General features: G+C 50.9%; 905 protein-coding genes, 7 tRNA genes, 4 other RNA genes, 29 pseudogenes, 3 riboswitches and 3 other annotated features (2 of these 951 running past the window's edge). Of the genes and pseudogenes, 445 read left to right on the forward strand and 500 right to left on the reverse strand.

Annotated features, from left to right (window positions below):
• Positions 1–651, forward strand: partial view of an IpaC/SipC family type III secretion system effector gene (locus G8S19_RS09255; RefSeq protein ID WP_199969530.1) — the 3' portion only. The gene continues 141 nt to the left of window position 1, outside the view; 651 of the gene's 792 nt are visible here — the last part of the coding sequence; the start codon falls outside the window, past its left edge; its stop codon occupies positions 649–651.
• A gap of 77 nt (positions 652–728) precedes the next feature.
• Here the strand turns inward: G8S19_RS09255 and G8S19_RS09260 are convergent, their stop codons facing one another.
• From G8S19_RS09260 to G8S19_RS09285, 6 genes are all read right to left on the reverse strand, one after another.
• Entirely contained in the window at positions 729–1,388 is a 660-nt protein-coding gene (locus G8S19_RS09260; RefSeq protein ID WP_101742242.1) for a type III secretion protein HrpE, read from the reverse strand.
• Positions 1,381–1,917, reverse strand: coding sequence for a hypothetical protein (locus tag G8S19_RS09265; protein WP_199969529.1), 537 nt, complete (start codon positions 1,915–1,917; stop codon positions 1,381–1,383). Before G8S19_RS09265 ends, G8S19_RS09260 begins: the two co-directional genes overlap by 8 nt.
• Before the next feature lie 58 nt (positions 1,918–1,975).
• Positions 1,976–2,707: a type III secretion system inner membrane ring lipoprotein SctJ gene (gene sctJ, locus G8S19_RS09270; RefSeq protein ID WP_124020957.1), complete on the reverse strand. Its 732-nt coding sequence runs from the start codon at positions 2,705–2,707 to the stop codon at positions 1,976–1,978.
• A complete protein-coding gene (gene sctI / locus G8S19_RS09275; RefSeq protein WP_217438228.1) occupies positions 2,704–3,015 on the reverse strand; it encodes a type III secretion system inner rod subunit SctI in 312 nt (103 codons plus the stop codon). The genes sctJ and sctI overlap by 4 nt, the downstream gene beginning before the upstream one ends.
• Positions 3,016–3,093: 78 nt before the next feature.
• Entirely contained in the window at positions 3,094–3,381 is a 288-nt protein-coding gene (sctF, locus tag G8S19_RS09280) for a type III secretion system needle filament subunit SctF (protein WP_101743353.1), read from the reverse strand.
• 26 nt (positions 3,382–3,407) lie between these two features.
• Positions 3,408–4,685, reverse strand: coding sequence for a PrgH/EprH family type III secretion apparatus protein (locus G8S19_RS09285; protein WP_101743352.1), 1,278 nt, complete (start codon positions 4,683–4,685; stop codon positions 3,408–3,410).
• A gap of 173 nt (positions 4,686–4,858) precedes the next feature.
• Here G8S19_RS09285 and G8S19_RS09290 point away from each other — a divergent pair, with 173 nt between their 5' ends.
• From G8S19_RS09290 to G8S19_RS09375, 18 genes are all read left to right on the forward strand, one after another.
• Positions 4,859–5,299, forward strand: coding sequence for a hypothetical protein (locus G8S19_RS09290; protein WP_232034693.1), 441 nt, complete (start codon positions 4,859–4,861; stop codon positions 5,297–5,299).
• A 14-nt stretch (positions 5,300–5,313) separates the two neighbouring features.
• The gene (locus G8S19_RS09295; RefSeq protein ID WP_199969528.1) at positions 5,314–6,096 is read left to right on the forward strand and encodes a helix-turn-helix domain-containing protein; all 783 of its coding nucleotides are present in this window, start codon (positions 5,314–5,316) and stop codon (positions 6,094–6,096) included.
• On the forward strand, positions 6,083–7,774 hold the full coding sequence (gene sctC / locus G8S19_RS09300) for a type III secretion system outer membrane ring subunit SctC (RefSeq protein ID WP_253686478.1): 1,692 nt from the start codon (positions 6,083–6,085) through the stop codon (positions 7,772–7,774). The genes G8S19_RS09295 and sctC overlap by 14 nt, the downstream gene beginning before the upstream one ends.
• A 3-nt stretch (positions 7,775–7,777) precedes the next feature.
• Positions 7,778–8,905: an HrpJ domain-containing protein gene (locus G8S19_RS09305; protein ID WP_124020953.1), complete on the forward strand. Its 1,128-nt coding sequence runs from the start codon at positions 7,778–7,780 to the stop codon at positions 8,903–8,905.
• Between the two features lie 317 nt (positions 8,906–9,222).
• Positions 9,223–11,253, forward strand: coding sequence for an EscV/YscV/HrcV family type III secretion system export apparatus protein (locus tag G8S19_RS09310; protein WP_124020952.1), 2,031 nt, complete (start codon positions 9,223–9,225; stop codon positions 11,251–11,253).
• A 4-nt stretch (positions 11,254–11,257) separates the two neighbouring features.
• On the forward strand, positions 11,258–11,662 hold the full coding sequence (locus G8S19_RS09315; protein ID WP_115643296.1) for a hypothetical protein: 405 nt from the start codon (positions 11,258–11,260) through the stop codon (positions 11,660–11,662).
• Positions 11,662–12,963, forward strand: a complete 1,302-nt coding sequence (sctN, locus tag G8S19_RS09320; protein WP_199969525.1) for a type III secretion system ATPase SctN — start codon at positions 11,662–11,664, stop codon at positions 12,961–12,963. The genes G8S19_RS09315 and sctN overlap by 1 nt, the downstream gene beginning before the upstream one ends.
• Entirely contained in the window at positions 12,953–13,402 is a 450-nt protein-coding gene (locus G8S19_RS09325) for a hypothetical protein (protein ID WP_199969524.1), read from the forward strand. Before sctN ends, G8S19_RS09325 begins: the two co-directional genes overlap by 11 nt.
• A 250-nt stretch (positions 13,403–13,652) precedes the next feature.
• Positions 13,653–14,312, forward strand: coding sequence for a hypothetical protein (locus G8S19_RS09330; protein WP_253686480.1), 660 nt, complete (start codon positions 13,653–13,655; stop codon positions 14,310–14,312).
• 194 nt (positions 14,313–14,506) lie between these two features.
• Positions 14,507–15,229, forward strand: a complete 723-nt coding sequence (locus G8S19_RS09335; RefSeq protein ID WP_253686482.1) for a FliM/FliN family flagellar motor switch protein — start codon at positions 14,507–14,509, stop codon at positions 15,227–15,229.
• Between the two features lie 9 nt (positions 15,230–15,238).
• Positions 15,239–15,928: an EscR/YscR/HrcR family type III secretion system export apparatus protein gene (locus G8S19_RS09340; protein ID WP_101742612.1), complete on the forward strand. Its 690-nt coding sequence runs from the start codon at positions 15,239–15,241 to the stop codon at positions 15,926–15,928.
• Positions 15,929–15,930: 2 nt separating this feature from the next.
• Entirely contained in the window at positions 15,931–16,191 is a 261-nt protein-coding gene (gene sctS / locus G8S19_RS09345; RefSeq protein WP_101742613.1) for a type III secretion system export apparatus subunit SctS, read from the forward strand.
• A gap of 10 nt (positions 16,192–16,201) precedes the next feature.
• A complete protein-coding gene (gene sctT / locus G8S19_RS09350; RefSeq protein WP_101742614.1) occupies positions 16,202–16,963 on the forward strand; it encodes a type III secretion system export apparatus subunit SctT in 762 nt (253 codons plus the stop codon).
• Between the two features lie 5 nt (positions 16,964–16,968).
• Positions 16,969–18,105 carry an EscU/YscU/HrcU family type III secretion system export apparatus switch protein gene (locus tag G8S19_RS09355; protein ID WP_253686484.1) on the forward strand — a complete coding sequence of 379 codons (1,137 nt, stop codon included), beginning with the start codon at positions 16,969–16,971 and terminating at the stop codon, positions 18,103–18,105.
• Positions 18,089–18,745 carry a lytic transglycosylase domain-containing protein gene (locus G8S19_RS09360; RefSeq protein ID WP_253686486.1) on the forward strand — a complete coding sequence of 219 codons (657 nt, stop codon included), beginning with the start codon at positions 18,089–18,091 and terminating at the stop codon, positions 18,743–18,745. Before G8S19_RS09355 ends, G8S19_RS09360 begins: the two co-directional genes overlap by 17 nt.
• Before the next feature lie 138 nt (positions 18,746–18,883).
• A complete protein-coding gene (locus G8S19_RS09365; RefSeq protein WP_101742616.1) occupies positions 18,884–19,564 on the forward strand; it encodes a response regulator transcription factor in 681 nt (226 codons plus the stop codon).
• A gap of 30 nt (positions 19,565–19,594) precedes the next feature.
• Positions 19,595–21,310, forward strand: a complete 1,716-nt coding sequence (locus tag G8S19_RS09370; protein ID WP_253686488.1) for an IpaD/SipD/SspD family type III secretion system needle tip protein — start codon at positions 19,595–19,597, stop codon at positions 21,308–21,310.
• 9 nt (positions 21,311–21,319) lie between these two features.
• The gene (locus G8S19_RS09375; RefSeq protein WP_101742618.1) at positions 21,320–21,526 is read left to right on the forward strand and encodes a hypothetical protein; all 207 of its coding nucleotides are present in this window, start codon (positions 21,320–21,322) and stop codon (positions 21,524–21,526) included.
• A 65-nt stretch (positions 21,527–21,591) separates the two neighbouring features.
• Here the strand turns inward: G8S19_RS09375 and G8S19_RS09380 are convergent, their stop codons facing one another.
• Positions 21,592–22,959, reverse strand: a complete 1,368-nt coding sequence (locus G8S19_RS09380) for an MFS transporter (protein ID WP_124020947.1) — start codon at positions 22,957–22,959, stop codon at positions 21,592–21,594.
• Positions 22,960–23,134: 175 nt separating this feature from the next.
• Here G8S19_RS09380 and kdgR point away from each other — a divergent pair, with 175 nt between their 5' ends.
• Positions 23,135–23,926: a DNA-binding transcriptional regulator KdgR gene (gene kdgR / locus G8S19_RS09385; protein ID WP_005120190.1), complete on the forward strand. Its 792-nt coding sequence runs from the start codon at positions 23,135–23,137 to the stop codon at positions 23,924–23,926.
• Between the two features lie 106 nt (positions 23,927–24,032).
• Here the strand turns inward: kdgR and G8S19_RS09390 are convergent, their stop codons facing one another.
• A complete protein-coding gene (locus tag G8S19_RS09390; RefSeq protein WP_061068061.1) occupies positions 24,033–24,272 on the reverse strand; it encodes a YobH family protein in 240 nt (79 codons plus the stop codon).
• A 164-nt stretch (positions 24,273–24,436) separates the two neighbouring features.
• Here G8S19_RS09390 and mgrB point away from each other — a divergent pair, with 164 nt between their 5' ends.
• The 6 genes from mgrB to rlmA all read left to right on the forward strand — a co-directional run bounded on the left by mgrB (position 24,437) and on the right by rlmA (position 28,780).
• Positions 24,437–24,580: a PhoP/PhoQ regulator MgrB gene (mgrB, locus tag G8S19_RS09395; protein ID WP_003034977.1), complete on the forward strand. Its 144-nt coding sequence runs from the start codon at positions 24,437–24,439 to the stop codon at positions 24,578–24,580.
• Positions 24,581–24,654: 74 nt separating this feature from the next.
• Complete coding sequence (locus G8S19_RS09400) at positions 24,655–24,939, forward strand: YebO family protein (protein WP_101742621.1); 285 nt, start codon at positions 24,655–24,657, stop codon at positions 24,937–24,939.
• 637 nt (positions 24,940–25,576) lie between these two features.
• A complete protein-coding gene (locus G8S19_RS09405; RefSeq protein WP_003034983.1) occupies positions 25,577–25,720 on the forward strand; it encodes a DUF2627 domain-containing protein in 144 nt (47 codons plus the stop codon).
• A gap of 12 nt (positions 25,721–25,732) precedes the next feature.
• Positions 25,733–25,942, forward strand: a complete 210-nt coding sequence (gene cspE, locus G8S19_RS09410) for a transcription antiterminator/RNA stability regulator CspE (protein WP_001062678.1) — start codon at positions 25,733–25,735, stop codon at positions 25,940–25,942.
• A gap of 219 nt (positions 25,943–26,161) precedes the next feature.
• Positions 26,162–27,907: a peptidoglycan glycosyltransferase FtsI gene (gene ftsI, locus G8S19_RS09415; protein WP_101742622.1), complete on the forward strand. Its 1,746-nt coding sequence runs from the start codon at positions 26,162–26,164 to the stop codon at positions 27,905–27,907.
• Between the two features lie 63 nt (positions 27,908–27,970).
• Positions 27,971–28,780 (forward strand): 23S rRNA (guanine(745)-N(1))-methyltransferase, encoded by an 810-nt coding sequence (gene rlmA / locus G8S19_RS09420; RefSeq protein ID WP_121584742.1) that lies wholly within the window; start codon positions 27,971–27,973, stop codon positions 28,778–28,780.
• Here rlmA and mntP read toward each other — a convergent pair.
• The 5 genes from mntP to manX all read right to left on the reverse strand — a co-directional run bounded on the left by mntP (position 28,777) and on the right by manX (position 32,979).
• Entirely contained in the window at positions 28,777–29,343 is a 567-nt protein-coding gene (mntP, locus tag G8S19_RS09425; protein ID WP_115602405.1) for a manganese efflux pump MntP, read from the reverse strand. The two genes, rlmA and mntP, sit on opposite strands and share 4 nt — an antisense overlap.
• 6 nt (positions 29,344–29,349) lie before the next feature.
• A riboswitch (yybP-ykoY riboswitch) is annotated at positions 29,350–29,578 on the reverse strand.
• Positions 29,579–29,774: 196 nt separating this feature from the next.
• Positions 29,775–30,233, reverse strand: coding sequence for a DUF986 family protein (locus tag G8S19_RS09430; RefSeq protein WP_124020945.1), 459 nt, complete (start codon positions 30,231–30,233; stop codon positions 29,775–29,777).
• 60 nt (positions 30,234–30,293) lie between these two features.
• Entirely contained in the window at positions 30,294–31,145 is an 852-nt protein-coding gene (locus tag G8S19_RS09435; RefSeq protein WP_003833769.1) for a PTS mannose transporter subunit IID, read from the reverse strand.
• A 12-nt stretch (positions 31,146–31,157) separates the two neighbouring features.
• The gene (locus G8S19_RS09440) at positions 31,158–31,958 is read right to left on the reverse strand and encodes a PTS mannose/fructose/sorbose transporter subunit IIC (protein ID WP_003021004.1); all 801 of its coding nucleotides are present in this window, start codon (positions 31,956–31,958) and stop codon (positions 31,158–31,160) included.
• Positions 31,959–32,016: 58 nt separating this feature from the next.
• Positions 32,017–32,979, reverse strand: a complete 963-nt coding sequence (gene manX / locus G8S19_RS09445; protein WP_005122176.1) for a PTS mannose transporter subunit IIAB — start codon at positions 32,977–32,979, stop codon at positions 32,017–32,019.
• A 315-nt stretch (positions 32,980–33,294) separates the two neighbouring features.
• On the opposite strand from manX, the gene G8S19_RS22475 reads away from it, so the two are divergent.
• Complete coding sequence (locus G8S19_RS22475; protein ID WP_371747004.1) at positions 33,295–33,453, forward strand: hypothetical protein; 159 nt, start codon at positions 33,295–33,297, stop codon at positions 33,451–33,453.
• A complete protein-coding gene (yoaE, locus tag G8S19_RS09450; protein ID WP_048211405.1) occupies positions 33,441–35,000 on the forward strand; it encodes a CNNM family cation transport protein YoaE in 1,560 nt (519 codons plus the stop codon). The genes G8S19_RS22475 and yoaE overlap by 13 nt, the downstream gene beginning before the upstream one ends.
• A gap of 6 nt (positions 35,001–35,006) precedes the next feature.
• Here yoaE and G8S19_RS09455 read toward each other — a convergent pair whose 3' ends face one another.
• The 4 genes from G8S19_RS09455 to pabB form a co-directional block, all read right to left on the reverse strand.
• Positions 35,007–36,608 carry an EAL domain-containing protein gene (locus tag G8S19_RS09455; protein WP_048211406.1) on the reverse strand — a complete coding sequence of 534 codons (1,602 nt, stop codon included), beginning with the start codon at positions 36,606–36,608 and terminating at the stop codon, positions 35,007–35,009.
• A gap of 130 nt (positions 36,609–36,738) precedes the next feature.
• A complete protein-coding gene (gene sdaA, locus G8S19_RS09460; protein ID WP_048211407.1) occupies positions 36,739–38,103 on the reverse strand; it encodes an L-serine ammonia-lyase in 1,365 nt (454 codons plus the stop codon).
• A 183-nt stretch (positions 38,104–38,286) separates the two neighbouring features.
• Positions 38,287–38,865: a CoA pyrophosphatase gene (locus tag G8S19_RS09465; RefSeq protein WP_048211408.1), complete on the reverse strand. Its 579-nt coding sequence runs from the start codon at positions 38,863–38,865 to the stop codon at positions 38,287–38,289.
• A 3-nt stretch (positions 38,866–38,868) separates the two neighbouring features.
• Positions 38,869–40,230, reverse strand: a complete 1,362-nt coding sequence (gene pabB, locus G8S19_RS09470; RefSeq protein ID WP_253686490.1) for an aminodeoxychorismate synthase component 1 — start codon at positions 40,228–40,230, stop codon at positions 38,869–38,871.
• A gap of 83 nt (positions 40,231–40,313) precedes the next feature.
• Between pabB and G8S19_RS09475 the strand changes: the two genes are divergently transcribed.
• Entirely contained in the window at positions 40,314–40,493 is a 180-nt protein-coding gene (locus G8S19_RS09475) for a YoaH family protein (protein WP_003020986.1), read from the forward strand.
• 6 nt (positions 40,494–40,499) lie between these two features.
• Here G8S19_RS09475 and G8S19_RS09480 read toward each other — a convergent pair whose 3' ends face one another.
• Entirely contained in the window at positions 40,500–40,844 is a 345-nt protein-coding gene (locus tag G8S19_RS09480; RefSeq protein ID WP_005122186.1) for a RidA family protein, read from the reverse strand.
• A gap of 141 nt (positions 40,845–40,985) precedes the next feature.
• Here G8S19_RS09480 and G8S19_RS09485 point away from each other — a divergent pair, with 141 nt between their 5' ends.
• The 5 genes from G8S19_RS09485 (at position 40,986) to rnd (ending at position 47,419) form a co-directional block, all read left to right on the forward strand.
• The gene (locus G8S19_RS09485) at positions 40,986–42,896 is read left to right on the forward strand and encodes an ATP-dependent DNA helicase (protein WP_115601890.1); all 1,911 of its coding nucleotides are present in this window, start codon (positions 40,986–40,988) and stop codon (positions 42,894–42,896) included.
• Positions 42,897–42,954: 58 nt separating this feature from the next.
• Positions 42,955–43,650, forward strand: coding sequence for a tRNA (adenosine(37)-N6)-threonylcarbamoyltransferase complex dimerization subunit type 1 TsaB (tsaB, locus tag G8S19_RS09490; protein ID WP_048211411.1), 696 nt, complete (start codon positions 42,955–42,957; stop codon positions 43,648–43,650).
• A 94-nt stretch (positions 43,651–43,744) separates the two neighbouring features.
• The gene (locus G8S19_RS09495; RefSeq protein ID WP_048211412.1) at positions 43,745–44,329 is read left to right on the forward strand and encodes a Slp family lipoprotein; all 585 of its coding nucleotides are present in this window, start codon (positions 43,745–43,747) and stop codon (positions 44,327–44,329) included.
• Between the two features lie 204 nt (positions 44,330–44,533).
• Complete coding sequence (gene fadD / locus G8S19_RS09500) at positions 44,534–46,219, forward strand: long-chain-fatty-acid--CoA ligase FadD (RefSeq protein ID WP_005122193.1); 1,686 nt, start codon at positions 44,534–44,536, stop codon at positions 46,217–46,219.
• 84 nt (positions 46,220–46,303) lie between these two features.
• Positions 46,304–47,419 (forward strand): ribonuclease D, encoded by a 1,116-nt coding sequence (gene rnd, locus G8S19_RS09505; protein ID WP_061068055.1) that lies wholly within the window; start codon positions 46,304–46,306, stop codon positions 47,417–47,419.
• A gap of 48 nt (positions 47,420–47,467) precedes the next feature.
• Here rnd and G8S19_RS09510 read toward each other — a convergent pair whose 3' ends face one another.
• From G8S19_RS09510 to G8S19_RS09530, 5 genes are all read right to left on the reverse strand, one after another.
• Positions 47,468–48,433 carry a PDR/VanB family oxidoreductase gene (locus G8S19_RS09510; protein WP_124020942.1) on the reverse strand — a complete coding sequence of 322 codons (966 nt, stop codon included), beginning with the start codon at positions 48,431–48,433 and terminating at the stop codon, positions 47,468–47,470.
• A gap of 59 nt (positions 48,434–48,492) precedes the next feature.
• A complete protein-coding gene (locus G8S19_RS09515) occupies positions 48,493–49,941 on the reverse strand; it encodes an NAD-dependent succinate-semialdehyde dehydrogenase (protein ID WP_124020941.1) in 1,449 nt (482 codons plus the stop codon).
• An 18-nt stretch (positions 49,942–49,959) separates the two neighbouring features.
• Positions 49,960–51,084, reverse strand: a complete 1,125-nt coding sequence (yeaW, locus tag G8S19_RS09520) for a carnitine monooxygenase, oxygenase subunit YeaW (protein WP_061068052.1) — start codon at positions 51,082–51,084, stop codon at positions 49,960–49,962.
• A gap of 44 nt (positions 51,085–51,128) precedes the next feature.
• Positions 51,129–52,730 (reverse strand): BCCT family transporter, encoded by a 1,602-nt coding sequence (locus G8S19_RS09525; protein ID WP_048211417.1) that lies wholly within the window; start codon positions 52,728–52,730, stop codon positions 51,129–51,131.
• A gap of 257 nt (positions 52,731–52,987) precedes the next feature.
• Positions 52,988–54,070 carry a tartrate dehydrogenase gene (locus G8S19_RS09530; protein WP_048211418.1) on the reverse strand — a complete coding sequence of 361 codons (1,083 nt, stop codon included), beginning with the start codon at positions 54,068–54,070 and terminating at the stop codon, positions 52,988–52,990.
• Positions 54,071–54,173: 103 nt separating this feature from the next.
• On the opposite strand from G8S19_RS09530, the gene G8S19_RS09535 reads away from it, so the two are divergent.
• Entirely contained in the window at positions 54,174–55,091 is a 918-nt protein-coding gene (locus G8S19_RS09535; RefSeq protein WP_137345949.1) for a LysR family transcriptional regulator, read from the forward strand.
• A gap of 85 nt (positions 55,092–55,176) precedes the next feature.
• Here G8S19_RS09535 and minE read toward each other — a convergent pair whose 3' ends face one another.
• The 3 genes from minE to minC are packed head-to-tail and all read right to left on the reverse strand — an operon-like array spanning position 55,177 to position 56,990.
• On the reverse strand, positions 55,177–55,443 hold the full coding sequence (gene minE / locus G8S19_RS09540; RefSeq protein ID WP_001185666.1) for a cell division topological specificity factor MinE: 267 nt from the start codon (positions 55,441–55,443) through the stop codon (positions 55,177–55,179).
• 3 nt (positions 55,444–55,446) lie between these two features.
• Entirely contained in the window at positions 55,447–56,259 is an 813-nt protein-coding gene (gene minD, locus G8S19_RS09545) for a septum site-determining protein MinD (protein WP_003020956.1), read from the reverse strand.
• Positions 56,260–56,282: 23 nt separating this feature from the next.
• A complete protein-coding gene (gene minC, locus G8S19_RS09550; RefSeq protein ID WP_048211420.1) occupies positions 56,283–56,990 on the reverse strand; it encodes a septum site-determining protein MinC in 708 nt (235 codons plus the stop codon).
• Positions 56,991–57,116: 126 nt separating this feature from the next.
• Between minC and G8S19_RS09555 the strand changes: the two genes are divergently transcribed.
• The 3 genes from G8S19_RS09555 to G8S19_RS09565 all read left to right on the forward strand — a co-directional run bounded on the left by G8S19_RS09555 (position 57,117) and on the right by G8S19_RS09565 (position 58,679).
• On the forward strand, positions 57,117–57,410 hold the full coding sequence (locus G8S19_RS09555) for a YcgL domain-containing protein (protein ID WP_048211421.1): 294 nt from the start codon (positions 57,117–57,119) through the stop codon (positions 57,408–57,410).
• Positions 57,411–57,479: 69 nt separating this feature from the next.
• Entirely contained in the window at positions 57,480–58,139 is a 660-nt protein-coding gene (locus tag G8S19_RS09560) for a fumarylacetoacetate hydrolase family protein (RefSeq protein ID WP_048211422.1), read from the forward strand.
• A 93-nt stretch (positions 58,140–58,232) separates the two neighbouring features.
• Entirely contained in the window at positions 58,233–58,679 is a 447-nt protein-coding gene (locus tag G8S19_RS09565) for a YcgN family cysteine cluster protein (protein WP_003020944.1), read from the forward strand.
• A 29-nt stretch (positions 58,680–58,708) separates the two neighbouring features.
• Here G8S19_RS09565 and G8S19_RS09570 read toward each other — a convergent pair whose 3' ends face one another.
• The 3 genes from G8S19_RS09570 to nhaB all read right to left on the reverse strand — a co-directional run bounded on the left by G8S19_RS09570 (position 58,709) and on the right by nhaB (position 61,376).
• On the reverse strand, positions 58,709–59,050 hold the full coding sequence (locus G8S19_RS09570) for a DUF1971 domain-containing protein (RefSeq protein ID WP_016153372.1): 342 nt from the start codon (positions 59,048–59,050) through the stop codon (positions 58,709–58,711).
• 109 nt (positions 59,051–59,159) lie between these two features.
• Positions 59,160–59,690, reverse strand: coding sequence for a disulfide bond formation protein DsbB (gene dsbB / locus G8S19_RS09575; RefSeq protein ID WP_005122248.1), 531 nt, complete (start codon positions 59,688–59,690; stop codon positions 59,160–59,162).
• Between the two features lie 141 nt (positions 59,691–59,831).
• On the reverse strand, positions 59,832–61,376 hold the full coding sequence (gene nhaB, locus G8S19_RS09580; protein WP_048211424.1) for a Na(+)/H(+) antiporter NhaB: 1,545 nt from the start codon (positions 61,374–61,376) through the stop codon (positions 59,832–59,834).
• Between the two features lie 237 nt (positions 61,377–61,613).
• On the opposite strand from nhaB, the gene fadR reads away from it, so the two are divergent.
• Positions 61,614–62,333: a fatty acid metabolism transcriptional regulator FadR gene (gene fadR / locus G8S19_RS09585; protein ID WP_005122254.1), complete on the forward strand. Its 720-nt coding sequence runs from the start codon at positions 61,614–61,616 to the stop codon at positions 62,331–62,333.
• Between the two features lie 102 nt (positions 62,334–62,435).
• On the opposite strand, the gene G8S19_RS09590 is transcribed toward fadR, so the two are convergent.
• Positions 62,436–63,968, reverse strand: coding sequence for a SpoVR family protein (locus G8S19_RS09590; protein WP_124020939.1), 1,533 nt, complete (start codon positions 63,966–63,968; stop codon positions 62,436–62,438).
• Between the two features lie 322 nt (positions 63,969–64,290).
• On the opposite strand from G8S19_RS09590, the gene G8S19_RS09595 reads away from it, so the two are divergent.
• Complete coding sequence (locus G8S19_RS09595; protein ID WP_048211426.1) at positions 64,291–65,589, forward strand: D-amino acid dehydrogenase; 1,299 nt, start codon at positions 64,291–64,293, stop codon at positions 65,587–65,589.
• Between the two features lie 12 nt (positions 65,590–65,601).
• Positions 65,602–66,672 (forward strand): catabolic alanine racemase DadX, encoded by a 1,071-nt coding sequence (gene dadX, locus G8S19_RS09600; protein WP_061068048.1) that lies wholly within the window; start codon positions 65,602–65,604, stop codon positions 66,670–66,672.
• Between the two features lie 105 nt (positions 66,673–66,777).
• Here dadX and G8S19_RS09605 read toward each other — a convergent pair whose 3' ends face one another.
• Complete coding sequence (locus G8S19_RS09605; RefSeq protein ID WP_040232328.1) at positions 66,778–68,511, reverse strand: potassium/proton antiporter; 1,734 nt, start codon at positions 68,509–68,511, stop codon at positions 66,778–66,780.
• 97 nt (positions 68,512–68,608) lie between these two features.
• Positions 68,609–69,523, reverse strand: a complete 915-nt coding sequence (gene ldcA, locus G8S19_RS09610; RefSeq protein WP_124020937.1) for a muramoyltetrapeptide carboxypeptidase — start codon at positions 69,521–69,523, stop codon at positions 68,609–68,611.
• Between the two features lie 98 nt (positions 69,524–69,621).
• On the opposite strand from ldcA, the gene emtA reads away from it, so the two are divergent.
• Complete coding sequence (gene emtA, locus G8S19_RS09615; RefSeq protein WP_048211429.1) at positions 69,622–70,233, forward strand: membrane-bound lytic murein transglycosylase EmtA; 612 nt, start codon at positions 69,622–69,624, stop codon at positions 70,231–70,233.
• Between the two features lie 11 nt (positions 70,234–70,244).
• Here the strand turns inward: emtA and ycgR are convergent, their stop codons facing one another.
• A complete protein-coding gene (gene ycgR / locus G8S19_RS09620) occupies positions 70,245–70,979 on the reverse strand; it encodes a flagellar brake protein YcgR (protein WP_048211430.1) in 735 nt (244 codons plus the stop codon).
• Positions 70,980–71,180: 201 nt separating this feature from the next.
• Here ycgR and G8S19_RS09625 point away from each other — a divergent pair, with 201 nt between their 5' ends.
• Positions 71,181–71,435, forward strand: coding sequence for a GlsB/YeaQ/YmgE family stress response membrane protein (locus G8S19_RS09625; RefSeq protein WP_048212573.1), 255 nt, complete (start codon positions 71,181–71,183; stop codon positions 71,433–71,435).
• Positions 71,436–71,476: 41 nt separating this feature from the next.
• Here G8S19_RS09625 and G8S19_RS09630 read toward each other — a convergent pair whose 3' ends face one another.
• The 17 genes from G8S19_RS09630 to G8S19_RS09710 all read right to left on the reverse strand — a co-directional run bounded on the left by G8S19_RS09630 (position 71,477) and on the right by G8S19_RS09710 (position 94,034).
• Positions 71,477–73,447: a TonB-dependent siderophore receptor gene (locus tag G8S19_RS09630; protein ID WP_199954013.1), complete on the reverse strand. Its 1,971-nt coding sequence runs from the start codon at positions 73,445–73,447 to the stop codon at positions 71,477–71,479.
• Positions 73,448–73,470: 23 nt separating this feature from the next.
• On the reverse strand, positions 73,471–74,328 hold the full coding sequence (gene modD / locus G8S19_RS09635) for a ModD protein (protein ID WP_199969510.1): 858 nt from the start codon (positions 74,326–74,328) through the stop codon (positions 73,471–73,473).
• On the reverse strand, positions 74,325–75,137 hold the full coding sequence (locus tag G8S19_RS09640) for a class I SAM-dependent methyltransferase (protein WP_253686492.1): 813 nt from the start codon (positions 75,135–75,137) through the stop codon (positions 74,325–74,327). Before G8S19_RS09640 ends, modD begins: the two co-directional genes overlap by 4 nt.
• 9 nt (positions 75,138–75,146) lie before the next feature.
• Positions 75,147–75,908: an ABC transporter ATP-binding protein gene (locus tag G8S19_RS09645; RefSeq protein WP_253686494.1), complete on the reverse strand. Its 762-nt coding sequence runs from the start codon at positions 75,906–75,908 to the stop codon at positions 75,147–75,149.
• Complete coding sequence (locus G8S19_RS09650) at positions 75,905–76,891, reverse strand: iron ABC transporter permease (RefSeq protein WP_253686496.1); 987 nt, start codon at positions 76,889–76,891, stop codon at positions 75,905–75,907. Before G8S19_RS09650 ends, G8S19_RS09645 begins: the two co-directional genes overlap by 4 nt.
• On the reverse strand, positions 76,891–77,913 hold the full coding sequence (locus G8S19_RS09655) for an ABC transporter substrate-binding protein (protein WP_048211436.1): 1,023 nt from the start codon (positions 77,911–77,913) through the stop codon (positions 76,891–76,893). Before G8S19_RS09655 ends, G8S19_RS09650 begins: the two co-directional genes overlap by 1 nt.
• 208 nt (positions 77,914–78,121) lie before the next feature.
• Positions 78,122–79,834, reverse strand: coding sequence for an alpha,alpha-trehalase (locus G8S19_RS09660; protein ID WP_253686497.1), 1,713 nt, complete (start codon positions 79,832–79,834; stop codon positions 78,122–78,124).
• A gap of 175 nt (positions 79,835–80,009) precedes the next feature.
• Complete coding sequence (dhaM, locus tag G8S19_RS09665) at positions 80,010–81,440, reverse strand: dihydroxyacetone kinase phosphoryl donor subunit DhaM (RefSeq protein WP_253686499.1); 1,431 nt, start codon at positions 81,438–81,440, stop codon at positions 80,010–80,012.
• Positions 81,441–81,450: 10 nt separating this feature from the next.
• Positions 81,451–82,083, reverse strand: coding sequence for a dihydroxyacetone kinase subunit DhaL (gene dhaL / locus G8S19_RS09670; RefSeq protein ID WP_005122292.1), 633 nt, complete (start codon positions 82,081–82,083; stop codon positions 81,451–81,453).
• Positions 82,084–82,094: 11 nt separating this feature from the next.
• A complete protein-coding gene (gene dhaK, locus G8S19_RS09675) occupies positions 82,095–83,165 on the reverse strand; it encodes a dihydroxyacetone kinase subunit DhaK (protein WP_253686501.1) in 1,071 nt (356 codons plus the stop codon).
• A gap of 276 nt (positions 83,166–83,441) precedes the next feature.
• On the reverse strand, positions 83,442–85,553 hold the full coding sequence (locus G8S19_RS09680) for a hypothetical protein (RefSeq protein ID WP_253686503.1): 2,112 nt from the start codon (positions 85,551–85,553) through the stop codon (positions 83,442–83,444).
• Positions 85,554–85,591: 38 nt separating this feature from the next.
• A complete protein-coding gene (locus G8S19_RS09685; protein ID WP_124020929.1) occupies positions 85,592–87,451 on the reverse strand; it encodes an STY4199 family HEPN domain-containing protein in 1,860 nt (619 codons plus the stop codon).
• A gap of 395 nt (positions 87,452–87,846) precedes the next feature.
• Positions 87,847–89,121 (reverse strand): Glu/Leu/Phe/Val dehydrogenase, encoded by a 1,275-nt coding sequence (locus G8S19_RS09690; RefSeq protein WP_005122303.1) that lies wholly within the window; start codon positions 89,119–89,121, stop codon positions 87,847–87,849.
• A 322-nt stretch (positions 89,122–89,443) separates the two neighbouring features.
• Complete coding sequence (locus G8S19_RS09695) at positions 89,444–90,412, reverse strand: spore coat protein U domain-containing protein (protein WP_101742645.1); 969 nt, start codon at positions 90,410–90,412, stop codon at positions 89,444–89,446.
• A 13-nt stretch (positions 90,413–90,425) separates the two neighbouring features.
• The gene (locus G8S19_RS09700; protein WP_253686505.1) at positions 90,426–92,711 is read right to left on the reverse strand and encodes a fimbria/pilus outer membrane usher protein; all 2,286 of its coding nucleotides are present in this window, start codon (positions 92,709–92,711) and stop codon (positions 90,426–90,428) included.
• A 55-nt stretch (positions 92,712–92,766) separates the two neighbouring features.
• Entirely contained in the window at positions 92,767–93,489 is a 723-nt protein-coding gene (locus G8S19_RS09705; protein WP_061068034.1) for a molecular chaperone, read from the reverse strand.
• 14 nt (positions 93,490–93,503) lie between these two features.
• The gene (locus G8S19_RS09710) at positions 93,504–94,034 is read right to left on the reverse strand and encodes a spore coat protein U domain-containing protein (RefSeq protein WP_048211446.1); all 531 of its coding nucleotides are present in this window, start codon (positions 94,032–94,034) and stop codon (positions 93,504–93,506) included.
• Between the two features lie 202 nt (positions 94,035–94,236).
• Between G8S19_RS09710 and G8S19_RS09715 the strand changes: the two are divergent.
• Together G8S19_RS09715 and G8S19_RS09720 are read left to right on the forward strand one after the other, a co-directional pair.
• Positions 94,237–94,595, forward strand: a pseudogene (locus G8S19_RS09715) (transposase); the annotation flags it as partial.
• Positions 94,593–94,694: pseudogene (locus G8S19_RS09720) on the forward strand (integrase); the annotation flags it as partial. The pseudogenes G8S19_RS09715 and G8S19_RS09720, both read left to right, overlap by 3 nt.
• Before the next feature lie 168 nt (positions 94,695–94,862).
• On the opposite strand, the gene ychF reads toward G8S19_RS09720, so the two are convergent.
• Entirely contained in the window at positions 94,863–95,957 is a 1,095-nt protein-coding gene (ychF, locus tag G8S19_RS09725; RefSeq protein ID WP_005122324.1) for a redox-regulated ATPase YchF, read from the reverse strand.
• A gap of 115 nt (positions 95,958–96,072) precedes the next feature.
• Entirely contained in the window at positions 96,073–96,657 is a 585-nt protein-coding gene (pth, locus tag G8S19_RS09730) for an aminoacyl-tRNA hydrolase (protein ID WP_003020814.1), read from the reverse strand.
• Between the two features lie 274 nt (positions 96,658–96,931).
• On the opposite strand from pth, the gene ychH reads away from it, so the two are divergent.
• Positions 96,932–97,210: a stress-induced protein YchH gene (ychH, locus tag G8S19_RS09735; protein ID WP_048211449.1), complete on the forward strand. Its 279-nt coding sequence runs from the start codon at positions 96,932–96,934 to the stop codon at positions 97,208–97,210.
• A gap of 46 nt (positions 97,211–97,256) precedes the next feature.
• On the opposite strand, the gene G8S19_RS09740 is transcribed toward ychH, so the two are convergent.
• The 10 genes from G8S19_RS09740 to prs all read right to left on the reverse strand — a co-directional run bounded on the left by G8S19_RS09740 (position 97,257) and on the right by prs (position 107,297).
• Positions 97,257–98,066, reverse strand: a complete 810-nt coding sequence (locus G8S19_RS09740; protein ID WP_121584724.1) for a cytochrome c1 — start codon at positions 98,064–98,066, stop codon at positions 97,257–97,259.
• Between the two features lie 4 nt (positions 98,067–98,070).
• Positions 98,071–99,243: a cytochrome b N-terminal domain-containing protein gene (locus tag G8S19_RS09745; protein ID WP_200046246.1), complete on the reverse strand. Its 1,173-nt coding sequence runs from the start codon at positions 99,241–99,243 to the stop codon at positions 98,071–98,073.
• A gap of 1 nt (position 99,244) precedes the next feature.
• On the reverse strand, positions 99,245–99,796 hold the full coding sequence (petA, locus tag G8S19_RS09750) for a ubiquinol-cytochrome c reductase iron-sulfur subunit (RefSeq protein WP_137345958.1): 552 nt from the start codon (positions 99,794–99,796) through the stop codon (positions 99,245–99,247).
• A 24-nt stretch (positions 99,797–99,820) separates the two neighbouring features.
• On the reverse strand, positions 99,821–100,261 hold the full coding sequence (locus G8S19_RS09755) for a pseudoazurin (protein WP_048211453.1): 441 nt from the start codon (positions 100,259–100,261) through the stop codon (positions 99,821–99,823).
• Between the two features lie 18 nt (positions 100,262–100,279).
• Positions 100,280–101,059, reverse strand: a complete 780-nt coding sequence (locus G8S19_RS09760) for an ABC transporter ATP-binding protein (protein ID WP_048211454.1) — start codon at positions 101,057–101,059, stop codon at positions 100,280–100,282.
• Positions 101,056–102,120: an iron ABC transporter permease gene (locus G8S19_RS09765; RefSeq protein WP_115601907.1), complete on the reverse strand. Its 1,065-nt coding sequence runs from the start codon at positions 102,118–102,120 to the stop codon at positions 101,056–101,058. Before G8S19_RS09765 ends, G8S19_RS09760 begins: the two co-directional genes overlap by 4 nt.
• A gap of 65 nt (positions 102,121–102,185) precedes the next feature.
• On the reverse strand, positions 102,186–103,238 hold the full coding sequence (locus G8S19_RS09770) for an ABC transporter substrate-binding protein (RefSeq protein WP_048212574.1): 1,053 nt from the start codon (positions 103,236–103,238) through the stop codon (positions 102,186–102,188).
• Between the two features lie 210 nt (positions 103,239–103,448).
• Positions 103,449–103,679, reverse strand: a riboswitch (cobalamin riboswitch).
• A gap of 242 nt (positions 103,680–103,921) precedes the next feature.
• Complete coding sequence (locus G8S19_RS09775) at positions 103,922–104,437, reverse strand: GNAT family N-acetyltransferase (protein WP_124021103.1); 516 nt, start codon at positions 104,435–104,437, stop codon at positions 103,922–103,924.
• A 108-nt stretch (positions 104,438–104,545) separates the two neighbouring features.
• Positions 104,546–106,198: a C4-dicarboxylic acid transporter DauA gene (gene dauA / locus G8S19_RS09780; RefSeq protein WP_048211457.1), complete on the reverse strand. Its 1,653-nt coding sequence runs from the start codon at positions 106,196–106,198 to the stop codon at positions 104,546–104,548.
• A gap of 151 nt (positions 106,199–106,349) precedes the next feature.
• Positions 106,350–107,297 (reverse strand): ribose-phosphate diphosphokinase, encoded by a 948-nt coding sequence (gene prs / locus G8S19_RS09785; protein ID WP_001518537.1) that lies wholly within the window; start codon positions 107,295–107,297, stop codon positions 106,350–106,352.
• Positions 107,298–107,395: 98 nt separating this feature from the next.
• On the opposite strand from prs, the gene G8S19_RS09790 reads away from it, so the two are divergent.
• Positions 107,396–107,560, forward strand: coding sequence for a hypothetical protein (locus G8S19_RS09790; RefSeq protein ID WP_170973050.1), 165 nt, complete (start codon positions 107,396–107,398; stop codon positions 107,558–107,560).
• Between the two features lies 1 nt (position 107,561).
• Here the strand turns inward: G8S19_RS09790 and ispE are convergent, their stop codons facing one another.
• A complete protein-coding gene (gene ispE / locus G8S19_RS09795; protein ID WP_048211458.1) occupies positions 107,562–108,413 on the reverse strand; it encodes a 4-(cytidine 5'-diphospho)-2-C-methyl-D-erythritol kinase in 852 nt (283 codons plus the stop codon).
• Positions 108,410–109,033: a lipoprotein insertase outer membrane protein LolB gene (lolB, locus tag G8S19_RS09800; protein WP_048211459.1), complete on the reverse strand. Its 624-nt coding sequence runs from the start codon at positions 109,031–109,033 to the stop codon at positions 108,410–108,412. The genes ispE and lolB overlap by 4 nt, the downstream gene beginning before the upstream one ends.
• 304 nt (positions 109,034–109,337) lie before the next feature.
• On the opposite strand from lolB, the gene hemA reads away from it, so the two are divergent.
• The 6 genes from hemA to kdsA are packed head-to-tail and all read left to right on the forward strand — an operon-like array spanning position 109,338 to position 114,643.
• Complete coding sequence (gene hemA, locus G8S19_RS09805) at positions 109,338–110,594, forward strand: glutamyl-tRNA reductase (protein ID WP_040233235.1); 1,257 nt, start codon at positions 109,338–109,340, stop codon at positions 110,592–110,594.
• A gap of 41 nt (positions 110,595–110,635) precedes the next feature.
• Positions 110,636–111,718, forward strand: coding sequence for a peptide chain release factor 1 (gene prfA, locus G8S19_RS09810; RefSeq protein ID WP_003020786.1), 1,083 nt, complete (start codon positions 110,636–110,638; stop codon positions 111,716–111,718).
• Positions 111,718–112,551 (forward strand): peptide chain release factor N(5)-glutamine methyltransferase, encoded by an 834-nt coding sequence (prmC, locus tag G8S19_RS09815; protein ID WP_253686507.1) that lies wholly within the window; start codon positions 111,718–111,720, stop codon positions 112,549–112,551. Before prfA ends, prmC begins: the two co-directional genes overlap by 1 nt.
• Entirely contained in the window at positions 112,548–112,940 is a 393-nt protein-coding gene (gene sirB2 / locus G8S19_RS09820) for an invasion regulator SirB2 (RefSeq protein ID WP_061068025.1), read from the forward strand. The genes prmC and sirB2 overlap by 4 nt, the downstream gene beginning before the upstream one ends.
• Before the next feature lie 3 nt (positions 112,941–112,943).
• The gene (gene sirB1, locus G8S19_RS09825; protein WP_048211462.1) at positions 112,944–113,753 is read left to right on the forward strand and encodes an invasion regulator SirB1; all 810 of its coding nucleotides are present in this window, start codon (positions 112,944–112,946) and stop codon (positions 113,751–113,753) included.
• A gap of 35 nt (positions 113,754–113,788) precedes the next feature.
• Positions 113,789–114,643: a 3-deoxy-8-phosphooctulonate synthase gene (gene kdsA / locus G8S19_RS09830; protein ID WP_048211463.1), complete on the forward strand. Its 855-nt coding sequence runs from the start codon at positions 113,789–113,791 to the stop codon at positions 114,641–114,643.
• Between the two features lie 46 nt (positions 114,644–114,689).
• Here kdsA and bdcA read toward each other — a convergent pair whose 3' ends face one another.
• The gene (gene bdcA, locus G8S19_RS09835) at positions 114,690–115,403 is read right to left on the reverse strand and encodes an SDR family oxidoreductase (protein ID WP_101743261.1); all 714 of its coding nucleotides are present in this window, start codon (positions 115,401–115,403) and stop codon (positions 114,690–114,692) included.
• Positions 115,404–115,475: 72 nt separating this feature from the next.
• Here bdcA and G8S19_RS09840 point away from each other — a divergent pair, with 72 nt between their 5' ends.
• Both G8S19_RS09840 and G8S19_RS22480 read left to right on the forward strand, forming a co-directional pair.
• Complete coding sequence (locus G8S19_RS09840; RefSeq protein ID WP_124021105.1) at positions 115,476–116,069, forward strand: TetR/AcrR family transcriptional regulator; 594 nt, start codon at positions 115,476–115,478, stop codon at positions 116,067–116,069.
• 70 nt (positions 116,070–116,139) lie between these two features.
• Positions 116,140–117,151, forward strand: a pseudogene (locus tag G8S19_RS22480) (amidohydrolase family protein).
• A 55-nt stretch (positions 117,152–117,206) separates the two neighbouring features.
• Here G8S19_RS22480 and chaA read toward each other — a convergent pair.
• A complete protein-coding gene (gene chaA, locus G8S19_RS09855) occupies positions 117,207–118,307 on the reverse strand; it encodes a sodium-potassium/proton antiporter ChaA (protein WP_061068020.1) in 1,101 nt (366 codons plus the stop codon).
• A 403-nt stretch (positions 118,308–118,710) separates the two neighbouring features.
• On the opposite strand from chaA, the gene G8S19_RS09860 reads away from it, so the two are divergent.
• Positions 118,711–119,406, forward strand: a complete 696-nt coding sequence (locus G8S19_RS09860; protein WP_101743259.1) for a gamma-glutamylcyclotransferase — start codon at positions 118,711–118,713, stop codon at positions 119,404–119,406.
• A 60-nt stretch (positions 119,407–119,466) separates the two neighbouring features.
• Here the strand turns inward: G8S19_RS09860 and G8S19_RS09865 are convergent, their stop codons facing one another.
• Entirely contained in the window at positions 119,467–119,712 is a 246-nt protein-coding gene (locus G8S19_RS09865) for a DUF1883 domain-containing protein (RefSeq protein WP_042318612.1), read from the reverse strand.
• 263 nt (positions 119,713–119,975) lie between these two features.
• Complete coding sequence (locus tag G8S19_RS09870; RefSeq protein ID WP_005126372.1) at positions 119,976–120,329, reverse strand: DsrE/DsrF/TusD sulfur relay family protein; 354 nt, start codon at positions 120,327–120,329, stop codon at positions 119,976–119,978.
• A gap of 175 nt (positions 120,330–120,504) precedes the next feature.
• On the opposite strand from G8S19_RS09870, the gene G8S19_RS09875 reads away from it, so the two are divergent.
• Positions 120,505–121,890, forward strand: coding sequence for a YchO/YchP family invasin (locus G8S19_RS09875; RefSeq protein ID WP_101743258.1), 1,386 nt, complete (start codon positions 120,505–120,507; stop codon positions 121,888–121,890).
• An 11-nt stretch (positions 121,891–121,901) separates the two neighbouring features.
• Here G8S19_RS09875 and narL read toward each other — a convergent pair whose 3' ends face one another.
• Positions 121,902–122,552: a two-component system response regulator NarL gene (gene narL, locus G8S19_RS09880; RefSeq protein ID WP_061068018.1), complete on the reverse strand. Its 651-nt coding sequence runs from the start codon at positions 122,550–122,552 to the stop codon at positions 121,902–121,904.
• Positions 122,545–124,341: a nitrate/nitrite two-component system sensor histidine kinase NarX gene (narX, locus tag G8S19_RS09885; RefSeq protein ID WP_048211467.1), complete on the reverse strand. Its 1,797-nt coding sequence runs from the start codon at positions 124,339–124,341 to the stop codon at positions 122,545–122,547. Before narX ends, narL begins: the two co-directional genes overlap by 8 nt.
• A gap of 339 nt (positions 124,342–124,680) precedes the next feature.
• On the opposite strand from narX, the gene G8S19_RS09890 reads away from it, so the two are divergent.
• From G8S19_RS09890 to narI (G8S19_RS09910), 5 genes are all read left to right on the forward strand, one after another.
• Positions 124,681–126,072 carry a NarK family nitrate/nitrite MFS transporter gene (locus G8S19_RS09890; protein ID WP_061068016.1) on the forward strand — a complete coding sequence of 464 codons (1,392 nt, stop codon included), beginning with the start codon at positions 124,681–124,683 and terminating at the stop codon, positions 126,070–126,072.
• A 515-nt stretch (positions 126,073–126,587) separates the two neighbouring features.
• Entirely contained in the window at positions 126,588–130,331 is a 3,744-nt protein-coding gene (locus G8S19_RS09895; protein WP_115601913.1) for a nitrate reductase subunit alpha, read from the forward strand.
• Positions 130,328–131,866, forward strand: a complete 1,539-nt coding sequence (narH, locus tag G8S19_RS09900) for a nitrate reductase subunit beta (protein ID WP_101742308.1) — start codon at positions 130,328–130,330, stop codon at positions 131,864–131,866. The genes G8S19_RS09895 and narH (G8S19_RS09900) overlap by 4 nt, the downstream gene beginning before the upstream one ends.
• Positions 131,863–132,573: a nitrate reductase molybdenum cofactor assembly chaperone gene (gene narJ / locus G8S19_RS09905; RefSeq protein WP_048211471.1), complete on the forward strand. Its 711-nt coding sequence runs from the start codon at positions 131,863–131,865 to the stop codon at positions 132,571–132,573. The genes narH (G8S19_RS09900) and narJ overlap by 4 nt, the downstream gene beginning before the upstream one ends.
• The gene (narI, locus tag G8S19_RS09910) at positions 132,573–133,250 is read left to right on the forward strand and encodes a respiratory nitrate reductase subunit gamma (RefSeq protein ID WP_048211472.1); all 678 of its coding nucleotides are present in this window, start codon (positions 132,573–132,575) and stop codon (positions 133,248–133,250) included. Before narJ ends, narI (G8S19_RS09910) begins: the two co-directional genes overlap by 1 nt.
• Positions 133,251–133,460: 210 nt before the next feature.
• Here narI (G8S19_RS09910) and G8S19_RS09915 read toward each other — a convergent pair.
• The 7 genes from G8S19_RS09915 to G8S19_RS09945 form a co-directional block, all read right to left on the reverse strand.
• Positions 133,461–133,591: non-coding RNA, RtT sRNA (locus tag G8S19_RS09915), on the reverse strand.
• A 43-nt stretch (positions 133,592–133,634) separates the two neighbouring features.
• A non-coding RNA gene (locus G8S19_RS09920) (RtT sRNA) lies at positions 133,635–133,765 on the reverse strand.
• Positions 133,766–133,808: 43 nt separating this feature from the next.
• Positions 133,809–133,893, reverse strand: a tRNA-Tyr gene (locus G8S19_RS09925).
• Between the two features lie 34 nt (positions 133,894–133,927).
• A non-coding RNA gene (locus tag G8S19_RS09930) (RtT sRNA) lies at positions 133,928–134,059 on the reverse strand.
• Positions 134,060–134,102: 43 nt separating this feature from the next.
• A tRNA-Tyr gene (locus G8S19_RS09935) sits at positions 134,103–134,187 on the reverse strand.
• Between the two features lie 157 nt (positions 134,188–134,344).
• Positions 134,345–135,187 (reverse strand): formyltetrahydrofolate deformylase, encoded by an 843-nt coding sequence (gene purU, locus G8S19_RS09940; RefSeq protein WP_005126391.1) that lies wholly within the window; start codon positions 135,185–135,187, stop codon positions 134,345–134,347.
• 55 nt (positions 135,188–135,242) lie between these two features.
• Positions 135,243–135,698, reverse strand: a complete 456-nt coding sequence (locus G8S19_RS09945) for a YchJ family protein (RefSeq protein WP_061068013.1) — start codon at positions 135,696–135,698, stop codon at positions 135,243–135,245.
• 111 nt (positions 135,699–135,809) lie between these two features.
• Here G8S19_RS09945 and rssA point away from each other — a divergent pair, with 111 nt between their 5' ends.
• The 3 genes from rssA (at position 135,810) to galU (ending at position 138,935) form a co-directional block, all read left to right on the forward strand.
• Positions 135,810–136,718, forward strand: coding sequence for a patatin-like phospholipase RssA (gene rssA / locus G8S19_RS09950; protein WP_048211475.1), 909 nt, complete (start codon positions 135,810–135,812; stop codon positions 136,716–136,718).
• A gap of 90 nt (positions 136,719–136,808) precedes the next feature.
• A complete protein-coding gene (gene rssB / locus G8S19_RS09955) occupies positions 136,809–137,822 on the forward strand; it encodes a two-component system response regulator RssB (RefSeq protein WP_061068012.1) in 1,014 nt (337 codons plus the stop codon).
• A 204-nt stretch (positions 137,823–138,026) separates the two neighbouring features.
• Positions 138,027–138,935 carry a UTP--glucose-1-phosphate uridylyltransferase GalU gene (galU, locus tag G8S19_RS09960; RefSeq protein WP_045443617.1) on the forward strand — a complete coding sequence of 303 codons (909 nt, stop codon included), beginning with the start codon at positions 138,027–138,029 and terminating at the stop codon, positions 138,933–138,935.
• 137 nt (positions 138,936–139,072) lie between these two features.
• On the opposite strand, the gene hns is transcribed toward galU, so the two are convergent.
• The gene (hns, locus tag G8S19_RS09965) at positions 139,073–139,486 is read right to left on the reverse strand and encodes a histone-like nucleoid-structuring protein H-NS (protein ID WP_003020723.1); all 414 of its coding nucleotides are present in this window, start codon (positions 139,484–139,486) and stop codon (positions 139,073–139,075) included.
• Positions 139,487–140,131: 645 nt separating this feature from the next.
• Between hns and tdk the strand changes: the two genes are divergently transcribed.
• Complete coding sequence (tdk, locus tag G8S19_RS09970) at positions 140,132–140,749, forward strand: thymidine kinase (RefSeq protein WP_005126397.1); 618 nt, start codon at positions 140,132–140,134, stop codon at positions 140,747–140,749.
• Between the two features lie 221 nt (positions 140,750–140,970).
• On the opposite strand, the gene adhE is transcribed toward tdk, so the two are convergent.
• On the reverse strand, positions 140,971–143,646 hold the full coding sequence (gene adhE / locus G8S19_RS09975) for a bifunctional acetaldehyde-CoA/alcohol dehydrogenase (RefSeq protein ID WP_101742304.1): 2,676 nt from the start codon (positions 143,644–143,646) through the stop codon (positions 140,971–140,973).
• Positions 143,647–144,132: 486 nt separating this feature from the next.
• Here adhE and ychE point away from each other — a divergent pair, with 486 nt between their 5' ends.
• The 7 genes from ychE to G8S19_RS10010 all read left to right on the forward strand — a co-directional run bounded on the left by ychE (position 144,133) and on the right by G8S19_RS10010 (position 152,172).
• A complete protein-coding gene (gene ychE, locus G8S19_RS09980; protein ID WP_048211478.1) occupies positions 144,133–144,780 on the forward strand; it encodes an NAAT family transporter YchE in 648 nt (215 codons plus the stop codon).
• A gap of 773 nt (positions 144,781–145,553) precedes the next feature.
• Positions 145,554–147,185 (forward strand): oligopeptide ABC transporter substrate-binding protein OppA, encoded by a 1,632-nt coding sequence (gene oppA, locus G8S19_RS09985; RefSeq protein WP_048211480.1) that lies wholly within the window; start codon positions 145,554–145,556, stop codon positions 147,183–147,185.
• A gap of 233 nt (positions 147,186–147,418) precedes the next feature.
• Complete coding sequence (gene oppB / locus G8S19_RS09990; protein WP_005126405.1) at positions 147,419–148,339, forward strand: oligopeptide ABC transporter permease OppB; 921 nt, start codon at positions 147,419–147,421, stop codon at positions 148,337–148,339.
• Between the two features lie 14 nt (positions 148,340–148,353).
• Positions 148,354–149,262 carry an oligopeptide ABC transporter permease OppC gene (oppC, locus tag G8S19_RS09995; RefSeq protein ID WP_048211481.1) on the forward strand — a complete coding sequence of 303 codons (909 nt, stop codon included), beginning with the start codon at positions 148,354–148,356 and terminating at the stop codon, positions 149,260–149,262.
• Positions 149,263–149,273: 11 nt separating this feature from the next.
• Positions 149,274–150,287, forward strand: a complete 1,014-nt coding sequence (gene oppD / locus G8S19_RS10000) for a murein tripeptide/oligopeptide ABC transporter ATP-binding protein OppD (RefSeq protein WP_124021107.1) — start codon at positions 149,274–149,276, stop codon at positions 150,285–150,287.
• Entirely contained in the window at positions 150,284–151,288 is a 1,005-nt protein-coding gene (gene oppF, locus G8S19_RS10005) for a murein tripeptide/oligopeptide ABC transporter ATP-binding protein OppF (RefSeq protein WP_048211482.1), read from the forward strand. The genes oppD and oppF overlap by 4 nt, the downstream gene beginning before the upstream one ends.
• A gap of 47 nt (positions 151,289–151,335) precedes the next feature.
• Positions 151,336–152,172, forward strand: coding sequence for an ion transporter (locus G8S19_RS10010; protein ID WP_048211483.1), 837 nt, complete (start codon positions 151,336–151,338; stop codon positions 152,170–152,172).
• A gap of 37 nt (positions 152,173–152,209) precedes the next feature.
• Here G8S19_RS10010 and G8S19_RS10015 read toward each other — a convergent pair whose 3' ends face one another.
• Both G8S19_RS10015 and cls read right to left on the reverse strand, forming a co-directional pair.
• A complete protein-coding gene (locus tag G8S19_RS10015) occupies positions 152,210–152,539 on the reverse strand; it encodes an HI1450 family dsDNA-mimic protein (protein WP_040233211.1) in 330 nt (109 codons plus the stop codon).
• A gap of 34 nt (positions 152,540–152,573) precedes the next feature.
• Positions 152,574–154,034: a cardiolipin synthase gene (gene cls / locus G8S19_RS10020; protein ID WP_040233209.1), complete on the reverse strand. Its 1,461-nt coding sequence runs from the start codon at positions 154,032–154,034 to the stop codon at positions 152,574–152,576.
• 142 nt (positions 154,035–154,176) lie between these two features.
• Here cls and G8S19_RS10025 point away from each other — a divergent pair, with 142 nt between their 5' ends.
• Complete coding sequence (locus tag G8S19_RS10025) at positions 154,177–154,350, forward strand: YciY family protein (RefSeq protein ID WP_005126414.1); 174 nt, start codon at positions 154,177–154,179, stop codon at positions 154,348–154,350.
• Between the two features lie 52 nt (positions 154,351–154,402).
• Here G8S19_RS10025 and G8S19_RS10030 read toward each other — a convergent pair whose 3' ends face one another.
• On the reverse strand, positions 154,403–154,699 hold the full coding sequence (locus G8S19_RS10030) for a YciI family protein (RefSeq protein WP_048211485.1): 297 nt from the start codon (positions 154,697–154,699) through the stop codon (positions 154,403–154,405).
• A 214-nt stretch (positions 154,700–154,913) separates the two neighbouring features.
• Between G8S19_RS10030 and tonB the strand changes: the two genes are divergently transcribed.
• Complete coding sequence (gene tonB, locus G8S19_RS10035; RefSeq protein WP_197724098.1) at positions 154,914–155,642, forward strand: TonB system transport protein TonB; 729 nt, start codon at positions 154,914–154,916, stop codon at positions 155,640–155,642.
• Positions 155,643–155,710: 68 nt separating this feature from the next.
• Here tonB and yciA read toward each other — a convergent pair whose 3' ends face one another.
• The 4 genes and pseudogenes from yciA to G8S19_RS10055 form a co-directional block, all read right to left on the reverse strand.
• Positions 155,711–156,112 carry an acyl-CoA thioester hydrolase YciA gene (yciA, locus tag G8S19_RS10040; protein WP_048211486.1) on the reverse strand — a complete coding sequence of 134 codons (402 nt, stop codon included), beginning with the start codon at positions 156,110–156,112 and terminating at the stop codon, positions 155,711–155,713.
• A gap of 165 nt (positions 156,113–156,277) precedes the next feature.
• Positions 156,278–156,817: a septation protein A gene (locus G8S19_RS10045; protein WP_005126421.1), complete on the reverse strand. Its 540-nt coding sequence runs from the start codon at positions 156,815–156,817 to the stop codon at positions 156,278–156,280.
• 56 nt (positions 156,818–156,873) lie between these two features.
• Positions 156,874–157,617 (reverse strand): YciC family protein, encoded by a 744-nt coding sequence (locus G8S19_RS10050; RefSeq protein WP_040233207.1) that lies wholly within the window; start codon positions 157,615–157,617, stop codon positions 156,874–156,876.
• A 28-nt stretch (positions 157,618–157,645) separates the two neighbouring features.
• A pseudogene (locus tag G8S19_RS10055) lies at positions 157,646–157,732 on the reverse strand (YkgJ family cysteine cluster protein); the annotation flags it as partial.
• 281 nt (positions 157,733–158,013) lie between these two features.
• Here G8S19_RS10055 and ompW point away from each other — a divergent pair.
• The 3 genes from ompW (at position 158,014) to G8S19_RS10070 (ending at position 160,715) form a co-directional block, all read left to right on the forward strand.
• A complete protein-coding gene (ompW, locus tag G8S19_RS10060) occupies positions 158,014–158,652 on the forward strand; it encodes an outer membrane protein OmpW (protein ID WP_040233206.1) in 639 nt (212 codons plus the stop codon).
• Positions 158,653–158,782: 130 nt separating this feature from the next.
• The gene (locus G8S19_RS10065) at positions 158,783–159,058 is read left to right on the forward strand and encodes a hypothetical protein (protein ID WP_048211488.1); all 276 of its coding nucleotides are present in this window, start codon (positions 158,783–158,785) and stop codon (positions 159,056–159,058) included.
• Between the two features lie 187 nt (positions 159,059–159,245).
• Positions 159,246–160,715 carry a GGDEF domain-containing protein gene (locus tag G8S19_RS10070; RefSeq protein WP_124021157.1) on the forward strand — a complete coding sequence of 490 codons (1,470 nt, stop codon included), beginning with the start codon at positions 159,246–159,248 and terminating at the stop codon, positions 160,713–160,715.
• Positions 160,716–160,747: 32 nt separating this feature from the next.
• On the opposite strand, the gene trpA is transcribed toward G8S19_RS10070, so the two are convergent.
• The 6 genes from trpA to trpL all read right to left on the reverse strand — a co-directional run bounded on the left by trpA (position 160,748) and on the right by trpL (position 167,416).
• Positions 160,748–161,554, reverse strand: a complete 807-nt coding sequence (trpA, locus tag G8S19_RS10075; RefSeq protein WP_124021158.1) for a tryptophan synthase subunit alpha — start codon at positions 161,552–161,554, stop codon at positions 160,748–160,750.
• Positions 161,554–162,747 (reverse strand): tryptophan synthase subunit beta, encoded by a 1,194-nt coding sequence (gene trpB / locus G8S19_RS10080; RefSeq protein WP_003020645.1) that lies wholly within the window; start codon positions 162,745–162,747, stop codon positions 161,554–161,556. The genes trpA and trpB overlap by 1 nt, the downstream gene beginning before the upstream one ends.
• A gap of 10 nt (positions 162,748–162,757) precedes the next feature.
• Positions 162,758–164,116, reverse strand: a complete 1,359-nt coding sequence (gene trpCF / locus G8S19_RS10085) for a bifunctional indole-3-glycerol-phosphate synthase TrpC/phosphoribosylanthranilate isomerase TrpF (RefSeq protein WP_253686622.1) — start codon at positions 164,114–164,116, stop codon at positions 162,758–162,760.
• A gap of 3 nt (positions 164,117–164,119) precedes the next feature.
• On the reverse strand, positions 164,120–165,715 hold the full coding sequence (gene trpD / locus G8S19_RS10090) for a bifunctional anthranilate synthase glutamate amidotransferase component TrpG/anthranilate phosphoribosyltransferase TrpD (protein ID WP_003020639.1): 1,596 nt from the start codon (positions 165,713–165,715) through the stop codon (positions 164,120–164,122).
• Complete coding sequence (locus tag G8S19_RS10095) at positions 165,715–167,277, reverse strand: anthranilate synthase component 1 (protein WP_253686510.1); 1,563 nt, start codon at positions 167,275–167,277, stop codon at positions 165,715–165,717. The genes trpD and G8S19_RS10095 overlap by 1 nt, the downstream gene beginning before the upstream one ends.
• Positions 167,278–167,300: 23 nt before the next feature.
• Positions 167,301–167,395: a sequence feature (Trp leader region), on the reverse strand.
• Positions 167,372–167,416 carry a trp operon leader peptide gene (gene trpL, locus G8S19_RS10100; RefSeq protein WP_133087228.1) on the reverse strand — a complete coding sequence of 15 codons (45 nt, stop codon included), beginning with the start codon at positions 167,414–167,416 and terminating at the stop codon, positions 167,372–167,374. (Overlaps the previous feature by 24 nt.)
• Before the next feature lie 135 nt (positions 167,417–167,551).
• Here trpL and rnm point away from each other — a divergent pair, with 135 nt between their 5' ends.
• From rnm to rluB, 3 genes are all read left to right on the forward strand, one after another.
• The gene (gene rnm / locus G8S19_RS10105) at positions 167,552–168,430 is read left to right on the forward strand and encodes an RNase AM (RefSeq protein ID WP_253686512.1); all 879 of its coding nucleotides are present in this window, start codon (positions 167,552–167,554) and stop codon (positions 168,428–168,430) included.
• Complete coding sequence (locus G8S19_RS10110) at positions 168,427–169,047, forward strand: L-threonylcarbamoyladenylate synthase (protein WP_061068009.1); 621 nt, start codon at positions 168,427–168,429, stop codon at positions 169,045–169,047. Before rnm ends, G8S19_RS10110 begins: the two co-directional genes overlap by 4 nt.
• A gap of 100 nt (positions 169,048–169,147) precedes the next feature.
• Complete coding sequence (rluB, locus tag G8S19_RS10115; RefSeq protein WP_253686514.1) at positions 169,148–170,023, forward strand: 23S rRNA pseudouridine(2605) synthase RluB; 876 nt, start codon at positions 169,148–169,150, stop codon at positions 170,021–170,023.
• An 83-nt stretch (positions 170,024–170,106) separates the two neighbouring features.
• Here the strand turns inward: rluB and cobO are convergent, their stop codons facing one another.
• Positions 170,107–170,697: a cob(I)yrinic acid a,c-diamide adenosyltransferase gene (gene cobO / locus G8S19_RS10120; protein WP_253686516.1), complete on the reverse strand. Its 591-nt coding sequence runs from the start codon at positions 170,695–170,697 to the stop codon at positions 170,107–170,109.
• Positions 170,694–171,455 (reverse strand): YciK family oxidoreductase, encoded by a 762-nt coding sequence (locus tag G8S19_RS10125; protein WP_048211496.1) that lies wholly within the window; start codon positions 171,453–171,455, stop codon positions 170,694–170,696. The genes cobO and G8S19_RS10125 overlap by 4 nt, the downstream gene beginning before the upstream one ends.
• A gap of 220 nt (positions 171,456–171,675) precedes the next feature.
• On the opposite strand from G8S19_RS10125, the gene sohB reads away from it, so the two are divergent.
• On the forward strand, positions 171,676–172,722 hold the full coding sequence (gene sohB / locus G8S19_RS10130; RefSeq protein ID WP_253686518.1) for a protease SohB: 1,047 nt from the start codon (positions 171,676–171,678) through the stop codon (positions 172,720–172,722).
• Between the two features lie 108 nt (positions 172,723–172,830).
• Here the strand turns inward: sohB and G8S19_RS10135 are convergent, their stop codons facing one another.
• Entirely contained in the window at positions 172,831–173,082 is a 252-nt protein-coding gene (locus tag G8S19_RS10135) for a YciN family protein (protein ID WP_003020616.1), read from the reverse strand.
• Positions 173,083–173,480: 398 nt separating this feature from the next.
• Here G8S19_RS10135 and topA point away from each other — a divergent pair, with 398 nt between their 5' ends.
• The 5 genes from topA to acnA all read left to right on the forward strand — a co-directional run bounded on the left by topA (position 173,481) and on the right by acnA (position 180,864).
• Positions 173,481–176,078 (forward strand): type I DNA topoisomerase, encoded by a 2,598-nt coding sequence (gene topA / locus G8S19_RS10140; protein WP_253686520.1) that lies wholly within the window; start codon positions 173,481–173,483, stop codon positions 176,076–176,078.
• A 208-nt stretch (positions 176,079–176,286) separates the two neighbouring features.
• The gene (cysB, locus tag G8S19_RS10145; protein ID WP_005126442.1) at positions 176,287–177,261 is read left to right on the forward strand and encodes an HTH-type transcriptional regulator CysB; all 975 of its coding nucleotides are present in this window, start codon (positions 176,287–176,289) and stop codon (positions 177,259–177,261) included.
• A 311-nt stretch (positions 177,262–177,572) separates the two neighbouring features.
• Positions 177,573–177,713: a YmiA family putative membrane protein gene (locus G8S19_RS10150; RefSeq protein WP_212724980.1), complete on the forward strand. Its 141-nt coding sequence runs from the start codon at positions 177,573–177,575 to the stop codon at positions 177,711–177,713.
• Positions 177,714–177,716: 3 nt separating this feature from the next.
• Complete coding sequence (locus tag G8S19_RS10155) at positions 177,717–177,887, forward strand: hypothetical protein (RefSeq protein ID WP_162873148.1); 171 nt, start codon at positions 177,717–177,719, stop codon at positions 177,885–177,887.
• Between the two features lie 301 nt (positions 177,888–178,188).
• Positions 178,189–180,864, forward strand: coding sequence for an aconitate hydratase AcnA (acnA, locus tag G8S19_RS10160; RefSeq protein ID WP_253686522.1), 2,676 nt, complete (start codon positions 178,189–178,191; stop codon positions 180,862–180,864).
• Between the two features lie 54 nt (positions 180,865–180,918).
• On the opposite strand, the gene ribA is transcribed toward acnA, so the two are convergent.
• Positions 180,919–181,509 carry a GTP cyclohydrolase II gene (ribA, locus tag G8S19_RS10165; protein ID WP_005126450.1) on the reverse strand — a complete coding sequence of 197 codons (591 nt, stop codon included), beginning with the start codon at positions 181,507–181,509 and terminating at the stop codon, positions 180,919–180,921.
• Positions 181,510–181,705: 196 nt separating this feature from the next.
• Between ribA and pgpB the strand changes: the two genes are divergently transcribed.
• From pgpB to yciH, 5 genes are all read left to right on the forward strand, one after another.
• On the forward strand, positions 181,706–182,464 hold the full coding sequence (pgpB, locus tag G8S19_RS10170; protein ID WP_124021162.1) for a phosphatidylglycerophosphatase B: 759 nt from the start codon (positions 181,706–181,708) through the stop codon (positions 182,462–182,464).
• 155 nt (positions 182,465–182,619) lie between these two features.
• Positions 182,620–182,928 carry a LapA family protein gene (locus G8S19_RS10175; protein WP_005126452.1) on the forward strand — a complete coding sequence of 103 codons (309 nt, stop codon included), beginning with the start codon at positions 182,620–182,622 and terminating at the stop codon, positions 182,926–182,928.
• Between the two features lie 6 nt (positions 182,929–182,934).
• On the forward strand, positions 182,935–184,104 hold the full coding sequence (lapB, locus tag G8S19_RS10180; protein WP_005126454.1) for a lipopolysaccharide assembly protein LapB: 1,170 nt from the start codon (positions 182,935–182,937) through the stop codon (positions 184,102–184,104).
• Positions 184,105–184,293: 189 nt separating this feature from the next.
• Complete coding sequence (gene pyrF, locus G8S19_RS10185; protein WP_124021163.1) at positions 184,294–185,031, forward strand: orotidine-5'-phosphate decarboxylase; 738 nt, start codon at positions 184,294–184,296, stop codon at positions 185,029–185,031.
• The gene (yciH, locus tag G8S19_RS10190) at positions 185,032–185,358 is read left to right on the forward strand and encodes a stress response translation initiation inhibitor YciH (RefSeq protein WP_048211503.1); all 327 of its coding nucleotides are present in this window, start codon (positions 185,032–185,034) and stop codon (positions 185,356–185,358) included.
• A gap of 91 nt (positions 185,359–185,449) precedes the next feature.
• On the opposite strand, the gene osmB is transcribed toward yciH, so the two are convergent.
• The 7 genes from osmB to fabI all read right to left on the reverse strand — a co-directional run bounded on the left by osmB (position 185,450) and on the right by fabI (position 193,597).
• Complete coding sequence (gene osmB / locus G8S19_RS10195; protein ID WP_003020583.1) at positions 185,450–185,668, reverse strand: osmotically-inducible lipoprotein OsmB; 219 nt, start codon at positions 185,666–185,668, stop codon at positions 185,450–185,452.
• A gap of 266 nt (positions 185,669–185,934) precedes the next feature.
• Positions 185,935–186,687, reverse strand: coding sequence for a DNA-binding transcriptional regulator YciT (locus G8S19_RS10200; protein WP_048211504.1), 753 nt, complete (start codon positions 186,685–186,687; stop codon positions 185,935–185,937).
• Between the two features lie 96 nt (positions 186,688–186,783).
• A complete protein-coding gene (locus tag G8S19_RS10205) occupies positions 186,784–186,966 on the reverse strand; it encodes a hypothetical protein (protein ID WP_048211505.1) in 183 nt (60 codons plus the stop codon).
• Positions 186,967–187,160: 194 nt separating this feature from the next.
• Complete coding sequence (gene pdeR / locus G8S19_RS10210) at positions 187,161–189,152, reverse strand: cyclic di-GMP phosphodiesterase (RefSeq protein ID WP_061068002.1); 1,992 nt, start codon at positions 189,150–189,152, stop codon at positions 187,161–187,163.
• A 261-nt stretch (positions 189,153–189,413) separates the two neighbouring features.
• Complete coding sequence (locus G8S19_RS10215; protein ID WP_119922088.1) at positions 189,414–191,348, reverse strand: exoribonuclease II; 1,935 nt, start codon at positions 191,346–191,348, stop codon at positions 189,414–189,416.
• Positions 191,349–191,437: 89 nt separating this feature from the next.
• Positions 191,438–192,592, reverse strand: coding sequence for a carboxymuconolactone decarboxylase family protein (locus G8S19_RS10220; RefSeq protein ID WP_124021164.1), 1,155 nt, complete (start codon positions 192,590–192,592; stop codon positions 191,438–191,440).
• A gap of 216 nt (positions 192,593–192,808) precedes the next feature.
• Complete coding sequence (fabI, locus tag G8S19_RS10225) at positions 192,809–193,597, reverse strand: enoyl-ACP reductase FabI (RefSeq protein ID WP_005126472.1); 789 nt, start codon at positions 193,595–193,597, stop codon at positions 192,809–192,811.
• 511 nt (positions 193,598–194,108) lie between these two features.
• Between fabI and G8S19_RS10230 the strand changes: the two genes are divergently transcribed.
• Complete coding sequence (locus G8S19_RS10230) at positions 194,109–194,798, forward strand: EAL domain-containing protein (protein ID WP_048212578.1); 690 nt, start codon at positions 194,109–194,111, stop codon at positions 194,796–194,798.
• Positions 194,799–194,842: 44 nt separating this feature from the next.
• Here G8S19_RS10230 and sapF read toward each other — a convergent pair whose 3' ends face one another.
• The 5 genes from sapF to sapA are packed head-to-tail and all read right to left on the reverse strand — an operon-like array spanning position 194,843 to position 200,125.
• On the reverse strand, positions 194,843–195,649 hold the full coding sequence (sapF, locus tag G8S19_RS10235) for a peptide ABC transporter ATP-binding protein SapF (protein ID WP_048211509.1): 807 nt from the start codon (positions 195,647–195,649) through the stop codon (positions 194,843–194,845).
• A 1-nt stretch (position 195,650) separates the two neighbouring features.
• Positions 195,651–196,643: a peptide ABC transporter ATP-binding protein SapD gene (sapD, locus tag G8S19_RS10240; protein WP_003020556.1), complete on the reverse strand. Its 993-nt coding sequence runs from the start codon at positions 196,641–196,643 to the stop codon at positions 195,651–195,653.
• The gene (sapC, locus tag G8S19_RS10245) at positions 196,643–197,533 is read right to left on the reverse strand and encodes a peptide ABC transporter permease SapC (RefSeq protein ID WP_005126480.1); all 891 of its coding nucleotides are present in this window, start codon (positions 197,531–197,533) and stop codon (positions 196,643–196,645) included. Before sapC ends, sapD begins: the two co-directional genes overlap by 1 nt.
• A complete protein-coding gene (gene sapB / locus G8S19_RS10250) occupies positions 197,520–198,485 on the reverse strand; it encodes a peptide ABC transporter permease SapB (protein ID WP_005126482.1) in 966 nt (321 codons plus the stop codon). Before sapB ends, sapC begins: the two co-directional genes overlap by 14 nt.
• Positions 198,482–200,125 (reverse strand): ABC transporter substrate-binding protein SapA, encoded by a 1,644-nt coding sequence (gene sapA / locus G8S19_RS10255; protein WP_101742276.1) that lies wholly within the window; start codon positions 200,123–200,125, stop codon positions 198,482–198,484. Before sapA ends, sapB begins: the two co-directional genes overlap by 4 nt.
• Positions 200,126–200,670: 545 nt before the next feature.
• Between sapA and G8S19_RS10260 the strand changes: the two genes are divergently transcribed.
• Entirely contained in the window at positions 200,671–201,123 is a 453-nt protein-coding gene (locus G8S19_RS10260; protein ID WP_116360036.1) for an SgcJ/EcaC family oxidoreductase, read from the forward strand.
• Positions 201,124–201,197: 74 nt separating this feature from the next.
• Here the strand turns inward: G8S19_RS10260 and G8S19_RS10265 are convergent.
• The 7 genes and pseudogenes from G8S19_RS10265 to pspF all read right to left on the reverse strand — a co-directional run.
• Positions 201,198–201,338 (reverse strand): annotated as a pseudogene (locus tag G8S19_RS10265) (pentapeptide repeat-containing protein); the annotation flags it as partial.
• Positions 201,339–201,343: 5 nt separating this feature from the next.
• On the reverse strand, positions 201,344–201,985 hold the full coding sequence (locus G8S19_RS10270; RefSeq protein WP_101742275.1) for a transcriptional regulator: 642 nt from the start codon (positions 201,983–201,985) through the stop codon (positions 201,344–201,346).
• Positions 201,986–202,111: 126 nt separating this feature from the next.
• Positions 202,112–203,080 carry a threo-3-hydroxy-L-aspartate ammonia-lyase gene (locus G8S19_RS10275; protein WP_101742274.1) on the reverse strand — a complete coding sequence of 323 codons (969 nt, stop codon included), beginning with the start codon at positions 203,078–203,080 and terminating at the stop codon, positions 202,112–202,114.
• Positions 203,081–203,106: 26 nt separating this feature from the next.
• Positions 203,107–203,502: a RidA family protein gene (locus G8S19_RS10280; protein ID WP_199954026.1), complete on the reverse strand. Its 396-nt coding sequence runs from the start codon at positions 203,500–203,502 to the stop codon at positions 203,107–203,109.
• Between the two features lie 374 nt (positions 203,503–203,876).
• Positions 203,877–204,449: a TetR/AcrR family transcriptional regulator gene (locus G8S19_RS10285; RefSeq protein ID WP_061067996.1), complete on the reverse strand. Its 573-nt coding sequence runs from the start codon at positions 204,447–204,449 to the stop codon at positions 203,877–203,879.
• Between the two features lie 85 nt (positions 204,450–204,534).
• Entirely contained in the window at positions 204,535–205,398 is an 864-nt protein-coding gene (locus G8S19_RS10290; RefSeq protein WP_101742273.1) for an arginase family protein, read from the reverse strand.
• Between the two features lie 214 nt (positions 205,399–205,612).
• Positions 205,613–206,602 carry a phage shock protein operon transcriptional activator gene (gene pspF / locus G8S19_RS10295; protein ID WP_163190173.1) on the reverse strand — a complete coding sequence of 330 codons (990 nt, stop codon included), beginning with the start codon at positions 206,600–206,602 and terminating at the stop codon, positions 205,613–205,615.
• A gap of 155 nt (positions 206,603–206,757) precedes the next feature.
• On the opposite strand from pspF, the gene pspA reads away from it, so the two are divergent.
• The 8 genes from pspA (at position 206,758) to tyrR (ending at position 212,977) form a co-directional block, all read left to right on the forward strand.
• Entirely contained in the window at positions 206,758–207,426 is a 669-nt protein-coding gene (gene pspA / locus G8S19_RS10300) for a phage shock protein PspA (RefSeq protein ID WP_003020532.1), read from the forward strand.
• A gap of 54 nt (positions 207,427–207,480) precedes the next feature.
• On the forward strand, positions 207,481–207,705 hold the full coding sequence (gene pspB, locus G8S19_RS10305; protein ID WP_048211519.1) for an envelope stress response membrane protein PspB: 225 nt from the start codon (positions 207,481–207,483) through the stop codon (positions 207,703–207,705).
• The gene (pspC, locus tag G8S19_RS10310) at positions 207,705–208,064 is read left to right on the forward strand and encodes an envelope stress response membrane protein PspC (protein ID WP_048211520.1); all 360 of its coding nucleotides are present in this window, start codon (positions 207,705–207,707) and stop codon (positions 208,062–208,064) included. The genes pspB and pspC overlap by 1 nt, the downstream gene beginning before the upstream one ends.
• Positions 208,065–208,072: 8 nt before the next feature.
• A complete protein-coding gene (gene pspD / locus G8S19_RS10315) occupies positions 208,073–208,294 on the forward strand; it encodes a phage shock protein PspD (protein ID WP_040230893.1) in 222 nt (73 codons plus the stop codon).
• Between the two features lie 76 nt (positions 208,295–208,370).
• Positions 208,371–208,688 carry a thiosulfate sulfurtransferase PspE gene (gene pspE, locus G8S19_RS10320; protein WP_048211521.1) on the forward strand — a complete coding sequence of 106 codons (318 nt, stop codon included), beginning with the start codon at positions 208,371–208,373 and terminating at the stop codon, positions 208,686–208,688.
• A gap of 142 nt (positions 208,689–208,830) precedes the next feature.
• A complete protein-coding gene (locus tag G8S19_RS10325; protein ID WP_048212579.1) occupies positions 208,831–210,228 on the forward strand; it encodes a YcjX family protein in 1,398 nt (465 codons plus the stop codon).
• Positions 210,225–211,286, forward strand: a complete 1,062-nt coding sequence (locus G8S19_RS10330) for a YcjF family protein (RefSeq protein ID WP_124021166.1) — start codon at positions 210,225–210,227, stop codon at positions 211,284–211,286. Before G8S19_RS10325 ends, G8S19_RS10330 begins: the two co-directional genes overlap by 4 nt.
• Before the next feature lie 146 nt (positions 211,287–211,432).
• On the forward strand, positions 211,433–212,977 hold the full coding sequence (tyrR, locus tag G8S19_RS10335; RefSeq protein WP_061067993.1) for a transcriptional regulator TyrR: 1,545 nt from the start codon (positions 211,433–211,435) through the stop codon (positions 212,975–212,977).
• Between the two features lie 52 nt (positions 212,978–213,029).
• On the opposite strand, the gene tpx is transcribed toward tyrR, so the two are convergent.
• Complete coding sequence (gene tpx, locus G8S19_RS10340) at positions 213,030–213,536, reverse strand: thiol peroxidase (RefSeq protein ID WP_040230898.1); 507 nt, start codon at positions 213,534–213,536, stop codon at positions 213,030–213,032.
• Between the two features lie 115 nt (positions 213,537–213,651).
• On the opposite strand from tpx, the gene ycjG reads away from it, so the two are divergent.
• Positions 213,652–214,638: an L-Ala-D/L-Glu epimerase gene (ycjG, locus tag G8S19_RS10345; protein WP_253686525.1), complete on the forward strand. Its 987-nt coding sequence runs from the start codon at positions 213,652–213,654 to the stop codon at positions 214,636–214,638.
• Here ycjG and mpaA read toward each other — a convergent pair.
• Entirely contained in the window at positions 214,613–215,320 is a 708-nt protein-coding gene (gene mpaA / locus G8S19_RS10350; RefSeq protein ID WP_048211525.1) for a murein tripeptide amidase MpaA, read from the reverse strand. The genes ycjG and mpaA overlap by 26 nt on opposite strands.
• A 184-nt stretch (positions 215,321–215,504) precedes the next feature.
• Here mpaA and mppA point away from each other — a divergent pair, with 184 nt between their 5' ends.
• Both mppA and G8S19_RS10360 read left to right on the forward strand, forming a co-directional pair.
• Positions 215,505–217,118, forward strand: a complete 1,614-nt coding sequence (gene mppA, locus G8S19_RS10355) for a murein tripeptide ABC transporter substrate-binding protein MppA (RefSeq protein WP_253686527.1) — start codon at positions 215,505–215,507, stop codon at positions 217,116–217,118.
• A 940-nt stretch (positions 217,119–218,058) separates the two neighbouring features.
• The gene (locus G8S19_RS10360; RefSeq protein WP_048211527.1) at positions 218,059–218,292 is read left to right on the forward strand and encodes a hypothetical protein; all 234 of its coding nucleotides are present in this window, start codon (positions 218,059–218,061) and stop codon (positions 218,290–218,292) included.
• A gap of 574 nt (positions 218,293–218,866) precedes the next feature.
• Here the strand turns inward: G8S19_RS10360 and G8S19_RS10365 are convergent.
• A pseudogene (locus tag G8S19_RS10365) lies at positions 218,867–218,978 on the reverse strand (SOS response-associated peptidase); the annotation flags it as partial.
• Positions 218,979–219,263: 285 nt separating this feature from the next.
• Here G8S19_RS10365 and G8S19_RS10370 point away from each other — a divergent pair.
• On the forward strand, positions 219,264–219,845 hold the full coding sequence (locus G8S19_RS10370; RefSeq protein ID WP_048211528.1) for a YrbL family protein: 582 nt from the start codon (positions 219,264–219,266) through the stop codon (positions 219,843–219,845).
• A 130-nt stretch (positions 219,846–219,975) separates the two neighbouring features.
• On the opposite strand, the gene G8S19_RS10375 is transcribed toward G8S19_RS10370, so the two are convergent.
• Positions 219,976–220,539 carry a MarR family winged helix-turn-helix transcriptional regulator gene (locus G8S19_RS10375; RefSeq protein ID WP_048211529.1) on the reverse strand — a complete coding sequence of 188 codons (564 nt, stop codon included), beginning with the start codon at positions 220,537–220,539 and terminating at the stop codon, positions 219,976–219,978.
• A 115-nt stretch (positions 220,540–220,654) separates the two neighbouring features.
• Between G8S19_RS10375 and G8S19_RS10380 the strand changes: the two genes are divergently transcribed.
• Positions 220,655–220,885 carry a glutaredoxin domain-containing protein gene (locus G8S19_RS10380; protein WP_048211530.1) on the forward strand — a complete coding sequence of 77 codons (231 nt, stop codon included), beginning with the start codon at positions 220,655–220,657 and terminating at the stop codon, positions 220,883–220,885.
• A 68-nt stretch (positions 220,886–220,953) separates the two neighbouring features.
• Positions 220,954–221,223: a Rho-binding antiterminator gene (locus G8S19_RS10385; RefSeq protein WP_040231149.1), complete on the forward strand. Its 270-nt coding sequence runs from the start codon at positions 220,954–220,956 to the stop codon at positions 221,221–221,223.
• A gap of 28 nt (positions 221,224–221,251) precedes the next feature.
• On the opposite strand, the gene G8S19_RS10390 is transcribed toward G8S19_RS10385, so the two are convergent.
• Positions 221,252–222,022 carry a DeoR/GlpR family DNA-binding transcription regulator gene (locus G8S19_RS10390; RefSeq protein WP_061067987.1) on the reverse strand — a complete coding sequence of 257 codons (771 nt, stop codon included), beginning with the start codon at positions 222,020–222,022 and terminating at the stop codon, positions 221,252–221,254.
• Between the two features lie 118 nt (positions 222,023–222,140).
• On the opposite strand from G8S19_RS10390, the gene G8S19_RS10395 reads away from it, so the two are divergent.
• The 4 genes and pseudogenes from G8S19_RS10395 to G8S19_RS10410 all read left to right on the forward strand — a co-directional run.
• On the forward strand, positions 222,141–222,524 hold the full coding sequence (locus tag G8S19_RS10395; RefSeq protein ID WP_048211533.1) for a VOC family protein: 384 nt from the start codon (positions 222,141–222,143) through the stop codon (positions 222,522–222,524).
• Positions 222,525–222,899: 375 nt separating this feature from the next.
• On the forward strand, positions 222,900–223,526 hold the full coding sequence (locus G8S19_RS10400) for a carboxymuconolactone decarboxylase family protein (protein ID WP_048211534.1): 627 nt from the start codon (positions 222,900–222,902) through the stop codon (positions 223,524–223,526).
• Between the two features lie 36 nt (positions 223,527–223,562).
• Entirely contained in the window at positions 223,563–223,970 is a 408-nt protein-coding gene (locus tag G8S19_RS10405) for a cupin domain-containing protein (RefSeq protein WP_124021169.1), read from the forward strand.
• A gap of 109 nt (positions 223,971–224,079) precedes the next feature.
• Positions 224,080–224,363: pseudogene (locus tag G8S19_RS10410) on the forward strand (zinc-binding dehydrogenase); the annotation flags it as partial.
• Positions 224,364–224,385: 22 nt separating this feature from the next.
• On the opposite strand, the gene G8S19_RS10415 reads toward G8S19_RS10410, so the two are convergent.
• Entirely contained in the window at positions 224,386–225,417 is a 1,032-nt protein-coding gene (locus G8S19_RS10415; RefSeq protein WP_048211537.1) for a mechanosensitive ion channel family protein, read from the reverse strand.
• A 245-nt stretch (positions 225,418–225,662) separates the two neighbouring features.
• Here G8S19_RS10415 and G8S19_RS10420 point away from each other — a divergent pair, with 245 nt between their 5' ends.
• Complete coding sequence (locus tag G8S19_RS10420) at positions 225,663–225,923, forward strand: DUF2534 family protein (RefSeq protein WP_048211538.1); 261 nt, start codon at positions 225,663–225,665, stop codon at positions 225,921–225,923.
• A gap of 48 nt (positions 225,924–225,971) precedes the next feature.
• Here G8S19_RS10420 and uspE read toward each other — a convergent pair whose 3' ends face one another.
• Both uspE and G8S19_RS10430 read right to left on the reverse strand, forming a co-directional pair.
• Positions 225,972–226,922: a universal stress protein UspE gene (gene uspE / locus G8S19_RS10425; protein WP_005126626.1), complete on the reverse strand. Its 951-nt coding sequence runs from the start codon at positions 226,920–226,922 to the stop codon at positions 225,972–225,974.
• A gap of 174 nt (positions 226,923–227,096) precedes the next feature.
• Complete coding sequence (locus G8S19_RS10430; protein WP_253686529.1) at positions 227,097–228,470, reverse strand: PLP-dependent aminotransferase family protein; 1,374 nt, start codon at positions 228,468–228,470, stop codon at positions 227,097–227,099.
• 102 nt (positions 228,471–228,572) lie between these two features.
• Between G8S19_RS10430 and G8S19_RS10435 the strand changes: the two genes are divergently transcribed.
• On the forward strand, positions 228,573–229,334 hold the full coding sequence (locus G8S19_RS10435; protein ID WP_048211540.1) for an AzlC family ABC transporter permease: 762 nt from the start codon (positions 228,573–228,575) through the stop codon (positions 229,332–229,334).
• The gene (locus G8S19_RS10440; RefSeq protein WP_253686531.1) at positions 229,334–229,633 is read left to right on the forward strand and encodes an AzlD family protein; all 300 of its coding nucleotides are present in this window, start codon (positions 229,334–229,336) and stop codon (positions 229,631–229,633) included. Before G8S19_RS10435 ends, G8S19_RS10440 begins: the two co-directional genes overlap by 1 nt.
• A gap of 261 nt (positions 229,634–229,894) precedes the next feature.
• Here the strand turns inward: G8S19_RS10440 and fnr are convergent, their stop codons facing one another.
• Both fnr and ogt read right to left on the reverse strand, forming a co-directional pair.
• Positions 229,895–230,647 (reverse strand): fumarate/nitrate reduction transcriptional regulator Fnr, encoded by a 753-nt coding sequence (gene fnr / locus G8S19_RS10445; RefSeq protein WP_003020397.1) that lies wholly within the window; start codon positions 230,645–230,647, stop codon positions 229,895–229,897.
• A 194-nt stretch (positions 230,648–230,841) separates the two neighbouring features.
• The gene (gene ogt / locus G8S19_RS10450) at positions 230,842–231,357 is read right to left on the reverse strand and encodes a methylated-DNA--[protein]-cysteine S-methyltransferase (protein WP_048211542.1); all 516 of its coding nucleotides are present in this window, start codon (positions 231,355–231,357) and stop codon (positions 230,842–230,844) included.
• A 197-nt stretch (positions 231,358–231,554) separates the two neighbouring features.
• Between ogt and smrA the strand changes: the two genes are divergently transcribed.
• Entirely contained in the window at positions 231,555–232,118 is a 564-nt protein-coding gene (gene smrA, locus G8S19_RS10455; RefSeq protein ID WP_048211543.1) for a DNA endonuclease SmrA, read from the forward strand.
• A gap of 12 nt (positions 232,119–232,130) precedes the next feature.
• Here smrA and G8S19_RS10460 read toward each other — a convergent pair whose 3' ends face one another.
• Both G8S19_RS10460 and G8S19_RS10465 read right to left on the reverse strand, forming a co-directional pair.
• Positions 232,131–233,363: a sensor domain-containing diguanylate cyclase gene (locus G8S19_RS10460; protein WP_048211544.1), complete on the reverse strand. Its 1,233-nt coding sequence runs from the start codon at positions 233,361–233,363 to the stop codon at positions 232,131–232,133.
• Positions 233,364–233,430: 67 nt separating this feature from the next.
• Complete coding sequence (locus tag G8S19_RS10465) at positions 233,431–235,545, reverse strand: bifunctional diguanylate cyclase/phosphodiesterase (protein WP_253686533.1); 2,115 nt, start codon at positions 235,543–235,545, stop codon at positions 233,431–233,433.
• Positions 235,546–235,956: 411 nt separating this feature from the next.
• Here G8S19_RS10465 and G8S19_RS10470 point away from each other — a divergent pair, with 411 nt between their 5' ends.
• The 4 genes and pseudogenes from G8S19_RS10470 (at position 235,957) to dbpA (ending at position 240,124) form a co-directional block, all read left to right on the forward strand.
• Entirely contained in the window at positions 235,957–237,123 is a 1,167-nt protein-coding gene (locus G8S19_RS10470) for a methyl-accepting chemotaxis protein (protein WP_253686624.1), read from the forward strand.
• Positions 237,124–237,280: 157 nt separating this feature from the next.
• The gene (gene zntB / locus G8S19_RS10475) at positions 237,281–238,264 is read left to right on the forward strand and encodes a zinc transporter ZntB (protein WP_061067982.1); all 984 of its coding nucleotides are present in this window, start codon (positions 237,281–237,283) and stop codon (positions 238,262–238,264) included.
• A gap of 329 nt (positions 238,265–238,593) precedes the next feature.
• Positions 238,594–238,722 (forward strand): annotated as a pseudogene (locus tag G8S19_RS22485) (hypothetical protein); the annotation flags it as partial.
• Positions 238,723–238,750: 28 nt separating this feature from the next.
• The gene (gene dbpA / locus G8S19_RS10480; RefSeq protein ID WP_061067981.1) at positions 238,751–240,124 is read left to right on the forward strand and encodes an ATP-dependent RNA helicase DbpA; all 1,374 of its coding nucleotides are present in this window, start codon (positions 238,751–238,753) and stop codon (positions 240,122–240,124) included.
• A gap of 95 nt (positions 240,125–240,219) precedes the next feature.
• Here dbpA and ttcA read toward each other — a convergent pair whose 3' ends face one another.
• The 3 genes and pseudogenes from ttcA to G8S19_RS10495 all read right to left on the reverse strand — a co-directional run bounded on the left by ttcA (position 240,220) and on the right by G8S19_RS10495 (position 242,641).
• Positions 240,220–241,155: a tRNA 2-thiocytidine(32) synthetase TtcA gene (ttcA, locus tag G8S19_RS10485; RefSeq protein WP_199969484.1), complete on the reverse strand. Its 936-nt coding sequence runs from the start codon at positions 241,153–241,155 to the stop codon at positions 240,220–240,222.
• A gap of 49 nt (positions 241,156–241,204) precedes the next feature.
• Positions 241,205–241,746, reverse strand: a pseudogene (locus tag G8S19_RS10490) (site-specific integrase); the annotation flags it as partial.
• A 514-nt stretch (positions 241,747–242,260) separates the two neighbouring features.
• Entirely contained in the window at positions 242,261–242,641 is a 381-nt protein-coding gene (locus G8S19_RS10495; RefSeq protein ID WP_232034702.1) for a hypothetical protein, read from the reverse strand.
• Between the two features lie 210 nt (positions 242,642–242,851).
• On the opposite strand from G8S19_RS10495, the pseudogene G8S19_RS10500 reads away from it, so the two are divergent.
• The 3 genes and pseudogenes from G8S19_RS10500 to G8S19_RS10510 all read left to right on the forward strand — a co-directional run.
• A pseudogene (locus tag G8S19_RS10500) lies at positions 242,852–244,335 on the forward strand (mechanosensitive ion channel family protein); the annotation flags it as partial.
• Between the two features lie 326 nt (positions 244,336–244,661).
• Positions 244,662–245,140, forward strand: a pseudogene (locus G8S19_RS10505) (DUF4113 domain-containing protein); the annotation flags it as partial.
• Positions 245,141–245,259: 119 nt separating this feature from the next.
• Positions 245,260–246,255 (forward strand): hypothetical protein, encoded by a 996-nt coding sequence (locus G8S19_RS10510; protein ID WP_101743038.1) that lies wholly within the window; start codon positions 245,260–245,262, stop codon positions 246,253–246,255.
• Between the two features lie 32 nt (positions 246,256–246,287).
• Here the strand turns inward: G8S19_RS10510 and G8S19_RS22490 are convergent.
• From G8S19_RS22490 to nifJ, 6 genes and pseudogenes are all read right to left on the reverse strand, one after another.
• Positions 246,288–246,395 (reverse strand): annotated as a pseudogene (locus G8S19_RS22490) (SOS response-associated peptidase); the annotation flags it as partial.
• A pseudogene (locus G8S19_RS10515) lies at positions 246,395–246,547 on the reverse strand (SOS response-associated peptidase); the annotation flags it as partial. The pseudogenes G8S19_RS10515 and G8S19_RS22490, both read right to left, overlap by 1 nt.
• A gap of 167 nt (positions 246,548–246,714) precedes the next feature.
• Positions 246,715–247,149, reverse strand: coding sequence for a universal stress protein UspF (uspF, locus tag G8S19_RS10520; protein WP_005126652.1), 435 nt, complete (start codon positions 247,147–247,149; stop codon positions 246,715–246,717).
• Positions 247,150–247,230: 81 nt separating this feature from the next.
• On the reverse strand, positions 247,231–247,443 hold the full coding sequence (locus G8S19_RS10525; protein ID WP_071887345.1) for a KTSC domain-containing protein: 213 nt from the start codon (positions 247,441–247,443) through the stop codon (positions 247,231–247,233).
• A 152-nt stretch (positions 247,444–247,595) separates the two neighbouring features.
• Positions 247,596–248,726, reverse strand: coding sequence for a porin OmpC (ompC, locus tag G8S19_RS10530; RefSeq protein WP_137376654.1), 1,131 nt, complete (start codon positions 248,724–248,726; stop codon positions 247,596–247,598).
• Between the two features lie 369 nt (positions 248,727–249,095).
• Positions 249,096–252,620, reverse strand: a complete 3,525-nt coding sequence (nifJ, locus tag G8S19_RS10535; protein ID WP_199969481.1) for a pyruvate:ferredoxin (flavodoxin) oxidoreductase — start codon at positions 252,618–252,620, stop codon at positions 249,096–249,098.
• Positions 252,621–252,896: 276 nt separating this feature from the next.
• On the opposite strand from nifJ, the gene G8S19_RS10540 reads away from it, so the two are divergent.
• Positions 252,897–253,163, forward strand: a complete 267-nt coding sequence (locus tag G8S19_RS10540; protein WP_003020360.1) for a DUF333 domain-containing protein — start codon at positions 252,897–252,899, stop codon at positions 253,161–253,163.
• Positions 253,164–253,176: 13 nt separating this feature from the next.
• Here the strand turns inward: G8S19_RS10540 and hslJ are convergent, their stop codons facing one another.
• The 4 genes and pseudogenes from hslJ to G8S19_RS10560 form a co-directional block, all read right to left on the reverse strand.
• Positions 253,177–253,596, reverse strand: coding sequence for a heat shock protein HslJ (gene hslJ / locus G8S19_RS10545; protein WP_061067973.1), 420 nt, complete (start codon positions 253,594–253,596; stop codon positions 253,177–253,179).
• A 112-nt stretch (positions 253,597–253,708) separates the two neighbouring features.
• Entirely contained in the window at positions 253,709–254,698 is a 990-nt protein-coding gene (gene ldhA, locus G8S19_RS10550; protein ID WP_048211554.1) for a D-lactate dehydrogenase, read from the reverse strand.
• A gap of 156 nt (positions 254,699–254,854) precedes the next feature.
• Positions 254,855–255,155, reverse strand: a pseudogene (locus tag G8S19_RS10555) (class A beta-lactamase LEN-27); the annotation flags it as partial.
• A gap of 210 nt (positions 255,156–255,365) precedes the next feature.
• Positions 255,366–256,472 (reverse strand): alpha/beta hydrolase, encoded by a 1,107-nt coding sequence (locus G8S19_RS10560; protein WP_253686535.1) that lies wholly within the window; start codon positions 256,470–256,472, stop codon positions 255,366–255,368.
• Positions 256,473–256,881: 409 nt separating this feature from the next.
• Between G8S19_RS10560 and G8S19_RS10565 the strand changes: the two genes are divergently transcribed.
• The 8 genes from G8S19_RS10565 to G8S19_RS10600 all read left to right on the forward strand — a co-directional run bounded on the left by G8S19_RS10565 (position 256,882) and on the right by G8S19_RS10600 (position 263,652).
• Entirely contained in the window at positions 256,882–257,616 is a 735-nt protein-coding gene (locus G8S19_RS10565) for a hypothetical protein (protein WP_253686537.1), read from the forward strand.
• A 159-nt stretch (positions 257,617–257,775) separates the two neighbouring features.
• A complete protein-coding gene (locus G8S19_RS10570) occupies positions 257,776–259,155 on the forward strand; it encodes a DUF2272 domain-containing protein (protein WP_082759580.1) in 1,380 nt (459 codons plus the stop codon).
• A gap of 3 nt (positions 259,156–259,158) precedes the next feature.
• A complete protein-coding gene (locus G8S19_RS10575; RefSeq protein ID WP_253686539.1) occupies positions 259,159–259,611 on the forward strand; it encodes a hypothetical protein in 453 nt (150 codons plus the stop codon).
• A 10-nt stretch (positions 259,612–259,621) separates the two neighbouring features.
• Positions 259,622–259,957, forward strand: a complete 336-nt coding sequence (locus G8S19_RS10580) for a hypothetical protein (protein WP_048211557.1) — start codon at positions 259,622–259,624, stop codon at positions 259,955–259,957.
• Positions 259,958–260,187: 230 nt separating this feature from the next.
• Positions 260,188–262,821 (forward strand): YdbH family protein, encoded by a 2,634-nt coding sequence (locus G8S19_RS10585; RefSeq protein WP_253686541.1) that lies wholly within the window; start codon positions 260,188–260,190, stop codon positions 262,819–262,821.
• Positions 262,818–263,009 (forward strand): YnbE family lipoprotein, encoded by a 192-nt coding sequence (locus G8S19_RS10590; protein WP_045442846.1) that lies wholly within the window; start codon positions 262,818–262,820, stop codon positions 263,007–263,009. Before G8S19_RS10585 ends, G8S19_RS10590 begins: the two co-directional genes overlap by 4 nt.
• Before the next feature lie 7 nt (positions 263,010–263,016).
• The gene (locus G8S19_RS10595; protein WP_101743034.1) at positions 263,017–263,340 is read left to right on the forward strand and encodes a YdbL family protein; all 324 of its coding nucleotides are present in this window, start codon (positions 263,017–263,019) and stop codon (positions 263,338–263,340) included.
• A gap of 132 nt (positions 263,341–263,472) precedes the next feature.
• Positions 263,473–263,652 carry a hypothetical protein gene (locus tag G8S19_RS10600; RefSeq protein WP_048211566.1) on the forward strand — a complete coding sequence of 60 codons (180 nt, stop codon included), beginning with the start codon at positions 263,473–263,475 and terminating at the stop codon, positions 263,650–263,652.
• A 34-nt stretch (positions 263,653–263,686) separates the two neighbouring features.
• Here G8S19_RS10600 and azoR read toward each other — a convergent pair whose 3' ends face one another.
• Complete coding sequence (gene azoR / locus G8S19_RS10605) at positions 263,687–264,292, reverse strand: FMN-dependent NADH-azoreductase (protein ID WP_003020341.1); 606 nt, start codon at positions 264,290–264,292, stop codon at positions 263,687–263,689.
• Positions 264,293–264,493: 201 nt separating this feature from the next.
• Here azoR and hrpA point away from each other — a divergent pair, with 201 nt between their 5' ends.
• The 3 genes from hrpA to aldA all read left to right on the forward strand — a co-directional run bounded on the left by hrpA (position 264,494) and on the right by aldA (position 270,913).
• Positions 264,494–268,396, forward strand: coding sequence for an ATP-dependent RNA helicase HrpA (gene hrpA / locus G8S19_RS10610; protein WP_115602003.1), 3,903 nt, complete (start codon positions 264,494–264,496; stop codon positions 268,394–268,396).
• 80 nt (positions 268,397–268,476) lie between these two features.
• On the forward strand, positions 268,477–269,274 hold the full coding sequence (locus tag G8S19_RS10615; RefSeq protein ID WP_170927359.1) for a YdcF family protein: 798 nt from the start codon (positions 268,477–268,479) through the stop codon (positions 269,272–269,274).
• Between the two features lie 199 nt (positions 269,275–269,473).
• On the forward strand, positions 269,474–270,913 hold the full coding sequence (gene aldA / locus G8S19_RS10620) for an aldehyde dehydrogenase (protein WP_124021177.1): 1,440 nt from the start codon (positions 269,474–269,476) through the stop codon (positions 270,911–270,913).
• A gap of 41 nt (positions 270,914–270,954) precedes the next feature.
• Here aldA and G8S19_RS10625 read toward each other — a convergent pair whose 3' ends face one another.
• Positions 270,955–271,881, reverse strand: a complete 927-nt coding sequence (locus G8S19_RS10625; RefSeq protein ID WP_061067965.1) for an alpha/beta hydrolase — start codon at positions 271,879–271,881, stop codon at positions 270,955–270,957.
• Positions 271,882–272,007: 126 nt separating this feature from the next.
• Positions 272,008–273,009 carry a type I glyceraldehyde-3-phosphate dehydrogenase gene (gene gap, locus G8S19_RS10630; RefSeq protein WP_086523686.1) on the reverse strand — a complete coding sequence of 334 codons (1,002 nt, stop codon included), beginning with the start codon at positions 273,007–273,009 and terminating at the stop codon, positions 272,008–272,010.
• A gap of 189 nt (positions 273,010–273,198) precedes the next feature.
• Between gap and cybB the strand changes: the two genes are divergently transcribed.
• From cybB to G8S19_RS10645, 3 genes and pseudogenes are all read left to right on the forward strand, one after another.
• Positions 273,199–273,729: a cytochrome b561 gene (gene cybB, locus G8S19_RS10635; protein ID WP_048211572.1), complete on the forward strand. Its 531-nt coding sequence runs from the start codon at positions 273,199–273,201 to the stop codon at positions 273,727–273,729.
• A 171-nt stretch (positions 273,730–273,900) separates the two neighbouring features.
• Positions 273,901–274,317 (forward strand): annotated as a pseudogene (locus G8S19_RS10640) (translesion error-prone DNA polymerase V autoproteolytic subunit); the annotation flags it as partial.
• 5 nt (positions 274,318–274,322) lie between these two features.
• Positions 274,323–275,591, forward strand: a complete 1,269-nt coding sequence (locus tag G8S19_RS10645; protein WP_253686543.1) for a Y-family DNA polymerase — start codon at positions 274,323–274,325, stop codon at positions 275,589–275,591.
• 123 nt (positions 275,592–275,714) lie between these two features.
• Here G8S19_RS10645 and fdnI (G8S19_RS10650) read toward each other — a convergent pair whose 3' ends face one another.
• From fdnI (G8S19_RS10650) to fdnG (G8S19_RS10660), 3 genes are read right to left on the reverse strand one after another with little or no spacing between them, the layout of a single operon-like run.
• The gene (gene fdnI, locus G8S19_RS10650) at positions 275,715–276,368 is read right to left on the reverse strand and encodes a formate dehydrogenase-N subunit gamma (protein WP_003020312.1); all 654 of its coding nucleotides are present in this window, start codon (positions 276,366–276,368) and stop codon (positions 275,715–275,717) included.
• Positions 276,361–277,248: a formate dehydrogenase subunit beta gene (fdxH, locus tag G8S19_RS10655; protein WP_003020306.1), complete on the reverse strand. Its 888-nt coding sequence runs from the start codon at positions 277,246–277,248 to the stop codon at positions 276,361–276,363. Before fdxH ends, fdnI (G8S19_RS10650) begins: the two co-directional genes overlap by 8 nt.
• Before the next feature lie 12 nt (positions 277,249–277,260).
• On the reverse strand, positions 277,261–280,311 hold the full coding sequence (fdnG, locus tag G8S19_RS10660) for a formate dehydrogenase-N subunit alpha (RefSeq protein ID WP_253686545.1): 3,051 nt from the start codon (positions 280,309–280,311) through the stop codon (positions 277,261–277,263).
• 312 nt (positions 280,312–280,623) lie between these two features.
• On the opposite strand from fdnG (G8S19_RS10660), the gene G8S19_RS10665 reads away from it, so the two are divergent.
• The 6 genes from G8S19_RS10665 to G8S19_RS10690 all read left to right on the forward strand — a co-directional run bounded on the left by G8S19_RS10665 (position 280,624) and on the right by G8S19_RS10690 (position 285,169).
• Positions 280,624–280,674 (forward strand): hypothetical protein, encoded by a 51-nt coding sequence (locus G8S19_RS10665; protein ID WP_075551407.1) that lies wholly within the window; start codon positions 280,624–280,626, stop codon positions 280,672–280,674.
• A 176-nt stretch (positions 280,675–280,850) separates the two neighbouring features.
• Positions 280,851–281,450, forward strand: coding sequence for a reactive chlorine resistance membrane protein RclC (rclC, locus tag G8S19_RS10670; protein ID WP_370529561.1), 600 nt, complete (start codon positions 280,851–280,853; stop codon positions 281,448–281,450).
• Between the two features lie 34 nt (positions 281,451–281,484).
• On the forward strand, positions 281,485–281,763 hold the full coding sequence (locus G8S19_RS10675) for a hypothetical protein (protein WP_053065219.1): 279 nt from the start codon (positions 281,485–281,487) through the stop codon (positions 281,761–281,763).
• Between the two features lie 121 nt (positions 281,764–281,884).
• Positions 281,885–282,160, forward strand: a complete 276-nt coding sequence (locus tag G8S19_RS10680; RefSeq protein ID WP_003833178.1) for a metal/formaldehyde-sensitive transcriptional repressor — start codon at positions 281,885–281,887, stop codon at positions 282,158–282,160.
• Positions 282,161–282,192: 32 nt separating this feature from the next.
• A complete protein-coding gene (locus G8S19_RS10685) occupies positions 282,193–283,311 on the forward strand; it encodes an S-(hydroxymethyl)glutathione dehydrogenase/class III alcohol dehydrogenase (RefSeq protein WP_048211575.1) in 1,119 nt (372 codons plus the stop codon).
• Positions 283,312–283,480: 169 nt separating this feature from the next.
• Entirely contained in the window at positions 283,481–285,169 is a 1,689-nt protein-coding gene (locus G8S19_RS10690) for a methyl-accepting chemotaxis protein (protein ID WP_253686547.1), read from the forward strand.
• A 49-nt stretch (positions 285,170–285,218) separates the two neighbouring features.
• Here G8S19_RS10690 and G8S19_RS10695 read toward each other — a convergent pair whose 3' ends face one another.
• The 7 genes from G8S19_RS10695 to G8S19_RS10725 all read right to left on the reverse strand — a co-directional run bounded on the left by G8S19_RS10695 (position 285,219) and on the right by G8S19_RS10725 (position 292,742).
• On the reverse strand, positions 285,219–286,316 hold the full coding sequence (locus tag G8S19_RS10695) for a pilus assembly protein FimA (RefSeq protein WP_124021182.1): 1,098 nt from the start codon (positions 286,314–286,316) through the stop codon (positions 285,219–285,221).
• Entirely contained in the window at positions 286,316–286,903 is a 588-nt protein-coding gene (locus G8S19_RS10700) for a fimbrial protein (protein ID WP_048211578.1), read from the reverse strand. The genes G8S19_RS10695 and G8S19_RS10700 overlap by 1 nt, the downstream gene beginning before the upstream one ends.
• A gap of 8 nt (positions 286,904–286,911) precedes the next feature.
• On the reverse strand, positions 286,912–287,454 hold the full coding sequence (locus G8S19_RS10705) for a fimbrial protein (RefSeq protein ID WP_124021183.1): 543 nt from the start codon (positions 287,452–287,454) through the stop codon (positions 286,912–286,914).
• 3 nt (positions 287,455–287,457) lie between these two features.
• A complete protein-coding gene (locus G8S19_RS10710; protein ID WP_253686549.1) occupies positions 287,458–290,043 on the reverse strand; it encodes an outer membrane usher protein in 2,586 nt (861 codons plus the stop codon).
• 23 nt (positions 290,044–290,066) lie between these two features.
• Positions 290,067–290,789, reverse strand: coding sequence for a fimbria/pilus periplasmic chaperone (locus G8S19_RS10715; RefSeq protein WP_032935666.1), 723 nt, complete (start codon positions 290,787–290,789; stop codon positions 290,067–290,069).
• Between the two features lie 85 nt (positions 290,790–290,874).
• Positions 290,875–291,432 (reverse strand): fimbrial protein, encoded by a 558-nt coding sequence (locus tag G8S19_RS10720; RefSeq protein WP_003836101.1) that lies wholly within the window; start codon positions 291,430–291,432, stop codon positions 290,875–290,877.
• 386 nt (positions 291,433–291,818) lie between these two features.
• Positions 291,819–292,742, reverse strand: coding sequence for a LysR substrate-binding domain-containing protein (locus tag G8S19_RS10725; protein ID WP_048211583.1), 924 nt, complete (start codon positions 292,740–292,742; stop codon positions 291,819–291,821).
• Positions 292,743–292,972: 230 nt separating this feature from the next.
• Between G8S19_RS10725 and G8S19_RS10730 the strand changes: the two genes are divergently transcribed.
• From G8S19_RS10730 to G8S19_RS10745, 4 genes are all read left to right on the forward strand, one after another.
• Complete coding sequence (locus tag G8S19_RS10730) at positions 292,973–293,875, forward strand: manganese-dependent inorganic pyrophosphatase (RefSeq protein ID WP_124021185.1); 903 nt, start codon at positions 292,973–292,975, stop codon at positions 293,873–293,875.
• 123 nt (positions 293,876–293,998) lie between these two features.
• Positions 293,999–295,342 carry a VOC family protein gene (locus G8S19_RS10735; protein WP_101742148.1) on the forward strand — a complete coding sequence of 448 codons (1,344 nt, stop codon included), beginning with the start codon at positions 293,999–294,001 and terminating at the stop codon, positions 295,340–295,342.
• A gap of 193 nt (positions 295,343–295,535) precedes the next feature.
• Positions 295,536–297,191 (forward strand): glucan biosynthesis protein D, encoded by a 1,656-nt coding sequence (locus G8S19_RS10740; RefSeq protein ID WP_253686551.1) that lies wholly within the window; start codon positions 295,536–295,538, stop codon positions 297,189–297,191.
• 165 nt (positions 297,192–297,356) lie between these two features.
• Positions 297,357–297,581 (forward strand): YdcH family protein, encoded by a 225-nt coding sequence (locus G8S19_RS10745; protein ID WP_003020276.1) that lies wholly within the window; start codon positions 297,357–297,359, stop codon positions 297,579–297,581.
• 66 nt (positions 297,582–297,647) lie between these two features.
• Here the strand turns inward: G8S19_RS10745 and alr are convergent, their stop codons facing one another.
• Positions 297,648–298,874, reverse strand: coding sequence for an alanine racemase (gene alr / locus G8S19_RS10750; protein ID WP_124021187.1), 1,227 nt, complete (start codon positions 298,872–298,874; stop codon positions 297,648–297,650).
• A 219-nt stretch (positions 298,875–299,093) separates the two neighbouring features.
• Here alr and rimL point away from each other — a divergent pair, with 219 nt between their 5' ends.
• The gene (gene rimL / locus G8S19_RS10755; RefSeq protein ID WP_115602013.1) at positions 299,094–299,639 is read left to right on the forward strand and encodes a 50S ribosomal protein L7/L12-serine acetyltransferase; all 546 of its coding nucleotides are present in this window, start codon (positions 299,094–299,096) and stop codon (positions 299,637–299,639) included.
• Here the strand turns inward: rimL and ydcK are convergent.
• Positions 299,631–300,611 (reverse strand): YdcK family protein, encoded by a 981-nt coding sequence (gene ydcK / locus G8S19_RS10760; RefSeq protein WP_124021188.1) that lies wholly within the window; start codon positions 300,609–300,611, stop codon positions 299,631–299,633. The two genes, rimL and ydcK, sit on opposite strands and share 9 nt — an antisense overlap.
• A 113-nt stretch (positions 300,612–300,724) precedes the next feature.
• On the opposite strand from ydcK, the gene tehA reads away from it, so the two are divergent.
• The 3 genes from tehA (at position 300,725) to G8S19_RS10775 (ending at position 303,136) form a co-directional block, all read left to right on the forward strand.
• A complete protein-coding gene (tehA, locus tag G8S19_RS10765; RefSeq protein ID WP_061067949.1) occupies positions 300,725–301,726 on the forward strand; it encodes a dicarboxylate transporter/tellurite-resistance protein TehA in 1,002 nt (333 codons plus the stop codon).
• The gene (tehB, locus tag G8S19_RS10770; protein ID WP_061067948.1) at positions 301,726–302,322 is read left to right on the forward strand and encodes a tellurite resistance methyltransferase TehB; all 597 of its coding nucleotides are present in this window, start codon (positions 301,726–301,728) and stop codon (positions 302,320–302,322) included. Before tehA ends, tehB begins: the two co-directional genes overlap by 1 nt.
• A gap of 142 nt (positions 302,323–302,464) precedes the next feature.
• On the forward strand, positions 302,465–303,136 hold the full coding sequence (locus G8S19_RS10775; protein ID WP_048211592.1) for a DUF3313 domain-containing protein: 672 nt from the start codon (positions 302,465–302,467) through the stop codon (positions 303,134–303,136).
• 34 nt (positions 303,137–303,170) lie between these two features.
• On the opposite strand, the gene G8S19_RS10780 is transcribed toward G8S19_RS10775, so the two are convergent.
• The gene (locus G8S19_RS10780) at positions 303,171–304,079 is read right to left on the reverse strand and encodes a DMT family transporter (protein ID WP_253686553.1); all 909 of its coding nucleotides are present in this window, start codon (positions 304,077–304,079) and stop codon (positions 303,171–303,173) included.
• A gap of 185 nt (positions 304,080–304,264) precedes the next feature.
• Here G8S19_RS10780 and G8S19_RS10785 point away from each other — a divergent pair, with 185 nt between their 5' ends.
• Positions 304,265–305,134, forward strand: coding sequence for a helix-turn-helix domain-containing protein (locus tag G8S19_RS10785; RefSeq protein WP_101742154.1), 870 nt, complete (start codon positions 304,265–304,267; stop codon positions 305,132–305,134).
• On the opposite strand, the gene G8S19_RS10790 is transcribed toward G8S19_RS10785, so the two are convergent.
• Positions 305,117–306,283 carry a benzoate/H(+) symporter BenE family transporter gene (locus G8S19_RS10790; protein WP_048211595.1) on the reverse strand — a complete coding sequence of 389 codons (1,167 nt, stop codon included), beginning with the start codon at positions 306,281–306,283 and terminating at the stop codon, positions 305,117–305,119. The two genes, G8S19_RS10785 and G8S19_RS10790, sit on opposite strands and share 18 nt — an antisense overlap.
• A gap of 104 nt (positions 306,284–306,387) precedes the next feature.
• On the opposite strand from G8S19_RS10790, the gene G8S19_RS10795 reads away from it, so the two are divergent.
• The gene (locus tag G8S19_RS10795; RefSeq protein ID WP_048211596.1) at positions 306,388–306,924 is read left to right on the forward strand and encodes a helix-turn-helix domain-containing protein; all 537 of its coding nucleotides are present in this window, start codon (positions 306,388–306,390) and stop codon (positions 306,922–306,924) included.
• 79 nt (positions 306,925–307,003) lie between these two features.
• Positions 307,004–308,965 (forward strand): U32 family peptidase, encoded by a 1,962-nt coding sequence (locus G8S19_RS10800; RefSeq protein ID WP_116360062.1) that lies wholly within the window; start codon positions 307,004–307,006, stop codon positions 308,963–308,965.
• A 3-nt stretch (positions 308,966–308,968) separates the two neighbouring features.
• On the opposite strand, the gene G8S19_RS10805 is transcribed toward G8S19_RS10800, so the two are convergent.
• From G8S19_RS10805 to G8S19_RS10820, 4 genes are all read right to left on the reverse strand, one after another.
• Positions 308,969–309,199 (reverse strand): DUF2554 family protein, encoded by a 231-nt coding sequence (locus G8S19_RS10805; RefSeq protein WP_048211598.1) that lies wholly within the window; start codon positions 309,197–309,199, stop codon positions 308,969–308,971.
• Positions 309,200–309,388: 189 nt separating this feature from the next.
• The gene (locus G8S19_RS10810; protein WP_124021191.1) at positions 309,389–309,514 is read right to left on the reverse strand and encodes a DUF2474 domain-containing protein; all 126 of its coding nucleotides are present in this window, start codon (positions 309,512–309,514) and stop codon (positions 309,389–309,391) included.
• The gene (gene cydB / locus G8S19_RS10815; RefSeq protein ID WP_101742157.1) at positions 309,514–310,524 is read right to left on the reverse strand and encodes a cytochrome d ubiquinol oxidase subunit II; all 1,011 of its coding nucleotides are present in this window, start codon (positions 310,522–310,524) and stop codon (positions 309,514–309,516) included. Before cydB ends, G8S19_RS10810 begins: the two co-directional genes overlap by 1 nt.
• Entirely contained in the window at positions 310,524–311,927 is a 1,404-nt protein-coding gene (locus G8S19_RS10820) for a cytochrome ubiquinol oxidase subunit I (protein ID WP_115643373.1), read from the reverse strand. Before G8S19_RS10820 ends, cydB begins: the two co-directional genes overlap by 1 nt.
• A gap of 125 nt (positions 311,928–312,052) precedes the next feature.
• Here G8S19_RS10820 and G8S19_RS10825 point away from each other — a divergent pair, with 125 nt between their 5' ends.
• From G8S19_RS10825 to patD, 7 genes are all read left to right on the forward strand, one after another.
• The gene (locus tag G8S19_RS10825) at positions 312,053–312,244 is read left to right on the forward strand and encodes a hypothetical protein (RefSeq protein ID WP_185963983.1); all 192 of its coding nucleotides are present in this window, start codon (positions 312,053–312,055) and stop codon (positions 312,242–312,244) included.
• 92 nt (positions 312,245–312,336) lie between these two features.
• Positions 312,337–313,746, forward strand: coding sequence for a PLP-dependent aminotransferase family protein (locus G8S19_RS10830; protein WP_061067941.1), 1,410 nt, complete (start codon positions 312,337–312,339; stop codon positions 313,744–313,746).
• Positions 313,747–314,075: 329 nt separating this feature from the next.
• Entirely contained in the window at positions 314,076–315,221 is a 1,146-nt protein-coding gene (gene ydcS, locus G8S19_RS10835) for a putative ABC transporter substrate-binding protein YdcS (RefSeq protein WP_048211602.1), read from the forward strand.
• Positions 315,222–315,237: 16 nt separating this feature from the next.
• On the forward strand, positions 315,238–316,254 hold the full coding sequence (locus tag G8S19_RS10840; RefSeq protein WP_253686556.1) for an ABC transporter ATP-binding protein: 1,017 nt from the start codon (positions 315,238–315,240) through the stop codon (positions 316,252–316,254).
• Positions 316,255–317,199, forward strand: a complete 945-nt coding sequence (locus G8S19_RS10845) for an ABC transporter permease (protein WP_005126750.1) — start codon at positions 316,255–316,257, stop codon at positions 317,197–317,199. It abuts the gene before it with no gap.
• Positions 317,189–317,995, forward strand: a complete 807-nt coding sequence (locus G8S19_RS10850; protein ID WP_005126751.1) for an ABC transporter permease — start codon at positions 317,189–317,191, stop codon at positions 317,993–317,995. The genes G8S19_RS10845 and G8S19_RS10850 overlap by 11 nt, the downstream gene beginning before the upstream one ends.
• A 21-nt stretch (positions 317,996–318,016) precedes the next feature.
• Complete coding sequence (gene patD, locus G8S19_RS10855) at positions 318,017–319,444, forward strand: aminobutyraldehyde dehydrogenase (RefSeq protein WP_061067939.1); 1,428 nt, start codon at positions 318,017–318,019, stop codon at positions 319,442–319,444.
• 189 nt (positions 319,445–319,633) lie between these two features.
• On the opposite strand, the gene G8S19_RS10860 is transcribed toward patD, so the two are convergent.
• Positions 319,634–320,761, reverse strand: coding sequence for a multidrug effflux MFS transporter (locus G8S19_RS10860; RefSeq protein WP_199981874.1), 1,128 nt, complete (start codon positions 320,759–320,761; stop codon positions 319,634–319,636).
• Positions 320,762–320,861: 100 nt separating this feature from the next.
• Here G8S19_RS10860 and G8S19_RS10865 point away from each other — a divergent pair, with 100 nt between their 5' ends.
• Positions 320,862–321,644: a helix-turn-helix domain-containing protein gene (locus G8S19_RS10865; RefSeq protein WP_371925585.1), complete on the forward strand. Its 783-nt coding sequence runs from the start codon at positions 320,862–320,864 to the stop codon at positions 321,642–321,644.
• Positions 321,645–321,765: 121 nt separating this feature from the next.
• Here the strand turns inward: G8S19_RS10865 and yncL are convergent, their stop codons facing one another.
• Positions 321,766–321,861: a stress response membrane protein YncL gene (gene yncL / locus G8S19_RS10870; RefSeq protein ID WP_071828932.1), complete on the reverse strand. Its 96-nt coding sequence runs from the start codon at positions 321,859–321,861 to the stop codon at positions 321,766–321,768.
• 192 nt (positions 321,862–322,053) lie between these two features.
• Between yncL and G8S19_RS10875 the strand changes: the two genes are divergently transcribed.
• Positions 322,054–322,227 carry a GhoT/OrtT family toxin gene (locus G8S19_RS10875; protein ID WP_075551376.1) on the forward strand — a complete coding sequence of 58 codons (174 nt, stop codon included), beginning with the start codon at positions 322,054–322,056 and terminating at the stop codon, positions 322,225–322,227.
• A 19-nt stretch (positions 322,228–322,246) separates the two neighbouring features.
• Here G8S19_RS10875 and G8S19_RS10880 read toward each other — a convergent pair whose 3' ends face one another.
• The 3 genes from G8S19_RS10880 to G8S19_RS10890 are packed head-to-tail and all read right to left on the reverse strand — an operon-like array spanning position 322,247 to position 328,696.
• Positions 322,247–324,406 (reverse strand): virulence factor SrfC family protein, encoded by a 2,160-nt coding sequence (locus G8S19_RS10880; RefSeq protein ID WP_048211608.1) that lies wholly within the window; start codon positions 324,404–324,406, stop codon positions 322,247–322,249.
• On the reverse strand, positions 324,403–327,381 hold the full coding sequence (locus G8S19_RS10885; RefSeq protein ID WP_101742197.1) for a virulence factor SrfB: 2,979 nt from the start codon (positions 327,379–327,381) through the stop codon (positions 324,403–324,405). The genes G8S19_RS10880 and G8S19_RS10885 overlap by 4 nt, the downstream gene beginning before the upstream one ends.
• Before the next feature lie 4 nt (positions 327,382–327,385).
• Positions 327,386–328,696: an SrfA family protein gene (locus G8S19_RS10890; RefSeq protein WP_253686560.1), complete on the reverse strand. Its 1,311-nt coding sequence runs from the start codon at positions 328,694–328,696 to the stop codon at positions 327,386–327,388.
• A gap of 282 nt (positions 328,697–328,978) precedes the next feature.
• On the opposite strand from G8S19_RS10890, the gene G8S19_RS10895 reads away from it, so the two are divergent.
• A complete protein-coding gene (locus G8S19_RS10895; protein WP_253686562.1) occupies positions 328,979–330,577 on the forward strand; it encodes an ABC transporter substrate-binding protein in 1,599 nt (532 codons plus the stop codon).
• A 17-nt stretch (positions 330,578–330,594) separates the two neighbouring features.
• Positions 330,595–330,828, forward strand: a complete 234-nt coding sequence (locus G8S19_RS10900; protein WP_253686564.1) for a YdcY family protein — start codon at positions 330,595–330,597, stop codon at positions 330,826–330,828.
• 77 nt (positions 330,829–330,905) lie between these two features.
• On the opposite strand, the gene G8S19_RS10905 is transcribed toward G8S19_RS10900, so the two are convergent.
• Both G8S19_RS10905 and mddA read right to left on the reverse strand, forming a co-directional pair.
• On the reverse strand, positions 330,906–331,355 hold the full coding sequence (locus G8S19_RS10905; protein WP_048211612.1) for a DMT family transporter: 450 nt from the start codon (positions 331,353–331,355) through the stop codon (positions 330,906–330,908).
• Positions 331,352–331,870, reverse strand: coding sequence for an L-methionine sulfoximine/L-methionine sulfone acetyltransferase (mddA, locus tag G8S19_RS10910; protein WP_048211613.1), 519 nt, complete (start codon positions 331,868–331,870; stop codon positions 331,352–331,354). The genes G8S19_RS10905 and mddA overlap by 4 nt, the downstream gene beginning before the upstream one ends.
• 37 nt (positions 331,871–331,907) lie before the next feature.
• Here mddA and G8S19_RS10915 point away from each other — a divergent pair, with 37 nt between their 5' ends.
• The 4 genes and pseudogenes from G8S19_RS10915 to G8S19_RS10930 all read left to right on the forward strand — a co-directional run bounded on the left by G8S19_RS10915 (position 331,908) and on the right by G8S19_RS10930 (position 335,273).
• Complete coding sequence (locus tag G8S19_RS10915; RefSeq protein ID WP_048211614.1) at positions 331,908–332,483, forward strand: XRE family transcriptional regulator; 576 nt, start codon at positions 331,908–331,910, stop codon at positions 332,481–332,483.
• A gap of 69 nt (positions 332,484–332,552) precedes the next feature.
• A pseudogene (locus G8S19_RS10920) lies at positions 332,553–333,588 on the forward strand (NADP-dependent oxidoreductase).
• A 265-nt stretch (positions 333,589–333,853) separates the two neighbouring features.
• The gene (locus tag G8S19_RS10925; RefSeq protein WP_101742166.1) at positions 333,854–334,915 is read left to right on the forward strand and encodes a YncE family protein; all 1,062 of its coding nucleotides are present in this window, start codon (positions 333,854–333,856) and stop codon (positions 334,913–334,915) included.
• Between the two features lie 136 nt (positions 334,916–335,051).
• A complete protein-coding gene (locus G8S19_RS10930) occupies positions 335,052–335,273 on the forward strand; it encodes a YgdI/YgdR family lipoprotein (RefSeq protein ID WP_101742167.1) in 222 nt (73 codons plus the stop codon).
• 44 nt (positions 335,274–335,317) lie between these two features.
• On the opposite strand, the gene ansP is transcribed toward G8S19_RS10930, so the two are convergent.
• Positions 335,318–336,760: an L-asparagine permease gene (gene ansP / locus G8S19_RS10935; RefSeq protein WP_101742168.1), complete on the reverse strand. Its 1,443-nt coding sequence runs from the start codon at positions 336,758–336,760 to the stop codon at positions 335,318–335,320.
• 277 nt (positions 336,761–337,037) lie between these two features.
• The gene (locus G8S19_RS10940; RefSeq protein ID WP_048211618.1) at positions 337,038–338,579 is read right to left on the reverse strand and encodes a PAS domain-containing methyl-accepting chemotaxis protein; all 1,542 of its coding nucleotides are present in this window, start codon (positions 338,577–338,579) and stop codon (positions 337,038–337,040) included.
• Positions 338,580–339,110: 531 nt separating this feature from the next.
• Here G8S19_RS10940 and G8S19_RS10945 point away from each other — a divergent pair.
• From G8S19_RS10945 to G8S19_RS10970, 6 genes and pseudogenes are all read left to right on the forward strand, one after another.
• Positions 339,111–340,109, forward strand: a complete 999-nt coding sequence (locus G8S19_RS10945; protein WP_061067930.1) for an MsnO8 family LLM class oxidoreductase — start codon at positions 339,111–339,113, stop codon at positions 340,107–340,109.
• On the forward strand, positions 340,109–341,230 hold the full coding sequence (locus G8S19_RS10950) for an amidohydrolase (protein WP_199963420.1): 1,122 nt from the start codon (positions 340,109–340,111) through the stop codon (positions 341,228–341,230). Before G8S19_RS10945 ends, G8S19_RS10950 begins: the two co-directional genes overlap by 1 nt.
• 24 nt (positions 341,231–341,254) lie before the next feature.
• Positions 341,255–343,512 (forward strand): annotated as a pseudogene (locus tag G8S19_RS10955) (NtaA/DmoA family FMN-dependent monooxygenase).
• Between the two features lie 10 nt (positions 343,513–343,522).
• Positions 343,523–344,032: a GNAT family N-acetyltransferase gene (locus G8S19_RS10960; RefSeq protein WP_048211623.1), complete on the forward strand. Its 510-nt coding sequence runs from the start codon at positions 343,523–343,525 to the stop codon at positions 344,030–344,032.
• 9 nt (positions 344,033–344,041) lie between these two features.
• A complete protein-coding gene (locus G8S19_RS10965; protein ID WP_048211624.1) occupies positions 344,042–344,968 on the forward strand; it encodes an amino acid ABC transporter permease in 927 nt (308 codons plus the stop codon).
• Positions 344,952–345,725, forward strand: a complete 774-nt coding sequence (locus G8S19_RS10970; protein WP_061067924.1) for an amino acid ABC transporter ATP-binding protein — start codon at positions 344,952–344,954, stop codon at positions 345,723–345,725. The genes G8S19_RS10965 and G8S19_RS10970 overlap by 17 nt, the downstream gene beginning before the upstream one ends.
• 45 nt (positions 345,726–345,770) lie before the next feature.
• Here the strand turns inward: G8S19_RS10970 and G8S19_RS10975 are convergent, their stop codons facing one another.
• Both G8S19_RS10975 and G8S19_RS10980 read right to left on the reverse strand, forming a co-directional pair.
• Positions 345,771–346,760, reverse strand: coding sequence for a zinc-dependent alcohol dehydrogenase family protein (locus tag G8S19_RS10975; protein WP_253686566.1), 990 nt, complete (start codon positions 346,758–346,760; stop codon positions 345,771–345,773).
• Positions 346,761–346,849: 89 nt separating this feature from the next.
• Positions 346,850–347,779: a LysR family transcriptional regulator gene (locus tag G8S19_RS10980; protein WP_253686568.1), complete on the reverse strand. Its 930-nt coding sequence runs from the start codon at positions 347,777–347,779 to the stop codon at positions 346,850–346,852.
• A 112-nt stretch (positions 347,780–347,891) separates the two neighbouring features.
• Here G8S19_RS10980 and G8S19_RS10985 point away from each other — a divergent pair, with 112 nt between their 5' ends.
• Positions 347,892–348,509: a glutathione S-transferase family protein gene (locus G8S19_RS10985; protein ID WP_253686570.1), complete on the forward strand. Its 618-nt coding sequence runs from the start codon at positions 347,892–347,894 to the stop codon at positions 348,507–348,509.
• Positions 348,510–348,578: 69 nt separating this feature from the next.
• Here the strand turns inward: G8S19_RS10985 and G8S19_RS10990 are convergent, their stop codons facing one another.
• Both G8S19_RS10990 and G8S19_RS10995 read right to left on the reverse strand, forming a co-directional pair.
• Positions 348,579–349,889 carry an MFS transporter gene (locus G8S19_RS10990; protein ID WP_253686572.1) on the reverse strand — a complete coding sequence of 437 codons (1,311 nt, stop codon included), beginning with the start codon at positions 349,887–349,889 and terminating at the stop codon, positions 348,579–348,581.
• A gap of 73 nt (positions 349,890–349,962) precedes the next feature.
• Complete coding sequence (locus tag G8S19_RS10995; RefSeq protein WP_048211630.1) at positions 349,963–351,159, reverse strand: L-talarate/galactarate dehydratase; 1,197 nt, start codon at positions 351,157–351,159, stop codon at positions 349,963–349,965.
• A gap of 320 nt (positions 351,160–351,479) precedes the next feature.
• Here G8S19_RS10995 and G8S19_RS11000 point away from each other — a divergent pair, with 320 nt between their 5' ends.
• Both G8S19_RS11000 and pptA read left to right on the forward strand, forming a co-directional pair.
• Entirely contained in the window at positions 351,480–352,484 is a 1,005-nt protein-coding gene (locus tag G8S19_RS11000) for a LacI family DNA-binding transcriptional regulator (RefSeq protein WP_199954055.1), read from the forward strand.
• Between the two features lie 34 nt (positions 352,485–352,518).
• Positions 352,519–352,746, forward strand: coding sequence for a tautomerase PptA (gene pptA / locus G8S19_RS11005; RefSeq protein ID WP_253686574.1), 228 nt, complete (start codon positions 352,519–352,521; stop codon positions 352,744–352,746).
• A gap of 192 nt (positions 352,747–352,938) precedes the next feature.
• Here the strand turns inward: pptA and G8S19_RS11010 are convergent, their stop codons facing one another.
• Entirely contained in the window at positions 352,939–353,694 is a 756-nt protein-coding gene (locus G8S19_RS11010) for a hypothetical protein (RefSeq protein ID WP_124021203.1), read from the reverse strand.
• A 402-nt stretch (positions 353,695–354,096) separates the two neighbouring features.
• The gene (locus G8S19_RS11015; protein WP_101742177.1) at positions 354,097–354,669 is read right to left on the reverse strand and encodes a flavin reductase family protein; all 573 of its coding nucleotides are present in this window, start codon (positions 354,667–354,669) and stop codon (positions 354,097–354,099) included.
• Positions 354,670–354,827: 158 nt separating this feature from the next.
• Here G8S19_RS11015 and nhoA point away from each other — a divergent pair, with 158 nt between their 5' ends.
• Positions 354,828–355,673 carry an N-hydroxyarylamine O-acetyltransferase gene (gene nhoA, locus G8S19_RS11020; protein ID WP_101742178.1) on the forward strand — a complete coding sequence of 282 codons (846 nt, stop codon included), beginning with the start codon at positions 354,828–354,830 and terminating at the stop codon, positions 355,671–355,673.
• A gap of 58 nt (positions 355,674–355,731) precedes the next feature.
• Here nhoA and G8S19_RS11025 read toward each other — a convergent pair whose 3' ends face one another.
• The 7 genes from G8S19_RS11025 to G8S19_RS11055 all read right to left on the reverse strand — a co-directional run bounded on the left by G8S19_RS11025 (position 355,732) and on the right by G8S19_RS11055 (position 365,609).
• A complete protein-coding gene (locus G8S19_RS11025) occupies positions 355,732–356,625 on the reverse strand; it encodes a PhzF family isomerase (protein WP_253686576.1) in 894 nt (297 codons plus the stop codon).
• Between the two features lie 96 nt (positions 356,626–356,721).
• Positions 356,722–357,402: a respiratory nitrate reductase subunit gamma gene (gene narI / locus G8S19_RS11030; protein ID WP_003020109.1), complete on the reverse strand. Its 681-nt coding sequence runs from the start codon at positions 357,400–357,402 to the stop codon at positions 356,722–356,724.
• Positions 357,399–358,094 (reverse strand): nitrate reductase molybdenum cofactor assembly chaperone, encoded by a 696-nt coding sequence (narW, locus tag G8S19_RS11035; protein WP_101742180.1) that lies wholly within the window; start codon positions 358,092–358,094, stop codon positions 357,399–357,401. The genes narI (G8S19_RS11030) and narW overlap by 4 nt, the downstream gene beginning before the upstream one ends.
• Positions 358,094–359,638 carry a nitrate reductase subunit beta gene (gene narH / locus G8S19_RS11040; RefSeq protein ID WP_253686578.1) on the reverse strand — a complete coding sequence of 515 codons (1,545 nt, stop codon included), beginning with the start codon at positions 359,636–359,638 and terminating at the stop codon, positions 358,094–358,096. The genes narW and narH (G8S19_RS11040) overlap by 1 nt, the downstream gene beginning before the upstream one ends.
• Entirely contained in the window at positions 359,635–363,384 is a 3,750-nt protein-coding gene (locus G8S19_RS11045; protein WP_253686580.1) for a nitrate reductase subunit alpha, read from the reverse strand. Before G8S19_RS11045 ends, narH (G8S19_RS11040) begins: the two co-directional genes overlap by 4 nt.
• A 49-nt stretch (positions 363,385–363,433) precedes the next feature.
• On the reverse strand, positions 363,434–364,819 hold the full coding sequence (locus G8S19_RS11050; RefSeq protein WP_115643395.1) for a NarK family nitrate/nitrite MFS transporter: 1,386 nt from the start codon (positions 364,817–364,819) through the stop codon (positions 363,434–363,436).
• 211 nt (positions 364,820–365,030) lie between these two features.
• Positions 365,031–365,609, reverse strand: a complete 579-nt coding sequence (locus G8S19_RS11055; RefSeq protein WP_253686582.1) for a TetR family transcriptional regulator — start codon at positions 365,607–365,609, stop codon at positions 365,031–365,033.
• A gap of 117 nt (positions 365,610–365,726) precedes the next feature.
• Between G8S19_RS11055 and G8S19_RS11060 the strand changes: the two genes are divergently transcribed.
• On the forward strand, positions 365,727–367,214 hold the full coding sequence (locus tag G8S19_RS11060; protein WP_061067910.1) for an MFS transporter: 1,488 nt from the start codon (positions 365,727–365,729) through the stop codon (positions 367,212–367,214).
• Here the strand turns inward: G8S19_RS11060 and G8S19_RS11065 are convergent, their stop codons facing one another.
• The 3 genes from G8S19_RS11065 to yddG form a co-directional block, all read right to left on the reverse strand.
• A complete protein-coding gene (locus G8S19_RS11065; protein WP_086523677.1) occupies positions 367,215–367,595 on the reverse strand; it encodes a GFA family protein in 381 nt (126 codons plus the stop codon).
• A gap of 143 nt (positions 367,596–367,738) precedes the next feature.
• Positions 367,739–368,818 (reverse strand): porin OmpD, encoded by a 1,080-nt coding sequence (ompD, locus tag G8S19_RS11070; protein WP_048211642.1) that lies wholly within the window; start codon positions 368,816–368,818, stop codon positions 367,739–367,741.
• A gap of 458 nt (positions 368,819–369,276) precedes the next feature.
• Entirely contained in the window at positions 369,277–370,158 is an 882-nt protein-coding gene (gene yddG, locus G8S19_RS11075; RefSeq protein ID WP_253686584.1) for an aromatic amino acid efflux DMT transporter YddG, read from the reverse strand.
• Between the two features lie 286 nt (positions 370,159–370,444).
• On the opposite strand from yddG, the gene fdnG (G8S19_RS11080) reads away from it, so the two are divergent.
• The 4 genes from fdnG (G8S19_RS11080) (at position 370,445) to G8S19_RS11095 (ending at position 375,770) form a co-directional block, all read left to right on the forward strand.
• Positions 370,445–373,492, forward strand: a complete 3,048-nt coding sequence (fdnG, locus tag G8S19_RS11080; protein ID WP_086523676.1) for a formate dehydrogenase-N subunit alpha — start codon at positions 370,445–370,447, stop codon at positions 373,490–373,492.
• Positions 373,493–373,505: 13 nt separating this feature from the next.
• Complete coding sequence (gene fdnH, locus G8S19_RS11085; RefSeq protein WP_101742184.1) at positions 373,506–374,390, forward strand: formate dehydrogenase N subunit beta; 885 nt, start codon at positions 373,506–373,508, stop codon at positions 374,388–374,390.
• Entirely contained in the window at positions 374,383–375,039 is a 657-nt protein-coding gene (fdnI, locus tag G8S19_RS11090) for a formate dehydrogenase-N subunit gamma (RefSeq protein ID WP_048211647.1), read from the forward strand. The genes fdnH and fdnI (G8S19_RS11090) overlap by 8 nt, the downstream gene beginning before the upstream one ends.
• Positions 375,040–375,167: 128 nt before the next feature.
• Positions 375,168–375,770, forward strand: coding sequence for an inorganic diphosphatase (locus G8S19_RS11095; protein WP_101742186.1), 603 nt, complete (start codon positions 375,168–375,170; stop codon positions 375,768–375,770).
• Positions 375,771–375,849: 79 nt separating this feature from the next.
• Here the strand turns inward: G8S19_RS11095 and G8S19_RS11100 are convergent, their stop codons facing one another.
• The 3 genes from G8S19_RS11100 to G8S19_RS11110 all read right to left on the reverse strand — a co-directional run bounded on the left by G8S19_RS11100 (position 375,850) and on the right by G8S19_RS11110 (position 380,395).
• Entirely contained in the window at positions 375,850–377,565 is a 1,716-nt protein-coding gene (locus G8S19_RS11100) for an ABC-F family ATP-binding cassette domain-containing protein (protein ID WP_124022080.1), read from the reverse strand.
• 429 nt (positions 377,566–377,994) lie between these two features.
• Positions 377,995–378,696, reverse strand: coding sequence for a DUF2931 family protein (locus G8S19_RS11105; RefSeq protein ID WP_124022079.1), 702 nt, complete (start codon positions 378,694–378,696; stop codon positions 377,995–377,997).
• Between the two features lie 10 nt (positions 378,697–378,706).
• Positions 378,707–380,395 (reverse strand): DUF2235 domain-containing protein, encoded by a 1,689-nt coding sequence (locus tag G8S19_RS11110; protein WP_199981898.1) that lies wholly within the window; start codon positions 380,393–380,395, stop codon positions 378,707–378,709.
• A 165-nt stretch (positions 380,396–380,560) separates the two neighbouring features.
• Here G8S19_RS11110 and G8S19_RS11115 point away from each other — a divergent pair.
• Positions 380,561–381,010 (forward strand): annotated as a pseudogene (locus G8S19_RS11115) (endonuclease); the annotation flags it as partial.
• Positions 381,011–381,078: 68 nt separating this feature from the next.
• Here G8S19_RS11115 and maeA read toward each other — a convergent pair.
• Both maeA and sra read right to left on the reverse strand, forming a co-directional pair.
• A complete protein-coding gene (maeA, locus tag G8S19_RS11120; protein ID WP_048211651.1) occupies positions 381,079–382,776 on the reverse strand; it encodes a malate dehydrogenase in 1,698 nt (565 codons plus the stop codon).
• Between the two features lie 179 nt (positions 382,777–382,955).
• Positions 382,956–383,096 carry a stationary-phase-induced ribosome-associated protein gene (sra, locus tag G8S19_RS11125; RefSeq protein WP_005126806.1) on the reverse strand — a complete coding sequence of 47 codons (141 nt, stop codon included), beginning with the start codon at positions 383,094–383,096 and terminating at the stop codon, positions 382,956–382,958.
• Positions 383,097–383,323: 227 nt separating this feature from the next.
• On the opposite strand from sra, the gene osmC reads away from it, so the two are divergent.
• The gene (gene osmC / locus G8S19_RS11130) at positions 383,324–383,755 is read left to right on the forward strand and encodes a peroxiredoxin OsmC (protein ID WP_048211652.1); all 432 of its coding nucleotides are present in this window, start codon (positions 383,324–383,326) and stop codon (positions 383,753–383,755) included.
• Between the two features lie 47 nt (positions 383,756–383,802).
• On the opposite strand, the gene G8S19_RS11135 is transcribed toward osmC, so the two are convergent.
• From G8S19_RS11135 to G8S19_RS11160, 6 genes are read right to left on the reverse strand one after another with little or no spacing between them, the layout of a single operon-like run.
• Complete coding sequence (locus G8S19_RS11135; protein ID WP_124022077.1) at positions 383,803–384,573, reverse strand: 3-hydroxybutyrate dehydrogenase; 771 nt, start codon at positions 384,571–384,573, stop codon at positions 383,803–383,805.
• 11 nt (positions 384,574–384,584) lie between these two features.
• Entirely contained in the window at positions 384,585–385,979 is a 1,395-nt protein-coding gene (locus G8S19_RS11140; protein WP_197081310.1) for a GntP family permease, read from the reverse strand.
• 37 nt (positions 385,980–386,016) lie between these two features.
• A complete protein-coding gene (locus G8S19_RS11145; protein ID WP_061067904.1) occupies positions 386,017–386,940 on the reverse strand; it encodes a 3-hydroxyacyl-CoA dehydrogenase family protein in 924 nt (307 codons plus the stop codon).
• Positions 386,930–388,135: an acetyl-CoA C-acetyltransferase gene (locus tag G8S19_RS11150; protein ID WP_048211656.1), complete on the reverse strand. Its 1,206-nt coding sequence runs from the start codon at positions 388,133–388,135 to the stop codon at positions 386,930–386,932. The genes G8S19_RS11145 and G8S19_RS11150 overlap by 11 nt, the downstream gene beginning before the upstream one ends.
• A gap of 10 nt (positions 388,136–388,145) precedes the next feature.
• Complete coding sequence (locus G8S19_RS11155; protein ID WP_048211657.1) at positions 388,146–388,802, reverse strand: CoA transferase subunit B; 657 nt, start codon at positions 388,800–388,802, stop codon at positions 388,146–388,148.
• A gap of 1 nt (position 388,803) precedes the next feature.
• Positions 388,804–389,511, reverse strand: a complete 708-nt coding sequence (locus G8S19_RS11160) for a CoA transferase subunit A (protein WP_253686586.1) — start codon at positions 389,509–389,511, stop codon at positions 388,804–388,806.
• Between the two features lie 142 nt (positions 389,512–389,653).
• Between G8S19_RS11160 and G8S19_RS11165 the strand changes: the two genes are divergently transcribed.
• Positions 389,654–390,544 carry a LysR family transcriptional regulator gene (locus G8S19_RS11165; protein WP_115602047.1) on the forward strand — a complete coding sequence of 297 codons (891 nt, stop codon included), beginning with the start codon at positions 389,654–389,656 and terminating at the stop codon, positions 390,542–390,544.
• A gap of 10 nt (positions 390,545–390,554) precedes the next feature.
• Here the strand turns inward: G8S19_RS11165 and G8S19_RS11170 are convergent, their stop codons facing one another.
• The 7 genes from G8S19_RS11170 to G8S19_RS11200 are packed head-to-tail and all read right to left on the reverse strand — an operon-like array spanning position 390,555 to position 397,478.
• Positions 390,555–391,496: an ABC transporter ATP-binding protein gene (locus tag G8S19_RS11170; protein ID WP_048211660.1), complete on the reverse strand. Its 942-nt coding sequence runs from the start codon at positions 391,494–391,496 to the stop codon at positions 390,555–390,557.
• On the reverse strand, positions 391,489–392,475 hold the full coding sequence (locus G8S19_RS11175) for an ABC transporter ATP-binding protein (protein WP_048211661.1): 987 nt from the start codon (positions 392,473–392,475) through the stop codon (positions 391,489–391,491). The genes G8S19_RS11170 and G8S19_RS11175 overlap by 8 nt, the downstream gene beginning before the upstream one ends.
• Complete coding sequence (gene ddpC, locus G8S19_RS11180) at positions 392,472–393,368, reverse strand: D,D-dipeptide ABC transporter permease (RefSeq protein ID WP_101742192.1); 897 nt, start codon at positions 393,366–393,368, stop codon at positions 392,472–392,474. The genes G8S19_RS11175 and ddpC overlap by 4 nt, the downstream gene beginning before the upstream one ends.
• Positions 393,365–394,387 carry an ABC transporter permease gene (locus G8S19_RS11185; RefSeq protein ID WP_061067898.1) on the reverse strand — a complete coding sequence of 341 codons (1,023 nt, stop codon included), beginning with the start codon at positions 394,385–394,387 and terminating at the stop codon, positions 393,365–393,367. The genes ddpC and G8S19_RS11185 overlap by 4 nt, the downstream gene beginning before the upstream one ends.
• 44 nt (positions 394,388–394,431) lie before the next feature.
• Positions 394,432–395,994, reverse strand: coding sequence for an ABC transporter substrate-binding protein (locus tag G8S19_RS11190; RefSeq protein WP_253686588.1), 1,563 nt, complete (start codon positions 395,992–395,994; stop codon positions 394,432–394,434).
• A gap of 15 nt (positions 395,995–396,009) precedes the next feature.
• Positions 396,010–396,597 carry a D-alanyl-D-alanine dipeptidase gene (gene ddpX, locus G8S19_RS11195; protein WP_124022075.1) on the reverse strand — a complete coding sequence of 196 codons (588 nt, stop codon included), beginning with the start codon at positions 396,595–396,597 and terminating at the stop codon, positions 396,010–396,012.
• Between the two features lie 14 nt (positions 396,598–396,611).
• Positions 396,612–397,478, reverse strand: a complete 867-nt coding sequence (locus G8S19_RS11200; RefSeq protein WP_048211666.1) for a MurR/RpiR family transcriptional regulator — start codon at positions 397,476–397,478, stop codon at positions 396,612–396,614.
• A 399-nt stretch (positions 397,479–397,877) separates the two neighbouring features.
• Here G8S19_RS11200 and hdeB point away from each other — a divergent pair, with 399 nt between their 5' ends.
• From hdeB to G8S19_RS11215, 3 genes are all read left to right on the forward strand, one after another.
• A complete protein-coding gene (hdeB, locus tag G8S19_RS11205) occupies positions 397,878–398,207 on the forward strand; it encodes an acid-activated periplasmic chaperone HdeB (protein WP_005122660.1) in 330 nt (109 codons plus the stop codon).
• Positions 398,208–398,362: 155 nt separating this feature from the next.
• Positions 398,363–400,306, forward strand: a complete 1,944-nt coding sequence (locus G8S19_RS11210) for a methyl-accepting chemotaxis protein (protein ID WP_253686590.1) — start codon at positions 398,363–398,365, stop codon at positions 400,304–400,306.
• Between the two features lie 87 nt (positions 400,307–400,393).
• Positions 400,394–400,912 (forward strand): hypothetical protein, encoded by a 519-nt coding sequence (locus tag G8S19_RS11215; protein WP_101742195.1) that lies wholly within the window; start codon positions 400,394–400,396, stop codon positions 400,910–400,912.
• On the opposite strand, the gene G8S19_RS11220 is transcribed toward G8S19_RS11215, so the two are convergent.
• Both G8S19_RS11220 and G8S19_RS11225 read right to left on the reverse strand, forming a co-directional pair.
• Positions 400,909–402,276 (reverse strand): glycoside hydrolase family 10 protein, encoded by a 1,368-nt coding sequence (locus G8S19_RS11220; RefSeq protein WP_124022073.1) that lies wholly within the window; start codon positions 402,274–402,276, stop codon positions 400,909–400,911. The genes G8S19_RS11215 and G8S19_RS11220 overlap by 4 nt on opposite strands.
• 12 nt (positions 402,277–402,288) lie before the next feature.
• Complete coding sequence (locus G8S19_RS11225; protein WP_048211670.1) at positions 402,289–402,573, reverse strand: VF530 family DNA-binding protein; 285 nt, start codon at positions 402,571–402,573, stop codon at positions 402,289–402,291.
• A 181-nt stretch (positions 402,574–402,754) separates the two neighbouring features.
• Between G8S19_RS11225 and G8S19_RS11230 the strand changes: the two are divergent.
• The 5 genes and pseudogenes from G8S19_RS11230 to G8S19_RS11250 form a co-directional block, all read left to right on the forward strand.
• Positions 402,755–402,939, forward strand: a pseudogene (locus G8S19_RS11230) (hypothetical protein); the annotation flags it as partial.
• Between the two features lie 287 nt (positions 402,940–403,226).
• The gene (locus G8S19_RS11235; RefSeq protein ID WP_116360092.1) at positions 403,227–403,619 is read left to right on the forward strand and encodes a hypothetical protein; all 393 of its coding nucleotides are present in this window, start codon (positions 403,227–403,229) and stop codon (positions 403,617–403,619) included.
• A 211-nt stretch (positions 403,620–403,830) separates the two neighbouring features.
• Positions 403,831–405,006: a hypothetical protein gene (locus G8S19_RS11240; RefSeq protein ID WP_253686592.1), complete on the forward strand. Its 1,176-nt coding sequence runs from the start codon at positions 403,831–403,833 to the stop codon at positions 405,004–405,006.
• Between the two features lie 68 nt (positions 405,007–405,074).
• A complete protein-coding gene (gene tam, locus G8S19_RS11245) occupies positions 405,075–405,839 on the forward strand; it encodes a trans-aconitate 2-methyltransferase (protein WP_124022071.1) in 765 nt (254 codons plus the stop codon).
• A gap of 151 nt (positions 405,840–405,990) precedes the next feature.
• Entirely contained in the window at positions 405,991–406,368 is a 378-nt protein-coding gene (locus G8S19_RS11250; RefSeq protein ID WP_048211675.1) for a GFA family protein, read from the forward strand.
• Positions 406,369–406,452: 84 nt separating this feature from the next.
• Here G8S19_RS11250 and G8S19_RS11255 read toward each other — a convergent pair whose 3' ends face one another.
• The 7 genes from G8S19_RS11255 to sad form a co-directional block, all read right to left on the reverse strand.
• Positions 406,453–407,367, reverse strand: a complete 915-nt coding sequence (locus G8S19_RS11255) for a bestrophin family protein (RefSeq protein WP_061067892.1) — start codon at positions 407,365–407,367, stop codon at positions 406,453–406,455.
• 206 nt (positions 407,368–407,573) lie between these two features.
• Positions 407,574–409,025, reverse strand: coding sequence for a tagaturonate reductase (locus tag G8S19_RS11260; protein WP_048211677.1), 1,452 nt, complete (start codon positions 409,023–409,025; stop codon positions 407,574–407,576).
• A gap of 106 nt (positions 409,026–409,131) precedes the next feature.
• Positions 409,132–409,659, reverse strand: coding sequence for a GNAT family N-acetyltransferase (locus G8S19_RS11265; protein WP_061067890.1), 528 nt, complete (start codon positions 409,657–409,659; stop codon positions 409,132–409,134).
• An 80-nt stretch (positions 409,660–409,739) separates the two neighbouring features.
• Positions 409,740–410,099 carry a DUF4186 domain-containing protein gene (locus G8S19_RS11270; protein ID WP_048211679.1) on the reverse strand — a complete coding sequence of 120 codons (360 nt, stop codon included), beginning with the start codon at positions 410,097–410,099 and terminating at the stop codon, positions 409,740–409,742.
• On the reverse strand, positions 410,099–411,025 hold the full coding sequence (gene glsB / locus G8S19_RS11275) for a glutaminase B (RefSeq protein WP_048211680.1): 927 nt from the start codon (positions 411,023–411,025) through the stop codon (positions 410,099–410,101). Before glsB ends, G8S19_RS11270 begins: the two co-directional genes overlap by 1 nt.
• A 62-nt stretch (positions 411,026–411,087) precedes the next feature.
• Positions 411,088–412,665, reverse strand: a complete 1,578-nt coding sequence (locus tag G8S19_RS11280) for a methyl-accepting chemotaxis protein (RefSeq protein ID WP_253686594.1) — start codon at positions 412,663–412,665, stop codon at positions 411,088–411,090.
• Between the two features lie 102 nt (positions 412,666–412,767).
• Complete coding sequence (sad, locus tag G8S19_RS11285) at positions 412,768–414,156, reverse strand: succinate-semialdehyde dehydrogenase (RefSeq protein ID WP_115643406.1); 1,389 nt, start codon at positions 414,154–414,156, stop codon at positions 412,768–412,770.
• Positions 414,157–414,258: 102 nt separating this feature from the next.
• Between sad and G8S19_RS11290 the strand changes: the two genes are divergently transcribed.
• A complete protein-coding gene (locus G8S19_RS11290; protein WP_061067887.1) occupies positions 414,259–415,134 on the forward strand; it encodes a LysR family transcriptional regulator in 876 nt (291 codons plus the stop codon).
• On the opposite strand, the gene G8S19_RS11295 is transcribed toward G8S19_RS11290, so the two are convergent.
• The 3 genes from G8S19_RS11295 to G8S19_RS11305 are packed head-to-tail and all read right to left on the reverse strand — an operon-like array spanning position 415,131 to position 418,117.
• Complete coding sequence (locus G8S19_RS11295) at positions 415,131–415,892, reverse strand: DeoR/GlpR family DNA-binding transcription regulator (protein WP_048211684.1); 762 nt, start codon at positions 415,890–415,892, stop codon at positions 415,131–415,133. The genes G8S19_RS11290 and G8S19_RS11295 overlap by 4 nt on opposite strands.
• Position 415,893: 1 nt before the next feature.
• Positions 415,894–416,880 carry a D-threonate 4-phosphate dehydrogenase gene (locus G8S19_RS11300; RefSeq protein WP_253686596.1) on the reverse strand — a complete coding sequence of 329 codons (987 nt, stop codon included), beginning with the start codon at positions 416,878–416,880 and terminating at the stop codon, positions 415,894–415,896.
• Complete coding sequence (locus G8S19_RS11305; RefSeq protein WP_253686598.1) at positions 416,873–418,117, reverse strand: four-carbon acid sugar kinase family protein; 1,245 nt, start codon at positions 418,115–418,117, stop codon at positions 416,873–416,875. The genes G8S19_RS11300 and G8S19_RS11305 overlap by 8 nt, the downstream gene beginning before the upstream one ends.
• A gap of 171 nt (positions 418,118–418,288) precedes the next feature.
• Between G8S19_RS11305 and G8S19_RS11310 the strand changes: the two genes are divergently transcribed.
• The 5 genes from G8S19_RS11310 (at position 418,289) to G8S19_RS11330 (ending at position 424,099) form a co-directional block, all read left to right on the forward strand.
• Positions 418,289–419,458: an iron-containing alcohol dehydrogenase gene (locus tag G8S19_RS11310; protein ID WP_048211687.1), complete on the forward strand. Its 1,170-nt coding sequence runs from the start codon at positions 418,289–418,291 to the stop codon at positions 419,456–419,458.
• On the forward strand, positions 419,451–420,335 hold the full coding sequence (locus G8S19_RS11315) for a dihydrodipicolinate synthase family protein (protein WP_061067885.1): 885 nt from the start codon (positions 419,451–419,453) through the stop codon (positions 420,333–420,335). The genes G8S19_RS11310 and G8S19_RS11315 overlap by 8 nt, the downstream gene beginning before the upstream one ends.
• A 47-nt stretch (positions 420,336–420,382) precedes the next feature.
• A complete protein-coding gene (locus G8S19_RS11320; protein ID WP_048211689.1) occupies positions 420,383–421,333 on the forward strand; it encodes a phosphoglycerate dehydrogenase in 951 nt (316 codons plus the stop codon).
• 65 nt (positions 421,334–421,398) lie between these two features.
• Positions 421,399–422,718, forward strand: a complete 1,320-nt coding sequence (locus tag G8S19_RS11325) for an MFS transporter (RefSeq protein ID WP_048211690.1) — start codon at positions 421,399–421,401, stop codon at positions 422,716–422,718.
• A 184-nt stretch (positions 422,719–422,902) separates the two neighbouring features.
• Positions 422,903–424,099, forward strand: coding sequence for a sugar transporter (locus G8S19_RS11330; protein ID WP_048211691.1), 1,197 nt, complete (start codon positions 422,903–422,905; stop codon positions 424,097–424,099).
• 34 nt (positions 424,100–424,133) lie between these two features.
• Here G8S19_RS11330 and G8S19_RS11335 read toward each other — a convergent pair whose 3' ends face one another.
• Positions 424,134–424,799: a MarC family NAAT transporter gene (locus G8S19_RS11335; RefSeq protein WP_048211692.1), complete on the reverse strand. Its 666-nt coding sequence runs from the start codon at positions 424,797–424,799 to the stop codon at positions 424,134–424,136.
• A gap of 257 nt (positions 424,800–425,056) precedes the next feature.
• On the opposite strand from G8S19_RS11335, the gene marR reads away from it, so the two are divergent.
• The 3 genes from marR to marB are packed head-to-tail and all read left to right on the forward strand — an operon-like array spanning position 425,057 to position 426,142.
• Complete coding sequence (marR, locus tag G8S19_RS11340; RefSeq protein WP_048211693.1) at positions 425,057–425,491, forward strand: multiple antibiotic resistance transcriptional regulator MarR; 435 nt, start codon at positions 425,057–425,059, stop codon at positions 425,489–425,491.
• A gap of 18 nt (positions 425,492–425,509) precedes the next feature.
• Positions 425,510–425,893 (forward strand): MDR efflux pump AcrAB transcriptional activator MarA, encoded by a 384-nt coding sequence (marA, locus tag G8S19_RS11345; RefSeq protein ID WP_140168326.1) that lies wholly within the window; start codon positions 425,510–425,512, stop codon positions 425,891–425,893.
• Between the two features lie 30 nt (positions 425,894–425,923).
• Positions 425,924–426,142, forward strand: coding sequence for a multiple antibiotic resistance protein MarB (marB, locus tag G8S19_RS11350; RefSeq protein ID WP_048211695.1), 219 nt, complete (start codon positions 425,924–425,926; stop codon positions 426,140–426,142).
• Between the two features lie 31 nt (positions 426,143–426,173).
• On the opposite strand, the gene eamA is transcribed toward marB, so the two are convergent.
• Positions 426,174–427,073, reverse strand: coding sequence for an O-acetylserine/cysteine exporter (gene eamA, locus G8S19_RS11355; protein ID WP_124022068.1), 900 nt, complete (start codon positions 427,071–427,073; stop codon positions 426,174–426,176).
• Between the two features lie 198 nt (positions 427,074–427,271).
• Between eamA and ydeE the strand changes: the two genes are divergently transcribed.
• The gene (ydeE, locus tag G8S19_RS11360) at positions 427,272–428,459 is read left to right on the forward strand and encodes an efflux MFS transporter YdeE (protein WP_124022067.1); all 1,188 of its coding nucleotides are present in this window, start codon (positions 427,272–427,274) and stop codon (positions 428,457–428,459) included.
• 40 nt (positions 428,460–428,499) lie between these two features.
• On the opposite strand, the gene urtE is transcribed toward ydeE, so the two are convergent.
• The 5 genes from urtE to urtA are packed head-to-tail and all read right to left on the reverse strand — an operon-like array spanning position 428,500 to position 433,969.
• Positions 428,500–429,198, reverse strand: coding sequence for an urea ABC transporter ATP-binding subunit UrtE (gene urtE / locus G8S19_RS11365; protein WP_061067881.1), 699 nt, complete (start codon positions 429,196–429,198; stop codon positions 428,500–428,502).
• Positions 429,199–429,207: 9 nt separating this feature from the next.
• Positions 429,208–430,005 carry an urea ABC transporter ATP-binding protein UrtD gene (urtD, locus tag G8S19_RS11370; protein ID WP_040231114.1) on the reverse strand — a complete coding sequence of 266 codons (798 nt, stop codon included), beginning with the start codon at positions 430,003–430,005 and terminating at the stop codon, positions 429,208–429,210.
• Positions 430,005–431,078, reverse strand: a complete 1,074-nt coding sequence (urtC, locus tag G8S19_RS11375; protein WP_124022066.1) for an urea ABC transporter permease subunit UrtC — start codon at positions 431,076–431,078, stop codon at positions 430,005–430,007. Before urtC ends, urtD begins: the two co-directional genes overlap by 1 nt.
• Positions 431,078–432,652, reverse strand: coding sequence for an urea ABC transporter permease subunit UrtB (gene urtB, locus G8S19_RS11380; RefSeq protein WP_253686626.1), 1,575 nt, complete (start codon positions 432,650–432,652; stop codon positions 431,078–431,080). Before urtB ends, urtC begins: the two co-directional genes overlap by 1 nt.
• A gap of 45 nt (positions 432,653–432,697) precedes the next feature.
• A complete protein-coding gene (urtA, locus tag G8S19_RS11385) occupies positions 432,698–433,969 on the reverse strand; it encodes an urea ABC transporter substrate-binding protein (RefSeq protein ID WP_048211701.1) in 1,272 nt (423 codons plus the stop codon).
• Positions 433,970–434,455: 486 nt separating this feature from the next.
• On the opposite strand from urtA, the gene mgtS reads away from it, so the two are divergent.
• Entirely contained in the window at positions 434,456–434,551 is a 96-nt protein-coding gene (gene mgtS / locus G8S19_RS11390; protein ID WP_003032406.1) for a protein MgtS, read from the forward strand.
• 282 nt (positions 434,552–434,833) lie between these two features.
• Here mgtS and G8S19_RS11395 read toward each other — a convergent pair whose 3' ends face one another.
• Together G8S19_RS11395 and dcp are read right to left on the reverse strand one after the other, a co-directional pair.
• Positions 434,834–435,760 (reverse strand): diguanylate cyclase, encoded by a 927-nt coding sequence (locus tag G8S19_RS11395; RefSeq protein WP_199954070.1) that lies wholly within the window; start codon positions 435,758–435,760, stop codon positions 434,834–434,836.
• Positions 435,761–436,397: 637 nt separating this feature from the next.
• On the reverse strand, positions 436,398–438,443 hold the full coding sequence (dcp, locus tag G8S19_RS11400) for a peptidyl-dipeptidase Dcp (RefSeq protein ID WP_137363789.1): 2,046 nt from the start codon (positions 438,441–438,443) through the stop codon (positions 436,398–436,400).
• Positions 438,444–438,580: 137 nt separating this feature from the next.
• Here dcp and ydfG point away from each other — a divergent pair, with 137 nt between their 5' ends.
• The 3 genes from ydfG to ydfZ all read left to right on the forward strand — a co-directional run bounded on the left by ydfG (position 438,581) and on the right by ydfZ (position 440,494).
• Complete coding sequence (gene ydfG / locus G8S19_RS11405; protein WP_048211705.1) at positions 438,581–439,327, forward strand: bifunctional NADP-dependent 3-hydroxy acid dehydrogenase/3-hydroxypropionate dehydrogenase YdfG; 747 nt, start codon at positions 438,581–438,583, stop codon at positions 439,325–439,327.
• Positions 439,328–439,413: 86 nt separating this feature from the next.
• Positions 439,414–440,100: a GntR family transcriptional regulator gene (locus G8S19_RS11410; RefSeq protein WP_048211706.1), complete on the forward strand. Its 687-nt coding sequence runs from the start codon at positions 439,414–439,416 to the stop codon at positions 440,098–440,100.
• A 190-nt stretch (positions 440,101–440,290) separates the two neighbouring features.
• The gene (ydfZ, locus tag G8S19_RS11415) at positions 440,291–440,494 is read left to right on the forward strand and encodes a putative selenium delivery protein YdfZ (protein ID WP_003032393.1); all 204 of its coding nucleotides are present in this window, start codon (positions 440,291–440,293) and stop codon (positions 440,492–440,494) included.
• Between the two features lie 66 nt (positions 440,495–440,560).
• Here the strand turns inward: ydfZ and G8S19_RS11420 are convergent, their stop codons facing one another.
• The 5 genes from G8S19_RS11420 to G8S19_RS11440 all read right to left on the reverse strand — a co-directional run bounded on the left by G8S19_RS11420 (position 440,561) and on the right by G8S19_RS11440 (position 446,316).
• Positions 440,561–442,036 (reverse strand): mannitol dehydrogenase family protein, encoded by a 1,476-nt coding sequence (locus tag G8S19_RS11420; RefSeq protein WP_126320173.1) that lies wholly within the window; start codon positions 442,034–442,036, stop codon positions 440,561–440,563.
• A gap of 165 nt (positions 442,037–442,201) precedes the next feature.
• On the reverse strand, positions 442,202–443,581 hold the full coding sequence (locus G8S19_RS11425) for an MFS transporter (protein ID WP_040231128.1): 1,380 nt from the start codon (positions 443,579–443,581) through the stop codon (positions 442,202–442,204).
• A 53-nt stretch (positions 443,582–443,634) separates the two neighbouring features.
• Positions 443,635–444,654: a Zn-dependent oxidoreductase gene (locus tag G8S19_RS11430; RefSeq protein ID WP_061067874.1), complete on the reverse strand. Its 1,020-nt coding sequence runs from the start codon at positions 444,652–444,654 to the stop codon at positions 443,635–443,637.
• 13 nt (positions 444,655–444,667) lie between these two features.
• A complete protein-coding gene (gene rspA, locus G8S19_RS11435) occupies positions 444,668–445,882 on the reverse strand; it encodes a starvation-sensing protein RspA (RefSeq protein WP_048211709.1) in 1,215 nt (404 codons plus the stop codon).
• Positions 445,883–445,989: 107 nt separating this feature from the next.
• Positions 445,990–446,316 (reverse strand): YnfA family protein, encoded by a 327-nt coding sequence (locus tag G8S19_RS11440; protein ID WP_005121149.1) that lies wholly within the window; start codon positions 446,314–446,316, stop codon positions 445,990–445,992.
• A gap of 154 nt (positions 446,317–446,470) precedes the next feature.
• Here G8S19_RS11440 and G8S19_RS11445 point away from each other — a divergent pair, with 154 nt between their 5' ends.
• Positions 446,471–446,812, forward strand: a complete 342-nt coding sequence (locus G8S19_RS11445) for a DUF1283 family protein (protein WP_048211710.1) — start codon at positions 446,471–446,473, stop codon at positions 446,810–446,812.
• A gap of 37 nt (positions 446,813–446,849) precedes the next feature.
• The gene (speG, locus tag G8S19_RS11450) at positions 446,850–447,410 is read left to right on the forward strand and encodes a spermidine N1-acetyltransferase (protein ID WP_101743063.1); all 561 of its coding nucleotides are present in this window, start codon (positions 446,850–446,852) and stop codon (positions 447,408–447,410) included.
• 6 nt (positions 447,411–447,416) lie between these two features.
• On the opposite strand, the gene G8S19_RS11455 is transcribed toward speG, so the two are convergent.
• Positions 447,417–448,127, reverse strand: a complete 711-nt coding sequence (locus G8S19_RS11455) for a YnfC family lipoprotein (protein WP_082193773.1) — start codon at positions 448,125–448,127, stop codon at positions 447,417–447,419.
• 103 nt (positions 448,128–448,230) lie between these two features.
• Here G8S19_RS11455 and G8S19_RS11460 point away from each other — a divergent pair, with 103 nt between their 5' ends.
• The 6 genes from G8S19_RS11460 to clcB all read left to right on the forward strand — a co-directional run bounded on the left by G8S19_RS11460 (position 448,231) and on the right by clcB (position 454,667).
• Positions 448,231–448,539, forward strand: coding sequence for a DUF1161 domain-containing protein (locus tag G8S19_RS11460; protein WP_086523673.1), 309 nt, complete (start codon positions 448,231–448,233; stop codon positions 448,537–448,539).
• A gap of 138 nt (positions 448,540–448,677) precedes the next feature.
• Positions 448,678–451,116 carry a selenate/tellurate reductase subunit YnfF gene (gene ynfF / locus G8S19_RS11465; RefSeq protein ID WP_086523672.1) on the forward strand — a complete coding sequence of 813 codons (2,439 nt, stop codon included), beginning with the start codon at positions 448,678–448,680 and terminating at the stop codon, positions 451,114–451,116.
• Positions 451,117–451,126: 10 nt separating this feature from the next.
• On the forward strand, positions 451,127–451,744 hold the full coding sequence (locus G8S19_RS11470) for a DMSO/selenate family reductase complex B subunit (RefSeq protein WP_048211714.1): 618 nt from the start codon (positions 451,127–451,129) through the stop codon (positions 451,742–451,744).
• A 1-nt stretch (position 451,745) separates the two neighbouring features.
• Complete coding sequence (locus G8S19_RS11475; protein ID WP_048211715.1) at positions 451,746–452,600, forward strand: dimethyl sulfoxide reductase anchor subunit family protein; 855 nt, start codon at positions 451,746–451,748, stop codon at positions 452,598–452,600.
• A gap of 42 nt (positions 452,601–452,642) precedes the next feature.
• Positions 452,643–453,257 (forward strand): Tat proofreading chaperone DmsD, encoded by a 615-nt coding sequence (dmsD, locus tag G8S19_RS11480; RefSeq protein ID WP_253685201.1) that lies wholly within the window; start codon positions 452,643–452,645, stop codon positions 453,255–453,257.
• A gap of 120 nt (positions 453,258–453,377) precedes the next feature.
• Positions 453,378–454,667 (forward strand): voltage-gated ClC-type chloride channel ClcB, encoded by a 1,290-nt coding sequence (gene clcB, locus G8S19_RS11485; protein ID WP_124021770.1) that lies wholly within the window; start codon positions 453,378–453,380, stop codon positions 454,665–454,667.
• Here clcB and bioD read toward each other — a convergent pair.
• The 3 genes from bioD to G8S19_RS11500 form a co-directional block, all read right to left on the reverse strand.
• A complete protein-coding gene (gene bioD, locus G8S19_RS11490) occupies positions 454,623–455,318 on the reverse strand; it encodes a dethiobiotin synthase (RefSeq protein ID WP_005121161.1) in 696 nt (231 codons plus the stop codon). The two genes, clcB and bioD, sit on opposite strands and share 45 nt — an antisense overlap.
• A 124-nt stretch (positions 455,319–455,442) precedes the next feature.
• Positions 455,443–456,663, reverse strand: a complete 1,221-nt coding sequence (gene mlc, locus G8S19_RS11495) for a sugar metabolism global transcriptional regulator Mlc (RefSeq protein ID WP_048212588.1) — start codon at positions 456,661–456,663, stop codon at positions 455,443–455,445.
• 128 nt (positions 456,664–456,791) lie between these two features.
• The gene (locus G8S19_RS11500) at positions 456,792–457,691 is read right to left on the reverse strand and encodes a LysR family transcriptional regulator (protein ID WP_048211718.1); all 900 of its coding nucleotides are present in this window, start codon (positions 457,689–457,691) and stop codon (positions 456,792–456,794) included.
• 107 nt (positions 457,692–457,798) lie between these two features.
• Between G8S19_RS11500 and G8S19_RS11505 the strand changes: the two genes are divergently transcribed.
• Complete coding sequence (locus tag G8S19_RS11505) at positions 457,799–459,052, forward strand: MFS transporter (RefSeq protein WP_048211719.1); 1,254 nt, start codon at positions 457,799–457,801, stop codon at positions 459,050–459,052.
• Positions 459,053–459,087: 35 nt separating this feature from the next.
• Here the strand turns inward: G8S19_RS11505 and G8S19_RS11510 are convergent, their stop codons facing one another.
• Complete coding sequence (locus G8S19_RS11510) at positions 459,088–459,774, reverse strand: CPBP family intramembrane glutamic endopeptidase (protein ID WP_253685203.1); 687 nt, start codon at positions 459,772–459,774, stop codon at positions 459,088–459,090.
• Positions 459,775–459,947: 173 nt separating this feature from the next.
• On the opposite strand from G8S19_RS11510, the gene G8S19_RS11515 reads away from it, so the two are divergent.
• From G8S19_RS11515 to G8S19_RS11525, 3 genes are all read left to right on the forward strand, one after another.
• The gene (locus tag G8S19_RS11515; RefSeq protein ID WP_253685205.1) at positions 459,948–461,435 is read left to right on the forward strand and encodes a carboxypeptidase M32; all 1,488 of its coding nucleotides are present in this window, start codon (positions 459,948–459,950) and stop codon (positions 461,433–461,435) included.
• Between the two features lie 137 nt (positions 461,436–461,572).
• The gene (asr, locus tag G8S19_RS11520; RefSeq protein ID WP_124021772.1) at positions 461,573–462,013 is read left to right on the forward strand and encodes an acid resistance repetitive basic protein Asr; all 441 of its coding nucleotides are present in this window, start codon (positions 461,573–461,575) and stop codon (positions 462,011–462,013) included.
• A 270-nt stretch (positions 462,014–462,283) separates the two neighbouring features.
• Complete coding sequence (locus G8S19_RS11525) at positions 462,284–463,105, forward strand: serine protease (protein WP_124021766.1); 822 nt, start codon at positions 462,284–462,286, stop codon at positions 463,103–463,105.
• A 34-nt stretch (positions 463,106–463,139) separates the two neighbouring features.
• Here the strand turns inward: G8S19_RS11525 and mdtI are convergent, their stop codons facing one another.
• Complete coding sequence (mdtI, locus tag G8S19_RS11530) at positions 463,140–463,469, reverse strand: multidrug/spermidine efflux SMR transporter subunit MdtI (protein WP_040233868.1); 330 nt, start codon at positions 463,467–463,469, stop codon at positions 463,140–463,142.
• The gene (gene mdtJ / locus G8S19_RS11535) at positions 463,456–463,821 is read right to left on the reverse strand and encodes a multidrug/spermidine efflux SMR transporter subunit MdtJ (RefSeq protein WP_161958620.1); all 366 of its coding nucleotides are present in this window, start codon (positions 463,819–463,821) and stop codon (positions 463,456–463,458) included. The genes mdtI and mdtJ overlap by 14 nt, the downstream gene beginning before the upstream one ends.
• A 408-nt stretch (positions 463,822–464,229) precedes the next feature.
• Between mdtJ and G8S19_RS11540 the strand changes: the two genes are divergently transcribed.
• Entirely contained in the window at positions 464,230–465,264 is a 1,035-nt protein-coding gene (locus G8S19_RS11540; protein ID WP_048211724.1) for an AI-2E family transporter, read from the forward strand.
• 31 nt (positions 465,265–465,295) lie between these two features.
• Here the strand turns inward: G8S19_RS11540 and G8S19_RS11545 are convergent, their stop codons facing one another.
• Positions 465,296–466,492 carry a multidrug effflux MFS transporter gene (locus tag G8S19_RS11545; protein WP_199969139.1) on the reverse strand — a complete coding sequence of 399 codons (1,197 nt, stop codon included), beginning with the start codon at positions 466,490–466,492 and terminating at the stop codon, positions 465,296–465,298.
• A 261-nt stretch (positions 466,493–466,753) separates the two neighbouring features.
• Here G8S19_RS11545 and G8S19_RS11550 point away from each other — a divergent pair, with 261 nt between their 5' ends.
• Complete coding sequence (locus G8S19_RS11550; RefSeq protein WP_253685207.1) at positions 466,754–467,605, forward strand: aldo/keto reductase; 852 nt, start codon at positions 466,754–466,756, stop codon at positions 467,603–467,605.
• Positions 467,606–467,650: 45 nt separating this feature from the next.
• On the opposite strand, the gene pntB is transcribed toward G8S19_RS11550, so the two are convergent.
• Complete coding sequence (pntB, locus tag G8S19_RS11555) at positions 467,651–469,039, reverse strand: Re/Si-specific NAD(P)(+) transhydrogenase subunit beta (RefSeq protein WP_005121173.1); 1,389 nt, start codon at positions 469,037–469,039, stop codon at positions 467,651–467,653.
• Positions 469,040–469,049: 10 nt separating this feature from the next.
• Positions 469,050–470,579: a Re/Si-specific NAD(P)(+) transhydrogenase subunit alpha gene (gene pntA, locus G8S19_RS11560; RefSeq protein WP_048212589.1), complete on the reverse strand. Its 1,530-nt coding sequence runs from the start codon at positions 470,577–470,579 to the stop codon at positions 469,050–469,052.
• A 525-nt stretch (positions 470,580–471,104) separates the two neighbouring features.
• On the opposite strand from pntA, the gene ydgH reads away from it, so the two are divergent.
• The 3 genes from ydgH (at position 471,105) to folM (ending at position 474,379) form a co-directional block, all read left to right on the forward strand.
• Positions 471,105–472,049 (forward strand): DUF1471 family protein YdgH, encoded by a 945-nt coding sequence (ydgH, locus tag G8S19_RS11565; RefSeq protein WP_124021763.1) that lies wholly within the window; start codon positions 471,105–471,107, stop codon positions 472,047–472,049.
• A 187-nt stretch (positions 472,050–472,236) separates the two neighbouring features.
• Complete coding sequence (locus G8S19_RS11570) at positions 472,237–473,619, forward strand: amino acid permease (protein ID WP_253685209.1); 1,383 nt, start codon at positions 472,237–472,239, stop codon at positions 473,617–473,619.
• Between the two features lie 37 nt (positions 473,620–473,656).
• A complete protein-coding gene (gene folM, locus G8S19_RS11575; RefSeq protein WP_061067866.1) occupies positions 473,657–474,379 on the forward strand; it encodes a dihydromonapterin reductase in 723 nt (240 codons plus the stop codon).
• Here the strand turns inward: folM and G8S19_RS11580 are convergent.
• Positions 474,376–474,711: a GlpM family protein gene (locus tag G8S19_RS11580; protein WP_005121178.1), complete on the reverse strand. Its 336-nt coding sequence runs from the start codon at positions 474,709–474,711 to the stop codon at positions 474,376–474,378. The two genes, folM and G8S19_RS11580, sit on opposite strands and share 4 nt — an antisense overlap.
• 126 nt (positions 474,712–474,837) lie before the next feature.
• On the opposite strand from G8S19_RS11580, the gene rstA reads away from it, so the two are divergent.
• Entirely contained in the window at positions 474,838–475,572 is a 735-nt protein-coding gene (rstA, locus tag G8S19_RS11585; RefSeq protein WP_162926026.1) for a two-component system response regulator RstA, read from the forward strand.
• Positions 475,573–475,656: 84 nt separating this feature from the next.
• On the opposite strand, the gene G8S19_RS11590 is transcribed toward rstA, so the two are convergent.
• The 7 genes and pseudogenes from G8S19_RS11590 to G8S19_RS11620 all read right to left on the reverse strand — a co-directional run.
• A complete protein-coding gene (locus tag G8S19_RS11590) occupies positions 475,657–476,685 on the reverse strand; it encodes a HoxN/HupN/NixA family nickel/cobalt transporter (RefSeq protein WP_048211731.1) in 1,029 nt (342 codons plus the stop codon).
• Between the two features lie 121 nt (positions 476,686–476,806).
• The gene (locus G8S19_RS11595; protein ID WP_253685211.1) at positions 476,807–477,649 is read right to left on the reverse strand and encodes an aminoglycoside phosphotransferase family protein; all 843 of its coding nucleotides are present in this window, start codon (positions 477,647–477,649) and stop codon (positions 476,807–476,809) included.
• Between the two features lie 44 nt (positions 477,650–477,693).
• On the reverse strand, positions 477,694–478,218 hold the full coding sequence (locus G8S19_RS11600; RefSeq protein ID WP_048211733.1) for a hypothetical protein: 525 nt from the start codon (positions 478,216–478,218) through the stop codon (positions 477,694–477,696).
• A 41-nt stretch (positions 478,219–478,259) separates the two neighbouring features.
• The gene (locus tag G8S19_RS11605) at positions 478,260–478,604 is read right to left on the reverse strand and encodes a DUF1294 domain-containing protein (RefSeq protein ID WP_200036910.1); all 345 of its coding nucleotides are present in this window, start codon (positions 478,602–478,604) and stop codon (positions 478,260–478,262) included.
• Between the two features lie 110 nt (positions 478,605–478,714).
• Positions 478,715–479,205, reverse strand: a pseudogene (locus tag G8S19_RS11610) (transposase); the annotation flags it as partial.
• Between the two features lie 1,369 nt (positions 479,206–480,574).
• Positions 480,575–480,958, reverse strand: coding sequence for a hypothetical protein (locus G8S19_RS11615; protein ID WP_233612869.1), 384 nt, complete (start codon positions 480,956–480,958; stop codon positions 480,575–480,577).
• Positions 480,951–481,344, reverse strand: a pseudogene (locus G8S19_RS11620) (DDE-type integrase/transposase/recombinase); the annotation flags it as partial. The gene G8S19_RS11615 and the pseudogene G8S19_RS11620, both read right to left, overlap by 8 nt.
• 354 nt (positions 481,345–481,698) lie before the next feature.
• On the opposite strand from G8S19_RS11620, the gene rstB reads away from it, so the two are divergent.
• On the forward strand, positions 481,699–483,000 hold the full coding sequence (gene rstB / locus G8S19_RS11625; protein WP_199981985.1) for a two-component system sensor histidine kinase RstB: 1,302 nt from the start codon (positions 481,699–481,701) through the stop codon (positions 482,998–483,000).
• 73 nt (positions 483,001–483,073) lie between these two features.
• Positions 483,074–484,003, forward strand: a complete 930-nt coding sequence (gene tus / locus G8S19_RS11630; protein ID WP_124021759.1) for a DNA replication terminus site-binding protein — start codon at positions 483,074–483,076, stop codon at positions 484,001–484,003.
• Here tus and fumC read toward each other — a convergent pair.
• Complete coding sequence (gene fumC, locus G8S19_RS11635) at positions 484,000–485,403, reverse strand: class II fumarate hydratase (protein ID WP_048211737.1); 1,404 nt, start codon at positions 485,401–485,403, stop codon at positions 484,000–484,002. The two genes, tus and fumC, sit on opposite strands and share 4 nt — an antisense overlap.
• 141 nt (positions 485,404–485,544) lie before the next feature.
• Positions 485,545–487,191, reverse strand: coding sequence for a class I fumarate hydratase (gene fumB / locus G8S19_RS11640; protein WP_048211738.1), 1,647 nt, complete (start codon positions 487,189–487,191; stop codon positions 485,545–485,547).
• A gap of 263 nt (positions 487,192–487,454) precedes the next feature.
• On the opposite strand from fumB, the gene manA reads away from it, so the two are divergent.
• Entirely contained in the window at positions 487,455–488,630 is a 1,176-nt protein-coding gene (gene manA / locus G8S19_RS11645) for a mannose-6-phosphate isomerase (RefSeq protein ID WP_005121190.1), read from the forward strand.
• A 107-nt stretch (positions 488,631–488,737) separates the two neighbouring features.
• Positions 488,738–490,246: a YdgA family protein gene (locus tag G8S19_RS11650; protein WP_253685213.1), complete on the forward strand. Its 1,509-nt coding sequence runs from the start codon at positions 488,738–488,740 to the stop codon at positions 490,244–490,246.
• Positions 490,247–490,303: 57 nt separating this feature from the next.
• On the opposite strand, the gene G8S19_RS11655 is transcribed toward G8S19_RS11650, so the two are convergent.
• Positions 490,304–491,332, reverse strand: coding sequence for a Mal regulon transcriptional regulator MalI (locus G8S19_RS11655; protein WP_048211739.1), 1,029 nt, complete (start codon positions 491,330–491,332; stop codon positions 490,304–490,306).
• Positions 491,333–491,501: 169 nt separating this feature from the next.
• Between G8S19_RS11655 and malX the strand changes: the two genes are divergently transcribed.
• The 3 genes from malX (at position 491,502) to add (ending at position 495,379) form a co-directional block, all read left to right on the forward strand.
• Entirely contained in the window at positions 491,502–493,094 is a 1,593-nt protein-coding gene (gene malX / locus G8S19_RS11660; protein WP_121584611.1) for a maltose/glucose-specific PTS transporter subunit IIBC, read from the forward strand.
• A gap of 10 nt (positions 493,095–493,104) precedes the next feature.
• Positions 493,105–494,277, forward strand: a complete 1,173-nt coding sequence (locus G8S19_RS11665; RefSeq protein ID WP_121584610.1) for a MalY/PatB family protein — start codon at positions 493,105–493,107, stop codon at positions 494,275–494,277.
• Positions 494,278–494,377: 100 nt separating this feature from the next.
• Positions 494,378–495,379: an adenosine deaminase gene (gene add / locus G8S19_RS11670; RefSeq protein ID WP_048211742.1), complete on the forward strand. Its 1,002-nt coding sequence runs from the start codon at positions 494,378–494,380 to the stop codon at positions 495,377–495,379.
• Positions 495,380–495,469: 90 nt separating this feature from the next.
• On the opposite strand, the gene G8S19_RS11675 is transcribed toward add, so the two are convergent.
• Positions 495,470–496,510: an oxidoreductase gene (locus G8S19_RS11675; RefSeq protein ID WP_048211743.1), complete on the reverse strand. Its 1,041-nt coding sequence runs from the start codon at positions 496,508–496,510 to the stop codon at positions 495,470–495,472.
• A gap of 241 nt (positions 496,511–496,751) precedes the next feature.
• Between G8S19_RS11675 and blr the strand changes: the two genes are divergently transcribed.
• The 12 genes from blr to gstA all read left to right on the forward strand — a co-directional run bounded on the left by blr (position 496,752) and on the right by gstA (position 507,015).
• On the forward strand, positions 496,752–496,877 hold the full coding sequence (gene blr / locus G8S19_RS11680; protein WP_040233850.1) for a division septum protein Blr: 126 nt from the start codon (positions 496,752–496,754) through the stop codon (positions 496,875–496,877).
• A gap of 297 nt (positions 496,878–497,174) precedes the next feature.
• Positions 497,175–497,390 carry a transcription modulator YdgT gene (gene ydgT, locus G8S19_RS11685; protein WP_003832804.1) on the forward strand — a complete coding sequence of 72 codons (216 nt, stop codon included), beginning with the start codon at positions 497,175–497,177 and terminating at the stop codon, positions 497,388–497,390.
• Between the two features lie 91 nt (positions 497,391–497,481).
• On the forward strand, positions 497,482–497,922 hold the full coding sequence (locus G8S19_RS11690) for a DUF2569 domain-containing protein (RefSeq protein ID WP_199985414.1): 441 nt from the start codon (positions 497,482–497,484) through the stop codon (positions 497,920–497,922).
• Positions 497,923–497,998: 76 nt separating this feature from the next.
• On the forward strand, positions 497,999–498,580 hold the full coding sequence (rsxA, locus tag G8S19_RS11695; protein ID WP_005121199.1) for an electron transport complex subunit RsxA: 582 nt from the start codon (positions 497,999–498,001) through the stop codon (positions 498,578–498,580).
• Complete coding sequence (gene rsxB / locus G8S19_RS11700) at positions 498,580–499,158, forward strand: electron transport complex subunit RsxB (protein WP_005121200.1); 579 nt, start codon at positions 498,580–498,582, stop codon at positions 499,156–499,158. The genes rsxA and rsxB overlap by 1 nt, the downstream gene beginning before the upstream one ends.
• Complete coding sequence (gene rsxC, locus G8S19_RS11705; protein ID WP_048211745.1) at positions 499,151–501,175, forward strand: electron transport complex subunit RsxC; 2,025 nt, start codon at positions 499,151–499,153, stop codon at positions 501,173–501,175. Before rsxB ends, rsxC begins: the two co-directional genes overlap by 8 nt.
• Positions 501,176–502,228, forward strand: coding sequence for an electron transport complex subunit RsxD (gene rsxD / locus G8S19_RS11710; protein WP_101742540.1), 1,053 nt, complete (start codon positions 501,176–501,178; stop codon positions 502,226–502,228).
• 9 nt (positions 502,229–502,237) lie between these two features.
• A complete protein-coding gene (rsxG, locus tag G8S19_RS11715; RefSeq protein ID WP_048211747.1) occupies positions 502,238–502,858 on the forward strand; it encodes an electron transport complex subunit RsxG in 621 nt (206 codons plus the stop codon).
• A 2-nt stretch (positions 502,859–502,860) separates the two neighbouring features.
• Complete coding sequence (locus tag G8S19_RS11720) at positions 502,861–503,553, forward strand: electron transport complex subunit E (protein WP_048211748.1); 693 nt, start codon at positions 502,861–502,863, stop codon at positions 503,551–503,553.
• Positions 503,553–504,188 carry an endonuclease III gene (gene nth, locus G8S19_RS11725; RefSeq protein ID WP_253685215.1) on the forward strand — a complete coding sequence of 212 codons (636 nt, stop codon included), beginning with the start codon at positions 503,553–503,555 and terminating at the stop codon, positions 504,186–504,188. The genes G8S19_RS11720 and nth overlap by 1 nt, the downstream gene beginning before the upstream one ends.
• Positions 504,189–504,799: 611 nt before the next feature.
• Positions 504,800–506,305 (forward strand): dipeptide/tripeptide permease DtpA, encoded by a 1,506-nt coding sequence (gene dtpA, locus G8S19_RS11730; protein WP_048211750.1) that lies wholly within the window; start codon positions 504,800–504,802, stop codon positions 506,303–506,305.
• A gap of 104 nt (positions 506,306–506,409) precedes the next feature.
• On the forward strand, positions 506,410–507,015 hold the full coding sequence (gene gstA, locus G8S19_RS11735) for a glutathione transferase GstA (protein ID WP_048211751.1): 606 nt from the start codon (positions 506,410–506,412) through the stop codon (positions 507,013–507,015).
• Between the two features lie 83 nt (positions 507,016–507,098).
• On the opposite strand, the gene pdxY is transcribed toward gstA, so the two are convergent.
• The 5 genes from pdxY to anmK form a co-directional block, all read right to left on the reverse strand.
• Positions 507,099–507,959, reverse strand: a complete 861-nt coding sequence (pdxY, locus tag G8S19_RS11740; RefSeq protein WP_124021750.1) for a pyridoxal kinase PdxY — start codon at positions 507,957–507,959, stop codon at positions 507,099–507,101.
• Between the two features lie 63 nt (positions 507,960–508,022).
• A complete protein-coding gene (gene tyrS / locus G8S19_RS11745; RefSeq protein ID WP_020996426.1) occupies positions 508,023–509,297 on the reverse strand; it encodes a tyrosine--tRNA ligase in 1,275 nt (424 codons plus the stop codon).
• 126 nt (positions 509,298–509,423) lie between these two features.
• Complete coding sequence (gene pdxH, locus G8S19_RS11750; protein WP_048211753.1) at positions 509,424–510,080, reverse strand: pyridoxamine 5'-phosphate oxidase; 657 nt, start codon at positions 510,078–510,080, stop codon at positions 509,424–509,426.
• A gap of 58 nt (positions 510,081–510,138) precedes the next feature.
• Positions 510,139–510,468 carry a C-type lysozyme inhibitor gene (gene mliC / locus G8S19_RS11755; RefSeq protein ID WP_086523662.1) on the reverse strand — a complete coding sequence of 110 codons (330 nt, stop codon included), beginning with the start codon at positions 510,466–510,468 and terminating at the stop codon, positions 510,139–510,141.
• 87 nt (positions 510,469–510,555) lie between these two features.
• The gene (anmK, locus tag G8S19_RS11760; protein ID WP_048211755.1) at positions 510,556–511,677 is read right to left on the reverse strand and encodes an anhydro-N-acetylmuramic acid kinase; all 1,122 of its coding nucleotides are present in this window, start codon (positions 511,675–511,677) and stop codon (positions 510,556–510,558) included.
• A 274-nt stretch (positions 511,678–511,951) separates the two neighbouring features.
• Here anmK and slyB point away from each other — a divergent pair, with 274 nt between their 5' ends.
• Complete coding sequence (gene slyB, locus G8S19_RS11765) at positions 511,952–512,419, forward strand: outer membrane lipoprotein SlyB (RefSeq protein WP_003029175.1); 468 nt, start codon at positions 511,952–511,954, stop codon at positions 512,417–512,419.
• A 48-nt stretch (positions 512,420–512,467) separates the two neighbouring features.
• Here the strand turns inward: slyB and slyA are convergent, their stop codons facing one another.
• Complete coding sequence (gene slyA, locus G8S19_RS11770; RefSeq protein WP_019076732.1) at positions 512,468–512,908, reverse strand: transcriptional regulator SlyA; 441 nt, start codon at positions 512,906–512,908, stop codon at positions 512,468–512,470.
• A 192-nt stretch (positions 512,909–513,100) separates the two neighbouring features.
• Between slyA and G8S19_RS11775 the strand changes: the two genes are divergently transcribed.
• The 3 genes and pseudogenes from G8S19_RS11775 to G8S19_RS11785 all read left to right on the forward strand — a co-directional run bounded on the left by G8S19_RS11775 (position 513,101) and on the right by G8S19_RS11785 (position 516,240).
• Entirely contained in the window at positions 513,101–513,337 is a 237-nt protein-coding gene (locus tag G8S19_RS11775) for a DUF1656 domain-containing protein (RefSeq protein WP_005127177.1), read from the forward strand.
• 2 nt (positions 513,338–513,339) lie between these two features.
• Positions 513,340–514,203 carry an HlyD family secretion protein gene (locus G8S19_RS11780; RefSeq protein WP_253685217.1) on the forward strand — a complete coding sequence of 288 codons (864 nt, stop codon included), beginning with the start codon at positions 513,340–513,342 and terminating at the stop codon, positions 514,201–514,203.
• Positions 514,200–516,240: pseudogene (locus tag G8S19_RS11785) on the forward strand (FUSC family protein). The gene G8S19_RS11780 and the pseudogene G8S19_RS11785 overlap by 4 nt, the downstream one beginning before the upstream one ends.
• Here G8S19_RS11785 and sodC read toward each other — a convergent pair.
• From sodC to G8S19_RS11800, 3 genes are all read right to left on the reverse strand, one after another.
• On the reverse strand, positions 516,216–516,737 hold the full coding sequence (gene sodC / locus G8S19_RS11790; RefSeq protein ID WP_101742545.1) for a superoxide dismutase [Cu-Zn] SodC: 522 nt from the start codon (positions 516,735–516,737) through the stop codon (positions 516,216–516,218). The pseudogene G8S19_RS11785 and the gene sodC sit on opposite strands and share 25 nt — an antisense overlap.
• Before the next feature lie 81 nt (positions 516,738–516,818).
• Positions 516,819–517,715 carry an aldo/keto reductase family oxidoreductase gene (locus G8S19_RS11795; RefSeq protein ID WP_061067856.1) on the reverse strand — a complete coding sequence of 299 codons (897 nt, stop codon included), beginning with the start codon at positions 517,713–517,715 and terminating at the stop codon, positions 516,819–516,821.
• Positions 517,716–517,764: 49 nt separating this feature from the next.
• Complete coding sequence (locus tag G8S19_RS11800) at positions 517,765–518,004, reverse strand: DUF1289 domain-containing protein (RefSeq protein ID WP_048211759.1); 240 nt, start codon at positions 518,002–518,004, stop codon at positions 517,765–517,767.
• 101 nt (positions 518,005–518,105) lie between these two features.
• Between G8S19_RS11800 and G8S19_RS11805 the strand changes: the two genes are divergently transcribed.
• From G8S19_RS11805 to rnt, 4 genes are all read left to right on the forward strand, one after another.
• The gene (locus G8S19_RS11805) at positions 518,106–518,705 is read left to right on the forward strand and encodes a TetR/AcrR family transcriptional regulator (protein WP_048211760.1); all 600 of its coding nucleotides are present in this window, start codon (positions 518,106–518,108) and stop codon (positions 518,703–518,705) included.
• 54 nt (positions 518,706–518,759) lie between these two features.
• Positions 518,760–519,857, forward strand: a complete 1,098-nt coding sequence (locus G8S19_RS11810; RefSeq protein WP_061067855.1) for an alkene reductase — start codon at positions 518,760–518,762, stop codon at positions 519,855–519,857.
• 97 nt (positions 519,858–519,954) lie between these two features.
• Positions 519,955–520,362 (forward strand): lactoylglutathione lyase, encoded by a 408-nt coding sequence (gene gloA, locus G8S19_RS11815; protein WP_003029198.1) that lies wholly within the window; start codon positions 519,955–519,957, stop codon positions 520,360–520,362.
• A gap of 94 nt (positions 520,363–520,456) precedes the next feature.
• The gene (gene rnt, locus G8S19_RS11820) at positions 520,457–521,104 is read left to right on the forward strand and encodes a ribonuclease T (protein ID WP_048211762.1); all 648 of its coding nucleotides are present in this window, start codon (positions 520,457–520,459) and stop codon (positions 521,102–521,104) included.
• A 53-nt stretch (positions 521,105–521,157) separates the two neighbouring features.
• Here the strand turns inward: rnt and grxD are convergent, their stop codons facing one another.
• Entirely contained in the window at positions 521,158–521,505 is a 348-nt protein-coding gene (gene grxD, locus G8S19_RS11825; protein ID WP_063427344.1) for a monothiol glutaredoxin 4, read from the reverse strand.
• 334 nt (positions 521,506–521,839) lie between these two features.
• Between grxD and G8S19_RS11830 the strand changes: the two genes are divergently transcribed.
• Together G8S19_RS11830 and sodB are read left to right on the forward strand one after the other, a co-directional pair.
• Positions 521,840–522,670: a C40 family peptidase gene (locus tag G8S19_RS11830; RefSeq protein WP_253685219.1), complete on the forward strand. Its 831-nt coding sequence runs from the start codon at positions 521,840–521,842 to the stop codon at positions 522,668–522,670.
• 127 nt (positions 522,671–522,797) lie between these two features.
• Complete coding sequence (sodB, locus tag G8S19_RS11835; RefSeq protein WP_048211764.1) at positions 522,798–523,379, forward strand: superoxide dismutase [Fe]; 582 nt, start codon at positions 522,798–522,800, stop codon at positions 523,377–523,379.
• 40 nt (positions 523,380–523,419) lie between these two features.
• On the opposite strand, the gene G8S19_RS11840 is transcribed toward sodB, so the two are convergent.
• The gene (locus G8S19_RS11840; RefSeq protein WP_048211765.1) at positions 523,420–524,589 is read right to left on the reverse strand and encodes an MFS transporter; all 1,170 of its coding nucleotides are present in this window, start codon (positions 524,587–524,589) and stop codon (positions 523,420–523,422) included.
• Positions 524,590–524,767: 178 nt separating this feature from the next.
• Positions 524,768–524,857, reverse strand: a complete 90-nt coding sequence (gene cydH, locus G8S19_RS11845) for a cytochrome bd-I accessory subunit CydH (protein ID WP_003029209.1) — start codon at positions 524,855–524,857, stop codon at positions 524,768–524,770.
• A 297-nt stretch (positions 524,858–525,154) separates the two neighbouring features.
• Between cydH and purR the strand changes: the two genes are divergently transcribed.
• Positions 525,155–526,180, forward strand: coding sequence for an HTH-type transcriptional repressor PurR (gene purR, locus G8S19_RS11850; protein ID WP_048211766.1), 1,026 nt, complete (start codon positions 525,155–525,157; stop codon positions 526,178–526,180).
• On the opposite strand, the gene punR is transcribed toward purR, so the two are convergent.
• A complete protein-coding gene (gene punR, locus G8S19_RS11855) occupies positions 526,177–527,109 on the reverse strand; it encodes a DNA-binding transcriptional activator PunR (RefSeq protein WP_048211767.1) in 933 nt (310 codons plus the stop codon). The two genes, purR and punR, sit on opposite strands and share 4 nt — an antisense overlap.
• 111 nt (positions 527,110–527,220) lie before the next feature.
• On the opposite strand from punR, the gene punC reads away from it, so the two are divergent.
• Together punC and cfa are read left to right on the forward strand one after the other, a co-directional pair.
• Positions 527,221–528,426 (forward strand): purine nucleoside transporter PunC, encoded by a 1,206-nt coding sequence (gene punC / locus G8S19_RS11860; protein WP_101742549.1) that lies wholly within the window; start codon positions 527,221–527,223, stop codon positions 528,424–528,426.
• Positions 528,427–528,716: 290 nt separating this feature from the next.
• Positions 528,717–529,865: a cyclopropane fatty acyl phospholipid synthase gene (gene cfa, locus G8S19_RS11865; RefSeq protein WP_061067854.1), complete on the forward strand. Its 1,149-nt coding sequence runs from the start codon at positions 528,717–528,719 to the stop codon at positions 529,863–529,865.
• A gap of 41 nt (positions 529,866–529,906) precedes the next feature.
• Here the strand turns inward: cfa and G8S19_RS11870 are convergent, their stop codons facing one another.
• A complete protein-coding gene (locus G8S19_RS11870) occupies positions 529,907–530,554 on the reverse strand; it encodes a riboflavin synthase (RefSeq protein WP_061067853.1) in 648 nt (215 codons plus the stop codon).
• Between the two features lie 217 nt (positions 530,555–530,771).
• Here G8S19_RS11870 and mdtK point away from each other — a divergent pair, with 217 nt between their 5' ends.
• Positions 530,772–532,145, forward strand: a complete 1,374-nt coding sequence (mdtK, locus tag G8S19_RS11875; protein WP_048211771.1) for a multidrug efflux MATE transporter MdtK — start codon at positions 530,772–530,774, stop codon at positions 532,143–532,145.
• A 19-nt stretch (positions 532,146–532,164) separates the two neighbouring features.
• On the opposite strand, the gene G8S19_RS11880 is transcribed toward mdtK, so the two are convergent.
• On the reverse strand, positions 532,165–532,863 hold the full coding sequence (locus G8S19_RS11880) for an RluA family pseudouridine synthase (protein ID WP_048211772.1): 699 nt from the start codon (positions 532,861–532,863) through the stop codon (positions 532,165–532,167).
• A 307-nt stretch (positions 532,864–533,170) separates the two neighbouring features.
• On the opposite strand from G8S19_RS11880, the gene G8S19_RS11885 reads away from it, so the two are divergent.
• The 5 genes from G8S19_RS11885 (at position 533,171) to G8S19_RS11905 (ending at position 538,984) form a co-directional block, all read left to right on the forward strand.
• On the forward strand, positions 533,171–534,280 hold the full coding sequence (locus G8S19_RS11885; protein WP_061067851.1) for an AI-2E family transporter: 1,110 nt from the start codon (positions 533,171–533,173) through the stop codon (positions 534,278–534,280).
• Positions 534,281–534,396: 116 nt separating this feature from the next.
• Complete coding sequence (locus G8S19_RS11890) at positions 534,397–536,181, forward strand: diguanylate cyclase (RefSeq protein ID WP_061067850.1); 1,785 nt, start codon at positions 534,397–534,399, stop codon at positions 536,179–536,181.
• A gap of 257 nt (positions 536,182–536,438) precedes the next feature.
• Positions 536,439–537,443: a tryptophan--tRNA ligase gene (trpS, locus tag G8S19_RS11895; protein WP_199969150.1), complete on the forward strand. Its 1,005-nt coding sequence runs from the start codon at positions 536,439–536,441 to the stop codon at positions 537,441–537,443.
• Positions 537,444–537,645: 202 nt separating this feature from the next.
• Positions 537,646–538,383: an SDR family oxidoreductase gene (locus G8S19_RS11900; RefSeq protein ID WP_115602090.1), complete on the forward strand. Its 738-nt coding sequence runs from the start codon at positions 537,646–537,648 to the stop codon at positions 538,381–538,383.
• A gap of 118 nt (positions 538,384–538,501) precedes the next feature.
• Positions 538,502–538,984 carry a glutathione peroxidase gene (locus G8S19_RS11905; RefSeq protein WP_124021745.1) on the forward strand — a complete coding sequence of 161 codons (483 nt, stop codon included), beginning with the start codon at positions 538,502–538,504 and terminating at the stop codon, positions 538,982–538,984.
• Between the two features lie 179 nt (positions 538,985–539,163).
• Here the strand turns inward: G8S19_RS11905 and G8S19_RS11910 are convergent, their stop codons facing one another.
• Positions 539,164–540,054 (reverse strand): LysR family transcriptional regulator, encoded by an 891-nt coding sequence (locus G8S19_RS11910; protein ID WP_101742553.1) that lies wholly within the window; start codon positions 540,052–540,054, stop codon positions 539,164–539,166.
• A gap of 177 nt (positions 540,055–540,231) precedes the next feature.
• Here G8S19_RS11910 and G8S19_RS11915 point away from each other — a divergent pair, with 177 nt between their 5' ends.
• Entirely contained in the window at positions 540,232–540,921 is a 690-nt protein-coding gene (locus G8S19_RS11915; protein ID WP_101742554.1) for an aspartate/glutamate racemase family protein, read from the forward strand.
• Positions 540,922–541,034: 113 nt separating this feature from the next.
• On the opposite strand, the gene G8S19_RS11920 is transcribed toward G8S19_RS11915, so the two are convergent.
• Both G8S19_RS11920 and G8S19_RS11925 read right to left on the reverse strand, forming a co-directional pair.
• Positions 541,035–542,195, reverse strand: coding sequence for an IS30 family transposase (locus G8S19_RS11920; RefSeq protein ID WP_253685221.1), 1,161 nt, complete (start codon positions 542,193–542,195; stop codon positions 541,035–541,037).
• A 301-nt stretch (positions 542,196–542,496) separates the two neighbouring features.
• Positions 542,497–543,252, reverse strand: a complete 756-nt coding sequence (locus G8S19_RS11925; protein ID WP_061067844.1) for a DeoR/GlpR family DNA-binding transcription regulator — start codon at positions 543,250–543,252, stop codon at positions 542,497–542,499.
• Between the two features lie 87 nt (positions 543,253–543,339).
• Between G8S19_RS11925 and G8S19_RS11930 the strand changes: the two genes are divergently transcribed.
• The 10 genes from G8S19_RS11930 to G8S19_RS11975 all read left to right on the forward strand — a co-directional run bounded on the left by G8S19_RS11930 (position 543,340) and on the right by G8S19_RS11975 (position 552,891).
• Positions 543,340–543,924: an NUDIX domain-containing protein gene (locus G8S19_RS11930; RefSeq protein ID WP_061067843.1), complete on the forward strand. Its 585-nt coding sequence runs from the start codon at positions 543,340–543,342 to the stop codon at positions 543,922–543,924.
• 10 nt (positions 543,925–543,934) lie between these two features.
• Entirely contained in the window at positions 543,935–544,294 is a 360-nt protein-coding gene (locus tag G8S19_RS11935) for a DUF4406 domain-containing protein (RefSeq protein WP_115643443.1), read from the forward strand.
• 230 nt (positions 544,295–544,524) lie between these two features.
• The gene (fecI, locus tag G8S19_RS11940; RefSeq protein ID WP_048211780.1) at positions 544,525–545,046 is read left to right on the forward strand and encodes a ferric citrate uptake sigma factor FecI; all 522 of its coding nucleotides are present in this window, start codon (positions 544,525–544,527) and stop codon (positions 545,044–545,046) included.
• The gene (fecR, locus tag G8S19_RS11945) at positions 545,043–545,996 is read left to right on the forward strand and encodes a ferric citrate uptake sigma factor regulator FecR (RefSeq protein ID WP_253685223.1); all 954 of its coding nucleotides are present in this window, start codon (positions 545,043–545,045) and stop codon (positions 545,994–545,996) included. The genes fecI and fecR overlap by 4 nt, the downstream gene beginning before the upstream one ends.
• Before the next feature lie 86 nt (positions 545,997–546,082).
• Positions 546,083–548,407, forward strand: coding sequence for a TonB-dependent Fe(3+) dicitrate receptor FecA (gene fecA, locus G8S19_RS11950; protein ID WP_253685225.1), 2,325 nt, complete (start codon positions 546,083–546,085; stop codon positions 548,405–548,407).
• A gap of 74 nt (positions 548,408–548,481) precedes the next feature.
• Positions 548,482–549,381, forward strand: a complete 900-nt coding sequence (locus G8S19_RS11955; protein WP_199969155.1) for a Fe(3+) dicitrate ABC transporter substrate-binding protein FecB — start codon at positions 548,482–548,484, stop codon at positions 549,379–549,381.
• Complete coding sequence (fecC, locus tag G8S19_RS11960) at positions 549,378–550,376, forward strand: iron-dicitrate ABC transporter permease FecC (RefSeq protein WP_253685227.1); 999 nt, start codon at positions 549,378–549,380, stop codon at positions 550,374–550,376. Before G8S19_RS11955 ends, fecC begins: the two co-directional genes overlap by 4 nt.
• Entirely contained in the window at positions 550,373–551,329 is a 957-nt protein-coding gene (gene fecD, locus G8S19_RS11965; protein WP_253685229.1) for a Fe(3+) dicitrate ABC transporter permease subunit FecD, read from the forward strand. The genes fecC and fecD overlap by 4 nt, the downstream gene beginning before the upstream one ends.
• On the forward strand, positions 551,330–552,097 hold the full coding sequence (gene fecE / locus G8S19_RS11970) for a Fe(3+) dicitrate ABC transporter ATP-binding protein FecE (protein ID WP_137364069.1): 768 nt from the start codon (positions 551,330–551,332) through the stop codon (positions 552,095–552,097).
• 242 nt (positions 552,098–552,339) lie between these two features.
• Positions 552,340–552,891 carry a hypothetical protein gene (locus G8S19_RS11975; protein ID WP_101742564.1) on the forward strand — a complete coding sequence of 184 codons (552 nt, stop codon included), beginning with the start codon at positions 552,340–552,342 and terminating at the stop codon, positions 552,889–552,891.
• Positions 552,892–553,843: 952 nt separating this feature from the next.
• On the opposite strand, the gene G8S19_RS11980 is transcribed toward G8S19_RS11975, so the two are convergent.
• From G8S19_RS11980 to G8S19_RS11990, 3 genes are all read right to left on the reverse strand, one after another.
• Positions 553,844–554,188, reverse strand: coding sequence for a carboxymuconolactone decarboxylase family protein (locus G8S19_RS11980; protein WP_124021738.1), 345 nt, complete (start codon positions 554,186–554,188; stop codon positions 553,844–553,846).
• 36 nt (positions 554,189–554,224) lie between these two features.
• Positions 554,225–554,506 (reverse strand): hypothetical protein, encoded by a 282-nt coding sequence (locus G8S19_RS11985; RefSeq protein ID WP_048211789.1) that lies wholly within the window; start codon positions 554,504–554,506, stop codon positions 554,225–554,227.
• 216 nt (positions 554,507–554,722) lie between these two features.
• Entirely contained in the window at positions 554,723–555,637 is a 915-nt protein-coding gene (locus tag G8S19_RS11990; RefSeq protein WP_137364068.1) for a LysR substrate-binding domain-containing protein, read from the reverse strand.
• Between the two features lie 176 nt (positions 555,638–555,813).
• On the opposite strand from G8S19_RS11990, the gene G8S19_RS11995 reads away from it, so the two are divergent.
• The 5 genes and pseudogenes from G8S19_RS11995 to G8S19_RS12015 form a co-directional block, all read left to right on the forward strand.
• Positions 555,814–556,590: an SDR family NAD(P)-dependent oxidoreductase gene (locus tag G8S19_RS11995; RefSeq protein WP_253685231.1), complete on the forward strand. Its 777-nt coding sequence runs from the start codon at positions 555,814–555,816 to the stop codon at positions 556,588–556,590.
• A gap of 48 nt (positions 556,591–556,638) precedes the next feature.
• The gene (locus tag G8S19_RS12000) at positions 556,639–556,803 is read left to right on the forward strand and encodes an OsmC family protein (RefSeq protein WP_225807905.1); all 165 of its coding nucleotides are present in this window, start codon (positions 556,639–556,641) and stop codon (positions 556,801–556,803) included.
• A gap of 26 nt (positions 556,804–556,829) precedes the next feature.
• Positions 556,830–557,858: a zinc-binding dehydrogenase gene (locus G8S19_RS12005; RefSeq protein ID WP_101742566.1), complete on the forward strand. Its 1,029-nt coding sequence runs from the start codon at positions 556,830–556,832 to the stop codon at positions 557,856–557,858.
• 4 nt (positions 557,859–557,862) lie between these two features.
• Positions 557,863–559,068 (forward strand): MFS transporter, encoded by a 1,206-nt coding sequence (locus G8S19_RS12010; protein WP_253685233.1) that lies wholly within the window; start codon positions 557,863–557,865, stop codon positions 559,066–559,068.
• 87 nt (positions 559,069–559,155) lie between these two features.
• Positions 559,156–559,600, forward strand: a pseudogene (locus G8S19_RS12015) (PLP-dependent transferase); the annotation flags it as partial.
• Here the strand turns inward: G8S19_RS12015 and G8S19_RS12020 are convergent.
• Complete coding sequence (locus G8S19_RS12020; protein ID WP_101742568.1) at positions 559,554–560,525, reverse strand: LysR family transcriptional regulator; 972 nt, start codon at positions 560,523–560,525, stop codon at positions 559,554–559,556. The pseudogene G8S19_RS12015 and the gene G8S19_RS12020 sit on opposite strands and share 47 nt — an antisense overlap.
• Positions 560,526–560,662: 137 nt before the next feature.
• Between G8S19_RS12020 and G8S19_RS12025 the strand changes: the two genes are divergently transcribed.
• Positions 560,663–561,154 (forward strand): GNAT family N-acetyltransferase, encoded by a 492-nt coding sequence (locus tag G8S19_RS12025; protein ID WP_115602095.1) that lies wholly within the window; start codon positions 560,663–560,665, stop codon positions 561,152–561,154.
• A 5-nt stretch (positions 561,155–561,159) separates the two neighbouring features.
• On the opposite strand, the gene G8S19_RS12030 is transcribed toward G8S19_RS12025, so the two are convergent.
• The gene (locus G8S19_RS12030; protein WP_101742570.1) at positions 561,160–561,657 is read right to left on the reverse strand and encodes a GNAT family N-acetyltransferase; all 498 of its coding nucleotides are present in this window, start codon (positions 561,655–561,657) and stop codon (positions 561,160–561,162) included.
• A 200-nt stretch (positions 561,658–561,857) separates the two neighbouring features.
• Between G8S19_RS12030 and G8S19_RS12035 the strand changes: the two genes are divergently transcribed.
• Positions 561,858–562,202 (forward strand): DUF1294 domain-containing protein, encoded by a 345-nt coding sequence (locus tag G8S19_RS12035; protein ID WP_048211797.1) that lies wholly within the window; start codon positions 561,858–561,860, stop codon positions 562,200–562,202.
• A gap of 133 nt (positions 562,203–562,335) precedes the next feature.
• Positions 562,336–563,190, forward strand: a complete 855-nt coding sequence (locus G8S19_RS12040; protein ID WP_253685235.1) for a DMT family transporter — start codon at positions 562,336–562,338, stop codon at positions 563,188–563,190.
• A gap of 285 nt (positions 563,191–563,475) precedes the next feature.
• Here the strand turns inward: G8S19_RS12040 and namA are convergent, their stop codons facing one another.
• On the reverse strand, positions 563,476–564,552 hold the full coding sequence (namA, locus tag G8S19_RS12045; protein ID WP_048211799.1) for an NADPH dehydrogenase NamA: 1,077 nt from the start codon (positions 564,550–564,552) through the stop codon (positions 563,476–563,478).
• Between the two features lie 113 nt (positions 564,553–564,665).
• On the opposite strand from namA, the gene G8S19_RS12050 reads away from it, so the two are divergent.
• Positions 564,666–565,064 carry a helix-turn-helix domain-containing protein gene (locus tag G8S19_RS12050; RefSeq protein WP_048211800.1) on the forward strand — a complete coding sequence of 133 codons (399 nt, stop codon included), beginning with the start codon at positions 564,666–564,668 and terminating at the stop codon, positions 565,062–565,064.
• A gap of 17 nt (positions 565,065–565,081) precedes the next feature.
• On the opposite strand, the gene G8S19_RS12055 is transcribed toward G8S19_RS12050, so the two are convergent.
• The gene (locus tag G8S19_RS12055; protein WP_226813998.1) at positions 565,082–565,948 is read right to left on the reverse strand and encodes a LysR substrate-binding domain-containing protein; all 867 of its coding nucleotides are present in this window, start codon (positions 565,946–565,948) and stop codon (positions 565,082–565,084) included.
• 146 nt (positions 565,949–566,094) lie between these two features.
• Between G8S19_RS12055 and G8S19_RS12060 the strand changes: the two genes are divergently transcribed.
• The 6 genes and pseudogenes from G8S19_RS12060 to G8S19_RS12080 all read left to right on the forward strand — a co-directional run bounded on the left by G8S19_RS12060 (position 566,095) and on the right by G8S19_RS12080 (position 568,485).
• Positions 566,095–566,862: an alpha/beta fold hydrolase gene (locus G8S19_RS12060; protein WP_124021735.1), complete on the forward strand. Its 768-nt coding sequence runs from the start codon at positions 566,095–566,097 to the stop codon at positions 566,860–566,862.
• 115 nt (positions 566,863–566,977) lie between these two features.
• Positions 566,978–567,310, forward strand: a complete 333-nt coding sequence (locus G8S19_RS12065) for an EmrE family multidrug efflux SMR transporter (protein WP_071887338.1) — start codon at positions 566,978–566,980, stop codon at positions 567,308–567,310.
• A 33-nt stretch (positions 567,311–567,343) separates the two neighbouring features.
• Positions 567,344–567,892, forward strand: coding sequence for a GNAT family N-acetyltransferase (locus G8S19_RS12070; RefSeq protein ID WP_048211803.1), 549 nt, complete (start codon positions 567,344–567,346; stop codon positions 567,890–567,892).
• Positions 567,893–568,042: 150 nt separating this feature from the next.
• Positions 568,043–568,129 (forward strand): annotated as a pseudogene (locus G8S19_RS22495) (glutathione peroxidase); the annotation flags it as partial.
• 199 nt (positions 568,130–568,328) lie between these two features.
• Positions 568,329–568,405, forward strand: a tRNA-Val gene (locus tag G8S19_RS12075).
• Positions 568,406–568,408: 3 nt separating this feature from the next.
• Positions 568,409–568,485 (forward strand) — tRNA-Val (locus tag G8S19_RS12080).
• A gap of 55 nt (positions 568,486–568,540) precedes the next feature.
• On the opposite strand, the gene G8S19_RS12085 is transcribed toward G8S19_RS12080, so the two are convergent.
• On the reverse strand, positions 568,541–569,338 hold the full coding sequence (locus G8S19_RS12085; RefSeq protein ID WP_124021734.1) for an MBL fold metallo-hydrolase: 798 nt from the start codon (positions 569,336–569,338) through the stop codon (positions 568,541–568,543).
• 241 nt (positions 569,339–569,579) lie between these two features.
• Between G8S19_RS12085 and G8S19_RS12090 the strand changes: the two genes are divergently transcribed.
• Positions 569,580–570,302, forward strand: a complete 723-nt coding sequence (locus G8S19_RS12090; RefSeq protein WP_061067822.1) for a substrate-binding domain-containing protein — start codon at positions 569,580–569,582, stop codon at positions 570,300–570,302.
• Here the strand turns inward: G8S19_RS12090 and G8S19_RS12095 are convergent.
• The 6 genes from G8S19_RS12095 to puuE all read right to left on the reverse strand — a co-directional run bounded on the left by G8S19_RS12095 (position 570,289) and on the right by puuE (position 577,880).
• On the reverse strand, positions 570,289–571,041 hold the full coding sequence (locus tag G8S19_RS12095; protein WP_048211806.1) for an ABC transporter ATP-binding protein: 753 nt from the start codon (positions 571,039–571,041) through the stop codon (positions 570,289–570,291). The genes G8S19_RS12090 and G8S19_RS12095 overlap by 14 nt on opposite strands.
• On the reverse strand, positions 571,038–572,042 hold the full coding sequence (locus tag G8S19_RS12100; protein WP_048211807.1) for an iron ABC transporter permease: 1,005 nt from the start codon (positions 572,040–572,042) through the stop codon (positions 571,038–571,040). Before G8S19_RS12100 ends, G8S19_RS12095 begins: the two co-directional genes overlap by 4 nt.
• Complete coding sequence (locus tag G8S19_RS12105; RefSeq protein WP_048211808.1) at positions 572,029–573,084, reverse strand: ABC transporter substrate-binding protein; 1,056 nt, start codon at positions 573,082–573,084, stop codon at positions 572,029–572,031. Before G8S19_RS12105 ends, G8S19_RS12100 begins: the two co-directional genes overlap by 14 nt.
• 164 nt (positions 573,085–573,248) lie before the next feature.
• Positions 573,249–574,259: an ABC transporter substrate-binding protein gene (locus tag G8S19_RS12110; protein ID WP_115643462.1), complete on the reverse strand. Its 1,011-nt coding sequence runs from the start codon at positions 574,257–574,259 to the stop codon at positions 573,249–573,251.
• A 9-nt stretch (positions 574,260–574,268) separates the two neighbouring features.
• Positions 574,269–576,401 (reverse strand): TonB-dependent siderophore receptor, encoded by a 2,133-nt coding sequence (locus G8S19_RS12115; protein WP_199969190.1) that lies wholly within the window; start codon positions 576,399–576,401, stop codon positions 574,269–574,271.
• Between the two features lie 216 nt (positions 576,402–576,617).
• A complete protein-coding gene (puuE, locus tag G8S19_RS12120; protein WP_124021732.1) occupies positions 576,618–577,880 on the reverse strand; it encodes a 4-aminobutyrate transaminase in 1,263 nt (420 codons plus the stop codon).
• 105 nt (positions 577,881–577,985) lie between these two features.
• Here puuE and G8S19_RS12125 point away from each other — a divergent pair, with 105 nt between their 5' ends.
• Positions 577,986–579,464, forward strand: a complete 1,479-nt coding sequence (locus G8S19_RS12125) for a PLP-dependent aminotransferase family protein (protein WP_124021731.1) — start codon at positions 577,986–577,988, stop codon at positions 579,462–579,464.
• Between the two features lie 75 nt (positions 579,465–579,539).
• On the opposite strand, the gene G8S19_RS12130 is transcribed toward G8S19_RS12125, so the two are convergent.
• The 4 genes from G8S19_RS12130 to G8S19_RS12145 all read right to left on the reverse strand — a co-directional run bounded on the left by G8S19_RS12130 (position 579,540) and on the right by G8S19_RS12145 (position 584,647).
• Entirely contained in the window at positions 579,540–580,748 is a 1,209-nt protein-coding gene (locus G8S19_RS12130) for a cytochrome c (RefSeq protein ID WP_253685237.1), read from the reverse strand.
• Between the two features lie 3 nt (positions 580,749–580,751).
• On the reverse strand, positions 580,752–582,644 hold the full coding sequence (locus G8S19_RS12135) for an FAD/NAD(P)-binding protein (RefSeq protein ID WP_048211814.1): 1,893 nt from the start codon (positions 582,642–582,644) through the stop codon (positions 580,752–580,754).
• A gap of 90 nt (positions 582,645–582,734) precedes the next feature.
• Positions 582,735–583,208, reverse strand: a complete 474-nt coding sequence (locus G8S19_RS12140; protein WP_053065222.1) for an ester cyclase — start codon at positions 583,206–583,208, stop codon at positions 582,735–582,737.
• 11 nt (positions 583,209–583,219) lie between these two features.
• Positions 583,220–584,647 carry a gamma-aminobutyraldehyde dehydrogenase gene (locus G8S19_RS12145; protein ID WP_101741679.1) on the reverse strand — a complete coding sequence of 476 codons (1,428 nt, stop codon included), beginning with the start codon at positions 584,645–584,647 and terminating at the stop codon, positions 583,220–583,222.
• A 304-nt stretch (positions 584,648–584,951) separates the two neighbouring features.
• On the opposite strand from G8S19_RS12145, the gene G8S19_RS12150 reads away from it, so the two are divergent.
• Together G8S19_RS12150 and G8S19_RS12155 are read left to right on the forward strand one after the other, a co-directional pair.
• A complete protein-coding gene (locus G8S19_RS12150; RefSeq protein ID WP_040233767.1) occupies positions 584,952–585,677 on the forward strand; it encodes a FadR/GntR family transcriptional regulator in 726 nt (241 codons plus the stop codon).
• 24 nt (positions 585,678–585,701) lie between these two features.
• Positions 585,702–586,400 (forward strand): cache domain-containing protein, encoded by a 699-nt coding sequence (locus G8S19_RS12155; protein ID WP_116360133.1) that lies wholly within the window; start codon positions 585,702–585,704, stop codon positions 586,398–586,400.
• Between the two features lie 92 nt (positions 586,401–586,492).
• Here G8S19_RS12155 and G8S19_RS12160 read toward each other — a convergent pair whose 3' ends face one another.
• On the reverse strand, positions 586,493–587,974 hold the full coding sequence (locus tag G8S19_RS12160) for an APC family permease (protein ID WP_048211817.1): 1,482 nt from the start codon (positions 587,972–587,974) through the stop codon (positions 586,493–586,495).
• Between the two features lie 194 nt (positions 587,975–588,168).
• Between G8S19_RS12160 and G8S19_RS22425 the strand changes: the two genes are divergently transcribed.
• Together G8S19_RS22425 and G8S19_RS12165 are read left to right on the forward strand one after the other, a co-directional pair.
• Complete coding sequence (locus G8S19_RS22425; protein ID WP_256481203.1) at positions 588,169–588,300, forward strand: hypothetical protein; 132 nt, start codon at positions 588,169–588,171, stop codon at positions 588,298–588,300.
• 91 nt (positions 588,301–588,391) lie between these two features.
• Positions 588,392–588,532 (forward strand): hypothetical protein, encoded by a 141-nt coding sequence (locus G8S19_RS12165; protein WP_086523654.1) that lies wholly within the window; start codon positions 588,392–588,394, stop codon positions 588,530–588,532.
• A gap of 46 nt (positions 588,533–588,578) precedes the next feature.
• On the opposite strand, the gene G8S19_RS12170 is transcribed toward G8S19_RS12165, so the two are convergent.
• Positions 588,579–589,472, reverse strand: coding sequence for a LysR family transcriptional regulator (locus G8S19_RS12170; protein ID WP_048211818.1), 894 nt, complete (start codon positions 589,470–589,472; stop codon positions 588,579–588,581).
• Between the two features lie 117 nt (positions 589,473–589,589).
• Entirely contained in the window at positions 589,590–589,769 is a 180-nt protein-coding gene (locus tag G8S19_RS12175) for a hypothetical protein (protein WP_071887336.1), read from the reverse strand.
• Positions 589,770–590,017: 248 nt separating this feature from the next.
• On the opposite strand from G8S19_RS12175, the gene G8S19_RS12180 reads away from it, so the two are divergent.
• Genes G8S19_RS12180 through G8S19_RS12195 form a run of 4 tightly spaced genes read left to right on the forward strand, consistent with a single transcriptional unit; the run spans position 590,018 to position 593,123 of the window.
• Positions 590,018–590,851 (forward strand): ABC transporter substrate-binding protein, encoded by an 834-nt coding sequence (locus tag G8S19_RS12180; RefSeq protein WP_048211819.1) that lies wholly within the window; start codon positions 590,018–590,020, stop codon positions 590,849–590,851.
• A gap of 1 nt (position 590,852) precedes the next feature.
• On the forward strand, positions 590,853–591,671 hold the full coding sequence (locus G8S19_RS12185; protein WP_199969193.1) for an amino acid ABC transporter ATP-binding protein: 819 nt from the start codon (positions 590,853–590,855) through the stop codon (positions 591,669–591,671).
• The gene (locus G8S19_RS12190; RefSeq protein WP_040233756.1) at positions 591,671–592,456 is read left to right on the forward strand and encodes an amino acid ABC transporter permease; all 786 of its coding nucleotides are present in this window, start codon (positions 591,671–591,673) and stop codon (positions 592,454–592,456) included. The genes G8S19_RS12185 and G8S19_RS12190 overlap by 1 nt, the downstream gene beginning before the upstream one ends.
• Positions 592,446–593,123, forward strand: coding sequence for an ABC transporter permease subunit (locus G8S19_RS12195; protein ID WP_101741682.1), 678 nt, complete (start codon positions 592,446–592,448; stop codon positions 593,121–593,123). The genes G8S19_RS12190 and G8S19_RS12195 overlap by 11 nt, the downstream gene beginning before the upstream one ends.
• 9 nt (positions 593,124–593,132) lie before the next feature.
• Here the strand turns inward: G8S19_RS12195 and ydhT are convergent, their stop codons facing one another.
• The 9 genes from ydhT to ttrS form a co-directional block, all read right to left on the reverse strand.
• The gene (gene ydhT, locus G8S19_RS12200; RefSeq protein WP_061067814.1) at positions 593,133–593,945 is read right to left on the reverse strand and encodes a protein YdhT; all 813 of its coding nucleotides are present in this window, start codon (positions 593,943–593,945) and stop codon (positions 593,133–593,135) included.
• 3 nt (positions 593,946–593,948) lie between these two features.
• On the reverse strand, positions 593,949–594,734 hold the full coding sequence (gene phsC / locus G8S19_RS12205) for a thiosulfate reductase cytochrome B subunit (RefSeq protein WP_061067813.1): 786 nt from the start codon (positions 594,732–594,734) through the stop codon (positions 593,949–593,951).
• Complete coding sequence (locus tag G8S19_RS12210; RefSeq protein ID WP_048211825.1) at positions 594,731–595,399, reverse strand: 4Fe-4S dicluster domain-containing protein; 669 nt, start codon at positions 595,397–595,399, stop codon at positions 594,731–594,733. The genes phsC (G8S19_RS12205) and G8S19_RS12210 overlap by 4 nt, the downstream gene beginning before the upstream one ends.
• Before the next feature lie 64 nt (positions 595,400–595,463).
• Entirely contained in the window at positions 595,464–596,132 is a 669-nt protein-coding gene (locus tag G8S19_RS12215) for a YdhW family putative oxidoreductase system protein (protein WP_199969194.1), read from the reverse strand.
• A 9-nt stretch (positions 596,133–596,141) separates the two neighbouring features.
• Positions 596,142–598,244: an aldehyde ferredoxin oxidoreductase gene (locus G8S19_RS12220; RefSeq protein ID WP_048211827.1), complete on the reverse strand. Its 2,103-nt coding sequence runs from the start codon at positions 598,242–598,244 to the stop codon at positions 596,142–596,144.
• Positions 598,245–598,364: 120 nt separating this feature from the next.
• Positions 598,365–598,991 carry a ferredoxin-like protein gene (locus G8S19_RS12225; RefSeq protein ID WP_048211828.1) on the reverse strand — a complete coding sequence of 209 codons (627 nt, stop codon included), beginning with the start codon at positions 598,989–598,991 and terminating at the stop codon, positions 598,365–598,367.
• Positions 598,992–599,489: 498 nt separating this feature from the next.
• Positions 599,490–599,699, reverse strand: coding sequence for a fumarate hydratase FumD (gene fumD / locus G8S19_RS12230; RefSeq protein WP_040233753.1), 210 nt, complete (start codon positions 599,697–599,699; stop codon positions 599,490–599,492).
• A 92-nt stretch (positions 599,700–599,791) separates the two neighbouring features.
• Positions 599,792–600,376 carry a tetrathionate respiration response regulator TtrR gene (gene ttrR, locus G8S19_RS12235; RefSeq protein WP_061067811.1) on the reverse strand — a complete coding sequence of 195 codons (585 nt, stop codon included), beginning with the start codon at positions 600,374–600,376 and terminating at the stop codon, positions 599,792–599,794.
• Complete coding sequence (gene ttrS / locus G8S19_RS12240; protein WP_253686628.1) at positions 600,351–602,084, reverse strand: tetrathionate respiration histidine kinase TtrS; 1,734 nt, start codon at positions 602,082–602,084, stop codon at positions 600,351–600,353. Before ttrS ends, ttrR begins: the two co-directional genes overlap by 26 nt.
• A gap of 227 nt (positions 602,085–602,311) precedes the next feature.
• On the opposite strand from ttrS, the gene ttrB reads away from it, so the two are divergent.
• From ttrB to ttrA, 3 genes are read left to right on the forward strand one after another with little or no spacing between them, the layout of a single operon-like run.
• The gene (ttrB, locus tag G8S19_RS12245) at positions 602,312–603,046 is read left to right on the forward strand and encodes a tetrathionate reductase subunit TtrB (RefSeq protein WP_005122827.1); all 735 of its coding nucleotides are present in this window, start codon (positions 602,312–602,314) and stop codon (positions 603,044–603,046) included.
• Positions 603,047–604,072 (forward strand): tetrathionate reductase subunit TtrC, encoded by a 1,026-nt coding sequence (ttrC, locus tag G8S19_RS12250; protein WP_124021728.1) that lies wholly within the window; start codon positions 603,047–603,049, stop codon positions 604,070–604,072.
• Positions 604,065–607,130, forward strand: coding sequence for a tetrathionate reductase subunit TtrA (ttrA, locus tag G8S19_RS12255; RefSeq protein ID WP_253685239.1), 3,066 nt, complete (start codon positions 604,065–604,067; stop codon positions 607,128–607,130). The genes ttrC and ttrA overlap by 8 nt, the downstream gene beginning before the upstream one ends.
• A gap of 94 nt (positions 607,131–607,224) precedes the next feature.
• Here the strand turns inward: ttrA and G8S19_RS12260 are convergent, their stop codons facing one another.
• The 3 genes from G8S19_RS12260 to G8S19_RS12270 are packed head-to-tail and all read right to left on the reverse strand — an operon-like array spanning position 607,225 to position 609,742.
• Positions 607,225–608,037 carry a MetQ/NlpA family ABC transporter substrate-binding protein gene (locus tag G8S19_RS12260; RefSeq protein WP_048211834.1) on the reverse strand — a complete coding sequence of 271 codons (813 nt, stop codon included), beginning with the start codon at positions 608,035–608,037 and terminating at the stop codon, positions 607,225–607,227.
• 21 nt (positions 608,038–608,058) lie between these two features.
• Positions 608,059–608,727, reverse strand: coding sequence for a methionine ABC transporter permease (locus tag G8S19_RS12265; RefSeq protein WP_048211835.1), 669 nt, complete (start codon positions 608,725–608,727; stop codon positions 608,059–608,061).
• Complete coding sequence (locus G8S19_RS12270) at positions 608,720–609,742, reverse strand: methionine ABC transporter ATP-binding protein (RefSeq protein WP_048211836.1); 1,023 nt, start codon at positions 609,740–609,742, stop codon at positions 608,720–608,722. Before G8S19_RS12270 ends, G8S19_RS12265 begins: the two co-directional genes overlap by 8 nt.
• A gap of 375 nt (positions 609,743–610,117) precedes the next feature.
• On the opposite strand from G8S19_RS12270, the gene G8S19_RS12275 reads away from it, so the two are divergent.
• The 3 genes from G8S19_RS12275 to lpp all read left to right on the forward strand — a co-directional run bounded on the left by G8S19_RS12275 (position 610,118) and on the right by lpp (position 612,276).
• Entirely contained in the window at positions 610,118–610,312 is a 195-nt protein-coding gene (locus G8S19_RS12275) for a hypothetical protein (protein WP_245163452.1), read from the forward strand.
• A gap of 7 nt (positions 610,313–610,319) precedes the next feature.
• Positions 610,320–611,732 (forward strand): pyruvate kinase PykF, encoded by a 1,413-nt coding sequence (gene pykF / locus G8S19_RS12280; RefSeq protein WP_003029366.1) that lies wholly within the window; start codon positions 610,320–610,322, stop codon positions 611,730–611,732.
• A gap of 307 nt (positions 611,733–612,039) precedes the next feature.
• Positions 612,040–612,276, forward strand: a complete 237-nt coding sequence (gene lpp, locus G8S19_RS12285) for a murein lipoprotein Lpp (protein WP_003029373.1) — start codon at positions 612,040–612,042, stop codon at positions 612,274–612,276.
• A 68-nt stretch (positions 612,277–612,344) separates the two neighbouring features.
• Here the strand turns inward: lpp and G8S19_RS12290 are convergent, their stop codons facing one another.
• The 8 genes from G8S19_RS12290 to G8S19_RS12325 form a co-directional block, all read right to left on the reverse strand.
• Positions 612,345–613,349 carry a L,D-transpeptidase family protein gene (locus G8S19_RS12290; protein WP_124021726.1) on the reverse strand — a complete coding sequence of 335 codons (1,005 nt, stop codon included), beginning with the start codon at positions 613,347–613,349 and terminating at the stop codon, positions 612,345–612,347.
• A 123-nt stretch (positions 613,350–613,472) separates the two neighbouring features.
• Positions 613,473–613,889: a cysteine desulfuration protein SufE gene (gene sufE, locus G8S19_RS12295; protein ID WP_048211838.1), complete on the reverse strand. Its 417-nt coding sequence runs from the start codon at positions 613,887–613,889 to the stop codon at positions 613,473–613,475.
• 12 nt (positions 613,890–613,901) lie between these two features.
• Entirely contained in the window at positions 613,902–615,122 is a 1,221-nt protein-coding gene (gene sufS / locus G8S19_RS12300) for a cysteine desulfurase SufS (protein ID WP_116360142.1), read from the reverse strand.
• Positions 615,119–616,390: a Fe-S cluster assembly protein SufD gene (gene sufD, locus G8S19_RS12305; protein ID WP_253685241.1), complete on the reverse strand. Its 1,272-nt coding sequence runs from the start codon at positions 616,388–616,390 to the stop codon at positions 615,119–615,121. The genes sufS and sufD overlap by 4 nt, the downstream gene beginning before the upstream one ends.
• A complete protein-coding gene (gene sufC / locus G8S19_RS12310; protein WP_003029383.1) occupies positions 616,365–617,111 on the reverse strand; it encodes a Fe-S cluster assembly ATPase SufC in 747 nt (248 codons plus the stop codon). Before sufC ends, sufD begins: the two co-directional genes overlap by 26 nt.
• 16 nt (positions 617,112–617,127) lie before the next feature.
• Positions 617,128–618,615, reverse strand: coding sequence for a Fe-S cluster assembly protein SufB (gene sufB, locus G8S19_RS12315; protein WP_061067803.1), 1,488 nt, complete (start codon positions 618,613–618,615; stop codon positions 617,128–617,130).
• 8 nt (positions 618,616–618,623) lie between these two features.
• A complete protein-coding gene (gene sufA, locus G8S19_RS12320) occupies positions 618,624–618,992 on the reverse strand; it encodes a Fe-S cluster assembly scaffold SufA (RefSeq protein ID WP_115602118.1) in 369 nt (122 codons plus the stop codon).
• Between the two features lie 491 nt (positions 618,993–619,483).
• Positions 619,484–620,359 (reverse strand): LysR family transcriptional regulator, encoded by an 876-nt coding sequence (locus tag G8S19_RS12325; protein ID WP_048211843.1) that lies wholly within the window; start codon positions 620,357–620,359, stop codon positions 619,484–619,486.
• Positions 620,360–620,481: 122 nt separating this feature from the next.
• Here G8S19_RS12325 and G8S19_RS12330 point away from each other — a divergent pair, with 122 nt between their 5' ends.
• Entirely contained in the window at positions 620,482–621,333 is an 852-nt protein-coding gene (locus G8S19_RS12330; protein WP_101741696.1) for a Vmh family MBL fold metallo-hydrolase, read from the forward strand.
• 70 nt (positions 621,334–621,403) lie between these two features.
• Here G8S19_RS12330 and G8S19_RS12335 read toward each other — a convergent pair whose 3' ends face one another.
• The 3 genes from G8S19_RS12335 to G8S19_RS12345 all read right to left on the reverse strand — a co-directional run bounded on the left by G8S19_RS12335 (position 621,404) and on the right by G8S19_RS12345 (position 625,133).
• A complete protein-coding gene (locus tag G8S19_RS12335; RefSeq protein ID WP_005120249.1) occupies positions 621,404–621,592 on the reverse strand; it encodes a YdiH family protein in 189 nt (62 codons plus the stop codon).
• A gap of 77 nt (positions 621,593–621,669) precedes the next feature.
• Positions 621,670–622,080, reverse strand: a complete 411-nt coding sequence (gene menI, locus G8S19_RS12340) for a 1,4-dihydroxy-2-naphthoyl-CoA hydrolase (protein ID WP_005120251.1) — start codon at positions 622,078–622,080, stop codon at positions 621,670–621,672.
• Positions 622,077–625,133, reverse strand: a complete 3,057-nt coding sequence (locus G8S19_RS12345; RefSeq protein WP_253685243.1) for an FAD-binding and (Fe-S)-binding domain-containing protein — start codon at positions 625,131–625,133, stop codon at positions 622,077–622,079. The genes menI and G8S19_RS12345 overlap by 4 nt, the downstream gene beginning before the upstream one ends.
• A gap of 213 nt (positions 625,134–625,346) precedes the next feature.
• On the opposite strand from G8S19_RS12345, the gene ydiK reads away from it, so the two are divergent.
• The 9 genes from ydiK to G8S19_RS12390 all read left to right on the forward strand — a co-directional run bounded on the left by ydiK (position 625,347) and on the right by G8S19_RS12390 (position 634,759).
• Positions 625,347–626,456 carry an AI-2E family transporter YdiK gene (gene ydiK / locus G8S19_RS12350; RefSeq protein ID WP_048211846.1) on the forward strand — a complete coding sequence of 370 codons (1,110 nt, stop codon included), beginning with the start codon at positions 625,347–625,349 and terminating at the stop codon, positions 626,454–626,456.
• Positions 626,457–626,656: 200 nt separating this feature from the next.
• Positions 626,657–626,764, forward strand: an RNA gene (rprA, locus tag G8S19_RS12355) — antisense sRNA RprA.
• Between the two features lie 195 nt (positions 626,765–626,959).
• Positions 626,960–627,316, forward strand: a complete 357-nt coding sequence (locus tag G8S19_RS12360; RefSeq protein ID WP_061067800.1) for a YdiL family protein — start codon at positions 626,960–626,962, stop codon at positions 627,314–627,316.
• Positions 627,317–627,462: 146 nt separating this feature from the next.
• Positions 627,463–628,683, forward strand: a complete 1,221-nt coding sequence (locus G8S19_RS12365) for an MFS transporter (protein WP_048211848.1) — start codon at positions 627,463–627,465, stop codon at positions 628,681–628,683.
• A 242-nt stretch (positions 628,684–628,925) separates the two neighbouring features.
• The gene (locus tag G8S19_RS12370; RefSeq protein ID WP_253685245.1) at positions 628,926–630,161 is read left to right on the forward strand and encodes an MFS transporter; all 1,236 of its coding nucleotides are present in this window, start codon (positions 628,926–628,928) and stop codon (positions 630,159–630,161) included.
• 21 nt (positions 630,162–630,182) lie between these two features.
• Positions 630,183–631,049: a quinate/shikimate dehydrogenase gene (ydiB, locus tag G8S19_RS12375; protein ID WP_253685247.1), complete on the forward strand. Its 867-nt coding sequence runs from the start codon at positions 630,183–630,185 to the stop codon at positions 631,047–631,049.
• Between the two features lie 34 nt (positions 631,050–631,083).
• Entirely contained in the window at positions 631,084–631,842 is a 759-nt protein-coding gene (gene aroD / locus G8S19_RS12380) for a type I 3-dehydroquinate dehydratase (RefSeq protein WP_048211851.1), read from the forward strand.
• 156 nt (positions 631,843–631,998) lie between these two features.
• Positions 631,999–633,594, forward strand: coding sequence for an acyl CoA:acetate/3-ketoacid CoA transferase (locus tag G8S19_RS12385; RefSeq protein ID WP_101741697.1), 1,596 nt, complete (start codon positions 631,999–632,001; stop codon positions 633,592–633,594).
• A 13-nt stretch (positions 633,595–633,607) separates the two neighbouring features.
• Positions 633,608–634,759, forward strand: a complete 1,152-nt coding sequence (locus tag G8S19_RS12390) for an acyl-CoA dehydrogenase (protein WP_253685249.1) — start codon at positions 633,608–633,610, stop codon at positions 634,757–634,759.
• 54 nt (positions 634,760–634,813) lie between these two features.
• On the opposite strand, the gene G8S19_RS12395 is transcribed toward G8S19_RS12390, so the two are convergent.
• Positions 634,814–635,704, reverse strand: coding sequence for an AraC family transcriptional regulator (locus G8S19_RS12395; RefSeq protein ID WP_048211854.1), 891 nt, complete (start codon positions 635,702–635,704; stop codon positions 634,814–634,816).
• Between the two features lie 509 nt (positions 635,705–636,213).
• Between G8S19_RS12395 and G8S19_RS12400 the strand changes: the two genes are divergently transcribed.
• From G8S19_RS12400 to fadK, 5 genes are all read left to right on the forward strand, one after another.
• Positions 636,214–636,978, forward strand: a complete 765-nt coding sequence (locus tag G8S19_RS12400; protein ID WP_124021723.1) for an electron transfer flavoprotein — start codon at positions 636,214–636,216, stop codon at positions 636,976–636,978.
• Positions 636,979–636,999: 21 nt separating this feature from the next.
• Entirely contained in the window at positions 637,000–637,935 is a 936-nt protein-coding gene (locus G8S19_RS12405) for an electron transfer flavoprotein subunit alpha (protein ID WP_048211856.1), read from the forward strand.
• A 57-nt stretch (positions 637,936–637,992) separates the two neighbouring features.
• The gene (locus G8S19_RS12410; protein WP_124021722.1) at positions 637,993–639,282 is read left to right on the forward strand and encodes an FAD-dependent oxidoreductase; all 1,290 of its coding nucleotides are present in this window, start codon (positions 637,993–637,995) and stop codon (positions 639,280–639,282) included.
• Positions 639,279–639,572 (forward strand): ferredoxin, encoded by a 294-nt coding sequence (locus tag G8S19_RS12415; protein ID WP_048211858.1) that lies wholly within the window; start codon positions 639,279–639,281, stop codon positions 639,570–639,572. The genes G8S19_RS12410 and G8S19_RS12415 overlap by 4 nt, the downstream gene beginning before the upstream one ends.
• 81 nt (positions 639,573–639,653) lie before the next feature.
• Positions 639,654–641,291 carry a medium-chain fatty-acid--CoA ligase gene (gene fadK / locus G8S19_RS12420; RefSeq protein WP_124021721.1) on the forward strand — a complete coding sequence of 546 codons (1,638 nt, stop codon included), beginning with the start codon at positions 639,654–639,656 and terminating at the stop codon, positions 641,289–641,291.
• 67 nt (positions 641,292–641,358) lie between these two features.
• Here the strand turns inward: fadK and ppsA are convergent, their stop codons facing one another.
• Entirely contained in the window at positions 641,359–643,737 is a 2,379-nt protein-coding gene (ppsA, locus tag G8S19_RS12425; RefSeq protein ID WP_061067794.1) for a phosphoenolpyruvate synthase, read from the reverse strand.
• Positions 643,738–644,066: 329 nt separating this feature from the next.
• On the opposite strand from ppsA, the gene ppsR reads away from it, so the two are divergent.
• The 8 genes from ppsR (at position 644,067) to G8S19_RS12465 (ending at position 652,191) form a co-directional block, all read left to right on the forward strand.
• Positions 644,067–644,900 carry a posphoenolpyruvate synthetase regulatory kinase/phosphorylase PpsR gene (ppsR, locus tag G8S19_RS12430; protein ID WP_003030553.1) on the forward strand — a complete coding sequence of 278 codons (834 nt, stop codon included), beginning with the start codon at positions 644,067–644,069 and terminating at the stop codon, positions 644,898–644,900.
• A 126-nt stretch (positions 644,901–645,026) separates the two neighbouring features.
• On the forward strand, positions 645,027–646,073 hold the full coding sequence (gene aroH / locus G8S19_RS12435) for a 3-deoxy-7-phosphoheptulonate synthase AroH (protein ID WP_101741702.1): 1,047 nt from the start codon (positions 645,027–645,029) through the stop codon (positions 646,071–646,073).
• A 209-nt stretch (positions 646,074–646,282) separates the two neighbouring features.
• Entirely contained in the window at positions 646,283–646,471 is a 189-nt protein-coding gene (gene hemP / locus G8S19_RS12440; RefSeq protein ID WP_048211862.1) for a hemin uptake protein HemP, read from the forward strand.
• A gap of 73 nt (positions 646,472–646,544) precedes the next feature.
• Positions 646,545–648,530, forward strand: coding sequence for a TonB-dependent hemoglobin/transferrin/lactoferrin family receptor (locus G8S19_RS12445; RefSeq protein ID WP_061067793.1), 1,986 nt, complete (start codon positions 646,545–646,547; stop codon positions 648,528–648,530).
• 47 nt (positions 648,531–648,577) lie between these two features.
• Positions 648,578–649,609 (forward strand): hematinate-forming heme oxygenase ChuS, encoded by a 1,032-nt coding sequence (gene chuS, locus G8S19_RS12450; RefSeq protein WP_124021719.1) that lies wholly within the window; start codon positions 648,578–648,580, stop codon positions 649,607–649,609.
• Complete coding sequence (locus tag G8S19_RS12455; RefSeq protein WP_253685251.1) at positions 649,606–650,427, forward strand: hemin ABC transporter substrate-binding protein; 822 nt, start codon at positions 649,606–649,608, stop codon at positions 650,425–650,427. The genes chuS and G8S19_RS12455 overlap by 4 nt, the downstream gene beginning before the upstream one ends.
• Entirely contained in the window at positions 650,427–651,419 is a 993-nt protein-coding gene (locus tag G8S19_RS12460; RefSeq protein ID WP_124021717.1) for an iron ABC transporter permease, read from the forward strand. Before G8S19_RS12455 ends, G8S19_RS12460 begins: the two co-directional genes overlap by 1 nt.
• Positions 651,412–652,191, forward strand: a complete 780-nt coding sequence (locus tag G8S19_RS12465; protein ID WP_115643483.1) for a heme ABC transporter ATP-binding protein — start codon at positions 651,412–651,414, stop codon at positions 652,189–652,191. The genes G8S19_RS12460 and G8S19_RS12465 overlap by 8 nt, the downstream gene beginning before the upstream one ends.
• Here the strand turns inward: G8S19_RS12465 and selO are convergent.
• The 14 genes from selO to thrS form a co-directional block, all read right to left on the reverse strand.
• A complete protein-coding gene (gene selO, locus G8S19_RS12470) occupies positions 652,188–653,630 on the reverse strand; it encodes a protein adenylyltransferase SelO (protein ID WP_124021716.1) in 1,443 nt (480 codons plus the stop codon). The genes G8S19_RS12465 and selO overlap by 4 nt on opposite strands.
• A 64-nt stretch (positions 653,631–653,694) precedes the next feature.
• The gene (locus G8S19_RS12475; RefSeq protein ID WP_048211869.1) at positions 653,695–654,405 is read right to left on the reverse strand and encodes an EAL domain-containing protein; all 711 of its coding nucleotides are present in this window, start codon (positions 654,403–654,405) and stop codon (positions 653,695–653,697) included.
• A 316-nt stretch (positions 654,406–654,721) separates the two neighbouring features.
• Positions 654,722–655,186, reverse strand: coding sequence for an NlpC/P60 family protein (locus G8S19_RS12480; protein WP_003832591.1), 465 nt, complete (start codon positions 655,184–655,186; stop codon positions 654,722–654,724).
• Between the two features lie 77 nt (positions 655,187–655,263).
• Positions 655,264–656,013: a vitamin B12 ABC transporter ATP-binding protein BtuD gene (gene btuD / locus G8S19_RS12485; RefSeq protein WP_061067788.1), complete on the reverse strand. Its 750-nt coding sequence runs from the start codon at positions 656,011–656,013 to the stop codon at positions 655,264–655,266.
• Positions 656,013–656,564: a glutathione peroxidase gene (locus G8S19_RS12490; RefSeq protein WP_048211871.1), complete on the reverse strand. Its 552-nt coding sequence runs from the start codon at positions 656,562–656,564 to the stop codon at positions 656,013–656,015. The genes btuD and G8S19_RS12490 overlap by 1 nt, the downstream gene beginning before the upstream one ends.
• Before the next feature lie 74 nt (positions 656,565–656,638).
• On the reverse strand, positions 656,639–657,619 hold the full coding sequence (btuC, locus tag G8S19_RS12495) for a vitamin B12 ABC transporter permease BtuC (protein ID WP_101741707.1): 981 nt from the start codon (positions 657,617–657,619) through the stop codon (positions 656,639–656,641).
• Between the two features lie 120 nt (positions 657,620–657,739).
• Complete coding sequence (ihfA, locus tag G8S19_RS12500; RefSeq protein ID WP_003030571.1) at positions 657,740–658,039, reverse strand: integration host factor subunit alpha; 300 nt, start codon at positions 658,037–658,039, stop codon at positions 657,740–657,742.
• Between the two features lie 4 nt (positions 658,040–658,043).
• Entirely contained in the window at positions 658,044–660,431 is a 2,388-nt protein-coding gene (pheT, locus tag G8S19_RS12505) for a phenylalanine--tRNA ligase subunit beta (protein WP_124021691.1), read from the reverse strand.
• A 15-nt stretch (positions 660,432–660,446) separates the two neighbouring features.
• Positions 660,447–661,430 carry a phenylalanine--tRNA ligase subunit alpha gene (pheS, locus tag G8S19_RS12510; protein ID WP_003832580.1) on the reverse strand — a complete coding sequence of 328 codons (984 nt, stop codon included), beginning with the start codon at positions 661,428–661,430 and terminating at the stop codon, positions 660,447–660,449.
• A 124-nt stretch (positions 661,431–661,554) separates the two neighbouring features.
• Positions 661,555–661,679: a sequence feature (Phe leader region), on the reverse strand.
• Positions 661,630–661,674: a pheST operon leader peptide PheM gene (pheM, locus tag G8S19_RS12515; protein ID WP_001386830.1), complete on the reverse strand. Its 45-nt coding sequence runs from the start codon at positions 661,672–661,674 to the stop codon at positions 661,630–661,632. It overlaps the preceding feature by 45 nt.
• A gap of 120 nt (positions 661,680–661,799) precedes the next feature.
• Positions 661,800–662,156, reverse strand: a complete 357-nt coding sequence (gene rplT, locus G8S19_RS12520; protein WP_003030578.1) for a 50S ribosomal protein L20 — start codon at positions 662,154–662,156, stop codon at positions 661,800–661,802.
• 55 nt (positions 662,157–662,211) lie between these two features.
• Positions 662,212–662,409, reverse strand: a complete 198-nt coding sequence (gene rpmI, locus G8S19_RS12525) for a 50S ribosomal protein L35 (protein WP_003030583.1) — start codon at positions 662,407–662,409, stop codon at positions 662,212–662,214.
• A 96-nt stretch (positions 662,410–662,505) separates the two neighbouring features.
• Complete coding sequence (gene infC, locus G8S19_RS12530; RefSeq protein ID WP_048997935.1) at positions 662,506–663,048, reverse strand: translation initiation factor IF-3; 543 nt, start codon at positions 663,046–663,048, stop codon at positions 662,506–662,508.
• A gap of 3 nt (positions 663,049–663,051) precedes the next feature.
• A complete protein-coding gene (thrS, locus tag G8S19_RS12535) occupies positions 663,052–664,980 on the reverse strand; it encodes a threonine--tRNA ligase (RefSeq protein WP_040233697.1) in 1,929 nt (642 codons plus the stop codon).
• A gap of 303 nt (positions 664,981–665,283) precedes the next feature.
• On the opposite strand from thrS, the gene yniD reads away from it, so the two are divergent.
• Complete coding sequence (gene yniD, locus G8S19_RS12540; protein WP_003030590.1) at positions 665,284–665,391, forward strand: small membrane protein YniD; 108 nt, start codon at positions 665,284–665,286, stop codon at positions 665,389–665,391.
• Between the two features lie 165 nt (positions 665,392–665,556).
• Here yniD and G8S19_RS12545 read toward each other — a convergent pair whose 3' ends face one another.
• Positions 665,557–666,315, reverse strand: coding sequence for a YdiY family protein (locus G8S19_RS12545; protein WP_048211874.1), 759 nt, complete (start codon positions 666,313–666,315; stop codon positions 665,557–665,559).
• A gap of 287 nt (positions 666,316–666,602) precedes the next feature.
• Here G8S19_RS12545 and pfkB point away from each other — a divergent pair, with 287 nt between their 5' ends.
• Positions 666,603–667,532 carry a 6-phosphofructokinase II gene (gene pfkB, locus G8S19_RS12550; RefSeq protein ID WP_253685253.1) on the forward strand — a complete coding sequence of 310 codons (930 nt, stop codon included), beginning with the start codon at positions 666,603–666,605 and terminating at the stop codon, positions 667,530–667,532.
• A gap of 270 nt (positions 667,533–667,802) precedes the next feature.
• On the forward strand, positions 667,803–668,663 hold the full coding sequence (locus tag G8S19_RS12555; RefSeq protein WP_124021689.1) for a fructosamine kinase family protein: 861 nt from the start codon (positions 667,803–667,805) through the stop codon (positions 668,661–668,663).
• A gap of 64 nt (positions 668,664–668,727) precedes the next feature.
• Here the strand turns inward: G8S19_RS12555 and G8S19_RS12560 are convergent, their stop codons facing one another.
• Positions 668,728–669,264 carry a YniB family protein gene (locus tag G8S19_RS12560; protein ID WP_101741712.1) on the reverse strand — a complete coding sequence of 179 codons (537 nt, stop codon included), beginning with the start codon at positions 669,262–669,264 and terminating at the stop codon, positions 668,728–668,730.
• A gap of 167 nt (positions 669,265–669,431) precedes the next feature.
• Between G8S19_RS12560 and hxpB the strand changes: the two genes are divergently transcribed.
• The 4 genes from hxpB (at position 669,432) to tcyP (ending at position 673,219) form a co-directional block, all read left to right on the forward strand.
• On the forward strand, positions 669,432–670,100 hold the full coding sequence (gene hxpB / locus G8S19_RS12565; protein ID WP_061067783.1) for a hexitol phosphatase HxpB: 669 nt from the start codon (positions 669,432–669,434) through the stop codon (positions 670,098–670,100).
• A gap of 147 nt (positions 670,101–670,247) precedes the next feature.
• Entirely contained in the window at positions 670,248–671,009 is a 762-nt protein-coding gene (kduD, locus tag G8S19_RS12570; protein ID WP_124021687.1) for a 2-dehydro-3-deoxy-D-gluconate 5-dehydrogenase KduD, read from the forward strand.
• An 83-nt stretch (positions 671,010–671,092) separates the two neighbouring features.
• Positions 671,093–671,692, forward strand: coding sequence for a metal-dependent hydrolase (locus G8S19_RS12575; RefSeq protein ID WP_086523651.1), 600 nt, complete (start codon positions 671,093–671,095; stop codon positions 671,690–671,692).
• A gap of 135 nt (positions 671,693–671,827) precedes the next feature.
• Complete coding sequence (gene tcyP / locus G8S19_RS12580) at positions 671,828–673,219, forward strand: cystine/sulfocysteine:cation symporter (protein ID WP_048211881.1); 1,392 nt, start codon at positions 671,828–671,830, stop codon at positions 673,217–673,219.
• Between the two features lie 65 nt (positions 673,220–673,284).
• Here tcyP and cedA read toward each other — a convergent pair whose 3' ends face one another.
• The 8 genes from cedA to osmE form a co-directional block, all read right to left on the reverse strand.
• Positions 673,285–673,527, reverse strand: coding sequence for a cell division activator CedA (cedA, locus tag G8S19_RS12585; protein WP_231591575.1), 243 nt, complete (start codon positions 673,525–673,527; stop codon positions 673,285–673,287).
• A 190-nt stretch (positions 673,528–673,717) separates the two neighbouring features.
• A complete protein-coding gene (gene chbG, locus G8S19_RS12590; protein ID WP_101741715.1) occupies positions 673,718–674,476 on the reverse strand; it encodes a chitin disaccharide deacetylase in 759 nt (252 codons plus the stop codon).
• A 12-nt stretch (positions 674,477–674,488) separates the two neighbouring features.
• Positions 674,489–675,844, reverse strand: a complete 1,356-nt coding sequence (locus tag G8S19_RS12595; RefSeq protein ID WP_048211884.1) for a 6-phospho-beta-glucosidase — start codon at positions 675,842–675,844, stop codon at positions 674,489–674,491.
• 123 nt (positions 675,845–675,967) lie between these two features.
• The gene (gene chbR, locus G8S19_RS12600; RefSeq protein ID WP_005120798.1) at positions 675,968–676,807 is read right to left on the reverse strand and encodes a transcriptional regulator ChbR; all 840 of its coding nucleotides are present in this window, start codon (positions 676,805–676,807) and stop codon (positions 675,968–675,970) included.
• A 13-nt stretch (positions 676,808–676,820) separates the two neighbouring features.
• A complete protein-coding gene (gene chbA / locus G8S19_RS12605) occupies positions 676,821–677,168 on the reverse strand; it encodes a PTS N,N'-diacetylchitobiose transporter subunit IIA (protein ID WP_101741716.1) in 348 nt (115 codons plus the stop codon).
• 54 nt (positions 677,169–677,222) lie between these two features.
• Complete coding sequence (chbC, locus tag G8S19_RS12610; RefSeq protein WP_040233680.1) at positions 677,223–678,581, reverse strand: PTS N,N'-diacetylchitobiose transporter subunit IIC; 1,359 nt, start codon at positions 678,579–678,581, stop codon at positions 677,223–677,225.
• An 82-nt stretch (positions 678,582–678,663) separates the two neighbouring features.
• Positions 678,664–678,984, reverse strand: coding sequence for a PTS N,N'-diacetylchitobiose transporter subunit IIB (gene chbB, locus G8S19_RS12615; protein ID WP_003832547.1), 321 nt, complete (start codon positions 678,982–678,984; stop codon positions 678,664–678,666).
• 298 nt (positions 678,985–679,282) lie between these two features.
• Entirely contained in the window at positions 679,283–679,624 is a 342-nt protein-coding gene (gene osmE, locus G8S19_RS12620) for an osmotically-inducible lipoprotein OsmE (RefSeq protein WP_003030621.1), read from the reverse strand.
• Between the two features lie 210 nt (positions 679,625–679,834).
• Here osmE and nadE point away from each other — a divergent pair, with 210 nt between their 5' ends.
• Positions 679,835–680,665 carry an ammonia-dependent NAD(+) synthetase gene (nadE, locus tag G8S19_RS12625; protein ID WP_101741717.1) on the forward strand — a complete coding sequence of 277 codons (831 nt, stop codon included), beginning with the start codon at positions 679,835–679,837 and terminating at the stop codon, positions 680,663–680,665.
• Between the two features lie 57 nt (positions 680,666–680,722).
• Here the strand turns inward: nadE and ves are convergent, their stop codons facing one another.
• The 7 genes from ves to G8S19_RS12660 all read right to left on the reverse strand — a co-directional run bounded on the left by ves (position 680,723) and on the right by G8S19_RS12660 (position 688,509).
• Entirely contained in the window at positions 680,723–681,298 is a 576-nt protein-coding gene (ves, locus tag G8S19_RS12630) for an environmental stress-induced protein Ves (RefSeq protein WP_253686630.1), read from the reverse strand.
• Between the two features lie 352 nt (positions 681,299–681,650).
• The gene (gene spy, locus G8S19_RS12635) at positions 681,651–682,136 is read right to left on the reverse strand and encodes an ATP-independent periplasmic protein-refolding chaperone Spy (protein ID WP_048211888.1); all 486 of its coding nucleotides are present in this window, start codon (positions 682,134–682,136) and stop codon (positions 681,651–681,653) included.
• Between the two features lie 348 nt (positions 682,137–682,484).
• Positions 682,485–683,450 carry a succinylglutamate desuccinylase gene (gene astE / locus G8S19_RS12640; RefSeq protein ID WP_115602142.1) on the reverse strand — a complete coding sequence of 322 codons (966 nt, stop codon included), beginning with the start codon at positions 683,448–683,450 and terminating at the stop codon, positions 682,485–682,487.
• A complete protein-coding gene (astB, locus tag G8S19_RS12645; RefSeq protein ID WP_124021686.1) occupies positions 683,443–684,786 on the reverse strand; it encodes an N-succinylarginine dihydrolase in 1,344 nt (447 codons plus the stop codon). The genes astE and astB overlap by 8 nt, the downstream gene beginning before the upstream one ends.
• The gene (gene astD / locus G8S19_RS12650) at positions 684,783–686,261 is read right to left on the reverse strand and encodes a succinylglutamate-semialdehyde dehydrogenase (RefSeq protein WP_253685255.1); all 1,479 of its coding nucleotides are present in this window, start codon (positions 686,259–686,261) and stop codon (positions 684,783–684,785) included. The genes astB and astD overlap by 4 nt, the downstream gene beginning before the upstream one ends.
• A complete protein-coding gene (gene astA / locus G8S19_RS12655) occupies positions 686,258–687,292 on the reverse strand; it encodes an arginine N-succinyltransferase (RefSeq protein WP_101741722.1) in 1,035 nt (344 codons plus the stop codon). The genes astD and astA overlap by 4 nt, the downstream gene beginning before the upstream one ends.
• Positions 687,289–688,509, reverse strand: a complete 1,221-nt coding sequence (locus G8S19_RS12660; RefSeq protein WP_061067774.1) for an aspartate aminotransferase family protein — start codon at positions 688,507–688,509, stop codon at positions 687,289–687,291. Before G8S19_RS12660 ends, astA begins: the two co-directional genes overlap by 4 nt.
• Positions 688,510–688,953: 444 nt before the next feature.
• Here G8S19_RS12660 and xthA point away from each other — a divergent pair, with 444 nt between their 5' ends.
• The 7 genes from xthA (at position 688,954) to G8S19_RS12695 (ending at position 696,084) form a co-directional block, all read left to right on the forward strand.
• Complete coding sequence (xthA, locus tag G8S19_RS12665; RefSeq protein WP_116360166.1) at positions 688,954–689,760, forward strand: exodeoxyribonuclease III; 807 nt, start codon at positions 688,954–688,956, stop codon at positions 689,758–689,760.
• Between the two features lie 223 nt (positions 689,761–689,983).
• A complete protein-coding gene (locus G8S19_RS12670) occupies positions 689,984–690,640 on the forward strand; it encodes a TVP38/TMEM64 family protein (protein WP_167470004.1) in 657 nt (218 codons plus the stop codon).
• Complete coding sequence (locus tag G8S19_RS12675; protein ID WP_124021684.1) at positions 690,637–691,347, forward strand: TVP38/TMEM64 family protein; 711 nt, start codon at positions 690,637–690,639, stop codon at positions 691,345–691,347. Before G8S19_RS12670 ends, G8S19_RS12675 begins: the two co-directional genes overlap by 4 nt.
• A gap of 31 nt (positions 691,348–691,378) precedes the next feature.
• On the forward strand, positions 691,379–692,548 hold the full coding sequence (locus tag G8S19_RS12680) for an ABC transporter substrate-binding protein (RefSeq protein WP_124021683.1): 1,170 nt from the start codon (positions 691,379–691,381) through the stop codon (positions 692,546–692,548).
• Entirely contained in the window at positions 692,521–694,056 is a 1,536-nt protein-coding gene (locus G8S19_RS12685) for a thiamine ABC transporter permease (RefSeq protein WP_124021682.1), read from the forward strand. Before G8S19_RS12680 ends, G8S19_RS12685 begins: the two co-directional genes overlap by 28 nt.
• Positions 694,056–694,688 (forward strand): ATP-binding cassette domain-containing protein, encoded by a 633-nt coding sequence (locus tag G8S19_RS12690; RefSeq protein WP_101741727.1) that lies wholly within the window; start codon positions 694,056–694,058, stop codon positions 694,686–694,688. The genes G8S19_RS12685 and G8S19_RS12690 overlap by 1 nt, the downstream gene beginning before the upstream one ends.
• An 88-nt stretch (positions 694,689–694,776) precedes the next feature.
• Positions 694,777–696,084: a rhodanese-like domain-containing protein gene (locus G8S19_RS12695; protein WP_124021681.1), complete on the forward strand. Its 1,308-nt coding sequence runs from the start codon at positions 694,777–694,779 to the stop codon at positions 696,082–696,084.
• Positions 696,085–696,091: 7 nt separating this feature from the next.
• Here the strand turns inward: G8S19_RS12695 and G8S19_RS12700 are convergent, their stop codons facing one another.
• Together G8S19_RS12700 and G8S19_RS12705 are read right to left on the reverse strand one after the other, a co-directional pair.
• Positions 696,092–696,715, reverse strand: coding sequence for a CDP-alcohol phosphatidyltransferase family protein (locus tag G8S19_RS12700; protein WP_124021680.1), 624 nt, complete (start codon positions 696,713–696,715; stop codon positions 696,092–696,094).
• Positions 696,708–697,277, reverse strand: coding sequence for a carboxymuconolactone decarboxylase family protein (locus tag G8S19_RS12705; RefSeq protein ID WP_253685257.1), 570 nt, complete (start codon positions 697,275–697,277; stop codon positions 696,708–696,710). Before G8S19_RS12705 ends, G8S19_RS12700 begins: the two co-directional genes overlap by 8 nt.
• A 79-nt stretch (positions 697,278–697,356) precedes the next feature.
• Between G8S19_RS12705 and G8S19_RS12710 the strand changes: the two genes are divergently transcribed.
• On the forward strand, positions 697,357–697,770 hold the full coding sequence (locus G8S19_RS12710) for a pyrimidine (deoxy)nucleoside triphosphate diphosphatase (RefSeq protein WP_124021678.1): 414 nt from the start codon (positions 697,357–697,359) through the stop codon (positions 697,768–697,770).
• Here the strand turns inward: G8S19_RS12710 and G8S19_RS12715 are convergent.
• Positions 697,730–698,005 carry a YnjH family protein gene (locus tag G8S19_RS12715; RefSeq protein ID WP_101741732.1) on the reverse strand — a complete coding sequence of 92 codons (276 nt, stop codon included), beginning with the start codon at positions 698,003–698,005 and terminating at the stop codon, positions 697,730–697,732. The two genes, G8S19_RS12710 and G8S19_RS12715, sit on opposite strands and share 41 nt — an antisense overlap.
• A 236-nt stretch (positions 698,006–698,241) precedes the next feature.
• On the opposite strand from G8S19_RS12715, the gene gdhA reads away from it, so the two are divergent.
• Entirely contained in the window at positions 698,242–699,585 is a 1,344-nt protein-coding gene (gene gdhA / locus G8S19_RS12720) for an NADP-specific glutamate dehydrogenase (RefSeq protein ID WP_101741733.1), read from the forward strand.
• A gap of 89 nt (positions 699,586–699,674) precedes the next feature.
• On the opposite strand, the gene G8S19_RS12725 is transcribed toward gdhA, so the two are convergent.
• The 3 genes from G8S19_RS12725 to G8S19_RS12735 all read right to left on the reverse strand — a co-directional run bounded on the left by G8S19_RS12725 (position 699,675) and on the right by G8S19_RS12735 (position 703,334).
• On the reverse strand, positions 699,675–701,618 hold the full coding sequence (locus tag G8S19_RS12725; RefSeq protein ID WP_253685259.1) for a DNA topoisomerase III: 1,944 nt from the start codon (positions 701,616–701,618) through the stop codon (positions 699,675–699,677).
• A 4-nt stretch (positions 701,619–701,622) separates the two neighbouring features.
• Positions 701,623–702,666 (reverse strand): selenide, water dikinase SelD, encoded by a 1,044-nt coding sequence (gene selD, locus G8S19_RS12730; RefSeq protein ID WP_124021676.1) that lies wholly within the window; start codon positions 702,664–702,666, stop codon positions 701,623–701,625.
• A 116-nt stretch (positions 702,667–702,782) separates the two neighbouring features.
• Positions 702,783–703,334, reverse strand: coding sequence for an NAD(P)H nitroreductase (locus G8S19_RS12735; RefSeq protein WP_061067766.1), 552 nt, complete (start codon positions 703,332–703,334; stop codon positions 702,783–702,785).
• A gap of 174 nt (positions 703,335–703,508) precedes the next feature.
• On the opposite strand from G8S19_RS12735, the gene sppA reads away from it, so the two are divergent.
• Genes sppA through pncA form a run of 3 tightly spaced genes read left to right on the forward strand, consistent with a single transcriptional unit; the run spans position 703,509 to position 707,090 of the window.
• Positions 703,509–705,365: a signal peptide peptidase SppA gene (gene sppA, locus G8S19_RS12740; RefSeq protein WP_124021675.1), complete on the forward strand. Its 1,857-nt coding sequence runs from the start codon at positions 703,509–703,511 to the stop codon at positions 705,363–705,365.
• Between the two features lie 55 nt (positions 705,366–705,420).
• Positions 705,421–706,437, forward strand: coding sequence for an asparaginase (gene ansA / locus G8S19_RS12745; RefSeq protein ID WP_003030673.1), 1,017 nt, complete (start codon positions 705,421–705,423; stop codon positions 706,435–706,437).
• A 14-nt stretch (positions 706,438–706,451) separates the two neighbouring features.
• The gene (gene pncA / locus G8S19_RS12750) at positions 706,452–707,090 is read left to right on the forward strand and encodes a bifunctional nicotinamidase/pyrazinamidase (RefSeq protein ID WP_124021674.1); all 639 of its coding nucleotides are present in this window, start codon (positions 706,452–706,454) and stop codon (positions 707,088–707,090) included.
• 37 nt (positions 707,091–707,127) lie between these two features.
• On the opposite strand, the gene G8S19_RS12755 is transcribed toward pncA, so the two are convergent.
• From G8S19_RS12755 to G8S19_RS12790, 8 genes are all read right to left on the reverse strand, one after another.
• The gene (locus G8S19_RS12755; RefSeq protein ID WP_253685261.1) at positions 707,128–708,486 is read right to left on the reverse strand and encodes an MFS transporter; all 1,359 of its coding nucleotides are present in this window, start codon (positions 708,484–708,486) and stop codon (positions 707,128–707,130) included.
• Between the two features lie 140 nt (positions 708,487–708,626).
• A complete protein-coding gene (locus tag G8S19_RS12760) occupies positions 708,627–709,385 on the reverse strand; it encodes a DeoR/GlpR family DNA-binding transcription regulator (protein ID WP_048211911.1) in 759 nt (252 codons plus the stop codon).
• Positions 709,386–709,521: 136 nt separating this feature from the next.
• The gene (locus G8S19_RS12765; RefSeq protein ID WP_048211912.1) at positions 709,522–710,505 is read right to left on the reverse strand and encodes an aldo/keto reductase; all 984 of its coding nucleotides are present in this window, start codon (positions 710,503–710,505) and stop codon (positions 709,522–709,524) included.
• Positions 710,506–710,514: 9 nt separating this feature from the next.
• The gene (locus G8S19_RS12770) at positions 710,515–711,462 is read right to left on the reverse strand and encodes a carbohydrate kinase family protein (protein WP_101741739.1); all 948 of its coding nucleotides are present in this window, start codon (positions 711,460–711,462) and stop codon (positions 710,515–710,517) included.
• Between the two features lie 4 nt (positions 711,463–711,466).
• The gene (locus G8S19_RS12775; protein ID WP_253685263.1) at positions 711,467–712,303 is read right to left on the reverse strand and encodes a ketose-bisphosphate aldolase; all 837 of its coding nucleotides are present in this window, start codon (positions 712,301–712,303) and stop codon (positions 711,467–711,469) included.
• A gap of 24 nt (positions 712,304–712,327) precedes the next feature.
• Positions 712,328–713,371: an NAD(P)-dependent alcohol dehydrogenase gene (locus G8S19_RS12780; RefSeq protein WP_253685265.1), complete on the reverse strand. Its 1,044-nt coding sequence runs from the start codon at positions 713,369–713,371 to the stop codon at positions 712,328–712,330.
• Between the two features lie 17 nt (positions 713,372–713,388).
• The gene (locus G8S19_RS12785; RefSeq protein ID WP_047498907.1) at positions 713,389–714,768 is read right to left on the reverse strand and encodes an MFS transporter; all 1,380 of its coding nucleotides are present in this window, start codon (positions 714,766–714,768) and stop codon (positions 713,389–713,391) included.
• A gap of 27 nt (positions 714,769–714,795) precedes the next feature.
• On the reverse strand, positions 714,796–715,872 hold the full coding sequence (locus G8S19_RS12790) for a zinc-binding dehydrogenase (RefSeq protein WP_101741742.1): 1,077 nt from the start codon (positions 715,870–715,872) through the stop codon (positions 714,796–714,798).
• Between the two features lie 296 nt (positions 715,873–716,168).
• Here G8S19_RS12790 and G8S19_RS12795 point away from each other — a divergent pair, with 296 nt between their 5' ends.
• Entirely contained in the window at positions 716,169–717,422 is a 1,254-nt protein-coding gene (locus tag G8S19_RS12795) for a glycoside hydrolase family 18 protein (RefSeq protein WP_116360183.1), read from the forward strand.
• Positions 717,423–717,516: 94 nt separating this feature from the next.
• Positions 717,517–717,861: an HNH nuclease YajD gene (gene yajD / locus G8S19_RS12800; protein WP_003030690.1), complete on the forward strand. Its 345-nt coding sequence runs from the start codon at positions 717,517–717,519 to the stop codon at positions 717,859–717,861.
• Between the two features lie 44 nt (positions 717,862–717,905).
• On the opposite strand, the gene G8S19_RS12805 is transcribed toward yajD, so the two are convergent.
• Together G8S19_RS12805 and msrB are read right to left on the reverse strand one after the other, a co-directional pair.
• Positions 717,906–718,181: a YeaC family protein gene (locus tag G8S19_RS12805; RefSeq protein WP_048211919.1), complete on the reverse strand. Its 276-nt coding sequence runs from the start codon at positions 718,179–718,181 to the stop codon at positions 717,906–717,908.
• A gap of 42 nt (positions 718,182–718,223) precedes the next feature.
• A complete protein-coding gene (gene msrB, locus G8S19_RS12810) occupies positions 718,224–718,637 on the reverse strand; it encodes a peptide-methionine (R)-S-oxide reductase MsrB (RefSeq protein ID WP_061067757.1) in 414 nt (137 codons plus the stop codon).
• 341 nt (positions 718,638–718,978) lie between these two features.
• Between msrB and gapA the strand changes: the two genes are divergently transcribed.
• Positions 718,979–719,974: a glyceraldehyde-3-phosphate dehydrogenase gene (gene gapA / locus G8S19_RS12815; RefSeq protein WP_003030697.1), complete on the forward strand. Its 996-nt coding sequence runs from the start codon at positions 718,979–718,981 to the stop codon at positions 719,972–719,974.
• 83 nt (positions 719,975–720,057) lie between these two features.
• Positions 720,058–720,942: a D-hexose-6-phosphate mutarotase gene (locus G8S19_RS12820; protein WP_124021667.1), complete on the forward strand. Its 885-nt coding sequence runs from the start codon at positions 720,058–720,060 to the stop codon at positions 720,940–720,942.
• Between the two features lie 98 nt (positions 720,943–721,040).
• Here G8S19_RS12820 and G8S19_RS12825 read toward each other — a convergent pair whose 3' ends face one another.
• From G8S19_RS12825 to G8S19_RS12840, 4 genes are all read right to left on the reverse strand, one after another.
• The gene (locus tag G8S19_RS12825; RefSeq protein WP_253685267.1) at positions 721,041–721,895 is read right to left on the reverse strand and encodes an aldo/keto reductase; all 855 of its coding nucleotides are present in this window, start codon (positions 721,893–721,895) and stop codon (positions 721,041–721,043) included.
• 177 nt (positions 721,896–722,072) lie between these two features.
• Positions 722,073–722,423, reverse strand: coding sequence for a hypothetical protein (locus tag G8S19_RS12830; protein ID WP_124021665.1), 351 nt, complete (start codon positions 722,421–722,423; stop codon positions 722,073–722,075).
• A 10-nt stretch (positions 722,424–722,433) separates the two neighbouring features.
• Positions 722,434–722,676 carry a hypothetical protein gene (locus G8S19_RS12835; RefSeq protein WP_124021664.1) on the reverse strand — a complete coding sequence of 81 codons (243 nt, stop codon included), beginning with the start codon at positions 722,674–722,676 and terminating at the stop codon, positions 722,434–722,436.
• 579 nt (positions 722,677–723,255) lie between these two features.
• Positions 723,256–724,002 carry a MipA/OmpV family protein gene (locus tag G8S19_RS12840; RefSeq protein WP_048212595.1) on the reverse strand — a complete coding sequence of 249 codons (747 nt, stop codon included), beginning with the start codon at positions 724,000–724,002 and terminating at the stop codon, positions 723,256–723,258.
• 433 nt (positions 724,003–724,435) lie between these two features.
• Here G8S19_RS12840 and yeaG point away from each other — a divergent pair, with 433 nt between their 5' ends.
• Positions 724,436–726,370: a protein kinase YeaG gene (gene yeaG / locus G8S19_RS12845; RefSeq protein ID WP_005120355.1), complete on the forward strand. Its 1,935-nt coding sequence runs from the start codon at positions 724,436–724,438 to the stop codon at positions 726,368–726,370.
• Positions 726,371–726,491: 121 nt separating this feature from the next.
• Complete coding sequence (locus G8S19_RS12850; RefSeq protein ID WP_101741747.1) at positions 726,492–727,775, forward strand: YeaH/YhbH family protein; 1,284 nt, start codon at positions 726,492–726,494, stop codon at positions 727,773–727,775.
• Between the two features lie 65 nt (positions 727,776–727,840).
• On the opposite strand, the gene G8S19_RS12855 is transcribed toward G8S19_RS12850, so the two are convergent.
• Positions 727,841–728,611: a class I SAM-dependent methyltransferase gene (locus G8S19_RS12855; protein ID WP_048211927.1), complete on the reverse strand. Its 771-nt coding sequence runs from the start codon at positions 728,609–728,611 to the stop codon at positions 727,841–727,843.
• A gap of 165 nt (positions 728,612–728,776) precedes the next feature.
• Here G8S19_RS12855 and dgcJ point away from each other — a divergent pair, with 165 nt between their 5' ends.
• The 3 genes from dgcJ (at position 728,777) to G8S19_RS12870 (ending at position 731,399) form a co-directional block, all read left to right on the forward strand.
• A complete protein-coding gene (gene dgcJ / locus G8S19_RS12860) occupies positions 728,777–730,267 on the forward strand; it encodes a diguanylate cyclase DgcJ (RefSeq protein WP_253685269.1) in 1,491 nt (496 codons plus the stop codon).
• Between the two features lie 43 nt (positions 730,268–730,310).
• Positions 730,311–730,814 (forward strand): YbaK/prolyl-tRNA synthetase associated domain-containing protein, encoded by a 504-nt coding sequence (locus G8S19_RS12865; RefSeq protein ID WP_048211929.1) that lies wholly within the window; start codon positions 730,311–730,313, stop codon positions 730,812–730,814.
• Positions 730,815–730,952: 138 nt separating this feature from the next.
• Positions 730,953–731,399: a DUF441 domain-containing protein gene (locus G8S19_RS12870; RefSeq protein WP_042308914.1), complete on the forward strand. Its 447-nt coding sequence runs from the start codon at positions 730,953–730,955 to the stop codon at positions 731,397–731,399.
• Here G8S19_RS12870 and G8S19_RS12875 read toward each other — a convergent pair.
• Positions 731,382–732,174 (reverse strand): annotated as a pseudogene (locus tag G8S19_RS12875) (helix-turn-helix transcriptional regulator); the annotation flags it as partial. The gene G8S19_RS12870 and the pseudogene G8S19_RS12875 overlap by 18 nt on opposite strands.
• A 99-nt stretch (positions 732,175–732,273) precedes the next feature.
• On the opposite strand from G8S19_RS12875, the gene G8S19_RS12880 reads away from it, so the two are divergent.
• Positions 732,274–733,461, forward strand: coding sequence for a CynX/NimT family MFS transporter (locus G8S19_RS12880; protein ID WP_253685271.1), 1,188 nt, complete (start codon positions 732,274–732,276; stop codon positions 733,459–733,461).
• A 36-nt stretch (positions 733,462–733,497) separates the two neighbouring features.
• Here G8S19_RS12880 and G8S19_RS12885 read toward each other — a convergent pair whose 3' ends face one another.
• On the reverse strand, positions 733,498–734,205 hold the full coding sequence (locus tag G8S19_RS12885; RefSeq protein WP_253685273.1) for a CTP synthase: 708 nt from the start codon (positions 734,203–734,205) through the stop codon (positions 733,498–733,500).
• Between the two features lie 185 nt (positions 734,206–734,390).
• On the opposite strand from G8S19_RS12885, the gene G8S19_RS12890 reads away from it, so the two are divergent.
• Complete coding sequence (locus G8S19_RS12890; RefSeq protein WP_061067749.1) at positions 734,391–734,738, forward strand: DUF488 domain-containing protein; 348 nt, start codon at positions 734,391–734,393, stop codon at positions 734,736–734,738.
• 7 nt (positions 734,739–734,745) lie between these two features.
• On the opposite strand, the gene G8S19_RS12895 is transcribed toward G8S19_RS12890, so the two are convergent.
• Positions 734,746–734,994 carry a DUF333 domain-containing protein gene (locus G8S19_RS12895; protein ID WP_005120367.1) on the reverse strand — a complete coding sequence of 83 codons (249 nt, stop codon included), beginning with the start codon at positions 734,992–734,994 and terminating at the stop codon, positions 734,746–734,748.
• A 186-nt stretch (positions 734,995–735,180) separates the two neighbouring features.
• On the opposite strand from G8S19_RS12895, the gene G8S19_RS12900 reads away from it, so the two are divergent.
• Genes G8S19_RS12900 through yoaJ form a run of 3 tightly spaced genes read left to right on the forward strand, consistent with a single transcriptional unit; the run spans position 735,181 to position 736,429 of the window.
• Positions 735,181–736,206: a sensor domain-containing diguanylate cyclase gene (locus tag G8S19_RS12900; RefSeq protein ID WP_121584525.1), complete on the forward strand. Its 1,026-nt coding sequence runs from the start codon at positions 735,181–735,183 to the stop codon at positions 736,204–736,206.
• Between the two features lie 47 nt (positions 736,207–736,253).
• Positions 736,254–736,352, forward strand: a complete 99-nt coding sequence (locus tag G8S19_RS12905; RefSeq protein WP_086523648.1) for a YoaK family small membrane protein — start codon at positions 736,254–736,256, stop codon at positions 736,350–736,352.
• A 2-nt stretch (positions 736,353–736,354) separates the two neighbouring features.
• The gene (gene yoaJ, locus G8S19_RS12910) at positions 736,355–736,429 is read left to right on the forward strand and encodes a protein YoaJ (RefSeq protein WP_099530266.1); all 75 of its coding nucleotides are present in this window, start codon (positions 736,355–736,357) and stop codon (positions 736,427–736,429) included.
• A 49-nt stretch (positions 736,430–736,478) separates the two neighbouring features.
• Here yoaJ and G8S19_RS12915 read toward each other — a convergent pair whose 3' ends face one another.
• Positions 736,479–736,727, reverse strand: a complete 249-nt coding sequence (locus G8S19_RS12915) for a GlsB/YeaQ/YmgE family stress response membrane protein (protein WP_005120370.1) — start codon at positions 736,725–736,727, stop codon at positions 736,479–736,481.
• Positions 736,728–737,087: 360 nt separating this feature from the next.
• Between G8S19_RS12915 and fdhF the strand changes: the two genes are divergently transcribed.
• Positions 737,088–739,235, forward strand: coding sequence for a formate dehydrogenase subunit alpha (gene fdhF, locus G8S19_RS12920; RefSeq protein ID WP_048212596.1), 2,148 nt, complete (start codon positions 737,088–737,090; stop codon positions 739,233–739,235).
• A gap of 52 nt (positions 739,236–739,287) precedes the next feature.
• On the opposite strand, the gene G8S19_RS12925 is transcribed toward fdhF, so the two are convergent.
• The 4 genes from G8S19_RS12925 to leuE form a co-directional block, all read right to left on the reverse strand.
• A complete protein-coding gene (locus tag G8S19_RS12925; protein WP_061068820.1) occupies positions 739,288–739,932 on the reverse strand; it encodes a hypothetical protein in 645 nt (214 codons plus the stop codon).
• Between the two features lie 216 nt (positions 739,933–740,148).
• Positions 740,149–740,331 carry a DUF1869 domain-containing protein gene (locus tag G8S19_RS12930; RefSeq protein WP_045441929.1) on the reverse strand — a complete coding sequence of 61 codons (183 nt, stop codon included), beginning with the start codon at positions 740,329–740,331 and terminating at the stop codon, positions 740,149–740,151.
• Positions 740,332–740,334: 3 nt separating this feature from the next.
• Complete coding sequence (yeaR, locus tag G8S19_RS12935) at positions 740,335–740,697, reverse strand: DUF1971 domain-containing protein YeaR (RefSeq protein ID WP_045441926.1); 363 nt, start codon at positions 740,695–740,697, stop codon at positions 740,335–740,337.
• Positions 740,698–740,871: 174 nt separating this feature from the next.
• On the reverse strand, positions 740,872–741,510 hold the full coding sequence (gene leuE, locus G8S19_RS12940) for a leucine efflux protein LeuE (protein ID WP_048212597.1): 639 nt from the start codon (positions 741,508–741,510) through the stop codon (positions 740,872–740,874).
• Positions 741,511–741,757: 247 nt separating this feature from the next.
• Between leuE and ycaC the strand changes: the two genes are divergently transcribed.
• Entirely contained in the window at positions 741,758–742,384 is a 627-nt protein-coding gene (ycaC, locus tag G8S19_RS12945; RefSeq protein WP_005120379.1) for an isochorismate family cysteine hydrolase YcaC, read from the forward strand.
• A 70-nt stretch (positions 742,385–742,454) separates the two neighbouring features.
• Here ycaC and zinT read toward each other — a convergent pair whose 3' ends face one another.
• The 6 genes from zinT to G8S19_RS12975 all read right to left on the reverse strand — a co-directional run bounded on the left by zinT (position 742,455) and on the right by G8S19_RS12975 (position 747,919).
• Positions 742,455–743,099, reverse strand: a complete 645-nt coding sequence (gene zinT, locus G8S19_RS12950; RefSeq protein ID WP_172742784.1) for a metal-binding protein ZinT — start codon at positions 743,097–743,099, stop codon at positions 742,455–742,457.
• Between the two features lie 95 nt (positions 743,100–743,194).
• Positions 743,195–743,785: an ATP-binding cassette domain-containing protein gene (locus tag G8S19_RS12955; protein ID WP_048211938.1), complete on the reverse strand. Its 591-nt coding sequence runs from the start codon at positions 743,783–743,785 to the stop codon at positions 743,195–743,197.
• Positions 743,769–744,563: an ATP-binding cassette domain-containing protein gene (locus G8S19_RS12960; protein WP_115643515.1), complete on the reverse strand. Its 795-nt coding sequence runs from the start codon at positions 744,561–744,563 to the stop codon at positions 743,769–743,771. Before G8S19_RS12960 ends, G8S19_RS12955 begins: the two co-directional genes overlap by 17 nt.
• On the reverse strand, positions 744,557–745,369 hold the full coding sequence (locus tag G8S19_RS12965) for an ABC transporter permease (protein WP_116360191.1): 813 nt from the start codon (positions 745,367–745,369) through the stop codon (positions 744,557–744,559). Before G8S19_RS12965 ends, G8S19_RS12960 begins: the two co-directional genes overlap by 7 nt.
• On the reverse strand, positions 745,359–746,333 hold the full coding sequence (locus G8S19_RS12970; protein ID WP_061068819.1) for an ABC transporter permease: 975 nt from the start codon (positions 746,331–746,333) through the stop codon (positions 745,359–745,361). Before G8S19_RS12970 ends, G8S19_RS12965 begins: the two co-directional genes overlap by 11 nt.
• Positions 746,333–747,919 (reverse strand): ABC transporter substrate-binding protein, encoded by a 1,587-nt coding sequence (locus G8S19_RS12975; RefSeq protein ID WP_048211941.1) that lies wholly within the window; start codon positions 747,917–747,919, stop codon positions 746,333–746,335. Before G8S19_RS12975 ends, G8S19_RS12970 begins: the two co-directional genes overlap by 1 nt.
• Before the next feature lie 432 nt (positions 747,920–748,351).
• Between G8S19_RS12975 and G8S19_RS12980 the strand changes: the two genes are divergently transcribed.
• On the forward strand, positions 748,352–750,439 hold the full coding sequence (locus tag G8S19_RS12980) for a TonB-dependent receptor (protein WP_199969223.1): 2,088 nt from the start codon (positions 748,352–748,354) through the stop codon (positions 750,437–750,439).
• Between the two features lie 102 nt (positions 750,440–750,541).
• A complete protein-coding gene (locus G8S19_RS12985; protein ID WP_048211943.1) occupies positions 750,542–750,784 on the forward strand; it encodes a helix-hairpin-helix domain-containing protein in 243 nt (80 codons plus the stop codon).
• A 37-nt stretch (positions 750,785–750,821) separates the two neighbouring features.
• On the opposite strand, the gene G8S19_RS12990 is transcribed toward G8S19_RS12985, so the two are convergent.
• The 3 genes from G8S19_RS12990 to icd form a co-directional block, all read right to left on the reverse strand.
• Positions 750,822–752,750, reverse strand: a complete 1,929-nt coding sequence (locus tag G8S19_RS12990) for a bifunctional diguanylate cyclase/phosphodiesterase (RefSeq protein WP_253685275.1) — start codon at positions 752,748–752,750, stop codon at positions 750,822–750,824.
• A 17-nt stretch (positions 752,751–752,767) separates the two neighbouring features.
• Complete coding sequence (locus G8S19_RS12995) at positions 752,768–753,262, reverse strand: molybdopterin-dependent oxidoreductase (protein ID WP_048211945.1); 495 nt, start codon at positions 753,260–753,262, stop codon at positions 752,768–752,770.
• A 617-nt stretch (positions 753,263–753,879) separates the two neighbouring features.
• A complete protein-coding gene (gene icd, locus G8S19_RS13000) occupies positions 753,880–755,130 on the reverse strand; it encodes an NADP-dependent isocitrate dehydrogenase (RefSeq protein ID WP_003841892.1) in 1,251 nt (416 codons plus the stop codon).
• A 202-nt stretch (positions 755,131–755,332) separates the two neighbouring features.
• Here icd and rluE point away from each other — a divergent pair, with 202 nt between their 5' ends.
• From rluE to G8S19_RS13035, 7 genes are all read left to right on the forward strand, one after another.
• Positions 755,333–755,956 carry a 23S rRNA pseudouridine(2457) synthase RluE gene (rluE, locus tag G8S19_RS13005; protein WP_054528293.1) on the forward strand — a complete coding sequence of 208 codons (624 nt, stop codon included), beginning with the start codon at positions 755,333–755,335 and terminating at the stop codon, positions 755,954–755,956.
• A gap of 13 nt (positions 755,957–755,969) precedes the next feature.
• Positions 755,970–756,431 carry an NUDIX hydrolase gene (locus G8S19_RS13010; protein ID WP_048211947.1) on the forward strand — a complete coding sequence of 154 codons (462 nt, stop codon included), beginning with the start codon at positions 755,970–755,972 and terminating at the stop codon, positions 756,429–756,431.
• Between the two features lie 53 nt (positions 756,432–756,484).
• Positions 756,485–757,591: a tRNA 2-thiouridine(34) synthase MnmA gene (gene mnmA, locus G8S19_RS13015; protein ID WP_048212599.1), complete on the forward strand. Its 1,107-nt coding sequence runs from the start codon at positions 756,485–756,487 to the stop codon at positions 757,589–757,591.
• Positions 757,592–757,625: 34 nt separating this feature from the next.
• Positions 757,626–758,267 (forward strand): high frequency lysogenization protein HflD, encoded by a 642-nt coding sequence (hflD, locus tag G8S19_RS13020; RefSeq protein WP_016153409.1) that lies wholly within the window; start codon positions 757,626–757,628, stop codon positions 758,265–758,267.
• A 3-nt stretch (positions 758,268–758,270) separates the two neighbouring features.
• Positions 758,271–759,641 carry an adenylosuccinate lyase gene (gene purB, locus G8S19_RS13025; protein WP_005120992.1) on the forward strand — a complete coding sequence of 457 codons (1,371 nt, stop codon included), beginning with the start codon at positions 758,271–758,273 and terminating at the stop codon, positions 759,639–759,641.
• Between the two features lie 297 nt (positions 759,642–759,938).
• Positions 759,939–760,035: transfer RNA gene (locus G8S19_RS13030), tRNA-OTHER, on the forward strand.
• A gap of 65 nt (positions 760,036–760,100) precedes the next feature.
• Positions 760,101–760,748: an SOS response-associated peptidase gene (locus G8S19_RS13035; RefSeq protein ID WP_253685278.1), complete on the forward strand. Its 648-nt coding sequence runs from the start codon at positions 760,101–760,103 to the stop codon at positions 760,746–760,748.
• 93 nt (positions 760,749–760,841) lie between these two features.
• Here G8S19_RS13035 and arsC read toward each other — a convergent pair whose 3' ends face one another.
• The 3 genes from arsC to G8S19_RS13050 are packed head-to-tail and all read right to left on the reverse strand — an operon-like array spanning position 760,842 to position 762,934.
• A complete protein-coding gene (gene arsC / locus G8S19_RS13040) occupies positions 760,842–761,267 on the reverse strand; it encodes a glutaredoxin-dependent arsenate reductase (protein ID WP_048211254.1) in 426 nt (141 codons plus the stop codon).
• A gap of 12 nt (positions 761,268–761,279) precedes the next feature.
• The gene (locus G8S19_RS13045) at positions 761,280–762,569 is read right to left on the reverse strand and encodes an arsenic transporter (RefSeq protein ID WP_048211255.1); all 1,290 of its coding nucleotides are present in this window, start codon (positions 762,567–762,569) and stop codon (positions 761,280–761,282) included.
• A gap of 44 nt (positions 762,570–762,613) precedes the next feature.
• A complete protein-coding gene (locus G8S19_RS13050; protein ID WP_047041444.1) occupies positions 762,614–762,934 on the reverse strand; it encodes a transcriptional regulator in 321 nt (106 codons plus the stop codon).
• Between the two features lie 85 nt (positions 762,935–763,019).
• On the opposite strand from G8S19_RS13050, the gene arsH reads away from it, so the two are divergent.
• Positions 763,020–763,718, forward strand: coding sequence for an arsenical resistance protein ArsH (gene arsH / locus G8S19_RS13055; protein ID WP_253685280.1), 699 nt, complete (start codon positions 763,020–763,022; stop codon positions 763,716–763,718).
• A gap of 47 nt (positions 763,719–763,765) precedes the next feature.
• Here arsH and G8S19_RS13060 read toward each other — a convergent pair whose 3' ends face one another.
• Positions 763,766–764,926 (reverse strand): IS30 family transposase, encoded by a 1,161-nt coding sequence (locus G8S19_RS13060; protein ID WP_253685221.1) that lies wholly within the window; start codon positions 764,924–764,926, stop codon positions 763,766–763,768.
• A 294-nt stretch (positions 764,927–765,220) separates the two neighbouring features.
• Between G8S19_RS13060 and G8S19_RS13065 the strand changes: the two genes are divergently transcribed.
• Positions 765,221–765,835, forward strand: coding sequence for a YagU family protein (locus G8S19_RS13065; RefSeq protein ID WP_040231974.1), 615 nt, complete (start codon positions 765,221–765,223; stop codon positions 765,833–765,835).
• 68 nt (positions 765,836–765,903) lie between these two features.
• Positions 765,904–766,005, forward strand: a pseudogene (locus G8S19_RS13070) (DinI-like family protein); the annotation flags it as partial.
• A 37-nt stretch (positions 766,006–766,042) separates the two neighbouring features.
• Here G8S19_RS13070 and G8S19_RS13075 read toward each other — a convergent pair.
• The 6 genes from G8S19_RS13075 to G8S19_RS13100 are packed head-to-tail and all read right to left on the reverse strand — an operon-like array spanning position 766,043 to position 772,729.
• Complete coding sequence (locus G8S19_RS13075) at positions 766,043–767,473, reverse strand: phage tail protein (protein WP_253685282.1); 1,431 nt, start codon at positions 767,471–767,473, stop codon at positions 766,043–766,045.
• Between the two features lie 9 nt (positions 767,474–767,482).
• Positions 767,483–768,427 (reverse strand): DUF6453 family protein, encoded by a 945-nt coding sequence (locus G8S19_RS13080; protein ID WP_253685284.1) that lies wholly within the window; start codon positions 768,425–768,427, stop codon positions 767,483–767,485.
• A complete protein-coding gene (locus tag G8S19_RS13085; protein WP_253685286.1) occupies positions 768,427–771,147 on the reverse strand; it encodes a DUF1983 domain-containing protein in 2,721 nt (906 codons plus the stop codon). The genes G8S19_RS13080 and G8S19_RS13085 overlap by 1 nt, the downstream gene beginning before the upstream one ends.
• On the reverse strand, positions 771,147–771,545 hold the full coding sequence (locus tag G8S19_RS13090) for a hypothetical protein (RefSeq protein WP_250010995.1): 399 nt from the start codon (positions 771,543–771,545) through the stop codon (positions 771,147–771,149). Before G8S19_RS13090 ends, G8S19_RS13085 begins: the two co-directional genes overlap by 1 nt.
• Positions 771,546–771,551: 6 nt before the next feature.
• On the reverse strand, positions 771,552–772,136 hold the full coding sequence (locus G8S19_RS13095) for a hypothetical protein (protein ID WP_253685288.1): 585 nt from the start codon (positions 772,134–772,136) through the stop codon (positions 771,552–771,554).
• Positions 772,136–772,729, reverse strand: a complete 594-nt coding sequence (locus G8S19_RS13100) for a hypothetical protein (RefSeq protein WP_253685290.1) — start codon at positions 772,727–772,729, stop codon at positions 772,136–772,138. Before G8S19_RS13100 ends, G8S19_RS13095 begins: the two co-directional genes overlap by 1 nt.
• A 164-nt stretch (positions 772,730–772,893) precedes the next feature.
• Between G8S19_RS13100 and G8S19_RS13105 the strand changes: the two genes are divergently transcribed.
• Positions 772,894–773,148 (forward strand): hypothetical protein, encoded by a 255-nt coding sequence (locus G8S19_RS13105; protein WP_253685292.1) that lies wholly within the window; start codon positions 772,894–772,896, stop codon positions 773,146–773,148.
• On the opposite strand, the gene G8S19_RS13110 is transcribed toward G8S19_RS13105, so the two are convergent.
• The 25 genes and pseudogenes from G8S19_RS13110 to G8S19_RS13235 form a co-directional block, all read right to left on the reverse strand.
• Positions 773,126–773,458 carry a hypothetical protein gene (locus G8S19_RS13110; protein ID WP_253685294.1) on the reverse strand — a complete coding sequence of 111 codons (333 nt, stop codon included), beginning with the start codon at positions 773,456–773,458 and terminating at the stop codon, positions 773,126–773,128. The genes G8S19_RS13105 and G8S19_RS13110 overlap by 23 nt on opposite strands.
• A gap of 42 nt (positions 773,459–773,500) precedes the next feature.
• The gene (locus tag G8S19_RS13115) at positions 773,501–776,005 is read right to left on the reverse strand and encodes a phage tail tape measure protein (protein WP_253685296.1); all 2,505 of its coding nucleotides are present in this window, start codon (positions 776,003–776,005) and stop codon (positions 773,501–773,503) included.
• Positions 776,006–776,427: 422 nt separating this feature from the next.
• The gene (locus tag G8S19_RS13120) at positions 776,428–776,604 is read right to left on the reverse strand and encodes a hypothetical protein (RefSeq protein WP_253685298.1); all 177 of its coding nucleotides are present in this window, start codon (positions 776,602–776,604) and stop codon (positions 776,428–776,430) included.
• Between the two features lie 110 nt (positions 776,605–776,714).
• On the reverse strand, positions 776,715–777,095 hold the full coding sequence (locus G8S19_RS13125; protein ID WP_253685300.1) for a phage tail assembly chaperone family protein, TAC: 381 nt from the start codon (positions 777,093–777,095) through the stop codon (positions 776,715–776,717).
• Positions 777,096–777,147: 52 nt separating this feature from the next.
• Positions 777,148–777,639 carry a phage tail tube protein gene (locus G8S19_RS13130; protein ID WP_200054552.1) on the reverse strand — a complete coding sequence of 164 codons (492 nt, stop codon included), beginning with the start codon at positions 777,637–777,639 and terminating at the stop codon, positions 777,148–777,150.
• A 59-nt stretch (positions 777,640–777,698) separates the two neighbouring features.
• Positions 777,699–778,064, reverse strand: a complete 366-nt coding sequence (locus tag G8S19_RS13135; protein ID WP_200039004.1) for a DUF3168 domain-containing protein — start codon at positions 778,062–778,064, stop codon at positions 777,699–777,701.
• Entirely contained in the window at positions 778,061–778,630 is a 570-nt protein-coding gene (locus G8S19_RS13140) for an HK97-gp10 family putative phage morphogenesis protein (RefSeq protein WP_119922247.1), read from the reverse strand. The genes G8S19_RS13135 and G8S19_RS13140 overlap by 4 nt, the downstream gene beginning before the upstream one ends.
• On the reverse strand, positions 778,623–778,955 hold the full coding sequence (locus G8S19_RS13145; protein WP_137364609.1) for a phage head closure protein: 333 nt from the start codon (positions 778,953–778,955) through the stop codon (positions 778,623–778,625). Before G8S19_RS13145 ends, G8S19_RS13140 begins: the two co-directional genes overlap by 8 nt.
• 1 nt (position 778,956) lies before the next feature.
• The gene (locus tag G8S19_RS13150; protein ID WP_155020941.1) at positions 778,957–779,169 is read right to left on the reverse strand and encodes a hypothetical protein; all 213 of its coding nucleotides are present in this window, start codon (positions 779,167–779,169) and stop codon (positions 778,957–778,959) included.
• 70 nt (positions 779,170–779,239) lie between these two features.
• Positions 779,240–779,566 carry a head-tail connector protein gene (locus tag G8S19_RS13155; RefSeq protein WP_119922244.1) on the reverse strand — a complete coding sequence of 109 codons (327 nt, stop codon included), beginning with the start codon at positions 779,564–779,566 and terminating at the stop codon, positions 779,240–779,242.
• Positions 779,563–782,309: pseudogene (locus G8S19_RS22500) on the reverse strand (phage portal protein). Before G8S19_RS22500 ends, G8S19_RS13155 begins: the two are co-directional and overlap by 4 nt.
• Before the next feature lie 205 nt (positions 782,310–782,514).
• Positions 782,515–784,449, reverse strand: coding sequence for a phage major capsid protein (locus G8S19_RS13170; RefSeq protein WP_137346166.1), 1,935 nt, complete (start codon positions 784,447–784,449; stop codon positions 782,515–782,517).
• 57 nt (positions 784,450–784,506) lie between these two features.
• Complete coding sequence (locus G8S19_RS13175; RefSeq protein ID WP_253685304.1) at positions 784,507–786,165, reverse strand: terminase large subunit; 1,659 nt, start codon at positions 786,163–786,165, stop codon at positions 784,507–784,509.
• Between the two features lie 3 nt (positions 786,166–786,168).
• Positions 786,169–786,681 (reverse strand): terminase small subunit, encoded by a 513-nt coding sequence (locus G8S19_RS13180; protein WP_119922270.1) that lies wholly within the window; start codon positions 786,679–786,681, stop codon positions 786,169–786,171.
• Between the two features lie 317 nt (positions 786,682–786,998).
• Positions 786,999–787,364: an HNH endonuclease gene (locus G8S19_RS13185; RefSeq protein WP_253685306.1), complete on the reverse strand. Its 366-nt coding sequence runs from the start codon at positions 787,362–787,364 to the stop codon at positions 786,999–787,001.
• A complete protein-coding gene (locus G8S19_RS13190) occupies positions 787,357–787,950 on the reverse strand; it encodes a hypothetical protein (RefSeq protein WP_253685308.1) in 594 nt (197 codons plus the stop codon). The genes G8S19_RS13185 and G8S19_RS13190 overlap by 8 nt, the downstream gene beginning before the upstream one ends.
• Complete coding sequence (locus G8S19_RS13195; protein ID WP_253685310.1) at positions 787,932–789,389, reverse strand: glycosyltransferase family 2 protein; 1,458 nt, start codon at positions 789,387–789,389, stop codon at positions 787,932–787,934. Before G8S19_RS13195 ends, G8S19_RS13190 begins: the two co-directional genes overlap by 19 nt.
• A 10-nt stretch (positions 789,390–789,399) precedes the next feature.
• Complete coding sequence (locus G8S19_RS13200; protein WP_253685312.1) at positions 789,400–789,633, reverse strand: hypothetical protein; 234 nt, start codon at positions 789,631–789,633, stop codon at positions 789,400–789,402.
• Between the two features lie 198 nt (positions 789,634–789,831).
• Positions 789,832–790,563 carry a serine protease gene (locus G8S19_RS13205; RefSeq protein WP_253685314.1) on the reverse strand — a complete coding sequence of 244 codons (732 nt, stop codon included), beginning with the start codon at positions 790,561–790,563 and terminating at the stop codon, positions 789,832–789,834.
• Positions 790,564–790,914: 351 nt separating this feature from the next.
• Positions 790,915–791,094 carry a hypothetical protein gene (locus G8S19_RS13210; protein ID WP_253685316.1) on the reverse strand — a complete coding sequence of 60 codons (180 nt, stop codon included), beginning with the start codon at positions 791,092–791,094 and terminating at the stop codon, positions 790,915–790,917.
• Positions 791,051–791,320 (reverse strand): hypothetical protein, encoded by a 270-nt coding sequence (locus G8S19_RS13215; protein ID WP_253685318.1) that lies wholly within the window; start codon positions 791,318–791,320, stop codon positions 791,051–791,053. Before G8S19_RS13215 ends, G8S19_RS13210 begins: the two co-directional genes overlap by 44 nt.
• Positions 791,321–791,327: 7 nt before the next feature.
• Complete coding sequence (locus G8S19_RS13220; RefSeq protein ID WP_253685320.1) at positions 791,328–791,942, reverse strand: glycoside hydrolase family 19 protein; 615 nt, start codon at positions 791,940–791,942, stop codon at positions 791,328–791,330.
• Positions 791,943–792,097: 155 nt separating this feature from the next.
• Positions 792,098–792,379 (reverse strand): annotated as a pseudogene (locus tag G8S19_RS13225) (phage holin family protein).
• Entirely contained in the window at positions 792,366–792,752 is a 387-nt protein-coding gene (locus tag G8S19_RS13230) for a phage holin family protein (RefSeq protein WP_253685322.1), read from the reverse strand. The pseudogene G8S19_RS13225 and the gene G8S19_RS13230 overlap by 14 nt, the downstream one beginning before the upstream one ends.
• A gap of 148 nt (positions 792,753–792,900) precedes the next feature.
• Positions 792,901–793,089 carry a hypothetical protein gene (locus tag G8S19_RS13235; RefSeq protein WP_253685324.1) on the reverse strand — a complete coding sequence of 63 codons (189 nt, stop codon included), beginning with the start codon at positions 793,087–793,089 and terminating at the stop codon, positions 792,901–792,903.
• A 704-nt stretch (positions 793,090–793,793) separates the two neighbouring features.
• Between G8S19_RS13235 and G8S19_RS13240 the strand changes: the two genes are divergently transcribed.
• Positions 793,794–794,006, forward strand: coding sequence for a KTSC domain-containing protein (locus G8S19_RS13240; RefSeq protein ID WP_016150437.1), 213 nt, complete (start codon positions 793,794–793,796; stop codon positions 794,004–794,006).
• Positions 794,007–794,348: 342 nt separating this feature from the next.
• On the opposite strand, the gene G8S19_RS13245 is transcribed toward G8S19_RS13240, so the two are convergent.
• From G8S19_RS13245 to G8S19_RS13275, 7 genes are all read right to left on the reverse strand, one after another.
• Positions 794,349–794,948, reverse strand: coding sequence for a hypothetical protein (locus G8S19_RS13245; protein WP_137346178.1), 600 nt, complete (start codon positions 794,946–794,948; stop codon positions 794,349–794,351).
• A complete protein-coding gene (locus G8S19_RS13250; RefSeq protein WP_253685326.1) occupies positions 794,945–795,304 on the reverse strand; it encodes a RusA family crossover junction endodeoxyribonuclease in 360 nt (119 codons plus the stop codon). The genes G8S19_RS13245 and G8S19_RS13250 overlap by 4 nt, the downstream gene beginning before the upstream one ends.
• The gene (locus G8S19_RS13255; RefSeq protein ID WP_137346180.1) at positions 795,297–795,605 is read right to left on the reverse strand and encodes a Ref family recombination enhancement nuclease; all 309 of its coding nucleotides are present in this window, start codon (positions 795,603–795,605) and stop codon (positions 795,297–795,299) included. The genes G8S19_RS13250 and G8S19_RS13255 overlap by 8 nt, the downstream gene beginning before the upstream one ends.
• A gap of 145 nt (positions 795,606–795,750) precedes the next feature.
• Positions 795,751–795,933, reverse strand: a complete 183-nt coding sequence (locus G8S19_RS13260) for a hypothetical protein (protein ID WP_046671202.1) — start codon at positions 795,931–795,933, stop codon at positions 795,751–795,753.
• 121 nt (positions 795,934–796,054) lie between these two features.
• Complete coding sequence (locus tag G8S19_RS13265) at positions 796,055–796,291, reverse strand: DinI-like family protein (protein WP_253685328.1); 237 nt, start codon at positions 796,289–796,291, stop codon at positions 796,055–796,057.
• Positions 796,292–796,686: 395 nt separating this feature from the next.
• The gene (locus G8S19_RS13270; protein ID WP_253685330.1) at positions 796,687–797,985 is read right to left on the reverse strand and encodes an anaerobic C4-dicarboxylate transporter; all 1,299 of its coding nucleotides are present in this window, start codon (positions 797,983–797,985) and stop codon (positions 796,687–796,689) included.
• 106 nt (positions 797,986–798,091) lie between these two features.
• On the reverse strand, positions 798,092–799,522 hold the full coding sequence (locus G8S19_RS13275; protein WP_199974905.1) for an aspartate ammonia-lyase: 1,431 nt from the start codon (positions 799,520–799,522) through the stop codon (positions 798,092–798,094).
• Positions 799,523–799,658: 136 nt separating this feature from the next.
• Between G8S19_RS13275 and G8S19_RS13280 the strand changes: the two genes are divergently transcribed.
• Entirely contained in the window at positions 799,659–800,600 is a 942-nt protein-coding gene (locus G8S19_RS13280) for a LysR family transcriptional regulator (RefSeq protein WP_253685332.1), read from the forward strand.
• A gap of 215 nt (positions 800,601–800,815) precedes the next feature.
• Here the strand turns inward: G8S19_RS13280 and G8S19_RS13285 are convergent, their stop codons facing one another.
• A complete protein-coding gene (locus tag G8S19_RS13285; protein ID WP_253685334.1) occupies positions 800,816–801,325 on the reverse strand; it encodes a hypothetical protein in 510 nt (169 codons plus the stop codon).
• Between the two features lie 235 nt (positions 801,326–801,560).
• Positions 801,561–802,355 (reverse strand): helix-turn-helix transcriptional regulator, encoded by a 795-nt coding sequence (locus tag G8S19_RS13290; protein WP_253685336.1) that lies wholly within the window; start codon positions 802,353–802,355, stop codon positions 801,561–801,563.
• A gap of 152 nt (positions 802,356–802,507) precedes the next feature.
• Between G8S19_RS13290 and G8S19_RS13295 the strand changes: the two genes are divergently transcribed.
• Genes G8S19_RS13295 through G8S19_RS13305 form a run of 3 tightly spaced genes read left to right on the forward strand, consistent with a single transcriptional unit; the run spans position 802,508 to position 805,537 of the window.
• A complete protein-coding gene (locus G8S19_RS13295) occupies positions 802,508–804,472 on the forward strand; it encodes an FUSC family protein (RefSeq protein ID WP_253685338.1) in 1,965 nt (654 codons plus the stop codon).
• A complete protein-coding gene (locus tag G8S19_RS13300) occupies positions 804,462–804,677 on the forward strand; it encodes a DUF1656 domain-containing protein (protein ID WP_040233557.1) in 216 nt (71 codons plus the stop codon). The genes G8S19_RS13295 and G8S19_RS13300 overlap by 11 nt, the downstream gene beginning before the upstream one ends.
• Complete coding sequence (locus G8S19_RS13305) at positions 804,674–805,537, forward strand: HlyD family secretion protein (protein WP_253685340.1); 864 nt, start codon at positions 804,674–804,676, stop codon at positions 805,535–805,537. The genes G8S19_RS13300 and G8S19_RS13305 overlap by 4 nt, the downstream gene beginning before the upstream one ends.
• A gap of 292 nt (positions 805,538–805,829) precedes the next feature.
• Here the strand turns inward: G8S19_RS13305 and G8S19_RS13310 are convergent, their stop codons facing one another.
• The 13 genes from G8S19_RS13310 to G8S19_RS13370 all read right to left on the reverse strand — a co-directional run bounded on the left by G8S19_RS13310 (position 805,830) and on the right by G8S19_RS13370 (position 812,334).
• Positions 805,830–806,204 (reverse strand): hypothetical protein, encoded by a 375-nt coding sequence (locus tag G8S19_RS13310; protein ID WP_016150400.1) that lies wholly within the window; start codon positions 806,202–806,204, stop codon positions 805,830–805,832.
• Positions 806,205–806,420: 216 nt separating this feature from the next.
• Entirely contained in the window at positions 806,421–806,582 is a 162-nt protein-coding gene (locus G8S19_RS13315; RefSeq protein ID WP_253685342.1) for a hypothetical protein, read from the reverse strand.
• A gap of 120 nt (positions 806,583–806,702) precedes the next feature.
• Complete coding sequence (locus G8S19_RS13320; RefSeq protein WP_253685344.1) at positions 806,703–806,870, reverse strand: hypothetical protein; 168 nt, start codon at positions 806,868–806,870, stop codon at positions 806,703–806,705.
• Positions 806,871–807,721: 851 nt separating this feature from the next.
• Positions 807,722–808,210 (reverse strand): class I SAM-dependent methyltransferase, encoded by a 489-nt coding sequence (locus G8S19_RS13325; RefSeq protein WP_253685346.1) that lies wholly within the window; start codon positions 808,208–808,210, stop codon positions 807,722–807,724.
• Positions 808,210–808,680 (reverse strand): ead/Ea22-like family protein, encoded by a 471-nt coding sequence (locus G8S19_RS13330; RefSeq protein ID WP_253685348.1) that lies wholly within the window; start codon positions 808,678–808,680, stop codon positions 808,210–808,212. Before G8S19_RS13330 ends, G8S19_RS13325 begins: the two co-directional genes overlap by 1 nt.
• Complete coding sequence (locus tag G8S19_RS13335) at positions 808,677–809,000, reverse strand: hypothetical protein (protein WP_253685350.1); 324 nt, start codon at positions 808,998–809,000, stop codon at positions 808,677–808,679. Before G8S19_RS13335 ends, G8S19_RS13330 begins: the two co-directional genes overlap by 4 nt.
• Entirely contained in the window at positions 808,997–809,221 is a 225-nt protein-coding gene (locus G8S19_RS13340; protein WP_046671208.1) for a hypothetical protein, read from the reverse strand. The genes G8S19_RS13335 and G8S19_RS13340 overlap by 4 nt, the downstream gene beginning before the upstream one ends.
• Complete coding sequence (locus G8S19_RS13345; protein ID WP_253685352.1) at positions 809,218–809,880, reverse strand: DUF1627 domain-containing protein; 663 nt, start codon at positions 809,878–809,880, stop codon at positions 809,218–809,220. Before G8S19_RS13345 ends, G8S19_RS13340 begins: the two co-directional genes overlap by 4 nt.
• 13 nt (positions 809,881–809,893) lie before the next feature.
• Complete coding sequence (locus G8S19_RS13350; RefSeq protein WP_253685354.1) at positions 809,894–810,349, reverse strand: replication protein P; 456 nt, start codon at positions 810,347–810,349, stop codon at positions 809,894–809,896.
• Positions 810,333–811,367 (reverse strand): DnaT-like ssDNA-binding domain-containing protein, encoded by a 1,035-nt coding sequence (locus G8S19_RS13355; protein WP_253685356.1) that lies wholly within the window; start codon positions 811,365–811,367, stop codon positions 810,333–810,335. The genes G8S19_RS13350 and G8S19_RS13355 overlap by 17 nt, the downstream gene beginning before the upstream one ends.
• Positions 811,364–811,606, reverse strand: coding sequence for a DUF4222 domain-containing protein (locus G8S19_RS13360; protein WP_253685358.1), 243 nt, complete (start codon positions 811,604–811,606; stop codon positions 811,364–811,366). Before G8S19_RS13360 ends, G8S19_RS13355 begins: the two co-directional genes overlap by 4 nt.
• Before the next feature lie 12 nt (positions 811,607–811,618).
• Entirely contained in the window at positions 811,619–812,095 is a 477-nt protein-coding gene (locus G8S19_RS13365; RefSeq protein WP_155021235.1) for a toxin YdaT family protein, read from the reverse strand.
• Positions 812,095–812,334: a Cro/CI family transcriptional regulator gene (locus G8S19_RS13370; RefSeq protein WP_250010969.1), complete on the reverse strand. Its 240-nt coding sequence runs from the start codon at positions 812,332–812,334 to the stop codon at positions 812,095–812,097. Before G8S19_RS13370 ends, G8S19_RS13365 begins: the two co-directional genes overlap by 1 nt.
• Before the next feature lie 82 nt (positions 812,335–812,416).
• Here G8S19_RS13370 and G8S19_RS13375 point away from each other — a divergent pair, with 82 nt between their 5' ends.
• A complete protein-coding gene (locus G8S19_RS13375; protein WP_253685360.1) occupies positions 812,417–812,824 on the forward strand; it encodes a helix-turn-helix domain-containing protein in 408 nt (135 codons plus the stop codon).
• A 245-nt stretch (positions 812,825–813,069) separates the two neighbouring features.
• On the opposite strand, the gene G8S19_RS13380 is transcribed toward G8S19_RS13375, so the two are convergent.
• On the reverse strand, positions 813,070–813,333 hold the full coding sequence (locus G8S19_RS13380; protein WP_071891820.1) for a hypothetical protein: 264 nt from the start codon (positions 813,331–813,333) through the stop codon (positions 813,070–813,072).
• 366 nt (positions 813,334–813,699) lie between these two features.
• Here G8S19_RS13380 and G8S19_RS13385 point away from each other — a divergent pair, with 366 nt between their 5' ends.
• The 9 genes from G8S19_RS13385 (at position 813,700) to roxA (ending at position 821,400) form a co-directional block, all read left to right on the forward strand.
• Entirely contained in the window at positions 813,700–813,894 is a 195-nt protein-coding gene (locus G8S19_RS13385) for a hypothetical protein (RefSeq protein WP_253685362.1), read from the forward strand.
• The gene (locus G8S19_RS13390; RefSeq protein ID WP_044711810.1) at positions 813,887–814,072 is read left to right on the forward strand and encodes a hypothetical protein; all 186 of its coding nucleotides are present in this window, start codon (positions 813,887–813,889) and stop codon (positions 814,070–814,072) included. The genes G8S19_RS13385 and G8S19_RS13390 overlap by 8 nt, the downstream gene beginning before the upstream one ends.
• A 459-nt stretch (positions 814,073–814,531) precedes the next feature.
• A complete protein-coding gene (locus G8S19_RS13395) occupies positions 814,532–816,193 on the forward strand; it encodes a hypothetical protein (protein ID WP_253685364.1) in 1,662 nt (553 codons plus the stop codon).
• A complete protein-coding gene (locus tag G8S19_RS13400) occupies positions 816,190–816,417 on the forward strand; it encodes a hypothetical protein (protein ID WP_119921999.1) in 228 nt (75 codons plus the stop codon). The genes G8S19_RS13395 and G8S19_RS13400 overlap by 4 nt, the downstream gene beginning before the upstream one ends.
• 59 nt (positions 816,418–816,476) lie before the next feature.
• Positions 816,477–816,692: an excisionase family protein gene (gene xisR, locus G8S19_RS13405; RefSeq protein ID WP_119922033.1), complete on the forward strand. Its 216-nt coding sequence runs from the start codon at positions 816,477–816,479 to the stop codon at positions 816,690–816,692.
• Positions 816,692–817,978 carry a site-specific integrase gene (locus G8S19_RS13410; protein WP_253686634.1) on the forward strand — a complete coding sequence of 429 codons (1,287 nt, stop codon included), beginning with the start codon at positions 816,692–816,694 and terminating at the stop codon, positions 817,976–817,978. Before xisR ends, G8S19_RS13410 begins: the two co-directional genes overlap by 1 nt.
• Positions 817,979–818,051: 73 nt before the next feature.
• A complete protein-coding gene (gene phoP / locus G8S19_RS13415; RefSeq protein ID WP_061068817.1) occupies positions 818,052–818,723 on the forward strand; it encodes a two-component system response regulator PhoP in 672 nt (223 codons plus the stop codon).
• Positions 818,723–820,186, forward strand: coding sequence for a two-component system sensor histidine kinase PhoQ (phoQ, locus tag G8S19_RS13420; RefSeq protein WP_048211949.1), 1,464 nt, complete (start codon positions 818,723–818,725; stop codon positions 820,184–820,186). The genes phoP and phoQ overlap by 1 nt, the downstream gene beginning before the upstream one ends.
• A 92-nt stretch (positions 820,187–820,278) precedes the next feature.
• Complete coding sequence (roxA, locus tag G8S19_RS13425; protein ID WP_061067742.1) at positions 820,279–821,400, forward strand: [50S ribosomal protein L16]-arginine 3-hydroxylase; 1,122 nt, start codon at positions 820,279–820,281, stop codon at positions 821,398–821,400.
• Positions 821,401–821,506: 106 nt separating this feature from the next.
• On the opposite strand, the gene pepT is transcribed toward roxA, so the two are convergent.
• Entirely contained in the window at positions 821,507–822,730 is a 1,224-nt protein-coding gene (gene pepT / locus G8S19_RS13430) for a peptidase T (RefSeq protein ID WP_005121077.1), read from the reverse strand.
• A gap of 250 nt (positions 822,731–822,980) precedes the next feature.
• Here pepT and potA point away from each other — a divergent pair, with 250 nt between their 5' ends.
• From potA to potD, 4 genes are read left to right on the forward strand one after another with little or no spacing between them, the layout of a single operon-like run.
• Positions 822,981–824,117: a spermidine/putrescine ABC transporter ATP-binding protein PotA gene (gene potA / locus G8S19_RS13435; protein WP_124021659.1), complete on the forward strand. Its 1,137-nt coding sequence runs from the start codon at positions 822,981–822,983 to the stop codon at positions 824,115–824,117.
• Positions 824,101–824,958 carry a spermidine/putrescine ABC transporter permease PotB gene (gene potB / locus G8S19_RS13440; RefSeq protein WP_003030793.1) on the forward strand — a complete coding sequence of 286 codons (858 nt, stop codon included), beginning with the start codon at positions 824,101–824,103 and terminating at the stop codon, positions 824,956–824,958. Before potA ends, potB begins: the two co-directional genes overlap by 17 nt.
• On the forward strand, positions 824,955–825,734 hold the full coding sequence (gene potC, locus G8S19_RS13445) for a spermidine/putrescine ABC transporter permease PotC (protein ID WP_003030794.1): 780 nt from the start codon (positions 824,955–824,957) through the stop codon (positions 825,732–825,734). The genes potB and potC overlap by 4 nt, the downstream gene beginning before the upstream one ends.
• Positions 825,735–825,761: 27 nt before the next feature.
• On the forward strand, positions 825,762–826,808 hold the full coding sequence (potD, locus tag G8S19_RS13450; protein ID WP_029139492.1) for a spermidine/putrescine ABC transporter substrate-binding protein PotD: 1,047 nt from the start codon (positions 825,762–825,764) through the stop codon (positions 826,806–826,808).
• A gap of 99 nt (positions 826,809–826,907) precedes the next feature.
• On the opposite strand, the gene cobB is transcribed toward potD, so the two are convergent.
• Genes cobB through lolC form a run of 5 tightly spaced genes read right to left on the reverse strand, consistent with a single transcriptional unit; the run spans position 826,908 to position 831,837 of the window.
• Positions 826,908–827,729: a Sir2 family NAD+-dependent deacetylase gene (gene cobB, locus G8S19_RS13455; RefSeq protein ID WP_040231971.1), complete on the reverse strand. Its 822-nt coding sequence runs from the start codon at positions 827,727–827,729 to the stop codon at positions 826,908–826,910.
• Positions 827,730–827,744: 15 nt separating this feature from the next.
• Positions 827,745–828,656, reverse strand: a complete 912-nt coding sequence (nagK, locus tag G8S19_RS13460) for an N-acetylglucosamine kinase (protein WP_048211952.1) — start codon at positions 828,654–828,656, stop codon at positions 827,745–827,747.
• 43 nt (positions 828,657–828,699) lie between these two features.
• Complete coding sequence (gene lolE / locus G8S19_RS13465; protein WP_253685366.1) at positions 828,700–829,944, reverse strand: lipoprotein-releasing ABC transporter permease subunit LolE; 1,245 nt, start codon at positions 829,942–829,944, stop codon at positions 828,700–828,702.
• A complete protein-coding gene (lolD, locus tag G8S19_RS13470) occupies positions 829,944–830,645 on the reverse strand; it encodes a lipoprotein-releasing ABC transporter ATP-binding protein LolD (RefSeq protein ID WP_003030805.1) in 702 nt (233 codons plus the stop codon). The genes lolE and lolD overlap by 1 nt, the downstream gene beginning before the upstream one ends.
• On the reverse strand, positions 830,638–831,837 hold the full coding sequence (gene lolC / locus G8S19_RS13475) for a lipoprotein-releasing ABC transporter permease subunit LolC (protein WP_048211954.1): 1,200 nt from the start codon (positions 831,835–831,837) through the stop codon (positions 830,638–830,640). Before lolC ends, lolD begins: the two co-directional genes overlap by 8 nt.
• A gap of 261 nt (positions 831,838–832,098) precedes the next feature.
• Here lolC and G8S19_RS13480 point away from each other — a divergent pair, with 261 nt between their 5' ends.
• The 3 genes from G8S19_RS13480 (at position 832,099) to G8S19_RS13490 (ending at position 837,842) form a co-directional block, all read left to right on the forward strand.
• Positions 832,099–833,163, forward strand: coding sequence for an acyltransferase family protein (locus G8S19_RS13480; RefSeq protein ID WP_115643518.1), 1,065 nt, complete (start codon positions 832,099–832,101; stop codon positions 833,161–833,163).
• Between the two features lie 119 nt (positions 833,164–833,282).
• The gene (mfd, locus tag G8S19_RS13485) at positions 833,283–836,729 is read left to right on the forward strand and encodes a transcription-repair coupling factor (protein ID WP_115643519.1); all 3,447 of its coding nucleotides are present in this window, start codon (positions 833,283–833,285) and stop codon (positions 836,727–836,729) included.
• A gap of 147 nt (positions 836,730–836,876) precedes the next feature.
• Complete coding sequence (locus G8S19_RS13490) at positions 836,877–837,842, forward strand: L,D-transpeptidase family protein (protein ID WP_061067736.1); 966 nt, start codon at positions 836,877–836,879, stop codon at positions 837,840–837,842.
• Between the two features lie 83 nt (positions 837,843–837,925).
• Here the strand turns inward: G8S19_RS13490 and bhsA are convergent, their stop codons facing one another.
• Positions 837,926–838,183, reverse strand: coding sequence for a multiple stress resistance protein BhsA (bhsA, locus tag G8S19_RS13495; RefSeq protein WP_040231961.1), 258 nt, complete (start codon positions 838,181–838,183; stop codon positions 837,926–837,928).
• Between the two features lie 243 nt (positions 838,184–838,426).
• On the opposite strand from bhsA, the gene comR reads away from it, so the two are divergent.
• Together comR and G8S19_RS13505 are read left to right on the forward strand one after the other, a co-directional pair.
• Positions 838,427–839,062: a TetR family copper-responsive transcriptional repressor ComR gene (comR, locus tag G8S19_RS13500; protein ID WP_253685368.1), complete on the forward strand. Its 636-nt coding sequence runs from the start codon at positions 838,427–838,429 to the stop codon at positions 839,060–839,062.
• Positions 839,063–839,315: 253 nt separating this feature from the next.
• The gene (locus tag G8S19_RS13505) at positions 839,316–841,496 is read left to right on the forward strand and encodes a TonB-dependent siderophore receptor (protein WP_253685370.1); all 2,181 of its coding nucleotides are present in this window, start codon (positions 839,316–839,318) and stop codon (positions 841,494–841,496) included.
• Positions 841,497–841,552: 56 nt separating this feature from the next.
• On the opposite strand, the gene G8S19_RS13510 is transcribed toward G8S19_RS13505, so the two are convergent.
• From G8S19_RS13510 to hinT, 8 genes are all read right to left on the reverse strand, one after another.
• Positions 841,553–842,092 (reverse strand): glycine zipper 2TM domain-containing protein, encoded by a 540-nt coding sequence (locus G8S19_RS13510; protein WP_048211960.1) that lies wholly within the window; start codon positions 842,090–842,092, stop codon positions 841,553–841,555.
• A gap of 168 nt (positions 842,093–842,260) precedes the next feature.
• Positions 842,261–843,565 (reverse strand): NADH-quinone dehydrogenase, encoded by a 1,305-nt coding sequence (gene ndh, locus G8S19_RS13515; RefSeq protein WP_048211961.1) that lies wholly within the window; start codon positions 843,563–843,565, stop codon positions 842,261–842,263.
• A gap of 236 nt (positions 843,566–843,801) precedes the next feature.
• Positions 843,802–844,344, reverse strand: coding sequence for an alpha/beta hydrolase YcfP (gene ycfP, locus G8S19_RS13520; RefSeq protein WP_061067733.1), 543 nt, complete (start codon positions 844,342–844,344; stop codon positions 843,802–843,804).
• A gap of 21 nt (positions 844,345–844,365) precedes the next feature.
• A complete protein-coding gene (gene nagZ, locus G8S19_RS13525) occupies positions 844,366–845,391 on the reverse strand; it encodes a beta-N-acetylhexosaminidase (RefSeq protein WP_124021656.1) in 1,026 nt (341 codons plus the stop codon).
• Positions 845,392–845,401: 10 nt separating this feature from the next.
• Positions 845,402–846,226: a thiamine kinase gene (gene thiK, locus G8S19_RS13530; protein WP_124021655.1), complete on the reverse strand. Its 825-nt coding sequence runs from the start codon at positions 846,224–846,226 to the stop codon at positions 845,402–845,404.
• Positions 846,207–846,839 carry a penicillin-binding protein activator LpoB gene (gene lpoB, locus G8S19_RS13535; protein WP_048212601.1) on the reverse strand — a complete coding sequence of 211 codons (633 nt, stop codon included), beginning with the start codon at positions 846,837–846,839 and terminating at the stop codon, positions 846,207–846,209. The genes thiK and lpoB overlap by 20 nt, the downstream gene beginning before the upstream one ends.
• A gap of 22 nt (positions 846,840–846,861) precedes the next feature.
• Positions 846,862–847,236 (reverse strand): YcfL family protein, encoded by a 375-nt coding sequence (locus tag G8S19_RS13540; RefSeq protein ID WP_048211964.1) that lies wholly within the window; start codon positions 847,234–847,236, stop codon positions 846,862–846,864.
• Positions 847,237–847,238: 2 nt separating this feature from the next.
• Positions 847,239–847,598, reverse strand: a complete 360-nt coding sequence (gene hinT, locus G8S19_RS13545) for a purine nucleoside phosphoramidase (protein WP_005121105.1) — start codon at positions 847,596–847,598, stop codon at positions 847,239–847,241.
• Positions 847,599–847,946: 348 nt separating this feature from the next.
• Between hinT and fhuE the strand changes: the two genes are divergently transcribed.
• Complete coding sequence (gene fhuE, locus G8S19_RS13550; RefSeq protein ID WP_219352506.1) at positions 847,947–850,133, forward strand: ferric-rhodotorulic acid/ferric-coprogen receptor FhuE; 2,187 nt, start codon at positions 847,947–847,949, stop codon at positions 850,131–850,133.
• A 104-nt stretch (positions 850,134–850,237) separates the two neighbouring features.
• Here the strand turns inward: fhuE and G8S19_RS13555 are convergent.
• A tRNA-Asn gene (locus tag G8S19_RS13555) sits at positions 850,238–850,313 on the reverse strand.
• Between the two features lie 6 nt (positions 850,314–850,319).
• Here G8S19_RS13555 and G8S19_RS22505 point away from each other — a divergent pair.
• The 3 genes from G8S19_RS22505 (at position 850,320) to G8S19_RS13565 (ending at position 852,136) form a co-directional block, all read left to right on the forward strand.
• Entirely contained in the window at positions 850,320–850,427 is a 108-nt protein-coding gene (locus tag G8S19_RS22505; RefSeq protein ID WP_353622658.1) for a DUF5951 family protein, read from the forward strand.
• A gap of 46 nt (positions 850,428–850,473) precedes the next feature.
• Positions 850,474–851,961: an EmmdR/YeeO family multidrug/toxin efflux MATE transporter gene (locus tag G8S19_RS13560; RefSeq protein ID WP_225807936.1), complete on the forward strand. Its 1,488-nt coding sequence runs from the start codon at positions 850,474–850,476 to the stop codon at positions 851,959–851,961.
• 99 nt (positions 851,962–852,060) lie between these two features.
• Positions 852,061–852,136: transfer RNA gene (locus G8S19_RS13565), tRNA-Asn, on the forward strand.
• Positions 852,137–852,181: 45 nt separating this feature from the next.
• Here the strand turns inward: G8S19_RS13565 and G8S19_RS13570 are convergent.
• From G8S19_RS13570 to G8S19_RS13580, 3 genes are all read right to left on the reverse strand, one after another.
• The gene (locus G8S19_RS13570; RefSeq protein WP_253685372.1) at positions 852,182–852,694 is read right to left on the reverse strand and encodes an AbrB family transcriptional regulator; all 513 of its coding nucleotides are present in this window, start codon (positions 852,692–852,694) and stop codon (positions 852,182–852,184) included.
• Between the two features lie 75 nt (positions 852,695–852,769).
• On the reverse strand, positions 852,770–852,979 hold the full coding sequence (locus G8S19_RS13575; protein ID WP_061067728.1) for a 4-oxalocrotonate tautomerase family protein: 210 nt from the start codon (positions 852,977–852,979) through the stop codon (positions 852,770–852,772).
• Positions 852,980–853,130: 151 nt separating this feature from the next.
• Positions 853,131–854,309, reverse strand: a complete 1,179-nt coding sequence (locus G8S19_RS13580) for an MFS transporter (RefSeq protein ID WP_253685374.1) — start codon at positions 854,307–854,309, stop codon at positions 853,131–853,133.
• Between the two features lie 107 nt (positions 854,310–854,416).
• On the opposite strand from G8S19_RS13580, the gene G8S19_RS13585 reads away from it, so the two are divergent.
• From G8S19_RS13585 to G8S19_RS13600, 4 genes are all read left to right on the forward strand, one after another.
• The gene (locus G8S19_RS13585) at positions 854,417–855,289 is read left to right on the forward strand and encodes a LysR family transcriptional regulator (RefSeq protein WP_253685376.1); all 873 of its coding nucleotides are present in this window, start codon (positions 854,417–854,419) and stop codon (positions 855,287–855,289) included.
• A gap of 235 nt (positions 855,290–855,524) precedes the next feature.
• The gene (locus G8S19_RS13590) at positions 855,525–856,562 is read left to right on the forward strand and encodes an extracellular solute-binding protein (RefSeq protein ID WP_048211970.1); all 1,038 of its coding nucleotides are present in this window, start codon (positions 855,525–855,527) and stop codon (positions 856,560–856,562) included.
• Complete coding sequence (locus tag G8S19_RS13595) at positions 856,546–858,234, forward strand: iron ABC transporter permease (protein ID WP_253685378.1); 1,689 nt, start codon at positions 856,546–856,548, stop codon at positions 858,232–858,234. The genes G8S19_RS13590 and G8S19_RS13595 overlap by 17 nt, the downstream gene beginning before the upstream one ends.
• Before the next feature lie 10 nt (positions 858,235–858,244).
• The gene (locus G8S19_RS13600) at positions 858,245–858,934 is read left to right on the forward strand and encodes an ABC transporter ATP-binding protein (protein ID WP_048211972.1); all 690 of its coding nucleotides are present in this window, start codon (positions 858,245–858,247) and stop codon (positions 858,932–858,934) included.
• Positions 858,935–858,957: 23 nt separating this feature from the next.
• On the opposite strand, the gene ldtA is transcribed toward G8S19_RS13600, so the two are convergent.
• The 23 genes from ldtA to pduF form a co-directional block, all read right to left on the reverse strand.
• Positions 858,958–859,884 (reverse strand): L,D-transpeptidase, encoded by a 927-nt coding sequence (gene ldtA / locus G8S19_RS13605; protein ID WP_048211973.1) that lies wholly within the window; start codon positions 859,882–859,884, stop codon positions 858,958–858,960.
• 118 nt (positions 859,885–860,002) lie between these two features.
• On the reverse strand, positions 860,003–861,067 hold the full coding sequence (gene cobT, locus G8S19_RS13610; protein ID WP_048211974.1) for a nicotinate-nucleotide--dimethylbenzimidazole phosphoribosyltransferase: 1,065 nt from the start codon (positions 861,065–861,067) through the stop codon (positions 860,003–860,005).
• 24 nt (positions 861,068–861,091) lie between these two features.
• Entirely contained in the window at positions 861,092–861,835 is a 744-nt protein-coding gene (cobS, locus tag G8S19_RS13615) for an adenosylcobinamide-GDP ribazoletransferase (protein ID WP_061067722.1), read from the reverse strand.
• On the reverse strand, positions 861,832–862,377 hold the full coding sequence (gene cobU, locus G8S19_RS13620) for a bifunctional adenosylcobinamide kinase/adenosylcobinamide-phosphate guanylyltransferase (RefSeq protein ID WP_048211976.1): 546 nt from the start codon (positions 862,375–862,377) through the stop codon (positions 861,832–861,834). Before cobU ends, cobS begins: the two co-directional genes overlap by 4 nt.
• The gene (locus G8S19_RS13625) at positions 862,374–863,894 is read right to left on the reverse strand and encodes a cobyric acid synthase (RefSeq protein ID WP_253685380.1); all 1,521 of its coding nucleotides are present in this window, start codon (positions 863,892–863,894) and stop codon (positions 862,374–862,376) included. Before G8S19_RS13625 ends, cobU begins: the two co-directional genes overlap by 4 nt.
• The gene (locus G8S19_RS13630) at positions 863,891–864,706 is read right to left on the reverse strand and encodes an energy-coupling factor ABC transporter ATP-binding protein (RefSeq protein WP_061067720.1); all 816 of its coding nucleotides are present in this window, start codon (positions 864,704–864,706) and stop codon (positions 863,891–863,893) included. Before G8S19_RS13630 ends, G8S19_RS13625 begins: the two co-directional genes overlap by 4 nt.
• Positions 864,707–864,714: 8 nt before the next feature.
• Complete coding sequence (locus G8S19_RS13635; RefSeq protein ID WP_048211979.1) at positions 864,715–865,392, reverse strand: energy-coupling factor ABC transporter transmembrane protein; 678 nt, start codon at positions 865,390–865,392, stop codon at positions 864,715–864,717.
• A complete protein-coding gene (locus tag G8S19_RS13640; protein ID WP_003030289.1) occupies positions 865,379–865,660 on the reverse strand; it encodes an energy-coupling factor ABC transporter substrate-binding protein in 282 nt (93 codons plus the stop codon). The genes G8S19_RS13635 and G8S19_RS13640 overlap by 14 nt, the downstream gene beginning before the upstream one ends.
• A 2-nt stretch (positions 865,661–865,662) precedes the next feature.
• The gene (gene cbiM, locus G8S19_RS13645; RefSeq protein WP_048211980.1) at positions 865,663–866,400 is read right to left on the reverse strand and encodes a cobalt ECF transporter S component CbiM; all 738 of its coding nucleotides are present in this window, start codon (positions 866,398–866,400) and stop codon (positions 865,663–865,665) included.
• The gene (locus G8S19_RS13650) at positions 866,397–867,110 is read right to left on the reverse strand and encodes a cobalt-factor II C(20)-methyltransferase (RefSeq protein ID WP_005123035.1); all 714 of its coding nucleotides are present in this window, start codon (positions 867,108–867,110) and stop codon (positions 866,397–866,399) included. Before G8S19_RS13650 ends, cbiM begins: the two co-directional genes overlap by 4 nt.
• Positions 867,107–867,901: a sirohydrochlorin cobaltochelatase gene (locus G8S19_RS13655; protein WP_048211981.1), complete on the reverse strand. Its 795-nt coding sequence runs from the start codon at positions 867,899–867,901 to the stop codon at positions 867,107–867,109. The genes G8S19_RS13650 and G8S19_RS13655 overlap by 4 nt, the downstream gene beginning before the upstream one ends.
• Positions 867,902–867,911: 10 nt before the next feature.
• The gene (locus G8S19_RS13660) at positions 867,912–868,697 is read right to left on the reverse strand and encodes a cobalt-precorrin-6A reductase (protein ID WP_048211982.1); all 786 of its coding nucleotides are present in this window, start codon (positions 868,695–868,697) and stop codon (positions 867,912–867,914) included.
• The gene (locus G8S19_RS13665; protein WP_048211983.1) at positions 868,694–869,419 is read right to left on the reverse strand and encodes a precorrin-3B C(17)-methyltransferase; all 726 of its coding nucleotides are present in this window, start codon (positions 869,417–869,419) and stop codon (positions 868,694–868,696) included. Before G8S19_RS13665 ends, G8S19_RS13660 begins: the two co-directional genes overlap by 4 nt.
• Positions 869,419–870,474: a cobalt-precorrin 5A hydrolase gene (gene cbiG / locus G8S19_RS13670; protein ID WP_061067717.1), complete on the reverse strand. Its 1,056-nt coding sequence runs from the start codon at positions 870,472–870,474 to the stop codon at positions 869,419–869,421. The genes G8S19_RS13665 and cbiG overlap by 1 nt, the downstream gene beginning before the upstream one ends.
• On the reverse strand, positions 870,455–871,228 hold the full coding sequence (locus tag G8S19_RS13675; RefSeq protein WP_005123046.1) for a cobalt-precorrin-4 methyltransferase: 774 nt from the start codon (positions 871,226–871,228) through the stop codon (positions 870,455–870,457). The genes cbiG and G8S19_RS13675 overlap by 20 nt, the downstream gene beginning before the upstream one ends.
• The gene (locus G8S19_RS13680) at positions 871,221–871,790 is read right to left on the reverse strand and encodes a decarboxylating cobalt-precorrin-6B (C(15))-methyltransferase (RefSeq protein ID WP_048211985.1); all 570 of its coding nucleotides are present in this window, start codon (positions 871,788–871,790) and stop codon (positions 871,221–871,223) included. The genes G8S19_RS13675 and G8S19_RS13680 overlap by 8 nt, the downstream gene beginning before the upstream one ends.
• Positions 871,780–872,385, reverse strand: coding sequence for a cobalt-precorrin-7 (C(5))-methyltransferase (locus tag G8S19_RS13685; RefSeq protein ID WP_048211986.1), 606 nt, complete (start codon positions 872,383–872,385; stop codon positions 871,780–871,782). The genes G8S19_RS13680 and G8S19_RS13685 overlap by 11 nt, the downstream gene beginning before the upstream one ends.
• Complete coding sequence (cbiD, locus tag G8S19_RS13690) at positions 872,379–873,518, reverse strand: cobalt-precorrin-5B (C(1))-methyltransferase CbiD (RefSeq protein ID WP_253685382.1); 1,140 nt, start codon at positions 873,516–873,518, stop codon at positions 872,379–872,381. Before cbiD ends, G8S19_RS13685 begins: the two co-directional genes overlap by 7 nt.
• Complete coding sequence (locus tag G8S19_RS13695) at positions 873,515–874,147, reverse strand: cobalt-precorrin-8 methylmutase (protein WP_061067716.1); 633 nt, start codon at positions 874,145–874,147, stop codon at positions 873,515–873,517. The genes cbiD and G8S19_RS13695 overlap by 4 nt, the downstream gene beginning before the upstream one ends.
• A gap of 10 nt (positions 874,148–874,157) precedes the next feature.
• Complete coding sequence (gene cbiB / locus G8S19_RS13700; RefSeq protein WP_121584490.1) at positions 874,158–875,117, reverse strand: adenosylcobinamide-phosphate synthase CbiB; 960 nt, start codon at positions 875,115–875,117, stop codon at positions 874,158–874,160.
• Entirely contained in the window at positions 875,114–876,493 is a 1,380-nt protein-coding gene (locus G8S19_RS13705; protein ID WP_124021646.1) for a cobyrinate a,c-diamide synthase, read from the reverse strand. The genes cbiB and G8S19_RS13705 overlap by 4 nt, the downstream gene beginning before the upstream one ends.
• An 87-nt stretch (positions 876,494–876,580) precedes the next feature.
• Positions 876,581–876,756, reverse strand: a riboswitch (cobalamin riboswitch).
• A 332-nt stretch (positions 876,757–877,088) separates the two neighbouring features.
• Complete coding sequence (pocR, locus tag G8S19_RS13710) at positions 877,089–878,000, reverse strand: regulatory protein PocR (RefSeq protein WP_048211991.1); 912 nt, start codon at positions 877,998–878,000, stop codon at positions 877,089–877,091.
• A 202-nt stretch (positions 878,001–878,202) separates the two neighbouring features.
• Entirely contained in the window at positions 878,203–879,012 is an 810-nt protein-coding gene (pduF, locus tag G8S19_RS13715) for a propanediol diffusion facilitator PduF (RefSeq protein WP_101741436.1), read from the reverse strand.
• Positions 879,013–879,537: 525 nt separating this feature from the next.
• Here pduF and pduA point away from each other — a divergent pair.
• The 21 genes from pduA to G8S19_RS13820 all read left to right on the forward strand — a co-directional run bounded on the left by pduA (position 879,538) and on the right by G8S19_RS13820 (position 896,304).
• Entirely contained in the window at positions 879,538–879,819 is a 282-nt protein-coding gene (pduA, locus tag G8S19_RS13720; RefSeq protein WP_003030255.1) for a propanediol utilization microcompartment protein PduA, read from the forward strand.
• Positions 879,819–880,631: a propanediol utilization microcompartment protein PduB gene (pduB, locus tag G8S19_RS13725; RefSeq protein ID WP_005128019.1), complete on the forward strand. Its 813-nt coding sequence runs from the start codon at positions 879,819–879,821 to the stop codon at positions 880,629–880,631. The genes pduA and pduB overlap by 1 nt, the downstream gene beginning before the upstream one ends.
• A gap of 18 nt (positions 880,632–880,649) precedes the next feature.
• A complete protein-coding gene (gene pduC, locus G8S19_RS13730) occupies positions 880,650–882,314 on the forward strand; it encodes a propanediol dehydratase large subunit PduC (protein WP_005128020.1) in 1,665 nt (554 codons plus the stop codon).
• 10 nt (positions 882,315–882,324) lie between these two features.
• Entirely contained in the window at positions 882,325–882,999 is a 675-nt protein-coding gene (pduD, locus tag G8S19_RS13735) for a propanediol dehydratase medium subunit PduD (protein WP_005128021.1), read from the forward strand.
• 14 nt (positions 883,000–883,013) lie between these two features.
• Positions 883,014–883,532 (forward strand): propanediol dehydratase small subunit PduE, encoded by a 519-nt coding sequence (pduE, locus tag G8S19_RS13740; RefSeq protein ID WP_048211994.1) that lies wholly within the window; start codon positions 883,014–883,016, stop codon positions 883,530–883,532.
• A gap of 15 nt (positions 883,533–883,547) precedes the next feature.
• On the forward strand, positions 883,548–885,380 hold the full coding sequence (locus tag G8S19_RS13745) for a diol dehydratase reactivase subunit alpha (RefSeq protein ID WP_253685384.1): 1,833 nt from the start codon (positions 883,548–883,550) through the stop codon (positions 885,378–885,380).
• Positions 885,370–885,720 carry a glycerol dehydratase reactivase beta/small subunit family protein gene (locus G8S19_RS13750; RefSeq protein ID WP_048211996.1) on the forward strand — a complete coding sequence of 117 codons (351 nt, stop codon included), beginning with the start codon at positions 885,370–885,372 and terminating at the stop codon, positions 885,718–885,720. The genes G8S19_RS13745 and G8S19_RS13750 overlap by 11 nt, the downstream gene beginning before the upstream one ends.
• A 19-nt stretch (positions 885,721–885,739) precedes the next feature.
• Positions 885,740–886,015: a propanediol utilization microcompartment protein PduJ gene (gene pduJ, locus G8S19_RS13755; protein WP_001057752.1), complete on the forward strand. Its 276-nt coding sequence runs from the start codon at positions 885,740–885,742 to the stop codon at positions 886,013–886,015.
• A 24-nt stretch (positions 886,016–886,039) separates the two neighbouring features.
• Positions 886,040–886,510: a BMC domain-containing protein gene (locus G8S19_RS13760; RefSeq protein WP_048211997.1), complete on the forward strand. Its 471-nt coding sequence runs from the start codon at positions 886,040–886,042 to the stop codon at positions 886,508–886,510.
• The gene (locus G8S19_RS13765; protein WP_048211998.1) at positions 886,510–887,142 is read left to right on the forward strand and encodes a phosphate propanoyltransferase; all 633 of its coding nucleotides are present in this window, start codon (positions 886,510–886,512) and stop codon (positions 887,140–887,142) included. Before G8S19_RS13760 ends, G8S19_RS13765 begins: the two co-directional genes overlap by 1 nt.
• On the forward strand, positions 887,139–887,630 hold the full coding sequence (gene pduM / locus G8S19_RS13770) for a microcompartment protein PduM (protein WP_253685386.1): 492 nt from the start codon (positions 887,139–887,141) through the stop codon (positions 887,628–887,630). Before G8S19_RS13765 ends, pduM begins: the two co-directional genes overlap by 4 nt.
• Positions 887,631–887,633: 3 nt before the next feature.
• Complete coding sequence (locus G8S19_RS13775) at positions 887,634–887,909, forward strand: EutN/CcmL family microcompartment protein (protein WP_048212000.1); 276 nt, start codon at positions 887,634–887,636, stop codon at positions 887,907–887,909.
• Positions 887,910–887,917: 8 nt separating this feature from the next.
• Positions 887,918–888,925: a two-domain cob(I)yrinic acid a,c-diamide adenosyltransferase PduO gene (gene pduO / locus G8S19_RS13780; protein ID WP_253685388.1), complete on the forward strand. Its 1,008-nt coding sequence runs from the start codon at positions 887,918–887,920 to the stop codon at positions 888,923–888,925.
• Complete coding sequence (gene pduP, locus G8S19_RS13785) at positions 888,922–890,307, forward strand: CoA-acylating propionaldehyde dehydrogenase PduP (protein ID WP_124021640.1); 1,386 nt, start codon at positions 888,922–888,924, stop codon at positions 890,305–890,307. Before pduO ends, pduP begins: the two co-directional genes overlap by 4 nt.
• A gap of 10 nt (positions 890,308–890,317) precedes the next feature.
• The gene (locus G8S19_RS13790) at positions 890,318–891,430 is read left to right on the forward strand and encodes a 1-propanol dehydrogenase PduQ (RefSeq protein WP_253685390.1); all 1,113 of its coding nucleotides are present in this window, start codon (positions 890,318–890,320) and stop codon (positions 891,428–891,430) included.
• Positions 891,427–892,782 (forward strand): cobalamin reductase PduS, encoded by a 1,356-nt coding sequence (gene pduS, locus G8S19_RS13795; RefSeq protein WP_253685392.1) that lies wholly within the window; start codon positions 891,427–891,429, stop codon positions 892,780–892,782. Before G8S19_RS13790 ends, pduS begins: the two co-directional genes overlap by 4 nt.
• 2 nt (positions 892,783–892,784) lie before the next feature.
• Positions 892,785–893,339 carry a propanediol utilization microcompartment protein PduT gene (gene pduT, locus G8S19_RS13800; protein ID WP_253685394.1) on the forward strand — a complete coding sequence of 185 codons (555 nt, stop codon included), beginning with the start codon at positions 892,785–892,787 and terminating at the stop codon, positions 893,337–893,339.
• Positions 893,339–893,689 carry a propanediol utilization microcompartment protein PduU gene (gene pduU, locus G8S19_RS13805; protein ID WP_048212006.1) on the forward strand — a complete coding sequence of 117 codons (351 nt, stop codon included), beginning with the start codon at positions 893,339–893,341 and terminating at the stop codon, positions 893,687–893,689. The genes pduT and pduU overlap by 1 nt, the downstream gene beginning before the upstream one ends.
• A 4-nt stretch (positions 893,690–893,693) precedes the next feature.
• Complete coding sequence (gene pduV, locus G8S19_RS13810) at positions 893,694–894,146, forward strand: propanediol utilization protein PduV (RefSeq protein ID WP_061067705.1); 453 nt, start codon at positions 893,694–893,696, stop codon at positions 894,144–894,146.
• Positions 894,131–895,345 (forward strand): acetate/propionate family kinase, encoded by a 1,215-nt coding sequence (locus tag G8S19_RS13815; protein WP_253685396.1) that lies wholly within the window; start codon positions 894,131–894,133, stop codon positions 895,343–895,345. The genes pduV and G8S19_RS13815 overlap by 16 nt, the downstream gene beginning before the upstream one ends.
• Positions 895,346–895,437: 92 nt before the next feature.
• Entirely contained in the window at positions 895,438–896,304 is an 867-nt protein-coding gene (locus G8S19_RS13820; RefSeq protein WP_101741447.1) for an L-threonine kinase, read from the forward strand.
• A gap of 39 nt (positions 896,305–896,343) precedes the next feature.
• On the opposite strand, the gene G8S19_RS13825 is transcribed toward G8S19_RS13820, so the two are convergent.
• The 7 genes from G8S19_RS13825 to phsA form a co-directional block, all read right to left on the reverse strand.
• On the reverse strand, positions 896,344–896,679 hold the full coding sequence (locus G8S19_RS13825) for a DUF496 family protein (protein WP_005128046.1): 336 nt from the start codon (positions 896,677–896,679) through the stop codon (positions 896,344–896,346).
• A 238-nt stretch (positions 896,680–896,917) separates the two neighbouring features.
• Complete coding sequence (locus G8S19_RS13830) at positions 896,918–897,976, reverse strand: FUSC family protein (RefSeq protein WP_048212010.1); 1,059 nt, start codon at positions 897,974–897,976, stop codon at positions 896,918–896,920.
• A gap of 107 nt (positions 897,977–898,083) precedes the next feature.
• Positions 898,084–898,551 carry a DNA gyrase inhibitor SbmC gene (sbmC, locus tag G8S19_RS13835; RefSeq protein ID WP_005128054.1) on the reverse strand — a complete coding sequence of 156 codons (468 nt, stop codon included), beginning with the start codon at positions 898,549–898,551 and terminating at the stop codon, positions 898,084–898,086.
• A gap of 124 nt (positions 898,552–898,675) precedes the next feature.
• Positions 898,676–899,848 carry a serine-type D-Ala-D-Ala carboxypeptidase DacD gene (dacD, locus tag G8S19_RS13840; protein WP_105242165.1) on the reverse strand — a complete coding sequence of 391 codons (1,173 nt, stop codon included), beginning with the start codon at positions 899,846–899,848 and terminating at the stop codon, positions 898,676–898,678.
• 150 nt (positions 899,849–899,998) lie between these two features.
• Positions 899,999–900,766 (reverse strand): thiosulfate reductase cytochrome B subunit, encoded by a 768-nt coding sequence (phsC, locus tag G8S19_RS13845; protein ID WP_124021636.1) that lies wholly within the window; start codon positions 900,764–900,766, stop codon positions 899,999–900,001.
• Positions 900,763–901,341, reverse strand: coding sequence for a thiosulfate reductase electron transport protein PhsB (gene phsB, locus G8S19_RS13850; protein WP_005128061.1), 579 nt, complete (start codon positions 901,339–901,341; stop codon positions 900,763–900,765). The genes phsC (G8S19_RS13845) and phsB overlap by 4 nt, the downstream gene beginning before the upstream one ends.
• 14 nt (positions 901,342–901,355) lie before the next feature.
• Entirely contained in the window at positions 901,356–903,629 is a 2,274-nt protein-coding gene (phsA, locus tag G8S19_RS13855) for a thiosulfate reductase PhsA (protein WP_061067703.1), read from the reverse strand.
• A gap of 397 nt (positions 903,630–904,026) precedes the next feature.
• On the opposite strand from phsA, the gene sbcB reads away from it, so the two are divergent.
• Positions 904,027–905,451 carry an exodeoxyribonuclease I gene (gene sbcB, locus G8S19_RS13860; RefSeq protein ID WP_115602234.1) on the forward strand — a complete coding sequence of 475 codons (1,425 nt, stop codon included), beginning with the start codon at positions 904,027–904,029 and terminating at the stop codon, positions 905,449–905,451.
• Positions 905,452–905,490: 39 nt separating this feature from the next.
• Here the strand turns inward: sbcB and tsuB are convergent, their stop codons facing one another.
• From tsuB to G8S19_RS13885, 6 genes and pseudogenes are all read right to left on the reverse strand, one after another.
• The gene (gene tsuB, locus G8S19_RS13865) at positions 905,491–905,718 is read right to left on the reverse strand and encodes a thiosulfate utilization sulfurtransferase TsuB/YeeD (RefSeq protein ID WP_048212013.1); all 228 of its coding nucleotides are present in this window, start codon (positions 905,716–905,718) and stop codon (positions 905,491–905,493) included.
• 16 nt (positions 905,719–905,734) lie between these two features.
• The gene (gene tsuA / locus G8S19_RS13870; RefSeq protein WP_101741451.1) at positions 905,735–906,793 is read right to left on the reverse strand and encodes a thiosulfate utilization transporter TsuA/YeeE; all 1,059 of its coding nucleotides are present in this window, start codon (positions 906,791–906,793) and stop codon (positions 905,735–905,737) included.
• Between the two features lie 176 nt (positions 906,794–906,969).
• A complete protein-coding gene (gene plaP / locus G8S19_RS13875) occupies positions 906,970–908,331 on the reverse strand; it encodes a putrescine/proton symporter PlaP (RefSeq protein WP_040231916.1) in 1,362 nt (453 codons plus the stop codon).
• On the reverse strand, positions 908,321–908,383 hold the full coding sequence (yoeI, locus tag G8S19_RS22510) for a membrane protein YoeI (protein WP_101741514.1): 63 nt from the start codon (positions 908,381–908,383) through the stop codon (positions 908,321–908,323). Before yoeI ends, plaP begins: the two co-directional genes overlap by 11 nt.
• Positions 908,384–908,545: 162 nt before the next feature.
• Positions 908,546–909,530, reverse strand: a pseudogene (locus tag G8S19_RS13880) (LysR substrate-binding domain-containing protein).
• 41 nt (positions 909,531–909,571) lie between these two features.
• The gene (locus G8S19_RS13885) at positions 909,572–910,396 is read right to left on the reverse strand and encodes an SDR family oxidoreductase (RefSeq protein ID WP_124021635.1); all 825 of its coding nucleotides are present in this window, start codon (positions 910,394–910,396) and stop codon (positions 909,572–909,574) included.
• Between the two features lie 174 nt (positions 910,397–910,570).
• On the opposite strand from G8S19_RS13885, the gene hisL reads away from it, so the two are divergent.
• The 9 genes from hisL (at position 910,571) to hisIE (ending at position 917,894) form a co-directional block, all read left to right on the forward strand.
• Positions 910,571–910,618 carry a his operon leader peptide gene (gene hisL, locus G8S19_RS13890; RefSeq protein WP_101741515.1) on the forward strand — a complete coding sequence of 16 codons (48 nt, stop codon included), beginning with the start codon at positions 910,571–910,573 and terminating at the stop codon, positions 910,616–910,618.
• Positions 910,594–910,716, forward strand: a sequence feature (His leader region). Its footprint overlaps the gene before it by 25 nt.
• A gap of 45 nt (positions 910,717–910,761) precedes the next feature.
• A complete protein-coding gene (gene hisG / locus G8S19_RS13895) occupies positions 910,762–911,661 on the forward strand; it encodes an ATP phosphoribosyltransferase (RefSeq protein ID WP_005128078.1) in 900 nt (299 codons plus the stop codon).
• A 98-nt stretch (positions 911,662–911,759) separates the two neighbouring features.
• Positions 911,760–913,064: a histidinol dehydrogenase gene (gene hisD / locus G8S19_RS13900; RefSeq protein ID WP_124021634.1), complete on the forward strand. Its 1,305-nt coding sequence runs from the start codon at positions 911,760–911,762 to the stop codon at positions 913,062–913,064.
• On the forward strand, positions 913,061–914,140 hold the full coding sequence (hisC, locus tag G8S19_RS13905; protein WP_061067700.1) for a histidinol-phosphate transaminase: 1,080 nt from the start codon (positions 913,061–913,063) through the stop codon (positions 914,138–914,140). Before hisD ends, hisC begins: the two co-directional genes overlap by 4 nt.
• Positions 914,137–915,204 (forward strand): bifunctional histidinol-phosphatase/imidazoleglycerol-phosphate dehydratase HisB, encoded by a 1,068-nt coding sequence (gene hisB, locus G8S19_RS13910; protein ID WP_048212019.1) that lies wholly within the window; start codon positions 914,137–914,139, stop codon positions 915,202–915,204. The genes hisC and hisB overlap by 4 nt, the downstream gene beginning before the upstream one ends.
• Complete coding sequence (gene hisH / locus G8S19_RS13915) at positions 915,204–915,794, forward strand: imidazole glycerol phosphate synthase subunit HisH (protein ID WP_005128083.1); 591 nt, start codon at positions 915,204–915,206, stop codon at positions 915,792–915,794. Before hisB ends, hisH begins: the two co-directional genes overlap by 1 nt.
• Positions 915,794–916,531 carry a 1-(5-phosphoribosyl)-5-[(5-phosphoribosylamino)methylideneamino]imidazole-4-carboxamide isomerase gene (gene hisA, locus G8S19_RS13920; protein WP_124021633.1) on the forward strand — a complete coding sequence of 246 codons (738 nt, stop codon included), beginning with the start codon at positions 915,794–915,796 and terminating at the stop codon, positions 916,529–916,531. The genes hisH and hisA overlap by 1 nt, the downstream gene beginning before the upstream one ends.
• Positions 916,513–917,289, forward strand: a complete 777-nt coding sequence (hisF, locus tag G8S19_RS13925) for an imidazole glycerol phosphate synthase subunit HisF (RefSeq protein WP_048212022.1) — start codon at positions 916,513–916,515, stop codon at positions 917,287–917,289. Before hisA ends, hisF begins: the two co-directional genes overlap by 19 nt.
• Positions 917,283–917,894, forward strand: coding sequence for a bifunctional phosphoribosyl-AMP cyclohydrolase/phosphoribosyl-ATP diphosphatase HisIE (gene hisIE, locus G8S19_RS13930; protein WP_124021632.1), 612 nt, complete (start codon positions 917,283–917,285; stop codon positions 917,892–917,894). The genes hisF and hisIE overlap by 7 nt, the downstream gene beginning before the upstream one ends.
• Positions 917,895–917,940: 46 nt before the next feature.
• Here hisIE and ugd read toward each other — a convergent pair whose 3' ends face one another.
• Together ugd and gndA are read right to left on the reverse strand one after the other, a co-directional pair.
• A complete protein-coding gene (ugd, locus tag G8S19_RS13935; protein WP_124021631.1) occupies positions 917,941–919,107 on the reverse strand; it encodes a UDP-glucose 6-dehydrogenase in 1,167 nt (388 codons plus the stop codon).
• Between the two features lie 235 nt (positions 919,108–919,342).
• Positions 919,343–920,749, reverse strand: coding sequence for an NADP-dependent phosphogluconate dehydrogenase (gene gndA, locus G8S19_RS13940; protein ID WP_040231903.1), 1,407 nt, complete (start codon positions 920,747–920,749; stop codon positions 919,343–919,345).
• A 245-nt stretch (positions 920,750–920,994) separates the two neighbouring features.
• On the opposite strand from gndA, the gene G8S19_RS13945 reads away from it, so the two are divergent.
• Together G8S19_RS13945 and G8S19_RS13950 are read left to right on the forward strand one after the other, a co-directional pair.
• Entirely contained in the window at positions 920,995–922,446 is a 1,452-nt protein-coding gene (locus tag G8S19_RS13945; RefSeq protein WP_124021630.1) for a UbiA family prenyltransferase, read from the forward strand.
• 13 nt (positions 922,447–922,459) lie between these two features.
• Positions 922,460–922,746: the 5' portion of an SMR family transporter gene (locus G8S19_RS13950; protein ID WP_253685398.1), read on the forward strand. It continues 88 nt past the right edge of the window; the window shows 287 of its 375 coding nt (coding positions 1–287); it begins with the start codon at positions 922,460–922,462; the stop codon falls past the right edge of the window.

The raw sequence follows: 922,746 nt of genomic DNA on the forward strand, positions 1-922,746 counted from the left end.
GGCTACAAAGGTGTGGGCGGGACTAAAGAAGACAAAGCCGCAGTACGTAATGAGGCTCAGCAACTTCTTAGTCAGTTACATAGTGGTTTAGGCAGCAGCGATACCAGCACAGGTAATGTGATAACAGTTTCAATGCCAAAAGCCAGTTCGCTTCTGACGCTGTTGATTGCCATGATAGAATCAGAAAATGAATCTTCAATTGCGGGTTATAAGATGTCTGGTGAGCTCGGTGTCATCAGTCAGGATTTCACCAATGCTGCGGCAGATGAATTACGCGAGCAGGGGATATTGGCTTTGTCATCGGGTATTACTAGCGGTACTACCCAGATGGTTGCTTCGGGAGTGGGGTGTGGGACGGGTTTCTTAAAAAATCAGGTGCACGCTTCTGCTGTTAGCCAAGGGGCTATGGGATTGGGACGAGGTCTTTCTGAGGCAGAACAAGGCTCGTTTGGTATGGAGACGAAAAATTCTGAAGCCGAGCAGACATCCCTGCAGGCAAGTAGTAAAATGATGGATCAAACTATGGAGATGAGCAAAGAAACAGCTCAAAAAGCGGCGCAAGTGATGAGTAGTCTTCTTTCTCTGATGGCTGATGTACGCCACTCGTCAGCAGATCTGGTTTCTACAGTCAGTAGCAATCTGAAAGCCTGATTGCTAACCGAAATATAAAAAAGGCCCGATATGTTTCGGGCCGTTATACGTGCTTAAAAATCAGAGAGCTAAATCGATTATTCCAAAACAGACTCTACTGCCTGCTGACGATATTCTTCAAGGCGTTCAGAAATATTCAGCGTAGCAAAAGACGCGGCAATAGCTAATTTAGCCAGCTGGGATGGCTGGCGCTGAAAATTACAGCACCATATTTCCTGTCCATATTCTACCCGTAACTCTTCAGCTTGACATGTTCGAAGTTCAACATCAATTCCGGACTGCTTAAAATGGTCACTGATGGATTTGGCTGAGCGAATGGCATAAGCAGGGAATGAAACGATAGCTTTGTAGTCCGTAATAGCATCACGTGATAGATAATGAGCTAAAAGTGCGAGTATATTTTCTATACCGGCCTCACTGGCAAATAATTGCTGCAACTGTTTCTCCAGTTGCAGTTGCGAACGTTGCAACAACTGTGATGTTGCAGATTCAACATTGCTGACGTAATCGACTACAGTTTGTGATGCCTTCTGTATTCCCTGAGTATAACCTTCTATCCAGGCAAGAGAACGCAATTCATCAGCCTCGTTTCTTGCATCACGGAGAATATGTTGAGCATGCTTTCTGGCAAGCAGCTCAAGTCTGGATGCACTGGTCGCTGAATTCAGCCATTTCGCTTTGATAAGTGGGGTATCTGGCAAATGATACTGCTTCGGAAGTGAGATTTGTCTAAGCATATTCTAAGGCCTGCAAAAAAAGAAAGTATTCTTCAGAATAGATTTGGTCATCTCTGATATCAGGCTCTTGACATTCATCAGAGAAAAATAAGGCCAGTAGAGGGACAAGAGGAGGGGGAAATCGATTGTGCATTGCTTTTATCAACAATGTGCATGCATACTGTTCAAGCATAGCGAGATCAGGTTGGCGATATTCCTCGTTTATGGGTAAAGATGAAAACCAGGGAATATAAAGGAAAGCGCGCTGTTTGGCCGTTAAAAGCGTGAGGGCGGCGGGAAACCGTACGAACATAGGAGCCAGTTGCCGTGATGCGGCCATCATCGCTGCACTATAGATTTTGTCCCAGCGAGAAATAAAAAACATATTTTGTTCAGAGAGTTGTAATAGATCAATATCAATAGTGTTATGTGGCAACAGAAGTCTGTTTACAATAGTACGTGGCACATTGCGCAATTTAGCTACTCTGGTAATATTTGCCCAGTCAGCCGGCATTAGCACAATTTTGCTAAGCATAATTATCTCATTCATAGCTTATCCAATAATTAGCGACGAAAAGAAATCGTCGCTAATGAAATATTGTGATTGATTACTCTGTCTCTTTCTTATAAATAAAACGTTGAGATATACGGGGCCAGAACACACCTAGCAAAATCAGAAATAATAGTAGAACTGAACATGCAATGATAACGGTGTATCCCCATAGCGGATGTGAAGGTCTGATACTCACTAATTTAAGCGGCGCGGATTGGCGGAACATAACCACAGATATATTTTCATAGTGCATATCCTGCAATCCGTTCTTTATAAATAGACGTATCTTATCTGAATATGCTGCCTCATCAATTGTTCCCTGATAGGTTATCAATACTGATGCCACCATTGAAGATGAATCATTATTTTCAGGGCTAATACCAGGATAACTCAAGTGCACTCGGGCGTTGGTAATATGCTCTAGTTCTTGCAGTGACTGACCCAGTCTCTGTTCAATAGCTGAGATCAGTCGTGCTTTTTCACCAAGGGGGGTCGACACCATAGCATCCGCAGGAAATTGTTGCGATATTTCAATATCCTCAGCAGATGGAAGGTTATAAGCAGTCAGTAATACCGTCGCTGAAGCCAGGCTTTCTGAGGAAACCTGAATGGAATATTTTCCTTTGCCACCGTCAACCTTGAACGCATCGATATTATTCGACTCCAGAAGTGTAATTATTTCGTTAGCTTGCCTTTCAGATAATTGGTCAGCTAATTTTTCATTACATCCGCAAAGTAGAAACATAAGTAGCATCAGCGCAGTCTTTATATTCAATGATTTCATCATGTTTTTATTAATGTTTCGATTGCGGAAACACCCTTACGAGCCAGCGTACTATATAAACTGGTATCTATAGTATAAGCGCTCAGCTTGTTTTGCCATATTACGAGTTGCTCAGGGTCGGAAGTGACAGCTGGGTTATTCAATGCGGCGGTAATTTTGTCTTTTTCAACCTGGGTACCTGCTGCCAGTCTGGAGACTTCTTCAGCTAATCGTGTATCCAGATCAACCAAATCACCCGTGACTAAAGAGGGTTGTGATTCTGAAAAAGTGGGTGTCTGTAATGACTGCAATGATATCTGATTAATAGACATGCTCACGTTAGTACTCCCTGTCCTTAGGATAAATCGATAGCGGCAAAAGCAGTGGACCTACCTTGCCGCACATCATTTTTACTTAAAGTTAGCAATAATGCCCTGGTCAATATCACGGAATGATTTAACAACGTTCGATTGCGCATTTTTATAAAGAGTATACTCAGATAATGCAGATTGGTATGCCGCCAGATTAGCGGGGTTACTTGGATCCTTTTGTAAAACCGTTAATGCATCATCCAGCGATTGTCTGAGGTCTTGTGTACCTTGCTCAAATCCTAAAGCCATATTGCTAATATATCCCGAACCAAACTCCAGGTCGGTTACAGTACTTGCATCATGCGATTTATTATCAAATGTGACCATTCTAATTGCCTCTTATTCCATTTAATTTAATAGGGATAAAGCCAGTGGTAATCAGAGATGATGGCATAACTGTCATCACCGTTCCGATATGTCAATGGCCGTAACCCCGGTTCGTCCAGTCCAAAATCAAACTGAACATATTCACCGCCAAACCTTTGTCTAAAACTGTCTATCGAATTCTGGATAACAGAATACTGTTCTCTATCGATAACACCATGAATAATAAAACTCGCTCTTAAAGGTGTAATGTCTGTTGTAAACTGAAATCCTAATTCATTGAGTTTATGCTTAGCAGATGCAATGATTTCTTGATCGGCAAATGAACCAATGACTGTATTTTTTATCCACGGATAATCTTTAACAATCAACGTGTTAAAGGGTTTGTTGCACGTATCTTTAGTACAACGTTCTGTACTAAATATTATTGCTAAAGTTGAAGAATCAGCGAGTTCAATTTTATGGAATGGGATCTTCAGTTCGTGGAGCATTGCCGAAAGATCAAGGCGAGCCGATTCAAGAGATACAATGTGAATTTTTTCTGTATTAACATTACTTTTATTGAGTTCCTGCCAGCCCCAGCCGGCGTCGGTATCGTTCCTCACAATGACATAAATACTGCCATCCTTAAGTTTAACGATATCAGGATCAACAGGAGACAATAAAGACAGTACGGAAGCACTGTTATCCACCTTAGCGTAATAACCGATGAAAGAAGTGGCGGCGACAGAAAGGATAACGGTGCTGAGAAAAATCAGCCAAAAAAGTTGGCGACGAAAGTATGATCTATCGGTTGATACTTTAGCAAATGAAGGATCGGTAATGCTTTCATCCTGATTCAGAGAAGAAAGCGGCTCTCTGGAATAGTTTACAACGGCCTGATTCCAGTATTCACCCTTGATTTTTAAGGCAATAGTTATCAGGCCAATCTTAACTGGGCTGTTCAGGTTTAAAGCTCGAACTGAAGTCTCTCCGTCATTTTCCGAAGAAAGGGGGTCTTCTCCGGCGAGGGACAGTACCTGGCAAGATACAGCCACTGTTTCACTTTCAGCAGAGGTTATAAACGACAACAGAAAGCAGGTGCTCTGGTCTGTAGGGGCTGGGACGACAACAGTGTTGACGCTGCTAAAAATAGACTGCTGTTCACTTTGTTCCGCAGTTAATAACTGTTCCTGTGACATGAAGCGGACATGCACGTTTTCGCTGTGAGGTAATGGAATGTCTACTCCATACATCGAGCCAGAAAGCACCTTCATGACATAGTGGGGCAGGCAATCCATACCTGCACGCTGCGAATTCTCTTCCATAAAAATCCCGTACAAAAACAAGGTTACTATGCACCTAAGTAGTCTAGGGGATATAAAAAATGAAAAGAATAAATATTTATTTATTCAACAAAAAAGAAAATAGAAAAAATAAATAAAAATTTATGTAATATTCTTATGAAAGACACTAGCCTATGTCAAAGCTAAGGTTCCTGATGATTAAAGGGGCATTCAATAGCAAAACGGCAGAGGCGTTTTCTCCCAAGGAAGGGAACTTAAATATGAATAAACATTATATGTATAAGGGGCCTTTATCATTTATTGCTGTAATGATTTTATCAACTGTGCTGTTCGGCTGCACAGTTAAAAAACCGTTAGAAAGAGACATCGCATTGGTGCCTGATGGACATATTACGCATTCTACGCGTTTATTCAGGCAACAGCTTGTATACTGTGCAACGCAGTATCTTGCCGAGACTCAACATCCAGATGCTGAAATTCAATGGAATCTTCAGTCAAAAACCTTAACGATCAATAGCGCTGACCAAAATCTGGAACATTTCTTAAAAATCTGTGTAACGGACACCGTGGCAATGATGGCTGATGTTAACGATAGTGGAAGTATGACAATTTCTGCCAACCAGAGTTTTGAATAAAACGGATGTAGGCCATGAATGTTAAAGGAATTAAATGGTATCCAGGGAATAAAATTAGCCGCAGACAGTTATCTGAAAAATTTTTGCTATGCGTTTCACTAAACACTGAAAATAAATTGAATCAATGCCCAGGGAATGTGCGGTGTGAAAACCATATCTGGACGATTGGCGAACAGGGAAGATTTTCACAGCATTTAATCTACGGCCGCCAGATCAGAGATTATCACCAGCAGTCACGGATTTTAACGGGTACTGTAAATGTAGGGTATTTTTCTGAATTGCTTGCATTTCTTGATGCTGCGTATCAGGTTTATTCTGACATAAATACGTACTGGAATTCTGATACTCAACATAAGCATAATGGCAATATATGCTTAAGATATTCAGAACTAGAACAATTATTTATTATTAGATATATTCAAAGAATTGAAGATTTTGACTTTGCTTCATTATGTGAATTTATACGACAGCAAGAGTCTTATATGATCGCAAACTATCTTATAGGAAATTATATCAATAATGATATTAGCAATGTTACTAACTTGAGTGAACGTTACGGTTTGTCATACTCGAATTTCAGAAAAAAAACACAACTATATTTCGGTGATACAGTAAAAACCAGAATGCAGGCATGGCGATTGACAAAAACAATGCTGGATATTGTAGAGACAAAAGAAAGCCTTACTCATATAGCAATGAGCAATGGATTTAGCTCACAGTCTCATTTGAACCAGGTTATCTTATCCTCTTTCGGTATGACACCGTCCTCATTGAGGAAGATAAATGAAAAATTATAGTATCTGCCATTCTGAACAGTATGTGTTGTTCCAGCTAACCGACGAATATTTTATTGATAAGTATGCCGTTCTCTCAATGTTAGTGATGAAATTGAATCAATTTTTTGCGTGTGGAATTAGTATTAATGACGGCTGGGTTTGTTTGTTTCCACTTGAATGCTCGAATATTGTAAGTTCACGCGCAAAAAAATATTCGGTGACAGGCCGTTTCGATCTTAACAGACCAATGGAAATGGTCGAGCGCATTACGCATGACTTAGGGTTAATTTGGTACTTTGATGGTTCAATATATTATATATATGAAGCCTCAGAAGCTAAAACTGCAATCATTCATTTTCCAGCCAGAAGCTATAGAGATCTGGAGGATTTCTTGCACAGCAATGGTATGTATAATTCTCGATATCCACTTAAAATGAATATGCCATCCAATACACTTTATATCTCAGGGCCACCAAAATATATTGAAATCGTAGTTGGTATAGCTGGTTTTATGGGAGAGGGATATTCATCATCTAACAGCGAATTAGTCATTGATACAGTAAAACTGCGGCATGTGTTCGTGGATGATCGTACTTATAGCTATCGCGGGCAAACGAAAACGATGCAAGGCATTGCCACCACAATCAACAACTTGTTTTCTGATAATGGAGTTCAAGGAAAAAGTAATGTTGCAGTCAAAAAGCAAATTAAGCCAGAGTCTACAGCTGAAACAGAGATTCTCGAAGAATCTGAATTTGGCGTGCGTGCAGAATTTAACGATAATAGCAGATTTTCTGGCAGTGAAATTAAAGTATTGCCATTTTCAGGTCGTAACAGTTTGCTTATTAAAGGCACGCAAGATCAAGTTAACATGATAAAAGATCTTATTGCACGCCTTGATGTTCCTCGTAAACAAGTCGAGTTTTCACTTTGGATTATTGATATTAATAAGGATGATTTAGAACAAATAGGCGTAAATTGGCAAGGGCAATATAAAGTCGGTTCGAGCATCCAGACATTTTTTAATGCCACAAGTATCTTAACAAGCTCGCAAAGTGATATGTTTTTGGCAACCGTTAATGCGTTAAGTCAGAGGAATAAGGCGAATATTGTATCACGCCCCATCATCCTGGCTCAGGATAATATTCCGGCTATCTTTGATAATTCGCGTAGTTTTTATGTCAAATTGATGGGGGAAAGAGAAGTTTCGCTCCAGACAGTAACCTATGGTACTTCCATCAACGTTATTCCAATGATTTCAGATGATAATAAACTCGTTGAGATGAATATTGACATTACAGATGGAAATACTGTGGAAGATGATCAAGGTGATACTGCAACGGTAGATCAGTTACCGGTTGTGGGAAATACTGCTATCAGCACCATGGCTCGGGTGACTGCCGGTCAGAATCTTTTAATTGGTGGCTATACACGCGATCAGTTGTCTGATGGTGTTACTAAAATCCCATTGCTTGGCGATATTCCATTTATCGGTAATTTATTTAAAACAAAGACAAACAATTCCTCGAAGGCGGTAAGACTCTTTTTGATTCAGCCCAGGATACTAGAAGATGATTTTAGCCACAAAGATGCGCTTGATGGTTACATTAATGATGGATGGGATGCCATTAAAAATTATCAGAATAAGACGCAAAAAATTAATCAAGATGCTTTTATAACACCAACTCATCAGGGGTAGAATATGGCATTAGAATCTTTGCCAATGGCCAGTGTCCGAAGTGCGGGAGGGATTGGCGATTTAAGCAACGTCCTTGTTAAGATGCAGGATGATGCTGAAGTGAAGGTGGAGAAAGGTTCTTTTTCAGTTGCGATGACTATGGCCGATGATATGTCAGCGTTATTGAGTTCTTTTCTGCAGAATAATCGTGCGGCGAAGGCAAAACCTTCATCACCAGAAAGTATTGCTGAAGAGTGTGAAGCCTCAATAAAGGAGAAAACGCCAAACTGTGTGATGAAAATCAATGATTTTGCCAAAGGCGGAGCAATGACGGCAAAACAATTATTAAATTATCTGCATCAGTTACTCGCCGACCCGACAGAAATTGCTTTACTTCTTCACACGTTTATCTTGATGAAAAAGAAGAAAAAAGAAAATGATGAGTTGCCTGATATTTCTTTGGATATTCTGGAGTCTGCTCTTGAAAATCTAATGAAGGGACCTGACAGGAAAAAGATAAAAGCAGGCATTAACAGTGCAAATACAGCAAGAAAATTTAGTTTGCAACTAAAACAAAACGAACAGTCATTGCGTAAAGCTTATGAGGGGTTTCTTACGCAGGACCTTGATCCACTAGAAATATACCAGATGTCGATTGAGAAATTTGGCATTGAAAATCGCTACGCTGTGCTGGATTACTATTCCCAGGCACTGCATTGTGATATTAATAGTTACGACCCTTCATGCAGCGCACTTGAATTTGGCACTTTGCTTGAAGCAAATTTTAGAATGAATATACTTCGTTCTGCCGATAAGATGTTTATGTCGAAGATGAATGAAGGTGAGTATATTCCATCAACAAATGAAAGAGATTTCAGATTGCTTGATTTCTTCTTTCATATTGTTTTGCAACCTGATGAAACTAAGAATTTAACGCTTGAACTGATTAACAACTGTATGAAATATTATGCAGGTAGCGATAAAACCAACTTTGTCCAACAAGTTTATTCTGCTATTAAGCCACTTCCATTCGGGATCTTTGCAGATGATCTGGCCGATGCTGAAAAAATGAAAATGAGTGTTGAGAATACTCTTGCAATGATTATCGACGGGTTTTCTCGTTTTACTCATATCAGAAGGACATATGGTTAATAGCGGACTGGAAGATGAGGTATGCAATTTGCTAGCCGGAGAAGAAATCTCTGTTACATTCAAGGGAAGTTTATTCCGCTGCTGTCGATATGGAGTATGGTACTTTGTAATGGTGGAAATGCCCATAGGTGTGATCGATCTTTCTGCATGGATATATAATAACAGTGAAATGCTTAGTCACAATGAGCAAGTTCTATCGCATCACGATAAAGTCTATTATTGTGTATTGCAGAAAAAAATAGATATAGCTCTTATATACGAGAGATTTATAAAGTATATAGAGTGTAATTAACATTATAGCGTAGTCTGAGATACATATGTGGCAAAAAATAGCGCAGAGACCAGAATTATTTTTGGTTGTGTTGATGATATTAATATTAGCCATGTTGATTATACCACTACCAACATGGCTTATTGATATACTATTAGCTTTTAATATTACATTTTCTATTTTAATTTTTATTGGCACATTTTATATACAGAAAGTGTTGGAATTTTCTGCATTGCCTTCACTTTTGCTCATTACAACGCTCTTTCGTCTTGCGTTATCTATCAGTACCAGCCGTATGATACTGGTGCAAGCTGATGCAGGACACATTATTACAACATTTGGTAACTTCGTTATTGCTGGGGATATTATTGTTGGTTTTATCATTTTTTCAATTGTTACACTTTTTCAATTTATTGTTATAACAAAAGGTTCAGAGCGTGTCGCAGAAGTTAGTGCACGTTTTTCTCTGGACGCCATGCCCGGTAAACAGATGAGTATTGATGCCGACCTGCGAGCGGGAAATATTGATGCTGATGATGCCCAACGGCGACGCTCCATGCTGGAAAAGGAGAGCCAACTGTATGGTGCATTAGATGGCACAATGAAATTTATCAAGGGTGATGCAATTGCCAGCATTGTGATTATCTTTGTCAATTTCATTGGTGGCGTATCTATTGGCATGGGGCGTCATGGTATGTCCTTTAGTGGGGCTACCGATGTCTATACGATTTTAACAATTGGTGATGCCTTGGTCGCTCAGATTCCGGCTTTGCTTATTTCCATTGGTACCGGCTTTGTGGTAACAAGGGTTAGTGAGGATGGAAAAAATCTGGGTAACAATATCATTGATCAGATTTTCCAGCGTGATTTTGTTTTGATTGTTACGGTAATTGTAGCCATTTTAATTGGTTGCCTTCCGGGATTTCCATTGATAATTTTTATGTTTATAGCTGGTATTATTCTTGCGGTTTATATTAATCGTATGATGAAAGCTAAAAAGCAGGCAACGTCTTCGGGGAGTATAAAAACGAATTCAGGGGGAAGTTTTGGTAGTGAAGGAAATACTCTTTTACCCACAGCAAGTATTATACCTGAAACTGTACCGTTGATGGTAATGCTTCCAGAGCAAGATTTTAACAATCTGGATCTTGAACATTTTGGCATGCGTTTTTCACAGGATTTTTACCTTAACTATGGCATTGAACTCCCGAAAGTCAGTGTGGTAATGAGCCCAAACGTACAGTTGAACCATGTTGTTGTCCTGATCAATGAAGTTACTGCAGGTGTATTTCCAATTAACTTTGGGCATTTCAAACTTTTGAATCTTGACGGTATTATTGATTTACCCGGCATTGATGTAATCACCACTGAATATGGAAATGAAAAAGAATACTGGGTCGCCGAACAGAGCCAGGAGTTATGTTCATCTTTGGGATTTACGTTGCGTTCGGCAGAAGATGAAATGATGCTTTCTTTTCAGTTGCTGGTGACCGCACAGATCCCTGAGCTGTTTGGTATCCAGGAAACCAAAAATATTATGGATAAATTTGAACGCCAGTATCCTGAGTTATTAAAGGAAACTTACAGGCATTGTACTGTCCAGCGAGTATCTGAAGTCTTACAGCGTTTGTTAAGTGAACGTATTTCAGTAAGAAATATGAAAGCAGTGCTGGAAGCGTTGGCGATGTGGGGCGGGAAAGAGAGAGATACGATCCAGTTGGTAGAGCATGTGCGCAGTGCGTTAGCTCGCTATATTTCAGATAAGTTTTCTACTGAAAATGTATTGTCAGTTATGGTGTTATCACCTGAGATTGAAAATAAAATCCGTAAGGGAATTAAAACATCTGCTTCTGGATCATTTATTAATATGGAACCGGCAGATAATGAGTTTGTTATTGACAGGTTTGAGCATCATTTATTGAACCTTTCACGAAAGGATGTTGTATTTCTAACTGCAGTTGATATCAGACGCTATACTAAACGTTTGATAATGTCGCAATTTACTGATCTGGATGTCATTTCATTTGGCGAAATATCAGAAAGTGTTAAAGTTAACGTAATCAAAATGGTGGATTAATTAAATGGATGTTTCAAAAATTGTAGATATTCTCAAACAGGCGCTTGAGGTAATGGGATGCGATCCATCGTTGATCTCTGATATAGATCATCATTCCACAATCGAGCTTAGTTTTGGTGAAAAACCGTCAATTATGTTTAGTACTGTTAACGGTGTTGTGGTTCTTTGGAGTGCTGTTGCAAAATATGATAGTCATGCCTTATTAAATGCTGCTCCACAACTTATCGAATCATTAGTTGCAACTTGTGATTGGAGCATTACAGGCCAGCTACAGCTAGTTGAAGATGATGGAAGTTTTGTTTTAAGAGTATTTTTAAGTGAAAATGTAATTGAACAAGGTGAGTCATTGGCGGATGTATTGAACCAGTTTTATGAGCGCGTAGATGAATTTAGCCAGGCGCTAAAATAATGCAGGAAATCTTGCTTAGTGATATTTTTGATTGTAACGCCAGGATAACATCGATTCAGGGGACGATCATTACTGCACCGTTGCGCCATACTTTTATTGGGGAACGATGTCGTATTTATCGCTCTCTGAGCGATCCTCGTGTCATTGGACAAGCAGAGACTATCGGTTTTAGCCAGGGCAATGCTGTGCTGTGCCTGCTGGGCGGATCTGATGGTATTTCATGTTCCAATATTATTGTTCCGGACGGTACTGCTTTTTCTCTTTCAGTATCGATGGACACGCTGGGTACAGTTATTAATGCACAAGGCGAGATTTGTGAACGTTTTGTGTCACCACCCCCTGACAACGCATCTTTACCGATGTTTCGAACCATTATGCAATCTCCGCCAGATTACAGTGAGCGGCGGCCAATCGATAGCTTATTTGCGACAGGTGTCAGAGCTATCGACGGGTTATTAACTTGCGGTATAGGTCAACGTGTAGGGATCTTTGCTGGGGCTGGAGCCGGAAAAACGTCCTTAATGACAATGATCATTAGCCATTCATCTGCAGATGTTTACGTTATTGGACTGGTTGGTGAACGAGGCAGGGAGGTTACCGAGTTTTTAGCTGAAGGGATCCCGGAGGATAAGCGTGATAAAATTATTGTCGTCTATTCTACTTCTGATCGGCCCGCTGTCGAAAGGCGGAATGCAGCGCTTATTGCCACCACTATTGCTGAATATTTTCGTGATGCCGGCAAGAATGTTGTGCTGATGATTGATTCAATGACACGCTATGCCCGTGCGCTTCGTGACGTCGCGCTTTCCGCTGGAGAAATGCCTGCAAGACGCGGTTACCCATCATCTGTTTTTGATAATTTGCCACGAATCCTGGAAAGAAGTGGTAAAACTCAATTCGGCAGCATTACAGCGTTCTATACGGTACTGCTTGAAGAAGAAGAGGAAGTAGACCCCATCGGTGATGAAGTGCGCTCGATTCTCGATGGGCATATTTATCTTTCCAGAAAACTGGCTGGTACAGGGCATTATCCGGCAATTGACGTATTACGTAGCGTCAGTCGTGTAACGCGTGCAGTATCATCTGATGAGCAGCGTGAAGCTGCATCTTTATTTCGAAATTACTTGTCAAAACTGGACGAGTTGAAGCTGATGATTGAATTAGGTGAATACCAACCAGGTGAAAATCCAGCCACAGATAAAATTGTTGGGAAAACTGACATTATAAAGAATTTTCTCCAGCAAAAGATGGAAGATAAAACATCATTTACACAAATGTTGGAGTCACTGTATGCCATATAAAAGTATGGAAAATCTGTATTCAACGTACTGCGATAGCCTTGTTCTGAAAGTGACACGTATTGAACGCGAAATTGAACGATTAAAAAATTTGCTGATTGCTAATGCTGAAGGTCATAAGGAGACTAATGACTGTATCATCACTTTATGGCATGGAGTTACCGAAAGTGAAGTAACGAAAGACAATATATATGCTATTAAAAGAAAAGAATCATCGCTGCTCTCAGTTTTATATCGTCTGGATGCGGAAAAAGATGAATTAATTGCAAGTCAGCATGAACAAGAAGATGAAAAGTCGCGTCTGTTGCAATTACGCGCCAGCTATGAACGAAAAAAGCGTAAGTGGTCTTTATGCCAACAAAAAGTTAAACGCCTGCGTAGTGTCAAAAAAATTGCTCTGGAAGAATATTCTATAGAGGAATGTATTGCATGGAAAATATAAGATCATCATCAGTAGAAGCGCATTTATCAGAAAACATAGGTTCTTGTGACAGTGTGCAATCTATTGATTTTATTATTCAGAAATTATTGAATGATACTGATACCAAGTGGAAAAAGAATACTAAGATTGAGGATTTTGACGGTAACAAGATGAGAAAAAAGGAGATAAGGGCACCGAGCAAACTGATCAGATTGCGGTATCGGTAATATTAGCTGGGGAAACGCTATCATCGTCTCTGTCGGCCAGATTCGTGCAGCAGCTACAAGCGAATAGTACGGGCAATAAGTCTGTATCTAATGTGCCGACACGTATTTCTGCCGGGAATATTAGCCAACATGCCAGCGTTGATGTAGGGCGATTAAAGGAACAAGCCCTGATCCACAGTGGATCGGCAGCAATTTTTACCGCAGCGGTTCCGCAACATCAAGAGAATACTCAGAAATCTGATAAGAAAAAAAATGAATCTTCAGAGGTAACAGTTCTGTCTGCAATGCCAGTCCCTGACAAGGCTATCGTTGAATCTGGATGGGTAACGGAAAAGCTATTATCTGGAGAACACGGAAAGGAGACAGTTATTCAGCAGCAATTAAAGTCTGCCAAAGATGTAGCGCTTGCAGTAAACACGAAATCGAATGTGACCGAAGTGAGCTGGACCTTTCCTACTCAACAAACGGCCCAGGTACGCATAGAACACGCACAGAATAAATCTGATACGCAAATACAAATTATGCCATCGGACATTGAAACTGAACAACAGCTGGTAAATTTCCAACAGCAATATCCTTTGCACGGATTGCGTGTAGATGGTGCCGTGTCGACGGCGAATGACTATCTACAGAATCAGCAAAACTCACAGCAGCAGAATGAGGCAAACCAGGATGTTTTAAATGACGAAGAGGAGGAGACGTGAATACCATTCTTTCGTGTTTACGGCACCTGGATGTCACAGAAAACCTGATCATGCAGTACTGCGCACGCAATTCTATCGCGTTGCTGACAAATCAGAAACGAATGTAGGGAGCATTCATTCGCTGTAGCGGTGTTCACGCCGGAACGGAGATATGTTTTTTTGTCTCTGCAGAAACGCTTTTGCAGAAATATGGCATGCAGGATGCTCGATTTTCTGTTCAGCAGATGGGAAACAAATTTATTTCTACATTGTACGGTGAGCTGTTATTTAATCTCTCCTTGGGGACTGAGTGGTTTTCAGCACCTATTGCTGAAGTTGTTATTGAGGACCCAGAATGTCAGATTCCTCTGCATGAAAAATTCTACAGTGCCGGTGATGATGCTGGTTTTGTTTGGTTTCCAAAAACATCCCTAACCTCATTAGATGTGCTGGTTACGGAAACAGTAAACGATTGCCAGCATTTGCTTTGTCCCATCAAAGTATCTCTCGGATTCACATCGTTACCTGTGAGTGATATCGAAAATTTGACCATTGGTGATGCCTTGTGGATTACAAATGTTCAGATTTACCTTTATGTCGGAAACATAGAATATTGTGCGATTCAATATGAACAACACAGTTTTACTGTAAGTGAGGATATTATGGATAGTCAAACAAATAATGCTCTTGTTGATAAGTTATGGACGGCAGATGGACTCAAACTAAACATTGAGTTTGTACTCAGTGAAACAACCATGACATTAGCAGAAATTAGTAAAATACAAACCGGCGATGTATTAGATGCCCAGATTGGTCTGGGAGACAATAAAGTTGATGTTGAACTCCGGGTTCAGGGACAAACGTTAGCAAAGGGAGAACTTGTTTTACTGAATGATCGCCTGGCGGTGGAAATAGAGGAAGTTTACAACACATTGTGAGATGAAATTATGACGGATTATAACAGCATTGGTTTGGTAGGGATTCTGAGTCTTGCGACACTTTTGCCATTTTTCATTGCGGGCGGAACGTGTTTTATTAAATTCTCTATTGTTTTTTCATTGATACGCAACGCCATAGGCTTACAGCAGGCGCCATCCAATATGACCTTGAATGGTATATCACTACTATTAACTGCTTTTGTCATGTCGCCAGTTGCCCTGCAGGGCTATGAATATTATCGCCAGGAAGGTGTCTCTTTCGACAATGTTGAGTCAGTGCAAAACTTCATCGATAACGGCATTTCTGGGTATAAAAATTATTTATACCGATTTTCTGATAAAGAACTCCTTACATTTTTTAGTAATATCTATCAGCAGCAATATCCCGTAACTGATGATCATCAGGTTGTTGGGGTTAAACCAACAGTTGAAAATAGCTCGTTATTTACGCTGTTAGCGGCTTATTCGCTGAGTGAAATAAAAAGCGCCTTTGTTTTAGGCTTCTATGTTTATCTTCCTTTTATTGTAGTGGATCTGTTAGTTTCCAACGTATTACTGGCTCTCGGCATGATGATGATGAGCCCTGTAACAATATCATTACCAATAAAATTGGTACTTTTTGTTGCCATTGATGGCTGGTCTAAGATTGCGACCGGCATGGTCATGCAGTACGCAACGTTATGGAAAACGGCGGGATAACAATGGATGGTATCTTTTATATAGGCAATAAAGCACTATATATGGTCTTAATATTATCTTCAGTTCCGGTTATTGTCGCAACGGTGGTGGGGATAGTTGTGGCCATTCTTCAGGCAATTACTCATATTCAGGAACAGACCTTGCCATTTGGTATTAAATTGCTGGCAGTATGTGCCGCGCTTTTTATGACTGCACCCTGGTTTGTTTCCAGCCTGAAAAATTTCTCTGCCGAAGTGTTGGCCCTGGCATTCCAGATACCCTAATGAGTCGCCTATGAATGTTTATGTGCTCTACCATGAATATATCCTGTTGATTGTTATCGGGATGGCCAGACTTCTGCCAATAACATTTTTCTTACCCTGGTTTAACAGCCAGGTGCTAGGGGGCATGTTAGCCAAAAATGTGATTACGTGCTTTATGCTTCTTGGTTTTTTGCCTCTGCTGAGTGTACAGTTTCCACTGGCGCCGGCGGCGGCACCAATGGTAATTATCGTTCGGGAAGCGATTATTGGTTTACTATGCGGTATTTGCCTGTCAGTGCCATTCTGGATTGCTTTGGTGGTAGGTGAGGTCATTGACAACCAACGCGGAGCAACTATTAGTAGTACTATGAATCCAGGTATAGGGGTTGAAACTTCTGTTTTCGCCAGTTTTATGAACTATTTCTATGGCGCGACTTTTATGCTAAGTGGCGGAATGGTTACGCTTTGTGAGGCGATAAAAAAAAGTTATCAAATATTTCCGGTAGCACAATCCTTTCACTTTGATAAAGCATTAGCATTGCAAGTGGTTCATCTTGTTAATGAGTTAATGCTGAAGGCTTTAATTTTGGTAGGGCCTATCGTCGTCGCTTTATTTGTCACAGAATGCGCGCTTGGTTTACTTTCACGTTTCGCATCACAATTGAATGCTTTTTCTGTCGCATTAACGTTAAAGAGTGTTATCGCCATTTTTGTTCTGTTGATTTATTTAACACCATTACTTATCACCCAGTTGGCAGGATTACGACTGAGTGATTTTTTACCGAAGAGTTAAGTATAATGAGTGAAGAAAAAACAGAACAGCCAACACATAAGAAGAAAGAGGATTCTGCTAAAAAGGGACAGATGTTTCTTAGCCGAGATTTTGTAGGGCTACTTACGTTAATTGCGGTCTCATCTTTTGTATGGATGACCATCAATGCGAGGGAGTTGACATTTTATTTTGATTTATTCGTCAGTAGTGGTTTCATGCTATCAACGGGAGAATATGCGCGACTGGTATTTACAACAGCGTTTAAAATTATCTCTGGTATTGCCCTGATTTCTGTTTTCACTTCGGCACTGATGACATTGATACAAACACGTTTTAAAATGGCGTCGGAGGCGATTCGATTGGATCTGAATGCTATTAATCCAATAAAAGGATTTAAAGAAATATTCAGTATCAGGGGGCTGAAAGACAGTGTAAAAGCTATTTTGTATCTTGGGGTAGCACTCACTGGGTTTAGTGTTTATATTATAAAATATCATGCTCGATTATTTACTATACCGACTGGCGGGATCCAGCATTTTATTAATGTGTGGCGTGGGCTGATGCCATTGCTTTTTTGTTATACCTTGTTGCCGTTTTTAATTATTATGGCGTTTGATGCTTTGGTTGATTTTTATTTATATATTAAAGATTTGATGATGACCAAACAAGAAATAAAGCAAGAGTATAAAAATAATGAAGGTGATCAACACATTAAAAGCGCGCGTAAGCAGTTGCATCGTGAATTGCTTTCTGAACAGACTAAAGCAAATATATTGACTTCAAAAATGGTGTTGGCTAACCCGACGCATATCGCATTGGGAATTTATTTTAATCCCACGGTAATTGGCTTGCCTTTTATTTCAGTTGTCGAGAAAAACTCTCGTGCTGTTGCGGTTATTGCTTTCGCGGAAAAAAACAATATCCCTGTTATTCGCAATATTTCGCTGGCACGAAGAATTTTTAAGACGGCAAAAATTTATACTTTTATTGATAGCAGCAGTATTGATGAAATAATGCGCTTACTGACCTGGCTAGAGCAGATGGAACAAGCATGGAAAGATGATATTCCTCAGAATGACGCGCCAGGAGAGATGGCGGTTGATGTTAAATGCGATAAAGAAAATGCGGAAACAAACAAGGAAGGGGATGGAAATGCGCCATAGTATATTTGTTTTACTGTGTTGTTGCATGCCTCCTGCGATGGCAGCGCAGTGGTGTTATGAAGATGCTCAGGGAATCATGTATGTCGAACAGCAACGAACATCAAACAAGGGGCGGCGTTGCGCTATCGCTAAAAATGATGCCGTGCAACGCTGGCAGGCCACGAAAGCCAATTCCGCCATTCGCATATCACGTTCCTCACCGCGGCGTCAGTTTACGACACAGATGGCAAATGGTCGTTACGATAAGGTTATCGGCCACTATGCCAGGCAGTATGGTGTCGATCCGTATCTCGTTAAGGCGGTTATGGCCGTTGAGTCCGGATTTAATCCGGACATTATCTCGGCAAAAGGCGCTGTGGGTTTAATGCAATTGATGCCTGATACAGCGAATCGCCTGTCTTTAGCATTGGGCTATTCTCTCGAAAAGCATAGATTATCTGATCCTGAGATGAATATTCATCTTGGCACTTATTTGCTCTCGGAATTGACGAAACGCTATAGAAGTAATCCCGAACTGGTTCTGGCCGCATATAATGCGGGAGAGGGGAACGTTTCAAAGTATAACAATCAAATCCCTCCGTTTAATGAGACACATAAATATATTAAAAATGTGATAAATGAGTATAAAGCTATTCATTAATGAAATGATTTAATGTGTTTTTAATTCTAAAGTTAGAATAAATAATTTGAGTTGCGTTGCACTGCATGAAATTATCGTAAATAATTTATTTTTAGCTAATTAAGGATTGATTAGCGTTTGCATAAGAAGGAATCGAGTATGTCCCATAAATTCCTACATTCCCGACTCTCCGTTGCGGTTGCCAGTGATGAACCGATTGTTATTACAGGATTACGCAGCTTGCTTGCCGGGTATGCGGATATTGCATTTGTAACTCATTCGCGAAATGAATTGATTCACGCGTTATCAGGCAAGTGCGATGATAAAAATTTAGTGTTGATTGTTGATGTATCTTTTGACTGTCAAAATAATAATGATGCCAGTCACTATATCTCGAGAATTCAAAAGGTAGCACCGGAACTCAAGCTGATTGCGCTGGTAAGTGAAAACTACACGTTTACTCCCACGCTCCGCCGTCTCCGGGCGTCAGGGGTACACGCGTTAATCAGCAAGAAAGATGATTTGGAACGTTGTCTGCCAAAAGCATTATCTGATTTGGTGGCAAAGCGCTTTTATTCTTCTCCGCGGATCCAACAGACGGATATAACTACTGGTTATGCTCAACAGCAGTCCCAGTTAACTTCGAGAGAACTCGAAATTATTCGCCTGTATGCACGAGGCATGCGGGTAAAGGAGATTGCAAACCTTCTCAAGCGTTCAGTCTGTACGGTTGCGGTACATAAGCACAACGCGATGCAGAAACTTGCAATTACCAGCAACATACAATTGCTTCATTATGTGCAATCTCAGGATACGCTTGCCGGGATGTCAGGTAGCTAAAACGTTGCACACCTTTCAGGGAAAGATACGATGTCTACAAGTATCACAACAGCAGGACAAATTTCATTTTCAACTCTATGTACAACCACGGATGCGGTTTCTTCATCGCCTGAGGTGGTACAAGCTTCGACAACTGCCAACACTGCAGAAACGGGTACGCGACGCCAGCAGGTAATTGATATATTGACAGAAAAACTGGCAGTCTATTCTGAACAGTATCATCAGCTGCTCAACAAAGGGATCCTTATCGATACGGCTCCTGCACAGGCCGTATTGAAATCGTCTCTCTCTCGGTTCATGAGCACTGGTGTTTCAAGCGAAAAGAGCGTGGGAGAATCTTTAGAGGACTCCGCTGCTGGGGGGGCACTCTGGGACATCACTTTCGACAAAAACATGGATAAGGACGGTGATGGCAAGATTGATGATGATATCGATTTCAGCACCTCTATCTGGTCAAATGATAACGATCATGGCAATGGGGTGAATTATCCCGAGAGTGACTGGGAAATTTATGCGGATGTTAGTACTGAGCTTGCTGGGCTGCAAACGGATTATATGGATGTATATACCGATCTTGCTAATCAAAGCGTTGAATTTCTCAATGATGTTAACAGCTTTAAAGCGCGGATGGTGACATATATCTCCAGCGATGAAGATAAAATGAAAATCGATGTCGGTGGCGTGCTAGATGAACTTGACGCTATTATTGCTGGGTGGGGAATATATGATGCTAACGGTAATATCAACCTGACGCCCATTAACCCTGAAACGACTTCCGGACCCTATCCTGAACGCGGACCTGTGGCTATCCGCGGATTAGATGCCCAGGGAGTCTATTATTGGGCTACACAACTGGAGTTAACCGATCAGCTTGTTATTGCAACGCATGAAGAGGCAGGATCTGATGGGAAAATGAATACAGGTAACCCTGGAGATGATATAGATAATATTACGGTAGCCGATTCGGTTGCTAATCTTAATGAACCTCCAGAAGAGGACTGTCGACTTTATTTGGTAATGGAGGCTGATGGTACTTATACCCTGTATGTCTACCCTGATCTCCAGCCAGTACGAGATGCCGAAGAGGCAACGTTTAGCCTGTTGGGGTATCTCTCAGACGCCGGATCATCGACTTCGGCTGAAGCTCCCACTGCAGCTGAGATTGGTTTACCTCTTGTCGATCCAAGATATTCTGGAAATACAGGGGGGAATAAATCATATTCTATTATTCCAACGTCTAAGGAGATGGTTATTGTCCCTGAAGGCAAAATAGGCGATAAAGGATTTTATATCCCGGAGGGCTATACACTCATAACATCAACGGCCACTGAAGATTATCATGAATATGATTGTTTTTTGATTCCAACGTCAATGTTGGATCCAGCAAAAACTAATAGTGATGCTGGTGATAGTAATACTAGTGTGCATGTTACAGAAAGTGTTGTTGTTATAGATCAGGCATATGATATGAATGGGACGGGAGGAGATAAAGCGAATATTTATGTTTCTCCCGCATCGACCTGGGATTTTGAAGGACACGGCGCGGATGAATCTGCCACTATCAGCAGCGGAATGTTTAACGAGTGGGAAAACTCGATGAACACGATGTCCAGTACAGTAGAAAGCCAGTCACAAGTTATGTCAGAAAAATTAAGCCAGGCTAATACCATCTTCAATAACCTGACCAAGGTATTGTCGTCGACGATAGAAGCTCTACTGGAAACCCAAAAAGAGTTCCTGAAATAGGTATTTATCATGAGCGACATGAACATCAGCTCAACGCCAGTTTCTGCAGATGATGCTGTTTCAGCAGAAGAACTCGACCCAACAGCGAATTTAACGGATGAGCAGCGTAAATTGATGCAGTTAGCCACTTCAGGATTTAGTCTGGAGTTTTTTTCAGATTGTATAATGGGAGATACCGACGATCCGTCCAATCCTATGTACCAGCCGGAGTGGTGACATCGGAATCGTTACGCGAATAATAAATGACGCCAGGCCCGGCGAAGTGTTGCCGGCCCTGGCGTTTATGCACGCGGCTGCGTGATACGCAGGCCGCTCACTATGGCAGCAACCGTTGCCAGTATACCCGCAGTTATCAGAGATATATGTGTTCCGTTATCGCCAAACTGATTGAGCATCAATGCCACCAGCGCTGCGCCGGTACTTTGCCCTAACAGGCGCGCCGTTCCCAGCATACCGCTCGCCCCGCCGCTGCGCTCACGCGGCGCAGAGGTGATAATGGTGTGGTTATTCGGTGACTGGAATAGACCAAAGCCTGCGCCGCACAATATCATCGGCCAGATGATATTATAATCGGAGGGCGAAGCGGGCAGCAGCACCAGCGAAAACAACCCGCTTGCCATCACGGTCATACCCAGCGCACCCAATAACCCCGCGTGGACGCGTTCGATAAGATACCCGGCCAGTGGCGCCATCACCATGGTTGCCAGCGGCCATGGGGTCAATAGCAGGCCCGTTTCTACTTCGTTACGACCGAGCACCGTTTGTAGAAAGAAGGGCAGGGAAACCATCGCCAGCATTTGCGCGCTAAATGAACAGATTGACGTGCAAATCGAGAGTGAAAACAGCGGAATGCGCAGCAGGTCAACCGGTAATAATGGTACCGGTAGCGCGAGCTGACGGCGGATAAAGAAGAAACCGACCACGATGAGCCCTACGAGCTCGGCACCAATTAACTTAAGCGATTGTCCTTGTGCAAAACCGCTAAGTGCGATGATTAGCAAGCCAAACGTTAACGCATTCATCATCGCGCTGAGAAGATCAAAACGTGGCTTGTTGCTACGCGGTGTATTAGGTGGCAGGAAGCGCATGGCCAGCAGCAATGCGATAATACCCAGTGGCACGTTAATCAGAAACAACCATTTCCACGAGGCAATTGACAGGATCGCTGCCGCAATCGTCGGGCCTGCTGCTGAGGAAACCGCCACGATAAAGGAGTTGATTCCCATGCCTCGTCCAAGCTGACGCTGCGGATAAATCAGGCGAATGAGTGCTGTATTCACGCTCATCAATGCCGCTCCGCCGAAACCCTGAGCCACACGCGCCAGTGTTAGCATGTGAAGCGAATCGGAGAGGGCACAGAAAAGTGATGCGAGCAGAAATACCACCAGTCCGCACTTGTATATGCGTCGGTAGCCAAACATATCACCCAGAAATGAGAGAGACAGGAGTGATACGACAATCGCAATTTGGTAGGCGTTAACGACCCAGATTGAACTGGCCGCGGAGGCCTGAAGATCGGTGGCAATCGTCGGCAGGGCAACGTTAGCAATTGCGCCGTCCAGTACTGCCATAGAGATGCCAATAACAATGGTTAAAATTGCACCGTATCGCTGGGGCAATGGCAGGCCATCGGCCTGAATTTTTTCCATAGGAAGTCAATTTTGTCGGAAAATATGATGAGAATGATAATTTTAGCATTGATATTCAGGCGTTAGGTCGCAGATTTGTAACTAAGTGAGCAAAGACAGATTGCGACGGCAGGTACGTGAAATTATAATAAAAACCGGTTCTGATTTTTATAAAACACTCGCAATGAGGTGGTAAATGGCTATCGCAGATCTGGATAAACAACCCGATTCTGTATCTTCCGTGCTGAAGGTTTTTGGCATCCTGCAGGCGCTGGGTGAAGAGCGCGAAATTGGTATTACCGAATTGTCACAACGCGTCATGATGTCAAAAAGCACCGTTTATCGCTTTTTGCAGACCATGAAAACGCTGGGCTATGTGGCACAAGAAGGCGAGTCTGAGAAGTATTCCCTGACCCTGAAATTATTTGAACTGGGTGCGCGTGCATTACAGAACGTTGATCTGATCCGTAGCGCTGACATCCAGATGCGCGAACTTTCACGTCTGACCAAGGAAACAGTACACCTCGGTGCGCTGGATGAAGACAGCATTGTCTACATCCATAAAATCGACTCGATGTACAATTTGCGCATGTATTCCCGCGTGGGTCGTCGTAATCCGCTGTACAGCACCGCCATTGGTAAAGTGCTGCTGGCATGGCGCGACCGCGATGAAGTGAAGCAAATTCTGGATGGTATTGAGTACAAACGCAGTACAGATCGGACAATCACTAACACTGATGAATTGCTGGTATTACTCGATAAAGTCCGTGAGCAGGGCTATGGCGAAGACAACGAAGAGCAGGAAGAAGGACTGCGCTGTATCGGGGTACCGGTGTTTGATCGTTTCGGCGTGGTCATTGCGGGTCTGAGCATCTCATTCCCGACGCTGCGTTTTTCTGAAGAACGTTTGCACGAATATGTCGAAATGCTGCACACCGCAGCGCGTAAGATTTCAGAGCAAATGGGTTATAACGATTACCCGTTCTAATTTTGACGTGTTGCGATACACAGAAAACCCGATACGGCGTATCGGGTTTTTTACGATCTGCCGTCGTCGCCGGAGCGAATAACGTACTGATTTTTTTGCTGCTATATTAACCATTATCGATAACGACGGTGCTTTTCCTCAACAGGGGGCAATCTGACAGGCCAATGATGCCGCTGTTGGTATGGACGTATTGCGCGGTGCTGGTCCCGCGGGCGGTCAGATATTGACATTGCAGGCCCAGACCTGCCGCAGTCTCCTTACTTCCTATCAAAACGCCGTAGCCACTCAGTAATAAACCGATCCAAACCAGAGCGAGCAACACAATAGCGCGGATAATCAAACGCATTACAACCTCTTATCTTTTCTCGTTATTATTAGATTAGCCTGTACATGGGATGAAACAAGTGAATCATTCCTAAAAACATTTAATGCCGTTACAGTTAACTTAGGGTTTAGGTAACTCATGATAATTTATCAACATAGGCTGTAGATTCGGAGAGTGGAGTTGGAGTGAAAAAAATTCGATGGGTGGTCCTGATAGTTGTCGTGCTGGTATGCATACTGATGTGGGCGCAGGTGTTCAACATCATGTGCGATCAGGACGTACAATTTTTCAGCGGAATTTGCGCCATCAATAAATTTATTCCCTGGTAAGCGCATTTCAGTAACAGTTGATTACCTTCTTGTGCGGCAATGGTAAACTACGCTGTCTACATTGAGGTGGTGAAATGAACGAAGTTTTGAATTCTGGCGCGTTGAGTTTTGCGTCTTTAGTGGTATCGGTGGTGGTTCTGGTAATCGGGCTTGTATTGTGGTTTTTCATCAATCGGGCAAGTTCGCGTACTAACGAGCAGATTGAACTGCTTGAGGCGTTGTTGGATCAGCAAAAACGACAGAACGCATTGCTCCGTCGTCTTTGTGAAGCTAACGAACCGGAAAAAGCAGAAGAGCCTACCGCGGTGCAAACTCAGGATGAAGATGATGACATCATTCGTCTGGTAGCCGAACGGTAGTAAACAGAAAGACAGGGTGAGAGTCTGTAGATGCTATTCTCAGATGCTTCATCCTGTCGTCAACGATATCAGATTATTTTCTTCTGCAACAATCCGGCAATTACTGCGCCGACACACGTGGAACCTGCATTTTTCCAGATGCTCTGACCAATTAATATCTTATCTCTGGTTTGACATAAATATAATTATCCATAGATTAATAATATGATTGTGTCATTTTTGTGATACCGATCGTTTTATTATCAGCGAAACGTTTCTCTTACTTTTTTTGTGCATTGTCATCATTCTTTCATTATTTTGGTGCAAAACCAGAATGCCGATCTCATTTTTACGCTTGTGATATTTTATGCATTACTAAGCATAAAAAATGATATCTGGCAGAGGCTGTGACAGATAATCTGGAACAGTTGAACCTGATGAGCTATGGTAGAAAGTCCATGCTACGGCGCAGGCCAGCCGGGGCAAGGGGAGAGAGGCGAGGATATATCTCTACTCGGCCTGGCGCATAACTGTGCAGTTGTTGTTTGATGAACTGCGGGATTTGTGCGACCGATCGAGACACGTTTAAAAATGGCTTGCCATTATTAACGTTGTATGTGATAACACGGTTTGGGTTAAACGAGGTACAGTTCTGTTTATGTGTGGCATTTTCAGTAAAGAAGTCCTGAGTAAACACGTTGACGTTGAATACCGCTTCTCTGCCGAACCTTATATTAGTGCCTCAAGCAGTAATGTCTCAGTTTTATCTATGTTATGCCTGCGGGCGAAGAAAATACTCTAAGGAATTTTGCAAATGGCAAAGATTAAAGGTCAAGTTAAGTGGTTCAACGAGTCTAAAGGTTTTGGTTTCATTACCCCGGCTGATGGCAGCAAAGATGTGTTCGTACACTTCTCCGCTATCCAGGGTAACGGCTTCAAAACTCTGGCTGAAGGCCAGAACGTTGAGTTCGAAATTCAGGACGGCCAGAAAGGTCCGGCTGCTGTTAACGTAACAGCTATCTGATCGATACCACTGATTTGAAGCGCTCAGGCGCAACCAATTCAGATATAAAGCCTCGCTTATGCGGGGCTTTTTAATTCAAATTACGTCAAAATATTTCTGAATGCCTCTCCATTAGCGCTTTGTTGCAAAGGCGCGATGTTCGTAGCATTGTTTTTCCCGCTTTCTCCCGGCAATTCCCGTTAAATCAGTCACCTGAAAAACTATCTTGCTGGAGCCCCGGTGAAAAAGAAAAACGACGGCGATGCGCGCAATTTTACTCCCGTACGTTTTGCCCTGCTTTGTGTGGCAATACTGTTGAGTCTGGGATTGTTGCTTGGTCGGGTTGCGTGGTTACAAATTGTCACCCCAACGAGCCTGGTCAAGCAGGAGGATATGCGTTCGTTACGTGAAGTCACAATCGCCTCACCGCGTGGGATGATTACCGACAGAGAAGGACGTCCTCTCGCAGTAAGCGTGCCGGTGAATGCAGTTTGGGCCGATCCGAAGACGATTGTCAGCAAAGGTGGCGTTGGCTATAACGAACGCTGGCAGGCATTGGCGAAGACCCTGCATATTTCACTCAGCACGCTGGCTGAACGTGTTAACAGCAATCCAGCTGGCCGCTTTATTTATCTGGCGCGCCAGATCTCTCCTCAGCAGGCGCAGTGGGTCGATGATCTTAATCTCCCGGGGATTAATCTGCGCGAAGAATCCCGCCGTTTCTATCCCGCAGGTCATGTGGCGGCAAATCTTATCGGCTTTACGAACATTGATGGACAAGGTATTGAAGGCCTGGAGAAAAGTTTCAACAGCCAGTTGATGGGTAAACCCGGCTCTCGCCTTGTGCGCAAAGACAAGTTCGGGCATGTGATTGAAAATATCACGGAAGTGATGCCGGTCCCCGCGCACGAATTGCAGCTCAGTATTGATGAGCGCTTGCAGACGGTGACTGAAGATGCGCTGGATAATGCCGTAACATGGAATAAAGCGGAATCTGGAGCCGCGGTGCTGGTCAATATTGCCACCGGCGAAATCCTGTCGATGGCAAGCTTTCCCGACTTCAATCCCAATAACCGTGATGGCGCGGTGCTGGATGATTTTCGCAACCGTGCAATTAGCGACACCTTTGAACCCGGTTCAACCGTTAAACCGCTGGTGATCATGACTGCTCTGCAGCAAGGGATTGTGCAGCCTGATAGCGTCATTGATACCCATCCTTTTAATCTCGATGGACATCGCATCCGAGATGTCGGATTTTACCCGGAGCTATCGCTTACCGGTATTTTGCAGAAATCAAGCGATACCGGTGTGTCGCACCTTTCGCTGGCAATGCCGGTACAGAAACTGCTGGATACCTATAAACGCTTTGGTTTTGGCGACCCAACCGGGCTGGGGCTAACCGGAGAAAGTAGCGGTTTAATGCCTCAGCGACGTTACTGGAGCGATCTGGACCGGGCGACCTTTGCATTCGGTTACGGGTTAATGGTGACGCCGCTCCAGTTGGCGCATGTCTATGCCACCATCGGCAGTTTTGGTATTTACCGCCCCCTTTCTATTACGCGTATCGATCCGCCAGTGATAGGTACGCGGGTGATGCCGGAGGCGTTGGTGCATCAGGTTGAACATATGATGGAAAGCGTCGCGCTACCCGGCGGCGGTGGGACCAAGGCTGCGGTGAGGGATTACCGTGTTGCGGTGAAAACCGGGACGGCAAAGAAAATTGGTGATGATGGTAAATATGTCGATAAATACGTGGCTTATACGGCAGGGGTTGCGCCAGCGAGCGATCCAAAATTCGCGCTGGTCGTGGTGATTAATAACCCGCAAAACGGTGCTTACTATGGGGGAGCCGTCTCCGCGCCGGTCTTCAGCCAGATTATGGGCGATGTCCTGCGTCTGGAAAACGTCAAACCGGACGGCATGCCTGCTGACTCCGATCATCTGCTGGTGATGCACGGCAGCAGCGTATCCTCGCCGTCGCTGTAAGTTATTTTCCCTGGGCGCAATTCGCGTTACACTTGCGCCCTTAAGCCACCTGCCGGAGTTGTCATGTCGTTTTCCTGTCCTCTTTGCCACCAGCCTCTTACTCAAGCGAATAACAGTTTTGTCTGCCCGGAGCGACACCAGTTTGACGTGGCGAAAGAGGGATATGTTAACCTGATGCCGGTTCAGCATAAGCGGTCGCGCGATCCGGGTGACAGTGCGGAAATGATGCAGGCGCGCCGGGAATTTCTTGATGCTGGTCACTATCAGCCGCTACGCGATGCGATTGTGGATGCGCTCAAGCAGAGGCTGATTTCAGACGATGCGACGATCCTGGATATCGGCTGTGGGGAAGGGTACTACACTCACGCGTTTGCCGATGTGCTGGCGGGCAGTACAACCTTTGGGCTTGATGTTTCTAAAGTGGCGATTAAGGCCGCGGCCCGACGTTATTCGCAGGTGACCTTTTGCGTTGCCTCCAGCCATCGTCTGCCGTTTGCCGATGCGTCAATGGACGCCATTATCAGGATCTACGCGCCTTGCAAAGCCGAAGAGTTGGCCCGCGTGGTGAAACCGGGTGGATGGGTAATCACCGCCACGCCGGGTCCGCGTCATTTAATGGAACTTAAAGGGCTGATTTATGATGAGGTGCGTTTACATGCGCCACACACAGAGCAACTGGACGGTTTTGTTCTGCAACAGAGTATTGCGCTGGGGTATCAGATGCAGCTTAAGGGCAGCGAGGCCGTTGCGTTATTGCAAATGACGCCGTTCGCCTGGCGGGCAAAGCCGGAAGTGTGGGAAACGTTAGCGGGGAAAACGAAGTTTGACTGCCAGACTGACTTTAGTATTCATATCTGGCAGCGTCTGAATTAACCGTGGAAGTGTGCCCAGAGGATCTGGGCGCCGATACCAATCAGGACTACCCCACCCAGAATTTCAGCTCGCTTGCCCAACATCGGGCCAATAAAACGACCGATCATCATGCCAAGCGTGGACATAATTAACGTGGCGCAGCCAATGGCCAGCGCAGTGGCAATAATGTTGACCTGCAGGAAGGCCAGACCCACCCCGACGGCCATCGCGTCGAGACTGGTCGCAATGGCAGTGGTGACCAGCAGCCAGAAACCGTGGCGGCGCTGCGGCTCTTCATCTTCATCATCGTTGTCACGAAAGCCTTCGATTATCATTCGGCCGCCTAAAAAGATCAGCAAAATGAAGGCGATCCAGTGGTTCCACTCCAGCACGAATTTGCTGGCAAGCATCCCCATTCCCCAGCCAATCAGTGGCGTAAGGGTCTCGACTGCGCCAAAGATAAGGCCGGTACGCAGAGCTTCAGAGAATTTAGGTTTATGTAAGGTGGCGCCTTTGCCAATTGATGCTGCGAAAGCATCCATCGACATGCCGAAAGCGAGAAGAACAGTTGCGGTGATATTCATAACAGCGTCCTGACCGGGGTATTCCATAAAACACATCACTGCCCCCAGTAACCATGCACAATGAGCGGACCCATTGTCTATACAGAGCCATTCAAATATGCATTGCAGTTGATGTGCCTATGGTCTCGCCTGACTAAACGTGATGTTCAGTCCGTACGTGCCACGTTTTTCAACGAGTATGTTGACACGTACATTTCCGGAGTCTGGAAATCGGCTACTCCCCAACGACGGGCGCAACCTTAACATATTTTTGGAATATAAAACAAGAAACGCAGAAATATTATTTGACTTCTAAATGAAAATAATTTTCATTTAGATTTATTTATAGATAAAACGTTAAATTAAATAACATATGGGCGGAGAAATATAGCCTTAGCTATGTTTGTTTTTCACTGAGATATAAAAAACATAGTTCAGGCTATATTTGTAACTTATTGGTTTGAAATGAGAAGTTTATATATCTTCTCCAGGTCGTCTATATTTCGTACGCGAATAAGCAATCGTCTTTGCGCTAATTGCATCACCAGCACACCGTCTTCTGATAAATTCATCTCTTTAATCCGGTCATATTCAATCCAGACATTGGCGAAGAAAAAACCTTTTTGTTTGAAAATAATTTTAGGCGTACGGATCCAGAACAGATACAACCCCATTAACACCAGTGCACATAATAACCATGTGGTAAATTGCGCGCCGTGGCTGGTGATGTTGTTGTAGATCAGAATAACAATCAAACCGATGAAGATAACGCTGTCGACTCGACTGCGTGGAAGCAGGGCAACAGTAAGTAGAGTGGGGCCATTACGGCGGGGCATGATGAACTGATCGTAAATGGCATACGCCAGCAGCGAAAAGATAAATAGAACCAGCACCAGGTCCGTGATAGTCATGAATCCTCAACCCTCTAAATAGAAAAACCGGGGGCAAGCCCCCGGTGATGTACAACAGTCTTACAGGCCGAGCAGGCCGACAGCGTAGCCCGCGATACCGATGACGAAAAAGCCAACGATGATCCACAGTGGGTTCACTTTCTTACGCAGAAGCCACATACAGGCGAAGGTCAGTAGCAGAGGAACCAGGCCCGGCATCAGCTGATCAAGGATTGTCTGCACAGTGGTCACGCGCGTTTGGCCATCCTGACCGGTGATGGTGGAGACCACCAGTGGGATATTCACGTGCGTCCACTTGTTAACCAAGGCACCCATGACAAACAGGCCGAGGATTGACGCTCCCTCAGTCAGTTTCTGCAGGAAGCCGCCGCCCATATCTTTAACGATATCTACGCCTTTACGGTAGCCGTATGCCACGCCGTAGTAACGGGTTGCCAGACGTACCAGGTTGAACAGGATAAAGAACAGCAGTGGCCCAAGCAGGCTACCGCTCATCGCGATACCTGCACCCAGCGCGGCGAATACCGGGCGTACGGTACCCCAGAAAATCGGGTCGCCCACGCCTGCCAGCGGTCCCATCAGACCAACTTTGATACCGTTGATAGCACCATCGTCAATCTCTGCGCCATTCGCACGCTGTTCTTCCATTGCCAGTGTAACGCCCAGAACCGGTGCCGCTACATAGGGATGGGTGTTAAAGAATTCCAGGTGACGCTTGATAGCTTGCTTACGGGCGTCGTTGTTTTCCGGATACAAGCGGCGAATAGCCGGTACCATGGAGAAACAGAAGCCCAGCGCCTGCATACGTTCGAAGTTCCATGAACCCTGAAACAGGTTAGAACGAATGAACACGCCACGAATGTCACTCGGAGTGAGTTTTTTCTCGGTGGTAGTTTTAGTCATATCAACCATTTCGCTCACCTGCTAGTCCAGTTCGTTATCGAGATCGTTATTGCCAGCCGCCGCAGCAGGCGCACCGGCTACGCGGTTATATTTCGGGCTCAGCTGAATGTAGAGGATCGCCATTACTGCGCCAATCACACCCAGAGCAACCAGGTTGAAGTTAGTAAATGCCGCGGTGACGAAACCGAGGTAGAAGAATGGCATCAGGTAGCCTGCGCGCATCATGTTGATGACCATCGCATAACCAACCACCACGATCATACCGCCTGCGATGTTCAGGCCGCCGGTCACGACTTCCGGAATGGCATTAAGCATGCTCTGAACTTCACTGGTACCAACAGAAATCGCTACGATTACCGCCGGGATAGCGATACGCATAGCCTGCAGGAACAGGGAGGAAACGTGCAGCCAGGAGAGCGCCGTCAGGTTGCCGTTTTCGGCCGCCTTATCCGCCGCGTGCTGGAATGCTACGGTGATGGTACGAACGATAATGGTCAGAACCTGGCCTGCTGCTGCCAGTGGTATCGCCAGCGCGATACCTGCACCGATACTTTGGTGACCCGCAATAACCAGAACGGTAGAGATAATGGAAGCCAGTGCAGCATCAGGCGCAACCGCAGCACCGATGTTCATCCAGCCCAGAGCGATCATTTCCAGGGTACCACCGATGATAATACCGGTTTTCATATCCCCGAGAACGGCACCAATCAGCGTACAGGCCACCAATGGACGGTGGAACTGAAATTCATCGAGTACCGACTCCATACCCGCGATACATGCGACGATGAACACCAGCACAATCTGAAGAGTGGTAATCTCCATTGTACTTCTCCTATTGCTATACAGACTTAAGTGTGAAAACTAAGTAAATGCCAGGTGGTTATTTCGCCTTGGCAATCAAATCCATCATTTTCAGTTTCTGATCGGTAGAAACCTTACGGGCTTCGAGCTCAATACCGCGTTCGTTGAGTTTCTTGAAGGCTTCGATGTCTTTTTCATCCACCGAAATCGCGTTGTTTACCTGCGTTTTCCCCTGGCGGAATGCCATGCCGCCAATGTTAACAGAGGTAATTTTTACGCCACCTTCAACGATGCGTTCTACATCGGTCGGGTTGGTGAACAGCAGCATTACACGCTCACCGGCGTATTTCGGGTTGTTATAGACGCGGATCATTTTCGCGACATCAACCACATGTGCGGTAACGCCTGGCGGTGCGACCTGAGTCAGCAACGTCTTACGCACGGTATCAGCAGCAACTTCATCACTGACGACGATAATGCGCGTTACGTTTGTTTCTTTGGTCCAGCGAGTTGCCACCTGACCATGGATTAAACGGTCATCGATACGTGCGAGGCCGATCTGCATATAGTCGTTCGGGCCCATCGGTTTCGCGGGTGCCGCTGCCTTAGGTGCTGCGACGGGGGCAGGTGCGGCTTTTTCAACAGGTTTAGCTTTCAGCGCTTTTACGCCTTCGCTACCGGTTTCAACGGCCAGTGCGACTAATTCATCGAAGCTGGGGTTGTCGTCACGCGCCATGAAGGTTTCTACCAGCATGGGAATGTTCACGCCTGCGATAACTTCATAATGCTCTTTATCGACAACAATGCGGCTCGCAGCGTTAAACGGGCTGCCTCCCCATGTGTCAACGAGAAACAGCACGCCTTTACTGGTATCCAGTTTTGCCAACTGAGCGTTATACTTTTCAATCAGCGTTTCGGCATTTTCGCCTGGAACGAAATCGATCCAGCCGACGTTTTCCTGCTCGCCTAACAACATCTCTGCTGTTTTAAGTAACTGCTCTGCAGCCCAACCATGTGTGCCTATTACAATAGCAATGGTCACTTGCTACCTCCTTTATTATCGTTAACACATCAACGTGAAGATGCATTTTGAATCGCTCGTCCGCAATCGAATCGATTCAGATAAGGGTTACAAAGAAAAACCTATGATTTTCGTGAATTATTTTAGATATCGAAAAAAATATTTTATGTGATGAAGATCCGTAATTTAACTTCCGATCAGAAGAAATTTCGAAGGGTGAAATATCTCCGAAACAACTTATTGCAAAGGAAGGTAAATCTTTGCTAAAAACCGGTTGTCTCTGTTATGTTTAGCATCTGTTTAATTACTCAGGAGTATAGGGCAGTAGCCCACCATATGGATCGTCACCGACGTCATTTCACCTTTAGGCCGTATCAAGCCTGTCAGTTTGGCACTTTTTGCCACAAACTTTATCTGCATATTGCTTTAACGCCTGAGATGTTCAGGGCGCAGTTTGATCATTCCTTAAGCAGGAGCTTGTCATGGAACTCTTAATGGACCCGCAGATTTGGGTGGGTTTGCTCACGCTTGTTGTTCTCGAAATTGTTCTGGGTATCGATAACCTGGTCTTCATTGCAATTCTTGCCGATAAGCTGCCACCGAAACAGCGAGATAAAGCGCGCCTCATTGGTTTGTCACTGGCGCTGATTATGCGTCTGGGCTTGTTGTCCGTGATTTCGTGGATGGTGACGCTGACAAAACCGCTGTTTACGGTCATGGACTACGCGTTTTCCGGGCGAGATCTGATTATGCTGCTGGGGGGTATCTTCCTCTTGTTCAAGGCTACGACAGAGCTGCATGAGCGGCTGGAAAACCGTGAACATGATACCGGGCAGTCAAAAGGCTATGCGAGCTTCTGGGTCGTGGTGACGCAGATTGTTATCCTCGATGCGGTGTTCTCACTGGATGCGGTCATTACTGCAGTCGGTATGGTCAACCATCTGCCGGTGATGATGGCGGCGGTGGTTATTGCGATGGCGGTGATGCTGCTGGCATCGAAGCCGCTGACGCGATTTGTGAACCAACATCCGACGGTGGTGGTGCTGTGTCTGAGCTTCCTGCTGATGATCGGTTTGAGCCTGGTTGCCGAAGGGTTTGGCTTCCACATTCCGAAAGGCTATCTGTATGCGGCGATTGGCTTTTCAATTATCATCGAACTGTTTAACCAGATTGCCCGTCGTAACTTTATTCGCCACCAGTCGACTCTGCCGCTGCGTGCGCGGACTGCGGATGCAATCTTGCGTCTGATGGGGGGTAAACGTCAGGCCAGCGTGCAGATGGAATCCGACAATCCGGTTCCTGTTCCGGTCCCGGAAGGCGCGTTTGTGGAAGAAGAACGCTATATGATCAACGGTGTTCTCTCACTGGCATCCCGTTCATTACGCGGCATCATGACACCTCGTGGTGAAATTAGTTGGGTCGACGCCGATCTGAGCGTAGCGGAAATTCGTGAACAGTTGCTTTCTTCTCCACACAGCCTGTTCCCGGTGTGTCGCGGTGAACTTGATGAAATTATCGGTATCGTGCGTGCTAAAGAGCTGCTGGTGGCGCTGGAAGACGGTGTGGATGTTGCAGCGATTGCGTCTGCCTCGCCGGCAATTGTCGTCCCGGAAACGCTCGACCCGATTAATCTGCTAGGCGTGCTGCGTCGTGCCCGCGGTAGCTTTGTCATCGTCACTAACGAATTTGGTGTGGTGCAGGGGCTGGTAACACCGCTGGACGTATTAGAAGCGATCGCAGGTGAATTCCCGGACGCCGACGAAACCCCTGAAATCATTGCTGACGCCGGTGGCTGGTTGGTGAAAGGGGGAACCGATCTGCACGCGCTGCAACAGGCGCTGGACGTGGATACGCTGGTGGATGAGGACGAAGACATCGCCACCGTAGCAGGGCTGGTGATTGCGGCTAACGGTCACATCCCGCGTGTAGGTGATGTTATTGAGGTTGCACCGCTGAGCATTACGATTGTCGAAGCCAATGACTATCGTGTGGATTTAGTTCGCATTGTTAAAGAACAACCCGCTCACGACGAAGACGAGTAAACGGGGTTAGCGAAATGGCATAATGGGCATGATATGGTGCCCGTTATGCCTGGCGGGTGGCGGCGTGCTGCCCGCCAGCCATTTGGGAAAATCACGAAGCGGCATCGGCTTGGCATACAAAAAACCCTGCAAGATATGTACGCCATGACGGCGTAAATGCTGCGCCTGTGCCTGCGTTTCTACGCCTTCAGCCACCAGTTCGATATTCAGCCTTTTTCCCAGCGCGATAATGATGTCTGTGACGGTTGAATTCACGGCGTCGGTTCCGATCGCCGAAGTAAATGATTTATCAATTTTCAGCACATCCGGGCGCAATTTTTCCAGCCAGGAAAGCGAGCTGTTTCCGGTACCAAAATCGTCAATCGCCAGCTTAACGCCGAGGCGATTCAACTCGCGCACGATCCGATAATCCACATCCAGTAAGGCATCGCGTTCGGTCAGTTCTATAACCAGTTGCTGGATGGGATGCTGGCTGAACCAGTACTGATTAAGGTCTTTTAACAGCGTACCGTGGCGGAAATGGCTGGCGGCAACATTGATACCGATATGAAACTGGCTACTCATCGGAAAAACGTGTCGTTGCTGAATGGTTTCTGCGATGACATGACGGGTAAGAGGGACAATCAGGTTGTGCTCTTCGGCGATAGGAATAAACACTTCCGGCGAAATCCAGCCCTGACGTGGGTTGTTCCAGCGCAACAGAATTTCTACACCCATACATTGCTGGGTCTGCGCGTTCAGCAGTGGCTGACAAAACAACTCGAACTCGTGTGCCGCGAGAGCCAGATTAATCTCCCAGGAAAAACTCATTCTGCTGGCGGTTGCCAGCCAGGCAAGGTATCCCACCAACAGGCTCAGGATCACCGCCAGCGGCAGTTGTGTCGGCAGATGTTTTATCGCCAATTCACTGGCGCCAGGGCCGGTGACGCTGATCGTGAAGGGAAAATGTTGCGATGAAAGCTGATAACGTTTTTCATCGTTCAGTGCAGGCAAGGTCTCGACAACACCTTGTCCGTAGAGCAGGTGGCGGTTGCCGACGGTTAAACTGGCGTTGGTGATTTGCGGTGGCTGGGGTTCCAGCAGCATGGTCGATAATAAATCAATATTGACGATTTCCAGCACCCCATTTTCGCCATCCGCGGAGGCCGGATACCACTGCGTCAGAATGGGACTACCTTTAATCAGCGAATGGTCGGTGGACAACAGCAGTTGCGCCTCCCGGCTCGGTAATTCAGGTTGAATTTGGCGGATAGGCACATTGCGATAGCCAAAGATACTGGAGCAATAAAGAATCCCCCCCTGAATCAGACTGATAGAGCGCACTGTTTGTAGCCTGGCAGCATGCTTGCTCAAAGGTAAACGCGCCACAGAGCAGGGAAGACCAATCAACGGGAGCAGTATATCGCGCCCGGCCTGCAGTGGGAGCAGCACATCATCCAGTGCCTCTACGGCATGATTAGCAAAGGTGACGGTGTAACGGTGATTTATATTACGCTCCGAAATAAATCGGACCGTTAATGTGAGGATGAGCGTCAGTAGTGCACATATTGTGCAGACGATTAAGCGATTACGGCGATAGTTTTGAATGATCCGTTGTGCTGTTTGCATGCGGGCCGCCCGATAAGCCGTTGGTCACAGAAGCCAACAGCAACAGAGCAAGTGTAGTGGGGAAAATTACAGTAGACGAGCGAGAAGGGGCAAATTCGCCCATCCGTCGCAGATGGGCGAAAATTAAGTATTAGTCACATTGAACTTTGATTGCCAAACCACCGCGTGACGTTTCGCGGTATTTGGCGTTCATGTCTTTACCTGTTTCGTACATGGTCTCAATGACTTTATCCAGCGAGACGCGTGGCGCGCTGGTGCGGCGCATCGCCATACGTGCGGCGTTAATCGCCTTCACGGACGCAATAGCGTTACGTTCGATGCACGGAACCTGCACCTGTCCGGCAACCGGATCGCAGGTTAAGCCCAGGTTGTGCTCCATACCGATCTCGGCAGCAACACACACTTGCTCAGGGCTCGCGCCCAGTAGCTCAGCCAGACCTGCAGCAGCCATGGAGCATGCCACACCGACTTCACCCTGACAGCCTACTTCGGCGCCAGAGATAGAGGCGTTCATCTTGTACAACGCACCAATTGCCCCCGCCGCCAGGAAATAACGGGTGTAGATATCCGGGCTGACGGACTCGATGAAATGATCGTAATAGGCCAGTACTGCAGGCACGATCCCGCAGGCACCGTTGGTTGGCGCGGTTACAACGCGACCACCCGCGGCGTTTTCTTCGTTAACCGCCAGCGCAAACATGTTCACCCAGTCGATCACGTTCATCGGATCGTTGGAGAGCTTGTCGCTGGAAACCAGCATACGACGCAGGGCGGAGGCACGGCGAGGAACGCGCAGCGGACCCGGCAGCACGCCTTCGGTGTTCATCCCACGATCGATACAAGCCTGCATGGTCTGCCAGACGTTGCCAAAGTACTCTTCAATCTCTTTCTTGCTGTGCAGCGCAAGTTCGTTCTGCATCACCATGCCTGAGAGAGACAAACCGGTGCTGTTGCAGTATTCCAGCATTTCAGTGGCGGATTTGAACGGATAAGGTACGCTGACCTCATTCGTTGCATCCTGACCAAAATGTTCTTCATCAACGATGAACCCACCGCCAATGGAATAGTACGTTTTGCTGTAAATGACGGTTTCGCCATTGTACGCATGGATCTGCATCCCGTTTTCATGCAGCGGCAGGTTGCCGTTGTGAAAACGCATGCCGTCATTCTGCGGGAAATCCACTTCGTGCTGCCCCTGCGCAAGCAGCAGGCGGCCACGCGTTTCTACGTCGCGGATAAATCCGGGGATGCTGTCAATATCCACGGTAGCAGGCTCATTGCCCGCCAGACCCATAATAATGGCGATATCGGTGTGGTGACCTTTACCCGTGAGCGACAGTGAACCATACACGTCGACGGCGACACGAGTAACGCTGTCCAGTAATCCTTTTTCGACCAGGTCATCGACGAACTGTTTACCCGCCTTCATAGGCCCTACGGTATGGGAAGATGAGGGACCAATCCCCACCTTAAACATGTCGAATAGACTAATCACGATAATACTCCTACAGGGCGACTGGGCTTTCCAGTAACGATGTTATAACTGCGCATAGTGTAAGAGGGAACGCGGCGATCGGCTTAACTATTCACATGAATTAAACTAATAGATAACCGCGGTTTTACTAATGTTGTGACCTGAGTTTCAAGTTGTCTATGGCGTGCGTAAAGATAAGTATAGTCAGGGCTTGACGCCAATTTGCAGCGCCAGCTCACGAATTATTCCGGCGGTCATTCCCCAGACGAAATAGTGCTCATACCAGGAAAGCCATACACGATGTGAATCACCGCGACGGTAGATATCCAAAGGATGATAGCGACCTAAATGCAGGGCCTGCGCCAGCGGCATTTCGAACACTGCAGACACTTCATCCTCACTGGCGCGATACGGTAAATTTGGCGGGATAATACCTACCACTGGCGTGACCTGAAATCCGGTAACGCTGTCGACCGGTGGCAGCACGCCAATCACCTCAACGCAAGAAGGTGGGATCGCCACTTCTTCCTGCGCTTCGCGAAGGGCGGCGGCAATCAATGAAGCATCGCTGCTGTCCACCGCACCGCCGGGAAAGGCGACCTGTCCGGCGTGCTTGCGCAGATGAACGGATCGCTGGGTTAACAGCAATCCCGGCTGCGCACGGCGTACGACAGGGATCAGTACGGCGGCCTGGCGCTGGTTTAACGCGGCATGATTGACCTGCGGGCGCAGGAGTTGGAAGCGCGATAAAAAATCATCAAGCGTCAGGCTGCTGTATTCCACGTGTCAGTTCTCCAGTTGGTGCAAAATACGATTCACTTTATCAAACGTTTCCTGATACTCCGCGTCTTCCTGACTGTCTGCAACAATGCCACCGCCAGCGGAGCAATAAATTTGTCCGTTTGTGGCTGTCAGTGTGCGAATGGTGATGCTGGTATCCATATTGCCGCAAAAGCTCAGATAACCAATGCTGCCGCACCAGGCGTTGCGTCTTTGCGGCTCCAGTTCGTCGATAATTTCCATCGCCCGCACTTTTGGCGCGCCGGTGATGGAGCCACCAGGGAAGGCGGCACGCAGCAGGTCGGTGGCATGCAATGACTCTGGTAAACGCGCGGTAATGGTACTGACCAGATGATGTACGGCCGGGAAGGGTTCAACCACAAACAGTTCCGGAACCTGTACCGAGCCGGGCACGGCGACGCGGCCGATATCGTTACGCATCAAATCGACGATCATCAGGTTTTCCGCCCGATCCTTTGGCGAATTTGCCAGCTTGTCGGCTTGCTGGCGATCGGCATCAGGATCGTCCAGTCTGGGTAGCGTACCTTTGATGGGGCGTGTCTGGATATGCTGATCTTCCAGTTGAATAAAGCGTTCCGGTGACAGACTGAGGATTGCGCCGTCTTCCAGGCGTATAAACGCACTGAATGGCGCGCGGTTAGCGCGATTGAGCTGCACAAACGCTTGCCATTCATCTCCCTGATATTGCGCCTGAAAACGTTGGGCCAGGTTGACCTGATAGCAGTCGCCGCTGTGCAAATAGTGCTGCACCTGACGAAATTTTTCGCCGTATTGCTCACGGCTCATATTCGAGTGCCATGCCGACGTTAATGTAAATGGCTCGCGTACCGGCGGCAGTTGATTTTCGAGCCACGCCAGACGGGCATGCACATCGCTATGGCTAAGCAGTGATACAGTCTGTAGCTGGTGATCGACAATCAACGCCCAGTCATAGATACCGACGCCCATATCCGGCAGGGCAATATCGCGTTCGGCAATATTTGGCAGCGATTCAAAGCGGCGGCCCAGATCGTAGCCAAACAAACCCAGTGCGCCGCCCTGGAACGGGAGGTCGGGATGATAATCAGGCTGAATAGCCTGAGCGGTTAGCGTTGAATATAATACTTTCATCGGGTCATCAAGCGTGCGCAAAATGCCTTGCCTGTCCTTGACCATAGTCTCCTGTGCACGCGTAACCAGGGTCGCTACAGGGTCGGCGACCAGAATATCAAAACGGTTATGCGGATGATCGGCATGACCTGAATGCAACAGCATCGCCCAGGGCAGATGGCTTAAGGTCGAAAAATAGCGTTCAGCGGCGTCCTGACACCAGGGTAATGTGATTACTGTGGGAGATAACGTCTTCATCAGTCCTGACTCGTTGCTACTCTACTGGCTAACTGCCCGGTAGCATGAAATAATTAGCGCAGACAATTTAGCAGGAGTTAACAATGTTTGCAGGTTTACCTTCACTCAGTCATGAGCAGCAGCAAAAAGCAGTAGAGCGGATTCAGGAACTGATGTCGCAGGGGATGAGCAGCGGACAGGCGATTGCTCTGGTTGCTGAAGAGCTACGCGCCAGCCATACCGGTGAACGGATCGTGGCGCGTTTTGAAGATGAAGACGAGTAGCGCCGCTTAAACCGCAGCGATAATCTTGATCTCGACTTTGTATTTCGGGTTCATCAATCCGGCCTGAACGGTACAACGTACCGGCGCGTGACCGGCAACGACCCACGCATCCCAGGCTTTGTTCATGGCGGCAAAATCACTTTTGTCCGCCAGAAAAAGGGTGGCATCAAGGATTCGTGACTTGTCGCTACCCTGTTTTTCCAGCACCGCATCAATTTGCGCCAGCGTATTTGCCGTTTGCTCAAAAGCGTCTGCATCCAGATTCTCCGGCACGCCGGTGTAGTACAACGTGTTGTTATGGATAACCACGTCAGACCAACGAGCTTCAGCATCAATGCGCACAATCGTCATAAATCATTCCTTATTTGCATTTTTCTTCATGGGCTTCAGATTGCGCCAAGACTGCCATAATGTTGCGCCCGCGTCACCTCTTCAACTGGCGAAAGACCCGCTGGCCTGACATAATCCCTGTTCAAATGAACAGGGGGCAGTGTGACGGACGATTTTGCAGCAGACGGTCAATTGGCTAAAGCGATACCGGGTTTTAAACCGCGTGAACCACAGCGACAGATGGCGATTGCTGTCAGTCATGCCATTGAAAAATCACAACCGCTTGTTGTAGAAGCCGGCACTGGCACAGGTAAAACATACGCTTACCTCGCCCCGGCGCTTCGCGCTGGAAAGAAAGTGATTGTGTCGACGGGATCGAAAGCGTTGCAGGATCAGCTCTACAGTCGCGATCTTCCCACCGTTGCCAAAGCACTGAAATTCACCGGTAAGCTGGCGTTGCTAAAAGGGCGCTCCAACTACCTGTGTCTGGAACGCCTCGAACAGCAGGCGCTGGCGGGGGGCGATCTACCGGTACAAACGTTAAGCGATGTCATACTGCTGCGCTCATGGTCAAATCAAACGCTTGATGGCGACATCAGCACCTGCGTCAGCGTGGCGGAAGACTCTCAGGCCTGGCCGCTGGTAACCAGCACAAACGATAATTGCCTTGGCAGCGACTGCCCGCTGTATAAAGAGTGCTTTGTCGTTAAAGCGCGCAAGAAGGCGATGGAAGCGGATGTCGTCGTGGTGAACCATCATCTGTTTCTCGCTGATATGGTGGTGAAAGAGAGTGGATTTGGTGAATTAATCCCCGAGGCAGACGTGATGATCTTCGATGAAGCCCATCAGCTACCGGATATCGCCAGCCAGTACTTTGGTCAATCGCTTTCCAGTCGCCAACTGCTGGATCTGGCAAAAGACATCACCATTGCCTATCGCACCGAGCTGAAAGACACCCAGCAGTTACAAAAATGCGCGGACCGGCTGGCGCAAAGCGCGCAGGACTTTCGCCTACAGCTCGGCGAGCCCGGCTATCGTGGAAATCTGCGTGAACTGCTGGCTGACCAGCGCGTGCAGCGCGCGTTTTTGCTGCTCGATGACACACTTGAGCTCTGTTATGACGTGGCGAAGCTGTCTCTCGGCCGTTCTGCCTTGCTGGATGCTGCGTTTGAACGTGCCACGCTTTACCGTGCTCGCCTGAAGCGTCTGAAAGAGATCAACCAGCCAGGCTTCAGCTACTGGTATGAATGCACCTCCCGCCATTTTACGCTCGCATTGACGCCGCTTACCGTGGCCGACAAATTCAAAGAAGTGATGGAGCAAAAACCGGGCTGCTGGATTTTTACCTCCGCGACGCTGTCGGTAAACGATGACCTCCATCATTTCACCGCGCGGCTGGGTATTGACGATGCCGAGTCGATGCTACTGCCGAGTCCATTTGATTACACCCGTCAGGCGCTGCTGTGCGTGCCGCGTAATCTCCCGCAAACCAACCAGCCGGGGGCTGCGCGGCAGTTGGCTTCCATGCTGCGTCCCATTATCGAAGCGAACAACGGTCGCTGCTTTATGCTGTGCACTTCGCACGCGATGATGCGCGATCTGGCGGAACAATTCCGCGCCACCATGACGCTTCCCGTTCTGCTGCAGGGCGAAACCAGTAAAGGGCAACTGTTACAGCAGTTTGTCAGCGCAGGTAATGCGCTACTGGTTGCCACCAGCAGCTTCTGGGAAGGTGTGGACGTGCGCGGTGATACGCTGTCGCTGGTGATAATCGACAAACTGCCGTTTACCTCGCCGGACGACCCGCTGTTAAAAGCCCGAATGGAGGATTGTCGACTGCGCGGCGGCGATCCGTTTGAAGACGTCCAGTTGCCGGATGCGGTTATCACCCTGAAGCAGGGGGTAGGGCGTCTGATTCGTGATGCCGACGATCGCGGTGTGCTGGTGATTTGTGATAACCGTCTGGTGATGCGGCCTTATGGCGCGACCTTCCTGGCAAGCCTTCCGCCTGCGCCACGCACGCGTGATATTGCGCGTGCTGTTCGCTTTCTTGCTATACCATCGGCTGAGTAATTTGTTACGGAGTGTGGTAAGATGCGCGCCAAATTTATTGATCTGATCACAAACACCCATGCGAATTCTGGCTATCGATACCGCCACAGAGGCGTGCTCTGTTGCCCTGTGGAATGACGGTACTATCAAGGCTCACTTCGAGCTTTGCCCACGAGAACATACCCAACGAATTTTACCGATGGTCGAGGAAATCCTGGCCGCTGGCGATCTCACGTTAACCGACATTGACGCCCTGGCATTTGGGCGCGGTCCCGGTAGTTTCACCGGTGTCCGTATTGGGATTGGCATTGCCCAGGGGCTGGCGTTAGGCGCGAATTTACCGATGATCGGCGTCTCCACCCTGGCGACAATGGCGCAGGGGGCCTGGCGTAAGTCGGGCGCGACTCGCGTACTGGCGGCGATTGACGCGCGTATGGGTGAAGTGTACTGGGCTGAATACCAGCGTGATGAAGATGGCATCTGGCACGGCGAAGAGACAGAAGCGGTGTTAACGCCGGAGCAGGTACACGATCGCCTGCTGCAGCTTTCTGGCGACTGGGTAACCGTTGGCACGGGCTGGCCAGCCTGGCCTGAACTCGGCAAAGATAGTGGTCTGATGCTGAACGATGGCGACGTATTGCTTCCTGCGGCAGAAGATATGCTGCCTGTCGCCACGCAAATGCTGGCTGCCGGTAAGACCGTGGCGGTTGAACATGCTGAACCGGTTTATTTACGTAACACCGTGGCGTGGAAGAAACTTCCCGGTAAAGAATGAATCTTAGTAGTACATCCCTGGTAAATTCGCACTGATGTCAATACACAGCATCGCGAACATGTCCGGGCAGAGGCTAAGAAAAGGGAGTCGCAATATGGTGGTGCAAAAGCAGTTATTGAAAGGTGTACTGGCAGGCGTATTGGCGTTATCGCTAAGCGGCTGTGTCACCATCCCGGATGCGATTAAAGGTTCGAGCCCGACACCGCAGCAGGATCTGGTGCGGGTGATGAATGCGCCGCAGTTGTACGTCGGACAAGAAGCACGTTTTGGCGGTAAGGTGGTGGATATTCAAAACCAGCAGGGGAAATCCCGACTGGAGATCGCCACTATGCCGCTCGATAGCGGGGCACGACCGATTCTGGGCGAAGCGTCACGCGGGCGAATTTATGCCGATGTTAACGGTTTCCTCGACCCGGTAGATTTTCGTGGTCAACTGGTCACCGTCGTCGGACCCATTAGCGGAACTGTGGACGGAAAAATTGGTAGTACACCGTATAAGTTCATGCTGATGCAGGTAACCGGTTATAAACGCTGGCATATTACTCAGCAAATTGTGATGCCTCCGCAGCCGATTGACCCCTGGTTCTACGGTGCGCGTGGCTGGCCTTACGGTGGCTACGGCGGATGGGGATGGTACAATCCCGGTCCCGCGCAGGTTCAGACGATAGTAACAGAGTAACTCTTTGTTTTAATGATAAAAGAAACAGCGGCTCGTCCGCTGTTTCTGCATTAACGTGGATATAAGAAAAATAAATAGTGACGTGCTTCGCAACCTTGTCGTTGTGTAATAAACAAACTGGTACGCTGAGTTAATATTATGTTAACAGTTTGTTTATTGCCTGGGGTTGTGATGACGACGAATACGCATTTTAGAGGTGATGTATTGAAAAAGGTTTGGCTTAACCGTTATCCCGCTGGTGTTCCCGCGGAGATCAATCCTGACCGTTATCAATCCCTGGTGGAACTCTTTGAACACTCAGTAAGACGGTATGCCGATCAACCCGCGTTTATGAACATGGGGGAGGTGATGACCTTCCGCAAACTCGAAGAGCGCAGTCGGGCATTCGCGGCTTATTTGCAACAAGGACTTGGACTGAAAAAGGGCGATCGCGTGGCACTGATGATGCCCAACCTGTTGCAATATCCCGTTGCACTGTTTGGGATTTTACGTGCTGGCATGATAGTTGTGAACGTGAACCCGCTGTACACGCCTCGCGAGCTGGAACATCAGCTCAACGATAGCGGTGCATCGGCGATCGTCATCGTCTCTAACTTTGCCCACACGCTGGAAAAAGTAGTCGACAAAACGTCTGTGCAACACGTGATCCTGACGCGTATGGGCGATCAGTTGTCCACCGCCAAAGGGACGCTGGTTAACTTCGTCGTGAAATATATCAAGCGTCTGGTGCCGAAATATCACCTGCCGGATGCCATCTCGTTTCGCAGTGCGCTGCAAAACGGCTACCGCATGCAGTATGTGAAGCCGGAAGTCGTGTCAGAAGATTTGGCTTTCCTGCAGTATACCGGTGGTACCACCGGTGTGGCGAAAGGCGCAATGCTCACGCACCGTAACATGCTGGCTAACCTGGAGCAGGTTAATGCCACCTATGGTCCGTTGCTGCATCCGGGCAAAGAGTTGGTGGTAACAGCCCTACCGCTGTATCACATTTTTGCGCTGACGATGAACTGCCTGCTGTTTATTGAGCTGGGCGGTCAAAATCTGCTGATTACCAACCCGCGCGATATTCCCGGACTGGTAAAAGAGCTGGCGAAATATCCCTTCACCGCGATGACCGGCGTCAACACGCTGTTTAACGCGCTGCTGAATAACAAAGAGTTCCAGCAACTGGACTTCTCGTCACTGCACCTTTCTGCAGGCGGCGGGATGCCGGTTCAACAGGCGGTAGCGGAACGTTGGGTGAAGCTGACGGGGCAGTATCTGCTGGAAGGCTATGGCCTGACGGAGTGCGCTCCGCTGGTGAGCGTCAACCCTCACGATATCGACTACCATAGCGGCAGTATCGGGTTACCGGTTCCGTCTACCGAGGTCAAACTGGTGGATGATGACGACAACGAAGTGCCACCGGGAGAACCGGGCGAACTGTGCGTGAAAGGTCCGCAGGTGATGCTGGGGTACTGGCAGCGACCAGACGCCACAGACGAAATCGTCAAAGACGGCTGGCTGCACACCGGCGATATTGCGGTGATGGATGATGAAGGCTTCCTGCGTATTGTTGATCGTAAGAAAGATATGATCCTGGTCTCCGGCTTTAACGTCTATCCGAACGAAATTGAAGACGTGGTGATGCAACATCCAGGTGTGCAGGAAGTGGCTGCCGTTGGCGTTCCATCAGGCAGCAGCGGTGAAGCGGTGAAAATTTTTGTGGTGAAGAAAGACGCCTCGTTAACCGATGAAGCGCTGGTTACTTTCTGCCGTCGTCACCTGACGGGCTATAAAGTACCGAAGCTGGTGGAATTCCGTGATGAGTTGCCGAAATCTAACGTCGGTAAAATTTTGCGACGAGAATTACGTGACGAAGCGCGCGGCAAAGTGGACAATAAAGGCTGAGCGTTAAGACAGCCAGCAGAAAGCGCCGGATAATCCGGCGTTTTTTTTGGCGAAAACCTAAGAGAGCACGATTTGAATTATCAAATGATCACCACGGACGACGCGTTGGCCACGCTGTGCGAAGCCGTTCGTGAATTTCCGGCGATAGCCCTGGATACCGAATTTGTTCGCACGCGTACCTACTACCCGCAGTTGGGACTGATCCAGCTGTTTGATGGCAAACACGTTGCTCTGATTGACCCGCAGGGGATCACCGACTGGTCGCCGCTGCGCGATATCCTGCGTGACACTGCGATCACCAAATTCCTGCATGCCGGAAGTGAAGACCTCGAAGTGTTTCTCAACACGTTTGGTGAGCTCCCGCAACCACTGATCGATACACAGATTCTGGCCGCCTTTTGTGGGCGTCCACTGTCGTGGGGCTTTGCTGCGATGGTGGAAGAGTTCACCGGGGTGGTGCTGGATAAAAGTGAATCACGTACCGACTGGCTGGCCAGACCGCTGACTGAGCGGCAGTGCGAGTATGCGGCGGCAGATGTCTGGTATTTATTACCGATCACCACAAAACTCATGGCAGAAACCGATGCGTCCGGCTGGTTGCCCGCCGCGCTGGACGAATGTCGTTTGATGCAACAGCGTCGTCAGGAAATTCTGGCACCCGAAGATGCGTGGCGAGAAATTACCAATGCCTGGCAGTTGCGTACCCGTCAGCTCGCCTGTCTGCAACTGCTTGCCGACTGGCGACTGCGTAAAGCGCGCGAGCGCGATCTGGCGGTAAACTTCGTGGTGCGTGAAGAGCATCTGTGGGCGGTGGCCCGTTATATGCCGGGCAGTCTGGGCGAGCTGGATAGTCTGGGACTTTCCGGGAGCGAAATTCGCTTCCACGGCAAGACACTGATCTCCCTGGTAGAAAAGGCACAGGCCTTACCGGAAGAGTCGCTGCCGCAACCGTTGCTGAATCTGATGGATATGCCGGGTTATCGCAAGGCATTCAAAGCCATTAAAGCCCTGGTGGCCGATGTGAGTGCGGAGCAGAATCTTAGCGTGGAACTCCTTGCTTCGCGTCGTCAAATCAACCAACTGCTCAACTGGCACTGGAAATTAAAGCCGCAGGCGTCCCTGCCGGAGCTGATTTCCGGTTGGCGTGGCGAACTGATGGCCGACCGCCTCAAGACGCTGCTGCTGGACTATCCACAGTAAGCGTTCAGGCCGACCGGGGAGTCCATCGCTTATCCGGTCGGTTAAATTCTACAAATCAAGCACCAGGCGTTTGCCTTTGGCACGTGAACAGCAAATAAGCATGCTCTGCTGGCTGGCTTTTTCGTCGTCGCTAAAGTATTGATCGCGGTGATCCGCTTCCCCTTCAAGAATCGTCGTCTCACAGGTACCGCACACGCCTTCACGGCACAGACACTCGACTCTGGCAGCTTTGTTATTTTCGATAACCTGCAGAATCGTCATCTCTTGCGGAACGACAAACTCACGTCCGGAACGTGCCAGCACGAGGGTGAAAGCATCACCGCTCTTATCTTCTACCGCAAATTGCTCGAAATGTAGCGTATTGTTATCCAGACCGTGGCGGGCGGCCTCGCTTCTTACGGCATCGTTAAGCGCGGCCGGGCCGCAGGTATAAATATGGGTGCCGGGTTCTACATCGGCAAGCAGATGTGCCAGGTCGAGGCGTGTGCCTTCACTCGAAAGGTGCAGATGAATGCGATCGGCCTGGCGGTGCTGTTTCAGTTCATCATGAAACGCGCAGTTTTCAGGGCTGGGTGAACAGTAATGTAGCTGCCACTGTGCCTGGGCGCTTTCGAGTTCCGGGATCTGCGACAGGAAGGGCGTAATACCGATGCCGCCAGCAATTAACAAATGCTTTTGCGCCTGCGGTTCGAGGGCGAAAAGATTATTGGGCGTGGAAATCGTCAGCGTATCGCCGGGTTTGACCTGCTGATGCAGGTATCGTGAGCCGCCTTTGGAATTCTCCTCCAGGCGCACAGCAATTTGCCAGGTGCGGGTATCCAACGGCGAGCTCATCAGCGAGTACGCGTTGCTATAGAGATTTTCGCCATCGCGCATCTGCACGATGATATGGCTGCCGCCCTGGAACGCAGGCAACGGATCGCCTGAGGCAGCCGTTAAGGTGAAGCGCTTTACATGCGCGGTAATCGTTTCAATCTGACTGACCTGAACTTCTCGCATTTGATATTCAGACATTGCGGCACTCCCTAAAAATTCTGTCCGGCGCGGGTTACCCGGCGCGCCGGAATCTGTCGTTACAGCCCCTGGCAGAGATATTTCATCTCCAGGTAATCTTCGATACCGTGTTCAGAACCTTCTCGCCCCAGCCCTGATTGCTTCACACCACCGAAAGGGGCGACTTCATTCGAGATCAGTCCGGTATTAATACCGACCATGCCATACTCCAGTTGCTCTGAAACACGCCAGATGCGTGCGGCATCATTGCTGTAGAAGTAGGATGCCAGTCCATAAATGGTGTCATTTGCCTGGCGGATCGCATCCTGTTCATCTTCAAACTTCACCAGCGCGGCGACCGGTCCGAATATCTCTTCCTGGAGCAACTGCGTGCCCGGCTGCACGTTGCCGATGACGGTGGGCGTAAAATAGTTTCCTCCCAGAGCATGGCGTTGACCCCCGGTTAATAGCGTGGCGCCCCGCGTCAGCGCGTCATCAAGAAGCGACTGCACTTTGTCGACGGCGGCGCTATTGATCAGCGGACCGGTTTGTACGCCGGGTTGCTCACCGTTGCCGACTTTCATAGCGGCGACCCGGGCCACGAATTTCTCGCAAAACGCGTCATAAACAGCCTGATGAATGTAAAAACGGTTCACGCAAACACAGGTCTGTCCGGCATTGCGGAATTTAGCCACCAGCGCGCCTTCAACGGCTTTGTCGAGATCCGCGTCCTCAAATACGATAAACGGCGCGTTGCCGCCCAGCTCCAGTGAAACCTTTTTGATAGAATCGGAACACTGGCGCATCAGTACGCGCCCTACCTCGGTAGAGCCGGTAAACGACAGTTTGCGTACGCGATCGTCTGCGGTGAACAATGCACCAATTTCGCGGGACTTTCCGGTCACGACATTGATAACACCCGCCGGAATACCGGCCTGACGTGCAAGTTCTGCCAGCGCCAGAGCGGTAAACGGTGTTTCGTTGGCCGGTTTTACTACCATCGTACAACCTGCAGCCAGCGCGGGACCGGCTTTGCGGGTGATCATTGCCGCAGGGAAGTTCCATGGTGTTATTGCCGCGCAGACACCGATACCCTGACGGATAACCATCAACCGTTTATCCGTCGCAGGCGAGGGGATAATCTCGCCATTAGTACGTTTAGCCTGCTCGGCAAACCACTCAATAAACGACGCGGCATAGACAATCTCTCCTTCCGCCTCAGCCAGCGGTTTGCCCTGCTCGGCGGTCATGATTTGCGCCAGCGCCGTTTTGTTGTCGAGAATTAAATGATGCCAGGCTTTAAGCAACGTGGAACGTTGGGCTGCGGTCATTGCCCGCCAGGCAGGAAGCGCCTGAGAGGCGGCATCAATGGCGCGTTGCGCCTCTGACATTCCCATGTTGGGAATTTGTCCCAGAACGGCCCCTGTTGCCGGGTTGCTGACCGACAACGTGTTACTGTCATCGGCATCACACCACAGTCCGGCGATAAACGCCTGCTGGCGAAAAAGTGAAGTCTGAAAAACGGTCATGACTAACTCCTTCACTGATTAATCCTGAAACACCTGAGCGACCAGGTTATGGAAATGGGCAATGCCATGTTCGGAGATTCCGCTACCGCTGGTATCCGCCATAATGCGTCCCTGTCCACGATAGCCACGTGATTTCAGACCTTTTTGTACGCTCTCAACCAGGCGTAAATCCTCAGGGCGGAAGACATTGCGATACCATTCGATCAGCGCTTTTTGCTCTTCGGTCAGCTCTTCATTAGTGAAATAGATGTCGTAGTTTTGCAGTGTGGTTTCTGCATCCACCGGGAATTCATAAATAACGGTCATCATGCCTTTGATTGGCGTGACGTTAAGCATGGTGCACGGCCACAACCAGAAGCCGTGGAACGCAGCATCAACACCTTCTTCGAACTTAAACGATTGTTCAGAGGGTTTGGCAAAACCGTATTGCAGCGTCCAGTTGCCGTGCATGGTATGCCAGTAACGGTCAACCTGTACTGAGTCGGAAAAACCAGGGTGGGCCGGACCGCAGTGGTAGCACTCCAGATAGTTATCAACGATATTTTTCCAGTTGGCCGGCGTGCGGGTAGTGAAACGCGCGGCGAGTTTCAGATCGTGCACGTCAGGGCAGGCCTCGACGACTTTGGCTGCCAGTCCCGGAAGCTGATCTTCAACGCTACCGGCGTTCGGGTCCATATTGATGAATACAAAACCGGCATATTCTTCGAGTCGCACTGGTGTCAGATGAGCCTTCTCACTGTCAAAGTTGGCGACGTTTTCACAGTTACGGGCATGAGCCAGATTGCCATCAAGTTTGAATGCCCACGCGTGGTAGGGGCAGGTAATCACGTTCTTGGCTTTCCCTTCGCCGCTCAGCAGTTGATGACCACGATGCGGGCAGACGTTGTAGAATGCTCGCAGTACATTATCGCGGCCACGCACCAGCACGATGTTCTCACCAATCACTTCACGCGTGACATAGTCATTTGGCTTTGCCAGTTCGCTGCTGTGGGCAACACAAATCCAGCTTTTGGCAAACACGTTCTCTTGTTCGTGTTCAAAAGCCTGCTGGTCGGTATAGAACCGTGCCGGGATAGTCCAGGCGTCCTGCGGATTGGCACAAAAATTTTGCGGCAGAATAAACTCAGGGCTCAGATTGCTCATTGGATTACCTTTAATTTGTGAGTAAGAAGATTTTTGACTGGCGCTTAATTGCCGCCTTTGAGTAGTGTCCCAGCCGGTGGCGTGACAGGCGCGTCGCCCGGTGCTTCGGGAAGATGACTTTCAATTTGGTGAGCAGGAACATGGGCATAATCCTGCCGTACCCAGCGAAGAAAACCGCCGACCTTTACCAACAGGATGGCGAGGAAGGGAAGGGCGGTCAGTACCACCGTGGTCTTCATTGTTTCCAGAGACGCACCGGTGAATAAAATTGATAATGGAATTAATGTGATGACCACACACCAGAACAAACGTAAGCCACGTTCAGGATCATCCCCTTCCTGTAGATTACGTGTGCTGGTGGCTGCCATGGTGTAGGCCACAGCATCCATATGCGAGGCAAGGAAAATAATCATGATGGCCAGATACGCGACCAGGAACAGCTTCCCGGCAGGCAGTGACATCAGTACCTGCTGCACAGCCGTTTCTCCGCCCTGCGTTGCCATGATCTGCGGGATATCAATCACGCCATTGACAAACTGATGGATAGAGTAGCTCTCCATCACCCCGAAGAAGAACCAGCAGCCAACGGTGCTACCGAGGATTAATGCCCAGATAACCTCTTTAATTTTGCGACCGCGGGATACGCGCGTGACAAACATAGCGACGCCCGGGGTGTAGGAGATCCACCACAGCCAGTAGAACACCGTCCAGTTGCGGGTAAACTCACCGTTACCGAGTGGATCGGTAAACAGACTCATCTGCAAAAAGTTTTGTGTCGTCAGGCCAATAGCGTTGATGATGTTATTGGTGATGAATTCGGTTGGGCCGACAATCAGTACCACCAACGGCAGTAAAAATGCCCCCCAGCCGACCATTTTGCTCAGACGTTGCAGACCATTGTTGATGCCAATCCAGGAGCTCAGGCAGAAAATGCCGCCAGAGAACAGGATCACAAAGGCTTGCACCGTGAAGTTATCCGGTAAACCGGTGAGTGCTGATAAACCACGAGTGAAGGTTGCAGCGGTAACGACCAGGGAGATGGTTAACGCGCCGACGGTGGCGATCAGGAACATCAAATCGACCAGTCTTCCCCATACGCCCTGTGGATGAACGCCGGTGATAGCAGCAATTATCCCGGACAGGCTCAAGCCTTTATTTTTACGCACATGGAAATGGTAGGCCATGGTTAACGAGGCCAGCGTGTAGGTCGCCCATGCGCTGATCCCCCAATGGAAAAAGGAGTAAGGCAGACTGAATTCCAGGGCCTTTTGTGAGTGTGGGGCGATGTTCAGCCCCGGCGTTTGGTAGTAATAAGCCCATTCAGCAACCCCCCAGTAGAGCGTGGAGGAGCCTAATCCAGCGCAAATAAACATAAACAGCCAGGAAAGGGTACTGTATTCCGCTTTACCTTCACCGAGGCGAATATTGCCGTATTTGCTGGTGGCCAGCCAGACAACCAGCCCCATGGCCATGAGGACCAGGATCTGCACGGCGGAACCCAGCATTCGGGTCACGCCGTTAAAAATGGTATTTGCAACTTGTGCAGACTGCTGAGGGAAGAAACTGAGTGTGGCGGCGATAAAAAGAATAGCCACCAGGCTGATGGCTATCAGTGGCACATCTTTTTTCTTTACGTTGCTCAACATGGATGATCTCCTGGGCATAGTCGCCCGCGTTTGGCATTAGCCTGTCGTTGTTATCATGCTGTAGGGTAAGATTTTGTCGCTTCGTATTTAACAATTTTATTATTTGTTCTTTACATGAATTAAACAATTGCCTGATGCGTGAAGCAATAAAACACGGAACGGAAATAATAAAAGGTGAATTCACGCAGGTTATTTGACGTACAGAAAACATAAAAAAACCGCGTCAGTGACGCGGCTCATATTTCGTGGTTTGACCTCTAACGCAGTGCCCGGCAGATAGCGTCAGCTACCTGTTGAGTGGTGGCATTGCCTTTCATATCCGGCGTTTTCGGTCCGCTGGCAATAACCTGTTCAATCGCAGCCAGAATGCCATCGTGGGCCGCCTGATAATTCGCATCGCCGTTGCCAAGGAAATCCAGCATCATCGCACCAGCCCAGATGGTGGCAATTGGGTTAGCAATATTCTTGCCGTAGATATCCGGGGCCGAACCGTGGACCGGTTCGAACAACGATGGGAAGGTTCGTTCCGGATTTAAGTTTGCCGAAGGTGCAATGCCAATCGTGCCAGTGCAGGCAGGTCCCAAATCGGACAGGATGTCGCCAAACAGGTTAGAGGCGACCACCACGTCAAAACGCTCTGGCTGCATCACAAAGCGGGCGCACAGAATGTCGATATGCTGTTTATCCCAACGGATCTCGGGATAGTGAGCCGCCATAGCTTCAACGCGCTCATCCCAGTAAGGCATGCTGATAGCCAGGCCATTGGATTTGGTCGCCGAGGTCAGGGTTTTACGTGGGCGGTTTTGCGCCAGCTCGAAAGCGTAACGCAATATACGATCCACGCCGCGACGGGTGAAGACCGACTCCTGAATGACCACTTCATGTTCGGTACCCTCGCTTACGCGCCCACCCAGTGATGAATACTCGCCTTCGGTGTTTTCACGTACAACGTAGAAATCAATGTCGCCAGGTTTCTTACCCGCCAGTGGGCAAGGAACACCAGGAAACAGGCGTACCGGACGCAGGTTGACGTATTGATCGAACTCCCGACGAAACTTGAGCAACGAGCCCCATAGTGAGATGTGATCCGGTACAGTGTCCGGCCAGCCGACCGCACCAAAGTAGATAGCATCGAAGGATTTCAACTGTTCATGCCAGTCATCGGGCATCATCTTGCCGTGATGCATATAGTACTCGCAGCTGGCCCATTCCATTTGCTCAAAGCTGAGCGACAACCCCCAGCGCTCAGCGGCCGCTTGTAACACATGAATGCCTTCAGGCAGGACTTCTTTACCAATGCCATCTCCGGGGATAGCGGCAATACGACAGGTTTTCTTCATAGCAGCTCTCACTTGTACGCCATCAAAATTGACTTTCCCCTTATCCTATAATTGACTGATTAATAGTTAATCCCTCCAACTGGTGAAACATAAAACACAGATCATGAATAATCTGCCGCTGTTAAATGATTTACGCGTCTTTATGCTGGTTGCCCGCCGTGCGGGTTTTGCCGCCGTTGCCGAGGAGTTAGGCGTTTCACCGGCTTTTATCAGTAAGCGAGTTGCCCTGCTGGAGCAGACGCTGAATGTAGTGCTGCTGCACCGGACTACACGACGCGTAACCATCACGGAAGAGGGGGAGCGGATCTACGAATGGGCTCAGCGGATCCTGCAGGATGTGGATCAGATGATGGATGAGCTGTCTGATGTCCGGCAGATCCCGCAGGGGATGTTACGTATTATCAGCAGCTTTGGTTTTGGTCGCCGTGTAGTGGCTCCAGCGTTGTCAGCGCTGGCAAAAGAGTATCCGCAGCTGGAGTTGCGGTTTGACGTTGAGGATCGGTTAGTCGATCTGGTTAATGAAGGTGTCGATCTTGATATCCGCATCGGGGATGATATTGCACCCAATTTGATCGCACGTAAGCTGGCGACCAATTATCGAATATTGTGTGCATCACCTGAGTTTGTGGCGCAGCACGGTACACCGAAGCAACTGAACGATCTGTCCACGTTGCCCTGCCTGGTGATTAAAGAGCGCGATCATCCATTTGGCATCTGGCAAATGCGTAATAAAGAGGGCGTGCACTCGATCAAGGTGACGGGGCCGCTCTCCTCCAATCATGGCGAAGTTGTTCACCAATGGTGTGTCGATGGTCAGGGGATTGCGCTACGTTCATGGTGGGATGTCTGCGATAACATCGCCAGTGGGCATCTGGTTCATATATTGCCTGACTATTATCAACCAGCAAATATTTGGGCCGTTTATGTGTCACGTCTGGCGACATCGGCAAAAATCCGTATTACCGTGGAGTATTTACGTCGCTATTTTGCTGAGAACTACCCGAAGTTCAGTTTGGAATAAATGGGGCGCAGCCTGGACTACGATCAAAAATAAAAAAGGCAGAATAATCTGCCTTTTTTCAACCATGACTCATTTACAAAAGATGCTATTTAGACTCTTCTGCTTCAGGCAAAGTCACGTTAAGTTCGAGGATAGAAATATCGCCGTCTTTTTGTTCAAGCTGTACGGTGACCATTTCAGGATCAATTTGTACATACTTGCAGATAACCTCGAGAATATCTTTCCTCAGTTGCGGTAAATAATGTGGCTCTGCGTCACTACGACGACGTTCCGCAACAATAATCTGCAGTCGCTCTTTAGCGATGTTCGCTGTGCTCTTTTTCCGCGAGAGAAAAAAATCCAGTAATGCCATAACTTATCCTCCGAACAGGCGTTTGAGGAAACCTTTCTTCTCTTCTTCAATGAAGCGGAAAGGACGTTCTTCTCCCAACAGACGGTCTACGGTATCAGCATAGGCTTTACCGGCATCAGCATTGATGTCGAGAATAACCGGCTCACCCTGGTTAGACGCGCGCAGGACTGACTGATCTTCAGGAATCACACCAACCAGCTTGATTCGCAGAATTTCCAGTACGTCTTCCATGCTGAGCATGTCACCTTTATTTACGCGGCCAGGGTTATAGCGCGTAAGCAGCAGATGCTCTTTAATCGGATCTTCGCCATTTTCAGCGCGACGAGATTTCGACGCCAGAATACCCAGAATACGGTCAGAGTCACGTACAGAAGACACTTCCGGGTTGGTGGTAATAATGGCTTCGTCGGCAAAATACAGGGCCATCAGCGCGCCGGTCTCAATACCTGCCGGGGAGTCGCAGACGATGAAGTCAAATTCCATCGTTTTCAGGTCGTCCAGAACTTTCGCGACGCCTTCACGCGTCAGCGCGTCTTTATCACGAGTCTGTGAGGCCGGAAGAATAAAGAGATTTTCGGTACGTTTATCTTTGATCAACGCCTGATTTAACGACGCATCGCCCTGAATAACGTTGACGAAGTCATAAACGACGCGGCGTTCACAACCCATAATCAAATCAAGGTTACGCAGGCCGATATCAAAATCAATAACGACAGTTTTCTTTCCCTTCTGGGCCAAACCTGTAGCGATGGCCGCGCTGGAGGTGGTTTTGCCAACGCCCCCTTTACCCGAAGTAACAACAATAATGCGTGCCATAGAAATTCCTTGTTAAAAAGGGATCAATTCAACGGTTGAACTGTCAAAGCGTTCTCTGCCAATTGCAGACGTGCCGCTTTGCCATAAAATTCTGCTGGGATTTTATCACTCAGCCAATAAACACCTGCGATAGACACCAGTTCTGCCGTCAGATGGGTACAAAAAATTTGCGCTTCCCGATCGCCGCTTGCGCCCGCCAGTGCACGGCCTCTCATCATGCCATAAACGTGAATATTGCCATCAGCGATAAGCTCTGCGCCCGCACTGACGTGACTTGTAACAATCAGATCACATTGTGGAGCATAAATACGCTGACCGGAACGAACCGGTACATTTATTAATCGTGTTTTTGTGATGGGAGTAACGTTTTGTGGCGGTACGGCAGGTGCCGGAGTTTCAACAGGTGCGGAACGAATGGCTTTTTCTTTACCTTCTGTCAGTAAAGGAAGACCCATTTCGTCGATTTCAGCTTTGAGTCTGGCATCTTTGCATCCGCTAACGCCGATAATGCGCAATCCAGTAGACGCGACAACTTTCTGCAGCGCTGACCAGTTTACCGGACTTTCAAGACCACTCACGTTAACTACGACGGGAGCATGTTTTAAAAAAGCAGGTGCCTGCGCGATTTTGTCTTCCAACGCCTGACGAATAACCTCGGGTTCTGCTTCATGTAAGTGAACCACTGATAAGGTGAAGCTACTGCCTTTAAGCTCGATTGGCGTGTTTGACATCCTGGCCTTACTCAATTTGCTATTTATCATCCCCAGTGCGGGGTGATATTCCGAAGACTATAAGGCATGTTATAGTCAGTATTATATTGAGGCAAGCCACCATTCCGTGAATTCAGAGTAAAAGATATGTTTTGTGTGATCTACCGAAGCAGCAAACGTGACCAGACCTATTTATATGTCGAAAAAAAAGACGATTTCTCGCGTGTTCCTGAAGAACTGATGAAAGGGTTTGGCCAGCCAAAGCTGGCAATGATTTTACCGCTTGATGGTCGTAAAAAACTGGTTAATGCCGATCTTGAAAAAGTAAAACAGGCACTAACCGAGCAGGGATATTATTTACAAATACCACCGCCGCCTGAAGATTTACTCAAACAGCATTTATCTGCGGTAAAAGAAAATACATCAGACGCTAAACGTTAAACTGCATCCGGCAGCAGCATGTCTCATCGATGCAGTACCTGAAATCTATGACTACGTTAGGGGAAAGTAATGTATCAACATCACAACTGGCATGGTGCTCTGCTGGATTATCCGGTGAGTAAAGTGGTTTGCGTCGGTAGCAATTATGCAAACCACATTAAAGAGATGGGGGGAGCAACGCCGGAAGAGCCAGTGTTGTTTATTAAGCCTGAAACTGCGCTGTGTGATTTGCGCCAACCGCTGGTCATTCCGGCGGATATGGGGTCCGTCCATCACGAAGTTGAACTGGCCGTGCTGATCGGTGCAACCCTGCGCCAGGCGACAGAAGAGCATGTGCGCAAAGCCATCGCTGGCTATGGTGTGGCGCTGGACCTGACCCTGCGTGATATTCAGGGCAAAATGAAAAAAGCGGGCCAGCCGTGGGAAAAAGCGAAGGGTTTTGACAACTCTTGCCCGCTGTCGGGGTTTATTCCGGTAGCGGAATTTAACGGTGATCCGCAGGATACTCAGCTCGGATTAACGGTGAATGGCGAAGTCCGCCAGCAGGGCACTACGGCGGATATGATCCATCATATTGTCCCATTGATTGCTTACATGAGCCGATTTTTCACGCTTAAAGCCGGTGATGTGGTATTGACTGGGACGCCAGCTGGCGTTGGGCCGTTACACAGCGGTGATGAGCTGGCTATCAGTTTCCATGGTCAGACGCTAACCACCCGGGTGCTGTAACCTCTGCTTGCCGCCTATTTCGGGCGGCAAAACTTGCATCAACGTGCCAGACTGGTTATAAGGTGCAGCTTTAGTGAAATAGCGGATACCCTGATGAGCGACATACCTTTCTGGCAAAGTAAAACCCTTGATGAAATGACCGATGCCGAGTGGGAGTCATTATGTGATGGGTGCGGCCAATGCTGCCTGCATAAGCTGATGGATGAAGACACCGACGAAATCTACTTTACCAACGTCGCGTGTAAGCAACTCAATATCAAAACCTGTCAGTGCCGTAATTACGAACGTCGATTCGAGTACGAGCCTGACTGCATCAAGCTGACGCGCGATAATTTGCCGACTTTTGAATGGTTGCCGATGACCTGCGCCTATCGTCTGCTCGCGGAAGGTAAAGGGCTGCCGGAGTGGCATCCTCTGCTGACGGGGTCAAAGGCGGCAATGCACGGTGAGCGTATTTCAGTACGCCATATCGCGGTGAAAGAATCAGAAGTGCGTGACTGGCAGGACCATATATTGAACAAACCTTCATGGGCGGACTAAGCCGCCCATCGATTAACAGGCGTTAAGGATTAAGACTTTTTCGCCTGATACATCTCATCACTATGGTTGTCATCTTCAACCCAGAAATTAATGTTGAACTGCGCATCGTCGCTTAATTCAACACGATGCCAGTACTGCGGTGGGCTGGTCGCGAACTGTCCGGCATTAATGACTACTTTAACTTCAGGTTCTTTTGCGTCTTCATTGGCAAAGCCGTAATACGTTACAGTGCCTTCCATCACGCAGAGTTGTCCAAAAACGCCGGCTGCTGTGTTGTGGTGAGAAAGCAGGGCGGCCGGGACATTGTCTTTCGTAAAGAAGGGAGTAGAGCGTTTAACTTTCCAGTTTGCCGGGATGCGTAAATGGGACATAAGACATCTCCTTTGTATGGCATCTATAAGATGTATTTAATATACATCTTATAGATGCCAGCAAGCAATAACATTATGGCAAAAAAAACGCTCCCGAAGGAGCGTTCTGTTAGCGACCGAAGAGGTCACGTTTTTTCGGTTTAAAGGGCTGAGCAATCAGCACCAACACTGCAACGACCAGATACGCGGCAAAAATCCCCAACAGCCACTGCGGCATCTCCAGGGTTAAAAATGACCACTGACGCTCAGCGCAGTCACCGGATGCCATAAATACCTGCGGCAGCCATTTATCCAGCGGTAACCAACTCGGGAAGCGCGCGGCAAAATCACAGGTCATGAACGGTGACGGGTGAAGCTGAATCATCGTGTGTTCATACGCTAACTGAAGCCCGCGCCAGGCGCTGTAAATCCAGATAAGCATTGCCACATAACGCAGTGGCGTTTTTGGGGCAATTGCGCCCACCAGACCAGCACCCATCACGCCAAATAATGCGCTACGTTCGTAAATACACAACACGCAGGGTTTTAGCAGCATGACATGCTGGAACCACAAGGCAACAAGTTCCAACGCCAGGGCGGTTAGCGCCAGCAATAACCACGCTCCACGCCCACGGGAGCACTGGTTTAAAAATCGCAACATAATAATTTCCCTGCAACATGCGTAGAGACCGCAGTTTAAACCAATTCAATTTATGCGCCACTAGCGGCAATTGAAATATTGTGTAATCGGATAATTATCATGCAAAAAGTCAAACCGGGCAGTGATTTACCCGGTTTATTGTTATGAAAGTGTAGCTAACCAGCCTGTTTGCGTCATCCACTCGGTCACTGGAACCAGCGTGAACTCTACGCAAAGCAGACCGACGAGCGTCAGGACGAGAGTATACGGCAGAGCCATCCACACCATGCGACCATAAGAAAGGCGAATCAACGGTGCCAGCGCGGAGGTCAGCAGGAACAGGAATGCTGCCTGGCCGTTTGGCGTGGCCACGGAAGGCAGGTTGGTCCCGGTATTGATCGCCACCGCTAACAGTTCATATTGATTCAGGCTAATCGTCCCGTGCTCCAGCGCCGCTTTCGCTTCGTTGATGTAAATTGTGCCAACAAAGACGTTGTCTGAAATTGACGACAGCAGGCCGTTGAAAAGATAGAACAGGGTCAGCTGTGCATGCTCAGAAGACTGCAAAACAAAATGAATAATCGGCGAGAAGAGCTGTTGATCGATAATCACCGCAACGATAGAGAAGAACACGGTCAGCAGTGCGGTGAACGGCAGCGACTCGGTGAAGGCTTTACCAATAGCGTGTTCGTCAGTAACGCCAGTTAACGAAGTCGCCAGAATAATCACCGACAGGCCAATTAATCCAACTTCTGCCAGATGCAGCGCGAGGGCGACGACCAGCCATACGCCGATGACTGCCTGAATAATCAGCTTGATTTTATCCTGGCGGGTACGTTGTTGCCGGCTTTCATCGTCAAACTGTTGCAGAACGCCACGGACAGCTTCCGGCAATGTTTCACCGTAGCCAAACCAACGTAACTTTTCAACCAGCAGGCAGGTGAGCAGACCGCAAATCAACACCGGGACGGTGACCGGCGACATGCGCAGGAAAAAATCACCAAAATGCCAGCCAGCCGCTTTGGCGATAATCAGGTTCTGCGGTTCGCCAACCATGGTCATCACACCGCCTAAGGCTGTGCCGACTCCCGCGTGCATCATCAGGCTGCGCAGAAAACCGCGGAACTGCTCCAGTACGACTTTATTGTGCTGGTCGATATGGCTGTCATCCAGCAAATTGTTATCTCCCGGGCGGGAAGAGGCGACGCGATGGTAGATACCGTAAAAACCGACCGCCACGCTGATCACGACCGCGACCACGGTCAATGCGTCGAGGAACGCCGAAAGGAAGGCAGCGGCAACACAAAAGGCCAGCGACAGCAGCATCTTGGAGCGAATACTGAGCAGCAGTCGGGTAAAAATAAACAGCAGCAGTTGCTTCATAAAGTAGATGCCCGCCACCATAAACATCAGCAGCAAGAGCACTTCAAGGTTGGCGGCAACTTCTTCACGAACATGAGTGGCGCTGGTCATGCCGATGACGACAGCTTCGATGGCTAACAGCCCGCCCGGCAACAGTGGATAACACTTAAGCGCCATTGCCAGCGTAAAAATGAATTCGGCCACCAGCAACCAACCCGCGATAAAGGGATTGATGAAAAAAATAAGCGGGTTAATGATTAAGAAGACGAGCAGTGCAAGTTTATACCAGTCCGGCGACTGGCCTAAAAAGTTGCGCCACATAGCGCGGCCCCATGATAGCTCCATGGCAGTTTCCCTTACCTGTAAAAATGAAATCATGTTTTTATGTTTGACCGCAAAGCTTAGCGGCACGAGTGAACGCAGGCAAGCTCTTCACGTGGCTTATCGTACCGACTGCGTATCAGCGTTATCTGGAAAATGAAGCCTTGATCCACTTTTTCTTCGTTGCGTCAGCTATCAGCTAAGAAACCCGTCTGGTATGATGTGTGTAACTATGTTTTGCTGTGTAATGGAATTATCACTATGGTCATTAAGGCGCAAAGCCCTGCTGGGTTCGCGGAAGAGTACATCATTGAGAGTATCTGGAATAACCGCTTCCCACCTGGCACTATTTTGCCCGCTGAACGTGAACTCTCCGAACTCATTGGAGTAACACGTACCACGTTACGCGAAGTTTTGCAGCGTCTGGCGCGGGACGGCTGGTTGACCATTCAACACGGCAAACCGACGAAAGTGAATAACTTTTGGGAAACCTCCGGACTGAATATCCTGGAAACGCTGGCGCGTCTCGATCACGAAAGTGTTCCGCAGTTGATTGATAATCTGCTGTCTGTGCGTACTAACATCTCGACGATCTTTATTCGCACCGCATTCCGCCAACATCCTGATAAAGCCCAGGACGTTTTGGCCACGGCGAATCAGGTTGCTGACCATGCTGACGCGTTTGCCGATCTGGACTACAACATTTTCCGTGGTCTGGCATTTGCATCGGGCAATCCGATTTACGGTTTGATCCTCAACGGTATGAAAGGACTTTATACGCGTATTGGCCGTCATTACTTTGCCAACCCGGAAGCGCGCGGCCTGGCGTTGAACTTCTACCGTAAGCTGTCAGAGCTGTGTGAGCAGGGCGCTCATGATTTGGTCTATGAAACGGTGCGCCGCTATGGTCACGACAGTGGTGAGATTTGGCACCGTATGCAGAAGAATTTACCGGGCGATTTAGCTATTCAGGGACGCTAATCGCGCAATGCCGGATGGTGACGCCAAAGCGTCTTATCCGGCCTACAATGCGTCTACGTCGTAGGCCGGATAAGGTATTTACACCGCCTCCGGCAATAAGCGTTACAGGCCGTTCATCCTTGGCGGGCAACGCTCCAGCAGCTCAATGCTGCCATCTTCATTCTGCTGCTCCAGCATCACATCAAAACCCCATAGCCGGTGCACATGCTTAAGCACCTCTTTGCGTCCTTTATCCAACGGCGCGCGGTTATGTGGGATATAACGCAAGGTCAGCGAACGGTCGCCGCGCAGATCGACATTCCAGATTTGAATATTCGGCTCCAGATTGCTCAGGTTATATTGCGATGACAGCCTGTTACGGATCTCGCGATACCCCTCTTCATTGTGAATCGCTGAAATTTCCAGGTAATTATGGCGGTCATCATCCAGCACCGTGAACAGGCGGAAATCGCGCATCACTTTTGGTGACAGGAACTGGCTGATAAAGCTCTCATCTTTAAAATCACGCATCGCGAAATGCAGCGTTTCCAGCCAGTCGGAACCCGCAATATTTGGGAACCAGTATTTGTCCTCCTCGGTGGGCGACTGACAAATACGTTTGATATCCTGGAACATAGCAAAGCCCAGCGCATAAGGGTTTATCCCGCTATACCATGGACTGTTATACGGTGGCTGGAATACCACGTTGGTATGGCTATGCAGAAACTCCAGCATAAAGCGCTCGGTGACTTTGCCTTCATCATAAAGGTGATTGAGGATGGTGTAGTGCCAGAAAGTTGCCCATCCCTCATTCATCACCTGAGTCTGTTTCTGCGGATAAAAATACTGGCTCACCTTACGCACAATGCGCAGAACTTCGCGTTGCCAGGACTCCAGCAGTGGGGCGTTTTTCTCCATAAAATACAGCAGGTTTTCCTGCGGCTCAGAAGGATAACGACGCGCGGTAGAGATCGTCTTCTCTTCCTCTTTCTTCGGCAACGTACGCCACAGCATATTCACCTGACTTTGCAGATACTCTTCACGGCTTTTCTGCCGGGCCTTCTCTTCCTGTAGGGAGATTTTTTGCGGGCGTTTGTAACGGTCAACGCCGTAATTCATCAGCGCATGGCAGGAGTCGAGAAGCTTTTCGACTTCATCCACGCCGTAACGCTCTTCACACTGGGTAATGTAGTTTCGCGCGAAGATCAGGTAATCGACGATGGAACTGGCGTCCGTCCAACTGCGGAACAGGTAGTTATTCTTGAAGAAAGAGTTATGCCCATAGCAGGCATGCGCCATGACCAGTGCCTGCATGGTGATGGTGTTCTCCTCCATCAGATACGCGATACACGGATTGGAGTTGATAACAATCTCATAGGCCAGCCCCTGCTGACCATGCTTGTACAAGCGTTCGGTTTCAATAAACTTTTTACCAAACGACCAGTGCGGATAGTTGATCGGCATCCCAACGCTGGAATAGGCGTCCATCATTTGCTCGGAGGTGATCACCTCGATTTGGTGCGGGTAGGTATCCAGCCTGTAGAGTTTCGCCACGCGGTCTATCTCTGCCAGATAGACATCCAGCAGATCAAACGTCCAGTCGGGTCCATCGCTTAACCGTGTGCTGTCCTTGTTCATGGAATCAATCGTAGCCATTCGCGCACCCTCATTGTTGGCGGCACTCTCTGTCTGGAGTACCTCATTTCAAGCATAGATCATGGTGTTAAAAAACGTGCTGCAGGAGAAATTTTTTCTTTGCGATTTCACGTCAGCGAAGCGTCGAAAAACGGCCAGGTGACAAAATTTTATGCTGGATAAAAATAACGCACAGCAGGAGATGCCAAAGCAGAGACTTCCCTGCAATCACTGCTATGTGTGAGATACATCACCATAAAAAAGCCATATGTTGAATAATATTTTCAACTGAGTTATCAAGATGTAATTAGAAGATTGTTCTTTTACTGTTAACGGAGTGGCTATGCGAGTTGTCATACTGGGAAGTGGCGTCGTTGGCGTGACCAGCGCCTGGTATTTAAGTCAGGCTGGACACGATGTCACCGTCATCGATCGTGAGCCGGGGCCGGCACTGGAAACCAGTGCGGCGAACGCCGGGCAAATCTCCCCTGGTTATGCCGCGCCGTGGGCGGCCCCAGGTGTACCGCTAAAAGCGATTAAATGGATGTTTCAGCGCCACGCGCCGTTGGCAGTACGCCTCGACGGGACGCAGTTCCAGTTGAAATGGATGTGGCAAATGCTGCGCAACTGCGATACCAGCCACTACATGGAAAACAAGGGGCGGATGGTGCGCCTGGCGGAATACAGCCGTGATTGCCTGAAAGCGTTACGTGCCTCTACCGGTATCGAGTATGAAGGACGTCAGGGCGGAACCCTGCAACTTTTCCGTACCGCTCAACAATATGAGAACGCCACCCGCGACATCGCCGTGCTCGAAGATGCGGGCGTACCCTATCAACTGCTGGAAGCAAGTCGCCTGGCGGAAGTCGAACCTGCGCTGGCAGAGGTCGCGCACAAACTGACAGGCGGGTTACGGTTACCGAATGACGAAACCGGTGACTGTCAGCTGTTTACCCAGCGTCTGGCGCAAATGGCCGAGCAGGCGGGGGTAAAATTCCGTTTTAACACTCCGGTCGATAAGCTGCTGAGCGATGGCGAGCAGATTTATGGCGTTCAGTGCGGAGAAGAGATAGTCAAAGCCGATGCCTATGTGATGGCCTTTGGCTCGTACTCCACGGCGATGCTCAAAGGGATCGTTGATATTCCGGTGTATCCGCTCAAGGGCTACTCATTAACCATTCCGGTGGCAGAAGATGATGGTGCGCCGGTTTCCACTATTCTTGATGAAACCTACAAAATCGCCATTACCCGTTTTGATGAGCGTATTCGTGTTGGCGGTATGGCAGAGATTGTTGGTTTTAATACTGAGCTACTACAACCACGCCGTGAAACGCTGGAGATGGTGGTGCGCGATCTCTTTCCGCGCGGTGGGCATGTGGAACAGGCCACCTTCTGGACCGGGCTGCGTCCGATGACGCCAGACGGAACGCCAGTGGTGGGGCGTACCCGCTTTAAGAATCTGCTGCTCAATACGGGTCATGGCACATTGGGCTGGACGATGGCGTGTGGATCCGGTCAGTTGCTGAGCGATATCCTCTCTGGTCGCACGCCTGCCATACCTTATGACGATCTGAGCGTGGCGCGTTACAGTCCGGGATTTACTCCGTCTCGCCCGCGGCATTTACATGGCGTACATAACTAATAAGGACGCGAGATGACCCGCCCGATACTGGCCAGCATTGACCTGCAGGCGTTGAAACAAAACCTGACCATTACGCGTCAGGCTGCGCCGGACTCCCGCGTCTGGTCGGTCGTAAAAGCTAATGCCTACGGACACGGTATAGAACGTGTCTGGAATGCACTGGGAACGACCGATGGTTTCGCGATGCTCAATCTCGAGGAGGCGATCACCCTGCGGGAGCGGGGATGGAAAGGACCGATTTTAATGCTGGAGGGTTTTTTCCATGCCGAAGACCTGACGGTGTATGACACATATCGTCTGACCACTTGTGTCCACAGTAACTGGCAGCTCAAAGCGTTGCAAAATGCCCGCCTGAACGCGCCGCTGGATATTTACCTCAAGGTGAATAGCGGCATGAACCGGCTGGGTTTCTTACCAGAGCGCGTTGCCACCGTCTGGCAACAGTTACGGGCAATGCCTAACGTAGGTGAGATGACGCTGATGTCGCATTTTGCGGATGCTGAACATCCGGATGGCATTAAGGACGCGATGGCGCGTATTGCGCAGGCAACGGAAGGGCTGGAGTGTCGACGTTCGCTGTCGAATTCGGCTGCGACGCTGTGGCACCCACAAGCGCATTATGACTGGGTTCGCCCGGGTATTATTTTGTATGGCGCATCACCGTCGGGGCAATGGCGGGACATCGCCAATACCGGCCTGAAACCAGTAATGACCCTGAGCAGCGAGATAATCGGCATACAGACGCTGAAAGCCGGAGATCGGGTGGGCTACGGTGGACGCTACACCGCCAGCGGCGAGCAGCGCATTGGCATTGTGGCGACAGGCTATGCCGATGGTTATCCGCGCCATGCGCCAAGCGGCACGCCTGTGCTGGTGGATGGCGTACGTACCGGGACGGTCGGCACGGTATCCATGGATATGCTGGCGGTAGACCTGACGCCGTGCCCGCAGGCGGGGATCGGGACGCCAGTGGAGCTGTGGGGTAAAGAGATTAAAATCGACGATGTGGCGACAGCGGCGGGCACGGTGGGTTATGAATTAATGTGTTCTTTGGCGCTGCGCGTACCGGTTGTGACGGTGTAACTTTTATGGAATTGCCTGATGGCGCGGCGCTTATCAGGCCTACGGAGTCAGTGCTTTTCACAGGCCGGGTAAGGCGTAGCCTCCACCCGGCAAAAAACATCCGCGTTACTCATCCTCATCTTCAGCAACGCGAACACCCACTTTCAGCACGGCATTATCTTCTTTCTCGGCTACCGTCCAGATCATACCGGCAAATTCCACCTGGTCACCGACGACCGGCGCAGCACCCAATAGTTGCTGGACAATTTCACCCAGCGTTTGCTGCTTATCGCGATACCCGGTGCCATCTTCCAGGCCATAAATCAGTGCCACATCGGCATATTTCGCGCTGGCTTCAAGAATAAAATCACCAAAGAAACGCTGGTCTAACGACACTGGCGGCGACTGGCTGAACAGCTTACCTAAGGCGGGCAGGTCGCGTTCGCGGCCAATAACACACAATACGTCGCCTTCGCGCAGACGCGTGCTGCCGGAGGGGTGAAACAGCACGTTGTCACGAAACAGGGCGGCAATTCGCGTTTCTTCCGGCATATGCAGGTCGCGCAGCGCAGCCCCGACACACCACTTATCCGCACTGAGCTGATAAACAAACTGCTCCCAGGGATTATCCGGATGAATATCCAGACCTATACGAGAAACCGGCCAGCCAACGGGCGGGACCACCACTTTGGCTTTTTTGGCGGCCCACGACAGCGACGTTCCCTGGAACAGCAGCGAGATCAGTACCACAAAGAACGCGACGTTAAAGAACAGGCGCGCGTTTTCCAGGCCCGCCATCATTGGGAAGACGGCGAGGATGATCGGCACCGCGCCGCGCAAACCCACCCAACTAATGAAAATGCGCTCACGCAGATTGAAACCACGAAATGGCAGCAATCCGGCGAACACTGACAACGGACGCGCGAAGAAAATCATCCAGGCGGACAAAATCAGCGCCGGAATCGCGATAGGCAGCAGGTCGGATGGCGTAACCAGCAGTCCAAGCACCAGGAACATGGCGATTTGCGCCAGCCAGGCCAGACCGTCGAAGTTTTGCAGAATACCAAACCGGTTGCGGATCGGGCGATTACCCAGCAGGAAACCACACAGATAAACCGCCAGAATACCACTACCTTCCAGCGCGGTAGTCAGGGCAAAAATCAGGATCCCACCGCTCAGGGCCAGCAGTGGATAAAGCCCGGCAGGCAGTGAAATACGGTTAATCATCTGCTGGAGCAGATATCCACCGCCGAGACCGATAGCGATACCTAAGCCAAACTGCTGGATAATATGTACCGCAAACATCCAGCTTAAACCGGTCTCGTGGTTCTGGATCATTTCGATAAGCGTAATGGTCAGAAATACGGCCATTGGGTCATTGCTACCTGACTCAATTTCCAGCGTCGAGCCCACACGTTCGTTGAGTCCTTTACCGCCGAGCAGGGAGAAGACCGCTGCAGCATCAGTTGAGCCGACAATCGCACCAATCAGCAGCCCTTCAATGAGATCCAGATGAAACAGCCATGCCGCCATCATGCCGGTGAGGCCAGAGGTAATCAGCACACCCACGGTCGCCAGCGATAACGCCGGGCCCAGCGCTACACGAAATGAGCTGGCCTGGGTGCGCATCCCACCGTCGAGCAGAATAACCGCCAGCGCCAGGTTACTCACCATGTAGGCAAAAGGGTAGTTATCAAAAGGAATACCGCCCACGCCGTCCACGCCCGCTAACATGCCAATAGCGAGGAAAATCACCAGAATCGGGATACCAAGACGTGATGAGAATGAACTAAGCAAGATACTGCAGGTGACGAGAACGGAACCCAAAATAAAAAGGCTAATGATTGCTGCGGCATCCAACGTTCGGTTACTCCTGAATTACGCTGTTTCGTATTAATAAACCCTAACATAATAACGACAGAAACAGCGTTTTACTTAGCCCTGAGGCAGGCTTTTTTTACGATTTAAGCACCGGATGACCGGAGATTGTGAGTTGACTGCCGTTTTTATCATTTTTCAGCACGGCTTTGGCCCCTAAAGGTAAGGTGACGGTGCGTTGTTCGTGGCCAAAATCGAGGCCGCCTAACAGTGGAACGGATAATCTGGCGCGCAGAAAATCACAAACTGAATCAAGACTGTAACCGGCATCATAATCATTAGGCGCACTGCCGCTAAAACTGCCGAGAATGATGGCGTTCTGGCGGGCGAGGATCCCAGCATGATAAAGTTGCAGCAGCATGCGCTCGATGCGAAACGGGTGCTCGTTGATGTCTTCCAGCACCAGAATACCGTTCTCAATGGCGGGCATCCACGGCGTTCCCATCAGCGAAATGAGCATTGCCAGATTGCCTCCCCACAGCGTGCCTTCAGTAGCGCAATCCGGGCCATGCCCTTGCCAGTCGAGGGTAAATTCGGCATTGCGCAAAGCCTGCCAAAAATGGTGCTCGGTAAAGGCGTTCATTTCCTCGGCACCGAAGTTAGCCGCCAGCATCGGGCCGCTGAAGCTAATCACATTACTCTGAGCCAGCAGACCACACTGAATGGCCGTGAAATCGCTGTGTCCACACAGCAGCAACGGGTTTTGTTGCTGACGAACGGCCAGCGCCTGCCAGTCAATATCTGCCAGCAAACGGCTCGCACCGTAGCCGCCGCGCACCGCCATCACAATAGTATCAGGCATTTTTAGCTCAACGAGTGAGTTCACATCCGCCAGACGCTCGGCTTCGGTACCGGCAAAACGCTGACAGCGGCGGGTAATGACGGCACTGTTATCGACCTGATGACCGGCCTCAGTAAGACGCGCAAGCCCACGTAATGCTGCCTGCTGGTTAATACAGTAGCCCGACGGGGCAATTAAGTGAAACCGGGACATGGCATTTCCTTGCTACAACTAAAACCAAATGTATATCATGCCGCGTAGGTATGTCGTTGTCACCTCAGCGACAGGTTCCGGCTATAAGGATAGATGACGTGAAATTGAGATGGTTTGCTTTTTTGGTTGTATTACTCGCGGGCTGTAGTTCAAAACAGGATTACAAAAATCCGCCATGGAATGCAGAAGTTCCGGTTAAACGCGCAATGCAATGGATGCCGATCAGTGAAAAAGCCGGTGCTGCCTGGGGCGTTAGCCCACAATTGATTACGGCGATTATCGCTATTGAATCAGGGGGTAACCCCAATGCAGTCAGTAAATCTAATGCCATCGGTCTGATGCAGCTTAAAGCCTCTACCTCCGGGCGGGATGTTTATCGTCGTATGGGATGGAGCGGTGAGCCGTCGACCAGTGAGCTGAAAAATCCAGAGCGCAATATCTCCATGGGGGCCGCATACCTGAGCATTCTGGAGACCGGTCCGCTGGCCGGGATCGAAGACCCACAGGTGATGCAATATGCGCTGGTGGTGTCATACGCGAACGGTGCCGGGGCGCTGCTGCGGACGTTCTCCTCTGACAGGAAAAAAGCCATCAGCAAAATCAACGATCTGAGTGCGGATGAGTTTTTCGAGCATGTTGTCGATAACCATCCAGCGCCGCAGGCTCCACGTTATATCTGGAAGCTTCAGCGAGCGCTGGATGCGATGTAACGCGTGTAATATTACTCGCGCACTTTATTCGATTTTTCCCGAGCCTCACGCTCAAGTGAAAAAATAATCCGCTGTAAATTCCGCTCCACCGCCGGGCCGACGTTGAGAAAACGAAAGCTCAGGCGGGGAGTGGTGATGGTCTCATTTTTTCCGTCGATCACTTTTCGCTCGGTAATCGAGATGAGCTGGGCATCAACGTGGTACACGCCCCATTGTTCCATATTCAGTTCAACCTGCGAGAAGCGCATGCCTTCGACCAGCCCCTCCGGTGCTGTCCCTTCTAATAGCGCGCCCATGCCGCCAAGAGATAAATCGAATAAGCGAAAATGCAGGAGACTGTTGTCCGGCATCTTCGCCTTGCAGTGATAGGGCGGGTGTAACGGCGCGCCGATGCGGAAGTATTCCCGACGCTGGACGAACCACAGCGAAGGTGGCAACGATGAGACAAAGGCTGGCAATCGCTGATACTCGCCTTTTGTCAATTGCGGGAGGGTAAACTCCACCTTGGCACCCTGCGTTTCAGCGATAATTGAGATCTGGCTGGCGCGTTGCACGGCCTGGTTTTCATATTCCTGACTGCCAAAATCCATGATCAATTCGTCCGGGCCGACAGCAAGAATTTTGCTGATGAACTGACCTCCTGACCAGGAGATACGCAGTGGAACCTGCTGTGAATTTAAGTCCCGGAGTACCCCTAATACGGCGAGCGGGTTTTGCTTCAGGAACTGCTCATTGTAGTTACTCACACCTAATGACTCCTGGATACCTGGCTTATCGTTGGGTTATCGGCATTGCGAGACGGAACTTAATACAAATGGATGAAATTTTTTACCCAAGCCAATGAATTAAGTCTGAGTGCAAACAGCAGGTAGCGATGGCTTGCCTATACTTAACGTGCTGGCGCAAGAATGTCTTGCGTATGCGTTCACTGGAAAGAGGGCCTGAAAATGGGAATTATTGCCTGGATTATTTTTGGTCTGATTGCGGGGGTTATCGCCAAGCTGATTATGCCGGGGCGTGATGGCGGCGGATTTATTCTGACCTGCATTCTCGGTATTGTCGGTGCTGTGGTCGGTGGGTGGCTGGCAACGATGTTCGGTATCGGCGGCGATGTCAGTGGGTTTAATCTCCACAGCTTCCTGGTGGCCGTGGTCGGCGCGATTGTGGTACTGGGTGTTTTCCGACTGGTACGACGAGATTAATCGAACGGCCCCTGCGGGGGCCGTTTCTCTGCGTAGTTTAGTCAGAACTGGTATTCAATCCCCGCCCAGTAATTACGCCCTTCTTCGATAAACCCTTCGCTGTAGACGTACTGTGTATCAAACAGGTTGTTGACCGAAGCGTTAACGCTAAAGCCATGTCCGATGGTGTAATCTGCCCGGAGGTGGGTAATGGCGAATCCGGCCGCTTTTTGTGAGCCATCAGAATTGCTATAGCTTGAAGAGCGGGCTTCTTCGGATAGCGTAATGCTGAGTGGGTCCCACGGTTTCAGCGTCATCCAGGCGGTGAGAGTTTGCGTCGGCAGATCGGTAATTTTACCGATGTCGCTGCGTTTAACGTCAGCATGGATAAGACCGTAGCTTAGCCCCACATCCAGCATGTCAAAGACCTTACCTTTGACGCCGGCATCCAGGCCGGTGTAATCCACCCGACCACTGTTTTGGTTCTGAATCGTGTCGGCATCAATATTGTGCGACAGAATCGCATCGGTAATGCGGTTGTAATACACGCTGGCTTCGAATCCCCAGTTTTGGGTGAACGAACCGTTCCACGTGAGATCGACGCTACGGGCGCGTTCCGGTTTTAGCTGCGGGTTGACCAGCGCTATCTGGTTATAAGCCGGTTTTGACGTGGTGTAGCGCTCTTTCAGTGTGGGGAAGCGCGTTCTGTCAGAGTAGGACAGCGCTAATGTGTCAGAATTTTCAAAGTGATATTTGGTCATTACCTGCCAGTTAAAGGCGGACTGATCGTTGTCATCATAATGGGTAACGCTGCCGTTTTTCTCGTGCTTCATCCCCTCTACGCTGTCACGCCAGTCGTAGCTGATACCCGCCACCACATCGACATTATCCGCAGCCGCCCACTGATATTCACTGGCAACAGACCAGGTGCGATCTTCGTAGCGGTCATAAGCGGCATTTGGAGCCCCTTTTTCGCGATGAACATCGTCTTTCCAGTTCACGGCGAAAGAGAGCAGGTCGTTCTCCCGCATATCAGCGGAAAGCTGCAAACCTGCGCCGTCGCTATAGTCAGAATAATGGCTGTAGCTGCCTTTCTTATTTTTCAGATCGGCAAGGGAATTGTACATCATCAGTGTATTTTCAAAGGTGTCGCGATACAGGCGGCTTTTCAATGTAAAGCGATCGCCCAAATGCGTGGTGCCCTGATAGTAATAACTTTCTTTATCATATTGCGGCCATTGCCAGTAACGTGATTTCTGGCTGCTGGTCCCGGCATATGGCGGGTTATCTTTTTCGCCGTCCTGATTAATGTAGGTCAGAACATACTCATCATCACCGCGTGGCGTGAACCCCAGTTTCACGATGCCACGTTTATCATCGGCTGATGAGTTAATCATCTTGCCATTGCTGCCCGCTACCGGGTTATCAACACCATGAGGTAATCCGAGGAAATCCTGTTTTAGCTGGCTACCACTGAGCTGGATATATCCGAGATCGTTGCTGGCACCGAACGACGCGTGCATATCATGGGCATTGTCTTTGTTACGGCTCCAGCCCTGACGATAGCCCAGAGAGCCCTCAATCGGCTTGGTGGGCTTTTTGGTCGTGATGTTGATAGCGCCACCCATCTGGTTCGGCCCCTGTAGCAAGGATGAGTAGCCTTTAGAGACCTCGACAGAAGCGATATCGGATGTCAGAAAACGACCTAAATCAAGGTTGCCATCGTAGGGGATGTACACCGGAACACCGTCGAAAAAGACCGGGACCTGCCGACTGTCAAAACCGCGGACCTTCACTTGTTGCTCGTTACGGTTACCGGATTTTTGCAGCACGACGCCGGGAACGACGCTTAGCGCCTGCGCCACGTTTTGTTTATCCAACTGCTGCATCGTTTCCTGGCCGAGAACCGTAGTGGTTGCGGCGGAGGCCGGACTAGACCAGACGGTCATGGTTTCGCTTTCCTGCCCAGCAAAAGCACCTTGCGCGAAAGCAAACGACAGGGCTGTGTAAAGACAACTTTTGTTAAAATTCATTATTTATAGTCCATTTATAAATGTTATACGCCGTGGGCGTCCGGGCTCAGGCTAACTTTGATATCCGCCGGTGGGGCGTAGTAAGGTGCGGAGGTGATAAAGAGTCTGATGCCACAGTCGAGATAACTCGCCAGTGAGGCGAGGGTAATGCCACCAGTCAGCGCCAGCGTGCAATGGGGGGCCAGAGACGGTGCCAGGCGAGCGATGCCTGCTGCCTGCTCAGGGGTAAACTTATCGAGTTGCAGCACATCAGGGGCCGCATGTAGCGCGGCCAATGCCTCATCGGGGGTATCTGCTTCGACCACAATCTTTTTTTCTGGCGCATGGGCGCGTAGTTGCGCGATTGCCGCGGCCCAGTTGTTCGGATCGGCAAGAAAGCGGCGATGATTCGCAAAAAGCAGCACGGTTTCGGCGCTCCCGCCCCGGTGGATAATGCCTCCGGCAGCAAGGATCGCCTGGGTAGCCAGCATACGGGTGCCAGGGATAGTTTTGCGGGTGCAGGCAATCTGGCCATCAGGATAGCGCTGACGCAGGATGCTTAGCATATCGTCGAGATAGTGTGAGACACCGCAACTCCACTCCAGCACGTTCTGTACCGCTTTCCAGCCCTGGTGTAGTGCCGCCGCGTTACCGTGCGCGCGCAGAAGTAACTGTCCGGTACGCGCCCGTTCGCCATCGGGCACAAGGTCGGTAACGGTCAAACCCAGTGATGTCAGCATTTGTCTGGCAACAGTAGTTCCGCTTACGCACCCGCCCTGGCGGTGATAAAAACCCATACTTCCTGGCTGTGCGCCGATACCCAACGCGCGGGTTGTTAAATCGCCGCCCTGAATATCCTCCAGCAGCAGCGCATCGACTTGCGCCTGTGAGAAGTAGATCATTGCAGCGCCTCCCGCGGTACGCTGTCCCACCAGATAAGCGCCCAGTCGCGACTGGCGGGAGCGATGGTGCCGGGGTCCTGCTGATGGTACCAGTGCTCCAGACGCTCAATTTCGTCAGTGCTCAGTTCTCCCATGCTCCAGCGCACGTTCTCCAGAAAACGTGTCCAGGTGCTGTTGTCCTGCTGACAGTTTGGTCCACGGATAAAATCAACATGTGCGTGAATGCCCATCTGATACAAAACATTCAGTGCATAGATATAGTTGGGAAGCTCAATCACCTCGCGCCCCAGCGCGCGCTGAATCGTGGGCGATACAAATGAGGACCTGACGAGATGGGTGGTGTAAACCCGCAGCCGTGCCTGATTATTCAGTTTGGTCATAGCCTGACGCATATCGGCAACCAGCGTTGAACGTGAGGCGACGGCAATATCACACTGGGGCAAGTCGTCCCAGTGCGCTTCCCATGCGCGCTGCACCCACTGTACGTGGCGCGCGCCCATCTGCCCGGCACGGCGAGCGGCAACGCTCAGCATTCCCTGGCTGTAGTCTACGCCGTAAACGATCGGCATTTTTTTGGCCAGCGCCAGCGCAACCGTTCCGGGGCCGCAACCCATATCAAACAGTGATTCAGCACCTTTCAGGTCAATCTTGCTCAATAACTGGAGCAGGTAGTTGTCGGTTAATGAGGCGCAATTTTCTGCCATTTTTTCCGCGCGTTTGTCCCAGTGTTCTGGTTTTTTCTCGGTTCGCTTCGCCTGAAGTAACTGTTTGCGGTACAGGTCAGCAAAATCAATGTCGTCAATGAGCATCGTGATTCCTTAATCGTGTGAGCCAAAGAGGTGATGGGCTATTTGTGAGGGCGTGACCCGGTACAGCGTGGCCAGACGTTCAGCAGCCAGTTGGTGTTCAGGCCCCCCCTGTAACACCAGACCATCTGGCTCGACGCGCACCACGCTGTCGGCAATGGCCCGTGCATGCAACGGATGGTGGGTCGACATCAGCAGCGCCATGCCCGAATTTTTCAGCGTCACCAGCGTGTCGAGCAGTCGGATCTGGTGACCAAAATCGAGGCTGGAAGCAGGTTCATCCAGCAGTAAAAGACGTGGACGCTGTGCCAGCGCACGGGCAATCAACACCAGTTGACGTTCGCCACCGCTCAGGGTGTTCCAGCGCCGGGGCGCGAGATGCGGGATTGCCAGCACGTCCAGTTGTTCAAGGGCGATGTCGCGTTCTTTGCCGCCGGGAACGGCAAATGCCGCCATTTGCGGGGCCTGTCCCATCATCACCATGTCCAGAGCCGTGAAGGCAAACGCACCGTCATGCGCCTGAGGAACCCAGGCGATAGCGGCGGCGCGTTCCCGGTCGCTGAGATGATTCACCGCGATACCATCAAGCGTAATCTGGCCAGCAAGCGGTTGAAGAACGCCAAGAATGGTACGCATCAGCGTGGTTTTCCCACTGCCATTGGCGCCAATCAGGCAACAAATTGCCCCTGGCGCGACGCTAAACGAGACATCGCGTAATACTGGGTGCCGGGAATGGTAGCCGAGAGATGCATGTTGTACGCTCAGCAGCGTCATTGTCGGCCTCCCCGGAGCAGAAGTAACAGGAAGAAGGGGGCACCAATAAACGCGGTCAGGATCCCCAGCGGGATTTCCGTGCTGCTCAGAGTGCGGGCAAGGGTATCTGTCAGCAGCAGTAAAATAGCGCCGATCCCCATTGAAACAGGCAGTAGCCGTTGGTGGTTGTTCCCACAAAGCAGTCTGCCAATGTGTGGCACCACCAGCCCAATCCAGCCAATAATTCCGGCAATCGCCACAGTACAGGCGGTGATAAGCGTGGCGCAGATAATCAGCCAGAGCCGTAGCCGGGAAACGTTGATGCCCAGAGAACGGGCTTCATCATCCGAGAGGGTGAGTAAATTCATACGCCAGCGTAGCAGCAACTGCGGCACCAAACCGGCCACGATCAGCGGTACGGACAACCACAGGTCATGGGCGGTGATGGTCGACAGACCACCGAGTAGCCAGAAGGTAATCGACGGTAGCTGGGTATACGGGTCAGCCAGCGTTTTGATGAGCGAAATCCCTGCGCCGCACACCGTACCCAGCGCAATGCCGACCAGTACAAGGGTGAGTACCGGGTCGTGGCGTTTTACCCGCTGGGTGATGAGCCACACGCCCGCCACCACGAACAGGCCGCCGACAAACGCATACAGTTGAATAAACAGGATCGGTAAACCGAGCAGGATGGCGGTACAGGCCCCTAAACCCGCCCCGGCTGCCACGCCGAGAATATCCGGCGACACCAGTGGGTTACGGAACATACCCTGATAAGTGGTCCCTGCGCCCGCCAGTGCCGCGCCCAGCAGCAATGCAGCCAGAATGCGTGGCAATCGAATCTGCCAGAAGACGATTTTGTCCTGGGGCGGCACGCCCGGATGGTCAGCAATGAGGTTCATCACCTGCTGGGCATCCAGGCGATATGCACCTGAAACCGTTGCGACGATGACACACACGGCAATGGCTGCGATCATCAGAGCACTCAGCGTAGTCATTCTCATCAGGGTGTCACCAGCTTTTGAAACTGCGCATCGCTTAATGAGGTGTGCCAGAACAACTCTGCGTAGCGCTGCATATCGGTCTTAAAGTGGGTTTCAATTTTGGGGTCAAGCCAGGCGTGCAGGCGACGTAATCCCAGCAACCGGTTGATGCCCGGCGGGGCGTCCAGCCAGCCAAACGGCAGTCCGCTGAGAAACAGAATACGTTGCTCAGCAACGGCTTTAACCCCTTGCCAGACGGGATCTTCTCGCAGGTACTGTGCGGTGACTGCATCCTGAACCAGAATAATATCGGGCTGCCAGCTCAACAGATTTTCCATGGATACCTGGGTCAATCCATGTCGTCCCGGGATTTGCGCGACATTGTGTAATCCCAGTAACTCTGGTGCTTCGGTATGCAGTGAACCCTGTAAACCGGTTTCCAGTCCTCTGGCACCGCGTGCGGCATAAAAGCGCAGTTTTGCTGCGGGCGAGTGCGAAAATGCATCTGCGTCATCAATAAATCGACGGGCAAGTGCGGCCTGTGCCGAGGCCCGTGTTGCGGTACCCAGCGCAGCCCCTGCGGCTTGCAGTTGTGCCGGGGTTTGTCGGAGCTCGCCGTTAATCAGCAGCCACGGAACGTGCGTTTGCGCGTTGACCTGCCGGGCTTGAGAAAGCCAGGTTTCATCAGCATTGCCGCAGTCAACCACCAGATCGGGTTTCAGCGCTAACAAGGCCTCCAGTGACAGGGTGCTGGCGCGTCCTGCCAGTCTTCCCAATTTCGGTAACGCCAAAATGTCATGATGGAATGGCACTGCGGCCTGGTGAGAAAAATCAAATGATGAAAATCCCACCAGTTTTTCCGGTGCGACAGCCAGCAATAGCATATCAGCAGGTGCTCCGGCGCTGACGACGCGCTGGATTGCCTCAGGTGATGGCGGTGAACCGACAGCAACGGTAAGCGGTGTTTGGGCAAGGGCCGGAAAATGGCGTAACAGCAGCGCAGATGCCACGAGCTGGGCAAACATCCTTCTTGTCAGTGGCATTATGTTGGTCCTGAACAGTGATAAAATCGCTATATATTTACATATATAGCGAATAAAAACATGTTCAGAATCAATTTCACACGGATGAAAACAGGGGCTACCCCATAAGGGCTAGATGCAATGGATACACCTGAAATGGAGATACATGGCACCAAAAAATCCGCGACAAGGCGCGGATTTAGAGGAGGCTGAAGACACCAGAAGAAGATTAGGACGTCGGTTGAGTCTGCTTTTTGGCCTCGGAAGGCGTGTTACTGGCGGGGGCGGGGCGCGTTGCCGGTACGCTGTCGCAGGGTTTATCTTTAGCGCATATCAGATCGAGCATTTTTAACGTTACGCCGTTGGTCCAGCCGAAACCATCCTGTAGCGGGTATTCGCCACCGCCGCCGCCAGTTCCTGTGCTGCTCACGTCATACTTCTCAACCAATTTTTTCTCACGATCGTACGTGTGCTGCACATTGGTGAGGAATCGCCAGGTGACATCCATGGCGACATTATTTTGGCCATAGTTCTGTAATCCCGAGGCGGCGACCCACTGTAACGGCGCCCAGCCGTTGGGAGCATCCCACTGCTGGCCGCTTTTCACCGACGTGGTTGCAAGGCCGCCAGGTTGCAACAGATGCGCCTGAGTTGCTGCGGCCACCTTGCCGGCGCGATCTTTTGCCGCCGCATTCACAAATAAAGGGAACAGCGCGGCGGCAGTTAACTGATTACGGACTTTGTGGCTCTTCAGATCATAGTCGGCATACCAGCCTTCTTTGTCATTCCACAACCAGGTTTCAATCCCTTTTTGGCGGGCATTGGCAAAGCCCTCGTACTGCGCTGCTTTGGCATCGTCACCTGCGGCTTTGCTGGCGAGAGCGATCATTTTCTCCATCTTGTATAACAAGGCATTGAGATCGACAGGCACAATGCTGGTGGTGCGCAGGGTACTTAGCTGGTTGGGGTTATCCATCCAGCGTGAACTAAAGTCCCAGCCGGATGCGGCGGCTGAGCGCAGGTCGCGATAAATTTCAGTGGCAGGGCGGTTCGGATTGCTTTTCGCGGTGGCAATATCCTCAACCCAGGATTCAGGTCTTGGCGTATCCCGGTCATCCCAGTAGCGGTTTAAAAGGGTGCCATCAGCCAGTTTGACCACACGTTTATGCTGTTGACCGGGCTGAAGTGTTTCGCCTCCTTCCATCCAGTAGTTGTACTCTTTTTGCATCTGCGGGAGGTATTTTTTCAGCGCGTCGTTACCGTCATGCTGCGCCAGCAGTTCAACCATAAAGGCAAAGAACGGTGGCTGTGAACGGCTCAGGTAGTAGCTTCGGTTGCCGTTAGGAATGTGCCCCCAGGAATCAATCTCATAAGCGAAGTTGGCCACCATATCAGAAACCTTGTCCCAGCGATTGCTCTCGGCAAGCCCCAGCATAGTAAAATAGCTATCCCAGTAATAAATCTCACGAAAACGCCCGCCCGGCACTACATAGGGTTCTGGTAGCGGCAGCAGAGAGTCCCATTTTTCGACATCGGTGGTTGAGCGAGTGAGTACCGGCCACAGTCCGTCAATATGCTCGCGGAGTGATTGCCCGGCCGGGGGCACGTATTTCTCACCCTCTTTTGGCAACGTAAAATTCACTTCCACAAAATGGCGTAAATCAAAGCCGGACTGATTTTTCTGCATCCGATAATCGGCAAGGATCATCAGTGGATCGCTGTTGGGCACTGCGTCGGCAAAAGTTTTCTGATCGGGAAATAGCTTTGCTGTCTGTACATCATTGAACAATGGACCAAGCAGAATATCAGGAGGAGAAGGCGTAGCGACAGGTGAATCCTCAGCGTTCGCAGTAAAAGAGGCCAGAGCAAAAAAGGTGCTTGCGAGCGTCAGTTTTATCGCCACTGAGAGCAGGCCAGGATGGCGAATTGCGGGTGTTATCATCGGTTAATCTCCTTAGCGGCGTGCCGAAGTTGCGGCATCTACCATGAGAAAACCTTAGTTCAGGATCGACCGTTGCGCGTGATCGGCCCCCCATTTTGCGATTAAACAGACATTTCCTGACGGAGGGAGTGAAATAGCCCACCTTTTACAGATAAAGGGTGGGCTGTGGGTATCATCAGCCCACGAGGATCACCCGATTTGTTACACCGTCCAGAGTCAGAGCGTCACCCATCTTGATAGCATCGAGGGTTGCGCCTTGTTGGCATACCCAGCACAAGCCCATCTCGCGGGCGATAATCGCCGAGTGGGAGGCCTCGCTACCGGCGCGCAGGCAGATCCCTTTGATCGTGAGCGGGTCGAGTTGCAGCACGGTAGACGGATAGATGACATCGGCGACCAGAATGGTCGGTCGAATAGACGCGGGGATACGGGCACTTTCGCCGGTCAAATGTTGCAGCGTACGGGACAGCAAATCCTCAATATCAATGTATCGCGCCTGTAAATAAGGATCGTCGAGTTGCAGATACTGCTGACTCAGATCGCGCAGTACGTTATGCCAGGCATATGCTGCGCTACACTGCTCTTCACGCATCAAATCACAGGCCATATCGAAAAGCTCAGGATCGTCGAGCAGCGTGTGATGACCAGAGAAAATGGCGGCGATATCAGCGGAATACTTCTCCTCTGCCAGCGCGGTTAAATCACTCAGGTCGTCGAGTGTGCGTTGAATGGCCGCTTTTAGCCGCTGCTGCTCGTCCTGCATATCCGCGGTCGGGCGATGGGTGACTTGCGGTGAGAACGGCGTATAGCAAAATGCCGTACCCGTTGCCAGCGCTGGCACCGGTACTGCGATGCTTTCAGCGCGTGCTTCTTCGACGGACTCGCCAAAATTCTCAGCCGCCAGCTGTGTAAACGCAGCCAGCGCCGCGTCTGCCTGTTCACCTTTAGCAATCAGACGCAGCGTGTCATTACAGCGCACCTGCAGCAGTGCTATCTGATTCAGGCTGTCAGGGACGACGCATTTGCCGTTTTTTTCCAGCCACATGTCGGCATTAAAGCCAGACAATGTGGAGACCAGCCGCGATGCCGGGCGAACATGTATACCGTTGGGGTTTCTTACGGTCACGGCAACCGAACGAGCATCGGCGTCGGGTGACAATTCAGCGGGTGCTGTCTTCGCAACAGACGACGAAGGTAAACCCAGTTGCTCACGCTTGGCGTCGAGGGCATTCATGGCATCATTGATGACCCGATCGATATCAGCGCCCGCCGCAGCACTGACGGTTGCCGCCAGCGTACCTTCAACCAGCGGGGCAGCGCACAGACGCACCTTGGCGGCGATTGCCGGATCGAGCAGATCCAACGCGGTTTCCGCACTCAGTAACGCGCTGCCAATATCCATCATCACCAGCACGTGATCCGTGTCTGCCACTGACTCAATGGCCTCCATCACTTTGATGGGGTTGGTGCCAATGGGGTTCTCAGGATCGTCAATGCCTGCGGCAATAGCGAGTTTACAACCATCACCCATTAACATCTGTCGGGCTAACGCACCGACGCCTTCGCCCAGTTGGGCGCTGTGAGACACAATAACCAGGTTTACCATCGTTTTATCCTTACTCTCTGGACGCCTGAGCCAACATTTGCATCATAAACATAACGGACGTTGCGCCGGGGTCCTGATGCCCAATGCTGCGCTCACCAAGGTAGCTGGCGCGGCCTTTGCGCGCCTGCATCGTGATGGTACTTTGCGCCGCGGCTTCTGCCTGGGCGCTTGCCGCCTCCAGAGCGGCCTGTACGCTCAGCTTTTGCTCGCTGGACTGGCGTAAAGATTCGACGACAGGCACCCAAACGTCGCACATGGTTTTGTCACCCGGTTCGGCTTTACCACGACTAATGACACCTTCTGCGCCATCACGCATCATCTGATACAACTCGTCAACCGTCAGACTTTGATGGGCCTGAGTGACCTGCGCGGCGCGGATGAAAAAGGTGCCGAACAGCGGGCCACTGGCACCACCGACGCTTGAGAGCAGTACCATCCCGGTATTTTTCAAAATAAAACCGATATCTTTATCCGCAATGGACGGGAGCTTTTCGACCACTTTACTGAAGCCGCGGTGCATATTCAGACCGTGGTCGGCATCGCCGATTTCCCGGTCAAGGCCGGTAAGAAAATCGCTTTCGGTGGTGAATATTTCGCCGCAGCGATAGAGCCAGTTAACAATTTGTGTTCTGGTGAGGGACATCATGAATCTCCTTATTTACCCCAGTTGAGTGCAGGGGTGTGAACCGGTGCATCCCATAAGCTCAACGTTTCGTCATCCACTTGTAGCAGGGTGATTGAGAAACCGGTCATGTCCAAAGAGGTGCAGTAAGAGCCAATCAGGTTACGTTCGATGACAATACCGGCATCCTGGCAACGGCTTTCAAGGCGGTTATACACGCCGAAGAGCTCAGACAGCGGTGTCGCACCGAGATTATTGACCAGCGCAATCACGCGATCGCCGCTCTGTAGCGCGCGTTTGCTTTCTTTCCCTTCCTGCCATGCGCCCTGAAGGTGATCCCAGTGACGCAGCGTACGACTGTAGTTGCCGTTTTCCAGCAGGGTGTCAAACATTTCATCCACAGTTTGATCAAGCGAGGAGAATGGACGGCGGTCAATGCCGGGTTCGCCGTGGATACCGACGCCAAACTCCATTTCGTTGTCCCGCAGGGTGAATGAAGGTTGACCGGCCGCCGGAACGGTACAGGCACCAATGGCAATCCCGATGGAATGACCCTGATTGTTCAACTGGCGCCCCAATGCCGCGCAGGCATCCAGTGAGTCACCGCGTTCTGCGGCCGCACCGACCAGTTTTTCAATCAATACAGTATTTGCCACACCGCGACGACCGGCGGTGTACAGACTGTCTTTCACCGCCACGTCATCATCCACGACCATCGTGGTGACTTTGACGCCGCTTTCATGCAATAGCTCGGTTGCCGTTTCGAAGTTAAGAATGTCGCCGGTGTAATTTTTGATTATCAGCAGTACGCCTTCGCCGCCATCAATTTGCATGGCGCATTCAAACATTTTATCCGGCGTTGGCGAGGTGAAAATTTCACCCGGACAGGCACCGGAGAGCATACCCTGGCCAATGTAGCCACAGTGCATTGGCTCATGGCCGCTACCACCACCGGAAAGCAGCGCCACTTTGCCCATCACTGGCGCATCTACGCGAGTGACATACACCGGGTCCTGATGCAGTGCCAGAGAAGGGTAGGCTTTTGCCAGCCCGGCGAGTTGTTCGTTCAGTACGTCTTCAACACGGTTGATCAATTTTTTCATTGTTTATGCTCCGCAGACAGTCCTGAGATGGCTGCACATATCAGGCAGACATCTGATGTAGGGTATCGGTTTGTACAGCGCCACGGCGACCTCTCGCTGCCGATAAGGTAATTTTGCACACGGGTAGTCAAAAGAAAATTGATGTGATTGGCGTTTCAATACGGAACATTAGCATCTGGTAATGTTCCGTATTGAAACGTATTGGTGCATAAAACAGCGGAAGTGAGAGATGCGGCAAGGTTTATGCTGACGGTATTGTGAATAAAACGTTATTCCTTACTCTTCTTTGCCATTAAAATCGAAAAACCAGAACAGGATAAAACCAATAAAACCAAAAATTAGCAGAATAGCCAGGGTATAGACTTCGTATCGTGCGGCATCTGCGGCAATCGCCTGCAATTTGTCCATTGCCGGGGCTGGCTGCTCTTTGAATAGCATGAGTTGCCATTCATAAAGGTTTGTTGTTTTTATCTCTTTAATCGGTTCCCAAATATGGTTAGCCGCCGCGCCGAGTGCTAAAGCGGAAAACAGTGCGCCGTAAATACGTTGACGTTTTTCCTGACGCTGACTAATCGCCTGGCGCATGAGCTGATCCAATTGCTCTATCTGCGCCATGAGCTCCTGGCGTTGTTCAGATAATCCCCACTGCCGCGAGAGATCGTCACTCAACTGGTTATGCAGGGCATCGTTGCCGACCAAAGCACCTTTATTCATGGCTTTTAGCGCCCGGGCCTTGGTTTCCAGCATCATTTCGGACCAGTCAGATAAACGACGAATTTTTCCCTTTCGGTTGTGAATTTTCTGCGATTCGAGCAGATCCTTGAGCCACTGTTCAATCTGTTGGGCAGAGTTCGCCAGAAAATTTTCATACTCATGGCTGACATCCGCTACTGAACTGGCCGCTTTAATCAGTATTGCCAGATGTTTATCCTCTTCTTCGCGACAGAAGAATGTGACGCCATGACGGTGAGCGACGACCAGAATATTGCTGTACCACTGGCTGCTGTACTCGCTGGCGGGGGGGAGATCCGCAGGGCTCCGGACGACGCGCGTGCTATCGCTCTGTGCTGCCAGCCAGGCATGGAAAGTGGGGGTATCGATCATACGCATCAGCGGGACTATCGTAATATCACCGCCCTCCGGGATGCGATGCTGATAGACACGAATGCATTTACCCTTTGTGCGGCAATCAAGTTCGGGTAAAGCTATTGGCACAATGGCGTTATCCAGGTAACGGGTAAAATAATTTTCCCAGATTGCGGGTAAAACGTCTTGTTGCCAGGTCAGTTTCGAGCCTGGCTCTCCGGGCGCAAGCTGCTTCGGTGCCGCAATTAGCGTCATTCTGCCTTGATCGTCGTACCAGGGTTGGTTTGGTGCTCCTGGGATTAGTTTATCGCTTCTGGCCAGGCGATAGCTTTCGAGAAAACGCGGAGTATCGTGCGGCCGTAACCCTTGCCAGGCCGCATCTTCACGCTGTTCCAGAGCGGACCACAGGGCATCAAGGCGCGTCCCCTGAATGGGGTTGAGCGAAATAACGATATCATTGCCCGTGCCCACTTCTCGCGGGCGATAAATGGCCAGCAGCCCAAATCCATTGTGCGTCCAACTGCGTTCTTTGTCGCAGCGCGCGAGAATTTTCAGCATCCCGGAAGGGAGCGTTTCGGTGATAAACAGTGCATCAACCACCGTTTGCCGCCGGCCTGTGCCGAGGTCCAGCAGGAGTTGGCAGGTCACCGAACGCTTGATAACGTGTTGGTAAATCTGTTGCTCATACGCCAGACTTGCGACCGCACTTGCATAACATTGCGTGTGCATGGGCATAATGCCTGCGGTGGGGTCTGGGTTGGCTATTATCATATCGCTCAACAGGCGCAGGCAGGCCAATATGTGGTGGCGAACAACGGGAGTATCATCCATGGATTGCTCGCACAGGCTGCTATGCGCGAGTGCGGATAACAAGCACGCGGCAGAACGCGTCGTATCATCACCGTCCAGATAAATACCGCTTTCCCATGCGGTGACGTATTCCAGCCACGGATGTGTTGATAGCGACAGCGAACCAGCGGCATCGAGATGGTTCAAAAACAGCAACAGCGTAAAACAGGTATCCAGAGAGAAATCTTCGATAACGATTCGTTGTATTCCCTGGACACTTGAGAGTTTACTGCGCCATATAGTCCATTGACGATCGTCGGCATTTGCCACCAGTTCACTCACCGAATTGTAGTGACCTGCACGGTATCCTTTGTTATTGAGCGCGACACCCTTTTGGCTTTCCGTATCATTGCCGTCGCCCAATCCGATCAGCAGGCCGCCTGCCGGTGCATCACGCTGCGACGGATTGAACTCGAAAGTAAACTGCGGCCATGCATTGTTGAATGCGAACATATAATTCTCTTTCGATGGATGTGTTGTTGTATCGCTCATTATTTGACTACGTTATAAATGACCCGTTGTGAGCGACTCCAGTTATCGTCAATCGCAATATTGGGTTCATGGTTTTCTTGTTTCACGCAGTAGTTCTTAACCAGGCTTTTTAACTCTGCCTCGTTGAGTGTGCCGAACATCAGACGCGTATTCAGTTCTTTCAATAACACATCGTGGAGTGAATAGGTGGTAGGTCTTTGCAGTGAAAACTGCGCCGCATCAGCCAGTAAGTCACGCGCATTATCGGCCATCAAACGGCGTTCACAGCGACCCGCAGGTTCATTTTTGGCCATTTCTTCATCGTAAGCTTTCTTCTGGGCTTTCTCAAAATTAAGCGCTCTGTCCAGTTCCGCTTTAATACCCTGAATATCCTTGGCAGAAGAACAGAATGTTTTTAAATAACGAATCTGTATGGGGGTCAGCGTGCCATTCTGGTTCGTTTGCTGACGTAATTTACCGGCCATTCTGAGACAACCGTTTTTTTCATCCATCAACGATGCTGATTGTAATAGGGCATTCAACGTTTCCTGGCGATCTTCCTGTAATGCGGCTTCGGCATAATACAGTTTCCAGCGCATGCCTCCGGCAAGAAACAAATTGACAACCTGGGTATCACCGCGGTCGATAGCGGCGCGAAGATTTTTTTCATCCCAGGCAATGCCGATATTCGCCAGTTCTTTACGCGGATCGCTACTGGTTTCTTTTTTCGCACCGGCAACCGTTTTACCCACTTCCCCGAGATCGCTACGGATGGACTCCGTATTCACCAGCGTCTTGGTTGAGGTTCCGAAAGTCAGTACCGAGCCAACAATAATGACGACGATACCGCCCAGCACCCAGGCCACTCGATTGCGAATGATGCCCGTTTCCATTTTGATTTTTCCAATATCCTGAGCCTGAGCCGCCAGGTCATCCTTTATTCCCTGAACGTCGCCGCCAAGATCGTCAATTTTTTGGGCGGTCCGTTCGAAATAGCGCGCAACCTCAGCATTGCTGTCATCAAAAAAACGATCAGGGTTAACTTTTACCCGACCTTCATCGAAGGCCTCCTGTACCGGCTCAGTAATTTCTCGGTAATAGTAATTCACCAATGTTGTTTGGACGGAGGTTACCCGCTTATGATGCGCCAGACGGTTGCGAATTACGCGAATATCGTCAAGAAATGTATTCAGTGTTCTACGTTTATCGTTAACAAAGCTGAGCAAAGGGGTATATTGATAAAGTGGAGAATAGTGGATGGGATATTCGTCTTTATCAATAAACAGTGAGGCGAGTTCACTGAAAAGAGTACCGCTCAATACGTCATCACGATCGGCAACGTTCAGCCATTTTTTTACACGTTCCTGACCAAATAATTTGTTTAGGTGCTCAAGTAGGGCTTGTTGGTTATTGTACGCTTCATTAATTAAACTACGAATGGTCAACTCTAATGCCCGTACCTGCTGCAAACTACGTAACTGCTTTTCTTCGTCTTCGTTATTCAGCGTCGTTGAGTAAGTTAATTGAGGCTGTTTTTCTCGCAAATATTCGAGCTGCCACAAAAAACGCAACGCGGCAATGGTCAGATTTCTGTCGGCAGGCTGGCCATCTGTATTTCTGCCGAGCCATTTGTTCAAGGTGCGTAGTGCCGCAAGAAAGCTCGCCATTTCCTGCTCGTTATAGTTAAAGCGGGCCGCTACACTGTTCCAGTTGCCCAATTTCTCTCGGGCTTTATCAAGTGAATCATAAAACGTATCAGGCGAGAGTTGCGTGGGGGCTGGCATGCCCAGCAGGGATAAAATTTGTGGAAATGCGCTGTCGAAAAGAGACAGGCAACGAGTAAAATCGTTGTGCTCAGAAGCAGATGAATGATCGACCATTATATTCTCACATGGTTATTCGCTGAGTTTTCCCGGCCCGATCTAATCGCACTGTGTCAGGCAACTTTCCCTGCAGCCAGAATGCCATAATTCGACAATTATTCGGGATTTTTAATCAGTTCGTCAATATATATGGCGGGCGTAATATTGGTAGTAGACATTGCGGCCAATAATGCGTTGCTATGGGTTCTTAACGCAAATTATGGTTGCTGCGATGGGATTTAATGTTTATTGGCTAACAAACCGCGCAGATATTGGGTAAGTAAAACGCAGAAAGCGGGGCGGATGAATCAGGCGACTACACGCCAATAATGCCACAAATAATGCCGCATTATTGGCGTAACTCACGACTGGCGTTTATCGTCGTTCAAAACGTTGACGTATCTGCCGTCGTATTATCCCGGATAAATACCACGGTCTTTACGTGCCAGCAGGATACGCTCGCAGGCCACAATATAGGCAGCAGTGCGCAATGAGCAGGATTTCTCCGCCGCTTTCTCCCACACATGAACCATCGCATCGGTCATGATTTTATCCATGCGATTGTTGATCTCTTCTTCGCTCCAGAAGAAGCTGGCCATGTCCTGAACCCATTCGAAGTAGCTGACGGTGACGCCGCCTGCGTTACATACGACGTCAGGTACCACGATGATACCGCGGCTTGCCAGCATATCATCGGCATCCGGGTAAGTTGGGCCGTTAGCGCCCTCAAGCACCAGTTTGCAGGTCAGTATTTCTGCACGTTGACGGGTAATCTGTCCTTCCAGCGCGGCAGGGATCAGGATATCCATCTCCACGCTCCAGAAGGCTTCGCTGGCGATAGTTTCCGCCCCCGGGAAACCGGCAATCTGTTTGTGCTCCAACTGCCAGGCGGTCAACGCGGTCATGTCGATCCCGGTGGTGTTAAACAGGGTGGCAGTGTGATCCTGAATGGCAACGACGCGTGCGCCAGCACTGGCGAACAGGCGAGCCGCTTCACTGCCGACATTACCAAAGCCTTGTACCGCTACGCGCGCGCCTTCAACGTCGATATTGGCACGACGAGCCACTTCCAGACCGCTGACGAACACGCCACGACCCGTTGCTTTATCACGACCCAACGAACCGCCAAGGTGGATAGGTTTACCGGTGACCACGCTGGTTACGGTGGTGCCGTGGTTCATGGAGTAGGTATCCATCATCCATGCCATCACTTTGCCGTTGGTGCCGACATCCGGCGCTGGAATATCTTTTTGCGGCCCAATGATAATGCCGATTTCGCTGGTATAGCGACGGGTTAAACGCTCCAGTTCACCTTCGGACAGCGAGAATGGGTCGACGCGAACGCCACCTTTGGCACCGCCGTACGGCAGGTTCAGTGCGGCACATTTGATGGTCATCCAGGCGGAAAGGGCCATCACTTCATTAAGATCAACATCAGGATGATAACGCACGCCGCCTTTTCCCGGGCCGCGGGAGAGGTTGTGCTGTACACGATATCCTTCGAAATGGCGAATAGTGCCGTCATCCATCTGCACCGGAATATCGACAATTAGCGCGCGTTTCGGGTGGCGCAGGGTATCCACCCAATGGGAAAGTTCGCCCAGGTAAGGGGCCACACGCTCGATTTGTTGCAGGTAGGTATTCCAGGCAGATGTGCTGCTATCTGAAGCGTAAGATAACTTATCCATGATAAACCTTAGTTATAAAAGTAATATGTTCTTAATTTGGCCGTGGTATACAGTGGATCTCACCATATAAACTTAAATTTAACATTTTTTTCAAGAAACGGCCTGTCCTCCAGCCCTCTAATAGCCATATAAAAAATATGTGAATTAAGCGTTAAGTGAATAATTATCTATTGATTTTGCGAATGTTTGCGATCAAGTAGCAATTCAGGCATTTAATATGCATCGTGCATGAGAATGACTATTTGTCAGATTTATGATGCACCTCTAAAAGTAAACAATATGATAATTATTTGTGTTTTCTTGATTGCATTTTAGCGGCGCGTCAGTAGGTCACTGAGATAGTGACGGTGTCCGCATAGTTGTCGGGGGTGTAGTTCGCGCTGGGAACGGTGGCATACACCGAATATGGCGTAGCGGAGCCGGTGCCAGTGCCTGTAACGGTATTGAGCGGGGTGTTGCCCCACACTGTGCCGGAAGGCCCTGGCGTTGAGCTGAGCTGATAGGGCACTTTATCGCTGTTTGCCCCCGTTCCGCTCATCACACCGTTGCCTGCAGTATTGCCGTTGGAGGGTTGCAGTCCAATGGTATAAGGGGTGTTATTGGTGCATGCCACCCCGATGGTATTTGATGCTGTCGCATTGCGCTGAGTTGCCTTCACCGGGGTAAAACTAATGTTAGTGGCCGATGTGATATTGCACTGTTTGCTGACAGTGGCTGATACGCTGAAGGGAAGTCTGGCGGCAACGGTATCACCGCACGTGGTGGGCGGAATAACTAATCCAGGGTTGAGGGTGATAAGCGCCGTGGCTGCCGTATAGCTGTCCTGATAGCTTCCGGGGACTGCAGAAGTTTGCGGCGTGACGAGCTGGGCGGATACTGTCAGTGAACCGGTCACTGGGAGCAAATTGAGCAAGTTAAGTTGTACCATGGGAACCGAGGTTCCGCTCTGATACTGACTCCCCCAGATTTTACTGTGCCCGGCGTCCTGATATAGCTGATAGCTCAATGTTCTGGCAGGTGTTCCGCTTAACGACATATTCCGTGTTGCCACCTGACCGCTGACGCCCGATGCGCCAATATTAAAACAGAGGTTAATCCCCGCCAGTACGTCGGTCACTTCTTTTGCACAAGTCCAGGTAAAGGTCATTGAGGTCGTTGCGCCTGATGATGACAACGGGTCCACTGCACCAAAACTAATTGGTTGGACGTTACTGACGGAGCAGGTGACCGCATGACTTATCCCTGGACAGACGAGGAGTGCAGCGATAAACAGCAACTGTCTTAATTTCATGAATGAACTCCTGCTATTGTGACCGACATTCCAGCGGGCCTATTTGTACAATCCCCTTTGCATTGGCGGGATAATCGAATTGTGCGTTACAGCTACCGGTATCTGTGTCAACGCGTAACCTGTTGTGCTGTTCCAGGCTGTCAAACCAGGCCATTCCATCGAATCCGACGACGGATGACTGGCCTGCGCCGTTAGTGATATATGCCATGCTGCCCTCAGAAATGGCCTTACCCTGTTCATTAACGAGAGTAACCTGCGCGGCGCGTACGGGAGTGATACCAAAACTGACCAGGGTTCCGGAGCGATCCGCCGGCGTTGCATTGGCTTCAACGCGGGCGATCCGCATATTGGCGGGTAGATCCATGGGGTCAATACTGATTTGATTGTTTTGATAGCTATTGAGTGACGTGACCAGCAGCAGACCCTGATCGTCGCTGCGACCGACAAGGTTGTTTTGCAGCTTGACTGGCACGTCCGGAATGCCGTCTGTTGATACGACGGCAAAACCATTGTTGATTTCCCGAGCCGCGAACAAACCTCCCCCCATCGCAACCAGGGAACCGGTCGCACCAGCATAACCGTAGTGGTTGTCGGGCAGGCGGCTAAATCCGGTGTAGGCTTTTCCGAAACGGCCCAAATACCCGACTTCTCCCTGGCCGCTTTGCCGGGAGGCTTGCTGGCTGGCAGCGACGTTCCATCCCCAGCCGCCGTCACCCGGTGGCGTTTGGCTGGCATTGATCTGGTAGCCGGTTTCATTATTGGTATGTTGTACGGTACTGCTGGCGCTCAGATTACCGCTGGTGGTGACCGTCACCATCAGGTAAACGCTGCGATCGCGGGTGTCGTCAATATTCTGGTTAAATCCGGCATTGAGTGAGATGTTTTCGGTGACGGATTTGAACCAACTGGCGTTGGCGTAGCGTACCGCGCTATCGTGCGGATAGCGAAACTGCAGGTAACTCAGGCTGACATTGCCGGCTGACGCCATTGCATAACCTATTACCGTATTGCTGCTCAGCGAGGGTGGCGGCTCACCATAATGGGTCGCGACATCACGGTAGTCACCCGACGTCGCCGTTGTGCTGGTGCTGAAATTAAACTGTTCACCTGACCAACGGTAACCAACACTGTACAAAAATCCACTTTTCCCTGAGTCCGTACTGGCTGCCAATGCGGTGGACACTGTGCCGCTGCGTGGGCCGGGAACCCAGTCATTGCTAAAACCTGCGTTAATCAACCCATCACTGGTTTCCGCGTGTGTACCTGCAGTAAAGGTGTTACTGAATCCCCGACGCCAGGTCCCGCTAAACACAGGGGCACTGGCATAATCAAATGAGGCGTAACCGTAATTCTCTCTTACTGCGCCTAATTCCGCTGACCAGGCTGTTAGCCCTTCTCGCAGGAGTTGCTGATCGTTGTAGAACGAGAAATTTTGTACTGTCGTTCTGCCCAGCGCGTCGGTCATCATCACCTGACCGGTCCCTGCGCCACTGATATTAGGCATGGTGTTGATTTGAAAACTTCCGGCCGGAACCTCCCCGTTGTAGTACTTAACCCCATTGACGTACAACTCAACGTTTGAAGGAAGCGTGGCAGAACCAAGATAGGAGGGAAGCGGGGTGGTTGGCATGTACGGCTGTAAACTAAAATCGGTTCCTATCTGGATGCCGCCAATGCGGGTCGGTCGGGACCAGGTGAGCGAGCTTGTCAGGGTATCGCCAACGTTTATCGCCAACATATTTTCCGGAAATGACGTGCGCCAGCGGGTGTCCATGCGGTAGAAGGCATTATCTGCGTTGGGCGCGGTGGAATATTGAGTCAGTTGGGTTGTGCTTAACACCCCTAAGCCATTAAACGCGCGCAACTCGCTAAATGTGTTGGCGCTGGTTTCATCTCCCTGCTGAGCATAGACATCGTAATTGAGTAACACCCCACGTGAGTTTGATGCTATTGGTGTCGCTTCGCCGGTCGGGTTCACCTGCGTGGTGGCAAGATCAAGGGAACTGAGCGGCACAGTGAGCGCCAGAGTTTGTTGTTCGACGTTGTAGTCAATGCTCAGTTGGGCAATATCGTTCAGGCTGACGGTGGCAGCCGCATTTTGCGGTAAGCGAAAACCCAACTGTCGTAGGGTATTGGCGCCAGCATAGAGTTTTTCATTCTCATAGCCAAAATGAACCAAGCCGACAGGGTTTCCATTCAGGGTCACGTCGAGATATAAATCGATGCCCGCAAGAGGTGTTGCGTCGCCAATAATTCCACTGTTTGTCTGGTTATTATTGATCGCGTGAGCTGAAACCATTCCAGATAATAATGCTCCATTGAGTAAGCAACATTTCACCAGAAGCCAGGATCTCTTAGAGATCTTGTACTGTTTTTTGGCCATTAACTGTTACTTCAACTTTACCGCCATAATGGGTATCGCTGGCGGACGTGGATAATATCCACCGCATTGTTGAGCCCGGAAGAACATAGCCTAATAGTCCCGGCGTAATGACCTTTTTCGCACCATTATGGTTTATAAAGGTTGCCGCTGATAATTGCGCATGACCATTTCCCTGATTACTGACTTCAAGAAATTTTTTACCGTCAAGTTGCTGTAATTTCCATTGCAATTTGGCCTGGGTTTCAGCCTGCGCCGTTGGTTGAATAAATACAGGTACGGAATAATGCAGCACAAACTGAAGTTTATTTTTTTGTAATTTTGCTGGCGGTAATTCGTCAATTGATAACCGATAGGCATCTTCGGTATGTGTCGATGGCGGGCCGGTGCGAATAACACGAATCAACTGGCGTTCACCAGGGGCTAACGCCAGCATCGGCGGGCTGATAACCAGCCCCTGAGAGGGAGACAGCTTATCGCCATAAGCGCTTTGGCTCCAGCGAAAGACACGAACCTGGGCATTCAGCACGTTTTCTCCGGCATTGCTTAGCCAGATCCCATCGGCATTTTGCGACGCTTGCAGCGTTAATGTAACTGGGGCAACCTGCAATCCGCTGGCTGTCGCCGGATTTACGCTCATAGCCGCTCCTAACAGGCATGCGCAGGCATACTGCTGTACAGGCAGTTTTACTGTCATCTGTGTTCCTGAATTTAGTAGTTAACGTTTACCGTTACGGTGTCGGCATAGTCGTCAGGTGTGAAGTTCGCGCTTGGCGCGGTGGCATATACGGTAAAACTCTGTAGAAGCCCAGTTCCCTGGGATGCAACACCATTTCCTACCGTGGTGGCGGTGGCCGTATTCCCCCAGACCGGTCCTGTTGCTGATGTTTGGTTCAGCTGGTAAGGCACTTTATCGGTATTGTTTGCTGCATTTGCGACAGAGGACATGGCTCCGGACCCCGTGGGTGTCCCGCCGTTGGCCGCTGAAGGTGCCAGGCCAATAAAGTAGGGGGTGGTTTTTGAGCAATTAATTGAAATTGTGTTGCTTGCGCTGGTATTTGTCGCAGTGGTATTCACGGGACCGAGAGTAATATTTGAAGCCGACCCCGCAGTGACGGTACACGCTTTTTGTATCGTCATCAGTACCTGAAATGTCCCGCTTGTAGACGCTGCGTTTGCCGCCGGAATAATGGAAAAGGCGCCGCAAAAAAGAATTAAGCGTTTGTCGAAGACTAGAGCCATATCCTTCACCTTTTTCAAATAACCACATTTTTTGCTTTAAAAAAACAATAATGTGACACAAGAAGACATGAGTTAACCCTAGAATAAGTATTAGACGTACGCCAGTTGATCTCATGAATTTTACTTAGAGAAAAGGTGATGTCGTCGACAAAAAATAATACCAACGGGTGAGTATGTCGTTTCTTTTTTATGCTACTCGAAAGTATGCCGTGGGGTCGCTATTTCGGAGGCCAGCTATTACAACTGGAAGGCAAAGTATGGCGGGATAGAAGCGGCCGGTATTAAAAAATTCAAAGACCTTGAGGATGAGAATCGACGTTTGAAACAAATGTTTGCCGACCTGAGTCTGGAAAATCTCACGTTAAAAGACGTCATCGAAAAAAAGCTTTAAAACCAGCGATAAAGCGTGAGCTCGTCAGCTATCTGACGGCACAATTTGCTATGAGTTTACGCCAGGCCTGCAGGACGTTATCGTTGAGCAGGACGGTGTATTTTTATCAGCCCAATACCGGACGTGAAGAACCAGTGATCCATGCGCTGACTGAGCTGGCAGAACGCTATAACAACGAGCGGCCTCATGAATCCCTGAACAACCTGACGCCGGAAGAGTACCGGCTGATGGCTGAAAAACCGGAAATTTCAAAAAATGCGTGGGACTAAAACAGGTGTGCTTACAATTGCACTCACCAGCGTGCTCAATTTTAGCTGTGTTTCTAAGGTGCTGGCACGGTCGTTATGAAAACAAAAATCCACGCAGCTGCGTGGATTTTTTTCGCGTTCATTGATCTGATAAAGCTCCGGAAAGCCTGATCAGACAGCAGAAGCAACTTAAACGTTGAACAGGAAGTTCATCACATCGCCATCTTTAACGATGTAATCTTTACCTTCTGCACGCATCTTGCCGGCTTCTTTCGCGCCTTGCTCACCTTTATAGGTGATGAAGTCTTCAAACGCGATGGTTTGTGCGCGGATAAAGCCTTTCTCGAAGTCGGTGTGGATCTTACCGGCTGCCTGCGGGGCTGTTGCGCCGACAGGGATGGTCCATGCACGGACTTCTTTCACACCCGCGGTGAAGTAGGTCTGCAGGTTCAGCAGTTCGTAGCCTGCGCGGATAACGCGGTTCAGGCCCGGCTCTTCCAGACCCAGTTCAGCCATAAATTCGTCACGATCAGCATCGTCGAGTTCAGCGATGTCAGCTTCAACAGCGGCACAAACGGCAACCACGACAGACCCTTCAGCGTCGGCGATTTCGCGAACTTTATCGAGGTACGGATTGTTTTCAAAACCGTCTTCGTTCACGTTGGCGATATACATGGTTGGCTTCAGCGTCAGGAAGCTCAGGTATTTGATGGCTGCTTTGTCTTCATCAGTCAGGTTTTTCAGCGCTCGCAGCATACCGGCGTTTTCCAACTGCGGCAGGCATTTTTCCAGTGCAGCCAGTTCAGCTTTAGCGTCTTTATCACCGCCTTTGGCTTTCTTCTGTACACGGTGGATAGCGCGCTCGCAGGTGTCGAGATCGGACAGTGCCAGTTCGGTGTTGATAACGTCGATATCGTCAGCCGGATCCACTTTATTGTTCACGTGGATAATGTTGTCGTTTTCGAAGCAGCGAACAACGTGACCGATAGCTTCGGTTTCACGAATGTTGGTCAGGAACTGGTTACCCAGGCCTTCACCTTTGGATGCGCCTTTTACCAGACCCGCGATATCCACAAATTCCATTGTGGTGGGCAGGATACGCTGCGGTTTGACGATTTCGGCCAGTTGATCCAGACGAGGATCGGGCATCGGGACAACACCCGTGTTCGGCTCGATAGTACAGAACGGGAAGTTTGCCGCTTCAATACCCGCTTTTGTGAGCGCGTTGAACAGGGTGGATTTGCCTACGTTTGGCAAACCGACGATACCGCATTTGAATCCCATGTTTAAATCACCTTAATCTTTTGATATTCAACCTGTTATGGAAAACAGATTGTAGAAATGTAAATAACTTTGCCTATTATACACAGCACGCGAGAAAAATGCCGCACATCGCTGCTTATTGCGCTTTAAAGGTGTGTAACCGACTCGTTGCTTTGGTGAGTCCATCTTTGAATAAAATCTCGGTACAACGTGCCGCTTCGTCAATGGCTTCATCAATTAACTTCTGTTCTGAAACAGGCGGTTTGCCTAAAACAAAACCGACAACTTTATTTTTATCGCCCGGATGGCCGATTCCAACGCGTAAACGATGAAAGTTAGGGTTATTGCCTAACTTGCTGATGATGTCTTTCAGGCCGTTATGTCCGCCATGGCCGCCGCCGAGCTTAAATTTGGCGACGCCGGGCGGCAGATCTAATTCATCGTGGGCAACCAGAATTTCATCAGGGTTAATGCGATAAAAGCTGGCCATTGCGCCAACGGCTTTGCCGCTCAGATTCATAAATGTGGTCGGTACCAGCAGGCGGACATCTTCACCTTCAAGCGTGACTCTGGAGGTGTAACCGAAGAATTTCGGCTCATCGCGCAGGGGGGCACGGAGTCTCTCTGCCAGTAAATCGACGTACCACGCGCCTGCATTATGTCGCGTTGCCGCATACTCTGCGCCGGGATTCGCCAGGCCGACAATCAATTTAATCGCCACGTAATTTGTCCTGAGTGTGTCTATAACCGGCGTGTAGTTTACTGTTTGCCGACGCGCTTGACAAAAAACTGCGTGGGTCGAACCGAAAACTGAATAATTGCAGAAGTGGACTATTGGAAATTGAGGGTGTTCAGTAGCTTATTTGTAAAGTTTTGTTGCGTTGGTGTTTGTATTTGTGATCACAGGCGCACTTGCGAATGGCAGTGTTGTCTATACTTTACACATAAGGATTAGGGGTATTCCCTGTAACAACCCAAAGTTCCGGAGGTGACACATGAAACGCAAAAACGCTTCGTTACTCGGTAACGTGCTCATGGCTTTAGGGTTGGTGGTGATGGTTGGTGGTGTTGGTTACTCTATTTTAAACCAGTTACCGCAATTTAATCTGCCACAGTTTTTTGCACATGGTGCCGTGCTCAGTATTTTTGTTGGTGGCGTCCTCTGGCTGGCGGGTGCCCGCGTCGGCGGACATGAACAAATCAGTGACCGCTACTGGTGGGTTCGCCATTACGACAAACGCTGCCGTCGTAATGATAGCCAACGCCACAGCTAAGTGCTGACATAACCTGCAGACCAGCCAGCGTTACGCTGACTGGTCGTTAGTTTTTCTCGTTGCTGCGCGAGCGGGATCGCATGCGCTGTAACAGTGCTAATAGCGCCAGCATACTCGCCAGATATCCCATAACGACCGCTCCCTGATGTTTTCTGCTCTCAAGCTGCGGGTCAGCGGCCCATGCCAGAAACGCGGTGACATCTCGTGCGTACTGTTCTTCCGTTTGGGGAGCATGCGTTTGCATAGCCCAGGTGATGTCATTGTCAGCCAGCGGTTTGGGCATATTAATCATCCCGCCAGGGAAAAAACGGTTGGTTTTCATCTCCGGGTCATCGGTTGCATACCCGGTCAGCAGCGCATAAACATAATCAGCGCCTTGCTCGGTGTAGGGGGTGAACGCATCCAGTAAAAATCGCGGAAACCCACGGTCGTAGGTTCGCGCTCGAACGATATAGCTCAGGTCAACCGGCAGCGCGCCATTATTAAGGTATTTTGCTTCCTGGTCATTCAGATAAGGTGACGCGAAAACATCGTTCAGATTGCCTTCCCGTTCGCCGGGTTGACCGTCGTCTTCAATTGTCGCGAAGACGTAGCCGCTGGCCAGTGTTTTGGCCTCCGCCTCACTGAGTTGCGGCCCTCCAGCTTTAGTTAACGTTTTGAAAGTGAGATATTTCATACCGTGGCAGGCCCGACATTTCTCTTCATAGACCTGCAGCCCGCGTCGCAGTTGTTCGCTATCGTGTTTACCGTTCACGCCGCTAAACGACCATGTCTGCGCGGTGGGTAGCTGTGCGCAAATCGCGTTGCTCAATAAAAGAGCCAGAGTCAGAGTTGCTGTGGGTAAAAATCGCGCCATGATGTCAGTCCTGTCGTTCCAGTAAACGTCGGCACGGCAGCACAAGCAGAAACCATGCAAAATAAATAACGGTTGAAAGCTGAGACGCCGCGCGTGTCCAGCCATCGTCATCGCTAAAACCATCAATTAAGTCCGGCCCGACCAATGCTTTTGAGCCCAACCAACCCAGAAAGAGCGCATTGGCGACCCACAGCCAAAAAATGGCTTTAACCAGCCGACTGTTATTACGAAACCGTGCGTGTGACGTATCCAGCCACGGGAGAAAATAGAAAATCAGTACCGCAGCGCACATCGCAGTGATGCCTGCCAGTTCATTGGGGAAGCAGCGCAAAATGGAGAAGAAAGGCAGGAAATACCATTCAGGCGCGACGATAGCCGGTGTGAGTGTCGGGTCTGCCGGAATAAAGTTATCGGCGCTGCTGAGATAGTGCGGCGCGAAAAACAGAAACCAGGCGAACAGCATTAAAAAGAGGGTGAGTTTGATTGCATCGTTTTCGGTGATGCGAAAATCGAACAACACACGCTGAGACTCTTTGGGCGAAAATGTTTTCTTCCGCGCGTGGGCAAAAGCCGACTGGACGGTACGGATGTGCCATACCGTAACCGCGACAATGGCGAAGGGGATGATAAAGTGAAGGACATAAAAACGGCCTAATGTCGGCGTGCCGGGCATATAGCCACCGACCAAAAAGGTATATAGCGTATCGCCAATAAACGGTATCGCCCGGGCGAAACTGGTGATGACCGTAGCGGCCCAGTAGCTTTTTTGCCCCCAAATCAGGCTATAGCCGAGAAACGCGGTGATCATCAACAGCACATACAGCGTCACGCTGATTGCCCACATCTTCAGATAGGGTTTGCGGTAGACGTTGTAATACATTGCCCGGAAAATATGCAGATAACAGGCGAAGAAAAAAAGCGACGCGCCAATAGCATGCAGATTGCGCACCAGCTCACCGTGTCTGACTGCGCGCAGAATATGAACAATAGAGTCAAAAGCGGATCCCGCTGTAGGCACATAGAACATAGCCAGCACGATACCGGAGAGCATTTGCACGCCCAGCATGACCAGCAATATGAGACCGATAGCAAAGATCCACACGCCAGCGACTGAGCGGGGGACAGGAAGACGAAACTGCAGGTGATACCAGGGGGAGGACGGATAAGCGGATTTCATCTCAGGCATCCTTCGTACCAATACGCAGACTCAGGCCGTCAGCCGACACGCTAAAGTCAGGGATGGCCAGATTCGCCGTGGCCGGGCCTCGTGTTACGCGCCCGGAGGTGTCAAACTCTGAACCATGACATGGGCAGACCCAGCCCTGTCCGTTGGGGTTGGCATTGGGTACACAACCCGCGTGGGGGCAGTAACCTTGTACTACCAGCCACTGTGGATGTGCCGCTGCCACCCGCTCGCTATCCGCCTGTGGATCGGCCAGTAGACGCAGATCAGCTTGCCGCGCCGCGGCAATCTCCTCCGCCGTGCGGTGGCGAATCAGGATCAGTTTTCCCTGCCAGATACGCTTCACCGTCTGGCCTGCTGTTACGCCTGCGAGGGAGACATCAACAGGTTCATTTTCCGCCATCGTTTTATCATCCGGACCCAGCGCGGAAATGAGTGGCCAGACGGCGGCAGTCACGCCCGCTGCGCCGACAAATTTCGTCAGCTTGCACAGGCAATCGCGCCGCTGAGTTTGGATTGTTTCGCTAAGCGTTTTTTTGTCCACCACCGTTATTCTCCCTTTGTGACGGCGTTACTGTTTATCGATGCGGGTATAAATTTCCTGAAAACGCTTATCGGCAAGACCAGGGGCTTTGAACGCGCGGTAGCTGTCGGGTAAAACGGCGTCGCCGACTTTAATCAGCATGATCATGCCCTGCGCGTAGTGCGGTGAACATTTGATGCCGTAGAAACCTGCGTTGTCGTATTTCACTTCAATCTCTTCATCGATTTTGCCGATAAAGCCGGGGTATCCGGCGGGAGAGAGTTCGGCAATCGACGCGGCATTGTGGCTCTTATGTTTGCGGATAAACTTCACGCTATCACCTGGCTGGATCGCCAGATAGTCCGGCTCATAAACCATCGGGCCGCCTGTACCGCGATTTTTCATCAGCACTTCGTAGGTTTGTGCAAAAGCCGTCGAGGTGAAGGCTAACAGACATAAGATTTGCAAACTTTGCTTAACACATTTCATTGCGGTTCCTTTCGGTGTTTACGCGGGGCGTTGGTAACGGATAAAACAGTTCTCTTCGTCGGGGGCGTGTTCGACAATCGCGTCGATCCCAAACCAGCTATTAAGATTTTCACGGGTAAAAATGGCGGCAGGACGCCCCTGCATCGCCAGCTGTCCGGCTTTCATCACCATGATGCGGTCGCAGAACATCGCCGCATGATTCAGGTCGTGTAGGGCGGCGATGACGGTGAGTTTTTCACGTTTAACCAGATTGAGCAGGCCAATCTGATGCTGGATATCAAGATGGTTTGTCGGCTCATCCATCAGCAGTACCTGCGGCTGTTGTGCCAGCGCTCTGGCGATGTGCAGACGTTGACGCTCTCCGCCGGAGAAGGTATGCCAGCAGCGATGCTGCATGTTTTGTAGAGCGACTTTCTCCAGCATCGTCTGCACAATATCGTCGTCTTTCCTCGACCACGGCGACAGCAGGCTCAGCCATGGCGTGCGGCCAAGCGAAACCGCCTGAATGGCGGTAAGACGCTCACTGGTTTCAGCCTGTTGTTCAACCAGTGCCACCTTTTGCGCCAGATGGCGGCGTGAATAGCGTCGAATATCCTGATGGTTTAACGTAACGTGCCCGGAAGACGGTTTCAGTAAACCCGCCAGGAGCGAAATCAGCGATGTTTTCCCGGAACCATTGGGGCCGATAATGCCGACAAACTCGCCGCGCGAGACCTGAAAAGAGACATCATTGACGATGGCTTTGCCTTTGACCTCCCAGTACAGATGCTGGGCGTTTACCACAGGATTAGCGGTCATTTCCCCGGATTCCCTCGTATCAAAATGATGGCAAATGCAGGTGCGCCGACCAGTGCGGTAATCACGCCGATCGGCAAGACCTGTCCTGGAAGTAAGGTGCGTGAAATAACATCCGCGACGATAAGGAAAATGGCACCAATAAGAGCGCTGACGGGCAATAGGCGATGGTGCTGATTTCCCACCAGTAACCGCGCAGCATGGGGGATGACCAGTCCGACAAAGCCAATGGCGCCGACGATTGATACCATTATGGCCGTCATCCCTGTTACGGCGGCAATCAGTACGCCACGGGTGCGTTTAACGGGAATGCCCAACGATGCCGCCGATTCCGCGCCAAACGAGAAAGCATCCAGATGGCGGGCGTAGCAAAAGCAAACGACGATGCCAATCAGCGCAGTAGGGATGGCCAGCACGACATCCGGCCAGCGTACCCCGCTGAGATTGCCCAGCAGCCAGAACATGATGCCCCGAGCCTGTTCGGCATTGGCTGAGCGCGTAATGATGAGCGAGGTAATGGCATTGAACAGCTGCGAACTGGCAATCCCGGCGAGAATGATTTGCGTGGTGGCCGAGCCGCTTTTGCCCCTTGCCGCCATCGCCAATAGCGCGACAAACAGAAATGCCGTCAGCGCGCCAATAAACGCGCCAAGCGACATGGAAATGATCCCTGCGCCAAGTCCGGTCAGGGCGATGAGCACCGCGCCCGTTGAGGCTCCGGCAGAAATACCCAGCAGGTAAGGTTCGGCCAGCGCATTGCGCAGCAGCGACTGGAGAACCACGCCTGAAACCGCCAGACAGGCTCCGCAACAGGCGGAAACCAGCGCGCGGGTCAGGCGGTAGTTCCAGATAATCCCGGCATCAAGCGCATCCACCGCATACTGCGTATCAAACAAGCGGTTTGCCAGCGTATGGCTGACATGCCGCCACGGGATAACCGTCTCACCGATTGAAATGCCCGCCAGAAGGACGCCGCACATCACCATGCTGACCCACAGCGCGTGGAACAGCGTCCTGCCTGCAAGCTGGCTCATGGCATGACGCGTCCTGCGTAATTCGCTCATTGTTTACGACTTCCCGGAATACGAAAGGGCGCTATGCCCGTATAAGGCATAACGCGCGACGAGAGTTAGTGAGTCGTCTGAGGGTGCGCCAGACCATATTGCACCAGCGCATCGGCGAGTTTTTCCAGTCCGTCAATGGTTCTGATACCCGCGTTCATGGTTTGCACGTCGATCACCGGCAGGTGGTTTTCTTTCACTGCCGGGATCAGCCGGGTAACAGGATCGGACGTGAGGTATTCCATTTTGACTTTCCAGTCATCGGCCGGGAAGCGGCGACGGCCCATCTCGCCGAGGACGATGACCGATGGATTGGCTTTGGCAATGGTTTCCCAACCTACTGTTGGCCACTCCTCGGCGGAATCAATGACATTTTTCACCCCAAGAGATTGCGCTATCCACGCCGCGGGGCCAAATTTCCCGGCGACATAGGGGTCAAGCTGCAGGTCGGCGCTGGAGAACCAAAAGACGGCAGATACGTGGTTGTCCATGCCGGCAATCTTAGCTTTCGCAGCGGCTTCACGTGCTTTCAGGCTGGCAATCAGTTCATCGCCTTTGTCCTGTACATCAAAAATTTTCGCCAGGTCGGCAATTTCCTGATAGACCATGGCGATATCAAACATGCTCTTACGCACGCCGTCGCCGCCGTCTTCGTTGTCTTTGGCACAATCGGCTGGGGCGGTATAAACCGGAACGTGTAATTCGCTAAATTGTTCGTAAGAGGCAACTGTGCCCGCAGGGCCAATCTGCCATTCAAACTGACTGGCCACCAGATCCGGTTTTTTCGCAATAATCCCTTCGAAACTCGGGATGTTTTGCGCAATGACTGCAATCTTGTCATTCGCTGCTTTGTACTGTTCAGGTACCGGGCCAAACCACAGTGATGTTCCAACAACACGATCGGCCAGACCCAGGGAATAGAGGATTTCAGTACTGTTTTGTCCAACGGTAGTCACGCGTTTTGGCGCATGATTAAACGTAATATCCCTACCACAGTTTTTGATCGTTAATGGATATTCTGTTTTTGCCGCAGAAGCCATATTGCTGGTCAGGAAGAGTGCTGCGCCAGTCAGTGCCAGAAGTGAAAGTTTGCAATAAGCAGAAGTTATTTTTGCGTGCATTAGCGTTGTCCCGTTCATGCCAGAATCTGAACGTCTGGTCATGGTTCATTTCGTTCCATAAATTCGGGACAGGCACATGACGATAGATGACATCTAATCGTGAACTGCGGGCAAGATAATATGAAAATAAAACATATTGTTGCCAATTTGTTCAGAAATTATATTATTCATTCGTCAAATAAATCACCCCATGGACCATCCCGTCCACTCAATGTATACAACCTTGACAGCAGGTCTCCTGGCTCGCGGCAATCTGAATATCGGCCTTCCCATAAAGGCGTTCTTTACAGTGACCTGTCGTGGATAATCCACGACACAGTGATATTCAGTTTCCGCTTACAGTTGCGGGGGCAGCTATGGCATAAGATTAAAATAATCCGCACCATATTCCGTTTCAAAATGATAAATAGATTCTGAAATACTGTCGGTGGGGACTTTATCGGTATCGAATAGCCTCGTCAACCGCTTGAATAAGTAGGGTTGATACCGCTTTTATTTTTAAATTCAATAAAATCAATTCGTTGCTTTGGTGTTTGCGACATTAATTATGTGAAAAACACAAATGCCGATAAACTAAATGAGAATTGTTTGATGTTGATCAATTAATGTTTTCTTTGCCGAGTTGACCACGCTTAATAACGAAATTTACTGTGATATTTAATTATTTGCGCGGCGTCACATTTTTATTGGTATTTTTCCATGTGTACGATTTGCTGTTCGCCACCTTCATCAAAAAAGACGGTAAAGTGATTTCGCAACCAAAACTGATAGCCACCAGGTAAAAAATGGTGGGTGTGCAGATAGCGTGTTTTATATTGTTGTCGGTCGCAAAATTGTTCCGCCAGCAGGACAAGTTGGCTGCCTATGCCTTGCCGACGATATTCCTGTGCGACGTAGCAGCGACAAATTTCCGCGGTTGAGGATAATTGATAGCGTCCGCGCAGTGCCGGTATTCGGTCATCGTACTGACAGACCGCCAGCGTAGCGATAAGTTGCTGTCGGTTATTCCATGCGCCGAGCAACAGATTTCGCGGTTGATGGAGGTAGTGTGAGCGCAGATTTAATACATCTGCATGCGGTTCAGGTGCTGGTCGGTTAGCGTTAAAATAGAGATTTAAATGGTGGATAATAAACGACTGAACGGACGAAATATCAGCCTCAGTTATTTCACGGAATATAAATGTAGTATCAGCGTTCATCGTTGCAGATATCATCAGAACCAGGGGAACTGGATAATAGCAACTCAGACGCGTTTACAGAAGAGAAGTGTTACCGGCAAGCCTGCGCAAGCCGGTAACATCGTATGATTAAATATCTGCCAGCGCGGCATCACGGTTCGGGAAGAACGCCAGACGGCCGGGGATGGGTTGGATACCCGCGCGTGCCATGGTGCGTAGCGGTTGGAATTCCAGATTACTGATACGCAACTCACAACCTTCCGGCAGGCGTTTAACAAAACGCTGGAAGGCGTCCAGACCACCGGCATCCAGTACCGGGACCGCGTCCCACTTCAGCACCACAATGCGTTTGCCTTCAAGGCGAGATTCGAGATCGGTAAAGAGTCCCTCTGCTGCGGCAAAGAAAAGCGGGCCAATAACGCGTAGTACCAGTACATCGTTTGGTACGTCTACGTTGACCGGCGCCAGACGCGTCATGCGTGCAATACGGCGCATAAACAGCAGCGAAGCGAGAACGATACCGACGCTGATGGCGATAACCATATCGAACAGCACCGTCAAAGACATACACATCAGCATAACGATGATGTCGTCTTTTGGCGCGTGGCGCAGGAGATCCACAACTTTATGCGCTTCACTCATGTTCCATGCCACCATCAGCAGCAGGGCAGCCATCGCGGACAGCGGTAACCAGGAAAGCAGCGGCGCAAGCACCAGCAGGGCGAGGATCACCAGAATCGCGTGAATGACCGCAGAAATTGGCGACGTTGCGCCGGCACGAACGTTAGCCGCAGAACGGGCAATTGCCGCAGTGGCAGTGATACCGCCAAAGAACGGTGCGACGATGTTGCCCAGACCCTGACCAATCAATTCGCTATTGGCCTTATGCTTGGTGCCGGTCATCCCATCGAGGACGACAGCGCACAGCAGAGATTCGATTGCCCCGAGCATTGCCATCGAAAAGGCTGCGGGTAACAGTGCCTGTAATGAACTCCAGCTCAGCGTAAAGTTGGACCCTGGCATATCCCATGGCAGTACCAACTGCGGCAGCAGCTGTGGGATACCGTTACCCTGCGAGCCATCGGCCAGAATGTAATGGAACTGAGACCCGATGGTCGCTACATGGCCACCCGTCAGGTTCACGATACCCATCACCGCGCAGCCAGCCAGCAGAGCCGGAAGGTGGCCCGGCAGTCGGATCCCCAGTCGCGGCCAGAAAATCAGGATCCCCAGTGTGACCACGCCAATCGCGGCATCCCCCACGTTGATGGTTGGCAGGGCCATAAACAGCGCGCCGACCTTCTGCAGGTAGTGCTCAGGGACATGAGCCATCTGCAGGCCAAGAAAATCTTTAATCTGCATGGTACCGATGGTGATACCAATACCCGAGGTAAAACCTAACGTAACGGACACCGGAATGTATTCGATCAGGCGGCCAAATCGAGCGAGGCCGAAAAGGATCAGGAATATCCCGGACATTAGCGTGGCGACCAGCAGACCTGCCAGTCCAAACTGTTGCGACACCGGATACAAAATCACCACGAAGGCGGCAGTTGGGCCTGATACGCTAAAGCGTGAGCCCCCGGTGAGGGCGATAACAATCCCAGCCACGGCAGAGGTGTACAGGCCGTACTGTGGTGCAACGCCACTACCGATTGCCAGCGCCATCGCCAGCGGAATGGCAATTATCCCAACCGTTATCCCGGCGATCAGGTCGCGGGTAAAGCGAGAAACGGTATATTTTTCTTTCCAACAAGCGTCGATGAGGGCGCGGAAAGGCATCACATGTGAGGAAAATAATCTGTTCACAATAATGTTTCATCCATGGGCGCATCATCTGTCAATTGAATGGCAGGTGAAGGAGGCAAAAGTCATACAAATAAATATTACAGATAAAAAAACCCGCCGCAGCGGGTTTTTGAGCCGGGTTCGATTAATGCTCGAACATAGCAGAGATGGATTCTTCGTTGCTGATACGACGAATCGCTTCGGCCAGCATACCCGACAGAGTCAACGTACGCACGTTTGGCAGTGCTTTGATTTCGTCGGTCAGTGGAATGGTGTCACAGACAACGACTTCATCAATTACTGAGTTGCGCAGGTTGTTTGCCGCATTACCTGAGAAGATCGGGTGAGTTGCATAAGCAAATACGCGTTTAGCACCACGCTCTTTCAGCGCTTCAGCTGCTTTACACAGCGTACCGCCGGTATCGATCATGTCATCAACCAGCACGCAGTCACGGCCCGCAACGTCACCAATGATGTGCATCACCTGAGAAACGTTCGCACGCGGGCGACGTTTATCGATGATAGCCATATCGGTATCGTTCAGCAGTTTAGCGATAGCGCGGGCACGCACGACGCCACCGATGTCTGGAGAAACCACAATCGGGTTGTCCAGATTCAACTGCAGCATGTCTTCTAACAGAATCGGGCTACCGAATACGTTATCAACCGGCACATCAAAGAAGCCCTGGATCTGTTCAGCATGCAGGTCAACGGTGAGGACGCGGTCAACGCCAACGCTGGACAGGAAGTCCGCGACGACTTTAGCGGTAATCGGAACACGAGCAGAACGTACGCGACGATCCTGACGTGCATAGCCGAAGTAAGGGATAACGGCGGTGATACGGCCTGCGGAAGCACGGCGCAGCGCATCAACCATAACGACCAATTCCATCAGGTTGTCGTTAGTAGGGGCACAAGTGGACTGGATGATGAAAATATCACCACCGCGTACATTTTCATTAATTTGTACGCTGACTTCGCCGTCGCTAAAGCGACCTACAGCGGCGTCGCCGAGTGAAGTGTACAGGCGGTTGGCAATACGTTGTGCTAGTTCCGGGGTGGCGTTACCAGCAAAAAGCTTCATATCAGGCACGAGAAGAACCTCAGGCATGCGTCCATTGGTGGAAAGAATCTGCCGAAAACTGTGCGGGCCAGGCAGTATCCTCTCCAGGCGGTGTATTAAAGAGCGCGATGCAACGTCTGGAACAGGGTGACGTTGTCACCGCAACTCAGCTTGCCCGGCTTACTCGTCATCAGCCGCGTTTCATGTGCTGGCATCAATTTCTCACACCAGTCACATACTTTTGTATGTGTCTGGCGATTCGTCATCTCGCCATCTTCCTGAAACCCAAATGATTTAGAGTAGCGCTCTGTGCAATGGGGAGAGGTTGACACCTTTCGCCACAAAGCCTTTGAGCCAATCCGGGGCTTGCTCAAGCACCTGGCGAGCACGAGACTCAGTGTCAAATTCAGCAAAGACACAAGCCCCTGTACCAGTCAGGCGCGACGGCGCGTATTCTAACAGCCAGGAAAGCGCCGCATCAACCTCGCGAAAACGTTTTCTTGCGATAACCTCGCAATCATTGCCGAATTCACATTTTAGTAACGTTTCTATTGACCTTTTTGGCGTGTTACGGGGGAGGTCAGGATCGTTAAAAATCACCGGCGTTGGAATACTGACTCCCGGATGGGCGACCAGGTACCATTTTTCTGCTGGATTGACCGGCGTCAGAATTTCTCCTACGCCTTCAGCAAAGGCTGCGTGACCGCGAACGAATACCGGTACGTCGGCGCCCAGCGTTAAGCCCAGTATTGCCAGTTCATCTACAGACAACCCACACTGCCACAGATGATTCAGCGCCACTAAAACGGTCGCCGCATTCGATGAGCCACCACCGAGGCCGCCGCCCATCGGCAGGCGTTTGTCGATACTGATGTCCGCGCCGCTCCCTTTGGGAAGACGATTGCTTTCAGACGCCGTTGTCATTAGCAAACGCGCTGCGCGAACGATCAGGTTGTCTTCATGCTCAACCCCATCAACGGGCGTTAACAGATGAATTTCACCGTCGCTGCGCAGCGCAATATCTATCGTATCGCCGTAATCCAGAAACTGGAACAACGTCTGCAGCGTGTGATAACCGTCCGCACGCTGCCCGGTGATGTATAGAAATAAATTCAATTTTGCCGGAGAGGGCCAACGGGTCATCATTTCACAATCCAGTTATCCATTTTCAGCTTAATGCGCTGGGAGCCGTCGGACAGCTCCATATTTGCAGGCATCGCCGGCTGTGTTTTGCTGTCGTAGGCGCTGTACACGACTTTCCAGCTTTTGCCATCTTTACTGTAATTCACTTCGCTCAGACGATATTGGTCGTCAAGTTTATAATCGGTGGCGTCTCCCGGCAGACCCAGGATCCACTGGCGCAAGCTGTTCAATGGAATAGGCATGCCGGTCAGTTTACCAATCATCTCTTCGGCGTCGTCAGCGGTGTAGTGCTTCCCTTTGTTGTCGACGAGTTCCACGTTGCCCGGTTGCGCGTTCAGTTCCAGTTCGGTACTGCCCAACGGATTGGTTAGCAGAAGGCGATAGCGATCCTGGCCAGTTTGCTGCCAGAAAAAGCGGGCATACACTTTCTGCTGGTCGGAAATATAGGCAAACGCACCGCGTGTCTGATATTGGTTCAGGGCGCGCACTTCCTGCTGGTGCTGGCGCCACTGCGGAGAGTCGGGGCTTTTGCCGGGACCTTTCGGCGCGTTGAGCGTACAGGCAGTAAGAACCAGGGCCGCCAGCGGCAGCAGGCGAATCAGGCGAAAATCAGGCAGGGTCATAATGATGACAAATCCTTGTAATACGGTGCATTAATTGCCTGATGGCGCGGCGCTTATCAGGCCTACAAACTGAATTCGCAGGTCGGAAAAGACGCGTTTTTCGCCATCCGGCAAAATCATGCCAGCGGTTGCAGTTATAACCCTTAATGCTAGCGCCGACCGTGAATATCGTCTACGGTCACGTTATCTTAATTTAAACCGTAAGCTATTACTCCAAAAGGGGGCAGTCTCTTTTATTGGCTGCACGCATCCTGTATGATGCTCCCAGTCTAACCTTATCAACGCTGGTACTATTCCCGCACACATGACCCTTTTAGCGCTTGGTATTAACCATAAAACGGCACCTGTATCGCTGCGAGAACGCGTAACGTTTTCGCCGGATACGCTCGATCAGGCGCTGGACAGCCTGCTTGCGCAGCCAATGGTGCAGGGCGGGGTAGTGCTGTCGACGTGTAACCGCACAGAGCTGTATCTCAGCGTAGAAGAGCAGGATAACCTGCAGGAAGCGCTGATTCGCTGGCTGTGTGAGTACCACAATCTGAACGAAGAAGACCTGCGCAGTAGCCTCTACTGGCACCAGGACAACGACGCCGTCAGCCATCTGATGCGTGTCGCCAGCGGTCTGGATTCGCTGGTGCTTGGCGAGCCACAAATTCTGGGGCAGGTGAAAAAAGCCTTTGCGGACTCGCAAAAAGGCCATCTGAACGCCAGTGCGCTGGAACGTATGTTCCAGAAATCATTCTCTGTCGCGAAGCGTGTACGCACAGAAACGGATATCGGTGCCAGCGCGGTGTCCGTCGCGTTTGCTGCCTGTACCCTGGCGCGGCAGATCTTTGAATCCCTTTCCACGGTAACCGTGTTGTTAGTGGGTGCCGGCGAGACCATCGAGCTGGTGGCGCGACATCTGCGTGAGCACAAAGTGAAGAAGATGATCATCGCTAACCGCACACGTGAGCGTGCGCAGGTGCTGGCCGATGAAGTCGGCGCCGAGGTGATTTCTCTGAGCGATATTGATGCCCGCTTACAGGATGCCGATATTATTATCAGCTCTACCGCCAGCCCGCTGCCTATTATTGGCAAGGGGATGGTCGAACGTGCGCTAAAAAATCGCCGTAATCAGCCTATGCTGCTGGTCGATATTGCGGTACCACGCGATGTTGAACCGGAAGTGGGCAAACTGTCCAACGCCTATTTGTACAGTGTTGACGACCTGCAAAGCATCATTTCGCATAACCTGGCGCAGCGCAAAGCGGCCGCCGTGGAAGCGGAAACCATCGTTGCGCAGGAAACCAGCGAGTTTATGGCCTGGCTGCGAGCACAAAGCGCAAGCGAGACCATCCGCGATTATCGCAGTCAGTCTGAACAAATCCGTGATGAACTGACCGCTAAAGCGTTGGCTGCTCTGGAACAGGGCGGTGATGCGCAAGCCATTATGCAGGACCTGGCGTGGAAGCTGACTAACCGCCTGATCCACGCACCAACCAAATCACTTCAACAGGCCGCCCGTGACGGGGACAGTGAACGCCTGAATATTCTGCGCGACAGCCTCGGGCTGGAGTAGCAATACACCAATCTCATTTTTTACAGGGTGCATTTACGCCTATGAAGCCTTCTATCGTTGCCAAACTGGAAGCCCTGCATGAACGCCATGAAGAAGTTCAGGCGCTGCTCGGTGATGCGGGAACTATCGCAGACCAGGATCGCTTTCGTGCGCTGTCGCGCGAATATGCGCAATTAAGCGATGTCTCTCGCTGTTTTACGGACTGGCAACAGGTTCAGGAAGATATCGAGACGGCTCAGATGATGCTCGACGATCCTGAAATGCGTGAAATGGCGCAGGATGAACTGCGCGAAGCAAAAGAGAAATGCGAGCAGTTGGAACAGCATCTGCAGGTCCTGCTGTTACCTAAAGACCCCGATGACGAACGTAACGCCTTCCTCGAAGTGCGTGCGGGAACCGGTGGTGATGAAGCGGCGCTGTTTGCCGGCGATCTGTTCCGCATGTACAGCCGTTACGCTGAATCGCGTCGCTGGCGGGTAGAGATCATGAGCGCCAGCGAAGGCGAACATGGCGGGTTTAAAGAAGTCATTGCCAAGATTAGCGGCGAAGGCGTTTACGGGCGACTGAAGTTTGAGTCCGGCGGCCATCGCGTGCAGCGCGTACCTGCGACGGAATCGCAGGGGCGTATTCATACTTCTGCCTGTACGGTCGCTGTCATGCCGGAACTGCCGGATGCCGAACTGCCGGACATCAACCCGGCCGATCTGCGTATTGATACCTTCCGTTCATCAGGCGCGGGCGGTCAGCACGTTAACACCACCGACTCCGCAATCCGTATTACCCACTTACCGACCGGTATCGTGGTGGAATGCCAGGACGAACGTTCACAGCATAAAAACAAAGCCAAAGCGATGTCGGTGCTGGGGGCGCGAATTCGTGCCGCCGAAGTGGCAAGACGTCAACAGGCGGAAGCCTCTGAACGTCGTAACCTGTTGGGCAGCGGCGATCGCAGCGATCGTAACCGCACCTATAACTTCCCGCAGGGTCGTGTGACCGATCACCGCATTAACCTGACGCTCTACCGTCTGGATGAAGCGATGGAAGGCAAACTGGATATGCTGATTGAGCCGATTGTCCAGGAATACCAGGCCGACCAACTGGCGGCGTTGTCCGAGCAGGATTAATGGATTATCAGCACTGGCTGCGTGAAGCGATAAGCCAATTACAGGCAAGCGAAAGCCCGCGCCGCGACGCCGAGATTTTACTCGAGTTTGTCACCGGTAAGGGGCGCACCTTTATTCTGGCGTTCGGCGAAACGGTGTTAACCGAGGCGCAGCGTCAACTGCTCGATACATTACTGGAACGCCGTCAGCGGGGTGAGCCGGTGGCACATCTGACCGGCGTGCGCGAGTTCTGGTCGCTGCCGCTGTTTGTGTCTCCGGCTACGCTTATTCCACGCCCGGATACCGAGTGCCTGGTTGAACAGGCACTGGCGCGTTTGCCTGCCTCGCCGTGCCGTATTCTCGACTTGGGAACCGGTACAGGCGCCATCGCGCTGGCGCTGGCGTCTGAGCGTCCGGATTGCACGGTGACAGCAGTTGACCGCATGCCGGATGCCGTAAACCTGGCAAACCGCAATCGACAAAATCTGGCTATCGACAATGTGCATGTGTTGCAAAGTGACTGGTTCAGTGCTTTGCAGGGGCAGCAGTTTGAGATGATCGTCAGTAACCCGCCGTACATCGACGAGCAGGATCCTCACCTGGCGCAGGGCGATGTACGTTTTGAGCCGCTATCGGCACTGGTAGCGGGCGAGCAGGGTATGGCGGATATCGTGCATATCATTGATCAGTCTCGACACATGCTAACGCCCGGCGGTTATCTGTTGCTGGAACATGGCTGGCAACAGGGTGAGGCGGTACGCGACGCGTTTACCCGCGCAGGTTACCAGGCGGTTGAAACCTGTCGTGACTATGGCGGCAACGAGCGGATTACGCTCGGGCGCATCCCATCATGAATTCGTTCAGCACACTACTTACTATTCATCTCGTTAGCATCGTGCTTTCTGTCGGGCTACTCACGTTGCGTTTTTGGTGGCGTTCTACCAATACACGTCTTGCATCATCGCGCTGGACGCGTATTCTGCCACCGATCATTGATACCGTTTTACTCCTCAGCGGCGTGGCGTTGATCGCTAAAACGCACATCCTGCCATTCACCGAGCAGGGGACATGGCTGACTGAAAAGCTGTTTGGGGTTATCATTTACATCGTTTTGGGTTTTATTGCGCTCGATTACCGTCGGGCGCGCAGTCAGCAGGCGCGATTAATCGCATTTCCGCTGGCGCTGGTGGTGCTGTACATCATCATTAAACTCGCCACCACAAAAATACCGTTACTGGGGTAAGTCATGAGGTCGTTAGCTGATTTCGAATTTAATAAAGCGCCGTTGTGTGATGGGATGATCCTGGCGTCGGAGTCTATCCGTCTGGATTTTCCAACACAAACTGTCTATGACGAACTGGAACGTCTGGTTGGTCTGGCGCAAGAAGAAATTAGCCAGCTCCTGTCTCAGGATGAGCAACTGGATAAACTGCTGGCACTTTTTTACGGCGAATGGGGTTTTACGGACACCCACGGCGTCTATCGTCTTTCTGATGCACTATGGCTCGACCAGGTTCTGAAAAATCGTCAGGGCAGTGCGGTTTCACTCGGTGCCATCTTATTGTGGATTGCTAACCGACTGGATCTGCCGTTGGTACCGGTGATTTTCCCGACACAACTCATCCTGCGTATTGAATCGCTCGATGGTGAAATGTGGCTAATCAATCCGTTCAATGGCGAAACGTTAAATGAACACACGTTGGAAGTGTGGCTGAAGGGTAACATTAGCCCGGTTGCTGAACTGTTCAACGAGGATCTTGACGAAGCGGATAACGCGGAAGTGATCCGCAAACTGCTCGACACGCTGAAATCATCGCTAATGGAAGAGCGACAAATGGAACTGGCGCTGCGAGCCAGCGAAGCATTACTGCAGTTTAATCCTGAGGATCCGTATGAAATACGCGATCGCGGATTAATCTACGCGCAGCTGGAATGTGAACATGTTGCGCTGACTGATTTAAGTTATTTCGTTGAGCAGTGTCCGGAAGACCCGATCAGCGAAATGATCCGTGCGCAGATTAATACTATTTCGCACAAGCAAATTGTATTACATTGATTAATAACACTTTACCTACCGTTTAAGGCGATCCTATGAAACAAAAAGTGGTTAGCATTGGCGACATCAACGTGGCAAATGACCTGCCGTTCGTGCTGTTTGGCGGAATGAACGTGCTGGAATCCCGCGATCTGGCGATGCGCATTTGTGAGCACTACGTAACCGTTACTCAAAAGCTGGGTATCCCTTACGTGTTCAAAGCCTCCTTTGATAAAGCCAACCGTTCTTCCATCCACTCTTACCGTGGGCCAGGTCTTGAAGAAGGGATGAAAATCTTCCAGGAACTGAAGCAGACGTTTGGCGTAAAAGTGATCACCGACGTTCATGAAGCCAGCCAGGCACAGCCTGTTGCCGATGTGGTGGATGTGATTCAGCTGCCGGCATTCCTTGCTCGTCAGACCGACCTGGTAGAAGCGATGGCGAAAACGGGCGCTGTTATTAACGTGAAAAAACCGCAATTCGTAAGCCCGGGTCAGATGGGCAACATCGTGGATAAATTCCATGAAGGCGGTAACGACAAGGTTATCCTGTGCGACCGTGGTGCGAACTTTGGTTATGACAACCTGGTTGTCGATATGCTGGGCTTTAGCGTGATGAAGAAAGTTTCCGGTAACTCTCCGGTGATTTTTGACGTCACCCACGCGCTGCAGTGCCGCGACCCGTTTGGCGCAGCAAGCGGCGGTCGTCGTGCACAGGTCACCGAACTGGCTCGCGCCGGTATGGCGGTAGGCCTGGCGGGTCTGTTCATTGAAGCGCACCCGGATCCAGCCCATGCTAAATGCGACGGTCCATCCGCGCTGCCGCTGGCGAAACTGGAACAGTTCCTGACGCAGATTAAAGCCATTGATGACCTGGTGAAAAGCTTCGACGAGCTGGATACTGAAAACTAAGAGCGTTCAACAGGCCGGGGGATATTCCTCCGGCCTGTTATTTCCGTCAGGCGCCAAACGCGCCGTCAATAGTATGCATTGCGCCTGTCACAAACCCTGCTTCAGGTCCAGCAAGCCAGGCAACCATTCCGGCAACTTCTTCCGGTCGCCCATGTCGTTTTAGTGCCATAAAGCTGTGCATCAGCTCTTTCAACGGGCCTTCTGCCGGATTGGCATCGGTATCAATCGGGCCAGGTTGCACAACGTTCACCGTAATACCACGCGGACCAAAATCACGAGCCAACCCTCTCGCCATCCCTTGTAGTGCCGACTTGCTCAACGCATAAGAGGCCATACCGGCGATGGGCATACGGTCACCATTTACTGAACCGATAATAATGATTCGTCCTCCATCAGGCATCTGGCGTGCAGCCTCCACCGCGGCGTAGTAGGGGGCGTGAATATTAATGCGGAAAAGACGTTCAACTTCATCAGGATCCTGCTCCAACGCGTCGCCGAACAGGATAATCCCAGCGTTAACGACCAGCACATCTAACGGGCCACTTTCCCGCACCCGTGCGATAACGTCCTCGCGTCTGGCGCTGTCGGTTTGCGCCGTATGGGTGCCAGTCTCATCGGCCAGCGCTTTGGCGGCGTCAGGAGAGCCGGAATACGTGAAGGTGACGGATGCGCCCTCCGCGGCAAAGCGGCGTACAATTGCCGCACCGATCCCACGACTACCACCAAGAACCAGCACCGATTTACCCTTGAATGAAGACATCAGATACTCCTTGAACAATTATGTAGTGATCGATATATAATGGGCGCATGGTTTTCTGTCAATGGATTTATAATGGTCACTACAAAATGCTCACGCGCGCCGGGTCGACCACGTAATTTTGACCCAGAACAGGCGGTTGCGACGGTACAACGTTTATTTCACGCTCACGGCTACGATACCGTTAGCGTGGCGGATGTCACTCAGGTACTGGGTATCAAACCCCCCAGTTTCTACGCTGCTTTTGGGAATAAGCTCGGCCTTTATCAACGAGTATTGAGCCGTTACGTACAAACCGATGCGATCCCTTTTGACGATATTTTATGTGCCGACAGACCTGTTGCTGACTGTCTGGCAACGCTGCTTGAGGAGGCGGCACGTCATTACGCAGCCGATCCCGATGCGGCAGGATGTTTAGTGCTGGAAGGAACACATTGCAATGACCCTGAGGCACGCAATGCCGCCCGTGCGTTCTACTCGGTAGCTGAAAATAAGATCCATAACTTTATTGCCCAGCGTTACCCCGAAGAGGCGAAAAGTATGACCGATTACGTCTGTACCACGATGTTGGGTTTGTCGGGAAAAGCGCGTTGCGGACACTCGCTTGAACAACTGGTATCCAGCGCGCAACTTGCCAGCCTTGCGTTTCGGCACAGGTTTCCTGATTAGCTTTGCACAAGAAAGGAAGATAAACATGATGAGTAAAATGGGCCTTTGCTTCAAAACACCTCCTCCTGCGATGCGTAATATGGCGTTGGCTGTAATGCTGATGGGGACATCCTTTTTGGCTTCTGCACAGGATAAAGCTGATGTTGTTTTGTATAACGGCCAGCTTATTACCATGGACGAACAACAGCCAAACGCGCAGGCTCTGGCGGTAAAAGGGCAACACATTATTGCTGTCGGAAATAATGAAGAGATTAAAAAATGGTCAGGGCAGAATACGCGAGAAATTAATCTTGCGGGTAAAACGGTGATCCCCGGATTAATTGATACGCATCTGCATGGTATTCGCGGAGGAAGGACGTTCTTATTCGAAACCTACTGGTTTGATGCTAAAACTATACCTGATGCTCTGCGCAAACTGTCGCAATCGGCAGAAGAGAAAAACGCAGCGCAGTGGGTGGCCGTGGTGGGATCATGGATACCTGAACAATTTGTTGAAAAGCGAGATCCCACCCTACAGGAACTGAATCAGGCGCTGCCTGCAAACCCTGCAAACGCATGATATTACCCAGCTTCGCTGGTCAATAGCCCATTTAAATACCGGTACGGCAGAGACGATAGCCCGGATGAAGCAATTAGGTTTAGCCTATTCCGTGCAGATGGGGCCATATTTTGAATCTCCCGCCATTGAACGCGCTAATGGTAAAACCGTTGCAGCACAGTCATCCCCCATTCAACCCGCACTAGAGCAAGGCGTGATCGTTGCAGGGGGAACGGATGCGACAAGAATTGGCGTTGCGGGTGTGTGGCATGCCATTGAATACCATGTGACGGGGAAAGCGCTCGACGGCTCTGTACGTGATGAGGAACGTCGGATCAGCCGGGAAGATGCGTTAAAAATGTATACGCTAAATGCCGCCTGGCTGGCATTTGCCGAACAGCAGAGAGGGAGTTTGCGCGCTGGCAAGCTCGCTGATTTTGCCGTTCTGGATCAGGATGTTCTGGCAGTTACTGCAGATAAACTGCACCAGACACAAGCGCTATTAACGTTTGTGGATGGCCAACAGGTCTACCCGGAGCAATAAACCAGGATAAAAAAACGGCCCTGCAAAGGGCCGTGGGTTGCACCTGAGTTGATTATCAGGCGAATATCGTCATCAGGTAGGCGATAAACAGTGCCAGATGCGCTGCACCGTTGAGCACATTGGTGCGTCCGGTGGAGAAGGAGATATGGCACAGCACCAGCGAAGAAACCATGACAATCATCTCTGGTGCGCCCAGCGCGAACACCAGGTCATTCCCTGTTGCCCAGGCAATCAGTGTGACGACGGGTACGGTCAGTGAGATGGTGGCAAGTACTGAGCCGAAGAATAAATTCATCGCTCGCTGCACCTGATTGTTCAGTACTGCTTTCAACGCACCTAAACCCTCAGGGGAGAGAATAAGCAACGCCACCAGGAAACCGGTAAATGCCACTGGTGCATTCAGCTCAGTGAGTAATGTTTCCAGCGGATTGGCATTCATTTTGGTAACGGCAATAACGGCAATCAAATGGATGACAAGCCAGGCTGCGTGCCACAGATTGCTGTGCGCTGAAGGTTTACCGTGATGTGGGTCATCGCCGTCCCCCTCATCTTCATGTTCGTAAATGAACAGGCTCTGGTGTGTTTTAGTCTGGATCAGCAAAAATACGCCGTACATTGCTGCTGAAATTAAGGCTACCAGCAGTGCCTGTGCGGTGGTGAAATTCGCTCCCGGTAATGCCATCGGGAATACCAGCACGATAATGGCCAGCGGAAATAGAGCAATTAAATACTGCTTAATACCGAACAGGTTCATATACTGGGTGGCAAATTTGCGGCCACCCAACAGTAATGAAAACCCGACCAGCCCACCGGTTACGATCATAATGATTGAATAGAGCGTATCGCGCATTAGCGTGGGTGCGGCGTCACCAGTTGCCATTAATGCGGAAATTAAACTGACTTCGAGAATAACCACCGAAAGGCTGAGAATCAGCGAGCCATAGGGTTCACCAAGTCGGTGAGCTAATACGTCTGCATGACGGACAACGCTGAATGCGCTACTTAATATACCAATAAGAGCTAGTGCGTTAATGCCGATGACCACTGGTAGTGACTGACTGCTCCCCCAAAAGAACAGTACTACCAGCGCCAAAATCGGAAAGGCGAGTGAGGTCTCCTTGTGGCGGGTTTTTACCGCCTCATGTGCATGTGTCATGTAATTAATTCTCCATCTCTGCAGGTGCTTATAATTATAAATGTATTAAAGAATGTAAAAAATAACAGATCTTTCGGTATTTCCGATCTGATTTTACGTAATTTTACGGCATGGACCATTTTTTGCATCAAAGTGAGCAAAATGGTGTGTCTTGTTTAGAGAGCATTTAAATAACAAGATGTTAGATTTCTAAATCAATCAAAATATCACACGATGAGATGCTGACGGTCGCGCCAGACCGGGACATAAAAAGAGGATATAAAGTGCCGTTGAGCCTTTGTTGCCTTGCATGCAGTCGATGAATTGCCTATTGTCCTGGTATTGGTTTCAAAATGAGCAGTAAAAAAGCCTGGAAGGCGTCAAAAAAGTTGTCGCAGGGAAGTCGCAGTGGCGGAGGTGTAAGGTGTTAACGCGTGATTTTTTATTGAATGCTGACTGTAAGACGGCATTTGGTGATATTGAAGAATCACTACTCTGGTCGGCGGAACAACGGGCAGCCTCACTGGCCGCCACGCTTGCCTGCCGTCCAGATGATGGACCGGTGTGGATCTTTGGTTATGGATCGTTGATGTGGAACCCGGCGTTAGAGTTTGAAGAGTCCTGTACCGGGACGTTAGTCGGCTGGCATCGCGCATTTTGTTTGCGCCTGACGGCAGGGCGAGGAACGGCGTGTCAGCCGGGACGGATGTTGGCCCTGAAAGAGGGGGGGCGCACTACGGGTGTGGCATACCGTTTACCGGATGCATCGCTGGAGCAAGAGCTGTCCCTGCTGTGGAAGCGTGAAATGATCACGGGTTGCTACCTGCCAACGTGGTGTCAGCTCACGCTGGATGATGGCCGAACGGTGAGTGCGCTGGTCTTTATTATGGATCCGCGACATCCATTGTTTGAGTCCGATACCCGTGCTCAGGTTATCGCGCCGCTTATTGCTTCTGCCAGTGGGCCATTGGGAACTAACGCGCAATATCTGTTCTCGCTGGAACAGGAATTGGTGAAGTTGGGCATGCAGGATGACTGTCTTAACGATCTGGTGATTACGGTCAAAAGATTGTTGGGAGAGAACCTGCCGGAAGGCGTCATGCGACCCGGATTTGCCTAGGCGTTGCCAGGTTATCTGTTGTGTGCCCGATAAGCGTAGATGCTTTCGGGCAGTACATCATCAGGCTGCAATATAACTGATTGAATGCTCCAGAGACTGGCTGTGGCTGTCGATCAGCACGTTCCAGACGCCGGTATACGGTACAGTCAGCCATGCGTTATCACGATTCTGCACGCTTAAAATGTCGGTCTGCGTGTCTTTGACGTGATTTTTCTCGCTCATCAGATGGATGTGACAACGCTCCGAACAGCGTACCACCACCGTATCTCCACCAAATAATTTCAAACTTGCCTTCACTAATGCCATTTTTCACCCCGTTCTTGAAAACAACGTACTTTCTGTCGAAAGTGCTGCGTGATGTTGTTCACATTTCACTCATTGCATAACACCAAAGGGGAGGGGGCAGGATGCTGATTTTGATCAAAAAATGGCATAACGATTAAACAAAAATGACAAAATCCCTTAAAAGGGTTGAAAGGGCGAGCTTACGTTTAACGAAACCGCGCCCATCTGAGATTAAATCGGGAAATTACCGGCACTTTCAGTACGCTTGCCTGAAAGTGTTGGCATCAGAAGGTCAAAACCTTATCTGCTGCCAGCGTCCACTGAGCCAGTTCCACCAGCGTACCGACTTCAACGCCATCAATTAACGGCAGAGCGGTGATCCCGCGGCCATCGGTACAGGTTTTGCAGAGTTTTACCGGAACGTTTTGTGCTGTCAGGATTTCCAGCATTTGCTGAATATTATAACCTTCCCCCGGTTTCTGCCCGCGCAGCCCTGCAGTGACGGCATCCGACATTAAAAACAGACGCAGGTCGAGGCTGCCCTCCTGCTCGCGCAGAGCGATGGCCAGACGCAGACTGTTGAATAACGACTCGCTTCCATAGGCTGCACCGTTCGCGATGATCACTATCTTTTGCATTTTTACTCCTGTTGCTGCATGTGAGCGTTAATAACTGACACGTATGTTACACCTATTTCCCGATGCCAGGATAATGCCGAAAAAGGAAGGAAGGGCTGAAAATCAATGCTGAAGACGTTATGGTTTAAGATAAGTATGCCGCTGTGGCTAATTGATGTAAGAAACCACTAACGATTTGAGCCGTAATATTTATTTATCTCTCGCAGTATTCTCACTCTTGCCGTTTGCAGGCGGTACTGCCAGCGCGCAATCGTCTTTTATTCACCAGGCGGAAAACCCTTTCGATAACAATAGTGATGGCTTGCCCGATCTCGGTATGGCGTCGGAGTCGCGGGCAGGCGAAAAGCACTTTGCCGAAATGGTTAAAGCGTTTGGGGAAGCCAGCATGACCGATAACGGCCTTGATACTGGCGAGCAAGCGAAGCAGTTCGCGTTTGGCCAGGTGCGTGACACAGTCAGTGAGCAGGTGAATCAGCAACTGGAATCCTGGCTTTCTCCGTGGGGGAATGCCAGCGTTGGGTTGCAGGTGGATAATGAAGGTAGCTTTGCCGGCAGTCGAGGAAGCTGGTTTATCCCGTGGCAGGACAATCAACGCTATCTCACCTGGAGCCAGCTGGGACTGACGCAGCAGGACGAAGGCCTGGTCAGTAATGCGGGGATTGGGCAGCGCTGGGTACGTGACGGTTGGTTAGTGGGTTACAACACCTTTTATGACAACCTGCTGGATGAGAATCTGCCGCGTGGCGGGTTCGGCGCCGAGGCGTGGGGAGAGTATCTGCGGCTATCCGCCAACTACTACCAGCCGTTTTCCTCGTGGCAGAATCGTTCTTCGACACAGGAGCAAAGGATGGCGCGGGGCTACGACCTTACTGCGTTGATGCGGTTACCCTTTTATGAGCATCTCAATACCAGCGTCAGCGTCGAGCAATATTTTGGCGATCGGGTAGACCTTTTCCATTCGGGAACGGGCTACCGCAATCCGGTGGCGGTAAACCTGGGACTGAGCTATACGCCAGTGCCGCTGATTACGGTGACCGCGCAGCATAAACAGGGCGAAAGCGGGGTAAGCCAAAATAATCTGGGATTGACCCTCAATTATCGTTTTGGCGTTCCGTTAAAAAAACAGTTAATGGTGAGTGAAGTCGCAAACAGCCGATCGCTGCGCGGGAGTCGTTATGACGATCCTCAGCGTAACAGCGTGCCAACGCTGGAGTATCGCCAGCGTAAAACCTTATCTGTATTTCTGACAACACCGCCGTGGGATCTGAAACCCGGCGGGACGGTAGCGTTGAAATTACAGGTGCGTAGTCAGTATGGCATCCGTCATCTGACATGGCAGGGAGACACGAAAGCATTGAGTTTAACGGCCGGAAGCCATCCTCGTAGTGCGCAAGGCTGGACGGTTATTATGCCGAAGTGGGATAGCAGTGAAGGAGCAACCAACCGTTGGCGGCTGTCGGTCGTCGTGGAAGACGAGCAGGGCCAGCGTGTCTCTTCCAATGAGATCACGCTATCACTGCCCGAACCGTTTAATGCCGTTTCGGGAAATGATCCTCGTTAATACTCGCGTTATCAGAAGATGCGTTCCTGGTGCACCCATACCGCGGCTTCAACGCGTGATTTAAGCTTCATTTTCTTCAGCATATGCTTTACATGCACTTTTACCGTGCTTTCGGTGATATCGAGGCGGCGAGCAATCATCTTGTTAGGCAGACCCTGGGCGATGAGCTTAAGAATATCGCGTTCACGTGGCGTCAACTGAGTTACATCACGATCGGAGGTCGCACGGTTAGCGCGCAGGCTGGCGGCCAGAACCGGGGTTAAGGCTTCGCTCAGTACCATTTCACCGGCGGCAGCCTGTTGCAACGCCTTCAGTAGATCTTCTGGCTCCATGTCTTTCAACAGATAGCCGTCAGCACCGCGTTTCAGGGCAGTCACGACGTCTTCTTCATGGTTGGAAACACTGAAAACGACGATGCGTCCAGACAGAGATTTCTCTCGTAGCTTATCAAGCGTTTCCAGACCGTTCATTCCCGGCATGTTGAGATCAAGAAGGATCAGATCGGGATCAAGTGATTCAGCCAGCTCGATACCCTGCTCGCCATTACTGGCTTCGCCGACCACGGTGATATCGGACGCCATGCTGACAAGCTGTTTTACACCGGTGCGCAGCATCGGATGATCGTCGATCAACAGGATGGTTGCCGGTTCCAGATTACTCATGGGTATCTCCTTGGACTTCTGTGAAGTTTGTTTCGGGAATAAAAGTGACAGCAACTTCAGTACCGCCCGTCTCGCGACGGCGTACACGGCAATCGCCGCGCAAGCTCTGCGCACGGTCGCGCATTATAATCATGCCGTAGTGGTTACTGCGTTCGGCGTTTTCTGGTACGCCGCAGCCGTTATCTTGCACTGTCAGTTTGACCTGTTTGCCATTTTGCACCACCGCCACGATGACTTCATTGGCCTGAGAGTGTTTAAGCGCATTACTCAGGGCCTCACGGGCAATCTGCAGCAGGTGGATCGCCTGATGTGAAGGGACCAGGCGCGGCGGCAACTGATAATCCAGCTTCACCGTAAAACCAAAGCGAGCGCTGTATTCCTGGCAGCTGGCTTCCAGCGCGGGCCGCAACCCAGGCTCAGTCAACTGCAAACGGAAGGTCGTCAACAATTCACGTAGCTGTGCCCAGGAGGCGTTCAGCTCGTTACGAATCTGACTTAGCAACTCACGACTGTTTTCCGGGAGCGCGTCGCCCTGCATCTGCAAACAACTGACCTGCATCTTCATACAGGAGAGCGATTGTGCAATAGAATCATGGAGTTCGCGAGCAATGGTGGCACGCTCTTCCATCACGATCAACTGCTGCTGACGTTCCTGGTGTCTGTCCAGCGCCAGTGTTGCGGTGAGTTGTTCAACCAGAGTATCGACCAGTTGCTGCTGATCGTGACTGAGATGACGCCCGTACGGCAAGGTGGCGAGCAGAATACCGTACTGGGTATGCGCATCGGTCAGCCGCCATTTCAGCGTAGTGCCACCATCAATGGCGGGCAGTGTGCCTCGTGGACACAGATGACAACCTTTTTCATCGCAACTGGCACTCGACTGGCAGGTAAATTCCTGATGATTATCTTCATCTTCCAGGTCATAAACCCGCAACTCAATATCGTGCAGCAGCGTTAAATTTTGCAACCCGTTGAGTACCGGTGAAAGCCGCTCACACAACGGTATCTGTGAGTGCAGACGGCGGTTGGCTTGCCACAGGAAAGAGAGGATCTGGTTTTTATGTTCCAGACCCGCGGTTTTTTCCTGCACCCGCTGTTCCAGTACGGCATAACTTTCGGCCAGTTCTTCGGACATATTGTTCAGCGCCGAACCCAGTGCCGCCATCTCATTACGTCCGCTGATATGCGCACGTTGCGTAAAATCACGCTGGCTGACGGCGCGGGCCATCGCCAGCAGTTGTTTCCACGGCTGCAGCAGACGTACGCGCAGCCAGATAATCGTAAAGACCAGCAGCAGAGCCATAAATACTGCCATCAGGCGATGCAGCATAACAACGCGTTCAATACGCAACTCCGTGGTATGGTCAAAGGCGGTAACCAACTTATCCAGTCCGGTCACAAAGCGTGAAACGTCGTCGGCGACCGCATCCCCCGTTTGTGCATGTTTAAGCCCAGGTGCCAGTTCGGTGTGCCAGTAATCCTGTAATGCCTTTAACTGGATCTGCTGGCCGTCGCGCTGCGCGGCACGAGTCAGTTCAGGGCTAAACGCCGTTTGTTCCATTTCATCCAGCAGCGGTTGATCGCTGGCGTCCAGCGGTACGGCAGCCAGCAAACGGTAGCTCTGCATACGTAGCGAGCCGGCTTTATTGATCGCGTGAGCGCTACCCTGAATGCCTTGAACCAGCCAGCCGGAGACAGCCATACCCGCCACGCCAAGCGCGGTAGACAGCAAAACAATCAGCGCCACCTGGTTAACCAGCGTAAGCGGGGAAAGACAACGTTTAAACATGTGACTTCTTCCTTCGGGTTTTCAGTGAGCAGAAAACCTTATTGAATGACGATTCTGCTGCAGGCAGTGCCGCTATTCTCAGCGATACACTGGAGTATACCCATACCTCAAACGGGCTACCCCTTAATTGCCGGCAGGGGGAGAGATCCCGGACGTCGGGGAGTAGGGTGCGACAGAAGCGTGAAAAACCACATCTTTTTTACCGAAGTTATGTACTCATTTAGGGTAATGATAAATTTTAGGCGTTAATAATGACACCTTTTCCTTTGATTTATATCAACTTACCCCCGGCTGTAAACCCTAATGTTGCAGGCATCGAAACAAGTATCAGAGGTGTCTATGAGTCACTCATCTGCCCCGGAAAGGGCATCTGGAGCTGTAATCACGGAATGGCGGCCGGAAGATCCCGCCTTCTGGGAACAGCGTGGTCAACGAGTTGCCAGCCGTAACCTGTGGATTTCAGTCCCTTGTCTGCTGCTGGCGTTTTGCGTATGGATGTTATTTAGCGCAGTGGCGGTGAACTTACCGAAAGTGGGATTCAATTTCACCACTGAGCAGCTGTTTATGCTGACGGCATTGCCTTCAGTTTCCGGCGCGCTGCTGCGCGTACCGTACTCCTTTATGGTTCCCCTGTTTGGTGGACGACGCTGGACAGCGTTCAGCACAGGTATCCTGATAATCCCCTGCGTGTGGTTAGGCTTTGCTGTGCAGGATACCACCACGCCGTTCAGTACCTTTATTATTATCTCCCTGCTGTGCGGTTTTGCCGGTGCGAACTTTGCTTCCAGCATGGCAAATATCAGCTTCTTCTTTCCAAAACAGAAACAGGGCGGCGCGCTGGGGTTGAACGGCGGCCTGGGCAACATGGGCGTCAGCGTGATGCAGTTGGTTGCGCCGCTGGTGGTCTCACTGTCCATCTTCGCCGCTTTTGGCAGCCATGGCGTTGAACAACCGGATGGCACGCAGTTGTATCTGGCAAACGCCGCATGGATTTGGGTGCCGTTCCTCGCTATTTTCACGCTGGCCGCATGGTTCGGTATGAACGAACTGGCAACCTCAAAAGCCTCGCTGAAAGAGCAATTGCCGGTGCTGAAACGCGGGCATTTGTGGATTATGAGCCTGCTGTATCTGGCAACCTTCGGCTCTTTTATCGGCTTCTCCGCAGGTTTCGCGATGCTGTCAAAAACGCAGTTCCCGGAAGTGCAGATCCTGCATTATGCCTTCTTTGGGCCGTTCATTGGCGCTTTGGCGCGTTCTGCGGGCGGCGCAATCTCTGACCGTCTGGGCGGGACCCGCGTCACGCTGGTGAACTTCGTGCTGATGGCTATTTTCAGTGCCTTATTGTTCCTGACGCTGCCATCAAACGGTGTCGGCGGCAACTTCATTGCCTTCTTCGCCGTGTTCCTGGCGCTGTTCCTGACGGCCGGGCTGGGGAGTGGTTCAACCTTCCAGATGATCTCTGTCATCTTCCGTAAGCTGACGATGGACAGAGTGAAAGCTGAAGGCGGTTCAGAAGAGAAAGCGATGCGCGAGGCGGCAACCGACACTGCGGCAGCGTTGGGCTTTATCTCTGCTATTGGTGCGATCGGCGGCTTCTTTATCCCGAAAGCATTTGGTACGTCCCTGGCATTAACCGGTTCTCCGGTCGGTGCGATGAAAGTATTTCTGATCTTCTATGTCGCCTGCGTGGTCATCACCTGGGTGGTATACGGACGTCATTCTAAAAAGTAAAAAAGAGGTATACACAAAATCATTCTAACTGCATCAAGGCGGCAAGTGAGAAATCCCCAGGAGCTTACTGAAGTAAGTGACTGGGGAGAACGAGCGCAGCCAACGCAGAAGCAGTTTGAAGGATGAAGTGTAGGTTGATTATCCATTGCGCGGTGTTAGACCGCGCTTTTTTTTGCCTGTAATTAGTTACAACATACTTTTGTATTGTGGCATGACAACAGCCTGTGAGAACGGCGTACGCAATATGCTAAGCAGGGGGGATACCCCTTAATACCCACTTATAAAGAATTTAACATTTGCATGATAAGTGAATTATTTAAAATCCTTTAAATTCAATTCATTACGTTAAATATCAATATCCCACTTTGGGGGTATGTAAAAACCAACCCTCATTTTTCATCCCTGCCTGCCTTGATCGTTATCAATTATCACGTCCTTTCAGAGCGTTACCTTCACCCCCAATCAAGCAATGTCGATTTATCAGAGAGCCGTCAGGCTCCTACAGGAGAAAACCGATGAGTAAATTCCTGGACCGGTTTCGCTACTTCAAACAGAAGGGCGAAACCTTTGCCGATGGGCACGGCCAGCTTCTCAACACCAACAGGGACTGGGAGGACGGATACCGCCAGCGTTGGCAGCATGACAAAGTCGTGCGTTCAACCCACGGCGTAAACTGTACCGGCTCATGCAGCTGGAAAATCTACGTGAAAAATGGTCTGGTAACCTGGGAAACCCAGCAAACTGACTACCCGCGTACTCGTCCTGATCTGCCAAACCACGAACCTCGCGGCTGCCCGCGTGGCGCGAGCTATTCCTGGTATCTCTACAGCGCAAATCGCCTCAAATATCCGCTGATGCGCAAACGTCTGATGAAGATGTGGCGTGAAGCGAAAAGACTGCACAGCGATCCCGTTGACGCCTGGGCCTCCATCATCGAAGACGCCGATAAAGCAAAAAGCTTCAAACAAGCGCGTGGTCGTGGCGGGTTTGTCCGTTCTTCCTGGCAGGAAGTAAACGAACTGATTGCGGCATCTAACGTCTATACCGTGAAAACCTATGGTCCTGACCGCGTTGCTGGTTTCTCACCGATCCCGGCAATGTCGATGGTTTCTTATGCTTCTGGCGCGCGCTACCTGTCGCTGATCGGCGGTACTTGCCTGAGCTTCTACGACTGGTATTGCGACTTACCGCCTGCGTCTCCGCAGACCTGGGGTGAGCAGACAGACGTACCTGAATCTGCTGACTGGTACAACTCCAGTTACATCATCGCCTGGGGTTCTAACGTACCGCAGACCCGTACCCCGGATGCGCACTTCTTCACTGAAGTTCGCTACAAAGGTACCAAAACTGTCGCGATTACGCCGGACTACGCAGAAATCGCCAAGCTTTGCGACCTGTGGCTGGCACCGAAGCAGGGGACCGATGCGGCGATGGCGCTGGCGATGGGCCACGTTATGCTGCGTGAGTTCCATCTCGACAACCCAAGCCAGTACTTTACCGATTACGTGCGCCGTTACACCGACATGCCAATGTTGGTCATGCTTGAAGAGCGTGACGGTTACTATGCCGCTGGGCGTATGCTGCGTGCGGCAGATTTGGTCGATTCTCTGGGCCAGGAAAACAACCCGGAATGGAAAACTGTCGCGATTAACAGCAACGGCGAAATGGTTGCGCCAAACGGTTCAATTGGCTTCCGCTGGGGTGAAAAAGGCAAATGGAACCTGGAGCAGCGTGACGGTACGTCTGGTGCCGAAACCGAACTGCAACTGAGCCTGCTGGGTAGTCAGGATGACATCGCTGAAGTCGGTTTTCCGTACTTCGGTGGCGAAGGAACTGAACACTTCAATAAAGTCGAACTGGAAAACGTTCTGCTGCATAAACTGCCGGTGAAACGACTGCAACTGGCCGATGGCTCTACGGCTCTGGTGACCACCGTTTACGATCTGACCATGGCTAACTACGGCCTTGAGCGTGGTCTGAATGATGAAAACTGCGCGACCAGCTACGATGACGTAAAAGCGTATACCCCGGCGTGGGCAGAAAAAATCACCGGTGTTTCACGTTCTCAAATCGTGCGCATCGCCCGTGAATTTGCAGATAATGCCGACAAGACGCACGGTCGTTCGATGATTATTGTCGGCGCGGGTCTGAACCACTGGTACCACCTCGATATGAACTATCGTGGCCTGATCAACATGCTGATTTTCTGCGGCTGCGTTGGTCAGAGCGGTGGCGGCTGGGCCCACTATGTGGGCCAGGAAAAACTGCGTCCGCAGACAGGCTGGCAGCCGCTAGCGTTTGCCCTCGACTGGCAGCGTCCGGCGCGTCACATGAACAGCACCTCCTACTTCTATAACCACTCCAGCCAGTGGCGCTATGAGACGGTCACCGCGCAGGAACTGCTGTCTCCGCTGGCGGATAAATCCCGCTACAGCGGTCATTTGATTGACTTTAACGTACGCGCCGAGCGTATGGGCTGGTTGCCGTCCGCACCGCAGTTGGGTACTAACCCGCTGTACATTGCGCGTGAGGCGGAAAAAGCTGGGATGACACCCGTCGATTACACCGTTAAATCTCTGAAAGAAGGTTCTATTCGCTTTGCGGCAGAACAACCAGAAAACGGTAAAAACCATCCGCGTAACCTGTTTATTTGGCGTTCTAACCTGCTCGGTTCTTCCGGTAAAGGTCATGAATACATGCTGAAGTACCTGCTGGGTACCGAGCACGGTATTCAGGGGCTGGATTTGGGTAAACAGGGCGGCGTGAAGCCAGAAGAAGTGGAATGGCAGGACAACGGGCTGGACGGCAAACTGGATCTGGTGGTGACGCTGGACTTCCGTCTGTCGAGCACCTGTCTGTACTCCGACATCGTGCTGCCTACCGCAACCTGGTACGAGAAAGACGATATGAATACTTCGGATATGCATCCGTTTATTCATCCGCTGTCTGCCGCTGTTGACCCGGCCTGGGAATCGAAAAGCGACTGGGAAATCTACAAAGGCATCGCGAAGAAATTCTCTGAAGTCTGCGTAGGCCACCTCGGGAAAGAAACCGACGTGGTGACGCTGCCAATCCAGCACGACTCTGCCGCCGAACTGGCGCAGCCGTTAGACGTGAAGGACTGGAAAAAAGGCGAATGCGACCTGATTCCGGGTGTTACCGCGCCGCACATCATGACCGTTGAGCGTGATTACCCGGCAACTTACGAGCGCTTCACCTCTATCGGTCCGTTGATGGAAAAAATCGGTAACGGTGGTAAAGGGATTGCCTGGAACACCCAGAGTGAAATGGACTTGCTGCGTAAGCTCAATTACACCAAGGCGGAAGGCCCGGCGAAAGGACAGCCTTGTCTAAACACGGCTATTGATGCCGCTGAGATGATCCTCACCCTGGCACCGGAAACAAATGGTCAGGTTGCCGTGAAAGCCTGGGAAGCGCTGAGTGAATTTACCGGACGTGACCATACGCATCTGGCGCTGAACAAAGAAGATGAGAAGATTCGCTTCCGTGATATTCAGGCGCAGCCGCGCAAAATTATCTCCAGCCCGACCTGGTCAGGTCTGGAAGATGAACATGTGTCTTATAACGCCGGTTATACCAACGTTCACGAGCTGATCCCTTGGCGCACGCTTTCTGGTCGCCAGCAGTTGTATCAGGATCATCAGTGGATGCGCGACTTCGGTGAAAGCCTGCTGGTTTATCGTCCGCCAATCGACACCCGTTCGGTGAAAGAGGTGATGGGCGAGAAGTCTAACGGTAATCCGGAAAAAGCGCTCAACTTCCTGACGCCGCACCAGAAATGGGGTATCCACTCCACCTACAGCGACAACTTGCTGATGCTGACGCTGGGACGCGGTGGTCCGATCGTGTGGATGAGTGAAGTTGATGCGAAAGAACTGGGTATCGAAGATAACGACTGGATCGAAGTTTTCAACAGCAACGGTGCCTTAACCGCCCGTGCCGTTGTCAGCCAACGTGTGCCGGCCGGGATGACCATGATGTACCACGCGCAGGAACGTATTGTGAACCTGCCAGGTTCAGAAATTACCCAGCAGCGTGGCGGGATCCATAACTCGGTAACGCGTATTACGCCGAAACCGACCCACATGATCGGCGGCTATGCACATCTGGCCTACGGCTTTAACTACTACGGCACCGTAGGGTCGAACCGTGATGAGTTCGTTGTGGTACGTAAGATGAAGAACATTGACTGGTTGGATGGTGAAGGCAATGACCAGGTACAGGAGAGCGTAAAATGAAAATTCGTTCACAAGTCGGCATGGTGCTGAATCTCGATAAGTGCATCGGTTGCCACACCTGTTCAGTAACCTGCAAAAACGTCTGGACCAGCCGTGAAGGTGCCGAATATGCCTGGTTCAATAACGTTGAAACGAAGCCAGGTACGGGGTTCCCGACTGACTGGGAAAACCAGGAAAAATGGAAGGGCGGTTGGATCCGTAAAATCAACGGCAAGCTGGTGCCGCGCATGGGTAACAAAGCGCTGCTGCTGGGTAAAATCTTTGCTAACCCGCATCTGCCGGGCATTGATGATTACTACGAGCCGTTTGATTTCGACTACCAGACGCTGCACAACGCACCTGCTGATAGCAAGGCGCAGCCGATCGCCCGTCCGCGCTCGCTGATTACCGGTCAGCGTATGGACAAAATCACCAAAGGTCCGAACTGGGAAGATGACCTGGGCGGCGAGTTCGAGAAACTGGCGAAAGACCAGAACTTCGAAAATATACAGAAGGCGATGTACGGCCAGTTCGAAAACACCTTCATGATGTATCTGCCCCGTCTGTGCGAGCACTGCCTGAACCCGGCGTGCGTGGCGACCTGCCCAAGTGGCGCCATCTACAAACGTGAAGAAGATGGCATCGTGCTGATTGACCAGGACAAGTGCCGTGGCTGGCGTATGTGTATCACCGGTTGCCCGTATAAGAAGATCTACTTCAACTGGAAGAGCGGGAAATCTGAGAAGTGCATTTTCTGCTATCCGCGTATCGAAGCCGGTCAGCCGACAGTTTGCTCTGAAACCTGCGTAGGTCGTATTCGTTATCTCGGCGTGCTGCTGTATGACGCAGATGCGATTGAAAGCGCGGCAAGCACCGAGAACGAGAAAGATCTGTATCAGAGTCAGCTGGACGTATTCCTCGATCCAAACGATCCAGCGGTGATTGAACAGGCACTGAAAGATGGCATTCCGCTGAGTGTAATCGACGCGGCCCAGCAGTCTCCGGTATACAAAATGGCGATGGACTGGAAGCTGGCGCTGCCGCTGCATCCGGAATACCGCACGTTGCCGATGGTCTGGTATGTGCCACCTTTATCTCCGATTCAGTCCGCTGCTGACGCGGGTGAACTGGGTAGCAACGGTATTCTGCCAGACGTGGACAGCCTGCGTATCCCGGTTCAGTACCTGGCGAACCTGCTGACTGCGGGTGATACCCAGCCGGTACTGCGGGCATTGAAACGTATGCTGGCGATGCGTCACTACAAACGCGCAGAAACCGTAGACGGTAAAGTTGATACCCGCGCGCTGGAAGAAGTCGGGCTGACCGAAGCTCAGGCACAAGAGATGTATCGTTACCTGGCGATTGCTAACTATGAAGATCGTTTTGTGATCCCGAGCAGCCATCGCGAACTGGCGCGTGAAGCATTCCCGGAGAAGAGCGGTTGTGGTTTCACCTTTGGTGATGGTTGCCACGGTTCTGATACTAAATTCAATCTGTTCAACAGTCGCCGCATCGATGCTGTCGATGTGACCAGCAAAACGGAGCCGCACCAATGATTGAACTCGTCATTGTTTCGCGTCTGCTCGAGTACCCGGATGCTGCCTTGTGGCAGCATCAGCAGGAACTTTTCGATGCACTCGCGTCATCTGAAAACCTGGACAAAGAGGATGCCCAGACTCTGGGCGTTTTCCTGCGCGATTTAACTGCGCAGGACATGCTGGATGCACAGGCAAGCTATAGCGAACTGTTCGACCGTGGTCGTGCGACTTCGCTACTGCTGTTTGAACATGTTCACGGTGAATCCCGCGATCGTGGACAGGCGATGGTTGACCTGATGGCGCAGTATGAGCAGCACGGGCTACAACTCGATAGCCGCGAATTGCCAGATCACTTGCCGCTGTATCTGGAGTACCTCGCACAGTTGCCAAAAAGCGAAGCGTTAGGTGGCTTGCAGGATATCGCCCCGATTCTGGCGCTGCTCAGTGCGCGTCTGCAACAGCGCGAAAGCCGTTACGCGGTGCTGTTCGATCTGCTGTTAAAACTGGCGAATACCGCTATCGACGGTGACAAAGTGGCCGAAAAAATTGCGGATGAAGTTCGTGACGACACGCCGCAGGCACTGGATGCTGTTTGGGAAGAAGAGCAGGTGAAATTCTTTGCCGACCAGGGATGTGGTGAGTCTGAAATTTCTGCTCACCAGCGTCGTTTTGCCGGGGCCGTTGCGCCGCAGTACCTGAACATCACCACCGGAGGACAGAACTAATGCACTTCCTGAATACGTTCTTCTTTGACATCTATCCGTATATTGCGGGTTCTGTCTTTCTGATTGGCAGCTGGTTACGTTACGACTACGGTCAGTATACCTGGCGTGCGGCTTCCAGCCAGATGCTGGATCGCAAAGGGATGAACCTTGCGTCAAACCTGTTTCACATTGGGATCCTTGGCATCTTCGCGGGTCATTTCCTGGGGATGCTGACGCCACACTGGATGTACGAAGCGTGGTTACCGCTTGAAGTGAAGCAAAAGATGGCGATGTTTGCCGGTGGTGCCAGTGGTGTGATGTGCCTGGTGGGGGGCGTACTGCTGCTGAAACGTCGTCTGTTTAGTCCACGCGTGCGTGCAACGACCACGGGAGCCGACATTCTGGTGTTGTCTGTTCTGGTTATCCAGTGTGCACTGGGCCTGCTGACCATTCCGTTCTCCGCCCAGCATATGGACGGTAGCGAAATGATGAAGCTGGTGAACTGGGCACAATCAGTGGTGACCTTCCATGGCGGAGCGTCTCAGTATCTGGATGGCGTCGCATTTATTTTCCGTGTGCACCTTGTGCTGGGTATGACGCTGTTCCTGTTGTTCCCATTCTCGCGTCTGGTACATATCTGGAGCGTGCCAGTCGAGTATCTGACACGTAAATATCAGATTGTGCGCGCCCGTCATTAATTTCGCGTTGTAACGCACCAAACCCCGCTACGGCGGGGTTTTTTGTATTCTGCACGCCGGATGGCGGCGTAACCGCCTTATCCAGCCTACACAGACGTCAGTTCTCTGTAGGCCTGATAAGCGTAGCGCCTCAGGCAAATTGCTGGCACGTATTGAGGGCAGAATATGGGGTATTGCAGATGGACTTGGTGTTGGTGATATATGAAGTAATGGTGGTGGGGGAAGGATGACTCAGCGCTGTGCGCTTCGCCCTTCGGGTCGTTGCCTGCGGCAACGCTTTCTCGCTACGCTCGAATCGAACCTTAGTCGAAGCTTCTCATCCTTCCCGACTTGTTAGAATATAAGGCATTGAGATATGATTTAGTAAAGTCTTACAAGAGAAGATGGTGGTGGGGGAAGGATGACTCAGCGCTGTGCGCTTCGCCCTTCGGGTCGTTGCCTGCGGCAACGCTTTCTCGCTACGCTCGAATCGAACCTTAGTCGAAGCTTCTCATCCTTCCCGACTGGGTAGAATATAAGGCATTGAGATATGATTTAGTGAAGTCTTACAGGAGATGATGGTGGTGGGGGAAGGATTCGAACCTTCGAAGTCGATGACGGCAGATTTACAGTCTGCTCCCTTTGGCCGCTCGGGAACCCCACCAGGGGTAATTCAAATTGTAGGTAAAGCTTGAGGATGGTGGTGGGGGAAGGATTATTCGTCGCTTCGCTCCTCACCCTTCGGGCCGTTGCCGCTGGCAACGTTCTCTCGCTTTCGCTCGAGTCGAACCTTAATCGAAGATTCTCACCCTTCCCAGTAAGTGCAAACTTCAGCATAGCTTATTGGGGTTACTACATCACTGTAGTGAATAATGGTGGTGGGGGAAGGATTCGAACCTTCGAAGTCGATGACGGCAGATTTACAGTCTGCTCCCTTTGGCCGCTCGGGAACCCCACCACGGGGTAATGCTATGTTACTGGCCTGCTTCCTTTGTAAGCGGGGCGCATCATATCAAATGATGCGCCCCTGTAAAGCATTCCGTTGATAAAAAAGAACTGGTTGCCTGATTTTTACGCGTAAAGATGTAAAGGTAACCAATAAAATTATCAATCGATTACAGAATAATCGTTCGGTTACCGTAAACAAAGACACGCTGCGCGAGAACCTGATAAAGCGCGCGGCTTAATACGTTTTTTTCAACGTCACGACCGGCACGCATCATATCCTCTGCGGTATAGGTATGATCCACATGAATCACGTCCTGCATGATGATCGGACCTTCATCGAGGTTATCATTTACATAGTGAGCCGTCGCACCGATGATCTTCACTCCGCGCTCATAAGCCTGATGGTACGGGCGAGCACCAATAAACGCTGGCAGGAATGAGTGGTGGATATTGATAATCTTATTCGGGAAGCGAGAAACAAATGTCGGCGTCAGGACACGCATATATTTTGCCAGCACGACATAGTCTGGCTGATGTGCGTCGATAGCATCGGCCATTTTCTGGTCATGTTCGTCACGCGTTAATCCTTCGTGGCTGACCAGCTCAAAAGGAATATCAAAACGCTCAACCAGGGAACGTAGCGTGTCGTGGTTGCCGATAACCGCAGCAATTTCAACATCCAGTCCGCCGTAATTGGCCTTCATTAACAGATCGCCCAAACAGTGGGCTTCTTTGGTGACTAAAATAACGATGCGGCGCCGTCCCGCAGGCGTAAGCTCGCGAATGGAACCTTCTGGTAGCGCGCTGTCCAGATCGGTCAGCAGTGTGACATCGTTAAAAATGCCTTCCAGCTCGGTGCGCATGAAAAAACGCCCGGTACGGTGGTCCACGAACTCATTGTTTTGCACGATGTTCAGTTCGTGCTTGTAACAGATGTTAGTAATGCGCGCGATCAGACCTTTTTGGTCCGGGCAAATTGTACGCAGCACTTTTCGTTGTAATGAATGCATTTGCAGCGGAGATCCTGTTGAGAATGTTTGCATAATTGATACTGTCGGGCGTTGATTAGCCGCAGCACTTTTTAAATTTTTTACCGGAGCCACAAGGGCAGGTATCGTTTCGTCCAATTTGCGGGCGTGTACCATCGATATAGTACCACTGACCGTTTTCTTTTAAAAAACGAGAGCGTTCGATAATTGCGCCTGTTTTTCCCTGTTCAGAAAACCGTGCGACAAAACTGACATAGCCGATATTGTCGGTTTCTGCCGTCTGCTGTTCAAAAACGGTCAGTCCCAGCCATTCGGTATGGGTAAATCCTGCAATAATGTCATCCCGGAAATCGGCGGCATGACAATCTGGATGCCAGGTTTTGATGAGGTAATCTGCGTCTTTCATCACAAAAGCACAGTAGCGAGAACGCATGAGATGTGACGGCGTAGGTGCTACTTGTGCACCGGACACATAACGGTAGCAACATAGGCTATACTCGACAGCGCTACCACAGGGACAAAGCTGAGACACAAAGTACTCCCTGGAATAAAAAAACGGCGTAAAAACGCCAGGGTGGCACTATGTTAACTGAGCCGTGGCGATGTTGCTACGTCTGCAAGCCAGGGGAAGTCTGTAGGTATAATGAGAAAAATAAAAATTGGGCTGGCGCTAGGTTCCGGCGCAGCACGCGGCTGGTCGCATATTGGTGTGATCAAAGCCCTGAAACACATGGGCATTGATATTGATATTGTGGCAGGGTGTTCCATTGGCTCACTGGTCGGAGCCGCCTACGCATGTAACAAACTCCCCGCGCTTGAACAGTGGGTTTGCTCCTTCAGTTACTGGGATGTTTTACGCCTGATGGATCTCTCGTGGCGCAGGGGCGGATTATTGCGCGGCGAACGGGTATTCAATCAGTATCGGAATGTCATGCCGGTAGAATCTATCGAACAATGCTCACGTCGTTTTGCTACTGTCGCAACCAATCTAAGTACGGGCCGTGAACTCTGGTTTACCGAAGGTGATTTGCATCTTGCCGTCCGTGCCTCCTGCAGTATTCCTGGCCTGATGTCACCTGTGGCGCATAATGGTTATTGGCTGGTTGATGGCGCGGTGGTGAACCCTGTACCCGTCTCCCTGACGCGTGCGTTGGGGGCCGATATCGTTATTGCAGTCGACCTGCAACATGATGCGCACCTGATGCAACAGGATCTGCTCTCCTTCAACGTCAATAGTGAAACCGAATCGAACGATGATGATGAGCTGTCATGGCATGCCCGCCTGAAAGAACGTTTGAGCAACATTACGGCCCGGCGTGCAGTCACGGCACCTACGGCGATGGAGATCATGACGACCTCGATTCAGGTTCTGGAAAACCGTCTCAAGCGCAACCGTATGGCTGGAGATCCACCTGATATTCTGATTCAGCCGTTTTGTCCGCAAATATCTACGCTGGATTTCCATCGCGCCAGTGCTGCTATTGCTGCCGGGCAGTTAGCGGTCGAGAAGAAAATGGATGAGCTTCTGCCCCTGGTAAAAACCAACGTTTAACGCATTTTTCATCAACACTTAAGCAAATTCTGACAGGCGTGAGTTGCAATAGCATGCCACTATTTACTAAAGCCAGTCAGGGGGGAGAATATGACGCAGCCATTGGTCGGAAAACAGATTCTTATCGTTGAAGATGAGCCGGTATTTCGCTCGCTTCTGGATTCATGGTTTTCCTCTTTGGGAGCGACAACAGCAGTAGCGGGAGACGGGCTTGATGCGCTGGAGTTACTGGGGCGCTTCACCCCCGACCTGATGATTTGCGATCTCGCTATGCCGAGAATGAACGGCCTTAAACTGGTTGAGTATCTGCGTAATCGTGGCGATCAGACGCCTATTCTGGTGATCTCCGCAACGGAAAATATGGCCGATATTGCCAAAGCATTACGACTCGGTGTGGATGATGTTCTTTTAAAGCCCGTGAAGGACCTTAACCGCCTGCGAGAAACCGTTTTTGCGTGTCTTTATCCCAATATGTTTAATTCTCGTGTGGAAGAAGAAGAGCGGCTGTTTCGCGACTGGGATGCGATGGTGGGCGATCCTGCAGCTGCTGCAAAACTGTTGCAAGAATTGCAGCCCCCAGTGTCGCAGGTCATCTCGCATTGTCGGGTTAACTACCGCCAGTTGGTCGCCGCCGATCAGCCAGGGCTGGTTCTGGATATTGCGCCGCTCTCAGACCATGATCTCGCGTTTTATTGTCTGGATGTGACAAGGGCCGGGGATAATGGCGTCCTGGCGGCATTACTACTGCGTGCGCTATTTAACGGTTTGCTACAGGAACAGTTGGCACATCAAAATCAACGATTGCCGGAGTTGGGTGCGTTATTGAAGCAGGTGAATCATTTACTGCGTCAGGCTAATTTACCAGGACAGTTTCCTTTGCTGGTGGGCTATTATCACAGCGGATTAAAAAACCTGATTTTGGTATCAGCAGGGCTGAATGCGACATTAAATACAGGTTCACATAATGTACAAATCAGTAATGGTGTTCCGCTGGGCACCTTAGGTAATGCGTATCTTAATCAACTGAGCCAGCGTAGTGAGTCCTGGCAATGCCAAATCTGGGGGGCAGGCGGTCGTTTGCGCCTGATGTTGTCTGCGGAATGAACAATTGACAGGTAGGTGAATCAAATTGGCTCACCTCCCTCACGCGGCGAGTGCTACTATCAGCGCCAGATTTATACGTATTTATCTTAATTATACCGACGCGCGTCCTTTTCAGACCTGAAGCTTACTGCGGTACTGATATACTCGGATGCGAAACAGATTGATGAACATGTTCAATACATGAACAGTCCAGGAGAGTTTTAAATGGCTGCCCTTAATTCAAAAGTCAAAAAGGCCGTTATCCCGGTTGCGGGATTAGGAACCAGGATGTTACCGGCTACGAAGGCAATCCCGAAAGAGATGCTACCGTTGGTTGATAAGCCATTAATTCAGTACGTCGTGAACGAATGTATTGCTGCGGGCATCACTGAAATTGTACTCGTGACTCACTCGTCTAAAAATTCAATTGAAAACCACTTTGATACCAGCTTTGAACTTGAAGCGATGCTTGAAAAGCGCGTAAAACGTCAGCTTCTGGAAGAAGTGCAATCTATTTGCCCTCCGCATGTCACTATTATGCAGGTGCGTCAGGGGTTGGCAAAAGGTCTGGGGCACGCGGTATTGTGTGCCCATCCGGTTGTTGGCGATGAACCCGTTGCGGTCATCCTGCCGGACGTTATTCTTGACGAATACGAATCTGATTTATCCCGTGACAACCTTGCTGAAATGATCCACCGTTTTGATGAAACAGGCAGCAGCCAGATTATGGTGGAGCCTGTAGCAGACGTAACGGCTTATGGCGTTGTTGATTGCAAGGGCGTTGAATTAACGCCTGGTGAAAGCGTACCGATGGTTGGCGTGGTAGAAAAACCGAAAGCAGACGTTGCGCCATCTAATCTGGCCGTTGTGGGGCGTTATGTTCTCAGTGCGGATATCTGGCCTCTGCTGGCAAAAACACCTCCGGGAGCAGGTGATGAAATTCAGCTGACCGATGCTATCGATATGCTGATCGAAAAAGAAACGGTAGAAGCCTATCACATGAAGGGTAAAAGCCATGACTGTGGTAATAAGCTGGGCTATATGCAGGCGTTTGTTGAATATGGTATTCGCCATAATACGCTTGGCGCTGAATTTAAAGCGTGGCTTGAAGATGAGATGGGTATTAAGAAGTAACCTCGCGGTATTATAAGGACAGAACGGCGCTGCTAATCCAGCGCCGTTTTTTTATACCTAATTTGGGTAGGGCGATGTGCGAAGTACGGGTAAAAAAATCCCGCCAGTGGCGGGATTTTAAGCAAACTATTTCTGAATTATTCCTTGATCAGGAAATCGTCCAGTTGTTTACCTTGTTCTTCCATCGCTTTTTTGATCACAGCCGGTGTACGACCCTGGCCAGTCCAGGTTTTAGTTTCACCGTTTTCGTCAACGTAGCTATATTTAGCCGGACGCGCTGCGCGTTTAGCTTTGGTACCGGACTTAACCGCTGCCATGCTATTCAGCAGTTCGTTCGGATCAATACCATCAGCAATCAGCATTTCACGATATTGTTGCAGTTTACGAGTACGCTCTTCAACTTCAGCAGCCGCAGCGCTTTCTTCTTCGCGACGCTCGCTAACTACAACTTCTAATTTTTCCAGCATTTCTTCAAGCGTTTCCAGAGTACATTCTCTCGCCTGCGCACGAAGAGTACGGATGTTGTTCAGAATTTTAAGTGCTTCGCTCATTGTAGTAATCTCAAACTTATATTGGGGGTGGTTTGTTGAGCTAATAATAGAGCGATAAATTCAGTTGTGCAATAGCCAGGAATGTAAGGAATTCAAAATTGCTCTTTATTTAGTGTCTGTATTAATTGTTCTGTCTTAATTTTACGACGATGCCGGGCATAAAAAAGGCTTATTGGTATGCGGGCTTCATGGCAGCAGCGAGTAAAAATTCAAGATTCAGGTCACATTTCATGGTGTACAAATAGTATCTCTTTGCAGTGATTTCAACCTTTTGTATTAGTTTTGCTTACGGGAATCCCCTATTACAAGGTGGCTATCGTTAGATGCAATAACAATAAGGGCAGGGTTTCTTTATTGCGCGGTGATGATAAGTGACGTTGATGAATTTCAGGAGCACTATTTGTGAAAGAATGTGTATATACTCATCATACTTCAGGTTGTTTGTGCTTTGGCAGCGGACTTTCACTCTATCGTACACTTGAGAAAGTACTCAAGGACACTTCCGCGCAGCGGGGTATTTAGACGAAACAGGGCGATGTTCGCACGTTCTTTTATACATCCCGGATGTCACGCTGCACCGACATGTTTGTGAAATATGATACAATCCTGCCCATATTTATTTTCCCCGGTGAGGGCCGATACACAATGGCACAGCTTTATTTTTACTATTCTGCAATGAATGCAGGCAAGTCGACGGCATTGCTGCAATCTTCATACAATTATCAGGAACGTGGGATGCGTGCCGTTGTATATACAGCGGAAATTGATGACCGTTTTGGCGCGGGAAAAGTAAGTTCACGTATAGGCCTGTCGTCACCTGCAAAATTGTTTAACCAAAATTCATCATTGTTCGAGGAGATTCGTGCGGAGAATGCGCAGCAACGAATTCACTGCGTGCTGGTTGATGAGTCTCAGTTTCTGACGCGACAGCAGGTTTATGAATTATCAGAGGTTGTTGATCAACTGGATATTCCCGTGTTGTGTTATGGCTTACGCACTGATTTTCGTGGTGAACTCTTCGGTGGTAGCGAATACCTGCTTGCATGGTCAGATAAGCTGGTTGAATTAAAAACTATTTGTTTCTGTGGCCGTAAGGCCAGCATGGTATTACGCCTTGATCAGGCCGGAAGGCCTTATAACGAAGGAGAGCAGGTCGTTATAGGCGGAAATGAACGCTATGTATCGGTGTGCCGCAAGCATTATAAGGAAGCACAGTCTGAAGGCTCTCTGACGGCCATTCAGGAACGTCACAGCCACGATTAACCCTCTGTTCTCCTGCTGAGTTAAAATCGCAGGGTAGGCCTCTGTTTTAGCCAGAAGCGATACCCTGCGTATTGCCTTCTGGTGCCACTTTCACACCTATTTCCCTTACGCCTTTTCACCTCGGTGGCTGGCGTCTGCATAGTCTGATTTTCGCTGAGTATGGCAAAAAAAAACGGCCCCAAAGGGCCGTTTATGAAGATACTAAAACTTATGTGAGTGCATTAAGCGGATTTTTTCGCTTTTTTCTCAGCTTTAGGCGCTGCTGGCTCAGTTTTAGCAGCAGTTTCACCTTCGCTATACTCACGACCGTAGTACGTATCCAGCAGGATCTGTTTGAGTTCAGAAATCAGCGGGTAACGCGGGTTAGCACCGGTGCACTGGTCGTCAAACGCATCTTCGGACAGTTTGTCGACGTGTGCCAGGAAGTCAGCTTCCTGAACGCCAGCTTCACGGATAGATTTAGGAATACCCAGTTCAGCTTTGATTTCTTCCAGCCATGCCAGCAGTTTCTGGATTTTAGCCGCAGTACGGTCGCCCGGTGCGCTTAAACCCAGATGGTCTGCGATTTCGGCGTAGCGACGACGTGCTTGCGGACGATCATACTGGCTGAAAGCAGTCTGTTTAGTCGGATTGTCGTTCGCGTTATAACGAATGACGTTGCTGATCAGCAGGGCGTTCGCCAGACCGTGAGGAATGTGGAACTGAGAACCCAGCTTGTGCGCCATTGAGTGACATACACCCAGGAAGGCGTTAGCAAACGCAATACCGGCGATGGTTGCGGCACTGTGAACACGCTCACGCGCTACCGGGTTCTTAGAACCTTCATGGTAGGACGCAGGCAGGTTTTCTTTCAGCAGTTTCAGCGCTTGCAGAGCCTGACCGTCAGAGAATTCAGATGCCAGTACGGAAACGTAAGCTTCCAGAGCGTGAGTCACCGCATCCAGACCACCGAATGCACACAGTGATTTCGGCATATCCATAACCAGGTTGGCATCGACAATTGCCATGTCTGGGGTCAATGCGTAGTCAGCCAGCGGGTATTTCTGACCCGTTGCATCGTCGGTAACAACCGCAAACGGAGTCACTTCAGAACCAGTACCGGAAGTGGTAGTGACGGCGATCATTTTCGCTTTCACGCCCATTTTCGGGAACTTATAGATACGTTTACGGATGTCCATAAAGCGCAGCGCCAGCTCTTCGAAATGGGTTTCCGGATGTTCGTACATCACCCACATGATTTTCGCGGCGTCCATCGGGGAACCACCGCCCAGTGCGATGATAACGTCAGGCTTGAAGGAGTTAGCCAGCTCAGCACCTTTACGAACAACGGTCAGAGTCGGGTCAGCTTCAACTTCAAAGAACACTTCGGTTTCAACGCCGGCTGCTTTCAGAACGGAGGTGATCTGGTCTGCATAACCGTTGTTAAACAGGAAGCGGTCGGTAACGATCAGCGCACGTTTGTGACCATCGGTAATCACTTCATCCAGTGCGATTGGCAGTGAGCCACGACGGAAGTAGATAGATTTCGGAAGTTTGTGCCACAACATGTTTTCAGCTCGCTTAGCAACGGTTTTCTTGTTGATCAGGTGCTTAGGACCAACGTTTTCAGAGATGGAGTTACCACCCCAGGAACCACAACCCAGAGTCAGGGAAGGTGCGAGCTTAAAGTTGTACAGGTCGCCGATACCACCCTGTGAAGCCGGGGTGTTAATCAGGATACGCGCAGTTTTCATCATCTGACCGAAGTAAGCAACGCGCTCTGGTTGGTTGTCCTGGTCAGTGTACAGGCAAGAAGTGTGGCCGATACCACCCATCGCAACCAGTTTCTCTGCTTTGTCTACCGCATCTTCGAAATCTTTCGCACGGTACATCGCCAGCGTCGGGGACAGTTTTTCGTGAGCAAACGGCTCGCTTTCATCAACAACTTTCACTTCACCGATCAGGATCTTAGTTGTTTCCGGAACCGAGAAGCCTGCCAGTTCAGCAATTTTATATGCCGGCTGACCAACGATAGCGGCGTTCAGTGCGCCATTTTTCAGGATAACGTCCTGAACAGCTTTCAGCTCTTTACCCTGCAGCATGTAGCCGCCGTGGCTAGCGAAACGTTCACGAACTGCATCGTATACAGAGTCAACAACAACAACGGACTGTTCAGAAGCACAGATTACGCCGTTATCGAAGGTTTTAGACATCAGAACAGAAGCAACTGCGCGCTTAATATCCGCAGTTTCGTCAATAACAACCGGGGTGTTACCTGCACCTACACCGATTGCTGGTTTACCGGAGCTGTATGCTGCTTTAACCATGCCTGGACCGCCGGTCGCAAGGATTAGGTTGATGTCCGGGTGATGCATCAGAGCATTAGACAGTTCAACGGAAGGTTGATCGATCCAGCCGATCAGATCTTTCGGTGCGCCAGCAGCGATAGCAGCCTGCAGAACGATGTCAGCCGCTTTGTTAGTGGCATCTTTAGCACGCGGATGTGGAGAGAAGATGATGGCGTTACGCGTCTTCAGGCTGATCAGCGATTTGAAGATAGCAGTAGATGTCGGGTTAGTGGTCGGAACGATACCGCAGATGATACCAATCGGTTCAGCGATGGTGATAGTACCGAAAGTGTCGTCTTCAGACAGGACACCACAGGTCTTTTCATCTTTATAAGCGTTGTAAATGTATTCGGAAGCAAAGTGGTTTTTGATCACTTTGTCTTCGACGATGCCCATGCCGGATTCGGCAACGGCCATTTTCGCGAGAGGGATTCGAGCGTCTGCGGCTGCCAGAGCGGCGGCGCGGAAGATTTTGTCAACCTGTTCTTGAGTGAAACTGGCATATTCACGCTGGGCTTTTTTTACGCGCTCTACAAGTGCGTTAAGTTCAGCGACATTAGTAACAGCCATAATGCTCTCCTGATAATGTTAAACTTTTTTAGTAAATCATCTGCTCGATACGAGAGTATAGACAGACCGACGAAAAATTGTATAACGTTTTGAAAATCAAACGGTTAATTAACGTCCACTTTACTTTGATTTACTAAAAGAGCTTATGCGTTAGCGTCATTTAACTCTAACGCGTTACCTCCAGGTGGCGTAAGCAAGATTACTCACTTCTGAGTAGTAATTGCGTGATCTGGATCAAATTTCCGCAAAGCTGACACCTTTCAGCAGGCCCTTTTAGCGTTTCTTGGTAAGTGTTAAAAAATTGATGTAATGAATGAGGTTAACATTAGCATATTTAATACATATTAATAACACTGAGTAATGGTAGCGTATTTACGTAGATATACGCAGATAGCAGGTGAAGTATGCTGACAAAAGGCGTATCTTCAGCGCGGATTTCATCAATTTTATGACTCATTTTATCCGGCTAACGCTTCGGAGCTAACCGTGATCCATACGCTATTCGATTTTCCTGTTTATTTTAAATTTTTCATTGGGTTATTTGCATTGGTCAACCCGGTAGGGATCATCCCTGTCTTTATCAGCATGACCAGCTACCAGACCGCTGCCGCACGCAATAAAACCAACCTTACGGCAAACCTGTCGGTTGCTATCATTCTGTGGATCTCTCTGTTTCTGGGGGATGGAATTCTGCAATTGTTTGGTATCTCAATTGATTCGTTCAGGATTGCCGGTGGTATCCTGGTCGTGACTATCGCGATGTCGATGATCAGCGGAAAACTTGGGGAAGATAAGCAAAACAAGCAGGAAAAGTCGGAGACGGCGATACGCGAGAGCATTGGCGTTGTCCCGTTAGCGCTGCCGTTAATGGCGGGACCGGGGGCAATAAGCTCAACGATCGTCTGGGGCACGCGTTACCATAGTGCTATTAATCTGTTCGGCTTTTTCGTGGCGATTGCGCTGTTTGCGCTGTGTTGTTGGGGATTGTTTCGTATGGCGCCGTGGTTAGTTCGCCTGCTGGGCCAAACGGGCATCAACGTCATTACGCGTATTATGGGGTTGTTACTCATGGCGTTGGGCATTGAGTTCATTGTGACCGGGATCAAATCCATTTTCCCGGGCTTACTTGCCTGAATCCACCGAATCAATATAAACGGAGCTGCTTCCAGGCTCCGTTTCCCACCATTATCAGTAATACTTCTCACTAAAGTTGAAACGCGCCATAGCAGTAATAAAAGATGCTGATAGCCACTGCATTTTTATGTATTGATTTTCAACACAATTATCTTTTCAGCAGAACAGATGAACCAGGGCCGCATTGTTATTTTATTAACATCATACTCTTGGGCTTGCTGAAGGATTATCGAAATGTTATTAGTTATTTCAGCACCTAATTTAGATGAATGTGCTAATTAATAACCAATTGTTAAATTTATGTGCATTTTGACGTCTCTTCGATGCCGGACAGGGCGATGAGTCGGGTGACTCACGTAATGCATTGAATAAATTGATTTTATTTTTAAAAAAATCGCTGTATTAATGCTTTTGTTGTGCGTTTTTTTTTCGATAAAAGAGAATTGGTTAACAAATCTGTAAAATGTATTGGCGGTGAAGAAACGCATTTGATACTTTCCGGCCAGGTATTTAGCAGAAGATTTCACGTTGATGAGAATAATTTTCATTTAATCTCTCTCAACAGGGTAATAGCGTGCTTCCGGCAGGGGAGGCACGTAGATAATCGACGCAAGGCGATCAAACGAATCGCCAGAATAAATAAAGTCGGTGATAGCGAGCAGTAAACAAAAAAACACCTGACGGCAGAAAATCTCCGGTGTCGTACAGGGATCCTGACAGGATTAACAGTCTGGTTATAAAACCAGCCATAATAATGAGGGAGTACAAACACAATGACTAACATCACTAAAAAAAGTTTAGTAGCTGCGGGGATCCTAACTGCGCTAATCGCTGGAAATGTTGCTACAGCAGCAGTGGTACCAGCAGGCGTTCAGTTGGCTGAGAAGCAGACTCTGGTGCGTAATAATGGTTCGGAAGTTCAGTCACTCGATCCGCATAAAATCGAAGGTGTGCCGGAATCCAACATTAGCCGTGATTTATTTGAAGGTTTATTAATCAGTGACGTTGATGGCAAACCATCGCCGGGTGTGGCTGATAAATGGGAAAATAAAGATTTTAAAGTCTGGACATTCCATCTGCGTAAAGACGCTAAATGGTCTGATGGAACGCCTGTTACCGCACAAGATTTCGTCTATAGCTGGCAACGTCTGGCGAACCCCAATACTGCTTCACCGTACGCCAGCTATTTACAGTACGGACATATTGTCAATATTGATGACATCATCGCTGGTAAGAAGCCAGTTACCGATCTCGGTGTAAAAGCGATTGATGACCATACCTTTGAAGTGACTCTGAGTGAACCTGTTCCTTATTTCTACAAACTCCTTGTGCACTCTTCTCTTTCCCCTGTGCCTAAAGCCGTGGTGGAAAAATTCGGTGAAAAATGGACCCAGCCCGCTAACATCGTTTCTAACGGCTCTTATAAACTGAAAGACTGGGTTGTCAACGAGCGTATTGTACTTGAGCGTAATACTCACTACTGGGACAACGCGAAAACCATTATTAACCAGGTCACATACCTGCCAATTTCTTCTGAAGTGACTGACGTGAACCGCTATCGCAGCGGTGAAATCGACATGACCTATAACAACATGCCGATTGAGTTATTCCAGAAACTGAAAAAAGAGATCCCGAACGAAGTTCACGTTGATCCTTATCTGTGCACCTACTATTACGAAATTAACAACCAAAAAGCACCGTTCAACGATGTTCGTGTACGTACCGCCCTGAAGCTGGCGCTGGATCGTGACATCATCGTCAACAAAGTGAAAAACCAGGGCGATCTGCCCGCCTATAGCTTTACCCCGCCGTATACTGATGGCGCTAAACTGGTTGAGCCAGAGTGGTTCAAGTGGTCACAGGAAAAACGTAACGAAGAGGCGAAAAAACTGCTGGCCGAAGCTGGCTTCACCGCTGAAAAACCGTTGACCTTTGATCTGCTGTATAACACCTCCGATCTGCACAAGAAGCTGGCTATCGCTGCGGCATCCATCTGGAAGAAAAATCTGGGTGCGAATGTGAAACTGGAAAATCAGGAGTGGAAGACGTTCCTCGATACGCGTCATCAGGGCAACTATGATGTTTCACGCGCAGGCTGGTGTGCGGATTATAACGAACCGACGTCTTTCCTGAATATGGTACTGTCCGATAGCTCCAACAACACCGTCCACTATAAGAGCCCTGCATTTGACAAGTTGATTGCTGATACCCTGAAAGCAACTGATGATGCTCAGCGCAGTGAACTGTATTCGCAAGCAGAACAGCTGCTGGATAAAGACTCTGCAATTGTACCGGTGTTCTACTACGTCAACGCCCGTCTGGTGAAACCTTGGGTAGGCGGATACTCCGGTAAAGACCCGATGGATAATATCCACGTTAAAGACTTGTATATTATCAAGCATTAATGGCAAGACGTGGGGCGATTAAGGTTGCCCCACAGTGTCTTTTTCTTCGAACTATAAATACCTCTTTAGACAAAGAGAGGTATACCCTAAATAATTCACGTTGCAGGAAGGCGGCAACGCAGCGAATCGCCAGGAGCTTACTTAAGTAAGTGACGGGCGTGAGCGAGCAAAGCCAACGCATCTGCAGCTTGAAGTATGACGGGTATAAAGGCACACGCCAGAAGGTACGGGCAATGTTGAAATTTATATTACGCCGCTGTCTGGAAGCGATTCCGACACTATTTATTCTTATTACGATTTCATTCTTTATGATGCGTCTTGCGCCGGGAAGTCCTTTCACCGGAGAGCGCGCCTTGCCGCCAGAAGTTCTGGCGAATATTGAAGCGAAATACCATCTTAATGATCCGATCTCAACGCAGTACTTTAGCTATCTGAAACAGCTGGCGCACGGTGATTTTGGACCATCCTTTAAATATAAAGACTACACCGTTAATGACCTGGTCGCGTCAAGCTTTCCGGTTTCCGCGAAGCTGGGGGCTGCGGCCTTTATTCTGGCGGTGGTGATCGGTGTTAGTGCGGGCGTAATCGCCGCGTTGAAGCAAAACACGCGTTGGGATTATACGGTTATGGGGGTGGCGATGACCGGGGTGGTGATCCCCAGTTTTGTCGTTGCCCCCTTATTAGTCATGATATTTGCGATCACACTGAAATGGCTACCCGGTGGCGGTTGGAACGGTGGGGCGCTGAAATTTATGATCCTGCCCATGGTGGCGCTATCCCTGGCCTATATTGCCAGTATTGCGCGTATTACCCGCGGCTCGATGATTGAAGTGCTGCACTCTAACTTTATTCGGACCGCGCGTGCTAAAGGGTTGCCGATGCGACGGATTATTTTCCGCCATGCGTTAAAACCTGCGCTGTTGCCGGTGTTGTCCTATATGGGACCCGCGTTTGTCGGCATCATTACCGGTTCGATGGTTATTGAAACTATCTATGGTTTACCGGGGATTGGGCAGTTGTTTGTGAATGGCGCATTAAACCGCGATTACTCGCTGGTACTGAGCCTGACTATTCTGGTTGGCGCACTGACCATCGTGTTTAACGCGATTGTCGATGTGCTGTATGCCGTAATCGACCCGAAAATCCGTTACTGATACTGGAGCTCGCTATGATGTTAAGTAAGAAAAACAGCGAAGCGCTGGAGAATTTCAGTGAGAAGCTGGAGGTCGAAGGCCGCAGCCTGTGGCAGGACGCTCGTCGACGCTTTATGCATAACCGAGCGGCAGTAGCCAGCCTCGTGGTACTGGTGATTATTGCGCTGTTTGTGACGTTGGCACCCATGTTATCGCAGTTTACCTACTTCGATACTGACTGGGGCATGATGTCCAGCGCGCCTGATACGGAGTCTGGGCACTATTTTGGCACTGACTCATCTGGCCGTGATCTGCTGGTGAGGGTGGCTATTGGTGGACGGATCTCGTTGATGGTGGGGATTGCTGCGGCGCTGGTGGCGGTGATTGTGGGCACGCTGTACGGTTCACTGTCGGGTTACCTGGGCGGCAAAATCGACTCTGTGATGATGCGTCTGCTGGAAATCCTTAACTCCTTCCCGTTCATGTTCTTCGTTATTCTGTTGGTTACCTTCTTTGGGCAAAACATCCTGTTAATCTTTGTGGCGATTGGGATGGTGTCCTGGCTTGATATGGCGCGTATCGTTCGTGGCCAGACGCTGAGCCTGAAGCGCAAAGAGTTTATTGAAGCAGCCCAGGTCGGTGGGGTGTCTACCGTGCGTATTGTTGTGCGACACATTGTGCCAAACGTACTCGGTGTGGTGGTGGTCTACGCCTCATTGCTGGTTCCCAGCATGATCCTGTTTGAATCGTTCCTGAGCTTCCTGGGACTTGGCACACAAGAGCCGCTAAGTAGCTGGGGCGCACTGCTCAGCGATGGTGCCAACTCGATGGAAGTATCACCATGGTTACTGCTGTTTCCGGCAGGGTTCCTGGTGGTGACGCTATTTTGTTTTAACTTTATTGGCGATGGCCTGCGTGATGCCCTCGACCCGAAAGACCGTTAAGGAGTGCCGCCATGAGCGTAATTGAGACCTCAACCGCGCCGCTCGCGCAACAACAGGCTAACGCACTGCTAAACGTTACCGATCTGCGTGTGACGTTTGCCACCCCAGATGGTGATGTTACTGCAGTAAACGATTTAAACTTTTCACTACGCGCCGGGGAAACGCTGGGTATTGTTGGTGAGTCTGGTTCAGGTAAGTCGCAGACTGCATTTGCCTTGATGGGCCTGCTGGCCGCAAATGGCCGGATTGGCGGCTCCGCTACATTCAACGGTCGTGAGATCCTGAACTTACCGGAGCGTGAGCTGAACAAGCTACGCGCCGAGCAAATCTCGATGATCTTCCAGGATCCCATGACCTCTCTGAATCCGTATATGCGGGTCGGCGAACAGTTAATGGAAGTTCTGATGCTACACAAAGGTATGAGCAAAGCGGAAGCCTTTGAAGAATCAGTCAGGATGCTGGATGCGGTGAAAATGCCGGAAGCGCGTAAGCGTATGAAAATGTATCCGCATGAATTCTCCGGCGGGATGCGGCAACGTGTGATGATCGCCATGGCGCTTCTGTGCAGGCCAAAGTTACTGATTGCCGATGAACCCACTACTGCGCTGGATGTCACGGTTCAGGCGCAAATCATGACGCTGCTGAATGAACTGAAAAGTGAATTCAATACCGCAATTATTATGATTACTCACGACCTCGGTGTTGTTGCTGGTATTTGCGACAAGGTGTTGGTGATGTATGCCGGACGCACGATGGAATATGGTAGTGCGCGTGATGTCTTTTATAAGCCGGTTCATCCGTATTCGATTGGCCTGCTTAATGCCGTCCCGCGTCTGGATGCCGAAGGGGAAGAAATGCTGACTATCCCGGGTAATCCGCCGAATCTGTTGCGTTTACCGAAAGGCTGCCCGTTCCAGCCCCGTTGCCCGCATGCCATGGAAATCTGTAGCAGTGCTCCGCCACTGGAAGAGTTTAGTCCGGGCCGTCTGCGCGCCTGCTTTAAACCGGTGGAGGAACTGGTATGAATGCGGTAACCGAACAACGAAAAGTACTCCTCGAAATTGCCGATCTGAAAGTCCATTTCGACATCAAAGATGGTAAACAGTGGTTCTGGCAACCGTCGAAAACGCTGAAAGCCGTTGATGGCGTGACCCTACGTCTGTATGAGGGCGAAACATTAGGCGTAGTGGGGGAATCGGGTTGCGGGAAATCGACGTTTGCGCGTGCGATTATCGGTCTGGTAAAAGCGACTGATGGTAAAGTCGCCTGGCTCGGCAAAGATTTGCTTGGCATGAAACCCGATGAGTGGCGGGCAGTGCGCAGTGACATCCAGATGATTTTCCAGGATCCGCTGGCATCGTTAAACCCACGTATGACCATCGGTGAAATTATCGCCGAACCGCTGCGGACTTATCACCCGAATCTGCCTGGGCAGGAAGTCCGTGACCGCGTAAAGGCGATGATGATGAAAGTGGGGTTACTGCCTAACCTGATTAACCGCTACCCGCACGAGTTTTCCGGTGGGCAGTGCCAGCGTATTGGTATTGCTCGCGCGTTGATCCTTGAGCCGAAGCTGATAATTTGTGATGAGCCTGTATCCGCGCTGGATGTGTCGATTCAGGCGCAGGTTGTTAACCTGTTGCAGCAATTACAGCGTGAGATGGGCTTATCATTAATCTTCATTGCCCATGACCTGGCAGTGGTTAAGCATATTTCCGATCGTGTGCTGGTGATGTATCTCGGACATGCGGTGGAGTTGGGGACCTATGACGAGGTGTACCATAATCCGCTGCATCCCTATACCAAAGCACTAATGTCAGCGGTGCCAATTCCCGATCCTGATATGGAGAGGAACAAGGTTATCCAACTGCTGGAAGGTGAGTTACCCTCCCCGATTAATCCGCCTTCGGGGTGTGTGTTCCGCACACGTTGTCCGATCGCCGGCCCAGAATGCGCGAAAACGCGTCCTGTACTTGAAGGGAGTTTCCGACACGCGGTTTCCTGCTTAAAAGTAGACCCGCTATAATCGAGAGGGCTGACACACTGTCAGCCCTTCTTTTTGGTGAGGTAAATGTGTCAGGCTTAGTCTCTTCTGTTCGCCGTACTCTCTATCGTACATTATTTGATTTAGACACGCGCTCGGGGCGCCGTTTTGAAGGCATGTGCGCACTGTTCGCATTGCTGAGCGTGATTGTTATCTTCATTGAGTCTGGGGTCGGGACGCAATACCATTTAACCTATGATGAATGGCATATTTTTGTCTGGCTGGAAGTCTTTATTACGCTGGTCTTTACCATCGAATATCTGCTCAGATTGTGCTGCTGGGCCAATCCTGCAAAATATGTGTTTAGCTTTTGGGGAATTATCGATCTCGCGACAATTCTGCCACTGTATGTGATGTGGCTATGGCCGGAAATTAGTCTGAGTTATGTTTTCGCCTGGCGAGCGATGCGCGTGCTGCGTGTACTGCGAATACTCAAACTGCTGCGATTTATGCCGTCGCTGCGTGTGTTCTGGAGCGCAATTAAAAGTGCCCGTCATCAGTTGATGCTGTTTTATTCGTTTATTGCCATTCTGATGATTGTCTTTGGCGCCCTGATGTACCTGATTGAAGGCCCGAAATATGGTTTTACTACGCTGAATGCGTCGGTATATTGGGCAATCGTTACGGTTACAACTGTTGGCTATGGTGATATTACCCCGCATACACCGCTTGGCCGCATGGTTGCGTCAGTGCTGATCCTGATTGGTTATTCGGTTATCGCAATCCCGACAGGATTGATAACAACACATATGAGTAGTGCGTTTCAGCACCGGCAAAATCAGCGCAAATGTCCACAGTGCCAACAAAGCCAGCATGAGCACAGCGCGCAATTTTGTAATCGTTGCGGAAGTAAATTGCCTGACTAGAAATAAAAAAAGCTGCGAGAGCAGCTTTTTGTTTTCATTATTCACGCCAGAGGATGTGGCAGAGTTTGTGATCTTTTTCGCGACATAACAGAACACGCGCAAAAATATCGTTAATCTCGCCGTCTTCTGAGTCTGCCAGACCAATCACCACTTCGGCGAAGAAGTCAGGATTCAGGTCAAAATCAACGTGCTCCTGCCAGTCTTGTGCAGGGTCGAATAACTCTGCACCGCCACGCTCTTCAAACTGCAAATTGAACAGAAGGATGTCGGCCGGATCGAGATTGTCCGCCGCCAGTTCGAGAAAAATGTCATAAGCCTGCTCGAGCGTTTCGTCTTCGGTCAGGCGGTTGTTCAAATCCATATCCATAATGACTACCTGTTTACTGTCTGATGGGCACGTTTTACAGCAACGGGCTAAAGAAGTAAAACAGTCGCTCAGCGATACGCTGCCAGAGTGGTCGTTTTACCCACAAACGTGCATCCAGCAGGCGGGAACGCGAAATATAATCATCCTGTACCGCAGCGAGGTCACCGCCGAATCCGGCATCGTCAATCACTAGTGTTATCTCAAAATTCAGCCACAGGCTGCGCATATCCAGGTTAACAGTACCGACCAGACTCAATTCGCCATCAACCAGCACGCTCTTGGTATGTAACAACCCACCTTCGAACTGGTAGATTTTCACGCCTGCCGCCAGCAACTCGGTGAAAAAAGCCCGGCTTGCCCAGCCAACCAGCATCGAGTCATTCTTGCGTGGAAGAATGATGCTGACATCTACACCACGCTGCGCTGCCGTACAGATGGCGTGCAGCAGATCGTCACTGGGGACGAAGTAGGGGGTGGTCATGATTAAATATTCACGAGCAGAATATGCGGCGGTCAATAAGGCCTGATGGATCAAGTCTTCAGGGAAGCCAGGACCGGAGGCAATAGTGTGAATGGTGTGCCCGCTGGCCTGCTCAAACGGCATGATGTTGACATCGGGAGGCGGCGGTAAAATACGTTTACCGGTTTCAATTTCCCAGTCGCATGAGTAGACGATCCCCATGGCAGTGGCCACCGGGCCTTCCATTCTTGCCATTAAATCAACCCATTGTCCGACACCGGCATCCTGTTTAAAGAAACGCGGATCGACCATGTTCATGCTGCCGGTATACGCAATGTAGTTGTCGATCATGATCATTTTACGATGCTGACGCAGGTCCATACGGCGTAAAAATACACGCATCAGGTTCACCTTCAGCGCTTCTACAACCTCGATACCTGCGTTACGCATCATCGCCGCCCAAGGGCTGCGGAAGAACGCCACGCTGCCGGCGGAGTCCAGCATCAGGCGACAGTGAATGCCACGTCTCGCGGCAGCCATTAACGACTCGGCTACCTGATCGGCCATACCGCCAGGTTGCCAGATGTAGAACACCATCTCAATGTTGTGACGTGCCAGCTGAATATCACGGATTAACGCCTGCATCACGTCATCAGAGTTGGTGAGAAGCTGCAGCTGATTTCCCTTAACGCCGGCAATGCCCTGGCGACGCTCGCATAACTTAAATAATGAGGAGGCAACGCTGCTGTTTTCTTGCGCGAAAATATGTTTGCAGGCTTTGAGATCGTTCAGCCATTTGGCTGTTGATGGCCACATCGCTCTGGCGCGCTCGGCGCGGCGTTTGCCCAGGTGGAGTTCACCAAAGGACAGATAAGCAATGATCCCTACCAATGGCAGTATATAGATGATCAAAAGCCAGGCCATTGCGGAGGGTACTGCGCGTCGCTTCATCAGAATGCGTAACGTTACGCCAGCAATGAGTACCCAGTAACCCAGAATGACCAGCCAACTCACCACGGTGTAGAAGGTTGTCATAAAATTAAAAATCCTTTTGAAAGCGTATTGTTAAGAGTTTACGCATCAGGAGTCATCTGGCAAATAAAAACACGGGAAAACCACTGGTCTGCATGCGGTCTGGGGGTATAATGCCCGCTCTGTGACTGGAAGAGTAGTTAACATGAAGCGTAGTAGAACGGAAGTGGGACGCTGGCGGATGCTGCGTCAGGCTAGCCGCCGTAAAGCACGTTGGCTTGAAGGGCAATCGCGCCGTAACATGCGTATCCACTCCATCAGAAAATGCATTCTCAATCATCAACGAAATTCGTTGCTGTTTGCGATCTACAGCATTTGATCCAAAAAGGGCACCGTTGCGGTGCCCAATGTATTCCTGTCCGTTCTGTTTCTTAAAATACTTTTTTGTACGGTTTGACCGAAACTTGCGCATAAACGCCTGCAGCCACATACGGGTCGGCATCTGCCCACGCCTGCGCTGCCTCTAAAGATTCAAATTCCGCAATCACCGTCGATCCGGTAAATCCCGCCGCACCCGGATCGTTACTGTCGACAGCTGGCATGGGGCCCGCCGTCAGTAGACGACCTTCATCATGGAGGAGTTGCAGACGGGCCAGGTGAGCAGGGCGCACGGAAAGACGTTTCTCGAGAGAATCTGCGATATCTTGAGCATAAATAACATACAGCACGGGTAGAGCTCCTTGATCGGTAAAAGTCGCGTTTACGTTATTGGAAAGCCCTGGTAACTGCAACGTAAAGATAATAGCTTTGTTAAGGCCATATTAAGATAATGGTTTTTTTACATGAAATTGCGTTTTAAATGCGGCTTACTGTCATGGGCTTATTGAATATGATTGCTATTTGCATTTAAAATCGAGGCCTGGTTTTATAACTGAAACGATTATGACTGCAATGACCCTTGATTTACCTCGTCGCTTTCCCTGGCCGACGTTACTTTCCGTCGGCATTCACGGCGCTGTAGTGGCGGGTCTGCTGTATACCTCGGTACATCAGGTTATTGAACTGCCTGCACCCGCGCAGCCGATCTCCATCACGATGGTCGCACCTGCCGATCTTGAGCCACCTCAGGCAGTTCAACCACCGCCGCAGCCTGTCGTTGAGCCTGAACCGGAACCTGAACCGATACCGGAACCGCCAAAAGAGGCGCCGGTGGTGATTGAGAAACCGAAACCTAAACCAAAACCGAAGCCAAAACCGGTGAAAAAGGTTGAAGAGCAGCCCAAACGTGACGTGAAACCGGTTGAGTCGCGTCCAGTATCGCCGTTTGAGAACACGGCGCCTGCTCGTTCGACAACGACCAGCACCGCGCCGGCAACCAGTAAACCTGCGGTTAGCGCACCGTCTGGGCCACGCGCCTTAAGTCGTAATCAGCCACAGTATCCGGCGCGCGCGCAGGCTTTGCGCATTGAAGGTCGGGTGAAGGTCAAGTTTGATGTGACATCAGATGGCCGTGTGGAGAATGTTGAAGTGCTTTCCGCACAGCCTGCCAACATGTTTGAGCGTGAAGTGAAAAATGCGATGCGCAGATGGCGTTACGAAGCGGGCAAACCGGGATCTGGCCTGGTGGTGAATATCGTATTCCGTCTGAACGGTACGGCGCAGATTGAGTAACTGGCGTGCCGGAGTCGGCGTCAGGCTTTCTCCGGCAAGCAGGTCTGATAACGGTGTCAACGCGGTTATCAGACCTGTGTTGGTATCGGACGGGGTTTACCGTCTTTATCTACAGCGACGTAGATAAACAGGGCTTCAGTGGCTTTGTAACGCTGGCCAATAGGTTCCGAAGCGACTTTCTTCACCCAGACTTCAATATTAATGCTGATTGACGTCGTCCCGCGTTTTACGCAGCGTGCGTAGCAACAGACCACATCACCCACGGCAACCGGGCGCAAAAAGCTCATTCCTTCCACTCGCACCGTCACCACGCGGCCATGTGCGATCTCTTTGGCCTGAATAGCGCCACCAATATCCATCTGTGACATCAGCCAGCCGCCAAAAATATCACCGTTAGCATTGGTATCGGCAGGCATGGCCAGAGTGCGTAAAACCAGTTCACCCTGGGGGGTGTTATTCGTTGTTGTCATTGTAGAACCGACTGTAGAGAAAGATTACAGGCGGGATGCTACTAGAATTTACGAGCGGAGAACAGAGGGGATGCAGCGCGCGGAGGGGATGTAAGCCAGCTTGTCTGCCACGAAGAACGTGGGTGGGTAAAAATTCGCCAGATCCGCAGATCTGGCGAACACTTATTACGATTTATCTTCCTGCGGCAGATGGCGGTAGATATAGATTCCGCTCAGCAACGTGAAGAATAAGGTCAGGGCGGTTAAACCGAACACTTTGAAGTTGACCCAAATGTTCTGCGGCAGCCAAAACGCAATGTAGATATTGGCCAGTCCACACAGGATGAAGAAAACGGCCCAGGCCAGATTTAGCTTCGACCATACCGGCTGCGGCAGCGTCAGCTCTTTTCCTAACATGCGCTGAATCAACGGTTTTTTCATCACCCACTGGCTAACCAGCAGTGCACCGGCAAACAGTCCGTAAATCACCGTAACCTTCCACTTAATGAATTCATCGTTGTGGAAGAAAATAGTCAGGCCACCGAAGACAGCAACCAGAACAAAGGTGATTAACGCCATCTTCTCGACTTTGCGATAGCGAACCCAACTGTAAATCAACACCACAGCTGTTGCGACAATAAGCGCCGAGGTTGCCGCGTAGATGTCATAAAGCTTATAAAAAGCAAAAAAGACAACCAGCGGTAAAAAATCAAGAAACTGCTTCATTCTTCGAGTCCGTAATCAAAAAGCATTGGGTAACACACCCGGCATGCGTTCAGGGTTTATTGACGAATCAGCATATATAGGCGGAACAAATAGATCAGCAGCACAGCAGAGATCATATTGCTCAGCGTATTCGCCAATACCGCGCCTACGTTTGGCGTTAGTACTGCAAAACTTGGCGCAAAAAGCAACAGCAGCGTTTTTGCCAGTAACCAACCGATTACTGCCGGCGCTACCAGTCGCATATTAGACCACGCCAGACGCATACTGTTGCGCATAGCGGCAAAGACGCCCATTTTATCCTGCACGACCATCACCGGCGCGAGGGCCAGCAAGATAGCCAACAGAATACCAGGTACGACAACCAGCATAATACCGACCTGTACCAGCAGGGTAGTCAGAAAAATCAGAATAAACAATTTAGGTAATACCGGCGCGCTGGCGCCAATGGCGCGTAATGCGCTAACCCGATGACCCGCCGAAATCAATTGAATCATCAGGATGATGCCTCCTGCAAGGATGGCATTACCAATCAGCCCTGAAAACGTCGATGCTGCAGAAGCGCGTAGCAAAATTTGCTGCTGCTCCGGCGTCATATTCTGTACCAGATCGAACAGGCCCACACTGCTGGTTAGCTGATCCCCTTCGCTCAGTTGCGCGATTTGCGCGTCGCTGGGAGAAAAGGCATGCCCTAGCACCACTGTGATAAACGCGCACAATAACGATACCAGCAAGATGGTAATGAATTGATTACGGAAAAAGTTTCCCGTGTCACGGTAAACGGATTTCGCCGTGATAGACATGCACTCTCCTTGAGTTTTGCAGGTGTTCATTTGCGCGCAATTGTACCCTGGATAACTCTACAGTGGCAGCATCGTACGATGTATGGAAAGGCATATCTTTGTAAAGCTCCGGTAATTTTTGGCCAGGACTTCAGCATCTTGCAACATCGTTGTTTGTTCTCTGTGCATCACGTTCAAATAACCAACGCTTCGTGTTGGCGCCAAAGGTACTTGCATAGTGAAAATATATCAAAATTGATCTGAATTAATTTAACCAGGATTTTGAATGCAAGTTCTAACTTAATCTGGATCAATAAATGTTAAATTATCAAACTCAATGTGATCCAGGTTAGATCACTTATTACTCCATTGTGGGTATATTCGTTCCGCTTTTATAACCATAACGATGGAGCGGACATGAAAAAATTAACAGTTGCAGCATTGGCTTTAACAACTCTTCTCTCTGGTAACGCATTTGCGCATGAGGCCGGAGAGTTCTTTATTCGAGCAGGCTCGGCTACCGTCAGACCGACGGAAGGCGCGGGTGGTACGCTGGGAAGCCTGGGTGGCTTTGATGTCAGCAACAATACGCAGTTGGGCCTGACATTCACCTATATGGCAACCGACAATATTGGCGTTGAATTACTGGCAGCCACGCCGTTTCGCCATAAGATAGGCACCGGGGCAACCGGTGATATTGCCACCGTTCATCATTTACCGCCGACGTTAATGGCGCAGTGGTACTTTGGCGACTCCAGCAGCAAACTGCGTCCTTACGTTGGCGTGGGTGTGAACTACACGACTTTCTTCGATGAAGGTTTTAACAACAACGGGAAAGAAGCAGGTTTATCCGATCTGAGCCTGAAAGACTCCTGGGGTGCAGCAGGACAGGTCGGTATGGACTATCTGATCAACCGCGACTGGCTGATTAACATGTCAGTCTGGTACATGGATATCGACACCACCGCGAGCTATAAAATGGGTGGCGTCCAGCAGCGTGACAGCGTACGCCTCGATCCGTGGGTGTTTATGTTCTCTGCGGGTTATCGTTTTTAAGTCAATGATTCCAGTCTGATAGGCTGGTCGTTTCGCGGCCAGCTTTTTCTCCTCTCTTTTTCCCTTCCCGACTTTCTCCCCTTCGATGTAATGCTACTCTTTAAGCAAACTGGCTTTGAGGGTATTGACGATGATATTGACCCGTCAGCTGTTACAACAAAAAATTTCCCTTATGGAAGCATCCATAGACGATGATACAACAGAGTTTGCCGTGTATGCTGCGCGCGAATTATTGAATTACATGAGCAGGGTGGAAGCCCTGGAAAAGGTCATCGCCACACAAATCACACTACCTTACTGCAGCGCCAGCCCGGTTTGCGAGATTGAAGCGGGCTATGCCGCAGGCGTGAGTGACTGCCGTGAGGCCATCCGTCGGGCAGGGTATCCGATTGAAGGTGATGATTAGTTTGCATTTGTGTTAACAAAAATGTGCTTTTATTGTATAAGTCTGTAACTTTCGTGCACGAGTGCGCTTCTTATTTCAACTCATTAGTCTCTGGATGGTTAACATCTTTATCCATATACAACGCTGTTATGCAACAACATAAACGGGTAACCGGTTTGGTAATACTGTTAACTATCGGGGTGGACTCGTGAATATTGTGCAGGATAAGCTCCGAAACAGGCAGGCTCTGCTGGTATCCGGGCTCATTACGTTGGTATTTACCTCGCTGTTTCTGTTTATCATTTATGAACAGCGTATGGCGACCGCCAGTGAAGGCGTGAGCCGCCTGCAAGCTCACATGTTGGACATTTTTAACGATAATGAACTAATTGCCGATGCGATTGGCGAGCGTTACTACCACATCAAAACCGGCGAACAGTGTGGTGTTATGGCGCAGTTTGTTCCGCGAAATAAAGATGAATGGGGAATTAACGCCGACCCAAAGCGGGTTCATTCCGCGACAGGGACGATTATTGCTCAGCAACCCAGCCATAATGCGCTGTGTATGTATACTGCGGCGGAGTTCATTCGTGGAATGGTTAATGAGCTAAATCCAGGCAGCTTCGATGCGCATCGTTACATTATCGCCAGCCATTCAGATTATTTTTACTGGTTTATGGCTTCCGACTCGCGCAATTTCAGTTTTTCTGACTCCGAAATGGCGATGGATATTACGCAGTTTTTCTATCCGCCCGTCGATTTCTATACCCGGTTGCTGCAAAAAAATGTCAAAAATAAAGCTCTCAGTTCAACAAACTTCTATACCGATAAAATTACCGGTGAAAAAGCCTACAGCGTGGTGAGCTATATCTACGATCTGTCGGGTAAAGAGATATCAGACCAAATCGTTGCCTATCTGGTCTATGATCATTCGAAACCCGAGCTGCAGGAAGCGTTGGCCGAGGCGTTTGATAATCAAATTCTTCCCGGATTGAACGTGGAGTTAGTGAATTTAACCAACAAAGAGAGCCTTTGTTTATCCGGCAAATGTGCGGGACAATCCAGCTATTTGGTGCGCAATTTCTCAGAAAAATATGCGCTGCACTATTCGCTGTCATTAGGCCGTTTTATGGCGCGCGATACGCAAGCCGGCATTGTTATTCTGCTGGCGCCGTTCTTTTTCATCATGATTACTTTCTCGCTAAAATCATGGCTGAATGAAAGCGACCTGAAAGTTTATATTGATACGCTGACCGGCTGCTTTAATCGCCGAATTCTCGACATCATCAAGCGCAGGGATTTATCACATTGCTCGGTAGTGCTACTGGATTGCAATAAGTTCAAGGCCGTCAATGATACCTGGGGGCATGCTGCTGGGGACCGTGCGCTGCAAATTATCGCCAACAGAATGTTGTCTAACACCCGTACCAGCCACGATCTTGTGATCCGCACCGGCGGAGATGAATTTATGATCCTGCTGTTTCGCTCTCAGGCCAGTGATGCTATCGCGATTGCGCAGCGTATAAGCGGACAGGTGACCAGCCATGTATTTGTGGTGGACGGCAACACTATACCCTTGTCAGTGTCGTGGGGGATTGCAGAGGTGAAGGGGGAGCTGGATGCGGCAATCCAGAATGCGGATACTGCCATGTACAAAATGAAGCAGGCCAGGGAGTAAAACCGCCAGAAGTCACTGGCGGTTTAATTAGCTTACTGTTGGGTGGCGGCTTTCATCGCGCTGACAAACGCTTTCAGCTCAGCCAGCATTTGCTCTGGTGCTGCAACATTTTTCTCAATGATTTTGACAATCGCCGATCCGGAAATAGCCCCCGCAGCACCTGCTTCAATGGCGCCTGTCACCTGTTCCGGTGCAGAGATACCAAAGCCCTGTAAAGAAGGCGGGGCATTGAATTCTTTCAGCTTTTCGACCAGATGATGCAACGGTAACGCCGCACGATTTTCGGCACCCGTAACGCCTGCGCGTGACAATAAATAGGTATAACCGCGGCCATGAGCGGCAATCTGGCGCAGCAGTTCTTCGTCAGCATTAGGCGGGCAAATGAAAATTGGCGCTACATTATGACGTAATGCGGCCGTTCTGAATGGCGCAGACTCTTCAACCGGCACATCGGCGACTAATACCGAATCTACGCCGACCTTCTCACACTGTGCGTAAAATTCGTCAATACCCTTGCTGAACACCAGGTTGGCATACATCAGTAAACCAATTGGAATGGTTGGGTGTTTTTGCCGAATCAACGCCAACATTTCAAAACATTGTGACGGCGCGACGCCTGCCGCGAACGCACGTAATGTCGCTTCCTGGATGGTTGGGCCGTCGGCCAGCGGGTCGGAGAACGGAATACCCAGCTCAAGCGCATCGGCACCCGCTTCGATCAGCGTATCAATGATTTTCAGTGACTGTTCAACAGAGGGATCGCCCAGGGTCACGAAGGGGACAAAAGCGCCTTCTTTGCGGTCCTTCAGCTGTGCAAACAGGTTTTCGTAACGTTCCATCAGATTTCCCCTCGCGCTTTCAGAATATCGTGTACGGTGAAAATGTCTTTGTCGCCGCGACCGGAGAGGTTGACCACCAGTAACTGCTCTTTTTCGGGATTTTCACGCATCATTTTCAACGCATGTGCCAGGGCGTGGGAAGACTCCAGCGCCGGGATAATCCCCTCATGCAGACACAGCGTTTTGAAGGCTTCCAGCGCTTCATCATCAGTAATCGATACATAGTCAGCACGTCCGATACTGTTCAGATAAGCGTGCTGTGGCCCGACTGACGGGAAGTCCAGCCCGGCGGAAATAGAGTAAGACTCTTCAATCTGTCCTTCTTCGGTTTGCATCATCGGGGACTTCATGCCGAAGTAAATCCCGACACGACCATGTTTCAACGGCGCCCCGTGTTCTCCAGACTCAATCCCGTGACCGCCTGGCTCTACGCCAATCAGCCCGACGCTGGTTTCATTAATAAAGTCGGCGAACATACCGATGGCGTTAGAACCGCCGCCCACGCAGGCGATCACGGCGTCCGGCAGGCGACCCTCTTTTTCGAGGATCTGCGCTTTGGTTTCTTCACCGATCATGCGCTGGAATTCACGTACAATGGTCGGGAAGGGGTGCGGACCTGCCGCCGTACCGAGCATATAGTGCGCAGTGTCATAGCTGCCAGACCAGTCGCGCAGCGCTTCATTACAGGCATCTTTCAGCGTCGCGGAACCGCTGTGAACCGGGATCACTTCAGCGCCCATCAGACGCATACGGAAAACGTTAGGCGACTGGCGCTCGACGTCTTTCGCACCCATATAAATACGGCACTTTAAACCCAGCAAGGCGCTGGCAAGGGCAGACGCCACACCATGCTGACCCGCGCCGGTTTCGGCGATGATCTCGGTTTTACCCATTCGCTTCGCCAGCAACGCCTGGCCCAGCACCTGGTTGGTTTTGTGCGCGCCGCCGTGCAGCAAATCTTCACGTTTAAGGTACAACGTGGTGTTGGTGCCTTGAGTAATGTTCTGGCATTTGGTCAGTGCAGTTGGGCGACCAGCATAGTTTTTCAGCAGGTCTGTAAACTGTGCCTGAAACTCAGGGTCTTTTTGTGCACTGACGAACGCTTCTTCCAGTTGACGCAGCGCAGGCATCAGAATCTGTGGCACATACATACCGCCAAATTCACCAAAATACGGATTGAGTAATGTTGTCATGTCCTTTTCCTTAATATGCGCGCAGCGTCTGAAAGACTGAAGCCAGAAGACGCGCATCTTTGATGCCCGGCTGTGACTCTACGCCAGAATTGAAATCGAGCCCGGCACAGCCGGTTTTAGCCGCGTCGACGCAGTTATCTGCACCGAGTCCGCCAGCGAGTAAAACGTTATCCAGCGATTGTCCGCCTAAGAGTGACCAGTCGAAGCGTTGCCCGCTACCGCCCTGACCGTTGTCGAAAACGTATTTATCGACATGCTGGTAATCACGGGCTGGCAATGTCTCGCTGACGCTTAGCGCCTTCCAGATTTGCACCTGCGCGGGTAGCACATTGCGCAGAGCAGCGATATAGGCCTGATCTTCGCTTCCATGTAGTTGTACGGCGGCCAGCGACAGTGCGGTGACTTTTTCGCGGACGTCTGCGATGTCGGTGTTACGGAACACGCCTACATACTGTAGCGGTGCACCCGTCATAACGTCTCGCGCCTGCTCAACGCTGACAGCGCGTGGTGAGGTCGGGACAAAAATTACGCCGCCATAAATGGCCCCAGATTCGTACGCTGCTTTTGCATCCTGTGCACGAGTCAGTCCGCAGACTTTATTTTCGCCAAGCAAAACACGACGAACGGCGGCGTGAAGATCATCATGGGACATCAGCGCAGAACCTATCAGAAATCCGTTGGCGAAATGGCTGAGTTCGCGAACCTGACCATAAGTGTTGATCCCGGATTCGCTGATGACGGTGACGCCATGACCCAAACGTGGTGCAAGCTGGCGAGTACGGTTGAGGTCAATCGACAGGTCACGCAAATCACGGTTGTTAATACCGACGACTTTCGCCCCCAGCGCAATGGCGCGCTCCAGCTCTTCTTCATTGCTAACCTCGGTCAGCACGCCCATTTTCAGGCTGTGGGCGACGGCGGCGAGCTGACGATACTGTTCATCATCTAAAACCGACAACATCAGCAGGCAGGCGTCCGCCTGGTAGAAACGTGCCAGATAAATCTGGTAAGGATCGATAATAAAGTCTTTACACAGGATCGGCTGTGGTGCGATGCGACTGACGATGGGCAGAAAATCAAAGCTACCCTGAAAATATTTCTCGTCCGTCAGCACGGAAATCGCGGAAGCATAATGTTTATATACGCCCGCAATCTGTGCCGGGTCGAAGTCATCACGAATTACGCCTTTTGATGGAGAGGCTTTTTTGCACTCCAGAATAAAAGCGGTACGTGTCCCTTGCAGCGCATCGTAGAAATCACGCGTGCTGGGTTGAACATCATTTTGAAAGCTGGTCAGCGGTTGTTGCTGTTTGCGGGCTTCTACCCAAATCGCCTTGTCAGCGACAATTTTCGCTAAAACGGTTTGCATCATTTACCCTCTCGCTGCCAGTGCAGTAACACGGTCGTAAGCCGCACCGCTGCGCAGCACATTAATCACGGTTTGCGCGTTGGCTTTTAAGTCTTCTTCACCGTGCAGGCGCATTAACATGGCGACATTCGCGGCAACAGCAGCCTCATGAGCGGCCTCACCTTTACCTTGTAACAAGCGACTCAGAATGTCACGGTTTTCTTCCGGCGTGCCGCCAGCCAACTGTTCCTGATGATATGGCGTCAGGCCAAAGTCTTCCGCCGTTAGCTGGTAGCTCTTGATTTCACCATCGTGCAGCTCTGCCACAATGGTCGGTGCATGCAGCGAAACTTCGTCCATGCCACCACTGTGCACTACGGCTGCTCGCTGATAGCCGAGCACGCGCAGCGTTTCGGCAATCGGCAGCACCAGCTCCGGGCTGTAAACGCCGATCAGCGCAAGCGGCGGATGTGCCGGGTTAATCAACGGGCCGAGCACGTTAAACAGCGTGCGGGTTTTCAACTGCTGGCGTACCGGCATGGCATGGCGAAAACCGGTGTGGTATTTTGGCGCAAACAGAAAGCACACGCCGAGATCGTCAAGCGCCTGGCGGGATTTATCGGCGTTCATATCCAGATTGATGCCAAATGCCGCTAACAGATCCGAAGAACCCGATTTGCTGGAAACGCTGCGGTTACCGTGTTTGGCAACTTTCAGTCCGCAAGCCGCTGCAACAAAGGCGCTGGCGGTAGAAATATTGATGCTGTTGCTGCCGTCGCCGCCGGTACCGACAATATCGGCGAACAGATAATCAGGGCGTGGGAACGGGGCGGCATTTTCCAGCAGCGCGGTTGCCGCACCGGCAATTTCATTCGGATGCTCGCCACGAATTTTCATGCTCACCAGCGCCGCTGCCAGTTGTTCCGGCTTCAGTTCACCGCGGACCACGGCAGAGAACAACTGGTGGCTTTCCTGCTGGGACAGCGTCTGAGCCTGATACAGTTTCTCCAGAATAGGTTGCAGCGTATTGGTCTGTTCAAGCTTCTGTTGCGCCCAGGCCAGCGTTTGTTCCAGCAGACGCGCGCCCTGGGTGGTCAGAATGGATTCCGGATGGAACTGGAAACCGCACACGCGATCGGTATCGTGACGCACCGCCATCACCATGCCGTTAAAGTGGGCGTTGATGGTTAATCCTGCCGGAACGTTGCTGCCAACCAACGAATGATAGCGTGCCACCGGCAGCGGATTCGCCAGACCAGCAAACATCGCCTGACCATCGTGCTCAATGCTGGAGGCTTTGCCGTGCAGGATTTCTCCAGCCTGGCCCACATATCCGCCATAGGCCTCAACAATCGCCTGATGACCCAGACAGATGCCAATGATCGGCAGCTTGCCGCGCAGGCGGGTTAACAGTTCAGGCATGCAACCCGCTTCACTGGGCGCACCAGGACCTGGAGAGAGCATCAGCACCGGATTTTTCATCGTTGCTAAACGGTCAATCAACGTCTGGGCCGGAATATGGTTGCGGTAAATCACCACGTTGTGACCATTAGTACGTAGCTGATCCGCCAGGTTATAGGTAAAAGAGTCAATATTATCGAGCAGCAGAATGTCAGCCATCAGAAAGTCTCCTGTGCGTGGTGTGCGGTGGCGATAGCACGCAGAACCGCACGCGCTTTATTACGGGTTTCATCGGCTTCAGACTGCGGAACAGAATCCAGAACAATCCCGGCACCGGCTTGTACGGTAGCAATACCGTCTTCCACGAGGGCGGAACGAATCACAATACAGGTATCCAGATCGCCATGGGCGGTGAAGTAACCTACGGCACCGCCATAGCTTCCACGGCGTCGACCTTCGGCCTCGGCGATAAGCTGCATAGCGCGAACTTTCGGCGCGCCGCTCAGCGTGCCCATGTTCATACAGGCGCGGTAAGCATGCAGCACATCCAGATCGCTTCGCAGTTCGCCGACCACGCGCGAAACCAGGTGCATAACGAAGGAATACCGATCCACTTTGGTGAGATCCGCAACGTAGCGGCTGCCCGGCGTACAGATGCGTGCGAGATCGTTACGCGCCAGGTCAACCAGCATCAGGTGCTCTGAAAGCTCTTTATGGTCGGTACGCATCTCCAGCTCGATACGGCTGTCGAGATCGCGGTCAAGCGTTCCGTCTGCACGACGACCGCGTGGGCGGGTCCCGGCAATCGGGTAAATTTCAATCTGGCGGCTGGTGGCATCGTATTTCAACGAGCTTTCCGGCGATGCGCCGAACAGTGTGAACTCGTTGTCCTGCATGAAAAACATGTACGGGCTGGGGTTGCTTTTCTTCAGCACATAGTAGGCTGCCAGCGGCGACGGGCAGGGCAGCGAGAAACGACGAGATGGAACCACCTGGAAAATTTCGCCCGCGCGAATCGCTTTTTGCATGCCGCGCACCACGGCGCCGAACTCTTCATCGCTCTGATTGCATTCGCAGCGCATCTGCGGGACTTCAGTGACGGGCAGCGGCGGCGCAGGTTCGGTAAGCTGTTGGCTCAACTGTGCCAGGCGGGCGTTCAGTCGTAGTTTTTCCTCGTCATTTGGCGTAAAGATGCTGGCCTGAATGCGGGTACTTTTTTTCTGGTGGTCGATAACCATCAGTGTTTCTGCCAGATAGAAGCAGTAGTCCGGGCACTGGTTACCCGCCTCAAGCTGGGGTAAATCTTCAAATCCGGCAACCAGGTCGTAGGAAAACAGACCGCCGAAGAACATCGCTTCACGTTCCAGCGCCGGAACATTAACCAGTTCCTGCAGTAAACGGAACGCATCAAATACAGAAAGGGAACATAAACGGGCATCTTCATCCAGCAGCGGGCTTACGCTGGGGAATGTCAACTGACGAGTATTCGGCTGTTTATCGTTGTCAACGCCCGCGGGCAGGGCGGCGTCCAGCAGGGGCAGCAGCGATGCGCCATTCGCCGACAGTGCCTGAATAGTGACAGTGTCACCGAGAGCGGTAATACGCAACGCGCTGTCGACCAGCAGCAGGCTCTTGAGATCGTCCTTGCTGTCGATATCGGCGGATTCCAGCAGCAGCGTTGCCGGTCGTGCGCCACACACCTGATGAAACAGCGCCGTCGGGTTCTCACGGTAGGCGGCATCGCAGGCGAGCAGTTCAAGTGTTGGTTTTTGTGTTTGCATCGTTATTCTCATTAATTTTGTTCAAAAAAAAGCCCGCTCATTTGGCGGGCCGGGTATCTGGTTGCATATTGCAGACGTAAGACACTGCCCGAAATCAGGAAGTGCGCCACCAACCGTGCAGGATAAATGTTGCTTTCATCTCAGATACCTTCTTCATGTGAACTTGCGTACTAGTTAACTAGTTCGGTGGAATAAAGTCAACACCTGATTTCAGTATATTTGTCGAAACCGTTATGATGGGCGTGTTACGACATTTATTGAAACGGGAGCCGCCTTGAGCGACACGAATTACGCAGTGATTTATGACCTGCACAGCCATACTACTGCTTCTGATGGGCGATTAACGCCAGAAGCCTTAGTACACCGTGCGGTAGAGATGCGAGTCGGTACACTGGCGATCACAGATCATGACACCACGGCGGGCATTGCGGCGGCAAGAGAAGAAATTTCACGTTCAGGTTTAGCGTTAAATTTGATCTCTGGCGTTGAGATATCAACGGTCTGGGAAAACCATGAGATCCATATAGTGGGTCTGAACATTGATATCGCGCATCCAGTGATGTGCGACTTTCTGGCGCAACAGACGGAACGTCGTCAGCAGCGTGCGCGCCTGATTGCTGAACGGCTCGACAAAGCGCACATTCCCGGCGCATGGGAAGGGGCTCTACGACTGGCTGATGGCGGGGCGGTTACGCGGGGGCATTTTGCGCGTTTCCTGGTGGAATGTGGCAAAGCCACAACCATGGCGGATGTCTTTAAAAAATATCTTGCTCGTGGGAAAACCGGTTACGTTCCGCCACAGTGGTGTACAATAGAACAAGCTATTGATGTCATTCATCATTCTGGCGGTAAGGCAGTTCTGGCTCATCCAGGTCGGTACGATCTTAGCGCTAAGTGGCTGAAAAGACTGGTTGCGCATTTTGCTGAGCACCGCGGTGACGCGATGGAGGTGGCACAGTGCCAGCAGTCTCCCAATGAACGCACCCATCTGGCGACGCTTGCGCGTTCGCATCAACTGTGGGCATCGCAAGGGTCTGATTTTCATCTACCCTGCCCATGGATTGAACTGGGGCGTAAACTCTGGTTGCCCGCAGGCGTAGAAGGCGTCTGGCAACTTTGGGAGCAGCCCGAGACCACAGAGAGGAAAGTATGAGCCAGTTTTTTTATATTCATCCCGAAAACCCGCAGCAGCGACTGATCAACCAGGCCGTTGATATCGTGCGGAAAGGTGGGGTGATTGTCTATCCAACCGATTCCGGCTATGCGTTGGGGTGTAAAATTGAAGATAAAGGCGCAATGGAGCGCATTTGCCGCATCCGTCACCTGCCGGACGGGCACAACTTTACGCTGATGTGCCGTGACCTGTCCGAATTGTCGACCTATTCGTTTGTCGACAACGTGGCCTTCCGTTTGATCAAAAACAACACGCCGGGCAACTACACCTTCATCCTGAAGGGGACGAAAGAGGTTCCGCGCCGCTTGTTGCAGGAAAAACGTAAGACTATCGGCCTGCGTGTACCCTCAAACCCGATAGCACTGGCGCTGCTTGAAGCGCTGGGCGAGCCGATGCTCTCCACATCACTGATGCTGCCGGGCAGTGATTTTACTGAGTCAGATCCGGAAGAAATTAAAGACCGTCTGGAGAAACAGGTGGATTTGATTATCCATGGTGGATATCTTGGCCAACAGCCGACCACGGTCATCGATTTAACCGACGATTCCCCGGTGGTATTGCGCGAAGGTGTTGGTGACGTTAAACCTTTCTTATAAGGGCGCGAACCGCTATACTACGCGGCCTTAAAATGGCGCTGACTGGCGCCGTTGATTCTCCTGTTCGACGCCTGTGAAGGCGACACCTAAAGGAAGCTCTATGAGCGAAAAGTTACAAAAAGTGCTGGCGCGTGCTGGCCACGGTTCTCGCCGTGAAATTGAATCCATAATTGCCGCGGGTCGCGTGAGCGTTGATGGCAAAATTGCCACGCTCGGCGATCGCGTTGAAGTGACGCCGGGTCTGAAAATCCGTATCGGCGGTCATCTGATTTCGGTGAAAGAATCTGCAGAACAAATCTGCCGCGTTCTGGCTTATTACAAGCCGGAAGGTGAACTGTGTACCCGTAACGACCCGGAAGGTCGTCCGACCGTATTTGATCGCCTGCCAAAACTGCGCGACGCGCGCTGGATTGCCGTAGGTCGTCTGGACGTGAACACCTGTGGTCTGCTGCTGTTTACTACTGATGGTGAACTGGCGAACCGTCTGATGCACCCGAGCCGTGAAGTTGAACGCGAGTACGCGGTGCGAGTATTCGGTCAGGTTGACGATGCTAAACTGCGTGATCTGAGCCGTGGCGTACAGTTGGAAGATGGTCCGGCTGCGTTTAAAACGATCAAGTTCAGCGGTGGTGAAGGGATTAACCAGTGGTATAACGTCACGCTGACTGAAGGCCGCAACCGCGAGGTTCGCCGTCTGTGGGAAGCGGTAGGTGTGCAGGTAAGCCGTCTGATCCGTGTACGCTACGGTGATATCCCGCTGCCGAAAGGCCTGCCGCGTGGTGGCTGGACAGAGCTTGATCTTGCTCAGACCAACTATCTGCGTGAACTGGTGGAGCTGAAGCCAGAAACGACCTCTAAAGTGGCCGTCGAGAAAGATCGTCGCCGCATGAAGGCGAATCAGATCCGCCGTGCGGTGAAACGTCACTCTCAGGTCGGCAGCAGTCGTCGCCCGGGCGGACGCAGCAACAACGGTTAATCATGACCAGGCCTGATAAGCAAAGCGCCATCAGGCGTTAGCGTGGAGCCGGATGCGGCGCAAGCGCCTTATCCGGCCTGCTGTTAGTAATCAATCCCCATTTGGGCTTTAATGCCCGCCTCAAAAGCATGCTTGACCGGACGCAACTCGCTGACCGTGTCGGCTAACTCCAGAATATCGCGATGGCATCCTCGACCAGTAATAATGACCGTCTGCTGGGCTGGGCGCGCGTTTAAGGCGTTGATCACCTCTTCAAGCGGTAGGTAGTCGTAGGCCACCATATACGTCAGTTCATCCAGCACAACCATATCCAGCTCAGGATCGGTCAACATTCGCTTGCCGTGTTCCCACACGGCCATACAGGCTGCGGTGTCAGACTCGCGGTTCTGCGTTTCCCAGGTAAACCCGGTCGCCATCACCTGAAATTCTACACCATGAGGTTCGAGCAGGTTTCTTTCGCCGTTTGGCCATGTACCTTTAATGAACTGCACTACACCGACTTTTTTGCCGTGGCCCACTGCGCGAGTCGCTGTACCGAACGCTGCTGTAGTTTTACCTTTACCATTACCGGTAAAAACGATGATAATTCCGCGCTCGTCCCTGGCGGCCGCAATACGCGCGTCAACCCGGTCTTTTACGCGCTGCTGGCGCTGCTGATAGCGTTCTTCACTCATTGGGCAATTCCTGGTTTACGGCCCGGCTGGGCATCAAAAGTCATACCGGTTTTACGGCGGCTGTCATCGCCCATCAGCCACAGGTAAAGCGGCATAATATCGGCGGGGGTTTTGAGTTTTTGCGGATCTTCCGTCGGGAATGCGCTGGCACGCATGCCGGTACGCGTGCCGCCTGGATTAATGCAATTTACGCGCAGATGACGATTCTGGTATTCGTCTGCCAGTACCTGCATCATTCCTTCAGTAGCAAATTTCGAGGTGGCGTACGCTCCCCAGTTAGCCCGTCCCTGACGACCGACGCTGGAGGAGGTGAAGACCAGCGATCCTGAATCTGATTTGAGTAACAGCGGCAGCAATGCCTGAGTCAGCATAAAAGTGGCATTTACATTTACCTGCATCACATCCTGCCAGACCTGCGGGTTTTGTTCGCTCATCGGGCAGATATCGCCCAGCAATCCGGCATTATGCAGTACGCCATCCAGACGTGGGAAATGCGCGGCAATACGCTGCGCGAGCTGGTGGCATTCGTCAGTAGTGCAGGTGAGCAGATCCAGCGTGAACCATTGTGGTTGTGTTCCGTTTTCATCGGCGACGGCGCGGGCAACCTGACGCAATTTTTCTTCATTACGTCCAAGCAGGATAACGGTCGCACCGTAGCGTGCATAGGTAAGCGCGGCTTCACGCCCGATGCCATCACTGGCACCGGTGACCAGAATAATGCGATCCTGTAACAGGTCTTGTTTAGGTTGGTAATGCACGGCTACTCCTCGGCGACGTCTGGCCATCTCGTTCGCGATAACTTTTCGGCTTTATGCCTTAAACACTGGTGTTTTTCAATCAGCCAAAGGTAATAACACCGCAAAATGAACACTTTGTCATGCTTTTTGCTGATTCAGCATCGGATGGATGAAGCAAGACGGGTTTACACGCCTGTTGTACACTGAGCGAAAGTAGCGTTGTTTAACCAAGGTGGGTCTCGTGGAATTGTTGTCTGAATATGGGCTGTTTTTGGCAAAAATTGTCACTGTTGTGGTGGCTATTGCGGTGATTGTCATGCTGATTGTAAACGCGACACAACGTAAGCGTCAGCGGGGTGAACTACGCGTTATTAATCTTAGCGATCAATATAAAGAGATGAAGGAAGACCTTTTGCTGGCCCTGTTAGACGGGCATCAGCAAAAGCTCTGGCACAAGGCACAGAAAAAGAAACATAAGCTGGAGGCGAAAGCGGCTAAGGCAAAAGCGAAACTGGGTGACAGTATGTCATCAGATAAACCTCGTGTATGGGTGCTTGATTTTAAAGGCAGTATGGATGCCCATGAGGTCAGCGCATTACGCGAAGAGGTGACGGCGGTGTTGGCGGTTGTTAAACCTCAGGATCAGGTGGTGGTTCGTCTGGAAAGCCCGGGCGGTGTGGTACATGGTTATGGCCTGGCCGCTTCGCAGTTACAACGCCTGCGCGATAAGCAGATCCCGCTAACCGTCACGGTAGATAAAGTCGCTGCCAGCGGCGGATATATGATGGCCTGCGTGGCGGATAAAATTGTCTCAGCGCCGTTTGCCATTGTCGGCTCTATTGGCGTCGTCGCGCAGATCCCAAACTTTAACCGTTTCCTGAAAAACAAGGATATTGATATCGAACTGCACACGGCAGGACAGTACAAACGCACGCTGACACTGCTTGGTGAAAACACGGAAGAAGGGCGACAGAAATTCCGTGAAGATTTGAATGAAACCCATCATCTGTTTAAAGATTTTGTGCAGCGTATGCGTCCAACTCTGGACATTGAGCAGGTTGCCACCGGTGAACACTGGTTCGGGCAACAGGCGTTGGCAAACGGGTTGGTCGATGAGATCAATACCAGTGACGAAGTGATTCTGGGGTTGATGGATGGCCGTGAAGTGCTGAACGTCCGCTATATGCAGCGTAAAAAACTGATGGACCGTTTCACTGGCAGCGCGGCAGAAAGTGCAGACCGCTTACTTATGCGTTGGTGGCAGCGGGGACAGAAGCCCCTGATGTAAAATTGCAATTGCCGGATGGCGATGCTCACGCATCTTATCCGGCCTACAGGTTCAGAGCATCGTAGGCCGGAGAAGGCAGCGCCGCCATCCGGCAAATGATTTCTCGCGTTAATCGATCAAGTGATACTTTTCAGAAAGTACGTGCGCCAGGTGTTTAAACATATTAAACACAGCCGTACTTTTGGGCGTCGGCAGCCCTTGCTCGTCTAAAAAGTAATCTCCGCTGAAAACCAGCACACCATTTCGCTGCGTAACACCGGTGGCGACAATCCCCGCCAGCGTGTCCTCATGCTCACGAATGATTTTGTTGGCTTCAATCAGCAGTGTCTCGCGATCGATGGGTTGAGTATCTTTATGCATTTTTTACTCCTTAAACAAGGACATTAGTCTACGCCGAGCCCGGCTTATGGGCAAATATTCCCTGACACAAATGAAGGTTTTACGACAGGGGGATGACTGGCGAGATTTGTTTTTGCATGCTAATAAAGTTGCGTAACGCATTTTATCAGGTACAGTGTGACGCTTTCGTCAATCTGGCAACAGATTTGCTTGACATTCGACCAATACTCCGTCGCGCCATAGCGTTTGCGTGTGAAAAAGCCTGTTAACTCAGTTATATGAGCGTTACATTACAAGCGCGAATCAGTTTAAGGGGTTGATATCCGCCGACACAGAGACCATATCGATGTCTCGTCGCCAGTGGAAGGTGAATCAACGTGCGACGCATTCTGGAAGAATCAAATTAGGTAAAGGTGAATATGGGTAAAGCTCTTGTCATCGTTGAGTCCCCGGCAAAAGCCAAAACGATCAACAAGTATCTGGGTAATGACTACGTGGTGAAATCCAGCGTCGGTCATATCCGTGATTTGCCGACTAGTGGCTCAGCAACTAAAAAGAGCGCCGACTCAACCTCCACCAAAACGGCTAAAAAGCCCAAAAAGGATGAACGTGGCGCTCTCGTCAACCGCATGGGCGTTGACCCGTGGCACAACTGGGATGCGCGCTATGAAGTGCTGCCTGGTAAAGAGAAAGTTGTCTCTGAACTGAAACAACTGGCTGAAAAAGCCGACCACATCTATCTCGCAACCGACCTTGACCGCGAAGGGGAAGCCATTGCCTGGCACCTGCGGGAAGTTATCGGTGGCGACGACACCCGCTACAGCCGCGTGGTGTTTAACGAAATTACCAAAAATGCTATTCGCCAGGCGTTTGAAAAACCGGGCGAGTTGAACATCGATCGTGTTAATGCGCAACAGGCGCGCCGCTTTATGGACCGTGTTGTGGGCTATATGGTGTCGCCACTGCTGTGGAAAAAAATTGCCCGTGGCCTGTCTGCCGGTCGCGTACAGTCGGTTGCTGTGCGTCTGGTAGTTGAGCGTGAACGCGAAATCAAAGCATTTGTTCCAGAAGAGTTCTGGGAAATTGATGCTAACACGACCACGCCGGGCGGCGACGCGTTGCCGCTTGAGGTGACGCATCAAAATGATAAGCCGTTCCGTCCCGTAAATCGGGAACAAACGCTTGCCGCTGTTAGCCTGTTGGAAAAAGCGCGCTATAGCGTACTGGAACGTGAAGATAAGCCGACCAGCAGCAAGCCGGGCGCGCCGTTCATTACTTCCACGCTACAGCAGGCTGCGAGCACGCGTCTCGGCTTTGGTGTGAAGAAAACCATGATGATGGCGCAGCGCTTGTATGAAGCGGGTTACATCACTTACATGCGTACTGACTCAACCAACCTGAGTCAGGATGCGGTGGCGATGGTTCGCGATTACATCAGCGATAATTTTGGCAAAAAGTATTTGCCGGAGAGCGCGAACCAGTACGCCAGCAAAGAGAACTCGCAGGAAGCGCACGAAGCTATCCGTCCTTCCGATGTCGCCGTACAGGCAGAATCGCTGAAAGATATGGAAGCCGATGCGCAAAAACTGTATCAGCTGATCTGGCGCCAGTTTGTTGCCTGTCAGATGACGCCAGCGAAATACGACTCCACCACGCTCACCGTGGGCGCGGGTGATTTCCGTCTGAAGGCGCGCGGTCGTATTCTGCGCTTCGATGGCTGGACGAAAGTAATGCCTGCACTGCGTAAGGGTGATGAAGATCGCATTTTACCGGCGGTAGAAAAAGGCGATATGCTGACGCTTATCGAACTGACGCCAGCACAGCACTTTACTAAACCGCCTGCGCGCTTTAGTGAAGCTTCGCTGGTTAAAGAGCTTGAAAAGCGTGGCATTGGTCGTCCTTCCACCTATGCGTCGATCATTTCTACGATTCAGGATCGCGGTTATGTTCGCGTGGAGAACCGTCGTTTCTACGCAGAAAAAATGGGTGAAATCGTCACCGATCGTCTGGAAGAAAACTTCCGCGAGTTGATGAACTACGATTTCACCGCGCAGATGGAAGACAGCCTTGACCAGGTGGCGAACCACGAAGCCGAGTGGAAAGGTGTGCTCGACAACTTCTTCAGCGATTTTACTCAGCAACTGGATAAAGCCGAGAAAGATCCTGAAGAAGGCGGTATGCGTCCGAACCAGATGGTGCTGACCAGCATTGATTGTCCGACATGTGGGCGCAAGATGGGTATTCGTACCGCCAGCACCGGCGTTTTCCTTGGTTGCTCCGGCTACGCACTTTCCCCGAAAGAGCGTTGCAAAACCACCATTAACCTGGTGCCGGAAAACGAAGTATTGAACGTGCTGGAAGGCGACGACGCGGAAACGAACGCTTTGCGCGCGAAACGTCGCTGCCAGAAGTGTGGTACGGCGATGGACAGCTATCTCATCGATCCAAAACGTAAGCTGCATGTCTGTGGTAACAACCCGACCTGCGATGGTTACGAAATCGAAGAGGGCGAGTTCCGCATTAAGGGTTATGACGGTCCTGTCGTTGAGTGCGAGAAATGTGGTTCTGAAATGCACCTGAAAATGGGGCGTTTCGGTAAATACATGGCATGTACTAACGACGAGTGTAAAAACACCCGTAAGATCCTGCGTAACGGCGAAGTGGCTCCGCCGAAAGAAGATCCTGTTCCGTTGCCGGAACTGCCGTGTGAAAAATCGGACGCGTATTTCGTGTTGCGTGATGGTGCAGCAGGTATTTTCCTGGCTGCGAACACCTTCCCGAAATCACGTGAAACCCGTGCGCCGTTAGTGGAAGAGTTGTATCGCTTCCGCGATCGTCTGCCGGAAAAACTGCGCTATCTGGCCGATGCGCCGCAGACGGACCCCGATGGTAATAAGTCGATGGTTCGCTTTAGCCGTAAAACTAAGCAGCAGTATGTCGCTGCGGAAAAAGACGGTAAAGCAACCGGGTGGTCTGCATTTTTCGTTAATGGCAAATGGGTAGAAGGGAAGAAATAACAGCATTCCGGCTGAATTTCTCCTCAAAGGGTCGCGTAAGCGGCCCTTTTTGTTTCTGGCGTATTATTTTTTGTCATCCCTATACAGCGTACATATAAATGATATAGTGGTTATAGTTGGCAGGCTTTTTATTATTAAATCGTATTAGCAGCGCGTGTGAGTCTGCTTTTAAACGATGTTCTGATGGCATAATTCTGGATGGCTTAACATGAAATTACAGCAGCTTCGCTATATCGTTGAGGTGGTAAATCACAACCTTAATGTCTCCTCAACGGCCGAAGGACTCTATACCTCCCAGCCAGGGATCAGTAAGCAAGTTCGTATGCTGGAAGATGAGCTTGGCATCCAGATTTTTGCCCGTAGCGGTAAGCACCTGACGCAGGTGACTCCGGCAGGGCAGGAAGTTATTCGTATTGCCCGCGAAGTCTTGTCTAAAGTGGATGCTATTAAGTCGGTTGCAGGTGAACATACCTGGCCCGACAAAGGCTCGTTGTATATCGCCACCACGCACACCCAGGCGCGTTACGCGCTGCCCAACGTGATTAAAGGTTTTATTGAGCGTTATCCTCGCGTCTCGTTGCATATGCATCAGGGATCGCCGACGCAAATTGCCGAGGCCGTTTCGAAAGGGAATGCTGATTTTGCCATCGCGACGGAAGCACTGCATTTGTACGATGATCTGGTGATGCTGCCATGCTATCACTGGAACCGTTCGATTGTTGTTACGCCAGACCATCCGTTGGCAGGCAAAGCCTCCGTATCCATTGAGGAACTGGCGCAGTATCCGCTGGTGACCTACACGTTTGGATTTACCGGACGCTCGGAGTTGGACACTGCGTTCAACCGTGCGGGTCTGGAGCCGCGTATTGTCTTTACCGCGACTGATGCCGATGTTATTAAGACCTATGTCCGACTGGGGCTGGGCGTGGGCGTGATTGCCAGCATGGCGGTAGATCCTATCTCTGATCCGGATCTGGTGCGTGTTGATGCTCATGATATTTTCAGTCACAGCACCACTAAAATTGGTTTTCGTCGCAGCACGTTTTTACGCAGCTACATGTATGATTTTATTCAGCGTTTCGCACCGCATCTGACACGCGATGTGGTGGATACGGCGGTGGCGTTGCGTTCCAACGATGATATTGAAGCTATGTTCAAAGATATTAAATTGCCAGAGAAATAATAACGGAAGTTGCCTCGTTGGTATCCTGGTTCTCCAGCCATACCAGCGGGGCGGTTGAATGTACTCATGATTTTTTATTTGTCTATTATCCCTATATTATTTATGGAAAATATTCTCCAAAGTAGTTTCAAATGAGTAACCCTGCCAAAATCCCTTTCAAATATTTATAACCGATCAAACAATTAAGTTATTTATAAAGCTGGGTTCGAAAATTATCTGGCTTTTTCAGGATGTTTTTATTAGGATTCCTCTTATCTGATGATTAATTGTACCGATTGTTTGGTGCCTAAATGATAAGTGATTTCGATAGTATGAGGTTAGCAATGCCTTCTGGAAACCAGCCTGCGCGCAGAGATCCCGCGATGAAACGTAAAGCATGGTTCATCGTGTTTCTGGGCTCCGCCGTGTTCTGGATCGTGGTTGCTCTGTTGGTCTGGAAAGTGTGGGGGTAATTGATGTCCACACAGGAACAGCAGTCTACCGTTACACCTGCTCATCATAATAATGAGCAAGAGAATGAAACCGTTATAGAAAAAAAGCAGGATATTCCCGCTTCGTGGGATCTTTCACCTGAGCAACGGGCATTTATTGATCTGTTTATTGAAGATGATAAGCAAGAACAATAAGCAATACGTTTTTTATAATAATAAGTATTAACATGCTTATTGAATTCAGTATGAATAATCACATCGCAATCGCAGTACGTCATCTAAACAGCGTATTGTCGGTTGCATCGATGTATCGGGTCCGTTCATTTACCGCACTTTAATCTTATTCCCCGCCACTTGCATAGCTCGTTACCTTTTTGTCGTTCTCCTCGTTTATCAATTTGAGTTGTTATCAAAGCGTTACATTTTGTTTGTGTTATCTTTAATACTAACCCTGAGGAAAATCAGGGGATCCAACCCTGTCATTTAAGGAGGAGCTATGTCGTCTACCCTACGAGAAGCCAGTAAGGACACATTGCAGGTTAAAGATAAAACCTACCGCTACTACAGTTTGCCCCTGGCTGCCAAATCACTGGGTGATATCACCCGTTTACCTAAATCACTAAAAGTATTGCTGGAAAACCTGCTTCGCTGGCAGGACGGTGACTCTGTTACCGAAGAGGATATTCATGCTCTGGCGCAATGGCTGAAAACGGCGCATGCCGAGCGCGAAATTGCCTACCGACCCGCTCGCGTTCTCATGCAGGACTTTACCGGCGTTCCGGCGGTGGTCGATCTGGCTGCCATGCGCGAAGCGGTTAAACGCCTTGGCGGGGATACAGCAAAAGTGAACCCGCTTTCACCTGTTGATCTGGTTATTGATCACTCCGTTACGGTTGATCGTTTTGGTGACGATGATGCTTTTGAAGAGAACGTTCGACTGGAAATGGAGCGCAACCATGAGCGCTATGTGTTCCTTAAATGGGGGCAGCAGGCGTTTAGCCGATTCAGTGTCGTTCCACCGGGAACAGGAATTTGCCACCAGGTAAACCTCGAATACCTGGGTAAAGCGGTGTGGAGTGAACTGCAAAACGGCGAGTGGATCGCTTACCCGGACACGCTGGTCGGTACCGATTCCCATACTACGATGATTAATGGTCTCGGTGTGCTGGGCTGGGGTGTCGGAGGGATTGAAGCTGAGGCCGCCATGCTGGGGCAACCGGTTTCAATGCTGATTCCAGATGTCGTGGGCTTCAAACTTGTTGGTAAACTTCGCGAAGGGATCACCGCTACCGATCTGGTACTGACCGTCACGCAGATGCTGCGTAAACACGGTGTGGTCGGTAAATTTGTTGAGTTCTATGGTGATGGGCTGGACAGCCTGCCGCTCGCTGACCGGGCGACCATTGCTAACATGTCGCCGGAATACGGCGCAACCTGCGGCTTTTTCCCGATTGACGGGGTAACTCTTGAGTACATGCGTCTGAGTGGGCGTAGTGAAGAGCAGGTTGAATTAGTCGGTGCGTATGCTAAAGCACAGGGGATGTGGCGTAACCCAGGTGATGAACCTGTGTTTACCAGCTCACTGGAACTGGACATGGGCACTGTGGAAGCCAGCCTGGCCGGGCCGAAGCGTCCACAGGATCGTGTCGCATTGGGTGATGTGCCGAAAGCATTCGCCGCGAGTAATGAACTTGAAGTGAATAGCTCGCAAAAAGATCGTCAACCGGTCGACTATGTCATGAGCGGTCATCAATATCAGCTACCGGATGGTGCTGTGGTGATTGCAGCGATCACGTCATGTACCAACACCTCCAACCCCAGCGTCCTGATGGCGGCTGGGTTGCTGGCGAAAAAAGCAGTGACGCTTGGTCTGAAGCGCCAACCGTGGGTGAAAGCGTCACTGGCGCCTGGGTCAAAAGTCGTCTCTGATTACCTGGCGCAGGCAAAACTGACGCCGTACCTTGATGAGCTGGGTTTTAACCTTGTTGGTTATGGCTGTACTACCTGTATCGGCAACTCTGGCCCGTTACCTGATCCTATTGAAACGGCGATTAAAAAAGGTGATCTGACGGTAGGGGCGGTGCTTTCCGGTAACCGTAACTTTGAAGGGCGTATCCACCCGCTGGTGAAGACAAACTGGCTGGCTTCTCCGCCGCTGGTGGTGGCTTATGCGCTGGCCGGGAATATGAATATTGATCTGACGAAAGACCCGCTGGGTCATGACAGAAAAGGCGATCCTGTCTATCTGAAAGATATCTGGCCGAGTGCGCAGGAAATTACCCGTGCCGTGGAGCAGGTCTCTACCGAGATGTTCCATAAAGAGTATGCCGAAGTGTTCGAAGGCACGCCGGAATGGAAGTCGATTAATGTTGATCGTGCAGACACCTATGGCTGGCAGTCGGACTCAACCTACATCCGGTTATCACCGTTCTTTGATGGTATGCAGGCGAAGCCGGACCCGGTACAGGATATCCATGGTGCTCGTATCCTGGCGATGCTCGGCGATTCCGTCACCACCGATCATATTTCTCCTGCGGGGAGCATCAAGCCGGACAGCCCGGCGGGTCGCTATCTGCAAAGCCACGGTGTTGAGCGCAAAGATTTTAACTCCTACGGTTCTCGCCGTGGAAACCACGAAGTAATGATGCGTGGCACGTTTGCCAATATCCGTATCCGTAACGAAATGGTACCGGGTGTGGAAGGGGGGATGACGCGTCATTTGCCGGGTACAGAAGTGATGGCTATCTATGACGCCGCTATGCAATACCAGCAAGAGAAGACCCCGTTGGCGATTGTTGCCGGCAAGGAATATGGCTCGGGTTCCAGTCGGGACTGGGCGGCGAAAGGCCCGCGTTTGTTAGGTATTCGCGTAGTAATCGCCGAATCTTTTGAGCGCATCCACCGTTCTAACCTGATTGGCATGGGGATCCTGCCTCTGGAATTTCCGCAGGGGATTACACGTAAAACCCTGGGGTTAACCGGGGAGGAAGTCATTGATATTACGGACTTACAAAATATTAAACCGGGAGCGACTATCCCGGTGAATATGGTTCGTGCGGATGGGCGAAAAGAGGTGATTTCGTGTCGCTGTCGTATTGATACCGCGACAGAGCTGACCTATTACCAAAACGATGGTATTTTGCACTATGTTATTCGTAATATGTTGAATTAAATTATAAAAAAGCCTGCGAAAGCAGGCTTTTTGTACTGTCAGCAAGCGAGAATGTCACTCGCTTAACAGATGCCCCATCTTAGCGGCTTTGGTATCCAGATAGTGTTCATTCTTCGGGTTACGGCCAACAATTAGCGGCACACGCTCCACAATATTGATCCCAGCTTCTGTCAGAATTTCCACTTTCTTCGGGTTATTGGTTAGCAGACGGACTTCATCCACGCCCAATAATTTGAACATATCAGCACACAAGGTGAAGTCACGCTCGTCCGCCGCAAAGCCTAACTGATGGTTGGCTTCGACGGTGTCATAGCCCTGATCCTGCAACGCATAGGCGCGGATCTTATTCAACAGGCCGATGTTACGTCCTTCCTGACGATGGTAGAGCAGAATACCGCGTCCTTCTTCAGCGATATGCGTAAGCGCCGCTTCCAGTTGAAAGCCACAATCACAACGCAGACTGAACAGCGCATCGCCGGTCAGACATTCGGAATGAACACGTGCCAGGACAGGCGTCTGGCCTGAAATATCGCCAAAAACCAGTGCGACATGATCGTGTCCGGTTGCCAGTTCTTCAAATCCCACCATCAGGAAATCACCCCAGGGGGTTGGCAGTTTGGCTTCTGCCACACGTTTAAGCTGCATGTAATTCTCCAGATTATGCTGGCACTGCGCGTGCCGTCGCCTGTTGGCTTCTGTATTGCACTATTTTGCCATAAGGCAAGGGTGTTCACCTAATTGCAGCAACGCATTCATTTCCGAATGGCACAAAATTGTCAATTTCCCCGGTGTGCGGATTTTTCAGTTATGATTGTGGGACTTATCGACGAAAGGAGACGCAATGCTGTCTATTGCCAAGCGAACCACTGTAGGCGCAGCACTGTTACTGATTATGCCGGTTTCCGTATGGATATCCGGCTGGAGCTGGCAGCCTGGACAGAATGTCTGGTGGTTAAAATCCTTATACTGGGTAACTGAAACGGTGACGCAACCCTGGGGGATTATCACCCATGTTGTTCTCTGTGCGTGGTTTTTGTGGTGTCTGCGATTTCGTCTGAAAGCTGCTTTTATGCTATTTGCGATCCTGGCGGCGGCTATCTTAATTGGCCAGGGTGTGAAATCCTGGGTTAAAGAGAGGGTGCAGGAGCCCCGGCCATTTGTTCTGTGGCTGGAAAAAACGCACCATGTTCCGGTAGATGAGTTCTACACTTTAAAACGTAAAGATCGCGGACACTTAGTAAAAGAGCAGTTGTCCGGGCAGCAGGATATTCCGCCTTTTTTACGTAAGCACTGGCAAAAAGAGACCGGTTTTGCTTTCCCTTCCGGGCATACCCTGTTTGCTGCCAGTTGGGCGTTACTGGGTGTCGGGTTGTTATGGCCACGCAGGCGCACGCTGACGATTGTGTTCTTACTCGTCTGGGCGACCGGCGTAATGGGCAGTCGTTTGCTTCTGGGCATGCACTGGCCGCGCGATTTGGTTGTTGCGACGCTGATATCGTGGCTGCTGGTAACGCTGGCAACATGGTTTGCACAGCGAATATGTGGACCTCTGACACCGCCCGTCCAGGAGACAAAGGAAATAGCGCAGCGTGAGCAATAACGCAGACCGTGATTGATTTTTCAAATTTAGCCCTCAAATCATACAGCGTAAGGCGCTTTTCCGTTTCGCACTCGTCGTGAAAATGGTAATTTAAAAGGCTTAACGCGGTAAGTTGTACACGATTTATTCGCTCAAACCACATAACGGGAAGTAATGTGAAATATTTACTCATTTTCTTACTGGTGTTGGCGATTTTTGTTATTTCGGTGACATTGGGTGCGCAAAACGATCAACAGGTAACGTTTAATTACCTGCTAGCTCAGGGTGAGTATCGTATCTCCACGCTGCTTGCTGTATTGTTTGCAGCAGGTTTTGCGATTGGTTGGTTAATTTGTGGCCTGTTCTGGCTAAAGGTTCGTGTGTCTCTTGCGCGCGCCGAACGCAAAATTAAACGCCTGGAAAACCAGCTTGCGCCTGCGACCGACGTTGCGGTAACTGCCGACTCGTCGGTTGTGAAGGAATAATTATTTATGTTGGAGTTGTTGTTTCTGCTTTTACCTGTAGCCGCTGCCTATGGGTGGTATATGGGTCGCAGAAGTGCGCAACAAACTAAGCAGGATGAAGCTAACCGTCTTTCGCGCGACTATGTCGCCGGGGTTAACTTCCTCTTGAGCAACCAACAAGATAAAGCGGTGGATCTGTTCCTCGATATGTTGAAAGAGGATACAGGCACCGTTGAGGCTCATCTCACCCTCGGAAACCTGTTCCGCTCACGCGGTGAAGTCGACCGCGCTATCCGTATCCACCAAACCCTCATGGAAAGTGCTTCGCTGACTTATGAACAACGTTTGTTGGCTGTGCAGCAGTTGGGACGTGACTACATGGCTGCCGGGTTGTATGACCGTGCGGAAGACATGTTCAATCAGCTAACTGATGAAACGGATTTCCGTGTGGGGGCATTGCAACAACTGTTGCAAATCTATCAGGCAACCAGTGAATGGCAAAAAGCCATTGATGTTGCAGAACGTCTGGTGAAACTCGGCAAAGATAATCAGCGTATTGAAATCGCGCATTTTTACTGTGAACTGGCCTTGCAGCAAATGGGCAGCGACGATATGGATCGCGCCATGGCATTGCTGAAAAAAGGAGCCGCTGCAGACAAAAACAGTGCTCGTGTCTCGATTATGATGGGGCGCGTTTACATGTTGAAGGGTGATTACGCGAAGGCCGTTGAATGCCTGCAACGCGTGATCTCCCAGGATAAAGAGTTGGTCAGTGAAACGCTGGAAATGCTGCAGAGCTGCTACCAACAGCTGGGTAAAAACGATGAGTGGGCGGAGTTTTTACGCCGTGCGGTCGAAGAAAACACCGGTGCTGCCGCTGAGTTGATGCTGGCTGATATTCTTGAGGCGCGCGAGGGTACTGATACTGCACAGGTTTATATTACCCGTCAGTTGCAACGTCATCCGACGATGCGTGTGTTCCATAAACTGATGGATTACCACCTTAATGAAGCAGAAGAAGGGCGCGCAAAAGAGAGTCTGATGGTCCTGCGCGATATGGTTGGTGAGCAGGTGCGCAGCAAGCCGCGCTATCGTTGCCAGAAGTGTGGGTTTACTGCTTATTCGCTGTACTGGCACTGCCCATCGTGCCGCTCCTGGTCAACCATTAAGCCAATTCGCGGTCTGGACGGGCTTTAATTTTTAAAAAAAATTCACTTTAGTTACAACATACTTATTTATTTTTCTTCAACCAGCCCTCAGGCTCCTGTGCCACATCGCTTCGCAGAAATGTAAACGCGCCTGTTAATTTTCTATTACCACAGGTAGAATGCACGCCGTTTACCCATTTTGCGCCGTTCGTGCGCCCATCATCAAGAAGGTCTGGTCATGACGTTTACTGCTTCATCTTCTTCCCGTGCTGCTACTGATTCTCCCGTCGTTGTCGCGTTGGATTATTCAAAACGTGATAAGGCATTAGCGTTTGTCGACAGAATTGATCCCCGAGATTGTCGTTTGAAAGTGGGCAAAGAGATGTTCACGCTTTTTGGACCTCAATTGGTACGGGATCTGCAACAGCGTGGCTTCGACGTCTTTCTGGATTTGAAATTTCATGATATTCCCAACACCACGGCGCATGCCGTCGCGGCAGCTGCTGACCTTGGCGTCTGGATGGTAAACGTGCATGCTTGTGGTGGGGCACGAATGATGACCGCTGCTCGCGAGGCATTACGGCCTTTTGGTAAAGATGCGCCACTGTTAATTGCAGTGACGGTCCTGACCAGTATGGAAGCCAGCGACCTTGCCGATCTTGGTGTGACGTTGTCACCTGCGGAGCATGCTGAAAAGTTGGCGCGTTTGACGCAAAATTGTGGGTTGGACGGGGTAGTATGCTCGGCGCATGAAGCGGTGAGGTTCAAGCAGGCGTTTGGACAGACATTCAAGCTGGTGACGCCAGGCATTCGTCCTGAAGGTAGTGAGGCGGGTGACCAGCGCCGTATTATGACGCCACAGCAGGCGCTGGCCGCTGGTGTGGATTATATGGTGATTGGTCGTCCAGTCACGCAGTCGGAAGATCCGGCGCAAACGCTGAAGATGATCAACGCCTCTCTGAATCGAGGTGCATAAATGAGCGACTCAAACTCTCGACTGGTTTATTCAACTGAGTCCGGACGAATTGATGAACCCAGAGTGGTAGCAGAGCGTCCGAAGGGCGATGGCATTGTTCGCATCCAGCGCCAGACCAGCGGTCGTAAAGGTAAGGGCGTTTGCCTGATTACCGGTATTGATCAAGATGACGCTGCACTTGTTAAATTGGCCGCAGAGCTGAAAAAAAAATGTGGTTGTGGTGGGGCAGTGAAGGACGGTGTAATTGAAATTCAGGGTGATAAACGCGACCTGATAAAATCGCTGCTGGAAGCCAAAGGAATGAAAGTTAAGCTGGCCGGCGGCTAATAAAAAAGCCACGGATGCTCTCCGTGGCTTCTCTAATAATACAAACCTGAAAAAGTAAACGTATTATTATATCGAGCCGTTCAACCGTAAATTATTTACCCACCTGGTGGCCGATAATACCACCTACTGCAGCACCACCCAGCGTACCCAGCGTGCTGCCGTCAGTCAGGACTGCACCGCCTATCGCACCTGCACCAGCACCTATCGCAGTGTTACGGTCACGTTTGGACCAGTTAGAGCAGGCACTCAAAGACATTGCTAGTGTAATCGCCAGAATGGCAGCGGTCATTTTTTTGCTCGTTACTAACATAATACTTTCTCCTGAATTATTGAATCACGGAATCCAGTTCACTTTAATGATAGCGCCAAAATAGGACGACTAAAGATATTTCCGCGAAACCGTTTAGCGCAGGACGTTACAATCAAATCCTGAGGTGACTGTTCGCTCCTGTTATATCGCTAACATTAATTCTACGACTTTATCCTGTTAACGACAGGTAAAAAGTCTTAATTGGACTGTCGGATAAGTCTCAGAGAGAAGATGATCTGCCCGCGGACAAATCATCTGCTGAAGTATTATGCGTGAGCATCAATGATATTGACGGTTAAACCCGAGTGTTCAAGTTGCATTTGCACGCTGGCGCTGAGTCTGGAGTCCGTGACTACGCGACTGAATCTGTCTAACGGGCCCAGCGTGTATGGATGAATGGCCTCAAATTTAGAGCTATCGGTGAGTACAATCACCTCAGCGCCTTTTTCCAGAACCGCATTAACCACATCAGAGCGCATCATATCACGCCCGGTGAAGCCGGTGTCAGCCTGCCAGCCGTCAATACCGATAAAGGCTTTACTGAAATGTACCTGCTGAATAAATTGGCGAGTCAGCGGTCCGACCATGCTCTCGCTTTTTTTCTGATAGATCCCACCGAGGAGAATGACTTCACACGGTGTTTCTTTGAGCAGGTGCGCGATGTAGCTACTGACCGTGATGATGGTGACATCTTTTTGTTCTGCCAACGTTCTGGCCAGCAGCGCATTGCTGCTGCCATTTTCAATAAAGACGGATTCACCAGGATTAACCAGTGACGCCGCAAATTCGGCCAGTTCACGTTTAAGGGTGAAATTGGTCATCATGCGCGTTTCGACATCATCACTGTTCAGTGACACCGCAAAACCGTGCGCACGGCGCAAGTAGCTCTGTTTTTCCAGTGTGTTCAGATCCTGTCGAATCGTCACTTCAGAGACACCGGTGATTTTAGCCAGGTCGGCCACGCTCATCTGACCTTTATCGATCACCATCTGCAAAATAGATTGTTGTCGGGAATTCATAGTATTAATTTTTATAGCGATATCGTATCGGAAATTAAACGGTAGCTGCGTTATCTGAAATCTGATGGCTACAGCGACATAACGTGAGTGAAGTCATCAGATTTCCCACGGGGCCTTCGGTTTTTTTGACACAGACGCTGTATCTTCTTTGACCGTATCTAACAGTTCAGCCTTGAGAATTTCGAGATTGTGGATCGCTGAGTGGTAATCGCCTGCAACGAGAATATCCAGCACAGTATCAATGCGCTCGGCCAGACGTTGTGCGTCGGTATCAGACATGGTCATCATCCTAATGTCAAAAAGGTTTGAATTTCATGATGCAGAAATTCATGCCAAAAGAGAAGGGAAAAATAGTATTAACATGAATGATTGGAGAATATTATATATTCTGTGATTACATACAGATATGATCATCACGTAGTGTCCATTTATGGCTATTTTTCACGTTTATCCCTTGCACTTTTCTTGTTGCGTTATCGCAATTTTTTATTCAGATGACGTTTATACCAACGTTCAAATGCAGCGGCTGGCATTGGCTTGGCGAACAAAAAACCCTGACGTTCATTGACGCCATTTTTGGTCAAAAAAGCATCCTCTTTCGTACTTTCAACGCCTTCAGCTATCACCTGTAGGTTAAGCGCCTGCGCCACTGCGACAATAGCGCGCACCAGCGACTGTGAAATGGGTTGTTTATGAATATCCCTGACGAACGCCTGGTCCAGCTTAATGGCATCAAGTGGGAAGCGGGCCAGTTGAGACAACGATGAATAACCCGTCCCAAAATCATCTAAATGGATCTGTGCCCCAAGCTGGCTAAATTGCTGAATAACGGACAGTGCCAGGTGTTCGTTTTCAATTAAACTGCTCTCGGTCAATTCGACATCGATAGGGCAATATTCAAAATTGAGATCGTGAAGCACCTGTTTCAGGTCGGTAAACAGCGTCTGATCGGCAAGCTGGCGAGCAGAAACGTTCACGGCCACTCGCAGATTAATCCCTTTATCGCGCCACTTTGCGACCTGACGAACAACGTCGAGAATAACCCAGCGCCCCAGCGGCACAATCAAGCCTGATTCTTCAGCGTAGGAGATAAACTCCAGCGGAGGAATGAGACCACGTTCAGGGGACTGCCAGCGCACCAGCGCCTCCAGACTACGTACTTCACCACGCCATGTTATTTTCGGCTGGTAATGAATCAACAGTTGATCGTTTTCCAGCGCCTTACGCAAGTTGGTATCCAGCCAAAGATACTCAAAGACTCGCTGGTTCATTTCCGGAGAGAAAACGCAGAATTGTCCCCGTCCGCCTTCCTTTGCGGTATACATGGCAGTATCGGCATTGCGAATAACGCTCTCGCAGTCGTGTCCATGCTGTGGTGCAAGGGAAATTCCAATCGAACAACCGGTATAAACCTCAATCAGGCCAATTCGGAAGGGCTGACGCAAACGGGTCAAAATACGTGATGCCGTGGCTTCCAGCGCCACTTGAGATGTTTGAGTCGCGAGGACAATAAACTCATCGCCACCAAAACGGGCCAGTAACTGGTTATCATCAAGACAGCTGAGAATTGCCAGTGACACGCTTTGCAACAGTTGATCGCCGAACATATGTCCGTAGGCATCGTTTACTTTTTTGAAATTATCCAGGTCGAGGTACACAATACCAACCTGGGTATCTCCTGCATTCTCAATGGCTTCAGTGATCAGTTCATGAATCGCATTCCGATTAGGTAATCCGGTAATGGAGTCGGTATTTGCCAGAACTCTCAGGCGTTCCTGAGCACGCCGTTCTTCGGTGATATCGGTACCTGAGCAGATTAGAAATATTTCGTTCTTACCGCTGCCGTTGTGCACAAATTTATTGCGAAACAGAAACAGTCGCTGACCTTTACAGGTCTTCACCCAACGTTCGACTTCATATGAGTTACCTTCGCGAAAGAAAACATCGATGTTGCGTCTGGAGGCTGCGGCTTCGCGTCGACTCATAAACAGCGTGAAGACACTTTGACCAATCACTTCGCGTTCTTTGAGTCCGGTATATTCTTCACACAGGCGATTGAAACGCTGAATGTTCCCCATGCGGTCAAGGATGACAATAACGGAGTTGGCTTCAGAGACCACCTGTTCGGCAAAAGAAAGTCCTTGTGCCAAATCGCGGGCGACCGGAGGGGTATCATCCCAGGCGGATGCACTTCCGGCCCATTCGCGTTTATTTATTTTCCGCCCGACCAGGTGAACAGGGATATCGTCATCTTCAATCGACAGTGTTATTAACAGGCTTGACGTGATGACCGTCATCTCCCGAATGCGGTCGGCTTGCTCAGGAGATAATTCGATGTTTTGGTTCGTTTCTGCCGCTTCGTCAATAGAGAAATGCAGGATGTCGCAATCCTCTGACAAACGCCAGTAGGGGTTATGGGTGCCCACATAGCTATACAACGTAGCCAGCTCCCGAACGTCTTTCATGATGTGTACTATCCCGTTTAAAGCGCATAGAGCCTCAAAAGTAAGGGTAGCCATAATTCAAAGGGTGATGATGGCTGAACATATTGTTTTATTTATATATTTATGTGTAATCCAGATTCAGGAAAAAGCAAAGCTGGCGAACGGAAAATAGTAAAAAATAAATCTGACTGGATGGAAGAAGTGTAGTGCGTGGCAGGCAATTGGTCGGGAAAAAAGAAAACGACCTTTCACAAAAGAGAAAGGTCGTTGAGTTAATGCGTATTATACGGCAGGGCGCGCGATGACGCTGCGGGTTTCCATCCGCACTTCGGCGATGGTGACATCAATGACATCAGTAACTTTGTAAACCACCTCACCTTTGATCTGGACCGTACCACTTTCCTGGCTACACACCAGTTCATCACGAACCGCGTGCAGGAAGGGGGCCGGAATAAAGGCTACCGCGCCGTTATCAATTAAACGTACACGCATACCACCACGGCTGACATCAATAATCTCGGCCGCAAAGCGGGTGTCGGTGCCGGCTTTGTCATTCAGAAAACGTGCATACAGCCAGTCACCCACATCACGCTCGGCCATGCGGTTCAGGCGGCGACGTTCAGCCATCTGCAAAGTCGTATCATCCTGCGGGCGGGAAATTGTCTCACCTTTGATGATGGCCTTAAGCAAGCGATGGTTGATCATGTCGCCATATTTACGGATAGGCGAGGTCCAGGTGGCATAAGCTTCCAGGCCCAGACCAAAATGCGGACCCGGCTCGGTGCTAATCTCAGCGTAAGACTGGAATCGGCGGATGCGGCTGTCGAGGAAACCGGAAGGCTGCGCATCCAGTTCACGACGCAGTTTACAGAAGCCTTCCAGCGTCAGGACCTCTTCAGCATCAACGTGCATACCATGGGTTTTCAGTAGGGCAGCCAGTGCTTCTGCGTTAGCCGGATCGAATCCCATATGCACGTTATAAATACCAAAGCCCAGCTTGTCGCGCAGTACGCGGGCAGCACAAATGTTCGCCGCAATCATGGACTCTTCCACAATGCGGTTCGCGATGCGGCGCGGTTCCGCCACGATATCCAGTACTTCGCCTTTTTCACCGAGAACAAAACGGTAATCCGGGCGGTCTTTGAATACCAGAGCGTGATTATGGCGCCATTCGCCACGGCTGAGACAGATACGGTGCAGCAGATGGATCTGCTGTGCAATTGCGTCATTCTCCGGCTGCCAGTCACCCGTGCCTTCAAGCCAGTCAGAGACATTGTCGTAGGCCAGCTTCGCTTTCGATTCAATCGTTGCTGCGAAGAAGGTGATATTGTCTTCGATCGTGCCGTCAGCAGTGATGCTCATGCGGCAGGCCAGAACCGGGCGAATTTCGTTAGCACGCAGAGAACACAGATCGTCCGAAAGCTCGCGCGGCAACATTGGGATGTTGAACCCCGGCAGGTAGTTGGTAAATGCACGAATTTTTGCAATGTTATCCAGCTTACTGCCTTCAGCAATCCAGGCGGTAGGATCGGCAATCGCGACGGTTAACTGCAATTTACCGTCCGTTTGTTCTTCGGCGTAAAGCGCGTCATCCATGTCCTGCGTACTGGCGCTGTCGATGGTGACGAAGTTCAGTGCGGTTAAGTCCTCGCGCACCAGACCCTCATCCAGCATCTCAGTGGCGATGCCATCGGGTGCTTCTTTTTCCAGATTATGGCGAGCCAGTGTGACCCACCACGGAACGAAGTGATCGTCAGCGAAGGTAATAAATTGGGTTAACTCGGCGTAGAAGGTGCGGTCGCCTTTTAACGGGTGGCGACGCATTTCTGCAACAGCCCAGTCACCTTCTTTAAATTCATGTTCAACGCCACGCGCGGCGCGGCAGGGAATCGCATCTTTCAGGAGCGGATGATCCGGCACAATGGACAGGCGGTCATTCTTACCCTGAACTTTGCCCACGAAGCGCGTCAGGAACGGCTCGATCAGTTCTTCCGGTTCGGCAGATTCGCGATCTTTTTCCGTATGGATAACCGCCACAATGCGGTCGCCATGCATCACTTTTTTCATCTGCGGCGGTGGAATGAAATAGCTTTTTTGTGCATCGACTTCCAGGAAGCCAAAGCCTTTTTCCGTGGCTTTTACCACCCCTTCAGCACGTGGCGTCTGGGAATGTAGTTGCTGTTTAAGCTGCGCTAGCAGCGGGTTGTCCTGAAGCATAATTGTCTATTTTCGTGGCTGAAAGAGCGGCTGACAGTTTTACGCGAATCTGCCAGTCGCAGCAAGCGCTCTTTCAGCAAGTGGATCGGTTAATACGTCTCGCCCAACGCGATCTTCAAACGATTTAACCATCCGCACAATCCGCTCCAGGCCAGTACGTTAATTGCCTGTTCTGAAGATATACCCTGGTCGAGTAACGGAGTAAGCAGTGCGGTGCTAAAGCGATCGGGCGCCCGGGTTAGCCATTGTACCGCCTGCAGGGTGACGCGCTCAACCGGATGTCGTTGCTCCCAACGCTGTATTTGGCGCTCATCCTGGCGAAGTACGGTAATAATCTCAGTGAGCTCAGTGAGCTCAGTGGCTGAGAGGGCGTACTCATTGAAGCAGGACACGCTACCGTTAATCCGCGATGTGAACAGCGTGGTCAGAGAAAATGTCCGTGATTGCACATCGCTGTGTAATGTGCTGGTAAAAAGCGCTTCAAATAACGCCAGTTCTTCAGGTGAGTGTTGAAGTAATGGCCTCAGCGCTTGCAACACAATGGGAGTATGGCTGGCATGTGCTTCTGCGCCGGCAAGATGTTTTTCAATTGGCAGGTCGGCGGTGTGCCACTGTGCTTCTTCTGCACTAAAGGGGGATGCCTCGGCAAATTGCTGAATATCAAGGCCTGGAATGCGTCGCACAGGATGGCCAAACCAGGCCTGAAACAACGCAACGACGCGGGCCTGAAAGCCGACAAAGCCAACGATTTGATTCATCAGAACACTGTCGCTGGTCGTGAGGCCAACCGCCTCCAGATGCTGGCGATCGCGTGAGCCGATGACGTCCGGAGAGCTGGCTAGCTGGCGAGCATATTGGGTGATTTGCGCCAGTCGGTGGTTGCTTTCCCTGGATGAATTAGGGCCAGGAAGGGGGGTCAGACGTGCAGCATAATGATTACATAAACGCTGTACGCCACAAACCTGTGCGACGGTTAAAGCGGTACTCATACGTTCATAGGCGCTGAACGTGTGCATTGAATCCAGAGAAACATGCACTGGGAAGAGAAGTTGAGCAAGTTTACGGGCAGGTTCTAACCAGGACTGAAAGGGTAAAAGCGCAACGGCAGGTATTGTCAGATCCAGCAAAAATCGGTCCTCTACGTGTGCGGCTTCGGGCACCAACGGTAGAACATCTTGCGGATATGTACTGGACTGTGTCTCATGATACCAGTGGCTTTTGCCTTCAATTCGGCGTTGTTCCATGGGCGTTCCTTGGTCTAAAAAGTGGCGACCCGGATACGTCGTCATACCTGTACGCCGGATCGTTTGCGCTGCGATATCCTGACGTAAGCGAATGAGGTGATGAAAGATTGTTAAGTGATAATAAATATCAGAAAAGCATATATAGCCACGAGCGAAGGAGAAGGGAGAGGAAAATAATGGGCGACGGAGCGTCGCCCATAGAGGAAGTCTGAAAGATTATTTCAGTTCCAGTTCGTTCATTGCGGCGATGCTGAAGCCGCCGTCAACGTGAACGACTTCACCGGAGATACCGGCGGACAGGTCTGAGCACAGGAATGCCGCAGAGTTGCCCACATCTTCAATGGTAACGGTACGACGAATCGGCGTAACCGCTTCGCAATGTGCCAGCATTTTACGGAAATCTTTGATACCGGAAGCCGCCAGAGTACGGATTGGGCCGGCGGAGATTGCGTTCACACGCACGCCTTCAGGACCCATCGCGTTAGCCATATAACGAACGTTGGCTTCCAGAGAGGCTTTCGCCAGACCCATTACGTTGTAGTTCGGGATCGCGCGCTCTGCACCCAGGTAGGACAGCGTCAGCAGTGCAGAACCAGGGTTCAGCATTGAACGGCATGCTTTTGCCATTGCAACAAAGCTGTATGCGCTGATGTCATGAGCAATTTTAAAGCCTTCGCGGGTGACCGCATTCACGTAGTCGCCATCCAGCTGGTCAGCAGGTGCGAAACCGATGGAATGTACGAAACCGTCGAATTTCGGCCAGACTTTGCCCAGTTCAGCGAACATGGTGTCGATGCTGGCGTCTTCAGCCACATCACACTGCAGTACGATGTTGGAACCCAGCTGAGCGGCAAATTCTTCCACGCGGCCTTTCAGTTTGTCGTTCTGGTAGGTGAACGCCAGTTCAGCGCCTTCGCGGTGCATCGCCTGTGCGATACCATAGGCGATGGACAGTTTACTGGCAAGACCGGTCACCAGAATGCGCTTACCGGAAAGAAAACCCATAGCTTTAATCCTTATAGTCATTACTTATTTTTTTAGCAATCAATGAGTTATGATTGCAATTTCAAGGTCACTCGAAATTGGTGTGAAATTATATCCCACTCTTTGCCCCTTGTGTCACGATCTTTCTCTGCTATTCACCAGACGGTGAGCAGCAGTAATCGGCATTTCAGAGGGCAGGGAATCGTTGTCAGCACCTGGTGGCCTGTCACTATTCATTGCACGTGAGGAGTATATCACTCCCCCCTGGTTCTGCCTCATCCAACCAGAGAAGAGCAGGGGTATAAGGTGAAAATACAAGGCGTCAGAGGGTTAAAATGGTATGATCTGACCTCTAGTCGATGTTTTAACACATATCAATGTAAGAACATTCTTAAAACAAAAAATATGACCATATTCATTTAGTTATGATATATTGTTTTTATCGATCAATATCGATTCATTGATCGATATTATTGATTGATTGTGATTAAAAGTGCATTATCAGGACGTTATGATCAATTGGAGTGGTCTTATGCACTATCATTTCATCGCGGAACCGATGAGAGACACAACAGATAAGTTGCTGGGTGTTGAGATGCTCGCCCGCTTCACCTCTGAGACGGTTCATCCGTTACACGCAGATTCCATCATTTCGGCATGGAGTAGCGAACAAAAACGTAATTTCATGCTTGAGCAAATTCGGTTAATTGCAGAAAAGCGTAATTGGTTCGAGAACAATAATCTGCTCTGTACGCTAAGCCTTATTGATGAAATGGCGCTATTAGCAATTGGTGATCCCGTCATTAAGTCGGCCTTGCATTCCATGCCCTTTATTGCGCTGGAACTCTCAGAACGCTTTCTGTCGAATACAGTTTGCCTGAACAACCTGCTGATTAATTCGCTGAGTGATGGCCCAAATGCCTTGTGGTTGGGCGATCTCGGATCTGGCAGTATTGGCGCGAGTCCGCTGGTGTGCGGCCGTTTTGACGTTGTGAAAATGGATCGCGACTTCTTCCTGTCACAGGTAGAAAAAACAATTTTCCCGGTGTTGATTAAAAATATCAGGGGATATTGCGAGCGCGTTGTGGTTGAGGGGATAGATACGACCCATCTTATCGAGGAAGTCTGCACCGCCGGCGTTTGGGCGATGCAGGGTGAAATTTTCCCGTCAGTCACGTTCTCTGAGGTTGACGCGCTACTCTTGCCCCGGTTTTGTCACTGATGACAGAACGGATAGCCCTCCCGTCCTGGTGGGCTATTATCTGATTAACGGTCTTTCCGCCAGGCATCGGCGGTAAGCGCCTCGCCAAAATGCCCTGCAATAAGACGACGAGTCAGCTCATGTAGCGGAGAGGCCAGCACGTCTGCCGTACTGCCGCGCTCGACAACTTCGCCCTGATGCATGACTAACACCTGGTCGCTGATGTGTTTCATCATCCCAATATGTTGGGTCACATAGATATACGAAATCCCTTGTTTTTCCTGTAATTCCAGCATCAGGTTGATGAGCTGTGATCGCATCGACATATCCAGAGAAGCCAGCGCTTCGTCGGCGATAATAACTTTTGGCCGCAAAATCAGCGCACGGGCAAGGCCCAGACGCTGTTTTTGCCCTGGGGCCAGCATATGCGGATAGTAGCTAACATGATCGGGTAGCAGACCTACCATACGCATAGTTTCCACAATCTGTTTGCGGCGCTGTTCAGGCTCCAGATCGGTATTCAGGCGTAACGGAAAATCGAGGATCTGTGAGATACGCTGCCGTGGGTTTAGCGACGTTGACGGATCCTGGAAAATCATGCGAATACGCTGACTACGAAATGAATAATCGCCATATTTTAGCGGATGATCGTCAATCAGCAGCTCGCCGCTGGTCGGCTCAACCATCCCAGCCAGCATTTTCGCCAGCGTGGACTTGCCTGAGCCGTTCTCGCCAATAATAGCGAGCGTTTGACGTTCACGCAGCGTAAAGCTCAGCGGTTTAACGGCTTCGACGGTCTGGCGGCGAAATAATCCCGTCCGGTAGCGGAAGGTTTTGCTCAGATTACGCACTTCGAGCAGGGTTTCTACCATCTCACTCTCTCTCCATATTCAGCGGGAAATGACAGGCGTAGAGATGATTCTTTGCTCCGGTCAGTCTTGGGGTTTCAATGCATTCGCGCTGCGCATAAGGGCAACGCGGCCCCAGACGACAGCCGATGGGCAACTGTTCTAACAACGGAATTGCTCCTGGCATGGTATTCAGGCGGCTTTTATGCGGCATTGCGCTACCAAAATCAGGAATGGCGCGAATCAGCGCTTGCGTATAAGGGTGATGAGGTATCGTCACCAAATCTTTACTGGGCGCGGTTTCCACCGTTTGTCCGCAGTACATTACGTTGATTTTGTCTGCCCATTGGCTGAGCATTTGCAGGTCATGGCTGATCAACAAAATGGTGGTATTGCTGTTTTGATTCAGTCGAGTCAGCAGACGAAAAATTTGCGCCTGGGTTGTGGGTTCCATCGCATTGGTGGGTTCATCTGCAATCAGCAGGCGAGGTTGGTTTGCCAGTGCGATGGCGATCATGACCTTCTGGCACTCACCGTCGGTCAGCTCATAAGGGAAACTGCGCATGGCATCTTTATGATCTTTTATCCCGACGCGGTGCAGCAGTTCAATCGCGCGGCGTTTGCGCCAGCCGATACGTTGCCACCAGCGCCCCTTGTAAGTCCAGGCGGGAATGTTTTGCATCAGTTGGCGTCCAATACGTTCAGACGGATCCAGACAAGACTGCGGCTCCTGAAAGATCATGGACACGTTATGACCGACCAGCTTACGTCGCTCGCGGGCGGAAAGGCGCAACAGGTCGATATCATCAAAACGCATGCGGTCCGCGGTAACGCGCCAGTTATCTTTGGCGACGCCGCAGATGGCCTTAGCGATCAAACTTTTACCTGAACCCGATTCACCGACCAGTCCACGGATCTCACCTTCGTTTAGCGTCATGCTGACGCGGTCCACTGCTTTCACCCAGTCGTCACCGGTCCTGAACTCGATAGTCAGGTTGCGGATATCCAGTAATGGCATTATTCCACCCCCGCAATAATTGCGCGGCGTACGCCGTCACCTAACAGATTTACCAGCAGCACACTTATCATAATTGCCGCTCCGGGCAGCATGACGGTCCACGGCGCAACATAGATCAACTCCAGCGCATCGCCGAGCATGGCGCCCCATTCTGGGGAGGGCAGTTGTGCGCCGAGATCAAGGAAGCCCAGGGCAGCGATATCCAGAATCGCCATTGACAGTGCTCGGGTGATTTCAGTGATAAGACCGGCAGTGATATTCGGCAGAATTGCAAACCACAGGATATTGAGCGTGCTCGCGCCATCCAGACGAGCAGCAATGACATACTCTTTTTCCAGCTCGTCATGCACCATGCTGTAGACGGAGCGCACCATACGCGGCAGTAAAGCCAGCCAGACGGCGAACATCGCATGCGTCAGATGTGGCCCGGCAAAAGCCACCACAATAATGGCCAGCAGTAGCGATGGAATTGACAGCAGGGTATCCAGAATGTGGTTCAGCACCGCTGAGCGTAGTCCGTGCGTTGCCCCGGCAACCACGCCCAGCAACAGACCGCAGAGTGTGGCGGCGAGGGTAACGACAAACGCACCGCCAACGGTCGGGGCCGCGCCGCTGAGCAGACGGCTTAATACGTCGCGGCCCAGATCGTCAGTTCCGAGGAAGAATGACACTTCGCCATAGCGTGACCAGGACGGTGGCAACAGTTGGTAGCCAAGAAATTGCTGATCGATGCCGTAAGGGGCAAACCAGCCACCAAACACACACAGAATGACCAGTCCCGCACAACCGTACAGACCCACCATCGCAGAAGCATCGCCATAAAAATTACGCCATGCGGTGCGTAGCGTTCCGGGTGGGCGCTTCTCGCTATATACGCTATCGTAAGGCATACCATTCCTTATGTTTCAGAGGGTTAGCCATAGCACCCAAAATATCAGAGATGACGTTAACGATAATAACCAGGGAGCCAATCACCATCACACCCGCCGAAATAGCGGCGTAGTCTTGCTGGCGAATCGCGTTAATCAACCAACGTCCCAGCCCTGGCCAGCTAAAGACCATCTCGGTGATCATCGCCAGCGTCAGCATGGTGGAAAACTGTAATCCAAGACGAGGAATGACCGGCGGAAGTGCGTTGTGCAATACGTGGCGACGCAGAATGGTGAAGCGTGACAAACCGCGCGTGGCTGCCGCTTTGACATAGTTCTGATCGAAGACCTCAATGGTGCTGATACGCATCAGGCGAATGACCTCCGTGGTGGGTGCGACGGAAAGCGTCAATACCGGAAGCACCATATGACGGATTGCGCTAACCAACATTTCGTCGCGCCAGGGGGAGTCAGAGATCCACGCATCAATAATGGCGAAACCGGTCACCGGTTTTACTTCGTAAAGTAGATCGAAACGTCCCGAAACGGGTAACCAGCCGAGAGTCAGTGAGAAGAGGAGCGTCAGCAGCAGCGCCAGCCAAAAAACGGGAATGGAAAACCCCATCAGAGCCAATGCGCTGATGCAGCGATCCTGCCATTTATTACGTGTGATGCCGGCCAGCATGCCGATGGGGATCCCGACCATCAGCGCAAACCCAAAGGCAAGAATACACAGCTCCATCGTGGCTGGGAAAACCTCTTTCAGCTGTTCTGAGATTAACTGACCGTTAATACTGGAAACGCCAAAATCCCAGTGGATCAGACCGTTGAACCAGAATATCCAGGCGTTCCACAGCGATGCGCCTTGTAACGGCGCATGGGGGGTGAAGTAGCTCAGGCTGAACCCAATGAATGTCAGGAAGAACAGGGTGACCAGCAGCAATAAGAAGCGGCGCAGGGTGAAGATAATCATGGTTTTTTCACCTCATCAGTCTTTTCCCTGGAAACCCCGGCAAAGGACGCATTCCCGAACGGACTTAGCACCAGACCTTTGATGTCATAGCGGTAAGCCTGTAGACGCAATGATGAGGCCAACGGCAGGATCGGCAACTCTTGCGCCAGGATATTTTGTGCTTCGTCATAGGCGTCAATACGCGAGGAGAGCTGCTGCGAAGACAGCGCTTTGCGTAAAATGCTGTCGAACTGCGGATTGCACCAGTGTGCGAAGTTAGTCTGTGAGTTGATGGCGGCGCAACTGAGCAACGGTCGGAAAAAACTGTCAGGATCGTTACTGTCCGTCGCCCAACCTGACAACGTCAGATCATGGTTCATATCCATTAATCGCGCCTCCTGAAAACGACCTTCAACCGGGATGATCTTCACTTTCACACCCACCTGCGCCATATCTGCCTGGATCAGTTCCGCTGTTTTCAGCGGACTCGGATTCCAGGCCTGAGAGCTGGTCGGGACCCACAGTTGCAACGTCAGGTTCTCAAGTCCCAGTGCTTTTAGCTGCTCACGGGATTTAGCCGGGTTGTATTCAGTAATCTTAGCTTCGTTGTCATAAGCCCACGAGGCGCGGGGCAAAATAGATGCTGCAGTTTCTGCCGTACCGTAGTAGATAGACTGCATCAGACGCTGGTTGTTAATGGCCAGTGCCAGCGCATGCCGCACTGCGGGGTTATCCAGCGGCGGTTTATTGGTGTTGAATGCCAGATAGGCAATGTTCATTCCAGGACGCAGCGTCAGGCGCAGGCGTGGGTCATCACGTAATATGGTGAGCTGACTGGCCGCGGGCCAGGCCAGAACGTCGCACTCCCCGGTCAGGAGCTTTGATAACCGTCCGGTGCCGCCTGAACCGAGATCCACAACGACCTGTGGCATCAGGGGCGTGCCGCGCCAGAATTTTTCGTGACGTTGTAGACGAATATATTGCCCCGCGCGGTTTTCTGAAAGCAGGAACGGTCCGGTACCGACGGGCTGCCTGTCGAGTAATTCCTGGCGATCCTGTTTGGCCAGTTGTGTGGCATATTCAGCCGACATTACAGAGGCATAGTGTGTCGCCAGATGCCACAGGAAGGAGGCATCTGGCTGAGTCAGACGAAATTCAACCGTGTTGTTATCCAGCTTGCGCACGCTTTGCACGTTATCAGCGAATTGCAGGCTATCGAAGTAGGGAAAGCTGCTGCCATTGACGTTGTGCCACGGATGGTGACGGTCAAATATGCGCTCGAAGGTAAATACCACATCATCTGCATTTAGCTTACGGGTAGGCTTAAACCAGGCCGTCTTTTGAAACGAAACGTCGCGGCGCAAGTGGAAACGGTAGGTTGCGCCGTTGTCCAGCACTTCCCAGCTCTCAGCCAGTTCTGGCACCAGTCGGTAGGTGTACGGATCCACATCAAGTAGCCGGTCATAGAGTTGGGCTGCCAGAGTGTCGACAATCAGGCCGCTGCTCGCTTTCTGTGGGTTGAATGTATTGACTTGCCCGCTGACGCAATAGACAAAGCCGCTGTCACGAATATCAGCGTGCGTGGTCTGCAGAGGCGCGGCAACAGCCTGACCACTCAGAAGTCCAGCCATTACGATCAGAGTTGATAAAACCAGGCGCATAATTTTAAGGGACTATGAATAAAGAAGCTATCTTACTAATATTTAATGACATTCGCCATTACCGTTTGAGTTTGGGGGCAACCATACAGTTAGTCGCAAATTCTACGTCGCGGCCTGGTCAATATTCATACCAGCGCTCCACTTTGAATATAACTCATAAACTATCTTAGCATTTTCATGCCTCATCTGACCCGTAATAAACGAAGCGCGAGTTTCATGAGGGTATAGCTATGCCAAATTTATGTGCTGGGGTGTCGCAAGTACCGAAACGTAAGGAAGGGATAGCGTTAAAGAGATTCGGGAAGGGGGACAGAAATCATATGCATGCTGAACTATAATCATTCAGGTAGTGGGTTATGTTAAATACAGAGCATCAATGCCAAAATATCTAATTATTTCATTGTATTAATTACTCATTTATTTAACGTCTTTATTTTCTACACCCGGCGTATGTTAATGGTTTCTATTGGTTATTACAGGTGATTTGACTATCCGGTTATCAATGACCTTCTTGTGGCCATCTAACCATTAATGGAATGATTACTATGAAGAAATTACTTGGTTTTGCTTGTTCACTGATCCTTTTATCGGGCCCCGTTTTTGCGACTCCGGCCCCAGAATGTGTGAAGGTGAACAAAGCGCAAATCGAAGCGCTATTCGACAAGTGGAATGAATCACTGAAAACGGGTAACGCGAAGACAGTATCTGAAAATTATCTTAGTGATGCAGTATTACTTCCCACGGTGTCAAATAAAGCCCGCTTAACAGATGCTGAGCGTGAGGATTATTTTGAACATTTTCTGGCAAAGAAACCGACCGGGAAAATTGACAGTCGTACCATTCGTCTTGGCTGTAATAAGGCGATTGATGCTGGTACCTATACCTTCACCTTCGCAGACAAATCGACTGTTTCGGCCCGTTATACGTTTACTTACGCATGGGATGGGAAGGCGTGGAAAATTTCCACCCACCACTCTTCAGCAATGCCTGAAGGGTAACAGAACAGATACGTAGGGGGCGGGGATTCACCGCTCCCAGGTGTATTGCGGGCTTGATTAACCAGGGCTAACCGCCCAGACCGTTCCATGATCAAAGAGGCCTGGTAACTATCTATCTTAACGCCTTGTAAATCGACGCCCCGAATATCTAAATCACCCAGTTCAGAATTGGTCAGATCGCAATGCGTGAAGTTCGCTGCTCGCCAGTCAAACGACCAACTTATTCGCCGATAGCGTTAGCCTGACGGGCGTACAGGTATGCGGTTGCTCTGGACACTCCCAGATGCTGCGCCACCGTATCCATGGATTTTCGTACGTTCAGTAAACCTTCCTTACGCAATTGTTGAATCAGTACCTTTCTGTCTTCTGTTTTCAGCGCTCGCGCCGTTGTTGCACGTTCAGCCGCAAAGTTATCAATACGCTGGCGAATCACTTCATTACTGCCAGGATCGAGGTGTTCGCTGACAGGTGAGCACTCGGTTTCAGTAAACCGTGCAAGCGCACTCTGCATCCCGCGAAATAGCGTCATATCAACATTCAGGCATAGCGCCGCGATGTATTTGCCTTGTTCGTCCTTGATGCCAATAGAGGTACTTTTTACCGGGCGACCATCAGCAAACTGATTGCTGTAGTTGGCAACGATGTTAGGAAAATCAGGTGATGCGATCCGCGCCAGTCCAAGCTCCGTTGCGGGCTGGCCAGCTTTGCGACCGGACAGATTATTATGTATGGATAAGATCGCATGCTCAGGGTTCTTGAGGTCATGAACCACAACCTCGCAAAACGGAGAGAAGGTATCGCTCAGTCCTTTGGCGATGGTTTCAATTTGATTGAGTAGCGAGTTATCGTCGGTTTTTGGCATGCCAGTCTCCTGCAGTGATGCCTGTTGCCATTATGGCGGCCAGTTTACAGCGTCCTGGGGCTTCTTTTCCAGACTGGAACAGGCGTATAGCGATAAGGTATCCGCACCGCAGATACCTTAATGAGATTACCCTGCAAGGAATTCACTGTAGCGGTTGATATCAACATTGCCACCACTGATGATAATGCCGATTCTCTTTCCCCGAAGGCCTGCTTTTCGCGCTCTCGCGGCGGCAAAACCAAGGCAGCCTGTTGGCTCCACGACCATTTTCATTCGTTCCGCGATAAATTTCATTGCGGCAATTAATTCATCATCTGAAACCGTCAGAATATCGTTAACATGTTTCTGGATCAGTGGAAAGGTATGCTGTCCTAGATGTTGGGTTTGCGCGCCATCTGCAATGGTTTTCGGCGTATCGATGTGCACAATTTTGCCACTGCGAAACGACTGTTGACCGTCGTTGCCTGCCTCAGGTTCCACACCATAGATAAGACAATCAGGGGACAAGTGTCGCGCGGCCAGTGCGGAACCAGATAGAAGACCGCCACCACCCAGACAAACAAAAAGGGCATCCAGAGCACCAACTTCTTCAATCAGTTCTTTCGTGGCAGTACCCTGGCCTGCAATAACGTGCGGGTGATCGTAAGGTGGGATCAGCGTTAGTCCCTGTTTTTCTGCCAGATCCCGGCCAATTTTTTCACGATCTTCAGTATAACGGTCGTACATCACGACATGTCCGCCATACCCTTTCGTGGCAGCAACCTTAGCGGCTGGCGCATCGTGCGGCATGATAATTGTCGCCGGAATACCCAGTAATTTTGCGGACAGGGCAATTGCCTGAGCATGGTTTCCGGATGAAAAAGCCACGACGCCGGCTGCTCTCTGTTCTGGTGTAAACTGGCGCAAAGCATTCATCGCGCCGCGAAACTTAAATGCCCCCATCCGCTGGAAGTTTTCGCATTTGAAGAAAACGTCAGCACCAAACTCTTCATTCACCGTTCGTGATGTCATAACCGGTGTCTTGTTCGCATAACCTGCGATACGCTCAGCGGCCGCGGCAACATCGTGGTAATCAGGTAGTGTCATTTCAGTCATTGTTGTTCACCTGTAACAGTTAATAGTCACACTTGTTGTGCTAACGCAATGGCTTCAATTTCTACGGCAAAGCCGTAATGAAGCTCTGCAACGCCAGCGACAGCACGGGCTGGACGGGAATCACCGATCCATTCGCCGTAGATCCGATTAAACGTCGGCCACTGATTAATGTCCGTGACATAGACGCGTACCGATACCAGGTGCTGACGGGAAACGCCGGCTCCTGCCAGACAAGCATCAACATTCTGTAGAGCCAGTCTGGTCTGTTCTTCAAAAGAAGCTTCCGCTTTTCTTTCGCCATTAGTCGTGACAGGTAGCTGTCCAGAAATGAAAACGAATCCTCCGGCAGTCACACTATGTGAGTAATGGCCTGCTGGCGGGAAGCTATCCGTCGTTGTGTTCTGGGTAATATTGGTGGGCATGGTTCAATCTCCAGCTTAAGTATTGATAATTCATTTAGTATAAAATAATACTGTTTGTATTATTTTATACACCATCGTCATCCTGGCATCCAGTCTCTTTTTTCAGCGACATGGCCCTGTGGACGACGTAAAACGATCGGCATACCCGCTGAAATGCTTGTATAACGTTAGGATTTATGGCTGTGAGGTCGGGCAGGAATGATGAGTGCGCAGAAATGATTTTTTGCTTTTACTCGTGGTAGGGAGTTCAGCTGCAATTCACCGACAATTGTATAAATTGATACTTTATGTATTGATTGTGTTGACGCCCGCAATGCCCACTTCTGGCGCGAAGTGGGCAGGGGCAAGATCAGAAAGCAGGCTCGGGAAGTATTTTATTTAAGCAACTTTGACATTAAATCAGGGAACGCTGGTACATCTGTTTCCAATGAGAACGCAGGGTTAATAGCCTTACGGGCAATCAGTCCGTCAATAAATGCAAACAGAATGATGGTTATCGCTTGTGGGTTAATATCCCGACGAAACTCTCCTGCGGCGATACCTTGCGCAATTATTCCCGCAATGCTTTGTCGCATGATGTTATCACTGGCGATAAACGCTTCCCTGAGTTCCGGATTGCGTGCCGATTCGGCCATGATCTCTATCCAAAGGTTGTGCGTGACAGGGTAACCGACATCGCTTATGCAAGAAACGACCTGCTTGCAAAGACGATCAAAAAACGATCCGCTACAGGGCTCATTATGGGCAGCCAGCGCAGTGTTTTGCTCTTCCAGAACGATTGCCCGAATAAGCTCATCCTTACTTTTGAAGTAAGTGTACATGGCTCCCTGGCTGATACCTGCACGCGTGGAAATTTCGCGCACGCTGGTTGCATTGAATCCTTTCTCAGCAAAACAGGCTGCGGCAGCGGTAATAAGCTTATGGTAGGTTTCAGTATTCTTTAGCATATCGACCTTTATCTTTGAATCTATGGCGAAACTTTACCGTGCTTTGAGGCCTGGAACCAGCGATGAGATTTATTGATATCTTGCGTTACTTCATGAGAGGTAATGCACTGAGCATGTTCTTCAGGTTCACCATATCCCACGGCAGATGTTCAGCAATGGTAAGCCCGACGGCCTCGGCGTTTGCAGTGGCAAGATTAACCAGTTTAAGCACCTCTTCAATAGTCAGCTTACCCTCGGCCACATCGCCAAAATCATGTTCCCCTCGGCCTGGTTTGGCGAACAAAACAGAACGGAAAAGTGACGGGTCCAGAACATCCAGATCAATATGAATCGCCAGATATTCAATGTGTTCGCGGGCAATCCATTCCATGACCTCGTTGGCACCGTTTTTGACATCATCAGGGCCAGCCGTCGCAATCCGGTGATGGGCCAGATAGTCGCTTTCGTATATCAGTGGATTGTGAATGCCGGCAATCATAATTTTTGACGGCGAAACCTTGTGTGTGACGTGGTCCACTAAATCTTTATCGCCCGTGCCAATCAGTGCGCCAAGTACATGGGCATGCGCATTTGGATACTGTTCAGCCGTCTGCACGTCGGGGTGAGAGTCGATCCAAAGCACGCCCAGCTTATCACCGTACTTATTCAGCAGATGCGCGAAGGGCACCAAAGAAACCAGGCAGTCACCGCCCAATACGACAATCGCGTCGGGATCGTGTTTTTCAATACGCGTCACCGCATCGTTCAACTGTTTAAGAATCTGTGGTTTACCAGTAATACCATCTATTACACTCAGCGGCTCGCTTTCAGGTAAAGCAACCGGAACATCCTCGACGGGGCCTTTCGCTTCAGGCGAGAGAAAGGACAACAGAAGTGATCCGAGATGATAGGGGGGATTGTTGCCTCCCTGCCACTGGGGGAAGGAAAGTCGAAGCGTTTTTTTAGCCATAATTTACCTGCTGTCAGTTTCTAAAGAGGATCCTCAAGGCGTATCCGTGTTGGTCGCCTTGTAATGATTATGTGAATGAACGCTCATTCATTATGGAGTCAGTATGAAACTTATGCAAGAATGATGATATGTGGGAACCGTTAAACGGTACTATTTCAATGTGCTTTGTGGAGGATTTTGCACATGAAGGCGCTTAACGGTCGGTAATGCATCGCTAAATCTGGTGTTTTTTAAGCAACGCGCGGAGCTGATGGTACGTCAGCCCAAGCAGTTCGGCGGCCTTTTTCTGGTTAAATTTTGCCTGTTGTAGGCTGGTTTGCAGAAACGTCTTTTCTTGCTGTTGCTGGAATGCGCGCAGATCCAGCGGTAACGTTGCCGCTGTAGAGGGGGTTTCCTGCTGCTGAACGTCTGTAGTGTGGCGCTTAAACGGATCTATCACTACCTCGTCCAGCGGATAATCGCTGGTACCATGTCGGTATACTGAGCGTTCAACAACGTTTTTCAATTCGCGGATATTGCCCGGCCAGCGATAGTGGAGAAGTGTTTCTCTGGCTTGTGTGCTAAAACCGGGAAACAGCGGTAATCCAATCTCGCGGCACATTTGAATCGCAAAATGTTCGGCCATCAACATGATGTCGCTTTTACGCTCCCGTAAAGGTGGAAGTTGCACGACATCAAAGGCCAGTCTATCCAACAGGTCTGCGCGGAAAGTACCTTCACTGACCATTCTCGGTAAGTCGGCATTGGTGGCACAGACCAGGCGCACGTTAACCTGCAGCGGCTGGCTACCGCCTACGCGCTCGAGCTCTCCATACTCAATAACGCGCAGCAATTTCTCCTGTACCAACATCGGTGCGGTTGCCAGTTCATCAAGAAAAAGTGTGCCACCGTCGGCGCGCTCGAAGCGGCCAGGATGGCGTTTTTGCGCTCCGGTAAAAGCGCCAGCTTCATGGCCGAAGAGTTCGGAATCGAGTAAATTTTCGTTCAGCGCCGCACAATTAAGAGAAATAAACGGTCCTTGCCAACGAGTGGAAAGGTAGTGCAGACGGTTGGCGATTAACTCTTTTCCTGTGCCACGCTCACCGATAACCAGCACGGGTTTTTCCAGGGGGGCCAGATGGGAGACTTGTTCCAGCACTTCAATGAAGCTGTTTGCTTCCCCCAGAAGAGTATCTTTGTATCCTGCCATGATGAAATTCACCATTTGTTAGTGTTATTCACCAATTTACCCTAATTATCTCGTCAGGTAAAATTAGATATTATCTTCAAAATCAATAATATAAAAAGTTGGCACGACAAGTGCATTATGGAAGCAGCAGGGCATTGCCCGATATCAGAACAGTAAGTGAGGATTACATTATGGGTATTTTTTCTCGTTTTGCCGACATCGTGAACGCCAATATTAATGCGTTGCTGGAAAAGGCCGAAGATCCGCAGAAACTGGTGCGGTTGATGATTCAGGAAATGGAAGACACGCTGGTTGAGGTTCGATCTAACTCAGCGCGTGCACTGGCAGAAAAAAAACAGCTGTCCCGCCGGATTGAACAGGCCAGTGCGCAGCAGGCGGAGTGGCAAGAAAAAGCTGAGCTGGCGCTGCGTAAAGAGAAAGAAGATCTGGCGCGTTCTGCATTAATTGAAAAGCAGAAACTGACCGATTTAATTGCCTCTCTGGAGCATGAAGTGACGCTGGTTGACGATACGCTGGCGCGGATGAAAAAAGAGATTGGTGAGCTGGAAAATAAACTCAGTGAAACCCGGGCTCGTCAGCAGGCATTGATGTTGCGTCATCAGGCGGCGAGTTCTTCTCGTGATGTCCGTCGTCAGTTGGATAGCGGCAAACTGGATGAAGCAATGGCCCGCTTCGAATCTTTTGAGCGCCGTATTGATCAGATGGAAGCGGAAGCCGAAAGCCATAACTTCGGTAAGCAAAAATCTCTGGATCAGCAATTTGCTGACCTGAAAGCAGATGATGAAATCAGCGAGCAGCTGGCGCAGCTTAAAGCCAAAATGCAGCAAGACAAGCAATAATAACATCTGGCGGTGCCCGAACGCGCCGCCGCTCATCACCTGTAAGGAGTACTCATGAGCGCGCTATTTCTGGCCATTCCGTTAACTATCTTTGTGCTGTTCGTTTTGCCGATCTGGCTGTGGCTGCATTACAGCAATCGTTCCAGCCGTGGTGAACTGTCGCAAAGCGATCAGCAACGTCTGGTAGAGCTCAACAATGATGCACAGCGTATGCGTGAACGTATTCAGGCGCTGGAAGATATCCTTGATGCCGAACATCCAAACTGGAGGGACCGCTAATGGGGGGCGTTAACCTGAACAAAAAGCTGTGGCGTATCCCGCAGCAGGGCATGGTTAAAGGGGTCTGTGCTGGTATTGCGCACTATCTTGATGTCCCCGTGAAGCTGGTAAGGATCCTGGTGGTACTGTCAGTCTTTTTTGGTCTGGCCTTTTTCACCGTAGTTGCCTATATCGTGTTGACGTTTGTGCTGGACCCAATGCCGGACAACGTCGTATCCGGCGACCAACAGCCATCAAGCGGGGAACTGCTAGATTCCGTCGATCGTGAACTGGCCGCGAGTGAAAAGCGTTTGCGTGAAATGGAGCGTTATGTGACATCGGACACCTTCACACTGCGCAGTCGTTTCCGTCAATTGTGAGGATTGAAATGAATAATCGCTGGCAACGTGCCGGGCAAAGGGTTAAGCCGGGCTTTAAAATAGCAGGCAAGCTGGTACTTTTGACTGCGCTTCGCTACGGCCCCGCAGGTGTTGCGGGGTGGGCGGTGAAATCAGTGGCCCGCCGTCCGTTAAAAATGTTGCTGGTGTTGGTACTGGAGCCATTATTGAGCAAGGTTGCCAGGAAAATTTCCCAACGCTACGGCCAGTGATAGCATGCTCGCAATATTTCCTTAAGATCAAGTATATAGTGTTAGGTGACTTTCCATCATTTAACGGAACGATACTATGTTGAAAAAAGGAGTATTCGCACTAGCGCTGGTCATCGGGATGCCGGTATTTGCGGCCGAGCACTGGATTGATGTTCGTGTTCCTGAACAATATCAGCAGGAACACCTTCAGGGGGCCATCAACATCCCTTTAAAGGATTTGCAGGCACGAATTGCGGCAGAAGTCCCTGATAAGACCGACACCGTGAAGTTGTATTGCAACTCAGGTCGTCAATCCGGGATGGCAAAAGATATGCTGACCGGGATGGGCTATACACAGGTAACCAACGAAGGCGGTATTAGCGGGATTCATCTTCCTAAAGTAGAGAATAAATAATCCGCATGCTTTCTTTTGGCTAAAGGCGACATGAATGATGTCGCCTGATTTCTTTCAGGGAGTTGATAACTCAGTATTAAACCTTATGTTTGCTCCCTGTTTGTTATAATTTCTTCGGTTCCTTCAGCATAACGGGATGGCGATGAAGCGACTTAAAAATGAACTCAACTCGCTGGTTAATCGCGGCGTAGATCGGCATCTGCGCCTGGCTGTCACCGGACTTAGCCGCAGCGGTAAAACAGCGTTTATTACCGCAATGGTAAACCAGTTACTCAATATTCATGCCGGTGCACGCCTGCCGTTGCTCAGTTGTGTGCGTGAAGAGCGTCTGCTTGGCGTAAAGCGGGTTCCTCAGCGCGATTTTGGTATTCCGCGCTTTACCTATGATGAGGGACTGGCGCAGCTTTATGGCTCTCCGCCAACCTGGCCGACGCCAACGCGTGGCGTCAGTGAAATTCGCCTGGCGTTGCGCTACAAATCCAACGATTCTTTGCTGCGTCACTTTAAAGATACGTCCACGTTGTACCTGGAGATCGTCGATTATCCGGGGGAGTGGCTGCTCGATTTACCGATGCTGGCCCAGGATTACCTTGGCTGGTCACGGCAAATGACCGGATTATTGCAGGGCCAGCGAGGTGAATGGTCGGCCAGATGGCGGCAGCTATGCGAGGGGCTTGACCCGCTGGCGCCTGCTGACGAAAACCGTCTGGCGGAAATCGCCGCGGCGTGGACAGATTATCTGCATCAGTGCAAACAGCAGGGATTGCATTTCATTCAGCCCGGGCGCTTTGTGCTGCCGGGGGACATGGCTGGCGCACCTGCGCTGCAATTTTTCCCGTGGCCGGATGTTGATGCTTTTGGTGAGTCAAAACTGGCACAGGCGGATAAACATACCAACGCAGGTATGTTACGCGACAGGTTTAATTACTACTGCGAAAAGGTCGTGAAAGGGTTCTACAAGAATCACTTCCTGCGCTTTGATCGCCAAATTGTGCTGGTCGATTGCCTGCAACCGCTTAACAGCGGACCACAGGCGTTTAACGATATGCGACTGGCGCTGACACAACTGATGCAAAGTTTTCATTATGGTCAGCGCACGTTGTTCCGCCGGTTGTTCTCGCCGGTAATCGATAAGTTGCTGTTCGCTGCCACCAAGGCCGACCACGTTACGGTCGATCAACATGCCAATATGGTGTCGTTGTTGCAGCAATTGATTCAGGACGCCTGGCAAAATGCTGCGTTTGAAGGCATCAGTATGGACTGTCTGGGACTGGCATCGGTGCAGGCAACCACCAGCGGCCTGATTGATGTGAAGGGCGAGAAGATCCCCGCGTTGCGCGGCAATCGCCTGAGCGACGGCGAGCCGTTGACCGTCTATCCGGGAGAAGTCCCAGCGCGTTTACCGGGCCAGGCTTTTTGGGATCGCCAGGGTTTCCAGTTTGAAGCCTTTCGCCCGCAGGTCATGGATGTAGATAAACCCTTACCGCATATTCGCCTGGATGCCGCGCTGGAGTTTTTAATAGGAGATAAATTGCGATGAGCGAGCCGTTAAAACCGCGTATCGATTTCTCAGGTCCACTGGAAGTGGAACCAAACACGGCATTTAAAGCACAGCAAATGTTCAACGATACGGAGGCGCAGACTTTTTCTCCGGCGACAGTGGATGAACCACTGGAAGACGAAGGTCAGGCAGAAGCCGTTATTGATGCGGCCCTTCGCCCTAAACGCAGTCTGTGGCGCAAGATGGTGATGGGCGGGTTGGCACTGTTTGGCGTAAGCGTTGTCGCTCAGGGTGTGCAGTGGACCATGAACGCCTGGCAGACTCAGGACTGGGTCGCGCTGGGGGGCTGTGCTGCGGGTGCGCTGATTATTGGCGCAGGCGTTGGGTCGGTGGCAACCGAGTGGCGTCGGCTGTGGCGTTTGCGTCAACGCGCACACGAGCGTGATGAAGCGCGTGATCTGTTACACAGTCACGGAACCGGAAAAGGCCGCGCATTTTGTGAAAAGCTGGCGCAGCAGGCGGGTATCGATCAGTCTCATCCTGCGCTACAACGCTGGTATGCCTCTATCCATGAAACGCAGAATGATAGGGAAGTTGTGAGCCTGTATGCCCACCTGGTGCAGCCAGTGCTGGATGCGCAAGCACGACGTGAGATCAGTCGTTCTGCGGCGGAATCCACGCTGATGATTGCCGTCAGCCCGTTAGCGTTGGTGGATATGGCGTTTATTGCCTGGCGAAATCTGCGGTTGATTAACCGTATAGCTACGCTGTATGGCATCGAACTCGGCTATTACAGCCGCCTGCGCCTGTTTCGTCTGGTACTGTTAAATATCGCTTTTGCCGGGGCCAGCGAGTTGGTGCGGGAAGTGGGGATGGACTGGATGTCGCAGGATTTAGCGGCCCGGTTATCCACGCGTGCCGCGCAGGGTATTGGCGCGGGCTTGTTAACCGCGCGTCTGGGGATTAAAGCGATGGAGCTGTGCCGTCCATTACCGTGGATTGATGATGATAAACCGCGACTGGGGGATTTCCGCCGTCAGTTGATCGGTCAGGTGAAAGAGACCTTACAAAAGAACAAATCCCCGCGTGAAAGTTGAGTAAATACGGGTGCCGATCGTATAACTTTACGCCCCGGCGCCCAATTTTCCAGCGTGCTGTCAATATTTGTTGACAGAGTCCTTCCTGCTAACCCAATACTGGCTTATCATTTAATACATAATCCCTTGTCCAGGTGAAGGTTCCTATGCGTTTGGAAGTCTTTTGTGAAGACCGTCTTGGTCTGACCCGCGAATTGCTCGATTTACTGGTGCTGAGAAGCATTGATTTACGCGGTATCGAGATTGACCCCATCGGGCGAATTTACCTTAATTTTGCGGAGCTGGAGTTCACTAACTTCAGCAGCCTGATGGCTGAAATCCGCCGCATCGCAGGGGTAACGGACGTCCGTACCGTGCCCTGGATGCCTTCCGAACGCGAACATCTGGCGCTTAGCGCGTTGCTTGAAGCATTGCCTGAACCCGTTCTTTCTCTGGATATGAAAAGCAAAGTGGAGATGGCAAACCCGGCAAGTTGCCAGCTTTTTGCCCATCCCCAGGAGCGGATGCGCAACCACACGGCGGCACAGCTCATTAATGGGTTTAACTTCCAGCGCTGGCTGGAAAGTAATCCGCAGGATTCCCATAGTGAACATGTGGTGATTAACGGACAGAACTTCCTGATGGAAATTACGCCGGTCCATTTGCAGGGCGAAAATCAGGAGCAAATGCTGACCGGTGCCGTTGTCATGTTGCGTTCTACCCTCCGCATGGGCCGTCAATTGCAAAACATGACCACCCAGGATCTGAGCGCATTCAGCCAGATTATTGCCGTAAGCGCCAAAATGAAACACGTTGTTGAACAGGCGCGCAAGTTGGCGACGCTGAGTGCGCCGCTGCTGATCACCGGGAATACCGGTACGGGCAAAGATCTCTTTGCGCATGCCTGCCATCTGGCGAGCCCACGTGCGTCAAAACCTTATCTGGCGCTGAACTGCGCGTCTATTCCTGAAGATGCGGTAGAAAGCGAACTGTTTGGTCACGCCCCGGAAGGTAAAAAAGGGTTCTTCGAGCAGGCGAATGGCGGTTCAGTGTTGTTGGATGAGATTGGCGAAATGTCGCCGCGCATGCAGACGAAATTGCTGCGCTTCCTCAATGACGGGACGTTCCGTCGCGTGGGTGAAGATCATGAAGTTCATGTTGATGTTCGTGTAATCTGCGCGACGCAAAAGAACCTGGTGGAACTGGTGCAGAAAGGTCTTTTCCGCGAAGATCTCTATTATCGTCTGAATGTCCTGACGCTTAATCTGCCGCCGCTACGCGATTGCCCACAAGATATTATGCCACTCACAGAGCTGTTTGTAGCGCGTTTTGCCGATGAGCAGGGTGTACCGCGTCCGAAGTTGTCTGCCGATCTCAGCACGGTGCTCACCCGCTACGGCTGGCCGGGCAATGTGCGTCAGCTTAAAAATGCTATCTATCGGGCGTTAACTCAGCTTGAGGGCTATGAACTGCGTCCGCAGGATATCTTATTGCCGGATTATGATGCTGCGACAGTTGCCGTCGGAGAAGAAGTGATGGAAGGGTCGCTGGATGAGATCACCAGCCGCTTTGAACGTTCCGTGTTGACGCAGCTTTATATGAATTATCCCAGCACGCGTAAACTGGCTAAACGCCTGGGGGTTTCACATACCGCGATCGCCAATAAGTTACGCGAGTATGGTCTGAGTCAGCAGAAAAAAAACGAAGAGTAATGATGCAAATAAAAATGCCTCCATCCGGAGGCATTTTTGTATTCAGGGCAACTTAGGCTTTCAGCACGGCCAACGCTGCATCATAGTCAGGCTCGTTGGTAATTTCATTGACCAGTTGGCTGAACACGATGTTGTCATTTTCGTCGATAACGACAACGGCACGAGCAGCCAGACCTTTCAGCGGACCTTCGGCAATTTCAACGCCGTAGTTTTTCAGGAATTCAGCGTTACGCAGGGTGGACAGCGTGATAACGTTGCTCAGACCTTCCGCGCCGCAAAAACGAGAATGGGCGAATGGCAGATCGGCTGAAATGCACAGTACGACGGTGTTGTCGATTTCTGTCGCCAGTTGGTTAAACTTACGTACTGATGCCGCGCACACGCCGGTATCGATGCTTGGGAAAATATTCAGCACTTTGCGCTTGCCTGCGAACTGGCCCAGCGTAACGTCAGACAGGTCTTTAGCCACAAGGGTAAAAGCCTGGGCTTTGCTTCCAGCCTGAGGAATAGAGCCGGCAACTGCAACCGGGTTGCCCTGGAAATGAACGGTTTGTGACATGGTTATCTTCCTGTTTACATATAGTTAACGTCAAGGCTAGTTTATGCCATCAGCAGTTAACACGGCAAACGCTATTTGCGGATATCCGCTTCAGGGACTGCATTAAGGAAAACAAATGAGATCAGTTAAGGTGTATGAGGAAGCCTGGCCGTTACACACTCCCTTTGTGATTGCCCGCGGGAGCAGGACCGAAGCGCATGTGGTGGTGGTTGAACTGGAAGAGAATGGTGTAAAGGGCGTTGGAGAATGTACGCCTTATCCTCGCTATGGCGAAAGCGATGCGTCGGTACTGGCTCAAATCATGAGTGTTGTGCCGCAACTGGAACACGGTGTGACGCGTGAAGCGCTGCAGGCATTGCTGCCCGCGGGGGCGGCGCGTAATGCCATTGACTGTGCGCTTTGGGATCTCAATGCGCGTCAGCAACAACAGTCTCTGGCCGACTACGTTGGTACTGAACTGGATGCAACAGTAACGACCGCGCAAACCGTCGTGATCGGCACGCCGGAGCAGATGGCGGCGAGCGCGACTGCGCTATGGGATAACGGTGCCAGATTGCTGAAAGTCAAACTGGATGCACACTTAATCAGCGAAAGGATGGTTGCGATCCGGGCGGCTGTGCCTGAGGCGACAATCATTGTTGATGCTAATGAATCCTGGCGTGCTGAAGGGCTGGCCGCACGCTGCCAGTTAATGGCGGATTTAGGCGTTGCGATGCTGGAGCAGCCTCTGCCGGCTAATGATGATGCCGCGCTGGAGAATTTCGTGCATCCGCTGCCTGTCTGTGCAGATGAAAGCTGCCATACCCGCAGCAGTCTGAAAGCGCTGCATGGACGCTATGAAATGGTCAATATCAAACTGGATAAGACAGGCGGACTGACGGAGGCGCTGGCGCTGGCGACCGAAGCCCGCGAGCAGGGATTTGCACTCATGCTGGGCTGTATGTTGTGTACATCAAGGGCGATCGGCGCTGCATTGCCGCTTACGCCACAGGTCAACTTTGCCGATCTGGATGGCCCAACGTGGCTGGCCCGAGACGTGGAGCCTGCCTTGCATTTTACAACCGGACAGCTTCATCTCAAGGATGCCAGCGCAAAAGATTAGACATTGCCAGCAGGTATTTTTCGCTCGCTTCATCCGATGAAATGGGCGGAAATTCTGCAGTAATGCAATGTAGGTTTAGATCGGCGCACCAGCTACCAAAAGAGCCTGGCGTTTCATAACCGACGCTGGTTACCAGCGGCAATTCGAACGACTGCGCCAGCCACGCGCCTAATTCGCTGTGTCTGGGATCTTCAATACAGGCCAGCGGATCGTGGAAAGAAACTACCCATGCAGGATGAATGTGGTGAATAAGTTGGCATAGTGCCTGGGTCTCAGGCTCAGATCCCGGATGATCGCCAGTCAATAACACCACATCACGCTCTTCTGCGCTGCTGTTCCAGCGATATACCGTTTCACCGGATTTCCAGTTTGCCGCCGGAAAGTTACGGTTAAGATCCACGCCGTTTGCATTTGCACGCAGACCCAACTGGCAACCGTCAGGGTTTACCGCCAGCACCACATGATGGCGACGCAGGGAGGGGTTAAGCGTACGCAATGCGCAGGAAAGGGTAACGACCGAGGAGTTTTCGTCGCCGTGCGTTCCCGCCAGTATCAGGCCGCTTTCACGATCGGCTGCCGGTGCCGGGAACCAGATTAGCGGCGCGCCCAATAGTGAACGTCCGTAATGTTCGGTTCCTGGCGGAAATGCGCCGCGCTCGGCACGGGGGCGGGTAACGGTCATAGTCATCTCTGAATGCTGGGATAGTTACTCGCAGTGTTGTGCAAAATGTATGGATAATCAAATCGTTTTCACACACTTATCTTTTCAGGTGTAATATCACTTTCCTGTCGGAAGTTAATTGCATTTCCTGCTGGCGATACAAATAATTACACATTCACTTAGTAGCCGGAATTGAGGGTATCTTATGCAGCATTCTGTTTCAGTAACCTGTTGTGCGCTGTTGGTTAGCAGCATTTCATTATCCTGGGCTGCTGATGTTCCCAGCGGGACGGTACTGGCAGAAAAGCAAGAACTGGTGCGTCATATAAAAGATGAGCCAGCGTCACTCGATCCGGCAAAAGCCGTTGGGCTTCCAGAAATTCAGGTTATTCGCGATTTATTCGAAGGGCTGGTCAACCAGAATGAAAAGGGTGAGATTATTCCCGGTGTCGCCACACAGTGGAAGAGTAATGATAACCGTATCTGGACGTTTACGTTGCGCAATAATGCGCAATGGGCCGATGGCACGCCGGTAACGGCACAGGATTTTGTCTACAGTTGGCAGCGTCTGGTTGACCCGAAAACACTATCGCCGTTTGCCTGGTTTGCCGCGCTAGCAGGGATCAACAATGCCCAGGCGATCATCGATGGCAAAGCCGCGCCCGATAAGTTAGGTGTCAGCGCGGTGGATGCGCATACCTTCAAAGTGCAGTTGGACAAACCGCTACCCTGGTTTGCCAACCTGACAGCGAGCTTTGCGTTTTATCCTGTCCAAAAAACCAATGTCGAAAGCGGTAAAGAGTGGACGAAGCCAGGCAACCTTATCGGTAACGGTGCCTATGTGCTGAAAGACCGTGTGGTTAACGAGAAACTGGAAGTTGTGCCGAATACACATTATTGGGACAACGCCAAAACGGTGCTGCAAAAAGTGACTTTCCTGCCGATTAACCAGGAGTCTGCTGCGACCAAACGCTATCTTGCTGGCGATATTGATATTACTGAGTCCTTCCCGAAAAATATGTATCAGAAGCTATTGAAGGATATTCCGGGCCAGGTGTATACGCCGCCGCAGCTTGGTACTTATTACTATGCATTTAACACGCAAAAAGGGCCGACTGCCGATTCACGCGTGCGTCTGGCGCTCAGTATGACTATCGATCGTCGTCTGATGGCGGAGAAAGTATTAGGAACTGGCGAAAAACCCGCCTGGCACTTTACGCCGGATGTCACAGCAGGGTTTATGCCAGAACCGTCCCCCTTTGAGCAAATGAGTCAGGAAGAACTTAATGCCCAGGCGAAAACGCTGCTGCGTGCCGCGGGATATGGTCCGCAGAAACCGCTTAAACTCACACTGTTGTACAACACCTCTGAAAACCATCAGAAGATAGCTATCGCAGTCGCGTCGATGTGGAAGAAAAACCTTGGCGTTGACGTGAAACTGCAAAACCAGGAGTGGAAAACCTATATTGATAGTCGTAATACCGGCAACTTTGATGTTATCCGTGCCTCCTGGGTGGGCGACTACAATGAGCCTTCTACGTTCCTGTCATTATTAACATCGACCCATACGGGCAATATCTCCCGCTTTAATAATCCGGCATACGATAAAGTGTTGACCCAGGCTACTCTGGAAAATACAGAGAAAGCGCGGAATGCTGATTATAACGCTGCGGAGAAAATTCTGATGGAACAGGCACCTATTGCGCCGATTTATCAGTACACCAACGGACGTTTAATTAAACCGTGGCTGAAAGGGTATCCGATTACCAACCCAGAGGATGTGGCATACAGTCGCACTATGTATATTGTTAAGCACTAATTGCGTACGTCCTCCTGTTAACCTTCGTTAACCACTTCAAAACCAGAACTGGCGCTGACTTCAGCGCCAGCATCTCCAGACAATCAGTATCAACCTCATTAAAAATAATGATAAAAATATATCTAATGAGTTATTCATACTGCAGATTTCGATTTATACCGTCATTTAAACTTAATGAAATGGTATTCTTCAATAAAGAACACTGTCGGTGCTTGTAGAAATAAGGTTTAATAATTAAAGTAGTGGTGCAAAATATGAAGTTTAACTGAAAGCACCGGGGCACTTAGCTTGTACATTGTGGATAAGCAAAATATTGTCGGAACCCAACAAAGAACGGCCAGCTATATTAGCCTGCATAATCTGATGTTATATTTGAAGAAAAAACAGCCGTGCAACCCTGGCGACAGTACTTAAGGGCCGTTAATTGGCGAGCAAGGTATTCGAAACTGCCGGGGGGCATGGCCCTGATATGGACGATGATTGCCATAATCTCAATGAATTAATGTTTATTAATATTATGTCATGTGTTTATGTATGTGGTTAGATTTTAGTCTGATTAAGCTACTGATGGTATCTGGCCAGGTTATCATATTGTGACTATGGTTATTTGCAGTGTAAAAACCAATATGGATTGCATGTGGCTTAGAATTAACTTTGTTGGTACTTTGCAAGAAATCCCCACTACCTACAGTGACGCCATTACCTGTTGAATCATCGGGAAGCCTTATGTAATCGGCATAGTAACCTGACCAGAGCCCAGTTATCGTAACGTTAGTATCCGTGCCAGACACATACTTAAACCTGTCTCTTCTCTGCGCGGGCATCTATTTCCTGGTGTTTCAAGGGACTACTAAACAGCAGGGAAAAGCTGTATATTTCGCAGGGTTGACATGCTCTGACTTGTAAGTGCAGTTACTAGCTTATAAACAAAGGATTATGAATGTTTTTGATTACTATTTGTTACGCACTTTTTGCTTTGTGTCTTTTTGCAACATTTTATGTCTTGATGACGTACGAAAAACCGGGAAAATTGCACAACTGGGAAATTATAGTATTAATAATTATTTCTACATTCTGGCTTCCTGAGCTGATTATTCTGGTTTTCTCTTTTGCGCTTCTGGGACCAATGCTTTTGGGGATCAGGCATCTGCGCCGGCAGAGTGTTTCCGCCTGAATCATTGGTACCTTAACCTCGTACTGCACGAGGGGTTACGGCCAAATCTGGCCTGTGAACAGTGGGGATCGACCGGAAGATTGTTAGCGATGAATGTGACTCGCTACAGGGTTATTCTCATTATTGACGTCGAAATACCAACTCTGTACAAACGATTCCCGGCATCTGAACGATAAATTTGTGGCGTGCAGGAGTTTCAATTTTAATTGTCCGGGTGTCGTTTTCTGGCGCACAGCGGAGAGAACGCAGGTAGCGGTTATCTACGGTGTTGATGTCGCAACGATGTATAAAAATTACCTACAGGGTGAGCATAAACATCATAGTGAGTCATCTATATTTCTTGAACAGTGTTGAAGTATCGGCAGATACCGTCTCTCTGAATTGTTAATGATTTTGGGTTGATGTGAAAATAATGATTATTGTATTGCTGTGGATTTTTAATCAATTTGTTGGGAGTTAGTATGAAAGATATCCATAGTGATTTTCCCTTGCAGGGTTTAATCTGGTTATCTGACGCAACGTAGTTTGGCTCCCTAATTTTTACATTCTTGCCTGTACGTGTTACGCCCTGTCATATCAATTTTGTAACTGGCACGAAACCATCGTCTGCAATGTCCTCGGCTTCTTTCCCCTCCAACATCCGGCCTCATCCATTCGCGAGCGGCCTCTGGTGGCAGCACCATAGGTCACGGTGAATGAAGCTTAGTTGAATACCTTCCGCTGTTTACCTTCGTTAACAACATCAAAAAAACAAAGCTGGCGTGGGTTTCTCCAACAGTATCTCCTGGCGTTCAACCTGCTGCACATCCACCGTTACTTTGCTTCAGTACGTCACTACAAAAGTTATTTATTGGATGAATACGCTATTTGTTTAACAACCATTGAAATAGACAGATACACAATATTTTTTGGCTGAGACAACTCTTCGTTGAGGCAACTCCATTTCACGTAGGGTTAAAATAAAAAATATTATGAAACAAATACTTATATTGAAAGATGAAGACTTGCTGGCACGAGGTAACGATCGCTACGTCTTCCAGCATCCACAGGATAGTAAACTGCTGGTCAAAATCGTGATTCCAGGCATTGCGAAATATAAAAGCAAGCTACGTGAGGTCTTTCGGGACATCAAAGAATGTAAGTTGAGTCACCAAACCGACGCATTTTATATGCAAAAAATTGAAGGACTTGTTGAAACAAATAAAGGAATAGGGCAACTCACGGTTAAGGAATGTGATGAGCATGGTCACATCGCGCAAACGCTTTATCAGCTTGCCCTGAACAAAGAACTTGATGCCAGCAAATTGCAGAAGTTGAATGTTTTTTTAGCGTGGTTTGTCAGTACCGGTGTCATTATTAACTCCCTGCATTGTAAAAACATCGTCTACGCCTGGGATGCCACGCGTCAGGAATATTGTTTCAAAGTCATTGATGGTTTTGGTGACAAAACGTTTTTTCAGCTCAGTAAGTTTTCAGCGGCAATACGCGATAAAAATAAAGTCAAATGTCTCAAGCGGATGCTACGGGATCTGAACCACCTGCAACATACGTAATCCGCAGAAATTGTTGACGATATGGCGTGGGAACGCGGCTACCGTAATATCGCCGTGTCAAATTCCTGTAGCGAGTGGTTATCCTGGAAAGCGGCAACCCGGCCACATGAAGACACTATAACAGAGAAGATCATACGTCCGGGGGCTGATGCTCCCGACAAATTAACATCGAATCATCCTCGCTCAACGGTTCTTTCGTTAAATTACAAAATCCCTGACCATTTACTTTTTGGTGGAACCGACAGCTCTGGCACAGACCAAATCCCGGCACATTACTGGTGCGCTGAATGCCCCGCAGAAGTTCGAAGAGTAGCTCCTTGAGTAAACCCGCGCGTTCACCCATCGCAGATTCGCCCGTCATCAAAAATGAGGGGGGAAGCAGGGCATCCAGCAAATTTTTGGCCGACTCGGTGAGCTGCAGATGAACGCTACGCTTATCCCTGGCATCCTGCGTGCGTACCACCAGTCCTTTTGATTCCAACAACTTTAGCGATTGTGACACCGTTCCTTTGGTGAGACCGAGGTAGTCCGTCACGGCGAGAGGCGTATTGGAGTAGCGGTTACAGCGTGCGAGATACATCAACGCACTGAGCTGTACTGGCTGAAGATCCGCCAGTAAAGGATGCTGGCGAAACCACATCCGCGTCAGACCAGACAGTCGGTCCAGTACGTCAAAAAGCGACATATCATGCATAACAAAATCCTCCTCGGCATATAGTATCGACTAAAAACTATATTGACAAAGCATAAAACTGGCGTAGCATAAATTATAGTATCGATTCGATACTAAAATTTAAAGGAGAGGTATCATGACCAAAGCCCGTTTTTATCATGCTGGTTGCCCGGTTTGCGTTTCCGCAGAAGAAACACTGCTACAGTATCTGTCCCCGGATGTGGAAATCGAGGTTATTCATTTGGGAGAACAACCCGATCACGTTGCAGAGGCGGAGCGAATCGGAGTGAAGTCTGTTCCCGCTCTGGTAATCGACGGTAATGTGCTGCATATCAACTTTGGCGCACCTATCGAAGCGCTGAAATAGCGTCGCATGTTCGGGAAGTCGCGTGAGCTATTTCCCGAACCGGCGTGGACATAGGGAAGGGGGGATTTATGTGTGCGGCAGAAAAGTACCATCCTGTCGATTGCGATCTGCATGACTATCTGGAGATTGCCTGTCTTTATCACTATTTGCTGCGCATTGAACTGACTACCGGGGAACACTTTGATGCCAGGGCCGTGACGACATGCACCACAGCAGACAAAGAGGAATTCTTGCTTGTGGAGTGCCATGAACACCATCATAGAATTCGCCTGGACTATCTGTCAGCCATTACCCCATTGACGGCTGGCGCCACTTTTAGCACCGTGATATTCCGTTGAATTTACACGTAAAAAGTCTGCGCCACCGTTATACGGTGTAAATGCGGATGTCATGCGCCTGAAAAGCGGTGCCGTACTGCTTGCTGATGTTTTCCTCCACGACAATGACATCAATGTTACTGCTGGCGGTGACAACATAACGTGCGACGGCAGGGATCTTATCCGCCGTCAGTGCGACGATAGTTTCGTTACACTGCTTAATTACCGCTTTTTTAAACTCACAATCGGCGTAATCAAACCCGGTTAATCCGGACTCCGGTGCCATCGCACAACCACCAATAAAACCTTGATCAAATAAAATATCCTGTACCTGGGCAATGGCTGTCGGACCTACGCACCCACCGGACGATCGCTGCACTGGCCCACCTAACATGATGACCTCGAATAGCGGTTTTTTCAGCAGTACGGCGGCAATATCAGGTGAATTTGTCACGACGGTTAATGCCAGCTCAGCGGGAAGGGCTTCAGCCATTGCCAGGTTGGTTGTTCCTGTGTCGATAAAAATACAGCTTCCGGATTTCACTAGCCGGGCACATCTTTGCGCGATGCTGCTCTTTTTCGCGGTATTAATATTCTTGCGTACTGTGATGTCAGCTGACTCTGGTAGTGAAATGACAGCCCCGCCATAGACTTTCTTGCAAACACCTTCTTTACACAACTCATGTAAATCGCGGCGGATCGTATGTTCTGACACCCCCAAACGGACGGCCAGTTCAGTACAGATCACTCTGCCGTTTTCCTGCAGGATCTGATAGATAAGCGCCTGGCGTTGATCCGGGAATGCAGCGTAATCGAGCATGAGAACTCCATAAAAATAAACATCGAGCAATAACGTGCATAATCCTGCATTATAATGCAGGATGTCAATATCCCTTAACGGGGGCGTACCGTTCAGAGTAAACGATAAGAGGATCGCGATGAAAATTGCACACATGGCTTTATGGACCCGGGATCTTGAACGACAAGCCCGGTTCTGGGTGTCGTTTTTTGATGGTGTGATAAACGAAAAATACTGCAGCAAAACCAATCCCGGGTTTGAATCTTATTTCGTCAACATTGGTGAGGACATTGCGATTGAGTTAATGACCAAACCGGGACTGACCCACCCTGTACCTGACAATAACACTTCAGGATGGGTGCATCTGGCTCTCTCTGTTGGTGGCGCGGGGCATGTTGATGCTCTGGCTATACGCGCAAAAGAACAGGGCATCCTGGTCTCCGGACCACGAACCACCGGTGACGGGTATTACGAGGCCGTCATTCAGGACCCCGACGGTAATTTAATCGAGATTGTAGCGTAATACGTAGATCAGGCCGGATGACAAAATTGCCCGCGCAGGATCTGTAGTTCAGTAATACCTCGGGTTATTTGTTGGGTGGCCAGACCGAGTGTTGCGGCAGCCTCTCTGAACTTCAGCGTTTCGGCTGCCGTAAAAAATATCTTTCATGTGTCGAGTTTATCCAGCATATGAGTCGCTGGCCCGTGAAATTGGATGCACCGCAAGTGGATGTGACGGACAGCGCTGTACTGCCACATTGTGGATAGCGCTATTCATGACTTGTCTTCATAGGTTTGTCCTTATTTGACCCTCTAATCGTCGATACGTTGAGCCTCTATAATTTTTGCGTTTTCAGCATTCGGCGGCAGAGGCTGTCGCCTCCCCGGAGAATCGAACATGTCAAATCATTTGAATGCCAGACAACTGGCAGTTGTCCCCATTGCAGCATTCACTGCCACAGGACAGCCAGATAAGCTGGAGGCAGCGCTTAATGCAGGGTTAGATGCAGGACTAACGCTGAATGAAGTGAAAGAGGTTTTACAGCAGCTTTACGCGTACTGTGGTTTTCCCCGTAGCCTGAATGGCCTGTCGTGCCTGATGTCGGTAGTGAAAGTCCGCAAAGAAAAAGGGATTGTGGATCCAGAAGGGAAATCCACTACGCCGCAACCTGTTGACTGGAACAGCCTGCTGGCGGGGAGCCAAACGCAAACCCAACTGGTTGGACAGCCGGTTAGCGGTCCGCTGTTTGATTTTGCCCCTGCCATTGATACCTGGCTTAAAGCACATCTGTTTGGCGATATTTTTCAGCGCGATGTACTGGACTGGCCGACTCGTGAACTGGCAACCGTCTCTGCGTTAGCCGTACTGGGCGGCGTGAACAGCCAACTGAAAAGTCACTTCGCGATCAGCCTGAATGTTGGGTTCCGCCCTGAGCAACTTATCGCGTTTACTGCGCTACTTAAGCAGCACTGTGGTGCTGAGATTGCGGAAAATGCCCGTGCAGTTCTTGATGAATGTATTTAAGGAATTCCGTTAGCTAATACCCCAGCAGGAGTCATGATGAACGAACAATTTGATGGCAACAGCGTCTTTCTCCGGGGAGAGAAAAATGAAGCCTATGCGAAGTACTTCACCGGGACCAGCTATCTGACCATGCTTTCAATGGAAGGAGTGGTGATTGGTAACGTTGCATTTGAACCTGGCTGCCGTAATTTTTGGCACATTCATCATCAGGGCGGTCAAATTCTGCTGGTGACTGGCGGCAGAGGCTGGTACCAGGCGTGGAATCAACCTGCGCGAGAACTGAAAACGGGTGATGTGGTTCATATTCCGGCGGGAATGAAACACTGGCACGGAGCTGCACGTGATAGCTGGTTTGCCCATATTGCGGTAGAAATCCCGGTAGCAGGCGCATCGAATGAATGGCTGGAGCCGGTCGCTGACGCCGAGTACAACCTGTTGCCCTGAGCTATGCTGGTTGAGGTGCACTTTATCTCTGAGGAGATCGAAATAGCCATGAACGTGAAGGGTTATGCCGCGCTGGCGGTGAAAGAAGATCTGGTCCCGCACAGTTTTGTTCGTCGTGAAGGTGCCGGAAGGAATCGACTTACGTGGTGCTGCACCGTTGTTGTGTGCCGGTATCACCACATGGTCGCCGTTGCGTCACTGGCAGGTTGGGCAGGGGAGTAAAGTCGCTGTTGTTGGGTTGGGTGGCCTGGGACACATGGCGATCAAGATTGCTAAAGCATTGGGGGCTGATGTTACGTTATTCACGCGGTCGCCAGGCAAAGAAGCTGATGCCAGACGCCCGGGGGCAGTGATGTTGTGCTTTCAGCAGACAGCGAACAGATGAAAGACGCGGGTATCCGCGTCTTGATTTTGGTTAGTGGGCAGAAGGTTGTGCCTCGGCGTTATCCATATACAACGTCTGACTGGGGAACGCAAAGTCAGCACCGTTTTCCTGAACTATTGTAATAATTTTCAAGTACACATCTTGTTGTACAGCAAGCCACTCCTGCCACACGGTGGTTTTCGTGAAGCAATACACCATGATATTCAGTGATGAATCGGCAAATTCATTAAAATAGACCAGCAGGGTTTGTTTTTGATCTATTCCGGGATGATTTTGCAACATTTTTCTGACCGACTCGACAACTGCGCCAATTTTATCAGCATCTTCATAACGTAACCCGATCACCGTTTTGATTCGTCGATTACTCATCCTCCCCGGGTTTTCTACACTGATGGAAGAGAAAATTGAGTTCGGCACGTATAACGGACGGTGGTCGAAGGTGTTTATTTTGGTCATTCTCCAGCCGATTTCCGTTACCGTACCTTCGATATTTCGGTCCGGAGAGCGGATCCAGTCACCGATGCTAAACGGCCTGTCGAAGTAGAGCATAATGCCAGAGAAAAAATTGCTCAGGATATCTTTACCTGCCATACCGACAGCGATACCGCCGATGCCGCCGAACGTTAACAGCCCTGACAGGCTCATGCCGAAATGCTCACCGTACAGCAAGATGATGGCGACGACGATCGTAATCTTAATGATGCGTGACATGATCCTCGCACTGGTGATATCTCTGCCCTTACTAATCTGCGTTTTTTCAAACTGGTTGATGACCAGAAAGAGTTTTATCGTCAGGATCAACGCAATCAACGAGGTACAGATAAAGTCGACCACGCTTGGGGAGATAAATTTCAGCTTATAACTATCGATGACGTTATTCGCAATAGTGCCAAACGTACCAATGATAATGGCATAAACAAAAAACTGTGCTGCGTGGAATATGAATCCTTTGCAGTGTTTTTCACTACGATGAAACCACACGCTCATCAGGACTAACGCTGCACAGCTGCTGAGAATTACCGTTAAATTAAACGCATTATTTATAAACAGTTCAGCGATCATGATTCTCCCAGGTCACTCCGTGTTAGCTAAATATCATCTGACATCCTTCATCAGCGGATATTTTACCCAGTTCAGGCTGTCAGATCATTCATCAAAAGGAGAGCGAAATAATACAATCAGCGTTATTTTCAGGCGAATAGTGCGCATGTCAAGTTTGAGTGTGGCGTATGTAGCAGACAGTGAGTTGATGTCATGGTATTGTTGCTGCAAAGTAACACGGTTTTCATCTGCATAAGGACGATATTATGATCATGGCTAAGCTGAAGACAGCGAAGGGACGGAAGTTTCTGTTATGTCTGCTTGGGGTATTTATTATTGCGGCATCGGTTGTGACGCGCGCGACGATTGGTGGCGTCATTGAACAGTATGACATTCCGCTTTCCGACTGGACAGCTTCGATGTATGCCATTCAATCCGCAATGATTTGCGTCTACAGTATGGTTTTTACTATTTTGCTGGCTATTCCGCTCGGTATCTATTTCCTCGGAGGCGAGGAGAAGCACTAAGAACATGTCATGCCGGATGACATCGCCATCCGGCATTTTGCTGCAGGATTAATCGTCTTCTTCGTCGTCCAGTTCAACCGGAGTCTGGTACTGATCCGGTTTGATAACCAGCAGGTCGCAACGCAGATGGTCGATAACCTGTTCTGCGGTATTCCCCAAAAACGCAGCTGATATGCCGGTGCGCCCAACGGTGCCGAGTACCACGATACCCGCCTGTAAATGCTCAGCTAAATCCGGGATGACCTCTTCAGGCAATCCTTTTTCAACGTGTGTAACTTTTTCATCAATACTGAATTTCTGGCGTAATGCCTTCATGGCCAGCAGATGTTGTCCACGGATGGCGTCGTTGTACACGCTGGGATCAAATTCAGGTAGCTCAATCGCAATGTTGATAGGCGTTACAGGATAGGCGCCCACCAGGTGTACTTCGGTATGGTTAACCTGTTCTGCGAGCTGCAACGTTTCTTTGACCAGTTTTTCATTGAGTGCATTGTGATATGCCTCTTCACTGGCGAGGTTCACCGCTACCAGCGCTTTACCACCTTCCGGCCACGGCTGATCTTTGACCATCCACACCGGGCTTGGACATTTACGCAACAAATGCCAGTCAGTTGGTGTGAAAATCACGGCTTCAAGGCGATCGTGTTGGTGTGCCATTTTGAGCACCAGGTCATGCTTAGCGCTGATCACTTCCTGGATGATGGCTTCAAAGGGACGGTTGTGCCAGACCACTTTAATATCAAGCGGGATCCCTGCTTCGATATAGTATTTCGCTTGTTCACGTATCCATGCAGTTCGCTGGCTGATGACCCCCTGACGCATTGCCGTACGCTCGTCCGGCGACAGCAGGGTGGTCATCTCGTAGGAAAAGTCATAGATCGGCAAAAAGGCTTTAATTTTGCCACCAATCCGTTGATGCAAATAAACAGCTCGCCGTAATGCTGGTTGATCGTCCTGGTTTGGATCGATGACTACCAGCATGTTTTGATACATAGCCATACAGGGTCTCCTTACAACTGTCACCGCAGTTTGTATTTAAAAGAGTAACCCAATAATGTGGATTGAAACAGGGGAGAACCTCTTGCCAGATCAATAAACTGGGGAAATCTCCAGCTTTTCCCCACATCCCGCTCAATTTAAACCATTTTCCGTTGTTTCTATTGTGCTTGCGCGCTACACGGAAAAAGTTTGGACGTGTGGACGTTTCAACTGCCCGGCAATCTCTTTAAGAGTTAAGAGTGCCCGGTGAAGTTGTTCTATCTCCGGCCCACCAATGCACAGTCGGATACCTGACTGCTCGGATAACGGGTTGACCTCTGTTGATACGGGTGAGGTAACTTTGATCCCTGCCGCTAAGGCTGCTTCGTAGAACGGCTGTACGCTTTCGCGATCCAGTGGCAACCAGAGGTGAAAGCTGGGATGCCCGGAGCGATAAAGATGCTCACCTAAAATAGAAAAGGCTAATTCATAGCGGCGAATTGTTTCGTGTTCTATCGCAGAGGTTACGGTTTCCGCTGTACCATCAAGTAACCATTGCTCCATGATCGCGCAACTTATCGGGGAAACCATCATTGCCGTTGCTCTGAGCATCGATTCAGCTCGGGAATATAGCTGTTCAGGCAGCAGAAGTCCGCCGATGCGTAACGTGGGGTTCAGTATTTTAGATAAGCTATTTACATACAAAGTGATATCCGGTGCTAATCGGGCAATTTGTGGGAGTTCAATATTACGGGTGAGTCGATAGACATCATCTTCGATAATAAATAATGCGTTTGCACGGCAAACGCGTATCAGGTCTTTTCGCCGGGCAAGACTCATTATGCGCGTCGAAGGGCTTTGTAGCAGGGGAGTGACATATACCGCACTGCGTTTGTCATCGCTGGCATCCAGCATTTTCTCCAATACTGAAACATCCATCCCTTCGTCATCCATCGGGATGCCAACCAGTCTCAGTTTTAACAGCCGTGAAAGTTGGATCAGTCCGGAATACGTTTGCGCCTCCACATAAAGTGTCCCAAAAGGTTCGCATACCGTTGATAACGCCACTGAAAGCGCATGTTGCGCTCCGCTGGTAATAATGAGTTGGCGATAATCAGCGGGCATTCCCAGCCTGTTGAACCAGCGAGCCATCAGGCGACGGTGTTCGTCATGGCCGGCTGCCGGCGCGTAAGTGTTGAACATGTCCATATCCGGACGGCGAGCGATTGCCGAAAGTGTCGCGCTGAGTGAACGCGAGCTTAGCGCAGCCGGGGGGGTATTTTGCGACAAATCGATGACGGTCTGACCACGCGAATTTGCTAGTGCTACAAACATCCCGCTTCCTTTCACACTTCTGACAAGTCCACGTTTCTCAAGGATCCCATAGGCTTTCGTTACGGTGCCAAGCCCGATACCCAATGTGTCCGCTAAATTACGGTGGGCTGGTAAGCGGGCGCCATGCTGAAGCGATCCTGAAAGGATATCTTCGGCCAGGGCCTCAACTAATTGTTCTGTTGGAGATGTCGCATTGCTGGACAGTCTCGGCTGCCAGGGAGAACGCTCACGCATCGGATCACCATAAGTGTAATGTGACACTATTTATATTTACTAATAGTGTCACACATTCTATTCTGACGCCAGTATCAAAATGGGTCAGAACAGGCATCGGGTATGAGTGTGAAAAGTATGAGTGAAAGTATAGATGGCGCAGGATCTGCAGATGATCCGACAGCCATTGATAGTATTAGAAAAGACGTTGTCCGTGGGTTGAAAGACGGTTTTCCCGTTTTACTTGGCGTGATTCCTTTTGCTCTGGTTTTGGGGGCCCAGGCCAGCCATAAAGGACTCAATGGTTTAGCTGTTCCGCTAATGACGGGATTAAATTTTGCTGGTGGATCTGAATTTGCAGCAATACAAATCTGGACTTCACCTCCCCATATTTTTCTTATTATGGCAGTTACATTCCTGGTTAATAGCAGACATATTCTGATGGGGGCAACTCTTGTTCCGCTGTTGATGCGTTTTTCTAAGCGTAAAGTTTTACCTGCACTTTTTTTTATGACTGATGAAAGTTGGGCGTTAAGTTATAGTGATGCATATAAAAGAAGCATTAATAATGTTCCTCATTTTAGTATGCCTTATTATTTAGCCGCTTCTTTTTCTTTTTATACTATGTGGGTAGGTTGTACCACGTTAGGCGCGTTAATCGGCCCTGTGCTTGGCGATGTTCATCGTTACGGTTTTGATATGGCTTTTCCCGCTGTATTCCTTGTGCTTGTCAGGGGCATGTGGAGCGGTTTTCGCAAAGCGATACCGTGGTTTGCCAGCCTGATTGTTGCGGTTGCGGTTTATCATTATGTCCCCGGTGTTTGGTATGTCATGGCAGGTCCGTTGGTGGGATTAGTGGTTGCATGGTTGCAGGGGGATAAATAATGCCAGACCAGCAAACGCTGTTCGCCATCCTCCTGATGGTTCTGACCACCTATGCGACACGTATTGCGTCGTACATGATATTGCGCAACCGGGTGTTATCCCCCAGATCGATGGCCGTTCTTAAATCATCGCCAGGATGCGTCATGCTGGCATTTATCGCACCTTATTTTGCGTCCGGAAACCCTGCCGATCTTATCGCATTAGGTTTAACACTGATCGCCGCATTACGTTTTCCTATGCCTGTCACCGTTGCTATTGGTGTGCTGACCGCTGCTATCCTGCGTCATTATCTCGGCTGAGAATATTGGATTATTTACAGAAGTAAATGTCTGACCATGGAATAGTTTGGTTATTATATTGAATCACCTCAGAGGCTTTTTATGCTACCAGGCAGGAAAGAGTTTTTAACCGTAGTTATTGTGACAGCATTAAGGATGGGAATATTTATATTGAGTACACTTATAGTTTTTATATTTTAATTAAATCAGAGCAGAAGAGCCTTCTGCCAAACCATTAAATTGGGGTAATTTAGCAATTTGACAGAAGGTTAACTGAGAAGGTTACGCAACGTTACGCGTGTGGCCAGCAAGGACGGCCAGCGCGTCGCTATTCTCAATAGTGATATATTTACCTTTCACCGCCAGCATACCGCTTTTCTGGAAGCGACCCAGCAGGCGGCTAATGGTTTCAACCGTCAGGCCGAGGTAATTACCGATATCGCCACGGGTCATTGTCAGACGGAATTCGCGCGGAGAGAAGCCCCGCTGGGCAAAACGGCGGGACAGATTGTAGATAAAGGCCGCCAGGCGCTCTTCAGCGTTTTTCTTCGACAACAACAGGATCATATCCTGGTCGCCTTTGATTTCACCGCTCATCAGACGCATCATCTGCTGACGCAGGTTCGGCATCTTGCCGGACAGGTCATCCAGCGTTTCAAAAGGAATTTCGCATACCATTGAGGTTTCCAGCGCCTGAGCAAAGCTCGGGTGATGGCCGCTGCCAATGGCGTCAAAACCTACCAGGTCACCCGCCAGATGGAAACCGGTAATCTGCTCATCGCCTTGTTCGGTAATGGTGTAGCTTTTAATCGTTCCGGAGCGGATAGCATAGAGTGATTTAAGCTCATCACCTGCTTTAAAGAGCGTTTGCCCCTTTTGGATAGGCTTTTTGCGCTCGATGATGTTATCGAGCTGGTCAAGCTCATGCTCGTTAAGTGTGAACGGGATGCAAAGCTGGCTGATGCTGCAATCCTGGCAATGGATAGCACAACCGCCAGACTGAATGCGCCGTATAATTCGCTTTTCCGGGATCATAGGTCTGCTCAAGCCGTAATTGATATTTGTCAATTTTAACATCTTTTTGGTGAGCACGTAAGCCTGAGCTACTCCCAATAGAGAATAATTCAGGCATAAGCGAGTTGAATGTTTGTATCTATCTGATTAACCGCACTTTATTTGGGGATGCATTGTGTGGAAGTGTGATGAATAAGGCATTAATTGCCTGGATTCTAGAGTAACAGATAGCCTTCATGGCGCAATAACCACTCTTTTCGCTGCACGCCACCCGCATAGCCAGTCATTGTGCCATTCCGTCCAATCACGCGGTGGCACGGGACGACGATGCTGACAGGATTGGAACCATTAGCCGCACCAACGGCTCTGGCGGCACCGGGGCGCCCCAGTTGTTCAGCCAGTTGTCCATAATGCATGACCTGCCCGCAGGGGATAGAACGTAACGCTTTCCAGACCTCGCGTTGGAAAGGGGTTCCCGCTGTTGCGGTTTCAAGCGTATCTATAATGCTGAGATTTCCCGCAAAATACTCTGCCAGCTTATCGCTTAGCCCTCCGGGGTTTTTGGCAGCAATACGCTGATAACCCTCGGAACGATAATGAATATCGAGTAATTGCTCCATACGATCGCGATGTTGATCCCATTCAACCGCACGCAGGCGAAATTGCTCATCACAAATTACCCACAACGGGCCCAGGGGTGTTGCAATGATGTCTTCAAGTAAGTTCAGCATCCGTTTTTCTCATTACAGGCGGGGTTACACATTATCATGTCAGTGATAGTCGTTTCTATACCCCAAAAAACGGATCTTAACTTGTGGAGGTAAAGGAATGTCGAACGGTGCGTTATTGGAAATAACCGTAAACCGTTGTCGGTATAATAGTGCGCGGTTATGATAATGACCGTCGTAAAATCGCTGGAGGATGAAACATGAACCATGATGATGCATCGCTGTTTCTTGACGCCATGGGGGATGTTCAACCACTGAAGGGATGCGCCGATGTTCACTGGCAGCCAACGCGTAATCTTCGCGCTCCGGCACGTATTGATACACTGCAGCTGGATAACTTTCTCTCGACAGGTTTTCTGGATATCGTCCCGCTGAGCGTTCCGCTGGAGTTTCGTCGTGAAGGGTTACAGCATGGCGTGACTGACAAGCTGCGCACCGGGAAATATCCGCAACAAGCAAGCCTTAATCTTGTGCGACAGCCCGTTGAAACCTGCCGCCAGATGCTATTTAGCTTTATTTTACAGGCGCAGCAGGATGGGTTGCGCAACGTCCTGGTGATTCACGGCAAGGGGCGTGATGATAACTCCCATGCCAACATCGTTCGTAGCTACGTCGCGCGTTGGTTAACGGAGTTTGATGATGTGCAGGCTTTCTGCACCGCACTGCCGCATCATGGCGGCAGCGGGGCATGTTATGTGGCGTTACGTAAAACGGCGCTGGCGAAACAGGAGAACTGGGAACGCCACGCTAAACGTAGTCGCTAGACAGGGTAGTCATCAGGCAGCCAGCACTCTGTTTCTGCCTTCATTTTTGGCTTTGTACAATGCGTCGTCCACGCGTTTAAATAACTCATCAATACTTTCATTGGCTTCGTGTCGCGCCACACCAATACTGACAGTAAAGCGGGGAAGGCCAGGGAGGCTCACCTTGGCTACCGTCGCGCGTATTACTTCAGCGAGATTAAGTGCTGCATCTAAAGACGTGCGTGGCAAAAGCAGTACAAACTCTTCTCCCCCCCAACGAAAAACCAGATCGTCTTTTCTTGCACAGGATTCCAGGGTGCGTGCCAACGCGCAAAGTACATCATCCCCTTTTAAATGCCCGAAAAGATCGTTGATGCTTTTAAACCGGTCGGTGTCGATTAGCAGCAAACTGTAATCCTGCGTTAACGATGTTGTGTGTGTCTGCGCTGGCTCAGTTATCTGATAAAAATGCCGCCGGTTGAGTAATCCGGTTAACGCGTCATGCAAGGCGGCGCGTTCCAGTTCCAGTTCCAGACGTTTTTGCTCGGTAATATCGTGAACAATGCACAGCATCAGCTTATTGCCGTAGATTTCGATAGGACCGGCATAGGTTTGTACGTGACGGGTGCTTCCATCGGCAAGTCTGTGGACAAAATGTAAGGGCTTATGGCCACCAGGAAGATGCGCAATTTTATGCATTATCGGCAATATATGGCGCCCCAGCATATTGATTTCCCATGTATGCTTCTGACACATCACGTCATGATCATAGCCATAGAAATTCAGGGCACTGAGATTTGCATCCACAATCAATCCGTCGCGTGACGGATCAATAAGCAACATGGGTGCTGAGTTAGTCTGGAAAAAACGGGCATAGAATCCTTGTTTTTTCCGCTGATAGGTGGCAGAGCGGCTGGCTTTCAGACCTTGCGCTGTCGGTGTTTCAATGCCTTCATAGAGGATAACATCACCTATATCCTGAAGCGTCCTGATGGACAAACGACAGGCCAGCGCGATTTCCTCGCTTTCGCGGTAAACCGTGAGTATCTCTACAATGTCATGATGATTTCGCAAATCACTAAGATACATAGGTAAATCATTTTGTGCGTGCGTGGAGAATGTGCCTTTTCTGAGAGGGGGGAAACACGGGGCCTGCATCAGTTCCCGTGCAACGGTATTGGCGAACACCAGTTCTTCGGTATGTGGCGAAACGATCCAGACCGGAATGGTTAATAAATCCAGTGAATGCAGCTCGTTTATGCTCATCGATAATCCCGTTATCTTCATATGCTGTGTTGCCGGTTTATTGGCGAATTTTTTTAATTATGCAATCTCACAATGTTATTGATTGTCGGTGAGACAAGGGTTGTACCGTTGGTTTTACTTTTGTGGCGTTTTCAGTTTGTATCAAGTCATAGATTTTATGTGCTGGCAGCGGTTTCGCATACAGGAAGCCTTGCAGCACACCGCAGCCCATCTGGGTTAACAGCGTTTCCTGCTCCTGGGTCTCTATACCCTCTGCCACAACGCGCATATTCATAGAGTGCGCTATGTCTATAATAGTAGACACGATTTTTGTATTTTTGCTGTTCTCACTAATATCTTTGACAAATATTCTGTCGATTTTTAATTCTCGTGCCGGAAGTGATTTCAGCATCAATATATTTGAATAACCGGTGCCAAAATCATCAATAGAAACGGTGATCCCCAAATCGGCAAACGCGTTCAGGACTTCTACGCTGCGTTTTAAATTTTTAAGTGCCGTACTTTCAGTCAGTTCCAGCGTGAGATGTGCTGGTGAAAGCTGATATTGTGCCAGGGCGTTGCAGACTATATCGACAATATCAGGTTGTTCAAACTGGGCTGGTGACAGATTAACGGCAAGGGTCCACTCCGTGTGGCCTTGTGACTTCCATTGATATAACTGACCGCATGCCTGCTGGAGAACCCAGGTGCCGACAGGAATAATCAGGCCTGTTTCTTCAAGTGCGGGCAGGAATTCAGCCGGCAGCAGAATGCCGCGTTCAGGATGATGCCAGCGTAACAACGCCTCAAAACCCGTCAGAGAGCGATCCCCGGCGGTATATTTAGGTTGATACCATAATTCAAATTGATTCCGCTCAAGCGCTTGCGACAGTTCCTGCAAGAACGTTGGCGGCGTATCGGCGATAGCCTCCATCTCTGGGGTATAAATCGCCCAGCCGTTTCTGCCAGCCTGTTTGACATGATACATCGCAGTATCGGCTTTAACTTTTAGCTCATGTAACGTTGAGCCGTGTTCGGGATAAAGACTGCTTCCCGCGCTTAACGAAACGCGAATGGTATGTCCAAACAGTGTAAAAGGTTCTTTGACGGCGCTGGCAATACGGGTCATCAGCACTGAAATTGCTTCCCGGTTGCTGTTTGGCACCAGCAGGATAAATTCATCACCACCCAGCCTCGCCAGCGTCATGGTGTCCTCAAGGCAGTTGTATATGCGTTGTGTGCTGGAGATAAGCAACTGATCGCCAATGTGATGGCCCCAGGTGTCGTTTACGATTTTGAATCGATCAAGGTCGATAAAGACCAGGGCGAAGTGTTGTTGATGCAGTTTGGAATGACGCAGGCAGGTCTGTAAGCAGACGTCTATTTGCGTTCGATTGGCAAGGCCGGTCAGCGCATCGAAGTGGACCTGGTGCTCAAGCTGGCAGTTCAGTTGATGCAGATTATCGGCCAGTCTTGAGGTGCGTAGCTGAGAATCCACCATCGAAATGACCAGCATAATACCCAGAATCACCAGCGTGACGGCGCAGACCCAGATAGAGAGTTCCAGCGTGCTCAGTCCATCATGCGCAGTGTGACCGAAATGCGAGAAGGTGGCCGCCCCCATCCCGGTGTAATGCATTGAGGCGATCGCCAGCGCCATTACCAGAGCGGCAATAAGTCGGTTTATTAATGCGCGTCGGGTATTTTGCCGCAAATGAAAAGCTAACCACAGGCCGATCCCTGACGCGATAATGGCAATGACCACGGAAAGCAAAATGAGTGAGAACTGCCAGCGGATAGCAACATGTTCAACGATAGCGACCATGCCAACGTAGTGCATGGTCACAACACCGGTGCTTAATAGGCTTGTTGCAACAATAAGCCGCCTGGTCGAAAGCGTTTGACCTGATATCGCAATATTGATGGCAAGCGTCGCGGAAATGAGTGCGATCAAAAAAGAAAATGCCGTGAGTGAAAAGTGATAATTAATTGGCATACTCATTTTCATGGCCAGCATGCCAATAAAATGCATCGACCAGATCCCCATCCCCAGCGTTGCCCCGCCAGATAAACGCCAGAAAGTCGATTCCCGACGACTAGAGATCGCCACTTTCCCTGCGCTATCGAGGGCAATAAACGAAGCAATGAATGCGACAACAAAGGAAATCCCAATCAGTACAGGGTCCCATGACACGTGCAACATCTTACTACCCATCGATAAAAAACCGTGATGATAAATCTAGCAGATTCTGTCCAGTTAACCTGGTAAAACCAGGCGCGTTCTTAGTTTCCTGTCAGCAGTATTAGTCTGAGCCGCTATAACGGTGGAGTACGTGATGTTTGCTTATGAAAACATTCACCGAGTTTATGATTTGGCGTATTTTTGTTCGCATTGTGCACTGGGTGACAATAGTCTGGCAACTGGCGTGAACGCCAGCTTATGCGGGATAAATAACCAAACTAATGTAAACTGGTGGTGCGATAGTGTGCTTTAAGTGAAAAGGCGGCATGCTCTCTTTGAAAGTGGAACTTTCGGTATCGCGGAATGGCAATCTGCATTGCAGGTGCTATAAAAAATAATACTCCGCGTTATTCTTTGGCAGGCAGGATTAAAATGTTAAATAATATAAGCGTCAGGACGTTTATTACTTTATTTCTGGTATGTACCGTAGTGGCCCTCAATATCGTAGAGGTAATATTATCTGCAGGATTTAATGTCATTATTGGCACTGATGTGGTTTGTACTATTTCACTATTATATTTATGGTGGTATATGACAAAATATCTCGTCGTGCCGATTAATACGGTAAAAGAAAGCATTGAAGAGGTGACTGCAGGGAATCTGGCAATGAGTATTCCTGAGTTCGGTAATAATTGTGCTGGCAGACTTATTCCGGGAATTAACAGTCTGGCGAGTAATATTTCCACGTTAGTCAGTGAGATCAGATCCTCTTCGCGGACCGTGATGACGCTTTCTGAACAACTCGCGGAGCGTAGCGCTGAACTGTCAGTAAAAACGGAACAGCAGTCTGGCGCGTTAATGCAAACAGCTGCGAATATGGATGAGATAGCGGTTAGTACGCGCAATAATGCAGACAATACGCACATGGCGAGCGCCCAGGCAAATATTGCGACACAATCTGCTCGCCAGGGGGGCGATTTAATGGTGCAGGTCGCCACCAATATGCGCTCGATCACCGACTGCGCTCAGCAGATGACTGAAATTATCGCGTTAATAGATGGTATTGCATTCCAGACGAATATTCTGGCATTGAATGCGGCGGTTGAGGCGGCGAGGGCTGGTGAACATGGCAAAGGTTTTTCTGTCGTTGCAGGTGAAGTGAGAATATTGGCACATCGTAGCGCAGAAGCGGCAAAAAGTATTAAACGGCTTATCGATGAAACGCATCACAATGTCCAGCAGGGTGCGGCGGTTGTACGTGAAGCCGAAAAAAACATGCAGGATATTGTGGGTGGTGCAGGGCAATTAAATCAGCTGATGGCGGAGATATTAACAACCACACGGGAACAGGAAAACGGGATCACCAGAATTACCCAGGCTCTTGCCGAACTGGAAAACGTGACGCAAAGTAATGTCAGCATGGTCGATGAGTTATCTGATTCGTCCGGTATCCTGAAAAGTCAGGTGAATGATCTTCTGTCACGCACACATAAATTTCGCTTAAGTAAAAATCTGTCTGTCGAAACAACCACGATCTTGCATCGAGATTCTCCTGTCTCCGGACTACGTCAACGGGTTAAATGCAGTTCTTCATATTAAGATTCAACATCTGTTCGCCACAGCGCCGAACCCGTCGGCGCTTTTTATTTTCTTGAACACTTTTATGAATCATTTCAGCATAATGGGACAATGCGATATTGCTTAACATATACTGAAGACTAGACTAACAAAAAGTTTGAATGTTTATGGAGGCGCTGTGGAAGCCATTAAGGGAACCGAAGTTAATGTGCCGGATGCCGTGTTTGCCTGGCTGCTGGATGGTCGCGGTGGCGTGAAACCGCTGGAAGACAACGATGTTATCGACAGTGCGCATCCGTGCTGGCTGCATCTTAATTACACCCATTCTGATAGCGCGCAATGGCTGGCGACAACGCCTCTGCTTCCTAATAATGTGCGTGATGCACTGGCGGGAGAAAGTACTCGCCCGCGCGTAAGCCGGGTCGGGGAAGGGACGCTGATTACGTTACGCTGTATTAATGGCAGCACCGACGAACGCCCTGACCAGCTTGTCGCCATGCGCTTATATATGGATGAACGCCTGATTGTCTCAACACGTCAGCGTAAAGTGCTGGCACTGGATGATGTGGTAAGTGACTTGCAGGAAGGGACGGGACCGTCTGACTGTGGTAGCTGGCTTGTGGATGTTTGTGATGCCTTAACCGATCATGCCAGTGAGTTTATCGAACAATTGCATGACAAAATTATCGATCTGGAAGACAACCTGCTGGATCAGCAGATCCCGCCTCGCGGTTTTCTGGCATTGCTGCGCAAACAACTGATAGTCATGCGGCGCTATATGGCCCCTCAGCGCGATGTTTATGCGCGCCTGGCCAGTGAACGTTTACCGTGGATGACTGACGATCACCGACGTCGGATGCAGGATATCGCCGACAGATTGGGAAGAGGGTTGGATGAGATCGACGCATGCATCGCCCGGACCGGCATTATGGCGGATGAAATTGCTCAGGTTATGCAGGAATCTCTGGCGCGAAGAACCTATACCATGTCGTTGATGGCAATGGTTTTTCTGCCCAGCACATTTTTAACCGGACTGTTTGGCGTCAATCTCGGGGGGATTCCCGGTGGCGGCTGGCAGTTTGGTTTTTCGCTATTCTGTATACTGTTAGTTGTCCTGATTGGTGGTGTTACTTTATGGTTGCATCGTAGTAAATGGTTGTAACAACTACGTTTTTTATTGACTTTCGTGAGTGAAAACGGCGAAGTTTTTGAGCGAGGTCAATAAACCATCTACCTATTCGGGGCAATATCTCTCTCGCAGGTGAATGCAACGTCAAGCGATGGGCGTTGCGCTCCATATTGTCTTACTTCCTTTTTTGAATTACTGCATAGCACAATTGATTCGTACGACGCCGACTTAGATTAGTCGGCTTTTTTTTGCCTGCAGGAAACCAGCGTCTACCCTAAAAGGGTCAGTCTGACTCACTGGAGGGTAATATGACCTGCTTATTCGCCCCGTTGCAGTTGCAACGTCCCCATTCCGATACTGTTCCCACCGACCCGGTTCCGATTCCCGACTCCATACCTCGTCCGCAACCTATGCCGGACCCGTCACCGGATGAAGAGCCGATTAAATTGTCGCATCACGGGCGCAGATCTGCGAGGATACGCGCCTGCTGAATGTGAGTTTTTACCGCGAGATTAAATTGTGACCGCTTTTTCAACCCTGAATGTTTTGCCTGCCGCCCAACTCGAGAATCTTAATGAGCTGGGTTATCTTGAAATGACGCCTGTTCAGGCCGCTGCGTTGCCGGCAATCCTGGCAGGAAAAGATGTTCGTGTGCAGGCAAAAACCGGCAGTGGCAAAACGGCCGCGTTTGGTCTTGGCCTGTTACAACACATTGATGCTGCGCTGTTTCAGACTCAGTCGCTGGTGCTGTGCCCAACCCGCGAACTGGCTGACCAGGTCGCCGGTGAATTGCGTCGTTTGGCGCGTTTTCTGCCAAATACCAAAATTTTGACGCTGTGCGGTGGCCAGCCCTTTGGCGCACAGCGTGATTCTCTGCAACATGCCCCACATATTATTGTTGCCACGCCGGGACGTTTACTCGACCACCTGCAAAAAGGCACCGTCTCCCTTGATGCGTTGAATACGCTGGTGATGGATGAAGCCGACCGGATGCTGGATATGGGATTTAGTGATGCAATTGATGACGTAATCCGCTTTGCGCCAGCGTCACGTCAGACATTGCTGTTTTCCGCAACCTGGCCGGAAGCGATTGCCGCGATCAGTGGTCGCGTGCAAAACAATCCGTTAACGATTGAGATTGATACAGTCGATGCGTTGCCAGCGATTGAACAACAATTCTTTGAAATCTCCTCACACGGCAAAATTCCGCTGTTGCAAAAATTACTTAGCCAGCATCAGCCGGCATCATGTGTGGTTTTCTGTAACACCAAAAAAGATTGTCAGGCTGTTTGTGATGCACTGAACGCAGCCGGGCAAAGCGCATTATCGCTTCATGGCGATCTTGAGCAACGCGATCGGGACCAGACGCTCGTACGTTTTGCCAACGGCAGTGCTCGTGTTCTGGTTGCCACCGATGTGGCGGCGCGTGGCCTGGATATTAAATCGCTCGAGCTGGTGGTTAACTTTGAACTGGCATGGGATCCGGAAGTTCATGTACACCGTATTGGACGTACTGCCCGTGCGGGTAACAGTGGCCTGGCGATTAGCTTCTGTGCGCCGGAAGAAGCGCAACGTGCCAATATTTTGTCCGAGATGCTGCAACTGAAGCTGAACTGGCTACCCGCACCGGGTAATGGTTCAATTCTGCCGTTGGAGGCTGAGATGGCGACACTGTGCATCGATGGCGGTAAAAAAGCTAAAATGCGGCCTGGTGATGTATTAGGGGCGTTGACCGGAGATATTGGTCTGGACGGGGCAGATATCGGCAAGATTGCCGTTCATCCGGCGCATGTCTACGTGGCCGTTCGCCAGTCTGTGGCACATAAAGCGTGGAAGCAACTGCAGAACGGTAAGATCAAAGGTAAGAACTGCCGGGTTCGTTTATTAAAATAAATGCCCGTAGGAATGCCTGATGGCGTTCCGCTTATCAGGCCTACTGGTACTGACGTAATACCTTGTCCAGTAGGCCGGATACGGCATCCTCTCTATTACTTCACTTCCACCACGTTCAGACGCAACTCATCTAACTGGTTTTCATCTTCTTCCGGCTGCCAGCCTGCTGGTTGCAGTGGGATCTCTTCACGATCGAATGCCAGATCACCGCCATCTACCACTTCTGAGCCGTGTTTGATGCCTTTAAAATCGAACAGATTAATATCGCTCAGGTGAGAAGGCACCACATTCTGCATCGCACTGAACATCGTTTCAATACGACCTGGATAGCGCTTGTCCCAGTCACGCAGCATATCAGCGATCACCTGACGTTGCAGGTTAGGCTGTGAACCACACAGGTTGCACGGAATAATTGGGAAACCTTTCGCTTCAGAGAAGCGCTCGATATCTTTTTCGCGGCAATAGGCCAGCGGACGGATCACAATATGCTTACCATCATCGCTCATCAGCTTCGGCGGCATGCCTTTCATTTTCCCGCCGTAGAACATATTTAAAAACAGCGTTTGCAGGATGTCGTCGCGATGGTGTCCGAGCGCAATTTTGGTGGCGCCTAATTCGGTTGCCGTGCGGTACAAAATGCCGCGGCGCAGACGAGAACAGAGAGAGCAGGTCGTTTTGCCTTCAGGAATTTTATCTTTGACGATCCCGTAGGTATTTTCTTCGACAATTTTATACTCAACACCCAGTTGTTCCAGATACTCCGGCAGGATGTGCTCCGGGAAGCCCGGTTGTTTTTGATCCAAATTTACGGCGACCAAAGAGAAACTGATTGGGGCGCTTTGCTGCAAATTCCGCAGGATTTCCAGCATGGTGTAGCTATCTTTCCCACCGGAAAGACACACCATAATGCGATCGCCGTCTTCGATCATATTGAAATCGGCAATAGCTTCACCTACGTTACGACGCAGGCGTTTCTGTAATTTGTTCAGGTTGTATTGTTCTTTCTTTGTAACTTGTTGATTATATTGCATTCTTACCGTTCTCAAAAAACAAAAGGGGCATATAAGGGGCAAACTTCCATCACAGGGCTAGTTTGTTATTCAACATTGCAACCTGATCGCCATTCATTTCTTCAATCCATGTACTGTAGACTTCGTACACCATTTGCACGTTTTCATGCCCCATCTGATTAGCTATAAATGATGGGTTCGCTCCAGCCGGTAATAGCCAGCAGGCAAAAGTATGCCGCGTATGGTACGGATTACGGCGACGAATACCAGCACGTTTTACAGCGGCGTTCCAACTCGCACCGATGCTACTCATAGAGTAGTAAGGTTTTTGCTCTTCTTTTCGCATCCGGGGCATAAAAAGTGTACGCGTTGGTTTTCAGTCTTACCGTACTCTCTATGGTGGAACACTATTTTTGTCCTGGGTTGTCGTGCAGTCATTTCGCGCTGAACTTTGAGCGCATCCAGTGCTGGCTCCAGTAGTTTTATCGTCCTGATCCCGGCATCTGTCTTTGGTGGTTCGAAAGTCCCAATGATGGTCAGGTTGCGGCAGACTTTGACAGTACCCACCGCCATGTCTACATCTTCCCAAGTCAGAGCGGCCAGCTCACCGTGTATGTCTCTTTCATTTTGCTGCACCCTTATGGGGTCGGCCCTTCAGAAGCACCGCAGTAAAACATAATACCCATCACTGAATAAGAATACCTAAGCGATACAATCCCCTTTAGCACAAGGGGATCTTTATGTCTGATGTTGTCTCAGAACTGAGCTGAAACAAACCGTGATAGTTGGTTCACCAGATTAAGTGGTTGTAATGGCAAATAATGATGCAGATCGGAAAATCAACCCAACTTATACAGGTCGCTATTGAGAAATTCGAAACCCGCGAAAAATAGAAAAGGGCATATGTGTGAAAGTAAGCAGGATTGATACTTCGTAGTATTAATTCTAAATACAATGTATGCGGCTTTTTATAAAAAACCCCGCAATGCGAGGTTTAGTGTGCGACATAACTTGAATCAAAAGACATTAATTTGATTACTTACTTTGCATAACCTTTAAATACGCCTTTATCATCCATCACAGCAAGCTTACCGTTTTTATAAGCGATAAATGTATACAATCCTTGTTAGTAAGTTGTAGTTTCTTTTGTTTCTTCAGCAGTTGCTGCTGGCTTACCATCAACGACAAGGCCGTTCGGTGTCATTTCCAGTTTCATGCCGTTCCAGTGTTTCACACCTGCTTTTTTTGCTGCCTGTGCTTTCTGATCAACATTTTTGTAATGTTTGCGGTTGATTTCATTTCCTTCACGGATTGCAGCGGCTTGCTGATTTGAAGCATTCAATGTAGCCATGTTTGACTGGTAGTTACGCCAGTACGCTTTCTCTTCCTGGTAACACACATCACGGCTAACACCCTTTGCCTCACATTGTGCGAGACGTTGTTCTTCTGATACGCAACCAGCCAGAACACTAACTGCTGCCAGGACTGCCAGATATTTAATCTTCATACTCATCACCATTAATTTATAACTTTATGTTTTAATTGTATTTTATTTTTCGGCGTTCAACTTCTTTTGCGTTCGCCTTTGCGTAATACATATTTCCGTCTTCACGAGCATGTTTGCACAGTTCATCGTTGCTAAATTTTTGTGCACGTTCGTCAGAATTTCTCTCTGCTTTTGCAATTAGAGAACTGCATCCGGAAACAGCAATGACTGCCGATAGTGATGCTGCAGGCAAAGTTCGGTTTGAGCACTCCGGAGGAGCGGGTGCTACGTATCCGTAACACATTGCGAAACTTCACTGAAACCGATGTGCGTGAGCCGCTAAAAATCGTTTCTGTCACCCGTTATAACCAACCTGGAAGGTTTATCGTGATGAACGGTAAACCAGTGATGTTGCTTAGCGCAGGCGACCTGGATGAAGGGGATGATCTCACACTCGATCAGGCGGCACATCGTGTACTGGGGCGCATGGAGAAGCAGCGAAAAGCGCTGAACGATCAGTTTAACAGTGGCTGGCTGGTACTTTCAGCAGTGAAGACTGCGGTGGGATTCCTGGGACTGGTTCTTTTCTGGTACTGCTCATACCGTTCCTGTCGCTGGGTGAGTCGAGTTTATCGTCGGCGTATTATTGAGAACCGTAGCTTGATCCCCCAACACTGGAGACGGTTTATTGGCGCAATTGAAACACGCTTATATGCCATTCTAATAATTCTGATAGGCATCGTGGCGTTGTATGTCTGGCTCAGTTGGGTGTTTGGTCTGTTTCCCTGGACACGCGTCTGGGGAGAATCATTAGGTGATTGGCCTGTACGCGTGGTGCAAGGGATTGCATTGTCCATCGTCTCGGCCCTGCCGGGGTTAATGATCGTACTGATCATTTTCTTCATCACAGCATTAATCCTGAAACTGTTAAAGGCGATACTCAACCAAGTGGAAGCAGGGCGTTTACAATTGCCGGGTATTCATCCAGAGACAGTAGGAGCCACCCGTAAGTTGATATCTGTGGTGGTATGGCTCTTTGCGTTATCAGCAGCTTACCCTTTTTTACCCGGAGCTAATTCCTTGGCATTTAAAGGCATCAGTGTATTCTTTGGACTGATGCTTACACTTGGTTCGGCCGGGGTTATGAACCACGCCATGAGTGGGCTGGTATTGATCTACTCTCGCGCTCTGCGAAAAGGGGACATGATCCGGGTGGCTGATAACGAGGGGCTGGTAAGCGAAATCGGTATGCTGGCGACAAAGATCATCACCCGTGAAAATTAGTGGTCACGGTACCTAATGCGGTAGTGGTAAGCGGGAAAATTACTAATTTGAGCTCACAAAGCGTTAACGGAGGTGTCAACCTGACTGTTGGTGTCACTATTGGTTATGACACTCCCTGGCGCCAGGTCCATGCAATGCTCGAGTTGGCGGGCAAGCGAGCCAAAGGCGTTGATCTTTCGCAGCCACCGTTGGTTCGTCAATTGAATCTGATGGACTGGTATATCGCCTACGAGTTGCAAGTATGTCTGTTACCGGGCGTGTCGCTGGCAGATGCCCGTAACGAACTGCACAGCAATATTCAGGATGTCTTCAATGAATTTAATGTGCAGATTATGTCCCCGAACTTTGTGCTGCAACCGGAAAACAGTGTGATGGTGCCCAAAGATAGCTGGTATATGCCACCGGCTATGCCACCGCAGGGTAAAGAATGACTTGCTGCCTTGATATTACTATGTCCCTATCTGGATCTTGATTCGGTTCCACGAGGATGATCTCCTGCAGTTGGAAAATTTAGTCTTCATTCGTCGAAACCCATGCTTGTGTTAATTTACCTGGATTTTGCCAGCTGAAAGAAATCGCTCCTTACTAAAGCATAGATAATTCAACCCGCTAAGGCGTGTTTTCTTTTTTTACTACTGACAGGAAATTAACAATTTGTGCTCTTAAAACGTTGATCATTTTCGTGTACATTTATTCTGTATAAAAACACAGTAAATGCAATGAAGGCTATTATGAAAGTTGAATTAACCATTGATCGCATGAAATAACTTCCCAGGCTATTTGCAGCTATGCTACGCGTGTAGCGGAGAAGTTGCGTAGTGAACATCAATACTGCCGGATTGTGTCAGCATTCGTCAAAATCTCGCCGTTTGCCCTTAACGAACCTTATTATGGCAACAGCTCTTCAATGAAGCATAAGACAGTCGGGCCATCATCAGCGCGGCTACGCGTTGCCTTGATGCGATTTGGCGCGACGGCCACCAATATCAGAAAGCGGGAATTATTCTTGGTGGCTTCTTCAGTCAGGGTCTGGCTCAGCTCAACCTGTTTGACGACCACGTGCCGCACGCCGGGAGTGAAAAATTGATGGAGGTGTTGGATCACCTCAATACGAAAGATGGCAGGGGGACTTTGTTCTTTGCCGGGCAGGGGATACAGCAACAATGGCAGATAAAGAGGGAGATGCTCTCGCTACGGTATATGCCGAGATATTCTCATTTATTATGCATTAGATAGCGCGTGAGTATTTGAGGTGCTCATGAAATTCATACAAAACTACTATTCCAGTAATTGAAATGTGAACGATTATATAATTAAGTGTTTTTAAATTTGCAATCAATATCGTGGGTGAGCCGATGAAAACAGAAAAAATATTTTCTATAAGCCTGGCTTTCATCCCATTAATTTCATTTGCAGATATGAATAGCTGTGTCGGGTTAGCCAACACCCTAAAAGAATATAATATATCGAGCCAGTCGTCAGCATTTCTAAATAGTGCATTTGACCAATATTGTGACCAGAGTGGCTCCACAAAAGCATCTGGTGGTGGGATTGGGTTGGATATGGTGATAAAAGCCATCCCAATTAAATTTACTGGAAGTTATTCTTCGACAGAAGAAGGCTTTAGAAACTTTTGTAAAAATTACTCGTCAGTAGCAACTGCTGCCGAGAGAAAATTCTCGTACGAAGAGAAAATCGCCACCAAGTCTTTGGAAACAATAGACTCATGCTTGCGGATCGCTGCGACTGGAGCAGTGGTGACGCATGAAATACCAAACGCAAAATCCGTCGTGTTTTATTTGCAAAGCGGTTCAGCAACGAAATTAGAGTTAAAAGGATTGTTCCCTACTCCTGATGATGGTGTTTTATGTAAATCACAAGTTGATGGACAGCTTAAAAATATAACTGAAGAGACGTACACCAAAGTTGAACCAAGTATTAGCATTTCTTGTTCGAGAATTGCTAAGGCACAGGGGGCAGGGGTTAAAACGTATGAAGAGCAAGTAATAACACTGGCCACCAATCTAGGTAACTACACTGTTTTTTTACCACAAGATGAAAGAATGCCAATAGATATGGCTCAAAACATTTCGAACCGAGTGGACAAGCTTGAGGCGAGTAGCTTTGAACTTTCCGCAAAAACATTATCTTTAGAAAATGATTCGAATAAAGAAAAAGTTGCGTTGAAGTTTGTGGTTGTTACTAATGCAGAGAACTGTCCAGATGGCTGGACAAGCCAGGGAGTGGTAGGTTGGATAATGCACAATCCGGATTATAGTAACAACGTCGGAAAAGGGGGAAGATTCAATGACGACTGGACATGGACGCATCCTCGGTTATGTAAACGTTAACCAGCGAGCCGATCCAATAGACATAACGGTAGTTATAAAGGGTCAATAAGTATGGCACCTTGATTATTCACATTCCCAACGGCACGCGTCATGGCGTGCCATATAAATTTATCAGCCGTCACGGAGCCGTCGGCTGCAATTCACGTCCGCTCAGAAGCAGAACTTTGGTCCCTGGTACTACGTTGAAATGCCCGCTCGGTTACGGACCATATGGAATGTCTCGTTCGACTTCTTCAGCGAGAAGGGCGAGATAATCTTCACGCGTCATTGACTGTGAAAAGCGTCCACACACAGAAACTTCCAGCCAGATGCCAGAGAAAGTATTAAAAAAGTCTGATCTAAAAACTATGGCATGTGTGGTACGGATAAGCGGGAAAAATGTCAGCACATTTAGGTCAGGAGTCGCGGGGTAAAAGAGAGGAAACAAAAAAGCCCGCAACGGTGTGCGGGCCAGACAGCTTAGCGAACCACCAGAACTGAACACTCCGCGTGACGCACCACGGCTGCGGCGTTAGAGCCCAGCAGATAAGTGGTGATGTCCGGTCGGTGTGACGCAATAATGACCATGTCTGCAGGTAATTTCCTGGCTATCTCCAGGATTTTATCTTTTGGTGCACCTTCAGCAACGTGAACATGCACTCTGTCCGTTGGGATATTGAACTTCTTGATAATCTCTTCCAGTTGAGATTTTGCTTCGGCTTTCAGATCGTCCATGGCCGGTAACTCTGCCGAGTAGGCCAGTCCCAGAGAAGCGTAATAGGGCAGTGACGGAATAACGGTCAGAAAATGGACCTGCGCATCGTCAATTTTTGCCTCTGCTTCAACATGGGCAATAACGCGTTGAGTTAATTCTGAGTCTGAAATATCGATGGGTACAAGAATCGTTCTGTTCATAAAACCTCCTGTTTAAGTATCCATCTAAAGCTTACCGCGTAATGGCACTTTATGTACAATGACAAAGATCACATTTTGGCATCACTTTATTTTGATTTCAGGAAATTTCCCTTTTATAACCCCATCATAAAATCGGCCCTTAGAGACCACGCTAAGGAAATCACGAAAAATACGCGCCGGGACATGCTGATACTGCAATGTAGTGAGTTGATGAAAGCGAATTTCCAGTGTGCGAGAGGATTCGTCATAGCCGACGGATGCAATACGGGATGATTTAACGGGGTGATGATTCATTGCAGGTATCCTCTACTACAGGTATTAATGCAAGATATCATCTATCAAAGGTGTATTTTAACGCAACAGATATAATGTTTTGATCTGGATAAAACAGAATTGCGATAACAGAAAGGAAAGCCCGCTGTTGCCAGCGGGCTATCAGAGACAGATTAGAACTGGTAAACCATACCCAGTGCTACAACGTCATCGGTAGAGATGTCGTTCTGGGTGTAGAAGCTTTTATCTTCATCCAGCAGGTTGATTTTGTAGTCAACATAGGTAGAGAAGTTTTTGTTGAAGTAGTAAGTAGCGCCTACGGATGCATATTTCACCAGATCCTGGTCGCCGTCAGATCCATTTACACCCAGATCTTTACCTTTAGACATCAGGAAAGACACTTCCGGACGCAGACCGAAGTCGAACTGGTACTGTGCAGTGACTTCGAAGTTCTGAGTTTTGTTGGCAACAGTATATTTGCTACCTTTTGAGCCGCCATACGGGGTCATATTACGGGTTTCGGAGTACATGGTTGCCAGATAGATGTTGTTCGCGTCGTATTTCAGACCGGCAGTCCACGCATCCGCTTTGTCGCCACCTGCGGTGGAATAGTTTACCTGCTCGTTGGTACGATCGGAAGAGGTATATGCTGCACCGAAGCTTACGCCCATACCCAGATCGTAGGTAGAGGAGATACCGAAGCCGTCACCGTTGGAGTTCTTCACATTACGGTCACCACTATTATTGGTGCCTTCCTGCCCGTTTTGACTTTCGTTCGCGCCCTGATACTGCAGCGCAACGTTCAGACCGTCAACCAGACCGAAGAAGTCGGTGTTACGGTAGGTCGCTACGCCGTTAGCACGACCGGTCATGAAGTTATCAGCCTTGGTATAGGAGTCGCCACCGAATTCTGGCAGCATATCGGTCCAGCCTTCTACGTCGTACAGTACACCGTAGTTACGACCGTAGTCGAATGAACCGTAGTCGCCAACTTTAATACCGGCGAAGGCCAGACGAGTCCAGGAATCACCTTTATCGCCGCTTTCAGTACCGTTAGCCTGAACCTGATATTCCCACTGGCCATAACCGGTGATCATATCGTTAACCTGAGTTTCACCTTTGAAGCCCATACGCATATAAGTCTGATCGCCATCGCTGTTGGCGTCGTCGGAGAAGTAATGCAGGCCGTCTACTTTGCCATAGAGATCTAATTTGTTGCCGTCTTTATTATAAACTTCAGCAGCGTGAGCAGCGCCTGCAGCCAGCAGGGCAGGAATTACAAGTGCCAATACTTTTCTGTTCATTGAAATAATCCTTTAGTTTTTTTATTAACCTGTGACTACCCGTGTAGGGAGTAAAAGCATGCTAAAGGAGAAGTTCCGTAAAGAGATAAATATGAATTGTTACGCCTTAAGTAAAACCTTAAATAAATAATTCTGCTGAAATGGTGATAATTATCATGAATGTTTTGTTGTGAAAATATATAAAATAAAAATTATACAAGTGAATCTCATTGCGTTATTCTGCGCGGGTTATATGCCTTTATTGTCACGACTTAATTTATTGTCGTTGGTATGTTGGCAGGAATGCTCACTACTCAGCGAATAAATTGACAAGCCCGAACAATTGTTCGGGCTTTTTTTTGACTCCTGGTTAATACCTGACAGAGCGTATTAATCAGTGCTGCTCTTTTCTGCTTTTCCTGCCAATTGCGCCAGGAAATCGTAGCGTTTTTGCAAGTCAGCCGTTGCGTCTTTCCACAGTTGCTCCGCAACCTCGGGTTGTTGAGCATTCAGGCGGCGGAAGCGCTGCTCGTTCATCAATGTCTCAGCCAGCGCGTCTGACGGTGGGCGAGAGTCCAGCGCCAGCGGCAGTTTACCTTCGTCTGCACGACGCGGATCAAAGCGATACAGTGGCCAGAATCCGGTAGCCGTGAGCTGGCGCATCTGATCGTGGCTTAGCGCAAGATCGTAACCGTGCTCCTCACATGGGCTATAGGCGATAATCAGCGACGGACCTGGATAGGCTTCTGCTTCCTGAATCGCTTTCACCGTCTGGTTTAGCTGTGCGCCCAGAGAGATCTGTGCAACATACACGTGCCCGTACATCATCATACTGACGCCAAGATCTTTACGCGCCTTGCGCTTACCGTGCTCGCCAAATTTGGTGACGGCCCCGAGCGGCGTGGCTTTCGACGCTTGTCCACCCGTGTTGGAGTAACATTGAGTATCCAGCACCAGAATATTGACGTTCTCGGTCAGGCTCAGGACGTGATCCAGGCCGCCAAAGCCAATATCGTAAGCCCAGCCGTCGCCGCCAATCAGCCAGATGGATTTTTCGACCAGCGCGTCGGCATCGGTTAACAGCTGCTGTGCGCCTTCGACATCTTTCAGGTGCTGGCGCAGCGCGGCAACTTGCTCACGACGGACTTCTGGTGTTGCCTCCGCGTGCAGGGCGTCATTCAGCTCAGCCGGGATTTTATCGGCAAACTGTTCCAGTAAACGCATGACGCGCACACGATGCTGATCTACCGTCAGACGGAAGCCCAGACCGAACTCGGCGTTATCCTCAAACAGTGAGTTCGCCCATGCAGGGCCACGGCCATTGGCATCGGTGGTATACGGCGTTGAGGGCAGGTTACCGCCATAAATCGATGAACAGCCGGTCGCATTGGCGATCAGCATACGATCGCCGTACAGCTGCGTAAGCAGTTTGATATACGGCGTTTCACCACAGCCAGAGCAGGCGCCGGAATATTCAAACAGCGGCGTTATCAACTGCGAGGTACGAATATCAATACGTTCCAGTTTAGTGCGATCAATCTCCGGCAGATTGAGGAAGAAGTCGTAGTTAACTTTTTCTTCTTCAACATGCTCAAGGCGCGACATCATATTGATGGCCTTGATCTCCGGATTTTGCCTGTCTTTCGCAGGGCACACTTCGACGCACAGATTACAACCGGTGCAATCTTCAGGTGCAACCTGCAGGACATATTTCTGACCGCGCATATCGCGTGATTTCACATCCAACGAATGCAGGCTGGCAGGCGCGTTTTCCATCGCTTCTGGTGATACCACTTTGGCACGGATGGCCGAGTGCGGACAGGCGGCAACGCAATGATTACACTGGGTACACAGATCTTCTTTCCAGATTGGGATCTCTTCGGCAATATTGCGTTTTTCCCAGCGCGTGGTACCCATCGGCCAGGTACCGTCCGGCGGTAACGCTGAAACGGGCAGGGCATCGCCGAGTCCGGCGAGCATCGCTGCGGTGACGGTTTTCACGAAATCAGGCGCGGCATCGGAAACTACCGGCGGACGGTTGGCGCTGTGTGGATCAACCGGTTGCAGTGCCACTTCGGCAACGGATTCACGTGCCAGCGCCAGCGCCTGCCAGTTACGTTCCACCAGATCCTGACCTTTATTGCTGTAGCTTTTCGCAATCGCACCCTGCAATTCAATCAGCGCGCTGTCACCAGGTAAGATTTGCGTCAGATGGAAGAATGCCATCTGCATCACGGTGTTAATACGCGCAGCCAGACCGCATTCGCGCGCGATTTTGGCCGCATTAATCACATAGAAACGGGCTTTCTTCTGATTCAGGACCGCCTGAACTTCCTGCGGCAGGCGAGTCCAGACTTCATCCACGCTGTACGGGGTATTGAGCAGGAAAATACCGCCAGGCTTCAGACGCTCGGCCATTTGATATTTATCGATAAACTGCAACTGATGGCAGCCGACAAAATCAGCCTGCGATACCAGATACGCGGAACGGATAGGCTTCTCACTGACGCGCAGGTGAGAAACGGTCAGGCCACCTGCTTTTTTCGAGTCATAGACGAAATAGCCCTGCGCGTACCACGGCGTGGAGTTACCGATAATCTTGATATTGTTTTTGGTGGCCGACACGCTACCGTCACTGCCCAGACCGTAGAACAGCGCTTCGAGCTTCGCGGTACCGGGCAGGGTGTTTTCTGGCAGAGGTAGCGACAAATTGGTGACGTCGTCATAAATACCGACCGTAAAACGTGATTTGGGCTTAGCGCTGCTCAGTTCATTAAACACCGCCATCACGCAGTCCGGGCCAAACTCTTTAGAAGAAAGCCCGTAACGTCCGCCAATCACGCGCGGTAGGGTTTCCCGCTCACCGCAGTTAAAGGCTTCTGCCAACGCGGTCATTACATCCAGATACAACGGTTCTGCCTGGGCGCCAGGCTCTTTGGTGCGATCCAGAACGGCAACGCTACGCGCCGTTTCTGGTAATACTTGCAGTAAATGTCTGGCGGAGAAGGGGCGGAACAGTCGAACTTTCAGGACGCCAACTTTCTCTCCACGAGCAAGTAACTCGTCGACGACTTCTTCGCAGGTACCAATCGCAGAACCCATCAAGATAATGACGCGTTCTGCCTGCGGATGACCGTAATATTCAAAGGGTTGATACTGGCGGCCCGTCGCCGCGGCGAAGTCGTTCATCGCCTGTTCGACGTTTTCGTAAACCGCGTTGTACCAGGGGTTTGTCGCTTCGCGCGACTGGAAGTAGGTATCCGGGTTCGCAGATGTACCGCGAATAACCGGATGCTCTGGATTAAGCGCGCGGGCGCGGTGAGCATCGATTTCCGCCTGCGGCATCAGTCCGAGGATCGTGTCATCGGCTAGCGGCACAATTTTATTGATTTCATGCGAAGTACGGAAACCATCAAAGAAATGAATAAACGGCACCCGACTTTTCAGGGTGGCGATTTGTGAAATCAGTGCGAAATCCTGTGCTTCCTGGACGCTGCTGGCACACAGCATCGCACAACCCGTCTGGCGCACCGCCATTACGTCGGAATGGTCACCGAAGATAGACAGCGCATGAGTAGCAATCGTACGCGCGGCAACGTGCAGCACAAATGGGGTCAACTGACCGGCCAGTTTGTACAGCGTTGGGATCATCAGCAACAGGCCCTGCGATGAGGTAAACGACGTAGAGAGCGCGCCGGTCTGCAACGCGCCGTGAACGGTCGCGATCGCACCGCCTTCCGACTGCATTTCAACGACGCGAGGGGTATCCCCCCACACGTTTTTAAGCCCGTTCCCGGCCCAGGCGTCTGCCTGTTCCGCCATCGTCGAACTTGGTGTAATCGGGTAGATGGCGATAACTTCGCTGGTACGAAATGCGACCGAAGCAACCGCACCATTACCGTCAATTGTTTGCATACTGACACCCTTACATTGCGCAAAAAGAGGGACCCGCGTAACCGCGGCGAATCCTGTAGTTATATCTTTCTATTTTAGCAAAAGCGCTAAAGACAGATTTTCGCTTTTGTGTCCTGGGAATAAGCAGAATGAATGGTTTGATCAAAGGAGGAGCCAAAAAATTGCCAGAAAATGTAAACAGCACGCATAAATGCGCATTTTGCCTCTCGACGGCAGTGTTTCCGCTGCCTATTATTTATGGCTGTGTCGTTTGGTTAATATTCAGAGGGGAGTAAGATGCGCGCAGCGTTTTGGGTAGGGTGTGCCGCGTTATTATTATCGGCTTGCAGCAGTGAACCTGTTCAGCAGGCAACCGCCGCACACGTTGCACCGGGCATGAAGGCCGCAATGTCCAGCTCCGGAGAAGCCAACTGTGCCATGATTGGCGGTTCGCTATCCGTTGCCCGTCAACTGGATGGTTCTGCTATCGGGATGTGTGCATTACCTAACGGCAAACGCTGTAGTGAGCAGTCGCTTGCCGCCGGAAGCTGTGGGAATTATTGAGCCACTGCTTTTACTACATTAAATCTGCCAGTTTAAACGTCAACGTTTGTTCTGCCGTGGCCAGTGTTAACTGGTCAGCAGTCAGATCAACCTGTGCGCCTTGCTTAAACATCTCGCTGACGATGCCGTCGAGCGCGTTAAGCTGTGGATCGGCGCACATCATGCGCGTCATTGCCATGTCTTTCACTTTTAATTCACCGTCGGACAGCTTGCCCTGACCGTGGAACTGATTACACATTTTTCCCGACACCGTCATATTTTCACCGAAACTTAATTCAGGTGGGGTATTGGCGACGGTTACCGGCTTGCCATTGACGCTCTGTAAAACAAAACGGTGGTGCTGTAACTGTTCGCGATTGACGGAAATTTTTCCATTGCTCACACAGCCAGCCATAAGCATGCTGAGCGCAATCAGCGTGACAATTTTCTTCATTAACTTTCTCTACGTTCGTGGCGGAATTGCATTCATGATGGTAATGATATCGCCAGATTTATCATCGGGGGTTATCTGAAAATGCTCCCCCGGAGGCGGGGGAGCGGAATGATTAGAAGAGGGCGTTCGGGCAGGTTTCGCCTTTGGCGATTTGAGCCAGATTCTGCAAGGTTGTTTCAGAAATGCTGGTCAACGCTTCGGCAGTCAGGAATGCCTGATGCCCGGTGAACAGGACGTTATGACAGGCTGACAAACGACGGAACACATCATCCTGAATCACATCATTGGACTTATCTTCAAAGAACAGGTCGCGTTCATTTTCGTACACGTCCATCCCCAGGGAACCGATCTTCTGGTTTTTCAGCGCGTCGATTGCTGCCTGAGAATCGATCAACGCCCCGCGGCTGGTGTTGATAACCATCACGCCATTTTTCATTTGCTCAAAAGCTTCGTGATTGAGCAAATGATAATTTTCTGGTGTTAACGGGCAGTGCAGGGAAATAACATCAGACTCCGCAAACAGTGTTTTAAGATCGACATATTCAACGCCTAACTCCAGCGCAGCAGCGCTTGGGTAAGGATCAAACGCCAGCAGGCGCATACCAAACCCTTTCAGGATCCGCAGTGCAGCAACACCGATTTTACCTGTACCAATCACCCCAGCCGTTTTGCCATACATGGTAAAGCCGGTCAGTCCCTCAAGAGAGAAGTTGGCGTCACGAGTACGCTGATAAGCACGATGGATACGGCGGTTCAGCGTCATCATCATACCGATTGCATGTTCGGCGACGGCTTCAGGTGAATAGGCAGGAACACGTACAACCTGCAAGCCCAACTCTTTCGCAGCGTCCAGATCGACGTTATTGAACCCGGCGCAGCGCAGCGCGATGTATTTCACACCGTGCTTTTTCAGTTCTTCCAGAACAGGGCGGCTGCCATCGTCGTTGACGAAAATGCACACGGCTTCACAACCATGGGCGGTTTTCGCTGTTTTTTCCGTCAACAGAAAGTCAAAGAATTCAAGTTCAAAACCAAAAGCCTCGTTAACCTGCTGCAGATACTTCTTGTCGTACTGTTTTGTACTATAGATGGCGAGTTTCATAAGACTTTCTCCAGTGATTTTGACGTCACATTAATTCAGTTCAAATTATTTTACAAAATCTAAAAAGTTATTGGTAGTCATAGATATAATGAATAATTCTAGAGTATCTCTTCTTAATGTGGGCACATTGCTGGATTTAAACCACTTTACTCAGCATAGGGTGATGGCGGCATCGTATAATTCGCGACGGTCATGCCGTCCGCAAGATGTTTTTCCGTTACCGGCGAGTACTCGACCAGGTCATGCAGGCCGTACTTAATGCGACGGTTTGAGCTGCTCTTGCCCGGCGTCAACGCGTGATAGCACCAGCGCCGCTGGTGAGATCCCGCTCGGCATAAACGCGTGCGGTGAGATGGCTTTCTGCTTCTTTGACTTTATTCAACGTTGCCTGATGGACTAACGTGCGCAGGCAAAATGCCGTGAGCAGAGGGATGAGGGACAGACGAAAGTGGCACAGTCATATTCTTCCTTGGGGGATGTCTTAACATAACTAGATATATAGCAAATACATAAGGTTAAATGTAGTTCGACACATGAGTATTAGCTTTTACCTGGTCGTTCCTGGTTATGGACATTCGTACTGATAGTAGACTCTTGTCTCCAGGAGTCTACTATCGCCGAACAGGGTATACTTGTGTTATTCAGAATGTTTGAATTCATTATTTATTCATTCATTGATTTTCCAGTATTGCCCAGCTTCAATGTAGCTTAGCCCGATGCGTTGGGATGCTCGCTTGTTATCATTAATAAGATAAAAAATATCTGAAAGCACAGAACGTTCTTCGCTTGGGTAACTATGGCCTATAAAGCTAGTATCAACATTAGTTGCGTCAATCGATTCTATTCCAGGATAATAAATCAAACCAGTAGACGAATCACCCGCTCGCGGATAACGGTGTATCGTCTGGGATGCGGCTAACGCCTTATCTGTTGATGAAGCATATAAAGTAACAGGTTCTCCTTGTGCCACCAGTGCAGGGGCAATGTCTCGTTTGAAAACATCGGCATCTATGTCAGGAGCAGTTAGAATGACCTCTTTTATGCGATTTCGATAATCTGTATTTGTATTCAATACATCAATAATCGCCCGCGATAAAATTCTATTACCCATGCTGTGGGCTATCAGGTAAATATTTTTTGAATCGGATTTCTCAAGAAAGTCGATAAGGAAATTTTTTAGGTTGGTTTGTGTCCACTCAGCATTTTGCTCATCGATGGTATAAGCAGAAGTTCTGGCCTGTGAAGGCCAGCTATAAAAAACAGGGACCATATTGATGTTTAAATCATAGTATATTTGAGCTGTTTTTCTGGCTGCCTCGGCGAATGAGACATTATACCCATGAACGAAAATGAAGGTCTTTTTCTCTGGTATATTGCTTACTGTGGATACAAGGTAATTGAAAAAAATATTTTTAGCTAAAGGCGTTACACCAAGTAAGGCCACGTGTTTTTTGGGATCTTCTTTGAACTCAAGCTTTAAAAATGAAGGTTGTTCAGTTACTCCTATAATGTGGTGTCGAGGAATGCTAACTTCACAGAGTCCATAGGAGATTGAGGCTCGATTGATTCCATATGATTGGTTGGGTGGTGCGCCGCTGTTATAATTTCTATCGGTGGCATACAAAACCTTGACAATGGCATAATCTGGTTTTTGAGTTAATATATTTATTTCATTGCTGCTAGATGCCATACTGGTAACACCTGTGTTGGACATGCCGCAACCATTTAGTATGGCTATAAAAATACTGAAAACTATGTATTTTAATGTTTTCATTTTGCTTGACCTTGCTTTAAACATGGTTGGAGTGTCTTTCCTTTATTGATTTTTTCTGAATATTACCAACTAAAATTAATCGGAGTAATTAAGATTTACGTATTTCCGCAGGGAATGGCATTAATAAAATGGTTTTAATTTGGACTGACAGGATAGTAATATTTTATTAGTGACTGTTTATTAGATAACGCATGTGGCTAGCCAAAGGACATCAGACTTCTGATTGATACCGCGCTAGTAATTACTACGAACCTCTTACCGAATACTCACTGTTTCTGACTCATATTTTCAGGAAGCAACCCGCATGGTTTCTGCTATCGGTTGACCAAACGCTCTTCACCATGAGGGAGACAATATGTTTGGACTTGAAACGCTTGATATATTAATTGGGATAATGACTGTGTATTTCATGTTTGGGATAGCATGTACCGCGATTGTTGAAGCTATTTCTGCGTGGACCCGTATTCGTAGTCAAAATCTTGACGTGGCGCTGAACGAGTTCCTTTCAGGCGATCTGTCGCAAAATCAGCAATTTATTACTCAGTTTTTTGAACATCCGTTAATTCAGTCCCTAAGTAAAGGAAACCAGGGGCGTCCTTCCTATATTCCCCCAGACATTGTCGCGCAAGTCGTGGAGGCGTTAGTTGTCAGCAAAAGTGCGATGGCAACGCTCTCCGCTGGAGTGAATGCCATGCCGGGAAATGCCAAAAATAATCGGATCAAAGGCATCCTCGAAACAGTGGTGGCGCAGACGGGCAATAACGCGGCCACGTTTCGCAACGCGGTTGCAAAACAGTTTGATGCGGTAATGGATCGCGCCTCGGGTTGGTATAAACGAAAAATGCAGACCATCACGTTGATTGTCGCCACCGTTCTGGTTCTTGGGGGGAATATTGACACCCTCAACCTTGCGACTGTGCTGGCCTCCAATCCTGATGTTCGAGAAAAAATGGTGGCGATCGCGCAGCAGGAAGTCAATGAGGCGAAAAATCAGGCTCAGGACAAGGAGCGCATCGCGACAGCTAAAGGCAAATATAACCACGCGATTGCCGTTATGCAGTCTGCAGGCTTCGAACTGGGCTGGAAAGGATGGCCGCAAGGGGGGGGGCTGAATGGCTGGCAAAAGTGGTGGGCCTGCTGGTGACTATTTTCGCCGTCTCACTCGGCGGACCTTTCTGGTTCGATATTCTTCAACGGGTTATGCAGGTCCGTTCAACTGGCCCAAAACCAGCAGCACCGGGTAAATCCGACAGTCCGAAAAGTAAGTGAAGTGTAACGGTTAACTATCGACAGAGAGGGCATCATGATACTTACACCCGCACAGAAAAGTCTCTGTGAACGAGTTTTGAATGCGTTTGAAACCGGCTCGGCCGAAGGCGATTACTCGGCTATCGCGATATTCCATGATGGTCCTCACGGGATCAGGCAGATCACTTACGGTCGTTCACAAACTACGGAATACAGCAAATTGCAGGATCTGGTGACCCGCTACGTTAATGCAAATGGGCGATTCAGCGCCGATCTTGCTCCGTTTGTTGCAAAGATAGGCAATATCGCACTGGTTGACAATGAACCGTTTAAGGACTTATTACGACGAGCAGGGCGCGATGATCCGATAATGAAATCGGTACAGGATCGGTTCTTTGATGAGCGCTACTATCTGCCTGCGCTGAAATGGGCACAGGACTTTGGTTTTAAAGATGCGCTCTCATTTCTGGTCATCTATGACTCATTTGTTCATAGCGGCACTATTTTGACGTTCTTGCGCGCCCAGTTTCGTGAGGTGCCTCCAGCCAGTGGCGGTGATGAACACACCTGGATTTCCCAGTATGTTGAAGTGAGAAATTCATGGTTAGCCAACCATAGCAACCCCGAACTTCATCCTACCGTTTATCGTACAAAATGTTTGCGATTTGAAATAGATCGCGGCAACTGGGATCTTTCGCAGGTCCCCATTAACGCTAACGGTATACCCGTCAGGCCCTTACCTGATATATCAATCACTCAGACATCGATACCTCCGGTGGAACAACCCAGCGTTCCGTATTTTGGTGAGGAAGCACCCGTTTCTGGTTTTGCGGATAACGCCGCGTCGATCGCCGCTGACGAGTGGCATTTTTTTGGCGAGCAGCGCTACAACCGCAATGGTGGCCTTCTTCATTCCGGGCACAAAGAGGGTGAGGATGGCTGGTGGCAACGTGTTGGCCTGTATTGGGCAAAAATCGGGCGGGACGATCTGGACGGGCGAGATCATGACTGGCCGTGGTCGGCGGCGTTCATTTCATGGGCCATACGTCAGGCTGGCGCGGGGGAGCGTTTTTCCTACTCTGCTTCGCATGCGACGTACATCAGCAAATCGATCCGCGACAGAAATCAGGGTAATGCTAAAGCGTTGTACTGGGGATACAGGCTGAATGAGCGTAAACCGCAGGTGGGGGATTTAGTTTGTTGGGACAGAGACCCCGACAAAGTCGTTGATTACGATCATCAGCATCTGGGCAACTACAGCAGTCACACCGACTTAGTTGTTTCCGTAGGCACTAATGAGATTGAAATTATTGGCGGTAATGTTGGTAATTCGGTGACACGACGCCCGTTGGCGCTCACCGCCGACGGATTCCTTGCCAGCGATGTACAAGGAGGGGAAACGCTGTTTGCCATCATGGGGTATCGCGGAGAGTGAAAAATGAAACGATCTAATATAGTGCTTAAATACGCTGCCCCGCTAATGTTTTGCACTTTCCTTTTACTGAGTGGGTGTGCCTTATTCGTTTCACACTACGATGCAGGCGCGTACCAGAACTTCACAAATTTAAAGGCGTTCCACCTTAAATTTCTCGAAGATAATACAGCTAAACCCGGGAATACCTTTGATGAAACTAAGGTAAAGGCTACTTGCGATACCGGGGACCTCAAGTTCCGTGAGGCGACGGAATATGCTGCAGGCAAGCATGATGACTCACGTGTACGGGCTATTCATTACCTCGATAATGTCTTTGAGCGTGATTGCCGAATGGTGATGAAGGATAAAAAGTTATTTAGCGTCGTCTATGCGGATGAAAAAACCGATGTAGTTAAGTTGAACTACGATCTGGCCATTCGGGGAGAAAGTTCCCGTGTGGGGTCTGTTGTAAAATAGGGGATGAAAAATGTCAGATATTGATGATGCCATGAATGCGATTAAAAATGAGGTTGCTGAATCCATTAAAGAACAACTGAAAGCGCTCTTGCTCTCGGCAGCAAAAGATACGAATGAGGTAATAAACGATACCGGTAAGAAAATTGCGTACTGGCTGCGTCTTCGTGGGCAGGGAAAACTGAGTGACAGTGAACTGGAGGCGTTGCTCTACGCCAGAGATCAACTGCTGCGACAATATAAAAACACGGTGGAAATTGCAGCAAGAGCTCAGGTTGAGAAGATTGCTATTTCGCTGGTTAATATTGTGCTCGACAAATTATTGGGCATTGCCTTTCATCAGAAATGAGGCACGGCATAGGGCTAATAGGGCGAAAAAATGGTCGGTTTTCTGCGCCACTGACGGATGTGGTACAGGGTATCTCACTGAGAGACCACTATTTTTTATTACCCACAACCTATAAATATTACATATATTTCAATGGTATCTATTCTTAAGGTGGGCATGTTTAGCTAAACATGCCACAATACTGGCCTAAACCGGCTTAAATTTTCGCTAAATCAGGATATTAACTACCCATGAAGGGTAAATATAAAGCCGTTCTGGCACTCCTCTTATTATTGATTCTCGTGCCGCTGACGTTGGTCATGACGCTTGGCCTGTGGGTTCCCACGCTGGTGGGCGTCTGGTTGCCTGTCGGCACGCGTATTGCGCTGGATGAGAGCCCACGGCTGACACGGCATGGGCTGCATATCCCGGAACTTCGCTATCTGGTCGATGATTGCCCGCTAGCGCGCATTACTCAGGCAGAGCTCTCTCACCCCAGCCGCTGGTTGCTTAATGTTGGGACAATTGAGCTCGACTCGGCTTGCCTGGCCAAATTGCCGCAGGCAGAACCCTCGCCGGTAGCGCCAAAAACGCTGGCTGAATGGCAATCGATGCTACCCAATACCTGGATTAACATCGACAACGTTATTCTCTCTCCATGGCAGGAGTGGCAGGGGAAACTGTCGCTCTCGCTAACGCCCTCTACCCAGCAGCTGCGCTACCAGGGTGAAAAAGTTAAATTTCAGGGGCGTCTGCACGGACAGAATCTGACGGTAAATGAGCTGGATGTTGCAGCATTTGAAGGGCAGCCGCCGATAAAACTGGTCGGTGAATTTACCATGCCGCTGGTTCCTGATGGACTACCAGTGAGCGGGCATGCGGTTGCTACTCTGAGCTTGCCGCAGGAGCCAACGCTGGTTGACGCCGAACTTGAGTGGCAAGAAAACAGCGGACAACTGATCGTCATGGCACGGGATGCGGCCGATCCGCTTCTCGATCTGCCATGGGAAATAACGCGTCAGCAACTGACTATCAGTGACGGTCGCTGGAACTGGCCTTATCAGGGGTTCCCGTTAAGTGGGCGTCTGGGGGTGAAAGTTGAAAACTGGCAGGCCGGTCTGGAAAATGCGGTGGTGAGTGGGCGTCTGAACATTCTGACGCAAGGCGATGCCGGTAAAGGAAACGCCGTATTAACGTTAGGGCCAGGTAGGCTCGGTGTGGATAGTAGCGATATGCCGTTACAGTTGATCGGTGAGGCGAAACAGGATGACCTGATCTTCTACGCGAAGTTACCCGCCAGACTTACCGGAAGCCTGATCGATCCGCAGCTCGCTTTCGAGCCAGGGGCATTGCTGCGTTCCCGAGTCATCGATTCACTCGATATTGACGAAATTCGCTGGCCATTGGCTGGCGTTAAAGTGACACAGCGCGGTGTGGATGGGCGTCTGCAGGCCATTTTACGAGCGCATGAGAACCAGATGGGTGACTTTGAGTTACACCTTGATGGTCTGGCCAATGATTTTCTTCCTGATGCCGGTCGTTGGCAGTGGCGGTATTGGGGCAAAGGCAGTTTTACACCGATGCATGCGCTTTGGGATGTCGCGGGCAAAGGGGAGTGGCACGACAACACCCTGAGACTTTTCGACCTCTCGACCGGGTTTGACCAACTGCAATACGGCACCATGAAGGTGGAAAACCCGCGTCTGGTGATGGATGCGCCGATTGTGTGGGTCCGTGATGCCGAAAAACCGACGTTTAGCGGTGCGCTTTCGCTCGATGCCGGAAATACGCTCTTTAGCGGGGGCAGCGTCTTACCTCCTTCAACGCTGAAGTTCAGTGTTGAAGGGACTGATCCGACGATTTTCCAGTTCAAAGGTCAACTTCATGCCGGAGCAATTGGTCCTGTACAGTTGAATGGGCGCTGGGATGGGATTCGCCTGCGTGGCCAGGCCTGGTGGCCAAAACAATCACTCACCGTTTTCCAGACATTGGTACCACCGGACTGGAAAATGAATCTGCGCGAAGGTGAACTTTATGCGCAGGTGGCGTTCTCCGCCGCGCCGGAGCAGGGCTTTGAGGCGGGGGGGCACGGTGTACTGAAAGGGGGTAGTGCCTGGATGCCTGATAACCAAATTAACGGTGTCGATTTTGTGCTGCCGTTTCGTTTTAGCGAAGGCGTATGGCAACTGGGTACGCGGGGGCCGGTGTCATTACGTATTGCAGAAGTTGTGAATCAGGTTGCTGCGACAAACATCACCGCCGATCTGCAGGGCGGGTATCCCTGGAGTGAAGACAATCCGTTGCTGTTAAGCGATGTCAGCGCCGAACTACTGGGTGGCAAAGTGGTTATGCAACAACTGCGGATGCCGCAGCACGATCCGGCATTGTTACGGGTGCAGAATATCTCCTCCAGCGAGCTTATCAGCGCAGTTAATCCCAAACAATTCGCCATGTCTGGCCCGGTTAGCGGCGCGTTGCCGTTATGGCTGGATAACGAAAAGTGGATCATTAAAGACGGCTGGCTGACCAACCCAGGACCAATGACGTTGCGTATTGATAAGGACACGGCGGATGCCGTCGTCAAAGATAATATGGCGGCGGGTGCGGCCATTAACTGGCTGCGTTATATGGAAATAAGTCATTCCTGGACGAAAATAAATCTGGATAACCTCGGTGTTTTAACCATGCAGGCAACGGTGACTGGCAACAGTCGGGTGGATGGCAAAGTGGGAACGGTTAATTTGAATTACACCCACGAGGAAAACGTCTTTACGCTATGGCGCAGTTTGCGTTTTGGCGACAATTTACAGGCATGGCTTGAACAAAATGCAGCGCTGCCAGAAACCCATTGCCCGGAAGGCAAGGAATGTGAGGAACAACAATGAAAACGATAGCTGCCATGCTGGGACTGCTTGCGTCATCTCTGCTGGCGGGGTGTACCCCCAGAATCGAAGTGGCTGCGCCTAAAGAGCCCATCACTATCAATATGAACGTCAAAATCGAGCACGAGATCCATATCAAAGTGGATAAAGACGTCGAGAGTTTACTGAAATCGCGCAGCGATCTGTTCTGAGGTCACGATGAAAAAACAGCTTGTAGCGATCCTGGTGGCGTTAAGTTTTTTGAGCGGCAACGTATGGGCATTGACGCTGAATGAAGCCAGAACACAGGGACGGGTAGGTGAAACGCTTAATGGTTATCTGGTGGCATTGAAAACCGATGCCGAAACGCAGGCGCTGGTGAATGAGATTAATAAAGCGCGCAACGCCAGCTATCAGCAACTGGCTGAGAGTAACAACATTCCGCCAGATGAAGTGGCGAAAATGGCCGGACAAAAGCTGGTTGCTCGCGCCAAACCCGGCGAGTATGTACAGGGCATAAATGGGAAATGGTTAAGGAAATAATAATTCATTTCTGAGCAGGAGCTGACAAGTATTGCATTCACATGAATTATTCATCGATATCGCAATAGTTGCCACACTGCATGATATCGATGTTGATATAGTTCCCCTCCGGTAGCGTCTTGGGGTGAAATCATGTGGCTTTTCAAGTGGTATGTCTGGAATCGTTGGGTATTCAAGCTGTTAAGCCGGGATGTCGCGGAGCCGGAACAATTTTTACAGCATTGCTGGGAAGAAAATCTGGCGAAGTGCAGGGATTACGCAACCATCTGGCGTGATATTAATCGCATTCACGGGAAGCAGGCAAAGAAGTAAGAACCCTCCCACCGGATGGTGAGAGGGGGAATTATCAGGCAGCGACTACGCTGTCGATAGCGGCTTTCGCGTCGGATTGTGCTTTAGACGCCACTTCCGGGCCGTAAGCAATACCTTCAGCAAAGACGACATTCACGTCGGTGATGCCGATAAAGCCCAGGAATACGTTCAGGTACGGCGTGATCAAGTCGGTTGGTGTATCTTTATGGATACCACCACGGCTGGTCAGCACCACAGCGCGTTTACCCGTCACCAGACCTTCCGGGCCTTTCTCGGTATAACGGAAAGTCACACCAGCGCGGGCAATCAGGTCAAAGTAGTTTTTCAGCTGCGTTGGGATGTTGAAGTTGTACATCGGCGCGGCGATAACAATCACATCATGCGCTTTCAGCTCAGCAATCAGCTCATCGGACAGCGCCAGCGCTTCCTGCTGACGCGGCGTCAGCGGTGTATCGCTCGGGCGCATCGCACCCACCAGTTCGCCATCCAGTACCGGTACAGGATTTGCAGCCAGGTCACGGACAGTGATTTCATCAGCAGAGTGCTTTTCACGCCACTGTTCAACAAAATAATCAGACAACTGACCAGACTGAGAGTACCCTGCCAGAATACTGGATTTAAGAACTAATACCTTGCTCATGGGTGTTTCCTTTTATGTGTTTGAAGGGGATGTGCCCCGTTGCTTGTTGACACTTTATTCACAATCCTGCCGCAGTGATAGCGCAATATATCGAATCCTATGTTCGAAATTATTGAACAACACATGAAAAGCGCCGATGTGGTACTCTATACCTATCATCTACAAGAGATTTAACCCGGCAGAGCACTGCCCTCTAACGCTATGACAGAACAACAAAAATTAACCTTCAACATGCTGCAGCAACAGCTGGACTCACTGATGCTGCGCGACAGACAGCGTTTTGCCCGCCGCCTGCACGGCGTGAAGAAGGTTAAAAATCCTGATGCACAACAGGCCATTTACCAGGAGATGGCGAAAGAGATCGCGCAGGCAGCAGGTAAAGTCGTGCTGCGCGAAGCGGCGCGTCCGGAGATTACCTATCCGGAAAACCTGCCCGTCAGCCAGAAAAAGCAGGATATTCTGGACGCCATTCGCGACCATCAGGTGGTGATTGTGGCTGGTGAGACCGGTTCGGGGAAAACCACCCAGTTACCGAAAATCTGTATGGAGCTGGGGCGTGGGGTGAAAGGGCTGATTGGCCATACTCAACCGCGCCGTCTGGCGGCGCGCACCGTGGCGAACCGTATTGCGGAAGAGTTGCAAACCGAGCCGGGCGGCTGTATCGGTTATAAAGTGCGTTTCAGCGATCATGTCAGTGACAACACCATGGTTAAGCTGATGACTGACGGTATCCTGCTGGCGGAAATTCAGCAGGATCGGCTGCTGATGCAGTACGACACCATCATCATCGATGAAGCGCATGAACGCAGTCTGAATATCGATTTTCTGCTCGGCTATCTGAAAGAACTCCTGCCGCGTCGTCCGGATCTCAAAATTATTATCACTTCGGCGACCATCGACCCGGAGCGTTTTTCAAAGCATTTCAATAACGCGCCGATTATCGAAGTCTCCGGTCGAACGTACCCGGTGGAAGTGCGTTATCGCCCGATTGTTGAAGATGCAGATGACACCGAGCGTGACCAACTGCAGGCAATTTTTGATGCCGTAGATGAGTTAGGCCGTGAAAGTCAGGGCGATATTCTGATCTTCATGAGCGGCGAGCGCGAAATTCGCGATACTGCGGATGCCCTGAATAAGCTGGATTTACGCCACACCGAAGTGTTGCCGCTGTATGCGCGTCTTTCAAACAGTGAGCAGAACCGTGTATTCCAGTCGCACAGTGGTCGCCGTATCGTGCTGGCGACCAACGTGGCAGAAACGTCGCTAACCGTGCCGGGGATCAAATATGTAATTGACCCGGGCACTGCGCGTATCAGCCGCTACAGTTACCGCACCAAAGTTCAGCGTTTGCCGATTGAACCGGTGTCGCAGGCTTCTGCGAACCAGCGTAAAGGCCGCTGCGGTCGTGTTTCGGAAGGGATCTGTATTCGCCTGTATTCCGAAGACGATTTCCTGTCGCGCCCGGAGTTTACCGACCCGGAGATCCTGCGTACCAACCTGGCATCCGTTATTTTGCAGATGACTGCGCTGGGACTGGGGGATATCGCGGCGTTCCCGTTTGTTGAAGCGCCGGATAAGCGCAATATTCAGGACGGGGTACGCCTGCTCGAAGAGCTGGGGGCGATAACCACCGACGAACAGGCAACCGCTTACAAGTTAACGCCGTTGGGCCGTCAGCTGTCGCAACTGCCGGTGGATCCGCGTCTGGCGCGCATGGTGCTGGAAGCGCAAAAACATGGCTGCGTACGTGAAGCGATGATCATTACCTCGGCGCTGTCCATTCAGGACCCGCGCGAGCGTCCAATGGACAAGCAACAGGCTTCTGACGAGAAACACCGCCGCTTCCACGACAAAGAGTCTGATTTCCTCGCGTTTGTGAACCTGTGGAACTATCTTGGCGAGCAGCAAAAAGCGCTGTCGTCAAACCAGTTCCGTCGCCAGTGCAAACTTGATTTTCTAAACTACCTGCGCGTGCGAGAGTGGCAGGATATCTACACGCAACTGCGCCAGGTAGTGAAAGAGTTGGGTATTCCGGTTAATAGCGAACCTGCTGAGTATCGGGAAATTCACGTTGCGCTGTTGACCGGGTTACTTTCGCATATCGGAATGAAAGATGCCGATAAACAGGAATTTACCGGCGCGCGTAACGCCCGCTTCTCGATCTTCCCCGGTTCTGGATTGTTTAAAAAACCACCAAAATGGACGATGGTTGCCGAGCTGGTGGAAACCAGCCGCCTGTGGGGACGTATTGCCGCACGTATCGATCCCGAGTGGGTGGAGCCGGTAGCCCAGCATCTGATCAAACGTTCATACAGTGAACCGCACTGGGAACGCGCGCAGGGTGCTGTAATGGCGACAGAAAAGGTCACCGTTTACGGCTTACCGATTGTGGCCGCCCGTAAGGTGAACTACAGCCAGATCGATCCAGTCCTGTCGCGTGAACTGTTCATCCGCCATGCGTTGGTGGAAGGCGACTGGCAAACTCGCCATGCGTTTTTCCGTGACAACCTCAAGCTGCGTGCGGAAGTGGAAGAGTTGGAGCACAAATCACGCCGTCGCGACATTCTGGTCGATGATGAGACGCTGTTTGAGTTTTACGACCAGCGCATCAGCCATGATGTGGTTTCTGCCCGCCACTTTGACAGCTGGTGGAAGAAGGTTAGCCGCGAGACACCGGATCTGCTCAACTTTGAAAAGAGCATGCTCATCAAAGAGGGCGCGGAGAAAATCAGCAAGCTGGATTACCCGAACTTCTGGCATCAGGGCAATCTCAAACTGCGCCTGAGCTATCAGTTTGAACCCGGCGCTGATGCGGATGGTGTGACCGTGCATATTCCGCTGCCGCTGCTTAACCAGATCGAAGAGAGCGGTTTTGAATGGCAAATTCCGGGGCTGCGCCGTGAACTGGTGATCGCCCTGATTAAATCACTGCCAAAACCGGTACGGCGTAACTTTGTGCCGGCACCGAACTATGCGGAAGCATTTTTAGGCCGAGTGACGCCGCTGGAACTGCCGCTGCTGGATTCGCTGGAGCGTGAACTGCGCCGCATGACCGGCGTCACCGTTGACCGTGACGACTGGCACTGGGATCAGGTGCCCGATCACCTAAAAATCACCTTCCGGGTCGTGGATGATAAGAACAGGAAGCTGCAGGAAGGGCGTTCGCTGCAGGATTTGAAAGATGCGCTGAAGGGCAAAGTTCAGGAAACGCTGTCTGCGGTGGCGGATGACGGTATTGAACAGAGCGGATTGCACATCTGGAGCTTCGGCCAGTTGCCGGAAAGTTACGAGCAAAAACGCGGCAACTATAAAGTCAAAGCGTGGCCTGCGCTGGTGGATGAGCGTGACAGCGTTGCTATCAAACTGTTTGATAATCCGCTGGAGCAACAGCAGGCGATGTGGTGCGGTTTACGCCGCCTGTTGTTGCTGAATATTCCATCACCTATCAAATATTTACACGAGAAACTGCCCAACAAAGCGAAGCTGGGGCTGTATTTTAACCCGTATGGCAAAGTGCTGGATTTGATTGACGACTGTATCTCCTGCGGTGTGGATAGACTTATCGACGCTAACGGCGGCCCGGTGTGGACGGAAGAGGGCTTTGCGGCGTTGCACGAAAAAGTGCGGGCTGAGCTGAATGACACAGTGGTCGATATTGCGAAGCAGGTCGAACAGATCCTGACAGCGGTATTTAATATCAACAAACGTCTGAAAGGGCGTGTGGATATGACCATGGCGCTGGGGCTTTCGGATATCAAAGCGCAAATGAGCGGGCTGGTGTACCGTGGATTTGTCACCGGCAATGGATTCAAACGCCTGGGCGATACGTTGCGTTATTTGCAGGCCATTGAAAAACGGCTGGAGAAACTGGCGATTGATCCACATCGCGATCGGGCGCAGATGCTGAAAGTAGATAGTGTGCAGCAGGCCTGGCAGCAGTGGTTCAATAAACTGCCGCCCGCGCGGCGTGAAGATGATGATGTCAAAGAGATCCGCTGGATGATAGAAGAGCTGCGAGTCAGCTATTTTGCCCAGCAGCTTGGCACACCATATCCGATCTCCGATAAACGTATTCTGCAGGCGATGGAGCAGATTACGGGGTGACGCGATGCTGGACCGTAGGCCGGATAAGGCATAGCCGCCATCCGGCATCTGTACCCGGTAAAGAATAAACACCAGGAGTTATGAGTATGAGTCAGTTCCCGATACTTTCCGCAGCCACCCTTGCGGCGATAAATACCGTAGGGCGATGGTTGGCGCAGAATGATTTTATGGAGAACATCACCGTTCAGTCAGACTGCGTGATTCTGGCGGGCAATGCGGTTATTCCGACCATCGACGCCGCCTGTCGGATCGCGAAAGAACAACAGGTTCCCTTATTGATTAGCGGTGGCATCGGTCATTCTACGCGCTTTCTGTATGACGCGATTGCAGAGCATCCTCGCTATAACATCATCCGCACCAGCGGACGAGCAGAAGCTGCGATCCTGGCTGATATTGCGCACCAGTTCTGGCAAATTCCGGGTGAGACGATTTGGGTGGAAGACCAGTCAACAAACTGCGGTGAGAATGCACGCTTTAGCTGTGCCTTACTGAACCAGGCGACAGAAAATATTCACACGGTCATTGTGGTGCAGGACCCTACAATGCAACGCCGCACGATGGCGACGTTTCAGCGTGTAACCCGTGATTTTCTGCAGGCGCCGCGCTGGTTGAGTTTTCCCGGTTTTATCCCTGAGTTGACTCTACAGAACGGTGGTGTGGATTTCGCGCCAACTGCGGAGGGGCTGTGGTCTGTGGATCGCTATCTTTCACTGATTACCGGCGAATTGCCGAGACTGCGCGATGATGCAACCGGCTATGGCCCTCGTGGTCGTGATTTTATCGCCCATGTTGATATTCCGCAGAATGTTGAGGATGCATGGTTGCATCTGCAAAACGATACGGCGCTGACTGACCTGCTGGCGAGCCGATCGCTGTAATCTTTGCTGCCCGTTTGTCGGCATTTTGCCGCAAACGGGCATAAATCCTGCCTGTTTTTTCCCTCCGCCATGACATTACCAGATGCTTTTATGAAGCGGCTCACAGAACGACAATTCCAGCAGTAATGCGTCATGCATGATTGGTATTAATTAACAATAGTTTTACTTGTTAAAAACAAATCAATCACAGGAGAAGCGCATGTCAGTACCCGTACAACATCCTATGTATATTGATGGGCAGTTTGTGACCTGGCACGACGATGCCTGGATTGATGTCATCAATCCAGCGACCGAAGAGCTGATCTCGCGTATTCCCGATGGACGCGCTGAAGATGCGCGTAAAGCGATCGATGCCGCACAGCGTGCTCAGCCGCAATGGGAAGCCCTGCCTGCTATTGAACGGGCGAACTGGTTACGCAAAATTTCTGCGGGCATCCGTCAGCGAGCCGCTGAAATCAGCGCGTTGATTGTGGCGGAAGGTGGAAAAATTCAACAACTGGCTGACGTTGAAGTCGCGTTTACCGCCGACTATATCGATTACATGGCTGAGTGGGCGCGTCGCTATGAAGGCGAGATCCTGCAAAGCGACCGCCCGGGTGAGAATATCCTGCTGTTTAAGCGTGCACTGGGCGTGACGACGGGCATTCTGCCGTGGAACTTCCCGTTTTTCCTGATTGCCCGCAAACTGGCTCCCGCCTTGCTGACGGGGAATACCATTGTCATTAAGCCGAGTGAATTCACACCGAATAACGCCATCGCCTTTGCCAAAATTGTTGATGACATTGGTTTACCGCGCGGGGTCTTTAATCTGGTGCTGGGACGCGGTGAAACGGTCGGTCAGGAACTGGCCGGAAACCCGAAGGTGGCGATGGTGAGCATGACCGGCAGCGTTGTGGCGGGCGAGAAAATCATGGCTGCGGCAGCGAAAAATATCACTAAGGTATGTCTGGAGCTGGGCGGCAAAGCGCCGGCAATCGTCATGGACGATGCTGACCTTGAGCTGGCAGTGAAGTCTATTGTTGACTCGCGGGTGATCAATACCGGTCAGGTGTGCAACTGTGCCGAACGCGTGTATGTCCAGAAAGGTATCTATGACCAGTTTGTGAATCGTCTGGGAGAGGCAATGAAAGCCGTCCAGTTTGGCAATCCGGCAGAGCGTAATGACATCGCGATGGGGCCGCTCATTAATGCGGCTGCGCTGGCACGTGTGGAACAGAAAGTGGCGCGCGCAGTGCAGGAAGGGGCCAGAGTGGTTCTGGGCGGTAAATCCGTTGCCGGCAAAGGTTATTACTATCCACCGACGTTACTGTTAGACGTACGTCAGGAGATGGCGATTATGCACGAGGAGACGTTTGGTCCTGTGCTGCCAGTGGTGGCGTTTAATACGCTGGAAGAGGCGCTGACGATGGCTAATGACAGCGACTACGGCCTGACCTCATCGATTTACACACAGAATCTGAATACGGCGATGAAAGCGATTAAAGGGCTGAAGTTTGGCGAAACCTATATTAATCGAGAAAACTTCGAGGCGATGCAGGGCTTCCACGCTGGCTGGCGTAAGTCCGGGATTGGCGGGGCTGATGGTAAACATGGTCTGAACGAATACCTGCAAACGCAAGTGGTGTATCTGCAGTCCTAAGTTTTTCGCCGGGTGAGTCTGTACGCCACCCGGCGCCATCCTCACACTTTAGTGGCTACCCAGTTCATCATCATTTCCGGCCAGATGGCCAGCGGTAACCCTTGCGCATCGCGAATACCAAATCCGTGCTTACCGCGTTCAAACAGATGCATTTCGACCGGAACGCCCTGCTCACGTAGCGCATTAAAGAAGACCAGGCTGTTTTCTACCTTCACCGCCGGATCGTCAATGGCGTGTAGCAGGAATGTCGGCGGCGTTGTGTTCTCAACTCGTTCTTCAAGTGAATAGCGGTGCAGGTCCTTTTCTTCGGGGGTCGTGCCAACTAATTCAAGGCGAGAGCCTGGGTGAGCGATATTCTCACGCAGGCTAATCACCGGATAGACCAGCGCCATGAACGCGGGGCGGGCGGGTTGTTCGTCTACGCTATCGAGGGGCGTATAAACCGATTCAGCAAAACGTGTTCCCAGGCTGGCTGCCACATGACCGCCGGAGGAAAAGCCCAGTATACCGATACGATAAGGATCGATTCCCCATTCATGTGCGTTAGCCCGAATGTAGCGCATAGCGCGTTGGGCATCGGCCAACGGTGCGTTTGACGCTTCCTCGTGACCATCCCCCGGCAAGCGATAGGTCATGACAAACAGAGTATAACCGCGGGCATTAAAAAAGGGCGCCAGCGCACTACCTTCTTTGTCCAGCACTACGCGTCGATAAGAGCCGCCGGGGGTGACAAGTATTCCCACACCATTCGGTTTTGCGGGGGCGTAGACGGTGATTTCTGGGGCACGAATACCGGTTACCGCACGATCGTAATGAGAGGTTCCCGTATGTCTGGGTTCGGGGGTAAATACCGCATCGCTGTTTTTTGCTCCGGGGGCTTCACCCATTGGCCAGACTGAGACGGTGGCGGCGTGGGCAACGGCTTGCGCGATCATAGTTTCTAACGTTTCTCGACTCAGTGCTTCCATTACTGTGCTCCCTTTGTGGCAAAGGTTAGCTATAGCACACTTAATGGGTTGAAAACGGGGAGAGACTCACAACGTATTGAATTAGCGGGAAATGAAACGAGGCGGAGGCGATCCTCCGCCATAACACTAAAGCGTGATAAATTTATCCAACGTACGGATAAGTTGGGTGACAAAACCGTACTCGTTATCGTACCAGGCCACGGTTTTTACCAGTTGCAGATCGCCCACTTCGGTGATCTCGGTTTGTGTTGCATCAAATACTGAACCGAAATGTGAGCCAATGACATCTGACGAGACAATTTCTTCGTCGGTATAGCCGAATGATGCATTGTTCAGCGTTGCCTTTTTCAGCGCGTCGTTAACCTCTTCCGCAGTGACTTTTTTACCCAGAATCGACACCAGTTCCGTAACGGATCCGGTTTTTACCGGAACACGCTGGGCGTGGCCTTTTAATTTCCCGCTCAGGGCCGGGATCACCAGACCAATCGCCTTCGCCGCACCGGTGGTATGAGGAATGATATTTTCTGCTGCCGCGCGTGAGGCGCGCAGATCTTTCCCGCGAGGGCCATCAACCAGTGATTGCGTTCCGGTGTAAGCATGGATAGTGGTCATGGTGCCAAGCTGAATACCGAAGCTGTCATGCAGCGCTTTTGCCATCGGCGCCAGGCAGTTGGTGGTGCACGACGCGACAGAGATAATCCGATCGCTGGCATCCATCGTGTCGTCGTTGACGTTAAAGACAATGGTTTTCATATCCCCAGCCGGGGCGGATATCAGCACTTTTTTGGCCCCGGCATCCAGGTGCGCGTTGGCTTTTTCTGTTGAGGTATAAAAACCGGTGCATTCGATGATGATCTCTGCGCCAGTCGTTTTCCACGGAATATTTTTTGCCTCTTTTTCGGCGTAAACGGCAATTTTTTTACCATCGACAATCAGTGCGTCCTCGGTAAAGTCGACGCTCCAGGGAAACGGGCCGTAGTTTGAATCGTGTTTTAACAGATAAGCGAGGATTTTCGGTGAGGTGAGGTCATTGATAGCGACGACCTCCACGCTGCTTTTGACCTCCAGTAGCCGACGCAATACCAGACGACCGATACGACCAAAACCGTTAATGCCAATTTTATTCATGGTTTTCTCCTGTCAGGATGAGACGGTACGACATATTTTCCCTACCAGGCATAGTCCAGTCAGGCATCCGCGGCAATAGCTGTTTTTGCGGTTAAACGTAACTGACTGAAAATGGGTGAACAAAACTTAATGAATTTTTAACAAAAGCCCGTTATGTTGACGCATTATTGTTTTTATTCGAGAAGTGTTATGGGGAAGAAGTATTCTGGCCTGCAAATTGGCATTCACTGGCTGGTCTTTTTGTTGGTCATTGTGGCCTACAGTGCCATGGAGTTTCGCGGATTTTTCCCGCGCAGCTATCGTCCCGGGTTCAACATGGTGCATGTTTCCTGTGGTATCACGATTTTAGCGTTGATGGTGGCGCGTCTGCTGGTCAGACTTAAGTATCCGGCACCACCGATTGAACCAAAACCGAAGCCGATGATGATTGGCATGGCGCATCTGGGGCATCTGGTTATCTATTTGCTGTTTATTGCGCTGCCGATTATTGGCCTGGTGATGATGTATAACCGGGGAAATCCGTGGGTTGCATTCGGCATTGTTATGCCACATGCGGCAGAAGCCAATTTTGAACTGGCCGATATGCTGAAATCATGGCACGAAACGCTGGCAAACCTGGGTTATTTTGTCATTGGCCTGCATGCCGCCGCGGCTCTGCTACATCACTATTTCTGGAAGGATAATACGTTGTTGCGCATGATGCCGCGAAAACGCTCCTGAGGTAATGCCCCGCAAATGTGGGGCATTTTTTTAGCCGATTATTTTTCCAGACATCATAAAAGCTTATCGACAAGATGGTTAAACAACGCTCAATTCGCCACACTTGTCACTTGATCGCTGTCCTTATTAAAACTACTGTATATAAATACAGTTAATGAGGGGCAGATTATTATGTTGTTTTTCCAGCCTGCGGAACGCCGCGAAATTAAACACTTTCCGCTATTTAGCGATCTTGTGCCTTGCGGTTTTCCATCTCCGGCACAGGACTACGTTGAGAAACGTATCGACCTCAATGACCTGCTGGTACGGCATCCCAGCGCAACCTATTTTGTTAAATCATCTGGCGACTCCATGAGGGGCGCGGGGATCGGCGAGGGCGATTTGCTGATTGTCGACAGCGCCAGAAAGCCTGCCCATGGAGATATCGTTATTGCCGCTATTGAGGGCGAATTCACCGTTAAACGTCTGCAATTACACCCAGTTATCATGCTGAAGCCAGAGAACAGCGCCTACGCGCCGATCATGATTAGCAGCGAGGACACGCTGGATATATTTGGTGTGGTGACATTTATCGTTAAAGCCGCGGGCTCATTATGTTTGCCCTGGTGGATGTTAATTCATTTTATGCCAGCTGTGAGTCGGCATTCCGGCCCGATCTGAAGGGCAAACCCGTTGTCGTTCTTTCAAATAACGATGGCTGTGTCATTGCCTGTAGCACGGAGGCAAAAGCGCTTGGCGTTAATATGGGCGCACCGTATTTCAAACAGAAAGATCTGTTCAGGCGTTATGGCGTGTTCTGTTTTAGTTCGAACTACGAATTGTATGCGGATATGAGCAGCAGGGTGATGTCGATTCTGGAGGAGTTGTCGCCGCGCGTGGAGATGTACAGTATTGATGAAGCCTTTTGCGATTTAACGGGCGTGCGAAACTGCCGGGACCTTACGGATTTTGGTCGGGAAATCAGAGCAACCATTTTACAGAAAACACGCCTCAAGGTTGGGGTTGGTATCGCCCAGACCAAAACCCTGGCCAAGCTGGCTAACCATGCTGCCAAAAAGTGGCAGGAACAGACTGGCGGGGTGGTGGATCTCTCGAATATTGAGCGTCAGCGTAAGCTGATGACTGCGCTCCCGGTTGATGAAGTCTGGGGTGTTGGACGCCGTATCAGTAAAAAACTGGACGCTATGGGCATTAAAACGGTCTGCGACCTGGCAGATACCGATATTCGCTTTATCCGCAAACATTTCAACGTTGTGCTTGAGCGCACTGTGCGGGAATTGCGCGGTGAACCTTGCCTGGAGCTGGAGGAGTTTGCGCCAGTTAAGCAGGAAATTATCTGCTCAAGATCGTTTGGTGAAAAACTCACGGATTACAACGCGATGAGAGAGGCAATTTGTACCTATGCTTCACGTGCTGCGGAAAAGCTGCGCAGAGAGCACCAGTTCTGCCGGTTTATCTCTACGTTTATCAAAACCAGCCCATTTTCCCTGAATGAACCGTATTACGGTAACAGCGCATCGATAAAACTGCTGACACCAACCCAGGATAGTCGGGAAATCATTGCAGCAGCAACGCGCAGCCTGGATGCCATCTGGCGAGCGGGGCTGCGTTATCAGAAAGCGGGCGTTATGCTGGGGGATTTTTTTAGCTCTGGCGTTGCTCAGCTGAATCTTTTTGATGACAACCGCCCACGGCGTAACAGCGATAAACTGATGGCCGTTCTGGATACGCTCAATGCTGAAAAGGGTAAAGGAACGCTCTATTTTGCCGGACAAGGTATACAACAACCGTGGGCGATGAAGCGAGACATGCTTTCGCCGCGTTATACCACGAGATACAGTGATTTGCTGCGCGTGGGGTAGGGGTTGTTCATTATTGAATGGAGGGCCTTTTTATTCGCTTGATAATCAGGTCTCGCAGCGCCGCAGCATATCACTGGGTAATTGAGAGAATAAGACCGCTGAATAACAGCGGTCTTATTGATTTTATTTAGACTCTAATTCTGGTGCTTTTTCTTCAGTAAGTTCAACCTCACGATACCAGCGAGGATGGTGTTTCTTCGCCCAGCGTCGACTTACTTTCCCTTCGATCATCCCTTTAATTGAACCTTTTACCCAAAACGCCATGTACATATGGATCAGAATGGCGTGGATCAGCACAATGGCTGCTGTCGCGTGGATTAACAAACTCCAACGAACAATGTTAATTGAGAAATAATGGGCAAAGTAGGGCCTCCAGATAATAACGCCGGTAATCAGTAATACCAGAATCAGGCTCATGATGCTCCAGAACATCATTTTCTGCCCGGCGTTGTATTTCCCCACATCAGCGACTTTATGTTCATTCCCCTTCAGTACCTCAACGATGCCCTTAATCCAGGGAAGATCCTGTTTATCGGGAATATTGTGGTGTACAAAACGGACGAACATAAACATCAGCACGATGAAAATCATTACCCCGAAAAACGGATGTAGAATTCGCCCCATTTGCGGTGTACCGAAAGTTTCGGTGAGCCATTGCAACGTCGGGAAGAACAGCGCAATACCGGAAAGCGACACCAGGAAGAAGCTTATTACCACCGTCCAGTGACAAGCACGGTCGATGAATTTGGTGCGCAGAATCATTTTGCTTTTACTCATGACCGTTCTCCTCTTCATCATCATCCGTCTCTTTGTTTGGGCCGACTCCCACGTAGTGGTAAATCAGCCCGGCAAAGGTGGCGATAAATCCGGCGGCGGAGAGTGGTTTTAAAATCCCCTTCCAGAGGTTCACTGGTGCGGCGATTTTGGGCTCATCCGGCAGATTGTGGTACAGCGATGGTTGATCCGCGTGATGAAGTACATACATCACGTGGGTGCCGCCGACCCCTTGCGGGTTGTAGATGCCCGCATTGGCATAGCCGCGTTTTTTCAACTGCGCCACGCGAGTTTCCGCTACATTGAGCATCTCTTTTTTGGTGCCAAACTGGATAGCGCCGGTCGGGCAAGTTTTCACGCAGGCTGGTTCCTGGCCTACACTCACCCGGTCAACGCACAACGTACATTTGTAGACCCGGTTATCTTCGGGATTAAGTCGCGGAATATTGAACGGGCAGCCAGCAATGCAGTAGCCACAGCCAATACAGTGCTCGGACTGAAAGTCGACAATCCCGTTGGCATACTGAATGATTGCTCCAGCGGATGGACAGGCTTTCAAACAGCCGGGATCGGCGCAGTGCATGCAGCCGTCTTTGCGGATCAGCCATTCCAGCTTGTCGTTCTGGGTGGTTTCGCTAAAGCGCATCACCGTCCAGGACTTAGCGCTGAGATCGGTCGGGTTGTCGTAGACGCCGTTGCAGTAGCCCACTTCATCGCGAATATCGTTCCACTCTGAGCAGGCGACCTGACAGCCTTTACAGCCAATACAGGTAGTGACATCAATTAATTTTGCCACTTCTGCACGGTAATCCCGCGCCTGGGGCGGCGGCGTGATGCTGTTCGTCGCCGAGCGTTTAATAATATCTTGTGATTGCATAGCCATGAGTTCCCTTCCTTACGCTCGCTCGATGTTGACCAGAAACGCTTTATACTCCGGTGTTTGCGAGTTCGCGTCACCCACCGATGGCGTTAACGTATTGGCGAGGAACCCTTTGCGTGTGGCGCCTTCAAAGCCCCAGTGACAAGGGATACCGATAGTATCGACCTGCTTACCATCGATCGTCAGCGTTTGCAGACGTTTGGTGACCACCGCCTTCGCTTTGATAAAGCCGCGTTTCGACATCACTTTCACCGTATCACCTGCCGCAATGCCTTTTTTGCTCGCCAGCGCCTCACCGATTTCGATGAATTGATCGGGTTGAGCGATGGCGTTGAGCAGCGCATGTTTGGTCCAGTGGCGGAACAGTTCGGTAATGGAGTAAGTGGTGGCGACGTACGGAAAGGCATCCGCTTTACCCATATTGGCGATATCGTCATGGTAGATACGCGCAACCGGGCTGGATACAACATCCGGGTGCAGTGGGTTGGTACCAATAGGCGACTCAATGGGTTCGTAATGTTCCGGGAATGGCCCGTCGTTCATTTTGTCGATGGAGAACAGGCGCGCTACGCCTTCCGGGTTCATGATAAACGGACCAACGTTGCTGCCCGGCGCGGCCTGGCCGTAGTCGGCTACGTCCATACCGGCCCATTTTTTGCCATCCCAATGCAGCAGGACACGTTTGGGATCCCACGGTTTTCCTGATGGGTCGGCCGAAGCGCGATTGTAGAGAATACGGCGGTTGGCAGGCCATGACCACGCCCAGCCCGGTGTGCAGCCCAGACCATACGGATCGCTGTTGTCGCGATTGGCCATCTGGTTGCCTTGTTCTGTCCAGCTTCCGCAGTAGACCCAGCAGAAACTGCTGGTCGAGCCGTCATCGCGCAACTGTGCAAAGCTGCTGAGCTGCTGGCTTTTTTTGGCTATAAGCTGGCCTTTGTCATCATAAAGGTCTTCAAGCGCCTGGCCATTTGCTTCACGCGCAATCTCTTCTGGGTGTGGGTCGTATGGATCTTTATAATTCCAGGCAATATTCAACAAGGGTTGCGGATTCGCTCCACCTTCCTGCTGATACAGCTCGCGTAGGCGCATAAACAGGCGCCCAAGGATCTTCCCGTCATGTAAGGCTTCACCTGGTGGTTCTGCCGCAGCCCAGTGCCACTGCAACCAACGCCCGGAGTTAGCGATTGAACCATTTTCTTCAGCAAAGCAGGAGGAGGGCAGACGGAAAACTTCGGTCTGAATATCTGCCGGGTTTACATCGTTCATCTCGCCATGATTTTGCCAAAAATTGGACGACTCAGTGACCAGCGGATCGATAACCACCATATATTTCAGTTTTGAGAGCGCGCGAGTTGATTTGTTTTTATCCGGAAACGCCGCCAGCGGATTGAAGCCCTGAACGATGTAACCATTAATCTTCCCTTCGAGCATCAATTCAGCCTGGGTCATTACGTCATACAGGCGATCCCATTTAGGTAGCCAGTCGTAGCCCCAGTTATTTTCCACTGTTGCATTGTCGCCCCAGAAACTCTTCATCATGCTAACAAAGAACTTCGGCGTATTTTGCCAGTAATTGACCTCATTCACGCCTAATGCAGGCGGCGTGATTTGCGAAATATAAGTCTGGTAGTCTGGCTGTTTTTCCGACGGCAGCGGCATATAGCCCGGCAGGTTCGTCGACAACAAGCCAAGATCGGTATAGCCCTGAATATTGGAGTGACCACGTAGGGCGTTAACGCCACCACCCGCCATACCTATATTGCCCAGTAGCAACTGGAGCATGGCGGCGGCGCGGATAATCTGTGCCCCGGCGGAGTGGTGTGTCCACCCCAGCGCATACAGGATAGTGGCGGTGCGGTCCGGCACGCTGGTGCTGGCGAGAATTTCGCAGATACGATTGAAATCTGCCACTGAGGTCCCACACAACCGGTTAACCATTTCTGGCGTATAGCGGTCGACGTGGGCTTTCAGCAAATTCCACACGCAGCGTGGATGAGACAATGTTTCATCACGCAGGGCATTACCCTGTTCGTCAAGCTGATAGAACCAGCTCGATTTATCGTACTGGCGTTTTTTGTCGTCATAGCCACTGAACAAGCCGTCGTCGAACTGATAGTCATCACGTATTATAAGGCTGGCGTTAGTGTAGTGGCGCACATAGTCGTGCTGCACCTGGTTGTTTTCCAGCAGATAACGGATTACACCGAGCAGGAATGCGGTGTCGGAACCTGCGCGTATTGGCGCATACAGATCGGCGACCGCGGCGCTACGGTTAAAGCGCGGGTCGACTACCACTACGGTGGCGTCGTTTTTAGTTTGCGCTTCGACCACCCATTTAAAGCCTACCGGATGTGCCTCAGCGGCATTGCCGCCCATAATAAGCACTACGTTGGCATTTTTAATATCGACCCAGTTGTTGGTCATTGCACCGCGCCCAAAGGTCGGAGCCAGCGCTGACACGGTTGGCCCGTGACACAGGCGTGCCTGGCAGTCGATGGCCACCATCCCGAGGCTACGGGTGAATTTACCGTCCAGAATCCCGGTTTCATTGCTTGCCGCTGAGGAACATAGCATGCCCGTAGTGGACCACCGGTTGACGGTAACGCCCTGGGCATTTTTCTCAATAAAGTTGGCATCACGATCATCTTTCATGAGTCGGGCAATACGATTGATCGCATCATCCCAGCTAATGCGCTGCCATTTATCCGAACCCGGTGCACGATATTCGGGATACTGCAGACGGGTTTCACTATGAATGTAATCCAGCACGCCAGCGCCTTTAGGGCACAACGATCCACGGCTCACCGGATGATCCGGATCGCCTTCAATATGGTAGATACTTTCTTTGACGTTTTTGGCTGTATCGCCAAGGCTGTACATCAGCATGCCGCAGCCTACTGAGCAGTACGTACAGTTATTACGTGTCTCTTTTGCTTTTAAGAGTTTGTATTGACGGGTTTCCGCGTGAACGGAAAAAGATGATAAGAATCCGAGAGATGCAACAGTTGTTCCTGCCATACCGCCCGCGCAGATTCGAAAGAACTGCCTCCGGCTGAGCTCCATTTTTTTCTCCAGCTTAAACTTAAGACATGAAAAAGTATGGTTATTGTAAGGTTAAATTGTTTTATAAACCATTAACTTTTAGTGGTTATTGACGTGAGAGGGTATTAGTGCTGTAAGCCTGGGGGTATGGATTGGTAAAAATTGATCATGTCAGGTTGGTTGCCGGTACGCACGGCGAACTGAATCTTTTTGACGACAACCTCCCGCGGCATAACAGCGATAAACTGATGGAGATATCTGGATACGCTTAATGCTGAAAAGGGTAAAGGAATGCTCTACTTTGCCGGATAAGGGATACAGCAACCGTGGGCGATGAAGAGAGACATGCGTTCACCATGTTATACAACGATTTGTTGCGAGTAGTTTGATAGCCAAACCGAAAGACAAGGAGTTCATTCCACTCAACCGAACTTATCCATAGTCTATATTTTGACCTTTCCAGACGGTCAAACAAAAATTATAGATTCCTGAACATATAGGCATATAAATAACAAGGCTATAAAGGTCGTGATTTCTACAACACAGGACTTCTGGATATGATGGATAAACTATACCAATATGTTTTAACGAAAGAAAACGTGGGAATAAATCTTTGTCGCATTTCTATTGCCATTGTATTTATGTGGATAGGATTGTTGAAGTTCATTCCCTATGAAGCAGATAGCATTGTTCCTTTTGTAGCTAATAGCCCATTTATGTCTTTCTTTTATAACGATCCGAGTAATTATACTCAGTTTATGAACCATGAGGGCGAATTAATAGAGGCTAACCGCGCATGGCATCATACGAATAATACTTATGGGTACTCTACCGGACTTGGTATTGTTGAAGTCATTTTCTCATTATTAATTTTTGCTCATTATGTATCACCAAAAATTGGCTTTTGGGGGGCAACACTTGCCTTCTTAACTCCTTTTGTCACTTTGACATTCCTGATATTTACACCAGAAACATGGGTAAGTGGCCAGGATGCTCATACCGGATTTCCCTATCTTTCTGGTGCCGGGCGACTAGTCTTAAAAGACACGATAATGATGGCTGCGGGTCTTATTGCGATGGTGCATTCGGCCAAATGTATTCTTGCACATAATCAGCATGAGAGAGATTATACCGGCAAAGTATCCGCTGGTCTTAGATAGCTTTCCAGACTATCGTTAAATTAAGGATGTTGTGATGCTTCGATCTATAAAAAATATATTTATTACAGCTGCACTGTATCTGCTTATGACGGTAACCAGTCATGCTGCCAACACCGGGAATACCATGATCAAAACGTATAGTACTTATAATTACCAGCAGACCAGTGAGCATCTTATAGCTGCCATTGAGAGTAATAATCTTGTTTTGTTTGGAGAATTTGATCATGCGAAAGAGGCTAAAAATGCCGGACTAACTGCGGCAATTCAACCCTTAAAAAATCTGGAAAAATTAGTTCAGAAAGCCATTCAGTGACCTGGCGACCAGGTCTCATCTGACGAGGTCTGGTCGTCACCCCCTCATTAAATAGATGTTATTTTTTTACAATTACATAAAAATTCTGATAGTATACCCCCCTATAGTATCTGGAGGGCGTATGCCGCATTCACCTGAAGATAAGAAACGCATTCTCACCCGTGTACGCCGTATTCGCGGTCAGGTTGATGCGCTTGAGCGCGCACTGGAATCTGGCGAACCATGCCTGGCGATCCTGCAACAAATTGCCGCTGTGCGCGGCGCATCCAATGGCCTGATGGGCGAAATGGTTGAGATCCACCTGAAAGATGAACTGGTCAGCGGGGAGACTACCCCAGACCAGCGTGCTGTGCGCATGGCTGAAATCGGCCATCTTCTGCGTGCTTATCTAAAATAACACCATCACCTTGCAATAATGGGAAGAGACAAATGAAATCACGTGCAGCAGTTGCATTTGGCCCCGGTCAACCGTTAAAAATTGTTGAAATCGACGTCGCACCACCAAAGAAAGGTGAAGTGCTGGTTAAAATTACCCACACCGGCGTGTGCCATACTGATGCTTTTACGCTCTCAGGCGACGATCCGGAAGGCGTGTTCCCGGCGGTACTGGGCCATGAAGGCGGCGGCATTGTGGTTGAAGTGGGGGAAGGCGTCACCAGCCTGAAACCGGGCGATCATGTGATCCCGCTGTACACCGCAGAGTGCGGCGAGTGCAAGTTCTGTAAATCGGGTAAAACTAACTTGTGTCAGGCCGTGCGGGCGACACAGGGCAAAGGTCTGATGCCGGATGGCACAACGCGCTTCTCGTATAACGGCGAGCCGATTTATCACTATATGGGCACCAGTACCTTCAGCGAATATACCGTTTGCGCAGAGATCTCGCTGGCGAAGGTTAACCCGCAGGCTCCGCTGGATAAAGTGTGTCTGCTGGGGTGTGGCGTGACCACCGGTATCGGCGCGGTCCATAACACCGCGAAAGTGAAGGAAGGCGATACCGTAGCCGTATTTGGTCTGGGCGGTATTGGCCTGGCGGTGATTCAGGGCGCGGTGCAGGCAAAAGCCGGGCGTATTCTGGCCGTTGATACCAATCCGGAGAAATTCAAACTGGCGGGTGAAATGGGCGCGACCGATTTCATCAACCCGAACGATTACGATAAGCCGGTGCAGGACGTGATTGTTGAGCTCACCGACGGTGGCGTGGACTTTAGCTTTGAGTGTATCGGCAACGTTAACGTGATGCGTGCGGCGCTGGAGTGTTGCCATAAAGGGTGGGGCGAAAGCATCATCATTGGCGTGGCGGGTGCCGGTCAGGAGATCAAAACACGTCCGTTCCAGTTAGTAACCGGTCGCGTGTGGCGCGGTTCCGCGTTTGGCGGCGTAAAAGGGCGCACTCAGTTGCCGGGTATGGTCGAAGAGGCAATGAGCGGAAAAATTCAGTTAGATCCGTTTATTACGCATCGCCTGCCTTTGGAGCAGATCAATGACGCGTTCGATTTAATGCATCAGGGTAAATCCATCCGTACCGTTATCCATTTTGGTGATAACTGATTCATTGGCCAGCGGATTTCACCGCTGGCACTTTCCTGAATTTCTTTGAATGATGTTGTGAAAGTGTGACGAATCCGGCGCTTTTCACGGTAAGTAAACTTCCCGGATTGCCGATGACTATCTAACGGGCGTGTTTTCACGCATAAACCCTACAAGAGAGTCGACGGTCATGGACAACACTACATCGATGCAAGCCCAGCATAAACTGGGCTTTCTGCATCAAATCCGGCTGGTTCCGCTGTTTTCCTCCATTCTCGGTGGCATCCTTCTGCTGTTCGCCTTAAGTTCCGGGCTGGCAGGTTATTTTCTTATGCAGGCCGATCGCGATCAGCGCGATGTAACCGATGAGATTCAGGTTCGGATGGGGTTATCTAACAGCTCTAACCACTTACGCACCGCGCGTATCAACATGATCCATGCTGGTGCGGCGAGCCGTATTGCTGAAATGGATGACATGAAGGCCAATATTGCCGAGGCAGAAAAACGTATTAAGCAATCGCAGGACGGTTTTAATACCTATATGGCGCGTGCGGTGAAAACCACTGACGGAGAGGCGTTAGACGCTGAACTGAGCGCCAATTTCAAAGCCTATATCGACGGCTTACAGCCTATGCTGAAGCACGCTAAAAACGGTATGTTCGAGGCGATCATCAACCATGAAAATGAACAGGCCAGACCGCTGGACTCTGCTTACAACAAGGTGTTGTTAAAGGCGATCGATATTCGTACCGCAAGGGCGAATCAGTTAAGCGAACAGGCGCACCAACGTACACAGCTTGGCATGGCCTTTATGCTGGGCGCATTCGTTCTTGCGCTGGCGCTGACCGTGATGACGTTCATTGTTTTGCGCCGTACCGTTATTCATCCTTTGTTACGTGCGGCCCAGCGTATTGAGCAAATTTCAGCGGGCGATCTGACGATGCCGGAGGAACCAACCGGGCGCAGCGAAATTGGTCGCCTGAGCCGTCATCTGCAAACAATGCAACGATCGCTTGGGAAAACGGTGGGCACGGTACGTCAGGGGGCGGAAGAAATCTACCGTGGTACCAGTGAGATTTCTGCGGGCAATACCGATCTTTCTTCACGAACTGAACAACAGGCCGCGGCGATTGAACAAACGGCGGCCAGCATGGAAGAACTGACGGCTACGGTGAAGCAAAACGCCGACAACGCACATCATGCGAGCACGCTGGCGGAAGATGCTTCCGGCAAGGCCAGCCGGGGCGGTCAGATGGTCTCTGGCGTGGTTAAAACCATGGGGAATATCTCAACAAGTTCGAAGAAAATCTCCGAAATTACCGCCGTTATAAACAGCATTGCCTTCCAGACCAATATCCTGGCGCTGAACGCAGCGGTCGAAGCGGCGCGGGCAGGCGAGCAGGGGAGAGGGTTTGCCGTCGTAGCCAGTGAGGTACGTACGTTAGCAAGCCGCAGCGCCCAGGCGGCAAAAGAGATAGAAGGGTTGATCAGCGAATCAGTCCGACTGATTGACCAGGGATCCGGAGAAGTGGTCGCGGCAGGCAATACGATGACGGATATTGTCGATGCGGTAAAACGTGTCACCGACATTATGCTGGAAATTGCGGCGGCCTCTGATGAACAAAGCCGGGGCATTGTCCAGGTGAGCCAGGCGATTTCAGAGATGGACAAGGTCACGCAGCAAAACGCCTCACTGGTTGAAGAAGCATCGGCCGCTGCGGCCTCTCTTGAAGAGCAGGCCGCACGCTTAACGGAAGCCGTCGGCACATTCCATTTAACCGGGACAAGCGCAATTAAACGCGTTACACCTGCCGTTAATCCATCGGTTTCACTGCCAAAATCAAACACGGTAAATACGGATAACTGGGAAACATTCTGACAGGTCAGTCATCCGGTAATACGATTCTTTGTATTACCGGATTTCTTATTTATTTGTACGTCGCGCTGAGGGTGCCTACGGCGGTGAAGGCTCCGGGGGTGTAGTCATCACAGGTACTGTTGTTGCTGGCGGAGGTACAGGTGAGTAATCCGGCCATGGTGATATCTTTCGCCGTTACGATGGAACCAAAGTCGATGGACACTGAAGAATTTGTGTCATTCGCCGACAGATATTGCCGGGACGATCCCTCGTAAGACACCGCCACTCCCCGTCCGCCCGCTGCTGAGGTGCCAGTTGTGGTATTGGCGAGAATAGACAACCCGCTATTATCATAAGCCGCTTTGGTCGACGTCAGTTTAAGGGTAACCCCTGAAGCATTAACGCAGTTGCTATTTTTCAAGGTGAAGGTTTTTCGTGGTTTGTCATTACCCACATCGCCAAAGTCGATGGTGGTGGGGGAAACGGATAGGTTACAGGTTGGCGCGGCGAATTTTACGGTGAATGAAGAAGCGTTTACTGTGGCGACAATCTGTTGACTAGTTATATTTTCATCCCCTGCTTTAAACCTGCCTACTTCACCATTTATAACAGGATGCGCTTCACCATTACCTATTGAGGAAACCACCCCACGCTGCCAAACTTCGATGTATAATCCAACAGGAAAATCTCCATCTGCAGCATTATCGATCTCACGTGTCCAACTCGTATTAGACGGAATATAAGCTGTATAAATAGCATTAATAGAATTAGCTATGTAAATGTTATAATATATTCCAGGTATGCTCGTTGGAAAAAAAACTCTATTGTAGCTATATTTTGTACTGCCGCTGGTACTGGTATAACTATCGGACTGCGTACCGCTTGTTGCTGTGGATCTTCCATAAAAATCAGAACCATCATTACCGGTACCACAGTTTAAGTAACCATACTTGCCCGCGCTGAGCGTCCCCAATAGCACGGGTGTTGTACTGGATGGGTTATAACTATTCACGACTAACGTTCCTGCGCTTATCGTGCTGGTATTAATGTCTTCAAAAATACACTCCTTAGCCTGCACCTGATATGAATAAATTCCGCTCAGCAGCAATGTCATAAAAGAAATTGATCGTGAAATCATCGAACTCATATTAACCTGCCGTTTATCCATTATTTGTAGCTCACGCTGATTTGCACCTGACTTAATACTCCACCTGGAGTGACCGGTTTTGATGAATCTATTTTCTGGAAGCGGGCGCGCAGGATAGGAAGGACCTTATTGTCATCGGTACCAATATAGTTACTATCGATAATAACTTCGGAAGTATTGTCTTTATTTAAAACATTTTTTCCGTCAAAAAAAGCGACAACGCCAACATTACCTGCTGCGGTTGTTGATTTAACTCGCCCTGTTGGCCCTGTATATTCATTAGGGAAGATCTGGTTACCGGTTAGCTGCGCCTTTTGCGGTTTGATGCTCATTACCAGAGATTTGGCAACGGACCCTGAGTCGCAGCTCAGAGTAAGCATTTGCCCTGCTAATGTTACGTTTCCCTGCGCAGTGGCAGATAAATCCGCCCATGCGCCACCCGCAGAGAATTCGCTTGCGTCCAGGTCACCTAAATCCATATCAGAAGCGGCAATATAACAGCTACCGGTAACCAGCTCCGCCTTAACCGTTAATACATTTGTATTGGTACTGATTGCGGCCCATAGCGGTGTGGATATCAGCAATAAGACTGTTGGGATAAATTTCATGGTGGCTCCTACTGATAGGTGGTAGTGAACGTCAACGAACCGTTGAAGGTGCCACTTGTCGCGGTGGTTGAGTAAGACGTTGGACGCAGAGATAAGACCAGATTCAGGGTTTTATTGGTGCGCTCAGTCGAGGTCCAGTCAAGCGGAGTACTACTATTGAGAACCAACAGAGAGTTTGGGGAGCCAGAACGATACAAAACCGCTGCTGCCCCGTTATCCCCACCCTTGAGTTCGGTTGGATAACCGCTGTAGACAGAAGAGGCCTTAATTCCCGTTTTCATCCAGGTCACTGTCTGGTTTGTACTGGAGCCGATCGTACAGTTGCTGTACTGCAACGAAAAATCTTTCAGCGTGTTAGCGCCCTGAGCCTCCAGTTCTGCGCGGGTTAATACACCAAAATCGATGGTCTGGTTCACCGCTTTGCTTGAACCAACAACAATATTGACGGTGCAGGTCATAGCAAGCAAATTGGCCTTAAAGTTAACCACGACATCCGCCGCAAAGAGATGCGGGCTGCATAATAGAAAAGAAACAAGCATTACCTGGCGCATAAGCTACTTTCCGGCTCCTGGCATCTGGCAAACTAACGTCTCCAGATGAATTGATTTTCCGATCATCGCGGGCGCGTCAGGGATCTGGTAGGTCACATCGCAGTAGCTTGCCGCGTCGCTCCCCCAAATAACCTTCAGGCTGCCACGTTGTTCGATCCCGCGTAAAAAGGCGCGGCCCGCCTGACCCATTGCGCCAACGGATTTTCCCTGCTCATTGAGAATGTTCGCGCCCAATGGAATGAAACTGTTATCACTACGTCTGAGCGTGACAAACACCGATTGACCTTGCTGGGTGGCGAAGGTGACTTTCACCACGGCACCATCGCGCGGAACCACGGCGGCGGAGGTATTTTTCACTTCGACGTCCGCCTTGATGGTGCTGAGATCCAGTCCGACGGTATTCTCGGCATAAGGTGAAAGACTGGTGGCAACTGCGTATCCGGCACTGTCAATCTCACCATACCCATTGGTGGTGGTCGCGCCATCTGCACCTTGCGCTTCAATAAGGGCTATGGCGCTTTGTGCGTTGACATTACCCGGTAAGAGCGTCAATCCACCGCTGTGTAACAGCACACCGCCGTTATTGTTTAGGGAATACTGCTGGTTATGATTTTTATCGACTGTAGCGGAAACGCTGGTCGATCCATGCGCGCCGTTATAAGTGGAATATCCGCTGACGGAATAGGTGTCTTCTCCCTGGCTGGCCTGGTTAGCGGTGGTGCTGAGGCTGTAGTTCCATTTATTGTTGCTACTGTTGCCGCTGGCCGTACTGGTGAAACCGTTGTTGCCGCTAAAGTCGCTATTGGCGCTGAGGTTCAGACTGGAGAATGCTGGTTGATCGTTTTGAGCGTTGCTACCAAAAGGAATACTCAACCCAACGTACAGGCTGTCATCTTCATCGCCCCATTCGTTATAACTGAGCTGCAGCGAGATATTCCACGAGATGGAGCGGAAAGTATTGCTGTAGCCCAGCGAATACTGAGACGTTTTGTCTGAGCTACCCCAGTAACTCGTCCAGGTGCCGCTGAGATAAAATGAACCGTAATCTTCACCGTTAAGGTTGATCGGTTGATTGACGTTAGCCTGAAGCTCATTCTTGGAATGGCTGTAGCTGTTGCGATACGCATCGTTACGGTTAGTATCGTGATCGTCGCTATAACTATCGATGCTATTTTGCAAAGAGATGACGTCATTAAGCGAGAGGTAATCTTTGGTGCTGTATCGATAGGCGCTAAAGCTGAAATTGGTCTGTGTTGCGTCCAGCACATTACTGTAGCTTACACGGTAACTCTGCCCCTGCAGAGCGCCAATATCTTCAAGTGAAGCGCGAGAGTGGATAACATCGACTGCGATAGCACCAAGACGCGTATTCATCGCCAGACCCAGCATCCCCGCCAGATAGTCTTCTTCCATTGACTGTATGCCGCCATACAGCGTGAAAATATCGCTCAGTCCATAATTACCGTTCGTGGTGAGCACCCATGGGGAGTCGCTGTTGTCATTGTTGTCTAATGTCCCAACGGCAAAATCCCAGTCAACTTCACCCTTGGTCATTAACTGAGCAACAGAGGCATACGGTACGGTGAATAACCGTTTTGACCCATCAGCTTCTTCCACGGTAACGTCAAGGTCAGCGCCGTTGATTGCCACATAATAATCTTTCAGGGCAAAAGGACCTGGGGGAACGGTGGTTTCATAGATGATGCGAGACTGCTGTCGTACGGTAATTTTGGCATTACTGTTAGCCACGCCGTTGATGACGGGAACGTAGCGACCGTCATGTGGATCCATACGTTTGTCGTTATACAGATGTACGCCTTTAATGCCGATACTATCCAGTACTTCGCTGCGAGAGGTGACCTGGCCCAGTTCCATTTGTGCCCGCATAGGGGGTAAATCCCGTGCTAAATAGAGATCGTAGTTGTCCCAGGTTGCACTATCGTCTTTTGTCCAGTTCAGCGCGCCGCTGGAACGTAACCGCCATGCTCCCAAATTGGGACCATAGCCGAGCCCCAGATAACCACTGTCAGAAGCGCTACCGTCGTTTTCACTGTGATAACCGCTGAAGCTCCAGTTCAGTATTGCAGCAGGAATACCGGCATCCCAGCGTGCGGGGTTGACATAACCCGCAGGGTGGCTGACGAGAAACAGTTGCGGAATTGTGAGCATCAGGATCTGTGAATTAGGATCGTAACTCACGCTGGATGAGGGGTAATAATCCGCCAGTATATAGCATTGCGATTCACCTTCGTCCGCATCTGCCGTGGGGAGTTTGCTTACATCAACGTTTGCTTCATCGAGCACCTCACGAGTCAGGCAGGGAGACGCGTTCGGGGTGTGGTTGTCAATAAACTGGATCTTTGCAGTTTGCTGTTGCTCACCGTTAATCCAAACTGAGACGGTATATATACCGGGTTTCACCGGGTTGCCGCGCGCATATTGTGACACGTCGATTGCCGATTTTTTACCTGCATTGCTGAAGATAAAGTCATCGTTGAATTCAATGTAATTATCGTCAGCAAATCCTGTCTGACAAATAGCCAATAATACCCATACTGAGGTCGCTAACCGGTGTTTTGACATTGACATAGAGCAATCCTTGCACGCGTTTTTTATTTATCCGTTACGTCAACGTTAGCCCCGTAATCATTGACTGCTGTCCATGAAACGGATTCTAGCCGGGGAGTGGTGAGCGTTTTCACTTCATAGCTGGCGCTGGAAAAAGGGGCGACCATGTCGGGCTCAATTTTGTATTTTTTCCCCCCGGAAGTGATGTTAGCGCCAACAAGCGAAACAAAATAAGGAGAGTCATTTTTCGCCGTCGCCCAAATTTGTTTACCTTGGTTTGCAAGGCTCCATTTCAGATGTTGGATTGCGTCATCCGCCGAACCAGGAAGGGATGCGGGGCGATAAAAAACCTTGATGCGGGTTTTCAGCGCTATCTGCAGCTGATTTGATTTAGCGGCATCTTTATTTTTTCCGGGGATTTCAAGTGCATTAAACCAATACACGCTTTCACGATCGGTGGGTAACGGTTGCCCGTCCCAGTTTAAGCGTACGGTCAGTCCCTGTTTAGGATCGACCCGACTGACTGGGGGGGAGGCGATAAAAGGAACGTTTAGGGTTTGCGGATCAACATCTTCATGACCATCGTCTAACCAGGACTGGACTAATAAAGGTTGTTGCCCCTGATTAACCATTTTAATGAGCGCCTCTTTCGCGTCGGAAGGGTAAATGACACGGGTAGCGTTAATCACTATGCTGGCGACTGACGAATAGCTAAAAGAGATAGCGGCAGAAAATATAATTAATCTGAATGTATTTTGTGGAATCATATCATTTGTGTCTTGGTTAAATAGCTGCAACCTTGAATTAAAGTTGCAGCAGAGTTATTAACTAATGTTGATCTTATACAGCTTGTTAGGGGTAGGTTGTTACAAAGGTGGTATTCGCTTTCACTACACCAACAGTCGGCGTACCAGAACCTGAGTAGATATAACCGACGGTATAATTAAATACTGCACCGTTGGTGGTATCGTAAGTAGCTTCAGATTGCGGTGTGGCTGATGTAAAATCGATAATGGTACTGGTTGCGGTATCTTCTACCTGGAAACCCGCATCTTTATCTCCTGCGGCAGCGTTTAACAATGCTTTGCTGGTGCTATTGTAATTACCGGTTGTTGAAAATTGCCCTTTTACTTTACCACCCGCTGGTTCAGTGGCGCAGTTTTTAACGGTGATCTGAAATTTGGTTTTCATCGCAGGACTACTGACAGCCGCTTGCATCGCAGGAACAGTGATATCTGGCAGTTTGACCTCTTTGGAAGCAGAAATACCATCAATACTGACATCACAGGTTGATGATGTAATATTTCCTGAAAAATCAATGTTTGCAGAATCAGAACCAGCCGCCTGGGCCTGAAAAGTAGCACCTGCGACCAGAAGCGCTACTGCGCTTAAACAATTAACAAATTTCACGTTATTTTCCTTAATAACAAATTAAATGGCGAAAACATTATATGTCGTGAGATTCTGACTGAATAGCGGGTGAAGCTGTAGTTGTTTTTTTTAAGAATTAGATTAGGGGCAATAGCTAATTATTTAATGTAATATAGTATTAAATTAATTAGATTGATTTTTTATTCCTCATTGAATTCTAAAAGAAAATTTATAGATGTAAGTTTGTGTAGAGAATTTCATCCGCCATTATTCGACAGAGATATCATCAATAATAAGCATTGCTTAATTTACTTGTAAGGAAAAATACGCTTTTAGCTGTGTTTTATGACGGTTTTACCGTCCATATATTGAACATTTACATGGGGTGGGCCTGCCGGTAATAACAGACCCAATCATCAATACGATTAAACAGGTACGGTTTTGCGTATTGCGGCGATAAGGATCTGGGCGGCCTGAGAGAGTTGCACATCGACACGAGTAAGAATACCGATGGGTTCACCCGCACCGTGGGTGGGAATTGGCAATGACACCAGCGTTGCCTGGCGCAGATCTTCTCTAACCGCGCCTGAAGGGACAAACCACACATAGTCGTAATCAACCGTCAGTTGACGGGAGAGCGATGCTGACAGCGTTTCAATACAACCCGGCGGCATTTTACAGCCCTGACTTTGCAACAATGCCTCAGCATGCTGGCGAGGGGCGGTTCCTTTCGGCGAAACCACCACTGGCCACTCAATCACCCGGCTCAGCGTGATGGTTTCCTGTAACAATGGATGGTTAGGGCGCACGACCAGTTTGAGCGATTCCAGAAATAACAGTTCGTAGTTCAGACCGACCATCAATTCCGGATCGGCCATACGGCCAATACCGAGGTCGATCTCCCCGGATTTTAAACCGGCCAGTATCATGGGATTACTCATGGTGGCAACTTGCAGAGTAGTCTCCATTTGCTGCTTATGGAACGGACCGATTACCGCTGGAAGAATACCCAACGCAGCTGTTGGCAAGGCACCAATACGCACGACATCATTCTGAGATTCTTCACGATGATTTAATGCCTGCCCGGCAGTGTTGAGTGCATCAAGCACTCTTACCGCATGGGTAAGAAACTGCTCGCCGGGCAACGTTAATTGTGCACCAAGGCGACCGCGTTCAAAGAGTCGGGTTCCGGTCAGTTGCTCCAGTTCGTTCAGTGTTTTGGAGAGGGCTGGTTGACTCAGGTTAAGGGTTTCGGCCGCACGTCCCAACGTTCCCTGTTGGGCAACGGCGACAAAAGTATGAAGATGGCGCAAGCGAATGCGCTGATTGAACAGAACATTTTTTTCCATAAGCGATGTTAAAAACAGAGCCGTATTGGTGACAAGTGAAGTTGTTTGTTTTTGATAACTTGATAGCAAAATATTATTAACATTTAACGTGTTTTACTTACAACTGATTTATTTTGCTTATGTTTTGTACAGCATGACCGCGTAGTGGGATCATGGAAGGGAATGTAGCCAGTCGTTATACTCGGACAATTGTTCGCTTTTTCATCATCCATCATCACAAGGCACTGACCATGATCCATGTAATAGGGCACCTTAACCCCGATAGCGATGCCATTTGCACCGCGGCAATGACAGCTCGCTGGCTTACGTTACGCGGCCGGCAGGCGACGGCATGGCGTCTGGGCGAACCGAACCGCGAAACGCAATTTATCTTTGCGCATGCAGGACTGGACATGCCCGAACGACTCTCGTTTCCGCTGACCGATCAGGATGTTTGGGTGGTAGATTTCACCGAACCGACACAGGGGCCGGAATCGCTGTCTGAGAGCAATGTCGTTGGTATCATCGACCATCATCGACTCGGCGGATTAGTGACTCGTCTTCCTCCAGAGGTCTGGGTCAAACCTGTTGGCAGCAGTGCGACGTTGTTGTGGCAACTGATGGCGGATGACGAGCGCAGTCAGCTGTCGTCTGCGGAGGCTTTTTTGCTACTGGGGGCTATTTTAAGTGACACTGTCACGCTTCGCTCGCCGACTACTACACCGGATGACAGCCAGGCGGTGGGTGCTCTGGCCCAAAAAACGGGTGTGGATCTGGACGCTTTTAGCCGTGATCTGTTGTCGGCCAAAACCAGCGTCGAAGACATGAGTGCCCGTGAGCTGCTGCATAAAGACATTAAAACGTTCACCATTCATGGGCATAAAGTCTGCGTGGCGCAACTCGAGCTGTATGCATTGCGCCAGGTTGACGGTATGCTGGACGATCTCCGCGAGGAGATGACCCGTTATGCTGAGGAAAATCAGGCTGCGCTGGTGGTACTGATGCTGACGGACATCAATCTTGGCGATACCAGCCTGTGGTTCGCTGGATCTGAGTTGTCAGAGTTACCGCAACCCTGCAAGGTCGAAGGCATGCTCAGTCGTAAAAAACAGATGTTGCCATGGCTGGAACGTCAGTTAAAACCGCGTCAGTAAGCTTCAATTCACTGCCTTTGTGGGTGGGGGGAATTTATGCGGGATCACAGTTTGTAAATTCTTCCCACCGGACTCAGCGGCGTTTTCTACACTCCAGGTAATATTCACTGGAGGCATGACATTATGGCGAACACCATCACGGCTGATGAGATTCGGGAACAATTTTCGCAGGCAATGTCAGCAATGTACCAGCAGGAAGTCCCGCAGTATGGCACGTTGCTGGAACTTGTCGCTGATGTGAATCTGGCGGTACTGGAAAATAATCCGACGCTGCATGAAAAACTGGCCAATGCGGATGAACTGGCACGGCTCAATGTTGAACGCCATGGGGCAATTCGGGTCGGTACTGCGCAGGAGTTGTCTACACTGCGGCGGATGTTTGCCATTATGGGGATGTATCCGGTTAGCTATTACGATCTCTCCCAGGCCGGCGTCCCCGTCCATTCCACGGCGTTTCGTCCCATCGACGATGCTTCGCTTTCGCGCAACCCGTTCCGGGTATTTACCTCGTTATTACGCCTCGAATTAATCGAGAACACGGTGTTGCGCCAGCAGGCAGCGGAGATCCTTGCAAAGCGTGATATTTTCACGCGTCGTTGTCACGAACTGCTGGATGAGTTTGATGCACAGGGTAGTTTCACACCCGCACAAACTCAGGAATTTGTGCATGAGGCACTGGAAACATTCCGTTGGCATCAACACGCCACCGTAGATGAACAAACGTATCATGCCTTGCATAACGAGCATCGACTGATTGCCGATGTGGTGTGCTTCCCTGGTTGTCATATCAACCATCTGACGCCGCGTACATTGGATATCGATCGGGTGCAGTCGATGATGCCGGAGTGCGGTATTGCACCGAAAATTCTCATTGAAGGCCCACCACGGCGCGAGGTGCCTATCTTGCTGCGCCAGACCAGCTTTAAGGCGCTGGAAGAACCGGTGTTGTTTGCCGGCGAAATGCGTGGAACTCACACAGCACGTTTTGGCGAAATCGAGCAACGTGGTGTGGCGCTGACGCCAAAGGGCCGGGCGTTGTACGACGAACTGTTGAGTAAAGCGGGGACGGGGAAAGATAACCTGACGCACCAGTTGCATCTTCAGGACGTGTTTAAAGCGTTCCCGGACAGCGAGTTTCTGTTGCGCCAGCAAGGGCTTGCCTGGTTCCGTTATCGCCTGACGCCGTCGGGCGAGGCGCATCGGCAGGCTATCCGTCCGGATGACGACCCGCAGCCGCTCATTGAGCGAGGGTGGCTGGTTGCGCAACCCATCACCTACGAGGATTTTTTGCCCGTGAGCGCCGCAGGGATTTTCCAGTCTAATCTGGGTAATGAAACGCAGGCGCGCAGCCACGGTAATTCCAGCCGCGATGCCTTTGAACAGGCGCTGGGCTGCGCAGTATATGATGAGTTTGCGCTGTATCAGGAGGCAGAAGAACGCAGTAAACGGCGGTGTGGTTTACTTTAACTGAATTTACACGGGATTCGGCCTGTTCTCATCGACATAAAATATTTTCGATTTTGTACAGATAATCGTCGACCAACAATTGGATTATTAATGAATTTTGTCTAGAGTGAGCGGTCAGAAATGTGCACTCTCTTGCCGCAGATTTTGACCGGCGCGGGACCATTTACACGACCAGAAGGACTCACTTTCAGGCATGAATCGCAGACGATTTATTAAAGGTTCAATGGCAGTGGCCGCCGTGTGCGGAACCAGTGGTATTGCATCACTCTTTTCCCGCGCCGCCTATGCGGCAGAGTCTGACATTGCAGACGGAAAAACCGTACGTTTTGATTTTTCCGTTCTGCAATCGATGGCCCATGATTTAGCACAGAAACCCTGGGGCGGCGCGCCGCGCGCATTGCCGGATACGCTGGCTAAACTGACGCCGCAGGCTTACAACAGTATTCAGTACGACGCAGAACAGTCACTGTGGAACAACGTTGAAAATCGTCAACTTGACGCGCAGTTCTTCCATGTGGGAATGGGCTTCCGTCGCCGCGTACGCATGTACTCGGTTGATGACAGTACGCATATGGCGCGTGAGATCCACTTCCGCCCGGAGCTTTTCAAGTACAACGATGCCGGTGTGGATACCAAACAGCTGGAAGGGCAAACCGATCTCGGTTTCGCCGGTTTCCGCGTGTTCAAAGCGCCTGAACTGGCTCGTCGCGATGTCGTGTCTTTCCTCGGTGCCAGCTATTTTCGCGCCGTAGATGACACCTATCAGTACGGTTTGTCGGCGCGTGGTCTGGCGGTTGATACGTATACCGACAGCAAAGAAGAGTTCCCGGACTTCACCGCATTCTGGTTCGAAACGGTTAAACCGGGCGCCACTTCATTTACTGTTTATGCACTGCTCGATAGCCCAAGCGTGACCGGCGCGTTTAAGTTTGTGATCCACTGTGAGAAAACGCAGGTGATCATGGATGTACAGAATCATGTCTATGCACGTAAAGACATCAAGCAACTCGGTATTGCGCCGATGACCAGCATGTTCAGCTGTGGTAACAATGAACGCCGGATGTGTGACACCATTCACCCGAAAATTCATGACTCCGACCGTCTGGCGATGTGGCGGGGCAATGGCGAGTGGATCTGCCGTCCGCTGAATAACCCGCAAAAACTGCAGTTTAATGCCTATACCGATAACAACCCGCGCGGATTTGGCCTGCTGCAGTTGGATCGTGACTTCTCCCACTATCAGGACATTATGGGTTGGTACAACAAGCGCCCAAGCCTGTGGGTTGAGCCACGTAACCAGTGGGGCAAGGGAACCATTGGCTTAATGGAGATCCCGACGACCGGTGAAACGCTGGATAACGTCGTCTGCTTCTGGCAGCCGGAGAAGAAGATCAAAGCCGGCGATGAACTGGAATTCAAATATCGCCTGTACTGGAGCGCTCAGCCGCCGGTGCGCTCTCCGCTGGCTCGCGTGATGGCGACCCGTACAGGTATGGGCGGCTTCCCGGAAGGATGGGCGCCGGGCGAGCACTACCCGGAAAAATGGGCACGACGTTTTGCCGTTGATTTCGTTGGTGGAGATTTAAAAGCCGCCGCGCCGAAAGGTATTGAACCGGTAATTACGCTTTCGAGTGGTGAAGCGAAACAGATTGAGATCCTCTACGTTGAACCTATCGACGGCTACCGCATTCAGTTTGACTGGTATCCGACTTCTGACTCAACCGATCCGGTAGATATGCGTATGTTCCTGCGTTGTCAGGGCGACGCCATCAGTGAAACCTGGCTGTATCAGTACTTCCCACCAGCGCCGGATAAACGTCAGTACGTTGACGACCGCGAAATGCGTTGATCCTCACCTTTATGGCTCTCCTGACGGGGAGCCATGTTCGTCATTTTCTTAAAAAATTCTGTACACTATTTACTCGATCCTGCTCGCATTTTTCCCTGACTCAAACCGATAAGCTGAAGGTGTGTATTTCTTATACACGTTCTTGTCCACTAACAGGGAGAAAGTATGTTTCCAGAATACAGAGACCTTATTTCCCGACTGAAATCCGAGAATCCTCGTTTTCTGTCCTTATTCGAAAAACACAACAGCCTTGATCATGAGATTTCCAGACTGGAAGGTTCGGATGGTCGGGGATACAGTTTGGACATTGTTCGTCTTAAGAAACAGAAACTTCACCTGAAGGAAGATTTGCTCAAAATTTTGCAAAGAGAGAGTGTCAGTGAGAGCTAAATAGTACTGTGCTCACTGTGTAAAAGGGCTTCCAGCGAGAAAAGGAAGCCCTTCCTGTTTTAGGTGTTAATCGACCATTACGCGTTTGTTTGTCGCCCCCCAGAGGATCGACATTTCAGTGAACAGCGCGCCGCTAATTTCTTCGACTTCTTCTGCGCTCACCTGCGCATTTCCCTGTTTACCGAATAACACCACTTCATCGCCGGAGGCAACCTGCGGTAGATCGGTCACATCAACAATCACGGTATTCATGGATGTTTTACCCAGTACAGGAACCCGCTGGCCGTGGATCAATACGTGCCCCACGTTACTGAACACGCGACGATAACCATCAGCATAACCAGTCGGAATATTGGCAAGAACGGAATTACGTTTAAGGGTATAGGTTCTGTCATAGCCGACGGTATTTCCTTTGGGGTAATGGTTTACCGACGCGATTGCGGATTTAAACGTCATGACGCGTTTGTATTCGGTGCTGGCAATGGTATCGCCATAAAAGATACCGCCAACACGCACCATGTCGAGCCAGGATTCAGGAACGGTCAGGGTGGCGAACGTATTCGCGACATGCAGGGTGACATCTTCGCGCTTAAGCCCGGTAATTTTGAGTACCTGGGCCGATTGCGTATTGAAACGGGCCAGATCGCGTTTAACCACCGCCGCATCTTCTTCCGGGAAATGTGACATGATGCCAACAATTTTCAGACCGGGTAACGTGGAAATGGCGCGGGCCTCTTCCAGACCTGCCGCGGTGCTGACTTCCAGACCGTTTCGTGACATACCGCCAGAGTTCAGGGCCAGATGAATACGAATCGTTTTCCCTTTCTCCTGGGCAATTGCACTCAGACGTTTAGCCATATCCAGATTGCCAATCAGCTCTTCGGTATCAAAATCCGCCGCCTGGCGCATCTCTTTTTCCGTCGCGTTGCGAACGCGCATCAGCTGCGATGTATAGCCTGACTGACGAACAATGCTAATCTCCTCGTTGCTGGCGATGCCAATACACTGCACTCCGTTTTGCATCATCACCGGCGTAACCAGTGAGAGATCGTGGCCATACGCATCGCCTTTAAGAATGGCGCACATCCGGGTTTTGTCTCCCAGCAGCTGCTGAACCTTATGAATGTTATATTCCAGCGCGCTACGGGAAATTTCCAGCGTGGTATTATCTACAACCGGTTGTTTGTTAACGGCAAAGGGGACAGGACCCGCTTGCGTGGTGGGGATGGGTTGGTGACAGGCGGTAATCAGTAAAAGCGGAATAAGTGCTAAACGACCCAAAGGTGCTGCCATGCTTGCTCCTTAGCAATAGAATGAAAGTGTTGTTGTCATCATTACGGCCTATCCAGGCATGGGATAACCGGACATCCAGAGTAACGGCTTCCGCGCCAGAGATTGTTTCTAAGTGATTGCTGTTACAGCATAAAAATATAACATCCACGGCGCTAAGCAGATTAATATCGGCTACTGCCAGTCAGAAATCCCCCGTTTACAATCGCCAAGGAGATAAACATGTCAGAAATTATTACAGTCAGTGACACGCTGGAACTGCGGGCAGTAGAAGAACAACACGTCACGCCTTTGCATCGACTGGTGCTCAAAAATAAAGTGTGGCTCCAGCGGTCGCTGAACTGGCCGCAGCTTGTCGAATCTGAGGACGATACGCGTAAGAATGTGCAGGGGAATATGATGTTGCACCAGCGTGGCTACGCCAAAATGTTCCTTATCTTCAAACAAGGTGAAGTGGTTGGCGTTATTTCATTTAACCAAATAGAACCGCTGAATAAAGCGGCTTACATTGGCTACTGGTTGGATGAAGTTCATCAGGGACAGGGTATTATGTCCCGGTCGCTACAGGCACTGATTCATCATTATGCTCAGCGTGGCGAGATCCGTCGGTTCATTATTAAATGCCGCGTCGATAACCTGGAAAGTAACCAGGTGGCGCTGCGCAACGGTTTTCAGCTGGAAGGGTGTTTAAAGCAGGCAGAGTTTCTCAATGATGGTTATCATGATGTGAATCTCTATGCCCGTATCATTGATAGCGTTTCAGAATAAACCGGCGAGGGGGGTGCGCGTAATACGCTGTTCGCCGTTGATCACTTTTGGCCCGCGCAGATGGATTGCATCACCATCAAAGGCTTCAACGTGGGCCTGACCGGTTATCTCAATATGATGCTCGATCAGCACTTCACCCAGAATACAGGCGTGGCCTTCAATCAGGATGTGTCCATCCAGCAAGAGTGGCCCGCCGCGTAATTTTGCATGCCCCCCGACCAGCACATGGTGTTTCAGGATACAGTTACCTTCAACCACCGCATGCTCAGCCACCTGGGAGCTATAGCGCAGGGTCGGTATCGCATCTTCATCGGTACCAGCGATGATGCGGGCGTTGCCGTATACCTTCGCACAATCGCAGATCCAAACGTTATTTTCCTCATTACCTTCGATGTGGGCACAATCAAAAACCTCGGCGCGATGTTCAATAAAAGCGTAGTCAATGGTTGCATCGCCATAGATCTGCACCTGATGCACAATGCGTGAATGGTTTACGGTTGCGCGATCATATATTTGTAGGGGCTGGTCACTTTCACGGGTTAACCCTTTGGCGGCGATGACTTCGGAGCCTCCCAAAACACGTGCATCGCCCGACAAAAAACATTCGCCACGTACAACAGAATTTTGAATGGTGACGTTGTCACGTATTTGCGCGCCATGGCTAATTTCAGCCCGATCTATCCATACGGCACCGCCAATCTGTGCGCCATCTCTGACCACGCTGGCCTGCGTAATGCGGGCATTTCCAGAAATGGTTGCCCCCGCAAATGCCATCGCGTTCTCATCGTAAATCCAGCAATCACCGCACTGCGCCAGTACGGCTTCATTATCAATCCAGCCACCAGGCGTGCCGGCCGGAACATCATTAAAATCGATCAGTGCAATTATCTGACGTAGTAATACGCTTCTTTTGTTGCCATTATCCTGATAACTGAAGGAGCGAGGTTCGTCGCTCAGACGGTATTTGGTCATAGCTCATTTCCGTGTTGCGTACCTTAGTTAAACGTAGCAAAGTTTTCCGTACTGGCTAAATCACCATAATTTCCATAAAATGCATTTCAAATATACTTTAAAAAATAAACAAAATGAGTAATAACAAGCATAGTGATCGGGTCCTTAATCTTCCGGCCGGTTATTTTGGCATGGTACTGGGCATCATCGGGATGGGATTTGCGTGGCGATATGCCAGTCAGGTGTGGCCTGTGAGCCACTGGATAGGCGATGGGTTAGTCATCCTGGCCATGGTCATTTGGGGGCTGCTGACGCTGGCCTTTTTTAGTCGTTTACTGCGTTTTCCGCATAGCGTTTTGGCGGAGATTCGTCATCCAGTGATGAGTAGCTTTGTCAGTCTGTTTCCGGCCACAACCATGCTGGTCGCGATTGGTTTTGTCCCGTGGTATCGACCGCTGGCGCTTGGCTTGTTCAGCATTGGGGTCGTTATCCAACTGGCGTACGCGGCCTGGCAAACGGCAGGATTATGGCGCGGAGATCACCCAGAAGAAGCCACCACACCGGGGCTGTATTTGCCGACTGTCGCCAATAACTTTATTAGCGCAATGGCCTGTGGTGCGCTGGGTTTCAACGACGCAGGACTGGTGTTTTTGGGCGCAGGGGTATTTTCCTGGCTCAGCCTCGAGCCGGTGATCCTGCAGCGTTTACGCAGTTGCGGCGAGCTGCCAACGGCATTACGTACCTCGCTTGGCATTCAGCTGGCACCTGCGCTGGTCGCCTGCAGCGCCTGGCTTAGCGTCAACGGCGGCGAGGGCGATACGTTGGCCAAAATGCTGTTTGGCTATGGTCTGCTGCAGCTGCTGTTTATGCTACGCCTCATGCCGTGGTATCTGTCTCAGCCGTTTAATGCGTCTTTCTGGAGCTTCTCGTTCGGCGTGTCGGCCCTGGCGACAACGGGGCTGCATCTGGGACACGGCAGCGAATCAGGATTTTTTCATATGCTGTCGATCCCTCTGTTTATTTTTACCAATGTTATCATTGCATTATTACTGGTACGTACGTTTGCATTGTTGATGCAGGGGAAACTGCTCATCCGCACGGAGCGTGCTGCATTACTGAAATCTGAGGATAAATAATGACCCTTTGCGACGAAAACTACTTTACTGAGAAATACGATCTAACCCGTACGCATTCCGATGTCGTTGAAGCGGCGAAAATTGTTAAGCCAGGCAAAACGTTAGACCTGGGCTGCGGTAACGGTCGAAACAGCCTGTACCTTGCGGCAAACGGCTATGATGTGACAGCATGGGATAAAAATCCCATGAGCATCGCTAACCTTGAGCGTATCAAAGCAGCCGAAGGGTTGACTAATCTGCAGGCAAGCGTCGCGGACCTTAATGCGTTGAGTTTTGATGGTGAATACGACTTTATCCTGTCTACCGTAGTGCTGATGTTCCTCGAAGCGAAAACCATTCCGGGGCTTATCGAAAATATGCAACGTTGCACGAAACAGGGTGGATATAACTTAATCGTTGCGGCGATGGATACCGATGATTTCCCGTGCACAGTTGGCTTCCCGTTCGCGTTTAAAGCGGGGGAATTACGCAACTATTACCGCGGATGGGAGCTGCTGAAATATAACGAAGACGTGGGGGAACTGCATCGTACAGACGAAAACGGCAATCGCATTAAACTGCGTTTTGCGACTATGCTGGCCCGCAAAATCGGCTGATGGCCCACGCTCTGCGTTCAGCATTTTTTGTGCTGAGCGCAAAAATAAAATTGTGTGGCGCTTACCATTTTTCGCACATCCAAAATGATTTCCTTTTGCTATTATTTCAGATGCATATCTGCAAATACTAAGGGATCGTTCCATGCGTGCTCAAACTTTATTTAAAGTTGCAGTACTTACGGGTTTACTGGCGTTATCAGGCTGTGCGTCAAAAATCACGCAGCCAGATAAATATTCAGGTTTTTTAAAAGATTACTCTGGCCTGAAGGAAACGAAATCGGCAACAGGACAGCCTGTGCTGCGTTGGGTTGATCCCAACTTCAATGAGTCCAAATATGACAGTATTGTGTATAACCCGATAACCTATTATCCGATTCCTAAACCAACGACTCAGGTTGGGCAACAGGTGTTGGATAAACTGTTGAGCTATACCAATACGCAAATGAAAACCGCCATTAGTAAACGTAAACCCCTGGTGACGACCCCCGGCCCGCGCAGCCTGATTTTCCGTGGTGCGATTACCGGTGTCGCAACCAGCAAGGAAGGGCTGCAGTTCTATGAAGTCGTTCCGGTTGCGTTACTCGTAGCGGGGACACAAATGGCGACAGGTCACCGCACCATGGATACTCACCTCTATTTTGAAGGTGAATTGATCGATGCGGCAACCAATAAGCCGGTGATTAAAGTGGTACGTCAGGGTGAAGGCAAGGACCTGAACAACGAAAGTACGCCGATGGCGTTCGAAACGTTGAAGAAAGTTGTTGATGACATGGCGACAGACGCCTCCATGTTTGATGTCAACAAAAAACAGTAATGCTGAGCGCACCATCTTTTGATGGTGCGCTTTTTTATGCCGTCCGACGACGGTACAGCTGTTTCCCCACTAACGCCTCCGGGCGTGCAAACATCACCAGATTACCCAGCAAAATCAGCACTAATCCGGCAATAGCGTTAACCTGCCAGACGTATCCTTCATACAATGTTGACAGCGTCAGCGCGACCAACGGGAAAAGTAACGTACTGTAGGCGGCCTTACTCGGACCGATGCGTCCTACCAGTGTGAAATAGGCGCCGAAAGCAATCACCGAGCCAAAAATAGCCAGATATAACAGCGCGCTAAGATAGCTGAACGTCCACTGCGGCGTAAAGTTGTCCTCGCGCACCAGTGCAATGATGGCAATTAGCAAGGTACCGTACAGCATGGCCCAGCTGTTGGTAGTCATCACTTCAAGCCCTTTTTTCTGATGGCGCAGGCTGATCATATTGCCCAGGGAAAAACCAAACGTTCCCAGAGCGCTTAAACCAATACCCAACAGCAGCGTATGATTCAGGCCGCTATTGACCAAATCCTGCCAGAACAGGGTGATGATACCCGTCAACCCCAGCGCCGCGGCGAAATAAAAGCGTATCGGTGGTTTTTGACCAAAAAATACAAAACTATTCACCGCATTGAACAGCACGGCCATCGAGAAAATTACCGACTCCAGACCGGTATTAATCCACGCTGCGGCCGTGTAAAAACACCAGAAATTGAAGCAAAAAACACACCCGCCCTGTAACAGACAAAACAGGTGGTCGCGTCCGGAGAGCTTACGCAATTTTCCGCTGAACAGCAGGAGAAGGATCATCACCGAACTGGCGACCGCAAAGCGCCAAAAGATAGAGACCGGGGCAGCTACCGGACCTTGCTGCAGGTAGATGGCAATCCATGTCGTTCCCCATATCACGACCACCAGGCAGTACAACAATGCGTTCATACATCTCTCTCATTTTTGTATTGAAGCGCACACAGTGTCATGGCTGGCCGGGGCTGGCTTTCATCTGATTGCGGCAGACTTGCAAAATCTTGCGCTTTTTTTCTCGCGAAAGTGAAAAGGAGGCTGTTAACAACATGTAGCTGATATAGACTGAAAGCCTGCTAACTTATTTTGAATGTGATGGTATGTCTCAGCCCTATGGCGCCTTTGAAAACTTACGCAAACATAATGCCGTGCTGCATGAGTCGGTTGCGTTACATTCGGGGATCCAACTGGCGGCGTGGTCGAACAAGCGCGACACCATCACTCAGTATTGCGATCACCACACGCTCAGTTTATATATCGCGGATGGCTACGAAAGCTATCACAAGACGGCAGGGGGCTGGAAAAACGGCGGCGGCCCGGATCGCTTCTGCCTGATGCCGAAAGAGAGCGAATCCAGTTGGGATATTCGTGACGATCTTTCCTTTGTACATCTTTATTGTACCGACGCGCATTTGCGGGAAGTGGGTGAGAAAGTTTGGGACAAAAACCCTTACAGCTTCACGCTGGACGAACATACGTTCGGCAGCGATCCGGGGATCACGGCGGTTTATCGCCAGTTTTTACTGGGTAATGACTGGCAGCAACCGGCTAATCATCTAACGCTCAGCGCGGCATCTTCGCTGTTGCTGACGCATCTGATTCAACATTACAGCAACGTTCAATGGCGGCCGCCGGTGGTAACCGGTGGGCTTGCGCCAGCCACATTGCGCAATGTGCTGGCCTATATTGACGCGCATCTGGCCTACCCAATGACCCTCAGCGATTTGGCAGGCGAAGCGGCACTAAGCGATTTCCACTTTGCCAGAATGTTTCGCCAGTCGATGAATATGGCCCCGCATCAGTATGTTATGCAGCGTCGTATGGCGCTGGCGCAGCAACTGGTCCGTTATTCTTCACGTAGCTTGTCGGATATCGCGATGGCTTGTGGATTCAGTTCAGCAAGCCATTTTAGCAATCGGTTTAAGCAGATGACGGGCAAGACGCCAACGCAATTACGTGCGTCGCGATAATCTCAGCGTGGCATAACATATCCCTCCGGCGATTAATCCCCAGAACGCAGAGCCAATCCCCATTAAGGTCAAACCACTGGCAGTAACCAGAAAGGTGACGATTGCAGCATCTCGCTCCGCTTCATGAAGCAATGCCTGATACAGACTACCGCTAATCGTACCGAGTAAAGCAAGGCCAGCCAGCATCTGGATCCAGCTTACGGGCAGGGCCGCCATCAGTCCTGTGACCGAACCACCAAATACACCAGCCAGAAGATAGAAAACGCCTGCCGATGCGGCGGCGAGCCAACGTCGTTTGGCATCAGGATGTGCTTCGGGACTTTGGCAAATTGCCGCGGTTATGGCGGCAATACAAATAGAGTAAACGCCAAAAGGTGAAAACAGCAGCGCTAACAGACCAGTGAAGACAATCAGCGGTGAAACGGGCAAGGAATAACCTGACGCTTTCATGGTGGCAATGCCAGGAGCATTTTGTGATGCCATGGTAACCAGGAAGAACGGCAATGCGATGCTTATACTGTGTGCAAGAGAAAAGTGGGGGGTGATGAATTCAGGCATCACCGGAGATAAATTAATGTTATAAGTGACAATGTCACCTTTTAGCAGTGCGATGGCGGTACCCACCAGCATGGCAGCAATGACGGCGTACCTGGGCGCGACAACTTTTAACACCAGCCACGCCAGCAGCATGCTGCCGCACAGCAGAAGCTCATTATTAAGACTATTAAATGCCTGCAAACCAAAACGCAGCAGGATCCCAGCCAGCATTGCCGACGCCAGTGAGTGTGGGATTATCTGCATCAGACGTGCAAACAACCCCGTCACACCACACAGGACTATCAGCGCGTTAGCAACAATAAAAACGCCGATAGCATCCTGAATGGTCACGCCTTGCAGACCCGTAACCAGCAGTGCAGCACCGGGCGTAGACCAGGCGGTCAGGATGGGAGCACGATACCACACTGACAATGCCAGCGTACTCACGCCCATTGCGATTCCCAGTGCGGTCATCCAGCCCGCAATCTGCCCGGTCGTTGCGCCTGCGGCTACCGCCGCTTGCCAGATGATGGCTGCAGAACTGGCATAGCCGACCAGCACGGCAACAAAACCCGATAAAACGGTGGGCAAAGGGATTAATAATGTGCGCATAGCGACTCCGCGTGCGTTATAACGGTCATTCACTGTAGCACTGTGCGTTATAGCGTACAAGTGATAAGCTGATGGACAGAAACAGGAGATAGAGGAAGGCGACAATGGACAATTTAACCCACTATCTGGCTACCACGCTCCGGACATTACGTCACCAGCGGGAATGGAGTCTGTCGCGTCTGGCAGAAGAAACGGGTGTCTCCAAAGCCATGTTGGGGCAGATAGAACGCAATGAATCCAGCCCAACAGTGGCGACGCTATGGAAAATTGCCACCGGACTGAACGTGCCGTTTTCGACGTTTATTTCACCACCAGAGTCAGAAGGCACAGCGACTTTTGATCCCCAACAGCAGGCAATGGTAGTGACACCGCTGTTTCCATGGGACCCACAACTCTGTTTTGACCATTTTTCAATATTGCTGGCACCGGGGGCGTTGAGTGAATCTACACCGCATGAAACCGGTGTGATTGAGCACGTAGTGGTGATTAGTGGCCTGCTGGATATGTGCATTGACGGACAGTGGCGAACCATTAAATCGGGTGAGGGTGTCCGTTTTGCGGGTGATACTGCACATAGTTACCATAACAGCAGCGAACAGACGGTTCACTTTCATTCTCTGATCCATTACCCACGCGGTTAATCGGGAAAACTATTCCGAAATGTCGCGCTTCTGACTACAATAGCCGCCATTTTTACCGCTTGTGGATGGTAACAACTGTATGCGCCAGCAACCTCATCACCTTGAATTGTTAAGTCCGGCCCGGGATACCGCCATTGCGCGTGAAGCCATTTTGCACGGTGCTGACGCCGTTTACATTGGCGGACCGGGTTTTGGCGCGCGTCATAACGCCAGTAACAGCCTGAAAGACATCGCTGAACTGGTGCCATTCGCTCATCGATATGGGGCGAAAATCTTTGTGACGTTGAACACGATTTTGCATGATGATGAGCTGGAACCTGCTCAGCGGTTAATTACCGATTTGTATCAGACTGGCGTTGATGCGCTGATTGTGCAGGATATGGGGATTCTGGAACTGGATATCCCACCGATTGAACTACATGCCAGCACCCAGTGTGATATTCGCAGCGTCGAGAAGGCGAAGTTTCTTTCTGATGTCGGATTCACGCAGATTGTACTGGCGCGCGAACTGAGTCTTGAGCAGATTCACGCGATTCATCAGGTGACGGACGCGACGATCGAGTTTTTCATCCACGGTGCGTTATGCGTTGCTTATTCAGGCCAGTGCTATATCTCTCATGCGCAAACCGGGCGCAGTGCTAACCGCGGCGACTGTTCACAAGCCTGCCGACTACCGTATACCCTGAAAGACGATCAGGGCCGGGTGGTGTCGTATGAAAAACACCTGCTGTCGATGAAAGATAACGATCAGACCGCCAACCTCGGTGCGTTGATTGATGCCGGAGTACGTTCCTTCAAAATTGAAGGGCGCTACAAAGACATGAGCTATGTGAAAAACATCACTGCACATTACCGGCAGATGCTGGATGCCATCATCGAAGAACGCGGCGATCTGGCTCGTTCATCTGCAGGTCGCACTGAGCATTTCTTCACGCCATCTACGGAGAAAACCTTCCACCGCGGTAGCACTGACTATTTTGTAAATGCCCGTAAAGGCGACATTGGTGCATTCGACTCACCTAAATTCATTGGCTTGCCAGTGGGTGAAGTCCTGAAGGTGGCGAAGGATTATCTTGATGTCGACGTGACGGAACCGCTGGCAAACGGGGATGGCCTGAACGTGTTAATCAAGCGTGAGGTCGTGGGATTTCGCGCTAATACCGTTGAAAAAACCGGGCACAATCGTTATCGGGTGTGGCCGAATGAAATGCCTGCCGATCTGCACAAAGTTCGTGCTAACCATCCGCTGAATCGCAACCTTGATCATAACTGGCAACAGGCGCTGACCAAAACCTCCAGCGAACGCCGTGTCGCGGTTGATATTGAATTGGGCGGCTGGCAGGAACAGTTGATCCTGACGCTGACCAGTGAAGACGGTGTGAGTATCACCCATACGCTGGATGGTCAGTTTGAGGAAGCGAACAATGCGGAAAAAGCGTTGAGTAACCTACAGGACGGACTGGCAAAACTTGGGCAGACGATGTACTACGCCCGTAATATTCAGGTGAATCTGCCGGGCGCGCTGTTTGTACCGAATGGTCAACTGAATCAGTTGCGCCGTGAAGCCATCGACATGCTGGATGCCGCGCGTCTGGAAAACTACCGGCGTGGCAGTCGTAAACCTGTTGCCCAGCCGGCACCGGTCTATCCGCAAACGCATCTGAGTTTTCTGGCTAACGTCTATAACCATAAAGCGCGTGAGTTTTACCACCGTTATGGCGTCCAGTTGATTGATGCAGCTTATGAAGCGCATGAAGAAAAGGGCGATGTTCCGGTGATGATTACCAAGCACTGCCTGCGTTTTGCATTCAATCTGTGTCCGAAACAGGCGAAAGGGAATATCAAGAGCTGGAAAGCCACGCCGATGCAATTGGTAAATGGCGATGAAGTGCTGACGCTGAAATTTGATTGCCGACCGTGCGAAATGCACGTGATCGGCAAGATGAAACATCACATCCTGAAGATGCCATTGCCGGGCAGCGTAGTGGCTTCCGTCAGCCCCGAAGACCTGATGAAGACGCTGCCGAAGCGTAAAGGCTGACGGTTAACTCATATGGATATCGGGTTTGCGTGATTTCTGCCAGTGGTGGTGCTCGCGAAGATCGGCGGCGGATTCTTCCGCCGTTACTCGCAGCTCATCGCTGTCGGCCGTGTGTCGTAATAGGTGATCGGCATCCTGCACCTGAAGATATTCATGTCCCTGATTAGTAGCGAAAAGCTGACCCGAAAAAAGCGCGCTGGCCAGCAATAACACCGTTAACCCTTTCTTAAACATCATGCACCCTCTGGTACGTTAGCTGCGGAATTGGCGATAATTTCGTCAGGTGACTATTCAATATTTTAATCGGGTTAATGGCAATCTCTGTTTTGCCAATTCGATGTTTTTTACATTTTTGTTTAGTCAACGTTAGGATTTGTTAAAACCGGGAAGCGCAGCGCGACCCGGTTGTTACCGGGGGGAAAATCAGGACTTAAATCCCGCCGCCGTCATCAGTAAGCGAAAGAACATACCGACGGCGGCCAGAGCCAATACGCTTCCCCCCCACAGGATCACCAACCACATCAGACGTTTCCAGATTGATTGTTCCATCAATGATACCCCTCACCATGTTGAACTTTGCCGCGGAAAACGTAGTAACTCCAGAAGGTGTACACCAGGATTATCGGGATAATCAGCAGTGCGCCCACCAACATAAAGCCCTGACTTTGCGCCGGAGCCGCCGCCTGCCAAAGGGTAATAGACGGTGGAATGATGTGTGGCCAGATACTGATCCCCAACCCGCTGAAACCGAGAAAAATTAAACCCAGCGTCAATATAAATGGCGGGGCATGGCTATGCTGCTGGCCCAGAGAACGCCACAGCCACAGGCTCATTAGCGCAACCAGCAGCGGCACCGGCATCAGGAACCACAGATTTGGCAGGCTAAACCAACGATCGGCAATGGCACTGTGCGCCAGCGGCGTCCACAGGCTGATAATGGCAATGACAGCCAACATCGCCAGCAGCAGTTTTTTTGCCACACTGCGCATTTTATCCTGTAGCGGGTTTTCGCTTTTCATCACCAGCCATGTTGCCCCCAGCAGGGCGTAGGCCACCACCAGTCCCAGCCCGCAAAACAACGTGAAAGGCGTTAACCAGTCAAACGGACTGCCGCTGTAGCTGCGGCCAGTGACGGAAAATCCGTTGAGTACCGCGCCCACGACCACTCCCTGGGTAAACGTGGCAAGAATTGAACCGCCCAGAAAGGCTTTATCCCAGAATGGTCGATGCGCCGGCGTGGCCTTGAAGCGAAACTCAAAGGCAACGCCGCGAAAAATCAGGCCAATCAGCATCAGGGTGAGTGGGATCGTCAGTGCATCGACAATGACTGCATAGGCCAGAGGAAATGCGCCAAACAATCCTGCACCGCCCAGCACCAGCCAGGTTTCATTCCCATCCCATACCGGTGCGACGCTGTTGACCATCACGTCGCGGTCATCAGCGTCCTGAATAGCGGGAAATAAAATACCGATCCCGAGATCAAAGCCGTCCATCACGATATACATCAGCGTGGCGAACACGATAATAACGAACCAGATAACTGATAAATCAATACCCATTAGCGATGTGCCTCAGCTTGAGAATCGAGGACGGCAGCGGAAAGCGGCCGTGCGGGTGTGCCAGCTGGCGGGAGGGTCGGATCATCTTCCTGTGGTCCTTTACGGATCAGGCGAATCATGTAGCTATAACCCACACCGAAGACCGAGCTGTAAACCACAAAGAAAGCCAGCAGGCTGATGCTCATATGCAAATCACCATGTGCGGAAACCGCATCCGCTGTGCGTTGCAAACCGTAAACCACCCACGGCTGACGGCCAACTTCAGTGGTCACCCAGCCAGCGAGGATGGCAATCAGACCGGAAGGGCCCATCCACAAGGCAAAGCGCAAGAAAGCGCGCGAGGTGTATAAACGCTGCTTATAACGTAGCCACAGGGCAAACGCACCCAACAGGATCATCAGCATGCCTAGCCCCGCCATAATGCGAAACGACCAGAACACCATGGTGGAGTTGGGCCTGTCTTCTTTAGGAAACTCTTTCAGGGCCGGGACCTGTTTATCCAGACTATGGGTCAGGATCAGACTGCCCAGCGCCGGAATTTCCAGCCCATAGCGAGTGCGCTCCTGCTCCATATCCGGCCAGCCGAACAGTAGCAACGGAGTCGGTTCGCCGGGCGGATTTTCCCAGTGTCCTTCAATCGCGGCAATTTTTGCCGGCTGGTGCTTCAGCGTATTCAACCCGTGCATATCGCCAATCAATGCCTGCAGCGGGGCGACGATCAGCGTCATCCACAGCGCCATCGAAAACATGGCGCGAATAGCCGGAGTGTTATTCCCACGTAATAAATGCCATGCCCCTGATGCTGCGACAAACAGCGCACTGCTCAGGAAAGCGGCAACGGACATATGCAACAAACGATATGGGAATGAAGGGTTGAAAATAACGGCGAACCAGTCGACGGGAACGACCTGTCCATTGACGATTTCATAGCCCTGTGGAGTCTGCATCCAGCTGTTGGAGGCCAGTATCCAGAAGGTAGAAATAATTGTCCCCAGCGCAACCATGCAAGTTGCAAAGAAGTGCAGGCCTGCCCCCACACGGTTCCAGCCAAACAGCATTACGCCGAGGAAGCCTGCTTCGAGGAAGAAGGCGGTTAACACTTCATAGGTCAGCAGCGGCCCGGTGATGCTCCCGGCAAACTCAGAAAAACCGCTCCAGTTAGTGCCGAACTGATAAGCCATCACCAGCCCGGACACTACGCCCATACCAAAGTTTACGGCGAAGATTTTCGACCAGAAATGATACAGCGAACGCCAGGTCGGATTTTTGGTTTTCAACCAGAGACCTTCCAGTACCGCCAGATAGCTGGCAAGACCGATAGTAATGGCCGGAAAAATGATGTGAAAGGACACCGTAAACGCGAACTGGATCCTCGCCAGGTGAAACGCGTCAAGACCGAACATGCTTAACTCCGCAGGCAAAATTGATTTGGCGCAATTCTAAGCCCCTGGCGAAATGTGGGGCAGAAACAGAACAGTTCTTTTTAACCATAACAGTTGTGCTGCCGTTATAGGTCGCACGATCTGATATGCAATCTGGTCCCGCATTTGAATTTTACTTCGACGATAATGGGTTTATCCCGTGGTCTGCGGTGATTGACGGTGCTGATGACTATGTGAACATCACCTGTTTATTCGCCTTAAAGCACACCCCGAAAATTGATGCTGTACAGATAGCTGCCCGGGCCTCAGGCAAAGAGCTTTCGCTAACGATGTTGTAAAACTGTTAACTATAACAGTTCTGAAAAAATCGTTATTTATGTAGACTGATATATACAGAGGTTGTCACCGATACCGAATATCAGGACGAAAAATGAAGAAATACCAGCGACTGGCGGAGCAAATTCGCGATCAAATCGCGTCTGGCGTATGGCAACCAGGCGATCGGTTGCCCTCTTTGCGCGAGCAGGTGGCAAGCAGCGGGATGAGTTTTATGACCGTGGGGCATGCCTACCAACTGCTGGAAAGTCAGGGGCGGATCATCGCCCGGCCGCAGTCGGGCTATTATGTTGCCGCGCGCCCCGAACGCGAAGCCGCCGTACCGCAGGTACAGGTCATGCGCGATGAGGCCGTGGATATCAACACCTACATCTTTGACATGCTGCAGGCCAGTCGTGATGCTTCCGTGATGCCGTTTGCATCCGCTTTCCCCGATCCACGCTTATTTCCGCTTCAGCAGCTTAATCGCTCGCTGGCTCAGGTGAGTAAAACGGCTACCGCCATGAGTGTTATCGAAAACCTGCCGCCAGGAAATGATGAACTGCGTCATGCTATTGCCCGTCGATATGCGCAACAGGGAATGACCCTTTCTCCGGATGAAATTGTGATCACCACTGGCGCACTTGAAGCGCTTAACCTGAGCCTGCAGGCGGTCACTGAGCCGGGGGATTGGGTGATTGTCGAAAATCCGTGTTTTTACGGCGCATTACAGGCTCTGGAGCGATTGCGCCTGAAGGCGTTGTCCGTTGCCACCGACGTGAAGGACGGAATCGACCTTGTCGCACTGGAGCAGGCCCTACAGGAGTACCCGGTCAAAGCCTGCTGGCTGATGACCAACAGCCAAAATCCGTTGGGTTTTACACTCAGCGCACGGAAAAAAGCCCATCTGGTCGCATTACTGGAAAAATACAATGTGATGCTGATTGAAGATGATGTTTACAGCGAACTCTATTTTGGCCGGGAGAAACCACTGCCGGCTAAAGCGTGGGATCGAGGAGACAGGGTGTTGCACTGTTCATCTTTCTCGAAATGTCTGGTCCCCGGATTTCGCATCGGTTGGGTTGCTGCCGGGAAACATGCCCGTCGTATTCAGCGACTCCAGTTGATGAGCACCTTATCCACCAGTTCCCCAATGCAGCTTGCGTTGGTGGACTACCTGTCGACCCGGCGTTATGACGCGCATTTGCGACGGCTGCGTCGTCAGCTGGCGGAACGCAAACAGCAGGCCTGGCAAACGTTGCTGCGTCATCTTCCGGCAGAGGTCAAAATACACCATAACGACAGCGGCTATTTTCTGTGGCTCGAACTGCCAGAACCGCTGGATGCGGGAGAACTCAGCACCCAGGCGCTGGCGCACCACATCAGCATCGCACCAGGTAAGATGTTTTCAACCTCGGGGACATGGTCACGTTTCTTTCGTTTTAATACCGCATGGCACTGGGGTGAACGCGAAGAACAGGCGGTTAAACAGCTTGGAAAATTAATTCGCGAGATGATGAAATAAAACTGAATGTGCTATTCAATATAAAAGAATAGCGCATTCTTATTTTAGAAATAGTGAATGTTAAACCCTGATGTTATTTATATCAGGTGCCACCATACGAAATATCAATAGTTCTTCCTGGTGCCACCATGGCACTTAACTCCTTGTCTATACTCCAGAAGATTAAATTACTTTGCTATAACCCGTGGCGTAATGAGCGTTAGCTCACAACCTGATTAAATTTCCTTGCGCCAGCAGGAACGCTTTCAACACCCCGACTATTTTTAGGAAAGGACATATATTTACGGCAAGGCTGCCGCTCAATATTTTTTCGACAGGAGTAAGACGTTATGAGCAAGCAATTTGCCCTCAGTAGCTTGTGTGCACTCAGTATGACGCTGATGACAGCCCATGCAGCCGAACCCCCAACATCATTAGATAAACCGGAAGGGCGCCTGGATATTATTGCCTGGCCAGGTTATATCGAACGCGGACAAACCGATAAACAATATGACTGGGTTTCGCAGTTTGAGAAGGAAACCGGTTGTGCCGTCAATGTTAAAACAGCGGCCACATCAGACGAAATGGTGAGCCTGATGGCGAAAGGCGGCTATGACCTGGTGACGGCTTCTGGTGATGCTTCACTGCGTCTGATTATGGGCAAACGTGTCCAGCCTATAAATCCTGCGCTTATCCCAAACTGGAAAACTATCGATCCGCGCGTGGTCAAAGGGGAATGGTTTAACGTCGGTGGGAAAGTTTACGGCACTCCTTATCAATGGGGTCCCAACTTGCTGATGTATAACACCAAAACCTTCCCAACGCCGCCAGATAGTTGGAAAGTGGTGTTCGTCGAGCAAAAACTTGAGGACGGAAAAAGCAATAAAGGGCGAGTCCAGGCGTACGATGGCCCGATCTATATCGCCGATGCGGCGCTGTTCGTCAAAGCCACTCAACCGCAGTTGGGTATCACCGATCCCTATCAGCTCACCGAGAAACAGTATCAGGCGGTCATCAAAGTCCTGAGCGATCAGCACGCACTGATTCATCGCTACTGGCATGACACCACTGTGCAAATGAGTGACTTCAAAAACGAAGGTGTGGTGGCATCAAGCGCCTGGCCTTATCAGGCTAACGCCCTGAAAGCAGAAGGCCAGCCAATCGCCACGGTTTTCCCGAAAGAGGGCGTCACCGGTTGGGCTGACACCACCATGCTGCATAGCGAAGCAAAACATCCTGTTTGTGCTTACAAATGGATGAACTGGTCATTAACCCCGAAAGTTCAGGGCGACGTCGCAGCCTGGTTTGGATCTCTGCCGGTAGTCCCTGAAGGTTGTAAAGCCAGCCCGTTGCTGGGCGAAAAAGGCTGTGAAACCAACGGCTATAGCTATTTCGACAAAATTGCTTTCTGGAAAACGCCAATCGCAGAAGGTGGAAAATTCGTTCCTTACAGTCGCTGGACGCAGGATTACATCGCCATTATGGGCGGTCGTTAATTCCGCTGGGGGTTTTATGACGTACGCAGTGGAGTTTCATAATGTCTCGCGTCTGTACGGGGATGTTCGTGCAGTTGATGGGGTAAGTATTGCAATTAATGATGGTGAGTTTTTCTCTATGCTGGGGCCATCCGGCTCCGGCAAAACGACCTGTCTGCGCATGATTGCAGGGTTTGAGCAGCTTTCGGGCGGTTCAATTAAAATTTTTGGTAAGCAAGCCAGTGAATTACCGCCCTGGGAACGGGACGTCAATACGGTATTTCAGGATTACGCACTATTCCCGCATATGTCGATTCTCGACAACGTGGCTTATGGGCTGATGGTGAAAGGCATTGATAAAAAGCAGCGTCATGCCAGGGCACGCGAAGCGTTAGATAAGGTTGCGCTCGGCTTTGTCTATGAGCGCAAGCCATCACAACTCTCTGGTGGACAGCGTCAGCGTGTAGCGATTGCCCGTGCGTTGGTCAATGAGCCTCGCGTCCTGCTGTTGGATGAGCCACTTGGCGCGTTGGATCTCAAGCTACGCGAACAGATGCAACTGGAGCTGAAAAAACTCCAGCAGTCTCTCGGTATCACCTTTATTTTTGTCACCCACGATCAGGGTGAGGCGCTGTCAATGTCCGATCGTGTGGCGGTATTTAACAATGGTCGTATCGAGCAGGTGGATTCACCGCGAGAACTCTACATGCGTCCGCGCACGCCGTTTGTGGCGAGTTTTGTAGGTACGTCAAACGTCTTTGACGAAGCGATGTCGGCAAACGTCTGTGGCTTACAGGGGATGTTCTCGCTGCGCCCGGAACACATTCGGTTAAATGATATGGCGGGCGAGGTTCAGGCTCGGGGTGTCATTCAGGCGGTGCAGTACCAGGGGGCGGTGACGCGTTTTGAACTGAAACTTGCCGGTGGTGAAAAGTTGCTGGTGAGCCAGGCGAACCTGACGGGAGAAAGGCTGCCGTCGGCGCTGTCGCCGGGTCAGCAGGTGATGGCATCGTGGTCACGCGATGTCATGGTTCCGCTGGTAGAGGAGAGGTGAATGGCTATGAACGTCATACATTCGCCAGCACAGCCGACAAAGCTGAACCGTATCTCGGGGTTCTTCTGGCGTAATCCAGGGCTTGGGCTGTTTTTGCTACTACTCGGGCCGCTGATGTGGTTTGGCATCGTCTACTTTGGATCGTTGCTGACGCTGTTGTGGCAAGGTTTTTACACCTTCGACGATTTCACTATGTCGGTGACGCCAGACCTGACGCTGGCGAATCTGCAGGCGCTGTTTAATCCGGCTAATTACGACATCATTGTGCGAACGTTGACAATGGCGGTGGCGGTGACGATTGCCAGCGCCATTCTGGCGTTCCCGATGGCATGGTATATGGCGCGCTATACCAGTGGCAAAATGAAAGCCTTTTTTTACATTGCCGTCATGTTGCCGATGTGGGCGAGCTATATCGTCAAAGCCTATGCGTGGACGCTGCTGTTAGCGAAAGACGGCGTGGCGCAGTGGTTTCTAACCCATCTCGGGCTGGAGCCACTGTTGACCGCTTTCCTCACCTTGCCGGCTGTCGGCGGTAATACGCTGTCAACATCGGGATTAGGGCGCTTTTTGGTTTTTGTCTACATCTGGCTTCCCTTTATGATCCTGCCGGTTCAGGCTGCTCTGGAACGGCTTCCGCCCTCGCTTTTGCAGGCATCGGCCGATCTGGGCGCGCGTCCTCGTCAAACCTTCCGCTATGTGGTTTTCCCGCTGGCAATACCCGGTATAGCCGCCGGTTCTATCTTTACTTTTTCACTGACGCTGGGTGACTTTATTGTGCCGCAACTGGTGGGACCGCCGGGATATTTCATCGGCAACATGGTGTATTCGCAACAAGGGGCTATCGGCAATATGCCAATGGCGGCGGCATTCACTCTGGTGCCCATTGTTTTAATTGCACTGTATCTGGCGTTCGTGAAGCGTCTGGGAGCTTTCGATGCACTCTGAACGCGCACCCTGGTTACTCAAACTGGCAGCATGGGGAGGGGTTCTTTTTCTGCACTTTCCCATCCTCATCATCGGCACCTATGCTTTTAATACAGAGGAGGCTGCTTTTAGTTTTCCGCCTCAGGGACTGACATTACGTTGGTTTAGCGTGGCGGCGCAGCGTAGCGATATTCTTGAATCAGTGACGTTGTCACTTAAGATTGCCGCGTTGTCGACAGCAATCGCTCTGGTACTGGGTACGCTGGCGGCGGCTGCGCTGTGGCGCAGGGACTTTTTCGGTAAAAGCGCAATATCGCTGTTGCTGCTGTTGCCGATTGCGCTGCCGGGCATTATTACCGGCCTGGCACTGCTGACGGCATTTAAGACCATCAACCTGGAACCGGGTTTTCTCACGATCGTGGTGGGGCATGCGACGTTTTGCGTGGTGGTTGTCTTTAACAACGTCGTGGCGCGTTTTCGCCGTACCTCATGGAGTCTGGTTGAAGCGTCTATGGATCTTGGCGCCAACGGCTGGCAAACCTTTCGTTATGTCGTGCTGCCCAATCTGGCATCAGCACTGCTGGCGGGGGGCATGCTGGCGTTTGCCTTGTCGTTTGATGAAATCATCGTGACAACGTTCACCGCCGGACATGAAAGAACACTTCCGCTGTGGCTGCTCAATCAACTGGGTCGCCCACGAGATGTGCCTGTTACCAACGTTGTGGCATTGCTGGTAATGCTGGTAACAACACTGCCAATTTTAGGGGCCTGGTGGCTAACGCGTGAAGGCGACACCGTCGCCGGAAACGGTAAATAAACGACGATATGGGAAATTGCTATGCAACATCAATTACTGATTAACGGTGAGCTGGTCAGCGGTGAAGGTGAAAAGCAACCAGTTTATAACCCTGCCACTGGTGAACTTATTCTGGAGATTGCTGAGGCGTCAGCCGCGCAGGTTGATGCCGCAGTGCGCGCGGCAGACAATGCGTTTGCCTCCTGGGGCCAAACCACGCCGAAAGTGCGTTCGGAGCTGTTGTTAAAGCTGGCGGACACCATTGCAGATAATGCACAGACCTTCGCTGAGCTGGAATCGCTTAACTGCGGTAAACCACTACATTGTGTGCTTAATGATGAAATTCCGGCCATCGTGGACGTTTTCCGTTTCTTCGCGGGGGCTGCGCGCACCCTGCAAGGACAGGCCGCTGGGGAGTATCTGGAAGGGCATACCTCCATGATTCGTCGCGATCCGCTGGGTGTGGTGGCCTCCATCGCGCCGTGGAACTACCCGCTGATGATGGCGGCATGGAAGCTGGCTCCAGCGCTGGCCGCCGGTAACTGCGTGGTGATTAAACCTTCAGAAATTACCCCGCTGACGGCGCTTAAACTGGCGGAATATGCGAAAGATATTTACCCGGCAGGCGTGATTAACGTCCTGTTTGGTCGTGGTAAAACAGTGGGCGATCCGCTGACCGGCCATGAAAAAGTACGTATGGTTTCACTGACCGGCTCCATTGTGACCGGGGAACATATTATCCAGCATACTGCGCCTTCGATTAAACGCACGCATATGGAACTGGGCGGGAAAGCCCCGGTGATTATTTTTGATGATGCGGACCTTGATGCGGTGGTCAGTGGTGTACGGACCTTTGGGTATTACAACGCCGGACAGGATTGCACTGCTGCCTGTCGAATCTACGCGCAAAAAGGCATCTATGATGCGTTGGTCGAAAAACTCGGCGCTGCAGTTGCCAGCCTGAAAATCGGCGCACCGAATGATGAAACGACAGAACTGGGACCGTTAAGCTCACAGGCGCATCTTGACAGGGTAGCTAAAGCAGTCGATGACGCGAAAGCGCTCGGACACATTAAGGTCATCACCGGCGGCAAAAAAGTGGAGGGTTCAGGCTATTATTTTGCGCCAACGTTGCTGGCGGGCGCGAAACAGGAAGATGCTATCGTGCAGCGTGAGGTCTTTGGTCCGGTGGTCAGTGTTACCGTCTTTGAAGATGAAGATCAGGTCCTGGCGTGGGCCAATGATTCGAAGTATGGACTGGCCTCGTCAGTCTGGACGCGGGATGTTGGTCGCGCGCACCGACTGAGCGCCCGCCTGCAGTATGGTTGCACCTGGGTCAATACGCACTTCACGCTGGTTAGCGAGATGCCTCACGGTGGGCAAAAACAGTCTGGATATGGCAAGGATATGTCGGTTTACGGGCTGGAAGATTACACGATTGTTCGCCATGTCATGATCAAGCATGAGTAATATCTTAAGCGCGAGCGGTAAATGGGGCACGGATAGCTAAATATTGGTAAACGTGTGTCTATACTATTCGCGCCACTGGCCTCGTCGCCATCGGACGGCGGTAAGTTGGAAATATCCGCGAGGTCAGGCTAATTTGCACACCATCAGGCCCCGGCACAATGTCGGGGCCTGATTATTTAGGTGATTGTTCTAACGACGGCACAGGCTACATAGCCAGGCGATGAACGCACAGATAGTCAGAACCAATCCCAGTTGCTGCACGATACCCGCTAACCCTAACATCATTCCCAGTAACAGGTAGTAGCATAATCCGAACAGAGCACCTGCGGCCCCGGCCTGTTCACGATAGTGATGCAGAGCCTGACTCAACACATTGGGGATCGCGATGCCATAGGCAACAACAACCCCAACCACTGGCAACAGAATCCAGACTGAATGCTGTAGCCACCATGCCGCGAGACCAGACAGCAGAGCTAAAGCACAGGCATGGCGCACCAGATATCCCGATGACAAGCCGCTCGTTAACAGCTTGCGATTCAGCAGGCTGCCTGACAGTGACGCGAGGGCAAGCAAGGATCCCGTCCAGCCAAATGCCCTGGAACTCCATCCTAACTGTCCGAAAAGAAACGGGGCCAGGCTGTAGTAGCTGAATAGCATAGTATTCAACAGAGCAACCAGCATGGCATTTTTCCACAGTGTACTGTCCCTCACCATCCGGGAGACCAGTCCCGTTAATTGTGGTCTGCGCGTAGTCTCCGGCCGTGTTTCCGGCAATAAGGCTGCGGTTAACATCAGTAGCAGTATCGCCAGCAATACCAGCGCAGTAAAAACGCCCGTATGGCCGTAAAGACTGACTAACCAACCCCCGCTCACCAGACCAAAAACCGGGCTGATTGCCAGTGCTGCGCCCATAATGGAAAAAATGCGGGACAGTGTTGTTGATTCATAACTGTCCCTCAACATAGTCTGCACCACAACAGACCCGGCGGCCGCGCCAATGGCTGATACCATACGGGCCAGCAGCAAGACGCTGAAATCAGTGGCAATAACCGCCATTACGGAACCCGCTCCGTAACAGAGAAGTCCAGCTACCATTGCCCACCGTCGTCCAATGCAGTCGCTAAGCCAGCCCCATAGCGCAACCCCCACGGCAAAGGCGACAAAATAAACGGAAAGTGTTTGAGCAGCACGTTCACTGCTTATTTGAAAAAACGTGGCGATATTTGGCAACGCCGGGCTGTAAATGGTTTCCACCAGTTGCGGAAACATAATCAGTAATGTGAGAAGCCACAAGGGCGGTCGATGGGTCATATTCATGGCAATATCCAAGAAGCAAAAAACTTGGGGGGATTATTGCTGAATAGAAAATGTCTTATTACCATTATCAGGACTTTATATATCAAATATCGGACAGATGATGAAAATTGCGCCTGATGATGTCTTCGACCCGGATGGTTTTAAGGAAACAGTAGTGGGTATTGCCTCTGATATGGGCGTACATGATTCAGGTCGGCACAGTCATCTTCGCCATCAGTTACTCTTTTCGGCGGCGGGGTGTATCACCATTGAACTGGAAAATACCCTGTGTCTGCTTCCGCCTCGCCGTGCGGTCTGGATCTCCGCGGGTACGGTTCACCGGGCCATCATGCGCGGGGTGATGGCTTATCGGTCATTATATTTTTCAACCATTCTGCCGCCGTTATCCGCATTGCCGCTACAGGTTGTCGAAGTGAACCCGCTCTTTTTTGAAGTCATAGAACGGATGGCATTCTGGCCCTGGCAAATGACAGAAACGCAGCAGGCCAGCCTCATCACTGTTTTTTGTGAGGAAATCAGGGCCGCACGCCGTGAAAACTGGACGTTGCAGTTTCCCTCTGATGTCCGCCTGAATCTGTGGCTGGAAGGGGTTCGAATGGGGACGTTACCGCCCCGACTGAATCAGTTGTCCCGCCTGGTCGGTGCCTGCGAACGGACAATCAGCCGCATCTTTATCAGAGATACAGGGATGAATTATCAGACCTGGCGGCAGCAATTCAGGCTGTTAAAAGCGATGGAGATGTTGGCGGAGGGTGACTCAATCAGCCAGGTGGCGCAACAGCTGGAATTTGTTAGCGACAGTGCTTTTATCGTGTTTTTTCGGCAGCTTACAGGTACGACACCGACCCGCTATCACGGGGGAATAATGCCGCAGAAGGATTAGGGGTGTTACATATTAAGGATAATTTACCGGGCAGTGACGGAGTGCGAAGATCGTTTACTAATGGCAGAGAGAAGATTTTCTCTCTGCCAGCAGGCGCTGCAATTCATCAAAAAGAGTCACATCAAGCAAACCAGCCGAACCTTACGGAGATCAGGCTGAAAAGTCCTACAGCAGCAAATATATTTATCAGCACCACGGTCTTACTGGAAACATTCATTTTTGCCACCTTTCGTTTTTACCCCTTTGGGTATAGTACGGCTTATAGCTATCCGCAATAGTACGAAATCTGAACATATTGAAAGTGGGCTGTTATTTAGGCGGTTTTCTTAAATAAATGAATAAAACTTGATGTGGGTCATAAAAGAGAGCATATTGCGCGCGATTTTCTCTTCTGGCCTGGATGCCCTAAATGTCTCTGTACCAAAAAATGTTGTTTTTTTATGCGGTAATGGCTGCAATTGCGGCCATTACCACCTGGTTTCTGTCACGTGATAAAAAACGTATTCGCTTTCTGAGCGCGGTATTAGTCGGGGCGACATGGCCGATGAGCTTTCCCGTCGCACTCCTGTTTTCTCTTTTCTGATGGCGTTGTCAATGCCGTTTCAGGGGGCCAGCAGAGCGACTAATCGCAGTCTGTCGTCTTTGGTTACGTCCAGAGGATGCTGGTATCCCACGTTTTCATTCGCACGGGTGTACAACGCAACCAGCCAGTCGTAAACGTGTCGGCTTGCACCGTGCTGCGGCTGCTCATCCAATTGAGTCAGGCGCGACATCGGTTGTTGTACTGGCGCACTGAAAATAGCCGCACCCTTGAGGATCCTGCTGGCAGGGCGTTGATCCTCTGCAACGTTGGCGTAGCCGAGCCAGGTAATAAAATCACCGATATCGGCGTGTAACTGCGCCCCGCAGACATTCTCTCGCTGCATAATCTGCTGAAGGCGTTGAGGCATCTCCAGTCGATAGCTGGTAGTGATAAGAATGTCGGCTACCTGTCTAAGCGTTCGAGGATCAAGCCGCAATCGGCGCGCATTATTGTCATCACGACACCACTGACGCACATGGTTGATCCACATTTTGTGCGCCTGGTATCCGGTCTCTTTGCTTTCGGAAGCATGCGACGGTTCCCGGACGTCGGCAAACAGGTCAATCTCTTCATTAAAGAGTCCACTGACTTGTTCTTCACGTGGCTGCTGGATACGCAGCAACGACTCAAAGCAGCGCATCGGTGGTAGTAACCCCTCCAGGAGTTCACCATGCTTTGCTGCCTGGGCCTGAAGCTGGCGGATCACTGTCTCGCTGGAGTCTGGCACGCTTTCGCTGTCGTTAAGCCAGCTCATCAGCGCCTCACGAACACGCTGTTGATGCTGTTCATGCAGGGACGTTAATCGCGACTGGCGTTGTTGAGCGGATGTCGCTTGCGACAGCCATTCAGCAAGGCGCAACAGGCTGTGTTTATCCAGTGCCTGCAATGTTCCCCAGCGCAACCCAGGCTTGCCCATTAATTGCTGCACGGCCTCATCAAGGTTTTGCTGTGTGCTAAAACGAGCATCTTGTGGCGTAATGGCCCACACAACCCCCGGTAATGCCGCATCGTGTACGGGTTGGGTATCGTTGGCCCAGCTCATCAGCTTACGCGTGATGGCCGGTGTCTGCGAGCGTGAAGACACTGCGTTGCAGATCAGCAGGACATCGGGTTGCAGATGCTGGCGGTAATGTTCCAACATCCAGCCTAATTTGGCCCGCCACAGCGGGTTGGGGTGGGCATCCGGTGCGAGGGGAATATCGAGCAGGTCGACGTTTTCCAACACCGAGTCTTCGACAGTCAGCACCAGTTCACGCGTCAGCAGCGCCAGCGATTCCAGCGACAGACTGACCGCGTTAAGCAACTGATGGTTTGCAACAGGATGAACCACCACATCGCTTTGCGCGTCATTCCCGGTTAATGCGACCTGGGTCAGGAAGCTTTCGGCGGGCAAGCCAAAATGATCGACCAACAAACTCAGCGGTGCGGCTAGCTCGTGCGCCTGTCCGGTTTGTTGCAAAGTATGCGCTAATGCCAGCCATTGCTGCGTTAACTCTGGTTGTTCTCCCCACAACAGCGCCCAGGCGTGAGCGCGGGTGGTTAGATCCAGCGCCGGCAGCAATGTAGCAAATTGATGCCATAGTGCATCATCAATTTGCTGCTGGTTTGCAGGAACACAAGAGCGCCAAAAACGGCCGATGGCGGCTACGTCATGTGCCGTGATGCCCTGAACCGGATGACGTTGACGCAGCGTTTGCCATTTTTCTAACCGGGCTTCAATAATCGATTTTTCAACCTGGCGGCTGTCAGGCATTGCGCAAAACTGCGTGATAAACAGCTGTACCAGTTCCGCTTCACTCAGTAGGCGCAGACGCAGGGGCCACTCGCTATCAACGGGATTGTCTTCACGCGTAAAGCGGATCGCCATATTGGTCGGCGCATGGCCCGGATTGATATGCGAAAAATAATCAAAACTGCGATCCGGTGTTGCAATATTCAATTTCCCACTGGTGTTGCTGCACAGTGCGGACAACAGATGTGCTTTTGCTGGCTGTGAATGACCGTACAGACCCACACAGCCACGCGCTGAAAACGCCGTATTCAGCGCAGACTCAGTAACCGCGGCGATGGTGAGCTGAGCGAGCAGGGAATCCGCTTCATCATCAAGACGCGCTGCGCGCTGGCGTGTGTCATTCACCCATTCGATGGCGGCTTGTGCTGTGTTAAACATCTTACTCATTTCAGGTACACACTCCCGCTATCAATCCAGTAATGGCTGCCGCTATGGCGACGATCTGCCAGTGTATTCAGTTTTAACGTTAGGGCATTGGCGGCAACGGGCGTGCCATCCTGTAGCCAGGCATCACTGAGAACGAAAAATTCCGGCCCTGTCTCTTTGCTGCCGCCGCGCAGTTGCAGCCGTACATTTAATACGCCGTCACCGGCAATCGTTTTTGCCAGCTCAGCGGAATTGATGCTCAGCGTATACAGCGGGGTGGCTGGCCAGCGGCTGTTTGCTAACTGGCGAAAGCCCAGCGTCACGTTGCCGCGCAGCGGGAAGTGCAGACGGGTATCCAGTTTTGCTCCAGGTTTATCCAGATCAATGTCGTGATACCAGATATTCTCATCGCGCAACGTATTGACCGTATTATCCAGTACGCCTAGGTAGCGGACCGTCGAGTACGCGCCGATATCCGCAGCTTTAAAATTAAAGCGCGGCAGGCGTAAATCCAGCGCCAGGCTACACAGCATCGCGCCAACGGCAGCGGTAGATTTTGGATTGCCGATACGCCCTTGCTGGCTGAACGGATACCACTCATGTACGCGATAGCTGTCCATCCAGATCATGCGGTTGACCGGAACGGGTTGCAGATGGCGGATTAGCGCCTGAACCCCCGGCAAACAGGCGGGTCTGCCAGTGACTAACAAAATATCGCAACGATAGTGGGAAATCGCTTCGCAAACGGCGTGCAGAGGGGATGTCAGGGTAAATTGCCCTGCCAGCAGCGCTTCTTGCAACTGCCTGAACTGTACCTGCAACGGAACGCTCAGCACATCAAAAGCCGGTGAACCAGACGGTACAGCATGATCGATAGCCTGCTGGATATAGTTCATCACATTGCGTGTCGGGCGCTGAGAAAGCAGTTCGCCAAAGGTGGCGTGCAACCCCGCTACGGGATCGTTAATATCGCTTTGCTCCCAGGCACTGAGCACCGCATGACCCAGTGGCATAAAGAGTTGCAACGCGGTTTGTTGTCGCAAAATAGCCTGAGTATCGATTCTCCCGGAATCACCAAACAGTGTGGCCAGCAGCGCGGCGGCATCGGTCACGCCAGCTTGTTGTAAGCGGGTTTGCAGGGCGGGCAGTATGCAGCGTTGTATGACATCCAACAACATGTCGTCCCCGGCGACTTTGAAGCCTTCACGAAACAGCAGATGCGGGGTGATTTTGACATTCGCCCCAACGCCGTCATCCAGTTGATAATGGACCACGGCCATATCCGTCGTGCCGCCGCCAATATCGATGGAGGCGACGCGCAGTGCACGACCTTTAACTTCACCGGGTTCTGGCTGGCGGTCCGGACGGGCGAGGGCGTTAAAGAACGATTCTGTGTGCCCGTCATAGTGTGAAATCGCTTCGTTATACAGCCAAACCAACTGTCCGCAGCTGGCCTCATCCCACTCCATCTGGATCTCAGGTACGGGAACAACGCTCTTTTCTTGCTGTTTGCGGGTGGTGAAATCTTCGTCCTGCGGGTGCCAGCCCATTGCTTTCCAGACCAGCGCAATGGCTTCAAACATACGCAGACGGAAGATCTCTCGCTCCTGTTTTGGCATGGCTGACGGCAGAGTGAGGATCAGCGTGCGCAACTGGCGTGGAGAGGCCGGGAACCCGAGACGCAGCCGTGTCGCTACGCTGTTAATTTGTCCCAGCGCCTGGGCCAGAATCTCGCACAACATATGCGTCATCAGCGTGCTGCGGCTGTATTGTGGTGAGAACACCGGCAGCCGGTCATCTTGCGGCAGGCTGAACAGCGGCTGACCGTCATCGTTCATCAGATTCATCAGCGGGAAGGCGGTAGCCAGCGGCTCGCGCTGCGTTTTACTGTTCATCTGGCTAAAGCGCCAGTCGTGTAAAACGGGGGTTTCATCCCATAAGTACCGGCGTGGGCTGGAGATCCCACTACTGCCTTCCGTTCCCATACGCTGCATCGCCAGCTTACGGGCTTCATCCCCAACGCGGACAATCGACGGCCAGATAAAGGCATCATCGCGGCCGCTCTCAACGGAGAAATGTTGCTTACCAAAGCGCGCCTCGGAAAACTCCAGTCGGCTGGTGAACAGGGGATCGTTGAGGAACTGTGGTTCACTTAATGAACGCACCTGCAATTCAGCCGTCTGACGCAAACCGTCATTGGCATCGCCATGATCTTCAATCAACACGCCGCAGGTATGGGTATTGCCAATATCCAGAATCAGATCGACAGGAATCGCGGGCGTGCTGAGCGTATGGGTCACCAGCTTCACTTCCGGGACGGAAAGTTGTTCGCCTAACAGGGTCAACAAATTCAGCCAGTGCGCCTGGTATTCAAAGTTGCGTAGAGCTTGTTGGATCTCCTGCTCTGAACGGTTTTCTTGCTGTGTGACGTGCTGCAAAAAGGACTCGCGTAGCCAGCCATCAATCCACGTCTGGTCGAGGAAATCTGCGATCTCATTATCGTGCCAGGCCAGCGCAAATCGCGTGCCATTCAGCAGATCGTTCTCATTGGGCGTCAATGCTGCCGGGGCTTCAGTCAACTGACTGTCCAGCGCCACCGTGACACGGTGAGTATTGCCGGCACTGTCCGGCTGTGCGAGTTTTCGCACCTGGACGCGCGCCCAGTTATCCGGGCCTTCAACAAATGTGCGGGGCGGGTTAAAACGCAGGAACGGCAGCGGCAACCAGACACCGTCAAGTACGTCCAGAGAATAATGCAGCGTCTGCGTGCTTTCCGGTTTCACTACTTCGGGTTGGCCACCGGTATTACCCGGCAGGGTATAGCGTCCCGACGCCAGATCAAAATCCAGACGCAGTAGCGGACCGTTTGCCGTTTTGCGAACAAAACGACCGTGGTGCGCAGATTCCTGTGGTGTCAGCCCAAAATCCAGAAATTGCACACCGCTATTGGCGATGAGCGTTACGCTCTGTTTGTAATCACACAGATTCACCAACATAAAATCAGGCACCTATCTTTTTGATCGTCAAAGGGATTTCCGCGTGTTCGTCATAACGTGCGGTACAAGCTGCGACGTCGTTTGTTCCTGCTTTGCAGGTGATTTCAGGCATTGGGTAACGCGAACCGTCCGTGCAACGGGCATTCCCGCGACTCTTAATCATTAATTCGCCCGATTGATGCAGACCAGAGAAAATTTCGGCGCGGCAAACGATATTGTCGCCATGCACGACGCGCGCAGTGCCCTTATTGGCCTGGATCTGATAGCGCAGCGATGGGGCTTTACCGCTGACCGGATCTTTTATATCGACCAGCACACGCCAGTTGCCGTTAAGAAAACGTGTTGTACCTGCCTTCATCTGGTTGGCATCCATTACCAGCGCATCTTTCGGGATGGCGGCTATCACCACCGGTCCTTCTACGGGCTTCTCTTTTTTCACTGGTGGAATAACGTCAGCCCGATGCAGCGGCAGCGAAGGTGTTAGTTCAGGCAGCGGATTACTGTCTACCTTTGCAACGTCAATGGAGGCAACCGCAGGTGCGGGAGATTCCGTGTGTTGTTTCCACAATAGCGGCCCTGCAATGGCGGCAATCACTGCAGCAGCAACGGGCAGGCTCCACAGCGGCAGGCGTCGCGTAGGCTTACGCTGTACTGGCGGCGGCGCAATCTCTGGCTCACTTACAATGACCAGGGGTTGTGGTTCGGGGTCAGCGGGTTTCGGTAGCTCAATAGCTGTTGTCAGCAGTGGGGTATCGGCCTCGGCGAAAGTGATTTCCGCCGGGATTTCTTCGACTTCCGGCTCCGGTTCAGGTGCCAATACAACCGGGGGAACGTCGGTATGACGCAGGCAATCGAGTACATCGTCACGGGTGTTTTCATTCAGATTGACGAAGCCCCAGAACGTAATGACGGGCTTGCCATCAACCAGGAACACGTGGTTCTCACCTGGAAACTGGATGGCTTTGTCGAGAAGTGAACCAAACAGTTGCAGAGAAGTTTTTCCCGATTGCAGGCTTTTCCGGCTCAGTGCAGCGGCATTCTCCAGCGTACTGGACAGATAGCGCAGAGCCCGAAAACGCGCATCTTCATCAGCGGCTTTCCACGCGACAGCCTTTCCTTCAACCGGGGAATACCAGTCCACCCGATCGCCACTGTCGTTAACTTGTGGTATTGCCAGACAGTCCGCCATCGCCTGTTGTTTACGCAGACGAAGCGTTTCACGAATTTGTAGTGCTGAATCAAACACGGCCTGACCACCGCCACCCACGGCCTGATAGTCATCCAAATTGCCGCTGCGCAAGAGAGTTTTTGCCACGTAATTGCCCCTTAGACTTCTTCACACATCTACTTTACGGGGAATAAAAGTAAGCAAACGTTGGAAGAGAGGCAAAAAGGGGCGAATTTTCATGGCATAGAGTATTGGGAAAAATCTTGACGTTTTGAAAAAGACTTAAGGTAAATTATTCCACCTGCGATGATGAATTAATCAGCGAAACCTGCCAGATTAGAATAACCTGATAGAGATTTGTTATTAGTGCGTATTTGCCAGCTATGCTCTGATAGACGAGTAAATAATAAAAGAAGAAGGCTTATAACCATGATTGCAAGGAAAACGCTGCTCGCGCTGGCACTCAGCGCCGTCTTACCAACAGGCGCTGCATATGCCGCCAGTACTGATACCATCGTTTACTGTTCTGAAGCATCCCCGGAATCATTTAACCCCCAAATAGCCAGTTCAGGTCCGTCGTTTGTCGCCAGTTCACAGGTGTTGTACAACCGATTGATCAACTTCGATCCGGTCAAAAATACTCCGGTCACGTCTCTGGCAACGGAGTGGACAATTTCCCCCGACGGCAAGACCTACACATTTACCCTGCGTCAGGGCGTGAAGTTCAATAGTAATAAGTTCTTTAAACCTACCCGTGATTTCAATGCTGATGACGTCGTTTTCTCAGTATTACGCCAGAAAGATGCCGATCATCCGTACCATAAGGTTTCACAGGGTAGCTATGAATATTTCAACGATGTTGGCCTGGACAAACTGATCAAAGAGGTTAAGAAGGTTGATGATTATCACGTTCAGTTTGTTCTGAACGAACCCAACGCGGCATTTCTTGCTGACTGGGGGATGGATTTTGCCTCTATTCTTTCGGCTGAATATGCCGACGAGATGCTGAAAAAAGGCACGCCGGAAAACGTCGATAACTGGCCGATTGGTACCGGGCCTTATGTTTTGCAACAATACAAGCAGGATTCACAAATCCGCTATCTGGCCAACCCGAACTACTGGGATGGTGAAGTTCCAACGAAACATCTGATTTTCTCCATCACACCAAACGTACAGACGCGACTGGCGAAACTGCAAACCAACGAATGCCAGATTATTCCCGCGCCAGCACCGGTGCAGTTTGATGAAATCAAAAAGAACAAAGATCTGACGCTGCATTCGGTTGAAGCGCTGAACGTCGGTTATCTGGCGTTTAATACGGAGAAAAAACCGTTTGATAACGTACTTGTGCGCCAGGCGCTGAACTATGCGACAGATAAAAAAGCCATTATTAACGCGGTCTTTTTAGGTTCCGGAACGGTGGCGAAATCGCCAATCCCGCCGAATATGATGGGCTTCAATAAAGACCTGAAAGATTACGCTTACGACCCGCAGAAAGCGAAAGAGCTGCTGAAGAAAGCGGGGTTGGAAAACGGTTTTGAAGCGACACTGTGGTCTATGCCGGTGCAGCGCCCCTATAACCCGAACTCTCGTCGTATTGCTGAGATGATTCAAAGCGACTGGGCAAAAGTTGGTGTGAAGGCGAAAATCGTCTCCTGGGAATGGGGGGAATATCTCTCCGGGATGCGTAAAGGCGAGCACGATACTGCGTTGTTTGGCTGGATGTCAGATAACGGTGACCCGGATAACTTTGCCGATGTTCTGCTGGGTTGTGACAGCATTAAAACCGGATCAAACGCCGCGCGCTGGTGTGATAAAGAGTATAATTCGCTGGTTCAAAAGGCGAAACTGGTGAGCAAACCGCAAGAGCGCGCCGCACTTTACCAGCAGTCGCAGGAAATTTTCTATCAGCAGGCCCCGTGGATTGCGCTGGCGAATGGCAAAACCTTCTATGCCACACGCAGCAACGTCAGCGGATACAGCGTTAGCCTGATGGGCAGTGATTTTTCAAAGGCGAAATTAAATTAATGAGTTAAGGAGGGAGTATGTCGCATCTGGATGAGGTCAGCGCACGTGTTGATGCCGCCATTGAAAAGAGCGTCATTACGCATATGAATGAATTGCTGATTGAGTTGAGCGATGATGTTGCGTTGAGCCGGGAAGATCGTTACACCCAGCAACAACGTTTGCGTACGGCAATTGCACATCATGGGCGCCAGCATAAAGAAGATATGGAAGCGCGTCGTGAGCAGTTGACCAAAGGCGGCTCTATTCTTTGATATTTCCTTGCCGGATGGCGGTGTTCACACCTTATCCGGCGTTCTGTAGGCCTGATAAGCGAAGCTCCATCAGGCAATTAAAACGAACGTCTTGCCACCAGCCAGGCACCCACAACCAGCAATATCGCACCGCATACCGGACCCACCAGCGCGCGAAGCGGTACACCCTGGCTACGCAGAATATCCAGCACCAGACCGCCAATAAGCTGGCTGGCGACCAGCACCGCGATGGTGGTGGCAGCGCCTACGTTTTGGTATCCGCTGATACTGGCAAAAACAAAGAACGACCCCAGTAAACCCGGGATTAATGTCCACCAGCGCACGCTGGAAACCAGTTCGCCAAACCCCGCCGCACCTTGTTTAAACCATAGTATGCTGACAAACAAGACGATCCCGACCAGTGAGTTAAGCAACATAGCAATAAGGATTGTCGAGGACGTCTGGGTAATGCGTACCATCAAAGTGTTTTGCACCACCAGACCAATACCTGCGGCAATCAGAAAGGAGAGGGTCAGCGTCTGGTTCATCCACGCGCATCCGGTTCGCTGCGGTCGTCTAACTGTAGCTGCATAAAAGTCAGATCCAGCCAACGACCAAATTTAGTCCCGACCTGGGGCATCTGCGCGGTAATATTGAAACCCAGCGTGCTATGCAGGTGGAGCGATGCCTGATTGTGCGACTCAATTCCTGCCACCATGACATGCTTGCCACACGCGCGCGCTTCTTCAATGAGTCTGCTGAGCAGCCTGCGCCCCAGTCCTTTTCCCTGATGTTCCGGGTGCACGTACACTGAATGTTCGACGGTATGACGGAAACCGTCAAAGTTGCGCCAGTCGCCAAAAGAGGCGTACCCCGTGACGACGCCATTCTCTTCACTTACCAGTACCGGATACCCCATCAGTTGGCGAGCCTCATACCAGGAGATGCGGTTTTCGGCATCGACCGTTTGATCGTTCCAGATAGCGGCCGTATGCAGTACGGCGTGATTGTAGATTTCTGCGATGGCGGCGCAGTCGTCTTTGCTGGCAAATCGAATTGACATGTTGAACCTCAGGGGCTGTTCACTATAGTATTACAATATGAATACTATTGAAGACAGCATAAATCAACGGATCAGTGCAAGAATTCGCATTGAGCGGGAATCTCGCGGCTGGTCGCTGACGGAACTTGCCGAACGAGCAGGGGTCTCGCGGGCGATGATCCATAAAATAGAACGTGGAGAGAGCAGTCCAACGGCGACGCTACTGGGACGGCTTTCCGGTGCGTTTGGTATCAGCATGTCGACGCTGATTGCCCGAGCCGAAATGCAGGAGGGTAAACTGCTGCGTTTCGCCGACCAGCCGGTCTGGCACGATCCGCAAAGCCACTATTTGCGCCGCCACGTATCTCCGCGCAGCGATCTGCCTATCGATCTGGTGCAAATCGAATTACCGGCCGGCAGTGATATCCCGATGCCCGCCTCTTCCTACGTGCAGGCCCGACAGCTTCTCTGGTTGCAGCAGGGCGAATTGGTGTTTGTGGAAGGTGATACACGCCATGAAATGAAAGCCGGGGACTGCCTGGAGCTGGGGCCGCCAAATGACTGTCGGTTTATCAATGAAACCGCGCAGTCCTGCGTTTATCTGGTTGTGCGGTTAAACCACGCTGGCAATTAATGTGAAAGCATCGCAGAGATAGCGCGTCTACTATTGATGGATTCATGCCAAAAGCTGAGGAGAACATCAATGGGTCAACAAATGCAACGCAATCGTCGCTGGGTTCTGGCGTCACGCCCGCATGGCGCACCGGTGCCCGGTAACTTCCGTCTGGAAGAAGAGGCCATCACCCCCCCCCGGTGACGGAGAGGTGTTACTGCGTAACGTCTACCTCTCACTCGATCCCTATATGCGTGGGCGTATGAGTGACGAACCGTCTTATTCGCCCCCGGTTGAGATTGGCGCAGTGATGGTGGGCGGCACGGTCAGTCGGGTCGAGGCATCGAATCATTCGGATTTTAAACCCGGTGAATGGGTGTTGAGCTATAGCGGCTGGCAGGACTTCGCCATCTCAAAGGGTTCTGATTTGGTAAAGTTAGGCGATCATCCTGAGCATCCTTCCTGGGCGCTTGGTCTGCTGGGTATGCCGGGCTTTACGGCATATATGGGGCTGCTGGATATTGGCCAGCCCAAAGCCGGTGAGACACTGGTTGTTGCTGCGGCAACCGGACCTGTTGGCGCAACCGTGGGCCAGATTGGTAAACTGAAGGGCTGTCGGGTCGTTGGGGTAGCTGGTGGGGCAGAGAAATGTCGCCATGCTACTGACGTGTTGGGCTTTGATATTTGCCTCGATCATCATGCCCCCGATTTCGCACTCCAACTGGCACAAGCCTGTCCGCAGGGTATCGATATCTATTATGAAAACGTCGGCGGTAAAGTTTTTGATGCTGTTTTGCCGTTACTCAACACCTCCGCGCGTATTCCGCTGTGTGGTCTGGTGAGTGGTTATAACGCCACATCACTGCCGACGGGCCCAGACCGTTTACCGCTGCTTATGGCCACGTTACTGAAAAAACGTATTCGCTTGCAGGGCTTTATCATTGGTCAGGATTATGGTCACCGCATTCATGAATTTCAGCGAGAAATGGGGCGCTGGGTTCAGGAAGGCAAGATCCACTATCGCGAGCAGGTCACTGAGGGGCTGGAAAATGCACCGGAGACCTTTATCGGTCTGCTGACCGGTAAAAACTTTGGCAAGGTCGTAATTCGGCTTGCTGAAGAGTGATACGGAGGGGTTAAAGACGGTAACAGCCGGATGGCGTCAACGCCGCCATCCGGCAAGAGTTGTAGAGCCAATCTGTCTGAATATTGATTTCGCCGCAAGCGAGTATTCATGGAGAAAATAAGCAGGTTTTCACCGAATGTGAATAAACACTCCACTTTGCGATAAATAATGATTACTATTCTCATTCTTAAAAAGGCAAAACCATGATTTTGCTCATTGAAGCTATGTGAAGCAGTAACAACTGAATTTATCAAAGGGAGTCGTCATGTCTTTACGTCATCTGTTTTCACCGCGCCTGCGTGGTTCTTTACTGTTAGGTTCACTGCTGGTTGCATCATCATTTAGCACGCAGGCTGCGGAAGAACTGCTGCGCAAAGGTGTAGGTAAAGGCGCCTACGAAATGGCGTACAGCCAGCAGGAAAACGCACTGTGGCTGGCCACCTCGCAGAGCCGTAAGCTGGATAAAGGTGGGATAGTTTACCGTCTTGATCCGGTGACGCTTGAAGTGACTCAGGTTATTCATAACGATCTCAAACCGTTTGGCGCGACCATCAATAACGCGACGCAAACGCTGTGGTTTGGTAATACCGTGAATAGCGCGGTGACGGCGATTGATGCGAAAACCGGTGAGGTGAAAGGGCGTCTGGTACTGGATGCGCGTAAACGTTCTGAAGATGTCCGTCCGCTGCAGCCTCGTGAACTGGTCGCCGATGATGCTACCAACACGGTATACATTAGCGGCATTGGTAAGGAGAGCGTGATTTGGGTCGTGGACGGTGAGACTGTCAAACTTCAGGACACGATTCAAAATACCGGTAAAATGAGCACTGCACTGGCCGTCGACAGCAAGGCTAAACGCCTGTATACCGCCAATGCCGATGGCGAATTCATTACCATCGATACCGCCACCAACAAAATTCTCAGCCGCAAAAAACTGCTGGACGATGGCAAAGAGCACTTCTTCATTAACCTGAGTCTGGATACGGCAGGTCATCGTGCGTTTGTCACTGACTCTAAAGCAGCGGAAGTGCTGGTTATCGATACCCGTAACGGCAACGTGCTGGCAAAAGTTGCCGCGCCGGAATCCCTGGCCGTACTGTTCAACCCGGTGCGTAATGAAGCTTACGTGACCCACCGTCAGGCCGGTAAAGTCAGCGTGATCGACGCGAAAAGCTATAAAGTGGTTAAAACCTTCGATACCCCGACGTTCCCAAACAGCCTGGCGCTCTCCGCCGATGGTAAAACCCTGTACGTTAGCGTGAAACAGAAATCCACACGCGAGCAGGAAGCGACTCAACCGGACGATGTTATTCGTATCGCCCTGTAATTATTCGGAGGGGGCAACCCCTCCTGTCATTTCTCTATACTCCACGATACGCCTCGTTACACCCCATCGGTAGCCTGACAAACTTCAGAGACTTACACTACGCCCTCAACGGCTAACTGAATAACACGGGAATACCATGAAAAAGCCATTAATCTGTCTTTGTGCGGGCGTAATGCTGTTTACGCTGGCAGGGTGCACCACCGATTACGTCATGACGACGAAAAGCGGACAAACGATTACCACCCGGGGCAAACCAAAACTGGATAAAGATACGGGAATGACCAGCTATACCGATCAGGACGGGAATGCGCGGGAAATTAACAGCAATGATGTTGCTCAGCTAATTGAAGCAAACTAAGTCGCTCAAACGGGTAGGCCAGAAATCTGACCTACCTTAAAGCGTTATGGCGCGGTACGGTGGATTTCCGCGACGCGTTTACGTACACCAAACCAGCCAACGACCAGCAGAATGGCAATCAGCGGTAATGAGGCGATAGTGTAGGTCCCGTTCGGATAGTCAAACGCCATCAGCACCAGCACAGCCAGTAAAAACAACAGTGTTAACCAGGACGTAAACGGCGCACCGGGCAGTTTGAAGTGAACGTCTGTCGCTTTACCATCTTTAATGGCCCGACGCAGACGCATCTGGCACACCATAATGAATGCCCACGATGCAATGATGCCCAGCGAGGCAAAGTTAAGCACGATCTCGAATACCTGCGAAGGCACCAGATAGTTGAGGAAAACCCCGACGACGTACACGACAAGCGTGGCAAGTATGCCAGCATAAGGTACGTGTTGACGGCTCATTTTGGCCATAAATTTGGGCGCGGAACCGCCCATCGACATTGAGCGCAAAATACGACCAGTGCAATACAAACCCGAGTTGAGGCTGGAAAGCGCAGCGGTAAGCACCACGATATTCATAATACTGCCAATATAGGGAACGCCGAGTTTGGAAAAGAAGGTAACAAACGGGCTTTGACCTGCCTGATAGGCATTCCACGGCAGCAGCATGACCAGTAACACCACTGACCCCACATAGAACAGGCCAATTCGCCAGATAACGCTGTTAATCGCTTTTGGCACCATCGTTTGCGGATCTTTGCACTCACCCGCCGCAGTGCCTACCAGTTCAATGGAAGCAAATGCAAAGACGACGCCCTGTACCAGTACCAGCGCTGGCAGCAGGCCATGCGGGAAAAAACCACCGTTGTCGGTGATCAGATGAAAACCCGTGGCGTTACCATCGAGCGGTTTTCCCGTGCCTAAAAAGACAGTCCCGACGACCAGGAAGATAACGATAGCCAGCACTTTGACCAGTGCAAACCAGAACTCCATCTCCGCAAACCACTTTACGCCGATCATGTTCATGGTGCCGACAATGGCCAATGCGCCGAGGGCAAATACCCATTGCGGTACGTCACCAAATGCGCCCCAGTAGTGCATATACAAGGCCACGGCCGTGATATCCACGATTCCGGTCATCGCCCAGTTGATGAAGTACATCCAGCCAGCCACATAGGCCGCTTTCTCACCTAAAAATTCGCGGGCATAAGAGACAAAGCTGCCGCTGGAAGGGCGGTGTAAAACCAGTTCACCGAGTGCCCGCAGAATGAAGAATGAAAAAATACCGCAGACCAGATAGACCAGTGCTAAAGCGGGGCCGGCCATTTGCAAACGTGCGCCAGCCCCTAAAAATAACCCGGTACCAATAGCACCGCCAATGGCGATCATTTGTACCTGCCGGTTACCCATCGCTTTGTGATACCCCTCTTCGTGAGCATTCAACCAGCGTCGTTTCGCCGCGTGTTGTTCCGCGGCTTGCGTGTTGTGTGTGTTCATTACGTTTCCTGTTAACCTGACTAATTTACAAAATCCTTTTTGCCGCAGCAGTTGCGGCGAAAACAGCGTTACCCTTCATTGTGTTACCGCGGGAAACTGTCGGCCGAGCATCCTACATTCAATTGAGAAGTGACGCAAAGTCTGGACACGGGGAAATGGGGTTTTTCTGTGGCCTGAATCGACGGGATGTGGACTCGATTCAGTAAAAACAGAGGCGGTGGGAAAATGCGAAGGAATGCGCTCATCCTGATCGTCAGCAGAATGAGCGCTGTTTGCCTTATACCGACACGCCAAAGACCTGCACGGCCTGCTGCAATCGCGATGAGCGCTGCGTTAAATCGGCAGTTGCGTCAGTGACACGCTCCACCATCTCGGCATTATTGTGCGTCATGGTACCAACACGCGAAATGGAATCATTAATCAGATCCAACGCCTGGGTTTGCTCCCGCGTTGCCAGACTAATGTCTTTAATCATCATCGACATCTGTAACACATCGCTGATCATTCCGGTGAGATGCGTTTCTGTTTGTTCAACCATTTTTACGCCGGTATTGACGTTAGCGACGTTCTTCTCGATAAGCTGTTTAATCTCTTTTGCCGCTGATGCAGAGTGTTGCGCAAGATTGCGCACCTCCGCGGCCACGACGGCAAAACCGCGCCCGGATTCTCCGGCACGCGCCGCCTCAACGGCCGCGTTGAGCGCCAGAATATTAGTCTGGAAGGCAATGCTATCAATTACGCCAATGATATCGACAATCTGACCATTATCACGAGAGATCGCCTGCATCATGGCGATAGTTTGTTTCATAATATCGCCGCCTTCAGCGGCATTGGTGCTGGTTTGGTCGGCCATCGTCATGGTATGTGCCGCCGTTTCTGCAGTTTGCTGCACTGCACTACCAATTTCTTCAATGGCGGCAGCGGTTTGCTGAAGGTCTGCGGATGTTTCTTCAGAACGCGTATGCAGCGCGATACCTTCTTTAGAAACGCGTTGGCTGATGGCCTGAATTCCGGATATTTGCGTACTAACGTCATCAACCAGTGAATTTAGATTAAGTCCGGATTGATTAACCAGTCGCATTAACATGCCGATTTCATCTACGCGATTTAAATGGCAGTTATCGGGTTTTCGTCCGGATACGACTTTCTTCATTTGAGTCAATAGTGTATTAACTGGCTGACAAATTTGGCACTTAAGGTAAATGGCAAATAACAGAAATAACGCCAGTAAACCGCCGGATTGAATAAAGTGATTTACGGGAGCGAAGATTAATAACAAAGAGAGCAGGGCAACGACTCCCAAAGCATAATTGACGCGTTGACTAATGCTCAACCATTTAAACATTGAAGTCCATGCCAATATGCCACGGCGAATGATAATACCCTTAAAAAGACGGAACCCGCTAAGTTGTTGATTATTTATTTTTTCATACAACTGCTCACTCTGAGATATTTCGTCTCGCGAAGGAACAGTACGCACTGAGATGTAACCCGTTAACTTTTCATTGTGCCAAACGGGCGTGACGTTGGCACGTACCCAGTAGTGGTCACCGTTTTGACGCCGGTTTTTCACCATTCCCGTCCAGCTGTCACCTTGCTGCAACGTGTACCACATGTCAGCAAACGCGGCTGGCGGCATATCCGGATGGCGAATAATATTATGTGGTTCACCCATTAATTGACTTTCGTTAAAACCACTGGCATCGATAAACGCGGAGTTTGCATAGGTAATATGACTCTCTTTATCTGTCGTCGATAGCAGCGTCGCTTTACCGTTAAGTGTGTGCTCAATTTGTGTAACGGGCATGTTACTTTTCATAAAGGCCCCATGATGGTATGTATAATTCATACAAAGATCCCCGTAATAATGCCAGGGGATATTAAAAAGCTGTTTTAAACCATTTTAATAAGAAACGCTGCATTCTCTACTAATCATCAGTTCTGTGAAAGTATTTAAAATAAAAAAATTAATGCGTGGAACCTATGTCTCTTTCATAAAAATGAAACAATCAATACAAGCGCATAACACAGACAGGTGTTTAGTCTGACTTAAATTAAATTCATTACTGAACGCATGCGTAAAAATAAATCAAACGGAAAAGGATGTTGCCGTCTTTCCAGTATCAATAAAAAACCTATTATATTTTGTAGTATGCAAATACAAGCCATTTTTTCTGCAGAGTGCCGCGTCCAAAACCGGAAGTCTGGTTCCAGTTGGTATGAACGTTATCCCTGATCGCTGCGGGGTTGGTTATCTGTTTTTTAGCTGAGCAAATGTGAATTAAATGTTTCTATGTGGTTATTTTATAATTTAATAATACTGACATGTTAACAAATATAGGCCTGCAACATGTCATACCGCCTGAGTATTCTGGATAAAAGCCCCATCGGAGAAGGTGAAACTGCCGCAACCGCACTGACCCGTACGCTGCGCCTGGCACAACGCGCAGAAGAGTGGGGATATCACCGTTTTTGGATAGCTGAACATCATAATACGCCGCAGCTTGCCAGCCCATCACCGGAGCTGGTGATCGCCTGGATACTGGGACAAACCCAGCGCATTCGCGTGGGTTCCGGTGGCGTCATGCTGCAACACTATAGCCCCTACAAAGTTGCGGAAAACTTTAATCTTCTGGCCTCACTGGCGCCGGGACGTGTCGATCTTGGGATTGGAAAAGCGCCAGGCGGCTTACCGCTGTCAACGCAGGCACTGCAGTTGGGTCTTCATCAGGAAGAAAAAGGCAGTTTTGCCGACCAGCTTGCTCAACTGAACGCCTGGCTGGCGCTGACCGGGACAGAAAGCGGGCAGACAGTATTCCCGACACCGCTCCCGCCTGCGCCGCCGCAAAGATTTGTGCTGGGCGCGAGCGTAGAAAGTGCACGCCTGGCGGCAGAGTCTGACTGGAACTTTATTTTCGCGGCGCACCTGAACGGCGATAAAGCGTTACTGCATGAGGTGCTGAGCTTCTGGCAGGCCAACAGTTCACGTCCAACGATTGTCGCCGTACAGGTTATTGTGGCTGACAGCAGTGATATGGCTGCGCAGCTGGCGGAAGATGTACAAATCTGGGGCGTCGAGTTGGAGGATGGGCAACGTGTCACCGTCGCCAGCGAAGAGCAGGCGCTGGCTTTCGCCGCGCAGGCGGGCAGCGCACCTCGAACAATCGCCCGGCGTGAGCAGGCGTTACTGCACGGGAGTGCCCAGGAGGTGGTGGCAACACTGCGCTCATTGCAGGTGCAATACGGTATTGATGAATTCATTATCGATACGCCGGTGGCCGAAGGTCAGGCGCGCCTGACATCGTTACGCCTGCTGGCGCAAGCCCATAGCACGATGGAGGTTGTCTGATGTCATTAGCCTCACAGCTTATCGACTGGCGTCGCGAGCTACATCAGCACCCGGAGCTGTCCCTCCAGGAAGTGGCGACAACCGCGCGTATTCGTGACTGGTTGCATGCTGCAGATGTCACTTTATTGCCATTCAATTTGAAAACTGGAGTGGTTGCCGAAATCGGTCAGGGAGAAGATGTCATCGCTCTGCGGGCGGATATCGATGCGCTACCGATAGAAGAAAGCGCCGACGTTCCGTTTCGCTCTGTCACGCCGGGGGTGATGCATGCCTGCGGGCATGACGTCCATACCAGCGTCATGCTTGGTGCAGCACTGCTGCTTAAACAACAGGAAACAACCTTACCGGGGCGAGTACGTATTTTGTTTCAACCAGCTGAAGAGAGTTTCGGCGGCGCAAAAACGCTGATCCGCGCCGGAGCGCTGCAAAACGTAGCGGCTATTTTCGGTATGCACAATGAGCCCGGTTTGCCGGTGGGCGAATTTGCCACACGCGGCGGTGCGTTCTATGCCAATGTCGATCGCTTTGTGCTGCGTATTACCGGAAAAGGTGCGCATGCGGCACGCCCACACGAGGGAAAAGATGCCATCCTCCTCGCCAGTCAACTGGTGACGGTATTACAAAGTGTCGCCAGCCGTGAGGTCAATACGCTGGATTCGGTGGTGCTTAGCGTCACCCGAATTCAGGGGGGAAATACATGGAACGTACTACCGGAATCCGTTGAGCTGGAAGGGACGCTTCGGACACATCGCGCAGAGGTGCAACAACAGGTTAAATCGCGGGTCAGTGATATTGTCGCTGGGTTTGCCCACGCCTTTGGCGCACAGATCGATGTTATCTGGCACGCGGGGCCCACGGCCCTGGTCAATGACGCGCACTGGGCCGATATTGCGACCAAAGTAGCCAGACAATCCGGTTACACAACGCATCATGCCGACCTGCATATGGGCGGGGAGGATTTTGCCGTTTATTTGCAAAATACACCTGGTGCGTTTGTTAGCATCGGTAGTGCCAGTGAATACGGATTACATCATCCGGGATTTAATCCGGATGAACGGTTAATTGAACCTGCCGCACACTACTTTGCACATTTAGCAAAAACGGCATTCGCACACCTTTAATTTACCTGTTGGGTAGGGGTTACTATGGCTGAAAATCGGCAACTACGGCTCGGAACTATTCTGCATGGCGCATCGGGAAATATGTCCGCATGGCGTCATCCGGCAGCACGTGCTGATGCCAGTATTAATTTTGATTTTGTCAAAGAGACGGCGCTTATTGCGGAGAAAGGGAAACTTGATTTTATTTTTGTCGCTGACGGTCTGTATATTAATGAAAAATCTATTCCACATTTCTTAAATCGCTTTGAGCCGCTGACGGTATTATCTGCGCTGGCAAGCGTTACCCGTCATCTTGGTCTGGTGGGCACGGTTTCAACCTCTTATAGCGAGCCGTTTACTACTGCGCGACAGTTTGCCAGTCTGGACCATCTTAGCCAGGGCAGGGCCGGATGGAATGTGGTGACATCCCCGCTGGAAGGTTCGGCTAAAAACTATTCTCGCGCTCAGCATCCCGAGCATGCCCAGCGTTATCGTATTGCCGATGAATATTTACAGGTAGTGAAAGGACTGTGGGATTCCTGGGAAGACGATGCTTTTACCCGTGATAAAACAAGCGGGGAATTTTTTAATCCTCATAAACTGCACACGCTAAACCATCATGGAGATTATTTCCAGGTCGCCGGGCCATTAAATATTGGGCGTACGCCGCAAGGCCGTCCGATTATTTTTCAGGCAGGCGCATCACACGATGGGAAAAAATTAGCGGCGCAGCATGCGGACGCTATTTTCACCCATCAGGAATCGCTGTCTGAAGCCAAAGCATTTTATCAGGATGTCAAAAGTCGGCTTGAAGCTGTCGGACGTCATGTCGATGAGCTGCATATTTTCCAGGGCGTCAGCATTATTGTTGGCGACGGTGACGCTGACGTAGAGCAACAGTACCAGGCGACCGCTGCACTGGTGTCGATTACCGACGCGCTGAATTACCTGGGACGCTATTTTGAACATCACGATTTTAGCCAGTACCCGCTGGACGCACCGTTCCCGGATCTTGGCCCCCTCGGGGAAAACAGTTTTCGCAGTACCACTGACGAGATCAAGCGCAATGCGCGGGAACGGGGATTAACCCTGCGTCAGGTGGCGCTGGAAGCTGCCAGTCCACGTCCACGTTTTAGCGGAACGCCGGCACAGGTTGCTGATGGTCTGCAGCAGTGGTTCGAGGAGAAAGCCGCAGACGGTTTCATCATTCAGGGGGGAACGCCAGATACCTTCCCACGGTTTGTCGAACAGGTTATTCCCGTGCTTCAGGCGCGCGGTTTATTTCGCCACGACTACCCCGGCACGACGCTGCGCGCAAGTCTGGGGCTGGCAACACCTGCAAATCAATTCACACAATAAGAGAAAACGCTATGCAGAAAAAATCACTACTTCTTGCGCTGTCACTGGCTTTCAGCGCGACAGTCTGGGCAAATGACGTCACCATCAACGGTACCGGCGTAAGTCTGGAAGCTAATAAAACACCGATTAACACGGTCAAAAATCCACAGGCGATCGCGCAGTTACCCGCCAACCTGCATCTGGCTGTACCGGGTAAATTCACGGTCGCTATCGCCGGACTGAGCCAGCCGCCGCTGACTGTATTTGCCGATGATAATAAAACGCTCATCGGCAGTGAGGCAGATATCGCTCGCCTGGTTGCCGATAGCCTGGGGCTGGAGCTGAATGTCGTACCCACGTCATGGGAAGACTGGCCGCTGGGCGTAGCTTCCGGCAAATATGATGCCGCGATCAGCAATATTACCGTCACCAAAGCACGCAAAGAAAAATTCGATTTTGCGACGTATCGGAAAGATTCCCTTGGCTTTTACGTCAAAACCGGCAGCAAGCTGAAGAAAATAGAGCAGGCGGAAGATATTGCCGGTCTGCGTATCATCGTCGGCTCAGGGACGAACCAGGAAGCCATTCTGTTGGCGTGGAACGAAGAGAATCTGAAGAAAGGATTAAAACCGTTTACGCCGGTGTATACCAAAGATGATGCTGCTCAGACGTTAGCTCTACAGTCAGGTCGTGCAGATGCTTACTTTGGTCCGAATGTCATTGGGGCCTGGAAAGCTGCCCTCAACGGCAAAACGCAACTGGTGGGCAGCGTTGATGGCGGTTGGCCAAAAGCCGCACATATTGCCGTCACGCTGAAAAAAGATAGCGGTCTGGTGCTGCCGGTGCAAACAGCTCTCAACGGTGTGATCGGCAATGGCGACTATGACAAGGTGCTGAACCGCTGGGGGGAAGGGGTAGAACGTATCCCACAATCTGAAGTTAACCCGGCCGGTTTAGGCGACTAAGGAGGTCAATGTGAGCGATCAATTCCGCGTTGTCTCGCCCGAAGCCATTGAGCTACAGCCGATCCTCAGCGGACTGTTTGGTGAGTACGCCGCCCGCTATGGTGATTATTTTTCTCGTGATGCTGAAGTGGAGCTAACCGAATGGTATCTGGCTCCACAGGGGATCTTTGTGGTGCTGGAGCGCAACGGCGAAATTATCGCCACCGGGGCTTATAAACCCTATGACAAAGACACCGCTGAAATTAAGCGTATCTGGACTAAAAGCAACCTGCGTAAGCAGGGGCTGGCAGCGTACGTGGTGCAGGAACTGGAGCGCCGGGCATTACTGGCGGGCTATAGCCGTATCTATCTGACCACGGGCTTTCGCCAGCCAGAGGCCGTCCGACTTTATTTGAGTCAGGGATACGATCCACAGTTCGATACCACACGTAACCCAGAAGAGTACAGCCAGCCGCCCTTTGATGGGAGGCTGCGCTTCACCAAACTGTTGACTATCGCAGGTCAGGCCAAAATTGCCTGAGGAGAGAAGATGAAAACGACTGCAACCATCAAAGTCGTCCCGGCACGTTATCCGATGCGCACCGTAGGGGCGATTATTGCCCTGTTTGTGCTGGCGGCGATTATTCAGTCTGTCGCGTTTAATCCGCGCTGGGAATGGGGTGTGTTTGCCCGCTGGTTCTTCGACCCGGTTATCTTGTCTGGACTTGGGCAAACGCTGTTGTTGACGCTCATTGGGACATTACTGAGCGTGGTATTTGGTGGGTTGCTGGCGCTGGCCAGACTCTCATCATCCTGGCTGCTAAACAGCCTGGCGTGGGGATACATCTGGTTGTTTCGTTCACTCCCGTTGATTGTGGTGTTGATCATTTTGTACAACTTCTCCTATTTGTACGACACGCTGGCGATCGGCATACCCTTCACTGCTATCCAGTGGGGCAGCTTTGAGACTATTAATGTCCTTGGACAGTTTTCCACTGCAGTTGTTGGCCTGACGCTGGTGCAAAGTGCTTATACCGCAGAAATTATTCGCGGCGGGTTTCTTGGGGTTGATCATGGTCAGTACGAAGCCGCAGCCGCGCTGGGATTACCTGCCTGGCGCCGCACGCTGCGCATAATCCTGCCACAGGCGTTACGCACCATTTTGCCCGCCGGGTTCAATGAAATTATCAGCCTGGCGAAAGGTACGGCGATGGTTTATGTGCTGGCGATGCCGGAACTGTTCTACACCATCCAGATGATCTACAACCGCACCCAGGAAGTGATTCCGCTGCTGATGGTTGGAGCCGTGTGGTATCTGGTGATCACCAGCGTTTTGTCATTAATTCAGCATCTGGTTGAACGCGCGCTGGCACGCAGTGAAAGACGATCCGCTATTAACACCGCCAGGGTGAGTCGCTCGGCTAAACGTCGTCGCCAGGTTCCACAGCAGGAGGCTATCCATGTCCCACTCGCCTGAAGGTCATATTTCCATTACCGGCGTCAGCAAATATTTTGGTCGCCATAAGGCGCTGGATAACGTATCGCTGGAGATCCCACCCGGTACGGTCACGGTCATTCTCGGGCCTTCCGGTTCAGGTAAATCAACGCTATTGCGGGCGATTAATCATCTGGAGCGTGTCGATGAGGGGTTTATTCAGATTGACGGTGATTATATTGGCTATCGCCTTCAGGGAGACCGGTTGTATGAACTAAAAGAGGCAGAAATCCTGCGCCAGCGCATTAATGTGGGCTACGTATTTCAGAACTTTAACCTGTTCCCGCATTTAACGGTGCTGGAGAACCTGATTGAAGCGCCAATAGCCCACGGGCTGGCATCGCGTAAAGCCGCTACCGAACGGGCATTAACTCTGCTTGATGCGGTTGGGCTGCGAAATAAAGCCGATGCCTGGTCGCGTCACTTGTCCGGCGGACAGCAGCAGCGAATCGCCATTGCCCGCGCGCTGGCGTTAAATCCGCGCGTGATGCTGTTTGATGAGCCGACGTCCGCACTCGATCCTGAACTGGTGGGCGAAGTGCTGGATGTGATTAAGTCACTGGCACAGTCGGGAACCACGTTGGTGGTGGTGACGCATGAAATCGGTTTTGCCCGGGAGGTGGCCGATCAGGTGGTATTTATGGTTGACGGCAAAATCGTCGAGCAGGGTAGCAGCGAACAGGTGCTAAATTATCCGCGCCACACGCGCACGCAGCAGTTTTTGTCGAAAGTTCTGTAAATACGCGGAAAAAATGTTGCGGCACAAGGCTGTGCCGCACAGCGATTACAGGGTAACGACGATTTTGCCTACCTGACCGTTGGCCTCCATATACTGGTGGGCCTTAGCGATGTCATCAAACGCAAAGGTTTTATCAATCAGTGGCTTGAGTTGTCCCGATTGCAATCCTTCAAAGATGAAACGTTTAGCTCGTGCCAGTTTTTCAGCATCAGTGGTGATTTCGAAAAGCTCATAGCCGCGGAAGGTCAGATGACGGCCAAGGATCTCAATCACCGGGATCGACAGATCGCGACCGTCCAGCGAACCGTACTGGAAAAATAACCCTCCGGCGGGCATTATCTGGGCTATTTTCGCCACACCGGGGCCGCCGACCGGGTCGAAGACCACGCGGGTACCTTTGCCATCGGTTATACGATTAATTTCCACGACCAGATCCTGCTCCTGACTGGCGATAACCTCTGCCGCGCCAAGTTGTAGAAGCTGGGCGCGCTTCTCACTGGTGCGCGTCATCGCAATCGGTTTTGCCCCGAGCATATTGGCTATCTGTATCGCTGCCAGCCCGACACTGCTGGACGCAGCATTGATCAGCACGTTATCGCCAGGCCCGATATTGGCATATTCGACCAGCGCGCCAAAAGCCGTCACATACATCATCCAACTGGCGGCGGCCTCGGCAAAGCTCAGGTTTTCAGGATGTTTGACGACCGCATGAACAGGCGCATTGACGATTTCGCCATACATACCGTACTCATGAAAGCTGAATGCCGGAATGACGCTCACGCTATCGCCTGGTGCGAACTCGTGCACATTGTCACCGACGGCTTCAACAATGCCGGAGGCTTCATAGCCCAGGCGAGCAGGAAAATTGGGTTGGTAAATATATTGTCCGGTACGGTACATAATTTCCGCCCGGTTAATACCTATTGCGCGAACGCGGATCTGAACATCGTTTGCAAGCGGAGCCGGGGTCTGAATATCCTGAATATTCAGCACATCAGCGCCACCTGTTTGATTGAAAACCACGACTTTAGACATAGCGGACCTCGGTAAATTGTTCTGACTTGAGTCCGCACAATGTATCGGTTCCGGTGGGGGCGAAAAACCGCCGTTATGGAACTTCACTATTACTCAGATTGTAATAATCCCTGCAGGCGCGGTTTTTGCTCGTTAAAAAGCGCACACAGCCAGTCAATAAACACCCGCACGCGCGGGGCAAGATGACGTCTGTCCGGGTAGAGCACGGAAACGGGTTTAGCTTCCCCCGCATAGTCACCCAGCACCTCAACGAGCTGGCCCGACTCGAGGTAGGGTGCCAGTACGGCGTGAACCCCGTGTATGATCCCCAATCCTGATAAACAACCTGTTAGCAGAATGTCGGAGTTGTCTACGCTCATTCGGCTTGCTGGTATGATAGATACCGTTTTCCCTTCGTTGATGAAGGACCACTCCAGCGCGTCACGATGACGTTCGCTAAAGAAGTTGAGTGCCTGATGCTGAGCCAAATCATCCGGTGTCTGTGGGATGCCCCGTATAGCCAGATAATCTGCGGACGCACAGGTCACCATTTTTACCTCGCCAAGTCGTCGGGATATCAGCGAGGAGTCCTGCAACTCGCCAATGCGGATCATGCAGTCGATCCCCTCCGCAAGCAGATCAATTTTGCGGTCAGTGGAGGTGAGTACAATCTCAATGTCCGGATAGCGTGACTGAAAGTTGCTTAGCGCAGGGACTATAATCGAGTGAGCCAACGACAGTGGAGCATTGATCCTGAGCTTTCCACGTGGAGGCCGTGTCGGTGAGAAAGAGGCCATGATGTCATCCACGTCACCAAGCAGTACTTTGGTTCGTTGGTAAAATGCGTCACCTTCTTCGGTCAGGGTAACCTTCCGCGTCGTTCGGTTCAGGAGTTTCGTCCCCAGATCGTCCTCAAGATGCTGAATTGCTTTCGTCACCGCGGGGCGGTGCAGGTGTAACACGTCTGCTGCTCTGGCAAATCCACCTTGCTCAACAACCTGTACAAAAATGTTCATATATTCAAACATACTGGAACGCATTGCTTATTCTCCCCCGGTATTCGACCATTGTTATTATGAAAGTAATAATCATGTCTGCATAGGTTGCCGAATGCTGCTCTACACTTAGGGTTTTAACTTTGGGGATTGCAGCATGATTAAGGTCTATGGGGTACCTGGCTGGGGATCGGCCATCAGTGAAGTGATGCTCACACTGGCGGAGATCCCTTATCATTTTATTAATGTCGACGGTTTTGACAGTGACGGCCCTCAGCGGGAGTTACTTAAAAAAATGAATCCGCTGTGCCAGGTGCCCACGCTGGTACTGGAAAATGGCAGTGTGATGACGGAAACGGCGGCGATCGCGCTGATGATCCTCGATCGTCGCCCTGAACTTTCACCACCCGTTGGACACGCCGAACGCCAGCAGTTTCAGCGTCTGTTGATATGGCTGGTGGCAAATGTCTATCCCACGTTTACCTATGCCGACTATCCAGAACGCTGGGTACCGGATGCCCCGGTGCAGTTGAAAAAGAACTGCATTGAGTACCGTAAATCCCTCTATATGTGGCTGAACGATCAGCTAAACGCCGAGCCGTACGCATTCGGGGATCAGCTAACACTACTGGACGTATATATTGCTGTTATGCGCACCTGGGGACCAGGGCATGACTGGTTTCAGGACAACACGCCGAATATTAGCGCTATCGCTGATGCAGTTTGTCAGCATCCGAGGCTGCGTACTGTACTGAAAAACAATAAGATTATTTGAATAAAAAAACGCTGTTCCGCAGGAGTGCAAATCCCGGAACAGCGGGCGAACTATCGCCATAAGGTTAAATTACGCGACAGAAGGGGTCAGCGTAATACGATCCAATGGACCCACGATAAACAGATAAGAAATCAGGCCAATCAACCCCATCGAACCGACGTACAGAATGGCGTAATCAAAAGACTGGGTATTCGCCAGAATGACACCGATCACCAGTGGCGTGATGATACTGGCCATATTGCCGCACATATTGAAAACGCCGCCTGCAATGCCGAGCACTTCTTTTGGCGAGGTATCGCTGAGAACGCACCATCCCAGATTGCCAAACCCTTTGGCGAAAAATGCCAGACTCATCGCGGCGATCACCACAAATTCTGACGAGGTGTAGTTGGCGATAACGATGACACAGGAAAGCAACATTCCGCAGATAACCGGCAGCTTACGGGCAATCGTCAGGCTGTAACCGCGTTTTAGTAGCCAGTCGGAGAACACGCCGCCTAACAATCCACCGATAAAACCGGCAATGGCAGGGATACTGGCGACAAACCCCACTTTGAGGATCGACATGCCTTTCGCCTGATACAGATAAGTAGGGAACCAGGTCAGGAAGAACCAGGTAATGGATGTCACGCAGAACTGCCCGATATAAACGCCAATCATCATGCGATTGACGCAGACGCTCTTAATTTGCGTAAAGGCAATTTTCTGCGGCTCTTTTTTATTGCCCAGCGCCGGTTCGCCACCGCCTTCCCGGATATAGTCAATTTCCTGTTGGTTTACCTTCGGATGATGCATGGGATCCCTGACTTTGACCAGCCAGAAGATGCCAAGAATAACGCCAATAGCCCCGATATAATAAAAAACAAAGTGCCAGCTCAGATTATGCAAAATAATCGTCATGAGCGGCGTAATAATCCCTAGCGAGATATATTGCGCGGCCTGATAAACTGAGGTGACAAAGCCTCGTTCGTTATTCGGAAACCACTGCACGCTTAATCGGCTGTTGGCTGGAAAGGCCGGAGCTTCAATGGCACCCATCAGTAATCGTAAGATAATCAATACGACAAGCGGGCTGGCGTACAGATAAATGGTGCCCTGGAACATGGTCACCAGCGACCAGCCAATCAGGGCGCAGCCGTATACCAGACGAGAACCATAGCGATCCAGTAGCCAGCCGCCGGGCAGTTGCATAATGACATAAGAAATACCGAAAGCAGAAAAGGCCAGCCCCATTGCTTCAGGATCAAAACCTAATTCTTTGCTCATTATTGGAGCCACCACGGATAACGTCGCGCGATCGGCGTAATTAAATACGGTAGCAAGAAACAGAAATATCAAAATGCCGTAACGCACTTTTGTGCGCTTTATTATTGTGTTCATCACCCACTCCTTTCATAAGGTTGAGAGCGTTTCTGTAGGGAAGAGGGCGGGTATTACTTACCCGCCAAATAAATTAAGGACGTTTACCAAACTCGCAGGTTAATTGTGTCCAGCGGCGCGCTTGTTCGCTGATGCTGAACCCCAGACCGTGACGGTCAGATATCCACATCCGCCCATCGCGCAGCTCAAGCTGTTCATTAAATAGCGGATTCAGCCATTCGAAATGTTCCAGCCATGGCTCAAGCGGATAAGCGGCGGACAAATGCAGGTGAACTTCCATGGCGAAGTGGGGTGCCAGTTTTCGTCCGTGTTTTGCCGCCAGATCCATAATTTTAAGGAACGGTGAAATCCCGCCCACACGCGGCGCATCGGGTTGGACAAAATCGCTGGCATTGCCGAGGATCAGCTGTTCATGTTCGCGGAAGCTGGTCAACATCTCACCGGTAGCAATCGGGGTATCCAGCGCGGCAGCCAGTTGGGCGTGACCTTCAACATCGTAGGCATCCAGCGGCTCTTCAATCCAGATCAGATTGAACTGCTCCATTTTACGTCCCATACGGATGGCGGTTTCCCGGTCCCACTGCTGATTGGCATCGACCATCAGCGGGAAATCATCACCCAGCGCTTCACGCACCGCGGTTAAGCGGCGAATATCTTCGGCGCAGTTTGGTTGACCGACCTTGAGTTTGATGCCGCCAATACCGTTTTCACGGGAAATAACCACGTTTTTAAGCACCTGATCCAGCGGCGTATGCAGGAATCCGCCGGAGGTGTTGTAGCATTGTACGGAGTCACGATGCGCGCCAAGCAGTTTTGCCAGCGGCAATCCTGCACGCTTGGCCTTCATATCCCATAAAGCGATATCGATAGGGGAGATGGCCTGAACCGCCATGCCGCTGCGTCCTACGGAAGCCCCAGCCCACAACAGCTTGGTATAGATCTTGTCAATATCGTTTGGATCTTCACCTAACAGGTTATCGGCAATTTCTTTGGCATGCGCGTAGATCCCCTGACCGCCAGCACGCTTGGAGTAACTAAATCCCACGCCTTCAAACCCGTCGCGACTGCGGATCTCGGCGATGATTATGGCGACTTCGGTTAGTGGTTTCTGACGACCAGTCAGCACTTTGGCATCGCTTACCGGTGTTGCCAGGGGAAGGAAAGCGAGGGATAGCTTAACCCATTCGATACGGTCGCCGGTTTCTGCCGCGGTTTTTGCATTGGCCGATTTGGCATAGGTTACGGCATCGGAATTAGCACTTAAAGACATCTTATTCTCTCCTGGTGATTAATAAATGATTGCGCTATCATTTTTAATGTTAGCGCAATCACTGCACCAGCGAATTGATTGCGATTTGAACAATTGCTCACAAATACGGAGATAAAAGGGCGATAACTTGTATACAGCATCACATTCCAATACTTTATGGGGAAATGCACAAATCTTTATGATATCGCTATCATTTTGCTCAGGGATGACAATCTAAGCTGCTGTTTTCCCAGTGTTATCACAGAGCCATGCTAGCAATAGCCGAAATCATGATGAATAATGCCAGGATAAATCAGTGATTTTTGACAAGGGCATCGACAGTGAAAAACGCCAGACCTCCGCGAGCACCCACGCTGGAAGATGTGGCCCGTACCGCGGGATTGTCACCCATGACGGTGAGCAGGGCGCTAAATACTCCGCAGTTGGTGCGCCCGAAAACGGTGGAAAAAGTGATGCAGGCGGTACGCGCCACCGGCTACATTCCCAACGCGCTGGCCGGGGGGCTGGCGTCGCGTCGCAGCAAGCTTATCGCCGTGGTTGTTCCGCAAATTAACAACAATATGTTTGTCGATACCATTCAGTCATTAAGCGATGAACTGGCCGAACGCGGATACCACATCTTGCTCTGCGTATCAGGTTACACGCCGCAAACAGAGGCTGAGCTGGTGGCGACGCTGCTTTCTCGCCGCCCGGATGGCGTCGTGCTCACCGGTATCCATCACACCGCCGGGATGAAAAAGGTGATTCTTAATGCGGCCATTCCGGTTGTGGAGATCTGGGATTTAACGCCAACCCCCATTGATATGCTGGTCGGGTTTTCGCACGAAAAAGTCGGTCAGGCGGTAGCAGACTACTTGCTGAAAAAAGGTTATCGCCGTCCTGGTTTGCTATGGACAGCCGATCGCCGGGCCGGCCAGCGTAAACAAGGACTGTGCGATGCGCTGAGACGTCATGGTATTGCGGCTGACGCACAGATAGATGTCCCGCTTCCGGCCTCTCTGGCATTGGGGCGCAGTGGATTAGCTCAGCTATTGGCTGAAGGTGCGTTCGATGTCATTGTCTGTAGCTCAGATACCTTAGCCCAGGGGGCGATTATGGAAGCCGAAAGCCGTGGTTTACGCGTGCCGCAGGAGCTAGCGGTAATCGGTTTTGGCGATCTTGATTTTGCCGCCAGTAACCGGCCTGCTATCACCACAATCAGCGTCGACCGACGGGCCATTGGACAACGCGCTGCCTCGCTGCTTGCCGATCGTATCGAACAAATTCCACGTGAAGACGATATTATTGATGTCGGATTTCACCTGGTTGAACGAGAGTCCGCATAAGTTACCTGCATCCCAAAACAATAAGGAATCTGCTATGCCGCACGTCGATATCAAATGCTTTCCTCGCGCCCTTACCAACGAACAAAAAACCGCGCTGGCGGCGGATATTACCGAGGTCATTATTCGTCATTTGCAAAGCAAAGACAGCTCGGTCAGCGTGGCGCTGAATGAAATTGAGCCCGAGGCGTGGCAGGGCGTGTGGAATGCGGAAATCGCACCGCAGATGGAGACATTGATTAAAAAACCCGGCTACAGCATGTGAACGAGAACGGGCGATTATTGCGCCCGTATTAATGCTGGCACAACTCTATAAAAACCAGAGACCAGTTACTCCACCCGGCTTAGCTACAGTAATCCAATGACAAAAACAGTTGATTCATATAAACAATATCTATATAGCCTCAGCGTTCTTTTTGACTAATATTCCAAGAAGAACGCCGGATTTACATTGAAGTTATTCTTCTTTGTATACACGAGTCAGATTAATTACCCCGTTACTTTTTTCAAGCGCGTAACAACTAAAGATTTTTATACCGGGTTCTTCCACCACAATATTTAATTTAGGGCACGTTATAATACCACCTTTGTCAAGGTAGAGATGGATAATCTTAAAAGATTCTATTTGTTTTGCTGAGCTAGCTATGTCTTTATCGCCTAAGAAATTCCCACGTTGCTCAGGATTCATCAGTGCTGTCATTGGATCTGCCACCCAAGAATCCTTTCCATCTGAACCATGAATGAGCATGAATGCATGATCTGCCTTAGCACCGCCAGTCGTATTCCCGATAATTGCAATGACTTCCACTTTTCCTTTATAACCAAAATCCATTAAAGCACGAGCCCCGACAGCACAAAGCTCCCCACAGTTGCCAGCTTTACAAAGGACTGAGTTATTAGTAATTTCGTATAGCTTATCAAGCGTGAAATCTTCACTGTCATAGCCTGTTATATTACCACGAGCATTTTTTATGCTATTATCGATATCGATAACTTGTGATACTGCCATTTTTTCGTCCATTTTCTCAATAACAGAGCTCCATAATATATGAGATGATACATACTGAGATACAAAATTTGCAGCTTGTTCTGGAGAACAATCGATAAGATGATTGCTAGGGCAATCTGAAAAAGGAGTTACATCGCTCTTTTGGTGATTTAAATTATCAAGGTGATTGTTTTGTGTAAATTTAATTAATGAAGATGGTATCATAATTACTCCTTTATATATTTTGTAATTTATTCCCTGCACTATTATTCATAATAGTGATATATATTATGAATAATCAAAAATTATCGTTAATGTTCAACAGAGCATCGCCCTGCTACTGAATCCCTTATCCTGAAAGGATGTAAAAAAAGTAAAGTACAGTCATATGTAGCTATTTAGCTATTTCCTTCCCGTTTCGTTGCCGCCCCTGTAGGATATAAATTCAAAGAGTATAAAAAATAGCCTTAACGTACAATAATTTTCGATATCCAAACTGACCCCGTTTACGGACCGTAAGTAGAGAAGTCTGATGCAAATGTCAGATCGTATGCGCCTGTTAGGGCGCTGCTGGTATCAGAGCCTTATAGGCACATCAGAAAAACCTCCGGCTATGCCGGAGGATATTTATTCAGCCGCTGTTATACGTTTCCCGCTGGTGACAAACGTTCCGGCGCCAAGGTGGTGCAAGGTATTGAGTTTGCCATCATCAAACTGCCAGCGTCCTTGCACAAATACCCGCTCATCGGCAGCGGCAGAAACCACTTCGCCAAACAAGGTATCATATTTGTCCTGAACCGCTGTGGCAGGAAGCAGGCGGCATTCCATCCAGGCGAGACACTTGGCTTCTATTAGCGGTAATCCCAATACCGGGCCGTTGACCACCGGAATACCGTAGCAGTTGAACTTATCTTCTATTCGACCGGAAACACTCCCCACGGCATAGGTCCAGTTGGTCGCGGCAACCCCTGGAATAACAATACCAAATTGCCCGCTACGCTCGATCAGTTCGCGTGACCAGGCGGTCTTGTCGACAACAATGGCCACCCTCGGCGGATCAAATTCCACGGGCATTGACCACGCGGCTGCCATCACATTACGCCGTTCTGTATTCGCGTCACGACTGGTTATCAAAATGGTGGGGCCGTGATTAAGCAGTCGGCTGGCGTGTTGTAATTCAACCGGACGAAAATGACTCATAGTGACTCCTCGGCAGAATAAAAATGACATCACAATAAACATAGATAGTAACGGGATTAGCGATTTTGTCGCCTCACCGGGGTGAACAGCGCACAAAAGCGACGGCGTAAAATTAAAAATGCGTTATAAGTACAACATTCAACAAACAGGAATCCCGTATGACGCCTTTTTTAAACGCTTATTTTGCCCGTATTGGCTGGTCAGATGCGCCCAACGCCGACATTGAAACGTTGAGAGCGCTACACTTACTGCATAACGGTGCCATACCCTTTGAAAATCTTGATGTGCTGCTGCCGCGTGAAATACAGCTTGACGATCTGTCCCTTGAAGAGAAGTTGGTCACTGCCCGCCGCGGTGGCTATTGCTTTGAACAAAATGGTGTATTTGAACGGGCGCTACGCGAAATCGGCTTTACCGTACGCAGTTTACTGGGACGCGTGGTATTGGCTAATCCGTCAAGTCTGCCGCCGCGTACACATCGCCTGTTACTGGTTGAATTACAGGGTGAACAGTGGATCGCTGACGTTGGCTTCGGCGGACAAACGCTGACGGCTCCCATTCGTCTGCAGGCTGATCTTGAACAGCAAACGCCGCACGGCGACTATCGGTTGATTCAGGAGGGGGAAGACTGGATATTGCAGTTCCGCCATCATGATCACTGGCAGTCAATGTACCGATTCGATCTGGTGGTGCAACATCACAGCGATTATCTGATGGGTAACTTCTGGTCCGCGCACTGGCCGCAGTCGCATTTCCGCCACCATCTGCTGATGTGTCGTCATTTACCTGACGGCGGCAAGCTGACGTTGACCAATTTCCACTTTACCCATTATCAGGACGGTCACGCGATAGAGCAGATTAATCTGCCTGACGTCGCCAGCCTGTATACGCTGTTGCAGGAACGGTTTGGACTGGGCGTGGATGACGTGAAGCATGGGTTTACCCTGGATGAGCTGGCGACAGTCATGGCGGCGTTTGATACACATCCGGAGGCGGGAAAATAGGGGCATCAGAATTAATGCCGGATGCGGCGTAATCGCCTTATCCGGCCTACCTGAAGATTTAAAAATCGATCGCCCATTCGGCGTGAAACAGGATCACAGCAGAGCCGGAAATCGTTACTTTCTCTGGCTGGTTATCACGGATAGTCACCGTCACATCAACAATACCGTCACGCCCGAGCGCGCGACCCTGGTGGCCCTGAACATGCAACGTTTTGCCATCATGAGCCATCAGGTTATGGTGTACCAGCCACGCGCCCATCGGACCATTCGCGTTGCCGGTGACCGGATCTTCCATAATACCAATAGCAGGCGAGAACATGCGGCCATCGGTGGCGTTTTCGTCCTTGCGAATTTGAAAAGGGAAGAACCCGTTACAGCCAATTTGCTGGCTGATAGCGGTCAGGGCAGGCAAATCAGGAGAAAGGGCGTCGATGTCCACCTCAGGCTTCAGCGCAATCATCACTTTAGAGTGTCCGGTGGTGGCTACCTGAATGGGTAATCCGGGCAACATATCGTCTTCGCTCAGGCGCAGCGCATCGATTATCGCGGCACGTACAGCACCTTCCAGCGGAGCTTCGAATCCAGGTACGCCTTGTTCAAGACTGATGCGATAGTCATTGTCGCTCAATTCAATATCGACCCGATGACGACCGGCGAGCGAGGTTTGCCAGACGGTGCTGTTGCCCAGACCCAGCACCTTGGCGCGCACATAATGTGCGGCGACGGTAGCATGCCCACAGATAGGAACTTCAACCGTCGGCGTGAAATAACGAATGCGAACATCGCTGTCGTCACTGGTCAGTAGAAAAGCCGTTTCCGAATGGCGCAGCTCGCGAGCAATGAGCTGCATCTGGGCGTCACTCAATCCGTCAGCATGCAACACCACACCCGCTGAATTGCCGCGAAAGGGTACTGAGGTAAAGGCATCGACGTGATAAACCTGTGGTTTCATTAGCGTTCTCCTGGAATGGAGAAGCATCATAACGTACAAAAAGCGGGATAGCGATGCTGCCCGGTAAGCGCATGCGCTACCGGGCAGCAGAGGAAATTAGCGGCGCGAACGCACTATCTGATAACGGCGGGTAAAGTACTCAAACGGCGCACTCCACACGTGAACCAGGCGGGTGAACGGGAACAGCAGGAAAATGGTCATCCCCAGCACCAGATGCACACGGAAAATCCACGCCACGCCATCCAGATGCGCAGATGCACCGCCCTGGAAGGTCACCACCGACTGCGCCCAACCGACCAGTTTTAGCATTTCACTGCCGTCAGGATGCTGTGCAGAGAACGGGATAGTGGTTAAACCGAGGATGCATTGAATCAGCAGAACGCAGAGGATCAGAATATCTGCGGTTGAGGAGGTTGCGCGAATGCGCGGGTTAGTCAGCCTGCGCACCAGCAGGCCAGCGCCACCCACCAGTGTGAGCACGCCACAAAGCCCGCCGGCAATCATCGCCATCTGCTGCTTTACCGCAATCGGCAGGAACCAGGCATACATCCAGTGCGGCGTTAACATGCCAAACAGGTGACCGAAAAATATCCCCAGAATGCCGATGTGGAACAGGTTTGACCACAACACCATACCGCGTTTGTCCAGCATCTGGCTGGAAGAGGCGCGCCATGTGTATTGCCCGTAGTCGTAGCGTAGCCAACTGCCGAGGATAAACACCGTACCGCACAGGTACGGATAGATATCGTAAAAAAAGACGTTCAGGTACTGTATCATTTCGGGCCTCCCGCGCTGACGTCGACATACTGAGGTGCCACGTCCTGGCTAAAGCGTCGTTGATAGTTTTGTAACGGTGAACTGTCACAGGTGGTGGCGTTATCCTCGATAAACTTCACCTGTTCCTCCTCCCAGACCGCATCCAGCGCCTGACGGGTATCGTCGCGGGTTTCCGTGCCAACCTGTTTAGTGACACTGTCACTCGAAAGAGGACTTCCGGCAAGCTGCAACAGGGCATCAAACAGTTGATACCACGGCGTATCGCGCTGTTTTAAGCGCCCGCCAAGCAACGCCAGAATCGGTGCGACGTTCTGCAGTCCTTCTTTGGCCTCCGCTTCCGGTAACACGCTTAAGTACTCAAGATATAAAGGCAGGTGATCCGGCAGTTCGCGACAGTTTAGCTGCAGCCCGACCTTTTCATACTGCGCCAACAGATCGACCATCGCCTGACCACGGTCGCGGGACTCGGCGTGCACGTGTTCAAACAACAGCAGAGAGGTGGCCCGGCCCCGGTCAAAGATTTCGCACCATTCAGCTTGTTTATCCAGTAACGGCGCATTGAGCAGTTCCTGGCTAAAATCGCTCAGCATTGGAGCATCGCTGGCCACAAGCGCCAGCGCGTCGTCTTTACACTCCCATAGCAGCTCGTCGGGGTATTCCATCAGCAGACCGATAACCTTGAGGATTTGCATTATTGACCCTCCGCTTTATCGCGTACTTCGGTGATATCGATAGCGTCAATGCGGCTACTGTTAAACAGATTGAACTTAGTGTCCGAGCCGTGACAGCCGTCGCCGAAGGTAAAGCCGCAGCCGTTTTTCTCCGGGAAGGCATCACGCGCCATTTCACGATGGCTGGTTGGGATCACAAAGCGGTCTTCATAGTTGGCGATGGCCAGATAGCGGTACATCTCCTCAACCTGTTCAACGCTCAGACCCACTTCCTCAATCGCGCGAGTATCCGTAACACCTTCTACGGTTTGCGAACGCATATAGTGGCGCATCGCCATCATCCGTTTCAGGGCGCGCAGTACCGGGCCGGTATCGCCCGCGCTAAGCATATTGGCGAGGTACTGAACCGGAATGCGCAGTGACTCAACCGCGGGCAGAATGTTGCCATTGTGCGGCAGACCACCCGCGTCAGCGACCGACTGAATCGGTGACAACGGCGGCACGTACCAGACCATCGGCAGGGTGCGGTATTCCGGATGCAGTGGTAGCGCCAGCTTCCAGTCCATCGCCATTTTGTAAACCGATGAACGCTGGGCAGCTTCGATGACGTTGTGCGGAATACCCTGTTTAAGCGCTTCTTCAATCACCGCCGGATCGTGCGGGTTAAGGAACACATCGCACTGACGCTCGTAGAGATCGGTTTCATGCTCGGTGCTCGCTGCTTCCTCGATACGGTCGGCGTCGTACAGCAATACCCCGAGATAACGGATACGCCCAACGCAGGTTTCTGAACACACCGTCGGCTGGCCGGACTCAATACGCGGGTAGCAGAAAATGCACTTCTCTGACTTACCGCTCTTCCAGTTAAAGTAGATTTTTTTGTACGGACAGCCGCTGATGCACAAGCGCCAACCGCGACATTTGTCCTGGTCGATCAGCACAATGCCGTCTTCTTCACGTTTATAGATAGCCCCGCTCGGGCAGGTGGCGACACAGCTAGGGTTCAGACAGTGCTCGCACAGGCGCGGTAAATACATCATGAAGGTGTTTTCGAACTGTCCGTACATCTCCTTTTGCATCTTCTCGAAGTTACGGTCGCGGGCCCGTTTTGAGAATTCACCGCCAAGCAGTTCTTCCCAGTTGGGGCCCCAGATAATCTTGTCCATCCGTTTCCCATCAATCAGCGAGCGCGGGCGCGCGGTGGGCTGGTTCTTGCTCTCCGGCGCGCTATGCAGATGCTGATAATCGTAGGTAAACGGCTCATAGTAGTCATCGATTTGCGGGATCACCGGGTTGGCGAAAATTTTGGTGATCACGCCCATCTTGCCGCCCAGACGCGGTCTGATCTTGCCGTTGACATCGCGAACCCAGCCGCCTTGCCACTCTTCCTGATCTTCCCAGTTTTTCGGGTAACCAATGCCCGGCTTGGTCTCGACGTTGTTAAACCACGCATATTCCATCCCTTCACGCCCGGTCCAGACGTTTTTACAGGTGACGGAGCAGGTGTGGCAGCCGATGCACTTATCCAGATTCAGAACCATGCCTACCTGTGAGCGTATTTTCATTTTTTCGCCTCCTGTACCTGATCGCGACCTTCATCATCCAGCCAGTTAATGTTTTTCATTTTTCTAATCATGATGAACTCATCGCGGTTAGAGCCGACCGTCCCGTAATAGTTGAAGCTGTATGCCAGTTGCGCATAGCCGCCGATCATGTGCGTGGGTTTCGGGCAGACGCGGGTGACCGAGTTATGGATCCCGCCACGCATCCCGGTGACTTCGGAGCCGGGGATGTTCATGATTCGCTCCTGAGCGTGATACATCATGGTCATTCCCGGCGGCACGCGTTGACTCACCACTGCACGTGCGGTGAGCGCACCGTTGGCGTTGAAGGCTTCAATCCAGTCGTTATCCTCAATGCCCAGCTCTTTGGCATCGGTCTCGCTGATCCAGACAATGGGCCCGCCACGCGACAGCGTCAGCATCAGCAGGTTTTCACTGTAGGTAGAGTGGATGCCCCATTTCTGGTGCGGCGTCAGGAAGTTGAGGGCTTTTTCCGGGAAGCCGTTAGGCGGAACCTCGCGCATTTCACTGACGCTGCGGGTATCAATTGGTGGACGATACGCCACCAGGCTTTCACCGAACGCTCGCATCCACGCGTGATCCTGGTACAGCTGCTGGCGACCGGACAGAGTGCGCCATGGGATCAGTTCGTGGACGTTGGTATAGCCTGCGTTATAGGAGACATGTTCGCTTTCAAGGCCGGACCAGGTCGGACTGGAGATGATTTTGCGCGGCTGCGCCTGGATGTCGCGAAAACGAATCTTTTCGTCTTCTTTGTTCAACGCCAGATGCGTATGGTCGCGACCGGTCATCGCCCCCAGCGCTTCCCACGCCTTCACCGCCACCTGACCGTTGGTTTCCGGCGCCAGGGCGAGGATCACCTCAGAAGCATCCAGTGCGGTGTCAATCAGCGGTCGGCCTTTCGCCGGGCCTTCGCGTTTGGTGTAGTTCAGCTTGCCGAGGAAATCGACTTCCGCCTGGGTATTCCACGCAATGCCTTTCCCACCGTTACCAAGCTTGTCCATGAGCGGACCGAGTGAAGTAAAGCGTTCCCAGGTGGCGGGGTAGTCACGTTCCACAACGGCGATATTCGGTGCCGTTTTCCCCGGCAGGAGATCGCATTCGCCTTTGCGCCAGTCCAGAATGTCAAACGGCTGCGCCAGCTCTGCCGGAGAGTCGTGTTGCAGTGGTTGCAACACCACATCCGTCTCTTGCCCAAGGTGCCCCACACATACCTCGGAGAACACTTTGGCGATGCCTTTATAAATTTCCCAGTCGCTTTTTGACTCCCAGGCAGGATCGACTGCAGCCGACAGCGGGTGAATAAACGGATGCATATCCGAGGTATTCATATCGTCTTTTTCATACCAGGTGGCGGTAGGTAACACGATATCGGAGAACAGACACGTACTGGACATACGGAAGTCGAGCGTCACCAGCAGATCGAGCTTGCCCTCAATCGCCGCCGACTGCCATTCAACCTCTTCAGGTTTAATACCGTCGCTTGAACCGAGCGCTTCTCCCTGGATCCCGCTTTCGGTACCCAGCAGATATTTGAGCATGTATTCATGCCCTTTACCGGAGGAGCCGAGCAGGTTAGAGCGCCAGACGAACAGGTTGCGTGGATGGTTTTTGCCGCTATCCGGCTGCTCGCAGGCAAAACGAATATCACCCGATTTCAGCGCTTGCGCGGTGTATTCCACCGGAGACATTCCCGCTTGTTCTGCCTTTGCCCTGACAGTCAGTGGGTTGAGATTTAGCTGCGGGGCAGACGGTAGCCAGCCCATCCTTTCTGCACGCACGTTAAAATCAATTAAATGCCCGCTAAACTTCGACGCATCGGCCAGCGGAGAGAGGAGTTCTTGCGCGGTGAGTTTTTCATAACGCCACTGACTGGAGTGGTTGTAGAAAAACGAAGTGCTGTTCATCTGACGCGGTGGACGGTTCCAGTCCAGCGCAAAGGCCAGTGGCAGCCAGCCGGTTTGCGGACGCAGTTTCTCCTGACCCACATAGTGTGCCCAGCCGCCGCCGCTTTGCCCCACACAACCACAGAACACGAGGATGTTTATCATCCCACGGTAGTTCATGTCCATGTGGTACCAGTGGTTAACGCCAGCCCCGAGGATGATCATCGAACGGCCATGCGTTTTGTGCGCGGTATCGGCAAACTCACGGGCGATTTGTTCGATATGACGGCGTGGCACGCCGGTAATTTGCTCACCCCAGGCCGGGGTGTAGGCTTTTACTTCGCTGTAATCTTGTGCGCTATGAACATCATCCAGACCACGGTCGAGGCCGTAATTCGCCAGCACCAGATCATAGACGCTCACCACCGGACAAACGCTGCCATCTGCGAGGGTGAGACGTTTTACCGGCAATTGTCGAATCAGCACCGGCTCCTGCTTCACGCTGCGAAAATGTGGGTTTTCGTTGCCGCCGAAATAGGGGAATGCCACGCCGGTCACGTCATCATGCTGACCAAGCAGCGAGAGGGAAAGCTCTGAAAGCTCTGTTTCAGCGCCAGCCGCCAGCGATTCGAGATTCCATTTGCCTTTTTCGCCCCAGCGAAAACCAATCGAACCGTTCGGGACAACCAGTTCGCCTGCGCGGTTGAAAGCCACCGTTTTCCACTCCGGATTGTTGCTTTCGCCCAGGCCATCAACCAGGTCTGAAGCGCGCATCATGCGTCCAGGTACGTAGCTGCCATCTTCGCGGGCATCCAGCAGCACCAGCATTGGCATGTCGGTATAGCGGCGACAGTAATTGAGGAAATAATCGCTGGGATTGTCGAGATGGAACTCTTTCAGGATGACGTGGCCCATCGCCATTGCCAGCGCGCTGTCTGTCCCTTGTTTCGGAGCCAGCCACTGGTCGCACAGTTTGGCGACTTCCGAGTAATCCGGCGTAATGGCAATCGTCTTGGTGCCTTTGTAGCGTACTTCCGTAAAGAAGTGGGCGTCCGGGGTACGGGTCTGTGGCACGTTAGACCCCCAGGCGATGATATAGCTGGAGTTATACCAGTCGGCTGACTCCGGAACGTCGGTCTGCTCACCCCAGGTCATGGGTGACGCAGGCGGTAAATCGCAGTACCAGTCATAGAAGCTCAGGCAGGTTCCGCCCAGAAGTGAGAGATAGCGCGTACCCGCCGCGTAGGAAACCATCGACATGGCGGGAATGGGCGAGAATCCGGCCACGCGGTCCGGGCCATAGGTTTTTACCGTCCAGACGTTGGCGGCGGCAATCAGTTGATTAAGCTCTTTCCAGTTGGAACGGATAAACCCGCCGCGCCCGCGCACCTGTTTGTAGCTCTGGCATTTTTGCGGGTCGTTCATGATCGATTCCCAGGCCAGCACCGGATCGGGCTGGCGGGACAGGGCGTCACGCCACAGCTCGATGAGACGTTTACGCACCAGCGGGTATTTCAGGCGGTTAGCACTGTAGAGATACCAGGAATAGCTGGCACCACGCGGGCAGCCGCGTGGCTCATGATTTGGCAGGTCAGGACGGGTTCGCGGGTAGTCAGTTTGCTGTGTTTCCCAGGTCACCAGTCCGTTTTTAACGTAGATTTTCCAGCTGCATGAGCCGGTACAGTTCACGCCGTGGGTAGAGCGCACAATTTTGTCGAACTGCCAGCGCTGACGATAGCTGTCTTCCCAGTCCCGGTTGGTGTGCATCACTTGCCCGTGCCCCTCGGCAAATGTCTCACCCTTTTGTTTAAAGTAGCGAAAGCGATCTAACAGTTTACTCATGACATAACTCCTGCTTCGAATAACGTTGCCTGCACAGGCCAAAAGATGACTATTTTTTTTGTGATTTCCGGCCGTATACCAGCCAGGTCACCAGCACGCAGACGATGTAGAACACAAGGAATATTTTCATGGCGCCTACCGGAGACCCGGTCAGCGCCAGCGATGAACCAAACGCTTTCGGGATAAAGAAGCCCCCGACAGCGCCAATTGCGGAGATAAAACCCAGTGCGGCTGCGGTATCAGTTACCGCCTCACGCTGGGCCTGTTCTTCAGTACCACCGTGCAGCTTCACCCGGTAAATGGTGATTTTGCGAAAGATCACCGCAATCATCTGGAAGGTCGAACCGCTGCCCAGTCCTGCGGTCAGGAACAAGCCCATAAACACCAGATAGAAGGCAACAAAACTTCCTTCTCCGGAGCCGGGAAGGGTAAGAAACAGCAGGGCGCTAAACAGCGCCATAAAGATGAAGTTGATTAACGTGACGCGCACGCCGCCGAACTTGTCAGAGATCACGCCGCCAGCCGAACGCGCAAGCGCGCCGATGAACGGGCCGAAGAACGCCAGTTGCAGAATATTCACGTCAGGGAATTGTGTTTTCGCCAGCATGGCAAAGCCGGCCGAGAAACCGATAAATGAACCGAAGGTGGCGAGATACAGCAGGCTTAGCAGCCACAGATGAAAGCGTTTGAGGACCGGTAGTTGAGAGGCGATTGAGGCCTTCGAACTGGCGATGTCATTCATTCCCACGCCCGCAGCCAGCGTTGAGAGCAGCAGCAGCGGAACCCAAATCCATGCGGCGTTTGCCAGTGACAGTAAAGAACCGTCAGGCTGCGGCACGCCTTGTACACCTAAAAAGGTAAATAGGGGCAGGAAAATGACTAACGGCGCGATTAACTGCATCACGCTGACACCAAGGTTACCGAGCCCGCCATTCACGCCCAGCGCACTGCCTTGCTTCGCTTTCGGGAAGAAAAAGCTGATATTACCCATGCTGGAGGCAAAGTTAGCGCCAGCAAAACCACACATCAGCGCAATAATAATAAATACGCCAAACGGAGTAGCGGTATTTTGCACGGCAAATCCGAGCCAAAGGCAGGGAATGACCAGAATAATGGTGCTAAAAATGGTCCAACGGCGTCCACCAAATATAGGTACCATAAAGGAGTAGGGGACTCGCAATATTGCGCCTGAAAGAGAAGGCAATGCGGTTAATAAAAACAGTTGGTCGGTGGTGAAATTAAAACCAATTTTATTCAAATTGACGGCCACAGCACTGAACAACATCCAGACACAGAACGCCAGCAACAGACAACTCACTGATATCCATAGGTTTCTTCGGGCAATGTGCTTACCTTTATTTTCCCAAAAGGCGGGGTTCTCCGGTTTCCAGTCAGTTAAAAGATAACGATTATTTTTCTCATTTGATGCTGACATATTATTCTCCATGCACATGCCGTTCATGAAAAAGAAATAAACGCATACAGCGCCGCGCGAGTTCTTTTAGAAACTATTGAAAAGTTTTGGGAATATTGACTGAAAGAATAGATAAAAAAGCGCAATAACGCGGCGTGATGAGGGAATTACACGTTGCTTAAGTGTTACTAATTGTAAATTGAAAAGGTGTATTGTTAATTCATGTATAACATCAAATAAATAACTCCAGTGTTATCATGCGATCCAGGTGGCGCTCGAACGCTGGATCGGCCATTTCCTCAATGCCTAATACATAGATACCATCCAGACCGCATACCAACGCAATTAAACGCCAGGCCACATCGGCGGCATCTGGGGTGGATGAAAACTCACCGGCCTTCTGTCCCTGAGTGATAATATTCGCGGTTTCCTCGTGCCACATCCGCATGGTCAGCAGGTAAGCGCTTTTGATTTCCGGATCTTTATCCGCCAGAACCTGCGCTTCACGCCATAGTTTTATATAGGGTTCGAACCCGCCATCTTCACTTCCCAACATGGCATGGAGTCGTTCACGGTAAGTTGCGTTTTCACTGACCAGTTCGGCATCGAGAAGGGTGCGAATCAGGCGGACAAAGGCCAGGGATTTAAGCTCACCGGCAGACGTAAAATGATGATGCAGTTGCCCGGTCGCTACCTGAGCCTCTGTGGCAATACGTCTAACCGTCATGGCGGAAAATCCTTCTTCAAGCGCCACGCGCATTGCCGCCTGCAGGATCACTTCCCGACGTTCATCCCGATTCATATAGCTCATGCTTCCTCCCTATATTCACATTTTTGCCAGTTTAACAAAAAGTTGGACATACGTTCAATTTTCCGTAGGATCGATAAAGCTGGACATGTGTCCAGTTTCAGTTTTGTAGGGAGTTTTATGTTTCGTCAGTGGTTAACGTTAGTGATTATTGTGCTGGTCTACATCCCTGTTGCGATTGATGCAACGGTGCTGCACGTTGCCGCGCCCACGCTGAGTATGACGCTGGGTGCCAGTGGTAACGAGCTGCTGTGGATCATTGATATCTATTCTCTGGTAATGGCCGGTATGGTGTTACCGATGGGGGCGTTGGGCGATCGCATCGGTTTTAAGCGCTTACTGATACTGGGGGGCGGGCTATTTGGTCTGGCTTCCCTGGCTGCCGCGTTTGCTCACAGTGCCGGCTGGCTAATCGCGACCCGGGCTGTGTTGGCTATTGGTGCGGCGATGATCGTTCCGGCGACGCTGGCAGGTATTCGCGCCACCTTTGCCGAACAACGTCATCGTAATATGGCGCTCGGCGTTTGGGCTGCCGTCGGTTCAGGCGGTGCAGCATTTGGTCCCTTAGTCGGTGGTATGTTGCTGGAGCATTTCTACTGGGGCTCAGTGTTCTTAATCAATGTGCCCATTGTTCTGGTGGTGATGACATTGACCGCACGTTACGTGCCGCGCCAGACTGGACGCCGCGATCAGTCGTTAAATTTTGGCCATGCGATTATGTTGATCGTGGCGATTTTACTGCTGGTTTACAGTGCTAAAACGGCGCTAAAAGGGCATATGGCGACCGGGGTTATCGTATTGACACTGTTAACAGGAGCCGTGCTGCTGTGGAAATTTGTTCGTATTCAGCTCGCGGCCTCACGTCCGATGATTGATATGCGGTTGTTCACCCATCGCATTATATTAAGCGGCGTGGTAATGGCGATGACTGCGATGATCACCCTGGTGGGATTTGAGCTGTTGATGGCCCAGGAATTACAGTTTGTTCACGGTTTAACGCCGTATCAGGCGGGACTGTTTATGCTACCCGTCATGCTGGCGAGTGGCTTCAGCGGCCCGATTGCCGGTATGTTGGTTTCACGGCTGGGATTGCGCTGCGTGGCAACGGCAGGTATGGCGTTGAGTGCGGTCAGTTTCTACGGTCTGGCAATGACGGATTTCAGCACTCAGCAGATCCAGGCCTGGATATTAATGGCGTTACTGGGGTTCAGTGCCGCCAGTGCGCTACTGGCCTCAACGGCGGCCATTATGGCGGCAGCCCCGGCTGAAAAAGCCGCTGCGGCGGGGGCTATCGAAACCATGGCCTATGAATTGGGGGCCGGTCTTGGGATCGCGATTTTTGGTCTCTTGCTAAGCCGTAGTTTTTCCGCATCGATTCTACCGCCTGCCGGCCTCAGTGCGCAGGATCTGGAACGTGCTTCATCGTCAATGGGTGAAGCGGTGCAATTAGCACATTCTCTTTCGCCGTCTCTTAGCGACGCGTTGCTTGCAGCTGCCAGAGAAGCATTTACCTGGTCGCACAGCGTGGCATTGAGCAGCGCTGGCAGCATGCTTATCGTATTAGCGGTAGGGATGTGGTTCAGCCTGGCAAAAGTGAACCATCAATAACTAGTGAGCTAAATGACAGGGGTAATCCATCGCTTCGACTTCTTTTCCACTCAGGCGAGCGTATTGCCCCGTCAACCGCCAGAACGCAGGCTGTGTTTCGGTATAGATTTCAGCCGCCAGAATCAGACGGCGGCGATCCACCTCATTCAGCTCCAGCAATGTCCACGGAATAAAGTAGCGGTCGCTATCGGTCAGCGTAAACCACAAGGGGCATCCACAGCCGGAACAGAAGAAACGTTCTCCGCGCGTTGATGAGGGAAAGTGCGAAGGTTCTGCTGAATCAGGGGAAAGTAGTGGATGACCGCTGGCTTCCAGATACATGGCGACACCACCGGACCATTTCTGGCACAGCGTGCAGTGGCAGGCATAGACATCAAGCATTTCGACGTTTACGGTAAAATGACTCTGTCCGCAAAGACAACGACCAGTGAACGTCTGCACGGCATACTCCTTATGACCGAGTCTACATCAAGAGAAAAAGCCAGCCCTGGATGGACTGGCTTTGTATTCAACTTACAACAAAATTAGAACTGGTAGTTCAGACCAACTGCCACGATGTTGTCAGTGCTAACACGTGCGTCAGAAGTGAATTTGTTGTCGTCCAGCAGGTTGATTTTGTAATCAACGAAGGTAGACATGTTTTTGTTGAAGTAGTAGGTCGCACCCAGATCAACGTATTCAACCAGATCCTGGTCGCCGTAAACACCCAGATCTTTACCTTTGGATTTCAGGTAAGCGATGGACGGACGCAGACCGAAGTCGAACTGGTACTGAGCAACAACTTCAAAGTTCTGCGCTTTGTTAGCAATACCGTCTACTTTACCGAACGTGGTCATGTTGCGGGTTTCAGAGTAGGTAGTTGCCAGGTAGATGTTGTTCGCATCATATTTCAGGCCAGCAGCCCATACTTCTGCGTTTTTACCGGAAGCGTAGAATTCGTTGTTGCCATTACGCATCTGGTCATCAGTACGGTCAGATTTCGCATAGGTTGCACCGATGCCGAAGCCTTCGTATTCATAAGTAGAAGACAGACCGAAACCGTCACCGTTCGCTTCAACGTCGCTGCTACGGTCGTTTTTGCCCTGATACTGAGCAGCAAAGTTCAGACCTTCAACCAGACCGAAGAAGTCAGTGTTACGGTAAGTTGCAACGCCGGTAGCACGCTGAGTCATGAAGACGTCAGTCTGGGTCCAGGTATCACCGCCGAATTCCGGCAGGACGTCAGTCCATGCGCCGATGTCGTAGGCTACGCCGTAGTTACGACCGTAGTCGAAAGAACCGTATTCAGCGAATTTCAGGCCAGCGAATGCCAGACGGGTTTTGTCTGCTTCGGAACCTTGATCTTCAGAACGGTTGCCTTTGAATTCATATTCCCACTGGCCGAAACCAACCAGTTGGTCGTTGATCTGAGTTTCGCCTTTGAAGCCCAGACGCGCGTAAGTTTTGTCACCATCGCTGCTGGTATCGTCAGAGAAGTAATGCTGAGCGTGAACTTTACCGTACAGATCCAGTTTGTTACCGTCTTTGTTATAAATCTCAGCTGCGTTTACCGCACCCGCTGCCAACAGGGTAGTCACTGCCACTGCAACTAATTTAAGTTTCATTCTAAATAATCCTTATAATTTTTTCTTGGTGTGTTTCCTAAACCATTGCTAAACGAGGCCGTTCATCAATGACGAACTATTTTTAAATGACGATGTGGTATTAGTTCAATAATAAGTTTCATAATATTGCGGAATATTTGAATTTGTGTGATCTAGATCTACATAATACAGCTGATTATATTAATATTAATATGTGACCTTTTGTTGGGATATATTTTCGGCGGGGACTATTGTGCTGGTTATGGTTTACTAATCGTTAGTAACCTATGTAAAATATATACAACCGGAGGGTTATAGGTAAACATATAATATTTTCGGCTGTTGATTAATTACCAGTTACTTAACATTTAATTAAACAAATAAAAACATAATACACAAGCGAAATGTACAATTATTATCCGTTAACTGACCAGAGTGTAGCCGGGTTCTATCTCTATGCCAGAAACCCGGCCTGATTTCTATATCCGACGTGTTGCCAGCCAGCACAGTAGTGAGCCAGCACAGACCATCAGTGCGCCTTGCCAGAACGAGAACGACAGCGGGGCGCTGAGCAATACAGCAGCCAGGGCAGAAGAAAGCACTGGGGTGAAATAAGACCCTACTGCCATGACAGTGACATTTCCGTGTAAAATTCCGATATTCCAGGCCGCATAGGCAAATCCTAGTGTTAATGCAGCCGTGAACATCTTAATGGTCACCGGTGTGCTGAAAACCATTCCTGGTTGTGGCGTCATAAAATAGTAGGCCCACAAACTTGCCGCCGTCAGTAAAACAAAAACGGTGATACCGTTAAACCCTTTCGCAAATTTATTAGTGACAGTGCAATACGTTGCCCAGATAAAAGCGCCCAAGAATGCGAGAAAATAACTCAGCGGGCTACTGGCAATGTTGCTGATAATTTCACCTGGATTTAGACCGTTCTCGCCACCTAAAACCCAGCAGACTCCGGTCAATGCGAGAATTAATCCAGGAATAATCATCCAGTTTGTTTTTTGACCATTAAATAATATAGCAAACAAAATCGTCAGACTTGGCCAGAGATAATTGACCATTCCTACTTCTATTGCCTGGTGTCGGGTAGCGGCATAACCTAATGCCAACGCCAGGCAAATTTCATAGCTGACAAAAAGCACGCTACCGGCGATTAAATAACGAACAGGTATTTTTCTAATATTTGGAAATCCGACGGTAAATATCAGCAGCAGGCCGCTTAGCGAGAAGATCATCGCTGCGCCGCCCGCTGGCCCGAGACCTTCGCTTACCCCACGAATCAACCCCACCATCGTGCTCCACAGCACAATGGCGATGAGCCCGATTAACGTTGCTTTTTGTTTTGTCATGCTGTTTGTCTGTCCGTCGTCCTGGCAAAAATGAAGCTGAAATTTATAGCACTTTTACGTCAGCACGGGCTAACTAATTAGCTTTTAGCTAACCCCTTGTGGGTACACAGGTTGCACAAACTGCACTATTTAGTAGCGGAACCGTTTCGTTATTGATTTGACGCAAAAAAAATATGGATATAGCTGTTAGTTTCGTCGCGAAGTTGTACATGTCATCTTTCAGACTGCCGCGCTGGCGCAAGGTGAAAGATGTCTTGTACGAACCCCTGTAAAAAAGAGGAAAGCAATGGACGTCAGCCGCAGACAATTCTTTAAAATCTGCGCGGGCGGTATGGCGGGAACAACAGTGGCCGCACTGGGTTTTGCACCCAAAATGGCACTGGCTCAGGCGCGAAACTACAAACTGTTACGCGCAAAAGAGATCCGAAACACCTGCACATACTGTTCCGTAGGTTGCGGGCTATTAATGTATAGCCTTGGTGATGGAGCAAAAAACGCCAAAGAGTCGATTTATCATATCGAAGGGGATCCGGATCATCCGGTGAGCCGTGGGGCACTTTGTCCTAAGGGAGCAGGATTACTGGATTACGTGCACAGCGAAAGCCGTTTACGCTACCCGGAATATCGCGCTCCCGGTTCCGACAAATGGCAACGCATCAGTTGGGATGAAGCTTTCTCCCGCATCGCAAAACTGATGAAAGCAGACCGTGACGCCAACTTTATTGAGAAGAATGAGCAGGGCGTGACGGTAAACCGCTGGCTTTCAACCGGGATGCTGTGTGCATCTGCGGCGAGTAATGAAACCGGCATGCTGACGCAAAAATTCGTGCGCTCACTCGGCATGCTGGCGGTAGACAACCAGGCACGCGTCTGACACGGACCAACGGTAGCAAGTCTTGCTCCAACATTTGGTCGCGGTGCGATGACCAACCACTGGGTTGATATCAAAAACGCTAACGTCGTAATGGTGATGGGCGGTAACGCCGCTGAAGCACATCCGGTGGGATTCCGCTGGGCGATGGAAGCTAAAAACAACAATGATGCTACGCTGATTGTTGTCGATCCCCGTTTTACCCGTACAGCGTCGGTGGCGGATATCTATGCGCCGATTCGCTCCGGCACGGACATTACGTTCCTTTCCGGCGTATTGCTGTATCTGATTGAAAATAACAAAATCAATGCTGAATACGTTAAGCACTACACCAACGCCAGCCTGCTGGTGCGGGATGATTTTGCTTTTGAAGACGGTTTGTTCAGCGGTTACGACGCCAAAAAACGTCAATATGATAAGTCGTCCTGGAACTACCAGTTCGATGAAAATGGCTACGCAAAACGCGATGAAACCTTAAGCCATCCCCGTTGCGTGTGGAACCTGCTCAAACAGCACGTTTCCCGTTATACGCCGGATGTGGTGGAAAACATCTGCGGTACGCCGAAAGCCGACTTCCTGAAAGTGTGTGAAGTTCTGGCCTCCACCAGTGCTGCCGATCGTACCACGACCTTCCTGTACGCGCTGGGCTGGACACAACATACCGTTGGGGCGCAGAACATCCGCACCATGGCGATGATCCAGTTGCTGCTCGGTAACATGGGGATGGCCGGTGGCGGCGTAAACGCATTACGCGGTCACTCCAACATTCAGGGCTTAACCGACTTGGGTCTGTTATCAACCAGCCTGCCCGGTTATCTGACGCTGCCGTCAGAAAAGCAGACTGATCTGCAAACCTATCTGGCCGCCAATACCCCCAAAGCGACGCTGGCCTCCCAGGTGAACTACTGGGGCAACTATCCGAAGTTCTTCGTCAGTTTGATGAAATCTTTCTACGGCGATGCGGCACAGAAAGAAAACGACTGGGGCTTTGAATGGCTGCCGAAGTGGGATCAGTCCTACGACGTCATCAAATATTTCAACATGATGGATAGCGGGAAAGTTACCGGCTACATCTGTCAGGGCTTTAACCCAGTTGCGTCCTTCCCGGACAAAAACAAAGTAGTACAGAGCCTCAGCAAACTGAAGTATCTGGTGGTTATTGATCCGCTGGTCACAGAAACGTCCACATTCTGGCAAAACCACGGCGAATCCAACGATGTCGATCCGGCGTCGATTCAGACTGAAGTTTTCCGTCTGCCATCCACCTGCTTTGCAGAAGAAGACGGCTCGATTGCTAACTCTGGCCGTTGGCTGCAGTGGCACTGGAAAGGTCAGGATGCACCAGGTGAAGCGCGTAATGACGGCGAAATTCTGGCCGGTATTTACCATCGTCTGCGCGACATGTATCGCACCGAAGGCGGTAAAGCTGTAGAGCCTGTGCTGAAAATGAGCTGGAACTATAAGGTACCGGACGAACCGCATTCCGAGGAAGTGGCCAAAGAGAACAACGGCTATGCGCTGGAAGATCTCTATGATGCGAATGGCGTGCTGGTGGCGAAAAAAGGTCAGTTGCTCAACAGCTTTGCGCTCCTGCGTGACGACGGTACAACGTCATCCTCCTGCTGGATTTATACCGGTAGCTGGACCGAGCAGGGCAACCAGATGGCTAACCGCGATAACGCCGACCCATCAGGTCTGGGTAATACGCTGGGCTGGGCCTGGGCATGGCCACTGAACCGTCGAGTACTGTACAACCGCGCTTCGGCAGACCCGCAGGGTAAACCGTGGGATCCGAAACGGATGTTGATCCAGTGGAACGGTACTAAGTGGACCGGAAACGATATCCCTGACTTCAACAACGCCGCACCGGGTAGTGGCACCAATCCGTTTATCATGCAGCCGGAAGGGCTGGGGCGTCTGTTTGCTATCGATAAGCTGGCGGAAGGGCCGTTCCCGGAACACTACGAGCCGATGGAAACGCCGCTGGGTACGAACCCGCTGCACCCGAACGTGATCTCCAACCCGGCAGCGCGTCTGTACGAAGCGGATGCCTTGCGTATGGGGACGAAGCAGGACTTCCCATACGTCGGAACCACCTATCGTCTGACCGAGCATTTCCACACCTGGACCAAACACGCACTGTTAAATGCGATTGCCCAACCAGAGCAGTTTGTGGAAATCAGCGAAACGCTGGCGTCAGCAAAAGGTATCGGCAACGGCGACTACGTGAAAGTCAGCAGCAAGCGTGGATTTATTCGCGCAGTTGCGGTGGTCACCCGTCGTCTGCAAACCCTGAACGTCAACGGTCAGCAGGTTGAAACCGTAGGGATCCCAATCCACTGGGGCTTTGAAGGAGTCGCGCGTAAAGGCTTTATCGCCAACACCCTGACGCCGAATGTCGGTGATGCAAACTCGCAAACGCCGGAATACAAAGCGTTTTTAGTTAACATCGAGAAGGCGTAAGGGGGGCGAACATATGTCTATGGAAACGCAGGACATCATCAAACGGTCCGCAACAAACTCCATCACGCCGCCGCCTCAGGCCCGTGATTACAAAGCCGAGGTCGCGAAGCTGATCGACGTTTCCACCTGTATAGGCTGTAAGGCCTGTCAGGTGGCATGCTCAGAGTGGAACGATATCCGCGATGAAGTCGGCCACTGCGTCGGGGTGTATGACAACCCCGCCGATCTCAGCGCCAAGTCCTGGACGGTGATGCGGTTTACCGAAACCGAACAGAACGGCAAGCTGGAGTGGTTGATTCGTAAAGACGGCTGTATGCACTGTGAAGATCCGGGCTGCCTGAAGGCATGCCCGTCTGCCGGAGCAATCATCCAGTACGCGAACGGGATTGTTGATTTCCAGTCAGAGCATTGCATTGGTTGCGGGTACTGTATTGCCGGGTGTCCATTTAATATTCCGCGCCTCAATAAAGAGGATAACCGCGTGTATAAATGTACGCTGTGTGTGGATCGCGTCAGCGTTGGGCAAGAACCTGCCTGCGTGAAGACCTGTCCAACCGGGGCAATACATTTCGGCACTAAGCAGGAAATGCTGGAAATGGGCGAGCAGCGTGTGGCAAAACTGAAAGCACGCGGTTTCGAACACGCCGGTCTCTACAACCCGGAAGGTGTGGGTGGTACGCACGTTATGTACGTTCTGCATCATGCCAACCAGCCGGAGCTGTATCACGGCCTGCCGAAAGAGCCTAGGATCGATACCTCTATCAATCTGTGGAAAGGGGCTCTGAAACCGCTGGCTGCTGCCGGATTTATCGCTACCTTCGCCGGGCTGATTTACCACTACATTGGCATCGGCCCGAATAAGGAAGTGGACGACGACGAGGAGGATCATCATGAGTAAGTCGAAAATGATTGTGCGCACGAAGTTTATCGACCGCGCCTGTCACTGGACGGTGGTGATCTGCTTCTTCCTGGTGGCGCTGTCGGGGATTTCGTTTTTCTTCCCGACCCTACAATGGCTGACGCAAACCTTCGGTACGCCGCAGATGGGGCGTATTCTGCACCCCTTCTTTGGTTTGCTGATCTTCGTTGCGCTGATGTTCATGTTTGTGCGCTTTGTGCACCACAACATCCCGGATAAGAAAGACATCCCGTGGCTGAAAAACATTGTGGAAGTGCTGAAGGGCAATGAACACAAAGTGGCGGATGTGGGCAAATACAACGCCGGACAGAAAATGATGTTCTGGTCGATCATGAGCATGATTTTTGTGCTGCTGGTCACGGGCGTTATTATCTGGCGTCCATACTTTGCGCAGTATTTCCCGATGCAGGTAGTGCGTTACAGCCTGCTGATCCACGCTGCGGCGGGCATTATTCTGATGCACGCTATCCTCATCCATATGTATATGGCATTTTGGGTGAAAGGATCAATTAAAGGCATGGTTGAAGGGAAAGTGAGCCGTCGCTGGGCGAAGAAGCATCATCCGCGCTGGTATCGCGATGTTGAAAAGCTGGAAGCAAAGAAAGAGAGTGAAGAAGGGGTTAAGTAAACCTGATGCTTTCTGACAACAATGGCGCTGCGGATGTAGCGCCATTTTTTTGCCAAAAAAACGTCATGTTTCTGTCATCTGGTAAACGTAAGGTGTTGTCTTTCCAATAAGAGAAGAGTTAAAAGACAATGCTTCTGGTGAAAAAATTACTCGCAGTCAGCGTGTTTCTCTGTGCGTCCGCTCAGGCGCAGAACATCCTCGAATTTCCTCAGCCGGAGAATAACCCGGAAGAGTTTTATGCCGTGACTGAAATCCCGGCAGGCGGGATCATAAAATATGAAACCGACGCCAAAACCGGCTTTATCATTGCCGATCGTTTCCAGTCGATGCCGGTTGCCTATCCGGCAAACTATGGCTCATTGACCCAGTCCCTGGCAGGTGACGGTGACCCGCTGGATGTGATTTTCTATACCCGGGCACCGCTGGCCCCGGGAACGCTGATCAAGTTGCGCGCGATTGGCGTGCTGAAGATGATTGATGGCGGGGAAAAGGACGATAAAATTGTCGCCGTGCCGGCCAGCAAAATTGACCCCACCTATGACGACATCAAAGAGTTGAGCGATTTGCCAAAGATCGAAGTGCAACGACTGGAGTCGTTTTTCCGCGTGTACAAAGAGTTGCCGGAAGGGCGTAAGAAAGTAGAGTTAAATGGCTTTAACGATGCGGCCACCGCGAAACAAGAGATCAAGCAGGCATGGGATGCCTGGAAAGAAAAACAGCCGAAACAGTAAATGAAATGCCGGATGGCAGGCCTACACGCGCATTTTGCTAATGTAGGCCGGATAGGCTTGCGCCATCCGGCAATAGAGATTACTCCAGTTGTGAGTTCAGGCGCTCAATCTCTTTACGCCATTGCGCTTGCAACAGCGGCTTTTGATGTTTCGGCTTGCGGGCGAGATCGTCGGCCAGACGTTGCTCCAGCTCGAGGAGTTGTTCCAGCAATTCATCGCTGTCACCGCGTATTTCGGCCCTCGCTTCGACCACCGTTTTGGGAACGCTCATCTCATCAGACGTTTCCCGAATACGATCGTTGATCGCGTCCAGATCGTGCCATTCGCTAAGTTCACCATTATCGATAAACCAGAACCTATTACAGCTTTGGCTGATAAGCTGACGGTCATGGCTGACCAGCAGCACGCCGCCGCTGAAACTTTGTAGCGTCTGCGCCAGCGCTTCTTTACCTTCCATATCCAGATGGTTGGTTGGTTCATCGAGCATCAGCAGGCTGTAGCGCGCAAGCGTCAGCCCAACAAACAGCAGCCGGGAGCGCTCACCGCCGCTTAGTGTACTGACCCTCTGCGCATGACGAATCCACGGAAAGCCCGCGCTAATCAGCGCCATCTTGCGAACATCAGGCTGCGGAGCAAACGGTTCGAGCGCATCAAACAACGTGTCGTCATCTGTGAGCTGGTGTAGCGTCTGATCGTAATACCCCAGTGTGACGCGAGAGTGCAACATCAGTGAGCACGATGCCATTTGCGACTGATATTGCTGCCAGATAAGCCGTAGCAGCGATGATTTCCCGCAACCGTTACGCCCGACAATCGCCACGCGATCGCCGCTTTTTAACCGGATACCGGCAATGGAAAACAGTGTATCTGCGTCGGGAGCAGGGGCTACAGACAGATTGGTCATCTCCAGCAAACGATCTGCACGCAGGGCATCACCCTGCAATGTTAGTGTCCACTGACTTCCTGCTGTAACTTCTGTCTGCACCTCTTTCAGGCGCTGCACCTGTTTTTCCATCTGCTTGGCCTTGCGGGAGAGATCTTCGTTGTCGTAGACCCGCCCCCAGGTTGCCAGCCGTTTGCTGCTGGCGGTAACCCGGTCTATCTCTTTTTGCTCAGCCTTGTGGCGCAGAGCATCGCTGACGTCTCTTTCTGCCAGCGCCTGACGTGCCGCGCTACAGGGCAGATCAAAGGCATGGAGAGTGCGATCGCGCAGGATCCACGTTCCGTGAGTCACCGCGTCCAGCAACTGCGGGTCGTGGGAAACCACCACAAAACTGCCAGACCAGTTCTGTAAGAACTGCTCCAGCCACAGTAATGTTGGCAAATCCAGATGGTTACCCGGTTCATCCAGCAGCAGCAGGTCAGGATTACGCATCATCGCCCGCGCTAATAGCAAGCGTGTGTGCTGGCCACCGCTCAACGTTTGCGCTGTCAGAGATAAATTCTCTGGCGTGAAACCCATTTTGGCAAGCAGCGCTTCAACCCGCCATTGTTGAGCCGCACGCTCATGCTCAGGAAGTTGAGCGAGAACGGCTTCCTGCAGCGTAAGCGGCAGTATATCGTCAGGTAGATGTTGTTCTACACGCGCGAGATGGCAGTGATTCGCTTGCGCGATTGCTCCGCTGGTGGGCGAAATCGTGCCATCGAGCAGTTTTAACAGCGTGCTTTTGCCGCAGCCGTTGTAACCGATAAGCCCAATGCGGTCGCCTTTTTTGAGGGTAAATGAGAGATCGTCGAACAGGGTGCCGAATGCCGTATCAACGTGTAAGGATTGTGCGGTTAGTAATGTGCTCATTGTTGCTTACTCAAGAGTTACAGGCGTAAAAACGCCTCGTCAAACATCGCTGACGATAACCCGGTAAGCCCGAGAGAAGGGGATTTAGATGTTAGCTTCGCTCAAGCAGAAGTTATCGCAGCACGATACCGATAACGCTTGAGCACTGGCGATCGCCAAAAGCATGTGAAACGATGAAACGTTCACAGTACAGCATAAGTATCCTCCTTTTATATTTCCGAATGTTAATCGATGGTGAAAGTGTAAACGCAAGCTACGCAGTAGTGCAAGCTTACAGCACCCAACAGCAGAGAGACGGGCAGGGGTGATACAACAATTAGTTGGTGAGACCTGCATTTAAAAAGATTGAAGGTTAACCTGTCAAAACAATTAGATTGATGCTCAAAAGGATCTCAAGAAGATCCTTTTGGTTTTGCTGATCGTTATGTCCTACCAGTTGCCATATGGATAGTGCTTCCCCTTGATAAAGTCACGGATAAAGGCATCGTAACCATTAGCCTCGATGTAACTGAAATCAATCCGATTGGTAACGTTTTTGCATATCAACATATCATCCCCCGTCAGGGTGAACTGCCGGGCAGGATGCTGGAGTACGGATGAGTTCCCGTTATCCTCAAGCCAGACCCGTACAGTACCGCCGGGAGCCAGACCAACGGCCATTCGGTTCCGGTAGTACGGTTTCCCCGGATGGTAGGGATCAGGAAATGCCGTAGTCATCTGCTGCCACGTCTCCCGTCCGAACCAGATCTCTGTCTCATACGCTTTTTTATCGATAACCGAGTCCCAGCACACCGTCATTCGTACCGGCAGTGCTTTTCCCCGATTAAAATAACCGCCATATCCCCCCATCAAATTATGCCAGCGCCCGATACTCAGATCACTGGTGTCCATAGGATCTAACCGGCGGAAGATACTCTCCCGGATATCCCCGTCCTCCAGATACACCATTGTCACCAGTGCCGGCAGATTTTTCGGGTATATAAAACTGAAATTCCAGTTATCGTAAGGCAGCGTCTTTCCCCACTGCTCCACGCCATCTCCCAGCAGCGTCTTCACGCCTGCCCGGCGGTCATGACAGCTAGCAGTCAGCATAACGCTCAGCACGGCAACCATCAGCGATAATCGTCTCATCCCTGCCTCCTCAGAACAGTCCGTCCAGCGCGTCCGCGTTCACCCGCGCCCGGTCTTCCCACTGCTGCTGGTCGTCCATCCGCCACACCGTCCGCACCCACCCTTTGCCCGGGGCCATCGGCCACACGAACGAGCGCTCGTCCGCCGGCGCATAGTGGTGTCGCAGAAAAACCTCTCCCGAGGACGGACTCACCCACAGACTCAGATCCGAGTCGATGTTCCAGTTCGCCGAACAGTGCAGGTAACGCCCGATGGTTCGCATCTCCTCTGCCGTGAATCCCTCCGGCTCCGCGCCACGCCGGACCGCGCGCCCCTGCGCTATAGCTTTGTTACACAGAGGAAGCAGTTCTGACGGTAGTACCAGCTCTTTGTTGCTGCTGAGTATCGGTGTAAACATAACCCCGGCGTCCTGTGCCGCATCGAGCATCACCCGCATGCACACTTTTTCCCAGTCGTTCGGCACCGTCCTGCGCGTCATAAACACCGCCGCGCCTACTTTCTTCTCAAAAATAGACGCCCGCGCCTTGTCCCGGTTAACCAGCGGCCACGAAATCATTTTCGTCTCCACCTCGCCGTACGGCATCAGGTATTTCAGCGCCGGCAGCGAATACAACGCCTGGCGCATCTTCTCCGCCTGACGGTAAACTGCCGTCTGCATTTCATCCGCGCTGTCGCGAGTCACCTCAAAGTCCGGCATCGTCAGCAGGGAGATTTCATCCTCTCCCGCGTTATAGCCCCCGCCAATGTCCGAGTGCGCCCCTGGCAGCGCCAGCTCCGGCCACATCCCCGCGATGCTGTTCAGACTGAAGTTGTACCGGCACTCGTGCATCGCGCTTATCTGAAACACCTTCTGCGCCACCGGGGGGCGCAGTTCGAGATTCACTCCGGGGTTGCTGCGCCCGTTAATGTCGTAGAAGTTCAGCAGACTCCCGATGGCTGCGACCGTGTCAAACAGCCCCAGGAAGCGCACCTCACCCGCAGGTTTTCCATGGTGTCCCGCCATATCCAGCCCGTTCTCTATTGCTGCCGCTATCGCCGGGTCTTCATTCATCACCCGGTTGGCAAAATGCCGCGCCGCCGCCGCACCGCGGCTAAACCCGAACACGTCAAACTGCACCTTCGCGATTGCCACTTTGTCACGGTTACGACCGATGAAAACGTTCAGTGCTGAAGCAATTTCCTCAAGAACTTCATCGGTCTTCGTCACCACCCCTTCAAACTGCCGGATAAGGCTGCTGCCCAGCGCTTTACCCAGCATAGAATCGCTTTCACCGTCCGCTGTCCCGATACCGCCGACGTAAGCTTTCACCTGCGCCTCCATCTGCTCTTCGCCAAGGACAGTATCCGATTTGTAAAGTTCATTGAGCCGTGAAATATTGGTGATGCCGCCCTGCCAGCTACCGTTACCCAGCCCGGCTCTGGCGTGCTCTTCATACTTCGCGCATGCCCGGGCACGCTCCTCGCCGACCAGACTGGCGCAGTAGGCATACGCCAGGCGCAGATCGTCTGAGTTCGCCCGGTTATTTCCCGTACCGTCAAAGAATACCCCCACAGTCAGCGTGATCCCCCTGACCGGCACCTGCCGGCACCAGACGGTTTTAAAGCTACAGTGAATGCTGGTCTTATGGGTGCTGTCCCCGATAATTTCATACTGATAATAGCCACTATCTTCCGGTGCTGTCTTATCGACTGTGCTCATAGAAAATCCATTTAGTTTCTGTGGTTAATTAATATTCCATCATACCTTAACCGAAATCAACGCGCCGTCTTTAGTACATGATGCAGTTACCATGCTCAAATGTGTGGTGGAGAACGTATCCGGTAAAGAGTAGTTCTATTCCGTCAGGCATATTACCGTCGATAACGCGTGGCATTACTGGCGCAGGTTGACGTTCCTGGGGTTGATTCTGCCCCTATCATTACGGTGACTCATCTCGACTGGCAAAAAGAACCCACCATGCGTACTGAACAAGCCCGCTATCTGTTAGATATTAACCTTGGCGACGCTGCATCAGATTTCCAGGATATCGCATCCTCAATTAAGATCCTGGCAGGGGACTTCAATTCGACCTGGGATGAGCAGCCACTTAAAGAAATACGTTACTTTTTCAATGAAGTGATGAAAGAAGGAGTTGATACGCGCAGTTAACCAGCCGTTAACCCTGCGATAGATATAGACCATATTTTTACGTTTAAAGGTCAGAAGTGGAACATCAAAAATCTGGACATCCCGCATAACTCACCCGAATTTACTCGGTCTACGGCGAGCGATCACTTGCCGGTTATTGCAGAACTTGAACTTTCAGAGCAATAATCGATATAACGTGTTTGTTAATTGAATAATGAAAATTGCCCGGCAGCAACGTGCCGCCGGGCAAACCGTCAAATAGAAGTACGACGGTAGTCGCGATATTCCGCCTGCCAGAAATTCTCGTCGATTGCCTGTTGCAGCGCTTCAGCGGAGGTTTTCACCGCCACACCCTGCTGCTGGGCCATTTTACCGACGGCAAAGGCAATGGCACGAGAAACCGTCTGAATATCTTTCAGTTCCGGTAACACCAGTCCTTCACCGTTCAGCACCAGCGGTGAGTACTGCGCCAGCGTTTCGCTGGCCGACATCAGCATTTCATCGGTGATGCGTTTGGCGCCAGAGGCTATCACGCCAAGGCCGATACCCGGGAAGATGTACGCGTTATTACACTGGGCAATCGGGTAGATTTTATCTTTCCAGGCGACCGGGGCGAACGGGCTGCCGGTGGCAACCAGCGCGTTACCTTCGGTCCAGGCGATAATATCCTGTGGCGTGGCTTCAACGCGCGAGGTCGGGTTAGACAGCGGCATAACGATCGGACGCGGACAATGCTTGTGCATTTCGCGAATGATCTCTTCAGTAAACAGGCCAACCTGTCCGGAAACCCCGATCAGGATGTCAGGTTTAACGTTGCGGACCACGTCAAGCAACGACAGCACATCTTCTTGTGTATCCCAGTGCTGAAGATTTTCGCGTTTTTGCACCAGTTTGGTCTGGAAAGAGAGCAGGTTGGGCATTTTATCGGTTAACAGGCCGAAGCGATCGACCATGAACACGCGTTGACGCGCGGCTTCTTCGCTTAAACCTTCACGCTGGATTTGCGCGATGATCTGCTCGGCAATCCCGCAACCGGCGGAACCCGCCCCAAGGAAAACAATGTTCTGCTCGCTCAACTGGCTGCCGGCTGCACGGCTGGCCGCAATCAGCGTACCGACGGTAACCGCTGCGGTGCCCTGAATATCGTCGTTGAATGAGCAAATTTCATCGCGATAACGGGTCAGGAGCGGCATGGCGTTTTTCTGCGCGAAATCTTCAAACTGCAACAGCACATCAGGCCAGCGATGCTTCACGGCCTGGATGAATTCATCAACAAATTCGTAGTATTCATCATCAGTAATGCGCGGATTACGCCACCCCATGTACAGCGGATCGTTCAGCAATTGCTGGTTGTTGGTCCCGACGTCAAGTACCACCGGCAGGGTGTAAGCCGGACTAATCCCGCCACACGCGGTATACAGCGACAGCTTACCGATTGGAATACCCATCCCGCCGATCCCCTGATCGCCAAGACCAAGGATGCGTTCACCGTCGGTGACGACGATAACCTTGATATTGTGGTTCGGGACGTTTTGCAGAATATCGTCCATGTTGTGACGGTTCTGATACGAGATAAACACGCCGCGGGCGCGACGATAGATCTCAGAGAAACGCTCACAGGCCGCGCCTACCGTTGGGGTGTAGATAACCGGCATCATCTCATCAAGATGATTATGCACCAGTCGATAGAACAGGGTTTCGTTGGTATCCTGGATGTTGCGCAGGTAAATATGTTTATCGATTTCGGTTTTGAATCCCTGATATTGGATCCAGGCACGTTCAGCCTGTTCTTCAATCGTCTCGACCACTTCCGGCAGTAACCCCAGCAGGTTGAAGTTACGGCGTTCTTCCACACTGAAAGCGCTCCCTTTATTCAGTAAAGGGAATTCCAGCAGTACCGGGCCAGCGTAAGGGATGTAAAGGGAACGCAGTTTTTTAGTTTCGTTTTCCATGTCACTCACTCTTTTTTGAATAACCGTCCCTGGCACTCTTTATGATCGTATAGGGCCTGTCCGCCAGGGAAACGGGCGAAGTATAAAGCATTGTGAATGGGTTAAGGGGTTTTATAAGCAAAAACACCACTGCGGTTGCAATGGTGTTTATCTCTTTAATCAGTATGTCGTGCGGGAAACTATTTGCTGTCAGCGCGGCGTTTTCTTCCGGTAGGATTGTTGACCACGCTGGATTTGTCGCCTTCGGTCACGACTTTACGTTGATTGGAGATTTTGTGGTCCAGTCCAAGAATATGACGGGCCTGACGGTTCGATTTCATTTTAACTCCTTAATCCTGTTACTGGTTTCAAGGGCGAGCCCGCGTAAGAACGGACGAAATACAACCTGACAAAAAGCCGATGAGTAAACTAACGGCTCTCTGGATGGTCGGTCATTTTATCTGAAAGGTCAATGCTTAAGCAGAAAATGCAGAACTTTCCATTATGGTCATGCATTTTCCCATGAGGCCTATACTTGTTACTCCGATGACAACACAGGAGAGCGGTAATGACTATCCATAAGAAAGGTCAGGCCCACTGGGAAGGCGACATTAAACGCGGTAAAGGGACCGTGTCGACCGAAAGTGGCGTACTTAACCAGCAACCGTATGGATTTAATACACGTTTTGAAGGCGTCAAAGGCACTAACCCTGAAGAGTTGATTGGCGCAGCACATGCTGCCTGCTTCTCGATGGCACTGTCGTTGATGCTGGGCGAAGCAGGTTTTACGCCAGATGCCATTGATACGACTGCCGATGTTTCTCTGGATAAGGTGGATGCCGGTTTTGCTATCACCAAAGTGGCGTTACACAGCCAGGTGAGCGTTCCGGGGATAGACGCCGCTACGTTTGACGGCATTATTCAGAAAGCGAAAGCCGGATGCCCGGTGTCGCAGGTTCTGAAAGCGGAAATTACGCTGGATTATCAATTGAAATCTTAGTAATGGCGTGCCGGATGCGACCACGTCTTATCCGGCACCCGAGGGTATTACTGCGCCACCCAGCCGCCATCCATATTCCACGCTACGCCGCGCACCTGCGCTGCGCCGTCTGAGCACAGAAATAGCGCCAGCTCACCCAACTGTTCCGGCGTGACAAATTCGCGTGACGGCTGCTTTTCCGCCAGCAGAGCGTCACGCGCCGCAGCGGGTTCAGCCCCGTCGGCAATACGCTTATCGATCTGCTGTTGGACCAGCGGGGTCAACACCCAGCCGGGACACAGTGCATTGCAGGTGATTCCCGTCTGCGTGGTTTCAAGCGCAATGGTTTTGGTTAAACCCACCACGCCATGCTTCGCTGCCACATAAGCAGATTTGTCTTTTGAGGCCACCAGACCGTGAACAGAGGCGATATTGATGATGCGTCCCCAGTTACGCGTACGCATGCCGGGAAGCGCCAGGCGCGTGGTATGAAAAACAGAAGAGAGGTTAATGGCGATAATCGCGTTCCACTTATCAACCGGAAAAGTCTCTACCGGTGAAACGTGCTGGATCCCGGCGTTGTTGACCAGAATATCCACACCACCGAATTCGCTTTCGGCATAACGCATCATGTCGGCAATTTGCGCTTCATCGCTTAAGTCCGCGCCATGATAGCCTGGCGTTTTGCCACATTGCGCAACGGCATCTTTGGCGGCATCGACATCACCAAATCCGTTAAGGATCAGCGTCGCGCCCGCCTGCGCCAGTACCTGCGCGATGCCTAATCCGATACCGCTGGTAGAGCCGGTAACCAGGGCAACTTTTCCCGTTAAGTTCATGATGATTCTCCTTAAACAATTCCGGTGGTGTAGAAAACGCCGATCACAAACAGCACGGCCAGGCTTTTGATTACGGTGATGGCAAAAATCCCGCCGTACGCCTGACGATGGCTGAGGCCGGTAATCGCCAGCAGGGTAATGACCGCGCCGTTATGTGGCAGAGTGTCCATGCCGCCGCTTGCCATCGATGCGACGCGGTGGAAGACTTCAAGTGGAATATTGGCGGCATGGGCGGCAGCAATGAACGTATCAGACATCGCCGCGAGCGCAATACTCATCCCGCCGGATGCCGAGCCGGTGATCCCGGCAAGCGTGGTAATGCTGATCGCTTCATTGAGCAACGGATCGGGAATCGCAGCCAGCGCTTTTGACAACACCAGAAATCCCGGCAGGGCGGCGATAACCGCGCCAAAACCGTATTCTGATGCGGTATTCATCGCGGCCAGGATAGCGCCGCCAACCGCCGTTCGGCTGCCTTCCGCCAGGCGACCTTTGATATTGCGATAGCCGAACACCACCACCAGCAGGATCCCCGATATCAATGCCGCTTCTACCGCCCAAATAGCCGTAATTTTCCCCACTTCAGTGGTAATAGGTTTGGCAAGCCCCGGGAGTTCCAATTGATGCGTTGCGCCATACCACTGCGGGATCCAGCGGGTAAACAGCAGGTTAAACACACCCACCAGGATCAGCGGAGAAATAGCAATAATCGGGTTTGGCAGGTTAATGTTATCCGGCGTCTCCGGCTCGTTTAACAGCTCAGTGCCATAGCCTTCATTTTTAGCCTGCGCTTTTCGACGCTGGCGCTCGAGGTACATCAGGCCAACAAAGATAATAAAGAGCGAGCCAATCAGCCCCAGCCACGGCGCGGCCCAGGCGTTAGTCCCAAAGAAGCTGGTTGGAATGATGTTCTGGATCTGCGGCGTCCCCGGCAGGGCATCCATCGTGAAAGAGAATGCCCCCAGCGCCACGGTTGCCGGGATCAGGCGCTTCGGAATATTACTTTGACGGAACAGTTCAGCCGCGAACGGATACACCGCAAAGGCCACTACGAACAGCGACACACCGCCGTAGGTCAGGAGAGCACATACCAGCACAATCACCGGAATGGCGTGACGACGTCCGAGAATGTTGATGGCAGCAGCAACGATTGAACGGGAAAAACCGGATAACTCGATTAACTTGCCAAACACCGCTCCCAGCAGGAACACCGGGAAGTAAAGCTTTACAAAACCGACCATTTTTTCCATAAACAGACCGGTGAAGGCGGGGCCGACGGCGCTCGGTTCCGTAAGCAGAACAGCACCTAATGCCGCAATGGGGGCAAACAGGATAACGCTGTATCCGCGATAGGCTGCCAGCATCAGCAAGCCCAGCGCTGCCAGGGCGATTAATACACTCATCATGACTCCTTATTATTATAGTGGGGTACAGAAAGAGACGTTATGGCTTCAGGGCAAAGCGCAGTTGATGTTCACGGCGTTGCTGGATGTATTCCTTGCGCGAATCATCCCAGCGATAAAACCCCTGACCACTGCGCAAGCCGGTGTCGCCGTTGGCAACCTTGTCAGCAACAAGTGACATCATGTCGCTGCCGGTGGCCAGCTCCGGGAGCAGATGCCGGCAAATATCCTGCACCGTAGACAGCCCGGTCATATCTGCCGCTTCCAGCGGACCAACCATCGCATAGCGACGCCCGAGGGAGGCGCGCATCACCTGATCCACCACTTCCGCGCTGGCGATCCCGCTTTTAACGATATGTAGCGCTTCACGCAGCAGTGCGAATTGCAAACGGTTACCGACAAACCCCGGTGCGGCGCGATCGAGCACCACCGCTTCCAGTTGCATCGAGAGCAACAGACGTTGCAACTCGCTGAGATATTCCGGTTTCGTTGCTGAACCCGGCACAATTTCAACCAGCGGAATAAAGTGGGGGGGATGCCAGAAATGGGCGATCAGCAACCGTTCGGGGTGGGTGAGTTTTTCTGCCAGCGCATCCGGCGGCAGGCCACTGGTATTACTGGCGATCACCGCATCTGGGGCGATTAATGCTTCCAGTTGTGCATACAGTGCGTGTTTGAGCTCGAGTCGTTCCGGGATCGCTTCAATCAGTAATTGCGCGGTGGCGATATCCTGCAGCGAAGTCGTACCGTGCAAGCGACTCAGAACCGACGCTTTTTCCTCTGCGTGAAACTGGTCAGTCGCGATCAGCTCATCGAGAATGCTCCCGGCAACGGCGTTAATTTCAGCAATCCGGTCGCTATCGGTATCAAATAGCCAGATATTATGGCCAAAACGGGCAAAATGGGTGGCAATGCCGACGCCCATTAAACCCGCGCCCAGGACGCTAAAGTGATTATTTTGCATGCTGTTCTCCTGTTGAACGCTCTACCGCCAGCGCGACGCCCTGACCGCCGCCTACGCACAGCGTAGCCAGCCCTTTGGTCGCGTTACTGCGCGCCATTTCATGTAACAGGGTCACCAGAATGCGGCAGCCAGAGGCGCCAATCGGATGACCCAGCGCAATCGCACCGCCGTTTACGTTCACCCGGTCGCTGTCCCAGTTCAGGGATTCGCCAACCGCCAGCGCCTGTGCGGCGAAGGCTTCGTTGGCTTCAATGAGATCGACATCATTCAACGTCCAGCCCGCTCGCTTCAGACACTGGAGTGACGCCTCTACCGGCCCAATGCCCATAATGGCCGGGTCGACACCGGAAACGGCGTAACCCGCCACCCGGGCAAGAACCGGCAGCTTAAGTTCTGTTGCTTTGGCGGCGCTCATCAGCATCACCGCCGCCGCGCCGTCGTTGATTGATGAGGCGTTCCCGGCGGTCACTGTGCCATTACCAGGACGAAAAGCCGGTTTCAGTTGTGCCAGTTTCTCCGCCTGAGTATCCGGGCGCGATTGTTCATCACGCTCAACCAAACGTGGTGGTTTTTTCCCTTGTGGAACACTGACCGGCGTGATTTCTGCATTGAATCGACCGGCTTCAATTGCCGCCGCGGCTTTCTGCTGAGACTGCAGCGCAAAGGCATCCTGTTGTTCGCGACTGATAACAAACTTATCTGCCAGATTTTCTGCAGTAATACCCATGTGGTAGTCGTTAAACGCATCCCACAACCCGTCGTGTACCACGCTGTCTTTCAGACTGGCATGCCCCAGACGCAGACCCGAGCGTGCGCCGTCGAGAAAATAGGGCGCATTGCTCATGCTTTCCTGGCCTCCGGCAATGATGATGTCCGCATCACCGCAGCGGATAGCCTGCACCGCCTGTTGCACCGCTTTCAGACCTGAACCACATACCAGATTGATGGTTAGCGCAGGGACCGTCACCGGCAAGCCAGCCCGTAATGCTGTCTGTCTGGCCGGATTCTGGCCGCTGCCCGCCGTCAGAACCTGCCCCAGGATCACCTCGTCAATTTGCTCCGGCGCGACGGCGGTTTTTTCCAACAGAGAGCGGATCACCACTGCCCCCAGTTCCACGGCACTGAGCGGTGCCAGCGCCCCGTGGAAACTGCCAATGGGTGTACGCGTTGCGGCGACAATAACAACATCCTGCATGGTCAGCTCCTCAGCTAAATTGCATTTCGGGGACGTTTTCGGGAACGATCAGCTTGCCGGCTGTTCTGGCGACAATCTCATCCACGCTGATGCCCGGCGCACGTTCGCGCAGAATGAACGCGCCATCGGCGATCTCCAGTAACGCCAGGTCGGTAAGCACGCGTTTAATGCAGGCCACGCCGGTTAGTGGCAGGGTGCAGGCGGGGAGCAGCTTGGACTCACCGTTTTTGGACGCATGCGTCATCACCACAATGATGTTTTCAGCCCCGGCCACCAGGTCCATCGCGCCACCCATGCCTTTCACCATTTTTCCGGGGATCATCCATGAGGCGATATTGCCGTTAACATCCACTTCAAACGCGCCGAGTACCGTCAGGTCAACGTGACCGCCGCGGATCATGGCGAAAGATTGCGCCGAGTCGAAGATCGCCGCGCCTTTGCGCGCCGTCACGGTCTGTTTACCGGCGTTGATCATGTCAGCATCAATTTCGTCTTCGATCGGAAACGGGCCCATCCCCAGCAGACCGTTCTCCGACTGGAGCATCACGTCCATCCCATCGGGAATATAATTGGCCACTAAAGTTGGAATACCGATCCCAAGGTTGACGTAATAACCGTCGCGCAGTTCCCGGGCGACACGCATCGCCATTTGTTCACGTGTTAACATGTCAGGCTCCTTTCTGGCGCAGGGTGCGTTGTTCAATGCGTTTTTCAAACTGCCCCTGAATGATGCGGTTTACGAAAATTCCCGGGGTATGAATTGCGGCGGGGTCCAGCTCGCCGGGAGGGACAATTTCTTCGACTTCCACGACGGTAATACGCCCGGCGGCGGCCATCAGTGGATTAAAATTCTGTGCGGTGTGGCGATAAATAACGTTGCCGTACCAGTCGGCTTTCCAGCCTTTGACCAGCGCAAAATCACCGGTAATCGCCTGTTCCATAATGTAAGGACGGCCGTCAAATTCACGTACCTCTTTGCCTTCGGCGACGGGTGTACCGTATCCTGTGGCGGTGAAAAACGCCGGGATCCCTGCGCCGCCGGCACGTAACTGCTCAGCCAGCGTGCCCTGTGGGGGCAGAATGGCTTCCAGTTCACCGCTCAGTACCTGCTTTTCAAACAGCGCATTTTCGCCAACATAGGACGCTACCACTTTACGTACCTGACGTGTTTCCAGCAGCACACCGAGGCCAAAACCATCCACGCCGCAGTTGTTTGAAACGACGGTCAGTCCCTGAACCTCCCGACGGCGTACTTCGGCAATCAGGTTTTCAGGAATGCCGCATAAGCCAAAACCGCCCGCCAGCAGCGTCATATTGTCGGTCAGCCCTGCCAGCGCCTCTTGATACGTGGCGACACGTTTATCCAGTCCAGCCATACACTTGTCCCTCCAGTTGTCCTTGCCGACATCATTGGGGGTGAAAAATGATTTGTTAATTTTAAATTTGTGACTCACTCATTGGGTTTTTTTATCAATTTAATGTTAATTAAAGGTATTCAATAAGTTAAAGGAATGCGAAATGGGAATGAGCATCAAACAGTTACGCGCGTTTTTAGCGGTAGCTCACACTCTGAATTTTGCTCATGCCAGTGAAAGACTGAATATGTCGCAGCCCGCATTAAGCCTGGCGATTAAAGGGCTTGAGGACTCGCTGGGCGGGGCGTTACTGTTGAGAACCACCCGCAAAGTGACCCTGACGCAGGAAGGAGAAACGCTGCTGAATATGGGGCGACAACTGCTGGCGGACTGGGAGAATACGGAAGAAGCAATGCGCCAGCGCTTTACACTGCAACGCGGTAAAATCTCCATTGCTGCCATGCCTTCGTTTGCGGCTAACGTCCTGCCACAGGTACTGAAAACCTTTCGGGATTGCTATTCCGGTATTAACGTGACGGTTCACGATGTGATCAACGAACAGGTCATTGAAATGGTGAGTGAAGGGCGGGTGGAGATGGGGATCGCCTTCGAGCCTGATTATTCAGGGCAACTGCACTTCACGCCGCTCGGTGTCGATCGTTTTGTGGCGATCGTCCCGCCAACATCCAGGCTGGCGGGGCGAGAGCGTATTGCGTGGCGCGAACTGCTGACGCTGGATTTTATTACGCTGCAACGCCCATCTGCCGTGCGCCTGATGCTGGAAGAACAACTGGTGCAAAGCGGACATACGCTGGACGTGGCGCTGGAAAGCCATCAACTGGTGACCGTTGGCCGTATGGTGGCAAGCGGATTAGGCGGCAGCGCAGTCCCCGCACTGTGTCGAACACAAATGACGGAACTTGGCGCAACCTGTATAGAGCTTGACGGTCCCGTGATCCAGCGGCGGATCGGGGTGCTGCGTTCGGCACACCATAAATTATCAACCGCGTCGGGAATGCTGGTGGACGCGCTGAAAAAGGCGTATCTCGCCTGAAAATGCGTAGTCAGCAGATGTCAATGGCCCGCCAACAACGAACTTCGCGTCCGGCTTCATTTTTCAGTAATGTCTGTTTTTTTTCACATCCGTGGGTTGCCAGCGGGCATCTGTCGCGGAAAAAACAGCCTTGCGGTAGCGTCCTGTTGCCGGGGAGTTCGGTTTTACGCAGGACCAGGTCTTCAGCCAGCGGCGTACCCGTTTTAGGCACCGAATCCAGCAACAGACGGGTGTAAGGATGCGCCGGATGCGAGAGAACCTGTTGCGCATCGCCCAGCTCAACAATTTGCCCAAGGTACATCACCGCCACGCGGTCGCTCATATGCCGTACGACCGATACGTTATGCGATATCAGCACAAAAGTCAGATTCCGGCGTGCCTGCAATGCAACCAGCAGATTGAGGATTTGCGCCTGTACCGAAATATCCAGTGCCGACGTCGGCTCATCAAGGACGATCACATCCGGCTCCGATGACAGCGCGCGGGCGATGGCAATACGCTGGCGCTGTCCGCCAGAAAAGGCATGCGGCAGGCGATCGAGGTATTCCGGACGAATCCCTACCTGTCGAGCCAAATCCTCAGCCAGGGCGCGGCGTTCGCGTTCAGGGCTACGCTTTTGGATCCATACCGGTTCAGTGATTATTCGCCATACCGGCAAGCGCGGGTCCAGGGATGAAAGCGGGTCCTGAAAGACCATTTGCATACCGTTGTGTTGCTTGCCACCGCCGCAAGAATAGTGCCCCTGGCTCGGTTTGAGCATCCCCATCAGCAGTTGTGCCAGCGTACTTTTACCGCAGCCGGATTCGCCAACAATCCCCAGCGTTTCCCCCTGGCGGATTTGTAAATCCAGACCGTTGAGTGCATGCACCCGCTCTGTTACTTTGCCGAGCCAGTTTTTTCGCGCGGGGAAGTTAATATGAACATCCTGCAGGTCCAGTAAAATATCAGACATGTGTCGTCTCCAGTTGTGGGTACCAGCAGGCGGATTGTTGATCCGCACCGCCCTGGCTGCATAAATCAGGTGTTTCTTCACAGCGAGGCCCCGCGGCAAAGCAGCGATCGCGGAACGCACATCCGACGGGTAAACAGGTTAAATTCGGTACGGTACCCGGAATCGCGGGGAGCAAAGCACGCGGTTCACCGTGCTCAGGCGCACACTTCAGGAGGCCAATAGAGTAGGGATGTGTGGGGTGCTGAATAACGGTTTGCGTCGGGCCGCTTTCAATCACGCTCCCGGCATACATAACGTATAACCGGTCACACAATTGCGAGACGACGGCCATATCATGGCTGATAAACAACACGGCGGTACCGCTGGCCCGCGCTTTACGCTTCAGTAAGCGCAGCACCTGAAGCTGTACCGTGACATCCAGCGCGGTGGTGGGTTCATCGGCAATGATCAGGTCTGGCTCACAGGAAAACGCGAGCGCAATCATCACGCGCTGACGCATCCCCCCAGAAAGCTCAAACGGGAAGCGGGACATTACTTCCGGGGCATCCGGGATTTGCATTTCTTCCAGTAACGCAATGGCTTTCTGCCGGGCATCCGTGCGGCTCAATGCCTGATGGTGACGGATGACCTCCACCATTTGCTGGCCGATTCGTCGTGTTGGATTCAACGCCGTCATCGGCTCCTGGAAAATCATCGCCACGCGCTGGCCGCGCCACTGGCGCATTTGTTTTTCGCTGGCAGTTAAAACATCTTCACCCAACAGCGTAACGCGCCCCTGATGGATACGATAGCTTCCTTCGGGTAACAGACGCATGGCGAGCATGGCCGTGACGGATTTCCCTGAGCCAGACTCACCAACCACGCCGACAATTTCACCCCGGTTGATATGCAGCGACACATGATTCAGCGCATGCACATCCGCTTTATAACCGGGGAAGCTCAGATGTAAATTCTCGATCTCCAGGACAGGTTGTGTCATGAGTGTTTTCCTCCGGCTTTCGGATCCAGCAGATCGCGAATACCATCACCAAAGAGATTAAAGCCCACGGCGGTAATCAGAATGGCGGCACCAGGAAATGCGCAATACCACCACTGGTCAAGCACGTAGTTTCTACCAATCGCCACCATTGCGCCCCATTCAGCGCTGGGTTGTTGGGCGCCGAGGCCAATAAATCCGAGCGTGGCGGCCATCAGGATCGCACTGCCAATATCCAGTGATGCCTGCACAATCAGCGGGGGAAGTGAATTGCGTAAAATATGCCAGCTGATCAGATGCCAGCGTGATGCGCCATAGGTTCGCGCGGCCTGTACATAAGTAAACTGACGAACGACCAACGTTTGACCGCGGGCGAGGCGTACATAGAAAGGAATACGCACAATCGCAATCGCCAGCATGGCGTTGAACAGGCTTGGCCCTAATGCAGCGGCCAGTGCCATTGTCAGTACCAGCGAAGGAATGGACAGCATAACATCCATCATACGCATGATGATCGCATCGGCACGTCCGCCCATCACGCCAGACAGGCATCCCAACAGCGAGCCCAGCCCGCCAGCGATACCCACCACCACCAGACCGGCGACAATTGACTGCTGACTTCCGACCAGGACGCGGCTGAACAGATCACGACCCACTTCATCGGTGCCAAACCAGTGGCTGGCCGACGGTGGCAACAGGCGAGCGGTCAGATCGATGGCGTTAGGATCGTAAGGGGTGATCCACGGAGAGAGCACCATTAACAGTAGCATCAGTACAATAATAACGCCGCCAATCACCGTCAGCGGACTGCTTTTCATCATCCAGAACAATTTGGCCCAGTCCGTGCGACGGCGGGCGGTCTGCGGGGCCGCTGGCGTTTCTTGTGTGAGCATCATTGTGCGCCTCCACGTCCAATTCGAGGATCTACCCACAGATAGAGCAAATCCACCACCAGGTTAACCAGCACATAGGCGAAGGAGACCACCACGGCAAATCCCATCACGGCCGGGAAATCAAGCGCCTGAATAGAGGTCACAACCCAGGCGCCCATGCCCGGCCAGGCAAAGACCGTTTCGGTCAGTACCGCGCCATAGAGCAGATCGCCCAGGGCCAGACCCAGCACGGTTATTGACGGAATCAACGCATTCGGCAGTGCATAACACAAAATGATGTACCAACCCGGTAAACCACTGGCACGCGCGGTGCGGATATAATCTTCGCCCAGTTGTTCCAGCATGGCGGAGCGAATCTGTCGGGCAACGATCCCTAAGTGCACAAAGGCCAGCGTCAGCGACGGCAGGATCAGGTGCTGCAGCGCATTGAAAAAGACCTCGGCGTTGCCTTCCAGTAGCGCATCAACCAGATAGAAACCGGTGACGTGCGTGGGGGGATCGAGCCAGTCATCAAGCCGTCCGCCGCCGGGTAAAATCTGCAAATGGCCATAAAACAGCACGATAACGCCGAGGCCCAACCAGAATGCCGGGGTCGAAATACCGGTGATCGCCATCAGGCGGACGAGGTGGTCGAGCCAACGGTTGCGCCAGACAGCAGACAAAATACCCAGCGGGATACCGATGATCAGCGCCAGCAGCAGAGAGCAGAAGGCCAATTCAAGAGTGGCAGGGAAGAATACGCGCAGTTCATCCAGCACCGGACGGCCGGTGCGAATGGATGTGCCTAAATCACCCTGAAAAATATCGCTGACGTAACGGAAAAACTGAATATACAGCGGCTGATTCAGTCCCAGCTGTTGGCGAATATTTTCGACAATTTCATCACTGGCGCGATCGCCGGCCAGCAGCCGTGCAGGGTCGCCCGGGATCAGGTGTGAAATAATAAAAGTGATTACACAGACACCGGCAACCACCAGGATAAGTCCCCAGCATCGCTGGCGTAAAATACTCCAGAAGGTCATTGGCTTCCCCTTGCGGAGCCAAATCGGCTCCGCATTAATGTGGTTTATTTACTCATGGTGGAGATATTGAAGACCTGTTCCAGCATGGGGTTGAAGACAAAACCTTTGACGTCTTTATTCATCGCCAGCTGGTAGTTTTTCTGGAATAAATAGACGTAAGCCGCTTCATCAATGACGATGGTTTGCGCCTGCTGGTAATCATTGGTTCTGGCGACCTGGTCGGTGGTGGCCAGCGCGCTGCGCAGCAACTTATCGACCTCACTGTTTTCATAGAATGAACGGTTACCCGGCAAGCCTTTCTTATCCGACTCGAACCAGTAGTTCATGAACATGTACGGGTCAGCAAAGTCCGGGCTCCAGTTACCGATGGCAATGTCATAGTCACCTTTACCGACGCGATCGCGCATGGTGGCATTCGCCAGTTTTTCCAGTTTCACCTTAATACCTAACTTGCCGAGGCTGGCCTGAGTGGAGAGCGCAATTGGCTCCCAGTTAGGATCGTTATCGGAATACAGGAAGCTCAGGGTTTCGGGTTTGTTGGCAACGTTACCTATTGCTTCTTTTGCTTTCGCTTCATCAAAGCTGTACTGCATGGCCTTGTCATCAAAACCCCACATCCCCTCAGGAATAGGGCCACGCATCTGCTTGCCGTTACCGCTGAGGATCCCATTTACCATGCCTTTATAATCGGTGGCCCACGAGATGGCGCGGCGCAAATCCACCTGATTGAGCGGCGCTTTACTGTTATTCAGATACAGATAGGTGACGCGCAACGAGGGATAATCCGCCACGTTCACTTTGCCTTCCTGTTTGAGAGCAGCAAGCTGGTCAACAGGAAGCGCATCGGCAATGTCGATATCGCCTCGGGACAGTTGCAAACGACGGGAAGCGCTTTCTCCGATGATCTTGACCGATACGCGTTTAAACGTGGGTTTAGGGCCGGAATAATGTGGGTTGGGTACCAGTACCAGTTGTTGTCCTTTTTGCCAGATCTTCAACATGAAGGGACCAGACCCGGCCGTATTTTGTGCCAGAAATCCACGGGCATCATCAGCGGCATGCTCTTTTAAAATCGCCGGGTTGATAATTGAGGCACCGTCATTTGCCAGCGTATATAAGAACGGCGCGAATGGTTGGCTAAGGGTAAATTTCACCGTGTTGCTGTCGATGGCATCAACTTTCAGATCTTTCGGAAATGCCTCAGCCGGCCCTTGACCGATCTTGAGCAAGCGCTCAAAAGATTGTTTTACTGCATCAGCGGTCACTGGCGTGCCGTCGGCGAATTTTGCATCGCTTTTCAGGGTAAAGATCCATTCTTTTTGGTCATCAGACGCTTTCCAGCCGCTGGCCAAATCACCTTCAACTTCCGTGGAACCTTTGCCGCCCTCTGTTTTGTACTGAACCAAACGCTGATATGAGGGATAGGTCACCGTCCAGTCGTTGTTATCGATTGTTACAGCGGGGTCGAGCGTTTGTGGATCGGCGGCTTTACCGATAACCAGCATATCTTTAGGGACGGCGGCCTGTGCGGCAGGCAAAGCGACCGCCAGCGCAACGGCTAACAGAGCGGGGCGAAAAAACGAGGTTAACGCAGGTGTAGTCTTCATAACCAGGCTCCAGAATTAAAGGGGATGTTGTGTTGTTATAGACGTGACAGTGTAACAAGTTATTTGATCGTCAAGCAGCGGGTAACGCGCGGCATTTGGCAGTTCGAAATGCCACCACTCGCTGTTGATGCCGACAAAACCGCCGCCGAACATGATGGCATTGAGCAGCAGTCGATTACGCTGCGCAGCCGGAGGAACTGAAGGGTGCCAGGCATGGGAACGGTCATGCATTTCATCAAAACCAGCCCCCATATCGAGCACATTACCGCGAGCATCCATCAGCGTGACGTCAATGGCCGTACCCCGGCTGTGATTCGAACCGATCGCAACATCCACCACATACTGCGGATCCGGACAGGCATTCCACAGTATCGCCTGCGCCTGTTGTGGGCGGTAGGCGTCATACACCACCAATGACAAACCCGCCAACTGCGCGATGCTGATGCTTTTAGCCAGTGCAGTGACGGCCTCGGAATGCAGCAGGCAGCGCGCTTCCTGGTAGATGGGCGCACCGGTAATGTTATCGGCTGTAGCGTATTTCAGGTCGATATGCAGTGACGGGAAAATCACCGACAAATCGACCAGTTCTGGGGTATCTGACATAGCACGTTTCCTGTTTATTGTTCGAATTGACCAAATTGTTGTTGTAACTGGCGGTTAGTTTGCAGGCGTCCTGCGAGGGAGTCGCCCAGTTGCGCCACCACCGCGGAGAGTAATAAGTTGAACAGGCAACTTACCGGAGCAAGTGAATCCCAGAAGTGCCCGGTATCCGTTTTCACCTGAAGTAAATCAATGGCATAGTCTCTGGCCCAGGGGCACCATACATCCGTGATTAACGCGAGAGGAATGCCGCGCTCACTGGCAACGCGGCAATATTGTCGGGATGTCGCCGAGTAAGCGCGCGTATCGGTGATCACGACATAAGGTTGATTAAATCCCGAGTTCAGCGACTCAACCCAGCTACCGGAAAGCCCTTCGGAGTAACTCACTTTCGGGCGCAGATATTCCAGATGGCTAAAAAAGGCGTTAGCGATCCCGCGGGTGGACTGGATCCCAAGGATATAAACGGCTTCTGCCTGCGCCAATTGCTGCGCAATACGTAAAAATGTCTCGCTTTGCGCCAGTTGGTAGACGTGGGTGATAGCGTCAATCTCCAGCAACAGCGACTGTTGTGCGCGGTCAGGTAGATTTTGCTGCTGGTGCCAGGAGTCCAGGCGCTCGTTCATTCCCCAGGGCTGATAGGGAATAGCCGGTATTTCACGCAGGCTGGCTTTCGCATCTTCCAGGTTACGAAACCCGAGTTTACGCAGGTAGCGCCCGACGGTAATGCCACTGGTTCCTGCTGCTTTCGCGATGCCGTCTGCCGTTTCAAAAGGGATCTGTGCAGCGTGCGCTAACAACCAACCGGCAACGCGCTTTTCACTGGGCGTTAGCTGGCTAAAGGTCCTTTCTATGCGGGCAAATAACTCAGGTTTTGATGTCATTACCATCTCGCTGTTAGTTGTTTGTCAGATACCGCGTCACTGTTACCGGATTAACAATGCAGGACGCGTGCCAGGTCGGCGACAGCGCTGCGTCGGGGTTCTTTGTTAAAAAACATCAATTTTCATTAACCAATGATCAACATTTGTGCAGCGTAGTTCAGTTTTGGTGCAAAGGTAGGGTAAGTGAGGGATGAATCTGCTGATTTCGTCGTAACGATCACATTGTGTGCAACATTTCTTATCAGACATCAGAATCAGTAATGTGAAATATAAATTTCAGCCATATCGATGGCCGTAATATTTATTCTTCTGACGGTGGGAGTATTATTTTTTGCGAACTACATTAACGGTTTAAAGCGCAAGTGTAGATATTATCTGGATTATAAATGGAGTACTACAATGAATAAATTCTCCCTTTCTACAGCAGGCATCCTGGTCGCAGCGCTGTTAACCAGTGTAAGCGTCAATGCAGCAACTGATAACGCTAAAACTGAAGTCACTCCGAAAGGCATGAGCTGCCAGGAGTTTATTGATTTGAACCCGCAAACTATGGCTCCGGTTGCTTTCTGGGTGCTGAATGAAGATGAAGACTTCAAAGGCGGCGACTTCGTTGACTATAACGAAACCATCACTACAGCTGTGCCTCTGACCGTTGAACTTTGCAAAAAACATCCGCAAAGTGAATTAAGTAAAATAAAAGAAGAAATCAAAAAAGAATTATCTAAATAAGATTATCCATGTATTAAAACCCAGCCTGAGTGCTGGGTTTTGCTATATGTGACAACGTCACTTATTTATTTCGTAAGACTTAAGAAAACGTTATAAAGATATAAACTCCTGTGCCGATACTGGGTAAAAGTTAGCCTTTTGCAGAAGGAGTTTGTATGGCCTGGTATCCTACTCGTATTTCAACGCGGTTAACCATTGGCGGCATCCTGCTGCTTGCGGTGACCACCCTTGTTATTGTTGCAATTATGCTCTGGCGTGGTCAGCCACGCGTCGTCGAAATCAATACCGCTCTGATAGAAGAAACAGGGCAAGGTTTAACCCGTCAACTGAGTACTGTGCTATCCCGAATCGAGGGCGAAACCGTCAGTCTGTCACGACTGGCCGAAGTACTGCCTAATGATGAGTCTTTGTATCAAAGCGTGGTTCCACACCTGATTGGCGAAGACAGCCACTCAATTATTACCGGCGGCGGGATCTGGCCAGAGCCAAACGCGTTTACCCCGGGAGTAGATAAACGTAGCTTTTTCTGGGCGCGCAATGCTGAGGGCAAGCTTGATTTTTCGAATGATTATAATGCCGAAGGATCTGCCGGTTATCACAATGAAAGTTGGTATCAGCATGCCAAAGGTCACTCACAGAATAGTTGCCTGTGGTCTGATGTTTACCAGGATGCCAGTTCCGGCGTGAACATGGTGACGTGCAGTATTCCGTATCAATTAGCCGGCAAGTTTGCCGGTGTGGCCACCACCGATATTCGTCTGGATAACGTAGCGACCTTTATGCAGCAGCAAGGCAACAGCACCGGCGGCTACGCATTTGTGGTTGATAAACAGGGGCAGATCCTCTATTTCCCCCAGGCCGATCAGACAAAATACAAAACCTTTAGCGATCTGGCGCAAAGCGCACACTGGCTGGCTCCGGTAGAAGCCGGGCTGAAATCGCCGCGCGCGACTGATGGCGTGAAAACCATCACGCTGGAAAGCGATAACGTACTGAATGCTCCGTCACGCGTAATGTTGTTCCCGATGGCTGATACTGGCTGGGTCGTAGGGCTGGTGACACCGGAAACGCGCATCGTTGGCCTCGCCAAAGTCATGATGCAGGATGTGCTGGAAGTGCTGATCCCGATTATGACCGTGTTGCTGGTAGGATCATGGCTGGTGGTGCGTCGCTTGATCTCTCGTCTCGATGATACACGTCGCGCACTCGATGATATCGCACAGGGTGAAGGCGATCTTACCCGACGTCTGGATGTTCGAGGTAATGATGAGATTTCAGATATCGCGGAAGCCTTTAACCTGTTCGTCGATAAAATTTCTGCCATTCTGATCACCGTCAGAAGCAGTAGCGTGGTGGTAGCCAATAACGCCGTCAGCCTGGCCGACAGTAACATGGAGCTTTCTTCACGGGTAACTCAGCAGGCGGCTGCGCTGGAAGAGAGCTCGGCCGCGATGGAACAATTAAATGCGACCGTTCATCAAAATGCGAGCAACACGCAACTGGCAGATGAACTTTCCGACAACACTGCGCAAACGGCGAATCGCTGTGGCGACGTGATGCAAGGTGTGATCTCGACAATGGATAACGTCAGTGCCTCGTCCGGTAGAATGGTGGAAATTGTAGCGGTCATCGACAGTATTGCATTCCAGACCAATATCCTGGCGCTGAATGCCGCCGTTGAAGCCGCCAGAGCAGGGGATGCAGGCAGAGGATTTGCGGTTGTTGCCTCTGAAGTTCGTACCCTGGCACAGCGCAGTGCCACTGCAGCCCAGGAAATCAAAGCGTTGATTGATGAGTCCGTTTCGCATGTTGGCAGCAGCAGCCAGCAAATCCACAATGCAGGTGAGCGCCTGGAAGAGCTGGTCAACAACGTGCGTCAGGTTAGCCAACTGATGGGGGAAATCCGTGTCGCGGGTGACGAGCAACGTAAGGGCGTTTCCGAAGTGACGCTCGCCGTCACCGAAATGGACAGCACCGTGCAGCAAAACGCATCGTTGATTGATGATGCCGCCACGCGAACCCAGGTACTGAAAGAAGAGGCGGAACAATTAGCGTTACTGGTTTCCTCCTTCAAATTGCCGGAGCCTTCAGCGGCCTGATCCCCACGTAAAGTATCCGGGGGCATCGTCTGCACCCGGATAACTCCAGGCTACACTTAACGTAGTTAACACGTCGGGAGCCGGAGTATGGCTGAGTTTGTCGTAGCGATGCTGGTGCACACACCGGTGTGGGTGTATGTCTTGTTGGTCTTCCTGTTATTTCGTGGGATTAAAGCCAGGATACCCGCTACCGTTACGCTGGAAAAGCTGGCACTGATCCCGGCGCTCTTTCTTTTTTGGGATATTTACGATTTAGCCACTTACCGCGATCAGTCCATCAGTACGTATCTGCAGTGGATGGTTGGTATTATTAGCGGCGCGATAGTGGGCTATATGTTGATAAACCCCAGTCGTCTGGCACGCAGTAGCGCACCACGCAGCATTCATCGCCCGGCAGATTACTCTGCATTACCGTTCATGATGTTGGCCTTTGGCATCAAATATGTACAAGGTGTATTGAATGCTATCGCTCCCGATATTTTACGCCAGCCGGTAATGAGCGCGTTGGCAATTATTACCGGTGGCGTGCTCGCCGGGGTGTTTATCGGGAAATTTATCCGCTACGTCAGCGTTTATCTCCGGTCACCAGCCCCCGGCAATACTTAGCGTCCCCAACGGTCACGAATATAGGTCACGGCTTCCTGGGTTTGCGGTTGGTTAAGATAGTCCTCTCGAAACAAGATAGTGCCATTAATATTCGGTTCAGACTCGTTCAGATCGAGTTGTTTTTTAAGCTCCGGCACACCGCCTTGTATCGTCCAGTCCGGTTCTTTTCGCGACGGCTCACCCACTTTATACAGCGCCACGCCAATATACAGGCGGGTATTGGTGGATTTCACCACGCCAGCCCACCATTTTGCCAGTACATCATAACGCGCCGCATCACGGGCGAAAGGCCAGTACAGCTGTGGTGCGATGTAATCCAACAGACCTAATTGCACCCAGCGCCGGGTATCGGCATACGATTCATCATACGCTGCCGCACCACGGGTGTCGGAGCCTGCCGGATCGTGGGAGCGATTACGCCACACGCCTGCAGGACTGACGCCAAACTCCACGTCAGGCTTAAGCTTTTTGATGGTCTGTGAAACCTGTTCGATCAGCCGTTGCGTGTTATGACGTCGCCAGTCCGCTTTTGAATCAAAACCCTGGCCATACCGTCTGAAAGTCTGGCTGTCGTTAAGCGCCGAACCCGGCGATTCGGTATAGAAGTAGTCGTCAAACTGCACGCCATCCACCGGATAATTCTCAACGACTTCCGCCACGATGCTGGTTATCCAGTCGCGCACGTCAGGAATACCCGGGTCCAGTACAAAACGGTCACCCGATGTACGGATCCAGTCCCGATGCAGAACATAAACGCTGGACGGGTTCTGCGACAGCGTGCGGTTTAATTCTGCGACCGTTGAAGGCTTCGTATTGACGGAGACACGGTAGGGGTTAAACCAGGCATGAACTTTCATCCCGCGTTTGTGCGCCTCATCGAGCATAAATTGCAACGGATCGTAACCAGGATCCTGGCCGATGGTGCCGGTCAGAGTGTCTGACCAGGGGAGAATTTTGGATTGCCACAGCGCAGTGCCGTCCGGTTTCACCTGGAAAAAAACGGTATTGATCCCAAGACGTTTCAGATTATCCAGCTTATCCGTCAGCGCTTTTTGCTGCTGGCTGATGCGGATGGCGGGCGAACTGATGTTTACGGATGAGACTGGCGGCCAGTCCAGACGGGAAACCGTTGCCAGCCAGATACCACGAACCGGTTCTTTGCTCTGTTGCGGCGTTGTGACCGGGGGGTGAGGGCTAACCTTCGGCCCTGGCGGTTGTGAAGAGCAACTGCCAAGTAACAGCATACTGCCAACCAGTGCAGCGAACCATTTCACGTTGGTTAGCGGTAGCGAGTTGCGGGAACGGGCGAGCAGAGTCGCCAGTTTTTTCTGATAATGACCTGAAAAAAAACCGGATGCTGACATCGAATTTTGCTCTTATTTTTTCTTGTTGCGGCTGTTAGCCCAGGGATCAATAGCAGGAGCAGTGGGTTCTGGTGCAACGTCATACAGAGAATCAAGATACAGTGCTTCAACTTCTGCTCGCGCCCACGGCGTACGACGCAGAAACTTCAAACTGGATTTAACGCTCGGTTCATTTTTAAAACAGTTAATGTTTATCCGTTGGCCAAGTTCAGCCCAACCATAACGATTAACCAGGGCATTGACCTGCATTTCAAGCGTCACGCCATGTAAGGGGTCTTTAGAAATGTGAGCATTCATATGAAGTCCAGTTCGGTGGTTCCAGATTTTGTCAGTTGCACGAGCGCAAGGTTACAAGAAAGCAAGGCGACCAGCAATGGTATAAACTGGCATAGCACGGTGAATGAGTACCAGGCCAGCAATGTGCGCGCAGTACTTGAAACAGGCGAAAGAGAAGGGCGAAGTGACTATTCCCGGCGGCCAGGCTAATGATGTCTATACGCAAGGTCATAGTTTTGGAAAATGGCTGCTTAATGATGTTGTATTGCGCATTTCTAACTTAGCTGATCAAGTGGGTATCAAGGCCATCATGGTGCATGCCATTGATGACAAGGCCGGGCCTTCTATGAGTATTTTGTAATGGGGGGAACCCGTAGAGGGTTATGAGTCAGGTACGTATTGATTTGATTTAACATAATATACATTATGCGCACTTGGATAGAGAGAAGTGAAATCTGCCATACTGGGTTCATCATTGTGCTGGTCATTGATAACGCCTGACAGCGTTGTTCCTGGATTCAGGCTGTTCACCGACTACCATTCAAACCATATACTTTACGCATACGTCAAATCGCTGACGTTGCAATTGCTCACTCAGTCCTTTTCGCGTACAACCACAAGGTACGACACAAACCTGTGCCCTGGAATTTCACAGCAACGGACCCTACAGCACAATGCAAAGAACTATCCATGTTCATCAAAATGACAACGCTATCTTACGCGTCGCGTTTCTATTGGTTCTTTCATTCACACTGACCGGTTGTGCGTTGACCCGCGTCTCTGCCAGCTCACATGACAAAGACGTCGATGAGCTAAATGTTATTGGCTTGAATCTGGATGCTGCAAGGCAAAAAGCAATCGTGGATGGTTTTGTGTGCAGTAAGGATGCAAACCTCAATCAGGTACAAACCGAAAGTGGCAGTCATAAATGGTTACAAACGGAATGCAGTAAAAAAAGCCTGGAACTGTTCTGCCCACAAATGCGGTTTATAGTATTCAATGTTGACCCCGATACAAATAAAGTTGTTGATGTGGGGAAATATATTAATCAGCATACTTGTTTCTGAATATGACATCGGCACCAGTAGGGCCTATGTCATATCGATATCCCCCTTCTGTCTCCACTTCTATTCAAGAGTACCGGATTGTATTGATCCTATGAAAATAATATAATACCTACATATTTTTAATGATAATCGTTACTGTTTAGCGGACAGCCGACTGCCAAATAAAGATTAGCCTAACCTAAAGTTTTATTTACATTAATCATGTGGAGTTATGATGAATGATTTAAATCGTTTTTACTTTGACTTACCACAATGGCTAGGTAAGAGTGAAGGAATTCATCGACAATTTATTGGTAACTTTATATCTTGTCTCCATGATGAACAATTACAAGTAGTACTGAATCCAGTTAGTTTTCCCTGTTATGGTCTTAAAAGACTGGCAATTAAAGAATCTATTACATTCTCCTTTCACTCATATAATAATGACAAAAATGTTTTCTCGATAAAAGAATCACCTATATATGGACTGTACTCTGTAGATAAAAATGGATATTCGGGGTGGGCAGATATTTGTGTTAACTTCAGTTCATATATCGATAAAATAAATGAAATAGATCACGACAGTGCCAAAAATATCATTGGCGAGAAGCGGGATTTTTTCAGGGAGACAAAACTCTCCAAGCATCAACAACCACATAACCACGTTGATCTCCCCTCGAATTACCTTTTTTTCCCCATGCAGGTCAACTCTGATTCGGTTACCGATCATGAGAACATCAGCGCCATGGAGGCATTAGACTATGTTGCGGCATTGGCTAAAAAGACAAATCGAAAGTTGGTAATCAAACGCCACCCGATGTGTAAATCCAGAGGTGTTGATGCCAAGATTGCGTATCTATTAGCAACCAACGAGAATGTTTTGTCTGTTGATGCTAATATCCATGAATTAATTGAAGGGAGTTCTGCCGTTATCGCATGTAATTCTGGTACAAGCATTGAAGCCTTGATTTTCGGTAAGCCAGTTTATTGCTTTGGGCGAAGCGAATGGTACGAAGCTACACATAAAATTGAAGCCTTAGAAGATTTCGATGCGATATTTTTGAATGATACACACAGTACCATGTCTGCTTTCCAGGAGAAGTTGATAGCATATTTATTATCTGAATATTGGATTCAATTTGATGACATTGAGTCTATTAAGGAAAAAATAAAATACTGCATAAGCCTCTATGAGAGCAACTACGGTGATGACTTTATCGACAACCATAATAATGGTGAATGTTATGTCAGAAGCTTTTTGAATGCCCAAAGAGAGATCGCGATCCTGAAGAGAAAGCAAAAGAAGTATAAGAAAGATTATGAATTATTATCTTTTGTAATACGATTTGTCCTATTTTTACCCTTTAAAGCTACACTTACTATGCTGGGAAGGAACAAGAATCATTGATTCTGAGGGCGTGATGGAAATTGCTGGCTCAGAATCATACTATTTCATCGCATACAGGATACAGAAACATGGCTGACTGGAACCCTTCGCTCTATCTGCAATATGAAACCGAACGTTCGCGACCCGCAGCTGAATTACTCAGCAGAGTCGCGCTGGAGAATGTCCGCTCAGTCGTCGATCTCGGCTGCGGCCCGGGTAACAGCACCGCATTGCTACATCAACGTTGGCCATCAGCGCAAATATCAGGCGTGGATTCTTCGCCGGCAATGCTGAGCGAAGCGCGTAACGCGTTGCCTGGCTGTCATTTTATCGAAGCGGATATTAGCGCATTTCAGACAGAAGAGCCCGTAGATCTGTTGTATGCAAACGCATCTTTGCAATGGGTTCCCGATCACTATCAGCTGTTCCCCCACCTGGTCTCTCTGCTGGGGAAAGATGGCGTATTGGCTGTACAAATGCCGGATAACTGGCTGGAGCCAACACATGTTCTGATGCGTGAAGTTGCCTATGAACTGGGTTACCCCGATCGCGGCCGTGCGCCTCTTCCCGGAGTGCATGCGTACTATGATATTTTGACTGACATGGGTTGCGATTGCGATGTTGATATCTGGCGTACAACCTACTATCACGTTATGGATTCACACCAGTCAATTATCGACTGGGTGAGTTCGACGGGGTTGCGTCCCTGGTTGCAGGACCTGAGTGAAAGCGAACAACATCGCTATCTGGCGCGTTATCATGCATTGCTGCAGGAGCAATATCCACTGCAAGAGAATGGGAAAATACTGCTGGCGTTTCCGCGGTTGTTTATCGTTGCTAAACACAATTCTTAAGCACTGACCTCCTGGTATCAGCCTCTTTATACCAGGGGCTGATAATTATTGTGAATTCCCCATGCGCGCCCTCGCCTTTTTACGATGAGGATCTAGTGATGAAGCCAGTCATCTGCTAGTGTCTGAGAACGTTTACTGACGGGGGGTTGTCATGTCTAAAATCTACATTGGCGGTTGTCTGTGTGGCTCTGTTCGCTTTACCGCGACGAGCCCTAATAATTCGCATACCTGCTCGTGCGATATTTGCCGCAAGCATACCGGTGCACCAACCGTCGTCTGGATTGAATTTAATGCTGAAAATGTAGAATGGACGGGAAAAGCGGGTAAACCGACTACCTGGCGTTCTTCAGAAACATCCAGTCGCGCTTTTTGCCCTCAATGCGGAAGTTCAGTTGGTGCCATTGATGATGCTCCGGTAATAGCGCTATTAGCGGGCGTTTTTGATGATCCCAATGATGAAGATCTGGCCCCCGAGTTTCATTCATTTACCGATATGCAGCCTGCGTGGTGGCAAAGAGAATTCGGCTAAAACCGCACTCACCGGCGCATCAAGTCTTACCTATTCCTTCCGTGAAACAATAAGAGCTGGTCGTGTTACCAGCTCTACCGGATGCTATGTCAGCTGGTAATGCTTATCTGGCATATGTTTCGCCGGCACAACGGTTTCATCATTCATCTGCAGCAAATCGATTTCAATCGCATTACAAATCGCATCGAGTGGCAGATCATTATTCTCTGTACCAAACGGATCTTCGAGTTCTTCGGCAAGCGTATCGAGCGAGATAAAAGTATAGGAAATAAGCACCGAGATGAACGGTGTCATATAGTGTAAATCCACCACTAACGCGAACGGCAGCATGATGCAAAACAGATATACCGTGCGATGCAGGATTAAGGTGTAAGCAAACGGAACGGGTGTGTTCGCGATACGCTCACAACCTGCCAGCACTGCTGACATATCATTTAACCTGTTGTTTAAACTGTGAAATAATATATCAGATAGCTGCCCATTTCGTCTGCGAACGGCCAGCCACTCCCCCATCATCAGCAGAATGCGGTTGGCCGGTGATTGAGCCGCAAAAACGGTCTGTAAATCGCTCTCGCTGAGATATTTCGCCAGGGGTTCCGCCTGCGGTTGTCGACGTAAAGTCATACGCAGGCAATGGGCAAATGCGATTTGCAAACGAACGAACTGTCCCAGTTCAGCATCGTCTGGTAAGGTCGTTTTCACCTCACGCAGAAGCGAACGGGAAGCAATCATCAACTGCCCCCATAAATGTCGGGCTTCAACATAGCGCGAATAACAAGCGTTGTTACGAAAGCCTAAGAAGATTGCAATTGCGACACCAAGAATGCTGAACGGTGCCAAAGTAAATTTGATACCCAGCATCGTATACCATGGCAGCATGATGATAACGGCAATGGAGAGCAGGAAATTCAGCAGCAAGCGTGAAAAGATTTTGGATAATACTGAGCCATGCCAGACGAATATCAGGCGTAGCCAGTGTTGTTGGGGGCGAACGATCATGGTTATCTTCGGAAAATGTGAAAGCCGGGACATTAAACGTGATCGCGATCAATGTTGCAAGCTTATAGCAACATTATCTAAACATCTTTTCCTGCTGACCATAGTGGGCATTGAAGCTACAGGTGTGCTCCATTTTTAGAAGTTATATTGTATGTTGTAACTAAATAAGGACGATAAAAAAACCCGGTCTGAACCGGGTTAACGTATTAGCACAGTGGCTTAACCGCTTCGCGCATGCCTTTCGCCAGGATAGAATCCAGGTCGGCAGAAACCTGTTCGACCAGCCCGGGAACCTGTGTCAGATCCTGTTCCCAGTGATCTTTTACGGCCAATACCGCGTTGACCAGCGCTTCGGTAGTAATCTGGCGGTCACGATGCTGAGCCCACAACACCTGGAAACGCTCCATCCAATGCGCATCATCCTGAACCGGATAAGATTCACCGTTACGCTCACCACGGTAGAAAGCAATCAAGGCTGCCAGGGCAAATGTCAGACGCAGCGGCAGTTGGCCGCTGGCCTTCTGCCCTGCCAACAACTGCGGCAGAATACGGGTGCGGAATTTGGTCATGCCATTAAGCGCAATCGACAATAGTTGATGCTTAATGTACGGGTTGCAGAATCGGCCGGTCACCGCGCTGGCAAATGAAGCCAATTCATCACGCGGCAGATCCAGCACCGGAATAATCTCTTCATAGATAGCTTTCTCAACGAAGGCGCGAATCTCAGCATCATTCATTGCCTCACCCACGGTATCAAGCCCTGCCTGCCAGGCGACCGGTACCAGGGCTGTGTGCGCACCGTTGAGAATGGCGACTTTACGCTCTTTATACGGCTTGATGTCATCAACAATCAGAACATTCAACGGGTATTTATCGAGGCGAAGTTCAGTGGCTAATGATTTTGGCCCCTGAATAACAAACAGATAAAAGTGTTCTGCGGTATCAAGAAACGCATCATGATAACCCAGTTCAGCTTCAAGCTTCGCAACTTCGTCACGTGGGTAACCGGTAACAATACGGTCCACCAGCGTAGAACAAAATGCGTTTGCCTGGTCCAGCCACTGTACGAATGCTTCCGGCAACGCCCATTCCTGAGCATAACGCAAAACCAGTTCATGCAGCGCTTCACCATTGTAATCAATCAGCTCGCAAGGAATGATAATCCAGCCTTTATCAAGCGCACCGTTGAAATGGCTATAGCGTTCGAACAGCAGTCGGGTCAGTTTTGCCGGATAACTCACAGCCGGCGCATCATCAAACTTATCACCCGCGTGGTAGCTAATACCCGCTTCCGTGGTGTTAGAGAAAACAAAACGCATTTCAGGATTATGCGCCAGCTTCAGGAACTCATCGTATTCGCTATAGACGCTGATTTCGCGGTTAACCGAACGAATTAAACGGGCATCGCTGACGGCCTCGCCCTTTTCATTCAAACCACGAATGATGGTGGTATAGAGACCATCCTGGGTACTCAGTGACGGCGGAAAAGTACTTTCGATAGGACGAACAATGACCACACCAGCGTTCAGATCGGTATGTTCATTCAGCAGATCAACTTGCCAGTCAACAAAGGCGCGCAGGAAGTTTCCTTCACCAAACTGAATAATGCGTTCAGGATAGTGAGCACCGGGAAAATCGCGACGATTTAGTGTTTGCACAATGGGTTCCCTTTTTGATTAGTCATACAACCTGATTGAATTGGTCTAATAGGTTAGCAAACTTTAATACAATGAAACCCTGTTTTGATCAATCCCCGATGACAAATTAGAGCGTTTTATAAAAAAGTGTGGTTCCGGCCACTGTTCCATCAGGCATTTTTGCATAGTCAGGGATTACCCCTGCTTTTTGCCATCCACAATTGTGGTAGAACAACTCGGCGGCGCTGCCTGTAGACGTATCAAGAACCAGGAGGGTTTTCCCTTCATGATGGGCGCAAATTTCCAGTGTATTCATCAATTCCCGGGCTATCCCGCACCGCCGTGCAGAGGTATGAACCAGGAGTTTGGCAACGTCTGCACGATGAGGCTGGTTTTCGGGTTGATCAATAATGAGCTGAACGGTCCCAACAAGGGTCCCTTGCGCATTTTCAGCCCCCAGAACAATGCGTTCTCCACAAGAGACACTTTGTGCAACACGCGTCCAAAAAGGCCGCGACTTATCGCGGTTAAAAGGGAGCATAAAACTGACTGATGCGCCATCATTCACGCACTGTTCAAGGACATCACTAAGCTCGTCGATTCTCGACAGGATCTGTTCCGCGCTCAGTATAAAGCAGGGGGTGTGGGTAGCCATTTAGTCTCCTTAGATTGACCCCTTCATACTGCAATTAACAATTACATAACACAAGGAGTCGAATCATAGGATTATGTTATCTATGGCTTATTCATTTGCAGCACTAACCAGTGGTAGATAACAGTGACAACGTAACGTTGCTGTTGCTCGCTCAACGGTTGCCCCTGAGGTATATCATGCCATTTGGCCAGACATCCCCTACAGCAGGTCGCCGTGGCATGTTGAGCGATAAACACCGGATGTCCACGCATCGGCGTTTGCTTTCCGTCATTGGTCGGGAGCGCGGGAGCCAGGCGCTTAGCAATAAAATCGGCCGCATGTTGTTCAATGACCGGCGCACCTTTTTCCAGACAATATTGTCTTTCTTTCTGACCGAGACGAAACCGCGATCGAAAAGTCGATTTCGCCAGTCGGGCAAAAAGCGAGTCGAGCGTGTTCATCAGTAAACCGAGCGCCCTAACTGTTGAGTTAATTGTTCCAGTACCGCAATACCCGCCAGCGAGTTCCCTGCGGGATCCAGTTCCGGACTCCAGACCGCAATCGCCATCTCATGCGGCACGATCGCCACAATACCACCACCGACACCCGATTTCGCCGGCAAACCTACCCGCCAGGCAAACTCCCCGGCATTTTGATACATACCGCTGGTCGCCATTAGCGCGTTAATCTGCCGCGCCTGCATCGGCGTGACCACGGGCTCCGCAAGATGAAAGGCATGCCCCTGATTCGCCAGAAAGACGAACGTGCGCGCCAGCTCCACACAGCTCATTTTCAGCGCGCAGTAGTGAAAATAATTTTGCAGAACGGTCGTCACATCGTGATGAAAATTACCAAAGGACTTCATCAGCCAGGCAATTGCCGCGTTGCGGGCTGAGTGCTCAAACTCAGAGCGTGCCACCGTCGTATCATAAGCAATATCTGAAACGCCACTTAATGCACGTACCACTTCCAGCATTCGTTGCCGTGGCGCACTCAGGCGACCTTGCAGCATATCGCAAACCACCAATGCCCCGGCATTGATAAAGGGATTACGCGGTATACCCTGCTCCATTTCCAGCTGCACCAGCGAGTTAAACGGGTGACCGGAAGGATCTTTGCCAACACGTTGCCAGATCTCGTCTTCCTGGTAATGACGCATTGCGACAACCAGGCTAAGCACCTTTGAAATCGACTGAATAGAAAAACGTTCTTGCGCATCCCCCGCCTGATAGTGCTGACCATCAACGGTGCAAATGGCAATACCCAGTTTTGAGCCATCGACAGAGGCTAATGCAGGAATATAATCGGCAACTTTTCCCTGACCAATCAGCGGACGAACCTGCTGCACAATGGTCTCTAAAATTGAATTGTCCATGGCCCTGGCCACAACATGCTCCTTGCTCGCAGGTATGAAAGGCCTGCGAGTATAACAGAGCTGAATACACAGCGTCAGGCCGGAAGACGGAATCTGGCAACGGCCTGCATAAGCTGATGAGATTCATGATGTAACTGTAAGGAGGAATCAGACGCAGCGTTCACCAGATCGCTGGTCTGTCGGGCTTCGTTATTCAGAGCCTGAAGCTGACTGGTCAACTCGTGAATATGGGTTCCTTGATTCATCGTCGCAGCAGAAATATCATTCAGTAAGGCGCCAAGATTTTCCACCAGCGATATAACCTGCTGTAAGTTGTCATCCAGTCCGTTCACCGCATGAAATCCTTCGTCAATACCCGCTAAGGAATGATGAATCAGCGCCTGAATATTCTGCGTGGACTGACTGCTTTTTCTCGCCAACAACCCAACTTCTTTTGCAACAACCGCAAATCCACGCCCTTGTTCACCAGCATGCGCAGCTTCAATCGCCGCATTTAACGCCAGAATATTGGTCTGAAACGCGATGCTGTCAATCAGTGAGATGATCCCGCGCATCTCTGATGAACGGGCAACAATTGCCTGCATCGACGCATTTACCGTTGCCATCATCCGGTTGCCACCCGCAGCAATATCCCGCGCCTGCACGGCGCGTTGATTCGCCAGTTGAGCAAACCCACTGTTATCCTCGACATGTGTTTCCAGAAACGAAATATGTGATGTCACCGTATTTAGCTCATCGCTCTGTTTCGCGGATTGCTGATATAACTGTTTATTGCTTTGCGTAAGCTGAGTGATATTTCCCACCATTGAGGTCGTAGCGTCATTCACCTGTTGCACCAGAATCCGTAGCCCCTGCTGCATCGCGTCGATACGTGAGCTCAGTTGTGTCACTTCACGATTAAACTGGCTCACCTGGGGGGCTGGACGGGAAAGATCGCCAGCCGCTAACACATCAATATGATCGATCAGTCGTCTCAGTGGCGCGATTACCCAGCGGGACATACTGCGCCAGACCAGTACCGCAATCACCACCAGCACAAGAGGAATAAATAAAAAGAGGTGCTGTAAACGTTCAAGACTGGTCAACAGCTGCTCTCGCCCTTTTTCCGTCTGCTGGAAACTGTCTTGCTGAAAACGTGCATAATTTTCATTAAAGTCTGTCTGAAACGCCTGAACAGGCACGGCAAAAAACGCATCAATGCTATTGGATTGCATTAATCCATCGGCCTGCTCCTGAATACCGCTATAAAAACGCTGATAGCTCTCCATCAAGTCGGGAGGCTGATGCGGATCCATTGCAAGCCAGGCATCCCATGCCGTTTTTGACTGCGTTAACGCATGCTGGGCCTCTTCCATTAACGGGCGCCAGCTCCCTTCCGAGCCGGTAGCCGCATCCTGCATAAAGTAAACGCCAGCACGATTAAGTAAGTCGCTGGCAGATAACAACGCCACCCTTGCTTCATCGATCTTCGACTGTTGCAAAAGCACCTGCTGATTATGCTGTTCATTAATCTGCGCGTCCCTGACAGAGGCTGAGAGCATAAGCGAGGATGCAATCTGCAAAACAGAGAACAGTGCAATAATACAAATGATACCGGTTAACAGACCAAACTGACGGGGAGTCAGGCGACGAAAAATTTGCGTTATGTTCATATTACTCTTCTGTATCAAAGCGTTAGGCGCGAGTGTACGCAGAGTAAATGACAAATTTATTGCAGAAATAAGACGGGTGCCCCTGCAGAGGCACCCGGGCTATCAGAGACGGTTTTTCCAGACGGTTTGCACATTGCAAAACTCATGCAGACCAAAGTGAGAAAGCTCACGACCAAAACCGCTTTTCTTCACGCCGCCAAAAGCAACGCGAGCATCACTGGCACTGTAACCATTAATAAACACGCCACCACACTCCAGGCGGGCCGCCATAGTTTGCGCCAGTGCCTCATCCGCGGTAAACAACGTCGCCGACAAGCCGAACTCACTGTCATTAGCCAGTGCTAATGCGTGCTCAGCATCCTTCGCGACGGTAATCGCCGCAACCGGGCCAAACAGCTCCTGACGAAACGCAGTCATTTCCGGCGTAACATCACCCAGTACCGTCACGGCATAGTAATTACCCTGACCAGCTATTTTTTCCCCACCGAGGAGTAAGCGCGCCCCTTGAGCCAGTGAATCTTCAACCTGCTGATGCAGTTCATCCCGCAGATCAAAACGTGCCATTGGGCCGAGATCGTTCTCTTCATTTAGCGGATCGCCCATTTTCAGTGCACTGGCTGCCGCAACAAAACGGTGGGTGAATTCTGCCGCAATCCCTTCTTCAATAATAAAGCGTTTCGCTGCGGCACAAACCTGCCCGGTATTCTGATAACGCCCTGCCACTGCGGCTTTAACCGCTAAATCAAGGTCTGCATCATTAAGCACGATAAACGGATCGGAACCGCCTAACTCAAGCACGCATTTCTTCAGCGCTGCACCAGCCTGAGCGCCAATCGCAGCACCAGCACGAACGCTGCCCGTCACCGTTACCGCCGCGATACGCGGGTCATTGATCATCTGACTCACCCCGGCGTTATCGGCATTCACCCAGCCATATACCCCAGCGGGTATTTCCGCATCGGTAAAGACCTGGGCGATAATCGCGGCACAACCAGTGACATTCGGTGCATGCTTTAACAGATAGCCATTTCCGGCCAGCAAAATCGGCACGGCGCCGCGCATAACCTGCCAGAGCGGAAAGTTCCACGGCATGATCGCCAGAATAGTCCCCAGGGGACGGTACTCAATCACGGCCTGGTGATTCTCAACCTGCGTGGCCTCAGTACTGAGCATCGCTGGCCCATGTTCGGCGTACCAGTCACATAATGCCGCAGACTTTGCCACTTCCGCACGTGCCTGCCTGACGGGCTTACCCATTTCACGCGAGATACACTGCGCCATCTCTTCGGCGCGTTCACGCAGCGCTTGTCCGACCCGGCGCAACATCTGTGCGCGATGGGTGACGGTCGTGTGTTTCCATGCGTTGAATCCCGTCGCCGCCAGATTCAGCGCGTGGGTAATCTCATCGGCGCTGGCCCACGGCATTGCCGTCAGCATTTCGCCACAGGTCGGGTCAACGGAAATAGCATGTGTTGCTGCTGTGATGGTCATAAGTGCCTCTCTTTCTCGCAAGGTATGGTTATATCATGCGCAGGTTTACTCTTTCTGAAAAATGAATAATATTAACCATACCATTCACGAACAGAGAAAATTATGGACCTGACGCAACTTGAAATGTTCAATGCCGTCGCAGAGACCGGCAGCATCACGCAGGCTGCGGCGAAGGTGCATCGCGTGCCGTCCAATCTCACCACGCGTATTCGCCAGCTTGAAGCGGACCTTGGCGTCGATCTGTTTATTCGTGAAAATCAACGTCTGCGGCTTTCTCCCTCCGGGCACAATTTTTTGCGTTACAGCCAGCGGATCCTGGCGCTGGTAGAAGAAGCGAGGATGGTGGTCGCAGGTGATGAACCACAGGGATTGTTCTCTCTGGGATCGCTGGAAAGTACAGCCGCCGTGCGTATTCCGGCCACACTTGCCGAATATAATCAGCGCTACCCTAAAATCCAGTTTGCACTGGCAACAGGACCGTCCGGTACCATGCTGGACGGTGTGCTCGACGGTACGCTGAACGCCGCTTTTGCTGATGGCCCTATTACCCATCCAGGTCTTGAAGGAATGCCGGTGTACCGTGAAGAGATGATGATTGTCACCCCACATGGCCACCCCCCCATCAAACGGGCCAGCGATGTGAATGGTTACAATATCTATGCCTTTCGCGCCAACTGTTCCTATCGCCGCCACTTTGAAAGCTGGTTTCACGCCGATCGCGCCATGCCAGGCACGATCCATGAAATGGAGTCCTACCACGGCATGCTGGCCTGTGTGATTGCCGGCGCGGGAATCGCGCTGATTCCACGTTCTATGCTGGAAAGCATGCCAGGCCACCATCAGGTCAATGCCTGGCCGCTGAGTGAAAACTGGCGTTGGTTAAATACGTGGCTGGTCTGGCGTCGGGGGGCGATGACGCGACAGCTGGAAGCATTTATTGAGGTACTGGAACCTCAGCTGTCGCAAAATGCAGATTAACTGGCGAACGTCAGATGGCAAGGCAGTTGCTCAAGCTGCTGCCGCACCTCTTCATTGAGTCGCGCATCGGTCACGATATCCGTCAACGCATCCAGATGAGTGACGTTGAAAAGTGACCATGCACCGTATTTTGAACTGTCTGCCAGCAGTACGCGACGTTTGGCGTTTGCAATCAGGTCGCGCTTCAGACCGGCCTTTTCTTCCGTCGGTGCGGTGATCCCGCGGGTCAGATCCCAGCCGTTACAGCTTAGAAACGCGATATCCGGCCACACGTTTTGCAGCAGTTTACGCCCGTGCTCGCCGATACAGGACTGGCTGGAGTCATCAATACGCCCGCCAATGATCGTCACTTCAATTTGCTTGAACTCAGAAAGAAATAGCGCAATGTGCAGATCGCTGGTGATGACGCGCAACGGCAGATGGGTAAGCTGGCGCGCCAGTTCAATCATCGTCGTTCCCGCATCCAGGATAATGGCGTCCCCGGCTTTCACCAGGCTTGCCGCCGCGCAGGCAATAGCCTGTTTTTCCATCAGGCTGCGCTGCATTTTTTCATGTGTGGTTGGTTGTGAAGGGATAAACCGGTTAAGCGTCACGCCGCCGTGAGTACGGCTGATAACACCTTCCTGATCGAGTTTAATCAGGTCGCGGCGAATGGTCGCCGGAGAGGCCTGAGTCACAGCGACAAGCTGTTCAACTGTCGCCAGATTATGCCCTTTCAGATAATCCATAATCTGTTCTAACCGATTATATCCCTTCATTTTAATCCCGCGTAATTTGCATTGCTAACTGGATGGACACGGCCATGCTCTCAGACTTGGCTTTACCTGTCCAGGCAATATCAAACGCCGTGCCATGGTCTGCAGAAGTGCGAATAAATGGCAATCCGGCGGTGATATTCACCCCATCATAGAATCCCAGCAATTTTAGCGGAATATGGCCCTGATCGTGATACATTGCCACCACCATGTCATACATACCTTCGTGGCACTGCATAAAGACAGTATCTGGTGGACATGGTCCCGTAACATTCAACCCTCTCGCTTGCATTGCCTGCACCGCGGGTCCGACAATCGTTATCTCTTCCTCGCCAAACAGGCCATTTTCGCCGGCATGGGGGTTGACGCCTGCGACCGCAATACGTGGATTATCAAACCCGACACGACGCAGGAAATCATCTGCGACCTGAATGACTGTTTTTACACGCTGTTCACTGAGCGTATCAAGGAATCTACGTAGTGCAATATGTGTGGTGACATGAATCACTTTAAGCTGTTCGGTATACAGCACCATCGCATAGTCTTTGCTGTTGGTCAGTTGTGCCAGCAGTTCGGTATGGCCGGGATAATGATGTCCCGCCATGTGCAGTGCTTCTTTATTCAGCGGCGCAGTGGCAATGGCCTTAACTTCACCACTTAGCGCCAGTGCTGTAGCGCGTTTAATACAGCGATAGGCCAAATCACCCGCCTGCGCTTGCACCACCCCCGGTTCAAGCGCCGCAGGATCGGCAAGGGGTTCGTCAATCACGTTGATAACACCGGGGGCGAATTGCGCCTGGGTTACGCTGTCGATAACCCGGAGTTCCGCTGGCGGCGTGACATTTAATGACTGGATACGACGCAGCGTTTGGGCACATCCCACAACCACAACCGGCGCGCCAGACAGCTCTCCCTCCACCAGCGATTTAATAATAATCTCAGGTCCAATACCTGCTGGGTCGCCCATAGTTACTGCAATAATGTTATTCACTCATGTTCTCCTCGATAAAATTTAAAACCTGACGCAACGTCGTTTCGTCACCGAATCCCCCTGCCTTTGTCATAACCGGGCGTTGCCAGTCGCCACCGACAAAATGACCGTACGGCACACACTGGGCCACACGGTCAGTAATACGAAATCCTGTTGCCTTAAGGGCGTCTGCAACCGCCATCGCCACATCACCGCCAGAGAGATACAGCGCGCCTGGCGATACCTCCTGCAAAACCTGCCGGATAAGCTGTCCAAGAAACTGGCAGATTTTTTCACCGAGCTGAGCGCGATTCATCCCCATACGCACGCACAGCTGCGGAATATGATGGCGTGCTTCACTGTCGGGACTTGTGTGAACAATACAGTGTCTACCAGAGGAGAGGATCCTAACGATGCGCTGCGCGTACTCTGTCGAGCTACCGCTGAAGATATTTTCGATATCAATGAATACAGTCCCCACCTGCGGGTCCTGGTACACAGCGGCAATCTGCTGTTGAGCGATTTCACTCATTGAACCCACTACCGCCAGTAAACACTGTGAGGACGGTGTCCGGACATGACGGGCCAGCGCGTCACAGATCCCGGCAGACCCCACCAGCAGCGGCAGCTCATCCTGCATCAGCGCATCAGTAACAATCACATCAAGGTCAGCGTCAGTCCGGGCATCCACAACCCAAATCTGCGGCGTCTCAACAGCAGGCTCGCGCAGGTGCTGCATGTAGTCATTCAGTGACATCGCCCGACACGCAATGGTGGTTTGTGCCTGTATCACCTCACAAATATCGGCACTCATCACCGGTGTTTTCGGATCGCTGGCAAATTCGGTCTGCGTTACCGGAATACCGTTAACGAGGCACTGCCCCTGCTCGGTGATTCGCCCGACTGAGGGACAAGCCAGTGCCACGATGGCCCGCTTTTTACCTGTAATCCGCATTAACGCGTCCAGTTCGGCCCCCGGGTTTCCGCGCAATGTTGAATCTATTTTCTTCAGCCACTGCGTCTGAGGATCAGCCTGACTTGTTAGAGCCAGCTCACTTACTCTGGCGGCGGCCTGCTCTGCCTCCAGCGCACGACTATCCGTGTTGATGACCAGCACATCTGCATCATCGGCACAGGGCAATGTGAAAGCGACATTTACCGTCATTCCCGTCAGCGCCAGACTCACCCCCGCATCATTTCCCCCCGTAAAGTCATCAGCAATGACAAGGATCTGGGGTCTTACAACATGTCTACTCATCCATGCTCCGGGTTGTTGTATGTTGATAATGATTATATTCAATCACATTTGATTAAATGTGAGCAAGCTCAAGTTATTCATCTCCGAGATAAATTATAAATTTAGCCCATGATGCAATCGTTCCTGAATCTCAGTGAGCGAATTCAATCACTCGAACAACAGGAGAATGCTGTGGCAACAATCAATAGCACCGTCATTAGCGGTTCGAATGCTATCCCCGCACTGGAGCCGTTACTGGCAGGTAAACGCCAGCTGTTACTGGTGACGGATAGCAATATTGTCGGACTGGGCGCGGTAACACAGATCCGCAACTTACTGACCAACGATGGACGTCATGTGGCTCTGATTGACAATGTGCCTGCAGAACCCGGGCATCACGATGTCAGCGCACTATTAAAAAACGTACAAGGTCTCAACGTAGAAATGGTGATCGGTATCGGCGGTGGTAGCGTACTGGATGTGGCGAAACTGCTCTCCGTCTTATGCCATCCTGAATCTCCGACGCTTGACGCCATGCTGGCGGGAGAAAAACCGCTGCAACGCGTTGCTTCTGTGCTGATCCCCGCCACAGCAGGTACGGGTTCTGAAGCGACTCCCAATGCGATTCTGGCGATCCCGGAACAAAACACCAAAGTCGGCATCATTTCTCCGGTGCTATTACCGGATTACGTGGCCCTGTTGCCAGAACTCACCACCAGCATGCCGGCGCATATTGCCTCGTCCACTGGCATCGACGCGCTATGTCATCTGATCGAATGCTTTACCGCTACCGTCGCCAATCCGGTAAGTGATAACGCTTCGCTCATTGGCCTGCGTAAGCTACTCAACCATATCGAAATCTCCGTCAATGAGCCGGAAAATCTGCTGGCCAAACTGGAGATGCTGTGGGCATCGTATTACGGCGGTGTGGCGATTAATCATGCTGGTACTCACCTGGTCCACGCGCTCTCTTACCCGCTCGGCGGTCGATACCATCTCCCACATGGCGTCGCTAACGCCATTCTGTTAGCACCCTGCATGAAAGTGATTCGCCCATTTGTGGTCGACAAGTTTGCCCTGGTGTGGGATCTGCTGCCTGACGCTGACTCAACACTCAGTGCCGAAGAAAAATCCCGCGCCCTGGTGGAGTACTTCGCCACACTCGTGAAACGACTGAACCTGCCCGATAACCTGGCAACGCTTGGTGTACCGTCTACTGATATTCCCGCACTGGCCGATGCCGCACTGAACGTAAAACGCCTGATGAATAATGCTCCCTGCGAGGTGAGTCATGAGGATATTCAGGCCATTTATCAAACTCTGTTTCCAGAACTGAATACCAAAGGAGTGAATCATGAGTAAGAAAATCTGTGGTGTACTGACGGCAATCGTTACCCCGTTCGACCACGACGGCGGGCTTAACCTTAAAGAACTGAGAAACCAGGTAAACCGCCAGTTAAATGCCGGAAACGGTATTTTCTGCGGCGGCACAAACGGTGAGTTTTTTGTGCTCAACGAGGAAGAAAAAATAGCAGTGACCCGCACCTGCGTTGAGGAAGTTGCTGGGCGGGCGAACGTAGTGGCGCATATTGGTGAAATCTCTACCCGTGAAACCATTCGTCTGGGCAAGCAGATAGAAAAACTGGGCGTCGATGCCGTATCGGTGATTACCCCGTATTTTGTTCCGCTCAAACAGCAGGAACTGATAGCTCACTATACCGCGATTGCCGACGCGCTATCGGTACCGGTATTTCTCTACAACATTCCGGCACGTACGGGAAATACCATTGAACCGGAAACAGCCAGAGTGCTGGCGGCACACCCGAACATTATCGGGATCAAAGACAGTGCCGGCAGTTATGAAAGTCTTAGCAGCTTCCTGGATGCAGTTAAAGATATCGAGGGATTTGATGTGCTGAATGGTCCAGATTCACTCATTCATCAGGGATTTGTTGATGGCTGTTCAGCCTGTATTTCCGGTTTGGCGAACGTAGCGCCAAAAGAAATTAACGCTATCTGGGCGCGATTCAAGGCCGGTGATGTTGTCGGATCGCATGAAGCACAGGAAAGCGTCACAGGTTTGCGAACCGAGCTCTATAAAGTTGCGTTCTCGCCCGCCGCAGTCAAAAAAGCATTGCAAATCATGGGGCACGAGGTAGGCGCAAGCCGTTACGCTGTCACGTTTGATGCTCATCAGGAACGCCAGATCCAGCAAATTATCAATAACTATTTACGATAGACACTTTTACAGCGGCGGCAACGCCGCTTAACTAACAGGATTGTATTATGAAAGTCATCTGTACATCACCTTCATTTGCCAAATACGATCAGCAACCGATCAAACTGCTTAACGACGCCGGACTTGAGTTAATCATGCTACCTGCAGATGCCGGTTTAGAAGCGCTTGCACCTCATCTGGAACAGACAGTGGCAATGATCGTCGCTTTTACCGATGTTAATGCCGGACTAATAGCTGCGGCACCGAATCTGAAAATCGTCTGCAAACACGGCGTGGGCGTCGATAATATCGACCTCAATGCCACGCGTGAAAAAGGTATTTTTGTTACCAATGTGCCGGATGCCAATAAGCATGCCGTCGCAGACTTTGCGTTTTCCCTGATCCTTAACTGTGCGCGTCAACTCCCCTACGCGATTGAACAAACCCGCGCGGGAAACTGGCCACGGATCTTCGCCTCCGATGTATATGGAAAAACGATTGGCATTATTGGGTTAGGTAACATCGGTAAACAGGTTGCACTGCGAGCCCGCGGCTTTAATATGCGCGTGCTGGCTCACGACGCATGGCAGGATGCACAGTTCGCCGCAGATAATCACATTGAATACGTTTCGCTCGATGAACTAACAGAACAAAGTGATTTCATCACGTTACACACTCCGCTGACGCCTGAAACCAAAAATCTCTTTGATTTAGCGCAGATGAAAAAAATGAAGAGCACTAGTTATCTCATAAACGTTTCACGCGGTGGTGTCGTTAATGAAGAGGATCTCTTTCTGGCTCTCACGCAGGGTGTCATTAAGGGCGCTGCCGCCGATGTCTTTTTACAAGAGCCGTGCAATTCACACCCCTTATTTGCGCTCGATAATTTCATCCCTACGGCACATATTGCAGGATATACCGAGGGTGCGATCAGCAATATAGGCGAGCAATGTGTTTATAACATCATTGAACATGTCATTCATCAGCGTAAGCCTAAAAATATAATGAACGGATTATAACATTGTGGAGATAACCCTACCCTTTCCACAATAATAAAAATGAACATCTACCATGGGCCAGATATATGAATAATTTTGCAGAAAAATCCCGAATTCGTTGGTGGATTGCGGGATTAATGTGGCTTGCTATTGCAATTAACTATATTGACCGGACGGTATTATCTGCTGCTGCACCTCACCTCATTGATGAGCTAAAACTCGATCCTGAAATGATGGGGTTTATCATGGCGGCGTTCTTCTGGTCATATTCTTTACTGCAAATACCGGCAGGTTGGTTTGCAGACCGTTTTGGTCAGAAAAAAGGTCTGGGTTTTGCCGTCGCGTGGTGGTCAATCGCCACCTCAATGATGGGTTTAGCCACTGGATTTAAATCTCTACTCGCATTGAGACTCGCTCTGGGCGTCGGTGAAGCCGCCGCCTATCCAAGCAATGCAGGGATCGCTGCGCGCTGGTTCCCGGATCGGGAGCGGGCCACCGTCTCAGGATTGTTTGACAGTGCCTCTAAATTTGGTGGTGCCGTCGCGATGCCGCTTATTGTCTGGATGATCTACCAGTTTGACTGGCGGATGACATTTCTGATTATTGGTGGTGTAGGCATTTTTTGGGTCATTGCCTGGTATTTTATTTATACAGAAAACCCGGAGGACCACAAAAGGATCAGTACAAGCGAAATTAAACATATTCGCGAAGGGCAAAAGCAAAAACACGGCGACAAATCCGTATTACCGATGCGTTGGTATAAACTGTTGCGCTACCGTAACATTTGGGCAATGTGTATCGGTTTCTTTACCATCAACTATACATCCTATTTCTTTATTACCTGGCTACCCACTTATCTGGTAAAAGACAAAGGAATGGATTTTATCAAAATGGGGATGGTTGCCGCCCTGCCATTATTATGTGGGATGGTGATCGAAGTCTTTGCCGGCTGGGCCTCTGACCGTATGGTACATAAGCGGATCCTGTCGCTGACTGCTACAAGAAAATTATTCCTGACAATCGGTCTGTTAATGGCTTTATGTATTGGTTTTGCTCCTTTTACTGATTCCGTGTTTATGACCGTATTTTTACTGTGTGTGGCGAAATCAGGCACCACGGTTGCCGCCTCGCAGGTCTGGGCACTACCGGGTGACGTTGCGCCTAAAAACAGCGTATCGATTGTTGCAGGGTTACAGAATACTGTCTCCAATATGGGAGGCGCGGTAGGACCAATTATTACCGGAGCCATTGTTGCAGCCACTGGCTCCTTTACCTGGGCGCTGGTGTTCTCTGCCGCACTGGTGGTTCTGGGAATTTTGAACTATCTGTTTTTGATGGGTAAAGTTGAGCCAATCATCGACAGTGAGCATGAAGCGTTGTGCATGAAAGAAGCGCAGCTGCACTAAACTCGCTCAGGTAACGGTATTCTCCGGTCAGTCAGTAGTACTGACCGGCTTTATTTTCTCTCGTAATGCACCGCATTATCATCCGCAAAACAGCGTGATCTTAATCACGAAATGATTGTATTTTCACCAGTAAACGTTTTAAGATCGCCACCTCTCCTTTTTGCAGCTAACCCGATTTATACATATGACAACAAACACTGTTTCCCGCAAGGTCGCGTGGCTACGGGTAGTTACGCTTGCTATTGCCGGTTTTATTTTCAATACCACTGAGTTTGTCCCGGTCGGGTTGCTGTCCGACATTGCGCAAAGTTTTAATATGCAGACCGCGCAGGTTGGGATCATGTTGACGATCTACGCCTGGGTGGTGGCCCTGATGTCGCTGCCCTTCATGCTGCTCACCAGCCAGGTAGAACGCCGCAAGCTGCTGATCTGCCTGTTTGTCGTATTTATCGCCAGCCACGTACTCTCTTTCCTGGCATGGAATTTTACCGTGCTGGTGATTAGCCGTATTGGTATTGCTTTCGCACACGCCATTTTCTGGTCGATCACTGCATCGCTGGCGATACGCCTTGCTCCGGCCGGGAAACGCGCGCAGGCACTCAGCCTGATTGCGACCGGCACCGCGCTGGCGATGGTATTAGGCCTGCCTATCGGACGCATCGTCGGCCAGTATTTTGGCTGGCGCACTACCTTCTTCGCCATCGGTATGGGCGCGCTAATTACCCTGCTTTGCCTGATTAAGCTTCTGCCCAAATTACCCAGTGAGCATTCCGGTTCATTAAAAAGCCTGCCGGTGTTATTCCGCCGTCCGGCGTTAATGAGCCTGTATCTGCTGACGGTGATTGTGGTCACCGCGCATTATACGGCTTATAGCTATATCGAACCCTTTGTGCAGACCGTCGCCGGGCTGAGCGCTAACTTTGCCACTGTGCTGCTTCTGGTTCTCGGTGGCGCGGGTATTATTGGCAGCGTAATTTTTGGCAAGCTTGGTAATCAGTATGCCTCGGTGTTGATAAGCGCGGCTATTGCCCTGTTGACCCTGTGCCTGGTGCTGCTATTGCCTGCTGCTGATAGCGAAATGCACCTGGCTGTCCTGAGTATTTTCTGGGGTATTGCCATTATGGTGATCGGCCTGGGAATGCAGGTGAAAGTACTGGCACTGGCTCCGGATGCCACTGACGTCGCAATGGCGCTGTTCTCCGGTATTTTTAATATTGGTATTGGCGCGGGAGCGCTGGTGGGAAATCAGGTAAGTCTGCACTGGTCGATGTCGACGATTGGTTACGTCGGTGCACTTCCTGCCGTTGCCGCGCTGATCTGGTCAGTGATTATCTTCCGCAAATGGCCGGTAACGCTGGAAGAGCAACCACAGCAGCAATAAGAAAAAGGCCCGGTAGATATACCGGGCCCGTTGTTTAATGGTAGGTTTGGATGATTTCCAGCACGCCGTTAATAATAAACTGCACACCCATACACACCAGCAGGAAGCCCATCAGACGGGAAATAGCTTCGATCCCGCCTTTCCCCACCAGCCGCATAATTCCGCCAGAACTGCGCAGACATCCCCACAAGATAATCCCGACGACGGCAAAAATAATGGGCGGCGCAACCATGATCACCCAGTCCGGGAATTCGGAACCGTGCCGCACGGTAGAGGCCGAACTGATGATCATTGCAATCGTCCCCGGGCCGGCAGTACTCGGCATGGCCAGCGGAACAAAGGCAATATTGGCCGTCGGTTCGTCCTCCAGTTCTTCGGATTTGCTTCTCGCTTCCGGAGAATCATGCGCTTTCTGCTGAGGGAACAGCATACGAAAGCCGATAAACGCAACGATTAACCCGCCCGCAATACGCAACCCGGGAATCGAAATCCCAAACGTATTCATTACCACCTGCCCGGCGTAGTACGCGACCATCATAATGGCAAATACATAGACAGACGCCATTAATGACTGACGGTTACGCTCTGCGCTGTTCATGTTGCCAGCAAGGCCGAGAAACAGCGCCACGGTGGTTAACGGGTTTGCCAGCGGTAACAGGACTACCAGCCCCAGTCCTATTGCTTTAAACAAGTCCATCATAATGTCATCTTTCCTGTGCGTTTTTCGTCAACGGCAAGTATAAGGGCAAACTCCAGGGTTAAGCCATGTTGTCGATGTAAGGATTCATTAGTTCTCTTTACGCATAAACCCTACGGATCAGAACGTTAAAAACGCGCTATGCGTAGCGCGTTCCTGATGTTTTAGCAAAACGTGGCATGCGGCCACTCATTCATTTGACTTATATTTGCCTAAGCAATAATATCAGCCGTGACTAACTACTTGCCAGGGCAACCATTGTGAAAAGCACCAGTGATCTGTTCAATGAAATCATCCCACTGGGTCGTTTGATCTACATGGTTAATCAGAAAAAAGATCGTTTATTAAACGACTATTTGTCACCGCTGGATATCACGGCATCGCAGTTTAAGGTGCTCTGCTCCATCCGTTGTGCGGTGTGCATTACCCCTGTCGAATTGAAAAAAGTGCTGTCTGTCGATCTTGGCGCCCTGACGCGGATGCTGGACAGACTGGCCTGTAAAGGCTGGATAGAAAGGCTTCCGAATCCACATGACAAGCGCGGTGTACTGGTGAAACTCACCGAGCACGGCGCAGCAATTTGCGAGCAGTGTCATCAATTAGTAGGGCAAGACCTGCACCAGGAACTAACAAAAAACTTAACGGCGGAAGAAGTAGCAACACTTGAGCATTTGCTTAAGAGGATCCTGCCGTAAACAGAAAGAGGTATGACGATGTCCAGACGCAATACTGACACAATCACTATTCATAGCATTTTGGACTGGATCGAAAATAACCTTGAATCGCCACTCTCGCTGGAAAAAGTGTCTGAGCGTTCAGGTTACTCCAAATGGCACCTGCAGCGGATGTTCAAAAAAGAAACCGGTCATTCATTAGGTCAATACATCCGTAGCCGCAAAATGACTGAAATAGCGCAAAAATTGAAAGAGAGTAACGAACCGATCCTCTATCTTGCAGAGCGTTACGGTTTTGAGTCTCAGCAAACGCTGACCCGGACCTTCAAGAACTATTTTGATGTACCGCCGCATAAATATCGGGTGACGAATATGCATGGCGAATCCCGGTATTTGCTCCCGCTCAATCAATGCAATTGCTAATCGCCAGTTAACGACGTAACCGAGGAAATCATGAAACTTCTGTCTTATGCGATGCTGGCCCTGCTGCTTGTTGCGTCGGGCCAGAGCATGGCGGAACAGACCCCGCAACCGACAACGCAAAATAATCGCGACGCGATGATTATGCCCCCTGCGCACGATCAGTCCCCGTTCGATTTTAATCATATGGGTGCCGGCAGCGATAAATCCGATGAGTTAGGCGTGCCTTATTACAATATGCACAGCCTGTAATTATTTAGCCCCGTCACTGCGGGGCTTTTTTTTAACCCTTCACCTGCACAATCTTGCGCAAGCGAAAACCGAACACGTTGATATACAACCCCGCCATGATCAACAACGCACCAAGCAGTTGCAGCCCGGTTAACGTTTCATCCAGCAGCACTGCGGCACTGGCCAACCCTACCACGGGTACCAGCAACGACAATGGCGCAACACGCCAGGTTTCATAGCGCCCCAGCAGAGAACCCCAAATGCCATAGCCCACAATGGTCGCCACAAAGGCCAGATACACCAGGGACAGGATGGTGGTCATATCGATCGCCACAAGGCTCTGCACGATTTGCGCTGGGCCATCAAGCAATGCCGATGCCAGAAAAAACGGTACGACAGGAATTAATGCGCTCCACACCACCAGCGACATGACCGCTGGACGCGAAGTATGCTGCATAATTTTCTTGTTAAAGATATTACCGCAGGCCCAGCTCAGTGCCGCCGCCAGCGTCAGCATAAAGCCAAGCATACCAACATGTTGTCCATTGAGACTCGCCTCAATCAATACCAGCACACCGAACACCGCCAGCGCGATACCGACCAGTTGCTTCCCCTGCAAACGCTCGCCAAAGGCGAACGCGCCCAGCACGATAGTGAAAAACGCTTGCGCCTGTAAAACCAGCGATGCCAGACCGGCAGGCATCCCAAACTTGATGGCGCTAAACAGAAAAGCGAACTGACCGAAGCTGATGGTCAGGCCATAGCCAAGTAACAGCGAGAGCGGGATCTTCGGGCGGGCAACAAAAAAGATTGCGGGAAACACCACCAGTAAAAAGCGCAAGCCTGCCAGCATCAACGGCGGCATATTGTGTAGTCCCACCTTAATGACAACAAAGTTCAGCCCCCAAACTACGACAACCAGTAACGCCAGCAACCCATCTTTACGCGACATACCACCGCCCCTGCAAATATTAAATTTTTGTAAACAAGTTAAGGTAACGGAAATCGTTGTACCGTAACAGATCATTAATTCAGGTAGGCCACACAGGGCATTTTCAGACAACTTATTGAGTGTACATCACACTTTTAGCATGCTATTTGTTTCTGATATCTAAAAAAAACATAACAACATGCATTGTCGGGCAGAAAAATGAATATCTCACTGAGAAGGTCCACTCTCGCGTTACTCGCGTCATCTTTGTTATTAACCATTGGACGCGGAGCCACGCTACCATTCATGACGATTTACCTCAGTCGTCAGTATGGCCTGGGTGTCGATCTGATCGGTTATGCAATGACAGTAGCACTGACTATTGGCGTCGTTTTCAGTCTTGGATTCGGCATCCTGGCCGATAAATTTGAAAAAAAACGCTTTATGCTACTGGCGATCGCGGGCTTTGCTTGCGGCTTTATAGCGATTCCTCTGGTGCATAACGTGGTGGTGGTCGTTCTGCTCTTCGCGCTGATCAACTGTGCCTACTCCGTGTTTGCCACCGTGCTGAAAGCCTGGTTTGCCGATAACCTCTCAGCCACCACTAAAACAAAGATTTTCTCACTTAACTACACCGTGCTGAACATCGGCTGGACCGTTGGCCCGCCGTTAGGCACGCTACTGGTCATGCAAAGCATTAACCTGCCGTTCTGGTTGGCGGCCATATGTTCAGCCTTCCCGCTGGTGTTTATCCAGACATGGGTAAAACGCTCCGCAATCCCCTCTGAAGGTTTGAACGCGACAGTATGGTCACCCTCAGTTTTGCTGCGCGATAAAGCATTATGCTGGTTTACGTTGTCTGCGTTTCTGGCCTCGTTTGTCGGTGGTGCATTTGCATCCTGTATTTCTCAGTACGTGATGGTGGTTGCCGATGGTGATTTTGCTGAGAAAGTGGTGGCGGTCGTCCTGCCCGTCAACGCAGCAATTGTGGTATCGCTGCAATATGCTGTCGGACGCAGACTGACGTCTGCAAACATCCGCCCGCTGATGGCTGCGGGTACACTTTTTTTTGTTATCGGTCTGGTCGGTTTTACCTTCTCTGGCAACAGCCTGCTGTTCTGGGGGATTTCAGCCGCCTTTTTCACCATTGGCGAGATCATCTACGCGCCGGGTGAATACATGCTGATCGACAACATCGCACCGGCAGGTATGAAAGCCAGTTACTTTTCCGCCCAGTCACTGGGCTGGCTTGGCGCGGCGGTAAACCCATTAGTCAGCGGGGTCATCCTGACCACACTGCCCCCATGGTCGCTGTTTGTCGCACTAATGGTGGCGATTGTCCTGGCCTGGGCGTTAATGATAAAAGGCATACGCGCCAAACCCTGGAGCCAGCCGGCAGTCTGCTGAAAATTACTGCGACAGTGCCAAAACGGCACTGTCGCCTGATTTAGATGGCAACCAACCCACGCACACCTTCTGCTGCCATATTTTCACCTGATCCACGTTGAATAATGCTGCCTCGCGACATTAACAGGTATTTGTCTGCAAGCTGTTCGGCAAAGTCATAAAACTGCTCCACCAGCAATATAGCCATATCACCACGATGGGCCAGTTGGCTAATAACCAGGCCAATCTCCTTAATCACCGAAGGCTGGATCCCCTCTGTTGGTTCATCGAGGATCAACAACTGCGGGCGACTGGCCAGCGCCCGGCCAATAGCTAACTGTTGCTGTTGCCCGCCCGACAAATCACCGCCCCGCCGGTATTTCATCTCCTGTAATACCGGAAACAACGCATAAATTTCATCCGGTACACGTTTTGCCTCTTGCGCTGAAAACCGGGAGAGTCCCAGCAACAGATTCTCTTCAACCGTCAGGCGAGGAAAAATATCGCGTCCCTGCGGCACATACGCTACCCCCGCCAGCACCCGCTGATGTGGCTTACGGAGAGTAATGTTTTTACCCTGCCAGATAACACTGCCGCTGCGGGTTGGAATCAGACCCATCAGGCACTTCAGCAGTGTCGTTTTGCCAACCCCATTACGCCCCAGCAGACATGTTACTTCACCTATACGCGCCTCAAAACTCACGCCACGCAGGATATGGCTGCCGCCATAGTATTGATTTAGTTCATTTACCTGTAGCATCAGCACTCCTTAGCGTCCGAGATACACTTCAATCACCTGCTCATTGGCCTGAACATCGCGCAGGCTCCCCTCGGCCAGTACCCGCCCCTGGTGCAATACCGTGACGTGATCAGCAATGCTCTCAACAAACCCCATATCGTGCTCAACCACCATCAGAGAATGTTTTCCGGCAAGCTGGCGAAACAGTTCAGCGGTGTATTCCGTCTCAGCATCCGTCATCCCGGCAGCTGGCTCATCCAGTAGCAACAAATGCGGCTCCTGCACCAGCAACATACCAATCTCCAGAAATTGTTTCTGCCCATGGGAAAGGCGTCCGGCACGACGGGCGCGTTCGTTACTCAGTCGCAACAGCGTCAACATGTCATCGATGCGATCCCGCTGTTCTCCCGATAAACACGCCCGTAATGACCCCCAAACGGATTTATCATTTTTCATCGCCAACTCGAGGTTCTCTTCCACCGTCAACGCTTCAAAAACGGTCGGTTTCTGAAATTTGCGACCAATGCCCTGGCGAGCAATGGCGATGGCGTCGAGTGATGTTAAATCAATGGATTGATCGTAAATCGCCCGCCCACTTTGCGGCTTCGTTTTACCGGTGATGACATCCATCAACGTGGTTTTTCCCGCGCCATTGGGTCCAATAACGCAGCGTAACTCGCCAACCCCAATATTGAGCGTCAAATCCGTTAGCGCCTGGAAACCATCAAAGTTAACGTTTATTTTTTCCAGTTGGAGCACCGGATCTGTTTGATTGCGAAAACGATCGCCCGGCATCTGGCGGGTAAAAAGCCCTTCATCTGGCTGCATTATTTGTCTCCCTTGCGAAACAGACCAATTACGCCTCGAGGCAAAAACAGCGTAACGCCAATAAAAATCAGGCCGAGAAACAGTTGCCAGTATTCAGGCATGATGACGGTAAACCAACTTTTAGCGCCGTTCACGAGCACCGCGCCAAACACCGGGCCAATCAACGTACCGCGCCCACCCAGTGCGACCCAAATCGCGGCTTCAATTGAGTTGGTGGGTGACATTTCACTGGGGTTAATGATCCCCACCTGCGGAACATACAGCGCCCCCGCCAGCCCGCACAGGACGGCAGAGAGTGTCCATACCAGTAGTTTGAAACCCTTTGGGTCATACCCGCAGAACATCAACCGATTTTCAGCGTCGCGAACGGCTGTCAAAATACGGCCAAATTTACTGCGAGCCAGCGCCCATCCGAGCCACAGCGCCAGAATCAGCAGCACAACGGTCGCCAGGAACAACGCGATACGTGTCGTGGTCGCCGTCACCGAAAATCCCAGAATGGTGGTAAAACCGGTAAATCCGTTATTGCCGCCAAACCCGGTTTCGTTACGGAAGAACAACAGCATGCCGGCAAAGGTCAGCGCCTGCGTCATGATGGAGAAATAGACCCCTTTGATTTTTGAACGGAAGGCAAACCAGCCAAACACCAACGCCAGCAAGCCAGGCACCATAACAACCAATATCATCGCCCAAAGAAAATGCTGCGTTCCCCACCAGAACCACGGAAGTTCAGTCCACGACAGGAACGACATAAAAGCTGGCACCCCTTCACCAGATGCCTGGCGCATCAGGTACATCCCCATCGCATAACCGCCCAGCGCAAAGAAAATACCGTGGCCCAGCGACAGCATTCCGGCATATCCCCACACCAGATCCAGGGCAACTGCCACAATGGCATAACAGAGAATTTTCCCAACCAGTGTCAGTGTCCAGACAGATATCGCCAGCGGATGATCCGTAGGCAGCAGCGCGAGAAATGGCAGAATAATCAGTGCCAGCAGTAAAGCCAGCCCCAGCACACAGGTAATACGCGGCGCTTTGCGCGCCAGCGTTAATGTCATTGGCATCGTCATCAGTCAATGACCCTCCCTTTTAGCGCAAACAGCCCCTGCGGACGTTTTTGAATAAACAGAATAATCAGCACCAGAATCATAATTTTGCCGAGGACGGCCCCAACCTGCGGTTCGAGAATCTTGTTGAAAATCCCCAAACCAAACGCCGCCGCGACGCTCCCGGCAAGCTGTCCAACGCCTCCCAGCACCACCACCAAAAATGAATCAATGATGTAGCTTTGCCCCAGTTCTGGCCCAACGTTGCCCAACTGCGATAGCGCCACGCCCCCAAGTCCGGCAATGCCGGAGCCGAGACCAAATGCCAACATATCCACGCGCCCCGTGGGAACGCCGCAGCAATCTGCCATGCTGCGGTTTTGTGTCACTGCACGCACGCGCATACCCAGACGGGTTTTATTCAGCAACAACCAGGTGAAGGACAGCACCAGAATGGCAAATCCCAGCACCACAATCCGGTTCCACGGCAAAATCAGATTGGCATAGACCTGAATACCGCCCGACAGCCATGCCGGGTTAGCTACCTCAAGGTTTTGCGCACCAAAGGTCATGCGCACCAACTGGATCAGCATCAGGCTAATCCCCCAGGTTGCCAGTAGCGTTTCAAGTGGGCGTCCGTACAAATGGCGGATCACTGTGCGTTCCAGCAGCATTCCCATAGCGGCGGTCAGCAGGAAGGCAACCGGCAGCGCAATCAGCGGATAAAAGGCTAACCACTGCGGGAAAAACTGGCTCATCAGCTGTTGCACTATCCAGGTACAATAAGCACCAAGCATCAGCATTTCACCGTGCGCCATATTAATGACGCCGAGTAACCCGTAGGTGATGGCCAGCCCCAGCGCCGCCAGCAATAAAATAGACCCGAGCGATAATCCCATAAACGCCTGGCCAAGCAACTCTCCAACCTTCATTCGATGTTCAATGGTATTCAGGCTTTCGCTGGCGGCAGCGCGTACACGCGCATCGGGTTCATGTTCCAGTTGGGTGAAAGGCTGTAATCGCGCTTGTGTTTCAGGATCATTGGATGCGCCCAGCAATTCGATGGCCCGGCGCCTGACATCGGGCGAACTACTGTTCAGTTGCAGGTTTGCCAGAGCAGCCGCCAGGGTGGATTTCACGCCAGCATCCGTCTCCTGCAGCAGCCTTTGCTGCAAAAATGGCAGCATCACTGGCAGTGCTTCACGTTGTAATGTTCGGGCAGCAGTCATTCTAAAAGTGACATTGTCACTTAATAACTGATGAACAGACAATGTGCCAGCCACCAGGTTACGCAGGCGGTTAGTCAGGCGGATTTTTTTTAATTCACCACTGGGTGTGCTGCCCGCCCCCAGAGATTGCACACGCGAACCGTTCATCGTGAATGCATTTTTAACGTCGTCGGTCAGCAGGTTTTCGCCACTCAGGGCATTAAGCAAAGGTAAACGCTGAACATCGGGGTTAATCGCCCATTGTTCCAGTAATGTCGCCTGCTGTGTCCGACTGGCCGCGGCGAAGGTATCGGCATCTGTTGCCTGCGCTATCCACGGCAAAAGCCACGTCAGCAACAACACGCCACGAATAAAGCGCATGGCTTTCATGATAGCGTTCTCCAAAATTGGGCCCTCCCACAGGAGGGCGTAAGATCAGTTGCTGGCGGTTTTGACGGGCTGCTCAGATTTTTTATCATTCCCGGCGATATACGGACTCCACGGTTGGGCACGGACCGGGGCATCCGTTTGCCATACCACGTTAAACTGACCGTTACTTTCAATTTCGCCAATCATGACGGGTTTATGCAGGTGATGGTTCGTTGCATCCATTGTCAGCGTAAAGCCAGAAGGTGCAGAGAATGATTGCCCCGCCATGGCTGCACGGACTTTATCGACATCCGTCGTTCCGGCTTTTTCAACCGCCTGCGCCCACATGTGCAGGCCAACATACGTGGCTTCCATCGGATCGTTCGTGACCACAGAATCAGCATTCGGCAGTTTGTGCGCTTTCGCATAGGCGCGGTAATCAGCGATAAATTGCTTATTGGTGGCATTATCAACGGATTCAAAATAGTTCCAGGCCGCAAGATTGCCTACCAGGGGTTTGGTATCAATACCGCGCAGCTCCTCTTCTCCAACAGAGAACGCAACAACCGGAACATCGGTCGCTTTCAGACCCTGGTTTGCCAGCTCTTTATAGAACGGAACGTTAGAGTCGCCATTAATGGTTGATACCACCGCCGTTTTTCCCCCGGCGGAGAATTTTTTGATGCTGGCGACGATGGTCTGGTAATCGCTGTGGCCAAACGGGGTATAAACCTCTTCAATGTCTTTATCCGCAATGCCTTTTGAATGCAGCCAGGCACGGAGAATTTTATTGGTTGTTCGCGGATAAACGTAATCGGTGCCCAGCAGGAAGAAACGTTTTGCACTGCCACCGTCTTCACTCATCAGATACTCAACCGCCGGAATGGCCTGCTGATTGGGCGCGGCGCCGGTATAGAAAACGTTAGGTGACATCTCTTCACCTTCATATTGCACGGGATAAAACAACAGGCCGTTTAACTCTTCAAATACCGGCAGTACAGATTTGCGCGAAACCGATGTCCAGCAACCAAAAACCACCGCCACTTTGTCCTGGCTTAGCAACTGACGGGCTTTTTCGGCAAACAGCGGCCAGTTTGACGCCGGATCAACCACTACCGGCTCCAGTTTTTTTCCCAGTACACCGCCTTTGGCGTTGATCTCATCAATGGTCATCAACGCCACATCCTTCAGCGGTGTTTCAGAAATAGCCATTGTCCCGGACAACGAATGCATGATGCCAACTTTAATGGTGTCGGCAGCCTGAACGCTAAAACTCATCCCCATAGCCACAACAGAGGCCGAAAGAGCAAAGGCTTTTAATAATGTACGACGCTGCATAGTTTCACTCCTGAAAGTAGACTTGCTGAAAGCTCCGGTGCAGCCGGAAAGGCAAAACGGTGCAAATTAAGGGTGTTCAGAAGGAATAAGGCAAAAACAGTGCCAGATATGAAAAAGGCATATAATTCAATAAATTATAAATACCATCAATGAAATGCAGATAAAAAGAATGCGTCGCCATGACGGCAAGAGAGAAGAATTGAACCACCATGACACAGTGTTGCATTATAAACGTGCAACATCTTGTGTCCGGACAACCCGGTAGCTACGGCGGATTACAAGATAACATTATGATTATTTGCAGATGGGGGCGCCTGTTTCGTCACGATTATTTATTTTCTTCGACGAGAAAAAGCCAAAACCTTACATTTCAGACGAAATATTCACACAGTTCACTCTTTGTTTAAGTTCCAATTGCTACTATAGTCATTAACGAGGTGAAATTAAGGTAAGAGAGGAAACTCAATAGATAAAGGAGCATTTACTATGCTGGGTAATATGAATATTTTTATGGCTGTTCTGGGAATTATTTTATTTTCCGGTTTCCTGGCCGCGTATTTTAGCCACAGATGGGATGATTGATGAACGGAGATAATCCTGCACCGAGCCGGCCCCTTGTCGCATAACTGCACAAGGGGCCATTTTTTACCTGCTTCCCTTCCCTGAATCATTTCTCAGAATTACAGATAAAAAAAACCGCCGGAGAAACCAGCGGTAAATGCTTGCATGGATAGATTTGTGTTTTGCTTTATACGTTATCTGGCAATTCCCTGCGAAGATAACGAATAGTCGGCTAGCATATCATCGACAACCGCAATGGAAGTTAAACGAAACGTAACTACAGCCGGTCTACACTGATAAAATTCACGCTCTGACGCGCGGTGTCAGTTGATCATTAGTGCCAACTAGCGTGATTTTCTCTTTTTCATCCATAAACATGCAGCGATTCCTGCCGGTTTGTTTCCCTTCATACATGGCTCTGTCAGCACGTCCAAGACCGTTGTCCAGCGTTTCACCCTGTTGAACTCTGGTAATGCCAGCCGTTACCGTTATGCCGATTTCGCCTTCTGGATAAGGGATTTTTTTCTGGCCAATCAGATGACAAAGACGCAACCCTGCCTGGCATGCCTGCTCGTCCGTTTTGGTTCGGATGATGACAATAAACTCCTCACCACCATAGCGATAAGCAACCTCATCGTATCGAGTCCATGCTAATAAATTTGACGCCAGACTGCGCAACACCATGTCACCAACCAGATGTCCGTAGGTATCATTAACATGTTTAAAACGGTCGATATCCAGCAACAATATGTACAGGTTAAGCGGCTCAGCATCGAGTAACTGCTGGTCAAACGACTCATCAAGCATTCTTCTGCCAGGCAAACCTGTTAACACATCAATATTACTGCGGATAGTCAGTAAATATATTTTGTAGTCCATGACCGCAGACGTAAATCCCAGTAACGCATCCTGGAAACTGTCGAAATGCCATGAATGGCTACGCTCTTCCACGATTGCCAATAGCAATTCCTTGCCTAACAAATGCATTTTCTCATGTGTCGCGTGAATATTGCTGACATAACTGCATTCATCATCATCGTGCTGTGGATGGTCTTTAAGCCACTGCCCAAATTGACAAACAGCGTGAGAGTCATCGCCCGAAATATCAGGCTGAGTAACGTCTGATGACACCACGCAGCGGAACATTTTCACTAGCCACTTATAATGAGCATCAATTGATTTGTTAAGTTCGATTAAAATTGCATCTATTTCCTGCGTTCTTCTGATCATCACGGTTTCCTTCCCTGTATGAACATTTAGACATGGGCATTTTAGCGCCAAAAAGGAAAACTTATGTAAATTTTTTAATAGTAATTAATATTAAGGAAAGAAAACAAAGATTACTTCGCATGATAATAAATTAACTTGAAATTAAAATAATCATGATAATCAATGCGATAGATTTTATTCTATTTTTCTTTTTTTATATTTAATGGAACCGAACATCCATGAGTTAAATCGCAAAAATAACGATAATATTAACCGCATGAAATGTGATATTTGAGAACGATTTCCTCAATGAACGGCTTCGTGGTAAAGAATCTGCCCGCCCATACCTGAAATCAGCTTATCTACCTGTTGCGTACTTATTTCTTAGGTACACGCGCCAGGCTATGAACACGCCTGGCAGAAAGGCAACTCCAACAATAACTGATTTATAAAGCACCCCGTCAAAGAGGTATGTGTCATGAGTGATTTTGTCTGCCCATACACACCAAATAACCCAGGTAACAGCAAAGCAGAATGAAATCAGCTCTACCTTTGTTGGCAACCTCATCGTCATTCATCCATCTCACATTTTGGGGAAGAAAAAATCACGCTAAAAACCGGGCATCGCGCCCGGTTCAATTTTTTGGCAGACAATGCCTTAGGCGCTCAAACCACGATGTTTGAGCATTGGCTCCATTTTTGGATCTCGGCCGCTCCATTGGCAATAAAGCTCAGCTAAGTCAGTGCTGTTACCACGGGACAAAATCGCTTCGCGGAATTTCTGCCCGTTTTCACGGGTCAATCCGCCCTGCTCTACAAACCACTGATAGCCGTCATCGGCCAACATTTGCGTCCATAAATAGGCATAATACCCTGCGGCATAGCCACCACCGAATATATGGGCAAAATAGCTGCTGCGATAACGCGGCGGTACAGCCTGCAGATCCAATCCTTCCGCAGCCAGGGCCTGCTGCTCAAATTCATCAACTGACAGCGATGACACACACTGCTCCAGGCTGTGCCAGCGCATATCCAGCAATGCAGCACTGAGAAGCTCCGTCATATCATAGCCTTTGTTAAACAAGCTGGCCCGTTGCATCTTCTCCAGCAATGGCTGGGGCATTTTTTCACCCGTTTCAACATGGCGAGCATAACGCGCGAAAACCTGCGGATCACTCGCCCAGTGTTCGTTTATCTGCGACGGGAATTCGACGAAATCACGCGGGGTATTCGTGCCTGACAGCGTCGCATACCGTTGGCTGGCAAACAGACCATGTAACGTGTGTCCGAACTCATGGAACAACGTGATGACATCATCCCACAGCAGCAAGGCGGGTTGGCCCTGAGCAGGTTTCTGATAATTGCAGACGTTGTAAATTACCGGCCTGGTTTCATTTTGCAGAGATTGCTCAACAAAATTTCCCATCCAGGCACCACCGCTTTTTGATTCACGGGCAAAGAAATCACCATAAAATAGCGCCAGTCCTACGCCATCATGATCGAAAATCTCCCAAACCCGTACATCCGGATGATAAACAGGGATGTCAAAGCGCTCGATGAATTTAATGCCAAATAGCTGGTTTGCTGTCCAGAAAACACCTTCATTCAGCACCGTATCCAGGGCAAAGTAAGGTTTAAGCAGAGCTTCATCAAGAGCATATTTTTCACGACGCACCTGCTCGGCATAAAATGCCCAGTCCCAGGCCTCAACCTCGAATTGTCCCTGTTGCTGATTAATCGCTTTCTGAATTTCAGCCTGCTCATTCAGCGCGCGTTGACGTGCTGCGGGCACGATCGCCCGCATAAAAGAAAGTGCCGCTTCTGGCGTTTTCGCCATCTGGTCGGCAATTTTCCAGGCAGCAAAATTCGCAAAACCCAGTAATGTTGCCTGCTCTCTGCGGATCTCCACCAGCCGTTTAATGATAGCGCGAGTATCGTTGGCATCATTTTTTTCCGCCCGCGTCCATGCCTGGGTAAACAGGTTTTCTCGTGTCTGTCGATCGCGTAACGCAGCAAGTGCCGGTTGTTGTGTGGTGTTCAATAGTGGGATAACCCAGCGAACCTCAAGTCCTTTGTCGCTGGCGGCTTGCGCCGCAACGGCAATTTCTTCTGCGCTGAGTCCGTCAAGCTGCCGGACATCATCCACGATCAGTGCACCCGCTTTGTTCGCCGCCAGCAGACGCTGATTGAACTGGCTGGTTAACGTCGCCGACTCCGTATTTAGCGCTTTCAGGCGTGCTTTATCGGCATCATTAAGACATGCACCAGCCAACACAAAGCGTTGGTGAACCACCTCCAACAGACGCAATGATTCACCTTCCAGCGCCAGCGAAGAGCGTTGCTGCCAGACGGCATCTATACGCGCAAAAAGTGCGTCATTGAGATAGATATCATTGGCCAGCGCGGCCAGTTCGGCGGAGAACTCCTCGTCAAGACGCTGCAGCTCATCGTTGGTATGCGCTGCCGTCATCGCAAAGAAAACGCTGGTGACGCGCGTCAACAACGCCCCACTTTGCTCAAGCGCCAGCAACGTATTTGTGAAATCAGGAGCCTGTTGGTTTTGCACAATCGCCGCTATTTCAGCGCGCTTTTGTTTCACACCTTCATCAAACGCGGGCCGATAATGGCAATCTTCAATCTGATCAAATTGCGGTGCCTGGTAAGGTAATGTGCTGTGGTGCAAAAAAGGATTTGTTAACGACATCTTTTCCTCCTGAAAACGATTTGTTTACTAGAGTAGGCCTCCCAGGATTTGACCGCAATCTCGTTAAGCAGGAATAGCTCTGAACAGAAATGACGTGCTATGGTAGTACTACATAAAAAGCGTTGAGGAACAGTGAGATGATCGTTTTAGTAACCGGAGCAACAGCAGGTTTTGGTGAGTGCATTACGCGTCGTTTTATTGAGAATGGGCATAAAGTTATTGCCACCGGACGCCGCCAGGAACGTCTGCAGGAACTGAAAGATGAACTGGGTAATAATCTGTATATCGCCCAGCTTGACGTACGCAATCGCGCATCCATTGAAGAGATGCTGGACGCCCTGCCTGCCGAATGGCGCAATATCGATATCCTGGTCAACAATGCCGGTCTGGCGCTGGGTCTTGAGCCAGCCCACAAAGCGAATGTCGATGACTGGGAAACCATGATCGATACCAACAACAAAGGCCTGATTTATATGACTCGTGCCGTTCTGCCTGGCATGGTCGAGCGTAACCGCGGACACATAATTAATATCGGCTCTACCGCCGGTAGCTGGCCGTACGCTGGCGGGAACGTTTATGGTGCAACCAAAGCGTTTGTTCGTCAGTTTAGTCTGAACCTGCGTACAGACTTACACGGCACGGCGATCCGCGTTACCGACATTGAACCCGGACTGGTTGGCGGTACCGAGTTCTCTAATGTGCGTTTCAAAGGCGACGATGATAAAGCAGGTAAAACCTACGAAAATACCACTGCACTGACTCCGCAGGATGTCACTGAAGCCGTATGGTGGGTTGCTTCGTTACCGGCTCATGTCAACATCAATACCCTTGAGATGATGCCAGTCACCCAGTCTTTTGCCGGGCTTAGCGTGCATCGAAGCTAAATGAGATACCCGGCCATGTGCCGGGTATAGAAAGCACTCGATAAGTGATAAAATAGCCGGGTTAACTCTCTAATAAGTAAGAATGAATGACCGTAGAAACGCAGCTCAACCCTACACAGCCGGTAAATCAACAGATTTACCGTATTCTTCGCAGCGATATCGTGCATTGTCTGATTGCACCTGGTACGCCATTGTCGGAGAAAGAGGTTTCCGTACGCTTTAACGTGTCTCGCCAGCCGGTACGAGAAGCATTCATCAAACTGGCAGAAAACGGTTTGATTCAGATCCGTCCACAACGTGGCAGTTACGTGAATAAGATCTCGCTGTCGCAGGTGCAAAATGGCTGTTTTGTACGTCAGGCCATTGAGTGTGCCGTAGCCCGCCGCGCCGCCTCGATGATCACCGATAACCAGTGCTATCAACTGGAACAGAATCTGCACCAGCAACGCATTGCCATCGACCGTAAGCAGCTCAACGATTTCTTCCAGCTTGATGATGAGTTTCATCAGAAGCTGGCATTAATCGCTGATTGCCAGCTTGCCTGGGACACCGTCGAGAATATTAAAGCCACGATTGACCGTGTGCGCTATATGAGTCTGGATCATGTCTCCCCACCTGAAATGCTACTTCGTCAGCACCATGATATCTTTGCAGCGCTGGTAAAACATGATGGCGATGCCGTCGAGCATGCAATGATGCTGCATCTACAGGAAATTAGCGAATCTGTTCAGCTTATTCGTCAGGAAAATAGCGACTGGTTTAGCGAAGACTAATACGTAGCTCACCTCTCACTGAGGTGAGTTTCCCCGAACAATTCCCTCTCCTGCATATCCCCATAAAAAAAGCTGTGATTTTGATCGAAAACAAAAAAAATCATTAACGAGAAGCGTATTTATATTGCGCCCGTTACGTGGGACTAAAAGCCCACGGGCTTTGACGGTAAGTTGGAAAGGAGAAAACACCATGAAAACATACGATCGTAACCGCAACGCAATCACCACTGGCAGCCGTGTCATGATTAGTGACACCGGACTCACCGGCCGTATTACAGCCATTGACACCGATGGCCTGACCGCTGAGCAAATCCGCCGCGGTAAAACAGTGGAAATCGAAGGATGTGAAGGCAAATATGCCCCCCTCGAACTGATTCGTTTAGGCATGAACTAATTGGTGTGAATGCCAAAAACAATGCGCCATCTGGCTGTCGTTAAAGCCGGATGGCGACATAAAGCGTTATCTTACTGACAGTAATTTCGCAGCATATTTTGCAACCGTTGCCTTCGCGCCTTCCGCCAGCAAAGTCAGGTACGCTTCTGTAACCCGCTTTTTAAACCGTTCAACCTGTGGCAGTTCGTCACCAAAAATAGCGTCAATAGCCAATAGCGCCTGCACACGATCTTCACCTTCGTGACTGTTCTGTACCGCTTTCTGGATCACTGGCAGCAGCGGATCGCTAATTTCAATGGCTTGTCCCTGCTCATCCACGCCCCCGACATAGCGCATCCAACCCGCCACACCGAGTGCAAGCAGATCAAAACCACTGCCGTGCACGATATGCCAACGCACAGAGTCAAGCATACGTTGCGGCAGTTTCTGACTACCGTCCATGGCAATCTGCCAGGTACGGTGGCGCAACGCCGGGTTGCTATAGCGGTCAATCAGTAAGTCGGCATAATGCTGAAGATCCACCCCTTTCACTTTTAATGTTGGCGCTTGCTCCTGCAGCATCAACGCGCGGGCGGCGACACGATAGTTATCATCACCCATGCAGTCGTTGATGTGTTGATATCCTGCCAGGTAGCCGAGGTAAGCAAGGAAAGAGTGGCTGCCGTTAAGCATACGCAACTTCATCTCTTCGAACGGGATAACATCTGCCACCAGTTCAGCCCCGGCTTTTTCCCACTCTGGACGCCCTGCGACAAAGTTATCTTCAATGACCCACTGACGGAACGGTTCGCATGCCACACCCGCCGGATCGCGTACCCCGGTAAGTTGTTCAATTTTGTCCAGCGTATCTGCGGTTACCGCCGGGACAATACGGTCAACCATTGTTGACGGGAACGTCACATGTTGTTCGATCCATGCAGCCAGCTCAGCATCCACCGCCCGGGCATACGCAGTGACAACATTGCGCATCACATGGCCGTTTTCAGGCATGTTGTCGCAGGACATCACGGTAAACGCACCTAAACCTGCGGCTTTACGGCGTGCAAGTGCTTCAACCACCACACCCGGTGCCGTCTTCGGCTGTTTTGGGTTTTGCAGGTCGGCGGCAATCATCGGGTTATCCAGCATCAATTGCCCGGTAGCCGGAGAATGGCAATACCCCTTCTCAGTTATGGTCAGGGAAACGATCGCCACCTGCGGTTCGCACAGCGCAGCCAGTACAGCTTCCAGACCATCAACCTGCGCATGCAACGCCTTTTTAACCACGCCAACAACTCTTGCGGTCCAGGCATCCGCAGACATTTCCGCAACGGTGTACAGGTTATCTTGCTGTTTCAAATCAGCAATCTGCTGCTCTCCGCCAATCAGGTTTACTTCGCAGTATCCCCAGTCGCTATTGTGATCTGCTGCCAGGATGTCAGCGTATACCCCCTGGTGTGCACGGTGGAAAGCACCGAACCCCAGATGAACAATACGCGGAACCAGTTTTGTACGATCGTAGTCAGGAAGTGCAGCCTTTGCCGCTAAGAGCTTGTTTTGCATTGTATGACCTACTTATCAATGAAATCAGGACTGTCTCAGAGTAACGCCTGTATGGTTGTATGTTTTGATTTGCATTAAACTTCCTATGATTGGTATGACATCATTTAAAGCTGTGTAATAGCATGATCAGGCCATCAGTTCAGACCTGACCATACCCTGTCCGTACTAGCCAGCCTGAGTGGCTCCAGCACGAACCGTCTCGGTTTTGCTCACTTCCGCAGCATCTTCCAGTACACTCAAATCACGGTCTTTCACTTCAGGCATTAGCAATGCTGAAACCAAACCAATGAGCGAGTAAGCCATAACCATCACCAGAATCGGCCACCAGGAATTTGTCATGTTGCAGAAAATACCGGCCAGAACAGGACCAAAACCAACGGCCACCAATCCACCGGCCTCTTTTGAAATTGCCATTCGGGTGAAGCGATTACGCGCACCGAACATTTCAGCCATGGTGATATTTTCGAGTGCGAACAATCCCAGCACCGCAAAATTATGAATAACAATCAGCGCTGTCATAATGACGCCGGGGCTATACGTTTTATCTACAACAATCGATAACATTGGATAAGCAAGAATAATTGCAGATATATTCAGAATTATATATGGTAAACGGCGACCAAATTTATCTGACAACCACCCTAGTAAGGGTATTGTAATAAAACCAAGCACAGAACTAATCATTAAGGCATCTGTCGGTATTGATTTATCAAACAACAATGTTTGCACCAAATATCCGGCGAGGAAAGTCTGAATTAGACCTGAGTTACCCGCCTGTCCAAAACGTAAGCCGGTTGCCAACCAGAAAGATTTACTGGTAAACATTGCACCCAGCGTATTTTCTGACGGGTTATTCAATGCAGGTGCGTTTTCCTCATTATTAACTTTCTCAAATACTGGACTTTCTTTGAGATTCATTCGCAACCAGATGGCAAAAACCATAACCACTACACTCGCCAGAAACGGAATTCGCCAACCCCAGGCTAACAATTCCTCACGATCAAGGGCAAAGAACATCACGGCCCAGATTGCAGTAGCACTTAATGTGCCGCAGTTAGTTCCCATTGCAACAAGAGAGGAAATGATACCGCGCTTTCCTTTTGGTGCGTACTCAGCGAGCATTGTACCAGCCCCAGAGATTTCGGCCCCTGCACCGAGACCCTGCACAATACGCAGCGTCACCAGTAATACGGGCGCAAAGATACCGATTTGTGCATACGTTGGCAGTACACCTATTAATGTTGTACAGATCCCCATCATGGTAATGGTAATAAACAGCACCTTTTTACGTCCAATGCTGTCGCCCATTTTGCCAAATATAAATGCTCCAACGATACGAGCAATATATCCCGCACCGTAGGTACCCATTGCCAGAATGAGTGCCATCGCGGCAGATTGCTCCGGGAAAAATATTTCATGAAATACCAGCGCGGCACCCAATGAATATAATTGGAAATCCATAAATTCGAGAGCTGTCCCTAACCACCCTGAAACGGCTGCTCTCACCAGATCTTTCGTTGACCTTTCGTGTTTTTCTTGATTCATATTGGCTATCTCTAAGAGGTAAGATGCGTACCACTTGCTCGCAGTTATTAATATTATTCAGTGAATGTGAGTAAAACTTTGCAGCAATGCTGCTGATCTTTCTCAAACAATTCAATTGCGTCGGTAACGTGGTGATAGTCAAAAGTATGGGTAATAAGTTTATTGGGGTCGATAAGTCCTTTGACCAACCAATCAATAACAACCGGGAATTTATTTGCATTTAATCTTGAAGAATAGATTGAAAGCTCTTTCCCTGTAATACCTTGCTGCACAATCTGGCAAGGCTCGCTGGAGAATCCCATTAAAACTATACGCGCAGCCGGTGATGCCAGCGTGATAGCCTCCTGTAAAATGGATGGATGACAAGCCGCATCCACGATAATCGTAGGTTTCAGTGTCTTCTCAGCAAGAAAATCCTGCAATGATTGCTGCCCATTATTGACTGTCCAGTCAGCACCGCACTGTTTTGCCATCGTCAAACGTTCGTCAATTCTGTCTGCAATCACTACCGTTTTTACTTTATAGACATGTTTAAGTGCCTGAACAGTCGTGAGCCCCATCGGGCCTGCCCCGTAAATCAGTGCGATATCGTTCTCTGTTGGTTTAACTTGTCCGGTCACGTTTGCGGCGATGGTAAAAGGTTCGACCATAACGGCATGCTCATCGGGCACGGTATCGGGGATCGTCCAGGCATTTTTCGCCGGCACGACAGCGTACTCGCTGAAACCGCCATCCCGATGCACGCCCAGCACCACCAGCGATGTGCAAACGTTAGGTTTACCAATCGAACAGGGATAACAATGTCCACAACTGATAACCGGATCAACGGACACACGTTCACCTATTCGCGAACGTTCAACCCCTTCACCTACAGCATCAATTACACCAAAGAATTCATGGCCAATAACTCGCGGATATTTCGCAAATGGATTATGTCCACGATAAATATGGCTGTCTGAACCGCAAATCCCCGCCAGTTTTACTTTTACCCGGACCTCTCCTGCTGAGGGTTCTGGTACTGGTCGCTGTGCGATAACAAGCGTATTCGGTTTTTCAATCACAATACTATTCATAACAAATCACTCCTTACCAGTTCCATAACGTGCCATCTTCAAGACGGGCGACCGGCAGATATGCGGGATCGTACGGATATTTCGCTGCAAGTTTTTCGTCAAACTCAATACCGAGCCCTGGTTTGTCACCTGGATGCATGTAGCCGTTATCAAAGGTCCAGTTATGCGGGAACACTTCCAACATCTGTTCTGAGTACCCCATATATTCCTGCACCCCGAAATTGGGTACCCACAGATCGAAATGCAGCGCAGCGGCCATGCAGACTGGCGACAAATCGGAAGGTCCATGAGAACCCGTGCGTACCTGATAAAGTGAGGCAAAATCAGCAATACGACGCATACCGGTGATACCGCCTGCGTGGGTAATAGTGGTGCGAATATAGTCGATCAGCTGTTCTTCAATAAGCTGCTTGCAGTCCCAGATACTGTTGAACACTTCCCCTACTGCAATCGGCGTGACCGTATGCTGGCGAATCAGGCGGAAGCACTCTTGGTTTTCAGCGGGGGTTGGGTCTTCCATCCAGAACAAACGGTATTGTTCAATGCTCTTACCAAAACGAGCCGCTTCAATTGGCGTCAGACGGTGATGCATGTCATGCAGAAGATGTTCATCAAAACCAAATTTGTTGCGGACGGCTTCAAACAATTTCGGTGTGAAATCGAGATATTTCTCCGTCGACCACAGCTGCTCTTCCGGCCACTGGCCTTTGGTCGCAGGTTCGTAGGCCAGGCCTTTACCTTTAGACATTCCGTAGGTGGTCTTCATTCCCGGTACACCACACTGCACACGGATCGCTTTAAATCCCATCTCTTTATGACGTGCGTAATCCTCCAGCACATCATCAATGGAATGACCCGTTGTGTGACAGTACACCATGACGCCTTCGCGTGATGCGCCCCCCAGCAACTGGTACAACGGCATATTCGCCGCCTTCGCTTTGATATCCCACAGGGCCATATCCACCGCAGAAATCGCCGACATCGTTACCGGGCCGCGGCGCCAGTAAGCCCCCTTGTAGAAAAACTGCCAGATATCCTCAATTCGATGCGCATCACGTCCAATTAGCTGTGGACACACATGATCTTTCAGGTAGGACGCCACGGATAATTCACGCCCGTTAAGCGTGGCATCCCCTAATCCAGTGATCCCATCGTCTGTCGTGATTTTCAGCGTGACAAAATTACGTCCTGGACAGGTAACAAAAACTTCAGCCCCGACAATCTTCATTTTTTAATCCTTACATCTCTTCTTGTGATGCAGGAAATTTACCCAACTGAACTACTACCATACAAGTATGAAGATCAAAAAAACGCTCACTGATCACAAAAAAGGCGCTATGCGCGCCCCCATCCGGCAACGATGATCAACATCCCGCACAGTGCTACTAACGCGCCGGACCAGTCGTACAGGCTCAGTTTTACGCCATCGACAATGCGTAACCAGAGCAGTGCAGTCACCACGTAGACACCACCATACGCGGCATATACCCGCCCGCTCGCCGCCGGATGTAGCGTCAGCAACCAGACGAACAGCGCTAATGACACCCCAGCAGGAACCAGCAACCAGGCCGTCGCCCCACGCTTAAGCCAGAGCCAGGGTAAAAAACAGCCAATGATTTCGCATAACGCGGTGACGAAGAAAAGTAATGTTGTCTTAAGCATTGAAGTAATTCAGTTACCTTCGGTTTAACCATGATACGACAGAATATGTCCAACGTATCCATATGCGCCCAGTGGGTATGCCCTGGCGCAGGAATAGTGTAGAATTTAACCCTGTTTTATCGTTTTTTTCCCTTTCTCATTAAAGGAATTCGCCATGAAAATTACACTGACCAAACGCCTGTGTCTGACGGCCATGCTGACGCTGGCGGCGGCCGTGTACACCTCTTCCGTATTTGCTGAAACCAGTAAACTGGTCATAGAGTCCGGGGACAGTGCGCAAAGTCGTCAACAGGCTGCAATGGAAAAGGAACAATGGAACGATACGCGTCAGTTGCGTCAGAAAGTCAACAAGCGTACAGAGAAAGAGTGGGACAAAGCCGACGCTGCTTTTGATAGCCGTGATAAATGCGAACAAAGCGCGAACCTGAATGCGTATTGGGAACCTAACACCCTGCGTTGTCTCGATCGCCGCACTGGGCGCACCGTTGCCCCATAATCATTGTGCTCACTAGAAGATATTGAAAGGATACGATATGGCAAGCGCCCTCAGTGTAAAGCTGCGCCCGCTGGAGCGTGAAGATTTACGTTTCGTCCATCAGCTTGATAACAACGCCAGCGTCATGCGCTACTGGTTTGAAGAACCTTACGAAGCGTTTGTTGAGCTGTCAGACCTGTATGACAAACACATTCACGACCAAAGTGAACGCCGTTTTGTGGTCGAGTGTGACGGTGAGAAAGCCGGGCTGGTGGAGCTGGTTGAAATAAACCATGTGCACCGCCGGGCTGAATTTCAGATCATCATTTCCCCGGATTACCAGGGAAAAGGTCTGGCAACGCGCGCGGCAAAGCTGGCGATGGATTACGGTTTTACCGTGCTTAATTTATATAAGCTGTATCTGATCGTTGATAAAGAGAACGAAAAAGCCATTCACATCTACCGCAAACTTGGCTTTATGGTCGAAGGTGAATTGATTCATGAGTTCTTTATTAACGGCCAATATCGTAACACCATTCGCATGTGTATCTTCCAACAGCAATATCTGGCCGATCACAAAACACCGGGTTCCAACCTGTTACAACCTACCGCTCAGTAAAAACGGTTAGTAGTAATCAATGGTGTTTTCAATCGAGTAATGATGCTCAACTGCCGGCTTTACGCTTTCGTCAACGATAACCAGCTGGCAGTTGACCGGATTAGCATACGAATCATACTCACAGGTTTGTTTGACGTTACCTAAAGGATGATCGTTCAGCATGCTTACTGCCGTGTAATCCAGTTTTTTCAATGGATCGGCTGACGGTTTAGCCTCAACCTGCAGCGTATTGTCCTTACTGACGGTGGTTTTGCCGAGCGGGTAGCCTTCCGCATCATACCGGTACTGCACCTTCATTTCTTTTCCCGTGGCGGACACAACAAAACCGTTATCGTCGGTATCCCACACTACGCCCGCAGAAGGCAGTTCCGCCAGTTGGCATTTCCCCTGTAAACGGATCCGTTTTTCCATCGTTTCGGCATCCCGATAGAAGTTCGCATCCAGCACTAACGCCATACCCGTATTATTTTCGACATCATGCAATTCCAGCGTATCAAAACAACCTTCCTGCGAGAGCGTACCTGTGACGCGCTTAGTCACTTCGCCTTTGTCGTTGAGCAGTGTCTGACTAAAATCTTTCACCGGGCCACGCAGCGGATCAAAATCAAATTCATTGGAGAAGCTGGCCATTTCCGGCGTAAAGGACACCAGCCCTTTGGCGTTATCACACCCAACCAACACGATACACAGGAAACCTAACAGGGTCTGTTTCTTCACATTTTTCACCGGGATAAGAAGATAATTCTCAATCATATTAGCAAATACAGTTATTTACACCAGAAATGCTAATCTTAGTTTATGTCGATCACGAAAGGAGTTGATGATGAAATACATAGCAGGAATTGCCGCGAGCTTATTACTGGTCGCTTCCCCGCAGATCCTGGCGGCACCCGCGTCATGTGAGCGCGTGAAGAGTGATATCGAGCAGCGCATTATTAATAATGGTGTCGCGGAATCCAGTTTCACGTTGAATATTGTTCCTAATGACCAGGCCGATCAGCCTGATTCACTGGTGGTCGGTCATTGTGCCAATGATACGCACAAGATCCTCTATACCCGAACTAACAGCGGTAACGCACCCGCAAACAGTAGCCCTTCTCAGGACGGTCACGTGGCTGAACCGCAATAAATTTTTACCCTCCGTTCGCGGAGGGTCACTCCTGTTTGATATGCATTAATAAGATTTATCTATAAATAGGTAGACTCAACTTCATTGTTAGCAAGCTAGTTATTTCGTTATAAAACAATATATATAACGAAAATTACAATGGAGTGGGTTATGTCTGAAGATGAGCAATATGGAGGTATTAGCCGCAGGACGTTAGTGAAATCCTCGGCTATAGGTTCACTGGCACTTGCTGCCGGAGGCCTGTCACTACCCTTTGGTATTCGTGCCGCTGCTGCTGCAGTACAGCAATCAGTGCAACCTGTTGAAGATAAAGCTGTCTGGAGTTCCTGTACGGTTAACTGCGGCAGCCGTTGCCTTTTACGTCTGCATGTGAAAGATGATGCAGTCTACTGGGTTGAATCTGACACGACCGGCGATGATACCTACGGTAACCACCAGGTTCGCGCCTGCTTGCGTGGTCGTTCGATTCGCCGTCGTATGAACCACCCTGACCGCCTCAAATACCCGATGAAACGCGTTGGCAAACGCGGTGAAGGTAAATTTGAGCGTATCAGTTGGGATGAAGCGCTGGATACCGTAGCCGGAAATCTGAAACGTATTTTGCATGATTACGGTAATGAAGCCGTTCACGTTCTTTATGGTACCGGTGTGGATGGCGGTAATATCACGAACTCCAACGTCCCCTACCGTTTGATGAATTCCTGTGGTGGCTATCTAAGCCGTTACGGGAGTTACAGCACCGCACAAATCAGCGCCGCCATGGGATACATGTTTGGTGCTAACGACGGTAACAGCCCCGACGATATCGCCAACACAAAACTGGTTGTGATGTTTGGTAATAACCCAGCCGAAACGCGTATGAGCGGCGGTGGCGTAACATGGTATGTCGAGCAGGCACGTGAGCGGTCAAATGCCAGAATGATCGTTATCGATCCACGCTACAACGACACCGCCGCAGGTCGTGAAGATGAATGGTTGCCTATTCGCCCTGGGACGGATGCTGCACTGGCCGCCGCTATCGCCTGGGTGCTGATCACAGAAGATCTGATTGATAAACCTTTCCTTGATAAATACTGCATCGGCTACGATGAAACCACTCTCCCCGCCAGCGCACCGCGTAATGCGCACTACAAGGCCTATATATTAGGTGACGGTCCGGACGGAATTGCCAAAACACCGCAATGGGCATCTCAGATTACCAGCATCCCTGCAGACAAAATCATCCAGTTAGCGCGTGAAATAGGTTCGGCAAAACCAGCTTACATCTGTCAGGGCTGGGGACCGCAACGCCATTCCAACGGTGAACAGACAGCCCGAGCAATCACCATGCTCTCTGTTTTGACAGGAAACGTGGGAATTAACGGCGGTAACTCCGGTATGCGTGAAGGGACCTGGGATCTGGGCGTTGAATGGTTCTCCATGTTAGAGAACCCGGTCAAAACACAGATATCGGTGTTCACCTGGACGGATGCTATCGATCATGGCGCAGAAATGACAGCCACCCGCGACGGTGTCCGTGGCAAAGATAAACTGGATGTGCCTATCAAGTTTATCTGGTGCTATGCCAGTAACACGCTCATCAACCAGCATGGCAATATTGCTCATACTCATGACGTTTTACAGGATGACAGTAAGTGCGAAATGATTGTCGGCATTGAGCACTTTATGACCGCATCGGCGAAGTACTGCGACATCCTGCTGCCGGATCTGATGCCTACTGAACAGGAAGATCTCATCTCACATGAGTCCGCCGGGAATATGGGCTATGTGATCCTCGGACAACCCGCTACCACACCTAAATTTGAACGAAAACCCATCTACTGGATGTTAAGTGAAGTCGCTAAACGCCTGGGCCCGGACGTCTATCAAAAATTCACGGAAGGCCGCACCCAACACGAGTGGGTGAAATATCTGCATGCCAAAACCAAAGAACGTAACCCGGAAATGCCGGATTACGAAGAGATGAAAACGACCGGTATTTTCAAGAAAAAATGCCCGGAAGAACACTATGTTGCCTTCCGTTCATTCCGCGAAGATCCTGCGGCAAACCCGTTGAAAACGCCATCAGGGAAAATTGAGATTTACTCTGAAAGACTGGCCACCATTGCCGAGACATGGGAACTCAAGCAAGACGAGATTGTGCATCCGCTACCGGCTTATGCGCCAGGCTTTGACGGCTGGGACGACCCCAAACGCAAAACGTATCCGCTACAGCTCACCGGGTTCCACTATAAGGCGCGAACTCACTCAAGCTACGGCAACATTGATGTTTTACAACAGGCATGCCCGCAGGAAATCTGGATTAACCCCGTCGATGCTCGTTCACGTGGTATTCATCACGGCGATACGGTACGGGTGTTTAACAGCAATGGTCAGATGCTGATCGCTGCGAAAGTCACACCGCGTATTTTGCCCGGCGTGACAGCCATCGGCCAAGGCGCATGGCTCAATGCTGATATGTTTGGTGACCAGATCGATCACGGTGGTTCTATTAACATTCTCACGTCACATCGTCCTTCTCCGTTAGCGAAGGGGAATCCATCCCACAGTAATCTCGTTCAGGTTGAAAAGGCGTAAGGTGTAACCCATGACGACTCAATACGGATTTTTTATCGACTCCGCCCGTTGCACCGGTTGCAAAACTTGCGAACTGGCCTGCAAAGACTTCAAAAATTTAACGCCTGACGTCAGTTTCCGCCGTATTTACGAATACGCCGGCGGTGACTGGCAGGAAGATAACGGTGTCTGGCACCAGAACGTTTTCGCCTACTACCTATCCATTGCGTGCAACCACTGTGAAGACCCGGCCTGTACCAAGGTGTGTCCAAGCGGCGCGATGCACAAACGTGAAGATGGTTTTGTGGTCGTGGATGAAGACGTGTGCATTGGCTGTCGCTATTGCCACATGGCCTGCCCGTATGGCGCGCCGCAATACAATGCCGCCAAAGGACACATGACCAAGTGCGATGGCTGTCATGAACGCGTTGCTGAGGGTAAGAAACCCATCTGTGTCGAATCCTGCCCGTTGCGTGCGCTGGACTTCGGCCCGATAGAGGAACTGCGTAAAAAACACGGCACCCTGGCCGCGGTTGCGCCGCTCCCTGGCGCGCACTTTACCAAACCGAGCATCGTCATCAAACCAAATGCCAATAGCCGCCCGACCGGGGATACCACGGGTTATCTGGCTAATCCGAAGGAGGTCTAAAATGGGAAGTGGATGGCATGAATGGCCGCTGGTACTGTTCACGGTTCTGGGCCAATGCGTGGCAGGCGCGCTAATCGTCAGTGGGCTGGGTTGGGTTGCCGCCAAAGACGATGTTGTAAGGCAGCGCATTGTTCGCAGTATGTTTTTTCTTTGGCTGGTAATGGGAATCGCATTCCTGGCCTCGGTTATGCATTTGGGGTCTCCGTTACGCGCATTTAACTCACTGAACAGAGTCGGTGAATCAGCGCTAAGTAATGAAATCGCCAGCGGTTCGCTGTTTTTTGCCGTCGGTGGTTTATGGTGGCTGGTCGCTTTTCTCGGTAAAATGCCTGCTGCATTAGGTAAAATATGGCTGCTGGTAAGCATGTTGCTGGGCGTGGTGTTTGTCTGGGCTATGACCAACGTTTACCAGATAGATACCGTACCGACCTGGTATAATGGTTACACTACGGTGGCCTTTTTCATGACCATGCTTCTGAGCGGGCCACTCTTTGCCGCCCTGCTGTTGCGTGCTGCTGGTGTTCCTTTTAATGCCAACGTGTTCGCGGGAATAAGCGTGCTGGCGTTACTGGTGAGTGCAGGTGTGATTGTCCTGCAGGGACTTTCCCTCGGCACAATCCACAGTTCGGTGCAATTCGCCAATGCGCTGGTACCTGACTACGGCCGCTTACAGGTGTGGCGCATCGTCTTGCTGGCCGCAGGTCTTGGGTGCTGGATATGCCCGCTTATCCGCCGTAAAAACCCGCATGCCGCTGGGCTGGCGTTAGGTTTAATTTTAGTCCTGGCCGGTGAAATCATTGGTCGTGGTTTGTTTTATGGTTTGCATATGACAGTCGGAATGGCTGTTGCAGGTTAACTCTCGGGTGCGGGGCAACCCGCACTGTTCAGGATTGTTTGCATGACCCATTTTTCACAATGTGACAACTTTTCAACCGCAGCGCGCGTTCTGGGCGCGTTGTTCTTCTATGCGCCAGATAGCGCTGAAGCATCTGCGATGGTCAGTGCGTTAAAAGCTGATGGCTGGCAAGCACAGTGGCTGCTGCCGGAAGCTACGTTGTCGCCACTGGCTGCACAAATGCAGACAGATAGCGATGAAACGCTCCCACAAGCCTGGCAACGTTTGTTTATCGGCCCCTACGCTTTGCCATCCCCGCCCTGGGGTTCGGTCTGGCTGGATCGCGAAAACGTGTTGTTTGGTGATTCCACGCTGGCATTACGTCAATGGATGCGCGACAACGGCATTCAGTTTGCGCTGCAACAGAATGAGCCAGAAGATCACTTTGGTTCGCTGTTACTGCTAACCGCCTGGCTTGCCGAAAATGGCCGCCACACCGAATGTGAGCAATTGCTGGCCTGGCATCTACTGCCGTGGTCGGCTCGCTTTCTCGATGTTTTTATCGAGAAGGCGGACCATCCGTTCTACCAGGGGTTGGGTAAACTGGCACGCCTGACGCTGGCACAATGGCAGTCGCAGTTATTAGTTCCGGTGGCAGATAAACCATTGTTCCGTTAATGTCACCCACGGGCAGGACTGTTCCTGCCCATTTCCCGCTGAGTTTCGCACGCTGAGCTTTTGCTTCTGCGGCTAATTACCCGCAAAATAAGCCGTCTGAATATTCCTGTCTGGCAACCCATGCATCGTTTACATGCTTATCCTGACCTACGCACTCTGTTTCGGCGTCTGCTGATCGCCGTGATGATTGGTATCCTTGCAGCCCTGGCCGTTGCAGGATTTCGTCATGCGATGCAATTGCTTGAATGGCTGTTCCTGAGTAACGATACGGGAAGTCTGGTCAATGCCGCGACAAATCTGCCGCCGTTCAGACGCATGCTGACACCTGCGCTCGGTGGTCTGGCGGCAGGACTCTTGCTCTGGGGCTGGCAAAAATTTAATCGTTTACGCCCACAGGCCCCCACAGATTATATGGAAGCCCTGCAGACTGACGGGCAGTTCGACGTCAGCGCAAGTCTGGTGAAATCACTGGCCTCTTTGGTCGTCGTGGCGAGCGGTAGCGCCATTGGTCGTGAAGGAGCAATGATTTTATTGGCCGCATTGGCGGCCTCATGCTTCGCACAACGCTTCACACCGCGTTCGGAATGGAAATTATGGATTGCCTGCGGGGCTGCTGCTGGTATGGCCGGTGCGTATCACGCTCCGTTGGCGGGTAGCTTATTTATTGCCGAAGTGCTGTTTGGCACGTTGATCCTCGCCTCATTAGGGCCGGTGGTTGTCTCCGCCGTCGTCGCATTGTTAACCACCAATGCGCTTAGCGACAGCAACGCGCTACTGTATACCGTTCATCTGACACGTGAACTGCATGTGCTTGAATATGTGATGATTATCAGCACGGGTCTGTTAGCCGGTCTCTGCGGACCTCTTTTTATGTGGCTTATGACCACCAGCCACAACGGCTTTTTGCGCTTAAAACTCGCACCACCAGGCCAGTTAGCCCTGGGCGGGTTGATCGTTGGCCTGTTGTCGCTACTCACACCTGCGGTCTGGGGCAACGGCTACAGCGTGGTACAGTCGTATTTACTCTCTCCGCCTTTGCTCGCCGTCATCAGCGGAATTTTCATTTGCAAATTGCTGGCCGTACTCGCCAGTAGCGGTTCAGGAGCCCCCGGCGGCGTGTTTACACCAACGTTGTTCGTCGGTTTGTCGATCGGTATGTTACTGGGTCGGGTATGGGGGTTCTGGCTTCCGGGGGCGGATGAAATAGCGGTACTGTTGGGCTTAACAGGAATGGCCACACTGCTGGCGGCGACGACCCATGCCCCCATTATGTCGACATTGATGGTCTGTGAAATGACCGGGGAGTATCGACTGCTCCCCGGCCTGTTGATTGCTTGCGTCGTGTCGTCAGTGCTGTCGCGAACGTTACGCCATGACTCTATCTACAGACAACACGCTGCCGAGCATTGACAGACGAATATACTGAGAAAGCTCGCGCTGCTCGGCACGTGGCAAATAAGGCAATTCACCCATCAACGGTGCCGGTAATTTTTTGCTTAGCACGTCGATGATTTCGGCATAATGCGCCAATCCGGGGTTAATACGGTTCGCTACCCAGCCAATCAACGGCAGCCCGTCACTGGCAATCGCCTGTGCGGTGAGAATGGCATGGTTAATACAGCCTTCCTGAATGCCCACCACCATCAGAACCGGGAGTTGCTCCTGTACTACCCACTCCGATAACGGACGCAGATCGTTCATCAGACTACGCCAGCCACCTGTACCTTCAACAACAACGTGATCAACCTTCTCACTCAGGCTTGCAAGTCCATTGGATAACAGGGTGTAGTTAACCGGACCACTATGCGCCACGCTGCTTTCGTCTTCGCTCAGCGCGATAGGGTTAATCGCCTCGTACGGCAGTTCGATGGATGACACACTTTGCAGCACCAGTGCATCTTTATTGCGCATACCCTCCGGGGTCTCTTTGCTGCCTTTGGCGACGGGTTTGTAACCCGCCACACGTTTACCCCCTGACGCCAACGCTTGTAGTAATGCGCGGGAAACCACGGTCTTCCCAACAGAAGTGTCTGTACCTGTAATAAAGAAACGCTTCAGCATCACTAACTCCACCGTATGCTCTGAAAATATAAGTCAGGAAAATAAAACAGTGGAGAAAGTCTAAAGTATGACGGCCAGAACCAGCTTGAGATAGCGCAATTTTTCGTACAACAGTTAAAAAATGTTAACCCTGTAATAGACGAATCAACAAAGAACCGTTATACATCGCGTCTTTAACGAGAGCGGCCCCCGCCATCGTCCCCTGATTAGAAAATTGCGTACTTTCGACAACAATGTGCTGGCTGTAGGCCGGAAGCGCCTGTTGACGAATGCTGTCAGCAATCGTCGGGAACAAAATGTCAGCAGCTTTACTGAGTGGAGATCCTATCAATATCTTTTGCGGGTTGAACAAATTCACCATGATGGCCAGGATACGACCGACATGTGTCCCAACGCCGTTAATAATATCTTTCGCCAATAAATCGCCCTGCATGGCCGCCTGACACAGTGCGTCTACCGTCAACGGTTGTCCGTGCAGAGAGGAGCTCATTGACTGCTTCAGTCGCACCTGCGCCAGTTCCAGCACGCTGTCGACGCTGGCGATCGTTTCCAGACACCCATGATTACCGCAGTAGCACCGTTTGCCGTAAGGGTCCACCTGCGTATGACCTATTTCGACCAGGCTGCTGCTGCCTGCATGCAGTAAATGACCATCAGTGATCACCCCTGCACCCACGTTGTGATCGATGACTACCTGAATAACATCACGCGCCCCGCGTGATGCACCAAACAGCGCCTCGGCCATGGTCCATGCGCTGATATCGTGCTGAATGTATACCGGCACGCCGGTATGCCGCTCCAGCGTTTCGCCGAGCGGCATCTCTTTGACGTCATCATAGAACGGCATACGATGTACGATACCGTTCTCTGTATCAATAATGCCGGGTAAGGTAATCGCGATGGAAGTTAGGCGTTCGAGTTTTTGCTGGTGACGAATAAAAAACTGATCGACTTGCGCAACAACCCGTTCCAGTAACGATGTCTCGCTGACCAGCGCCATTTCAAGACAATCCTCGACCACCAGTTTGCTGCTCAGATCGCGCAGCGCCAGGAAAATCTCGCCACGACTAATACGAATAGAAAGGTAATGCCAGGCTTCTGTTTCGACAACCAGCCCAACCGCCGGACGTCCGCGGTTACCGGCTTCTTTTATTTCCAGCTCCTGCACCAAATGCGCTTCCAGCATTTCTCGGACAATTTTGGTAATACTGGCAGGCGCCAATTGTGCCAGGCGAGAGAGATCAATACGCGATACCGGTCCCAGCTGATCAATCAGACGATAAACCGCGCCCGCATTGGTCTGCTTAATTTGATCGATATGCCCAGGCTGACTATCAGCAACCACCACTTACTCCCTTTATTTTCGCGCTCCGAAATAATCTGTAGACTATGGTGAAGCACTTCAATGGTTTCCGTCAACTTTTTGCTTAGCCTTGTGATTTACTGCACATTTTCGACCATTTTTAAACTAAATTAACCGCGCTGCACTGCAGCTAAAAGCTGCTGGCGAAAACGCTGCGCTGCGTGGCTTTGTTCATGATGCTTCGGCCACACCAACCACATTTCGGAGACCGCATCGTCTTCGGCAATAGGGATCCAACACATTTCATACAATTGCACCCGTTTAAAAGAGGCGGGCAAAATGGAAACCCCCAACCCTGCGGCCACCAGTCCAATGATGGTCATCGCCTCACCGACCTCCTGGGCGATGGTTGGTTTCAGATCATAACGGCGCATCAGGCCGAGAATATCGTCATACAACCCCGTTCCAACATGCGGATCAAAAAAGACAAACGGCTCGTTTGCCAACTCCGCCAGCGTCACCACCGGCTTTTGCGCCAGAGGATGTGCGCGTGGGATCATCGCCATCAGCGGCTCATGCAAAATGACCTCCCGCGCCAGCGTGTCCGGTAGTTGCGTATTGCGCAGGAGCCCTAAATCCAGTGTTCCCTCGTTGAGCGGGGCAATTTGCTCGCGCGTATTCATTTCACGGGTTTGCATATGCACCGCAGGATAGCATTGGCGAAAAAGAGACAGCGTATCGGACACGGCCTTAATAAACGGGGCTGATGACGTAAAACCGATGCGCAGTTCTCCCGACTCCCCCAGGTGTAATCGCTCAGCACGGGCGGCAGCCTCATTTACCAGACCCAGGATTTGCCGACTGTCCGCCAGAAACTGTTTTCCGGCAGCGGTAAGCGCCACGCTGCGGTTAGTCCGCGCCAGTAGCCGTGCACCCACCTGCTGCTCAAGAATCTGAATCTGCTGGCTCAACGGAGGTTGCGAAATATTCAGTCGTGCCGCTGCACGACCAAAATGCAGCTCTTCCGCAACTGCCACAAAGTAACGTAAATGACGCAGTTCGATATTCATATCTTTAAAATATTATTTGAGATTATTAATATATTAGACAGAATATTGTGATTTTCATACTCTTAAGGCTGGTCCTGTAGACGTAATTGGATGAGCAAGGATTTCAAGTGAGCCGTACAACAACTGTCGATACCGCGCCAACAAGCGATGTTGATGAACAGATAGTTACCCCGCCGGATGGTTTTATCAAACGCGGAACATCCCCATTTATGCGCGTCACGCTGGCGCTGTTTTCCGCCGGACTGGCGACTTTTGCCCTCCTCTATTGCGTACAACCCATACTGCCTGTGCTTTCGCACGAGTTTGGTGTCTCTCCTGCCAGCAGTAGTATTTCGCTCTCCATTTCAACAGCGATGCTGGCGATAGGGTTACTGTTTACCGGCCCACTTTCAGATGCTATTGGCCGCAAGCCGGTGATGGTTACCGCGCTGCTGCTCGCCTCTTGTTGTACGCTCCTTTCAACAATGATGACCAGTTGGCACGGTATTTTAATCATGCGTGCGCTGATCGGACTGTCACTGAGCGGCGTGGCGGCCGTGGGAATGACCTATTTGAGTGAGGAAATTCACCCAAGTTTTGTTGCATTTTCAATGGGCTTATACATCAGCGGAAACTCGATTGGTGGTATGAGTGGTCGTTTGATTAGCGGCGTGTTTACTGACTTTTTTAACTGGCGAATCGCGCTGGCGGCTATTGGCTGCTTTGCCCTCGCCTCCGCGCTAATGTTCTGGAAGATCTTACCGGAATCACGGCACTTCAGACCGACATCGTTACGGCCTAAAACGTTATTTATCAACTTCCGTTTGCACTGGCGTGACAGAGGACTTCCACTGTTGTTCGCAGAAGGGTTCTTGCTGATGGGGTCGTTTGTCACACTGTTTAACTACATCGGCTACCGTCTGATGCTGTCTCCCTGGGCGCTGAGCCAGGCTGTCGTCGGTTTGTTGTCTGTGGCTTATCTTACCGGCACCTGGAGCTCACCAAAAGCCGGTTCCATGACCACCCGTTATGGGCGCGGCCCGGTAATGTTGTTCTCGACAGGCGTGATGTTGTTCGGACTAATAATGACTCTGTTTACCTCGTTATGGCTGATTTTTGCCGGTATGTTGCTCTTTTCAGCCGGCTTTTTTGCGGCGCATTCCGTGGCAAGTAGTTGGATCGGGCCGCGAGCCAAACGCGCTAAAGGCCAGGCCTCTTCACTGTACCTGTTCAGCTATTACCTGGGCTCAAGCATTGCCGGTACACTAGGGGGTGTTTTCTGGCATAGCTATGGCTGGAACGGCGTGGGCGGGTTTATCGCACTGATGCTGGTGCTGGCGCTATTGGTTGGTGCCCGATTGCACCACCGTCTGCACGCATAATCAATGATGCCCGAAAACCGGGCATCATAAACGTCTCACGATAACATAAACGTCTGGGCGCTAATCTGCAGAGCAATTACCGTACCGTTCATCAAAATATGTAGCAAAATCGGCATCAGTAAACCGTTACTTTTCAGCCTCGCCAGGATCAAAACCTGGGACACAATAAACAACATCAATAACGTTCTCAGATCCACATACTGTGTATGCATCACGGCGAAAATAGCCGACACCACCACTGACGACAATCTTGTTTTATTATTGAACCAGTACTGAAAGGCATTGAACAGGCAGCCCCTGAAGATGATTTCTTCATACACGGGTGCAATAAATATCAGCGTTACACTGGATAACCAAAGCGCGTAGCTGTTCAGTGAGACCTGGCTTGTCACCCATTCTTCGGTCTTTCTGATCCCCAATACCCAGGGCAGGACCAGCTGCACAATCAGCAGCGCAACAAACAATATGGCAAACCACCTGGCGTTGAATGTTCCTTTGCCGAGACCGTCTCTTTTTCTAAAGAAAACGTAATACAACGGCACCAGAACGACGAATTCCAGTGTAAACAGCAGCGGGAAAAGTAATCCTTTTGCGAGCAAGTCGTGACTGTCAGGGAAAAATAATGGGGAAAATGTGAGGCCGAACATCAACAAAAACATAGAGAAACAGCCAGCCACCGCTTTTGTCCTTGCGATATATTCGTTACTGACTTCCTGTTGCACATCAGCTCCTTGGATAAAATGAAATGTTCTCGTTATCTGAACAATACACAACCATGATAAAAAGTATCATTATCATTTACAAGCTACCAAAATTCCCATGGCTATGATGAATGGGTTAATTTGCGAAATCGCGTTAGACTCTGAAATCTGGTCCAACAGAACGAGAACAAAAAATGAGTAACAGCGATAATTACCATCAACTCACCCGTACGTTCCAGCGCCTCTCTCGCTTCTCCCACCTCTCGGCAATAGCCAGTTGGGACATGTTTACCATGATGCCGCCTGGCGGTAGCAAAGCCCGGGGTGAAGCGCTGGCTGAACTGAGCGTGCTTGAACATCAACTGTTAACCGGTGCCAATGTGGCAAAGTGGATCGCCGCCGCACAGCAGGAAGACCTGAACGATGTCGAGCAGGCCAATCTGCGCGAAATGTCACGGCTACATCATCAAGCGTCCTTGCTACCCGAATCACTGGTAGAAGCGAAATCACTGGCGGGCAGTCGTTGCGAACATGCCTGGCGCAGCCAACGCCCGGCCAATGACTGGGAAGGGTTTGCTGAAAACCTGAAAGAGGTGGTTAAGTACAGCCGCGAAGAAGCCCGACTGCGTGCAGAAGCGAAAGGATGTTTGCCCTACGACGCATTACTGGATGTCTTTGAACCAGAGATGACCAGCGCCCGGCTGGATATTCTCTTTGCCGACATCAAGAGCTGGCTACCCGAATTGCTCAATAAGGTAGTGGCAAAACAATCACAACAATCGCTTATAGCCCCCACAGGTCCCTTCCCGACTGCAGTTCAGCGTGAGCTGGGCCTTGAAACCATGGCTCAGTTAGGTTTTGATTTTACCGCGGGACGCCTGGACATCAGTGCACATCCGTTCTGCGGCGGCGTACCGCAAGATGTTCGGATTACCACCCGCTACGATGAAAACGAACTGCTCAGCGCGTTATTTGGCGTCATTCATGAGACAGGTCATGCGCGTTATGAGCAAAATCTACCTCAGAACTGGTCAGGACAACCTATTGCCCTGGCACGATCAACCGCCATCCATGAATCTCAGAGCCTGTTCTTTGAAATGCAATTAGGCCGCAGCCCGGCGTTTCTGAAACGGTTAATTCCCGCAGTAACCCGACATTTTGGCAATCAACCCGCCTTTGAGGAAAGCAATTTCATCGCCTGGAACCAGCAGGTCAAACCGGGCTATATCCGCGTTGACGCCGACGAGGTTAGCTATCCTGCTCACGTGATCCTGCGTTATGAAATCGAGCGCGCGTTGATTAACGGCGACATTGAGGTCGATGATATTCCTGCCTTGTGGAATGAAAAAATGCAGGCCTGGTTAGGGCTCTCTACGATCGGGAACTACCGTAACGGCTGTATGCAGGATATCCACTGGACCGATGGCGGTTTTGGCTACTTCCCTTCGTACACATTGGGGGCGATGTATGCAGCCCAGCTTTTCAGTGCAGCTAACCGTGCCTTGCCAGGTTTAAACCACGCCATTGCGCAAGGAGATTTTAGCGCCTTGTTTGACTGGTTGCGCCAGAATATCTGGCAACATGGCAGTCGTTTCACGACCGAGCAGCTCATTACCCAGGCAACCGGAGAGCCGCTGAGCAGCCGCTATTTCCGCGCCCATCTGGAAGCCCGCTATCTGTAATCGTAAACCGTGAGTCATTGTACAAACGGTTACACGTCGAAACCAATGACTCACGGAAGCCCAGAGATTACAGCGATATAGTTATTTCAACGGCCCCGCAGTGGGGTTGAATGAAAAACCAAATCGAGGGTATGAGAATGAAAAAAGTATTAGCTCTGGTTGTTGCCGCTGCTATGGGTCTGTCTTCCGCTGCATTTGCTGCTGAAACAACTGCTACTACCGCTCCGACTGCTGCTGCGACCACGAAAGCCGCACCGGCAAAAACCACTCATCATAAAAAACAGCACAAAGCAGCTCCGCAGAAAGCGCAGGCTGCCAAAAAGCACGCTAAAAAATCCGCAGCTACACCGGCTGTAGAGCAGAAAGCTCAGGCTGCGAAGAAACACACCAAAAAAGCAGCAACCAAGCCAGCTGCAGAGCAGAAAGCTCAGGCTGCCAAAAAACACACCAAAAAAGCAGCAACTAAACCAGCTGCAACCAAACCAGCCGCAGAGCAGAAAGCTCAGGCCGCTAAAAAACACACCAAAAAAGCAGTAAAACACGAAACCGCTAAACCAGCTGCTCAACCGGCTGCATAAAACATCTGTAGTAACCATGGCATCCCCCATGCCATAGCATACGGCGCTAAATCAGTCTGATTTAGCGCCGCCTTTCGGAGGGTAAAATGGTGTCACATTACCGCTTTGAGTTCATTCTTATTACCCTGATAATTTGCGCTCTTATTGCCATGCATTTTTATCTTTCCTGAGTGTAGTTATCTGATTTTACTCCCACTTTCCCGCCGTCCCGTCTATAGTATTAACTGAGGGTTTGCTGTTAATAATCATAATTCCCCACCAGAGTGTGATATGCATAAAACCATTGCGGTATTACTGGGTTCAATTTGTCTATTTCCTGTCGTTGCACATGCGGAGCAGCCTGCAACGACCATTGCTGAAGCCGATAACATAAAAACGCTGTTTTTTGGTCATGATGATCGTGTGAGGGTGACTGACCCTACACAATCACCGTGGGACGCTATCGGGCAACTGGAAACCGCCAGCGGTAACCTGTGTACGGCTACGCTCATTTCACCTCACCTGGCCCTGACCGCCGGGCACTGCTTACTCACCCCACCAAAAGGCAAGCCGGATAAAGCCGTCGCGCTACGTTTTGTGTCGAAAAAGGGTATCTGGCGCTATGAAATCCACGGCATTGAAGGACGGGTTGATCCCTCTCTCGGCAAGCGTTTAAAAGCAGATGGTGACGGCTGGATTGTCCCACCTTCTGCAGCTCCGTGGGATTTTGGTCTGGTAGTGTTACGTTATCCCCCCTCCGGGATCACGCCGCTACCGTTATTTGACGGTGATAAAGCCGCGTTAACCGCTGCGCTAAAAGCTGCTGACCGTAAAGTGACTCAATCGGGGTACCCGGAAGATCACCTGGATGACCTGTACACGCATCAGGATTGCGTGGTAACTGGCTGGGCGCAAAATACAGTCTTGTCGCATCAGTGCGATACGCTCCCTGGCGACAGCGGCTCCCCATTGATGTTAAAGACAGATTCAGGCTGGCAATTGATTGGTGTGCAAAGCTCCGCTCCAGCAGCAAAAGATCGCTGGCGGGCAGATAATCGCGCCATTTCTGTGACGGGTTTTCGCGATAAACTCGAAGCACTGGCGAAGGAATGAGGCATGCTGCCCACGTTTGCGGGCAGCACGTAGATTAGGCAAGTTTGATCATTATCATTCCGGCCAGCAGCAAGGCGACGCCAATCCAGCCTTTGTTATTCAGGCGCTGACCAAAAAGCACCCATCCTGCGGCCAACGTTGCCGCGATCCCGAATCCTCCCCACAGCGCGTAGGCGACAGAAAGGTCGATCCCTTTTACCGCCTGGGACAGCGCACTAAAGGCCGCTAACACCGCCACCAGCGACAACACGCCATAAGCCTTACGGCGGAAACCATCGGAAAATTTTAAGAAGACGTTAGCAACGATTTCAAGAACGATGGCCATTCCAAGCCACGCGCCGTGAACCCACTCAAACTGCTGCATGGGTCACCTCCCTCCTTGCTTTTGCCGGCTTGCGGGTACCCGATTTGATCAACACAATGCCTAACACCAGCGAGACCAGTCCAGCAACTTTCATCGTGGTCAAGGTTTCGTCGAATAACAACACGCTAAACAGCGTAATAAATAAAATTCCGATACCTTCCCATAAGGCATAGGCCACACCAAGGGCGATTTTTTTAACGGCAAAACTGAGAAAAATATACGATAAGGCGATCATTACCAACATTAAAATAAAGCCCGCATTACCATGGCCTACGCTGGCCCATTTCATTGACAGCGTACCGGTAATTTCAGCCGCAATGGCCAGACCTAATAATATCCAGTAAAACATGATGCTTCTCCTGCTTGAGAATATAGTCCTTTGGGCCTACTGCATGCAGTAAACCAAAAAATAGAATCAGATAGCTCAGCGCATAACGCCAGCTCAGGCAGAAGAAGGGACTAAAGCGCGTTGCGCCAGTGTTGCTCACCCGCAAGCAAGAAAGTGGAGGAGGTACGAAGAAGTGTAGGTAAACGCAAAAACATCCTGAACGTATTGTCCATAATATTACAATTATCCGCAGTGTTGCTTCTCATCATCGCGGATGATAATTGTCCTCGGTAGTTAAACACAGATGATTTGTATCATAGGTTCAATGCGAACTCAAAATCTTTTCACTTCTTTACCCGACTCGTTTGATTTTTGTTATAACGGCTCGAGGCAGATCACATTATTATATTGATAAAAAACTCAGGGATTCACATGGCAAAACCGATCATCACGCTTAACGGCCTAAAAATAGTTATTATGCTCGGCATGTTGGTTATCATTTTAACCGGTATCCGATTTGCCGCCGATATCATCGTACCGTTTATTCTGGCGTTATTTATCGCCGTCGTGCTTAATCCCGTAGTACAGCGCATGGTTAAGCTCCGCATACCGCGTGTATTTGCCGTGTCATTGCTGGTTGTTATTATTGTCATGCTAATGGTGCTGCTTCTGGCTTATTTAGGTACATCCTTAAATGAGCTGGCACGGACACTGCCGCAATATCGTTCGTCATTGGTTATCCCACTGAAAAATATCGAACCGTGGCTACAACGTGCGGGGATCGGCGTTTCCGTAGACGAGTTGGTGAAATATGTCGATCCGAACGCTGCGATGACGCTGGTCACCAATTTATTGACGCAACTCTCTAATGCGATGTCCTCGATATTTCTACTGTTGCTGACCGTGGTTTTTATGCTGCTGGAAGTACCGCAACTCCCCGGAAAACTCAAACAAATGATGAGCCGCCCTCTTGAGGGAATGGCCGCGATCCAACGCGCTATCGACAGTGTCTCACACTATCTGGTACTAAAAACCGCCATCAGCATCGTCACCGGCCTGGTCGCCTGGGGCATGCTTGCCGCACTGGATGTCCGCTTCGCGTTTGTCTGGGGACTACTGGCCTTTGCCCTGAATTATATTCCCAACATCGGTTCGGTGTTGGCAGCGATTCCCCCTATTGCTCAGGTACTGGTATTCAGCGGTTTTTACGACGCGTTGCTCGTGCTGGCAGGTTATCTGGTGATTAACCTGGTATTCGGCAATATCCTCGAACCCCGCATCATGGGGCGTGGGCTGGGACTTTCTACGCTGGTGGTATTCCTGTCGCTGATTTTTTGGGGCTGGCTGCTCGGTCCCGTTGGGATGCTGCTTTCAGTACCGCTGACCATCATTGTAAAGATTGCCCTTGAGCAAACAAATGGTGGTCAAAGCATTGCCGTCCTGCTGAGCGATCTTAACAAAGAATAAGCGTATGCCCCGCTATCGCGGAGCTGTTCAACTACTGTTTGTCACGGAACACCAGTGCGGCGCTCATCAGTGTGAATAGCGCAATAATCCAGGCCATGGTCCAGGGGGTGCCGTCACTCAATCTCGCCAGCAGTAACGATGAGATGATGCCACTGCCATACTGTAATGAACCAATCAGCGCCGAAGCTGACCCGGCGATATTGGGGGCCGCATCCAGCGCGGCGGCCGTCGACGTTGCTGCAATGATCCCATTCATCGAAAACAGCAGAAACACAGTGATGATAATGGCAATAACCCCCCCTATTTCCAGCTTAACCAGCAGTGCCAATGCAACAGCAGCCAGTGTCGCCAACATTGTCGCGTACTTAAGCAACTGTTCTAACGCGTGCCGTTGCACCAGCCGGCGGTTGACCACACTCATCGCCATAACGCCGACAATATTTAACGCAAATAACCAGCCATAATGCTGCGGATCGACATGGTAATAGCGAATGTAAACAAATGGCGAACCGGTAATAAACGCATACGCACCCACGTAATAAAAGGTCAGACTCAGGGTGTAGCGCATAAATCGACCATTGGTTAATAGCGCGCGGTAATGATGGAATGCGCCAGCCAGTGAGGCTTTTACGCGTCTTTCTTCAGGGAGTGTTTCCGGTAACCACAGCAACGAGATAAACATCAGCACGCCAATGGCCACCAGTAACCAAAAAATAGAGTGCCAGGTGCTCAGTCGAATAATTTGCCCGCCAATCAATGGCCCTGCGATGGGGGCAATCGCCATAACCAGTACCAGGGTTGACAACATTTGCGCTGCACGAGTACGAGCAAAGAGATCACGAATCATGGCACGCGCCAGCATCGGTCCGGTACAGGCCCCCAGCGCCTGAAAGACCCGCCAGAAAACAATTTGCGTGATATCCGTGGACAGCGCACACCCCGCAGAACCGATGATAAACAGCACCATGCCGATGAACAACGGTGTACGTCTGCCCAGATGATCGCTGATCGGTCCCCAGATCAGTTGCGCAATAGCAAACCCCACCAAAAAACCGGTAACAGTAAGCTCCACATTGCCGTTTAAATCCCCCGCCATGGTCGGCATCGCCGGGAGGTAGATATCGGTTGAAAGTGAAGTAAAGGCCATCAGGCCGCTGAGGATGAGAATAAAAGAGAGACCGGTCTGGCTTGCAGCAGCAGCCGGCAGGCACTGTTCACGTGTACGCATAGCGTCCTGTTATCTTAGGAAAAGTCAGGTGGCAGTATATACGGGGTGAATGACAGTGATTAGATAGCCGAAGAAGCATAAGTTTATGAACGCCAATCATGAGTAACGCCCTCTCCCCGCTAACATATGCGACAACCTTCGCATTTTAGCCTGCTAAAAATGAATTTAGCTCATAGGTCTATGCTGATTTAACGGACTAATGGTGTGAACAGATTCTTGCTAATCTGCTGGCAATGCAAAAATGATGTTCAGGAGCGTTCCATGAATACAACGGTCTTAAATAACGGTGTTGAGATGCCTCTGCTCGGTTTTGGTGTATACCAAATGACCGAAGCGAACGAGTGTGAGCAAGCCGTGCGGGATGCCATCGAAACAGGATATCGCCTGATCGATACCGCCGCCTCCTATCTGAATGAAACTCAGGTCGGCAATGCGCTGAAACAAAGCGGCGTACCCCGCGATGAACTTTTCATCACAACCAAGCTGTGGTTACAGGATACCAGCTACGCTGGCGCGAAAGCTCAGTTTGCGCGTTCGTTGCAGAGCCTTCAACTTGATTACCTTGACCTGTATTTAATCCACCAGCCCTATGGCGACGTACACGGTGCCTGGCGTGCGATGGAGGAACTCTACGAGGAAGGGAAAATTCGCGCGATTGGCGTCAGCAATTTTCACCCGGACCGTCTGGCAGATTTGATGGCCTTCAACCGCATCATCCCGGCGGTGAATCAGATAGAAGTGAATCCCTTCCACCAGCAACCGCATGCCGTAGCCTGGATGCAGAGCCGCAATATTCAACCACAAGCCTGGGCACCGTTCGCCGAGGGGCGCAATGACCTGTTTCAAAATCCGACACTGGCCGCGATTGGTAAAAAGTACGGGAAAAGCATCGGTCAGGTAGTACTGCGTTGGATTTATCAGCGCGGAATTATTTCTCTGGCGAAAACCGTGCGTAAAGCGCGTATGACAGAGAATATTCAGATACTGGATTTTACCTTAACAACTGAGGAAATGACGCAAATCGCCGCCATGGACGCCGGGATCAGCGCATTTTTCTCGCATCGCGATCCGGCGCGCGTGGAATGGATAACCCAGCGTAAACTGGATGTTTAATAAAAAAACGGCCTCCGCAGAGGCCGTCTTACTTTTAAGCACGCATTACAACGCTTTCAGAATCGCATCCACGCTGGCTTTGGCATCACCAAACAGCATATGGGTGTTTTCTTTAAAGAACAGCGGGTTCTGCACGCCTGCATAACCGGTGTTCATTGAGCGTTTGAACACGATAACATTCTGCGCTTTCCACACTTCCAGCACCGGCATTCCGGCTATCGGGCTGCGCGGATCATCCTGCGCTGCCGGGTTCACCGTATCGTTCGCGCCAATAACCAGCACGGTATCGGTATCGGCGAAATCATCGTTGATTTCATCCATTTCCAACACGATGTCATACGGCACTTTTGCTTCCGCCAACAGCACGTTCATGTGACCAGGCAAGCGCCCTGCTACCGGGTGAATACCAAAGCGGACTTTGATACCACGGGCGCGCAGTTTCTCAGTGATTTCCGCCACCGGATACTGCGCCTGCGCCACCGCCATACCGTAGCCCGGGGTGATAATCACAGAATGAGAGTTTTTCAGCATTTCAGCGGTATCTTCGGCATTAATCTCGCGATGTTCACCTGCTTCTTCGGTATCACCGGTTGAGGACCCATCGGTGCCAAACCCACCCGCAATAACGCTGATGAAAGAACGGTTCATTGCCTTACACATAATGTAAGACAGGATCGCACCCGAGGAACCGACCAGCGCACCCGTAACGATCAGCAGATCGTTGCTCAGCATAAAGCCTGCCGCTGCTGCCGCCCATCCTGAATAGGAGTTCAGCATAGAGACGACGACTGGCATATCGGCCCCACCGATGGATGCTACCAGGTGCCAACCAAACGCCAGTGCGATAATGGTCATCACCAGCAGCGCCAGAACCTGCAGGCCCACGCTCTCGGTACGAACAAACACCACCAGCAGCAGGAAAGAAACCACCAGTGCCGCCAGGTTCAACTTATGGCGATTCGGCAGCATCAGCGGCTTAGATGAGATCTTGCCGCGCAGTTTACCAAACGCCACGATAGAACCGGTGAAGGTTACTGCACCGATAAAGATGCCGAGGAACACTTCAGTCAGGTGAATGTTCACCAGGATCGGTTCCAGACCGGTATCGTGATACAGGTAGCTGTTGAAACCAACCAGTACGGCGGCCAGACCGACGAAGCTGTGCAAAATCGCCACCAGCTCCGGCATCTCGGTCATCTCGACTCTTTTCGCCAGACGAATACCAATTGCACCACCAATGATCATTGCAACCAGAATCCAGGCGACGTTGCCGGTATCCGGGCCAAAAATCGTGGCAATCAGCGCAATCGCCATCCCGGCGATGCCGTAGTTGTTACCCTGTTGAGACGTTTCGTGTTTGGAAAGTCCCGCCAGGCTGAAAATAAACAGGATTGCGGCAACAATGTATGCAGCTGTAACTAATCCTCCAGACATATGTTACCCCTTAGTTTTTCCGGAACATTTTCAGCATGCGCTGAGTCACGGTGAAGCCACCGAAAATATTAATGCTGGCAATAAGCACCGCGATAAAACTCAGGAAACTCACCCAGCCGCCCTGGCCAATTTGTAATAATGCCCCCACGACGATGATCCCGGAGATAGCGTTAGTCACGGACATCAGCGGGGTATGCAACGCATGCGAGACATTCCACACCACGTAGTAACCCACCACGCAGGAAAGTGCGAACACCGTAAAGTGTCCGAGGAACTCTTTTGGCGCGACGTCGGCTAGCCAGCCAAACAAAATCACCACCAGCGCCATCAGCGCATATTTGCGCCATGGGGATGCAGGTTTTTTCTCTTCCTGTGGTGCAGGTGCAGCTTTAGGCGCCGCTTGTGGCTGAGCAGAAACCTGGATGGGTGGTGCAGGCCACGTAATTTCACCATCGCGAACCACTGTCACGCCGCGCACCACCACATCGTCAAAATCAACGGTGATGTTGCCGTCTTTCTCTTTGCACAACAGTTTCAGCAGGTTTACAAGGTTGGTGCCATACAATTGTGAAGACTGAGTCGGCAAACGTCCCGGCAAATCGGTATAGCCGATAACCTTGACGCCGTTCTCGGTGGTGGTCACCTGATTGGCAACGGTATACTCGCAGTTACCCCCGTTTTGCGCGGCGAGATCGACAATCACGCTGCCGGGCTTCATCGAATCAACCATCTCACGCGTGATCAGTTTCGGCGCTGGTTTCCCCGGGATCAGCGCGGTGGTAACGATGATGTCGACGTCTTTTGCCTGAGCGGCGAACAGCTCCATCTCCGCTTTAATAAACGCTTCGGACATCACTTTGGCGTAGCCATCGCCGCTGCCCGCTTCTTCTTTAAAGTCCAGTTCGAGGAACTCAGCGCCCATACTCTGAACTTGTTCTTTTACTTCCGGGCGCGTGTCAAAGGCGCGAACAATCGCCCCGAGGCTGTTTGCTGCACCGATAGCGGCCAATCCCGCCACGCCAGCACCGATCACCATCACCTTGGCAGGTGGAACTTTACCCGCCGCGGTAATTTGCCCGGTAAAGAACCGTCCGAACTCATGTGCCGCTTCAACAATTGCACGATACCCGGCAATGTTGGCCATCGAGCTTAAGGCATCCAGTGACTGCGCACGCGAAATACGCGGCACGGAATCCATCGCCATGACCGTCACATTTCGCTCAGCAAGCTTTTGCAGTAGCTCAGGGTTCTGCGCAGGCCAGAGAAAACTCACCAGCGTGGTACCCGAATTAAGCAACGGAATCTCAAACGCTTCTGGCGCATTGACCTTCAGGATAATCTCTGACTGCCAGACAGCATTCCCGTCAACAATTTCTGCGCCTGCTTGCACAAACGCCTTATCGTCAAAACTAGCCAGTTGACCTGCGCCGCTTTCAACCGCGACGCTAAAACCCAGCTTCAGCAGCTGCTCAACCGTTTTCGGTGTGGCTGCAACACGGGTTTCATTGGTTAACCGTTCTTTTGGTATGCCAATTCGCATAATGTTCCCTTCCATCTGTATTTTTGATGATGGTTTATCAATGTTCGCAAGAGGCATGCGCACACTCCCGAGAGAGCTCAGTGTTACCCCAATAAAATAAAACAGTAACAAACTCTGTATAAGCTACTGAAAATGACGCCTGTGATCTAGCGCCAAAAAACAGTATTTATTATGAAATTTGCAAAACAGGAATGAATTCATTCGCAAGCAGGGATAATGCCCTTTAAATAGCCCGCAAAGGCCGATAATTCGCTCAAGCGAAGCGGCAAAACATGATTAAGCGCCACCGTAGAACAATTGATTAACATTAAATTAACTTATGAAATTCAACTGCTTTATCAGTTTTAGCCGCCAAACGCCGAATTTTTAGACATATCACTAAATGTTATCGATGTTGTTAGCATGGGTGGCACGATGAGTGAAAAATCACGCAGACACTGACACAATTTAAATGCAATAATCAGCCACGTTTCTAGTCAATAACAATACCAGTACCTGGTTTGCGCAAGGCGAAGGATTATTTTTATGAAGCTTAAGAACACTCTCCTGGCGTCCGCTCTTCTTTCTGCGACTGCTTTTTCTGTAAATGCAGCGACAGAATTGACGCCGGAGCAAGCAGCTGCCCTGAAACCCTATGACCGCATTGTGGTTACCGGTCGTTTTAATTCTATCGGTGATGCGGTAGACGCCGTATCCCGTCGTGCAGATAAAGACGGTGCAGCCTCCTTTTATGTTGTTGATACCTCAGATTTTGGCAGTGGCGGTAACTGGCGCGTCGTCGCCGATATCTATAAAGCCGACGCTGAAAAAGCAGAAGTCACCAAAAATCGCGTCATCAACGGCGTTATGGAATTACCGAAAGACCAGGCTGTTCTGATTGAACCTTTCGATACCGTTACGGTTCAGGGTTTCTACCGCAGCCAACCTGAAGTAAATGATGCCATCACCAAAGTGGCGAAAGAAAAAGGGGCTTACTCTTTTTATATCGTACGCCAGGTTGATGCCAACCAGGGGGGTAACCAACGTATTACCGCATTCATCTACAAAGAAGATGCGAAAAAACGTGTTGTTCAAAGCCCTGATGCGATCCCTGCCGATTCTGATGCCGGACGTGCCGCGTTAGCAGCCGGTGGCGAAGCCGCGAAGAAAGTTGAAATCCCAGGCGTGGCAACAACCGCGTCTCCGAGTGCCGAAGTGGGTCGTTTCTTCGAAACTCAGTCAACTAAAGGCGGACGTTACACTGTCACCCTGCCTGACGGTACTAAAGTTGAGGAGTTGAACAAAGCTACCGCCGCGATGATGGTGCCGTTCGACAGCATCAAGTTCACCGGTAACTATGGCAACATGACCGAAGTCTCTTACCAGGTTGCTAAACGTGCAGCGAAAAAAGGTGCCAAGTACTACCACATTACCCGCCAGTGGTCGGAACGTGGTAACAACATGACCATCAGCGCCGACCTGTATAAGTAACAGACAGTTGTAACAATAAAAGGCGGCTTTATGCCGCCTTTAGCATTTTTAGTCACAAATCTGCCTATCCCCATTGCATGCGCTGTCTTCTCTCCGTAAAATCCCGCGCCTTGAGTCGCTTTCACCATTTTTATGCGATTTGCCAAAATAATTATTCTCTCACTCTCGTTTTTGTAACTGGATACAAATGGAAAAGAAATTGGGTCTGAGCGCACTGACGGCGCTGGTTCTAAGCTCAATGCTTGGCGCCGGTGTTTTCAGCCTGCCACAAAATATGGCTGCAGTAGCCAGCCCGGCAGCGTTATTGATTGGTTGGGCGATTACGGGCGCGGGGATCCTGCTGCTCGCGTTTGCCATGCTTATCCTGACGCGTATCCGCCCGGAACTGGACGGCGGTATCTTTACCTACGCGCGTGAAGGCTTCGGAGAACTGATCGGTTTCTGTTCCGCGTGGGGGTATTGGCTGTGCGCCGTTATCGCTAACGTTTCCTATCTGGTTATCGTCTTTTCCGCACTTAGCTTCTTTACCGATACACCTGCGTTGCGTCTGTTTGGCGACGGGAATACCTGGCAGTCTATTGTTGGCGCATCGGTACTGCTGTGGGTCGTGCATTTTCTGGTGTTACGTGGTGTACAGACAGCCGCCAGCATTAATCTGGTGGCGACGCTGGCGAAGCTACTGCCGCTTGGCCTGTTTATCGTTCTGGCATTTATGTTATTTAAGCTCGACACCTTTAGCCTGGACTTTACCGGTGTGAAACTGGGTGTTCCTGTCTGGGAGCAAGTTAAAAACACCATGCTTATCACCCTGTGGGTGTTTATCGGCGTGGAAGGCGCTGTCGTGGTGTCCGCTCGGGCGAGGAACAAACGCGATGTTGGGCGCGCGACACTGCTGGCAGTACTTTCCGCGCTTGGCGTCTACCTGTTGGTGACCCTGCTTTCTCTTGGCGTGGTCGCACGCCCGGAACTGGCTGAGATCCGCAACCCATCAATGGCTGGTCTGATGGTTAAAATGATGGGACCATGGGGCGAAATCATTATCGCCGCGGGTTTGATTGTCTCTGTCTGCGGCGCCTATTTGAGCTGGACGATTATGGCGGCGGAAGTCCCATTTCTGGCATCCACGCACAAAGCATTCCCGCGTATTTTTGCCCGTCAGAATGCGCGAGGTGCGCCATCTGCATCACTGTGGCTGACTAACATCTGTGTACAGGTCTGTCTGGTGCTGATCTGGCTCACAGGTTCTGACTACAATACGCTGCTGACTATTGCCTCAGAGATGATTCTGGTGCCCTATTTCCTCGTCGGCGCATTTTTGCTGAAAATAGCGACCCGACCAATTCATCAGGCTGTTGGTGTCGGTGCATGCATTTATGGCTTATGGTTACTGTACGCGTCAGGTCCGATGCACCTGCTGTTGTCCGTGGTGCTGTATGCTCCGGGGTTGCTGGTTTTCCTTTATGCCCGCAAAACTCACGCGCATGACAACGTATTAAAACGCCAGGAAATGGCTTTGATCGGCCTGCTTCTTGTAGCAGCTGTTCCAGCGACCTGGATGCTGATGGGTTAAATAGTTGACCCATCGTTTGCGACTCATGGAGATCTCGATGGGTAAAAAGCCCGCTTTGCCAATACTTATCACCGGAGGGGGCCGTCGTATCGGTCTCGCCATCGCGTGGCATTTTCTGAATCAAAAGCAGCCAGTGATCGTCAGTTACCGGACACACTACCCGGCGATTGATGGCCTGCAAGAGGCGGGGGCACAATGTATTCAGGCTGACTTCGCGACCGACGAAGGCGTCCTCGATTTTGCCAGGGAAGTGAAAGCCCGTACCGAAGGTTTACGCGCTATTGTGCATAATGCCAGCGCCTGGCTTGCCGAAAAACCGGGGCTGCCGCTTTCTGAGGTGCTGTCCAGCATGATGCAGATCCACGTGAATACCCCTTACCTGCTTAATCACGCGCTGGAAGGCCTGCTGCGCGGACATGGGCATGCGGCCAGCGATATTATCCATTTTACTGATTACGTCGTAGAGCGTGGCAGCGACAAGCATATTGCCTATGCTGCCAGTAAAGCTGCTCTGGATAATATGACCCGCTCATTTGCCCGCAAACTGGCCCCGGAAGTGAAAGTTAACGCAATCGCCCCCTCGCTAATCCTGTTTAACGAGGGTGACGATGCAGAATATCGTCAGCAGGCGCTGAATAAATCGTTGATGAAAACCGCACCCGGTGAAAAAGAAGTCATTGATTTAATAGACTACCTGTTTACCAGCTGCTTTGTCACCGGCCGTAGCTTTGCCGTTGACGGTGGTCGCCACCTGCGCTAGTGCAGTTTTATCCAACAAAAGATCAGCAACCACGCGCTCAGGCTCCAGCAGACTACCGAGCCAATGAGCGCGACGGGTAAACGCATAAAACCGGTGAAGTACCACAGTGAAATGAGGTAGACAAAATAGGGAATAATCGACCACATGCTGAATACAATCGTTGTACGCAGCGCCTCGATCCCACGTTCACTGGCCACAATATAGTGGGCAATCAACGCAAAGGTTGGGAACAACGGAATTAATCCGGCAATATAGTAATTCTTTGTTTTAGCCAGCAAGCCAATCAACACCACCACCAGCGCACCCAGCGCCGCTTTTACTACGAGCCCCATCGTTTTGCCTTAACACATCAATAACATCAGCCTCTAGCATAACGGAAGCGTTCTCGTTTAGAAAAGATTAATGGAAGGAAAAACGATGGCGGTGTATGTTGGCGTTTTATATTCAAAATGAATGATATGAACACCATCGTATTTGTTGAAGATGATCCCGAAGTAGGTTCGCTGATTGCGGCCTATCTGGCCCGGCATGATATTGAGGTTATCGTTGAACCTCGTGGTGATTTGGCCGAAGAGAAAATTCTGCAAGTGCAACCCGATCTGGTGTTGTTAGATATTATGCTTCCAGGTAAGGACGGTATGACTATTTGCCGTGATTTGCGTGGGCGCTGGCAAGGTCCAATTGTCCTGCTGACTTCGCTGGACAGTGACATGAACCATATTCTGGCTCTCGAAATGGGTGCCTGCGACTATATCCTGAAAACCACACCACCGGCAGTACTGCTGGCTCGCCTGCGCCTGCATTTACGCCAAAACGAACATTCAGCCCAGGCTAAAGGGATTCAGGCTGCCACCATCACCCCGCACACCACTCTGCGTTTTGGCGCACTGACCATTGACCCAACGAATAGGTCTGTGCTGCTCGGCGGTGAGCTGGTCGCCCTCTCTACGGCGGATTTTGAGTTACTTTGGGAACTGGCAACCCATGCCGGGCAGATTATGGACCGTGATGCGTTGCTGAAGAATCTGCGCGGCGTAAGTTACGACGGTATGGACCGCAGTGTCGATGTCGCAATTTCCCGGTTACGTAAAAAACTGCTCGATAACGCGACTGAACCCTATCGAATCAAAACGGTACGCAACAAAGGTTATTTGTTCGCGCCGCACGCCTGGGACGACGAATCTCAGAAATAACCCACCGGATGAGGCGCATAACCTATCGCGTGAATGCAACTCAACGTGACAGCGTCACGTTGAGTTGCATACCGATTTTCTACCTCAACTGAACGTCAGACCGTCATATTTTTTCCAGCGGTAGTTCAACGCGGAAATAATCCAACAGGCAATAAAAACGCCAATAATGACAAACCCGACGTTGCCCATGTGGTCACTTAAGTTACTGACCGTGTCCCACAGCCCGCCCTGTAACGAAAAAGCATCAGACAGCAGGCCCAACCCCTCCAGTCCACCGATAAACAGCGCCACAATCACTGAGGTTCCGGTAATGGTCATATTGTAATACAGCTTACGCTGCGGCTTATTGAATGCCCAACCGTAGGCCTCAACCATCAGAATACTGTCTAGGCAGTCAATCAGCGCCATACCGCAGGTAAACAGCGCCGGGAAGACTAAAATGGACCAGACAGACATCCCGTTGGAGGCGCTTGAAGCCGATATGCCCAATAACGAGATTTCAGTCGCGGTGTCAAAGCCCAGGCCAAATAAGAAACCAACAAAATACATGTGCCAGTCTTTCCCAACCAACCTGAAGGCTGAGCGGAATAGCCAATTCAGCGGACCTGAAACCGTGACATCTTCCGTGGAGAGATCATAAATACCGGTACGTTTCAGATGGCGGAACGCCTTCCAGACCTGACAGAAAATGATGAGGTTGATGGTAGCCAGAATCAGCAGAAATGCGGCAGAAACGGTGGTGCCGATAATGCCACCAATATTCTGAAACCATACCATATGTTGCTTAAACACGCTGGTGGTCAGAGCAATACCCATACTTGCCAGCACGACGATGGTGGAGTGTCCCAGAGAAAACCATGCCCCCGTCGTCAGCGCGCGTTTGTTTTGCTGCATGAGCTTTCGCGTCGCACTATCTATGGCCGCAATATGATCGGCATCGACTGCATGACGCAAACCATAACACCACGCGATCAGGCTCAGCGCCAGAAGTGACGTATTATGCCGAAACGCGGTGAATGCCCAAAGCCAGGCGACTATGTTTGCTCCGATGAGAAAAACCACCAGCAATATGAGGTTTGGCCGTTTTTTTATTAATGAATACAACGAAGTCATTATTTCCGGCCCACTCGTTTTGTAATAAACAACACAACATCACCGCCGTTCACTGATAGATTAATAAAACGTTTACCAGCCTAATGATAACGTTTAAGAATTACCAGCCCAGTGTCTTAGATCAAAGTTGCCTGCTCTCTTCGTCCAGTTCAGCAATCGCTAACTCCGCGACATGCAAGGTTATCGCCGCATTTTCCCCATCCTCCAGAAACCATGCAGAAGATAAACCACACCATGCGGCTATCCACATCAGCAGTCGCTGTCGTTCAATCCCGGCTATCTCAGAGACAAGTTGCACGCGTTGCTTAAAAATGTTTGGGTCTGTCGCGATAGCAACACAGGGATCGGCAAGGTCAGGATTCGTGAATATATTGGCGTAATCAAACCCTCGCTCACCCAGTAGTCCCTTGGGATCAATTGCCAGCCAGCCTGCCGGGCCAAAATCGAGGACATTGCCGTGGTGTAAGTCACCATGCAATACGACCTCATTCTGAGGAGATGAGAACAATTCGTTTGCGATCTCTGCACAGCGCGTCATAACTCCACCATAGATTTTCGCCGCTGGGGCAAGATCGCCAAACCAATGATGTAGCGGCGTTAGCGCGGGTGTAGACGTATTTTGCGGGAGATGGAGACGGCTGGCAGTATGGCAAATAATGCGACAAACCTGCGCATCTTTGCCAGAGCGGGACATGTCAGCTAAAGAACTCGACCCTGTCGCTCGTTCTAACAGAATCGCGCCATCAGCATGAGCAAGCACTCTCGCTGCGCCATTCCCGCTCCACCAAACCATCAGCTCGCCGCCATTTCGTTCACTATCATCGGTGGTGAGTTTGAGTATCGCTTTTTGTCCATTTCTAATAACGGTAACGGGCAAAAGCTGCGATGTGTGCGTTGCAATCTGTTCGCCATCAGGAGTGAGTCCCCATCGGCTGAGCCAGCCATTGACTACAGATTTATCCAATGCGGCCTCTTATTTGATTGTGCCTTGAGGCGAAAAACATATTGTTACTCCACTTTATAGGGAAATACATGAACAACGTTGCCTGCCAGTAGATACACTCCAAGACTCTCGGTTCTTTGCTTAACTTCTTCAAAAGGAAGTTGCGAATCGGGCTCGCGTCCTCCCCAAACCAGCAGCCCATTGTTGGCATAATGTTCCATGAACTCCAGGGTTTTGCCATTTTCAAGCGCAATAACCACCCTGCTCCCTTTTAGCGGTTGCAGGGAACCGTCATCATCTGCAATAAACATCTCTGTTACACAGGAATCAGATTCTTTGATCGGGAGCGGTGAAACAATCATGCCATTGGCCGCTACCGGTTTGAAATCCAGTTGCGAGGTCTTCACTTCTTCTGACGTTTGATACGGAATTCTGCCGCCCCAAATATGGATCCCGTCAGGGATTCCCTCCGGTAACGGTTGTGGGCTACCAGCCAGTTCAAGCGATTTGCCATCAGCAAACTCAACAACAATACTGCGACCATTTTGTAAGGCTAAATCGCCATTCTGGTCGATAATATAGATCTTCATATCATCCTGTCTCCGCTGTTTTTGATACTCGTGATTGATGCTCAGGAAGATGAAAATGCTAAGAGCCAATAAACAGCTGCCATCGCTGAAACACTCAATAAAATACTGATTATGAAATAGGTTTTGAATGGCTGTTTTTGTGTTTTATGACGAAAAAGTTGTTGGCCCGCAATCGCGCCAGGCCACCCGCCCACCACGCCAAACACCAGCAAAGTGGATTCTGGCACTCTGCGCCAGTCCTTACGCGCCGCCATTTTATCTGCGCCGTAAATCACCAGCGTCAAAACATTAACAAGCAGGCACCACATGACCAAGGGATGTGGGGTGAATATACTGCCTGACGCAGCCAAAATCAGTAGCAAGTAACAGAAACGATTGAGGTTCATTTTATTAGTTGTGTGGAATAGATCAGAATGCATCAAAGCCGCATTATACGTCATACATGCCAAAGCGCCGAGCGGAGGATGGCAATGCAGAAATAGTGGATACAGTGTAATATCGGAACGCCATTCTGGGTCAGCATTTCAGCCAGAGTGCGCGCCCCTGCTGAGCCCCGGCTCCGGTTCCACGCCGGCGTACTTCGCTGTACAGCCTCACTCGCGCCGGATTGACAGTATCGCGTCGTTTTCGCCTTCTCGCCAGTGCCGGTAACTGCTACGGTGTATTTCCAGTGCGGAACAAAGGCTTACTACCGTGTGGCTGTCACTCAGTCTGGCGGCTATCGTGAACCGTTCAGTGAGTCGGACATCAAGAGTGCGGTAGCCTTTTTTAATATCGTATTCTGTTCCTCCTGACGCTCTCGCCTGAGCTAACGAACCCAACGTTCAAGCGTGGTAGAACCGACATTCATTGCTTCACTGGCTTGTCGATTGAGTAGCCCTTATCAACAATCAGCTGTGCACATGCCAGCCTGAACTCAGGGGTGAAAGTACGCTTAGTTTTCTTGTTCATTAAGCCACCTGTTTTAGGTAGTGGTGAGAATATCACTTTTAATCAGGTGGCCAAATTTACTGTGCCACTACAACTGGCTTCTGGTTTCTTTTTCTGCGCACTCTTGCGCGTTTTAATATACCTGCGCACGCTGGAATTCCTGCTCCAGATTTTTCCAGTCCATTTTCGGCATAACATCACCAAATAATCATTGCTCAACGTCTATGCAGGGCAATAACCACTATTTTACAGGCCGCATTCCATTTTTTGACTACCAATATATTCATAATAAAAATATTAGATATACTAATGATGAGTTAATTTCATGTTAAATCATGTTGTGTAATCACAGCTATCAGTCCACTCTCTAATCTGGAGAAAACAACAACAGCTTGCCAACCGGTTACCGGGGATGATGATGTCCATCCCCCGGCCTTTTAATCATTTCGTAGATTGTCGCACTCTGCTGTTCACTCATACTACTATCAGCATTAATACAGACACTGGGGCTTGCGGTCTCGTTTATGTTGGCAGCAATAGAAACACGCTTAACGCGTTATCGTTCGCCGACGTGGATTCGGTGTGCCAAGTATTTTCAGTATGGGCGGTTAATGCAGAGCAATTGAGAGTCATGTAAGCAAATGCTATAGCAGTATTCTTCACTGGTTGACGGCTAATTATGGAATTTGCAGAAAACGGGTATGAAAAAGCCCCGGCAGGGGAGTCGGGGCTAATTGAGTATGGTGCCGGGTGCCTCCCGGTGAGTCTTTGGACAGCCTCCGTGACTCGCACCAATTTTGGACCATGTAAAATTAATTACACTTTGCTGTTTATGCCCCACCGCTTAGGGGGATTCACCGCAAACACATTCTACTCAATTATCTTTTAGGTAATTTTAGCTATGGGTGCGGGTTTTTTACTAACCGCCCCACCTAAGCGAATTTCATAATGGCAATATCGGTCAATTTATTCACATCAAAATATTATACACGTCATGCAAAGTTAATTTCATGTTAAATAAGACTATAAATCATCACCTGTTGAAGCACTATCTAACCGAGAAAGATTATAATATTTTATCCAACCAGTTACCGAAGATGATAATTCTTATCCTCTGGATGTTTTTGTCAAAATCATTGATAACTCATTTCCACTATCAAACCTATCCGCAGATGAGCTTCACAATAGCTATTACTGCGAGATGCCTGTACTAAATATCGCCACTTCGATCGCCCACCTATCATCCCAGTGGATGGACGACTTACCGCCGCGTGGTTCCAGCTTAGCTATCCGGGGATCGAAGATTTTGATAGCCGCTTCTGTGCTCATTTTTATTTCTCACTAACCTGCTTTGGCCGCGAACGTTATCTCATAAAAAGGAGCGGTTGCTTGCAGTGTTGCAAAAAGTGAAATGTAGTACAGACTGTCAATTCATACTCAACCAGAATGACTCCTGACAAACATTATAAAAATTCTTCTTCATTGGCCTGATTTCCTGCCCTGCCGCATCTATCACTTCCCAACAAATCCAACATTCAGGGCAAACATCATTGGGATGTTGTGTAGCTTCAAGTTCATGAGTACAGCGGATTACCACACCACTATCGTGTCTCCATTCCATGGTTATAGTCTCAACCTCAGCCAAATCATCGCATTCACAAGATTCTTGAATACAAATTACTTCCTTTCCGCTTTTAATAGCATTCACATAATACGCCAAATCAATCATATCTTTTCGTCGTAAAAAAACATTAGTGGCAAAGAATATACCCCTATACAGCCCCGTAAGCAGCACCGCATCCGTAACCATGGCTTGTGTACTGACTACCTTGGTCAGAATGAGCCAGCACCTGTTTTTGGGGATTACGTCACCACACGGCCATCAAAGCGCATTCAGAACAATATCTTTTGTCATCCGGGGTTGCATTGACCAGCCGATAACTTTGCACGAGAACAGGTCAACAACGACGGCCAGATACAGCCAGCCTTCGTGGGTTCGGATGTAGGTTATGTCCGTTACCCAACGTTCATCCGGAGCTTCCGGGTTGAACTGCCGCTGGAGCCTGTCGGGTGTCACGATACTGACTTCACCTTTACGCGCTCGTGGGCTGCGATACCCGACCTGAGCCGTTATCCCGGCACACTCCTTCAGCCGCCACGCCGGTTGATCCCACATTGTTTCCCGCTATCTCGCAGGATGACTCCGAGGTGTCTGTTAAACCTGTGGCGATTCACTGCTAATTCGATAAGCTCACTCTGGAACACAACCATAAGGCGTTCTGGCGTGCGCCGCCGTCGCCCATAGCAAACCCGGCATACTTATGTATGCTGGATGCTCTCCGCTGGAGCCAACCCTGCGTTTATTGCAAATCAGATGGGTCATGAGAATGCAGAAATGGTTTATACAGTGTACTCTGCCTGGATAAACGCGCTTGATGGTGATCAAATAGCCTTTCTGAACCAGCGCATCAGCGGATACAACTGTGTCCCCCTGGTGCCCCCAGAGGGAAACGCGCAATAGCTAACATATTGAACATTGAGTGATTTTTCATGAAAAAGCTGTTTGTGCAGTTTTATCTCTTATTGTTTGTCTGTTTTCTGGTGATGACCCTGCTGGTTGGCCTGGTGTACAAATTCACCGCAGAACGTGCGGGCAGACAGTCGCTCGACGACTTGATGAAAAGCTCGTTGTATCTGATGCGCAGCGAATTACGCGAAATCCCGCCGCGTGACTGGGGAAAAACCCTGAAAGAGATGGATTTAAATCTGTCTTTTGATCTTCGCGTAGAACCGTTGAATAAATACCATCTGGATGCTCCCACCATGCAGCGCTTACGGGAAGGCGATATCGTTGCGCTCGACGATCAGTACACCTTTATTCAACGAATTCCACGAAGCCACTATGTACTAGCCGTCGGCCCGGTACCTTATCTCTATTTCCTGCACCAGATGCGCTTGCTGGACGTCGCGCTGATGGCCTTCATTGCTATTTCATTAGCCTTCCCTGTGCTGATCTGGATGCGCCCACACTGGCAAGAGATGCTCAGACTGGAGGCCGCTGCGCAGCGTTTTGGTGAAGGGCATCTTAATGAGCGGTTGCACTTTGACAGCGGATCAAGCTTTGAGCGCCTGGGCGTGGCGTTTAACCAAATGGCAGACAATATCAATGCCCTGATTGCCAGTAAAAAACAGCTGATTGACGGCATTGCCCATGAGCTTCGCACACCGCTGGTGCGATTGCGTTACCGCCTGGAAATGAGCGATAACCTCACCGAGCAGGAATCGCAGGCGCTAAACCGCGATATTGGTCAACTGGAAGCGTTAATTGAAGAATTGCTCACCTATGCTCGTCTGGATCGGCCGCAAAATGAGCTAAAACTCAGTGTTCCGGACCTGCCTATGTGGCTAACAACCCATCTGGAAGATGTACAAAGCGTCAATCCCGATCGTGCGGTACGCCTGCGCCATCTTCAAATCGGAGACTACGGCGCACTGGATATGCGTTTGATGGAGCGTGTGCTGGATAATTTGTTAAACAACGCTCTGCGTTACTGCCAGTCTACTGTGCAAGCCAGCCTGCAACTCAATGGGAGTCAGGCAACGCTTATCGTCGAAGATGATGGACCCGGCATCGCGCCAGCTGCGCGCGAGCAGATTTTTGAACCGTTCGTTCGTCTGGACCCCAGCCGTGACCGGGCGACAGGTGGCTGCGGACTTGGCCTCGCCATCGTCCACTCCATTGCTCTGGCTATGGGCGGTACTGTGGTCTGTGATGAAAGTGAACTCGGTGGTGCCCGCTTCTCCTTCAGTTGGCCTGTCTGGCATAACATACCTGAATTTTCAGCTGCCTGACCTACACCGCTCGGTGGTCAGGTTGAGTGTCTTGTGCTATAAAAAAGTATGTTGTAACTAAAATGGTAAGCCTATGTCTCGCTATGATCTTGTCGAACGCTTAAACGGAACCTTTCGCCAGATGGAACAAGAACTGGCACACCTCACCGGGCAATTGCAACAGCAGGCGCTGCTGATTGCTCGCGTGTTCTCGTTGCCGGAAGTGGTGAAAGAGGCAGAACACGCGCCACTGGAAACCATCGACGTTAAACAGCACTTGGGTAAAGAGGCGGAAACCCTGGCACTACGCCACTTTCGCCACCTGTTTATTCAACAGCAGTCCGAGAATCGCAGCAGCAAGGCGGCTGTCCGCCTGCCGGGGGTACTCTGCTATCAGGTGAATACCGGCACACAAGTCGTGCTGGAAGAGCAAATACAACGTATTAATCAGCTTAAAACCACCTTTGAGCGTATTGTCACCGTAGATTCTGGTCTGCCATCGGCGGCGCGTTTTGAATGGGTGCACCGCCACCTACCGGGGCTGATTACGTTGAACGCCTATCGGACGCTAACGGTCGTCAGAAATCCGGCTACCCTGCGATTTGGCTGGGCCAACAAGCATATTATTAAGAACCTGACACGTGATGAGGTACTGCAACAACTGGAAAAGAGCCTGACATCACCACGCAGCGTGCATCCGTGGACACGCGAAGAGTGGCAGGCCAGGCTTGAGCGTGAATACCAGGACATCGCTGCCCTGCCACAGCAGGCAAAATTGAAGATCAAACGCCCGGTCAAAGTACAACCCATCGCCCGAGTCTGGTACAACGGGCAGCAAAAACAGGTGCAATATGCCTGCCCGACGCCATTAATTGCGCTAGTAAATAACGAAAACGGCATGACGGTGCCGGATATCGGAGGATTACTGAACTACGATGCTGACAATGTTCAGCACCGTTTTAAACCTCAGGCGCAACCGTTAAGACTGATTATCCCACGGCTGCACCTGTATGTAGCGGATTAACGACCCGGTCGCATGCTACCGACCATCAGTTCCGGGCGGACCCAGCTGTCGAATTCGACCTCGGTTAAATATCCCAGCGCCAGGGCTGACGCTTTTAAGGTCAGTCCTTCTTTATGCGCCTTTTTAGCAATCTCAGCCGCTTTATCGTAACCGATATGGGTGTTTAGCGCGGTTACCAGCATCAGTGATTCGTTGAGCAGCTGATCAATGCGTTCACGATTTGGCTCGATCCCTGTCGCACAGTGTTCGTTGAAGCTTTCCATACCATCAGCCAACAGGCGAACCGATTGCAGGAAGTTGTGGATAACCATCGGGCGATAGACGTTCAGTTCAAAATTCCCTGACGCCCCGCCGATATTAACGGCAACATCGTTACCCATAACCTGACAGCACAGCATAGTCAGGGCTTCACATTGTGTCGGGTTAACCTTACCCGGCATGATGGAACTGCCCGGCTCATTTTCAGGAATAGAAATTTCGCCAATGCCGCAGCGCGGACCGGATGCCAGCCAGCGTACATCATTGGCGATTTTCATCAGCGATGCAGCCAGGCCTTTTAGCGCGCCGTGAGCATGAACCAGGGCATCGCAGGTGGCGAGCGCTTCGAATTTATTCGGCGCGGTGACAAAAGGTGCAGAGGTCAACACAGCCAGTTCATCCGCAACCCGCTCGGCATATTCCGGGTGGGTGTTCAGCCCGGTCCCTACCGCCGTACCGCCCAACGCCAGTTCAGCAACGTGTGGCAGACTATGTTCAATATGCTTCAGGTTATGTTCCAGCATGGCCACCCAGCCTGAGATTTCCTGACCCAGCGTCAGGGGCGTCGCATCCTGTAAATGGGTTCTGCCGATTTTGACAATGTCGGCGAAGGCATGCGATTTTTCACGTAACGTGGTGGTCAACACATTCAGTTGAGGGATCAGATGCTCACGCAAAGCCAACAGCGCGGCGACATGCATTGCCGTGGGAAAAACATCATTTGAACTTTGGCTTTTGTTGACGTCATCGTTCGGATGTATTTTTCGCTCCATCCCCCGCACGCCGCCCAACAATTCGCTGGCCCGGTTTGCCAGCACCTCATTCATATTCATATTGCTTTGCGTGCCGGAGCCGGTCTGCCAGATAGCCAGCGGAAACTCATCACGATGTTTGTCTGCCAGAACCTCGTCTGCAGCCTGCATGATGGCGGAGGCTTTTTCCGCAGCCAGCAACCCCAAATCCTGGTTAACCTTCGCAGCGGCCCGTTTAGTCAGCGCCAACGCGTGGATCAGCGAAACCGGCATTTTCTCTGTTGAAATGCGAAAATGCTCCAGCGATCGTTGCGTTTGCGCGCCCCAGAGTTTATCGGCCGGGACATCGATCGCACCCATTGAATCATTCTCGCGGCGTACCGTTACCATTACCTGCTCCTTATATTAACGATTGATTAGGTTATGTTTCGACATTGCCCACTTGCATTGGTCTTATGAGTATTAACGAGGAAAAAACTGTCGTTTGGTGGTTCGTGCGGTAAAAAAAACCGCCCCGTAGGGCGGCTGACGTTACTTAACGCAGCGTGCGCACTGCGACGTCTGAATTTGCTGGAAGAAATCGTTTCCTTTGTCATCCACCAGGATAAACGCCGGGAAATCTTCCACTTCAATTTTCCAGATGGCTTCCATCCCCAGTTCGGGATATTCCACGCACTCCAGACTCTTGATACTGCCCTGAGCCAGCACGGCCGCTGGCCCACCAATGCTGCCTAAGTAGAAACCACCATGTTTATGGCAAGCGTCAGTAACCTGCTGGCTGCGGTTTCCTTTTGCCAGCATGATCATACTCCCGCCCGCGGCCTGAAGCTGGTCAACATACGAGTCCATACGTCCGGCAGTGGTTGGACCAAGCGAGCCAGATGCATAACCTTCCGGCGTTTTTGCCGGTCCGGCGTAATAGATTGGGTGATCTTTAACATACTGCGGCAAACTTTCGCCGTTATCCAGACGTTCTTTCAGTTTCGCATGCGCTATGTCACGTCCAACGATGATCGTACCATTCAGCGACAAGCGGGTAGAAACCGGATATTGCGACAACTGTGCCAGGATATCCTTCATCGGACGGTTCAGGTCGACACGCACGGCTTCGCCTTCGCCTGCCTGACGCAGTTCTTCCGGGATATATTTGCCAGGATTGTGTTCGAGCTTCTCAATCCAGATCCCTTCACGGTTGATTTTGGCTTTGATATTACGGTCAGCAGAGCAAGAGACCCCCATACCGACCGGACACGACGCGCCGTGACGCGGCAGGCGGATTACACGGATATCATGAGCAAAGTACTTTCCGCCAAACTGCGCGCCCAGCCCTAAATTCTGTGCCTCAATCAGCAGCTCTTTTTCCAGCACCACATCACGGAATGCCTGGCCATGTTCGTTACCTTCGGTCGGCAGCTCATCATAGTATTTCGCCGACGCCAGTTTCACCGTTTTCAGCGTGGCTTCTGCGGATGTTCCACCGATCACAAACGCGATGTGGTACGGCGGGCAAGCTGCTGTTCCCAGCGTACGCATCTTCTCCACCAGGTAATTTTTTAATTTGCCTGGCGTGAGCAGCGCTTTGGTTTCCTGGTACAGATAGGTTTTGTTCGCCGAACCGCCGCCTTTGGCAATACACAGGAATTTATATTCATCGCCGTCGACGGTATACAAGTCAATCTGTGCTGGCAGATTGGTACCGGTGTTCACCTCTTTGTACATATCCAGCGCGGCGTTTTGTGAATAGCGCAGGTTATCTTCGATGTAGGTGTTATAAACCCCACGCGCCAGCGCCGCTTCGTCACCGCCGCCAGTCCAGACACGCTGTCCTTTTTTACCCACGATAATCGCCGTGCCGGTGTCCTGACATGTCGGCAGAATGCCCTTTGCCGCGATATCAGAGTTACGCAGGAATTGCAGGGCGACATATTTATCGTTTTCGCTGGCATCCGGATCACGCAGAATGTCTGCAACCTGCTGCTGATGAGCAGGACGCAGCATAAACGATGCGTCATGAAACGCCTGGCGAGCCAGCAAAGTTAAAGCCTCAGGCGCAACTTTGACAATCTCCTGCCCTTCAAATTCGGCAACGGAAACATGGTCGCTGGTCAGCAGATAGTATTCGGTATCATCCTTTTTGAGGGGAAAAGGATGCTGATAATGAAAGGGTTTGTTTGACATTGTGCTCTCACTTACTGCTCGGTCTGGTTATTCTCTGGGCAGATGTTCCATTGCCCTGCTTCCCTGCCGCAGATCGGATTGTAGAAGATATGGCTTTCTGCAACCAGAATTACTCAGGGTATTAAAAGCGAGTCACCATATCCTACACAATTTTTTAACAAAAACTGAGACTAGTACGACTTTTTGCACGTGCAGGTTACTTCGACCGGGGTTTCTTGGTTTAATAGCCAGAGATTTTTCAACATTGAAACAGGGCATTGATAATGCAAAAACTGATCAACTCAGTGCAACACTACGCCTGGGGAAGTAAAACTGCGTTAACGGAACTTTATGGCATTGCCAACCCAACCCAGCAGCCAATGGCCGAGCTGTGGATGGGTGCTCATCCGAAAAGCAGCTCTCAGGTTCAAGGGGCCGATGGCCAACCCGTTGCTCTGCGCGATGTTATCGAGCACGATAAATCCGCACTGTTGGGCGATGCGGTAGCAAAACGCTTTGGCGAACTGCCCTTCCTGTTTAAAGTGCTCTGCGCCGCTCAACCCCTTTCTATTCAGGTCCATCCAAACAAACACAACTCTGAGATAGGTTTCGCCAAAGAAAACGCTGCCGGGATCCCGATGGATGCCGCTGAGCGTAACTACAAAGATCCGAACCACAAGCCAGAACTGGTTTTTGCCCTGACGCCATTCCTGGCGATGAATGCGTTTCGCGAGTTCTCTGACATCGTTGCGTTGTTACAACCGGTTGCGGGCGCACATCCTGCCATTGCTCACTTTTTGCAGGAACCCGGTGCCGAACGCCTGAGCTACCTTTTCGCCAGCCTGTTAAATATGCAGGACCAGGAAAAATCGCATGCACTGGCAATACTGAAATCAGCCCTTAACAGCCAGCAAGGCGAACCGTGGCAGACTATTCGCCTTATCGCTGATGTCTACCCGAACGACAGCGGTCTTTTCTCCCCACTGCTGCTGAATGTGGTGAAGCTAAATCCTGGCGAAGCGATGTTCCTGTTCGCCGAAACGCCGCACGCCTATCTGCAAGGTGTGGCACTTGAGGTCATGGCAAACTCAGATAACGTGCTGCGTGCAGGGCTGACACCGAAATATATCGATATTCCGGAGCTGGTGGCCAACGTTAAATTTGTCGCAAAACCGGCGAACCAACTGTTGACCACGCCGGTCAAAACCGGTGGTGAACTCGACTTCCCGATCCCGGTTGATGATTTCGCCTTCTCCCTGCATGAACTGTCTGCCGGAGAAGCCGTAATTAGCCAGCACAGCGCGGCAATTTTGTTCTGCATCGAAGGTGAAGCGCTACTGAGTAAAGGCGATCAACGTCTGGTACTAAAACCGGGTGAATCCGCATTTATTAGTGCGAATGAATCGCCAATAAGTGTCAGCGGCGTCGGCCGTTTAGCGCGTGTTTACAACAAGCTCTAGCAAGATACTGATATTTTTGACAACTCTTGCTAAGCTAGTAGAGAGTTAAAAACATGTCACTCCTCCAGGCGTCTTCAAACGCCTGGTTTTATTTTATGGATATCGAAATGAAAAAATCGCTGGTAGCTGCGGGTGTGGTGGTTGCGCTGGGTATCGTCTGGACGGGCGGCGCCTGGTACACCGGAAAGAAACTGGAAACGCATCTCGCTGAGATGGTGACGCAGGCAAATAATCAGATCAAACGCTACTCACCTGAGGCAGGAATTGAACTGAGTTATCAAAACTACCAGCGCGGCGTGTTCAATAGCCAACTGCAACTGGTAGTGAAGCCCATCGCCGGACAGGAAAACGCATGGCTGAAAGCAGGCCAAACTATCGTTTTGGATGAAACGGTGGATCACGGCCCCTTCCCGTTAACCCAGCTTAAGTCATTGAACCTCATTCCTGCTATGGCTTCGGTGAGAACAACACTGGTGAATAACGATGTCACTAAGTCGTTGTTTGATATAGCCAAAGGCGAGTCTCCTTTCATCATCAACTCCCGTATTAGCTATAGTGGCGACACCCGTTCCGATCTTTCCCTTAAACCGTTGAACTACGAGAAAGGCGACGAAAAAGTGGCCTTCAGCGGTGGGGAATTCCAGTTCACCGCAGATAAAGACGGTAACGCGGTTTCCCTGACGGGCACTGCGCAAAGCGGTCAGGTTAATGCAGTCAACGAATACGATCAGAAGGTGCAAATTACCTTTAATAACCTGACAACCGAAGGGTCCAGCAGTGTCGCCAGTTTTGGTGAACGCATCGGCGACCAGAAGCTGTCTCTCGATAAGCTGTCGATATCGGTCGAAGGCAAAGAACTGGCCGTGCTGGAAGGGATGGGAATTGATGGTAAATCCGATCTGATTAACGACGGAAAAACCGTGAACAGTCAGTTGGATTACACCCTGAACAGCCTTAAATTACAGGGCCAGGATTTGGGTAGCGGTAAGCTAACGCTGAAAGTGGGTCAGATTGACGGTGAAGCCCTGCATCAGTTCAGCCAGCAGTACAGCGCCCAAACCAAGGCGCTGATGTCGCAGATTGATGTCGTCCAAAACCCAGAGCTGTATCAGCAGAAAGTCACGGAAGCGTTCTTTAATGCGCTGCCCATTCTGATGAAAGGTGAACCAGTAATCACCATTGCGCCGTTAAGCTGGAAAAATGCGAAAGGCGAAACGACGTTTAATCTGTCGCTGCTGCTCAAAGATCCAACCGCGACCAAAGAAGAGCCACAAACGCTGGCTCAGGAAGTGGATCGTTCAGTCAAATCACTGGACGCGAAGCTGACTATTCCTGTGGATATGGCGACTGAGTTCATGACACAGATAGCCAAAATTGAGGGCTATCAGCAGGAGCAAGCCGCGGAGCTGGGTAAACAGCAGGTCAATGGCATGGCTGCGATGGGGCAGATGTTCCGCATTACCACGATGCAGGACAACACTATCGGCTCCAGCCTGCAGTACACCAATGGCCAGGTAACGCTCAACGGGCAGAAGATGCCGCTGGATGAGTTTGTTGGTATGTTCGGTATGCCGACCCTTGGCGAACCGGATGCTCCGGCAGTTCCACAACAGTAATTCTTCTCTGAACCAGGCCCGATAATACCGCTTACCGGGCTTTTGATCTTCGCCAAGCTACTTCTGCGTGACCAGTCGGGCGGAAAGCGTCAGATTGCGGGAATGACTGTCATCATTACCAATGCGCTGCAGTATACGTTCAGCCAGGGTATAACCCATTTCGCGTGCCGGGGTACTGGCCCAGATAATGGGAATGTCATCCAGCGCGTTTTCCGCCACATCCGCAAATCCAGCCAGTGAAACTTGCTGTTCAAAATAGCGATCGACGCCAATTTCGCCGCTCTGACGCCCCGCTCTCATCAGACCAAACCAGGCACCAACAGCGATGGTTTCGTTGTAACACACTACGGCACTGATCGTCGGGTTGCGGCGTAACAGTGCAGCAACGGCTTCGGCAGCCTGCTTTTGACTGGATGAACACTCAAGAACCCAATCACTATGAAACGGTAAACCATATTTTAGCAGCGTCGCACAATAGCCGCCGACACGCTCTGCGCGGGTTAAAGAAGAACTCTGCCCCCCCAGCCACGCGATTCGCTGGTGACCGTGCCGAATGAGATGCTCAACCAACAATTGCGCTGCCTGCATGTTGTCGGGTCGTACCGTGTCGACGTCATCCAGGTAACTGGCTCGTGAGGCAAATACGACCGGAATCCCTTTTTCTTCAGCCAGTTGTCGCAGCGCATCACTGCTGTCAGCTGCACCTGCAATGACTACGCCATCCACGCCCTGATTAAGTAGCATCGCAAAACGCTGAGCCAATTGCTCACCGTCTTTACCGCCGTGTAAAAGAAAGACCATCCGACCCTGTGCTTCTAATGCTTCCGTCAGGCCTGCCGTCAGTTCAGCATAAAATGGCGCAGACAGATCGCGCACAATCAGCCCGACCACACCACTCTGACCGCCACGCAGCACCGATGCCTGACGATTACGTACGAACCCCAACTGCTCAATGGCTGCGTTTACCCGCTCCCCGGTTGCGGATGAGATACGCCCTTTTCCACTAAGCACCAATGAGACTGTACTGACCGAAACCCCGGCAGCCAGCGCAACATCATGAATGGTTATTTTTTTGGCTATAGCCATAAAAACAGAAAACTCCCTGATAACGTGACGGATAAAACGTTTTATCAATCGGTTATAGTTATACGCCGTATTATCATTCGATAATGTGATTTATACCGCACTAAAATTAGGTAAAACGTTTTATCTTCTCGCCATCATTAGTCACCGAGCTTTCACGAGGAGTCGTTAGATGACGACGAGAACCACACCAAAAATAACGTTATGGGAATTTTTCCAGCAGTTGGGCAAAACCTTTATGTTGCCCGTGGCTCTGCTCTCCTTCTGCGGGATCATGTTGGGGATCGGCAGTTCATTAAGCAGTCATGATGTCTTAACGCTGATCCCCGCATTGGGTAACCCGGTGCTTCAGGCTCTTTTTACCTGGATGAGTAAAGTCGGCTCTTTCGCCTTTAGTTTCTTACCCGTGATGTTTTGTATTGCTATTCCTCTCGGTCTGGCGCGCGAGAACAAAGGTGTGGCGGCATTTGGCGGGTTTGTTGGTTATGCAGTCATGAACCTTGCCGTTAACTTCTGGTTGACGGCGAAAGGGATTTTACCTACCACTGATGCAGCAATCCTGAAGGCCAATAACATCCAAAACATCCTGGGGATCCAGTCGATCGACACCGGGATCCTCGGTGCCGTCATCGCTGGGATCATTGTCTGGATGCTGCATGAACGCTTCCACAATATCCGTCTGCCGGACGCATTGGCTTTCTTCGGCGGCACCCGTTTTGTCCCCATCATCTCTTCACTGGTCATGGGACTGGTTGGATTAGTTATCCCTCTGATCTGGCCTGTATTTGCGATGGGTATTACCGGGCTCGGCAATATCATCAACAGCGCAGGTGAATTTGGTCCGATGCTGTTTGGTACCGGTGAACGTCTGCTGCTGCCTTTTGGCCTGCACCATATTCTGGTGGCCCTCATTCGTTTTACTGAAGCGGGCGGTACCCAGGAAGTGTGTGGTCATAGCGTCAGTGGCGCATTGACTATTTTCCAGGCGCAGCTGAGTTGCCCAACCACGCAAGGCTTCTCTGAAAGCGCAACCCGCTTCCTGTCCCAGGGTAAAATGCCGGCGTTCCTCGGTGGTTTGCCGGGTGCAGCATTAGCGATGTATCACTGTGCTCGTCCTGAGAATCGACATAAAATTAAAGGGTTATTAATTTCTGGTCTGATTGCCTGCGTCATTGGCGGTACCACCGAACCACTGGAATTCTTGTTCTTGTTCGTTGCCCCAGTTCTGTACGTGATCCACGCCTTATTGACCGGCCTCGGCTTTACCGTGATGGCGGTGCTCGGTGTGACTATCGGCAACACAGACGGTAACCTGATTGACTTCGTGGTGTTCGGGATCCTGCACGGGTTGTCCACCAAGTGGTATCTGGTCCCTGTTGTCGCGGCCATCTGGTTTGCGGTGTACTACGTTATCTTCCGCTTCGCGATCACCCGCTTTAATCTGAAGACACCGGGCCGTGATGTCGAAATTGCCAGCAATATCGAGAAAGTGATGGCAGGCACACCCGGTAAATCTGGCTACAATGTCCCGGCAATTCTGGCGGCATTGGGTGGCGCGGAGAATATCGTTAGTCTGGATAACTGCATTACGCGTTTGCGCTTGTCGGTCAAAGATATGTCACGCGTAAATGTCCAGGCACTGAAAGACAACCGGGCCATTGGCGTGGTACAGCTCAATCAGCATAACCTTCAGGTCGTTATTGGCCCGCAGGTCCAGTCAGTGAAAGACGAAATCGCAGTTCTGATGAACACCGTACAGGCGTGAGGACAACGACATGTTTGATTTTTCAAAGGTTGTGGACAGGCATGGTACCTGGTGTACTCAGTGGGATTACGTTGCCGACCGTTTTGGCACTGCCGATCTGCTGCCGTTCACCATCTCTGATATGGATTTTGCTACGGCCCCTTGCATTCTGGAGGCGCTGACACAGCGCCTGTCACACGGTGTATTAGGATACAGCCGCTGGAAAAATGACGAGTTTTTGGCGGCCATTAGCCACTGGTTTCTAACTCGTCACAATACCCGGATCGATCCTCAATCGCTGGTATATGGCCCCTCAGTTATCTATATGGTCTCAGAACTCATCCGCCAGTGGTCGTCTGCTGGCGACGCGGTAGTTGTCCATACGCCAGCTTACGATGCATTCTACAAGGCCATCGAGGGCAACCAGCGCACAGTGCTCCCCGTCGGTCTGGAAAAGCGGAGCGACGGTTGGTATTGCGACATGGCAAAGCTGGAAGCAGCTCTCTCACGGCCAGAGAGTAAAATTCTTCTGCTGTGTAGCCCACAAAATCCAACGGGCAAAGTGTGGACGCACGAGGAACTGGAAACCATGGCTGATTTATGCCAGCGACATGGTGTCAACGTCATTTCCGATGAAATCCATATGGATATGGTTTGGGGAGAGCAACCGCATATCCCGTGGATCAATGTCGCACGCGGCGACTGGGCGCTACTCACCTCCGGCTCCAAGAGCTTCAATATCCCGGCATTAACCGGAGCGTATGGGATCATCGAAGACGCCAATAGTCGCAACGATTATCTCAGTGCGCTAAAGGGACGCGATGGATTGTCTTCTCCTGCGGTGCTGGCACTCACCGCACATATTGCCGCCTATCAGCAAGGTGAGCGCTGGTTGGATGCCTTACGGGATTATCTTGCCGGCAACCTGCATTATGTTGCTGATGAACTTAATACCGCGTTCCCTGAACTTAACTGGCAGATCCCGCAATCCACCTATCTGGCCTGGATAGATTTACGTCCGCTCAGGGTTGATGACCAGGCGTTACAAAATGCGCTTATCCACCAGCAAAAAGTGGCGATCATGCCAGGTTCGACCTACGGAGAGGAAGGGTGCGGTTTTGTACGCCTGAATACCGGATGTCCCCGCTCAAAACTTGAGAAAGGTGTTCAGGGATTAATTAACGCCCTGCGCTCTCTGCGCTAACTAAAGTTGCGCAATGAAATTAATCATTGCGCAACATAGATTTTTATCCCGATTTATTCTTATAATACTGCGCACTTTACCTAAAAACATGAGTGCGACCATGATTGATACTTCCCTTCCTTTAACCGACGTCCATCGCCACCTTGATGGGAACATCCGTGCCCAAACGATCCTGGATCTTGGTCGTCAGTTTAATTTAACGCTTCCTGCTCAAACACTTGAAATGCTGATCCCTCACGTGCAGGTAACGTCAACTGAGCCTGATTTGGTCAGTTTTTTGTCAAAGCTTGACTGGGGTGTCAAAGTGCTGGCCTCGCTGGATGCCTGTCGCCGCGTCGCATTTGAGAATATTGAGGATGCCGCACGTAATGGTCTGCATTACGTTGAACTACGTTTTTCCCCAGGCTATATGGCGATGGCCCATCAACTCCCCGTTGCAGGTGTGGTTGAAGCCGTTATTGCAGGCGTACGCGAAGGCTGTAAAACGTTCGGCGTTGAAGCTCGCTTAATTGGAATTATGAGCCGTACTTTCGGCGAAGCTGCCTGTTTGCAGGAACTGGATGCACTGTTAGCGCATCGTGATCACATCACCGCACTGGATTTGGCCGGCGATGAACTCGGTTTCCCGGGCAGTTTGTTCCTGTCCCATTTCAACCGTGCACGCGACGCTGGCTGGCATATCACGGTTCATGCAGGCGAAGCGGCAGGCCCGGAAAGCATCTGGCAAGCTATCAGAGAACTGGGAGCAGAACGTATTGGCCACGGCGTAAAAGCCGTCGAAGATCGCGCCCTGATGGATTTTCTCGCCGAGCAGCGCATCGGCATTGAATCCTGCCTGACATCGAATATTCAAACCAGTACCGTCGCCTCACTGACGACGCATCCGCTGAAAACATTCCTTGAACACGGTGTACTGGCCAGTCTGAATACGGACGACCCGGCGGTTCAGGGTGTGGATATTATTCACGAATACACCGTAGCCGCTCCGGCTGCAGGATTGACGCGTGAACAGATTCGCCAGGCGCAAATCAATGGCCTGGAAATGGCGTTCCTGAGCAATGAAGAGAAACAAGCACTGCGTGAGAAAGTCGCTGCAGCGTAATGGCTTTATTGCCGGATGGCGCTAACGCTTATCTGGCCTACATTGCATTGTAGGCCAGATAAGATGCCTCGACATCCGACATTGGCATTATCAGGCAAGGCACAGCGTCGATCGGTGTTTCGCCGATTCAATGCCCAACTCAATCAGTTCCATGATTTGAATGGCTTGTCTGGCTGGAACCGGGTTCTCGCCGTTACCATTCAGCGCATCACGGATTCCCGCATAGTAAGCAGGATAATTACCTGGCACGGTTAACCAGGTTTCTTCCACCTGCTCATCACCTTCCATGCGTGTCAGTACACCATCACGCATGTCATAACCCCAGTCTTCCTGTGGCAGCCGCTCACCATTTTTAAGACGTTCCTCTTGTGGGTCCAGACCATACTTCACATAGCTGCCACGCGATCCGTGAACGATATAACGAGCAGACTCAGCCGCTGCCAGCATCGTTCCGTGCAGAATCACCCGACGCTGCGGATACGTCAGGATGGCATGGAAGTAATCTGTCGACTGCGCCCCCGGACGGAGCTGTGCCAGATCGACCGTCAGACTCACCGGCAAGCCAAACAGGTTAATTGCCTGATCTAAAAGATGCGGCGCTAAGTCATACCAGATACCACTCCCCGGGCCACCCTGTTCACGCCAGCGGTCACGGACCTGCGGGCGGAAGCGATCGAAATGAGATTCAAAATAAGCCACCTCACCCAACGCGCCATCAGCCAGCAAGGCTTTCAGCGTCAGAAAATCGCTGTCCCAGCGACGGTTATGGAAGACAGAAAGCAGGCGCCCTACGCTTCTGGCCAGCGCATCCAGCTCGCGTGCTTGTGACAGTGTCACAGTGAAAGGCTTATCAACAACCACATGCTTACCTGCTTCCAGCGCCGCTTTCGCCAGCGGGAAGTGTGTATCATTGGGTGTAGGGATCACAATCAGGTCGATACTCGGATCGTTAAACAGGTGTTTAGGCTCAGTAACAACCGCCACCGAAGGCCAGTCCGCCTTCACTTTTGTTTCATCACTACTGGACACCGCAACCAGTTCCAGACCCGGAGTGCCCACAATCAGGGGGGCATGGAAAGTTTTACTGGCATAACCGTAACCGATTAGCCCAACGCGGATGTTGTCACTCATGTTTTTGCCTCTCAATTCAGATCTGGCCTATTTCACACCATAGATAGTAGCGCCACAATAGTTTAATAACCTTTGCGCTACAAAGGTTGTTGCTTAACTTAAGTCAAACATATGCCACTTAGAGTTAACTTGCCGCGAAAAAGTCATCGAAATCGTTCCCAATGCTCTTGCTGTATCATTTATTGATAAGTAACATTTGCTACCTGTGTTTATGGATAAATCAAAGCAAATGTCGTCAGTAATGAATCGTCTTATTGAGTTAACAGGTTGGATTGTTCTCGTGGTCTCCGTGATCCTGTTGGGTGTTGCCAATCATATTGACAACTACCAACCACCGGAACCCGTCGCTGCAGTACAGAAAAAATAAATATACGCAGCCCGTTATAGCCTGGCAGTTAACTCCGCGATGGTTGCTGGGTAGGGCTGTAAAAGATCATTTTTTGTCAAAAAAAAGCGAATTATGCCGCATCCCGCTCCAGCGCGTATTGCCTGCGATCGTGAAGCGCGTTACCCTTTCCGCAGGCGTAAATAGCGCCTGGATTCCCACAGGGTTGAAAACTCTTCTTACATTTGCGCGCAAATTCGCGTTTACCTGTACAACGTTGGTTGTTTTTTAATATTTACTACTCCGTTAGTATTATTTTATTAATATGGATTGCCTTTTATGACTGTTCAGGATTACTTATTAAAATTCCGCAAAATCAGTTCGCTAGAAAGTCTGGAAAAATTGTTCGATCATCTTAACTACACACTTACTGACGATAGCGACATTATCAATATGTATCGCGCTGCAGACCACCGCCGTGCCGAGCTCATTTCGGGAGGCCGCCTGTTCGATGTTGGCCAGGTACCCAAATCCGTCTGGCATTACGTGCAATAAACAAGACAGTAGCGCCTGGCGTTAAAAGCTTTATAATAATTGCCCCAAAATGAACGGCATGTCTGTTCGCGCGCGTAAACCTGGAGATGAAATGACTACAACACCGGCACAACGTATCGGAGGCTGGCTACTTGGGCCATTGGCCTGGCTGTTAGTCGCGTTGTTAAGTGCTTCGCTGGCATTACTGCTGTATGTCACTGCGTTGGCCACACCGCAGACATTCCACACGCTGAGCGAGCAAAGTACGACGAATTTGCTGCTATGGGGCGTCTCCTTTATTACCGCAATCGCCATGTGGTACTACACGCTGTGGCTGACCATCGCGTTTTTCAAACGCAGATCCTGTGTGCCAAAACACTATATTATATGGCTGCTGATCTCGGTGTTACTGGCAATTAAAGCGTTTGCATTCTCACCTGTTCCGGATGCGTTTGCCGTGCGTCAACTACTGTTCCCTTTGTTAGCGGCTGCGCTGCTGGTACCCTATTTCAAACGCTCGCAACGCGTTAAGACGACGTTTGTGAACCCGTAATAACCCTACAGTTAACCTGTTGTCGCCTGTTGTAGATTGTCAGATAATAGGCGGCTTTTTTATTTCAGGCCGAAAAATGACTGATTACCTGCTGCTGTTTGTCGGAACTGTACTGGTCAATAACTTTGTACTGGTCAAGTTTCTGGGCTTATGCCCCTTTATGGGCGTTTCCAAAAAACTGGAAACCGCAATGGGTATGGGCCTCGCCACGACCTTTGTAATGACGCTGGCATCCATTTGCGCATGGCTGATTGACACCTGGATCCTCATCCCGCTCGATCTCATCTACCTGCGCACGCTGGCCTTCATTCTGGTCATCGCCGTGGTGGTACAATTTACCGAGATGGTTGTACGCAAAACCAGCCCTGCGCTGTATCGCCTGCTGGGGATCTTCTTACCGCTGATCACCACTAACTGCGCGGTATTAGGTGTAGCGTTGCTGAACATCAACCTCGGGCATAATTTTTTACAGTCGGCGCTGTACGGTTTTTCCGCCGCCGTCGGCTTCTCACTGGTGATGGTTCTGTTCGCCGCAATTCGCGAACGCCTCGCCGTGGCAGACGTTCCTGCCCCCTTCCGCGGTAATGCGATTGCGCTGATTACCGCTGGTTTAATGTCTTTGGCCTTTATGGGCTTTAGTGGTTTGGTGAAGTTGTAATGAATGCTATCTGGATTGCCGTTGCCGCAGTGAGTCTGCTGGGTCTGGCGTTCGGCGCTATTTTGGGTTATGCCTCTCGTCGATTTGCCGTCGAGGATGATCCAGTCGTGGAGAAAATTGATGAAATTCTCCCGCAAAGCCAGTGTGGGCAGTGCGGTTATCCGGGCTGCCGTCCTTATGCTGAAGCTATTGGCTGTCAGGGCGAAAAAATCAACCGATGCGCCCCTGGTGGCGAAGCGGTGATGCTAAAAATTGCGACCCTGTTGAACGTCGATCCGCAACCTATTGATGGTGATGAGCAGGACGCTACCCCCGTTCGTATGCTGGCGGTGATTGATGAAAATAACTGTATCGGCTGCACAAAATGCATTCAGGCCTGCCCGGTCGATGCCATCGTGGGCGCTACGCGTGCCATGCACACGGTGATGAGCGATCTGTGCACCGGATGCAATTTGTGCGTTGATCCGTGCCCGACCCAATGTATCGAATTACGCCCGGTCGCCGAGACGCCTGACAGCTGGAAGTGGGATTTAAACACTATTCCTGTGCGCATCATTCCTGTGGAACAACATGCTTAAGTTATTCTCCGCATTCAGAAAAAATAAAATCTGGGACTTTGATGGCGGCATTCACCCACCTGAAATGAAAACCCAGTCTAACGGGACACCGCTGCGGCAGGTTCCGCTGGCTCCGCGCTTTATTATTCCGTTGAAGCAGCATATTGGCGCTGAAGGTGAACTGTGTGTCAATGTGGGCGACACCGTGCTGCGTGGTCAGGCGCTAACCCGTGGGCGCGGCAGAATGTTGCCCGTACACGCCCCGACCTCCGGCACCGTTGTTGCCATTGCCCCGCACTCTACCGCGCATCCTTCGGCTTTAGCTGAACTTAGCGTCATCATTGATGCGGACGGCGAAGATCGCTGGATTGAGCGTGACGGCTGGGCAAATTATCGTGCCCGCAGCCGCGAGGAGCTCATAGCCCGTATTCACCAATTCGGTGTTGCCGGACTCGGCGGCGCAGGTTTTCCAACCGGCGTCAAATTGCAGGGTGGCGGTGATAAAATTGAAACACTGATCATCAACGCCGCTGAATGTGAACCCTACATCACCGCCGATGACCGCTTAATGCAAGATTGCGCGGCCCAGGTGGTCGAAGGTATCCGCATACTTGCTCATATTCTTCAACCGCGCGAAGTCCTGCTGGGTATTGAAGATAACAAACCGCAGGCTATCTCCATGCTGCGCGCAGTGTTGGCTGATTCTCACGATATCAGTTTACGAGTCATTCCCACTAAATACCCGTCAGGCGGTGCCAAACAACTGACGCAAATCCTGACCGGGAAACAGGTTCCTCACGGTGGACGTTCCTCCGATATCGGGGTGCTGATGCAAAACGTGGGGACTGCCTATGCTGTCAAGCGGGCCGTTATTGACGGCGAGCCAATCACCGAGCGTGTGGTCACGCTAACGGGCGAAGCAGTCAGCCGCCCGGGCAACGTTTGGGCGCGATTGGGTACGCCTGTTCGTCACCTGCTCAATGATGCAGGTTTCTGTCCTTCTGCTGACCAGATGGTGATCATGGGCGGTCCGCTGATGGGCTTTACCCTGCCCTGGCTGGATGTTCCCATCGTGAAGATCAGCAACTGCCTGCTTGCGCCTTCTGCCAGTGAAATGGGTGAACCGCAGGAAGAAAAAGGCTGTATTCGCTGTAGCGCCTGCGCCGATGCCTGCCCTGCCGATCTTCTGCCGCAGCAACTTTACTGGTTCAGTAAAGGCCAGCAGCATGATAAAGCGACAACCCACAACATTGCTGACTGCATTGAATGCGGTGCCTGCGCCTGGGTATGTCCAAGCAACATTCCCCTGGTGCAGTATTTCCGTCAGGAAAAAGCCGAGATTTACGCCATTAGTCAGGAAGAAAAACGAGCGGCTGAAGCAAAAGCGCGATTTGAAGCCCGACAGGCGCGCCTTGAACGTGAAAAAGCAGCGCGTCTTGAGCGGCATAAAAGCGCAGCTGTACAACCTGCAGCGAAAGATCATGATGCCATCGCTGCTGCACTGGCTCGCGTGAAAGAGAAACAGGCCCAGGCTATGCAGCCGGTTGTCATTCAGGCGGGTGAAAAACCTGATAACAGCGCAGTGATTGCCGCACGTGAAGCGCGAAAAGCGCAGGCTCGCGCCGCACGCACTGATAATCCGTCAAAAGATGAGGACAGCAGAGCGGGTGCGGATCCACGCAAAGCTGCCGTCGAAGCCGCAATTGCCCGAGCCAAAGCCCGCAAGCTTGAGCAGCAGGCAGCTACGGAAACAACCGAACCGGTTGACCCGCGCAAAGCCGCCGTCGAAGCCGCAATTGCCCGTGCCAAAGCCCGCAAGCTTGAGCAGCAGGCAGCCACGGAAACAACCGAACCGATTGACCCGCGCAAAGCTGCCGTCGAAGCCGCAATTGCCCGTGCCAAAGCCCGCAAGCTTGAGCAGCAGGCAGTAACGGAAACAGCCGAGCCGATTGATCCACGTAAAGCCGCCGTTGCGGCCGCTATTGCTCGCGCTCAGGCAAAGAAAGCCGCACAGCAGCAGGTTGTAAACGAGGAATAAATGGTATTCAGAATAGCTAGCTCCCCTTATACCCATAACCAGCGTCAGACATCGCGTATCATGATGCTGGTTCTGATTGCTGCATTACCAGGAATTGCCGCTCAATGGTGGTTCTTCGGCTGGGGTACATTGTTCCAGATAGTGCTGGCATCGGTCAGTGCCATCGCCGCCGAAGCGGGCGTGCTTAAACTACGTAAACAGCCCGTTGCCGCAATCCTGAAAGACAACTCCGCCCTGCTTACAGGGTTGCTGCTTGCCGTCAGTATTCCTCCCCTGGCTCCGTGGTGGATGGTGATCCTGGGTACCGTCTTCGCCGTTATCATTGCCAAGCAGCTGTATGGCGGTCTTGGGCAGAATCCATTTAATCCGGCAATGATTGGTTATGTCGTGCTGTTGATCTCATTCCCGGTGCAGATGACAAGCTGGCTGCCACCACATGAAATTGCCGCTACGGTGCCCGGCTTTTTTGATGCTTTAAACGTTATCTTTACCGGACATACCGCTGGCGGCAGCGATATGAACACGCTCCGTATAGGGATCGACGGCATCAGTCAGGCAACGCCTCTCGATACCTTTAAGACGTCACTACATGCAGGGCGTACCGTTGAACAGGTGATGCAGTATCCGATTTACAGCGGCATGCTCGCGGGCGCGGGTTGGCAGTGGGTTAACCTTGCCTGGCTGGCGGGCGGCATCGTGTTGTTATGGCAGAAAGCGATTCGTTGGCACATCCCGGTGAGCTTCCTGCTATCGCTCGCTGTTTGCGCCACGTTAGGCTGGATTTTCTCGCCAGACTCTCTGGCATCACCGCAGTTGCACCTGCTTTCCGGCGCCACCATGCTGGGTGCATTCTTTATTCTTACCGATCCCGTTACGGCATCAACTACCAACCGTGGTCGCCTGATTTTTGGCGCGCTTGCGGGTCTGTTGGTCTGGCTGATTCGTAGTTTTGGCGGTTATCCTGATGGTGTGGCTTTTGCCGTATTGCTGGCAAATATCACGGTTCCGCTGATTGATTATTACACTCGCCCTCGCGTGTACGGACATCGCTAAGGACTCCCTATGCTGAAAACGATTCGTAAACACGGTATTACACTGGCGCTGTTTGCTGCGGGCTCGACGGGGTTAACCGCGGCAATCAATCAATTAACCAAGTCCACTATTGATGAACAGGCCGCGCTGCAGCAAAAAGCACTGTTCGATCAGGTTCTGCCTGGCGAACGCTACAATAATAACTTGCCTGAGAGTTGTTATCTGGTCGATGCGCCAGCGTTAGGCAAAGGCAGCCACCGAGTGTATATTGCCCGCCAGGACGATCGTCCGGTTGCGGCAATTCTGGAGGCCACGGCCCCCGATGGTTATTCCGGCGCAATTCAACTGCTGGTTGGTGTAGATTTCAACGGTACTGTGCTGGGTACGCGGGTGACAGAACATCATGAAACACCAGGCCTCGGTGATAAAATCGAGTTACGTCTGTCAGACTGGATAACCCATTTTAGCGGCAAAACGATTAGTGCAGAGAACGACCCTCACTGGGCGGTGAAAAAAGACGGCGGCGACTTTGACCAGTTTACGGGCGCAACCATCACGCCGCGAGCGGTAGTGAATGCAGTAAAACGCGCCGGTTTATATGCGCAGACTCTGCCTGCGCAACTTCCTCAACTTAGCGCCTGTGGAGAATAACCATGAGCGAAATTAAAGACGTCATTGTTCAGGGGCTTTGGAAAAATAACTCCGCCCTTGTACAGTTACTCGGGATGTGCCCGTTGCTGGCCGTTACCTCTACTGCAACCAATGCGTTAGGTCTGGGGCTTGCGACTACGCTGGTGTTGACCCTGACAAACCTGACAATTTCAGCGCTACGCCGCTGGACACCGCCCGAAATCCGTATTCCCATTTATGTCATGATCATCGCCTCCGTAGTGAGTGCGGTACAAATGCTTATCAATGCCTACGCCTTTGGCCTGTATCAGTCTCTGGGTATCTTTATCCCCTTGATTGTGACCAACTGTATTGTTGTTGGCCGCGCAGAAGCCTTCGCCGCTAAAAAGGGCCCTGCTTTATCCGCGCTCGATGGTTTTTCTATTGGCATGGGGGCGACCGGCGCCATGTTTGTTCTCGGATCGCTGCGTGAAATCATAGGTAACGGTACATTGTTCGACGGCGCAGACGGACTGCTGGGCAATTGGGCCAAAGTCCTGCGCGTGGAGATCTTCCATACTGACACACCATTTCTGCTGGCCATGCTACCGCCGGGTGCATTCATTGGCCTGGGGCTGATGCTGGCTGTTAAGTATCTGATTGATGAAAAGATGAAGAAGCGTCGTGCCGAGGCCGCTATGGCAGCAGACCCGGCGGGTGAAACAGGGAATGTGTAATGAACAAAGCAAAACGGCTGGAAATACTGACGCGCCTGCGTGATAACAATCCACATCCGACAACCGAGCTTAATTTTACATCACCGTTTGAACTGCTGATTTCGGTCTTGCTCTCCGCGCAGGCCACCGATGTCAGCGTCAATAAAGCAACGGCTAAGCTTTACCCCGTCGCTAATACGCCTGCCGCGATGCTGGAACTCGGCGTTGAAGGTGTTAAGTCCTACATCAAGACAATCGGTTTGTTTAACAGCAAAGCGGAGAACGTGATTAAAACCTGCCGCATTTTACTGGAAAAGCACAATGGCGAGGTTCCGGAAGACAGAGCCGCATTAGAAGCCCTGCCTGGCGTTGGGCGCAAGACGGCGAATGTAGTGTTAAATACCGCCTTCGGCTGGCCAACGATTGCCGTAGATACCCACATTTTCCGGGTATGTAACCGGACACAATTTGCCCCAGGTAAAAACGTCGAACAGGTCGAAGAGAAACTGCTGAAAGTCGTCCCCAGTGAATTTAAAGTCGATTGCCACCACTGGTTAATTCTTCATGGTCGCTACACCTGCATAGCCAGAAAACCACGTTGCGGTTCCTGCATTATCGAAGATCTTTGCGAATTCAAAGAAAAAATCGATATCTGACAACATGGGGCCATAACGCTGGCCCCTATTTCATAACGATTAGTTATGCACTTCTCAACCGTTAATTTCCCGACAATGATGCCGTACCTTCCTGCATATCTAATGTAATATTCTTGTGAACTAACACCTGAGTAGGTTAATCGTTTTTTTAATAGTAGAAATTTCTATCCATCCGTGATCAAGATCACCCTGATAACATTATGTAAAATATTTATTATTTTGTAGTTAAAATGACAATCAGATGACCTGACAGGTTCGTTTCGATACAAAACATTACACTGGCTATTTTTCAGATAATGGACCATATCACTACCTTCAAGCCAAAATAGCAGAACATATCGCCACATTCCCATTTTAACCCCATCCTGACAGTGTAAAAATCTGCCATTTTCAATATGAAGAAATTTAACGCTGGATAACATTTCTCAGCCCCGACGATTTCACCATCTGAGTTATATGTAACAGATTATTACAAACCCCTTGTCTGAATGGTCAAGATAGTGAACATTACTTGCCGTTTCCCCTCCCACTATAACAATCGGACGGATGAACTTGACTCATCACGTACCAGAACACCCCCGTTGATATGGGATGTAAAAAAAGAGGTAAAAGTGTCTACTGCAAACAATAAACCAACAGAAAGCGTCAGTTTAAACGCCTTCAAACAACCAAAAGCGTTCTATCTCATTTTCTCAATTGAGCTATGGGAACGTTTTGGTTATTACGGCCTGCAAGGGATTATGGCCGTCTACCTGGTGAAGCAACTGGGTATGTCAGAAGCGGATTCCATCACCCTTTTCTCCTCCTTTAGCGCCCTGGTGTATGGCCTTGTTGCCATTGGTGGCTGGTTAGGTGATAAAGTTCTGGGTACAAAACGCGTCATTATGCTGGGTGCCGTTGTCCTGGCCATTGGTTATGCGCTGGTTGCATGGTCTGGTCACGATGCGGGTATCGTTTATATGGGTATGGCAGCCATCGCGGTCGGTAACGGCCTGTTTAAAGCGAACCCATCTTCCCTGCTTTCTACCTGCTATGCCAAAGATGACCCGCGTCTTGATGGTGCATTCACCATGTACTACATGTCCGTCAACATCGGCTCATTCTTCTCTATGCTGGCAACACCGTGGCTGGCAGCGCGTTATGGTTGGAGCACCGCGTTCGCCCTGAGCGTTGTGGGTATGCTGATCACCGTTGTTAACTTCGCCTTCTGCCAGCGCTGGGTTAAACAGTACGGTTCCAAGCCTGACTTTGAGCCGATCAACTTCCGTAACCTGCTGCTGACTATCGTTGGTGTTGTGGTGCTGATCGCGATTGCAACCTGGCTGCTGCACAACCAGCAGATCGCACGTATGGTTCTGGGTGTAATTGCCATCGGTATCGTGTTTATCTTCGGTAAAGAAGCCTTCACCATGCACGGTGCTGCGCGTCGTAAAATGATCGTCGCCTTCATTCTGATGCTGGAAGCGATTATCTTCTTCGTACTGTACAGCCAGATGCCGACCTCACTGAACTTCTTTGCGATTCGTAACGTTGAGCACTCTATTCTGGGCATTGCTTTCGAACCTGAACAGTACCAGGCGCTGAACCCGTTCTGGATCATCATTGGTAGCCCAATCCTCGCCGCTATCTATAACAAGATGGGCGATACGCTGCCGATGCCAACCAAATTTGCGATTGGTATGGTGCTGTGTTCCGGTGCGTTCCTGATCCTGCCGCTGGGCGCTAAATTCGCGACCGATGCGGGCATCGTTTCTGTTAACTGGCTGATCATCTGCTACGGTCTGCAAAGTATCGGTGAACTGATGATTTCTGGTCTGGGCCTGGCGATGGTGGCACAGTTGGTTCCACAGCGTCTGATGGGCTTCATTATGGGTAGCTGGTTCCTGACCACTGCCGGTGCAAACATCATCGGTGGTTACGTGGCTAACATGATGGCGGTTCCGGAGAATGTGACCGATCCGCTGATGTCTTTGGAAGTCTACGGTCGCGTGTTCCTGCAGATTGGTGTTGCAACGGCGGTTATCGCTGTTCTGATGCTGCTGACGGCACCGAAACTGAATCGTATGACTCAGGACGACGAAGCCGATGAGAAAGCCGCTAAGGCCGCAACAGCGTAATTCTCAGGGAAACTTAATTTCAGGCCGCTAACTGTTGTTAGCGGCTTTTTTTTTGCTCCAGGTAGCACTACCATACGGTATACCTCAGCCAAAAGGAGTTACCGATGAAACTGTTCTACAAACCGGGCGCTTGTTCTCTCGCTTCCCACATCACACTTCGTGAGAGCGGTAAAGATTTCACTCTGGATGGTGTTGATCTGATGAAGAAACGCCTGGAAAACGGCGACGATTTTTTCGCGGTAAACCCGAAAGGACAAGTTCCCGCACTGTTGCTGGATGATGGTACACTACTGACCGAAGGCGTCGCCATCATGCAATATCTCGCAGATACCGTTCCAGACCGTCATCTCCTGGCCCCTACCAGCAGTCTCTCACGCTATAAAACTATCGAATGGCTTAACTATATCGCTACAGAGCTACATAAAGGTTTTACCCCACTGTTCCGCCCGGACACGCCAGAGGAGTACAAACCAACCGTACGCGCATTGCTTGAGAAAAAAATGCAGTATGTGAACGAATCGCTGAAAGACAACCCGTGGATTTGCGGCGCACGCTTCAGCATTGCTGATGCCTATCTGTTTACCGTACTGCGTTGGGCGTATGCGGTTAAGTTGAATATGGCAGGATTAAGCCATATCGAGGCGTATATGGCGCGGATGGCTGAACGCCCGGCGGTTGCCGCAGCGCTTAAAGCGGAAGGATTAAATTAATTGTTGTTGCCGGGTAGCGCTTGCGCTTACCCGGCCTACAGCCAAACCCAGGCCCGATAAGCGTGAGCGCCATTGCACATTGATTACAGCTGAGTAGCGCTAAAGTAGTGTTCCGGTTTCGCGATACGATCCTGAGCGGCAACCACCTGCAGCTCATACTCCTGCATCTCTTTGGTGGCGATCATAATTTCGTACACCGCCGCAGTCACATGTTCCAGCGCCTGCTGCAATGAAGCCCCCTGCAACAGTTTAACCAACAGCAAGCCACTGGTGACGTCACCAACGCCAACCGGTTGGCGTGAGCCAAAATCAACAAGCGGACGGCTGATATGCCACGCCTGATCAGCGGTGACCAACAGCATCTCAAAGCGATCTGCGCTCATGCCTGCACGGGCAAGATGCTTAACCAGCACAATTTCCGGCCCCTGCGCAATCAGTTCACGGGCAGCCAGCACCGCCTCATCAACATTGTTAACCGCATGCTCGCTCAGAATTTCGAGTTCAATCAGATTTGGCGCGATAATGTCGCTGGCCGGAAGTGCGTGACGAACATGAAATTCCGCAACGCCAGGTGCCACGATGCATCCTTTTTCAGGATGACCCATCACTGGATCGCAAAAGAATTTCGCCTGGGGATTTGCCGCTTTCACTTTGCGCACAATACCCAGAATATGCTCGCCCTGCTCAGCGGATCCCAGATAACCACTCAGCACCGCATCGCAGGTCTGAAGTTTATCGATATCAGCAATGCCCTGAACAATCTCAGTCAGGTGACTGGGTGGCATAACACAGCCGGTCCATTTACCGTACTGCGTGTGGTTAGAAAACTGAACGGTGTTGAGCGGCCAGACATTCGCGCCAAGACGACGCATCGGAAATTCGGCAGCACTGTTGCCGGCATGGCCAAAAACAACGTGGGACTGGATGGCGAGGATATTCTTCATTTTACTTACCACAACCCTAAAAAATAAAGGGGCGTAGTTTCCCACGCCCCTGCTGACTTTGACTTACTTCCAGCAAATCAGACAGTAGTTCTTTTTGCCACGGCGCAGTAAGGTGTAGCGGCCGAACAAAATATCACTGTCCTGGAAGAAATATTCCGGGTCAGATTGTTTCTCACCATTAATGGTGACCGCATTAGACGCAATGGTCTTACGCGCCTGACCGCGAGAAGGCTGCAGTTCAGAATCCACCAGCGCCTGCATCAGGTCGGCACCCTTGTCCATTTCAATCATCGGTACACCATCCTGCGCCAGCTGTTCGAAGTCCGCTTCGCTCAGGTCGCTCAGGTTACCATTGAACAGGCTTTCGGTAATGCGTTTCGCCGCCACTAAACCTTCTTCGCCGTGAACCAGACGCGTTACCTGCTCAGCCAGAACATACTGGGCACGCGGCGCTTTACCGCTGTTCTTATCTTCTTCTTCCAGCGCATTGATCTCTTCAATGTCCATGAAAGTGAAGAATTTCAGGAAGCGATATACGTCCGCGTCAGCTGTGTTGATCCAGAACTGGTAGAACTTGTATGGGCTGGTTTTCTTCGGATCCAGCCAAACTGCGCCACCTTCCGTTTTACCGAATTTGGTACCGTCAGCTTTAGTGATCAGCGGAACCGTCAGGCCAAATACCTGATTCTGATGCAGACGGCGGGTCAGATCGATACCCGAGGTAATGTTACCCCACTGGTCAGAACCGCCAATTTGCAATGCCACGCCATGCAGTTTATTCAGGCAGGCAAAATCATAACCTTGCAGCAGGTTGTAAGAAAACTCGGTAAAGGAGATCCCCTGATCGTCACGGTTCAGACGCTGCTTAACCGCTTCTTTGTTGATCATCTGGTTTACGGAGAAGTGTTTGCCGATATCACGCAGGAAAGTCAGTACGTTCATACCGCCAAACCAGTCGTAGTTGTTCGCAGCAATCGCCGAGTTGTCGCCACAGTCGAAATCGAGGAACGGTGCCACCTGTTTGCGGATTTTATCCACCCACTCCTGCACGGTATCTTCAGTATTCAGTTTACGCTCGGCGGCTTTAAAGCTCGGATCGCCAATCAGACCCGTTGCACCACCCACCAACGCAACAGGCTTATGGCCTGCCTGCTGGAAGCGTTTCAGGCATAACAATGGAACCAGATGCCCCAAATGCAAGCTGTCAGCGGTAGGATCGAAGCCGCAATAGAGCGCGATCGGGCCTTGCGCCAGTCGCTCTGCTAACGCTTCCTCGTCCGTCACCTGGGCCACCAGCCCCCGCTCTTGCAATTGTTTAATCAAGTTACTGCTTGCCATCAAAATCTCCATGTATAAAACGACTGCACCTTTGCCGGTACACGACTTTTCGCCTGATGCGAAAGAGACATAGAATAAAGCGCCGGATTCATCAGCACCAGCGCTTAAAACAAGAATTTTGCATCTTTAGGGGGCCAGACGGTCAATTTTCCACGCGTCATCTTCACGTTGGTATAAAAAACGGTCGTGCAGACGGTTTTCACCACCCTGCCAGAACTCCATTTGTTCAATGCTCACGCGAAAGCCGCCCCAGAAACTCGGCAACGGAACTTCCCCTTGCTGAAACTTCTGCTTCAGCTCAAGAAATTTACTTTCCAGAATTCCGCGTGCGGAGATCCGACTGGACTGCTTAGAAACCCAGGCGCCAATCTGGCTATCGCGCGGGCGACTGTGGAAATATTTTACCACCTCAAGCGTGGACAAGCGTTCGGCCTTGCCGATGACCATCACCTGCCGTTCCAGCGTATGCCAGGGGAACAAGAGGCTAATGCGTGGGTTGTTCTCGATCTGGTGCGCCTTACGGCTGCCCATGTTGGTATAAAACACCAACCCTTTGTCATCATAATGTTTGAGCAACACGATTCGCTGATACGGCTGACCGTGTTCATCGACTGTTGCGACGACCATAGCGGTAGGGTCTGCCAGTTTGGCATCACAGGCTTGCCCCAGCCAGCGCTCAAACAGCGCAAGGGGTTCGGCGGGAAGATCGCGGCGGCGAAGACCACCTTTCGTGTATTCACGGCGCAGATGCGCGATTTGCTGCAATTCGTCGTTATCAGACATGATGTTGGCTACGGATTGTCAGTGGGTGACGCTATTGTGCGCCGCCCAGGTGAAAATCTCAACGCTTCGGGTTCTGTAACTGACAGTTATTTAGCACAATTCTGTCTCGTTTATAGACCGTTGCCTCGTCGCCTTTAGACCAGAAGACGTAGATACCATCGGTATAGCGTGCACCTGATGCCGACACACCCTGTTTGAGATTCAATAGTTGATTATCATAAACAAAGCTCGCCACCTGTCGGGTATTGTTCAATTTTACGGTAAGCGGTTTTTCATCACAGCGGTATTCGAGCGTATCCGTTTGCATGCGCTCGACAAATTGGTTGTACACACTACAACCGGTAAGCAATACGGGCAGACACACTAATAACAATTTTTTCATAGCCATTTCCTGAAGACTTTCCTGGTCCCGGAGGGCAAAAACACCCTCCCTAACATCCCTAGTTTATCGGTATAGCGCCTGAAATAATTTCAGTTAACTCTGAGTTCGTGGATTGGCGGGGAAAATAGCCCCTAAAACGCTGGGCTCAGATGCACCGGTCACCGAAGGCAGGTTGCCCGGCAGTCCCGCGAGTGTACGCCACGCCAGCCAGGCAAAGGCCAACGCTTCCATATCATCACCACTGATCCCGGCTTCATCGGTGGAGGTCACTTCCGTCCCTGGCAGCAGCGCCGCCAGACGCATCATAAGAAGTGGATTGCGACTACCGCCGCCACATACCATCAACCGTTCACACCCACCGCTCAATAGGACCTGCTCGGAAATCGTCACGGCCGTCAGTTCAGCCAAAGTCGCCTGTACGTCTCGTGGGCGAATTCCCGGAAACTGCGCCAGATGGCGTTCAATCCAGCCATAATTGAAATATTCGCGCCCCGTACTCTTTGGCGCTGGTGCAGAGAAATACGGATCGTTAAGCATCGTTTGCAACAGTGGCAGGATCACTGTACCCGAGCAGGCCCACTGTGCATCTTTATCATAAGGTTGGCCACATTGCCGCCAAATCCACGCATCCATCAGCATATTGCCCGGGCCGGTGTCATACCCCCGAACCGGTTGTTTTGGAATGAGCAGTGACAGATTGGCAATACCACCAATATTTAACACCATCCGGCGTTCCGTTGGATGCGCCAGCAACGCCTGATGAAAAGCTGGAACCAGCGGTGCCCCCTGTCCACCTAACGCGATATCGCGCCGACGAAAATCACCGACCACCGTTACCCCGGTACGCGCTACAATCTGGTTGTTATCACCAATTTGTAGCGTGTGTGGCGCAATTCCTGTCGGTTCATGCCACACGGTTTGCCCATGACAGCCGATCGCGACAATATCCTGCGGTTTTAATTTTTCCTGCTGCAGCAACGCGTTCACCGCATCAGCGAACAAACGCCCCAACTGCGTGTCCAGTTGACCGTATTGGGAAAGCGTCAGTTGCTGCCCCTGACAAATATCCAGAATGGCCTGTTTTACATGAACGGGGATGGGCCATGTCAGACTTGCCTGCTGCGCAACCATCGTTTCATCTATCGCCGCCAGCACAACATCCACACCATCAAGGCTGGTTCCAGACATCACTCCGATAAAACGGCCCGATTTCATACGTCATCCTTTTAAGCAAATTAGCCTTGACACTCCACCATAAAGTGTCGACTAATTCCATGCTTCCTTGATGATTTTTGCAGGTTAATCTTTCCAGTAACCGCTAAATTCCATCACCGTGATGAATGATTCGTTTATACTCGGTTAACCCGATTTCGGTTAAGATTTTCATATTGTTCCAGTAGAACATGTGACCTTAGACTCACAAATGCCATATAATTTAGCCATGAGGAGTGCTTTATTAGCGTTTCGTGGTGACAAAGGAGATTTGTAAATGATTAAACGTGTGCTGATTGTTTCATTAATGGGCGTATCTTTAGCGGGCTGCGTTAACAATGATAGCCTTTCCGGTGACGTGTATACCGCATCCGAAGCGAAACAAGTTCAGAACGTTACCTACGGTACGATTGTTCATGTTCGTCCGGTGCAAATCCAGGGTGGTGACGACGCAAACGTGATTGGCGCTATTGGTGGTGCTGTGCTGGGTGGGTTCCTCGGTAACACCGTAGGCGGCGGTACCGGTCGTTCATTAGCGACAGCTGCAGGTGCGGTTGCTGGTGGCGTAGCAGGCCAGGGCGTACAAGGCGCGATGAATAAAACCCAGGGCGTAGAACTGGAAATTCGTAAGGATGACGGTAATACCATTATGGTGGTTCAGAAGCAGGGTGCGACCAAATTCTCTGCGGGTCAGCGCGTTGTTATGGCTAACAATGGTAGCCAGGTTACCGTGTCTCCACGTTAATCGAATTCACGTGTGGTCAGCCTCTGGCCACACGTCGTTTTGATCGCTTTAGCCCTGCGACTGCAGTTCAATGATATTGTGTTCCAGTCTGGCGACCAGTTTTATCAGCAGATCAATTTCCTCAGCGGAAATCCCTTCCAGAATTTCGCCGCGCGTTTTATTGATAACCGCTTCCATATCAGCAATCAGCGGTTCGGCCTTCTCCGTTAATTTAATTCTCTTTGCCCGACGATCGCTGGCGCAAGTCTGTCGTGAAATGAGTCCCTTTTCTTCTAACTGGTCGAGTGTACGCACCAATGAAGGCTGCTCAATACCAATCGCTTTAGCCAGTTGAATCTGTGATTGATCCGGTGGCAACTGATGAATGTTGTGCAGCGTAACCCAATGCGTCTGCGTCAACTCCAGAGGTTTCAGGCGATGGTCAATCAGAGCACGCCAAATGCGCACCAACCGTGCCAGATCAGAACCTAATGGCGATTCCAATTTCATCTCCTTATAATTAGCTTGCTAAGTTATTGTGCTGATTTTAGAATAGTGTGCAGCATTTGTATTCCCAAAACAAATGTATTGCCAAATTTGCTTACCGGATGACATTTTTTCAGACATTATGCGTTACAGAGACACATTGTCCCTTTTTTTGCTAAACCTATAGCAACGCTCTTTTCGCCAAGGATTTTGCCCGTGAAGTTTATGTTTAATGCAACAGGATTGCCCCTACAAGATTTAATGATCGGAGCATCTGTCTACTTCCCCCCTATTTTCAAGGCGTTTGTTGCAGGATTTATCCTCTGGCTAGTTGTTCATCGCCTGCTACGCGACTGGATCTATTCTGGCGAAATCTGGCATCCCCTGTTAATGGATCTGTCCCTCTTTACGCTTTGCGTGTGTCTGGCCTTTGTCATGTTGATTGCGTGGTGATTATGTCGCTTAAAACCATTAAATACTTCTCCACTATTATAGTCGCTGTCATCGCCGTCCTCGCCGGGTGGTGGATGTGGAATTACTATATGCAATCTCCATGGACGCGTGACGGAAAAGTCCGCGCTGAACAGGTCAGCATCACACCGCAAATCTCTGGCAGCATTAGTGAACTCAACATTAAAGATAATCAACTGGTTAACAAAGGCGATATTCTTTTTGTTATCGACAAGACCCCTTTCCAAATAGCTGAGCTGAATGCACAGGCTCAGTTGGCCAAAGCGCAGTCCGATCTGACCAAAGCCGATAATGAAGCCAGACGTCGCCGCAATTTGTCGCAAAATTTCATCTCGGCAGAAGATTTGGACAGTGCACTGCTCAATGTAAAAGCCATGCAGGCGACTGTTGCCGCAGCCCAGGCCAGCTTGCACCATGCTCAGTGGCAACTGGCGCAAACGGTAGTCAAAGCCCCGGTCACAGGCTGGGTCACCAATCTATCAACCCGTACCGGAGACTACGCCTCAACGGGTAAACCGCTGTTTGCTCTGGTCGACAGTCACTCTTTTTATGTCATGGGCTATTTCGAAGAAACCAAGCTACGCCATATTCAAGACGGGGCACCTGCTCTAATCACTCTCTACAGCGGCAACATTAAGTTACAGGGTCACGTTTCCAGCATTGGTCGCGCTATTTATGATCAGAGCGTGGAAAGCAATTCCGGTCTGGTTCCTGACATCAAACCAAACGTTCCGTGGGTCCGTCTGGCGCAGCGGGTTCCTGTTCGTATCGAATTTGATACCCTTCCGCACGATGTTACGCTGGTTTCGGGGACAACCTGTAGCGTGTCCATCGGTCAGCAAAAATGAAACTGCCCCGCCTGACACCAGCCATTCTGCCGTGGTTTAAAGCCACGAGCGGACAATGGCGTTACGCGCTGCGTAATACTATTGCGATGTGTCTGGCGCTAACCTTCGCCTATTACCTCAATCTGGACGAACCCTACTGGGCGATGACATCAGCAGCGGTAGTCAGTTTTCCAACCGTTGGTGGCGTGATCAGCAAAAGTCTGGGGCGTATCGCGGGCAGTTTACTTGGTGCAACGGCCGCATTGATTATAGCCGGTCATACACTCAATGAACCGTGGCTGTTTCTGTTGAGCATGTCAGTCTGGATCGGTTTTTGTACCTGGGCGTGCGCGCATTTCACCAACAACGTGGCCTACGCTTTTCAACTGGCAGGCTATACCGCGGCGATTATTGCGTTTCCAATGGTGCATATTACAGAGGTTACGCAACTGTGGGATATCGCCCAGGCACGTGTGTGCGAAGTCATTGTCGGGATCCTCTGTGGCGGCTTGATGATGATGATCCTGCCCAGTACATCCGATGGCACCACGCTGCTGACCGCATTGAAAAATATGCATGCACGTTTGCTGGAGCATGCCAGTTTACTCTGGCAGCCAGAAACCACAGATGCTATCCGCACCGCCCATGAAGGGGTGATTGGCCAAATCCTGACCATGAATCTGCTACGTATTCAGGCGTTCTGGAGCCACTACCGTTTTCGCCGTCAAAATACCTTGCTCAATGCGTTGTTACACCAGCAGTTGCGGTTGACCAGCGTAATTTCCAGCCTGCGGCGGATGCTACTGAACTGGCCCAACCCCCCGGCAAATACCCGGAATGTCATTGAGCAGTTGCTGAACGCATTGGTAAAACCCGATACCGACAGCTACGCCGTAGCGCGGATTATCGCCCCGCTGTGCCCCGTCGATCAGCATGACTATCGGCACGTCGCCTTCTGGCAGCGTCTGCGCTATTTTTGCCGTATCTATCTGAAAAGCAGCCATTATCTGCGCTTACTGGAAAAGGGGGTTACGGTCGATAATATCAATATTGAGCGCACGCCGGGTCTTGCCCGTCATACCGATAACGCGGAGGCTCTCTGGAGCGGATTGCGTACCTTCATTACGCTGATGGCAATCGGCGCGTGGAGCATTGGCGCACAATGGGAATCAGGCTCCGGGGCTCTGACACTTGCCGCCATCAGTTGCGTGTTGTATTCCGCCGTAGCAGCCCCCTTCAAATCACTCTCTTTGCTGATGCGCACGCTGGTCCTGCTGTCGCTGTTCAGTTTTGTGGTGAAATTCGGTCTGATGGTACAAATTACCGATCTCTGGCAGTTTATTCTGTTTCTCTTCCCACTGCTTGCCACCATGCAGTTGTTAAAATTACAGATGCCGAAACTGGCAGGGCTTTGGGGACAGCTGATCGTCTTTATGGGATCGTTCATCGCGGTGACCAATCCTCCCGTCTATGATTTTGCAGTTTTTTTGAATGACAATACGGCGAAGATCACGGGCGTCGCGCTGTCGTGGCTGGCTTTTGCCATTCTGCGGCCAGGTTCTGATGCGAGAAAGAGCCGCCGTCATATTCGTGCGTTACGGCGTAACTTTGTCGATCAACTTAGCCGCCATCCGTCACTCAATGAAAACGAATTTGAATCGCTGACCTATCATCACGTCAGCCAGCTCAGCAACAGTCAGGATGCGCTGGCGCGACGCTGGTTATTACGTTGGGGGGTCGTATTGCTGAACTGCTCGCACGTAGTGTGGCAACTGCGCACCTGGGAGGCGCGTTCGGATCCGCTGGCTCGGGTCAGGGACGTGTGTATCTCTCTGCTGCGCGATGTAATGAGCGAACGTGGCGTCCAGCAACGATCACTGAATGCCACGCTGAGTGAGCTACAACGCATCTGCGATACGCTTGCCCACCATCATCAACCTGCTGCGCAGGAGTTATCGGCATTGGTCTGGCGGCTACACTGCTCGCTTTCACAACTCGAACAGGCGCCACCGCCGGGCACTCTCAGTAGTTGATTATTTGATAACACCACAGGCGTAGCGCGCTCCGCCACCGCCAAGCGGTTTCGGTTGATCGGACATATTATCGCCGCCCACATGGATCATCAGCGCCTTACCTTTTACCTCGTCGAGCGTTTTGAGCCGCGGCGCAACAACCGGCGTTGTCGCATTCCCTTCGTTATTTACCACCAGCAATGGCAGGTCACCCATGTGACCTGCGCCTTCCGGACCTTCATGCTTGCCAGTTTTATGCGGATCATAATGACCGCCAGCCGATTCTGCTGCTGAGGCTTTACCCTCTTTGATAGCGGGTTGGCAACTGCCGTTAGCATGCACATGAAAACCATGTTCACCCGGTGGCAGTGCTTTAAGATCAGGCGTAAACTCCAGCCCTTTTGCGGATTCGGCAATAGTGACCGTACCAATCTCCTGGCCAACGCCCTGCGACGTCACCAGATTCATCACCACCTTCTCACTGGCAGCCTGTGCACCTGCACAGCCCAATAACGTGATGATGGCTAAACTCAAACGTTTCATACAACCTCCGTCATCCAGGTGTCTGACTGATAAGTGTAATCCAGTGACACAAATTTGAACGACGGAACGCTGAATACGTGATTAAGGCACGTCGTAACCGAGCGCCGCTTTACGAATACGGAACCACTGCTGGCGAGACATGTTCAATGACTCTGATTCAATTGCAGCACGCACACGTTCGATTTTACCCGAGCCAATAATCGGCAGTGGCTGCGACGGCAGACGCAGGATCCACGCATACACCACTTGTTCTATGGACTGTGCATTCAGTTCTTCTGCTATCACGGCAAGTTCATTTCGTAATGGCTGGAACGCATCGTCATTAAACAAGCGACCGCCGCCGAGGCAGGACCAGGCCATTGGACGAATACGCAACTGCTGTAGTTGATCTAAAGTGCCATCCAGCAGGAGCGGCTGATGTACCGGTGAAATTTCTACCTGGTTGGTCGCCAGCGTAAACGGCAGACGCGATTGCAGCAATGAGAACTGTGCCGGGGTGAAGTTAGAGACACCAAAATGGCGCACCTTACCGCTATGATGTAATGTCTTGAAAGCTTCCGCCACATCGTCTGCATCCATTAACGGATCGGGACGGTGGATCAACAGCAGATCAAGATGATCGGTTGCCAGCAGCTTCAGCGACTGTTCGGCACTGGCAATAATATGGGCGCGGTCAGTGATGTAATGACCCAGCGCGTTTTCCTCTTTCGCCGTCGTGGCAATACCGCATTTGGTCACAATCTGCATTTTTTCACGCAGGTGCGGTGCCAGTTTCATCGCCTCGCCAAACGCCGCCTCACACTGGTATCCGCCATAAATATCCGCGTGATCGACAGTCGTGACACCCAGATCGAGATGTTCCTCAATAAAGCTGACTAGCTGACGTGCGGACATATTCCAGTCCATCAGGCGCCAGTACCCCATCACAAAGCGCGAAAATTCCGGGCCTTGCGGCGCAATAGTAATACGCTGAACCATAGCAGCTTCCTTATAAGTGAATGTGCATCGAGTATACGCAATTACGCTTTTAAAAGAGTGAAGGTTGTTGCGGTTCTTCCGGCGGGTTGGATTTGTTTGCGCGTAATTTACGCATCAGGCGCTGGCGACAAAGCCGCAGTACCTCCTGCTTTTGGGCATCGCTCATTTTCTGCCAGTTAAAACGCTCATCCCGACTGCGAAAACAGCCACGGCAAAATCCGCGTTCGTCAGACTGACATATACCGCGGCATGGGCTCTGGACAGGGAAAAACTCCAGCTGTTCGGCCACATCCCCTCCTTTAGTGAGATTGATATACCTATTGAAGACGTTAACTGAATTTCTCGCAAGGGCTATTGCATTAGACCGACTGGTCTATTACACTTCTTCCCATGAACAAAGTCACTGAACACGATACACGCGAACATCTGCTGGCGACCGGCGAACTGCTGTGTATGCAGCGCGGCTTCACCGGCATGGGCTTAAGCGAACTACTGAAAACCGCTGAAGTTCCTAAAGGTTCGTTTTATCACTATTTTCGCTCTAAAGAAGCGTTCGGCGTCGCGATGCTGGAACGCCACTATGCGGCCTATCATCAGCGACTGGCTACGCATTTTGCTACAGGGGCGGGGAATTACCGCGACCGTATCCTGGCCTACTATCAGGAAACCCTGAACCAGTTTAGCCAGCACGGGATTATCAGCGGCTGTTTAACCGTTAAGCTGTCTGCCGAAGTGTGCGATCTGTCAGAGGATATGCGCACAGCGATGGATAAAGGTGCACGGCACATTATTGCGCTGTTAGCGCAGGCGCTGGAGAAAGGCCGGGGCAATCACTGTCTGTCCTTTGTTGGCGAGCCGTTACAGCAGGCACAGGTGCTGTATGCATTGTGGCTGGGCGCCAACCTCCAGGCCAAGATTTCTCGTAGCGCCACTCCGTTGGAAAATGCGCTGGCGCACGTTAAAACCATCATTACAACGCCTGCCGTTTAACAGGCGTTTTTATTTCTTTTATTACTAGACGACCGGTCTATTCAGGAGTGCCACATGTCATCTGAAAAACTGTTTTCCCCACTGAAAGTGGGCGCCATTACGGCAGCGAACCGCATATTCATGGCGCCACTGACGCGTCTGCGCAGCATCGAGCCGGGCGACATCCCTACTCCGCTGATGGCCGAGTATTACCGTCAACGCGCCAGCGCAGGTCTTATTATCAGCGAAGCGACGCAGATCTCCGCCCAGGCGAAAGGCTATGCAGGGGCGCCGGGGCTACACAGCGAAGCACAGATTGCCGCATGGAAAAAAATCACTGCGGCCGTACATGCTGAGCAAGGTCATATTGCTGTTCAGTTGTGGCACACCGGGCGCATTTCTCACGCCAGTCTGCAGCCAAATGGTCAGGCACCGGTTGCGCCTTCTGCGATTAGCGCCGGTACCCGCACCTCACTGCGCGATGAAAATGGCCAGGCAACACGTGTCGATACCTCAATGCCGCGTGCGCTGGAAACCGAAGAAATCCCTGGCATAGTAAATGACTTCCGTCAGGCGATTGCCAACGCACGCGAAGCGGGTTTCGACATGGTTGAACTGCATTCCGCTCACGGCTACCTGCTGCATCAATTCCTGTCACCAACGTCTAACCAGCGTACCGATCAATACGGCGGTAGTGTTGAAAACCGTGCTCGTCTGGTACTGGAAGTCGTCGATGCAGGTATTAAAGAATGGGGTGCCGATCGCATTGGTATCCGTGTTTCCCCTATCGGCTCGTTCCAGAACGTCGACAACGGTCCGAATGAAGAGGCTGATGCTCTGTACCTGATTGAACAACTGGGCAAGCGCGGCATTGCTTATCTGCACATGTCCGAGCCAGACTGGGCTGGTGGCGAACCGTATTCAGACGCGTTTCGCGAGAAAGTTCGCGCCCGTTTCCACAGTCCGATTATTGGTGCGGGCGCCTATACGCCAGAGAAAGCCGAATCACTGATCGAGAAAGGTCTGATCGATGCTGTTGCCTTTGGTCGTGCTTACATTGCTAACCCGGATCTGGTTGCACGTCTGCAGCGTAAAGCCGAGCTCAATCCACAGCGTGCGGAAAGTTTCTACGGCGGCGGTGCTGAAGGCTATACCGATTATCCTACCCTGTAACCTCACAAACTCAGTTCTGCCATTGATAGCGGCGTAACAACGCCGCTATACTAAAACAACATTTTGAATGTATTAGCCATTTTCGAAGGGGAAAAAGATGCGTTTACTTCATACCATGCTGCGCGTGGGTGACCTGCAGCGTTCCATCGAGTTTTATACTAACGTGTTGGGCATGAAGCTGCTGCGTACCAGCGAAAACCCTGAATACAAGTACTCTCTGGCCTTTGTCGGCTACGGCCCGGAAACCAGCGAAGCGGTGATCGAACTGACTTATAACTGGGGTGTCGATAAGTATGAGCTGGGCACAGCCTACGGTCATATCGCCCTGAGCGTAGATAACGCGGCAGAGGCCTGTGAACGTATTCGTCAAAACGGCGGTAACGTAACGCGTGAAGCGGGTCCGGTAAAAGGCGGCACAACAGTGATCGCGTTTGTTGAAGATCCGGACGGCTATAAAATTGAGCTGATCGAAGAAAAAGACGCCGGCCGCGGTCTGGGCGACTAACCCCCCCTCGGGCGCAGATCGTCTGTGCCCGTAGTTTTATACTCATCATTTTGCCATAATACGCGCTGCAATTTTCCCGTATTAAGAGACCCAGATGTCCGATAACGCTCAACTTTCCGGTCTGTGTGACCGTTTTCGTGGTTTTTATCCTGTCGTCATTGATGTCGAAACAGCAGGATTTAACGCCAAAACCGATGCGCTGCTTGAAATTGCCGCCATCACTCTGAAAATGGATGAACAAGGCTGGCTGATGCCGGACATGACGTTACATTTCCACGTTGAACCGTTTGAAGGGGCGAATTTACAACCCGAAGCGCTGGCATTTAACGGTATCGACCCGAGCAACCCGCTGCGTGGCGCGGTCAGCGAGTACGACGCGCTGCATGCCATCTTCAAAATGGTGCGTAAAGGTATTAAAGATAGCGGCTGTAATCGGGCTATCATGGTGGCGCACAATGCGACATTTGATCACAGTTTTATGATGGCTGCAGCAGAACGCGCTTCACTGAAACGTAATCCGTTTCACCCCTTCGTCACCTTTGATACGGCAGCATTAAGCGGCCTGTCGTTGGGGCAAACAGTACTGTCAAAAGCCTGTCTGGCTGCAGGAATGGAGTTTGATGGGACTCAGGCGCACTCGGCGCTGTATGACACAGAACGGACAGCCGTTCTGTTTTGCGAAATCGTTAACCGCTGGAAACGCCTCGGCGGTTGGCCTCTTCCCATGCCCGAAGAAGCATAACGGACCGATAAAAAAAGCGACCATCACAGGTCGCTTTTTTATTTCCGCTAAAATTACTCAGCGCCTGGCTCTTCGGTTTTGTATTTCGCCGCAGTTTCTTTAATCAACTGCTGCAACTCCCCGCGCTGGTACATTTCAATTAAAATGTCACAGCCGCCTACCAGTTCACCATCAACCCACAGCTGTGGGAAAGTCGGCCAGTTGGCATATTTCGGCAGCTCGGCGCGAATATCCGGGTTCTGCAGAATATCAACATAAGCAAAACGTTCACCACAGGCGGACAACGCCTGCACAGCCTGAGCAGAGAAACCGCAGCTTGGCAGTTTTGGGGAACCTTTCATGTACAGGAGAATCGGGTTTTCAGCGATCTGGCGCTGGATTTTTTCGATAGTGGTGCTCATTATCTTGCTTCCTTAAACTTCTTTTACGGCAGTAGTCTGACATTGTAGCGGGTCAGGCAGGTAACGGAAAATAACATTTTCATTACGCGATATTATTTTATCGCCTGTCGTTAAAAGTTGCATTCACAATCTCATTTATCCGCATGGAGCCTGTGGATTTGATTATCTGTTCACCAATTACGCCCTGAATTGCTGTTTTTTTTTGCGGTCGGTTACGAAACGTAGTTTTAAACGAAAAAAGCTATTAACTTTCCCTCTTTCTATAGATTAGAATCGTCAAGTTTTGAAAATCACACGCAGGCACGATAGACCTGCCTTACCAGAGGACTGCTCAGTGGCGCGGATAAACCGAATCTCGATCACGCTCTGTGCTTTACTTTTTACCACACTGCCTTTTACGCCTATGGCTCATGCTTCCAAGCAGGCCAGTACGACACCTACCGCTTCCCACACCGTCAAGACGGTAGATAAAAAGAAAAGCGCAACAGCCAGCCAAAAAGCAACAAAAACCAACAAGAAAACGGCGACAAAAAACACCAGTAAAACCAGTACGAAAACGGCTTCCTCCTCCAAAAAACGCACAGCGACTCCGGCAAAATCGACGAAAACAGCAAACCGTCGTAGTAAAACAGCGGCAATACAATCCCCCGCCGTCACCTGGACTGAAAAATGTACCCCGCGCAAAGGTCATAAGCCACGTTGTGTAAAAGTGAAGACGACTGCGCCAACAGCCGTTGCTGATGTACATAAAGTGAAAGTACAGAAAGCAACCAAAACCGCCATGTCTACCCTGATGAACCAAATCGGCAAACCTTACCGTTGGGGGGGCACCTCACCCAGAACCGGTTTTGATTGCAGCGGGCTGGTTTATTACGCATACAAAGATCTGGTCAAGTTCCGCATTCCGCGTACCGCCAATGAAATGTATCACCTGCGCGACGCTGCGCCGATTGAACGTGGCGAACTGAAAAACGGTGATTTGGTCTTCTTCCGCACGCAAGGTCGCGGTACCGCCGACCACGTTGGCGTCTATGTCGGCAATGGTAAATTTATCCAGTCTCCACGCAGCGGTCAGGAAATTCAAATAACCTCTCTGAGCGAAGATTACTGGCAACGCCACTACGTGGGCGCTCGCCGTGTAATGACGCCGAAAACAATTCGCTAAAAACTTACCCTACAGAATATGCTGTAGGGTAAGTTCTTCTTTTGCATAACCTTTCAATTTGCTACCCTATCCTTACTCACAATGAGGCTATTGTGTGTACTCAATATAAATAATAAGGAGAGAAGCAATGTCGTTCGAATTACCTGCATTACCGTATGCCAAAGATGCTCTGGCACCGCACATTTCTGCCGAAACGCTGGAATACCACTATGGCAAACATCACCAGACTTACGTTACTAACCTGAATAACCTGATTAAAGGCACGGCGTTTGAAGGTAAATCACTGGAAGAGATCGTACGTAGCTCTGAAGGTGGTGTATTCAATAACGCAGCCCAGGTCTGGAACCACACGTTCTACTGGAACTGCCTGGCCCCGAACGCAGGTGGCGAGCCGACCGGTAAACTGGCCGAAGCGATTGCCGCCTCCTTTGGCAGCTTTGCAGACTTCAAAGCACAATTCACCGATGCCGCTATCAAGAATTTCGGTTCTGGCTGGACCTGGCTGGTCAAAGGAACGGATGGCAAACTGGCTATCGTGTCCACCTCCAACGCAGGTACACCGCTGACGACTGACGCGACGCCGCTGATGACCGTTGACGTGTGGGAACATGCTTACTACATCGATTATCGTAATGCCCGTCCTGGCTACCTGGAACACTTCTGGGCACTGGTGAACTGGGAATTTGTTGCGAAAAACTTCGCAGCATAAGATGACAACGCAGAAGGGTTTCCCTTCTGCGTTTTTGTTTTTAATTCGTTGCGTTGCAGACTTCTTCCGCTTGTTTCCTTGCCGAGACAAAGACCAGCAGTAGCGCAAGTCCCGCCACAATCGCCCCCATTACCGGTACGAAACTGTAGCCCAACCCTCCGGAAATTACCGCCCCACCAGCCGCCGCTCCCAGGGCATTCCCCAGATTAAACGCGCCAATATTAACTGACGATGACAATCCAGGCGCCTCGCTGGCAACGCGCATCACACGCATCTGCAGCGGCGGAACCACCGCAAACGTTGCTGCACCCCACACCACCATACTCACGGCCGCACCCAGCTCATTACGCGCAAGGAAAGGTATCGCCAGCATAATAATCATCAGCAGCAGTAAAAAGCCTTTTAGCGTACCGTTAACCGAACGGTCAGCCAGTTTACCCCCCAGATAGTTACCGATAGAGAACCCAACGCCAATCAGCACCAGCATAGCGGTGACAAACGCCGGTGTAGCATGAGTAATGCTATGCAGCACGGGTGAGATGTAGGTATAAAGCGTAAACATCGCCCCGGCCCCCAGAACGGTCGTCAGCAGAGCCGACAACACCTGCGGACGCATGAGTACCGCCAGTTCGCTGCGGACATCCGGGCGCTCTCCTGCCCCACCTTTGGGTAATGAGAAGAACAGGCTGACCATGGCGATAACACCCAGTCCCGCCGTCGCCATAAAGGACATACGCCAGCCGATGGTTTCCCCAAGCCAGGTTGCTGCGGGAACACCGCCAATATTGGCAATTGTTAACCCCATAAACATGGTTGCTACGGCACTGGCCTGTTTGTGTTTGGGCACCACGCTTGCGGCAACCACAGAGCCAAGGCCGAAAAATGCCCCGTGGTTAAGACTGGTCAAAATGCGCGACAGCATCAGCGTCGTGTAATCCGGAGATATCGCCGAAAGTACATTACCCAACGTAAAAATGGCCATCAGGAAGATAAGCGCATTGCGACGCGCACGATGGGACAGCAGTAATGTCATCAGCGGGGCGCCAACCATCACGCCTACCGCATACGCGCTGATTAACATCCCTGCGGCCGGAATGGATACATCCACGCCTTTGGCAATGACGGGTAGCAACCCCATAGGAGAAAATTCGGTCGTTCCAATGCCAAACGCACCTATCGCCAGCGCCAGTAAAGGATAATTGAGTTTCATCTATCGACTCCGTAACGTCGAGCCTTGGCACGACACATCATAAGAGTCAAAAGCATGACATTGATCGCAAAATTAATAAAGTTAACAAAACTGCAAAAGACTTTTGCTTATTTGCAAAAAATAGGACGGAAAAGGCAAGCAGAAAGGATGAGGGAGAGCGAACTCCCTCGGGGGGAAATCAGTGCAGTGCTGCAGTCAGGCCACCCGCGACAATCAGGCCCAGAACAATTATGGTCGTTACTAACGAAAATTTCAGATCGGTGCTCATCAAGTTTTCTCCTTTTTATTCCCACACAAAAAGTGATATTGCGCATTTTTACACACTTGAAAGCAAAAATCTCTCACGATTTATATTGATAACTGCTTTTAACTCTTCCCCTTTTCGTTAAGATCAGACAAAATTCCACGCTTACTTGATTAGCGTACCGGCCATTGACCCCTTCCTGACGTTCCGTGTCGTTTTCCCGGCGTGCCGCAACCCTGACGTTGCGTTGAGGGTGTGTGAAGGCAAACGTTTACCTGGAGTATTCTCAGGAGCTTAGGATATGGTCTGGAGTGAGATGTAATGGCAACTATTAAAGATGTAGCGAAGCGAGCAAACGTTTCCACTACAACCGTATCACACGTAATTAACAAAACGCGCTTTGTCGCTGAAGAAACGCGCAACGCTGTCTGGGCAGCGATCAAAGAGCTGCACTACTCACCTAGCGCAGTTGCACGTAGCCTGAAGGTGAATCACACCAAATCGATCGGTTTGTTGGCAACCAGCAGCGAAGCGGCATATTTCGCCGAAATTATCGAGGCCGTTGAGAAAAATTGTTTCCAGAAAGGCTACACCCTGATTTTGGGCAACGCCTGGAACAGTCTCGAAAAACAGCAGGCTTATCTGTCTATGATGGCGCAAAAGCGCGTAGATGGCTTGCTGGTAATGTGTTCAGAATATCCGGAATCACTGCTTTCCATGCTCGAAGAGTATCGCCATATTCCAATGGTGGTTATGGACTGGGGCGAAGCAAAAGCCGACTTTACCGATACCGTCATTGATAACGCTTTCGAAGGCGGTTACATGGCAGGCCGGTATCTGATCGAACGCGGTCATCGTGAGATCGGCGTGATCCCAGGACCTATGGAGCGTAATACCGGCGCAGGCCGCCTGGCTGGCTTCATGAAAGCGATGGAAGAAGCGCTGATTAAAGTGCCTGACAACTGGATTGTCCAGGGTGATTTTGAGCCTGAATCCGGCTACCGCGCTATGCAGCAAATCATCTCCCAGTCACATCGCCCAACCGCCGTATTCTGTGGTGGCGATATTATGGCGATGGGTGCGCTGTGTGCCGCAGATGAGATGGGACTGCGCGTGCCGCAGGATATCTCAGTTATCGGTTACGACAACGTGCGCAACGCCCGTTACTTCACCCCTGCGCTGACAACCATCCATCAGCCAAAAGATTCACTTGGTGAAACGGCCTTCAACATGCTGTTAGACCGAATCGTGAATAAACGTGAAGAATCGCAGTCCATCGAGGTACACCCACGCCTGGTAGAGCGTCGCTCCGTGGCCGACGGCCCGTTCCGCGATTACCGTCGTTAAGACTGTTGTGCGGGAGCCTCATCCGGCTCCCGCAGCCACTCCTTGTTCAGCGTTTCGCTATCCCCTAAATAGTCCAGCAGCCAGCTCAATGCCGGCGACGTATCGTTCTGTTGCCATGTCAGACAGCATGCGGCATCCGGGAACGGATTTTCCAGCTGTAACGCCACCCATTTTCCGCTATCGATCCACGGTTTGGCAAAATGCGTCGGTACCATCCCGACACAGAGTCCGGCTGACAAGCAGGTGGCCGATGATTCCCAGTCAGGCACCACGACGCGTTTTTGGTTGTCCAGTAGCCAGGTAATACGCTTTGGCAGCGTACGGGACGTGTCTTCGCGTACCAGCGATGGCCAGTTGCGCAACGTATCGTCACTGAGCGGTCCCGGCATTGCCGCCAACGGATGATGACTGGCCACCACGCAACTCCAGCTCAGCATTCCCATATCCCGGAACGTATAGCGCCCCCCTACCGGAATGGCCTGCGTTGCTCCGATAGCTAACTCCACCCGACCATCTGAAAGCGCGTCCCAGACACCGTTAAACACCTCCTGAAAGACCAGAAGTTCCACATCATCGAAATGGCGGTAGAAATCCACGATCATCTGGCGGGTACGATCCGGGCGGACAATGTTATCGACTGCGATCGCCAACTGCCCGCGCCAGCCGTTGGCAATTTGCTGACATTGCTGACGGGTGATCTGCATTTTTTTGATAACAGATCGGCCTTCTTTTAAAAACCACGCGCCAGCAGGCGTTAATTCCACGTCCCGATGACGACGTTCAAAAAGTGGCACAGCCAGCCACTCTTCCAGTTGACGCACTGTGTAGCTTACCGCCGAAGGTACGCGGTGCAACTCCTGAGCAGCAGAACTAAAGCTACCGTTACGCGCCACCGCATCAACCACCTCAAGTGAATATTCCGACCACATATTCTGCCTGCAAAAAATTTGAAATCAGTAAGCAAATATTAGCGTTTCACAGCGAGAATTACACTCACTACACTCAGCGGCAATGTTCTATTGCTAAAAAGAGAAACGATAATGCAACCGGGAAAAGGGTTTTTAGTCTGGCTGGCAGGTCTTAGCGTGCTGGGTTTTCTGGCAACGGATATGTATTTGCCCGCCTTTGCGGCTATTCAGTCCGATTTACAGACGCCCGCCTCTGCCGTGAGTGCCAGCCTTAGCTTGTTCTTAGCGGGATTTGCCGTCGCACAACTTTTGTGGGGGCCACTCTCTGACCACTATGGTCGCAAACCTATCTTGCTGCTGGGCTTATCCATCTTCGCACTGGGCAGCCTGGGCATGTTGTGGGTAGAAAACGCCACCGGCTTACTGGTGCTACGCTTTATTCAGGCCGTTGGTGTCTGTGCGGCTTCGGTTATCTGGCAGGCGCTGGTTACCGATTATTATCCTTCACAAAAAGTAAACCGCATTTTTGCCACCATTATGCCGCTGGTTGGATTATCCCCTGCACTTGCACCGTTATTAGGCAGTTGGATCCTGGTACATTTTTCCTGGCAGGCCATTTTTGCTACCCTTTTTGCGATTACCCTGATCCTGATGCTGCCGGCCCTGCGCTTAAAACCAACGGCAAAAGCGCGCGACGACAGCCAGGATAAACTGACGTTCGCTACGCTGCTGCGCTCCAAAGCATACCGTGGAAATGTACTGATTTACGCAGCATGTTCTGCAAGTTTCTTCGCATGGCTGACGGGTTCACCATTTATCCTTAGCGAAATGGGCTATAGCCCGGCTGTGATTGGTCTGAGCTATGTCCCGCAAACTATTGCATTTTTGATCGGGGGTTACGGCTGCCGCGCGGCACTGCAAAAATGGCAGGGTCGCCAGCTTCTGCCATGGTTGCTTATCCTGTACGCCATTAGCGTTATCGCCACCTGGGCTACAGGCTTTATTCACCACGTTGCGTTGGCTGAAATCCTGATCCCATTCTGCGTGATGGCCATTGCGAACGGGGCAATCTACCCTATCGTTGTCGCTCAGGCGCTGCGTCCATTCCCTCAGGCAACAGGGCGCGCCGCTGCGTTGCAGAATACGCTGCAACTGGGGTTATGCTTCCTGGCAAGCCTGGTCGTTTCGTGGTTAATCAGCACGCCGCTGCTCACGACCACCAGCGTTATGCTGACGACAGTGTTGCTGGCCGCGTTAGGTTACAAAATGCAGTCACAGGCTGAGAACACATCCTTGCCGGATGAGAGCGCGCAAGTTGCACACGGTGAGTCACATTAATCATTGTTGCGGGCATTTAGTTAGCCCGCTAACAATTTTCGGTTGAATAGCCAAAAATTCAGGCCTATACTGATTTTCGGTTGTTAATAAAACGATAAGATTTATAGAGTAACGGGAACAAGCAGGTTCCCGTTCTTCCATGGATGGCCTTTTCGGCAAGGGTTCCTCCCTTCCTCTGTTCTACGTCGGATTATAGATTCGCGGATTAATTCCGTGAGATTTCTCACAAAGCCCAAAAAAGCGTCTACGCTGTTTTAAGGTTCTGATCACCGACCAGTGATGGAGAAGCTATGAGTTCATCATGTATAGAAGACGTCAGCGTACCGGATGATGACTGGTACCGAATCACCAATGAGCTATTGAGCCGTGCAGGCATTACTATTAATGGCCCGGCACCGGCAGATATTCGCGTTAAAAACCCCGACTTTTTCAAACGCGTGTTGCAGGAAGGGTCGTTGGGTTTAGGTGAAAGTTATATGGACGGCTGGTGGGAATGCGATCGGCTGGATATGTTTTTTAGCAAAGTCCTGCGTGCAGGTCTTGAAAGCCAACTTCCCCGCCACTTCAGAGATACGCTACGTATCGCAACGGCCCGTCTGTTTAATTTACAAACCAAAAAACGTGCGTGGGTCGTTGGCAAAGAACACTACGATCTTGGTAACGATCTCTTTAGCCGCATGCTTGATCCCTACATGCAATATTCCTGCGCCTACTGGAAAGATGCCGATACCCTGGAATCTGCCCAGCAGGCGAAGCTAAAAATGATTGCCGATAAATTGCAATTGAAACCAGGTATGCGCGTTCTCGATATTGGCTGCGGCTGGGGAGGCTTGTCCCAGTTCATGGCATCACAATACGGGGTAAGCGTGACTGGCGTGACTATTTCAGCAGAACAGCAAAAAATGGCGCAGACGCGCTGTGAAGGTCTGGATGTCACGATTTTGCTGCAGGACTACCGTGACCTGAATGACCGGTTTGACCGTATCGTTTCCGTCGGTATGTTTGAGCATGTGGGGCCGAAAAACTACAACACCTATTTTGACGTTGTTGACCGTAATTTAAAGCAAGACGGTCTTTTTTTGCTGCATACCATCGGCTCTAAAAAAACCGACAATAATGTTGATCCGTGGATCAATAAATACATCTTCCCGAACGGCTGTTTACCGTCAGTTCGCCAGATAGCCAACGCCAGCGAGCCACATTTCGTGATGGAAGACTGGCATAACTTTGGTGCGGATTACGATACTACCCTGATGGCCTGGCACGAGCGTTTCATAACCGCCTGGCCAGAAATTGCCGCCAACTATAGTGAACGCTTTAAACGGATGTTCAGTTATTACCTGAATGCGTGTGCTGGCGCATTTCGCGCGCGCGACATCCAGCTGTGGCAGGTTGTGTTCTCTCGTGGCGTTGAACACGGGCTCCGCGTTCCCCGTTAGACAGCATCGCCCCCGAACTACCGGGGGCTTTTTATTCCGACTTAAACGCCCGCTTCGCCAGTAACGTTGCTCATAGCGCTTTCACGCGCGGCCAATACACGTTCAACCGTATCAACAACAGCCTGTGTTTGCGGGTCGATTTCGATATTGACTCGCGCACCCAGTTTTTTCTTGCCCAGCGTCGTACGTTCCAGGGTTTCCGGAATCAAATGCACGCAAAAGCGTGTCGGTGTGACTTCGCCAACCGTCAGGCTAATACCGTCAATACCGATAAATCCTTTGTACAGGATATATTTCATCAGCAACGGATCCTGAACTTTAAACCACACCTGGCGGTTGTTTTCTGAGGTCAGAATTTTCGATACCTCGGCGGTAGTCATAATATGGCCTGACATTAAATGTCCGCCAATTTCATCGCTGAATTTTGCTGCGCGCTCAACGTTGACCAAATCGCCGACCTTCAGGTCACCCAGATTGGTGATTCGCAGCGTCTCTTTCATCAGATCGAAGCTTATCTGGTTACCGTTAATTTCGGTCACTGTCAGACAACAGCCGTTGTGTGCTACCGATGCGCCGGTCTCCAGCCCATCCAACATGTATTCAGGTAACTCCACTACATGTGTGCGAAAATTCGGTTTTTCATCAATCGACACCAGTTTCGCGGTGCCCTGCACAATACCCGTAAACATACCTGTAACTCCTGAACTCAATTAAGACATCTCTGCTGTGCACAATAGCAGGTGGAAAATCAGGTTGCCAGCAATGCGCCGCTCCCGCCTATTTTTTCACTGGAGAAATACAGATTCCTCGCTACAATAGACTGAAATTCCCCCTGCATTTTCTCCTTGCTGCCATATAAGGCGGCTTTTTTAGTCTCTCAAATAACAACAATATAGTGGTGTACACGTGCAAAAGTATGTAAGTGAAGCGCGTCAGTTATTAGCTCTGGCAATTCCGGTGATTCTTGCGCAAATCGCTCAAACCGCAATGGGATTCGTCGATACCGTGATGGCCGGCGGATATAGCGCGACGGACATGGCAGCCGTTGCTATCGGTACGTCCATCTGGCTACCCGCAATTCTGTTTGGTCACGGGCTGTTGCTGGCTCTGACACCAGTGATTGCGCAACTTAACGGTTCCGGGCGCCGCGATCGTATTGCTCATCAAATACGTCAGGGTTTCTGGCTGGCGGGGATCGTATCCGTTCTGATTATGATTGTGCTTTGGAATGCGGGATACATTATCCGCTCTATGCATAACATTGACCCTGCACTGGCCGACAAAGCCGTGGGATATCTGCGCGCGCTGCTATGGGGTGCGCCCGGATATTTGTTCTTCCAGGTTGCCCGTAATCAGTGCGAAGGCCTGGCCAAGACCAAACCGGCAATGGTAATGGGTTTTCTCGGCCTGCTGGTGAACATTCCGGTTAACTATGTTTTCATCTATGGCCATTTGGGTATGCCAGAACTGGGTGGCGTAGGCTGCGGTGTGGCAACGGCGGCGGTGTATTGGGTGATGTTTGCCGCCATGCTTTCTTACGTAAAACACGCCCGATCAATGCGTGATATCCGTAATGAGCGTGGCTTCCAGAAACCTGACACCGCGGTGATGAAACGCCTGGTACAGCTGGGTTTGCCAATTGCGCTGGCATTATTTTTTGAAGTCACGCTGTTTGCCGTGGTGGCGCTGTTGGTCTCCCCGCTGGGGATTGTCGACGTGGCCGGGCACCAGATCGCGCTGAACTTCAGCTCATTAATGTTTGTCCTGCCGATGTCTTTGGCGGCTGCCGTCACCATTCGTGTGGGATACCGCCTGGGTCAGGGATCAACGTTGGATGCACAGACCGCTGCCAGAACTGGCTTAGGTGTCGGCGTATGTATGGCGATGATGACCGCCATTTTCACCGTCACTTTGCGCGAGCACATCGCCCTGCTCTACAACAATAATCCTGAAGTTGTCACACTGGCTGCACAGCTGATGCTGCTGGCTGCCGTGTACCAGATTTCGGACTCCATTCAGGTTATTGGCAGCGGGATCCTGCGTGGTTATAAAGATACGCGTTCCATTTTCTTTATCACCTTCACGGCGTATTGGGTGCTGGGTTTGCCAAGTGGATATATTCTTGCGCTCACCGATCTGGTCGTCGACCGCATGGGGCCAGCGGGCTTCTGGATGGGCTTTATTATTGGCCTGACCTCTGCCGCGGTGCTGATGATGCTGCGGATGCGTTTTCTGCAACGCCAGCCGTCAGCCGTCATTCTGCAGCGTGCAGCACGATAACACCGTAATAGCCGCCGGATTAAAATGGGCTGGCATGGCAGACGTTGATTTGTTCATGGCTGATGGGATGTACCAGGCGCAGTTCGCTGGCGTGTAACATCAGCCGCGACGTCTGCTCCGTGCCAGGCCACTCGCGTCCACCATAAAGATCGCAGCCCCAGATCGGATGACCCAAATGCTGACAGTGAAGACGTAGCTGATGGGTTCGTCCGGTCTCCGGCATCAGTTGCACCCGTGTCAGGGGCAATGACCGTCCATCCTTCAGTAGCTGATTGAAGCGCTCAATCACCCGAAAACGGGAACGCGCAGGTTTACCGCTAATAGCACTAATCGACATCAACGGAAACAGTGCTGGATCTTTGACAATGGCGGCATCAATCACACCGTCATCCTGTTTCAGGTGTCCACATAACAATGCGCTGTACACCTTAGTCACCGCACGCTGGCTGAACTGCTGACAGAGCGCTGCATTGATCGCTTTATTGCGTGCAACGACCATCAGACCCGAAGTACCAAAATCAAGCCGATGTACCAGCGTGCAGCCCGGGTATATCTGTACCAGACGATAGTGAACCGAATCAAGATTTTGCGGATTTTTCCCCGACAGACTCAGCAACCCACTGGGTTTATTGATAAGCAGCAGATGTTCATCCTGGTAAAGGATTTCTATTTCGTCATGGCACGGCGGAGCAACAAAGGTATCGAGAATCGTAGACATCAGACAACCAGACTAAAAGTGGGGATAGATCATAACGAATTTTCAACCGGCTGGCGAATCAACTCGCTTCATGGTGGACAGTAAACGACGGAGAATTTTTGGCTTTCCAGACACGTTGCCCCCTTTCTCGGCGAGTAGATAGATCATTCGCTCACCCCTTACGGAGACAGGAACACGCGGCAATTTTTTGCTCTGAGTTCACTGTTTGCTCATCAAGGCGGCGTTAAGCCGGAATCAACATCCACAGTTGGTAATTCTGCTGAACAGTTCTATAGTCGAGACTGCTTCTCAGTTACAGGATTCACTAATGCGATTTAACGGACTGACCAAAGGTTTCTTCATTTTCATTCTTGCCCTCGTGACCTGGGCGTTTTTCGACGTATTGTCCCCCTACTTCTCCGCAATCTTGTGGGCCGCAATTCTGACGACTATCTTTAATCCGGTAAAAAACAAACTGCGCAGTGCGCTTGGCGAACGTAACGGTCTGGCATCGTTAATCACTATTGGTATTATTTGCTTAATTGTCTTTATTCCTCTGATGGTGATCCTGTCGTCGCTGGCAATCGAACTGAATGTGGTTTACACCAAGTTGCAGCAAAACGATACGCAGTTTCCGGAAGTGGTCAGTTCTATTCTTTCTTATCTTCCTGACTGGGCCAGAGGATTCCTCGCAGAACACAATCTGGATAATGTCGCGCAGATCCAGAAAAAACTCTCCGACATTGCGCTGCAGGGCGGACAGTACCTCGCAGGCAGTGCTTTCCTGATTGGTAAAGGGACCTTCGGCTTCGCCATCAGCTTTGGCATCATGCTGTACCTGCTATTTTTCCTGTTGAAGGATGGACCGTATCTGGTGCGTCAGATTCTGGATTCCTTACCGCTGTCTGATTTTGCCAAGCAGCACTTGTTTGCCAAATTCGTGGGTGTCACGCGGGCGACAGTCAAAGGCACGGCGGTTGTCGCTGTCGTACAGGGCACGCTGGGCGGCATTGCTTTCGCCATTGTCGACATCGACGGCAGCGTTTTGTGGGGCGCACTAATGGCATTCCTCTCGTTGGTGCCAGCGGTTGGCTCGGCGATAGTCTGGGTCCCGGCGGCTATTTTCCTCTTTGCCACCCACCAACTGTGGCAAGGGCTGTTTATTGTCGGATTCTTCGTCATTATTGTCGGACTGGTGGACAATATCCTGCGCCCACTACTGGTAGGAAAAGACACCAAAATGCCGGACTACCTGATATTGATTACCACCCTCGGTGGGATGGAGATTTACGGTATCAATGGCTTTGTGATTGGCCCGCTAATCGCTGCACTGTTTTTGGCCAGTTGGAATCTGTTCTCCGGACGTGACCATGAGGGCAACGTAGAAGGTATCGATGAAGCCTTCATGGAAGAAGGAAAAAACCCTCCAGATTTATGATGGCATGACGATAACAAGGGGCGACCGCGGGTCGCCTTTTGTTTTCACGCAAAATCATACGTTTCCTATAATTTCAATCATGCTTATTCATTAATCGTCGCAGAAGGAACGAAAAAGTGCGAATAGCCACAATCACCAACTGGGCCTACAGTGCGACGGTATGCCTGACCATTGCCTCCGGCGTTGTTATGCTGATGGCATCCGGAGCAGACAATACTGAACGTCAGGTGGTAGAGCAGCGGTATAAATTTGATCAGCTAACCGAAGAGGTGGAGCTCGATGCCTGGTCATTGTCAGATTTAGCTCGCGAGTACGTGATCGCCAAAGATCCAGAAGCACTGAATGCCTATCGCCAAAAGGCGTCATCACTAAAAGCGATTGAGCTGCGGTTAACAAAATTAAAAGACTTCGGCGCGACAGGTGAAGAGCTGGCGCTGCTGCATGAAGGATTACAAATTGTCGATGCGCTGCAGGAAGAGCAAGCAGCCGCGCTCGCCAGTATGGCCCGCGGAGAAACGTCACAGGCAATCGCCCTGCTCTACGGCAAAGCCTATGAACAGGAACTGGAACGGGCGCAGGTGCGGATAGATCATTTCCGGCAGTTGCTCGATAACCGTGTACGTAACAGCATTGACGATGCCACCAGGACTTCCCGCATACTGCGTACGCTCTCCGAAGTTATGGTCGGTTTAACCGCGCTGCTGTTTTTGTTTGTCCTCGGCTTTATTTTGAAACGCCGCGTACTGCGTCCGGTTGTGCGTCTGAGCGACGTGGTTCACCGTCTCGCATCGCAGGATTATGCCGTAGAAACGCCTAACTTTAATCAGATTGATGAGATTGGCGATATGGCGCAAGCCATTCGTATTTTTCGTGAGAACGGCCTGGTGCGGCAGCGGCTGGAGAAAGAGCGGGACGCCGACTGGGCGATCCGTGAACTGTTGGCTCGTATGACCCAGCGTTTACAGGGCTGCGAAAACTTTGCCGATGTTATCAATGTTGCGCAGCTTTTTGCCCCGAACATTGCCCCTGGCGTTGCCGGACGGCTCTACATTCTTGATCGGCAAGCCTGGCACATGCGCTGTGCCGCCGAGTGGCTTTCGCCGCAAGGCAAAACAGACCCTTTCCATCTGGATGACTGCTGGGCAGTGCGCCGTGGGCAAAGTCATCCTCCCGTGCAAGGTGAGCCTGATATCGCCTGCTACCACCTGCCTGAGTCGTGTCAGGATCATACCCTGTGCGTACCGTTGATCGCCCAGGGGGAAGCCATCGGCCTGCTCTCATTCCAGAATCTCAGTGACAATTCCGCCCCTTCCCGTGCTTATCTGGAGCTGATGGCCGAGGCACTTGGACTGGCATTAGCCAACCAACGTCTGCGCGATGCACTACTGGAAAAAGCGCTTTACGACCCACTGACCGGCCTGCGTAATCGCCATCACCTTGAAGACACTCTGCGCACCCAAATGAGTCAGGCTGTCCACAACCAGGAACCGATCAGTTGCCTGATGATCGATATCGATCACTTCAAAAACATCAACGACCGATTTGGTCATGAGGCTGGTGATGGGGTGATAAAAAGTATCGCAGCAATTATTCAGCGCGTTGTTCACGACCACGGAATGGCCTTCCGCTACGGTGGTGAAGAGTTTCTGGTTCTGCTTGCCGGTATGGATGAAGAAGCGGCCAATCGCTTTGCGACGGACATTTACAACGGGGTACGCGAGTTGACGCTCAGCTTTGGCGTCTCTGACATCGGTCATGTTGATGTGTCTATTGGTGTCGCCAGCTACCCGCAGCACGCCCAGAGCGATAACCTGTTACGTGCCGCGGATGTCGCGCTGTATCGCGCAAAAGAGCTGGGGCGTTCGCGCATAGTGAGCTTTGGGATGCTGGAAGCGAGCTAAAAAGCGGGGCGTAAGCCCAGACGGGTACTTCCTAAAATATCCCCCTGAGCGGGCAGAGCATTACTTTACCTCTACCCCTGGTAGTGATATGTTGACCCGATGAATATAAAACACGATTGCAACGGTTTTAACCACAAGCGTTGGTGGCTGCCTTCTTAAAGGCGGTCAGAATGTGTTTATCCATTTTTAAATAACCGCCGAAAGGCGGTTATTTGCATTTTGAGACCCCTTTCGGTTTTATGCTTAAGGAGTCTTCTATGAACAACAAATCCATCATCCTTACCGGCGACCGCCCTACTGGGCCACTGCATCTTGGCCACTATGTCGGTTCCCTGCGCCAACGCGCGATACTGCAACACGACTATCAGCAGTTTGTTCTGGTCGCAGACCTGCAAGGTCTGACCGATAACGGCAGCAATCCACAAAAGATCCAAAATAACATACCCGAAGTGTTGGCCGATTATCTCGCTGCAGGTATTGATCCCTCACTCACCACCCTTTGTTTACAATCAGCACTACCTGCCCTTGCCGAACTCACCGCGCTGTATATGAATATCGTTACCGTGGCTCGCGTCGAGCGTAACCCAACGGTCAAAAATGAAATTGCGCAAAAAGGTTTCTCCCGTTCGCTTCCGGTCGGTTTCCTGGTTTACCCCATCAGCCAGGCAGCAGATATTACGGCGTTCAAAGCCAGCCTGGTGCCCGTCGGCGACGATCAGTTGCCGATGATCGAACAGACTAATGAAATCGTGCATAAGATGAATAGCCTGTTACCGACCCCCGTTCTGCATCACTGTAAAGCTATGTTAAGTGAAACCAGCCGTCTTCCTGGTATTGACGGCAACGCCAAGATGTCGAAATCACTCGGTAATACGCTGCTCCTGTCGGCAAGTGAAGAGACTATCCATCGCGCCGTCAGCGCAATGTACACTGATCCTAACCACCTAAAAGTGTCCGATCCGGGGCAAATTGAGGGTAATGTCGTGTTCACCTATCTGGATGCTTTTCACCCGGATAAGGCCAAAGTCGCAGAAATGAAAGTGAATTATCAGCAAGGAGGATTGGGTGATCGGGCATGCAAAAATGAGCTGGAGATGTGCCTGCAAGAACTCATCGCGCCCATGCGTGAGCGTCGGGCAACCTATATTCAGGATAAAGGTATGCTGATGGCGATGCTTAAAAAAGGCAGCGCGCAGGCCTACGACATCACACAGCAAACGCTAAGAGAAGTAAAACAAGGATTGGGATTGTCGGTATTTTAATCTGGATTGACGTCCCATCATGCCTCCCCCCGTCGGTGTGCATTTTGCTTAAATCTGAGCTGAGCCCATTTTGAGAACGATATAACGCATGCAAACCGCTATTTATATCCCGCCGTAAATGGCACTAACGGGAAGATGTGACCCCGTATCACCATGCTATATATCCAGCGACACAAACTCATCACGAAAGGGAAGCATCGTTATGTTGAAAGGTAAAAGAGCCGTTATCACCGGCGGCGGAGGAGGATTTGGTCAGGCGTTGTGCGTTTGGTTGGCTCGAGAAGGCGTCAACGTGGATTTTTCTGCCCGGCGGGTTGAGGATATTCACAAAACCTGCAGCATCATCGCCGCTGAAGGTGGTGTTGCAAAAGGGTATCTGTGTGATTTAACCCAGCCTGAATCTATTTCTCAGTTTGCTTCACAACTCTTAGATATAGACAGGTCCATCGACATTCTAATCCTCAATGCTGCTCAGTGGTTATCAGGGACTATAGACGAACAACCGGACTCAGAAATCTACAATACCGTCAGCTCAGGCCTGACAGGTTCAATTCTACTAACACAGGCATTGCTTCCAGGATTAAGGCGCTCAGACAGTGCTGACATTGTTTCGATTATATCTGTATGCGGCATTCCGAATTTTACGGATTCAATTGCCCATCCCGCTTTTTTTGCCAGTAAACACGGGATGAGTGGTTTTACAACTAAACTGTCGGAACAGTTATCCAAAGAAAATATACGGGTAACCGGGTTATACCCACCGGATTTTGAATTGACCGGGTTAGATCCTCTTGTCGACACTCAATCCAGAATGGGAGAACATCTAATGAATGGGCGTTCTGTCTGGGAAACAATTCATTTTGTGCTGACTCAACCGCGTAGTTGCCATATTAGTACCCTTTACTTTCAAGGACCCACTCGCGAAGATTTGGAGCATTAGGGACTGAATCTGGCAGCACTAAACTGAGCGGACTCACCTCCGCTCCTCACTTGCCCCAGCAGCACCATGCTGTATGGCTATGCCGATGTCTGACAGGTCCTGCTCTGAGGAGTTCGCTATGACCACCTTTTATCAACTAACAGCCACCAGCCTGGACGGCCAGCGTATCCCTATGGCTGACTATGCTGGCAAGCTGGTTCTGGTGGTAAATACCGCCAGCCATTGTGGCTTCACGCCACAATATGCAGGTCTGGAAGTGCTGTACAAAAAGTATGCAGCTCGCGGACTGGTAGTGCTTGGTTTTCCCTGCAACCAGTTCGGTAAGCAGGAACCCGGCGAAGCCGACGAAATCGCGCAGACCTGCCACATCAACTACGGTGTAAGCTTCCCAATGTTCGAAAAAGTGGAGGTTAACGGTGCCGCTACGCATCCGGTATTCCGTTATCTAAAAGACGAGTTGCCCGGCATGCTGGGGGGACGGATAAAATGGAATTTCACAAAATTCCTGATCGGACGCGATGGCAAGACGCTAAAGCGTTTTGCGCCGTTCACTACCCCGGAGAAAATGGAAACCATCATCCTTGCTGCACTTGAAATCTAGGTATTATTGTCAATTGAAATGTCTGCCTGGTGCCATAAGCGGAAGGTGACAGTTTAAGCTTTTGTTAACGGCTCAAAGTCGGGCATTAGCCTCTGGCAGGACAGAAAAGACCAGAAGTGTCATTTCACCCGGTAGGGATTTCGACATTGCAGACACCGTCAAGCGGTCATAATCTCAAACTAGATTGCAGCACCCTGCCTGTCAGGCAATTTCGACGTTGAGGACAAGATATCAATCAGGGCACCTGTATTAGCCGTGAGCTCTCCCTTGCGCCATATCAGTTCCGTTGTTATTTGACTGTTTTCTGAATCAAAGGGATGGACTGTGATGAGTTCCTGTGTCGGAAACGTATCGAGGATTGGTGTTGGTATCACCCCCGCCCCCATTCCAGAACTGACTCCCCCCAGAATGGCATGGTAGGAGGACATTTCTGCCAGCCTGAAAGGTCTGATCCCAGCCTCTCTGAACCAGGTTGTTAGCCGATCGCGATAGGAGCAACCGTCACTGAATACCAGCAACGTTGTGTGAGCTAAATCGGCAGCAGAACGTATCTGCGGGAAATTTGCTGCGGCGATAATAACCAGTTCTTCCTTGTAAACAACCATGCGTTCCAGTCTGTCATTAGCCGGCGCGTCTGCAATGAAGGCTGCATCAAGTTCGTGACTAAGCACTGCATCGAGCAGTGTGCGGCTTATCCCGGTAACCAGCTCCACCTTTACTGATTGATGTTGCTGGTAGAGACGCGCCAGCGGCTCAGGCAACCTTGTTGCGGCCATACTGTCGAGCGCCCCAAGTCGGAACCGACCGCCAGGCACTGGCTTTACCATCTGCTGTTCTGCTAAGGTGACCAGCTCGATAATCTTCAGTGCATTGTTATAAAGCACCTGACCTTCATTTGTCGGAAGAAACCTACGGCCAGACCTTACAAACAGTGTGGTTCCGAGCTGGCTCTCCAGGTTCTGAACGCGAGTGGTTATTGCGGAGGGGACTCGGCAGAGCAAATTTGCTGCTGCAGTAATAGTACCTGTTTCTACCAGTGCGATGATGGTTCGGAAGTCAGCTATATCCATACTTTCACCATAATTGAAAATTGGATTCTATTTTATTCAATTGAAATGAATCTACATGTTTTTTAATTTATTTACTCCATTTAAACAGCTACCAGCCTCCCAGCTAGTCTCAAGCGCTTGTTGATCATCGCAAAATGGTCACGCTTGATTAATACGGGAGCTATTGAGGGTAATAAAATGAAGAAACTTGGATTAATCGGCGGCACCGGACCAGAATCAACATTGCTCTACTATCGCAAATTTGTTTATGAAGCTAACAAAAGAATTGGCGATACATTCTTCCCGTCTCTAACTATTGAAAGTATCAATGTATATGACGTCCTGACCATGTGTGGACGGAAAGATTATGAAGCGCTGACGAGGTACCTGGCCAAGGCTGTCGGGAATTTGGTGGCCGCTGGGGCTGAAGTCGTCGCCTTGACCGGTAACACACCACACATCGTCTTCAACGAACTCCAGTCGTGTACAACAGTTCCTCTTGTCAGCATTATCGAGTCCACTTGTGCAGAAGTTCAGACTCAGGGCCTGAAAAAAGTAGGTCTCGTGGGAACACGATTTACAATGGAGGCTGACTTCTTCAAACGGCCTTTCACTGAAGCAGGCATCCAGGTGGTCGTCCCGCATGCTGACGAGGTTGATTACATCGCAGAAAAAATACACGATGAACTCGAAAGAGGCATTATTAAGTCACAGACGCGAGACACGTTTACCGCGATCATTGAGCGGATGTATCGGAATGAAGGCATTGAGGCCATCATTCTGGGATGCACAGAGCTTCCCCTTTTGTTCGCGGGTACAGCGTTACCTGTTAAAGCACTGGACACGGTTGATATTCATATTGAGACGTTGTTTAAAGCTCTTCAGTAGTGTTTTACATCAATTTGGGGAAAGATCCGGGGGCGAACTGCCCCTTTGTTTAACACGCTACGATTTAAGTAATGCCTTCATAAAACTTCGAACTTCCGCTTTTCGCTGTGAGTTCAACCGATGGATGCAACACATTGATTGAACCGCTCTGCGGGTGATTCATAGTCTAGCGTTTTTCTCGGCCTCTCGTTGAGCTGTCTGGCAACACTGTTTAGTCTTTGCTGGCTGTGAACCGATAAGTCAGTTCCTTTTGGAAAATACTGTCTGAGTAATCTGTTTGTATTTTCATTTGAGCCGCGTTGCCAGGGGGATTGAGGATCGCAGAAGTAAACCTGAATATCTGTAGCTACGGTAAACCGGGTATGGCTGGTCATTTCAGCACCCCGGTCCCATGTTAATGTTTTATAAAGCTCAGCAGGTAATTCACGGGCTTGTTTGATGAGTGCAGATATAACCGTTATGGTCTTGTTGTCCCTGACTTTGGCCAACATAACAAAACGGGAATGACGCTCTACGAGGGTGACGATATAGGAGTTTTTAGAGCCCTGGATCAGATCACCTTCCCAGTGACCTGGTATGGCTCTGTCAGCTGCTTCAGGTGGCCTTTCGCTGATAGAGATCGTATCCGGGATTGACCCTAATCCTTTCCCTTTAAGCGATGATGTTCTGGATCTACGCACGACTCTTCCGCTTCTGAGGCATTGCTGCAGTTCTTTTTTTAATGCACCCCGGGTTTGTATAAAAAGCGTTTTATATATCGTTTCGTGTGACACATGCATTTCCTGACTATCCGGATAACAGCGTTTCAGCCAGCCGGCGATCTGTTCCGGCGACCAGTCCTGATGCATATTCTCTGCAATGATTTTACACAATGCGGGGCTTTGAATTAGCTTGCAAGGTTTTGGTCTCAGAGCATTTTCCCACGCAGCAGTATCGGCTTTTGCTGCACGGTATTGTTTTGCACCACCGTGTCTCCTAATCTCGCGGCTAATCGTTGAAGGAGCTCTTGATAATTTGGCAGCGATGTCCCTGATGCTGCGTTTTGCTACCAATCCTCTGGATATTTCCTCTCTTTCATCAAGCGAGAGCGCTAACCGGTGCCGCCTTCTCACGGGAGGACGGTAGCCACCTGTCTGGTGGATTGTAGGCATAATAGAAGAGTGAAATCTGTCGAACATTCTGGCGATATCGTGCAGGGAATCACCTTGCTTATATCGGTCCCAGATAATCGCTTTCTGTTCTGGCGTGTAGTAAATGCGCGTTCTTCGTTTCATGGCAACGTCCCCCTTGATTAAGGATAGCGTTGCATCGACCCGTTGAACTCACAGCTCAAAGCGGTCGCTAGTCCTACCCCATCCCCAACTAATGCCATAGTCAGTAAGATCCTTACCAAAGATCCCCTATTCATTGCCCTTTCCCTCCGACTTTACAAATATGTGCCATCTCACGAACAAACGATGGAAAGCGTGATTTTTACAGTGCTGGGCTATCTGCGACAGTTGCTGAACGGCCAGAGTGTACTGGCGTGGCTGTATCTGTTTTTTATGCGATTTCTCATGTTCGATTAACAGAGAATCACGCTTTGATAATGGTGATGCCCTTTCCTTCAATACTCCTTAACCAATTATCATCGGTTTCACTATCAACCACGATAGTATTGATTAGCCCTACCTCACCGATGACAAACGATGACGCAGCGTTGACCTTCTCCGGTGACACCAGTACGACCGTTTCCGCCGCTCTGCCGGAAAATGCACGTTTGATGCACGCTTCTTCATAATCACCCGTGGTTAATCCCGCTTCAGGATGAATACCCGTTACCCCCATGAAGAAAATATCCGCATGAATATTGCCGATGCCTTCAATAGCGGCCGCCCCTACACTGACAATGGAGTGCTTGTACAGTCGGCCACCGATCAAAATAACGTCAACCTCGGGTTTATCGACCAACCCCAGTGCAATGCTGGGACTGTGTGTCACCACGGTAATATGCAGATCGTCCGGCAGACAGGCAATCAGCTCTGATGTGGTCGTGCCGCCATCCACAATAACAACTTGTCCCGAAGAAATGAGTTCAGTGCCTTTGCGCGCGATCTTCATTTTCACATCTGTTTTTAATGATTTACGCTCGGAAAATGTCGCAACAGCTGAAGACGATGGCAAAGCACCACCATGAACGCGCTGCAATCGCCCTTCTGCGGCAAGCTCACGTAAATCCCGTCGAATGGTGTCTTCTGAAACGCCAAATCGATCGCTCAGATTTTTCGATTGGACCTGCCCTTCAACCTGCAGTTGTTCAAGAATAAGGTGTTTACGTTGATGAGCGAGCATGTGACCGTTCCTGTTTATGCATGTTTATACTTGTATTTGCACGATAATGCTGATTATGATGTCAACTCTACGGATCAAGGAGTCTTCATGCAACCTAAACGTGCAGAAATACGCATCGTCGATAACCTAACATTATCCGATGACTGGTATTGTTTAAGAAAATACACTTTTGATATTCAACGAAGAAACGGTGATTGGCAGCGCCAAAGTCGTGAAGTTTACGATCGCGGCAACGGAGCCACGATTCTGCTCTATAACCGTGACAGGAAAACAGTGATCTTAACTCGTCAGTTTCGTTTTCCGGTATTTATAAATGGTCACGATGGCTATCTCATTGAAACAGCAGCAGGTCTTCTTGACAACATGGCTCCTGAAAAACGGATCAAAGCCGAAGTTGAAGAAGAAACCGGTTTTCGTGTATCCAGCGTACAGAAGGTTTTCGAGGCGTACATGAGCCCAGGCTCGGTCACGGAGAAGCTCTATTTTTACATCGCGGAATATGATGCTGCCGACAAGACAGGTGCCGGTGGTGGAATTGCGGCTGAAGGAGAAGATATCGAAGTGCTTGAGTGGCCGCTTGCAAGCGCACTTGCCGCAATTGAAAGTGGTCTTATCGTCGATGGCAAAACCATTATGTTGCTTTACCACGTCGCGCTGAAAAACATTCTATGAGGTTCTCTTTGTGAAACAACTTATTCTCATTGCTGGCCCCTACCGTAGCGGTACGGATGGAAAAAAAAATCTTATCGATGCAAATCTTGCTCGCCTAGAAGATGCAGCGTTAGCGGTATATCAAAGAGGACACATTCCTGTAATTGGCGAATGGCTGGCACTACCACTGGCAAAAGCTGCCGGTTCTACGGCTATTGACGATGAAATCGGCGAATCTATGATCTACCCTGTTGCCCATCGACTTATCACCAAATGTGATGCGATTTACCGTATTAAAGGCGCTTCTAAAGGTGCTGATATGGACATCGATGTCGCACATAAGCATGGACTCACCGTTTATTTCCGCCTTGAAGACATCCCGTTGGCGTAATTTTATTGTGCTATTGCCTGCGAATGTGCAGGCAATTAAACCATCGCCAATGGGATCTATGACTCTCAGGAAAGATGGGGAGCGCAAGCGCGGGCAATAAGGGATGCTATTAATGCCAAAATCATAACCCCTTTAAAATGTCATTTTTATCTCATTTCATTTCCAATTGTAATGATAACCATTCTCATGTTAATGTAGCTGCGTGATAATTAACTTTTGATGCAATCCGCATGTCTGACCGCGCCACTACTACCGCTTGCTTCACGTTCGAGTCGCTTTATGGCACACATCACGGCTGGCTGAAAAGCTGGCTGACGCGCAAGCTCCAGTCTGCCTTTGATGCTGATGATATTGCCCAGGACACATTTTTACGGGTAATGGGCAGTGACTCGCTCAAGACTGTCCGCGACCCTCGTTCCTTCCTGTGTACTATTGCCAAACGGGTGATGGTCGACCTGTTTCGTCGAAACGCGCTGGAGAAAGCCTATCTGGAGATGCTGGCGCTGATGCCGGAAAATCTCGCGCCTTCGCCCGAGGAACGTGAGAGCCAGCTCGAAACCCTGCAACTCATCGACAGCATGCTTGACGGCCTGAACGGAAACACACGCGAAGCGTTTTTGCTTTCGCAACTGGAGGGGCTCAAATACAGCGAGATCGCGCTTAAGCTCGGCGTCTCCGTCAGCTCGGTGAAAAAGTATGTGGCAAAGGCTATCGAACATTGTCTGCTGTTTCGTCTGGAGCACGGCCTGTGAACGCTGCTATCACCGATTCTCGCCGTCAGGCTTTGCGCTCAGCATCACACTGGTATGCGGTATTGAGCGGCGAGCGTGTCAGCCCACAGCAGGAAGCTCGCTGGCAACAATGGTATGAACAGGACCAGGACAATCAGTGGGCATGGCAACAGGTTGAAAACCTGCGCAGCCAGCTCAGCAGTGTTCCGGGCGATGTCGCCAGCCGGGCGCTGCACGATACGCGCCTAACTCGTCGTCACGTCATGAAAGGGTTGTTGCTACTGCTTGGCGTGGGTAGCGGCTGGCAGCTCTGGCAATCTGAGGCCGGAGAAGGTCTACGTGCCGACTACCGCACCGCTAAAGGCGTGGTCAGCCATCAGCGGCTGGAGGATGGCTCACTGCTGACGCTCAACACACAAAGCGCCGCTGATGTTCGTTTTGATACGCATCAGCGCGCTGTCCACCTCTGGTATGGCGAAATTGCGATTACCACCGCAAAAGATGCGCAGCAGAGGCCTTTCCGTGTGATGACCCGCCAGGGTCAGCTCACCGCGTTAGGCACAGAATTTACCGTCTTTCAGCACGATAACATCACGCGCGTAGCCGTACAGCAGCACGCTGTTGAAGTCCGCCTGGCAAATCATCTGCAGGAAAAACGTATCGTCAACGCTGGCGAGAGCCTGCTGTTCAGCGCGTCTGAATTTGGTGCAATCGCCTCAGCGGATGATGAAAGCACCGCCTGGACGCAGGGCGTTCTTAGCTTCAGCGATAAACCGCTGGGTGAAGTGATTGCCACGCTGAGCCGTTATCGCAACGGCGTGCTGCGTTGCGATCCGGCGGTGGCCGGGCTGCGCCTGAGTGGCACGTTCCCGCTGAAAAATACCGATGCGATTCTGGATATTATTGCCCAGACACTTCCAGTGAAAATTCAGACTGTTACGCGATACTGGGTCAATATTTCGGCACTGTAAGAAAAATAATTCTCATTTTCATTGTCCTTTTTCCCCTTCTCATTCGACTCATAGCTGAACACAACAAAAATGATGATGGAGAAGGTATGACGCCTTTACGCGTTTTTAGCAAAACAACACCTTTGGTTAACGCCATTCGCCTGAGCCTGCTGCCGCTGGCTGGGCTCTCGTTATCCGCTTTCGCAGCGCAGGTTGATATTGCACCAGGCTCACTCGATAAAGCGCTAAACCAATATGCCGCACGCAGCGGAATTACCCTGTCTGTTGATGCCAGCCTGACGCGCGGCAAGCACAGCAACGGTTTGCACGGTGATTACGATGTTGAGAGTGGTTTACAGCAGCTGCTCCTGGGCAGTGGCCTGCAGGTGAAGCCGTTAGGGAATAACAGCTGGACGCTCGAACACGTTCCTGCGCCGCAGGAAGATGCGCTCACGGTTGTGGGCGACTGGCTGGGCGATGCGCGCGAAAACGACGTATTCGAACATGCCGGCGCGCGTGATGTTATCCGCCGTGAGGATTTCGCCAAAACCGGTGCGACGACCATGCGCGAGGTGCTGAACCGTATTCCTGGCGTTACCGCCCCGGAAAACAACGGTACCGGTAGCCACGATCTGGCGATGAACTTTGGTATTCGCGGCCTGAACCCGCGCCTTGCCAGCCGTTCAACGGTACTGATGGACGGTATTCCAGTGCCGTTTGCCCCTTACGGCCAGCCGCAGCTTTCCCTGGCACCCGTTTCGCTCGGAAATATGGACGCCATTGATGTGGTGCGCGGCGGCGGTGCTGTACGTTACGGGCCGCAGAGCGTGGGCGGCGTGGTGAACTTTGTCACCCGCGCCATTCCGCAAGACTTCGGGATCGAAGCCGGCATGGAAGGCCAGCTCAGCCCAACGTCCTCACAAAATAATCCCAAAGAGACGCACAACCTGATGGTTGGCGGTACGGCGGATAACGGTTTTGGTACCGCCCTGCTTTACTCCGGCACGCGCGGCAGCGACTGGCGCGAGCACAGCGCGACGCGCATCGACGACCTGATGCTGAAAAGCAAATATGCGCCGAACGACGTGCATACCTTCAATAGCCTTCTGCAATACTACGACGGTGAAGCCGATATGCCCGGGGGCCTGTCGCGCGCGGATTACAACGCCGACCGCTGGCAATCTACGCGTCCGAACGATCGCTTCTGGGGGCGTCGCAAGCTGGCAAGCCTTGGCTATCAGTTCCAGCCGGACAGCCAGCATAAATTCAATATTCAGGGCTTCTACACCGAAACCCTGCGCAGCGGCTACCTGGAACAGGGCAAACGCACCACGCTTTCACCGCGCAATTACTGGGTACGCGGCATTGAGCCACGATACAGCCAGAGCTTTATGCTGGGCCCTTCCGCGCACGAAGTGGGGGTGGGATACCGCTATGTGAACGAGTCGACGCATGAAATGCGTTACTACACCGCCACCAGCAGCGGACAACTGCCGTCCAGCACCAGCCCCTACGATCGTGACACCCGTTCCGGCACCGAAGCGCACGCCTGGTATCTGGATGACAAAATCGATATTGGCAACTGGACTATCACTCCGGGTATGCGCTTTGAACATATCGAGTCATACCAGAACAACGCCATCAAACGCACACATGAGGAAGTGAGCTATAACGCCCCACTTCCGGCGCTAAACGTGCTTTATCACCTGACTGACAGCTGGAATCTTTATGCAAACACCGAAGGCTCGTTCGGCACCGTACAGTACAGCCAAATTGGCAAGGCTGTGCAAAGCGGCAATGTGGAACCGGAAAAAGCGCGAACCTGGGAGCTCGGCACCCGATACGACGATGGCGCGCTGACCGCGGAAATGGGGTTGTTCCTGATTAACTTTAATAATCAGTACGACTCCAACCAGACCAACGACACCGTTACCGCACGCGGTAAAACGCGCCATACCGGGCTGGAAACCCAGGCCCGCTATGACCTCGGCACGCTGACGCCAACGCTCGATAACGTGTCAGTCTACGCAAGCTATGCGTACGTGGACGCCGAGATTCGTGAGAAAGGCGACACCTACGGCAACCAGGTGCCGTTCTCCCCGAAACACAAAGGCACGTTGGGCGTGGACTATAAGCCGGGCAACTGGACCTTCAACCTGAACAGCGATTTCCAGTCCAGCCAGTTTGCGGATAACGCCAACACCGTCAAAGAGAGCGCCGACGGCAGCACTGGCCGTATCCCAGGTTTCATGCTCTGGGGCGCACGCGTAGCCTATGACTTCGGTCCGCAGATGGCAGACCTGAACCTGGCGTTCGGTGTGAAAAATATCTTCGACCAAGAATATTTCACCCGCTCCTACGACGACAACAATAAAGGCATTTACGCCGGCCAGCCGCGCACGCTGTATATGCAGGGGTCGTTGAAGTTCTAAATCCCGTTTACCCGGCCTGCATGCTGTTTTTGTCGGCCGGGTAAACGACGCGCCACTCGACACAGGCCATTCACATGTTCACATCACTACGCACGCTATTCGCCGCTCTGCTGCTCACCGGCAACGCTTTTGCCGCCACGGTTCTTGACGAACATGGCACCTTTACGCTTGATAAAACGCCACAGCGGATCGTGGTGCTGGAACTGTCGTTCGCGGACGCACTGGCAGCCGTCGATGTTAGTCCGGTCGGCATTGCCGACGATAACGATGCCACGCGTATTCTTCCAGAAGTTCGCGCCCATCTTAAACCCTGGCAGTCTGTCGGTACGCGCGCGCAGCCGAGCTTAGAAGCCATCAGCGCGCTGAAACCGGATCTGATCATAGCCGACAGCAGCCGTCATGCGGGTATCTACAGCGCCTTGCAGCAAATCGCACCGGTGCTGCTGCTTAAGTCCCGCAATGAAACCTACACTGAAAATCTGCAATCTGCGGCCATCATCGGCAAAGTAGTGGGCAAAAAGGCGCAGATGCAGTCACGTCTGGCGCAACACCAACAACAGATGTCAGCGTGGGCAAGCCAGTTGCCAAAAGGCACGCTGGTGTTGTTTGGTACGTCCCGGGAGCAGCAGTTCAACCTGCACACGCAGGAGACCTGGACCGGGGGCGTATTGACCGCCCTGGGGCTGAAGGTGCCGGCGGCAATATCCGGTGCGTCTATGCCGTCTATCGGCCTGGAGCAGTTGCTGGCGCTCAATCCAGCATGGCTGCTGGTCGCCCACTACCGCGAAGAGAGCATCGTCAAACGCTGGCAGCAGGACCCGCTGTGGCAGATGTTAACTGCGGTACAAAAACAGCAGACGGCGTCGGTCGACAGTAACGCCTGGGCGCGGATGCGCGGCATTTTCGCGGCCGAACGCATTGCCAGTGACACGGTAAAAATCTTCCATCACCAGCCTTTATCCGATGTGAAATGACGGTTCTCAGACATCCAGCGCTGCAGTGGGGTCTTCCCCTTGCCGCGCTTATCACTCTCTTCTGGCTGAGTCTGTTTTGCTACTCGGCCATTCCTGTTTCTGGCGTTGACGCCATTCACGCTCTGCTGCCGGGCCATACGCCGACGCTTGCACAAGCGCTGGTGCAAAACCTTCGTTTGCCGCGAAGCCTGGTCGCCATTCTGATCGGCGCGAGTCTGGCTCTCGCGGGAACGCTGCTGCAGACCCTGACGCATAATTCAATGGCATCCCCTTCGCTGCTTGGTATTAACAGCGGCGCGGCGCTGGCGATGGCGCTGACCAGCGCTCTCAGCCCCGTGCCCGTTGCAGGTTACTCCATCGCCTTTATCGCCGCCTGCGGTGGCGGCGTAAGCTGGCTGCTGGTGATGACCGCTGGCGGCGGATTTCGCCACACCCAGGACCGAAACAAATTGATCCTCGCGGGCATCGCGTTCTCGGCGTTTTGCATGGCCCTGACCCGCATCACCCTGCTGCTGACGGAAGATCACGCTTACGGCATTTTATACTGGCTCGCGGGAGGCGTATCCCACGCACGCTGGCAGGAGTTCTGGCAGCTTTTCCCGATGGTGGCGGTTGCCCTGCCGGTGGTGTTGCTGCTGGCTAATCAACTGAACCTGCTTAACGTCAGTGACAGCACTGCCCGCACGCTGGGGGTGAATCTGCCAAAGCTACGTTTGATCATCAATATTCTGGTGCTGCTTCTGGTCGGTGCCTGCGTCAGCGTGGCTGGCCCGGTTGCGTTTATCGGCCTGCTGATGCCGCATCTGGCTCGCTTCTGGGTGGGATTCGATCAGCGCAAGGTTTTGCCGATGAGCATGCTTTTGGGCGCTACGCTGCTGCTGCTGGCAGATCTTCTGGCCCGAGCGCTGGCTTTTCCTGGCGAATTGCCTGCCGGGGCAGTAGTGGCGCTGATTGGTGCGCCCTGCTTTGTCTGGCTGGTCAGGAGGCGTGGATGAAAATTACGTTAGTCATTTTCATCGCCCTCGCATTGACGGGATTTTCGCTTCTGTCTCTTCAAATGGGGGTGATCGCCGTTCCCTGGCGCGCCCTGCTGACCGACTGGCACACCGGGCGCGAGTATCATTACGTGTTAACGGCGTACCGCCTGCCGCGATTGCTGCTGGCGCTGCTGGTCGGCGCAGCCATCGCGGTGGCAGGCGTTCTGGTTCAAGGGATCGTGCGTAACCCTCTGGCATCGCCGGATATTCTTGGCGTAAATCATGCCGCAAGCCTGGCCTCTGTGGGCGCGCTGTTGCTCTTGCCGTCACTACCGGTGATTGCCCTGCCGCTGCTGGCCTTCGCCGGTGGCATGGCAGGCTTGATTCTGCTGAAAATGCTGGCGAACACCAGCCAGCCGATGAAGCTCGCGCTCACGGGTGTCGCACTTTCTGCCTGCTGGGCCAGCCTGACGGATTACCTGATGCTTTCGCGCCCGCAGGATGTGAACAGCGCCCTGATGTGGCTGACCGGCAGCTTATGGGGACGTGACTGGAGTTTTGTGAAGATTGCCGCCCCGCTGCTGATGTTATTTCTGCCGCTGAGCCTGGGTTTTTGCCGCGATCTCGACCTCCTGGCATTGGGCGATGCGCGTGCCACCACGCTCGGGGTGTCGGTGCCGCGTATACGGTTCCAGGCTTTACTACTGGCGGTTGCCATGACGTCAACCGGCGTGGCCGTCTGCGGCCCGATTAGCTTTATTGGACTCGTGGTACCACATATGGTGCGCAGCATTACCGGTGGACGTCACCGCTGGCTGCTGCCCGTTTCGGCCATGACGGGTGCATTGCTGCTGGTGGCGGCCGACCTGCTGGCGCGAATTATTCATCCCCCGCTGGAGCTTCCGGCTGGCGTGCTGACCGCCATTATCGGTGCGCCGTGGTTTGTCTGGCTGCTTGTGAGAATGCGATAAATGACATTACGAACTGAAAATCTGACGGTCTGTTACGGGACAAACAAGGTGCTTGACGGCGTATCACTCGCACTGCCTACGGGCAAGATTACTGCGCTACTTGGCCCTAACGGTTGTGGGAAATCGACGCTGTTAAACTGTTTTTCACGGCTGTTAATGCCGCAGTCCGGCACCGTATTTCTTGACGACAATCCCATCAATACGTTCTCATCGCGCCAGCTTGCCCGCCGGCTGGCGCTGCTGCCGCAGCATCATTTAACGCCAGAGGGGATCACCGTCCGAGAGCTGGTTTCCTACGGCCGCAACCCGTGGTTACCACTTTGGGGGCGTCTTTGTGCGCAAGACAATGCGCGGGTCAATCTCGCCATGAGCCAGACCCAAATCCATCATCTTGCCGACAGACGGTTAACCGATCTTTCTGGCGGCCAGCGCCAGCGCGCATTTCTGGCGATGGTCCTGGCGCAGGATACGCCCGTGGTCCTGCTCGATGAGCCAACGACCTATCTCGATATCAATCATCAGGTGGAACTGATGCGGTTGATGGGCGCACTCCGAGCCCAGGGGAAAACGGTAGTCGCAGTGCTGCACGACCTTAATCAGGCCAGCCGATACTGCGATCATCTGGTGGTCATGGCCAACGGACATGTGATGGCACAAGGCACACCGGAAGCAGTGATGAATCCTGGATTGCTGAGAAGTGTATTCAGCGTGGAAACGGAGATCCATCCCGAGCCGATATCTGGCAGGCCGATGTGTGTGGTGAGGTAGATTGTACAGGTCGTATGCAGTAAACCTCGGCTAAACGAAACGGGAACTGTGCCGCAGTGTCCTTCTGCCTGGCTCTGAATGCTTGCGATGAGCAATGCTCATCGTCCATCAACTTGTTTTAGAATGTTCGCTCTGTGCCAGGAGCGGACGTGACATACACCAAGAAGTATTAATTATTGGCCAATGAGTTAGACTGGCAAGCTGTTGCTTTTTTTCATCACCTGTGAAAATGAGGATTCAGTATGAATCTGGAAGAACTTAGTAGAATTAAACGACAAACCCTCCTCGCTTTACCGGATAACGATCTTTATCTCTACAGGCTGGGTATCGCTGTGTATGGCTTCGGCTCAATAGCTAGCTTCATGACCGAAATAGCTTCGCTTTTGGATAAAACACTAGACCGGACTGCACTTCAAGGAAAAATGGGCGGTGACATTCTGGATGCCTTCCGTGCAAGCGTAAGAAAGGTAAAGCCATCAAGTCGTATCGCTTACCGAACAGGTTTGGATGCAGCTAAACTATTTGAGAAATTAAATACTGAGCGATCTGACTTTGTACATGCATATCCAATAACAAACGAAATGGGTGAGCAAATTCTGCATCGCAGGGTAGACGAAAAAGATAAATATTTCGAGGTGACCAATGAATTTCTGGATAGATTCATATCTGATCTTCATAAAGTCAGTAGCAAATTATATGAAGTACGCGATCTTATTATTGCAGGCGAGCTAACTAGTAACCCCATGTCTAAATTAAATATTTCCAGTGGCAATTCGCCCTCCTTGGGTGATTAAGATACATGTACTGCAACCAAAACGTCCGCTTCTCGCTCTCAGCGGACCTTCAGCTAAGTCAGCTTGTCCGCATTGTGCCAGGAGCGGACGCTTCAGAAGCCAGCTCTTTTTAAAAGCTGACGCATTATCGAACCGGATACTCTGTTTTCAACAACCCATCTCCTGCTCGGATGGTAGCCCCCCATTTTCGCGGGTTATTTCTGTTGTAGCCAGCGCTGAACGCCCGTTAATGCAGAGTCAATTGCGCCTGTCAGATAGCCCGGGAACTGCGGCGACCATTCACTGGCAATACCTGTTATCTCACCGGACAATTCTCCCCTGGCGGAAAGTTGCTCAGGTATTACGTGACTGACTTCCTGCTGGAGATCAAATTCCGTTGCAGAAACGGATCGGCCGCCCAGTCTTTTATATACTCAGCTTCGGGCTCTACCGCATCCTGCCCAAATAAGCGTACGAGCGGCTCCCGACAAAGGCTTTTGAGAACAGCATCGCTGACAGTTCATCTCGATTTTGCAAGTACGCCAGTAAAACCAAAAATCGCCGTTTTACCCGAATCTGGCTCGGATACGTCGCGGATCTCTGCTCCGCCAACATGCGGCCACACAGAAAATCCGCGCGCCTGGGGCAAGCTTCTGAAGCAGCACTGTTTCTGAGGTGCCAGAGAATAAAGCGAAGACTTGTCTTTGCGGCTGACCATGCCAGTTAGTCGCCTTCTGCGTATATAACCTGAGCGACTGGCGTGCATCGGCAGACATCTGGCGCAGCCTGACGAGAAGGGTTGCGCGTACCTGCTTGCGACCAATCCGGTCAAGCATCATGCGCTCAACCCCGGGCTGGGGTTAAAATATCCATTGATAATCATCCGGGGTAATGATCACGCGCTGCGAAAAATCAGAATTCAGTAACATCATAATCAGTGATTAGACGGCCCCACGCGGAGCCGTGTGCAGGCCTATTTGTTCGGCAGATTATCGTACACATCCAGTGCGCGTGCGGTATACGTCAGCGCGGCGCCGGTATTCAGGTTTATGGCAACCGCCAGCGCTTCGGCGATCTCTTCGCGCGTGGCACCGTACTTAACAGCAGCATCCACATGAACGGCCAGGCAACCGTCGCAGCGGGTGGTTACGGCCACGGCCAGCGCAATCAGTTCATGGGTTTTGGGATCGAGGTGCTTGTTTTCTGACGCACCTTTATCCATCTGCTGAAAGCCTTTCATAAACTCAGGCTGCAGTTTGGCAAATTTGTCGATGGTGGCGAGCAGGCCACTGCGATATTCATTCCAGTTTAAGAACATTCAAAACTCCGGTTGTTGTTTGTCTCAGAAAAGTTATTAAATGACGTCGAAAATACGCACGTCAGGCGCACTGTTTAAATACGGTTTTAATCCGGCAACGACATCCTGCGTAAACAGCAGGCTGTTAAGGTATGCCTGCGCCTGCGCAACGGTCGTAAAACCGTGCAGCACCTGGACGTCTTCGTCGCGGACAAGCAGCTCTTTAGAGGTGGCACCCTCAATGGTGGTCAGAAACGGAGTTTTGTATTTCTGGTATACCTCAGCGGCTGCCGCACGGTTTTCATTACTGATATTCAGGGTGATTTGCAGATAAGCCATCGTTCTCTCCTTCGTTCAGGGTTGAAGTAATACGCCCGTTTAAAAAACCGGTCTGTATTACCTTTCGTTGAGGGCGATTATCAGAAAGCCAGACAGCTTCAACAAATCAGATAATCTTGCGAAGCAGAAAAGAAATTCTATGTCGTGAATTGTCGTGGTATAAGCACTACGCACCCGACGTGATTGCCGGGACAGCGTAATGTCTGAGGGGGCAGTTTATGAACGGTCTGAGACGACATCCTGAAGAAGCCAGTCATGGAAAACGTTGACTTCATCACGCATAACTTTTTGTTGCGGGGTGACCAGATAATAGGACCATTTGAGCGGCCAACGGCGATCGGGGTGCAGTTGAACCAACTGACCGGTTTCGATAAGCTGCTTCACCAAAGCGTAACGAACGATGGCCACGCCCCTGCCGCTCAGGGCCGACAGGATGACCGCTGAGGTGGAGTTAATATGCAGCCCGCTATCCAGCGCTTCGGGTGCACCGACCGCCATCAGGACAGCATCCCATGACGGAAAATCCGCCCCAGGATGCGGCGTGTCATCGTGAATGAGTTTTTGCGTGGCGAGCCATTCACGGCAGGCCATTTTCCCGGGCGGCACCAGGCGCGGACTGCAGACCAGCACCGCTTCTTCATCCATCAGCCAGGTTTTATGCACGCCTGGCCAGTCGCCCTGTCCGCAGCGAATACCGATGTCCGCCTCGCCGTGCGACACATCCATCAGTTTTTCCGTGACGTTAAGCCGCAGATTGATATTTTCGTGCGTTTCCGAAAACCGGTTCAGGCGATCCATCAGCCAGTTCATCATCAGCACCTGCGATGCTGTCACCACCACCACCGAACGCGAGCGGCGACCGCGAAGCTTGTTTAACCCGGTTTCGAGTTTGTCCAGTCCCTGCGTGATGTCCTGTAGCGCCTCCTGCGCTTCGTCAACCAGCGTCAGCCGCTCTTTTCCGGAGCGGGTGCGGTGAAGAAGCGGGTGTCCGACCCAGTCTTCCAGCGAGCGTACCAGTTGGCCTACTGCAGCGGGCGTAACGCCAAGCTCCTGTGCCGCGCCGGTAAAGCTGCCGTGCCTGGCGGTGGCTTCAAAAGCGTGCAGCCATTTAAGTCGGTTTAGCGATCGCATTGTGGTCATCCTGATTCATTATTTTCCTCAGTATACGCCAGCGAGAAAGATTTTCTTTCCTGAGTCGCAATTTCTTCTCAGTCGTCAATCAGGCGTCCGGGTGGCATTCTGATTTCACACGATGAGGAGTACGGCTTTTCATCAATAACAACCATTTGAATTCAAAGAGGTTAGCGATGAACGCATCTTTTGCCGGTAAAAAACTGTTAGTGGTCGGTGGTACAAGCGGTATGGGCTTCGAAACGGCGAAGCTGGTTCTGAGAAACGGCGGCAGCGTTGTGCTTGTTGGCAATCGTCAGGACAAAGCCGGGCAGGCCCGCCAGGCGCTGGCTGCGGATGGTCAGGTTTCTATCATCGTTGCCGACCTGATGAAAGAAGAAGGGATGCAGCATGTGGTAGACACCATTAATGCCGAACACAAAGATATCAGCCTGCTGGTCAATGCGGCTGGCGTGTTTTTCCCAAAACCCTTCACCGAACATGAAGCGTCAGACTATGACATGTATATGAGCATTAACCGCGCAACGTTCTTTATTACCCGTGACGTGGTGCGCAATATGGTTGATGCCGGGATTAAAGGCTCCATCGTGAATATCGGCTCCATGTGGGCGCAGCAGGCGATTGGTGCCACGCCGTCTTCAGCCTATTCGATGGCCAAAGCCGGTCTGCACGCGCTGACTAAAAACCTGGCCATTGAGCTGGGTGAAAAAGGGATCCGCGTGAATGCGGTTTCTCCGGCCGTTGTTCACACTCCTATTTACGAAGGCTTCATTCCGAAAGACGACGTAAAAGATGTGATGAACAGCTTTGACAGCTTCCATCCGATCGGACGCGTGGGTACGCCAGTCGACATCGCGGAAACTGTGGCTTTCCTGCTTTCTGAAAAAACTGGCTGGGTCACCGGCGCTACCTGGGATATTGATGGCGGTGTGATGGCTGGCCGTAACGCCTGAAGACCGCGCCGGACGCTCTGCCAGCCGTATTCCGGAGGTTCCGCTCCGTTGGCACTTCAAAACCATGTTATCGATTCCGATGAATCGGTTTCGCTGGGTGGCGAGGGACTGGCTCCTGATCCGCGGGAATTAATGCTCGCTGCGTTTAATGCCTGTATGACGGCCGTCTTTGTTCAGGAAGCCAGGGCTAAAGATCTCGCCCTTGCCATCTGATAATCCCTATTATATCGGTGCCATTTATGAATAAAAAATACCGCGCGATGCAGATCGTTGCCCCCGGGGTGCTGGAAATGACAAAGCGGCCGATACGCGCTCCCGGTTCGGATGAGGTGCTTATCAAAATTGAAGCATGCGGAGTATGCGGTGCCGATCTCCGGGACGCGGAAAGAGCGCCGCAGGAGGGCCAACCCGGCCGTATACCGGGACATGAAATCGTCGGGTTTATTGCCCGCAAGGGGAACAGGGTACCCGATATCTGGCAATGCGGTCAGCGCGTAGGCGTCGGCCGACTGGGTGGGTATTGTCAGCACTGCAAACCTTGCCGCAGAGGGCTTTTTCATCTCTGTGAAAATCAACTGACGCCGGGCCTCAGCTGCGATGGCGGCTACGCAGAGTACGTTGTCATGCGATATACCGCGCTGATAGCAATTCCCTCCGCGCTCTCTTCCGTGCATGCAGCCCCGATCCTTTGCGCCGGTACCGCTACCTTCAACGCACTGCGTAATTCAGGCGCAAGAGCGGGCGACAGAGTGGCTGTTCTCGGAGTGGGTGGACTTGGCCACATGGCTGTTCAGTACGCCCGTAAAATGGGTTTTGAGGTGACTGTGATTGCACGGGGTAGCGAAAAAGAACGCGCGGCCTTTAAGCTGGGTGCGCATCACTACATCAATACACTTGAGGAAAATGCATCAGAACGCCTGAAAAATGACGGCGGTGTGGATTTTATCGTGGCAACTGCACCGGCTTCAGAAACGGTTTCAGCCCTCTTGTCCGCCCTCTCCCCCCAGGGTAAAACAATCTTGCTGGGTACAGGACAAAAGCCGCTGCAGGTCTCGCCGGGTATGATGATCGGCGCTGAACGCACCTTGACAGGCTCCTTCGTCGGCACACCGGCGCAAACCGAGCGCGCACTGCAGTTCAGCCACCTCTTTCAGACGTTGCCCATCACAGAGATGTTGCCATTTGAACGGGCAAATGAGGCGCTCAACAGACTTAAGCAAGGTCTGGCGCGATACAGGATAGTGCTCACCATGAATCAGGATAATTAATCACATGTCCGCAGAACATTTCCTGCCCGTTGCAGACCAGAGAAATAATATCATTCGCCTGTCGGCCGCGCAGGCCCTCGCGGGTGCCAACTCTGTCGTCTTTTATGCCACTGGCGCAATTGTGGGTAACGCCCTCGCTCCTGGCAGCTCGCTGGCTACACTTCCCATCACCATGTTTGTTCTGGGGATGGCAGGCTGTATCCTGCCGTTAGGCTCATTAGCGCGTAAAAATGGCCGTAAAAGCGCATTTATGGTCGGAACCGGGGCGGGTGTCTTGACTGGACTGACCGCCGCCCTGGCCGTCGTGATTGGCTCATTTATATTGTTCTGCATTGCCGCCTTCATGGGCGGAGCCTATGCAGCCGTTGCGCTCAGCTTTCGTTTTGCGGCAACCGACGGCGTCACGCCAGAACGTCGCGCCCGGGCCCTGTCGCTGGTGATGGGAGGCGGCGTGGTTGCCGGCGTGATTGGCCCGATGCTGGTTTCAGGCACGATGCACCTCTGGCCGCCTCATACCTTCGCCGTCACGTTCCTCGCGCAGGCGCTCGTGGCCGTTATTTCGGCATTCATACTTAAAGGCGTAAAAACCGCAGAACCTACCTGCACGATAAAAACGGGTGGGCGGCCTTTACGCGAAATTGCCCGTCAGCCAGGGTTTGCCAGAACCGTATTCAGCGGTGCGGTAACCTATATGGTGATGAACTTCCTGATGACGGCTGCACCACTCTCGATGCACATGCACGGCATCTCTCAACAGGCGTCCAATCTCGGTATCCAGTGGCACGTTATTGCCATGTACGGTCCGGGTTTCTTCACTGGCAAATTAATTAACCGCTTTGGAGCCATGCGTATCGCTGCTGCGGGTTTGCTTATCACTGCATGCTCTGTCCTCGCCGGACTCGGTGGAACCGATATTTTTCACTACTGGTTGTCGCTGATTTTGCTGGGTCTCGGCTGGAATTTTGGCTTCACCGGCGCATCGGCGAAGATCATTGAATATCATCGTCCAGAAGAGAAAACCCAGGTCCAGTCCCTGAACGATTTTGTGGTATTTGGGGTTATGATTGTAGGGTCATATTCTTCAGGTGCTCTACTCAGCCTCTACGGCTGGAACTCCGTCCTGTGGGGGGCCCTTGTTCCCGTCGGTCTTGCGTTTGTAGGTATTGTTAACGAGTTGCGGGCAAAAAAGCAGGATAAATTAACTTTCTGACCCAGTTTTGTCTGCTATCTGGAAGCGGGTTACGTTGATGTAAAAAGTATCTAAAGCCCAACATCAACGGGCATGATTTTGGGCATACTTGCCATGTTACCGGGTGCAGAAGACTGTTTCTTTGCCTTACATGGTTTAAGAACGTTGCATATTCGCTGAAAGAAGCGGAAGCACTGGCAATTGCTCACTGGCTTGCAGAACAACCTGAAGTCAAAACTGTACTCCACCCCGCAATGCCGGATTGTCCGGGACATGAAATATGGAAGCGAGACCCTACGGGATCGTCAGGGCTGTTCTCTGTGGTGCTTGATCCCGTACACGCATGCTAAATGACATGCAGCTGTTCGGAATGGGGTATTCCTGGGGCGGTTTTGAAAGCCTGATTATTCCTTTCGGCTGCCGGGAATATCGAACTGCGACAACCTGGCACAAGAAGGGAGAACCCCTTCGGCTCCAGATTGGCCTGGAAGATCCGGATGACCTGATCACCGATCTGGGTCAGGGGTTTGATCGGCTGCATTCATTGACGTAATCGGGTTTTGCGGCTCGCAAAGCTGTAAAATTTGCTCTTTCATCCATAAATGTCCAGGGGAGTTACTGAGCTGTGGGCTGTAATAAGCCTTCAGAATATACTGGGGTGTTGGGAATGGAGGAGTAAACACCACAAGATTTTTCATATCAAAAACAGATGAGATGCCCCGCTTGGGCAGCGTGATGACCAGATCAGTATTTGAAACAATGAGCGGGGCAATCATCAGACTTGGTAATTCAACAACAATTCGGCGGCGTACCTGCTGACTTTCCAGATAACGGTCAATAGCCCCCCGGGATTCCAGCCATGGGCGTACCACCACGTGTCCGGCGTTAAGATATCGCTCATGGGTAAGGGAATCATAAATTTCAGGGTGACCACGTCGCACCGCAACCACGTAATCATCCGTAAAGCAGGTAATGGACTCAATACCGCGCCGGGGATTTTTCTGCTCTTCTTCAAAACCAAGAGCAAAATCAACTTTGCCCGAAAGCAGATCTTCATCGGCGTTAAAATCGCGTGAGTAGATAAGCTTAATGGTAATACCCGGCGCGAGGCTGTTAACTCTCGCGATCAGGCCTGGCAGGATCACAGCGGCCGTGTAGTCCGTGGCGGCAAAAGTAAACGTCTCCCGGCTTTTTTCCGGCTCAAAGTGTTCAGGCTCATGTAGGCAAGTCGAGAGACTGTTCAGAGCGGCGGAAACGTTGGCGGCAATGCTCTCTGCTTTTGACGTTGGCACCATGCGTCCGCCAGTGCGCACAAATAAGGGATCATCCAGTGAGGCACGTAAGCGATTGAGCGCATGACTCAGCGCCGACGGACTTAGCGCCATTTCATTAGCGGCCTCCGTTACGCTCCCATGCCGATAAAGAGAATCGAAGATAAGCAATAAATTCAGATCGGTCTTGCGCAACGTCGACACCATGGTTCTTTTTTCCGGGTGAAATTTGAAAATAGTGATTAATGAATATTGTACATTTTATTTTTGCATAAAATGCAGCGAAAGCATGATTGAAAAAAGATAGTATATTTCCAACAAAATGATTCTGAAGAGGCAAAACTATGTCTACCCCTGTATTCCGTCAGGCCACTGCCGCCGATGTCGATCGTTGCTATGATATTGAAATCACATCCTACGAAGGGGATGAAGCCGCAACGCGTGAGAAAATAGCTACCCGTATTAACCGCTATCCGGAAGGTTTCCTGTGTATGGAGCTGAACGGCGACGTTATTGGTTTCATCAATGCAGGCTGCGCATGGGAAGTCGTGATGTCTGATGAAGAATTTAAAGAACTGGTTGGACACGATCCGGATGCACCTAATGCCGTGATTATGTCTGTCGTGGTTCACCCGGATTATCAGGGCAAAGGATACTCGTCGTTGCTAATGCGTGAATTCGTGGCGCATATGAAAGCAATGAACAAAAAAACAATCCACCTGTTGTGTAAAGATCGCCACGTCGATCTGTATGCTCATTTTGGTTACCAGTATATGAAACCGTCAGAGTCAGACCACGGTGGTATGGCCTGGCATGAAATGATGATGACACTCTGATTTAACTATCCAGACACGACTCTTTTTCTTTTCATCTGTTTCGCCAAATATTTACGCATCAGTGCATTTTGTAGTGTCACGCCACGACACACAGGGAAACCTCGTTCCACGACATGAAAGCCGTGTCGTAGAAAGAACGCTTCCGCAGCCTTACTGACATTTGAAGTAAGTTCACCCATTCCACGTTGTCTGGCTTCTTCATGAATGCGGTCCATCAGTAGCGTCCCTACGCCCTGTCTCGGGTAGACTCCCGAGACATAGAAATGGTCAATGTACCCATTTGGCTGAACATCCGCATATCCAGCTATTTCACCATCCACTTCAACAACAAAGGGACGTAGTGCCCTCATGCGATTAGTCCAGTTATCCGGGTCGATATCTGACGGGGCCCAGGCATCTATTTGTTCATGTGTGTAATAGTGGGATGCGAGGGTATGTACAGAAGATAAGAAAACGCTGAGTAACGAAATCTCATCTCCATTCTTGAACCTTCTGATTTTCATAAAACCTCGTTATGAGCGTGGCTGGTAGAACAATATCATTACTTTTCATAATGTTCTATTTTATAGACTGGACATGCGACCCCGACATTTTCTGTATCAAAATCTGGATAACCCTGGCTTCCAGGAATCTACATATCCATTTATCGGTGTCGGTTCTGGGTTAAGATAATCGCCTCTCCGTTCCGGCTGTGGTTAATGAGATGAATCTCAATCGCTATTGTTATTTGCTACTGGTCTGCGCTGCGGTCAGTAGCCTTTTTGCCCCACATCCGTTGCTGATATGGGGCCTGCTCGCCAACATATTGACGCTGGCGATTTACGGCGTGGACAAAATGGCAGCGCGTAAGGCCTGGCGCAGAGTGCCGGAATCCACGTTGCTGGTATTTGGCGCTGTGGGCGGATGGGCTGGAGCCATTGTCGGCCAACAACTCTTTCACCATAAAACACAAAAGCAGCCCTTCAAAACTTACTTCATCATCAGTGTGATATTAAGTACCTCCGCTATGGTGGCCGTGTATCAGTTCTTTCCATTCTCACTTTCCTGAGCATCATTTAGGGATAGCGCCAGCCCCTGTGCAACGTTATCGTGTTGGATTATAAACAAAAGCATCGTTAGCATGTCTGTCCTGATGTACGCACTCTATACTCTGCAACAGATCGTCAACATTAAGGATGGATATGAAAAAGCTGTTGCTGGTTCTCCTGGTGCTAACTGCATTTGCAGCCAATTCTATCCTCTGTCGTATCGCCTTAAAGAATGGGTATTCAGATCCTGAAACGTTCAGCGTGATGAGATTACTCGGTGGTGCAGTAATGCTGTTTTTCTGGCATATAGCCCGGGGTAAACTGAAAGAAATACGCTGGAAAATCATCGATGCCCTGTTGCTGTGTGTCTATGTATTATTTTTCTCAATCGCGTATGTGCAGCTCAATACCGCAACAGGCGCATTACTGCTGTTTGGCGCAGTGCAGATCTGCATGATTGGCTGGGGATTAATAAAAGGTGAAACACTTAGCGGATACAAAGCCACCGGGATCGTTATTGCCATCGGGGGGATCATTATGCTGCTGCTCCCCGGCGCAACCGCTCCCCCTTTGATACCCGCCCTGACGATGGTTGTTTCAGGCATGGCATGGGGAGCTTACTCTGTGCGTGGGAAAAATATCCTCTCTCCTGCCGGGACGACTGCAGGAAATTTCATTCTGAGCCTTCCGGTTATTTTCATCCTGAGTTTGGTACGACAGGAGCCCGTGCATACTGACGCCAACGGCGTCATCCTTGCCCTGCTCTCCGGCGGACTGGCTTCTGGTGTGACTTACGTACTTTGGTACCAACTTGTTGCCACTATGTCTTCAGCAACCGCCAGCACGCTGCAGTTGAGCGTGCCCTGTATTGCTGCGGTAGGTGGAGTGCTATTTCTTGGCGAATTGCCTGATTTGAGAATTCTGGTTTGCACACTGATCGTTCTGGCTGGCATAGCCATTGTTATTTCATCCGATCGAACACAGAGTAAGAAATCAGCACAGGGATAACGTTGAGGAGTCACAGTACTGTGCTTCGGTGTTTTGACTCACAGCCAGGAGCGGACGTTGATATGATTTGATGAGTATATTTATGAAATTAATTTTATCTTTGATTTTTAAGGTTTTTACCATCCGCAATACAAAATCAGATGTTCTCAATAAAAACCCCCTGCGTCAGCATGCAGGGGGCAATAGGAAAGCACTTTCGTTTTTTTAACTATGAGGGTTACAACAAAGGGTCTATTGGTACAGATACAGCATTACAACCGTGCAGGGCTGATGAAGTAGCTGTTATTATTGCTCTACAGTGCTTGCCAGGTCAGCTGCCGGCAGTCGCGGCTGAGAACGCTGCCAGCCAGAACCATAGCGGGTGTACTGTGCAGGAACGGGGAGTACAACGTTCAAATCGTCTGCTGCAGTACGCGCCCAGAACGGATCCTTCAGCATATCCCGGCCAACAAGAATGATATCTGCTCGGCCATTCTGCAAAATTTCTTCTGCCTGACGGCCTGTTTCGATCAGACCTACAGCCCCGGTTTTAATATCCAACTCCCTTCGTAGTAGCTCGGCTGCAGGGACCTGATAATTTGGGTAAGTGTTTACCTGTACCATCGCAATTCCGCCGCTTGAACAGTCAATCAGATCAATACCTTGTTCTTTCATCCAGTTGCCGTAGATCAAGAAGTCTTCCGGACGGTTTCCGCCTTCAACATAATCGGTTGAAGAGATACGCAGGAACAATGGGCCTTTCCACTCGCTGCGCACGACGTCAATGACTTCACGCACAATGCGGTAACGATTCTCGTGGCTACCACCGTATTCATCGGTACGTTTGTTCGCTAGCGGCGACAGGAACTGATTCAACAGATAGCCGTGGGCACCGTGGATTTCAATAACGTCAAAACCGGCTTCACGCGCACGGCGAGCACCTTGACGGAACGCCTCTACGACTTCGTTAATTTGCTCAATACTCATCGCCTGTGGTACGCGGGACTCAGGTGTGAACGGAATAGCTGACGGCGCGATAGAGGGCAGGTCAATTCCCAGTTGGCGACCAGCATGTCCAATCTGTGCGCCGGCTTTCGCGCCAAAACGGTGAATGGCATCTGTCACGCGGGACAAACCTTCAATATGGCTATCATCCCAGATACCGATGTCTCCAGGACCGATTGGACCATTCGGTAATACAGAGGCCGTTTCCAGCATGATAAGACCTGCTCCGCCCAGGGCACGCGCGCCGTAGTGGATAACATGAAAGTCATTAATCTTGCCGTCGTCAGATGCCGAGTGCATGCACATCGGGGACATGGCAATACGGTTGCGGAATTCAACGCCGTTGATTGTGATGGGTTCAAAAAGCAAAGCTGACATTTCTACTCCAGAAAGTGATTGATATTTAGCCCGCTAAAAGTACCATACGATGATAATTCGTTTATACGCTAAAAAAATGCACATACTTACCAAAAGGTAACCATGATGTTTTTATGAAGAAATTACGTAACTACGATTCGGCGCCAGGTTGTTCAATGGAAGCAGCACTGCATATCATGGGTGGGAAATGGAAAGGGGTGATCCTCTATCATTTATTTAAGGACGGTACGCTTCGGTTTAGCGAACTCCAGCGGTTTTTAACCAGCATCAATCAGCGTTTACTGACGAAGCAACTGCGTGAACTTGAAGAGGATGGCCTGATTATTCGCCAGGTTTATCCCGTTGTTCCACCAAAGGTTGAATACTCGTTGAGTGACGAAGGACGGGAGCTGAACAAACTGGTTCTGGATCTAAGCATATGGGGCAGAAACTGGCTGGAACGCCGCGGTCTTAAAACAGCGGTTGAAGAGGATATTGAGGAGTTGAAAAAGGTTCTCGGCGATCCGAAGTAAGCCGTCTTCACGGGTATCTAAGAGCCAAAATGGGTGATGCAGAAATCGATAAAACTTCGTAATCGTGGAGTCATTCTTCTGTCCTGGGCATAAAGCACATGGACGGGCCGACCGGGCAATTCATAATCGGGCAGAACCCGCACCAGCCGCCCGGCGGCGATGTCCGCGCTCATCAGCGGAAGCGGTTGCATAATGATTCCCAGCCCTGAGAGGGCGGCAGCAAGCAGGGCCTCGCTGTTGTCCGTTTTAAACCTGCCGGTTACAGGTACCGAGACTTGTCCGCCAGGGCCTTCAAATTTCCATTCCGTTCGCATTGATGTGTGGGTAAAGATCAGGCACTGGTGCCGCGTCAAATCCTGCGGCACAGAGGGCGTTCCAGCCTCTTCAAGATAAGCTGGTGCAGCACAAATAACCATCTGATAGGGAGCAAGCGCTCTTGCCAGTAGCTGGCTGTCCGCCAGTTCTCCCGTACGAAAAACGGCATCAAAGCGCTCTTCAACCAGATCGACAGTGCGATTCGACAAACAGAGTTCGAGCGAGACTTCGGGATTTTGTTTGAGATATTCCGGCAGTTTTGAGGCTAGCAGCTGACTGCCAAAGGTAATGGGAGCGCTGATCCTGAGATTACCACGGGGGATCGCACGGGTTTCAGCAATCACGGCTTCCGCTTCTTCCATTTCAGCCAGAATATTTTTCGCTCTTTCATAAAAGAGACGGCCGCTGTCCGTCAGGCTCTGGCTCCGGGTCGTACGGTTGATCAGTTGAATGCCAAGATTTTGCTCAAGCATGCGTAACTGCTTACCCGTCAGCTGAGAGGACTGATCCAGTTCACCCGCTGCGGCAGAAATGGAGCCTGACTCGACCACCCTAATGAATGTCTGCATGCAGGTTAAACGATCCATTTGAAATGAAATGTTCCAGGTGATGGTTATTTACGTAAATTTATCGCATTACGTTTTCAATGTACATTGCCAGTCAACTTAGCTCGCTTAACCGTGAGCATCCGATCACTAACAAAGGCATTCTTGATATGAAAAATCTCTCTCTTTCCTTACTGATGGCGGCCTCCATGAGCTGTTCAGCGCTGGCATCTGCAGCTGATGTTAAAGCTGCTAAACCCACGGTTGTGCTTGTGCATGGTGCATTTTCAGATGGTTCAACCTGGAATAAGGTCATTCCTTTGCTTGAGGCTAAAGGGATTAATGTTGTTGCCGTACAAAACCCACTCACCTCCTTTGCTGAAGATACCGCCACAACACGTCGCGCACTGGCACGAGTAAAAGGTCCTGTTGTGCTGGTCGGCCATTCCTATGGTGGTGCAGTCATTACAGAGACAGGTGCAAAAAATGAGAACGTCAAAGCACTGGTTTATGTTGCCGCTTTTGCACCATCGGCCGGAGAGTCTGTCGGTGATTTAACAAAAGATTATCCTACACCTTCAGGTTTCAGTCATATTGATGCTGATGATGCGGGTTATCTGAAGCTCACTTCTGAAGGCGTTTCTCAGCACCTGGCGCAGGATGTTACTGCGGAACAAGCGAGACTTATCTACGCCACTCAGGGCCCAACTAACGGCGCAGTATTTGGCGAAAAAGTGAAAGACGCGGCATGGGAAAATAAACCTTCCTGGTATATTGTCAGCGAACAGGATCATATGCTCGACACTGACTTACAGAAAGCGATGGCGAAGAAAATTCACGCGACGGTGACTACCCTGAACACCAGTCATGCCCCACATATTTCTCAGCCAGATGCCGTGGCAAGTGTAATTCTTCATGCGGTCAGCGCCGTAAAATAATCAATATCGTGGTGATTATTAATCACTACACGAAAAAGTAGTTTGGGCTGCGTTCAAACTCACCCAACCCTTTGTGATACGATATTTGCTTTAGATTGTCACATGGGATCAGATCTTGAATTCATACATTTTCCTTGCAGGAGCTATTGTAGCTGAGGTCATAGGTACAACCCTGATGAAGTTCTCTGACGGATTCACACGCCTATGGCCATCGGTAGCAACTATTGTGTGCTACTGCACAGCCTTTTATCTTCTCTCCCAGACTCTGTCGACCATTCCAACGGGTATTGCGTACGCAATTTGGTCAGGTGCTGGAATCGTATTAATCAGCCTTTTGAGCTGGTTGGTAAGTGGGCAAAAACTTGATTTTCCGGCGATCGCAGGCATGCTTCTTATTTGTGCTGGGGTTCTGGTTATTAATATTTTTTCAAAATCCTCCCCACATTGATTCTCTTATCTTACTCTTGTAGGAAAAGCGCATATGAAAATACCAAAACTCCATACGGAACGCTTGCTGTTAAAACCATTAGAAGCCGAAGATGCCTCGCAGATTCAGTTGCTTTATCCACGCTGGGAGATAGTTCGCTATATGGTTTCCTCAGTACCCTGGCCCTATCCTGATAACGGTGCGGAGAATTACGTCAATAACGTTGCCCTGCCTGATATGGAAAAAGGGATTGCGTGGATCTGGACTATCAGACTCCGTGAGGCCCCTGACGCTCTCATAGGTTTAATTTGCCTTTATGACGTTGAGGATAATAACCGTGGATTTTGGTTAGATCCGGAATATCAGGGTCAGGGTTTTATGCGTGAGGCCAGTAATATCGCTACGGATTACTGGTTTAATACGTTAAATAAGACGGTATTGCGTGCGCCGAAAGCATCTCTCAATATCCGTTCCAAACGTATTTCAGACAGTAGCGGCATGCGGCTTATCAAGACGGAAAAGAAAGAGTATGTCAGCGGTTTGCTGGATTCTGAACTTTGGGAAATCACGCGCGACGAATGGAACACTCGTCAGGTTGGTTAATATAAATTATGGAATGTCCATAACTGAACCGCAGAGAATTTCTGTTCTTCGCAAAAGTTCATCGCCTCTTGAATCAGTTTTCTGTCCAATCCACTGTCGCGTACGCAGCGAAGCCTGTCACATCAACTACAGTGTGGGCTTCCCGATAGGCGTGACAGCAAGCCGCTCAGGCGTTTTACCCCTTTCACTACCCCAGAGAAAATAGAAACTACTACCCTTACAGCGCGTAAAGTCTGAGCGCCCCTGTCATTCAAACCGACCCTGGTATGCTCCAGTTCGCTGTCTGAATAAAAAACACGCTGCAAAATCAACAAAATATAGTCAACTTGCTTAATTACTCTGCAATCGAGTGAAAACATGCAGAAAAATGCTAATTCCCTCTTGCCTCATTCGGTCTGTGCCGCTAATATTCGTCCCCGTTGTCACCTACAACGTTGCGTTCATAGCTCAGTTGGTTAGAGCACCACCTTGACATGGTGGGGGTCGTTGGTTCGAGTCCAATTGAACGCACCATTTGCGTCCGTAGCTCAGTTGGTTAGAGCACCACCTTGACATGGTGGGGGTCGGTGGTTCGAGTCCACTCGGACGCACCAAATCATATCCCTTTGATTTGGTGCTAAATTCTCAAACGTTCTCCTGAAACCCATTCTATTCTTTGCGCAGACAAGCAAGATACTTCTGCACCGATCGCACCACAATCTGTCTGGCGTTGGATTTAATATCCTGACCTTCAAACGCGCCATAGAGTCGGTCGAATCTTACATCCTGCAACGCGTGCATAATGTGGATAACCGCGCTTGCCGGCAATGGCAGCATATTGGGGTAGCTCCACATAAACGACACAGCATCCGCACCGGGAGTGACCTGCAAAATATCGCCCACAAGGATTATCCCCTCCCCATCATCAATATGCATAATACTCCCCCCCGCAAAATGTCCGCCCAGGCGTAACAACGTCACGGTAGGAAGCACTTTATGCACATCGCTTTCCCATAGCCGAATAGAGGGACTGTCACGCATAATCCACTGGCGATCGTCAGCATGCAGATAGATTGGTGCATCGAATGCTGCCGCCCAATCCTGCATCGTGGAGTAGTAGTGAGGATGCGAAATGGCAATGGCACTCAACCCACCCAGCGCGGTGATGAGCGTCTGCGTGGCCGGGTCCAGATTCGCAATACAATCCCAGAGCACATTCCCCTGCGGGGTGCGTAGCAAAAATGTCCGTTGGTTAATGGCAAACCGTGGCACGGTCTGAATACTCAGTAGCGAACGCTCATGCTGCAGCCATTTATTCGTATGCGTCGCGTGAAGCGCGGCTGGATCGAACCATGATTGTCCGGTAACGGGAACATACTGGCGCTCATCTTCGCAGATTTTGCAATGCGTTATAGCCCCATGCGTATCGTCATAGGACGTTCCGCAGGTCTTACACAAGATTGTCATTTGTCTTCCCCCTGCACGTATGCTCTCTTCCGTTCAGGATCTTTTATTACGGTCAAAGCATAGAACAAAAAAAGACAGCGTCAGCATCCCACCGCACGCTGGATCAAATAACCCTTTGAAAGTGACTACAACATCAAATGATGTAAGCGAAATGGCATCATCAGATGCCTTCAAAGTCCCTTGTGCAGGGCGTATCATTCATCTTCTTCGCATAACTGCCATAGCCCAGAGATCAGATATCATGCCATCTTCAATCACCCTCCTTGCTGCGGGAAGTTTACGACTGGCATTTACCCCACTACTCAATCAGTTCACCCGCCTTAGCGGCATTGAGGTCAACGTTGGCTATGGCCCGGCAGGTTTGCTGCGCGAGCGTATTGAAGCCGGGGAACCGTGTGCTCTGTTCGCCAGTGCAAATCGGGCACATCCGCAACGACTACTGGACACACACCGGGCCGTTTCCACGCATACACTGTGCTGGAATCAACTGGGCCTGGTTACCAACCGGCGCGGTGAATGGCTGGATTTACTACGCGACCCGGTGCTGCGTATTGGCACATCCACACCGGGCTGCGACCCTTCCGGTGATTATACCTGGACATTTTTCGATAACATGGATGCACTGGAACCGGGACTTGGACGACAGCTTCGTGCACGCGCCCTGCCACTGGTTGGTGGCCGCGATACGCTCAGCATCCCGCCAGGAGAATTGGCAAGCAGTTGGCTTCTTCGCCAGGGGTTGGCCGATCTGTTTATTGGTTACGCACATTATGCAAAAGCACTCGGTTCACCGTCCGATGTTCGCTACGTTGCTATTCCTGCGGAACAGAACATCTTGTGTGAATACCAACTGGCGGTGCTCGATGCTTCTGAAGAGGTGATGAGACTGGTTAAATTTATGCTTGCCCACGACGGTCAGGCGTTGCTGACCGCCGCCGGTTTCTTGCCTGTTAGCGGTGGATAGCAAACAGCGGCGCAATAAACGGTGTCTGATAGTTTTCCACACTGAATTTTCGCAATGGCAAGCCATAGGCCTGGAACAGATTATCTTCTGTCACCACGCCGTCCGTCGGCCCTGCCAGCCATTTTCCCTCAGGAAGCAACAGCAGCGTATGAGTTGCAATCTGTAAGGCGTGCAACGGATCGTGCGTCGAGAAAAGCACGCTACACCCCTGCCGGTGTGCCAAATCGCTGATGAGCTGCAGCACGACCTGCTGATTGGCAAGATCCAGCGCTGAACATGGCTCATCAAGCAACAGCGTCTGGCATTCTGTAACCAGAGCACGGGCAATCATCACCAGTTGCTGCTGACCGCCAGAAAGTGAGCTAAACGATGTGGCGGCGAGATGCGCAATGTTTAGCTGTTCCAGCGCCTGCTCCGCCCGTTGTTGATCCTGGCGGCTGGGCTGAGCAAACAATTTTACGTGCTGCGCCCGCCCCATCAACACCACGTCGCTCACCGTATAGGGAAACGGCAGATGGCAATGCTGGGCCACAATGCCTATCCCCCCATGAACATCAATACTCCCGCCCAGCGCGGGTCGCGTGCCCGTGAGCGTATCCAGCAGCGTGCTCTTACCCAGACCGTTTCGCCCAAGCACCGCCCAGATCTGGCCTTTCTGACACTGAAAAGTGAGGGGGTCAAACAGTGGAGAGCGATAGCCATAGCTAAGCTGATTCACGCTGAGCGCAATAGATGTCATTGTTTCCCCCGACGACTGGTACGAATGAGCAAGAAGGCAAACAGCGGTGCGCCGAGCAACGCGGTGATGATCCCAAGCGGTATTTCCGCATGCATCAGAGTGCGGGCGATATCATCAACCGCAATCATAAAACCACCTCCCATCCAAAAAGCACACGGGAGCAAGCGACGATGATCAACCCCCACCAGCAACCGCGCAAGATGGGGAATAACCAGCCCAACCCAGGCAATGCTGCCACTGACCGCCACCTGAGCGGCAACTAAAAACGCGCAGCACACCAGCACGCTACGCCGCAGCGGAACCACCGCCACGCCCAGCGCTTTAGCATCTTTATCATTGAGCGATAACAGATTTATCCGCCAGCGCAACTGGTACAACATCGTCGCCGCAATGGATACCGGGATCGCCAGCAGCAGGACTTTATGCCAGTTAGCCGTGGCAAAACTGCCCAGCAGCCAGAATACGATGTTCGGCAAGGTTTCTTCCGTATCGGCCTGGTATTGAATCAGGCTCACCAGCGCGGCAAAAAAACCACTTAAAATAATGCCAGATAAGATCAGCACCAGCGTATTTTCCAGCCCTTGTAAGGCCGCAATGGCATATACCAGAATGAGCGCTGCCAGACCGAAGAAGAAGGTTGACCCCATCATCAGCCACGGCTCAAGACCCAGCAGAATCGCCAGCGTCCCGCCGAAGGCCGCCCCCGAGGTTACGCCTATGATGTGCGGGTCGACCAATGGGTTGTGAAACACCCCTTGCAAGGTAGCGCCGCACAATCCCAGCGCGCCCCCCGCCAGCAACGCCATCAGAATACGCGGTAGTCTGACTGTCCATATCACCTGACTGGCAATACCCTGCGCATCGCCAAAATGGGTGAGTTGATAAAACACTTCACGAAGTGACAGCGGATATTGTCCAAGACACAGCGAACTGACCCCCAGCACCAACACCCCTGCTATCAGTAATGATTGCAAGGGGAAATCCCGTTTACTTAGCAGCATCTGACTGCCAGTTCACACGATAAAAACGTTGATAGTAATCCTGCGCCTGCGCATCCACATCGACATTTTTATAGGCATCCGGGTAAAGTTTTTTGGCCATCCACAACTCACCTATTGCCAATGCTTCCGGCATCGGATAACCCCAGGCTTTGGCATATTCAGGCATCAGCCAGACACGATGATTTTTCACCGCGTCAATTCCCTGCCAGTTAGGATCGTTTTGGATCTCTTTGACCACCTGCGGATATCGGTCCTGAACAAAAATCACCTGCGGGTTCCACGCCAGCACCTGCTCAAGCGCCACCTGACGCGCGCCTTTCACGCTGGCCGCCGCCACATTTAACCCACCCGCATGTTGCATCATCAGGCCGGTGTATTTCCCGGAACCGTAGGTCATAAGGTCAGGGTTAGCCATATAAATGCGAACCTTTTGCGCTTCCGGGATGGCCGCAACTGGCGCATTGAATTTTGCTCGCGCCGTAAAGACGTAATTGATCAACGTTTCCGCCTGCGTTTTACGCCCTACCACATCCGCAATCAGGCGGATCCCCTGCTTTAAGCCTTCGTTGTAGACCTGCTCTTCATCAGCCATTGTCGGGTTCATTTTATTCTGTTGCCCGGCAATATCCTGACGTAACGAGATAGCCACCACCGGGATACCGGCATTCTGAATCTGCTGGATCATCTCAGCGGGCGCATAGTTGGCGACAAACACTACCTGCGGATGAATCGCCAGCAAACTTTCGATATTCACGCTGGTGAGATCGCCAGGCGTAGGCAGCGTAGTTATTGTCGGCATAAACCGGGCAAACTCAGGCCCAAGCTGTTTTTTCCAGCTCGACATCACGCCGACGATATCCTGCGCAGCATCCAGTTGCACCAGAATATTCAGCGTCTGGTGTTGCAGCACAACCACCTTATCGACATGGTCAGGGATTGTAACCTGACGCCCAAGCTGATCGGTGATAGTGCGATCCGCCTGTGCGGAAAAGGCAAAAAACATGCTGGCGCAAACCAGCACAAAAGAGCGAAGAGTTAACATAGATACCATCTGGACTGGGAAAAATTCGATATGCATTAAATTATATAACGTGATAGCTGGCAACCCATTATCGCCAGACACGGTATACCGCCACGCGGTTCGTCACGGCAAATACAGTGTGTAACCCTGAACTGGCCTGCATTTGCCCGTCAGCGCTTCCCGCTTTACCCCTGTGGGGGTAGCCCGGCTAAAATCCGCTTCGCCTGCGCCTCGCTAAGCGAATAATCAAAAAACTGGCGGTAAAAATCGCGGGTTACGTTAACCATATCCAGGCCGCCAAACAGTGCTGGATGCAGCTTTGACGCGGCCCACTGCAACTGCAACGCGCTTTCGGTTCCATAGCGATCCCAGGGGAAGACGCCCGCCGGATTGCGCCAGACTTTGCCCTGTTTCACCGCGTTAAGCTCTTTGAACAACGCTGCATAAGGTGAACTGGCAATATCGCCACATCCCGCCCCGAGAATAATCACCTCCGGCTGCCAATACAGCACCCGCTCGGGTGAGACTTCTTTCATGTTACCGTCCACTTCCCCGGCGACGTTCCGCCCACCAGAGAGCGCAATCCAGGTATCAATCAACGTGTTTCTACCGTCGACTTTCAGTGGGTTCAGCGACTGAATGTGCAGAACCCGCGGGCGCTGATTTTCCGCTAATGTCGCCGTTTTCGCGCGAACATCCGCAATAGTGCGGGTTAAAAATTGATTATATGCCACCGCCCTGGCGCGAGCCTGATCCGTGCCTAACACGTCCGCCGTGGTCGTGACTGACTTTTCCATCGAAGGATAATCAGTAAATGCCATTTCCAGCGTCGGGATACCCGCCTGGTTGTAACTCTGCGCATCCCCCTTGCCCTTTGCGACAAACAGAACATCGGTATGCAGAGCCAGCAGGGCCTCGCTATTGAATGACGTCCCGTGAATTTGTAAGGCCTGATTCAGCGATGGGTTTATTTTGAACATCCACGGCTGGCTCTGTGGATGGTTGACGGTGGCGACAATCTGACGTCCCGCCCCCAGCGTCATCAACACCGAGTGATGGGCAAACCAGCTATCCGCAATACGTTGAACTTGTGTGGGGACGGTTACAGTGTGACCGGCATCATCCACAACCTGACGCGTGGCCAGGGCGGGAAACGCCAGCCACACACAGAGCAACCATGTGTGGCACGTTTTCATCAGCAATCCTTAAAAATCAACCTGAACGGAAATCTGCGCCTGACGTGGGGCGCCCAGTTGCGCACTGGCCGCCCCGGCCCCCGTATAACCCGTCAACGCGCCGGGGACAATGTTGGTCCAGTAGCGGCGGTCGGTCAGGTTAGTGATATCAAACCGGAAAGTCGTGGGTGTGTTCCACAGTCTGGTGGCATAACGGCTACCAATATCCACCGTGGTATAACTGCCTACCCAGGTATCATTCGCGTTATCGGTAGCCCGACGTCCGACGTAATGCACGTTGGCATCCACATCCAGTCCCTGAACCTGTTCAATGCTATAGACTGCCAGCACATTCGAGGTAAAGCGTGGCAAGCCGACAACCTGCTTACCATCTGCATTACTGGCGGCAGTGTTGTGCAGCATGGGGTCCAACCAGGCGGCTCCCCCTAACACCCGTAAATTTTCCGTGATATGCCCATCAGCCATCAGTTCCAGCCCACGGTTTTTCTGCGTACCGTCCTGAGCAAATTCGCCGTTGTCGTTGGTATAAGCAAAGGGACGTTTTGCTTCAAATAGCGCCGCGGTGAGCAGCAGATCTTTGACGGGCGCATATTTTGCCCCCACCTCCACCTGATGGCTGCGGTACGGATCCAGCACATGTCCTGCATTGCTGGCCCCGGCAGGTGCGGTATCGCCCTGCTGCAAACTGTCAGCCCAGGTGGTGTACAGCGTGACGTTCTCAACCGGTTTATACATCAGGCTGGCGGAGCCGCTCATGCCGTTATCCTTTTGGCGACTGGTTTCATGACCGGATTTGTTATAGTTGCTGACGGTAAACAAGTTTTCGCTGCCAGACAGCAACAAACTCCATTGCGGAGTGAAATGCAGCGTATCGCTTAACAGAAATGCATGCTGCGTAGTGGTCGCCGAATGATAGCGATTAGTAAAGTCAGGATAAGGCGGGCGCGGATAGTCGGGATGTTGATCAAGTGAAGAATGCCCCAGCGTAAAGGTTCCCCCATTTCTCGGGTTATAGTTTTTCCATACAAATCCGCGCATTCCGGTCGCGATATCCTGCGTCAACCAGCCGGAATCAATGCTGCCGGTCAGGTTCGCTAAATAGCTGTTGATCGTAAAGCGACTGGCCGCTGAATTCGAGGTCGTGGTGGTGTAGTGACCCCGATTATCCGTCAGGGTGTTGGTTACTGCCGTCGATTCACGGTCAGCAACCTGGTGTAAGGCCCCCAGATCCAGCATCCAGTTACCGTCAAAATCATGCTTGATGTGCATGTCCGCAGTGGTCGTTTCATCATCATGACCTGCATATGACTGACCATATTTACTGTTCGTCGGATCGAATGCCGAAGGAAACTGCACGCCTTTTGCCAGCGCAAAGCTGCCTGGCATGCCTTTTTCATAATAATGGTAATAGCTGAAATTACTCTCCAGCACGGTTTTATCGGTCAGCTGAAAATCCAGGCCCAATCCCGCGTACTGCCGACGAACATGACTATCGGTGGTGTAACTGTGCCCTTCATCATTCATCAGGTTGAGGCGGTACTTCACTCTGTCTCCCGCGTCGACAGGCCCGCTGAAATCCATTGATGCCAGCGTTCCTGACCCTGTACCTTGCCCTACGGTAACCCGATGCAGTAGCGTATCCAGAGGGCGTTTCGAGACCAGATTAAACATCCCCGCCGGGTTGGCTGGCCCGTACAGTGAACCCGCGATACCACTCAGCACGTCTATATTCTGGAACTGCTCTGTCGGATATTCGGTGGTGGAAACGGCATTCAGCCCATCAATCATATGGTTTTGCACCACGCTCCCTTGCATGCCACGGGTTTGTGGTCGAACCCCCTCTCCCTGAACTGACGGTATGTAGCGATAAACATCCTTAACATCTTTGATTTGTTGCTGATCAATCACTTTTTTCGACAGTGTTTGTACCGACCACGGAACATCAATTAACTCTCGCTGCCCCAGGCTACCGATCGTCGCCTTTTTTTCAGCGGCCGCGGGCTCCTGCTCGGGAAACGAAGATTGAGCAGGCGCGGAAGCAGTAACGGTAATGGTGTCATCAGCATGGGCCGACAGGGAGGCGGCAAGACAAGAAAAAGTCAGCAACCCGGAGGCAATTGGGGTGATTTTGCAATTTAACATTTGTTGATTCAATTCGTTAGATAGAAAGACTGGCGGTCGATAACACAAGCGCCTTCTCTTGCGGGGCACGTTTATTATATTTGTATGATGAATAGAATAGGCTTAATCGATATATATGTAAATATATAACGAGAGAGGATTGGCGAAATGGTTACAACAAAAAAGCCGACGGTAATGACTACTGCCGGCTTTACACACGATCTGAATTGAACGAGATTACTTCATCGACGTTTTGATTATCTCTAACGCTTTTGCAAACTGATCCTGCGGGATAGTCAGTGGGTAAAGGAAGCGGATCACGTTGCCATACTGGCCGCAGGTTAACAGCAGCAGCCCCTGCTCAAGCGCTTTTTTCTGCACGCGCTGCGCGGCGGTGGCGCTGGGTTCACCCGTGGCCACATCGCAGAATTCAGCGGCAATCATCGAGCCTAATCCCCGCACTTCGGCAAGTTCAGGACATACTGCACGCGCATCGGTCAGCACAGCACGCAGTTGCTCGCCAAGCGCTGCCGCACGCTGGCACAGCTTTTCATCACGGATAATATCCAGTACCGCATGAGCTGCCGCAATCGATAGCGGGTTCCCGGCGTAAGTCCCCCCCAGTCCACCCGGCGCGGGCGCATCCATAATATCGGCTTTGCCTACGACACCCGACAACGGCATCCCACCCGCAAGGCTTTTTGCCATGGTCATCAGGTCTGCTTTATCAGCATAGTGATCCATCGCAAACAGCTCCCCGGTACGGGCAAAACCACTTTGCACCTCATCGGCAATCATCACGATGCCATGCTCATCGCAGATACGGCGAATTGCCGCGACAAACTCCGCCGGAGCGACAACAAAGCCGCCTTCCCCCTGGACGGGTTCGAAGATAATCGCAGCGACCTGGCTCGGATCGATATCCGCTTTAAACAAACGTTCTATCGCTTTAATCGAGTCTGCAGTTGAAACCCCCTGCAGCGCAGAAGGATATGGCGCATGGTAAACGGACCCCGGGAACGGACCGAAGCCTTTTTTGTATGGCGCCACTTTGCCGGTTAACGCCATCGTCATGTATGTCCGCCCATGGAAACCACCGCCAAAGGCGATAACGCCAGGGCGACCGGTGTGAGCGCGGGCAATTTTAACCGCATTTTCCACGGCCTCAGCCCCGGTGGTAAAGAATGTCGTTTTACGCTTACCGTCAATTGGCGCCACCGCGTTGATTTTCTCCGCCAGCGATACATAACTTTCGTAGGGAACAATCTGATAAGCCGTATGGGTAAAGGCTTGCAGTTGCGCCTCAACGGCCTGCACCAGACGCGGATGGCGGTGCCCGGTGTTCAGCACGGCAATCCCGGCGGCGAAATCAATATACTGATTGCCTTCAATATCGGTAATCGTGCTGTTTTCAGCCGACTGGGCATAAAAATCACACATCACACCCACGCCACGTGGTGTGGCATCCAGACGACGTTGTTGCAGGTTTTTATTGTTCATTCTCTACACCTTGTCCATAAACACAATTGGTTGAATTACCCTTTAAATTTAGACGCCATCTGGTACTTTAATCGAGAGCCAAATCGTTTTATTTTAAGGATCCAAATGCGTTCACTTGCCGGAGATGTGATCAAGCATGCATTTAGCCAGCAGACTGACGAGAAGCTGCATCGTCGCCTGTATGCCGCCATCTGTAGCTGCATCCTTGAGGGGAGCCTGAAACCCGCTACCCGCATGCCACCTTCACGCGACCTGGCGAGTGAGCTGGCGTTATCACGGAATACTGTCCTGCGGGTTTACGAGCAGTTGCAGGCCGAAGGCTATATCTCCGCGCGCACCAGCAGCGGTACATTTGTGACCGACAGCGTGCTGGACAATCTCGGTCTGGCCCCTAATAAACCTCCGGTTTCACCTGCGACACGTGAAGACCACACCAGTTTGTCCGTCCGTAGCCTTGAACTGCTTGGGCATGCCAGCGCCAGCCCTCGCCAGTGGGGAGCTTTTATTCCTGGTGTACCGGACGTGCATTCTTTCCCGCATCGCACACTGAAAAAAATTCAGGATCGGCTGGCAAGGCGGCTACGCCCGGAGTTTCTCACCTACGATGCCACTGGTGGTTTGATTGAACTGAAAGAATCGCTGGCGGACTATCTGCGCACCGCACGCGGCGTGCGCTGTACGCCAGATCAAATATTGATTACCGAGGGCATTCACCAGGCGTTGGATCTGGTAACCCGCTCGTTGTGTAATCCTGGTGATAATACGTGGATTGAAGAACCCGGTTACTGGGGAATAAAAAACATTCTGCGCATCAATGCCGTCAACTTTTCGGCCATCCCGGTTGATGAACAAGGCATGCTTGCGCCTGCTTGCGTCGAACCGGCGCCGAAACTTATTTTTGTGACACCGTCACATCAATATCCGCTTGGCCCGGTAATGAGCCTTGGTCGACGACGGCAGCTACTCTATCAGGCACGTGAAACGCACAGCTGGATTGTGGAAGATGACTACGACAGCGAGTTTCGTTTTTCCGGCCAACCCATCCCGTCATTGCAGGGACTGGAAGAAGATGCTCCGGTTATCTATATCGGCACCTTCAGCAAGACCCTCTATCCGGCACTGCGGCTCGGGTACGTTGTGATACCCAAACCGCTTGCCGCCCCACTGATGAAGGTACATAACGATCTCTATCGTGGTGGGCATCTCCTGATTCAGGCGGCGCTGGCTGAGTTTATTCGTGAGGGTTACTATGCGGCGCACATCCGTAAAATGCGCCAGTTATATAGCCGCCGACGCCATACGTTGGTAGAGCTCATCATCAGCCAGCTTGGTGAGGATTATCTGGGACCTTACAGCAGCAACGCCGGACTACATCTGATTTTACAGCTACCTGCGGGTACTGATGATAGCGCAATTGCCCAACAGGCCAACGCACAAGGTCTTCTGGTTCGCCCACTTTCGCGGTACTACGTGAAAGAAGAAAAACGCAGCGGTCTGCTGCTGGGCTTTGCCAGTATTGAAGAACATGAGATGGCTGCGGCGTTTACCCGACTGGCGGATATTATCAGGATAAACACCGAGTAAGCACCTTATCCGGCCTACGAATTACGCTTTTTGTAGGCCGGATAAGCGCAGCGCCATCCGGCATCATTGCACAGATTAATGTGAGGCTTTTTTAATCCCGGACAGATCTTCCTGGCTTACCTCACCATTACCTTCACCCCAGCTTTTACGCACGTAATTGATCACATCGCGCATTTCGCTGTCGCTGAACAACCCGCCATAGGCTGGCATCTTAAAGGAGACATTCCCCCGCGTCGTCGGTGTTTCTGCGCCGTGGGCAATCACCCTGAACAACGGAGTTGGGTCGTCTACCATCACTAACGGATTGTGAATAAGCGAAGGTGCATTATCATCGGTCCCTTTCCCTTCCAGACCATGACAGGTCGAGCAGTAGCGGTTGTAGGTCACTTTACCCGCTTCAGGGGAATTCGACCAGGAGGCCGTAGCGGCTGTCGTACGCGCCGGTTCCGTCTTCGTGCTTTTCAGGCTCAACAGATACTGCGCAATCGCCGTGGCATCTTCGTCCGTCAGGTACTGTGTGCTCTGGCTGACGACTTCAGACATCGATCCCGATACCGCAGCATGTTTGCTTTTCCCCGTCAGCAGCAATGACGTTAACGCCTGCTCAGACATCCCGGTTCCCCGCAGCGATGGCGCATACCAGCCGTCGATCATCGCCCCGCTCAGGTACTCAGCATCGGCATTGGTATAGGCTTTTTCGTTCATCGCCATCCCTCTCGGAGTGTGGCATGACCCGCAGTGACCCGGACCTTCAACCAGATAAGCCCCCCGTTTTACCCGCGCTGCCGTATCATCCGCTTTGTTGCCTTCAACAGCGGCAGTCGGCGCATCGGTAAACAACCAATTCCAGATATGCAGCGGCCAGCGGGCCGAAATCAGCCAGGGAATAGCATTCTCTTTATTGGGTTCTGCTGACGGCTTAACATCATGCATGAAGTAGCTATACAGCGCCTGAACATCTGCGTCGGACAGTTTCGAGTAAGAAGGATAAGGCATCGCCGGGTACAGCGGATGACCGTCTTTGGCAATCCCCTGGCGCACGGCCTTCTCAAAATCGTCGTAAGAATAGTTGCCGATACCGTGCGTCTTATCCGGGGTAATATTCGTCGAATAGATATCACCAACCGGCGTGGGGAACTTCTTGCCTCCTGCCATCGCCGCGCCGCCTTCCGCGGTATGGCATGCCACGCAGTCAGAGATCCTCGCGATGTACTCACCGTTAGATTCAGCGGCAGAGACAGAAGCGGTAAACAGGCAGGCGATTAGAACGGTTACATTACGCATAAATCACCCCATATCCTTGAGTTCATTAACCGCGCGCCATGCCTGATCGATCGCAGCATGAGCATAAGCGCTCCAGTCAGCATCAGAGTTAGCGATGGCAATACGTCCGATAGGTTTACGCGCCCGCTCAATAATCTCCGGCATTTTTTCCATATCATCGAACAGTGAATTAGCGTAATACGCATAACCATGCGCCCAGCGGTTAACGGTAATGGCCGCAATATCCCGTTGGTTGTCAAAACCGGTTGAGCCAAACATTTCCTGCAACTGAGAACGGATCATCTCTTCATGTGCGGCAAACGTGGTCCCCAGCAGATAAGCACGCCCCAAACGGAACTGCTCCCTCGCGGACAGATTACTGCCAGGATACGTGGGCACATAGACCATATGAATCACCATTGGCTCGTCCGGCGAGGCCGGGTGTTGATATCCGCCGATACTGACCGGATAGTCGAGCTTGATTCGGCTGTAAGGCGCGGCCGGTGAATAAAACTCATGAACCCCCAGTTGCTTAAACGCTTGCCAGTTTTTGACCACCACATTGGTGTACACCAGCGGCGCCTTCACGTTTAGTTTGAGATCGGCCTGCTGCTGCTCTGGTGTTTCCGGTACCAGATATGGGATCATCATGTTATAGCCCGCCATGATGGCATTCTTACCGCGCACGCGATGCATTTTGCCATCGCGTAGCCAGGTGACGGCAACGCCACCCTCCACGTTCGCCGCATTAATCACCGTGCTGTTCAGGCGTAAACGCGTGGTGTTTTCCGGCAAGTCGAGCTTTTCATAATCCAGTCTGGCGAGGACAGAATCTTCCATGGTATTGCCCGGCAGCGCGTCCGGCAGCATGTGTCTGACCAGCAACCGTGCCAGACCCGCATTGCCATCCGGGAAATGATAGACATATGGCTCTTCGAGGTCGGCAAGCGATTCACCGTCCAGCGGCGGCAGCCCTAACGCTTCCATTCCCGGCAATGCGCACGCACGAGCATCACTACCGGAAATGCCTTCAATACCGATGGCAAAGAAATCGTTGGAACGCTGCTGGAAATAGAGCAGCGCCATTTTGCTTAAACCAACCCTGGTGGAAAGAAACTCACTATAGCTGTGGGTATCCAGCCATTCCGTTTTCTCATCAACCGTCATCCCAGGAAGATAATCAACCGGACGCACATGCAAATCGATCAGGGCTTTACGATCTTCCTCACTCAAGGGGAAGTCATTGATAAAGTCTTCGATATTACGGCCATTGAGCCGATCCGGCGGAATATCATCGGATACCGCACGCCCCGGATCGCCGCTGACTATTTTCGTCTCACCAAAATTCTTTTTATCGAAGAAGACGCCGCGACTTAGCTGCCAGTCGGGGTAGAAATTAACGTCAAAACTCTTTTTCAACCGCGTGACGCTCACGCCGACGGTTTCCATCAGCTTATTCACTTCGGGGCTGAAATTATGCGCGGGTGACTGAAAGGCTTCACTCCCGCCATATCCGATAAGTTTTTTGCCTGCGGAGGTGAATTCGTTGCGTTTGGCGTGACCACCAAAATCATCATGGTTATCGAGGATCAGCACCTTGCTGTTTTTCCCGACCAGTTCATGCCAGAAACAACCCGCGGCCAGTCCGCTGATACCGCCGCCCACAATCACCAGATCGTACTCTTCCTCGATGGGCAGAGCGCTTAAATCAAAGTGCTTATGTTCACGGCCTAACGCATGGGCCATTTCAAACGAACCCGGATGGTTACCGCGTAGCCCCGTTAACGCAGGCGGATAATAACTTCCATCAATAAATTCGTGCCCCTTTCCTGCCGCTCTGACCAGATCCAGAGGGGTCAGTCCCGCAGCGATAGTCACCGCCACGCCGTTGAGAAAATCACGTCGGGTAATTGCCATTAACTTTGTCCTTTTGCCACTGACACATTGTCCTAAAAAACACTACAAATGAGAGGTTCCCCCTCGCAGATACAAGGAGGATACCGCCGACTACTTCACTGGCTTCAGCTCTTCATCCAGTTTTTTAGCGTCATAATAATCACCCTGCCAGGTGATTTTTCCTGCCTTAACATGAATATAGCTGACACCTTCAAATTTGATCGGATTATTTGTCGGCGGACTTCCCGCCCATTCGCCGCTATTTTTACCCGAGAATTCCCAACGAAATGCCACAGTATCTTCATCCGCGACAGGTTTACCGACCATTTTCCAGGTCAGATCCGGGACCGCCTTAATAAATGCACCAATCACGTCTTTTTCAGCTTTTTTCCGGCCGGTTACCGGCTCTCCTGCGGCGGCATCGTAATAAACGGCATCGTCCGCCAGGTACTGGGCAGCCAGCGGCGCATTATGCGCATTCCATGCTGCCATATATGCTTTAACCGTGTTCAGCGGTGAGCTTTCTGCCAGGCTGAATCCTGAGAACATCACCAATGAAAGTGCGGCTATTTTTAATGTTTTCATCGTATTACCTGTTATTCGGAAATATCACACATGATATGTTTCACCCGGGTATACTCATCGAGCGAATAAGAGGAGAGATCTTTTCCATAGCCGGATTTTTTGAATCCACCGTGCGGCATTTCGGCGCACAGAGGAATATGACTGTTAATCCATACTGTGCCGAAATCGAGATCAATACTGAAACGCTGAGCGCGACTGTGATTGCAGGTCCAGACGCTCGCGGCCAGGCCATATTCCACATCATTCGCCTTGCGCAACGCGTCTTCATCACCAGAAAACGACTGAATGGTCATTACCGGGCCAAACACTTCGTGTTGAATGGCTTCATCGTGTTGATGCAGGCCGGAAATTATCGTCGGCTCAAAGTAGAAACCCGGCCCAGGCCCCGCATGACCACCGGTTTCAATTTTCGCATGTGCAGGTAAACGCTCAATAAACCCCTTCACCTGCTCAAGCTGGTTTTTGCTATTCAGCGCACCATATAACGCCTCCTGATCCTGCGGAGGACCAAACTTGATACTTTTCGTTTTTTGGATCAGTTTTTCCAGGAACGTCGCATAGACAGAATCTTCCACCAGGATGCGCGTGGCGGCAGTACAATCCTGTCCGCCATTGAAAAATCCTGCGGTAGTGATGGCAGTAATCGCCTTGTCCATATCTGCATCAGCAAACACGACGGCGGGTGCTTTGCCACCCAGTTCAAGATGGGCCTTTGTCAGGTTAGCTGCTGCTGATGCCGCAACCTGCAGACCAGCGCGTACCGAACCGGTAATCGACACCAATGAAGCCGTCGGGTTAGAAACCACCAGTGAGCCAGTACTGGCCTTGCCCAACACGACGTTAAACGCCCCGCGCGGAAATAAGGGTGCCGCCAGTTCAGCCAGGAGCAGCGTACTCACCGGGGTGGTATCGCTCGGTTTTAAAACTACCGTATTGCCTGCGGCCAGCGCCGGTGCAATCTTCCACACCGCCATCATAAACGGGTAGTTCCACGGTGTGACTTGTCCCACAATGCCCAACGGCTCACGACGAATCGTTGAGGTGAACCCGGCGGAATATTCTCCGGCGGCCTTCCCTTCCAGACAACGCGCTGCGCCGGCAAAAAAACGGATCGCATCGCACGAGGCTGCAATCTCTTCTTTTTCGATAAAATGACGCAATTGACCGGTTTCCTGGCTTTGCGCGTTGACCAGTCGTTCAACATTTTTTTCTATCTCATCCGCCAGTTGCAGCAGTGCTTTTTGCCGCTGGGCTGGTGTCGATTTTTTCCACATGTTAAATGCCGCCGCGGCCGCCGAGTAGGCAAGATCCACCTCAGTCGCACCGGCATTAGGCGATAAGGCGTACGTTTCACCGTCAACCGGACTCACCAGCTCAAACGTGTCTTCTGTGTTACCCGCTACATATTGCCCATTTATAAAATGCTTCAGGGTTCTCATGCCTGTCTCCCGCCAATTAATACATAAAGAAGCTTATGTAATATATATATTGTAAAAATTTTTCAAATGCGCAACATTGACACTATGATAAACCTCGCATTTTTAACTTAAATTTTACATTTTCAGGGTAAGGTTTTTCATCGTCAGCGTGCAGTGCGCTTTGACGCTATCGGGACACACATCCGCCTGTGCAGCGATGTTGCGCGTGGGCATGTAAAATAACGCGGCCATTCTGACCTTTCGTGCCCCGCGGGCATGTGTTAAAAATGGTCGTTGTTTCAGGGAATTGAGTGCAGAAAAGATTATGATTACTCATGCGGTCATATTTGCGCCTATCGGGCAGGTCAGTCGTTCAGACCAGATAGTGCAGCGCCTGTCAAATGCCATTATTACCGGGTTGCTGGAGCCAAAAGAACAGCTGCCCAATGAAACCGATTTGGCAAAGATGATGGGTGTCTCACATATTACTATCAGAGAAGCGCTCAACACGCTTCGGGCTAATAATCTTATCCATACGGTTCGTGGCCGTAATGGCGGGAGCTTCGTTTGCGAGAATATTGATGGCAAAAATAGCGCCCTGCATCCGTTTAAATCGATCAGTACCGATTACCTTTCGGATTTAGGCGAAATGCATTGCGCCATTATCAGCCACAGCGCCAGGTTAGCCTCCAGACGCATGACCGCGGCGGATATTGCCAAATTTCGCGAGTTTGTAGACGTGCTGAGGAAAGCCGACTCACCGGAACTGATGACTCAGGCCGATATGCGTTGTTTGCTGGCAATTGCGGCCAGCTCTCATTCAGCACGGCTGGCCAACCAGGAGCTTCAGGTCCAGGCCGAGTGGGCATCACTGGTGGCAATACTCTATCGCGCCGACAATATTCATGCGGAAATTATCGCGCTTTATTCGGCGCTGGCCGACGCGCTAGCCGCCCATAACGAGACCGGGTCAGTCCAGTACGCCACGCAGATCATCGATACGTTTACCTATTATCTTATTGAAAAAAAGCTGAAATATAACTCGAACTGACAATCAGTGAAGGCAGGACAGACCATGAGCTCTTCGACATCCTTAAGCGCATTAATCCGTAAAATTGATGATATTACCGTCTCTACCGTAGAGTCTACCGTTGCGCTGGCGAGGAGCATTCACGAGGCCATTGCCGGTGTGCAAAAAGGCTCTGCCGAAGTTGTCCTCGACCCCGCTGTCAGATCAACGGTTCAGCAACACATCAAGAGCACACTGAACAACAATCACTACTGCTCGGGCGCAGGTTTCGCCAGCCATATTGAGAGTACAGAAACCACCAAAGAATATTGGCTGCTGGAATGGTGGTATAAGAAAGATAATGGATTGAGTCAGGCACATCTGGATTTGGATCAGGCGACGCAACAGCGACTGGATTTCAGAACCTTTGAGTGGTTTAAGCATTCGCCTCCGGCAGGTGAAGCGTACATCCATGGCCCGTATGTCGACTATATCTGTAACATCTCCTATACCCTAACCTCAGCGGTTCCGGTTTACTATCATGATCAGTTCCTCGGCGTCGCCGCCGTCGATCTGCTGGTCAGTCAGATAGAAGCCGAACTGCTCTCCTGCCCTCACCCTGATTATGTCATTCTGACCAATCTGGAAAACCGGATCATCTTTTCCAGTTGGCCGCGCTTTCGCGTCGGTGAATTATTGTCACCAGCCCACAGCACGGTGGTGTATCAAAGCGACTACTTTATCCTTTATCACTACCAGAAATAGTCCATTCAAGGCTGAGCGTTACCGGATAAGGATGCCAGCGTTGTATCCGGCGCGCAAAGCGTTCGAAATTAAGGACCCGAAGGCCCTTAGTTTTAGTTATCCTGCCCTATATTGAGCTTCGTGGCATAGGCAATAGCATCGTTTTCCGGTGCAGCCGAGCGGCCAAAAGGTCGGGTAAGGAACATGTAGATCAATCCTGAACCTACCACAATCGCCAGACCAAACAGTACTGTCCAACGGTCGATGAAATCACTGCTGTCAGCTGGCTGCGCCAGTAACCAGATCCCACACAGGCCGTAAGCTAATGCCAGCACGTTTACAATCACGCCCCAACCACCAATCGTCCACTCTCCGGCGGGTTTCCAGCCTTTCAGACGTTGACGCAGCGCGGCCAGTACCACCATCTGGAATGAAATATAAATACCGATCACAGCAAATGCGGTGATACGCGATAAGTTATCTGGCTGGAAATAGACCCAGACACAAATGATAACCGGCAACACGCAGCTGACGACCATGGCATTATCCGGGACACCATTTTTGGAAATTTTGGCCATCCACTCGCTGCCCGGCAGCATTCTGTCGCGGGAGAAAGAAAAGATAAGACGACTTAACGCCGCTTGCAGAGACAGAATGCACGACAGCATCGCGATAATAGCGACAACGATAAAGACCGTCGCACCGGTTTCCCCCAGCGCTTCATTGAGGATTGCCGGGATCGGATCGGCGGTTTTGCCATTCACGATACTCACCAGGTTCGGTGACGCCAGCAGATAGCCCATGACGGAGATAATGGCGGAGATCGCGCCAAACACGATACTTAAAATCATGGCTACCGGAATTTTTTTGCTTGGATTTTGCACTTCCTCTGCAACGTTACCGCACGCCTCGAAGCCAAAGAACATAAACAGGCCCATCAGCGCGGCAGACATAAAGGCGGTGGAATAACTTCCGTCATGTGCCAGTACCCCCATCGAATCAAAGATGACGGAGAAAGGCTGTGAACGGTGGAAAATCAGCAGGTAAATACCCAGCGCAATCACGCTGACGATTTCACACCAGAAACCAATTTTGGCGACCCTGGCCAGATTCCTGGTCCCGGACATATTGACGGCCATCATCAAAAGCAGCAGCAAGACGGAGGTCACCAGCATGGTGGCGGGTGTCTGGCCATAATGAAAGAGTGATTCAACAAATGTTGATGTATATTCCGCGATCGAGGTAATCGTCACCACCAGCGCCCACAGGTAGATCCAGGCGGCGATCCACGCATATTTCTTACCCCACAACCTTCTCGCCCAGGGATACAGCCCCCCGGTGATCGGATATTGAGACGCAACCTCACCAAACACCAGGGCGACTAACAACTGCCCACACGCGACGATTAAAATCCACCACACCGCGGGTGGTCCCGCCAGCGTCACTGCCAACGCGAACAGCGAATAAACAGCGGTGAGCGGTGACAGGTAGGTAAAACCCAACGCAAAATTTGAAATAAGCCCGATCGAGCGGTTGAACTGTTCTTTGCCATCTTTTTGAAAGTTATCGTTTTTCTTATCAGGAGTCTGTTCCATATTGCTTTCTCTTTTGTGGAATAGTCGCAGGGTTGAACAATTAATGTATAAAAGATATTAAGTTATATGTATAGTGATTTTGTCGCATATTTGTTAAAACAAATCGCACATCACGTTCCTGAATAAACAAGGGCTCGATTCGATTTAATAACATTTAATTAACATAACGAGCGAATGACGAGAGGTTTTCAGCGTTGGAGGCCTGGACGCTGATGTCGCGCGGGGCACGGGAAAACGCGCACGCCGTTGAGCAGCACCGTCTGCTGCTGGAAGCGAACCGCCATCTGTGGGATACGCTGCCGGAAAAATACGCTAACCTGGTATAAGAACGTGCTTAGTAGCAATAATCGCTGCTGTTCAGCAACATTTTTGCAATATAATGGAATGATGTTAAACGCTGAACCTGGCAGGTGAATGATGGAAATTGATCTCGATAATCTGGTCTTTGATGGGCTGGAAGAAGCGCAAGAGCGTAATGCTGAACGTCTGGAAGATGCGGACAAAAAAGCGCAGGAAATGATTGCTGATAACGACTGCGGCGATGCCTGCAAAATCTAATTTCTGAACCGGCTCAATGCCGGTTTTTTTATAGTCAGCCTGCGCTTCACGCCGTATAACGCAACGCCTCAATCAGCTGTGCAAAGGCTGCGGTATGTTGTCTACGGCTGGGATAGTACAGGTAATAACCGGGAAAAGGTTCACACCAGTCTTCCAGCACTTTTTCCAGCGCTCCCTCTGCTACCGCCTGCTCGACGGTGTCTTCCGGTACAAATGCCAGGCCCATGCCCGAAATCGCCGCACTGATACGCGGTGGAAGATTGTTAAAAATAAGCTGCCCTTCTACCCGCACGCGGAGATCCTGCCCATTTTTGGCAAACTCCCAGGCATACAGCCCGCCCAGGGTCGGCATGCGCATATTGATACAGTTATGATTCTGTAAATCATGCGGGGTTTGCGGTTTGCCATGGCGGGCAAAATAGGCGGGGGATCCCACCACAACCATGCGCCAGTCGGGACCGATCCTGACAGCAACCATATCTTTGGCCACCTGCTCGCCAAGCCTGATACCGGCATCATAGCGTCCCGTCACGATATCCGTCAGGCTGTTGTCGATGGTCATTTCCACATTTACATCAGGATACGCCTGCAAAAACGGCTGTAGTGCAGGCCAGACGGTCGATTGCAACGCATGTTCCCCGAGCGTCAGACGGATATTCCCCGCCACGCGCTGGCGAATATCGGTTAATGCCAGTAGCTCCGACTCAATGTCATCGAAACGCGGACTGATACTGTTGATAAGCCGTTCTCCGGCTTCAGTTGGCGCGACGCTTCGCGTGGTACGGGTCAACAATCTGACATCCAGTCGCTCCTCAAGCCCGCGAATGGCATGGCTTAATGCTGACTGCGAGACCCCTAACTTCGCTGCGGCGCGGGTAAAACTGCGTTCACGGGCAACGACAATGAGATAATAGAGATCGTTAAAATTATCACGCAGCATGCTTGTTCCCAATCCAGACCTGTTTTGATGTATGTTACAGATCAGAATGGAGATTCAGTAGTATTTCTGCTCATTTTGCACACTTCATTCCAGTACATTTCGCGCGTCAGGCGAAGTTCAGCGTGTTGTTTTATCACGGAACCACTCCGGATCAATGTTGGCGATATCCACCCCATACAGGCTGGCGGCAGGAAGAACAGACTCCACAACACGCTGAAGATTTCGTTCCGCACTATGTTGTGGAGTCTGTGGATGTCGATTCTTTATACGCAACCAAAGATATTTAACCCCGTTCATCTTCTCCGCCTCCGCTGTCTGTTGGGCTCAACTTATTCCAGCGCAGAATGCGTAAAAAATGAAATGCGAATTTTTGCCAACGTTGTGCGCTATTTTGCATTTCAGTTTTTCATTATTTTCACCCGCAATTAACACCTTTTTCACTAATACCATTTTGTATATAGATAAGAATTTTTTCTTATTTGGTCACCGCCGCAAGTTATGGGAGCGTAAAAAGCACAAACCAAAACAACAGGGATTCAAAGAAAATGATGGCAACGACGATTCACAGCACAAAAAAAACATGGCTGGCACTCAGTGTCCTGCTGGCGTCAGGCATTGCCGCGTCATACGCTCAGGCCGATCAACTGGCCGATATCAAAGCCGCAGGCGTGGTAAAAATCGCCACCTTTGACGCCAATCCACCGTTCGGCTCTATTGATGCAAAAACACATAAAATTGTCGGCTACGACGTTGATTTCGCTGAAGCGCTGGCTAAATCACTTGGCGTTAAACTGGAACTGGTCGCCACCAATCCGGCTAACCGTATACCGTTATTGCAGTCCGGTAAGGCCGATTTAATCGTAGCGGATATCACGATTACACCTGAGCGTGCACAGGTTATCGATTTTTCCGCCCCTTACTTCGTTACCGGACAGCAATTCCTCGTTCCGGCAAAATCGCCGGATAAGCTTGATGACTACAGTAAGGCCCGTATCGGTGCGGTGAAAGGGACGACAGGTGAGCAGGCGTTGCATCAGCGTTTTCCACAATCACGTGTGCTGGCCTATGACGATATTCCGCTAGCATTAACCGCCCTGCGTAATGGTAATGTCCAGGCGATCACCCAGGACAGCACCATTCTGGCAGGGTTGTTAGGCGGTGCGCCGGATAAAGCAGATTTCAAAATTTTGCCCGACCTGTTGAGCAAAGAAGAAATTGGTGTGGGTGTGAAAAAAGGTGAACCTGCGCTGTTGAAGGCCGTGAACGACGAGCTATTAAAGCTCGAGTCAACCGGGCAGGCAGCCAAAATTTATGATGTCTGGTTTGGTCCGCAAACCAAAAATCCACAGCCCCGCGCCTTCAAAATAGAAGCGAAGTAATATGCTCTCAGGCCTTTTTCATCGTCCCGCAGCTTCGGCTGCGGATTTTACGCATCTGCGCCAGGCGCGTGTTGAACTGCGTAATGTCATAAAACACTATGACAATCATACCGTGCTTAACGGCGTCAGCCTGTCGGTTGAACCGGGCGAAGTCGTCACCATTCTCGGGCCTTCTGGCTCAGGAAAGTCGACGCTTATTCGCCTGATAAACCAACTGGAGTCACTGAGCGGCGGCGATATCTTTATTGATGGCAAACCAATCGGTCAGCTGCGCGGCCCCACATTGCGTCAGCTTCGCAGCCGGATTGGTTTCGTGTTCCAGCAATTCAATCTCTACACCCACCTGACGGCACAGCAGAACATCACGTTGGCGCTGGAATATGTTCACGGTTGGAAAAAAACGGATGCTGAGCAACGGGCACTTGAACTGCTGGAACAGGTAGGATTAGCTGAGAAAGCCGATGCGTATGCCGCCCAACTTTCCGGCGGGCAGCAACAACGTGTTGCTATCGCCCGCGCGCTGGCCTCCTCGCCGCAAATCATCCTGTTTGATGAACCCACCTCCGCGCTGGATCCAGAAATGATTGGCGAAGTGTTGCAGGTCATGAAGCGTCTGGCTCATAGCGGTATTACCATGATTGTCGTGACCCATGAAATGCATTTCGCCAGGGAGATTGCCGATCGTGTGGTGTTTATTGATGGCGGCGATATTCTCGAAGTCGCACCTCCTGAGGCGTTTTTCACTCGCCCTCAGCACCCCAGGACCCAACGTTTTCTGAAAAAAGTGCTCGACCCGTTACACCAGGAGTCATCGTTATAATGCATGCAATGGACTGGCAGGGGGTGCTGAGCGGGCAACCTCTGCAATGGATAATCTCCGGTTTTCTGACCACACTTTGGGTCACGCTAGCCGGCGTGGTACTCGCCACGGTGTTTGCCATCTTTCTGCTCAGCCTGCGCCTGACAGGACAGCGCTTTGCGACCACCATGGTCAGCGTGTGGGTCTCTGTTTTTCGCAATACTCCTTTACTCGTCCAACTGATGTTCTGGTACTTCGCTGCATGGAATCTCCTTCCTCGCGACGTGATTACCTTCATTAATGCGGAACACTCCTGGTCCATTCTGCCGGGGGATGTCTGGTGGTTAACGCCGGAGTTTCTCTGCTCCGCATGGGGGCTGGGTGTCTTTACCTCGGCCTTTCTGGTCGAAGAGGTCGCCTCCGGTTTACAGGCTGTGTCTGGCGGGCAGCGCGAGGCAGCCATAGCACAGGGGTTTTCGTCATGGGCGACGTTTCGTCACATCCTGCTCCCTCAGGGGCTGGCAAATGCCTGGCAGCCGATCGTGGGGCAATATCTTAATCTGATGAAGCTGTCTTCATTGGCCAGCGGCATTGGCTTTGCAGAACTGACATACCAGGTACGGCAAATTGAAAGCTATAACGCCCATGCGTTGGAAGCCTTTGCCGTCGGCACGGCACTCTACCTGCTGACCGGCATTGTACTGGGGATGTTGTTAACCCGTCTTGGTCCTGTGTCTGCAGCAGGTAAACCGTTGGCACGTAAAACACGCATATTCCGTTTCAGGAGCCTACTGCATGATCGCTAATATTTCGGTTATTACCGACAATCTGGACTACCTCCTGTGGGGGCGGGTCACAGAGGGGCAACCGGGGGGCGTTCTGCTCACGCTGTTGATGGCGATTGGCGCAGCGGCACTGGCGCTTCCCGCTGGGATCGCACTCGCCTGCTGTGCCTGGCGTTTTCCTGGGGCGATACGTAAGGGGCTGTTTATCTGGGCAGAGTTTATTCGTGGTATTCCGTTAATCTTCGTGATTTTCTGGATGTGGTATCTGTTGCCCATGCTCACAGGCAGTGATTTACCGGGAGCCATAACCGTCACGCTGGCATTGGCCTGGTTTACCGCCGCCTCGGTGATGCATTCTGTGTACGCAGGTATCACTGCGCTGCCAGGCGGTCAGTATGATGCGGCCATCGTTCAGGGGTTTCGTCCGCTCCAGGCGCTCGGGTTAATTCTGTTGCCACAGGTTCTGCGCAACGTACTGCCCTCGCTAACGGGGATTTTTATCGGGCTACTCAAGGACACGTCGCTGGCATTTATCGTCAACGTACCTGAACTCACGACGGTTGCGGGTCAGGTTAACAACCGGGTACAAATTTACCCGGCGGCTATTTTTGTCTTTACCGGACTGGTCTATTACCTGCTGTGCTTTAGCCTGGAGAAGATCACTCAGCGTCGGTTCGCGTTGAAATAGCAACACGGCTCAACATGCCACAAATTGATGGTCTTCGTTGAGCCGATACTTCACCCCTGCGCGAATGTTATTTTCACCCTCAATAGCCACCGCAAAGCGCATTCTCTTACCGTCGTGATAGGCAAGAGCCGCGCATCCGCCGGGGCCGAGAATTATTGAATCGACCACGCCAGTACTGGCAATAACAGTGTTTTCTCCGTTGGCCATGATCTGCACGTTGTCCGCGCAGTTGGCGATTTTCGACTCTGCGCCAAAACTGGCTATCTGGGTTAAATCACCGCTGCTGGCGATACGACTTCTGTCACCCAGCGAACTGATGCGCACCCGCATACCCGTGCTGGCCATTCGTGTACCGCCGCCCACACTACTGACTCGTGTGGAGTTTCCCGCGATGGCAATACGGCCACGCTCACCGGAGCTGGCAACATGAGCGTTATAACCCACGCAGCCAATACGTGCGCTGTAACCTGCACTGGCAATCTGCGCGGCGTATCCGGCGCTGACGATTTTAATGTTATCGCCCGCGCTACCGAGACTGTCGCCATCAGCCGCGCTCGCCAATTGTTTACCGTTGTCGTCTGCCGTCTGCGGACAGACAACACGGCCCATCGCACAGATATCCTGCTGGACAAAATTCTCTTCATCCTGCCATCTTGACCAGCCGTATTCCACGAGGCTATCTGCCCAGTCACTATACCCTTCCTGCTGGAGTGCACGGTGCACCTCCGCATAGCTGCCTCCTTCAGGAAACGCACGCAGAAACCAGCGATACATCACGGGCCCGACGCGCCAGGCCCGTAAGTCACCACGCGTAATCATCATCTCTTAATGCCGGTGATAGCCATCCACCATGCACTTAAAGGTTTCGCCCGGTGTGCGTCCTGTGGTGCAGAGATAAAGATGTCCAAAAATGAAAAACACGCTCACGACAGCCAGCGCAAAGTGCGCCTGCAGCAACCAGTAACGTACGCCAGGGAACAGATCGCCCACAGCCTGTGGGTACAGGGATAGCAACCCGGAGATCAGCAGTAGCGGCAGCAAACCGTACATCACTCCGACATACGCCGCCTGCTGTAACGGATTGAATTTCGAACGCGTTGATGCCGGGAATGGATGCGCTTCGCCCTGCATAATGCCAAACAGGTAAAATCGCGTCTGCCTCTGCGCCCGGCCGATCCAGCCCTGACGCTGAATAATATAGTGATGCCCGTTCCCCCCAATCAGGTTAATCAGGACAAAACCAATCCAGCAGGCAAGCAGCAAAAAGCCACATACCTCATGCACAGTCAGCAGGCTTTTCATCACTGGGGCACTGACCGCAGTGAAATGATTTAGCAGGCCGCTGGCCAGCAGCAACAGAAATAACAGCGCATTCGACCAGTGCCACAAACGGACAGCTTTCGAGTATAAATAGACCTTCTCTCCGTGTCCTGCAGACGCTTTATTCGCTGAACGAAAGCGCAACATTGCGTGGAGTGCCAGCACCAGCCACATCCCCACCAGCATTAACCCGGCGAAAACCAACCAGACAGGCCAGTAATCCGGCGAAAACATTGGGACGTACTGCGCAAGCTGTGCGTGAAACTGTTCGGCATTCTGCGACGCGTTCATACATTATCCTTTTTAATCAAATGTTGACCGAACCGACGATACAGATGGGGCTTCCCGGCGCCTGCAAGTTGATATTCGTAGTACTTGTTTTCCCGCAACCAGGTCTGAATTTCCGGGCTGTCCTCACGGCCAAAAATCAACGCGTGTTCTGGACAAGAATTGACGCAAATTGGCGGGAAACCTTTCGCCAGACGTGATTCGGCGCAGAAGTCGCATTTATCCGCCACTTTGGTTTGTGGGTTGAGATAGCGTACCTGATACGGACATGCGCCAATGCAGTAACTGCAGCCGATACAACGGGAGGTATCGACTCGCACAATCCCGTTTTCATCTCGCCAGGAAGCACCGGTCGGACACACCTCAATGCAGGGGGCATCGTCACAATGCTGACAGGACTGACGAAAATAGTGATACAGCGTTTCGTTATCGTTATCCGTTACCGGGATATGGGCTATTGATAAACGACTCCCCTGAACAGGAACATGATTCGTTTTCCTGCACGCTCGGGCGCAAATATTACATCCGTTGCACAATGATTCGTCGTGGATCATGACATAACGAACGTTTTTAGTACTCTTCGTACTCGCTAACAGGTTTTGGCCTGGGCCGGTGAAAAAAATCACCGTCCCCATGCCAATGACAAATTTTCGTCGGGTGAAGGACATCGGGTTATCCTCTAATACTGTGACAGTGATCGTCCACACGTTCCATGACATCAACCTGAAAAATTCAGGGGTTCTGATACTGCTCAACCTCAAGCCATTCGCACAGGCCATACGCTTTGCCGTAACTCATAAAGCGCTCGCTAAACAGATAAGGTTCCGCATTCGACGATTCCACAGCACGTATGTCTGCATAATCAGGATGCGTTTCCATTGCCGTGAGCGCCGCCGTAACCTGCTCAGGTGCAAAGTGGTATGGCGGTTGCGCCAGCATGGCGACCTTATAGGGGCGAGGATACGTTTGGCAGTCAAAACGTACCGCTTCTGCAATGGCACGGCAGATATCATTTTCCACCACCTGCACACACATCTCGGCGTAGTTTGCCGTCATGGTTTGCGTCGAGTAGAAGTAGGTATCCTCTGACCCCTGGATACAGAGAATATCTGCGTCGGATGCATGCTGACACATCGCGTCCAGCAGGGTAGCCAGGTCACTTTCAGGAACCGAATAAGGTGGCAACAGAAACACGCTGCGTGCCACCAGTTGACCTGAAGCAGAATGCTGGCGGATAAAATCCGCCACTATCGACCCCGGACTGGTGGGTTCCTGAATTAATGACGAACTCTGGTGTGCGACAGGCTGGTGTAACGCGTGCAGCCACTGTCTCTTTTGGCTATCCACGTCATCACCATGCACATCCTCTGCAGCGGCCAGGTCGTTACTCACGTACGTCATCTGCGTTCCTTACGCCGGCAACAGATTGTGTGCAGCCAGGTCGGCAGCCACATCCTCAAGGCCGAGGCGGTGAAGGGTGTCGCGAGTTGGGCAGCCCAACGCCGGGTCCCAGCCCATTTCCTGATAGAACATCGTAAGCGACTGACGCATATCTTCCCGGTCCATCTTGTCGGTCCCTTCGGTAAAGACTGGGATCTTCGGATCTTTATCAAACACCCAGGAGCAGATCAGGTCGTGCTCATTACGCATATCCATGGTTTGCATCAACTTGACTGTATAAGCACGGTGCAGGGTAAAAATGCGCTCCGCGGCCAAATCCAGACTCGCCTGAGTTGTTTCATCCCCCGTTACGGCCTGGAAGAATTTCGCTTCCAGATCGAGGTCTCCACGATAGTTTCGACTCTTCAGTGGCGAAACCGTCATTGGCCAGACCCAGTTACACAGCGTAACCGCATTGTGCAGACAGACTTTCAGCAGCGTCCATTTGGCGTATTTGATTTTGGCGGCATTAATCGGGGTATAGTTTTTGGTTTCATCGTAGGCATCCTGTGAACCAAACAGTTCGCCCGCTACTTCACGCTGTAGCGCCAGCGGTAAACCGGAGCCGATAAAGTTGATATGGGTATGCGTCATACAGTCGCGGTTGAACATACAGTTGGTGATCGCCCCCACCTGCGCCGAGGCTTCGTTCGCATGGTGAACAGGGAAACCAAACGGCGACCATAGTTTGTTCTTCGCGTAACCCCAGTACTCTTCGCCCAGATTCCAGCGTTCTGCAATCGCGTAGGAACCATCTGCCAGGTGGCTGAGTTCACCCACGCGATGCGCCAGTCGATAGTAGAAATCTTTGATAAAGTTCGGATCGCCTGCTTCCAGTTGATCCCAACGGATCTCTGCATACTCTGCCGCAGGTAACACTCGCTTAAAGACGCCTTTGGAGTAGCAGTAAGTAAAGTCACGGTGCAACTGCCCGTAGTTACACCAGATGCCATAATCGTCAAACAGGTTCAGGCCAACCAGGTTTCCTACGACGCGCCCATCGTCTTTATCGTCGAAATCTTTCGGCCCATTCGGGAAAATAGTGGTATGTACAAAGTTCGCCACGCAGGTATTCCCGCCGGTACTCGGCACACCAAAATCTTTCACACGGGGAACATTGAGTTGCGACATACAGCGAATTGGACATGAATGGCAGCCACTCATTTTGACGGTATACTTCTCAGCGGCCGGGCCGAGATCAAACACGGATTTATGGGTACGAAAACCGACCGTATTCTGGTTTCCCGGTGGAATTTCCCCCGTTTCGATTGGCCCTCCTTCCGCAGCGCCCCAGAACAACCCTTTGCGAGCCGTCCAGCGCGAATTAGGTGAAGAGTATTCAGCCCAGGCCTGCGGCGTGCTCGGCACAACATGGTTGTTGTTGGCGCCGATTAGCTCGGTCATCATGTAGTCATTAAGCCGCTTCATCTCTTTGCGATCGGCAATATTGACCCCCTGGGTCCCTTCTACCGCAATGGCCTTCAGGTTTTTCGACCCCATGACTGCGCCAGTGCCGGCTCCGCCGCTGTGGTTACGGCTATTAATCATGCAGGAAAGCGGAACAAGGTTTTCACCCGCCTGACCAATGGCTGCAACGCACGTTTCCGGGCTGGTGATACGGCAAATTTCTTCAGTGGTTGCGCGCGTACCCTTACCCCATATGAAGTCCGCTTTTTCGATGCTGACCTTATCGTCTTTGATGTTGATCCAGACCGGAGAAGGTGATTTCCCTTCGATAATAATGGCGTCGTAACCCGCGAATTTCATTTGTGCGGCAAAGAAACCGCCCATATGGGCATCGACCACTAAATTGCCTTTGGTAAATGTCGATAATGAGGTGATATTAACGCGAGAACTGCAGGGCGCGCCCGAACCGGTTAGCGGCCCGGTCGCGAAAACCAGCTTATTTCCTTCATCAAAAGGTTTGGTGCCTGGCTGGACTTCGTCGTACATAATTTTATAGCCAAAGCCCATCCCACCGACAAATTTCTTAAATTTACTGGAATCTTCAACGGTGATATTACCCGTGGTGAGATTGACCCGTAAAATATTACCTGTCCAACCATTAGCCATCATGTTTTCCTTTGCAAGAAGGTCCGATAGATATACTCGCCACCTTTCAGGCAGTTCTTTTATTCAAAAACTGCAATTTTCCGGCATTAAATGACGCGTATCAGGCAGCCCTGCTATCCATCAAACAGTAATATCTTTCCACTCAATAATTTTTAATGCCCCTGTCGGACAAGCATTAGCGCATTCCCCGCATAAAACACATTTTGAGGATTTCTTCGTTACGGTATTAACGGTCGCCATCATCCATGGGCAGGCCGTGGTACAGGCACTGCAGCCAATACAGCGTTTATGATCTACGGCAATGCAACCGTCTTCCTGTTTCCAGGTAATTGCGCCAATCGGGCAAACTTTCATGCACTGGGGATCTTTACACTGACGGCAGGTGTCTGCGGTGTAGTTTAAATCGCCGTACAACCCGCCACCGGACCCAACGCCATCATCGCCAAAGAAGTAGTTACGATGAATTTTGATGCGGGAAAAGAAGGTGCCAACAGCGCCATCGTTATAATTAGTACAGGAAATTTCACAGCGGTGGCAGCCGGTACAGCGGGCTCGTTGAGTCACCAGCACCCCTTTCGGCGTATTGATAAGTCCGACGGTGCCGCTATCGATATCTTCCTGCTTGCAACCAAAAAGGGATAGCAGAGCGGGGGCAATCGTTAATCCTGCCAGACCCTTCCCTGATATACGCAGAAACTCAAGCCGCGTTAAACCACAATCTAAAAATGGACGATCAACCTGGTTCATTTATTTCGCATCCTCTTCGCAAACGCTGTAGTAGCAACAGATCCAGGCTAATTTTAATGAATGCAGATCAGGTCAAATCGGCCATAAATGTTGCCAACAACACGTGAATTTTTGCCCTAACCTGATCGCACAGATGACGGTGGTTAAACTGAATCAATCCATACCCTAAACTCGGGTATAATCCTTTAGGGTTAGGCAGATAAATAATGTGGTTATTCCCCCCCTGTAACCTTGATCGTTATCAATTAAAAATCGGAAGGAAAATAATTAATGTGGAGTGATATTTATTATCATTAAGCGAGATTGAAATAACATTTCATATGCATGAAAATATTTGGGAGTGCAATCACAAATATTGTGTTACATACCACTCGATATATAATTAAATATATAGCGCAGTGCGTAATTTTAGTGACCGAACTAAATTATATTTATTGGAAGATAACGAAGAATAAAATAAGAGGACGGCAGAATAATTCTACCGCCCTCTTTTATGGATTAACCGGCCAACGCTTTAATCACCGTCTCCATGGCCTGTTTTTCTAACTCACTGCGCTTCACACGCTGATTGGCGAGGGTTGTTCTCAGTACGCCAGCAATGACGATATGCTTAGGCTCTTGCCCCAGATCGCGCATTTCCAGCACTACTTTACCGACTACTCTGCACATCTCGCGGTACAGCTCGTCGTCTTTGGTCTGATTTCCCATATTCACCCGCTCGTCATTAACTCAAACCCACAGCATATATCACTCTGGCAAATTAGACAAAATCCAATGAAAATCAAATAAATGTCAAAATTTTACTGGATCCGCTGAAGTCGATTTACCAGCTCGGCGAGGCTTCCGGCCCGCATTTTTTCCATCACCCGCGCCCGATGCACTTCAACCGTGCGAACGGCAATATTCATGGCATCGGCGATTTCCCGATTTATCAACCCCTTTGCAACCAGATTCGCCAGTTCTCGCTCCTTCGGGGTAAGTTGCTGATAGCAAGCAACGATTTCCTGTCGCGAAAAAGCCGCTACCGAGGCCTGCACAGCATTTTCCAGCGCAGCCTGTAGCGGCGCGGCTGAAACCGGCTTCTGTAAGAAATCGACGGCTCCGCGCTTCATTTGTTCAACCGCCATGGGCACATCACCATGCCCGGTAAGAAATACCACCGCCAGGGTGCTCTCGCGCTGACGCATTGCTTCATGCACGGCATGTCCATCCAGTACCGGCATGCGCATATCCAGCAGTAATACGCCGACCTGATGCAGATCGGCCTGAGCCAAAAATGTTTCACCCTGCTCCCAGCAGCGTACCTCATACCCCATACTTTCCAGTAAAAATGCACAGGCCTGAGTAACCGCTACATCGTCATCCAACAGATGAATTATTGCCACGACGCCCTCCTTCCTGTGTTTGCTTAAAATGTAATGTCACCGCTACGCCCGCCAGACCGTCAGACGCTGGGTGATTTTTGATGCTAATGTCGCCATTTGCATAGCGAACCAGTCGCTGACAAATGGCCAGCCCGAGTCCCATCCCTTCCTTGCGGGTGGTCATAAAGGGCTGGAATGCCTGATATAACTGCGCATCGTCGATCCCTCCGGCGTTATCCTGCACCAGGATACGCACACCATGCTCCTCACTGCACGCTGAGAACCACACCGTTTTTGCCCCCGCCTGGGCCGCGTTTAGTACCAGATTAGCCAGAACCTGCTCCAGCAAAACGGTCGGCAGTGTAACCGTGAGCGAATTATCGACCTGCGTTTGTAACGCTACCGTCGGGAATTGCTGTGCCATGCGTAATAACTGCCAGACATGATGGATCGCATCATGAATGTTAATGGGCTCCCAGTCGTCAGTCATCACCGGATTTCCCTGCGCCTGACTGACCCACTGACGTAAATTGCGTAGCGTATCGGCGCCCCGCTGCGCCTGCTCGTCAATCTGTTCAAGGGCGGGTAACAACGGATGCTGCAGATCCTGGCCGCGCAGACGAATCAGACAGCCCTGTGCATAGTGGCGGATAGCCGAAAGCGGCTGGTTAAGTTCATGAGCGAATCCGGACGTCATCTCGCCCAGCACGCTCATTTGACGCGCGGTTTCCAGCGCCTGTTCCTGTTTACGCAACAGCACATTATTACGCTCAAGCAGTCTTCCACGTCGGCGGACCAGCAGCATGACCCAGATGTAATTGAGCGTCAGCAACAACAGGACGATACCCGCCGCCCCCATGGCCAGACGATGTTGAATAAACCAGCTTTTGACATCCAGCCACAATTGGCGCTGCTGTGGGTGCTGGCGGACATCGCGCAGCAAAGCTTCTACTTCGCGGGTTGAGGCCGGCGCGCCCCAACGAAAGACAGCGTTTTGTGGCGAGTTAAACAGTACCCGCGTGACACGATCGGCCAGTTCATCACTGACCGCGGGCAAGGCAGCAAACGACCAGTCAGGATAGAGCGGCGTGCTGGTTACGCAAGGAATTGACGTTGGATAGCTAATCACGGCCCTAAAGTCCGCTTTGCGGATTAGCCCTTCTTCATCCATTTTTTCCAGCAGACACACGGGCACAATCACCGCCTGAACCGCTTTTTCACGTAATAAATACAGCAAGGCATCGGCAGGAAAGCCGGTAAACGTCAGATGTAAATCACGTTCAGGGCGCAATCCCGCATCGCTGAGCGCTTTGTATCCCAGCAAATAACCGCCAAATGCCTGAGCATCAATGGCACCTACCGTTTTACCAATCAGATCATGTGCATTCACAATCCCACTGTCGCGCCTGACGAGGACCGCACTGCCAATCACGTTGCTGGTTGCCTTTCCGCCACGAGTGGAGCGTAATGATGCCAGCCAGCGAAGCGCTGCATGGCTGTTTAACTGCACGAATTGCGCCGGATTGGTGACCACAAACTGGACGGTTCCACGGTTAACCGCCTCCTGCATCTGCTGCAGATCCAGCGGTTGAATATGAAACTGTTCACCCGGAATTTGCTGATTTAACAGGGTTTCCAGCGGTTGCCAGTGGGCACGTGTAGAGACCTCTCCACGCATCGCCAAAACACCCACATTCCACGAACCTGCCCACGCCACGCTGCCGAGCATCCACACGGAGGCCAATAGCGTCAGACATCGAACGACGTTACATCCCACTGAATTATCCCTGTCAATTATGTTGTTTTAGATCAACAACAAGCCGGGTATGTGGTTAACCACAATAGAGCTGCCCCCGCCACGATTTTTACACTGTAAATCATTGAGATTCTTTATTCATCACACGCAAATCAACGGCGTGACCAATGTTTCGTTGTTGCATCGTGACGGGAGAAAATATGGACAGCAGTAAACGGCAGTTTCTCCAGCAACTGGGCGTCCTGACCGCTGGCGCATCACTGGTTCCCCTCGCACAGGCCCAGTTTCCCTTTTCGCCTGAACGGCATGAAGGATCGCCCCAGCATCGCTACGGCATGCTGGTCGATCTGCGTCGATGTATCGGCTGCCAGGCCTGCACCGTGAGTTGCGCGATTGAAAACCAGACGCCGCAAGGTGAGTTTCGTACCAACGTTAATCAATATCAGGTGCAACTTGAAGGCCAGCAAAGCGTCACCAACGTCCTGCTGCCGCGCCTGTGCAACCATTGTGATAACCCCCCTTGCGTGCCGGTGTGTCCGGTGCAGGCCACCTTCCAGCGCGAAGATGGCATTGTGGTTGTCGACAACACACGCTGTGTTGGCTGCGCCTACTGTGTGCAGGCCTGCCCATACGATGCACGGTTTATCAACCATGAAACGCAAACCGCCGATAAATGCACTTTTTGCGTTCATCGACTGGAAGCGGGCCTGCTCCCGGCCTGCGTAGAGTCGTGTGTTGGCGGCGCGCGCATCATCGGTGATATCAAGGATCCACACAGCCGGATTTCTCAAATGCTGCAACAACATCATGACGCCATCAAGGTCCTGAAACCGGAAAGTGGCACCTCGCCGCACGTGTTCTATCTGGGCCTGGATGAGGCCTTTGTGACACCATTAATGGGGCGTGCCCAGCCCGCGCTCTGGCAGGAGGTTTAAATGAACCCTACCTTGATTATCGAAGAGGTTCTGACGCATCCACAGGACGTAAGCTGGTTACCCTGGGCTGTGCAATATTTCTTTTTTATCGGCATTGCCGCCTGCGCCGCACTGTTTGCCTGTGCGCTTCACTGGCGCAAACAAGAGACGCCGGAACTGGAAAACCTGACGCTGTTAATCGCCCTGACCTGCGCGATTACCGCGCCGCTGGCGCTGACCGCTGATTTACACCAGACCGCTCGTGTCTGGCATTTCTACGCCTTTCCGACGCCATGGTCGTGGATGCCGTGGGGCGCGCTGTTTTTACCGCTATTCACCGGGTTTTTAGGGCTGTGGTTTATCGCACAACAGGTTAAGCGATTAACCGCAAAAAGTTACAGCGTCACTAAATGGTTGGCCGTGGGAAGTGCGCTATCGGCGATTGGACTGTTGGTCTATACAGGTCGCGAGGTCTCGATTGTCGAGGCGCGTCCGATCTGGTTCAGCTACGCCTTCCCGGTAGCGATGTTCCTCAGTGCCCTGCAAACGTTCCTTGCCCTGCTTATCGCCACGGTGAAAAACGCAGGGACAACATTACCGCGCAAACTGGCATGGGGACAGATAGCCACGCTGTGCGCGCTGGCTATCGTGGTGGTGATATGGGCTAGTGGCAACACGCTATCGGGGTCAGCAATTCGCCAGTGGCTGGATGTGGCGGCTTCCGCGCGACATTACGCCATCGGCTGGATTGCACTTTGGGTTACCTCACTGGGCGTTTGCGCCCTGGTGTTACGCCATCCGTTATCACTGCCATTACGTATTTCGCTGGCAATAAGTGCAATGGCATTGTGCTGGCTAATGCGCTGGACATTACTCATTCAGGTACAGACCGTACCGAAATTTAACGCCCAGTTTAATCCCTATACCCTGCCCGGTGGCACAGATGGCTGGCTGGCTATTCTTGGCACTTTTGGCCTGTGGGTCGCACTGATCATTATGGTTCGTGAAGCCCTGAACGCGATCGCAAGGAGAATGCAACATGGCTAATTTAACTCGTCGTCAGTGGCTTAAAGTTGGTCTAGCCGTCGGGGGCATGGTGACCTTCGGCCTGAGTTATCGGGACGTGGCAAAGCGTGCGATTGATGGTTTGCTTGACGGAACATCAGGAAAAATAACCCGTGACCGTATCTTTGGTAATGCACTCATCCCCGAAGCACATGCCCAAACGCGCTGGCAACAGAACCCGCAACAGGTGATCTCCATGACACAGTGTTTCGGCTGCTGGACGCAATGTGGCGTGCGTGTCCGTGTTGATAACGAACAAGGCAAAGTGTTGCGTATTGCGGGCAACCCGTACCATCCGCTATCTCACGAACACCACATTGACTCCTCTGTTCCCTTTGCCGCCGCGATGGAACAACTGGCGGGCGAAACCGGCCTTGATGCCCGCTCCACCGCTTGCGCTCGCGGTGCAACGTTACTTGAAGGCCTGTACAGCCCACTGCGTATTCTGGAGCCAATGAAACGCGTAGGTAAACGTGGGGAAGGCAAATGGCAGCGCATCAGCTTTGAGCAACTGATCAAAGAAGTGGTGGAAGGCGGCGATCTGTTTGGCGAAGGCCACGTTGACGGTCTGCGGGCGATCCACGATCCCGATACGCCGATTGATGCCCGACACCCCGGTTTCGGCCCAAAATCCAATCAGCTACTGGTCACCAATACCAGTGATGAAGGACGTGATACTTTTTTGCGTCGCTTTGCCCTGAACAGTTTCGGCAGCAAAAACTTCGGTGCCCATGGCGCATACTGTGGTCTGGCCTATCGTGCCGGATCTGGCGCGTTGATGGGCGATCTGGATAAAAATACCCACGTAAAACCCGACTGGGATAATGTCGAATTTGCGTTGTTTATGGGGACGTCTCCAGCACAATCCGGCAACCCGTTTAAACGCCAGGCACGGCAACTCGCCAGTGCCCGTTTACGTGATGACTTCCGCTATGTTGTGGTTGCACCAGCCCTACCGCTAACGACAGTGCTTGCCGACGATCGTGGGCACTGGCAGCCCGTACGCCCAGGGACGGACTCCGCTCTGGCGATGGGGATGATCCGCTGGATAATTGAAAAGCAGCGCTATAACGCTGATTACCTGGCTATTCCAGACGTACAGGCCATGAAGCAGGCCGGGGAAAAAAGCTGGACCAACGCCACCCATCTGGTCATTACCGATGAAATTCCAACGCTCGCCGGTCAGCATTTAACGCTGGCGCATTTACGCGCAGACGCCGCCAACGAACCAACAGTCATTAACGAAGCCGGAGAGATCGTCGCCGCCAGCAGTTGCCAACGTGCCCAACTGTTCATCTCCCGTGAAGTCACGCTGGCCGGGGGGCAAACGGTCACGGTAAAAAGTGGCTTCCAGTGTCTGAAAGAATCCGCTGAGAAACTGTCAATGGCGCAATACAGCCAGCAGTGTGGTGTTTCTGAGGCAGACATTGGCGCGCTGGCCGATGCTTTCACCCGTCACGGACGAAAAGCAGCAGTGATCACGCACGGTGGGATGATGGCGGGTAACGGTTTTTATAATGCCTGGTCGGTAATGATGCTCAATGCGTTGATCGGGAACCTGAGCCTCGAAGGCGGCGTGTTCGTCGGCGGCGGTAAGTTCAACGGCGCAACTGACGGCCCGCGCTACAATATGGACAGTTTTGCCGGGAAGGTGAAACCTAAAGGTCTGAGCATCGCCCGCAGCAAGACAGCCTATGAGTCTTCCGAAGAGTACCGCAACAAAGTCGCCGCCGGGCAATCGCCCTTCCCGGCCAAAGCGCCCTGGTATCCGTTTGTCGCAGGCCAGCTTACCGAATTGCTGGTTTCAGCACTGGAAGGTTATCCGTATCCGCTAAAGGCCTGGATCTCCAACATGACCAACCCGTTTTATGGGATTGCGGGCTTACGCGGTGTGGCAGAAGAAAAGCTAAAAGATCCTGCACGTTTGCCGCTGTTTATCGCGATTGATGCGTTCATGAACGAAACAACCGCGCTGGCGGATTACATCGTACCGGACACGCATAACTTTGAAAGCTGGGGATTCAGCGCCCCATGGGCCGGTGTCGCCAGTAAAGCCACCACCGCCCGCTGGCCCGTGGTCAGGCCCGCTACCCGCCAGACCGCTGACGGTCAACCAGTCTCAATGGAGGCTTTCTGCATCGCGGTGGCAAAACGCATTGGTCTCCCCGGCTTTGGTGACAATGCCATTGCCGACCCGCAGGGCAATCAGTATCCGCTCAACCGCGCCGAAGATTATTATCTGCGGCTGGCCGCCAACATTGCTTTTATGGGCAAAACGCCTGTGGCGGAGGCACAGGAAGAGGATATCGCGCTGACCGGGGTGCAACGAATCTTGCCGGTGATGACCCAAACGTTAAAAACCGATGAGGTGAGTCGCGTGGCGTTTATCTATTCGCGCGGTGGCCGTTTTGCGCCAGATAACAGTGGTCGGGTCGATAACCGCGTCGGCAATGCGTGGGAAAAACCGCTGCAAATATGGAATGCGGATGTCGCTGCACACCGTCATGCGATTACCGGCGAGCGCTACAGCGGCTGTCCGGCGTGGTATCCTTCGCGCCTCTCTGATGGACGTGCGGTTGAGGAGTTGTTCCCGGAACAAGAGTGGCCGTTGAAACTGATTTCCTTTAAATCGAATACCATGTCCAGCGCCACAGCGGTGATCCCGCGCCTGCATCATCTGAAGCCGGTTAATCTGGTGGCGCTTAACCCGCAGGACGGCAAGCGCTATGGTTTATCTCACGGCGATACCGTTCGCATCACCACGCCGGGCGGGCAGGTTGAAGCGCAAATCAGCTTACTGCAGGGCGTGATGCCTGGGGTAATCGCAATTGAGCATGGCTATGGACATAAAGAAATGGGCGCTGCGCAGCATACGCTCGACGGTGAGCCGATGCCGTTTGATAAAAAGATAAAGTCGGGAATCAATATCAACGATCTGGGCTTTGCGGATCCGACACGAAAGGTGGCCAACACCTGGCTGGATTGGGTTTCAGGAGCCGCTGTGCGTCAGGGGTTGCCAGCGAGAATTGAGCGTATTTAACTTTAGCGCCGGATGGCAACGCTAATGCGTTTTATCCGGCCTACATGACGTTGTAGGCCGGGTAATGCAAAATCGCCACTCGGCATTTTGACTATCAGTTATTAACCGGGATCACCGCGCCTTTATATTTGGTACGGATCCAGTCCTGGATCTCTTTGGAGTGCAGCACATCAACCAGCGCCACGATATCCTTTTTCTTCTCGTCACCGCGATGCACGGTAATGATATTGGCATACGGGTTGTTTTCACCGCTTTCTACGGCAATCGGATCTTTCACTGGATCCAGTCCGGCGTCGATTGCGTAGTTGGCGTTAATCACCACCGCATCCCCTTCTTCATTGTTATACATCTGCGGTAACAGCGCCGCTTCCACGTTAGGTAAGAACTTCAACTTTTTCGGGTTCTCTACGATGTCGCTAATGCGCGCCGTCACTTTATCCACACCCGGCTTCAGCTTGATCACACCCTCTTTTTCAAAAATCGACAGAATACGACCTTCTTCAGATACCGCATCACGCATGATCACCTTGCCACCTTCCGGCAGATCCTTCAGTGACTTCACCTTTTTCGAATAGATACCAATCGGCTCAATATGAATCGCCCCTGCGCTGACGAAATCATAGGATTTGTCGCCAGCATGATCTTTAATCACGCTATTCAGGTACGGGATATGCTGGAAGTAGTTAGCGTCAATCTCACGACCCGCCAGCGCGGTGTTCGGCAGAATGTAGTCCTGGAATGGTTTAATCTCCAGGTCTATCCCTTGCTTCGCCAGTATAGGCTTAGCCTGCTCGAGGATCTCTGCATGCGGCACGTTGGACGCGCCAACGGTCAGCGTATCTGCCCACGAGGCAAAGCTCAGGGCGCTTAAGGTTGCAGCTGCGAGTAATGTCAGTGATTTTTTCATGATGATGGTTTCCGTATTTTATTAGCGTTTATCTAACAGAGAGGTGATCACATCGCCGCAAAGCTGAATGATGAAGACGATGAGCAGAATCGTTACCGTCGCCACCAGCGTGACGTCGCTGTGGTTGCGCTGGAATCCTTCCAGATAAGCCAGGTTCCCTAAACCACCGGCACCAATCACCCCCGCCATCGCGCTGTAGCTAACCAGTGCAATCAGCGTCACGGTGATCCCGGACACCAGAGCGGGTGAGGATTCCGGCAGTAAAACCCGAAAAACAAGCGTCGTCAGACGTGCGCCCATCGAGCGCGTCGCTTCAATAACGCCTTTATCGACTTCACGCAGGGCGATTTCGACCAGGCGTGCGTAAAAAGGTGCAGCCCCCACAATCAACGCGGGCAACGCGGCATTGGCGCCGAGAATGGTGCCTACGATCGTTTTGGTAAACGGTATTAGCAATACGATCAGAATGATGAACGGGATCGAGCGGAAAATATTGACCACCAGCGAGATCGCGCTATACAAGGCGCGGTTCTGGAATAGTCCACCGCGAGCGGTCAGGAATAGCGCCAGCCCGAGTGCAATCCCAAGGACAAACGTTGCAGCGCCAGAAAGTGCCGTCATATAGAGCGTTTCCTGGGTCGCTGCCAGCAGTTGGTCCCACTTCAGATGGGGAAACAGATCTTCAGGCATGTTGAATCACCTCGCCTTCAATGTCGCTCTGGCGCAGGTCGGCCAAAATATTGTTCAATTGTTCCTCAGAGGCCACAACGTGCACCCAGAGCTGACCAAACACACCGTGCGCGGTTTGCGTCATCTTGCCGTGCAAAATGTTAAACGGCAGGCCATAGCGTAAGGTCAATTCGCCAACCACTGGCCGATGCGTACGTTGCCCGGTAAACGTAAGCCTGATCACCACGCCGCCAAGTTCGCTGGCCAGCTGCGGGTTGAATTCGTCTTCCTCGGCATATTGACTCACCTGACGAACGAACTGTCGGGTGATCGGTTGCTGTGGATGGGTAAAGACAGTAAGTACATCGCCCTCTTCAACCACCCTGCCGTTTTCCATTACCGCGACGCGATCGCAGATCTTGCGTACCACGTGCATTTCATGGGTGATCAGCACGATGGTTAATTTGAAGCGACGGTTAATATCGAGCAGTAACTCCAGAATCTGATCGGTAGTTTGCGGATCCAGGGCTGACGTAGCCTCGTCACAGAGCAGTACATCAGGATTATTCGCCAGCGCGCGGGCGATCCCTACGCGCTGCTTTTGGCCGCCACTGAGCTGCGATGGATACGCATTTTCGCGACCGCTCAGACCGACAAGGGTAATCAGCTCGGCCACTCGCGCCTTAATCATCGCTTTCGGCGCACCGGCAATTTGCATAGAGAAAGCGATATTTTCACTGACGGTGCGTGACCACAGTAAATTAAAGTGCTGAAACACCATGCTGATTTTCAACCGTGCCTGACGCAACGATTCCCCGCGGGCGGCGGAAATATCCTGACCGTTAATCGTCACGCTACCGGAGGACGGTTTTTCCAGACCATTGAGCAAACGTATTAAGGTGCTTTTTCCCGCCCCGCTGTAACCAATGATCCCGTAAATCTGCCCCTGCTCAACCGTCAGGTTGACATCATCGACAGCGGTAATAGAAAGCCTGCCTGGCGTAAACACTTTCGAAATATTTTTCAGGACAATCATGTCGTTTGGGTATCCGCTGCTGCTTATTGTTATCCTGCTAGTGCTTTTGGCTGTTTAGCAGTATGGATGTCCAAATGAGTGTAATCAGCGAGATTGACTTTTAAAATGAATTAAAACGAATTTGATATAACTTTTAGAAATATGAAGACATTCGAGCCGGGATGACAGGATAACCCTCATCTGAGAGGACAAATGCAGGTTGTTGCGCAACAAACCTCGACGGTGGACAACCTCTTTATCCATACCTATGAACAAATTAGTGAATATTTCTTGTGAAACTGCACAGAACTCTTTTGAAACGCTGTTTCCATTTTCCTTTTTGATAATTTTCAGCGTATAATGCGCGCCAATTGTCTCTTGAATGGTTTCAGCACATTGACCTGTAAAACTCAACGACTACAAAACTCACCATCCCGTTGGGCTGAAACGCAAGCACACATTCCTCTGCACGCTTTATCGATGTCACCTATTCTTAGAGCGAGGCATCACAACTTTCGTAACTCAGGTTTAGCTTTCCATCCGTGCGCGATGGAAGCCAGATTTCCATATCCTTCTCAACTTAAAGACTAAGACTGTCATGAAAAAGACGAAAATTGTTTGCACCATCGGTCCGAAAACCGAATCCGAAGAGATGTTAACCAAAATGCTGGACGCGGGCATGAACGTCATGCGTCTGAACTTCTCCCACGGTGATTACGCAGAACACGGTCAGCGCATCAAGAATTTGCGCAACGTCATGAGCAAAACCGGTAAAAAAGCCGCTATTCTGCTCGACACCAAAGGTCCGGAAATCCGTACCATTAAGCTGGAAGGCGGCAACGACGTTTCTCTGAAAGCGGGGCAGACCTTCACTTTCACTACCGACAAATCTGTTGTGGGCAACAATGAAATCGTTGCTGTTACCTATGAAGGCTTCACTAAAGACCTGTCCGTCGGTAACACCGTTCTGGTCGACGATGGTTTGATCGGCATGGAAGTTACCGCTATCGAAGGTAACAAAGTTATTTGTAAAGTGCTGAACAACGGCGACCTGGGCGAAAACAAAGGCGTTAACCTGCCGGGCGTTTCCATTGCCCTGCCAGCACTGGCTGAAAAAGACAAACAAGACCTGATCTTCGGTTGCGAACAAGGCGTTGACTTCGTTGCAGCCTCCTTTATCCGTAAACGTTCTGACGTCGTTGAAATCCGCGAGCACCTGAAAGCGCACGGCGGCGAAAACATCCAGATCATCTCCAAAATCGAAAACCAGGAAGGCCTGAACAACTTCGACGAAATCCTCGAAGCGTCTGACGGCATCATGGTTGCTCGTGGCGATATGGGCGTTGAGATCCCGGTTGAAGAAGTTATCTTCGCGCAGAAAATGATCATCGAAAAATGTATCCGCGCACGTAAAGTCGTTATCACTGCGACCCAGATGCTGGACTCCATGATCAAAAACCCGCGTCCGACCCGTGCTGAAGCTGGTGACGTTGCTAACGCCATCCTGGACGGTACCGACGCAGTCATGCTGTCTGGTGAGTCTGCAAAAGGTAAATACCCGCTGGAAGCCGTCACCATCATGGCGACCATCTGTGAGCGTACTGACCGCGTGATGACCAGCCGTCTGGACTTCAACAACGACAGTCGCAAACTGCGCATCACCGAAGCCGTTTGCCGTGGCGCGGTTGAAACTGCAGAAAAACTGGATGCTCCGCTGATCGTCGTCGCAACCCAGGGCGGTAAATCTGCTCGCGCAGTACGTAAATACTTCCCGGATGCCACCATCCTGGCGCTGACCACCAACGAAACTACCGCGCGTCAGCTGGTGCTGAGCAAAGGCGTTGTTGCACAGGTGGTTAAAGAAATCAGCTCTACCGATGATTTCTATCGCCTGGGTAAAGAAGTTGCTCTGGAAAGCGGTCTGGCACAGAAAGGTGACGTTGTGGTGATGGTTTCCGGTGCGCTGGTTCCGAGCGGCACCACCAATACGGCATCTGTTCACGTGCTGTAATAATTCCATCGCGAATTAATTTGCTTAAAAAGCGCCCTTGCGGCGCTTTTTTATTTTCTTGATAGCCACGATTAATAAAAAATCAAATCGGATTTCACTATCCAATCCGAGATTATCTAAGATGAATCCGATGGAAGCTTTCTGTTTTCTCACGAGTTTTTAGCTGTTTTTGCACAATTCGATGCTTCTTTGAGCGAACGATCAAAAATAAGTGCATTCCCATCAAAAAAATATTCTCAACATAAAAAACTTTGTGTAATACTTGTAACGCTACATGGAGATTAACTCAATCTAGAGGGTATTAATAATGAATCGTACTAAACTGGTACTGGGCGCGGTAATCCTGGGTTCTACTCTGCTGGCAGGTTGCTCCAGCAACGCTAAAATCGATCAGCTGTCTTCTGACGTTCAGACTCTGAACGCTAAAGTTGACCAGCTGAGCAACGACGTGAACGCAATGCGTTCCGACGTTCAGGCTGCTAAAGATGACGCAGCTCGCGCTAACCAGCGTCTGGACAACGCAGCTACTAAATACCGTAAGTAATAGTATCTGTGTAATAGAAATGGCGCACATTGTGCGCCATTTTTTTTGCTCTGAATTTCCCTTCCCTGCTATTGCGTTACGCGTACCTCTGCATCCCCTCCTGGTACGCCATTACGCGCAGACTTCACTTCTGGCCCATTGCTCGCGACCGATGCTTGCCCGGCAGTGACGGTGACCGGATAACCTGCACGACGATACAACGCCCGTTCCACCAGACTGTTATCCACCGCTTTATTGTCTTTAAACTGGGTAAAGCCGGCTGGTAGCACATACGGCATGGTCTGGACGTTTTGTTCCTCTTCCGGTGACAATGGCCTGTGCACCTCAACATAGCGCATACCATTTGGCTCGACGGCGTACTTTATCGGCTCGTTGATCACTCTGACAGGCGTACCTGGCCGCACCTGCTCGAACAACGCTTTGATGTCCGGTGCATTCATGCGAATACAGCCGGAACTCACACGCAGGCCCACGCTGTCCGGCGCGCTGGTGCCATGGATCAGGTATTCACCGTTTCCATGCGCCAGACGCAGTGCAAAGCGCCCTAACGGATTATTTGGCCCCGCAGGCACTACCGGCGGTAATGTTATGCCGCGCTCCAGAGAGCGTTTACGGATGCCCGGTGTAGGGGTCCAGGTCGGATTGGGGATTTTCTGACCAACCCGCGTTTCCATTACCGGCGTTTCCAGCCCCTGCAAACCGATACCAATCGGGAATACCTGAACACTATTCTCTCCCGGCGGGAAGTAATACAGACGCAGTTCCGCCAGATTCACAATAATGCCTTCGCGTGGCGCATCTGGTAGCAATAATTGCGAGGGAATAGTAATCAGCGTTCCGGGTTTAGGGACGGGGGCAATAGTATTATTGGCTTCAAGGATCAGCATTGCGGCGGTATCAAACTTACGGGCAATCGCCTGTAGGTTTTTATCGCCTTCCTGCACGGTGTAGGTTTGATTTTGCCCGACAAGACGGCTGTTAGCCTGTGGCAAAGGATAATCGACCGCCCAGGCGGCCTGAATAGCGCTGTAGGCGCCGATCAGCATTAACGTAATAACAGACGCGCGTTTCATACTCACTCACCCCCCTGGCGTTGTTGCCGGATGACGGCAAACGTCCGATCCGGCCTACGAGTCATTGCGATGCCTTGCACGGAATCATTCCAGTCAGCCTGAAAGATGACGTGTTTTATCAGTTTAGCTAAGAGTTGCGGCTTTGGTGCGGATCGCCCGTATCATCGCTTCCAGTCCCTGTGAACGTGAAGGTGTGAGATGCTGTGCGAGCGCCATTTTTTCGAACCACGGACGCACATCAAAATTCACAATATCCTGAGCCGTCATCCGGTCATACAAAATGAAGACGACGGCGATAAGTCCTTTCACAATTGCCGCATCACTGTCGCCCTGTAATTCAATAATACCTTCAGCATTCTGCCGCATAACAATCCATACCTGACTTTGACATCCCTGAATGCTATTTTCCGGGCAGCGATCGTCGGCAGTTAATTCCGGCAGGCGCTGACCCAGTTCAATGATGTACAGGTATTTCTCTTCCCAATTAGCGCAACGCAGAAAATTACGCAACAGTTTTTCTTTATCCGGTAGCGCAGCCATAATGCCTCCCTGTTATCCCAGCAAGTGATGAATACGCTTGAGTCCCGTCACCAGGCGATCCACTTCTTCATGGGTGTTATACATGGCAATGGAAGCCCGGCACATCGCGGGAACGTGATAATAAGCCATCAATGGCATAGCGCAGTGATGCCCAGTCCGCACTGCAATTCCATAGTTATCAAGAAAGCTACCGACGTCATACGCGTGATGTTTGCCGAGGTTAAACGCAATCACGCCCAGACGGTTTTCCGGGCCGTAGAGCGTCAGATCAGGTACCTCCGCCAGTTGCTCCAGCGCATAGCGCATCATGAACTGTTCATATTCGCTGATTTCACTAAGCCCCAGCGCGCTAACATATTCAATGGCCGCTCCCAGACCGATAATCCCTCCGGTGTTCGGCGTTCCGGCTTCAAAACGCCAGGGGGCTTTAGCCCACGTCGTTCCCTGGCTCAGACTGACGGTTGCTATCATCGAGCCACCGCCTTCCCACGGTGGCATTTCCTGCAGCAGCGACTCTCTGGCATACAACACGCCAATGCCGGTGGGTCCATACAGCTTATGTCCGGAGAAGACATAAAAGTCGCAATCCAGCGCCTGCACGTCCACCGGGTGGTGCATGACCGCCTGCGCGCCGTCTACCAGCACTTTTGCGCCGTACTGATGCGCCAGCGCGATCATCTCCGGCAGCGGATTTTCAGTGCCCAGCACATTAGATACGTGGGTAATGGCCAACAGTTGCGTACGGTCATCAAACAGCGTCGGTAGCGTTTCCAGTTGCAACGTCCCGTCGGCATTCAGTGGGATAACACGCAGTTCCGCACCTACACGGGCGCACAGCATCTGCCAGGGGACAATATTGGCGTGGTGTTCCATTTCACTGATGATGATGTTATCACCCGCCCGAACATTGCTATTGCCCCAGCTGTTCGCCACCAGGTTGATGCCCTCCGTCGTACCGCGAACAAACACCAGCTCTTCGGCTGAACGCGCGTTAATAAACAATGACGCCAGCTTACGGACATTCTCCATTTTTTCCGTTGCCTGAGCGCTGAGCGTATGAATCCCCCGATGGACAGCCGCATAGCCATGCCGATAAAACTCTGCCTCGGCATCAATCACCTGGTTGGGCTTTTGCGCACTGGCAGCACTGTCGAGGTAAGCCAGCGGTAAGCCGTTGACCTCACGCGTCAGGACCGGAAAATCGGCCCGTACTTTTTCAATGGGAAATGTCATGCTACGCCTCCCGGCAGACGTTGGGCTATCCGCGCCAGTACCTGTTGTTTCAGCGTTTCATCGCTCAGAGCTTCCGTCAGTTCAGCGGCAAACGCGTAGAGAATCATCTGTTGGGCATCCTGCTGGCCAATCCCACGCGAACGCAGATAGAACATCTGTTCATCGTCGATCCGCCCTACCGTCGCCCCGTGGCTGCATTTCACGTCATCAGCGTAGATTTCCAGTTGCGGCCTGGTATCCACTTCCGCCAGTTTACCGAGCAGCAAATTATTGTTGGTCATCTGACCATCGGTTTTAATGGCATGCTGCGCCACGTTAATCAGGCCATTAAACACCGCCCGGCCTTTATCGCTGACAATCGTTTTATGTAACTGGCGGCTGTTGCAATACCCCTTATTGTGTTCAAGCCAGGTTCGGGTATCGCAAACTTCATTTTTCACCGGCATCGCCAGACTGTTAATCCGCAGTGTGCTGTTCTCCCCATTAAGCTGGGTACTGGTGTTATGGCGTAATACCGCACCACCGAGTAAGAAGCTGTAGCTCACCGCCGTCGCATCTGCCCCTAACTGGATATCGTTATGCGCGAAATGGTGGCTAACCGGATTCTCAAACGCCAGTTTGATATGGTGAAAATGGGCATTTGCCGCCACGTTCATCGTTAAGCGTGCACCGGTAAAATGTCGATGCGCATTCAGGCTAACATAGTGCTCAATGACGGTAGCCTCTGCACCTTCGGCCAGTTCAAGATGGTGACGATAGTGCGCGGTATTCACCTCATCACCTGCCAGCCCCTGGGTGATGTGCATCAACAGCAGCGGTTTCGCTGGACGTTGATATCGTTTGACCTGAATGTGCGTGACGCTGCGTGAGAGGCTTTCGGTCAGATGCAGGAACACCTCTGGCTGGATAGCCGCAGGGAGCGCCTGACGCGCATCATCAACGGTAATGTCAAAACCGCTACCTTCTGTGCTGTCGCTCAGCGTTGGAGAGAATTGCCCGTCGACAAATACCAGTCGTATGGCATCAATAGCCGGTGCCAACGCTTCACACTGGGCTGACGTTATCTCAGCAACATCACTGACAAACTGGCTGTTGGTTAACCCTTCCAGCGGCGTGTATTTCCAGTCCTCATGTTTACGCGTCGGCAACCCCAGCCGCAACATCTGTTGCAGGTGTTGTTGCGCATGCTGTGAGCGACGCTCACCCTGCGCTTCAAACAGATGATGCCACTGCTGGAGCACGTTACTGCTGTTCACTAAGCCAGCCATACCCTTGCTCCTCCAGCTGTTTAACCAACGTAAAATCACCGGACTTCACAATGCGCCCCTGGTAGAGAACGTGGACGTAATCGGGTTTGATATAGTCGAGGATTCGCTGGTAGTGGGTGACGATAATAAATGAGCGTTGCCCGTCGCGTAGCGAGTTCACGCCGTCGGCGACGATTTTCAGCGCATCGATATCCAGCCCGGAGTCCGACTCATCCAGAATGCACAACTGAGGCTCCAGCACCGCCATTTGCAAAATGTCATTACGCTTTTTCTCACCGCCGGAAAAACCAACGTTGACCGAACGCGTGAGCAAATCTTCCGGCATCTTCAGCAACGCAATTTTTTCTTCCATCAGATCCTGGAAGTCAAACCTGTCCAGTGACTCTTCGCCACGGTAGGTGCGTACCGCATTCAGCGCCGTTTGCAGGAAAAACTGATTACTGACGCCGGGGATTTCCACCGGATACTGGAATGCCATGAAGATCCCTTCACCGGCCCGGTCTTCCGGCGACAATTCCAGTAAATCCTTACCGTTGAATTCTACCGTCCCGCCGGTGACTTCATAGTCATCACGTCCGGCCAGGGTGGCGGAAAGCGTACTTTTCCCGGAACCATTTGGCCCCATAATGGCGTGCACTTCTCCGGGGCGAATTTCAAGACTCAGCCCACGCAGGATCGCCTTATCTTCCACACTGACCTGTAAATCTTTGATGCTTAACATGTGCTTTCCTTAAATTTTAACCGACGCTGTGTTCAAGACTTATGGCGAGAAGTTTTTGCGCTTCCACGGCAAATTCCAGCGGCAGTTCAGAGAACACGTCTTTACAGAAACCATTCACGATCATCGAAATGGCATCCTCTTCGCTGATACCGCGCTGCAGGCAGTAAAACAGCTGATCTTCGCCAATGCGCGACGTCGTGGCTTCATGTTCGAGCTGGGCGCTGTTGTTACGACACTCCACATATGGGAATGTGTGCGCTCCGCAATCCGCCCCGATCAGCATCGAATCACATTGGGTATAGTTGCGGGCGTTAGTGGCGGTAGGCATAATTTTCACTAAGCCGCGGTAGCTGTTCTGGCTATGTCCGGCGGAGATCCCTTTCGAGATAATGGTCGATTTCGTGTTCTTGCCAATGTGGATCATTTTGGTGCCGGTATCGGCCTGCTGATGACCGCTGGTCAGCGCAACGGAGTAGAATTCGCCGATCGAATTATCACCACGCAAAATGCAGCTCGGGTACTTCCAGGTAATGGCTGAACCGGTCTCTGACTGCGTCCATGACATTTTGCTGTTTTCGCCTTCACACAGCGCACGTTTGGTCACGAAATTCAGGATGCCGCCAGTATTGCCATCGCCGGGGAACCAGTTTTGTACCGTTGAATACTTCACCTCAGCATCTTTATGGATGATCACTTCAACCACCGCCGCATGCAGCTGGTAACTGTCACGTACCGGCGCCGAACAACCTTCGATATAGCTGACGTAACTCCCCTCATCCGCCACCAGAATCGTGCGTTCAAACTGTCCGGTTTTTTCTGCATTGATACGGAAATAGGTCGACAGTTCCATTGGGCAACGCACGCCTTTCGGCACATAAATAAACGTGCCGTCTGATGCTACCGCCGCATTCAGCGCGGCAAAGAAATTGTCATTCCCCGGGACGACGGTACCGAGGTATTTTTTTACCAGTTCAGGATGATCGTGGATGGCTTCGCCGAACGAGCAGAAAATAATACCCTGTTCCGCCAGCTTATCGCGGTAGGTCGTTGCGACTGACACCGAATCGAAAATGGCATCCACCGCCACCTCTTTGCCTTCACGGACCGGTACGCCAAGCTGCTCGAACGCGTCCTCAACCTCTTTGCTTAAAAATGCATTCGCGCCCGTTTGTTGCACCGCGCCCGGTTCAGAGGCGCAGGTTTCATCACAATTACCGCAAGAAGGTGCAGAGTAATAGCTGTAATCCTGGTAGTTCAGTTTGTCATAGTGCGCTTTTAGCCAGTGTGGTTCTTCCATCGTCAGCCACGCGTTAAACGCATTCAGACGGAATTCCAGCATCCAGTCGGGTTCATTTCGTTTTGCCGAAATCGCGCGCACGACCTCTTCGTTGATCCCTTTGGCCAGCTCATCGGTTTTGAGTTGGGTAAAGAACCCCTCTTTGTAATTGAGGTGCCCGCCAGCCCAGGTGTTGACATCGTCAGTTGCTTCAGTATTACGAGACATAGTACCGCCTATACCCCAAAGCTTTCGCCACAGCCACATTCGTTCTGGGCTTTCGGGTTATGAAATTTAAATAACTGATTTAATCCTTCACGCACGAAATCGACTTCAGTTCCATCGATAAACGGCATCGCCTGTAAAGGCACATACAGTCTGGCGCCATCCGTTTCAAACAGAAGATCGTCTTTCTCAGGTTGCTTGACGGTGTCCAGCACATAGCCGAATCCCGCGCACCCGGTTTGTTTCACGCCTAACCGCACACCCAACATATCGGGTTGCCTTGCCACCAGTTCACGGATATGCGCCGCTGCCGCTGGCGTTAACGTCAGCCCGCGCCACGCAAAATCGTTGGGATTAAATGTTCCTGAATGCAATTCCATAGGGTTACCTCGAGTCACTAGCTTTTAAGCTATAACACCATGTTAGTGATAATGATTATCACTTCAACCCCTCAACAGCAGGGGCATTCGGGTTAACCGCCCTTTTTGACGACTTTTATTAAGCATAGACCCTGCGGCGAGGGTTAACAGGGATGGATTTTTTTATTCAATACATTGATTAATAATAGATTATGAATGTGTAATCGTTCCGGCAGGTCAAATGCTAAAAGATGTATAGATAATGTCTATTTAAGGGATAGGTGGGGATGACTACGGGGGAGCAATACGGCCCAAAGCGCATGTGGGCCATAAAAAACCCTTAAGTCTGCTTGCTGGCAGGCTTAAGGGTTCCGGCCCCATCCGGCGCTTATCTCCGGCACTCACAATGGCTTAGCTCTTGAAGGGGCGATCAGAAGAATCTCATACACTGATAAATTTTTTTTAACACAAATTGCGCTTTGACTATTTGATAAACACACTCAATCACATAGTTAGCACTGTGTCTCATTCAGTGCGTCCAGCAACAGTCGCAACCCCGCAGGCTGGTGATCGCGGGAAAGATATAAACCATAAATCGGCAGGCGTTTAGGCTGTAGTTGGGGTAGAAGTCGTATTAATCTCCCCTGCGCCAGCCCTTCTCTCGCCTCCTGCTCAGGTACCAACGCAATCCCCATCCCCGCCAGGGCGGATTCACATAGCAGTGACGAGATACCGGCGCTTAAATTACCTTTAATGGCCACAGTGACAGCTTGCCCTTGCGCATCCAGAAAATGCCATGACTTTCCGGCGAATCCGCTGTAATAAAGGCAATTATGCTGCGCAAGATCGTCGACGTTTTTTGGGATGCCATGCTGGTTAAGATAATCCACGGAGGCACATAACACCGATTCACAATCCCCTAAGCGCCGGGCAATCGTTCCGGGTTCGGGGTTTTCCGTGATGCGGATCGCCACATCGATACGTTCTCCAACCAGGCTTACCGGTTGATTGTTGATCTCAACTTCAATGCGGAGGTCAGGATAGCGAGCAAGAAACGCGGGCAGCACCGGCGCCAGAATATGTATGGCGGTAAAATGTGCACACGCCACACGTAGCGTGCCCGATGGAGTTTGCGCGAGCCCGGCGGCACCGATATCTCGCGAAAGCTGTGCCAGGGTGCGGGTTTTCACCAATGCCTCTTCACCGGCAGGCGTGATTGTCAGGCGCCGTGACGAACGATGGATAAGCCGCGCCCCGGTCCACTTTTCCATCTCATCCAGATAGCGACTGACCATCGGCCGGGAAAGCCCCAGCGCGCGTGCGGCGGCACTCAAACTGCCTAAATCACAGATATGGTTAAAAACTGTTGCCGCCATGACTCTGTCCATTGCATCCCATCCGATCGTTTTATGAAACTCAGCATGTCCTGATATGGGAATTCTAACAGATCCGAATTTCCTTAAAATACGGGAACGATCAAAAGACAATGTCCTGCACAAGGTTCCCCGTTATGAAAATCAATACACTGGCTATGCTGTTACCCCTGTTTGCCTCTTCGGCATTTGCCGCTCCACTACAGTTGGATGTCTACAATCCGCAGGAAAAGGCTATTTTCCCGGTATCTTCTACGCTGGTGTCCGGCCCGAAAGAAGCGATTTTGTTTGATGCCCAATTCAGCACCAAAGACAGTGAAAAACTGGTGCAACTGATTCGCACCAGCGGTAAGACGCTGAAAGCCATTGTGATCACGTCTGGCGATCCGGATTTCTACTTTGGCCTTGAGCCACTTGTCAAAGCCTTCCCCGGTGTCAAGGTGTTGGCTACGCCGCACGTGGTGGATCATATTCGTGCCACCAAAGAAGCCAAATTACAGTTCTGGGGCCCACAGATGAAAGATGGCGCGCCAACATCGCTCACTGTACCGCAGGCCACCACGCAAACACGCTTTACGGTTGATGGCGAAACGCTGGAATTACGCCATCCTAATGACTATGCGGCGTATGTCTGGATCCCGGCGAACCGCGCCATCATTGGCGGAACCGGTATCGCTTCAGGTATTCACGTCTGGACAGCGGACACGCAGTCATCGGCAGAGCGCACGGCATGGCGAAACGTGCTGAGTGAAATGCAGCAATTACATCCCACTCAGGTGATTCCCGGTCATTATATTGGTGAACGCCCGACGGGTGATAAAGCGATTCACTTCACCCAGGATTATTTGCAGTCGTTTGAGCAGGCGCTGGGCGCGAAAAAAGGTTCAGCCTACGTGATAAAAACAATGACCGCAGCGTGGCCGGGCCTTGCAGACGAAAGCTCTCTGGAGCTGAGTGCGAAAGTGAATACCGGTGAGATGAAGTGGTAAACAAGGTTTAAGGCAAAAAATAACCCCGAACACATGTGTCGGGGTTTTTATTACGACAGGCATACCGGAATCAATGAACGCCCAGGCGCCAGGCAAAATAGATCTCTTCTTTCAGTTCAGTCGAAGAGAGCGTTAATAAATCGGCAAACTCCAGCTCTAATTGTTTCAATCTTTTCAGGTACTGAGCTGGTGAAAGATCGGTTTTATCACGACGTAAAAATTCTATTGCCAGTTGGGCCGGGTCTAATTGGGTAGACATATCATCCTCGCTTGTGTTCAGAACCTGCACAGTATAACACCATTACCTGCGCAAATAATGACCAAACTCAACATGCATCACAAAATAGCGGTCGTCAGTCGCGAGGTGCAGCATAACCGACCCTGCTCATCAAAGATCTCGATTTGCCACACCTGATGACGTGAACCGGTATGCACAGGGCTGCACACCCCTCTGACGAGCCCTTCACGTGCAGAACGAACGTGGTTGGCGTTAATCTCAAGGCCCACCACTTTTTGAGTGCCCATCGTACACAGATATCCAGCCACCGAGCCAATGCTCTCAGCCAGCACGACAGACGCCCCGCCGTGCAGCAAACCAAAGGGTTGTTTGGTGCGATGATCCACGGGCATTGTGGCTTCCAGAGTATTGTCGCCGATATGCACAAAACGAATATCGAGCAGCCCGACCATATTTCCTTCACCCATGGCGTTGAGCGCCTCGAGTGTGACTTCACGTTTCCAGATCATCCTATAATCTCCAGTAATGCCTGTAATGGGTGGCGAACGCCTGTGCCTTCTACGCGTTTAACCTGGCTTCGACATGAATACCCGGCAGCCAGACAACGGTTACGCGGCAATCGTTGCATTGCCTGGTGCCATGATAACTCATAGATCCCCAGTGAGTTCTGATGATTCTTCACTTCGTGACCATAGGTACCCGCCATCCCGCAGCACCCCACGCTGACGTTTTCCAGTTTGGCCCCAAACCGGGCAAAAATCGCGGCCCACTGCGCAGGCGCTCCCGGCAGAGCGGTCACTTCGGTACAGTGTCCGAAGAAGTACCACGGTTCGCCACCGATAGCGACCGGCGGTTGTGACGCCAGTACAGCCGATAACCACTCATTGACCAGTAAGACATGGAAATCACCGCGCTGCTCGCCGAGCGCCAGCGTGTATTCATCGCGATAACATAGCACCAGCGCCGGATCGACACCGACCATTGGGACATTCAGCTTTGCCACCCGGTTGAGGAATTCAGCGGTCTTTTTCGCCGTTTTTGCAAACCGGTTTAAAAAGCCCTTTATATGCTGCGCTTTGCCGTTAGGTGAGAATGGCAACAACACCGGCTGCAAACCCAATTTTTCTACCAGTCGGATGAAATCAGCCACTACCTGTGCATCGTAATAGCTGGTGAAAGGGTCCTGCACCACCAGCACCGTACGTGCTTTTTGCTCCTGGCTGAGAGCTTCAAGCTGTTCCAGCGTCATATTGGCCGAACGATGCCCGACCAGCTGTCGTTGTAATGATGGTGCAGACAACAGCGGCAAATCCACCATGCCGATGTGTTTTTTAGCCAGATTACGTACCAGTGGTTGATTGATGAAAAAGTTGAACGTTTTAGGTGCGCGCGCCATCAGCGGTGCATAACTCTCAACGGTGGCGACCATGTGATCGCGAAGCGGGCGCAGATAGCGCGTGTGATACAGCTGCAGGAAGCGCGAGCGGAATTCCGGAACGTCAATTTTTATCGGGCACTGCGTAGAACAGGCTTTACATGCCAAACACCCGGACATCGCCTCTTTCACTTCATGCGAGAAATCATACTCGCCCTTACGTGCATGCCAGCTGTTCCGGGTTCGGGCGATTAGCGTACGTAAACTGGCACGTTTTTCTGGCAACTCTTTTTCCAGTTTCACGGGGTCGATCCCACGATCGGCCAACAGGCGCAACCATTCCCGTACCAGCGTTGCCCGCCCTTTTGGCGAGTGAATGCGATTGAGGCTAATTTTCATCGACGGACACATCGGGCTTTTGGCATCGAAGTTAAAGCATAACCCGTTGCCGTTACACTCCATTGCCCCACGCCACTCCTGTCGAACGGCCAGCGGGATTTGACGATCGTAAGTCCCACGTTTAACCGCATCCACTTTCATCATTGGCGCATCGATGGCTTCCGGAGGGCAAATTTTCCCCGGATTGAGCCGGTTTTGCGGATCAAACGCCGACTTCACTTTGCGCAGTTCGCGATACAGTTCCTCGCCAAAGAATGCCGGACTGTACTCAGCACGGAAACCTTTCCCGTGTTCGCCCCATAGCAGACCACCGTATTTGGCCGTCAGCGCCACCACATCATCAGAGATGCGTTTCATCAGCACTTCTTGTTGCGGATCGCACATATCCAGCGCGGGTCTGACGTGCAGCACCCCGGCATCCACGTGACCAAACATGCCATAGCTCAGGCCATGACTATCGAGTAGCGCACGGAACTCGGCAATATAGTCGGCCAGGTGTTCCGGCGGTACGCAGGTATCTTCGGCAAACGGAATCGGCTTCGCAGAGCCTTTGGCATTACCCAGCAGACCAACGGCCTTTTTCCGCATGGCGTAGATGCGCTCGACACCAGCCAGTTCGGTACACAGCTGCCAGCCAATTACGCCGGCTTCCTGCCGGGCAATTAGCCCGTCCAGACGTTCACACAGCGCACTGACCTGAGAATCAATTAATGCTTCATCGTCACCAGCAAACTCGACGATATTCAGCCCGAGCATCTCTTTATCCGGGACATCGGTAATCAATTCGCTGACGGAGTGCCAGACAATATCTTCACGCGCCAGATTAAGCACTTTTGAATCGACGGTTTCGACCGACAGCGCGCGCGCTTCCACCATCACTGGCGCATTACGCAATGCAGAGTCAAACGAATCGTATTTGACGTTGACCAGTCGCCGAACTTTAGGCAGCGGCGTGATATCAAGGCGGGCTTCGGTGATAAAGGCCAGCGTACCTTCGGACCCCGTAAGGATGCGGGTTAAATCAAACTCGGTCATCTCATCATTGAAGACGTGCCGCAGGTCGTAGCCGGTTAAAAAGCGATTGAGCTTTGGAAACTTGTCAATGATCAACTGTCGGTTCTCACGACACCGTTCATAAACCGTCTTATAGATGCGCCCAATCGCCGTATTGTTTTTACCGAGCATTTCGGCAAATTCAACCGGCATCGGCTGGGTATCGAGAATATCCCCGCCCATCAATACCGCGCGAATACCCAGCACGTGATCGGAGGTTTTACCGTAGACCAGCGAACCTTGCCCGGAAGCGTCGGTGTTGATCATTCCCCCCAACGTCGCCCGGTTACTGGTGGACAATTCAGGCGCAAAGAAATAGCCGTAGGGTTTCAGATATTGGTTAAGCTGATCTTTTATCACCCCCGCCTCTACCCGCACCCAACCTTCCTGCACATTGATTTCAATGATGCGGCTCATGTAACGGGACATATCAACAATAATGCCCTGATTAAGCGCCTGCCCGTTGGTGCCTGTGCCGCCGCCGCGAGGGGTAAAAATCAACGACGAAAAGAGCGGTTCTGACGCCAGGCGGGCAATAAGCGCCACATCAGCCGTCGAACGAGGGAAAACCACGGCATCAGGCAGAAGCTGATAGATACTGTTATCCGTCGACATTGTCAGACGATCGGCATAGCTCGTTGCCGTATCGCCCGTGAACCCTTGCTGCTCCAGCGCCTGCAAAAAATTGAGCACCAGTTGAACGACACCTGGCGCCTGAGAAATTTGTGGAATCATTATAGTGACCCTTTCCTGCGGTCTGTGTTGTGAATTTAATCGTTTGCGTGTTGCTTTGTTTGTTGTATCACATTTTTTTCTAATACGCTCAGCAGATTTACAGGCAGAATCCGCCTGTTCAAAACCGCTGAAATTGCTCATCATTATAGAGTGTGATTAATGTGTTCACGTCGCGTCAACGTTCTGACGCAAAGACAAAGGTGAAAAGTATTTATGGTAAATTTCCGTCAGCCCAGGGATATTGCACAAGTGCTGCTATCGGTGCTGTTTTTAGCCATCATGATTGTGGCCTGTCTCTGGATTGTGCAACCCTTTATCCTCGGTTTTGCCTGGGCAGGTACGGTGGTCATTGCGACCTGGCCCATCCTGATACGTATACAAAAATTGCTGTGGGGACGCCGTTCGCTGGCCGTGCTGGTGATGACCCTGTTGTTAGTTCTGTTATTTATTATTCCTATCGCTCTGTTGGTCAACAGCATCGTTGATGGCAGTGGTCCCCTGATTCATGCCGTTACCGCCGGTGATATGACGCTGCCGGATCTGGCGTGGTTAAACAGTATTCCTCTGGTGGGTGCCAAACTCTATGGCGCATGGCACAGCCTGTTGGATATGGGCGGTTCGGCTATCATGGCTAAGGTTCGTCCCTATATCGGTACCACAACCACCTGGTTTGTTGGTCAGGCCGCGCATATTGGCCGCTTTATGATGCACTGTGGCTTGATGTTGCTATTCAGCGCCCTGCTGTACTGGCGCGGTGAGCAGGTGGCGCTAGGCATTCGCCACTTCGCCTGCCGTCTTGCATCAAAACGCGGTGACGCGGCAATCCTGTTGGCAGCGCAGGCCATTCGTGCGGTTGCATTAGGCGTGGTCGTCACTGCGCTGGTACAGGCAGTCCTCGGCGGTATTGGTCTGGCGGTAACGGGGGTACCTTACGCGACGCTACTGGCGGTGTTGATGATCCTCTCCTGTCTGGTGCAACTGGGGCCTTTACCGGTGCTGATTCCGGCCATTATCTGGCTTTACTGGACAGGTGATTCTACCTGGGGCACGGTGCTGTTGGTGTGGAGTGGCGTGGTCGGAACACTGGATAACGTTATTCGTCCCATGCTGATCCGTATGGGGGCTGATTTGCCGTTGATCCTTATTCTTTCCGGGGTTATCGGCGGGTTGATTGCATTCGGTATGATTGGTCTGTTTATCGGCCCAGTGGTACTGGCTGTTTCATGGCGCCTGTTCTCCGCATGGGTCAATGAAGCCCCTGCACCGGGCACTGACCCGGATAAAATTCTCGAAGAAATCGCTGAAATCGAAAGCAATAAGTAATACAACATCAGGCGGCAACATTGCCGCCTGATTGTTTACTATTGCTGATAAATACATCGCAGCTCCCCGAACCAACCCCAGCCCCAGCCCCAGCCCCAGCCCTGTGGGAGTACTCATTTATGTCGCAAATTCTTTACAGTTTTTAAACTATTGAGATGAATCTGATCGACGTGAAAAACCAGCATGCCTACTATTACCCCAAGGCTTTAGATCAACACATTGATTTATAAGCATGGAAATCCCCTGAGTGAAATAACGAATTGCTGTGTGTAGTCTTTGCCCATCTCCCACGATGGGCTTTTTTTTATCCTGCATTTCCACGTCCCATCACGGTCTACATCACATCAGCTAGCCAATTGTTTTATTTCACTCTCACGCCAAATGCACCAACTTCACAGATTAATAACAAATAATATTGCACAAGATACTGTGACTCTCTTCAAGCCGAAATATCCACAACAATGCTATTACTATTCCACCGTCTTTTATTAAGTGATCAAATAATGAACGCATTAGAATTGCAGGCTATCCGCCATATTTTTGCTATGACGGTAGAAGAAAGCGCCGCGTATATCGCGCGTGATGGCGACATTGTTGCCTGGCAACAATGGGAAAGTGGGGAAAAAGAAATCCCGGAAAACATCGCGCGCATTTGTGCAGAAATGAAAGCAAAGAGAAAGTTAAGAATTAACGCGATCATCGAAAAAATAAATAATCGTATCGGTAATAACACGATGCGTTTTTTCCCCGATCTGGTTTCTTTTCAGGCAGTTTATCACCACGACAATTTTCTCGACTGGAAAATCTACCAATCTGCTGCAGTGGAGCTCTATGCACACAACCTCGAGCGTTTGTGTTAGGCGGTCATAACGCCATCACTACGTTGCAACACGGGCACCCGACATTATGCCCTCGCTCACGCGCAGTCTGCATACTATTTGGGCTAACACGCCCTACGCGACACAAAATACAACATCCATTTAGCCTCTTCGCCGAGTAACACATTATGAAAAACACCTATTTCTCTACTGCGATAGGGCTGTACCTTAATTACCTGGTACACGGTATGGGGGTCATTCTGATGTCCCTCAATATGTCCTCACTTGAACAGCAGTGGCAAACCAATGCAGCGGGGGTCTCGATTGTCATCTCCTCCCTTGGTATCGGTCGGTTAAGCGTCTTATTAGTTGCAGGCATGCTGTCCGATCGCTATGGCCGCAGACCGTTTATCATTTTTGGCATGATCTGCTACCTCATATTCTTTTTTGGCATCATCAATACTCACAGCATTGTGATTGCCTACGCCTTCGGTTTTTTAGCGGGAATGGCAAACAGTTTTCTTGATGCCGGAACCTACCCCAGCCTGATGGAAGCCTTCCCCCGTTCACCCGGCACCGCCAATATCCTGATTAAAGCCTTTGTGTCCAGCGGCCAGTTTCTGTTGCCGATGGTTATCAGCCTGCTGGTGTGGGCTGAACTCTGGTTTGGCTGGTCTTTCTTGCTGGCGGCGGGAATTATGGCGGTTAACGGCATATTTTTGTTTCGCTGTCGCTTCCCTGCACATCCGGGGCCGAAGCATTCCATCATGCCATCATCCTCGTTACAGGAACCTATTCAGCCGAAGCATGGTTGTTCCCTTCTCGATCTGGGGAGTTACACCCTGTATGGCTATATCTCGATGGCCACATTTTATCTGGTTAGCCAGTGGCTGGCACAGTATGGTCAGTTTGTCGCCGGTATGCCGTATACGTTATCTATCAAGCTGTTAAGTATTTACACCTGTGGTTCGCTGCTGTGCGTATTCATTACTGCTCCCCTGGCGAGAAAAGCGGGTCGTGCCACGTCTCTGTTGATGCTGTACACCTTTATCTCCTTTGTCGCGCTGCTGGCAGTTTGCCTGCATCCAACGACCTGGGTCGTGATTACATTCGCCTTTGTCATCGGGTTCTCATCAGCCGGAGGCGTCGTGCAAATCGGTCTAACGCTAATGGCCGCTCGCTTCCCGCAGGCGAAAGGTAAAGCTACCGGTATTTACTACAGCGCGGGCAGTATCGCGACCTTCACGATCCCACTGATTACCGCCAGGCTCTCCGAAACCAGTATTGCGCACATCATGTGGTTTGATGCGGGTATCGCTGCGTTCGGTTTCCTGTTGGCACTGTTTATTGGTTATCGCAGCCGGCTTGCAGCAAAGCGTCAGTTAAACATGGCACCACTCGCACAATAACGCGGGTGCAATATTGTTCCCCTCTTCTGCAAAATAATTGGACGTATTTTTAAAATAACGGCAAAACGTCGGTCTGACGAATTAGGTTTCACAGTTTGATATGCAATATACCTGGTAACTTAAACGCCATGCTATGTAGGTACAATAACTACTGCCCGGTATATTAATCACAAGGTCGCCGAAATTTAAACTACACCGACGAGCACAGAATAATTTTAAAATCCGCAAGGAGTTGTGAAAAAATGTCTCAGAAAAAGACCTTTAACACGCCATTTCTTCTGGCGATAACCTGTATTTATTTAAGTTATTTTTTACACGGTATTAGCGTCATCACACTGGCGCAAAACATGACCTCCCTGGCTGAAAAGTTTTCAACCGATAATGCAGGGATTGCCTATCTAATTTCCGGCATTGGTCTTGGTCGACTGGTCAGTATTTTATTCTTTGGCGTTCTCTCAGATAAGTTCGGTCGTCGGGCTATCATTCTGTTAGGCGTTATTCTATATATGCTGTTCTTCTTCGGTATTCCCGCCAGCCCCAATCTGATGATTGCCTTTATTCTGGCTGTATGCGTTGGCGTAGCGAATTCAGCGCTGGATACCGGCGGTTATCCGGCGTTAATGGAATGTTTCCCTAAATCATCCGGCTCGGCGGTTATTCTGGTTAAAGCCATGGTGTCGTTTGGCCAGATGATTTACCCCATCGTCGTCAGCACCATGCTGCTCAACCATGTCTGGTACGGCTATGCGGTCATCATCCCGGGTGTACTGTTCGTGGTCATCACCCTGATGCTGTTAAAAAGTCGCTTTCCCAGCCAGATGGTGGACGCGGGTCTCGCCAAAGATCTGCCACAGATGAACAGTAAACCCCTGGTCTGGTTGGAAGGTGTCGCTTCCGTGCTGTTTGGGGTTGCCGCATTCTCAACCTTTTATGTCATCGTGGTCTGGATGCCGAAATATGCCATGGCATTTGCTGGCATGGCGGAAACTGACGCACTAAAAACCATCTCTTACTACAGCATGGGATCGCTGGTCTGCGTATTCATCTTTGCTGCCCTCCTGAAGAAAATGGTTCGCCCCATTTGGGCTAACGTTTTTAACGCTGGTCTGGCAAGCATTACCGCTGCGGTCATTTATTTGTATCCCTCTCCGCTGGTTTGTAACGCAGGTTCGTTTCTGATTGGCTTTTCTGCTGCTGGCGGTATTTTACAGCTCGGTGTCTCGGTGATGTCAGAGTTTTTCCCGAAGAGCAAAGCCAAAGTCACCAGTGTTTATATGATGATGGGTGGTGTAGCCAACTTTATTATCCCACTGATCACCGGATACCTTTCTAACATCGGCCTGCAATACATCATTTTGCTGGACCTTGCATTTGCTCTGCTGGCATTCATCACCGCCATCATCGTCTTTATTCGCTATTACCGCGTATTTGATATCCCCAAAAATGATGTGCGGTTGGGCGAACGTTATTTTCAATAAATTGTTTAGAAGGAGTATCAAATGGACGTAACAGCAAAATATGAACTGATTGGTCTGATGGCCTACCCTATCAGACACAGTCTGTCCCCTGAGATGCAAAATAAAGCATTAGAAAAAGCGGGCCTGCCTTTTACCTACATGGCATTTGAAGTCGATAACTCAACGTTTGCTAATGCAATTGCTGGTTTAAAAGCGTTAAAAATGCGCGGCACCGGGGTATCTATGCCCAATAAACAGTTGGCCTGTGAATATGTTGATGAATTAACACCTGCCGCCAAACTGGTTGGCGCAATCAACACCATCGTTAATGATGATGGCTACCTGCGTGGTTACAACACCGACGGCACCGGCCATATTCGCGCGATTAAAGAAAGCGGCTTCGATATTAAAGGTAAAATCATGGTACTGTTGGGCGCGGGCGGCGCGTCTACAGCCATTGGCGCTCAGGCAGCCATTGAAGGCATCAAAGAAATTAAGATCTTTAACCGTAAAGATGAGTTCTTTGAAAAGGCGCAGGCATTCGCTAAACGTGTTAATGAAAACACCGACTGCGTTGTCACCGTGATCGACCTTGCCGATCGACAGGCATTTGCCGAGGCACTCGCCAGCGCGGATATTTTGACCAACGGTACAAAAGTCGGCATGAAGCCGCTGGAAAACGACTCTCTCGTGACCGACGTTTCTCTGCTGCGTCCGGACCTGCTGGTGACAGAATGCGTCTACAACCCGCATATGACCAAATTACTGCAGCAGGCACAACTTGCCGGTTGCAAAACGATCGATGGTTACGGCATGTTGTTATGGCAAGGGGCTGAGCAGTTCAAGCTCTGGACCGGGAAAGATTTCCCGCTGGAGTATGTCAAACAGGTTATGGGTTTTGCAGCCTGATGGGCAGTATTTGTGAATAGTTAAAGGGTAATCAATGAAAACCGTAACCGTAAGAAACCTCGTGATTGGCGAGGGTGCGCCGAAGATCATTGTCTCACTGATGGGTAAAGACATCTCAACGGTAAAAAGCGAAGCACTGGCCTATCGCGAAGCGGATTTCGACATCCTGGAATGGCGTGTTGACCATTTCGCAGATGTCGCTTCCATTGACGCAGTACTGGAAGCCGCACGTGCGATCCGTGATGTGATGGCGGATAAACCGTTGCTGTTCACCTTCCGTAGTGCCAAAGAAGGGGGTGAACAGGCTCTGTCCGTCGAAAACTATATTGCATTAAACCGCGCAGCAGTGGACAGCGGTCTGGTAGATATGATCGACCTGGAGCTTTTCACCGGTGATGAACTGGTTAAAGCGACCGTCGAGCATGCGCACGCAAAAAATGTCTTCGTTATTATGTCGAATCATGATTTTCACAAGACACCAGCAGCCGATGATATTGTCCAGCGACTGCGTAAAATGCAGGAACTTGGTGCAGATATTCCCAAAATCGCGTTGATGCCGCAAAGCAAAGCGGATGTGCTGACATTGCTTAGCGCAACGCTGGAAATGCAGGAACGCTACGCCGACCGCCCAATTATTACCATGTCAATGGCGAAAACCGGTGTGATCTCACGACTGTCCGGCGAAGTTTTCGGCTCAGCGGCGACGTTTGGTGCGGTGAAAAAAGCCTCGGCCCCAGGACAAATCTCCGTAACCGATCTACGTACCGTTCTGACAATATTACACCAGGCTTAATAGCCCAATATTTTTAAATTGCAATAAATAACGCCCTGCCCCAGATATTCGTTTTACCACGAATATCTGGCAGACGATTAAATATTTTCAAATAACGCAAAATACTATTATCGAATATAGCGATAGGCATTCGCACGAATATAACCTGGAGTTTATATGAAACTTTCAAGACCAACACGCTTAAATGGTCGGGTACCGGTATTATCTGCAGCTGACGCAATTGATTATATTCCGGATGAAGCCACACTCTGCGTATTAGGCGCTGGCGGTGGGATACTTGAAGCCACAACATTAATTAATGCACTAGCCGAGAAATATAAAAATAGCCAATCCCCACGTAATTTGTCGCTAATTAGCCCGACAGGACTGGGCGACCGTGCAGACCGGGGTATTAGTCCACTGGCACAGGAAGGTTTAGTTAAATGGGCGTTGTGCGGTCACTGGGGACAATCCCCACGGATATCCGACCTCGCGGAACAAAATAAAATAGCCGCCTACAACTATCCACAAGGCGTATTAACTCAAACCCTGCGTGCCTCTGCGGCCCATCAGCCAGGTATTTTGAGTGATATCGGCATTGGCACGTTTGTCGATCCCCGCCAACAAGGTGGCAAACTCAATGAAGTGACCACCGAAGATCTGATCAAACTGGTAGAAATTGATAACAAAGAGTATCTCTACTACAAAGCCATTGCGCCGAATATCGCCTTTATTCGCGCCACCACCTGTGATAGCGAAGGCTACGCCACCTTTGAAGATGAAGTGATGTATCTCGATGCGCTGGTCATCGCGCAGGCCGTGCATAACAACGGCGGCATCGTCATGATGCAGGTACAAAAAATGGTGAAGAAAGCCACACTGCACCCTAAAGCCGTGCGGATCCCTGGCTATCTGGTGGATATCGTCGTTATCGATCCAGAACAGACTCAGTTGTATGGCGGAGCGCCGGTTAACCGTTTTATTTCAGGCGATTTCATCCTTGATGACAGCCTGCAAACTGCCCTGCCGCTTAACCAACGTAAACTGGTGGCCAGACGTGCGCTGTTCGAAATGCGCAAAGGTGCAGTGGGTAACGTTGGCGTAGGAATTGCCGATGGTATTGGTCTCGTTGCGCGTGAAGAAGGCTGCGCCGATGACTTCATACTGACGGTTGAAACCGGGCCAATCGGCGGTATTACCTCGCAGGGCATCGCTTTTGGGGCCAACGTCAATACCCGCGCTATTCTGGATATGACCTCCCAGTTTGACTTCTACCACGGTGGCGGTCTGGATGTGTGCTATTTAAGCTTCGCCGAAGTCGATCAGCACGGCAACGTCGGTGTGCATAAATTCAATGGCAAGATCATGGGCACTGGCGGTTTTATTGATATCAGCGCCACCTCGAAGAAAATTATTTTCTGCGGCACCCTGACAGCCGGAAGTCTGAAAACAGATGTTGCCGACGGCAAATTGAATATCGTGCAGGAAGGTCGGGTGAAGAAATTCGTTAGCGAATTACCTGAAATCACCTTCAGTGGAAAAATTGCCCTCGAACGTGGACTGGATGTGCGTTACATCACCGAACGCGCCGTATTTACGTTAAAAGAAGATGGCCTCCATTTAGTGGAAATTGCCCCAGGTGTTTCTTTACAAGAAGACATTCTGGACAAAATGGAATTCACCCCCGTTATTTCTCCAGACCTGAAACTGATGGACGAAAGATTATTTATCGATGCCACGATGGGTTTTGTTTTGCCCGACGCCGCCAATTAAAAGGAGTACCCTGATGGACTTTTCATTAACTGAAGAACAAGAGCTGCTGCTTGCCAGCATTCGGGAACTGATCACCAGTAATTTCCCGGAAGAATATTTCCGCACCTGCGATCAGACCTCCACCTACCCTAAAGTATTTATGCGCGCGCTTGCGGATAACGGTATTTCGATGCTGGGCGTGCCGGAAGAGTTCGGTGGCATTCCGGCAGATTACGTCACGCAAATGCTGGCGCTGATGGAAGTCTCAAAATGTGGTGCGCCTGCCTTTCTGATCACTAACGGCCAGTGTATCCACAGTATGCGCCGTTTTGGCTCCGCGGAGCAGCTACGTAAAACCGCTGAAAGCACCATGGAAACGGGCGATCCGGCCTATGCGCTGGCGTTAACCGAACCGGGAGCTGGCTCAGATAACAACAGCGCCACCACCAGCTACACCCGCAAAAACGGCAAGGTGTACCTTAACGGGCAAAAAACCTTTATTACCGGTGCCAAAGAGTACCCGTATATGCTGGTTCTGGCTCGCGATCCCGAGCCGAAAGATCCGAAGAAAGCCTTTACCCTGTGGTGGGTGGATGCGAAGAAACCCGGCATCAAAGTTAATCCGCTGCACAAAATCGGCTGGCACATGTTAAGTACCTGCGAAGTCTATCTTGATGACGTTGAAGTTGACGAAAGTGATATGGTCGGCGAAGAGGGTATGGGCTTCCTCAATGTGATGTACAACTTCGAAATGGAGAGACTGATCAACGCAGCACGCAGCACCGGCTTTGCAGAATGCGCTTTCGAGGATGCCGCACGTTACGCCAACCAGCGTATCGCCTTTGGTAAACCGATTGGCCACAACCAGATGATCCAGGAAAAACTGGCGCTAATGGCGGTTAAAATCGAAAACATGCGCAATATGGTATTGAAAGTCGCCTGGCAGGCCGATCAGGAACAATCACTGCGTACCAGTGCGGCGCTGGCAAAACTGTACTGCGCGCGCACAGCGATGGAAGTTATCGACGACGCAATTCAGATAATGGGTGGTCTGGGTTATACCGATGAAGCCCGGGTATCCCGGTTCTGGCGTGATGTACGCTGCGAACGCATTGGCGGTGGCACCGATGAAATCATGATCTACGTCGCCGGACGTCAGATCCTGAAAGATTATCAAAACAAGTAAGCCGTACTATCATCCGGATAGCGGATAAACGCTATCCGGACTTACGCCCGAAAATCAGATTTCCGGCTGCAGGCATTCCTGCTCAGTCAGATTATTTTTAAACTGCTTACGATAATCGCTGGGAGTACAGCCTACGTGTCGCTGGAAGAGTTTGGCAAAGTGATCAACATTTTCATACCCCACCCGCCACGAGATTTCCGCTAACGACGCTTCCGTATTCGTCAGCGAAAATTTTGCCTCCGTCATCCGTCGCTGAATAACATAATTAATCGGCGAAATACGATACTCTTTAGTGAATTCGTGACAAATATAACTCACACTGGCGCGAAATTTTTTCGACAACTGATCGAGTGTGATTTTTTCGCGAAAGTTGTTATTCAAATACACAAGAACATCTTTAATTAACACGTCTTTTTTAATATACCCCTGCTCCGAACGATAAGCATTTTTAAAGTTTTCGTAATACAAGACGGTTAATGCGTAGGCAAAGGCATCATAAGCAGAGGATGACAGATTATTTTTACACTGCGGTATCATAATACTCAGTTCATTAAAAATACTCTTAATAACCTCCTTTCCCTGGCCGACGCTGATGACCGGACACGAGTGTAACTGCAACAGCTGGTTATCCTGCCAACCATTGAAGCGAAAACCGTACAGTGCACAGGTGTAGGTCGTGGCAGGTGCGTTGCTATCCGAGGCGACAGCATGTAACCGTCCTTGTTCTATCACCACAATATCCCCGGCGTGAGCGACATACAGTGAAGAATCAATAATTAAGCGCGCGACACCTTTTTTGACATAGATAAGTTCGGTTTCATTGTCATGCACATGGTGGCCCGACTCCCAGTTAGGATCATCACTGATGACGAATCGCGAAAATCTGGGGGTCTTCCCCTGCTCAAAAAGGGTTTCCATGGCATTATCAAAACATCGTTGATACATGACAGCCTCCACCTTTAGATGGTAAATGTGCGGAAAATTAATAGTGTTAAATGATAACGATTAACCACGTTATACAACGATATTCTATCCAAGCGAAACAAAATTATTTGCGCCGTCTGCAAGATGACACCTCTTGTCCAGGAACACTGTTAGCGTGCGTTATTTACGTTTTATACTAATTGAAAAGAATAAATGTTATTAATTCAACATTAACGATTTACATATCAGAAACAAATGCGGACAGATATCGCTTAAAAATAGGATGCATTTCTCAATTACACCCTCGTTTACTGTTTTCACGGTGTAACCTTGCGTACACAACTTTTACTCCTCGCTTAGAAACTCCGCATCGCCGTTGCACATTTTTCTGCAAGATTGTTGGGAATGAAAACAGATTGCCCCGTCGAAAACAGGCCCCACTCTGCCGCACACTATTTTCAGTCAAATTTTCCCTACTGCCGATAATGACGCACTTCGTCATCATCCGAACGTGACTCACTGGAGATGCCATGAAAATAATAACCTGCTTTAAGTTGGTGCCTGAAGAACAGGACATTGTTATTACCCCAGAGCGCTCGCTTAACTTTGATCGGGCCGATGCCAAAATCAGTCAATTTGATCTGAATGCGATTGAAGCCGCCACACAACTTACCGCCGAAGGCGATGAGATTGTCGCCTTAACCGTGGGCGGCTCCTTGTTGCAAAACTCTAAAGTACGTAAAGACGTGCTGTCCCGCGGTCCGGATAGCCTGTTTATGGTGCAGGACCCTCAGCTGGAGCATGCGCTGCCGCGCGATACCGCCCAGGCGCTGGCTTATGCGGCTAAAAACATTAAATTCGATCTGATGCTGTTCGGGGAAGGGTCCGGCGATGTCTACGCACAACAGGTCGGTTTACTGGTAGGTGAGCTCCTGCAGCTTCCTGTGGTTAACGCGGTAAGCAACATCCAACGTAACGGCGACCGCATTCTGGTTGAGCGAACCCTTGAAGATGAAGTCGAAGTCATTGACCTGCCGCTCCCGGCAGTAATTTGCGTGACCTCGGATATCAATACACCGCGGATTCCGGCAATGAAAGCTATTCTTGGTGCCGGCAAAAAACCCGTCACCCCCTGGCAGGCCAGCGATATTGGCTGGACGCCAGCGTCACCGCTGGCGGAATTAGTCAGCCTTAGCGTTCCACCGCAGACAGAACGTAAGCACATCATTCTGGAAAATGACTCAGCAGAAGCCATTGCCGAACTGGCCGAACATCTGAAAAAAGCCCTGAACTAAGCCCAACGGAGAACAATCATCATGAGTAAATTAGCCAACGTATGGGTGTTTAGCGATAACGTAGAACGCTATGCGGAATTAATGACCGCCGCCCGCCAGTGGGGCGAGCAGGTACACCTTATTGTGCAGGGCAACGAACAGGCCGATCAGGTGAAAGCGCTGGGTGCCGATGACATCATCGTGCTCGAACACGCCAGTGAACTGCAGCGTGTTGAAAACTACGCCGAGACTGTCTCAGCCTTACTGCAAACGCACACCGGCCTGTTGCTGATGCCTGCGTCTAAACGCACAAAATCACTGGGCGCGCGGTTAAGCATGCAACTCAATGCGGCGATGGTAAACGACGCCACATCGGTCACTCTCGATGCAGGTGCGCTGTTTGCAGAACACCGTATGTATGGCGGTCTGGCATTCGGTAAAGAAAAACTGAATAGCGCGCTGGCGATTATCACGCTTGCCCCTGGTATGTTTGAACCAGCAGAAACCAATCCTGCGCACACTTGCCCTGTCATCTCAGCACCTTATATCACGCCACTTCATGAGATTGTTTGCCAGGAACGTCGCGCCAAATCTCTCAGCAGTGTCGATCTCAGCAAAGCCAAACGCGTGGTTGGCGTCGGTCGTGGCCTGGTGGCCGAGAGCGACCTGCAGATGGTACGCAATCTTGCCGCCGTTCTGGGTGCCGAAGTGGGTTGTTCACGCCCTATTGCCGAAGGTGAAAACTGGATGGAGCGCGAGCGCTATATTGGCGTTTCCGGCGTGCTGTTGAAATCAGATCTGTACCTGACGTTGGGCATTTCAGGGCAAATTCAACATATGGTCGGCGGGAACGGCGCGAAGATCATAGTCGCCATCAATAAAGATAAAAAAGCCCCGATCTTCAACTACGCCGATTACGGTCTGGTTGGTGACATTTACAAAGTCGTCCCGGCCCTTATCGAACAGCTCAGTCGCTAACGGCCACATTTAACGCACATATCCCGCTGCATTCGCAGCGGGAAAGGAGCAAAGAACATGTCAGATGAAAAATTTGATGCCATTGTGGTCGGTGCTGGCGTGGCGGGTGCGGTAGCAGGTTACGTGATGGCCCAGGCCGGGCTGGACGTGCTGGTTATTGAGCGCGGAAACAGTGCCGGCAGCAAAAACATGACCGGAGGACGACTCTACACGCATAGCCTGAAGCACATTATGCCCGGCTTTGCAGAGGAAGCCCCTGTCGAACGGAAAGTGACCCGCGAAAAAATCTCTTTCCTGACGGAAGAAAGTGCTGTCACTCTCGATTTCCACCGTGAAAAAGACAATACCCCAGCGCAGGACTCATATACTGTATTGCGCAACAGGCTCGATCCCTGGTTGATGGAAAAAGCCGAACAGGCCGGGGCTCAGTTTATTCCGGGCGTTCGCGTCGATTCCCTGATCCGGGAAGGCAACAAAGTCACTGGCGTGCAGGCGGGTGACGATATCCTGGAAGCCAATATCGTTATCCTTGCTGATGGCGTCAATTCCATGCTGGGACGTTCACTGGGAATGGTACCGCCTTCTTCGGCACATCATTATGCCGTTGGCGTAAAAGAACTGATCGGCCTGCCGCCAGCAGTCATTGCAGATCGTTTTAATCTGTCAGGAAATGAAGGTGCCGCCTGGTTGTTTGCCGGTTCGCCATCTAATGGCCTGATGGGCGGAGGTTTCCTGTATACCAACAAAGACTCCGTCTCTCTGGGACTGGTATGTGGTCTGGGCAATATCGGGCATGCGACAAAAAGCATTCCGCAAATGTTGGAAGATTTTAAACAGCACCCCACTATTCGCCCACTGATCGCCGGCGGTGAATTGCTGGAGTATTCCGCACACATGGTGCCGGAAGGCGGCCTGGCGATGGTACCGAAGCTGGTTGATGACGGTGTGATGATAGTCGGCGACGCCGCCGGTTTTTGTCTGAACCTGGGTTACACCGTGCGTGGCATGGATTTGGCGATTGCTTCAGCAGAGGCTGCGGCCAAAACCGCCATTGCAGCGAAAGAACGTCAGGATTTCTCCGCCAACAGCCTGATGGACTACAAACGCGCCCTTGCACAGGGTTGTGTGATGCGTGATTTACAGCATTTCCGTAAGATCCCCGCGCTAATGGAAAACCCCCGTTTGTTTACCCAATACCCGCGCATGGTGGCCGATATCATGAGCGATATGTTCACCGTTGATGGCAGCCCAAACCAGCCAATTCGCAAGACCATTTTATCCCACGCGAAGCAGATTGGGCTGATGAACCTACTGAAAGACGGCATCAAGGGAGCAACCGCACTATGAGTCAGGACAACACCGTAAATGTTGACGTCAAACTGGGCGTTAATAAATTCAATGTCGATGAGGGGCATCCGCACATCATCCTTACCGAACATCCTGACATGAAAGAATTTCGCAAACTGCTGAAAGCCTGTCCTGCTGGACTGTATAAGCAGGACGAAAGTGGAAATATTCATTTTGATTCCGCAGGCTGCCTGGAATGTGGTACCTGCAGGGTTCTGTGCGGCTCCACTATCCTCGAACAATGGGAATACCCGGTTGGGACATTTGGTGTGGATTTCCGTTACGGCTAACACGTATCACCTGTTGCACGCCGGATACAGCACATCTGTTATTCGGCAGGATGTGTACCGAAATTATCCAGGGAATAACTCATGAGTGTCACATTAACGTTTAATGCCGAACGTCGGGAAGCTTATCGACAACAAGGGTTTTGGGGGGATGCATCGCTGGGTGATTACTGGAGCCAAACAGCCCAGGCGATGCCGGACAAAATCGCTGTGGTCGATAATCACGGCGATTCATACACCTACGCCGCGCTCGACAGCGCGGCCAGCCGTCTGGCGACCTGGTTGTTAGCCTGCGGAATCCAGCCAGGTGACCGCGTCGCCTTTCAACTGCCCGGCTGGTGTGAATTTACCCTTATCTATCTGGCCTGTCTGAAAACCGGAGCGGTTTCCGTACCACTACTTCCTGCCTGGCGCGAAGCCGAGCTGGTATGGGTACTGAACAAATGCAAGGCAAAGATTTTTTTCGCACCTACGCTGTTTAAACAAACCCGGCCGGTAGATCTGATCCTGCCCTTGCAAAACCAGCTGCCGCATCTGCAACAGATTGTTGCCGTCGATAAGCTGGCACCCGCGACAGACTCACTGGCACTCAGCCAGCTCCTTTTATCACCACCATTAACCCAGCCAATTAGTGTGCATGCCGATGAGCTGGCTGCGGTGCTGTTTACCTCCGGAACAGAGGGGATGCCCAAAGGGGTAATGCTGACCCACAACAACATCCTGGCCAGTGAACGCGCCTATTGTGCCCGTCTTAATCTTACCTGGCTGGATGTATTTTTAATGCCCGCGCCACTTGGCCATGCTACCGGTTTTTTACATGGCGTGACCGCACCGTTTTTAATTGGCGCACGCAGCGTACTGCTGGATATTTTTACTCCAGCCGCCTGTCTCGAATTACTGGTACAGCAGCGCTGTACCTGCGTACTCGGCGCCACACCGTTCGTCTATGACATGCTGTGTAGCGTGGAAAAACATCCCTACGATCTCTCGTCGTTACGCTTTTTCTTATGCGGCGGCACCACTATTCCGAAAAAAATAGCCCGCGATTGTCAGCTGCTCGGCATTAAACTTTTAAGCGTCTATGGCTCAACAGAAAGCTCGCCGCACGCGGTGGTCAATCTGGATGATTCGCTTTCCCGCATGATGAACACCGACGGATATGCCGCAGCCGGCGTGGAAATTAAAGTCGTCGATGAGGCACGTAACACGTTGCCTGCGGGTATGGAAGGAGAAGAGGCCTCCCGCGGGCCCAATGTGTTTATGGGCTATCTCGATGAACCCGAACTGACCGCCCGAGCACTGGATAATGACGGCTGGTATTACAGCGGCGATTTATGCCGAATGGACGATGCCGGATACATCAAAATCACCGGGCGTAAAAAAGATATTATTGTGCGCGGTGGAGAAAATATCAGTAGCCGCGAGGTCGAGGATATTCTGTTGCAGCATCCGCGTATCCATGATGCCTGCGTTGTCGCGATGCCGGACGAACGCTTAGGTGAAAGGTCATGTGCTTATGTGGTGCTAAAACCGCCGCATCATTCGCTGTCACTGGAGTCAGTGGTAGCCTTTTTTAGTCGCAAGCGGGTGGCAAAGTACAAATACCCTGAGCACATTGTGATCGTGGAGAAATTACCACGCACAGCGTCCGGTAAAGTACAAAAATACCAACTGCGTCAGGATATTATTCAGCGTTTGAGCGTGGAGAGTGTTGCAGGATAAAGTGCCGGATGGCGACGCTAGCGTATCTTATCCGGCCTACGTTGAATAGGCCGGATAAGGCATGATGTTACTTGTTCAGTTCAGCCAGACTTAGCCAGGTCTGTACGACAGTGTCCGGGTTCAGCGACAGGCTGTCGATCCCCTCTTCCATCAGCCAGGCCGCGAAGTCTTCGTGGTCAGATGGGCCCTGGCCACAAATACCCACGTATTTACCCTGTTTCTTAGCGGCACGAATCGCCATCGACAACAGTGCTTTCACCGCATCGTTACGCTCATCAAACAGTTCAGAAACCACGCCAGAGTCACGGTCCAGACCCAGCGCCAGCTGTGTCATGTCGTTAGACCCGATAGAGAAGCCATCGAAGTATTCGAGGAACTGTTCAGCCAGCAAGGCGTTGGATGGGATCTCACACATCATGATTACCTTCAGCCCGTTCTCACCGCGCTTCAGCCCCTGGCGTGCCAGCTCTTCCACCACCGCTTTCGCCTGGGCAACGGTACGAACAAACGGTACCATCACTTCAACGTTAGTCAGACCCATATCGTTACGGACACGTTTTACGGCATCACATTCCAGCGCGAAACAGTCGCGGAAGCTATCAGCAACGTAACGGCCCGCGCCACGGAAGCCCAGCATTGGGTTCTCTTCATGCGGTTCATAACGCTCACCGCCGACGAGGTTGGCATATTCGTTGGACTTAAAGTCAGACATACGCACGATGACGCGTTTTGGATAAAACGCCGCACCCAGCGTCGCGATCCCTTCCGTCAAACGACCCACGTAGAATTCACGTGGGGAATCGAAACCTTTCATCAAGGCGCGGATTTCGTTTTGCAGCTCAGGCGTCTGGTCATCGAACTCCAGCAGAGCGCGCGGGTGCACGCCAATCATACGGTTGATAATAAATTCGAGACGCGCCAGGCCGACACCTTCGTTTGGCAGGCAAGCGAAGTCAAAAGCACGGTCCGGGTTACCGACGTTCATCATCACCTTCAGCGGCAGATCCGGCATGGTTTCCACGCTGGAGCTCTTCACGCTGAAGTCCAGCATGTCGGCATACACGTAGCCAGTGTCGCCTTCCGCACAGGAGACAGTGACCTTCTCACCGTCTTTCATGCGTTCGGTCGCATCGCCACAGCCAACAACCGCCGGAATTCCCAGTTCACGGGCAATAATCGCCGCGTGACAGGTACGACCGCCGCGGTTGGTGACGATTGCCGCCGCTTTTTTCATGATCGGTTCCCAGTCCGGGTCGGTCATGTCGGTAACCAGCACATCGCCTGGCTCGATACGGTTCATTTCGCTGATGTCCTGGATGACTTTGACCGGACCCGCGCCAATGCGGTGACCGATGGCACGACCTTCAGCAATAATTTTACCCTGCGCATGCAGCGTATAACGCTCCATCACCTGGCCGCGAGAACGTACGGTTTCCGGACGGGCCTGTACAATGAACAGCTTGCCGGTATGACCGTCTTTCGCCCATTCGATGTCCATCGGACGACCGTAATGCTTCTCGATTTGCACCGCCTGCTTCGCCAGTTCCTGCACTTCCTCGTTGGTCAGTGAGAAAACATCGCGTTGCGCCTGCGGAACGTCTTCAATGGTAACCTGCTTGCCATGCTCCTGAGTCGGCGCATAAATCATGCGGATTTTCTTAGAGCCCATCGTACGACGCACGATGGACGGACGATTAGCCGCCAGCGTCGGTTTATGCACGTAGAATTCATCCGGGTTCACAGCGCCCTGCACCACCATCTCGCCCAGGCCCCATGCAGACGTGATAAACACCACCTGATCGAAACCGGATTCGGTATCGATGGAGAACATGACACCGGAAGACGCGAGATCAGAACGCACCATCCGCTGAACGCCCGCAGAGAGCGCGACGCCGCGGTGATCATAGCCCTGATGAACACGATAGGAGATTGCGCGATCGTTAAACAGCGAGGCAAACACGTGTTTGATAGCAACCAGTACGGCATCAAATCCCTGGACGTTGAGGAACGTTTCCTGCTGGCCCGCGAATGACGCATCTGGCATATCTTCTGCTGTAGCGGAGGAACGCACGGCAAAAGAAGCATTGGCATCGTCCGCTGACAGCTGCGCGTAGGCATCGCGGACGGCATTTTCCAGTTCAGGCTGGAAAGGAGTGTCGATAATCCACTGGCGGATCTGTGCACCCGCTTTTGCAAGCTCGGTGACATCGTCAATATCCGTTTTATCCAGCAGCTCATAAATGCGCTGGTTTACGCCGCTTTGGTCCAGAAACTGGTTAAACGCATCGGCGGTCGTTGCAAAACCATTCGGTACGGAAACGCCCATACCTGAAAGGTTAGTAATCATTTCACCCAGGGAGGCATTTTTGCCCCCAACTCTGTCTACATCATTCATGCCGAGTTGGTTATACCAAAGCACCAGCGGTGACGAGCCATTGTTGGACATCGAACAATCCTTATATATGAACGAGGTTAGGAAACTCAATTTTGCGTAATTATCTTGGCATATTTACCTCAGCGAAAAAAACGGTGAATCGTTCAAGCAACTTTATTTTTTATTTTTTCAGATTCTTTCCGCATTTGCGCAAACCCGCGAACGGCACGGGATCACCACAAAATCAGTCGGTATAAACATTTGCTCCGAAAAATGAAATGTACTTTTCATTAAATATAAAAATACTGTTTCACTTTATAAAACTGATGCAGCAATATTCGCTTCTGACGAATTTTAATTTATGCTTTCAGAGAATTATGTCTGCCCCCAGGATGAGCAAAATGGATAATGCTGTTGATCGTCATGTATTTTATATTTCTGATGGCACAGCCATCACCGCAGAGGTATTGGGTCACGCGGTAATGTCGCAATTTCCGGTCACGATCAGCAGCATTACGCTGCCGTTTGTTGAAAATGAGAGTCGTGCGCGGGCGGTTAAAGACCAGATTGACGCCATTTATCAACAAACGGGTGTGCGTCCTCTGGTGTTCTACTCCATCGTGTTGCCGGAAATTCGCTCGATCATTTTACAAAGTGAAGGTTTTTGCCAGGACATCGTCCAGGCACTGGTCGCGCCGCTGCAACATGAGATGAAACTCGACCCCACGCCGATCGCACATCGCACGCACGGCCTGAATCCCGGCAACCTCAACAAGTACGATGCGCGTATTGCCGCCATTGATTATACCCTCGCGCACGACGACGGTATTTCGTTGCGCAACCTCGATCAGGCGCAGGTGATCCTGCTTGGCGTTTCTCGTTGCGGCAAAACTCCGACCAGTTTGTATCTGGCTATGCAGTTTGGTATCCGTGCGGCCAACTACCCCTTTATTGCCGATGATATGGATAATCTGGTGCTGCCCGCCTCTCTGAAGCCGTTGCAGCATAAATTATTCGGCCTGACCATCGACCCTGAGCGCCTGGCGGCGATCCGCGAAGAGCGCCGGGAGAACAGCCGGTACGCTTCGCTGCGCCAGTGCCGAATGGAAGTTGCTGAGGTAGAAGCGTTGTACCGAAAAAACCAGATCCCATGGCTGAACAGTACCAATTACTCGGTAGAAGAGATTGCCACCAAGATCCTCGACATTATGGGGCTGAATCGCCGCATGTACTAGAATGCTAGTGCATTGGTTCGATTTTTTGTTATTATGCTCGCCACCAGGCAGGATGAGTGTGATATTGTGATGTACATCACTTCCCGGTAGTCCTGCCGTTGAAGCAACAAATTTCTGAGATAAGTAATGAACAGAACCGATGAACTCCGTACTGCGCGTATTGACAACCTGGTCACTCCAGCAGAGCTTGCGCAACGGCATCCTGTTTCGTCCTCCGTCGCCCGCCATGTTACGGATTCCCGACGCCGGATAGAAAAAATCTTGAATGGTGAAGATCCTCGCTTGCTGGTCATCGTTGGACCATGCTCGATTCACGATCTCGATGCCGCCATGGAATACGCCACGCGTTTGCAGGCACTGCGCACTAAACACCAGGCGCGTCTGGAAATCGTGATGCGTACCTATTTTGAAAAACCGCGTACCGTCGTGGGCTGGAAAGGCCTCATTTCCGACCCGGACTTGAATGGCAGCTATCGTGTAAATCATGGTATTGAGCTGGCACGTAAACTGCTGTTACAGGTCAACGAACTGGGTGTACCGACGGCCACTGAATTCCTCGATATGGTGACAGGTCAGTTTATTGCTGATCTGATCAGCTGGGGCGCAATTGGCGCACGCACCACAGAGAGCCAAATTCACCGTGAAATGGCTTCCGCGCTCTCCTGCCCTGTCGGGTTCAAAAACGGAACAGATGGCAACACGCGTATCGCCGTCGATGCTATTCGCGCGTCACGCGCCAGCCACATGTTCCTCTCACCGGATAAAACCGGGCAGATGACTATCTATCAGACCAGCGGCAATCCCTACGGTCATATCATCATGCGCGGTGGTAAAAAGCCGAACTACTCTGCCGAAGATATTGCCGCTGCCTGCGATACGCTGCATGAATTCTCTCTGCCGGAGCATCTGGTGGTGGATTTCAGCCATGGCAATTGCCAGAAGCAGCATCGCCGTCAGTTAGAAGTGTGCGATGACGTCTGTCAGCAGATTCGCAATGGTTCGACGGCAATAGCCGGGATCATGGCGGAAAGTTTCTTACGCGAAGGTACGCAAAAAATCGTCAGCGGCCAGCCACTGGTTTACGGTCAGTCAATCACCGATCCCTGCCTGAACTGGGAAGATACGGAACTGCTGGTTGAAAAACTCGCCTCTGCGGTAGACAGTCGATTCTAACATCATGCCCGGGCGGCGGTTTCGCCTGACCCGACCTAAGGTTCGTGCCCATCCAGGCCCGGTCAGCGTAATGCGACCGGGCTTTTTTAATGCAGCACAATCCCGCAAATTTGATCCCGTCACAATTATTTCACAAAAAGACTTGATGCAAATTCTCAGTTTATTGATAATGATTATCATTGTTACATTGATTGTTATTTTTAAACACTATGTCACGTATGGATAACACTACAGCAACGCCTGCAAAAGAAAAAACACCGCCTTCTGTCATGCCAAATGAGCGTCGAATTGACAGTAAAAGCCTGCTGGGTAAAGAAGGACGCGTGATCATAGAACATGATGGTCAGCATTACTTGCTGCGCCAGACCCAAGCCGGAAAACTCATTCTGACCAAATAAACAACACCTTTCGCCAGCCACCCAGGTGATACCCAGGCAGCCAGCGCTTTCGATTTCCTAATGGAGAGTTGCTATGCCATACCTGCACACTGCATCCCTGCGTCCCTCGCTATTGGCGCTGGCGATTGTCAGTAGCCTGCCCACTTTCGCGTATGCGGCGGTCGAAGATATGACCGTCACCGCCACCGGCAATGCCCGTAGTGCCTTTGAAGCACCGATGATGGTCAGCGTGATTGATGCCACCGCCCCGGAAAACCAGACCGCCAGTTCGGCAGCCGATCTGTTGCGGACGGTTCCGGGTCTGACCCTCGATGGCACGGGCCGCACCAACGGCCAGGACGTGAATCTGCGCGGCTATGACCGCCGCGGCGTTCTGGTGCTGGTTGACGGCGTTCGTCAGGGCACCGACACCGGACACCTGAACAGTACCTTCCTCGACCCGGCGCTTATCAAACGCATCGAAGTCGTGCGCGGCCCTTCTGCTCTGCTGTATGGCAGCGGTGCGCTCGGCGGCGTGATCGCCTATGACACTGCGGATGCCAAAGATCTGCTGGAAGCCGGACAAAACAGCGGTTACCGCGTGTTCGGTACTGCGGCAACCGGCGATCACAGCCTCGGTATGGGCGCCAGCGCATTTGGGCGTACCGATACGCTGGACGGACTGCTTGCATGGTCGAGCCGCGATCGCGGTGATTTGCGCCAGAGCGACGGCACTACAGCGCCAAACGATGAAGCGATCAACAATATGCTGGCGAAAGGCAGTTGGAAAATTGACAGCGCCCAGACGCTGGCAGGCTCGTTGCGCTACTACAACAATGACGCCCGTGAACCTAAGAACCCACAAACCAGCGCGGCGGATGCCACCAGCAACCCGATGACCGACCGTTCAACCATCCAGCGTGATGCGCAACTGACCTACACGCTCGCCCCTGTGGACAATGACTGGCTGAACGCTGATGCTCGCCTTTACTGGTCCGAGGCTCGCATTAATGCCCAGAATCCGGATGCGACTAATGAGTTTCGCAAACAAACGACCAAAGGCGGAAAAATTGATAACCGCAGCCGGTTGTTTACCGACTCCTTTGCTTCTCACCTGTTAACTTACGGTGGTGAGTACTATCGCCAGGAACAACGCCCCGGAGGTGCGACGACCGGTTTCCCTGAGGCAAAAATTGATTTTAGCTCCGGCTGGCTGCAGGATGAAATCACCCTGCGAGATCTGCCCGTAACATTGCTGGGTGGTACACGCTATGACTCATATCGCGGTAGCAGCGATGGTTACGCGGATGTCGATGCTGACAAATGGTCGTCCCGCGCAGGAATGACCGTTACGCCAGCCGATTGGCTGATGCTGTTCGGTTCATACGCTCAGGCCTTCCGTGCGCCGACCATGGGCGAGATGTATAACGATGCGAAACACTTCTCGATTGGTCGTTTCTACACTAACTACTGGGTGCCAAACCCTAACCTGCGTCCAGAAACCAACGAAACGCAGGAGTACGGATTTGGTCTGCGCTTTGACGATCTGCTGATGGCGAGCGATGCGCTCGAATTTAAAGCCAGCTATTTCGACACCAAAGCGAAAGATTACATCTCCACCAGCGTCGACTTTGCTGCCGCGACAACCATGTCCTATAACGTCCCCAACGCCAAAATCTGGGGCTGGGACGTGATGGCGAAGTACTCCGCCGATCTGTTCAGTCTCGATATGGCCTATAACCGCACACGCGGCAAAGATACTGACACGGGCGAATACATTTCCAGCATTAACCCGGATACCGTCACCAGCAAACTGAACATACCCGTGGCACACAGCGGTTTCTCAGTCGGCTGGATAGGCACGTTTGCGGACCGCTCCACGCATATCAGCAGCAGCTACGCTAAACAGCCCGGCTATGCCGTAAACGACTTTTACGTGAGCTATCAGGGCCAACAGGCACTGAAAGGTATGACCACCACGCTGGTGCTGGGCAACGCTTTTGATAAAGAGTATTGGTCGCCACAAGGCATCCCGCAGGATGGTCGCAATGGCAAAATTTTCGTGAGTTATCAGTGGTAATCACTTTTCCCCGGTTCGCCGGGGTAGCAATCTGGAAGGAAGAGACAATGAATCATTACACACGCTGGCTGGAACTGAAGAAAGAAAATCCCGGCAAATACGCACGCGACATTGCAGGATTGATGAATATTAGCGAAGCCGAACTGACCTTTGCGCGCGTCGGCCATGACGCCTGGCGCTTGCGTGGCAAAGTCCGCGAAATCCTCGGCGCACTGGAAGCCGTAGGCGAAACCAAATGCATTTGTCGTAACGAATATGCGGTGCATGAACAGGTTGGCGCTTTTACCAATCAACACCTGAACGGTCATGCCGGACTGGTTCTTAATCCGCGCGCCCTCGACCTGCGCCTGTTCCTTAATCAGTGGGCAAGCGCTTTTCATATCAGTGAGACCACCGCCCACGGCGAGCGTCAGAGCATTCAGTTCTTTGACCATCAGGGGGATGCGCTGCTGAAAGTCTATGCCACACAGAATACCCTCGTTGAGGAATGGGCTGCGTTGCTGACCCGTTTCATCTTCGCTGAAAACCCGCCACTGGTACTGCAACCTGCCAACACTTCTGCGCCAGCCGTCATCACGGTCGATGCGCAGACTGTTGATCAAGAGTGGCGAGCGATGACCGATGTACATCAGTTCTTCGGTCTGCTGAAACGCCACGATCTCACCCGTCAACAGGCATTTAATCTGGTGGGCGACGATCTGGCCTGTAAAGTTTCTAATAGCGCACTGGCGCAGTTACTTGATACCGCGCGCCAGGATGGCAATGAAATTATGGTTTTCGTGGGTAATCGCGGCTGCGTACAGATTTTTACCGGCGTAATAGAAAAACTGGTGCCGATGAAAGGCTGGCTGAATATTTTCAACCCGACCTTTACCCTGCATCTGCTGGAAGAGTGTGTAGCCGAAACGTGGGTAACGCGCAAACCGACCGCCGATGGCCACGTCACCAGTCTGGAACTGTTTGCTGCCGATGGCACGCAAATCGCCCAGCTTTATGGACAGCGTACGGAAGGGGAACCAGAGCAAACACAATGGCGCGCACAGATTGACGCGCTCACGCCGAAAGGACTTGCCGCATGAAAAAACTGCTGGTCCTGATTGCGCTGCTGCCCATCGCAGCGCTGGCTGCTGACGAAGAACGCGTTGTGGCTCTCGGTGGCGACGTCACCGAAATTGTGTATGCGCTGGATGCGCAATCATCCCTCGTGGCACGTGACAGCACCAGTCAGTGGCCACAGGAAGCGACCCAATTACCCGATGTAGGCTATTTACGTCAGCTCAACGCCGAAGGTATCCTGGCTACCCGCCCTACTCTGGTGCTAGCCAGCGCACAAGCGCAGCCTTCTCTGGCCCTGAAGCAGGTCGAACACAGCAACGTCAGGGTTGTCACGGTCCCTGCCAGTAATACGCTTAGCGTGATTGATGAGAAAGTGCAGGTCATTGCGCAGGCGACACACCAGAAGGCTAAAGGCGAAGCCCTGCGCAACACATTACGCCAGGAACTCGCGGCATTACCCGCCACAAAGCTTGATAAACGCGTTCTGTTTATTCTCAATCATGGTGGAATGACCGCAATGGCTGCAGGACAGGATACGGGGGCTGATGCCGCTATTCGCGCAGCCGGCTTACGTAACGCAATGCAGGGTTTTAGCCGTTACCAGCCGTTATCACAAGAAGGCGTCATTGCCAGCCAGCCCGATCTGGTGGTGATTTCGCAGGACGGCGTTAAGGCGATGGGTGGCGAAGATAACCTGTGGGCGCTACCGGGACTTGCGCAAACGCCTGCCGGACGCAATAAGCAGGTACTGCAGATTGATGATATGGCATTACTGGGCTTCAGCGTTCGCACGCCACAGGCGATATTGCAGCTTCGTGCTAAAGCGGAGCAATTGCCCTGATGTCCCGGCGGATCACCTGTTCGTTGTGGATGTTGGCATTGATACTGGTTGCAATGACGGTTCTGGCTACCGGTTTTGGCGCGTTGCGCCTGCCGGTAAGTCTGCTCTGGCGTGATGGCGATGAGGCACTGCGTCAAATCTGGCTCACGATTCGTCTTCCCCGCGTCCTGCTGGCGCTGGTGATTGGCGGCTCTCTGGCGCTCGCTGGCTGCGTGATGCAGGGACTGTTTCGCAATCCGCTTGCAGACCCTGGATTACTGGGAATAAGCAGCGGCGCCGCCTGCGCTGTGGCCCTGTGGGTGGTGTTACCGGTCTCATTACCCGCGTTACTCATGCTGTATGCGCCAATGATGGCGGCATTTCTCGGTGCACTGGCTGCTACCGTGGTGATTTTTATCCTCAGCCAACAGCGTGACGGTTCGCTATCGCGTCTGTTGTTGGTCGGAATTGCCATCAACGCACTCTGCGGGGCGGCGGTTGGCGTTTTGTCGTGGGTCAGTAATGATGCGCAATTGCGCCAGTTGTCGTTGTGGGGGATGGGAAGTCTGGGAGCCGCGCAGTGGTCCACGCTACTGGCTGTCACGTCACTGATTATCCCGACGGTGCTGATCATCTGGCGTCTGGCTCCGGCGCTAAACCTGCTACAACTGGGTGAGGAGGAGGCGCATTATCTCGGCGTTGATGTTCGGATGATCCAACGTATTTTGTTGTTGTGCAGCGCATTACTCGTGGCCGCTGCTGTAGCGGTCAGCGGAGTCATTGGGTTCATCGGTTTGGTTGTTCCGCATTTAATGCGTATGTGGCTCGGATCAGACCATCGGGCCGTGATCCCCGGTTCCGTTCTGACTGGCGCATTTTTACTACTGATTGCCGATACTCTCGCCCGCACCGCAGTTGCGCCTGCGGAAATGCCGGTCGGTCTGTTGACCAGTCTTCTCGGCGCACCGTGGTTTTTATGGCTTATTTTTCGTCAGCGAGGAGCGCATGGCTGAACATTTTATTGCCGAAGGACTTCACTATCGCCTTGCTGATCGCTCAGTAATTGACGACGTATCGCTCAAACTCGCTAAAGGTGAACTGGTCGCGTTAATCGGGCCGAATGGTGCGGGAAAATCCACCCTGCTACGTCTGTTGACCGGCTTTCTTAAACCGACTGCCGGACGCTGTTTGTTAGATGGCAAATCACTGGCTGACTGGAGTACGCAGTCGCTGTCACGCCATCGCGCGGTTATGCGTCAGCAAACGCAGGTAGGTTTTGACTGGCAGACAGAAGCCGTTATCGCGATGGGCCGTGCCCCCTGGTCCCAACATCCCGAGCACGAGCTTATCGCACAGGTAATGGCAGTCACCGGTTGCACACCGTTGGCGGGCAAGCAATACGCCGCGCTTTCCGGTGGCGAACAACAACGCGTTCAGTTAGCCCGTGCGCTGGCACAATTGTGGTGCAACGCCGGACCTCGCGGTTGGCTATTTCTCGACGAACCGACGTCAGCGTTAGATCTGTACCATCAGCAACATCTGCTGAGATTACTAAAGACACTCACCGCTTCAGGAGAATTGCATGTTTGCATCATCCTTCACGATCTCAATCTGGCAGCACTGTGGGCTGACCGGATCATACTGCTCCATCAAGGAAGCATTGTGTCTCAAGGGACGCCCGACGCCGTGTTACAGGCTGATGATCTGATACGCTGGTACGGTGCTCAGGTTCACGTTGGCCAACACCCGGCCAACGCATCCCCACAAGTTTTTCTCGCGCCTTAGCTCGAACAGCTCACCTCCAGCCGTTTGCCCCAGTCAGGTGGACGGCTGATATAATCATCATCCCGATCGATAAACGGCGTACGTAACGCAGCGTGTAACCGATGTAGTTCGGTATAATCACCCTGCTCTGCCTGGCTAATTGCCCGCTGTGCCAGCCAGTTACGTAACACCATAGCCGGATTCTCCGTCTTCATCTGCGCTTGTCTGACTACGTCAGCCACATTGTCTTGTTGCAGGCGCGTGCGGTAACGAGTGAACCAGTCGTCAAATGCCGCACGGTCAATAAACTCATCGCGCAGTGGGGACAAGGTGCTGTGTTGCTCAGTTTGGCTGAGCATGCGAAACGTTCGCGTATAGTCGCTTCTTTCCCGCGACATCAGACTAAACAGCTCGCTAAGCAGTTCGTTATCGTCTTTCTGCTCGCTAAAGAAGCCGAGCTTTTGCCGCATCCGCTGACCGTAGCGAGTTAACAGCGCCAGCTGGTAACCGTCCAGCGCATCATTGAGCACATCAACCGGGATGAATGGCGACAGCGTCTGCGCCAGACGTTGTAGGTTCCACAAAGCTGCAGCAGGCTGATTATCAAAACTATAGCGCCCCTGATGATCAGAGTGGTTGCAGACAAAATCTGGCACGTAATCATCAAGGAAACCGAAGGGACCATAATCCATCGTCAGACCAAGAATCGACATGTTGTCCGTGTTCATCACCCCATGCGCAAAGCCTACGGCTTGCCAGTCGGCCATTAACGTCGCGGTACGTGTAACAACATCCGTAAACCACAACTGATACTTATTTGCCTCTTCCTGCCATTGTGGCCAGTAATGACGGATCGCAAAGTCAGCAAGCTGACGTACTTTTTCCGGTTCACGACGATAATAAAAGTGCTCAAAATGGCCAAAACGCATATGGCTTTGTGCCACGCGAATGAGCATCGCGCCTGCTTCAGTGGTCTCTCGCTGCACCGGAGTCTCGCTGGTGACAATCGACAAGGCCCGGGTTGTAGGTATCCCCAAATAATGCATGGCTTCACTGGCCAGGCTCTCTCTAATCGTCGAGCGCAGCACAGCGCGCCCATCCCCCATGCGGGAATAAGGCGTTAATCCAGCGCCTTTCAGATGCCAGTCAAATGTTGAACCATCCGCAAGTTGTTGTTCGCCCAGCAGTATCCCGCGGCCATCGCCAAGCTGACCTGCCCAAACACCGAACTGATGCCCGCTATAAACTTGCGCCAAAGGCGACATCCCAGGTAATAGCGATTCGCCCCCCCATACACCTGCCCCACCAGAAACATCAAACAACGCACCTGGAATACCCAATTGCGCAGCCAGAGCATCGTTATGCCAGATGATGCGCGCGTTTTTCAGGGGGGTGGGCGAAAGAGCGGTATAGGTTGCTGGTAATTCATCACGCCAGCGCGTAGTAAAAGACAGGGTCATAGGGCCTCCTGTCTCTAGTGTAGACTGTTAATAGCCTGTTAAACACCAGCAAATAAAAGGGTTATCATTTTACCAGTGAAATAATCTTTGCCGGTGATACCGCCGGCCACAGTCCCCCTTGCATCGCGCTGAATCCCAAAGGTAATACCCGCGTCAGCATCTCTTGTGTATCAATACCGCTAATGATGATGGATTCGCAGCAGGGAGATAATTGCGCCAGAATAGCCCGCATAAACGGCTCAAACGAAATATGTGTAATCCGTTGTTGAACAAAGTTTTTATCCAGCACGACCCTTTTGAAAAGACCATCAAAAATTGCCCGCGTGGATATGCCCCCGGCACCGTAGTTTGTCAGTATTAATGGGAATCGCGCAGCCAGAGCCGCCAGTGTGGGATTTTCTTTGCCACTGTTTAACTCTGGATAACTTTCATTAATCGTCAGTTCAATAAATGAAAATCGTTCAACACGTGAAGCATATTCAGCGTCTGATAATAAAGTATTAGCGACCGCTGGCGTTAAATTAATCCAGGCCGGAATTTTGCGTTGAATAAAAAAGTGTTGGCACGTTTCGATTAATTCCAGCTTCTCGGCAAATAAGCGGCATTGCTCGTCGTCTGACATCCGGGGCATAACCAGCTCTGTTGGCATGTGTACGTCGCCATCCGGGCTGACAAAGTTTGTAACAATATCGACGAACTCAAGGTCACCTTTTTCACTTCGTGCAGGAAGAAAAGAGAACTCTGAATGATAAAGATAATCCAGTGAAACAATCATTGTGCCAGCCCCTCTGCATGGGTGTAATCCGGCATCCTGTAGCAAAGGATGGAAAAATACGTTGCTGCTGATACAAATTGAGGCCCTTTCATTTTTCCCTTTTTAGCCAGTAAATCGAATCCTTTTTTTTTAGCTTATCCTGATTATAAACGAATATCCAGCCTTGCACTTTTTAATATCTCGGGATAAATCATATTTTTAGCAAGATACGCTCTTAATGTTCAGGGTTATAGACCGACAAACAGCAGAAGTGAAAGTTGACATTTAAAATGCGGATGACGAGAAAGCCGCGAGCCGATCTCGTCACCCGCAATGATTAAATTCGGCGCGCCTGCCAAAAGTTTTTACGCCAGTAGACGTTATCCAGCGAAGAACGCATCACTCCGCGACTGGTTGAAGCATGGATAAATTGATTATTGGTATCGTAAATCCCGACATGCAGACCACTTTCACCGGAACCCGTTTTAAAGAAAACCAGATCGCCGGGTAGCAAATCATCTTTATCGATCTCAGTACCAATCTTTGATTGCGTACGCGTGTCGCGCGGGAGTTGCAGATCGAATTTGTCACGCATTGTCATCAACACAAATCCCGAACAATCCACCCCGCTACGGCTCATACCGCCATAGCGATAGGGAGTACCATGCCAGGTTTGCAACTGATCGTTAAGACCTGCGATAACGGCGATAGAGTCCGACAGTCGGGCATTTGGCGCAGGAGCACGATGGCTGCTGCACCCCGCCAAAAACAATGCTGTGATGAAAAGGAGCCAAAAGCGCATTCAGGACGAATCCTCTGATTTTTATTTTTGTGTCAATTTAGCGTGGAAATTATGTGATTTTCAAGAACCCATTTAACTTAAGTGGTTGATATGAGCATTCTGTGGCCTTCAATATCCAGGCGACGGAAATTTACACCGTAGGCTAACGACAGATTGGCTGGCGTTAGCACCACATCACGCGCACCGCTCGCCAGCAGCTTTCCGCGCTTGAGCAACCACGCCTTATGCGCATGGCGTAGCGTATGGTTAAGATCATGACTGCTCATCACAATGGCGATTCCCTGCAGACACAGCTGGCTCAACAATCTGTCCAGCGCGTTTTGTTGCGCCACGTCCAGGCTATTCATCGGCTCATCCAGCAACAAAAGTTGCCCATGCGGATTAGACTGGGGGCTCATTTGCAGGATGACGGCCGCCAGACGCACACGTTGCCATTCCCCCCCTGAAAGCTGATTAACACCACGTCCTAGTTTATCTCCCAGCCCAAGCGCATCAGCCACCTCCTGCAGCAGGTCTGTTCGCGCTTTATCAGGCTGATGCAGCGTCAGAAAATGCCAGACAGGCATCGCAAAAGGCGGATTTTGCTGTTGCGCAAGATAAGCACGATATTGCGCCAGCTTCGCTGCCGGCCAATCACCGAGCGGTGTATCACCAAAGGTGATGCACCCCTCTCCGGTCGTCAGTCCCGCCATTCGCGCCAACAACGTACTTTTCCCCGCGCCGTTGGGGCCCACTAAATGCAGGATCTCTCCTGCTTTAATTTCACCAGATAGCGGGCCGAGTCGGGTCGATTCCGCAACATCCTGTAGCAGCATTAATCGGGACATTAGTTGGCCAATGCAGTCTTTATAGCGTGTACAAGAACCGGGTCCTCAGGCGTCATATCAGGTGAATAACGCTGCAGCACCTGTCCATCCCGACCGACTAAGAACTTCTCGAAGTTCCACAGAATATCGTCCGGGTAGAGCGGTGCCCGGCCTTTACTCGCCATACGCGCATAAAATCCGCTATCTGCAGGTGCAACCGCAGTGGGTGCCGCATCAATCAGCTTCTGATACAACGGATGGCGGGCTTCGCCATTGACATCAATCTTACTGAACATCGGGAAGGTAACGCCCCAGGTTGTGCTGCAATACGTCTTAATCTCGTCTTCACTGCCGGGCTCCTGCCCCAGAAACTGGTTGCAGGGGAATCCCAGAACGGTGAAACCCTGCCCATGCCAGGTTTTCTGCAGGTTTTCCAGTTGCTCATACTGCGGCGTTAACCCACATTTTGAGGCTACGTTGACGATTAACAGTACATTTCCGGCATACGCCTGCAATGAGGTCGCCTCGCCGTCGATGGTTGTCACTTCCGTATTAAAAAGCGTGTTTTGCATAGCATCTCCAGAACAACAGGTGAATAGTGGGATGACCCTGTTCAGCTTTTAAGCATAGACCGAACCTGCGCTTTCTAGCGCGCAGCTTTTAACAATAACCAGATAAATACCGGTGCGCCCATCGTGGCCGTCACCACGCCAATGGGTAATTCAGCCGATGCCAGTACCAGACGTGCGACAACATCAGCAAACAGTAGTGCAATTGCCCCCGCCAGCGCACACCCAGGGAGTAAAACGCGGTGATCGGTTAATCCACACAGTCGCAGAATATGAGGGATTACCAGCCCGATAAAACCAATTGCCCCTGCCAGCGCCACGCTCACGCCAACCATCCATCCCGTGGCAACCACCAGCAAGTTGCGCCAGAACCATAAAGGCAGCCCCAGCTGGCGCGCGGAGGTTTCCCCCAGCGCCAGCATATTCATCGGCTGCGACTGACAGCAGATCCACACCAGCACCGGAATCAATGCCACCATGAGCCAGGCCTGATGCCAGTCTACGCCGCCGAAGCCCCCCATCATCCAGTACATCAACTGTCGAAGATCAAAAGAGGTGGAAAAATAGATAGCCCAGGTCATCAGCGCGCTGCAGATAATCCCCAGCGCCACGCCGGCCAACAGCAAACGACTGGTCGATAAATGTCGGCGGGCAAAACGAAGAAGAATGAGGGTGATAATCAGCGCGCCAGCAATGGCGCATAGGCCCAATGCCCAGCCGGGCAATCGCCCTTGCCCCAACAGCACAGCCGCAATAAGCCCTACCCCCGCGCCATTAGACACGCCGAGTAAACCAGGCTCCGCGAGCGGGTTTTCAAACAGCGCCTGCATCACCGCGCCAGCCAGGGCCAGTGCGGCGCCTACCAGCAATACGGCAAGTGTACGGGGCAGTCGAATTTGCCAGACGAACAGATCGCCGCGAGCGCTAAACCAATCGCCGGGAGCAATCCACTGTTCTCCTGCGCATAAACTTATCATGGTTGCCAGCAGCATCAGCACTGACAGAGACAGTATCCAGCGCACGTTTCGTCGCTGCTGTTGATGGGCGAAAGTCAGCATGTTTTCCATTCTGCTGAAAAAAGATGGGGAGATTCTACGGTGCTGATTCAGTAGTGAAAAGGAAAAAGGCCGCATAGCGGCCTTTTTAGTTATACGCGTCATACTTTGCGTATCGTTAAATCACTCTTCTTTGGGCGTTGCGTTTTCAACCCGGCTTTTTAACTTCTGCCCGGGTCTGAAGGTCACCACGCGCCGTGCTGTAATGGGAATATCTTCGCCCGTTTTCGGGTTACGTCCCGGACGTTGATTCTTATCACGCAGATCGAAGTTACCAAAACCAGAGAGTTTTACCTGCTCACCGTTTTCCAGAGCACGACGGATCTCTTCGAAAAACAGCTCGACCAGTTCTTTGGCATCCCGCTTGCTAAGCCCAAGCTTATCAAACAGATATTCTGACATTTCAGCTTTTGTAAGCGCCATAGGTTCAATCCCTCAATGATGCCTGGAATCGCTCTTTTAATGCCTCTACACATTTGGCGACGGTAGCGGCAATCTCCTCTTCTTCAAGTGTACGGCTGGTATCCTGAAGGATCAGGCTGATAGCGAGGCTCTTATAACCCTCCGCAACACCCTTACCGCGGTACACGTCAAACAAGTTTACGCCAACTACCTGATTTACGCCAACTTTCTTACATTCGGATAAAATATCCGCTGCGGGAACGTTTTCTGCCACAACAACGGCGATGTCACGGCGGTTCGCCGGGAAGCGAGAAACTTCACGCGCCTGAGGCACCACGCGGTCTGCGAGCTTATTCCACTCCAGTTCGAACACCAGAGTGCGACCGTTCAGATCCAGTTTACGTTCCAGCTCAGGATGAACAACCCCAATGAAACCAATACGTTCACCTTTCAGATAAATCGCCGCAGACTGACCCGGATGCAGGGCTGGATTCGCTTCAGCTTTGAACTGGATGTCCGCCAGTTTGCCTGTCAGGTCGAGGACCGCTTCCAGATCGCCCTTCAGATCATAGAAATCAACCGTCTCTTTCGCCAGATTCCAGTGTTCATCATGACGGTTGCCGCAGATAACGCCCGCCAGCATCAGATCCTGACGGATCCCGAGGTTAGCCTGCGTATCCGGTACAAAACGCAAACCTGTTTCAAAAATGCGTACGCGGTTCTGCTGACGGTTCTGGTTATACACTACCGTAGACAGCAAGCCGGTCCACAGGGACAAACGCATAGCCGACATATCAATAGAAATTGGGCTTGGCAGCAGCAGCGCTTCTTCACCCGGGTGCAGCAGCGACTGGACTTTCGGGTCGACGAAGCTGTAGGTAATTACTTCCTGGTAGCCTTTGTCATTCAGCATGGTTTTTACACGTTTCAGCGATAAATCCGCTTCTCGATGCTCACCCATGATAAGACCCGCCTGAATCGGCGTGTTCGGGATATTGTCATAACCGTATACGCGGGCGACTTCTTCGACCAGGTCTTCTTCGATTTCCATATCGAAACGCCAGCTCGGCGCGACCGCTTTCCACTCATCCTGCCCTTCCGTCACGTCACAACCCAGACGACGCAGAATGTCGCTCACCTGCTCATCCGCAATATGGTGTCCGATCAGACGATCCAGTTTGCTACGACGAAGCGTAATGGTTGCGCGTTTTGGCAGCGTGTCTTCGTTCGTCACGTCAATGACTGGACCCGCTTCGCCACCGCAGATATCGATCAGCAGGCGCGTTGCACGTTCCATGGCCTTATGTTGCAGAGCCGGATCAACACCACGCTCATAGCGGTGAGAAGCATCGGTGTGCAGACCGTGACGACGTGCGCGACCGGTAATAGACAGCGGGCTGAAGAATGCACATTCCAGCAGGACGTTTTGCGTTTCATCATTCACGCCGGAATGTTCGCCACCAAAGATGCCGCCCATCGCCAGCGCTTTGTTATAGTCCGCAATCACCAGCGTATCCGCATTCAGCTTCGCTTCGCTGCCATCCAGCAATACCAGGGTCTCACCCTCTTTTGCCATACGGACAACAATTCCGCCTTCAATGCGGTCTTTGTCGAATGCGTGCATCGGCTGGCCCAGTTCGAGCAGCACATAGTTAGTCACGTCAACCACGGCATCGATTGAACGAATACCGCAACGACGCAGTTTTTCTTTCATCCACAGCGGTGTCGGCGCTTTAACATTGATGCCTTTAACCACGCGGCCCAGATAGCGAGGGCAGGCTTCTACGGCTTCGACCTGAATCGGCAGGACGTCGCTAATGGTTGCCACTACAGGCGCGATTTCCGGCTCAACCAGCGGAGCTTTGTTCAGCACAGCAACATCACGTGCGACACCGATAATGCCTAAGCAGTCGGCGCGGTTCGGCGTGACGCTAATTTCGATAGTGTTGTCGTCAAGCTTAAGGTATTCGCGGATATCGGTGCCAATTGGCGCATCGGCAGGCAGTTCGATAATCCCGTTATGATCGTCGGAAATACCCAGCTCAGAGAATGAGCACAGCATACCTTCAGACGGCTCACCGCGCAGTTTTGCGGCTTTTATTTTGAAATCGCCCGGCAGAACGGCACCCACGGTTGCCACGGCCACTTTCAGCCCCTGACGGCAGTTTGGCGCACCGCAGACGATATCCAGCAGACGGTCGCCGCCTACATTCACTTTGGTGACACGCAGTTTGTCAGCGTTCGGGTGCTGAGCGCACTCAACCACTTCGCCCACCACAACGCCGTTGAACGCGCCGGAAACAGGTTCCACACCGTCAACTTCCAGACCCGCCATCGTGATTTGGTTTGACAGCGCATCGCTATCAATCGCCGGGTTTACCCATTCGCGTAACCACAGTTCACTGAATTTCATTGTATTACCCTGCCTTTATTTAAACTGTTTGAGGAAACGCAGATCGTTTTCGAAGAAAGAACGCAGATCGGTAACGCCATAACGCAGCATGGTCAGACGCTCCATCCCCATTCCGAAGGCAAAACCGGAGTAGATTTCTGGATCGATACCGACGTTACGCAGCACGTTCGGGTGAACCATTCCGCAGCCCAGTACTTCCAGCCATTTTCCGTTTTTGCCCATGACGTCAACTTCCGCAGAAGGTTCAGTGAACGGGAAGTAAGAAGGACGGAAACGAACCTGCAGGTCTTCTTCAAAGAAGTTACGCAGGAAATCGTGCAGCGTACCTTTCAGGTTGGTGAAATTGATATTGGTATCAACGATCAGGCCTTCCATCTGATGGAACATCGGGGTGTGCGTCTGATCGTAGTCGTTACGATAAACGCGGCCCGGGGCGATAATACGGATCGGCGGCTGTTTTTCCTTCATGGTGCGGATCTGCACGCCGGAAGTCTGTGTGCGCAGCAGACGCGTTGCATCAAACCAGAAAGTGTCGTGGTCAGCGCGCGCCGGGTGATGGCCAGGAATGTTCAGCGCATCGAAGTTGTGATAGTCATCTTCGATTTCCGGACCAGTCGCCACGGTAAAGCCCAGCTCACCGAAGAAACTTTCAATACGGTCGATAGTACGCGTTACCGGGTGCAGTCCACCATTTTCGATACGGCGTCCCGGCAGGGAGATATCGATAGTTTCTTCAGCCAGGCGCGCGTTCAGCGCGGCACTTTCTAATTCGGCTTTACGCGCGTTCAGCGCTTGCTGTACCTGCTCTTTGGCTTCATTGATTACCGCACCTGCTGCCGGGCGCTCTTCCGGTGGCAGCTCGCGCAGGGTTGTCATCTGAAGGGTCAGGTGCCCTTTCTTGCCCAAATATTCGACGCGGACATTGTCTAACGCGGCAACATCTGAAGCCTGGTTAATGGCGGCCGTTGCACTGGCAACCAGCTCTGCGAGATGTGACATGGTTTTCCTCGTTATGTTGCGATATTCACTAGTCGCTCGTATATACGCAAAATCATTCAAGTTGTATCAACGCAGCAAAAGAGCGAATGCAGCCAATACAGAGACAACTTGAAGGATGACGCGTATAAAAAAAGCCTCCACCAGGGAGGCTTTTAGGCGCTGTTTTCCGTTTCTTCTTTCACGCGCAAGCCTCCTGATTTCAGGTGCTAAAGTAAAAGAAGAAGCGGAAAATAGCAGCATTCATGCTTGCGTTACCTTGTGTGGTAAAAACCGGACAACCTTTATTGAAAAGGCTTACGGATAAATTGTCAACTAATTGATTGCACTACAAATAAAAGAGAGGGAGCCAGGCTCCCTCTTTTCACCGGCTTATGCCAGAGCTGCTTTCGCTTTTTCGACCAGAGCGGTGAACGCTACTTTGTCGAATACTGCGATGTCAGCCAGGATCTTACGGTCGATTTCAACAGAGGCTTTTTTCAGGCCGTTGATGAATTTGCTGTAAGAAATACCGTTCTGACGTGCTGCTGCGTTGATACGCGCAATCCACAGTTGACGGAACTGACGCTTCTTCTGACGACGGTCACGATAAGCGTACTGACCAGCTTTGATAACAGCCTGGAAGGCAACGCGGTATACGCGAGAACGCGCACCGTAGTAGCCTTTAGCTTGTTTCAAAATTTTCTTGTGACGTGCACGGGCAACTACACCACGTTTTACGCGAGCCATATGTGCTCTCCTGTCTCTATATTCTTAGTAAAAAAATGAATTAAACGTTAACGGCTTATGCGTACGGCAGGCACGCGATAACCAGACCCAGATCGCCTTTAGACACGAGGCCTTTTGGACGCAGGTGACGTTTACGCTTAGTAGATTTTTTGGTCAGAATATGACGCAGGTTTGCGTGCTTACGCTTAAATCCACCACCACCGGTTTTTTTGAAACGCTTAGCAGCACCGCGTACGGTCTTAATTTTTGGCATTTTAATAACTTCCACTTCGCATTGTTAATAAACGAAACGTAGGCGAACAACGGCTGTGGAACCCGTAGGCTCCACAGACATTGCTACTTGAAGGCCTTACTGTTTCTTCTTAGGAGCGAGCACCATGATCATCTGGCGGCCTTCGATCTTCGTAGGGAAGGATTCGACTACTGCCAGTTCACTCAGATCGTCACGGACGCGGTTGAGCACTTCCATGCCGATCTGTTGGTGGGCCATCTCACGACCGCGAAAACGCAGCGTGATCTTAGCCTTATCGCCATCTTCCAGAAAGCGTACCAGGCTGCGGAGTTTTACCTGGTAATCGCCATCGTCGGTGCCAGGACGGAATTTAATTTCCTTAACCTGGATAACTTTTTGCTTTTTCTTCTGTTCCTTAGAAGACTTACTCTTTTCATAAAGGAACTTGCCGTAGTCCATAATACGACAAACTGGCGGTTCGGCGTTAGGGCTGATTTCAACTAAATCTACTCCAGCTTCTTCAGCCTTTTCGATCGCTTCTCTCAGACTCACAATACCCAAAGCTTCGCCTTCCAGACCTGTTAAGCGAACTTCCAGGGCGCGAATCTCGCCATTGATACGATTCGGACGTGCCGTTTGAACTCGTTTTCCGCCTTTAATACCTTATTCCTCCAGTTGTTGAAGACTGCGGCTGCGAATCTCTTGTTGCAGCTTCTCAATCACTTCATTTACGTCCAGGCTGCCCAAGTCTTTGCCACGACGGGTGCGCACGGCAACTTTGCCTGCTTCTACCTCTTTGTCGCCACAGACCAACATGTAAGGGACACGACGTAAAGTGTGCTCGCGGATTTTAAAGCCTATCTTCTCATTTCTCAAGTCTGCTTTTACACGAATACCCGCATTTTGTAGTTTCTGCGTTAATTCGTTGACGTATTCAGACTGAGAATCGGTGATGTTCATGACCACAACCTGAACCGGCGCAAGCCAGGTCGGGAAGAAGCCAGCGAACTCTTCGGTCAGGATACCAATGAAACGTTCCATCGACCCAAGAATTGCGCGGTGAATCATAACCGGCACCTGACGTTCGTTGTTTTCGCCAACATAAGAGGCGCTTAAACGGGACGGCAGAGAGAAGTCCAGCTGTACAGTACCGCACTGCCATGCACGATCGAGGCAGTCATACAGGGTAAATTCAATTTTCGGACCGTAGAATGCGCCCTCACCCAGTTGGAACTCAAACGGGATGTTGTTTTCTTCCAGCGCAACGGCCAGGTCAGCTTCAGCACGGTCCCACATTTCATCGCTACCGATACGTTTTTCGGGGCGAGTGGACAGTTTGACGACGATTTTCTCGAAGCCAAAGGTGCTGTACATATCGTAGACCATACGAATGCAGGCGTTAACTTCATCGCGAATCTGCTCTTCAGTACAGAAGATATGTGCATCATCCTGGGTAAAGCCACGTACACGCATCAGACCGTGCAGCGCACCTGACGGCTCGTTACGGTGACAGCTACCAAATTCAGCCATACGCAACGGCAGATCGCGATAGGATTTCAGACCCTGGTTAAAGATCTGCACGTGGCCCGGGCAGTTCATAGGTTTAATGCAGTACTCACGGTTCTCAGACGAGGTCGTGAACATTGCATCTTTGTAGTTGTCCCAGTGACCTGTTTTTTCCCACAGCACACGGTCCATCATGAACGGACCTTTAACTTCCTGGTACTGATATTCTTTCAGTTTCGAGCGAACAAAAACTTCCAACTCGCGGAAGATAGTCCAGCCATCGTTATGCCAGAACACCATACCCGGTGCTTCTTCCTGCATATGATACAGGTCAAGCTGCTTACCAATTTTGCGGTGGTCTCGCTTGGCCGCTTCTTCCAGGCGTTGCAGGTAGGCATTCAGGGCTTTTTTATCGGCCCATGCAGTACCATAAATACGCTGCAGCATCTTGTTATTGCTGTCGCCACGCCAGTATGCCCCTGCGGTCTTCATCAGTTTGAAGTGATGGCAGAAACGCATGTTCGGCACGTGCGGGCCACGGCACATATCGACATATTCTTCATGATGGTACAAGCCTGGCTTGTCATCATGGGCGATGTTTTCATCAAGAATAGAGACTTTATAGGTCTCGCCACGCTTCACGAAGGTTTCGCGCGCTTCGTACCAGCTGACTTTCTTCTTAATGACATCGTAGTTTTTCTCAGCGAGCTCGTGCATCCGCTTCTCGAGCGCGTCGACATCTTCCTGGGTTAACGTACGGTCAAGATCGATATCGTAGTAAAAACCGTTGTCAACAACCGGTCCGATCGCCATTTTGGTGTTCGGCCAAAGTTGTTTGATCGCATGCCCTAACAGGTGCGCACAAGAGTGACGAATGATCTCCAGACCTTCTTCATCTTTCGCGGTGATGATGGAGAGTTTCGCATCATGTTCAATCAGATCGGAAGCATCTACCAGCTCACCGTTAACACGGCCAGCAATAGTCGCTTTCGCCAGACCTGGACCGATGTCCAGCGCAACATCCATGGGGCTTACAGCGTGGTCGTAATGGCGTTGGCTGCCATCAGGAAGAGTAATAACAGGCATGTTATATCCTTATTTGCAGTGGTGCCCCACACGTAAGAGCACATACAAAGATTCAATATTTAAAATTATCAAAAAGGTCTGGGCTGATTCCCGCTTCACTCTGCGAAATATGTCACAGGTCACCTGACTGGTAACACTGGACCTACGCCCGTTTTTTGATAACACCGTTTGACAGTGTACACGGCATTAGGATGCGATCAAAGCAACAATCAACGTGCACTCTATGATGTAAATCAATTCACTGACACCCTGACGTCTTTGTTACACTTGTAGAAAGTCATTTCACCGGAGCAGGAAAAAACAATGCCAACAAACCGCTTTGCGAAGAAACACTGGAAGATGGTGGTGATCCTGCTGGTTATTTGTGCGGCAATGCTGATGCTGCGTTGGGCAGCAATGATCTGGGGTTAAAATACTGGCCGCTTTTCTGGTTCCGTTGTATTTATCAATTAAATCGAATTCATCTGAAAAATAGCAAGTTATCGATAAGCATTAAAAATAAAACACAGATTAACTTTTAAATAAACTTAACGTTAATAGATAAAAGCCGGGCCAATTATTTGGCCCGGTTTGTCACTACATACGATAACCGAGCGAAAGCGTCGTGCGGCGATCGGTATGTTCCGGCGCGGTTGCCGGCGGTTCGGAGTTCCAGGTGACGTTGTACGCGACCTTCAATCCAAAGTGTTCGTTGATGGCAACGTTTAAGGCCGTTTCAGAGTTAAGCGTTGTATCATCTGCACCAAATACCGACACACCCTGCGTAAACTTGGTGTTGTCCGTCATCTGCCACGCATAAGCCCCGGACGCATAACCTAACGGTTGCGTTTCAGTGGTGCCATCAGTGTGCTCGTCATAACGTACACCAGGACCGAATTCAAAGCGGAAACTGTGCACCGGTCCATTAAGAAACTGGCGACCATAACCGGCCGTTAGCACGTCACGCTCACGGTATCCGTTATAACGGTCTGTTAACCAACTGGCCTGACCAAAGAGATAGTCATAGTCAGTCATGTTGTAACGACTACGACCACCTACAGCATATTTCTCAGATGAACGCTCATCATTTGAGGAGGTGTTGCTGGCATTTCCCCACAGAGACCACGCCGTAGATTGACCATACCAAGTCATGGTGGTGTCGGCGGTTAAAGAAGAACTTTTTGTGTTGCCTGACTGGGCAAGATATCCCGCGTTCAGGTTACCTTCAAAGGGTTTTTTCGCGCTGGAAGGGTCATCCATGACAGTAAAAACGGAATCATCGGCGGCGGCATGCATTGACGCAAACACGCACCCCGTCAGCAATACTGCTGCGGGCACTGTCTTCAAAAGCTTCATTTATAAAGAGTCCGTACAACAAAAAAAGAGACCATAACGGTCTCGGAAACTTTCATGTGGATCAATGACAAAAGACCCTTGAAAGGTAACAAATTATAAAAAGACTCGAATAACATAGCAATAAATTCTTATTTCATTTTTTGAATAAGAGCGTTCCTAATCCTTTATTTTATTTATATATCTTTGGCACGAAAATTTTAAATAAAGCTGCGAGAAATCATGTTGTTAATTACTTCACTTTCGTGGCGTTAAGTGCCAGACTGGGGTCAGCCTAACAGGAGGTAAAGATGGTACGTATCTATACGTTAACACTTGCGCCCTCTCTCGATAGCGCAACAACCACTCCACAAATCTACCCCGGAGGTAAACTTCGCTGTACCTCACCAGTTTTTGAACCTGGCGGCGGAGGCATCAACGTCGCCCGCGCCATTGCACATCTTGGCGGAACTGCAACGGCCATCTTTCCGGTCGGTGGTGCAACCGGCGAGCACTTAGTTTCTTTACTTGCCGACGAAAATGTTCCCGTCTCGACTATCGAGGCTAAAGACTGGACCCGACAAAATCTCCATGTCCACGTCGAATCCAGCGGCGAGCAGTATCGTTTTGTCATGCCCGGTGCCGCGCTGACTGATGACGAATTCTACCAATTGCAGGATCAGGTACTGGAAATTGAATCGGGTGCGATACTGGTCATTAGCGGCAGTTTGCCGCCCGGTGTACAAATAGAAAAAATGACCCGGCTCATCACTACCGCACAAAAACAGGGCATTCTCTGCATTGTCGATAGCTCCGGTGAGGCGCTGACGGCGGCCTTAGCCATCGGCGGTATCGAACTGGTAAAACCTAACCTCAAAGAATTGAGTGCGCTGGTGAAACGCGAACTCACGCAACCCGATGATGTCCGCAAAGCGGCACAGGAGATTGTACAAAGCGGCAAAGCGCTTCGCGTTGTGGTCTCTCTTGGGCCACAAGGGGCGTTGGGCGTCAATCAAGAAACGTGCGTCCAGGTCGTCCCTCCGCCGGTGAAAAGCCAAAGTACCGTTGGTGCAGGCGACAGTATGGTCGGCGCGATGACGTTGAAACTGGCAGAAAATGCCTCATTTGAAGATATTGTGCGTTTTGGCGTCGCTGCGGGTAGTGCAGCAACGCTGAATCAGGGCACGCGGCTGTGCGCATTGGACGATACGCAAAAAATTTATTCGTATCTCACTCAGTAATGACACCGTCCCTCTTTTGAAGAGAAAGGGGGATTCTCGCGTAAAACTGTCAGCATGGGTGTTATGCGACTATGATAAAAAATCACGTGATTACAAAGAAGTGAATCATGTGCAGTCAGACGTCTCCACAACGGTACGGGGTGAAGAAGAGCGACAAACATTAAGTGCCTTTCCAGCGATGACGCGTCCGTGGTGTGCGTCAGTTCGTGTTTTTTAACCGCATTCTTGCGCTAACCTTATGATCTGGCAGACAACATGGGGAGAGACATCATGTGGCAGGCTATCAGTCGTCTTTTAAGCGAGCAATTAGGTGAAGGCGAAATCGAACTGCGTAATGAACTGCCCGGCGGAGAGATTCACGCCGCATGGCATTTACGCTATGCGGGGAGAGATTTTTTCGTCAAATGCGATGAAAGAGAGCTGTTAACCGGCTTTACGGCAGAAGCCGATCAGCTGGAGCTACTTTCCCGCAGTCAAACTGTATCTGTACCGAAAGTCTGGGCAGTAGGCGCAGACAGAGATTACAGCTTTCTGGTGATGGATTTCCTCCCTCCCCGTCCGCTTGATGCGCATAACGCGTTTATTCTCGGTCAACAGCTTGCGCATTTGCACGAATGGAGCGATCAGCCTCAGTTTGGCCTCGACTTCGATAATGCACTCTCCACTACGCCACAACCCAATGCCTGGCAGCGTCGCTGGTCAACCTTCTTCGCCGAGCAACGCATCGGCTGGCAACTGGAACTTGCGGCGGAAAAAGGCATTGCGTTTGGCAATATTGACGCCATTGTCGATCATGTTCAACAACGACTCTCCTCCCATCAGCCACAACCTTCTCTCCTGCACGGCGATTTGTGGTCGGCAAACTGTGCGCTCGGGCCGAATGGCCCCTACATCTTTGACCCCGCCTGTTACTGGGGTGACAGAGAGTGCGATCTGGCAATGTTGCCGTTACATACCGATCAACCGCCGCAGATTTATGACGGTTACCAGTCTGTCTCACCACTACCGCTGGACTTTCTCGACAGGCAGCCAATCTACCAGCTCTATACGCTACTGAATCGAGCAATTCTGTTCGGAGGACAGCATCTGGTTGTGGCGCAGAAAGCGCTGGATAGATTACTCGCTGCTTAGCTACGTACCGCGTTGCTTATCAGGCCTGCCGTTTCGCAACGTGGCAGGCCCGATAGAGCAGCACTTACAAAAATCCCAGTAATGAAAAGAAGAAATAGCCGATCACGATAACGATCACCGGCAAAATATAGAGCGGGAAGATTTGTAAAAAGATCGTATGATGTGGCACGATAATACGCGACTCAATTTGCTCACGCGATAACCCTTCACTGCCTTTTGCCTGTTCCAGAATCAACTGATCTTCAACGCCCTCGCGTAAAAAACGCGCCTGACGACTCATTCTGGCGCCAGAGTCCTGCAATGCCAGACCGATGAATATCAGAATGAAAATCAACCAAAAAACAAGATTAAGTCCGGTCTGAAAATCCGGTGTCGGCGAGTTATACCAAAACAGATTGAGAAACGGTGTATTCACCCGCATCATGTCGATCATCACGTGGGCAAAATCGAGCATTACCGCATTAATCCCTTCCTGCTTTTCGCTGTGCGCGTACATAAACTTCAGTACTGAAACCAGTGTTGAAATCAGCGCCGGGATGAAAATCACCCATCCCAGCAACCTTTTCAAGACAGCAATGCGTCCAGCTTGTTGATACGTCATGAGTTCCCCTTGATAAAGACGTGTCATTTTGGCCTAAGTTTACCCGTTGATAACCGTTTTCGCCTGATCTTTAAAGGCGGTATACTGCCAAATTAGCCATAATGAACGCTTAGAGCTCGTTCTGGTGGGCTCTTAATCCCTGTTATCAGCCTAAAGGAGAGGTTGTGATGCCAACCCCGCGTCAAATTCTTGCTGCAATTTTCGATATGGATGGATTACTGGTCGATTCAGAACCGCTTTGGGATCAGGCCGAACTGGATGTGATTGCAAGTTTAGGCGTAGATATCACCCGCCGCCATGAACTTCCCGACACGCTTGGTTTACGTATCGATATGGTTGTTGATCTTTGGTTTGCGCAGCAACCGTGGAACGGTCCCTCACGTCAGGAGGTCACCGAGCGCATCATCACCCGGGCCATTGCGTTAGTGGAAGAAACAAAACCGCTGCTGCCGGGTGTGCGTGAAGCCGTGGCGTTGTGCAAATCTCAGGGAATCAAAGTAGGACTGGCATCCGCTTCGCCGCTGCATATGCTGGAAAAAGTGCTGACCATGTTTGATCTGCGCAACGACTTCGACGCGCTGGCTTCTGCAGAAAAACTGCCTTACAGCAAACCGCACCCGCAGGTTTACCTCGATTGTGCGGCGAAACTGGGCATTGACCCTATAAACTGCGTTGCGCTGGAAGACTCGGTAAATGGCATGATTGCTTCAAAAGCCGCCCGTATGCGTTCCATCGTCGTACCAGCGCATGAGAATCAGGACGATCCTCGCTTCGTTCTTGCCGATGTCAAATTAACCTCACTCACCGAACTCACTGCCGTTCATCTGCGCGGCTAATCCTGTAACGGGCAATGATCGTATTGCCCGCCCTCTCAGATTTTTTATTTTTAAAACATCGTTTCACTTTTAATTGTGTTTCTGTTTAACCTCTCCTATCCTTGCCCTATAGAGCAAGCGTTAATGACATAAATAGTTGAGGTAAACATGATTCAGGAAGCTTTTCGTCTCGAAGGTAAAGTAGCCATCGTCACTGGATGTGACACCGGCCTTGGGCAGGGTATGGCAGTGGCGCTGGCTGAAGCGGGCTGCGATGTAGTCGGCGTGAATCGTAAAATACCACATGAAACCGCAGAGAAAATTAACGCCCTCGGTCGACGTTTTATGGCTATTCAGGCCGACCTCAGCCAACAAGATGATCTCACCAGCATCGTGACACAATCGGTGTCGGCGTTTGGCCGGGTCGATATTCTGGTTAACAATGCAGGAACTATACGCCGTCAGGATGCGCTGGACTTCAGTGAAAAAGACTGGGATGACGTGATGAATCTGAATCTCAAATCCGTTTTTTTCCTGTCACAGGCAGTGGCGCGCCAGTTTCTGGTTCAGGGCAACGGCGGAAAAATCATTAACATTGCCTCAATGCTCTCTTTTCAGGGCGGAATCCGCGTTCCTTCCTACACCGCATCAAAAAGTGGCGTGCTTGGAATCACCCGCTTACTGGCTAATGAGTGGGCGGCTCAGGGAATTAATGTCAATGCCATCGCACCCGGTTATATGGCGACAAACAATACGCAGCAGCTGCGCGAAGACAGTACGCGTAATCAGCAAATTGTCGATCGCATTCCCGCAGGGCGCTGGGGAACACCGGATGACTTGCAAGGCCCGGTCGTTTTTCTCGCCAGCCAGGCTTCTGACTATATCAATGGTTACACGCTTGCCGTGGACGGCGGTTGGTTGGCGCGTTAATCGTGCATTTGTGACAAAGGGTTACAACGTCACCTCTTCCGCCTACTGTATAAAACCCCTATACTGTATGAATTGACAGTTCATTGGGTTTTATCATGACGGCGGAAGGCCATCTCCTTTTTTCTATTGCCTGTGCGGTATTTGCCAAAAATGCCGAGCTGACGCCCGTTCTTGCTCAGGGTGATTGGTGGCATATTGTACCTTCGGCCATTTTAACCTGCCTGCTACCCGATATCGATCACCCGAAATCCCTGCTCGGGCAGCGGCTGAAGTGGATATCAAAGCCTATTGCCCGGGCATTTGGCCATCGCGGGTTTACTCACAGCCTGCTGGCCGTCTTTGCCCTGCTGGCCACGTTTTACCTGAAAGTTCCGGATAGCTGGATAATCCCGGCCGATGCCTTACAAGGTATGGTTCTCGGTTATCTCAGTCACATTCTGGCTGACATGCTGACTCCGGCAGGCGTTCCCCTGCTTTGGCCCTGCCGCTGGCGTTTTCGTCTGCCCATCCTCGTGCCGCAAAAAGGCAACCAACTGGAACGGTTCCTGTGCATGGCGCTGTTTGCCTGGGCTATCTGGATGCCGCAGACCGTACAAGAGAACAGCGCGGTACGCTGGTCATCACAGATGATTAATACGCTGCAAATGCAGTTTAATCGTTTTATAACGCACCAGGTTGACTAATAAATCAGCCAAAATGTCATTTTAGGTATAAACAATTCCATTTGAATATAAGAGGCAAGTCACAGTTCTGCTAATCTTGCGCCAACAGAATCACCATTGCATGGTGATACGCATAATAAGATCAGGAGAACGGGGATGAACTTTCCATTAATCGCGAACATTATCGTGTTCGTAGTACTGCTGTTCGTGCTGGCGCAAGCCCGCCACAAACAGTGGAGTCTGGCCAAAAAAGTACTGGTCGGTCTGGTCATGGGCGTGGTGTTTGGTCTCGCCCTGCATACCATTTATGGCTCCGACAGCCAGGTTCTTAAAGATTCCGTACAGTGGTTCAACATTGTCGGCAACGGTTATGTCCAGTTGCTGCAGATGATTGTCATGCCGCTGGTATTTGCGTCTATTCTCAGCGCCGTTGCGCGTCTGCACAACGCCTCTCAGTTAGGTAAAATCAGCTTCCTGACCATCGGCACGCTGCTGTTTACAACGCTGATTGCCGCACTGGTCGGGGTTCTGGTAACCAACCTGTTCGGCCTGACCGCCGAAGGCCTGGTGCAAGGTGGTGCCGAGACTGCACGTCTGAACGCTATTGAAACCAACTATGTTGGCAAAGTGGCTGACCTCAGCGTTCCGCAGCTGGTACTGTCGTTTATCCCGAAAAACCCGTTTGCCGATCTGACCGGTGCTAACCCGACGTCGATTATCAGCGTGGTCATCTTTGCTGCATTCCTCGGTGTTGCCGCACTGAAGCTGTTGAAAGATGATGCGCCAAAAGGTGAGCGCGTATTAACGGCTATCGATACCCTGCAAAGCTGGGTGATGAAGCTGGTTCGTCTGGTGATGCAGTTGACGCCGTATGGTGTTCTGGCGCTGATGACCAAAGTGGTTGCCGGTTCCAACCTGCAGGACATCATTAAGCTGGGTAGCTTCGTCGTTGCTTCGTATCTCGGCCTGGGCATTATGTTCGTCGTACACGGCATCCTGCTGGGTATTAACGGCGTTAGCCCACTGAAATACTTCCGCAAAGTCTGGCCAGTACTGACTTTCGCCTTCACCAGCCGTTCCAGTGCCGCTTCTATTCCACTGAACGTTGAAGCGCAAACCCGCCGTCTGGGCGTCCCTGAGTCCATCGCCAGCTTTGCCGCCTCTTTTGGTGCAACGATTGGTCAAAACGGTTGTGCGGGTCTGTATCCGGCGATGCTGGCCGTGATGGTGGCACCAACTGTCGGCATTAACCCGCTGGACCCAATGTGGATTGCCACGCTGGTGGGTATCGTGACCGTCAGTTCTGCAGGAGTTGCGGGTGTGGGCGGCGGCGCGACCTTCGCGGCACTGATCGTACTGCCTGCCATGGGTCTGCCGGTCACACTGGTTGCTCTGTTGATCTCAGTTGAACCGCTGATCGATATGGGGCGTACTGCATTGAACGTTAGCGGTTCCATGACCGCTGGTACGCTGACCAGCCAATGGCTGAAACAGACCGATAAATCGATTCTGGACAGCGACGATCACGCCGAACTGGCGCATCGCTAAAAGCCTGTCTGCGCAAAACAAAAAACCGCCAGTGAGTTATGCTCCGGCGGTTTTTTTATATCCGATTAATCGCTCAGTTCGTTTTCCTGGCGAATCTGGTTAGCCCAGCGCTGGGCCGACTCCGGAACCGTAAATGCAGGCGAACGCTGAAACGCCTCCCCCATTAAGACAAAAGCGACATATTTTCCGCGCAGTATCCATACGTCACGAAACGCGTCCATTTTCACCGCATGCTCTGGCGGAGCGGGCTCCACGCGAGGAACATAGCTGATGACCGGACGATTTTGTTGGCGAAGAGGTTTCATAATCAGTTGCTTCACTAAAGACAAATTCTAAAAATCTGAAAAACGCTATCTTAGCTGATTTTACCCCTGGACGGTGCAAAAACAGTGAATTCGTGAAGTGGGTGGCGATAATGGGGGGAACAGATAAGTTGCAGCAAACATCAATGACGCAGACAAAAAAATGCGGCGCACCGACGCGCCGCCAACTCAGGAATTAAACGTTCAGAAAACTGCCAAGACGATAACCGCGCTCCGCAATAGCGTATTTCAATGACGAAGACGTCAGTACGTCAAGCTCAGTTAAGCGGGGGTAACAGTAGGCACTTTGTCGAATGATGTCATCGATAAACGCCGGATGACACATCACTTCCAGCGAGGACTCTCCCCGGTCTGCGGACGCGTCCAGCGTCTGCAAAAACAGGGCCTCAGAAATCGCGTCGCCATAAAACTCACTGCTAAATCCCTGGGAGGTACGCAACGTTTCCGGTAAATCGGACGCCTGGAACACCGTCTGCCGATCGATCCGCAACGCAACGCCTCTCTCCGCGGCAAAACTGGCGACAATCGGGAAAATCTGCGGGAACATATGCACGTGGTGATGACTATCCAGATGCGTCGGCTCCCGCCCGAACAGGTCAATAAAACGCTGATACTGTGCAGCCAGCTCCCGAGAAATCTCTTCCAGCGGCAACGTTTCTTCCTCTGCCATCTGCCAGATCCATTTCCCTAACACACCGTCACGCGTCAGACCCGGCATAGCCGTTAACGGTTTGCCGAGCGTCAGGACAAAGTGCATCCCAACGGCAAGCTCCGGTATATCGCGACTAAGCTGTACCGCATGCTCTATCGCCTCGCCATTCACCAGGGCCGTGGTTGAGGTGACAATGCCATTGCGACAGGCTTCAACAATGCCGTAGTTTTGTCCTTTGCTCAGGCCAAAATCATCCGCATTCACAATCAGTACGCGTTCCATAGCCAACCTCAGTTAGTGTTGTTCGCTTTTAAGTTTCTCGATGCATCCGGCGAAATTTGGCAGCCATTTTTCATGCGCCAGAATCAGCTCACGGGCAAGAATTTCAGCATCAGTGTCGGAATGCACCAGCGGGCTCAGGTTCAACGCCAGCAGCACATCATTCAACTCGCCGCTCAGTGCTGCGTTGCTCGCCGCCACTTCAAAACCTTTAATGGTATAGATAAGCCCCAGAACCTTTTCATCGAAATGGGTGATACGTGGGTGCGGAGTTGCACCATTGCGCCCCAGCGTGCAGGTCATCTCAACGGCCCAGTCCGCAGGAATATTATCAACATGGCCATGATGAGGAATGTTGACGTAATGTTCGGTCTGTTTGTCGTTGTAGATAGCATTGATGACTTCACACGCGGCATCAGAGTAATAAGCCCCGCCACGCTGTTCCAGCTCTTTCGGCTTAACATTCAACTCAGGATTTTTATACAGATCAAACAGTTGCTTTTCTACTTTCTGTACCACCTGTGCGCGTGCACCACCTTTGTAATATTCGCCCATTTCAATCGCCAGCATCTCTTTTGGCTTGAAGTAGTACAGCAAATACGAGCACGGCAGCAGCCTCAGTGAACGAATCAGCCCTTCACTGAACGGCAGATCGAAGATGTTCTTCACGCCAGAGGCTTTCAACTGACCCGACGCAACGCCGTCCAGCAGTTCATCAAAGCGTGACACACCGTTGACCAGAACATCCTTAATGAAGACCATATGGTTCAGACCAAACAGATCGATGGATAAGTCATCGCTCTCTTTCAGCGCCAGCACGTCGCTGATGAACATTTTCATGCCGATCGGAATATTACATACCCCGATGAATTTCTTGAAATTCGTATGGCGATAAACCGCCTCAGTCACCATCCCGGCTGGGTTAGTGAAGTTGATCACCCACGCATTCGGGCACAGTTCTTCCACATCTTTCACAATATCAAAGATAACCGGAATGGTACGCAGGCCTTTGAACAGCCCGCCAGCGCCGTTGGTTTCCTGCCCCAGATACCCGTGGCTCAGCGGAATGCGTTCATCCTTTTCACGGGCTTGCAGTTGCCCAACCCGCAACTGGGTAGTAACGAAATCAGCATCTTTCAGCGCTTCGCGGCGATCCAGCGTTTTATACACTTTCATCGGGACGCCAGCTTTATCAATCATGCGCTGGCAGAGGTCAAAAATAATGTCCAGCTTCTCTTTACCACCGTCGACATCCACCAGCCACAATTCAGAGACCGGTAATTCATGATAACGCTTAATAAAGCCTTCAAGTAATTCAGGGGTGTAGCTGCTCCCGCCACCGATAGTGACGACTTTTAATTTCTGGCTCATAATTTCTCCCTTCAGTGTAAAAACACTGACACGTATTATGCTCAACCCATTCGTCAGGTATAGCGTGGCAGTCCCGGCGCTATTTTGGGCAAGCTATAAAAATTGGTTATTGGTAAATAAAATTTACTGATTAAATTCCGTTAATTTCTTACGATAGCTATTTGGTGTAAACGACGTCAGCTTTTTAAACGTTTTAATAAACAAGCTCGGACTACTGTAACCAGACTCATAGGCAATATCAGTTACAGAATAGTTAGTCATTTCCAGCTGTTTTTTAGCAAAATTAATGCGGATTTCATTAATAATCTGCATTGGCGTTTTACTGTAATAACGCTGGGTTGCACGGGTCAGATACTCCTGGGATTTTGCGGACAGGTGTACCATATTTTCCAGCGCATTTTCGCTGAACTGCCTTTTGTCATGCATGCTTTCCACGGTAGTTTTAAGCCATTGTGGAATATCATCCAGCACCTGCTCTTCCCGATGATGGCGTAACCGATTAATAATATAGAAGGTGACCACTTCTACAAATTCATCCAGTCCGCTTTCACGAAAGTTCAGTGATGCTATAACCGTTTCGATGTAGGTAAGAAACGAGCTGTTCGCCCGATACACCTGCGATGCGACAAAACAAAATGGCAGCAACGGGTGGTAGTGCTGTTCAAAAAAACGTTTACTGATACCAACGTTAAGAATTCGCGTCGCGCCGAAATCATAGAAACTTTGGTGATGCGATCCCAACGGGATAAAGACAAAGTCTCCGCGCTCAAGCAGTACACGCTTACCGTTGATTTCCTGATAGTAACGTCCAGTTAATACAAGGGTAAATTCGTAGTAATCATGCTGATGCAGCCCACTGATACTCTCAGTTTTGTTATAGATGAACACATGAAAATTTTTGCCATTAAAAAGCTGCTGCTCATAGACGGTTTTGATTTCCGGTGCGTTAATCTGTAGCTGCATTCTGCACTCCTCGCTATTTCAGCTTCTCGTGAAGCTCAATCAGTTCTGTCACCAGTTCACGTGCCAGCATCGACGTCATCAGGTGGTCCTGTGCATGGACCAGCACCAGGCTGACTTTCATTTTACCTTCACCCTGATCGCCTTCAATCAGTTTAGTCTGGACAAGGTGTGCTTCGTTCAGCGCCATGCGAGACTGTTCCATCATGGTCTTCGCTGACTCAAAATCACCCTGTTTGGCCATTTTGAGCGCGCCATACGCCAGGCTACGCGCCTGACCCGAGTTGATGATGAGCCCCATCACCACTTCTTCAAGCTCTTCTGCTTCTGACTGCGTGTCGACGATGTTCTCGATATCCAACATACTTTTTTCCTCTGGTTCAGTCCGGCATGGCCGCATAGCCATGCCGGATTAAATTTAGAATTTCAATGCGTTAGCGATATCTTCTTCGCTTTCTTCTTTATCAATGACGTTCTGAGCTTTGTTGGCGACGACCACAAATGGCAGGTACACCAGCGTTGCGATGCCAAGGTTAAACAACGCGACCAGCAGAGCAGCGACGCTACCGTTGGTGTTAAAGAATGCGCCCAAACCGGTTGGCATAGTCCACGGTGCAATGTTGGTAATTGGTGGAATAATGCCTGTGTAATAAGCGGCCAGGGTAATCGCTGCCAGAATCGGCTGAACCAGGATGAATGGAATAAACATAACCGGGTTCATGATAATCGGCAGACCGAACAGAATGGGTTCGTTAATCTGGAACAGACCTGATGGCAGTGCCAGTTTTGCTACCTGACGATAATCAGCGCGACGAGATGCCAGGAAGATAGCAATAATCAGACCCAGCGTTGCCCCACTCCCTCCCAGGAAAATATAGGAGTCCAGCATCGGCTTCGCCCAGACGTGGAACGTCTTACCCGCTTCCAGTGCCGCGTCTACGGAACCAAACTGTTGGTAGATAGAGATGTTTTCCAGCGCCCAGGGGGTCATGATACCGCTGTCCAGTGCAGTCAGTGCCAAAGAACCGTGAATACCAAAGAACCACAACAGCGGGACAAAAATCACGTATGCCCAACCCACCACACTACCCAGTGACGCCAGCGGAGTTGAAATGGAATCCATGATGATCTGGTGGAAGTTCGTTCCCCAGGTGTTCAACGCCCAGGCGATGATCCCCATAATAGAGAGGATAATGAAGCCAGGAATCAGTGCAGAGAAGGAGCGAGAAACAGAAGCCGGAACGCTATCAGGTAATTTAATAACCCAATTACGATGCACGACGAAGGTGAACATTTCCGCGACCACCAGGCCGATAATAATACCGGAAATAATGTTCGCACCGCCCAGCCAGTTAGCACCCACGGCATAGGCTTCACCCACACTGTAAGGTGTGACTGTCATAAATGCGGCGACAGATAATAAACCAGCAGCCAGCGCATCGACCTTGCGTTCTTCCGCCAACGCCATACCGATAAAGAATGGCGCCATCAATGACATAATACCCAGCGTACCGTTATAGACGTTCCCACCGATGCCTTTTAAACTATTTAGTGTTTCAATAGTTGAAGCATCAAGTCGAATGCCCATGGAATAAAAAAACGACCCCTCCCCAAAGCTCAGGAAAACGTTATTGATTAATACAAACATAGCCCCTGCGAGGGTTAACGGCATTAAACGAATAAAACCGTTTTTGATTGCATTAACGTGTGGCTGCTTTCCAATTTTTACAGCAAAAGGAAGGAGTACCTTTTCAAGTGAAGCAATAGCGTTACTCATAGAAAAATACCCTTAAATACCGCAATTAACAATTGCGGTGAATGTTAATGAAATAACTCTTTGACGGGAAAATTTAAAATAATTAATTTGCTGCGGCTTTTTTAATTGCTGCAACTGCAGCCTTAAGCACGCCTAAACCATCGACTTTGCCATACAACAGCGAGTCAATCACTTCTACAGGTTTGTTGGGTAACAAACGCTGAATTTCGGGCAACATATAAGCAATCTGTGGACCTAATAACACGACATCGGCTACTGGGCCTTTTTCTCCGGCCAGCGTTTCGGGAAACGCTTCAATGATAACCGGCACTTCGTATTTTTCAGCCTGAGCACGCATCTTCGAGACCAACAAAGAAGTCGACATGCCCGCAGAACAAAACAGATAAATGTGTTTCTTTTCCATTAAAACGATCCTCATGTGCGATTATCTGTGTACCAGACACTCCGCAAGCCATAACCTGCATCCATGCTCTGGGTAACTTGCGTCAGCTAAATTACTTTTTTAGGTGGCTGAAATGAGTATACGGGATTGCACCCGCGGATGGTATTTCATTGACCAACTAAATTGTCTCTCCTTGACCTGTGGTTATGACACCCCTCACACTTCGGGCAAATAATTCGCGACAATAAATAAGATCGCGTGACACAAAAAAACCGGCACAGCGGCCGGTTCGTCAGAGTGCTCAGGCAATAAACAGTTGTTACTTCTTCGCTGCCTGCGGGTCGGTGTCGTACTCCGCACAGGTCTGGTAGCCGGAATTAATCACGTGCCCAGTATCATCTAATGCAACAAAATAGGTCTCTGCTTTACCATCTCGTTGACCCAGGATGTAGGTCTGACATGTACCACGCGCATGGATCATGCTGACTTCAGAAGAAGGTTTACCGGCAATCTGCGCCACTTGCGCCCGGCTCATCCCTTTCTTCACATCTTTCACCACGGGCTGCACAAATTGGTCTTTAGTACGATCGTAAGCCGTACAGCCTGCCAGCATAGTCAATACCGCCGCTGCACTCAGAATTCCTGTTAGATTCTTGTTCATATTCCGTCCTCTTGTTTTTCAGCGTGTTATATAAGCCTGGAGCACAACAACGCATTTTTCAAGCTGTCAGTTGATACTCGGGTCATTTCAGAAAATTCTATCAAAACAAAATGATGTTATATCCGGCTGCATCCCTTGTCGTTTGGACGTCAACGCGTTAGCTTTAACACATCGTTATTTTTGATCATTTTATTTTCCATAGGGGGTTAAATGACTCTGCAGCAAGAGATAATCCGGGCACTTGGTGCCAAACCACATATTAATGCAGAAGAGGAAATTCGCCGCAGCGTGGATTTTCTGAAATCGTACCTCAAAACCTACCCTTTCCTTAAATCGCTGGTGTTAGGGATTAGCGGCGGACAGGACTCAACCCTGGCCGGAAAGTTATGCCAAATGGCGATTTCCGAGTTACGTGAAGAAACGGGTAACGATGCTTTGCAGTTTATTGCCGTGCGACTGCCTTATGGTGTGCAGGCCGATGAACAGGACTGTCAGGACGCGATAGCGTTTATACAACCTGACCGTGTACTCACCGTCAACATCAAAGGCGCGGTATTGGCCAGCGAGCAGGCATTGCGCGAAGCAGGTATTGAACTGAGTGATTTTGTGCGCGGCAATGAAAAAGCCCGCGAGCGTATGAAGGCACAATACAGTATCGCCGGAATGACCAGCGGTGTTGTCGTGGGTACCGATCACGCCGCAGAGGCCATTACCGGATTCTTTACCAAATATGGCGATGGCGGCACTGACATTAACCCAATATTCCGCCTCAACAAGCGTCAGGGTAAGCAGCTTCTTGCGGCATTGGGTTGCCCTGAGCATTTATACAAGAAAGCGCCAACCGCCGACCTCGAAGACGATCGTCCCTCTCTGCCAGATGAAGCCGCATTAGGCGTTACCTACGACAACATTGACGATTATCTGGAAGGAAAAACGTTGAATGCCGACGTTGCGAAGAAAATTGAAGGCTGGTACGTGAAAACAGAACACAAACGTCGCCCACCGATTACGGTGTTTGACGACTTCTGGAAAAAATCGTAATTCGCTGATTTACCCGTGCCGGATAACCACAAAATGGTTTATCCGGCCCAAGCGACGTCATTGCACCGAATTAGGCGAAAAACCTGGCTTCCAGTTAATCTCACTAAACAACAACTTCCCCTCGCGCTCCAACAGTCGCAACGTATGCTTACCGTCATGCCAGCACGCCCCCTGGTCAGCCGTCAGCAACTTATCCCCCAGTTGCCAGGCTCCGCTAATAACAAATACCACGCCGCCACGCGAACCAAAGGTCGTAAACGTCCGGTCAGCCACACGAACTTTAGCCTGGCAAACATCCCGACGGGTCATGATATTAAAATCCATCGACATCTGTCCTTCCGTCAGCTTCGCTTTTACCACGCGGTCACCGGCGAACGTAAAAGGCTGATGCTGTTTTAGCGTATGCGGTAGCGTGTTAGCACCTTCCAACGTGACTTCTCCCCCTTCGAGCAGTGTAATAACGCGCTCAACTCCGGGAAAGAGTGAAAATTCGCCGTTCGCAGCAATGGAGGCAATACTCGCCCGCCAGTGAAAGTCGCGCGTTGCTGGCGGAAAACAACATATTTCACGCGTTTCTCCCGCACCATTACGCCAGAGATTAACCGGCATTTTGCGGATATCAAAGTACTCCATCATCCCTCCAGAAAGGCACTGTGCGCCGACATGCCGTCATCAGGCAGCCAAATCATCATTGTTATCATTCACCCTGCTCGTTGTTATCGGCAGCAGAGTTGATTTGCCTTAGCGATGACCATGGCGTTTTGCAAAAAAGTTTAACGCGCTGATCCAGGTAGCATTTTCGCGGGCCTCAGGAGCATAACCTGTCCCAAGCGCTGTGCAATAGGTAGGAAAGAAAAAACCGCCGATCCTGCCCACATCGTTAAACGTGTTGTGGACAAGGCCGGCGGTCTTGAGTTTTTTTTCACGCTGTCCGGGGCAATCTGCTCCGACACAGCGTGAATGATTGAGTATAGACGCCTACCGATTATTCGGCAGCTTGTGGCATTTTACCTTTCTGCGCTGCTCGTTCTGTCAGACGCTTCTCAAAATTGGCATTAAACTGTTTTTTCTGTTCCGGGGTCAGAATGTTGTAAATTTTGTTCTGCGTTTCCATATGCGCCAGCATGTTAGCTTTGCGCTGCTCTTCCATCTTCGCAATCTGCGCTTCAGCTTTCGCTTTATCGAAGCTATCGCTGGCGATGATATCGTGCATTGCACGGCGTTCTTCCAGCGGAGGACGTTTCATCTGATCGCGCTGACCTTTCATGATGTCGCGGATCTGCTGTTTCTGTGCATCGGTCAGGTTCAGGTCTTTAAACATCATGTCGTGATGCGGGGCGAATTTACCGTTGTGGTGCATCATCGGTTTGGCATCTGCCGGAGCTGCTGTGGTAGCGTCAGCGGCATGAGCCAGGTTTGCAGCGCCCAGCGCCAGGGTAGAGGCAACAAACAGAGCAGTCAATTTACGCATAATTTCTATCCTTCCTTTCAGTTATTCTTACGACATTCATGCGAAGCTTATGCAATGTGATGTCGTGTTGACGGGATTAACTTTACCGACTTAAGCGTCAATTAATCAGAGCAACGGTAAAACAATGAAAGTGTAAAAAACAAACTTTCATCAATTATGAAGAAAAAAAGAATAAATTGCGCAGAGTTGAAATAAAAAATCACAACACGATGATTTTGAAAGAATTATGAAGAACTATACCTGAAACCTGGTTATTAAGAAAGCAGCTTACCAGGAATAATCCGTAATAAATACAAACAGCACGCAATAATAAGCCCTCAGAGATTAACCCGAGGGCGGATATATCTTTTACAACCTTTCCAGCATCAGTCCCGCGCGTAAACCACAGGCCACATTTGGATTAGGAAAGAGAACATATTCAACGTTATGGGTGACGATAAAACGTTCATCACCATCCTGCGCCAGCAAGGTCCCCTCTTTAAAGGGGGTAAAGTTGAGCGTCTGGTTATCCATATGGAGAATAAAATCGTCGCTGCGTCGTGTAATTTGCGCCACCACGCGATAGCGCAGCGGAGATGTTTCTCCCGTAGGGATTCGCTCGCCTTGCAGCAGTTTCGCCAGCGCATCCGCCGTCTGCGCAAACTGGGACAGATCGTTTTGTCCAAACGGCAGCGCTTTACCCAGTTCCAGCGTACAGGCCAGCGCGCCAAAATGTTCAGCGCTAAAATGGGTGAACGTACCGCCAGGCGTCTGATGGAACACCAGCGCCTCAAGTCCTGCATCTCCCAGCCATCCCAGAAAATCTTCGTCCCAGGCAACATTACGTTGTGGCAGCACGCCAAAACGCAGATGCTGTGAGCCGCGAATCGCGGTATGCAGATCCAGATGCCAGCGTACTGACTCTTGCGCCCGCGCGTAAAAATCGTCCAGACACAGCTCAAGTTCATGGGCTCGGCGCGTTTCTTCACTCGCGGTAAAAATCTGCCAGCGGCCGCCAAACATACGGTTCAGATCGCTATGACAGTAGCGTTTGCCCGCAGCTAACGCCTGCGGATTGCCCAGGATCAGCAATAGCCGCCATGTCAGCGGCAGCTTGCCGCTAAACAACCCGGCCAACAATGTATCCAGTATTTCTACTGGTGCGGTTTCATTACCATGAATGCCCGCAGACAAAACCAGCGAACGCTCAACCGGAACAACCGGCGTCAGCTCCAGCATGCCATGCCCGATCCATTGCCAGTCAAAACCGTGAGCTTTCCCCCGGGTGGCATCTGGCGCCCCCCCCGCAAGCGTCAGCGCAAGGAAATTATCCATGGCGTGTACGCTCCTGCTGGAAGGGATACACCGAACCGAGGTTGAGTAATTGCGTCAACGTATCCAGCGCTTCACGCCCTTCGCGCAGCAACTGCGGGTCAGCAAGGTCTGCGGCGGTAAGACGATCGCGATAGTAACGGTCAACCCAGTTATTCAACGTGTTAAACAGCACATCATTCATGAGAACCGCCGGGTTCACCGCCTGTTGCTCCTGTGGGGTTAACACGACCCGAAGGCGCAGACATGCCGGGCCACCACCGTTGGACATGCTTTCGCGCAGATCGAATACCCGTAGATCGTCAATCGGGTTGTCATCTTCAAGCAGACGGTTTAAATAATGCCATACCCCTGCATGCTCCCGGCATTCCTGCGGCAAGACCAACATCATTGAACCGTCATCACGACTGAGTAGCTGGCTGTTAAACAGATATGTTGCCACGGCATCCTGCACTGACACTTCAGCCAGGGGAACTTCCAGCGCCGTAAATCCCGCCACCTGGCTATGCAACTGCTGTAACAAAGCCTGCTGGTTGGCAAACGCCAATTCATGGCAAAACAGCACCTGACGATTTGATACCGCAATAACATCGTTATGAAACACACCAAGATCGATAACATCCGGGTTTTGCTGAGCAAAGATAATCTGATTAGGGTTCACCTGATTCAGTCGCGCAACAGCCTCGCTGGCTTCTCTGGATTGCCTCGCCGGATAACGCTTCGGATGCGCGCCGTTGCCCTCTTCACGACCATAGACAAACACCTGTATGCCGGGGTCGCTGTAATCACCACCGAGACGGTTATGGTTTGCCGCGCCTTCATCACCCAGTAACGCAACCTGTGGCAATGCACTATGGACCGTAAAGCGGCTCTCATCGCGGAAGATCGCGCTTAGCAACGCTTCTGTGGTTGGCGCTTCCAGTGAACGGTGGAACTTGTTATTCAGATTCGCGACCGTCAGATGCACTTTTCCGTCCAGCGAATCTGCCGAAGGACAGACCGTTGCCGCATTCGCCACCCACATCGGCGAAGCGGAACTGGCACTGGAGAGCCAGTGAGGTGCCTGCCGTGCCACCTTTTCCAGTACCTGCTCATCACTGCCGCTAAATCCCAACTGCCGTAGCACCGGAATATAAGGCCGCTCATGGGGCGGGATCACCGCCTGGGGAAATCCCGCATCCGCCAGCGCTTTCATCTTTAGCAAACCCTGTTTCGCCGCCAGACGAGGGTTCGACACCTGAAAACGGTGTTTGGTTGAGGCCTCATTACCAAATGACAATCCAGCATAGTGGTGGGTCAGTCCCACCAGACCATCAAAATTAATCTCACGGGCTTTCATCGCTTATCCTCACGAGAAAAATCGAGTCCTGGGCTAAGCGCCGTTGGCAGCGTTAAGGCTGGTGATTCCAGACTTGCCATCGGCCAGGCACAATAATCTGCGGCATACCACGCGCTGGCGCGATGGTTGCCTGAGGCACCAATCCCACCAAACGGTGCAGTGCTTGCCGCGCCGGTTAGCGGCTTATTCCAGTTGACGATCCCTGCCCGCGCCTCCAGCAGCAATTGATCAAATTGGCTGCGATCGGGTGAAACTAACCCACACGACAGTCCAAAGCGAGTGTTGTTCGCCATGCGAATCGCGTCATCAAAGCTGTCATAGCGCCAGACGCCAAGCAGAGGGCCAAAAACCTCTTCATCAGGTACGTTCGCCGCTCCGGTCAGTTCGATGATACCGGGAGCCAGCAGTGACGTTCCGGCTTTCACCAGACGCGGTGCTAACAGGGTACGGCCCCCCAAAGACGCCAGACGCTGCCAGGCATCATAAACGTGCTGCGCGGCCTGTTCGGAAATCAGCCCGCCCATAAACGGCTGCGGTTCTGCATCCCAGTTACCGGGCATTAAACGCTGGCTGACCTCCACCAGACGCGCCAGGAAGGCATCACCCTGCGCGCCTTTTTTAACTAACAGGCGGCGGGCGCAGGTACAACGCTGTCCGGCGGTAACAAACGCAGATTGAATGGTCAGATGCACGGCGGCATCAATATCTTCCGGGTTCTCGATAATCAGCGGGTTGTTCCCTCCCATCTCGAGAGCGAGGATTTTTTCTGGCTGGCCAGATAACTGTCGATGCAGGTGATAACCGGTATTGGCGCTGCCGGTAAACAGCAGACCATCAAGGTCTTCCAGCGCGCTCAGGGCCTGCCCCGTTTCACGCCCGCCCTGTACCAGGTTCAGCACGCCCGGCGGTAATCCCGCCTGCGCCCACAGCTTTGCCACGGCTTCACCGGTCCACGGCGTCAGCTCGCTGGGTTTGAAAATCAACGTATTGCCAGCCAACAACGCCGGAACGATATGACCATTAGGTAAATGACCGGGGAAGTTATACGGGCCAAACACGGCCAGAACACCGTGTGGGCGATGACGTAACGTCGCAGCGCCATCTGGCAGCGCGTTATGCTGTTCCCCGGTACGGGTGTGATACGCCTTCACTGAGATGGCAATTTTATTGATCATCGCCGTCAGCTCGGTTGCTGCTTCCCAGCGCGGCTTGCCGGTTTCCCGTGCAATGATCGCCGTCAGTTCTGCTTTATTACTCTCCAGCAGCGTCGCGAATTTCTCGACAATGTCCTGACGCGCGACAAAAGACTGTCTTGCCCAGCCCGGAAAAGCCGTACGCGCTGCGTGGCACGCCTGCGCCACCTGAGTGGCATCGGCATCATTACCCTGCCACAGCACATCTCCGCTGACGGGATTGGTTTTCACCCGACGCTCGCCGAGCCCTGTTACCCAGTCGCCGTTTATCCATAATGTCATGCTGCTTTCTCCTCTGCACAAAGACGCACAAAACGTACATGGTCACCCGCGTGACATTTCAGGGCGTCCAGTTGTGCTGCCGTCAGCACCAGTCGTTGGGTATTCGGGTCGGCACGCACTAACATGACGCGGAAGTTTTGGTAATTTTCATTAGCCACCAGACAAGCCGGATAATCGCCGGTTGCTGGCTGACCTTCCGCCACTTCCACCAGCCTGCTTTTACGTATTGCCCGCACCCGGTCGATATCGCATTCCAGAGTCGGCCCGCCGTCGAAAATATCGACATAGTTACGGTAGCGAAACCCCTCTTTCTCCAGCACCGCACGGGCTGGCGCCGTTTGCGGATGCACTTCGCCAATCACGCTTTGTGCTTCTTCCGACAGGAAGTGGGTGTAAATAGGGTGTTTAGGCATCAGCTCAGCAATAAAGGCTTTTTGTCCGGTGCCACAGAGAAAATCTGCGCGGCTGAATTCCATTGAAAAAAAACGTTTTCCGAGGCTTTGCCAGAACGGTGAATAACCGTGTTCATCAATGACACCCCGCATCTCTGCAACGACTTTTTCGTTAAAACGGTCACGAAACGCGGCCATGAACATAAAGCGCGACTTCGACAACAAATAGCCGTTACCTTCTTTACGCCAGTCCGGATCGAGAAACAGCGTGCAAAGCTCGCTGCTTCCGGTGTGATCGTTACTGAGAAACAGCGTCGGCAATGCGTTATAGACATTCAACTCTTTCGAGGCATGCACCAGAGTACCGACCCGATAGTTGTACCAGGGATCGTTAAGTCCTACCGCCACCTCAATGGCGCAAATCCCCGCCACAGTTCCGCTGGCGCTGTCTTCCAGCACAAACACATATCCCTGCTCACTTTTGGGCAACTCACCGCGCCAGGTTTGTAGCGAACGTTCGATACGCGCCATTAGCGTCGCTTCATTCGCCGGTAGCGAGGTCAATCCGCCGCCGGTCTTACCAGCAAGCTGCATCAACGCGGTAATATCAGCACGTTCAATGGGGCGAATCACCATCATGATGAACCTCCTGCTTTAATGCGTTCGCATGCCAGCGCAAAACGATCCAGCCCGGTTGCCACCTCTTCCTGGCTGACGTTTAACGCTGGCGCGAAACGCACCACGTTAGCGCCGGCAATCAGTACCATCACCCCTGCATTGGCTGCTTCTTGCGAGATGAGTTTTGCTTTCCCGGCATATTCCGCATTCAGTACGCAGCCGATCAGCAGTCCAAGCCCACGAATTTCGCTAAACAGTCCAAAACGTTCGTTAATGGCGTTAATACGTTCCACAAACCAGTCATGACGCTGTTTCACACCATTGAGGACTTCCGGCGTGTTAACAATTTCCAGCAGCTTACCCGCTACGGCAGTGGCTAATGGGTTTCCGCCGTAAGTTGTACCGTGAGTGCCCACGGTCATCACGCTGCTGCAACGTTCTGTGGTCAATAACGCCCCAATAGGAAAACCACCGCCAAGCGCTTTGGCCGTCGTCAGCAGGTCTGGCGTCACACCATAGTGCATATAGGCATACAGTTCGCCGGTACGGCCAACCCCGGTCTGAACCTCATCAAAAATCAGCAGCGCATTATGGCGATCGCATAATTCACGCAGCCCCTGCAAAAACGCGTTTGTTGCCGGCACCACGCCGCCTTCGCCCTGTACAGGCTCGACGATGACCGCACAGGTCGTGTCATCAATCAGTTGGCTGGCAGAATCGAGATCGTTATACACGGCATGGCGGATATCCGGCGGCAGCGGCGCGAAATCCTGTGAATAGGCGGGCTGACCACCGGCGCTGACGGTAAACAGCGTGCGGCCATGGAATGCATTTTTAAACGCCACAATCCCGCTCTTCTGGCTGCCAAAACGATCGTGGGCATATTTACGCGCCAGTTTTAGTGCCGCTTCGTTGGCTTCTGCGCCGGAGTTACAGAAGAAAATGCGCTCGGCAAAGGTGGCGTCAATCAGCTTTTTCGCCAGACGCAATACCGGCTCGTTGGTGTAGCCATTTCCTGTATGCCAGAATTTACTCGCCTGGTCGTTTAATGCCTCGCGCAATGCCGGATGGGCGTGACCCAGCGCGTTAACCGCAATGCCTCCCGCGAAATCGATATACTCTTTACCCTGCTGATCCCACAGACGTGAACCTTCACCCCGCACCGGAATAAAAGGGGCCGGAGCGTATACAGGCATCATCCATTCATCAAAATTTTCACGCGTAATTGACAGAGACATAGCGACCTCAACGGTAAATAAAAGGTTATTTATATGTTAATAAATATAGTGTTTGCGGTGTAAATGTAGATTGCAGGGTTCGTGCCAGCCAGCGAAAAAAGTGCATAAACGGGGTCAGAGAACGGGATATCAACAAGTTACAACACGGCAATATTCACTATATGTGCATATAAAGTGAATATGTTTGCGTAACAGAGGACTAATTAGAGGAAAAACCGAAATTTTATTCAGTCACCAAATATAATTCTGGAATTGTGATCGTATACGAAATTTATCGGAAATTATTGCCCCATAGCGACGCGCTTCGCGCCAAAACGGTGCAGTTTTTGCGCCATCGTTAACACCATTAGCAATCATTGTTGGAATCAGGTGACAAGAAGCAGTCAGTTCGTGGAAATTCTGCTACCATCCTTGCACTATTCATCTTACAAAGTGGCAGCGACTATGAAATTTGTCTCTTTTAATATCAACGGCCTGCGTGCCCGTCCTCATCAACTGGCAGCCATTGTCGAAAAACACCAACCGGATGTGATTGGCTTACAGGAGACAAAAGTTCACGACGATATGTTCCCTCTCGAAGAGGTAGCAAAACTGGGTTACAACGTTTTCTATCACGGTCAGAAAGGCCATTATGGTGTGGCGCTGTTGACCAAAGAGACGCCGATTGCAGTGCGCCGTGGTTTCCCAAATGATGACGAAGAGGCGCAACGCCGTATCATTATGGCGGAGATCCCGTCTCCGCTTGGCAACATCACCGTCATCAACGGCTATTTCCCGCAGGGCGAAAGTCGTGACCATGAAACTAAATTCCCGGCCAAAGCCGCGTTTTATCAGAACCTGCAAAACTATCTTGAGACAGAGCTGAAGCGCGACAATCCGGTATTGATCATGGGCGATATGAATATTAGCCCAACCGATCTCGATATCGGCATTGGCGAAGAGAACCGTAAACGCTGGCTGCGTACCGGGAAATGTTCCTTCCTGCCAGAAGAACGTGAGTGGATGGAACGTCTGTTAGGTTGGGGGCTGGTGGACACCTATCGTCACGCGCATCCTGATAAAAACGACCAGTTCTCGTGGTTTGATTACCGCTCAAAAGGTTTTGACGATAACCGTGGCCTGCGTATCGATCTGCTGCTGGCGAGCAACCCATTGGCGGAACGCTGCGAAGAAACCGGCATCGACTATGAAATTCGCAGCATGGAAAAACCGTCCGACCACGCGCCAGTGTGGGCAAAATTCCGCGTCTAATTATCTGCATTTTTTCGCTCTCCGGGCCTCGCCTGGAGAGTCAGTATATTCTGTGCAAAATCAAAAAAGCGGCGGTAATACATTGTTGCGAGCGGGATTTTACTATATCTTCGCGCGCACTTTTCGCTGGTGAAAACGCATCATTGCCCACGGATTTACAGGAGACCCCCCATGAAAAAGAAGTTCGCATAAGGCAGAATACCGACTGCTGATTGTGGCAGTGCTGTTCTGCGCCCTGGCTGGGGTTTTCCACTATTTTGGTCTGTCTGACCTGATAACCAATCTCCATCATTTGCAAGATGTCATCCACCAAAGCGGGCTGTTCGGCTACGCACTTTATATTCTGCTGTTTATTGTTGCTGCGCTGTGCCTGATACCCGGCAGCATACTGGTGATTGTCGGCGGTATCCTTTTCGGCCCACTGGTTGGCACGCTCATCTCTTTACTGGCAGCAACTGTTGCCTCGGCATTGTCATTTTTACTGGCACGCTGGCTTGGGCGGGAACTATTACTGAAACATGTCGGGCATACGGCGACGTTTCAGGCGATCGAAAAAGGGATTGCCCATAGCGGTATCGACTTTCTGATCCTGACCCGCCTCGTTCCACTGTTTCCTTATAATATTCAAAACTATGCCTATGGGCTGACGGCCATTCCGTTCTGGTCATTTACTCTGATTTCAGCTATCACCACGTTACCAGGTATTTTTATCTATACGCTGATGTCACACGAACTGGCCAGTGAAGGCATTACCCTGGTATTTATCGGTAAGCTCAGCGTGGCGGGGCTGGCGTTATTCGCCCTCGTTCAGGCAGCCAAAGCCTGGGCCCGGTATAAGCATATCGATCCGTCAGCAAATCATGAGTGTACGGATAAATGATAAAACGAAACAAAGCTCGGCTGGTTCGCTATTACCGGGCGAGTTTGATTGCTCTGCTGCTGCTCGCGCTGATGGCGTGGGCGTGGATACCTGGCGTGAGCGATTTTCTCCACGCCAGCCTGGCGGCATTTGCCACGCTCGATCAGCATGCAATTGAGAATTTTATTCGTTCTTACGGAACTCAGGCGGCGGTCGTTTCATTCTTCCTGATGATCTTGCAGGCCATCGTCGCCCCGCTTCCCGCTTTTGTGATCACCTTTGCCAACGCCTCGCTGTTTGGCGCATTTTGGGGCGGCATACTGTCCTGGAGCAGTGCGATGGTAGGTGCGGCGCTGTGCTTTTTTATTGCCCGTATTTTAGGTCGCGGTGCGGTAGAAAAGCTGACCGGAAAAACGGTGCTGAACAATATGGACGCTTTTTTCGAGCGCTATGGCAAGCACACCATTCTGGTCTGTCGCCTGTTACCTTTTGTACCGTTCGATCCGGTAAGCTACGCGGCAGGCCTGACCTCGATTCGGTTTCGCCATTTTTTCATCGCCACCGGCATCGGACAGTTACCCGCTACTATCGTCTATTCATGGGCGGGTAGCCTGTTAACCGGCGGTACATTTTGGTTTGTAACCGGCCTGTTCATCCTGTTCGCTCTGAGCGTAATAATTTCAGTGGCGAGAAGCCTTTATCTTGAACATCAACGAAAAAAAACCTGAGACTTCCCCCATTTTTAGCCATGGAGATACTATGCGTTACTGCTTATTGTGCCTGAGTTTAATGCTCTGTCCGCTGGCGACGTTTGCCCAGAACGACGGCTGGCAACAAATCAAAAACGATGCCCGCGGTCAGACGGTGTGGTTCAACGCCTGGGGTGGCGACAATGCAGTTAACCAGTATCTCGACTGGGTTAGCGGTGAGATGAAAACGCACTACGCCATTAACCTGAAAATCGTACGTCTCGCAGATGCCGCCGACGCGGTAAAACGCATCCAGACAGAAGCGGCATCTGGGCGAAAAACAGGCGGCTCTGTCGATTTATTGTGGGTAAACGGCGAAAATTTCCGCACCCTGAAAGAAGCCGGGCTGCTGCAAACCCAATGGGCGCAAACGTTGCCTAACTGGCGCTATGTTGATACCCAAAAACCGGTGAGCGAGGATTTCTCCGTGCCAACGGAGGGGGCTGAATCCCCGTGGGGCGGTGCCCAACTCACCTTTATTGCCCGGCGCGATCTCACCGCGCAGCCGCCGCAATCTCCGCAGGCACTGCTTGAATTTGCGCAGGCGCACCCCGGCACGGTGACCTATCCGCGCCCGCCTGACTTTACCGGTACGGCGTTTCTGGAGCAGTTGTTAATTTCGCTCACCACGCAACCACAAGCGCTAAAACTCGCGCCAGATACAGCCACATTCGCCGACGTTACCGCGCCGTTGTGGCATTATCTTGATACACTGCACCCTGTACTGTGGCGCGAAGGCAAAGACTTTCCGCCCACACCTGCGCGAATGGATGCGCTGCTCAATTCTGGAACCCTGCGTTTATCCTTGACCTTTAACCCTGCCCACGCGCAGCAAAAAGTGACCAGCGGCGAATTACCCAAAAGCAGCTACAGTTTTGGTTTTTCACAGGGCATGCTCGGCAACGTGCATTTTGTCGCTATTCCGGCGAATGCGCGCGCCAGCGCCGGAGCGAAAGTGGTGGCAAACTTTCTGCTCTCACCTGAAGCGCAGCTGCGCAAAGCTGACCCGAGCGTCTGGGGAGATCCTTCGGTGCTTGATCCACAAAAATTACCCGTCGAACAACGTGATGCGCTGCTGGCACGGATCCCGCAAGGACTCCCCGCCGTGCTGCCAGAACCGCATGCTGCCTGGGTAAACGCTCTGGAACAAGAATGGCTACGCCGCTACGGTACGCATTAATTTTGCTACTCTGGGCCATCATGGCGGCAGTTTATCTGCCGCTGGCGCCAGCGGCTTTCTCTCTGATAGCGCCAGCCCTTAGCCTAACCCATTGGCTGGCTCTCTTTGCCGACCCTCAACTTCCGCAGGCGTTACTGGCGACGCTGGTTTCCACAGGACTGGCTGCCGGCGGCGCACTGATCATCGCGCTACTGGCAATCCTCGCTTTATGGCCCGGCGCAGGCTGGGCGCGACTAAGCACCCGTCTTCCGTGGCTGCTGGCGGTCCCGCATGTTGCCTTCGCCACCAGCGTGCTGTTGGTTTTTGCCGAAGGCGGTAAAATCTGGCAATGGCTACCGTTCCTCAGCCCACAGCCAGACCGTTACGGCATTGGGCTTGGCGTGACACTGGCGGTGAAAGAGAGCGCTTTTTTGTTATGGATCCTCTCGGCTCTACTGAGTGAAAAACAACTTTCGCAGCAGGTTATCGTGCTGGATTCGCTGGGTTACAGCCGACTGCAATGCCTGAACTGGCTGGTACTGCCTGCTATCGGCCCGGCATTAGGTAAAGCTATGCTGGCGATTGTTGCCTGGTCACTCTCCGTTGTGGATGTGGCAATCGTCCTCGGCCCCGGAAATCCGCCAACACTGGCAGTTTTGAGCTGGCAATGGCTCAGTCAGGGCGATGTCGAACAGCAGGCGAAAGGCGCACTCGCCAGCCTGTTGCTGGTGCTGTTGCTCCTCATTATCGCGCTGGTGGGTTATCTGTTGTGGCGAGCCTGGCGACGTACTATCCCGGCAGTAAATGGTGAACGCCTGCATTTTTCACCTATAACAATCGCACGCCCGCTGGTACAGATCTTGCCCGTCAGCGGTGTGGTATGCGCGCTTGTACTGGCGCTTATCGCCAGCTATTCCTCACTAAACCACGAGGCGCTCAGCAATAGCCTGCAGCTAGGGCTTCTTTCCAGCGTGTTAGCGCTACTGATACTTTTTGTCTGGCTGGAATGGGGCCCACAAACCGGGCACCGCTGGGTCTGGCTACCGCTCATTTTGCCTGCGCTACCGCTGGTAACCGGACAATATCTGCTGGCGTTATATGCCGGACAGGATGGACTGATGACGACAATTATCTGGGGCCACCTGCTGTGGGTGATGCCCTGGATGCTATTTGTGCTTAAACCGGCCTGGCAGCGCATTGACCCGCGATTAATTTTGATTGCACAAACGCTGGGCTGGTCGCGGGGGCGGATATTCTGGCTGGTGAAATGCCCGCAGCTGGTGCGCCCGGCATTGATTACCTTCGCGGTTGGCTTCTCGGTCAGTATCGCCCAGTATATGCCGACGCTGTGGCTAGGTGCCGGACGCTATCCCACGCTGACCACCGAAGCGGTGGCATTAAGCAGCGGCGGTAGCGGCGAGATTCTGGCAACACAAGCGTTGTGGCAGCTTCTTCTACCACTGCTCGTTTTCGCACTCGCAGCCTTTCTCGCCGCGTGGATTGGCCGCTTTCGACAAGGACTCCGCTAATGCTCATTGTGCAAAACGTTTCGTTGTACCAGGGTGCGACTGCGCTGCTGAAGAACGTTACCTTTCAGGTTGATAAAAGTGACATTGTCACGATTATGGGTTCCTCCGGCAGTGGAAAGTCTTCGCTGTTTTCGTGGATGGTCGGGGCGTTGTCACCTCAATTTCAGGCATCAGGCGAGCTGTGGCTCAACGCACGACGCGTTGACGCTCTGCCTACGGCGCAGCGCCAGATTGGCATTCTGTTTCAGGATGCACTGCTGTTTGACCATTTCAGCGTTGGGCAGAATTTACTGCTGGCCCTACCCGCCACTCTACAGGGTTCCACCAGACGACATGCGGTGGAAAGCGCTCTCGCGCGTGCGGACCTGGCCGGTTTTTATTCGCGCGATCCGGCTTCGCTCTCCGGCGGACAACGTTCGCGTGTCGCCCTGCTCCGCGCACTGCTGGCGCAGCCCCAGGCGCTGTTACTCGATGAACCCTTTAGCAGGCTGGACACGTCGCTGCGCGATACCTTTCGCCGGTGGGTCTTTACCGAGGTACGTAAGCTGGGTATTCCAGTGGTACAGGTTACCCATGACGCGCAGGATGTCCCGCCAGCAGGCCGTGTATTTCAGATGGAAAACTGGGCGTGAATGTGGCGATATGCTGCGTTAACGCAAGGTTTTTACTTAACCGGCGGCACAGAATGTCGTCCTCTTTTTTTCAACGTCGGGCTATTCGATGAAACGTGTTTCTCAAATGACCGCGCTGGCACTGGCTTTAGGGCTCGCTTGCGCTTCTTCCTGGGCTGCTGAAACAGCACAGACGCTCACCCTCGACCAGTTACAGCAAAAGCAAGGCGCGGCAATCGATACCCGTCAGAGCGCTTTTTACAACGGCTGGCCGCAGTCGCTTAATGGTCCTTCAGGACACGAACCTTCCGCACTGAACCTGTCTGCCGCCTGGCTCGACAAGATGAATGATGAACAACTCAGCGCCTGGGTTAAATCACATCAACTCAACACTGACACGCCGGTGGCACTGTATGGCAGCGATAACGACATACAGGCTGTCAAAGCCCGCCTGCAAAAAGTGGGCTTTAACCATATCTCCACCCTCAGCGATGCGCTTACGGACCCAGCCCGCCTGCAACGTCTGCCGCACTTCGAACAGCTGGTGTACCCGCAGTGGCTGCACGACCTGCAGCAGGGTAAAAACGTAACAGCTAAACCGGCGGGCGACTGGAAAGTGATTGAGGCCGCCTGGGGCGCACCGAAGTTGTATCTGCTGAGCCACATCCCTGGTGCGGGCTACATTGATACCAACGAAGTCGAAAGCGAACCGCTGTGGAACAAAGTGTCCGACGAACAGCTCAAAACGATGCTGGCGAAGCACGGTATCCGCCATGACACCACGGTGATTTTATATGGCCGCGATGTCTATGCCGCTGCGCGCGTGGCGCAAATTATGCTGTACGCCGGCGTGAAAGATGTTCGTCTGCTCGACGGCGGCTGGCAAACCTGGTCCGACTCAGGTTTACCGGTCGAACGCGGCACGGCGCCATCGGTGAAACCAGAACCAGATTTCGGCGTGACCATTCCTGCCCAGCCGCAGTTGATGCTCGATATGGAACAGGCTCGCGGTCTGCTTCATCGCCAGGATGCGTCTTTGGTGAGCATTCGTTCATGGCCAGAATTTGTCGGTACCACCAGCGGCTATAGCTACATTAAGCCAAAAGGTGAGATTGCAGGCGCACGTTGGGGCCACGCGGGCAGTGATTCCACCCACATGGAAGATTTCCATAATCCGGATGGCACCATGCGCAGCGCGGATGACATCGCCGCCATGTGGAAGCAATGGAATATTCTGCCACAGCAGCAGGTCTCGTTCTATTGCGGTACCGGCTGGCGTGCTTCGGAAACGTTTATGTATGCCCGCGCGATGGGCTGGAAAAACGTCTCCGTTTACGACGGCGGCTGGTATGAGTGGAGCAGCAATCCAAAAAACCCGGTCTCCAGCGGTGAACGGGGTCCGGACAGCAGCAAGTAATCTCTGATTATGCCTGACGCTGAACCGCTTTTAGCGTCAGGTATCCGCTCCAGATCCGGGTAAACGTCGTCATCCAGCACAGCGCGCCAAAAACCCACGCCATCACGGCAAAATATTCCGGGAACAGACACCCAAACACAAACAGCAAAATCGTCTCAGTACCTTCGGTCAGTCCCCCCAGATAATAAAACGATTTATGCGCGTAGCCCGGGTTATCAATTTGATGTTTCGCCGCCAACGCGGCAAAGGCCAGAAAACTGCTGCCGGTTCCCATAAAGGCGAACAGCAGCCAGCCGCCAGCCAGCGAGTTAGCCGCCGGATCGGCGAGCATAAAACCGAATGGTACTAAGGCGTAAAACAGAAAATCGAGCGAGATATCAAGAAATCCGCCTGCATCGGTTAGCCCTCTGCGCCGCGCCAGTGCCCCATCCAGCCCATCAAAAAGCCGATTGAGCACAATGGCCGCCAGCGCCGCCAGATACCAGCCTAACGCCAGAAATGGCAAGGCCAACACGCCAATGGCAAAACCGACCAGCGTAAGCCCGTCCGGGGTAATCGCAGGCTTATCAATAATGCCCACGCAGCGATGCAAAAGCGGTTTTAAACGCGGATGAATATGACGGTCAAGCATGCGGGCGTCCTTTGAAGGTGTCGCACAGTCCCTGCGAAGGAATATCGAGAGCGGCATTAAAACGCGCCGAGAGATTTTGAAACGCAATCAGCGCGGTCATTTCCGTAATGGCATCATCGGTAAAATGCTGCTTCAACTGCGCTTTCAGCGCAGCGTCAACCTGTGGCGGCGTGGCGGTGATCGCATCGGCATAGGCCAGCGCTACGCGCTCTTCTGCGCTAAATAGCGCCGATTCTTGCCAGTTGGCAACCTGTAAGACTTTATCCAGCGCGCCACAGCGTTCAGCCAGCCGTAGACTGTTGGCATCAACGCAGAAAGCGCAGTGGCACACCTGAGATACGCGGGTCATCAACAGCGCGCGCATCACCGGCGTTAAACGCGCCTTTTTACGCTCCAGAAATCCGACAAACAGCGCTACCAGCCAAAAAAGAAACGGCATCCGCCCCCACCAGCGCGTAGGATGCAGCACATCGCCATAATGTTTTTTCTGCGTAGCAGCGAGCGGTTTTAGACTGGAAGGGATACGCGTTAACGGCTTTACCCACGACTGAGGTTCGTTCAACGGTGGCTCCTGAATACTTTAGATAAAACAAAGATAACGATAGTATGTCATTTTCTGTCGTTAGATCTTGATGAATATAATGAAAACCCTCGACGTGGTCGCCGCTATTATTGAACGTGATGGCAAAATTTTACTGGCTCAGCGTCCGCAGCATGCGGATCAGTCAGGCATGTGGGAGTTTGCGGGCGGCAAGGTTGAACCTGGAGAGAGCCAACCACAGGCGCTGGTCCGTGAATTACGTGAGGAATTGGGTATCGAGGCTATCGTTGGAAATTACATCGCCAGCCATCAGCGTGAAGTGTCAGGCCGATTGATACATCTTCATGCATGGCACGTGCCGGCTTATCAGGGCACACTTTACGCCCATGAGCATCAGGATATCGTCTGGTGTTCACCCGAAGAGGCGCTGCGTTATCCGCTGGCGCCTGCCGATATCCCGTTGTTAGAAGCGTTTATCCTTTCACACGCCGCCAGACCAGCGGATTCGTGCTGATGGTTTTTTCATCGCGCTGGCACTGTAGCAGCACGCCATCGGCTTTAATCACCGCCCCTTCTGAATAGTTTTGATCCTGATAAATGCAGCACTGATTACATGGCTGCGCCCGCTGACCGCTGGAGCTGAACACTTCCGGCGGGACATTCACCTGCACGTCCGGGCGATAAAGCTGATTTGCCAGCGTCGCGCTGGACACCAGTGCCAACGCTCCTGCCACGATTAAACGGCGCATATTCTTTCCTTTTGACTGACATTTATGCTCAGTATAACGGTATAAATCGGCAGAAACTTTAGCCCCTTCGCTCATCGTTTTTGGTTATGACTCACGGCGCAATATTAATTTACTTAGCGAGGTTAATTTTTTCTTGCGTCTCGTCACACTGCTGATGTTATAGTCAAAAACTGCACAACACTTAACACAAAAATCAAAAATATAACCATATCAATATATAAGAGGTTTTTATATCTATGGATCAGACATGTTCTCTGGAGTCATTCCTTAACCATGTGCAAAAGCGCGACCCGCATCAAACCGAGTTCGCGCAAGCCGTTCGTGAGGTAATGACCACGCTGTGGCCTTTCCTTGAGCAAAACCCGCGCTATCGTCAGATGTCATTGCTGGAACGTCTCGTTGAACCGGAGCGCGTGATCCAGTTCCGCGTAGTCTGGCTGGACGATCGCAATCAGGTACAGGTCAACCGCGCATGGCGCGTGCAGTTTAGCTCTGCCATTGGCCCATACAAAGGCGGTATGCGTTTCCACCCTTCCGTGAACCTGTCGATCCTGAAATTCCTTGGCTTCGAACAGACGTTTAAGAATGCCCTCACCACCCTGCCAATGGGCGGGGGTAAAGGCGGGAGCGATTTCGATCCGAAAGGGAAAAGCGAAGGCGAAATCATGCGTTTCTGCCAGGCGCTGATGACCGAACTGTTCCGCCATTTAGGTCCCGATACCGACGTTCCGGCGGGCGATATCGGCGTGGGCGGCCGTGAAGTCGGCTTTATGGCCGGGATGATGAAAAAATTGTCCAACAACAGCGCCTGCGTCTTTACCGGTAAAGGTCTCTCTTTCGGCGGCAGTCTGATCCGCCCGGAAGCCACCGGCTACGGTCTGGTGTACTTCACCGAAGCGATGCTCAAACGTCATGGACTGGGCTTTGAAGGCATGCGCGTAGCGGTTTCTGGCTCCGGTAACGTGGCGCAATTCGCCATTGAGAAAGCCATGGAGTTTGGCGCGCGGGTGGTTACCGCCTCCGATTCCAGCGGTACCGTAGTTGACGAAAGTGGATTTACCAAAGAAAAACTGGCGCGTCTGTGCGCAATCAAAGACAGCCGCGACGGTCGTGTAGCAGATTATGCCCGTGAGTTTGGCCTGACCTACCTGGAAGGCAAACAACCGTGGTCAGTTCCGGTCGATATCGCCCTGCCGTGTGCCACGCAGAACGAACTCGATGTGGAAGCCGCGCAAATGCTTATCGCCAACGGCGTCAAGGCCGTGGCTGAAGGTGCGAACATGCCAACCACCATCGAAGCCACCGACCTGTTCCTCGAGGCAGGTGTACTGTTCGCACCGGGTAAAGCCGCCAACGCCGGTGGCGTCGCCACATCCGGTCTGGAAATGGCGCAGAACGCCGCACGTCTGGGCTGGAAAGCGGAGAAAGTGGATGCGCGCCTGCACCACATCATGCTGGATATTCACCATGCCTGCGTTGAATACGGCGGCGAAAGCAAGCAGACCAACTACGTACGTGGCGCCAACATCGCGGGTTTCGTGAAGGTAGCCGACGCGATGCTGGGCCAGGGTGTGATTTAATATCTTCTCTGTAGACCCGTAGGCCGGATAAGGCACAGGTGCCGCATCCGGCAAAGCCTGATGACGCTACGCTTATCAGGCCTACAGACTTACACGCCCGCCTCTTCAGATGGCGGGCTTTTTTTCGCCGGGCGTTTACGCGGCGCGCTCTTTTTCTTATCACCACTACCGCCAGGTGCAGCAATTCCACGAAAGCGTCGTACCGGTGTGCTGCGCGCCTGATCGATAAGCTGATACAGCGTCCCCACCAGCGGCTGCATGAAATCCTGATAGCGACATTGCTTTTCGCTGATTTGGGTCAGGATTGATTCCCAGTGCGCGGTCATGTCCGGGCGTGTCGCCATTTCTGGCAACGAGTGGAACAGCGCTTTTCCCGCGTCGGTCGAATGGATATACCGCCCTTTTTTCACCAGGAATCCGCGCTTAAACAGCAATTCGATAATTCCGGCGCGCGTCGCTTCCGTACCTAAACCATCCGTTGCGCGCAGGATCTTTTTCAGATCTTTATCCTGCACGAATCGCGCAATCCCGGTCATCGCTGACAGCAGCGTGGCATCGGTAAAGTGACGTGGTGGTTGAGTCTGACGTTCAACCACTTCGCCTTTTTCGCACAGCAGTTCGTCATCTTTTGCCACCACCGGCAGCGGCGTCCCGTCATTATCTTCGTCGCGCTCTTTATTGCCGAGCAGCGTGCGCCATCCGGCTTCCGCCAGAAAACGCGCTTTAGCGACAAACTTGCCTTTGGCAATATCCAGCTCAATAACGCACTTCCTGAATACCGCATCTGCGCAAAATTGCATCAGATACTGACGGGCAATCAGGTTGTAAATTTTCGCTTCGTTATCGTTCAGGTTGATGGACGAACTGCGTGCGGTAGGAATGATGGCGTGGTGCGCATCCACTTTTTTGTCGTCCCAACAGCGATTTCGCGTATCGGGATTGACCGCCGGTTGCGGGAGCAGATCCGGTGCATGGACGCTAATCGCGTTCAGTACCGCATGACGTCCGGCAAAGTGCTCTTCCGGCAGATAACGGCTATCCGAACGCGGATAGGTAATCAACTTATGGGTTTCATACAACTTCTGGCAGATATCCAGAACGTTTTGCGCACTTAAACCGAAGCGCTTCGCCGCTTCAATCTGCAACGCCGACAGCGAGAACGGCAACGGCGCGGATTCTGATTCCCGTTTATCGTTATAGCTGGTGACTATCGCCGGTTGACCGTTAATTCGGTTCACCACGTGTTCAGCCAGCGTGCGATTCAGCAAGCGCCCTTCTTCATCCTGATACGGCTCACACGCTTCGCTCGGCTGCCAGATAGCAGTAAACCGCTCATCGGCGGGCGTTACGATATGCGCTTTCACTTCGAAGAAGTCTTTGGCGACGAAGTTCTCAATCTCTTCATCACGACGCACAACCAGCCCGAGCACCGGCGTTTGTACGCGCCCGACCGAAAGTACGCCCTGATAGCCCGCGTTACGTCCGAGAATGGTGTAAGCGCGCGTCATATTGATACCGTACAACCAGTCCGCACGCGCTCGCGCCAGTGCCGACACGCACAGCGGAATAAACTCACTGTTGGCGCGCAGCCGCTCAATAGCCCGCTCAACGGCCTGCGGGTTGAGGTCGTTAATCAGGCAACGCTGCACCTTCTGGCGCTTTTCAGGCGCCAGTTGCAGGTAATCCAGCACTTCATCCACCAGCAACTGCCCTTCACGATCGGGGTCACCGGCGTGAATAACTTCGCTGGCCTCATGCAAAAAGCGCTTAATGACGTTAAGTTGTTTGGTCACTGAGGGACGCGGCTGCAGTTGCCACTTTTCCGGGACGATCGGCAGATCGACCAGACTCCAGCGAGCATAACGACTGTCGTAGGCATTCGGCTGCACCTGTTCAAGCAGGTGACCAATACACCAGGTCACCACTTGTCCATTTCCGCATTCGATAAAACCATCGCCTTTGCGATGCGGCTTTGGTAGCACATCGGCGATAGCACGCGCCAGACTTGGTTTTTCGGCAATAAACAACCGCATCGAGTTAACGGATCTCAACCATGGCGCGACCGCCACGAGCGTCCACTAACTCACCAATGGCGGTGAGATCGATACCGAACTGCGCCGCTGCCGCTTTCACTTCGGCTTCAGCTTCCGGCGTTACCGCCAGCAGTAGGCCACCGGAAGTTTGCGGATCGCACAACAGATCGCGTACCGATTGCGGCATTTCACCCATCAGGTGTCCGTAGCTGGCAAAGTTACGTTGGGTACCGCCGGGTACCGCACCCTGCGCGATGTATTCTTCAACGCCAGGCAGCTTAGGAATATCCTGGTAGACGATTTGCGCCTGAACGCCTGCGCCCTGACACATCTCACTCAGATGCCCCAGCAGACCAAAACCGGTAACGTCGGTCATGGCTTTCACGCCGTCGATATCGGCGAATGCCGCACCGGCAATGTTCATCCGACACATCACTTCTGTCGCCAGTCCTTTGTGTTCTTCCTTCAGTAGTGATTTTTTCTCTGCTGTCGTCAGAACGCCAATCCCCAGAGGCTTGGTCAGGAATAACTTACACCCTGCCTCTGCGGTGCTGTTTTTCTTCACGCGTTCGGTCGGCACAACGCCGGTTACCGCAAGGCCAAAGATAGGCTCTGGGGCATCGATAGAGTGGCCGCCCGCCAGCGCAATACCCGCCTGACGGCAGGCAAAACGTCCGCCTTCGGTGACTTCGCGGGCGATTTCCGGCGCCAGCTTATCCAGCGGCCAGCCCAGAATAGCAATTGCCATAATCGGTTTGCCGCCCATAGCGAAAATATCGCTGATGGCGTTAGTCGCGGCGATGCGGCCAAAATCAAACGGATTATCGACAATCGGCATAAAGAAATCGGTGGTGCTGATAACGCTGGTGCCGTTTCCCAAATCGTATACGGCCGCGTCGTCGCGAGTTTCATTACCCACCAGTAAGTTCGGATCAACAAACTTCGCCTGCTCGCTGTGCAGGATGGTTTCCAGCACTTTTGGGGAAATTTTACAACCGCAACCGGCTCCGTGGCTGTATTGCGTTAAACGAATAGCGTGCTCGCTCATGGACATCTCCTGTCATTGCAATCCGGATATGGTAGCGCTCATTCCATGATGTGGTAAGAGTGACTGTCTGAATTCGGGTCTCTTTGCTCATAATCCAGACAGTTTTGCCGTTGATATCAGAAATAACGGACGAATGCGCTCGGATCGGCAAGGTTAATCGTCGTGGAGGCTTTTAGCTGCGGCGTTCCCAGATAGAGGAAACCGACGATTTTATCTTGCGGGCGACAGTCGAATGCTTCACGAACGACCGCACTTTCGGTTAATGCGCCGCTGCGCCAGATACCGCCAAAGCCCTGGGCAATTGCGGCCATCTGCATCGCCATTACTGCACAACCGGCAGACATTTCCTGTTCCCACAGCGGAACCTTGTCGCTTTCTTCACATTTCGCCACCACGGTAATAATCAGCGGCGCGCGAAACGGTGCGCTGCGCGCTTTTTCCTGGGCTTTCTCATCGCTACCTGCGGCGATCGCGCCTTTTTCAAGCACGGCACTAAAGCGTTCGCGTCCTTCACCTTCAATCACAAAAAATTGCCACGGTTGTAGCGACTTGTGGTCCGGTGCGCGCATTCCCGCCCGCAGAATGTTTTGCAGTTGCTCTCCGGCCGGGGCCGGTTCGACAAGACGAGAAGCGCTACGACGGGTGATAAGTAATTCGAGTGCATCCATTTGCTTAACTCCAACAATGATATTTGTTCACAAAATTAACACGTGGGCGGATTTTGTTACAGCACAGGCGGCGATTCCTGCTGACAAGTGCCTGCCGGGTCATTACGATAGCCTCATCTTAACGCCTTTCTCCGGAATTTCGGGTGGCGTGTTGTTAATCGGTAGGGAGAATACATGCGAACCCTGTGGCGATTTATTGCCGGATTTTTTAAATGGACATGGCGATTACTCAATTTCGTCCGTGAATTTGTGCTTAACCTGTTCTTCATCTTTTTGGTGCTGGTTGGCGTGGGTATCTGGATGCAGGTCAGTAGCAGCAGTACCAGCGAACATGCTGAGCGAGGCGCACTGTTGCTGGATATCTCGGGGGTGATTGTCGATAAGCCATCGAGCACCAGTCGCTTAAGCGTTATTGGTCGTCAACTGTTTGGCGCCAGTTCCGATCGCCTGCAGGAAAACTCCCTGTTCGATATCGTGAATACTATTCGCCAGGCAAAAGATGATCGCAACATCACCGGCATTGTGATGGATCTGAAAAACTTTGCCGGGGCCGACCAGCCTTCCATGCAGTATATCGGTAAAGCGCTACGTGAATTCCGCGACAGCGGTAAACCGGTCTTTGCCGTAGGCGATAACTTCAGCCAGGGGCAGTATTATCTCGCCAGTTTTGCCAACAAAATTTACCTCTCTCCACAGGGTTCCGTTGATCTGCACGGCTTTGCCACCAACGGTTTGTACTACAAGTCCCTGCTCGACAAGCTGAAAGTTTCCACGCACGTGTTCCGTGTCGGGACTTATAAGTCTGCCGTCGAGCCATTTATCCGCGATGATATGTCTCCTGCCGCGCGTGAAGCCGACAGCCGCTGGATAGGCGAGCTGTGGCAGAACTATCTCGACACGGTCGCTGCCAATCGCCAGATCCCTGCGCAGCAGGTGTTCCCGGGCGCACAGGCCATGCTTGACGGATTGACGAGAGTCGATGGTGATACCGCGAAATATGCGCTCGACAACAAACTGGTGGATGCACTCGCCTCCAGCGCTGAAGTCGAAAAAATGCTGACCAAACAGTTTGGCTGGAGTAAAGCGGATAAAAACTACCGCTCTGTCAGCTACTACGATTACACGCTGAAAACCCCGGCTGATACCGGCGACAGCATTGGCGTTATCTTCGCCAATGGCGCGATTATGGACGGTGAAGAAACCCCTGGGAATGTGGGCGGCGATACCACTGCCGCACAGATCCGCGAAGCGCGTCTTGATCCGAAAGTGAAAGCCATTGTTCTGCGCGTTAACAGCCCTGGCGGCAGCGTCAGCGCCTCGGAAGTAATCCGTTCTGAGCTGGCAGCGGCAAAAGCGGCGGGCAAACCGGTTGTCGTTTCCATGGGCGGCATGGCGGCCTCTGGTGGGTACTGGATCTCTACGCCTGCCAGCTACATCGTGGCAAACCCCAGCACCCTGACCGGCTCCATCGGCATCTTTGGTGTTATCAACACGGTAGAAAACAGTCTGGATTCCATTGGCGTACACACCGACGGCGTGGCGACATCCCCACTGGCGGATATCTCCATCACCAAAGCGTTACCGCCGGAAGTGCAGCAAATGATGCAACTTAGCATCGAGAACGGCTACAAACGCTTTATCACGCTGGTTGCGGATGCGCGTAAGACAACGCCTGAGCAGATTGACAAAATCGCGCAGGGCCACGTCTGGACCGGTCAGGATGCGAAAGCCAACGGTCTGGTAGACAGCCTCGGTGATTTTGACGACGCCGTCGCGAAAGCGGCTGAGCTTGGCAAACTGAAACAGTGGCACATTGAGTATTATCAGGACGAACCAACATTCGTTGATATGGTGATGGACAGCATGTCTGGCTCCGTTCGTGCCATGCTGCCTGACGCCATTCAGGCTATGCTCCCGCCACCGCTGGCCTCTGCGGCCAGTGCAGTAAAAGCCGAAAGCGATAAGCTGGCCGCATTCAACGATCCGCAAAACCGCTATGCGTTTTGCCTGACCTGCGCCAACGTTCGCTAACTATTGACCCCTCTTCGGGATGAAGAGGGGTTTTCTTTGAGACAGAAGAAAAGTCATGCAGAAAAAATCAATTTACGTTGCCTATACCGGCGGTACCATTGGTATGCAGCGCTCAGAACAGGGTTATATTCCCGTTTCCGGTCACCTGCAGCGCCAGCTGGCATTGATGCCTGAATTCCACCGCCCGGAGATGCCAGACTTCACCATCCACGAATACGCCCCGCTGATGGATTCCTCCGATATGACGCCGGAAGACTGGCAGCATATTGCGGAAGATATTAAAGCGCACTACGACGATTACGATGGTTTTGTCATTCTGCACGGCACCGATACCATGGCGTTTACGGCTTCGGCGCTCTCTTTTATGCTGGAGAATCTGGGCAAGCCGGTCATTGTGACAGGGTCACAAATCCCATTAGCAGAGCTACGTTCTGACGGACAAATCAATTTGCTGAATGCGTTGTACGTTGCAGCAAATTACCCGATCAATGAAGTTACCCTGTTTTTCAACAATCGATTGTTTCGCGGCAACCGGACCACTAAAGCGCATGCTGATGGTTTTGACGCGTTTGCCTCACCCAACCTTGCACCACTGCTGGAAGCCGGGATCCACATTCGTCGGCTGGGAACACCGCCCGCACCTCACGGCACAGGTGAGTTGATTGTGCATCCTATCACTCCGCAACCGATTGGCGTGGTCACCATTTATCCTGGGATCTCCGCTGATGTAGTACGCAACTTCCTGCGCCAACCTGTAAAAGCATTAATTTTGCGCTCCTACGGCGTGGGGAATGCACCGCAGAATAAAGAGTTCCTGAAAGAACTTGAAGATGCGAGTTCGCGTGGCATTGTGGTGGTGAACCTTACGCAGTGTATGTCCGGCAAGGTGAACATGGGGGGCTACGCGACAGGCAATGCGCTGGCGCATGCTGGCGTGATTGGCGGCGCGGATATGACCGTCGAAGCCACACTCACCAAACTGCACTATTTGCTGAGTCAGGGACTGGATACGCAGACGATCCGTGAAGCGATGACGCAAAATCTGCGTGGTGAGCTCACGCCTGACGATTAAAGGAGTCTATGCCCATGGCCCGAGCCTTACTGTTGGTCGATTTACAAAATGACTTTTGTGCCGGTGGTGCCCTCGCGGTCCCACAAGGTGACAGCACAATCGATATTGCCAACCGTCTGATTGACTGGTGTGCCGTACGCGGTGACACCGTCGTTGCCAGCCTGGACTGGCACCCGGCTAATCACGGCAGCTTTGCCAGCCAGCATCAGGTTGCCCCCTACAGTCAGGGACAACTCGATGGCCTGGCGCAGACGTTCTGGCCCGATCATTGCGTACAAAACAGCGCAGGTGCAGCCCTGCATCCGCTGCTGAACCAGCATGCGATAACTCAAACGTTCACTAAAGGTGAGAACCCGCTGGTCGACAGCTATAGTGCGTTTTTTGATAACGGTCGTCGTCAGGCTACCGCGCTGAATGCATGGCTACTCGAACGCCGCATTGCCGAACTCATCATCATGGGTCTGGCAACCGACTATTGCGTTAAATTCACCGTACTGGATGCGCTCGATCTTGGCTACACCGTCAGCGTTATTACCGACGGCTGTCGTGGCGTCAATATCCAACCCCAGGACAGTGCAAACGCCTTTATAGAAATGTCGGCGGCGGGCGCAACGCTGTATACGTTGGACGACTGGCTGGAAACACAGCCGTAAGCGATGCCGACAGGGTCACTCCTGTCGGCGCGTTATCTCAGGCCAGCGCTGAAATCTCTTCCAGCGATACTTTGCGTGTTTCGATGCCAAAACAAAAAAGAATCAGCGCGCATAGAACCAACATTACTCCTAACACGATAAAGACCGTAACGGAGCCATAGCGGGTCAACAAAATAGCGACGCCATAGGGCGTAAACACAGCGACAATCCTTCCCACCGCATTCACAAAACCTGATCCTCTCAATCTAAGGTGCGTGGGCCATAGTTCCGGGACATAAACTGCAGAGGCAAAGCAGACATACATATACAGAAAAAAAATCATCACCAGCCCGTAGCTCAGAATGGCCCACTCTTCAGTTTGAAGTGAATAGAAATACCCGAGCAATGCGATAATAATCAACAAGAATGAGCCAAACAATCGCCGTGGAAAGCGATCGATAATTAACGCGGCAATAAATATCCCAACTGGCGCGCCAATCATAATTATCGCGGTCATAAATATGGATTTCGTTACATCGATTCCCGAATTAACAAATATCGTCGGGATCCATACCGTAATGGTGTAGAGCGAAATATTCATTGCGATAAGCACCGTGATCGCCACCAGTGTACAGCGCAACATTGGCCCCTTAAACAAGAGCCAAAATGAACCACATGCCGTGCTTAAATCCGCCGACGAGCATTCGTTCCGGCAGGATGGTAAAGTGATGTTTTTTTCTTTCTCAATTTGCAGTTCCACCTGTAGAAGATGTTTTTCAGCTTCGTTTCTCTGTCCTTTGCCAGCCAACCAACGAGGAGATTCAATATAGTACTTTCCCGACAGATACCATGCTAAGAGCATTGCCATGCCACCGAGTAAAAACATCATCCGCCAGCTTAGAAAGGCGATAATCACAACGCCAATTGCCGCCGACAGCATCGGCGACCAGTTGCCGACAAACGACAGGCGAGCAGACCACTTCCCACGCACCCCGGGCGGAATAAATTCAGTAAATGAGGCATAGCCCACCATAATTAGCGCTCCCATTCCGCTCCCCATCAGGAAGCGGAAAAAGATAAGCCAGTACATGTTAGGCACAAACGTTGCCGCACAGGCAGAGACCCCGACGATCAGCAAATTGAAGCGAAACGCCTTGCGTCGGCCAAGATAATCACCAATAAAGCCACCGGTTAGTGAGCCAATAAAATAGCCAAACATCAGAGCCGAGGTAAACACGGCGTTGAGGTAATTATTTGACCAACCGGTACTGACTAATTTTGCCAATACCACATTCCCGGAATAGCTGAGAAAACCGGTGACTAATAGACTAAAACTGATAATGCCGAAAATACGAAAATGAAATCGAGATAAAGGTAAGCGATCTAATCTTGCACCGATAGGGTCACATTGTTCCATCTGGATGCCTCAAATTAAGCTAAATAGAAAGTATGGCGATCGCGGCAGAATAAAATTCGCCGCGCCATCCATCATCATTAGGTTCTTATGGCATTGCCCAGGTGCAAACTAAAATAATATCGACACGCCCTACGTTAAAATTAATATACGAGTTGAATATTATTCTCTTTGCAAAATGCAATCCACTCTGCACCCGGTGCCTTATTGGTTATAAGATAATTAATATGGCTAAAGTCCACGAGCTGGACGAACGCTTTACGATCGAACTTCGAATGATCAACTAACAGAGCTACTTCGGTCGCCTGGCGGATCATCGTCTTTTTGATTTCAGCTTCCGCTTCGTTAGAATCAAGCGCCCCGCTCTGCATATCCAGACCTTTGCAGCTCATCACCAGGATATCAACATGATAGCGGCTGATAATCTCCTTGGTGATCCTTCCCTGAAGCGACAGCGTATTTTTATTTAATTCACCGCCAGTAGAAACAACGTTAATCTCTGACTGTGCCAGCTCATGAAAAGCTTCGGCCGAGTTGGTCAGGAGCGTCAGATCGTTTCTTTCCTTCAACAGTTTTAATAATTCCATCGCGGTACTGCTGGAGTCGGCAGCCATGGTGGTCTTATTTTTAATAAACGGTAATGCATTACGGGCAATGATCTGCTTTTCTTCAAAAAAAGATTTTGCACGCTTATAAAAATGGATATTGTCGGACAACGCGGTGGTATTGAGCACTGCACCGCCATATGTTCGGGTCAAAAAACCTTCATCTTCCAGTTTTTCCAGATCGCGGCGAATCGTTTCTTCAGTCACCTGAAAGATCGAACTTAAATTAGATACCGCTACTTTCTTATCATTCGCCACCATTTGCTTAATGGCCTGAATCCTGTCTTTTGCCGCCACGATGACACCTCTGTTTCCTGCAAAGTAATAATAAGACCCAAGTATCTCACAGGCTATGTTTATTTTCAAAAGAACATGTCTGAATCACAGATTTTAATACTATTTTACACAGAAACAGAGGTAACTCCCATTTGGCTTATTTTGTATCCAACGCCTCAGCCATTCGCCTCATCAATGAAGAATCATCATCGGTCAGGGAAATCGTTAACGCCTGAACATTATCACGAACCTGTTCAGGCGCGGTTGCGCCGCTCAGCAAGGTGATTAAATTGCTTTGCTTCAAAATCCACGCCAGTGCCAACGCGGGGATTGTGCAGCGGTATTTTTCGCACAACGGCCGCCATTGCTCAAGCATGTCAATCACCCGTAGCATATTGTCCCGTTGGAACCAGACTTTGTTGGCCCGCGCCCCGCCCGGGACATAATCTCTGGCGATAGTACCGGTCAACAACCCCTGCTCGAGCGGTGAATAGACCTGCACCACAATGCCATGCTGCTGGCATAACGGCAGCAGTTCAGCCTCCAGTGCCCGGTCAAGGATGCTGTACTTGGCCTGGATGATATCCAGCTCACCGTGTTTGAGATACTCCCTGATATGTTCCGCATCGACGTTCGCCGCACCGATAGAACGAATTTTCCCCTCTTTCTTGAGTGCGTTTAGTGTATCGACGGTTTCTGCAATCGGCGTAAAACAGGGTTCGACCGACTGCCAGTGGGTCATGTAGATATCAATGCTCTCAATACCCAGTCTTTGCAGGCTGGCATCCACCTCTTCGCGAATCGACTCGGGCGTGAGGTTTTTATACAACTGCCGGTCGCCCACTTTGTTAAACAGGCTGCCTGTTCGTTCCCAGACGATGCCGCATTTGGTTTCAACAACGATATCGTTACGCGGTAGCTTTTTCAGCGCCTGACCGACAATCACTTCACTGTTGCCAAAGTTGTAGCCTGGCGCGGTATCAATCAGATTAATACCGCAGCGATGCGCCTCAACAATGGTATCAATACATACCTGCAGATCGAGATCGCCGTTCCACGCCGGACCGCCGCCAATCGCCCAGGTGCCTAATCCCATGCGGGAAAGCGTAATATCCGTACTGCCTAAAGGAATCATTTTCATCTGCCGCTATTATCCTTCATATTCATCGAGAAGTTGTTCCACCAGCTTTCTGTTCTTCACACCCGTCGTGGCCCCTACGCTCAAAACCGATATGGCTGCCGTTGCATTAGCAAACAGCGCGCACTCACGCAGGGTTTTGCCTTCAAGCAGCGCTGAAATAAATCCCGAGGCAAAATTGTCTCCCGCGCCGATAGTGTCGATGGCGGTAATTCCCGAAACGGCTGGAACCTCGATTTTCATATCGACACGCTTGATAAAGCAGCCTCTCTTGCCGGTCTTAATCACGACTGTTTTCACGCCACAGTTCAGGAAACTGTCGGCAATGTCATCCAGCGTCTCTTTCCCGGTGAGCAGTTTTGCCTCCTCAAAATTAGGAAACAGATAATCCACGTAGCTCAATGCCCGGCGAATATCTTCCAGTGTTTCATTAAGCCGCGGTTTGATCATATCCGCGCAGATAATTAACCGATGCGCTTTCGCCTGAGTGAAAATTGCAGTCAGTGCATCGCCATCCAGTAACGGGCTATTAAAAATACTCGCCAGCGACAACAACTTTGCTTGAGAGAAGCGGTCAAAATCAACATCGCTGATATTCAGCTTCCACAGGCTGCCGTTACGGTTAGTCACAAAAGTACGCTCGCCATCGGCGGTGACTAATCCCACGTTAATAGATGTATCAATTGCGGCATCCTGCTTCAGGCTCTGAATATCTATATTCTCCCGACGACAGTGGTCGAGAATAAAATGACCTGCTGCATCAGCCCCAACCCGGCTCATTAACGCTGTACGATGACCGAGACGAGAAATAATTGTCGCTTCGTTAATTGCGTCACCGCCGGTTGTCATCGCTATTCGTTCTAACGGATAAGAGTCAACATCAAAGATATTTTTACTCACAGGCTGTAAAGGAATATCAACAATAGCAGCCCCTATACAAATAACCTCGATATTATCCATGTTGTCATTCCGCTTTACCGTCTGAACCAAACAATTTGATTTTCTCCAGCGCGCGCGCTTTTACGGCTTTACGTACTTCACGTTCAACGTGCAGGAACGGCTGGTCCTGGTTCTCCTGCACTGCCACCATCGCAGCCTGGCACAGTTCGGTGTGAATGTTGATTTTAGAGATACCTAATGAAATGGCTTTTTTGATATCCGCATCGCTGATACCCGACGCACCATGCAGTACCAGTGGAACGGATACGGCTTCGCGCACGCGTTTAACCACGTCGAAATTCAGTTTCGGTTCGGAGGTGTAGACGCCGTGCTGGTTACCAATCGCTACCGCCAGCGAGTCACAGCCGGTACGCTCGACAAACTCAGCCGCCTGGCTTGGGTCAGTGTAGTGATAACCCGCCAGCGCCTCTTCGTACACCGTTTCATTGCCCACATGGCCCAGTTCAGCTTCGACCGGAATACCCAGCGGGTGGAAGAAATCGACCGCCTCTTTGGTCAGGCGAATATTCTCTTCGAAATCAAAGGCAGAGGCATCACGCATCAGCGAATTCATGCCATGAGTCCAGGCGTTATGGATAATCTCCATGCTGCGGCCGTGATCCCAGTGGGTAATAACTGGAACCGAGGCCTTTTTAGCCATTGAAACCATCATGTGCGAAAAATCTTCGAATGAGGTATTCCCCACAAAACCAGTACCGAAGGAGATAATCACCGGCGATTTCGATTCTTCCGCCGCATCAATCACCCCCATTAGCATTTCTGCATTCCACACGTTAAAGTGAGCAATTGCATAATGTTTATTTTGGGCATCATTTTCCCAATATTTAATATCTGCCAGCATGGTTATTTCTCCCTTTGCGATAAATTAATGATTTACTTTAATTACGCCTTTAATAATTTCGCTTTTGTTATTAACGGATTCATCAAACGCGCGCTGAACATCTGCATAATCGTAAATATGCGTCACCATCGATTTCACATCGAACCGACCGGAGGATATGGCTTCAATAGTAACCGGATAACGGTTGGCGTAACGGAAAACGGTCTGAATAGACACTTCACGGTTAATTTTTAGGAAATTAATTGCGGAATCACCAGGTACTGTACCGACGATCATTATTTTCCCGCCGCGCATCACCAGATACGGCGCCTGCTTAACAGTGATCGCTGAACCTGCGGTTTCAAAAACAATATCGGCCCCCATATCTCCGGAGAACTGCTGGCAGCGGGCAACGGTGTCCTCTTTCGCCCCGTTGATCACGGTCGTCGCGCCAAGCTGTTCGGCCATCGCCAGACGTTTTTCCAGCACATCAACCACCGCGATCTCGGTTGCGCCCAAGCATTTACACGCTTGCAGAGTCATTAAACCAATACACCCCGCCCCGAGAATGACGATTTTCTTACCCGGTTTAACGTCTGCCAGCATTGCAGCATGCATACCCACCGCCGCAGGTTCCACCAACGCACCTTCCAGGGTGTCCATGTTATCGGGCAATTTGTAGGTGAAACTCTCTGGATGACACAGATAGTGGGTTAGCGCGCCGCGATAGTTAGGTTGCGTAGCCATAAAATCGACGTCAGGGCAGATGTTGTATTTCCCTTCCAGGCAGTAGCGGCAGTGACCACACGGTACACCGGGTTCAATATTCACCCGATCACCCGGTTTAAATTTGGTTACACGGTTCCCTACCGCCACCACCGTACCGGCGCATTCATGCCCCAGACCAATTTCCTGATGAGGATCTTTCGGCGGAATAAAAGGACCTGATTCAAATCCATGAACATCTGAACCGCAAATGCCAACGTATTCAACTTTGATCAGCACTTCGTGCTCTTTTGGCACCGGGATATCGGCGGCGATGATTTTCATCGTGCCCGGCGTTTTTAATATCGCTTTCGAGTTTTTCATTTTATTTCCCGTCAATATTATTTGCTGGTGACTGCATCAATCCCGAGACTTTCGACAGAGACGCCTTTGGTTTCAATTCCGATGGTAGCAATAGCAATGGCGACAATAATGGAGACCGCACCTAGCAGTACAAACACCCCTGTCACGCCGTAACCATTAAGTAATACTGCGACTGCATAAGGTGCGGCGATACCACTGACACGCCCGACCGCGTTGGCCAGTCCCGAACCGCGAAGTTTCGCTTCGGTTGGCCATATTTCCGGAACATAGACAGCGGAGGCATAACAAACATACATATAAACAAAGGTAATCAGGAAAAAACCGATTAATGTAATTAACAGCATACTGGTTTGCAGCGAATAGATATAACCCAGTACAGCAATTAACACTAATAACCCCACACCCATTGTTTTTCTCGGAATTTTATCCATGACCAGCATGGCGATAAAAATCCCAAACGGCGCACCGAACATGCTCATGGTATTTAAGACAATGGAGTCTTTCAGATTAATACCCTGAGTCATAAATATTGTCGGTAGCCAGTTAATTAAGGTGTACTGAACGACGTTCATGGCAATCAGAACAAAAGAACCCAAAATAACCCGCTTCAGCAATACACCTGTTAATAAGGCGGAGTACGGTACAGAACGCGGTTGTTTGCCATCATCCTTTATCACGACTGGCGGCAGTGGCTTACCGGTCTGTCGAATGACACCTTCTTCAATTGCCCGCATCACCTTTTCGGCTTCCTGGTAGCGCCCGCGAGACTCCAGCCAGCGAGGCGACTCGGGGAAACTGCGCCAGGCAATAACAGTAGCTATGAGCGACAGCACCGCTGGAATCAACAGCTGTACGCGCCAGTTCCATTCTGCGCTGATAAGTGGCGTCAGCCCCATCGCAATCAGCGAACAGAGCGGGTAAGACCAGTTGCCGATAAACGAGACCCGACTCGACCATGTACCACGATTTCTGCCAGGCATATATTCGGTAAACCCGGCAAATAAGGTCACTAACAGCGCGCCTAATCCAACTCCCATTACAAAACGGCAGGCGATCAGAAAGGTCATATTGGGTGAAAACGCACCCACGATCATAGAAATAATATGAATCGCTTCATACAGAATAAATGCGTTTTTACGCCCGATTTTATCGCCAATAATTCCCCCGCCGAGCGCACCGAGAAACATTCCAGCCGTCGTAATGGCAGAGAATGTGGCGGTGGTGGAATTATCAGTCCAGCCAAGTTCTTTTAACTGCGCGAGAATTAATCCGCCGACGGCATTACTCCAGCAAACCAGTAATCCGAAGGCAACCATGGCAAACATTGACGTATGCCAGCGACAGTCAGGCAGCCTGTCCAACCTCGCGCCGCAGTGCGGTTTTGCTATTTGTTCCATCCGGGAACCTTCCTTTAATAAATGGAGTTATTCATCAAAGTCGTAGGTCATGATGACCTTAATCGCAGTCTTATCGACCATCGCGTCAAAACCTTCTCGCCATTGCGATAAGCCGATACGGTGAGTGATCATCGGTTTGACTTTTATCGCACCGCTAGCGAGCAGGCGAATAGCATTGCGCCAGGAAGTGGAATCGTAGGCCATATGACCAATGATGCTTTTATTCCACGCAGTGATGTCGTTAATAGAAAAATCGAGAGGTTTAAAGCCCATGCCCACGCGAACGACTTCACCATTCGGGCGCAACATTTCGATCGATTGTTTAAGGGCGATATTGGCGCCGGAGCATTCGATAACCAGTCCCAGGTTGTCTTTACCGCAGATTTCCTGGCAGCGCGCAACCACATCTTCGGTCGAACCGTTGACGACAGCCGTGGCCCCCATTTCTTTGGCTATCGGGAAACGCACTGCGACATCGTCTTCCAGCCCGACCATCACGATATTAACGGCCCCCATAATGCGCGCCATTTGTACCGAAAAAAGTCCCAGCGGGCCGGTACCAAAAACCACTACATCCTGACCCGGAAGAAATTTGGATTGCTGAGCGATAGATTTGTAGGCATTGCAGATGGGGTCGAGTACAGCCGCCTCTTCATAATCAACGCCTGTTGGGATTTCCCACAGCGCATGACGGTGAATTTTGAGGATCTCCCCAGGAACCAGACAATATTTCGAAAACCCACCTCCCCAGGTATTGTTATCCAGACCTAAATTCACTTTTTCTGTACAACAAAGAAAATCACCTTGTTCGCAAGCCGGACAAACGCCACAGACGTGCCCGCTGTTGTCAGAAACCACTCGCTGACCGATTTTCCAGTCCTTAACTTTGTCGCCAACGCGGACAATTTTACCGGCGAACTCATGGCCGCGGATGGAGTTAAATTGATCAGATCCGCTATCAACATTGTAGTGTTTCATGTCCGCGCCGCAGATAGCCGCCGCTTTGATTTCAATCACTACGTCATCCGGGCCGCATACCGGTTCCGGGACATCAATCATTTTGTAGCCGCCAAAGGCCTTGCCAAATCTTGCCAGTGCTTTCATTGAATTTTCCTTTGTGTTTAGTTTTGCATCACCTGGCATCATACTTATCCATATAATTTTTGAGGTCAACACAAAATCTTTAAAACACAGATTATGATCTGCATTTCACAACTTAGATCACAAATAAGTGCCAGATTGAATCGAAAGCCAACGGCACATTGCAGCCGCTTGGCTAAAATGCCGTGAACCCCTTCGCATTTTTTCTGTTATGAAACTGTTAACCTGCAAGTGCTGTTTTTTTCGCCACGCCATTTCCGTGGCGTGTTTGCTTGTTTAAATGTCAAAGAGGAACACCGATGAAACTTTTGCCTTTGTTGGCAGCATTACCCCTGCTCTGCGCGAGCGTTGTTTCCGCCAGTTCGCTGATGTCTGTTGGCTACTTCAATGGCGGTGGTGACGTCACCGCGGGTCCTGGTGGCGATATCAATAAACTGGATGTTCGCCAGATAACCCATCTCAACTATTCATTTGGCCTTGTCTATAACAATGAAAAAGACGAGACCAATGACGCCTTAAAAGATGCCAGCAAGCTCCATCAAATTTGGCTTTCACAGAAAGTGCAGGATGATTTGCTGAAAATTCCACAGCTGCGTAAACAGAATCCGAACCTGAAAGTTCTGCTTTCCGTCGGCGGCTGGGGCGCACGCGGATTCTCTGGGGCTGCCGCAACGAAAGAATCGCGCGCGGTGTTTATTCAGTCTGCGCAGGAGATAATTGCGAAATATGGACTGGATGGCATCGACCTTGACTGGGAATATCCGGTCAACGGCGCCTGGGGACTGGTTGAAAGCCAGCCAGCCGACCGCGCGAACTTTACCGCGCTGTTAACAGAGCTGCGTGCCGCGTTGGGTCATAAAAAACTGCTAACCATCGCCGTGGGTGCGAATGCGGAAAGTCCGAAAAGCTGGGTGGATGTGAAAGCCATTGCGCCATCGCTCGATTACATCAACCTGATGACCTATGACATGGCCTACGGTACTCAGTATTTCAACTCGAATCTGTACGATTCGACACAGTGGCCAACGGTCGCCGCAGCGGATAGGTACAGCGCCAATTTTGTCGTCGACAACTACCTTGCCGCTGGTCTAAAAGCGAGTCAGATGAACCTGGGCATCGGTTTTTATGGACGCGTACCAAAACGCGCCGTTGAGCCAGGTATTGACTGGAGCAAACCTGACGCGCAGAAAAATCCTGTTACCCAGCCCTATTTCGAGCCTGCGCAAATTGAGTTGTTCAAATCACTGGGCGTCGATCTGAGCAAAGATACCTATGTGAAGTACAACGATATTGTGGCGAAGTTGATCAACGATCCGCAAAAACGCTTTAGCCAACATTGGGATGATGAAGCAAAAGTGCCGTGGCTCTCGGTGCAGTCTGCAGATGGAAAAGCACTTTTTGCCCTCTCTTATGAAAACCCGCGCTCGGTAGCGATCAAGGCTGACTACATCAAGAGCAAAGGATTGGGAGGTGCCATGTTCTGGGAATACGGTGCAGATGACCAAAACCAGTTGGCGAAGCAGTTAGCCGATTCGTTAGGCATCAAACACTGATCCCAACGCCTGACACAATAGGTTATGATTAGCCCATTCTGCTGCGCCAGCCTTTGGCGCAGCTCTTCATTTTCTACTGGAGGCATGCGCTTTTATGGCTTTTATCCCTAAAAATTACGCCCGTCTGGAAGTCGGATACCGGGAAAAGGCGCTAAAGCTCTTCCCCTGGGTTTGTGGACGTTGTTCCCGTGAGTTCGTGTATTCAAATTTGCGCGAGCTGACGGTACATCACATCGATCACGATCACTCCAATAACCCGGAAGATGGCAGCAACTGGGAGATGTTGTGCCTGTACTGTCACGATCATGAGCATTCGAAATACACTGAGGTGGATCAGTATGGTTCCACTGTAGTGGCGGGGGAAGATGCGCAGAAAGACGTCGGCGAGGCGAAATACAATCCGTTTGCCGATCTGAAGGCGATGATGAACAAGAAATAACATCAACTGCGGGCCCGACACCGATGTTTGCCGGGCCAGGTTAATCAGGATTTAAACGTCGCAATCGGTTCGGGCGTAATCCCAAATTCCATTTTTAGCTGCTGCTTACTCTTCATCACCATCTCACCATTGGTATCGATCGTCATATGCTGTGCGTCAATATTGTTTCGCGCTTGCCATAACATCACCAGCTGTAAGCTGTTCTCTTTTTGTTCTGCCGTTAGTGCCACGCCATCCGGCCATTTTCCGAGTTCAACGGCAGTCGATAAGCGCTGATAAACTTCCGGCGTCATGCTGTTGATCATCTCATCAAGATTCATGTTAAATCCACTCTCCGTAGAATAATTTGCTGAATCGTTTCTTTAGCCCTTGGTTTGCTCGCCGTTTTCACCATCGGTGAAGTTCAAAGACGCTGAGTTAACGCAGTAACGTTCACCGGTAGGTTTCGGACCATCCGGAAAAACGTGTCCGAGGTGCGCATCACAGTTACCACAGCGAATTTCAATGCGCTGCATACCATGTGAAGTATCTTTTATGTAACGGATAGCCTCTTCACTGACGGGCTCGTAAAAGCTGGGCCAGCCGCAGCCAGAGTCATATTTTGTCTCGGAACGAAATAGCGGTTTGTCGCAGATCAGACAGTGGTAGATGCCGTCACGCTTGTTATGCAGCAAACGCCCGGTAAATGGCGGTTCTGTCCCGTGATTCTGCGTCACGTAGAACTGCATTTCGGTTAAATTTTTTTTCAGTTCTTCTGGAGAAGGTTGATTAGCCATTTGCTCACATCTCACTTTATCTAAACTCACATTGCGAGACAGATTCTAACAAAACATTAACACCGGAGTGCGAACTTTTGTTCTAAACTTGATCCTTGCGAAATGGCAGCCTGCAATTCGTGATAAGAATCACGTTTTTATCTTAATTGCCCTTTAAAATTCGGGCCGCCGACCCCATGTGGTTTCAAGCCCAAAGGAAGAGTGAGGCGAGTCAGTTGCGCAAAGCTTAGGCAGCAGATTGATTTGTCGCAATGATTGACACGATTCCGCTTGACGCTGCGTAAGGTTTTTGTAATTTTACAGGCAACCTTTTATTCACTAACAAATAGCTGGTGGAATATATGACTATCAAAGTAGGTATCAACGGTTTTGGCCGTATCGGTCGCATTGTTTTCCGTGCTGCTCAAGAACGCTCTGACATCGAGATCGTTGCAATCAACGACCTGTTAGACGCTGACTACATGGCTTACATGCTGAAATATGACTCCACTCACGGCCGTTTCAACGGTACCGTTGAAGTGAAAGACGGTCATCTGATCGTAAACGGTAAAAAAATCCGTGTTACCGCTGAACGTGATCCGGCTAACCTGAAATGGGACGAAGTTGGTGTTGACGTAGTTGCTGAAGCTACTGGCCTGTTCCTGACAGACGAAACTGCTCGTAAGCACATCACTGCTGGCGCGAAAAAAGTGGTTCTGACTGGTCCGTCCAAAGATAACACGCCGATGTTTGTTAAAGGCGCAAACTTTGACAAATATGAAGGTCAGGACATCGTTTCTAACGCTTCCTGCACCACTAACTGCCTGGCTCCGCTGGCTAAAGTTATCAACGACAACTTCGGCATCATCGAAGGTCTGATGACGACTGTTCACGCGACCACCGCTACTCAGAAAACCGTTGATGGCCCGTCTCACAAAGACTGGCGCGGCGGCCGCGGCGCATCCCAGAACATCATCCCGTCCTCTACCGGTGCTGCTAAAGCTGTAGGTAAAGTACTGCCAGAACTGAACGGCAAACTGACCGGTATGGCGTTCCGCGTTCCTACCCCGAACGTATCCGTTGTTGACCTGACCGTTCGTCTGGAAAAAGCTGCTTCTTATGAAGAAATTAAGAAAGCAATCAAAGCTGCTTCCGAAGGCCCGATGAAAGGCGTTCTGGGTTACACCGAAGACGACGTCGTATCTACCGATTTCAACGGTGAAGTTTGCACTTCCGTGTTCGATGCTAAAGCTGGTATCGCACTGAACGACAACTTCGTGAAACTGGTATCCTGGTACGACAACGAAACCGGCTACTCCAACAAAGTTCTGGACCTGATTGCTCACATCTCCAAATAAGTTGAGATGAGTATCTGATCCAAAAAGGCGACTTCGGTCGCCTTTTTTTATGACCAAAATATTTATATACCAAGGATTGCATCATGATTAACAAAATTTTCGCTCTCCCGGTCATTGAACAGCTTACCCCTGTCCTCTCCCGCCGTCAGCTTGATGAACTTGAGGTTCTTGTTATCGATCACCCACAGGTTAAAGCTTCTTTCGCGCTACAGGGCGCACATCTTCTTTCCTGGAAACCAAACGGCGAAGAGGAAGTCCTGTGGCTCAGTAACAATACCCCGTTCAAAACAGGCGTAGCGCTGCGTGGCGGCGTCCCCATTTGCTGGCCGTGGTTTGGCCCGGCGGCTCAACAGGGTTTGCCTTCGCATGGTTTTGCCCGTAACCTGCCATGGACGCTGAAAGCGCATAACGAAGACGACAATGGCGTGGTGTTGACGTTTGAACTGCAGAGCAACGCTGAAACGCGTCAGCTATGGCCACACGACTTTACCCTGCTTGCCCGCTTTAAGGTCGGTGCTACCTGTGAAATCGAACTGGAAGCCCACGGTGAGTTTGAAACCACCTCCGCACTGCATACCTACTTCAACGTGGGTGATATTGCCGCAGTGAAAGTCAGTGGTCTTGGCGATCGCCTGATCGATAAAGTGAACGATGCGAAAGAAGATGTGCTGGCTGACGGCATTCAGACCTTCCCGGACCGCACCGATCGTGTCTATCTGAATCCGGAAGCGTGCAGCGTGATTCATGATGATGCGTTGAATCGCAATATCGATGTCGTGCACCACCACCATCTGAACGTTGTCGGCTGGAACCCGGGTCCGGCGCTGTCCATTAGCATGGGCGACATGCCGGATGACGGTTACAAAACGTTTGTTTGTGTAGAAACGGCTTACGCGACCGCTCCGCAGAAAACCACCGAAGAAAAACCATCTCGCCTCGCGCAGACTATTCGTGTGGCTAAACGCTAAGACAACTCTGCGCATCATGCCGGATGCGGCTGACGCCTTATCCGGCCTACAAACCGCTCGTAGCCGTAGGCCTGATAAGCGCAGCGCCATCAGGCAAATCAGGCCATATCCAGCGCCGTTTTACCTTTTGGCGCCGGATATGCCTCATCTAACAACTTCAGTTCATCAACCGAGAGCGTGATATTCAGCGCGGCGGCATTTTGTTCGACATGCGCTACGCTTGCCGCTTTTGGAATCGCGATCACGCCCGGTTGACGAATAACCCACGCCAGCAAGATCTGGGCGGTACTGGCATCGTGTGCACGTGCAATGTCGCTAATCACCGAATGAGTGAGCAGACCACGGCGCAACCGTCCCGCCTGGGCCAGCGGACTGTATGCCATGACCGGCGTCTGCTGCTGCTGACACCACGGCAGCAAGTCATATTCAATGCCGCGCGACGCTAAATGATATAGCACCTGGTTAGTGGCGCATTGTCGTCCACCTGCAACCTGCCATAGCGCCTGCATCTCGTCATAATCGAGATTCGAAACACCCCACCGACGAATTTTCCCCTGAGCGATGAGTTTTTCCATGGCGCTGACGGTTTCTTCATAAGTAAAGTCCCCCGTCCAGTGCAGCAAATAGAGATCCAGATAGTCGGTTTTCAGCCGGCGCAGACTGCCTTCACAGGCAGCAATCGCTTTCTGGCCTCCGGCATTCCACGGATAAACTTTTGAAACCAAAAATGCACCATCGCGCCGTCCCGCTAAGGCTTCGCCAACAATCTCTTCTGCTGCACCATCAGCATACATTTCTGCCGTATCAATCAGACGCAGCCCCAGATCCAGGCCAGCCTGCAACGTCGAGACTTCATCACGACGACGGCAGGGGTTCTCCCCCATGTTCCATGTTCCCTGCCCAATAGCAGGAAGTGATACCTGTTTTGTAAACATCACTTGTTTTACTGTCATAGTTCCCCCTGAGCACATGCACCACAGTAAAGCAAAACATGGGTGATGTGTCCTGTGATGGTGCACAAATTGCACCATCCTCGTTTGGAGGGCTCGTCGTTAATCAGACACAATAAAAAACCCGGGAACAGTATTTATTTCCGGGCTCAGACAGATAACTTGTTAGCTGTACAGAGATTATTTTAAACGGCCTAAATATTTACCTTCTTTCATGGCGTTTATTTTTCCGTTCTTATACACAATAACCGAAGTCAGGCCTGCACTGTAAGTTTGCGCATCTGCATTATTTTCATCATTGGCTGCCGGGCTACCATTAATGTAGGCAATGCCATCGGTACCACGTTTAAAATCAACCCCCAGTTTATTCACATGTATAGATTTTACCATACTGGCGTTAACCGGAACATTCGCTTCACTAACCATGGTTTTATGATCATGTTGCAACTGACGACGGTAAGCCTCGCTAATAGCATGAGCAGGGACAACAGTTGATGCCACCAGCGCAGCGGTAATAATTAATTTATTCATGAGTAAAACCTTAATATTTATTGTGATTATGATGATGGCTGGAATTACAGTCATTTGTGATGTACAGGTTCTGTGCATTTTCCATAGCCTGTTTTTCCGCTGCAGCATTGATTGTAGCCTGACGATTCTGCTCAACAACGTAGCATGCATCCCGACTGACGCCCTTGTTCTCACAGTCATTCATGCGAGAGGCCTCGGTAGAACAACCCGCCAGAACCCCACCCATCACAGCTATCATGATTAATTTTTTCATTATCTATACCAGGTTTATTCTCAAAAACCTTCATCGCAGATTATATTTCTGCAAGAAAGAATTACGCTCACTATTTTCAAAGTTTGAGTAATATCTGCAATAGAATATTTAATGTCAATTTTAATTTTTTCAGATAATTACCTAAAGAATGTAAAATAAAATTAAACGTTTTGTTTTTTAGTTTTCACATGAAAGATGACTTTCATGGTTAAATTAAACGATAAAAATAGTTATCAGATATTTTCAACACGTTTTGCAAGGTTAATTGAGATCCAGGAGTAATAACAAAACAGTGCATTTTCAGTATATTGCCGTAGTAGATTTTGTTAGTCGCTAACGATGATTGGTTCTGCGACACCTGTATTTCTTACGCTGTAAGAAAATCGATATCAGACTAATTAAATAATACGTTCCTTTTTGGTAACTACACCAGGTAAAACACGTTAATTATTCGTTGCAGCATCGCATAAGGCAGAATCAGCAGAAATCGTGAATTCTCATGCTTGAGATCAACATTCATTCCCGTCAGGCATAAAAAAGCCCGCATAACGCGGGCTCATGTTCAGCATTGGAAATGCATCAGAACTTATAGGTGATACCCGTTGAGATCAGACCCGTCCAGGATTTGTCTACCATCGGGCTGTCTGTCACTTCATCAGACAAACGGGTGTAACGCGCAGTACCGTACACGCTCCAGTCGCCTAAGAAATTATAGTTGGCGCTGAGTTCAAGGTACGGATTCCAGCTGCTTTCAGGATCGTAGCTGCGTAAACCACTGCGGGACGATTCGTGGCGCGATACACCGTAGTAGTACTGGTTCTGGTTTTCACTGTTCCACTCAACACCAATCCCCGGTGTCAGCGTCAGGCCCCCGTTGGTATAACGGTACAGCCATGCCAGATCCCATACGATACCATTACTGTTATCCAGTGCGTCTCCCGCGAGGCTGGTACGCAGGAAACCATATTGTGTGTTATGCACGTAAGAAAGCCCGGCCATCATGGTGCTCTTGCGCTTATCGAGATTGCGCAGACGGCTATCGTCGCTGTCGCCCGGCTTGAAGTACAGTGGCGACCAGTACGCCATCACAGATAATTTATCTGTATTGTCATTCCACAGGTAGTAACCGCCGCCCAGACCACGGAACCAGAAGTTGTCGCTTTCATAGGTCACAACAGGGACCGGGTAAACGTCACTATCGTAGTTTTTGTAAGGGTGTTCAACCACACCAACGCCTGCGCCCAGCGTCAGGTTGCTTTCTGCTTGCGCGACGCTCGCGGACGTGGCAATAAGCACGCCAAGTGCCAGAAGTTTGAGTTTGGTCACAATCCATAATTCCTTATTCAAATGTTTAGCGACGAAAGTGTAACCGCCAATACGCTTCAGCCCAACTATTTTACGTATTACCTGCCCAATGTAACCCCCTAATTTCTCAACGAGTGATGACATTTTGCTTGCAGTACGGTGAACACCACATGAATTCAGCCCCATTTCTTTACATAACATGTGCTTTTTTTGCTGATGAGTTATTGATATGCCATTGAAATTCATTTGCGCGTACAGGCAAGTTTTGCAAATGCCATCTACGCTTAAATTTAGAAGGTGTATCACCGAATACGTTGATCTCCTGACCATCGAAATGGCATGAGAGTTGCTTATTTCTTCAGCAGCGACGTCGTTCAGTTTACCTCTTCAGGGGCCTCTACTATTCATATGAACGGCTCTTAACATGTGCTAAAAAACGAAAGGACGGCATACCATGAATATATTCGATCACTATCGCCAGCGTTATGAAGCTGCCAAGGACGAAGAGTTCACGCTGCAGGAGTTTCTTACCACTTGTCGGCAAGATCGCAGTGCTTATGCCAACGCGGCAGAGCGGCTATTAATGGCTATTGGTGAGCCTGTCATGGTTGACACTGCCCACGAACCTCGACTTTCTCGACTCTTTTCGAATCGGGTGATTGCACGTTATCCCGCTTTTGAAGAGTTTTACGGCATGGAAGACGCGATTGAACAGATTGTTTCTTATCTGAAACATGCGGCTCAGGGGCTGGAAGAGAAGAAGCAGATCCTCTATCTGCTGGGGCCTGTGGGAGGCGGGAAATCATCGCTTGCAGAGCGACTGAAATCGCTGATGCAAAGAGTGCCCATTTATGTCCTCAGCGCCAATGGTGAACGTAGCCCGGTTAACGATCATCCGTTATGCCTGTTTAATCCGCAGGAAGATGCACAGATCCTGGAAAAAGAGTATGGGGTCCCGCGTCGCTATCTCGGTACAATCATGTCGCCGTGGGCTGCGAAGCGTTTGCATGATTTCGGCGGGGACATCACTAAATTCCGCGTCGTCAAAGTCTGGCCGTCTATTCTCGAGCAAATCGCCATCGCTAAAACGGAGCCTGGTGATGAAAACAACCAGGACATTTCCGCTCTGGTCGGGAAAGTGGATATTCGTAAACTCGAACACCACGCCCAGAACGATCCTGACGCCTATGGCTACTCAGGTGCGCTGTGCCGCTCCAACCAGGGGATTATGGAATTCGTTGAGATGTTTAAAGCACCGATTAAAGTGCTGCATCCTCTGCTGACTGCCACCCAGGAAGGAAACTACAACGGGACAGAAGGTATCTCCGCCCTGCCGTTTAACGGGATTATTCTTGCCCACTCGAACGAATCTGAATGGGTAACGTTCCGTAATAACAAAAACAATGAGGCGTTCCTTGACCGTGTTTACATCGTCAAAGTGCCTTATTGCCTGCGGATCTCTGAAGAGATCAAAATTTACGAAAAACTGCTTAACCATAGTGAGCTGACCCATGCGCCTTGCGCACCGGGCACGTTGGAAACCCTCTCTCGCTTTACCATTCTTTCTCGCCTGAAAGAACCTGAGAACTCGAGCATTTACTCGAAGATGCGCGTTTACGATGGCGAAAGCCTGAAAGATACCGATCCAAAAGCGAAATCCTATCAGGAGTATCGGGATTACGCCGGGGTTGATGAGGGAATGAACGGTCTGTCCACGCGTTTCGCGTTTAAGATCCTCTCTCGCGTCTTTAACTTTGACCATGCCGAAGTGGCAGCTAACCCGGTTCATCTGTTCTACGTACTGGAGCAGCAAATCGAACGCGAGCAATTCCCGCAGGAGCAGGCTGAGCGTTATCTTGAGTTCCTGAAAGGCTATCTGATCCCGAAATATGCTGAATTCATCGGCAAAGAGATCCAGACGGCTTATCTCGAATCTTATTCCGAATACGGACAGAACATTTTTGACCGTTATGTGACCTATGCGGATTTCTGGATTCAGGATCAGGAGTATCGCGATCCAGATACCGGTCAGCTGTTCGATCGCGAGTCACTGAACTCAGAACTGGAGAAAATTGAAAAGCCGGCGGGTATCAGCAACCCGAAAGATTTCCGTAACGAGATCGTCAACTTTGTTCTGCGTGCCAGAGCGAATAACAGCGGTCGCAATCCAAACTGGACCAGTTACGAAAAACTGCGCACGGTTATTGAGAAGAAAATGTTCTCGAATACCGAAGAGTTGCTGCCGGTCATTTCGTTTAACGCTAAAACCTCGACTGACGAGCAGAAAAAGCACGACGATTTTGTCGACCGTATGATGGAAAAAGGCTATACGCGTAAACAGGTACGTTTACTGTGCGAATGGTATTTGCGCGTACGTAAATCATCTTAACATAAGTGCCCGGTGGTGCATGCGCTTACCGGGCTTGCAAAATAATGTTCCGTAGGCCGGATAGCGCCAGCGCCATCCGGCACTTACAGACATGGCGAACAGTTGGCAGTACGGGGGGCATATGACCTGGTTTATTGACCGGCGTCTTAACGGCAAGAACAAGAGCACGGTAAATCGCCAACGCTTCTTGCGCCGTTATAAATCGCAAATTAAACAGTCGATCTCCGAGGCCATTAACAAGCGTTCGGTGACCGATGTAGATAGCGGCGAATCTGTCTCTATTCCGACCGATGATATTAGCGAACCGATGTTTCATCAGGGGCGCGGTGGCCTGCGTCATCGCGTGCATCCAGGTAATGATCATTTTGTACAGAATGACCGTATCGAACGTCCGCAGGGGGGCGGCGGCGGTTCAGGTAGCGGACAAGGCCAGGCCAGTCAGGATGGCGAGGGTCAGGATGAGTTCGTCTTTCAGATATCTAAAGATGAATATCTTGATCTGCTGTTCGAAGATTTAGCGCTTCCTAATCTGAAGCAGAATCAGCAACGTCAGTTAACGGAGTTTAAAACGCACCGTGCAGGATTTACCTCCAACGGTGTGCCCGCCAATATCAGCGTGGTGCGCTCCTTGCAAAACTCACTGGCGCGTCGCACAGCAATGACGGCGGGTAAACGTCGTGAACTGCATGCGCTTGAGGCCGATCTGGAAACCATCGCCAAAAGTGAACCCGCGCAGTTGCTGGAAGAGGAAAGGTTACGCAAAGAGATTGCCGAACTACGGGCAAAAATCGAACGCGTGCCGTTTATAGATACTTTTGATTTGCGCTACAAGAATTATGAGAAACGACCCGATCCTTCCAGCCAGGCGGTGATGTTCTGTCTGATGGACGTCTCCGGCTCAATGGATCAGTCGACTAAAGATATGGCAAAACGTTTTTATATCCTGCTGTATCTGTTCCTGAGCCGCACTTACAAAAACGTGGAGGTTGTCTATATTCGCCATCATACTCAGGCGAAAGAGGTTGATGAACACGAGTTCTTCTACTCTCAGGAAACGGGGGGAACCATAGTTTCCAGCGCCCTGAAGTTAATGGATGAAGTGGTAAAAGATCGCTACAACCCTGCCCAGTGGAATATCTATGCCGCTCAGGCATCGGATGGCGATAACTGGGCAGATGATTCACCACTGTGTCATGAAATCCTGGCGAAAAAACTGCTGCCGGTGGTGAGATATTACAGCTATATCGAAATCACTCGCCGTGCGCACCAGACCTTGTGGCGTGAATACGAACATCTGCAATCAACGTTTGAAAACTTTGCGATGCAGCATATTCGCGATCAGGATGATATTTACCCGGTATTCCGCGAACTGTTCCATAAGCAAAGTACGACCAGCAATAATTAGCCTAAACAAATCAGTCAGCGCGTATATGTGCTGACTGATTTTATAAATAGTGCCTCATCCTGTTTTTATTTTCCCTTAACAGAGCAGCAGGCAATGTAGTTTAGCTGATGACGTTGCGAACGGAAGAAGCGAAACATTTTCAGGAACCGACGGCGATTTTCGTAAGTGCGTAAACCGTTAAACATAATTTTAATCGCCCCAGTAACTCCCTCATCACGAATTAATCCTCCTGGCGACATCAGCGACATAGCGCCATTCTGCTGCATGACCTGTTCAAAACCGCAGTTGAGAAATAACTCACGCCAGCCTTGTCTGGTCATCGGACTCACGTTTGATTTCACCACCTCCACAAGCTTGCCCTGCTCGCTCGCGTCCAGTCTTTGAGTGGTGAACATAATGTCGTGGGTTAACAGACGACCGCCGGGTTTCAACACGCGATAATATTCGGCAATTAATTTCGCCTTCGCTTTATCGGCATACATTGTCAGCATGGCCTCGTTAATCACCACATCGAAGCTGTTATCCGCAAAAGGAAGGGTACTGGCATTCGCAGCCATCACATGAATGTGATTTTCCAGCCCATTTGCTGCCACATTATTTCTGGCATTTGATAGCGCGGTTTTATCCATATCGATAGCGTAGACCGTACAACCAAAGCGTTGCGCTATCTCTATCGCCGTGGTGGCCATATTACAGGCCACTTCCAGCACCTGGCTGTCGGGCGCCAGCTGTGACTGGCTGAACAACCACTCTGTTGCTTCAATGCCCCCCGGACGCAGACGGGTTTTGCCCAGGCTGGCTAAGAACGTATGGCCCGCTTTTTCAGTCGTGCTCATCTGCCTGTCTCCTTTTCTATAAGTTGCATTATAAATACAACATTAAGAGTTAAAGGTGAAGAGTACGAATGTTTTTTATTACAAAATGTCCTTCCGCGTAGCGTTAGAGAGGAGCTATACCGTGTGATAGACTGAAGTATCAGACTTACAGGGCTGTAAATCATTATGAAATTGCATCATAAAGCGCTCAGGCTCTTTATCTCCGTTAGCGTAATTGTTTTGACGTCTTCTTTTTTGGTTTATGAGCTCATTGCCAGCGATAAAGCGATGAATGCGTACATGCGCTATATCAATGAGAAAGCCGACTCATCGTTTCTTTATGATAAGTATACTAATCAAAGTATTGCCGCCCATCTGATGCGCACATTTTCATCCCCTCAGGAACCCGCGTCTGTCGAACAACAAAAAGCACTTTGCAACGCTTTCGACAGCGTTAACGGCACTCATGGACTCAATCTCACAGAGCATAACTACCCGCCATTGCACGGGACGCTGCAAACCACCTCAACGAAATGTAGCGAACAACTTGAAGACATATTCCTGCTGCCCTCTTTTGATAAGGCGGTAAACGCTAATCGTGAGCAGAAAGATTACGGTCAGGGATTAGGTACGCTGGAGTATAAATTCCGATATTACGTCGACCTCAAAAATAACTACGTCTATTTCTATGACCGAATCGACTCGCGCCAATTTGCGATACATAACTGGACGTTTTTGCAAAAAGGCACCCTGGGCATCGACCAGAATGATATTGACGGTATTTTCACGGGGCGTACGGTGATCTCCAGTATTTATCTGGATAACCTGACCGGGAAAAAGGTGATGAGCTTTTTAACGCCGGTCTACTCTACCGGTAAGTTAAAAGGTGTAGTAATGGTGGATATCAACAAAGAGAATTTAAAGAATATCTTTTATACCAGCGACCGGCCTCTGGTATGGAGCTATCTTAACGTTACGCTCTCGGATACCAGCTCCGGTAAAGAGATTCTCGTTCACCAAAGTGAGACTAACCTGTTTCACTATGTTCACTACGAGAAGGACATTCCAGGCGGCATACGCATCACCTTAACGCTTGATTTAATGTACTTTATTGTCTCATCCTGGAAAATCTTCGCTTTCTATCTGCTGGCAACAATTTTGCTGTTGAATTTGGTCAGAACGCATTTTCGCTTGTATCACAACGTCACGCGCGAAAATATCAGTGACGCCATGACCGGACTCTACAATCGGAAAGTTTTAACCCCGACGCTCGAACAACGTTTGCAGCAGTTGGTCAATACGGGCACTCTCGTCACCTTTATCGCCATCGACTGCGATAAGCTGAAAGTCATCAATGATACGTTAGGGCATAAAGAAGGTGATCGGATTATCACTCATCTGGCCAAAGCCATTCAAAGTTCCATTCGCAAAAGCGACTACGCCATCCGCCTCGGCGGCGATGAGTTTTGTATCATCCTCATCGACCATCCCAGTGATTTAACGCCCCGCCTGCTGGAGAGAATTCGCTATAACTTACAAATTATTGCGCATGATATATCCATCAGCTTCTCAGCCGGGGTTTATAATATGCAGCCGAACGACACTATTGATGATGCTTACAAAGCATCTGATGCACAGCTCTATATGAACAAACAGAAAAAACGCGCCGGTGCGTGATTATTTTTCTGCAGGATTTTCATTGTTGTACCAGGAGTAAGTCATGACGGAAGTGAACAAAGGTAACGCAACGCATCAGCGTTTAATTTCGCTGTTGTCAGAGCAAGGCGCAACGTACCGCGTGGTAAGCCATGAAGCCGTCGGCAAATGTGAGGCAGTTTCTGAAATTCGTGGTACCGCGCTCGGCCAGGGAGCAAAAGCCCTGGTCTGTAAGGTCAAAGGCAACGGCGTTAATCAGCATGTGTTGGCAATTTTGCCCGCTGACCAGCAGGCCGATCTCAGTTTGTTAGCGGGTCATATTGGTGGGTTAAGAGCATCGCTTGCCAGCCCGGCGGAAGTCGATGAACTTACCGGCTGTGTATTTGGCGCGATCCCGCCGTTTAGCTTCCACCCGAATCTCAAGCTGGTCGCCGATCCGCTATTGTTTGAGCGTTTTCATGAAATTGCGTTTAATGCCGGGTTGCTGGAAAAATCTGTGATCATGGATACCGCAGATTACCTGCGTATCGCGCAACCTGAATTAATCCCTTTCCGCCGCGAACAATAACGGTCTGCGTTAGCAGTAAAAAACGTCGCATCGTGCGTTAGCCCAAAAAAAATCATAATCATTAAAAAAAGCCTGTTCCGTCACGCGTTTACGCGTACAGTAAGCAGGCTTATTTTTTCTTTTGGCAAGGAAACTACGATGTTTGATGTCACTCTGCTGATCCTGCTTGGACTGGCAGCTCTGGGCTTTGTCAGCCACAACACCACTGTCGCCGTTTCAATTCTGGTGCTGATAATCGTCCGTGTTACTCCGCTGAATACATTCTTCCCGTGGATTGAAAAGCAGGGGCTTACCGTTGGGATTATTATTCTGACCATTGGCGTCATGGCGCCGATCGCCAGCGGAACGCTGCCCCCCTCTACGCTTATTCACTCCTTTGTAAACTGGAAGTCGCTGGTCGCTATCGCCGTCGGCGTTGTTGTCTCCTGGCTTGGCGGGCGCGGCGTCACGCTGATGGGTAGCCAACCTCAACTCGTCGCCGGTTTACTGGTGGGCACGGTTCTGGGCGTGGCGCTGTTTCGCGGGGTGCCAGTGGGACCGCTCATTGCGGCAGGTCTGGTCTCGTTGATTGTTGGGAAGCAGTAGTTAATCCTGCCAGATAACGGCCTGGCGTTTGTCCCAGGCCTTTTTTGAACATGGTGATAAACGCGGTCGTTGAATCGTAACCGAGCATTTGAGCAACCTGCTGTACATTGTGCCCGTCGATCAGAGCTTGCAGCGCCAGGATCAGCTGTAGCTGGTGACGCCAGCGGCGAAAGCTTAATCCTGTTTCTTTGACAACCAGACGAGCAAGGTTACGCTCACTCATGGCAAACACGTTGGCCCACTGCCCCAGTGTTTGCCATTGTGCAGGTTCCTGCGCCATCGTTGCCACCATCTTGCGAATTTTCGGGTGATCGGATACTGGTAACTGCATTTGCTCCTGTGGCTGCTGCGGGAGTTCGTCAAACAACACCTGCGTTAACCGCTGGGTAGCTGGTTCACAGAGCTGGGCATCCGTTTTGTTCGCCAGCGCAAGAATAAGTTCCCGACATAACGGAGCGATTTTCAGCGTACAGCAACGTTCAGGCATCACGACAGCCTGCGGCTCAATAAACAGAAAACACAATTGCGCGCCCACGGTAACGTGGTTGCTGTGTGGAATTTCGCCAGGGATCCACACCGCATATTGCGGCGGCACCATCCACATGGCGTTCTCCACTTCGCAGGTAATTGCACCATGCAACGCCAGGATTAACTGACCTTTGCGGTGTTGATGCAGTGGGCTGAAAAGTTCATCTTCCTGAGCCTGAATACAAAAAGCCACGGCGGCATCGTGGTAAAGATCGGGTTGATACCCATCCAGTCTCAGCCCCAACATAAGAATGTCCTATTTTAGCGATAAACTGTCATTTTAGCTTGATTCATCCATAGTGTAAAAACGCTAAAGTATCGCCTCGCCTGACGATATGAGAAAAAAATGATTATTACACCTTCCTCCCGCGGCAAAAGCGCAGCGCTGCTGATCGCGGGGATCCTGATGATTGCCACCACACTACGCGTCACCTTTACCGGTGCAGCCCCATTGCTGGATGCCATTCGCGCCGACTACGGCCTGAGTACCGCCCAGACGGGACTTCTGACTACCCTGCCGCTGCTGGCCTTCGCGCTGGTATCCCCCCTCGCTGCCGCCGTTGCGCGCCGTTGGGGCATTGAGCGCAGCCTGTTAGCCGCCATGCTGCTGATCTGTGTGGGTATTGCTATACGTTCGCTCCCTTCATCCGGAGCCTTGTTTGGTGGGACGGCAGTCATTGGCTGTGGCATCGCACTGGGAAATGTCCTTTTGCCGGGACTCATTAAGCGTGATTTTTCACAGCATGTGGCAAAGCTTACCGGGGCGTATTCGTTAACGATGGGCGCTGCAGCAGCGCTGGGGTCGGCAATGGTCGTGCCGCTGGCGTTAAATGGATTTGGCTGGCGCGGCGCACTGATAATGTTAATGATCTTTCCGCTGCTGGCGTTATTGATCTGGTTACCTCAATGGCGCCAGACGGCCAATGCCAGCCTCAGTAATTCGCGAGCGTTGCACTCCCGCGCGATCTGGCGCTCCAGTCTCGCCTGGCAGGTCACGCTGTTTTTGGGCATCAACTCACTCATCTATTATGTCATTATCGGCTGGTTACCCGCCATTATGATCAGCCACGGCTACAGTGAGGCACAGGCGGGATCGCTGCATGGTTTGCTGCAACTGGCGACCGCAGCTCCCGGGCTACTGATCCCCCTCGTTCTGTATCGGTTTAAAGATCAGCGTACTATCGCCGCACTGGTCTCGTTAATGTGCGCTGTCGGCGCTGCAGGGTTTGCTGTTATGCCCGGGCAGGCGGCCCTGTGGACCGTGCTGTTTGGCTTTGGCTCCGGTGCCACGATGATCCTCGGTCTCACCTTTATCGGGCTACGTGCAAGCTCAGCGCACCAGGCTGCCGCGCTATCAGGCATGGCGCAATCTGTCGGATATTTGCTGGCCGCATGTGGGCCACCGGTGATGGGGAAAATTCACGATCTTAACGATAGCTGGCAGATCCCGCTGGTTGGCGTCGCACTGCTCGCTCTCATCATGGCCGTGTTTGGCGTCTGTTCAGGACGCGACAAAGAGATCGCCAGTACGTAATACACCGGGCAGGCGAATAAGCAACCTGCCCAGTTGTTATCCTCTGGCCGCGCGCAGCAGTGCCTGGACGAGCGGTACAGGCTTTCCTGCCAGTGCCCCTCGTTCATGCTGAAAAAGCGTCCCGACATAAAACGGATGTGTCACCAGTTCAATAGCGCGAACATCACCAGAGTCATCCCAGCCCGTCACTCGCAGATCGCCGCTTTCAAGCTCAGCGGCAAAAGTTTCCGACACGCCATAGTTACAGTGATATCCCTCGGTGATAACATCCCGTCCGTAGGCTCTGGCAATCAGCGTATTGGTCCGCAGCTCAATATCATCCGTTTTTTCTACCAGCGAGCAGGTCAACGGTGCTATCACCATCCGACCCGTGGTGTCCGTCTCCGCGTGGGCGGCGTCGATCCAGCCCAGCACGTTGCGGGCATACTCCAGAATGGCATGTTGAAAGCCGCCACAAGTGCCCAAAAATGGAATGCTGTTTTCGCGGGCGTAACGTATTGCCGTCAGCGCGCCTTCCTGGTGCTGGTAAGGACTGCCAGGGACCACCCAGATGGCATCATAGCCGACTAAATCTTCGCCACTACTAATATCAGATGTGGTGAGCCAGTCATAATCAGCCACTAATTCCAGAACGGCAGCAGCATCATCGATGGCAAGGGGAATAGCCTGGTGCGCCACAATATTGGGGCTGTAATCGCCCACCAGCGCAATGCGAAGCGTATCTTTAACAGGGGAAATTTCCATTAACTTTCCTTATGTCCAGACAATGAGGGACAACATAAGGAGCCTCAGCCTACCGATTTTTTGTTGTTACCACAATCCCTTAAATTGAGAGTCTATGTGGCCAAAATGCTATAATGGTCACGTTTTACGATCTTATTTAGCCGTAGTGAAGACGAGTTCAGTGGCTTAACGGAGCGGATTAAGAGATGAATATTCAGTGTAAACGCGTGTATGACCCGGCAGAAAAAAGTGATGGCTATCGTGTTCTGGTCGACAGGCTGTGGCCGCGCGGGGTGAAAAAAACCGATCTTGTTTTCAATGAATGGGATAAAGCGCTGACGCCCTCATCTGATTTACGTAAGGCATTCCACGCAGATATCATCGATTTTGCTCATTTCTCCGAGCAATACCGCGCAGAACTTGCCCAGCAACAGCAGGAAGGCAAGCGACTCGCGGACATTGCCCGGCAACAGCCGTTAACGCTGCTGTATGCAGCGAAGGATACACAGCAAAACCATGCGCTGGTTCTGGCTGAGTGGTTACGTCAATTGTGACAGCGGGTTATTTGCCCGTTGCCGGATGATCTCTGCGCCAAAGCGCCCATTCATCAATAACTTCGCCACCGGGTAGTTTGCAATCCGACCTTACGCCTTGCGGTGTCTGCACCGCAACCAGCACGCCGCCCTTTTGCTCACAATATACGGATGCCGGGTTCGCCATGCCAATTTTCGGTGGTACTGGTGCTTCAGGTGATGTGGAACACCCCGCCAGCACCAAAATGCCGGGCACAACAATAGAGGCAAGTTTCATATTCACTCCTGTTAAAAACGTTACACTGGAAGAGTACCCCGACTCCCCACCTATCTCCATGTTTTACTGACGAGTTTCAATCCCATGTCTACATTTTGACCCGGATAGCGTGTTTCATCTTTCCCTCCGATGTTCTATTATGCGGGCAATACAGGACTTATCAGCATTCTGGAGTATTTGCCTCTCATGTCAGACATGATCCTTGCCCGAGTCTCACAATCATTAGCCACAGAGCAGTCTGTTGAGAGTCTGGTTCGGCAACTTCTGGAGATGCTGGAGGTAGTGACTGAGATGGAGTCGACCTATCTTACTAAGGTCGATTTAGATGCGCGTCTGCAGCATATTCTGTATGCGCGTAATAGTAAGCAAATGCAGATCCCCGAAGGGCTGTCAGTGCCGTGGGATGAGACACTCTGCAAGCGCGCAATAGACGCAAACTGTCTGTATAGCGATAACGTTCCCGCGCGTTGGCCAGAATGTACCGCCGCACGCGCGCTGGAGATCACAACCTTTCTGAGTACTCCTGTCCACCTGCCCGATGGCACGTTCTATGGCACCCTCTGCGCCACCAGTCGTCAGCAACAACCGCTTAGTGAACGAGGTGAACAGGTACTGCATCTGTTCGCGGGCCTGATAGCGCAGTCTATTCAGAAAGAATCGCTGGTTGCTCAATTACGTGAAGCGAATGCTGCGCTGATCGCCCACTCCTACACTGACGTTCTGACCGGGCTACCTAACCGTCGGGCAATATTTGAAAATATCGAAACCCTCTTCTCGCTGGCACGCCACCTGAGGCACAAAATTATTGTCGCCTATATTGATTTAGATGATTTCAAACTGATCAACGATCGTTTTGGGCACGAAGTCGGTGACCAGTTTTTGATCCAAATTGGCCAGCGTTTACGCCGTGGATGCAGTGAGAATGATATTCTTGGTCGTCTGGGCGGTGACGAATTTTTAGTCGCCAGCCTGTCATTGGGAATCGAAATGTCGCCGTGTGTTCGTTTGCAAAGCGTGAAAAACCACTTACAGCAGCTAATTTGCGGTGACTATGACCTTGGTGATATCTGTCTGTATTACCCGGGAGCCAGTCTGGGAGTTGTAGAAATTGACCCGCTGGAGACAGACGTCAACTGTGCACTTCATCTTGCAGACAGTGCGATGTATCAGGATAAGAAACGCCAGGATAAAACCGCTTTTGTCGTACATTAAGCCCTGTTATGCTTAATCGTCTTTAAATTATTCTGGCAGATAAGCGTATGCGACTCGGTATTATTTTCCCCGTTATTATTTTCATTTCCGCTGTCGTTTTCCTGTCCTGGTTCTTTATTGGCGGCTACGCCTCACCAGGAGCATAACGATGAAAAAAACAACGCTTATTATGATTGGCGTGGCCATTATTGTCGTGCTGGGAACGGAACTGGGCTGGTGGTAATCTGAGAAAAAGGCCACTTATCAGTGGCCTTTATTGTCAGTATGTTTGCTTAGCTTTTGATTTTTCTGTAGATAAACAACACCACAATCGCACCAATAACGGCTACGACGAAACTGCCAAAGTTGAACCCATCGACTTTACCAAAACCAAAGAAGGTACTGATCCAACCGCCCACTACCGCACCAACAACCCCTAAGATAATGGTCATAAAGAATCCGCCGCCATCTTTACCCGGCATAATCCATTTTGCCAAAATCCCCGCAATAAGACCGAAAATCACCCATGAAATAATGCCCATAATATCCCTCGCTTATGTTTTTAAGTTAACGATTCACTCGTTGTATAAAAGCATAGCATAGCGCTGAAAAATTAAAATTTGTGATCAATATCACCTGTTATTTTCATCTTTTTCTGATCTTTCATAAGGTTAAACCATTCGATGGCGGCATTTGCCCTGACGTAGCTCGTCATTAATGTCGAATCGTCAGTCATTCAGGTCTACTGACTCCCCCTCAGCCCCTGCCATTGCTGGGTTTCCACTTCTGGCACACTTTATGCTTAAACAGCCTGTCACTATGACAAATCGTAGTCCGCGATGCGTATCGCGTGGCTCCGTTTACAATTCGCGCTATTTCAGCATTTAACAGGTCTGTTATTGATGAAAAAAATCACCAGTGTATGCCCTTACTGTGGGGCCGGGTGCAAGCTCAAGCTTGTTGTTGAAAATAACAAAATCATCCGCGCCGAAGCCGCAGAGGGTGTAACGAACCAAAACCAGTTATGCCTGAAAGGCTACTATGGCTGGGACTTTCTTAACGACACTCGCCTTCTTACTCCCCGTCTGACTCGTCCGATGATCCGTTATGAAAAAGGTGGGAAATTCACTCCCGTTAGCTGGGATGAAGCCATTCGTTACACCGCAAAACGCTTATCCGATATCAAAAATACCTATGGTCCTCGCGCCATCATGACCACCGGATCTTCACGTGGAACAGGGAATGAGACCAACTACGTGATGCAAAAATTCGCGCGTGGTGTTCTCCATACCAATAATGTCGATTGCTGCGCCCGTGTCTGCCATGGCCCTTCCGTTGCCGGGTTACAGGAAACGTTAGGCAATGGCGCCATGAGCAATTCCATCAGCGACATTGAAAACTCAAAATGCCTGCTGATCTTTGGTTACAACTGTGCCGACTCGCACCCGATTGTGGCTCGCCGGGTGATCAAAGCTCGCCAGAACGGGGCAAAAATCATTGTCTGCGATCCCCGCCGCATTGAAACTGCCCGAATTGCAGACCAGCATCTGCAGTTGAAAAACGGTTGTAACATGGCGCTGGTCAACGCGTTTGGCCATGTGCTTATCGAAGAGCAACTTTACGATCGCGAATATGTGCAAAAACATGCCGAAGGCCTGGAAACATACTGGGAAACCGTCAAGGATTACGCGCCTGAAGCCGTTGAACATTTAACGGGTGTTCCCGCACAGCAGGTTCGTCAGGCGATGCGTACTTTTGCCGCAGCGCCCTCGGCAACTGTGATGTGGGGAATGGGCGTCACCCAGTTTGGTCAGGCCGTTGACGTGGTTCGTGGTTTGTCGAGCCTGGCGTTGTTGACCGGCAATCTGGGACGCCCTAACGTCGGCGTTGGGCCGGTGCGTGGGCAAAATAACGTGCAGGGCGCGTGCGATATGGGGGTGCTGCCTAACCAGTTCCCAGGGTATCAGGACGTGACCGATTTCACCGTCAGGGAGAAATTCGCCAACGCCTGGGGCATTGACGTTAATCAGATGGATGACAAGGTTGGGACGCGCATCACCGAAGTTCCGCATCTGGCTATCGAAGGCAAAATTAAAGCCTACTACATCATGGGGGAAGATCCGTTGCAAACCGAGGCCGATTTAGGTCTGGTCCGCGAAGGGTTTAACGCGCTCGATTTTATTGTCGTGCAGGATATCTTCATGACCAAGACAGCGGAAATGGCCGACGTCCTCCTGCCGGCCACCTCCTGGGGCGAACACGGCGGCGTCTTTACCTGCGCCGACCGCGGATTCCAGCGGTTTGAACAGGCGATTGAACCTACGGGGGATGTCAAACGCGACTGGGAAATCATCAGTCTGCTGGCCACCGCAATGGGCTATCCGATGCAGTATCAAAGTAACCAGCAAATCTGGGATGAGATGCGCGAGCTATGCCCGCTCTTCTACGGCGTGACTTACGAAAAAATGGGTGATATGGGTCATGTACAGTGGCCATGCCCGGAACTCGATCACCCAGGTACGCCGTATCTGTATGCACACAGCCAGTTTGATACCGCCAATGGCAAAGGTAAATTGTTTGCCGCACAGTGGCGTGCTCCTGCAGAAGTACCTGATGAAAAGTACCCAATGGTATTATGCACTGTGCGCGAAGTCGGCCACTATTCGTGCCGCTCGATGACCGGCAACTGCGCAGCATTGCAGGCCCTGGCCGATGAGCCTGGGTATGTGCAAATCAATACCCATGATGCAGAAAAATTAGGTATTCGTCATCGTGACCTGGTATGGGTCAGTTCGCGTCGTGGCAAGGTTATCAGTCGGGCTGATGTCTCTGAACGCATCAATACCGGAACGGTGTATATGACCTATCAATGGTGGATTGGCGCGTGTAATGAGTTGACCCAGGATAATCTGGACCCCATCTCGAAAACCCCGGAAACCAAATATTGTGCCGTCAATATTGAGCACATTAGCGATCAGGGATGGGCTGAGAAGTATGCCGCACAAACGTATAGCGACATGAAATCACGCCTGTGCGAGGCCATTGAGTAAGTCATCGCCCAGGCCGCCTGAGTCTGACTTCCCAGACTCAGGCTTTTTCTCGTTATTTCGCCAGCTGTGGTTCACTAAAGCGAATGGCAGCTGATTCCACCTGCTTATCCCGCTGCATAAAACCGAGGTTCATCAGAAACAATCCCGCCATAAACGGGAGTTCATACAGCTCTTCAATGAGATCGCCGTACTGCGCATTGTGCAAAAAGATAGGGGCCAGCAGACGATGATGCTCTACCGTATCGGAGATCAAAAATGCACAGGTGGTGATCGCTAACAGCCATAGCGGCAGCGGTTCATTGCGTAAGCGACGGGCAATATCCTGGCGTAAGTGTTTTGATATCAGGACAGGCAAAATAATCATTGCAATCAATACCACTGAGATAGCTCTGAACAGAAGTTTAGGGTGCTCCGGAAAATAATCACGGCCCCAACTGGTACTGCGACCCAGCAACACCAACCACCACACAGCCGCCCAAAGCCAAAATTGTTTCTCGCCTTCCGGACGTGATAAAGGCCGGATGTAGCTGAGAGTAAAAAGCGCACCAAACAGCAGCCATAACGCCTGGCCATTCTCAATCCATCTGACGACAGTACCGTTGAGCAAAGGTAGATTCCAGTTCGCAGTGAACGGGATCGCTACGATGACCAGCCCAAGAATGAAAATGGGTAATGTTAGTCGGGTATTCAGTTTCATAAGCGAGGTTCTGTATTGTGACTGTTTCACGATCATAACCCCTGTGAATGATCCAACATTAGCAATCAATGCGGATTTCTTAAGGTATTCTTAAGAAATCTTTTTCCGGATATTTCCAGGTTTAACACGGACAAAAAAACCGCACTGCGCCATCAAAACGCAGTGCGGTTTATAAATCAAAAACGAAAATATTCAATCAGAGGCAGAGGCTAACATCTACCAGCCGCAGACTTCGTGCTCATTCTCGGTATCGTATGAACGAACCGTATTGACCAGGTCTTTAACAACTTCAGCGGCGACATCCGGAATCAACAACGTCATCGGCGTTTCAGTTTCATAATCGACAGACACGCCATTGCTGTTATTGGTGACTGTAACGGTGTAGGTTGCTTTACCCATGATTTACTCCTTGCCGGTACGCACAACTTTTCGTTGATTTGCGCTCTCCATCAACACTTCGGGCGCCACGAAAAAGTCGATATTAAAGTAGGTATCGTCGGTCATTACTTCGATGTTATGCCATTTCTCCGGTGGAAAAACGCCGAACTGACCGGCTTCGATAATCATCACCTCTTCTGGCTCCGGGCTGTGTTCATCTGCAAATCCGAGATATTTGACCGCCCCCTGCATCACAGAAAGTCGAGGATAAACCCCGGCACGGGTACCCTTATCAAGGTGGCGTTCGAAAATTCCGGCAGGTGCAGTTTCTTTGTTCCAGAACGGCGTTGAGCGTGTATGAATATGATTCTGTGGAATTTGAAGCATTTTTCTTCCCTTTTCCAGTCGACAACCAGCGAGTCTTATTGAATCGCTGCTGTGAACAGGGTACGCTTCAAAATATATATTTAAAATACCATTTATTGGTTATAACAATCCCATTTTTCAATGAAGGGAACAGCTTAATACTGAAAGCCCGCCGTCAACAGCGGGCCAATAGCGTTACGACTGAAGCGTCGCCAGACGTGCGGCAAAACCGACAAAGATCAAGCCAATGAGGGAATTCCCAACTTTAGCCAGTTTTTTCTTCGTACGAATATACTGTGTCACAAACGCACCGGAGAAAATAAGGAAGCTCAGATAGAAAAAGCTCACTATTTCAAGCGTCATCGCCAAAATAAAGAACGACAACCCTGAGTGAGTCGCGTTGACATCAATAAACTGTACGAAGAACGATACATAAAACAGAATGGCTTTAGGATTCGTCAGACTCAAAATTAATGCACGTTTGAAAATCGCACCAAACGGAACTTCTTCTGGCGCAGCGTCGCTGGCTTTCGATTTCAGTGTGGCATACAGGATCTTCGCACCGAGATACAGCAGATAAAACGCGCCGAGATAACGAACAATATTGAACAATACGGGTGTTGTTTTGATAAGCGCAGCTACGCCAGCATAGGCCAGAAACATCAATACGGCATCACCGATAAACACACCGCTTGCTGCCAAATAACCACCCTTCACTCCACGACCGACGCTGTTCTTCAGCACAAATATCGTATTTGGCCCCGGTACCAGCACGATAAAAATAGCACCCACCAGATACGTCCAGTAATTCAGAACTCCATACTCTGCGAACACGTTAACCTCTTCCTGAAAAAACACATGCACTTGCTGCGAGACAATATGCTAACGAATGCGCCAGGGGATGGAAAGAGAAGCTTTAGAATATAGCATTCTGTTTCAGTCCGATTGCAACATCATTATTCGTTCCAGATTTGCAACGATGAAACCCACTTTTGCGCCTACCCAATGCCCCGTTTAGCCACTAATGTTTATCAGTAGATTCAGCCCGCAAGGCCCCCTCTCATCACATGGAGAAAGAAAAATGACTATTGCTTATAAACGTCTTGATAAAGATCAGGCTGCCGTACTACTGGTCGATCACCAAACGGGTTTACTTTCGCTGGTCCGTGACATCGATCCAGACAAGTTTAAAAACAACGTTCTGGCATTAGGCGATCTGGCGAAATATTTCAAACTCCCGACGATTCTGACCACCAGCTTTGAAACGGGTCCTAACGGTCCATTGGTTCCTGAGCTGAAAGAACTGTTCCCGGATGCCCCTTACATCGCACGTCCTGGCCAGATTAATGCCTGGGATAACGAAGATTTTGTTAACGCGATCAAAGCGACAGGCAAAAAGCAGCTAATTATTGCCGGGGTGGTGACCGAAGTCTGCGTCGCATTCCCTGCGCTTTCTGCCATTGAAGCCGGTTTCGACGTGTTTGTGGTCACTGATGCATCCGGTACGTTTAATCCGCTGACCCGTGATTCCGCATGGAATCGTATGTCGTCTGCCGGCGTACAATTAATGACGTGGTTCGGTCTGGCCTGCGAATTACACCGTGACTGGCGCAACGATATTGAAGGGCTGGGAACGTTGTTCTCCAACCATATTCCTGACTATCGCAACCTGATGACCAGCTACAACACGCTGACATCCGGGAAATAATGTTCCTGTCAGTGTAATACACAAAAACCCGCCAACATCGGCGGGTTTTTGTGAACAGTTTCAGTCGGGATTAATGGTGCAGCATTTCATCCACCACCTCTTCTCCCTTGAGCTGATAAGGGTAATAGGTTGGCCAGTTATCCATCTCTTCAAGCAAGGCAGCCTGCGAGGTATTACCCATAAAGATATGGAAGTGGCTCGATTTACGTGGCGCAATAATGTGATCGCTGAATTGCACGTATTTCGGCGCGTCGCTGCCAGCGTCTTTACACTCGAACAGATAACGCACACCTTTCTTGCCTGACGTATAGTTCAAAATTTTATATCCGGCATAATCATACTTACACGATGCCACCTTTTTACCGGTATGAAACTCCATTACGCCGTTTTCAATACCAATAGTGTCAACATCGGTCGCGTAGCCCTTGCGGTAATAGGCTTTAACCTGCTCTACCGTTTTGCTCTTGTCTTTCTCCGCTTTCTTTTTGAATACCGGATCCAGTTCGCCACTCACCAGATACGGATAGACAGACTGCCACATGCCATCCCAGTCGGCTAGCGTACGGTTCTGCACATTTTTGTCATCAAAAACGCCTTCTGCCGCCTTTTGTTCTATTTCGGTCATTGGTGCACCATGGGAATGGTGACCATGCGCCAGTACCTGGCTACTAACAAAAAGCATCCCCAGAACGACTGCCAATTTTTCCAAATGCATAGCCAAAATTTCACCCTCAAATCATTTGCGAGTGGAATGTTATAATATAACATATCAATTAAATCAATAGGCCAGCTGCAAGCCCTTGTCTCATTTCACGCTACAATGAGCTTGCTGGAACAAAGCTGATCAAGCAGGGCCTGCTGATGGCTGATAATCAGCATAGCCAATGGCCGACGCTGACATTCTTCAAGCAGCAGCGCCCAGATATCCCTTTGAATGGAAGGATCGAGCTGGGCGGTAATTTCATCGGCAATCAGAAAACGCGTACGCGGGTCGAGCGCCCGCAGTATGGCAATTCGCGCCAGCTCACCGCCCGAAAGTTGTCCGGGACGACGCGTTAACCACTCCGGCTTAATATGCAGTCGGGCAAGCGTTTCTGCATCTGGCCGCCATGCATCATGAACCGCATCACCGGTACTCCGTCTGGGGTTAAAGGTTAATTCCGGATGCTGCGGTACAAGCTGCACCGGACAATATTGATGGCGCGGCAACGGTTGGTCATCAACCAGAACGTCGCCGGACGTCGGCTTTTGCCACCCCGCAAGCACACGTCCCAGCGTTGTTTTTCCGGTTCCACTGGGTGCGCAAATCCCAATGCGCTCCCCTGGTGACAACGAGAACGAGAGATTTTGCCACAGTATTTTACCTCCCTGACGAATGAACACATCACGACAGCACAGCATACCGCTCTCCAAAAAGTTGATTTCTTTCGGGCAGCGCTCGCCATTGCCGTTTTAGATGTTCACTAATTTCACCGCGTAAAAGCTGTTCCCGGCTAACATTATCCGACACCGTTCCTTGATGCAGCGCGACAATGCGATCTGCGTGACGTGCAGCCAGAGTGAGATCATGTGTCACCCATAAAACGCCCGCGCCCCGCTCACACAGGCCGCGTAGCTGTTCCAGCAGTTGATTTGCCAGAGGCGCATCAAGCCAGGCGGTAATCTCATCAGCAAGAATATAACGAGCCTGGCTGAGTGCGGCATGACACGCCAGAATGCGTTTGGCCATTCCTCCCGAAAGCTGACGCGGGAAAGCCTCTAACACGGTGGTTTCCAGATGATGACGTTCGAGCAAGTGTTCAATTTGCCCTGCATTCCACGCCTGACCGGAAAGCTGGCTGGCTCTTCGTAAATGCTTTTCAATAGACAGCAGCGGATTCAGCGCCTGCACACCTTGCGGAACATAACTAAACGTACTGCCACGGCATGCCCTGATGTCATTGTTATCCAGCATTTTCCCATTAAGGGTGATATTGCCATGAAAGCGCAAATTTTCCGGCAACAGATCGAGTAAGCATTGCAGCAGCAGGCTCTTACCCTCACCACTGCCCCCCACTAACGCCACCATCTGGCCCGGCGCAACATCAAAGGAGACATCCTGCAGCAACGAGGACCATTTTTTTGCGCCGTACCAGCGATAACGCGCCACTTCCAGCGAAATCTGCCGCAAACTCAACATGCATCACCTCTCAACCATAAACGATGTACCGCCCGGGCAAATTGATCAAATAGCATCACAAGGAGAAATAGCATCAGCCCTGGAAACAGCACCAGCCACCAGTCGCCATGACTGATAAACCGCAGCGCATCTGCCAGCAACAGTCCCAGCGAAGGTTCGTGGGGTGCCAGCCCGAAGCCAAGGAAACTTAACGCTGCACTGTGCAATACCGCATGAGGGAACATCAGCAACGTTCCCGTTAACCACTGGGGCAATAGCGCAGGTAAATAGTGATGCCGCCAGCAGTAAAAGTGGCCATGTCCCAGTCGCCAGGTGAGTGTCAGGTAATCACTGTGGGCAACGCGTTCCGCTTCAGCACGTAAAATCAATGCCAGCCGCGGCCAGTGTGTGAGCGCAACCGCCATAATCACCCCGCTTTTCCCGCCGCCCAAGGTAAAACAGATCAAAATCAGCAGCAGAAGGTGCGGCATGGACAACATCGCATCGGTGATCAGACGCATGACGACATCCAGGCGTGGGTGCAGACGGGAAATCGCCGCCATCAGTAACGCAATGAATCCGCTGCACAGCGCCGCGCCAATACCGATTTGCAGGCTGGTTAGCGCCCCCTGAAAGCAACGAACCCACAGGTCGCGCCCCAGATTGTCGGTACCAAACCAGTACAGCGCATCAGGCGGAAGATGACGCACAAGAAGATTCACGTTCAACGGATTATCCAGCATAGCTGCGCCATATACTGCAATAAATAACAGGCCGCTCACGGATAGCAGAAGACGAACAAGCGTCGGCGTCGGGTTATAGAGCATCAGGTCGCTCCAGCGCGCGATTCAGAACATGGACAAACCAGGCAGAGAGAGAGTTACCAATAAACACCAGCACGGTACTGAACAAGACAATCCCCATCAGTAACGGCAGGTCACCGCGTAATCCGGCATCGATGGTAGCCTGCCCCAGCCCCGGATAGGCAAAAACTTTCTCAGCCAGCAACGCACCGCCCAACAGTTCGCCCAACGAGGCAAACTGTAGACATAGCGCTGGCGTGATGGCGTGTCGCAGAACCTGGTGACGCAACAGCGACCACCCCTTGTCACCCTGCGAACGCGCAAAACGAACAAATTCGCTTTTCATCACGCTGGCGATACTTTCCCGCGTGTGCAACGTAATTTGCCCCAGCCCCAGCAGGCTAAGTGCGCAAACAGGGAGAACCAAATGGCGCAGACGTTCAGTCAGCGTTGCCATATCGCTGTTATTTCCCGGTTCCCACGCACAACAGACCGGGAACAGCGGCCAGCGTACCGCAAATACTGCCAACAGCAGCATGCCAATCCAAAAGGTCGGTAAGGAAGAAAGCAGATAGCTAAGTCGGCAGATGGCTTTATCCGGCCAACGGTTCAGGTAGCGGCCGGCAACAAACCCCATTGTCGTTCCCAATAAACCGGAAACCAGCCACGCACCGCTCAGCAGCGCAAACGAGGTCGCAAACCGCTCCTTAATCACGCTGGCAACAGGGGCATTAAACAACATCGAGTAACCAAGGTCGCCCTGTAGCACGCGTAAGAACCAGTGGAAAAAACGCTCCCACAGGGGTTGATCCAGGCCCCAACGAGCAGCAATACGTGCATATTGCTCCGGCGGAACATGCAGCAAATCGTTGCCAATATAGGCCCGGATTGGATCGACCGGCGAAAAGCTGAGCAAGATGAAAGTGCCAGCCGCGACCAGCACTAACAACACTATCAGCCGTAATACATGGCCTAAAACAGACTTCATCAACGGCAGGTCCAGGTCCATTCGTCCAGATTATTGAGCAGTGACCAGCTACCGTGAATTTCCGGTGCACCTTTGCCCAGATCGATGCACGGATTCGCCAGATAGGTGTGCTGAATATTCAGCAGCCATGCCCATGCGGCATCCCCTTGTACGCCTGCGCCTTGTTTACCATCCCACTCAACCTGTTGCCAGAAAGGCAACGCTTTTTGCCAGTCTGGTGCATCAATGGCCTGCTTGAGATGTTGCTCGACCACCGGATTGCTGTAGTAGCCCGGGTTGTAATACTCCACACCCGCCGCCTGCCCGCTGTAGTGATGGAAAAGCTCCATCGGATCCAGGCTCCCCCAGCCGAACAACGTAGGATTAGCATGCATATGACGTTCAACGGTTTCCCAGCTACCCGACTGCAGCGAAATCTGAATACCCACTGGCTCCAGCATCGCACGTACGGCCTCGGCTAAATCCCGGCGCGTACTGTCGCCGCTGGCGTACCACAACGTCAGACGCGCCTCTTTACCGTCTTTCACCCGTACGCCGTCTTTGCCCACTTTCCAGCCGGCCTGATCCAGAATCGTCCGGGCTTTTTCAGCGTCGCCATCTTTGAATGCCACCGAAGTCCCCTGCCATGGCAACCCCTGAACCGCGCTATACGCGGGGATCGCATGCCCCTCCATAACCTGCCCGGCAAGCTGCTTACGGTCAATGGCGTAATTGATCGCACGCCTGATAGCAATATCGGCTGTAATATCGTTCCCAACCGGATAACCATTAGCATCTTTCTTCCCAGCCGGAACCATTGGGAAAACAATACCGCGGTTTTCTACACTGTCGCGAACCCACAGTTTTAAATTCTGCTGTGCGGGCGCCACCGCCATCGACGGCGCAATACGTACCAGTCCCAGTTGGCCACTACGCGCTGCGGCGTATGCGTTATCCTCATCGAGGAATACAAACACAAGCCGGTTGAAATCATTCTTCTTACCGGCATACCACGGGTTTGCTTCCACGATCAGTTGCTGCCCAGGTTGAAAGCTCACCAGGCGGTAAGGACCTGCGCCAATCGGATTTTTGGCAAATGTTTTTTCGTCATACTGTTTTGCCGGAACAATGCCTAACGAACCGAGCACGTTCACAAAAGTGCTCTGCGGATGGCTAAGCGTAATTTCTGCCGTGCGGTTGTCTATCACGCGGGCATGGGTGAAATTCCCCATGTCAATTTTCCCACCACTTTTTGCGGCTTTGTTATAGGTGAAGACCACATCTTCAGCCGTTAGCGGCGAACCATCAGAGAATTTGAGATCGGGCTTAAGCGTCAGCGTCCAGGTTTTGCCGTCGGCACTGGTCACCACTTTTTCCGTCAGCAGGTTTCCCCAGCTCATATCCGCATTTTGCTTTAACACAGGTGCATGCAACAACAGATAGCTGCCATGACTCCAGCCCAACATTGGGTCAAATCCCTCCGTCGGCTCGGGCCCAATGGCCAGTTTTAACGTCTGGCCTTCGTCTGCATTTTGCGCAGCGAGGAGTGGTGAGGTTAATGCGAGAGTCAGTGCGCACGTCAGCAGTGCCAGCTTGCCTTTAATCATTCTCTTATCCAGATTTACGTTATTTTTATCGCGTTTAACGAACAATTTACGTTAGACGGTCTCCTGGGGAAGGGATTATGGCGGACAGTAATGTCGAAAAAAATGATGCAGCGCAGAAAAGTATGACGATTTTTAAAAAACATCATACGACTTTCTAATACCCGGTACTTTCACCTCTCACTTCGCTGAAGTGCCTAAGCAAAATCACCGTATTTACTCGCCTTTATATTAAATAAGAAGCAATAGTTGCAGGAAAAACTATTCACCAGCTTCGGTTTTTACCTACCTCAAATTCATGACAATTTATGTATATTTATTAAAGAAAGACACAGTAAGTGACAAGTTATGTAAATATATAATGATAATTATTTGTATTATCATTTTCATCATTTATCTTACTGCCTTTGAATTTTTAACAAAGGAAGTTTGACTATGCGTTTAAAACCTGTTGCCTCTGTCGTTCTGTCCTGTATAGGGTTTATCAGCCCCTTTGTCTTCGCTGAAGACGTGATGGTAGTAACCGCTTCTGGTTACGAAAAAAAGATCACCAATGCGGCTGCCAGCGTTTCCGTTATTTCACAGCAAGAGTTACAAACCAATAAATATAACGATTTAGGTGAAGCTCTGCGTTCTGTGGAAGGTGTGGATGTCGAAAGTAGCACGGGTAAAACCGGCGGTCTGGAAATTAGCATCCGTGGTATGCCCGCCAGCTATACCCTGCTCTTGATTGACGGTATCCGTCAAAATGGAAGCAGCGACGTGACACCGAACGGCTTTTCAGCCATGAACACCAGCTTTATGCCTCCACTGGCGGCAATCGACCATATTGAAGTGATCCGCGGTCCGATGTCGACGTTATACGGTTCCGATGCCATTGGCGGCGTCGTCAATATCATCACCAAAAAGAGCACCGATAAATGGAGCACGTCCATTAATACCGGCGTTAACCTGCAAGAAAGTAATAAATGGGGTAACAGCACTGTCGCCAACTTCTGGTCAAGCGGCCCATTGATCGCCGGTGTACTGGATATGCAAGTTCGCGGCAGCACCACGCAGCGTCAAGGCTCCAGTGTCACTTCGCTGAGCGATACCTCTTCCACCCGCGTGCCGTATCCTACGGAATCTGAGAATTACAATATCGGCACTCGCCTGGACTGGAAAACCAGTGACAGCAATACGTTGTGGCTGGATCTCGATTCCGCCAGACAACGCTACGATAACGATGATGGACAGCTTGGCAATCTGACCGGCGGATATGATAAGACGCTGCGTTATGAGCGTAACAAAGTGACGCTCGGCCACGATACCGCATTAACATTTGGTACCTGGAAATCCTCTGTAGGCTGGAATGAAACCGAGAACAAAGGCCGCCAGTTGGTCTCCTCGGCACTGACACCAGAGAACGCGAGCCGAGCCGGCGACGCACGTGAACTGAAGAACACCAACGTTATTTTGGATTCCATGCTGCTGACGCCGTTAGGTGACTCGCACCTGTTGACTATCGGGGGAGAATACTGGGATGCCCGCATGAAGGATGGTGTCGTGCTGGCCAATACCGGCGAGACATTCCACCAGAAAACATGGTCGGCCTATGCTGAAGATGAATGGCATATACTCGATTCTCTGGCCTTAACCGTGGGGACTCGCTATGAACATAATGACGTCTTTGGCGGGCACCTCAGCCCACGTGCCTATATGGTCTGGGACGTATCCGATGAGTGGACCCTCAAAGGCGGCGTCACAACGGGTTATAAAGCGCCATCGCTCAGCCAACTTCATAATGGCATCAGTGGCGTAACGGCACAGGGGACGGTCAATACCGTCGGGAACCCGAACCTTAAACCTGAAGAAAGTACCAGTTACGAAACCGGGCTTTACTATGAGAATGACGCTGGGCTGAACGCCAACGTCACGGGTTTCTATACCGAATACAAAAATAAAATCGTTTCGTATTCTATCGATGATAATACCAACAGCTACACCAACAGCGGTAAAGCAAGAACCGATGGTATCGAGTTTGCCAGTACATTCCCGCTATGGTCGGACTCGCTGAGTTTATCTCTCAACTACACCTATACCCAGAGCAAGCAAAAAGATGGCGAGAATAAAGGCGCGCCACTGAGTTATACCCCGAAACACATGGCGAACGCCCGTCTGAACTGGCAGGCAACGGAAGATATGAACGCCTGGCTGAGCGCTCGCTACCGCGGTAAGGCTCCACGCTATACGGAGAATTACGACAACCTCAGCGCCGTCCAAAAGGCGGTGTATGACGACAAAGGTGCAAATTTAAAAGCCTGGACCGTTCTGGACATGGGGATGTCTTATAAACTGACCAAAGAACTGACGCTGAATACGGCGGTGAACAACGTGCTGGATAAAGACTTTAGTGACGTCACGCTGTATCAGGTTGGCCGCAATAGTACTTATGCAGGCGACTACTATCAGACTGCACAATCCACGACCGGATACGTCAACCCGGGCCGTAACTACTGGGTATCCTTAAACTACCAGTTCTAGTTTTGCTTACCTCTGTTGGCCAGGCTATAACTGATAGCCTGGCCGCTATCAGCGTGTATTCGTAAGCGGATTGTCAGTATTGCGCATACGTAAGGAGAGACAATGCCCTTTTCAACCACTGAGCGTCAGGCACTTCTGTCATTAAAAGGCGTTGGCCCCAAAGTCATCGAGCGGCTTGAGCAACTTGGTTTCCACTCGCTTGCCGATCTTAAAAACTCTACTGTCGACGATATTACCCAGCAAGCGGCGTCAATGGTCGGCTCGACATGCTGGAAAAACAGTCCGCAAGCGAAAGCGGCAATTGCCAACGTCTTAGCGCTGGCAAGTACGTTGTCGTTACGCTGATTTAGCATATCGCCAGGGCACGAGGAACGGGCGTTATTTAACCGTTTCTGATTTTCCCATTGATACCCGGCTGCGGTTTACCAAACAGATACCCTTGCGCGAAATCGCAGCCCAAAGCCTGAAGGCTCGCCAGCTGTTCCTCTGTTTCGACACCTTCTGCAACAGCTTTCATATTCAGCGATTTCGCCATACCAGTAATAAGCCTGATGATATTAAGGGCGTCTTCCTGCGTAGATATCGAATGCACAAAGGACTTGTCTATTTTGATTTTATCGAAAGCAAGCCGACTCAGTCGCGAAAGAGAAGAGTATCCGGTACCAAAATCATCGATGGAGATTTTTACCCCCAGAGCTCTGAGCTTGTTAAGCGTATTCATCGGCGTATTGCTCTCCGTAAAGAGAGAGGATTCCGTCACTTCCAGCTCGAGACGGTCTGCCGGAAGTCCGGTTTCTTTCAGAATGGACAGCACGATTCCGGCAAAGGCCTTGCTGCTTAGCTGGACAGGTGAAACATTGACTGAAATTTTAACCGGTACGGTCCAGGACGCTGCTTCCCTGCATGCAATTTCAAGCACAGATTTTCCCATCTCGTTAATCATTCCTGTTTTTTCTGCAACAGGAATAAAACTATCCGGCGACAGAAGCCCTTTTAGAGGATGTATCCAACGAATAAGGGCTTCATAGCTGTAAATTTCCTGGCTGAAAGAATCGACAATAGGCTGATAATAAACCACGAATTCTTTATTCACTATGGCCATTGCCATATCATGCTCAAGAGTTCTGCTTTCTTGCAGCTTTTCTAACATCCGCTGTCGGAAGACTTTTATTTTACCCGAGCCTTCATTTTTCGCTTCATAAAGCGCCAGATCGGCAAATTTATAAAGATAGTCGGAACGGCGTTCAGTTTCAGAGATAACAATACCAACACAAGTGGTTATATTTATAATTGCGTTATAAATAGTGTAGGGTTGGTTGATAAAATCACATATTTTTTGGGCTCGGGAAACAGCATGACTCTCTGTCAGACCGCTCGAAAGAAAAGCAAACTCATCGCCGCCTAAACGATATAGCGTGTCGGAACCCTGGCTCATAGAAATCAAACGATGGGATATCTGACGTAATAACATATCACCGGCATCATGGCCATACGTATCATTTACCTCTTTGAATCGATCTAAATCGAACAACATCACCGTCACAGAGCCATTGTTTTTTTCTGCCATCTCGATGGTTTTATTTAAATCCCCCCAGAATAACTGGCGATTGTTCATCTCGGTGAGAGAGTCGTGATAGACGTCATACTCCAGTTTTGCATTCTGGATCTGCAGTTTTTCTTTAGATTCCTGAAGTTCCTCAGCAAGGCACTTAACCTGGAGATGTGCTCTCAAAATGTTTCTGTTCTGAAAAAAAATCAGAACCCCCAGTATCGCACTCAATATTATAAGCAATACTGAAATAGCTGAATAAATATAATACAGGGTTTGAATGTTAATATTTGTATTATTAATCGAGCTAACATCTTTATCTAACGCACCGGATGAAAGACGGGCTAGCGGTGCATCAAGCGCATGCATTTCTTTCAGGTATGCCTTGAGTTCTGAACGATTCATTTTCTCAAGATGAACATCCAGATAATTAAGCATTTTTTCAAGCTGTATAGCCAGTTCATAATGCGCTTGATTGCTCTCTATATAATGCCCTAAATCACCTTCCTTTATTAAATCGCTCTGGCTGAGCATAATATCGAGACGCAGGCGCACAGCATCGAGCGTCATCGTATCATCACTAATGTAGAGACCAAGCCACGATTCAAATCGGTAATATTCTGATACCATTTGAACAGCAGACCATGAATCGGTGTAGTGAGTCAGTTTCTGTAGTTCTTGTTGTCTTTCGTGCACAAGGAAAGATATATATCCGGTAGATATAAAAAGGAAGAATATAATGCCAGCCAGTATTCTGTTCATGATGGTCCTCTGAACCCCTACTCAATTTTCATTGAGCTGACCTGCCATGCTGACCTTGAATAAAAAATCTGATTATTCAGTTCAGGAATGCTGTCATAGGGATACACGATGAATAGTGGGCCTTTATCACGGATGCGCATATATTCTCCGTTGATTTTTAGAGCAAGAATAACATTATATTTTTTGAAATCACTGAGTGGGATAACGGTGGTGTAGTCATTGAGCGCAGTGACTTTAACAACAGAACCTTTTGCCCCGACATAATCCATGAGCTTTTGCAGCGAGATACCCGTAAAGGTAGTGCGTCCATTATACCAGGGTGAGGAGGTCTGGAAACTTACCGTGCCCAGATTCTCGAGACTGGCGATATCAAAAATGGCTTTCCCGTCTTCATTGGTATTTTCTATATTACCGGACACTGTTAAAAGGACTTTACCGACAGGTTTGGAAAGTTCACCGGCCCAGACCTGGGTAGTGACGACAAAGCTTAACAACATGACAATTAACCGCATTCTAACCTCACCAATCTATCGAATGTAAGAGAATTATAATTTAGTTATTATGCTATTTACACATGCTGCCCAGCGATTATTGATACTGTAAGCTTCCCCATCTTTTAGCCCATTAAAATCAAAGAGTTAATCTAAATTTATTTTTTGACATTGCTTAAAAAAGGCCATTACTGTTATTTGCGACACAGTAAATTTCGCTACCACCGTACAAAAAATAAGCTGCCTGTTTAAGTAGTAAAAATAAACACACATAAATATAAAGGTCTATTTTTTCAGGCAACAGCAGGATATTGTTTTTCCGGCAGAGGGTTTCACGCCTCTCATCGAATGAGTGCTGTGCAATGAATCACCAGAACCTGGTTTTGCAGCTCATCTATAAAAAATATGATTGCTTGTCGGGTCGAGATATCCTGGCAAGAACCGCGTCATTGAGCTTACAGACCAGACGTAAATATCAATTTGTGTTCGCCAACACTAATCACAAATACCATGAGGGTAAAAAATACAAATCTGGCGTAGAGCCCCGGCAGGTTTAAAGCGGTTTTAATCGCCACCGAATTCCATTGAAAAAAAACGGGAACCCCCGGTTCCCGTTCTCACACAACCCAGAATCTGGATTACATGTTTTCGATGATCGCGTCACCAAACTCTGAACATTTCAGCAGCTTAGCGCCATCCATCAGACGTTCGAAGTCATAGGTTACGGTTTTCGCGTTAATCGCGCCTTCCATACCTTTAACGATCAGGTCAGCCGCTTCGGTCCAACCCATGTGGCGCAGCATCATTTCTGCAGACAGGATGATGGAACCTGGGTTCACTTTATCCTGGCCTGCGTACTTCGGTGCAGTACCGTGGGTTGCTTCAAACAGCGCACATTCGTCACCAATGTTGGCACCCGGTGCGATACCAATACCGCCAACCTGTGCTGCCAGCGCATCGGAGATGTAGTCACCGTTCAGGTTCATACACGCGATAACATCGTACTCAGCGGGACGCAGCAGGATCTGTTGCAGGAACGCATCGGCGATAACGTCCTTAACCACGATCTCTTTACCAGTTTTCGGGTTCTTGATTTTAACCCACGGACCGCCATCAATCAGTTCACCACCGAACTCTTCACGCGCCAACTGGTAACCCCAGTCTTTGAACGCGCCTTCGGTGAATTTCATAATGTTACCTTTATGAACCAGGGTAACAGAATCACGATCGTTAGCGATGGCGTACTCAATCGCTGCACGAACCAGACGCTTGGTCCCTTCTTCGGAACACGGCTTGATACCGATACCGCAATGTTCCGGGAAGCGGATTTTCTTCACGCCCATCTCTTCGCGCAGGAATTTAATCACTTTCTCAGCATCAGCGGAGTCCGCTTTCCACTCAATCCCCGCATAGATATCTTCTGAGTTTTCACGGAAGATGACCATGTCGGTCAGTTCTGGGTGTTTAACCGGGCTAGGCGTACCCTGGTAATAACGCACCGGACGCAGGCAGACATACAGGTCAAGTTCCTGACGCAGGGCAACGTTCAGAGAGCGAATACCGCCGCCAACTGGAGTGGTCAGTGGGCCTTTGATGGCAACACGATATTCACGAATAAGATCAAGGGTTTCAGCAGGCAGCCAGACGTCCTGGCCATAAACCTGAGTGGATTTCTCACCGGTGTAGATTTCCATCCAGGAGATTTTACGCTCGCCTTTATAGGCTTTCTCGACAGCAGCATCGACAACTTTGATCATCGGTGGGGTTACATCAACGCCGATACCGTCGCCTTCAATGAACGGGATAATCGGATTTTCAGGAACGTTGAGTTTGCCGTTTTGCAGGGTGATCTTCTTACCTTCCGCCGGAACAACTACTTTGCTTTCCATTCACCTCTCCTTCGAGCGCTTCTGGTTCTGCTCGTCTGTCATCGCGCTGCATGTGCGTTTGCGTCCTGCTGCACGAATGCGTTAGAGCAATTTTTTGTTAATGTTTTGTAATGAGCATGTCAATACTACCCTAATGTTTGCCGCCATGAAAGACACTCGTTCTTAGGCTATAATGCGGCAATTGATATAATCTGAAAATACCATGCAAAAAACTTCTTTTAGAAATCACCGGGTTGAGCGATTCAGCTCACGACAAGTCACCAGGCAGCGTAAAGAAAACCAGCCAAAACGCGTGGTTTTGTTCAATAAACCCTACGATGTTTTGCCGCAATTTACGGACGAGGCAGGCAGAAGCACGTTAAAAGATTTTATTCCCGTGCCGGGAATCTATGCTGCGGGCCGACTCGACCGGGACAGTGAAGGGCTTTTGGTGCTGACCAATGACGGTGCGCTGCAGGCCCGTTTAACACAACCCGGAAAGCGCACCGGGAAAATTTATTACGTCCAGGTTGAAGGCGAGCCGACGACAGAAGCGCTGAATGCGCTGCGTACCGGGGTAACGCTCAATGACGGTCCCACGCTGCCAGCAGGTATTGAAGTGGTAGAAGAGCCTGCATGGCTGTGGCCGAGAAACCCACCCATTCGGGAGCGGAAAAATATCCCCACCACCTGGCTGAAAGTGACCTTATATGAAGGCCGCAACCGCCAGGTTCGCCGTATGACAGCACATGCTGGATTCCCGACGCTGCGCCTCATTCGCTACGCCATGGGAGATTACACACTGGATAATCTCGCCAATGGTCAATGGCGGGATGTAACTAACTGAATAAGGAACAGGTATGTTCAAACCGCACGTCACGGTCGCCTGCATTGTGCATGCAGAAGATAAGTTTTTGGTCGTTGAGGAAACAATCAATGGCAAAGCCTTGTGGAATCAACCAGCAGGACATCTGGAAGCGGATGAGACGTTAGTGCAGGCCGCCGCGCGCGAGCTCTGGGAAGAGACAGGTATCCACGCACAGCCACAACATTTCATTCGAATGCATCAATGGATTGCGCCGGATAAAACGCCCTTTTTACGTTTTCTGTTTTCTATCGAGCTTGCCAATATGTGCGCTACCGAACCTCATGACAGCGATATAGATTGCTGTCACTGGGTCAGCGCAGAAGAAGTTCTCTGCGCGCCAAACCTGCGCTCACCGCTGGTTGCGGAGAGCATTCGCTGCTACCAGAGCGGACAACGCTACCCGCTGGCGATGATCGGTGAATTTAACTGGCCGTTTACAGAGGGTGTCAAGTAAGGGGCTGCGTGCTAGAATATGCCGCCTTGAAGTTCAATGTCGTGAGTATTCCTATGTCTGAAAGCCCAAAAAAAGTGATCGTCGGCATGTCCGGCGGTGTCGATTCCTCCGTTTCTGCCTGGCTGTTGCAACAACAGGGTTATCAGGTAGAAGGCCTGTTCATGAAGAACTGGGAAGAGGACGATGGCGAGGAATATTGCACAGCAGCCGCCGACCTTGCGGATGCTCAGGCTGTCTGTGACAAACTCGGCATTGAGCTGCATACCGTCAACTTTGCCGCAGAATATTGGGACAACGTCTTTGAACTGTTCCTTGAAGAGTACAAAGCGGGTCGTACGCCGAACCCGGATATTCTGTGCAACAAAGAAATTAAGTTTAAAGCCTTCCTCGAATTTGCCGCTGAAGATTTAGGTGCCGATTACATCGCCACCGGTCACTACGTGCGTCGCGCGGATGTCGACGGTAAAAGTCGATTGCTGCGTGGGCTTGATGGCAATAAAGACCAAAGCTATTTCCTCTATACCCTCGGCCATGAGCAAATCGCGCAAAGCCTGTTCCCGGTTGGCGAACTGGAAAAACCGCAGGTACGTAAAATTGCCGAAGATCTGGGTCTGGTTACTGCGAAGAAAAAAGACTCCACCGGCATCTGCTTCATCGGTGAACGTAAGTTCCGTGAGTTCCTCGGTCGTTACCTGCCAGCACAACCCGGCAAGATCATTACCGTTGACGGTGAAGAAATTGGCCAGCATCAGGGGCTGATGTATCACACCCTGGGTCAGCGTAAAGGTCTGGGTATTGGCGGAACAAAAGAAGGTACCGAAGATCCATGGTATGTGGTGGATAAAGACGTTGAGAACAACATTCTGGTTGTCGCTCAGGGTCATGAACACCCGCGCCTCATGTCCGTTGGCCTGATTGCACAGCAATTACATTGGGTCGACCGTCAACCGTTCACCGGCACCATGCGCTGCACGGTGAAAACCCGCTATCGTCAGACCGACATTCCGTGCACCGTTAAGGCACTGGATGCCGAGCGTATTGAAGTCATTTTCGATGAACCCGTCGCGGCGGTAACGCCGGGTCAGTCGGCGGTCTTTTACAATGGCGAAGTGTGCCTCGGCGGCGGCATTATCGAACAACGATTGCCTCTGCCGGTATAATTATTTACACATTTGATACAAGGAAGCAGTGAACGTGGCAAAGAATTATTATGACATCACCCTCGCCCTGGCAGGCATTTGTCAGTCGGCACGCCTGGTGCAAGAACTGGCGCACCAGGGGCATTGTGATGCCGATGCATTACACGTTTCACTGAACAGCGTCATTGACATGAATCCCAGCTCTACGCTGGGCGTGTTTGGCGGCAGCGAGGCCAACCTGCGTCTCGGTCTGGAAACGATGCTCGGTGTGCTCAACGCCAGCAGCCGTCAGGGGCTGAACGCGGAACTTACCCGCTATACATTAAGCCTGATGGTACTGGAGCGTAAGCTTTCGGCCGCCAAAGGCGCCATGGACACGCTGGGAGACCGTATCAACGGCTTGCAGCGCCAACTGGACCATTTTGATTTGCAGTCAGAAACACTGATGAGTGCGATGGCCGGCATTTATGTTGACGTCATCAGCCCACTCGGCCCGCGTATTCAGGTCACTGGCTCCCCGGCTATCCTGCAGAGCCCACAGGTTCAGGCCAAAGTACGCGCTTCATTGCTGGCTGGCATTCGCGCTGCCGTGCTCTGGCATCAGGTAGGTGGCGGCCGTCTGCAACTCATGTTTTCTCGTAATCGCCTGACGACTCAGGCAAAACAAATTCTTGCTCATTTAACCCCGGAGTTGTGATCTATGGAATTATCCTCACTGACCGCCGTTTCCCCTGTCGATGGACGCTACGGCGATAAAGTCAGCGCGCTGCGCGGGATTTTCAGCGAATACGGTTTGCTGAAATTCCGTGTACAGGTTGAAGTACGCTGGCTGCAAAAACTGGCCGCGCACGCAGCGATCAAGGAAGTTCCTGCTTTTGCTGCCGACGCAATCGGTTACCTTGATGCGATCGTCGCTAACTTCAATGAAGAAGATGCTGCGCGTATCAAAACCATCGAGCGTACGACCAACCATGACGTGAAGGCAGTTGAGTATTTCCTGAAAGAAAAAGTGGCGGATATCCCGGAACTGCACGCTGTTTCCGAGTTTATCCACTTCGCATGCACCTCAGAAGACATCAACAACTTGTCTCACGCGCTGATGCTGAAAACGGCGCGCGACGAAGTAGTCCTGCCGTACTGGCGCCAACTGATTGATGGCATCACCGCGCTTTCTGTTGAATATCGCGATATTCCCCTGCTCTCCCGTACTCACGGTCAACCTGCCACCCCGTCAACGATGGGCAAAGAGATGGCAAACGTGGCGTACCGCATGGAACGTCAGTATCGCCAGCTCAACCAGGTTGAAATCCTCGGTAAAATCAACGGTGCTGTGGGTAACTATAACGCCCACATCGCCGCTTACCCGGAAGTTGACTGGCATCAGTTTAGCGAAGAGTTCGTCACCTCGCTGGGCATCCAGTGGAACCCCTACACCACGCAGATTGAGCCGCACGACTACATTGCTGAGCTGTTTGATTGCATCGCCCGTTTTAACACCATTCTGATCGATTTCGATCGCGACGTCTGGGGTTACATTGCGTTGGGTCACTTCAAGCAGAAAACTGTTGCCGGTGAAATTGGTTCTTCCACCATGCCGCACAAAGTAAACCCTATCGATTTCGAAAACTCTGAGGGTAACCTGGGCCTGTCTAACGCGGTTCTGCAACACCTGGCGAGCAAACTGCCGGTTTCCCGCTGGCAGCGCGACCTGACCGATTCAACCGTTCTGCGTAACCTGGGCGTGGGCATTGGCTATGCGCTGATCGCCTATCAGTCCACGCTGAAGGGTGTGAGCAAACTGGAAGTGAACCGCGATCATCTGCTGGATGAACTGGATCATAACTGGGAAGTTCTGGCAGAGCCGATCCAGACCGTGATGCGTCGCTATGGCATTGAAAAACCGTACGAGAAGCTGAAAGAACTGACTCGCGGCAAACGCGTTGACGCTGAAGGCATGAAGCAGTTTATCGATGGTCTGGCGCTGCCGGAAGACGAGAAAACCCGCCTGAAAGCCATGACGCCGGCCAATTACATTGGTCGCGCCATCACCATGGTTGATGAACTGAAGTAATCTGCACTCCGCCAGATGCTGAACAGAAGCCGGATAAGCGTAAGCGATTCCGGCTTTTTATCGCCGCATTAACATCCCTTCCCCCGGTTTATTAAATGTTTATCCCCACTGCCACATAATCAGCGTTAGACTATAAAATTGATTTTGAAAATTCAGTAAATACAGTTAATTACCATAAAATCAATCAGTTAATAAAAAATGAATTTAGACAATCACGGGCAATATGAGTCATTTCATCGCCCCAAATTATGCCCCTAACTGATTTTTGCCCCCAAATTTGCCCCAAAAAAGTAACGATGGGTAGTGGTCTATCGGCCATTTAGCAACCTTGTGAAGGTAGAAGCCATAATGGAATATTAGTGGTGTGGAGGTTCAAATCCTCTCGTACTAACCAATATCCTATACTTTCAGTCTGACAGTTGACGGGAGGTTTCTATGTGTTGAAGCTTTTCACAGTCAATGACACGAGAAGACTATCCCGCCCTGCTCGCTGATGAAGTCGAACGCGACATTCCATACGATCCAGAACCCATTAGCCGTTTTAACGTCGCGCCGGGTACCAAAGTTCTACTTCTTAATGAACGTGATGAACAACTGCATCTTGATCCTGTGCTTTGGGGATATGCTCCTGGATGGTGGGATAAACCGCCGCTAATTAACGCACGCTCTGAAACTGTCGCCACCAGCAGAATGTTTAAACCGTTCTGGCAGCATGGTCGTGCGATTTGCTTTGCCGATGGCTGGTTCGAGTGGAAAATGGAAGTCGACAAGAAACAACCATACTTTATTCACCGAGCAGACGGTCAGCCAATATTTATGGCAGCGATCGGTAGCACACCTTTCGAACGTGGAGATGAAGCAGAAGGTTTCCTTATAGTGACAGCTGCGGCCGACAAAGGGCTGGTATATATTCACGACAGGCGACCGCTGGTACTATCGCCAGATGCAGCTCGTGAATGGATGAGGCAGGATGTTGGAGGGAAAGAAGCTGCGGAAATTGCGGCCGACGGTTCCGTGCCGGCTGATAATTTTATATGGCACGCCGTTACGCGTGCCGTTGGGAATGTTGGGAATCAAGGACCGGAGTTAATAGAAACTATATGTTGATGCACGAAGCGATAGTGCTAGAGCATCAGCTTTGAGCGAAAAGCGGACGCCCGCATAGCGTTAACAGGCGTCCGATATTTTGAAGTGGGCAGATTACTTAACTCGGTTACCCGTTTCGTCAATGACCTTCTCTCCATCTTCTTTGGTAAACACTCCTTTCTGACCTTCCGGTAGAATATCCAGCACCATTTCGGAGGGCCGACAAAGACGTGTGCCGATCGGTGTCACTACAATCGGCCGATTAATCAGGATCGGATGCTGAAGCATAAAATCAATCAACTGCTCATCAGAAAACTTGTCTTCATCAAGACCCAACTGCTCATAAGGTTCGACGTTCTTACGCAGCAATGTACGTACTGAAATGCCCATATCTGAAATCAGTTTGCTAAGTTCATCACGAGTCGGGGGAGTATCGAGATAATAAATAATGGTTGGTTCGTTACCGCTGTTACGGATCATCTCCAGCGTGTTACGTGAGGTGCCACAGGCTGGATTGTGATAGATGGTAATGTTGCTCATATCTGTATCTCATTACAAAGTGATGGAGAGCCGCAACGCCAGCGCGGCCAGAGTGATAAACAGCACGGGCAGAGTCATGATAATGCCGGTGCGGAAGTAATATCCCCAGGTAATCGTTATATTTTTCTGGGCAAGCACATGCAGCCAAAGCAGGGTTGCCAGACTGCCAATCGGGGTGATTTTCGGGCCTAAATCGCAGCCGATCACGTTGGCATAAATCATTGCCTCTTTGACGACGCCAGTCGCCGTACTCCCATCAATCGACAGCGCGCCAATCAGCACTGTCGGCATATTGTTCATCACCGACGACAGGAACGCGGTCAGAAAGCCGGTGCCAAACGTTGCTGCCCATAATCCCTTTTCTGCCAGCAGGTTTAGCACGCCAGACAGATACTCCGTTAACCCTGCATTGCGGAGGCCATAAACAACCAGGTACATGCCCAGCGAAAAAATAACGATCTGCCATGGCGCACCGCGCAGGACTTTTCCGGTGTTGATGGCATTACCTCTTTTCGCCACTATAAACAGTACTGCTGCGCCAGTAGCCGCTATCGCACTGACCGGGATCCCCATAGGCTCCAAAACAAAGAAACCGACAAGCAGCAATAACAGGACAATCCAGCCCACCCTGAACGTTGCCGGATCTTTTATCACACTGGCAGGAGTCTTCAGCAGCGAAACGTCATACGTCGCCGGAATGTCCCTGCGGAAGAAGAGATGCAGCATGACTAGCGTGGCCGCAATCGCTGCCACATCTACGGGGATCATAACGGAGGCATACTGCGTAAAGCCCAGACCGAAAAAGTCCGCCGAGACGATATTCACCAGGTTAGAAACAATGAGCGGCAGGCTGGCCGTATCTGCTATAAATCCTGCGGCCATCACAAAGGCCAGTGTTGTGCCCTTGCTGAATCCCATTGCAAGCAGCATCGCAATCACAATTGGTGTCAGAATCAGCGCGGCGCCGTCATTGGCGAACAAAGCAGCGACAGCGGCACCGAGCAACACTATCCAGGAAAACAGCAGGCGACCACGCCCGTTACCCCAGCGGGAGACGTGCAGTGCGGTCCACTCAAAGAAACCGGCCTCATCGAGTAGCAGACTGATGATAATGACCGCAATAAATGCCGCTGTCGCGTTCCAGACGATATTCCAGACAACGGGAATATCATTGATATGGATGACACCGGTTACCAGCGCCAGCACAGCCCCGATACTCGCACTCCAGCCAATGCTCAAGCCTCTGGGTTGCCAGATCACCAGTATCAGCGTCAGTAAAAATATACTCCCTGCCAAAAGCATCTCAGACTCCGTTATATATGATTATGTAAATGTGTTTTCATTTCTCAACAGGAGGTGCAGGCTGATTTATCCAGCCATTCACGCACATCCTCTCGCATACACTGCCAGGACGTTGTGATTGTCTCCGCTGCCCATGCCGGTATGTGGGGTGACAGACGATAATGGATCCATTTGCCTTCACGACGATCCAGAACCAACCCAGCCTCGCGAAGAATAGCCATATGTCGCGAGACTTTGGGCTGTGATTCGGAAATGGTTGCGCAGATATCACAGACGCACAGTTCTCCTGACTCCCGGAGAATCATGACGATGGCGAGCCGGGTTTCATCCGACAGGATTTTGAAAAGCTGAACAGGTTGTAGCATTTTTCACTCCGTTCCCTTTAGAATATACATATGGTAAATCATATGTATTAAATTTGAAATCATCTGATCTCTCCGGAGTAGAAAAATGGAACAATTTCCAGCACTGAATAGTGAATGCTTTGATCAACACATCGCCGAGCGCCTGCACCTGCACGAGCCGCCGCGGATTCTGATCCTATATGGCTCAGTTAGAGAGCGCTCCTACAGCCGCTTTGCTGCGGAAGAAGCTGGTCGCCTGCTGGCAGCGATGGGCGCGGAGGTAAAACTATTTAATCCCTCAGGTTTACCCCTGCCGGATGATGCGCCAGATACACATCCTAAAGTCGCCGAGCTGCGCGGTCTGGTCAGATGGTGTGACGGGATGGTGTGGAGTTCTCCGGAACGGCACGGGGCTATGAGCGCAGTTATGAAGGCGCAGATTGACTGGATACCATTAAGTGAAGGCGCAGTTCGTCCTTCGCAGGGCAAAACACTTGCGGTAATGCAGGTTTGCGGAGGTTCACAGTCCTTCAATGCAGTGAACCAGATGCGTATTCTGGGCCGGTGGATGCGGATGTTTACGATCCCTAACCAGTCCTCCGTAGCCAAGGCATGGCAAGAGTTCGACGAAAACGGACGAATGAAACCTTCGTCATGGTATGACCGCATTGTCGATGTAGCCGAAGAGCTGTTTAAAATCACTCTGCTGCTTAAGGGGCAAACCGGCTATCTTGCGGATCGCTACAGCGAACGAAAAGAGAACCATCAGGAGTTTTCATCCCGTGTCAATCAGGACAAAATATAACGTTGTTCTTTGCATAAGCTTAATAACGTCCGCTATTGGCTGTGAGTTCAACCGATGGATGCAACACATTGATTGAACCGCTCTGCGGGTGATTCATAGTCTAGCGTTTTTCTCGGCCTCTCGTTGAGCTGTCTGGCAACACTGTTTAGTCTTTGCTGGCTGTGAACCGATAAGTCAGTTCCTTTTGGAAAATACTGTCTGAGTAATCTGTTTGTATTTTCATTTGAGCCGCGTTGCCAGGGGGATTGAGGATCGCAGAAGTAAACCTGAATATCTGTAGCTACGGTAAACCGGGTATGGCTGGTCATTTCAGCACCCCGGTCCCATGTTAATGTTTTATAAAGCTCAGCAGGTAATTCACGGGCTTGTTTGATGAGTGCAGATATAACCGTTATGGTCTTGTTGTCCCTGACTTTGGCCAACATAACAAAACGGGAATGACGCTCTACGAGGGTGACGATATAGGAGTTTTTAGAGCCCTGGATCAGATCACCTTCCCAGTGACCTGGTATGGCTCTGTCAGCTGCTTCAGGTGGCCTTTCGCTGATAGAGATCGTATCCGGGATTGACCCTAATCCTTTCCCTTTAAGCGATGATGTTCTGGATCTACGCACGACTCTTCCGCTTCTGAGGCATTGCTGCAGTTCTTTTTTTAATGCACCCCGGGTTTGTATAAAAAGCGTTTTATATATCGTTTCGTGTGACACATGCATTTCCTGACTATCCGGATAACAGCGTTTCAGCCAGCCGGCGATCTGTTCCGGCGACCAGTCCTGATGCATATTCTCTGCAATGATTTTACACAATGCGGGGCTTTGAATTAGCTTGCAAGGTTTTGGTCTCAGAGCATTTTCCCACGCAGCAGTATCGGCTTTTGCTGCACGGTATTGTTTTGCACCACCGTGTCTCCTAATCTCGCGGCTAATCGTTGAAGGAGCTCTTGATAATTTGGCAGCGATGTCCCTGATGCTGCGTTTTGCTACCAATCCTCTGGATATTTCCTCTCTTTCATCAAGCGAGAGCGCTAACCGGTGCCGCCTTCTCACGGGAGGACGGTAGCCACCTGTCTGGTGGATTGTAGGCATAATAGAAGAGTGAAATCTGTCGAACATTCTGGCGATATCGTGCAGGGAATCACCTTGCTTATATCGGTCCCAGATAATCGCTTTCTGTTCTGGCGTGTAGTAAATGCGCGTTCTTCGTTTCATGGCAACGTCCCCCTTGATTAAGGATAGCGTTGCATCGACCCGTTGAACTCACAGCACAGAGCGGACGAAGGTATCTGATGAGACTCATCTGACTGTGTAAGAGGCTTCACCAGATTTTCCCGGATGCTGATATCACCGTCTTTCTGCCGCAGCATATGAAGTAGTTTAATTTAGGAATTCCTGTTACTAACTCAGATGTAGAACATACAACCACATACAATTCTTTACATTCATTGTTTTTTATGAATACTACTTAGTAATTACGTTGATGTAATGAAATTCAATGGATGAAATATGAATATATTTGAACAAACACCACCTAACCGCAGACGTTATGGCCTGGCTGCTTTTATCGGGTTAATCGCCGGTATCGTATCAGCATTCGTTAAATGGGGTGCTGAAGTACCCTTGCCGCCCCGTAGCCCGTCGGATATGTTCACTACTGCATGTGTTCCGGAATCATTAATCAGAGCGGCGGGACAAATTGATTGCTCCCGCAATTTCCTGAACCCTCCATATATTTTCCTTCGGGACTGGATGGGACTTGCAGATCCTAACGCAGCGGTCTACACCTTTGCCGGGCATGTGTTTAACTGGGTTGGTGTAACACACATCATTTTTTCTATTGTGTTCGCCGTAGGCTACTGTGTAGTTGCAGAAGTTTTTCCTAAAATTAAACTCTGGCAGGGGTTGTTGGCTGGTGCATTAGCCCAGCTTTTCGTACATATGATTTCCTTCCCTCTCATGGGACTGACCCCTCCTCTCGCTGACCTTCCATGGTATGAGAATGTATCCGAAATTTTTGGTCATTTAATCTGGTTCTGGTCCATCGAAATTATTCGACGAGATCTACGTAACAGGATTACTCACCAACCGGATCCGGAAATCCCTTTGGGGACAACCCGCTGATACCATCAATGAGATAGTAAAATGGCGCATATACAGCGCCATTTTTAGTATCTATGTGCTGAATACCACCAGCGATCAACACTGACGCCAGCAAGCATGAGAAAGAACAGATAAACCGGATTGTTCAGGAAATGTTTGAAGAGGCTGAGTTCTGGTTAGCTGAAGATTAACAAGCAGATATGCCTGGCTGTAGCATTATTACATCAACTATCGCGGCTGGGTGCTCTGCTGATTTTCAGAACGAGCCTGCTCAGCCTGTTCCATTGCTATCCTCATTTCCTCCTGACGTTGATTAAAGATACTGTCTGCAGGCATTTCAACACGCAGATCCACCCAGCGCCCAGCAGGGATATCGACAGGTTCCCCGTCTTTTACGGTTTCAATAAAAGTTTCATTATCAGATACGTAGCCAATTAAATTACGGGCAAACTCCGGTGCCGATGGATGTGTCCGGTGGTACGTTTTCAGCAGAATGGAACCATCTGACTCGACTTTATAATCCACCCACAACAGGGGCTGTTTGTTTCGGTCGAGCGGTATCTCAATGCCGCCATCGATACCCCCCCATGCTGGAGCTGAGTTGAAGCCCAAAACGCCAGAAATACGATAAACGCCAACGTCAAGACGTTCTGTGAAGGCCCCCTCTGCCTGGTAGTTAACTTCCGCCGATCCGTCGCCTTTCAGTTTAACGATCGGAGATGCTTTTTTAATGAAACCATTACCGTCCACTGTTGTGTTGGCAGTGTCGTACATTGTCCGCGAGAATACTCCGATACCTGCCTGGGCCGATACGACTGTGACGCTCCCCCCTGGAGAGTAGGGTATCTGAATCGCTCCCGCCGTATCCCCTGTTTGTAACCAGATACCAGCACCGTATGTTGTAGAAGATGTGGAAGGGATAGAAGCGTTGTTTCTGAAAACACAACTTCCATAATTAATAAGTGCCGAATAGATGTCATTATTCGAAGTGGCATTTATAACAATATGCCCCGCTGTTCCATGCCCAAAACCCCACATACTCCCTACAATAGGTACATTTCCGTCATCTGTGCCTGCATTTCTGATTGCCGAGGTTCCCAGACCAAGTTTAGTTCTCGCCCCGGATTCACTATTACTTCCAGTCCCCCCACGCGTAATACTGAGGGGAGTAGTGAGTCCTTCCAGACTGGTGATGTCAGAGTTATCACCTTTTTTGGCGTAATCATTAAGATCCGACTTATCCGCCTTAAGACTTACACTACTGATTAACTTTTTCGCTGATGGTCCTGTTGTCTGGCTGGTATCAGGGAGCGTAATGGTTACATCACCGTCCGCAGTGAAAAATTGCTGCCAGTTCTGCTTGTCGTAGTTCAGGCCACGAAGTGCCTCTGCGCTCTGCGCTACCAGTGCAGCGGTAACCATATTCAGTGCCACACGTGGAACTGCTGACCATGCTGCACCCGATTGTGTGGGCCCGGTAAAATTGCTGACCAGCATCAGGCCCGCATTACTCTCAACTGTTTTGACCGGAAGCGTATAAGGTACGCCACCTACAGTGACAACAATAAAATCGCCGGCTGCCAATTCGGTGCTGAATGATGTCCCGGCTCCTGATACCTGGGCAGAATTATTCGTCAGGGTGAGTGTTCCTGCTGACATAGATTTTCCTCAGTACATGTTCGGGATAATGAGAATGGGCATGGTGATATTTCTGTTACGGGTCATATCCCATCCATTGCTGAAGTAATTACCAAAAACCCGGTTATAGGCAGACCTGACGCTGCCGCCCGACATCACAACACCTTTTATACGAAGGTTCCCGTAACCGCCGTCCATACGAACCTGTGCACCGGTATAAACTATCTGGCAGAACCCGCCGCCAATATCCTGGAATGCATCGGTAATCTGGATTTGTCGGTCATATACAAAGGGGCGTTTCAGCGTGGAGAACGTCACCTGGCCAGCGGCGTTGGTCATGGTGATACCGTCTCCGCCAACATGTGCGGTCTGATTGAATATCACCAGGTCAATCGTCGCCGTTCCGGCCACGTCATCCCGCCCTGTGTAGGAGATATCGCGAACGATAATATTGCCGCCATCAAACCCCACCGATACATTCGGGTTATCCCATTTCCCAAAAGGAATGCCACCAACCGGGAGAGATGCGATACCGTTAACCGTGATGCGCCCGGACCAGGCGCAGGTCATCAGCGCAGCCTGATTAGATATGGCGGTGAAGTCGGTAGAGTTCGCAACCAGTAACCCTTCGTTATAAGTCGCTGCAGGCAGCAGTTCCATAATGTAGCCGGACCAGTCCGGAGTAAGGGATTTACCCCCGATTGTCTCTGCGCCAATGATGACCCCGGAGTCCCCGTTCCGGGTGACCCCCGTCATAATGGCTACATCAAATTCAGCAAATGAGTAGGTGTAGACAGGATTGGTGGGTATCACAATAACCTGAGAGCCTGGAACCAGTGGCGTGTTTACCGGGTACTGCATTGGCTGGGATGACCAGCCCGAGAACGATGTGCAAAAACTGGGGGCCCGCAGCCCCGCAGTAATTGCCATCACCGGACGGCCATCGTTGTAATCAATCAGAATACCTTCCGGCATTATGACCACCTCCCGACGACAACCCGTCCACCGCCAGGCAGATTGACAGTTAGTCCATTACCGTTGATAACGACGGTGTTATTGGTACCGTTAAATGAAAACTGGCCGCTGTTCGCATAAAACTGTCCATGAAATTCACAGTTACCATTTTTATCGATATTCCACCCAGCCCCTGAAGGACCTGAAACGAAAGAGGTGGACCTGATATAGTTGCCAATCTTTGCATTGGTGATACTGCCATCCTGAATTAAAGCATCACGGATAAATACCTGTCCGTTATAGACAAAGAACGCAGCAGTGTAATTTCCCGGATCACTTCCGGAATAAATACCAAACTGATCAGCAGCAAAAACCACTGTGGATTTATAGCTGTTCCCCGATGGCTCAATCGACATACCGAACCCGGTGCTGTATTTCACTCCATTCCTGACAATGCCGAGATTAGTGACATAAGAAGCTTTTGCCGTTCCATCAATATTTACTTCGGCGGTCAGTTTCTGGTTAACCGCAGCAGTCAAAGTGCCTTCTGGTCCGATTGACGCCTGAACATAACTGGACAGATCAGCGAGCCCCTGTTCGGCGGTAGCCACCGTGGTTTTTACGACCAGAATATCAGCACGTACCTCACCATATTGTTGATACTGATGCTCAACGGTGCCATGGTTCGCCAGCGCATTTTCCATAATGCCTTCCAGGTTCGTATCGACACCGGCCTTAACGTTCTGGAATGCGTCTGATTTCTGTACTGCATCATCAATGAGGTCTATGAGACTGCCAGTGTCCATAGAGCACAGCGCCGGTACTTCGACAAAACCGGATGCACCAAAGGCGTTAATGGTCCTGATGTACCAGTAATAGGTATGCCCTACCTGTAGCTGATTACTGGTCCAGGTGGTTCCCATCCCTTCACGGCTGGCATTCGCTTCCACGGTGACTGTTGAGGCATCAGGCAGTTTTGTTTCACCTGACGTCCAGAAATCAAACTGCGTGGAAACATTGGTAATTGCCGCCAGACGCGGGATCAGCGTGACGGCAAAGAAGCCCTGCTCAATATCAACATGGGAAGGTGCTGGCGGGGCTTCAATACTGAATTCCAGATACCCTTCCGGCGACTCTGCCCCCATCTGGTTTACGGCAATAACGTGGGCTGTGTAGGTATTTTTCGGTAACCCGGTAAGACGCGTGAACGTCCCCGGAACCTGGACGGACATGACCATTTGACCATTGCGACGAATGATCACTTTGTTGTAGGCCACCGGCCCGATATTCTGCCAGGACAAAATGCCCTGTACGACCTGACCGATTTCCTCCACGGTATATTTCAGGTTCTGCGGCTGCGCCACGCCGCCTGATGGCAACTGAGTGAACGGCGGTCGCTCGATCGGTTTGCCGATGGCATCGCCCCATACATCCGCTGTTTCCTGCTTCAGTGTCAGTTGCACGCCGTTCTGAACGCCGAACTTCCAGTCCATTACCCGCATCTCAACATTGACGATGCCGATAGACGGGAAATTCACCTTCACATACATTCCAGGGCGGTAACGGTATCCGCTCAGGTTTAACGTTACGTTCATCGTCCTGGCGATGCGGGTACACTTTAACTTCACATCAGCGAGGCGCTGGGCCTGAAATTCTGAAGTCACAAATCGCAGTTTCATATCCTGCGATATTTCCACCCCGTCTTCTGTCACCCATTCACTGACAGACACAGAGGGGAAATCCGCTTCGGTATAGCCCTGCTGCGGATCGACGAATGTCCCCTTGATAGTGTTAACGCGTTCCGCCTGAGAGACCTCCGGCATGATTTCGATATCACCGGCCAGCTGGCTTTCAGTGATCACTTCGGTAGCGGGTCCGTAATAAGCCCCGACCAGAAGACCATGTTTGCCCGCGGTATACGTTACATCCCCGGCACATGCCGCCAGCATCCCCTCCAGAATACTGACCTTGTTCTCACTGAGATCGAACTCACCGTTAATCGTGTAACGCTTCTCAACGGTATTGCCGCCAGTAATCACATCCTCATCACAGATGTTCGCTGCTTCCTGAAACTGTTCCCAGAGAATATCGGCGTCAGGCACTTTCAGGTAATTGCGGTAATAGTCCAGGATAACCAGCGCCGCATTGTTGCTGTAACCCGTCAACCCGGTACGCGGGTCATAAACGGCACGCCCGTACTTTTCGACCTTGATATTCGGGATACCTGACGGGAATTTTTCTGCACTGAATTTGAGGGACACGCGCAGCCACGTGATCCCCTTTCCGATCATGTCTTCTTTCCATGACGGACAGTTTGCCAGCATATATGGATCTACGGTCTGCCGATTGGTGTGCAGTTCAAAAGACGCATGCTCCGGAAAACTGCTGATCGGTTCGTCACCCAGCCAGACGGTTCCAATACGGGATAATGAGTGACCCGCCAGGGCAATGGCCAGATGCAACATTTCACCGTCATCCTGTTGCCCCGACTCTTCCTCTGAAAAGAGCAATGTTCCCGCTGTCGTGGTGTGACCGTAAACAACCGTTTTGGCGCTGGCTGCGGCACGAAGGACCTGTTTACGTTCCGATGTGTCACGGTAGGAGTCCAGTGATGGCTTTTTGGTCAGCGCCTGAGTTGCCACCTGGGCGGCAACGGTGATAGCCATTGAGATCCCGTAATACTGATATGAGGCGGCAGCACCTGCAGCAACGGTCGCAATGACAGGAATAGCAGCAGGCATTAACGCACCCTCCAGACACTCAGCGGCTTAACCCGCAGACTGACAAGACCATTTTCACCAGGTACCCATACAACGCCGGAATACACCACCCCGGCACACCGCGATCCCGCATTTTCAACAACGGCAATATCCCCACGCTGCGCCAGCTTCACCGGCACTTCATCGAGATACCGGGCCAGCACCTTTTCAAGCGAACCGCCACCGCGCAATATCGCCTTTTTTGCCCCATGTTCGCTGTCGTAGGCTCCGCGCCAGCCTGCCGCAAAATCCTCGCCGCACATGGCCTGAGCACAGTCCGCCGCGAACAGGCAGCAGTCATGACTACCCCATAAAAAAGGCCGCTTTTCAGCGGCCCTTATTACGGTGATTAATCTGTTATGCCAGTCCGGATGCTTCATGTTGCCTCACTTATAGGTAAATCCTGGCGCATCTTTTTTACTGCCCCAGTAAATAGAACGTTCAGACATCTGCGCTACATACCGGAATATGCGGTCGCCGGGATAAGCAGCCTGCTGCGATTCATCGGTATAGCGATCAGGGAAAGGACGCTGCCAGTCTTCAAAAATATTACTGATGGTGTACTGCAGGGCATTCGTCCCGCCAGCAGTCGCACCTGTGCTGGATACCTGCCCTTTGAACAGGAGATCGGCAACCTGGACAACACCGTTATCATCCATGACCACCAGATAGATTTCGGCATTTCTGCCAACACAGCGCTCATTCAGCGTGGTGGCAAAGAGAGCCATATCCAGACCGGAAAGGGTCATTTTGACCTGTGTCGGGCTGGTTGTGCTGGTTTCACTGGCATCATCAACAGAGCCCATGCGGCCCATGCCGTAATAAACATAGCCGCCGAGAACCAGCGTCCCGGTACCGGAATGCACATACACGGTGCCGGATTCAAACTGAATATTGGCGGCGATCGCGACCGTCACCCTGTCACGGGATAACCAGTCCACCATTGAATCCGAAAACGGGGAATACAGCATTAAAATGCCTCCTCAAGCTCCAGCGTGTAACTGGTAAAAACACCCGGCACACGGTTACCAGCACCCTGTTGGTTATCCTTCAGTTTGAAAATGCCGTAGGGTTTCGCAACCTCAATGGCAGCATTAGCAGGCGGCGAACTACGCAACATCGGCGCAAATGCAATCATTGCGGTACCGTTCGCCGCGCTCGTCACATCGGCTGTAACCATCTTTAGCTCGTCGTTAACAGTGAAATAATCGCCCTGTCTGAGCACCACTGTTCCCGGCGTCCAGCCCTTACTCTGAAGCTGGGTTCCGGTCTGATTAGCGCCATCAACAACGGGCTCGCCCGCTGGCGTTCTGCCACTTCTCCCCCAGTCACGGACTTTTACCCTGCCATACTCACCATCAAGCGAAGCCACCAGAGCATCAATAAGCCTGGACTTTTCATCTGTCAGGTTATTAAAGGTCAGGGAACATACCCAGCGGGTACCGGGGAATCGTGCTGTCTGCGATGCCCCATTGAAGGTGGAACGGAAGGTTTTGGTGTTACTTTCTGGTCGCCAGTTCAGCGACGCGGGACAGACATCTTCCGGCCATTCGAGTACAGCCATAAATTCTCCTGCATTATTCTGCGCACGGAGGCGCTACTGATCATTTGTCAGGATGTTACTGGTTGATATTCATAGTTAAAATACGTGTTCAGCCCGTCAGTTGTTGGACACTGGTGTTTGATGATTAGGAGGGATGGCTGATTACCTCTAAAAAGGATTGAAAAATGTCAAAACCTATCTCATTGGAAGAAGTTCTCGCAGGAATGAACGACACAGCGAGAAAAAATTACGCAATGACAGAGTTACTTATGCAGACTTTTAGCGCATTTGTTATTTCGACTGGCAACAAGGAGGCCGTGGTTAATTTTATCAAATCCACCAACAGCACTGGGGAGCTTGCAGAAGCTCACAAACATGCTCAAAACGTTTTTCTTAACCTGCTTGATTCAGTAAAAGTCATACCACAACAGAAGAATTGATGTTTACATAACCATCACTAACTCTGAATATAGCGGTCTGAATTTGGGCCGCTTTTATAATTTTTTTGATAGATTGTCGAGCATGCTCTTTCGCCCGCTGATTGTATCCTTCCAACGTAAGTTCTGGCGTTAAGTCTTCACTGTACTGGATAGTAACCACTGTTGCTTTGTCAATATTCACCGACACGTTACTACCAATACGCTGTGTAGATGACATGGCCAAATTTTCACCGAAGGAAATTCTTACTCCATTTTCTTTCGGAAACCCTACTTTAAATTCAAGTGACTCAACTCGTTGTTCTAAAGTCATAACTGTCTCCCGCCTTTCGGCTTAATGAATATTAATAATGCATTACACACCAAGTAAGCGCCTACCCTGTCCACGATTCGAAAAGTCCTCAAGCATGGCCTGTCGCGCCTGCTTTGCCCCATCATTGGCTCCCTGTCGCGCAGCTTCCTGCATGGCCTGCTTCAGTGCAGCATCTCCGTTACCGGAAATAGAGAAATGCTGCTGAATAGTTTGCTGGAGCTGAGCCCCGCCACCGCCAACAGAAGAAACTGTGTCATCCACCATACGAACACCGAGATTACCGTCAGCAGTTCGCGTCAGGGGCATTATCGCTTCAGGGCCAGCCTCTCCCATCAGACCTGCACCTTTTGCAAATGCAAACATCGTCGGGCTGTTCACGACGCCATTACGGAAACGACTCAGATCAGGGGAGTCCATTACGCCGCCCTTAGCGAATTTCAATTGAGATGCCGCACCAGTATAAGCTCCGGACGGTGTTGCACCGCCAGCGGATGCTGCGCCAGCCACTGAACTACCAAACATCCCACCCAGTGAACCAAACCACCCGCTATCTCCTGCCGATTTAAGCGTGTTAACCATAATTGCCCTGAGCAACACTTTCTGCAGCTCATTCAGCACACTGTTTGCCCAACTTGCCCAGTCAGCTTTATTACCACTCAGGGCGTCAGCCATGTTGTCCACCAGACCATCAAGGGTGTTACCGACTAAATCTGACACCTGAGTGTAATAATCGCTGGAAGTATCTACCCAGTTAGCCAGACCATTCTGAGCCCCTGCCAGCCAGTTCCCCTGTAACTCATCCAGTTGGTCATAATGAGAACGGTATTTATCGAGTCGCTCAGCAAGCGCCTTGTCCAGTTCCTGGTTATAGCGGTCACATTCTTCTGAGGTTTTAATGCTTCCATCCTGACGACGGCGCTGCAAATCTTCCCGCTTCTCGTTAAATTCACGCTCAATTTCGAGCTGCTCACGCATCCTTTCGCGCGCTTTATCACCAAGTCCTGCGCCAATAACATCAGCATCAAGGGAAGCAGCAGCATTAGAATTTTCACGTTGAAGATTCGAAATGTATTCAGCCAGTTTTAGATTCTCCTCGTTCGCCTTTTTAACAGCATTCAGGCGATCAACCTCTGTAGCAAGTTGTTCAAGGCGTTGCTTCTGTGTTTCATTAAGACCTGTTAGCTTGCCGTCAGCGATATCAAATTGTAGTTTTTGTTGTTCAGTAACCTCGGCGCTTTTCTTTCCGGTAGTGTCGATGAGAGCAATCTGACGGAGGTAACTTGTCTCCATTGATTTAAAAGCTGATTCAAGTTTTTTAGCGGTGCTATCTGGCTTGTTTTTACCGTTATTTTCATCCTCATCTAACGCAAATCCAGTTCCTACCGTTGCTGTCTGAATTGGGAGTGTGGATTTTGGCTGATTTTCCTTTTTTAGCTTTTCACGTAGGGCTAAAAGTTTAGTTAGCTCATCATTGAGGGTTTTTACACTATCATCCCCACCAGTAAACCATGAAAATAACGACTTATCTTGGCTGTAGATATCACTCTTGTTTTCGAGCATTTTTTGCAGATACGTTATTCGTTCCTCTACATCTCCAGAATCGTTGATATCTATTTTACCGCTGAGTGCTGCAAACCGATTACCGGTCAAAGATGCTATTTCGCCAAGTTTGGCGGCTATGGTTACTAACCAACCAGCCAATTGCGCGGCCTCACTCACTAGATTAACAAGGCCAGAAATAACCTTAGGGTCTGTGAGTACATCTCTAACCTTATTAAATGATGTTGTTAATTCGGATAGGTCGACTTTTGCAAGGCCTGAAGCAATCTCCACCTTCAGGCTTTTTACCTGAGACTCTATATCCTCGAAGATGTTATTAACATTAATAAGGTTTTCAATAGAGGAAGGATCAGGAGCAACCCCGTAGTCTTTTGCCAACCCAATGAACTGGCGCAATTTTTCATTGTTGTTATCAAAAAGAGGAAGAAGTTTAGATAAGTCGTTACCGAGGCTCTCTAGAATAGTAGTCTTTTCAGCGTTTGTATTGATTTTGCCGAGAGCATCTCCAATCGCCATCAGTTGCTGATCTGGCGTGGACTTAGATAACTTTACAGCTGAGAGGCCGAGAGCATTTAATGCATCAACAGCCTCACCTGATTTGTTTAGAACTGCATCACCAATCTTATCACCGATATCTTTGAAGATATCAGCCATTTGATCCCCTGAAACACCAGCCTTCTCAGCAGCATATTGCCAAGCTAAAAGGTTTTGGGTAGAAATGTTTAGGGACTTTGCCCAGCGGTCTGTTTCAGTGATTTGTTTAGATGTACTTTTAAGTAACTGGAACCCAGCAGCCCCTACTCCTAATGCAGCAGTTGCAGCGGCAGCACCTGTAGCAGCAAGTGCGAGGCTAGTTTTTCTCGCGTCTTCCTGAACTTGTTTGCTCCATTGAGCGGATGCTCTTTCAGCTTTGTCCATCCCTGATACAAAACCGCCTGTCTTTGCGATCAGGTCAAGGGTGAGTGTTCCGAGGGATTTTCCAGCCATGCTAGCACCTGTATTTGATATGAATTATGATCTACTGATTAAGTGAGATTCGTTCGTCAGAAATATTAAACTTTGCCAAAGGGAGTATGAAAATGAAATCAAATGTTTATTTAACAATAAAATCACTGATACAAGGATTATATAGAGGAACTATATTTTCCTTTTGCTCATGGATTTTAATAATAATATATTCAAGTCTAACAAACCCCTACTTGTTATCCACTACACTGAATGGCATCGCAAACTACAAAATTAATACATTCGAGCAGCTAACATTTATGGGGAATAGATTATCCATGGCATATATGGCTGTAATAGCAATATCAACAATCCTAACATTAATTGATAACTTTATAGTTAAAAGAAATAAATAATAAAAACGAGTAAAAATACCTAAATGAAATTACTTATTCCTTAGGTATTCATCCCCAAGTGCGCATCGCTTCCTGCAGGCTGATTGGTTCGTTAGCGGCGACGCGCTCTACTGCTGCAATGTGAGGGGAGAAGTCAGCAATGCTGAATGCCGGTGTGTTTGAACCGCGATTCACATTAGCCAGCACAGAAGAAATCAGCGCTGCGCCCCATTCCGTCCGCATCATAGGGTTCAGGCTTCCGTATTTTTGACGATACTGAACCCACTGCTGGAACTCAAGGAAGCTAAGGCGTTCCTGCGCTTCTGAAATGGTACGACCACCAATCCCGTTGAGGACTAGTTCGCACCAGATTTCGTCTTCTGCGCTGAGTCCGTCTTTCCCAGATCGTTAACTTCCTGAATGGCCACCAGCAAAGCCACTGTAAGATTCCCATCCAGTGCGCCACGTTCCGGATCAGCCTCACCTGTTACATCAGCAACGGTAAACACCTGATGCCCGTCTTCGTCACAGATTGAAGCTGCAATACGGCCAGCAACGCCATCAATCTTGCCAAGACCGGCGAGAACGTCAGATGTAGCAGTGTGATAACCCAGAGGGCGAACATAGGTTGTGGCAATTTGCTCTTTCCCGTCAGCACCTTTCCATTTAATTTCTTTCTCAACAGGACGACCAGTAAAGGCGCCTGTTTTCTTCAGCGTATCAAGAGTCAGTTTCATGTCGTTTTCCGGTATATACATCAATGGGGCGGGGAATGATCCCCGCGCTTAATTAACTGCCTGGTTGCGCTTTCGGAATCCATGCCCCCTGGCCGGAACGCTGAATGGTTGCCGAAGTCTGGACGACGGTATTACCCTGGAAGTCAAACGGGAAGTCGGATACATAACCTTTGAAAACGTACCAGGTACGATCTGAAGGAAGAGTCAGACCATCAACAGAACCCTCTGAGCTCCCGATTGTTGGTTTAGATTCCCCATCAGCCCAGCCGATCGCAAACGTTACGTCGCTTTGATCGTTGGACTCAGCCATATTGCTGAGCATCAAATGGCTGGCATTTGCTGGATCAGCGTTCAGAGTGGCCGTTGCCTGTCCTGGTGTACGTAAACCCTTTTTATACTTTCGGGTGTTGCGTTCACTGAGGCACGTATCATCAATCTGATCTGCCGGGCTACCGCCTGGTGAGAATGCCGTAATACATTCGATTTCGCTCACGACACCATTCGCGAGCACAAAAAGTTGAGTGCCTTGAGTCACTACTGACATAGTCATCTCCGGATATAAAAAAACCGGCTTATAGCCGGTGTGATGTGAGTGGTTTTGAGTTATCGGTTGACCAGCCAGTCAACATCGAATGAATAGCGATATTTGAGGGTTACCGGGTCTCTGCCCTGCGCATCCCAGCGGGTAATGTAAGCCTTGCGCTGAATGACATCGCGTAATGCCCGCGCCACAGCAAGAGCATCTTCATCGGTGTCACCGTACACATCCACCTGAATGGAATAACGGTCGATGTCAGGGTTCTGACTCAGGTAATTTTCAGGTTCACCGCCCACGTTCTGCCAGACTGCGTAGGGGTACACCAGAACATCATCAAGCATGCCAAACGGATAAAGCCTTACCGGGTGAGCACCGAGCAACTCTTTTACTTTCGGGTCTGTCGAACAGACGGAAAAAACTGGAGCAATCATGCTGTCGTTCCTTTCTTCTGCGCGCGAGAGACAGCCCTGTCGATAGCTTTTTCAAACTCGGTAGAGAAAACGTTAACTACCTGCATATCAACACCATTCATCGCGGGCCTGAGAATTGGTTTAGCTGCAACATGTTCTGTTCCAAACTCAAGAAAACGCCAGTACCAGGTGGCTCCACCTGGGTTTCCCTTACCAGAACCAGCAATCTCCCCCATTTCCGATAAAGATGTTTGCCCCAGTCTTGCTCTACGGCGATCAGTTTTCCTTTGTTCACGAGCACTTCTGGTTGCCCTGGCTCCGCCAAGTACGCCAACGCGGAAAGCTATATCACCAGTTTGCCTGTATTTCCGGCTATCAAATCTCGCTACAATATTTTTAAAGATGGCTTCATTGGTAAGTGGATCATCCACTCTTTGAGCATTCCCTCTCGCCCTGTCACGGATAACTTCAGCAGCCTTTCTAAGTGCAAATCGCCCTGCTTTACTTTTTGTCACATCAGTAATTGCTGACATTTTCCCCAGCAAAGAATCCAGTCCGGTAAGGTTTACTTCTACACCATCAGCCATCGTTTACCCCTTCTGAGCACGGGAGCGTAAGGTATTCACGCCCGCTTTTCGGGTCGGGCAAAACACCTTCGATATTGTAGATGCCACCACGAAAAAGAATACGGTGTTTCCTGGTAATCCCTGCACGATAGTTAATAACAATGCGAGTGGTTATTTCCCCCTGAACCGCCTGCGCAGCAATAAATTCACGCACTGACGACGGGGAAACTTCCGCCCAGACAGTTGCCACATCCCGCCAGGTGTTTTTTACGGCTCCCGTTGTCGGGTTTTGATCTTTTACCGTCTCCTGCAGGGTCACCCTGTGACGTAATTTCCCAGCTTGCATATCACCCCCTCGGTCTTTGACTCAAGTAAACGGGTCGCTCGTCGCCTAATGAAGTAGCATCAATACCTTCATCTCCGGCCAGTGACTGGATAATGACATCACACAGGGCTTCATTTGATTCAGCCAGGCGGTTTAACGCTTCCGTCTGCTCTCTCTGCGCTTCGTTCTGTTCGCTCAGCGCTGCTATCAGCGCGTTTACCTGTTGCTCGTTCATAAGCTATTTTTACCCACTTTTTTATCCACTAGCGCTGCTGATAGCACCCGGAACATGACATTTATCCCCCTTAAATAATCGTTGGCAGTCGCAGCTCCCAGATAAGCATCGTCACATCAAAAGGTAACTCGCCCTGCTTTAAATTCTGCACTGTTGTGCCATCAGGATCGTTGTAAAGCTTAGTGACAAGGCGTAACGTCGCCTCCTTTGCCAGCGAACATTCTTCACTTTCCAGCGGTCGGTTATTGGTATCAACGATTTTGTCCCTGCTGCCCTGGCAAAAACGAATAATTGCGGAACTTGCGGCACGGATTTTTCCTGTTAGATCATTGTCGCTATGGTCCCCATCAATACGGCAGTGGTCTTTAACCTCATCAAGAGTGACGAGTTCAATCATGTTTTATCCCTCCCATCACGACCGCGCTTGGCGGCCAGCGTCCAGCCTTTAGCGCCTGTTTCACCAGGCTTATCCTGCGTCTGTTCGTCACAGTGCCAAAGAGAGCCGCCCCACGTCACAGTGTCGCCAGGCAGATATTCATCACCTGATTTGAATACGCCCCGGTACACCATAACTGGCAAATCAAAAGTTTTTTTCTCACTGGCACCACTGGCGTGGTTAACGGTGACAGTGAAGTTACGCATCCCTTCCTTGCCGACATCAACGCCAGCAACACCATCAACTACACATTCCCAGCCACGCATGCCGTGAGTTTTCTCATAGGCCCGCCAGAGGCCTCCGTTATGGGTGGCATAAGAACCACGGGGATAACTTTTTGACCCATCAATAAAAGGCAGTAATTCCAGCGCAAGCGCATCGCGGCCATCTTCGCCGGGCCTGCCAGGTTCCGGCGCGGGGATCTCAGCCATAGCCTCACTGATGAGAGCTTTAACATCAGGAATTTCCGGCATTGCTGCCGTAATAAGCTCCTGCAATACAGGTCTGATGTCCTCCACTGTCACGCTTTTGCCGTCCTGCGGTACAGGAATTTCCGCTACGGCTTTACTGACAGCATCGTCAACGGCCTGTTTGAGTGCCTCCGGATCGTAGTCTTTGCCGTCTTTCGGCACAGGCATGTCACCAACTGCCTTGCTGACCAGCTCCGCCAGAACAGGGAGAATCTCCTCCACTGTCGCGCTTTTGCCGTCCTGCGGTACGGGAATTTCCGCTACGGCTTTACTGACAGCATCGTCAACGGCCTGTTTGAGTGCCTCCGGATCGTAGTCTTTGCCGTCTTTCGGCACAGGCATGTCACCAACTGCCTTGCTGACCAGCTCCGCCAGAACAGGGAGAATCTCCTCCACTGTCGCGCTTTTGCCGTCCTGCGGTACGGGAATTTCCGCTACGGCTTTACTGACAGCATCGTCAACGGCCTGTTTGAGTGCCTCCGGATCGTAGTCTTTGCCGTCTTTCGGCACAGGCATGTCACCAACTGCCTTGCTGACCAGCTCCGCCAGAACAGGGAGAATCTCCTCCACTGTCACGCTTTTGCCGTCCTGCGGTACAGGCAGGGCGGACACCGCCTCGCTGACCATAGCGCCGATATCTGGCAATTCAGGAGCCTCAGGAACCGGAAGAGATACCACTGCATCGGCCAGCAGCGTGGTAAAGTCAGGTGCCGGAGTATCCTTCAGTGCCATGACCTCCAGTGAGAGCTGTTTAAGCTGCTCTTCCGTTGTTCGCTGATAGTCGCTCAGGCTTTTTCTGAAAGACTCGCGAAGTTCGCCAAGCGCAAGAGAAAATTCCTCTCCAAGAGCCCTGATAAGGGAAAGTTCACGTTCATTCATTTGGTTAACAATCCTCTCAGCATGGCTTTTGCCGCTGTCAGTTCAGCTTCAGACATAGATTTCCCTTCCGCGTCGTCAGGCGCGGTATGGCTGCCGGTACCGGATTTGGCAAACGGATCATCAGAAGCGTCACGCCGCGCCAGTGCCTCAAGACTGAAGTTCTGCTGCTGAAGATACAGCGCATCGCCTCCGGGTAAGGGAGGAAGGTTTTCACTTCGTCGCGCCTCATTTGGCGTCAGGATGGTATTTTTCACACCCTCGCCGAGTGATTTGATACGGCGTTCGCTGTCCATACGCAGCAGTGCATTCACATCAAATTCAGTACCTGAATCCCCCTCAAGCCCGAAAGCCTCATCCAGAAGCAGTTCTATCGACTCAATGAGCGACTGAAGGCACTGCGAGTAATACTGCTGGTCCTGCGCTTCGATATTGTCATGAGTGGGTAATTCACCAATGCCAACCTTATAGGCCGGGACATGAAAGACAGAACAGATGATCTGCGCCGTCATGCTTAACTGCTCAACAGTCTGCGCATCAACGGCTGATACCGTTGTCGGGTTATACTTCGCGCCATTGCTCAGAATGGCGGTCTTACCTGAATTCTCACCGGAATAACCGGAATCCCAGTTATCCTTAATTTTTCTGGCGTTCTCTTCAGTCAGGGTACCAGGCACTTCAATCACACCGCTCGGCTTGCCACCGTTGCGGAAAAAATAGGCCGAGTTCTCCTGAATGTGATGCCCCTGCATCGCCGCCAGACCAGCAGCATAAATGGGAGACAAACCGATGAGCGGATGGAAAAGGCAGTTGAAGCGATCGTGTATCACCTCGCGCGCCGGGACGGTAACTTCCGATTCAATTCCGGTCATATTGTCAGGGTTTATCTGGTAGAAGACAGAACCATCATCCGCCACCAGCGGAGTAACCTTGTTCCAGTCCAGCAGCCTGAGTTCGGTAATTTTTCCGGCGCTATTGCGTATTTTTAACGCCACCGTATTTCCGTGGCATAACTTTGAGTTCAGCCAGTGTTCAAAAAACTGTATCCGGTTCTGAAAGGCATTTGGCCTTTTGTACAGTGCCGGAATATCCCCCGCCCTGACCTCGTGCATAACCCCTTTTGAGTCACGACGCATCAGCCGTGGCGGCATCTTGGCAATATCACTCGCAATCAGCGAGATGCAGGCGAACACAGCATAATAAGAAAGAACGGTGTCCTGATTAATTTCAAGGTTGCGCTGCCATGCTCCGGCGAATGGTTCATGCATAAAGCCGAATAATGGCGACCAGCCTCCGCGGCTGACAGGCTGCTGCAGGGCTTTTTCTTTTCCCTGTTTTCTCCGGAAAGGATTCCACATTAGCCGTTCTCCGCTTTTCGCTTGTTCTTTTTGCCACCAGTACGTGCGCCGGTGAAATATTCAGCCTTACCAAGCAGTACCAGCACCCGTGCGCACCGATCGTCCACGGTTTTCACGTCTCCCGACTCCGAATCATGGGTGCGTTGCAGATATCTGATTTTTGCCATGCATTACGGCGGGGTTTCCCCCGCCCCCCTTCCGCCGTTTAGCTGCCCTGGTTAGAGCTGTAGTTCACACCAGAAATAACCGCTACCGCTGCCGTGCGGCGGCGCTTCCAGTTGATCCAGCGCTCAGCACGGATAGCCACGCTGTTGGTCTGGAACATGGAAACCAGCTCAGTTCCGGTTGGGGTGATGCTGTCGCCGGTTGGTTCGCTTTCCATTTCCAGAGAGGCTTCACGCGACATGTCCACCGCCACGCCGCCATCATCAGCCAGATAGATATCCGGTGCGTTAAGCAGTGTCAGGTTGGTGCCCGCGAACTGGGAAACGATAGCCGGAAGGCCCTGGAAGGTGCCGCCAAGCAGGGTCATTTCCGGATACATTTTTTGTCCCAGTGCGTTTTTCTTCATGGACAGCGCCAGCGCGTTAGTACTGGACATGATCCATACGCCGCCCGTCGGTTGCAGGTTATTCGAAACAAACTGGGCGAAGGCCGCTTCAGCATCAGCATCCGGGTCACCGGTAGACGGAACGGCCACAATACCGTTGGTTACTGAGGCCGGAGAGACGTTAGCAACTTCAGCTTTCGCCGGGTTGATAAAGTCTGTATCCAGACGAGCAATGACCGCTTCAGCCAGGGCGTTACGCACCAGCGCATCGGCTGCCGGGTTGGAGAAGCGGATCAGTTCATCGGTCAGTACCGCGATAGCCGCCACCTTGGCAAAACTGAACGTGATCGACTCAAAGTCGAATTTGGTCAGCGGTTTGGCCTTGCCCTGCCCCACCCAGTTCGCTGAGCCGCCGGAAGTCTGCGCCGGGATACGGATGTTGAACGGAACCTGACGCAGGGCCGGGATACCACCCTGCCCGAAACGCCCGATAATGGTTTGCGGGCGGAGGAATTCAACAAAATCCAGCGCATATTCCTGATATTCAACCAGCGCACCAGCCCACTGAGGGTCGGTGGTAGTACCGGCGCCCACGGCAGCTTTCAGTACATGATGCAGTTTGGCGTCGTCAGGATACTGTTTGCGGGCGATCTCCAGCGCTTCGGAACGACTGCCGTTAGCGGCGGCCAGCGCCTTCGCAAAGCGGGCAAAGGCAATACCCTTTTCCAGCTTCTGTTCGACGCGGATGATGCCTGGTGCACCAGCCTTAACGGTAGTGACTTCGCCGTTAGCGGCTTTTGCTACCGGTTTAGCGGTCGATGCCATATTGCTTTCCATATCGCGCAGGCGTTTCAGATGCTCATCAACCGCCTTAATTTCGGTAGACGTGTCGTCGTAGCTTTCAGTTTCTTCTGCGTCAAGCGTACGGCCTTCATCAGCAGCTTTACTCATGATGTCGCTCAGCGAGGCTGCCAGCGCTGCACGCTTCGCTTCGAAGCTCTTGATTTGTTCTGCAATATTCATCGAATTGGTTCCTTTTTTGGTATTGGTTGCTGTAGCGCCAGCGGAAATGGATGATTTAACGACGGTTTTTTTATTGCCGGACGCGGCAAGAAACTTGCGATCGATTGATTTAACAGACTGAATGGAGCAATCACCGTTGGCAGGAACAGTTACAGCAGAAAGCTCATACCACTCCCACGAAATAAACCGGATGCCGCCATCGTCAATAAAGCTGTATTCAATGGGCTTAAATCCGATAGAAAGCCCACGGACAAGACCCGTTTTGATAGATGCCCACGCTTCATCAAGCCTGGCGACCAGTTGCGATGGCATATCCGCATCTGGTTTTACCAGCTTTGCTTTAATCTCGATGCCAGTGTCGGTGACATTTGCTTCTGTAACCTGGCCTATTGGCTCGTCATGCCAGTGTTGCCACAGCAGAGGTAACGGAAGAGTAAATTTCACACCGGCAGGGTCTACAATGTCGCCATAGCGATCAGGTTCAGGGGTACTGGCGATGCCGGTAATCTCCCGAGAGTCCTCATTGACCGCCTTTACCTGCATCAGGCTATAGGCGCGATTATTCATTTGCTGTCCTCCAGAAACGAAAAACCCGCCTGTGCGGGTCATTAACTGACGTGTTTGTTATACGAAAAATACCTGGTAATCTTTTTTGGCAGGTTCAGGGTTAAGGGCCATAAGGGAAACAGCGTTGAACAGCGCCATCAGGGGATCAATCTTGCCCTTGCCACTGGCCTGCTTGGTGATCAGAATGGCGTTGCCTTTCGGCTCAACTCTGGCATTACCGACACACCACGCCATCATCGGCTGACCACCATGTATCAATACGCCCTCGGCAAGCTTTCTCTCGGTGGTTTTAATCGCGCCGCCAAGTCGCCAGCCCTGGCTGACACCGACTACCGCATCAGCGGGAATTCCCGCCTCAATAAGTGCATCGAGTATCTGCCCGACCCCGGAAGGGTCAATGCCGATCTTGTCGAGCAACTCCGCTGCATGGATTCGGCTGACGTATTCGGCCACATCTTCCGTATCCTGTCCGACGCACTTCACGATGGTCAGGTCACCGGCTCTCACGAAGTCGTGAAATCGGGATTCCTCACTTTTACGCCGGCGAACTGCTATCTCATGTGCCCATGCATGACACCAGCAGAGCCATTCTCGTGTTGCAGCGTCACGCCCGACCGCAGAAACACCCAGCAGATCATCAAGGCCGCCGCCGTCTATCCCAACGGTGATCACCTCTGATCGCCGTAGTAAGTCTTCAAAGCTGACACGCTGTGCCTGTTGCTCCCAGAAATCGACGCCCGCCCAGCGATCGGTGCGCAGGTTCAGCCCAATTTCAATATTGAGGTGCTTGGCCAGAAACTGCTGCAATGTGCCATCGGTTTTTGCCTGATTTTTGCGAAGCTGGTCTGATATCCATTCAGCGCTGACCGAGAGCCCGATATTCGGATTAGTAATGTAGAAATTATCCGGATCGAGATAGGCCTTTCTTTCAACCATGCTTTGTGGGAACTCATAGAGAATTCCCAGCGTTTTGGGATCGTTGATTTTTCCGTCGCGTACAGAGCGCCAGTAATCAAGGCGTTCTTTGAATACGCCAGCAGGCGGCTCATCGCTTTGAGTGGTGAGGTAGATAACCCACCCTTCATTACGGGATACTTGTCCGCCCGTCGCCTCCATAAACATCGCTTCGGCATTGGCGCGTTTGCCAAAAAGCCAGAGTTCGTCGACAAGAATCCGGCCGGACTTTTTACCGGACACCGTATCAGTATCAGCGGCCACGACTTTCAGTGTGTTACGTGTCACCCGGTGCGTGATAGTGCGGATATGATCCTGTATCTGGAACATGTCGGTGAGTTCATCATCAGCGCGTATCATCCCGGCAGCGGGCTTAAAGCTGTTGTCGGCAACCTCTTTAGTCGGTGCCAGAATCAGGTGTTCTTCATCCTCTCGCCAGCACAGGATAAGTGCGGTCAGCATAATGCCCGCCGCGATTGTCGATTTGGTGTTCTTCTTCGATATCAGCAGCCCATATTCGCGAATCAGCTGGTTTCCTGTCTCAGCGTCATAACCACCGAAGATGGCCTTGACGAAATCGAACACCCATTCTTCAGAACATTCTCCGAATGTGGGCTTGCCCGGCAGGTCAGAAACCCGCAGTTCCCGGAGGATACTCAGCGCCTGCGCCGCTTGATCAGGAAAAATGGGCGGCGGAATGATGGATTCACCGGCGACCAGGCGCGCTTCCCAGTCCGTACAGGCTGTAGACCACTGCGCCATACGTCACCCCTTATTATTATTCACAACCAGTTTTGGCGGAGCCATTGAACCGAACTTACTGGCACCAGCGGCCGCTTTTGCCGCAGCATGGCGCGCATCTTTTTTCCCTGTTTCCCCCTTTTTGGGATGGATATAGGGAAGCATGGCCTTCGCCGCATCCTTTCTGACGTCAATTTCTTCGGTTGAATCGTTCATTACCGCCATAAGAAATTCGAGCGGATCATCAAAAGTCCCGGCAACAGGTGGGGCCTCTGGCGGTGTTACCGGAGCCCTGTTTTTTTCAGGGTTGTTTACCGCTGGGATGTAAACATTTTGACGGTACGTCGGTACGTCGTCTGTTTCGATGACTTCCTTTTTTTTACGTCCAATAAACGCGATGACCTCCGGGTCTTTTGCAAGCTGCGACCCCTTGGACCGTGCGGATTTCTCAGAATATCCCGCCTTTATTGCCGCATCCTTTTGAGACATACCGGACATCAGCGCGACGGCGAATTTTCGCTTTTGCGCTGTTAACATGTTTATACCCTCCAGAGGTGAATTTTTTCTGTGCGTGAGAGGGGGCGCGGTGTCCAGCGCGATCGGCGTTGACACCCAACCATCCCCCCCCCACCTATGGTCTTTTAGGTGGGGGTAATATTTCCCCAGTTTCACCTTCCTGATTCACTGGCTGATATCCACCACCAGGAAGCCTACTATCAATACGCTTCGGCGTTCCGTATCTATTCCTGCTCTCCTTACATGACATCCATGTTGGCTGTGCACCATTGGATGCGTGTATCAGCAGGGTGACGAAGGCGGCAAGAATAAGCAGTAATAACCACTCCATAGAAACCTCACAAAATAGTGATTGTCGGCCCGCTTCCTTTAGGTACTGAGTGCTTCAGAGCCTCGCTGTCAGGCTGGTTCATTGATGCCTCACGCGATGACTTACCTGAGTGACACTCGATGCACAGCGTCCACAGGTTGCCTTCATTGTTGTCACCACCGAACTGTAGAGCTATGCGGTGATCAAGTTCACTGTCATGCAGGTCAACCACTCGCTGACACATGCAACAGTGGCCACCATCGCGCGCATAGATACGACGCTTGAGGCTAACCCTTGCGCTACCGTTAACTCGGCGATTCTCACCATAGACAGGCTTTATTCTTCGGGTGTCGATAGCGTTTAAGCGCGGCTGTAATGTCTTTAGCTTAGACATGTAATCTCCATGCTCTGCGGCGTTCTGTTCTTGGTTGATTGTCTCTGGCTGGTTCTACTGGCTGTCCATCAGCGTGGTCCACAAGTGAGTAGCATGGATAAACAACAGGTCCACCGTAAGCATCACCGACTGCATAGTCTGCTGCTTTGCTGTGGCTCCACTTATCCAGAACTCTCTTGATGTGCTGCTGAGGTACGCTGTAGCAGACACCATGAATAAGACGCGGCAATGTAATGTAGTCAGATCTGGCCTTATCTGCTGCTATTAGCTTTGATGCTATCTCCAGTTGATACTGTGGTGGACGGCCAGTGCCAAGATAAAATGAACACAGTTCATCCGGATAACATGCAAGCCATACAGCAATCTTTTCGCAGAAACCAGCAACTGGCATAGCATCATCTTCAAGCACTACCACACGGCATGATTGATTGGCTGCCCACTCCAGCGCGCGGCGATGATTCCAGTTCGCGCCATGGTCACCGCTATCGATTAGCAGAACAGCTCCGAGAGATTCAGCCAGGCACAACGCCTGTTTGTGTCGCGAGTGGTGACCAACCACAACATACTTCACTTGTGTTTCCACCATGCAGACTCCTTGCCGATGCCATCCGATTTGAAAATAGTGTGGACTTTAGGTCCGGTTACGATTCGATCACCGAACTCTTTCGCAGCAACTCCAAATGCCCCCATTTCAACAACAGTCGATGGTGCCTTTTCGGTGCCCCAGAATCGGTGGCTCTCAATCCAAAAGTAGAGTCGGATCATGCGATGAACGAATGCCATCACATCTTCTCGTCGCCCACCTAAGAGACCTGAGTTCAATAGCGGTTCGTTAGCATGTTTATTCAGGAAGTCTGTGTAGAAGCGTCCATGATGATTATCACGCATCCATTTAAGTGAATACGTGGCATGCTCAGAACCAACGTAAATTTTACCAGGCTCCATTTCGTCCCATGGTGAACGCAGCATTTCAACGTCAGTGCCGTCAGTAGACCAGACAAAGTTATAATGCTTGTTTGCTCTCAGGTACTGGAAGAGATGGAGCCAGCGGCTAAAGTACGGTGTTATGCCGGCATCCAGTACACTCACCAGTTCAGCTCCATCGGGGGCCTTAGTTAGCTCATCGGCCAAAATAACTTTCTTCACACCTTGGATTGAATTCGACCACTTCTGTAGAGCGCTGGCGTCAGCTTTCATTTTCGCGCCACGCTGAGGATCAACCTGAGCAGTTATCAGGCTGGTGATCACAACGTTTTCTGTTTTCCGGTATTCGGCATACCCACAGTAACCACTGTCCCGACGGGCACTGAATATTTTTTCATTCTTTGCAGCTAGATCATTTCTGTCTGAAGGAGGTATCGACCGCTTAACAGCGCAGTGCTCATCGAGAGAGTGGATAAGCTTTTCAGAACCAACCACATCGGCAAATGCCCAGGTCGTCATGCCTGCGTTATGAATGCGTAATGCCAGATCTCCATGCTCATACATTCCGCGTCCATAGATGTTGTCGAAACCACCGACCTTCTCAATTGCGGTTATATGGTAATAAAGCATAACGCCACGCTGACCAGTATAAGCAACATGCTTATCGTCACTGTACAACAGGCCGAAGTCATTCATCTTTGGGCCAGTGGCCAGATCTTTAAACTGATAAGCTAAGTGTGGTTCGGGTGATTTGATGTAAGGAAGATGCCAATTATCAGCGATTGGCCATGCGTCATCATCCCAAAGGAATAAATGTTCGCATCCAGCATCCACCAGCTCGGTTAAGCTGACGTTCTTAGAGGCAACGATACCGCGTGATTGGTCATGGCGTACTAACTTAACCACATCAGGAACTACTGCTGGAGGATTGGAGCCATCGTCTATAACAACCACCAGCGCACCAGATGGAAGATGTTTCAAGTGCTGCGCAATGGCGCGATTAAGAACTTCTGGTCTGTTATGGGTAGTTATGGCGATGCCAATTGAAGAACGTGAATTGCTGACAGGCTCATATTGAATGCCGTCTATTGTTACCTGCATATTCACTCCGTTAAGTTTCCAGGCGTTTTATTTCAACAGTGTCGTGAAGAACTATCCTCTTCACTTGTCCATTCTCAGCAACCATCAAGCCGTTATGGTCGAGATCTGCTGCAATCACTTCGCCTTTTTCATCGTCGGCACTGAAAACTTTTTTAATCTCTTTACCATCAACCAAGACCAGATAACGCTCTTTACGCAGGTCAATCTTTCTTCCCGGATCATCATCCAGAACTGTAAGCCTCATATGCGTTTCCTTTTAGACGTGAGCCTGCCGCACGGCAATGCCGCCCGAGAGGTAAACGCAACCTAACGGCATTACCCAGGCTCACTACTGAAAGACTCTCTTTGAGGTGCGCGTGCGAAACGCAATAAAAAAGCCACCATCGTGGAATGGCAGCCAGACAAATAAGATAAGAGAAGCTTAGAATTTAGTTATGAAGGCTCATTGCTGCTTTGCTGCCTCCGTGACCGGAGATATAGGGTATCCGATACCTATCCCAGGGTTAGCGTTAAGGTTCAGGAGTTCTGTGATCACTTGTAGCGAGCGCCCAAACATATCAGCCATTTTCCCGAAATCGACACCCATGATAGCTACTGACATGTTTTGCGAGGCTTGTTCCAGATAAGCTCGTAATTGAGCAGCTTCTTCCTGTAATTGCTCGGCCTTCTCGCCACTTGCGTAACGGGGCGCTGTAACCAATCCAATAACTAACCCAGATTCAGCGTCGATAATTGGCCCGCCTGAGTTGCCACCATTCACCATTCCATCAATAGCAAATTTACCTGCTGTTAAAGGCGCAGAAATAATAGCTTCGCTGGTTAGCAGTTCCTCGTATCCGTGTGGATATCCCGCGAAAATCAACCGCAGGCCTCTTGTTGGGCTGAAGTCAGGAGCAGGTTGCAGTACCTGACGTCCACTTGGAAGTGATTCCGTTAGCTGCATGACTGCAAAATCATTATCGAGATCTACACATTTAATCTGGGACTGAAACCTCTGTCCAGATTCGGTTATCAGCGTGGCTAGCCCTAACGTTCTATTATTTACCAAATCAAGCAATGGCATTACAACGTGACAATTTGTGACCACTAAATCATTTCGTAAGAAACTAAAACCACTGCCGCGAGATCCTCCCGCGAGGACCTGAAAGGTTGCGTTGGCTAAGTTTTGATGCATCGACTTGCTCCGATACCGGTGAATGGAAAATTCATAATGAATTCATCCAGTAGCATAATTGATGAGGCACATTAATTCACACGCAAATATTCAATTTATCAATCAGTTCGTCTTATTTTTGAACTGACCGCAATTTAAGCGCTAATGCACATGAGTCATCGGTAGTATCGCTTTTTACAACCACCAGCTCAAGCACCTCACCTTCTTGCGGGATTTCATTTCCCACAAATGGTTTTTTACTTCGTTGCTTGAGTTGATAACCGATATAAACCCTCGGTCTTCTTTGTTCATGTGATAGCATCTCGCTTTATTGTTTCTGTTTCACTTAGGCTGCTTTTGTATGGCACGGTATTAATTCTGTTGGCAGTTCGCCTGCCAAGATTTGTTATGTGCTAGGATGTCACGCTTCGTTTGCTTATCCAGCACAGCAATATCGTGCTCAGTGAGGTAGATGATGCTTACCCAGTCACAGGCAGTGTCCGTTACTTCAGGTTTTGCGGGTATATCTTTCGCGCAACTCGCGGTCAACATCGTCATCAGGAAGATGATTAACAGTCTGCTGTACATCCCTGGCTCCTTTTGTTGTTTCTACCCGGCGTTCTGCAATGACTTCAGTAGCAGCTGCACGTTCATCAGTGCGTTGCTGGTCCGCTTTTGCTTCAGCGATATTGGTACCGCGTGATTTACCCAGACCAAAAGCACCGGCAATTGCAGCCAGCACAGCAACGACCAGGCCGATAATCATTTCAAGTCCCATAATGACCTCATACCAGTGCGGCCTTTGCTTTGGCGTAACGTTCACGGCGGTCTTTAATGCCGTTCTGCCCGCCATTAATAATCTGCGTTACGCGTTCCACATCACCCGAATACATCAGGCAACCGCGTAACGTGAAGTACCACGCCGCCGAACGGGCCGCATGTCGCTCCTGCGTTAGCAATTCTGGCGTACTGACAAGGTCAAGCTTCAGCGCCGCACCGCATTTGGTGTAGTTCTCACGACCGGTGATTTGCAGCAGGCCACGACCGCGATATTTCCAGCCGTCACCCTGGCTGTTATTCCCCATGCGGTCACCATAAACCAGATTGGCTATTTGTGGCTGGTGGGCCACCTGTTTACCATCGACACGCCCCAGCATTTCGCACTGATACGGCGTCAGACGCTTACTAAAGGTTTTCTTCAGACCCTCAACCGAGTAGTTGAAGCTTTCTACCAGCGAGGTAAAGCCATTGGATTCGTGCCCGACTTGTGCAATGAACATGGCTTGATCATTAACCGCTGTAATTCCAAACTCTTTCATTGCCGCATCAATATGCGGAAACCAGCGTGCAGCCCCCCCGGCGCTGATACCAGCCGCCTGCTGAAATTGTGATTTGTTCATATGTGTACCGGATTAAACCACTATTAATGGTAGGGATTAGAATTCACCTAAGATGATGAAATTCAATTTAATTTAAGTCACAATGAGACTTAAGATAAATCCTAATGGTTTCATCTTCTTTGCGGGTTGTGGCGATGTCGTTGCGACTCGCTTTTTTATTTGTGAACAGCATCAATGAGTCGCGCTACGTTACCTCTGACGGCGGCCAGCACAGACAGGAAAATAATGTTGGCCCCAATAGTGGCCCACGATGAGTAAGGGTAGATACCGCACAGATACGCCAGCGGTACGGCACTATAAATGACCGTAAGCAACCACGCTAAGCGAGATATCTAAGGTCGATGCCGGGAATCACCGCGACGGTAAAACATCAGGGTCAACACTACCCCAGCGCAAAGCAGCGCATTGATTGTTGCCGATGGGTCATTTAGTACCACCTGAACCTCCCCGGCGCGTTATCAGCGCCACCAGCGAGCCGACATCCTGATTATTCAGGAACGTCAGGATTTTGACGGCTAAAGCAGAAACGATTACGGCGCCAATGGCATCCAGTGGTTTATCACTGTATCCGGTCGCCTGAGCCAGCTTTGAACCCACCAGCCCGGAACAAAGGATCCCTGCGATATACGACACCAGAGAATACGCCAGCCGACGTGTTGCGCTCAGGTCAGCAGCCGTTGCAATGTAAAATACCGCTCCGGCAAATGCGCCAAACACCACGCCGTAATCGGTTCCGGACAGGAATCCATAGACACTGGCACCCGTCAGGACACCACCAGCCAGCCCAGTACCGGAAATCGGATCGGACATTTAGCCCCCTCTTAATTGCTGTGAGTCCTCTCAGGAATGAGGGGAAATTCACGGGCTAGATTTATCAACAAAGCAAGTAGCGGATGATTCCCGTGAGCCTGAAATGAAAAAGGCCGCCATGCGGCAGCCTCGAAGTAAGTACGGTTGTTTACATTGGTGGAGTGATTGGGCCTTCTAACACCTCTGCTTCACCGTTATGGCATATGTCATCGCCTCTGGTCAGATGCCAGACACCTGTGATTGTTTTACCCGTTTCCAGATCATCAACAGTGTCGTTCGTGTAATACGCCACCTGAACAACACCGATATGCTGAATCCAGTAATACCCTTCCTTCATACATTCCTCCGCGATACTGAGCAGGTAGTATAGAGCGGAGCAGATTATGCAGCGTTGCAAGAAACCACAACTCGATGTTTGCTATCCACGGGGCTAGTTCTGGTCATAGCCTCTTCAGATGGCATTATCAGGTGCGATGTAATAACTCTACTGATGAGCCTCTTTTTAGTGCGATTGCACTTCCGGAGTGCATCTAATGTCACAAGCCCATCATAACAAATTGATTTTATTCACCTCTAGAATGGTTCATTTATTGCATAAGGAACATAACAAAATGGAACCAGAGGGATGAAAGATGACAAATACATTTTTTTACCACATACAATACTGGGGTTATCTTGCAGTTCTAGTATTACTGTATCAGGTAATATTCAATTGAATGAAACTCATGAGCCTAAAATGAAACAGGCTCGTTCGGATGAGCGAGTCTGAGATTAGAAATTTAGCATTATAAGAAGTGAGTGTGGTGCCGGGTGCCTCCCGGTGAGACTGCCCCGGACAGCATGCCTCGCGTGCATATTGCGTCAAAGGGATATTGACTTTACCGGACGCCCCGCCGCACAGGGGGATTCACCACTAAAATAACATACCTTCGGCTGATCCCTGCGTCAAAATAAACGACATAACATTCATGTAATTACCCATGAAAAATATCTACGGGTGTACTATAAGGAACCGATTAAAAAGAACAACAAGGAGGTAAAATGCGCCATCAGATAGTTATGTCATCTAAAATAAAATCCATAGGTTATTATCCTTCAGAAAAAATTCTGGAGATTGCATTTACTAATTCTGGAACTTATCAGTACATTGGAGTTTCAGCCAAAATTTACAATACTTTTTTAGAGGCTAAATCCAAGGGGCGTTTCTTTGATGGTGTTATCAAAGATAAATACCTTTGCAGAAAAATTGGGTAAGTCAGGGTAAATATACCGTATTAGGTGTTGTTTTAATTCTCGACACCTGGCTCCAGAGATGATAAACCCCGCGAAATGGCATGCTTTTATCTTTTCTAAGGTTAGACCGACGATGTGACAGGGGTACTTTGCCGTAGCAAGTTCGCGAATACCCCTGTCGTATCGCCGGAAAGCAAAAACCCCGCGCTGGCGGGGTTCTCGTTATATTCAAATTGTTCGCTTTTCGTCGCTGCCATCGTGGCGCAGCTCTGCCAAGCATGAATGGATTATCTGATTTTCTGGCCCGTTTTCAACACCATTACCAAAAAATAGCACTAATAGCTAAAATTGATTTCAGTTAGTCTATTCAGATAACAGTTTGCGCGCTTCCAGAAAGACCTTTGCTCTAAATATTTCCAGACACCAACGCACGCGCTTTCTCGCCTCCCCGTCAGTTAACCATGGCGCAATCACCTGCAGTTCCCGGGTTATGTCTGAGATTTTTTTTCGGGTGGTGTAATACTGAAGACCAACAACATAAACCGGATCATTTATATCCAGCGCCCGCAGCACGCATTGCTCAACAAAATCGACATCATCATTATGCAGGGCTTCATCAATTACACTGGCAGGTGACTGGGGCCAGAGAATGCTATGTGCCCTGTTCATTGCCTGCTGTCCACGGAAACCCTCTTCACGAGCCTGATTCAATGCTGTGGTGAAGCGCTCCAGTGCCTTTTCTGACCAGTTCCGTCCCTTAAGCACATTCCAGCACGCATGGCCTCGCGGCATACGGGGGGCAGTTTTTCCTCCCACACCCTCACCCCATGTAGTGAGCAGGGATTTAATCCATCCGGACTGGATCCCCGTCAGGAGAATGCATTTACCCAGCCAGCTTTTACGCGGCGCAGCTGCTGCTTTTTCAAATGCTGACTGCTGTAGTCTGCGTTGGCGTGGCGTCATGCTTTTAGCTCCTCAATAATTATTCTCCCGGTTTCTCCCCATAATTTTGATACCCGTGCATCCCATATATGAGCATCATTTTCGTAAATGGCGTCCATCAGGGCTTTCATCATATTGTCAAAATCAGGTTTAGCCTGGTGTGGTTTACCGTTGAACTCAGCCCATTTCTTTTTGCTCCAGCTCGCTGGCATCGGAAGGATGAAGGTGACATGCGAGCCACTCTCCGGCAGCTCAACACCCAGCAGACGAACTTCATCACAGAAAGCACGGTAACGCAGAACCTCTGGGCGTTTTTTCCATTTATCAGCGCGGGTCATTCTGGGCTTACCAACAGGCGTGATTTTATAATCAGGCATGAGTCGATTCCCCCAGTTCGTAGAGAACCTGCACGAGCAATTCGGTTTCAGTACCGAATTTATTTTCCCAGGACTGCCGCCCGGCATGAATGGCCACTCCATGACCGCCGGTACGATGATGGGTATGACAGAGAGGAATTACGTGAAAATTATCTGCACGAACAGACATCCCGGTACCGGAGCTACAATGATGAATTTCAGCGGGAGTGTCTCCAAGTCCTTCATTGCGGCAGACAATACAATTCAAATCGGCAACGCGGGATAAGTGGAGTTTTTCAGCTTTATTCTTTGATCTGCTCATGCTGCACCGCCAGCACGAACAAAGACACCGCTCACGAAAGAACGGTGTGATTGGGGTAATTCAGTTTTATGCGCCATCGCGTTTTCCCGGTTGGCGCAGTGTTACTCAGCAGGCTGTTCAGACCCGTGTTTGAGTATAACCCAACTTATCCTGCATCTGAAACAGGAAGACCAGCTTTCTTTCTGGCCTCTTCCAGTGCCCGCAAAGACGTAACAAATTCATCTTTACGTAAAGCGAATCCCCTCACCACACTCCCCTTCACGAAATAAATCAGAACCGGGCCAGTGTGCTCCGGCAACCCTGGGATTAAATCATCCGGAATTTGCATGAGATGCCCCTTGCAAAGATTCCCACACCTGAATCGACCTGAGTTACCTCGCAATGATTGTGCGAGACGATGCGGAAACTTGATTTAAAAAATGGCAGCGGGAGCCACCAGTTAAGGGGTGTTAGTTAACAAACCACTCGTCTGCACTTTCCCAGGTATCCTGGAGGATTGATTCAATTTTCTTTTTGTCGTCCTTGTCACCGCCTAAAACACTTAACCCATCTGACCCGGCACGGCGGATTGTGAGCCTGCAATTGTCATAGTGATCATTCAGGCGCTTAAGCAATTCTTTCTCCAGTGCTGGTACCGCGCCTTTAGGAAGTTCCTTCATGCGATCAATGGTTAATTCAACTTTCATAATGGCCTCCACTGCACATACTGTGTTTTTATACAGTATACCTACGCACGAAAATGATCAACGGCTTAAGAGCACAAATTGTTAAATTTCTGTCAGTAGTAATAAAAGAAAACCCGCCGTAGCGGGTTGAATTAGCACTGTTTTATTCTTTCTGCGGCACAATCCCGTAAGATTCGCACTCACTAACGCCTCATCAATGATCAACTGTGTGACCATGAGGTAAAGTGTTAACCAACTTTCATTCGCCTTTTTCAATCAGCAAAAGGGTGGTTAGTGCCAGGAGCGGACGTTGTTTTTGATAGCTATTAAGCTATGAATCACTGTTAATCTGTAAATGATAAAATGTTTTGGATTGCATCTTACTATTTCCTATATCTGATTGGTAATCATATAAATTAAAGAATAATTTTTGCCAGGGCAAAACCGATTGGGACTGCAACTAATATAGAGATACAGCCCGGTAAAAAGAATGGATGATTAATTATCTTAGAACCATTCCACCGTTTACTTAAAAATGAGCCAGTATCATCAGTTGCAATTGCAAATGCAGTTGTTGGGTAAATGTTAGTGAGATAGAGTGCACTAACAGCGACGAAACTGGCTAAAATGGCATCAGCGCTAATACCAATAGAGGCGGCAATAGGCATCAATAAAGCACATGTTGCGCCCTGACTGAATAACATTGCGCTGGTACAGAAAAAAACTACCGCCAGTAGTCCCGGATGCATATGTAACATATCACTGGCTTGTATTTTTATCTCATCGATATGTGCGCCAATAAGCGTACTGCTTAACCACACAATACCTAACACCACAACCAGTGATTCAGCACCAGATTTAAATATAGGTGTATTCTTCAGTTCTTTCATATCAAGCTTACAGATAAAGACAATTAACGTAGAAATAACAAACATGGTGATAATTATTAGATCACGAGAATTAATCGTATGCCCAATATCCGATTTAAACAGCAACATACAAACTACAAATATAACACCAACCAAAAAAATAACTACCGAAGATTTAGCCCTTGAGGGAACTTCGTTGTTGATATGTTTATTTATAATAATTTTATTTTCTTGCATAACTTTTTTACAAATGGGGTCATCAGCCAAATTTTCACCTTGTCTGCTGGCGATAAAAGCTGCAACCAGCATAGCAAAAAAAGCTGTGGGAAAAACAATCAACATAGCATCACTAAAACTGACTCCCATTACCTCAACAGTACCATACATAATTGCTGTAGCTGCAGAGATTGGTGAGGCTGTAATTCCTAACTGCGAAGCAACAACAGCAGAACTTAATGGTTGGCTGGGCCTAATACCGTTATCTTTTGCAACTTCCTGAATCACATTCATGACTGACATAGCGGTATATCCCGTACCGGAAAGTACCGTCAGGAAAAAGGTCACTGTTGGCGCAAGAATATTAAGATAACCTGGATTATTACGTAATAATTTCTCTGTCAGAGTCACTAAATAATCCATTCCGCCAGCCTGTTGCATTGCAGAGAGCGCTACAATGGTGGACAGAATAATGAGCATGACGTCGACAGGCGGAGTCCCCACCGGAACATCAAAAATAAAAACTGAAATTGCTAATCCAACCCCACCAGCAAACCCTACTCCAATTCCCCCCCAACGGGCGGCAACCATGATAGTCCCCAGCAATAAAATGACATGAAACATTACCATATAATTATCCTGTTTTATTTTTATTTCACGCAAAGTGGATGCCAAGGTAATGAATTTTTACATTCATTACCTCAAGTCAAAACTAATTATTTATTAAATCGGGTTACTACAAAATATTCATTTCTTTTTGATACCGCTTAATCACTGCTGTACTTTTTTGTGGGTCAGTCATATTCATTGGATCAAGCAAGTAATCTGCCTGTTCTGGTGTTAACAGATTTTCTGCTAACACGACCTGCTTTACACTGGTCTGCTGCTGAAATGCAGCTTTGGCGATTCTAGATCCTACCTGATAGCCAAATAATGTGGAGATGATAGTCGCAAGCGCTGTACTTTCCTCTGCATAACGGGCGCTCACTTTTTCGTTGATCGCAATATCCTTCAGGCACTTATCAATAAATAACGGTATCCCTTTACTTAATAATGAGCAGGATTCAAACAGAACTTTCAACAACACAGGTTCCCACACGTTCAGATCAAGCTCACCGCCCTCCACAGCCATCGTCACAGTTACGTCATTGCCAATCACCTGATACGCAATTTGATTTATCAATTCAGGTATTACAGGATTAATTTTTCCCGGCATAATTGAAGAGCCCGGTTGGACAGCAGGGACAAAAATTTCATTAAACCCCGCTCTTGGTCCTGAACCTTGTATACGAAAATCGGTAGCCATTTTGGAGAGAAACGCAGCTATTTTTTTTAGCTGTGCGGAAAATTCAATATAAAAATCACCGTGCTGAAGACCGTCAAAGAAATCCGATTCTGGCGTGTATTTATCCCCAGTAATGATTTCCAGCCACTGATAAACTGCCGGGATATATCCTTCGTGAGTGGACAGGCCTGTGCCTATAGCTGTCGCGCCCAATGGTAAAAACAATGCTTCTTCGCTTACTTCAGCCATTTTTGCTCTAAGTTTGCTGACCTGCGTACGATAAGCGCCAAACTGCTGGCCAAACGTCATCGGCACTGCATCTTGTAAGCAGGTTCTCCCTAACTTCACCTTGTCAGAAAACAGAAAACTTTTTTCTGATAACACCGCTTCAAGTTCTTCTAATTGAATTAACAATTGATTAATATTCATACGGCTGGTCATTTTCATCGCCGCAGGGATGACGTCATTCGTTGACTGCCCCAAGTTAACGTGGGTATTTGGGTGAATCTCATCATATCCGCGTTTGCCAGTGATTAGCTCATTGGCCCGGTTTGCGACTACTTCATTCATGTTCATATTGGTTGAAGTGCCGCCTCCCCCCTGAAAAATATCAATAGGAAAATGGGCATCAAAATCGCCGGCCATTACCTCTTTCAACGCAATAACGATGGCTGACGCTTTCTTTTCATCCAGCGCACCAATTTGTCTGTTAGCCTCTGCTGCCGCTTGCTTGATTGAGGCGATAGACCATAAAAAGTGTGGAATTTCTCCAGCTGTTTTTCCTGACACGGAGAAATTCAGCACCGCACGTTGTGTTTGAATACCATAGTAGGCCTCATCTGGCACCATTAAAGTTCCTAATAGATCTTTTTCTTCACGCATATCCGTTTCTCTTGTGTATTAAGGTTACCTATACATTAATTTAGCGATGTAACAGATAGTTTGAAGTAGCTCAAAGAAAAAATACCATTTAAAAGTTAAATAGATACTATTAAAAAATGTAATACTAAGGGGCAAAATGAAGGATATTAACTTTGATTTTAAGCAGTTGCAGGCATTTTTAGCCGTGATAGACACTGGATCATTTACAGCCGCAGCAAGGAAACTGAATGTGACCCAGTCATCAATTTCGCAGCAGGTTGCAAACCTGGAGCTAGGATTAAATACTGCTCTAGTCAACCGTTCACAGCGACCAATCCAGATGACGATAGCCGGACAAGCACTCTACCCGTTAGGAAAAAAAATTATTGATAACGGTGTCCACCTGCAAGAACGTATCAATGCAATAAGCGACGGACATATTTCAAATCTGAAAATTGGGTTTGTGGATTCAATTAGTAAAACCGTTGGCCTGGATATACTGAAATTCCTGCAACCACAGGTGAAGAATATTTTTCAGGTGACTGGCACAGCATCCGGATTACTCCAGGCACTTAATAATGGGAATATTAATCTTGCTGTAACCATGCTGTATACTGAAATGCCACCCAATGTTAGAATGTACCCTTTGATTGAGGAAGAGTTTCTATGTATTTGCCCCAAAGCATGGCCGGAAACAGAGCTGGAAGAATTATGTAAACAGCGGAACTACATTGCTTATACCCAAAATACGCCTACGGGAATCCAGACACTTAACTGGCTGAAATGGCAAAATTTTTCCCCTACCATTCAGTTTGAAATGGACAATGCTGATGAAATATTGAAACTAATATCCTGTGGTTACGGGTGGACGTTAACGACACCGTTGTTCATTACTACTATTCCTGCTTTTTCTAACTTGCTGAAGATTATCCAGATCAAAAAGCGTAAAGAGCATCGCAAAATTGTTCTGCTGTGCAAGAATGATGAGTTCTCAGTTTTTTATAAAAATATGGCGTTTGAGATTCGTTCGATATTGGAAACGAAACTGGAGCAGGAGTTTTACAACCAACTGGATTTGGATGATAATTTGCCATCATAGATATGTACACGAACATAACAGATCTCAAATCCAATGTCCGCTCCTCGCTCACAGCGAGACCTTCAGCAGTCCATAGCTGTTTGCTATGTACCGAAATCGGACATAAAAAGCATCTTGGTGAATAATATCCATGATGCTTCTCTGTATACATTTCTCACGATATCTAACTGAAGATGATTTATTTTTTTACCATTTCGAAATGATATGTTGTGAGATCACTTTATCCCATAGTTAATTTCTAAGGCCATGGATGATACGAAATTATCTTGTTTATCTTTGGGTTTTGTCCACCATGGACCTGGATTTTCATCAAAATCCTTAAGTGCTTGTTGAGTTTTAGGACCAAAATAAATGCTTGAGAGATAAATAATACTCTGAAACTCGCCTTGAGCATCAGTTAATTTATCAACAACTAGTTGTTCAACTTTTCCTTTTTTTATCATGTCAAGGTGCTCATTCCAAATATCTTGCAAACCCGGAGATTTACCAAAAATCTTAGCAGCTCTATCAATGAGGATAATTCTCTGTTCAATTATTTTATTCTGGTATTCATAAAGACGAGATTCTTTTTCGTTAACAGAATTCTGGTAGTTTGTAATAAGCACTCCTCCTAAAGTCCCTAATATCCCAAGAAACGTTAATGCAAGCGGAAGGATGATATCTTTAAAATACATTCTTCTCCGTCTATTTCGTGTGCTATTTTCTCTAGAGTTATAGATATTCATATTTACCACCTTTGCTGGCTTAAGTTTAAAAATAAAAAACTGATATAATTTTAATTAAAGCATTTTACCACCGTACTTGACAGAAGATTTAATCGTTATTGGCAATGATATTTTACAATAATACCAAAACTATTTAGATTTTTCTGCAATATCCTCTCCTCACTGTGAGTTCAACGCAGTAAGCTTGCCCGCATCTTGCCCACGCGTAAATCAAGAGTCTCACACTTTATCAAGTCTATGAATCCGCCGTTTTGCGAACAGAAAAATAGTGCGCTGGCGTACTGCCCATGGTTTTTCTGAACATGGTGATAAATGCGTTAACCGACTCATACCCCAGGTTTGCTGCCACATTTTGTACTGACACCCCACTTGCCAGCTCCCGCAGGGCAATAATCAAGTGCAGTTGCTGACGCCAGCGACCGAAAGTCAGACCGGTTTCACGCAGCATTAAGCGCGCTAACGAGCGTTCGCTGAGTGCCAGTCGCTTTGCCCAGACTTTGAATGTGCTCCGGTCGTCTGGATTGCTGACTAACGCATCGGCCATAGCACGAATTTTAGGGTTCGCAGAGACCGGCAGGCTCAATTTCTGCTGTGGCATGGTCACGAGTTCATCAAGTGTCACTCTGGTTAGCCTGCCAACATGACTCTGTGGTGCGTAATCAACGCCTTCATTCGTTAAACGATCAACTAACTCTTTAATCAGCGGTGAAATGGCCAGCGTGCAGCATTTTTCCGGCAATACGGCAGTGCCTGGTTCAATAAACAGATAGTTAAGGTGCGCATTCCAGGTCGCTTTGGCGCTATGAGGAACGCCGCCGGGGATCCACACAGCGCAATCGGGTGGCACAATCCAGATATCGTTTTCCGCACGACAAATTACCGCCCCATACAGTGCAATAATCAACTGCCCTTTACGGTGCGTATGAACCGGCACTTCGGCTGCGTAATCGACGAAATCGATATGACGAGCGACTGCCGGGCTCGACGTGCTGTCGGGATCAAACAAGGTATTGGCAAGTCGGGATGTCATGTTATTGGCAACATTTAGGTATTTTTTGACAGAATAGAGTATTTAGTGACGTGTGCAAACCGGGAATAATTCTCGGCATGAATACAATCATCCCCCAACACGTCCCTTTTTGGCACGCGATACGCCGCTGGTCAGGCAGCATAATCACTCCCATGCTACTGAGTGACGCCCATGCCCTGCTCTATTCCCTCAGGAGTTTTGCCGCTGCGATGCTCGCCTATTATATCGCCCTATCGATTGGCCTGGAACGGCCATCCTGGGCCATCATCACCGTCTATATTGTTTCGCAAACCTCGGTGGGCGCTTCGCTGAGCCGGTGTCTCTATCGCCTGGTCGGCACCGTGGCGGGCGCAGGGGCAACGGTATTGATCGTGCCTACGTTTGTGAATATGCCGATTTTATGCAGCGTGATGCTGACAGGCTGGATAGCCTTCTGCCTCTGGTTATCCCTGCTTGACCGTACTCCCCGCGCCTATGCCTTTGTACTGGCCGGTTACACCGCAAGCCTGATTGGCTTTCCCGCCGTATCCGACCCAGGCTCGGTGTTTAACATTGCTATCATCCGGGTGCAGGAGATAACGATCGGTATCGTCTGCGCCGCGCTGATCCACCGGTACATTCTGCCAAGTCGGATATCAGGCCTGTTCAACAGCAAATTGACGCAGACGCTACACGCGGCACGACAGCATGTTGCCGATACTCTGGCGGGCAAGTCTGATAAAGTTTCAGCCCCCTTGCAACTCGCGCTTGCACTGCAATTCCTGCAGGGCATCAGCCACCACATCCCGTATGATTTTGCCCTTTCAGTTCCGGCCCGACAGGCCAGAAAAGCACTCCATGACAGGCTGGCACGATTAGCCATCGTGAACGGCGAATTACGCGATCGCTTGCAGGTGATCGCGGATATGCCCGCCGATATACAGACGCTGCTGAATGATGTCCAGGCCTGGCTCACCTACGACAATGTCGGGAAACACAAAAGTACTGCTGAAGCCCTACAAAAACGTAGCACCCGGTTACTACAGAAGCGTGCGGTGCAATCACTGACCTTTGAGGACGCGCTGGGGGTGAACTTCTTAGGCTACATAGCGGAGTTGATTAGTCTTATTCACCAGTGTGAGCGCCTTTCGCAGGCTATATTTCACGCGGAACCCGAGACCATACGGGCGGAAGATAGCGCGGCGAAAGGATATATTTTTCATCGCGATCCCCTGAGTGCAATCCGGACGGCACTGGGCGCGTTTGCCATCATCCTGAGCGGCTGTCTGATATGGATCGACTCAGCATGGTCAGATGGCGGTACAGCGGTTTCCATTCTTGGGGTTTGTTGCACTCTGTTTGGAAGTTTCGACACGCCTGCACCCCATATTGTGAAATACATTATCGGCTCCTTCTGGGGCGTATTGATAAGTCTCATCTATAGTTTTGCCCTGCTTCCCCAGGTCAGCGATTTTCCCGTACTGGTTGCCGTGCTTGCTCCGGTCTACCTGCTTGCCGGGTCACTCCAGGCACGGCCGCCCACCACGTTTATGGCGATGGGAATAACGTTGACGCTACCTGTATTGTGCGAGTTGGGTGCGCATTACAGCGGCAACTTCGCCGATGCGGCTAACACCGCCATCGCGCTATTTTTCGCGACCGGTTTTGCGGTCTTTAGCATGAGCCTGCTGCAAACCGTGCAAGCCGACGCGGCGATAAACCGCCTGCTGAAACTTTGTCAGCGTGATATCCGCCGGAGCGTGAACGGCGTATTTAAAGGAGATGAAATGCACTGGACCAATCTGATGATTGATCGAGCTGCCTTGCTGCTGCCACGCATACCGCGTAGCAGGCCATCATCCGCTCGGGCACTTGTTCACCTGATGCACTTTCTGCGCATTGGCCTCGGTGTGATGCATCTTCGCCGCTGCGACATGCCCTCAGGCTGTGGCATCAACGCCATCCTTTATGACCTTACCCGCTCTACGGAGACTGAAGCCTTGCGCGAGCGCATCGCGGAGATAACCGTTCAATACTTGCCCGCCACTGATAAACCATCGCGCCAGTTAGTCGACAAACTGGTTGATTTGCACTGCGCGTTACGAACGCAGGACGAGGAATCCACAAATGATAAATGACATCAATATCGGGGGTGTTTTTTTTCCCGGTCTGCTGATGACTGTGCTCATCGCGCTGATCTGTACGCTATCACTCTTATTAATTTTCTCTTTCAGCAGGCTTTACCGACGTTTGCCCTTTCGCCCGTTGATTGATTTTTCGACTTTTATCATTAGTTGTTTCCTGCTTTTGCAGGGCCTGACCACTCTGGAGTTATTTGCATGAAATCTTTACTCTCTTTATTGGGTCGCTATGCGCTGACATTAAGTGCCGTTGCGGTGGCGACACTCGTGGCATTTATTTTCTGGAAACAGTATGCGCAAACACCCTGGACACGCGACGGGCGGGTTCGTGCGGATGTGGTGCAGATTGCACCGGATGTTTCCGGGCCGGTGAGTCGCGTGGCGGTCCGCGATAACCAGTGGGTTAACCGTGGCGATATTCTCTATGCCATCGATCCCCACTGGCTGAAGCTGGCCGTGCTGAGTTCACAGGCTGACGTTGAGGCAAAACGTCATGAGATGCTAATGCGGCAGGATGCGGCAAGGCGACGGGCGATGATCAAAGGGGTGATATCCAGTGAGGACATCCAGCAAACAGGCAGTGCGGCAAGCATCGCGGCGGCCAATTATCAGGGCGCACTGACCGCGCTGGAACTGGCTCAGCTTAATTTAGCGCATGCCACCGTGAGATCACCGGTGGACGGCTATGTCACACATCTCCGTCTTCGGCCCGGTGACTATGCCACCGCGGGAGAGACAAAAGTCGCCATTGTCGATGCGCACAGTTTCTGGGTGGTGGGCTATTTTGAAGAGACTAAACTGAGTCATATCCGCGTCGGGAAAACCGCGCAGATTTCACTGATGGGTTTTGATTCGCAGCTCATAGGCCATGTGGAGAGTATCGGGCGGGGAATTGGTGACAGCAACGATGAGACCGGCGGACTTGGGCTGCCGGATGTCAATCCCACCTTTAGCTGGGTTCGGCTGGCTCAACGTGTACCGGTGCGCATCCAGTTAGATACCATGCCTGCAGGCATTGAGTTAGTGGCAGGATTATCCGCGAGTGTATCCATTATGCCTTAACAGGTATTAACAGCTCTGACCATCATTGGGTTGGGGTAACGGTGTATGTGTAAATATCCCGGTAACACCGGTCATCCCATGACTTCTGCGGACCTATAATGTTGATTTATTAATGAGCCAGGGAGCAACACGATGGGTAGTAGCCCCATATTTCTATTAAAGAGGTGAAGCTTGACCGTTTTGGTGAAATCGAGGGTGTCCTGTTTGCGAAGGTCCCCATGGTGCCATTAGCGGAGGTTGTCAATAACAAGTCTTAGTTGAACAACGGGGAGCTGGTCAGTATTTCTGCTCATCACTTTCGCAGACCAAACCGTATATAATTATGAGGGAATAAAGGTTTAATCATTATTTTATCATTAAAAATAAATAGGTTAGGTGATATGGCGATGACATCGTAGATATTATCGACAATGAGTTGTAGATGGGTTCTGAACACGGGTACATTCGCATCATCCGCTATGACAAATACAGTTTCATTGCCTAAACCGCCCCCGTTAAACATATCATGACTAAGTTCATAATCGCTGAAGTCCATTTCCGACCATCTGAGATTACCGCTATGCCATGGATATTGATGAAAAATATCCATTATCGCGCTCAAATCATCCCCTTCCACAACATTAAAATCTGTCTTGAGCAGTTCCTTACATTCCTCAAACAATGTCATGTCCACTCCCTTTAGGCTTTATGGCTGTATCTTTTATCATAACCTCCCTGGAGGATTGTCTAAAGGGATTACGAACTTCTGCTCCTCGCTCATAGCGGACCAAAATCAAATTCTAAAACGACGTTGCCAAGTGGGAGTCCATAGTGAATGACGGGACGCTCCGGGCAGCGCCATAATAAATCAGCGCCCGCTAGAGGTAGACGTTGTTTCATGGTGCTATGAACGCTCCTGCCAGACAATCCAAGCAACTGCCGCTTCCCATGAAATATATCCGTTATTGCCATGCTTCGCCCTGCGAAGGTCAACCGTATCACCAAACCTTTCAATGATGAATTTTTCAAATTCTATGCGTTTATCTTCATCGTCCGTTGAATCCATGTTCTCCCCAGCAGCATCTTACTAATCGCTCTTATTGCATGAAAAATAACATATCCGTTAGATAGTGAAAAACCCGCCGAAGCGGGTTTGATTTTGATGGCGAGTGCTATTTATTAATAACTATTTCTGACAAACCTTCTTAGACTTGCTGATAGAGCCATCATTGCAAACAAACTTTTCACCCGAACAATGCGATATTCCGCCTTTCTTACCTGAGCATGGCTTGTTTGCTGCCATTGCTGTCAGAGAGAAAAGTGACACCAATAAAACAACAAGAACTTTCTTCATATCCCTATCCCCATCAGTAAAAGACAGGGGATCGTAGCAGGGATTGATGAAGCAAAAAAGAAAACCCGCCGTAGCAGTTTGAATTAGCAATGTTTTATTAAGACGCTATTTGTTTCTGCTGACAAAACTTCGACAGGTTAGCCCTTACCAGAGATTCAGTTAATGGTGGCTATACAACAAAAAGTAAAACTACTATGGTGGCCTTTTGGTTAGCCTCTCTACGCTATCGGATCGGCCTGCCTATCTGCAAATACTTATCACCTAATCTGTTTAAATTACTGATGGTGCTTAGCAGAAATCATGAAGCGAAGATGTAAAAAAAAGCCCACTCGGACATGGGCGGGCTAAAAGAAGATAAATTGAATCTATTATTATACGAGGTGCTGCAACAAGATGTGACGCATCTTATCAAATGTACAATGCGGTCATCCCTTTGAAAAATTTAAACGTAATCTCATTTTTTTCAAATCAGTCCTTGCACTACACTTCATCTCCATTTGGACTGCTTAGTTCAATCTCCCACTCTATATCCTTCCCCTGGAACTGGGGCATTACCTCGCCCTTATCAACACTTGTCACAACCTTATATGACTCGTTTTTCCATAAACCCGTCTGAGGGCAGATTTGACCTGATGTTGACTTAGAGGCTGGAGGTGCTGCTCCATACTTAAGATAATTATAACTGTCAACATAACCATACCCACTACGATTAACTGATGAAACCATAAATACTCCATACAATTATCCATTCACAGTATGTAAATGCGGTCACACATTCTGATAATTAACATTGCAACAATAATTTATTGATATATGTCACAAAAACTAGCTCATTCCTGCTAGGTCTCGGTTCATATGGTTGTGAGTAAGTCCTTCACAAAGATAATCCAGTGGGTTTTATCGTTCTTTCCGGTACGCTGGCCAATTGCAGGTTTCACATCTGTAAGCGCCAGAATCTGGCTAACCGGGATCTGCGTTTCGTTCCATTTGAAGATGAGCACGCCGTGTGGCCTCAACACCCTGAACGCCTCTTTGAACCCGGCGCGCAAATCAGAACGCCACGTTTTTTTGTTCAGTCGACCGTACTTTTTACCCATCCAGGCAGACTGGCCCACGCGCTCCAAGTGCGGTGGGTCAAACACAACAACCGGAAACGTTGCGTCGGCGAATGGCAGCGCACGGAAGTCGGCAATCAGATCGGGACTGATAACCAGGCGGCGACCGTCGCACAACTCGTGCTCTTCAGCGCGGATATCAGCAAACACAGTGCGGGTGTCCTGTTTGTTGAACCAGAACATGCGGGAGCCGCAACACACGTCCAATATTGTTTGCTCTGCCATCACTCCCCCTTCACGCCAATGCCAGCGTATGGTTCGTCATCGAGGTCAATTGGAGCGGCGCAGCGGGGGCAATATCCATCACAATCAACTATTGCCAATACCTTGATGTCATGTTTGCATGACCAGCACTTCACAAATTTAGGTTTATCCAGCGCCTCCAGTTCTGCTATGCGCTTCTCTGCGGCACGTAACCTGTCAAAAAGGCTATTGTTCTCACGACAAAGCCTGGCTTTTATCTCAACGTCCTTAGCAATCTGCTCTTTGGCCTCTTCGAATGCCTCAGCAACAACGTCGTACATGAGAGATTGGTGGAAGAATGCCTTCTGGTAAGTTTGTTTGTTCTCCAGCTCATCCAGCAGCGCTTCTGCGGCGATGTAAATCACCTGGAGCTCACGGTCTGCCGGGTCGCTGTAATGGTCTTGCATGAGCTGGAATTCTTCACGCAGCGCCTGTTTGTCGATGTTGCTCATAGCGCGGCTCCTTGGCGAAGTTGGGCGGCGAACTCATCAACCGCATCAGATAGCGATCGGTAGTAAGCTTTAGCCTCGACAAATACGGAATTTTCCTCACCGCAAAACTTCAAGAATCCTTCCACACCCTGTGCCCGCACTTCAGCTAGGAAAGCATCGGTGGCTGGGGTTTCTGGCTCGTAACCATCGGCACTGACGTAACGGGTAATCTCCTCTTCGTAGAAAGTTTCCGGCTCGATGTGTGCAACATGACAATCGTTAATGATGAAATTTTTCAGCCCCGCATTCTCCGCTGCCAGTTCTTCGTAGGTTGGTTTCACGCTGATTTCTCCTGATTAACTTTTTCGACCAGTTCAATCCACTGTGGCGCCAGCTTTTTTTCTGCCTGCACGCGGCTACCGGCTGGACCATCCAAATTCACGCGGTAATGGTCATACGGACATTTCAATCCACCCCATACCCATCCCATATGGTTTGGCTTTAGCGCGTATTCGGGCATATTTCCGCAGGTCGGACAGCGCGGTAACTCAGACTGTTTCATTGCGCCAGCTCCTGCATCAGCGCGCCGTGTTTGCGAATGCTGCGAACGGCTTCACGAAGTTTTTCCAGGTTAGCCAGCTTCGCTTTTGTGCGCCGAATTTCACTTGAGATACCGCGTACCGTTGGGATAAGCAGATCATCAGGACGGCTGACGAAAGCGGGGATTTCCTCAACAATTTCAGTGACAGATTTTTCTGGTACCAGTGGTGTTGATGTTTCCGGTTCCCGTGGTGCAGAGCTTTTGTTTTTCACTGACGCAGTGGCCGGCACCGAATAAACAAACTTGCTGCCTACTTTTTCGCGGATGATCCGCCCTTTTGTCATGTGGTGAGTCAGCATTGGCGCCACACGTTTTGACTCAATACCTGCCAGTGTTGCCAGCTCAAAGGATGTCTGTGGCCCATGTTCCGCCAGTAATGCGATGACGTCGCTGACTGATACACTTACCGGCGCTTTGCTGAAAGAACTGATCGCTTTTGGCTGTGATTTAACTTCCCCGGTGGCAACTTTCCAGTACCCGTTAGCCTGAACAACCTCATTACGCTCTTCGTGCTCACGCAGCATCCCGATCACCGCCGCCGGCTCAATTTTCATGCGCGCCGCAATTTCACGGGCAGTCGCTTTTTCCATCGCTTTCAGTACGTCTAAAATGGTTTCCATAAAATTCTCCAGGTTAAATTAAGCCAGCCGCTTTACGGCGTTTGTATTCTTCAAGCAGCTGCTGTGCGGGGGTTGGCCCTGCCGGGTGCCGCGGTGCCTCAATCTGTTTTCTTACCGGGGGGATCTTCCCGCCCTCTTCTAGATGCTTTTCCCATCTTGCCAGCTGGTCTGCCGCCAGCCTTTCCAGTTCTGGTTGGGTCATCTGCCGCTCAACACCGGTGCGGCGCAGTTCAGTGCAAATCTGGTACAGGACCGGGTTACATTTGCGCTCGATGAAATATTCCTCAGTGCTGCTGTAGCGGTACGATTCGTTGCGCCAGCACTTGTATTCCGCCATTACGTCCGCCGTCTTAAGCCCCAGCCTGCTGCCGCCGCAGTCAGCCACAATGGTCACGAACTCAGCCAGGTCAGGCGGCCATGAGTTGCCCGCGGCGCAGCGTGCCACCAGCGCATTACAGACGCTCGTCATCCGGTCGCTGGTCAAATTCCCAATCTGAGCAATCCATAGGTCCGACGGGGCCGAGCCGTTTTTGGTCTCCCATCGGTTGGAATAGATTTCCATCATGAGCTCCCAAAACGTCCACGCCTTTTCCTCGATCGCGGAGTTGTGCTGCACGTACTGCGCGTGCTCGCTGTACAGCTGCGTTTGCTGTGGAGTTTGGATCCAGTCCTGCATGAGTATTACCTCGCGGTGGTGTTGATTTGGTGTTCTGCAGGTGGCGGGCAAACTTTTGCTCCCACTGCGTCTGGGTGAAAACTTTCTGCTCAGAAATCCAGTAATCCGTAAAACTGGCCAGTGCGGCTTTCAGCTCTTTTGCTGCAAGGTCGGCAGGGATCGGGAAATTCCAGTACGCAGCACGCTGGCGAAAATCTGCCGATGGCGCCCATTCCGTTGTCATCGGGAATTTTCCAAATGACTGTACTGCTGGGTATGCGATTCCCGGTTGTCCAGGGTATTCCGGTACCGGGTTGTTGTTAACTGGTTCGACCTCTGACCCTCGCGCGTTATGTGTGGGGTTTAAGTCTTTAGATTCCTCTGGGGGATTCCGTATCCCGTTTTTGGGATCGTTTGACGGAAAAAACGGGATCGTTTCACCGCTTTTAATACACCCGTTTTTGGGTTCGTTTGGTTTAACAGTCCCGTTTTTGGGTTTCTTTAAAGCATCCCGTTTTTGGTAATGTTCCCGTTTTTGGGTTCGTTCTGCGTCTTCGATGCTCTCTTCAATTCCCACTAACTTGTAGACTGGGATTTGCTTTGTACGTCCGCGGCGCTCTCCGGTGTCCTGGATAAACCCAATTTCCACCAAATGCTGCAGGCTGGCCTGAACGGTTTTTTTATCCAGTTCGGTAGCCTCGACCAGCGCCGCGATTGATGGATATGTCGTAAAGTCTGCACCGCACATGTCCGCCATCCAGGTCAAAACCGACTTGGCAGACGATCGACCTGTTTTGGCTTTCTTAGCCCAACGCATGGCATCAAGACTCATTCCTGCCCCTTCTTAAATTTCAAATCGAACTGATAGCGGCTCATTTCGCAAATGCCGCTGTAACCCTCTCGCTGATACACAACGCGATACTGAGAGCTACGGAGTACCGTCACCATGCCACCGCGTTCGTTGCGGTATTTCATCCCCGGAATCAGTTCAGCGCTGCAATCGACTGTCTCCGCCGGTATTTTGTGCTTCATCGCATTTTTCATGCGGTCTACTAATTCCTGGACAAGCATGGGAGCCTCCTGTTACGCCGCGCGCGGACCAATATGGTTAAACTGGATGCTGACGCCGGGGATGAGATCGGCCAGTGCCTGAATTGCCTCTGACGTTTCTTTGCGGATTACCTGCATTGGCTTACCAGTCAGCACCGCGCTGGTCGCCTCGATGCACTCGCGGTTAGCAATGGCCACCAGGTTATGTAAGTCATGCTGACCAGCCAGCTCTGCATCCATCGCAGCCCTGATTGCTGGCGCAAGCGCAGCTGCCTGACCACGATAGTTCGGCGTGTCATTTCGAAATGCCCGCTGGATGATCTGCGTGTTGTTATGCAGGCGGCGCACATACTCTGACGGGTCCACGATATCTGCCAGGCTATCCAGCAAATCACCGTAGTGATGCGAGGTAATCAGTGGGACAATCTTTTTCCAGCCCCCTTTCCTGCCATCCTTCATCGCCCACTCTTCCAGCTCGATGGCCAGCAATTTAATCTCGTTGATTTTCATCAATCAGATTCCTTCTTGGTTGTGCTGGTATTCTGTTTACCAAGGCGTTTGGCCTGGCGGTAACGGTCATAAACGTCTTTGTCGTAGATGAGTGCGCCATTTGAGGCATCAGCGAGACGCTGAGCACAGCGCTCGGGAACAAGTTCTTTCCATTGACTTACAGCAGAGCGGTCGACGCCAGCAGCATGTGCCACTTGAGTGTTTGTGCCGAAGAATTTCACGGCATCAATTTTGTACATTAAGCAACCTCGTTTGTTGAGTTTATTTAACAAGGTTATTTGGTGAGAATTCTTTAGTCAAGAAGAATTAAGATATCTAAACATGAATAGTGAAACTTTAGGCCGTCGAGTATTACGTCGACGCAAAGATGTTGGGTTAACGCAGCGAGATCTTGGAAAAGCTCTCGGGATATCGCACGCCACTATTTCGCTATGGGAAAGTGACAACACAGAGCCTTCAGGTAAGAACCTGCATGCACTTGCTAAGGTGCTCCAGTGCAGCCCTACTTGGATTTTGTTTGGTGATGAAGACCAGACTCCTGCAGAACCAGTCTCAATTGAAGAGCAGAGAACTTTAAGCATTGATGAACAAGAGATGCTTGAGCTCTATCGCTCTTTGCCAGAATCAGAGCAACAAGCTCAAATCCAAAATCTCCGTGCTCGAGTTGAAAACTTCAACCAGCTCTTCGAAGAACTCCTAAAAGCCCGCAAACGAACAGAAAAAAAATAACCTTTTTCAGTAAGTTATCTTCTTACGTCTCTTTTGTTGAGTTTTATCACCAAAAATAACTTGCCAAACTTGGTTAGTAATCTTAACCTTATTCCATCAAGTAACCACACGCAGTGATTACTCAGAATCAAAATGTTCCGCTTACCCTGGCGATACAGGGCCAAAAACAAAAAAGCGCCCTACTGGACGCTTCGCTCTTTAATAATCTGGACATTCTGATCATAGGTAGCTGAGTTAACCAATATTCAGGCGGTACATGGCTCTCCAGTAACTCTTTGAACAAACTGACAAAGAACAATTTTTCCTTCTTCAATTGAATCAAAAAGTTCTGAATGATAAACGCCATCAGTTCGCTTACGAAAAAGATACTCAAATTCTGGTTTGACGCTTCTAGATGTCAGGCGTTTCAAAGTATCCATATCGCAGCGGAATTTGAATTGCTTGCCAGACCTTTGAAGCATGTGCACACCCGTGGATGTATTACCTTTATTTCGAATAAGTGAAACCATGGTCGATGTGCCTTTGCAATTGAATTGGCTGATGATTGACCATCTGATCAATCTACCTCGGATGTCCAGATTATCGCATTCCTGACAGTTGGGGAATAGCAGGATCCACCTCGCCTGATGTGGTTAAAAGCAGGCCAAAGCGATAACAAGTAGCCCCCTGTTCTGGGGAACCGGTGTTTTCCCGTATGTATCCCGTCACCGCCAGCTTTTTCAGGGAACAACATGCAAGCGCACTCCTTCACTTACCAGTTATGGGTGACAGGTGTGAAACAGGCAGAGTGCGCTTGCAGATGTGATTAATTGCTGTGTGTGCCGCGTGGTCTTTGCCCATCTCCCACGATGGGCACCTTTTTTACCGGAGGGTTTATGAAAAATTCACAGCCAGTTATACCGGACGGGGATCCTGATGTGGAAAGCTCAGTAAGTAATTTTATCTACCAGTTAAGCGTTCCTGCTTTTCGAGACCGCCTTACTTCTGAACTCGAAGCGCTGTACGAACAACAGAAGGCAGCTCTCGATCACACGGAATCTTTACTCAGGATGGTGCGAGCCAATGGTTAAATTTACCAGCGAAGATATTGCCCAGCGTACAGCTGAAGCTGAATATAAAAAAGCTGTGGCTGATATAACCGGCGTTCAAAAATATAAAGATGAGGCGGTGCTGGATATGTGTTTCATCAAAGTAATGACCAAAATAGTTAATGACCAGAGGGTTAATATTAGCGAGTTTTTACGCTGAATTTTTATTTACCCCCTTCGATAACTTCAAACAATTAAGAGAGTTTTTATTTATGCCTTAACTGGCAGGGCTAACTATATCCATCAATGATGGTCCTGTCGTAGCCAGCCATGCAGGGAGGGTAAATGACACTTGAGTGCTGTCCGTATTGTAAAAAATGGAGTTCTGATGATTCCATGTATAAATCAACAAAAAGAATTCATAAGAGAGTAGAGACTGCTTATTTCTGTAGCCTTGAGCATGCTATCTCCTACAAACAAATTCATGAACCACGGCGCTGCAATTTAAGCAGAAGCTATGTGCGCCATTCACATAAACATTAATGAGGTTGTTATGACTATTGAATTAAATATTTTTTCTGGAATGCTCGAACCTAAAAAGGGTTCGCTTGATAAAAATAAGGACCTTCCCGTTTACGCTGGCGCTGTGAGAGCAAAAAATAAATCCGCGGCACAGGTGATGTTACACGGAATTTTCCTGCAATCCGCGCCTGAACTTGCTGATGATTATTTCAAACCAAAGGTGTGGGAGGATGGCGAAGGCATCCCGCGCCCGGAACTTATGGGGGTATTAACCCCTGATTTTTTCTCTGATGAAATAGTCTGGAATGCTGAAACAGGCAAACCTGAGCGCGTGCTGGTTGAGCCTGAACTTGCCGATGATGGCAATCAGATGAGCGAAGGACAGACTGAAGAAAAAATGACGGCAGTTAAGCCGCTGCCAGCCAACTATCGCGCCGCCAGCCTGGTGCTGTTTGGGCCAGTTGAGGAAATCACAGCGACACAATACGGTCAGATTATGGATCTGGTTAATGATGAAGAGAGTAGTCAGGCCCGCGAACTGATGGAAGCCCTCTCCCGCGAACCTCGTGTGCTTGCACTGCTGCCGGAACGCCAGGAAGAACTGCTGGCGCATCTGCGCGCAACCGTCAAAGAAACAGCGCAATGGACCGATATCAAAAGGCCGATTAATAAATGGCTTGATACTCCGCCAGTAAAACGCGATGAGAAAAAACCAGGCATGAGCGAACTTGCTACCAGGCTGCGCTATCGCACCGCCATGGGCAAATTATCCCGCTCCATGGATTTCGACGTATGCAGTCCCCCTGTTGGCATTGAAATGCGCATCAATACCATGCTGTGCAGTAAAGATGTCGAGATTGATGACTGGTGTGCGCCATTTTCACGTACACCGGGTATTCATGATTATCACCCGGCGTCCATCGTAGCCATCATCAAAAGCGCTGATGAAAAACTTCATATTTATCCTAGCGAACTTCGCCAGTACATCGATAGCTGCATTGCGGGTTTTGACTGCGTTAATCCACCACAACTGGTTATTGATATTGCCTGCGGCCGTACGTTTGCCCCGCTGCCACAAAAAAATGATGGAGCAAAATCTGATGGTAAAACCGAACAGACGTTACAGGACGAAAATTTACCACCAGCAGTCTGCCCGGCTCGCGCTGCAGAACTCAACAGGGAACTGGATGCAGCATTTGCCAATAGCGCCTCAAATGAGGGCGAAAAAACGGAAGTGACCGAGCAGGAAGATAACCGACTTCCAATGGATGCCCGAGAAATTGAGATTGCCCACCCGCTGAACGACCTGCTTTCGGGACGTACTGACATTATGGGTAAGGAAGAAGCGGAAGGCGTTGTGGCATGCACCGGTCATATTATCGCTGACGTTCTTCCTCTGCTGATCATCGATATCGCCACCACTGAATTTTGTCTGTCCCCTAATTTCAACGATGACGAAATTCACGATGTCGCAACGACAATTCTTGATGGCTGGTCTGATGATGCTGCCTTGCGTCAGAAAATCGCCCTCGATGCGATCGTGGAATATCGCCGACCAGAGCCACCAAAACCGATAGTGATAGCTCCAGCAGTTGTCACAGCCAAACCGAAGAAAAAACCAGAATTGCCTGCTTCCTCACCGGGTAGCGACGTCACCAATGGTGAACTGCCTACCACCCTGACCTACCGCCAGCAGTTGACGCTAGCGGCTCTGCAGGGGATGTGCGCTAACCCGGCATATCGAGGTGATTTTGATGAATTGCCACACATGGCAGTTGCGCTGGCCGCTGGGGTTATAAGTGCGGAGGCGGAGCAGTGACAGAGAATTTAACCGGCGATGAAGCGCTGATCCGCTCGCAGCACATCTGTGATGATGGGTGTGACTGGACGGCATGGCATGTATGGAAAATGAGAGAACGCAGACAGATCAGTGAGCATGTTTTTAGTCTGCCACCAGCGCGTCGGCTCGTTATGCCACCAAGCATCAAGCCGAAGAAAAAACGGCGCCAAAAACGTAAGACAAAACCAACTACTGATTTTTGATTATCAATATTCGCCAACCGCAGCATGTACTGTTGTGGCTGGCGGCATCGGAGTTATGTATGTCGCAACTCATTTTCAGCGAAGAGTGGATGGTTGAAGCGCGACTAACAGAAAAGACCGGCTTGTCTGAAAGACAAATTAAAAGTTATCGGTTGAATTTGTGGATCGAAGGCGTGCATTTCAAACATCTGACAGCTCTCGGGGAAACTGGCAATTCTAAAGGTCTGCTTTGGTACAACTATCCAAAGATTAACCAATTAGTACAGGAAGCATGATGGACTTTCCAACCGGCGTTGAGCTGCATAATGGAAAAATACGGATCACATTTACCTATCGCGGCAAACGTTGCCGCGAAGTCCTTCGCGGTTGGACGGTGAACAGCAGCAACATCAAAAAAGCTGGTAATCTTCGCGCACTCATCACAAGCGAAATACAGCTCGGTAAGTTCGACTATGCGGAACGCTTTCCGGAATCCAAAGCGCTTAAGAAGTTCATCACAACCAAAAAAATCACCACGTTTAAAGAGTTGAGTGATTTTTTTACAGACACCAAAGCCTTAGAAGTATCTGGTGCAACGCTGCTATCGCTTACTTCGGTCGTAAATACGTTACAGCGTGTAATCGGAGAAAATACCCGTCTGGTTGATATTGAGCATGCCGATATTTTGCATTACCGAAAGGAGTTATTGACCGGGACAATTATTAACCCGGCAATGCCGAATCTGGCCAGGCAAGGCCGCGCGCCCTCAACAGTCAATAAACAGATGGCAGTTTTATCAGAAATGCTTAAGCTCGCAAACCGAAGCCAGTTTATATTGCATGCTCCTTATGAAGGAGTGTCGCGACTCAAGTTATCTAAAAATGATCCCGACCCACTTTTACTTCATGAGTACCAGGCACTGATAGCCGCCCTTCCCCGTAGCCAGGCATTAATCATCATTGTTGCCGTACATACGGGGATGAGGCCGGGCGAGATATGCGCCCTGGCATGGGAAGATATTGATTTGGTAAAAGGTGAAATCCACGTATCCAGAAGTTTGACGAATAAGCGAGTATTTGTACCTCCTAAGACAGATGCCGGAATAAGGACAATAACGTTGCTTAGGCCTGCTCTGGATGCACTGAAGGAACAATACGAAATCACCGGCGCTAATCCGAAGCAAGAAATTCGATTTCACCATCGGGAGATCGGTAAAACTGAGCAGCAATCTCTTCGCTTCGTTTTTTCACCGACAGCATATTCGTCAAAGAAAGGCAGTTACTTTTCCAAGAACTCGATTGCCTATGGCTGGAAGCGAGGTACTAAACTTGCCAATATCCGCGAAAGGAATCCTTATCAGTCACGGCATACCTATGCCTGCTGGACGTTGATGGCCGGAGCGAACCCGTCATTCATAGCGAGTCAGATGGGGCATGAAGATGCGCGAATGGTGTACGAGGTTTACTCCAAGTGGATTGGCGACATGAACCAGGATCAGGTCAATATGCTGAACAATCAGATGCCAACAGCACTGCCCCCAGGACGCCCCCACGGGCGAGGGAGCACAAAAAAAGTTATTTAATTTCATAGCGCTGCTTTCAATCTACATAATCAGCGTTAAACTATTCGTACCATGAATTTAGGGAGAAACAATGATGCGCGTGCTGGTTGTTGAGGATAATGCATTATTACGTCACCACCTTAAGGTTCAGCTACAGGATTTAGGCCACCAGGTGGATGATGCAGAAGATGCAAAGGAAGCAGACTATTTTCTTAATGAACACTTGCCGGATATTGCGATCGTCGATTTAGGACTCCCCGATGAAGACGGACTGTCACTGATCCGCCGCTGGCGCAGTAATGACGTTTCATTGCCCATTCTGGTGTTAACCGCCCGTGAAGGCTGGCAGGACAAAGTGGAAGTGCTCAGTGCCGGTGCAGATGATTACGTCACAAAACCGTTTCACATTGAAGAAGTGGTTGCAAGAATGCAGGCATTGATGCGCCGCAATAGTGGTCTGGCCTCGCAGATAATCTCGCTTCCGCCATTTCAGGTGGACCTTTCTCGCCGCGAACTGTCCGTGAACGATGAAGTGATCAAACTCACGGCGTTCGAATACACCATTATGGAGACGCTGATCCGTAATAGCGGCAAAGTCGTTAGTAAAGATTCGCTTATGTTACAGCTCTACCCGGATGCTGAACTGCGTGAAAGTCACACCATTGATGTCTTAATGGGACGTCTGCGCAAGAAAATTCAGGCGCAATATCCGGACGATGTGATCACCACGGTACGTGGGCAAGGTTATCTTTTTGAACTGCGCTGATGAATAAATTACTGCGTCATTTTTTCCCGTTATCACTGCGGCTGCGCTTTTTGCTGGCAACCGCAGGCGTTGTACTGGTCCTCTCGCTGGCTTACGGCATGGTGGCTTTGGTTGGCTATAGCGTCAGCTTTGATAAAACAACATTTCGTCTGCTACGTGGCGAAAGTAATCTGTTCTATACCCTGGCGAAATGGGAAAACGGCAAAATCAATGTCGAGCTACCTGAAAATCTCGATATGCAAAGCCCTACAATGTCGCTGATTTATAATGAAAACGGTAAGCTGCTCTGGGCCCAACGCGACGTACCCTGGCTGGTACAACGTATTCAACCAGACTGGCTAAAGACAAATGGTTTTCATGAGATTGAAGCCAATGTCGACGCCACCAGCACATTGCTACGCGAGGATCATTCGGCACAACAGAAGCTAAGAGAAGTCAGAGAAGATGACGATAATGCAGAAATGACCCACTCCGTGGCAGTGAACATCTACCCTGCCACCGCCAGAATGCCACAACTGACCATTGTGGTTGTTGATACCATTCCTATTGAGCTCAAACGCTCATATATGGTCTGGAGCTGGTTTATTTATGTGCTGGTTGCCAATTTACTGTTGGTTATCCCGTTGCTGTGGGTTGCAGCCTGGTGGAGCCTGCGACCTATCGAATCACTGGCGCGCGAAGTCCGTGAGCTTGAAGAGCATCATCGCGAGATGCTTAATCCTGCCACCACGCGTGAACTCACCAGTCTGGTGCGTAACCTCAACCGCTTATTAAAGAGCGAACGTGAGCGCTACGATAAATACCGTACCACGTTAACCGACCTCACCCACAGCCTGAAAACACCGTTGGCCGTATTGCAAAGCACGCTACGTTCGATGCGTAATGAGAAAATGAGCGTGAGCGATGCTGAACCCGTCATGCTGGAGCAAATTAGCCGTATTTCACAGCAAATTGGCTATTATCTGCATCGTGCCAGCATGCGCGGCAGTAGTGCCCTTCTCAGCCGGGAATTGCATCCGGTTGCACCGTTGCTGGATAAACTGACCTCTGCATTAAACAAGGTGTACCAGCGTAAAGGGGTTAACATTAATCTCGACATTTCGCCTGAGACAAGCTTTGTGGGTGAACAGAACGACTTCGTCGAAGTGCTGGGCAACGTCCTGGATAACGCCTGTAAATATTGCCTGGAATTTGTCGAGATCTCAGCGCAATTAACGGAAGATCATCTGCACATTGTGGTAGAAGATGACGGCCCCGGTATTCCACACAGTAAACGTGAAGTGGTGTTCGACCGTGGTCAGCGCGTGGATACCTTACGCCCCGGGCAAGGCGTGGGTTTGGCTGTCGCACGTGAGATCACCGAGCAATATGACGGGCAGATTATCGCTGGCGACAGTCTGCTGGGCGGAGCGCGCATGGAAGTTATTTTCGGCCGCCAACATCCGGGACAAAAAGACGAGTAATCTTTACATGTAATAAATATGTACTGACTTCACGCTTGAGGTTAAGTATCCGTTATAATCGGTTGCAGATACCAGCCTGCGGGATGCTCATTATGGAATACCAACTCACTCTTAACTGGCCCGATTTTCTTGAACGTCACTGGCAAAAACGCCCGGTGGTCTTAAAACGCGGCTTTAACAACTTTATTGATCCACTCTCCCCTGACGAACTGGCTGGGCTGGCAATGGAAAGCGAAGTCGACAGCCGGTTGGTCAGCCACCAGGATGGCAAATGGCAGGTTAGCCACGGTCCTTTCGAAAGCTATGACCATCTTGGTGAAAGCAACTGGTCACTGCTGGTCCAGGCCGTAAACCACTGGCACGAACCAACTGCCGCGCTGATGCGGCCATTCCGTGAATTGCCGGACTGGCGCATTGACGATTTGATGATCTCATTTTCTGTACCCGGTGGTGGTGTTGGCCCGCATCTGGATCAATATGATGTGTTCATCATCCAGGGAACCGGTCGCCGTCGCTGGCGTGTGGGTGAAAAACTGCAGTTGAAGCAGCATTGTCCGCACCCTGACCTGCTCCAGGTTGATCCGTTTGAAGCCATCATTGATGAAGAGCTGGAGCCAGGCGATATTCTGTATATTCCACCTGGATTCCCGCACGAAGGCTACGCGTTAGAAAACGCGATGAATTACTCGGTAGGTTTCCGCGCACCGAATACCCGGGAGCTGATCAGCGGATTTGCGGATTACGTTCTGCAACGCGAACTGGGTAGCACGTACTACAGCGATCCAGATCTACCGCCGCGCGACCATCCAGCAGACGTGCTGCCACAGGAAATGGACAAGCTGCGCGAAATGATGCTGGGGCTCATTAACCAGCCGGAGCATTTTAAACAGTGGTTTGGCGAGTTTATCTCTCAGTCGCGTCATGAACTGGACGTTGCGCCGCCTGAGCCGCCTTATCAGCCTGACGAAATCTATGATGCCCTGAAGCAAGGCGATGTTCTGGTTCGTCTGGGTGGATTGCGTGTACTGCGCATTGGCGATGACGTTTATGTAAATGGTGAGAAAATTGACTCCCCTCACCGTCCGGCGCTGGATGCGCTCGCCAGCCATATTGTTCTGACAGCGGAAAACTTTGAGGATGCACTGGAAGATCCGTCTTTCCTCGCCATGCTTGCCGCACTGGTGAATAGCGGATACTGGTTCTTCGAAGGATAACCTATTGAGAGTGCGCCGGAAGGCGCTTCGCTTATCCGGCCTACAAATAGCGTATCCCGTAGGCCGGATAAGCGAAGCGCCATCCGGCATCTACCGGCAAAAGCGGCTACTGTTTCGCCGTCAATTCCGCAATTCGCACAATCACCTGCACGGCTTTTTCCATGCCTTCCAGTGTCACAAACTCATGCTTACCATGGTAGTTATAGCCACCGGTGAACAGATTCGGGCAAGGTAATCCCATGAACGACAGTTGCGCGCCGTCGGTACCACCACGAATGGGTTTAAGATCCGGCTCAATGTCACAATCGCGCATTGCCTGCTGGGCGATATCCAGCACATGCGGATGCTCGATCACTTTTTCACGCATATTGTAGTAGCTGTCTTCAATCACCAGCTCGATATAGCAGTCCGGATGTAACCCTTTACCGACCTTTTTGGCAATATCCATGATTTTGCGTTTACGCGCTTCAAACTGCTTACGGTCAAAATCGCGGATAATGTAGTGCATATCAGCCCGATCAACCGTCCCTTTCATGCTTGCCAGATGGTAAAAACCTTCATAGCCTTCCGTCGCTTCCGGGCTTTCATCGGCGGGAACTTCGGCATGGATGCGAGCCGCCAGCGACAGCGCGTTCACCATCACCCCTTTTGCCGTACCCGGATGCACATTGTTACCGACGATCTTGATATTGACCGACGCGGCGTTGAAGTTTTCAAACTCCAGTTCGCCCACGCCGCCACCGTCGACGGTATAGGCCCACTGCGCATCAAATGCTGCAACGTCGAAATGCTTCGCGCCTTTACCGACCTCTTCATCTGGCGTAAAGGCCACGCGGATATCGCCATGCGGAATATCTTTTTGTATCAACACAGCCAGTGCGGTCATGATTTCGGCGATACCGGCTTTATCATCCGCACCCAGCAGCGTTTTGCCATCTGTGGTGATCAACGTCTGACCCAGAAGTTGATGCAGCACCGGGAACATCACCGGCGACAAAACCTCATCGCCAATACCGAGCGCAATATCGCCGCCGCGATAGTTTTCGACAATTTGCGGATTAACGTTTTTACCGCTGAAATCCGGTGAGGTATCCACATGGGAAATAAAACCGATCGCGGGAATATTACCTGCAACGTTAGCGGGCAACGTTGCCATCAACGTCCCCTTGTCGCTCAAGGTAATATTGACCAGTCCCATCTCTTCGAGTTGCTGCTTAAGCAACTGCAATAACTTCCACTGTCCTTCAGTGCTGGGTACCTGCCGCACGCCCGATTTTGATTGGGTGTCCAGCGACACGTAGTGTAAAAAACGCTCAAGTAGTTTATCCATGCAGTCACCCTCACTTTTTGTGACAACATTATCAATAAGCAACAAAAGACAAATATTGCGTCAGGTCACTTTTATCCCCGCAAGTGAGAATATTTCTCCCTGACATCCCCTCTGACTATAGGGTTAAGTCAGTAATTCGCAACAAGGATTGGCGATTACAATGGTTTGCCGTAGAATAACCGCCCTCATTAAGAGTCATCAAGGTGGTTAACCACAAACCCCGCATCGGTCAGCCATCCGTTGCGTTTACATGGGACAGAGTAAAAAATTGAATAAACAACCGCGTTCGCTTTCTCCACTGGTGCAATTAGCGGGAATTCGCAAAAGTTTCGATGGCAAAGAGGTGATTTCCAGCCTGGATTTGACCATCAGCAATGGCGAATTTCTCACGCTGCTCGGCCCCTCTGGCTGCGGTAAAACAACCGTTCTTCGCCTGATTGCCGGTCTGGAAACGGTTGATTCCGGTCATATTATGTTGGACAACCAGGACATCACTCACGTTCCTGCGGAAAACCGCTACGTGAACACCGTCTTCCAAAGCTATGCGTTATTCCCCCACATGACCGTGTATGAGAATGTGGCCTTTGGTTTACGCATGCAGAAAACCCCCGCAGCCGATATTCCTCCTCGCGTTACTGAAGCCCTGCGCATGGTGCAACTGGAAGAGTTCGCTCAGCGAAAACCGCATCAACTCTCCGGTGGCCAACAGCAGCGCGTGGCGATTGCCCGTGCGGTGGTCAATAAACCGCGTTTACTCCTGTTAGATGAATCTCTCTCTGCGCTGGACTACAAACTGCGCAAGCAGATGCAGAACGAACTGAAAGCGTTACAGCGTAAGCTGGGTATCACTTTCGTCTTTGTCACTCACGATCAGGAAGAAGCGCTGACTATGTCAGACCGTATCGTGGTGATGCGTGACGGCAAGATTGAGCAGGACGGTACACCGCGCGAGATCTACGAAGAGCCGAAAAATTTGTTCGTTGCCGGATTTATCGGCGAGATCAATATGTTTAACGCCACGGTGATAGAACGTCTGGACGAGCAGCGTGTTCGTGCTAACGTTGAAGGCCGCGAGTGCAATATTTACGTCAACTTCGCGGTGGTTCCTGGACAGAAACTGCACGTTCTGTTACGCCCGGAAGATCTGCGCGTGGATGAAATCAACGACGATAATCATATCGAAGGCCTGATCGGCTACGTGCGCGAACGCAACTACAAAGGCATGACGCTGGAGTCGGTTGTGGAACTGGAAAATGGCAAGATGGTGATGGTCAGTGAATTCTTCAACGAAGACGATCCTGACTTTGACCACTCGCTCGACCAGAAAATGGCGATTAACTGGGTAGAAAGCTGGGAGGTCGTACTGGCTGATGAAGAACACAAGTAAATTCCAGAGTGTGGTGATCGTCACCATTGTCGGTTGGCTTGTGTTGTTTGTCTTTCTGCCCAACCTGATGATCATCGGTACCAGTTTTTTGACCCGCGACGACGCCAATTTCGTCAAAATGGTCTTTACGCTGGAAAACTATACACGCCTGCTCGATCCGCTCTATTTTGAGGTGCTGGTTCATTCCCTCAATATGGCGCTGATTGCCACGCTCGCCTGCCTGGTACTCGGCTACCCGTTTGCCTGGTTTTTGGTGAAACTGCCGGAAAAAGTGCGCCCGCTGCTGCTGTTCCTGCTGATTGTTCCGTTCTGGACCAACTCACTTATCCGCATCTACGGACTCAAAATTTTCCTCAGTACCAAAGGCTATCTCAACGAATTTCTGTTGTGGCTCGGCGTTATCGATACTCCTATTCGTATCATGTTTACCCCCAGCGCGGTGATTATCGGCCTGGTGTACATCCTGCTGCCGTTTATGGTGATGCCGCTCTATTCCAGCATTGAAAAACTCGATAAACCGCTACTGGAAGCCGCGCGTGATTTGGGTGCCAGTAAACTTCAGACCTTCACCCGCATCATTATTCCGTTGACGATGCCGGGAATTATCGCCGGATGTCTGTTGGTTATGCTGCCAGCCATGGGGCTGTTTTACGTATCCGACTTAATGGGCGGGGCGAAAAACCTGCTGATTGGTAATGTGATTAAAGTGCAGTTCCTGAACATCCGCGACTGGCCGTTTGGTGCCGCCACCAGCATTACGCTGACCATTGTGATGGGGCTGATGCTGCTGATCTACTGGCGCGCCTCGCGCTTGCTGAACAAGAAGGTGGAACTCGAATGATCGGTCGGCTGCTCAGAGGCGGTTTCATGACCGCTATCTACGCGTATCTGTATATTCCAATCATCATTTTGATTGTGAACTCCTTTAACAGCTCGCGCTTCGGCATTAACTGGCAGGGTTTTACCACCAAATGGTACGGCCTGCTGATGAACAACGACAGTTTGCTGCAGGCGGCACAGCACTCACTGACGATGGCCGTGCTCTCCGCGACCTTTGCCACCCTGATCGGTTCACTGACTGCGGTCGCTTTATATCGCTACCGTTTTCGTGGCAAACCATTTGTCAGCGGCATGTTGTTTGTGGTGATGATGTCGCCGGATATCGTGATGGCAATTTCGCTGCTGGTGCTGTTTATGCTGATTGGCATTCAACTGGGCTTCTGGTCGCTGCTGTTTTCACATATCACGTTCTGCCTGCCTTTTGTGGTCGTAACGGTCTACTCACGTTTGAAAGGCTTTGACGTACGTATGCTTGAAGCAGCTAAAGACCTGGGTGCCAGTGAAGTGACCATTCTGCGCAAGATCATTCTGCCACTGGCCATGCCGGCGGTAGCTGCAGGTTGGTTGCTAAGTTTTACGCTGTCGATGGATGATGTCGTGGTTTCGTCCTTCGTCACCGGACCCGGCTATGAAATTTTGCCATTAAAAATCTACTCAATGGTTAAAGTCGGTGTATCACCAGAGGTGAATGCACTGGCAACCATTTTGTTGGTTCTGTCGCTGGTTATGGTGATCGCCAGCCAGCTTATTGCACGTGATAAAACCAAGGGCCGTTAAGGCCCTTAATTCAGGGGACGTTAAATGATGAAAAAATGGTCACGCCACCTGCTCGCGGCGGGTGCTCTGGCACTGGGCATGAGCGCCGCTCACGCGAATGACAACAACACGCTTTATTTCTACAACTGGACCGAATACGTTCCGCCAGGATTACTGGAACAGTTCACCAAAGAGACCGGCATTAAGGTAATCTATTCGACCTACGAGTCGAACGAAACCATGTACGCCAAGCTCAAAACCTATAAAGACGGTGCGTACGATCTGGTGGTTCCGTCCACCTATTACGTCGATAAAATGCGTAAAGAAGGCATGATCCAGAAGATCGACAAGTCGACGTTAACCAACTTCCACAACCTCGATCCGGAAATGCTCAATAAGCCGTTTGACCCGAACAACGACTACTCAATCCCGTATATCTGGGGTGCAACGGCCATTGGTATTAACAGTGATGCCATTGATCCCAAAACCGTGACCAGTTGGGCTGACCTGTGGAAACCGGAATACAAGGGCAGCCTGCTGTTAACGGATGATGCCCGCGAAGTGTTCCAGATGGCGCTGCGCAAGCTGGGATACTCCGGCAATACCACCGACCCGAAAGAGATTGAAGCTGCGTATAACGAGCTGAAGAAGCTAATGCCTAACGTTGCGGCGTTTAACTCTGACAACCCGGCCAATCCGTATATGGAAGGTGAAGTCAATCTGGGGATGGTGTGGAACGGCTCCGCATATGTTGCGCGTCAGGCAGGTACACCGCTGGAAGTCGTCTGGCCGAAAGAAGGTGGGATTTTCTGGATGGACAGCCTGTCTATTCCGGCAAATGCTAAAAACAAAGAAGGTGCGCTGAAGCTGATTAACTTCCTGCTACGCCCGGACGTGGCGAAAGAAGTGGCGGAAACTATTGGTTATCCAACGCCAAACCTGGCGGCACGCAAGCTGCTAAGTCCGGAAGTCGCGAATGATAAAACCCTGTACCCGGATGCAGAAACCATCAACAAAGGGGAATGGCAGAACGATGTTGGTTCCGCCAGCGCCATCTATGAAGAGTATTATCAGAAGCTGAAAGCAGGACGCTAATTGCCCTCCTCGTAGGCCGGATAAGACGCGCCAGCGTCGCATCCGGCGCATCATAACTGCCCGATGGCGCTGCGCTTATCGGGCCTACGCCATCCGTGATCACAATCCCTTCAATAACTTCTCCACAAACTCGGGCACCACCTGGCTTGCCGGGCCGTAATACTTCTCTTCGAACTCGCTACCCACCTGGCTTGGCTCCAGATTTAACTCCACCGTATGCGCCCCATGCAGACGCGCTTCGTGGACAAAACCCGCAGCCGGATAAACATGCCCTGACGTGCCAATGGCAATGAAAACATCTGCCATCGCCAGCGCCATATAAATTTCATCCATCCCCAGCGGCATTTCGCCAAACCAGACAACGTGCGGTCGCAGGGGCGCAGGGAACTGGCAGCAATGGCATTTGTCTTCTGGCGTGACATCCCCTGTCCAGTCTAAAATCTGCCCGCTTTGCGAACAGCGAACCTTAAGAAGCTCGCCGTGCATGTGGATAACGTTCTGACTTCCCGCACGTTCGTGCAGATTATCAATATTTTGCGTTACCAGTAGAAAGCGATCACCCAGCTCGGCTTCGAGTTTTGCCAACGCAATATGCGCCGCGTTTGGCTGAATTTCGGGCTGTTGCAACTGGTGACGACGGGCGTTATAAAACGACTGAACCAGTCCAGGATTACGGCTAAATCCTTCCGGCGTTGCCACATCCTCAACCCGATGTTCTTCCCAAAGACCATCCGCAGCACGGAAGGTACGAATCCCTGATTCAGCGGAAATTCCCGCGCCAGTCAGGACTAACACCCTTGGTTTTTCCACCAGTTCAGGCACCACTCTGTCTCTGAAAAAGATCCGTTGACGCAGGCGATCGCGCAAATGGCGTTTATTTTTACGAAAACGGCTTAATCGATGACCCCGACGCGACAGCATAACAACCTCTTTGTATTAATCGGTAAGATGTAGGAAAGCGGCTCCGCGCATCCCACCCGCATCACCGTGTCGTGCCTGCTCAATACGCGGCACACGGGCAACGGGCAGCAAATGACGTGGCAGCCTGCCCGCCAGTTGCGTCGTAATAGCGGTAAAGTTCGACAAGCCACCGCCAATCACCACTAAATCTGGATCGACGATAGTCAGGATATTCCCCAGGCAAACGGCCAGCAAATCCAGATAACGCTCTACATGCGCATGCGCGTGCTCATCGCCTTGCTCCCAGAGGGTGATAATTTCACGGGCATCCAGAGGTTGATGGTAGTAATGCTGGTACAACCACGCAAATCCGCCACCGGAAAGATAACTTTCGATGCACCCCAGTTGACCACATCCGCAACGACGCAGCGGGAAATCAAATCCCATCAACGTCAACGCATCAACAGGCAAACGGATATGACCGAACTCGCCGGTAATATAGCTACGTCCAGTGATAGACTTTCCGTTAAGCACCAGGCCACCACCGACACCGGTGCCGAGGATTAAGCCCATCACTAACGGATACTGGGTGAACTCATCGTCCCAGGCTTCGGAGAGTGCAAAACAGTTGGCGTCATTATCCAGACGCACATCACGATCCAGTCGTGCGCTGAGATCGGCCCGCAGCGGTTTGCCACTGGCAGCAGGAACGTTGGCTGCATACAGCGTACCGTCCTCCGTTTCCGGCATACCAGGAATGCCGATGCCAACCGAACCTTTAATGCCAAACCGCTGGTCTGCTTCCTGCACCAAATTGCACACCGCATCAAGGAAAGCGTCATAACTGTCACGCGGCGTAGGGACGCGCGTTTCCCATTGCAAACGACGTTGATTATCGAATACGCCTAACGCAATTTTAGTCCCACCGATGTCAAATCCGTAATACATCACCGCTCCTTGATGCAGCATGAATGCTTTAGTGTATATATTGTTATTGGCCGCTAAGTACTCTCGCAGGATCAATATTGCTGGCGCGACGCGCCGGATACCAACTCGCCAAAAGACTCAGCACTAATGCTGTCACCAGCACGTAAATCACATCCAGCCAGTGTAATTCCGATGGCAGGAAGTCAATGAAATAGATATCGCCGGAGAGGAACTGATGGCCGATAAGCGCCTCAATACCATTGATGATCGGTGTGAGCTGTAGAGAAACAACAACACCAATAACCACACCTATCAGGCTACCGAACAGACCCGCCAGCAGTCCATACCAGACGAAGATGGCGCGGATCAGTCCGTCTTTCGCCCCCAGCGTTCTTAATACCGCAATATCGCCGCTTTTGTCTTTTACCGCCATCACTAACGTGGAAACGATATTAAAGCAGGCTACGCCAATCACCAGCACCATCGCCAGATACATAATGGCGCGGATCATCTGGATATCGCGATACATATAGCCGTAAGTACCGATCCAACTCTTAATATAAACATAGTTATTGGTCACTTCGCCCGCGTCCCGCACCAGCTTATTGGCGTTAAACACGTCGTTAACTTTCAGGGCAATCCCGGAAACGCTGGTTCCCATATCCAGATATTGCTGCGCATCTTCCATTGGGATCATGGCAAAGCTGTGATCGAGCTGACCGCTCAGTTGCAAAATTCCCGTCACGTGCAAACGCACGCGTTTAGGCTGCTGTAACTTATGATCCGCGCTGGCGTTAGGGATCATAATCGACACCCAGTCGCCCTGCTTCACCTTCAGCGCATCGGCAATACCCTTACCAATGATGATTTGTTGTTCACCGGCTTTAAAATTATCCCAGGCGTGGTTTTGCACGAAGGATGGCAGTGCGCTTAAACGCTGTTCCTGCTGCGGATCAACACCTTTTACCTGTACGGCGCGCAAGTTCGCCCCACTCTCCACCAGCCCGGTGAAATTGATATAAGGCGCCGCAGCGACAATACCCGGCACTTTCTGAACTTTGTCGAGTGCTTCCTGCCAGTTGTTCCACGGCTGATTTACCGCTTCAATCTCACCGTGCGGAACCACGGCCAGAATACGGTTGTTCAACTCTCGCTCAAATCCGTTCATGGCGCTTAGACCGACGATCAACACCGCCACGCCCAACGCAATACCGACGGTAGAAATCACGGAAATCAGCGACACCATGCCACCGCGCCGCCGACCGCGGCTAAAGCGCAGACCGATCAATAATGATAAAGGCGATGCCATTACTCGGCCCCCATCAGGCTCAGTTCAGCCGTCAGGCGACCATCGCGCATTTCAAGCTGGCGGCTCATGCGCTTCGCCAGTTGTAGATCGTGCGTCACCACCAGAAATGCCGTGCCCTGAGAGCGGTTCAGCTCACCCAGCAGTTCGAAAATGCTGTCCGCGTTTCGCGCATCAAGGTTACCCGTTGGCTCGTCTGCCAGTACCAGGCGCGGGTTATTCACCAGCGCACGGGCGATGGCTACGCGCTGGCGTTCGCCGCCCGACAGTTCAGACGGGCGATGACTGGCACGGTGATCCAGCCCAACCGCTTTCAGCATGTCACGTGCGCGCTCGGTAATTTCAGCCGGCTTCTTCTTGCCAATCAGTAGCGGCATCGCCACGTTTTCCAGCGCGGTAAAGTCTGGCAACAAATGGTGGAACTGGTAAATAAATCCGAGCTTCTGATTGCGCAGTTCCGCTTTCGCCGCTGACGAGAGTTTGCTCATCGGCTGACCGCTAAAAATGACGTCGCCGGAAGTCGGTGTATCCAGCCCGCCGAGCAGATGAAGCAGTGTACTTTTGCCGGAGCCTGAGCTGCCGACAATCGCCATCATCTCACCCTCGCCGACGCTAAAACTGACATCGTGCAGAACATCAGTCTGCACCGTGCCTTCCTGATAGCGTTTGCACAGGTTGTCGCATTGCAACAGGATCTTATTCATAACGTAAAGCCTCAGCGGGTTGAGTGGCGGCAGCGCGCCAGGAAGGATAAAGCGTAGACAGCAGCGCGATGGCCATCGCCACCAGCGCAATGACGATCACCTGCAGCGGCTCAATAGCAACCGGCAACGCGGCACCGTCCAGCAGCACACCGATAATTGGCATCAGGTTGTTCAGTTGGCTGGCGAGCAATGCGCCCAGCACCGCGCCCAGCAGCGCGCCGATAATCCCGGCACTGGCCCCCTGCACCATAAACACCATCATGATTTGCCGCGGCGTGAGCCCCTGCGTTTGTAGAATCGCCACTTCCCCTTGCTTCTCCATTACCATCAGACCCAACGAGGTAATAATATTAAAAGCCGCCACTGCCACGATCAGGCTAAGCAGCAGCCCCATCATGTTTTTCTCCATGCGCACGGCCTGGAACAGTTCCCCTTTGCGCTCGCGCCAGTCCTGCCATTTGGTGCCCTGCGGCAGCGTTTGCTGGCTCAGCGTATCAACTTTTAACGGTTCGTTCAGCCACAGACGCCAGCCGGTAATATTGTCCACCGGATAGCGCATCAGGCGGGAAGCATCCTGAATGTTGGTCAGCATCTGGTAGCCGTCTACTTCGCTGTTGGCGGCGAAGGTGCCAATCACCGTAAACAGACGCTGGCTCGGCAAACGCCCCATCGGCGTAAACTGGCTGGCCGAAGGCACCATCACGCGAATTTGATCGCCGCGATTGACGCCCAACTGCCCGGCAAGCTGCTCACCGAGGATGACATTATACTTACCCGGCTGCAGATCTGTTTGCTTCACATTGACCAGATACGGCGTGAGAGGATCTTTTTGCGCCGGGTCGATGCCCAGCATCACGCCGACCGCCACGCTACGCGCACTTTGCAGCACCACATCCCCCGTAGTTATCGGTGCGACGCGGTTGACGCCGTTCAACACCACGGCTTTTTCCGGCAGTTGCTGCGGGTTCAGAGAACCCTGTTCAGACGAGAGAACGGCCTGAGGCATCAGGCCAAGGATATTGTTTTGCAGCTCGCGCTCGAAACCGTTCATCACCGACAACACCGTGACCAGCGCCATTACCCCGAGGGTAATGCCAATGGTGGAGAGCCAGGAAACGAAGCGACCGAAGCGATCTGCTGCACGCCCACGCATATAACGCAGGCCAATGAATAGAGCGACAGGTTGGTACATGAAATCCGTCTGGTTGCTGTTAGCAAAGTCACGAGTATATAAGCGAAAGCAGAATGGGTAAATGACTGAACCGTAAGTGTTCGTCAGCACTTGTCCTAAAAGTATAAATAAATCAATCCGCTAAAGTTATCTCTCTTTCCTTAAGTCCAGCTCCCTGATCTTTATCTTAAAAAAACAAAATGCAGACAGTTACGCATTACAGCCCACCGCGAGTTGCGCAGGATGGCAGGCTATAGCAATCAATATGGATACGCCGTCTCGATGATTAAAAAAGAACTATGGATTAATCAGATCAAAGGGTTATGTATTTGTCTGGTGGTAATTTATCACTCGGTAATCACGTTTTACCCACACCTCACTACGTTTCAGCATCCGCTTTCAGAGATACTGAGCAAATGCTGGATTTACCTGAACTTGTACCTGGCGCCGTTTCGCATGCCGGTGTTTTTCTTTATTTCGGGGTATCTGATCCGTCGCTATATCGATAGCGTCCCGTGGACAACCTGTCTGGATAAACGAATCTGGAGCATCGCCTGGGTGTTGGTGCTTTGGGGAGTGGTACAATGGCTGGCGTTAGTCGCGCTCAATAACTGGCTGGCCCCGCAGCGCGATCTGAACCATACCGCCAACGCCGCCTATGCCGGTTCGATCAGTGATTTTACCCACGGGATGCTCACCGCCAGCACCAGCTTGTGGTATCTGTACGCACTGATTGTTTATTTTGTTTTGTGTAAGCTTTTCAGCCGCTGGGCGGCGCCATTGTTGGCGTTATTTGTCGTGTTGAGCGTGGCGATCAATTATGTCCCGACGCCGTGGTGGGGAATGAACAGCGTCATTCGTAACCTGCCATACTACAGCCTCGGCGCGTGGTTTGGTGCAACGCTGATGGCATGGTTCAAAGAGGTTCCCCTGCGCCGCCATTCTGTGCTTTTTCTGGTTAGTACAATCGTCGCCGCCGTTGCATGGCTGGCAAATGTTTCACTATTACTTTCTCTTCTTTCCATTGTGCTGATCATGAAGCTGTTTTATCAATTTGAGCTGCGCTTTGGTATGCGTGAGTCCGGCCCGTTAAGCGTGATTGGCGCCAATACCATCGCCATCTACACCACCCACCGTATTCTGGTTGAGCTGTTCAGCTTAACGCTAATCCCCAAAATCAATCATGCCGCCTGGCCTGCATATGCAGAGCTGGCCCTGCTGCTGGTGTATCCGTTCGCCTGCCTGCTGCTGTGCACCTTGTTTGGCCTGTTAGTGCGTAAAATTTCACAAAAAACAGTGGCCGACCTGCTCTTTTCCCCGCCTTCCTTATCGGTCGTTTCGCGCTAACCCTAACGCGCTTTTTGCCCCCATCAGGGGGCGAATCAATTTGCTTATGAGAAACGATCACGGATAATAAAGAAACATTGCTTATCAGACGTATATCCAAACGAGATCCTGACAACCGAATGCCTGAACAACATCGTTACACGCTTCCAGCAAAAGCTGGCGATCAGCGCCAGTTGGGTGAACTTACCGGTGCCGCCTGCGCGACGCTGGTCGCCGAAATAGCTGAACATCACGCGGGGCCAGTGGTGCTGATCGCGCCGGACATGCAAAATGCACTGCGTTTGCATGATGAAATTCGTCAGTTTACCGACCAGATGGTGATGAATCTGGCTGACTGGGAAACACTGCCCTATGACAGTTTTTCCCCACATCAGGAAATTATCTCCTCGCGACTCTCCACGTTGTATCAACTGCCTGCGATGCAACGCGGTGTGCTGATCGTACCGGTCAACACGTTGATGCAGCGCGTCTGCCCGCACAGCTATCTACACGGTCATGCACTGGTGATGAAAAAGGGTCAGCGCCTGTCGCGTGATGCCCTGCGTGAGCAACTGGACAGCGCCGGCTATCGCCATGTTGATCAGGTCATGGAACACGGCGAATACGCCACGCGCGGCGCGTTGTTGGATCTGTTCCCGATGGGCAGCGAGCTGCCTTATCGCCTTGATTTCTTTGATGACGAAATCGACAGCCTGCGCCTGTTTGATACTGACACCCAGCGCACGCTGGAAGAAGTCGACGCCATTAATTTGCTTCCCGCACACGAATTCCCGACTGACAAAACGGCCATCGAGCTGTTCCGCAGTCAGTGGCGCGACACCTTTGAGGTTAAACGCGACGCCGAACATATTTATCAGCAGGTCAGCAAAGGCACGTTACCTGCGGGTATTGAATACTGGCAGCCGCTATTTTTCAGCGAGCCGTTGCCGCCGTTGTTCAGCTACTTCCCGGCCAATACGCTGCTGGTGAATACCGGTGATATCGAGACCAGCGCAGAACGCTTCCAGGCCGATACCCTGTCACGTTTTGAGAATCGCGGCGTTGATCCGATGCGCCCGCTTCTGCCACCTGAATCACTGTGGCTGCGGGTGGATGAGCTGTTTTCTGAACTGAAACGCTGGCCGCGCGTTCAGCTAAAAACCGAGAGTCTGGCGAACAAAGCTGCGAATACTAACCTCGGGTTCCAGAAGCTGCCGGATATCGCCGTGCAGGCGCAGCAAAAATCACCGTTAGATGCGTTACGTAAATTCCTTGAGAGCTTTACCGGTCCGGTAATTTTCTCAGTGGAAAGTGAAGGTCGCCGTGAAGCACTCGGCGAACTTCTGGCTCGCATCAAAGTTGCGCCGAAGCGGATATTGCGTCTTGATGAAGCCGCAGACAATGGTCGTTATTTGATGATTGGTGCAGCCGAGCATGGCTTCATCGATAGCAAACGCAATCTGGCGCTGATTTGTGAAAGCGATCTGCTGGGTGAACGCGTGGCGCGCCGCCGCCAGGATTCTCGTCGTACCATCAACCCGGATACGTTAATTCGTAACCTCGCGGAGCTGCATCCGGGGCAACCCGTCGTGCACCTTGAGCACGGCGTGGGTCGCTATGCCGGTATGACCACGCTGGAAGCGGGCGGCATTACCGGCGAATACCTGATGCTCACCTACGCCAACGACGCCAAACTGTACGTGCCGGTGTCGTCACTGCATCTGATCAGTCGCTATGCGGGCGGTGCAGAAGAGAATGCGCCGCTGCATAAACTGGGCGGCGATGCCTGGTCGCGCGCCCGGCAGAAAGCCGCCGAGAAGGTACGTGACGTCGCGGCGGAGTTGCTGGATATTTACGCCCAGCGTGCGGCGAAAGAAGGCTTTGCCTTTAAGCATGACCGCGAGCAGTACCAGCTGTTTTGCGACAGCTTCCCGTTTGAAACCACGCCTGACCAGGCGCAGGCGATTAACGCGGTACTCAGCGATATGTGTCAGCCGCTGGCCATGGACCGCCTGGTGTGTGGCGATGTCGGCTTCGGTAAAACCGAAGTGGCGATGCGCGCCGCCTTCCTCGCCGTAGAGAATCACAAGCAGGTTGCCGTGCTGGTGCCGACCACCCTGCTCGCCCAGCAGCACTTCGACAACTTCCGCGATCGTTTTGCCAACTGGCCCGTGCGCATTGAGATGCTGTCCCGTTTTCGTAGCGCCAAAGAGCAAGCGCAGATTCTGGAGCAGGTTGCCGAAGGTAAAATCGATATTCTCATCGGCACGCACAAACTGCTGCAAAGCGATGTGAAACTCAAAGATTTGGGTCTGCTGATTGTCGATGAAGAGCACCGCTTCGGTGTCCGTCACAAAGAGCGTATTAAAGCAATGCGCGCCGATGTCGATATTCTGACGCTGACCGCAACCCCGATCCCGCGTACGCTCAATATGGCGATGAGCGGCATGCGCGATCTGTCGATCATCGCCACACCGCCCGCTCGTCGTCTGGCGGTCAAAACCTTCGTACGCGAATACGATAGCCTGGTGGTACGCGAAGCTATCCTGCGTGAAGTGCTGCGCGGCGGGCAGGTCTACTATCTGTTCAACGATGTTGAAAACATCCAGAAAACCGCTGACAGGCTGGCAGAGCTGGTACCGGAAGCGCGAATCGGGATTGGACACGGGCAAATGCGCGAACGCGAGCTGGAACGCGTGATGAACGATTTCCACCATCAGCGCTTCAACGTGCTGGTGTGTACCACCATCATCGAAACCGGGATCGACATTCCAACCGCTAACACCATTATTATCGAGCGCGCTGACCATTTCGGGTTGGCACAATTGCACCAGCTACGCGGCCGCGTGGGACGCTCACACCATCAGGCCTATGCCTGGCTGTTGACGCCGCATCCAAAAGCGATGACCACCGATGCACAAAAACGCCTTGAGGCAATTGCATCACTGGAAGATTTGGGTGCAGGTTTTGCGCTAGCCACTCACGACCTCGAAATTCGCGGCGCGGGGGAACTGCTGGGCGAAGATCAGAGCGGTTCGATGGAAACAATCGGCTTCTCACTATACATGGAACTGCTGGAGAACGCGGTTGACGCGCTAAAAGAGGGACGCGAACCGTCACTCGAAGATCTCACCAACCAGCAAACTGAAGTCGAGTTGCGGATGCCGTCACTATTGCCAGATGACTACATCCCCGATGTGAATACGCGACTGTCGTTCTACAAGCGCATTGCCAGTGCGAAAGGCGAAAACGAGCTGGAAGAAATTAAGGTCGAGCTGATAGACCGTTTTGGTTTGTTGCCTGACCCGGCCCGTACGTTGCTGGATATTGCCCGTTTGCGCCAGCAAGCGCAAAAACTGGGTATCAGAAAGCTAGAAGGCAATGAAAAAGGCGGGACGATTGAGTTTGCCGAGAAGAACCACGTCAACCCGGTGTGGCTGATTGGCTTACTGCAAAAGCAACCCCAACACTTCCGTCTGGATGGCCCAACCAGGCTGAAGTTCATGCAAGATTTAGCTGAGCGTAAAACCCGTATCGACTGGGTACGTCAGTTTATGCGTCAACTGGAAGAAAACGCCATAGCATAGCGTTCCGGCCGGGTGAGCACGGTGCTTGCCCGGCCGATGAATTTACAAACTCTTTGCACTTCCCTGCACTTCCCGACACAGCAAACCGCCATAATTCCTGTTTACTTTTACATAATAAAAACCACGTAAAAACAATGGATTTAGGTGATGTTAAACAATAAACGACTCTCTCGCTGGCTAACGCTTTTTACGCTCGCGGCGACCGTCGCATTAGCGCTCCCGGCTCAAGCGAATACCTGGCCGCTCCCGCCGCCAGGCAGCAAACTGGTGGGCGAAAATGCCACTCACGTTGTCGAAAACAACGGCGGATCGCTGGAAGCCATTGCGAAAAAATACAACGTCGGCTTTTTAGCGCTGCTGCAGGCTAACCCCGGCGTCGATCCATACGTACCTCGCCCGGGCAGTGTTTTAACCATCCCATTGCAAACTCTGCTACCGGATGCCCCACGCGAAGGGATTGTCATTAACCTCGCCGAACTGCGTCTTTACTATTACCAGCCAGGGACAAAATCGGTGACCGTGTATCCCATTGGCATTGGCCAGTTAGGCGGCGACACCCTGACGCCAACAATGGTCACCACCATCTCTGATAAGCGTGCTAACCCGACCTGGACACCAACAGCGAATATCCGCGCACGGTATAAAGCCAATGGTATCGACCTCCCTGCCGTAGTACCTGCCGGGCCGGATAACCCGATGGGCCATCATGCAATCCGCTTAGCGGCTTACGGCGGTGTGTATTTGCTGCATGGAACCAACGCGGATTTTGGCATCGGTATGCGTGTTAGTTCCGGGTGTATTCGCCTGCGTGACGGTGATATTGAAACCTTATTCCGTCAGGTTACGCCGGGAACCAAAGTGAACATCATCAACACGCCGATTAAAGCCTCAGTTGAACCTAACGGTATGCGCCTGGTTGAAGTACACCAACCGCTGTCAGAAAAGATTAATGACGACCCGCAGTTACTGCCAATCGTGTTGAATTCATCAATGCAGAACTTTAAAAATGCGGCACAAACAGACGCAGCGGTGATGGAACATGCAATGGAGCTACGTTCAGGCATGCCTGTAGACGTGACGCGCCATCACGATGCTCCTGCACAAACGCTGTAAATTCAGGCCATAAAAAAACCCCGCCGGTTTGTTCCCGCGGGGTTTTTTATTGAATTCGCAGTGGCATTGCGAGGGCTTACAACTTATTTATAGATAACTGCAGTCCCGTGAAGGGTGTTAGGACCGGTAACAGAAGTAATACGGAATGACTTCGCCCCCATTTCATCTGCTTTCTGTGCCAGTTGATCTTCCAGAGAACCTAAATTAGTCCCGGCGTTGGCGGAGATAATACCGACTTTCTGTTGGCCTGCAGGTGTAGCCTGAACTTCAACAGCGGCAAAGCTTGCAAATGAAAGTGAGCTCAGGACAGCAGCGACAAAAAGAGTTTTTACGTTTTTCATGATAGTGACCTTTAGCAGATGAATGTGTGCCGTAAGCGATTAACTTAACGATCGATAGATAAATCATAGATGTGATCCAGGTCACACGTCAACATTTTTTTATAACGATTGTTATTTAAAGTACAAAGGTCTTATTTTTCATATCAATAGCATTGAATTATTTTTATCTTGAATGCACTGGAGTGTCTGCGCGATTATTTTTATAATGGTTATTCAATAAACCCAACAAGGTACAACGGCACCATGACAACTGAAACGACAGGTTGTGCAAAAAAAAGCCGTGGCCGACCAAAAGTGTTCGACAGGGAAGCCGCGCTTGATAAGGCCATGACACTCTTCTGGCAGCACGGATATGAAGCGACATCGCTCGCCGATCTCGTAGAAGCAACCGGGGCAAAAGCGCCTACGCTGTATGCAGAATTTACCAATAAGGAAGGACTGTTTCGTGCCGTGCTGGACCGCTATATCAGTCGCTTCGCGGCAAAACACGAAGCCCAACTGTTTTGTGAAGAAAAAAGCCTCGAATCTGCACTTGAGGACTATTTCACCGCCATAGCGACCTGCTTCACCAGTAAAGACACGCCTGCGGGATGTTTCATGATTAACACATCCGCTACGCTGGCCGCCTCCTCCCGGGACATTGCGCACACGGTTAAATCCCGTCACGCCATGCAGGAACAGACGCTGGCTCAGTTTCTGCATCAACGACAGGAAAAGGGTGAAATACCAGCACACTGCGATGTACAAAAGTTGGCTGAATATCTGAACTGTATTTTGCAGGGTATGTCGATCAGCGCCCGCGAAGGAGCCTCGTTCGAAAAACTGATGCAGATCGCGCACACCACATTACGATTGTGGCCTGAACTGATTAAAAATTAACCACTTCCACACTACCCACGTCTTAATGTCATCACCGGGAGCTTACGCTGCTCCTGGTGGAAACGGCACATCTTAACCCCTACATTCTTTATTGTTTTCATTGGGTTAATGCATTTATTTTGTAAAACACATTGATAATGTCAATCATTATCAGCAATATTCGCATTTGTTTTAATACCCGTTTCATAATGTAACGATCGGTTTCCATGCCGTAAAAATAAAAACAGGCCAACAAATTTTATAAGGAATACAAATGAATAAGCATCTCTGGGTGCTCAATCCTCTGTTACTGTCTTTAACCCTACCGGCAATGGCGGCAGAAGAAGAAGATCTCATCGTCAGCGCCAACCGGAGCCAACGCACCGTGGCAGAAATGGCGCAAACGACATGGGTTATCGAAGGCAGAGAGATTGAACAGCAGGTTCAGGGGGGAAAAGAGCTTAAAGATGTTCTGGCTCAGTTGATCCCCGGAATCGACGTCAGCAGCCAGGGACGGACCAACTACGGGATGAACATGCGTGGTCGCGCCATCGTTGTGCTTATTGACGGTGTTCGTCTCAACTCTTCCCGCACCGACAGCCGCCAGCTCGACTCCATTGATCCGTTTAATATTGCACACATTGAAGTTATCTCCGGGGCAACATCGCTGTATGGCGGCGGAAGTACCGGTGGTTTGATCAACATCGTTACCAAAAAAGGTCAGCCTGAGCGTGAAGTTGAACTCGAACTGGGCAACAAAAGCGGTTTCAACAACAGTAACGATCATGACGAGCGTGTTGCCGCCGCAGTGAGCGGAGGAACCGACCGCGCATCCGGACGCATGTCTGTCGCTTATCAACGGTTTGGGGGGTGGTATGATGCCAACCACGACGCCTTAATGCTCGATAATACCCAAACCGGTCTGCAGCATTCCGATCGCCTGGATCTGATGGGTACCGGGACGATTGAGCTTGATGACAACCGCCAGCTGCAGCTGGTTACGCAGTACTACAAAAGCCAGGGAGATGACGACTACGGACTGGATCTCGGCAAGAACATGTCTGCCGTGACGGGAACCGGCAACGCTCATACCAGCAGCGGTCTCAATTCCGACCGTATCCCCGGCACGGAACGGCATCTGATCAGTCTGCAATATTCCGATGCCAATTTCTTCGGCCAGAATCTGGTCAGCCAGATCTATTACCGTGACGAATCACTTAAATTCTATCCCTTCCCTACGCTGAGCAAAGGTAAGGTCACCAGTTTCTCCGCATCACAGCAGGATACTGACCAGTTTGGTGCCAAAATCACCCTCAACAGCCAGCTGATGGAAAACTGGGAACTGACATGGGGTATCGACGCCGATCACGAAACATTCGATTCCAATCAAGAATTCTTCGATCTGGCTTATTCCCTCCCCTCTGGCGGTATGGATAACCGAACGGCCTACACCACCGGGCGCTATCCCGGTTACAGCATCACCAACTTCGCGCCTTTCCTGCAAAACAGCTACGACATTAATGACATCTTTACGCTCAGCGGCGGTATCCGCTACCAGTGGACTGAAAACCGCGTTGATGATTTTGTCGGCTATACGCAACAACAAGGCATCGCAACGGGTCTGGCGAACTCTGCTGATAGTATCCCGGGTGGCAAAGCAGACTATGATAACTTCCTGTTTAACGCGGGCATCCTCGCACACCTGACCGATCGCCAGCAGACCTGGTTCAACTTCTCTCAAGGTGTGGAACTTCCCGACCCCGGAAAATACTACGGCAACGGTACCTACTCGCTGGTTGGCGATCATTATCAGCTCCAGCGCAGTGTTAACGTAGCGGATTCACGTCTGGAAGGCATTAAAGTTAACTCTTACGAACTGGGGTGGCGCTACACCGGCGATAACCTGCGTACACAGCTCGCCGCTTACTATTCCACGTCTGATAAATCGATCGTCGTTAACCGCAACGATATGACCATTAACGTACAACCCGACGATCGCCGGATTTATGGCCTTGAAGGCGCGGTGGATTATTTCATTGCTGATACAGACTGGAGTCTGGGAAGTAACTTCAACATCATTAAATCGGAAGTGAAGCAAAACGGTAAATGGCAAAAATGGGATGTCACTCTGGCTTCGCCATCTAAAGCAACCGCATGGGTTGGCTGGGCGCCAGAACCGTGGTCTCTGCGAGTACAGAGTCAGCAGACATTTGACCTGAGCGACGCCAGTGGCAACAAGCTGGATGGGTACAATACGATGGACTTTATCGGCAGCTATCAGCTCCCGCTGGGTAAACTGACCTTTAGCGTTGAGAACCTGCTGAATGAAGAGTACACCACCCTATGGGGACAGCGTGCACCGTTACTCTACAGCCCGACTTATGGCAGTCCATCCTTGTATGAATACAAAGGTCGGGGTCGCACCTTTGGTTTGAACTATGCCTTAACCTTCTGATAAAAAAAGCCCCCCAGCCTGAGCGATGGGGGGCTAATATTCATGATAACGCTATTTTACGCCTTGTTATTCAGAACCAACTGGCCGTTGTTATCCAGCGGAATTTGCGTACCGGGATCTTTATCCATGCGGATTTTGCCCTGCTGATCGCCAATTTTATACGTTACGTCGTAGCCCAGCATTTTTTCTGATTTGTCATACACTGTTTTACAACGTTGTTGTGTGGTTGTGTACGTATCGTTTTCCTGCATTGACCCCTGAATCTGGTTACCTGCATAACCGCCACCTAGCGCACCAGCAACGGTCGCAATGTCTTTGCCGCGGCCACCACCAAACTGATGACCAATTACGCCCCCGGCAACCGCACCCAGCACGGAACCGGCAATACGGTTTTCATCCTGTACAGGTTTACGGTGAGTAACCGTTACGTTACGACATTCCTGGCGCGGTGTTTTTACCGTTTCTTTAATCGGTGTTGCAGAGACGACTTGTGCAAACTGTGGGCCACGCTCAAAAACGTTTAGACTGGCCACCGCTGCCACACCCAGCGCAGCAGCTACGCCAATCCCTATACCCGCCAACATTGATTTATTCACGGGACTTCCTCCTTTTTTGCTATTAGCAACAACTTTGCAACAGAAGGTAAATAATGCCAATCAGATTACGGATGAAAATCGCGGAGAAAGGGGGTAAAGCAGCATGATTCAGAGAACTCTGAAAGAAAGTGCCGGATGAAGCATTCCATCCGGCATTATAAGCCAGTATTAGTGCAGTTTAAGACGCGGACGAATCACCCGGTTAATGCTGCCAACCAACATCATCAGGCCGGTTTTGAAGTAACCATGCAGCGCAATCTGGTGCATACGGTACAGTGAAATGTAGACAAAGCGTGCAATACGCCCTTCCACCATCATTGAGCCACGCGTCAGGTTGCCCATCAGACTGCCCACGGTAGAGAAGTTGGAGAGAGAAACCAGAGAACCGTGATCTTTATACTGATACGCTTTTAGCGGTTTACCGTTCATCTGCGCCAGAATGTTGTTCATCGCGCAGGATGCCATCTGGTGCGCAGCCTGGGCACGCGGCGGCACAAAACCCCCTTCCGGACGCGCGCAGGAAGCACAGTCACCAATCGCATAGATGTCCGGATCACGCGACGTCTGCAGGGTTGGTTCAACCACCAGTTGGTTGATACGGTTGGTTTCCAGACCACCAATCTCTTTCATAAAGTCTGGCGCTTTGATACCTGCTGCCCACACCATCAGATCAGCTTTGATGTACTCGCCATCTTTGGTATGCAACCCACCTTCGTCAGCGCTGGTGACCATCGTCTGAGTCAGTACACGTACGCCCAGCTTGGTTAACTCGTTATGCGCGGCGCTGGAAATACGCGGCGGCAACGCTGGCAAAATACGTTCACCGGCTTCCACCAGTGTGACGTTCAGCGCTTCGTTGGTCAGCCCTTTATAACCATAGCTGTGCAACTGTTTTACCGCATTGTGCAGCTCAGCGGAGAGTTCTACCCCCGTTGCACCACCGCCGACGATAGCGATATTCACTTTGCCGTTCGCGCCCAGGTTTGCAGAATATTTCAGGAACAGATTCAGCATTTCCTGGTGGAAGCGACGCGCCTGGTGCGGGTTATCGAGGAAAATACAGTTCTCTTTGACGCCCGGCGTGTTGAAATCGTTGGACGTACTGCCCAGTGCCATCACCAGCGTGTCATATGGCACTTTACGCTCAGGGACCAGCAGATCGCCTTTCTCGTCTCGCAGCTCAGCAATCGTGATGGTTTTCGCTTCACGATCGATATCCATCACCGAACCCAGCTGGAACTGGAACCCATGGTTACGGGCATGCGCCAGATAGCTCAGCGCATCAACACCTTCATCCAGCGATCCTGTTGCTACTTCGTGCAGCAACGGTTTCCACAGGTGGCTGTGGTTTCTGTCTACCAGCGTGATTTTTGCCTTTTTCTTACGACCCAGTTTTTTACCCAACTGCGTCGCCATTTCCAGTCCGCCAGCACCGCCGCCGACAATCACGATCCTTTTCAATGGTGTAGTCAACGTGACCCCCTCAAATTTATTAACCAATTGTTAATTAAAAGTTATGTATATAGCCTTTAATTAACAACAAGTTACGATATTGAAAATGTTCCTCGAGACTGAGAATAACACGAACGGTGCATTGGTCATACCAAAATTGATGTGCATCAAGTTTTGATGTTGAAAAGATAGACAACCCAGACTTTTAGGACAAAAAAACCAGCCCGAAGGCTGGTTTTTTAAACGCTCAGTAAAGATTAACCTAACGTCTTGAACGCTTTGATTCGCTGCAAATGCGGGGAGATGTTTTTGAATTTATGGGTTTGTTCTTCATCCCATACAATTTCATAGTAATGATGCAGCTCCTCCGATGAACGCTGGCTGTTCAAGGCTTCATCATGGCGTGACAGAATAACCAGGCAGCGATCGCGATTTTTCTCGCGGAAGTTGGTCACACATTTTGTGGCGATATCAGCATACTCTTCCGGCCTGTCGATTTTCCCTTCCATATTCTCATACGGGAACAGGTTAGGGTTAAACACCACCTGACGAATATCACACAGGAAACCAATTCGTTCTGCCCAATATCCCCCGAGCCCGACGCCACAAATCAGCGGTCGGTCGTCGACATTAAGCTGCAGCATTTTGTCCACTTCTTTCAGCAGATGCTGCATATCATGTTTAGGATGCCGCGTACTGTAGCTAATCAGCCTGACATCCGGGTCAATAAATTGCAGTTGCAATACTTTCTCGTGGTTGCCCGGACTGTTAGAGTCAAAACCGTGTAAATAGATAATCATCGCATCCTCGCCAAACGTGCGTTAATGACCTGCTTTCTCTTCCTGCCAGCGCTCATGAAGCTGGTTGAGCTGGGCGCTTACCGTCTTCCAGCGTGCCGAGTCCATCAGTTCCTGACGTGAAAATGAACCTTTATGATACAAACGTGTAACACGTTCTGCATTGATCGGCGACAGATTATCTAACACACTGACCGCTCCCTTACGATTATTGCAGACCAGGATCATATCGCAACCTGCATCCAGCGATGCCTGTCCACGCTGGGCGTAGCTCCCCATAATCGCCGCACCTTCCATCGACAAATCGTCGGAGAAAATCACGCCGTCAAAACCCAGCTCCTGACGCAGTACCGTTTTTAACCAGTGTGGCGAGCCGCTCGCCGGGCGCGGGTCCACATCACTGTAGATGACGTGCGCAGGCATAATGGCATCCAGTTTGTTTTCAGTGATTAACGTCTGGAATACCGACATATCTTTCGCGCGGATCTCGGCTTCTGAACGCGGATCGGTTGGCGTTTCTTTATGCGAATCCGCCGTCACTGCACCATGTCCGGGGAAGTGTTTACCGGTCGTTTTCATTCCGGCCGCATGCATGCCATCAATAAAGCGGGTTGCCATCGCTAACGCTTTTTGCGGATCGGCATGGTAAGAGCGCTCGCCGATTGCTGCGCTGATATGCCCCACATCCAGAACGGGCGCGAAGCTAATATCAATATCCATCGCGATCATTTCACTGGCCATCAGCCATCCAGCTTCCTGAGCCAGTTTGCCCCCCTCTTCCAGCCCATGCAGTGCAGCAAAAGATTGCGCCGCGGGCAGACGGGTAAAACCTTCACGAAAGCGCTGGACGCGCCCCCCTTCCTGATCCACTGCCACCACCAGATGATTACGCGATGCCGCGCGGATCTGGCGCACTAATTCACGCAACTGCTCCGGGTCATGATAATTTCGGGTAAAGAGGATCAACCCACCTACCAGCGGATGCGCCAGAATCTCACGCTCTTCAGCGTCCAGCTCATACCCTTCGACATCCAACATTACTGGGCCCACACTGCTCTCCTTATCCTTTCATTGTTAGCTGCCGCCAGGTTTCATCGGCCAGCCTGATAAATTGTCGATCGCCGGTTTGTTGCCAGCGATACTCAAACCACCCCGCCTTCAGCATCATTATCCAGATTTGCCATCGCCTGACCTGTCGCCAGAGCGCATCTTGCTCAATATGCGCTCGTTGGCCGTAGGCGCTAACCAGCCGTTGGTGCTGGGACTCATCGCTGACCCATACCGCCGCCAGTTCCAGCGCGATATCACCGTCGCCGGCATATTCCCAGTCAATCAGCCGCAGCCCTGAGTCTGTACGTACGATGTTGTCGCCGTGGACATCCATATGCAGCGGCCCCAGGCGCAAAGGTCGAGGCTCACCGCTTTTTCTTAGCCGCTTCAGGGCGCGCAACCAGCATGACGTACGACGTGCTGGATCGCTACACTGCCAGTACTGCTCGAGTAGCGGCAGCAGGCTGATTCGCCAGCCGAATCGGGGCTGCTGGTGCAGATGATACAATAAGCCAGCGAGTTCGTCGGCGTCCGGTAATCTGGATTCTACCTTACCGTGAAAAAAGTCGACGACCATCCATCCGCGCGTATAAAAGCGAGGACGCGGCGCAAGACTTTCTGGCAAATGCTTTAACGCATGATAGTGGCGTAAGAAATGCGATTCTGGCGCGTAAGGATCGTGATGACAGCGCAACACTAAACGGTGGGCTTGATGTTCGATGATGCAGCTCCCGCCGCTTAGGCCGCTCTGGCTGGCTGCGACGGGATGATACTGCGGGAAATAGCGCGACAGAACTTCATCGCGCGTCAGTTTGTTATTGTTGCTGAACAGCACCTTTACCTGACCAGATTATCTCGCCAGTTTGTACCAGCATTAATTGCATTTGCAGCGCAGGTGAATTGACGTTACCGGAAGCGCTGGAATAGAGCACATACTGCGCGCCAACGTTACGGGCAATACCAATCGCTTTGCTGCGTGTTCCCAGGCTGTCGTTAGGCGACAGACCTAACTGCTGCTTGGCTACTGCCAACTGCTGCGCAGAAACCAGGGTAAATTTACCATTATTCGCCAGCGCATTTCGCAAAGTCTCGGTGGCTTCACCCGCGTTTAACGAGCCGTTGGTACGGTTATTTACGCTATCAACCAGCAGAACGCCCCCTGCTTTCACACCCTCAGCTTGCAGCATTTTGCCGACCATCGGCTGCATTGCCCCGTTCCAGTCATAATGACGCTGACGTGGGGTTGGCTGCGCCGTTTGGTCCTCGTGTTCAATCGGACCCGGCTGCTGCGGTATGGTTGGCACCGTTGGTACAACCGGAACTGGCTGTTGCGGCTGCACGGGTTGTTCCGGTACTGGCTTCACTTCCTCTACCGGCGCGGGCTCACGTTGAGCCACACAACCAGAGAGAAACATCGCCAGCGCGGCAATCAATGCGTAGCGATTCATTTTGATCTTCAAGATTCACCCCTTACAAATAAAGATAAAGCCTAACCTTGTGCGCCCCCAGATAATTGGCGCTGCCGTACAGCGTTACCGACGAACGAGCCGGGATAGTCATGCTGCGTGGCGCTTCCAGAGGGTGCATCTCCAGCCCTCTGGCGTCATACCAGTAAAACCGATAATGAACGGTAACGGGTTCTTGTCTTTCGTTATAGAGTCGTGAGGATGCTGAGGCCTGAATATCAGACGTTGTTAATTCAGGCGGCTCTGCGGTGATACCCGCCGCCAGTACTGTTGATTCCATCACCAGAGACTGTTCATCACTGACCGGAATTTCCGGGTGTGAACGGCAGCCAGCCAGCAACAGCAGACCCAACGTAAGCGCAATGCATCCTCTGGTCATTTTTAAAGACCTTTATGCGCGAGCATTGGACCAAGCGCACGTCCACCCAGCAGATGCATATGAATGTGATACACCTCCTGACCGCCGTGACGGTTGGTATTCATAATCAAACGGTATCCATCTTCGGCAATGCCTTCCTGCTCAGCGATTTTCGCCGCCACTGTGATCATTCGTCCCAGCGCCTGCTCATGCTCTGCCGTCACATCGTTGACGGTTGGGATTAAAACGTTCGGGATGATCAGAATATGCGTTGGTGCCTGAGGTGAAATATCACGAAACGCAGTGACCAGTTCATCCTGGTATACGATATCCGACGGAATTTCACGACGAATAATTTTGCTGAATATAGTTTCTTCTGCCACGACGTTTTCCTTTTTCATTAAGAGCCCATGCGTTGTGCCATGCTACGCCGGGTGACTCTGCGAGTATAGAGTATGAGCGAGTTACTCACGCTCTTTCAACTTTAACCCTCGATTTTTTAAGCAAAAAGCCCTGCCAGCGCTGTTCTTATAACCATTTCCCGGCGCTATCGCTCAGACATAGTACTGAAACAATATTTCATTTATGCGTAGCATTTGTTTACACATTGAATATGAATGCGTATATTTCGCATTTGCATTCTCATGCAAGAAAAATAATTAACAGCCAAAGGGTTCATTACGCAGTCACGTGATTTGAACTTAATATTAATAATTATCAAGGACTTTCCGATGTCTTTCACAACACACTACAGGGACGAACAGCATCGTTCTGCCATTGTCCCATCCCTCCTGGCAGCCTGTATTACGGCTGCGTTATTGCCTTGTACCAGCCTCGCCGCCTCCGCAGAAGAGACCGTGATCGTTGATGGTTCAGCCTCCGCCACATCCAGTGATGAGCAGGATTACAGCGTTAAATCGACATCCGCAGGCACAAAAATGCAGATGACACAGCGAGATATCCCGCAATCTGTCAGCATCGTCAGCCAACAGCGTATGGAAGATCAGCAACTCCAGACACTGGGCGATGTGATGGATAACACCCTGGGGATCAGTAAAAGCCAGGCGGACTCTGATCGCAGCAGCTATTTCTCTCGCGGATTCCAGATCGATAACTACATGGTCGATGGGATCCCGACCTATTTTGAATCCCGCTGGAACCTCGGCGATGCCCTTTCTGACACGGCATTGTTTGAACGTATCGAAGTGGTCCGTGGTGCAAACGGGCTGATGACCGGGACGGGTAACCCTTCAGCCTCCATTAACATGATCCGTAAGCATGCCACCAGCCGTGAGTTCACGGGGAATGTCTCCGCGGAATACGGCAGCTGGAATAAACAACGCTATGTGACCGATCTGCAAAGCCCATTGACGACAGACGGCAACGTGCGTGCCCGCATCGTGGCGGGTTATCAAAATAACGATTCCTGGCTTGACCGTTACAACAATGAAAAAATGTTTTTCTCGGGGATTGTCGATGCCGATCTGGGCGACACCACCAGCCTGTCAGCAGGTTACGAATACCAGCGTATTGATATCAACAGTCCGACCTGGGGCGGCTTGCCGCGCTGGAATACCGATGGCAGCAAAAACAGCTACGACCGCTCGCGCAGCACCGCGCCGGACTGGACTTACAATGACAAAGACATCAACAAAGTCTTCGTGTCACTCAAACAGCGTTTCGCGGATACCTGGCAAACAACCCTGAATGCCACACATTCCGAGGTCAAGTTCGACAGCAAGATGATGTACGTCGACGCTTACGTTAATAAAGCTGACGGCACACTGATCGGTCCCTATGGCAACTATGGACCGGGCTATGATTACGTGGGTGGAACAGGCTGGAACAGCGGCAAGCGTAAAGTCGATGCCGTCGATCTCTTTGCCGATGGTGGCTACGACCTGTTTGGTCGTCAGCATAACCTGATGCTGGGCGGCAGTTACAGCAAGCAAAATAACCGTTATGAGAGCTCGTGGGCGAATGTTTTCCCCAACGAAATCGGCAGCTTCTATACCTACAATGGTAACTTCCCGGAAACCAACTGGAACCCGCAGTCATTGGCTCAGGACGATACCACGCACATGAAATCGCTGTACGCCGCGACACGCATTTCTCTGGCCGACCCATTGCATTTGATCGTCGGCGCGCGCTATACCAACTGGCGTATCGACACCTTGACCTACAGCATGGAACAAAACCACACCACGCCCTATGCGGGTCTGGTTTATGACATCGATGATAACTGGTCCACTTACGCCAGCTATACCTCTATCTTCCAGCCGCAGAACAAACGCGACAGTTCCGGTAAATATCTCTCCCCTATTACCGGCAACAACTACGAGGTTGGTCTGAAATCAGACTGGATGAACAGCCGTTTAACCACCACCCTCGCCGTATTCCGCATTGAGCAGGATAACGTGGCGCAATCAACCGGCGTACCAATCGCCGGTAGCAATGGGGATACGGCCTTTAAAGCGATGGATGGAACTGTCAGCAAAGGCGTTGAATTCGAAGTGAACGGTGCGATCACGGATAACTGGCAGATGACTTTCGGCGCAACGCGGTACGTTGCGGATGACAACGACGGCAATGCCGTCAATCCGAACCTGCCGCGTACTACAGTAAAACTGTTCACCCGTTATAACCTGCCTGCCCTGCCGGCACTGACCGTGGGGGGCGGAGTTAACTGGCAGAATCGAGTGTATAGCGATACCGTGACGCCATACGGCACGTTCCGTGCAGAACAGGGAAGCTACGCGTTGGTGGATTTATTCACTCGCTACCAGGTAACGAAGAATTTCGCCCTCCAGGGCAATATCAATAACCTGTTCGATAAAACCTACGATACCAATGTCGAAGGCTCTATCGTCTATGGTGAGCCGCGTAACGTCAGCCTCACTGCCAGCTACCAGTTCTGATAATACCCAGTCTGTAAAGTATCCACCTGCATGTCGGGTGGATTTACTGAAAAGCTAAAAAGCAAAAAGCCCGCTCAAGTTTCCTTAAGCGGGCTTCTTAAATATGGCTCCTCTGACTGGACTCGAACCAGTGACATACGGATTAACAGTCCGCCGTTCTACCGACTGAACTACAGAGGAATCGTTGTGGAGGCTTATCTTAGCGGCGAAAAAACTTTTGTCAAACCCCAATTCCTACATTGGGGATCAATTGGTGCTTCTCTCGACAGTTTGTTGCATTTACAGACATTTTAAATGGAAAAAACTTTGCAGCTTTTTTGATTCTCCCTCATCATTTGAAATGAGGTTTCAACTTTCTTCATTAAGGTCCACTTTGAACGTCTCCGCAGCCTTACGCCAGGTCGCATCCCGCACGCCCTGGTATGCCAAACGCAAGCGTTATAAAGTTCTCTTTTGGCGCGAAATTACCCCGCTTGCTGTCCCCATTTTTTTGGAAAACACCTGTGTACTCTTGATGGGAGTACTGAGCACCTTCCTGGTGAGCTGGTTGGGTAAAGAAGCTATGGCAGGCGTCGGACTCGCCGACAGCTTCAACATGGTCATCATGGCATTTTTCGCCGCCATCGACCTTGGCACGACGGTGGTGGTTGCTTTTAGTCTCGGAAAGCGCGATCGCCGACGCGCCAGAGCCGCAGCCAGACAATCACTGGTTATCATGACGATATTTGCTGTCGTACTGGCGGCGGTGATTCACTATTTCGGTGAGCAGATTATTGATGTCGTTGCAGGAGAAGCCACCCCTGATGTAAAAGCACTGGCACTTACCTATCTGGAATTAACAGTGCTCAGCTACCCTGCTGCGGCAATTGCGTTAATTGGCAGCGGCGCACTGCGCGGTGCCGGAAATACCAAAATACCGTTATTGATTAACGGTGGTATGAATATCCTGAACATTATTATCAGTAGCATCCTGATCTACGGCATTTTTTCCTGGCAAGGGCTGGGATTCGTCGGCGCAGGTCTGGGGTTGACGATTTCACGTTACATTGGTGCCATCGCCATTATATGGGTGCTGATGATTGGATTTAACCCAGCGCTGCGCATTCCCCTGAAGAGCTATTTTAAACCGCTGAATCTTGCCATCATCTGGGAAGTCATGGGGATTGGTATTCCTGCCAGTATAGAGTCAGTCCTGTTTAACGGTGGCAAGTTACTTACGCAGATGTTTGTTTCGGGTATGGGTACCAGCGTAATTGCCGGTAACTTCATTGCCTTTTCGATAGCGGCACTGATCAACCTGCCGGGAAACGCTTTAGGTTCCGCGTCTACTATCATTACCGGCAGACGTCTGGGAAATGGACAGATTGCTCAGGCGGAAATCCAGTTGCGGCATGTATTCTGGCTCTCCACAATCGGATTAACCGCCATAGCCTGGCTAACCGCCCCGTTTGCTGGCGTGATGGCTTCGTTTTACACCCACGATCAGGATGTAAAAGAGGTCATTGTCATCCTGATTTGGCTGAACGCGGCATTTATGCCGATATGGGCAGCATCATGGGTTCTTCCTGCTGGATTTAAAGGTGCACGTGACGCCCGTTTCGCTATGTGGGTCTCCATGTTGGGGATGTGGGGCTGTCGTGTTGTCGCCGGCTACACCCTCGGGATCGTATTAGGATGGGGTGTCGTTGGCGTCTGGATGGGGATGTTCTTCGACTGGGCAGTACGGGCCGCGTTATTTTACTGGCGAATGGTCACAGGCCGTTGGCTGTGGAAATACCCACGTTCTGAACGTGAAAAGTGTATAAAACAACCGTCTACGTCTGAATAAACGACGAAATGAAGAATATTTCAGCAAACGATCGCGAATATCCATTCAGGCTTTGACAACGCAGACAGGCATCGCTAATATTCGCCCCGTTCACACGATTCCTCTGTAGTTCAGTCGGTAGAACGGCGGACTGTTAATCCGTATGTCACTGGTTCGAGTCCAGTCAGAGGAGCCATATTTAAGAAGCCCGCTTAAGGAAACTTGAGCGGGCTTTTTGTTATTATGGAATTGCGACTAAAACATCAGGCCAGAATGGCTTCCAGTCGGGCTGTAAGTAGCCAGCCAGAAACGTCAGGGTAATGAGACGCAGAGAATGCGAGATAACAATCTTTTGTGGCGAAGTCTTAATATGGGAGGCTAGCGCCAGCACCGCCGCCATCGCTCCGGGCACCGCACCCAAAAGCGCCTCTTCTTTACTCCAGCCCAACCGCCGCACACACCAGAAGTAGCTCAAGGTAAATTGCAAAGATAAGCAAAGTAATAACAGAGCAAAAAAAAGACTGAACTGGCGATGTTCACCATATGAAAAATCCCTAAACATCATCCCGATTGAGATACCGAGAGAAAGCTGGATGACCGTTATACTCCCCGGCATTGAGGTTACGGAGATCCCAACCCGCTTAAGTATAATCACGGTAAAGAGGGCACCAAACATCATACCCAGTGGAACATTACAGAACGTGAATCCCTGCCCGACGAGAAAACAGAGGATAATACCTGCCAACACTCTCATCGACGCCCTCTCCAGGTCAATTGTTCTATCACAAACTGATATCAGGCGAGGAGCCCACGCCCCCCGCCATCAGATTCACTCTTTGCTGGCTTTTTCACGCAATTCGGTCACCGGTACGCCACCAATTCCCCAGTTATCAGTATCGACTTCGTCAATAACCACAATAGTGGTGTCAGGATTTTTGTTAAGCACATCCACCAGTAGCTGAGTAACACCTTCCATCAGCTGTTTCTTTTGTTTATCGGTAACACCTTCATTGGTGATCTTAATATTTACATAGGGCATAAAAACTCCTGTAAACCAGATAATTATGGGAAATGCGCACAGAGAGAAGAGCGCAAACCCGTTAAACAGCAGAACAGAGTCATACTGCTTTTGAAAACGAGTTCTGCCGCAAGAACTATTAAGGTTATTAGCTGAAATATAACTATTATCATTATTTTCCAGAATATTTAACTTTGTTGTATTGCCAATAACTAATCGCTGCTGCGATAAATAACGAGGCGGCCCCCAGCAATATGGAGTAGGTCATCCCATTTTTATTACTCTGAAAGACACTGACAACTAATGGGCCGAGGATTTGCCCTATCCCATATGTCAGCGTAACAAGACCGAGGAGATTAATCTTCTCGGGTGCGCTTATTTTTCTAGCAAGCGGCATGACCAAAGAGCTTGTACCCATAAATGTGCCGCCAAATCCAATACAACTAATGGTTAACAGCAGTGGCGAGTTAATAAATATGGCCATGACTACGCAACTCGCTTGCACAATTAAGTTAACGCTCAGGCAGGATAATATATTCCATTTGCGAGCAGCCCAGAGCCAGCCATAGCAGCCAGGAATAACAGCAAGGCCGACAATAGACCAGATATGGTCGGCTAAAAAAGTGTTGCCACCCCCCCTGGCCATTAACGGCAAATACGTGGCGACAATGATATAACCGAACCCCGCCAGGCCATACAGTAAGGCTAAATTCCACCACTGGATATCCGACTCCGCACCTGCGGCAGCTTTTACTGAGGAGATCATATACTTATCTTTCGGCAATAGCATCGTCAGTATGACGAAAAGTATCGCTGAAATTATGGCTGCGCCAATCCACAACACATGTGAATTTAAGGCGTAGGATACGCCAGCAATGACATATTCATTGCCGATAAAAATGCCCATTCCTACGCCCGAAAACAAAGAGGCGATAACAAAAGGGTTATGAGTATGCTGAAGGACCAGCATTGAACCAAATATCATCATTCCCGCGCTTGCCACACCTGCGAGGAACCTGATTAACAAAATAATTTCTGGCTGGGTCACTTTTGCCATCAAAAAAATCAGCACGACGGTAAGTAGTGCTGAGACCAGTAACAACACTCTTAACTTATTGACAGCGCTAAAAATACCAAAAGAGAAAAAGAGGCTGCCAACAAGGTAACCTGCGTAGTTGGCGCTGGCAATTATGGATAATTGTGAAAAGGTAAACAGTTCTTCATGAAGCATAAGCGGGAGCATAGGCGTATATAAAAAGCGCCCAATGCCCATTCCTAAGGTCAAGACGATCATACCAAATACAGCAGTACTCAACTGACGGAGGCCAACAGCACTGTGATCGAGATCCATATTTTGGCCTCAAAAGACGAATTAAGTTTGATTGTTATCTTACACAAGGAAATGATAATAAAAAGTTAATAAAAATAACGAAAACATTCACTTTGAGTGATGCTTCTATGAACAGTACCTCTCTGAACTTGTTTAAAACGGTGGCGGAAACGGGCTCCATATCCGCTGCTGCACGTAGTCTGAACTGCGTTTCTTCGAATGTCACAACCCGCCTTAAACAGCTGGAAGCCAGCCTTGATGTCTCTCTGTTTGTGCGCGAGAAAAATCGACTCTACATTACCCCTGAGGGCGAACTGCTTCTGCGCTACGCCAACAAAATTTTGGCGTTGTTAGAGGAAGCAGAATTGTCGATGCTGGGAACAAAAGTGGCGGGGCCATTGCGAATTGGCGCAATGGAAACGACCGCAGCGGTACGTCTCCCTTCGATACTGGCGAATTTCCACCGCGAAATGCCTTCCATTGAGTTAAACCTGAAAACCTCCCCTACTGAAGCGCTGGTGCAACACATTCTGAACAATGAACTGGAAATCGCATTCGTTGCCGATCATCAGGGACTGCATATGGAAAATTCGCCCCTGCAATCACACGTGTTATGTCAGGAAACGCTGGTACTGGTAACGGCGGCAGAGCACCAGAATGTCATTACTGGCGCTGACCTCCAGGTGACAAGGCCGCTGGTTTTTGTTAAAGGGTGCAACTATCGCTCCCGCCTGGGAGAATGGCTGCGCCTACAGGGGGTCGATTACGCCGAGCCTCTGGAATTTGGCTCTTTTCAGGCGATCCTTGGCTGTGTGAGTGCCGGGATGGGGATTGCGCTGTTGCCAGAAAATGTTGTCAGACAGTATGAGAATAACTTCCCTGTCCGCAGTCATATGATTACGCCACAGATAGGTAAAGTGAACACCATGATGATATGGCTAAAAAGCCGCGAAGTCAGCCGGGTACTTAATCACTTTGTCTCGTTTATTACGCGGGCTTAAGTGATTACGTCTGGTAACGCCAGGCAGCCGGCAACCCAGTGTATTCATGGATGCTAAATATCTTATCCATAACAGGGACAGGCCACTTCACACCGTTGATTAAAGTTATGTAAATGTAAATTATTTACACTTTGCAATGATTGTAATTGCTAGTGATTATCATTTATTGTACGCAGGCAAAAAATGAGCCCCTGCCCGGGTCACTGTACGTTCCAATTACGCTGGGATATAAACGATGAATGCTCTGCCTCGCACTGGACTGCGCCGTATCACGCTTGCTTCTGCTCTCGTCCTCTCTGTCAGCCTGCCGGCTTTCGCCCAGGATGCGTTAACGCTGTATACCACCCGTGAACCGGGCCTGATTCAGCCCCTGCTTGATAGCTGGACGAAAACCAGCGGTATAAAAGTCAGCACGGTCTATATCAAGGACGGCATGCTTGAGCGTGTTAAAGCGGAAGGTAAAAACTCCCCTGCCGACCTGCTGATGACCGTTGACGCCGGGAACCTTATCGATTTAGTCGAAGCGGGTGTGACACAACCCGTGGAGTCAGAAGCACTGAAAGCGGCTATTCCGGCCAATCTCCGCGGTGCGGATAATCAGTGGTTTGCGCTGTCAATGCGTGCGCGAGTGTTGTACGCCGAGAAGTCAATGCCAATCGATAACTGGCATTACGAACAGCTCGCCAGCCCCGAGTACAAAGGTAAGGTTTGTATTCGTTCCGGTCAGCATCCGTACAATACGGCGCTGATCGCCGCGATGATTGCCCATCACGGCGAAGCAAAAACGGAAGAATGGCTGCGTGGCGTGAAAGCGAATCTGGCACGTAAAGCGACTGGCGGCGACCGTGACGTTGCCCGCGATATCCTCGGGGGTATTTGCGATATTGGCCTGGCGAACTCCTATTACGTCGGCCATATGAAAAACGCCAAAGAAGGCAGCGATGCACGTCAGTGGGGCGATGCAATTAAAGTCGTTAAGCCAACCTTTGAAAATGGCGGCACGCACGTCAATATCAGCGGCGCGGCAGTAGCACGCTATGCCCCCAATAAAGCCGATGCCGTTAAGTTGATGGAATATCTGGTTTCCGCACCTGCCCAGCAGCAGTACGCAAAAGCGAACTTCGAATACCCGGTACTGAAAGGTGTCACTCTCGATCCGGTGATCAACGCCACAATTGGTGAGATCGATGTCGATAAAATTCCGTTAACCGAAATCGTGAAATACCGTAAACAAGCAAGTCTGCTGGTAGATAAAGTTGGATTCGATCAATAAACTTCTACAGTTTCCGACGTTACGCGGCCTGGTTTCCGGGCCGCAGTCATTATTAACGCCGTTGCACCTTGGGGCGCTTTGCATTGCGCTTGGCGTCCTGACTCCCATCATTGCGCTTATCTGGCAAGCTACCCAGTCGGATTTATCGCACTGGGACAATCTCATTACGTTTGTGCTGCCTGCAGCATTAAAAAATACCGTACTGCTGTTAGCCGGTGTGGCCGTGCTGGTTGGCGTGATTGGCGTAGGCAGCGCCTGGGCCATCACAGCATGGGACTTTCCTGGACGTAAGATCCTCAGTTGGGCGTTGCTGCTGCCGCTGGCGATGCCAACCTACATCGTCGCCTTTGCCTGGCTCGATCTACTGCATCCGATTGGCCCTCTGCAAACCTTTATCCGCTTCCTGCTGGGCTTTGACAGTCCACGGCAGTTCCGGCTACCGGATTTGCGTTCGCTTTCCGGCGCGATTATTTTGCTCGGTTTAGTGCTCTATCCTTACGTCTACCTGACGACCCGCGCCACCTTTATCAGTCAACCGGCCCATTTACTTGAGGCTGCCCGTACGCTGGGATGCAGCGCTGCCGGGACGTTCTTCCGGGTCGCCCTGCCAATGGCGCGCCCGGCACTGGCTGTCGGCATCAGCCTGGCACTTCTGGAAACGCTCAACGATATTGGTGCATCGGAGTTCCTCGGCGTACAAACGTTAACCGTTACCGTCTACACCACGTGGATCTCTCGCTCTGATTTATCCGCCGCCGCACAAATCGCCTGCATGATGCTGATGTTTATCTTCTTCATTCTGACGCTGGAATTTTACGGACGCAGAAAGCAAGGATTCAGCAGCCGCAGCCTGCGGGAAATCCAACCCACTCGCGTGCCCGGCTGGCGTGGCTGGCTACTCGGCGCGGTCATTTCACTACCGGTTATATTGGGCTTTGTGGCCCCGGTTCTCTTTTTGATGTGGGAAAGTACCAAACGCTTAGGGGACACGAGCCCCCTTTCCGCCTCGTTGCTTTCAGCATTACAAAATACGCTCTTGCTGGCAGCAGGCACCACGCTGGTGGTAATTTGCGTCAGCTTGCTGGTGGCCTGGAGCGCACGCCATAGCGCAGCAGACAACGCGATGCCTGGCTTTCGTCGTGGCGTGATGCGTCTGGCCTCCCTCGGTTATGCGGTGCCCGGAACGATTCTGGCGATTGGTTTTTTGCCCCCAGCGATGGCTGTCGATCGTTGGCTGGCCGACTTACTGGATATTCGCGGGTTACCGCTGATGTCTGGCGGTATTTTGTTGGTCATTTGCTGCGCGATGCGTTTCCAGGCAATTGCCATCGGCGCGCTGGACTCCGGTCTGGGCCGCATCCCGCCGTCACTCGAACAGGCTTCACGATTGCTCGGCGAAAACGGTGCCGGAACATTTGCCCGCGTTCATTTTCCGTTACTGCGTCCGGCATTAGTGAGCAGCGCATTGCTGGTTTTTGCCGATGCGATGAAAGAACTGCCAACAACGCTGCTGTTGCGCCCGGTAAATTTCGAAACGCTGGCCACTCTGCTGTATGCAGAAGCGGCCCGCGGGACCTATGAAGAAGGTGCTATCGCCGCGCTAATGATTGTTTTAGCAGGTACACTGCCCGTTATATTGTTGGTGCGTCACCAGATGACTCGCCGTGGTTAAGAGAGCAACAATGTCAGAAATCGCATTACGACTCCAGGACGTGCACGTTGCCTACGGCAACAGCCAGCAACCGGTCCTGAGCGGATTCTCAATGTCGGTACGCAAAGGAGAAATTGCCTGTCTGCTTGGCGCTTCAGGCTGTGGGAAAACAACGGTGTTGCGTGCAGTTGCCGGTTTTGAACGACTGCAGTGTGGAGAGATCTATGTCTCAGAGCGGCGTATCGCTGGCCCCGGCGTTCATTTGCCCCCGGAAAAACGTCATGTCGGCATGGTCTTTCAGGAATACGCCTTATTTCCCCATCTGACCGCACAACAAAACATCGCCTTCGGTTTACGGCGTATGCCACGTGAAGCGCAACAGGCCAGAGTGACGGAGCTGTTGAAAATGGTGGAATTGCACAGTCATGCTAACCATTACCCTCATGAACTTTCTGGCGGGCAGCAGCAGCGCATCGCGTTAGCCCGCGCGCTGGCGCCACACCCAGAAATTTTACTGCTGGATGAGCCCTTCTCCAGCCTGGATAAGCGCACACGCGAGCGCCTTGGTAATGAGGTTCGGGATATTTTACGCGCTGCTGGCCAGACCGCGCTGCTGGTTACCCACAGCGAGCACGAAGCTCAGTTGATGGCGGACCATATCGGTTTTGTGAAAATGGGTCAGTATCAGCTTAAAAAAGCGGCCCACCATAGTCAGGGCTAAGAAAGAGCCGCGTAGTGGCATCGCTAATGTGTCTGCACCAGACTGATATTCACCGGCATCCCGGAACGGCGTTCCAGCGCCTGATTCCCACGATTCACATCCACGTCATTCCCGCTGATAAAAGTACGCAAAACGGGGGTGATGGGCAGCGGAACCTTTCTGTCAGATTCATATTCGGAGCGATTGCGGGACAGCGGTTCATGAACCTCAACCCAATGGCTACCGTCTGGCTCGGTGCTGAATTTTACCGGTCGGTCAATAATCTGAACACGCGTGCCAACTGGCACAGTATCAAACAGGTATTTGATGTCGTCATTACGCAGACGGATGCAGCCCTGGCTCACGCGTAGCCCAATACCGAAGTTGGCATTAGTACCATGGATGGCGTACAACCTGCCGATATAGATAGCGTACAGTCCCATCGGATTGTCAGGCCCGGCAGGCACAAACGCCGGTAAGCTTTCCCCACGAGCAGCATACTCCCGCCGGGTATTTGCCGTGGGCGTCCAGCTTGGTGCTTCCTGTTTACGTTCGACCGCTGTGACCCAGTTGCGCGGAGTTTCCCTCCCGGCCTGCCCAATACCAATAGGTAATACCTCTACCGTATTAGCACCCTCAGGGTAATAGTAGAGCCGCATTTCTGCGACGTTGATGACGATGCCTTCACGTACGGTATCAGGCAATATCAACTGTTGTGGCACCACCAGTGTGGAACCCGACTTTGGCAGAAATACGTCCACACCAGGATTGGCTTCGAGCATATTACTCAATCCCTGTCCATACTGTGCGGCAAAAGCCTCCAGAGGCTGAGTATTACCAGCGGGAATCGTTATCGTCAAAGGGCTTCCCACCAGACGGCTGCCCTCAGGAGGCAATGGGTAGCTCACCGCCTGCGATCCCTGACTCGCGAGCAGCATAACAAGAGCACACAGCAGTTTTACACGACGCATCTTTTTCCTTTCCTTCGTCGCAGCAGATATCCATTAAGTATAGCTTTTTTATCTGTTTTAGGGGGTTACGACGAGAATGCACATAAAAACCCCCGCCATAAAGCGGGGTCGTGAGCGGCTACGCTTCTTTGCCATCCGGTAATACAATATTACTGGCAGCTAACTGCCCCATATTGCTATACATCGCGCAGGCCGCTTCAACAATGGGCATCGCCAGCGCGGCACCACTGCCTTCGCCTAAACGCATTCCCATGTTGAGATACGGCTCCAGTTCCAGGTGCGCCAGTGCAGTACGAGCGCCCTTCTCGGCGGAGAAATGCGACGGGATCAGATAAGGTTTAATCTCCGGCGCTATCTGACAGGCAGCCAGTGCCGCCGAATAAGACAGGAAACCATCCAGGATGACCGGCAGACCGCAAGACGCCGCACCTAACATCACCCCCGCCATACCGACAAGATCAAAACCACCCACTTTTGCCAGCACATCAATACCGTCATTGCGATCCGGCTGATTGACGGCAATGGCTCGCCGTACAACATCAACCTTATTGCCTACCCTCGAGAGCGGCAGGTTAGCGCCGATACCGACCACATCCTCGGCATCGCTGCCGGTCAATACGCTGACGATTGCCGCCGCGGGGGTCGTATTGGCCATACCAAGTTCACCGACGCCAAACAGCGTTACGCCATCCCTGGCCAGCTCATGGGTATAACGGATAACTTCCAGCAGCAGTTCCTCGGCCTGAGAACGGCGCATTGCCGGGCCTTGAGCAATATTACCGCAGCCGCGCGCCACGCGCATATTCACCACGCCGGGAATGAGTTCAGCATCGATGCCGACATCAATCACATGTACCTTTGCCCCCGCCTGAGCAGCCAGCACGCAAACGCCGGTCGTCCCACGCGTCATATTAGCAGCCTGAATAGCCGTGACGATTTTAGGCGAAACGGCAACCCCTTCATCCCACACGCCATGATCGGCACACATCACCAGCATCGCTTTGCCATTCACATGCGGCACCCCCTTCAGGCCTGGCATACCGGCCAGTTGCACAGCGAGAGATTCGAGTCGCCCAAGACTTCCCGGCGGCTTAAGCAGGCCATCAATATGTTGCTGCGCGCGCAACATTGCAGCGCTATCGGGAGAAGGGATCGCGTGAAGTAAAGAGGATAAAGTCTGCATAAGGGTTCCAGTATGTTGACTGACTCAAAGCAGAGCCAGCAGGAAAACCAACTCGCCAAGTTCAATGGCCGCACCCAGCGTATCGCCGGTTTGCCCACCTAACGTGCGTTTTAATAACTGCCCAAGAATGAAGATCGCCACCAACGTAACGACCAGTGCTGCCACACCACGCATACCGGGAAGTAGTACGGCGGCAAGGATCGCCGCAAATCCCAACGTGACGCAGGTTTGACGCCCGGAGACTTTGCCGATAAAGACGTTGCCCAGCCCTTCTTCGCGCGCGTAACGATGTCGATACATCAGCAAAACAGCACAGCCCCGCCCGGCGACACAAGCCGCAGCAAGCGCCGCCAACATCGGTGTGCCACGCAAAGCCAGTTCGCTCACTACCAGCACTTTTGCCAGCAACACGAAAATTAGCGCCAGTCCGCCGTGGGTTCCCAGCCGGCTGTCGCGCATGATCTCCAGCATCCGTTCGCGTCGACGGGCAGAGAAAATACCGTCACAGGTATCCGCCAGGCCATCAAGATGAAAACCGCCGGTCAGCAGCGCCAGGGTCAACACTGCAAACAGCGCCGCCAGTGGGATACCGCACCAGGCCTGTAGCGCCATAAAGACCAGCCCCGTAAGCCCGCCCAGCACCACGCCAATCAGCGGGAACATCACAATGCCACGTGAATAGTGCTCGAAATCCAGTCCTTGCGACCAGCGAGCAGGAACGGGCAAGCGACTGATAAAAGAGAGCATTGCCCAGAACAACTTACTCATTTAATTTTGACTCCAATTCCTGATACCACCAGCCAGACCTCATCGGCTGCTGCCGCCAGTCGCTGATTCACGCGTCCTGCAATATCGCGAAAATGCCGTGCCAGACGGTTCTCCGGAACAATCCCCATTCCCACTTCGTTGGTCACCAGCACAACCTTTGCCGGGCAGCGCTGACAGGCAGCAATCAGCGAACGGATCTCATCCTCGATCGACTGCTCCATCGCCGCGTAATCCCAGCTATCCGGGTCACTGTCACCGCCCAGTGCAAACAGCAGATTGGTCACCATCGTGGTAATGCACTCCAGCAAAATGGCTTCCTGCGGATCGTTTTCTGCCGTTATCAGTTCATCGAGATGTTGCCAGCGTTCAGCTGTACGCCAGTGCGCAGGGCGTCCATCGCGATGATGCTGAATTCGCGCCGCCATCTCCTTATCAAAGATCTGCGAAGTCGCGATATACAAAACGTTTGGAGAATCCGCGATCAGCGCTTCCGCATGTCGACTCTTGCCGCTACGCGCACCGCCGGTAACCAGAATCATCATACGGGCTCCCGGTGTTGCTGCATGATGGTATAAATTTTCTCAATATCGATGTGTTGCCGCATCGCATCCGCCAGCAGATCAAACTGCTGCGATTTATATTGCGCGTAATGGAAGGTGGAATCCAGCGGTGCTAACCCTTTACGTACGCGCAGGCCATTAACCAGCGCCCGGGTAAATTCATCGCTGTCGAACAGACCGTGAAGATAAGTACCAAACGCCAGGCCATCCGGCGTAACCGCGCCGTCAGCCACATTGCCTCCGTCTTTGCGCAGCGTCATCACCGACCGGCATTCTTCGGTTAACGTCGTTTCGCCCATATGGATTTCGTAACCACGAACGGATAACCCCGCCGCGCCCGCCAGCCAGTCAGGCAGCGAGGAGGACATTTTTCCCTCAACCAGAGTGGTGGTTTTGTGCTGGGCAAAATGGGTGACGGTATTGAGCAAGCCCAGACCCGGCAGCGTGCCAAGCCCTGACTCCACTTCATCGATGATCGTATCGCCGAGCATTTGATAGCCGCCGCAAATCCCCACCACCGGCACGTTATTACGATGCAATTGCACGACGCCGTGCGCCATTCCGCTCTCACGCAGCCACACAAGATCGCCCAGCGTATTTTTGCTGCCGGGCAGAATCACCAGATCGGCCCCCGCCAGTTCTTCAGGCTGGCGCACATAGCGCACGCGCACATCCGGCTGTGCGGCAAGCGCATTGAAATCAGTAAAGTTAGAAATGTGCGGGATTTGCACCACGGCGATGTCGATGTCGCGTTTATCAGTGCGCAAATATTTGCCCTTTTGCAGCGCAACGCCATCTTCATCTTCCAGATCCACATCCAGCCATGGCATGACGCCCAGTACCGGCACCCCGGTCAGCGCTTCAATTTGCTCAATACCGGAATACAGCAGCGCCACATCGCCGCGAAATTTATTGATGATCACCCCTTTGACCCTGGCGCGTTCATGATCGTGCAATAGCGCCAGCGTGCCGTAAATGGAGGCAAACACCCCGCCACGGTCGATATCCGCCACCAAAATGACAGGACATTGCGCCATTTCAGCCATGCCCATATTGACGATATCGCGATCGCGCAGGTTAATCTCGGCCGGGCTTCCCGCCCCCTCCAGCACCAGCACATCGAACTCTTGCGCCAGACTGTTATAAACTGACAGGATTTGATCCCGCAGACGCGGTTTGTACTCGTGGTAACTGACCGCATCCATATCGGTTGCCACTTTGCCCACCAGCACAACCTGCGCTTTACGGTCGCTGGTCGGTTTAAGCAGCACCGGATTCATACGCACATCTGGCGTAATGCCAGCGGCTTCAGCCTGAAAAATTTGCGCGCGGCCCATTTCTTTTCCCTCTGGCGTAATGCCAGAGTTCAGCGCCATGTTCTGCGATTTGAACGGCGCGGTACGCAGCCCATCCTGATAAAAAATTCGACACAGCCCGGCAACCAACACGCTTTTACCCACATCAGATGCCGTTCCCTGCAACATTATCGCCTGCGTCATGACGCCTCCTTCAGTGCGTTCTCTCGCATACAACTAAAAAATTCAGCCTCTGTTTTACACAGCGGGAAGCCCAGCTCGGTGTGCAATTTCACCAGCCATGGCTGAGTTAACCCGGCTTGTTCAATAAGATCGGTACGGGCGAAAACGTCCCCCGGCGTGCCGTGCGTCAGCACTTCTCCGCGACGTAAAACATACACCGCATCGCTGACTTCATAGATGAGATCAATATCATGGCTGGAAATAACCACATGATTTCCTTGCGCCACAATGCGTTTGATAATCTCGATCATCTGCGTACGCCCTGATGGGTCGAGACCGGCGGTGGGTTCATCCAGCAGCAGATACTGCGCCTGCAACACCAGCGCCCCGGCTATCGCCACGCGTTTTTTTTGCCCGTGGCTTAAACACTGAATGGGCTGATGGCGAAAATGCTGGGCGTCGACCAGCGTCAAGGCATCGTCCACCCGACGGGCAATTTCAGCCTCGTCCACGCCAAGATTACGCAGGCTAAAGGCGATGTCACTGTCGATGTCGGTATAAAAGATTTGCTGATCGGGGTCCTGAAATACCGTTGCCACCTGCTGACGTAGCGCCAGCAGGCCGCGCTTGCTGTAATCCAGTGGTTTTCCTTGCCACATCACCGCCCCCTGTTGTGGGCGCAGTAAACCGCTCAGGTTCATAAACAGCGTGGACTTCCCACAGCCATTGGCCCCCACCAGTCCGGTGACGGCATGTTGAGAAAAGTCCAGCGTTAGCCCTTTGAGAATCGGGTCATCCTGGTAGCGAAACCAAAGCGCTGAGGTGGCAAGCATACTTTTCCTTACAGGTGAAAATCACCCTGATACAGTTTGATATCCAGTGTGGTGGTCATTTGCTGATAACGGATCAACACGCGGGTAAACAATAATCCCACCAGCATCGCCAGCGAGCGATAGCCTAATGGCAAGCTACGATAACCAAAACGCAGCGTTTGTGCGCGATGAATGGCGAGTGCCTCGTCTAACAGGATAAAAATAAAGCGCCAGGTCAGCAGAATCAGCTCGGTCATCAGTCGTGGGACATGTGCACGTTTGAGCAGGATAATTAACTGCGGAAACGGTAAATTCAGCACCAGCCAGAACGTTGCCGCCAGCGCAGCCAGGCTGCGCCAGAAGGTTTCATTGGCGGTGACAAGTCCTGGGGCGCTAACGCCCAACCAGTAGCTGCCCACGGGTACGCTGGCCAGTAAGGTATGCGGGTCGCGACTGACGCTAAACAAAATCGTCACGACGCCCACCAGCAGAAAGCCAAATGGTAGCGCCATCCAGCGACACCAGCGCCAGAAAGAAACCCGCAGCAGCCAGCAACTGAGCGCCGCTATCAGCAACATCTCGATACCCTGCCCCAGCGGGGGCAGAGTAAAGGCCAGAATCATCATCATTAGCCAGAGCAGAAATTTCCGCACCGGTGAGACATGAAACCAGCGGCTTTGATAGCTAAGCCTGTCAAGCCCGGTCATCACGACGTTGCCTGCCCTTGGTATAACCCAATATGTAGAAAATTACGGCTGCGCCCAGCGATCCCTGGAGCGTAAACAGCAGGCTTTCAATCTCACCGCTTGCCGGTTCATATAACGGCTGGAACCACGGCTCATAATGCGGGGCAATAGCCTGAATCTGACTCTCCGCCTCACCGTCCGAGCCGCCGTATTCACCACCGTGATTGATAAAGAACGGCAGGATCACCAGCGCTACTACCATGCCCAATATAATCAGCGTCTTTTTCATCGTTAATGTCCTTGTGCGGTTATTAACTGGCGTTTGGTTAGCTGATCGTAAATCAGCACGGTGAGTAACCCTTCCGCAATCGCGATGGGGATCTGCGTCAGACAGAAAATTCCCATGAACTTAATGATTGAACCGGTAGCGCCAGCAGACGGATCCGGGAACGCCACGCCCAGTTGCACTGAGGTGACGAAATAGGTGACAAGATCCGCCAGCATCGCGCACAAGAAGACGCAAACATCACGGCGGAACCCCGCACGACAGGCCAACTTCCACACCATATACCCAACAACCGGGCCGATTACCGCCATCGACATACCGTTAGCGCCAAGCGTCGTCAAACCACCGTGCGCCAGCAGCAGAGCCTGGAACAGCAGAACGATTGCCCCGAGGATGGCCACTACGCCTGGTCCAAACAGGATAACCGCCAGGCCTACGCCGGTAGGGTGTGAACAACTTCCGGTAACGGAAGGAATTTTCAGCGCCGACAGCACAAAAATAAAGGCGCCGCACAGTGCCAGTAAAACTTTCTGGTGATTATCTTCCTGCACGATTTGGCGCAGGCGCACCAGCCCGTACCACAGGCAGGGTAAAAACAGCAGCCACCATGCCAGCGCCCACATTGGCGGCAGAAAACCTTCCATAATGTGCATCGCGAACGCTTGCTCAGGAACAATCATCAGTAATAGCGCCGCTGCCAACCCGCTGAAAGACAGCTGTTTTAGCTGTTGTTCAAGCTTCATTGTGCATACTCCCACTGTTTGTTGACCAGAATGGTCGAGAAATAAGGCAGCGGCTGATCGTCGCTCACCTCGTCGAGATGGCGCCAGCACTGCTCGCCCGGCAGCGTGGCTTCAGACATCATCAGTGCACAGTCCAACAAGCCTTCTTGTTGCAGCAGCGCTTTGATGCGCGCAAAACGACCGTACACTTTCATCAGCACCAGGCTGTCATGCTGCTTTAACGCCTGCTGAATTTCAGCTTCCGGCGCGGTACAGGAGACCACTGCCAGCGATTGTTGCTCCATGGCGAGCGGAGTTTTCGAACGCGCGGCAATCGCAGCGAAAGAGGTCACGCCCGGGACAATTTCTAACCAGTCAGGCGAACCAATGCGCTGCAGTAAAAAGACCCAGGTGCTGAACAGCATGGCGTCGCCGAGGGTAATAAAACCTACCTGTTTACCCGCTTCCACTTCCTGTACCAACGCAGCAGCGACCTCATCCCAGACGGCCTCTTTTTCAGCACTGTCGGCACTCATCGGGAAATGGCAGCAGCGAACCTCGGTCTGCTCACCGATATACTCCCGCACAATCGACAACGCCAGACTATCGCCACCTTTACGCCCGGCTGGCGCATAAAGAATATCCAGCGCCCCAAGCGTGCGTGCTGCGCGCACGGTTATCAGATCGGCAGCACCAGGCCCGGTGCTCAGTGCATACAATTTGCCACTCATGCTGCTTCCTCCAACGCTACGTTCAGCGCTTGCTGTAAATGGGCGACGAACATGGCACGAACCGCCGGATTCTCACCCAGACCGCTGAGCCATGGCGTAGCTGGAATGCCTGCTGCGTTAAACAACGTTTTCCACGAATCCTCTTCATCGGAGGCCATATCATTGATAGCGTGGTCGCCTGCAACCAGCATTAGCGGCATTAGATGAACCGCCGTCACGCCTTCCTGACCTAAGCTTTCGATCAGCACCTCAACTTCCGGGTAGCTTTCCACTGCACCTACGCGAGCCGGGAAGCGCTGCGCCGTCATCATGTGGTCAAGACAGGCATAGGCAGCAAAGGCGTGATGGCTGGCCCCGTGCCCCATAAAGACCACTTTTTCATTTTCGCCAAGCGCCGGCATCTGCTGTTGCAGCGCCAGCATCAGCTGTGCGTAATCTTCAACGCTGCTCAGTAGTGGTACACCCAGCGTCAGGCGAGAAAACAGCGGGCGCATACTTTGTACTTCGCGGACAATTTTTTCGTATTCGTCGCCGTTGATGATGTGCAGCGACTGAATCGCGACATCCTGATACCCCTGCTCCGCCAGCTTTTGCAGCGCCTGCAGCGGCGTGTCGATTTCAATGCCGTCCCGCTGCTTGAGCTTGCGGATAATCATCCCTGAGGTAAACGCCCGGAACAGGTCGCGGTCAGGGCAACTGGCTGCAAGATCGCGCTCACAGGCCACAATATTCTTCTCGCAGGTGTCGTGATAGCTGGTGCCAAAGCTGACCACCAGAAGCGCCTTTTTCATCTCTAACTCCTTAAGCCGCGGCCAGCCAGCGCGTTAAACGCGCCGCAAAGGCAGCCTGACTTTCCAGTAATTCTTCTCCCGTCACCAACGGTGCCGGGCGTGTAATCACGATGCAGGGGATACCGGCATCCAGACAGGGTTGCACTTTTTCCTGATAACCCCCTTCCGCGCCTGATGCCTTAGTGATCACCACATCAGCCTGACACTGGCGATAAAACGCAGCGTTGAACTCGGCGCTAAACGGTCCGCACAGCGCAAAGATCTCACCGACGCCAAATCCCAGGTCCGCGCATTGCTGAATGACTTCGGGTACAGGCAGGACGCGCGCCAGCAACGTTTTTTCAGGCAACTCTTCGCGCCAGATGGCCAGATCTTTACTGCCGGTCGTCAGCAGCACGCGGTCACCGAAGCGCCGCGCAACCTCGCTGGCTTGCTGAATGCTCTGTACGGTATACAAGTGCGGGTGGGTTAAACCGCTTAACTGTTCAGGGCGCTGATAGCGACTCAGCAGTACGCCCGCCGCTTCGCAGGCATTCATGATGTTGCGGCTCACCACCTCGGCGTAAGGATGCGAGGCATCGATCACCCAGCGCGTCCGATTTTCCTGAAGCCAGGCAATCATTTGCTCACGTTCCAGACGCCCGCAGCGCACCTGACCTTTGATGTCTCCCGCAAGCTGCTTTCCCGTCGGGGTCGCAACTGACAGGGTGTAAGCCACGTTTGCCGCATCCAGTTGCTGGCACAGCATGCGCGCGTCGCTGGTGCCGCCCATGACCAGCACATCACCATAATTCACAGCACATAACCTCGTGGCGTGATCATCAGGCCGTCCTGAACATAGGTTGTTTTATTGCCCACGATCACCAGACTGGTCATATCCACCGGTTCAAAATCCATATCACCGAGCGTGGTCAGCCATTTTTCCTGCTTTTTACGTCCGGCTGACTTCACAATACCAACCGGCGTTTGTGCGCTCTTGCTGGCGGAAAGCAGTTCAAATGCACGCGCCAGATGTCCTTCGCGACCCCGGCTGCGTGGGTTGTAGAAACAGATAACGAAGTCAGCTTCACCGGCAGCAATAATGCGTTTTTCGATAACCGGCCATGGCGTTAACAGATCGCTTAAGCTGATGTGGCAGAAGTCGTGCATTAGCGGCGCACCCAGCAAAGAAGCGGCGGCAATACTTGCGGTCATGCCAGGTATCAACCGGACCTCAACGTCCAGCTTTTGCTTGCTGACCAGTTCGAGTACCAGCCCGGCCATACCATAAATCCCAGCGTCACCGCTGCTGATCAACGCCACGTTGTGACCCGCCTGCGCCAGTTCGATCGCTGCCTGACAGCGTTCAATCTCTTTGCACATCCCGGTTTTGATCACCTGCTTGTCGCCTGTGAACGCTTTTACCAGATGGGTGTAGGTTTTATAACCCACGATGATTTCCGCTGCCTGCAATGCTTCAACGGCTTCCATGGTCATCATTGCCTGCGAGCCAGGGCCAATTCCAATTACGCTTAACATCAGTGTGAAACTCCCAAAGTGATCGTGACGCCCTGTTCTCGCAGGGTCTCGCCTAACAGTTGTCCGTGGCTCAGCAGCCAGGCTGCAGGACCGGAAACGCTTCCTGTACCCACCGTTTTGCGAACAAACGATGAGGCCGGAAAACGGTGTTCATGCTCACGCAGCGCGTCAGCGGTAAAGGTTTCGAAAGGCACGCGGCAACAGGAGGCCAACTGGATAAGCCCTTGTTCGTCTTTTTTCAGCGTGATGCTGCCAATGGCTTTTAACGCCAGCGGGTCGAAGCGCTGTGCTTCGAGTTGACGTGCCAGTAGCGCTGCTAACAGTGGAAACGGCGTATCCCGACGACAGCCAATTCCGGCAACCACTCGCTGCGGTACCAGCTTCCAGTGCACAACTGGCAGCTCAGGCAGATTGTTGCGCAAGGTAATACAAATCAGCGCATCCAGTTCAGGAAGCTGATTGAGGTCGGTCACCGTGATAAATCCACGGCGGTCGCAATGGCTGACGTCCTGTGCCAGTTCGTCGTCCCACCACAGACCAACCCGTTTGTTGCTGACCAGCATCTGGTTAACAATTTTGACCGCCGAGCGGAAATCATTCATACGGGCATTTAACTGAAACGCCAGCGTGTCCAGCGCCGCCATATCGTTAACATCCGTCGCGGTGGTAATGACCGGGTCGGCCCCCAGCATCCCCGCCAGATAACGCGCCAGAGCATTAGCTCCTCCCGCATGACCGGAGAGCAGGCTAATGACATGCTGGGCACGTTCATCAATGACCACCACTGCCGGATCGCAAAATTTGTCGTTGACCAGCGGGGCCAGCACGCGCACCGCAATGCCGGTCGCCCCGATAAAAATCAGCGCCGAGTAATTCGCAAACGCTTCGCGGGCGGTATTAGCAAAGCCGTTTTCGAAGGGAATAAACCCCTCCTCCAGCAGCTTTTCACTGGTAAAACAGGTTACCGGCAGCATCGCCGCCAGACGTTTAGCAAGCACAACGCCGCCGGGGGTCAGGCAAAATAGCGCAAGTGATTCAGGCTTTACGGTATTCATGGCTAAAATCCGCCGCATAGAGTTTGGAGTAGTGATACTCCGAGCCCAGGAAATTACCGACCAGAATGAGCGCCGTTTTACGGATCCCTGCGTCGCGAACTTTGTCGCCAATATCTGCCAGGGTACCACGCACGGTCTGACTTTCCGGCCAGGTTGCCTTGTAGATCACCGCCACTGGCGTGGCCGCCGGGTAACCGCCTTCAATCAGACGCTCAGCAACCCGGTGGATACGTTGGACGGAAAGATAAATCGCCATCGATGTCTGGTGACTGGCAAACGACTCCAGTTGTTCACGTTCCGGTACCGGCGTGCGACCTTCCAGACGGGTAATGATCAAACTCTGCGACACTTCCGGTACGGTATACTCGACGCCCAACTCCGCAGCCGCGCCCAGGAATGCGCTAACGCCAGGCACCACCTGCCAGTCGATCCCGCGTTTAGTCAACTCTTCGCCTTGCTCACGCACGGAGCCATATAAGGAAACATCACCGGTTTGCAAACGCACGACGGTTTTACCGGCTTTCACACCCGCTTCCATCAGATCAAGGATCTGCTCCAGATGCAGTTCGGCGCTGTCATGACATTCCGCTCCGGCCGGGCAATATTCCAGTAATTCAGTGTTAATCAGCGATCCGGCATAGATAACTACCTGTGCCTGCTGGAGCAACCGGTACCCTTTGAGGGTAATCAGCTCGCGATCGCCAGGACCTGCGCCAACAAACCACACACTACGGGGATCAAAAATCTCAGACATGGGTTCCTTCCTTCTGACAGGCGATAACAAATACGGGGTTATTCGGTTTGAAATAGTGACCACTACCCAGCGTGGTAAGTGAGGAAACCTGCAGTTGCAGGCAATCCACACCCTGTACGCCAGGACGGTCCAGATGAGCCAGCGCGGTGTTGAGGTTTTCCTGAAGGATAAATGTCATCACCAACCGCCCTGCGGGATGCAATTGACGCATTGACCAGTCAATCAGTTCGGTCAGATGGCCGCCGCTGCCGCCCATAAAAATGGCATCGGCTTTTTCCGCGATAGTCATCGGCGCGATACCTGGAAAAATGTCGATATTTGCGCAGGCAAAATGCTGACGGTTTTCGTCCAGCAGCCTGAGCGCATCCGGATTACGCTCAATTGCCGTCACGCGTAATCCTGGGTATTGCAGCGCGGCTTCTATCGACACGCTGCCGGTTCCGGCACCAATATCAATCAGGTGACTGGCGCGGTGTAATTCAAGTTTTGAGAGGGCAAGTGCGCGTACCGCTTCTTTGGTCATCGGCACTTTCTCTCCACGTAGAAAAAGCTCATCTTTCATCGAGTATCACCACTGCATTCATGTCATAGTCGGCTGTAATTTTGCTCACAGGCAGGCAGTGGATACGCTCATTGTCCATCGCCAGGTTTTCGCCAATCACCATCCAGCGATGTCCTTTGCCTCTGGCAACCAACTGCTGTGCAATTTCACGCGGACCACACAGCGCGTCGGTCACCATCGCAACCTTGTTATGTCGCGCCAGTTCATCAAAACAGACACTGCGACCATGGCTACTGGTGAGCCACATGTCGTTCATATCAATACCCGCTTGCGCACACAGATACTGCACCGCGCTAATGCCGGGAATAATGCGCACATTTTCAATACCAAAATGCGCCACCATCCGCGTGCCAATGCCGTAGAACAGCGGGTCGCCGGATGCCAGCACCACCACGTTTTGCGCCTGATGTTCGCCTATCCAGTTCAATAGCTCTGGAATATTGGCGCCAAGAGCAAACCGCTCACCGGCAAAATCCGGGAACTGCTGCAGATGTCGCTTGCCACCGATCAGCACATCGGCCATTGCAACCGCATCGCGCGCCACCGGCGTCATCAAATGCAACCCTGCGGGTCCCATCCCTACAACGGTTAACATTGCATCTCCTCAGCGATCTCGGTGATCGGGCGATTGCTCCCCAGCACCTGGTTATCAAAAGAGAACATGATGGCGTCGCAGGTCGGGGGATTTTTGGTAAAACGCAACGTTTGCAGGACGCGCATACAGATGCGCCTGGCCAGATGGTCATAAATGTGCTGGAAACCATACGCTTCGATGTGTTCCATCGCCGCCTCGGTGGTATCGCAGTCGCTGACCAGCGTCAGCAGTTCCAACGGCGCGCCAAGTAATGCGAGGTGAGCCACCAGCGTTTCCATGCGGGCATCAGCGATATGACTGTGGGTATGGAAGATCCCTGCCGCGATTTTGATAAGTTTGCCGGGGTGGCCGACCAGCACGATCTGGCGGAATCCCAGGCGTACCGCTTCTTCAATCATGTAACCGACAAAGTTGCTCATAGTGACCACAACCTGTGTGTCGATCCCCATTTGCTCACGCACAAAACGTTCGCCGTGATTACCCGGTACCAGTACTACGCGATCCAGCCCTGCCGCGCGTTTGATCTCCAGCTCCAGCGATAGCGAACGTTTCCAGCTCTCTTCTGACATCGGCGTAACAATGCCCGTGGTACCAATGATCGAAATACCGCCCAGAATCCCCAGCCGCGAGTTGTAGGTTTTTTGCGCCCGTTCTTCACCTTCAGGCGCAAAAATCTCAATTTTTGCCCCGCGATTTGGTCCAATCGCTTCACGTACTGCGGACTCAATGGTCTGACGAGGTGTCCGGTTAATCGCCGAACTGCCCACCGGCAAACCAATCCCTTTACGGGTCACCGTACCGACACCTTCACCGCCCTGTAAGACGATCTCTTTGCTATCGTCTAACGTCACGCGGGCAAAGATCAGCATCCCATGCGTGGCGTCCACATCATCGCCACCATCTTTGCGGATGGCGGCAATCGCCTGCTGCCCTTCGATATGCGGTGACTCCACGTTCAGGCATAACGTCACCCCGGAAGGCGTCACAATGGAAACCTGATGGATCAGATGCTGGCGCAGCACCATCAACGCAGCGACTTTTGCCGCCGCCGTCGCACACGATCCCGTGGTGTATCCTTTACGCAGCGCTTTACCGTTGTGCCACACTGGCGTGTCGAAGGACTGGTCGCTCATCGCACCCCCTGCATGTGATAAAGCATGGCGTTGACGATAGCGGCGGCGACGTTACTGCCACCTTTGCGACCTAATGCGACAATGGCGGGCAGATGACTTTGTGTCAGTGCGTCCTTCGACTCCGCCGCGCCAACAAATCCTACCGGTACGCCAACCACACCGCTGACAGGTGCATCATGTTCCAGCAGTCGGAACAACGCGGTTGGCGCGTTGCCAAAGACAAACAGTTTTTCGCCCTCTTCCTTCACGGCAATGTCGACTGCAGCCATTGAACGAGTGATCCCCTGTTCTTTTGCTGCCCGCACCACACGTGGGTCGCTGATGTAACAGCGGCATTCGCCACCGAATTTTGCCAGCAGGTTTTTGTTGATCCCGGAAAGCGCCATCGTGGTATCGGTATAAATCACGCTCGGACGACTCAATGCAGCGCAAAACTGTTCCAGCACATCGCTGGAAAACCACAGAATGTCCAGCCAGTCGAAATCCGCGGTGGTGTGGATCACCCGCTTGATGATGGCTTCATGCAACGGACTGGCAAACTGATAGTCCGGGCGGGTTTCACTGATAATCTCACCAATGATGTCGAAACTTTTGGCCTCAATTGCTTGAGGCTGCTGGATATAGTGCATTTTGTTGTCCTCAGGCGACACCGAGCCACAGCCAGCGCAGCGCAATAAAAAGCGCCAGTGCCAGGGTCGATGCTACCCACATCAATCGAATCGTTTGGGAAATGTCGTCTACAGAAATGTCTCGTTGTTGATCGCCAATCCACGGTTTTTCAACGCGCTCGCCGAAGTAGTCATTGGGTCCCCCCAGGCGAATACCTAATGCGCCGGCCACAGCAGCTTCCGACCATGCGCAGTTTGGACTGCTATGGTTGTAGCGATCACGCCAGCCAATCTGCAAAGCGCGTACGCCGTCCTGGCGGCATAAAAACGCCGCCACACCCAGCAACAGCCAGCTCAGTCTTGCCGGAATAAAGTTAGCGACATCGTCCAGACGGGCGCTGACCATGCCGATAGCACGGTACTTTTCATGTTTGTACCCCACCATTGAATCGAGGGTATTCACCGCTTTGTAGGCCATCGCCAGTGGCGCACCGCCCAGTAAGAGGAAGAACAACGGCGCGATGATGCCGTCAACGGTGTTTTCCGCCACGGTTTCCACCACGGCGCGGTTGATCTGTTTTGGTTGCAGCTGTGAGGTATCACGTCCCACAATCCAGGAGAGTTTTTCCCGACTTTCGGCAAGATTATTGGCACGCAATGGACGCTCTACATCCAGCGCAGCATTTGCCAGACAACGCCCCGCCAGCACAGTGAAAATCATCCACACCTCAACGACCCAACCAAACCAGGGATGAATTGATTGCGCCAGCGCCAGTACCCCCCAGGACACAGCCCAGGTCAGTCCAACCACCACAATCCACATCACTGCACCACCAATGCGAAGCGCGCGGTCGCTATGGCAGTAACGACGAACAACGCGTTGCACGGCAGAAATCAGATTGCCAATCCAGCGCACCGGGTGAGGCCAGTTCTGCGGATCACCAATGATAAAATCCAGCAGCCAGGCAACGCACCATGCGAGTATCGTCATAGCGCATTCCTCGCAGCGGCCAGCCAGTGATTGAGCATTTCGGGGCGCTGGGCAAAATGAACGTGCAGATAACTGGCGAAGGTGTTTCCGACCTGCCAGCCGCCGGACCAGGCTTGCAGCGTTTTGCCATCACGCACCTTGCGGCAATTCATCACCGCCGGGGTTTCAGGGGTAAAGTCGGAATAGTGGAATTCATGCCCGCGCAGGACTTCATCGGCCGTTGCCAGTAATGTTTGCTGTGTGGCTTGTGCCTCGCAGTAGCCAAACCGGGTCAGCCGTTTGCCCATTTTGCTGTGCCCAGGAATGATATCCGCCATTAGCCAGCAATCGCCGTTGCTGTCCTCCAGCGAGCTACCGAGATACATCAACCCTCCGCACTCTGCATAAATAGCGACGCCACGCTGATGCGCCGCTCGCAGTTGCTCCAGCATGGTGACATTACGGGCCAGGGCCGCAGCATGCAGTTCCGGATATCCGCCGCCTAACCAAATCATCTGACAGTCTGGTAAACAGGTATCATGCAGCGGGCTAAAACGAACAATATTGAGGCCCGTGCGCTCCAGCAGCGTAATATTGTCCGGATAGTAAAAGTTGAACGCTTCGTCATCGGCGATGGCCAGCGTTAACCCTGCTCCTGCGTCTGCTGCCGGTAGCGCGGGCCATTCGCCAACAGGAAGGGTGTTTAACTGGCTTAATGCCAACAACGCGTCGATATCCAGCGTCTGTTCCAGCGTCGCGGCAAAATCCTGCCACGGCTGCTGGTTGATAACTGACTCACGAGCGGTAACTAAACCCAGATGACGTTCAGGAAGCGCGACGCCCTCCATGCGGGGAACGTAGCCTAATACAGGCACGGAGCAGTAACGCTCAATGGCAACTTTGAGTAGCTGGTAATGTGTTTCGCTGTTGACCCGATTAACAATCACGCCTGCAATGTTCAGACTGGGATCAAAATGCTGGAATCCCATCACCGTGGCGGCTATCGAAGTGGAAACCGCCTTACCATCAACCAGCAAGATGACCGGGCAACCTAACTGTTTCGCCATCGCCGCAGTACTGCAGTAATCAGGGTCTGTACCATAGCCGTCATACAACCCCATAACGCCTTCGATAACGGCAATATCCGCGTGCTGCATCTGCTCGCAAAATAAGGCATTCAGTGTAGAGGTGGGTAGCATGAAGCTATCAAGATTACGGGAAGCCGTGCCGCACACCGCGGTGTGCCAGCCAGTATCAAGGTAATCAGGACCGACTTTGCATGGCTGGACGCGTAAACCGCGCTTTTTCATCAGGCTCAACAAGCCCAGCGTCACCGTGGTTTTGCCACAGCCGCTACCGGTACCTGCAAGAACAAATGCGTGAAAACTGGCCGCCATACCCTGATCCTGTTCAGGGTGGTAGGGGTGTATAGATACCCAGTCTCTCGACTGTATGCATCTGCGCAACCCACTTCCCACCGAAGTTGTTGGTAGTCACCGACAGGCAGGTCTTCTGGCTTAGCGTCGTCCTCGCCCGTCCTTCCCAATCTTGCGATCAGTGGTCTATACGGGGTCGTCAGCATCACAGCAGCGGGGGCTGCGGGGGATTCTCACCCCCTTCCCTACCACAAATGTGGCAAACCTGTCAGTTCAAGAGCCGATTTAATTTGGCTCTGTGTCTTGAGGCAAATTCACGACCTCATGACAATAATTCAATTTAATATCTTGCCGGGTACATTCAACCAATGTTATGGCCTCAACCCGTTTATTCATATGTTCATTTTTTGAATGAAAGCGTCATTAAAGAATAAAGAAAGTCTTTCACACAGACACTGTATCTCATCACAAAAATAAAAACTGGTGCAGTTTATCCCTCAAATACTATTATTTTGTTGCGCTATGACAATTTATTGACTGCTGTAGTTATTTTTCATTTTATAATGACTGACATAGCGTACGATATCAAAAATCGGCAATAGCAAATTATTGCTATTTAAGCTGTCTCTTCAGATGAGGTGACATTTATTTGCTGACGGAAAGCCTGCGGCGTAACCTGGTACGTTTGACGGAATACTTTGCAAAAATAACTGGTTTGTGAAAAGCCTAAATTTCGCGCAATACTGGCGATGCTCCAGTCGCTATGACAAAGCAACTCTTTGGCACTTGCCATTCGCTGTTGATTTACCCATGCGTTAAACCCTATCCCCTGATATTTTTTGAACAATTTGCTGAAATAGTAAGGACTGAGATAAACGTGAGAGGCAACATCTTCCAGACGCAGCTCGTCTGATAAATGCGCATCAATATAGCGCAAGGCTTTCTTCATTTTACTGTCATGCGGATTGGTACTGCGGTTAGCGCGTACCGGTTCTGACTGCTGCGGATTGTCTTTGATTACGACGAAATTCAGTTGTTTTTTAAGACAATTTTCTACAATGAGCTTTAGCAAATCCGCGGAAGCAATAACCCGCGAATAGTCCATTTCCGGTACATTACGAAATTCACTCACCAGTTCGGGATCGGCTTGCCAACGGTCGTCCACGTTCAGAATATCCACCAGCCCCACGTCATTGCTTAGGCGCACCTGACCACATAAGACAAACCCGACCAGATGTCCCGCAATGACCAGCGGAATGGAGAAGTCGGTAAGTCCGGCATGGCAGCGATAAATGCAGGGTTGATCGGATTTTGAAGCTTCCAGTCCCCCACAGCGATCGCTCATACGACATCGTGTACTATGCTGAGGATGCTGGCGCATCAACTGGCAAAAAGGAGTGAAATTAAAAAGCTCAGAAATTTCATCACCGTGAATATTGACAACCACAACAGCCAGACTGGTGGCCTGCGCAAAATCCTGTGCGATTTTATTAATGAGTTCTGAGTTCAGGGCACTCGCAGAAATCATGATAAAACCTCTCAGTTAATTTATTGTTATAAATAAAACACATTATTTACATCTGCTTTTCATCTCGCTATCCAGAGCAATGATAAAAGGCGTATTCGAACATAACAAAAGTCTCCCATTCTTGGGAGACTTTTTAAGCGGTTCAGGAAACCTGATCACGAAAACAGTTATTACATTTCAAAAATAAACATTTTCCGTGAAGCTAACGCTCATTTTCCTCCAGCTTACAGCTATTACACGGTAAGTTTTTGCCAATAAAGTAACGATAAATTGCTGCCCCCGCACAAGCGCCAATGATAGGTGCCACGATCGGGACAATAAAGTAAGGAATATCACGCCCCCCAGTCATCGCGACATCCCCCCAGCCCGCCATCCATGCGAACAATTTTGGCCCAAAATCACGAGCCGGATTCATGGCAAATCCGGTAAGCGGTCCGGTCGATGCCCCAAGAACGGCAACCAGAATACCGATCAGTAGTGGTGCCAACGGCCCCCGGGGAATCCCATTGCCATCATCGGTGAGCGCCATGATCATCCCCATCAGAATGGAGGTAATCACAACTTCCACCAGTGCAGCCTGCCAGACGCTGAGTGCAGCGGCAGGATAAGTGCTAAATATGCTGGCAAGCTGCAAACTTTCGAAGCTACCCCGCACCATGTGGTGGGCGGTTTCGTACTCGATAAACAAACTGCCATACAACAAATAGGCGAGCAGAGCGCCACCAAAGGCACCAGCCACCTGAGCAATGGAGTACGGCAACACTTTACGACCTGGAAAACAGGCAAACAACCACAGTGCAATGGTGATAGCGGGATTGAGATGTGCACCTGAGATCCCTGCTGTCAGATAAACTGCCAGAGAGATCCCCAGTCCCCATATAATGCAGATCTCCCATAACCCTAAACTGGCACCGGCTACTTTCAGGGCGCTCAGGCATCCAATGCCAAAAAACAAAAACAACCCGGTACCCAAAAACTCGGCAATGCATTGCGCTTTTAGTGAATCGTTCATTGTGACACCTTCTAAGCAGAGTTCGTGTCTTTACCAGCGGACTCCTTGCTGGCAAGTAGAATACTTCGAGGCTTACTATAAAAAGCCATGTCGGCAAATTGTTGGCAATCTGCGGGCGGTATGACTTTAAAAATCGTGTTGCGATAGCAAATTCTTGCCATCACTTTTATTAAACAAAGCCAAATGACGGGGAATTTCTCTATTATTTGTACATTTTAGAAATAATAAAATATTGCCAATAGCATAATCTTGTTTTCAGATAACCGTCACAAATTCATTTTCCCCGCATAGCAAATGATATTTTGCCTGTCACGTTCAAAAGTGTAAATATGGAATTAACATAACCAAATAATCACATCAACAAATCTAAAAATAATCAATAAAAACAACATAATAAAATAATTAACAGCAATTTTATATCACCAGTTCCTCACTATTTTTTCTCTCATACATTCAAGTCAGCCATTCTTTTTCCTCGCTTCTTTTTATAGTCATGAAAATCGGGACAACCCAGGCGAGGTCTTTATGCAACAAGAAGCGTTAGGAATGGTAGAAACCAAAGGCTTAACTGCAGCCATAGAGGCCGCAGATGCAATGGTGAAGTCAGCCAATGTAATGCTGGTCGGCTACGAAAAAATTGGTTCGGGACTGGTAACAGTCATTGTCCGCGGTGATGTCGGCGCGGTTAAAGCAGCAACAGATGCCGGTGCCGCCGCGGCCCGTAACGTGGGAGAAGTGAAAGCCGTACACGTCATTCCACGTCCTCATACCGATGTCGAAAAAATCTTACCGAAGGGAATTAGCTAATGAGCAGCAATGAGCTGGTTGAACAGATCATGGCGCAGGTGATTGCTCGTGTGGCAACGCCAGAACAGCAGGCTATCCCTGAAAATAATCCTCCAACACGAGAAACGGCTATGGCAGAGAAGAGCTGCAGTTTAACGGAATTTGTCGGTACTGCGATTGGCGACACCGTCGGTCTGGTGATCGCCAACGTAGATAGCGCCTTACTGGACGCGATGAAACTTGAAAAGCGTTATCGCTCCATTGGCATCCTTGGCGCACGTACTGGTGCGGGTCCACACATCATGGCTGCTGATGAAGCGGTGAAAGCCACAAATACTGAAGTCGTCAGCATCGAGTTGCCGCGTGATACCAAAGGCGGCGCTGGTCATGGTTCGCTAATAATTCTCGGCGGTAACGACGTTTCTGACGTGAAGCGCGGGATTGAAGTTGCGCTGAAAGAGCTGGATCGCACCTTTGGCGACGTTTATGCCAACGAAGCCGGTCACATCGAGATGCAATACACCGCACGCGCCAGCTACGCGCTGGAAAAAGCCTTTGGCGCACCGATTGGTCGTGCCTGTGGCGTCATCGTCGGCGCACCCGCATCCGTAGGTGTCCTGATGGCCGATACGGCGCTGAAATCCGCCAATGTTGAAGTGGTGGCCTACAGCTCCCCCGCCCATGGCACCAGTTTCAGCAACGAAGCCATTTTGGTCATTTCCGGTGACTCAGGGGCCGTGCGTCAGGCTGTTATCTCAGCCCGTGAAATCGGTAAAACCGTGCTGGCGACCCTCGGCTCAGAACCCAAAAACGACCGTCCGTCCTATATCTGATATCAGTGAGGCTGATTCATGAGATCGAAAAGATTTGAAGCACTGGCGAAACGCCCTGTGAATCAGGACGGCTTCGTTAAGGAGTGGATCGAAGAAGGCTTCATTGCGATGGAAAGCCCGAACGACCCTAAGCCGTCGATTAAAATCGTCAACGGGATGGTCACTGAACTGGACGGCAAATCCGCCAGTGAATTTGATCTGATTGACCACTTCATCGCGCGCTACGGCATTAACCTGGCTCGCGCTGAAGAGGTGATGGCGATGGACTCGGTTAAACTCGCCAATATGCTTTGCGACCCCAACGTCAAGCGTATGGACATTGTTCCTCTGACCACGGCAATGACGCCAGCGAAAATTGTGGAAGTGGTTTCGCACATGAACGTCGTTGAGATGATGATGGCCATGCAGAAAATGCGTGCCCGCCGTACCCCATCTCAACAAGCGCACGTGACTAACGTCAAAGATAACCCGGTACAGATTGCCGCCGATGCTGCAGAGGGTGCCTGGCGTGGCTTTGATGAGCAGGAAACGACCGTTGCTGTTGCACGTTACGCGCCGTTTAACGCGATTGCACTGCTGGTAGGTTCGCAGGTTGGACGCCCAGGTGTGTTAACTCAGTGTTCTCTGGAAGAAGCCACCGAGCTGAAACTCGGCATGTTGGGCCACACCTGCTACGCAGAAACCATCTCCGTCTACGGTACTGAACCCGTCTTTACAGACGGTGACGACACGCCATGGTCAAAAGGTTTTCTGGCCTCTTCTTACGCTTCACGCGGCCTGAAAATGCGCTTCACGTCTGGCTCCGGTTCAGAAGTTCAGATGGGCTACGCCGAAGGCAAATCGATGCTTTATCTGGAAGCGCGCTGCATTTACATCACCAAGGCAGCTGGCGTTCAGGGTTTGCAAAACGGTTCAGTAAGTTGCATTGGCGTACCTTCAGCCGTGCCATCGGGTATTCGCGCGGTGCTGGCAGAAAACCTGATCTGCTCGTCACTGGATCTGGAGTGTGCCTCCAGTAATGACCAGACCTTTACCCACTCCGATATGCGTCGTACTGCTCGTCTGCTGATGCAATTCTTGCCGGGTACAGATTTCATTTCATCTGGTTATTCCGCTGTTCCGAACTACGACAACATGTTCGCCGGTTCCAACGAGGATGCCGAAGATTTTGACGATTACAACGTCATCCAGCGCGATCTGAAAGTCGACGGTGGTCTGCGTCCAGTGCGAGAAGAAGACGTTATCGCCATTCGCAATAAAGCAGCTCGCGCACTGCAGGCCGTATTCGCCGGGATGGGATTACCGCCAATCACCGACGAAGAAGTCGAGGCCGCGACCTACGCCCACGGTTCAAAAGATATGCCAGAGCGTAACATCGTTGAAGACATCAAATTTGCGCAAGAGATCATCAATAAAAACCGTAACGGTCTGGAAGTGGTGAAAGCTCTTGCTCAGGGCGGGTTTACCGATGTCGCTCAGGACATGCTCAACATCCAGAAAGCCAAGTTAACCGGGGATTATCTGCATACCTCCGCCATTATCGTTGGCGACGGACAGGTGCTGTCCGCAGTAAATGACGTCAATGACTATGCCGGTCCGGCAACAGGTTATCGCCTGCAAGGCGAACGCTGGGAAGAGATCAAAAACATCCCTGGCGCACTTGATCCCAACGAACTTGGCTAAGGGGTGAAAAATGGAAATCAATGAAAAGCTGCTGCGCCAGATAATTGAAGACGTACTGTCTGAAATGCAAACCAGCGACAAACCTGTCTCATTCCGCTCAACGACAGCGGCTAGCGCACCACAGGCTGCAGCGGTACAAGGCGACAGTTTTCTGACTGAGATTGGCGAAGCCAAACAGGGCCAGCAGCAGGATGAAGTGATTATTGCCGTAGGGCCAGCGTTTGGTCTGTCGCAAACCGTCAATATCGTCGGTATACCGCACAAAAATATCTTACGCGAAGTGATTGCCGGTATTGAAGAAGAAGGCATTAAAGCGCGCGTTATCCGCTGCTTTAAATCCTCTGATGTGGCGTTTGTTGCCGTGGAAGGTAACCGCCTGAGTGGCTCCGGGATCTCTATCGGCATCCAGTCAAAAGGCACCACGGTTATTCATCAGCAGGGATTACCGCCGCTTTCTAACCTGGAGCTGTTCCCTCAGGCACCGCTTCTGACGCTGGAAACCTACCGTCAGATCGGTAAAAACGCCGCGCGTTATGCCAAGCGTGAATCTCCGCAACCGGTCCCTACGCTGAATGACCAGATGGCTCGTCCTAAGTACCAGGCGAAATCAGCCATTCTGCACATTAAAGAGACCAAATACGTCGTGACGGGCAAAAACCCGCAGGAACTGCGCGTGGCGCTTTGATAAAGGATAACTCCATGAATACCGACGCAATTGAATCGATGGTTCGGGATGTGCTGAGCCGGATGAACAGCCTGCAGGGAGAGTCCGCAACTCCGACCACGGCGAGTTCATCAGCTCATACCGCGAAAGTCTCGGACTACCCTCTCGCGAATAAACATCCTGAGTGGGTAAAAACCGCAACCAACAAAACCCTGGATGACTTCACGCTCGAAAATGTTCTGAGCAATAAAGTGACGGCGCAAGACATGCGCATCACCCCTGAAACGCTGCGCCTCCAGGCGGAAATCGCCAAGGATGCCGGACGTGACAGGCTGGCGATGAACTTCGAGCGCGCCGCTGAGCTAACCGCCGTACCTGACGACCGTATTCTTGAGATCTACAACGCGCTGCGCCCGTACCGCTCAACGAAAGACGAGCTGATGGCCATCGCCGACGATCTCGAAAATCGTTATCAGGCAAAGATCTGCGCAGCTTTCGTTCGTGAAGCGGCAGCGCTGTACGTTGAGCGTAAAAAACTCAAAGGCGACGACTAACTCAGGGACAGGATCATGCGATATATAGCTGGCATTGACATAGGCAACTCATCCACGGAAGTCGCTCTGGCTACCCTGGATGAGTCTGGCGCACTGAGCATCACCAGCAGTGCGCTGGCGGAAACCACCGGGATTAAGGGCACATTGCGTAATGTGTTTGGCATTCAGGAGGCGCTTACGCTGGCGGCTAAAAACGCCGGAATCAATGTCAGCGATATTGCGCTCATCCGTATTAACGAAGCCACTCCGGTCATTGGCGACGTGGCGATGGAAACGATCACCGAAACCATCATCACTGAGTCCACTATGATCGGTCATAACCCTAAAACGCCAGGCGGCGTCGGGTTAGGCGTCGGCATCACGATTACGCCGGAAGACCTGCTCAGTCGTCCGGCGGATACGCCCTATATTCTGGTAGTGTCATCAGCATTTGATTTCGCCGATGTCGCCACGATGATAAATGCCTCCGTCCGCGCCGGGTACCAGTTAACTGGCGTTATTTTGCAGCAGGACGATGGCGTGTTGGTCAGCAATCGTCTGACTCATCCCCTGCCCATCGTCGATGAAGTGCTTCATATCGACCGCATCCCGTTGGGTATGCTGGCCGCTATTGAGGTCGCTGTTCCAGGCAAGGTTATCGAAACCCTTTCCAACCCGTACGGAATCGCGACTGTCTTTAGCCTTAGCGCAGAGGAGACCAGGAACATTGTCCCCATGGCCCGCGCACTGATTGGCAACCGTTCTGCGGTAGTGGTGAAAACGCCGTCAGGTGATGTGAAAGCTCGTGCAATACCTGCCGGAAACCTGGAACTGCAATCGCAAGGACGAACCGTACGCGTCGACGTCGCGGCAGGTGCCGACGCGATTATGAAAGCGGTTGGCGAATGCCCGAAACTGGATAACGTCACCGGAGAGGCGGGAACCAATATTGGTGGCATGCTGGAGCACGTACGCCAGACAATGGCTGAATTAACCAACAAACCCAGTCATGAAATCTTTATTCAGGATCTGTTGGCAGTTGATACTTCAGTCCCAGTCAGCGTGACCGGGGGACTTGCCGGCGAGTTTTCGTTGGAACAGGCTGTTGGTATTGCTTCTATGGTGAAATCAGATCGCCTGCAAATGGCGATGATTGCCCAGGAAATAACGCAAAAACTCAACATTGATGTGCAGGTTGGTGGTACTGAAGCCGAAGCCGCTATTCTGGGTGCCTTAACCACACCGGGTACTACACGTCCACTGGCTATTCTGGATCTTGGGGCCGGATCTACTGACGCCTCTATCATCAACCCGAAAGGCGAAATTATTGCCACGCATCTGGCAGGAGCCGGCGATATGGTCACAATGATCATTGCCAGAGAACTGGGGCTGGATGATCGTTATCTCGCTGAAGAGATTAAAAAATACCCGCTGGCGAAAGTTGAAAGCTTGTTCCATCTTCGCCACGAAGACGGCAGCGTCCAGTTCTTCCCCACCCCGCTCCCGCCAACGGTATTTGCCCGCGTGTGCGTGGTGAAACCCGATGAACTGGTGCCACTGCCGGGCGAACTGGCGCTGGAGAAAGTTCGCGCCATTCGCCGCAGCGCCAAGGAGCGCGTTTTCGTCACCAACGCGCTCAGAGCGCTGCGTCAGGTAAGTCCGACCGGGAATATTCGGGACATTCCTTTTGTCGTGCTGGTTGGCGGTTCCTCGCTGGACTTCGAAGTTCCGCAACTGGTCACCGATGCACTGGCTCATTATCGCCTCGTTGCCGGGCGCGGCAACATTCGTGGCACCGAAGGTCCGCGCAATGCGGTTGCCACAGGGTTGATTCTCTCCTGGTACAAGGCATTCGCTCATGGAAAGTAATCTCACCACGCCAGCCATTGTTATCTTCACTACTACCGGCTGCGCTGAAGTCTGGAATGACGTGCTGCTGGGTATTGAGGAAGAAGGGATCCCCTTTGTGATTCAGGAGAGCCATTCAACTGACGTTATCCACAATGCATGGCTGGCTGCCTGCCAATCACCATTGCTGGTTGGCATTGGCTGCAGTCATGAAAAACTGGTCGTGCACTACAAAAACTTACCTACATCAGCGCCACTTTTTACGCTGACGTATCAACAAAATAGCCATGATCGCCGCAGCATTGGCAATAACGCTGCGCGGCTGGTTAAAGGCATTCCGTTCCGCGAATGCCACTCATAATCCACAGGAGAAAAGCAGTATGAATAACGCACTGGGACTGGTTGAAACAAAAGGGCTTGTCGGCGCTATTGAAGCCGCTGATGCCATGGTGAAATCCGCAAACGTGCAGTTGGTTGGTTACGAAAAAATTGGTTCAGGCCTGATCACCGTGATGGTCCGCGGGGATGTCGGCGCCGTAAAAGCAGCGGTAGATGCAGGAAGCGCAGCAGCAAGCGCCGTTGGCGAGGTGAAATCCTGCCACGTTATCCCGCGTCCGCATAGCGACGTTGAAGCCATTTTACCTAAATCTGCATAAGTCGTTGCAAACAAGGAGCACAGCGTGAAGCAATCACTGGGATTACTTGAAGTTAGTGGTCTGGCATTAGCCATCAGTTGCGCGGACGTCATGGCGAAAGCCGCCTCCATCACGCTGGTGGGCCTCGAAAAAACCAACGGCTCAGGCTGGACGGTGATCAAGATAATCGGGGATGTGGCCTCCGTTCAGGCGGCTATATCCACCGGTGCTAATTTAGCAGAATTGCGAAATGGACTGGTCGCGCACAGGGTCATTTCCAGGCCCGGAGAAGGCATTCTTTCCCACAGTGTGCCCGTGCAGCCAGAGCCAGCGCCAGAACCGATACCTTATCTATCGCAAGAGCAAGAAGAGATGGCTACAGAAATTGCATTACCTGAAGCCGCGCAACAGGCAGAGTTGATTAGCTGCAATCTGTGTCTTGACCCTGCCTGTCCCCGTCAAAAGGGCGAGCCGCGCACTCTTTGTCTGCACTCTGGTAAACGAGGTGAAGCGTAATGGATAAACAGCAACTGGAAACAACGGTCAGTAAAATACTGGATGAAATGCGTGAACGCCCTATCCCTCTCGGGATTTCGAATCGCCACATCCACCTTTGCGCCGAGGACTACACTCGCCTGTTTCCTAATCAGCCGATTAGCGAGAAAAAGGGTCTGTTGCAGCCCGGACAATATGCCGCAGATCAGACCGTCACGCTGGTCGGACCGAAAGGTCAGTTAAAGAATGTGCGTCTGCTTGGTCCACTGCGTAGTACTAGCCAGGTGGAGATATCTCGTACCGACGCCCGCACATTAGGTATCGCTGCGCCGCTGCGCATGTCCGGCAATATTCAGGGTACGCCTGGCATTCGTCTTATCAGCCCCTTTGCTGAACTGGAGTTACCCTCCGGGGTTATTGTTGCCCAGCGACATATCCATATGTCGCCGCTGGATGCGCTGATACTGCGTGTATCTCATGGAGATAAAGTCTCCGTGGCAATCAATGGCGATGAACGCCGACTGATTTTCGATAACGTCGCCGTCCGCGTTTCGCCGGATATGCGCCTCGAAATGCATATCGATACAGACGAAGCCAATGCTGCAGGCGCTGATAATCCCCAGGCATTCGCCACACTGGTGACCTCACGATGAACAACGAACTGCTGCAACGCATTATCGAGGAGGTTGTTTCCCGATTAAAAAAACGCGCGGAAAGCACGCTCACTCTTAGCGTCGCACAGTTACGGGAAATTGATTCCCGGACATTATGTTGTCAGTACTCGTCACTGCACCTCCTTCAGGCAGACCTGCCTTTACTGGAAAAAATTGCAGATTGCAGTCCGTCCAGTGTCGCAGTGGTAACAATCCACGAGGCGCTGGCATGCGGGCTTCGCGTAAAAATCTCTCTACAGCATCGGCTGCTACCGGCACTCCCCGTGAAAAAGCTCGCGCGTCTGCCGCTGGAATTCAGTGACGAACTGGGGCGAATCATCTTTTTGCATCCTGAAACGCTTCTCAGCTACGCCGACGTCGCCCAATTGAAGGATGGTGTACTGGTACTACGCCGTCGATGTGTCGTGACGGCTCTGGCTCAGGAAGCTGTCGGTACGCGAAATGTCCAATTAATTAAGCAGGAGTGAGCTATGCATTTGGCCCGGGTTACAGGCGTTGTGGTTTCCACGCAAAAATCCCCATCACTGGTGGGAAAAAAACTCTTGCTGGTACGTCGGGTGAGTGCTGACGGAGAGCTCCCCGCCTCCCCCGCTACCGGAGATGAAGTCGCGGTTGACTCAGTCGGTGCAGGAACGGGCGAACTGGTGTTACTCAGCAGTGGATCCAGCGCCAGACACGTTTTTTCCGGCCCGAATGAGGCCATCGACCTGGCTATCGTCGGCATTGTCGACACGCTTTCTCGTTAGGAGGAACTATGGCGATTTATACCCGAACGGGCGATGCCGGTACAACAGCTCTCTTTACCGGACAACGCGTGAGTAAAACGCATCCGCGCGTCGAGGCTTACGGTACGCTGGATGAGCTTAATGCAGCGCTTAGCCTGTGCGTTTGCGCGGCGAAAAACCCGCAGCACCGCCAGTTGCTTGAAAATATTCAGCTGCAGCTTTTTTGGTTCAGCGCCGAACTGGCAAGCGAAAGCGAACAGCCAACGCCAGAACAGCGCTACATCAGCTCAGAAGAAATTGCTGCACTGGAAGCCGCCATCGATACCGCGATGAGGAGAGTACCGCCCCTACGCAGCTTTATTTTACCAGGCCGCAGCGAAGCCGCCAGCCGACTACACTTCGCCCGCACACTGGCTCGCCGCGCAGAGCGGCGACTGGTCGAACTCTCCACAGAGATCTCCGTCAGACATGTATTGATGCGTTACATCAATCGCCTGTCCGATTGCTTATATGCGCTTGCACGCGCAGAAGATCATGATGCTCATCAAAACCACATTATTCAGAAAGTGACGGAGCGCTATCTCGCAGCCATCCGCACATCAGCCACCCAGGAGCCGACTATGTCACTGTCTTTTCAGGAGCTCCACCAACTGACTCGCACGGCGGTGGCGAGAGCAGAAGAAATTCAGGTTCCGGTCGTCATTTGCATTGTTGATGCGAACGGAACTCAAACGGTGACCTGGCGCATGCCTGACGCATTGCTCGTCAGTAGCGAACTGGCACCGAAAAAAGCCTGGACCGCCGTGGCGATGAAAACCGCCACGCACGAGCTGACATCAGCGGTGCAACCAGGGGCCGCGCTTTACGGTCTGGAAAGCCATATGCAGGGAAAAGTCGTCACCTTCGGTGGCGGGTACGCATTATGGCGAGAGGGTTTACTCCTTGGGGGTCTTGGCATCAGCGGGGGAAGCGTTGAGCAGGATATGGACATTGCAGAAACGGCCATTGCGGCGATTAACGTGAGAACACATCAATGAATACTTCAGAACTTGAAACGCTTATTCGTAACATTTTGAGTGAACAACTCGCCCCGGCAAAAGCAGAAGTTAAGGGTAATGGAATTTTTCCTTCCGTTAACGAAGCAATTGATGCCGCGTATCAGGCTTTTCTGCGTTATCAGCAATGTCCATTGAAAACCCGCAGCGCCATCATCAATGCCCTGCGAGAAGAACTGACGCCTCACCTGGCTTCACTGGCCGCCGAGAGCGCTGCCGAAACAGGAATGGGCAACAAAGAGGATAAATTCCTCAAAAACAAAGCCGCGCTGGACAACACCCCGGGTATCGAGGATCTCACTACCACGGCGCTAACCGGTGACGGTGGCATGGTGTTGTTTGAGTACTCTCCATTTGGGGTGATTGGCTCCGTTGCGCCAAGTACCAACCCGACGGAAACCATCATCAATAACAGCATCAGTATGTTGGCCGCGGGAAACAGCGTTTATTTTAGCCCGCACCCTGGCGCAAAAGCAGTATCACTGAAACTGATTGCCATGATTGAAGATATAGCCTTCCGCTGCTGCGGGATCCGGAATCTTGTCGTCACGGTCACAGAACCCACTTTTGAGGCTACCCAGCAGATGATGGCACACCCTAAAATCGCAGTTCTGGCGATTACCGGCGGCCCTGGCATTGTTGCTATGGGTATGAAAAGCGGGAAAAAAGTCATTGGCGCAGGTGCAGGAAATCCGCCCTGTATTGTTGATGAAACTGCCGACCTGGTTAAGGCGGCGGAAGATATCATCAACGGCGCATCGTTTGATTACAACCTGCCCTGTATTGCTGAGAAAAGCCTGATTGTTGTCGATGCTGTTGCTGAACGACTGGTCCAACAAATGCAGTCTTTTGGCGCGTTACTTCTGCACAACGAAGACGTCAACAAACTGCGCGCCGCCTGTCTACCTGAAGGCATAGCCAATAAAAAACTGGTTGGAAAGAGTCCAGCAGCCCTGCTTGAAGCTGCGGACATACCGGTTCCGGCAAAAACACCTCGCCTGTTGATTGGCATCGTCAATGCTGACGATCCATGGGTCACCAGCGAACAGTTGATGCCAATGCTGCCCATCGTGAGCGTAAAGGATTTTGACAGTGCACTGGCGTTGGCACTGAAAGTTGAAGAGGGACTGCATCACACTGCCATCATGCATTCACAAAACGTGTCACGTCTGAATCTTGCCGCCCGCACCCTTCAGACCTCAATATTTGTGAAAAATGGCCCCTCTTACGCCGGTATTGGTGTCGGCGGTGAAGGCTTTACAACCTTCACTATTGCGACGCCAACCGGTGAAGGAACAACATCTGCGCGCACTTTCGCACGCTCTCGTCGTTGCGTGCTGACAAACGGTTTTTCTATTCGTTAATGGGGCCGTTATGAATAGCTTTTCACTGCAAACTCGATTGTACAGCGGCCAGGGAAGTCTGGATGTGCTCAAGCGCTTCACGAATAAGCATATCTGGATTATTTGCGATGGTTTTCTCGCGCGTTCTCCCCTGATTGAAAAGCTGCGCAACGCTCTGCCAGCGGATAACCGCATCAGCATTTTCAGCGATATCACCCCCGATCCGACCATCAGCACTGTAGTTCAAGGGATTGCACAAATGCAGTCCCTGCGGCCGGACGTCGTGATGGGTTTTGGTGGCGGCTCAGCACTGGACGCCGCAAAAGCCATCGTCTGGTTCAGCCGACAGTTCGGTATTGAAATTGAAACCTGTGTCGCAATTCCCACTACCAGCGGTACGGGCTCCGAGGTAACCAGCGCCTGCGTGATTAGCGATCCGGATAAAGGCATTAAATATCCATTGTTTAATAATGCGCTTTATCCAGACATGGCCATCCTTGATCCAACGCTGGTCGTCAGCGTACCGCCAGCCATAACCGCGAATACCGGCATGGATGTGTTAACGCATGCGCTGGAGGCATACGTGTCCACGAAGGCCAGCGACTTCACCGATGCACTGGCTGAAAAAGCGGCTCAAATCGTCTTCCAGTACCTGCCTGTCGCCGTCAGCAAAGGTGAATGCCTGGCAACCAGAGGGAAAATGCACAATGCGTCAACGCTCGCGGGAATGGCATTTAGTCAGGCTGGACTGGGGATCAATCATGCGATTGCCCATCAGTTGGGCGGTCAGTTTCATCTGCCACACGGACTTGCCAATGCGCTGCTGCTGACCCATGTCATTCATTTTAATGCTCGCGATCCGCGGGCCGCGAAGCGCTATGCCCGTTTCGCTAAAGCCTGCCATTTATGCCCGGATAACGCGAACGATACAGCGGCATTGAATGCGCTCATTCATCATATCGAGCTACTCAAAAAACAGTGTGCGTTGCCTTCTTTAGTTGACGCGCTTAAAGACGGAAAGCAAGTCTGGTCGCAACGTATCCCGTCGATGGTTCAGGCCGCGCTGGCTGACGTCACGCTGCAAACCAATCCTCGTGTTGCCGACGCCAGTGCCATGCAGGAACTGCTTGAGGAATTATTATGAAGACAGCCAAGACGGCGGAGTCCACGCTCTATGATGCGCAGACAATTCGCGAACGCGTTCGCGCAGCGGGTGTTGTCGGAGCCGGAGGCGCAGGCTTTCCCGCTCACGTAAAATTACAGGCGCAGGTCGATACCTTTCTGGTCAATGCAGCTGAATGTGAGCCAATGCTGAAAGTTGACCAGCAGTTGATGGCCGTCCAGGCTGAGCGACTTATCCACGGCGTTCAATATGCCATGACGGCTACCGGCGCCAGTGACGGTATTATTGCGCTCAAAGAGAAATACCAGAAGGCTATCAATGCGTTAACGCCTCTTCTGCCTGCCGGCATCCGCTTACATATTTTACCCGATGTTTATCCGGCTGGTGATGAGGTGCTGACCATCTGGATGGCAACAGGCCGGAGAGTTCCACCTGCTGCGCTGCCAGTCAGCGTCGGCGTGGTGGTCAATAACGTCCAGACCGTGCTCAATATCGCCAGAGCGGTCGAACAACAGTACTCCGTTACCCGTCGCACTCTGACCGTCAACGGTGCAGTCGCCAGACCGTTAACGCTGAGTGTTCCTATCGGTATGTCTTTACGCGAAGTTTTGGCACTGGCCGGAGGCGCAACCGTTGATGACCCCGGCTTTATTAACGGTGGTCCGATGATGGGCGGCCTGATTACCTCTCTGGATATCCCTGTGAGCAAGACCACCGGAGGCCTGCTGGTTTTGCCTAAGTCTCATTCGTTGATTCAGCGGCGGATGCAGGATGAACGTACTGTGCTTTCCGTCGCGAAAACCGTTTGCGAACAGTGTCGTTTGTGTACGGACTTATGCCCAAGGCACTTGATTGGCCACGAGTTATCACCGCACCTGCTGGTTCGCGCGGTTAATTATCAGCAGGCAGCCACGCCGCAGTTGCTGCTCACGGCCCTGACCTGTTCAGAATGCAATGTCTGTGAAAGTGTGGCTTGTCCGGTAGGGATTTCACCGATGCGCATCAACCGCATGCTTAAACGCGAGCTGCGGGCGCTCAACCATCGATATGAAGGGCCGCTAAATCCTGAGGATGAAATGGCCAAGTACCGGCTGATCCCGGTTAAGCGCCTTATCACCAAACTGGGTCTTAACGACTGGTATCACGACGCGCCACTGGCTGAGACTGATTATCCCACAGATAAAACGACGCTGTTGCTACGCCAGCATATTGGTGCCAGCGCCATTCCATGCGTACAGCAAGGCGAACGCGTTGTTCGCGGTCAATGCGTCGCCGATGTGCCGTCCGGAGCATTAGGCGCACCTGTCCACGCCAGTATTGACGGTATTGTCAGCGAAATTACTGAACAATCCATCACGGTAATAAGAGGTTAATCATGTCTCAGGCTATAGGGATTTTAGAACTCACCAGCATTGCCAAAGGAATGGAAGCTGGTGATGCCATGTTAAAAAGCGCGAATGTGAATTTGCTGGTAAGCAAAACCATCTGCCCGGGAAAATTTCTGCTCATGCTCGGCGGTGACGTAGGTGCAGTTCAGCAGGCGATCGCCACCGGCACCTCTCTTGCTGGCGATATGCTCGTTGACAGTCTGATACTGCCTAACATTCACGCCAGCGTACTTCCTGCGATTAGTGGATTAAACAGCGTGGATCAGCGCCAGGCCGTAGGCATTGTTGAAACATGGAGCGTTGCGGCCTGCATCTGCGCCGCCGACCGTGCGGTTAAAGCCTCCAACGTCACGCTGGTACGCGTCCATATGGCATTTGGTATAGGCGGCAAGTGCTACATGGTTGTCGCAGGCGACGTGTCTGATGTGAATAACGCCGTGACGGTTGCCAGCGAAAGCGCGGGTGAAAAAGGTCTGCTGGTTTATCGCTCGGTCATCCCTCGCCCACATGAAAGCATGTGGCGACAAATGGTGGAAGGATAATGGACAGACAACCGCCGACGGATCGCATGATCCAGGAATACGTACCCGGCAAGCAGGTCACGCTGGCGCACCTTATTGCTAATCCAGGTAAGGATTTATTCAAAAAACTGGGGTTGCAGGATTCAGTCTCGGCCATTGGTATTTTAACCATTACGCCCAGTGAAGCCTCAATTATCGCCTGTGATATCGCCACAAAGTCCGGGGCGGTAGAGATTGGTTTTCTCGATCGTTTTACCGGTGCAGTAGTACTGACGGGCGATGTTTCCGCCGTTGAGTACGCGCTGAAACAGGTAACCAGAACGCTTGGCGAAATGATGCGTTTTACTGCATGCCCTATTACCCGGACGTAACCACATGAAACGCATCATGCTAATTGGCCCCAGCCAGTGCGGTAAAACATCGCTCACACAATGTTTGCGTGGAGAAGCACTTCATTACCAGAAAACTCAGGCGATTGTCTGGTCGCCAACGACAATAGACACGCCGGGTGAATATCTTGAGAACCGCTGCCTGTACAGTGCGTTACTGGCCAGCGCTTGTGAAGCCGACATTATCGCTCTGGTACTGAATGCCGACGCCCCATGGTCACCTTTTTCTCCAGGCTTTACGGGTCCAATGAACAGACCTGTTATCGGCCTCGTCACCAAAGCCGATTTAGCTAACCCTCAGAAGATTTCACTCATAGAAAGCTGGTTGGTGCAGGCTGGGGCGCAGAACGTGTTTGTCACCAGCGCGCTGGAGAATACCGGGGTCGATGAGATGTTCATTTTTCTGAATGCAAAGGAACCGTCATGTCTCACAAAATAATGGCCATTAACGCGGGGAGCTCCTCGCTTAAGTTTCAGTTACTGGCGATGCCGCAGGGTGAAATGATCTGCCAGGGGCTGATTGAACGCATCGGGATGTCTGACGCGCAGGTCACGCTTAAAACACCCGTACAGAAATGGCGGCAGACGTTACCCGTTGCCGATCACCGTGAAGCAGTAACTCTGTTACTGGAAAAACTGCTTAGCCTGAACATCATCAAAAGTCTGGAAGAGATCGATGGCGTCGGTCATCGCGTCGCACATGGTGGTGAGTCCTTTAAAGACTCAGCCCTCGTCAATGATGAAACACTGGCCGAAATCGAGCGTCTTGCAGAACTGGCACCGCTACATAACCCGGTTAATGCGCTGGGGATCGCAGTTTTTCGTCAGTTATTACCCGAAGCACCTGCCGTCGCAGTTTTTGACACTGCTTTTCATCAGACGCTGGCTGAGCCTTCTTTTATTTATCCTCTGCCATGGCGCTATTACTCAGAGCTGGGAATTCGGCGTTACGGTTTTCATGGTACCAGCCACAAATACGTCAGTACCGCGTTGGCTGAAAAGCTGGGCGTCCCGCTCAGCGCACTGCGCATCGTATGTTGTCATCTTGGTAATGGCAGCAGCATCTGTGCTATCAAGGGCGGAAAATCGGTGAATACCTCAATGGGCTTTACGCCACAGTCTGGCGTGATGATGGGTACGCGCAGCGGAGATATTGACCCGTCAATTTTGCCGTGGATTGCCCTGCGCGAAGGCAAAACACCGCAGCAACTTAACCAGCTCCTCAACAATGAATCAGGATTACTTGGGGTTTCCGGTATCTCATCAGACTATCGTGACGTTGAACGCGCCGCAGACGAAGGCGACTCACAGGCTGCTCTCGCACTTACGCTGTTTGCAGAGCGAATTCGTGCCACAATAGGCAGCTATATTATGCAGATGGGCGGTCTGGATGCTTTGGTATTTACGGGTGGAATTGGTGAAAACTCAGCCCGAGCACGCGCTGCGATTTGCCACAATCTGAATTTCTTAGGTCTGGCTGTTGATGATGAAAAAAATCAGCGCAACGCAACCTTCATTCAAACTGAAACTGCGCTGGTCAAAGTGGCCGTTATAAATACCAATGAAGAGTTGATGATCGCGCAGGATGTTATGCGTATAGCGATATCAGAAACTGTGACATTGGGCATTCCAGCTTAATCCTGCCGCACCGCAAATTGCGGCAAATCATGGTAATAGCGCGATCGCCATGACACTATGCGCCGAGGATTGCTGATCACAAAGGTGAAGACGTGGCTATTGCGCAATGTCCTGCATCGTGCGGGGAACTTATCCAGGGCTGGATTCTGGGCAGTGAGAAGCTGGTCTCCTGCCCGGTTGAATGGTATAGCACCGTTGAGGTCAGTTCGGGTTCACCACAAGTGGATGAACGCCCACTCTCGCGAGCGATGGTTGACCGGTTATTGCAGCACTGGCACTACCCGGCGCATATCAGTCAGGATATTCGTATAGATATCCAGTCAACGATTCCCATTGCGAAAGGAATGGCCAGTAGCACCGCAGATATTGCCGCCACCGCGCTTGCCACCGCTCATTTTCTGGGTCATCAGCTTGATGAACCTACACTGGCACAGCTTTGCGTTTCTCTTGAACCTACCGACAGCACCGTTTTCCACCAGTTAACCCTTTTCGATCATAACGACGCCTCTACGCAAATTCCCTGTGAAGCGCAGCCCCAGCTTGACCTGTTGGTTCTGGAAAGCCCGGAAACATTACGTACCGCAGATTATCACCGCATTCCGCGCCAGCCCGGGTTACAGGCCGGTGCTCCCGCGCTTAAACGCGCATGGGAAAAAGTACAGGAAGCCTGTATTAGCCAAAATCCCTATCGGATGGGGGAGGCCGCCACGCTTAGCGCAATCGCCAGCCAAATGTTGTTGCCAAAACCGGATTTCGATTCGCTATTGGCGCTGGTAGAAGAGTGCGATTTATACGGGGTGAATGTTGCGCACAGCGGCAGCGTGGTGGGTTTGATGCTGGACAGAAAACGTCATGATGTTGATTACATCAAATGGATGCTGGCACAGAAAAAACTGACAACTCACTGGCCTGAGCAGCATTTATTGCGGATGGTAACAGGCGGGGTAAAACTACAGTAGGGGTCGCCGCTTAGCAGCGCCCCCTACTGCCATAAAACATTACTCTGCTTTCGCTTCGCCGTTTTTCACTTCACCCATGGCTTTCAGCTTTTTAGAGATATCACGACGCTCTTTAGAGATCTCTGCATTCTTGATGATGTAATCATCTACACGATCTTCATAGTCGCTTTTCATGCTGGCGATGATACCCTGGATAGCATCAACGCTCATCCCCGGCTTGATGTAGTCGCTCAGGTTGTCCAGCAGCAGGACGCGTTTCTGGTTGTCACGGATCTTTTTCTCAACGTCCTGAATTTCACGTTGCAGTTTGTTTTTACGACGGAACAGACGAACAAATTCCAGCACGTCCTGGAAAGAAGGCTTGGTAGTTTCCATTTTTACACCCCTGATAATGTGAGATTCGGATTCGTTAAAACAACGGCTAAAGTGGGTCAACATTACTTTCATGCCCGCCATACTTCAAGTTGCATCTGCATTGATAATGCATGGCTGAAACCTGAATTATCGAGGGTAAAGCCATTGTAGTTACCAATGGTTTTAGCCTTTTTCAGTATCATACCCTTAATCTTTGCTGAATCGAAGCAGCAGTAGAACCAATCCCCTCATCTGCTCTTTATTTGCGCAGCGCGCGACAAATCAAATGTGAGAGCAATTCCAGTTGCCGTGCCATCTCCATATTCAACCAGACATAGCCATGAATAGGTGTTTCAGCAACATTATCGCCTTTATGCTCAGCGATGAGTTGGCGCAACTCCGCCACGGTGTCATTGAGTTTTTCCGTATTGACAAGTATCGGCTGCGGATTACCTTCATATAGCGCATGAGTGATCGTCAGTAGCGCTTGTTGCGTTCTGAGCTGAGTTTCACGCAAGGTATGCGCGTTCAGCATCACAAAGTGACTGGTACGTGTCGCCCACAGCGCGTTGATTTGCAGCTCAAGCATGCACACCAGGTTGCGGTTAACCGTCTGAATAGCTTCAAAGATGGATTTTTGGATGTGGGTCTCTTTACTGGCAGGAACGATGAGTCCACGCATTTTGACAACGTCACTCAGTAGTTGTTGTAAATGCTTCTCCAGTCGGGGCTGCTCGAGCAAATTGGGGGAGAGCGCGGCCTGATACACCCGATTGTACCCCGTTACACAATGCGCCAGTTGAATACGCCAGTGAATAAATGCACGCTGCGGCCAGATGCCGGTAAACAGCATCGCCAGTAACGATCCCAGAATCACGTCGCCACCGCGCCACAACGCTGTATTCATGTCACCCGCAGGAGCCCCGACGACGACGGCAAGCGTTATACCAATCAGCAACGCCTGATAGGGTTTTTTACCTAAGGCCAGCCAGCCGCAGAGAAACATCGCTACTGCGCACCATATCAGCATAAGCGGAAGTGACAGGAGTTCGAGACGCAGAGCAACCAGCCCAAGTACTGAGCCCAGAATCGTCCCGCCAATGCGTTCAAGCGCTCTTGGGACGACATTACCCCAGAATGAAATAGGCCCCATAATCACCACCAGCGTGATCAGAGGCCACGTACCTTCAGGAATATCCAGCAGGCGAACCAACAGAAAAGTAAGAAGAAACGCCAGCGCAATGCGAATACCGTGCACTACGCGATAATGACGATACAAACGAATTTCAAAAGGACTCAGCGACTTATCGGCACGCACTCATCCACTCCGTCAGGGAATAGCAAAGAACAGAATTGTACCTGCTTTTTTAGTGAAAACATCATCGTTATCACCAGGACTTTCATCCTGATTTACACAAAAAACAGCTACTTCGGCTGTACTGGCACATACATTTCGATGTCCCAGTAACCGTCTTCCATGCCATTATTCATATAAATCTCAAAACAGGGTTTGGCGGCTATCTGGTATGTTGCGTCCTGCAGCAGAAGATTAAAAAATTGATACCATGGCGTCGCAAAGTCATGATTTTCAACACGAGCAACAGCAATAGCATACTCACCACCGGCCAGTTCAGTCAGTATCACACCTTCGCTGTTCTCTGGGATCTCGAAATTCTCTGCGACGGAAACCACAGTATCGCAGCGCAGTTTGTCAGCAGGCACAACATCCGGGTTGTCGTAATAAACGGCGATCCATTCCAGCGGCACTATCTGCTTGTCATCCACCCACATGACTAACTGCTCAAAACCCTGCTTTACCGTTTGCTCCCACGGTCCAACCATATGAAAACCAGCAATCCTGCGTTTATCGACCTGCTTTATCTCGTACTCCATATAACCTCCGTCATTACACTGTATTTATATACAGTGTAATTATTGTATATTACGGCCACAAGGAAATAGTGATTATTATGTGAGCAGTTTCGCACTCTTGCCAGTCAGTAGCATGGGTGAAAAATTACACCTTATGGTGGAAGTAATCGCTCAGACGCGAAAATACGCCGCCTTTACTGACCGATTCCAGGGTGACCAGTGGCCAATGCGCCACCAGCTTATCCCTGTCATAGAGTTCAATTTCCCCCACGCGTTGATGCGCGGCAATAGGCGCTACCAATTCTTTCTTATCAAGAACATATTTTGCTTTGATATTCTGGACTTCAGCCTTAGGAAGCGCCATCCAGAAATCCTGCTCGGTACCGAGGCTAATTTTTTCTTTATCGCCATACCAGATTCGTTCGACGCCGACTTGCTTACCGCTACGCAAAACCTGCACCGTATCAAAATTTTGTTGCCCCCACTGCAGCAGTTTGCGTGCCTGATCCTCGCGCCCTTTCGCGCTCTCGGCTCCCATGACCACGGCAATCAAGCGACGTTGTCCATCAACTGCGGAGGCGATCAGGTTAAATCCTGCCCCGGATGTGTGCCCGGTCTTCAGGCCATCGATGTTCATCGTTTTATCCCACAGCAGCCCGTTACGGTTTTGCTGCGTGATACCATTCCAGGTAAGACTCTTTTCACTGTACATGTGGTAGAACTCAGGTTCTCCGTGAATAATCGCCCGGGACAACACGGCCAGATCGTAGGCCGAGCTATGCTGGCCTGGCGCGTCCAGCCCATGCACCGTTTCGAAATGTGTATCTTTAAGTTTCAGCTTCTCAACGTAACTGTTCATCATCGCGACAAACTGTGGCTGTCCACCCGCGATGTAATCCGCCAGCGCGACGCATGCGTCATTGCCGGAATCAACAATTAAGCCGCGACTTAAATCGCGTACTGACACGCGATCGCCTTCTTTCAGGAACATTAATGATGAGCCTACAAACACCGGATTATCTTTCGCCCATGCGTCACGTCCGACAGTGACGATATCCGTTGGGCTAATGCGATGGCTATCAATCGCGCGATCGACAACATAGCCGGTCATTAACTTGGTCAGGCTGGCGGGGTTGCGTTGCTGGTGTTCATTACCGGCGGTCAGGGTTTGGCCCGTGGTGTAATCCATAAGCACCCACGCGCCAGCATTGATGGCGGGAGGCCGAGGTGCAAAACTGGCGACATCAGTCGCATAAGCGGACGAAAAACTTATCGCGAATAGCGAAGCGGCAATAAACAAACGGCGTTTCAACAGCATGTCCTCATAACCAGGAGAAATAGCCGTTCTTTTTACGGAAGTTCTGCCGAACAAACATGGATAAATTGCAAGAAAATGTGACATAAGGCACATTTTCTTGCTGTTAAAGAAAAAAGTCAGACGGACTTCCCCTGCAAAATACGCGCAGGATTAGCCTTTATGTGATGCTGTTTCTGCATGATGGCTGCGATGACGGTGATAGCCGTCAATCATGCTGCGAAAGATTTGCCCCGGTGTGTCACCCAATGTGCACAGGTAAATATGTGCACAAATGAACAGAATGCCAACAATCGCCAACACCATATGCAGCACCAGCACCACCGGCCCGGCGCCTATAATCTGCGGGTAAAGACAGAGCAACCCGGTAATGATTAACAGCGGAACCAACGCATACATGATGGCCAGATAGGCTAACTGTTGCAGGGGGTTAAATTTATTCTCCGCTGTTGCCGCAAACGGATGTGCCTCACCTTTCATTATCCCATACAGATAAAAACGCGTTTGCAGCAGGCAACGCGTTATCAACCCGCTGAATTGCACACGATAGTGACTACCGTTGCCGTTGGTGGCATTGATCATGACGAAGCCAATCCAGAAAGCCAGTAATGCGAATCCACACCAGGTGTGCACCTGCACCATCAGCGCTACCGGTCCGATAGAAAAATGGCCGAACAAACCGCTGAGCAGAAGCAGGATAAAAAGCAGCGCATTTCCCCAGTGCCAACGGCGGACAGCCAATGAGTAGAGATAGTCACGGTGCTCTTCTCCGGCTGCCGTTTTGGGTGCCAGCATTCGACGCAGCAGTGCATGCATCACCAGACCGGCAATCATCAACAGAATGACTACGCCGGCATAAATGAGCCACAGCGGCCAGTAGTCTGGCGCATAGTTAAGCTCTGCTCCCCAGATAGAATTCATACTTTTCCCTCCTGATGAATCTCTTTACGCCGAAAAATACTCACCGCGCCGCTACGCGTATCCTGCTGACGGTAAACCTCTTTTTGAAGAATCCAGTGCTGAATTTCAGGGTCATCACGGCGACCAAACTTCAGCGCATCCGTAGGGCATACGGAAACACAGGCAGGCGATTGTCCAGCGTCCAGACGGGTGTCTGCGCAAAAGTTACATTTATCTGCAATTCCTGTTTGTGGGTTCAGGTAGCGCACATGGAACGGGCAGGCAGCTACGCAATAATCACAGCCAATACAGCGGGACTTGTCCACCTGCACAATGCCGTTTTCGTCCCGAAACGAAGCGCCAGTCGGACAGACGCTGACACAAGGCGCATCTTCGCAGTGCTGGCAGGAGACGCGGACAAACTGAAAGTGAGACAGCACCTCAGGTTCGTTTTCCGGTGAGCGGATCTGCACCTGCAGCCGGCTAAAACCTTCTGGCACATCATTCAGAACTTTGCAGGCAACTGTGCACGCCTGACAACCAATACAGCGTTTCTCGTCATGCAGCATGACATACGGATTTGTTGACTGATTCATGATGTTCTCCTTTCTCATGCCCGACGAAGCGTAACGCCAGCGGTATGGACCACTGTGCCGGATACCGGACTGGTTACATGCGGAAGCAGGTTGCCACAGTGGATCCCATGCGTTGTCGCTGCGGTTTTCGCGCCAGCCTTGGCGCCGAATCCCATATAGACGAACAGCGTGTCGGGTCGAATACCGGCAGTGACCAGCGCTTTGCCTTTCTCCTTACCCGTCGCATTTTCAAGCCAGATGTCATCGCCGCTTTTAATCCCTTTTTCTCCAGCCGTTTTCGGGTGGATCCACACCGCGTTATCCCACATCAGTTCGCTGAGTAATGGGACATATTGCGTCGCGCCATTGGTGTGAACTGCGACTTTGCCTTGAATGAAATAGAGTTCATTGTCGGCCTTGAGCGCAAAATTGCGTGCACGCGGAATACCATAGCCCGGCAGGAGAGTTTCCAGTTCTTCGGAATAAAGTTCGATCTTTCCGGATGGGGATTTGAAGCGCAGTTGTTCGCCATACGTACCGTCATTGTCAACGGCCACTGCTCCCGGATACTGCGCAGTAAACTGGCGTACCGATTCAGGCTCACGGAGTAACAGTGGAACGCCCCACTCCCGATACCCTTTCTGGCGCAGTTCAGCAGATAACGCATGGTCACCATTGAGCTGATACAACTGGCGTACTTGCATATCTTGCCACGGATAGTACTGCCCAAGACCCAATTGCTCACCCAGCTCTTTCCAGATTTGCCAGCTTGGGCGCGCATCACCGATAGGCTCAACGACCTGCTGGCGCAGCGCATAGGCCGGATTCAGCCCCGACATATCAGAGACTTCTTCATCGCGTTCGAGATAGGTGCATTCAGGTAACAGGTAATCGGCATAGGCCGCGCTTTCGCTTAAATAGACATCGCAGCTCACCACCAGATCCAACTGCTCAACGGTTTTGACCAGATCCGGCCGACAGGTCACGGTTTGAAAAGGGTTATGCCGGGACATAATCCATCCTTTCACCGGATAAGGCGTCTGGTTTAACACAGCATCGATAATGCTCTGCACCACCCCACCGCCCGCAGCGATGTATTTGAATTGCGGCGCGACCAGGTCAATACGCTGCGCCGTTGGCTTAGGGAGTTTGGCATCCGGTTTCGCCAGCACCGGAGCCACCTTCTCTCCTGCCAGCTTATTGTAGGTTGCAGCGGCTTTTTTCTGGTACATGCCGCCTTCGCGCTCAATATTTCCCAGCAGCACGTTGAGGGTGAAAATCATGCGCCGCATGTCGATCTCTTCCTGCGAAAAAGTCGCACGGTGACCAGGGCTGACAATCGCATGGGGGGCGCAGGCCGCCATTTCTCGAGTCACCCGGGTAATGACATCCGCAGGCACGTCGGCCAACTTTTGTGCCCATTCCGGCGTGGCCTCTTGTACTGCCTCTGCCAGTTGGTCAAAACCTGTTGTGTAGCGTTCAACGAATCCCGCGTCATACAATTTTTCAGTAATCATGACGTGGCACATCGCCATCAGCACCGGTAAGTCGCCCCCCGGTTTAATCGCATGCCATTCATCCGCCTTACTGGAAAATACCGACAGCCGGGGGTCGAAGCTGACCATCTTCGCGCCCTTCTCTTGTGCGGTCATCAGTTCATGAGTATCAGCAACCTCAATCCCTTCATAGAGGTTATGTCCAAAAGAGACCATATAGCGGGTATTGGCGATATCCATTGCTAAATCCCCACCCATCATCACTTTGGCGGCAATGGCTTTACCTGCTGGACAAGTTGAAGCGTGCGTAAAGGTATTTGGTGAGCCAAAAGCCGTCGCCAAATGAAATAAATGGCCGGAAAGCGAACCAGATTTAGAGGAGAATACAACGCCCTGCGGCCCATATTGATTTTTTATTGCCGCCATCTTTTCGGCAATTTCTTTATACGCCTGTTGCCAGCTAATGACCTGCCATTCGCCACTGCCACGCGGCCCGGTGCGTTTCATTGGTTTAACAATCCGGTGCGGGTCGTTTATCAGGCTAACACCGCTGCCCCCACGAGCACAAACGCGCGTGCCTTGCTGAGGGGCATTAGGGTTTCCCTGGATAAAAACTGTTTTATTATTAATCACCTGAGCCTGAATTGGACAGCGAAAGGAACACATTTCACACAGACTCGGCGTCAGGGATGTTTTCCCTTTAATACTCTCTGGTGAATTTCGCGCCAGTGCGCCAGGGGGGAAACTGCCTATTGCACAGGCCGAGCAGCCAATACCCACACCCCGCAAAAAATTACGCCGACTAATGCTCATATAACCTCCTGTTATTAGATATATCCAATGATTATATGGACTTTAAATTATTAATTTTTAACCTTACTCACATTTCATTACAATGAAATTCCGTTAACTGGCAAGAATAAAACTCATTGTTTATAAAAGAGTTTTAAAGTTTCCAGAACACACCACCAAACGTAAAAATAACAATAATAGTTCTCAATTAGCTTATTTATGCACTCACAAAATAACGTTATCTTATTTCATGAAATATCCTTAAAACCCCAAATCTATTAATTCATTTTATTTTAATCACGTTTACCGCAATTTTATTGCGGCCACCGCCGGGCATTGATAATCCCGTTGCTGATTACCGCGCTATTTTTTGGTATTCTTAGATAAGCGCTAAATTGATCCCGGACATAACTGAACAATGAATGACGGCAAGCAGCAACCTGGTTTTCTCTTCCACGATTACGAGACCTTTGGTACCCATCCGGCACTGGACAGACCCGCACAGTTTGCGGCCATCCGCACAGATAGCGATTTCAATATCATTGGCGATCCCGAAGTCTTTTACTGCAAGCCCGCCGACGACTATCTGCCACAACCCGAAGCGGTACTGATAACCGGTATTACGCCGCAAGAAGCACGTGAAAAGGGTGAGAACGAAGCCGCTTTTGCTGCCCGTATCCATGCGCTGTTTACCGTGCCGAAAACGTGTATCCTCGGCTATAACAATGTGCGCTTCGATGATGAAGTGACACGTAATATCCTGTATCGCAATTTTTATGATCCCTACGCCTGGAGCTGGCAGAACGACAATTCTCGCTGGGATTTGCTGGATGTAATGCGCGCCTGCTATGCGCTACGACCGGAAGGGATCAACTGGCCAGAAAACGACGATGGTCTACCCAGTTTCCGCCTTGAGCACCTGACCCGCGCCAACGGTATTGAGCATGCTAATGCCCACGATGCGATGGCAGACGTGTATGCCACCATTGCAATGGCGCAACTCGTAAAGTCACGTCAGCCGCGTCTGTTTGACTATCTCTACAGTCACCGCAATAAACACAAGCTGGCTGCGTTGATTGATGTCCCGCAAATGAAGCCCTTAGTGCATGTATCTGGGATGTTCGGTGCATGGCGAGGTAACACCAGTTGGGTTGCCCCGCTGGCCTGGCATCCGGATAATCGTAATGCGGTTATTATGGTCGACTTAGCGGGTGATATTTCTCCCTTGCTTGAACTGGATAGCGACACCCTGCGCGCACGTCTTTACACCGCCAAAGCCGATCTGGGAGATAACGCAGCGGTGCCGGTTAAACTGGTGCATATCAACAAATGCCCGGTTCTGGCACAGGCTAATACGTTACGTCCGGAAGATGCCGATCGTCTCGGAATTAACCGCCAGCATTGCCTGGATAATCTTAAAGTCCTGCGTGAAAACCCGCAGGTGCGCGATAAAGTGGTGGCTATCTTTGCCGAAGCAGAACCCTTTGCGCCATCGGATAACGTAGATGCGCAGTTATACAACGGTTTTTTCAGCGATGCCGACCGCGCCGCAATGAAGATCGTTCTGGAAACCGAACCTCGAAATTTACCCGCACTGGACATCACTTTTGTCGACAAGCGCATTGAAAAACTGCTGTTTAATTATCGCGCACGCAATTTCCCCGGGACTTTGGATGAGGGAGAGCAGCAACGCTGGCTGGATCATCGTCGTCAGGTATTCACACCGGAGTTTTTGCAAAATTACGCGAATGAATTGCAGATGTTGAGTCAGCAATATGCTGACAATAAAGAGAAGCTGGTGCTACTGAAATCACTCTGGCAGTATGCGCAAGAGATAGTCTGAAGATGAAATGCCCTCCGCCAGACGGCGGAGGGATCCTGGTTACGCTTTCTGCACCGTAATGCTCCAGGCGGCGTCACCCACCTGTTGATAATCAGTAATCACGTGCCCCTCTTCGGCGGCCCATTGCGGGATTGCCTCAGTTGCCTGGGTACAGTCAAATTCGATCACCAGTTCATCACCACTTGCCATTTCAGCCAGTGCCGCTTTTGCTTCAATCAGTGGAAACGGACAAACCTGTGTGACCACATCCAGTCTTTTAATTGCCATCATCAAATCCTTACGCTTAATTTGCCGCAGCAGCGACTAGTTTTGCCTTACGCTGCGGTCTGATATACACAATCCATGACGCGGTCCAGACACCGAAAATCATAAAGACCAGGCCAACCCATCCCTGCCAGGTCATCATCGCCGTCATAACCAGACCGTTGCCAATCGAACAGCCACCCGCGATGCTGGCACCAAAGCCCATTAACAGACCACCAAAACCGCTACGCAGCGTGGTGGGTGCGTCGGCTGCGCGAACGCGAAATTCGCGACTGGCTTTCGCTGCAATAAATGAGCCGATAAAAATGCCCAGCACCAGGAACACTCCCCAGTTAATAAACTTACTGTCGCCTGCGACAAGAAATTGCAAAATATTGGCGGTTGGTGACGTGATACCCAGGCCAAACATTCGTCCGGTTGCTTCGCTCAGCGGCCATGCCAACAGCGCAATCAGCCCAATCAGAACCGCAGTAACAAATGGATGCCAGCGCTTCTCAAACAAAATATGCGCAAGGCCGGTACGACGAGGCGGTAGCGTAGCGACTTTCAATTTTGGTTTTCTCAGCTCTTTCGCTACCACCCACACTGTAACCGCCAGCAGAATAGCGATCAGTGGCCATACGGACAGGTTCAACGTATCGGCAATGGAGTTATGCTCAGTACTGTAGGTTTTCAGCGCCTGATTCAGCCCACTCGCATGCGTAGAGCGCATCACCGCACTCATCACCATATAGGTAAACAGCGCAATCCAGCTACCGATAAGCCCTTCTCCTGCACGATACCAGGTTCCGGTAGCACACCCGCCCGCATAAACAATTCCGATACCAAAGACATAACCACCAACAACGGTTCCCAGCCATGGGAAGGGGCCGGCATCATAGCTGAGTACACCCGTCTGAATCAGCGCAAAGACACCCACGCTTTGCACAGAGATGGCTATCAGTAGCGCATAGAACATACGATTGTTTTTCGCAATATACATATCGCGAAAGCCGCCCGTCAGACAGAATCGTCCACGTTGCATGACAAAGCCAAGCAGCGCGCCACAGATGAGCCCGCTTAAGATCATTGAAAACATAAATTAATTAGCCAGAAGTATATTAGTCAGGAAATTATTAATGACTAACGGGTTCAGAACCAATAACCAAATTCTCTAATTTAGAACTAACGGTTATTAATATTGGCTGGAAATAAAGCAGTGGAATAAAAAAACCGGAGAACATGTCTCCGGTTTTTCGATGTCAGATTAGGTTATTACGCGATATCTTCATCGTACTGCGGTACCGGGTTGCGGAAACTCTTGGTCACACAAGCCAGGTAGATCAGACCAATACCAGCCCAGATCAGCCCCAGAACCATAGAGCTCTCTTCCAGGTTCACCCACAGCGCCCCCACGGTCAGCGCACCGCACATCGGCAGGAACAGATACTGGAAGTGGTCTTTCAGCGTCTTGTTACGCTTCTCACGGATCCAGAACTGGGAGATTACCGACAGGTTAACGAAGGTAAACGCCACCAGCGCACCAAAGTTAATCAGCGCCGTCGCCATCACCAGGTCGAAGTTGATTGCCAGCAGGGCAATCGCGCCAACCAGGATGATGTTCATGGACGGAGTACGCCATTTCGGGTGTACATAACCGAAGAAACTTTTCGGGAATACACCGTCACGCCCCATCACGTACATCAGACGCGCTACGCCAGCATGCGCCGCCATCCCGGATGCCAATACGGTAATGGTGGAGAAAATCAGCGCACCGACCTGGAAGAACTTACCGGCTACGTACAGCATGATTTCAGGCTGTGAAGCATCCGGGTCCTTGAAGCGAGAGATATCCGGGAAATACAGCTGCAACAGATAAGTGGAGACAATAAAGATCAGGCCACCAATCAGTGCGGTCAGGAAAATTGCACGCGGGATCACGCGCTCAGCATCCTTGGTCTCTTCAGAGAGGTTGCTGATACCGTCGAAACCAGTGAACGAGAAGCACAGGATAGTAGCCCCTGTGATCATTGGAATCACGTGTGCGTCACCTGACCAGAACGGACGGCTGCTCACCAGCGTACCCGCCCCTTCCCCTTCGAACACGCCATAAACGACCATGCCGAGGATCACCGCAATCAACACGACCTGCAACAGCACGATCACGGTGTTGAAGTTCGCGACAGATTTGAGGCTGCGCAGGTTAAAAGCGGTCATAAAGGCCACCAGTGCTACCACGAAAATCCATGACGGTATCGACGGCACCAGAGCTTCAAAATAGATTTTCGCCAACAGAATGTTGATCATCGGTGCGAACAGGTAGTCCAGCAGTGATGACCAACCCACCATAAAGCCAACGGTCGGGCTAATGGATTTCTGGGCGTAAGTGTAGGCAGAGCCTGCAGACGGATAGCGACGCACCAGTTTACCGTAGCTCAGTGCGGTAAAAAGGATGGCGATCAGTGCAAAGGCGTAAGCTGTCGGGACGTGACCATCGGTCATTCCTGATACGATACCGAATGTATCGAACAGCGTCATCGGCTGCATATAGGCAAGGCCCATCATGACAACCGGAACCAGCGTAAGCGTTTTACGTAATTCCACGCGAGAGGTGTTTGGAGTAGCGTTATGCGACATGGTTATCCTCCATTACGGCGGAAACCGTCGCGTAAGCAAAAAATTGCCCCATTTTTTGTTAATCCTCAGCGACAACAACTGTCGATTTTTAAGTAAGTATCTATCCGGTACGAAGCCCGGCCTCTTTTATGAATGATTGGTTTGATGCAAAAAAATAACCGACGCGTATTAAAACGTCGGTTAATCTCATTTTTTGCAAGCGGCGCATTGTGCACTAAATTAGGGCGAAATGACAAGAGAATGAGAGCCTTGTCAAAAAATATTTTTTTCTAACCGATTGATTTATCGACAACCGTTTTTACATAGACACCCGCGATAGCACTATTTGCTAAAATTTCATCCCGCCACCATGCACTGGCTAATCCCGCGGTCTGCTCGTTCCAGCCAATCCACACGGGTTCAAACAGAATCTGCGCGACAACTTTCTTCTCAATCAGGGCCCCGCTGTCCAGAAATCGTTGTGCCAGATAGCGCGGAATATAACCACACCCCAAACCACTTATCTGCAGTTCCAGTTTGGTTTTGAAGTCAAAAACGGTGATGGCTTCCTGATCGTCAAGTAGCTGAGAAGCCGATACGTTCGCGGGATGCACATTATCGCCGACCACAATGGCGCGAAAACGTTTGATCGTTCTACGACTCAACGGTTCCGGTTCCTGCGCCAGTGGATGATGGGGGGCAACAACAAAAACCTGTTCAAGCACACCCAGACGCGCAAAACCAAAGTCACTCGCTGTGGGTGGATCACGCATGGCACCCACAATGATATCGGCCCGGCCCTGAATCAGGGCATCCCACGAGCCGCCCAATACGCCATTGATAAATTTAAGACGCGTCACGCTGTGGTGTTGATAGAAAGATTCGATAAGCGGGGCAAGAAGCGAAAAGGGAAAGGTATCGTCTACGCCGATAACCAGTTCATTCTCCCATCCTTCGTGCAGTTTGATGGCCTGCTTTTCGAGTTCGCGCACGGTATGTAATACCTCGCGTCCCTTTTCCAGCAGCATCTGTCCGGTACGGGTAAATTTGGCCCGGTGTCCACTGCGATCCAACAACTGAATATTGAGATCGCTTTCCAGTTTGTGGACGGTATAACTCAGCGCTGACGGCGTCTTAAACAATTTTGCGGACGCCGCCGCGAAACTCCCCTCTTTCTCTAACGCATCAAGAATGATCAGAACATCCAGCAGTGGTTTCATACTCGCCCCCTGGCGGTATACAGCGACACTCTGCTGATCTGTCACTCCATCGGCATCACCAGCGGATCGGGATACTGGTACTCAAACCCAAGCTCATTGCAAATTCGGTTGCCATCAATGACTTTACCTTTACCGTTATCCACTCCGTCCCGGAAATCCGGTGCTTCCATCCCCAACAGGCGAGCCATCTGGGGGTAGAACACATTGCGTGCCGGATGCATAGGCGCACATATATTATAGATGTGTCCCCCTTTAGGCGCTTGTAGCAGCAACGTGATAGCAGAAACCACGTCATCCAGATGCACCAGATTGACGCCATGCTGTCCATCTGGTGCTGTTTTACCCGCAAAAAAGCGACCGGGATGTCTGCCCGGTCCCACAAGGCCTGCCAGGCGCAGAATATCCACCGACGTTCCCGGCAGATTGTGCAGCCAGTCTTCAAGTTCTTTCAGGGCACGACCGCTCGCCGTGACCGGATTGCGTGGTGTGCCCTCTTTTACTGTCCCCTGCACATCACCATAAACTGAGGTAGAGCTGGTAAAAATAATCCGTGGAATACGATACGCCAGCGCACTGTCGACCAGTTCCTGCATTGCCTGCAAGTAAAACGACTCACCCGGGCCACTACGGCGTGCAGGCAGGGTGATGACCAGCGCATCCGCATCCATTAGCGCATCGAGATCGTCAGGTTCACAGACCAGTTCAGGCTCCAGGCGCAACGAGTAGCTTTCAATACCGCTCATTCGGGCCGCTTCCACCCCATCCAATGTGGTTTTGCTGCCGGTAACCTGCCAGCCCCTGGCCGCCAGAGACATGGCTAATGGCATGCCTAACCAACCTAATCCGACAATTGCGACCTTTTTCATGCCTTTTCTCCTGACTTTTGGCCTATAACCCAAGGCTACGCCAGCCCACGGTGGCTGACAATTCATAGTATCAATATGAAATGAATTAATGATCAAAAAAAGCCCTTGCTTTCCGTGGCTAAAGTGGTTTAGGTTAAAAGACATCAAATGAATAAGCATTCATCGAGAAAATTTATGACACGCGCTCAATTTAATCACCATCATCACCATCATCCTGACTAGTCTTTCAGGCGATGTGTGCTGGGAGACATTTAAATCTTCCAGTGGTGCATGAGCGTATGAGAAAGCCCCCGGAAGATTTCTTCCGGGGGCTTTTTTTTGTGCGTGACCCAAACCGATTCAGACAGGATAACGAGGAATAGAGAATGTTAGACAACACCCGCTTACGCATAGCTATGCAGAAATCAGGCCGTTTAAGCGATGACTCACGCGAATTGCTGGCCCGCTGTGGTATTAAAATTAATCTTCACACCCAGCGCCTGATTGCGATGGCAGAAAATATGCCAATTGATATTCTGCGCGTACGCGATGACGATATCCCGGGTCTGGTCATGGATGGCGTCGTTGATCTCGGCATCATCGGTGAAAACGTGCTGGAAGAAGAACTGCTCAACCGCCGCGCACAGGGTGAAGATCCTCGTTACTTTACGTTACGTCGTCTGGACTTCGGCGGCTGTCGTCTTTCGCTGGCGACCCCAGTAGACGAAGCCTGGGACGGTCCGTCGGCACTGAACGGCAAACGCATCGCCACCTCTTATCCGCACCTGCTCAAACGCTATCTCGACCAGAAAGGAGTGTCGTTCAAATCCTGTTTGTTAAACGGCTCTGTCGAAGTTGCTCCCCGTGCAGGACTTGCTGATGCAATCTGCGATCTGGTCTCTACCGGTGCAACGCTTGAAGCCAACGGCCTGCGTGAAGTGGAAGTCATTTACCGCTCCAAAGCCTGTCTGATTCAGCGTGACGGAGAAATGGCCGATGCTAAGCAACAACTGATCGATAAGCTGCTGACCCGTATTCAGGGGGTTATTCAGGCGCGCGAATCTAAATACATCATGATGCACGCGCCAAGTGAACGTCTGGACGACGTTATCGCCTTGCTGCCAGGCGCTGAACGCCCAACGATTTTGCCACTGGCCGGCGATCAGCAGCGCGTGGCAATGCACATGGTTAGCAGCGAAACCCTGTTCTGGGAAACGATGGAAAAACTGAAAGCGCTTGGCGCCAGCTCCATCCTGGTGCTGCCTATTGAGAAGATGATGGAGTAATTCCACTTATGCTGCCCGGTAGCGCTTCGCTAGCCGGGCCTACAAGACCCGTAGGCCGGATAAACAACGTGCCATCCGGCAAAAAAAGGAAGACGATTATGAGCTTTAATACCATCATCGACTGGAATAGCTGTACTGAAGAGCAGCAAAGTGAATTACTGATGCGCCCGGCAATCTCGGCGTCAGATAGCATCACCCGTACCGTGAGCGAAATTCTGCATAACGTAAAGTCGCGCGGTGACGCAGCGCTACGTGAATACAGCGCAAAGTTTGATAAAACTAACGTGAGTGCGCTGAAAGTCAGCGCTGAAGAGATTGCCGCCGCCGGCGCACGTCTTGGCAATGACCTGAAACAGGCCATGGCAGTCGCCGTGAAAAACATCGAAACGTTTCATAACGCGCAACAACTGCCGGTAGTCGATATTGAAACGCAGCCCGGTGTACGCTGCCAGCAGGTTACCCGCCCGGTAAATTCTGTTGGACTGTACATTCCCGGGGGCTCCGCGCCACTCTTCTCAACAGTGTTAATGCTCGCCACCCCGGCCCGCATTGCAGGCTGTAAAAAAGTGGTGTTGTGCTCTCCCCCACCCATCGCCGATGAAATTCTGTATGCCGCACAACTCTGCGGCGTACAGGAGGTGTTTAACGTTGGGGGCGCACAAGCTATTGCCGCGCTGGCATTTGGCAGTGAATCCGTGCCGAAAGTGGACAAAATTTTTGGCCCCGGTAATGCCTTTGTGACCGAAGCCAAACGTCAGGTGAGTCAGCGTCTGGACGGTGCCGCCATCGATATGCCAGCAGGTCCGTCTGAAGTGCTGGTGATTGCCGACAGCGGCGCCACGCCGGATTTCGTTGCCTCTGACTTACTCTCGCAGGCCGAACACGGCCCCGATTCCCAAGTGATCCTGCTGACGCCGGATGCCGGTATGGCCAGCCGGGTTGCTGAAGCAGTAGAACGCCAGCTTGCCGCGCTGCCACGCGCTGAAACCGCGCGGCAGGCGTTAAGCGCCAGTCGTCTGATTGTCACCCGCTCCCTTGCGCAATGCGTAGCGATTTCTAATGCGTACGGCCCGGAGCACCTGATCATTCAGACCCGCAATGCTCGCAAACTTGTCGATGACATCACCAGTGCGGGCTCTGTCTTTCTCGGTGACTGGTCACCGGAATCTGCCGGTGACTATGCCTCCGGGACTAACCACGTGCTGCCTACCTACGGCTACACCGCAACCTGCTCAAGTCTTGGACTGGCCGATTTCCAGAAGCGGATGACCGTACAGGAATTATCGCCGCAAGGTTTCTCTGCCCTGGCCGCAACCATCGAAACGCTGGCCGCAGCAGAACGACTGACAGCCCACAAAAATGCCGTTACCCTGCGCGTTAACGCCCTGAAGGAGCAAGCATGAGCACTGACAACATTCTCAGCGTTACTGATTTAGCCCGTAAAAATGTCCGTGAGCTAACACCGTATCAGTCTGCCCGCCGTCTGGGCGGAAATGGCGACGTCTGGCTCAATGCCAATGAGTTCCCCACCGCCGTTGAATTCCAGCTAACTCAGCAAACACTGAACCGTTATCCGGAGTGCCAGCCGAAGGCGGTGATCGAGAACTACGCACAGTATGCGGGCGTTAAGCCAGAGCAGGTACTGGTCAGCCGCGGTGCTGATGAAGGTATCGAGTTGCTGGTACGTGCTTTTTGCGAGCCGGGTAAAGATGCGATTCTCTACTGCCCGCCGACCTATGGTATGTATAGCGTCAGTGCGGAAACCATTGGCGTTGAATGTCGCACCGTGCCGACTCTTGCCGACTGGCAACTGGATTTACAGGGCATCGCTGACAAGCTTGATGGCGTGAAAGTGGTTTACGTTTGCAGCCCCAATAACCCGACGGGCCAGTTAATTAACCCGCAGGATCTGCGTTCACTGCTCGACATGACGCAGGGCAAAGCCATCGTGGTCGCCGATGAAGCGTATATCGAGTTTTGCCCGCAGGCCACACTGGCGGGTTGGCTATCGGAATACCCAAACCTGGTGGTACTGCGCACCCTGTCTAAGGCGTTTGCCCTTGCCGGTTTGCGCTGCGGATTTACGCTAGCTAATGAAGATGTCATCAACCTGTTGTTGAAAGTGATCGCGCCTTACCCGCTATCTACACCTGTGGCAGATATCGCCGCTCAGGCACTAACGCCGCAAGGCATTTCCGCCATGCGTGAGCGCGTGGCACAGATTCTGCAAGAGCGTCAGTACCTGGTTGATAGCCTGAAAACCATCCGCTGCGTAGAACAGGTTTTCGATTCTGAAACCAACTATGTTCTGGCGCGCTTCACAGCATCAAGCAGCGTATTTAAATCTTTGTGGGATCAGGGCATTATCTTACGAGACCAGAACAAACAACCTTCATTGAGCGGCTGCCTGCGTATTACTGTCGGAACCCGTGAAGAGAGCCAGCGCGTCATTGACGCCTTACGTGCGGAGCAAGTATGAGCCAGAAGTATCTTTTTATTGACCGTGATGGAACCCTGATTTCCGAGCCGCCCAGTGACTTTCAGGTTGATCGCTTCGACAAACTTGCCTTTGAGCCGGAGGTTGTCCCGGTCTTGCTAAAACTACAAAAAGCTGGTTTTAAGCTGGTGATGATCACCAACCAGGATGGACTGGGAACACAGAGCTTCCCGCAGGCGGATTTTGACGGTCCACACAACCTGATGATGCAAGTTTTCACCTCGCAGGGCGTCATATTTGATGAAGTACTGATCTGTCCGCACCTGCCGGCAGACGCGTGTGATTGTCGTAAACCCAAAGTGAAGCTGGTCGAGCAATACCTGATTGAACAGGCGCTGGATACCGAGAACAGCTACGTGATCGGCGATCGCGTAACCGATATTCAACTGGCGGAAAACATGGGCATCACCGGGTTACGCTATCACCGCGATACGCTGAACTGGGCAATGATCGGTGAGCAACTAACCAAACGGGATCGTTACGCCCACGTTGAGCGTAATACCAAAGAAACGCAGATTGACGTTAAAGTCTGGCTGGACCGCGAAGGCCGCAGCAAAATTAATACCGGCGTCGGCTTCTTTGACCACATGCTGGATCAAATCTCGACCCACGGTGGTTTTCGTATGGAAATAGCCGTCAAAGGCGATCTGTATATTGACGATCACCACACCGTTGAGGATACAGGGCTGGCTCTGGGCGAAGCCTTAAAACTGGCGTTGGGCGATAAACGCGGCATCAACCGTTTTGGTTTTGTGCTGCCGATGGACGAGTGCCTGGCACGCTGCGCCCTGGATATCTCCGGGCGTCCACACCTGGAGTACCGGGCTGAGTTTACCTACCAGCGCGTCGGCGATCTGAGTACGGAGATGATCGAACACTTCTTCCGTTCGCTCTCTTACACCATGGGCGTCACGTTACACCTTAAAACCAAAGGTAAAAATGACCACCACCGCGTGGAAAGTCTGTTCAAAGCCTTTGGCCGCACGCTGCGCCAGGCTATTCGCGTAGAAGGCGACACGCTTCCTTCTTCAAAAGGGGTGCTGTGATGAACGTGGTGATCCTCGACACCGGCTGTGCCAACCTGAACTCGGTGAAATCCGCCGTCGCACGCCACGGCTACGATCCGGTAGTTAGCCGCGATGCGGATGTTGTGCTGCGCGCCGATAAACTGTTTCTGCCGGGTGTCGGTACCGCCCAGGCGGCAATGGATCAGCTACACGAGCGTGAGCTGATTGAACTGATCAAAGCCTGCACACAGCCTGTACTGGGGATTTGCTTAGGTATGCAGCTGCTTGGTCGACGCAGTGAAGAAAGTAACGGTGTCTCCCTGCTGGGGATTATTGATCAAGACGTACCCAAAATGACCGATTTTGGTCTGCCGTTGCCGCATATGGGCTGGAACCGTGTCTATCCACAGGCCGGAAACCGCCTTTTCCAGGGCATTGAGGATGGGGCGTATTTCTATTTTGTACACAGCTACGCCATGCCGGTGAACCCATGGACTATTGCGCAATGCAACTACGGTGAGCCCTTCACCGCAGCGGTACAAAAAGATAATTTCTTTGGCGTGCAGTTCCACCCGGAGCGTTCAGGTGCCGCTGGCGCGAAGTTGCTGAAAAACTTTCTGGAGATGTAATGATTATTCCGGCATTAGATTTAATCGACGGCACGGTTGTGCGTCTTCATCAGGGCGATTACGCAACGCAGCGTGATTACGGTAACGATCCCCTGACCCGTTTACAAAGCTATGCCGCACAAGGCGCAAAGGTGTTGCACCTGGTGGATCTGACCGGGGCAAAAGATCCGCAGAAACGGCAAATACCGCTGATTAAAACACTGGTTGCTGGCGTAAACGTACCGGTGCAGGTAGGGGGTGGCGTACGTACCGAAGCAGATATTGAAGCGCTGCTTAACGCTGGCGTCGCCCGCGTAGTGGTGGGTTCGACTGCGGTAAAATCTCCCGAAGTCGTCAAGAACTGGTTTGCCCGTTTTGGTGCCGACGCGCTGGTTCTGGCTCTGGATGTGCGGATTGACGAGCACGGGAATAAACAGGTTGCAGTTAGCGGCTGGCAGGAAGATTCCGGGGTTTCACTGGAAGAACTGGTTGAGACCTATTTACACGTCGGCCTGAAGCACGTGCTGTGCACCGATATCTCCCGCGACGGCACGCTGGCGGGCTCAAACGTCGCGCTTTATGAAGAAGTGTGCGCCAAATATCCGCAGGTGGCATTTCAGTCATCTGGTGGTATTGGTGGAATCGAGGACGTAGCGGCCCTTCGCGGGACCGGTGTTCGTGGTGTTATCGTCGGACGAGCCTTGCTGGAAGGTAAATTCACCGTTGAGGAGGCCATCCAATGCTGGCAAAACGCATAATCCCTTGCCTTGATGTTCGTGACGGACAGGTTGTCAAAGGTGTTCAATTCCGCAATCACGAGATTATTGGCGATATCGTTCCGCTGGCGAAACGCTATGCCGATGAAGGCGCAGATGAGCTGGTTTTTTACGATATCACCGCATCGAGCGATGGTCGCGTGGTGGACAAAAGCTGGGTATCACGCGTGGCAGAAGTGATCGACATTCCGTTCTGTGTCGCCGGTGGGATTAAATCACCAGAGGATGCCGCAAAGATACTGTCTTTCGGCGCAGATAAAATTTCTATCAACTCCCCGGCTCTGGCTGACCCAACGTTGATCACCCGCCTGGCAGATCGCTTTGGCGTGCAGTGTATCGTGGTGGGCATTGATACGTGGTATGACGCAGAAACCGGCAAATATCACGTTAACCAATATACCGGGGATGAAAGCCGTACCCGCGTCACGCAGTGGGAAACGATCGACTGGGTAACAGAGGTGCAAAAACTGGGCGCCGGTGAAATCGTTCTTAATATGATGAACCAGGACGGCGTGCGTAACGGCTACGATCTCGAGCAGTTGAAAAAAGTGCGCGAAGTTTGCCACGTTCCGCTGATCGCCTCAGGCGGTGCCGGAACGATGGAGCACTTTCTCGAAGCCTTCAGGGATGCGGATGTCGATGGCGCGCTTGCCGCCTCGGTCTTCCACAAGCAAATTATCAATATTGGCGAATTAAAAGCGTACCTGGCAACACAGGGCGTGGAGATCAGGATATGTTAACCAAGCAACAATGCCGCGAGCTGGACTGGGAAAAAACCGATGGGATGATGCCGGTCGTCGTGCAGCATGCAGTTTCCGGTGAGGTGCTGATGCTCGGGTATATGAACCCGGAAGCGCTGGATAAAACGATCGAAAGCGGCAAAGTGACCTTTTTCTCGCGTACTAAACAACGCCTGTGGACCAAAGGTGAAACCTCTGGCAACTTTCTTAATGTCGTCAGCATTTCCGCTGATTGCGACAACGACACCCTGCTGGCGCTGGTTAACCCTATTGGGCCAACCTGTCACAAAGGCACCAGCAGTTGTTTTGGTGAGTCCAGCCACCAATGGTTGTTCCTGTATCAACTGGAGCAACTCCTGGCTCAGCGTAAAACGGCAGATCCCGCCAGCTCCTATACCGCAAAATTGTACGCCAGCGGTACGAAGCGAATTGCCCAGAAAGTTGGAGAGGAAGGTGTTGAGACAGCACTGGCCGCGACCGTGCATGATCGTTTCGAGTTAACCAATGAGGCATCGGACCTGATGTATCACCTGCTGGTTCTGCTGCAGGACCAGGATCTCGATCTGACGACAGTGATTGAGAATTTACGCAAGCGCCATCAGTAATAGACTGATACCGGCATGATGCCGGTATCATTATTTCGCCGAGCGTTTAATCGTTACCGAATAAATCGCGGGTATACACTTTATCAGCGACATCCTGCAGTTCTTCTGCCATGCGGTTAGAGATAATCACATCGGCCTCACGTTTAAATTTAGCCAGATCACGCTCAACCCGTGAATGGAAGAAACTCTCTTCTGCTATTACCGGTTCATAAATTATGACCGGGATACCTTTCGCTTTAATGCGTTTCATGATGCCCTGAATAGACGATGCCCTGAAATTATCTGAGCCGCTTTTCATAATCAGGCGATAGATACCGACAACTTTGGGTTTACGCGAAAGAATGGCATCAGCAATAAAATCTTTTCGTGTGCGGTTAGCATCAACGATGGCTGAAATAATATTATTAGGTACAGATTGATAGTTGGCAAGTAATTGCTTCGTGTCTTTTGGCAGACAATATCCACCATAACCGAATGAAGGATTGTTGTAATGGTTACCAATACGCGGGTCCAGACAAACCCCTTCGATGATCTGTCGTGCATTAAGCCCCAGGCTTTCTGCATAGCTATCAAGTTCGTTAAAATAAGCAACACGCATTGCCAGATAAGTATTTGCAAAAAGCTTAATGGCTTCAGCTTCAGTAGAATCAGTGAACAGCACCGGGATATCCTGCTTTATCGCCCCTTCCTGTAATAAGGCAGCAAAACGCTCAGCACGAGCAGATCGTTCGCCGATGACAATTCGTGAAGGGTATAAGTTATCATACAGTGCCTTCCCTTCGCGCAGGAACTCAGGAGAAAAGATAATATTATCCGAGTTAAATTTCTGTCGCATAGTCTGCGTAAAACCAACAGGTACTGTTGATTTAATCACCATGAGTGCATCAGGATTTATTGCAATCACATCTCTGATAACTGATTCAACGCTGGAGGTATCAAAATAATTTGTTTTCGGGTCATAATCTGTAGGCGTTGCAATAATAACAAAATCTGCATTCTGATAGGCGTCGTACTTGTCCAGCGTGGCTTTAAAATTTATATTGCTTGATTGTAGATACTGTTCAATTTCTTTATCGACTATCGGAGACATCCGATTATTTAGCATCTCGACACGTGAAGGGACAATGTCCAGAGCAATGACCTGATGATGTTGGGCGATAAGAAGACCATTTGACAGGCCAACATATCCGGTACCAGAAATGGTAATTTTCATTTCATGCTCTCAGTATTAACTTAATATTTAATCATGATGTTGGACATCCTGATAAGAGAATAATGTTTTAACGTTTTGTTGAATATTGTGTCAACGAAGGTTAAAACAATTCAGATTTTCTTTATCAGGGTACGCCAGAAATATTAAGTAAAGATTAAGCAATCAACGCAAATCAATCAGATTTAAGATAAAAAAAAGCCCGGTTAGAGAACCGGGCCAGTGACTATCAGAAGACTTATTCCATCCATTCGGTATGGAAAACACCTTCTTTATCAGTACGTTTGTAGGTATGCGCACCGAAGTAATCACGCTGAGCCTGAATCAGGTTAGCGGGCAATACTTCTGCACGATAACTGTCGTAATAAGCGACAGCAGCAGAGAATGTCGGTACCGGGATACCATTCTGCACAGCATACGCTACAACATCACGCAGTGCCTGTTGGTATTCATCGGCAATGTTCTTGAAGTACGGGTCGAGCAACAGGTTCGCGATACCAGGATTTTTAGCGTAGGCATCGGTGATTTTCTGCAGGAACTGCGCGCGAATAATACAGCCCGCACGGAAGATTTTTGCAATCTCGCCGTAATTCAGATCCCAGTTATGCTCGTCCGATGCGGCACGCAGCTGTGAGAAGCCCTGAGCATAAGAAACGATCTTACCGAGGTACAGTGCACGACGTACTTTCTCAATAAATTCTGCCTTATCACCCGCAAGCTGAGCTTTAGGTCCAGACAGGACTTTAGAGGCAGCGACACGCTGATCTTTCAGCGAAGAGATGTAACGTGCAAACACAGATTCAGTGATCAGAGACAGCGGTTCACCAAGATCCAGAGAGCTTTGACTGGTCCATTTACCGGTACCTTTGTTCGCCGCTTCATCCAGAATGAAATCCACCAGATATTTACCATCTTCATCTTTTTTGGTGAAGATATCTTTGGTGATGTCGATCAGATAGCTGCTCAGCTCACCGTTATTCCACTCGGTAAAGGTGCTGGCCAGTTCTTCATTGCTCAGGTTCAGACCCCCTTTCAACAATGAATAGGCTTCGGCAATCAGCTGCATGTCACCATATTCAATGCCGTTGTGCACCATCTTCACGTAGTGGCCTGCACCGTCGGCACCAATATACGTCACACACGGCTCACCATCTTCAGCAACCGCTGCGATTTTAGTCAGGATTGGCGCTACCAGTTCATAAGCTTCTTTCTGGCCACCCGGCATGATGGATGGGCCTTTCAGCGCACCTTCTTCACCACCAGAGACGCCGGTTCCGATGAAGTTAAAACCTTCAGCGGAGAGCTCACGGTTACGACGGATAGTGTCCTGGAAGAACGTATTACCGCCATCAATGATGATGTCACCTTTATCCAGATAAGGTTTCAGGGAGTCGATAGCAGCATCAGTGCCAGCACCCGCTTTCACCATTAACAGGATACGACGAGGTGTTTCAAGGGATTCAACAAACTCTTTTACCGTATAGTATGGAACCAGTTTTTTCCCCGGATTCTCGGCGATAACCTCTTCCGTTTTTTCACGTGAGCGGTTGAAAACGGACACGGTGTAACCACGGCTTTCGATGTTGAGCGCCAGGTTGCGCCCCATCACAGCCATACCAACGACGCCGATTTGTTGCTTAGACATTATGTACTCCTGTCAGGTGATCTAACGAGCAGATGCATTACTCGCATAATTTCTAACATACTATCGCAAAACCCTGCATCGAAGCCATAACCTGATCTCAACAAGCACAGTTGGGTAAAATCTGGCTCAGGGACTATCTTTTTCTTTAAAATATAACTAAGTTTGTATAAAATAATCAGTTAATAATGTTTTCGATACCTCTCGATTGAGAATCGATGTAGATTCTGCTTAGCCAAGGAATGTAAATGTCCACCAAGCCATTTGATGCTATCGACATAAATGTGCCTCTTGTTGTCGATTTAGACGGCACTCTGTCTAAAACTGACACACTACATGAAGGTATTGTGTCAATATTATTCAAAAAACCAATTAAAATATTTGGATTAACTACGGCCTTATTTGATGGAAAAACATCTTTTAAACGCTTTGTTACAGAAACTGTAACGCAAAATGCAGACTCATTCTGTTACAGACATAATCTAATAGATTATTTAAAAACAGAAAAACGCAAAGGGAGAGAAATCCATCTTGTCACAGCCTCTAACCAAAATATTGCAGACTCTATAAATGAGTATCTGGGGATCTTTGATGGTGTAAAAGGTTCTGATAACCAATTAAATTTAAAAGGAGTCAATAAATTAGCATGGCTAAAAGATAGATTCCCACAGGGTTTTATTTATGCAGGTGACCATAAAGCTGATATTACAATCTGGAACGAGTCTAAAGGTGTTATTCTTGTAGGAAATGGGAATGCGTTTAAGAAAGATATAAAAAGTGAAATCCCATGTCTTGCTTTTGAAGATGCCAAGGTAAGTATTTTCAAACAATGGATAAAACAACTGAGATTACATCAGTGGGCTAAAAATATACTGATTTTTATCCCTATATTTCTGGCACATATCGCAAATGATGCGAACGTTATTGCAAAAACTACATTGGCATTTGTCGCATTTGGTTTAATTGCCTCCGCAACCTATATTATTAACGATCTTGCAGACCTTGAAGCCGATCGTCGACATAAGACAAAAAGAAACAGACCTCTTGCATCTGGTAATATTTCCACATTTCAAGGGCTCATTGGTGCGTTGATACTATTCTTAATCGGCGGAATAATATCAATAAATTTATCAATAGGTTTAACATACTGTATTTTAATTTATGTAATGTTAACGCTTTGCTACTCATTCAAACTAAAAAGAGTTCCAATGTTAGATGTTTCAATCATCGGCGCTCTTTTTACATTAAGAATAATCATGGGGTCGGTGTTGAATGATCTTCCCCTATCTCCATGGTTGAATTCATTCTCTGCCTTGCTATTTTTCTCGCTGGCTCTGGCAAAACGGCATGTTGAGATTCTCAAATCTGATCAAACAATGACTAACAAAATTGGTGGTCGCGGTTACACTCATCAAGACTGGCCATTAACCTTAGCCTTTGGTGTAAGTAGCGCGATCTGTTCAATTTTAATCATGCTGCTTTTCCTGACTCAGGAAGCAATGGTGCAGATAAATTATAGTGCTCCTGAATGGCTATTGCTTGAACCAATATGCGTATTTCTTTGGGTAATGAGAATATGGTTTCTTAGCCATAGGAAAGTATTAACGGATGATCCCGTGGTTTTCGCGATCAAGGATAGGACGAGTATTTGTTTAGGTTTTGTAGCTACTGCTGGTTTTATGATCGCAAGTTACCTATAAGTCGTGGTGAAAAATGAGTTTGATTGTTCTATTACTAGCGTTAACAAGCGTATCTCTAAATGCCCTTGCACAGGTTGCAATGCGGAAAACAATGCTCACATTAGCACCTCTTCCTGATGCTATTGCAGGCTATTTTGGATTTGCAATTCAATTAATCCTGAATCCTTGGTTTATTGCTGGTATGTTGTGCTATGTGATAAGTATTGGCTTATGGATGACTGTACTGGGAAAAGTAGAGGTAAGCTTGGCTTATCCACTTTCATCAGTTGGTTTTATTATCACTGCTGCAATTGGCTATTT

It is taken from the genome of Citrobacter sp. SX206 (genome assembly GCF_024181025.1).
In the GTDB taxonomy this organism is placed as follows: Bacteria; Pseudomonadota; Gammaproteobacteria; order Enterobacterales; family Enterobacteriaceae; genus Citrobacter; species Citrobacter youngae.

Bases quoted from the DNA above. Each gene is read 5' to 3' on its own strand.
- G8S19_RS09260 (WP_101742242.1), bottom strand. From the start codon at position 1,388: ATGCTTAGACAAATCTCACTTCCGAAGCAGTATCATTTGCCAGATACC.
- G8S19_RS09265 (WP_199969529.1), bottom strand. From the start codon at position 1,917: ATGAATGAGATAATTATGCTTAGCAAAATTGTGCTAATGCCGGCTGAC.
- sctJ (WP_124020957.1), bottom strand. From the start codon at position 2,707: ATGATGAAATCATTGAATATAAAGACTGCGCTGATGCTACTTATGTTT.
- sctI (WP_217438228.1), bottom strand. From the start codon at position 3,015: ATGTCTATTAATCAGATATCATTGCAGTCATTACAGACACCCACTTTT.
- sctF (WP_101743353.1), bottom strand. From the start codon at position 3,381: ATGGTCACATTTGATAATAAATCGCATGATGCAAGTACTGTAACCGAC.
- G8S19_RS09285 (WP_101743352.1), bottom strand. From the start codon at position 4,685: ATGGAAGAGAATTCGCAGCGTGCAGGTATGGATTGCCTGCCCCACTAT.
- G8S19_RS09290 (WP_232034693.1), top strand. From the start codon at position 4,859: ATGATTAAAGGGGCATTCAATAGCAAAACGGCAGAGGCGTTTTCTCCC.
- G8S19_RS09295 (WP_199969528.1), top strand. From the start codon at position 5,314: ATGAATGTTAAAGGAATTAAATGGTATCCAGGGAATAAAATTAGCCGC.
- sctC (WP_253686478.1), top strand. From the start codon at position 6,083: ATGAAAAATTATAGTATCTGCCATTCTGAACAGTATGTGTTGTTCCAG.
- G8S19_RS09305 (WP_124020953.1), top strand. From the start codon at position 7,778: ATGGCATTAGAATCTTTGCCAATGGCCAGTGTCCGAAGTGCGGGAGGG.
- G8S19_RS09310 (WP_124020952.1), top strand. From the start codon at position 9,223: ATGTGGCAAAAAATAGCGCAGAGACCAGAATTATTTTTGGTTGTGTTG.
- G8S19_RS09315 (WP_115643296.1), top strand. From the start codon at position 11,258: ATGGATGTTTCAAAAATTGTAGATATTCTCAAACAGGCGCTTGAGGTA.
- sctN (WP_199969525.1), top strand. From the start codon at position 11,662: ATGCAGGAAATCTTGCTTAGTGATATTTTTGATTGTAACGCCAGGATA.
- G8S19_RS09325 (WP_199969524.1), top strand. From the start codon at position 12,953: ATGCCATATAAAAGTATGGAAAATCTGTATTCAACGTACTGCGATAGC.
- G8S19_RS09335 (WP_253686482.1), top strand. From the start codon at position 14,507: ATGCAGGATGCTCGATTTTCTGTTCAGCAGATGGGAAACAAATTTATT.
- G8S19_RS09340 (WP_101742612.1), top strand. From the start codon at position 15,239: ATGACGGATTATAACAGCATTGGTTTGGTAGGGATTCTGAGTCTTGCG.
- sctS (WP_101742613.1), top strand. From the start codon at position 15,931: ATGGATGGTATCTTTTATATAGGCAATAAAGCACTATATATGGTCTTA.
- sctT (WP_101742614.1), top strand. From the start codon at position 16,202: ATGAATGTTTATGTGCTCTACCATGAATATATCCTGTTGATTGTTATC.
- G8S19_RS09355 (WP_253686484.1), top strand. From the start codon at position 16,969: ATGAGTGAAGAAAAAACAGAACAGCCAACACATAAGAAGAAAGAGGAT.
- G8S19_RS09360 (WP_253686486.1), top strand. From the start codon at position 18,089: ATGGAAATGCGCCATAGTATATTTGTTTTACTGTGTTGTTGCATGCCT.
- G8S19_RS09365 (WP_101742616.1), top strand. From the start codon at position 18,884: ATGTCCCATAAATTCCTACATTCCCGACTCTCCGTTGCGGTTGCCAGT.
- G8S19_RS09370 (WP_253686488.1), top strand. From the start codon at position 19,595: ATGTCTACAAGTATCACAACAGCAGGACAAATTTCATTTTCAACTCTA.
- G8S19_RS09375 (WP_101742618.1), top strand. From the start codon at position 21,320: ATGAGCGACATGAACATCAGCTCAACGCCAGTTTCTGCAGATGATGCT.
- G8S19_RS09380 (WP_124020947.1), bottom strand. From the start codon at position 22,959: ATGGAAAAAATTCAGGCCGATGGCCTGCCATTGCCCCAGCGATACGGT.
- kdgR (WP_005120190.1), top strand. From the start codon at position 23,135: ATGGCTATCGCAGATCTGGATAAACAACCCGATTCTGTATCTTCCGTG.
- G8S19_RS09390 (WP_061068061.1), bottom strand. From the start codon at position 24,272: ATGCGTTTGATTATCCGCGCTATTGTGTTGCTCGCTCTGGTTTGGATC.
- G8S19_RS09400 (WP_101742621.1), top strand. From the start codon at position 24,655: ATGAACGAAGTTTTGAATTCTGGCGCGTTGAGTTTTGCGTCTTTAGTG.
- G8S19_RS09405 (WP_003034983.1), top strand. From the start codon at position 25,577: ATGTGTGGCATTTTCAGTAAAGAAGTCCTGAGTAAACACGTTGACGTT.
- cspE (WP_001062678.1), top strand. From the start codon at position 25,733: ATGGCAAAGATTAAAGGTCAAGTTAAGTGGTTCAACGAGTCTAAAGGT.
- rlmA (WP_121584742.1), top strand. From the start codon at position 27,971: ATGTCGTTTTCCTGTCCTCTTTGCCACCAGCCTCTTACTCAAGCGAAT.
- mntP (WP_115602405.1), bottom strand. From the start codon at position 29,343: ATGAATATCACCGCAACTGTTCTTCTCGCTTTCGGCATGTCGATGGAT.
- G8S19_RS09430 (WP_124020945.1), bottom strand. From the start codon at position 30,233: ATGACTATCACGGACCTGGTGCTGGTTCTATTTATCTTTTCGCTGCTG.
- G8S19_RS09435 (WP_003833769.1), bottom strand. From the start codon at position 31,145: ATGGTTGATATGACTAAAACTACCACCGAGAAAAAACTCACTCCGAGT.
- G8S19_RS09440 (WP_003021004.1), bottom strand. From the start codon at position 31,958: ATGGAGATTACCACTCTTCAGATTGTGCTGGTGTTCATCGTCGCATGT.
- G8S19_RS22475 (WP_371747004.1), top strand. From the start codon at position 33,295: ATGGATCGTCACCGACGTCATTTCACCTTTAGGCCGTATCAAGCCTGT.
- yoaE (WP_048211405.1), top strand. From the start codon at position 33,441: ATGGAACTCTTAATGGACCCGCAGATTTGGGTGGGTTTGCTCACGCTT.
- G8S19_RS09455 (WP_048211406.1), bottom strand. From the start codon at position 36,608: ATGCAAACAGCACAACGGATCATTCAAAACTATCGCCGTAATCGCTTA.
- pabB (WP_253686490.1), bottom strand. From the start codon at position 40,230: ATGAAGACGTTATCTCCCACAGTAATCACATTACCCTGGTGTCAGGAC.
- G8S19_RS09475 (WP_003020986.1), top strand. From the start codon at position 40,314: ATGTTTGCAGGTTTACCTTCACTCAGTCATGAGCAGCAGCAAAAAGCA.
- G8S19_RS09480 (WP_005122186.1), bottom strand. From the start codon at position 40,844: ATGACGATTGTGCGCATTGATGCTGAAGCTCGTTGGTCTGACGTGGTT.
- tsaB (WP_048211411.1), top strand. From the start codon at position 42,955: ATGCGAATTCTGGCTATCGATACCGCCACAGAGGCGTGCTCTGTTGCC.
- G8S19_RS09495 (WP_048211412.1), top strand. From the start codon at position 43,745: ATGGTGGTGCAAAAGCAGTTATTGAAAGGTGTACTGGCAGGCGTATTG.
- rnd (WP_061068055.1), top strand. From the start codon at position 46,304: ATGATCACCACGGACGACGCGTTGGCCACGCTGTGCGAAGCCGTTCGT.
- G8S19_RS09510 (WP_124020942.1), bottom strand. From the start codon at position 48,433: ATGTCTGAATATCAAATGCGAGAAGTTCAGGTCAGTCAGATTGAAACG.
- G8S19_RS09515 (WP_124020941.1), bottom strand. From the start codon at position 49,941: ATGACCGTTTTTCAGACTTCACTTTTTCGCCAGCAGGCGTTTATCGCC.
- yeaW (WP_061068052.1), bottom strand. From the start codon at position 51,084: ATGAGCAATCTGAGCCCTGAGTTTATTCTGCCGCAAAATTTTTGTGCC.
- G8S19_RS09525 (WP_048211417.1), bottom strand. From the start codon at position 52,730: ATGTTGAGCAACGTAAAGAAAAAAGATGTGCCACTGATAGCCATCAGC.
- G8S19_RS09530 (WP_048211418.1), bottom strand. From the start codon at position 54,070: ATGAAGAAAACCTGTCGTATTGCCGCTATCCCCGGAGATGGCATTGGT.
- G8S19_RS09535 (WP_137345949.1), top strand. From the start codon at position 54,174: ATGAATAATCTGCCGCTGTTAAATGATTTACGCGTCTTTATGCTGGTT.
- minE (WP_001185666.1), bottom strand. From the start codon at position 55,443: ATGGCATTACTGGATTTTTTTCTCTCGCGGAAAAAGAGCACAGCGAAC.
- minD (WP_003020956.1), bottom strand. From the start codon at position 56,259: ATGGCACGCATTATTGTTGTTACTTCGGGTAAAGGGGGCGTTGGCAAA.
- minC (WP_048211420.1), bottom strand. From the start codon at position 56,990: ATGTCAAACACGCCAATCGAGCTTAAAGGCAGTAGCTTCACCTTATCA.
- G8S19_RS09555 (WP_048211421.1), top strand. From the start codon at position 57,117: ATGTTTTGTGTGATCTACCGAAGCAGCAAACGTGACCAGACCTATTTA.
- G8S19_RS09560 (WP_048211422.1), top strand. From the start codon at position 57,480: ATGTATCAACATCACAACTGGCATGGTGCTCTGCTGGATTATCCGGTG.
- G8S19_RS09565 (WP_003020944.1), top strand. From the start codon at position 58,233: ATGAGCGACATACCTTTCTGGCAAAGTAAAACCCTTGATGAAATGACC.
- G8S19_RS09570 (WP_016153372.1), bottom strand. From the start codon at position 59,050: ATGTCCCATTTACGCATCCCGGCAAACTGGAAAGTTAAACGCTCTACT.
- dsbB (WP_005122248.1), bottom strand. From the start codon at position 59,690: ATGTTGCGATTTTTAAACCAGTGCTCCCGTGGGCGTGGAGCGTGGTTA.
- nhaB (WP_048211424.1), bottom strand. From the start codon at position 61,376: ATGGAGCTATCATGGGGCCGCGCTATGTGGCGCAACTTTTTAGGCCAG.
- fadR (WP_005122254.1), top strand. From the start codon at position 61,614: ATGGTCATTAAGGCGCAAAGCCCTGCTGGGTTCGCGGAAGAGTACATC.
- G8S19_RS09590 (WP_124020939.1), bottom strand. From the start codon at position 63,968: ATGGCTACGATTGATTCCATGAACAAGGACAGCACACGGTTAAGCGAT.
- G8S19_RS09595 (WP_048211426.1), top strand. From the start codon at position 64,291: ATGCGAGTTGTCATACTGGGAAGTGGCGTCGTTGGCGTGACCAGCGCC.
- dadX (WP_061068048.1), top strand. From the start codon at position 65,602: ATGACCCGCCCGATACTGGCCAGCATTGACCTGCAGGCGTTGAAACAA.
- ldcA (WP_124020937.1), bottom strand. From the start codon at position 69,523: ATGTCCCGGTTTCACTTAATTGCCCCGTCGGGCTACTGTATTAACCAG.
- G8S19_RS09625 (WP_048212573.1), top strand. From the start codon at position 71,181: ATGGGAATTATTGCCTGGATTATTTTTGGTCTGATTGCGGGGGTTATC.
- G8S19_RS09630 (WP_199954013.1), bottom strand. From the start codon at position 73,447: ATGAATTTTAACAAAAGTTGTCTTTACACAGCCCTGTCGTTTGCTTTC.
- modD (WP_199969510.1), bottom strand. From the start codon at position 74,328: ATGATCTACTTCTCACAGGCGCAAGTCGATGCGCTGCTGCTGGAGGAT.
- G8S19_RS09640 (WP_253686492.1), bottom strand. From the start codon at position 75,137: ATGCTCATTGACGACATTGATTTTGCTGACCTGTACCGCAAACAGTTA.
- G8S19_RS09645 (WP_253686494.1), bottom strand. From the start codon at position 75,908: ATGACGCTGCTGAGCGTACAACATGCATCTCTCGGCTACCATTCCCGG.
- G8S19_RS09650 (WP_253686496.1), bottom strand. From the start codon at position 76,891: ATGAGAATGACTACGCTGAGTGCTCTGATGATCGCAGCCATTGCCGTG.
- G8S19_RS09655 (WP_048211436.1), bottom strand. From the start codon at position 77,913: ATGCCACTGACAAGAAGGATGTTTGCCCAGCTCGTGGCATCTGCGCTG.
- G8S19_RS09660 (WP_253686497.1), bottom strand. From the start codon at position 79,834: ATGATAACACCCGCAATTCGCCATCCTGGCCTGCTCTCAGTGGCGATA.
- dhaM (WP_253686499.1), bottom strand. From the start codon at position 81,440: ATGGTAAACCTGGTTATTGTGTCTCACAGCGCCCAACTGGGCGAAGGC.
- dhaL (WP_005122292.1), bottom strand. From the start codon at position 82,083: ATGTCCCTCACCAGAACACAAATTGTTAACTGGCTCTATCGCTGCGGC.
- dhaK (WP_253686501.1), bottom strand. From the start codon at position 83,165: ATGAAAAAATTGATCAACCGTGTTGAAGACGTACTGAACGAACAACTC.
- G8S19_RS09680 (WP_253686503.1), bottom strand. From the start codon at position 85,553: ATGTTCGCATTCAACAATGCATGGCCGCAGTTTACTTTCGAGTTCAAT.
- G8S19_RS09685 (WP_124020929.1), bottom strand. From the start codon at position 87,451: ATGGTCGATCATTCATCTGCTTCTGAGCACAACGATTTTACTCGTTGC.
- G8S19_RS09690 (WP_005122303.1), bottom strand. From the start codon at position 89,121: ATGGATAAGTTATCTTACGCTTCAGATAGCAGCACATCTGCCTGGAAT.
- G8S19_RS09695 (WP_101742645.1), bottom strand. From the start codon at position 90,412: ATGAAATTAAGACAGTTGCTGTTTATCGCTGCACTCCTCGTCTGTCCA.
- G8S19_RS09700 (WP_253686505.1), bottom strand. From the start codon at position 92,711: ATGGTTTCAGCTCACGCGATCAATAATAACCAGACAAACAGTGGAATT.
- G8S19_RS09705 (WP_061068034.1), bottom strand. From the start codon at position 93,489: ATGACAGTAAAACTGCCTGTACAGCAGTATGCCTGCGCATGCCTGTTA.
- G8S19_RS09710 (WP_048211446.1), bottom strand. From the start codon at position 94,034: ATGGCTCTAGTCTTCGACAAACGCTTAATTCTTTTTTGCGGCGCCTTT.
- ychF (WP_005122324.1), bottom strand. From the start codon at position 95,957: ATGGGATTCAAATGCGGTATCGTCGGTTTGCCAAACGTAGGCAAATCC.
- ychH (WP_048211449.1), top strand. From the start codon at position 96,932: ATGAAACGCAAAAACGCTTCGTTACTCGGTAACGTGCTCATGGCTTTA.
- G8S19_RS09740 (WP_121584724.1), bottom strand. From the start codon at position 98,066: ATGGCGCGATTTTTACCCACAGCAACTCTGACTCTGGCTCTTTTATTG.
- G8S19_RS09745 (WP_200046246.1), bottom strand. From the start codon at position 99,243: ATGAAATCCGCTTATCCGTCCTCCCCCTGGTATCACCTGCAGTTTCGT.
- G8S19_RS09755 (WP_048211453.1), bottom strand. From the start codon at position 100,261: ATGAAATGTGTTAAGCAAAGTTTGCAAATCTTATGTCTGTTAGCCTTC.
- G8S19_RS09760 (WP_048211454.1), bottom strand. From the start codon at position 101,059: ATGACCGCTAATCCTGTGGTAAACGCCCAGCATCTGTACTGGGAGGTC.
- G8S19_RS09765 (WP_115601907.1), bottom strand. From the start codon at position 102,120: ATGAGCGAATTACGCAGGACGCGTCATGCCATGAGCCAGCTTGCAGGC.
- G8S19_RS09770 (WP_048212574.1), bottom strand. From the start codon at position 103,238: ATGCACGCAAAAATAACTTCTGCTTATTGCAAACTTTCACTTCTGGCA.
- G8S19_RS09775 (WP_124021103.1), bottom strand. From the start codon at position 104,437: ATGAACGCTGATACTACATTTATATTCCGTGAAATAACTGAGGCTGAT.
- dauA (WP_048211457.1), bottom strand. From the start codon at position 106,198: ATGCCTTTCCGCGCCCTCATCGACGCTTGTTGGAAAGAAAAATATACC.
- G8S19_RS09790 (WP_170973050.1), top strand. From the start codon at position 107,396: ATGCAACGTCTGGAACAGGGTGACGTTGTCACCGCAACTCAGCTTGCC.
- ispE (WP_048211458.1), bottom strand. From the start codon at position 108,413: ATGATGACCCGTTGGCCCTCTCCGGCAAAATTGAATTTATTTCTATAC.
- lolB (WP_048211459.1), bottom strand. From the start codon at position 109,033: ATGACCCTGCCTGATTTTCGCCTGATTCGCCTGCTGCCGCTGGCGGCC.
- hemA (WP_040233235.1), top strand. From the start codon at position 109,338: ATGACCCTTTTAGCGCTTGGTATTAACCATAAAACGGCACCTGTATCG.
- prfA (WP_003020786.1), top strand. From the start codon at position 110,636: ATGAAGCCTTCTATCGTTGCCAAACTGGAAGCCCTGCATGAACGCCAT.
- prmC (WP_253686507.1), top strand. From the start codon at position 111,718: ATGGATTATCAGCACTGGCTGCGTGAAGCGATAAGCCAATTACAGGCA.
- sirB2 (WP_061068025.1), top strand. From the start codon at position 112,548: ATGAATTCGTTCAGCACACTACTTACTATTCATCTCGTTAGCATCGTG.
- sirB1 (WP_048211462.1), top strand. From the start codon at position 112,944: ATGAGGTCGTTAGCTGATTTCGAATTTAATAAAGCGCCGTTGTGTGAT.
- kdsA (WP_048211463.1), top strand. From the start codon at position 113,789: ATGAAACAAAAAGTGGTTAGCATTGGCGACATCAACGTGGCAAATGAC.
- bdcA (WP_101743261.1), bottom strand. From the start codon at position 115,403: ATGTCTTCATTCAAGGGTAAATCGGTGCTGGTTCTTGGTGGTAGTCGT.
- G8S19_RS09840 (WP_124021105.1), top strand. From the start codon at position 115,476: ATGGTCACTACAAAATGCTCACGCGCGCCGGGTCGACCACGTAATTTT.
- chaA (WP_061068020.1), bottom strand. From the start codon at position 118,307: ATGACACATGCACATGAGGCGGTAAAAACCCGCCACAAGGAGACCTCA.
- G8S19_RS09865 (WP_042318612.1), bottom strand. From the start codon at position 119,712: ATGGCATTAGTGAAGGCAAGTTTGAAATTATTTGGTGGAGATACGGTG.
- G8S19_RS09870 (WP_005126372.1), bottom strand. From the start codon at position 120,329: ATGCAAAAGATAGTGATCATCGCGAACGGTGCAGCCTATGGAAGCGAG.
- narL (WP_061068018.1), bottom strand. From the start codon at position 122,552: ATGAGTAATCTGGAACCGGCAACCATCCTGTTGATCGACGATCATCCG.
- narX (WP_048211467.1), bottom strand. From the start codon at position 124,341: ATGTTTAAACGTTGTCTTTCCCCGCTTACGCTGGTTAACCAGGTGGCG.
- G8S19_RS09890 (WP_061068016.1), top strand. From the start codon at position 124,681: ATGAGTCACTCATCTGCCCCGGAAAGGGCATCTGGAGCTGTAATCACG.
- G8S19_RS09895 (WP_115601913.1), top strand. From the start codon at position 126,588: ATGAGTAAATTCCTGGACCGGTTTCGCTACTTCAAACAGAAGGGCGAA.
- narH (WP_101742308.1), top strand. From the start codon at position 130,328: ATGAAAATTCGTTCACAAGTCGGCATGGTGCTGAATCTCGATAAGTGC.
- narJ (WP_048211471.1), top strand. From the start codon at position 131,863: ATGATTGAACTCGTCATTGTTTCGCGTCTGCTCGAGTACCCGGATGCT.
- narI (WP_048211472.1), top strand. From the start codon at position 132,573: ATGCACTTCCTGAATACGTTCTTCTTTGACATCTATCCGTATATTGCG.
- purU (WP_005126391.1), bottom strand. From the start codon at position 135,187: ATGCATTCATTACAACGAAAAGTGCTGCGTACAATTTGCCCGGACCAA.
- rssA (WP_048211475.1), top strand. From the start codon at position 135,810: ATGAGAAAAATAAAAATTGGGCTGGCGCTAGGTTCCGGCGCAGCACGC.
- rssB (WP_061068012.1), top strand. From the start codon at position 136,809: ATGACGCAGCCATTGGTCGGAAAACAGATTCTTATCGTTGAAGATGAG.
- galU (WP_045443617.1), top strand. From the start codon at position 138,027: ATGGCTGCCCTTAATTCAAAAGTCAAAAAGGCCGTTATCCCGGTTGCG.
- hns (WP_003020723.1), bottom strand. From the start codon at position 139,486: ATGAGCGAAGCACTTAAAATTCTGAACAACATCCGTACTCTTCGTGCG.
- tdk (WP_005126397.1), top strand. From the start codon at position 140,132: ATGGCACAGCTTTATTTTTACTATTCTGCAATGAATGCAGGCAAGTCG.
- adhE (WP_101742304.1), bottom strand. From the start codon at position 143,646: ATGGCTGTTACTAATGTCGCTGAACTTAACGCACTTGTAGAGCGCGTA.
- oppA (WP_048211480.1), top strand. From the start codon at position 145,554: ATGACTAACATCACTAAAAAAAGTTTAGTAGCTGCGGGGATCCTAACT.
- oppB (WP_005126405.1), top strand. From the start codon at position 147,419: ATGTTGAAATTTATATTACGCCGCTGTCTGGAAGCGATTCCGACACTA.
- oppC (WP_048211481.1), top strand. From the start codon at position 148,354: ATGATGTTAAGTAAGAAAAACAGCGAAGCGCTGGAGAATTTCAGTGAG.
- oppD (WP_124021107.1), top strand. From the start codon at position 149,274: ATGAGCGTAATTGAGACCTCAACCGCGCCGCTCGCGCAACAACAGGCT.
- oppF (WP_048211482.1), top strand. From the start codon at position 150,284: ATGAATGCGGTAACCGAACAACGAAAAGTACTCCTCGAAATTGCCGAT.
- G8S19_RS10015 (WP_040233211.1), bottom strand. From the start codon at position 152,539: ATGGATATGGATTTGAACAACCGCCTGACCGAAGACGAAACGCTCGAG.
- cls (WP_040233209.1), bottom strand. From the start codon at position 154,034: ATGACAACCTTCTACACCGTGGTGAGTTGGCTGGTCATTCTGGGTTAC.
- G8S19_RS10025 (WP_005126414.1), top strand. From the start codon at position 154,177: ATGAAGCGTAGTAGAACGGAAGTGGGACGCTGGCGGATGCTGCGTCAG.
- tonB (WP_197724098.1), top strand. From the start codon at position 154,914: ATGACTGCAATGACCCTTGATTTACCTCGTCGCTTTCCCTGGCCGACG.
- yciA (WP_048211486.1), bottom strand. From the start codon at position 156,112: ATGACAACAACGAATAACACCCCCCAGGGTGAACTGGTTTTACGCACT.
- G8S19_RS10045 (WP_005126421.1), bottom strand. From the start codon at position 156,817: ATGAAGCAGTTTCTTGATTTTTTACCGCTGGTTGTCTTTTTTGCTTTT.
- G8S19_RS10050 (WP_040233207.1), bottom strand. From the start codon at position 157,617: ATGTCTATCACGGCGAAATCCGTTTACCGTGACACGGGAAACTTTTTC.
- ompW (WP_040233206.1), top strand. From the start codon at position 158,014: ATGAAAAAATTAACAGTTGCAGCATTGGCTTTAACAACTCTTCTCTCT.
- G8S19_RS10065 (WP_048211488.1), top strand. From the start codon at position 158,783: ATGATATTGACCCGTCAGCTGTTACAACAAAAAATTTCCCTTATGGAA.
- trpA (WP_124021158.1), bottom strand. From the start codon at position 161,554: ATGGAACGTTACGAAAACCTGTTTGCACAGCTGAAGGACCGCAAAGAA.
- trpB (WP_003020645.1), bottom strand. From the start codon at position 162,747: ATGACAACATTACTCAATCCGTATTTTGGTGAATTTGGCGGTATGTAT.
- trpCF (WP_253686622.1), bottom strand. From the start codon at position 164,116: ATGCAAACCGTTTTAGCGAAAATTGTCGCTGACAAGGCGATTTGGGTA.
- trpD (WP_003020639.1), bottom strand. From the start codon at position 165,715: ATGGCTGACATTCTGCTGCTCGATAATATTGACTCTTTTACCTATAAC.
- G8S19_RS10095 (WP_253686510.1), bottom strand. From the start codon at position 167,277: ATGCAAACACAAAAACCAACACTTGAACTGCTCGCCTGCGATGCCGCC.
- G8S19_RS10110 (WP_061068009.1), top strand. From the start codon at position 168,427: ATGAGCCAGTTTTTTTATATTCATCCCGAAAACCCGCAGCAGCGACTG.
- rluB (WP_253686514.1), top strand. From the start codon at position 169,148: ATGAGCGAAAAGTTACAAAAAGTGCTGGCGCGTGCTGGCCACGGTTCT.
- cobO (WP_253686516.1), bottom strand. From the start codon at position 170,697: ATGAGTGAAGAACGCTATCAGCAGCGCCAGCAGCGCGTAAAAGACCGG.
- G8S19_RS10135 (WP_003020616.1), bottom strand. From the start codon at position 173,082: ATGCATAAAGATACTCAACCCATCGATCGCGAGACACTGCTGATTGAA.
- topA (WP_253686520.1), top strand. From the start codon at position 173,481: ATGGGTAAAGCTCTTGTCATCGTTGAGTCCCCGGCAAAAGCCAAAACG.
- cysB (WP_005126442.1), top strand. From the start codon at position 176,287: ATGAAATTACAGCAGCTTCGCTATATCGTTGAGGTGGTAAATCACAAC.
- G8S19_RS10150 (WP_212724980.1), top strand. From the start codon at position 177,573: ATGAGGTTAGCAATGCCTTCTGGAAACCAGCCTGCGCGCAGAGATCCC.
- G8S19_RS10155 (WP_162873148.1), top strand. From the start codon at position 177,717: ATGTCCACACAGGAACAGCAGTCTACCGTTACACCTGCTCATCATAAT.
- acnA (WP_253686522.1), top strand. From the start codon at position 178,189: ATGTCGTCTACCCTACGAGAAGCCAGTAAGGACACATTGCAGGTTAAA.
- ribA (WP_005126450.1), bottom strand. From the start codon at position 181,509: ATGCAGCTTAAACGTGTGGCAGAAGCCAAACTGCCAACCCCCTGGGGT.
- pgpB (WP_124021162.1), top strand. From the start codon at position 181,706: ATGCTGTCTATTGCCAAGCGAACCACTGTAGGCGCAGCACTGTTACTG.
- lapB (WP_005126454.1), top strand. From the start codon at position 182,935: ATGTTGGAGTTGTTGTTTCTGCTTTTACCTGTAGCCGCTGCCTATGGG.
- pyrF (WP_124021163.1), top strand. From the start codon at position 184,294: ATGACGTTTACTGCTTCATCTTCTTCCCGTGCTGCTACTGATTCTCCC.
- yciH (WP_048211503.1), top strand. From the start codon at position 185,032: ATGAGCGACTCAAACTCTCGACTGGTTTATTCAACTGAGTCCGGACGA.
- osmB (WP_003020583.1), bottom strand. From the start codon at position 185,668: ATGTTAGTAACGAGCAAAAAAATGACCGCTGCCATTCTGGCGATTACA.
- G8S19_RS10200 (WP_048211504.1), bottom strand. From the start codon at position 186,687: ATGAATTCCCGACAACAATCTATTTTGCAGATGGTGATCGATAAAGGT.
- G8S19_RS10205 (WP_048211505.1), bottom strand. From the start codon at position 186,966: ATGTCTGATACCGACGCACAACGTCTGGCCGAGCGCATTGATACTGTG.
- pdeR (WP_061068002.1), bottom strand. From the start codon at position 189,152: ATGAAAGACGTTCGGGAGCTGGCTACGTTGTATAGCTATGTGGGCACC.
- G8S19_RS10215 (WP_119922088.1), bottom strand. From the start codon at position 191,348: ATGCTTCAGGACAACCCGCTGCTAGCGCAGCTTAAACAGCAACTACAT.
- G8S19_RS10220 (WP_124021164.1), bottom strand. From the start codon at position 192,592: ATGGAACAACGCCGAATTGAAGGCAAAAGCCACTGGTATCATGAGACA.
- fabI (WP_005126472.1), bottom strand. From the start codon at position 193,597: ATGGGTTTTCTTTCCGGTAAGCGCATTCTGGTGACCGGTCTTGCCAGT.
- G8S19_RS10230 (WP_048212578.1), top strand. From the start codon at position 194,109: ATGCACTATCATTTCATCGCGGAACCGATGAGAGACACAACAGATAAG.
- sapF (WP_048211509.1), bottom strand. From the start codon at position 195,649: ATGGTAGAAACCCTGCTCGAAGTGCGTAATCTGAGCAAAACCTTCCGC.
- sapD (WP_003020556.1), bottom strand. From the start codon at position 196,643: ATGCCATTACTGGATATCCGCAACCTGACTATCGAGTTCAGGACCGGT.
- sapC (WP_005126480.1), bottom strand. From the start codon at position 197,533: ATGCCTTACGATAGCGTATATAGCGAGAAGCGCCCACCCGGAACGCTA.
- sapB (WP_005126482.1), bottom strand. From the start codon at position 198,485: ATGATTATCTTCACCCTGCGCCGCTTCTTATTGCTGCTGGTCACCCTG.
- sapA (WP_101742276.1), bottom strand. From the start codon at position 200,125: ATGCGCCTGGTTTTATCAACTCTGATCGTAATGGCTGGACTTCTGAGT.
- G8S19_RS10260 (WP_116360036.1), top strand. From the start codon at position 200,671: ATGAAGAAATTACTTGGTTTTGCTTGTTCACTGATCCTTTTATCGGGC.
- G8S19_RS10270 (WP_101742275.1), bottom strand. From the start codon at position 201,985: ATGCCAAAAACCGACGATAACTCGCTACTCAATCAAATTGAAACCATC.
- G8S19_RS10275 (WP_101742274.1), bottom strand. From the start codon at position 203,080: ATGACTGAAATGACACTACCTGATTACCACGATGTTGCCGCGGCCGCT.
- G8S19_RS10280 (WP_199954026.1), bottom strand. From the start codon at position 203,502: ATGCCCACCAATATTACCCAGAACACAACGACGGATAGCTTCCCGCCA.
- G8S19_RS10285 (WP_061067996.1), bottom strand. From the start codon at position 204,449: ATGCTAAAGAATACTGAAACCTACCATAAGCTTATTACCGCTGCCGCA.
- G8S19_RS10290 (WP_101742273.1), bottom strand. From the start codon at position 205,398: ATGGCTAAAAAAACGCTTCGACTTTCCTTCCCCCAGTGGCAGGGAGGC.
- pspF (WP_163190173.1), bottom strand. From the start codon at position 206,602: ATGGTGAATTTCATCATGGCAGGATACAAAGATACTCTTCTGGGGGAA.
- pspA (WP_003020532.1), top strand. From the start codon at position 206,758: ATGGGTATTTTTTCTCGTTTTGCCGACATCGTGAACGCCAATATTAAT.
- pspB (WP_048211519.1), top strand. From the start codon at position 207,481: ATGAGCGCGCTATTTCTGGCCATTCCGTTAACTATCTTTGTGCTGTTC.
- pspC (WP_048211520.1), top strand. From the start codon at position 207,705: ATGGGGGGCGTTAACCTGAACAAAAAGCTGTGGCGTATCCCGCAGCAG.
- pspD (WP_040230893.1), top strand. From the start codon at position 208,073: ATGAATAATCGCTGGCAACGTGCCGGGCAAAGGGTTAAGCCGGGCTTT.
- pspE (WP_048211521.1), top strand. From the start codon at position 208,371: ATGTTGAAAAAAGGAGTATTCGCACTAGCGCTGGTCATCGGGATGCCG.
- G8S19_RS10325 (WP_048212579.1), top strand. From the start codon at position 208,831: ATGAAGCGACTTAAAAATGAACTCAACTCGCTGGTTAATCGCGGCGTA.
- G8S19_RS10330 (WP_124021166.1), top strand. From the start codon at position 210,225: ATGAGCGAGCCGTTAAAACCGCGTATCGATTTCTCAGGTCCACTGGAA.
- tyrR (WP_061067993.1), top strand. From the start codon at position 211,433: ATGCGTTTGGAAGTCTTTTGTGAAGACCGTCTTGGTCTGACCCGCGAA.
- tpx (WP_040230898.1), bottom strand. From the start codon at position 213,536: ATGTCACAAACCGTTCATTTCCAGGGCAACCCGGTTGCAGTTGCCGGC.
- ycjG (WP_253686525.1), top strand. From the start codon at position 213,652: ATGAGATCAGTTAAGGTGTATGAGGAAGCCTGGCCGTTACACACTCCC.
- mpaA (WP_048211525.1), bottom strand. From the start codon at position 215,320: ATGACCGTTACCCGCCCCCGTGCCGAGCGCGGCGCATTTCCGCCAGGA.
- mppA (WP_253686527.1), top strand. From the start codon at position 215,505: ATGCAGCATTCTGTTTCAGTAACCTGTTGTGCGCTGTTGGTTAGCAGC.
- G8S19_RS10360 (WP_048211527.1), top strand. From the start codon at position 218,059: ATGTTTTTGATTACTATTTGTTACGCACTTTTTGCTTTGTGTCTTTTT.
- G8S19_RS10370 (WP_048211528.1), top strand. From the start codon at position 219,264: ATGAAACAAATACTTATATTGAAAGATGAAGACTTGCTGGCACGAGGT.
- G8S19_RS10375 (WP_048211529.1), bottom strand. From the start codon at position 220,539: ATGCATGATATGTCGCTTTTTGACGTACTGGACCGACTGTCTGGTCTG.
- G8S19_RS10380 (WP_048211530.1), top strand. From the start codon at position 220,655: ATGACCAAAGCCCGTTTTTATCATGCTGGTTGCCCGGTTTGCGTTTCC.
- G8S19_RS10385 (WP_040231149.1), top strand. From the start codon at position 220,954: ATGTGTGCGGCAGAAAAGTACCATCCTGTCGATTGCGATCTGCATGAC.
- G8S19_RS10390 (WP_061067987.1), bottom strand. From the start codon at position 222,022: ATGCTCGATTACGCTGCATTCCCGGATCAACGCCAGGCGCTTATCTAT.
- G8S19_RS10395 (WP_048211533.1), top strand. From the start codon at position 222,141: ATGAAAATTGCACACATGGCTTTATGGACCCGGGATCTTGAACGACAA.
- G8S19_RS10400 (WP_048211534.1), top strand. From the start codon at position 222,900: ATGTCAAATCATTTGAATGCCAGACAACTGGCAGTTGTCCCCATTGCA.
- G8S19_RS10405 (WP_124021169.1), top strand. From the start codon at position 223,563: ATGAACGAACAATTTGATGGCAACAGCGTCTTTCTCCGGGGAGAGAAA.
- G8S19_RS10415 (WP_048211537.1), bottom strand. From the start codon at position 225,417: ATGATCGCTGAACTGTTTATAAATAATGCGTTTAATTTAACGGTAATT.
- G8S19_RS10420 (WP_048211538.1), top strand. From the start codon at position 225,663: ATGATCATGGCTAAGCTGAAGACAGCGAAGGGACGGAAGTTTCTGTTA.
- uspE (WP_005126626.1), bottom strand. From the start codon at position 226,922: ATGGCTATGTATCAAAACATGCTGGTAGTCATCGATCCAAACCAGGAC.
- G8S19_RS10430 (WP_253686529.1), bottom strand. From the start codon at position 228,470: ATGCGTGAGCGTTCTCCCTGGCAGCCGAGACTGTCCAGCAATGCGACA.
- G8S19_RS10435 (WP_048211540.1), top strand. From the start codon at position 228,573: ATGAGTGTGAAAAGTATGAGTGAAAGTATAGATGGCGCAGGATCTGCA.
- G8S19_RS10440 (WP_253686531.1), top strand. From the start codon at position 229,334: ATGCCAGACCAGCAAACGCTGTTCGCCATCCTCCTGATGGTTCTGACC.
- fnr (WP_003020397.1), bottom strand. From the start codon at position 230,647: ATGATCCCGGAAAAGCGAATTATACGGCGCATTCAGTCTGGCGGTTGT.
- ogt (WP_048211542.1), bottom strand. From the start codon at position 231,357: ATGCTGAACTTACTTGAAGACATCATTGCAACACCCCTGGGCCCGTTG.
- smrA (WP_048211543.1), top strand. From the start codon at position 231,555: ATGAACCATGATGATGCATCGCTGTTTCTTGACGCCATGGGGGATGTT.
- G8S19_RS10460 (WP_048211544.1), bottom strand. From the start codon at position 233,363: ATGAGCATAAACGAGCTGCATTCACTGGATTTATTAACCATTCCGGTC.
- G8S19_RS10465 (WP_253686533.1), bottom strand. From the start codon at position 235,545: ATGTTGCACGTGTCATGGGACCCTGTACTGATTGGGATTTCCTTTGTT.
- G8S19_RS10470 (WP_253686624.1), top strand. From the start codon at position 235,957: ATGTTAAATAATATAAGCGTCAGGACGTTTATTACTTTATTTCTGGTA.
- ttcA (WP_199969484.1), bottom strand. From the start codon at position 241,155: ATGCAATATAATCAACAAGTTACAAAGAAAGAACAATACAACCTGAAC.
- G8S19_RS10495 (WP_232034702.1), bottom strand. From the start codon at position 242,641: ATGAAGATTAAATATCTGGCAGTCCTGGCAGCAGTTAGTGTTCTGGCT.
- G8S19_RS10510 (WP_101743038.1), top strand. From the start codon at position 245,260: ATGAAAACAGAAAAAATATTTTCTATAAGCCTGGCTTTCATCCCATTA.
- uspF (WP_005126652.1), bottom strand. From the start codon at position 247,149: ATGAACAGAACGATTCTTGTACCCATCGATATTTCAGACTCAGAATTA.
- G8S19_RS10525 (WP_071887345.1), bottom strand. From the start codon at position 247,443: ATGAATCATCACCCCGTTAAATCATCCCGTATTGCATCCGTCGGCTAT.
- ompC (WP_137376654.1), bottom strand. From the start codon at position 248,726: ATGAACAGAAAAGTATTGGCACTTGTAATTCCTGCCCTGCTGGCTGCA.
- nifJ (WP_199969481.1), bottom strand. From the start codon at position 252,620: ATGCAAACAATTGACGGTAATGGTGCGGTTGCTTCGGTCGCATTTCGT.
- G8S19_RS10540 (WP_003020360.1), top strand. From the start codon at position 252,897: ATGCGCGCAGCGTTTTGGGTAGGGTGTGCCGCGTTATTATTATCGGCT.
- hslJ (WP_061067973.1), bottom strand. From the start codon at position 253,596: ATGAAGAAAATTGTCACGCTGATTGCGCTCAGCATGCTTATGGCTGGC.
- ldhA (WP_048211554.1), bottom strand. From the start codon at position 254,698: ATGAAACTCGCCATCTATAGTACAAAACAGTACGACAAGAAGTATCTG.
- G8S19_RS10560 (WP_253686535.1), bottom strand. From the start codon at position 256,472: ATGAAAACATTAAAATACATAGTTTTCAGTATTTTTATAGCCATACTA.
- G8S19_RS10565 (WP_253686537.1), top strand. From the start codon at position 256,882: ATGTTTGGGATAGCATGTACCGCGATTGTTGAAGCTATTTCTGCGTGG.
- G8S19_RS10570 (WP_082759580.1), top strand. From the start codon at position 257,776: ATGATACTTACACCCGCACAGAAAAGTCTCTGTGAACGAGTTTTGAAT.
- G8S19_RS10575 (WP_253686539.1), top strand. From the start codon at position 259,159: ATGAAACGATCTAATATAGTGCTTAAATACGCTGCCCCGCTAATGTTT.
- G8S19_RS10580 (WP_048211557.1), top strand. From the start codon at position 259,622: ATGTCAGATATTGATGATGCCATGAATGCGATTAAAAATGAGGTTGCT.
- G8S19_RS10585 (WP_253686541.1), top strand. From the start codon at position 260,188: ATGAAGGGTAAATATAAAGCCGTTCTGGCACTCCTCTTATTATTGATT.
- G8S19_RS10590 (WP_045442846.1), top strand. From the start codon at position 262,818: ATGAAAACGATAGCTGCCATGCTGGGACTGCTTGCGTCATCTCTGCTG.
- G8S19_RS10595 (WP_101743034.1), top strand. From the start codon at position 263,017: ATGAAAAAACAGCTTGTAGCGATCCTGGTGGCGTTAAGTTTTTTGAGC.
- G8S19_RS10600 (WP_048211566.1), top strand. From the start codon at position 263,473: ATGTGGCTTTTCAAGTGGTATGTCTGGAATCGTTGGGTATTCAAGCTG.
- azoR (WP_003020341.1), bottom strand. From the start codon at position 264,292: ATGAGCAAGGTATTAGTTCTTAAATCCAGTATTCTGGCAGGGTACTCT.
- hrpA (WP_115602003.1), top strand. From the start codon at position 264,494: ATGACAGAACAACAAAAATTAACCTTCAACATGCTGCAGCAACAGCTG.
- G8S19_RS10615 (WP_170927359.1), top strand. From the start codon at position 268,477: ATGAGTATGAGTCAGTTCCCGATACTTTCCGCAGCCACCCTTGCGGCG.
- aldA (WP_124021177.1), top strand. From the start codon at position 269,474: ATGTCAGTACCCGTACAACATCCTATGTATATTGATGGGCAGTTTGTG.
- G8S19_RS10625 (WP_061067965.1), bottom strand. From the start codon at position 271,881: ATGGAAGCACTGAGTCGAGAAACGTTAGAAACTATGATCGCGCAAGCC.
- gap (WP_086523686.1), bottom strand. From the start codon at position 273,009: ATGAATAAAATTGGCATTAACGGTTTTGGTCGTATCGGTCGTCTGGTA.
- cybB (WP_048211572.1), top strand. From the start codon at position 273,199: ATGGGGAAGAAGTATTCTGGCCTGCAAATTGGCATTCACTGGCTGGTC.
- G8S19_RS10645 (WP_253686543.1), top strand. From the start codon at position 274,323: ATGTTTGCCCTGGTGGATGTTAATTCATTTTATGCCAGCTGTGAGTCG.
- fdnI (WP_003020312.1), bottom strand. From the start codon at position 276,368: ATGAGTAAAAGCAAAATGATTCTGCGCACCAAATTCATCGACCGTGCT.
- fdxH (WP_003020306.1), bottom strand. From the start codon at position 277,248: ATGGCTATGCAATCACAAGATATTATTAAACGCTCGGCGACGAACAGC.
- fdnG (WP_253686545.1), bottom strand. From the start codon at position 280,311: ATGGAGCTCAGCCGGAGGCAGTTCTTTCGAATCTGCGCGGGCGGTATG.
- rclC (WP_370529561.1), top strand. From the start codon at position 280,851: ATGGATAAACTATACCAATATGTTTTAACGAAAGAAAACGTGGGAATA.
- G8S19_RS10675 (WP_053065219.1), top strand. From the start codon at position 281,485: ATGCTTCGATCTATAAAAAATATATTTATTACAGCTGCACTGTATCTG.
- G8S19_RS10680 (WP_003833178.1), top strand. From the start codon at position 281,885: ATGCCGCATTCACCTGAAGATAAGAAACGCATTCTCACCCGTGTACGC.
- G8S19_RS10685 (WP_048211575.1), top strand. From the start codon at position 282,193: ATGAAATCACGTGCAGCAGTTGCATTTGGCCCCGGTCAACCGTTAAAA.
- G8S19_RS10690 (WP_253686547.1), top strand. From the start codon at position 283,481: ATGGACAACACTACATCGATGCAAGCCCAGCATAAACTGGGCTTTCTG.
- G8S19_RS10695 (WP_124021182.1), bottom strand. From the start codon at position 286,316: ATGGATAAACGGCAGGTTAATATGAGTTCGATGATTTCACGATCAATT.
- G8S19_RS10700 (WP_048211578.1), bottom strand. From the start codon at position 286,903: ATGAAATTTATCCCAACAGTCTTATTGCTGATATCCACACCGCTATGG.
- G8S19_RS10705 (WP_124021183.1), bottom strand. From the start codon at position 287,454: ATGCGCCAGGTAATGCTTGTTTCTTTTCTATTATGCAGCCCGCATCTC.
- G8S19_RS10710 (WP_253686549.1), bottom strand. From the start codon at position 290,043: ATGTCAATGTCAAAACACCGGTTAGCGACCTCAGTATGGGTATTATTG.
- G8S19_RS10715 (WP_032935666.1), bottom strand. From the start codon at position 290,789: ATGATTCCACAAAATACATTCAGATTAATTATATTTTCTGCCGCTATC.
- G8S19_RS10725 (WP_048211583.1), bottom strand. From the start codon at position 292,742: ATGGAAAAAAATGTTCTGTTCAATCAGCGCATTCGCTTGCGCCATCTT.
- G8S19_RS10730 (WP_124021185.1), top strand. From the start codon at position 292,973: ATGATCCATGTAATAGGGCACCTTAACCCCGATAGCGATGCCATTTGC.
- G8S19_RS10735 (WP_101742148.1), top strand. From the start codon at position 293,999: ATGGCGAACACCATCACGGCTGATGAGATTCGGGAACAATTTTCGCAG.
- G8S19_RS10740 (WP_253686551.1), top strand. From the start codon at position 295,536: ATGAATCGCAGACGATTTATTAAAGGTTCAATGGCAGTGGCCGCCGTG.
- G8S19_RS10745 (WP_003020276.1), top strand. From the start codon at position 297,357: ATGTTTCCAGAATACAGAGACCTTATTTCCCGACTGAAATCCGAGAAT.
- alr (WP_124021187.1), bottom strand. From the start codon at position 298,874: ATGGCAGCACCTTTGGGTCGTTTAGCACTTATTCCGCTTTTACTGATT.
- rimL (WP_115602013.1), top strand. From the start codon at position 299,094: ATGTCAGAAATTATTACAGTCAGTGACACGCTGGAACTGCGGGCAGTA.
- ydcK (WP_124021188.1), bottom strand. From the start codon at position 300,611: ATGACCAAATACCGTCTGAGCGACGAACCTCGCTCCTTCAGTTATCAG.
- tehA (WP_061067949.1), top strand. From the start codon at position 300,725: ATGAGTAATAACAAGCATAGTGATCGGGTCCTTAATCTTCCGGCCGGT.
- tehB (WP_061067948.1), top strand. From the start codon at position 301,726: ATGACCCTTTGCGACGAAAACTACTTTACTGAGAAATACGATCTAACC.
- G8S19_RS10775 (WP_048211592.1), top strand. From the start codon at position 302,465: ATGCGTGCTCAAACTTTATTTAAAGTTGCAGTACTTACGGGTTTACTG.
- G8S19_RS10780 (WP_253686553.1), bottom strand. From the start codon at position 304,079: ATGAACGCATTGTTGTACTGCCTGGTGGTCGTGATATGGGGAACGACA.
- G8S19_RS10785 (WP_101742154.1), top strand. From the start codon at position 304,265: ATGTCTCAGCCCTATGGCGCCTTTGAAAACTTACGCAAACATAATGCC.
- G8S19_RS10790 (WP_048211595.1), bottom strand. From the start codon at position 306,283: ATGCGCACATTATTAATCCCTTTGCCCACCGTTTTATCGGGTTTTGTT.
- G8S19_RS10795 (WP_048211596.1), top strand. From the start codon at position 306,388: ATGGACAATTTAACCCACTATCTGGCTACCACGCTCCGGACATTACGT.
- G8S19_RS10800 (WP_116360062.1), top strand. From the start codon at position 307,004: ATGCGCCAGCAACCTCATCACCTTGAATTGTTAAGTCCGGCCCGGGAT.
- G8S19_RS10805 (WP_048211598.1), bottom strand. From the start codon at position 309,199: ATGTTTAAGAAAGGGTTAACGGTGTTATTGCTGGCCAGCGCGCTTTTT.
- G8S19_RS10810 (WP_124021191.1), bottom strand. From the start codon at position 309,514: ATGGAACAATCAATCTGGAAACGTCTGATGTGGTTGGTGATCCTGTGG.
- cydB (WP_101742157.1), bottom strand. From the start codon at position 310,524: ATGGGTATTGATTTATCAGTTATCTGGTTCGTTATTATCGTGTTCGCC.
- G8S19_RS10820 (WP_115643373.1), bottom strand. From the start codon at position 311,927: ATGTTCGGTCTTGACGCGTTTCACCTGGCGAGGATCCAGTTCGCGTTT.
- G8S19_RS10825 (WP_185963983.1), top strand. From the start codon at position 312,053: ATGCAATCTGGTCCCGCATTTGAATTTTACTTCGACGATAATGGGTTT.
- G8S19_RS10830 (WP_061067941.1), top strand. From the start codon at position 312,337: ATGAAGAAATACCAGCGACTGGCGGAGCAAATTCGCGATCAAATCGCG.
- ydcS (WP_048211602.1), top strand. From the start codon at position 314,076: ATGAGCAAGCAATTTGCCCTCAGTAGCTTGTGTGCACTCAGTATGACG.
- G8S19_RS10840 (WP_253686556.1), top strand. From the start codon at position 315,238: ATGACGTACGCAGTGGAGTTTCATAATGTCTCGCGTCTGTACGGGGAT.
- G8S19_RS10845 (WP_005126750.1), top strand. From the start codon at position 316,255: ATGGCTATGAACGTCATACATTCGCCAGCACAGCCGACAAAGCTGAAC.
- G8S19_RS10850 (WP_005126751.1), top strand. From the start codon at position 317,189: ATGCACTCTGAACGCGCACCCTGGTTACTCAAACTGGCAGCATGGGGA.
- patD (WP_061067939.1), top strand. From the start codon at position 318,017: ATGCAACATCAATTACTGATTAACGGTGAGCTGGTCAGCGGTGAAGGT.
- G8S19_RS10860 (WP_199981874.1), bottom strand. From the start codon at position 320,761: ATGAATATGACCCATCGACCGCCCTTGTGGCTTCTCACATTACTGATT.
- G8S19_RS10865 (WP_371925585.1), top strand. From the start codon at position 320,862: ATGAAAATTGCGCCTGATGATGTCTTCGACCCGGATGGTTTTAAGGAA.
- yncL (WP_071828932.1), bottom strand. From the start codon at position 321,861: ATGAATGTTTCCAGTAAGACCGTGGTGCTGATAAATATATTTGCTGCT.
- G8S19_RS10875 (WP_075551376.1), top strand. From the start codon at position 322,054: ATGTCTCTGTACCAAAAAATGTTGTTTTTTTATGCGGTAATGGCTGCA.
- G8S19_RS10880 (WP_048211608.1), bottom strand. From the start codon at position 324,406: ATGAGTAAGATGTTTAACACAGCACAAGCCGCCATCGAATGGGTGAAT.
- G8S19_RS10885 (WP_101742197.1), bottom strand. From the start codon at position 327,381: ATGTTGGTGAATCTGTGTGATTACAAACAGAGCGTAACGCTCATCGCC.
- G8S19_RS10895 (WP_253686562.1), top strand. From the start codon at position 328,979: ATGATTGCAAGGAAAACGCTGCTCGCGCTGGCACTCAGCGCCGTCTTA.
- G8S19_RS10900 (WP_253686564.1), top strand. From the start codon at position 330,595: ATGTCGCATCTGGATGAGGTCAGCGCACGTGTTGATGCCGCCATTGAA.
- G8S19_RS10905 (WP_048211612.1), bottom strand. From the start codon at position 331,355: ATGAACCAGACGCTGACCCTCTCCTTTCTGATTGCCGCAGGTATTGGT.
- mddA (WP_048211613.1), bottom strand. From the start codon at position 331,870: ATGTCAATTCGATTTGCCAGCAAAGACGACTGCGCCGCCATCGCAGAA.
- G8S19_RS10915 (WP_048211614.1), top strand. From the start codon at position 331,908: ATGAATACTATTGAAGACAGCATAAATCAACGGATCAGTGCAAGAATT.
- G8S19_RS10925 (WP_101742166.1), top strand. From the start codon at position 333,854: ATGTCTTTACGTCATCTGTTTTCACCGCGCCTGCGTGGTTCTTTACTG.
- G8S19_RS10930 (WP_101742167.1), top strand. From the start codon at position 335,052: ATGAAAAAGCCATTAATCTGTCTTTGTGCGGGCGTAATGCTGTTTACG.
- ansP (WP_101742168.1), bottom strand. From the start codon at position 336,760: ATGAACACACACAACACGCAAGCCGCGGAACAACACGCGGCGAAACGA.
- G8S19_RS10940 (WP_048211618.1), bottom strand. From the start codon at position 338,579: ATGAAAAGTAACATGCCCGTTACACAAATTGAGCACACACTTAACGGT.
- G8S19_RS10945 (WP_061067930.1), top strand. From the start codon at position 339,111: ATGTCATACCGCCTGAGTATTCTGGATAAAAGCCCCATCGGAGAAGGT.
- G8S19_RS10950 (WP_199963420.1), top strand. From the start codon at position 340,109: ATGTCATTAGCCTCACAGCTTATCGACTGGCGTCGCGAGCTACATCAG.
- G8S19_RS10965 (WP_048211624.1), top strand. From the start codon at position 344,042: ATGAAAACGACTGCAACCATCAAAGTCGTCCCGGCACGTTATCCGATG.
- G8S19_RS10970 (WP_061067924.1), top strand. From the start codon at position 344,952: ATGTCCCACTCGCCTGAAGGTCATATTTCCATTACCGGCGTCAGCAAA.
- G8S19_RS10975 (WP_253686566.1), bottom strand. From the start codon at position 346,760: ATGTCTAAAGTCGTGGTTTTCAATCAAACAGGTGGCGCTGATGTGCTG.
- G8S19_RS10980 (WP_253686568.1), bottom strand. From the start codon at position 347,779: ATGCGTTCCAGTATGTTTGAATATATGAACATTTTTGTACAGGTTGTT.
- G8S19_RS10985 (WP_253686570.1), top strand. From the start codon at position 347,892: ATGATTAAGGTCTATGGGGTACCTGGCTGGGGATCGGCCATCAGTGAA.
- G8S19_RS10990 (WP_253686572.1), bottom strand. From the start codon at position 349,889: ATGAACACAATAATAAAGCGCACAAAAGTGCGTTACGGCATTTTGATA.
- G8S19_RS10995 (WP_048211630.1), bottom strand. From the start codon at position 351,159: ATGTCTTTAAGTGCTAATTCCGATGCCGTAACCTATGCCAAATCGGCC.
- pptA (WP_253686574.1), top strand. From the start codon at position 352,519: ATGCCGCACGTCGATATCAAATGCTTTCCTCGCGCCCTTACCAACGAA.
- G8S19_RS11010 (WP_124021203.1), bottom strand. From the start codon at position 353,694: ATGATACCATCTTCATTAATTAAATTTACACAAAACAATCACCTTGAT.
- G8S19_RS11015 (WP_101742177.1), bottom strand. From the start codon at position 354,669: ATGAGTCATTTTCGTCCGGTTGAATTACAACACGCCAGCCGACTGCTT.
- nhoA (WP_101742178.1), top strand. From the start codon at position 354,828: ATGACGCCTTTTTTAAACGCTTATTTTGCCCGTATTGGCTGGTCAGAT.
- G8S19_RS11025 (WP_253686576.1), bottom strand. From the start codon at position 356,625: ATGAAACCACAGGTTTATCACGTCGATGCCTTTACCTCAGTACCCTTT.
- narI (WP_003020109.1), bottom strand. From the start codon at position 357,402: ATGATACAGTACCTGAACGTCTTTTTTTACGATATCTATCCGTACCTG.
- narW (WP_101742180.1), bottom strand. From the start codon at position 358,094: ATGCAAATCCTCAAGGTTATCGGTCTGCTGATGGAATACCCCGACGAG.
- narH (WP_253686578.1), bottom strand. From the start codon at position 359,638: ATGAAAATACGCTCACAGGTAGGCATGGTTCTGAATCTGGATAAGTGC.
- G8S19_RS11045 (WP_253686580.1), bottom strand. From the start codon at position 363,384: ATGAGTAAACTGTTAGATCGCTTTCGCTACTTTAAACAAAAGGGTGAG.
- G8S19_RS11050 (WP_115643395.1), bottom strand. From the start codon at position 364,819: ATGTCAGCATCAAATGAGAAAAATAATCGTTATCTTTTAACTGACTGG.
- G8S19_RS11055 (WP_253686582.1), bottom strand. From the start codon at position 365,609: ATGAGCTATATGAATCGGGATGAACGTCGGGAAGTGATCCTGCAGGCG.
- G8S19_RS11060 (WP_061067910.1), top strand. From the start codon at position 365,727: ATGTTTCGTCAGTGGTTAACGTTAGTGATTATTGTGCTGGTCTACATC.
- G8S19_RS11065 (WP_086523677.1), bottom strand. From the start codon at position 367,595: ATGCTTGATGTCTATGCCTGCCACTGCACGCTGTGCCAGAAATGGTCC.
- ompD (WP_048211642.1), bottom strand. From the start codon at position 368,818: ATGAAACTTAAATTAGTTGCAGTGGCAGTGACTACCCTGTTGGCAGCG.
- yddG (WP_253686584.1), bottom strand. From the start codon at position 370,158: ATGACAAAACAAAAAGCAACGTTAATCGGGCTCATCGCCATTGTGCTG.
- fdnH (WP_101742184.1), top strand. From the start codon at position 373,506: ATGTCTATGGAAACGCAGGACATCATCAAACGGTCCGCAACAAACTCC.
- fdnI (WP_048211647.1), top strand. From the start codon at position 374,383: ATGAGTAAGTCGAAAATGATTGTGCGCACGAAGTTTATCGACCGCGCC.
- G8S19_RS11095 (WP_101742186.1), top strand. From the start codon at position 375,168: ATGCTTCTGGTGAAAAAATTACTCGCAGTCAGCGTGTTTCTCTGTGCG.
- G8S19_RS11100 (WP_124022080.1), bottom strand. From the start codon at position 377,565: ATGAGCACATTACTAACCGCACAATCCTTACACGTTGATACGGCATTC.
- G8S19_RS11105 (WP_124022079.1), bottom strand. From the start codon at position 378,696: ATGAGACGATTATCGCTGATGGTTGCCGTGCTGAGCGTTATGCTGACT.
- G8S19_RS11110 (WP_199981898.1), bottom strand. From the start codon at position 380,395: ATGAGCACAGTCGATAAGACAGCACCGGAAGATAGTGGCTATTATCAG.
- maeA (WP_048211651.1), bottom strand. From the start codon at position 382,776: ATGGAAAACGAAACTAAAAAACTGCGTTCCCTTTACATCCCTTACGCT.
- sra (WP_005126806.1), bottom strand. From the start codon at position 383,096: ATGAAATCGAACCGTCAGGCCCGTCATATTCTTGGACTGGACCACAAA.
- osmC (WP_048211652.1), top strand. From the start codon at position 383,324: ATGACTATCCATAAGAAAGGTCAGGCCCACTGGGAAGGCGACATTAAA.
- G8S19_RS11135 (WP_124022077.1), bottom strand. From the start codon at position 384,573: ATGAACTTAACGGGAAAAGTTGCCCTGGTTACCGGCTCTACCAGCGGT.
- G8S19_RS11140 (WP_197081310.1), bottom strand. From the start codon at position 385,979: ATGATGAGTGTATTAATCGCCCTGGCAGCGCTGGGCTTGCTGATGCTG.
- G8S19_RS11145 (WP_061067904.1), bottom strand. From the start codon at position 386,940: ATGCAAAATAATCACTTTAGCGTCCTGGGCGCGGGTTTAATGGGCGTC.
- G8S19_RS11150 (WP_048211656.1), bottom strand. From the start codon at position 388,135: ATGCAGGATGTTGTTATTGTCGCCGCAACGCGTACACCCATTGGCAGT.
- G8S19_RS11155 (WP_048211657.1), bottom strand. From the start codon at position 388,802: ATGTTAACACGTGAACAAATGGCGATGCGTGTCGCCCGGGAACTGCGC.
- G8S19_RS11160 (WP_253686586.1), bottom strand. From the start codon at position 389,511: ATGGCTGGACTGGATAAACGTGTCGCCACGTATCAAGAGGCGCTGGCA.
- G8S19_RS11165 (WP_115602047.1), top strand. From the start codon at position 389,654: ATGGGAATGAGCATCAAACAGTTACGCGCGTTTTTAGCGGTAGCTCAC.
- G8S19_RS11170 (WP_048211660.1), bottom strand. From the start codon at position 391,496: ATGTCTGATATTTTACTGGACCTGCAGGATGTTCATATTAACTTCCCC.
- G8S19_RS11175 (WP_048211661.1), bottom strand. From the start codon at position 392,475: ATGACACAACCTGTCCTGGAGATCGAGAATTTACATCTGAGCTTCCCC.
- ddpC (WP_101742192.1), bottom strand. From the start codon at position 393,368: ATGATGCTCACACAAGAAACGCCAGCGGCCCCGCAGACCGCCCGCCGT.
- G8S19_RS11185 (WP_061067898.1), bottom strand. From the start codon at position 394,387: ATGACCTTCTGGAGTATTTTACGCCAGCGATGCTGGGGACTTATCCTG.
- G8S19_RS11190 (WP_253686588.1), bottom strand. From the start codon at position 395,994: ATGAAGACTACACCTGCGTTAACCTCGTTTTTTCGCCCCGCTCTGTTA.
- ddpX (WP_124022075.1), bottom strand. From the start codon at position 396,597: ATGTCAGATACCCCAGAACTGGTCGATTTGTCGGTGATTTTCCCGTCA.
- G8S19_RS11200 (WP_048211666.1), bottom strand. From the start codon at position 397,478: ATGACATCAAAACCTGAGTTATTTGCCCGCATAGAAAGGACCTTTAGC.
- hdeB (WP_005122660.1), top strand. From the start codon at position 397,878: ATGAATAAATTCTCCCTTTCTACAGCAGGCATCCTGGTCGCAGCGCTG.
- G8S19_RS11210 (WP_253686590.1), top strand. From the start codon at position 398,363: ATGGCCTGGTATCCTACTCGTATTTCAACGCGGTTAACCATTGGCGGC.
- G8S19_RS11215 (WP_101742195.1), top strand. From the start codon at position 400,394: ATGGCTGAGTTTGTCGTAGCGATGCTGGTGCACACACCGGTGTGGGTG.
- G8S19_RS11220 (WP_124022073.1), bottom strand. From the start codon at position 402,276: ATGTCAGCATCCGGTTTTTTTTCAGGTCATTATCAGAAAAAACTGGCG.
- G8S19_RS11225 (WP_048211670.1), bottom strand. From the start codon at position 402,573: ATGAATGCTCACATTTCTAAAGACCCCTTACATGGCGTGACGCTTGAA.
- G8S19_RS11235 (WP_116360092.1), top strand. From the start codon at position 403,227: ATGCAAAGAACTATCCATGTTCATCAAAATGACAACGCTATCTTACGC.
- G8S19_RS11240 (WP_253686592.1), top strand. From the start codon at position 403,831: ATGATGAATGATTTAAATCGTTTTTACTTTGACTTACCACAATGGCTA.
- tam (WP_124022071.1), top strand. From the start codon at position 405,075: ATGGCTGACTGGAACCCTTCGCTCTATCTGCAATATGAAACCGAACGT.
- G8S19_RS11250 (WP_048211675.1), top strand. From the start codon at position 405,991: ATGTCTAAAATCTACATTGGCGGTTGTCTGTGTGGCTCTGTTCGCTTT.
- G8S19_RS11255 (WP_061067892.1), bottom strand. From the start codon at position 407,367: ATGATCGTTCGCCCCCAACAACACTGGCTACGCCTGATATTCGTCTGG.
- G8S19_RS11265 (WP_061067890.1), bottom strand. From the start codon at position 409,659: ATGGCTACCCACACCCCCTGCTTTATACTGAGCGCGGAACAGATCCTG.
- G8S19_RS11270 (WP_048211679.1), bottom strand. From the start codon at position 410,099: ATGAACACGCTCGACTCGCTTTTTGCCCGACTGGCGAAATCGACTTTT.
- G8S19_RS11280 (WP_253686594.1), bottom strand. From the start codon at position 412,665: ATGAACATAACGCAAATTTTTCGTCGCCTGACTCCCCGTCAGTTTGGT.
- sad (WP_115643406.1), bottom strand. From the start codon at position 414,156: ATGACCATCACAGCAGCAACACATGCTATTTCCGTTGACCCGACCTGT.
- G8S19_RS11290 (WP_061067887.1), top strand. From the start codon at position 414,259: ATGGACCTGACGCAACTTGAAATGTTCAATGCCGTCGCAGAGACCGGC.
- G8S19_RS11295 (WP_048211684.1), bottom strand. From the start codon at position 415,892: ATGAAGGGATATAATCGGTTAGAACAGATTATGGATTATCTGAAAGGG.
- G8S19_RS11305 (WP_253686598.1), bottom strand. From the start codon at position 418,117: ATGAGTAGACATGTTGTAAGACCCCAGATCCTTGTCATTGCTGATGAC.
- G8S19_RS11315 (WP_061067885.1), top strand. From the start codon at position 419,451: ATGAGTAAGAAAATCTGTGGTGTACTGACGGCAATCGTTACCCCGTTC.
- G8S19_RS11320 (WP_048211689.1), top strand. From the start codon at position 420,383: ATGAAAGTCATCTGTACATCACCTTCATTTGCCAAATACGATCAGCAA.
- G8S19_RS11325 (WP_048211690.1), top strand. From the start codon at position 421,399: ATGAATAATTTTGCAGAAAAATCCCGAATTCGTTGGTGGATTGCGGGA.
- G8S19_RS11330 (WP_048211691.1), top strand. From the start codon at position 422,903: ATGACAACAAACACTGTTTCCCGCAAGGTCGCGTGGCTACGGGTAGTT.
- G8S19_RS11335 (WP_048211692.1), bottom strand. From the start codon at position 424,799: ATGATGGACTTGTTTAAAGCAATAGGACTGGGGCTGGTAGTCCTGTTA.
- marA (WP_140168326.1), top strand. From the start codon at position 425,510: ATGTCCAGACGCAATACTGACACAATCACTATTCATAGCATTTTGGAC.
- marB (WP_048211695.1), top strand. From the start codon at position 425,924: ATGAAACTTCTGTCTTATGCGATGCTGGCCCTGCTGCTTGTTGCGTCG.
- eamA (WP_124022068.1), bottom strand. From the start codon at position 427,073: ATGTCGCGTAAAGATGGGTTGCTGGCGTTACTGGTTGTCGTAGTTTGG.
- ydeE (WP_124022067.1), top strand. From the start codon at position 427,272: ATGAATATCTCACTGAGAAGGTCCACTCTCGCGTTACTCGCGTCATCT.
- urtE (WP_061067881.1), bottom strand. From the start codon at position 429,198: ATGCTACAGGTAAATGAACTAAATCAATACTATGGCGGCAGCCATATC.
- urtD (WP_040231114.1), bottom strand. From the start codon at position 430,005: ATGCAGCCAGATGAAGGGCTTTTTACCCGCCAGATGCCGGGCGATCGT.
- urtC (WP_124022066.1), bottom strand. From the start codon at position 431,078: ATGACGATGCCAATGACATTAACGCTGGCGCGCAAAGCGCCGCGTATT.
- urtB (WP_253686626.1), bottom strand. From the start codon at position 432,652: ATGAAAGCCATGCGCTTTATTCGTGGCGTGTTGTTGCTGACGTGGCTT.
- urtA (WP_048211701.1), bottom strand. From the start codon at position 433,969: ATGCAGCGTCGTACATTATTAAAAGCCTTTGCTCTTTCGGCCTCTGTT.
- mgtS (WP_003032406.1), top strand. From the start codon at position 434,456: ATGCTGGGTAATATGAATATTTTTATGGCTGTTCTGGGAATTATTTTA.
- G8S19_RS11395 (WP_199954070.1), bottom strand. From the start codon at position 435,760: ATGATCAGAAGAACGCAGGAAATAGATGCAATTTTAATCGAACTTAAC.
- dcp (WP_137363789.1), bottom strand. From the start codon at position 438,443: ATGTCGTTAACAAATCCTTTTTTGCACCACAGCACATTACCTTACCAG.
- ydfG (WP_048211705.1), top strand. From the start codon at position 438,581: ATGATCGTTTTAGTAACCGGAGCAACAGCAGGTTTTGGTGAGTGCATT.
- G8S19_RS11410 (WP_048211706.1), top strand. From the start codon at position 439,414: ATGACCGTAGAAACGCAGCTCAACCCTACACAGCCGGTAAATCAACAG.
- ydfZ (WP_003032393.1), top strand. From the start codon at position 440,291: ATGAAAACATACGATCGTAACCGCAACGCAATCACCACTGGCAGCCGT.
- G8S19_RS11420 (WP_126320173.1), bottom strand. From the start codon at position 442,036: ATGCAAAACAAGCTCTTAGCGGCAAAGGCTGCACTTCCTGACTACGAT.
- G8S19_RS11425 (WP_040231128.1), bottom strand. From the start codon at position 443,581: ATGAATCAAGAAAAACACGAAAGGTCAACGAAAGATCTGGTGAGAGCA.
- G8S19_RS11430 (WP_061067874.1), bottom strand. From the start codon at position 444,654: ATGAATAGTATTGTGATTGAAAAACCGAATACGCTTGTTATCGCACAG.
- rspA (WP_048211709.1), bottom strand. From the start codon at position 445,882: ATGAAGATTGTCGGGGCTGAAGTTTTTGTTACCTGTCCAGGACGTAAT.
- G8S19_RS11440 (WP_005121149.1), bottom strand. From the start codon at position 446,316: ATGCTTAAGACAACATTACTTTTCTTCGTCACCGCGTTATGCGAAATC.
- G8S19_RS11445 (WP_048211710.1), top strand. From the start codon at position 446,471: ATGAAAATTACACTGACCAAACGCCTGTGTCTGACGGCCATGCTGACG.
- speG (WP_101743063.1), top strand. From the start codon at position 446,850: ATGGCAAGCGCCCTCAGTGTAAAGCTGCGCCCGCTGGAGCGTGAAGAT.
- G8S19_RS11460 (WP_086523673.1), top strand. From the start codon at position 448,231: ATGATGAAATACATAGCAGGAATTGCCGCGAGCTTATTACTGGTCGCT.
- ynfF (WP_086523672.1), top strand. From the start codon at position 448,678: ATGGAGTGGGTTATGTCTGAAGATGAGCAATATGGAGGTATTAGCCGC.
- G8S19_RS11470 (WP_048211714.1), top strand. From the start codon at position 451,127: ATGACGACTCAATACGGATTTTTTATCGACTCCGCCCGTTGCACCGGT.
- G8S19_RS11475 (WP_048211715.1), top strand. From the start codon at position 451,746: ATGGGAAGTGGATGGCATGAATGGCCGCTGGTACTGTTCACGGTTCTG.
- dmsD (WP_253685201.1), top strand. From the start codon at position 452,643: ATGACCCATTTTTCACAATGTGACAACTTTTCAACCGCAGCGCGCGTT.
- clcB (WP_124021770.1), top strand. From the start codon at position 453,378: ATGCATCGTTTACATGCTTATCCTGACCTACGCACTCTGTTTCGGCGT.
- bioD (WP_005121161.1), bottom strand. From the start codon at position 455,318: ATGCTGAAGCGTTTCTTTATTACAGGTACAGACACTTCTGTTGGGAAG.
- G8S19_RS11500 (WP_048211718.1), bottom strand. From the start codon at position 457,691: ATGAATATCGAACTGCGTCATTTACGTTACTTTGTGGCAGTTGCGGAA.
- G8S19_RS11515 (WP_253685205.1), top strand. From the start codon at position 459,948: ATGAGTAACAGCGATAATTACCATCAACTCACCCGTACGTTCCAGCGC.
- asr (WP_124021772.1), top strand. From the start codon at position 461,573: ATGAAAAAAGTATTAGCTCTGGTTGTTGCCGCTGCTATGGGTCTGTCT.
- G8S19_RS11525 (WP_124021766.1), top strand. From the start codon at position 462,284: ATGCATAAAACCATTGCGGTATTACTGGGTTCAATTTGTCTATTTCCT.
- mdtI (WP_040233868.1), bottom strand. From the start codon at position 463,469: ATGCAGCAGTTTGAGTGGGTTCACGGCGCGTGGCTTGGAATGGCCATC.
- G8S19_RS11540 (WP_048211724.1), top strand. From the start codon at position 464,230: ATGGCAAAACCGATCATCACGCTTAACGGCCTAAAAATAGTTATTATG.
- G8S19_RS11545 (WP_199969139.1), bottom strand. From the start codon at position 466,492: ATGCGTACACGTGAACAGTGCCTGCCGGCTGCTGCTGCAAGCCAGACC.
- G8S19_RS11550 (WP_253685207.1), top strand. From the start codon at position 466,754: ATGAATACAACGGTCTTAAATAACGGTGTTGAGATGCCTCTGCTCGGT.
- pntB (WP_005121173.1), bottom strand. From the start codon at position 469,039: ATGTCTGGAGGATTAGTTACAGCTGCATACATTGTTGCCGCAATCCTG.
- pntA (WP_048212589.1), bottom strand. From the start codon at position 470,579: ATGCGAATTGGCATACCAAAAGAACGGTTAACCAATGAAACCCGTGTT.
- ydgH (WP_124021763.1), top strand. From the start codon at position 471,105: ATGAAGCTTAAGAACACTCTCCTGGCGTCCGCTCTTCTTTCTGCGACT.
- G8S19_RS11570 (WP_253685209.1), top strand. From the start codon at position 472,237: ATGGAAAAGAAATTGGGTCTGAGCGCACTGACGGCGCTGGTTCTAAGC.
- folM (WP_061067866.1), top strand. From the start codon at position 473,657: ATGGGTAAAAAGCCCGCTTTGCCAATACTTATCACCGGAGGGGGCCGT.
- G8S19_RS11580 (WP_005121178.1), bottom strand. From the start codon at position 474,711: ATGGGGCTCGTAGTAAAAGCGGCGCTGGGTGCGCTGGTGGTGGTGTTG.
- rstA (WP_162926026.1), top strand. From the start codon at position 474,838: ATGAACACCATCGTATTTGTTGAAGATGATCCCGAAGTAGGTTCGCTG.
- G8S19_RS11590 (WP_048211731.1), bottom strand. From the start codon at position 476,685: ATGACTTCGTTGTATTCATTAATAAAAAAACGGCCAAACCTCATATTG.
- G8S19_RS11600 (WP_048211733.1), bottom strand. From the start codon at position 478,218: ATGAAGATCTATATTATCGACCAGAATGGCGATTTAGCCTTACAAAAT.
- G8S19_RS11605 (WP_200036910.1), bottom strand. From the start codon at position 478,604: ATGAACCTCAATCGTTTCTGTTACTTGCTACTGATTTTGGCTGCGTCA.
- G8S19_RS11615 (WP_233612869.1), bottom strand. From the start codon at position 480,958: ATGGTTACGGATGCGGTGCTGCTTACGGGGCTGTATAGGGGTATATTC.
- rstB (WP_199981985.1), top strand. From the start codon at position 481,699: ATGAAAAAGCTGTTTGTGCAGTTTTATCTCTTATTGTTTGTCTGTTTT.
- tus (WP_124021759.1), top strand. From the start codon at position 483,074: ATGTCTCGCTATGATCTTGTCGAACGCTTAAACGGAACCTTTCGCCAG.
- fumC (WP_048211737.1), bottom strand. From the start codon at position 485,403: ATGGTAACGGTACGCCGCGAGAATGATTCAATGGGTGCGATCGATGTC.
- fumB (WP_048211738.1), bottom strand. From the start codon at position 487,191: ATGTCAAACAAACCCTTTCATTATCAGCATCCTTTTCCCCTCAAAAAG.
- manA (WP_005121190.1), top strand. From the start codon at position 487,455: ATGCAAAAACTGATCAACTCAGTGCAACACTACGCCTGGGGAAGTAAA.
- G8S19_RS11650 (WP_253685213.1), top strand. From the start codon at position 488,738: ATGAAAAAATCGCTGGTAGCTGCGGGTGTGGTGGTTGCGCTGGGTATC.
- G8S19_RS11655 (WP_048211739.1), bottom strand. From the start codon at position 491,332: ATGGCTATAGCCAAAAAAATAACCATTCATGATGTTGCGCTGGCTGCC.
- malX (WP_121584611.1), top strand. From the start codon at position 491,502: ATGACGACGAGAACCACACCAAAAATAACGTTATGGGAATTTTTCCAG.
- G8S19_RS11665 (WP_121584610.1), top strand. From the start codon at position 493,105: ATGTTTGATTTTTCAAAGGTTGTGGACAGGCATGGTACCTGGTGTACT.
- add (WP_048211742.1), top strand. From the start codon at position 494,378: ATGATTGATACTTCCCTTCCTTTAACCGACGTCCATCGCCACCTTGAT.
- G8S19_RS11675 (WP_048211743.1), bottom strand. From the start codon at position 496,510: ATGAGTGACAACATCCGCGTTGGGCTAATCGGTTACGGTTATGCCAGT.
- blr (WP_040233850.1), top strand. From the start codon at position 496,752: ATGAATCGTCTTATTGAGTTAACAGGTTGGATTGTTCTCGTGGTCTCC.
- ydgT (WP_003832804.1), top strand. From the start codon at position 497,175: ATGACTGTTCAGGATTACTTATTAAAATTCCGCAAAATCAGTTCGCTA.
- G8S19_RS11690 (WP_199985414.1), top strand. From the start codon at position 497,482: ATGACTACAACACCGGCACAACGTATCGGAGGCTGGCTACTTGGGCCA.
- rsxA (WP_005121199.1), top strand. From the start codon at position 497,999: ATGACTGATTACCTGCTGCTGTTTGTCGGAACTGTACTGGTCAATAAC.
- rsxB (WP_005121200.1), top strand. From the start codon at position 498,580: ATGAATGCTATCTGGATTGCCGTTGCCGCAGTGAGTCTGCTGGGTCTG.
- rsxC (WP_048211745.1), top strand. From the start codon at position 499,151: ATGCTTAAGTTATTCTCCGCATTCAGAAAAAATAAAATCTGGGACTTT.
- rsxD (WP_101742540.1), top strand. From the start codon at position 501,176: ATGGTATTCAGAATAGCTAGCTCCCCTTATACCCATAACCAGCGTCAG.
- rsxG (WP_048211747.1), top strand. From the start codon at position 502,238: ATGCTGAAAACGATTCGTAAACACGGTATTACACTGGCGCTGTTTGCT.
- G8S19_RS11720 (WP_048211748.1), top strand. From the start codon at position 502,861: ATGAGCGAAATTAAAGACGTCATTGTTCAGGGGCTTTGGAAAAATAAC.
- nth (WP_253685215.1), top strand. From the start codon at position 503,553: ATGAACAAAGCAAAACGGCTGGAAATACTGACGCGCCTGCGTGATAAC.
- gstA (WP_048211751.1), top strand. From the start codon at position 506,410: ATGAAACTGTTCTACAAACCGGGCGCTTGTTCTCTCGCTTCCCACATC.
- pdxY (WP_124021750.1), bottom strand. From the start codon at position 507,959: ATGAAGAATATCCTCGCCATCCAGTCCCACGTTGTTTTTGGCCATGCC.
- tyrS (WP_020996426.1), bottom strand. From the start codon at position 509,297: ATGGCAAGCAGTAACTTGATTAAACAATTGCAAGAGCGGGGGCTGGTG.
- pdxH (WP_048211753.1), bottom strand. From the start codon at position 510,080: ATGTCTGATAACGACGAATTGCAGCAAATCGCGCATCTGCGCCGTGAA.
- mliC (WP_086523662.1), bottom strand. From the start codon at position 510,468: ATGGCTATGAAAAAATTGTTATTAGTGTGTCTGCCCGTATTGCTTACC.
- anmK (WP_048211755.1), bottom strand. From the start codon at position 511,677: ATGAAATCGGGCCGTTTTATCGGAGTGATGTCTGGAACCAGCCTTGAT.
- slyB (WP_003029175.1), top strand. From the start codon at position 511,952: ATGATTAAACGTGTGCTGATTGTTTCATTAATGGGCGTATCTTTAGCG.
- slyA (WP_019076732.1), bottom strand. From the start codon at position 512,908: ATGAAATTGGAATCGCCATTAGGTTCTGATCTGGCACGGTTGGTGCGC.
- G8S19_RS11780 (WP_253685217.1), top strand. From the start codon at position 513,340: ATGTCGCTTAAAACCATTAAATACTTCTCCACTATTATAGTCGCTGTC.
- sodC (WP_101742545.1), bottom strand. From the start codon at position 516,737: ATGAAACGTTTGAGTTTAGCCATCATCACGTTATTGGGCTGTGCAGGT.
- G8S19_RS11795 (WP_061067856.1), bottom strand. From the start codon at position 517,715: ATGGTTCAGCGTATTACTATTGCGCCGCAAGGCCCGGAATTTTCGCGC.
- G8S19_RS11805 (WP_048211760.1), top strand. From the start codon at position 518,106: ATGAACAAAGTCACTGAACACGATACACGCGAACATCTGCTGGCGACC.
- G8S19_RS11810 (WP_061067855.1), top strand. From the start codon at position 518,760: ATGTCATCTGAAAAACTGTTTTCCCCACTGAAAGTGGGCGCCATTACG.
- gloA (WP_003029198.1), top strand. From the start codon at position 519,955: ATGCGTTTACTTCATACCATGCTGCGCGTGGGTGACCTGCAGCGTTCC.
- rnt (WP_048211762.1), top strand. From the start codon at position 520,457: ATGTCCGATAACGCTCAACTTTCCGGTCTGTGTGACCGTTTTCGTGGT.
- grxD (WP_063427344.1), bottom strand. From the start codon at position 521,505: ATGAGCACCACTATCGAAAAAATCCAGCGCCAGATCGCTGAAAACCCG.
- sodB (WP_048211764.1), top strand. From the start codon at position 522,798: ATGTCGTTCGAATTACCTGCATTACCGTATGCCAAAGATGCTCTGGCA.
- G8S19_RS11840 (WP_048211765.1), bottom strand. From the start codon at position 524,589: ATGAAACTCAATTATCCTTTACTGGCGCTGGCGATAGGTGCGTTTGGC.
- cydH (WP_003029209.1), bottom strand. From the start codon at position 524,857: ATGAGCACCGATCTGAAATTTTCGTTAGTAACGACCATAATTGTTCTG.
- purR (WP_048211766.1), top strand. From the start codon at position 525,155: ATGGCAACTATTAAAGATGTAGCGAAGCGAGCAAACGTTTCCACTACA.
- punR (WP_048211767.1), bottom strand. From the start codon at position 527,109: ATGTGGTCGGAATATTCACTTGAGGTGGTTGATGCGGTGGCGCGTAAC.
- punC (WP_101742549.1), top strand. From the start codon at position 527,221: ATGCAACCGGGAAAAGGGTTTTTAGTCTGGCTGGCAGGTCTTAGCGTG.
- cfa (WP_061067854.1), top strand. From the start codon at position 528,717: ATGAGTTCATCATGTATAGAAGACGTCAGCGTACCGGATGATGACTGG.
- G8S19_RS11870 (WP_061067853.1), bottom strand. From the start codon at position 530,554: ATGTTTACGGGTATTGTGCAGGGCACCGCGAAACTGGTGTCGATTGAT.
- G8S19_RS11880 (WP_048211772.1), bottom strand. From the start codon at position 532,863: ATGTCTACGATTCTCGATACCTTTGTTGCTCCGCCGTGCCATGACGAA.
- G8S19_RS11885 (WP_061067851.1), top strand. From the start codon at position 533,171: ATGCGATTTAACGGACTGACCAAAGGTTTCTTCATTTTCATTCTTGCC.
- trpS (WP_199969150.1), top strand. From the start codon at position 536,439: ATGAACAACAAATCCATCATCCTTACCGGCGACCGCCCTACTGGGCCA.
- G8S19_RS11900 (WP_115602090.1), top strand. From the start codon at position 537,646: ATGTTGAAAGGTAAAAGAGCCGTTATCACCGGCGGCGGAGGAGGATTT.
- G8S19_RS11905 (WP_124021745.1), top strand. From the start codon at position 538,502: ATGACCACCTTTTATCAACTAACAGCCACCAGCCTGGACGGCCAGCGT.
- G8S19_RS11910 (WP_101742553.1), bottom strand. From the start codon at position 540,054: ATGGATATAGCTGACTTCCGAACCATCATCGCACTGGTAGAAACAGGT.
- G8S19_RS11915 (WP_101742554.1), top strand. From the start codon at position 540,232: ATGAAGAAACTTGGATTAATCGGCGGCACCGGACCAGAATCAACATTG.
- G8S19_RS11920 (WP_253685221.1), bottom strand. From the start codon at position 542,195: ATGAAACGAAGAACGCGCATTTACTACACGCCAGAACAGAAAGCGATT.
- G8S19_RS11925 (WP_061067844.1), bottom strand. From the start codon at position 543,252: ATGCTCGCTCATCAACGTAAACACCTTATTCTTGAACAACTGCAGGTT.
- G8S19_RS11930 (WP_061067843.1), top strand. From the start codon at position 543,340: ATGCAACCTAAACGTGCAGAAATACGCATCGTCGATAACCTAACATTA.
- fecI (WP_048211780.1), top strand. From the start codon at position 544,525: ATGTCTGACCGCGCCACTACTACCGCTTGCTTCACGTTCGAGTCGCTT.
- fecA (WP_253685225.1), top strand. From the start codon at position 546,083: ATGACGCCTTTACGCGTTTTTAGCAAAACAACACCTTTGGTTAACGCC.
- G8S19_RS11955 (WP_199969155.1), top strand. From the start codon at position 548,482: ATGTTCACATCACTACGCACGCTATTCGCCGCTCTGCTGCTCACCGGC.
- fecC (WP_253685227.1), top strand. From the start codon at position 549,378: ATGACGGTTCTCAGACATCCAGCGCTGCAGTGGGGTCTTCCCCTTGCC.
- fecD (WP_253685229.1), top strand. From the start codon at position 550,373: ATGAAAATTACGTTAGTCATTTTCATCGCCCTCGCATTGACGGGATTT.
- fecE (WP_137364069.1), top strand. From the start codon at position 551,330: ATGACATTACGAACTGAAAATCTGACGGTCTGTTACGGGACAAACAAG.
- G8S19_RS11975 (WP_101742564.1), top strand. From the start codon at position 552,340: ATGAATCTGGAAGAACTTAGTAGAATTAAACGACAAACCCTCCTCGCT.
- G8S19_RS11980 (WP_124021738.1), bottom strand. From the start codon at position 554,188: ATGTTCTTAAACTGGAATGAATATCGCAGTGGCCTGCTCGCCACCATC.
- G8S19_RS11985 (WP_048211789.1), bottom strand. From the start codon at position 554,506: ATGGCTTATCTGCAAATCACCCTGAATATCAGTAATGAAAACCGTGCG.
- G8S19_RS11990 (WP_137364068.1), bottom strand. From the start codon at position 555,637: ATGCGATCGCTAAACCGACTTAAATGGCTGCACGCTTTTGAAGCCACC.
- G8S19_RS11995 (WP_253685231.1), top strand. From the start codon at position 555,814: ATGAACGCATCTTTTGCCGGTAAAAAACTGTTAGTGGTCGGTGGTACA.
- G8S19_RS12005 (WP_101742566.1), top strand. From the start codon at position 556,830: ATGAATAAAAAATACCGCGCGATGCAGATCGTTGCCCCCGGGGTGCTG.
- G8S19_RS12010 (WP_253685233.1), top strand. From the start codon at position 557,863: ATGTCCGCAGAACATTTCCTGCCCGTTGCAGACCAGAGAAATAATATC.
- G8S19_RS12020 (WP_101742568.1), bottom strand. From the start codon at position 560,525: ATGGTGTCGACGTTGCGCAAGACCGATCTGAATTTATTGCTTATCTTC.
- G8S19_RS12025 (WP_115602095.1), top strand. From the start codon at position 560,663: ATGTCTACCCCTGTATTCCGTCAGGCCACTGCCGCCGATGTCGATCGT.
- G8S19_RS12030 (WP_101742570.1), bottom strand. From the start codon at position 561,657: ATGAAAATCAGAAGGTTCAAGAATGGAGATGAGATTTCGTTACTCAGC.
- G8S19_RS12035 (WP_048211797.1), top strand. From the start codon at position 561,858: ATGAATCTCAATCGCTATTGTTATTTGCTACTGGTCTGCGCTGCGGTC.
- G8S19_RS12040 (WP_253685235.1), top strand. From the start codon at position 562,336: ATGAAAAAGCTGTTGCTGGTTCTCCTGGTGCTAACTGCATTTGCAGCC.
- namA (WP_048211799.1), bottom strand. From the start codon at position 564,552: ATGTCAGCTTTGCTTTTTGAACCCATCACAATCAACGGCGTTGAATTC.
- G8S19_RS12050 (WP_048211800.1), top strand. From the start codon at position 564,666: ATGAAGAAATTACGTAACTACGATTCGGCGCCAGGTTGTTCAATGGAA.
- G8S19_RS12055 (WP_226813998.1), bottom strand. From the start codon at position 565,948: ATGCAGACATTCATTAGGGTGGTCGAGTCAGGCTCCATTTCTGCCGCA.
- G8S19_RS12060 (WP_124021735.1), top strand. From the start codon at position 566,095: ATGAAAAATCTCTCTCTTTCCTTACTGATGGCGGCCTCCATGAGCTGT.
- G8S19_RS12070 (WP_048211803.1), top strand. From the start codon at position 567,344: ATGAAAATACCAAAACTCCATACGGAACGCTTGCTGTTAAAACCATTA.
- G8S19_RS12085 (WP_124021734.1), bottom strand. From the start codon at position 569,338: ATGACAATCTTGTGTAAGACCTGCGGAACGTCCTATGACGATACGCAT.
- G8S19_RS12090 (WP_061067822.1), top strand. From the start codon at position 569,580: ATGCCATCTTCAATCACCCTCCTTGCTGCGGGAAGTTTACGACTGGCA.
- G8S19_RS12095 (WP_048211806.1), bottom strand. From the start codon at position 571,041: ATGACATCTATTGCGCTCAGCGTGAATCAGCTTAGCTATGGCTATCGC.
- G8S19_RS12100 (WP_048211807.1), bottom strand. From the start codon at position 572,042: ATGCTGCTAAGTAAACGGGATTTCCCCTTGCAATCATTACTGATAGCA.
- G8S19_RS12105 (WP_048211808.1), bottom strand. From the start codon at position 573,084: ATGTTAACTCTTCGCTCTTTTGTGCTGGTTTGCGCCAGCATGTTTTTT.
- G8S19_RS12110 (WP_115643462.1), bottom strand. From the start codon at position 574,259: ATGAAAACGTGCCACACATGGTTGCTCTGTGTGTGGCTGGCGTTTCCC.
- G8S19_RS12115 (WP_199969190.1), bottom strand. From the start codon at position 576,401: ATGTTAAATTGCAAAATCACCCCAATTGCCTCCGGGTTGCTGACTTTT.
- puuE (WP_124021732.1), bottom strand. From the start codon at position 577,880: ATGAACAATAAAAACCTGCAACAACGTCGTCTGGATGCCACACCACGT.
- G8S19_RS12125 (WP_124021731.1), top strand. From the start codon at position 577,986: ATGCGTTCACTTGCCGGAGATGTGATCAAGCATGCATTTAGCCAGCAG.
- G8S19_RS12130 (WP_253685237.1), bottom strand. From the start codon at position 580,748: ATGCGTAATGTAACCGTTCTAATCGCCTGCCTGTTTACCGCTTCTGTC.
- G8S19_RS12135 (WP_048211814.1), bottom strand. From the start codon at position 582,644: ATGGCAATTACCCGACGTGATTTTCTCAACGGCGTGGCGGTGACTATC.
- G8S19_RS12140 (WP_053065222.1), bottom strand. From the start codon at position 583,208: ATGAAAACATTAAAAATAGCCGCACTTTCATTGGTGATGTTCTCAGGA.
- G8S19_RS12145 (WP_101741679.1), bottom strand. From the start codon at position 584,647: ATGAGAACCCTGAAGCATTTTATAAATGGGCAATATGTAGCGGGTAAC.
- G8S19_RS12150 (WP_040233767.1), top strand. From the start codon at position 584,952: ATGATTACTCATGCGGTCATATTTGCGCCTATCGGGCAGGTCAGTCGT.
- G8S19_RS12155 (WP_116360133.1), top strand. From the start codon at position 585,702: ATGAGCTCTTCGACATCCTTAAGCGCATTAATCCGTAAAATTGATGAT.
- G8S19_RS12160 (WP_048211817.1), bottom strand. From the start codon at position 587,974: ATGGAACAGACTCCTGATAAGAAAAACGATAACTTTCAAAAAGATGGC.
- G8S19_RS12165 (WP_086523654.1), top strand. From the start codon at position 588,392: ATGGAAATTGATCTCGATAATCTGGTCTTTGATGGGCTGGAAGAAGCG.
- G8S19_RS12170 (WP_048211818.1), bottom strand. From the start codon at position 589,472: ATGCTGCGTGATAATTTTAACGATCTCTATTATCTCATTGTCGTTGCC.
- G8S19_RS12175 (WP_071887336.1), bottom strand. From the start codon at position 589,769: ATGAACGGGGTTAAATATCTTTGGTTGCGTATAAAGAATCGACATCCA.
- G8S19_RS12180 (WP_048211819.1), top strand. From the start codon at position 590,018: ATGATGGCAACGACGATTCACAGCACAAAAAAAACATGGCTGGCACTC.
- G8S19_RS12185 (WP_199969193.1), top strand. From the start codon at position 590,853: ATGCTCTCAGGCCTTTTTCATCGTCCCGCAGCTTCGGCTGCGGATTTT.
- G8S19_RS12190 (WP_040233756.1), top strand. From the start codon at position 591,671: ATGCATGCAATGGACTGGCAGGGGGTGCTGAGCGGGCAACCTCTGCAA.
- G8S19_RS12195 (WP_101741682.1), top strand. From the start codon at position 592,446: ATGATCGCTAATATTTCGGTTATTACCGACAATCTGGACTACCTCCTG.
- ydhT (WP_061067814.1), bottom strand. From the start codon at position 593,945: ATGATGATTACGCGTGGTGACTTACGGGCCTGGCGCGTCGGGCCCGTG.
- phsC (WP_061067813.1), bottom strand. From the start codon at position 594,734: ATGAACGCGTCGCAGAATGCCGAACAGTTTCACGCACAGCTTGCGCAG.
- G8S19_RS12210 (WP_048211825.1), bottom strand. From the start codon at position 595,399: ATGTCCTTCACCCGACGAAAATTTGTCATTGGCATGGGGACGGTGATT.
- G8S19_RS12215 (WP_199969194.1), bottom strand. From the start codon at position 596,132: ATGACGTACGTGAGTAACGACCTGGCCGCTGCAGAGGATGTGCATGGT.
- G8S19_RS12220 (WP_048211827.1), bottom strand. From the start codon at position 598,244: ATGGCTAATGGTTGGACAGGTAATATTTTACGGGTCAATCTCACCACG.
- G8S19_RS12225 (WP_048211828.1), bottom strand. From the start codon at position 598,991: ATGAACCAGGTTGATCGTCCATTTTTAGATTGTGGTTTAACGCGGCTT.
- fumD (WP_040233753.1), bottom strand. From the start codon at position 599,699: ATGGGAAATCAGACCAAAGACGACGAGCTGTACCGCGAGATGTGCAGA.
- ttrS (WP_253686628.1), bottom strand. From the start codon at position 602,084: ATGCTCGGCAGCGTGGCGTGGGCAGGTTCGTGGAATGTGGGTGTTTTG.
- ttrB (WP_005122827.1), top strand. From the start codon at position 602,312: ATGGACAGCAGTAAACGGCAGTTTCTCCAGCAACTGGGCGTCCTGACC.
- ttrC (WP_124021728.1), top strand. From the start codon at position 603,047: ATGAACCCTACCTTGATTATCGAAGAGGTTCTGACGCATCCACAGGAC.
- ttrA (WP_253685239.1), top strand. From the start codon at position 604,065: ATGGCTAATTTAACTCGTCGTCAGTGGCTTAAAGTTGGTCTAGCCGTC.
- G8S19_RS12260 (WP_048211834.1), bottom strand. From the start codon at position 608,037: ATGAAAAAATCACTGACATTACTCGCAGCTGCAACCTTAAGCGCCCTG.
- G8S19_RS12265 (WP_048211835.1), bottom strand. From the start codon at position 608,727: ATGCCTGAAGATCTGTTTCCCCATCTGAAGTGGGACCAACTGCTGGCA.
- G8S19_RS12270 (WP_048211836.1), bottom strand. From the start codon at position 609,742: ATGATTGTCCTGAAAAATATTTCGAAAGTGTTTACGCCAGGCAGGCTT.
- pykF (WP_003029366.1), top strand. From the start codon at position 610,320: ATGAAAAAGACGAAAATTGTTTGCACCATCGGTCCGAAAACCGAATCC.
- lpp (WP_003029373.1), top strand. From the start codon at position 612,040: ATGAATCGTACTAAACTGGTACTGGGCGCGGTAATCCTGGGTTCTACT.
- G8S19_RS12290 (WP_124021726.1), bottom strand. From the start codon at position 613,349: ATGAAACGCGCGTCTGTTATTACGTTAATGCTGATCGGCGCCTACAGC.
- sufE (WP_048211838.1), bottom strand. From the start codon at position 613,889: ATGGCTGCGCTACCGGATAAAGAAAAACTGTTGCGTAATTTTCTGCGT.
- sufS (WP_116360142.1), bottom strand. From the start codon at position 615,122: ATGACATTTCCCATTGAAAAAGTACGGGCCGATTTTCCGGTCCTGACG.
- sufD (WP_253685241.1), bottom strand. From the start codon at position 616,390: ATGGCTGGCTTAGTGAACAGCAGTAACGTGCTCCAGCAGTGGCATCAT.
- sufC (WP_003029383.1), bottom strand. From the start codon at position 617,111: ATGTTAAGCATCAAAGATTTACAGGTCAGTGTGGAAGATAAGGCGATC.
- sufB (WP_061067803.1), bottom strand. From the start codon at position 618,615: ATGTCTCGTAATACTGAAGCAACTGACGATGTCAACACCTGGGCTGGC.
- sufA (WP_115602118.1), bottom strand. From the start codon at position 618,992: ATGGAATTGCATTCAGGAACATTTAATCCCAACGATTTTGCGTGGCGC.
- G8S19_RS12325 (WP_048211843.1), bottom strand. From the start codon at position 620,359: ATGGACAGAGTCATGGCGGCAACAGTTTTTAACCATATCTGTGATTTA.
- G8S19_RS12330 (WP_101741696.1), top strand. From the start codon at position 620,482: ATGAAAATCAATACACTGGCTATGCTGTTACCCCTGTTTGCCTCTTCG.
- G8S19_RS12335 (WP_005120249.1), bottom strand. From the start codon at position 621,592: ATGTCTACCCAATTAGACCCGGCCCAACTGGCAATAGAATTTTTACGT.
- menI (WP_005120251.1), bottom strand. From the start codon at position 622,080: ATGATCTGGAAACGTGAAGTCACACTCGAGGCGCTCAACGCCATGGGT.
- G8S19_RS12345 (WP_253685243.1), bottom strand. From the start codon at position 625,133: ATGATTCCACAAATTTCTCAGGCGCCAGGTGTCGTTCAACTGGTGCTC.
- ydiK (WP_048211846.1), top strand. From the start codon at position 625,347: ATGGTAAATTTCCGTCAGCCCAGGGATATTGCACAAGTGCTGCTATCG.
- G8S19_RS12360 (WP_061067800.1), top strand. From the start codon at position 626,960: ATGAACGCATTAGAATTGCAGGCTATCCGCCATATTTTTGCTATGACG.
- G8S19_RS12365 (WP_048211848.1), top strand. From the start codon at position 627,463: ATGAAAAACACCTATTTCTCTACTGCGATAGGGCTGTACCTTAATTAC.
- G8S19_RS12370 (WP_253685245.1), top strand. From the start codon at position 628,926: ATGTCTCAGAAAAAGACCTTTAACACGCCATTTCTTCTGGCGATAACC.
- ydiB (WP_253685247.1), top strand. From the start codon at position 630,183: ATGGACGTAACAGCAAAATATGAACTGATTGGTCTGATGGCCTACCCT.
- aroD (WP_048211851.1), top strand. From the start codon at position 631,084: ATGAAAACCGTAACCGTAAGAAACCTCGTGATTGGCGAGGGTGCGCCG.
- G8S19_RS12385 (WP_101741697.1), top strand. From the start codon at position 631,999: ATGAAACTTTCAAGACCAACACGCTTAAATGGTCGGGTACCGGTATTA.
- G8S19_RS12390 (WP_253685249.1), top strand. From the start codon at position 633,608: ATGGACTTTTCATTAACTGAAGAACAAGAGCTGCTGCTTGCCAGCATT.
- G8S19_RS12395 (WP_048211854.1), bottom strand. From the start codon at position 635,704: ATGTATCAACGATGTTTTGATAATGCCATGGAAACCCTTTTTGAGCAG.
- G8S19_RS12400 (WP_124021723.1), top strand. From the start codon at position 636,214: ATGAAAATAATAACCTGCTTTAAGTTGGTGCCTGAAGAACAGGACATT.
- G8S19_RS12405 (WP_048211856.1), top strand. From the start codon at position 637,000: ATGAGTAAATTAGCCAACGTATGGGTGTTTAGCGATAACGTAGAACGC.
- G8S19_RS12410 (WP_124021722.1), top strand. From the start codon at position 637,993: ATGTCAGATGAAAAATTTGATGCCATTGTGGTCGGTGCTGGCGTGGCG.
- G8S19_RS12415 (WP_048211858.1), top strand. From the start codon at position 639,279: ATGAGTCAGGACAACACCGTAAATGTTGACGTCAAACTGGGCGTTAAT.
- fadK (WP_124021721.1), top strand. From the start codon at position 639,654: ATGAGTGTCACATTAACGTTTAATGCCGAACGTCGGGAAGCTTATCGA.
- ppsA (WP_061067794.1), bottom strand. From the start codon at position 643,737: ATGTCCAACAATGGCTCGTCACCGCTGGTGCTTTGGTATAACCAACTC.
- ppsR (WP_003030553.1), top strand. From the start codon at position 644,067: ATGGATAATGCTGTTGATCGTCATGTATTTTATATTTCTGATGGCACA.
- aroH (WP_101741702.1), top strand. From the start codon at position 645,027: ATGAACAGAACCGATGAACTCCGTACTGCGCGTATTGACAACCTGGTC.
- hemP (WP_048211862.1), top strand. From the start codon at position 646,283: ATGTCACGTATGGATAACACTACAGCAACGCCTGCAAAAGAAAAAACA.
- G8S19_RS12445 (WP_061067793.1), top strand. From the start codon at position 646,545: ATGCCATACCTGCACACTGCATCCCTGCGTCCCTCGCTATTGGCGCTG.
- chuS (WP_124021719.1), top strand. From the start codon at position 648,578: ATGAATCATTACACACGCTGGCTGGAACTGAAGAAAGAAAATCCCGGC.
- G8S19_RS12455 (WP_253685251.1), top strand. From the start codon at position 649,606: ATGAAAAAACTGCTGGTCCTGATTGCGCTGCTGCCCATCGCAGCGCTG.
- G8S19_RS12460 (WP_124021717.1), top strand. From the start codon at position 650,427: ATGTCCCGGCGGATCACCTGTTCGTTGTGGATGTTGGCATTGATACTG.
- G8S19_RS12465 (WP_115643483.1), top strand. From the start codon at position 651,412: ATGGCTGAACATTTTATTGCCGAAGGACTTCACTATCGCCTTGCTGAT.
- selO (WP_124021716.1), bottom strand. From the start codon at position 653,630: ATGACCCTGTCTTTTACTACGCGCTGGCGTGATGAATTACCAGCAACC.
- G8S19_RS12475 (WP_048211869.1), bottom strand. From the start codon at position 654,405: ATGATTGTTTCACTGGATTATCTTTATCATTCAGAGTTCTCTTTTCTT.
- G8S19_RS12480 (WP_003832591.1), bottom strand. From the start codon at position 655,186: ATGCGCTTTTGGCTCCTTTTCATCACAGCATTGTTTTTGGCGGGGTGC.
- btuD (WP_061067788.1), bottom strand. From the start codon at position 656,013: ATGTCCCGATTAATGCTGCTACAGGATGTTGCGGAATCGACCCGACTC.
- G8S19_RS12490 (WP_048211871.1), bottom strand. From the start codon at position 656,564: ATGCAAAACACGCTTTTTAATACGGAAGTGACAACCATCGACGGCGAG.
- btuC (WP_101741707.1), bottom strand. From the start codon at position 657,619: ATGCTGACTTTCGCCCATCAACAGCAGCGACGAAACGTGCGCTGGATA.
- ihfA (WP_003030571.1), bottom strand. From the start codon at position 658,039: ATGGCGCTTACAAAAGCTGAAATGTCAGAATATCTGTTTGATAAGCTT.
- pheT (WP_124021691.1), bottom strand. From the start codon at position 660,431: ATGAAATTCAGTGAACTGTGGTTACGCGAATGGGTAAACCCGGCGATT.
- pheS (WP_003832580.1), bottom strand. From the start codon at position 661,430: ATGTCACATCTCGCAGAGCTGGTTGCCAGTGCAACGGCCGCCATTAAC.
- rplT (WP_003030578.1), bottom strand. From the start codon at position 662,156: ATGGCTCGCGTAAAACGTGGTGTAGTTGCCCGTGCACGTCACAAGAAA.
- rpmI (WP_003030583.1), bottom strand. From the start codon at position 662,409: ATGCCAAAAATTAAGACCGTACGCGGTGCTGCTAAGCGTTTCAAAAAA.
- thrS (WP_040233697.1), bottom strand. From the start codon at position 664,980: ATGCCTGTTATTACTCTTCCTGATGGCAGCCAACGCCATTACGACCAC.
- yniD (WP_003030590.1), top strand. From the start codon at position 665,284: ATGCCAACAAACCGCTTTGCGAAGAAACACTGGAAGATGGTGGTGATC.
- G8S19_RS12545 (WP_048211874.1), bottom strand. From the start codon at position 666,315: ATGAAGCTTTTGAAGACAGTGCCCGCAGCAGTATTGCTGACGGGGTGC.
- pfkB (WP_253685253.1), top strand. From the start codon at position 666,603: ATGGTACGTATCTATACGTTAACACTTGCGCCCTCTCTCGATAGCGCA.
- G8S19_RS12555 (WP_124021689.1), top strand. From the start codon at position 667,803: ATGTGGCAGGCTATCAGTCGTCTTTTAAGCGAGCAATTAGGTGAAGGC.
- G8S19_RS12560 (WP_101741712.1), bottom strand. From the start codon at position 669,264: ATGACGTATCAACAAGCTGGACGCATTGCTGTCTTGAAAAGGTTGCTG.
- hxpB (WP_061067783.1), top strand. From the start codon at position 669,432: ATGCCAACCCCGCGTCAAATTCTTGCTGCAATTTTCGATATGGATGGA.
- kduD (WP_124021687.1), top strand. From the start codon at position 670,248: ATGATTCAGGAAGCTTTTCGTCTCGAAGGTAAAGTAGCCATCGTCACT.
- tcyP (WP_048211881.1), top strand. From the start codon at position 671,828: ATGAACTTTCCATTAATCGCGAACATTATCGTGTTCGTAGTACTGCTG.
- chbG (WP_101741715.1), bottom strand. From the start codon at position 674,476: ATGGAACGCGTACTGATTGTGAATGCGGATGATTTTGGCCTGAGCAAA.
- G8S19_RS12595 (WP_048211884.1), bottom strand. From the start codon at position 675,844: ATGAGCCAGAAATTAAAAGTCGTCACTATCGGTGGCGGGAGCAGCTAC.
- chbR (WP_005120798.1), bottom strand. From the start codon at position 676,807: ATGCAGCTACAGATTAACGCACCGGAAATCAAAACCGTCTATGAGCAG.
- chbA (WP_101741716.1), bottom strand. From the start codon at position 677,168: ATGTTGGATATCGAGAACATCGTCGACACGCAGTCAGAAGCAGAAGAG.
- chbC (WP_040233680.1), bottom strand. From the start codon at position 678,581: ATGAGTAACGCTATTGCTTCACTTGAAAAGGTACTCCTTCCTTTTGCT.
- chbB (WP_003832547.1), bottom strand. From the start codon at position 678,984: ATGGAAAAGAAACACATTTATCTGTTTTGTTCTGCGGGCATGTCGACT.
- osmE (WP_003030621.1), bottom strand. From the start codon at position 679,624: ATGAACAAGAATCTAACAGGAATTCTGAGTGCAGCGGCGGTATTGACT.
- nadE (WP_101741717.1), top strand. From the start codon at position 679,835: ATGACTCTGCAGCAAGAGATAATCCGGGCACTTGGTGCCAAACCACAT.
- ves (WP_253686630.1), bottom strand. From the start codon at position 681,298: ATGGAGTACTTTGATATCCGCAAAATGCCGGTTAATCTCTGGCGTAAT.
- spy (WP_048211888.1), bottom strand. From the start codon at position 682,136: ATGCGTAAATTGACTGCTCTGTTTGTTGCCTCTACCCTGGCGCTGGGC.
- astE (WP_115602142.1), bottom strand. From the start codon at position 683,450: ATGGATAATTTCCTTGCGCTGACGCTTGCGGGGGGGGCGCCAGATGCC.
- astB (WP_124021686.1), bottom strand. From the start codon at position 684,786: ATGAAAGCCCGTGAGATTAATTTTGATGGTCTGGTGGGACTGACCCAC.
- astD (WP_253685255.1), bottom strand. From the start codon at position 686,261: ATGACATTATGGATAAACGGCGACTGGGTAACAGGGCTCGGCGAGCGT.
- astA (WP_101741722.1), bottom strand. From the start codon at position 687,292: ATGATGGTGATTCGCCCCATTGAACGTGCTGATATTACCGCGTTGATG.
- G8S19_RS12660 (WP_061067774.1), bottom strand. From the start codon at position 688,509: ATGTCTCTGTCAATTACGCGTGAAAATTTTGATGAATGGATGATGCCT.
- xthA (WP_116360166.1), top strand. From the start codon at position 688,954: ATGAAATTTGTCTCTTTTAATATCAACGGCCTGCGTGCCCGTCCTCAT.
- G8S19_RS12675 (WP_124021684.1), top strand. From the start codon at position 690,637: ATGATAAAACGAAACAAAGCTCGGCTGGTTCGCTATTACCGGGCGAGT.
- G8S19_RS12680 (WP_124021683.1), top strand. From the start codon at position 691,379: ATGCGTTACTGCTTATTGTGCCTGAGTTTAATGCTCTGTCCGCTGGCG.
- G8S19_RS12685 (WP_124021682.1), top strand. From the start codon at position 692,521: ATGGCTACGCCGCTACGGTACGCATTAATTTTGCTACTCTGGGCCATC.
- G8S19_RS12690 (WP_101741727.1), top strand. From the start codon at position 694,056: ATGCTCATTGTGCAAAACGTTTCGTTGTACCAGGGTGCGACTGCGCTG.
- G8S19_RS12695 (WP_124021681.1), top strand. From the start codon at position 694,777: ATGAAACGTGTTTCTCAAATGACCGCGCTGGCACTGGCTTTAGGGCTC.
- G8S19_RS12700 (WP_124021680.1), bottom strand. From the start codon at position 696,715: ATGCTTGACCGTCATATTCATCCGCGTTTAAAACCGCTTTTGCATCGC.
- G8S19_RS12710 (WP_124021678.1), top strand. From the start codon at position 697,357: ATGAAAACCCTCGACGTGGTCGCCGCTATTATTGAACGTGATGGCAAA.
- G8S19_RS12715 (WP_101741732.1), bottom strand. From the start codon at position 698,005: ATGCGCCGTTTAATCGTGGCAGGAGCGTTGGCACTGGTGTCCAGCGCG.
- gdhA (WP_101741733.1), top strand. From the start codon at position 698,242: ATGGATCAGACATGTTCTCTGGAGTCATTCCTTAACCATGTGCAAAAG.
- G8S19_RS12725 (WP_253685259.1), bottom strand. From the start codon at position 701,618: ATGCGGTTGTTTATTGCCGAAAAACCAAGTCTGGCGCGTGCTATCGCC.
- selD (WP_124021676.1), bottom strand. From the start codon at position 702,666: ATGAGCGAGCACGCTATTCGTTTAACGCAATACAGCCACGGAGCCGGT.
- G8S19_RS12735 (WP_061067766.1), bottom strand. From the start codon at position 703,334: ATGGATGCACTCGAATTACTTATCACCCGTCGTAGCGCTTCTCGTCTT.
- sppA (WP_124021675.1), top strand. From the start codon at position 703,509: ATGCGAACCCTGTGGCGATTTATTGCCGGATTTTTTAAATGGACATGG.
- ansA (WP_003030673.1), top strand. From the start codon at position 705,421: ATGCAGAAAAAATCAATTTACGTTGCCTATACCGGCGGTACCATTGGT.
- pncA (WP_124021674.1), top strand. From the start codon at position 706,452: ATGGCCCGAGCCTTACTGTTGGTCGATTTACAAAATGACTTTTGTGCC.
- G8S19_RS12755 (WP_253685261.1), bottom strand. From the start codon at position 708,486: ATGGAACAATGTGACCCTATCGGTGCAAGATTAGATCGCTTACCTTTA.
- G8S19_RS12765 (WP_048211912.1), bottom strand. From the start codon at position 710,505: ATGAAAATGATTCCTTTAGGCAGTACGGATATTACGCTTTCCCGCATG.
- G8S19_RS12770 (WP_101741739.1), bottom strand. From the start codon at position 711,462: ATGGATAATATCGAGGTTATTTGTATAGGGGCTGCTATTGTTGATATT.
- G8S19_RS12775 (WP_253685263.1), bottom strand. From the start codon at position 712,303: ATGCTGGCAGATATTAAATATTGGGAAAATGATGCCCAAAATAAACAT.
- G8S19_RS12780 (WP_253685265.1), bottom strand. From the start codon at position 713,371: ATGAAAAACTCGAAAGCGATATTAAAAACGCCGGGCACGATGAAAATC.
- G8S19_RS12785 (WP_047498907.1), bottom strand. From the start codon at position 714,768: ATGGAACAAATAGCAAAACCGCACTGCGGCGCGAGGTTGGACAGGCTG.
- G8S19_RS12790 (WP_101741742.1), bottom strand. From the start codon at position 715,872: ATGAAAGCACTGGCAAGATTTGGCAAGGCCTTTGGCGGCTACAAAATG.
- G8S19_RS12795 (WP_116360183.1), top strand. From the start codon at position 716,169: ATGAAACTTTTGCCTTTGTTGGCAGCATTACCCCTGCTCTGCGCGAGC.
- yajD (WP_003030690.1), top strand. From the start codon at position 717,517: ATGGCTTTTATCCCTAAAAATTACGCCCGTCTGGAAGTCGGATACCGG.
- G8S19_RS12805 (WP_048211919.1), bottom strand. From the start codon at position 718,181: ATGAATCTTGATGAGATGATCAACAGCATGACGCCGGAAGTTTATCAG.
- msrB (WP_061067757.1), bottom strand. From the start codon at position 718,637: ATGGCTAATCAACCTTCTCCAGAAGAACTGAAAAAAAATTTAACCGAA.
- gapA (WP_003030697.1), top strand. From the start codon at position 718,979: ATGACTATCAAAGTAGGTATCAACGGTTTTGGCCGTATCGGTCGCATT.
- G8S19_RS12820 (WP_124021667.1), top strand. From the start codon at position 720,058: ATGATTAACAAAATTTTCGCTCTCCCGGTCATTGAACAGCTTACCCCT.
- G8S19_RS12825 (WP_253685267.1), bottom strand. From the start codon at position 721,895: ATGACAGTAAAACAAGTGATGTTTACAAAACAGGTATCACTTCCTGCT.
- G8S19_RS12830 (WP_124021665.1), bottom strand. From the start codon at position 722,423: ATGAATAAATTAATTATTACCGCTGCGCTGGTGGCATCAACTGTTGTC.
- G8S19_RS12835 (WP_124021664.1), bottom strand. From the start codon at position 722,676: ATGAAAAAATTAATCATGATAGCTGTGATGGGTGGGGTTCTGGCGGGT.
- yeaG (WP_005120355.1), top strand. From the start codon at position 724,436: ATGAATATATTCGATCACTATCGCCAGCGTTATGAAGCTGCCAAGGAC.
- G8S19_RS12850 (WP_101741747.1), top strand. From the start codon at position 726,492: ATGACCTGGTTTATTGACCGGCGTCTTAACGGCAAGAACAAGAGCACG.
- G8S19_RS12855 (WP_048211927.1), bottom strand. From the start codon at position 728,611: ATGAGCACGACTGAAAAAGCGGGCCATACGTTCTTAGCCAGCCTGGGC.
- dgcJ (WP_253685269.1), top strand. From the start codon at position 728,777: ATGAAATTGCATCATAAAGCGCTCAGGCTCTTTATCTCCGTTAGCGTA.
- G8S19_RS12865 (WP_048211929.1), top strand. From the start codon at position 730,311: ATGACGGAAGTGAACAAAGGTAACGCAACGCATCAGCGTTTAATTTCG.
- G8S19_RS12870 (WP_042308914.1), top strand. From the start codon at position 730,953: ATGTTTGATGTCACTCTGCTGATCCTGCTTGGACTGGCAGCTCTGGGC.
- G8S19_RS12880 (WP_253685271.1), top strand. From the start codon at position 732,274: ATGATTATTACACCTTCCTCCCGCGGCAAAAGCGCAGCGCTGCTGATC.
- G8S19_RS12885 (WP_253685273.1), bottom strand. From the start codon at position 734,205: ATGGAAATTTCCCCTGTTAAAGATACGCTTCGCATTGCGCTGGTGGGC.
- G8S19_RS12890 (WP_061067749.1), top strand. From the start codon at position 734,391: ATGAATATTCAGTGTAAACGCGTGTATGACCCGGCAGAAAAAAGTGAT.
- G8S19_RS12895 (WP_005120367.1), bottom strand. From the start codon at position 734,994: ATGAAACTTGCCTCTATTGTTGTGCCCGGCATTTTGGTGCTGGCGGGG.
- G8S19_RS12900 (WP_121584525.1), top strand. From the start codon at position 735,181: ATGTCAGACATGATCCTTGCCCGAGTCTCACAATCATTAGCCACAGAG.
- G8S19_RS12905 (WP_086523648.1), top strand. From the start codon at position 736,254: ATGCGACTCGGTATTATTTTCCCCGTTATTATTTTCATTTCCGCTGTC.
- G8S19_RS12915 (WP_005120370.1), bottom strand. From the start codon at position 736,727: ATGGGCATTATTTCATGGGTGATTTTCGGTCTTATTGCGGGGATTTTG.
- fdhF (WP_048212596.1), top strand. From the start codon at position 737,088: ATGAAAAAAATCACCAGTGTATGCCCTTACTGTGGGGCCGGGTGCAAG.
- G8S19_RS12925 (WP_061068820.1), bottom strand. From the start codon at position 739,932: ATGAAACTGAATACCCGACTAACATTACCCATTTTCATTCTTGGGCTG.
- G8S19_RS12930 (WP_045441929.1), bottom strand. From the start codon at position 740,331: ATGGGTAAAGCAACCTACACCGTTACAGTCACCAATAACAGCAATGGC.
- yeaR (WP_045441926.1), bottom strand. From the start codon at position 740,697: ATGCTTCAAATTCCACAGAATCATATTCATACACGCTCAACGCCGTTC.
- ycaC (WP_005120379.1), top strand. From the start codon at position 741,758: ATGACTATTGCTTATAAACGTCTTGATAAAGATCAGGCTGCCGTACTA.
- zinT (WP_172742784.1), bottom strand. From the start codon at position 743,099: ATGCATTTGGAAAAATTGGCAGTCGTTCTGGGGATGCTTTTTGTTAGT.
- G8S19_RS12955 (WP_048211938.1), bottom strand. From the start codon at position 743,785: ATGCTGTGCTGTCGTGATGTGTTCATTCGTCAGGGAGGTAAAATACTG.
- G8S19_RS12960 (WP_115643515.1), bottom strand. From the start codon at position 744,563: ATGTTGAGTTTGCGGCAGATTTCGCTGGAAGTGGCGCGTTATCGCTGG.
- G8S19_RS12965 (WP_116360191.1), bottom strand. From the start codon at position 745,369: ATGCTCTATAACCCGACGCCGACGCTTGTTCGTCTTCTGCTATCCGTG.
- G8S19_RS12970 (WP_061068819.1), bottom strand. From the start codon at position 746,333: ATGAAGTCTGTTTTAGGCCATGTATTACGGCTGATAGTGTTGTTAGTG.
- G8S19_RS12975 (WP_048211941.1), bottom strand. From the start codon at position 747,919: ATGATTAAAGGCAAGCTGGCACTGCTGACGTGCGCACTGACTCTCGCA.
- G8S19_RS12980 (WP_199969223.1), top strand. From the start codon at position 748,352: ATGCGTTTAAAACCTGTTGCCTCTGTCGTTCTGTCCTGTATAGGGTTT.
- G8S19_RS12985 (WP_048211943.1), top strand. From the start codon at position 750,542: ATGCCCTTTTCAACCACTGAGCGTCAGGCACTTCTGTCATTAAAAGGC.
- G8S19_RS12990 (WP_253685275.1), bottom strand. From the start codon at position 752,750: ATGAACAGAATACTGGCTGGCATTATATTCTTCCTTTTTATATCTACC.
- G8S19_RS12995 (WP_048211945.1), bottom strand. From the start codon at position 753,262: ATGCGGTTAATTGTCATGTTGTTAAGCTTTGTCGTCACTACCCAGGTC.
- icd (WP_003841892.1), bottom strand. From the start codon at position 755,130: ATGGAAAGCAAAGTAGTTGTTCCGGCGGAAGGTAAGAAGATCACCCTG.
- rluE (WP_054528293.1), top strand. From the start codon at position 755,333: ATGCAAAAAACTTCTTTTAGAAATCACCGGGTTGAGCGATTCAGCTCA.
- G8S19_RS13010 (WP_048211947.1), top strand. From the start codon at position 755,970: ATGTTCAAACCGCACGTCACGGTCGCCTGCATTGTGCATGCAGAAGAT.
- mnmA (WP_048212599.1), top strand. From the start codon at position 756,485: ATGTCTGAAAGCCCAAAAAAAGTGATCGTCGGCATGTCCGGCGGTGTC.
- purB (WP_005120992.1), top strand. From the start codon at position 758,271: ATGGAATTATCCTCACTGACCGCCGTTTCCCCTGTCGATGGACGCTAC.
- G8S19_RS13035 (WP_253685278.1), top strand. From the start codon at position 760,101: ATGACACGAGAAGACTATCCCGCCCTGCTCGCTGATGAAGTCGAACGC.
- arsC (WP_048211254.1), bottom strand. From the start codon at position 761,267: ATGAGCAACATTACCATCTATCACAATCCAGCCTGTGGCACCTCACGT.
- G8S19_RS13045 (WP_048211255.1), bottom strand. From the start codon at position 762,569: ATGCTTTTGGCAGGGAGTATATTTTTACTGACGCTGATACTGGTGATC.
- G8S19_RS13050 (WP_047041444.1), bottom strand. From the start codon at position 762,934: ATGCTACAACCTGTTCAGCTTTTCAAAATCCTGTCGGATGAAACCCGG.
- arsH (WP_253685280.1), top strand. From the start codon at position 763,020: ATGGAACAATTTCCAGCACTGAATAGTGAATGCTTTGATCAACACATC.
- G8S19_RS13060 (WP_253685221.1), bottom strand. From the start codon at position 764,926: ATGAAACGAAGAACGCGCATTTACTACACGCCAGAACAGAAAGCGATT.
- G8S19_RS13065 (WP_040231974.1), top strand. From the start codon at position 765,221: ATGAATATATTTGAACAAACACCACCTAACCGCAGACGTTATGGCCTG.
- G8S19_RS13075 (WP_253685282.1), bottom strand. From the start codon at position 767,473: ATGTCAGCAGGAACACTCACCCTGACGAATAATTCTGCCCAGGTATCA.
- G8S19_RS13080 (WP_253685284.1), bottom strand. From the start codon at position 768,427: ATGCCGGAAGGTATTCTGATTGATTACAACGATGGCCGTCCGGTGATG.
- G8S19_RS13085 (WP_253685286.1), bottom strand. From the start codon at position 771,147: ATGCCTGCTGCTATTCCTGTCATTGCGACCGTTGCTGCAGGTGCTGCC.
- G8S19_RS13090 (WP_250010995.1), bottom strand. From the start codon at position 771,545: ATGAAGCATCCGGACTGGCATAACAGATTAATCACCGTAATAAGGGCC.
- G8S19_RS13095 (WP_253685288.1), bottom strand. From the start codon at position 772,136: ATGCTGTATTCCCCGTTTTCGGATTCAATGGTGGACTGGTTATCCCGT.
- G8S19_RS13100 (WP_253685290.1), bottom strand. From the start codon at position 772,729: ATGGCTGTACTCGAATGGCCGGAAGATGTCTGTCCCGCGTCGCTGAAC.
- G8S19_RS13105 (WP_253685292.1), top strand. From the start codon at position 772,894: ATGTCAAAACCTATCTCATTGGAAGAAGTTCTCGCAGGAATGAACGAC.
- G8S19_RS13110 (WP_253685294.1), bottom strand. From the start codon at position 773,458: ATGACTTTAGAACAACGAGTTGAGTCACTTGAATTTAAAGTAGGGTTT.
- G8S19_RS13115 (WP_253685296.1), bottom strand. From the start codon at position 776,005: ATGGCTGGAAAATCCCTCGGAACACTCACCCTTGACCTGATCGCAAAG.
- G8S19_RS13120 (WP_253685298.1), bottom strand. From the start codon at position 776,604: ATGATGCGGACGGAATGGGGCGCAGCGCTGATTTCTTCTGTGCTGGCT.
- G8S19_RS13125 (WP_253685300.1), bottom strand. From the start codon at position 777,095: ATGAAACTGACTCTTGATACGCTGAAGAAAACAGGCGCCTTTACTGGT.
- G8S19_RS13130 (WP_200054552.1), bottom strand. From the start codon at position 777,639: ATGTCAGTAGTGACTCAAGGCACTCAACTTTTTGTGCTCGCGAATGGT.
- G8S19_RS13135 (WP_200039004.1), bottom strand. From the start codon at position 778,064: ATGATTGCTCCAGTTTTTTCCGTCTGTTCGACAGACCCGAAAGTAAAA.
- G8S19_RS13140 (WP_119922247.1), bottom strand. From the start codon at position 778,630: ATGGCTGATGGTGTAGAAGTAAACCTTACCGGACTGGATTCTTTGCTG.
- G8S19_RS13145 (WP_137364609.1), bottom strand. From the start codon at position 778,955: ATGCAAGCTGGGAAATTACGTCACAGGGTGACCCTGCAGGAGACGGTA.
- G8S19_RS13150 (WP_155020941.1), bottom strand. From the start codon at position 779,169: ATGAACGAGCAACAGGTAAACGCGCTGATAGCAGCGCTGAGCGAACAG.
- G8S19_RS13155 (WP_119922244.1), bottom strand. From the start codon at position 779,566: ATGATTGAACTCGTCACTCTTGATGAGGTTAAAGACCACTGCCGTATT.
- G8S19_RS13170 (WP_137346166.1), bottom strand. From the start codon at position 784,449: ATGAATAATCGCGCCTATAGCCTGATGCAGGTAAAGGCGGTCAATGAG.
- G8S19_RS13175 (WP_253685304.1), bottom strand. From the start codon at position 786,165: ATGGCGCAGTGGTCTACAGCCTGTACGGACTGGGAAGCGCGCCTGGTC.
- G8S19_RS13180 (WP_119922270.1), bottom strand. From the start codon at position 786,681: ATGTTAACAGCGCAAAAGCGAAAATTCGCCGTCGCGCTGATGTCCGGT.
- G8S19_RS13185 (WP_253685306.1), bottom strand. From the start codon at position 787,364: ATGTCTAAGCTAAAGACATTACAGCCGCGCTTAAACGCTATCGACACC.
- G8S19_RS13190 (WP_253685308.1), bottom strand. From the start codon at position 787,950: ATGGTGGAAACACAAGTGAAGTATGTTGTGGTTGGTCACCACTCGCGA.
- G8S19_RS13195 (WP_253685310.1), bottom strand. From the start codon at position 789,389: ATGCAGGTAACAATAGACGGCATTCAATATGAGCCTGTCAGCAATTCA.
- G8S19_RS13200 (WP_253685312.1), bottom strand. From the start codon at position 789,633: ATGAGGCTTACAGTTCTGGATGATGATCCGGGAAGAAAGATTGACCTG.
- G8S19_RS13205 (WP_253685314.1), bottom strand. From the start codon at position 790,563: ATGCATCAAAACTTAGCCAACGCAACCTTTCAGGTCCTCGCGGGAGGA.
- G8S19_RS13210 (WP_253685316.1), bottom strand. From the start codon at position 791,094: ATGTTGACCGCGAGTTGCGCGAAAGATATACCCGCAAAACCTGAAGTA.
- G8S19_RS13215 (WP_253685318.1), bottom strand. From the start codon at position 791,320: ATGGGACTTGAAATGATTATCGGCCTGGTCGTTGCTGTGCTGGCTGCA.
- G8S19_RS13220 (WP_253685320.1), bottom strand. From the start codon at position 791,942: ATGAACAAATCACAATTTCAGCAGGCGGCTGGTATCAGCGCCGGGGGG.
- G8S19_RS13230 (WP_253685322.1), bottom strand. From the start codon at position 792,752: ATGTCCGATCCGATTTCCGGTACTGGGCTGGCTGGTGGTGTCCTGACG.
- G8S19_RS13235 (WP_253685324.1), bottom strand. From the start codon at position 793,089: ATGAAGGAAGGGTATTACTGGATTCAGCATATCGGTGTTGTTCAGGTG.
- G8S19_RS13240 (WP_016150437.1), top strand. From the start codon at position 793,794: ATGCGCCATCAGATAGTTATGTCATCTAAAATAAAATCCATAGGTTAT.
- G8S19_RS13245 (WP_137346178.1), bottom strand. From the start codon at position 794,948: ATGACGCCACGCCAACGCAGACTACAGCAGTCAGCATTTGAAAAAGCA.
- G8S19_RS13250 (WP_253685326.1), bottom strand. From the start codon at position 795,304: ATGCCTGATTATAAAATCACGCCTGTTGGTAAGCCCAGAATGACCCGC.
- G8S19_RS13255 (WP_137346180.1), bottom strand. From the start codon at position 795,605: ATGAGCAGATCAAAGAATAAAGCTGAAAAACTCCACTTATCCCGCGTT.
- G8S19_RS13260 (WP_046671202.1), bottom strand. From the start codon at position 795,933: ATGCAAATTCCGGATGATTTAATCCCAGGGTTGCCGGAGCACACTGGC.
- G8S19_RS13265 (WP_253685328.1), bottom strand. From the start codon at position 796,291: ATGAAAGTTGAATTAACCATTGATCGCATGAAGGAACTTCCTAAAGGC.
- G8S19_RS13270 (WP_253685330.1), bottom strand. From the start codon at position 797,985: ATGGTAATGTTTCATGTCATTTTATTGCTGGGGACTATCATGGTTGCC.
- G8S19_RS13275 (WP_199974905.1), bottom strand. From the start codon at position 799,522: ATGCGTGAAGAAAAAGATCTATTAGGAACTTTAATGGTGCCAGATGAG.
- G8S19_RS13280 (WP_253685332.1), top strand. From the start codon at position 799,659: ATGAAGGATATTAACTTTGATTTTAAGCAGTTGCAGGCATTTTTAGCC.
- G8S19_RS13285 (WP_253685334.1), bottom strand. From the start codon at position 801,325: ATGAATATCTATAACTCTAGAGAAAATAGCACACGAAATAGACGGAGA.
- G8S19_RS13290 (WP_253685336.1), bottom strand. From the start codon at position 802,355: ATGACATCCCGACTTGCCAATACCTTGTTTGATCCCGACAGCACGTCG.
- G8S19_RS13295 (WP_253685338.1), top strand. From the start codon at position 802,508: ATGCTACTGAGTGACGCCCATGCCCTGCTCTATTCCCTCAGGAGTTTT.
- G8S19_RS13300 (WP_040233557.1), top strand. From the start codon at position 804,462: ATGATAAATGACATCAATATCGGGGGTGTTTTTTTTCCCGGTCTGCTG.
- G8S19_RS13305 (WP_253685340.1), top strand. From the start codon at position 804,674: ATGAAATCTTTACTCTCTTTATTGGGTCGCTATGCGCTGACATTAAGT.
- G8S19_RS13310 (WP_016150400.1), bottom strand. From the start codon at position 806,204: ATGACATTGTTTGAGGAATGTAAGGAACTGCTCAAGACAGATTTTAAT.
- G8S19_RS13315 (WP_253685342.1), bottom strand. From the start codon at position 806,582: ATGGATTCAACGGACGATGAAGATAAACGCATAGAATTTGAAAAATTC.
- G8S19_RS13320 (WP_253685344.1), bottom strand. From the start codon at position 806,870: ATGAAGAAAGTTCTTGTTGTTTTATTGGTGTCACTTTTCTCTCTGACA.
- G8S19_RS13325 (WP_253685346.1), bottom strand. From the start codon at position 808,210: ATGGCAGAGCAAACAATATTGGACGTGTGTTGCGGCTCCCGCATGTTC.
- G8S19_RS13330 (WP_253685348.1), bottom strand. From the start codon at position 808,680: ATGAGCAACATCGACAAACAGGCGCTGCGTGAAGAATTCCAGCTCATG.
- G8S19_RS13340 (WP_046671208.1), bottom strand. From the start codon at position 809,221: ATGAAACAGTCTGAGTTACCGCGCTGTCCGACCTGCGGAAATATGCCC.
- G8S19_RS13345 (WP_253685352.1), bottom strand. From the start codon at position 809,880: ATGGAAACCATTTTAGACGTACTGAAAGCGATGGAAAAAGCGACTGCC.
- G8S19_RS13350 (WP_253685354.1), bottom strand. From the start codon at position 810,349: ATGACGAGCGTCTGTAATGCGCTGGTGGCACGCTGCGCCGCGGGCAAC.
- G8S19_RS13355 (WP_253685356.1), bottom strand. From the start codon at position 811,367: ATGAGTCTTGATGCCATGCGTTGGGCTAAGAAAGCCAAAACAGGTCGA.
- G8S19_RS13360 (WP_253685358.1), bottom strand. From the start codon at position 811,606: ATGCTTGTCCAGGAATTAGTAGACCGCATGAAAAATGCGATGAAGCAC.
- G8S19_RS13365 (WP_155021235.1), bottom strand. From the start codon at position 812,095: ATGAAAATCAACGAGATTAAATTGCTGGCCATCGAGCTGGAAGAGTGG.
- G8S19_RS13370 (WP_250010969.1), bottom strand. From the start codon at position 812,334: ATGTACAAAATTGATGCCGTGAAATTCTTCGGCACAAACACTCAAGTG.
- G8S19_RS13375 (WP_253685360.1), top strand. From the start codon at position 812,417: ATGAATAGTGAAACTTTAGGCCGTCGAGTATTACGTCGACGCAAAGAT.
- G8S19_RS13380 (WP_071891820.1), bottom strand. From the start codon at position 813,333: ATGGTTTCACTTATTCGAAATAAAGGTAATACATCCACGGGTGTGCAC.
- G8S19_RS13385 (WP_253685362.1), top strand. From the start codon at position 813,700: ATGAAAAATTCACAGCCAGTTATACCGGACGGGGATCCTGATGTGGAA.
- G8S19_RS13390 (WP_044711810.1), top strand. From the start codon at position 813,887: ATGGTTAAATTTACCAGCGAAGATATTGCCCAGCGTACAGCTGAAGCT.
- G8S19_RS13395 (WP_253685364.1), top strand. From the start codon at position 814,532: ATGTTACACGGAATTTTCCTGCAATCCGCGCCTGAACTTGCTGATGAT.
- xisR (WP_119922033.1), top strand. From the start codon at position 816,477: ATGTCGCAACTCATTTTCAGCGAAGAGTGGATGGTTGAAGCGCGACTA.
- G8S19_RS13410 (WP_253686634.1), top strand. From the start codon at position 816,692: ATGGACTTTCCAACCGGCGTTGAGCTGCATAATGGAAAAATACGGATC.
- phoP (WP_061068817.1), top strand. From the start codon at position 818,052: ATGCGCGTGCTGGTTGTTGAGGATAATGCATTATTACGTCACCACCTT.
- phoQ (WP_048211949.1), top strand. From the start codon at position 818,723: ATGAATAAATTACTGCGTCATTTTTTCCCGTTATCACTGCGGCTGCGC.
- roxA (WP_061067742.1), top strand. From the start codon at position 820,279: ATGGAATACCAACTCACTCTTAACTGGCCCGATTTTCTTGAACGTCAC.
- pepT (WP_005121077.1), bottom strand. From the start codon at position 822,730: ATGGATAAACTACTTGAGCGTTTTTTACACTACGTGTCGCTGGACACC.
- potA (WP_124021659.1), top strand. From the start codon at position 822,981: ATGGGACAGAGTAAAAAATTGAATAAACAACCGCGTTCGCTTTCTCCA.
- potB (WP_003030793.1), top strand. From the start codon at position 824,101: ATGAAGAACACAAGTAAATTCCAGAGTGTGGTGATCGTCACCATTGTC.
- potC (WP_003030794.1), top strand. From the start codon at position 824,955: ATGATCGGTCGGCTGCTCAGAGGCGGTTTCATGACCGCTATCTACGCG.
- potD (WP_029139492.1), top strand. From the start codon at position 825,762: ATGAAAAAATGGTCACGCCACCTGCTCGCGGCGGGTGCTCTGGCACTG.
- cobB (WP_040231971.1), bottom strand. From the start codon at position 827,729: ATGCTGTCGCGTCGGGGTCATCGATTAAGCCGTTTTCGTAAAAATAAA.
- nagK (WP_048211952.1), bottom strand. From the start codon at position 828,656: ATGTATTACGGATTTGACATCGGTGGGACTAAAATTGCGTTAGGCGTA.
- lolE (WP_253685366.1), bottom strand. From the start codon at position 829,944: ATGGCATCGCCTTTATCATTATTGATCGGTCTGCGCTTTAGCCGCGGT.
- lolD (WP_003030805.1), bottom strand. From the start codon at position 830,645: ATGAATAAGATCCTGTTGCAATGCGACAACCTGTGCAAACGCTATCAG.
- lolC (WP_048211954.1), bottom strand. From the start codon at position 831,837: ATGTACCAACCTGTCGCTCTATTCATTGGCCTGCGTTATATGCGTGGG.
- G8S19_RS13480 (WP_115643518.1), top strand. From the start codon at position 832,099: ATGATTAAAAAAGAACTATGGATTAATCAGATCAAAGGGTTATGTATT.
- mfd (WP_115643519.1), top strand. From the start codon at position 833,283: ATGCCTGAACAACATCGTTACACGCTTCCAGCAAAAGCTGGCGATCAG.
- G8S19_RS13490 (WP_061067736.1), top strand. From the start codon at position 836,877: ATGTTAAACAATAAACGACTCTCTCGCTGGCTAACGCTTTTTACGCTC.
- bhsA (WP_040231961.1), bottom strand. From the start codon at position 838,183: ATGAAAAACGTAAAAACTCTTTTTGTCGCTGCTGTCCTGAGCTCACTT.
- comR (WP_253685368.1), top strand. From the start codon at position 838,427: ATGACAACTGAAACGACAGGTTGTGCAAAAAAAAGCCGTGGCCGACCA.
- G8S19_RS13505 (WP_253685370.1), top strand. From the start codon at position 839,316: ATGAATAAGCATCTCTGGGTGCTCAATCCTCTGTTACTGTCTTTAACC.
- ycfP (WP_061067733.1), bottom strand. From the start codon at position 844,344: ATGATTATCTATTTACACGGTTTTGACTCTAACAGTCCGGGCAACCAC.
- lpoB (WP_048212601.1), bottom strand. From the start codon at position 846,839: ATGAATCGCTACGCATTGATTGCCGCGCTGGCGATGTTTCTCTCTGGT.
- G8S19_RS13540 (WP_048211964.1), bottom strand. From the start codon at position 847,236: ATGACCAGAGGATGCATTGCGCTTACGTTGGGTCTGCTGTTGCTGGCT.
- fhuE (WP_219352506.1), top strand. From the start codon at position 847,947: ATGTCTTTCACAACACACTACAGGGACGAACAGCATCGTTCTGCCATT.
- G8S19_RS13560 (WP_225807936.1), top strand. From the start codon at position 850,474: ATGAGGTTTCAACTTTCTTCATTAAGGTCCACTTTGAACGTCTCCGCA.
- G8S19_RS13570 (WP_253685372.1), bottom strand. From the start codon at position 852,694: ATGAGAGTGTTGGCAGGTATTATCCTCTGTTTTCTCGTCGGGCAGGGA.
- G8S19_RS13575 (WP_061067728.1), bottom strand. From the start codon at position 852,979: ATGCCCTATGTAAATATTAAGATCACCAATGAAGGTGTTACCGATAAA.
- G8S19_RS13580 (WP_253685374.1), bottom strand. From the start codon at position 854,309: ATGGATCTCGATCACAGTGCTGTTGGCCTCCGTCAGTTGAGTACTGCT.
- G8S19_RS13585 (WP_253685376.1), top strand. From the start codon at position 854,417: ATGAACAGTACCTCTCTGAACTTGTTTAAAACGGTGGCGGAAACGGGC.
- G8S19_RS13590 (WP_048211970.1), top strand. From the start codon at position 855,525: ATGAATGCTCTGCCTCGCACTGGACTGCGCCGTATCACGCTTGCTTCT.
- G8S19_RS13600 (WP_048211972.1), top strand. From the start codon at position 858,245: ATGTCAGAAATCGCATTACGACTCCAGGACGTGCACGTTGCCTACGGC.
- ldtA (WP_048211973.1), bottom strand. From the start codon at position 859,884: ATGCGTCGTGTAAAACTGCTGTGTGCTCTTGTTATGCTGCTCGCGAGT.
- cobT (WP_048211974.1), bottom strand. From the start codon at position 861,067: ATGCAGACTTTATCCTCTTTACTTCACGCGATCCCTTCTCCCGATAGC.
- cobS (WP_061067722.1), bottom strand. From the start codon at position 861,835: ATGAGTAAGTTGTTCTGGGCAATGCTCTCTTTTATCAGTCGCTTGCCC.
- cobU (WP_048211976.1), bottom strand. From the start codon at position 862,377: ATGATGATTCTGGTTACCGGCGGTGCGCGTAGCGGCAAGAGTCGACAT.
- G8S19_RS13625 (WP_253685380.1), bottom strand. From the start codon at position 863,894: ATGACGCAGGCGATAATGTTGCAGGGAACGGCATCTGATGTGGGTAAA.
- G8S19_RS13630 (WP_061067720.1), bottom strand. From the start codon at position 864,706: ATGCTTGCCACCTCAGCGCTTTGGTTTCGCTACCAGGATGACCCGATT.
- G8S19_RS13635 (WP_048211979.1), bottom strand. From the start codon at position 865,392: ATGACCGGGCTTGACAGGCTTAGCTATCAAAGCCGCTGGTTTCATGTC.
- G8S19_RS13640 (WP_003030289.1), bottom strand. From the start codon at position 865,660: ATGAAAAAGACGCTGATTATATTGGGCATGGTAGTAGCGCTGGTGATC.
- cbiM (WP_048211980.1), bottom strand. From the start codon at position 866,400: ATGAAGCTTGAACAACAGCTAAAACAGCTGTCTTTCAGCGGGTTGGCA.
- G8S19_RS13650 (WP_005123035.1), bottom strand. From the start codon at position 867,110: ATGAGTGGCAAATTGTATGCACTGAGCACCGGGCCTGGTGCTGCCGAT.
- G8S19_RS13655 (WP_048211981.1), bottom strand. From the start codon at position 867,901: ATGAAAAAGGCGCTTCTGGTGGTCAGCTTTGGCACCAGCTATCACGAC.
- G8S19_RS13665 (WP_048211983.1), bottom strand. From the start codon at position 869,419: ATGTTAAGCGTAATTGGAATTGGCCCTGGCTCGCAGGCAATGATGACC.
- cbiG (WP_061067717.1), bottom strand. From the start codon at position 870,474: ATGAATACCGTAAAGCCTGAATCACTTGCGCTATTTTGCCTGACCCCC.
- G8S19_RS13675 (WP_005123046.1), bottom strand. From the start codon at position 871,228: ATGTCTGAGATTTTTGATCCCCGTAGTGTGTGGTTTGTTGGCGCAGGT.
- G8S19_RS13680 (WP_048211985.1), bottom strand. From the start codon at position 871,790: ATGAAAGATGAGCTTTTTCTACGTGGAGAGAAAGTGCCGATGACCAAA.
- G8S19_RS13685 (WP_048211986.1), bottom strand. From the start codon at position 872,385: ATGTTAACCGTTGTAGGGATGGGACCCGCAGGGTTGCATTTGATGACG.
- cbiD (WP_253685382.1), bottom strand. From the start codon at position 873,518: ATGAGCGACCAGTCCTTCGACACGCCAGTGTGGCACAACGGTAAAGCG.
- G8S19_RS13695 (WP_061067716.1), bottom strand. From the start codon at position 874,147: ATGCACTATATCCAGCAGCCTCAAGCAATTGAGGCCAAAAGTTTCGAC.
- cbiB (WP_121584490.1), bottom strand. From the start codon at position 875,117: ATGACGATACTCGCATGGTGCGTTGCCTGGCTGCTGGATTTTATCATT.
- G8S19_RS13705 (WP_124021646.1), bottom strand. From the start codon at position 876,493: ATGGCGGCCAGTTTTCACGCATTTGTTCTTGCAGGTACCGGTAGCGGC.
- pocR (WP_048211991.1), bottom strand. From the start codon at position 878,000: ATGATTTCTGCGAGTGCCCTGAACTCAGAACTCATTAATAAAATCGCA.
- pduF (WP_101741436.1), bottom strand. From the start codon at position 879,012: ATGAACGATTCACTAAAAGCGCAATGCATTGCCGAGTTTTTGGGTACC.
- pduA (WP_003030255.1), top strand. From the start codon at position 879,538: ATGCAACAAGAAGCGTTAGGAATGGTAGAAACCAAAGGCTTAACTGCA.
- pduB (WP_005128019.1), top strand. From the start codon at position 879,819: ATGAGCAGCAATGAGCTGGTTGAACAGATCATGGCGCAGGTGATTGCT.
- pduC (WP_005128020.1), top strand. From the start codon at position 880,650: ATGAGATCGAAAAGATTTGAAGCACTGGCGAAACGCCCTGTGAATCAG.
- pduD (WP_005128021.1), top strand. From the start codon at position 882,325: ATGGAAATCAATGAAAAGCTGCTGCGCCAGATAATTGAAGACGTACTG.
- pduE (WP_048211994.1), top strand. From the start codon at position 883,014: ATGAATACCGACGCAATTGAATCGATGGTTCGGGATGTGCTGAGCCGG.
- G8S19_RS13745 (WP_253685384.1), top strand. From the start codon at position 883,548: ATGCGATATATAGCTGGCATTGACATAGGCAACTCATCCACGGAAGTC.
- G8S19_RS13750 (WP_048211996.1), top strand. From the start codon at position 885,370: ATGGAAAGTAATCTCACCACGCCAGCCATTGTTATCTTCACTACTACC.
- pduJ (WP_001057752.1), top strand. From the start codon at position 885,740: ATGAATAACGCACTGGGACTGGTTGAAACAAAAGGGCTTGTCGGCGCT.
- G8S19_RS13765 (WP_048211998.1), top strand. From the start codon at position 886,510: ATGGATAAACAGCAACTGGAAACAACGGTCAGTAAAATACTGGATGAA.
- pduM (WP_253685386.1), top strand. From the start codon at position 887,139: ATGAACAACGAACTGCTGCAACGCATTATCGAGGAGGTTGTTTCCCGA.
- G8S19_RS13775 (WP_048212000.1), top strand. From the start codon at position 887,634: ATGCATTTGGCCCGGGTTACAGGCGTTGTGGTTTCCACGCAAAAATCC.
- pduO (WP_253685388.1), top strand. From the start codon at position 887,918: ATGGCGATTTATACCCGAACGGGCGATGCCGGTACAACAGCTCTCTTT.
- pduP (WP_124021640.1), top strand. From the start codon at position 888,922: ATGAATACTTCAGAACTTGAAACGCTTATTCGTAACATTTTGAGTGAA.
- G8S19_RS13790 (WP_253685390.1), top strand. From the start codon at position 890,318: ATGAATAGCTTTTCACTGCAAACTCGATTGTACAGCGGCCAGGGAAGT.
- pduS (WP_253685392.1), top strand. From the start codon at position 891,427: ATGAAGACAGCCAAGACGGCGGAGTCCACGCTCTATGATGCGCAGACA.
- pduT (WP_253685394.1), top strand. From the start codon at position 892,785: ATGTCTCAGGCTATAGGGATTTTAGAACTCACCAGCATTGCCAAAGGA.
- pduU (WP_048212006.1), top strand. From the start codon at position 893,339: ATGGACAGACAACCGCCGACGGATCGCATGATCCAGGAATACGTACCC.
- pduV (WP_061067705.1), top strand. From the start codon at position 893,694: ATGAAACGCATCATGCTAATTGGCCCCAGCCAGTGCGGTAAAACATCG.
- G8S19_RS13815 (WP_253685396.1), top strand. From the start codon at position 894,131: ATGTCTCACAAAATAATGGCCATTAACGCGGGGAGCTCCTCGCTTAAG.
- G8S19_RS13825 (WP_005128046.1), bottom strand. From the start codon at position 896,679: ATGGAAACTACCAAGCCTTCTTTCCAGGACGTGCTGGAATTTGTTCGT.
- sbmC (WP_005128054.1), bottom strand. From the start codon at position 898,551: ATGGAGTACGAGATAAAGCAGGTCGATAAACGCAGGATTGCTGGTTTT.
- dacD (WP_105242165.1), bottom strand. From the start codon at position 899,848: ATGCTGTTGAAACGCCGTTTGTTTATTGCCGCTTCGCTATTCGCGATA.
- phsC (WP_124021636.1), bottom strand. From the start codon at position 900,766: ATGAATTCTATCTGGGGAGCAGAGCTTAACTATGCGCCAGACTACTGG.
- phsB (WP_005128061.1), bottom strand. From the start codon at position 901,341: ATGAATCAGTCAACAAATCCGTATGTCATGCTGCATGACGAGAAACGC.
- phsA (WP_061067703.1), bottom strand. From the start codon at position 903,629: ATGAGCATTAGTCGGCGTAATTTTTTGCGGGGTGTGGGTATTGGCTGC.
- sbcB (WP_115602234.1), top strand. From the start codon at position 904,027: ATGAATGACGGCAAGCAGCAACCTGGTTTTCTCTTCCACGATTACGAG.
- tsuB (WP_048212013.1), bottom strand. From the start codon at position 905,718: ATGGCAATTAAAAGACTGGATGTGGTCACACAGGTTTGTCCGTTTCCA.
- tsuA (WP_101741451.1), bottom strand. From the start codon at position 906,793: ATGTTTTCAATGATCTTAAGCGGGCTCATCTGTGGCGCGCTGCTTGGC.
- plaP (WP_040231916.1), bottom strand. From the start codon at position 908,331: ATGTCGCATAACGCTACTCCAAACACCTCTCGCGTGGAATTACGTAAA.
- G8S19_RS13885 (WP_124021635.1), bottom strand. From the start codon at position 910,396: ATGAAAAAGGTCGCAATTGTCGGATTAGGTTGGTTAGGCATGCCATTA.
- hisG (WP_005128078.1), top strand. From the start codon at position 910,762: ATGTTAGACAACACCCGCTTACGCATAGCTATGCAGAAATCAGGCCGT.
- hisD (WP_124021634.1), top strand. From the start codon at position 911,760: ATGAGCTTTAATACCATCATCGACTGGAATAGCTGTACTGAAGAGCAG.
- hisC (WP_061067700.1), top strand. From the start codon at position 913,061: ATGAGCACTGACAACATTCTCAGCGTTACTGATTTAGCCCGTAAAAAT.
- hisB (WP_048212019.1), top strand. From the start codon at position 914,137: ATGAGCCAGAAGTATCTTTTTATTGACCGTGATGGAACCCTGATTTCC.
- hisH (WP_005128083.1), top strand. From the start codon at position 915,204: ATGAACGTGGTGATCCTCGACACCGGCTGTGCCAACCTGAACTCGGTG.
- hisA (WP_124021633.1), top strand. From the start codon at position 915,794: ATGATTATTCCGGCATTAGATTTAATCGACGGCACGGTTGTGCGTCTT.
- hisF (WP_048212022.1), top strand. From the start codon at position 916,513: ATGCTGGCAAAACGCATAATCCCTTGCCTTGATGTTCGTGACGGACAG.
- hisIE (WP_124021632.1), top strand. From the start codon at position 917,283: ATGTTAACCAAGCAACAATGCCGCGAGCTGGACTGGGAAAAAACCGAT.
- ugd (WP_124021631.1), bottom strand. From the start codon at position 919,107: ATGAAAATTACCATTTCTGGTACCGGATATGTTGGCCTGTCAAATGGT.
- gndA (WP_040231903.1), bottom strand. From the start codon at position 920,749: ATGTCTAAGCAACAAATCGGCGTCGTTGGTATGGCTGTGATGGGGCGC.
- G8S19_RS13945 (WP_124021630.1), top strand. From the start codon at position 920,995: ATGTCCACCAAGCCATTTGATGCTATCGACATAAATGTGCCTCTTGTT.